798 protein-coding genes, 12 tRNA genes, 3 rRNA genes and 7 pseudogenes (2 of these 820 running past the window's edge) are annotated in these 922,746 nt (G+C 53.8%); 489 read left to right on the top strand and 331 right to left on the bottom strand.

Features of this window, described 5'->3' with window-relative positions; genetic code table 11:
- A protein-coding gene (locus tag F1E05_RS17145) for a HAMP domain-containing methyl-accepting chemotaxis protein (protein WP_150050605.1) crosses the window boundary here: on the bottom strand, nucleotides 1-646 show its start. It extends 1,244 nt beyond the left edge of the window; 646 of the gene's 1,890 nt are visible here — the first part of the coding sequence; it begins with the start codon at nucleotides 644-646; its stop codon lies off the left edge, out of view.
- A gap of 367 nt (nucleotides 647-1,013) precedes the next feature.
- Between F1E05_RS17145 and F1E05_RS17140 the strand changes: the two genes are divergently transcribed.
- From F1E05_RS17140 to F1E05_RS17110, 7 genes are all read left to right on the top strand, one after another.
- Entirely contained in the window at nucleotides 1,014-2,726 is a 1,713-nt protein-coding gene (locus F1E05_RS17140) for a DUF885 domain-containing protein (protein ID WP_150050603.1), read from the top strand.
- Nucleotides 2,727-2,916: 190 nt separating this feature from the next.
- Entirely contained in the window at nucleotides 2,917-4,203 is a 1,287-nt protein-coding gene (locus F1E05_RS17135) for an SPFH domain-containing protein (RefSeq protein ID WP_150050601.1), read from the top strand.
- Nucleotides 4,204-4,311: 108 nt separating this feature from the next.
- Nucleotides 4,312-5,301, top strand: a complete 990-nt coding sequence (locus tag F1E05_RS17130; protein WP_232056693.1) for an ecdysteroid 22-kinase family protein — start codon at nucleotides 4,312-4,314, stop codon at nucleotides 5,299-5,301.
- 581 nt (nucleotides 5,302-5,882) lie between these two features.
- Nucleotides 5,883-6,767 carry an IS5 family transposase gene (locus F1E05_RS17125; RefSeq protein WP_150050599.1) on the top strand — a complete coding sequence of 295 codons (885 nt, stop codon included), beginning with the start codon at nucleotides 5,883-5,885 and terminating at the stop codon, nucleotides 6,765-6,767.
- A 271-nt stretch (nucleotides 6,768-7,038) separates the two neighbouring features.
- Nucleotides 7,039-8,577 carry a DUF11 domain-containing protein gene (locus tag F1E05_RS17120; protein ID WP_150050598.1) on the top strand — a complete coding sequence of 513 codons (1,539 nt, stop codon included), beginning with the start codon at nucleotides 7,039-7,041 and terminating at the stop codon, nucleotides 8,575-8,577.
- A 248-nt stretch (nucleotides 8,578-8,825) separates the two neighbouring features.
- Entirely contained in the window at nucleotides 8,826-9,365 is a 540-nt protein-coding gene (locus F1E05_RS17115) for an REP-associated tyrosine transposase (protein ID WP_150052063.1), read from the top strand.
- Nucleotides 9,366-9,382: 17 nt separating this feature from the next.
- Nucleotides 9,383-10,270: a 3'(2'),5'-bisphosphate nucleotidase CysQ family protein gene (locus F1E05_RS17110; protein ID WP_150050596.1), complete on the top strand. Its 888-nt coding sequence runs from the start codon at nucleotides 9,383-9,385 to the stop codon at nucleotides 10,268-10,270.
- A gap of 6 nt (nucleotides 10,271-10,276) precedes the next feature.
- Here F1E05_RS17110 and F1E05_RS17105 read toward each other — a convergent pair whose 3' ends face one another.
- The 3 genes from F1E05_RS17105 to F1E05_RS17095 all read right to left on the bottom strand — a co-directional run bounded on the left by F1E05_RS17105 (nucleotide 10,277) and on the right by F1E05_RS17095 (nucleotide 12,511).
- Nucleotides 10,277-10,744, bottom strand: coding sequence for a protein tyrosine phosphatase family protein (locus F1E05_RS17105; RefSeq protein ID WP_150050594.1), 468 nt, complete (start codon nucleotides 10,742-10,744; stop codon nucleotides 10,277-10,279).
- Between the two features lie 151 nt (nucleotides 10,745-10,895).
- Nucleotides 10,896-12,092 carry an RtcB family protein gene (locus F1E05_RS17100; RefSeq protein ID WP_150050592.1) on the bottom strand — a complete coding sequence of 399 codons (1,197 nt, stop codon included), beginning with the start codon at nucleotides 12,090-12,092 and terminating at the stop codon, nucleotides 10,896-10,898.
- Nucleotides 12,083-12,511, bottom strand: a complete 429-nt coding sequence (locus F1E05_RS17095) for a hypothetical protein (protein WP_150050590.1) — start codon at nucleotides 12,509-12,511, stop codon at nucleotides 12,083-12,085. Before F1E05_RS17095 ends, F1E05_RS17100 begins: the two co-directional genes overlap by 10 nt.
- Before the next feature lie 569 nt (nucleotides 12,512-13,080).
- Here F1E05_RS17095 and F1E05_RS17090 point away from each other — a divergent pair.
- Together F1E05_RS17090 and F1E05_RS17085 are read left to right on the top strand one after the other, a co-directional pair.
- Nucleotides 13,081-13,596, top strand: coding sequence for a hypothetical protein (locus tag F1E05_RS17090; protein ID WP_232056692.1), 516 nt, complete (start codon nucleotides 13,081-13,083; stop codon nucleotides 13,594-13,596).
- Between the two features lie 92 nt (nucleotides 13,597-13,688).
- The gene (locus F1E05_RS17085; RefSeq protein ID WP_150050587.1) at nucleotides 13,689-14,108 is read left to right on the top strand and encodes a hypothetical protein; all 420 of its coding nucleotides are present in this window, start codon (nucleotides 13,689-13,691) and stop codon (nucleotides 14,106-14,108) included.
- A 1,005-nt stretch (nucleotides 14,109-15,113) separates the two neighbouring features.
- On the opposite strand, the gene F1E05_RS17080 is transcribed toward F1E05_RS17085, so the two are convergent.
- Nucleotides 15,114-16,169 (bottom strand): pentapeptide repeat-containing protein, encoded by a 1,056-nt coding sequence (locus F1E05_RS17080; protein ID WP_150050585.1) that lies wholly within the window; start codon nucleotides 16,167-16,169, stop codon nucleotides 15,114-15,116.
- A gap of 264 nt (nucleotides 16,170-16,433) precedes the next feature.
- Between F1E05_RS17080 and gcvT the strand changes: the two genes are divergently transcribed.
- Nucleotides 16,434-17,615 (top strand): glycine cleavage system aminomethyltransferase GcvT, encoded by a 1,182-nt coding sequence (gene gcvT / locus F1E05_RS17075; RefSeq protein WP_150050583.1) that lies wholly within the window; start codon nucleotides 16,434-16,436, stop codon nucleotides 17,613-17,615.
- A 3-nt stretch (nucleotides 17,616-17,618) separates the two neighbouring features.
- Nucleotides 17,619-20,513, top strand: coding sequence for an aminomethyl-transferring glycine dehydrogenase (gcvP, locus tag F1E05_RS17070; protein WP_150050581.1), 2,895 nt, complete (start codon nucleotides 17,619-17,621; stop codon nucleotides 20,511-20,513).
- Between the two features lie 354 nt (nucleotides 20,514-20,867).
- On the opposite strand, the gene F1E05_RS17065 is transcribed toward gcvP, so the two are convergent.
- Together F1E05_RS17065 and F1E05_RS17060 are read right to left on the bottom strand one after the other, a co-directional pair.
- Complete coding sequence (locus F1E05_RS17065) at nucleotides 20,868-22,385, bottom strand: serine/threonine protein kinase (protein ID WP_150050579.1); 1,518 nt, start codon at nucleotides 22,383-22,385, stop codon at nucleotides 20,868-20,870.
- Between the two features lie 366 nt (nucleotides 22,386-22,751).
- Complete coding sequence (locus tag F1E05_RS17060; RefSeq protein ID WP_150050577.1) at nucleotides 22,752-23,588, bottom strand: hypothetical protein; 837 nt, start codon at nucleotides 23,586-23,588, stop codon at nucleotides 22,752-22,754.
- Between the two features lie 699 nt (nucleotides 23,589-24,287).
- Here F1E05_RS17060 and F1E05_RS17055 point away from each other — a divergent pair.
- The 7 genes from F1E05_RS17055 to F1E05_RS17025 all read left to right on the top strand — a co-directional run bounded on the left by F1E05_RS17055 (nucleotide 24,288) and on the right by F1E05_RS17025 (nucleotide 47,201).
- On the top strand, nucleotides 24,288-27,707 hold the full coding sequence (locus tag F1E05_RS17055) for a cytochrome c3 family protein (protein WP_150050575.1): 3,420 nt from the start codon (nucleotides 24,288-24,290) through the stop codon (nucleotides 27,705-27,707).
- Between the two features lie 554 nt (nucleotides 27,708-28,261).
- Complete coding sequence (locus F1E05_RS17050; protein WP_190303178.1) at nucleotides 28,262-35,956, top strand: NHL domain-containing protein; 7,695 nt, start codon at nucleotides 28,262-28,264, stop codon at nucleotides 35,954-35,956.
- Between the two features lie 23 nt (nucleotides 35,957-35,979).
- Nucleotides 35,980-36,423: a hypothetical protein gene (locus F1E05_RS17045; protein WP_190303177.1), complete on the top strand. Its 444-nt coding sequence runs from the start codon at nucleotides 35,980-35,982 to the stop codon at nucleotides 36,421-36,423.
- Nucleotides 36,424-36,578: 155 nt separating this feature from the next.
- Nucleotides 36,579-42,908, top strand: coding sequence for a calcium-binding protein (locus tag F1E05_RS17040; RefSeq protein WP_150050569.1), 6,330 nt, complete (start codon nucleotides 36,579-36,581; stop codon nucleotides 42,906-42,908).
- Nucleotides 42,909-43,059: 151 nt separating this feature from the next.
- Nucleotides 43,060-44,463, top strand: coding sequence for an esterase-like activity of phytase family protein (locus F1E05_RS17035; RefSeq protein WP_150050567.1), 1,404 nt, complete (start codon nucleotides 43,060-43,062; stop codon nucleotides 44,461-44,463).
- A gap of 879 nt (nucleotides 44,464-45,342) precedes the next feature.
- Nucleotides 45,343-46,251 carry a recombination-associated protein RdgC gene (rdgC, locus tag F1E05_RS17030; RefSeq protein ID WP_150050565.1) on the top strand — a complete coding sequence of 303 codons (909 nt, stop codon included), beginning with the start codon at nucleotides 45,343-45,345 and terminating at the stop codon, nucleotides 46,249-46,251.
- On the top strand, nucleotides 46,251-47,201 hold the full coding sequence (locus F1E05_RS17025; protein ID WP_150050563.1) for a L,D-transpeptidase family protein: 951 nt from the start codon (nucleotides 46,251-46,253) through the stop codon (nucleotides 47,199-47,201). Before rdgC ends, F1E05_RS17025 begins: the two co-directional genes overlap by 1 nt.
- Nucleotides 47,202-47,385: 184 nt before the next feature.
- Here the strand turns inward: F1E05_RS17025 and F1E05_RS17020 are convergent, their stop codons facing one another.
- Nucleotides 47,386-47,664, bottom strand: a complete 279-nt coding sequence (locus F1E05_RS17020; protein WP_150050561.1) for an Lpp/OprI family alanine-zipper lipoprotein — start codon at nucleotides 47,662-47,664, stop codon at nucleotides 47,386-47,388.
- An 83-nt stretch (nucleotides 47,665-47,747) separates the two neighbouring features.
- On the bottom strand, nucleotides 47,748-48,299 hold the full coding sequence (locus F1E05_RS17015) for a L,D-transpeptidase family protein (RefSeq protein WP_150050559.1): 552 nt from the start codon (nucleotides 48,297-48,299) through the stop codon (nucleotides 47,748-47,750).
- 70 nt (nucleotides 48,300-48,369) lie between these two features.
- Between F1E05_RS17015 and F1E05_RS17010 the strand changes: the two genes are divergently transcribed.
- From F1E05_RS17010 to F1E05_RS16995, 4 genes are all read left to right on the top strand, one after another.
- Nucleotides 48,370-50,004: an alpha-D-glucose phosphate-specific phosphoglucomutase gene (locus F1E05_RS17010; RefSeq protein WP_150050557.1), complete on the top strand. Its 1,635-nt coding sequence runs from the start codon at nucleotides 48,370-48,372 to the stop codon at nucleotides 50,002-50,004.
- A 371-nt stretch (nucleotides 50,005-50,375) separates the two neighbouring features.
- Nucleotides 50,376-53,108 (top strand): calcium-binding protein, encoded by a 2,733-nt coding sequence (locus F1E05_RS17005; protein ID WP_150050555.1) that lies wholly within the window; start codon nucleotides 50,376-50,378, stop codon nucleotides 53,106-53,108.
- Nucleotides 53,109-53,145: 37 nt separating this feature from the next.
- On the top strand, nucleotides 53,146-54,666 hold the full coding sequence (locus tag F1E05_RS17000; protein WP_150050554.1) for a fumarate hydratase: 1,521 nt from the start codon (nucleotides 53,146-53,148) through the stop codon (nucleotides 54,664-54,666).
- Nucleotides 54,667-54,827: 161 nt separating this feature from the next.
- On the top strand, nucleotides 54,828-55,526 hold the full coding sequence (locus F1E05_RS16995; protein WP_150050552.1) for a hypothetical protein: 699 nt from the start codon (nucleotides 54,828-54,830) through the stop codon (nucleotides 55,524-55,526).
- Between the two features lie 296 nt (nucleotides 55,527-55,822).
- On the opposite strand, the gene F1E05_RS16990 is transcribed toward F1E05_RS16995, so the two are convergent.
- The 7 genes from F1E05_RS16990 to F1E05_RS16960 form a co-directional block, all read right to left on the bottom strand.
- Entirely contained in the window at nucleotides 55,823-57,142 is a 1,320-nt protein-coding gene (locus F1E05_RS16990; RefSeq protein WP_150050550.1) for a UDP-glucose dehydrogenase family protein, read from the bottom strand.
- A 19-nt stretch (nucleotides 57,143-57,161) separates the two neighbouring features.
- Nucleotides 57,162-58,085: an NAD(P)-dependent oxidoreductase gene (locus F1E05_RS16985; protein ID WP_269473512.1), complete on the bottom strand. Its 924-nt coding sequence runs from the start codon at nucleotides 58,083-58,085 to the stop codon at nucleotides 57,162-57,164.
- Nucleotides 58,072-59,898, bottom strand: coding sequence for a biosynthetic arginine decarboxylase (speA, locus tag F1E05_RS16980; protein WP_150050546.1), 1,827 nt, complete (start codon nucleotides 59,896-59,898; stop codon nucleotides 58,072-58,074). The genes F1E05_RS16985 and speA overlap by 14 nt, the downstream gene beginning before the upstream one ends.
- A gap of 283 nt (nucleotides 59,899-60,181) precedes the next feature.
- The gene (gene mtgA, locus F1E05_RS16975) at nucleotides 60,182-60,913 is read right to left on the bottom strand and encodes a monofunctional biosynthetic peptidoglycan transglycosylase (RefSeq protein ID WP_150050544.1); all 732 of its coding nucleotides are present in this window, start codon (nucleotides 60,911-60,913) and stop codon (nucleotides 60,182-60,184) included.
- 121 nt (nucleotides 60,914-61,034) lie between these two features.
- On the bottom strand, nucleotides 61,035-61,577 hold the full coding sequence (locus tag F1E05_RS16970) for a DNA-deoxyinosine glycosylase (protein WP_150050542.1): 543 nt from the start codon (nucleotides 61,575-61,577) through the stop codon (nucleotides 61,035-61,037).
- Between the two features lie 130 nt (nucleotides 61,578-61,707).
- Nucleotides 61,708-62,499 (bottom strand): UDP-2,3-diacylglucosamine diphosphatase, encoded by a 792-nt coding sequence (locus tag F1E05_RS16965; RefSeq protein ID WP_150050540.1) that lies wholly within the window; start codon nucleotides 62,497-62,499, stop codon nucleotides 61,708-61,710.
- A 245-nt stretch (nucleotides 62,500-62,744) separates the two neighbouring features.
- The gene (locus F1E05_RS16960) at nucleotides 62,745-63,143 is read right to left on the bottom strand and encodes a hypothetical protein (protein WP_150050538.1); all 399 of its coding nucleotides are present in this window, start codon (nucleotides 63,141-63,143) and stop codon (nucleotides 62,745-62,747) included.
- 446 nt (nucleotides 63,144-63,589) lie between these two features.
- Between F1E05_RS16960 and F1E05_RS16955 the strand changes: the two genes are divergently transcribed.
- Together F1E05_RS16955 and F1E05_RS16950 are read left to right on the top strand one after the other, a co-directional pair.
- Nucleotides 63,590-63,665, top strand: a tRNA-Gly gene (locus tag F1E05_RS16955).
- A 45-nt stretch (nucleotides 63,666-63,710) separates the two neighbouring features.
- Nucleotides 63,711-63,784, top strand: a tRNA-Cys gene (locus F1E05_RS16950).
- 282 nt (nucleotides 63,785-64,066) lie between these two features.
- Here the strand turns inward: F1E05_RS16950 and F1E05_RS16945 are convergent.
- Together F1E05_RS16945 and rsmI are read right to left on the bottom strand one after the other, a co-directional pair.
- The gene (locus F1E05_RS16945) at nucleotides 64,067-64,513 is read right to left on the bottom strand and encodes a CBS domain-containing protein (RefSeq protein WP_150050536.1); all 447 of its coding nucleotides are present in this window, start codon (nucleotides 64,511-64,513) and stop codon (nucleotides 64,067-64,069) included.
- 54 nt (nucleotides 64,514-64,567) lie between these two features.
- A complete protein-coding gene (gene rsmI / locus F1E05_RS16940; RefSeq protein ID WP_150050534.1) occupies nucleotides 64,568-65,422 on the bottom strand; it encodes a 16S rRNA (cytidine(1402)-2'-O)-methyltransferase in 855 nt (284 codons plus the stop codon).
- 93 nt (nucleotides 65,423-65,515) lie between these two features.
- Between rsmI and F1E05_RS16935 the strand changes: the two genes are divergently transcribed.
- The 14 genes from F1E05_RS16935 to F1E05_RS16870 all read left to right on the top strand — a co-directional run bounded on the left by F1E05_RS16935 (nucleotide 65,516) and on the right by F1E05_RS16870 (nucleotide 79,986).
- Nucleotides 65,516-67,270, top strand: coding sequence for a penicillin-binding protein activator (locus F1E05_RS16935; protein WP_232056691.1), 1,755 nt, complete (start codon nucleotides 65,516-65,518; stop codon nucleotides 67,268-67,270).
- On the top strand, nucleotides 67,270-67,635 hold the full coding sequence (locus tag F1E05_RS16930) for a YraN family protein (protein WP_150052061.1): 366 nt from the start codon (nucleotides 67,270-67,272) through the stop codon (nucleotides 67,633-67,635). Before F1E05_RS16935 ends, F1E05_RS16930 begins: the two co-directional genes overlap by 1 nt.
- Nucleotides 67,636-67,639: 4 nt before the next feature.
- Nucleotides 67,640-68,227, top strand: a complete 588-nt coding sequence (locus F1E05_RS16925; protein WP_150050530.1) for a phosphoheptose isomerase — start codon at nucleotides 67,640-67,642, stop codon at nucleotides 68,225-68,227.
- 204 nt (nucleotides 68,228-68,431) lie between these two features.
- Nucleotides 68,432-69,316 (top strand): peptidylprolyl isomerase, encoded by an 885-nt coding sequence (locus F1E05_RS16920; protein WP_150050527.1) that lies wholly within the window; start codon nucleotides 68,432-68,434, stop codon nucleotides 69,314-69,316.
- Between the two features lie 119 nt (nucleotides 69,317-69,435).
- Nucleotides 69,436-70,059, top strand: a complete 624-nt coding sequence (gene ccmA, locus F1E05_RS16915) for a cytochrome c biogenesis heme-transporting ATPase CcmA (protein ID WP_150050525.1) — start codon at nucleotides 69,436-69,438, stop codon at nucleotides 70,057-70,059.
- Nucleotides 70,056-70,739, top strand: coding sequence for a heme exporter protein CcmB (ccmB, locus tag F1E05_RS16910; protein WP_150050523.1), 684 nt, complete (start codon nucleotides 70,056-70,058; stop codon nucleotides 70,737-70,739). The genes ccmA and ccmB overlap by 4 nt, the downstream gene beginning before the upstream one ends.
- A gap of 44 nt (nucleotides 70,740-70,783) precedes the next feature.
- On the top strand, nucleotides 70,784-71,524 hold the full coding sequence (locus F1E05_RS16905) for a heme ABC transporter permease (RefSeq protein ID WP_269473490.1): 741 nt from the start codon (nucleotides 70,784-70,786) through the stop codon (nucleotides 71,522-71,524).
- Complete coding sequence (gene ccmD / locus F1E05_RS16900) at nucleotides 71,521-71,691, top strand: heme exporter protein CcmD (protein WP_150050521.1); 171 nt, start codon at nucleotides 71,521-71,523, stop codon at nucleotides 71,689-71,691. Before F1E05_RS16905 ends, ccmD begins: the two co-directional genes overlap by 4 nt.
- Nucleotides 71,692-71,696: 5 nt before the next feature.
- Nucleotides 71,697-72,143 (top strand): cytochrome c maturation protein CcmE, encoded by a 447-nt coding sequence (ccmE, locus tag F1E05_RS16895; RefSeq protein ID WP_150052057.1) that lies wholly within the window; start codon nucleotides 71,697-71,699, stop codon nucleotides 72,141-72,143.
- A complete protein-coding gene (locus F1E05_RS16890) occupies nucleotides 72,143-74,122 on the top strand; it encodes a heme lyase CcmF/NrfE family subunit (protein WP_150052055.1) in 1,980 nt (659 codons plus the stop codon). The genes ccmE and F1E05_RS16890 overlap by 1 nt, the downstream gene beginning before the upstream one ends.
- Nucleotides 74,123-74,132: 10 nt before the next feature.
- Entirely contained in the window at nucleotides 74,133-74,666 is a 534-nt protein-coding gene (locus tag F1E05_RS16885; protein WP_150050519.1) for a DsbE family thiol:disulfide interchange protein, read from the top strand.
- On the top strand, nucleotides 74,663-75,106 hold the full coding sequence (locus F1E05_RS16880) for a cytochrome c-type biogenesis protein (RefSeq protein WP_150050517.1): 444 nt from the start codon (nucleotides 74,663-74,665) through the stop codon (nucleotides 75,104-75,106). Before F1E05_RS16885 ends, F1E05_RS16880 begins: the two co-directional genes overlap by 4 nt.
- 3 nt (nucleotides 75,107-75,109) lie before the next feature.
- Nucleotides 75,110-76,354 (top strand): c-type cytochrome biogenesis protein CcmI, encoded by a 1,245-nt coding sequence (ccmI, locus tag F1E05_RS16875; protein ID WP_150050515.1) that lies wholly within the window; start codon nucleotides 75,110-75,112, stop codon nucleotides 76,352-76,354.
- A gap of 35 nt (nucleotides 76,355-76,389) precedes the next feature.
- Nucleotides 76,390-79,986 carry a hydantoinase B/oxoprolinase family protein gene (locus F1E05_RS16870; RefSeq protein ID WP_150050513.1) on the top strand — a complete coding sequence of 1,199 codons (3,597 nt, stop codon included), beginning with the start codon at nucleotides 76,390-76,392 and terminating at the stop codon, nucleotides 79,984-79,986.
- A gap of 51 nt (nucleotides 79,987-80,037) precedes the next feature.
- On the opposite strand, the gene F1E05_RS16865 is transcribed toward F1E05_RS16870, so the two are convergent.
- The gene (locus F1E05_RS16865; RefSeq protein WP_150050511.1) at nucleotides 80,038-80,706 is read right to left on the bottom strand and encodes an SOS response-associated peptidase; all 669 of its coding nucleotides are present in this window, start codon (nucleotides 80,704-80,706) and stop codon (nucleotides 80,038-80,040) included.
- Nucleotides 80,707-80,947: 241 nt separating this feature from the next.
- On the opposite strand from F1E05_RS16865, the gene F1E05_RS16860 reads away from it, so the two are divergent.
- The 10 genes from F1E05_RS16860 (at nucleotide 80,948) to F1E05_RS16815 (ending at nucleotide 88,418) form a co-directional block, all read left to right on the top strand.
- Nucleotides 80,948-82,237 (top strand): glycosyltransferase family 39 protein, encoded by a 1,290-nt coding sequence (locus tag F1E05_RS16860; RefSeq protein ID WP_190303176.1) that lies wholly within the window; start codon nucleotides 80,948-80,950, stop codon nucleotides 82,235-82,237.
- Nucleotides 82,234-82,590, top strand: coding sequence for an EamA family transporter (locus tag F1E05_RS16855; protein ID WP_150050507.1), 357 nt, complete (start codon nucleotides 82,234-82,236; stop codon nucleotides 82,588-82,590). The genes F1E05_RS16860 and F1E05_RS16855 overlap by 4 nt, the downstream gene beginning before the upstream one ends.
- Nucleotides 82,591-83,538 carry a glycosyltransferase gene (locus tag F1E05_RS16850; RefSeq protein ID WP_150050505.1) on the top strand — a complete coding sequence of 316 codons (948 nt, stop codon included), beginning with the start codon at nucleotides 82,591-82,593 and terminating at the stop codon, nucleotides 83,536-83,538.
- Nucleotides 83,539-83,749: 211 nt separating this feature from the next.
- A complete protein-coding gene (locus F1E05_RS16845) occupies nucleotides 83,750-84,094 on the top strand; it encodes a hypothetical protein (protein ID WP_150050503.1) in 345 nt (114 codons plus the stop codon).
- Nucleotides 84,095-84,584: 490 nt separating this feature from the next.
- The gene (locus tag F1E05_RS16840) at nucleotides 84,585-84,971 is read left to right on the top strand and encodes a hypothetical protein (protein ID WP_150047791.1); all 387 of its coding nucleotides are present in this window, start codon (nucleotides 84,585-84,587) and stop codon (nucleotides 84,969-84,971) included.
- Nucleotides 84,972-85,054: 83 nt separating this feature from the next.
- A complete protein-coding gene (locus tag F1E05_RS16835) occupies nucleotides 85,055-85,546 on the top strand; it encodes a DUF695 domain-containing protein (RefSeq protein WP_150050501.1) in 492 nt (163 codons plus the stop codon).
- Between the two features lie 80 nt (nucleotides 85,547-85,626).
- Nucleotides 85,627-86,100, top strand: a complete 474-nt coding sequence (locus F1E05_RS16830; RefSeq protein WP_150050499.1) for a hypothetical protein — start codon at nucleotides 85,627-85,629, stop codon at nucleotides 86,098-86,100.
- A 70-nt stretch (nucleotides 86,101-86,170) separates the two neighbouring features.
- Complete coding sequence (locus F1E05_RS16825) at nucleotides 86,171-86,809, top strand: hypothetical protein (RefSeq protein WP_150050497.1); 639 nt, start codon at nucleotides 86,171-86,173, stop codon at nucleotides 86,807-86,809.
- 158 nt (nucleotides 86,810-86,967) lie between these two features.
- Nucleotides 86,968-87,330: a hypothetical protein gene (locus F1E05_RS16820; protein ID WP_150050495.1), complete on the top strand. Its 363-nt coding sequence runs from the start codon at nucleotides 86,968-86,970 to the stop codon at nucleotides 87,328-87,330.
- 461 nt (nucleotides 87,331-87,791) lie between these two features.
- Nucleotides 87,792-88,418, top strand: a complete 627-nt coding sequence (locus tag F1E05_RS16815) for a hypothetical protein (protein ID WP_150050493.1) — start codon at nucleotides 87,792-87,794, stop codon at nucleotides 88,416-88,418.
- 334 nt (nucleotides 88,419-88,752) lie between these two features.
- On the opposite strand, the pseudogene F1E05_RS16810 reads toward F1E05_RS16815, so the two are convergent.
- From F1E05_RS16810 to F1E05_RS16765, 10 genes and pseudogenes are all read right to left on the bottom strand, one after another.
- A pseudogene (locus tag F1E05_RS16810) lies at nucleotides 88,753-89,841 on the bottom strand (IS5 family transposase).
- 343 nt (nucleotides 89,842-90,184) lie between these two features.
- Nucleotides 90,185-90,763, bottom strand: a complete 579-nt coding sequence (locus F1E05_RS16805; RefSeq protein ID WP_150050491.1) for a hypothetical protein — start codon at nucleotides 90,761-90,763, stop codon at nucleotides 90,185-90,187.
- Nucleotides 90,764-90,771: 8 nt separating this feature from the next.
- Nucleotides 90,772-91,074 (bottom strand): hypothetical protein, encoded by a 303-nt coding sequence (locus tag F1E05_RS16800; RefSeq protein ID WP_150050489.1) that lies wholly within the window; start codon nucleotides 91,072-91,074, stop codon nucleotides 90,772-90,774.
- Nucleotides 91,064-92,950 (bottom strand): RHS repeat-associated core domain-containing protein, encoded by a 1,887-nt coding sequence (locus tag F1E05_RS20765; RefSeq protein WP_150050487.1) that lies wholly within the window; start codon nucleotides 92,948-92,950, stop codon nucleotides 91,064-91,066. Before F1E05_RS20765 ends, F1E05_RS16800 begins: the two co-directional genes overlap by 11 nt.
- 364 nt (nucleotides 92,951-93,314) lie before the next feature.
- Nucleotides 93,315-94,646: a PAS domain S-box protein gene (locus F1E05_RS16790; protein ID WP_150050485.1), complete on the bottom strand. Its 1,332-nt coding sequence runs from the start codon at nucleotides 94,644-94,646 to the stop codon at nucleotides 93,315-93,317.
- Entirely contained in the window at nucleotides 94,643-95,059 is a 417-nt protein-coding gene (locus tag F1E05_RS16785; protein ID WP_150050483.1) for a response regulator, read from the bottom strand. Before F1E05_RS16785 ends, F1E05_RS16790 begins: the two co-directional genes overlap by 4 nt.
- 25 nt (nucleotides 95,060-95,084) lie before the next feature.
- Complete coding sequence (locus F1E05_RS16780; RefSeq protein WP_150050481.1) at nucleotides 95,085-96,176, bottom strand: sensor histidine kinase; 1,092 nt, start codon at nucleotides 96,174-96,176, stop codon at nucleotides 95,085-95,087.
- 171 nt (nucleotides 96,177-96,347) lie between these two features.
- Nucleotides 96,348-96,818 (bottom strand): P-loop NTPase family protein, encoded by a 471-nt coding sequence (locus F1E05_RS16775; protein WP_150050479.1) that lies wholly within the window; start codon nucleotides 96,816-96,818, stop codon nucleotides 96,348-96,350.
- Between the two features lie 163 nt (nucleotides 96,819-96,981).
- A complete protein-coding gene (locus tag F1E05_RS16770) occupies nucleotides 96,982-97,689 on the bottom strand; it encodes a hypothetical protein (protein WP_150050477.1) in 708 nt (235 codons plus the stop codon).
- Nucleotides 97,664-97,912: a metallophosphoesterase family protein gene (locus F1E05_RS16765; protein WP_150050475.1), complete on the bottom strand. Its 249-nt coding sequence runs from the start codon at nucleotides 97,910-97,912 to the stop codon at nucleotides 97,664-97,666. The genes F1E05_RS16770 and F1E05_RS16765 overlap by 26 nt, the downstream gene beginning before the upstream one ends.
- Nucleotides 97,913-98,060: 148 nt before the next feature.
- Here F1E05_RS16765 and F1E05_RS20325 point away from each other — a divergent pair, with 148 nt between their 5' ends.
- Both F1E05_RS20325 and F1E05_RS16760 read left to right on the top strand, forming a co-directional pair.
- On the top strand, nucleotides 98,061-98,216 hold the full coding sequence (locus F1E05_RS20325) for a hypothetical protein (RefSeq protein WP_190303175.1): 156 nt from the start codon (nucleotides 98,061-98,063) through the stop codon (nucleotides 98,214-98,216).
- Nucleotides 98,217-98,442: 226 nt separating this feature from the next.
- Nucleotides 98,443-99,657 carry an MFS transporter gene (locus F1E05_RS16760; RefSeq protein WP_150050473.1) on the top strand — a complete coding sequence of 405 codons (1,215 nt, stop codon included), beginning with the start codon at nucleotides 98,443-98,445 and terminating at the stop codon, nucleotides 99,655-99,657.
- Nucleotides 99,658-99,869: 212 nt separating this feature from the next.
- On the opposite strand, the gene F1E05_RS16755 is transcribed toward F1E05_RS16760, so the two are convergent.
- The 3 genes from F1E05_RS16755 to F1E05_RS16745 form a co-directional block, all read right to left on the bottom strand.
- Entirely contained in the window at nucleotides 99,870-100,187 is a 318-nt protein-coding gene (locus F1E05_RS16755) for a hypothetical protein (protein WP_150050471.1), read from the bottom strand.
- Between the two features lie 221 nt (nucleotides 100,188-100,408).
- Entirely contained in the window at nucleotides 100,409-102,181 is a 1,773-nt protein-coding gene (locus F1E05_RS16750; RefSeq protein WP_150050469.1) for an ABC transporter transmembrane domain-containing protein, read from the bottom strand.
- Nucleotides 102,182-102,186: 5 nt separating this feature from the next.
- Nucleotides 102,187-103,311 (bottom strand): aminotransferase class V-fold PLP-dependent enzyme, encoded by a 1,125-nt coding sequence (locus tag F1E05_RS16745; protein WP_150052053.1) that lies wholly within the window; start codon nucleotides 103,309-103,311, stop codon nucleotides 102,187-102,189.
- 148 nt (nucleotides 103,312-103,459) lie between these two features.
- On the opposite strand from F1E05_RS16745, the gene F1E05_RS16740 reads away from it, so the two are divergent.
- From F1E05_RS16740 to F1E05_RS16650, 19 genes are all read left to right on the top strand, one after another.
- Nucleotides 103,460-104,047 carry an LOG family protein gene (locus F1E05_RS16740; RefSeq protein WP_150050467.1) on the top strand — a complete coding sequence of 196 codons (588 nt, stop codon included), beginning with the start codon at nucleotides 103,460-103,462 and terminating at the stop codon, nucleotides 104,045-104,047.
- Nucleotides 104,048-104,706: 659 nt separating this feature from the next.
- The gene (gene mraZ, locus F1E05_RS16735; protein ID WP_150050465.1) at nucleotides 104,707-105,174 is read left to right on the top strand and encodes a division/cell wall cluster transcriptional repressor MraZ; all 468 of its coding nucleotides are present in this window, start codon (nucleotides 104,707-104,709) and stop codon (nucleotides 105,172-105,174) included.
- Nucleotides 105,175-105,185: 11 nt separating this feature from the next.
- The gene (rsmH, locus tag F1E05_RS16730) at nucleotides 105,186-106,109 is read left to right on the top strand and encodes a 16S rRNA (cytosine(1402)-N(4))-methyltransferase RsmH (RefSeq protein WP_150050463.1); all 924 of its coding nucleotides are present in this window, start codon (nucleotides 105,186-105,188) and stop codon (nucleotides 106,107-106,109) included.
- The gene (ftsL, locus tag F1E05_RS16725; RefSeq protein ID WP_150050461.1) at nucleotides 106,109-106,381 is read left to right on the top strand and encodes a cell division protein FtsL; all 273 of its coding nucleotides are present in this window, start codon (nucleotides 106,109-106,111) and stop codon (nucleotides 106,379-106,381) included. The genes rsmH and ftsL overlap by 1 nt, the downstream gene beginning before the upstream one ends.
- 72 nt (nucleotides 106,382-106,453) lie before the next feature.
- Nucleotides 106,454-108,106, top strand: a complete 1,653-nt coding sequence (locus tag F1E05_RS16720) for a peptidoglycan D,D-transpeptidase FtsI family protein (RefSeq protein ID WP_232056690.1) — start codon at nucleotides 106,454-106,456, stop codon at nucleotides 108,104-108,106.
- Complete coding sequence (locus F1E05_RS16715; RefSeq protein ID WP_150050457.1) at nucleotides 108,103-109,566, top strand: UDP-N-acetylmuramoyl-L-alanyl-D-glutamate--2,6-diaminopimelate ligase; 1,464 nt, start codon at nucleotides 108,103-108,105, stop codon at nucleotides 109,564-109,566. The genes F1E05_RS16720 and F1E05_RS16715 overlap by 4 nt, the downstream gene beginning before the upstream one ends.
- On the top strand, nucleotides 109,563-110,936 hold the full coding sequence (locus tag F1E05_RS16710; protein WP_150050455.1) for a UDP-N-acetylmuramoyl-tripeptide--D-alanyl-D-alanine ligase: 1,374 nt from the start codon (nucleotides 109,563-109,565) through the stop codon (nucleotides 110,934-110,936). Before F1E05_RS16715 ends, F1E05_RS16710 begins: the two co-directional genes overlap by 4 nt.
- On the top strand, nucleotides 110,936-112,018 hold the full coding sequence (gene mraY, locus F1E05_RS16705; protein ID WP_150050453.1) for a phospho-N-acetylmuramoyl-pentapeptide-transferase: 1,083 nt from the start codon (nucleotides 110,936-110,938) through the stop codon (nucleotides 112,016-112,018). The genes F1E05_RS16710 and mraY overlap by 1 nt, the downstream gene beginning before the upstream one ends.
- A gap of 3 nt (nucleotides 112,019-112,021) precedes the next feature.
- On the top strand, nucleotides 112,022-113,389 hold the full coding sequence (gene murD, locus F1E05_RS16700; protein WP_150050451.1) for a UDP-N-acetylmuramoyl-L-alanine--D-glutamate ligase: 1,368 nt from the start codon (nucleotides 112,022-112,024) through the stop codon (nucleotides 113,387-113,389).
- On the top strand, nucleotides 113,389-114,531 hold the full coding sequence (gene ftsW, locus F1E05_RS16695; protein ID WP_150050449.1) for a putative lipid II flippase FtsW: 1,143 nt from the start codon (nucleotides 113,389-113,391) through the stop codon (nucleotides 114,529-114,531). Before murD ends, ftsW begins: the two co-directional genes overlap by 1 nt.
- Nucleotides 114,528-115,592: an undecaprenyldiphospho-muramoylpentapeptide beta-N-acetylglucosaminyltransferase gene (gene murG, locus F1E05_RS16690; protein WP_150050447.1), complete on the top strand. Its 1,065-nt coding sequence runs from the start codon at nucleotides 114,528-114,530 to the stop codon at nucleotides 115,590-115,592. Before ftsW ends, murG begins: the two co-directional genes overlap by 4 nt.
- Nucleotides 115,589-117,022 carry a UDP-N-acetylmuramate--L-alanine ligase gene (murC, locus tag F1E05_RS16685; RefSeq protein ID WP_408631320.1) on the top strand — a complete coding sequence of 478 codons (1,434 nt, stop codon included), beginning with the start codon at nucleotides 115,589-115,591 and terminating at the stop codon, nucleotides 117,020-117,022. Before murG ends, murC begins: the two co-directional genes overlap by 4 nt.
- Nucleotides 117,019-117,909, top strand: a complete 891-nt coding sequence (gene murB / locus F1E05_RS16680; RefSeq protein WP_150050445.1) for a UDP-N-acetylmuramate dehydrogenase — start codon at nucleotides 117,019-117,021, stop codon at nucleotides 117,907-117,909. The genes murC and murB overlap by 4 nt, the downstream gene beginning before the upstream one ends.
- Nucleotides 117,906-118,850 carry a D-alanine--D-alanine ligase gene (locus F1E05_RS16675; protein ID WP_150050443.1) on the top strand — a complete coding sequence of 315 codons (945 nt, stop codon included), beginning with the start codon at nucleotides 117,906-117,908 and terminating at the stop codon, nucleotides 118,848-118,850. Before murB ends, F1E05_RS16675 begins: the two co-directional genes overlap by 4 nt.
- Nucleotides 118,841-119,575 (top strand): cell division protein FtsQ/DivIB, encoded by a 735-nt coding sequence (locus F1E05_RS16670; RefSeq protein WP_150050441.1) that lies wholly within the window; start codon nucleotides 118,841-118,843, stop codon nucleotides 119,573-119,575. Before F1E05_RS16675 ends, F1E05_RS16670 begins: the two co-directional genes overlap by 10 nt.
- 65 nt (nucleotides 119,576-119,640) lie before the next feature.
- Entirely contained in the window at nucleotides 119,641-120,867 is a 1,227-nt protein-coding gene (ftsA, locus tag F1E05_RS16665; protein WP_150050439.1) for a cell division protein FtsA, read from the top strand.
- Between the two features lie 39 nt (nucleotides 120,868-120,906).
- Nucleotides 120,907-122,067, top strand: a complete 1,161-nt coding sequence (gene ftsZ, locus F1E05_RS16660; RefSeq protein ID WP_150050437.1) for a cell division protein FtsZ — start codon at nucleotides 120,907-120,909, stop codon at nucleotides 122,065-122,067.
- An 84-nt stretch (nucleotides 122,068-122,151) separates the two neighbouring features.
- On the top strand, nucleotides 122,152-123,078 hold the full coding sequence (lpxC, locus tag F1E05_RS16655) for a UDP-3-O-acyl-N-acetylglucosamine deacetylase (protein ID WP_150050435.1): 927 nt from the start codon (nucleotides 122,152-122,154) through the stop codon (nucleotides 123,076-123,078).
- A 630-nt stretch (nucleotides 123,079-123,708) separates the two neighbouring features.
- A complete protein-coding gene (locus F1E05_RS16650; protein ID WP_150050433.1) occupies nucleotides 123,709-124,842 on the top strand; it encodes an IPT/TIG domain-containing protein in 1,134 nt (377 codons plus the stop codon).
- A 267-nt stretch (nucleotides 124,843-125,109) separates the two neighbouring features.
- Here F1E05_RS16650 and F1E05_RS16645 read toward each other — a convergent pair whose 3' ends face one another.
- Nucleotides 125,110-125,403: a hypothetical protein gene (locus tag F1E05_RS16645; RefSeq protein WP_190303174.1), complete on the bottom strand. Its 294-nt coding sequence runs from the start codon at nucleotides 125,401-125,403 to the stop codon at nucleotides 125,110-125,112.
- Nucleotides 125,404-125,702: 299 nt separating this feature from the next.
- Here F1E05_RS16645 and F1E05_RS16640 point away from each other — a divergent pair, with 299 nt between their 5' ends.
- The gene (locus F1E05_RS16640; protein ID WP_150050429.1) at nucleotides 125,703-126,197 is read left to right on the top strand and encodes a retroviral-like aspartic protease family protein; all 495 of its coding nucleotides are present in this window, start codon (nucleotides 125,703-125,705) and stop codon (nucleotides 126,195-126,197) included.
- Between the two features lie 150 nt (nucleotides 126,198-126,347).
- Here the strand turns inward: F1E05_RS16640 and F1E05_RS16635 are convergent, their stop codons facing one another.
- The 3 genes from F1E05_RS16635 to F1E05_RS16625 all read right to left on the bottom strand — a co-directional run bounded on the left by F1E05_RS16635 (nucleotide 126,348) and on the right by F1E05_RS16625 (nucleotide 129,101).
- Complete coding sequence (locus F1E05_RS16635; RefSeq protein ID WP_150050427.1) at nucleotides 126,348-127,427, bottom strand: hypothetical protein; 1,080 nt, start codon at nucleotides 127,425-127,427, stop codon at nucleotides 126,348-126,350.
- A gap of 96 nt (nucleotides 127,428-127,523) precedes the next feature.
- Nucleotides 127,524-128,225, bottom strand: coding sequence for a hypothetical protein (locus F1E05_RS16630; RefSeq protein ID WP_232056689.1), 702 nt, complete (start codon nucleotides 128,223-128,225; stop codon nucleotides 127,524-127,526).
- Between the two features lie 144 nt (nucleotides 128,226-128,369).
- On the bottom strand, nucleotides 128,370-129,101 hold the full coding sequence (locus tag F1E05_RS16625; RefSeq protein WP_232056688.1) for a cytochrome b/b6 domain-containing protein: 732 nt from the start codon (nucleotides 129,099-129,101) through the stop codon (nucleotides 128,370-128,372).
- Between the two features lie 43 nt (nucleotides 129,102-129,144).
- On the opposite strand from F1E05_RS16625, the gene F1E05_RS16620 reads away from it, so the two are divergent.
- Together F1E05_RS16620 and F1E05_RS20320 are read left to right on the top strand one after the other, a co-directional pair.
- Nucleotides 129,145-129,687, top strand: coding sequence for a helix-turn-helix transcriptional regulator (locus tag F1E05_RS16620; protein ID WP_150050425.1), 543 nt, complete (start codon nucleotides 129,145-129,147; stop codon nucleotides 129,685-129,687).
- Nucleotides 129,688-129,816: 129 nt separating this feature from the next.
- Nucleotides 129,817-129,966 carry a hypothetical protein gene (locus tag F1E05_RS20320; protein ID WP_190303173.1) on the top strand — a complete coding sequence of 50 codons (150 nt, stop codon included), beginning with the start codon at nucleotides 129,817-129,819 and terminating at the stop codon, nucleotides 129,964-129,966.
- A gap of 279 nt (nucleotides 129,967-130,245) precedes the next feature.
- Here F1E05_RS20320 and F1E05_RS16615 read toward each other — a convergent pair whose 3' ends face one another.
- Nucleotides 130,246-130,743, bottom strand: coding sequence for an REP-associated tyrosine transposase (locus F1E05_RS16615; RefSeq protein ID WP_150050423.1), 498 nt, complete (start codon nucleotides 130,741-130,743; stop codon nucleotides 130,246-130,248).
- 91 nt (nucleotides 130,744-130,834) lie between these two features.
- On the opposite strand from F1E05_RS16615, the gene F1E05_RS16610 reads away from it, so the two are divergent.
- From F1E05_RS16610 to F1E05_RS16590, 5 genes are all read left to right on the top strand, one after another.
- Nucleotides 130,835-131,479 (top strand): AAA-type ATPase lid domain-containing protein, encoded by a 645-nt coding sequence (locus F1E05_RS16610; protein ID WP_232056687.1) that lies wholly within the window; start codon nucleotides 130,835-130,837, stop codon nucleotides 131,477-131,479.
- A gap of 261 nt (nucleotides 131,480-131,740) precedes the next feature.
- Nucleotides 131,741-132,289 carry a M15 family metallopeptidase gene (locus F1E05_RS16605; RefSeq protein WP_150050421.1) on the top strand — a complete coding sequence of 183 codons (549 nt, stop codon included), beginning with the start codon at nucleotides 131,741-131,743 and terminating at the stop codon, nucleotides 132,287-132,289.
- A 218-nt stretch (nucleotides 132,290-132,507) separates the two neighbouring features.
- A complete protein-coding gene (locus F1E05_RS16600; protein ID WP_150050419.1) occupies nucleotides 132,508-133,689 on the top strand; it encodes a DUF262 domain-containing protein in 1,182 nt (393 codons plus the stop codon).
- Nucleotides 133,667-134,767: an AAA family ATPase gene (locus F1E05_RS16595; RefSeq protein ID WP_150050417.1), complete on the top strand. Its 1,101-nt coding sequence runs from the start codon at nucleotides 133,667-133,669 to the stop codon at nucleotides 134,765-134,767. The genes F1E05_RS16600 and F1E05_RS16595 overlap by 23 nt, the downstream gene beginning before the upstream one ends.
- A gap of 8 nt (nucleotides 134,768-134,775) precedes the next feature.
- Nucleotides 134,776-135,756 (top strand): hypothetical protein, encoded by a 981-nt coding sequence (locus F1E05_RS16590; protein ID WP_150050415.1) that lies wholly within the window; start codon nucleotides 134,776-134,778, stop codon nucleotides 135,754-135,756.
- Between the two features lie 265 nt (nucleotides 135,757-136,021).
- Here F1E05_RS16590 and tnpC read toward each other — a convergent pair.
- The 4 genes and pseudogenes from tnpC to F1E05_RS16570 form a co-directional block, all read right to left on the bottom strand.
- Nucleotides 136,022-137,356: pseudogene (gene tnpC, locus F1E05_RS16585) on the bottom strand (IS66 family transposase); the annotation flags it as partial.
- 31 nt (nucleotides 137,357-137,387) lie between these two features.
- Entirely contained in the window at nucleotides 137,388-137,741 is a 354-nt protein-coding gene (gene tnpB, locus F1E05_RS16580) for an IS66 family insertion sequence element accessory protein TnpB (RefSeq protein WP_150050413.1), read from the bottom strand.
- Nucleotides 137,717-138,016, bottom strand: a complete 300-nt coding sequence (locus F1E05_RS16575) for a transposase (RefSeq protein WP_232056685.1) — start codon at nucleotides 138,014-138,016, stop codon at nucleotides 137,717-137,719. The genes tnpB and F1E05_RS16575 overlap by 25 nt, the downstream gene beginning before the upstream one ends.
- Nucleotides 138,017-138,050: 34 nt before the next feature.
- Nucleotides 138,051-138,419: a hypothetical protein gene (locus F1E05_RS16570; RefSeq protein WP_150050411.1), complete on the bottom strand. Its 369-nt coding sequence runs from the start codon at nucleotides 138,417-138,419 to the stop codon at nucleotides 138,051-138,053.
- Nucleotides 138,420-138,723: 304 nt separating this feature from the next.
- On the opposite strand from F1E05_RS16570, the gene F1E05_RS16565 reads away from it, so the two are divergent.
- On the top strand, nucleotides 138,724-139,056 hold the full coding sequence (locus F1E05_RS16565) for a DMT family transporter (RefSeq protein WP_150050409.1): 333 nt from the start codon (nucleotides 138,724-138,726) through the stop codon (nucleotides 139,054-139,056).
- Nucleotides 139,057-139,121: 65 nt separating this feature from the next.
- Here the strand turns inward: F1E05_RS16565 and F1E05_RS16560 are convergent, their stop codons facing one another.
- The 6 genes from F1E05_RS16560 to F1E05_RS16535 all read right to left on the bottom strand — a co-directional run bounded on the left by F1E05_RS16560 (nucleotide 139,122) and on the right by F1E05_RS16535 (nucleotide 144,117).
- Nucleotides 139,122-140,303, bottom strand: coding sequence for a flagella assembly protein FlgT middle domain-containing protein (locus tag F1E05_RS16560; protein WP_150050407.1), 1,182 nt, complete (start codon nucleotides 140,301-140,303; stop codon nucleotides 139,122-139,124).
- Nucleotides 140,293-140,994: a hypothetical protein gene (locus F1E05_RS16555; protein WP_150050405.1), complete on the bottom strand. Its 702-nt coding sequence runs from the start codon at nucleotides 140,992-140,994 to the stop codon at nucleotides 140,293-140,295. The genes F1E05_RS16560 and F1E05_RS16555 overlap by 11 nt, the downstream gene beginning before the upstream one ends.
- 111 nt (nucleotides 140,995-141,105) lie before the next feature.
- On the bottom strand, nucleotides 141,106-141,444 hold the full coding sequence (gene rsfS, locus F1E05_RS16550; protein WP_150050402.1) for a ribosome silencing factor: 339 nt from the start codon (nucleotides 141,442-141,444) through the stop codon (nucleotides 141,106-141,108).
- Nucleotides 141,445-141,458: 14 nt separating this feature from the next.
- Nucleotides 141,459-142,079: a nicotinate-nucleotide adenylyltransferase gene (gene nadD, locus F1E05_RS16545; protein ID WP_150050400.1), complete on the bottom strand. Its 621-nt coding sequence runs from the start codon at nucleotides 142,077-142,079 to the stop codon at nucleotides 141,459-141,461.
- The gene (locus tag F1E05_RS16540) at nucleotides 142,079-143,317 is read right to left on the bottom strand and encodes a glutamate-5-semialdehyde dehydrogenase (RefSeq protein ID WP_367156176.1); all 1,239 of its coding nucleotides are present in this window, start codon (nucleotides 143,315-143,317) and stop codon (nucleotides 142,079-142,081) included. Before F1E05_RS16540 ends, nadD begins: the two co-directional genes overlap by 1 nt.
- Nucleotides 143,318-143,565: 248 nt before the next feature.
- A complete protein-coding gene (locus F1E05_RS16535) occupies nucleotides 143,566-144,117 on the bottom strand; it encodes a copper resistance protein NlpE (RefSeq protein WP_150050396.1) in 552 nt (183 codons plus the stop codon).
- Nucleotides 144,118-144,295: 178 nt separating this feature from the next.
- On the opposite strand from F1E05_RS16535, the gene F1E05_RS16530 reads away from it, so the two are divergent.
- From F1E05_RS16530 to F1E05_RS16505, 6 genes are all read left to right on the top strand, one after another.
- On the top strand, nucleotides 144,296-145,273 hold the full coding sequence (locus F1E05_RS16530) for an ABC transporter permease (RefSeq protein ID WP_150050394.1): 978 nt from the start codon (nucleotides 144,296-144,298) through the stop codon (nucleotides 145,271-145,273).
- Nucleotides 145,273-146,616, top strand: a complete 1,344-nt coding sequence (locus F1E05_RS16525; protein WP_150050393.1) for an ABC transporter permease — start codon at nucleotides 145,273-145,275, stop codon at nucleotides 146,614-146,616. The genes F1E05_RS16530 and F1E05_RS16525 overlap by 1 nt, the downstream gene beginning before the upstream one ends.
- Nucleotides 146,609-148,210 carry an ABC transporter ATP-binding protein gene (locus F1E05_RS16520; protein ID WP_150050391.1) on the top strand — a complete coding sequence of 534 codons (1,602 nt, stop codon included), beginning with the start codon at nucleotides 146,609-146,611 and terminating at the stop codon, nucleotides 148,208-148,210. Before F1E05_RS16525 ends, F1E05_RS16520 begins: the two co-directional genes overlap by 8 nt.
- A gap of 215 nt (nucleotides 148,211-148,425) precedes the next feature.
- On the top strand, nucleotides 148,426-149,172 hold the full coding sequence (locus F1E05_RS16515; protein ID WP_150050389.1) for an electron transfer flavoprotein subunit beta/FixA family protein: 747 nt from the start codon (nucleotides 148,426-148,428) through the stop codon (nucleotides 149,170-149,172).
- Nucleotides 149,169-150,119: an electron transfer flavoprotein subunit alpha/FixB family protein gene (locus F1E05_RS16510; protein ID WP_150050387.1), complete on the top strand. Its 951-nt coding sequence runs from the start codon at nucleotides 149,169-149,171 to the stop codon at nucleotides 150,117-150,119. Before F1E05_RS16515 ends, F1E05_RS16510 begins: the two co-directional genes overlap by 4 nt.
- 2 nt (nucleotides 150,120-150,121) lie before the next feature.
- Complete coding sequence (locus F1E05_RS16505; RefSeq protein ID WP_150050385.1) at nucleotides 150,122-151,768, top strand: electron transfer flavoprotein-ubiquinone oxidoreductase; 1,647 nt, start codon at nucleotides 150,122-150,124, stop codon at nucleotides 151,766-151,768.
- 34 nt (nucleotides 151,769-151,802) lie between these two features.
- On the opposite strand, the gene F1E05_RS16500 is transcribed toward F1E05_RS16505, so the two are convergent.
- The 7 genes from F1E05_RS16500 to F1E05_RS16470 form a co-directional block, all read right to left on the bottom strand.
- A complete protein-coding gene (locus F1E05_RS16500; protein ID WP_150050383.1) occupies nucleotides 151,803-152,951 on the bottom strand; it encodes an acyl-CoA dehydrogenase family protein in 1,149 nt (382 codons plus the stop codon).
- Between the two features lie 2 nt (nucleotides 152,952-152,953).
- Complete coding sequence (locus tag F1E05_RS16495; RefSeq protein ID WP_150050381.1) at nucleotides 152,954-154,501, bottom strand: amino acid adenylation domain-containing protein; 1,548 nt, start codon at nucleotides 154,499-154,501, stop codon at nucleotides 152,954-152,956.
- Between the two features lie 47 nt (nucleotides 154,502-154,548).
- Nucleotides 154,549-156,297 (bottom strand): B12-binding domain-containing radical SAM protein, encoded by a 1,749-nt coding sequence (locus tag F1E05_RS16490; RefSeq protein ID WP_150050379.1) that lies wholly within the window; start codon nucleotides 156,295-156,297, stop codon nucleotides 154,549-154,551.
- Nucleotides 156,298-156,389: 92 nt separating this feature from the next.
- The gene (locus tag F1E05_RS16485; RefSeq protein ID WP_150050377.1) at nucleotides 156,390-156,866 is read right to left on the bottom strand and encodes an aromatic-ring-hydroxylating dioxygenase subunit beta; all 477 of its coding nucleotides are present in this window, start codon (nucleotides 156,864-156,866) and stop codon (nucleotides 156,390-156,392) included.
- On the bottom strand, nucleotides 156,863-158,089 hold the full coding sequence (locus tag F1E05_RS16480; RefSeq protein WP_150050375.1) for an aromatic ring-hydroxylating oxygenase subunit alpha: 1,227 nt from the start codon (nucleotides 158,087-158,089) through the stop codon (nucleotides 156,863-156,865). Before F1E05_RS16480 ends, F1E05_RS16485 begins: the two co-directional genes overlap by 4 nt.
- A gap of 51 nt (nucleotides 158,090-158,140) precedes the next feature.
- A complete protein-coding gene (locus F1E05_RS16475) occupies nucleotides 158,141-158,392 on the bottom strand; it encodes an acyl carrier protein (RefSeq protein ID WP_150050373.1) in 252 nt (83 codons plus the stop codon).
- A 35-nt stretch (nucleotides 158,393-158,427) separates the two neighbouring features.
- Nucleotides 158,428-160,989 (bottom strand): SGNH/GDSL hydrolase family protein, encoded by a 2,562-nt coding sequence (locus tag F1E05_RS16470; protein WP_150050371.1) that lies wholly within the window; start codon nucleotides 160,987-160,989, stop codon nucleotides 158,428-158,430.
- 495 nt (nucleotides 160,990-161,484) lie between these two features.
- On the opposite strand from F1E05_RS16470, the gene F1E05_RS16465 reads away from it, so the two are divergent.
- From F1E05_RS16465 to F1E05_RS16450, 4 genes are all read left to right on the top strand, one after another.
- Nucleotides 161,485-161,997, top strand: a complete 513-nt coding sequence (locus F1E05_RS16465) for a hypothetical protein (RefSeq protein WP_150050370.1) — start codon at nucleotides 161,485-161,487, stop codon at nucleotides 161,995-161,997.
- A 100-nt stretch (nucleotides 161,998-162,097) separates the two neighbouring features.
- On the top strand, nucleotides 162,098-163,150 hold the full coding sequence (recA, locus tag F1E05_RS16460; protein WP_150050368.1) for a recombinase RecA: 1,053 nt from the start codon (nucleotides 162,098-162,100) through the stop codon (nucleotides 163,148-163,150).
- A gap of 57 nt (nucleotides 163,151-163,207) precedes the next feature.
- On the top strand, nucleotides 163,208-164,560 hold the full coding sequence (locus F1E05_RS16455; protein WP_150050366.1) for a toll/interleukin-1 receptor domain-containing protein: 1,353 nt from the start codon (nucleotides 163,208-163,210) through the stop codon (nucleotides 164,558-164,560).
- Entirely contained in the window at nucleotides 164,550-165,017 is a 468-nt protein-coding gene (locus F1E05_RS16450) for an nSTAND1 domain-containing NTPase (protein WP_150050364.1), read from the top strand. The genes F1E05_RS16455 and F1E05_RS16450 overlap by 11 nt, the downstream gene beginning before the upstream one ends.
- Nucleotides 165,018-165,082: 65 nt before the next feature.
- Here the strand turns inward: F1E05_RS16450 and F1E05_RS16445 are convergent, their stop codons facing one another.
- Nucleotides 165,083-166,171 carry an IS5 family transposase gene (locus F1E05_RS16445; RefSeq protein ID WP_150046223.1) on the bottom strand — a complete coding sequence of 363 codons (1,089 nt, stop codon included), beginning with the start codon at nucleotides 166,169-166,171 and terminating at the stop codon, nucleotides 165,083-165,085.
- A 168-nt stretch (nucleotides 166,172-166,339) separates the two neighbouring features.
- Between F1E05_RS16445 and F1E05_RS16440 the strand changes: the two genes are divergently transcribed.
- Nucleotides 166,340-168,055: a formylglycine-generating enzyme family protein gene (locus tag F1E05_RS16440; protein WP_150050362.1), complete on the top strand. Its 1,716-nt coding sequence runs from the start codon at nucleotides 166,340-166,342 to the stop codon at nucleotides 168,053-168,055.
- A 117-nt stretch (nucleotides 168,056-168,172) separates the two neighbouring features.
- Here the strand turns inward: F1E05_RS16440 and F1E05_RS16435 are convergent, their stop codons facing one another.
- The 5 genes from F1E05_RS16435 to F1E05_RS16415 all read right to left on the bottom strand — a co-directional run bounded on the left by F1E05_RS16435 (nucleotide 168,173) and on the right by F1E05_RS16415 (nucleotide 174,714).
- Complete coding sequence (locus F1E05_RS16435) at nucleotides 168,173-170,773, bottom strand: EAL domain-containing protein (protein WP_232056684.1); 2,601 nt, start codon at nucleotides 170,771-170,773, stop codon at nucleotides 168,173-168,175.
- The gene (locus F1E05_RS16430) at nucleotides 170,770-171,219 is read right to left on the bottom strand and encodes a hydrogenase maturation protease (protein ID WP_150050360.1); all 450 of its coding nucleotides are present in this window, start codon (nucleotides 171,217-171,219) and stop codon (nucleotides 170,770-170,772) included. The genes F1E05_RS16435 and F1E05_RS16430 overlap by 4 nt, the downstream gene beginning before the upstream one ends.
- 3 nt (nucleotides 171,220-171,222) lie before the next feature.
- Nucleotides 171,223-172,761: a nickel-dependent hydrogenase large subunit gene (locus F1E05_RS16425; RefSeq protein WP_150050358.1), complete on the bottom strand. Its 1,539-nt coding sequence runs from the start codon at nucleotides 172,759-172,761 to the stop codon at nucleotides 171,223-171,225.
- Nucleotides 172,762-172,763: 2 nt separating this feature from the next.
- Nucleotides 172,764-173,705 (bottom strand): NADH-quinone oxidoreductase subunit B family protein, encoded by a 942-nt coding sequence (locus F1E05_RS16420; RefSeq protein WP_150050356.1) that lies wholly within the window; start codon nucleotides 173,703-173,705, stop codon nucleotides 172,764-172,766.
- A 388-nt stretch (nucleotides 173,706-174,093) separates the two neighbouring features.
- The gene (locus F1E05_RS16415) at nucleotides 174,094-174,714 is read right to left on the bottom strand and encodes an arylesterase (RefSeq protein ID WP_150050354.1); all 621 of its coding nucleotides are present in this window, start codon (nucleotides 174,712-174,714) and stop codon (nucleotides 174,094-174,096) included.
- Between F1E05_RS16415 and F1E05_RS16410 the strand changes: the two genes are divergently transcribed.
- Nucleotides 174,713-175,402 (top strand): ABC transporter ATP-binding protein, encoded by a 690-nt coding sequence (locus F1E05_RS16410; protein WP_150050351.1) that lies wholly within the window; start codon nucleotides 174,713-174,715, stop codon nucleotides 175,400-175,402. The genes F1E05_RS16415 and F1E05_RS16410 overlap by 2 nt on opposite strands.
- Complete coding sequence (locus F1E05_RS16405) at nucleotides 175,399-177,885, top strand: ABC transporter permease (protein ID WP_150050349.1); 2,487 nt, start codon at nucleotides 175,399-175,401, stop codon at nucleotides 177,883-177,885. Before F1E05_RS16410 ends, F1E05_RS16405 begins: the two co-directional genes overlap by 4 nt.
- Before the next feature lie 61 nt (nucleotides 177,886-177,946).
- On the opposite strand, the gene F1E05_RS16400 is transcribed toward F1E05_RS16405, so the two are convergent.
- Nucleotides 177,947-178,765, bottom strand: coding sequence for a hypothetical protein (locus F1E05_RS16400; RefSeq protein WP_150050347.1), 819 nt, complete (start codon nucleotides 178,763-178,765; stop codon nucleotides 177,947-177,949).
- Between the two features lie 208 nt (nucleotides 178,766-178,973).
- Between F1E05_RS16400 and F1E05_RS16395 the strand changes: the two genes are divergently transcribed.
- The 10 genes from F1E05_RS16395 to F1E05_RS16345 all read left to right on the top strand — a co-directional run bounded on the left by F1E05_RS16395 (nucleotide 178,974) and on the right by F1E05_RS16345 (nucleotide 189,572).
- On the top strand, nucleotides 178,974-180,287 hold the full coding sequence (locus F1E05_RS16395; protein WP_150050345.1) for a sigma-54 interaction domain-containing protein: 1,314 nt from the start codon (nucleotides 178,974-178,976) through the stop codon (nucleotides 180,285-180,287).
- A 9-nt stretch (nucleotides 180,288-180,296) separates the two neighbouring features.
- Nucleotides 180,297-181,229, top strand: a complete 933-nt coding sequence (locus tag F1E05_RS16390; protein ID WP_150050343.1) for an HDOD domain-containing protein — start codon at nucleotides 180,297-180,299, stop codon at nucleotides 181,227-181,229.
- Nucleotides 181,230-181,281: 52 nt separating this feature from the next.
- A complete protein-coding gene (locus tag F1E05_RS16385; RefSeq protein ID WP_150050341.1) occupies nucleotides 181,282-182,679 on the top strand; it encodes a serine/threonine protein kinase in 1,398 nt (465 codons plus the stop codon).
- Between the two features lie 53 nt (nucleotides 182,680-182,732).
- On the top strand, nucleotides 182,733-183,296 hold the full coding sequence (locus tag F1E05_RS16380) for an FHA domain-containing protein (RefSeq protein WP_150050339.1): 564 nt from the start codon (nucleotides 182,733-182,735) through the stop codon (nucleotides 183,294-183,296).
- Nucleotides 183,297-183,299: 3 nt separating this feature from the next.
- Complete coding sequence (locus F1E05_RS16375) at nucleotides 183,300-184,730, top strand: FHA domain-containing protein (protein ID WP_150050337.1); 1,431 nt, start codon at nucleotides 183,300-183,302, stop codon at nucleotides 184,728-184,730.
- Nucleotides 184,712-185,578: a PP2C family protein-serine/threonine phosphatase gene (locus F1E05_RS16370; RefSeq protein ID WP_232056683.1), complete on the top strand. Its 867-nt coding sequence runs from the start codon at nucleotides 184,712-184,714 to the stop codon at nucleotides 185,576-185,578. Before F1E05_RS16375 ends, F1E05_RS16370 begins: the two co-directional genes overlap by 19 nt.
- Before the next feature lie 195 nt (nucleotides 185,579-185,773).
- A complete protein-coding gene (locus F1E05_RS16365) occupies nucleotides 185,774-185,986 on the top strand; it encodes a cold-shock protein (RefSeq protein ID WP_150050333.1) in 213 nt (70 codons plus the stop codon).
- Nucleotides 185,987-186,376: 390 nt separating this feature from the next.
- Complete coding sequence (locus F1E05_RS16360) at nucleotides 186,377-186,640, top strand: RNA recognition motif domain-containing protein (protein ID WP_150050331.1); 264 nt, start codon at nucleotides 186,377-186,379, stop codon at nucleotides 186,638-186,640.
- 133 nt (nucleotides 186,641-186,773) lie between these two features.
- A complete protein-coding gene (locus F1E05_RS16355; RefSeq protein WP_150050329.1) occupies nucleotides 186,774-187,961 on the top strand; it encodes a DEAD/DEAH box helicase in 1,188 nt (395 codons plus the stop codon).
- A 759-nt stretch (nucleotides 187,962-188,720) separates the two neighbouring features.
- Nucleotides 188,721-189,572, top strand: coding sequence for a restriction endonuclease (locus tag F1E05_RS16345; RefSeq protein ID WP_150050327.1), 852 nt, complete (start codon nucleotides 188,721-188,723; stop codon nucleotides 189,570-189,572).
- Nucleotides 189,573-189,903: 331 nt separating this feature from the next.
- Here the strand turns inward: F1E05_RS16345 and F1E05_RS16340 are convergent, their stop codons facing one another.
- On the bottom strand, nucleotides 189,904-191,034 hold the full coding sequence (locus F1E05_RS16340) for a fatty acid desaturase family protein (protein ID WP_150050325.1): 1,131 nt from the start codon (nucleotides 191,032-191,034) through the stop codon (nucleotides 189,904-189,906).
- A gap of 535 nt (nucleotides 191,035-191,569) precedes the next feature.
- Between F1E05_RS16340 and F1E05_RS16335 the strand changes: the two genes are divergently transcribed.
- From F1E05_RS16335 to F1E05_RS16295, 9 genes are all read left to right on the top strand, one after another.
- A complete protein-coding gene (locus tag F1E05_RS16335; RefSeq protein ID WP_150050323.1) occupies nucleotides 191,570-193,462 on the top strand; it encodes an ATP-binding cassette domain-containing protein in 1,893 nt (630 codons plus the stop codon).
- A 3-nt stretch (nucleotides 193,463-193,465) separates the two neighbouring features.
- Entirely contained in the window at nucleotides 193,466-193,978 is a 513-nt protein-coding gene (locus tag F1E05_RS16330; RefSeq protein WP_150050321.1) for a hypothetical protein, read from the top strand.
- A gap of 7 nt (nucleotides 193,979-193,985) precedes the next feature.
- Nucleotides 193,986-194,426, top strand: a complete 441-nt coding sequence (locus tag F1E05_RS16325) for a universal stress protein (RefSeq protein WP_150050319.1) — start codon at nucleotides 193,986-193,988, stop codon at nucleotides 194,424-194,426.
- Nucleotides 194,419-194,940 carry a bifunctional adenosylcobinamide kinase/adenosylcobinamide-phosphate guanylyltransferase gene (gene cobU, locus F1E05_RS16320; protein ID WP_150050317.1) on the top strand — a complete coding sequence of 174 codons (522 nt, stop codon included), beginning with the start codon at nucleotides 194,419-194,421 and terminating at the stop codon, nucleotides 194,938-194,940. Before F1E05_RS16325 ends, cobU begins: the two co-directional genes overlap by 8 nt.
- 1 nt (nucleotide 194,941) lies before the next feature.
- A complete protein-coding gene (gene cobT, locus F1E05_RS16315; RefSeq protein WP_150050315.1) occupies nucleotides 194,942-195,982 on the top strand; it encodes a nicotinate-nucleotide--dimethylbenzimidazole phosphoribosyltransferase in 1,041 nt (346 codons plus the stop codon).
- A gap of 5 nt (nucleotides 195,983-195,987) precedes the next feature.
- Complete coding sequence (locus F1E05_RS16310; protein ID WP_150050313.1) at nucleotides 195,988-196,401, top strand: NINE protein; 414 nt, start codon at nucleotides 195,988-195,990, stop codon at nucleotides 196,399-196,401.
- Between the two features lie 84 nt (nucleotides 196,402-196,485).
- Nucleotides 196,486-197,211 (top strand): adenosylcobinamide-GDP ribazoletransferase, encoded by a 726-nt coding sequence (locus F1E05_RS16305; RefSeq protein WP_150050311.1) that lies wholly within the window; start codon nucleotides 196,486-196,488, stop codon nucleotides 197,209-197,211.
- A complete protein-coding gene (gene bluB, locus F1E05_RS16300) occupies nucleotides 197,205-197,861 on the top strand; it encodes a 5,6-dimethylbenzimidazole synthase (RefSeq protein WP_150050309.1) in 657 nt (218 codons plus the stop codon). Before F1E05_RS16305 ends, bluB begins: the two co-directional genes overlap by 7 nt.
- A complete protein-coding gene (locus tag F1E05_RS16295) occupies nucleotides 197,836-199,326 on the top strand; it encodes a cobyric acid synthase (protein ID WP_197737385.1) in 1,491 nt (496 codons plus the stop codon). The genes bluB and F1E05_RS16295 overlap by 26 nt, the downstream gene beginning before the upstream one ends.
- 101 nt (nucleotides 199,327-199,427) lie before the next feature.
- Here F1E05_RS16295 and F1E05_RS16290 read toward each other — a convergent pair whose 3' ends face one another.
- Nucleotides 199,428-199,745, bottom strand: coding sequence for a hypothetical protein (locus F1E05_RS16290; RefSeq protein WP_150050307.1), 318 nt, complete (start codon nucleotides 199,743-199,745; stop codon nucleotides 199,428-199,430).
- 183 nt (nucleotides 199,746-199,928) lie between these two features.
- Here F1E05_RS16290 and queF point away from each other — a divergent pair, with 183 nt between their 5' ends.
- The 18 genes from queF (at nucleotide 199,929) to rrf (ending at nucleotide 217,097) form a co-directional block, all read left to right on the top strand.
- The gene (gene queF / locus F1E05_RS16285; protein ID WP_150050305.1) at nucleotides 199,929-200,318 is read left to right on the top strand and encodes a preQ(1) synthase; all 390 of its coding nucleotides are present in this window, start codon (nucleotides 199,929-199,931) and stop codon (nucleotides 200,316-200,318) included.
- Between the two features lie 12 nt (nucleotides 200,319-200,330).
- Nucleotides 200,331-200,615, top strand: coding sequence for an EscU/YscU/HrcU family type III secretion system export apparatus switch protein (locus F1E05_RS16280; protein ID WP_150050303.1), 285 nt, complete (start codon nucleotides 200,331-200,333; stop codon nucleotides 200,613-200,615).
- On the top strand, nucleotides 200,612-201,472 hold the full coding sequence (gene asd, locus F1E05_RS16275) for an archaetidylserine decarboxylase (protein WP_150050301.1): 861 nt from the start codon (nucleotides 200,612-200,614) through the stop codon (nucleotides 201,470-201,472). The genes F1E05_RS16280 and asd overlap by 4 nt, the downstream gene beginning before the upstream one ends.
- 116 nt (nucleotides 201,473-201,588) lie before the next feature.
- The gene (gene yajC / locus F1E05_RS16270) at nucleotides 201,589-201,930 is read left to right on the top strand and encodes a preprotein translocase subunit YajC (RefSeq protein WP_150050299.1); all 342 of its coding nucleotides are present in this window, start codon (nucleotides 201,589-201,591) and stop codon (nucleotides 201,928-201,930) included.
- Between the two features lie 75 nt (nucleotides 201,931-202,005).
- Nucleotides 202,006-203,853 (top strand): protein translocase subunit SecD, encoded by a 1,848-nt coding sequence (secD, locus tag F1E05_RS16265; protein ID WP_150050297.1) that lies wholly within the window; start codon nucleotides 202,006-202,008, stop codon nucleotides 203,851-203,853.
- 45 nt (nucleotides 203,854-203,898) lie between these two features.
- Nucleotides 203,899-204,330 (top strand): nucleoside-diphosphate kinase, encoded by a 432-nt coding sequence (gene ndk, locus F1E05_RS16260; protein ID WP_150050295.1) that lies wholly within the window; start codon nucleotides 203,899-203,901, stop codon nucleotides 204,328-204,330.
- A complete protein-coding gene (gene rlmN, locus F1E05_RS16255; protein ID WP_150050293.1) occupies nucleotides 204,305-205,420 on the top strand; it encodes a 23S rRNA (adenine(2503)-C(2))-methyltransferase RlmN in 1,116 nt (371 codons plus the stop codon). Before ndk ends, rlmN begins: the two co-directional genes overlap by 26 nt.
- Nucleotides 205,410-206,177: a type IV pilus biogenesis/stability protein PilW gene (gene pilW / locus F1E05_RS16250; protein ID WP_150050291.1), complete on the top strand. Its 768-nt coding sequence runs from the start codon at nucleotides 205,410-205,412 to the stop codon at nucleotides 206,175-206,177. Before rlmN ends, pilW begins: the two co-directional genes overlap by 11 nt.
- A 17-nt stretch (nucleotides 206,178-206,194) precedes the next feature.
- Nucleotides 206,195-207,484 (top strand): histidine--tRNA ligase, encoded by a 1,290-nt coding sequence (gene hisS, locus F1E05_RS16245; protein WP_150050288.1) that lies wholly within the window; start codon nucleotides 206,195-206,197, stop codon nucleotides 207,482-207,484.
- Nucleotides 207,485-207,519: 35 nt separating this feature from the next.
- Nucleotides 207,520-208,173 carry a YfgM family protein gene (locus F1E05_RS16240; RefSeq protein ID WP_150050286.1) on the top strand — a complete coding sequence of 218 codons (654 nt, stop codon included), beginning with the start codon at nucleotides 207,520-207,522 and terminating at the stop codon, nucleotides 208,171-208,173.
- A gap of 10 nt (nucleotides 208,174-208,183) precedes the next feature.
- Nucleotides 208,184-209,401: an outer membrane protein assembly factor BamB gene (bamB, locus tag F1E05_RS16235; protein WP_150050284.1), complete on the top strand. Its 1,218-nt coding sequence runs from the start codon at nucleotides 208,184-208,186 to the stop codon at nucleotides 209,399-209,401.
- A gap of 3 nt (nucleotides 209,402-209,404) precedes the next feature.
- Entirely contained in the window at nucleotides 209,405-210,796 is a 1,392-nt protein-coding gene (gene der, locus F1E05_RS16230; protein WP_150050282.1) for a ribosome biogenesis GTPase Der, read from the top strand.
- Between the two features lie 92 nt (nucleotides 210,797-210,888).
- Complete coding sequence (gene tpx, locus F1E05_RS16225; RefSeq protein WP_150050280.1) at nucleotides 210,889-211,389, top strand: thiol peroxidase; 501 nt, start codon at nucleotides 210,889-210,891, stop codon at nucleotides 211,387-211,389.
- Nucleotides 211,390-211,740: 351 nt separating this feature from the next.
- Nucleotides 211,741-213,275: ribosomal RNA gene (locus F1E05_RS16220) — 16S ribosomal RNA — on the top strand.
- Nucleotides 213,276-213,336: 61 nt separating this feature from the next.
- A tRNA-Ile gene (locus F1E05_RS16215) sits at nucleotides 213,337-213,413 on the top strand.
- 43 nt (nucleotides 213,414-213,456) lie between these two features.
- Nucleotides 213,457-213,532: transfer RNA gene (locus F1E05_RS16210), tRNA-Ala, on the top strand.
- Nucleotides 213,533-213,842: 310 nt separating this feature from the next.
- A 23S ribosomal RNA gene (locus tag F1E05_RS16205) occupies nucleotides 213,843-216,737 on the top strand.
- A 244-nt stretch (nucleotides 216,738-216,981) separates the two neighbouring features.
- Nucleotides 216,982-217,097 (top strand): 5S ribosomal RNA (gene rrf, locus F1E05_RS16200).
- The 16S, 23S and 5S rRNA genes sit together here with 2 tRNA genes alongside, the layout of an rRNA operon.
- A 353-nt stretch (nucleotides 217,098-217,450) precedes the next feature.
- Here the strand turns inward: rrf and F1E05_RS16195 are convergent.
- Nucleotides 217,451-219,049: a tetratricopeptide repeat protein gene (locus tag F1E05_RS16195; protein ID WP_150050278.1), complete on the bottom strand. Its 1,599-nt coding sequence runs from the start codon at nucleotides 219,047-219,049 to the stop codon at nucleotides 217,451-217,453.
- 305 nt (nucleotides 219,050-219,354) lie between these two features.
- Between F1E05_RS16195 and F1E05_RS16190 the strand changes: the two genes are divergently transcribed.
- The 4 genes from F1E05_RS16190 to F1E05_RS16175 all read left to right on the top strand — a co-directional run bounded on the left by F1E05_RS16190 (nucleotide 219,355) and on the right by F1E05_RS16175 (nucleotide 223,950).
- Nucleotides 219,355-221,586, top strand: coding sequence for a TonB-dependent siderophore receptor (locus tag F1E05_RS16190; protein WP_232056879.1), 2,232 nt, complete (start codon nucleotides 219,355-219,357; stop codon nucleotides 221,584-221,586).
- 15 nt (nucleotides 221,587-221,601) lie between these two features.
- Nucleotides 221,602-222,777, top strand: a complete 1,176-nt coding sequence (locus tag F1E05_RS16185; RefSeq protein WP_150050276.1) for a PepSY-associated TM helix domain-containing protein — start codon at nucleotides 221,602-221,604, stop codon at nucleotides 222,775-222,777.
- Nucleotides 222,778-222,873: 96 nt separating this feature from the next.
- Nucleotides 222,874-223,059, top strand: a complete 186-nt coding sequence (locus F1E05_RS16180) for a BTB/POZ domain-containing protein (RefSeq protein ID WP_150050274.1) — start codon at nucleotides 222,874-222,876, stop codon at nucleotides 223,057-223,059.
- A gap of 414 nt (nucleotides 223,060-223,473) precedes the next feature.
- Nucleotides 223,474-223,950, top strand: coding sequence for a hypothetical protein (locus F1E05_RS16175; protein WP_150050272.1), 477 nt, complete (start codon nucleotides 223,474-223,476; stop codon nucleotides 223,948-223,950).
- A gap of 108 nt (nucleotides 223,951-224,058) precedes the next feature.
- On the opposite strand, the gene F1E05_RS16170 is transcribed toward F1E05_RS16175, so the two are convergent.
- The 3 genes from F1E05_RS16170 to F1E05_RS16160 are packed head-to-tail and all read right to left on the bottom strand — an operon-like array spanning nucleotide 224,059 to nucleotide 226,216.
- Nucleotides 224,059-225,726 carry a multidrug ABC transporter permease/ATP-binding protein gene (locus F1E05_RS16170; protein ID WP_150050270.1) on the bottom strand — a complete coding sequence of 556 codons (1,668 nt, stop codon included), beginning with the start codon at nucleotides 225,724-225,726 and terminating at the stop codon, nucleotides 224,059-224,061.
- Nucleotides 225,727-225,734: 8 nt separating this feature from the next.
- Nucleotides 225,735-225,956, bottom strand: a complete 222-nt coding sequence (locus F1E05_RS16165; protein ID WP_150050268.1) for a DUF6686 family protein — start codon at nucleotides 225,954-225,956, stop codon at nucleotides 225,735-225,737.
- A gap of 47 nt (nucleotides 225,957-226,003) precedes the next feature.
- The gene (locus F1E05_RS16160; RefSeq protein WP_150050266.1) at nucleotides 226,004-226,216 is read right to left on the bottom strand and encodes a hypothetical protein; all 213 of its coding nucleotides are present in this window, start codon (nucleotides 226,214-226,216) and stop codon (nucleotides 226,004-226,006) included.
- 712 nt (nucleotides 226,217-226,928) lie between these two features.
- On the opposite strand from F1E05_RS16160, the gene F1E05_RS16155 reads away from it, so the two are divergent.
- From F1E05_RS16155 to F1E05_RS16090, 14 genes are all read left to right on the top strand, one after another.
- The gene (locus tag F1E05_RS16155; RefSeq protein WP_150050264.1) at nucleotides 226,929-227,846 is read left to right on the top strand and encodes a hypothetical protein; all 918 of its coding nucleotides are present in this window, start codon (nucleotides 226,929-226,931) and stop codon (nucleotides 227,844-227,846) included.
- An 81-nt stretch (nucleotides 227,847-227,927) separates the two neighbouring features.
- Nucleotides 227,928-228,698 carry a hypothetical protein gene (locus F1E05_RS16150; RefSeq protein WP_150050262.1) on the top strand — a complete coding sequence of 257 codons (771 nt, stop codon included), beginning with the start codon at nucleotides 227,928-227,930 and terminating at the stop codon, nucleotides 228,696-228,698.
- A 25-nt stretch (nucleotides 228,699-228,723) separates the two neighbouring features.
- Complete coding sequence (locus F1E05_RS16145; protein ID WP_150050260.1) at nucleotides 228,724-231,135, top strand: penicillin acylase family protein; 2,412 nt, start codon at nucleotides 228,724-228,726, stop codon at nucleotides 231,133-231,135.
- A 51-nt stretch (nucleotides 231,136-231,186) separates the two neighbouring features.
- On the top strand, nucleotides 231,187-232,524 hold the full coding sequence (locus F1E05_RS16140; protein ID WP_150050258.1) for a lysine N(6)-hydroxylase/L-ornithine N(5)-oxygenase family protein: 1,338 nt from the start codon (nucleotides 231,187-231,189) through the stop codon (nucleotides 232,522-232,524).
- 143 nt (nucleotides 232,525-232,667) lie between these two features.
- On the top strand, nucleotides 232,668-233,639 hold the full coding sequence (locus F1E05_RS16135) for a GNAT family N-acetyltransferase (protein ID WP_150050256.1): 972 nt from the start codon (nucleotides 232,668-232,670) through the stop codon (nucleotides 233,637-233,639).
- Nucleotides 233,640-233,646: 7 nt separating this feature from the next.
- Entirely contained in the window at nucleotides 233,647-233,859 is a 213-nt protein-coding gene (locus tag F1E05_RS16130; protein WP_150050254.1) for an MbtH family protein, read from the top strand.
- 7 nt (nucleotides 233,860-233,866) lie between these two features.
- Nucleotides 233,867-234,610 carry a thioesterase II family protein gene (locus tag F1E05_RS16125; protein ID WP_150052037.1) on the top strand — a complete coding sequence of 248 codons (744 nt, stop codon included), beginning with the start codon at nucleotides 233,867-233,869 and terminating at the stop codon, nucleotides 234,608-234,610.
- 206 nt (nucleotides 234,611-234,816) lie between these two features.
- Complete coding sequence (locus F1E05_RS16120) at nucleotides 234,817-235,824, top strand: TauD/TfdA family dioxygenase (RefSeq protein ID WP_150050252.1); 1,008 nt, start codon at nucleotides 234,817-234,819, stop codon at nucleotides 235,822-235,824.
- Nucleotides 235,825-235,832: 8 nt separating this feature from the next.
- Nucleotides 235,833-248,870, top strand: a complete 13,038-nt coding sequence (locus F1E05_RS16115; protein ID WP_150050250.1) for a non-ribosomal peptide synthase/polyketide synthase — start codon at nucleotides 235,833-235,835, stop codon at nucleotides 248,868-248,870.
- A gap of 85 nt (nucleotides 248,871-248,955) precedes the next feature.
- Nucleotides 248,956-256,851 carry a non-ribosomal peptide synthetase gene (locus F1E05_RS16110; protein WP_150050248.1) on the top strand — a complete coding sequence of 2,632 codons (7,896 nt, stop codon included), beginning with the start codon at nucleotides 248,956-248,958 and terminating at the stop codon, nucleotides 256,849-256,851.
- A gap of 47 nt (nucleotides 256,852-256,898) precedes the next feature.
- Nucleotides 256,899-270,050: a non-ribosomal peptide synthetase gene (locus tag F1E05_RS16105; RefSeq protein WP_150050246.1), complete on the top strand. Its 13,152-nt coding sequence runs from the start codon at nucleotides 256,899-256,901 to the stop codon at nucleotides 270,048-270,050.
- Entirely contained in the window at nucleotides 270,037-271,464 is a 1,428-nt protein-coding gene (locus tag F1E05_RS16100) for an efflux transporter outer membrane subunit (RefSeq protein WP_150050244.1), read from the top strand. The genes F1E05_RS16105 and F1E05_RS16100 overlap by 14 nt, the downstream gene beginning before the upstream one ends.
- A complete protein-coding gene (locus F1E05_RS16095) occupies nucleotides 271,461-272,582 on the top strand; it encodes an efflux RND transporter periplasmic adaptor subunit (RefSeq protein ID WP_150050242.1) in 1,122 nt (373 codons plus the stop codon). Before F1E05_RS16100 ends, F1E05_RS16095 begins: the two co-directional genes overlap by 4 nt.
- Before the next feature lie 12 nt (nucleotides 272,583-272,594).
- Nucleotides 272,595-275,690 carry an efflux RND transporter permease subunit gene (locus F1E05_RS16090; protein WP_150050240.1) on the top strand — a complete coding sequence of 1,032 codons (3,096 nt, stop codon included), beginning with the start codon at nucleotides 272,595-272,597 and terminating at the stop codon, nucleotides 275,688-275,690.
- 248 nt (nucleotides 275,691-275,938) lie between these two features.
- On the opposite strand, the gene F1E05_RS16085 is transcribed toward F1E05_RS16090, so the two are convergent.
- The 6 genes from F1E05_RS16085 to F1E05_RS16060 form a co-directional block, all read right to left on the bottom strand.
- Nucleotides 275,939-276,178, bottom strand: coding sequence for a hypothetical protein (locus F1E05_RS16085; RefSeq protein ID WP_150050238.1), 240 nt, complete (start codon nucleotides 276,176-276,178; stop codon nucleotides 275,939-275,941).
- A 72-nt stretch (nucleotides 276,179-276,250) separates the two neighbouring features.
- The gene (locus F1E05_RS16080) at nucleotides 276,251-276,631 is read right to left on the bottom strand and encodes a hypothetical protein (protein ID WP_150050236.1); all 381 of its coding nucleotides are present in this window, start codon (nucleotides 276,629-276,631) and stop codon (nucleotides 276,251-276,253) included.
- 90 nt (nucleotides 276,632-276,721) lie between these two features.
- Nucleotides 276,722-277,285 (bottom strand): coiled-coil domain-containing protein, encoded by a 564-nt coding sequence (locus F1E05_RS16075; RefSeq protein ID WP_150050234.1) that lies wholly within the window; start codon nucleotides 277,283-277,285, stop codon nucleotides 276,722-276,724.
- A gap of 127 nt (nucleotides 277,286-277,412) precedes the next feature.
- The gene (locus F1E05_RS16070) at nucleotides 277,413-277,850 is read right to left on the bottom strand and encodes a T6SS immunity protein Tdi1 domain-containing protein (protein WP_150050232.1); all 438 of its coding nucleotides are present in this window, start codon (nucleotides 277,848-277,850) and stop codon (nucleotides 277,413-277,415) included.
- A gap of 179 nt (nucleotides 277,851-278,029) precedes the next feature.
- Nucleotides 278,030-278,683, bottom strand: coding sequence for a hypothetical protein (locus tag F1E05_RS16065; RefSeq protein ID WP_150050230.1), 654 nt, complete (start codon nucleotides 278,681-278,683; stop codon nucleotides 278,030-278,032).
- A 38-nt stretch (nucleotides 278,684-278,721) separates the two neighbouring features.
- Nucleotides 278,722-279,033 (bottom strand): hypothetical protein, encoded by a 312-nt coding sequence (locus F1E05_RS16060; protein WP_150050228.1) that lies wholly within the window; start codon nucleotides 279,031-279,033, stop codon nucleotides 278,722-278,724.
- A gap of 988 nt (nucleotides 279,034-280,021) precedes the next feature.
- Here F1E05_RS16060 and F1E05_RS16050 point away from each other — a divergent pair.
- Nucleotides 280,022-281,410 carry an integron integrase gene (locus F1E05_RS16050; protein WP_150050224.1) on the top strand — a complete coding sequence of 463 codons (1,389 nt, stop codon included), beginning with the start codon at nucleotides 280,022-280,024 and terminating at the stop codon, nucleotides 281,408-281,410.
- 399 nt (nucleotides 281,411-281,809) lie between these two features.
- Here the strand turns inward: F1E05_RS16050 and F1E05_RS16045 are convergent, their stop codons facing one another.
- On the bottom strand, nucleotides 281,810-282,355 hold the full coding sequence (locus tag F1E05_RS16045) for a peroxiredoxin (protein WP_150050222.1): 546 nt from the start codon (nucleotides 282,353-282,355) through the stop codon (nucleotides 281,810-281,812).
- A gap of 409 nt (nucleotides 282,356-282,764) precedes the next feature.
- On the opposite strand from F1E05_RS16045, the gene F1E05_RS16040 reads away from it, so the two are divergent.
- The 8 genes from F1E05_RS16040 (at nucleotide 282,765) to F1E05_RS16005 (ending at nucleotide 291,769) form a co-directional block, all read left to right on the top strand.
- The gene (locus F1E05_RS16040) at nucleotides 282,765-283,022 is read left to right on the top strand and encodes a hypothetical protein (RefSeq protein ID WP_150050220.1); all 258 of its coding nucleotides are present in this window, start codon (nucleotides 282,765-282,767) and stop codon (nucleotides 283,020-283,022) included.
- A 461-nt stretch (nucleotides 283,023-283,483) separates the two neighbouring features.
- A complete protein-coding gene (gene ettA / locus F1E05_RS16035) occupies nucleotides 283,484-285,148 on the top strand; it encodes an energy-dependent translational throttle protein EttA (RefSeq protein ID WP_150050218.1) in 1,665 nt (554 codons plus the stop codon).
- Between the two features lie 324 nt (nucleotides 285,149-285,472).
- A complete protein-coding gene (gene hfq, locus F1E05_RS16030) occupies nucleotides 285,473-285,718 on the top strand; it encodes an RNA chaperone Hfq (protein WP_150050216.1) in 246 nt (81 codons plus the stop codon).
- A 12-nt stretch (nucleotides 285,719-285,730) separates the two neighbouring features.
- On the top strand, nucleotides 285,731-287,008 hold the full coding sequence (gene hflX / locus F1E05_RS16025) for a ribosome rescue GTPase HflX (RefSeq protein ID WP_150050214.1): 1,278 nt from the start codon (nucleotides 285,731-285,733) through the stop codon (nucleotides 287,006-287,008).
- A 133-nt stretch (nucleotides 287,009-287,141) separates the two neighbouring features.
- Nucleotides 287,142-288,341: an FtsH protease activity modulator HflK gene (gene hflK, locus F1E05_RS16020; RefSeq protein WP_150050212.1), complete on the top strand. Its 1,200-nt coding sequence runs from the start codon at nucleotides 287,142-287,144 to the stop codon at nucleotides 288,339-288,341.
- Nucleotides 288,342-288,345: 4 nt separating this feature from the next.
- Complete coding sequence (hflC, locus tag F1E05_RS16015; RefSeq protein ID WP_150050210.1) at nucleotides 288,346-289,200, top strand: protease modulator HflC; 855 nt, start codon at nucleotides 288,346-288,348, stop codon at nucleotides 289,198-289,200.
- A gap of 71 nt (nucleotides 289,201-289,271) precedes the next feature.
- Nucleotides 289,272-290,462, top strand: a complete 1,191-nt coding sequence (locus F1E05_RS16010; protein ID WP_150050208.1) for an ATP phosphoribosyltransferase regulatory subunit — start codon at nucleotides 289,272-289,274, stop codon at nucleotides 290,460-290,462.
- A 14-nt stretch (nucleotides 290,463-290,476) separates the two neighbouring features.
- Nucleotides 290,477-291,769 (top strand): adenylosuccinate synthase, encoded by a 1,293-nt coding sequence (locus F1E05_RS16005; RefSeq protein WP_150050206.1) that lies wholly within the window; start codon nucleotides 290,477-290,479, stop codon nucleotides 291,767-291,769.
- Nucleotides 291,770-291,880: 111 nt separating this feature from the next.
- On the opposite strand, the gene pntB is transcribed toward F1E05_RS16005, so the two are convergent.
- Together pntB and F1E05_RS15995 are read right to left on the bottom strand one after the other, a co-directional pair.
- Nucleotides 291,881-293,269, bottom strand: a complete 1,389-nt coding sequence (gene pntB, locus F1E05_RS16000) for a Re/Si-specific NAD(P)(+) transhydrogenase subunit beta (RefSeq protein ID WP_150050204.1) — start codon at nucleotides 293,267-293,269, stop codon at nucleotides 291,881-291,883.
- A gap of 12 nt (nucleotides 293,270-293,281) precedes the next feature.
- Nucleotides 293,282-294,844: a Re/Si-specific NAD(P)(+) transhydrogenase subunit alpha gene (locus F1E05_RS15995; protein WP_150050202.1), complete on the bottom strand. Its 1,563-nt coding sequence runs from the start codon at nucleotides 294,842-294,844 to the stop codon at nucleotides 293,282-293,284.
- Between the two features lie 319 nt (nucleotides 294,845-295,163).
- Here F1E05_RS15995 and F1E05_RS15990 point away from each other — a divergent pair, with 319 nt between their 5' ends.
- From F1E05_RS15990 to F1E05_RS15980, 3 genes are read left to right on the top strand one after another with little or no spacing between them, the layout of a single operon-like run.
- A complete protein-coding gene (locus tag F1E05_RS15990) occupies nucleotides 295,164-296,090 on the top strand; it encodes a hypothetical protein (RefSeq protein WP_150050200.1) in 927 nt (308 codons plus the stop codon).
- Nucleotides 296,065-296,760: an HAD family hydrolase gene (locus F1E05_RS15985; RefSeq protein ID WP_150050198.1), complete on the top strand. Its 696-nt coding sequence runs from the start codon at nucleotides 296,065-296,067 to the stop codon at nucleotides 296,758-296,760. Before F1E05_RS15990 ends, F1E05_RS15985 begins: the two co-directional genes overlap by 26 nt.
- 31 nt (nucleotides 296,761-296,791) lie before the next feature.
- A complete protein-coding gene (locus tag F1E05_RS15980; protein ID WP_150050196.1) occupies nucleotides 296,792-297,751 on the top strand; it encodes a beta-ribofuranosylaminobenzene 5'-phosphate synthase family protein in 960 nt (319 codons plus the stop codon).
- Here the strand turns inward: F1E05_RS15980 and soxZ are convergent.
- Entirely contained in the window at nucleotides 297,738-298,064 is a 327-nt protein-coding gene (soxZ, locus tag F1E05_RS15975; protein WP_150050194.1) for a thiosulfate oxidation carrier complex protein SoxZ, read from the bottom strand. The genes F1E05_RS15980 and soxZ overlap by 14 nt on opposite strands.
- On the bottom strand, nucleotides 298,064-298,462 hold the full coding sequence (locus F1E05_RS15970; RefSeq protein WP_190303171.1) for a thiosulfate oxidation carrier protein SoxY: 399 nt from the start codon (nucleotides 298,460-298,462) through the stop codon (nucleotides 298,064-298,066). Before F1E05_RS15970 ends, soxZ begins: the two co-directional genes overlap by 1 nt.
- 173 nt (nucleotides 298,463-298,635) lie before the next feature.
- On the opposite strand from F1E05_RS15970, the gene F1E05_RS15965 reads away from it, so the two are divergent.
- Nucleotides 298,636-298,830, top strand: coding sequence for a hypothetical protein (locus F1E05_RS15965; protein ID WP_150050190.1), 195 nt, complete (start codon nucleotides 298,636-298,638; stop codon nucleotides 298,828-298,830).
- A 172-nt stretch (nucleotides 298,831-299,002) separates the two neighbouring features.
- Here the strand turns inward: F1E05_RS15965 and F1E05_RS15960 are convergent, their stop codons facing one another.
- From F1E05_RS15960 to nagZ, 3 genes are read right to left on the bottom strand one after another with little or no spacing between them, the layout of a single operon-like run.
- Nucleotides 299,003-299,743 carry an S-methyl-5'-thioinosine phosphorylase gene (locus F1E05_RS15960; protein ID WP_150050188.1) on the bottom strand — a complete coding sequence of 247 codons (741 nt, stop codon included), beginning with the start codon at nucleotides 299,741-299,743 and terminating at the stop codon, nucleotides 299,003-299,005.
- The gene (locus F1E05_RS15955) at nucleotides 299,740-300,288 is read right to left on the bottom strand and encodes a hypoxanthine-guanine phosphoribosyltransferase (protein ID WP_190303330.1); all 549 of its coding nucleotides are present in this window, start codon (nucleotides 300,286-300,288) and stop codon (nucleotides 299,740-299,742) included. Before F1E05_RS15955 ends, F1E05_RS15960 begins: the two co-directional genes overlap by 4 nt.
- Nucleotides 300,281-301,297 carry a beta-N-acetylhexosaminidase gene (nagZ, locus tag F1E05_RS15950; protein ID WP_232056681.1) on the bottom strand — a complete coding sequence of 339 codons (1,017 nt, stop codon included), beginning with the start codon at nucleotides 301,295-301,297 and terminating at the stop codon, nucleotides 300,281-300,283. Before nagZ ends, F1E05_RS15955 begins: the two co-directional genes overlap by 8 nt.
- Nucleotides 301,298-301,363: 66 nt before the next feature.
- On the opposite strand from nagZ, the gene F1E05_RS15945 reads away from it, so the two are divergent.
- Entirely contained in the window at nucleotides 301,364-301,762 is a 399-nt protein-coding gene (locus tag F1E05_RS15945) for a flagellar basal body-associated FliL family protein (protein ID WP_150050184.1), read from the top strand.
- 121 nt (nucleotides 301,763-301,883) lie between these two features.
- On the opposite strand, the gene rnd is transcribed toward F1E05_RS15945, so the two are convergent.
- Nucleotides 301,884-303,038, bottom strand: a complete 1,155-nt coding sequence (rnd, locus tag F1E05_RS15940) for a ribonuclease D (RefSeq protein WP_150050182.1) — start codon at nucleotides 303,036-303,038, stop codon at nucleotides 301,884-301,886.
- Between the two features lie 186 nt (nucleotides 303,039-303,224).
- On the opposite strand from rnd, the gene F1E05_RS15935 reads away from it, so the two are divergent.
- A complete protein-coding gene (locus F1E05_RS15935; protein ID WP_150050180.1) occupies nucleotides 303,225-305,540 on the top strand; it encodes a TonB-dependent receptor in 2,316 nt (771 codons plus the stop codon).
- A gap of 145 nt (nucleotides 305,541-305,685) precedes the next feature.
- Here F1E05_RS15935 and F1E05_RS15930 read toward each other — a convergent pair whose 3' ends face one another.
- The 3 genes from F1E05_RS15930 to F1E05_RS15920 are packed head-to-tail and all read right to left on the bottom strand — an operon-like array spanning nucleotide 305,686 to nucleotide 310,333.
- Entirely contained in the window at nucleotides 305,686-306,189 is a 504-nt protein-coding gene (locus F1E05_RS15930) for a DbpA RNA binding domain-containing protein (RefSeq protein WP_150050178.1), read from the bottom strand.
- 15 nt (nucleotides 306,190-306,204) lie between these two features.
- Nucleotides 306,205-307,497: a peptidylprolyl isomerase gene (locus F1E05_RS15925; protein ID WP_150050177.1), complete on the bottom strand. Its 1,293-nt coding sequence runs from the start codon at nucleotides 307,495-307,497 to the stop codon at nucleotides 306,205-306,207.
- Nucleotides 307,498-307,507: 10 nt separating this feature from the next.
- On the bottom strand, nucleotides 307,508-310,333 hold the full coding sequence (locus tag F1E05_RS15920) for an LPS-assembly protein LptD (RefSeq protein WP_150050176.1): 2,826 nt from the start codon (nucleotides 310,331-310,333) through the stop codon (nucleotides 307,508-307,510).
- A 95-nt stretch (nucleotides 310,334-310,428) separates the two neighbouring features.
- Here F1E05_RS15920 and F1E05_RS15915 point away from each other — a divergent pair, with 95 nt between their 5' ends.
- Both F1E05_RS15915 and murU read left to right on the top strand, forming a co-directional pair.
- On the top strand, nucleotides 310,429-311,433 hold the full coding sequence (locus F1E05_RS15915) for an aminoglycoside phosphotransferase family protein (protein ID WP_150050175.1): 1,005 nt from the start codon (nucleotides 310,429-310,431) through the stop codon (nucleotides 311,431-311,433).
- Nucleotides 311,430-312,134 carry an N-acetylmuramate alpha-1-phosphate uridylyltransferase MurU gene (murU, locus tag F1E05_RS15910; protein WP_150050173.1) on the top strand — a complete coding sequence of 235 codons (705 nt, stop codon included), beginning with the start codon at nucleotides 311,430-311,432 and terminating at the stop codon, nucleotides 312,132-312,134. The genes F1E05_RS15915 and murU overlap by 4 nt, the downstream gene beginning before the upstream one ends.
- On the opposite strand, the gene F1E05_RS15905 is transcribed toward murU, so the two are convergent.
- The gene (locus F1E05_RS15905; protein ID WP_150050171.1) at nucleotides 312,112-312,609 is read right to left on the bottom strand and encodes a tetratricopeptide repeat protein; all 498 of its coding nucleotides are present in this window, start codon (nucleotides 312,607-312,609) and stop codon (nucleotides 312,112-312,114) included. The two genes, murU and F1E05_RS15905, sit on opposite strands and share 23 nt — an antisense overlap.
- Nucleotides 312,610-312,855: 246 nt before the next feature.
- On the opposite strand from F1E05_RS15905, the gene F1E05_RS20660 reads away from it, so the two are divergent.
- The 26 genes from F1E05_RS20660 to F1E05_RS15785 all read left to right on the top strand — a co-directional run bounded on the left by F1E05_RS20660 (nucleotide 312,856) and on the right by F1E05_RS15785 (nucleotide 336,247).
- The gene (locus tag F1E05_RS20660; protein ID WP_269473489.1) at nucleotides 312,856-313,287 is read left to right on the top strand and encodes a pilin; all 432 of its coding nucleotides are present in this window, start codon (nucleotides 312,856-312,858) and stop codon (nucleotides 313,285-313,287) included.
- 63 nt (nucleotides 313,288-313,350) lie between these two features.
- Nucleotides 313,351-315,201, top strand: a complete 1,851-nt coding sequence (locus F1E05_RS15895) for a hypothetical protein (RefSeq protein WP_150050169.1) — start codon at nucleotides 313,351-313,353, stop codon at nucleotides 315,199-315,201.
- Nucleotides 315,202-315,543: 342 nt separating this feature from the next.
- The gene (gene nifV, locus F1E05_RS15890) at nucleotides 315,544-316,668 is read left to right on the top strand and encodes a homocitrate synthase (protein ID WP_150050167.1); all 1,125 of its coding nucleotides are present in this window, start codon (nucleotides 315,544-315,546) and stop codon (nucleotides 316,666-316,668) included.
- A gap of 11 nt (nucleotides 316,669-316,679) precedes the next feature.
- Nucleotides 316,680-316,841, top strand: a complete 162-nt coding sequence (locus F1E05_RS20315) for a hypothetical protein (RefSeq protein ID WP_190303170.1) — start codon at nucleotides 316,680-316,682, stop codon at nucleotides 316,839-316,841.
- A complete protein-coding gene (gene cysE, locus F1E05_RS15885; protein WP_150050165.1) occupies nucleotides 316,838-317,614 on the top strand; it encodes a serine O-acetyltransferase in 777 nt (258 codons plus the stop codon). Before F1E05_RS20315 ends, cysE (F1E05_RS15885) begins: the two co-directional genes overlap by 4 nt.
- Nucleotides 317,614-318,120: a hypothetical protein gene (locus tag F1E05_RS15880; protein ID WP_150050163.1), complete on the top strand. Its 507-nt coding sequence runs from the start codon at nucleotides 317,614-317,616 to the stop codon at nucleotides 318,118-318,120. Before cysE (F1E05_RS15885) ends, F1E05_RS15880 begins: the two co-directional genes overlap by 1 nt.
- Before the next feature lie 203 nt (nucleotides 318,121-318,323).
- Nucleotides 318,324-318,452 carry a hypothetical protein gene (locus tag F1E05_RS20760; protein ID WP_269473488.1) on the top strand — a complete coding sequence of 43 codons (129 nt, stop codon included), beginning with the start codon at nucleotides 318,324-318,326 and terminating at the stop codon, nucleotides 318,450-318,452.
- A gap of 3 nt (nucleotides 318,453-318,455) precedes the next feature.
- Nucleotides 318,456-318,770: a nitrogenase-stabilizing/protective protein NifW gene (nifW, locus tag F1E05_RS15875; RefSeq protein ID WP_150050161.1), complete on the top strand. Its 315-nt coding sequence runs from the start codon at nucleotides 318,456-318,458 to the stop codon at nucleotides 318,768-318,770.
- Nucleotides 318,767-319,246: a nitrogen fixation protein NifZ gene (locus F1E05_RS15870; RefSeq protein ID WP_150050159.1), complete on the top strand. Its 480-nt coding sequence runs from the start codon at nucleotides 318,767-318,769 to the stop codon at nucleotides 319,244-319,246. The genes nifW and F1E05_RS15870 overlap by 4 nt, the downstream gene beginning before the upstream one ends.
- A gap of 1 nt (nucleotide 319,247) precedes the next feature.
- A complete protein-coding gene (nifM, locus tag F1E05_RS15865; protein ID WP_150050157.1) occupies nucleotides 319,248-320,102 on the top strand; it encodes a nitrogen fixation protein NifM in 855 nt (284 codons plus the stop codon).
- Between the two features lie 61 nt (nucleotides 320,103-320,163).
- Nucleotides 320,164-321,462 carry an ATP-dependent Clp protease ATP-binding subunit ClpX gene (gene clpX, locus F1E05_RS15860; protein ID WP_150050155.1) on the top strand — a complete coding sequence of 433 codons (1,299 nt, stop codon included), beginning with the start codon at nucleotides 320,164-320,166 and terminating at the stop codon, nucleotides 321,460-321,462.
- Nucleotides 321,463-321,508: 46 nt separating this feature from the next.
- Nucleotides 321,509-322,120, top strand: coding sequence for a Grx4 family monothiol glutaredoxin (gene grxD / locus F1E05_RS15855; RefSeq protein ID WP_150050152.1), 612 nt, complete (start codon nucleotides 321,509-321,511; stop codon nucleotides 322,118-322,120).
- A 25-nt stretch (nucleotides 322,121-322,145) separates the two neighbouring features.
- Nucleotides 322,146-322,670 (top strand): flavodoxin, encoded by a 525-nt coding sequence (locus F1E05_RS15850; RefSeq protein WP_150050150.1) that lies wholly within the window; start codon nucleotides 322,146-322,148, stop codon nucleotides 322,668-322,670.
- Nucleotide 322,671: 1 nt separating this feature from the next.
- Nucleotides 322,672-323,061: a Rieske (2Fe-2S) protein gene (locus F1E05_RS15845; protein WP_150050148.1), complete on the top strand. Its 390-nt coding sequence runs from the start codon at nucleotides 322,672-322,674 to the stop codon at nucleotides 323,059-323,061.
- A 7-nt stretch (nucleotides 323,062-323,068) separates the two neighbouring features.
- A complete protein-coding gene (locus F1E05_RS15840) occupies nucleotides 323,069-323,500 on the top strand; it encodes a SoxR reducing system RseC family protein (RefSeq protein ID WP_150050146.1) in 432 nt (143 codons plus the stop codon).
- 320 nt (nucleotides 323,501-323,820) lie between these two features.
- Nucleotides 323,821-326,079 (top strand): methyl-accepting chemotaxis protein, encoded by a 2,259-nt coding sequence (locus tag F1E05_RS15835; RefSeq protein WP_232056680.1) that lies wholly within the window; start codon nucleotides 323,821-323,823, stop codon nucleotides 326,077-326,079.
- Nucleotides 326,080-326,377: 298 nt separating this feature from the next.
- The gene (locus F1E05_RS15830; RefSeq protein WP_150050144.1) at nucleotides 326,378-326,674 is read left to right on the top strand and encodes an antibiotic biosynthesis monooxygenase; all 297 of its coding nucleotides are present in this window, start codon (nucleotides 326,378-326,380) and stop codon (nucleotides 326,672-326,674) included.
- A 5-nt stretch (nucleotides 326,675-326,679) separates the two neighbouring features.
- Nucleotides 326,680-327,873 carry an iron-containing alcohol dehydrogenase gene (locus F1E05_RS15825; RefSeq protein ID WP_150050142.1) on the top strand — a complete coding sequence of 398 codons (1,194 nt, stop codon included), beginning with the start codon at nucleotides 326,680-326,682 and terminating at the stop codon, nucleotides 327,871-327,873.
- Nucleotides 327,874-327,985: 112 nt separating this feature from the next.
- Entirely contained in the window at nucleotides 327,986-329,713 is a 1,728-nt protein-coding gene (locus F1E05_RS15820; protein ID WP_150050140.1) for a glycosyltransferase, read from the top strand.
- A complete protein-coding gene (locus F1E05_RS15815; protein ID WP_190303169.1) occupies nucleotides 329,703-330,149 on the top strand; it encodes an SPASM domain-containing protein in 447 nt (148 codons plus the stop codon). The genes F1E05_RS15820 and F1E05_RS15815 overlap by 11 nt, the downstream gene beginning before the upstream one ends.
- 517 nt (nucleotides 330,150-330,666) lie before the next feature.
- Nucleotides 330,667-331,464 carry a hypothetical protein gene (locus F1E05_RS15810; RefSeq protein ID WP_150050136.1) on the top strand — a complete coding sequence of 266 codons (798 nt, stop codon included), beginning with the start codon at nucleotides 330,667-330,669 and terminating at the stop codon, nucleotides 331,462-331,464.
- A gap of 177 nt (nucleotides 331,465-331,641) precedes the next feature.
- Nucleotides 331,642-332,505 (top strand): hypothetical protein, encoded by an 864-nt coding sequence (locus F1E05_RS15805; protein ID WP_150050134.1) that lies wholly within the window; start codon nucleotides 331,642-331,644, stop codon nucleotides 332,503-332,505.
- A gap of 30 nt (nucleotides 332,506-332,535) precedes the next feature.
- On the top strand, nucleotides 332,536-332,991 hold the full coding sequence (locus F1E05_RS15800) for a hypothetical protein (RefSeq protein ID WP_150050132.1): 456 nt from the start codon (nucleotides 332,536-332,538) through the stop codon (nucleotides 332,989-332,991).
- On the top strand, nucleotides 332,988-333,503 hold the full coding sequence (locus tag F1E05_RS15795; protein ID WP_232056679.1) for a TlpA family protein disulfide reductase: 516 nt from the start codon (nucleotides 332,988-332,990) through the stop codon (nucleotides 333,501-333,503). The genes F1E05_RS15800 and F1E05_RS15795 overlap by 4 nt, the downstream gene beginning before the upstream one ends.
- A 58-nt stretch (nucleotides 333,504-333,561) precedes the next feature.
- Nucleotides 333,562-333,741: a DUF4266 domain-containing protein gene (locus F1E05_RS15790; RefSeq protein ID WP_150050130.1), complete on the top strand. Its 180-nt coding sequence runs from the start codon at nucleotides 333,562-333,564 to the stop codon at nucleotides 333,739-333,741.
- Nucleotides 333,728-336,247, top strand: coding sequence for a DUF3570 domain-containing protein (locus F1E05_RS15785; protein ID WP_232056678.1), 2,520 nt, complete (start codon nucleotides 333,728-333,730; stop codon nucleotides 336,245-336,247). The genes F1E05_RS15790 and F1E05_RS15785 overlap by 14 nt, the downstream gene beginning before the upstream one ends.
- Nucleotides 336,248-336,306: 59 nt before the next feature.
- Here F1E05_RS15785 and F1E05_RS15780 read toward each other — a convergent pair whose 3' ends face one another.
- Together F1E05_RS15780 and F1E05_RS15775 are read right to left on the bottom strand one after the other, a co-directional pair.
- Nucleotides 336,307-337,440 carry a M48 family metallopeptidase gene (locus F1E05_RS15780; RefSeq protein ID WP_150050128.1) on the bottom strand — a complete coding sequence of 378 codons (1,134 nt, stop codon included), beginning with the start codon at nucleotides 337,438-337,440 and terminating at the stop codon, nucleotides 336,307-336,309.
- A gap of 16 nt (nucleotides 337,441-337,456) precedes the next feature.
- Complete coding sequence (locus F1E05_RS15775) at nucleotides 337,457-338,137, bottom strand: TIGR00266 family protein (protein WP_150050126.1); 681 nt, start codon at nucleotides 338,135-338,137, stop codon at nucleotides 337,457-337,459.
- Between the two features lie 405 nt (nucleotides 338,138-338,542).
- On the opposite strand from F1E05_RS15775, the gene F1E05_RS15770 reads away from it, so the two are divergent.
- Together F1E05_RS15770 and F1E05_RS15765 are read left to right on the top strand one after the other, a co-directional pair.
- Nucleotides 338,543-339,853 carry a TolB family protein gene (locus F1E05_RS15770; protein WP_150050124.1) on the top strand — a complete coding sequence of 437 codons (1,311 nt, stop codon included), beginning with the start codon at nucleotides 338,543-338,545 and terminating at the stop codon, nucleotides 339,851-339,853.
- A 319-nt stretch (nucleotides 339,854-340,172) separates the two neighbouring features.
- Nucleotides 340,173-342,560 carry a fatty acid cis/trans isomerase gene (locus F1E05_RS15765; RefSeq protein WP_150050122.1) on the top strand — a complete coding sequence of 796 codons (2,388 nt, stop codon included), beginning with the start codon at nucleotides 340,173-340,175 and terminating at the stop codon, nucleotides 342,558-342,560.
- 187 nt (nucleotides 342,561-342,747) lie between these two features.
- On the opposite strand, the gene lolA is transcribed toward F1E05_RS15765, so the two are convergent.
- Together lolA and mrcB are read right to left on the bottom strand one after the other, a co-directional pair.
- Entirely contained in the window at nucleotides 342,748-343,365 is a 618-nt protein-coding gene (gene lolA, locus F1E05_RS15760; RefSeq protein WP_150050120.1) for an outer membrane lipoprotein chaperone LolA, read from the bottom strand.
- Nucleotides 343,362-345,686 (bottom strand): penicillin-binding protein 1B, encoded by a 2,325-nt coding sequence (gene mrcB / locus F1E05_RS15755; protein WP_150050118.1) that lies wholly within the window; start codon nucleotides 345,684-345,686, stop codon nucleotides 343,362-343,364. The genes lolA and mrcB overlap by 4 nt, the downstream gene beginning before the upstream one ends.
- A gap of 249 nt (nucleotides 345,687-345,935) precedes the next feature.
- On the opposite strand from mrcB, the gene F1E05_RS15750 reads away from it, so the two are divergent.
- Complete coding sequence (locus tag F1E05_RS15750; protein ID WP_150050116.1) at nucleotides 345,936-346,214, top strand: PilZ domain-containing protein; 279 nt, start codon at nucleotides 345,936-345,938, stop codon at nucleotides 346,212-346,214.
- Here the strand turns inward: F1E05_RS15750 and F1E05_RS15745 are convergent.
- From F1E05_RS15745 to F1E05_RS15735, 3 genes are all read right to left on the bottom strand, one after another.
- Complete coding sequence (locus tag F1E05_RS15745; RefSeq protein WP_150050114.1) at nucleotides 346,211-346,696, bottom strand: putative metalloprotease CJM1_0395 family protein; 486 nt, start codon at nucleotides 346,694-346,696, stop codon at nucleotides 346,211-346,213. The two genes, F1E05_RS15750 and F1E05_RS15745, sit on opposite strands and share 4 nt — an antisense overlap.
- Nucleotides 346,697-346,873: 177 nt before the next feature.
- A complete protein-coding gene (locus F1E05_RS15740; RefSeq protein WP_150050112.1) occupies nucleotides 346,874-347,044 on the bottom strand; it encodes a rubredoxin in 171 nt (56 codons plus the stop codon).
- A gap of 113 nt (nucleotides 347,045-347,157) precedes the next feature.
- Nucleotides 347,158-348,471 (bottom strand): TRZ/ATZ family hydrolase, encoded by a 1,314-nt coding sequence (locus tag F1E05_RS15735; protein WP_150050110.1) that lies wholly within the window; start codon nucleotides 348,469-348,471, stop codon nucleotides 347,158-347,160.
- A gap of 63 nt (nucleotides 348,472-348,534) precedes the next feature.
- Between F1E05_RS15735 and mtnA the strand changes: the two genes are divergently transcribed.
- The 7 genes from mtnA (at nucleotide 348,535) to F1E05_RS15700 (ending at nucleotide 355,725) form a co-directional block, all read left to right on the top strand.
- Nucleotides 348,535-349,569, top strand: coding sequence for an S-methyl-5-thioribose-1-phosphate isomerase (gene mtnA / locus F1E05_RS15730; RefSeq protein WP_150050108.1), 1,035 nt, complete (start codon nucleotides 348,535-348,537; stop codon nucleotides 349,567-349,569).
- Nucleotides 349,566-350,288 carry a sulfate transporter CysZ gene (gene cysZ / locus F1E05_RS15725; RefSeq protein WP_150050106.1) on the top strand — a complete coding sequence of 241 codons (723 nt, stop codon included), beginning with the start codon at nucleotides 349,566-349,568 and terminating at the stop codon, nucleotides 350,286-350,288. The genes mtnA and cysZ overlap by 4 nt, the downstream gene beginning before the upstream one ends.
- 77 nt (nucleotides 350,289-350,365) lie before the next feature.
- On the top strand, nucleotides 350,366-352,444 hold the full coding sequence (locus F1E05_RS15720; protein WP_150050104.1) for a carbon starvation CstA family protein: 2,079 nt from the start codon (nucleotides 350,366-350,368) through the stop codon (nucleotides 352,442-352,444).
- 643 nt (nucleotides 352,445-353,087) lie between these two features.
- Nucleotides 353,088-353,330 carry a type II toxin-antitoxin system RelE/ParE family toxin gene (locus F1E05_RS15715; protein WP_232056677.1) on the top strand — a complete coding sequence of 81 codons (243 nt, stop codon included), beginning with the start codon at nucleotides 353,088-353,090 and terminating at the stop codon, nucleotides 353,328-353,330.
- Between the two features lie 234 nt (nucleotides 353,331-353,564).
- On the top strand, nucleotides 353,565-353,657 hold the full coding sequence (locus F1E05_RS20795) for a helix-turn-helix domain-containing transcriptional regulator (RefSeq protein WP_332095490.1): 93 nt from the start codon (nucleotides 353,565-353,567) through the stop codon (nucleotides 353,655-353,657).
- A complete protein-coding gene (locus tag F1E05_RS15705; RefSeq protein WP_197737384.1) occupies nucleotides 353,657-353,911 on the top strand; it encodes a HigA family addiction module antitoxin in 255 nt (84 codons plus the stop codon). Before F1E05_RS20795 ends, F1E05_RS15705 begins: the two co-directional genes overlap by 1 nt.
- 614 nt (nucleotides 353,912-354,525) lie before the next feature.
- A complete protein-coding gene (locus tag F1E05_RS15700; protein ID WP_150050100.1) occupies nucleotides 354,526-355,725 on the top strand; it encodes a tyrosine-type recombinase/integrase in 1,200 nt (399 codons plus the stop codon).
- Nucleotides 355,726-355,747: 22 nt separating this feature from the next.
- Here F1E05_RS15700 and F1E05_RS15695 read toward each other — a convergent pair whose 3' ends face one another.
- The 6 genes from F1E05_RS15695 to F1E05_RS15670 form a co-directional block, all read right to left on the bottom strand.
- Complete coding sequence (locus tag F1E05_RS15695; protein ID WP_150050098.1) at nucleotides 355,748-356,485, bottom strand: HIRAN domain-containing protein; 738 nt, start codon at nucleotides 356,483-356,485, stop codon at nucleotides 355,748-355,750.
- Nucleotides 356,482-357,396 (bottom strand): HipA domain-containing protein, encoded by a 915-nt coding sequence (locus F1E05_RS15690; protein ID WP_150050096.1) that lies wholly within the window; start codon nucleotides 357,394-357,396, stop codon nucleotides 356,482-356,484. Before F1E05_RS15690 ends, F1E05_RS15695 begins: the two co-directional genes overlap by 4 nt.
- Nucleotides 357,397-357,405: 9 nt before the next feature.
- Entirely contained in the window at nucleotides 357,406-359,331 is a 1,926-nt protein-coding gene (locus tag F1E05_RS15685) for a class I SAM-dependent DNA methyltransferase (RefSeq protein WP_150050093.1), read from the bottom strand.
- A 130-nt stretch (nucleotides 359,332-359,461) separates the two neighbouring features.
- Nucleotides 359,462-360,319 (bottom strand): DNA damage-inducible protein D, encoded by an 858-nt coding sequence (gene dinD / locus F1E05_RS15680; protein WP_150050092.1) that lies wholly within the window; start codon nucleotides 360,317-360,319, stop codon nucleotides 359,462-359,464.
- A gap of 7 nt (nucleotides 360,320-360,326) precedes the next feature.
- Nucleotides 360,327-361,466, bottom strand: coding sequence for a restriction endonuclease subunit S (locus F1E05_RS15675; protein ID WP_190303168.1), 1,140 nt, complete (start codon nucleotides 361,464-361,466; stop codon nucleotides 360,327-360,329).
- Between the two features lie 2 nt (nucleotides 361,467-361,468).
- Nucleotides 361,469-363,886 (bottom strand): DEAD/DEAH box helicase family protein, encoded by a 2,418-nt coding sequence (locus tag F1E05_RS15670; protein WP_150050088.1) that lies wholly within the window; start codon nucleotides 363,884-363,886, stop codon nucleotides 361,469-361,471.
- 589 nt (nucleotides 363,887-364,475) lie between these two features.
- Between F1E05_RS15670 and F1E05_RS20935 the strand changes: the two genes are divergently transcribed.
- From F1E05_RS20935 to F1E05_RS15650, 4 genes are all read left to right on the top strand, one after another.
- Nucleotides 364,476-364,679: a helix-turn-helix domain-containing protein gene (locus tag F1E05_RS20935; RefSeq protein WP_150050086.1), complete on the top strand. Its 204-nt coding sequence runs from the start codon at nucleotides 364,476-364,478 to the stop codon at nucleotides 364,677-364,679.
- 214 nt (nucleotides 364,680-364,893) lie between these two features.
- Complete coding sequence (locus tag F1E05_RS15660) at nucleotides 364,894-367,452, top strand: death domain-containing protein (protein ID WP_190303167.1); 2,559 nt, start codon at nucleotides 364,894-364,896, stop codon at nucleotides 367,450-367,452.
- 47 nt (nucleotides 367,453-367,499) lie between these two features.
- A complete protein-coding gene (locus tag F1E05_RS15655; protein ID WP_150050084.1) occupies nucleotides 367,500-368,306 on the top strand; it encodes a hypothetical protein in 807 nt (268 codons plus the stop codon).
- Between the two features lie 93 nt (nucleotides 368,307-368,399).
- Entirely contained in the window at nucleotides 368,400-369,017 is a 618-nt protein-coding gene (locus tag F1E05_RS15650) for a hypothetical protein (RefSeq protein ID WP_150050082.1), read from the top strand.
- A 345-nt stretch (nucleotides 369,018-369,362) separates the two neighbouring features.
- Here F1E05_RS15650 and F1E05_RS15645 read toward each other — a convergent pair whose 3' ends face one another.
- The 3 genes from F1E05_RS15645 to F1E05_RS15635 are packed head-to-tail and all read right to left on the bottom strand — an operon-like array spanning nucleotide 369,363 to nucleotide 370,775.
- Complete coding sequence (locus F1E05_RS15645; RefSeq protein ID WP_150050080.1) at nucleotides 369,363-369,764, bottom strand: type II toxin-antitoxin system MqsA family antitoxin; 402 nt, start codon at nucleotides 369,762-369,764, stop codon at nucleotides 369,363-369,365.
- A gap of 2 nt (nucleotides 369,765-369,766) precedes the next feature.
- Nucleotides 369,767-370,063 (bottom strand): type II toxin-antitoxin system MqsR family toxin, encoded by a 297-nt coding sequence (locus tag F1E05_RS15640; protein ID WP_150050078.1) that lies wholly within the window; start codon nucleotides 370,061-370,063, stop codon nucleotides 369,767-369,769.
- Nucleotides 370,064-370,106: 43 nt separating this feature from the next.
- Nucleotides 370,107-370,775: a KilA-N domain-containing protein gene (locus F1E05_RS15635; protein WP_150050066.1), complete on the bottom strand. Its 669-nt coding sequence runs from the start codon at nucleotides 370,773-370,775 to the stop codon at nucleotides 370,107-370,109.
- A 327-nt stretch (nucleotides 370,776-371,102) separates the two neighbouring features.
- Between F1E05_RS15635 and F1E05_RS15630 the strand changes: the two genes are divergently transcribed.
- Nucleotides 371,103-371,855, top strand: a complete 753-nt coding sequence (locus F1E05_RS15630) for a hypothetical protein (protein WP_150050064.1) — start codon at nucleotides 371,103-371,105, stop codon at nucleotides 371,853-371,855.
- Nucleotides 371,833-372,183, top strand: a complete 351-nt coding sequence (locus F1E05_RS15625) for a retropepsin-like aspartic protease (RefSeq protein ID WP_150050062.1) — start codon at nucleotides 371,833-371,835, stop codon at nucleotides 372,181-372,183. The genes F1E05_RS15630 and F1E05_RS15625 overlap by 23 nt, the downstream gene beginning before the upstream one ends.
- Before the next feature lie 137 nt (nucleotides 372,184-372,320).
- Here F1E05_RS15625 and F1E05_RS15620 read toward each other — a convergent pair whose 3' ends face one another.
- From F1E05_RS15620 to csrA, 12 genes are all read right to left on the bottom strand, one after another.
- Complete coding sequence (locus tag F1E05_RS15620) at nucleotides 372,321-372,503, bottom strand: hypothetical protein (RefSeq protein ID WP_150050060.1); 183 nt, start codon at nucleotides 372,501-372,503, stop codon at nucleotides 372,321-372,323.
- Nucleotides 372,500-372,721 (bottom strand): hypothetical protein, encoded by a 222-nt coding sequence (locus tag F1E05_RS15615; protein ID WP_150050058.1) that lies wholly within the window; start codon nucleotides 372,719-372,721, stop codon nucleotides 372,500-372,502. Before F1E05_RS15615 ends, F1E05_RS15620 begins: the two co-directional genes overlap by 4 nt.
- Complete coding sequence (locus F1E05_RS15610) at nucleotides 372,718-373,113, bottom strand: DUF5681 domain-containing protein (protein WP_150050056.1); 396 nt, start codon at nucleotides 373,111-373,113, stop codon at nucleotides 372,718-372,720. Before F1E05_RS15610 ends, F1E05_RS15615 begins: the two co-directional genes overlap by 4 nt.
- Nucleotides 373,114-373,312: 199 nt before the next feature.
- Nucleotides 373,313-373,693 (bottom strand): GntR family transcriptional regulator, encoded by a 381-nt coding sequence (locus F1E05_RS15605; RefSeq protein ID WP_150050054.1) that lies wholly within the window; start codon nucleotides 373,691-373,693, stop codon nucleotides 373,313-373,315.
- Between the two features lie 153 nt (nucleotides 373,694-373,846).
- Nucleotides 373,847-374,380 carry a hypothetical protein gene (locus F1E05_RS15600; RefSeq protein ID WP_150050052.1) on the bottom strand — a complete coding sequence of 178 codons (534 nt, stop codon included), beginning with the start codon at nucleotides 374,378-374,380 and terminating at the stop codon, nucleotides 373,847-373,849.
- Between the two features lies 1 nt (nucleotide 374,381).
- Nucleotides 374,382-374,612, bottom strand: a complete 231-nt coding sequence (locus F1E05_RS15595) for a hypothetical protein (RefSeq protein WP_150050050.1) — start codon at nucleotides 374,610-374,612, stop codon at nucleotides 374,382-374,384.
- Nucleotides 374,613-374,801: 189 nt separating this feature from the next.
- The gene (locus F1E05_RS15590) at nucleotides 374,802-375,422 is read right to left on the bottom strand and encodes a hypothetical protein (RefSeq protein ID WP_150050048.1); all 621 of its coding nucleotides are present in this window, start codon (nucleotides 375,420-375,422) and stop codon (nucleotides 374,802-374,804) included.
- Nucleotides 375,422-376,489, bottom strand: coding sequence for a tyrosine-type recombinase/integrase (locus F1E05_RS15585; RefSeq protein ID WP_150050046.1), 1,068 nt, complete (start codon nucleotides 376,487-376,489; stop codon nucleotides 375,422-375,424). Before F1E05_RS15585 ends, F1E05_RS15590 begins: the two co-directional genes overlap by 1 nt.
- A 476-nt stretch (nucleotides 376,490-376,965) precedes the next feature.
- Nucleotides 376,966-377,041 (bottom strand) — tRNA-Asn (locus F1E05_RS15580).
- A 15-nt stretch (nucleotides 377,042-377,056) separates the two neighbouring features.
- A tRNA-Arg gene (locus tag F1E05_RS15575) sits at nucleotides 377,057-377,133 on the bottom strand.
- Nucleotides 377,134-377,198: 65 nt separating this feature from the next.
- Nucleotides 377,199-377,289: transfer RNA gene (locus F1E05_RS15570), tRNA-Ser, on the bottom strand.
- 12 nt (nucleotides 377,290-377,301) lie between these two features.
- Entirely contained in the window at nucleotides 377,302-377,493 is a 192-nt protein-coding gene (csrA, locus tag F1E05_RS15565; RefSeq protein WP_150050044.1) for a carbon storage regulator CsrA, read from the bottom strand.
- Between the two features lie 242 nt (nucleotides 377,494-377,735).
- Here csrA and F1E05_RS15560 point away from each other — a divergent pair, with 242 nt between their 5' ends.
- On the top strand, nucleotides 377,736-378,977 hold the full coding sequence (locus F1E05_RS15560; RefSeq protein ID WP_232056676.1) for a M20 aminoacylase family protein: 1,242 nt from the start codon (nucleotides 377,736-377,738) through the stop codon (nucleotides 378,975-378,977).
- A 134-nt stretch (nucleotides 378,978-379,111) separates the two neighbouring features.
- Here F1E05_RS15560 and purH read toward each other — a convergent pair whose 3' ends face one another.
- From purH to F1E05_RS15540, 4 genes are all read right to left on the bottom strand, one after another.
- A complete protein-coding gene (purH, locus tag F1E05_RS15555; RefSeq protein ID WP_150050042.1) occupies nucleotides 379,112-380,674 on the bottom strand; it encodes a bifunctional phosphoribosylaminoimidazolecarboxamide formyltransferase/IMP cyclohydrolase in 1,563 nt (520 codons plus the stop codon).
- 29 nt (nucleotides 380,675-380,703) lie between these two features.
- The gene (gene fis, locus F1E05_RS15550) at nucleotides 380,704-380,967 is read right to left on the bottom strand and encodes a DNA-binding transcriptional regulator Fis (RefSeq protein WP_150050040.1); all 264 of its coding nucleotides are present in this window, start codon (nucleotides 380,965-380,967) and stop codon (nucleotides 380,704-380,706) included.
- Entirely contained in the window at nucleotides 380,968-381,945 is a 978-nt protein-coding gene (gene dusB / locus F1E05_RS15545; RefSeq protein ID WP_150050038.1) for a tRNA dihydrouridine synthase DusB, read from the bottom strand.
- A gap of 191 nt (nucleotides 381,946-382,136) precedes the next feature.
- A complete protein-coding gene (locus F1E05_RS15540) occupies nucleotides 382,137-382,613 on the bottom strand; it encodes a hypothetical protein (protein WP_150050036.1) in 477 nt (158 codons plus the stop codon).
- 69 nt (nucleotides 382,614-382,682) lie between these two features.
- Here F1E05_RS15540 and F1E05_RS15535 point away from each other — a divergent pair, with 69 nt between their 5' ends.
- The 3 genes from F1E05_RS15535 (at nucleotide 382,683) to F1E05_RS15525 (ending at nucleotide 385,869) form a co-directional block, all read left to right on the top strand.
- Entirely contained in the window at nucleotides 382,683-383,483 is an 801-nt protein-coding gene (locus tag F1E05_RS15535) for a helix-turn-helix domain-containing protein (protein WP_150050034.1), read from the top strand.
- 414 nt (nucleotides 383,484-383,897) lie between these two features.
- Nucleotides 383,898-385,106, top strand: a complete 1,209-nt coding sequence (locus tag F1E05_RS15530) for an argininosuccinate synthase (RefSeq protein WP_150050032.1) — start codon at nucleotides 383,898-383,900, stop codon at nucleotides 385,104-385,106.
- 136 nt (nucleotides 385,107-385,242) lie between these two features.
- Nucleotides 385,243-385,869 carry a hypothetical protein gene (locus F1E05_RS15525; RefSeq protein WP_150050030.1) on the top strand — a complete coding sequence of 209 codons (627 nt, stop codon included), beginning with the start codon at nucleotides 385,243-385,245 and terminating at the stop codon, nucleotides 385,867-385,869.
- 96 nt (nucleotides 385,870-385,965) lie between these two features.
- Here the strand turns inward: F1E05_RS15525 and F1E05_RS15520 are convergent, their stop codons facing one another.
- On the bottom strand, nucleotides 385,966-386,301 hold the full coding sequence (locus F1E05_RS15520) for a c-type cytochrome (protein WP_150050028.1): 336 nt from the start codon (nucleotides 386,299-386,301) through the stop codon (nucleotides 385,966-385,968).
- A 208-nt stretch (nucleotides 386,302-386,509) separates the two neighbouring features.
- On the bottom strand, nucleotides 386,510-387,913 hold the full coding sequence (gene cysG / locus F1E05_RS15515) for a siroheme synthase CysG (protein WP_150050026.1): 1,404 nt from the start codon (nucleotides 387,911-387,913) through the stop codon (nucleotides 386,510-386,512).
- 71 nt (nucleotides 387,914-387,984) lie between these two features.
- Here cysG and F1E05_RS15510 point away from each other — a divergent pair, with 71 nt between their 5' ends.
- On the top strand, nucleotides 387,985-388,215 hold the full coding sequence (locus F1E05_RS15510; RefSeq protein ID WP_150050024.1) for a sulfurtransferase TusA family protein: 231 nt from the start codon (nucleotides 387,985-387,987) through the stop codon (nucleotides 388,213-388,215).
- Nucleotides 388,216-388,218: 3 nt separating this feature from the next.
- Here the strand turns inward: F1E05_RS15510 and F1E05_RS15505 are convergent, their stop codons facing one another.
- Nucleotides 388,219-388,875 carry a histidinol-phosphatase gene (locus F1E05_RS15505; protein WP_150050022.1) on the bottom strand — a complete coding sequence of 219 codons (657 nt, stop codon included), beginning with the start codon at nucleotides 388,873-388,875 and terminating at the stop codon, nucleotides 388,219-388,221.
- A 153-nt stretch (nucleotides 388,876-389,028) separates the two neighbouring features.
- On the opposite strand from F1E05_RS15505, the gene F1E05_RS15500 reads away from it, so the two are divergent.
- Nucleotides 389,029-389,568: an RNA pyrophosphohydrolase gene (locus tag F1E05_RS15500; RefSeq protein ID WP_150050020.1), complete on the top strand. Its 540-nt coding sequence runs from the start codon at nucleotides 389,029-389,031 to the stop codon at nucleotides 389,566-389,568.
- Here F1E05_RS15500 and F1E05_RS15495 read toward each other — a convergent pair.
- The 4 genes from F1E05_RS15495 to F1E05_RS15480 all read right to left on the bottom strand — a co-directional run bounded on the left by F1E05_RS15495 (nucleotide 389,549) and on the right by F1E05_RS15480 (nucleotide 393,241).
- Nucleotides 389,549-390,340, bottom strand: coding sequence for a metallophosphoesterase (locus tag F1E05_RS15495; protein ID WP_150050018.1), 792 nt, complete (start codon nucleotides 390,338-390,340; stop codon nucleotides 389,549-389,551). The two genes, F1E05_RS15500 and F1E05_RS15495, sit on opposite strands and share 20 nt — an antisense overlap.
- A gap of 11 nt (nucleotides 390,341-390,351) precedes the next feature.
- Nucleotides 390,352-390,804 (bottom strand): GDP-mannose mannosyl hydrolase, encoded by a 453-nt coding sequence (locus tag F1E05_RS15490; protein WP_150050016.1) that lies wholly within the window; start codon nucleotides 390,802-390,804, stop codon nucleotides 390,352-390,354.
- Nucleotides 390,805-390,834: 30 nt separating this feature from the next.
- Nucleotides 390,835-392,151: an amino-acid N-acetyltransferase gene (gene argA / locus F1E05_RS15485; RefSeq protein WP_150050014.1), complete on the bottom strand. Its 1,317-nt coding sequence runs from the start codon at nucleotides 392,149-392,151 to the stop codon at nucleotides 390,835-390,837.
- A gap of 163 nt (nucleotides 392,152-392,314) precedes the next feature.
- Nucleotides 392,315-393,241 (bottom strand): LysR family transcriptional regulator, encoded by a 927-nt coding sequence (locus tag F1E05_RS15480; protein WP_150050012.1) that lies wholly within the window; start codon nucleotides 393,239-393,241, stop codon nucleotides 392,315-392,317.
- A gap of 131 nt (nucleotides 393,242-393,372) precedes the next feature.
- On the opposite strand from F1E05_RS15480, the gene F1E05_RS15475 reads away from it, so the two are divergent.
- From F1E05_RS15475 to F1E05_RS15465, 3 genes are read left to right on the top strand one after another with little or no spacing between them, the layout of a single operon-like run.
- Nucleotides 393,373-394,101 carry an SDR family oxidoreductase gene (locus F1E05_RS15475; RefSeq protein WP_150050010.1) on the top strand — a complete coding sequence of 243 codons (729 nt, stop codon included), beginning with the start codon at nucleotides 393,373-393,375 and terminating at the stop codon, nucleotides 394,099-394,101.
- Between the two features lie 50 nt (nucleotides 394,102-394,151).
- The gene (locus tag F1E05_RS15470) at nucleotides 394,152-395,240 is read left to right on the top strand and encodes an alkene reductase (RefSeq protein WP_150050008.1); all 1,089 of its coding nucleotides are present in this window, start codon (nucleotides 394,152-394,154) and stop codon (nucleotides 395,238-395,240) included.
- Between the two features lie 53 nt (nucleotides 395,241-395,293).
- Nucleotides 395,294-396,085, top strand: a complete 792-nt coding sequence (locus tag F1E05_RS15465; protein WP_150050006.1) for an SDR family NAD(P)-dependent oxidoreductase — start codon at nucleotides 395,294-395,296, stop codon at nucleotides 396,083-396,085.
- Nucleotides 396,086-396,773: 688 nt separating this feature from the next.
- On the opposite strand, the gene F1E05_RS15460 is transcribed toward F1E05_RS15465, so the two are convergent.
- The 4 genes from F1E05_RS15460 to F1E05_RS15445 are packed head-to-tail and all read right to left on the bottom strand — an operon-like array spanning nucleotide 396,774 to nucleotide 401,617.
- Nucleotides 396,774-397,607 carry a CvfB family protein gene (locus tag F1E05_RS15460; protein WP_150050004.1) on the bottom strand — a complete coding sequence of 278 codons (834 nt, stop codon included), beginning with the start codon at nucleotides 397,605-397,607 and terminating at the stop codon, nucleotides 396,774-396,776.
- A gap of 25 nt (nucleotides 397,608-397,632) precedes the next feature.
- Nucleotides 397,633-399,519, bottom strand: a complete 1,887-nt coding sequence (locus F1E05_RS15455) for an ATP-binding cassette domain-containing protein (protein WP_150050002.1) — start codon at nucleotides 399,517-399,519, stop codon at nucleotides 397,633-397,635.
- Nucleotides 399,510-400,706 (bottom strand): competence/damage-inducible protein A, encoded by a 1,197-nt coding sequence (locus F1E05_RS15450; RefSeq protein WP_150050000.1) that lies wholly within the window; start codon nucleotides 400,704-400,706, stop codon nucleotides 399,510-399,512. Before F1E05_RS15450 ends, F1E05_RS15455 begins: the two co-directional genes overlap by 10 nt.
- Nucleotides 400,703-401,617 carry an AEC family transporter gene (locus F1E05_RS15445; protein WP_150049998.1) on the bottom strand — a complete coding sequence of 305 codons (915 nt, stop codon included), beginning with the start codon at nucleotides 401,615-401,617 and terminating at the stop codon, nucleotides 400,703-400,705. The genes F1E05_RS15450 and F1E05_RS15445 overlap by 4 nt, the downstream gene beginning before the upstream one ends.
- 252 nt (nucleotides 401,618-401,869) lie before the next feature.
- Between F1E05_RS15445 and F1E05_RS15440 the strand changes: the two genes are divergently transcribed.
- The 8 genes from F1E05_RS15440 (at nucleotide 401,870) to pnp (ending at nucleotide 410,620) form a co-directional block, all read left to right on the top strand.
- Nucleotides 401,870-401,945, top strand: a tRNA-Phe gene (locus tag F1E05_RS15440).
- A 126-nt stretch (nucleotides 401,946-402,071) separates the two neighbouring features.
- The gene (rimP, locus tag F1E05_RS15435; RefSeq protein WP_150049996.1) at nucleotides 402,072-402,557 is read left to right on the top strand and encodes a ribosome maturation factor RimP; all 486 of its coding nucleotides are present in this window, start codon (nucleotides 402,072-402,074) and stop codon (nucleotides 402,555-402,557) included.
- The gene (gene nusA / locus F1E05_RS15430; RefSeq protein ID WP_150049994.1) at nucleotides 402,547-404,058 is read left to right on the top strand and encodes a transcription termination factor NusA; all 1,512 of its coding nucleotides are present in this window, start codon (nucleotides 402,547-402,549) and stop codon (nucleotides 404,056-404,058) included. The genes rimP and nusA overlap by 11 nt, the downstream gene beginning before the upstream one ends.
- Nucleotides 404,059-404,073: 15 nt before the next feature.
- Nucleotides 404,074-406,758, top strand: a complete 2,685-nt coding sequence (gene infB, locus F1E05_RS15425) for a translation initiation factor IF-2 (protein ID WP_150049992.1) — start codon at nucleotides 404,074-404,076, stop codon at nucleotides 406,756-406,758.
- A 3-nt stretch (nucleotides 406,759-406,761) separates the two neighbouring features.
- Entirely contained in the window at nucleotides 406,762-407,178 is a 417-nt protein-coding gene (gene rbfA / locus F1E05_RS15420) for a 30S ribosome-binding factor RbfA (RefSeq protein WP_150049990.1), read from the top strand.
- Nucleotides 407,178-408,098: a tRNA pseudouridine(55) synthase TruB gene (gene truB, locus F1E05_RS15415; protein WP_150049988.1), complete on the top strand. Its 921-nt coding sequence runs from the start codon at nucleotides 407,178-407,180 to the stop codon at nucleotides 408,096-408,098. Before rbfA ends, truB begins: the two co-directional genes overlap by 1 nt.
- 91 nt (nucleotides 408,099-408,189) lie before the next feature.
- The gene (gene rpsO, locus F1E05_RS15410) at nucleotides 408,190-408,459 is read left to right on the top strand and encodes a 30S ribosomal protein S15 (protein ID WP_150049986.1); all 270 of its coding nucleotides are present in this window, start codon (nucleotides 408,190-408,192) and stop codon (nucleotides 408,457-408,459) included.
- A gap of 82 nt (nucleotides 408,460-408,541) precedes the next feature.
- Complete coding sequence (gene pnp, locus F1E05_RS15405; RefSeq protein ID WP_150049984.1) at nucleotides 408,542-410,620, top strand: polyribonucleotide nucleotidyltransferase; 2,079 nt, start codon at nucleotides 408,542-408,544, stop codon at nucleotides 410,618-410,620.
- A 126-nt stretch (nucleotides 410,621-410,746) separates the two neighbouring features.
- Here pnp and F1E05_RS20930 read toward each other — a convergent pair whose 3' ends face one another.
- Entirely contained in the window at nucleotides 410,747-410,857 is a 111-nt protein-coding gene (locus F1E05_RS20930; protein ID WP_367156171.1) for an SUMF1/EgtB/PvdO family nonheme iron enzyme, read from the bottom strand.
- A gap of 552 nt (nucleotides 410,858-411,409) precedes the next feature.
- Here F1E05_RS20930 and rpoH point away from each other — a divergent pair.
- From rpoH to F1E05_RS15375, 5 genes are all read left to right on the top strand, one after another.
- On the top strand, nucleotides 411,410-412,261 hold the full coding sequence (gene rpoH / locus F1E05_RS15395; RefSeq protein WP_150049982.1) for an RNA polymerase sigma factor RpoH: 852 nt from the start codon (nucleotides 411,410-411,412) through the stop codon (nucleotides 412,259-412,261).
- 271 nt (nucleotides 412,262-412,532) lie between these two features.
- On the top strand, nucleotides 412,533-414,077 hold the full coding sequence (locus F1E05_RS15390; RefSeq protein WP_150049980.1) for a 2-isopropylmalate synthase: 1,545 nt from the start codon (nucleotides 412,533-412,535) through the stop codon (nucleotides 414,075-414,077).
- Between the two features lie 12 nt (nucleotides 414,078-414,089).
- The gene (locus F1E05_RS15385) at nucleotides 414,090-414,956 is read left to right on the top strand and encodes a uracil-DNA glycosylase (RefSeq protein WP_150049978.1); all 867 of its coding nucleotides are present in this window, start codon (nucleotides 414,090-414,092) and stop codon (nucleotides 414,954-414,956) included.
- Nucleotides 414,957-414,968: 12 nt separating this feature from the next.
- The gene (rimI, locus tag F1E05_RS15380; protein ID WP_150049976.1) at nucleotides 414,969-415,523 is read left to right on the top strand and encodes a ribosomal protein S18-alanine N-acetyltransferase; all 555 of its coding nucleotides are present in this window, start codon (nucleotides 414,969-414,971) and stop codon (nucleotides 415,521-415,523) included.
- 52 nt (nucleotides 415,524-415,575) lie between these two features.
- Entirely contained in the window at nucleotides 415,576-416,349 is a 774-nt protein-coding gene (locus tag F1E05_RS15375) for a TIGR01458 family HAD-type hydrolase (RefSeq protein ID WP_150049974.1), read from the top strand.
- On the opposite strand, the gene truD is transcribed toward F1E05_RS15375, so the two are convergent.
- The 10 genes from truD to accA all read right to left on the bottom strand — a co-directional run bounded on the left by truD (nucleotide 416,346) and on the right by accA (nucleotide 425,920).
- Nucleotides 416,346-417,392 (bottom strand): tRNA pseudouridine(13) synthase TruD, encoded by a 1,047-nt coding sequence (gene truD, locus F1E05_RS15370; RefSeq protein WP_150049972.1) that lies wholly within the window; start codon nucleotides 417,390-417,392, stop codon nucleotides 416,346-416,348. The two genes, F1E05_RS15375 and truD, sit on opposite strands and share 4 nt — an antisense overlap.
- 2 nt (nucleotides 417,393-417,394) lie before the next feature.
- Nucleotides 417,395-417,868 (bottom strand): 2-C-methyl-D-erythritol 2,4-cyclodiphosphate synthase, encoded by a 474-nt coding sequence (gene ispF / locus F1E05_RS15365; RefSeq protein WP_150049970.1) that lies wholly within the window; start codon nucleotides 417,866-417,868, stop codon nucleotides 417,395-417,397.
- The gene (gene ispD / locus F1E05_RS15360) at nucleotides 417,865-418,560 is read right to left on the bottom strand and encodes a 2-C-methyl-D-erythritol 4-phosphate cytidylyltransferase (RefSeq protein ID WP_150049968.1); all 696 of its coding nucleotides are present in this window, start codon (nucleotides 418,558-418,560) and stop codon (nucleotides 417,865-417,867) included. Before ispD ends, ispF begins: the two co-directional genes overlap by 4 nt.
- A 3-nt stretch (nucleotides 418,561-418,563) precedes the next feature.
- Nucleotides 418,564-418,815 carry a septum formation initiator family protein gene (locus F1E05_RS15355; protein ID WP_408631319.1) on the bottom strand — a complete coding sequence of 84 codons (252 nt, stop codon included), beginning with the start codon at nucleotides 418,813-418,815 and terminating at the stop codon, nucleotides 418,564-418,566.
- A 113-nt stretch (nucleotides 418,816-418,928) separates the two neighbouring features.
- Nucleotides 418,929-420,212 carry a phosphopyruvate hydratase gene (gene eno / locus F1E05_RS15350; RefSeq protein ID WP_150049964.1) on the bottom strand — a complete coding sequence of 428 codons (1,284 nt, stop codon included), beginning with the start codon at nucleotides 420,210-420,212 and terminating at the stop codon, nucleotides 418,929-418,931.
- Between the two features lie 42 nt (nucleotides 420,213-420,254).
- Nucleotides 420,255-420,860 carry a Uma2 family endonuclease gene (locus tag F1E05_RS15345; RefSeq protein ID WP_150052020.1) on the bottom strand — a complete coding sequence of 202 codons (606 nt, stop codon included), beginning with the start codon at nucleotides 420,858-420,860 and terminating at the stop codon, nucleotides 420,255-420,257.
- Between the two features lie 17 nt (nucleotides 420,861-420,877).
- A complete protein-coding gene (gene kdsA / locus F1E05_RS15340; RefSeq protein WP_150049961.1) occupies nucleotides 420,878-421,711 on the bottom strand; it encodes a 3-deoxy-8-phosphooctulonate synthase in 834 nt (277 codons plus the stop codon).
- Nucleotides 421,708-423,342, bottom strand: a complete 1,635-nt coding sequence (locus F1E05_RS15335; RefSeq protein ID WP_150049959.1) for a CTP synthase — start codon at nucleotides 423,340-423,342, stop codon at nucleotides 421,708-421,710. Before F1E05_RS15335 ends, kdsA begins: the two co-directional genes overlap by 4 nt.
- 206 nt (nucleotides 423,343-423,548) lie before the next feature.
- Entirely contained in the window at nucleotides 423,549-424,889 is a 1,341-nt protein-coding gene (tilS, locus tag F1E05_RS15330) for a tRNA lysidine(34) synthetase TilS (protein WP_150049957.1), read from the bottom strand.
- 56 nt (nucleotides 424,890-424,945) lie between these two features.
- Entirely contained in the window at nucleotides 424,946-425,920 is a 975-nt protein-coding gene (gene accA / locus F1E05_RS15325) for an acetyl-CoA carboxylase carboxyl transferase subunit alpha (protein WP_150049955.1), read from the bottom strand.
- 80 nt (nucleotides 425,921-426,000) lie between these two features.
- On the opposite strand from accA, the gene F1E05_RS15320 reads away from it, so the two are divergent.
- Entirely contained in the window at nucleotides 426,001-427,314 is a 1,314-nt protein-coding gene (locus tag F1E05_RS15320) for a replication-associated recombination protein A (RefSeq protein ID WP_150049953.1), read from the top strand.
- Between the two features lie 81 nt (nucleotides 427,315-427,395).
- On the opposite strand, the gene F1E05_RS15315 is transcribed toward F1E05_RS15320, so the two are convergent.
- The 17 genes from F1E05_RS15315 to F1E05_RS15235 form a co-directional block, all read right to left on the bottom strand.
- The gene (locus tag F1E05_RS15315; RefSeq protein ID WP_150049951.1) at nucleotides 427,396-428,217 is read right to left on the bottom strand and encodes an OmpA family protein; all 822 of its coding nucleotides are present in this window, start codon (nucleotides 428,215-428,217) and stop codon (nucleotides 427,396-427,398) included.
- A 241-nt stretch (nucleotides 428,218-428,458) separates the two neighbouring features.
- Nucleotides 428,459-429,295 (bottom strand): MOSC domain-containing protein, encoded by an 837-nt coding sequence (locus F1E05_RS15310; RefSeq protein WP_150049949.1) that lies wholly within the window; start codon nucleotides 429,293-429,295, stop codon nucleotides 428,459-428,461.
- Nucleotides 429,296-429,312: 17 nt separating this feature from the next.
- Nucleotides 429,313-429,705 (bottom strand): PilZ domain-containing protein, encoded by a 393-nt coding sequence (locus F1E05_RS15305; protein WP_150049947.1) that lies wholly within the window; start codon nucleotides 429,703-429,705, stop codon nucleotides 429,313-429,315.
- 128 nt (nucleotides 429,706-429,833) lie between these two features.
- Entirely contained in the window at nucleotides 429,834-431,027 is a 1,194-nt protein-coding gene (locus tag F1E05_RS15300) for an acetate/propionate family kinase (protein WP_150049945.1), read from the bottom strand.
- Nucleotides 431,028-431,149: 122 nt separating this feature from the next.
- Complete coding sequence (locus F1E05_RS15295; protein WP_150049943.1) at nucleotides 431,150-431,644, bottom strand: DUF2380 domain-containing protein; 495 nt, start codon at nucleotides 431,642-431,644, stop codon at nucleotides 431,150-431,152.
- The gene (gene pta, locus F1E05_RS15290) at nucleotides 431,637-433,763 is read right to left on the bottom strand and encodes a phosphate acetyltransferase (protein ID WP_150049941.1); all 2,127 of its coding nucleotides are present in this window, start codon (nucleotides 433,761-433,763) and stop codon (nucleotides 431,637-431,639) included. The genes F1E05_RS15295 and pta overlap by 8 nt, the downstream gene beginning before the upstream one ends.
- Nucleotides 433,764-433,828: 65 nt before the next feature.
- The gene (locus F1E05_RS15285) at nucleotides 433,829-434,209 is read right to left on the bottom strand and encodes a PilZ domain-containing protein (RefSeq protein WP_150049939.1); all 381 of its coding nucleotides are present in this window, start codon (nucleotides 434,207-434,209) and stop codon (nucleotides 433,829-433,831) included.
- Between the two features lie 3 nt (nucleotides 434,210-434,212).
- On the bottom strand, nucleotides 434,213-434,860 hold the full coding sequence (locus F1E05_RS15280; RefSeq protein WP_150049937.1) for an FHA domain-containing protein: 648 nt from the start codon (nucleotides 434,858-434,860) through the stop codon (nucleotides 434,213-434,215).
- Nucleotides 434,861-435,028: 168 nt separating this feature from the next.
- Nucleotides 435,029-437,827, bottom strand: coding sequence for a class I adenylate cyclase (locus F1E05_RS15275; protein ID WP_150049935.1), 2,799 nt, complete (start codon nucleotides 437,825-437,827; stop codon nucleotides 435,029-435,031).
- A gap of 212 nt (nucleotides 437,828-438,039) precedes the next feature.
- Nucleotides 438,040-438,648 carry a histidine phosphatase family protein gene (locus F1E05_RS15270; RefSeq protein WP_150049933.1) on the bottom strand — a complete coding sequence of 203 codons (609 nt, stop codon included), beginning with the start codon at nucleotides 438,646-438,648 and terminating at the stop codon, nucleotides 438,040-438,042.
- 10 nt (nucleotides 438,649-438,658) lie between these two features.
- Complete coding sequence (locus F1E05_RS15265; protein ID WP_150049931.1) at nucleotides 438,659-439,405, bottom strand: phosphate/phosphite/phosphonate ABC transporter substrate-binding protein; 747 nt, start codon at nucleotides 439,403-439,405, stop codon at nucleotides 438,659-438,661.
- 13 nt (nucleotides 439,406-439,418) lie between these two features.
- Nucleotides 439,419-439,895: a PAS domain-containing protein gene (locus F1E05_RS15260; RefSeq protein ID WP_150049929.1), complete on the bottom strand. Its 477-nt coding sequence runs from the start codon at nucleotides 439,893-439,895 to the stop codon at nucleotides 439,419-439,421.
- 21 nt (nucleotides 439,896-439,916) lie between these two features.
- On the bottom strand, nucleotides 439,917-440,279 hold the full coding sequence (locus F1E05_RS15255) for a roadblock/LC7 domain-containing protein (protein ID WP_150049927.1): 363 nt from the start codon (nucleotides 440,277-440,279) through the stop codon (nucleotides 439,917-439,919).
- Between the two features lie 45 nt (nucleotides 440,280-440,324).
- Nucleotides 440,325-440,963 (bottom strand): hypothetical protein, encoded by a 639-nt coding sequence (locus tag F1E05_RS15250; RefSeq protein ID WP_150049925.1) that lies wholly within the window; start codon nucleotides 440,961-440,963, stop codon nucleotides 440,325-440,327.
- A gap of 1 nt (nucleotide 440,964) precedes the next feature.
- Complete coding sequence (locus F1E05_RS15245; RefSeq protein WP_150049923.1) at nucleotides 440,965-441,504, bottom strand: GTP-binding protein; 540 nt, start codon at nucleotides 441,502-441,504, stop codon at nucleotides 440,965-440,967.
- Between the two features lie 13 nt (nucleotides 441,505-441,517).
- Nucleotides 441,518-442,672: a hypothetical protein gene (locus F1E05_RS15240; protein ID WP_150049921.1), complete on the bottom strand. Its 1,155-nt coding sequence runs from the start codon at nucleotides 442,670-442,672 to the stop codon at nucleotides 441,518-441,520.
- Nucleotides 442,673-442,713: 41 nt separating this feature from the next.
- Nucleotides 442,714-443,424 (bottom strand): tetratricopeptide repeat protein, encoded by a 711-nt coding sequence (locus F1E05_RS15235; protein ID WP_150049919.1) that lies wholly within the window; start codon nucleotides 443,422-443,424, stop codon nucleotides 442,714-442,716.
- Between the two features lie 174 nt (nucleotides 443,425-443,598).
- On the opposite strand from F1E05_RS15235, the gene F1E05_RS15230 reads away from it, so the two are divergent.
- The gene (locus F1E05_RS15230) at nucleotides 443,599-444,024 is read left to right on the top strand and encodes a CopD family protein (protein WP_150049917.1); all 426 of its coding nucleotides are present in this window, start codon (nucleotides 443,599-443,601) and stop codon (nucleotides 444,022-444,024) included.
- Between the two features lie 42 nt (nucleotides 444,025-444,066).
- On the opposite strand, the gene F1E05_RS15225 is transcribed toward F1E05_RS15230, so the two are convergent.
- From F1E05_RS15225 to F1E05_RS15195, 7 genes are all read right to left on the bottom strand, one after another.
- On the bottom strand, nucleotides 444,067-445,848 hold the full coding sequence (locus F1E05_RS15225; RefSeq protein ID WP_150049915.1) for an asparagine synthetase B family protein: 1,782 nt from the start codon (nucleotides 445,846-445,848) through the stop codon (nucleotides 444,067-444,069).
- Nucleotides 445,849-445,863: 15 nt separating this feature from the next.
- On the bottom strand, nucleotides 445,864-447,216 hold the full coding sequence (locus F1E05_RS15220; protein ID WP_197737383.1) for a phenylacetate--CoA ligase family protein: 1,353 nt from the start codon (nucleotides 447,214-447,216) through the stop codon (nucleotides 445,864-445,866).
- The gene (locus F1E05_RS15215) at nucleotides 447,216-448,418 is read right to left on the bottom strand and encodes a glycosyltransferase (protein ID WP_150049913.1); all 1,203 of its coding nucleotides are present in this window, start codon (nucleotides 448,416-448,418) and stop codon (nucleotides 447,216-447,218) included. The genes F1E05_RS15220 and F1E05_RS15215 overlap by 1 nt, the downstream gene beginning before the upstream one ends.
- Nucleotides 448,418-449,623 (bottom strand): TIGR04063 family PEP-CTERM/XrtA system glycosyltransferase, encoded by a 1,206-nt coding sequence (locus F1E05_RS15210; RefSeq protein ID WP_150049911.1) that lies wholly within the window; start codon nucleotides 449,621-449,623, stop codon nucleotides 448,418-448,420. The genes F1E05_RS15215 and F1E05_RS15210 overlap by 1 nt, the downstream gene beginning before the upstream one ends.
- A gap of 33 nt (nucleotides 449,624-449,656) precedes the next feature.
- Nucleotides 449,657-450,739: a nucleotidyltransferase domain-containing protein gene (locus F1E05_RS15205; RefSeq protein WP_150049909.1), complete on the bottom strand. Its 1,083-nt coding sequence runs from the start codon at nucleotides 450,737-450,739 to the stop codon at nucleotides 449,657-449,659.
- On the bottom strand, nucleotides 450,736-451,641 hold the full coding sequence (locus F1E05_RS15200; RefSeq protein WP_232056876.1) for an HprK-related kinase A: 906 nt from the start codon (nucleotides 451,639-451,641) through the stop codon (nucleotides 450,736-450,738). Before F1E05_RS15200 ends, F1E05_RS15205 begins: the two co-directional genes overlap by 4 nt.
- A 267-nt stretch (nucleotides 451,642-451,908) precedes the next feature.
- Entirely contained in the window at nucleotides 451,909-452,394 is a 486-nt protein-coding gene (locus F1E05_RS15195) for a hypothetical protein (protein ID WP_150049906.1), read from the bottom strand.
- Between the two features lie 123 nt (nucleotides 452,395-452,517).
- Here F1E05_RS15195 and radA point away from each other — a divergent pair, with 123 nt between their 5' ends.
- The 4 genes from radA to F1E05_RS15175 all read left to right on the top strand — a co-directional run bounded on the left by radA (nucleotide 452,518) and on the right by F1E05_RS15175 (nucleotide 455,043).
- On the top strand, nucleotides 452,518-453,885 hold the full coding sequence (gene radA / locus F1E05_RS15190) for a DNA repair protein RadA (protein ID WP_150049904.1): 1,368 nt from the start codon (nucleotides 452,518-452,520) through the stop codon (nucleotides 453,883-453,885).
- A gap of 133 nt (nucleotides 453,886-454,018) precedes the next feature.
- Complete coding sequence (locus F1E05_RS15185) at nucleotides 454,019-454,297, top strand: hypothetical protein (protein WP_150049902.1); 279 nt, start codon at nucleotides 454,019-454,021, stop codon at nucleotides 454,295-454,297.
- Nucleotides 454,298-454,477: 180 nt separating this feature from the next.
- Nucleotides 454,478-454,840, top strand: coding sequence for a PilZ domain-containing protein (locus F1E05_RS15180; protein WP_150049900.1), 363 nt, complete (start codon nucleotides 454,478-454,480; stop codon nucleotides 454,838-454,840).
- Complete coding sequence (locus F1E05_RS15175) at nucleotides 454,840-455,043, top strand: YbdD/YjiX family protein (protein WP_150049898.1); 204 nt, start codon at nucleotides 454,840-454,842, stop codon at nucleotides 455,041-455,043. The genes F1E05_RS15180 and F1E05_RS15175 overlap by 1 nt, the downstream gene beginning before the upstream one ends.
- Before the next feature lie 38 nt (nucleotides 455,044-455,081).
- Here the strand turns inward: F1E05_RS15175 and F1E05_RS15170 are convergent, their stop codons facing one another.
- From F1E05_RS15170 to F1E05_RS15160, 3 genes are read right to left on the bottom strand one after another with little or no spacing between them, the layout of a single operon-like run.
- Nucleotides 455,082-456,626 carry a cation:proton antiporter family protein gene (locus F1E05_RS15170; RefSeq protein ID WP_150049896.1) on the bottom strand — a complete coding sequence of 515 codons (1,545 nt, stop codon included), beginning with the start codon at nucleotides 456,624-456,626 and terminating at the stop codon, nucleotides 455,082-455,084.
- Between the two features lie 14 nt (nucleotides 456,627-456,640).
- Nucleotides 456,641-457,525: a carbon-nitrogen hydrolase gene (locus F1E05_RS15165; protein ID WP_150049894.1), complete on the bottom strand. Its 885-nt coding sequence runs from the start codon at nucleotides 457,523-457,525 to the stop codon at nucleotides 456,641-456,643.
- Between the two features lie 23 nt (nucleotides 457,526-457,548).
- Nucleotides 457,549-458,580, bottom strand: coding sequence for an agmatine deiminase family protein (locus F1E05_RS15160; protein ID WP_150049892.1), 1,032 nt, complete (start codon nucleotides 458,578-458,580; stop codon nucleotides 457,549-457,551).
- 281 nt (nucleotides 458,581-458,861) lie between these two features.
- Here F1E05_RS15160 and F1E05_RS15155 point away from each other — a divergent pair, with 281 nt between their 5' ends.
- A complete protein-coding gene (locus F1E05_RS15155) occupies nucleotides 458,862-459,788 on the top strand; it encodes a DMT family transporter (protein WP_232056674.1) in 927 nt (308 codons plus the stop codon).
- A gap of 117 nt (nucleotides 459,789-459,905) precedes the next feature.
- Here the strand turns inward: F1E05_RS15155 and smbP are convergent, their stop codons facing one another.
- Nucleotides 459,906-460,394: a small metal-binding protein SmbP gene (smbP, locus tag F1E05_RS15150; RefSeq protein WP_150049888.1), complete on the bottom strand. Its 489-nt coding sequence runs from the start codon at nucleotides 460,392-460,394 to the stop codon at nucleotides 459,906-459,908.
- A 697-nt stretch (nucleotides 460,395-461,091) separates the two neighbouring features.
- On the opposite strand from smbP, the gene F1E05_RS15145 reads away from it, so the two are divergent.
- The 3 genes from F1E05_RS15145 to F1E05_RS15135 all read left to right on the top strand — a co-directional run bounded on the left by F1E05_RS15145 (nucleotide 461,092) and on the right by F1E05_RS15135 (nucleotide 464,142).
- Nucleotides 461,092-462,102 carry a DUF7477 domain-containing protein gene (locus tag F1E05_RS15145; RefSeq protein WP_150049886.1) on the top strand — a complete coding sequence of 337 codons (1,011 nt, stop codon included), beginning with the start codon at nucleotides 461,092-461,094 and terminating at the stop codon, nucleotides 462,100-462,102.
- A gap of 481 nt (nucleotides 462,103-462,583) precedes the next feature.
- Nucleotides 462,584-463,510 (top strand): protein-methionine-sulfoxide reductase catalytic subunit MsrP, encoded by a 927-nt coding sequence (gene msrP, locus F1E05_RS15140; protein ID WP_150049884.1) that lies wholly within the window; start codon nucleotides 462,584-462,586, stop codon nucleotides 463,508-463,510.
- A 2-nt stretch (nucleotides 463,511-463,512) separates the two neighbouring features.
- On the top strand, nucleotides 463,513-464,142 hold the full coding sequence (locus F1E05_RS15135; protein WP_150049882.1) for a protein-methionine-sulfoxide reductase heme-binding subunit MsrQ: 630 nt from the start codon (nucleotides 463,513-463,515) through the stop codon (nucleotides 464,140-464,142).
- 3 nt (nucleotides 464,143-464,145) lie between these two features.
- Here F1E05_RS15135 and F1E05_RS15130 read toward each other — a convergent pair whose 3' ends face one another.
- The 3 genes from F1E05_RS15130 to F1E05_RS20655 are packed head-to-tail and all read right to left on the bottom strand — an operon-like array spanning nucleotide 464,146 to nucleotide 466,164.
- Nucleotides 464,146-464,475: a hypothetical protein gene (locus F1E05_RS15130; protein ID WP_150049880.1), complete on the bottom strand. Its 330-nt coding sequence runs from the start codon at nucleotides 464,473-464,475 to the stop codon at nucleotides 464,146-464,148.
- Entirely contained in the window at nucleotides 464,472-465,251 is a 780-nt protein-coding gene (locus F1E05_RS15125) for a tRNA threonylcarbamoyladenosine dehydratase (RefSeq protein ID WP_150049878.1), read from the bottom strand. The genes F1E05_RS15130 and F1E05_RS15125 overlap by 4 nt, the downstream gene beginning before the upstream one ends.
- Nucleotides 465,244-466,164 carry a TatD family hydrolase gene (locus F1E05_RS20655; RefSeq protein WP_232056673.1) on the bottom strand — a complete coding sequence of 307 codons (921 nt, stop codon included), beginning with the start codon at nucleotides 466,162-466,164 and terminating at the stop codon, nucleotides 465,244-465,246. Before F1E05_RS20655 ends, F1E05_RS15125 begins: the two co-directional genes overlap by 8 nt.
- Before the next feature lie 318 nt (nucleotides 466,165-466,482).
- Between F1E05_RS20655 and F1E05_RS15115 the strand changes: the two genes are divergently transcribed.
- The 6 genes from F1E05_RS15115 to F1E05_RS15090 are packed head-to-tail and all read left to right on the top strand — an operon-like array spanning nucleotide 466,483 to nucleotide 474,270.
- Nucleotides 466,483-466,812, top strand: a complete 330-nt coding sequence (locus F1E05_RS15115; RefSeq protein ID WP_150049876.1) for a CU044_2847 family protein — start codon at nucleotides 466,483-466,485, stop codon at nucleotides 466,810-466,812.
- Between the two features lie 30 nt (nucleotides 466,813-466,842).
- Nucleotides 466,843-468,477, top strand: a complete 1,635-nt coding sequence (locus tag F1E05_RS15110) for a trypsin-like peptidase domain-containing protein (RefSeq protein ID WP_150049874.1) — start codon at nucleotides 466,843-466,845, stop codon at nucleotides 468,475-468,477.
- A complete protein-coding gene (locus F1E05_RS15105) occupies nucleotides 468,467-469,603 on the top strand; it encodes an AAA family ATPase (RefSeq protein WP_150049872.1) in 1,137 nt (378 codons plus the stop codon). Before F1E05_RS15110 ends, F1E05_RS15105 begins: the two co-directional genes overlap by 11 nt.
- The gene (locus F1E05_RS15100; protein WP_150049870.1) at nucleotides 469,585-472,854 is read left to right on the top strand and encodes a formylglycine-generating enzyme family protein; all 3,270 of its coding nucleotides are present in this window, start codon (nucleotides 469,585-469,587) and stop codon (nucleotides 472,852-472,854) included. Before F1E05_RS15105 ends, F1E05_RS15100 begins: the two co-directional genes overlap by 19 nt.
- Nucleotides 472,855-472,900: 46 nt before the next feature.
- Nucleotides 472,901-473,080, top strand: a complete 180-nt coding sequence (locus F1E05_RS15095; protein ID WP_150049868.1) for a four helix bundle protein — start codon at nucleotides 472,901-472,903, stop codon at nucleotides 473,078-473,080.
- Nucleotides 473,077-474,270 carry a formylglycine-generating enzyme family protein gene (locus tag F1E05_RS15090; RefSeq protein WP_150049866.1) on the top strand — a complete coding sequence of 398 codons (1,194 nt, stop codon included), beginning with the start codon at nucleotides 473,077-473,079 and terminating at the stop codon, nucleotides 474,268-474,270. The genes F1E05_RS15095 and F1E05_RS15090 overlap by 4 nt, the downstream gene beginning before the upstream one ends.
- A gap of 538 nt (nucleotides 474,271-474,808) precedes the next feature.
- On the opposite strand, the gene F1E05_RS15085 is transcribed toward F1E05_RS15090, so the two are convergent.
- Nucleotides 474,809-475,657 (bottom strand): hypothetical protein, encoded by an 849-nt coding sequence (locus tag F1E05_RS15085; protein ID WP_150049864.1) that lies wholly within the window; start codon nucleotides 475,655-475,657, stop codon nucleotides 474,809-474,811.
- A gap of 429 nt (nucleotides 475,658-476,086) precedes the next feature.
- Entirely contained in the window at nucleotides 476,087-477,715 is a 1,629-nt protein-coding gene (gene nadB / locus F1E05_RS15080; protein ID WP_150049862.1) for an L-aspartate oxidase, read from the bottom strand.
- A 138-nt stretch (nucleotides 477,716-477,853) separates the two neighbouring features.
- On the opposite strand from nadB, the gene rpoE reads away from it, so the two are divergent.
- The 14 genes from rpoE (at nucleotide 477,854) to F1E05_RS15010 (ending at nucleotide 494,487) form a co-directional block, all read left to right on the top strand.
- Nucleotides 477,854-478,444 carry an RNA polymerase sigma factor RpoE gene (gene rpoE, locus F1E05_RS15075; RefSeq protein ID WP_150049861.1) on the top strand — a complete coding sequence of 197 codons (591 nt, stop codon included), beginning with the start codon at nucleotides 477,854-477,856 and terminating at the stop codon, nucleotides 478,442-478,444.
- An 11-nt stretch (nucleotides 478,445-478,455) separates the two neighbouring features.
- Complete coding sequence (locus F1E05_RS15070) at nucleotides 478,456-478,962, top strand: sigma-E factor negative regulatory protein (RefSeq protein ID WP_150049859.1); 507 nt, start codon at nucleotides 478,456-478,458, stop codon at nucleotides 478,960-478,962.
- A gap of 8 nt (nucleotides 478,963-478,970) precedes the next feature.
- Entirely contained in the window at nucleotides 478,971-479,909 is a 939-nt protein-coding gene (locus F1E05_RS15065) for a MucB/RseB C-terminal domain-containing protein (protein WP_150049857.1), read from the top strand.
- A 177-nt stretch (nucleotides 479,910-480,086) separates the two neighbouring features.
- Nucleotides 480,087-481,481: a DegQ family serine endoprotease gene (locus F1E05_RS15060; protein WP_150049855.1), complete on the top strand. Its 1,395-nt coding sequence runs from the start codon at nucleotides 480,087-480,089 to the stop codon at nucleotides 481,479-481,481.
- 13 nt (nucleotides 481,482-481,494) lie between these two features.
- A complete protein-coding gene (cysK, locus tag F1E05_RS15055; RefSeq protein WP_150049853.1) occupies nucleotides 481,495-482,403 on the top strand; it encodes a cysteine synthase A in 909 nt (302 codons plus the stop codon).
- A gap of 27 nt (nucleotides 482,404-482,430) precedes the next feature.
- Nucleotides 482,431-483,684, top strand: a complete 1,254-nt coding sequence (locus tag F1E05_RS15050; protein WP_150049851.1) for a hypothetical protein — start codon at nucleotides 482,431-482,433, stop codon at nucleotides 483,682-483,684.
- The gene (locus tag F1E05_RS15045) at nucleotides 483,681-484,736 is read left to right on the top strand and encodes a hypothetical protein (protein ID WP_150049849.1); all 1,056 of its coding nucleotides are present in this window, start codon (nucleotides 483,681-483,683) and stop codon (nucleotides 484,734-484,736) included. Before F1E05_RS15050 ends, F1E05_RS15045 begins: the two co-directional genes overlap by 4 nt.
- A gap of 580 nt (nucleotides 484,737-485,316) precedes the next feature.
- A complete protein-coding gene (locus F1E05_RS15040; RefSeq protein WP_150049847.1) occupies nucleotides 485,317-486,714 on the top strand; it encodes a GumC family protein in 1,398 nt (465 codons plus the stop codon).
- Complete coding sequence (locus F1E05_RS15035; RefSeq protein WP_150049846.1) at nucleotides 486,711-486,941, top strand: hypothetical protein; 231 nt, start codon at nucleotides 486,711-486,713, stop codon at nucleotides 486,939-486,941. The genes F1E05_RS15040 and F1E05_RS15035 overlap by 4 nt, the downstream gene beginning before the upstream one ends.
- A 430-nt stretch (nucleotides 486,942-487,371) precedes the next feature.
- Nucleotides 487,372-489,129 (top strand): sugar transferase, encoded by a 1,758-nt coding sequence (locus F1E05_RS15030; RefSeq protein WP_150049844.1) that lies wholly within the window; start codon nucleotides 487,372-487,374, stop codon nucleotides 489,127-489,129.
- 153 nt (nucleotides 489,130-489,282) lie between these two features.
- Entirely contained in the window at nucleotides 489,283-489,939 is a 657-nt protein-coding gene (locus F1E05_RS15025; protein ID WP_190303165.1) for a polysaccharide biosynthesis/export family protein, read from the top strand.
- Between the two features lie 10 nt (nucleotides 489,940-489,949).
- Nucleotides 489,950-491,179: a GNAT family N-acetyltransferase gene (locus F1E05_RS15020; RefSeq protein ID WP_190303164.1), complete on the top strand. Its 1,230-nt coding sequence runs from the start codon at nucleotides 489,950-489,952 to the stop codon at nucleotides 491,177-491,179.
- Nucleotides 491,180-491,245: 66 nt separating this feature from the next.
- Nucleotides 491,246-493,213, top strand: a complete 1,968-nt coding sequence (locus F1E05_RS15015; RefSeq protein WP_150049838.1) for an SDR family NAD(P)-dependent oxidoreductase — start codon at nucleotides 491,246-491,248, stop codon at nucleotides 493,211-493,213.
- A gap of 14 nt (nucleotides 493,214-493,227) precedes the next feature.
- Nucleotides 493,228-494,487: a GNAT family N-acetyltransferase gene (locus F1E05_RS15010; RefSeq protein ID WP_150049836.1), complete on the top strand. Its 1,260-nt coding sequence runs from the start codon at nucleotides 493,228-493,230 to the stop codon at nucleotides 494,485-494,487.
- Nucleotides 494,488-494,522: 35 nt separating this feature from the next.
- On the opposite strand, the gene F1E05_RS15005 is transcribed toward F1E05_RS15010, so the two are convergent.
- Nucleotides 494,523-495,464 (bottom strand): FkbM family methyltransferase, encoded by a 942-nt coding sequence (locus tag F1E05_RS15005; RefSeq protein ID WP_150049834.1) that lies wholly within the window; start codon nucleotides 495,462-495,464, stop codon nucleotides 494,523-494,525.
- Nucleotides 495,465-495,622: 158 nt separating this feature from the next.
- Between F1E05_RS15005 and F1E05_RS15000 the strand changes: the two genes are divergently transcribed.
- From F1E05_RS15000 to F1E05_RS14970, 7 genes are read left to right on the top strand one after another with little or no spacing between them, the layout of a single operon-like run.
- Nucleotides 495,623-496,765, top strand: a complete 1,143-nt coding sequence (locus F1E05_RS15000) for a glycosyltransferase family 4 protein (RefSeq protein ID WP_150049832.1) — start codon at nucleotides 495,623-495,625, stop codon at nucleotides 496,763-496,765.
- Between the two features lie 31 nt (nucleotides 496,766-496,796).
- Nucleotides 496,797-497,804 (top strand): ABC transporter ATP-binding protein, encoded by a 1,008-nt coding sequence (locus tag F1E05_RS14995; protein ID WP_190303163.1) that lies wholly within the window; start codon nucleotides 496,797-496,799, stop codon nucleotides 497,802-497,804.
- Nucleotides 497,805-498,608: an ABC transporter permease gene (locus F1E05_RS14990; RefSeq protein WP_150049828.1), complete on the top strand. Its 804-nt coding sequence runs from the start codon at nucleotides 497,805-497,807 to the stop codon at nucleotides 498,606-498,608.
- A gap of 10 nt (nucleotides 498,609-498,618) precedes the next feature.
- Nucleotides 498,619-499,443 carry a PIG-L deacetylase family protein gene (locus tag F1E05_RS14985; protein ID WP_150049826.1) on the top strand — a complete coding sequence of 275 codons (825 nt, stop codon included), beginning with the start codon at nucleotides 498,619-498,621 and terminating at the stop codon, nucleotides 499,441-499,443.
- Nucleotides 499,444-499,450: 7 nt separating this feature from the next.
- Nucleotides 499,451-500,641: a glycosyltransferase family 4 protein gene (locus F1E05_RS14980; protein ID WP_150049824.1), complete on the top strand. Its 1,191-nt coding sequence runs from the start codon at nucleotides 499,451-499,453 to the stop codon at nucleotides 500,639-500,641.
- Nucleotides 500,638-501,786, top strand: a complete 1,149-nt coding sequence (locus F1E05_RS14975; RefSeq protein ID WP_150049822.1) for a glycosyltransferase family 4 protein — start codon at nucleotides 500,638-500,640, stop codon at nucleotides 501,784-501,786. Before F1E05_RS14980 ends, F1E05_RS14975 begins: the two co-directional genes overlap by 4 nt.
- 1 nt (nucleotide 501,787) lies before the next feature.
- Entirely contained in the window at nucleotides 501,788-502,969 is a 1,182-nt protein-coding gene (locus tag F1E05_RS14970) for a glycosyltransferase family 4 protein (protein ID WP_150049820.1), read from the top strand.
- Here F1E05_RS14970 and F1E05_RS14965 read toward each other — a convergent pair.
- Complete coding sequence (locus F1E05_RS14965; protein ID WP_150049818.1) at nucleotides 502,952-504,406, bottom strand: O-antigen ligase family protein; 1,455 nt, start codon at nucleotides 504,404-504,406, stop codon at nucleotides 502,952-502,954. The two genes, F1E05_RS14970 and F1E05_RS14965, sit on opposite strands and share 18 nt — an antisense overlap.
- Nucleotides 504,399-505,544: a glycosyltransferase family 9 protein gene (locus F1E05_RS14960; protein ID WP_150049816.1), complete on the bottom strand. Its 1,146-nt coding sequence runs from the start codon at nucleotides 505,542-505,544 to the stop codon at nucleotides 504,399-504,401. The genes F1E05_RS14965 and F1E05_RS14960 overlap by 8 nt, the downstream gene beginning before the upstream one ends.
- Nucleotides 505,545-505,566: 22 nt before the next feature.
- Here F1E05_RS14960 and F1E05_RS14955 point away from each other — a divergent pair, with 22 nt between their 5' ends.
- Nucleotides 505,567-506,709 carry a glycosyltransferase family 4 protein gene (locus F1E05_RS14955; RefSeq protein ID WP_150049814.1) on the top strand — a complete coding sequence of 381 codons (1,143 nt, stop codon included), beginning with the start codon at nucleotides 505,567-505,569 and terminating at the stop codon, nucleotides 506,707-506,709.
- A 32-nt stretch (nucleotides 506,710-506,741) separates the two neighbouring features.
- The gene (locus F1E05_RS14950; RefSeq protein WP_150049812.1) at nucleotides 506,742-507,650 is read left to right on the top strand and encodes a class I SAM-dependent methyltransferase; all 909 of its coding nucleotides are present in this window, start codon (nucleotides 506,742-506,744) and stop codon (nucleotides 507,648-507,650) included.
- A gap of 18 nt (nucleotides 507,651-507,668) precedes the next feature.
- Here the strand turns inward: F1E05_RS14950 and F1E05_RS14945 are convergent, their stop codons facing one another.
- Genes F1E05_RS14945 through rlmB form a run of 3 tightly spaced genes read right to left on the bottom strand, consistent with a single transcriptional unit; the run spans nucleotide 507,669 to nucleotide 510,000 of the window.
- Complete coding sequence (locus F1E05_RS14945; protein WP_150049810.1) at nucleotides 507,669-508,964, bottom strand: NAD(P)/FAD-dependent oxidoreductase; 1,296 nt, start codon at nucleotides 508,962-508,964, stop codon at nucleotides 507,669-507,671.
- Nucleotides 508,961-509,257 (bottom strand): c-type cytochrome, encoded by a 297-nt coding sequence (locus F1E05_RS14940; protein WP_150049808.1) that lies wholly within the window; start codon nucleotides 509,255-509,257, stop codon nucleotides 508,961-508,963. Before F1E05_RS14940 ends, F1E05_RS14945 begins: the two co-directional genes overlap by 4 nt.
- Complete coding sequence (gene rlmB, locus F1E05_RS14935; RefSeq protein WP_150049806.1) at nucleotides 509,254-510,000, bottom strand: 23S rRNA (guanosine(2251)-2'-O)-methyltransferase RlmB; 747 nt, start codon at nucleotides 509,998-510,000, stop codon at nucleotides 509,254-509,256. Before rlmB ends, F1E05_RS14940 begins: the two co-directional genes overlap by 4 nt.
- Before the next feature lie 573 nt (nucleotides 510,001-510,573).
- Between rlmB and F1E05_RS14930 the strand changes: the two genes are divergently transcribed.
- Both F1E05_RS14930 and F1E05_RS14925 read left to right on the top strand, forming a co-directional pair.
- The gene (locus F1E05_RS14930; RefSeq protein ID WP_197737382.1) at nucleotides 510,574-512,448 is read left to right on the top strand and encodes a di-heme-cytochrome C peroxidase; all 1,875 of its coding nucleotides are present in this window, start codon (nucleotides 510,574-510,576) and stop codon (nucleotides 512,446-512,448) included.
- 7 nt (nucleotides 512,449-512,455) lie between these two features.
- Nucleotides 512,456-512,644, top strand: a complete 189-nt coding sequence (locus tag F1E05_RS14925; RefSeq protein ID WP_150049804.1) for a hypothetical protein — start codon at nucleotides 512,456-512,458, stop codon at nucleotides 512,642-512,644.
- Nucleotides 512,645-512,717: 73 nt separating this feature from the next.
- Here the strand turns inward: F1E05_RS14925 and F1E05_RS14920 are convergent, their stop codons facing one another.
- The gene (locus F1E05_RS14920; protein WP_150049802.1) at nucleotides 512,718-513,692 is read right to left on the bottom strand and encodes an FAD-binding oxidoreductase; all 975 of its coding nucleotides are present in this window, start codon (nucleotides 513,690-513,692) and stop codon (nucleotides 512,718-512,720) included.
- A gap of 8 nt (nucleotides 513,693-513,700) precedes the next feature.
- Nucleotides 513,701-514,081, bottom strand: coding sequence for a group I truncated hemoglobin (locus F1E05_RS14915; RefSeq protein WP_150049800.1), 381 nt, complete (start codon nucleotides 514,079-514,081; stop codon nucleotides 513,701-513,703).
- 186 nt (nucleotides 514,082-514,267) lie between these two features.
- Here F1E05_RS14915 and F1E05_RS14910 point away from each other — a divergent pair, with 186 nt between their 5' ends.
- From F1E05_RS14910 to F1E05_RS14900, 3 genes are all read left to right on the top strand, one after another.
- Nucleotides 514,268-514,924, top strand: coding sequence for a helix-turn-helix transcriptional regulator (locus F1E05_RS14910; protein ID WP_150049798.1), 657 nt, complete (start codon nucleotides 514,268-514,270; stop codon nucleotides 514,922-514,924).
- 397 nt (nucleotides 514,925-515,321) lie between these two features.
- Complete coding sequence (locus F1E05_RS14905) at nucleotides 515,322-516,860, top strand: cation:proton antiporter domain-containing protein (RefSeq protein ID WP_150049796.1); 1,539 nt, start codon at nucleotides 515,322-515,324, stop codon at nucleotides 516,858-516,860.
- A gap of 101 nt (nucleotides 516,861-516,961) precedes the next feature.
- Nucleotides 516,962-517,261, top strand: a complete 300-nt coding sequence (locus F1E05_RS14900) for a hypothetical protein (protein ID WP_190303162.1) — start codon at nucleotides 516,962-516,964, stop codon at nucleotides 517,259-517,261.
- A gap of 119 nt (nucleotides 517,262-517,380) precedes the next feature.
- Here F1E05_RS14900 and F1E05_RS14895 read toward each other — a convergent pair whose 3' ends face one another.
- Nucleotides 517,381-517,881 carry a hypothetical protein gene (locus F1E05_RS14895; RefSeq protein ID WP_150049792.1) on the bottom strand — a complete coding sequence of 167 codons (501 nt, stop codon included), beginning with the start codon at nucleotides 517,879-517,881 and terminating at the stop codon, nucleotides 517,381-517,383.
- Nucleotides 517,882-518,535: 654 nt separating this feature from the next.
- On the opposite strand from F1E05_RS14895, the gene F1E05_RS14890 reads away from it, so the two are divergent.
- Nucleotides 518,536-519,738 carry a tyrosine-type recombinase/integrase gene (locus tag F1E05_RS14890; RefSeq protein ID WP_150049790.1) on the top strand — a complete coding sequence of 401 codons (1,203 nt, stop codon included), beginning with the start codon at nucleotides 518,536-518,538 and terminating at the stop codon, nucleotides 519,736-519,738.
- Here F1E05_RS14890 and F1E05_RS14885 read toward each other — a convergent pair.
- Nucleotides 519,730-520,845 (bottom strand): Fic family protein, encoded by a 1,116-nt coding sequence (locus tag F1E05_RS14885; protein WP_150049788.1) that lies wholly within the window; start codon nucleotides 520,843-520,845, stop codon nucleotides 519,730-519,732. The two genes, F1E05_RS14890 and F1E05_RS14885, sit on opposite strands and share 9 nt — an antisense overlap.
- A 1,672-nt stretch (nucleotides 520,846-522,517) precedes the next feature.
- Here F1E05_RS14885 and F1E05_RS14880 point away from each other — a divergent pair.
- From F1E05_RS14880 to F1E05_RS14845, 8 genes and pseudogenes are all read left to right on the top strand, one after another.
- A complete protein-coding gene (locus tag F1E05_RS14880) occupies nucleotides 522,518-522,769 on the top strand; it encodes a hypothetical protein (protein WP_150049786.1) in 252 nt (83 codons plus the stop codon).
- Between the two features lie 12 nt (nucleotides 522,770-522,781).
- Complete coding sequence (locus F1E05_RS20790) at nucleotides 522,782-523,267, top strand: integrase domain-containing protein (protein ID WP_150049785.1); 486 nt, start codon at nucleotides 522,782-522,784, stop codon at nucleotides 523,265-523,267.
- Nucleotides 523,264-523,566, top strand: a complete 303-nt coding sequence (locus F1E05_RS20650) for a hypothetical protein (RefSeq protein WP_190303338.1) — start codon at nucleotides 523,264-523,266, stop codon at nucleotides 523,564-523,566. Before F1E05_RS20790 ends, F1E05_RS20650 begins: the two co-directional genes overlap by 4 nt.
- On the top strand, nucleotides 523,550-523,885 hold the full coding sequence (locus F1E05_RS14865; protein WP_150049783.1) for a hypothetical protein: 336 nt from the start codon (nucleotides 523,550-523,552) through the stop codon (nucleotides 523,883-523,885). Before F1E05_RS20650 ends, F1E05_RS14865 begins: the two co-directional genes overlap by 17 nt.
- Nucleotides 523,886-524,020: 135 nt before the next feature.
- Nucleotides 524,021-526,945: a UvrD-helicase domain-containing protein gene (locus F1E05_RS14860; RefSeq protein ID WP_232056672.1), complete on the top strand. Its 2,925-nt coding sequence runs from the start codon at nucleotides 524,021-524,023 to the stop codon at nucleotides 526,943-526,945.
- Nucleotides 526,946-527,424: 479 nt separating this feature from the next.
- Nucleotides 527,425-529,077: a YobI family P-loop NTPase gene (locus F1E05_RS14855; protein ID WP_150049779.1), complete on the top strand. Its 1,653-nt coding sequence runs from the start codon at nucleotides 527,425-527,427 to the stop codon at nucleotides 529,075-529,077.
- 113 nt (nucleotides 529,078-529,190) lie between these two features.
- A pseudogene (locus F1E05_RS14850) lies at nucleotides 529,191-530,277 on the top strand (IS5 family transposase).
- Nucleotides 530,278-530,463: 186 nt separating this feature from the next.
- Nucleotides 530,464-532,407, top strand: a complete 1,944-nt coding sequence (locus tag F1E05_RS14845) for a hypothetical protein (protein WP_150049777.1) — start codon at nucleotides 530,464-530,466, stop codon at nucleotides 532,405-532,407.
- Between the two features lie 162 nt (nucleotides 532,408-532,569).
- On the opposite strand, the pseudogene F1E05_RS14840 reads toward F1E05_RS14845, so the two are convergent.
- The 3 genes and pseudogenes from F1E05_RS14840 to drmB all read right to left on the bottom strand — a co-directional run.
- Nucleotides 532,570-532,725 (bottom strand): annotated as a pseudogene (locus F1E05_RS14840) (IS3 family transposase); the annotation flags it as partial.
- Nucleotides 532,724-533,596, bottom strand: coding sequence for a DISARM system phospholipase D-like protein DrmC (drmC, locus tag F1E05_RS14835; RefSeq protein WP_150049775.1), 873 nt, complete (start codon nucleotides 533,594-533,596; stop codon nucleotides 532,724-532,726). The pseudogene F1E05_RS14840 and the gene drmC, both read right to left, overlap by 2 nt.
- A gap of 267 nt (nucleotides 533,597-533,863) precedes the next feature.
- The gene (drmB, locus tag F1E05_RS14830; protein ID WP_232056671.1) at nucleotides 533,864-534,997 is read right to left on the bottom strand and encodes a DrmB family protein; all 1,134 of its coding nucleotides are present in this window, start codon (nucleotides 534,995-534,997) and stop codon (nucleotides 533,864-533,866) included.
- A gap of 62 nt (nucleotides 534,998-535,059) precedes the next feature.
- On the opposite strand from drmB, the gene F1E05_RS14825 reads away from it, so the two are divergent.
- Nucleotides 535,060-536,192, top strand: a protein-coding gene (locus tag F1E05_RS14825) for an IS3 family transposase (protein WP_232056670.1) whose coding sequence is annotated in 2 segments (ribosomal slippage) — nucleotides 535,060-535,321 and nucleotides 535,321-536,192 — 1,134 coding nt in all. Because the reading frame shifts where the segments join, the coding sequence is not laid out codon by codon here.
- A gap of 70 nt (nucleotides 536,193-536,262) precedes the next feature.
- On the opposite strand, the gene F1E05_RS14820 is transcribed toward F1E05_RS14825, so the two are convergent.
- The 10 genes and pseudogenes from F1E05_RS14820 to F1E05_RS20300 all read right to left on the bottom strand — a co-directional run bounded on the left by F1E05_RS14820 (nucleotide 536,263) and on the right by F1E05_RS20300 (nucleotide 549,920).
- Entirely contained in the window at nucleotides 536,263-536,718 is a 456-nt protein-coding gene (locus F1E05_RS14820; RefSeq protein WP_190303160.1) for a hypothetical protein, read from the bottom strand.
- A 10-nt stretch (nucleotides 536,719-536,728) separates the two neighbouring features.
- On the bottom strand, nucleotides 536,729-540,220 hold the full coding sequence (drmA, locus tag F1E05_RS14815; RefSeq protein WP_269473486.1) for a DISARM system helicase DrmA: 3,492 nt from the start codon (nucleotides 540,218-540,220) through the stop codon (nucleotides 536,729-536,731).
- Nucleotides 540,221-540,232: 12 nt separating this feature from the next.
- Nucleotides 540,233-540,511, bottom strand: coding sequence for a hypothetical protein (locus F1E05_RS14810; RefSeq protein WP_150049771.1), 279 nt, complete (start codon nucleotides 540,509-540,511; stop codon nucleotides 540,233-540,235).
- Nucleotides 540,498-541,577, bottom strand: coding sequence for a hypothetical protein (locus F1E05_RS14805; RefSeq protein WP_150049769.1), 1,080 nt, complete (start codon nucleotides 541,575-541,577; stop codon nucleotides 540,498-540,500). The genes F1E05_RS14810 and F1E05_RS14805 overlap by 14 nt, the downstream gene beginning before the upstream one ends.
- A gap of 23 nt (nucleotides 541,578-541,600) precedes the next feature.
- Nucleotides 541,601-541,834, bottom strand: coding sequence for a hypothetical protein (locus tag F1E05_RS14800; protein ID WP_150049767.1), 234 nt, complete (start codon nucleotides 541,832-541,834; stop codon nucleotides 541,601-541,603).
- 24 nt (nucleotides 541,835-541,858) lie between these two features.
- Complete coding sequence (locus F1E05_RS20445; protein ID WP_197737379.1) at nucleotides 541,859-543,139, bottom strand: type IIL restriction-modification enzyme MmeI; 1,281 nt, start codon at nucleotides 543,137-543,139, stop codon at nucleotides 541,859-541,861.
- Nucleotides 543,063-546,014 (bottom strand): Eco57I restriction-modification methylase domain-containing protein, encoded by a 2,952-nt coding sequence (locus F1E05_RS14795; RefSeq protein ID WP_197737378.1) that lies wholly within the window; start codon nucleotides 546,012-546,014, stop codon nucleotides 543,063-543,065. The genes F1E05_RS20445 and F1E05_RS14795 overlap by 77 nt, the downstream gene beginning before the upstream one ends.
- Complete coding sequence (gene drmD / locus F1E05_RS14790) at nucleotides 546,011-548,968, bottom strand: DISARM system SNF2-like helicase DrmD (RefSeq protein WP_269473511.1); 2,958 nt, start codon at nucleotides 548,966-548,968, stop codon at nucleotides 546,011-546,013. Before drmD ends, F1E05_RS14795 begins: the two co-directional genes overlap by 4 nt.
- Before the next feature lie 605 nt (nucleotides 548,969-549,573).
- Nucleotides 549,574-549,816 (bottom strand): annotated as a pseudogene (locus F1E05_RS20925) (REP-associated tyrosine transposase); the annotation flags it as partial.
- Nucleotides 549,744-549,920 carry a hypothetical protein gene (locus F1E05_RS20300; protein ID WP_190303159.1) on the bottom strand — a complete coding sequence of 59 codons (177 nt, stop codon included), beginning with the start codon at nucleotides 549,918-549,920 and terminating at the stop codon, nucleotides 549,744-549,746. The pseudogene F1E05_RS20925 and the gene F1E05_RS20300, both read right to left, overlap by 73 nt.
- A gap of 133 nt (nucleotides 549,921-550,053) precedes the next feature.
- Between F1E05_RS20300 and F1E05_RS14780 the strand changes: the two genes are divergently transcribed.
- Together F1E05_RS14780 and F1E05_RS14775 are read left to right on the top strand one after the other, a co-directional pair.
- On the top strand, nucleotides 550,054-550,647 hold the full coding sequence (locus tag F1E05_RS14780) for an NYN domain-containing protein (protein WP_150049765.1): 594 nt from the start codon (nucleotides 550,054-550,056) through the stop codon (nucleotides 550,645-550,647).
- Between the two features lie 221 nt (nucleotides 550,648-550,868).
- A complete protein-coding gene (locus F1E05_RS14775) occupies nucleotides 550,869-551,075 on the top strand; it encodes a CAP domain-containing protein (protein WP_150049763.1) in 207 nt (68 codons plus the stop codon).
- A gap of 163 nt (nucleotides 551,076-551,238) precedes the next feature.
- On the opposite strand, the gene F1E05_RS14770 is transcribed toward F1E05_RS14775, so the two are convergent.
- Nucleotides 551,239-551,329: transfer RNA gene (locus tag F1E05_RS14770), tRNA-Ser, on the bottom strand.
- Nucleotides 551,330-551,414: 85 nt separating this feature from the next.
- On the opposite strand from F1E05_RS14770, the gene F1E05_RS14765 reads away from it, so the two are divergent.
- The 5 genes from F1E05_RS14765 (at nucleotide 551,415) to fae (ending at nucleotide 555,942) form a co-directional block, all read left to right on the top strand.
- Nucleotides 551,415-552,530, top strand: a complete 1,116-nt coding sequence (locus F1E05_RS14765) for an ATP-grasp domain-containing protein (protein ID WP_190303157.1) — start codon at nucleotides 551,415-551,417, stop codon at nucleotides 552,528-552,530.
- On the top strand, nucleotides 552,514-553,497 hold the full coding sequence (gene mch, locus F1E05_RS14760; protein ID WP_150049759.1) for a methenyltetrahydromethanopterin cyclohydrolase: 984 nt from the start codon (nucleotides 552,514-552,516) through the stop codon (nucleotides 553,495-553,497). The genes F1E05_RS14765 and mch overlap by 17 nt, the downstream gene beginning before the upstream one ends.
- A gap of 78 nt (nucleotides 553,498-553,575) precedes the next feature.
- Nucleotides 553,576-554,478 carry an ATP-grasp domain-containing protein gene (locus tag F1E05_RS14755; RefSeq protein WP_150049757.1) on the top strand — a complete coding sequence of 301 codons (903 nt, stop codon included), beginning with the start codon at nucleotides 553,576-553,578 and terminating at the stop codon, nucleotides 554,476-554,478.
- A complete protein-coding gene (locus tag F1E05_RS14750) occupies nucleotides 554,468-555,322 on the top strand; it encodes a triphosphoribosyl-dephospho-CoA synthase (RefSeq protein ID WP_150049755.1) in 855 nt (284 codons plus the stop codon). Before F1E05_RS14755 ends, F1E05_RS14750 begins: the two co-directional genes overlap by 11 nt.
- Nucleotides 555,323-555,426: 104 nt before the next feature.
- Nucleotides 555,427-555,942 carry a formaldehyde-activating enzyme gene (fae, locus tag F1E05_RS14745; RefSeq protein WP_150049753.1) on the top strand — a complete coding sequence of 172 codons (516 nt, stop codon included), beginning with the start codon at nucleotides 555,427-555,429 and terminating at the stop codon, nucleotides 555,940-555,942.
- A 56-nt stretch (nucleotides 555,943-555,998) separates the two neighbouring features.
- Here the strand turns inward: fae and F1E05_RS14740 are convergent, their stop codons facing one another.
- A complete protein-coding gene (locus F1E05_RS14740) occupies nucleotides 555,999-556,676 on the bottom strand; it encodes a HisA/HisF-related TIM barrel protein (protein WP_150049751.1) in 678 nt (225 codons plus the stop codon).
- An 11-nt stretch (nucleotides 556,677-556,687) separates the two neighbouring features.
- Between F1E05_RS14740 and F1E05_RS14735 the strand changes: the two genes are divergently transcribed.
- The 5 genes from F1E05_RS14735 (at nucleotide 556,688) to F1E05_RS14715 (ending at nucleotide 561,373) form a co-directional block, all read left to right on the top strand.
- Entirely contained in the window at nucleotides 556,688-557,677 is a 990-nt protein-coding gene (locus tag F1E05_RS14735; RefSeq protein ID WP_150049749.1) for an ATP-grasp domain-containing protein, read from the top strand.
- A complete protein-coding gene (locus F1E05_RS14730) occupies nucleotides 557,677-558,726 on the top strand; it encodes a hydantoinase/oxoprolinase family protein (RefSeq protein WP_150049747.1) in 1,050 nt (349 codons plus the stop codon). The genes F1E05_RS14735 and F1E05_RS14730 overlap by 1 nt, the downstream gene beginning before the upstream one ends.
- Nucleotides 558,727-558,798: 72 nt before the next feature.
- Nucleotides 558,799-560,172, top strand: coding sequence for an aminodeoxychorismate synthase component I (gene pabB, locus F1E05_RS14725; RefSeq protein ID WP_150049745.1), 1,374 nt, complete (start codon nucleotides 558,799-558,801; stop codon nucleotides 560,170-560,172).
- Nucleotides 560,115-560,714, top strand: a complete 600-nt coding sequence (locus tag F1E05_RS14720; RefSeq protein ID WP_232056668.1) for an amino acid kinase family protein — start codon at nucleotides 560,115-560,117, stop codon at nucleotides 560,712-560,714. Before pabB ends, F1E05_RS14720 begins: the two co-directional genes overlap by 58 nt.
- Complete coding sequence (locus F1E05_RS14715) at nucleotides 560,711-561,373, top strand: DUF2959 domain-containing protein (RefSeq protein WP_150049743.1); 663 nt, start codon at nucleotides 560,711-560,713, stop codon at nucleotides 561,371-561,373. The genes F1E05_RS14720 and F1E05_RS14715 overlap by 4 nt, the downstream gene beginning before the upstream one ends.
- 66 nt (nucleotides 561,374-561,439) lie before the next feature.
- Here F1E05_RS14715 and F1E05_RS14710 read toward each other — a convergent pair whose 3' ends face one another.
- Nucleotides 561,440-561,874 carry a hypothetical protein gene (locus F1E05_RS14710; protein ID WP_150049741.1) on the bottom strand — a complete coding sequence of 145 codons (435 nt, stop codon included), beginning with the start codon at nucleotides 561,872-561,874 and terminating at the stop codon, nucleotides 561,440-561,442.
- A gap of 119 nt (nucleotides 561,875-561,993) precedes the next feature.
- On the opposite strand from F1E05_RS14710, the gene F1E05_RS14705 reads away from it, so the two are divergent.
- The 10 genes from F1E05_RS14705 to F1E05_RS14660 all read left to right on the top strand — a co-directional run bounded on the left by F1E05_RS14705 (nucleotide 561,994) and on the right by F1E05_RS14660 (nucleotide 571,554).
- Nucleotides 561,994-563,733 carry a GTPase domain-containing protein gene (locus F1E05_RS14705; RefSeq protein ID WP_150049739.1) on the top strand — a complete coding sequence of 580 codons (1,740 nt, stop codon included), beginning with the start codon at nucleotides 561,994-561,996 and terminating at the stop codon, nucleotides 563,731-563,733.
- The gene (locus tag F1E05_RS14700; RefSeq protein ID WP_150049737.1) at nucleotides 563,714-565,309 is read left to right on the top strand and encodes a GTPase; all 1,596 of its coding nucleotides are present in this window, start codon (nucleotides 563,714-563,716) and stop codon (nucleotides 565,307-565,309) included. The genes F1E05_RS14705 and F1E05_RS14700 overlap by 20 nt, the downstream gene beginning before the upstream one ends.
- A gap of 169 nt (nucleotides 565,310-565,478) precedes the next feature.
- Complete coding sequence (locus tag F1E05_RS14695; RefSeq protein ID WP_150049735.1) at nucleotides 565,479-566,786, top strand: citrate synthase; 1,308 nt, start codon at nucleotides 565,479-565,481, stop codon at nucleotides 566,784-566,786.
- A 21-nt stretch (nucleotides 566,787-566,807) separates the two neighbouring features.
- A complete protein-coding gene (locus tag F1E05_RS14690; RefSeq protein ID WP_150049733.1) occupies nucleotides 566,808-566,981 on the top strand; it encodes a DUF1674 domain-containing protein in 174 nt (57 codons plus the stop codon).
- 34 nt (nucleotides 566,982-567,015) lie between these two features.
- Nucleotides 567,016-567,387 (top strand): succinate dehydrogenase, cytochrome b556 subunit, encoded by a 372-nt coding sequence (sdhC, locus tag F1E05_RS14685; protein WP_150049731.1) that lies wholly within the window; start codon nucleotides 567,016-567,018, stop codon nucleotides 567,385-567,387.
- An 11-nt stretch (nucleotides 567,388-567,398) separates the two neighbouring features.
- Nucleotides 567,399-567,779: a succinate dehydrogenase, hydrophobic membrane anchor protein gene (gene sdhD, locus F1E05_RS14680; RefSeq protein ID WP_150049729.1), complete on the top strand. Its 381-nt coding sequence runs from the start codon at nucleotides 567,399-567,401 to the stop codon at nucleotides 567,777-567,779.
- A gap of 3 nt (nucleotides 567,780-567,782) precedes the next feature.
- Nucleotides 567,783-569,567, top strand: coding sequence for a succinate dehydrogenase flavoprotein subunit (gene sdhA / locus F1E05_RS14675; RefSeq protein ID WP_150049727.1), 1,785 nt, complete (start codon nucleotides 567,783-567,785; stop codon nucleotides 569,565-569,567).
- Nucleotides 569,567-570,346 carry a succinate dehydrogenase iron-sulfur subunit gene (locus tag F1E05_RS14670; protein ID WP_150049725.1) on the top strand — a complete coding sequence of 260 codons (780 nt, stop codon included), beginning with the start codon at nucleotides 569,567-569,569 and terminating at the stop codon, nucleotides 570,344-570,346. Before sdhA ends, F1E05_RS14670 begins: the two co-directional genes overlap by 1 nt.
- Complete coding sequence (locus F1E05_RS14665) at nucleotides 570,343-570,579, top strand: FAD assembly factor SdhE (RefSeq protein WP_197737375.1); 237 nt, start codon at nucleotides 570,343-570,345, stop codon at nucleotides 570,577-570,579. The genes F1E05_RS14670 and F1E05_RS14665 overlap by 4 nt, the downstream gene beginning before the upstream one ends.
- A gap of 108 nt (nucleotides 570,580-570,687) precedes the next feature.
- A complete protein-coding gene (locus F1E05_RS14660; protein ID WP_150049722.1) occupies nucleotides 570,688-571,554 on the top strand; it encodes a transglycosylase SLT domain-containing protein in 867 nt (288 codons plus the stop codon).
- Between the two features lie 54 nt (nucleotides 571,555-571,608).
- Here F1E05_RS14660 and recD read toward each other — a convergent pair whose 3' ends face one another.
- The 3 genes from recD to rtcR all read right to left on the bottom strand — a co-directional run bounded on the left by recD (nucleotide 571,609) and on the right by rtcR (nucleotide 578,906).
- Nucleotides 571,609-573,489 carry an exodeoxyribonuclease V subunit alpha gene (recD, locus tag F1E05_RS14655; protein WP_150049720.1) on the bottom strand — a complete coding sequence of 627 codons (1,881 nt, stop codon included), beginning with the start codon at nucleotides 573,487-573,489 and terminating at the stop codon, nucleotides 571,609-571,611.
- Nucleotides 573,486-577,136, bottom strand: a complete 3,651-nt coding sequence (gene recB, locus F1E05_RS14650; RefSeq protein ID WP_150049718.1) for an exodeoxyribonuclease V subunit beta — start codon at nucleotides 577,134-577,136, stop codon at nucleotides 573,486-573,488. Before recB ends, recD begins: the two co-directional genes overlap by 4 nt.
- A gap of 171 nt (nucleotides 577,137-577,307) precedes the next feature.
- Nucleotides 577,308-578,906 carry an RNA repair transcriptional activator RtcR gene (gene rtcR, locus F1E05_RS14645; RefSeq protein ID WP_190303156.1) on the bottom strand — a complete coding sequence of 533 codons (1,599 nt, stop codon included), beginning with the start codon at nucleotides 578,904-578,906 and terminating at the stop codon, nucleotides 577,308-577,310.
- A gap of 199 nt (nucleotides 578,907-579,105) precedes the next feature.
- On the opposite strand from rtcR, the gene F1E05_RS14640 reads away from it, so the two are divergent.
- The 4 genes from F1E05_RS14640 (at nucleotide 579,106) to F1E05_RS14625 (ending at nucleotide 582,847) form a co-directional block, all read left to right on the top strand.
- On the top strand, nucleotides 579,106-579,690 hold the full coding sequence (locus F1E05_RS14640) for a hypothetical protein (protein ID WP_150049716.1): 585 nt from the start codon (nucleotides 579,106-579,108) through the stop codon (nucleotides 579,688-579,690).
- A 181-nt stretch (nucleotides 579,691-579,871) separates the two neighbouring features.
- Nucleotides 579,872-581,086, top strand: a complete 1,215-nt coding sequence (locus F1E05_RS14635) for an RtcB family protein (RefSeq protein ID WP_332095487.1) — start codon at nucleotides 579,872-579,874, stop codon at nucleotides 581,084-581,086.
- A 50-nt stretch (nucleotides 581,087-581,136) separates the two neighbouring features.
- Complete coding sequence (gene rtcA / locus F1E05_RS14630; protein ID WP_232056667.1) at nucleotides 581,137-582,180, top strand: RNA 3'-terminal phosphate cyclase; 1,044 nt, start codon at nucleotides 581,137-581,139, stop codon at nucleotides 582,178-582,180.
- A gap of 202 nt (nucleotides 582,181-582,382) precedes the next feature.
- Nucleotides 582,383-582,847 (top strand): hypothetical protein, encoded by a 465-nt coding sequence (locus F1E05_RS14625; RefSeq protein ID WP_150049710.1) that lies wholly within the window; start codon nucleotides 582,383-582,385, stop codon nucleotides 582,845-582,847.
- Between the two features lie 343 nt (nucleotides 582,848-583,190).
- Here the strand turns inward: F1E05_RS14625 and F1E05_RS14620 are convergent, their stop codons facing one another.
- A complete protein-coding gene (locus F1E05_RS14620) occupies nucleotides 583,191-588,059 on the bottom strand; it encodes a PAS domain S-box protein (RefSeq protein ID WP_190303155.1) in 4,869 nt (1,622 codons plus the stop codon).
- A 765-nt stretch (nucleotides 588,060-588,824) separates the two neighbouring features.
- Here F1E05_RS14620 and F1E05_RS14615 point away from each other — a divergent pair.
- The 5 genes from F1E05_RS14615 (at nucleotide 588,825) to F1E05_RS14595 (ending at nucleotide 594,131) form a co-directional block, all read left to right on the top strand.
- Nucleotides 588,825-590,510: an FHA domain-containing protein gene (locus F1E05_RS14615; RefSeq protein WP_150049706.1), complete on the top strand. Its 1,686-nt coding sequence runs from the start codon at nucleotides 588,825-588,827 to the stop codon at nucleotides 590,508-590,510.
- Nucleotides 590,511-590,515: 5 nt separating this feature from the next.
- Nucleotides 590,516-591,370 carry a Stp1/IreP family PP2C-type Ser/Thr phosphatase gene (locus F1E05_RS14610; protein ID WP_150049704.1) on the top strand — a complete coding sequence of 285 codons (855 nt, stop codon included), beginning with the start codon at nucleotides 590,516-590,518 and terminating at the stop codon, nucleotides 591,368-591,370.
- Nucleotides 591,371-591,381: 11 nt separating this feature from the next.
- Nucleotides 591,382-592,698, top strand: a complete 1,317-nt coding sequence (locus F1E05_RS14605; protein ID WP_150049702.1) for a serine/threonine protein kinase — start codon at nucleotides 591,382-591,384, stop codon at nucleotides 592,696-592,698.
- Between the two features lie 71 nt (nucleotides 592,699-592,769).
- A complete protein-coding gene (locus F1E05_RS14600) occupies nucleotides 592,770-593,375 on the top strand; it encodes a hypothetical protein (RefSeq protein ID WP_190303154.1) in 606 nt (201 codons plus the stop codon).
- Between the two features lie 207 nt (nucleotides 593,376-593,582).
- Complete coding sequence (locus F1E05_RS14595) at nucleotides 593,583-594,131, top strand: M48 family metallopeptidase (protein ID WP_190303153.1); 549 nt, start codon at nucleotides 593,583-593,585, stop codon at nucleotides 594,129-594,131.
- Nucleotides 594,132-594,446: 315 nt separating this feature from the next.
- Here F1E05_RS14595 and F1E05_RS14590 read toward each other — a convergent pair whose 3' ends face one another.
- From F1E05_RS14590 to F1E05_RS14570, 5 genes are all read right to left on the bottom strand, one after another.
- Nucleotides 594,447-595,238 carry a hypothetical protein gene (locus tag F1E05_RS14590; protein WP_150049696.1) on the bottom strand — a complete coding sequence of 264 codons (792 nt, stop codon included), beginning with the start codon at nucleotides 595,236-595,238 and terminating at the stop codon, nucleotides 594,447-594,449.
- 334 nt (nucleotides 595,239-595,572) lie between these two features.
- Nucleotides 595,573-595,983 (bottom strand): cytochrome C, encoded by a 411-nt coding sequence (locus F1E05_RS14585; RefSeq protein WP_150049694.1) that lies wholly within the window; start codon nucleotides 595,981-595,983, stop codon nucleotides 595,573-595,575.
- A gap of 17 nt (nucleotides 595,984-596,000) precedes the next feature.
- A complete protein-coding gene (locus F1E05_RS14580) occupies nucleotides 596,001-597,077 on the bottom strand; it encodes a metallophosphoesterase (protein ID WP_150049692.1) in 1,077 nt (358 codons plus the stop codon).
- Nucleotides 597,070-598,272: a cytochrome-c peroxidase gene (locus F1E05_RS14575; protein ID WP_150049690.1), complete on the bottom strand. Its 1,203-nt coding sequence runs from the start codon at nucleotides 598,270-598,272 to the stop codon at nucleotides 597,070-597,072. The genes F1E05_RS14580 and F1E05_RS14575 overlap by 8 nt, the downstream gene beginning before the upstream one ends.
- Nucleotides 598,273-598,702: 430 nt before the next feature.
- Nucleotides 598,703-599,146 carry a winged helix-turn-helix transcriptional regulator gene (locus F1E05_RS14570; protein WP_150049688.1) on the bottom strand — a complete coding sequence of 148 codons (444 nt, stop codon included), beginning with the start codon at nucleotides 599,144-599,146 and terminating at the stop codon, nucleotides 598,703-598,705.
- Between the two features lie 103 nt (nucleotides 599,147-599,249).
- Here F1E05_RS14570 and F1E05_RS14565 point away from each other — a divergent pair, with 103 nt between their 5' ends.
- The 8 genes from F1E05_RS14565 to F1E05_RS14530 all read left to right on the top strand — a co-directional run bounded on the left by F1E05_RS14565 (nucleotide 599,250) and on the right by F1E05_RS14530 (nucleotide 608,928).
- Entirely contained in the window at nucleotides 599,250-600,065 is an 816-nt protein-coding gene (locus F1E05_RS14565; protein ID WP_150049686.1) for an oxidoreductase, read from the top strand.
- Between the two features lie 158 nt (nucleotides 600,066-600,223).
- Nucleotides 600,224-600,607, top strand: coding sequence for a PaaI family thioesterase (locus tag F1E05_RS14560; protein WP_232056665.1), 384 nt, complete (start codon nucleotides 600,224-600,226; stop codon nucleotides 600,605-600,607).
- A gap of 29 nt (nucleotides 600,608-600,636) precedes the next feature.
- The gene (locus F1E05_RS14555) at nucleotides 600,637-601,209 is read left to right on the top strand and encodes a TetR/AcrR family transcriptional regulator (RefSeq protein WP_150052010.1); all 573 of its coding nucleotides are present in this window, start codon (nucleotides 600,637-600,639) and stop codon (nucleotides 601,207-601,209) included.
- Nucleotides 601,210-601,253: 44 nt separating this feature from the next.
- Nucleotides 601,254-602,417 (top strand): efflux RND transporter periplasmic adaptor subunit, encoded by a 1,164-nt coding sequence (locus F1E05_RS14550; protein WP_232056664.1) that lies wholly within the window; start codon nucleotides 601,254-601,256, stop codon nucleotides 602,415-602,417.
- The gene (locus F1E05_RS14545; protein WP_150049682.1) at nucleotides 602,414-605,527 is read left to right on the top strand and encodes an efflux RND transporter permease subunit; all 3,114 of its coding nucleotides are present in this window, start codon (nucleotides 602,414-602,416) and stop codon (nucleotides 605,525-605,527) included. Before F1E05_RS14550 ends, F1E05_RS14545 begins: the two co-directional genes overlap by 4 nt.
- A 119-nt stretch (nucleotides 605,528-605,646) precedes the next feature.
- On the top strand, nucleotides 605,647-607,119 hold the full coding sequence (locus F1E05_RS14540; protein WP_150049680.1) for an efflux transporter outer membrane subunit: 1,473 nt from the start codon (nucleotides 605,647-605,649) through the stop codon (nucleotides 607,117-607,119).
- 422 nt (nucleotides 607,120-607,541) lie between these two features.
- Nucleotides 607,542-607,820 carry a hypothetical protein gene (locus F1E05_RS14535; RefSeq protein ID WP_150049678.1) on the top strand — a complete coding sequence of 93 codons (279 nt, stop codon included), beginning with the start codon at nucleotides 607,542-607,544 and terminating at the stop codon, nucleotides 607,818-607,820.
- 208 nt (nucleotides 607,821-608,028) lie between these two features.
- Nucleotides 608,029-608,928 (top strand): LysR substrate-binding domain-containing protein, encoded by a 900-nt coding sequence (locus F1E05_RS14530; protein WP_150049676.1) that lies wholly within the window; start codon nucleotides 608,029-608,031, stop codon nucleotides 608,926-608,928.
- A 120-nt stretch (nucleotides 608,929-609,048) separates the two neighbouring features.
- On the opposite strand, the gene F1E05_RS14525 is transcribed toward F1E05_RS14530, so the two are convergent.
- Genes F1E05_RS14525 through F1E05_RS14510 form a run of 4 tightly spaced genes read right to left on the bottom strand, consistent with a single transcriptional unit; the run spans nucleotide 609,049 to nucleotide 615,098 of the window.
- Nucleotides 609,049-611,154: a GGDEF/EAL domain-containing response regulator gene (locus F1E05_RS14525; RefSeq protein ID WP_232056663.1), complete on the bottom strand. Its 2,106-nt coding sequence runs from the start codon at nucleotides 611,152-611,154 to the stop codon at nucleotides 609,049-609,051.
- The gene (locus F1E05_RS14520) at nucleotides 611,151-614,132 is read right to left on the bottom strand and encodes a PAS domain-containing hybrid sensor histidine kinase/response regulator (protein WP_150049674.1); all 2,982 of its coding nucleotides are present in this window, start codon (nucleotides 614,130-614,132) and stop codon (nucleotides 611,151-611,153) included. Before F1E05_RS14520 ends, F1E05_RS14525 begins: the two co-directional genes overlap by 4 nt.
- Nucleotides 614,132-614,755 (bottom strand): chemotaxis protein CheC, encoded by a 624-nt coding sequence (locus F1E05_RS14515; protein ID WP_150049672.1) that lies wholly within the window; start codon nucleotides 614,753-614,755, stop codon nucleotides 614,132-614,134. The genes F1E05_RS14520 and F1E05_RS14515 overlap by 1 nt, the downstream gene beginning before the upstream one ends.
- On the bottom strand, nucleotides 614,745-615,098 hold the full coding sequence (locus F1E05_RS14510; protein WP_150049670.1) for a response regulator transcription factor: 354 nt from the start codon (nucleotides 615,096-615,098) through the stop codon (nucleotides 614,745-614,747). The genes F1E05_RS14515 and F1E05_RS14510 overlap by 11 nt, the downstream gene beginning before the upstream one ends.
- Nucleotides 615,099-615,795: 697 nt before the next feature.
- Here F1E05_RS14510 and F1E05_RS14505 point away from each other — a divergent pair.
- The 9 genes from F1E05_RS14505 to F1E05_RS14465 all read left to right on the top strand — a co-directional run bounded on the left by F1E05_RS14505 (nucleotide 615,796) and on the right by F1E05_RS14465 (nucleotide 626,680).
- Entirely contained in the window at nucleotides 615,796-617,988 is a 2,193-nt protein-coding gene (locus tag F1E05_RS14505; protein ID WP_150049668.1) for a glycoside hydrolase family 3 N-terminal domain-containing protein, read from the top strand.
- Between the two features lie 16 nt (nucleotides 617,989-618,004).
- Complete coding sequence (locus F1E05_RS14500) at nucleotides 618,005-619,276, top strand: sugar MFS transporter (protein ID WP_150049666.1); 1,272 nt, start codon at nucleotides 618,005-618,007, stop codon at nucleotides 619,274-619,276.
- Nucleotides 619,277-619,590: 314 nt separating this feature from the next.
- Entirely contained in the window at nucleotides 619,591-621,084 is a 1,494-nt protein-coding gene (locus F1E05_RS14495) for an alginate export family protein (protein WP_150049664.1), read from the top strand.
- 54 nt (nucleotides 621,085-621,138) lie between these two features.
- The gene (modA, locus tag F1E05_RS14490; RefSeq protein WP_150049662.1) at nucleotides 621,139-621,948 is read left to right on the top strand and encodes a molybdate ABC transporter substrate-binding protein; all 810 of its coding nucleotides are present in this window, start codon (nucleotides 621,139-621,141) and stop codon (nucleotides 621,946-621,948) included.
- Between the two features lie 236 nt (nucleotides 621,949-622,184).
- Nucleotides 622,185-622,868: a molybdate ABC transporter permease subunit gene (gene modB, locus F1E05_RS14485; protein WP_150049660.1), complete on the top strand. Its 684-nt coding sequence runs from the start codon at nucleotides 622,185-622,187 to the stop codon at nucleotides 622,866-622,868.
- Nucleotides 622,868-623,947, top strand: a complete 1,080-nt coding sequence (modC, locus tag F1E05_RS14480) for a molybdenum ABC transporter ATP-binding protein (protein WP_150049658.1) — start codon at nucleotides 622,868-622,870, stop codon at nucleotides 623,945-623,947. Before modB ends, modC begins: the two co-directional genes overlap by 1 nt.
- A 17-nt stretch (nucleotides 623,948-623,964) precedes the next feature.
- Nucleotides 623,965-624,393, top strand: coding sequence for a TOBE domain-containing protein (locus tag F1E05_RS14475; protein WP_150049656.1), 429 nt, complete (start codon nucleotides 623,965-623,967; stop codon nucleotides 624,391-624,393).
- Between the two features lie 84 nt (nucleotides 624,394-624,477).
- Entirely contained in the window at nucleotides 624,478-625,638 is a 1,161-nt protein-coding gene (locus F1E05_RS14470; protein WP_150049654.1) for an ATP-binding cassette domain-containing protein, read from the top strand.
- Nucleotides 625,639-625,885: 247 nt separating this feature from the next.
- Nucleotides 625,886-626,680, top strand: a complete 795-nt coding sequence (locus tag F1E05_RS14465; protein WP_150049652.1) for a hypothetical protein — start codon at nucleotides 625,886-625,888, stop codon at nucleotides 626,678-626,680.
- A 207-nt stretch (nucleotides 626,681-626,887) separates the two neighbouring features.
- On the opposite strand, the gene F1E05_RS14460 is transcribed toward F1E05_RS14465, so the two are convergent.
- From F1E05_RS14460 to F1E05_RS14430, 7 genes are all read right to left on the bottom strand, one after another.
- Nucleotides 626,888-627,529, bottom strand: a complete 642-nt coding sequence (locus F1E05_RS14460; protein ID WP_150049650.1) for a hypothetical protein — start codon at nucleotides 627,527-627,529, stop codon at nucleotides 626,888-626,890.
- A 196-nt stretch (nucleotides 627,530-627,725) separates the two neighbouring features.
- Nucleotides 627,726-631,160 carry a translocation/assembly module TamB domain-containing protein gene (locus F1E05_RS14455; protein ID WP_150049648.1) on the bottom strand — a complete coding sequence of 1,145 codons (3,435 nt, stop codon included), beginning with the start codon at nucleotides 631,158-631,160 and terminating at the stop codon, nucleotides 627,726-627,728.
- Nucleotides 631,157-632,914: an autotransporter assembly complex protein TamA gene (locus tag F1E05_RS14450; RefSeq protein ID WP_150049646.1), complete on the bottom strand. Its 1,758-nt coding sequence runs from the start codon at nucleotides 632,912-632,914 to the stop codon at nucleotides 631,157-631,159. Before F1E05_RS14450 ends, F1E05_RS14455 begins: the two co-directional genes overlap by 4 nt.
- Before the next feature lie 123 nt (nucleotides 632,915-633,037).
- Nucleotides 633,038-633,748: a response regulator transcription factor gene (locus tag F1E05_RS14445; protein ID WP_232056662.1), complete on the bottom strand. Its 711-nt coding sequence runs from the start codon at nucleotides 633,746-633,748 to the stop codon at nucleotides 633,038-633,040.
- A gap of 28 nt (nucleotides 633,749-633,776) precedes the next feature.
- Complete coding sequence (locus tag F1E05_RS14440; protein WP_150049642.1) at nucleotides 633,777-635,363, bottom strand: sensor histidine kinase; 1,587 nt, start codon at nucleotides 635,361-635,363, stop codon at nucleotides 633,777-633,779.
- Between the two features lie 5 nt (nucleotides 635,364-635,368).
- On the bottom strand, nucleotides 635,369-635,941 hold the full coding sequence (locus tag F1E05_RS14435; protein ID WP_150049640.1) for a hypothetical protein: 573 nt from the start codon (nucleotides 635,939-635,941) through the stop codon (nucleotides 635,369-635,371).
- A 23-nt stretch (nucleotides 635,942-635,964) separates the two neighbouring features.
- The gene (locus tag F1E05_RS14430) at nucleotides 635,965-637,401 is read right to left on the bottom strand and encodes a HAMP domain-containing sensor histidine kinase (RefSeq protein WP_150049638.1); all 1,437 of its coding nucleotides are present in this window, start codon (nucleotides 637,399-637,401) and stop codon (nucleotides 635,965-635,967) included.
- Nucleotides 637,402-637,802: 401 nt separating this feature from the next.
- Between F1E05_RS14430 and F1E05_RS14425 the strand changes: the two genes are divergently transcribed.
- Entirely contained in the window at nucleotides 637,803-638,528 is a 726-nt protein-coding gene (locus F1E05_RS14425) for a PEP-CTERM/exosortase system-associated acyltransferase (RefSeq protein WP_150049636.1), read from the top strand.
- Nucleotides 638,529-638,640: 112 nt separating this feature from the next.
- On the opposite strand, the gene F1E05_RS14420 is transcribed toward F1E05_RS14425, so the two are convergent.
- Nucleotides 638,641-639,096, bottom strand: coding sequence for a hypothetical protein (locus tag F1E05_RS14420; RefSeq protein ID WP_150049634.1), 456 nt, complete (start codon nucleotides 639,094-639,096; stop codon nucleotides 638,641-638,643).
- Between the two features lie 681 nt (nucleotides 639,097-639,777).
- Here F1E05_RS14420 and F1E05_RS14415 point away from each other — a divergent pair.
- From F1E05_RS14415 to F1E05_RS14405, 3 genes are all read left to right on the top strand, one after another.
- Nucleotides 639,778-640,185 carry a glycine zipper family protein gene (locus F1E05_RS14415; protein WP_150049632.1) on the top strand — a complete coding sequence of 136 codons (408 nt, stop codon included), beginning with the start codon at nucleotides 639,778-639,780 and terminating at the stop codon, nucleotides 640,183-640,185.
- 275 nt (nucleotides 640,186-640,460) lie between these two features.
- Nucleotides 640,461-641,171: a fluoride efflux transporter CrcB gene (gene crcB, locus F1E05_RS20785; protein WP_150049630.1), complete on the top strand. Its 711-nt coding sequence runs from the start codon at nucleotides 640,461-640,463 to the stop codon at nucleotides 641,169-641,171.
- Nucleotides 641,144-641,458 carry a DUF190 domain-containing protein gene (locus F1E05_RS14405; RefSeq protein WP_150049628.1) on the top strand — a complete coding sequence of 105 codons (315 nt, stop codon included), beginning with the start codon at nucleotides 641,144-641,146 and terminating at the stop codon, nucleotides 641,456-641,458. The genes crcB and F1E05_RS14405 overlap by 28 nt, the downstream gene beginning before the upstream one ends.
- 20 nt (nucleotides 641,459-641,478) lie before the next feature.
- Here F1E05_RS14405 and F1E05_RS14400 read toward each other — a convergent pair whose 3' ends face one another.
- Nucleotides 641,479-641,817: a histidine triad nucleotide-binding protein gene (locus F1E05_RS14400; RefSeq protein ID WP_150049626.1), complete on the bottom strand. Its 339-nt coding sequence runs from the start codon at nucleotides 641,815-641,817 to the stop codon at nucleotides 641,479-641,481.
- A 157-nt stretch (nucleotides 641,818-641,974) separates the two neighbouring features.
- On the opposite strand from F1E05_RS14400, the gene purD reads away from it, so the two are divergent.
- Both purD and F1E05_RS14390 read left to right on the top strand, forming a co-directional pair.
- Nucleotides 641,975-643,258, top strand: coding sequence for a phosphoribosylamine--glycine ligase (gene purD / locus F1E05_RS14395; RefSeq protein WP_150049624.1), 1,284 nt, complete (start codon nucleotides 641,975-641,977; stop codon nucleotides 643,256-643,258).
- A 207-nt stretch (nucleotides 643,259-643,465) separates the two neighbouring features.
- Nucleotides 643,466-643,687, top strand: coding sequence for a hypothetical protein (locus tag F1E05_RS14390; protein WP_150049622.1), 222 nt, complete (start codon nucleotides 643,466-643,468; stop codon nucleotides 643,685-643,687).
- Between the two features lie 82 nt (nucleotides 643,688-643,769).
- Here F1E05_RS14390 and F1E05_RS14385 read toward each other — a convergent pair whose 3' ends face one another.
- The 3 genes from F1E05_RS14385 to F1E05_RS20295 all read right to left on the bottom strand — a co-directional run bounded on the left by F1E05_RS14385 (nucleotide 643,770) and on the right by F1E05_RS20295 (nucleotide 646,693).
- Nucleotides 643,770-645,008, bottom strand: coding sequence for a hypothetical protein (locus F1E05_RS14385; RefSeq protein WP_150049620.1), 1,239 nt, complete (start codon nucleotides 645,006-645,008; stop codon nucleotides 643,770-643,772).
- A 122-nt stretch (nucleotides 645,009-645,130) separates the two neighbouring features.
- Nucleotides 645,131-646,372 (bottom strand): hypothetical protein, encoded by a 1,242-nt coding sequence (locus tag F1E05_RS14380; RefSeq protein WP_190303151.1) that lies wholly within the window; start codon nucleotides 646,370-646,372, stop codon nucleotides 645,131-645,133.
- Between the two features lie 165 nt (nucleotides 646,373-646,537).
- Nucleotides 646,538-646,693 (bottom strand): hypothetical protein, encoded by a 156-nt coding sequence (locus F1E05_RS20295; RefSeq protein ID WP_190303150.1) that lies wholly within the window; start codon nucleotides 646,691-646,693, stop codon nucleotides 646,538-646,540.
- Nucleotides 646,694-646,907: 214 nt separating this feature from the next.
- On the opposite strand from F1E05_RS20295, the gene F1E05_RS20290 reads away from it, so the two are divergent.
- Entirely contained in the window at nucleotides 646,908-647,081 is a 174-nt protein-coding gene (locus F1E05_RS20290) for a hypothetical protein (RefSeq protein WP_190303149.1), read from the top strand.
- A gap of 21 nt (nucleotides 647,082-647,102) precedes the next feature.
- Here the strand turns inward: F1E05_RS20290 and F1E05_RS14375 are convergent, their stop codons facing one another.
- Both F1E05_RS14375 and F1E05_RS14370 read right to left on the bottom strand, forming a co-directional pair.
- The gene (locus tag F1E05_RS14375; RefSeq protein WP_150049616.1) at nucleotides 647,103-647,780 is read right to left on the bottom strand and encodes a Crp/Fnr family transcriptional regulator; all 678 of its coding nucleotides are present in this window, start codon (nucleotides 647,778-647,780) and stop codon (nucleotides 647,103-647,105) included.
- A 20-nt stretch (nucleotides 647,781-647,800) separates the two neighbouring features.
- Nucleotides 647,801-648,196, bottom strand: coding sequence for a CBS domain-containing protein (locus F1E05_RS14370; RefSeq protein ID WP_150049614.1), 396 nt, complete (start codon nucleotides 648,194-648,196; stop codon nucleotides 647,801-647,803).
- 442 nt (nucleotides 648,197-648,638) lie between these two features.
- Between F1E05_RS14370 and ppc the strand changes: the two genes are divergently transcribed.
- Entirely contained in the window at nucleotides 648,639-651,440 is a 2,802-nt protein-coding gene (ppc, locus tag F1E05_RS14365) for a phosphoenolpyruvate carboxylase (protein ID WP_150049612.1), read from the top strand.
- A 361-nt stretch (nucleotides 651,441-651,801) separates the two neighbouring features.
- A complete protein-coding gene (locus tag F1E05_RS14360) occupies nucleotides 651,802-652,380 on the top strand; it encodes a PilZ domain-containing protein (RefSeq protein ID WP_150049610.1) in 579 nt (192 codons plus the stop codon).
- Between the two features lie 11 nt (nucleotides 652,381-652,391).
- On the opposite strand, the gene grxC is transcribed toward F1E05_RS14360, so the two are convergent.
- Together grxC and F1E05_RS14350 are read right to left on the bottom strand one after the other, a co-directional pair.
- The gene (gene grxC, locus F1E05_RS14355) at nucleotides 652,392-652,652 is read right to left on the bottom strand and encodes a glutaredoxin 3 (RefSeq protein ID WP_150049608.1); all 261 of its coding nucleotides are present in this window, start codon (nucleotides 652,650-652,652) and stop codon (nucleotides 652,392-652,394) included.
- A gap of 34 nt (nucleotides 652,653-652,686) precedes the next feature.
- Nucleotides 652,687-653,352, bottom strand: a complete 666-nt coding sequence (locus F1E05_RS14350) for a class II aldolase/adducin family protein (RefSeq protein ID WP_150052004.1) — start codon at nucleotides 653,350-653,352, stop codon at nucleotides 652,687-652,689.
- A gap of 30 nt (nucleotides 653,353-653,382) precedes the next feature.
- Between F1E05_RS14350 and F1E05_RS14345 the strand changes: the two genes are divergently transcribed.
- The 11 genes from F1E05_RS14345 (at nucleotide 653,383) to F1E05_RS14295 (ending at nucleotide 664,361) form a co-directional block, all read left to right on the top strand.
- Nucleotides 653,383-656,766 carry a mechanosensitive ion channel domain-containing protein gene (locus F1E05_RS14345; RefSeq protein ID WP_150049606.1) on the top strand — a complete coding sequence of 1,128 codons (3,384 nt, stop codon included), beginning with the start codon at nucleotides 653,383-653,385 and terminating at the stop codon, nucleotides 656,764-656,766.
- A 72-nt stretch (nucleotides 656,767-656,838) separates the two neighbouring features.
- Nucleotides 656,839-657,291, top strand: coding sequence for a transcriptional regulator NrdR (gene nrdR / locus F1E05_RS14340; protein WP_150049604.1), 453 nt, complete (start codon nucleotides 656,839-656,841; stop codon nucleotides 657,289-657,291).
- Nucleotides 657,288-658,379, top strand: coding sequence for a bifunctional diaminohydroxyphosphoribosylaminopyrimidine deaminase/5-amino-6-(5-phosphoribosylamino)uracil reductase RibD (gene ribD, locus F1E05_RS14335; protein WP_150049602.1), 1,092 nt, complete (start codon nucleotides 657,288-657,290; stop codon nucleotides 658,377-658,379). The genes nrdR and ribD overlap by 4 nt, the downstream gene beginning before the upstream one ends.
- A gap of 16 nt (nucleotides 658,380-658,395) precedes the next feature.
- Complete coding sequence (locus F1E05_RS14330) at nucleotides 658,396-659,052, top strand: riboflavin synthase (RefSeq protein WP_150049600.1); 657 nt, start codon at nucleotides 658,396-658,398, stop codon at nucleotides 659,050-659,052.
- Complete coding sequence (gene ribBA / locus F1E05_RS14325; protein ID WP_150049598.1) at nucleotides 659,053-660,159, top strand: bifunctional 3,4-dihydroxy-2-butanone-4-phosphate synthase/GTP cyclohydrolase II; 1,107 nt, start codon at nucleotides 659,053-659,055, stop codon at nucleotides 660,157-660,159.
- 218 nt (nucleotides 660,160-660,377) lie between these two features.
- Nucleotides 660,378-660,854, top strand: a complete 477-nt coding sequence (gene ribH, locus F1E05_RS14320) for a 6,7-dimethyl-8-ribityllumazine synthase (protein ID WP_150049596.1) — start codon at nucleotides 660,378-660,380, stop codon at nucleotides 660,852-660,854.
- A complete protein-coding gene (gene nusB, locus F1E05_RS14315) occupies nucleotides 660,854-661,291 on the top strand; it encodes a transcription antitermination factor NusB (RefSeq protein ID WP_150049594.1) in 438 nt (145 codons plus the stop codon). The genes ribH and nusB overlap by 1 nt, the downstream gene beginning before the upstream one ends.
- A gap of 2 nt (nucleotides 661,292-661,293) precedes the next feature.
- A complete protein-coding gene (gene thiL, locus F1E05_RS14310) occupies nucleotides 661,294-662,229 on the top strand; it encodes a thiamine-phosphate kinase (protein WP_150049592.1) in 936 nt (311 codons plus the stop codon).
- Nucleotides 662,213-662,710 carry a phosphatidylglycerophosphatase A family protein gene (locus F1E05_RS14305; protein ID WP_150049590.1) on the top strand — a complete coding sequence of 166 codons (498 nt, stop codon included), beginning with the start codon at nucleotides 662,213-662,215 and terminating at the stop codon, nucleotides 662,708-662,710. The genes thiL and F1E05_RS14305 overlap by 17 nt, the downstream gene beginning before the upstream one ends.
- Nucleotides 662,711-662,852: 142 nt before the next feature.
- Nucleotides 662,853-663,620: a GlcG/HbpS family heme-binding protein gene (locus tag F1E05_RS14300; protein ID WP_150049589.1), complete on the top strand. Its 768-nt coding sequence runs from the start codon at nucleotides 662,853-662,855 to the stop codon at nucleotides 663,618-663,620.
- 69 nt (nucleotides 663,621-663,689) lie between these two features.
- Entirely contained in the window at nucleotides 663,690-664,361 is a 672-nt protein-coding gene (locus tag F1E05_RS14295; protein WP_150049588.1) for a HEAT repeat domain-containing protein, read from the top strand.
- 65 nt (nucleotides 664,362-664,426) lie between these two features.
- Here the strand turns inward: F1E05_RS14295 and F1E05_RS14290 are convergent, their stop codons facing one another.
- A complete protein-coding gene (locus F1E05_RS14290) occupies nucleotides 664,427-666,595 on the bottom strand; it encodes an AMP-binding protein (protein WP_150049586.1) in 2,169 nt (722 codons plus the stop codon).
- A 284-nt stretch (nucleotides 666,596-666,879) separates the two neighbouring features.
- Here F1E05_RS14290 and F1E05_RS14285 point away from each other — a divergent pair, with 284 nt between their 5' ends.
- From F1E05_RS14285 to F1E05_RS14255, 7 genes and pseudogenes are all read left to right on the top strand, one after another.
- Nucleotides 666,880-667,263 (top strand): class I SAM-dependent methyltransferase, encoded by a 384-nt coding sequence (locus F1E05_RS14285; protein WP_197737373.1) that lies wholly within the window; start codon nucleotides 666,880-666,882, stop codon nucleotides 667,261-667,263.
- 318 nt (nucleotides 667,264-667,581) lie between these two features.
- Nucleotides 667,582-668,031 (top strand): hypothetical protein, encoded by a 450-nt coding sequence (locus F1E05_RS14280; RefSeq protein ID WP_150049584.1) that lies wholly within the window; start codon nucleotides 667,582-667,584, stop codon nucleotides 668,029-668,031.
- Nucleotides 668,032-668,229: 198 nt separating this feature from the next.
- Nucleotides 668,230-668,572, top strand: a pseudogene (locus tag F1E05_RS20920) (formylglycine-generating enzyme family protein).
- Nucleotides 668,573-668,994: 422 nt separating this feature from the next.
- Nucleotides 668,995-669,636 (top strand): methyltransferase, encoded by a 642-nt coding sequence (locus tag F1E05_RS14270; RefSeq protein WP_232056659.1) that lies wholly within the window; start codon nucleotides 668,995-668,997, stop codon nucleotides 669,634-669,636.
- 197 nt (nucleotides 669,637-669,833) lie between these two features.
- Complete coding sequence (locus F1E05_RS14265) at nucleotides 669,834-671,615, top strand: GspE/PulE family protein (RefSeq protein WP_150049580.1); 1,782 nt, start codon at nucleotides 669,834-669,836, stop codon at nucleotides 671,613-671,615.
- A 116-nt stretch (nucleotides 671,616-671,731) separates the two neighbouring features.
- Nucleotides 671,732-672,823: a redox-regulated ATPase YchF gene (gene ychF, locus F1E05_RS14260; protein ID WP_150049578.1), complete on the top strand. Its 1,092-nt coding sequence runs from the start codon at nucleotides 671,732-671,734 to the stop codon at nucleotides 672,821-672,823.
- Between the two features lie 46 nt (nucleotides 672,824-672,869).
- Nucleotides 672,870-672,946: transfer RNA gene (locus F1E05_RS14255), tRNA-Met, on the top strand.
- Nucleotides 672,947-672,984: 38 nt separating this feature from the next.
- Here F1E05_RS14255 and F1E05_RS14250 read toward each other — a convergent pair.
- The 11 genes from F1E05_RS14250 to F1E05_RS14200 all read right to left on the bottom strand — a co-directional run bounded on the left by F1E05_RS14250 (nucleotide 672,985) and on the right by F1E05_RS14200 (nucleotide 684,354).
- Entirely contained in the window at nucleotides 672,985-673,326 is a 342-nt protein-coding gene (locus F1E05_RS14250) for a hypothetical protein (RefSeq protein WP_150049576.1), read from the bottom strand.
- 297 nt (nucleotides 673,327-673,623) lie between these two features.
- Nucleotides 673,624-673,710: transfer RNA gene (locus F1E05_RS14245), tRNA-Leu, on the bottom strand.
- 78 nt (nucleotides 673,711-673,788) lie between these two features.
- On the bottom strand, nucleotides 673,789-675,021 hold the full coding sequence (locus tag F1E05_RS14240; RefSeq protein ID WP_150049574.1) for an aspartate kinase: 1,233 nt from the start codon (nucleotides 675,019-675,021) through the stop codon (nucleotides 673,789-673,791).
- Nucleotides 675,022-675,097: 76 nt separating this feature from the next.
- Complete coding sequence (locus tag F1E05_RS14235; protein ID WP_190303147.1) at nucleotides 675,098-676,159, bottom strand: SGNH/GDSL hydrolase family protein; 1,062 nt, start codon at nucleotides 676,157-676,159, stop codon at nucleotides 675,098-675,100.
- 152 nt (nucleotides 676,160-676,311) lie between these two features.
- Nucleotides 676,312-677,490, bottom strand: a complete 1,179-nt coding sequence (locus tag F1E05_RS14230; RefSeq protein WP_232056658.1) for a type III PLP-dependent enzyme domain-containing protein — start codon at nucleotides 677,488-677,490, stop codon at nucleotides 676,312-676,314.
- Nucleotides 677,457-678,053 carry a 5-formyltetrahydrofolate cyclo-ligase gene (locus tag F1E05_RS14225; RefSeq protein WP_150049569.1) on the bottom strand — a complete coding sequence of 199 codons (597 nt, stop codon included), beginning with the start codon at nucleotides 678,051-678,053 and terminating at the stop codon, nucleotides 677,457-677,459. The genes F1E05_RS14230 and F1E05_RS14225 overlap by 34 nt, the downstream gene beginning before the upstream one ends.
- Complete coding sequence (gene miaA / locus F1E05_RS14220; RefSeq protein ID WP_150049568.1) at nucleotides 678,046-678,984, bottom strand: tRNA (adenosine(37)-N6)-dimethylallyltransferase MiaA; 939 nt, start codon at nucleotides 678,982-678,984, stop codon at nucleotides 678,046-678,048. The genes F1E05_RS14225 and miaA overlap by 8 nt, the downstream gene beginning before the upstream one ends.
- Nucleotides 678,984-680,855, bottom strand: a complete 1,872-nt coding sequence (gene mutL / locus F1E05_RS14215) for a DNA mismatch repair endonuclease MutL (protein WP_150052000.1) — start codon at nucleotides 680,853-680,855, stop codon at nucleotides 678,984-678,986. Before mutL ends, miaA begins: the two co-directional genes overlap by 1 nt.
- A gap of 86 nt (nucleotides 680,856-680,941) precedes the next feature.
- On the bottom strand, nucleotides 680,942-682,396 hold the full coding sequence (locus F1E05_RS14210) for an N-acetylmuramoyl-L-alanine amidase (protein WP_150049566.1): 1,455 nt from the start codon (nucleotides 682,394-682,396) through the stop codon (nucleotides 680,942-680,944).
- A gap of 39 nt (nucleotides 682,397-682,435) precedes the next feature.
- Complete coding sequence (gene tsaE / locus F1E05_RS14205) at nucleotides 682,436-682,894, bottom strand: tRNA (adenosine(37)-N6)-threonylcarbamoyltransferase complex ATPase subunit type 1 TsaE (RefSeq protein WP_150049564.1); 459 nt, start codon at nucleotides 682,892-682,894, stop codon at nucleotides 682,436-682,438.
- Nucleotides 682,888-684,354 (bottom strand): NAD(P)H-hydrate dehydratase, encoded by a 1,467-nt coding sequence (locus tag F1E05_RS14200; protein WP_150049562.1) that lies wholly within the window; start codon nucleotides 684,352-684,354, stop codon nucleotides 682,888-682,890. Before F1E05_RS14200 ends, tsaE begins: the two co-directional genes overlap by 7 nt.
- A gap of 51 nt (nucleotides 684,355-684,405) precedes the next feature.
- Between F1E05_RS14200 and queG the strand changes: the two genes are divergently transcribed.
- The 5 genes from queG (at nucleotide 684,406) to F1E05_RS14175 (ending at nucleotide 688,933) form a co-directional block, all read left to right on the top strand.
- The gene (queG, locus tag F1E05_RS14195; RefSeq protein ID WP_150049560.1) at nucleotides 684,406-685,470 is read left to right on the top strand and encodes a tRNA epoxyqueuosine(34) reductase QueG; all 1,065 of its coding nucleotides are present in this window, start codon (nucleotides 684,406-684,408) and stop codon (nucleotides 685,468-685,470) included.
- A 125-nt stretch (nucleotides 685,471-685,595) separates the two neighbouring features.
- Nucleotides 685,596-686,150, top strand: a complete 555-nt coding sequence (locus F1E05_RS14190) for a cyclin-dependent kinase inhibitor 3 family protein (protein ID WP_150049558.1) — start codon at nucleotides 685,596-685,598, stop codon at nucleotides 686,148-686,150.
- A gap of 31 nt (nucleotides 686,151-686,181) precedes the next feature.
- Complete coding sequence (locus F1E05_RS14185; RefSeq protein WP_150049556.1) at nucleotides 686,182-686,871, top strand: PALP domain-containing protein; 690 nt, start codon at nucleotides 686,182-686,184, stop codon at nucleotides 686,869-686,871.
- An 80-nt stretch (nucleotides 686,872-686,951) separates the two neighbouring features.
- Nucleotides 686,952-687,818 carry an isocitrate lyase/PEP mutase family protein gene (locus tag F1E05_RS14180; protein WP_150049554.1) on the top strand — a complete coding sequence of 289 codons (867 nt, stop codon included), beginning with the start codon at nucleotides 686,952-686,954 and terminating at the stop codon, nucleotides 687,816-687,818.
- A gap of 44 nt (nucleotides 687,819-687,862) precedes the next feature.
- On the top strand, nucleotides 687,863-688,933 hold the full coding sequence (locus F1E05_RS14175; RefSeq protein WP_150049552.1) for a GGDEF domain-containing protein: 1,071 nt from the start codon (nucleotides 687,863-687,865) through the stop codon (nucleotides 688,931-688,933).
- A 139-nt stretch (nucleotides 688,934-689,072) separates the two neighbouring features.
- Here F1E05_RS14175 and F1E05_RS14170 read toward each other — a convergent pair whose 3' ends face one another.
- Nucleotides 689,073-689,399 carry a cupin domain-containing protein gene (locus tag F1E05_RS14170; protein ID WP_150049550.1) on the bottom strand — a complete coding sequence of 109 codons (327 nt, stop codon included), beginning with the start codon at nucleotides 689,397-689,399 and terminating at the stop codon, nucleotides 689,073-689,075.
- A gap of 35 nt (nucleotides 689,400-689,434) precedes the next feature.
- Between F1E05_RS14170 and F1E05_RS14165 the strand changes: the two genes are divergently transcribed.
- On the top strand, nucleotides 689,435-690,079 hold the full coding sequence (locus F1E05_RS14165) for an HvfX family Cu-binding RiPP maturation protein (protein WP_150049548.1): 645 nt from the start codon (nucleotides 689,435-689,437) through the stop codon (nucleotides 690,077-690,079).
- On the opposite strand, the gene F1E05_RS14160 is transcribed toward F1E05_RS14165, so the two are convergent.
- Complete coding sequence (locus F1E05_RS14160; protein WP_150049546.1) at nucleotides 690,076-690,390, bottom strand: DUF2288 domain-containing protein; 315 nt, start codon at nucleotides 690,388-690,390, stop codon at nucleotides 690,076-690,078. The two genes, F1E05_RS14165 and F1E05_RS14160, sit on opposite strands and share 4 nt — an antisense overlap.
- 87 nt (nucleotides 690,391-690,477) lie before the next feature.
- On the opposite strand from F1E05_RS14160, the gene F1E05_RS14155 reads away from it, so the two are divergent.
- Together F1E05_RS14155 and F1E05_RS14150 are read left to right on the top strand one after the other, a co-directional pair.
- Complete coding sequence (locus tag F1E05_RS14155; protein ID WP_150049544.1) at nucleotides 690,478-691,179, top strand: Tom20 family protein; 702 nt, start codon at nucleotides 690,478-690,480, stop codon at nucleotides 691,177-691,179.
- Between the two features lie 238 nt (nucleotides 691,180-691,417).
- Entirely contained in the window at nucleotides 691,418-691,741 is a 324-nt protein-coding gene (locus F1E05_RS14150) for a hypothetical protein (protein WP_150049542.1), read from the top strand.
- A gap of 56 nt (nucleotides 691,742-691,797) precedes the next feature.
- Here F1E05_RS14150 and F1E05_RS14145 read toward each other — a convergent pair whose 3' ends face one another.
- The 4 genes from F1E05_RS14145 to F1E05_RS14130 all read right to left on the bottom strand — a co-directional run bounded on the left by F1E05_RS14145 (nucleotide 691,798) and on the right by F1E05_RS14130 (nucleotide 697,331).
- Entirely contained in the window at nucleotides 691,798-692,496 is a 699-nt protein-coding gene (locus F1E05_RS14145; protein WP_150049540.1) for a hypothetical protein, read from the bottom strand.
- A gap of 85 nt (nucleotides 692,497-692,581) precedes the next feature.
- A complete protein-coding gene (locus tag F1E05_RS14140; protein WP_150049538.1) occupies nucleotides 692,582-693,217 on the bottom strand; it encodes an MBL fold metallo-hydrolase in 636 nt (211 codons plus the stop codon).
- 54 nt (nucleotides 693,218-693,271) lie between these two features.
- Nucleotides 693,272-694,504, bottom strand: coding sequence for a 2-oxoglutarate dehydrogenase complex dihydrolipoyllysine-residue succinyltransferase (odhB, locus tag F1E05_RS14135; protein WP_150049536.1), 1,233 nt, complete (start codon nucleotides 694,502-694,504; stop codon nucleotides 693,272-693,274).
- Nucleotides 694,494-697,331 carry a 2-oxoglutarate dehydrogenase E1 component gene (locus F1E05_RS14130; RefSeq protein WP_150049534.1) on the bottom strand — a complete coding sequence of 946 codons (2,838 nt, stop codon included), beginning with the start codon at nucleotides 697,329-697,331 and terminating at the stop codon, nucleotides 694,494-694,496. Before F1E05_RS14130 ends, odhB begins: the two co-directional genes overlap by 11 nt.
- Nucleotides 697,332-697,375: 44 nt before the next feature.
- On the opposite strand from F1E05_RS14130, the gene F1E05_RS14125 reads away from it, so the two are divergent.
- Nucleotides 697,376-698,152 (top strand): DUF2914 domain-containing protein, encoded by a 777-nt coding sequence (locus F1E05_RS14125; protein WP_150049532.1) that lies wholly within the window; start codon nucleotides 697,376-697,378, stop codon nucleotides 698,150-698,152.
- 66 nt (nucleotides 698,153-698,218) lie between these two features.
- On the top strand, nucleotides 698,219-698,536 hold the full coding sequence (locus F1E05_RS14120) for an H-NS histone family protein (RefSeq protein WP_150049530.1): 318 nt from the start codon (nucleotides 698,219-698,221) through the stop codon (nucleotides 698,534-698,536).
- On the opposite strand, the gene F1E05_RS14115 is transcribed toward F1E05_RS14120, so the two are convergent.
- The 3 genes from F1E05_RS14115 to F1E05_RS14105 are packed head-to-tail and all read right to left on the bottom strand — an operon-like array spanning nucleotide 698,529 to nucleotide 702,049.
- A complete protein-coding gene (locus F1E05_RS14115) occupies nucleotides 698,529-699,317 on the bottom strand; it encodes an alpha/beta fold hydrolase (RefSeq protein ID WP_150049528.1) in 789 nt (262 codons plus the stop codon). The two genes, F1E05_RS14120 and F1E05_RS14115, sit on opposite strands and share 8 nt — an antisense overlap.
- A complete protein-coding gene (locus tag F1E05_RS14110; RefSeq protein WP_150049526.1) occupies nucleotides 699,310-700,314 on the bottom strand; it encodes a M14 family zinc carboxypeptidase in 1,005 nt (334 codons plus the stop codon). The genes F1E05_RS14115 and F1E05_RS14110 overlap by 8 nt, the downstream gene beginning before the upstream one ends.
- Before the next feature lie 16 nt (nucleotides 700,315-700,330).
- Nucleotides 700,331-702,049 (bottom strand): lysophospholipid acyltransferase family protein, encoded by a 1,719-nt coding sequence (locus F1E05_RS14105; RefSeq protein WP_150049524.1) that lies wholly within the window; start codon nucleotides 702,047-702,049, stop codon nucleotides 700,331-700,333.
- A gap of 554 nt (nucleotides 702,050-702,603) precedes the next feature.
- Between F1E05_RS14105 and F1E05_RS14100 the strand changes: the two genes are divergently transcribed.
- From F1E05_RS14100 to lipA, 8 genes are all read left to right on the top strand, one after another.
- Complete coding sequence (locus tag F1E05_RS14100) at nucleotides 702,604-703,527, top strand: VPLPA-CTERM sorting domain-containing protein (protein ID WP_150049522.1); 924 nt, start codon at nucleotides 702,604-702,606, stop codon at nucleotides 703,525-703,527.
- Between the two features lie 272 nt (nucleotides 703,528-703,799).
- Entirely contained in the window at nucleotides 703,800-705,068 is a 1,269-nt protein-coding gene (waaA, locus tag F1E05_RS14095) for a lipid IV(A) 3-deoxy-D-manno-octulosonic acid transferase (protein ID WP_150049520.1), read from the top strand.
- Between the two features lie 60 nt (nucleotides 705,069-705,128).
- Nucleotides 705,129-705,632, top strand: coding sequence for a YqiA/YcfP family alpha/beta fold hydrolase (locus F1E05_RS14090; RefSeq protein WP_150049518.1), 504 nt, complete (start codon nucleotides 705,129-705,131; stop codon nucleotides 705,630-705,632).
- 91 nt (nucleotides 705,633-705,723) lie between these two features.
- Nucleotides 705,724-706,890, top strand: coding sequence for a D-alanyl-D-alanine carboxypeptidase family protein (locus F1E05_RS14085; protein ID WP_232056657.1), 1,167 nt, complete (start codon nucleotides 705,724-705,726; stop codon nucleotides 706,888-706,890).
- Nucleotides 706,890-707,729 (top strand): D-amino acid aminotransferase, encoded by an 840-nt coding sequence (locus F1E05_RS14080; RefSeq protein WP_150049514.1) that lies wholly within the window; start codon nucleotides 706,890-706,892, stop codon nucleotides 707,727-707,729. Before F1E05_RS14085 ends, F1E05_RS14080 begins: the two co-directional genes overlap by 1 nt.
- Complete coding sequence (locus tag F1E05_RS14075; protein WP_150049512.1) at nucleotides 707,726-707,992, top strand: YbeD family protein; 267 nt, start codon at nucleotides 707,726-707,728, stop codon at nucleotides 707,990-707,992. Before F1E05_RS14080 ends, F1E05_RS14075 begins: the two co-directional genes overlap by 4 nt.
- A gap of 5 nt (nucleotides 707,993-707,997) precedes the next feature.
- Nucleotides 707,998-708,612 carry a lipoyl(octanoyl) transferase LipB gene (lipB, locus tag F1E05_RS14070; protein ID WP_150049510.1) on the top strand — a complete coding sequence of 205 codons (615 nt, stop codon included), beginning with the start codon at nucleotides 707,998-708,000 and terminating at the stop codon, nucleotides 708,610-708,612.
- The gene (lipA, locus tag F1E05_RS14065; protein ID WP_150049509.1) at nucleotides 708,609-709,565 is read left to right on the top strand and encodes a lipoyl synthase; all 957 of its coding nucleotides are present in this window, start codon (nucleotides 708,609-708,611) and stop codon (nucleotides 709,563-709,565) included. The genes lipB and lipA overlap by 4 nt, the downstream gene beginning before the upstream one ends.
- On the opposite strand, the gene rsgA is transcribed toward lipA, so the two are convergent.
- Nucleotides 709,562-710,455, bottom strand: a complete 894-nt coding sequence (gene rsgA / locus F1E05_RS14060) for a ribosome small subunit-dependent GTPase A (RefSeq protein ID WP_150049507.1) — start codon at nucleotides 710,453-710,455, stop codon at nucleotides 709,562-709,564. The two genes, lipA and rsgA, sit on opposite strands and share 4 nt — an antisense overlap.
- Nucleotides 710,455-711,705 carry a M48 family metallopeptidase gene (locus tag F1E05_RS14055; RefSeq protein ID WP_150049505.1) on the bottom strand — a complete coding sequence of 417 codons (1,251 nt, stop codon included), beginning with the start codon at nucleotides 711,703-711,705 and terminating at the stop codon, nucleotides 710,455-710,457. Before F1E05_RS14055 ends, rsgA begins: the two co-directional genes overlap by 1 nt.
- A 91-nt stretch (nucleotides 711,706-711,796) precedes the next feature.
- Between F1E05_RS14055 and orn the strand changes: the two genes are divergently transcribed.
- From orn to F1E05_RS14040, 3 genes are all read left to right on the top strand, one after another.
- Complete coding sequence (orn, locus tag F1E05_RS14050) at nucleotides 711,797-712,342, top strand: oligoribonuclease (protein ID WP_150049503.1); 546 nt, start codon at nucleotides 711,797-711,799, stop codon at nucleotides 712,340-712,342.
- Nucleotides 712,343-712,422: 80 nt separating this feature from the next.
- Nucleotides 712,423-713,694, top strand: a complete 1,272-nt coding sequence (gene serS, locus F1E05_RS14045) for a serine--tRNA ligase (protein ID WP_150049501.1) — start codon at nucleotides 712,423-712,425, stop codon at nucleotides 713,692-713,694.
- Between the two features lie 204 nt (nucleotides 713,695-713,898).
- A complete protein-coding gene (locus tag F1E05_RS14040; protein WP_150049499.1) occupies nucleotides 713,899-714,279 on the top strand; it encodes a group I truncated hemoglobin in 381 nt (126 codons plus the stop codon).
- A gap of 62 nt (nucleotides 714,280-714,341) precedes the next feature.
- Here the strand turns inward: F1E05_RS14040 and F1E05_RS14035 are convergent, their stop codons facing one another.
- Nucleotides 714,342-715,850, bottom strand: a complete 1,509-nt coding sequence (locus F1E05_RS14035) for a phenylacetate--CoA ligase family protein (RefSeq protein WP_150049497.1) — start codon at nucleotides 715,848-715,850, stop codon at nucleotides 714,342-714,344.
- 88 nt (nucleotides 715,851-715,938) lie between these two features.
- Between F1E05_RS14035 and F1E05_RS14030 the strand changes: the two genes are divergently transcribed.
- Nucleotides 715,939-716,898 carry an MDR/zinc-dependent alcohol dehydrogenase-like family protein gene (locus F1E05_RS14030; protein WP_150049495.1) on the top strand — a complete coding sequence of 320 codons (960 nt, stop codon included), beginning with the start codon at nucleotides 715,939-715,941 and terminating at the stop codon, nucleotides 716,896-716,898.
- A 42-nt stretch (nucleotides 716,899-716,940) separates the two neighbouring features.
- Here the strand turns inward: F1E05_RS14030 and F1E05_RS14025 are convergent, their stop codons facing one another.
- Both F1E05_RS14025 and F1E05_RS14020 read right to left on the bottom strand, forming a co-directional pair.
- Nucleotides 716,941-717,156, bottom strand: a complete 216-nt coding sequence (locus F1E05_RS14025; RefSeq protein WP_150049493.1) for a TraR/DksA C4-type zinc finger protein — start codon at nucleotides 717,154-717,156, stop codon at nucleotides 716,941-716,943.
- A 60-nt stretch (nucleotides 717,157-717,216) separates the two neighbouring features.
- Nucleotides 717,217-718,962 (bottom strand): proline--tRNA ligase, encoded by a 1,746-nt coding sequence (locus tag F1E05_RS14020; protein ID WP_150049491.1) that lies wholly within the window; start codon nucleotides 718,960-718,962, stop codon nucleotides 717,217-717,219.
- A 157-nt stretch (nucleotides 718,963-719,119) separates the two neighbouring features.
- Here F1E05_RS14020 and F1E05_RS14015 point away from each other — a divergent pair, with 157 nt between their 5' ends.
- Nucleotides 719,120-719,758, top strand: a complete 639-nt coding sequence (locus F1E05_RS14015) for a response regulator (RefSeq protein ID WP_150049489.1) — start codon at nucleotides 719,120-719,122, stop codon at nucleotides 719,756-719,758.
- A gap of 43 nt (nucleotides 719,759-719,801) precedes the next feature.
- On the opposite strand, the gene F1E05_RS14010 is transcribed toward F1E05_RS14015, so the two are convergent.
- From F1E05_RS14010 to F1E05_RS14000, 3 genes are all read right to left on the bottom strand, one after another.
- Nucleotides 719,802-720,707, bottom strand: a complete 906-nt coding sequence (locus F1E05_RS14010; protein ID WP_150049487.1) for an NAD(P)-dependent methylenetetrahydromethanopterin dehydrogenase — start codon at nucleotides 720,705-720,707, stop codon at nucleotides 719,802-719,804.
- A 48-nt stretch (nucleotides 720,708-720,755) separates the two neighbouring features.
- Entirely contained in the window at nucleotides 720,756-721,664 is a 909-nt protein-coding gene (locus tag F1E05_RS14005; RefSeq protein WP_150049485.1) for an NAD(P)-dependent methylenetetrahydromethanopterin dehydrogenase, read from the bottom strand.
- Nucleotides 721,665-721,762: 98 nt separating this feature from the next.
- Nucleotides 721,763-722,557, bottom strand: coding sequence for an inositol monophosphatase family protein (locus F1E05_RS14000; protein WP_150049483.1), 795 nt, complete (start codon nucleotides 722,555-722,557; stop codon nucleotides 721,763-721,765).
- An 84-nt stretch (nucleotides 722,558-722,641) separates the two neighbouring features.
- Here F1E05_RS14000 and F1E05_RS13995 point away from each other — a divergent pair, with 84 nt between their 5' ends.
- The 7 genes from F1E05_RS13995 to F1E05_RS13965 all read left to right on the top strand — a co-directional run bounded on the left by F1E05_RS13995 (nucleotide 722,642) and on the right by F1E05_RS13965 (nucleotide 727,609).
- Nucleotides 722,642-723,364 carry an RNA methyltransferase gene (locus F1E05_RS13995; protein ID WP_150049481.1) on the top strand — a complete coding sequence of 241 codons (723 nt, stop codon included), beginning with the start codon at nucleotides 722,642-722,644 and terminating at the stop codon, nucleotides 723,362-723,364.
- A gap of 6 nt (nucleotides 723,365-723,370) precedes the next feature.
- Nucleotides 723,371-724,123 carry a serine O-acetyltransferase gene (cysE, locus tag F1E05_RS13990; protein WP_150049479.1) on the top strand — a complete coding sequence of 251 codons (753 nt, stop codon included), beginning with the start codon at nucleotides 723,371-723,373 and terminating at the stop codon, nucleotides 724,121-724,123.
- A gap of 86 nt (nucleotides 724,124-724,209) precedes the next feature.
- On the top strand, nucleotides 724,210-724,695 hold the full coding sequence (locus F1E05_RS13985; protein WP_150049477.1) for a Fe-S cluster assembly transcription factor: 486 nt from the start codon (nucleotides 724,210-724,212) through the stop codon (nucleotides 724,693-724,695).
- Nucleotides 724,695-725,798: a cysteine desulfurase family protein gene (locus F1E05_RS13980; protein ID WP_150049475.1), complete on the top strand. Its 1,104-nt coding sequence runs from the start codon at nucleotides 724,695-724,697 to the stop codon at nucleotides 725,796-725,798. The genes F1E05_RS13985 and F1E05_RS13980 overlap by 1 nt, the downstream gene beginning before the upstream one ends.
- A gap of 9 nt (nucleotides 725,799-725,807) precedes the next feature.
- Nucleotides 725,808-726,131, top strand: coding sequence for a HesB/IscA family protein (locus F1E05_RS13975; RefSeq protein ID WP_150049473.1), 324 nt, complete (start codon nucleotides 725,808-725,810; stop codon nucleotides 726,129-726,131).
- Between the two features lie 324 nt (nucleotides 726,132-726,455).
- The gene (locus tag F1E05_RS13970) at nucleotides 726,456-726,926 is read left to right on the top strand and encodes a hypothetical protein (protein WP_150049471.1); all 471 of its coding nucleotides are present in this window, start codon (nucleotides 726,456-726,458) and stop codon (nucleotides 726,924-726,926) included.
- A gap of 26 nt (nucleotides 726,927-726,952) precedes the next feature.
- Entirely contained in the window at nucleotides 726,953-727,609 is a 657-nt protein-coding gene (locus F1E05_RS13965; RefSeq protein ID WP_150049469.1) for a DUF2076 domain-containing protein, read from the top strand.
- A gap of 80 nt (nucleotides 727,610-727,689) precedes the next feature.
- On the opposite strand, the gene F1E05_RS13960 is transcribed toward F1E05_RS13965, so the two are convergent.
- Entirely contained in the window at nucleotides 727,690-727,896 is a 207-nt protein-coding gene (locus tag F1E05_RS13960; RefSeq protein ID WP_150049467.1) for a SlyX family protein, read from the bottom strand.
- A 132-nt stretch (nucleotides 727,897-728,028) separates the two neighbouring features.
- On the opposite strand from F1E05_RS13960, the gene F1E05_RS13955 reads away from it, so the two are divergent.
- Genes F1E05_RS13955 through F1E05_RS13935 form a run of 5 tightly spaced genes read left to right on the top strand, consistent with a single transcriptional unit; the run spans nucleotide 728,029 to nucleotide 731,251 of the window.
- Nucleotides 728,029-728,331 carry a DUF6763 family protein gene (locus F1E05_RS13955; RefSeq protein WP_150049465.1) on the top strand — a complete coding sequence of 101 codons (303 nt, stop codon included), beginning with the start codon at nucleotides 728,029-728,031 and terminating at the stop codon, nucleotides 728,329-728,331.
- Nucleotides 728,332-728,340: 9 nt separating this feature from the next.
- Nucleotides 728,341-729,189, top strand: a complete 849-nt coding sequence (locus F1E05_RS13950) for an ATPase (protein ID WP_150049463.1) — start codon at nucleotides 728,341-728,343, stop codon at nucleotides 729,187-729,189.
- Nucleotides 729,190-729,201: 12 nt separating this feature from the next.
- On the top strand, nucleotides 729,202-730,266 hold the full coding sequence (gene metA, locus F1E05_RS13945) for a homoserine O-succinyltransferase MetA (protein WP_150049461.1): 1,065 nt from the start codon (nucleotides 729,202-729,204) through the stop codon (nucleotides 730,264-730,266).
- Between the two features lie 3 nt (nucleotides 730,267-730,269).
- Complete coding sequence (locus F1E05_RS13940; RefSeq protein WP_269473485.1) at nucleotides 730,270-730,734, top strand: nucleoside deaminase; 465 nt, start codon at nucleotides 730,270-730,272, stop codon at nucleotides 730,732-730,734.
- A gap of 49 nt (nucleotides 730,735-730,783) precedes the next feature.
- A complete protein-coding gene (locus tag F1E05_RS13935) occupies nucleotides 730,784-731,251 on the top strand; it encodes a GNAT family N-acetyltransferase (RefSeq protein ID WP_150049457.1) in 468 nt (155 codons plus the stop codon).
- A gap of 103 nt (nucleotides 731,252-731,354) precedes the next feature.
- Here F1E05_RS13935 and F1E05_RS13930 read toward each other — a convergent pair whose 3' ends face one another.
- The gene (locus F1E05_RS13930) at nucleotides 731,355-732,404 is read right to left on the bottom strand and encodes a threonine aldolase family protein (protein WP_150049455.1); all 1,050 of its coding nucleotides are present in this window, start codon (nucleotides 732,402-732,404) and stop codon (nucleotides 731,355-731,357) included.
- A 268-nt stretch (nucleotides 732,405-732,672) separates the two neighbouring features.
- Between F1E05_RS13930 and F1E05_RS13925 the strand changes: the two genes are divergently transcribed.
- Entirely contained in the window at nucleotides 732,673-735,435 is a 2,763-nt protein-coding gene (locus F1E05_RS13925) for an EAL domain-containing protein (protein WP_150049453.1), read from the top strand.
- A 9-nt stretch (nucleotides 735,436-735,444) separates the two neighbouring features.
- On the opposite strand, the gene F1E05_RS13920 is transcribed toward F1E05_RS13925, so the two are convergent.
- The 7 genes from F1E05_RS13920 to F1E05_RS13885 all read right to left on the bottom strand — a co-directional run bounded on the left by F1E05_RS13920 (nucleotide 735,445) and on the right by F1E05_RS13885 (nucleotide 739,667).
- Nucleotides 735,445-735,846, bottom strand: a complete 402-nt coding sequence (locus F1E05_RS13920; protein WP_150049451.1) for a GNAT family N-acetyltransferase — start codon at nucleotides 735,844-735,846, stop codon at nucleotides 735,445-735,447.
- Nucleotides 735,847-735,881: 35 nt separating this feature from the next.
- On the bottom strand, nucleotides 735,882-736,580 hold the full coding sequence (locus tag F1E05_RS13915) for a hypothetical protein (protein ID WP_150049449.1): 699 nt from the start codon (nucleotides 736,578-736,580) through the stop codon (nucleotides 735,882-735,884).
- 460 nt (nucleotides 736,581-737,040) lie between these two features.
- Nucleotides 737,041-737,349 carry a putative quinol monooxygenase gene (locus F1E05_RS13905; RefSeq protein ID WP_150049445.1) on the bottom strand — a complete coding sequence of 103 codons (309 nt, stop codon included), beginning with the start codon at nucleotides 737,347-737,349 and terminating at the stop codon, nucleotides 737,041-737,043.
- Nucleotides 737,350-737,636: 287 nt separating this feature from the next.
- Nucleotides 737,637-738,131: a hypothetical protein gene (locus F1E05_RS13900; protein WP_150049443.1), complete on the bottom strand. Its 495-nt coding sequence runs from the start codon at nucleotides 738,129-738,131 to the stop codon at nucleotides 737,637-737,639.
- A gap of 480 nt (nucleotides 738,132-738,611) precedes the next feature.
- Nucleotides 738,612-739,145 (bottom strand): RDD family protein, encoded by a 534-nt coding sequence (locus F1E05_RS13895; RefSeq protein WP_150049441.1) that lies wholly within the window; start codon nucleotides 739,143-739,145, stop codon nucleotides 738,612-738,614.
- A gap of 133 nt (nucleotides 739,146-739,278) precedes the next feature.
- A complete protein-coding gene (locus F1E05_RS13890) occupies nucleotides 739,279-739,470 on the bottom strand; it encodes a hypothetical protein (RefSeq protein ID WP_150049439.1) in 192 nt (63 codons plus the stop codon).
- Between the two features lie 5 nt (nucleotides 739,471-739,475).
- Nucleotides 739,476-739,667: a hypothetical protein gene (locus F1E05_RS13885; protein ID WP_150049437.1), complete on the bottom strand. Its 192-nt coding sequence runs from the start codon at nucleotides 739,665-739,667 to the stop codon at nucleotides 739,476-739,478.
- 276 nt (nucleotides 739,668-739,943) lie between these two features.
- Between F1E05_RS13885 and F1E05_RS13880 the strand changes: the two genes are divergently transcribed.
- A complete protein-coding gene (locus tag F1E05_RS13880) occupies nucleotides 739,944-740,522 on the top strand; it encodes a chorismate--pyruvate lyase family protein (RefSeq protein WP_150049435.1) in 579 nt (192 codons plus the stop codon).
- Here the strand turns inward: F1E05_RS13880 and F1E05_RS13875 are convergent.
- Both F1E05_RS13875 and F1E05_RS13870 read right to left on the bottom strand, forming a co-directional pair.
- Complete coding sequence (locus tag F1E05_RS13875; RefSeq protein ID WP_150049433.1) at nucleotides 740,499-741,167, bottom strand: TFIIB-type zinc ribbon-containing protein; 669 nt, start codon at nucleotides 741,165-741,167, stop codon at nucleotides 740,499-740,501. The two genes, F1E05_RS13880 and F1E05_RS13875, sit on opposite strands and share 24 nt — an antisense overlap.
- A 2-nt stretch (nucleotides 741,168-741,169) precedes the next feature.
- Complete coding sequence (locus tag F1E05_RS13870; RefSeq protein WP_150049431.1) at nucleotides 741,170-742,180, bottom strand: SPFH domain-containing protein; 1,011 nt, start codon at nucleotides 742,178-742,180, stop codon at nucleotides 741,170-741,172.
- 80 nt (nucleotides 742,181-742,260) lie between these two features.
- Between F1E05_RS13870 and F1E05_RS13865 the strand changes: the two genes are divergently transcribed.
- The 3 genes from F1E05_RS13865 (at nucleotide 742,261) to F1E05_RS13855 (ending at nucleotide 745,655) form a co-directional block, all read left to right on the top strand.
- Nucleotides 742,261-742,791: a gamma carbonic anhydrase family protein gene (locus tag F1E05_RS13865; RefSeq protein WP_150049429.1), complete on the top strand. Its 531-nt coding sequence runs from the start codon at nucleotides 742,261-742,263 to the stop codon at nucleotides 742,789-742,791.
- A gap of 310 nt (nucleotides 742,792-743,101) precedes the next feature.
- On the top strand, nucleotides 743,102-744,763 hold the full coding sequence (locus tag F1E05_RS13860; RefSeq protein ID WP_150049427.1) for a glutamine--tRNA ligase/YqeY domain fusion protein: 1,662 nt from the start codon (nucleotides 743,102-743,104) through the stop codon (nucleotides 744,761-744,763).
- A 10-nt stretch (nucleotides 744,764-744,773) separates the two neighbouring features.
- Entirely contained in the window at nucleotides 744,774-745,655 is an 882-nt protein-coding gene (locus F1E05_RS13855; RefSeq protein ID WP_150049425.1) for a fructosamine kinase family protein, read from the top strand.
- A 7-nt stretch (nucleotides 745,656-745,662) separates the two neighbouring features.
- Here the strand turns inward: F1E05_RS13855 and F1E05_RS13850 are convergent, their stop codons facing one another.
- From F1E05_RS13850 to F1E05_RS13805, 10 genes are read right to left on the bottom strand one after another with little or no spacing between them, the layout of a single operon-like run.
- Nucleotides 745,663-746,670, bottom strand: coding sequence for an NAD-dependent epimerase (locus tag F1E05_RS13850; protein WP_150049423.1), 1,008 nt, complete (start codon nucleotides 746,668-746,670; stop codon nucleotides 745,663-745,665).
- A 3-nt stretch (nucleotides 746,671-746,673) separates the two neighbouring features.
- The gene (gene tviB, locus F1E05_RS13845; RefSeq protein WP_150049421.1) at nucleotides 746,674-747,945 is read right to left on the bottom strand and encodes a Vi polysaccharide biosynthesis UDP-N-acetylglucosamine C-6 dehydrogenase TviB; all 1,272 of its coding nucleotides are present in this window, start codon (nucleotides 747,943-747,945) and stop codon (nucleotides 746,674-746,676) included.
- A 34-nt stretch (nucleotides 747,946-747,979) separates the two neighbouring features.
- A complete protein-coding gene (locus tag F1E05_RS13840; RefSeq protein WP_150049419.1) occupies nucleotides 747,980-748,579 on the bottom strand; it encodes a TetR/AcrR family transcriptional regulator in 600 nt (199 codons plus the stop codon).
- Nucleotides 748,580-748,635: 56 nt separating this feature from the next.
- Nucleotides 748,636-749,214: a CDP-diacylglycerol--glycerol-3-phosphate 3-phosphatidyltransferase gene (gene pgsA, locus F1E05_RS13835; RefSeq protein ID WP_150049418.1), complete on the bottom strand. Its 579-nt coding sequence runs from the start codon at nucleotides 749,212-749,214 to the stop codon at nucleotides 748,636-748,638.
- On the bottom strand, nucleotides 749,204-751,045 hold the full coding sequence (gene uvrC / locus F1E05_RS13830) for an excinuclease ABC subunit UvrC (RefSeq protein ID WP_150049416.1): 1,842 nt from the start codon (nucleotides 751,043-751,045) through the stop codon (nucleotides 749,204-749,206). Before uvrC ends, pgsA begins: the two co-directional genes overlap by 11 nt.
- Complete coding sequence (locus F1E05_RS13825) at nucleotides 751,042-751,689, bottom strand: uracil-DNA glycosylase (RefSeq protein ID WP_150049414.1); 648 nt, start codon at nucleotides 751,687-751,689, stop codon at nucleotides 751,042-751,044. Before F1E05_RS13825 ends, uvrC begins: the two co-directional genes overlap by 4 nt.
- 28 nt (nucleotides 751,690-751,717) lie before the next feature.
- Entirely contained in the window at nucleotides 751,718-752,380 is a 663-nt protein-coding gene (locus F1E05_RS13820; RefSeq protein ID WP_150049412.1) for a glutathione S-transferase, read from the bottom strand.
- Nucleotides 752,381-752,429: 49 nt separating this feature from the next.
- Nucleotides 752,430-753,683, bottom strand: a complete 1,254-nt coding sequence (glyA, locus tag F1E05_RS13815; protein WP_150049410.1) for a serine hydroxymethyltransferase — start codon at nucleotides 753,681-753,683, stop codon at nucleotides 752,430-752,432.
- A gap of 11 nt (nucleotides 753,684-753,694) precedes the next feature.
- Nucleotides 753,695-755,044 carry a glycerate kinase type-2 family protein gene (locus F1E05_RS13810; RefSeq protein WP_150049408.1) on the bottom strand — a complete coding sequence of 450 codons (1,350 nt, stop codon included), beginning with the start codon at nucleotides 755,042-755,044 and terminating at the stop codon, nucleotides 753,695-753,697.
- A 39-nt stretch (nucleotides 755,045-755,083) separates the two neighbouring features.
- Nucleotides 755,084-755,941: an NADP-dependent methylenetetrahydromethanopterin/methylenetetrahydrofolate dehydrogenase gene (locus tag F1E05_RS13805; protein ID WP_150049406.1), complete on the bottom strand. Its 858-nt coding sequence runs from the start codon at nucleotides 755,939-755,941 to the stop codon at nucleotides 755,084-755,086.
- 183 nt (nucleotides 755,942-756,124) lie between these two features.
- Between F1E05_RS13805 and F1E05_RS13800 the strand changes: the two genes are divergently transcribed.
- Entirely contained in the window at nucleotides 756,125-757,102 is a 978-nt protein-coding gene (locus tag F1E05_RS13800; RefSeq protein WP_150049404.1) for a malate dehydrogenase, read from the top strand.
- A gap of 50 nt (nucleotides 757,103-757,152) precedes the next feature.
- On the opposite strand, the gene F1E05_RS13795 is transcribed toward F1E05_RS13800, so the two are convergent.
- The 3 genes from F1E05_RS13795 to F1E05_RS13785 are packed head-to-tail and all read right to left on the bottom strand — an operon-like array spanning nucleotide 757,153 to nucleotide 759,125.
- Complete coding sequence (locus F1E05_RS13795) at nucleotides 757,153-757,737, bottom strand: tRNA (mnm(5)s(2)U34)-methyltransferase (protein ID WP_150049402.1); 585 nt, start codon at nucleotides 757,735-757,737, stop codon at nucleotides 757,153-757,155.
- Nucleotides 757,703-758,770, bottom strand: a complete 1,068-nt coding sequence (locus F1E05_RS13790) for an NAD(P)/FAD-dependent oxidoreductase (RefSeq protein WP_150049400.1) — start codon at nucleotides 758,768-758,770, stop codon at nucleotides 757,703-757,705. The genes F1E05_RS13795 and F1E05_RS13790 overlap by 35 nt, the downstream gene beginning before the upstream one ends.
- Nucleotides 758,760-759,125, bottom strand: coding sequence for a HopJ type III effector protein (locus tag F1E05_RS13785; RefSeq protein ID WP_150049398.1), 366 nt, complete (start codon nucleotides 759,123-759,125; stop codon nucleotides 758,760-758,762). The genes F1E05_RS13790 and F1E05_RS13785 overlap by 11 nt, the downstream gene beginning before the upstream one ends.
- A 224-nt stretch (nucleotides 759,126-759,349) precedes the next feature.
- Between F1E05_RS13785 and F1E05_RS13780 the strand changes: the two genes are divergently transcribed.
- From F1E05_RS13780 to F1E05_RS13765, 4 genes are read left to right on the top strand one after another with little or no spacing between them, the layout of a single operon-like run.
- The gene (locus tag F1E05_RS13780) at nucleotides 759,350-759,967 is read left to right on the top strand and encodes a polysaccharide biosynthesis/export family protein (RefSeq protein WP_232056656.1); all 618 of its coding nucleotides are present in this window, start codon (nucleotides 759,350-759,352) and stop codon (nucleotides 759,965-759,967) included.
- A gap of 21 nt (nucleotides 759,968-759,988) precedes the next feature.
- On the top strand, nucleotides 759,989-761,266 hold the full coding sequence (locus F1E05_RS13775; protein WP_150049396.1) for a porin family protein: 1,278 nt from the start codon (nucleotides 759,989-759,991) through the stop codon (nucleotides 761,264-761,266).
- A gap of 1 nt (nucleotide 761,267) precedes the next feature.
- Nucleotides 761,268-763,010, top strand: a complete 1,743-nt coding sequence (locus F1E05_RS13770; RefSeq protein ID WP_150049394.1) for a GumC family protein — start codon at nucleotides 761,268-761,270, stop codon at nucleotides 763,008-763,010.
- A gap of 16 nt (nucleotides 763,011-763,026) precedes the next feature.
- The gene (locus F1E05_RS13765; protein WP_150049392.1) at nucleotides 763,027-763,803 is read left to right on the top strand and encodes a CpsD/CapB family tyrosine-protein kinase; all 777 of its coding nucleotides are present in this window, start codon (nucleotides 763,027-763,029) and stop codon (nucleotides 763,801-763,803) included.
- Between the two features lie 108 nt (nucleotides 763,804-763,911).
- Here the strand turns inward: F1E05_RS13765 and F1E05_RS13760 are convergent, their stop codons facing one another.
- Both F1E05_RS13760 and F1E05_RS13755 read right to left on the bottom strand, forming a co-directional pair.
- Nucleotides 763,912-766,311, bottom strand: a complete 2,400-nt coding sequence (locus tag F1E05_RS13760; RefSeq protein WP_150049390.1) for a tetratricopeptide repeat protein — start codon at nucleotides 766,309-766,311, stop codon at nucleotides 763,912-763,914.
- 869 nt (nucleotides 766,312-767,180) lie between these two features.
- Nucleotides 767,181-770,144 (bottom strand): choice-of-anchor Q domain-containing protein, encoded by a 2,964-nt coding sequence (locus F1E05_RS13755; protein ID WP_150049388.1) that lies wholly within the window; start codon nucleotides 770,142-770,144, stop codon nucleotides 767,181-767,183.
- A gap of 692 nt (nucleotides 770,145-770,836) precedes the next feature.
- Between F1E05_RS13755 and F1E05_RS13750 the strand changes: the two genes are divergently transcribed.
- The 4 genes from F1E05_RS13750 to F1E05_RS13735 all read left to right on the top strand — a co-directional run bounded on the left by F1E05_RS13750 (nucleotide 770,837) and on the right by F1E05_RS13735 (nucleotide 777,464).
- Nucleotides 770,837-771,484 (top strand): response regulator transcription factor, encoded by a 648-nt coding sequence (locus F1E05_RS13750; RefSeq protein ID WP_150049386.1) that lies wholly within the window; start codon nucleotides 770,837-770,839, stop codon nucleotides 771,482-771,484.
- A gap of 56 nt (nucleotides 771,485-771,540) precedes the next feature.
- Nucleotides 771,541-775,140 carry a PAS domain S-box protein gene (locus tag F1E05_RS13745; protein WP_190303146.1) on the top strand — a complete coding sequence of 1,200 codons (3,600 nt, stop codon included), beginning with the start codon at nucleotides 771,541-771,543 and terminating at the stop codon, nucleotides 775,138-775,140.
- Nucleotides 775,141-775,334: 194 nt separating this feature from the next.
- Nucleotides 775,335-776,843: a DUF11 domain-containing protein gene (locus F1E05_RS13740; protein ID WP_190303145.1), complete on the top strand. Its 1,509-nt coding sequence runs from the start codon at nucleotides 775,335-775,337 to the stop codon at nucleotides 776,841-776,843.
- A 39-nt stretch (nucleotides 776,844-776,882) separates the two neighbouring features.
- Entirely contained in the window at nucleotides 776,883-777,464 is a 582-nt protein-coding gene (locus tag F1E05_RS13735; RefSeq protein WP_150051996.1) for a cohesin domain-containing protein, read from the top strand.
- Between the two features lie 186 nt (nucleotides 777,465-777,650).
- On the opposite strand, the gene F1E05_RS13730 is transcribed toward F1E05_RS13735, so the two are convergent.
- The 3 genes from F1E05_RS13730 to F1E05_RS13720 form a co-directional block, all read right to left on the bottom strand.
- Entirely contained in the window at nucleotides 777,651-779,411 is a 1,761-nt protein-coding gene (locus F1E05_RS13730; protein ID WP_190303144.1) for an asparagine synthase-related protein, read from the bottom strand.
- A gap of 462 nt (nucleotides 779,412-779,873) precedes the next feature.
- Nucleotides 779,874-780,992: a glycosyltransferase family 4 protein gene (locus tag F1E05_RS13725; protein WP_150049378.1), complete on the bottom strand. Its 1,119-nt coding sequence runs from the start codon at nucleotides 780,990-780,992 to the stop codon at nucleotides 779,874-779,876.
- A gap of 669 nt (nucleotides 780,993-781,661) precedes the next feature.
- A complete protein-coding gene (locus F1E05_RS13720) occupies nucleotides 781,662-782,534 on the bottom strand; it encodes a 2OG-Fe(II) oxygenase (RefSeq protein WP_150049376.1) in 873 nt (290 codons plus the stop codon).
- Between the two features lie 315 nt (nucleotides 782,535-782,849).
- Between F1E05_RS13720 and dhaL the strand changes: the two genes are divergently transcribed.
- Nucleotides 782,850-783,494, top strand: a complete 645-nt coding sequence (gene dhaL, locus F1E05_RS13715) for a dihydroxyacetone kinase subunit DhaL (RefSeq protein WP_150049374.1) — start codon at nucleotides 782,850-782,852, stop codon at nucleotides 783,492-783,494.
- Nucleotides 783,495-783,600: 106 nt separating this feature from the next.
- Here dhaL and dnaE read toward each other — a convergent pair whose 3' ends face one another.
- The 6 genes from dnaE to bamA form a co-directional block, all read right to left on the bottom strand.
- Nucleotides 783,601-787,089 carry a DNA polymerase III subunit alpha gene (gene dnaE, locus F1E05_RS13710; protein ID WP_150049372.1) on the bottom strand — a complete coding sequence of 1,163 codons (3,489 nt, stop codon included), beginning with the start codon at nucleotides 787,087-787,089 and terminating at the stop codon, nucleotides 783,601-783,603.
- A 3-nt stretch (nucleotides 787,090-787,092) separates the two neighbouring features.
- Complete coding sequence (gene rnhB / locus F1E05_RS13705; RefSeq protein ID WP_150049370.1) at nucleotides 787,093-787,686, bottom strand: ribonuclease HII; 594 nt, start codon at nucleotides 787,684-787,686, stop codon at nucleotides 787,093-787,095.
- Nucleotides 787,661-788,431, bottom strand: a complete 771-nt coding sequence (lpxA, locus tag F1E05_RS13700; RefSeq protein ID WP_150049368.1) for an acyl-ACP--UDP-N-acetylglucosamine O-acyltransferase — start codon at nucleotides 788,429-788,431, stop codon at nucleotides 787,661-787,663. The genes rnhB and lpxA overlap by 26 nt, the downstream gene beginning before the upstream one ends.
- The gene (gene fabZ / locus F1E05_RS13695) at nucleotides 788,431-788,874 is read right to left on the bottom strand and encodes a 3-hydroxyacyl-ACP dehydratase FabZ (protein ID WP_150049366.1); all 444 of its coding nucleotides are present in this window, start codon (nucleotides 788,872-788,874) and stop codon (nucleotides 788,431-788,433) included. The genes lpxA and fabZ overlap by 1 nt, the downstream gene beginning before the upstream one ends.
- Nucleotides 788,875-788,963: 89 nt before the next feature.
- The gene (locus tag F1E05_RS13690) at nucleotides 788,964-789,464 is read right to left on the bottom strand and encodes an OmpH family outer membrane protein (RefSeq protein ID WP_150049364.1); all 501 of its coding nucleotides are present in this window, start codon (nucleotides 789,462-789,464) and stop codon (nucleotides 788,964-788,966) included.
- Nucleotides 789,465-789,544: 80 nt separating this feature from the next.
- Entirely contained in the window at nucleotides 789,545-791,827 is a 2,283-nt protein-coding gene (gene bamA / locus F1E05_RS13685) for an outer membrane protein assembly factor BamA (RefSeq protein ID WP_150051994.1), read from the bottom strand.
- Nucleotides 791,828-792,265: 438 nt separating this feature from the next.
- Between bamA and F1E05_RS13680 the strand changes: the two genes are divergently transcribed.
- A complete protein-coding gene (locus tag F1E05_RS13680; protein WP_150049362.1) occupies nucleotides 792,266-793,225 on the top strand; it encodes a GNAT family N-acetyltransferase in 960 nt (319 codons plus the stop codon).
- Nucleotides 793,226-793,270: 45 nt separating this feature from the next.
- Here F1E05_RS13680 and F1E05_RS13675 read toward each other — a convergent pair whose 3' ends face one another.
- Entirely contained in the window at nucleotides 793,271-795,613 is a 2,343-nt protein-coding gene (locus F1E05_RS13675) for a putative bifunctional diguanylate cyclase/phosphodiesterase (RefSeq protein ID WP_190303143.1), read from the bottom strand.
- 319 nt (nucleotides 795,614-795,932) lie between these two features.
- On the opposite strand from F1E05_RS13675, the gene F1E05_RS13670 reads away from it, so the two are divergent.
- Together F1E05_RS13670 and F1E05_RS13665 are read left to right on the top strand one after the other, a co-directional pair.
- Nucleotides 795,933-798,467: an ExeM/NucH family extracellular endonuclease gene (locus F1E05_RS13670; RefSeq protein ID WP_150049358.1), complete on the top strand. Its 2,535-nt coding sequence runs from the start codon at nucleotides 795,933-795,935 to the stop codon at nucleotides 798,465-798,467.
- Between the two features lie 37 nt (nucleotides 798,468-798,504).
- The gene (locus F1E05_RS13665; protein WP_150049356.1) at nucleotides 798,505-799,083 is read left to right on the top strand and encodes a hypothetical protein; all 579 of its coding nucleotides are present in this window, start codon (nucleotides 798,505-798,507) and stop codon (nucleotides 799,081-799,083) included.
- A 280-nt stretch (nucleotides 799,084-799,363) separates the two neighbouring features.
- On the opposite strand, the gene F1E05_RS13660 is transcribed toward F1E05_RS13665, so the two are convergent.
- The 4 genes from F1E05_RS13660 to F1E05_RS13645 all read right to left on the bottom strand — a co-directional run bounded on the left by F1E05_RS13660 (nucleotide 799,364) and on the right by F1E05_RS13645 (nucleotide 803,155).
- Nucleotides 799,364-799,819 carry a chromate resistance protein ChrB domain-containing protein gene (locus F1E05_RS13660; RefSeq protein WP_150049354.1) on the bottom strand — a complete coding sequence of 152 codons (456 nt, stop codon included), beginning with the start codon at nucleotides 799,817-799,819 and terminating at the stop codon, nucleotides 799,364-799,366.
- Nucleotides 799,816-800,580 carry a superoxide dismutase gene (locus F1E05_RS13655; RefSeq protein WP_150049352.1) on the bottom strand — a complete coding sequence of 255 codons (765 nt, stop codon included), beginning with the start codon at nucleotides 800,578-800,580 and terminating at the stop codon, nucleotides 799,816-799,818. The genes F1E05_RS13660 and F1E05_RS13655 overlap by 4 nt, the downstream gene beginning before the upstream one ends.
- 245 nt (nucleotides 800,581-800,825) lie before the next feature.
- Entirely contained in the window at nucleotides 800,826-802,217 is a 1,392-nt protein-coding gene (gene chrA / locus F1E05_RS13650) for a chromate efflux transporter (RefSeq protein ID WP_150049350.1), read from the bottom strand.
- Entirely contained in the window at nucleotides 802,214-803,155 is a 942-nt protein-coding gene (locus F1E05_RS13645; protein WP_150049348.1) for a chromate resistance protein ChrB domain-containing protein, read from the bottom strand. Before F1E05_RS13645 ends, chrA begins: the two co-directional genes overlap by 4 nt.
- 363 nt (nucleotides 803,156-803,518) lie before the next feature.
- Here F1E05_RS13645 and F1E05_RS13640 point away from each other — a divergent pair, with 363 nt between their 5' ends.
- Both F1E05_RS13640 and F1E05_RS13635 read left to right on the top strand, forming a co-directional pair.
- Complete coding sequence (locus F1E05_RS13640) at nucleotides 803,519-804,730, top strand: right-handed parallel beta-helix repeat-containing protein (protein WP_150049347.1); 1,212 nt, start codon at nucleotides 803,519-803,521, stop codon at nucleotides 804,728-804,730.
- Between the two features lie 376 nt (nucleotides 804,731-805,106).
- The gene (locus F1E05_RS13635) at nucleotides 805,107-807,998 is read left to right on the top strand and encodes a hypothetical protein (protein WP_232056655.1); all 2,892 of its coding nucleotides are present in this window, start codon (nucleotides 805,107-805,109) and stop codon (nucleotides 807,996-807,998) included.
- A gap of 135 nt (nucleotides 807,999-808,133) precedes the next feature.
- On the opposite strand, the gene F1E05_RS13630 is transcribed toward F1E05_RS13635, so the two are convergent.
- The 5 genes from F1E05_RS13630 to F1E05_RS20635 all read right to left on the bottom strand — a co-directional run bounded on the left by F1E05_RS13630 (nucleotide 808,134) and on the right by F1E05_RS20635 (nucleotide 811,352).
- Nucleotides 808,134-808,682, bottom strand: a complete 549-nt coding sequence (locus F1E05_RS13630; protein WP_150049343.1) for a M15 family metallopeptidase — start codon at nucleotides 808,680-808,682, stop codon at nucleotides 808,134-808,136.
- A gap of 60 nt (nucleotides 808,683-808,742) precedes the next feature.
- Complete coding sequence (locus F1E05_RS13625) at nucleotides 808,743-809,156, bottom strand: GFA family protein (RefSeq protein WP_150049341.1); 414 nt, start codon at nucleotides 809,154-809,156, stop codon at nucleotides 808,743-808,745.
- Nucleotides 809,157-809,380: 224 nt separating this feature from the next.
- Nucleotides 809,381-810,601 (bottom strand): potassium/proton antiporter, encoded by a 1,221-nt coding sequence (locus F1E05_RS13620; RefSeq protein ID WP_150049339.1) that lies wholly within the window; start codon nucleotides 810,599-810,601, stop codon nucleotides 809,381-809,383.
- A 420-nt stretch (nucleotides 810,602-811,021) separates the two neighbouring features.
- Nucleotides 811,022-811,240: a hypothetical protein gene (locus F1E05_RS20440; RefSeq protein WP_197737364.1), complete on the bottom strand. Its 219-nt coding sequence runs from the start codon at nucleotides 811,238-811,240 to the stop codon at nucleotides 811,022-811,024.
- Between the two features lie 7 nt (nucleotides 811,241-811,247).
- Nucleotides 811,248-811,352 carry a phage integrase N-terminal SAM-like domain-containing protein gene (locus F1E05_RS20635; protein ID WP_232056654.1) on the bottom strand — a complete coding sequence of 35 codons (105 nt, stop codon included), beginning with the start codon at nucleotides 811,350-811,352 and terminating at the stop codon, nucleotides 811,248-811,250.
- A gap of 303 nt (nucleotides 811,353-811,655) precedes the next feature.
- Between F1E05_RS20635 and F1E05_RS13610 the strand changes: the two genes are divergently transcribed.
- From F1E05_RS13610 to F1E05_RS13600, 3 genes are all read left to right on the top strand, one after another.
- Nucleotides 811,656-812,153, top strand: a complete 498-nt coding sequence (locus tag F1E05_RS13610) for a hypothetical protein (protein WP_150049337.1) — start codon at nucleotides 811,656-811,658, stop codon at nucleotides 812,151-812,153.
- Nucleotides 812,154-812,322: 169 nt separating this feature from the next.
- A complete protein-coding gene (locus F1E05_RS13605; protein ID WP_150049335.1) occupies nucleotides 812,323-812,715 on the top strand; it encodes a hypothetical protein in 393 nt (130 codons plus the stop codon).
- Nucleotides 812,716-813,254: 539 nt separating this feature from the next.
- Nucleotides 813,255-814,298: a methyltransferase domain-containing protein gene (locus F1E05_RS13600; protein WP_150049333.1), complete on the top strand. Its 1,044-nt coding sequence runs from the start codon at nucleotides 813,255-813,257 to the stop codon at nucleotides 814,296-814,298.
- 223 nt (nucleotides 814,299-814,521) lie between these two features.
- On the opposite strand, the gene F1E05_RS13595 is transcribed toward F1E05_RS13600, so the two are convergent.
- The 6 genes from F1E05_RS13595 to F1E05_RS13575 all read right to left on the bottom strand — a co-directional run bounded on the left by F1E05_RS13595 (nucleotide 814,522) and on the right by F1E05_RS13575 (nucleotide 818,683).
- The gene (locus tag F1E05_RS13595) at nucleotides 814,522-815,622 is read right to left on the bottom strand and encodes a DJ-1/PfpI family protein (protein ID WP_232056873.1); all 1,101 of its coding nucleotides are present in this window, start codon (nucleotides 815,620-815,622) and stop codon (nucleotides 814,522-814,524) included.
- Between the two features lie 198 nt (nucleotides 815,623-815,820).
- Nucleotides 815,821-816,225 (bottom strand): hypothetical protein, encoded by a 405-nt coding sequence (locus F1E05_RS13590; protein WP_150049331.1) that lies wholly within the window; start codon nucleotides 816,223-816,225, stop codon nucleotides 815,821-815,823.
- Nucleotides 816,226-816,275: 50 nt separating this feature from the next.
- Entirely contained in the window at nucleotides 816,276-816,737 is a 462-nt protein-coding gene (locus F1E05_RS13585; RefSeq protein ID WP_150049329.1) for a methyltransferase family protein, read from the bottom strand.
- A 77-nt stretch (nucleotides 816,738-816,814) separates the two neighbouring features.
- A complete protein-coding gene (locus tag F1E05_RS13580; protein WP_150049327.1) occupies nucleotides 816,815-817,576 on the bottom strand; it encodes a helix-turn-helix transcriptional regulator in 762 nt (253 codons plus the stop codon).
- Between the two features lie 198 nt (nucleotides 817,577-817,774).
- Nucleotides 817,775-817,915, bottom strand: a complete 141-nt coding sequence (locus tag F1E05_RS20285; protein ID WP_190303142.1) for a hypothetical protein — start codon at nucleotides 817,913-817,915, stop codon at nucleotides 817,775-817,777.
- A 69-nt stretch (nucleotides 817,916-817,984) separates the two neighbouring features.
- Nucleotides 817,985-818,683 carry a ComF family protein gene (locus tag F1E05_RS13575; protein ID WP_150049325.1) on the bottom strand — a complete coding sequence of 233 codons (699 nt, stop codon included), beginning with the start codon at nucleotides 818,681-818,683 and terminating at the stop codon, nucleotides 817,985-817,987.
- A gap of 64 nt (nucleotides 818,684-818,747) precedes the next feature.
- On the opposite strand from F1E05_RS13575, the gene bioB reads away from it, so the two are divergent.
- The 10 genes from bioB (at nucleotide 818,748) to F1E05_RS13525 (ending at nucleotide 828,233) form a co-directional block, all read left to right on the top strand.
- Nucleotides 818,748-819,737, top strand: coding sequence for a biotin synthase BioB (gene bioB, locus F1E05_RS13570; protein ID WP_150049323.1), 990 nt, complete (start codon nucleotides 818,748-818,750; stop codon nucleotides 819,735-819,737).
- Nucleotides 819,738-820,898: an 8-amino-7-oxononanoate synthase gene (bioF, locus tag F1E05_RS13565; protein WP_150049321.1), complete on the top strand. Its 1,161-nt coding sequence runs from the start codon at nucleotides 819,738-819,740 to the stop codon at nucleotides 820,896-820,898.
- Complete coding sequence (gene bioH, locus F1E05_RS13560; protein WP_150049319.1) at nucleotides 820,895-821,656, top strand: pimeloyl-ACP methyl ester esterase BioH; 762 nt, start codon at nucleotides 820,895-820,897, stop codon at nucleotides 821,654-821,656. The genes bioF and bioH overlap by 4 nt, the downstream gene beginning before the upstream one ends.
- Nucleotides 821,653-822,441, top strand: a complete 789-nt coding sequence (gene bioC / locus F1E05_RS13555) for a malonyl-ACP O-methyltransferase BioC (protein ID WP_150049317.1) — start codon at nucleotides 821,653-821,655, stop codon at nucleotides 822,439-822,441. Before bioH ends, bioC begins: the two co-directional genes overlap by 4 nt.
- A 2-nt stretch (nucleotides 822,442-822,443) precedes the next feature.
- Nucleotides 822,444-823,118: a dethiobiotin synthase gene (gene bioD / locus F1E05_RS13550; RefSeq protein ID WP_150049315.1), complete on the top strand. Its 675-nt coding sequence runs from the start codon at nucleotides 822,444-822,446 to the stop codon at nucleotides 823,116-823,118.
- A gap of 75 nt (nucleotides 823,119-823,193) precedes the next feature.
- The gene (locus tag F1E05_RS13545) at nucleotides 823,194-823,589 is read left to right on the top strand and encodes a bacteriohemerythrin (RefSeq protein WP_150049313.1); all 396 of its coding nucleotides are present in this window, start codon (nucleotides 823,194-823,196) and stop codon (nucleotides 823,587-823,589) included.
- Nucleotides 823,590-823,832: 243 nt separating this feature from the next.
- The gene (gene coxB / locus F1E05_RS13540) at nucleotides 823,833-824,963 is read left to right on the top strand and encodes a cytochrome c oxidase subunit II (protein WP_150049311.1); all 1,131 of its coding nucleotides are present in this window, start codon (nucleotides 823,833-823,835) and stop codon (nucleotides 824,961-824,963) included.
- Nucleotides 824,964-825,017: 54 nt separating this feature from the next.
- Entirely contained in the window at nucleotides 825,018-826,634 is a 1,617-nt protein-coding gene (ctaD, locus tag F1E05_RS13535) for a cytochrome c oxidase subunit I (RefSeq protein WP_150049309.1), read from the top strand.
- A gap of 166 nt (nucleotides 826,635-826,800) precedes the next feature.
- Nucleotides 826,801-827,346 (top strand): cytochrome c oxidase assembly protein, encoded by a 546-nt coding sequence (locus tag F1E05_RS13530; protein ID WP_150049307.1) that lies wholly within the window; start codon nucleotides 826,801-826,803, stop codon nucleotides 827,344-827,346.
- Nucleotides 827,347-827,357: 11 nt separating this feature from the next.
- Nucleotides 827,358-828,233, top strand: coding sequence for a cytochrome c oxidase subunit 3 (locus tag F1E05_RS13525; RefSeq protein ID WP_150049305.1), 876 nt, complete (start codon nucleotides 827,358-827,360; stop codon nucleotides 828,231-828,233).
- Nucleotides 828,234-828,292: 59 nt separating this feature from the next.
- Here the strand turns inward: F1E05_RS13525 and F1E05_RS13520 are convergent, their stop codons facing one another.
- A complete protein-coding gene (locus tag F1E05_RS13520) occupies nucleotides 828,293-828,553 on the bottom strand; it encodes a twin transmembrane helix small protein (protein WP_150049303.1) in 261 nt (86 codons plus the stop codon).
- A 79-nt stretch (nucleotides 828,554-828,632) separates the two neighbouring features.
- On the opposite strand from F1E05_RS13520, the gene F1E05_RS13515 reads away from it, so the two are divergent.
- The 13 genes from F1E05_RS13515 (at nucleotide 828,633) to F1E05_RS13455 (ending at nucleotide 841,670) form a co-directional block, all read left to right on the top strand.
- Nucleotides 828,633-829,373 (top strand): SURF1 family protein, encoded by a 741-nt coding sequence (locus F1E05_RS13515; protein ID WP_150049302.1) that lies wholly within the window; start codon nucleotides 828,633-828,635, stop codon nucleotides 829,371-829,373.
- The gene (locus F1E05_RS13510; protein ID WP_150049300.1) at nucleotides 829,366-829,953 is read left to right on the top strand and encodes a hypothetical protein; all 588 of its coding nucleotides are present in this window, start codon (nucleotides 829,366-829,368) and stop codon (nucleotides 829,951-829,953) included. The genes F1E05_RS13515 and F1E05_RS13510 overlap by 8 nt, the downstream gene beginning before the upstream one ends.
- Nucleotides 829,954-829,955: 2 nt before the next feature.
- Nucleotides 829,956-831,929 (top strand): signal recognition particle-docking protein FtsY, encoded by a 1,974-nt coding sequence (gene ftsY / locus F1E05_RS13505; RefSeq protein ID WP_150049298.1) that lies wholly within the window; start codon nucleotides 829,956-829,958, stop codon nucleotides 831,927-831,929.
- Between the two features lie 4 nt (nucleotides 831,930-831,933).
- Entirely contained in the window at nucleotides 831,934-832,590 is a 657-nt protein-coding gene (gene ftsE, locus F1E05_RS13500) for a cell division ATP-binding protein FtsE (protein WP_150049296.1), read from the top strand.
- A 2-nt stretch (nucleotides 832,591-832,592) separates the two neighbouring features.
- The gene (ftsX, locus tag F1E05_RS13495) at nucleotides 832,593-833,555 is read left to right on the top strand and encodes a permease-like cell division protein FtsX (RefSeq protein WP_150049294.1); all 963 of its coding nucleotides are present in this window, start codon (nucleotides 832,593-832,595) and stop codon (nucleotides 833,553-833,555) included.
- Nucleotide 833,556: 1 nt separating this feature from the next.
- Nucleotides 833,557-833,988 (top strand): YcgN family cysteine cluster protein, encoded by a 432-nt coding sequence (locus F1E05_RS13490; protein WP_150049292.1) that lies wholly within the window; start codon nucleotides 833,557-833,559, stop codon nucleotides 833,986-833,988.
- A 24-nt stretch (nucleotides 833,989-834,012) separates the two neighbouring features.
- Nucleotides 834,013-834,984, top strand: a complete 972-nt coding sequence (locus tag F1E05_RS13485; RefSeq protein WP_150049290.1) for a polysaccharide deacetylase family protein — start codon at nucleotides 834,013-834,015, stop codon at nucleotides 834,982-834,984.
- A 26-nt stretch (nucleotides 834,985-835,010) separates the two neighbouring features.
- Nucleotides 835,011-836,279 carry a putative O-glycosylation ligase, exosortase A system-associated gene (locus F1E05_RS13480; protein WP_150049288.1) on the top strand — a complete coding sequence of 423 codons (1,269 nt, stop codon included), beginning with the start codon at nucleotides 835,011-835,013 and terminating at the stop codon, nucleotides 836,277-836,279.
- A 69-nt stretch (nucleotides 836,280-836,348) separates the two neighbouring features.
- Nucleotides 836,349-837,209 (top strand): sulfotransferase family protein, encoded by an 861-nt coding sequence (locus F1E05_RS13475; protein WP_150049286.1) that lies wholly within the window; start codon nucleotides 836,349-836,351, stop codon nucleotides 837,207-837,209.
- A 17-nt stretch (nucleotides 837,210-837,226) separates the two neighbouring features.
- Nucleotides 837,227-838,093, top strand: coding sequence for a glycosyltransferase family 2 protein (locus F1E05_RS13470; RefSeq protein ID WP_190303141.1), 867 nt, complete (start codon nucleotides 837,227-837,229; stop codon nucleotides 838,091-838,093).
- 8 nt (nucleotides 838,094-838,101) lie between these two features.
- Complete coding sequence (locus tag F1E05_RS13465; RefSeq protein ID WP_150049282.1) at nucleotides 838,102-839,583, top strand: lipopolysaccharide biosynthesis protein; 1,482 nt, start codon at nucleotides 838,102-838,104, stop codon at nucleotides 839,581-839,583.
- Between the two features lie 45 nt (nucleotides 839,584-839,628).
- The gene (locus F1E05_RS13460; protein WP_150049280.1) at nucleotides 839,629-840,591 is read left to right on the top strand and encodes a sulfotransferase family protein; all 963 of its coding nucleotides are present in this window, start codon (nucleotides 839,629-839,631) and stop codon (nucleotides 840,589-840,591) included.
- Nucleotides 840,573-841,670 (top strand): glycosyltransferase family 2 protein, encoded by a 1,098-nt coding sequence (locus tag F1E05_RS13455; protein ID WP_150049278.1) that lies wholly within the window; start codon nucleotides 840,573-840,575, stop codon nucleotides 841,668-841,670. The genes F1E05_RS13460 and F1E05_RS13455 overlap by 19 nt, the downstream gene beginning before the upstream one ends.
- A gap of 8 nt (nucleotides 841,671-841,678) precedes the next feature.
- On the opposite strand, the gene F1E05_RS13450 is transcribed toward F1E05_RS13455, so the two are convergent.
- A complete protein-coding gene (locus F1E05_RS13450) occupies nucleotides 841,679-842,332 on the bottom strand; it encodes a tetratricopeptide repeat protein (RefSeq protein ID WP_150049276.1) in 654 nt (217 codons plus the stop codon).
- 38 nt (nucleotides 842,333-842,370) lie between these two features.
- Here F1E05_RS13450 and F1E05_RS13445 point away from each other — a divergent pair, with 38 nt between their 5' ends.
- From F1E05_RS13445 to F1E05_RS13385, 13 genes are all read left to right on the top strand, one after another.
- Entirely contained in the window at nucleotides 842,371-843,081 is a 711-nt protein-coding gene (locus F1E05_RS13445; protein WP_150049275.1) for an N-acetyltransferase, read from the top strand.
- A 92-nt stretch (nucleotides 843,082-843,173) separates the two neighbouring features.
- Nucleotides 843,174-843,557 (top strand): hypothetical protein, encoded by a 384-nt coding sequence (locus F1E05_RS13440; protein WP_150049273.1) that lies wholly within the window; start codon nucleotides 843,174-843,176, stop codon nucleotides 843,555-843,557.
- A 192-nt stretch (nucleotides 843,558-843,749) separates the two neighbouring features.
- The gene (locus F1E05_RS13435) at nucleotides 843,750-844,406 is read left to right on the top strand and encodes a DUF2760 domain-containing protein (protein ID WP_150049271.1); all 657 of its coding nucleotides are present in this window, start codon (nucleotides 843,750-843,752) and stop codon (nucleotides 844,404-844,406) included.
- Nucleotides 844,403-846,253: an Hsp70 family protein gene (locus F1E05_RS13430; RefSeq protein ID WP_150049269.1), complete on the top strand. Its 1,851-nt coding sequence runs from the start codon at nucleotides 844,403-844,405 to the stop codon at nucleotides 846,251-846,253. The genes F1E05_RS13435 and F1E05_RS13430 overlap by 4 nt, the downstream gene beginning before the upstream one ends.
- 118 nt (nucleotides 846,254-846,371) lie before the next feature.
- Nucleotides 846,372-847,295 (top strand): branched-chain amino acid transaminase, encoded by a 924-nt coding sequence (locus F1E05_RS13425; RefSeq protein WP_150051990.1) that lies wholly within the window; start codon nucleotides 846,372-846,374, stop codon nucleotides 847,293-847,295.
- A 54-nt stretch (nucleotides 847,296-847,349) separates the two neighbouring features.
- Entirely contained in the window at nucleotides 847,350-848,306 is a 957-nt protein-coding gene (gene waaF / locus F1E05_RS13420) for a lipopolysaccharide heptosyltransferase II (RefSeq protein WP_232056872.1), read from the top strand.
- Nucleotides 848,307-848,309: 3 nt separating this feature from the next.
- Nucleotides 848,310-849,311 carry a lipopolysaccharide heptosyltransferase I gene (gene waaC / locus F1E05_RS13415; protein WP_150049265.1) on the top strand — a complete coding sequence of 334 codons (1,002 nt, stop codon included), beginning with the start codon at nucleotides 848,310-848,312 and terminating at the stop codon, nucleotides 849,309-849,311.
- Between the two features lie 178 nt (nucleotides 849,312-849,489).
- Nucleotides 849,490-850,011: a PAS domain-containing protein gene (locus tag F1E05_RS13410; RefSeq protein WP_150049263.1), complete on the top strand. Its 522-nt coding sequence runs from the start codon at nucleotides 849,490-849,492 to the stop codon at nucleotides 850,009-850,011.
- Nucleotides 849,989-851,482, top strand: a complete 1,494-nt coding sequence (locus F1E05_RS20755; protein WP_190303140.1) for a methyl-accepting chemotaxis protein — start codon at nucleotides 849,989-849,991, stop codon at nucleotides 851,480-851,482. Before F1E05_RS13410 ends, F1E05_RS20755 begins: the two co-directional genes overlap by 23 nt.
- Nucleotides 851,483-851,565: 83 nt before the next feature.
- Nucleotides 851,566-851,856 carry a cupin domain-containing protein gene (locus F1E05_RS13400; RefSeq protein WP_150049259.1) on the top strand — a complete coding sequence of 97 codons (291 nt, stop codon included), beginning with the start codon at nucleotides 851,566-851,568 and terminating at the stop codon, nucleotides 851,854-851,856.
- A gap of 176 nt (nucleotides 851,857-852,032) precedes the next feature.
- Nucleotides 852,033-853,232 carry an efflux RND transporter periplasmic adaptor subunit gene (locus F1E05_RS13395; RefSeq protein ID WP_150049257.1) on the top strand — a complete coding sequence of 400 codons (1,200 nt, stop codon included), beginning with the start codon at nucleotides 852,033-852,035 and terminating at the stop codon, nucleotides 853,230-853,232.
- Entirely contained in the window at nucleotides 853,229-855,178 is a 1,950-nt protein-coding gene (locus F1E05_RS13390; protein WP_150049256.1) for a MacB family efflux pump subunit, read from the top strand. The genes F1E05_RS13395 and F1E05_RS13390 overlap by 4 nt, the downstream gene beginning before the upstream one ends.
- A complete protein-coding gene (locus F1E05_RS13385; RefSeq protein WP_150049254.1) occupies nucleotides 855,175-856,572 on the top strand; it encodes an efflux transporter outer membrane subunit in 1,398 nt (465 codons plus the stop codon). Before F1E05_RS13390 ends, F1E05_RS13385 begins: the two co-directional genes overlap by 4 nt.
- 103 nt (nucleotides 856,573-856,675) lie before the next feature.
- Here the strand turns inward: F1E05_RS13385 and F1E05_RS13380 are convergent, their stop codons facing one another.
- Nucleotides 856,676-856,879 (bottom strand): hypothetical protein, encoded by a 204-nt coding sequence (locus F1E05_RS13380; protein ID WP_150049252.1) that lies wholly within the window; start codon nucleotides 856,877-856,879, stop codon nucleotides 856,676-856,678.
- Nucleotides 856,880-857,651: 772 nt separating this feature from the next.
- On the opposite strand from F1E05_RS13380, the gene F1E05_RS13375 reads away from it, so the two are divergent.
- The 4 genes from F1E05_RS13375 to F1E05_RS13360 all read left to right on the top strand — a co-directional run bounded on the left by F1E05_RS13375 (nucleotide 857,652) and on the right by F1E05_RS13360 (nucleotide 867,386).
- Entirely contained in the window at nucleotides 857,652-858,425 is a 774-nt protein-coding gene (locus F1E05_RS13375) for a hypothetical protein (protein WP_150049250.1), read from the top strand.
- A gap of 18 nt (nucleotides 858,426-858,443) precedes the next feature.
- Entirely contained in the window at nucleotides 858,444-860,057 is a 1,614-nt protein-coding gene (locus F1E05_RS13370) for a hypothetical protein (protein WP_150049248.1), read from the top strand.
- Nucleotides 860,058-860,120: 63 nt separating this feature from the next.
- The gene (locus tag F1E05_RS13365; RefSeq protein ID WP_150049246.1) at nucleotides 860,121-860,720 is read left to right on the top strand and encodes a hypothetical protein; all 600 of its coding nucleotides are present in this window, start codon (nucleotides 860,121-860,123) and stop codon (nucleotides 860,718-860,720) included.
- 654 nt (nucleotides 860,721-861,374) lie between these two features.
- The gene (locus F1E05_RS13360) at nucleotides 861,375-867,386 is read left to right on the top strand and encodes a calcium-binding protein (RefSeq protein ID WP_150049244.1); all 6,012 of its coding nucleotides are present in this window, start codon (nucleotides 861,375-861,377) and stop codon (nucleotides 867,384-867,386) included.
- Nucleotides 867,387-867,764: 378 nt separating this feature from the next.
- Here F1E05_RS13360 and dhaK read toward each other — a convergent pair whose 3' ends face one another.
- Both dhaK and F1E05_RS13350 read right to left on the bottom strand, forming a co-directional pair.
- A complete protein-coding gene (gene dhaK / locus F1E05_RS13355) occupies nucleotides 867,765-868,751 on the bottom strand; it encodes a dihydroxyacetone kinase subunit DhaK (protein WP_150049242.1) in 987 nt (328 codons plus the stop codon).
- Nucleotides 868,752-868,898: 147 nt separating this feature from the next.
- Nucleotides 868,899-869,414 carry an REP-associated tyrosine transposase gene (locus F1E05_RS13350; protein ID WP_150049240.1) on the bottom strand — a complete coding sequence of 172 codons (516 nt, stop codon included), beginning with the start codon at nucleotides 869,412-869,414 and terminating at the stop codon, nucleotides 868,899-868,901.
- A gap of 315 nt (nucleotides 869,415-869,729) precedes the next feature.
- Here F1E05_RS13350 and F1E05_RS13345 point away from each other — a divergent pair, with 315 nt between their 5' ends.
- Genes F1E05_RS13345 through gspF form a run of 4 tightly spaced genes read left to right on the top strand, consistent with a single transcriptional unit; the run spans nucleotide 869,730 to nucleotide 874,869 of the window.
- On the top strand, nucleotides 869,730-870,245 hold the full coding sequence (locus F1E05_RS13345; RefSeq protein WP_150049238.1) for a type II secretion system protein N: 516 nt from the start codon (nucleotides 869,730-869,732) through the stop codon (nucleotides 870,243-870,245).
- A 21-nt stretch (nucleotides 870,246-870,266) separates the two neighbouring features.
- The gene (gspD, locus tag F1E05_RS13340) at nucleotides 870,267-872,141 is read left to right on the top strand and encodes a type II secretion system secretin GspD (RefSeq protein WP_150049236.1); all 1,875 of its coding nucleotides are present in this window, start codon (nucleotides 870,267-870,269) and stop codon (nucleotides 872,139-872,141) included.
- Between the two features lies 1 nt (nucleotide 872,142).
- A complete protein-coding gene (gspE, locus tag F1E05_RS13335) occupies nucleotides 872,143-873,654 on the top strand; it encodes a type II secretion system ATPase GspE (protein WP_150049234.1) in 1,512 nt (503 codons plus the stop codon).
- 3 nt (nucleotides 873,655-873,657) lie between these two features.
- A complete protein-coding gene (gene gspF / locus F1E05_RS13330; RefSeq protein ID WP_150049232.1) occupies nucleotides 873,658-874,869 on the top strand; it encodes a type II secretion system inner membrane protein GspF in 1,212 nt (403 codons plus the stop codon).
- A 58-nt stretch (nucleotides 874,870-874,927) separates the two neighbouring features.
- Here the strand turns inward: gspF and F1E05_RS13325 are convergent, their stop codons facing one another.
- Entirely contained in the window at nucleotides 874,928-875,242 is a 315-nt protein-coding gene (locus tag F1E05_RS13325; RefSeq protein WP_150049230.1) for a hypothetical protein, read from the bottom strand.
- Nucleotides 875,243-875,509: 267 nt separating this feature from the next.
- Between F1E05_RS13325 and F1E05_RS13320 the strand changes: the two genes are divergently transcribed.
- Nucleotides 875,510-875,710: a hypothetical protein gene (locus F1E05_RS13320; protein WP_150049228.1), complete on the top strand. Its 201-nt coding sequence runs from the start codon at nucleotides 875,510-875,512 to the stop codon at nucleotides 875,708-875,710.
- A gap of 280 nt (nucleotides 875,711-875,990) precedes the next feature.
- Here the strand turns inward: F1E05_RS13320 and F1E05_RS13315 are convergent, their stop codons facing one another.
- From F1E05_RS13315 to purE, 11 genes are all read right to left on the bottom strand, one after another.
- A complete protein-coding gene (locus tag F1E05_RS13315) occupies nucleotides 875,991-877,379 on the bottom strand; it encodes a nicotinate phosphoribosyltransferase (protein WP_150049226.1) in 1,389 nt (462 codons plus the stop codon).
- Between the two features lie 264 nt (nucleotides 877,380-877,643).
- Entirely contained in the window at nucleotides 877,644-878,285 is a 642-nt protein-coding gene (locus F1E05_RS13310; RefSeq protein WP_150049224.1) for a thioredoxin domain-containing protein, read from the bottom strand.
- Between the two features lie 544 nt (nucleotides 878,286-878,829).
- Nucleotides 878,830-880,635, bottom strand: coding sequence for a V-type ATP synthase subunit A (locus tag F1E05_RS13305; RefSeq protein WP_150049222.1), 1,806 nt, complete (start codon nucleotides 880,633-880,635; stop codon nucleotides 878,830-878,832).
- The gene (locus F1E05_RS13300) at nucleotides 880,632-881,324 is read right to left on the bottom strand and encodes a DUF2764 family protein (protein ID WP_150049219.1); all 693 of its coding nucleotides are present in this window, start codon (nucleotides 881,322-881,324) and stop codon (nucleotides 880,632-880,634) included. Before F1E05_RS13300 ends, F1E05_RS13305 begins: the two co-directional genes overlap by 4 nt.
- On the bottom strand, nucleotides 881,324-882,013 hold the full coding sequence (locus tag F1E05_RS13295; RefSeq protein ID WP_150049217.1) for a hypothetical protein: 690 nt from the start codon (nucleotides 882,011-882,013) through the stop codon (nucleotides 881,324-881,326). Before F1E05_RS13295 ends, F1E05_RS13300 begins: the two co-directional genes overlap by 1 nt.
- Nucleotides 882,014-882,023: 10 nt before the next feature.
- Nucleotides 882,024-882,473: an ATP synthase subunit C gene (locus F1E05_RS13290; protein ID WP_150049215.1), complete on the bottom strand. Its 450-nt coding sequence runs from the start codon at nucleotides 882,471-882,473 to the stop codon at nucleotides 882,024-882,026.
- On the bottom strand, nucleotides 882,466-884,265 hold the full coding sequence (locus tag F1E05_RS13285) for a V-type ATP synthase subunit I (protein ID WP_150049214.1): 1,800 nt from the start codon (nucleotides 884,263-884,265) through the stop codon (nucleotides 882,466-882,468). The genes F1E05_RS13290 and F1E05_RS13285 overlap by 8 nt, the downstream gene beginning before the upstream one ends.
- Nucleotides 884,265-884,867: a V-type ATP synthase subunit D gene (locus F1E05_RS13280; protein ID WP_150049212.1), complete on the bottom strand. Its 603-nt coding sequence runs from the start codon at nucleotides 884,865-884,867 to the stop codon at nucleotides 884,265-884,267. Before F1E05_RS13280 ends, F1E05_RS13285 begins: the two co-directional genes overlap by 1 nt.
- Complete coding sequence (locus F1E05_RS13275; protein WP_150049211.1) at nucleotides 884,845-886,206, bottom strand: V-type ATP synthase subunit B; 1,362 nt, start codon at nucleotides 886,204-886,206, stop codon at nucleotides 884,845-884,847. Before F1E05_RS13275 ends, F1E05_RS13280 begins: the two co-directional genes overlap by 23 nt.
- Before the next feature lie 189 nt (nucleotides 886,207-886,395).
- Nucleotides 886,396-887,490, bottom strand: coding sequence for a 5-(carboxyamino)imidazole ribonucleotide synthase (locus tag F1E05_RS13270; protein ID WP_150049210.1), 1,095 nt, complete (start codon nucleotides 887,488-887,490; stop codon nucleotides 886,396-886,398).
- The gene (gene purE, locus F1E05_RS13265) at nucleotides 887,487-887,984 is read right to left on the bottom strand and encodes a 5-(carboxyamino)imidazole ribonucleotide mutase (protein WP_150049209.1); all 498 of its coding nucleotides are present in this window, start codon (nucleotides 887,982-887,984) and stop codon (nucleotides 887,487-887,489) included. The genes F1E05_RS13270 and purE overlap by 4 nt, the downstream gene beginning before the upstream one ends.
- Before the next feature lie 197 nt (nucleotides 887,985-888,181).
- On the opposite strand from purE, the gene hemN reads away from it, so the two are divergent.
- The 8 genes from hemN to F1E05_RS13225 all read left to right on the top strand — a co-directional run bounded on the left by hemN (nucleotide 888,182) and on the right by F1E05_RS13225 (nucleotide 895,038).
- Complete coding sequence (gene hemN / locus F1E05_RS13260) at nucleotides 888,182-889,561, top strand: oxygen-independent coproporphyrinogen III oxidase (protein ID WP_150049208.1); 1,380 nt, start codon at nucleotides 888,182-888,184, stop codon at nucleotides 889,559-889,561.
- 47 nt (nucleotides 889,562-889,608) lie between these two features.
- Nucleotides 889,609-890,655, top strand: a complete 1,047-nt coding sequence (locus F1E05_RS13255; protein ID WP_150049207.1) for a glycosyltransferase family 2 protein — start codon at nucleotides 889,609-889,611, stop codon at nucleotides 890,653-890,655.
- Nucleotides 890,648-892,237 (top strand): glycosyltransferase, encoded by a 1,590-nt coding sequence (locus tag F1E05_RS13250; RefSeq protein WP_150049206.1) that lies wholly within the window; start codon nucleotides 890,648-890,650, stop codon nucleotides 892,235-892,237. The genes F1E05_RS13255 and F1E05_RS13250 overlap by 8 nt, the downstream gene beginning before the upstream one ends.
- Nucleotides 892,238-892,329: 92 nt before the next feature.
- Nucleotides 892,330-892,406, top strand: a tRNA-Arg gene (locus F1E05_RS13245).
- A 438-nt stretch (nucleotides 892,407-892,844) separates the two neighbouring features.
- Entirely contained in the window at nucleotides 892,845-893,339 is a 495-nt protein-coding gene (locus F1E05_RS13240) for an AAA family ATPase (RefSeq protein ID WP_150049205.1), read from the top strand.
- An 84-nt stretch (nucleotides 893,340-893,423) separates the two neighbouring features.
- Nucleotides 893,424-893,870 carry a hypothetical protein gene (locus F1E05_RS13235; RefSeq protein WP_190303138.1) on the top strand — a complete coding sequence of 149 codons (447 nt, stop codon included), beginning with the start codon at nucleotides 893,424-893,426 and terminating at the stop codon, nucleotides 893,868-893,870.
- A 136-nt stretch (nucleotides 893,871-894,006) separates the two neighbouring features.
- Entirely contained in the window at nucleotides 894,007-894,405 is a 399-nt protein-coding gene (locus F1E05_RS13230; RefSeq protein ID WP_150049202.1) for a hypothetical protein, read from the top strand.
- A gap of 162 nt (nucleotides 894,406-894,567) precedes the next feature.
- On the top strand, nucleotides 894,568-895,038 hold the full coding sequence (locus tag F1E05_RS13225) for a GNAT family N-acetyltransferase (RefSeq protein WP_150049200.1): 471 nt from the start codon (nucleotides 894,568-894,570) through the stop codon (nucleotides 895,036-895,038).
- A 24-nt stretch (nucleotides 895,039-895,062) separates the two neighbouring features.
- Here F1E05_RS13225 and F1E05_RS13220 read toward each other — a convergent pair whose 3' ends face one another.
- The gene (locus F1E05_RS13220; RefSeq protein WP_150049198.1) at nucleotides 895,063-896,487 is read right to left on the bottom strand and encodes a flavin monoamine oxidase family protein; all 1,425 of its coding nucleotides are present in this window, start codon (nucleotides 896,485-896,487) and stop codon (nucleotides 895,063-895,065) included.
- Nucleotides 896,488-896,649: 162 nt separating this feature from the next.
- Between F1E05_RS13220 and F1E05_RS13215 the strand changes: the two genes are divergently transcribed.
- The 10 genes from F1E05_RS13215 to F1E05_RS13170 all read left to right on the top strand — a co-directional run bounded on the left by F1E05_RS13215 (nucleotide 896,650) and on the right by F1E05_RS13170 (nucleotide 908,145).
- Complete coding sequence (locus tag F1E05_RS13215) at nucleotides 896,650-898,038, top strand: ethanolamine ammonia-lyase subunit EutB (RefSeq protein ID WP_150049196.1); 1,389 nt, start codon at nucleotides 896,650-896,652, stop codon at nucleotides 898,036-898,038.
- Entirely contained in the window at nucleotides 898,035-898,817 is a 783-nt protein-coding gene (gene eutC, locus F1E05_RS13210; RefSeq protein ID WP_150049194.1) for an ethanolamine ammonia-lyase subunit EutC, read from the top strand. The genes F1E05_RS13215 and eutC overlap by 4 nt, the downstream gene beginning before the upstream one ends.
- A gap of 452 nt (nucleotides 898,818-899,269) precedes the next feature.
- On the top strand, nucleotides 899,270-900,058 hold the full coding sequence (locus F1E05_RS13205) for a sulfite exporter TauE/SafE family protein (RefSeq protein ID WP_150049192.1): 789 nt from the start codon (nucleotides 899,270-899,272) through the stop codon (nucleotides 900,056-900,058).
- Nucleotides 900,059-900,176: 118 nt separating this feature from the next.
- Nucleotides 900,177-901,309 (top strand): IS3 family transposase gene (locus F1E05_RS13200; protein ID WP_232056652.1). Its coding sequence is split into 2 segments (ribosomal slippage): nucleotides 900,177-900,438 and nucleotides 900,438-901,309, totalling 1,134 coding nucleotides; the frame shifts between segments, so codons are not numbered across the junction.
- 538 nt (nucleotides 901,310-901,847) lie between these two features.
- On the top strand, nucleotides 901,848-902,342 hold the full coding sequence (locus tag F1E05_RS13195) for a hypothetical protein (protein WP_150049190.1): 495 nt from the start codon (nucleotides 901,848-901,850) through the stop codon (nucleotides 902,340-902,342).
- 91 nt (nucleotides 902,343-902,433) lie between these two features.
- Nucleotides 902,434-903,957 (top strand): PDZ domain-containing protein, encoded by a 1,524-nt coding sequence (locus tag F1E05_RS13190; RefSeq protein ID WP_150049188.1) that lies wholly within the window; start codon nucleotides 902,434-902,436, stop codon nucleotides 903,955-903,957.
- 89 nt (nucleotides 903,958-904,046) lie between these two features.
- A complete protein-coding gene (locus tag F1E05_RS13185; protein WP_150049187.1) occupies nucleotides 904,047-904,331 on the top strand; it encodes a hypothetical protein in 285 nt (94 codons plus the stop codon).
- 408 nt (nucleotides 904,332-904,739) lie between these two features.
- A complete protein-coding gene (locus F1E05_RS13180) occupies nucleotides 904,740-906,596 on the top strand; it encodes a PQQ-dependent sugar dehydrogenase (RefSeq protein ID WP_150049185.1) in 1,857 nt (618 codons plus the stop codon).
- A gap of 387 nt (nucleotides 906,597-906,983) precedes the next feature.
- A complete protein-coding gene (locus tag F1E05_RS13175; RefSeq protein WP_150049184.1) occupies nucleotides 906,984-907,496 on the top strand; it encodes a VPLPA-CTERM sorting domain-containing protein in 513 nt (170 codons plus the stop codon).
- A 247-nt stretch (nucleotides 907,497-907,743) separates the two neighbouring features.
- On the top strand, nucleotides 907,744-908,145 hold the full coding sequence (locus F1E05_RS13170; protein ID WP_150049182.1) for a hypothetical protein: 402 nt from the start codon (nucleotides 907,744-907,746) through the stop codon (nucleotides 908,143-908,145).
- A gap of 15 nt (nucleotides 908,146-908,160) precedes the next feature.
- Here the strand turns inward: F1E05_RS13170 and F1E05_RS13165 are convergent, their stop codons facing one another.
- The gene (locus F1E05_RS13165) at nucleotides 908,161-908,682 is read right to left on the bottom strand and encodes a hypothetical protein (RefSeq protein WP_150049180.1); all 522 of its coding nucleotides are present in this window, start codon (nucleotides 908,680-908,682) and stop codon (nucleotides 908,161-908,163) included.
- Nucleotides 908,683-908,930: 248 nt separating this feature from the next.
- Nucleotides 908,931-909,725: pseudogene (locus F1E05_RS20625) on the bottom strand (transposase); the annotation flags it as partial.
- A gap of 193 nt (nucleotides 909,726-909,918) precedes the next feature.
- On the opposite strand from F1E05_RS20625, the gene F1E05_RS13155 reads away from it, so the two are divergent.
- Nucleotides 909,919-910,401 carry a hypothetical protein gene (locus F1E05_RS13155; RefSeq protein WP_190303137.1) on the top strand — a complete coding sequence of 161 codons (483 nt, stop codon included), beginning with the start codon at nucleotides 909,919-909,921 and terminating at the stop codon, nucleotides 910,399-910,401.
- An 85-nt stretch (nucleotides 910,402-910,486) separates the two neighbouring features.
- On the opposite strand, the gene F1E05_RS13150 is transcribed toward F1E05_RS13155, so the two are convergent.
- Genes F1E05_RS13150 through F1E05_RS13140 form a run of 3 tightly spaced genes read right to left on the bottom strand, consistent with a single transcriptional unit; the run spans nucleotide 910,487 to nucleotide 912,556 of the window.
- Nucleotides 910,487-910,771, bottom strand: coding sequence for an RnfH family protein (locus F1E05_RS13150; protein WP_150049176.1), 285 nt, complete (start codon nucleotides 910,769-910,771; stop codon nucleotides 910,487-910,489).
- Entirely contained in the window at nucleotides 910,761-911,198 is a 438-nt protein-coding gene (locus F1E05_RS13145; protein ID WP_150049174.1) for a type II toxin-antitoxin system RatA family toxin, read from the bottom strand. The genes F1E05_RS13150 and F1E05_RS13145 overlap by 11 nt, the downstream gene beginning before the upstream one ends.
- On the bottom strand, nucleotides 911,198-912,556 hold the full coding sequence (locus F1E05_RS13140) for a sodium-dependent transporter (RefSeq protein WP_150049172.1): 1,359 nt from the start codon (nucleotides 912,554-912,556) through the stop codon (nucleotides 911,198-911,200). The genes F1E05_RS13145 and F1E05_RS13140 overlap by 1 nt, the downstream gene beginning before the upstream one ends.
- A 97-nt stretch (nucleotides 912,557-912,653) precedes the next feature.
- On the opposite strand from F1E05_RS13140, the gene smpB reads away from it, so the two are divergent.
- The 11 genes from smpB to folC form a co-directional block, all read left to right on the top strand.
- Complete coding sequence (smpB, locus tag F1E05_RS13135) at nucleotides 912,654-913,139, top strand: SsrA-binding protein SmpB (protein WP_150049170.1); 486 nt, start codon at nucleotides 912,654-912,656, stop codon at nucleotides 913,137-913,139.
- 41 nt (nucleotides 913,140-913,180) lie between these two features.
- Nucleotides 913,181-914,143: a polysaccharide deacetylase family protein gene (locus tag F1E05_RS13130; protein ID WP_190303136.1), complete on the top strand. Its 963-nt coding sequence runs from the start codon at nucleotides 913,181-913,183 to the stop codon at nucleotides 914,141-914,143.
- Between the two features lie 14 nt (nucleotides 914,144-914,157).
- A complete protein-coding gene (locus tag F1E05_RS13125; protein WP_150049167.1) occupies nucleotides 914,158-915,366 on the top strand; it encodes a carboxylate--amine ligase in 1,209 nt (402 codons plus the stop codon).
- Between the two features lie 81 nt (nucleotides 915,367-915,447).
- Nucleotides 915,448-916,035: an arsenate reductase/protein-tyrosine-phosphatase family protein gene (locus tag F1E05_RS13120; protein WP_150049165.1), complete on the top strand. Its 588-nt coding sequence runs from the start codon at nucleotides 915,448-915,450 to the stop codon at nucleotides 916,033-916,035.
- Nucleotides 916,013-917,062, top strand: coding sequence for an FAD:protein FMN transferase (locus F1E05_RS13115; protein ID WP_232056651.1), 1,050 nt, complete (start codon nucleotides 916,013-916,015; stop codon nucleotides 917,060-917,062). Before F1E05_RS13120 ends, F1E05_RS13115 begins: the two co-directional genes overlap by 23 nt.
- A 57-nt stretch (nucleotides 917,063-917,119) precedes the next feature.
- The gene (locus tag F1E05_RS13110) at nucleotides 917,120-917,872 is read left to right on the top strand and encodes a DUF2231 domain-containing protein (protein WP_150049161.1); all 753 of its coding nucleotides are present in this window, start codon (nucleotides 917,120-917,122) and stop codon (nucleotides 917,870-917,872) included.
- Nucleotides 917,873-917,967: 95 nt separating this feature from the next.
- Nucleotides 917,968-918,591, top strand: a complete 624-nt coding sequence (locus tag F1E05_RS13105) for a phosphoribosylanthranilate isomerase (protein WP_150049159.1) — start codon at nucleotides 917,968-917,970, stop codon at nucleotides 918,589-918,591.
- Nucleotides 918,592-918,593: 2 nt separating this feature from the next.
- Nucleotides 918,594-919,796 carry a tryptophan synthase subunit beta gene (trpB, locus tag F1E05_RS13100; RefSeq protein WP_150049157.1) on the top strand — a complete coding sequence of 401 codons (1,203 nt, stop codon included), beginning with the start codon at nucleotides 918,594-918,596 and terminating at the stop codon, nucleotides 919,794-919,796.
- Nucleotides 919,793-920,596 carry a tryptophan synthase subunit alpha gene (gene trpA, locus F1E05_RS13095; RefSeq protein ID WP_150049155.1) on the top strand — a complete coding sequence of 268 codons (804 nt, stop codon included), beginning with the start codon at nucleotides 919,793-919,795 and terminating at the stop codon, nucleotides 920,594-920,596. The genes trpB and trpA overlap by 4 nt, the downstream gene beginning before the upstream one ends.
- Before the next feature lie 25 nt (nucleotides 920,597-920,621).
- Nucleotides 920,622-921,542: an acetyl-CoA carboxylase, carboxyltransferase subunit beta gene (accD, locus tag F1E05_RS13090; RefSeq protein ID WP_150049153.1), complete on the top strand. Its 921-nt coding sequence runs from the start codon at nucleotides 920,622-920,624 to the stop codon at nucleotides 921,540-921,542.
- A gap of 6 nt (nucleotides 921,543-921,548) precedes the next feature.
- Nucleotides 921,549-922,746: the 5' portion of a bifunctional tetrahydrofolate synthase/dihydrofolate synthase gene (folC, locus tag F1E05_RS13085; RefSeq protein ID WP_150049151.1), read on the top strand. It continues 74 nt past the right edge of the window; the window shows 1,198 of its 1,272 coding nt (coding positions 1-1,198); its start codon is at nucleotides 921,549-921,551; the stop codon falls past the right edge of the window.

Below are 922,746 nucleotides of genomic sequence, written 5' to 3'. Positions count from 1 at the left end.
CCAGCGATTTACCGATATGCCGAGGAAAAAACCAGACGAACAGCAAGCCTAAACTCAGGCCGATGGCGGTAGCAATCGTCATGCCGGCAATGCCCAGTTCGATTTTTTCGGCCGATTGGGTTTGGGTATCCCGGGCCGCTGCGTTGATCAGATCGGTTAATTCGTCTATCACCTGACGGGCCGCTTCGAATGCGGCTTCGCCGCGCTGGTAATTCTCGGGTTTGCCGGCTTCTATCGCCTGCGCGTTCTCCAGGCTTTGTTGCTGCCACGCGCTAAATGCGCTATCGAAGCGGGTTTTGTAAGCCGCCGTATCCGGCAAATCGCTAAGGGCCACAAATTTATCGAAGCGGGTTCTGGCTTGCTGTACATTGTCGCTGCGGAATTGGCTCAGTTTTTCGAAGGCTTCCGAATGCGGTTTCTCTAAGCGTAGCGAACGTTCCGCCACTATCGCTTGATACATGTCGCGGTCGCTTTCCAACAGAACGCCCAAGGCCGGCATTTGCACGCCGCCTAATCGGGTGACTCGCTCGCCTAATAGGTTGATGTAGTGGTAACCAACCCCGGCCACTATGATTAAGGCGATAGACATCAAAGCGATAGGTATGCCGGTTTTGTAACGAATCGATAAATTAAAAAAAATGTTCATGTGTTTTCCACATTCTCGGTGCGAAACGGAAAGCGGGTAACTATTCAGCGCGAAGCACAAATCGCCCCTCCATCAGGAGAAGGCGTAACCGCCTTCTTCACGATAACCGCTGAATAGTCACGAAAGCGCTAGCATTAGAGGTAAATGTAGCAAACAAATGTATTCCGGCTTGGCTGTGAAAATCATAGTGGCAGTGCGTCCTCTTCGCGAACAGCCTTTCGAGTCGCGATTCCACTGTCAATGCTTTTTCATCGGCCGGGGTGAGTGCGATGCTTTCGTGCACGTTAGCCGGCGAGCAGCAATTTCTGGCTTGACGGCCGGCGCGGGGGTATCATCCGGCGCAGCTCCGTTATCCGAGTAAACCGCCATGAAATGGATCAGCCGCATTTTTATCTACAGCCGGGCACTGCTTTTAGTCCTGCTTGTCGCCACAAGTCCGTCGGCATCCGCCGTGACCGGCGCTCTGCCTTGGCCCGATTTCGTCGAGCGATTCGTTGCGGGCTATTTCGAACAGCATCCCGAATTCGCCGCCGATGCCGGTCGTCACGAGTATGACGGGCGTCTGCCGGATTGGAGTGCGGCCGGTTTGCGCAACACCGAAAATTGGCTGGAAGCGCAGCGCGTTCAAGCCTTGGCCTATCCGGATCAAGCGTTGACGCCGCAACAGCGCTTCGAACGCGATTATCTGGTAGCCGTAGTCGGCAAACAGCTGTTTTGGCGGCGTCAAGTCGGCACGCCGTACAAAAATCCGCTGTTTTATTCCCGTGCGCTGGATCCCAACCTATACGTCAACCGTGCTTACGCGCCGCTGCCGGTCCGCATGCAAGCGTTTTTGAACTATGCGGACAATGTGCCTCAAGCCGCCGCGCATATCCGCGCCAACTTGGCCTTACCGTTGCCGCGCAGCTTCATCGACATTGGTAAAACCGTATTCGGCGGCATGGCCAAGTTTTACCAAACCGACGCCAAAGCCGCGTTCGCCGACGTTGCCGATACGGCTTTGCAGCAACGATTTGGCCAAACCGTGCCGAAAGCGGTGCAGGCCATGCTGGACTTGGTGACTTGGCTGGAGCAGCAACGCGCTACGGCGACCGAAGATTTCGCTTTGGGAGCGCAACGGTTTGCGCAAATGCTGAAAGAAACAGAAGGCGTCGACATTCCGTTGCCGCACCTGGAGCAAATGGGCCGGGCCGATTTGCAACGCAACTTAACCGCGTTGCGGCAAGCGTGCGGGCTGTATGCACCCGGCGAGACGACGGCTGAGTGCGTCGCCAAAGCCGAAGCGCATAAACCGGCCGACGGGGCGGTGGCCGCGGCCAATCGGCAGTTGCAGCAACTCAAAGCCTTTGTTGCCGAACGGCATTTGCTGAGCATACCCGGCGACGAAGATGCCGTTGTCGCACCCTCTCCGGCTTATGCCCGTTGGAATTTGGCTTATATCGACATTCCCGGCCCGTTCGAACGCAACTTGCCGTCCATCTATTACGTGGCTCCGCCCGATCCGGCTTGGACAGTCGAAGAGCAAGCCGCCTACGTGCCGGGAGAGGCGAATTTGCTGTTCGTTTCCGCTCACGAAGTCTGGCCGGGGCATTTTCTGCAACATCTGCATGCGCATCGGGCCGGCTCGCCACTAGGCCGCTTATTCACCAGTTATGCGTTTTCGGAAGGCTGGGCCCATTATGTCGAAGAATTGATTTGGGAGGCGGGTTACAGCCACGGCGATCCGGAAACGCATATCGGCCAATTGCTGAACGCCTTGTTGCGCAACGTGCGTTTTTTGTCGGCCATCGGCTTGCATACCCAAGGCATGACGGTTGAACAAGCCGAGCACATGTTTCGCGAACACGCTTTCCGCGATCCAGGCAACGCCCGCCAACAGGCCGCGCGCGGTACCTTCGACCCGGCTTATCTAAACTATACCTTGGGTAAGCTGTTGATTCGGCAATTACGCGACGATTGGACGGCCAAGCGAGGCGGCAAAGCGGCGTGGCCGGCCTTTCACGACGCATTTCTGTCCTACGGTGCGCCGCCGATAGCTATGGTTCGTAAAGCGATGATGGAGGCAGGTGCGAAGCGCTGAGTCAAACGACGCGCAGTCGCGAGGCCGGTTTTGCAAATCGCGACTATGTGTCTGTCCTACCAAGATGTTCAAAGTATTGAGGTTTTTCGGCGGGAGCGACGCCTTCGTCGCGACGAAGGCGTCGCTCCCGCCATGACTTTCAGAGTATAAATTTTGTCGTCGTTCATCCATTCTTGATCGAGGAAAGCCTATGAGTTCCGAAACGATTTTTAGTAAAGTTCCGCCACTGCAAGTTTCCGGCAAATGGCCGATTTATCTGCTCTCGGCAGCTGCCTTGCTGGTCGTCGGTCACTATTGTTTCGGCATCAACGACGCCGGCGAACGCACGGTGGTGCAATACCCCAACGGCACCTTATACGTCAGGTTCAACCCCGGTATTTATTTCAAAGGTTTCGGCAAAACCGAACCGTACTGGGATGTGGCTACCTACGATTTCGACAAGGCCGGCTCGGCCGGTAAAGACAGCGAACATAGTTTATCGGCTAACGGTATATCGGTACGCTATCAGGACGGCGGTACCGGCGTCGTTTACGGCAAAGCGCGTTTTGCCTTGCCTAACGACGAAGAAACGATGATTCGCTTGCACAAAGACTTCCGCAACCGCTATGCCGTCGCCGAAAAATTGATCCGCACGATCACCGAAGAATCGATGAACTTGACCGCGGGCTTGATGACTTCGGAAGAGGCTTATGCGGAAAAGCGCGGAATTTTTACCCAATGGGCTGAACAACAAGTGACCTCCGGCAAGTTTTTTACCGAGTTGAAAGCCGTTACCGAGAAGGAAGAAAGCACCAAAGAGCACATTACCCGTAACATACCGGTCATCAAGTACGGCGAAGACGGCCAGCCGCTGCAGCATTCCAGCGATTTTAAAATGTACGGCATTCTGGTTAACGGCTTTCAAATCACCGATTGGGATTTCGAAAAAAAGACCCTGGAGCAAATTTCCCGCAAACGCGAGGCGACCATGGGCATCATCACCGCCAAAGCCGATGCGGAGCGGGCGCGGCAAGAAGCCTTGACGGCGGAGGAACAGGGTAAGAAAAACGTCATGGTGGACCGTTACGCCAAGGAACAGGAAAAAATCCAGGCCGTAGTCGACGCCGAAAAGGAAAAAGAAGTCGCGGTTACCAAAGCCACTCAGGCGGTGTTGGTCGCCGAGCAAGGCAAACTGGAAGCGGAGCAAAAGCGCTTGGCCGCCATTGCCTATAAAGAAGAGCAACGATTGCGCGGCGAAGGCGATAGCGAATACAAGCGGCTGGTGATGAGTGCGGACGGTGCCTTGACCGCCAAACTGGAGGCCTGGAAAACGGTACACATACGCTATGCCGAAGCGATAGAAAAGCAAAAATGGGTGCCGGAAATTCAAATGGGTGCCGGCGCGACCGGCGGCGGGGCGGCCAACGACTTGATCGAATTGCTGAAAGCGCAAACCGCCAGGGAGTTGAAACTGGATATGAGCATGAAAGGCAATTGATGCCGGCCAGACAAGTGCCGCACGCATGCGGATCGTTTAGATATGCAATGCATGCCTGGGCTGCTTTGTATAATAAGCGCATCTTCCACAGCCGTAGCCGTCTATACCGTGTCAGTCGATATTTGCACCTTTGTCCGTCAAGCCACCGGTGCCAAAACCGCCGCAAAACGGCAGGCCATACAGCGGCTGTGGAGCGGTTACGGCGAGATCGCCCGTTACGCATTGACCGGCGGCGTCTACGACAGCGTGGTCGTCAAGCATGTGCAACTGCCGGAAGGCAAAGCCGTCGGCGACTTGTCCCACCAACGCAAGGTACGTTCCTATCAAGTGGAAACCGTTTGGTACGATCGATGGGCCGGACGTTGCAATGGCGTTTGTCGGGTAGCGCACGGCTTGGCATGCGCGGATTTCGGCGGCGAAGTGGTCATGGTGTTGGAGGATCTGGATGCCGCCGGCTATTCGCGCCGCAGGCGTCGCGTCAGCGAGTGCGACATCGTCGCCTGTTTACGCTGGCTGGCCGAATTTCACGTCAATTTCCTGGGTGAAGCGCCGGAAGGCCTGTGGCCTATCGGCAGCTATTGGCATCTGGATACCCGCCTGGATGAATGGCTGGTATTGGACGACCCACCGTTGAAAAGGGCCGCGGCGGCCATAGACCGCGCGCTAAAAGCCAGTCCGTATCAAACCCTGATTCACGGCGATGCCAAACTGGACAACTTTTGTTTCGCAGATCACGGGGTAGGCGTTGCGGCAGTGGACTTTCAATATGTCGGCGGCGGCCCCGGCATCAAGGACGTCGCTTATTTCATCGACAGCTGTTTGCCGCCGGACGCATGCGAACGCCGCGAAACCGAATTGTTGGATGTTTACTTCGCCGAACTACGCCGGTCGCTGCATACACACGGCAAATCCGCGAAAGCCGAGGCGCTAATTACCGACTGGCGCGCCCTATACCCAGTCGCCTGGACCGATTTTCACCGTTTTTTAAAAGGCTGGAGCCCCGGGCATTGGCCAAGAGACAGTTATAGCGAGCGCACTGCTAGTCGGGTTATCCGGCAATTAATACCAGAAGTCGGGTATGGACCTATCCGCGAATGATTTAGGGCTATTTGCCAATTAGGCTTGCAAGACAACCTAAGGGGGCTTTAGCATTGAATCTAATAACATGGTTGGAATTTGGTCATCGGGAAATGATCGCGTTGTTACGGCCCTAAGTTGCCGCAAAATATTTAATTTGTGTTGACAACGATCGGTCAATAAGCTGTCAACCGCTTAGGGTACGCACCGCATACCATTTACGGAACTTCCAATGAGCCAAACACAACAATGGTACGCGGTACGTACCCTACTTGGTTTATAGCACTAACGGAATAACTCTGGTACAGTTTTACACCGTTTCTTATGTTGATTGTCACGGAGGTTGGCATGGACAGCTGTTTATCCGAGAGAGTCTTTTCAATCATTACGAATATATTTTGATAAATTTTCACCAGTTTAAGGAACCTCTGATTAATTAGCGGCAAGCGATATAAATCGACAACAGTCCTGCTTTCGAGATAACGCACATGGAACCGTATCAACAGCTGAGTTTTGCCGATGCCGAATAGGCCAACAAAGGTAAACTGACACGGCGCGAAAAGTTTCTGAACCAACTCGAAGACCTGTTGCCGTAGTCGGTCATGTGCGCGGTGATCGAACCCCGTTACGCATCGGGTAAAGGACGCGGCCGCAAGCCGTTTGCCCTGAATGCCATGCAGCATGTGCACGTGGCACAGATTGTCTATAACTACTCCGATCCTGACATGGAAGACGCGCTCTATGAGATTGAATCGCTACGGCGCTTTTGCGGCATTCGTCTGGAAGCCGTGCCGGACGAAAGCACGATCTTGCAATATCGGCATTTGCTGGAACAGCACGGCTTGAGCGAGCAAATCTTCGAAGAGATCAACCAAACGCCGGGTGAACGCGGGCTGTTTTTGAGAGCTGGCATCGACAATCGTGCCAGCCTGATTGCCGCACCGACCTCAACTAAAAATCAAACCAAGGCGCGTGATCCCGAGATGCATTCGAGTAAAAAAGGCAATCAATGGTTTTTCGGCAGCAAATTTCACATCGGCGTCGATAGCGAAACCGGCTTGGTGCATACGCTCAAAGTCACCGCAGGAAATGTGAGCGACGTGGCTGAAGCGGCCAACCTGCTGCACGGCGAAGAGCACTTCGTGCACGGTGACGCCGGCTATCAAAGCTTGGACCGACGCCCCGAGATGCCAACCGAAAATCCGCCCGCCTGCGTGATTGCGATGCGTCTGGGTAAACTGAAAAAGTTGACTCAAGACGAGAGCACGGCGGCCAAAATACTGCGAGACGCCGCCAGAGAGCTGGCCAGCCGTCGCGCCGAGGTTGAGCACGTGTTTTGGGCTATTAAAATCCGCTTTGGTTACGCCAAGAATCGCTATCGCGGTTTAGCCAAAAACGCCGCCCGATTAACCTTTTTGACCGCGATTGCCAATGTGCTGCGCGGTGAGGCGCATGAACGTCGATGCCTGATTGCGTCTGCCATTTGAAAATAGACTCCCAAAACCGCTGTTTTTCAAGAAAAACCGGCTGTTTTGATAAAAATCAGTCGATTATTGAAGTTTTTGACCAGCCTTAGAAATGACTGTTGCTCAAAACGGCTGTTTTTCAGAGGTTCCTTAACAACTACTAACTAAACACATCCAACTGTTTTAAAAATTGATGCTGGCTGTAATGCATACATCATCTGCCATAAAAATTTACGCCAGCATACTTTTTAAAATGATTGAAAATTTTCACATAACTACTTTAGACTTATTTATGACAAAAAATATTAATTTAGCATGCGTAGTTTTAATTATCTTATTTTTGAAAACAGCCTTAGCCCAAGAAAACGCTATAATTATAGCCGAAGAAAACATTAAATCTAGCTTTTCGAATTTCACTTTACCAATGCCCGTAGCATTAAAAATAAATTTGACAAATGGCACAAGAAGCATAATTAGCCAATCAAAAAGCCAAGACTTTGAAAACCCTACTCCAGATAGAAGTTGGGGGCTTGTTTCTGCACTAGCTGTCGAGTCCAATGGCAATCTAGTTGTTGCATCGAATCTCAGCAATGGATTGCCTGAGAGTTATGGACATATCTCTCTCCACAGGATCGACTCCAAAACTGGAAATAGGAAATTAATTAGTGACTTCAATAACTCAGATCAAGGTGTATTGCGGCAACTTAGCAAAGTTTATGATATTGCAATTGACAAAACAGGAAATGCTATTATTTCCACAAGTTCAAGCGAAAACTCCACTAAAAATCTGTTATTATCAGTTGACTTAAGCAATGGCAAAAGAGAAATAATAAGCGACGGAGATCGATTGTCTCAGGGCCCTGGAAAGGGATTTCGTTCCATTGCAATTACGTCAGAAAACGCAATAATCACTGATTATATTGGAAACATATATCAAATTGATAAAAACATAGGCGCCAGATCAATCTTGAGCGACTTGAACAATGTTTTACAAGGCCCTATTATTTTTGGATTACCTCAGACACAGTATCTTGGATTCTGGGATATTCAAGTATCTCTACCCAGGTATCCACTAACCGTAGACTCCAGCGGAAATATATTTGGCGTACTTCCTGGAGTAGGTCTCGACAACTATGGAATACTTGTTTCTATAAACCCCGCAACAGGTTATAGGAAAATAATTAGCGACTTTGGAGATAATTCACAAGGCCAAATAATATATAATCCAATTAATATTAAAGCAACCAGCGCTGGACAAATATTAGTCTTAGATGATGGTGGAAATATTACTGGCGGAGCCCTCTTTAGTATTGATAGGTCGAATGGCTATAGGTCGTTGATTTCAGATTTTTCAAGTTCTAAGCAAGGTCCAGGAAAAAAACCAGTAGCACTTGCAGTGGGCAATATAGGAGACACTGAAAATCTAGGTTACCTTAACGATATTGGCTTCGATTTTGTGGCATCAAATAGCTCTGTTACAATCGGAGAAAATTTATCCTTATCCACTAGTTTAGTTAACAATACCGATGCAACTCTCACCAACACAAAACTCTCGATAAATCTACCAAAAAATCTAAAATCTATAACAGTTACATCTAGCCAAGGCTCTTGTAAAGGAAAAACAAAAGTCCAATGCAAATTTAATACCATTTCTGCGGGAGCTTCTGTAAGTGTGACAATTGAGACTGTTGTGAATAAAGCTTACAAAAAACCAAAAACAGTATCAGGTAAAGCAAGAATTGCTTTTACTATGCCAAAACATATAACTTACGGGAAACTAAAGGCATTCTCTAAAACTTCGAAAGCCGAATTTATACTTACGCCTAATTAATGGTTCTGTAGCAAAGTTGCCGCTGACCTTGGATAATAGTTTAGATTTGAACGGCCGTACGGCGGGTAAACCGTTGGTGTAAGGTGGATTCGCGAAGCAATCCACCATTGATGGCTTTCGATATGCCCGCGCTGCTTGATCGTGCATTTGAGGTTTTGGCGGATTGTCGCTATCGCTCCGAATCCGCCCTACGCTTGATTTGAGTTGGCGGATTTTGGATTAACCACGTTTTGTTGTCGGGGGTGGCGCTGCCGAATTATCGACGGGTTTTTGTGGCGGGCGGGTGTTATTTTTTCACGGTGAATCTGCTGGAACGCCGTTTGACGCTACTCACTGATCACATCGACCTGCTGCGCGATTCGGTGCGCCGCGTGAAGCGACTGTATCCGTTTTATATCGACGCCTGGGTGGTACTACCGGATCACATGCACATGGTATTGACCCTGCCAGCGGATACCGCTGATTTCTCAGTTCGTCTGCGGCTGATGAAACTGTTGTTCGCCAAAGGGTTACCGCGCAGCGAACGCCTATCGGCGACCCGTCGCAATCGCAACGAACGCGGCATATGGCAGCGGAGGTTCTGGGAGCATGCAATACGCGACGATCGGGATTATTCCAGGCATATCGACTATTGCCATTGGAATCCCGTGAAACATGGCTACGTAAATCAATTAAGCGAGTGGCCTTATTCGACCGTTCATCGCGATGTGCGCAACGCGCTTTTAGCGTCCGACTGGGTCGGTTTCACAGAATCTTCGGATGCTGAATTTGGCGAAGTTAATCGTTGAGCGGAACGAGGTCGCTTGTGCGAATACTTGATTTAAGCTTGCTGCAGCAATGCGCGATTGCCGCCGCTTATCGGGCCGGACACTATATCGCCAGACACGCCGCCAGCGACGTTGCCGTCCGCACCAAAACCGGCCACCACAGCTTGGCTTCGCAAGTGGTGACCGAAATCGACCACAATAGCCAAGCGCTGATCCGGCAAACCTTGCAAGCCGCCAGCGAGCGCTTCGATTTGGCTTGGCTGGGCGAGGAAAGCCCGGACGACGGGGAACGCTTGCGCAAAGACTATTTTTGGTGCGTAGACCCGCTGGACGGAACCTTGCCGTTTATCGAGGGTATTCCCGGTTATTCGGTATCGATTGCCTTGGTTAGCAAAGACGGCACGCCGTGCTTGGGCGTGGTGTACGACCCGTTGAGCCAAACCCTGTACCACGCCGTCAAAGGCGGCGGCGCGTTTAGCAACGAACAGCCGTTATGCGTCCCCGGCAGCGAGTCCACTACCCTAACCTTCATCACCGACAAAAGTTTCGCTAACGAAGCTTTGTATCAAGCCACCGTCAACCGGCTGCAAGGGATGGCCGTGCAACTAGGCTACACCGGCTCTCGCCTGGTTTTGCAAGGCGGGGCGGCATTGAATGCCTGCCAAGTGCTCGCAGCCCCGGCTTGCTATTTCAAATTCCCCAAACTCCAAACCGGCGGCGGCAGCGTTTGGGATTACGCGGCCACCGCCTGTTTATTCGGCGAAGCCGGTGCGCCGGTCGCCGACATCTGCGGCCGGTCGCTCGATTTGAACCCGCCGGAGTCCACCTTTCTAAACCATTGCGGCGTGTTGTACAGCAGCGACAGGCACATAGCGGACGCCATGGTCAGCCTGTATCGAGAGTTGTCAGGCCGCTTGCTTGTATAAATGGGTTTAAAGCTTGATCGCTTCGACGGAAGCGGCATTGATGAACGCCTGCCAGGTTGGATTCGGCGCCCATATTTGTTGCAGCGGGAAGCGGGCTTCTTCGTCGGTGTGAGCCAAATGCAAGCGTCGGTACAAATAGACGAAAACCGAAGCACGCATGTTTTTGGCGCAATGCAGCCAAATTCGGCGCCCGGCGTAAGCGTCGGCCGTGGCAAAGAAATCGTGCAATTGCTCTAGCTTTGGTGCTTGCCAATCGACCGGAATCTGCAGGTAATTGATGCCCAGGCCGGTGATTAATTCCGCCTCGCCGGGCAGTGCATTGCTGGCGCTCGGCGGTGCCAAATTGATCACCAAGGCGATGTGCAATTGCGGCAAACGGGCGATGTCGCGAGCCGACAGCTGTCCGGAACTCCACAGCCAGTCGAAGACCCGGTAAACGTTTTCGGCGTCGAATTCTCTTGCGTCGCTGTCCATTTTTACTCCTTTGGGTGAGGTTGGCTTTGCAGCCGATGACCTGTTGCGGCGACCGGGAAGCTGCTGGCGCCGACGACAATGATCGAGCCCGTTCCGCGCAAAACCACGGCCCGGTATACCACGCCGGGCCGGGGCCGCTTTGAGCGTCGCGTTAGCCTTTTATACACAAGACTTGTTTCAAGGTGTGCACCACTTCGACCAAATCGCTTTGGTTTTCCATCACCTGATCGATCGCTTTGTAAGCGCCGGGCAATTCGTCGACGATGCCTAGGTCTTTGCGGCACTCCACGCCGGCAGTTTGCTCCACGGCGTGCCGTTCGTCGAATAAGCGTCGGGCGGCGCTGCGGCTCATGCGCCGCCCGGCCCCGTGCGAACAGGAACAAAACGCTTGCGGATTACCCTTGCCGCGCACGATGTAGGATTTATCGCCCATGCTGCCGGGGATGATGCCGAGTTCGCCGTCGCCGGCTCGAATCGCCCCCTTTCGGGTAATCCATAACCACGCGCCGAAATGCTGCTCCCGCGCGACATAGTTATGGTGGCAATTCACCGCCTCTTTAGTCACCCCGAATTTAGGCAGTTTCTTACGCAAGGCCTCGGCGATCAAATGCAGCATCTCGCGCCTATTGGCCGATGCGTAATCCTGAGCCCAGCTCACCGCCTGCAGATAATCGTCGTAATGCCGGGCGCCTTCGCTGAAATATGCCAAATCTTTGTCCGGCAATTGCAGCAAATGCCGGCCCATATCCTTGCGCGCCAAGCCGATAAAATATTCGCCTATGGCGTTACCGATACCGCGACTGCCGGAATGTAGCATCAACCAGACCTCCTGGTTTTCGTCCAAGCACAATTCGATGAAATGATTGCCGCCGCCCAAGGTACCGATTTGGCGGATCCAGGTTTGGTAAGGTTTCTTTTGTTGGGCCTGTAATTTCGGATGTTTTTGCAACAGCGCGTGTAAACCGCCGGATAAGGCGCGTATTGTCGATTCCCGTGCCTTGTCCTGTTTGTGCATGGCAAATCCGACCGGTATCGCCGCTTCGATATGCAAGCGCAAGGCCCGCAAATTATCCGGCAAATCCTTGGCTTTGAGCGACAAGCGAACCGCATGCATGCCGCAGCCGATATCCACCCCGACCGCCGCCGGAATGATGGCCCCGCGAGTCGGAATCACCGCACCCACGGCGGCGCCCTTGCCTAAATGCACGTCCGGCATCGCGGCGATATGGCTATGAATAAACGGCAGCTGCGACAAGTTGTACAGTTGCTGTAGTGCGTCGGATTCCACATCGTCGGTAAAAATTTTAACCGGGACCTTGCCTTTGCTGATAGTGCGTTTTATCGGCATGGCTGATCCTCCCGGCCAGTGCCGTACAGATAATCCAGACACAGCAACGGCATGCGTTTGCGGCGAAAATGCCGGGCTAATTCAGTACGCAACCAGGCTTGGCCGTGTTTGAAAGCTTGCCTTAGTACGTGTTGCCGGTTCGGTTCAAGATTGCACGCCACGATTACCCGCAGACGCCGACCTTCATCCTCGGAAAGCACTGAAATAATATTCAATTCGCGCAAGATAGGGTTAGTCGCCTCGCCGGCCAAAATCAGCGGCAACAAGCGCTCCACTTCCTTGCAAAACCGGTGGGCTTGCCGGCAATCGCTGTGAAGCTTGCGTCCGCGTTTTTCGTAGCGCGGATCTTGACCGTCGTCCGCGCGCCATTCGGCACACAATCGCGCCGGGTTTTTCCCGATTCGGGATGATGAATTCATAAAAACTCCCAAAGCCGCGGCGCCAAACAAGCGAAAGCTTGCCTGCGGTACGCCGCGGCGTAGAAAAAATACTGGAATGGTTGGGAGCCCCGGTCGAATCAACCGGAAAATGTCTTACCGGCGAGAAACGAACCCGAGGCTAAAGCATGCGGCAATATCGGACATAGCGAGCCTCCTGAGATTGGTGGATGAGAAAGCGCAGCATTCTAAACGATAGTCTATGTAAGTCAATAAAATGCGGCTATTTGCATTCCGAGGTTGGAATGAAAGCCACTGGGATGTAATGTTGAGTCCGGTGATTTGACCGGATTGCAGTTCTTGGAGAATTCACCGTTTGGTAGGACAAGGCATGATCGTCTTGTCCCGACCCGTTGCGGTCTATCGTCTAATCTGATTCAATGACCGCAATTTGATGTTTACCAGTCATGCCTACTAGGTTCCGATGATATACAGACGGGAAAATCATATGTTAATCAATAAATTATCGGTTCGAGGATTAATTTTCGGTAGATATACAGAACTATCTAATTACTAGTTAGGTCCTTCATATGCGCATACCCTCAAGACTCATGCCGCGAGTAGCACGAAAGCCTACCTCTTTGGGAGCGTTGGGTATTCTCGCCGTTCTACTGGCCTCGTTTGCATACTTGCTCTGGCAGCACCCAATACCCGTTCTTTGTTTCGTTGCTTTTTTCGGCGCAATCTCTGTCATCGAAACTAAGCGAGCCAAAGCCCACTTAAGCAAACTCGCCGCGCAACGTACCGGTGAATCCATATGCACGTTCGCCCGCGAAGCAAGCTGCCGGGCTAACGACACTTGGGTGGTTCGTGCAGTCTATGAGCAGGTTCAATCCTATCTTGGCTCTGAGTTTCAGTCCTTTCCCCTTAGGTGGAATGACTCGTTCGAGAAAGACCTCAAGATCGATATAGAAGATGTCGAAGCTGTCATTGCATCAGAGGTCGCGGAACGCACAAGGCGTAATTTCTCGGAAACGACGGGAAACCCAATGTATGCCAAGGTCAATACCGTTGGTGATTTGGTTCTCTTTTTTTGTGCTCAGCCAATTGAAAATGGCCGAGCCTAACATTGCGCTCAACCGGAGCGCGGTTACAATGCGGTTTTATTTTTTCAGCTTTCCGTGCCGCGCCCGGTTAGCTCTACGTTAGGTGACAAGAAATGGAATTAACCATCACCAGTGTTGACTACGCTCCTGAAGAGTTATACGACCAAGTGCCGATTGTTGTGAAATTGTTGAGAGAGATACCTGGTGAGGATCGGCCAGACTATTGGCTGGGTGAAGCAAAAAACCCTATAAAATGGATTCATGAAAATCATGAGAAAGAAATTAAACATCTTGTCCTTGCGGCTAGGTGGGAAGGAACACGGATAGAACCGAATGCCAAGGATTTACCTGTGGGCATTGCATACGTCACGGACCAATCGTTGCTAAATGACTCAAGATTGAATTTTTCTAAATGTTCCTATGTAGCAATCGGCATCTCACATGAAACAAGTAGCGGAGAACCAATTGAGAAAAATAATAATATTCTCGCAGGAACGATCGGAAAATTATTCGGTGTGGGAAATAGGTCGTGAGAGTATTGTCACCTAACAAGCGCTTCGAGGCGGACACGCAAAAGCGGCGCGCCGCTCAAGCATTTCGTTAGGCAATCAACACAGAAAACTTAGCATTATAAGGAGGTGGTTTTATTGACCAAACTTTTGAATTAGCCCCAATCGTTCATGCCTGCGTTTCGGCCAATATGTTTGGGGCAGGCCCAATACCCACGACCATCCGTAATCAATAATAGAGTCGACTTTCCGCTGAAAGAGGAAAAGCATGTGATGCTGTCAATTTTCTTCAGTCCTGGAAATTTATTGGGCCGCTCTTTATTTAACCCTCGTTTTAGGGGAGTCGCTTCTGGGGACTACTCGGCTTCCCGCCTTGCAGCGGTAGCGCATCTTTTTTCTTGTATGGCTACGGCTTTAGGTGTAATTTCTTAACCTAACACAGCGGTCAAAGGGACGCGCCGCGCCAAGGCGGTTTTGAAGGTTGGTTTTTGAATCGGGTTCGGCGGCTTCGCTTGGCTTCCTTAGGCGGCGCGCCCCTCACCTTAACGTTAAACGAGTAATATCCGACATAAATCGGCCATTCAGAAACCAACCTCAAAGGCCTGAAATTAGCCGTTAACGAGCATTGCTCTCAACCAACTTTTGCGCCTAACGATCATGAAGATCTGGCAATCGCCCAGGCAAATTAAAGGTCGTTTGGCAGGAGCAATGCATAGTTGCGAAGATGGCCTTGCGAGTCGCGGCTTTCTGTTGCTCCGCCATGGCTTTCAGAGTAACGTTCATGAAGGCTGGGCATCGCCCCGGCAAATGAAAGTCGACGTTGCTCTGTCGCTAGTGTCTTGGGGGGGCTGCCTCGTGACTTTCAGAGTAACAAGCTATTGCACCCAGCTACCATCCCAACCGTGTTTTGCTCAAAACGGTGCAGTCTGAAAACATGAGTCGCGCTGATTTTTAACCCTAGAATGCTAATAGCCCAAAATGCGTGCGGCCAAGTAAGCGCAAGTTTGGCGGATGAGTGCGCTCCGACCGTCATTGCGGCGCGCCGAAGCCGTGACCCTGGCAGGTAACGATGGTATTGCCGTTTACTTTACTACCGTCCGGGCAAATGGTGTTGTTGAAGCGGGTGTTGGCGTCGTAAAGCACCGAATCGCCGCCTGTGGCATTGGTCAAATCGGCATACGACAAATCCGCGCCGCTAAAGTCGGCACCGGCTAGCTTGGTTGAGCCCAAATAGGCGTAGCGCACGTCCGCCTGGTAAAAGTTGGCCCCCTCCAAATTAGCGGACCCTAATGCCGCATGCACCAGGTTCGCTTGATAGAGCGATGCCAGATTCAAATTGGCGCTGTCCAACACCACGCCGCGCATATCCGCATGCGACAGATCCGCCAAATAGAGGGAGGCATTGATCAAATTGGCGTAAACCAGTGTTGCGGCCGGAAAAAACGCCACTTCCAGATTGGCCGACGGCCATAACACCCCGGTCATGTCGGCGCCGTCGAAATGCACCGACGCGGCTTGCAACGGCGTGGTAAAGGCGGTGGACGATTGCGACAGATTCGCTCCCCTGAAACTGGCGCCGACGTCGCCGCCGTTCACACTCAGCGATACCCCGGTCGCATCTTCGGAGTCGTTGCCGCTGCCGAGTTTTGCGCCGACTAAATTGGCGCCGGTCAAATTGACGTCGCCCAAATCGCCGGCCAAGGTGGCGTTGACCAGCCGCGCGGCTCGCAAGTCCAAACTGCGCAATTTCGCGGCGGCGCCGGAAAAATCGCAGCCGACCAAATTTGCGCCGCTGGCCGGATTGTCGCAATCCGCCGCGTTGCCGGAACCGCCGGATGTGCCGCTACCCAGGATTTTTCGCCAATGCGAGCTGACTTGGTCCGGTTGTAAGTCCTGATTTTTGGATTTCAAGCTTTGATACAAGGTGTCGTTATAGCTCACCACGTCGCCTTTGCGGTATTTCTGCTGCTGGTCCCAAACGCCTAGGAACACCATGTTGATGCGGGTGGCGCCGGCTGCGTCGGCCACTAGCGGGGCCAGGCATAAGGAAATCAACAAAGTACTGCGTTTTAACGGTAGTTTCATGAGAGTCGTCTAAGAATGGCGGCCACCCGTATTACCCGCTGCAACCACAATCGGATACGGAGGCAACTAAAGATCGCTGGCGGCGGGCGGCCGAAATGAGAGCCACGCTCATGGTAAAAATCCGTACCGGGTGGGGCAACAGGAATATTTCCTGATTTTCAGGCTGGTCGCTAATGCAACGCCGGCCTTCGAGCCGGGGGCAAGGGCTTAGGTCTTAGTTTAATGGCAGGGGCTGGAGGGCAACGTAGCATAAGAGACTCGGCTATGATTAATGCTCAACAGTCCGGACGCCAGGCGGACTTGATCCCCGTCGGCGACGAACCGATCCAGCCGACAGGCATTATTGTGTGTATAACCGGGGGTGCTGCCGTGAAACAAACGCCGCTGTTCGACTTACACTTGCGACTAGGTGCCAAAATGACCGAGTTTGCCGGCTACCGGATGCCGTTGCACTACCCGGCCGGCATCATCCGCGAACACCTGCACTGCCGCAGCCGGGCCGGCTTGTTCGATATTTCCCATATGGGGCAATGCCGCATCGTCGGCGCGCGCGCGGCGCAAGCCTTGGAAACGCTGACTCCCGGCGGGCTGGCCGGCTTGCCGCCGGGCCGGCAAAAATACACGGTACTGTTAAATCCGCAAGGCGGCGTCATCGACGACATCATCGTCACTCGTGTCGCAACCGGGCTGGCCGTCGTGGTCAACGCCGGCTGCAAGGACAAGGACTATGCCTATCTGCGCCAAGCATTGCCGGAAGATTGCGAATTTTCCGAGCAAAACGATTTGGCCTTGCTGGCTTTGCAAGGGCCGGAGGCCACGTCGATTCTCGGCACGCTAGCGCCCGAGGTCGCGCAATTACCGTTCATGCACGGCTGTCAGGCGCAAATTGCCGGCATTCCCTGCCGGATCAGCCGTAGCGGCTATACCGGCGAAGACGGGTTCGAAATCTCGCTAGCCGCCGGCGACGCACAAGGTTTGGCAACCTTATTGTTGCAGCAAGACGGCGTGGCGCCGATAGGCCTGGGCGCACGCGATACCTTGCGCTTGGAAGCGGGCTTGTGCCTGTACGGCCACGAACTCGGCGAAACCGTCAGCCCGGTCGAAGCCGGTTTGAGTTGGCTATTTCCGGCCGGCCGCGCAGATTTTCCCGGCAGCGAGATCATATTGGCACACCTGCGCCGCGGCCCGCCACGGCGACGAGTAGGCTTGTCTATAGAAGGTAAACTACCGGTGCGGGAAGGCGCGCCGCTGTTTAACGGCGAAACACAAATCGGCGCGGTCAGCAGCGGCGGCTATTCCCCCAGTTTAGCGCGGCCGATCGCGATGGCCTTAGTCGAAACCGAATTCGCTGCGCCCGGCACCCGGCTGACCGCGCAAGTGCGCGACCAATGCGTGGCCGTCAGCGTGTGCAAACTGCCTTTCGTTCCGCATCGCTATCGGAGGTAACTCATGACTGCACCCATGAACTTGGCGCAATTGGAAATGCGCGGCAATTTCATCCGCCGCCACATTGGCCCGGACGCCGGCCAAACCCAAGCGATGTTGGCAGCGCTGGGCTTGCAGTCGCTGGAGGACTTGGTCGAACACATCGTCCCGGCCGACATTCTGAGCCGGGAGCCGTTGAAACTGACCGAAACCATCAGCGAACGCGCCGTCATCAAATATCTGCGCAAAATGCGCGAACGCAACCAGGTGCTGACTTCGATGATAGGCATGGGCTATTACGACACCATCATGCCGGCCGTCATCAAGCGCAACGTGCTGGAAAACCCCGGCTGGTACACCGCTTATACCCCGTATCAGGCCGAAGTGAGCCAAGGCCGTTTGGAAGCCTTGCTGAATTTTCAGCAAATGATCGTCGATTTGACCGGCATGGAGTTGGCCAACGCCTCGCTGTTGGACGAGGCCACCGCCGCGGCGGAAGCGATGACCATGGCGCGGCGGCTGGCGAAAAGTCCGGCCAACGCGGTGTTTGTGGATCAAGATTGTTTGCCGCAGACCATTGCCGTGGTGCAAACCCGCGCCAGATCGCTGGGTTATCAAGTCATCGTCGCCGACCCGTTCAGCCAACTGGAAAACTACGATTTTTTCGCGTTGATCTTGCAATATCCGGGTTGCAGCGGCGAGGTGCGCGACTTGAGCGCGGCCATCGCCATCGCTCACCAAAAACAAGCCTTGGCCACGGTGGCCGCGGATTTGTTGAGTCTGGTACTGCTAAAGCCGCCGGCCGCTTTCGGCGCCGACATCGCGGTCGGCAGCGCCCAACGCTTCGGCGTGCCGATGGGATACGGCGGCCCGCATGCCGCTTACTTCGCTACCCGCGACGAATTCAAACGCTCGGTGCCCGGCCGCATCATCGGCGTGTCTAAAGACGTGCACGGCCAGCCGGCTTTGCGCATGGCCCTGCAAACCCGCGAGCAACACATTCGGCGCGACAAAGCCACCAGCAACATCTGCACCTCGCAAGTGCTGCTGGCGGTCATCGCCGGTTTTTACGCGGTTTACCACGGCGCCGAAGGTTTGCGGCTGATCGCCGGCCGCGTGCACCGCTACGCGCAAATTCTGGCGGCCGGTATAGAGGCCAGTGGCCACACCGTGCTGAGCCGCTGCTATTTCGACACGCTGGTCGTGCATTTGCCGAATCGCGCCAAACGCATCGCCGCCCGCGCGGTGGAGGCCGGTCTGAATTTGCGGGTGATAGACGCCGACCGCATCGGCATCTCGCTGGATGAAACCACCACCCGCGAACAGTTACGCGCGGTGTGGCAATTGTTCGTATCGCCGGCCGCCGATCTGCCGGACATCGCCGCGCTGGACGCGCAATTGGCGGAATGCCTGCCGGAGCATCTGTTGCGCGACGACGCCATCCTGCAACACCCGGTATTCAGCCGTTACCATTCCGAAACTGAAATGATGCGCTACATGCGCCGGTTGGCGCGGCGCGACATCGCCTTGGACCGCGCCATGATCCCGCTTGGCTCCTGCACCATGAAGCTGAACGCCGCCACTGAAATGCAGGCCATCTCGTTCTACGAATTCAACGCCATGCACCCGTTCGCTCCGCTATACCAAGCCCAAGGCTACCAGCAATTGTTCAACGAACTGGAAGACATGCTATGCGACCTGACCGGCTTCGACGCTTTTTCCTTTCAACCTAACGCCGGCTCGCAAGGCGAATACACAGGGTTATTGGTGATCCGTAAATTCCACGAGGTCAACGGTCAAAGCGGACGCGATCTGTGTTTGATCCCGGCTTCCGCGCACGGTACCAACCCGGCCAGCGCTGCCTTGGCCGGCCTGCAAGTCATGCCCATCGCTTGCGACGCCAACGGCAACGTCAGCGTGGACGACCTGCGCGCCAAGCTGGACGCGCACGGCGAACGAGTGGCTGCATTGATGATTACCTATCCCTCCACCCACGGCGTGTATGAGGCAGCGTTCCGGGAGATTTGCGACTTGGTGCACGCGGCCGGCGGCCAAGTGTATATGGACGGCGCCAATTTCAACGCCCTGGTCGGCTTGTGCCGGCCCGGCACGATAGGGGCGGACGTGGCGCATTTGAATTTGCACAAGACATTTTGCATCCCGCACGGCGGCGGCGGGCCGGGGGTAGGCCCCATCGGCGTGCGCAGCCATTTGGCCCCGTATTTGCCGGAACATCCGGTGGTCGCCGGCGTCAATCCGGCGGCCGGTCCGCACGGCACCGTAGGCACCGTTTCGGCCGCGCCCTGGGGGTCGGCCAGCATTTTGACCATCTCCTGGGCTTACATCGCCATGATGGGCGCCGCCGGCTTGCGGCGGGCTACCTTGACCGCGATTTTGAACGCCAACTACATCGCCCGCCGGCTGGCGCCGCATTATCCGATTCTGTATACCGATCCCGCCGGCTGGGTGGCGCACGAATGCATCGTCGATTGCCGCGCCTTCAAAAAAACCGCCAACGTCAGTGTGGAAGACATCGCCAAGCGCTTGATCGACTACGGCTTTCACGCCCCGACCGTGGCCTTTCCGGTGGCCGACACGCTGATGATAGAGCCGACCGAGAGCGAAAATAAAACCGAGATCGACCGTTTTTGCGACGCCATGATCGCGATTCGCGCGGAAATCGGCGACATCGAGCAAGGTCAGGCCGCACCCGACAACAACCTGCTGCACAACGCCCCTCACACCCACCGCTTGTTGCTGGAAGACTGGAACCTGCCGTATTCGCGCCAACAAGCGCTCTTCCCGGACAGCCACCAGCACGACGACAAATATTGGCCCTCGGTCGGTCGCATCGACAACGTTTACGGCGATAGAAACGTGATGTGCACGTGTCCGGCGGATTGGGCGCAGGAGGGGTGAGGAGTGCGATGCGAGAATAAAACTGAGGCAAATGGGCTTTTTAGCTAAGGTGTACTATCACAGTGTATCGGCAGCCGTCGATGTTGATAAGTCCATGATTCTCGCTGAAATAACACCGGGTAGATTCAATTTAATCGAGGGTCAATATCGGCTTGAAAAAGCCGGAAAGCTGGGAATGGAGTTTGTGCCTGTTTTTAGCATTAGATGTATGGATTGACGTTTTCTCTTTCATTGCTCCATTCTGTCAAAGGTTGGAGCCTCCAAGAAATCCGGGGCGATTCAAGGATGGATTTGTTCCTATTTCTCTCGCAGAATTTAGTTTATGACCGAATAGCAACCAGCACCGAAAAGTTATTATTCGCTCAAAAACTCAGTAACCTTGCGGTCAGCGTTTTGCCAATACGGGTCCTGGTTAGCGTTTTTTGATTTTGCCGATGATTTAGTGTGTTTTGTGTCGGTGGTGCTTCGTCTCACTTCATCCCAATATGCTTTATCTTCATCCACGGCTTGGGTCGTGTTATTTTCAGCCGTTTTATCGGGTTTAACTCGTCGTCTTTTGGATGTTATGTCCGGCTTGGACGAAATGGATTTTCGGCTTTCGGATTCCGATGGCTGTTCACGCTGGTTTATAACCGGTTGGTAAGGCGGAGAAATAGGCAGCGGCTCCGGTTCAAAGCGTTGCAACGGGATGGGTTTAGGAAGTGCGACAGGTAAATCGGCTGCCGGTTGATTAACGGCCGGTTGAGGGTTGTCAGTCCGTATCATCGGTGCCGTATCACTGATGTTGTTAAAAGGCGGCTGTAGAGCATCGGTTTGCGGCGAACGTTTTGACTGATGGTCGACAGATTCCAGGATAGACGGGGGCAGCAGAAAATAAAGGCTCGCAGCCCCAAATGTCATCAGAGCCAAAAATAATATAGGGATAGGGTAATCAGCGCATAGCGTTCTTATTCGCTCAAGTCTGTTGCGAACTCCGATACGTTTGAACGGGAATGTGCTGAATCCGGAATGGAAGTCCGGCGTTGCCAACCGGGTTGGCGGCGGAAAATCCGATTTGGTGAACACATCGCTGCCGATTGCCCGCAAAGCCGTCACAAATTTCAGCGCACTGTCGAAGCGATCGGCCGGCTTTTTGGCTAATGAACGCAAAATAATGTTTTCCAGATTCGGAGGAATATCCGGCGCAAAGAAGCGCGGTGGTTGCGGAGTTTCCTCTATTTGAGCTTTCAATAATTCGTATTCGGTGTTTTTCTGGAACGGCAGGCGCCCGGTGATCATTTCATATAGCACGATGCCAAAAGAGTATATGTCTGCTCTGGCATCCACCTCTTTTCCTTGGATTTGTTCGGGAGACATGTATTCCAGTGTGCCGACCAGATAACCCTGCTTAGTTTGCCGCGTTTTTTCCAGGATCCGGGCAATGCCGAAATCCATGATTTTCACTGTGCCGGTATGGGCCACCAAAATATTGCTGGGTTTGACGTCGCGATGAATCACATTCAGCCGATGCGCATGTTCCAGTCCATCCAACACGTGACATGCATATTGAACAGCCTCCTGCCAAGGGAGTTTTTTTCGTCGGGAAAGCAGTCGATCCAGGCTTTCGCCATTTATATACTCCAGCGCCATATAGTAACGTTCACCGTCCCTGGCGAAGGCGTAAACGGTGGCTATGTTGGGGTGATTCAAGCGCCCCAATGCGATAGCTTCACTGCGAAATCGTTGCAAAACCTCTTCGCGCTGACTCAATTCGGCTCGTAACACTTTAACGGCGACTTCTCGCTCCAGCATGGAATCGACTGCCTTGAATACTTCGCCCACACCGCCTTCGCCGAGTTTGTGCAATATCTTGTAGCTTCCAATTGTATTCATGGCTGTCAGCCTAAGTTTTAGTAGTTGGCACTATGGTGACCGGTTGTTTCTCGCGGATCGCCAACAGAATTACGGAATCATTGCCGCATCCGCCTGCGTTTTCGCGCAAGCCACTACTTCCGGCGGGCCTGAGACAAACGATGAGATTGCAAATTGGCGGCGAAGTCCCGATTCGGCACAGATAACAGGGCATCGGCGCGGAGCAAGTAGCTAACCGGCTTTGCCCCTATTAGGAGTAAGCTCCCAGTCCAAAGCATTTGAGTGCCTTCGACTGGGGAGGCATTCGCTATTTTCCGGATTGATTCAATGAGCCCTGTGATTTGATTTCCACCCGACTTTAGGTGATGCCGCCGGATGCTCCGTGTTTCAAGGTTTGACAATGATCATTTCATAGAAGCTGATACGGGGGTCGACCTGGGTATCCAGTGGCATATCCATCAAACCGCTCGTTACTGCGTCCGGCGCATTGGGCGGTATTTTGATGGTGACCCAGCCATTCACCGATTGTGCGTCTTTCACGGTCTGTGCTATGAAGTTCTTGGCCGATTTCGACAATTGACCATTCGATTCCATTTTATCCATTGGAATCGAAATGACTTTCCTGTTCGAGTTCGACGCTGCGGATCGTGGCTCCGGGCCGGTGGGTCGAACAACTCTATTGTCGGGCAGCAAGGCATGATCGAATAGGGTTTGATTATCCAGTGTTTCCCGCAAAAAACTGTCCTGTATCTCCTCCAATAGTCCGGCGGCTGGGTTGGGAGGAATTTTCAAAACAAGCGTTGTACTGGAGCTAATCTGGATTTCAGCGGCAGTCAAAATTAAAAGACGCCTTTTGACGTCGTAAAAAAAAGCTTGGCAGGCGTAAATCAACGGATTGGAGGTTTTTTGGATGTCCTGGACGATTACATCACCCGGTTGCCGGCTCAAATCGGCTGCAGAGGGAGTTTTGGCGTTCTTGGTGATTGTTTTGATGATGAGCGGACTGTTTTTCGGCAATGGTTTTTGTTTTTCCAAGAAAAACATACGGCCTTTGTCGATGCGAAACATGAAGCCGGTGTTACCGCTGGATAGTCGCCATACGCCATCCACGGGTAATGCCTGACTGGTCGGAATGGCTGTTTGATTCGGCAGGGAAGGTCTGCGCGCGCATCCAAGATCGGCAACAATCAGGACTGTCATCAAAAACCAAATAACTATATTCATAACATTTCTAACGGCTTAACTAGAGTTTTTAGGTTAAATATATTATTCAGACATTTGATTTATATGGTAAATTTTTTATGAATTCGGACATGATATTGGTTGCATGATTACCAAAAAGCCCAGAAAGGATACTCGGATGAATCGTGCCACAAACCGCATAGAACTGCCAGCATTAACCGCCGATCTGTTAAACGTCAGCGGTGTGAAATGATTTAATCATCCCGGGCACTTCGAAAGACACTGTTTATACTGTCCTTAGAGGTGAATATGAGCAGGAACCGATTTGAATTCCAGCCCTAGAATGCAAATAACCTTTTCTTCATATAGTGCTGCTAATTGCAGACTGTTTCTATTGTTGTGCCCGTTGCGTGATATGGCCGATTTGTTTCGGCAAACATCGGCATTTCCCGCAATTTGCCGGCTCAAGCCGGGTATAGCCTAGCGGCAGGCGCGACATGTCAACAGCCGCCGCCGATGCGCGAGAGCGCAAGAAGCCGCGCCCGCCCTGCATTTTCGGTGGGGCAATCCCGATAATCGCATCATTGGTTGTCCGCCTGATGAAGGTAAGCCGGGCATGGCCCGAGTATTGCCTGTCAGCCTGTGCTCGCTCAACCTAGCACCAGCCGTTTTACGAGCGTAACGGCCTTGGTTTCGCAAGAAATCCGAGCCAAGCACAATACATTCATCAGGTGAGGACTCATGAGGGATAAATCAGCACGCTGGCTTTTAGGCAGGGCTTTCATATTTTTAAACCTATTACTGTTTTGCGCCGGCATTCAGGCCACCCCTAAGTTGACCGTCAGCAGTGCCGTCATCAGTAAAAAAACCGGCAGCTTGACGGTGAAAGGCCAATTCAGCTTGGGTAAGGGCGACAGCATGCCGCAAGATAGCGAGCTACAGCTGTTGCACGGTGAGGGCGGAGCGCTGGGCGACGGCAGCGGCTCGTCGCTGTTTTCCTTGGCTACCGACGGCAAAAGCCGCAAGCAAAAATTCAGTTTTAGCGTGCCCAAGCAACAGTTGGCGGACAAGCCCTGCACGGTTACCGTGGTCGGCGCGGAGCTCAGCGCCAGTAAGAAAGTCGCCGGTGCTCCTAAAGACTGCGGTTTAACTCCGGTTTGCAAAATCGTCACGCCTAGCCTGCCGAAAGGCGGCGAATTCGCCAGTTATACGGCCGGCCAGTTAGTTAACTTCGTCGGCAGCGCCAAATTAAAAAATAAAAAAGCGGCTCCGCTCAGCTATGAATGGGATTTTTCCGGCGGTGCGGTCGGCGAGACCATGGAGCGGGGAAACGGGCTTTTTTATCGCGACGGTCACCCGGATACCGCGTCCGCCAACGTGACGTTCGTGCGGGATAACAGTTATTACCGGGCGCGTTTTGCCGCTACCGATGCGGCCGGCCGCCGCTGCGAAGCCGCCATCACGGTCAAGGTCGGCGAACCGCCGAACCCGCCGGATTCCGTTATCGCCATGGCCGCCGCTTCGGCTAAAACGGCACCGCTGCGAGGCAGCGAGCTGGACGGTGCCGGAGACGACGTGGTAGTGATTCCGTTCGAACAATGGAGCATGAGCCACGACAGCGACATCAAGTCGATACGCAATGCTTATATGCCGTACAACCCTTTGGTGACCTCGATGAATGCCTACGCTTACAAAAAAGCGCTTAAACCCGAGTCATTAGGCAAGGATGCGGTGGAACTGCGTTATGCGGCGGCCTCCAATCCGCAAGATCCGGTAGGGCGTTATTCGATCAACACGACCAGCCGAAATTATCCGGTCACCGACGACAACGATTTGCTCGGCGCCAGCATACAAAAAACCGACATTTGGAATGTAGCCACCGACCGCAGCCGCGAGCCGGGTACGGCGGCTTACAGCATTATCGACGGCTTGTTGGATAAGGACGGCAATCCCGTTACCTACGCAGTCGACGAAAGCGCTTACCGCAAAACGCCGTGGATCATGGACAAATACTTTACCTTCAGAATCCCCGATCCCGCCGACGCCGGCAAAACCCTGTCGGTACGCGGGGTGGCGCCGGACTTCGACGAAGGGGCGGTGCGCGCCTACGACAACAACGGGGTGCGCACCCTGGTCAACGACCCTAACAATAGCGATCACGGCCGTTACATGCCCGGTAAGGATCAACCTTATCAAGTCAATCAGGCTCAAGCGTTTTCGGGCTTCAATCCGCCGGTTTGGAACACAGCGACCGGCCAGTTCGAGGCCGGCGGCGACGAATGGTGGAAGGCGCAACAAATTCCGATCACCGGCATAGACGACCAAGGCCGGGTTAATCCGTTTAACCTGTTGCGGGTGGAGGCCGTCGATAACAACGGCACGACTTTGGCGAAAACCGACGGCGTGCTATCCGCCGGCAGGGATTTTCACTGCCGCGAATGTCACGGCAAGGGCGGCATCGCCGCGCCGGAAAATCCTCCGCATACAAAGGCCGCCTGCCGCGGCAGCGCCTTCGGTTTGGTTTCGGACGCTCGCCGGGTGGCCAACAACCGCGCTCCTTATCCTGCCTGCGAAGAGAAGCCGAGATTGTTCAGCGTCGCGGATATCGGCGGCACGCCCGGCAATTTGTTCGACGAAGAATATGCGGCGTCTATGAATGCCGAGAGTTTGCACGAGTTTTACGACGGCTTTTACATGCTGACCAGCATGCAGCACGGCACCATCAACTCGACGAGCGGCAAAGTCAACGGCGACCGGCCGATGAACTGCATGGGCTGCCATTTTTCACCGTATCAAGCGGACAATTTCGGCTTGGCTTGGTATGACGGCGGCCGTAACAATATCGACGATCCGGCCTACTACCCGGATTTTTCGGTCAGCATGCACCGTTTTCACGGCGAGCTGATGTGGAATGCAGCTAAAGACGGCATCAAACGCAAGGAAAACGGCATGTACCAGCGCTTCGATTGGCGTAGCGGCGATAAGCAACGCACGGCCAATGCCAATTTGAATCCCGATACCTTATTCCCCATCTTCGACGAATCCGGGAAGCAGCTGCCCATGGAAGAAAACTGCCTGAAGTGTCACGGCGGCAAGCGGGAACAACACTACCGGGATCGCATGTTTACCGCGGGCGTAAGCTGTTACGACTGTCACGGGGATATGTTGGCCATGGGCGGGGCGTTTACCAAAACCGACGGTAGTCCGGGCGTGCGCGATCCTTCCAGCGCAACCGACACCAGCGGGCAAAAACACGATTTGTTCCGTACCTCGTGGTTCGATCAACCCGATTGCGGCGCCTGTCATACCGGCCTAGGCGCGGACGCCGTGCTGAAGACCGCGTTCGATCCGCTGCAACCGGCGCAAATCAGCCGCAAGCCGGATTTGACCGATCCCGATCAAGCCCGGTTTGCCGTGGTGCCGCGGGTACAAAAGACGCTGACCATCAGTGCGACAAAACCTTATAACTTTGTCGCGCAAACCTTCGAGAGTTTCGACGAGCCATTAAGCATAGACGCGGCGGTGTTTCGCGAAGGGAAAGACAGCCACGGTAACGTTGCCTGTGCCGCCTGTCACGGCGCGGCTCACGCCATTTGGCCGAATCGCGATCCCAAGGCGAACGACAATGTCACGGCGTTACAATTACAAGGGCATACCGGCACCATCCTGGAGTGCAACGTTTGCCATACCGCGGATGCTTTCAAAATCCAAACCGACCTCGACGGCGGTATCTACAGCGGCAACAGTAAGGAAGGCATTTTGGGAGGGCCGCACAACATGCACCCCGTCAACGACCCTTTCTGGTGGCAAACCGCCGGAGACGGCAGCAATGGCGGATGGCACAACCACTACGCCAAACTAACGGGCGGCAAAGGCGAAGACCAATGCGCGGCCTGCCACGGTGCGGATCACAAGGGCACCCGCTTGTCCAAAACGCCAGTAGACCGGGTGTTTGTTAACGCTAAGGCCAGCGGCGTTAAAGCCAAGGTTCAGGTCAAAGCCAACACGCCGATAGGTTGCGATTTGTGCCACAGCCTGGAAAAAAGCTTTCCCAGCCAAGATCACATGGCTGTGAACTTAGGTTCGAATACGGCTGGGCAAACCACTACGGTAGTTTCCGGAGTTGCCGCCGAATCCGGCGGCATGGGCTCGGAACGCTAAGCCGGATCAATCGGCAAAGGGACGCAGCCGCGTCCCTTTTTTATTTGAAACTATTTATTGATTCGGGCCTGTGAGGATTTAGCAGCCGTTCGCCGTGAGCCTGACGAACGGCCGGCGCTGCTTCGGCAAGCTCAGTTCGGACGGTCCGAGCATTCAAAGCCCGGATCCATAGTCATTCCGGTAGCAGCGACCCGAGTCGCGCAACCGGTCCGCTCGTGTCTCACCGGTATGCGCCCGGCTCGGGCACAGGGCCACCAACGCATCGGCAAAAAGCAAGCGTCGTACAGTCGCCGTATGGTGTAATGAATAGGTTGGGTTACTAGTCTTGCAGACTGTAATGGATGCTAGCCTTGTGGGCAGTCTTACCGAGTCTTTTTCAAAAATGCACTTGACGCGTACCGGTCAAATTTCGTACTTTGCGGCCATTTTGCGAATTACCGCACACTGTAACTATCCTGTTATACCGGTTTCAATTCGGTGATACTAGCGCGGTAGCTGATGGGTTATGGTTTTTTTGACAAGCAGCGGAACTAATCGAGATGTTTGGAGGATACATGAGGAAACTCGTTCAAGGCCGGATTGCAGTGCGTTGGGCATTGTGTTACCGAATCGGGCTGCAGCTGTTGTGTCTGATTTTATTGACCTGTCACCACGCAAATTCCGTCGCCGCCGAAACCTTATTCTCGGGGCAATTGAGCTTGGCCAAATATCAATTGCTGACCAAGACCAAATCCGGCAACGAAACCGAATACGAGTATCGGGCCTATTTGCTCAATCAGAGCGTCGTGGATTTGAGCGAAGCGAGCGCCGTCCTCAGCAGTCCGCCGGCCAACGTGACCATGCTGACCGGCAGTCTGACTTTCCCTGCGGTTAACGCCGGCGGCCAAGTCGCCAGCAGCAATACCTTCAAACTGCGCAGCAAAAAACCGCCCAAATTGAAAGCGCTGGTTTGGACGCTATCAGGTCCGGACTTCGAGCTGATCGAACCAAAAGTTCAAGTGCTACGCTGGCTGCGCGTCAAACGCAAGCTGTTGAAAGCGTCGAACGAAGTTGAGGAAATCTATACCGCCAAATTGGTCAATTTGGAAGCGAACGACCTGCAAAGCGTGACCGTGAATGTCGCGGACAGCCGCCTGACTTTTCCTGACGGCAACAGCCTGAGCTTTACCGATTTGGCGCCAGGCGAAAAAGCTATCAGCAACGACAGAATCACGGTGCGCTACCCGCGTTCGGTGAAATTCAAATCCAAAGATTTTCTGACCCAATTCTCCTGGAACTACGCACCGGTAGCCAACGCCGGCAGCGATCAGCAAGTAGCGGCGGGAGCCGACGTTCAGGTTAGTTTGGATGGGTCGCAATCCAGCGACCGCGACGGCGATATGCTCAGCTATAGCTGGACCCTGGCGCAAAAACCTGCCAACAGCGCGGCTGCGTTATCCGACGTTGCCCTGTTTAACCCTACCCTAGGTCCCATCGATCTTGACGGCGATTACCGTTTGACGCTGTCGGTCAACGACGGCCACGCCGACAGCGCCGCCGATACCGTGGTGATTACCACAGGCGATCCCAGGCCTGTGGCCAACGCCGGCGTCGATCAGGCCCACGCCGTCAAGTCCACGGTGACCTTGGACGGCAGCGCGTCCACAGGGGTAGCGCTCAGTTACCAATGGAAACTGCTCAGCCAACCTAACGGCAGCCGCGATCGGTTGAAAAACGACAGATCGGCTACTCCTAGCTTGAAACTGAGCAAGCCCGGCACCTATCGGATACAGCTGACGGTCAGCAATACCTACGGCAGCAGCAAACCGGACATCGTCGAAATCACTACCGGGTCGCTCAGGCCGACCGCGGTCATCGATCCGCAACAACAAAACGCCACCATAGGCGATAGCGTAGAACTGAGCGGAGAGGACAGCCAGTTCGGACAAAACTCGACGCCGGCTTACCGCTGGTCGTTCACCCATCAGCCCGACAGCAGCGCGACCGGTTTCGACGACGCGTCGGCGGCGGTTGCCCGCTTTGTGCCGGATTTGCCGGGCGATTACATCGCGCAATTGATCGTCAACGACGGTTTGGCGGACAGCGATCCGGCCACGGCGCGGATAACCGCGACCGGCGGTGCGGTGGTGACCGTGCCGAATCTGGTCGGACAAACCCGCGCCGCGGCGGAAAGCCAATTGACCGATCTGGGTTTGTTGGTCGGTACCGAAACGTTCGAACACAGCGACAGCGTGGCGGACGGCTTGGTCATCAATCAAACGCCGGCAGCGGACAGCGTTTCCGTGACCGGCAATAGCGTGGAACTGACGATTTCGTTGGGGCCGGACGCCGGTTTGCCGCCGAATCCGGACACCGTTGCCACCAAAGTGGAAACCGTGGTGGCCAGCAACACCTTCCAAACCAGCCAGTTTTTATACAGCGGCGACAATCCGGTCCAAACCGGCGTCGAGGATAACGCCATCGCAGCCACCCGCGCGGCGGTGATTAGTGGCAGGGTGTTGAACAAGGCGGGAGAAGCGCTGGAAGGCGTGACGATTTCGATTCTGGACCACGCCGAATTGGGCCAAACCCAAAGCCGTAGCGACGGCCGCTTCGACATGGCGGTTAACGGCGGCGGCGCATTGGCGCTGACCTACGTTAAAACCGGCTATCTGCCGGGCCAGCGCAGCGTCGACGTACCCTGGCAAACCGGGGTGACGGTGGAAGACGTTACCTTGGTCGCCCAAGACAACAAAGTCAGCAGCGTGGATTTGACCGATACGGAAGAGGCAATTCAAGTCGCGCAAAGCAGCGCCGTGTCCGATAAAGACGGGACCCGGCAGGCGACCTTGATGATTCCGCAAGGCACCCAAGCGCATATATTCAACGAAGACGGCAGTACCCAAACCGTCAATTCGCTGAATCTGCGCTTGACTGAATACACCGCCGGCGACAACGGCGAGGCCTCGATGCCGGGCGCGTTACCGGCCACCAGTGCTTACACCTATGCGTTCGAGATGAAGGCCGACGAAGCCGACGTCAAAATCGACGGCAAGGACGTGATGTTCGACAGTCCGGTGCCGTTTTACATCGACAACTTCCTGGATTTCCCGGTCGGCAGCATCGTCCCGGTCGGTTATTACAACAAGGATAAAGGCGTTTGGGTGCCGTCGCAGAACGGCAAAGTCATCAAGATTCTGACTATTACCGACGGTAAAGCCAATTTAGATACCGACGGCGATCAGCAAGCCGACGATGCGGCGACCCTGGCGGCCTTGAACATCACAGACGCCGAACGGCAAAAACTGGCAAACCTGTATCCGGACGGCAATCGCTCGTTGTGGCGGGTGCAGGTGACTCATTTGTCCACCTGGGACTGCAACTGGCCGTACCGGATGCCGGACGACGCCGAGCAGCCGCAGAATCCGCCGCCGGACAACCCGGACGGCGATAAGCCGGACGACCCGTGTAAAACCGGTGGTTCTATTATCGAATGCGAAAACCAAATTTTGGGTGAGAGCATTCCCTTGACGGGTACCACAATGAGTTTGCAATACGCCAGCGACCGGGTGCCCGGCCGGCAGCAAGCCAACACCTTGAACATTCCGCTCAGTGGGGCGACGGTGCCGGCGTCTTTGAAACGTATCGATCTGGAAATATATCTGGCCGGACGTAAATTCGAACACAGCGCCGAAGGTAAACCTAACCAGAAATATACCTTCACCTGGGACGGAAAAGATGGCTACGGGCGTAAGTTGAGCGGGGCGCAAAAAGCTAAAATTCGTATCGGTTTTGCCTACGATCCGGTTTACTCGACGCCGGCGGAATTGCAAGCGGCTTTCGCGCGCTTCACCGGCGTGCCGTTGGAAGGCAGCCGCGCCCGTAACGAAGTGCGGATTTGGCAGGAAATGGAAGTTGAGATCGGCGCCTGGGATTATCAATCGCAAGGTATGGGCGGCTGGTCCTTGAGCGGGGTACACGTTTACGACCCCAACGGCAAGGTGCTGTATTTGGGCAACGGCAATCGGGCCGGCTCCAAACAAACCTTCCAGTCACTGATTTCCACACTGGCCGGAACCGGTAGCGCCGGATTGGCCGGCGACGGCGGTCAGGCCAAACAAGCACGCTTGAACAGCCCGGCCGGCATTGCCGTGCATCCGGACGGCAGCGTTTACGTAGCCGATACCGAGAACGGCCGGATTCGCCGCATTGCCACCGACGGCAGCATCAGCACGTTTGCCGGTACCACGCCGGGCTTTAGCGGCGACGGCGGCCAAGCCGCCCAAGCGCAATTGAACAAACCGGAAAGTCTGGCGTTTGCGTTGGACGGCAGTTTGTACGTGGCCGATTCCGGCAACTCGCGCATTCGCCGAATTGCTCCTAACGGCGTGATCAGTACGGTAGTTGGCACCGGCACGCCGGGCTTTTCCGGCGATAACGGTCCGGCGACCGAGGCGAAGATCAGTTATCCGAAAAGCTTGGTGGTCGCCCAGGACGGCAACTTGTATTTCTCGGATGTGGCCAACCACAGAATCCGCCAAGTCGGTACCGACGGCTTGATTTCCACCATCGTCGGCAACGGTCAAGCAGGCTTCGGCGGTGATGGTGGCTCAGCCCTGCAAGCCAAGGTGGCTTATCCGGAAGGTATGGCGATTACCGGCAACGGCGTCATTTACGTGGCCGATTCCGGTAACCATCGGATTCGCCGGATCAGCCCGGACGGCGTAATTTCCACTTTCGCCGGCTCCACCGCCGGATTCAGCGGCGACGGCGGTCAGGCCAAACAAGCCCGTTTGTATTACCCCAGCAACATCGCCCTGGGCCGCGACGGCAGCTTGTTCGTGTCCGATTCCGGTAACGACCGTATCCGCCGTATCAGCCCGGACGGGCTGATTTCCACCATCGTCGGCAACGGCCAGCGCGGGTTTGCCGGCGACAACGGCCCTGCGGCGCAGGCAGTGGTCAATTACCCGGGCGGCATGGCAGTAGGCGCCGACGGCAGATTGTATGTGTCGGACAATCAAAATCATAGGGTACGGCGCATTTCGCAAAGTTTGGACGGTTTCACCAACAGCGATATCTACGTTGCTTCCTCCGACGGTTCCGTGCTGTACCGGTTCGATGCTTTTGGCCGACATTTATCGACACTAGACGCTTTGAGCGCTTCCGTCTTACTGAGTATGGGCTACGACAGCGCCGGCCGCTTGATTTCGGTGGCCGACGCCAACGGCAACGTCACCAGTCTGGAGCGCAACAGTGCCGGTAACGTAGTTTCCATTACCGCGCCGTTCGGGCAAAAAACCAGCTTGTCGTACGACAGCAACGGTTATTTGGCCAAAGTCAGCAACCCGGCTGAGGAAAATTATCAAATGGCTTACGGCAACGGCGGTTTGTTGACCGAATTTACCAATCCGCGCGGATTTACCTCGACCATGAGCTATGACGATAAAGGTCGCTTGTTGAAAGATCAAAATGCCGCTGGCGGTAGTCAAACCTTAGCGAGGACCGAGTTGGATAATGGCTTCACGGTAGTGCGTACCACGGCCATGAACCGGAGCACCACTTATAAGTTGGAAAATTCGGATACTGGCGAGCAAGTACGAAATATTATCAGTTCGGACGGTACCGAAATGCAGACTGTTAATTCGGCCGACGGTACCGTAATAACTTCGACGGCAGACGGTACGATATCCAGCGTATTGCAGGGTCCTGATCCGCGCTTTGCTATGCAGGTTCCCATTGTCAAGAGCGCAACCGTAAGCACGGGCGGACTTACGTCGACGATGTCGACCGAACGTAGCGTGGTATTGAGTGACGCCAATAATCCGTTAAGCCTAACCAGTATGATCGATAAGTTGACGGTCAACGGCAACGTTTTTACCAGCACTTATACGGTGGCGAACAAAACCTTTGCCACTACCAGTGCGGAGAATCGTCAAGCCAAAGTGTTGGTCGATGCCTTGGGGCGTACCGTTGAGTCGCAACTGACCGGTTTGTTGCCGGTTTCGTACGCTTACGATGATTTTGGGCGCTTAGCGGCGGTTTCTCAGGGCAGTGACGATGCGGAGCGCAAAGTTGTTTACACGTATAACGACGACGGCTATTTGGCGTCCATCACGGATCCATTAGCCCGTAAGGTGAGCTACTCCTACGATGTCGTTGGTAGAGTCGTCAAACAAACGCTGCCCGATGGTAGAGATGTGCAATTTGAATACGACGAAAACGGCAATTTGACGGCATTAACGCCTCCTGGCAGGCCGGCACATGTCTTTAGTTACACAAACGTTGACTTGAACGACGAATATACGCCGCCGGATTTAGGCGATGGGGATGAAAGTACCGTTTATGCGTTTAACTTGGATAGACAGCTAACCAAAATTACTAGACCGGACGGTAAAACAGTGGACTATGCCTACGACGCTGCAGGTCGTTTGTCGACATTGACGGTGCCGACAGGCAGCTTCCGCTTTACTTTCGCTACCACCACCGGACAGTTGACGAGTATCTTGGCGCCGGATAACGGTAAGTTGGAATACGGTTACCAAGGGGCGCTAGTTACTAATGTGGCTTCTTCGGGAAATGTTGCCGGTACTGTCGAATACGGTTACGACAATAATTTCCGTTTGGCGAACGTGTCTGTGAACGGAGCAAATTCAGTTGAATACGCTTACGACAAAGACGGTTTGCTGATCCAAGTCGGCCAAATGGAATTGAATCGTAGTAGCCAAAACGGTTTGCTTTCCGGTACAGCGTTAGGCGATGTCGTCGATAACTACGGATTCAACGAATTTGGCGAGTTGGCGAATTACGAGGCAAAATTCGGGAACACTCCGTTGCTCGCGCAGGAATATACCCGCGATAAGTTGGGCAGGATTACGCAGAAAAAAGAGACTGTCGGCGTCGTTACGCATACCTTTGACTACAGCTACGATACTGCTGGGCGCTTGGTAAGTGTAAAAAAAGACGCTGTCGAAGTGTCTGCCTACACCTATGACAGTAATGGAAACAGGACCAGCAGCAAGCTAGGCGGTACGGTTGCCACCGGGACTTATGACGACCAAGACCGTTTATTGAGCTATGCCGGTGCCTCGTACACCTATTCCCCGAATGGCGAGCTGTCCAGCAAAACGGTCGGAACGGCGGTGACTAGCTATACCTACGATGTGTTAGGTAACTTGAAACAGGTCGATCTAGCCGGCGGTGCAAAGATCGAATATTTGACCGACGGTCAGAATCGTAGAATCGGTAAGAAAGTAGACGGTGTTCTCACCCAAGCTTATTTGTGGCAAGACCCGTTAAAACCGATTGCCGAGCTGGATGCGAACGGGAATATAGTTAGTCGGTTTGTCTACGCATTCGGGGTAAATACTCCCGATTACATGACAAAAGGCGGTGCGACTTATCGTTTCGTCAAAGATCATTTGGGTAGTCCTCGGATGGTGATAGATATTGCTACCGGCAACGTAGCGCAGGAGTTGGAATACGACGAGTACGGAAAGGTTACCAAAGATACCAATCCGGGCTTTCAACCCTTTGGTTTTGCCGGTGGTCTATACGATAAAGACACCGCATTGGTGAGGTTCGGCGCTCGAGATTACGATCCGAGTTACGGGCGTTGGCTAGCCAAAGATCCTGTATTGTTCGCTGGGTTCGACAGCAACGTATATGGGTATGTTTACAACAACCCGATTGTTTTCCGCGACTCATTGGGGCTTTGGGCAGGTGTCGACGATGCAATTTTTGCGGGTGGTGGGGCGTTGGCCGGCTTGATCGGGCAAGGATTCTCGGATTTGCTAAGCGGGCAAATGAGCGGTTGGGAGGATTACGCCGGTTCGGCCATTGGCGGGGCTGCATTCGGGGAAGCCTTGTTGTATACCGGGCCAATAGCTGCTGGTGCAATCGGCGGAGCCGTGACCAATGCGACCAAGCAGGGATTGAAAAATCTCACCGGGAAACAGTGCGGTTTCAATTTTGTGTCGTTTGCTGCTGATACGGGGGTCGGGGCAGCGACTGGTTTGATTCCCGGTGTCAGAGTTCCAGGGGTTACTGCCGGCCGAGGAAGTTGGAATGCGGTTTATAAGCAAATGGCAACCAAGTTCTCCAACGGCCAGATTTCTAATGTATCTACCAGAACGGCATTGAAAATGTTCGGCGGTCGAGCGGTGGACACTGCAGTAGTGCCCGGAGTTGCAGCAGGCTCCATGGCAGGGACTTTTGCAGAACCGTTGGTTCCGGGTTATAGCGATGCCAAACCCTGTGATTGTCCGTAACCGTTATGCGAATGTAGTTACGGATGAGGTCGGACAATATTAAATTAATTAAGCCGGCCAAAGCGAGTTACGTGGTATTTGCTGTAATTTGGGCGATACCTGGACTTTTAGGTTTGGCCGTAGCGATAAAACAAGGTAACTGGCTGTTTCCCGGATTATGGATAGGATTATTAGGCGAGTTTTTTAGTTTTTTAATAATTCGACGTTTTCGGATATTGGTTACCAAAGATAAATTAATTTATCGACGTATTGTTGGCAGTAATCAGGTCCGGTTGAGTGCTATATGTAAAATGGAATTGAAAAGCCCCGATTATACACATCGATTGGGGCCGACTATGGGATTATATGTTTATACGGCAGGAAACAGTGAACCGGCTTTTGTAATTAACGCGAAATTATTTTCATGGAAAGATATCAGGTTTTTATTGGATCTGCCTGGCTCAATTCATGAAAGCACGCGATTGTAATTCGATGGAATATTTGATTTAAACTGTAAGCTCTATAGTTATTTCGTTTAAAGGCGAAAATATTAAAACTTATTTGTTATTAGTATATTCGTTGTTGAATAACTAAAATTCTATTCTATCGATACGTTAATAAACAAGTATTTACGGAGAGTAATATGGCCACCATCAATGGAACCAGCGCGGGTGAAACCCTCAACGGAACTACCGATGCCGATACCTTAAACGGACTGGAAGGCAACGATACGTTGAACGGCGGTAACGGGAACGATGTGTTGGATGGCGGCCGGGGGAACGATACCCTGAACGGCGGTAACGGCAACGATACCTATCTGTTCGGGCGCAATGGCGGACAAGATACGATTAATAGCTATGAAACCACTGCCGGTAAGCTGGATGTATTAACATTCGATGCCGGGGTTGCCGTGGCTGACATCGGGCTGAGGCGGGAAAGCAACGATTTATTGTTGGGCATCATCGGTACCGACGACACGATACGCATCAGCAATTATTTCTACAACGAGGCGGCTGGCGGCTATCAGGTCGAGGAAATCCACTTTGCCGACGGCACCGTGTGGGACGTTGACACGGTCAAGAGCATGTCGCTGACCGGCGATCCCGGAAGTAATACGCTGACCGGTTTTTCCAGCGCCGATATGCTGGTGGGCGGCGACGGTGAAGATACGTTATATGGCGGTGACGACGACGACACCCTGAACGGCGGCGCCGGCGACGACAGGTTATACGGCCAAGCCGGGGACGACATACTGGACGGCGGAACCGGCAACGACACGCTGGAAGGCGACGCCGGCAGCGACATCTATCGCTTCGGCATCGGCTCCGGTCAAGATACCGTCAGCGACCACGACACTACCGTGGGGAAAGTGGATGCCATCGAATTGGGTGACGGTATCACCACCTCCGATGTGACGCTGACCCGTAGCAGTAATAATCTGATCCTCAGTCTGAACGGAACCGGCGACAGTCTGACGGTCAACAGCTTGTTCTACAACGACGCCGCCGGCGGCTATCAGATCGAAGAAATCCGCTTTGCCGACGGTAGCGTGTGGGACTTGAACACCGTAAAAACGCGGGTATTGACCGGCAATGCCGGCAACAACACCTTAACCGGTTATGCCACCGACGATACGCTGAGCGGTCTGGACGGCGCTGACCGCTTATACGGCGAGGCCGGCGACGACAGCTTGAACGGCGGTAGCGGCGACGACGATTTGTACGGCGGCGGCGACGACGACACCCTGAACGGCGGCGCCGGCGACGACAGGCTGTATGGCCAAGCCGGTGACGACATACTGGACGGCGGTGCCGGCAACGACACGCTGGAAGGCGACGCCGGCAGCGACATCTATCGCTTCGGTATCGGCTCGGGTCAAGACACCATCAGCGACCACGACACTACCGTGGGCAAGGTTGACGCCATCGGATTGGGTGACGGTATCACCACCTCCGATGTCACGCTGACCCGTAGCAGTAATAATCTGATCCTCAGTCTGAAGGGAACCGGCGACAGTCTGACGGTCAACAGCTTTTTCTACAATGACGCCGCCGGCGGCTATCAAATCGAAGAAATCCGCTTTGCCGACGGTACCTTGTGGGACTTGAACACCGTAAAAACGCGGGTATTGACCGGCAACGCCGGCAACAACACCTTAACCGGGTATGCCACCGACGATACGCTGAGCGGTCTGGACGGCGCTGACCGCTTATACGGCGAGGCCGGCGACGACACTTTGAACGGCGGCAGCGGCGACGATGATTTGTACGGCGGTGACGACGACGACACCCTGAACGGCGGCGCTGGCGACGACAGGTTATACGGCCAAGCCGGGGACGACATACTGGACGGCGGAACCGGCAACGACACGCTGGAAGGCGACGCCGGCAGCGACATCTATCGCTTCGGCATCGGCTCCGGTCAAGACACCGTCAGCGACCACGATACGACCGTGGGGAAAGTGGATGCCATCGAATTGGGTGACGGTATCACCACCTCCGACGTCACGCTGACCCGTAGCAGTAATCATCTGATCCTCAGTCTGAACGGAACCGGCGACAGTTTGACGGTCAACAGCTTGTTCTACAACGACGCCGCCGGCGGCTATCAGATCGAAGAAATCCGCTTTGCCGACGGTAGCGTTTGGGACTTGAACACGGTCAAAACTCGGGTGTTGACCGGCAATGCCGGCAACAATACCTTAACCGGTTATGCCACGGACGATGCTTTGAGCGGTCTGGACGGCAGTGATCGCCTATACGGCGAAGCCGGAGACGACACGTTAAATGGCGGTGCGAGCGACGACCAACTCTACGGTGGTGACGACGACGATACCTTGATGGGCGGCGCTGGCGACGATTACTTATACGGTCAAGCCGGCGACGACATACTGGATGGCGGTACCGGCAATGACACGCTGGAAGGCGACGCCGGCAGCGACATCTATCGCTTCGGCATCGGCTCAGGTCAAGACACCGTCAGCGACCACGATACTACCGTAGGCAAGGTTGACGCCATCGAATTGGCTACGGGTATTGCCACGTCCGAGGTCACGCTCACCCGTAGCGGCAACAATTTGATCCTCAGCCTGAACGGTACCGGAGACAATCTGACGGTCAACAGCTTTTTCTATAACGACGCCGCCGGCGGCTATCAGATCGAAGAAATCCGCTTTGCCGACGGTACCGTGTGGGACTTGAACACCGTAAAAACGCGGGTATTGACCGGCAACGCCGGCAACAACTCCTTAACCGGGTATGCGTCGGATGACGCTTTAAACGGATTGGACGGTAGCGACCGTTTAAACGGACAAGCCGGGGACGATACCTTGAACGGCGGTAGCGGCGACGACGTTTTGTATGGCGGAGCCGATAACGACGATTTACAAGGTGGACTGGGAGACGATACCCTGTACGGCGAACAAGGAAACGACACGTTAGACGGCGGTAGCGGAAACGATAGTCTCAACGGTGGCGACGGCAGCGATGTTCTGGACGGCGGCGAGGGCGACGATAGCTTGGTTGGCGGTGCAGGCGCGGATACCTATTTGTTCGGCGCTCATTCCGGAAACGATGTCATCAATAACTACGACGCCGACGTATTAGGAACGAATCCGGATACCATAGAACTGGGGCAAGGCTTACAACCCGAAAATCTATTGTTCGAGCGCCAGGGTAACGATCTGCTGATTACCTCGCTGGGGACGGGCAATTCGCTTCGAGTCAGTTATTACTTTTATCAAGACGCCAGCTCGCCGTACGTGGTTGAGAACATCAAATTCGCCGACGGTACGATTTGGGACACGGCGACATTGATGCAGAACATCTTCAATGCCACCCCTTTGCCGGCTCGCTCCATCACTGGAACAAACGGTAACGATATGCTGATGGGCTCTGGCGGAGACGATTATCTATCGGGCCGGGACGGTAACGACGTGCTGGATGGCGGTATCGGCGACGATACGCTGGACGGCGGCAGCGGTAACGACATTTACTGGTTTAGCACCGCGTCAGGGCATGACACCATCAGTTCGTACGATACGGCAGTCGGTAAGCTGGACGCAGTGCAATTCGGTATGGGCGTCACACCGGATGACGTCATAGTGACCAAGAACGGAAATCACTTAGTGCTGGCGATAGCCGATACCGACAATACGCTGACCGTTAATAACTACTTCTACAACGATGCTGCGGGAGGTTACCAAATCGAAGAAATTCGCTTCGACGACGGCACCGTGTGGAATGTGGATACCGTAAAAAGCATGGTGCTGAACGGTAACGATAGTAACAATACACTGAGCGGTTTTTCCGGCGACGATACGCTGATCGGGGGCGGCGGGGATGATACCTTAAGCGGGGCGGGCGGAAGCGATAATCTCCTAGGCGGTGCCGGCGACGACACGCTATACGGTCAGGACGGCGACGACACTCTGGACGGGGGCGCCGGCAACGACAATCTTCAAGGCGATGCCGGCAGCGACACCTATCTATTCGGTGTCGGTTCCGGTCAGGACATCATCAGCGACTATGACACCACCGCCAACAAAACCGACAGCGTTGAATTAGGTGACGGCATTTCGGTTAGCGACGTAACGTTGACTCGTAACGGAAGCGATTTGATATTGAGCTTAAAAGCCAGCGGCGATAGCTTGACGATCAATAGCTATTTTTATAACGATGCGGCCGGGGGGTACCAAGTAGAGCAAATCGGTTTCGCCGACGGTACGATTTGGGATCTTGCTACCGTTAAAAATAGAGTTTTAACCGGCAATACTGCGAACAATACATTAACAGGGTATGCCACTGACGACAGCTTGAGCGGTTTGGACGGTAACGATAACCTGTACGGTCAGGACGGCGACGACAATCTGGACGGCGGCGATGACGACGATACCTTGTACGGCGGTAACGGCGACGATACCCTGCAAGGCGGAATTGGCGACGACACGCTTTACGGTCAAGCCGGCGACGATACCTTGGACGGCGGCGCCGGCAACGACACCCTGGAAGGCGACGCCGGCAGCGACACTTATCTATTCGGCATAGGCTCCGGTCAGGATACCATCAGCGACTACGACACCACCGCCAACAAAACCGACAGCGTGCTGTTAGGCGAGGGCGTGAGCACCGGAGACGTTACGCTGGTTCGCAGCAGCAACAACTTGATTCTCAGTATCAACGGTACCGGCGACAAGCTGACGATCAACAACTACTTTTACAACGATGCGGCCGGCGGCTATCAAGTGGAGGAAATCCGTTTCGCGGACGGCACGGTATGGGGCGTCAATACCGTCAGAACCAAGGTGCTGACCGGAACCGAAGGCAACAACACCTTAACCGGGTACGCCAGCGACGACAGTTTGAGCGGTTTGGGCGGCAACGACACCCTGAGCGGCCAGGACGGGGACGATAACCTGGACGGCGGTAGCGGCGAAGACACGTTGTACGGCGGCGACGGCGACGACGTGCTGCAAGGCGGTAGCGACGACGACATCTTATACGGCCAAGCCGGCGACGACACCTTAGACGGTGGCGCCGGTAACGACACGCTGGAAGGTGATGCCGGCAGCGACACCTATTTGTTCGGCATCGGTTCCGGCCAGGACATCATCAGCGATTACGACACCACCGCCAACAAAACCGACAGCGTGCAATTGGGCGAAGGCGTAGGCACCGGAGACGTCATGCTGGTACGCAGCAGTAACAATCTGGTGCTCAGCATCAACGGTACCGGCGACCGGCTGACGATCAACAACTACTTTAACAACGACGCGGCCGGCGGCTATCAAGTGGAGGAAATCCGCTTCGCGGACGGCACGGTATGGGGCGTCAATATCGTTAAAGCCAGGGTCTTAACCGGTAACGACAGCAATAACGCTATCAGCGGTTACGCCAGCGACGATACGTTGAACGGTTTGGACGGCAACGACACCCTGAGCGGCCAGGACGGGGACGATAACCTGGACGGCGGTAGCGGCGAAGACACGTTGTACGGCGGCGACGGCGACGACGTGCTGCAAGGCGGCAGCGACGACGACGTCTTATACGGCCAAGCCGGCGATGACACCTTAGACGGTGGCGCCGGTAACGACACGCTGGAAGGTGATGCCGGCAGCGACACCTATTTGTTCGGCATCGGTTCCGGCCAGGACATCATCAGCGATTACGACACCACCGCGAACAAAACCGACAGCGTGCAATTGGGCGAAGGCGTGGGCACCAGCGACGTCACGCTGGCACGCAGCAGTAACAATCTGGTGCTCAGCATCAACGGCACCGGCGACCGGCTGACGATCAACAACTATTTTAGCAACGACGCGGCCGGCGGCTATCAAGTGGAGGAAATCCGCTTCGCGGACGGCACGGTATGGGGTGTCAATACCGTTAAAGCCACGGTTTTAACCGGTAACGACAGCAATAACGCTATCAGCGGTTACGCCAGCGACGATACGTTGAACGGTTTGGCCGGCGAAGATACGTTGTACGGCGGCGATGGCGACGATGTGCTGGACGGCGGCGCAGGCGACGACAATTTGCAGGGACAAAACGGTAACGACACCTTGCTTGGGGACAGTGGCGGCGATACTCTGCAAGGCGGTTCCGGTAACGATAGTTTGGATGGCGGCTTGGGTAATGACGCTATGACCGGCGGTGCCGGATTGGACGTATTCCGATTCACCAGCGCAATTGGCTTCGACAATCACGATACTATCAGCGATTTCAGCGTTTCCGAAGATACGATTTTTTTGAGCAGTGCGATTTTTTCCGCCATCACCGGTACCGGCAGTCTGTCGGCCGATCAGTTCAAAGAGATTTCCGCCGGCACGATCGATGCGGACGACCGGGTTTTGTTCAATCAAGCTACCCACAAACTCTATTACGACGCCGACGGCAGCGGCGAGACCGAGCCGGTGCTGTTGGTGACCCTGGGTTCGGTTACCGGCTTGAGCGCAGACAATTTCGAGCTGGGTTAACCTTAGCGAACCGCACTTCAGTAACGATGTTGTAACAAACCGACATTAGGCTATCCGCCATTGCTTGCCAACGAGCAGGCAATTCGGCGGCTGCCGTAAGTATTTAGACGAATCCGGTGGCCATGGTTAGGCTTTTAATTGCGATTCGGTCATGAACAAAATTTTATTGCAAGGGGTGTTGTTGGCACTCGCGGGCGCCGGCGCGGCGCAGGCGGCGCCGATGTTGTTGGCGGTGGGTTCGTTAACCGGCACTGAGGATTTATCCGGTTTGAGCGGTACGTTGGAAAACGGCGTCGATGCCGCGAACGTGTTGGGCGGTATCGGCTCGGGCTTGGCTTATGCCGGCAACCATACGTTTTTGGCTCTGCCCGACAGAGGTCCTAACGCCACTGCATGGAACAGCGCCGTGGACGACACCACGTCTTACATCGCTCGCTTCCAAACCGTCAGCATGGCGTTGACTCCGTCAGCTTCCGGCCCCTTGCCGTTCACCCTGACGCCGACGCTGACCGATACCACCTTGCTCAGCAGTTCTACGCCGCTGAATTACGGCGCGGTCACCCCCAGCATCAACACCGCCAGCCAGTATTATTTCAGCGGCCGATCCGATAATTTCGCCGCCGGCTTATCCACCAATCCGAATAACGGTCGTCTGGACCCGGAAGGTGTACGGGTATCTAACGACGGTACCAAGGTTTACATCTCCGACGAATACGGCCCGTACGTATACGAATTTGACCGCGCGACCGGCGAGCGTACCAAAACCTTCACGCTGCCGGACAGCTTTGCGATAAGCGATTTGTCGTCCATGGCCTCCGCGGAAATCGCCGGCAATAGCATCGGGCGGGTGACCAACAAAGGTATGGAAGGCTTGGCGATTACTCCGGACGGCAAAACCTTGGTCGGCTTCGAGCAAAGCGCGTTATTGCAAGACGGTGGCGACGGCGCGCGGGTTAACCGTATCGTCACGATAGACATCGAAACCGGCGCTACTCACGAATACGCTTACGACAACTACTTGGCCGATAAAGGCAAGGGCTACAACAGCAGCGAAATTTTGGCCGTCAACGACCACGAGTTCTTAGTGCTGGAGCGCGACGGCAAAGGCTTGGGCGACGGCAGTAATGCAGCGGTCAAGCGCCTGTATATGGTGGACTTGGACGGCGCGGACGATGTGAGCAGTATCTTCGGCGAGACGGAGCTATTGGCGCACGCCGTGGAAAAGTCGCTGTTTTTGGACATCAAGACTGCGCTTAACGACGCCGGTTTCAGCAATTCGCAAATTCCGTCCAAATTGGAGGGCGCGGCGTTCGGTGAAGATGTGGTCGACGGCAACGGGACTTTGTATCACACCTTGTATATCGCCAACGATAACGATTTTCTGCCGGATTACGCCGGACAGAATCAATTTTTTGTCTTCGGCTTTACCGATGCGGATTTGAACGGCAGCGTGTTGGAACTGCAGCAAATCGCCGCCGTACCGCTGCCGGCAGCCGGTTGGTTGTTTGCCGGCGGTTTGCTGGGTGGATTGAGAATGCGTAGACATAAGCGTTGAGCGTTCCGCTACGTTACTCTGAAAGTCATAGTGGGAGCGACGCCCTCATCGCGACGAGGGCGTCGCTCCCGAAAAACTTTTATTTGCTGGGGTGATGCCGCTTTTTCATGAGCGTTAGGTAAACGGTTTGCGTCTAACTCGCCGTCTGCGATGGCGCGGCGAGTTGGGCGGCCGTTGCCCGGTCGTGGATGTTCGAGCGATAAGCCACGCCGATGGGCTAGGCTTCCGGCAATCCTGAAGCGAAAATGATCAAATCCGGCTTTGCTAAGGATTTCGCTAATAACAACTTCCCTATTTTCTCAAGCCTTATGGATGCCTAGACCCAAATCCCGTTTGCCGCGCTGAGCACCGAAGGATTTGCATGCGCAGCACCCGCGGCGAGGTACATGGACGTACCGAGTGCATAGCCCGCGAGGGGTGCGGCAAAGATGCCGCACGTTTTCCGAGGGGCAGGAGCCCCTTCGGAAAACCCCGTTCAAATCCTTAGTCGCGCAGGATTCGTGCGGCTGTCGGGTGTCGGCTGACTCGGGCCTTCCAGGTCCTCGCACTGCGTGCGCCGTTGGCGGTGCGGGAACCGAGGTTAAATCAAACCGTCGCACTAGCGACTCAAAAACCGATAGCCTTTAATAAAGCGTGCTCTCTCAATTTCGGGACGTTATTTGTGACGGTATCCGAACCCGACTTACACCACGTCTTTTTACTGTTTTCCGCTACGAATAAGCTGAAATTGTGTAAGGCCCCAAACCGGCCTAACTTGCGGTTGACCGCGCTTTATGAATCGCGCATCGGAAAGGCCGAAAAACTTGCCCGGAGCAACGGTCGCCGTTCTAAGGTCAACGGAAATTTGCGATAATCCCGTCCTTTTTGACGAGTCATTTCATGTGGTTTAAAAATCTGGCGGTTTACCGGTTTACCGAGCCGTTTTCTCTCACTCCCGACGAGTTGCAACAAAAACTGGCGCAACAGCCGTTTAAGCCGTGCGGCGGCCATGATCAATACAGTTTCGGCTGGACTTCGCCTCTCGGTAAATCGGCGGAGGCGTTGGTGCATGCCGCGAACGGCTGTATGATGGTTTGCGCCAAAAAAGAGGAAAAGGTCGTACCCGCCACGGTGATCAACGAGATGTTGGCGGAGCGCATCGATGAAATCGAAGAGAGGGAGGCGCGCAAGCTGCCGGCTAAGGAGCGCAGCCGCTTAAAAGACGAACTGATTTTCGACCTGCTGCCCCGAGCGTTTTCGTTTTCCAAAAAAACCTATGCGTATATCGACAGTCGCGGCGGCTGGCTGATTGTGGACGCGGCGTCGGCCAAAAAAGCCGAGGACTTGCTGAGCAACATGCGCAAATGCCTAGGTTCTTTGCCGGTAGTACCGATTGGGGCCGGCCTAAAGCCGTCGGGCATGATGACGGTGTGGCTGACGACTCAAGCGACGCCGGCCGATCTGCAAATAGAAGACGAATGCGAACTGCGTTCGCCGGAAGAGGAAGGCGGTATTATCCGTTGTAAGCGCCACGATCTGAGTTTGCCGGAAATCAAAAATCACCTCGACAGCGGCAAGCAGACGATTAAGTTGGCGTTAAGTTGGGATGATAGACTGTCGTTCGTATTGGACGAGAGTTTGGCCGTTAAGCGTTTAAAGTTTTTAGATTTGATTCAAGAGCAAAGCGATGAGATCGAGGCTTTCGACGACGCCGAACGTTTTGATGCCGACTTTTCCATTATGAGCGCGGAACTGGGCCGATTCATTCCGCGTCTACTTGAATTATTTTCTGCCGAGGATAAGCCTTAATGAAACGTTTTGGATTTGCTCTGCTAATCGCGCTTTGTTGCGTTCGGGCAAACGCATTGACCTTGCCGGCGCCGGATAGACCCGGTGACAGTATTATCGGCAGTCCGCCTTACAATGCCAAATACGTTAATGCAAGGTACGAAGATACCTTGATCGATATAGCGGTAGCGCATAATTTAGGGCAGGATGAAATCGTGTTGGCGAACCCGACGGTCGACCGCTGGTTGCCGGGGACAGGAACGCCGGTGCGGATTCCGAGCAGTTTTATATTGCCTAACGCGCCGCGGCAGGGGATAGTGGTGAATTTGCCGGAAATGCGGATTTACTATTTTCCGGATGCCAGCCACGTAGTCACCTATGCGGTAGGTATAGGTCGGGTGGATTGGAAAACGCCATTGGGGCATACGCAAATTGCCGGCAAAACGGAAAATCCGTCTTGGACGCCGCCGCCCTCCATTATCGCCGAGCATTTGGCGGACGGCGACGTGCTGGATCCCTACTATCCGCCCGGTCCGGATAATCCCTTGGGCCTATACGCTTTCCGTTTAGGGATTCCGGGTTATTTAATTCATAGCACGAATAAGGTTAACGGCATAGGCATGCGCGTCAGCCACGGATGTATGCGCATGTATCCTGCCGACATCGAGCAGTTTTTCCCGGCGGTAAAAGTCGGTACCACGGTAAATTTGGTCAATCAGCCGATCAAAGTCGGTTGGTACCACGATACCCTCTATATTCAGGTTTATCCGGAAATGGAAGAAATGCCGACCAGTTTCGAGCAGCGGGTGGAAACGGCTTTGAATTTATTGCAACAAGCCAACAACGGCCAAATGCCGGTTATCAAGGGAGCGGTGTTGAAGTCGGCTTTGAGTAAACCGTCGGGAATTCCGATAGCGATTTACGAACGGCCTGCGGCTGCGCAGCAGGCGTCTATTCCGGCGGCGCATTGACTTTTTTCAAAGTTCGCCCGAGAGAGGCATTTCGCCGCTCCCGGGCCGATTTTTAGAAGGGAAATCGGTTGGCAAGGGTGAAAACTGTTGGTGCCGGGCTTGCCTAAACTAAATAACGGCGCGCCTAAAAGCAAAAAGCCCGTGACCTTGCGGTTCACGGGCTTTTTTACAACAACGGTGTTGCTTATTTGTGTTGTGATTTTTTGAACATACGGTCCAATTTGCTGTTGGTGTCTTGAGCGTATTGAGCAGCGCGGTTAGCAGCAGCTTCGGCAGCGGCAGCTTTGGCAGCAGCTTCGGCAGCGGCAGCTTTGGCAGACGCAGCGTCAGCAGAAGCAGCAGCAACTTGCGGTTTCAGAGTATCGATTTGAGCTTGCAAGTTTTCGATGTCGCCGTTGGTTGCGCAACCGGTGGCCAAAACAGCAACAGCAGCAAGTGCAGTCAGTTTTACAGCTTTCATCATGGTTTTCCCCTTGATTGTGGTTTAAAAAACAAAAAAGAACATACGGTGGTAATTTTCCAACATTTGTTTGGAATTTACCAACATTATTTCACGGTAACTGGCGTGCCTTTTTCCACATATTGACTCAGTTTGTCAATCTGATCGTTGGTCAAAGCGATACAGCCGTGAGTCCAGTCAAACACCTCATGAACGCTCAGGCTGCCGCTGCCTAAGCCGTGAATTCCAATTTGCCCGCCGAGCGGCGTGTTTTGCGGCGGAATGTTTCCTCTGTCATAGGCTTGGCGGATTGCATCGTAAGTGGCCGGGTCTATGCGGCCATTGCTCAATGCGTGTTCGGCGTGCTCAGGGTTAGGATAGGTCAAGCCGAAGAATTTGCGAAACGAGCTTTTGTCGTTTATCCAGCCGATACGAAAATTTCCTAACGGGGTGACATCGTCGCCGCGCTGTTCTTTAAGGCCGGCACCTTTACGGCCTATTACCACGTGTTCCAGGGTTTCTAAAGTATCTTCGCCTTTTTTGATTTCCAAGTTGCGAGTTTGCGTGTCGATCAGCAGCCATACGTCCGGATCGGCGTTGCTGGATTGAGTGGAAGCAAGGCTAAGCAGTAAAGCGGTTAGCATCGATTTTCGTCTCATAACGACCTACAAATAATCAGTATTTTAGTGTAATTTAAGGAACTCTACTTGCAGCACTACAGGGTAAAACATGCAAATAATAACCCATAACACCACGCCCTACGATGACCAAAAACCCGGTACCTCGGGTTTACGGAAGAAAGTGAAAGTTTTTCGGACACCAGGCTATCTGGAAAACTTTGTCCAGTCTATTTTCAATAGTTTAGATGATTTTCAGGGAAAAATTCTAGTATTGGGCGGTGACGGGCGTTACTACAACCGGCAGGCGATTCAAATCATTATTAAAATGGCCGCGGCAGCCGGTTTCGGCGAGCTGATCATAGGCCGAGGCGGTTTGCTGTCTACCCCGGCCGCATCGAATGTCATCCGCAAATATCAGGCATTCGGCGGCATTGTGTTGTCAGCAAGCCACAATCCGGGCGGTCCGGACGAAGACTTCGGCATCAAATACAACGTTGGCAACGGCGGACCGGCACCGGAGAAATACACCGACGCCTTTTATCACAACACCAAGACTATCGATAGTTACCGAATTGCCGACATGACGGATGTCGACCTTGATACGTTGGGCGAGTTTCGCATCGGCGCATTACGCATACGCATCATCGATCCGGTAAGCGATTATGCCGAGTTGATGGCGCAAATCTTCGATTTCGAGTTGATCAAGCAAAGCATAGCGGCCGGTTTGATAACCCTGCGTTTCGATGCGATGCACGCGATCACAGGCCCATACGCCAAACAGATATTGGAAGAGGTATTGGGCGCCGCGCCCGGCTCGGTGATTAACGCCGTTCCGCTGGAGGATTTCGGCGGCGGCCATCCCGACCCTAACCTGGTGCATGCCCACGAACTGGCGGAGATTATGTTCGGCGAGCGTCCGCCCGTATTCGGCGCGGCATCGGACGGCGACGGCGACCGCAATATGATCATGGGGGCGCATTGTTTCGTCACGCCTAGCGACAGTTTGGCCATTATGGCTGCCAATGCCGGATTGGTACCGGCTTATGCCAAAGGGATTAGCGGCGTGGCCCGCTCCATGCCCACCAGTCAGGCGGTCGATAGAGTGGCTGACGCGTTGGGTTTGCCTTGCTACGAAACGCCGACCGGTTGGAAGTTTTTCGGCAATTTGCTGGATGCGGACAAAATCACCTTATGTGGCGAAGAGAGTTTCGGTTCCGGCTCCAACCACGTTCGGGAGAAAGACGGGCTATGGGCCGTGTTGTTTTGGCTGAACCTGATTGCCCGCAAACGTCAACCGGTCGCCGACATCGTGCATGAACATTGGCAAAAATACGGGCGGGATATTTACTGCCGCCACGATTACGAAGCCGTGGATTCTGAAATCGCCGACGGCATCGTCGAACATCTACGCGCACAGTTGGCCGAATTGCCCGGCCGCACCTGGGGCGAATATACGGTTAAGTACGCCGACGAATTTTGTTACACCGATCCCGTGGACCAAAGCGTCAGCCGTAACCAGGGCATACGCATCGGTTTCGAAAACGGCTCGCGCATCGTGTTTCGCTTGTCCGGCACCGGCACCGTAGGTGCTACTTTACGCATTTACTTGGAGCGTTACGAGCGCGACATAGCCAGGTTGGATCAAAATGCCCAAGAGGCGTTGGCCGAGTTGGTGGACATCGCCGAGCAACTGTGCCAAGTCAAACAACGCACGGGCATGACTGAGCCTACGGTCATTACTTAATCCGCAAAGCCCTAGGCCGAAGGCCGATCGTTTAAAGCGGCGATTTTGCGTTTAATCCCAACATCAAGGCGTTGTCCGCCGGCGGACAACGCCTTTTTTGTGGTCTTTTCGGTTTCGGTATGTGCCGCAGCCCGCACTTACCGAGCCTAACGGCAGGCTAAGCGGCTGAGATAGGCTATAGTTTGCCCCGGCAGCGCCGAAGCTGAGTCGGTTACTAGCGTTTGATGTGACCGACAAAGGCGTGCGCCGGAATTTAAAGCCCGGCTTATAAGCGCAATTTCCTGGGTTAGGATTGTCGATTTTATTGATGAAACAATATATTAGCGACGACCGGCTATTTTTCGCATTAAAGATTTAAGAGGCAAAACGACATGGCAACTATTGGTACGAGCGGTAACGATATTTTAACCGGCACTAACGGCAACGATAGTTTTGAGGGTGGAGCTGGCAAGGATGTTGTGGTTTTGAACGGCAGTTCCACCGAATATACCTTCAGTTATAGCGGCGGGGTGTTGACCGTTAAGGACAACAATACGGCCAATGGCGACGAAGGCACGGATACGCTGGTGGGCGTCGAAAAAATCCGGTTTTTGGGGGATGACAAACAGATTTCCCTATCGCAGGAAGTGTTGGCAAATGTCGAAACCGATGACGCCCAGACCGGTACCACCTTATTAGTTAATCCGCTGGGCGGTTTTATCAATTTTTGGCAAGGCAGCGACGGCTATTATTTTCGCAAATTCGACAACGACGGAAATCCGGACGGCGCCGAAACCCGAATTTTGGAAGGCGCTTCCGACGTGGTACCCGCTCTGTTTTCCAATGGCAGTATGGTGCTGGCCTGGACCGGCGACGATGCTGACGGAACCGGAATAAACGTGCAATTGTTCGATGCTGACGGTAAGGCCACTTCGGAAATTTTCCACGCTAACGATACCTTAACCGACAATCAAACCCAGCCGGCGATTGCCGTCCTGGAAGACGACAGTTTTGTGGTGGCTTGGACTTCAGCAAATCAGGGTGATTCGTTACACAACGGAAACTCCATGGGTGAAGATCCCAATCAAGCGGGCGTGTTTAGCCAGCATTTCGACAAAAAAGGCAACGCTTTAGGATGGGAGACGAAAGTTAGTGATTCCGGTGGCGGGGATCCGTTTGTAACGGCTTTGCAGGACGGCAGTTATATAGTGGGTTATGAAGCGACCAGAGTCGATACCGAGCAGATGTTAATCTTCGCTAAGTTGTACGATTCCGATGATCAATTTCAGCAATTTCTTTACAATTTTCTGGATAAAGATGATGACCCAATTTCCGGCACGGAAAATAGTTACGTAGATACTATTAACTCAACTGCAGAAACGACTGAATCGGATGTTGGTGATCCTCGGCATAACGAGCTTGCGAGCAAGGAGAAACTACCGACAGCAACTCAACTTTCAGGAGGTTCGATTGTCGTGGTATGGCAGGCGCCGGGTGATCCGTACCCTGTCAAAGACAATCCATTGGATGTGCATGACGGTAGTATTTACGCAAGGCTGTACGATGCAAGCGGTTTTGCGACTACTGCCGAAATTAAAGTTAATTCCTACACTACCTACGAACAATCCCAACCCGCAGTCGCCGCGTTAAGCGACGGCGGTTTCGTGGTTGTCTGGCAATCCATGCTGCAGGACGAAAGTTACTGGGGCGTGTACGGCCAACGCTTCGACGCCGGCGGCAACAAAGTCGGCTCGGAATTCCAAGTCAATACCACCACTCACGATTCGCAGCAACAACCCACCGTGATAGGTTTGAGCGACGGCGGCTTCGTCGTATCCTGGGAAGCGCAGTATCAAGACGGTAATCAGCAAGGGGTGTTTCAGGACGGCGACAAATTGACCGAAATCGTCATGCAACGTTACGACGCCGACGGCAACGCGGTCGGTCAATCTTTCGCCGGTACGGTGGCCGACGACGTGATTGCGATTAGCGGCAGCGACGGTGTGGAAATCGATGGTGCGGCCGGTAACGATACTCTGACAGGTGGCGACGGCGACGACACGCTACGCGGCGGTGCCGGGAACGACACGCTGGACGGCGGTAACGGTGACGATACCTTGATCGGTGGAGACGGTAACGATATTTTCATCGCCGGTTTGGGTAACGATGTATTTGTCGGCGGAGAGGGTAGCGACGTGATCAAGCTCAGTCGAGCGTTAAAAGACTATACCGTTACCGGCGCCGACGGCGTTTATACCGTGACCAGCGTGGACGGCGAATATACTGTCATCGGCGTGGAGAAATTGGAGTTCACCGATCGCGTGAAAACGTTGGTAGGCAGTATTGGTGGCGGGGGAAGCGGGATTACCGGTGTAAATGAGGTAGATACGGAAACAACAGAGGTTAAAACTTTAGAGGGGACAGAAAACAACGATACGTTGACAGGAGGCAATATCAAAGGTGGCCGCGATATTTTGGCCGGTGGCGCCGGCAACGATACCTATATTGCCATAGGCAAAAAACTGACCATTTACGATACGGCGGGTATCGATACCTTGCAGGTGGCGTCTAGCATCGATTTGAGCAATCCGGCGAAGAACCCGATTTTAGGCCTGGAGAGTATCGAAAACGTCACACTGACCGGTAGGCAAGGTTTCAAGTTGATCGGCAGCAGCGCCGACAACCGTTTGGAAGGCAACGACGGAGCAAACAAAATCGACGGCGGTGCCGGCGACGACATCATTATCGGCGGATTGGGTCGGGACAGGCTGACCGGGGGCGACGGTTCGGATATATTCTTTTTCGATAAAGAACCTAGCAAAAGTAATTGGGATTTGATTACCGACTTTTCCAGTTCGGACAGCATTATGCTGGATTCGTCCACCTTCGAAGGATTGGATTCCAATGTAGATGACGGCGTTACCATTAACTTTATCAGCGGCTATGGCCGCACCCGCGCCGACGTCGATAGCGATTCGTTTCTGGTTTACGATACCAAAACCGGTAAACTGTATTACGACGCCATTAGTAATTCCAAATCGGTACTAATCGCTAAAGTGGGCGTGTTGGACGGTAGTAGTTTTACTCCCGCCTCGTTGACCGCCGATTCTTTCGATTTGGTTTGAGCGAGTTTTCGCTCGCGAACTTTAATCTCTATTTGCCATGAATCCGATTCTCCAAGAAGACTTCATCAGCAGCATAGCCGATGCCTTGCAATTCATTTCCTATTACCATCCGGCGGATTTTATCAAGGCGCTAAACGAGGCTTATGTAAAAGAACAAAGTCCTGCAGCCAAGGACGCCATGGAACAGATTTTGATTAACTCCAGAATGTGCGCGGAAGGCAAACGGCCAATCTGCCAGGATACCGGTATCGTGACGGTATTTTTAAAGATAGGCATGGACGTGCGCTGGGAGGCTACGCTGAGCGTAACGGACATGGTCAACGAAGGCGTGCGCCGGGCTTATCTACAGCCGGATAACGTGTTAAGAGCGTCAATCTTGGCCGACCCCGCCGGAAAACGCATCAATACCAAAGACAATACGCCGGCCGTAGTGCATATGGAGGTCGTTAAGGGCAATACGGTGGAAGTGGAATTAGCGGCCAAGGGCGGGGGCTCGGAGGCGAAAGCCAAGTTTGCCATGTTGAATCCGGCCGACAGCATTGTCGATTGGGTGTTGAGTGTGGTACCAACCATGGGGGCCGGTTGGTGCCCGCCGGGGATTTTGGGAATCGGCATAGGCGGCACGGCGGAAAAAGCTATGCTGTTGGCCAAACAGGCCTGTATGCAGGCTATTGATATTCAAGAGTTGTTGGCGCGCGGGCCGCAAAATGCGCTGGAACAGCTCCGCTTGGAACTATACGACAAGGTGAACGCATTAGGCATAGGTGCACAAGGCTTGGGAGGCTTGACCACCGTGCTGGACGTTAAAATTCTGGATTATCCTACTCATGCCGCGAACAAGCCGGTTGCCGTGATACCGAATTGTGCCGCGACCCGTCACGCGCACTTCGTGTTGGACGGTTCGGGGCCTGCGCAATTGACGACGCCAAATTTGGCCGATTGGCCGCAAATCGTGCAAACCGTGTCCAACGCACGGCGAGTGAATTTGGATGGATTACGTAAAGAAGATCTGGAATCTTGGCAGCCCGGAGAGACCTTGTTATTGAGCGGAACCTTGTTGACCGGTCGCGATGCCGCGCACAAACGCATCGTGGAATTGTTGAACAACGGGCAGAGTCTGCCGGCCGGCGTGGAATTGGCCAACAAATTCATTTATTACGTCGGCCCGGTCGATCCGGTTCCGGGCGAAGTCGTCGGTCCGGCCGGACCGACGACAGCGACGAGGATGGACGCATTCACCGAAAAGGTATTGGAGAAGACCGGATTGTTAGGGATGATAGGTAAGGCCGAGCGTGGATCCAAAGCCGTGGCGGCGATTAAAAAGCACAAGGCGGTTTATTTGATCGCCGTTGGCGGCGCGGCGTATTTGGTATCCAAGGCTATCAAGCAAGCGCGGGTAGTCGCTTTTGCCGACTTGGGCATGGAAGCCATACACGAGTTTGTCGTGGAAGACATGCCGGTCACCGTTGCCGTCGATTGCCGCGGCGTATCCATACACGCTAGAGCGCCAAGGGAATGGCAAACGAAAATAGGCAAAATTCCCGTCACGATCGAATAGTTTCCTTCGAAAATCCTATCAACAAAGGCCTGATGAGGCCGATAGTGCGAGTTTATCTGTACCAGCGGGCAATAGGATCCGGCAAGATTTCAGCTACGATTTAGTCGGTGCTTTTTAACGGGTAAACCCATTTTATACTGCCAGCGCAGAGGCGAAACATCATGCAACAACGCTTTTTCTTATCACTATTTTTCTTCGTTGTCGCGCTGATGCTGCCTTTGCGCAGCGTGCAGGCAGCGTTTTTCAACCCCGATCCGAACGTATTTTATGACGACAGCGGGGCGGAAATGTTTAAGCCGGTATCGTTGAATGTCTTTTTAGGCATGGAGGCTTTAGACATCGGCTCTTTGCTCTTCTCGCAGTCTGTGTTCGGGTTTTATTTCGTCGATACGGATCCTACCATCGCAGCTAACAGAATTGCGCTCTGGGGGCCGGATACCCACAATACGTTCTCAAACCCGCAAGCGGCCATCGTGCTGTTGGATTACGGCGTCGTGCTGGATACCGGCTTGAATGTGACATCTACCTTTTCGGCGGCAAGCAACGTCATCGGTTTCTATTACGAATTGCCGGCTGTCGCGGGTGGCGTAACCCTATTCAGTCAAGCGGCGTTGAATCCCAACGGCATCGATGCATTCGGGTTCTTTCCGCTGATTAGCGACCCGACTGCTTATTTACTGGAAATTCTGGTGCCTTTCGATGACGGCTCGATACTGCCTTTGGGTATTGAGTTTCTCGCCAATCTGGCTCCGGTCACCGGAACCGGTAACGTTCCCGAGCCGGGCATCTTACCCTTGTTGATATTGGCTTTACTGACGTATGGTGCGGTAACGCGCAATTCCGCTCGGATTTCAGCATAATAAAAAGCTGCGCTGGTTTATTGTTTCGATCTAAATTTCTACTTTGTGCCGGTTGAGTAATTGATTTCAGCTTGTCCAGCCGGCCGTATTTTCCGCAATCGACCCGATTGTGCCTGCAAAATTAAATTTCGCATCAGTTCTTGCCTTTATCCGGGCGGCCGGCGTCGGATGCGCGCTTTCGTTAATTTAACGGGATCGGCTTTGGCGACAAGCAAGCCGCTGAAGGATGATGCTTGGGTGATGGCGGGTTTTCGTGCCAAGATCAGTTCGATCGGGCACGAAAACCGAACTGAGGATTAACGGCCTATCGAGAAGTATTCCAAGCCGTGATGTTTCAGGATCTTGGGCTCGTACATGTTACGGCCGTCGAAGATGACTTTATCGCGTAACAGGCCGCCAAGTTTGTCGAAATCCGGGCTGCGGAATTGTTTCCATTCGGTCACGATGACTAAGGCGTCGGCGTCGTTCAGTGTATCTATTTGTGCTTCGCAATAAATCAATCCGGGGTTGTCGCCGTAAATACGCTTAGCCTCGTGCAGCGCTTCCGGATCGTAGGCCTTGACCGAGGCACCGGCGGCGATTAAAGCTTCCAGCAAAACCCGGCTAGGTGCTTCGCGCATGTCGTCGGTATTAGGTTTGAAGGCCAAGCCCCAAAGTGCAAATGTTTTACCTTTAATCCCTTCGGGATAGCGGGCGCTGATTTTTTCGAACAAACGGTGTTTTTGCCGGTCGTTGACGTTTTCGACCGCGTTCAGCAATTCGGCGTGATAACCCATTTCTTTAGCGGTGCGTTCCAAGGCTTTGACGTCTTTAGGAAAACACGAGCCGCCGTAGCCGCAGCCAGGATAGATGAAGCTATAGCCGATGCGGCTGTCGGAGCCTATGCCGTGGCGCACGCTCTCGATGTCGGCGCCTAAACGTTCTGCCAGGTTGGCGAGCTCGTTCATAAAGCTGATTTTGGTCGCCAGCATTGCGTTGGCTGCATATTTGGTCAATTCGGCGGAACGGATGTCCATGTTGATGACTCGTTCCCTGCTGCGGTTGAACGGCGCGTACAAGGCTTTTAACAGCTCTGCGGTGCGCGGGTTGTCTGTGCCGATGACGATGCGGTCAGGCTTCATAAAATCGTCCAGTGCCGAGCCTTCCTTTAAAAATTCCGGGTTGGATACCACGTCGAATTCCACGCTTTCGCCACGTTCCGCCAAGACGTCCAGCATGGTTTGCCTGACCTTGTCGGCGGTACCGACCGGCACGGTGGATTTGTCGACCACGATTTTGTAGTCCTGCATGTTTTCGGCGACGCTACGGGCAACGGCCAATACATAGCGCAAGTCAGCGGAACCGTCTTCGTCCGGAGGGGTTCCTACTGCGATGAATTGGAACAAGCCGAAATCGACGGCTTCTTTTACGTCGGTCGTAAAATGCAAGCGGTCGGCGGCCATATTGTCCTTGATCATCTCTTCCAAGCCGGGTTCGTAGATTGGAATAATGCCTTGTTTCAGTTTGTCTATCTTGTTTTGATCGACATCCATGCACATGACTTGATTGCCGACATCGGCCAGGCAGGCGCCGGTCACCAGACCTACGTAACCGCTACCGAAAACTGTGATTCTCATGTTTTATCCTCGTTTATGTTCAGGGTTTGCGTTTTATTCGATATAAGGCGGAAATGTCTTCGTCGCCGTAGCCTTGTTGCATCAGCTGTGCGTATTCCGATACGGTCCGTTCGGTCAGAGGAATGGCTGTTCCGGTTTGTGCGGCTATCTCCCGGCAGATCAACAAATCCTTGTGATGCAAAGCCAGCTTGAAGCCGGGCTTGAACAGGCCTTGGGTCATGGTTTTGCCGCGATGTTGCAAAAACCAATTGCCGGCCGCACCGCCGCAGACCACGTCTATCACTTTATCCAGGTCCAGGCCTTGCGCTTGGGCGAAGCTCAAGGCTTCGGTAACCGCTTGATTGATGCCGGCGCACATGACTTGGTTGACGGCCTTGCACGCTTGCCCGGAGCCGGTCGGCCCTAAGTGTTCGATTCTAGCGGTCATGCATTCGAGTATAGGACGTACCCGCGCCAGCACAGCGGGGTCGCCGCCTATCATCATCGCCAAGCTGCCTTTGTTGGCGCCTTCGACGCCGCCCGATACCGGGGCGTCTAAAAAATGCGCTTGTTTGCCGGCCAGAGCGGCAGCTGCTCGAACCGCGGTATTACTGCCGACAGTGGAGGTATCGATTACCACGCTACCCGGCTTGATGGTGGCGGCGATGGCGTCGATTACATCCATCACATCGTTATCGGCCGATACGCAGATGAAAATCACGTCGCTTTGTTCGGCCAGACTTTGCACCGAGTCGTAAGCCGTAACCGTCAATTCGGTAGCCAGTTCGTGCGCTTTGGAACAGGTGCGGTTATATACCGCTTGTAAATAGCCGCCTTTGGCCAAGTTTTTTGCCATGCCTTGGCCCATGGCGCCTAGGCCGATGAAGCCTACTTTCATGTATTCTCCGTTGCTAAAAGGTCGGTTTGCACTGAAACCCGTGTGCGCCTGCTTATTTTTCCAAATAAGTATAGGCGTTCAATCCGGCTAAAAGCTCTTGTTCGAATAGTTGTTGCTGCGCTTGAGGGAGTTTCGAACTCGCTAAACGCTGTCGGTAAGCCGATTTGAGTGCTTCGGTGTCGATGTGCACGTAATCGAGCAGCTCGCTAACGTCTTCCCCGGCCATAAAGTCGCCGAAGCGATAGCCGTTGTCTGCCAGTTCGATATTGATCGAATGGGTGTCGCCGAACAAATTGTGCATGTCGCCCAATATTTCCTGATAAGCGCCCAACATGAAAAAACCGATCAAATAGTCCTGTTCGTCGTCGATTGCGTGCAAGGGCAGGGTGTGGCTGACGTTGTGCCGATCTACGTATTGATCGATGCGGCCGTCCGAGTCGCACGTCAAATCCTGCAGTACGGTGCGGCGCGACGGACGTTGCTGCAAGCGCTGAATCGGCAGGATGGGGAAAATTTGCTCTATGCCCCAAATGTCCGGCATGGATTGAAACAACGAGAAATTGCAGAATACCTTATCCGCCAGTTTTTCGTCCAATTCTTGCAGAATCTCGCGGTGTTGATGGTTTTCCGTATTTAGGCGGCCTTGTATCTGCCGGCATAAGCTTACGTAGTGTTTTTCGGCTTCGGCCAGTTGCGATAACGATAAATCGCCTTGTACGAATTGCGCGCGGGCTTGGGCAATATCGAATTGGGCGTTGTGGTAGGCCTCGGCGAGGTTGGTTGCGTTAAAGCTGTGCTGTTCCGTATCGCTTTGCAAACTTTCCACTTCGGTAACATTGGTGATCAGCACTGCATGGTGGGCGGTAATCGCCCGGCCGGACTCGGTAATGATGTGCGGTTCGGGTAGATGGTGTTGGCGGCTGATTTCGGCAAACGCATGCACGATGTTGTCGGCGTATTCGGCCATGCTGTAGTTCATCGAGCACTCGCGCCGCGAACCGCTGCCGTCGTAATCCACGCCCAGACCGCCGCCGGCGTCGACCGTATTGATGTTTGCGCCCAGGCTGCGTAACTGCACGTAAAATTGACCGGCTTCTTTCAACGCCAATTTGATGTCGTGAATATTGGCGATTTGCGACCCCATGTGAAAGTGCATCAATTGCAGGCAATCTAGCAGGTTCATTTGCCCCAGTTGTTCTATCAGCTGCAAGACTTCGCTGGCATGCAAGCCGAATTTGGATTTCTCGCCGCCGCTGTTTTGCCATTTGCCGGCGCTAATGGTGGAAAGCCTAACCCGCATCCCGATCAAAGGCCGAACCTGCAACTTGGCGGCTTCTTCGACGATCAGCCCCAGCTCCGAGGGTTTCTCGATGACGATGAAGACCGACAAACCCATCAATTGCCCCATCAAGGCCATCCGGATATAAAGCCGGTCTTTATAGCCGTTGCAGACGATGGTGCCGCCCGGTTTGATCAGGCCCAGTATTGCCAACAATTCCGGTTTGCTGCCGGCTTCCAGGCCTATGTTATCGGCCGACACGATGCTTTGCACCACGTTGCCTTGTTGGTTGACTTTAATCGGGTAGACCGGGGTGTAATTGCCGTTGTAGCGGTATTTGTCGCGCGCTAGGTCGAAAGCTTGCTGCAACTGCACTATCCGGTCGCGCAAGATGTCGGTAAAGCGTACCAGCACCGGAAAATTCAAGCCGCGCCCGCGCAACGCTTGGGCGACTTCGAATAAATCGATGGTTTGTTCCGTTGCCAAACGCGGCTTAACGCAAACGTGGCCTTGCCGGTTGATAGAGAAATACCCACCACCCCATTGATCGACGGCGTAAAGTTGTTTGGATTCTTCAATCGACCATGATTCTGTTTGCACGCATACGCCCCTAGTAATGTCTTCTAAATCCCGGAAATTCTAAAATAAAACGCAACGCATCAGTAGCCGAATTAGCTGCATTACCTTTAAAAACGCTAGGCTCCGGGGTTGAATAGGTGCTGTCGCTGCCGAATGCCCCGTTCCCTAAGCTTATGTTAATTCCCAACTATGACAGCAAAGGCATCCTGACGGTCTTGAAGGTATCTCGCCATCCCCGTCGTTAACATTAGCGTGGGGTGGGGGCGACGCTTGTCCCGATAGCCTGCCGCGTAGATTTTTCCGACTAGGAGTTAGCCAGCGTCATCTGTCTGAGTATCCAATCGCGCCTATGCAGTAGATAGCGGCTGGGATTGTCCGCACGCAGTTTTAGCGGATTAGGTAGGGTGGCGGCTAGCAGGGCCGCCTGGCTGCGGGACAACTGGCGGGCGGGAATGCCGAAATAGGCGCGACTGGCCGCTTCTATGCCGAATAAGTGGTCGCCGAATTCGGCGACATTCAAATACACTTCCAAAATTCTGGCCTTGCTCCAAATCGTTTCTATCAGCACGGTAAACCACACTTCCAACGCTTTGCGTGCGGCATTGCGGGCCGGGGTCAAAAACAAGTTTTTCGCCACTTGTTGGCTGATGGTGCTGGCGCCGCGTAGCTTGCCGCCACGTTGATACACCTGATAGGCCTGGCGGATTGCGTCGGTATCGAAACCGGAATGCCGGTAAAACTTTTGATCCTCCGATGCGATGACTGCGGCGAACGCGTGCCGGGAAATCTGCCGGCTGGCGCACCACTGCTGCTCGATAGGGCGAAAACGGCTGTTTTGCAGCCAATCGTCTACATGGCGTTGCAGCATAAAAGCCGTGGTCGGCGGCGGTACGGCAGCGAGTATGCCGACAGCGGCGGCCGAACTGAGCGTAAAACCGAGCAGACCGTAAGCCAGACCGCGCCGTAGCGCCTTAACCCAGGTGTTGCGAGGAGCTGTCGCAAGACTGCGGTATCGGGAACGGCGATATCTGGACATTAAGCGAGAAATTGACAAGCGTTAAACACGGGAGACTTTGGTTCGTATCGGATAAACGCAGTTCGGTCTTGGTTGGCCGATAGTTTACCGTAGCTGAAGCCGGCAACGAACGGCATTTTGATTAAGGCCGATTTCGAGCCGCACTCGTATCGCCCGGTATTTGCAAGGCGGCGGTTACCGTTTGCCATTGTTGGAGTTTCTGCTGAAAATTCAATGCCGCGTGGGCCGGACTGGTGGAGGGCAGGCGCTGCAAGCACAACTCTGTCAATGATAAAGCCGGTAACACGGCGCGGCGAAAGGTTTGCTCCGCCGTGGCACCGTTAAAAAAGACGTGCCGTATTTGCGGGTGTTCGGTTAAAAAGCCGGCAAAATCGTTCACGACCATGCTGGGTTTGGCGATGTCGGCATCCAAACTGCCGGGACGCCGGCAGGATTGCAGCACGTCCCACAAGGCGATGTGCGCGTCTAACAGTGCCAGTCGCTTTTCGGCATAATCCTGCCACGACTCGCGGTCTAATAAGGCGGCGAGTATGGCCCAAAACTGGTTGCGTGGATGGGCGTAATATTGGCCGGCTTGTAAGGAGGCCAGGCCCGGCATGCTGCCCAAAATCAGCACTCGGGCGTCAGGGGCGGCGATAGGCGGAAAACTGAAAACAGTGGACATGAAGGCAAGGGCGCAAAGGCGAATCGGCGCAGGCAAATGAGCGGGGATTAAAACGGATTTCCAGGCAATGGGAAAGAGCGATTTTCGCTACGCCAACCTGAGATATTGCGGCTTTTTGGAATGGCGGGTTTCAGCCAACTTCTATCAGGGTATCTTCCCGGTCGTTATGCTCCGCTAGCGACAAAGGATGCCATTTGATCAGCTCCAGCCGGCCGTCGTGGTGTTCGACGATCGCGGTGCAGCTTTCCACGAAATCGCCGGTATTAACGTACATAAAGCCTTCGATTTGTTTGATTTCCGCGTGGTGAATATGCCCGCAGATTACGCCGTCTACGCCTTCTTTTTTCAAGGTCTTGACGATGCTCTCTTCGTAGTCCGACATGAATTGCACGACATTTTTGACCTTGAATTTGATATAGGCCGCCAGCGAAAAGTGCGATTGCACGCCGAAAATCCGCCTGAACGAGCGCACGAAGCGATTGATTTGAATCAGCCAGTCGTAGCCTATGCTGCCCAATTTCGCCATCCAGCGATGGTGTTGGGCGATAGTGTCGTATTCGTCGCCGTGCACCACCAAAAAGCGCCGGCCTTGGGCGGTAGTGTGAATATCCGATTGTTTAATCAAAATGTCGCCGAACACGTAATCGGTGTAATCGCGCACGTTTTCGTCGTGATTGCCCGGTATGTAGATCACTTGGGTGCCATGCCGGGCTTTGCGCAGGATTTTCTGGATGACGGTGTTGTGGCTTCCAGGCCAGTACATTTTTTTGGACAAGGCCCAAAAGTCGATAATGTCGCCGACCAAATACAACTTGTGGCTGTCGTTGTGCTTCAGAAAGTCCAGCAGAGTATCGGCTTGACATTGGGTGGAGCCGATATGCAGATCGGAAATCCAAATAGTGCGGTACTGTAATTTATTCATAATTTCCAGGCGAAAGGGTATAAGGCCAAGCGGCCGGCCCGACCTTCGTCTGAAATTCTAGGGGAGCGCGATGACAGAAATATGACAAGCCTATTCTCGCGAGTTCGGTCGAGGTTGCTGCTTTTTTTGTGCGGTGGCATCGCCGATCTAAGCTTGAAAAACGGCGAGGGGAGGGAGCGTAACGACCTTGCCGCTGTCGATGCCGCAACGATGGAAGCGCCGCCGCAATCGGCAGCGCGTCAAAGTTATTCGCCCACTTTTAACAACCAGCCGCTTTCCGCGTCGCATTTGCTGAATTTGGCTTTGAGTGAAACAGAAATTCGCACAACGGTGTTTTTGATGTCTTCCGGCAGTTTGCCTTTCACCAAATAAAACGTTTCCTTGTCTTCAACGCTGAGCGGGATGGTTTGATTCTTGATCTGCACATGAATGTGGTTAGGACCATTGCTGCCGGAGGCGAAAAACGAAAACTCCGAACCGGGAGAGACTTGAGTCATGTTTTCCGGCGTTTGCCGGCTGACTTTGGCTTTAATGCAAGCTTGGTCGCCGCTACCGCCGCCATGGCCGATATGTCCTGTCGATTGTGCCCAAGCGGAACTGCATAGCAGCAAGGGTATAACGAAGCCGAATTGACGTTTGAACATTGCTTCCCTCTATCGTTTGTAATATTTATCAGTCATTCATTATAGGTGTTCGACGTTTTGCCAGCATGCGAATCTGACGTTTGTTCATTTTTTATCCGCGCCGGTAATCTTTTCCTGACCGGTTCAATCCCATTTGAATGCGGAAGGGGAGCTTGGCCGAAGGTCAGTGTTTCTTTAGGTTCGCCTGTGTTTTGCCTTGATGCCGACTTTATTTTGCGGCAGATGTTTTTACAGAGGGCAGGAGGTCGACGCGAGGACCGGCGAGGGTGGTAAAATGCTGGAGAATAGAGGTCCGTGATAAGGTACTCTTTGAATATCAAAAAGATAAAGTCGATACCTTAACTTGAATTTGTTTTCACCGCATTTGTGCGCGATTGCCTCCGGAGAGCGGTCACAAATGGGAGTTGACAGGCAAAAAATATCACGTATAATGACAAAAATTCCAAGCGGGAATAGCTCAGTTGGTAGAGCACAACCTTGCCAAGGTTGGGGTCGCGAGTTCGAGTCTCGTTTCCCGCTCCAGATTTGTAAAGCCGCGTGAACTCGCGGCTTTTTTGTTTGGATAACGGCTGCGTAGCAAAGTGGTTATGCACCGGCCTGCAAAGCCGTCTACACCGGTTCGATTCCGGTCGCAGCCTCCATTAGTGGATTCAACACAGTTCAACGAAGTACCTGAAACCCGCAAGCTGTAAGGCTTAGCGGGTTTTTTATTGTTCAATAGCGTTCAACGGGATACATTGAAATCCAGTGGTAACTGGGGGGTAACTCCATGGCCCTATCCGACATTGCCTGCAGGAATGCCCATAAAAGCGACAAAGCCAAAAACGGCAAGGCCTCAAGCCATTCGAGGAAAAAGGTTTGTTTTCTACTTGGTCCTAGCCTGATCGGGCTGACGGCTTTAGTGATTCCGGATGACGCAAAGTTTAGGTTTGTTGTTCTCTCGCTTCCCGCTCCCGTTCGGTTTTAGCGAAAATGCGCAAAATATCGGTGGTGGTAACGATGCCTATCAGTTTTTCGCCTTCCACTACCGGCAACGAACCGATGCGGTTTTCCGCCATTAGGTGCGCGGCTTCGGACAGCCGGGTGGCGGGCGTTACCGTATAAACGCCTCGGTGCATGATGTGCGCGACTTTTTGCGACACCACGTGCAGTTGGCTGTTGTCCTTATTAGTCTGCACCACGTTGGAATTGCTTTTGGGACCCAGGGCTTTGTAGAGGTCTCTATCCGAAACGATGCCGATCAATTTGCCTTTTTCCAGAACCGGCAAATGACGAATTTTTTCGTAATGGATCAAAAAGAATACCCTGTCTATCAAATCGTTAGGGTCTACGGTAAACACTTTACTGGTCATTACGTCCGCGACGCGCATGTCTTTCTCCTGCGATAAGCTAGGCGCTAAGCATAGGTAATTTAAGCGCTTATCTCAAGGAAGGTCTTGTCCGGCCTGCAGCGCCAGAGCGGTCTGATACAGCATTTTTTTGCGCTGTCCGGTAATTTCCGTCGCCAGTGCCACTGCGGTTTTGATCGAGCATTCCTTGAGCAACAGCTTCAGGATGCGCAAGGCTTCGGCGCTCGAATCATCCCGGTCCGCGTCTATCGAGTTGCCGGCGACGATGACCACGAATTCGCCTTTACGCATGTTGTCGTCTTGCTGCACTTGGCGCAACACTTCGGCTAGCGGTGCTTTGATCAGAGTTTCGTGCAACTTGGTGATTTCACGGGCCAGGGCTATTTCGTGTTCGGCAGGAAAAATCGCCGCCATGTCTTCCAAACAGGCTTGGATGCGGTGGCAGGATTCGTAAAAGGCCCAGGTAGAGGCGTCGCGCAATTTGTCGCTGAAGAATTGTTGTCTGGCCGAGGCGGTGCGCGGCAAAAAACCTTCGAAGCTGAATCGGCTTACCGGCATGCCCGAGGCCGACAGCGCGGCGATTAATGCGCATGCGCCGGGTAACGGCGATACACTGATGCCGGCTTTATGGGCTTGTTGCACCAACGGCAGGCCGGGGTCGCTGATCAACGGCGTGCCGGCGTCGGAAACCAAGCCAATCGTCAGACCGGCCAGCATTTTATCGACCAGGCCCTGGGAAATCTGCGCCTCGTTATGCTGGTGCAGAGACTGCAACGGTTTGTTGATCCCGTAATGTTGCAGGAGTTGTTTGGCGTGGCGGGTATCCTCGGCGGCGATCAAGTCCACCTGTTTCAAGGTTTCTACGGCTCTCAGGCTGAAATCGGCCAAATTCCCTATCGGCGTGGCAACCACGTATAATTTCCCGCTCATCGAATTTTTGCTCCCGTCGCCATGCGTGTTTGTCGTAAGCCCAGCATTATGCCTCGCCGATTCGGCCGATGGTGGATTTTCGCCGGATTGGCCGTGACGGCCTGTTCGACCGGGCCGGCGGATAACCGCGCGCAGTTCGAGCTTAAAGCCAAGCCTGCCGCACCAAGGCTGTCGCAGCCGGATGCTCCGGTTAAAAGTTACGGTTTGGCGGACGGACAGGCGTTCGAACGGCTGCTGAACGCCGACGCCTTGCTGCAAGCAGGCGACATCGACGCGGCGCAAAAACAGCTGGATTTATTGCGCCAAGCCGAATTGTCCCCTGAACAGCGCGGCAAATACACCGTGTTGGCGGCGCAAATCGATTTGAGCATGGGCGACGCGGAGCAAGCCCTGTATCGCTTGAAAACGGTAAGGCCGCTTTTGCTGGAGGAGGCCGATAGGATTTCCTACTACCGGTCGCTGGCTTTCGGCTATTCATTGACCGGCAACGTGCTGCAAGCGGTCAGCAGCCGCATTCGGTTGGGCAATTTGTTGCGCGAGCCTAAACAGCAGCAGGATAACGTGCGCGCTATCGTCGAAACCCTGGCTAGCTTGCCGGACGACGAGGCGGCCGTTGCGTCGGAATTGTCGGCCGAATTGCAGGGCTGGATGGCGCTGGCCAAAATTTTAAAGTTAAGTCGGCAAACCGGCACGGATAGTGCTGCGGCGATTAATCAGTGGCGCGCGGATTATCCGGGCCATGCGGCTAACGCCGAATTCTTGCAAGCGTATCTGACTAGCCCGCCGACGGTAACGCCGGCCGATTCCGCCAGCGGCCATGAACCGCTTGCGCCGGTCGCCATTCCGGCCATTGCGGTATTGTTGCCGACCTCGGGGCCTTACGCGCCGGCCGGCAAAGCGATTAAAGAAGGCATGCTGGCGGCTTACCGGGCCGAAATTGTCGGCGGTGCCACCGCAGTGCCGTTAAAGTTTTACGACAGTGGACAAGAGGACGTGGTGCAGCTCTATCGGCAAGCGGTGACGGACGGCGCCAAGCACGTGGTGGGGCCGTTAGTCAAAGAGCAAATCGAAACCCTGGCCGCTAATGCGGAGCTTAGCGTTCCGGTGTTGGCCTTGAATCATGTCGATAATTTGCAGCACGACAATTTGTATCAATTCGGCTTGAGTCCGATAGACGAAGCGCAAGCCGTAGCGCGCAAGGCCCGCCGCGACGGAAAGCAGCGGGTGCTGATTCTGGTGCCGAATACCGGTCAGGGCCAGCGTGTCGGCAATTACCTGACCGCGGCTTGGCAAGCGCAAGGCGGCACGGTCGCCGGCATGCAGAGTTACGATCCGCGCCTACACGATATAGGCGCGGTATTGGAGCGTTTGCTGGAGACGGTAAACCATCCCGGAGCGCCGCAAGGCGTCGAGGCGCTGTTATTGAGCGCCAACGCCGACGCGGCCCGCGAATTGGCGGTGCAGCTCAAATACCGTCAAGCCGGCGGTTTTACGGTGTATGCAATGCCCACTATTTACAGTGGCAGGCCGGACCCGGGCAAAGACGCCGAATTGGGGGCTTTCGATTTTTGCGACATCCCTTGGCTGTTCGATAACTATTATCAAGGCCCGGTGAGCCGCGCTAGCTTGCAAAGTCATTTGCAAGGTCTGCCGGACGGTCTGGACCGATTGGCCGCGTTAGGAGTGGATGCATATTATCTGTTAAACCTTTTGCCGCAATTGGCGGTACAGCCCTATGCCGGGGCAACCGGAAAACTGGGGTTGAATGCCGAAAACCGGGTTACTCGCACCTTGGTGTGCGCGCAATTCACCGGCGGCGTGCCGGTGCCCAACGGGTACGCGGATTGATGTTCGGCCGTTCCAAAGCCGCGCATCTGGGCAAGGGCGAGCAGGCCGAGCGGCAAGCGGAGCACTATCTAACCCGTCATGGGCTGCGTTTGGAATGCAGCAATTTTCGTTGCAAATTCGGCGAGCTGGATTTGGTGATGCGCGACGGCTCGGCCTTGGTAGTGGTGGAGGTCCGGTTTCGCCAATCCGACGATTTCGGCGGCGCCTTGGCCAGCGTGACCCGACAAAAACAGGCCCGCATCGTCGCGGCTACCCAGCACTATGTCATAATCAACCGCCTGGATCAGGCCGCCATACGCTTCGATGTCGTGGCGATATCCGGTGACGGCCGCATCCAGTGGATTAAAAACGCATTTCAAACCTGAATCTATGAGTCTACAAGATCGCATCATCAATCATTTTTCCGACAGTATCCAAACCAAGCAAGATGCGATGGCGAGTTTGTGCGAGTTGATCGAATTCGCCTCGCAAAAAATCGTCGAAGCCTTGGTCAACGATAAAAAAGTGCTGACTTGCGGCAACGGCGGCTCCGCCGGCGATGCCCAGCATTTTTCCTCGGAAATGTTGAATCGTTTCGAGCGCGAGCGGCCGGGATTGCCGGCGATAGCCTTGAGTACCGATACCTCGACCATCACCTCGATCGCCAACGATTACCATTACGACGACATTTTCGCCAAGCAATTGCGGGCCTTGGGTCAAGCCGGCGACATTTTGTTGGCCTATACCACCAGCGGCAATTCCGGCAATATTTTGAAAGCCGTTAAAGCGGCGCACGAGCGCGATATGACGGTGATTGCGCTGAGCGGCAAGGACGGCGGCGCTTTGGCCGGCTTGCTGAACGAAGCGGATATCGAAATTCGGGTGCCGTCCGGTTCTACCGCCCGAATTCAAGAAGTGCATTTATTGATTTCGCATTGTTTGTGCGATTTGATAGATCACCAATTGTTCGGCGGCTAAACGCATTGCGGCAATTGCCGCGGCTGGAGCGAGAAACTGCGTGATATGACATAGTTAAGCGGGGCTGTTGTGTCGCCCGGTTTGATAATGCTTTGAAACAAAAAAGGAGTTTATACTGGCGCGATCCGTGCTTAAATTACCCGAGCACGTCGCCGGTTCTACAGGACGTTTTTCTTTTCCGCCTATTACTTACATTGAAATTTCATGACTACAGCAAAAATTCAGCGGTCGTTACTCGTCGCCGCGAGCGTGGCTTTAGCGGCTTGCGCCAGCGATACTCACAAGGTCGCTTCCGAAGACGGCAAAGCCGGCGGTGCTTGTCTGGCGACGTCGGCCAATCCCGAACGTTATGCGGCAATCGTTAACGGCTGCGGCATCGCTAAATCCGGTTTAAGCCCGGCGGGTCATCGCAACGGCTCCGGTCCCGAAGTCGAAGCCAAATTATTGGAAGAGCAAATCGGCCGGGAGTTGATACGCCAAGAATTCGTGAGCCAACCCTTGCCTGCCGACCCGGAGTTACGGGACAAATTGGACAGCGCTTTGCGCGTTGCTTATTCGCAGGTGGCGTCCGAGTATTTCGTAAAATCGGTCAACATCAGCGACGACGAGCTGCGCCAAGCCTACGAGCAGAAGAAGCGCGAAACCGACGCGCCGATGCAATACAAGGTCAGGCACATCTTGCTGGATAGCGAAAAAGCCGCCCAGGCCGCTATCGGCAAGCTGAACAAAGGCGAAAGTTTCGAAAAATTGGCCAAAAAACTGTCCACCGATAAGGGCAGTCAGGAAAGCGGCGGCGATTTGGGCTGGATTTCGCCCGGAGAAACGGTGCCGGAATTTTCTGCGGCCGTCGAACAGCTCAAGAATGGCGAAACCAGCGCGCAGCCGGTTAAAAGCCAGTTCGGCTGGCATGTGATATTGCGGGAAGATTCCAAACAACAAGAGTTTCCGCCGTTTGAATCCATTAAAGACCGATTGTTGGCGTTTTTGCGCATGGAAAAATTTCAAAAACACGTCGAACAATTGAAGAGCCAAGCCAAAATCGACAAAATTTCGGGCGGTAAAAGCCAGCCGGCCGAGGCAGGCAAGTAATAACAGGCCAACCGGGCTTAATTCCCGTAACAAGCGGTATTTGCAGTACAATGCCGGACTTTTAGCGGGTGGCCCAAGGGTTTTCGCCGGTTTGTCGCAATCCATTTTTCGTAGTTTCAATGACGTCCATTCCCTTGCTCGAAGCGCGCGATTTAGCCTGCGTGCGCGACGAGCGCGTGTTGTTTTCCGAACTGAATTTTAGCGTCGGCGCCGGTCAGGTTTTATTGATCGAAGGTCCGAACGGCAGCGGCAAAACCTCGCTGTTGCGAATTTTGACCGGTTTGCGTGCGCCCGACGACGGCGAATTGCTGTGGGAAGGCGTGGATGTGTTGCAACTTGCGGCGCAGTTTTATCAAGACGTGGCCTATGTCGGGCATATGAACGGCAATAAAGAAGATTTGAGCGTGACCGAGAATTTGCGCTTTGCACAAAAACTGGCGGTGCCGACTTTAGGCATAGACGATAGTCTGGCCAAAGTGGGTTTACAGGGTTATCAGGACACGCCGTTGCGCTATTTATCCGCCGGTCAGCGCCGGCGTTTGGCCTTGGCCCGCTTGCTGTGTACCCGCAAACGTCTGTGGATTTTGGACGAACCTTTTACGTCGTTGGATAGAGCTAGTATCCGCTTGTTCGAGGGCTACATCGAACAGCACGCGCAGCAAGGCGGCATCGCGGTGTTGACTTCGCATCACGACGTAGCGTTGCCGGCCAGTATGCTGCAAACCATCGAACTGCAATCATGAATACCGTTTCCAGTTTCGCGGCTTTTTCGGCGGTAGTGCACCGCGATTTATTATTGGCTTACCGGCATCGGGCCGAGTTGTTGAACCCTTTGGCATTCTTTGTATTGGTAGTGACGCTGTTCCCGTTGGGTGTCGGCGCCGAAATGGCTTTGCTGAAACGCATTGCCCCCGGAGTGATTTGGGTGGCGGCCTTGTTGGCGTCGCTACTGTCTCTGGATACCTTGTTCAAATCGGATTTCGAAGACGGCAGCTTGGAGTTATTGGTGATGACTCCGCATCCCTTGTCGCTGCTGGTGCTGGCCAAGGTAACCGCGCATTGGCTGTTGTCCGGGGCGCCGTTGTCGCTAATGGCGCCGTTGTTGGCGGTGATGTTCGGATTGCAGGGCGACGTGATCGGCATTTTGTTGTTTACCTTGTTGCTGGGAACGCCGGTGTTGAGCCTGATCGGCGCGATTGCCGTTGCCCTGACGGTCGGCTTGCGCAAAGGCGGGGTACTATTGGCGATATTGGTATTGCCCTTGTACGTGCCGGTGCTGATTTTCGCCAGCGGTGCGGTAGATGCGGCAATGGCCGGATTTCCGGTCAGCGGTCAGCTGTACATGATGGCCGCGTTGTTGGTCGGGGCCTTGACATTGACCCCGTGGCCAACTGCCGCCGCGTTGAAAATGAGTTTGGCTTAGCCGTCAGCGATTCTTAATTGATAAAAAACCATCGGTCGAATTTTATGATCATGCGATTTTTGCATAAATTCTCTTCCCCGCCTTATTTCTACGCTATTAGCGGCCGGATGCTGCCGTGGCTGAGCGCGTTATTGCTGGGATTGTTGGCTTACGGCCTGTACGGCGGTTTGGTGTTGGCGCCGGCGGATTACCAACAGGGCGATAGCTTTCGCATCATTTACGTACACGTGCCGGCGGCCTGGATGTCCTTGTTCATTTACATGGTGATGGCGGTCAGCGGCGCGATTGCCTTGGTTTGGCGGATCAAGCTGGCGGAAATCGTGGCGATCAGCAGCGCGCCGATAGGCGCCGGTTTTACGTTTTTGGCCTTGGCGACCGGCTCTTTGTGGGGCAAGCCGATGTGGGGCGCTTGGTGGGTGTGGGACGCCCGGCTGACCTCGGAGTTGATCCTGCTGTTTTTGTACTTGGGCGTGATAGGCTTGTACGGCGCTATCGAAGACAAACGGGCCGCGTCCCGCGCGGTGGCGATTCTGGCCTTGGTCGGCGTCGTCAACATCCCCATCATTCACTATTCGGTGGAATGGTGGAATACCTTGCATCAAGGGCCGACCGTGACCAAATTCGACAAACCGTCCATTCACGTCGACATGTTGATTCCGCTTTTGGCTATGGCCGTGGCTTTCAAAGTCTATTACGCCATTGCGTTATTGATACGCTGCCGCAACGAGTTGCTGTTGCGCGAGCAGAGCAACCGCTGGGTGGACGAAATATTGGAACAACGATGAGCGAATTTCTGTACATGGGCGGTTACGCCTTTTACGTGTGGACGTCCTACGGCATCGCTGCGGCGGTGCTGTTGTTCGGGGTGTTGAAGCCTTTACGGCAACACAAACAAATAGTGCGCGGTTTGCTGCTCAAGCGGCAGCGCATGACTAAGAGGTCTCCGTCATGATCAATATGAAACCGCACCGCCGTAATCGGCTGGGTTTGATTTTTCTGATGATTGCCGGTGTCGGTACCGCAGCCTGGTTCGGCTTGCGTGCCTTCAACGAGAATCTGATGTTCTTTTTTTCGCCGACCGAAGTGGTGGACGGCAAAGCCCCGCAAGACCATTTGTTCCGCCTGGGCGGCATGGTGGTCAAGGGTAGCGTGCAGCGTCCCGGCGACGGCTTGACGGTTAAATTCGTATTGACCGACATGGCCAAGGAAGTGCCGGTGGAATACACCGGGATATTGCCGGATTTGTTCCGCGAAGGTCAGGGCATAGTCGCCAACGGCAAACTCAACCCTGCCGGGGTGTTCGTCGCCCAGGAAGTGTTGGCCAAGCACGACGAGAATTACATGCCGCCGGAAGTGGCGGGAAGCCTGAAAGTCGCCGCCAAACCGCAAGAGGTGCAGCCATGATTACCCCGGAAGTCGGACATTTTTCCCTGATTTTAGGTTTGGTGCTGGCTACGGTGCTGGCCGTGGTGCCTTTGGTTGGCGTCAAGCGCGGCGTCGGTGCCTGGATAGCCTTGGCCAGGCCGCTGGCGGTAGGCCAATTTCTGTTTGTATTCATCGCCTATTTCTGCTTGACCCACGCCTTCATTACCCACGATTTCTCCGTCGCCTACGTGGCGGAAAACTCCAACTCCCAGTTGCCTTACATGTATCTGATTTCCGGCGTCTGGGGCTCGCACGAAGGTTCGCTGCTGCTGTGGATCCTGATCCTGTCGCTGTGGACCATGGCGGTGGCCTTGTTGAGCAAAAGCTTGCCCATCGATTTGACCGCGCGGGTACTGTCGGTGATGGGCGGGGTGGCGGTGGGTTTCCTGCTGTTCATTCTGCTGACGTCCAATCCGTTCTTGCGTGTGTTCCCGATTCCTCCCGAAGGCCGCGACTTGAACCCCTTGCTGCAAGACCCCGGCATGGCCATCCATCCGCCGATGTTGTACATGGGCTACGTCGGCTTTTCGGTGGCGTTCGCGTTTGCCATCGCCGCGCTGATGAACGGCAAGCTGGATACCGCCTGGGCGCGCTGGACCCGGCCCTGGACTACCACCGCCTGGCTGTTTTTGACCTTGGGCATTACCTTGGGCAGCTGGTGGGCCTATTACGAACTGGGCTGGGGCGGCTGGTGGTTTTGGGATCCGGTGGAAAACGCGTCTTTCATGCCGTGGCTGGTCGGTACCGCGCTGGTGCATTCCTTGGCGGTAACCGAAAAACGCGGCTTGTTCAAGAACTGGACCATCTTGTTGGCGGTATTCGCTTTTTCGTTGAGCCTGCTCGGTACCTTTTTGGTCCGTTCCGGGGTGTTGACCTCGGTACATGCCTTCGCGGCCGATCCGACCCGCGGGATATTCGTACTGGCGTTTCTGGGCGTGGTGGTCGGCGGCTCCTTGCTGCTGTTTGCCTTGCGCGGCCCGCAAATTCATAGCGAAACCAGCTTCGAACTACTGTCGCGCGATGCCATGCTGTTGGTCAACAATGTGTTGCTGGTATCGGCGGCGGTGACCATTTTGCTGGGCACTTTATACCCCTTGATCATAGATGCCCTGGGCCTGGGCAAAATTTCGGTCGGACCGCCGTATTTCAATAGCGTATTCATCCCGCTGACCGCGCCGCTGGCGGCCTTGGTCGGGGTCGGTTCGTTGATGCGCTGGCGGCAGGACAACCTGCCGCGCTTGTACGAATTGCTGCGTTGGCCTTTGCTATGCAGCTTGGTGGCCGGCGTGCTGCTGGCCTTATTGCCGCAGGCATTCAGCTGGGGGGCTTTAATCGCCTTGACCTTGGCGGTATGGGTGGCGGCCACTGCGGTGTACGGCATCCATTTGCGCTTGCGCAGCAAAGACGATAAATGGCAGGCCTTGCGCGACATTTCCCTGAGCATCTGGGCGATGACCGTCGCCCATTTCGGCATTGCCGTGTTCATCGTCGGCATCAGCTTGACCTCGATTTATTCGCAAGAAAAAGACGTGCGTTTGGCGCCGGGCGAAACGTTGCACTTGGCCGGCTTCGACTTTTTGTTCCACGGGGTCAAGAAAACCGCCGGGGTCAACTACGACGCCAGCCAAGGCCACGTCAGCGTCAGCCGAGAGGGCGAAAGTGTGGCCGAATTGTATCCGCAAAAACGGGTTTACCGCGCCCAAGGCATGCCGATGACCGAAGCCGGAATCGACGTAGGCTTGAGCCGCGATTTGTTCGTGGCCTTGGGCGAGCCTTTGGGCAAAGACGGCGCTTGGGCGGTGCGGGTGTATTACAAACCGTTCGTGCGCTGGATTTGGCTGGGCGGCTTGTTTATGGCCGGCGGCGGCTTGTTGGCGGTGATGGACAAACGCTACCGCAACGAAGCGCGGGTGAAACGCAGTAAAGCGGCCGGCGCCGCATTACCTAGCCGGGCATAAAGGGGGATAAATGCGAAATTGGTTGCCGTTGGCCATCTTTGCGGTGTTGGTGGTGTTTTTAGGCATAGGTCTGAGTTTGAATCCGCGCGAAGTGCCTTCGCCGCTGATCGGCAAGCCGGCCCCGGCGTTCGAGGTAGCGCAACTGCATCAGCCCGGGCAAAGTTTCAAGCCGGCCGACATGTTGGGCAAAGTCTGGCTGTTGAACGTCTGGGCGTCCTGGTGCGTATCCTGCCGGGAGGAGCATGCGGTATTGAACGAATTCGCCAAAACCGGCTTGCTGCCCATCGTAGGCCTTAACTACAAAGACGAGCCGACCGACGCCCGCCAATGGCTGGCCAAGTTGGGCAATCCTTACCACTTGAGCGTGATGGACCGCGAAGGCAAAGTCGGCCTGGACTGGGGCGTATACGGGGTGCCGGAAACTTTCGTCATCGACAAAAAAGGCGTGGTACGGCATAAGCACATCGGACCGGTGGACATGCCGTCCTTGCAACAGCGCTTGATACCGTTGATACAGCAATTGAACGCGGAGACCGGCCAATGAAACGTTTAGGCTTAATCTTGGTGCTGGTGGTTTCGGCCGCCGCGGCCGAAACCAAGGTGTTTGAATTTCAGGATCCTTTATTGGAGCAGCGTTACCAAAACCTGACCGAACAATTGCGTTGTTTGGTGTGCCAAAACCAGAACATCGCCGATTCGCACGCGGAGCTGGCGCAAGACTTGCGGGACAAGGTGTACGAGCTGTTGAACAAAGGTCAAAGCGACCAGGAAATCATCGGCTATATGACCGACCGTTACGGCGATTTCGTGCTGTACCGGCCGCCGTTCAAATTCAAAACCCTGTTGCTGTGGCTGGGGCCGCTGCTGGCGGTGTTGCTGGGTTTGTTCGCATTTTGGCGGGTATTGCGCGGCGGTCGCCAGTCGGTGCAAGACGTCAAGGAACACGATCTAGCGGAAATCCGCAATTTATTGGATAAAGAGTAAGCCATGTTCGAATTTGGATTGTATGCGCTGATTTTGCTGTTGATGGCCTTGGGTTTCATTGTCGTGCCGATGTTGCTGAGTAAAACCGTGGTGCGTCAGACCGACGACGAAACCAACATTCAGTTGGCGCAAACCAAGTTGAAGGAACTGAAGGCCGAATTGGCGGCCGGCAATATCAGCCAAATCCAGTTCTCCACCGCCAAGCACGAATTGGAAGTGGGCTTGTTCCACGACCTACACGACGGCGGTTCGCTGGCTCAACCGGGCGGCAACGGACGTTGGTTGGCGCTGCCTCTGGCATTTGCCGTACCGGTCGCCGCGTTGGCGCTGTACGCGCAATTGGGCGATTTTCGCGCCTTCGACCCGAACGCGGCCCGGCCGGTGCAAACCGAGCTCAGCCGCGAGGAACAAATCGAGCAAATGGTCAACGGCCTGGCGCAGCGTTTGGAGAAGCAGCCGAACGATTTGCAAGGCTGGATCATGTTGGGCCGTTCGTACAAAGCGATGAAGCGCTACCCGGACGCAGTGGGCGCATTGCGTAAAGCCTTGGCCTTGCAGCCGGATAACCCCGATTTGATGTTGCAATTGGCCGACGCCGCGGCGATGACCAATAACGGCAGCTTGCAGGGCGAGCCTAATCAGTTGATCGAACGCGCCTTGCAGCTGAAACCCGATAACGAGATGGGCATGTGGTTGCTTGGCCTGAGTAAGGCCGAAGCCGGCCGGTACGACCCGGCTATCGCGATTTGGCGCAAACTGCAGCAACGCTATCAGCCCGGCGATAAAGATTATCAGGAAGTACAGCAACTAATAGATACCGCGTTGAAGCGGGCCGGACGCGAAGCGGAAATCGGCGCGACGCCGGCTCCGGCCGCACCAACCGCCGCTGTTGCCGCCAAGGCCGGCAGCAGCGTCAACGTCGAAGTCAGCCTGGATCCGCGTTACCAGCCCTTGGTCAACGATGGCGACAGCGTGATGATTTACGTCAAGGCCGCCAACGGACCGAAAATGCCGCTGGCCGCGGTCAAGCGGCAAGTCAAGGATTTGCCGCTGAAAATTACCTTGGACGACAGTATGGCGATGATGCCCAACATGACGGTGTCGACGTTCGAGGATTTGCAGGTTACCGCCCGCGTCAGCCGTAGCGGCAATGCCATGCCGCAGGCCGGCGAGCCTATCGGCAGCGTTGCCGTCAAGGGCGAGCAGCGCAATGCGGTTACGGTGGTGATAAACGACCAAGTGCGCTAGGGTTTTGGCGCGCGAGCCTAGGTTCGGGCGGAACAATGTCGGGTTGGCAGTTCTGGATCGACAGAGGCGGCACTTTTACCGACATCGTCGCGCGCGCGCCGGACGGGCGCTTGCTCTGCCGCAAATTGTTGTCCGAAAATCCCGAGCGTTATCGAGACGCGGCCTTGCAAGGCATACGCGACATTTTGCAGCTGCCGCCGAGCGCCGCATTGGCCCCGCATATCGGCAGCGTGAAAATGGGTACCACGGTCGGTACCAACGCCTTGCTGGAGCGCAAAGGCGAGCCCTTGGTTCTGGTGGTGAACCAGGGTTTTAAGGATTGTTTGCGCATCGGCTACCAAAACCGGCCGGACATATTCGCGCTGCACATCCGCCGGCCGGAGCAACTGTATCGCGCCGTAGTGGAAATCGGCGCCAGAATCGGCGCCGACGGCCGGGAAATACGCCCCTTCGATTCGGCTCGGGCGCGCCGGCAGTTAGCCGAGTTATTCGCGCAGGGCTATCGGGCCGTCGCAATCGCCCTGATGCACGCATGGCGCTATCCGTCGCACGAAGTGCAACTGGCCGAACTCGCCGCCGAAATCGGTTACCGCCAAATTTCCCTGTCTCATCGGGTCAGCCCGCTGCCCAGACTGGTCGGCCGGGCCGATACCGCTGTGGTCGACGCTTACCTGTCGCCGATTTTGCGCCGCTACGTCGAGCAAGTGACCAGCGGCTTGACCAACGGCGGCCGTTCCAGCCGTTTGTTGTTCATGCAATCCAACGGCGGCTTGGTTGCAGCCGATTTATTTCAAGGCAAGGACTGTATTTTGTCCGGGCCGGCCGGCGGCATCGTCGGGGCGGCGGCGGTGGCGGAACGGGCCGGGCTGGCTAAAATCATCGCGTTCGACATGGGCGGAACCTCGACCGACGTCGCACATTACGCCGGCGAGTTGGAGCGCAGTTTCGACACCGAAGTGGCCGGGGTCAGAATTCGCACGCCGATGATGGCGATCCACACCGTGGCGGCCGGCGGCGGCTCGGTCTTGCATTTCGACGGCTTCCGCTACCGGGTTGGGCCTGATTCGGCCGGTGCCGATCCCGGTCCGGCCTGTTATCGGCGCGGCGGACCGCTGACCGTGACCGACGCCAATTTGCTACTGGGCAAATTACCGGGTTTTCCGGCCGTATTCGGCCCGCGCGGCGATCAAGGACCGGACCTGCAGCGGGTGCGCGTCCTATTTGCCGAGCTGGCGCAGCGCATAGGCCAGGCCTGCGGCGAGCCGCGCAGCCCGGAACAAGTCGCCGCCGGTTTTTTGGCGGTCGCGATCGAAAACATGGCCGAAGCGATCAAGCAAATCTCGGTACAAAAAGGTTACCACTTGGCCGACTACGCCTTGTGCTGCTACGGGGCGGCCGGCGCTCAACACGCTTGTCTGCTGGCCGAGCAATTGGGCATGCGCACAGTGTTGCTGCATCCTTTGGCGGGGGTGTTGTCGGCTTACGGCATGGGCTTGGCGCAATTTCGGGTGTTGCGGCAACGTGGTGTGGAGCGGCATTTGGACGGCGTCAGCGCCGCCGAGCTTGACGAATGGTGGGGCGAACTACTGGCGCAAGCGGCCGCGGAATTGAGCGCGCAAGGTGTAGCCGCGCCGACGATTCGCAGCCGCCGCCAATTGGTCGTGCGCTATCAAGGCACGGATACCTCGCTGGCACTGGACGCCGACCAACCGGGCCAGCTGACCGAGCGTTTCGCGGCCGCCTATCGGCAGCAATTCGGTTTTTGCTACGCGGACCGGCCGCTGCTGTTGTCGGCTGTGTATCTGGAATGCAGCGCCGGCGACGCGCCGGACCTGGATTGCGGCTTTCAGGCTGCCGCCGGACCGGTGCGCGCCGAAAGGATCGACCGCATGTTCAGCCGCGGCGCCTGGCGGGAAACGCCGATTTACCGGCGGGAAGCCTTGCCGAGCGGAGCGGTGCTGGACGGCCCGGCCATCGTGCTGGAATCGACCTCTACCATAGTGGTCGAGCCCGGTTGGCAAGCGCAAGTCGCGGCAAATGCCGATTTGTTGTTGCAGCGCCGCGAAATCGGCATCGAGGCGGCGATGCCCGGCGCGGCTGCGGACCCGGTTTGGCTGGAAATTTTCAACAAGCGCTTTGTCTCGGTCGCCGAACAAATGGGCTTTGTGCTGCAAAACACCGCGCATTCGGTCAACATCAAGGAGCGGCTGGATTTTTCCTGTGCCGTGTTCGACCCCACCGGGCAATTGATTGCCAACGCGCCGCATATCCCGGTGCACTTGGGTTCGATGGGCGCCGCCGTTGCCGCCCTGTTGGCCCGGGTCGACCTGGTCATGCAAGCGGGCGACGCCTATTTGCTTAATTCGCCCTACGCCGGCGGCACGCATTTGCCGGATATTACCGTGGTCAGTCCGGTATTCGACCCACCAGGCGACCGGCTGTTGTTTCTGGTTGCGTCGCGCGGTCACCATGCCGACGTCGGCGGCATTTCCCCGGGCTCGATGCCGGCCGCCAGTCGCCACATCAGCGAAGAAGGCGTGCTCAGCGCCGGCTTGAAAATCGTGCAAGCCGGGCAGTTTCTGGAGCGGGCGGTTGTGCAATGGCTGCAAGATCACCCGTATCCGGCTCGCAATCCGCAGCAAAACATCGCCGATTTGCAGGCGCAAATCGCCGCCAACCACAAAGGTGCCAACGAATTACTGGCCTTGGTCGCACAGTATTCCTTGCCGGTGGTAGCCGCGTACATGCGGCACGTGCAAGATCACGCCGAGGCTTGCGTGCGCCGTTTGTTGCCCGGTCTGGCGGACGGCTATTTCGAATATCCCATGGACCAAGGCGGGCGGATCGCGGTGCGCATCACGGTGGACCGGCGGCGCAGCCAAGCGGAAATCGATTTCAGCGGCACCTCGCCGCAACTGGACGGCAACTTCAATGCCCCCGCCGCAGTGTGTCAAGCCGCGGTGATGTACGTGTTCCGCACCTTGTTGCAAGACGACATTCCGCTCAACGCCGGCTGTTTGAAACCCTTAACCATCGTTATCCCCGAGGGCTGTTTGCTGAATCCGCGCTACCCCGCCGCGGTGGTGGCCGGCAACGTCGAGACCTCGCAATACGTGGTGGACGCCTTGTACGGCGCGTTGGGGGTGCTGGCCGGCTCGCAAGGCACGATGAACAATCTGACGTTCGGCAACCGGGATTACCAATATTACGAGACCATCTGCGGCGGAGCCGGGGCCGGCAACGGTTTTGCCGGGGCGGATGCGGTGCATACCCACATGACCAATTCGCGCATCACCGACCCGGAAATTCTGGAACAACGTTTTCCGGTGTTGTTGCACGAATTCTCGGTACGCGACGGCAGCGGCGGGGCCGGGCGCTATCGTGGCGGCTGCGGCACGCTCCGGCATATCGAATTTCTGCAAGCGATGTCGGTCGGCATCCTGTCCAGCCATCGCCGCCTGCCGCCGTTCGGCCTGGCTGGGGGCAGTCCCGGTCAAATCGGCCGTAACCGCTTGTTGCACAAGGACGGCAGCGAAGACATCCTGCCGGCTTGCGCGCAGCTTGCTGTTGAGGCCGGCGACGCCATCCTGATCGAAACCCCGGGCGGGGGCGGGTTCGGAGCGGCCGATTAGTTCGACCGATGGGTTAAGGCATGAGCGAATTATCCCCCCAGCGATACGACCTCAAGTGGCCGATTGCGTCTGCAAACAGCGCGGATCGTCGTGCTGCGGATTGTTGACCCAGTTGCTTACCGCGGTGGCTTGCAGGTCGGGGTAGATGCCGGCGTTCAATAACGCGAAAGCGGTATCCGGCGGGGTGGCTTTATCCAGCCAGATACCGTAGTCGGCGGGGTTCAGGATGGCCGGCATGCGTTGGTGGATCTCGGTCATACAGCCCGTGGCGGCCATGGTGATGATGGTGCAGGAATACAGGGTTTCGGTTTGTTGCTGCCATTGTTCCCATAAGCCGGCGAACGCCAATACACCGTGGTCCGCTTTGTGGATGTGGTAAGCCTGTTTGGCGGCGTCCTGTTGGTGCCATTCGTAGAATCCGGTGGCCGGTATCAGGCAGCGCCTGTGTCTGAAGGCAGCGCGAAACGAGGGTTTTTCCCGTACCGATTCCATGCGGGCATTGATCAAATGGCCGCTGTTTTTCTTGTCTTTGGCCCACGAAGGTACCAAGCCCCAGAACAGATTCACCGATTTGCGCGAGCCGTCCTCCAACTGGACGATGTTCAATATTTTGCGGCCCGGCGTGATGTTGTAGCTGGGTTGGTATTTCGGGGTACGCTGCAATAAGAAATGTTCGACGATGGTTTGCGCATTTGCGGTTAAATCGAAACGTCCACACATAGTCGTTCTCCCAATCGGCCCGTCCGACATCATAACCTTGCAGCATGGTGCCGGGCCAACTGCCGCTGAGGTTTCAAACGTTGCCGCTGGTCATCGGGGCTGAATTACGTCGTTCGAATACTGGGCTACAGTTATTCAGGTTTTGCGCGGCAACCAAGCCGCAGAGCCACAATCGCGAAGCCTTCGCGGCTTTTTTTAACGAACTGCACCGAATTCGTTCGTCGTGCTCAACCCGATGACTATGACTGAGAATAAAGTACCCACTGCCGCCATAAGCGTTCTGCTGTTCGTGTGCGCGTTGATTTTACGCATCAGTTACGTGTATTCGATGGAAATCGATTTCCCGTTCCGGGCCGACGCCGGCAAGTACCTGCGTCTGGCCTTGAATTTGGCCTTCAACCATAGTTATTCGTTGGCGGAACAGGCCCCGTTCACTCCGTCCACTTATATTTCCCCGGGATACCCCCTGTTTTTGGCGGCCGTGTTGCGTTTGACCGGCGAGATTCCGCAGTTTTACAGCACGGTGCTGTTGATTCAAGCCTTGCTATCCAGTCTGACCGTACTGCTGACTTTTCATCTGGTGTTGCGCTTGACCCACGTTTGGGCGGCATTTTTGGGCGCGTTGTGGGTGGCAATTTCGCCGCAGTTGATTATCGGCAGCGGCTACGTGCTGACCGAAACCCTGTCCGGCTTTCTGATTGTTTTGTCGGTGACCGTTTACCTGTTAGGCTGGGATAAACGGCATTGGCTCTGGTTCGCCCTGAGCGGAGCGATGTTCGCCTGCGCGGCTTTGGTCAGGCCGGCTATTTTGTTGTTTCCGCCGCTGTTGTGCTTGGCATCGTTGCTGTCGAAGCAGCAGGTTAAACGGCATGCGGCGCTCCTGGTGGCGCTGGTTTCGGTCTGGGCGCCTTGGCAAATCTGGCAGTCGGACAATCGCCAACCCGACGAGGTCAATCTGGCGGCGGCGGCTTTCGCGCTGGGCGGCTACCCGGATTTGACCTTCAAAACCCCGGAATTACGCGGTTATCCGTATCGGGAAGACCCGCAATACGAGGCGATGACTAAAAGTTTGGCCAACGCGGCGTCGGTGATCTGGGCGCGGGCCTTGCAACAGCCGTGGCGTTACGCGAGTTGGTATCTGTTCGGCAAGCCGTGGCAGTATTGGCAAGCGGAAGAAGTGGCCGGGGCCGGTGGCCCTTATGTCTATGAGGTGGCGTCGTCGGTGTATACCCGACAGCCGTTGCCGGCCTTTACCTTGAACATGATGATGGCGATTCATCCGTTGTTGATTGCCTTGGGCGGATTGGCATGCGTTGGGTATCTGGCGGATTGGCGCGCGCGACCTAGTATTTGCGCCAATGACCCGGCAGCGCTGGTTTGCGTCGCCTTGCTGGCTTATTTCACGGCCCTGCACAGTGTATTGGCGCCGCTGCCGCGTTATGCGTTTCCGGTGTATCCGATCGCCTACGGACTGGCCGCGGCGGGAGCGGCCCGCTTGCTGGTCGCGGCAAAAGCCAAGTGGCTGCCATGAAGGCTTCCGCCGCTTTGATGTGTTTGAGCGTGACTTTGGCCCTGGCCGCCGGGCAAGTGCTGTTCAAACAAGGTGCTCTGCAAATTAGCGGTGCGGGATTTTGGGAACGTTTGATTCAGGCGTTGACTAACGCTTATCTGCTGGCCGGGCTGGCGCTGTATGCGCTGACGACGATGGCATGGGTGTGGGTGTTGACCCAGGTACCGCTGAGCCGGGCATATCCGTTCACCGCTCTGGCTTTCGTCATCGTGCCGGTGGCGGCGCATTATCTGTTCGGCGAAGCGTGGCATCTGCAACTACTGATCGGTTCGCTGCTGATCGTCGCCGGCATTATCGTGATCGGGAGTGCTTGAATGCGGATCGCAGTCGTTATTCCTTGTTACCGGACCGGGGATGCCGTGTTGTCGGTGTTGGGGCGCATCGACGTACAAGTGGCTGCAATCTACGTCGTCGACGATGCCTGTCCGCAGCATACCGGCGACAGAGTCGAGCAGGTGTGCATCGATCCCAGGATAAAGGTGCTGCGGCACGAACAAAACCAAGGGGTAGGCGGGGCGGTGGTGACCGGGATTCGGGCGGCGCTGGCGGACGGAGCGGACATCATCGTCAAGATAGACGGCGACGGGCAAATGGATCCGGGCTTGATCGGCAAATTCGTCGAACCGATCCGGCTGCGCCGGGCCGATTATTGCAAGGGCAACCGTTTTTACAAGCTGGAATATCTGGAGAGCATGCCCAAGCTGCGCTTATTCGGCAATACCGTATTGTCCTTCGTCAGCAAAATGTCCACCGGCTATTGGAGCGTCATGGACCCGACCAACGGTTATGTGGCCATGCACGCCAAAATCGCCGCCGAACTGCCGCTGGACAAGTTATCCAAACGGTTTTTTTTCGAATCCGATTTGCTGTTTCGTTTGAATATCATGCGGGCGGTGGTGGAAGACGTGCCGATGCAGGCGGTGTACGCCGACGAGATCAGCAATTTGTCGGTGCGGCGAGTCGTTTGGGAATTTTCCGGTTTGTATTTGAACCGTTTTTTCAAGCGATTGTTTTACAGTTATTTTTTGCGCGGTTTCAATGCGGCGTCGGTGATGTTTCTGGCCGGGAGCGTCTTGTCGTTGGCCGGCAGCGGTTTCGGCGCCTGGCAGTGGTACCACAACAGCGCAGCCGGAGTATTTTCCAGCGCCGGAACGGTGATGTTGGCGGTGTTGCCCATCGTACTGGGTTTTCAGTTGCTGTTGACCGCCGTACAGATCGACATCCAAAGCGAACCGCGCCTGCCGGTGCATCTCAAGCTTTAGGGCTTGATGAATTTATGACTAAGTCCGTTGACCCGTTGCTGTCTATCGCCTAATTTGATTCAATGGTAGCAAATGCGTCGTTACCAATCATTGTCGCCTATCGTTGATGATATACAGAAGGGAAAATCATATGCTGCTCAATGAATTATCGGTTAGGAAATTATTTCCGGTAGATATACGGAAACTATCTAATTACTAGTTAGGGCTTGAAATGACCCTCGATGAACTTGCGAACGAACTGTGCGCTGTTTCTGACGAGAAGGCCGTCCGAGATCTCGCAAAATACATTGAGGAATGGAAAGGCGATGATCGAAATGCCGAGGTGCTCGAAAATATGGTCGAGCGCTTCTTTGGCAACGTCTGGATATCGAAAGAGGCGGAACATTCAAAGGCATATAGGCTCTGGTCTTCGTTCAGAGATGATGCAATTCACGGCATCGGCGGAATGACAATGAATGAAAGGCTATATGCGTTCGGTCTGTTTGAACGCTTCGATTCCTGTAAGTCCGAAGCGGAAAGGCTTGAGGTTTATGGCAAAGTGCATGCAAAGCCCTAACAATCGCATGCACTCGGACAGCAAAAAGCGGCGCTCCTCGTTCCTCGTCGCTCTGCTTTTTGCTGCCGGTGATGCGAAGCGTTAGCGCCTTATGATATCGTTACCAACATTTCAGGCTTGGATATACAAGTACACATTGAAGTGCACGTTGCAATCTCGTTTGGGTTGGAAGTCTTCGCTTCTGTCTTTGGTGTAATCTCAACCTTTGTGGAGGTAATTATGGAAAACTCATTCGCTATCTTTACTCAAGTAATGGCATGTGTTTGGTGCGGAATTGCGTTCCTGCGGAGTCTCTGGTGAGAGAAAATTCCAACCCAAGCGAGAGATTTACGTTCATGAATTTGTGCTACTTGCCGAGAGAGAACGCAGGAGGTTCGATTCCTCCTCTCCGCACCATATTCTATGGCTGGCTTGCACCTAGCGCTAACCAGTCGCTCAACATGACCGGCGCTACCGCGCCGGCCTGTTAGCTTGGTCGTTATGTGTAGCCATGGAAAAAATCGAAGCTGAAATAGTAATGTTGAGTACGGAAGATGGTGGACGAATATCTCCATTATCGGGAGCAGCTTTCGGTGGAATTTATCGGTCCCATATTGTCATAGGTGACCGAAATCAACGAGAAGCAATTGTGGAGGTTACTCCTGAGCATCCTAGAACTTTGACTGAAAAGTATCAGGGAGTCGCTTTCATAGAAGGGCCAGAAGTTGAATTTGTACCAGTAAATGAAAGAATACATGTAGTGATGGCACTAATGTATTTTCCCGACAACGTATATGAAGATGTTATTCCTGGTGCAACATTCACCCTTCGCGAAGGAGGCAAAATTGTTGGGCATGGTGAAATACTAAAGCGGTGGAGCGATGAGAAAAACACATAACAAGCGCATAAACTCGGACCATAAAAAGCTACGCTCCGCTCCGCTTTTTTTGGCCGGTTATACTTGTCGTTAGGCGTCACCAAATGCCGGACCACGAAATCACCATCGACTTACCCGAGCCGCACTACACGCTGTTCAACTCCAAGCGAGACGGGCTTCCCGAGGTAATCGTGGTCAACGATGCGTTGCTCGCCTTCCAGCACACAGCGATCTTCCCTTGGCACCTCTGCATCACGATAGAAGCCGAGGAACTAATCGAGAACGGCATGCCGTCGGAAAAGGAGAGCAAACTCCTGTTCGATCTGGGCGACGAGATCGAATCCGTTGTTCTCAAGGGGCGAACCGAACAAGGAGCTGAGAACGCAATGTTCCTGGCTCGAAGCACCTGGAATGAGGCGCGTGAACTGATGTTCCAAGTCCATGATCCAGAGGTCGCTCATACCGAACTCCAAACCCTTCTTCACAGCCGCACATGGCAGCGGCAATGGAACTATCGAATGGAGAATGACCCCGAGTGGGAGAAGGCATCCTTCGTCTTCCAACTCTTTCCTCAGGCGCGTGGCTGTGACGCCTAACCCTTCCATCGAGCTGACATGCCCCGGCAAGCCGGGTCATGCAGCTCATGTCAAACGTTATGCATACAGCTTACAGGACAATGTTTAAAGTTTTTCCCTCGATTTTTGTAGCTTTTATTTTGACTGTGCTTCCAGTGGAAGCTGTCTTAGCCTGCAAATGTGTAGGTGGTGAAACCAAGCAAAGCCTATATATCAAGGCCGACTATGTCGCGCATGTAAAAATCACTGTCGCAGAACTTAGGGATGTGAGTGAATTAGGAAATGCCGATTCTGACATTATCGATATGGCTCATGGTGAATATGCCCGCATCTCTTTCGAAGAAAAGGAAGTATTTAAAGGCAAAAAGTTTTCTCCAAATTTCCTAAAAGAATTACCGTTCGCCAATGGAAACTGCATGCTGGGCCTTCGGCCCGGCTGGGAATATGTAATATTTCTTAACAAAGAATCAAACGGGCTCGTTTTTGCTTGCTCTGGCTCGTTTTCTTTCTACAACACCACTGATACATCAACCAAAATACAGCAGCTAAGAGAATGGGCAAGGGGAAAAAGATAAATTCGCATAACACGGCGCTCAAAGGGACGCTCCGCTTCGCTGCGCGCCCCTTAGCTCGGCGTTAGACCGCATGAACGTTTACTCAGAGTTGTGTCGTCGCCTTCACATCACGGAAGAAGACGTTGCGCTTTTTCAAGACGACAATGTGGGACTGTGCAGAGTTGACTGCGCTCGTCTTAGCCATCTCTTACTCGCACAACTGACTTCGATAAGCAAACACCGCACGTTCAACTACTTCTCCGTAACAGACGTGATCCAGACTCTGGAGGGGGTTGGGCGTTCGGGAAGTTGCGTAAAGGGTGAAGAGCCTTTCAAACATCAGCCGTTACAGGGATTTTGGAAAGCTCACTTTTTCGACGCTAGGTTTTTAATGCAGAACCTAGTCAATCATTGGGGACTGGCCTATGAAACCTCCCCGAAATTTGGCGAGTTGTGTTCACGGGTGGCCGAAGAGGAAGAGAAAAACCCAACGATTCATGGCTGGCAAGGGCGGCTCTCCCACGAATTCACCATGGGTGGGTATGAGCAAAGAGCAAAAAAGAAGAATTTGACCGGGGAGTGGCTCATCTTTGCCAAGCATGAGAATCTCAATTACTATCTTTGCGTCACTCAGCACTCCAGTGCGAAAGATGGCGACGAAGCAATTTACGCAATGCTGAAGGAGTATTGTGAAGATCAGTACCCATTCCTGTTCGCGAGTGCTGTCTAACCCTGCAATCGAGAGGGACGTCCGCAAGCTGGCGCTTGCGGTTCCCTCCGCCTGCGGCTCCGGCCGCCCCTCATCTCCACGTTATGCGTCAGCCTGACACTTACCTCTCTCAGCCGCCTCGGTATTTCCGGGCCACTATCGGCACTACACTTGCCGTCATGGCTGCCCCGCTGTTTCTGTTCGTTGTTGCAATCCTCAGCGTCAGTGGCACTGCTATCGAAGCCAGTGAAGCACAGGGTTTTGCTGTTATGGTGGCGGCTGTCTTTTATTCGGTTTGTTTCACGGCAATTGCATTTCCAACAGTGGCTCGCTACTTGCACAGTCGTAATAAACTTTCGCGCTCACGTTTTTACCGTTCCCTATTCATCCTTCTGGCCCTCGTTTCATTTCTCTTCTGCGCCCTGTGGGCAGTGGCCGTTGAGGGTGATTGGGGTTTTTTGTTCATGGCGCCGGGCCTGTTCGTAGTGGCTAGCGTGATCGCGCTGCCATTTAGGCCACTTTGGCTTAGGTTGGCACAATGACGCATAACCCTGCGCTCAACACGGACGCCCAAAAAGCTGCGCTTTTTGGGTTCCCTTCGCGCTGCGCGCTCCGGCGCCGGTTAGCTCCACGTTAGGGACTTGAGGAGCAATGAAGTCGATCTTCCCTTATGTGTTTCTCACGATCATGGCGGCGCATGGCTTGTGGTGTTCGATTAATCCGGGTGCCGTGCTTCGTTTTCGACGTAAGCGTGGATGGTCCGAAAGCATGATCAGCGGTGGCTACTTTTACGCAAACGAGGCCCGGATTAGAGCAATGGGGTTTGTGTTTCTTGCGGTCACATTCCTTCTCATTGTCGGTATGGCATTCGGAAATTAGGGTCAACAATCATGCTGTACCCAAGAGTCCCTAACAACGCATTCAACGCCGACGTGCAAAAGCCTCGCTGCGCGTCGCTTTTGCACGCGGGTTAATGCGGGCGTTAGGTTTCACAACGCGCACTATGGCGAACTGGTTCGAAGATCACCCCACAAGATCAATCATTGTTCACACGCTAGTCGTGGCAGCCGTCGTGTGGGCGGCCTTCGCCTTCCTCTTCGATGAGAACAAGGTCGCAGTGCACAAGGCTCAAGCCGAAAACTACAAGGCGAAGACAGAGGTGCTTGAAGTAGAGCTCTCTCGGCTACGCGAAGAGAACAGAAAGTACCTAGAGTGGCTGACGGCGACCCCGAATACGATTCCGCACCTCGAAGCGCGATTGAAGACGGCTGCAGAGGAAGCAGCCCAACTGAAGGCTCAGCTGGCGGCAAGCACTTCCTCCGGCATGCAGGCTTCCGGCGGTCTTGCCAGCTCACCATACAGCGTCAGCCAGACCATCAATCTGGGCGAGACCTTCATGGACCGCAAGACGCTCGCTTCCGTTGGACTTGCCAACGTCACGAACGACAGAACAGCTACGCTGATGCTCACCCTACCCGGGTCGCAAACGCGCGAACTCTCCGATGTCAAGCCGGGCACGGCATGGTCGTACTCGCACGAGAAGACAAACTACCAGCTCATCTTGTCTCGGGTCGACTGGTACGGAAACAAGGCAACTATTAGCGTGGTCGAAGTGCCGGGCCCAAAGTGAAACCTAACCCCTCGGTCAACGCGAGGCCCAGCGGCGTGCTGCCAAGCCCGCCTGCGGGCTTTGTCTATCATCCCTCCGGCGGGCTTGGCGGCACGCTGCCGGCCCCGCGTTACCTCGAACGTTATGTTTTATACCTTATCTGGAGGTAAGTAATGAAAAAACCATCTAGCAGGGTGTTGAAATTTGCCTATATGCCTTCGGCTTCAAAACCATTTTTTGGTTTTGTTGGGCTTCTGGAAGCCCGATCACACCTCAAAAACCGGTTTTAGCCGGTTATATTCGCCCCGAAGGGCGTTAAATTCCGCCTTTTGGCGGATTTCAGGCGCACCACCGCCTAGGCGGTACTGTATCGCCAGCCGAAAATGGTACCCATGCGCGTCAGGTTATAGGCGGCAAAGGTAAAAATCGTTTGCGCGGCGACCTTCTTTAACCCCCGGAACTTGGTTTGGCGTAGCGGGCCGACTGTCTTGGCCCAACCGAAGACTTCTTCGATCCGCTTACGGATTTTGAGACTTTTACGGTAACCGTCGTGCCGGGTTGTGCGACCGTCAATGGCGGAGCCTTTGTCTTTGCTGGCGACATGCGGCGTGACTTTGCGCTGGCGTAACTTGGCGACAAAATCCTGCGTATCGTAATTTTTGTCGGCGGCCAAGGTCGCGCCCGGTTTGTGGATCGTGCGTTTGACCATGGCATGGGCCTCCTCGCGTTCTGCGGTGCCGGTGGCCTGGGTGACTTCGACGTCGACGACCAAGCCATTACGGTTCTCCATCAAGGCATGACCGAGGAAAGCCAGCTGAGACTTGTCGCCCTCGCTCTTTTTGTACAACCGGGCATCGGGATCGGTGCGTGATGCGTGGGTTTCGTTGCTGCGTTTCTCGCCCTTGAAGTTGACCGTGGGATTGCGGCCGCCGTCTTCCGGCGGCGGGGTCGAGCCGTCTTTTTTGACGAAACTTTTGTGCGAGGCCCAAGCTTGAATCAGCGTGCCGTCCACCGAGAAATGCTCGTCAGAGATCAGCTGTTTCCACTCGGCCAAGGCCAGTACCCGTTCGAAAAACAAACGACTGATCCGTTCGTTGAGCAAACGGTCGCGGTTGGCGCTGAAGGTCGAGTGATCCCACACCTCGTCATCTATCGTCAAGCCGACAAATCAGCGGTACAAGAGGTTGAAGTCGATATGCTCCACCAGTTGCCGTTCCGAACGGATGGAAAATAGCACTTGCAACAAACTGGCGCGCAACAAGCGTTCCGGCGGAATGGAATCTCGACCGCGACGAGCGTAGAGCGCGTCGAACTCGTCGTTTAGCGTGGCGAGCAACAAGTCGACCACTTGACGCAGCTTGCGTAGCGGATGCTTTTTGGGAATCCGGCTTTCCAGGGTTCGGTAACTGAACAGGTCTTCTTGAGTAATGTCGGCGCCGCGCATGGGGACAGTGCAATATATTGGAGATAGAACTATTTTATCATTTAGAACAATACTTTATGATTTACCAACACATCTGACTCAACCAGCCAATGCGGGTTACAGGGGAGATAAAATCAACAGCCTGTTAGGATAGTCGTCGAACCATAGTTGCTCATGAGCCTTCTGAAGGTTAGATGAACCGTTTGGAATATCACCAGGAAAAAAACTATTGTTTCCATCGCCCAAAGGCCTATATCCGAACTGAGCTAAACCGTAAGGATCGATATACCGTAACGGGTTGTTACTAATATAGGTATATATGTTTTGATCACCCCGTCATAGGCGCATCTATTGGGTCGTAACGTTATTTTTTCTCTGATGAGATTCCTGGTAAAAATACAGGGCAATTTAACTGTTTAGTTTGATCTCCTTTCAACGGAACGTATTCAATCCAGTTATCGGTATCAGGCCATTTCTTAAAATCAATGAATCCAGTTGCTTTGAAAGATTTGAGTTGGACAGCTTGTGCATTAGAAAAATCTAATTCCAACTCCATCTTTGCAGGTAATTGACGGTGTGTTCCTTGAAATATTGTTAGATCAAGAACATTGCCGTTGAGATCGGCTTCTAAAAATCCCGCCCATGAAGCCCAAGTATAAACCGCTGGTGTAAAGCTTAGATTACCGTTTTTGTCATTTGCACATTCATTAAGAGAAATGCGTTCAACGCTACAACTCTCTAAGGCGCAATGAATTTTGAAGAAGTATATTCCACGCTCTAAGTTATCATCATCTTTATTTGATGCTGCAATTACAAGCTGTATTGGCTTATGGATACCTCTCACTCTTTTTTTACTTTTTGAGTTTGATTCAGCAAAAGCAAAGCTTATGTTACAAATAATTACAACAGATAACAAAGCCTTTAATATTTGGATTAAATTCATACATACACCTATTTACAGCACATTTTGTCACAATTAGGCAACTTTCTAATTCTATTGAATTTTTTAATTAAATCTCTAGTTGTTCGCTCCCTTGCTTGATCGTATGGATAGCCACTTCTATTTCCATCAATTTGACGCGGATCATTTGGGTCAAGACTGAAGTGAACTGCCTCATGAATGACCGTATCTAGAAGCCCTGCAGCTTTAGAGTTTGAAAGAGGTTTTAGGTATTGGTCATCAAGTTGCGTTCCAAGACCAGGAATTGTGTTGCCGAGAATTTCCCCGCCATCATCAGTTTTTTTAAGGTCCATAACTTTTATAGCTATCTGGAAAACTAAGATCAAGTTGTGATTCGACTGCTAACTCCCTTGCAACGTTATCATATTGAGTCAAGCCAAGAGGGTCGATATACCGTAATGGGTTGTTGCTAACATAGGTATAAGTATTAATGCCCCCTTTTAAACCAATTAAATCGCTTTGTCGATAGCGGCCTAGCTTGGGATCGTAGTATCTAAAATAGTTATAAAATAACCCGGTTTCCTGGTCGAAATATTGTCCGGGAAAGCGTAAGTTGTATTCGAATTTTTTGCCGTCTTTATCCGGATCGTTATTCGGTAAAATGGATCCAAACGCGTCGCTATTATCCCAGCGCCATACGGGCTTGTTCGAACTATCTAAAATCACCCTCGGGGTGTTTAGGTGGTCGGTATCTATGGTGTAAATTTTTGCATTATCGATCACGGCAACCGGAATATCGCCAAGCCAGACAGTTTCTTGTCTTACACGGCCGAACTTGTCGTATTCCCCCAATAAATGCCCGGCTTTATCGTATATAAATCGATACGGTGCATTACTTAGTTCAGCATTATTTTTCATGATACGTTGACCGAAGCCATTATAAAAATATTCGTAATGGGTTGTAGAGTTTTTTGTTTCGACTAAATGCCCGAATGCATCCCAATAATACAGTATATTTCCATCCGAAAGGATATTACCCGCTTTGTCGTAAGCGTAAGCCTTTTTTATCGCACCCGTAGAATTTACTAACCGATTGTTTTTGTTGTTGATTGTATATAAAGTGTTTGAATTGTTGATGGAATGACTAAGGCGATTGCCGTTGGCATCATATTCATAGTTAAATATTTCGCCGCTATTAGCCGTATCCGAAATTATTCTATCATTGTCGTCGTAATCGAAGCTGCGATCGAGCCGTGAATCATTATGGAGATAAGCAGTAATGCGTTTGCCTTGGTCGTATTCAATAGTACGATCATTATTCCCTAGCGAATATTCACTTATATCGCCATCCGCATCAAATGTGCGAGTGTACTGTCTCCCGTTGCTGAGCCAAGCGACTGGTGGACCGAATGGTTGATAGACTATGTTTTCAAGCACCGGTTTATCGTTGATATTCAGCTGATGAATTCGGCCTTGATTATCGTAATCATAGCTAACAACTGTGCCGGACGGGTAAGTCAGATGATCCGGGCGACCGTTTGAGTCGTAGCGATATTTGACGGATTGTGTGAGCGTGGCTTTGCCGTATTTGCTAGCTTGCGTAGCTTTGATTAATCGGCCATGACTATCATATTCAAATGAAGTGTCGCCGGACTCGTCGCTCATGGTAGTCAAGCGGCCGGTACCGTTTTGATTTTCGTCATATTTCCAGCTGACAACCTCTCGCGGCTTGACGCCATCGACTTTATTGGCGGTTAACTTTTTCGGCCTATCCAATGCATCATAGGTATATTCGAGTTTTGCGCCTCTTGCGTCGACACGGGTTTTTAGATTTCCCGATAAATCATAAGAATATTCTGTAACTCCCTGGTCGGGTGATTCCACTTGAAGTAAATCGCCCAGTGCATTGTAGTCGTATTTTGTTACCCATCCTTTAGGATCGGTAACCTGGGTTATAAAATTCTGCTCGTTATATTGAAAATAAGTCGAATTTCCACTTGGATCAGTCAATTGGCTAATGCGGTATGCTGCATCGTAGGCATAACTTACGGTATGTCCTAACGTATTTGTGCGTTCAAGTACGTGACCTTCACGGTCGTAGCTGTATTGTGTATCGGCACCAAGTGCAGTTGATTGTCTTACTAAGCGATTTAATGTGTCATATTGCCGAAGAAATGTTTTAACAGTGCCATCCGAATTGGATAAGGTTTCTTGCGTTCTGTTTCCCAAAGCAGAAGTGGATTATCGGGATTGTGCTATTGGCAGCATAAAGTTAAAGTTAATTCAAAAAACTCTGGTGCCGGTGGGGGTAACACTCAAAGTTTTGTCAGTTACACGAAGATGCGGTCTGCAAAGCGCGGTGAACCAATGGTGATCGCTTTTCAGCAAAAGGCAGACGTCATTCTGCTGACTTATATCGTCAGGTTTTGCCAATAGAAGATCATGAATGAGGGGCCCCAACCCTTGAATATTGGCCGTAGCTTAGGGATGTGCTTTACCTCGGCGTGACAATCTGTCTACCGGGCGCGGTTACACTATCAAAATAGCGTTTATCGTTACTCGAGCCTTGAGTCAGGCTCGATCCCAACTAAAATCACTCCACGCTACGAAAAACCAACACCGCGCCAACGGTTTTGCCGTCCGGTTGCATCGGCTGAGCGGTGCATTCCACGCTTATGCTTGTGCCGTCCGGCCGGCGCAGTGCCAAGATTTCCTTAGCCGTTTGGCCGTTGCGCAGAGCCTCGTGTGCGCAGGATTGCGGTTGGGCGGGGCTGAGTTCGGGCTGTATCGCGCGCCAGACGTGTTGATCCAGAAGTTGTTCCGGGGCAAGGCCCAACAGGTTCAAGGCCGCTTTGTTGACGAAGGTGCAGATGCCGTCGGCGTCGACGCCGATGATACCGTCGCCGACCGATTCCAGTAACAGGCGAAAACGCGCTTCGCTGTTGCGCAAGGCCGCTTCCGCCCGTTTGCGCTCGCACAATTCGTGGTCCATGCGGGCATTGGCCGATTCGAGTATCGCGCTTTGCTTTTCCAATTGTTCGGTGCGTTGCGCCACCAGTTCTTCCAGCCGGCGCCGGTAATAAAACAGCTCTTGTTCGTTTTCCTTTTCGGTGGTGATGTCGATCAACAAGCCTTGCAGATACAGGGCACCGCGATTTTCAGGGCGCACCACGTTGGCTTCGTCCAGCAGCCAGCGGGTCCGGCCGTCGCGCGTGAGTACCCGGTATTCGCAATGTAGCGGGGTATGACTTTCGTAGGTGGCCGAGAAGGCTTCTATGGTGGCCTGACGGTCGTCGTTATGTACCCATTTCAATATGCCGTCCGCTTCGGCCAGCCATTCTTCGGCCCGATATCCGAGTTGCCGGATTTGCGGACTGACGTAGAGTAGCTTGCCCGGTTGTTCCAGCGAGGCGATATAGGTAATCGCCGGCATCTGTTCCACCAAACAGCGGTATTTGGCTTCCGCCTCCCGCAGCAACTCGGAGGCTTCGACTTTTTCCCTGATGGCGCGCTGTTCGCGCAGCGCCCGCATCACGACGGCCGGCAACCATTGCAGGGCGTCGCCGTCCGGTCCGGCGCCTTTGACGACATAGTCGCGGGCGCCGGATTTCAAGGCGTCCACCGCTATCATGGCGTTATCGGAGCCGGTCAACATGACTACCGGCATCGGCAAATCGCCGGTATCTTCCGCCAGTTCGGCCAGAAAATCGACGCCGCTGATGTCGGGCAAGTGGTAGTCGAGCAAGATGCAATCGATGGATTCGTTACGGGCGTAGTTCAAGCCCTCGTTGCCGGTTTCGGCTTCGAACAACACAAATTCGCAATCCTGATGTTGCGCCAGGGCGCGCCGGCAGGCCATGCGGTCGATTTGATCGTCCTCGACCAACAGCAGGCGTATTTGCGGTTTGGACGGTGCCGCTGTCATAACGGCGACTCGCTGATGGTCCAATAGGCGTCTATGGTACGGATGATTTCGACGAATTGTTGATATTCCACCGGTTTACGCATGTAGCCCGCCACGCCTAATTCAAAACTCTCCACCTTGTCCTCCTGTTCGTCCGAGGTTGTCAAGGCAATTACCGGGATGCGCCGCAATTCCGGCAAACTTTTGAAGTTTTGCAAAAACTCGATGCCATTCATGACCGGCATATTGAGATCGAGCAGGATCAGGCACGGTTGCTCGTGGCCGGGCTGCTGTAAATAAGCCAAACCTTCTTCGCCGTTTTCCTTCCATTGCAAAGGATTGGTTACGCGCAACTCCTTTAGCGCGCGTTTGACCGTCATCGCGTCTACGCTGTCGTCTTCTATCAGCAGGATAGGATTGTTCTTGATTCTCATCGTTTAAACCGGGTTCGGTGGATTGCTAAGTGTGTTTCGGTATCGTGAAATAAAAGGTACTGCCTTGGCCGACCGTGGATTCCAGCCAGACTCGGCCGCCGTGTTGCTCGACGATTTTCTTGACGATGGACAGCCCCACCCCGGTGCTCTCGACCCGGTCGCGCGGATTCAAGGTCTGAAACAATTGAAAGATGCGTTCGAAATGGCGGGCTTCGATACCGGGACCGTTATCGGCCACACTCAGCTGCCAGTGGTCGGGCCATTCCTGGCAGCCGACCGTTATGCGGCCTTCGGCTTTATCCAGATAGCGAATCGCATTGGAGAGCAGGTTTTGTAGGAGCTGTTGCATGCAGGTGCGCTCGGTCAGCAGCACGGGCAGCGGCGTGCTGACCGTCACCGCCACGTGCGCCGGGGGCGCCAGCGAATCGACGACTTCGTGTAGCAATTGGTCTAGGTCGACCGGGGTGGCCGCTTCCTGAATCCTGCCGACTCTGGAATAACGCAATACGCCGTCGATCAACGCATCCAGACGGCGGACCCGCTGTATCAGCAAGCGCAGGTGTTCCTGGCCTTCGGCGTCCAGCCGTTCGTGCTGGTCGGCGGCGATCCAGTCCGCCAGAGAGCCGATGGCGCGCAACGGCGCTTTCAAATCGTGCGAGACCACGTAGGCAAAGTTTTTTAGTTCTTCGTTGACGTTTTCCAGCTCGTGGATCATGCGCTTTTGCTCTTCTTCCAGGCGTTTGCGGGCGGTTACGTCGTAAATAGTAGCCAATACTTGGCCGTTGCCTACCGGACTGATGCCGACGTCGGCGGCAAACTCGCTGCCGTCCTTGCGCAAGCCTAACAAATCCAGACCGCTGCCCATCCGGCGCGACTCCGGCTGCCGGGCGTAATCGGCGCGCCGTTCGCTATGAGCGCTACGGAAACGGGCCGGAATCAAATCTTCGATCAGCAGGTTTGTAAATTCGTCGTTTTGGTATCCGAATAGGCGTTCGGCCGCCGGATTGGCCAGTAAAATCCGCCCGTCGGCATCTACGATGAGCATGGCGTCGGCGGCGATATTTAGCAGCCAGCGGGCGTCGCGGTTTTCTAAAGTATGCGTTGCGGCAGTATTCATCGGTGTAATCCTGAAGGTTGCAAACGCCAAAGCTGAGGGATAATACACCAACAGCGCCGCAAAATGGTGGCTAGGCTACGATGCAAGCCATTAGGGCAATGGTCTGCACGATCCCTTAAAACAAGACGGCGCGAGGGTGATTGTCGGTTATCCGATCGACGTCGTCATCCGTCAATTAGGACTCGCCGCCGGTCCAATTACTTTGATACGGCTTAAACCGCTGCCCACTCGTTTGACTTCTATTCCGATTCCGATCCGCTCGGTCATTTCCTGCACGTGCGAAATCACTCCGACTTTGCGGCCAAGGGCTTGCAAACGCTCATCGTCCAGCCGGCGTTGCATTTGCAAATCGCCCAGTCGTTGCGTCAGGCTGTTAAGCCGCTCGGAAAGATCGGCCAGCTGCGATGCCAAGGTTTCTCCGCTTTCCAGCGAACGCCGGGTCTGCAAATGCTGCTCGCATTGCCAGCGGCGTTCGGCCAGCACGGTTTGCGCCTGCATCAGTGCCTGCTCCAACTGCTGTAGGGCGTCGCGCTCACGGCTCAACCAAGCGGCGTCCCGTTGCAAGTGTTGGCGTAGATCGTCGGGCTTAAAAGCAGGCTGTGCGGGCCGGGCGGCGTTAAAAGCTTGCAACCATTGCGACACGGCCGATTCGGCGGTTTGCCACTCGGTCCGGCGAGCGCTTCCTGCGCCGTTGCTGTTTGGGTGGCGGCATGCTGTGCTGCAGTCGCGGCAGTTTGTAGCGCGGTTTTGGCCGCGTTCATTGTATTTGCCAGCTCGCGCTCGACATCGGCGACCGAGCGGCCGTTCAGTACGGACTGTCGTTTTGTAGGGTTAGCGCCTGCCGTTTTTCACGGGCGTTAAGCAATGCCTGCTGCGCTGCTTGCCGGTCGCTTGCGGCTTGGTCCAACTGCTGTTGCAAGGCCTGTTGGTCCGATTTGAGTCGGTCCGGTGTCTGCCGCGCCCGGTCGCGTGCCGTCAATGCCGCGCTCATGGCTTTCAAACGCTCGGCCAATGCGTGCAAATCTTGTTCGGTCGCCTGAATTTCGCCGGCTAACCACGCCGACATGCCTTCATCGGCTATGTCCAAGGCCGCCAATTCTGCCGCAGTTGCCGACCACTGGTGGCGTTGCGGCTCGATTTGCCGATGTAATGCCGCCAGCGAGGCGTCGCCGGCTTGAAGGGTTTTGTCGCATTGCGCGATGTCCAGCTGCCAGCGCTGACGCTCCTGTTCCGCCTGCTGCCGATTGTGCCGGCAGGTCTCGACTTCGGATGCCAAGATTTGCAACTCTTGGCGTAGCGGATGATCGTGCTCGGCAAACGGGTGTTGTTTGGCGCCGCACACCGGACATTCCGCGTCCGGTTGCAGTTGGGCGCGCAGTGCCTCCACCCGTTCGCTGCAGGCCAATTTGGCTAGATCGAGCATCTTGGCGGCTTGGTCGTGGCTGGCGATCAACAGAGGTAGCCGGTTTTCGACTGTGTTCAGCGCGTCAGCAGCCTGTTGGCGCTGAGCCAATGTGCTTGCATGCTTGTCGTAAGGCTATCGACCTCCGCAACCGGTATAACTGCTTTTGCGTGGCGGCGGAAGGGTTGGCATTGTCAAAAATGTCGCCTGTTACCAACAGTGCGTCGATGTCTTGTTCGCGTAGCTGCAACAGCAGCCAATCCAAAAAACATTGGTGTTCGAAGCCTTTCAGCGTATGGCCTAGATGCCAGTCGGAGGTATGGAGGATTTTCATGTTTGGGCTCTTGCTATAAAGACGGCCGGTTTGTCGCGATTCCATGACGCGCCAGTTTATTTTGCACATAAACCATAAGGATGGTGAGCCGTACAATTTACGGTATAGTTAGCGCCGGCTATCGTACAGCCAACGGGAGAATGCCGCCATGATGAGTATGTTACGCACAATATTGGAAATCGGTTTGGTCATCGGTTTGCTGGTCGGAGCGTTTTATATCAATAAGACCCTGGCCAAAGAAAGCCGCGAAGACAAAGCTCGCGAGAACGAAAAACTCAGCGACGACAATACACCGCCGAGCTGAACCGGGTTCACCGATAAAACCGGCTGACGCGCTTGTTATCCCCGCCTTCAACCGGCTGAAGGCGGGGATAAGCTGGCTTTTTTGCATCTGCGCTCGTCAACATTCGCCGTTCTCACCCATTTCTATTTGCCGGTTTCCTGTCTTATCCGGCCCGGCGGGCATAAGCGAGTAGAATACTCCACCAATTGCGGCCGGCGCATTCGCCGGGTATTGATCAAGGACCTGCATGGCTTTCGGCATCGCCCATTCGGCATTTTTCAATCTGTTGATTTTCCGCGGCGTGATCGTGCTCGCTTATCAAGTGATGGCCACGACGGTAGGCTGGCATATTTACGAATTGACCCACGATGCACTGGCGCTGGGCTTGGTCGGTTTGGCCGAGGTGATTCCATATTTTTGCTGCGCGCTGTTTGCCGGTTATGCGGTCGATCATTATTCGCGGCGCTGGTTCGGGATATTCGCCGGCTTGTTGTTGGCGCTGAATGCGGCAGTCTTGGTGTGGGTGGCCGGGGCTAGACTGCCGGGCAATCCGGTGTGGTGGATATATAGCTCGATTGCTTGCACCGGCCTGGCCCGTGCCTTTTTAGGGCCGACTTACAGTGCGTTGTTCGCGTTGGTGTTGCCGCGCGAAGCCTTCGCCAAAGCGGCCGGCGTCGGCAGCGCGGTGTTTCAATTCGGATTGGTCGTGGGACCGGCGTTGGGCGGGGTGTTGGTGGCCTGGGCCGGCAAAACCGCAGCATACGGCGTTGCTGCCGGCTTGGCGTTGATCGCCGGGTTAGCCTTGTTGCTGCTGCGCGTCAAACAACCGCCGCCGGCCGAGGCGGCTCCTATTTTTGCCAGCATCGGCCAAGGACTGCGTTTCGTATTCAACAACCAAATCGTGCTCGGCGCTCAGTGCTTGGACATGTTTGCAGTGTTGTTCGGCGGTGCGGTGGCTTTGCTGCCGGCTTTTATTCAGGACGTTTATCATTACGGCGCCGAAGGTTTAGGCATTTTACGCGCTGCGCCGGCTGTGGGCGCGGTGATCACCGGCTTGCTACTGGCCCGCCGCCCGATTAACCATCATGCCGGCCGTTGGCTATTGGCAGCGGTAGCCGGCTTCGGCCTGTGCATGATTGCGTTCGCCCTGGTCAGCGATTTCTGGATGGGCGCCGGACTGTTGGTATTGTCCGGCAGTTTCGACGGCGTATCGGTGGTGATGCGTTCCACCATCATGCAGCTGGCTACCCCGGATACGCTACGCGGCCGGGTAGCGGCGATTAACGGCATTTTCATCGGTTCCTCCAACGAGCTGGGCGCGTTCGAGTCCGGTCTGGCTGCCCGTTGGTTGGGGCTGGTGCCGTCGGTGGTGTTCGGCGGAGCGATGACGCTGGTCGTAGTGGCCGCGACGGCCAAGCTGGCGCCGAAATTGCGACGCCTGGAGCTTAGCGATTTGTATTGACGGCTAATTTGTTAAAAAGTCTGTAAATATTCAGCAGGCGCTCCGGCTTATCTCGGAGCAGCGATAGTCTGAAACGAATGAAGAGGTAGGAGTGGCTGAATAGTTACAAACGTCTTTAAGCCGCTAGCCGGAATTGAAAGTCGGCGGCCGCCCCCCAGCCTCAATATCAGTATGAGGCGAGCGATGAACGCAGGACTGGATGCTTGAGCGAATCACTTGCGTTGATGATATTCCGCAACCAGCACTTGAATCTTCAGCCGCATAATATCTTTCAGCATTCTGATTTTTCTATCGTGTTCCTGATGCGCAATATCGTAGATTTGCTTTTTAAACGTTTCGTCGCTATCGGCGGGCAGGCTTAAGGACCATTCGGTGAAAAACGCACCGTAGCTGTCGATGGTTTTGATCAGCTCGAACCTGAGCTTTTCCCGGTCTTTTTTGGGAACCTGCATCAGTGCTTGGTCGATGGCCGCATCTATATCCGATTTTTGTTGGGTGTTCAGGACGGGGAATTGGATGATTTGTGACATAAAAACGATAAGTGAATAATCGGCTGGGTAAAGCCATGATTGCTTGTTTCGCATGACTCATCCAATCGGGAAGTCATAAATCGCACCAACTTACAAGCCGTTGATAATTATAAAAAAATAATTCGACTTATTTGTCGCGTTCGCGACAAAGGGAAACCCGTTGCATCCTGGATGTTCGATAGGCGGCAGCGGCCGCCCCGGATGAAGGCTGGCGAGATCGGCTACAACCCGAACTGCAAGGCCGCTAGCCGCGCATACAAGCCGTTTTGCCGGCGTAGGGCCTCCGGGCTGCCGGTTTCGACGATGCGACCGCGTTCCAGGACGACGACTCGATCCACTTGCTGTACCGTGGCCAGCCGGTGAGCGATGATCAAGGTGGTGCGGCCGACCATGGCCGCCGCCAGACCTTGTTGCACCAGGATTTCCGATTCGGCGTCCAGGGCGCTGGTGGCTTCGTCCAGCAGCAACAGCGGTGCATTCTTTAAAATGGCTCGGGCGATGGCGATGCGCTGGCGTTGGCCGCCGGACAAACGGGTGCCGCGCTCGCCGAGAAAAGTCAGGTAGCCGTCCGGCAGACGGCGGATGAATTCGTCCGCTTGGGCGGCTTGCGCGGCGGCGATCACTTCATCGTCGCCGGCGTCGGGGCGGCCGTAGCGGATATTTTCCAGGGCGTTGGCGGAAAAAATCACCGCGTCTTGCGCCACAACGGCGATCTGCCGGCGCAACTCGGTCAAGGCCAAATCGCGAATGTCGACGCCGTTGAGTCGGATGTTGCCGCGCTCGACGTCGTAAAAGCGCAGCAACAGTTGAAACAAGGTGGTTTTGCCGGCGCCGGACGGGCCGACTAGCGCCACGCTTTCGCCGGCGTTTATCTGTAGCTCGATGTCGCTGAGTGCCGCCGATTGCGGCCGAGATGGATAGGCGAAGCCGACGTTGCTGAATTTGAGTTCGGCTAGTTCGCGTTGCGGTAACCGGAGAGGTTGCGGCGGAGATACGATGGCCGGCGTGGCATGCAGCAGTTCCAGCAAGCGTTCGGCCGCGCCGGCCGCGCGCATGACGTCTCCCCATACTTCCGCCAGGGTGCTGACTGCACCGGCTACCATCAGGGCGTACAACACGAACGAACCGAGCTGGCCGCCGCTCATCGCGCCGTCGCGCACTTGGCGGGCGCCTATCCACAGTACGAAGATGATTGCACCCATCACCGCCAGGATGACCAGCGCGGTCAGCACGGCGCGAAAACGGGTGCGGTGTATCGCGCTGGCGAAGCCGATTTCGGCGCGCTCGCCGAAACGCCCGCTTTCAGCGGCTTCCTGGGTATAGGCTTGCACCGTAGGAACGGCATTGAGGATTTCGCCGGCCAATGCCGCGGCATCGGCCAGTTTGTCCTGCGATTCGCGCGATAGCGTTCTGACCCGGCGGCTAAGCAGGCCGATAGGTAGAATCAACAGCGCCGTCAGGCCGATATTCAAGGCGAACAGATGGAAATCGGTCACGGCCAGCATGACCATGCCGCCGGTAAACTGCAACAGGCTGCGCAAGCCCATCGACAATGAGCTGCCGACCACGGTTTGCACCAGCGTGGTATCGCCGCTCAAGCGCGACAGCACTTCGCCGGTTTGCAGGGTTTCGAAAAACTGCGGCGATTGCTGCAAAACCCGGGCGTAGACCGCGCTGCGCAAATCGGCACTGATCCGTTCGCCCAGCCAGCTGACTTGAAAATAGCGGCCGGCCACTAACAGTCCCCACAAGGCCGCCAAGCCGAACATCAGCAGGAAGTGCCCGTTTAAACTCATGGGTCCGAGCAGGCCGTTTTGCGCTCGGGTTGGGCCGAAACCGGCGTCGAGCAAATCGCGAAACGCCAACGGCACCAACAGCAGGGTCGCCGAGCCCGAACACAGCAGGGCAAAGGCCAGTAACACCCGGCGGCGGTAAGGCCGTAAAAACGGCCACAATGCCGGCAACAAGCGGCGTGCTTGCGGTGCCGCCGCCATTTGCTTCACGGCGTCGCGGCGGCGATAGCCAGCGCTCGGTCGAGTTGCTCCAGATTGTTGTAAAAGTGCGGCGAAAAGCGAATGCCGCCGCCGCGCAACGCGCAAACCACACCGGAGTGCTGTAAATGCCGGTACACGGCGTGGTTGTCGCGGCGGCGATGGCGAAAAGTGACGATGCCGGATTTCAGCGGCGGGTGGCGCTCGGACAATAATTCCAAGGCCGGATCGGCATCGATCGCGGCTTTCAGATAGTCGCTGCGCTCCACGATCAAGGCTTCGACCTTGTCCATGCCGGTTTCCAGCAAGAGCGACAGACTGGCCGACAGCGCGTGGATGCACAGCATGTTCGGGCTGCCCGCCTCGAAGCGGCGAGCGGTCGGGTGCATTTCCCACGGCCGGTTTTCATAATTGTGAGTGTCTTTCATCATGTGCCAGCCGTATTGGGTTAAATGCAAACGCTCGCGCGCCGTCGGCGTCGTATAAAACACGCCCAAGCCTTCCGGCCCGAACAACCATTTGTGGCCGTCGGCCATTACGAAATCGGCCTGGCAGGCGAGTACGTCGAATTGCACCGCGCCCAGACTCTGGATCGCGTCGACGCAAAACAGGATGCCGCGCTGTTTGCAGAAGGCACCCAGCCGGTTCAAATCCAGGCGCAGACCGGAGGCGAATTGAATCGAGCTGATGGTCAGTAGCTTGGTGCGTTGGTCGACCAGGGCGAACAACGCATCTTCCGGCGTCGCGGCGGCGTGCAAATCGGCTTCGCGAAATTCGACGCCGCGTTCGGCCAAGGATTGCCAGGGCAGGCGGTTGGACGGGAATTCCTCGTTGCTGGAGACGATGTTGTCGCCGGTTTGCCAATCCAAACCGTAGGCCACGAAGGATAAGGCTTCCGAGGTGTTTTTGACCAAGGCGATGTCGTCGGCCGAGGCCGCGTTCAACAAGTGCCGGAATTGCTCGCGAATTTGAGTTTCTTTCTCCAGCCACTGCGGGTAATAGTGCGAACCGTAACGGCAATTTTGCTCGGCAAAGCGGATCACTTCGGCGCCGGTACGTTTGGGCCACGGTGCCACCGCGGCGTGGTTCAGATAAATCAATTCGTCGGTCAATGGAAATTCGGGATGGCTCATGGCGGCAACCAGCGGTAACAATGGGATGCCGGCAGTGTCGCGGAAGGACTGGCCGATGGCAAGTGACATTTTTCGCTGTGCATATGCGGTCGCGGTGGTCACATAAGCGGTGTTAGACTGCTGCGCTCAACCATTTGCCGGAGGCAACATGCGCATCAAATCCCTGTGTGTTTATTGCGGCTCCAGCCCGGGCCGTAACGGCGATTATCTGGCCGCCGCCGAAGCTCTGGCCGAAGAAATGGTCGGGCGTGGCATTCGCTTGGTTTACGGCGGTGCCGACGTGGGCGTCATGGGCGCGGTGGCCAACGCGGTGCTGGCGGCCGGCGGTCAAGTCACCGGCATCATCCCGGAAGCCCTGGTATCCAAAGAAGTGGCTCACCGCAACTTGACCGAGCTGCACGTGACCCGCTCCATGCACGACCGCAAGGCGATGATGGCCGAGCTGGCCGACGCCTTCGTCGCCTTGCCGGGCGGCATCGGCACACTGGAAGAAATTTTCGAAATCTGGACCTGGGCGCAGCTGGGCTTGCACCAAAAGCCGTTCGGTTTGTTGAATGTGGCGGGCTATTACGACAAGCTGATTGCGTTTTTGGATCACGTGGTCGAGGAACGCTTCGTCAAGCCGCCGCACCGACAAGCTTTGCTGGTCGCCAGCGCCGCGGCGCAATTGCTGGACGGCTTCGAAACCTACCATCCCGCCGAGGAGCCACGTTGGATGACTAGTGAACAGATTTGAGTTTTGCCCGGCCATTTGATTGGGCCGGCGTGCGGCGAAAGCTCGGTCGCACTTGCAAGCGCCGGCGCCGCGATAATGTTTCGATTTTTTTCCGATTGCCCGAAGTGGCGGGATGTCCCATGTTTTAGAAAAAACTTCCAACTTGGTGCATAACCGTTTGCTTTCCTCGTTAGCGCAGTAATTCTTCCAAGTCCTCCTGCCTTATCCGTTCCAATCACCGGACTGGGTTCCGCTTGTCTAAAAATCTTCTGCGAAGCCGCCTGTCGCCAGAGGCGTTATTGTTCGCGGCGATTTGCCGTTGCTGACCGCCGGTTGGCGATAAAAATGGTTTTTGCGCGAAAAATTAAGTCGATAATATTTTATAACTTATTGTAATTATTGATTTTTATTTTTTATAAAAAGTCGGCGCTTCAAGTGGATGCCGTCTTTTTCCATGACATTCCAGCTTAATTTTGTGAATTAACTGACTGATACCAATGGAGATTGAGCGGCGAAAAAATATTCGTTGCAATGCCTGGGTGTTGTGCTGTAAGTCATTGTAGGTAAAGAGAGATTTTAATGTAACTCCTCTTGACTATCCGTCCCGACAAAACTATAGTGGAGTAGAAGTGATGTAAAGTGGCGTAAAAGGGAAAATTTCGGATTTTTTGAGGCAGATCTTGTTTCGCGGCATAAGTTCAATCAGTTTGGATGCCAAAGGTCGTATTGCGATTCCCACGCGATACCGCGATGAATTGCATGAATGCTGCGAACGGCAAATGATCGTAACCCTGGCGGTAAACGAAAAATGCGTCGGCGAACCCGGTTGCCTGTGGCTATACCCCTTGCCCGAATGGGAAAAATTGGAACAAACCATTAACAAACTGCCGACGCTTAACAAAGCGGCCGGCAAATTGCGCCGGTTCTTGATCGGGCATGCCAGCGAATGCGAAATGGATACCCAAGGGCGTTTGTTATTGCCCGAGAAATTGCGCGAGTACGCCAACATGGACAAACAACTGTATTTGGTTGGCCAATTAAATAAATTCGAAATTTGGAACGATGTGGCTTGGTTGCAAAAGCAACAGGAATGGATGGACGGTGACGATACGGAAGGATTGAGCGATCTGGAAGACTTGTCGTTTTAGCGGTCGGTAACGTGCATCAATCCGTATTGTATCAAGAGGCTTTGACCGGTCTGCGCATCAAGCCCGACGGCATTTACGTCGATTGTACCTTTGGCCGCGGCGGGCATAGCGCCGGCGTGTTGCAGCAACTCGGGGTGTCCGGGCGGCTGTTGGCAATCGACAGAGATCCGGAAGCCATTCGCTCCGCCGAAGCATGCCGGTTACGAAGCGATCCGCGTTTCAGCTTGTATCACGCTAGTTTCGCCGAGCTGAAAGCGATTGCCGAAAGTCTGAATTTATCCGGGCGAGTAGACGGTTTGTTACTCGATCTGGGCGTTTCTTCGCCGCAGCTGGATACTGCGGAACGAGGTTTTAGTTTTTTGCGCGAAGGTCCGTTGGATATGCGTATGGACAGCAGTCAAGGCATGACGGCGGCCGATTATTTGGCGCAAGTCGAAGAGCAAGAGTTGGTGCGCGTGTTGTTCGAATATGGCGAAGAGCGATTTGCCCGGCGGATTGCCGCTGCCGTCGTCAAAGAACGCAAGCACAAACCGATTCGCACCACCGCCGAGTTGGTGGCATTAATCGAAGCCTGCGTGCCGTTCAAGGAAAAGCACAAACATCCGGCGACGCGCAGTTTTCAGGCAATACGCATAGAAATCAACCAGGAATTACAGCAAGTCCAGCAAATACTGGCGCAGAGCGCGGCGCTTTTGGCGCACGGCGGCAGATTGGTGGTCATTGCATTTCATTCTCTGGAAGACCGTATCGTTAAACGCTTTATTAAAAACGAATCAGGCAATAAAACCGATCCAGGCCGCTTACCGGTGAAAGAGCAAGATATTGTGAAAGGGCAGTTTAAAAAGATCGGCGCCCCGATTCGAGCCGGGAGTGAAGAACTGAAAACCAACCCCAGGGCGCGTAGCGCAGTGATGCGGGTTGCCGAGAAATTGTAATGGACGCCGTTAAAAACGTTTTTCTGGGTATGTTGATTGCGATGCTGATGGTATCCGCGCTGGCGGTCATTTACAGCAAGTATCAAGCGCGCATTTTGTTTATCGAAATTCAAAAAAAAGAAAAACAGTTGGACGATTACGAGGTTGAAAGAGGCCGCTTATTGTTGGAGCTGTCGACCTTGACCGAAGAAACGCGGGTGGAAATAGAAGCCAGACAACGTCTGCAACTCACCTTACCCGCTCAAAACGACATTGTTTACATCAGGCCGTAGATGAGAATCGCCGTTGCACACACCGCTGACAATAGAGCCCTGCCGGGCTACCCAGTCAGACGTCGGTTGCTCATGGGAGCCATCGCCTGCGCGATGTTGGCGCTGGCGGGCCGCGCTTTGTATCTGCAAGTATTGAACCGGACTTTTTTGCAAGACAAGGGCGACATGCAGCATTTGGGCATTATCGAAGTACCGGCCTACCGCGGGCAGATTAAAGATAGAAGCGGCGAACCTTTGGCGATTAGCGCGCCGGTGCAGTCCATCTGGGTGAATTTGCGTCAGTTGAAGGCCGAAGAACGAGATAAACAATTGCAAATGGCCAAATACTTGGGCATGCCGACCAAGGATCTGGACGCATTCATCAGCAACAATGCCGGTAAGCGCTTCGTTTATCTGCGCCGGCAGATCAATCCGGATTTGGCGGATAAGGTCAAGGCTTTGGAAATATCCGGCGTGTATTTCGAAACCGCGTTCAAACGTTATTACCCGACCGGCGCCACCACCGGCCATTTATTGGGATTCACCAATATCGACGATGTCGGTCAGGAAGGCCTGGAACACGGATACGAATATTTGTTAGCCGGCAAACCGGGGCGCAAAAGAGTCATTAAAGACGGTAAAGGCCGCGTCATAAAAGACGTGGAAAACATTCAGGAAGCCGTGCCGGGCCGGGATTTGAATCTGAGCATAGACGAACGCATTCAATACTTGGCGTATCGGGAATTGCAGACAACGTTATTCAAGCATAAAGCCCATTCCGCGTCGTTGGTGGTGTTGGACGCTAAAAACGGCGATGTGTTGGCTTCGGTTAGCCAGCCGGCTTTTAATCCCAATAATAGAAAGGAATTACGCAGCAATCGCTACCGCAACCGGGCCATGGTGGACGTGTTCGAGCCGGGTTCGACGGTGAAGCCGTTTGTGGTGGCGGCGGCCTTGGATGGCGGTTATGTGGACCCGAATGTGTTGATAGAAACGCACGGTATCTATAACGTCGGCCGTAACGTGGTCAAGGATATTCACAACTATGGCACGATGGATTTGACTTTGGTGTTGCAAAAATCCAGCAATATCGCGGTCACCAAAATCGCGATGAGCATGCCGCCCGAATACTTCTGGAACGTTTACAGTAACTTAGGTTTCGGTTCCTCGGCGGGCGTGGGCTTTCCCGGCGAAGCCAGCGGCAGCTTGTTGGACTATCAAGGCTGGCACGAATTCGATCAGGCTATTCTGTCCTTCGGCTACGGCGTATCGACCTCGATACTACAGCTGGCGCGGGCTTATACCGCGTTGGCGGACGACGGCATCGTACATTCGGTCTCTTTGCTGAAACGCGACGAAGACCCGGATGCGCGTCGGGTGTTCAAGCCGGAAACGGCGCGTAAGGTGCGGGATATGTTGGAACACGTGATCAGCAAGGAAGGCACGGCCTACCAAGCCAGGGTGGAAGGATACCGAGTGGCCGGGAAAACCGGTACCGTGAAGAAAACCTCCGCTTCCGGCGGTTACACCCACGACAAATATTTATCGGTGTTCGTCGGCATGGCGCCGGCCAGCAATCCGCGTTTCGTTATCGCCATTGTGGTCGACGAACCGAGCACCGGCCAGTACTACGGCGGATTGGTCGCCGCGCCGGTGTTTTCCAAGGTGATGGCGGGCATTTTACGCATCTACGGCGTCGAGCCGGACGGCATGGATACCATGCCATTGTTATTGACTAGAAAATGAGGCTCAGCGTGTTACTCGAAGGGCTTGCCGACCTAACCAGCGATTGCGAAGTCGGCGGTCTGTGCTTAGACAGCCGGCAGTTGCAGTCCGGGCAGGTGTTCATTGCGTTGAACGGCGCTTTGCAACACGGCTTGAGTTATGCCGGTCAGGCGGCGGCGGCCGGTGCGGCGGCGATCGTCTACGACCCGGAAGGGAGCGGCGGAGCGTGTCCGCAATCCGCAGAAGTTCCCATGGTGGCAGTCGATGAATTGGGCCGATTGCTCGGGGAAATCGCCGCGCGCTTTTACGCCTATCCGTCGCGGCGGCTCGAAGTCGTCGGCATTACCGGTACCAACGGCAAGACCACCTGCAGTCAACTCTTGGCGCAAGCCTTGGCCGACTGCGGCGTGATAGGCACCTTAGGTTGGGGACGCATCGGCAATTTACATCCGACCGTCAACACCACCCCGGACGCCCTGGCGGTGCAGCGCATGCTGCACGATATGGCGGCTATCGGCTTAAAGCGAGTGGCAATGGAAGTGTCGTCGCACGGATTGCATCAGGGCCGGGTCAACGCCGTGGATTTCGTCGGCGCGGTTTTTACTAATTTAAGTCGGGATCACCTGGATTATCACGGCGATATGGACAGTTATTTACAGGCTAAATTGAGCTTGTTCAACAACCCGGCCTTGCAGTTCGCGGTGATTAACCTGGACGATCCCAATAGTGGAGAGGTGTCTATGACTTTGAGCCCGACCGTTCGACGTTGGGGCTTCAGCGTTACCGGCAAGACCGTCCCGCAGACTGAGTGCGTGCAGGCAGACCAGGTCGTGCATTCGAATGACGGAATCAGGTTTCGCGTGACTTGGCAAAACCTCAGTCAAACGGCTTACACCCCGGTAGTGGGCGCATTCAACCTGCAAAACGTGTTGACGGTGATGAGCGTATTGTTGGCGATGGGTTGGCCGTTTGCACCAGCGGTAGAACGCTTAGCCCATTTACGGCCGGTGACCGGACGGATGGAAAAATTCGGGGCCGCCGGTCAGCCGCAGGTGATCATCGATTACGCTCACACCCCGGATGCCCTGGAAAAAGTGCTGCTGGCTTCCAAAGGTTCTGGCAAATTGTGGGTAGTGTTCGGTTGCGGGGGCGACAGAGATAAAGGCAAACGGCCGGAAATGGGCCGGATAGCCGAGGTTTTGGCGGATAGAGTGATCCTGACCGACGACAATCCGCGCAGTGAACCGGCGTACCAAATCATCAACGACATTTTGGCCGGTTGTTTGAGCGATAAAGTCAGCATCATCAACGACAGACATCGTGCTATCACGACCGCGATCAAGCAGGCACAAGCCGAAGATTGCGTGGTGATTGCCGGCAAAGGCCATGAAAACTACCAAGACATCGAAGGTCGCAAAATCCCGTTCAGCGATCAAGAGGCGGCCGTTGCCGCACTGCAAGCTTGGGGGGCGCCGCTATGAAGTTGCTTTTGAGCGAAATCAGCGCTGCGGTTAACGGACAACTTTTGGGCGCAGACCGAGAAATAAGCGGCATCAGCATAGATACCCGCACGCTGGTCGCGGGCGATTTGTACCTGGCGATACGCGGTCACGCCTTCGACGGCCACGATTTTACCGCCAATGCGGCTAAGGCGGGCGCCTCGGCATTATTGGTGGAACGCGTTGCGGATTGCGCGTTGCCGCAGATTCTCGTTGGCGATACCCGCTTGGCACTGGCCGAAGCCGCCGGCTATTGGCGGCGCGGTTTGCCGGTCAAAGTGGCCGGCGTCACCGGCAGCAACGGCAAGACCACCGTCAAGGAAATGATAGCGGCGATATTTGCGACCCAAGGCGACACGCTTTCTACCCGCGGCAACTTGAATAACGACATCGGCGTACCGCTGACTTTACTGCGGTTGAACCCGCAGCACCGGTTTGCCGTGATTGAAATGGGCGCAAACCATCCCGGCGAAATCGCCTACACCAGTCGTTATGCGCAGGCGGACGTCAGCGTAATTACCAACGTGGGACCGGCGCATATCGAGGGGTTCGGCAGTGTGCGGGGAGTAGCCGAGGCCAAAGGCGAGATTCTTCGTGCGCTTGGGCCGCAAGGCGTGGCCGTGTTGAACCGGGACGACCCGTTTTACGATTTTTGGTTGCAGCACTGCGTGGCCGGCCGGCGTAGCGTGAGCTTCGGTTTCGACCTCGCGGCCGACGTCCGGGCGCAAGGCGTGACAAGCGGCCTGGGCCCTAACGGTTTCGATACTGCATTCGATCTGATATGGGCGGCGGGTACAGCCAGAATTCGTTTGGCCTTGGCCGGCAAACACAACGTCAAAAACGCCTTGGCCGCCGCCGCGGTAGCGCTGCAATTCGGCATTGCGATAGACGACATTCAAAGCGGCTTGGAGACCATGCAACCCGTTACCGGACGCATGCAAGCCTTGCCGGGTAAAAACGGCAATATCGTCATCGACGATACCTACAACGCCAACCCGGCCTCGTTGCAAGCGGCCCTGGACGCGCTGGATAGCTGCGGCAAGCCGGTTTGGCTGGCGTTGGGGGCTTTCGGAGAGTTGGGCAGCGACAGTGCGGCGTTGCACGCGCAGATGGGTAAAGTCATTCAGGCCAAACCGGTGCAGCGCTTGTTCGCTACCGGAGAATTGGCCCGGCATACCGTGCAGGCTTTTGGTGGCGGCGGGCAATTCTTCGACCGCCAGATCGATTTAATAGAGGCACTGGCCGCGGCGGCCGGCGGTGACGAAATCATATTAATAAAAGGCTCGCGTGCGCAGAAAATGGAAAACGTAGTCGCGGCGCTGGTAGACAATTTTCGGGTAGATTTACACTAATGTTACTGTTACTTGCGGACTTTTTACTTCAATTCGATAGCGGCTTTCGGGTTTTGCATTACCTGACGTTTCGCGCCATTCTCGGGGTGTTGACCGCCTTGGTGATTTCCTTTGTGATCGGTCCGCTCATGATAGAAAAGCTGACGCGCAAAAAGATTGGCCAAAGCGTGCGCGACGACGGCCCGCAAACTCATTATTCCAAATCCGGCACGCCGACGATGGGCGGAACGATGATTCTGTTCGCCATCGCCATCAGCACCTTGCTGTGCGCGGATTTGAGTAACCGTTATGTCTGGGTGGTGCTGTTGGTGACGTTGGCGCACGGCGTGATCGGTTTCATCGACGACTATAAAAAGGTCTTGCTCGGCAATAGTGACGGACTTTCGGCTCGAGCCAAATATTTTTGGCAATCGGTCGTAGCCTTCGCCGCGGCGGTTTATTTGTTTCGTACCGCTCAGGTGCCGGCAGAAACCCAGTTCATTGTGCCGTTCTTCAAAAGTGTCAATTTGGATATGGGCTGGTGGTACGTGGTGCTGACCTATTTCGTGATCGTCGGCGCCAGCAATGCGGTCAATCTGACCGATGGTCTGGACGGTTTGGCGATTATGCCGACCGTAATGATAGCCGCGGCGTTGGCGATATTCGCCTATTTATCCGGACACGCCAATTTTGCCCAATATTTGCATATTCCGCATATACCCAAGGCCGGCGAATTAATCGTATTTTGCGCGGCCTTAGTCGGCTCGGGGCTAGGGTTTTTGTGGTTCAACGCCTATCCGGCCATGGTGTTCATGGGCGACGTCGGTGCGCTGGCCTTGGGCGCCGCATTGGGCGTAGTGGCTGTTTTGGTGCGACAGGAGGTTGTGTTGGTGATCATGGGCGGGATTTTCGTCTTGGAAACCGTATCGGTGATCATCCAGGTGGGGTCCTACAAAATGCGGAAGAAACGGGTATTTTTGATGGCGCCGATTCACCATCACTACGAGTTGAAAGGTTGGCCGGAGCCGCGCATCATCGTCAGATTCTGGATTATTTCAGTGATCTTGGTGTTAATCGGATTGGCGACCTTGAAGTTGAGGTAAACGATGGATACCGGTGGGTTACTCGACAAATTGGCGACGCACTTCGGATTGCATGCCGACAGCGCGCGCCTGTTGATCGTGGGTTTAGGGGCTACCGGATACTCCGCCGCTCAGTTCCTGCAGCACACGCCGATTAAGTTCGCCATCGTCGACAGCCGCCGGCAGCCGCCGCAAATCGAAAGTTTCCGCGAACAGATGCCGGACGTACCGGTGTTTACCGGCGGTTTCGATCAGGCTGCGTTCGACGTCGCTACCCATATGCTGATCAGCCCCGGCGTGTCTTTAAACGAAAAAGTGATCTGCAGGGCGGTGCAAGCAGGGGTGACCGTACTGAGCGACATCGATTTGTTTGCCTGCGCGACCGAGAAACCGGTGCTGGCAATCACGGGCTCCAACGGTAAAAGTACCGTAACGACCATGTTGGGCGACATGGGTCAAGCGGCCGGTTTTAAAACCGCGATCGGGGGGAATTTGGGCACGCCGGCGTTGGACCTGTTGCAACAACAAGCCGATTTATATGTGCTGGAGTTGTCCAGTTTTCAACTCGAACGCACCCGCTTGCTGAACGCGGCGGCGGCAACCGTTTTGAATGTCAGCGCCGATCACTTGGATCGCCACCGCGACATGGCCGAATACGCCGCCGAAAAACAGCGGGTATATTGCGGTGACGGCGTCATGGTGTTGAATGCCGACGACCCGGTGGTGTCGGCCATGCGCGATCAGAGCCGGCGGTGTTTGACCTTCTCGGTCAGAGAGCGGGCCGATTTTTATTTGCGCCGTTGCGAGTCCGTCGATTGGCTGATGTGGGAAGAGCAACAATTAATGGCCGCGGACGAGTTGAATTTAGAGGGTAGCCATAATATTGCCAATGCATTGGCGGCGTTGGCGCTGGGACACGCGATCGGCATGGACCTGAATGCGATGTGCCGGGCCTTGCGCAAATTTAAAGGCTTACCTCACAGGATGCAAAAAGTGGCCGAGCTGCACGGCGTGCGCTGGGTCAACGATTCCAAGGCTACCAATATCGGCGCCTGCGTCGCCGCGCTGCAAGGCTACGAACGCAAAGTGATCCTGATTGCCGGCGGCGACGCCAAGGGTGCGGACATGAGCGAGCTGCAGCCGGTAGTCAGCGAAAAAGCCAAAGCCGTAGTGGTAATGGGTAAAGATGCCTTATTGATGGAACGGGCCTTGCAAGGTTGCGTACCGACTTATCAAGCCGGCGATATCAAGCAGGCCGTGAAAATTGCGGCCTCACTGGCCGAAGTTGGCGATAGCGTTTTATTGTCGCCGGCTTGCGCCAGTCTGGATCAATTCAAAAGTTACGCCGACCGGGGTAACAAGTTTGCCGAAGCGGTGTTGGAGTTAGGCTAATGGCAAAACAACGCTATCACGTCGATGAAACCCTGTTGACGGCTTGTCTGTGCCTGCTGGGCTTGGGTTTTGTGATGGTTGCTTCTTCTTCCATGCACATGGGCGTGAAGGTGGCGGAAGACTTGTCGAATTATCCGATTAAGCAGTTGGCGCATATCTTGATCGGCTTAGTGGTTGCGGCCGCTATGATGAACGTGCCGATGAAGACTTGGCACAAAATAGGTCAGCCCTTGTTCATTGCCGGCTTGCTGTTGTTGTTGGTGGTATTGGTGCCTGGCATAGGCGTCAGGGTTAACGGTAGCGTGCGTTGGCTATCGCTGTTCGGCTTGCGCATTCAGGTTTCCGAAGTGATGAAATTCATTGCGGTCGTCTACATGGCCGGCTACATCACCAGACATGGCGAGCACGTGCGTAAATCGCTGTTTGGCCTGGTCAGGCCCTTGTTGCTGTTCTCGGTGGCTTGCGTGTTGTTGTTGATGGAACCCGATTTCGGCTCGGCGGTGGTGATACTGATTATCGCCATGGGCATGATGTTTTTAGGTGGCGCCCGATTGTCGCCGTTCGTGTTGCTGGTCGTGCTGGTTTCGGCCGCGGCGGCGGCCCTGGCTTACACCTCGCCTTATCGCTGGGAACGGGTAGTCGGCTTCCTGGAGCCCTGGGAACACGCCCGCGATAGCGGCTATCAATTGACGCAGGCCTTGATTTCGTTCGGACGCGGCGAAGTGACCGGCGTCGGTTTGGGTAACGGCTTGCAAAAACTGTTTTATTTACCGGAAGCGCACACCGACTTTTTGTTCTCGGTATTGGGCGAAGAATTGGGCTTGGTCGGCGTTGTGCTGGTAATAGCCTTGTTTAGCGCCTTGGTGTTGCGCGGTTTCGCTATCGGCGAGCAAGCCGAGAAGGTCGGCGAATATTTTTCCGCGCTGGTGGCCTACGGTTTGGCGATTTGGTTCGGTTTTCAGGCCTTCGTCAACATGGGCGTCAATATGGGCATATTGCCAACCAAAGGTTTGACCTTGCCGCTGATGAGTTATGGCGGCGGTAGCATGATCGTCATGTGCGGCGCGGTTGCGGTGCTGTTTCGCATTCATTTCGAAGTCACCGAACTTCAAAAAAGTAACGTCAAGGGGATAAAGCGATGAGCGGTCGTATCGTAATCATGGCGGGGGGAACCGGCGGCCATGTGTTTCCCGCTTTGGCGGTTGCGGAAGAAATGCGGTCTCGCGGCTGGCAGGTCAGCTGGCTGGGAACCCGCAAAGGCTTGGAAAGCCGGGTAGTGCCGGAACGCGAGTTCGAGATCGATTGGCTTTCGGTAGAAGGTATACGCGGTAAAGGTCCGGTTGCCAAGGCCTCGGCGCTCGCCGGATTGATGACCGCTTGTCTGCAAGCGCGGCGAATTTTGAAACATCGTAAACCGGACGTGGTGTTGGGCATGGGCGGGTTCGTAGCCGGGCCGGGCGGATTGATGGCGAAATGGCTGCATATTCCTTTGGTCGTGCACGAACAAAATCGTATCCCCGGCACTACTAACCGCTGGTTGGTGAAATTGGCGGCCAGCCGAGTGTTGGAGGCGTTTCCGAATAGTTTTGCCGCCGAAATCAATGCGATTTGCACCGGCAACCCGTTGCGGCAAGCATTCGCCGACTTGCAACCGGCAGAGGAACGCAAATTCGCAAAGGCGCGTCCGTTACGCATCATGGTGTTGGGCGGTAGCCAGGGGGCCAAAGCGCTGAACGAAACCGTGCCCGAGGTGTTGGGTGGCCTGGAACGCTTGGAAGTCAAGCACCAAACCGGCGATTTAATGCGGGACGCGGTAGCCGAGCGTTATCGGCAATTAGGTGTGGCGGCTGAGGTGGCGGCCTTTTTCGAGGATATGCCGCAAGTCTACCGCTGGGCGGATTTGATTATCTGCCGTTCCGGTGCCATGACGGTGAGCGAAGTCGCGGCCTGCGGTTTACCGGCTATTTTCGTACCGTTTCCGCACGCCATCGACGATCATCAGACCGCCAACGCGCGTTACCTGAGCGGTGCCGGTGCGGCCATCGTATTGGATCAAGCGGAATTGAACGAGCATAGCTTGAGCGACGCCATCGACAGGGTCAGAAACTCCTTGCAGGCCATGAGCCGGGCGGCCAAAAGTTTGGCCAAACCCGATGCAACCCAGGCGGTTGCCGATATTTGCGTGCAGGAGGCGGCGCGATGAACCGGCCGTTGATGCACATGCCCACCCAAACGTTGGGCGATATCGACAAGATCCACTTCGTCGGAATCGGCGGCACCGGTATGAGCGGGATTGCCGAAGTGCTGTCGAATTTGGGCTATACGGTGTCCGGTTCCGACATCAAGGCTTCCGCGGTAACCGATAGGCTGGAAGCCTTGGGAATAACTGTTCATTTCGGGCATACCCAACAAAACGTGGCCGGAGTCGACGTGGTCGTGACTTCGACGGCGGTCGATAAAACTAACCCGGAAGTCGTCGCCGCCTACGAAAACCGTATCCCGGTGATTCCGCGCGCGGAAATGTTGGCGGAGTTGATGCGTTTTCGCTTCGGCATCGCGGTGGCCGGTACCCACGGCAAAACCACTACCACCAGTTTGACCACGATGATGCTGGCCGAGGGCGGTTTCGATCCGACTTTCGTGATCGGCGGGCGCTTGAACAGCGTGGGGGCCAACGCCAAATTGGGATTGGGCAAATATTTGGTGGCCGAAGCCGACGAAAGCGATGCGTCGTTTTTGTTTCTGCAGCCGATGATGGCGATTGTGACCAACATCGACCAGGATCACATGGAAACCTACGGCGGCAATTACGAGCGTTTGAAGGACACCTTCGTCAAATTTCTGCATCAGTTGCCGTTTTACGGTCTGGCGGTGTTGTGCATAGACGATACGGGCGTTTGCGACATTCTGCCGGGCATATCCAAACCGGTCAAAACCTACGGCATTGACGAAAAAGCCGACGTGCGAGCGGTTGACGTCCATCAAGACGGATTGCGTACTCATTTTACCGTGTTGCGCTGGGGCGATTTGCCGCCGTTAAAGGTTACCCTGAACCTGCCCGGCTGGCACAACATGCTGAATGCGCTGGCGGCTACCACCATCGCCACCGCCTTGGGCGTGGACGACGACGCGATAGTGCGCAGCTTGGCGGAATTCAAAGGCGTGGGCCGGCGTTTTCAAATCAACGGCGATGTGGCTTTCGACGGCGGCATGCTGACCTTGGTCGATGATTACGGCCATCATCCGCGCGAATTGGCGGCCACCTTGGAGGCGCTGGCGCAAGCTTGGCCGCAGCGGCGCAAGGTGGTGGTGTTTCAGCCGCATCGATACACGCGCACACGCGACTTATTCGAAGATTTTGTCGACGTGTTGTCGGGCGTCGACGTGTTGATCCTGCTGGACGTGTATGCCGCCGGAGAGGCGCCGATTACCGGCGCGGACGGCAAAGCCTTGAGTCGTTCGATTCGGGTTCGCGGCCAAGTCGATCCGGTATTTGTGCAACACCGCGATGACTTGCCGCAGATTTTGGCCGGCATCGTGCAAAAAGACGATGTGATATTGACAATGGGCGCCGGTAACGTAGGCCAGATCGCGGCCGAGTTGCCGGCGAAATTACAGGAGGCTTTGGCATGATGGCGGCCGAAATCTGGCGCGGAACGCTGCTGAGCGACGAGCCCTTGTCCAAATACACCAGTTGGCGGGTGGGCGGCCCGGCACGTCGGATGTACATCCCGGACAGCAAAGCCGATTTGGTGAGGTTCATCGCTAGCCTGCCGGCGGGCGAACCCTTGGTGTGGATAGGTTTAGGCAGCAACTTGTTGGTCCGCGACGGCGGCGTCAAAGGTACGGTCATCAATACCCGCAATAAATTGAAAGACATGCACTTAATCGATTCCGGCCGGGTGTATGTCGAGGCCGGCGTGCCTTGCGCTCACGTCGCCCGGTTTTGTAGCGATTTGGGCCTGACCGGCGCGGAGTTTCTGGCAGGCATCCCCGGCACCATGGGCGGGGCTTTGGCGATGAATGCCGGCGCGTTCGGCGGCGAAACCTGGCGTATCGTCGAGCGGGTCGAGATGGTGAACCGGCACGGGCAAATTTTGGAGCGCGGTACAGACGAGTTCGAAGTGGCTTATCGCTCGGTGAGAGGCTTGCCGGAAGAATGGTTTTTGTCGGCGCAGTTGCGTCTGCAATCAGGCGATAGTCAAGCCAGCCAGACGCAGATCAAGACCTTGCTGGACAAACGCAATGCCAGCCAACCGACCAATAAACCGACCTGCGGGTCGGTGTTTAAAAATCCCCCCGGAGATTTTGCCGCGCGTTTGATAGAAGCCTGCGGTTTGAAAGGTTTTAGCGTCGGTGGGGCGATGGTGTCGGAAAAACACGCGAATTTCATCGAAAACCGCGGCGATGCGACCGCCGCGGATATCGAAACCTTAATCGAACATATCCAAGATCGGGTGCGTAACCAATTCGGCGTCGCCTTGCAAACCGAAGTGTGCCGGATAGGTGACAAAATATGAAAGCATTGAAAATTCATAACGCCGCCGAGTTCGGCAAAGTGGCGGTATTGATGGGCGGCACCGCCGCCGAGCGGGAGATTTCCTTGATCAGCGGCAAAGCGGTTTTTCTGGCGTTGCAGGCCCAAGGGGTCGATGCGGTCGCGATCGATCTGACCGGCAGTCCGATCCGGGCTTTGCAAGATCAAGGATTCGACCGGGTATTTAACATTGTGCACGGCCGCGGCGGTGAAGACGGCGTGTTGCAAGCGATATTGCAAGCCTTGGAACTGCCTTATACCGGCTCGGGCGTGTTGGCGTCCGCCTTGAGCATGGACAAATTACGGACCAAGCTGTGTTGGCAGGCGATGGGCTTGCCGACTCCGAAATGGTTTGTGTTGAAAGACGCAAGCGACATCGATGCATGCATTGATGCGCTGGGGTTTCCAGTCATCGTCAAGCCGGCGTTGGAGGGCTCCAGTATCGGCATGAGTAAAGCCAATGACCGCGGCGAATTGCTGGCGGCGCAGCAATTGGCCAGTCAATACGGTTGCGACGTGTACGCGGAACAATGGATAGAGGGCAAGGAATACACCGTCGGAATTTTGGACGGCGAGGCCTTGCCGGCGATTCGGCTGGAAACGCCGCACACATTTTACGACTTCGACGCCAAGTATCGAGCGGACACTACCCAATACCACTGCCCTTGCGGTTTGGACGCGCAAGCCGAAGAACGCCTCAAAGCGTTGGCGTTGACGGCTTGCGAGGTGGTAGGCGTTAAGGGGTGGGGGCGAGTCGACTGTTTCCTGGACAAAGACGGTGAGCCGCAGTTGATCGAGGTCAATACGGTGCCGGGCATGACGGATCACAGTTTGGTGCCGATGGCGGCGAAAGCGTTAGGGGTCGATTTCGAGCAACTGGTCTGGCGCATATTGGAAACCAGCGTGGCGGATACATGCGGCTGATAAGAGCATTCGGATTTGCCGTGATAGCGGCTTTATTGCTCGGCTTGGGCTGGCGGCAATGGCACGCGACCGACGCCGCCAGCCGGCCTATCCGTTACGTCAGGATCGAAGGGGCGTTTCAGTACACCAATAAGGATAAATTAAAGCAACTTCTGACTCCGGAACTGAAGCGCGGCTTTTATCACGCCGACATGGATACCGTGCAGGAGTCGCTGAGCAGTTTGCCGTTGGTTGCCAAAGTGGATGTAAAGCGGGTGTGGCCGGATGCGGTGCATATCAAAATCGTGGAAGAGAAGCCTATCGTCCGCTGGGGCGATAAGGCCTTGTTAAACAAACAAGGCGATATTTTGCTGCCGGACGACACCGCGGAATTTAAGAATTTGCCGTTGATTACCGGGCCGGCCGGCCAGGAGAAAAAATTATTGGAAATCATGAAGGGCGTTTATCTAGTGCTGCGGGATAAATCCATGCAATTGGCCGAATTTCACGTTAACGAACGGCGGGCGTGGCGGATCAAATTGGCTAACGGCATGGAAATGCAGTTGGGACGCAAGGCGCCGCTGGAGAGCATGCAGCGTTTTTTGCGGACTATCGACTTGATAGGCGCCGAACGGGTCGGAATGATGGCGAGCGTGGACACGCGCTATCCCAACGGTTATGCGGTGACCTGGAAGCCGGACGCGCCGCCGATCGACTGGAAGCAGGTGGCACATGCCGCTTATTGATCATCCGGTTGCCGGTGCATTTAACGAATACATAATTGAAACTGTAGGCTTACTAGAGCAATAACATGGCCAAAAAGACTGATCGAAATTTACTTGTGGGGCTGGACATCGGCACGTCGAAAGTCGCGGCCATAGTCGGAGAATACCGTGGCGGAGATGAGATCGAAGTGATCGGCATAGGCACGGCGCCGTCCAAAGGGTTGAAAAAAGGCATCGTGGTTAATTTGGAATCTACCGTGCATTCGATTCAGCGGGCGGTGGAAGAAGCCGAGTTAATGGCCGGTTGCCAGATTAAATCGGTATTTGCCGGTATTGCCGGCAGCCACATCAAAAGCCTGAATTCGCACGGTATCGTCGCGATCAAGGAAAAGGAAGTAACTCAGCACGACATCGACCGCGTGATCGACTCCGCGCGGGCGGTGGCGATACCGGCGGATCAGAAAATCCTGCACATCCTGCCGCAGGAGTTCGTGATAGACCAGCAGGAGGGCATCAAAGAGCCGATAGGCATGTCCGGCATCCGTTTGGAAGCCAAGGTGCACATGGTGACCAGCAGCGTCAGCGCCGAGCAAAACATAGTCAAGTGCATTCGCCGTTGCGGTTTGGACGTGGATGACATCGTATTGGAGCAGTTGGCATCGTGCTCGGCTGTCTTGACCGACGACGAAAAAGACTTGGGCGTGTGCCTGATCGATATCGGCGGCGGCACTACGGACATTGCGATTTATTCGGAAGGCGCGATCAAGCACACTGCGGTGATTCCTATTGCCGGCGATCAGGTCACCAACGACATCGCGGTGGCGTTACGCACGCCGACCAAAAATGCCGAAGAAATCAAGCGCCAATTCGCCTGCGCGTTGACCGACATGGCCGACCCCCAGCAAATGATCAACGTGCCGAGTATCGGCGACCGCGAGCCGCGCAAAATTTCCGCGCAAAACCTGGCGGAAATCGTAGAGCCGCGTTACGAAGAATTGATGCTGCTGGTGCAAGCCGAATTGCGCCGTAGCGGATACGAGGATTTGATTGCCGCCGGCATGGTGATTACCGGCGGTAGTTCGCAAGTACGGGGACTGACCGAATTGGCGGAAGAAATTTTCCATATGCCGGTTCGTTTAGGGACGCCGCTGCACGTGTCCGGGTTGACCGATGTGGCGCAAAATCCAATTTATTCCACCGCGGTGGGGTTATTGGTCTATGGCAAGGATCATCACGGGCGGGCTTTGGGGTTGAACGACGAAGGCGGAAATTTGTGGGCAACCATCAAAAATTGGTTTCAAGGAAATTTTTAATTTAAGCAAATACAACTAGTGTGTTCGGAGGGTGTGAAAATGAAGTACGAATTGATGGATAACATAGGTAGTGCCGTGATAAAGGTCGTCGGTGTTGGTGGAGGCGGCGGCAATGCCGTCAACCACATGATCGAAACCGGCATCGACGGCGTGCAATTTATCTGCGCTAATACCGATGCGCAGGCGTTAAGGCAAATGAATGTCGACACCATCGTGCAATTGGGCTCCGAATTGACTAAAGGTTTAGGTGCCGGGACCCGTCCCGAGGTTGGACGCGCGGCGGCCGAAGAAACTCGCGAGCGGATTCGCGAAGTCATCGACGGCGCCGACATGGTGTTTTTGACCGCCGGCATGGGTGGTGGCACCGGTACCGGTGCGATTACGGTGTTCGCCGAAGAAGCTAAATCGATGGGGGTGTTGACGGTAGCGGTAGTGTCCAAACCGTTCGAATTCGAAGGTGCCAAGAAAAAAGGCGTGGCCGATAACGGCTTGCGCGATCTGGAGAAGCTGGTCGATTCGTTGATCGTGATTCCTAATCAAAAACTGTTGCCGACCTTGGGTAACAACCGCTCACTGGTAGAGGCGTTCAAGGTGGCCAACGACGTGCTGCTGGATGCGGTGCAAGGTATTACCGAACTGATTACCCATCCCGGCATGATCAATGTCGACTTCGCCGACTTGACCACCGTGATGACCAATATGGGCAGCGCGATTATGGGTACAGGTATCGCCAGCGGCGAAAACCGCGCCCGCTTGGCGGCGGAAAAAGCGATTGCTTGCCCGTTGCTGGAAGACATCAATTTGCAAGGCGCGCGCGGTATTCTGGTCAACGTAACGTCATGCGGCGATCTGGGCTTGAACGAATTCGACGAAATCGGCAGTATCATGCATGCGTTCGCCTCTGACGATGCCGACATCAAAATCGGTATGGCGGTCAATCCCGATATGGGCAATCAGATCAAGGTGACCGTGGTCGCTACCGGCATGGGCGAAAAAATGCGGGCGAATGCGCCTATCAAATTGGTGCAAAAAGTCGCGGCCGGCGAAGTGAATTACGACCAGCTGGAAAAGCCGACCGTTATCCGGCAACAAAGATCGGAAGCCGCTACAAGAGAGAGTCGTTTCGGCGCGCAACCTAGAGCCGACGGCGATTTGGATTACTTGGATGTACCGGCATTTTTGCGCCGGCAGGCGGACTAGACGATCAAAATTCGCACGGGAAGTTGCCTTGAGCTTTATGGTAGACTTCCCGGTTTTTTCGTTGCATTCTCATAGCCGTTATTCATGATCAAACAACGCACACTGAAAAACACCATCCGAGCCACCGGCGTCGGTTTGCATACAGGTGACAAGATCCTTTTGACCTTGCATCCGGGCGAGCCGAACAGCGGAATCCGATTCCGCCGCGTCGATTTGGACCAACCGGTCGTGATTGCGGCTCGTCCGGAAAACGTCGGCGAAACCAAGTTGTCGACCACGTTGATTCAAGACGGTATCCGAGTATCGACCGTCGAACATTTGCTGTCGGCCATGGCCGGCCTGGGTATCGATAACGCTGTGGTTGATCTGAGCGCTCCTGAAGTACCCATTATGGACGGCAGCGCCGGGCCGTTCGTGTTTTTGCTGCAATCGGCCGGCGTGGTCGAGCAGAACGCACCGAAAAAATACATTCGCATCAAGCGTCCGGTTCGAGTGGAAGACGGCGATAAATGGGCGGCGTTCGAACCTTTCGACGGTTTCAAGCTGACATTTACCATCGATTTCGAGCATCCGGCCTTTCGCGACCACTTGAAAACCGCGGTAATGGATTTTTCAACAACGACTTTCGTCAAGGAAGTCAGCCGGGCCCGTACCTTCGGTTTTATGCGCGATTTCGAGTTTCTGCGCGAGAACAATTTAGCCTTGGGTGGCAGCTTGGACAACGCCATCGTGGTCGGCGACGACAAGATTTTGAACGAGGACGGTTTGCGCTACGCGGACGAATTCGTCAAACACAAAATTTTGGACGCCATCGGCGACCTGTATTTGTTGGGGCATAGCTTGATCGGCGAATATAAGGGCTTCAAATCCGGTCACGCATTAAACAACAAGTTGCTGCTGCGTATGTTGGAACAAAAAGATGCGTGGGAAATGGTGTCGTTCGATGCGGACGAAGACGCGCCTATCTCCTATGTGCGTTCGGAAAAGGCGGCTATGTCGGCTACAGGTTAGCTCGATCCGTCCTTTTTCTTCTCCGTTTTCGGATGCCGGTATTGCCGGCATCCGCTCCTCTTGCCTTAGTAACACCTCCCTGACGGCTTTAACTTACTATGAGTGTTATGGTGGGAGCGACACATAGCCGCGATTCGCAAGGCCATCATCGCGACTATACGTCGCGCCCAGTGCGCTTGTGAAGGCGCGCACGTATCGCACGGTGAAAGTCCATGTCAGGGTATGCCAAGGCCCTGTAGCTGAAGATAGCTGCGTCGTTGCGAAACGGGGTGGAGAGCAATCGGAGACGAACGCGATTCGGCGGGACACGGCGGCGAGCCTGCTGGGAGATGGCGAAGCCTGAAACGCATCGAACACGTTTGGCGAAAGAAACGATGTCCGGGCCGTGCCTGTGGCTGAAGGTGGAACGTTGGGACGTGTGTGCGAGATAAGCGAGGAGACTGTCCGGAGGTGCGAATTCGGGCGGGCGTCAGTTCGACCCCTATCCAAACTACCTTACATTTGCCAAGCCTTCATGGTCGTTAGGATGGCTTAAGGTTGCGGTCTGGGTGACATGTTGTGTTTAATTTATCGGCGCTGACGTGTGGCTTTTACTTTTTGCCGGTTGCTATCGCAAACAGGAGGTTGGCTATGAAAGGTTTTATTCGTCAATTCATTATTTTTTCTTTGCTGGCCGCGGTGCTTGCCGGCGGCTTGGCGTGGGCGGAATGGGGCGGCAACGGTTCTTTTTCGCCGGTTACCATGAACAAGGACAATGGCAAGCCGCTGAAATTGCAATGGACTTATATCATCAATAATGGCCTACCTATCGTGATTACCGGCGGCCAGTTGCAAGGTTTGGACAGCCTGCGCTTGAAGTTCGGCAATCTGTTGTTGACGATAGATCCTAAAACTTTGCAAAGAACCGCCAAAATCAGCGGAAATTTAGTGGCTCGTTTGGGCACGCGAACCGCAGGCGGCCGATTCAGTATGAAAATCGTCGAAAATCTGCTGTCGGGCGACGAAGGAAAAATCTTGATCAGCGACGAAACGGCGGACTTCAAAGTTTCGGTCGCAGCCGGCGGAGTAACGGCTAAAGTCGTAGCTGATTTGGTTGCGCAAATTTCACCGCCTAGCGAATGGTTTTTGGATAGAAACGATCTGGATACCCTGGGAGTCGGCTATGTTTACAGTGCGCAAGCTCCCGTTACGCTGAATTTTCAGGGAAGCGTTTGTGCAAAAATGTTCGGCAGTTCCGAATGCCGGGACTTGGATGATTCCAGTGTCGCATCGCCCGAACGGTGGGAGATCAAACAGTACTATGACCAATACCCAGTCGGAAATTGGCTGTATGCGAATGTGGTCGAGGTGGCTCAAGACACCGTGCTGCCGGTATTCGACGGCTCGACGGTAAACTCGCAGCAAGTCGCCGTGACGTATTTTGTTGCCAAAGGGGTTGGGATGATTAAAGGTCTGGGCCAGTATCAATTTAGCGACGAAGCTTTACCTATCGAGCTGAAATCAACCTCCATCGTATTGCCGAAGATCAGTCGCATAAACCGGAAACAAACGTCAGCTGGCGACCAACTGAAAATAAAAGGGGTTGGTTTCGGCAAAATCATGGGTAAAGTCATGTTGGACGGCGAGGAGCTTGCGGCGGATGTTTGGAAAAATAATGCCATTTCAATTTATCTGACCGATGCACTTGCTTCCGGCCAACATTGGGTCACGGTGCAAAAAGACAACGGCATTATTAGCGCGGCCCAGCAGATAGACATTCCCTAAGTTGCTGTCGAGCCAATCCCGAGATGTATGCTTCGTAGATGTTCTTGCCGGGGTTTACTACCCGCAAGCTAGGCGATTGCTGTTTTTCGGGCGGTGCCTGGCTAGGTTCTAGCCAGGTTGGACGGCGGTGCTCAAGGTTAAAATGCGGGTAATCAAAGTCGGCGACATTGACTGCGGTATTGTGAGCAACGGGTTCGGTCGGATGTTGTATGAGAGGATTGAGTACGCGCTTGTCGGCAACTACGGCACTCCGACACAGTGCTGAAATTATCTATTCTCGGCTTCGGTCGATTGCGGGCGAAGTTGTTTTGCCGCGTATCTGGAAATGGATCGATGCGTGTAGTGAGCCTTGTCGATAGAAGAGGTTTTGGTAGTACCCGTTTCAAATGCGGAAAAGTCCGCGCGTTCGGCGGGAAGCGCCTTGCCGCGGTGTAATACGCAATTGTAGGGTAGTTTCGGCCAGAAGGAATTGCAGTTGTCGGTTTCCGCAAAAGCGCTGGTTGAAATTGAAGCCGTTGCCACAGCCGCAAGCAAGCTTGTGATTTGAATTGTTTTTTTCATGATAGTAGTACCCCTGTCGATTGATGAAGTTAACCCCCGCATGGATTCCTTAGGTGAATAAGGAATGATATTAATATATCGAATCAATATTAAATTCGCAATTCTTTTTCCGCTAGCCGTTTGTTCGATTTGCATTGATATGGTGCATTTTATTCATCATAACGCTCTTTTTTGGTGCTTGCAAGTGCGGAGACTAAAGTCGGTTTTTTTATAAGATAATGTAATTAAACATATTTTTTAATGGCATGCGATATGCTGGGTAAGCTGCAAGTGTGGCGCAATTTATTTTCGGAATCACCATGTTTGCACAAATCGTCCGGTTGTCCTTGTTTAGCTTGTGTTTTTGGTTGCCTCTTGCCCAAGCGGGTCAATTCGCCACTACGGTGCCTATGAGCAAAAAGGGTACGGCGACTTTTTATGTTCAGGTTGAATTTGACGGAATCGCCGGGAACGATTTGATGGTCGATACGGGTTCCGATTATGTAACAATCAACGAAGCTACCCTCGATTTACTTAAAGAGCGCGGAAACGTGGATTATGTCAAACAAGTTTCGGGGGTTATGGCCGACGGGTCCGATGTGATTGTGCCGATTTATCGCATCGCGAAACTCAACATCGGCTGCTGCTGTATCGTGCGCGACGTGGAGGCGGCGGTATTCAAAGGCACCGAGCGTCAGATTCTCGGTTTAAGCGCGTTGAAGAAAGTGGCTCCATTTGCCTTATCGGTGGATCCCGATCATTTAATTCTTAGCGATTGTAAGGCGCTTTCGCTGGAACTTGCGGGCAATCAGTAACATCCCTTCATCATTCGTTTGCGTAACGCGGAGTCGTTTTGCACCGGCTAATTACGGTCTAAACGGTGGCGGCTATTCGGTGCATAGCGTGGCTAAGCGAACTTGAATTGCCCCCGGCCTATCCCTAGGAATCGGCCGGGGATTTTGTATCTAGGCCGAACGTTTAGTAATAGCTCTCAACCAACCCAGTAATGCGGTACCGAACAACCAAACCGCTCCCGGAACAGGTACTTGAGCCGGAAAGACGATAGGGCCATCCAAATTGGCGGCGATCATTTGTTGGCCTAGCAGCCTGCCGACATACAACTCGATGTTGGCCGGATCGTTGGCGAGATCGTCTTCGCACGAACCGATTTCCACGCAAGATGCTTCGTGGCTTTCCGGATCGTAACTGCCGGTAAACGCAAAGTATTGGTAGGTCCTTAATACTTGTTCCGCATCAGCCCCGGCTTCTTGCTCGCCGCTATCGAGCAGGTTTTTGGGGTCGTCGGCAGCCAAACGCAAATCGCGTTGCATCAGCTTCCATTCCACTTCGACTGCGTTAGGGTCGTTCTCGTCGGCGATCTGGTCCGGATTGTCGGCCATCAGGTCGTTCAAATCGGCTTTGTGTTCCAAATCCAGTTCGGTTTTCATGACCTTTACCCATACCGCATCGGAAAAATGCTGGTTCGGCTCCGCTTCCGGAGCCTCGGGTGCTTCGACCACGAATTGCACCACCGGTGCCGGGTTGTTGGGAGCCGGTTGCGGTTGCACGACGTTGACTATCGGTGCGCCAATCAAGTTGACCGGAGTGCTGCGATTGCCATTTTGATCCAGCCAATAGTAACGCGAGGCGGTCGGGTTTTGATTGAGGGCCAAGCCGAAGTGCTCACAGCCCGCAATCGTAATACAAGAGTGTCCGCCGGTATTGGTGATGGCTGTGGTATACGGCACGGTGCTATGTACGCCGCCGTCGAAATAGCGGATGCTGGTGATGCCGTTGCCGCCGGATACTTGCCCGGAGCCGTAGTGCCAATTGCTAAAGGTATAGTACTGGCCGTTGTAGTTGGCGATTGCCGAAGGATCTATGCCTTCCAGTTCGATTTCGAATCCGTAATAGGTATTGCTGGTGGAATCGTTGAAGACGTCGAAGTTGCCCAAGGTACCGTAGGTGGTACTGGCGTTGGCAATTGCGCTGCCCAATAAACCGGAAACGCTGAGTGCCGCGGCGGCGAAATTTAGTTTATTCATGATGTGCCTCAATTGAATGTTTTATGGGTTGGCGGGTGTAAATGTTCGATTTGTAATAAAGGTTCAATCGGCAGCAGTGCGCGGCCGAAAGACTCCTTAAGGCAAGGTGCAATTGCCGCTTCCGCCATCGCGGATGAAATAGTCGGTGGATATATAAGCGTTAGCTAACGAAATGACGTTGGTTCCGGCACTCAAAAATACCGGGGTTTTAGGGCGAGTGGTGCCGTTGAGCTGGGTCAACGGGGTGCCGTTGATAGACACGTTCAAAAGATAAGTGCCGTTATCGAACACGTTGACGTAAGGCTGGCTAAGGCCGGTAGCCGGATTCAGCGCGCAACCCGGCGTGACCGTTGCGTATGACTTGCCGCTGGCCGCGTATTCCAATGAGCCGTCGTTGCTGAAGGTGTTGCCCGAGGTATCGGGAAGCAAGCACATTCCGGGTTGTACGGTAAAAGCGTATCGGTCGGCGGTTTTTTTGCTGATGCGCACGACCACGCTGTTGTTGCCGTCGGCGAGAGCTACGCCGGTGCTCGGATTGGCAGTAGTCACGACTGCCAGCCGCGAGCCGTTCACGAAAACGCCGGCACTAGTACCAGGCTTGGCGTTGAATAAACCGGCTTGCACGCTCGGCACTTGCTCACCACTACCGTTAGGGTCTGCAGCGCATTGCACGACGCTGGAGGCGAAAGTCTTGCCGCTAAAACCGATCTGTATGTCTGCTGCAAAACTGGCGACGGAAAATGCCGCGGTAGCGATCAACATGCTGCTGGTACAAAGAAAAACGGGTGTATGCGTCATTGGATACCTCTCGTTGAAAATTCAAGTTATCAAGCGGCCGTTCGAGCTACATGAAGGCTTGGTTGAAGTGAAGCGAAAACCGCTCTTGAAGACGAGTTAGTGGGCGTATTGTTCGTCACCTAGCGGGTTATCTGTGTGGGAGGTTCATTTATAGGAGTCGTCTATTTCCTTAACCCCACTCAACATGGCTGTAATTAGTTGTTGTTTTTCTCTCCGGGACGAATAAAGGACTGCGGTGATATGCAATGTGGCCAATGCCAGAGTCAGGTTCGCAAACAACTCGTGCAATTCTTCCCAAAATTCTTCGGATTTTTTATCGGTAGCGGGAAGAACGGTGTTGGCCGAAGGTGAGGCTAATCCGCTTTTGATTTGATGTTGCGGCGAGCCGTTAGATGTTGCAATTTCTGCGGCCCAAGCCCAGGGGCCGTCGTTTTCTTCTAGTGCATACAATTTCAAACCTGATAGCGAGGTTGCGGCAAGGCTTAGCAGCAAAGCGACGACCATCGCACCGCCGGCCGGGTTGTGGCCGATATAGTGCTGAGATTTGCCTGAAAGCATCTGTTGCAAATAGGCGAGGATTGCGGCAGGTGAATATACGAAATCCGCAAACCGAGCGTAACGGCTACCACAAAAACCCCAAATCAAACGAATCAAGACGATCGTGCTCACGACGTAGCCCGCCACGATGTGCAGTGGCATCAAGTCGTCTTCACTGAAATACGCGGTAAAAACGGCAGGTATCAACAACCAGTGGCCGATTCGTACTACGGGATCCCAAACTTTCACTTTTTTTGAATCTTTTGCCATACTGTGCGGCGCTCCAATTTGAAACTTGCACATATAGTGTGGAAATTCGTTTTTTCCTGCATCCGTCATCCGACGTATAAGGGGGTTTTTGACTCAATTTTGGGAGCAATCGATGATCGAAAACAAACGTGTCAACCTTTGGGCGATTCTCATCAGTCTGATGATTTGCGTGTTGATTGCCCTGGATATGGTCGGAGACTACCGGGAAGGCGTGCACTGGCAGCATTTACTGCTGGAGTTGGGCATACTGTCGCTGTCGCTTTCCGGGATCGTTTATTTCTGGCGATTGTATTGCTTGTCTGCACAAGCGAAGATCGCTTTGCTGAGACACGATCTGGAGCTGGCCAATCGGCAAGCTCGGCATTGGCGCGATGCCAATCGGGACTTGATCGTCGGCTTGGCCAAACAGATTCAGCAGCAATTCGATAGTTGGCAGTTAACCCGGGCGGAAGCTGAGGTTGGCATGTTCATGTTGAAGGGGTTAAGCCACGCACAAATTGCCGAGCTGCGGCACTCGAGCGAGCGAACCATAAGAGACCAGGCTAGGGCGATTTACCGTAAGGCGGGGGTGAATAACCGCATCGAACTCTCCGCGTTTTTTCTGGAAGACTTATTAATGCCGAATGGGCCGCAATCCGAAGCCGGTGAGAACTGAGTGTCGGCTTGTTTGTCCTTGGAGTTGAATTTCTAGGCCGCTTGCGCCTTGCGCTTGGAATGTAAATGATCCGACCGTGGACTATCCGGCGGAATAGACATCGGTATAAGCAGCGGCCGGCGGCGGGTGTTGAAAACCAACGGGGCCGGGCAAACCCGCTACGTAAACGATACCGCCGGCCGCTTGATCTACGAACAGACCGGCAACGGCAGCGCCCGCAACTACGTGTGGCTGGGCGACAACTATTCTGACGCGGGGGCATTCGGCGGAACTCGGTAAACCGATCCCAAAATGGCGGAACGCCTCGGCAACTGCTCCATGCGTTGCTCTACCTCCTGCATCCCAGCAGTCGTATCGGCTTCCTCCCTACGCGGGTTAACCCGGCCATCTATGCTGAGGCGTGTCGTTGGCGTTGAGCGGTCGTTCGCTTTTGCGAAGTTTATGAAGAGGGTTTTAGTCGTAGCAATACGATAGCGAGTGGCGAGGGCCCAAAAGGGTTGAAAAGTTAGCATGGTGTTTGCTTGTCGGCGAATTCAGCTTTTATCCCTTGTACGGCCATCATAAAAACATCACATTAACCGGGGTATGGGGATTGGCGGATGACCAGCGCCAATGCTCCGGTTTTTCCACGTAATTTTTTCTTACCGGGTTTTCGTGGATGTAATTGAGTTTTTGGCGATAAAACGCCGGATTTTCAATTTTCTTGGGCGCGTTGGTATTTTGCCAAAACTGATACTGCCCGGCTTCGTCGGTAAATAACGGCAAAATGCGCGGCTCGTGGGTTTCGATGTTTTGTTTCAGTTGTTTGGAGGTGAAACGTTTGAAATCCCGTAAAAAGCCAGCGACATCCGGGGAGGTTACGATCAAATGCAAATGATTCAACATGAACACGTAACCGTTGAGATGCAAGGCTTTATGTTCTTGGCAATAACGGATCGAGTCCGCCAGGATTTGCCAGCGTTCGAAGCGATCGAACAAATAATACCAACGGGCGACCGTCAAGGTGACGTAATAGGTGCCGGCGTTTAACTCGGTTGCTACGCGTCGGGAGGGCATGGTTAATCAAATCACCTCTGATAATTGGGGTTGGACGGATTATTTAATCCGTCCGTAACGTTTGCATTATCTTTGAACTGGCTTGAAAAGTTTGGGACGGGGTACATACCCCGTCCCGCTCAAGCAGGTCAAATTATTACGGGTGATCCAGGAACGCGAATTCGAACGCGTCGGCGGCCAGACCCCGATCAAAATGGACGTGCGGGTCATCACCGCTACCAACCGCGACTTGTTGCAGGAGGTGGCGAACAAAAATTTCCGCGAGGATTTGTTCTACCGGCTGAACGTGTTTCCGCTGACCACGCCGCCGCTGCGGGAGCGGCTGGAAGACATTCCGCTGCTGGCCGATTTTCTGATCGGCAAATTCGCGCCGAAAATCGGCAAAAAAATCAACGGCGTCGGCGCCGAATCGATGCGACGTTTGCAGAACTACCGCTGGCCCGGCAACATCCGCGAACTGGAAAACATCATCGAGCGCGCCATCATCCTGGCCGACGGGCCGTGGCTGGAGATCGGCGCCGAGCAATTGCCGGGCAGTGCGACGGACGTTTCCGTTGCGCCGCTCCAGCTCGGCGACGCCAGTCTGGATGCGGTCGCCCGCGAACATATCCTGCAGGTGCTGGAGCAAACCCGCTGGGTCATAGAAGGCCCGCAAGGCGCAGCGCAGCGCTTGCGGGTCAAGCCCAGCACGTTGCGCTATCGGATGCGGAAACTGGATATCCATAAACCGCGCTGAATGCTTGGATCGGCTTTTAACAGAACGGCTTGTTCTGCCTTTGGGAACAACGCAGTTAATTTCAGAGGAAGTTGGGCCGCGACGACGGCTTGTTTTGAGGAAATGATGGGAATTAAAGACTTGACTCGGCGGCTCAGCTCGTTCGGCCAAACCCTGCGGGAGCCGTTGCTGGATCGCTTTGATAGGGCCGCTGCGAAATCGCAGTCACCTCGGTCAAATGCCGGCCGGTTCGGCGGATGGCCCTGTTAACCCGGTGCGGACATGACGCATTCTCCGGAAACGGCGAGCTGCGATCCGCGTGCGCTCTGCGCTGCGCTGGGAATTGCGGTCGAAGCGGTCGAAGCCCGCGGCTTGCGCCTGTATCCTGCGGCAGAAAGCTTGGCCGTCGCCGACGTCGACCCTAAGGGCAGGGAGTTTCTAATGGCCCCGGCAGCCGGCCGCGCCTGGCAGGCGATGAAAGCCGCCGCAGCGACCGACGGCATCGAGATTTACCTGATCTCGGCCTACCGCAGCGTGGAACGCCAGGCCGAGATCATCCGCGCCAAGCTCGACGCCGGCGCGGCAATTGCTGATATCCTGACCGTGCTGGCGCCGCCCGGCTACAGCGAACACCACACCGGCCGCGCCGTGGATCTGACCTGCCCGGATGCACCGGCGGTGCAACAGGGTTTCGAACTGACCGCAGCCTTCGCCTGGCTAAAGGCCAACGCCAACCGCTTCGGCTTCGTCATGTCCTACCCGCCCGGCAACGCATCGGGTTATCGTTACGAACCCTGGCATTGGTGTTTTCAGGGGGCGGAAGGGGGCTGAATCGCTATCCGCTAAAGAAGCGGCACTGGCCAACGGTTTGCGATATGACTGAGGTGCATGGCTCGGAGGTCATGGCTAATTCTAATTAGGGCGCTGACAGCAGCCTGATATAACCACTTATAATGAGCATATTGTGATTGCTGCCCGAACATTCTTTGAATTTGTAGTTTTTGGTGATAAGCAATTTGTTAGGCAAAGATTAAAGCGATCTGGGTTACATGGATAAAGAAAATTTGCAAGAACAAGAGTTGTTGGAAGAATTGACTTCTGATCAGCAGCGTACTGGAGTAGAGGTTGAGAAAACTTCTGATGACGCCGTCGCAATTGTTGAGCCCTTCGATCCTGAAAAGATCGATGTCAAGACTAAGCCTATGACGGTCGATTTAATCATGGCAAGGATTCGAGGTGGTGATGAAGAGATAGACTTGATGCCTGATTTTCAACGTCGGGCCGGTATATGGGACCTGACTAGGAAATCGCGCCTCATTGAATCTTTGCTGCTGCGGATTCCCTTACCTGTATTTTACGTCGCTTCGAATCAACATGATTGCTGGTCTGTAGTTGACGGCCTGCAACGTATCACGACACTCAAGGAGTTCATTCACGACAAAGAGTTGGTGTTACAGGGATTAGAGTTTCTTCATAAGCTGAATGGTAAAAAATTTGTTGATCTTAATCGGCAGATGCAACGCCGAATCTTAGAAAGTGAAGTCACCGTTCACATAATTCAGCCGGGTACTCCTTCGCCGGTTATGTTTAATATCTTCAAGCGCATTAATACCGGCGGATTGCCATTATCGGCACAGGAAATTCGCCATGCTATCAAGCAAGGAGCCGCTACACAATTACTAAAAGAATTGGCTGAATCCAAAAATTTCAAAGAGGCAACCCGTAATAGTATTCGCGACGAGCGCATGGCCGATCGGGAGTGTGTACTTAGATTTTGTGCGTTCTATATTAATCCTCCCGATAAATACAGTACTGGCGATCTCGATGCGTTATTAATTCAAACCATGGATGAAATCAATTCGTGGCCGGATAATAAAATTAAGAACCTAACCAAACGCTTCAAAAATACGATGGATGCTGCGAAGCGGATCTTTGGCAAATGGGCGTTTCGAAAATATTACGGTTCCGGATATAGGCTAAGCCCAATCAATAAAGCACTTTTCGAAGTGTGGGCAGTGAGTTTGTCAAAACTTTCGAGCGATGAAATCGATTACCTTGAGAAACATCGCGATGAGCTGATGAATAAATTCGCAAAGATTTTGATGCATGACTTTGATTTTCAATCGTCGATTTCAGCGGCTACAGGCTCCGTTTCTAATGTACGGCTACGGTTTAAAAAAATCGAAAATCTGATTCAGGAGGTTATGCATGCTGAAAAATCTGCATCTTGAAAATTTCAAAGGATTTAAGACTTTAGAAATTCCATTTCGTAACGTCACGCTACTTGCCGGCTTGAACAGTGCGGGTAAAAGTTCGGTAATACAAGCGCTCTTGCTTTTGAAACAGATCGATTATCAGCGAGACCCAAGCACTGATCACGTTGAATTATTTCCTAATGGCGACTACGTATCTCAGGGTAGCGGTCGAGAGTTGTTATACGAATTTGCCGAGTCTGACGAGATGCTAATCGCCTGTGAAACGTCTCAGCAGTCGCATTCGTGGCGTTTCAAATATCATCCCCAGACTCACCGACTGGTTACAGAAGACGTATTCGAGCGCAAGGATTTGGCTACTCTTGATCAGTTACGGTTTTCGTATCTGAGCGCGGAACGCTGGGGACCTCGGCTCACTTATCCATATGAAGATGTCGAGCAAACCAAAGGGTTAGGTATCTATGGTGAATATGCAATTCGTTACCTAATCGAACATGGCGAGGCACCCGTAGAAAATATTGCTGCGCGCCATCCAGCCGCTAAAGGCGATAGCCTTATTCATCATGTTCAGGCATGGTTGGGCGAACTTAGCCCTGGTGTACGCATAGATGTGAAACCGCTACGCGACGCCGGAGTTTCTCTGTTAGGTTATGGTTTTGAACGGCGAGGTGATGTGGCTTCGCGTTACTATAGGCCAACTCATGTCGGCTTCGGTTTGACGTATTGTTTACCACTCGTAGTGGCTCTGCTTTCTGCTGAATCCGGCACCGTATTACTATTGGAAAACCCTGAGGCTCACTTACATCCACGAGGTCAAGCCGAACTTGCAAGGTTGATTGCTTTGGTTGGTCGAAATGTCCAGGTTATTTTAGAGACCCACAGCGACCACGTCATGAATGGATTGCGTGTGGCAGTTCGGCGAGAAGAGTTAACAGCTGAAAACGTTGCATTTCATTACTTCCAACGTGAAGGGACAAATGCCTATATAGAAACACCGGAAATTGATGCTAACGGTAGACTTTCCTTCTGGCCTGATGGCTTTTTTGATGAACACGAACGTATGCTCGCGGCACTCGTCCGTAAATCGAAGACCTGAAATGAAATATGCGTACGCCAGATATCATTTTCAATGAAACATCTATTACCCGTTGCTCCGTCCCCGATCTCACAACTGCGCGTATAGCTTTCGAAGAGTTTGTTTCGGTTATCGCTACATTAATTGACATCGGGGCCACTAATAATGTCGTCCGGTCTCAATGCTGCCTTCAGGATGTCCGTATACCGACACAGTCTGATGATGAATGGGCGGTAGAAGAATGGTTATTTGATAGCACCATAGATCGTGAAATGCGATCCTTCGTATTGACACTCGATACGAAAATACCAATTGAGAATGGCATATCACTTGATCAAGAGCTTGAAGAGGCGTTGATTGGTCAAGAGTACCGTATAGCAACCGTTGAAGGGCCAGACTGTTTTGCAGTTGGTTTCGCTCTTTACCGCGGAGATATTGTAGTCAGTGTGCCTACATCCCCTTTATGGGATGTGCATCAGCTCAAAGCTTATGTTTGTAAGGATCTATCAATCGTTGGAGAAGTTATGGTTGATCATGCCAGTCGCGAAAGTCATTGTTATTCGCTTCTGGAATTGTTCAAGAAAAGATATATTAGCTCGGTTACCACGGCAGCAGAATTGAATTCTGAGAAAGGGAAGCTTTTCCCAAATTTACGATTTTCGCCTGATGTCGCAGATCAAATCGAACAACTTGATTCCCGATACATTAGCGGAGTGCTGGCAAAATTAGCCAAAATGAATGAAACAGCGGAACATTGGCGTGACGCCGGATCTGTTGCTCCGAGTTACCTGTTTCAATGGCGAGGAGAAAGCGCTTCTACAATGAGCAACTCCGATCACCTTGCTGCCCGTAAATTCCGTATGCCAAAGGGAAACGTATTTGGCGTATTTGAACGCCATACTGATTTTTCGAAGAGTCATCGTATTCATTTTATTGAAGACAGAAATGAGCGGGATTTCATAATCGGTTATATCGGAAATCATCTTCCGACTGTGCTTTTTCCGCATTGATTGCGAAAGATACGAGTAAAAAACGGCGACTCTTAAAGTCTAGAAAGTCGTAATGGACAAGAAGTGCAATTATGAGCCGCGATTAGTGTAGAGCTCAGACAATTCAAACGCGGCTATGAACGAGCGCGGTGCGAGGATTGGAGCGACATTTCAACGCTTTGCGGGTCAGCGGTGCGCGCTCGATTGAAATGAGGCACTGCCAAACGAAAGAGGCAGCAACAGTTAGGCCTAACCTTAGGCCATCGCGCCACATCTCGACTCTACCAATAGGCCAAGCACCGTTCTCGACAAAGCGGATCAGCTTCGGCCATTGCGACGACAGGTAATGCAAGGCCTTACCCAGCAAACTGCCGGGGGTGACCGCATGCAGATGCTCTACCAGCAAGCCTTCGATCTTGGCTAACACTGGTTTGCTCAACTGTTGCCGCTGCTGTCCACGTTGTTCGACGCTCAGGTCTTTCGCTTTGGCTTCAATGGCGTAGAGTTGGCCTATGGCGGCAATAAACTGCGTCGCCAGTTGTTCCGGGCCGCGCACGGCTTTGGGTATGGCGGTTTCGGCTTCGACAAAGTAACGGCGCGCATGCGCCCAACAGCCGAGGTGAATGACACCGCGCACCGCCGCAATGGTGTTATACACTTCATAGCCGTCGCTCATCAGGACCGTACCGGGTTTGATGCCGTCATACAGCGGCTGCGCATGCGTGCCGCCGCGCCCCGGCGTGTAGCTGAACAGTCGGATCGGCGGCCCGGAGCCGGTCATCTGTGCCCACAAATAACTTTTCGTTTGCGCGGCGCGCCCGGATTCCTTAAGCACCTGCACGGCGGTTTCGTCGCCCAGGATCAGATCGGCCTCCAGCAGATGGTCGCGCAGTAAATTGATGATGGGCTGCACCGCCTGCCCGACCCGTACCATGCTGGCCGCCAGCGTGGTGCGCGACAGATCGCCGCCGAAACGGCTGAGTAATGCAGCTTGTCGGTACAGCGGCAGACCATCCTGGTATTTGGCGGTGACGATCCAGGCCAATGCGGCTTCGGTGAATAAGCCTTTGGGAATGATGCGAACCGGTGCCGGCGTCACCCGAATGCTGTTGTCGCAGCAGGGGCAGGCATATTTGATACGGTGATGCTGAATCACCCGAACCTGTTGCGGCACGATGTCGAGTTGCTCGCTGATTTCGGCGCCGATTTCCACCAGCCGACTGCCGTCATGCGCGCAGAGGCGTTCGGCTTCCGGCAGTTCATGCCGCACAATCTCGCGCGGCAGATGCGGATCGAGTGGTTTGCGGCCGCGTTTTTTGCGGTTGTGGCCGGCCACCTCGATCGTTTCGGGCGTACTTTCCTCGGCGACCGGTGCACCTTTAGGGGCTAAGGCTTCGGCTTCGTTCAGGAATAGGTCGCGTTGTGTTGGGTTGGCCCGCGCTTCAGACTTGGCGGCATACAGCTTATGCAAAAAGGCATCCACGCGTTCTTTCAAACAATCACGCTCGATCGTCACTAACCGCAGTTGTTGAGTCAGCCGTTGTTGCTCGGTCAGCAAGGTTTGCTGGTCGGATAGCAACGCTTGGTATTCGTCAGCGGACAGCGTGATGGTGGTCGTCATGCCGCTATTTTATTCGATTTAAGCCATTGTTTCAGCTAACTTTTGCATACCTTCGCGCCGGATGCGGCCGCATCGCCGCCAGGTCAATACCGGCTAACAGCCAGTGCAGTTGCTCGACCGTCAACGTGACGACAGCCGCCTCTTTCGGCCAGCAAAATCGATCCGTCTCCAGCCGTTTGAGCATCAGCCAGAAACCGGTACGATCCCATAACAGCAGTTTGATCCGATCCCGCCGCCGATTGCTGAACACATAGATGGCCGGCTCAAAGGGGTTCAGGCCTAATGCCTGCTCGACCAACAATGCCAAGCCATTAATGGCCTTGCGACCATCATCGACCGGCTCGCGGTGCAGGTAGACCTTCAATCCGGCGTCGAAACGGAACATGGCAGCTCGGCTAAGACTTTCAAAATCAATGGTAGATCGGTCAGCGCACCAGAGAGCAACGCCAGTTTAACGCCGTTGGGCAACTCCGCATTGAGTATCGACTCAGCCGATTTTTCAGCGTTCAGTGAATGAACGGGTACAAAAGCCGGCAATGCTAACGGAATGTTCGTGTTCGGTTGCCCCGTTTCACGGTAAAGCCCCATCCACTTGCGCAGCAGATTGGCATTAATACCGTATTCCAGCGCGACCTTGACTACCGAAATACCCGGTTGCAAGCAAACGTCCACCAACTCCCGCTTGGCTTCCGGATCATACAGACATCGGCCGTCTCGACCATGTCCCACGATTAATGGCCGCGATAATTGAATCTTGTGCTCCTTCGTAGGTGTCCACCTTGTGATAAGGGGACACTATCTTCACGCCTTTCGGTCTGCTTATACAGATGTGGTTAAAAGATCGCTTACTGTTCTTAGTGGTGTTGGTCAGCGTGATATAGCTATCAAAGGTCTGATTGGCGGTATTTTCAACCGGGTTGGTTTTGCTGAGCCGGATGCCTTTAACCACGGATGCCGCCCAAACCGGTGATTGATGCAGGCCTATCATCAGCCAGAAAATGCAACCGATTGCAGTCAACAGAATTCGGTGAGTCGAGAGCTGTTTATGGGTTGTAATGGGCATGGCAGGTCCCCTGCATGGTGATAATTACCTAACGTTCATGAGGGCGCGGCATGGTGCCGGCGATGAAAGTGGAGGATGTTTTGCGTTAGGGCATTTTGCCTGGAAGACTAACGCGCTACTTTCAGAGAAAGACATCAGCATGTTGAAGTTTGAAGGGCTCTCGGTGTGTCGTTCGCAGCTTTCGTACTTATCAGGTTTACATTCCGGGACGCCATGATGAATCTCTCGGCTAGTGTGTGGTTTTGTAAAAGCTACCATTAATGAGGTTTTTTGGCTTGCGGTATTTTAATGAGGCAAAAACGTAATGAACGATTGGTGGTTTCTGGCGGTTGCCATCGTGGCGGAAGTGATCGCGACGTCGGCGTTGAAAGCCAGCGAGGAGTTTTCCCGGTTCTGGCCATCGCTATTGACGCTGGCGGGTTACGGGTTGGCGTTTTATTGTTTGATGCTGACCTTGCGTACCATTCCGGTCGGTGTCTGTTACGCCATCTGGTCCGGGGCCGGCATCGTCTTGATTACCTTGGTCGGTTGGTTCGGCTTCGGGCAGAAATTGGATGCGCCGGCACTTTGGGGCATGGCTTTGATCGTTGCCGGGGTGGTCGTCATTCGGCTATTTTCGGACTCGGCGTCGGCTTGAGGGGTAAAGCCCGCATTCGTGCGGCGAATTTGCCTAGATTGATTCCGGCTGCATGCCGGCGGGGCTCAATAGGTGGTAAAACTGCGTACCCAGTCGCCGGGGCGGACCAAGGTGCGCGCGTTTTGCTCCAGGCTGCCGGCCGCCATAGACGGACCGACTTCGGCAATGCTCAAGATGCCGATAGGGTCGGTATAGCCCAGGCCGGCGCTATCGGCGAAGCCGGCCGAATACACCATAAATCGGTCGCCGACTTTGATCTTGTCTTGCGCGCCGGCGCCTATGGTGATGCGGCCTAATTCGGTTCGGATGACCCGGGCGGAGAAGGGATAGCAGCTGAACAAGTCGGCGATGTCTTGGCTAGCCTGACGGACGATGTCGCCGATTTTATGGCCGGACGGGGTGTCTTCGAAGCGTTCGCTACCGACGTTGTAGCCGGAGGGTAGATTGACGTCGCCGATAATCGAATCGGTGTAGCGGTGTTGGAACAGCAAGGCGCCGGTGAAGCCGTCGTGCATGAAAACGTCTATGCCGATGCTGCGCCGGCCCACGTAATCGCGCATGGCCGATTTCAATTCGGCCAATACGCCGGCTCCGCGCACGTATTCGGTGGATTCCACTCTAAAGTCGCGAATGATGCCGGATAGCACCAATTGGGCATTATGCCGTTTGGCAATGTCGAGAATGACGTTGCCGGAAAATCCGCCGCTGGCCGGAATTTCCGGGGCCAGATCCGGACGGACGTACAGTGACGAATCGGTGAGGTTGTAGGCGATAAAATCGCCGCGTTCCATCAGCAAGTTGCCGATTTCGCGCGGAATGCCGCCGAACAAGTCTTGAGTTTCCGTGCCGCTGATCTGATAAGGATTCATGGCCGGAAAGCCGGTTGCCACGATACGTTTGCGGTACGGCGCATTACAACTTTTTTGTGCAGACAACATCACCAAGGCTTGCACGTGATAACCGTCTTGGTCCTGCCATTCGTCTACCACTTTGACCTCGCTGGTCGACATTGCGCCCGGGTCGCGGTCGGCCAGGGTTCGGGCGGCTTGGGCGATAGCGTCGTCGATGGCTGCTTGCCGGGCGGCGGAGACGCCGCCCACGCCGACGGCCGCAAAGCCTTGTACCGTCACTTGGCGATTGCGCAGGTGTTGGATTTGTTCCGGGTCGATGCGGCGACTGGCGTCGCCGCTGCCGCAAGCCGCCAATATCAGCGCCAGTGCCAATGAAAGCCAAAACCTATAATGCATTGATGATGCCGTTGATCAGCAAATAATTGAATAGGGTTCGACCGGTCATGTTCAATGTCCATTCCACTCCGTATAAGCCGGCGTCGAGCAAGGCGGAATCGACCGGGCCCGGCCGGGAATTGAAACCGCCTACGTGAAATTGGTCGCTACAGCCAGCGCTGCCGCAAGCTAGATTGACCCGGGTGGTCGTTGCGGTTTTATAACCCAAGCGGGTGTAAGCCAGTTTACCGTCTTCGCGTATGCATTGCTCGGCTAGCGCGGGTGTGCCGCTCATGCAATGGTAGAAGCGGGTAGTCAACGGCAGTTGCAGCACGGTTTTCAAGCGGTCTTTGAATGTGCGGTAGTCGCTGGCTTGGGCCTGGCGCAAATAGAGGTCCAGATAGACCCGGTACACTTCGTTTTCGATGACTCGCGAGCCTACCGTCGCATCAGGTCCTAATGGCTCGTCGTACAATTGATCGGCCAGCCCGCGATAAGCGTTCAGTTTGGCTATTTGCCGGGCCGATAACCAACGCTGGCCGACGTTCAGCCGGCCGCTGTCGTCGAAGTGGCTGAAACCCGTCGCTTGCAAGACTCTAGCGGCTGTCGGCGAATCGGCTGTTGGCTCGTTACGAGATTGCACTCCGGAACAAGCGGTTAATCCGCTCAACAGGGTTATGCCGAAAAACAGGATGAATGCGACGCGTTTCATTGGATATTCCTCACGATTTCTTCAGCATTCATCGACTGAGACGCCGAATTCTTGAATGACTATTAGCAAAAACGCGGGATGAGTCACCGAAGTCCGACTGCAAAAAACCAACTACTCGGTTTTGTCGGCCGCGACTGTCCACAGCTTTTCCAGCTGATAATATTCGCGCGCTTGAGTGGTCATAACGTGCAGGACCACGTCGCCCAAATCCAGTAACACCCAGTCGGAACCCGCTTGGCCTTCCACGCCTAACGGCATTTCGCCCTGTTCCTTGACTTTTTCGATCACGTAATCGGCTAAGGATTTGGCGTGACGGGTCGAAGTGGCGGTAGCGATGACCATGTAATCGGTAATACTGGTTTTGCCGCGCACGTCCAAGGTTTTTACCTGTAGGGCTTTGCGCTCTTCGAGCACGTGTTCCACCAGCTTGAGTAATTGTTCTGTTTGCATCGAATGTCCTGAAATTAAGCGAGATAAAGGTTGTGCCGGCGGATGTAAGCAATCACGCTGTCGGGCAGTAAAAATTGCGGATTGTGGTTGCCGGCTATCAAATTCCGGATTGCGGTGGCGGAGATGTCCAGGGCGGTAACGGTTTGGAAGTGCAGGCAGCCTTGCGGGGTTTCCACTAAGTCATTGTCGTGGCGCGTGAGTTTTTCCGCTAAAAAGTCTGCCAGTCTGGGCGGCCGGTAACCGGGTCGGGTAACCACTACGACGTGGGCAAGCTCGAATAACCGTTGCCAGCAATGCCAGGTTGGCAGGCCGGCAAAGGCGTCCGTGCCGATGAACAAGAGGAGGCCGACGTGCGGATAATCGTCGCGCAACGATTGCAGGGTGTCGACCATATACGACGGGCCGGGGCGGTCCAGCTCGCGGCGATCGGCGATTACGCCGGGAAGGCCGGCCAGCGCCAATTGCAGCATGGCGTACCGCCGTTCGCCGTCTACTTCCGGGCGTTCCCGGTGGGCCGGCAAGCGGCAGGGTATCATGTGCAGTTGCCGCAAGCCGAATCGTTCCTGAACTTCCACCGCGGTGCGCAAGTGGCCGAAATGTACGGGGTTAAACGTGCCGCCGTAAACGCCTATCATCAAGTGCGAATGTGGCCGTCGCCCAATACGATGTATTTCAACGAGGTCAGGCCGTGCAAGCCCACCGGGCCACGGGCGTGCAGTTTATCGGTACTGATGCCGATTTCCGCACCCAAACCGTATTCGAAGCCGTCGGCAAAGCGGGTCGAGGCATTGACCATTACCGAGCTGGAGTCCACTTCGCGCAAAAAACGGCGGGCCAGCGTGTAGTCTTCGGTGACTATGCTCTCGGTATGGGCCGAGCTGTATTGGTTGATGTGGGCGATGGCCTCGTCTATGCCGGCGACGATCTTGATCGACAAAATCGGTGCCAGATATTCGGTATGCCAATCGTCTTCTGTGGCGCGGACCGCTCCGGGCAGCAACGAACAGGTTTTCAGGCAGCCGCGCAGTTCCACTCCTTTTTCGGCGTAGCGTTGCGCCAGAACCGGCAGCACGCCGGCGGCGATGCTTTCGGCGACCAACAAGGTTTCCATCGCATTGCAGACCCCGTAGCGTTGGGTTTTGGCGTTGACGGCGATGGCCACGGCTTTGTCCAAATCGGCCTTGCCGTCGATATACACGTGGCAGATGCCGTCCAAATGTTTGATCACCGGAATCGTGGCCTCGGCGCTGATCCTTTCGATCAGGCTTTTGCCGCCGCGCGGTACGATGACGTCGACATAGTCTTTGAGCGTGATCAGTTCGCCGACGGCCGACCGGTCGGTAGTTTCCACCACTTGCACGGCCTGCTGCGGCAGGCCGGCTTCCGCCAAACCCAGGCTGATGGCTGCGGCGATGGCCCGGTTGGAATGGATGGCTTCGGAACCGCCGCGCAAAATGCAGGCGTTGCCGGATTTCAGACACAAGGCGGCGGCGTCTATGGTGACGTTGGGTCGAGACTCGTAAATGATGCCGATCACGCCTAAGGGCACGCGCATTTGCCCTACCTGAATGCCGCTGGGCCGATAACTTAGATGGGTGATTTCGCCGACCGGATCCGGCAATGCGGCGACTTGATGCAAGCCTTCCACCATGGCTTGAATGCGGGTTGGCGTCAGTTCCAAACGATCCAGCGAGGCAGCGTCCAAGCCGTTTTGCCGGCCGGCTTCCAAATCTTTGCGGTTTTCCGCGGCTATGGCCTCGCTGCCGTCGACAATGGCTTCGGCAATTTTCAACAGGGCCAGGTTTTTTTGTCCGCTTTCCGCCTTGCTGATTTGCCGGCCGGCCTGCCGCGCCTGCCTGCCCAGTTGCTGCATATAGTGTTTGACATCCACGATGGCATCGACCCTAAAGGTTAAAAAGGCCGAGCATTATAGCAACTTGCCGCGATAGGCAGAGCGTATGTCGAGTTTTGGGGCAATGCCGTTAAAGATAGGTTGCTGAATCAGCCCTGTCATTGCGGAGATGAAGGCTTTGAAACCCGGTAGCGCTCGATTGGCCGGATGGGGCTGCGCTCAATCGCTAAACCGGGTTGTTTATGCTTAAAGAACGTGTGCTTGCGACGTTAATGAATATGCACTTGGCGAGTTTTGGATTTGTCGCTGCGGCTTAAGGTGTAATCGTCCTGATCGCCGGGCATCGCTTTGCCGTTGCTGTCCAATTGCACCAACTCGCCTTCGTTCTGAATGGTATACAACCGCTTGTCGCCGTTTTTGTTCGAGGTCAAGGTCAGGATGCGGGTGCTGTCGTTCCAGTCGTATTTGCCTTTGTCGTAATATTCGCGCATGGACGAGTCCTTGGCGTATTGGGTCACCAGCAAATAATTGCTTCTGGGTTTGAGCGACAGGGTTTGCTTGATGCCGGAGCAGCCCGCTTCGTTACAAGGCAAATAGCCGTAAAACACCCCGCGGAAACCGCCGGTTTCGTCCGCGGCTTCCGCCGGTACGGCGTGTTTGGAATGGTCCATGCCTTCGTGGCGCTGCATTTCCCGCGCTTTCAAGGCTTTTTCCTGCAGTTGCATGTCCGATTCCGCCCAGGCGTTGCCGTAGGCTAAACCCAAGCTCCCCAATAGAGCCGCATAGACGGCGTTTTTTATTGTTGTAGTCAGTTTTGGCATAGTGGTAATTCCGATGTAGTGCGGAAAAAGTGGTAGAGCGGCGCGCCGATTGGCCGCGCCGGCTACAGCTTACCAGCATAATCCGATCGCGCCCATTTGCGCAATTTGCGGTTGCTTGTAAAACGGCAAAGTTGCGAGAATGGGCGCATCGACGACTCTTTCGCGTAGTTGTTTTTGCATGATTTCCTACATCGTCCGCCGGTTTCTATACGCCTTGCCGCTGCTGATGGCTGTCAACGTATTGACTTTCATATTGTTTTTCGTGGTTAACAGCCCGGACGACATGGCCCGCATGCAGTTGGGGCAAAAGCACGTCACCGAACAAGCCATACAAAATTGGAAGCATCAGCACGGCTACGATTTGCCGCTGCTATGGAACGGCGCCGCGCAAGGCGGCGAGCGGCTGACCGGAACCATTTTCTATCAAAAGTCGGTCAACTTGTTTTTGTTCGATTTCGGTATTTCCGATAGCGGCCGCAACATCGGCGCGGATATTCGCCAACGCATGTGGCCCAGCTTGGCTCTGGCGGTGCCGTCGTTGCTGGTCGGCTTGCTGGTGAATATCAGCCTGGCCTTGTTGCTGGTGTTGTTTCGCAACAGTTATCTGGAATTGGGCGGTAGTGTGCTGCTGGTGATGCTGATGTCGGTGTCGTCCTTGTTTTACATCATCGGCGGCCAATATTTCATCGGCAAACTGCTGAAATTGGTGCCGATTTCCGGGTACGACACCGGCTTGGCGGCGCTTAAGTTTTTGATTTTGCCGGTGCTCATCAGTGTGGCGGCAGGCATCGGGTCCGGCGTGCGCTGGTACCGTACCTTATTCCTGGAAGAAGTGGAGAAGGACTATGTGCGTACCGCACGCGCCAAGGGCTTGAGCGAAACCCAAGTGTTGTTCAAGCACGTATTGAAAAACGCGATGATTCCTATCTTGACCGGCGTGGTCGTGGTGCTGCCGCTGTTGTTCATGGGCAGTTTAATCATGGAGTCGTTCTTCAGCATTCCCGGACTTGGGAGTTACACGATAGATGCGATAAACCGCCAGGATTTCGCCATTGTTCGGTCCATGGTGTTTTTGGGGTCGGTGCTATACATTGTCGGTTTATTGCTCACCGACATTTCCTATACCTTGGTGGATCCGCGCGTGAGGTTGAATTGATGCAAGTGTTATGGACGGACGCGCTGGTTTATCTGCTGGTCGCGGCTGCCGCGGCTTTGGCGGTTTATGTGGCGCGCCAGCAGCACATGCAAAGGCCGTTGCGCAAAATTGCCGCTAGCCCGGTCGCGGCGGCTTCGTTAACCCTGTTGCTATGCTTCGCGCTGATCGGTCTGGCCGATTCGCTGCATTTCAAAGACGCGGATAGCCGCGGTAACGAAATCCTTAGTTTGCTGGATTTAGCCTGTAACGACATGCGCGCGCACGCCGAGAAAACCTATTCGGCGCCGTTTGCGACTCATTTGTATGCCAAGGAAAACATTGCGATGCCGGACGGCAGCACCCGCTGGGATTATCCGCGCCTGCAACACGGCGGCGCGCATTTGCAAGATCCGCAGCACGAATGGGCCGGCGATGTAGTGGCTAAAACCGTCGGCGGCTTGAGCAAGGGCGGCGGCTTGATGTTGATGGTCATGCTGTTGTCTTGGGGCGATAGGCAGGCTAGAGGCAGGGCATTTTGCGCTGCTGCCAGCGCCCAGGCGGTTTGGGCGACGTTGTTCATCGTCGTCACTGTCAGTTATGCCTTGTTTTCGCTATCGCAGTACTACCACGTGCTCGGTACCGATAAAGTCGGCGAAGATGTGTTCTATCAAACCTTGAAAAGCATACGCACCGGTCTGGTGATCGGTTCCTTGACGACGCTGGTGATGCTGCCCTTGGCCATCGTGTTCGGCATCATGGCCGGGTTTTTCAAGGGCTGGGTCGACGACGTGATTCAGTTCATCTATACCACCTTGAACTCCGTTCCGGGCGTTTTGCTGATCGCTGCGTCCATCTTGATGGTGCAAGTATATATGGCCAATCATCCGGAAAACTTCAACAACTTGTTGGTGCGCGCCGACATGCGATTGCTGTTTTTGTGTTTGATATTGGGGGTGACCAGTTGGACCGGCCTGTGCCGTTTGCTGCGCGCGGAAACCCTGAAATTGCGCGAGATGGAATATGTGCAGGCCGCCCAAGCCCTGGGCGTCAAACCGGCCATGATTCTGTTTCGCCACATCCTACCCAACGTGATGCACATCGTCTTGATCGCCGTGGTGCTGGATTTCAGTTCGCTAGTGCTGGCCGAAGCCGTGTTGTCCTACATCAACATCGGCGTCGATCCCACCACCCACAGCTGGGGCAATATGATCAATCGGGCCCGGCTGGAAATGGCCAGAGAGCCCGTAGTCTGGTGGTCGCTGGCCGCCGCTTTTGCCTTCATGTTCGCCCTGGTGTTGGCGGCGAATCTATTTGCCGACGCGGTCAGGGACGCGTTCGATCCGCGGAGGGTTGAGCGTGGCTGATTCCTTGCTCAAGGTCGAGAACTTGACCGTCGCCTTCGGTCAATCCCAAGTCGTCGATGACGTCAGTTTTCATATCAACCTCAGCGAAACCTTTGCATTGGTTGGCGAATCCGGTTCCGGCAAGTCGATGGCGGCGTTGGCGGTATTGAGGTTGTTGCCGAATGCGGCGGCCATGCGGGCTGCCGGCATTCGGTTAGGAGACGCGGAATTGACCGGTATTCCGGAAATCGAGTTCTGCCGGCTGCGCGGTCGCCGCATCGGCTTGATTTTCCAAGATCCGATGTCGTCGTTGAATCCGGTGATGACGGTAGGCGAACAAATCGCTGAAGTGCTGCAATTGCATTTTGAACTTAGCCGGGCGCAAATCGCGCAACGGGTGCTGGCCTTGCTCGAACAAGTCGAAATTCCCGAGCCGGAACGGCGTATCCACGAATATCCGCACCAACTGTCCGGCGGCCAGCGCCAGCGGGTGATGATTGCGATTGCGCTGGCCGGCGAGCCGGATTTGTTGATCGCCGACGAGCCGACCACCGCCTTGGACGTGACCATACAGGCGCAGATTCTGACGCTATTGAAGAACCTGCAGCAACAGACCGGCATGGCCTTATGGTTGATCAGTCACGACCTCGCCCTGGTGTCCAACGTTGCAGATCGCATTGCCGTAATGCAGCACGGCAAAATCGTCGAGACCGCCGCGACCGCCGAGTTTTTTCGGCAGGCGCAACACCCTTACAGTTTGAAACTGCTGGCGGCCTTGCCCCGGTTGGAAAGCTGTATCGGCAGACCGGCCAAACCGGCTACACCGCTACTGAAGGTCGAGGATTTCAAAGTGTATTACCCGATCCGCAAAGGGGTGTTCAAACGCACGGTCGGCCACGTCAAAGCGGTCGATGGGGTGGATTTCGAATTGCACGTCGGTACCACGCTGGCCTTGGTCGGCGAATCCGGCTGTGGTAAAACCAGCATGGGCAAGGGCTTGCTGAACTTGATTCCGGCGCATGCCGGCCGGGTGTCGTTCGACGGCAGGGAGTTGACGCTGTTGAGCGGAGAAAATTTGCGCAAGCAGCGAGCCGAAATGCAGATCGTGTTTCAGGACCCATTTGCGGCGATGAACCCGCGTATGCTGGTCGGCGACATCGTCGCCGAAGGCATTACCTCGCTACGCCCGGAAATCGACCGGGACGAAAAACGCCGGCGGGTGGCCCAATTGCTGCAACAAGTGGATTTGCCCGCAGACGCTGCGTTGCGTTATCCGCACGAATTTTCCGGCGGGCAACGCCAGCGCATCTGCATCGCCCGAGCCCTGGCGGTGGAGCCCAAGTTGATCATCTGCGACGAGCCGACCAGCGCGTTGGACGTGTCGGTGCAGGCGCAAATCATTGAATTATTGAAGAAGCTGCAGCGCGAACGCGGCTTGAGCTATTTGCTGATTACCCATAGTTTCGGCGTGGTCGCGGAAATGGCCGATCAAGTGGCGGTGATGTATCGCGGTAAAATCGTCGAATACGGTCCGGTCGAACAAGTGCTGAATCGGCCGGAACACGTTTATACTCGAACCTTGTTGGCAGCGGTGCCACGCTTGTTGTCCGCTTGACGCTGAAACCGTTAAGTTTTGGCTTGAGCGTCCGCCCTGACTATGCCCAAGGTCGCAGGGTTAGGCCGCCTTTTGGTTCGATGAACTTATCCCGCTCGCAGCCCCGGAATTCGCCGCGACCGGTTGAGTTAACGACATTGGCGCCCTGCGGGTTCTCGCTATCGGCTGGGCTTTTCTTAAAAGAATTCTAACCAACGTCGCAGGTTGTATAGACGATGAAAATACTGGTAGGCATTAAACGGGTGATCGACTACAACGTGCAGGTGCATGTGAAAGCGGACGGCTCGGGGGTCGAAACCGACGGGGTCAAAATGAGCAGCAATCCGTTCGACGAGATTGCGGTCGAACAGGCGATTCGCTTAAAAGAAGCCGGTGTGGCGCACGAGATCGTAGTGGTGTCCATAGGCGAAGCCGAAGCGCAGGAGCAATTGCGCTCGGCCTTGGCGATGGGGGCGGACCGGGCGTTGTTGGTACACACCGCTCAGGCGGTGCAACCCTTGTTGGCCGCCAAAATCCTGGCTGCCGTCGTCAAGCGGGAGCATGCGGATTTGGTCTTGCTCGGCAAGCAGGCGATAGACGACGACGCCTGTCAAACCCCGCAGATGCTGGCGGCACTTCTGGACTGGCCGCAAGCCACCTTCGCCTCGAGCATTCAGGTCGGCGACGGTCGAGCCGAGGTGATTCGGGAAGTCGACGCCGGTCTGGAAACCTTGTCGGTTGCCTTGCCGGCCGTCCTATCCACCGACCTGCGTCTGAACGAACCGCGGTTTATCAAAATCCCGCAAATCATGAAAGCCAAGTCCAAGCCGCTACAGATCGTGGAATTCGCCGAGTTAGGGATTGCGGATACGCCGAGTTTGAGGGTTTTGAAAACCGAAGCGCCGGCGGGGCGGCAGGCCGGAATCAAAGTGGAATCGGTCGCGGAATTGGTGGGTGCGCTGAAAGAACGGGGGTTGCTATGAGCAATAACATTTTGGTGATCGCCGAGCAGCACGGCGGCGTTTTAAATCCGGCTACGGCTAAAACCGTCGCTTGCGCCCGGCAAATCGAGCACCAAACTCTGGATCTTGCGGTGTTCGCGGCCGATGCCGCGCCCGCCGAACACGCGGCCAAGCTGGAAGGGGTCGGCAAGGTGATCTGGCTGGCGGATGCCGGTTACGCTCATCCGACAGCGGTGGGCTTGGAAGGGCGGATTCTGGCGTTGGCGCAGGGATATACGCATATTTTGGCGCCGGCCACGAGTTTCGGCAGGGATGTGTTGCCACGGGTTGCCGCCAAGCTTGACGTGCCGCAAATCAGCGAGATAGTCGCGGTGGAAAGTGCGCGGATATTCAAGCGGCCGATTTATGCCGGAAACGCGTTGATAACCGTGCAAGCGCCGCCGGGCATCGTGGTCGGTACGGTGCGCGCCAATGCCTTCAAGCCGGTCACTGAAAGCGGTGCCGCCTGCATCGAAAAGCACGAAACGGCACCGGACCAGCCCGAGCATACCCGTTTCGTGTCTCTGGTGGGCGGTAGCGGCGACCGGCCGGATTTACAAGCGGCGGCCCGGGTATTGGCTGGCGGCCGTGGGGTCGGCACTCAAGCAGGCTTTGCCGACATTTTCAAGCTGGCCGATGCGATGGGGGCAGCGGTTGGCGCATCCCGCGCTGCGGTGGATGCCGGTTTCGTCCCCAACGACCTGCAAATCGGCCAAACCAGCAAAATCATCGCGCCGGATTTATACATTGCGTTCGGCATTTCCGGCGCATTTCAGCATTTGGCCGGGATCAAGGACGCCGGCGTGATCGTGGCGGTCAATACCGATCCGAACGCGCCGATTTTCGAGGTGGCGGACATCGGTCTGGTTGCCGATTTGTTCGAGGTGATTCCGCAGCTCGAACAAGCCTTGTCTAATCGAGCAGGCTAGCCATGGAACGCGAATCCGTAGCATTCGATGTGGCCATCGTCGGCGCCGGGCCGGCAGGTTTGGCCGCTGCCATTAAAATCAAGCAATTGGCAGGCGAGCGCGGCCTGGATGTCAGCGTTTGTGTGTTGGAAAAAGGCTCCGAAGTAGGGGCGCACATCTTATCCGGCGCTTTATTGGAAATCAAAGCTTTAGAGGCGTTGTTTCCCGCTTGGCGGGATTTGCAGGCCCCGGTCGGGGTAAAAGTTGCCGACGAGGAGCTGTGTTTTCTGGCCGGCCAACAGCACGCCGTGACAGTGCCGGATTTCGCAGTTCCCAAGCCTTTACGTAACCACGGCCATTACGTGGTTAGTTTGGCCAATCTGTGCCGCTGGCTGGGCAAGCAGGCGGAAGGCTTGGGCGTCGATATTTTCGCCGGGTTTCCGGCCGACAGCCTGTTGTACCGCGAAGACGGCGGCATAGCCGGCGTACTGACCGGCGATATGGGGCTGGATAAACAGGGCCGACAAAAGCCCGGTTTCCAGGCCGGCATCGAAGTCAGGGCCAAGTACACTTTGTTTGCCGAGGGTTGTCACGGCCATTTGGGCAAGCAACTGGCGGAACGTTATTGCCTGCGCGAGGGCGCCGATCCGCAGCATTACGGCATAGGCATCAAAGAAGTGTGGAAGATAGACGCCGCCAAGCACCGGCCGGGAAACGTGTTGCATACCTTCGGCTGGCCGTTGGACGGTTCCAGCGAAGGCGGCGGATTCTTGTATCACTTGGACGGACAACAAGTGGCCTTGGGCTTCATCGTCGCCCTGAATTACACCAATCCGCACTTGAATCCCTATCAGGAAATGCAGCGCTGGAAACTGCATCCCAAGATCAAACCCTTGCTGGAAGGTGGCACCCGTGTGGCGTACGGGGCGCGGGCGCTAAACAAAGGCGGCTGGCAGTCGTTGCCGCGCATGAGTTTTCCGGGCGGTTTGTTACTGGGCTGCGATGCCGGCTTGTTGAATCCGGCCAAATTGCGCGGCATCCACAATGCATTGCGTTCCGGCATGCTGGCGGCGGAAACGGTGTGCGAAGCGTTGTTGGCCGGCGACGGCGCCGAGCTTGACAACTTCGAGCAAAAATTTCGCGCATCGCCGATGTATGCGGAGCTCTATCAGGCTCGCAACGTGGCGCCGGCGCTGAGCAAATGGGGCCCTTTGCTGGGCGGAGCGTTTTTTTGGCTGGACCAAAATCTACTAGCCGGGCGATTGCCGTTTACCTTGCGCAAGCCGCGGGCCGATCATGCGGTGTTGAAAGCGGCCACCGCTTGTCCGCCGATCGATTACCCGTGTCCGGACGGCAAGATCAGCTTCGATTTGTTGGCTTCGGTGGCCTTGTCCAACACCCATCACGAGGCCGACCAGCCTTGTCACTTGCAGCTCCGCGACGCCGCAGTGCCGCTGGCGGTCAATTGGCCGCAATACGCAGAGCCGGCTCAGCGCTATTGTCCGGCTAAGGTGTACGAGGTGATAAGCGATGCGCAGGGCCGCCGCAGTTTCGTCGTCAATGCGCAAAATTGTCTGCACTGCAAAACCTGCGACATTAAAGATCCGGCGCAAAACATAGACTGGCGACCGCCCGAAGGTGGGGGCGGCCCCAATTACACCAATATGTAGCGGAAAGTTTGGCTCGCGCCGTTCGGGTGGGGGGCTACAAACCCAGCCAGCGGGCGATGATGTTGCGTTGGATTTCCGAGGTGCCGGAGTAAATGGTGCTACCGATTGCGTCGCGCAACGCGCGTTCCACTTCGTAATCCACCATGAAGCCGTAGCCGCCATGGATTTGTACGCTGTCCATGGCGGTTTTGACTAGCGATTCGCTGACGAACAGCTTGGTGATCGCCGAGTCCATCGACACGTTTTTACCTTGCTGCAGACGCCAGGCGGCTTGGTAGGTCAGCAGCCGGGCGGCTTCCAGATTGACTTTCATGTCGGCGATTTTGTGCGAAATCGCCTGAAATTTGCCTATCGCTTGCCCGGATTGGCTGCGCTTTCTGGCGTAGGCGATAGAGGTTTCCAGCAAGCGTTGCATGGCGCCGACGTGGCCGGCGACCAGCAATACCCTTTCCCAGTCCATCGCCGTGGCGAATACGCTGGCACCGCCGCCCACCGAACCTAACACTGCCGAGGCGGGCAGGTAGACGTTTTCGAACACCAATTCGCTGATCGGCGAGGTGCGCAGGCCCAGTTTCTCGAAGGTGCCGGGTGCCGAAAAACCCGGCATGCCCTTTTCCAGCAAGAAGGCCGTGGTGCCGCCGTGAAAGCCTTTTTGCGGATTGGTCATGGCGAACACGATGGCGACGTCGCCGACCGGGCCGTTGGAAATAAAGGTCTTGCTGCCGTTGAGGCGCCAGCCGTCGCCGTCGGCCACCGCCGTGGTGCGCATGGCGAACGCGTCCGAGCCGGCGCCGGGTTCGGTGATGGCGTGCATGCCTATCAAGCTGCCGTCGCACAAGCCGGGTAAGTAGCGCTGTTTTTGTTCGTCGCTGCCGTGTTCGGATAAGGGAACCACGCAGGCCAGAATGTGGGCGCTGAGGGAGAATACCAAACCGGCGTCGCGGCAGCCGTAGCCCAAGGCTTCCAAGGCGACGGCCACCGATAAGGCGTCCAGATTGCTGCCGCCATAGGCTTCGTCGGCGGGTAGGCCCTGGATGCCCATATCGGCGCATTGCTGCCAACAATCGCGCGGGAACTGGTGCTCGCGGTCGCGCGCAATCACGTCGTCGTTCAGCGCTTGTTGGGCGAATTTGACGATGCTGTCGCTTAAGTTTTTTTGTTGCTCGGACAAACTGAAGTCCATGGTCAGGCCCCCTTCAAGGCTTGGTAATCAATTTTGTCGGTGGAGGTTTTCGGCAGTTCGGGCAGCCAGACGAATTCGTCGGGAATCATGTATAGCGGCAGGTTTTCGGTGCAAAAACGTTTCATCGCTATGATGGACGGCCGGGTTTCGCCGTGATGGCTGACAAAGGCCTTGATTTTAATGCCGGCCTCTTCGTCGGCCTGCGCCAGTACCGCGGCTTCCTTGATGTCGGGATGTTTATACAAGCCGGCTTCGATTTCGCCAAGCTCTACCCGGTAGCCGCGGCGTTTGACCATGCGGTCGCGGCGGCCTTGATACAGATAACAGCCGGGTGCGGTTTCCACCACGATGTCACCGGTGTGATACCACTGTTTGCCGTCGAAACTTAAAAACGCCCGCGCGGTTTGTTCGGCCAAATCCCAATAGCCTTGCATCACGCCGCTGCCGCTGATGCACAGTTCGCCGGACTCTCCGTTCGGCACGATGCGGTCGTCGCTATCGACTACTATGCCTTGTAAGTGGCTGCAGACCTCGCCGATAGGAAAAGGTATCGTGCGGTCTTCCGGTATCGGCAGTTTCACTTCGTAATAGGTGCAAACGTTGGTTTCGGTCGGGCCGTACAGATTGAAATAGCGCGGATGCGGCCACTGCTCGCTAAGATTACGCAAATGTTTGACCGGGAATACTTCGCCGGCGAACAACACCAAACGCAATGCGGAATAGTCGTACTCCGCCAATGTGCCGAATTGGGCCAGCAAACTCAGGATGGACGGTGCCGAATACCAGCAGCTGATGCGCTGTTCGGCAATCAGCGGGGCTAATTTGGTGGGTTCTTTGCCGACGTCTTCCGGCACCAGCACCAGGGCAGCGCCATGCTTCAGCGACACATGCAAATCCAAAATCGACAAATCGAAATGAAAGGGGGCGTGGGACGAGAAGCGGTCGGTTTCGCTCGGTTCGAACACCTCGGAACACCACTCGACAAAGCTGACCGCATTTTGGTGCGACAACATCACGCCCTTGGGTTTGCCGGTGGAACCGGAGGTGTAGAGGATGTAGGCCAAATCGTCGGCGTTCGGTATGACCGTGGTTGCCGCTGCTGGGGAAAGATCGGCCAGAACGTCGGCTAAACCCTGGCCGCCGCCGGCTTGTTCGATGCAACACAGTGTCGGCTCGGCGCCCAACCGGGCTAATTCGACTCGCAATTTTTCTTCGAAGCGGCGTTCGGTCAACAGCACTTTGACCTGGCAGTTGTGCATGATATAGGCGTTGCGGGAGGGCGGCGCGCTGAAATCCACGGGTACGTAGGCGGCGCCGGCTTTTAAAATGCCGTAAATAGCCGCTACCGTATCGATAGACTTGCGCATATAAAGGCCTACCCGGTCGCCTGGCCGAACGCCGGAGGCGATCAAATAATCCCTGAAACCGTCGGACAGTTTATCCAGCTCCTGGTAGGTCTGTTGGCCGGCCTGCGGTTCGACGACGGCAATGCGTTCCGGAAAGCGTTGCGCGGCCTGAATAAATGCCTGATGTAAAACTTGACTCGTCATAAGCGGATTCGTCCTCGGCAATCGAGATAGTCGTTCGCGGATGCGTGTTAAGCGCTTTCCGCGGCTTCCAGAGTGGCGGCGTCCCAGCCCATTTCGTCGAACCAGCGGCCGCCTATGCCGCGGTTTAACGGAAAGGCTTGATTCATCACGCCGTCGAACAAAATCATGTTGTTGCGTTTCAAAATATCGTCTCCTAATGCATCCAGAGCGCGGGCGCGGGCAACCGGGTCTTTGATGCAATCGGCTTCGTGTACCACCGGTATGAATTCCAGCGCGTCGTCGATGGCCGCGTTGTAGTCCTCGACGCAAAACTTGGGCAGAGCGGAGACGCTGCCTTTGATTTCCATCAATCGTCGTACCGCGCGGAAGCCGACGTCAACTAGCTGCTCGCGACTTAGCCATTGGGTTTCGTAGTTGATCCGGTTCAGTAGCGATGCGCTTTCCATGGCTTTGCGGTGCTGTTCGGCGCTACGATGAAACACCCGGTAGCCGTGCTGCTCGGGGAATTCGAAAAAGGTCGAAGCGGGGTCGAGAAATGGAATCATCGGGCATATCATCGGATTGACGTTGCGGCCTTTGAATTTGTGCAGCAGATGGGCGCAGTAATCCACCGTCTCGTCCACAGACCGTGGAGTCTGCTGCGGCATGCCGATAAAGTACCAGATGTCGATGTTATGGATGCCGATTTCCAGGGCCCGCTCTATCCAGGCCTCCATTTCTTCGTTGCTATAGACGCCACGTCCGGATAGCTTGGAAATGGTGTGGTCGTGGCTTTCCGGCGACAAGGTGATGCTGGTGCGCTTGTTGGCGCGCACCATGTGTTTGAGGATGTCCTCGCTGGTTAAAAAATACTGCTCGTAACTGATGCCCTTGAGGCCGGTGTCGCCGACCAAGTCCAGAAAGAAATGCATGCCTTGCGGCGATTCGTTGTACGAGCCTACCGAATAGAAGTGGTAGTTGTTGACGTCCGGAATATTGCGGATGGTCTGGAATTCGTAGCTGATTTCTTCTTTGGGCTTGCGGGCCATGGTGCGGTGACGTTTGAAGACCCGGCGAAAGGCCTCCCGGGAACCGCCGCACCAGCCGCAGTTATAAGCACAACCGGCGTTCTGGGTCGATAAGAGCTCCATGATCGGTAAAGCGGTGGATTTGGCATCCCGCGGCTGTTGCGACCAGTCTATGCCGCAACCGTACACGTTCGGTTTGTGGGCAAAGTCGTTCATTCGCACGTTGCCGTCGTGATCTTTCCACATCAAGTTCTCGATGTCGCTCGGGGCGCGGCCTGCCTTGATCGCGGGCAGCAACTGCGCCATCGGTTCGTGGGTGTTGTAGCCCTGCATCACCATATCGACGTACGGATATTGAATCAGCTCGCTGGCGAAATAAGTGGAGGAAATGCCGCCGAATATGATTTTGATGTCCGGGCGCAAAGCGTGTATGCGTTCGGCGACTGCAAGACTGCCTTGTACGTGCACCATCCAATGCAGATCGATTCCGACCAGAGGCGTATCCAAAGCCAGGGCGATTTTGTCGAAGTCGAGTCCTGGGTGGCGCAGCAGAATGCTGCTTAAATTGAGGATGCGCACCTCGTGGCCGCGTTCGCCCAGAAAACGCTGCAGAGTTTTGAAACCCACCGGAAAATATTCGTACAAAGGCGTGATCGGCACGTCGCCGCTGGTGCCGAGAAAGGGGAAATAGATGTCGCGGCGATTGCGGAAATCGAAAAATGCCGGGGCATGAATCAATACCAGGTCGGAGCGAAGGGACGGCAGGGAGTGGCCGAGGTTTGACATCATATAAATCCTCTAAAGGCAGGCTGAAGGCGAGTGGTTGAAAGTGTCCGGCAAATCGTCCCTGGGTTTACGCGGGTAGTCATTACGATGGTTTTTCACAGAAACAGCGAGAGATTTTCGACGGTGCAGTGATCGACAAGGATTTTTCGTTCCCGTAGCAACCATTTTCCGCCTGTCGACCATTTGTCCTCCCGGCAGCCGATGACCAGCCATTCCTCTCTGAAGCTACGGCTTCTGAATACCATGAAGTTGGACCTGACTAGCACCAAACCGTCCTGTTCGGTATCGGCGGTGATGTTGGAGATGAAACGCCGGGTCCGGGTGGGCGGAATTTCGGTCCAAGCGAGTTCGGTATCCAAGCGGTCTACCCGCAAGATCAAACTGGCTTTGTTTTCGTCGAACAGTGGCAGCCGCTGCGTTTCGTCTTGTTTTTCCTGCGCGCGGGACACATTCGCGCGCACCGGAGCCCAGTAGCGTAAATTCAAGGCTAAAAGTTCCAGCCATTCGCGGTAGCGGCCGGAGTCGAGCAAATGCGCTTCGTGAAATAGCAGTCTTTCGATGTCGTGGATCATGGGGTGCCGTCCGCGTGAGCTATTATCTCCGCCCAACGTTTATAAAACGCCAAGGCCGCAATATCGGATTGCAATGAAGCGGTGTGGCCCGGGAAGGGCCTATTCTGAATTTCCGGGTCGGCGTCGAATTCGTAACAGAGGCGAAAATCCGGCGGCATCCCTTTTAGATTGTCGGCCAAGCGTGACCACACCTCCAAATCGTCCTGTTCCAGCATGCCGGTCGGCGAAAACAGCCGGGTGACCTGTTTTCTGACCAAATCCTTGATTTGCTCGGGCGCGTCCTTGTGATAGAGCGGCCACGACCATAATTCGGTTTGATCGGGGGACCTGGGGTTCCAGACGCGGATACTGCACAATCCCGGAAAATAGACGAAGGACAGATTGGGAAATATCGTGATGACCAAGGTGCAACGCAGCAGTTTGCGTTGGGCTTCCGAGATGCGTTGTTCGGCCGCCAGTTTATCCAGATAAAGCGTGTAGGTGGTGTCGACCTCTTGTTTGGGCGCGATACAGATCAGTATGTGGCCCTGGTCGGTCCAGACGTGAAAGCTGTCTTCGCTGTTCGGGTCTTCGTTGCGGCGCCCGAGTTTGCCCATGCTGCAGTGCACGGCCTGAAAATGCCAATTGTCGGAACCGAATTGTTCCGCTGGAATTTTCCAGTTGCAATGCACGGTCGAACGATGGGTGCCCTTGGACACCTCCGTGCCGCCGTTGCAATCCAACAACATATCCAAATACCATTTCATGTCGCCGAGGTAGTCTTCCAGCGGAGCGGCAGCGGGCGAGAAGGTGCAAAAAATCAGGTCTCGATACACAGAAACCTGGGCGGCTTTGCATAAGCCCCACTTCGATTTGTCGAATTCCGGTGAATGGCGGCGGGGGACGCCGATCAAATCGCCTTTGTTGTCGAATACCCAGTTGTGGTAAGGGCACACGAATTTTCTGGCGTTGCCGTATTCTTGCTGGCAGACTCTGGCGGCGCGATGGCTGCAGACGTTGGCAAACACATTGAATCGGCCTTCGCCGTCCAAGCAAAGCAGTACCGGCACCGTACCGGCGTAAGCCTGGATAAAGTCGCCCTTTTCCTTGAACTGGCTGCGATGCCCGAGGTAAAGCCAGCTTTCGGAAAACACTGTCGCTTGTTCGCGGGCGAAAATATCCGGGTCGGTGAATACCCGCCCGCTGACGGTTCTATCGTGAATGTCGACCAGGCGCTTATCCATGGGTCTCCCAATTAGCCAATAGTGCTGAAATCGCAACGGGTGGGTATGCGCTTAACCTAATTTCGCCTGAACCAGCGCGCTGATATCGGCTAGGGTGTCGAGATGTTCCGAATCGGTTTCGTGCGCCTTGAATTTGACGCCGAACTTTTCCTCTAAAAATGCAACCAGCCGCAAAGTTGCAATCGAGTCAAGAATACCGCCGGTGATGAGCGGCGTATCGTCGGTCAATTCGTCCGGGTTTTCCCCCGGCAAAAATTCCCTGAGCACAAATTCTTTAACGATTGCGAGTGTGTCTTGAGTCATGTGTGGATTCTCCTGTTGGCGGATGCGTTGTTGTTTTACTGATGGGTTGATGAAAACACGGCCTCGCGGTTTACCAGCAAGGCGTCGTAAATTGCCGATGCAATCAATTGATGACCGGTGCCGTTGGGATGTTCGTCCCATTCGGCCAAACGAATGGTATTAATGTCGCGGCCGCGGAACATTCCGTTCAAGTCGAGCACGATAAAACCTTCCGCGGCGGCGATTTTAAGACTGGGCGCAGTTTCTTCCTGCCATACCCCGTCTCGTAGTTGCGGTAAAAATATCAGTACCGGCTTGATACCGCGTTCGCGGCATTGGCTGGTGATGCGACGGTAAATTGCCGTGAGTATGTCTTGGCCGTAAGGCTCTAAAAGTCTTAGTGCCGTGGTTTCGTCCATATCCGGGGTTACAGCCGCGGATGTGACGATGGCGCTTAATTCCGGATAAGGAATGGCAATTTTTTCGCGCACCGCGGTGGCGATATAGCGAGCGGAGCGCGACATTTCCCGGCCGGTGGCGATATAAAAAACGGCGCTCGGCGTAAAGCCGAATGCCTTCTCCAGTGCGGGTAGTTGTTGCGGCGGATTGTAGCCGGGTACCCCGAAATTCAACAATTCGTATTTGGCGTAAGGCGAGTTGACCAACTCCCGATTCAGGCGGTCTTCCAATAGCGCTTCGAAGGTTTGTCCGTCGCCGACGCCCCAGCCCATCACCGACGAAGCGCCCAGCACCGCCGCTCTGAACACGCCCGGCTCCGGCGCCACAGCATAATCTTTATCGCGCATGCCGTATTGATTGATGGTAATTCGGCCGTACTTGGTGTCTTCGGCAAAGGAAGGAATCAGTTCGGTATGCGCAAAGCCGGGGACGAAACGCTTCAAATTGCTGGAGTCCACGTCTATCCAGTTGGTAGGCTTTTTAGAATACACTTCCCATAACTGCGAATTGAAACGGTTAACGTCCAGGAGATTTTCGTAGTAACCGCGTTCCATTTTGGCGGTATCTATCCGGCTTAAATGGCTGGAGCGTAAAGACAGCACCATGGTGGCTGTGGTGGGAGAAAACTGCGAATAAATCCCTTCGATGCCCAACAAGCACAGCAGCACGATTTTTACGGTAGTGATCGATACCGGCGACCAGATTTTTCGGCTAACGCCTTTACGCGGCGGTATATTGCCCGATGCGCCTATAGTGCCGGTGCTGCTGGCGACAACCACTAATAACGCAGCCACCAGCAGCGATTGTGCATTAAACACCGGATTGCTGTTAGGCTCGGCCGCCGCGGGGTCGGAACCCAATACTTGCCACAGCGACAGCCAGCCTGTAATCGATTCGCTGGTCCAGAACGACCATAAAATGCACAGCGCAATAAACGTCACCAACGTTTGCAGGTAAAGCGACAACCGGCTGCGCCAGCTTTGGGTGGATTTGTTCAGGGTACGGGTTCTGCCCCATTTGGCTTCATATAACGAGTTGGCGATGACTACCGCGCCAAGCAATGCCCAATATAAAAAGTCCTGCGGGACGAACAAAATGGTCCCTCTCAGCCAGAACCATTGGTAGGCATGCAGAAACCAGGTCAGAAAAAACACCAGCATCGTCGATAAAACCAGCGCCCAGGTTGCGCCGTAATCTTTTATCCGAAAATAAACCGGAAAATAAAACACCTTCATCATGAAATCCTTCCAATAGATGTTGGCGCGCCGGTACCAGTCGTTGAAACTGGTGGCTAGGAAAAAGAGATGGTGAGTTTCCGGTACTCTAAACCCGAATAAATGCAAAAGGCCGGTGATCAGGTGGAACAGACCGGAAACCCGCAAATACAGTGCAAAATTGGCTAACAAAAACTGGGCCAAATCTCCGCCGGTGTGGACTTCCGCCGGTGCCAAGGTCAAATGGTAATAAACCAGCCGGTAAATAATCAGTTGGGTAACGCCCCTGAGCATCCAATCGACGCCGGTTTGATAGATATGAAAGCTGTCGGCGTCGAAATAATTGCGGCGAAACGTTTTGTAGTCGACCACCGGAAACAGCGGGAAACAAGCGTTGGGCAGCATGAAGAAATAACTGAGGCTGCGCGACAAATTGAACGGCGCTTGATCGTGCTGCAAATCGTACATATACACGATCAGCCGGAACATGAACATGGAGCCTAAGATCGGCCAAATGGCGGCCGACCAGGGGAATGCGAGCAACTCGGCCCGTTGTAGCGCTAAAACCGAGCCGACGCTCAGTAACAGCACAATGCGCCACAGGAAAGACAGCGGCAGATGACAAATTCCGATCAACAACAAGCCGATGCCGATTAACCAGGCCCCGTTCTGCCAGCCCATCACCAGCACGATTCCGGCCAAGGACAAGCCGAGAAAAAACGGTAGCCGGTAAGCCAGAGGCAGCCAGGCATGCAGCAGAAATCCGCCGAAGGCCAACACGGCTAAACGTAGAAAAGCGGCGTTTTCGATTTGAAACTGGCGCATTGCCAGCAGCATGAAAGCCAGTTGCAGAACGATCAACAAAAACTTCGGAAAAGTAATTCCACCGGGTGAGTTCGAATCGGTTTGAATCGACGCCGTTAATCTTGAGATGAAATTACCCACTGTATATGTCTCCTAATTATTGTTTATTACAATTTTGTTATCGAGCCACTTGCGAATTCCTTAGTCGCGAATCAAGAAAGCTTACCGTCAATATTGCAGGCTAAACGTTCGCACGGATTGCCTTAGTCAGTATTGCGTGGATTATGGCATAGTTTTTCGGGTTGAACATTGGCAGGTTGAAATGCGCGAAGATCTATCCAGGGGACTGGAAGAGCGGCAGCGTTTGTCGAGAAACGGTATCACTCAACGGAAATGCGGAAAACCCCCGCTTATTCTGTAATGAGTTATGTGAAATTTGGATGAAGATTAAATTAAACGTTGCTAGATAATGCCCGCGGGCATTTAAACAAAAGATTGACGCTATATTGTCTTTTTATCATTTAATTAAAAATTTCTAAGTTTTCATGGTCTATTTTTTGCTGGAAACAGGCTTGCCGGCCATATGTGGCATAATCAAACTCATCCCTTTTCGTTAACCAGCCGATTCGAAACTCCGTGCCGACCTTCATTCTTAGCTGTCTGGTGTTAACCTTTTTGTTGCTGACCGACAGTTTCTATCTGCCGTATTTGCTTGAAGCAGCGGTTTGGCAGGCGGCGCTTGCCCTGGCTATCGCTTGTTATCTGGCAGGCCTTGCGAAAAAACTGTCCGGCGCCGCTTGGCACGACGGTTTTGCGGCTTGTCTGCTATGGGCTTGGTACGGTTGCTGGAAGCCGTTGTTCAGCCCGGACGCGCCGATGTTTTTCGCCTTCCCGCCGTTTTTTGCCGTGCTGAGCGGCTGGCTATGGTTTGCGGTGATAAGCAAAAGCCGCTATTTCGATCAAGCCTCGCGCGATTCGTTGATTTACGTGCAGACTCGGCTGGCGCGCTTCAACACGCTTCTATTGGCGCCGGCGCTGCTGGCCAGCCTATGGATACCCGAACATTACCTAGTGTATCCGGTGCTGATGTGCGCATTCATCGTGCGCTACACCTTGCAGCGCTGTCTGGAAATCGTACAAAGCGACTGACGGGAACAGCGGCGGCCGGTACCGGGCGAGCTGTGTTGCCGGCTATCATCTATGTGATAATGCCGGCTTTGAATTTTGCGATAACTAGCGGGAAATCCTGATGGACGAGAACAAGAAAAAAGCGCTCGGCGCAGCGCTGATGCAAATCGAAAAACAATTCGGCAAAGGTTCGGTGATGCGCATGGGCGACGTCGCGGCGTCTCGCGACATTGAAGTCGTTTCCACCGGTTCGCTGTCGGTCGATATCGCCTTGGGCGTGGGCGGCTTGCCGCGCGGCCGCATCATCGAAATCTACGGCCCGGAATCGTCGGGTAAAACCACGCTGACCCTGCAAACCATCGCCCAGGTGCAAAAACTCGGCGGCACCGCCGCGTTCGTAGACGCCGAGCACGCGCTGGACCCCGTCTACGCGCAAAAAATCGGCGTCAACATCGACGATTTGTTAGTGTCGCAACCGGACACCGGCGAACAGGCGTTAGAAATTACCGACATGCTGGTGCGCTCCGGCGCGGTCGACATCGTGGTAGTGGATTCGGTAGCGGCCTTGACCCCGAAAGCTGAAATCGAAGGCGACATGGGCGACTCGCACATGGGCCTGCAAGCCCGCTTGATGTCGCAAGCCTTGCGTAAACTCACCGCCAACATCAAACGCTCCAACACCCTGGTGATCTTCATCAACCAGCTCAGGATGAAAATCGGCGTGATGTTCGGCAACCCGGAAACCACCACCGGCGGCAACGCCCTGAAATTCTACGCTTCGGTACGCCTGGACATCCGCCGCATCGGCGCGATCAAAAAAGGCGACGAAGTCATCGGCAACGAAACCCGGGTTAAAGTCGTCAAAAACAAAGTTGCCCCGCCGTTCAAGCAGGCCGATTTCGAAATCCTGTACGGCGAAGGTGTGTCGTTTTACGGCGAACTGGTGGACTTGGGCGTCGAATTCGGCCTGGTGCAAAAATCCGGCTCCTGGTACAGCTACGGCAACGAGAAGATCGGCCAAGGCAAAGAAAACGCCAAACAATTTCTACGCGACAACCAAGAAAAAGCCGTCGAACTGGAAAAAGCCATCCGCGAGAAAGCCTTCGCCGGCCGGATCAGTGCAACGCCTATGCAGGACGACGATAACGATGCGGAGTTTGTGGACGGGGATTGATGACCAAGCCGCCGCGCCGCGCGGAAAATAAGTACTTTCAGCCCTCCTGATGCGGAAATGGCCTTTAGCGAAAAAGATTGGCGAAAGCTGCTGAAAATTTTCGAGCAAAGAGAATGCGTGTTGATGTTGGGCTCGGATATTCCGTCCGGAGCCGATAACTCGCAACCGCCGCTTTCGACTTTGCTGGCGCGGCAATTGGCCTGTCAAATCAGCGATCAGGCGTCTATTTGTAATCAGGACGATTTACCGAATGTTGCCCAAAATTATTTAGCCAAACAGGGTGGAATTAGCGGTTCTTTTGACCTGCAGGTGGAGGTGGAAGATTTCTATAAAGCCCATCGCACCGAAACTACGGCTCTACATTTATCGTTAGCGAATCTGCCCTTCAAGTACTGCATATCCACAACGGCCGATGCGGCGATGGAGAATGCGTTCAGGGCCGTCGGTAAGCAGCCGCTGAGCGCCTTTTATCATTTCAAAGGTGGTAATCAAGGTTTACCAGGGAATGCGCAGGTTGATAAGCCATTGATTTATCATTTGTATGGCGCGATAGCGGATAGTCGCTCGCTGGTTTTGGCCGAAACCGATTTGCTCGACTTTCTTGCCAACATTATTTGCGGGAATCCCAAGTTACCGCCCGCACTCGGCCACATACTGGCCGACTCCAACACCTCTTTTCTATTCATCGGTTTTGGTTTTCAGCAGTGGTATTTGCGGGTGTTGCTGCACGTGTTCCGCGCCAAGCAGCAAAGCGCTCGGCCGTGGTCGGTGGCCTTGGAGAATACCCGCTTTTTCGACGAACCTGTTTACCCCAGCGTTGCCTGGTTTTATGGCGATAAACATGCCATTGAGTTCAAAAATTGCGACTGGAACGGTTTTGCCGCTGAACTGAATCGCCGCTATCGGCAACATGTCGCGGAACAGGCGCCGACACCGGAACCCGAGCTACCCGCGGACGCGCCGGTGGTATTTTTATGCCACTGCTCGGAAGATAGCGAGGCTGTAGGCTTGCTGGGCCAAAAACTGCGCGGTAAAGGCTTGAACACTTGGCGCGACCGCGACAATTTGCGCGGTGGCGACAATTGGGATAATAAAATCAAACATTTGATTGAATCTCGCGCCGTCCATTATTTTTTGGTGCTACAAACGCCGGCCATGCTTGCCCGCTGTGAAAGCTATTTTGTCACCGAAATCAAAACCGCGTTGGAACGGCAAAAATCCGTTTGGGACGAATATCTTTTCATTGTGCCGGCATATCTGGCCGGCAATGGTCAAGCCAAGCTGGATGCCTTAAAGCACCTGGATTACCTCGATCTTCGTCAAGATCAAGACCTAGACCGGCTGGTGCAAAATATTCAGGACGATCAGCGCGAACGCTTGGCTAGAAAAGAGTGGGCTCATGCAGGATAACCAGCGCCTGGAGCACTCGAAAAGCTATCGCTACCCAGGCCCGTACTCGTTTAGGGATGACGAAACTGACAGCCTGGTGTTTTTCGGCCGCGACGAGGAAATAGCGGAAGTATTGAACCGGCTGCTGTCCGGCAAACTGTTGGTGATGTACGCCAAATCCGGGCTGGGTAAAACCTCGCTATTGCAAGCCGGCTTGTTTCCCAAACTGCGCGAACTGAATTACTTACCGATCCGGCTGCGCTTTATAGACGGAAAACCGCCGTTGGAAGCACTGCGCAGCGCGGTGGCCGAGACTTGCAAGGCCCAGCAAATCGCCTACAGCGAAGGCCAGGGCGACAGCTATTGGGAGTTTTTTAACAGGGTGTTGAAATTTGCCTATATGCCTTCGGCTTCAAAACCATTTTTTGGTTTTGTTGGGCTTCTGGAAGCCCGATCACACCTCAAAAACCGGTTTTAGCCGGTTATATTCGCCCCGAAGGGCGTTAAATTCCGCCTTTTGGCGGATTTCAGGCGCACCACCGCCTAGGCGGTACTGTATCGCCAGCCGAAAATGGTACCCATGCGCGTCAGGTTATAGGCGGCAAAGGTAAAAATCGTTTGCGCGGCGACCTTCTTTAACCCCCGGAACTTGGTTTGGCGTAGCGGGCCGACTGTCTTGGCCCAACCGAAGACTTCTTCGATCCGCTTACGGATTTTGAGACTTTTACGGTAACCGTCGTGCCGGGTTGTGCGACCGTCAATGGCGGAGCCTTTGTCTTTGCTGGCGACATGCGGCGTGACTTTGCGCTGGCGTAACTTGGCGACAAAATCCTGCGTATCGTAATTTTTGTCGGCGGCCAAGGTCGCGCCCGGTTTGTGGATCGTGCGTTTGACCATGGCATGGGCCGCCTCGCGTTCTGCGGTGCCGGTGGCCTGGGTGACTTCGACGTCGACGACCAAGCCATTACGGTTCTCCATCAAGGCATGACCGAGGAAAGCCAGCTGCGATTTGTCGCCCTCGCTCTTTTTGTACAGCCGAGCATCGGGATCGGTGGTCGAGGCGTGGGTTTCGTTACTGCGTTTCTCGCCCTTGAAGTTGACCGTGGGATTGCGGCCGCCATCTTCCGGCGGCGGGGTCGAGCCGTCTTTCTTGACGAAACTCTTGTGCGAGGCCCAGGCTTGAATCAGCGTGCCGTCCACCGAGAAATGCTCGTCAGAGATCAGCTGTTTCCACTCCGCCAAGGCCAGTACCCGTTCGAAAAACAAACGACTGATCCGTTCGTTGAGCAAACGGTCGCGGTTGGCGCTGAAGGTCGAGTGATCCCACACCTCGTCATCTATCGTCAAGCCGACAAACCAGCGGTACAAGAGGTTGAAGTCGATATGCTCCACCAGTTGCCGTTCCGAACGGATGGAAAATAGCACTTGCAACAAACTGGCGCGCAACAAGCGTTCCGGCGGAATGGAATCTCGACCGCGACGAGCGTAGAGCGCGTCGAACTCGTCGTTTAGCGTGGCGAGCAACAAGTCGACCACTTGACGCAGCTTGCGTAGCGGATGCTTTTTGGGAATCCGGCTTTCCAGGGTTCGGTAACTGAACAGGTCTTCTTGAGTAATGTCGGCGCCGCGCATGGGGACAGTGCAATATATTGGAGATAGAACTATTTTATCATTTAGAACAATACTTTATGATTTACCAACACATCTGACTCAACCAGCCAATGCGGGTTACAGGGGAGATAAAATCAACAGCCTGTTAACAGCGCAATTTTCTCCAAGGGCCAGCTTTTCCTTAATCCTGTGCTGATTCTCGACCAATTCGAGGAAATATTCACCTTAAAACAAAACCAAAACCATCGGCAAATCCTGGCTGAACAACTCGGCGATCTGCTCAGCGGACAAATGCCGGAAAGCCTGCGCAATCGGCTGCGCGAAGGCCACAAACCGGATTACAGTTTGCGCCCGCCCGAGGTGCGGGTTTTGATCAGTTTGCGCGAAGACTCGCTGGGTGCCTTGCAGGAATTGGCGACCCAAATTCCCGGTATCCTTTCGGAAGTTTTTCGGCTGACCCCGTTGGATTTGGCGCGGGCGCGCAAAGCTATCGTCGAACCGGCCGCTTTGGTTGTGCCAGGCCGCTTCCGCTCCAAACCGTTCAGCTTTCAAACCACAATGGTCGATGCGCTGCTGGCGCATATGCAAGACAAACGCGGCAACATCGAGCCTTTTGAATTGCAACTGCTCTGCCGGCATGTCGAATTGCAAGTCGTTGCCCGCCAAGCCGAATCCAACGAAAGTCTGGAGGTGGATTTACAGACTTACCTGGGCGGCGAAGCCGGTATGGATAAGGTGGTCAACCAGTTTTATCGCAGCGCTATCGGCCGGCTTGATAGTTGGCACACCCGCCGCAAAGCCAAACGCTTATGCGAAACCGGCTTGTTGAATAGCGAAGGCCGCCGCGAAAGTTTGAGCCGTAACCAAATCAAGCATCAGTTCAATTTAAAAGACGCGGTGCTGAAACAATTAGTGGAAAGTAAAGTGCTGCGCCGTGAAGAGCGCTTGGACGACTACGCCTACGAATTGAGTCACGACAGTCTGGCCTCGACGGTATTCAAGGCCCGCAAAGCCAAAACACGTTTGAAAGGGATTTTGACGGCCTTGCCTATTATTTTAGCGGTTGCAGTGGCGCTTGCCTTGCAAATGACGAAGATCGAAAATCAAGACGTTCGCCTGAATGCGGCATTGGATGAATATAAAACGCAGGTTCGCGAAATCGTAGCGCTGGATAATCCGGACGATCCGAAACGGCGCACCATCAAGGAACCGGCGATGACGAAGGTGTCGGCCGGTCGTTTCATGATGGGCAGTCAAACCGGAGATTCTGACGAACGACCGCCGCATCCGGTGACGATTGCGGCGTTCGAGATCGGCATATATGAAGTCACCTTCGACGAATACGACCAATTTGCCGCCACCGAACTGGACCGGCTCCCCGACGATGAAGGTTGGGGACGGGGCAAGCGGCCCGTCATTAACGTTAGCTGGCAAGAGGCCACGGATTATGCGGCTTGGCTGTCGAAAAAAACCGGCAAACATTATCGGCTGCCAACCGAAGCGGAGTGGGAGTATGCGGCCCGCGCCGGCACGACCGGAAAATATTTCTGGGACGCTGAGGAGGACCCTGCGCACTATGCTTGGTTCTTGGAGAACTCTAAAGACCCGGCGGATGGCAAGAATAAGACGCAGCCGGTAGGGCAGCGCAAGCCTAACCCTTGGGGCTTGTACGACACCGCCGGCAACGTATGGGAATGGGTGCAGGACTGTTATCACCAGAATTACGACGGGGCGCCGGGCGGCGGCAGTGCGTGGCAACCAAGCTCGGGGGGCTGCGAGAGGCGGGCGCTGCGCGGCGGCTCGTGGGGCAGCTATCCGTCGGACCTGCGTTCCGCCATCCGCGACAGGGGCCGGCCCGTTGCTGCGAGCTACTTCACCGGTTTTCGGCTCGCCAGGACGCTGTAACCCTTTGCGCTTTTGGCTTTTTCCCTTTTTGATAGGCCGCGGGCCGCTTGCGAATTTTGGGATAGGCCGGGAAACGCGGCACGCCGGATGCGGTGGCCGGCAAGTCTTGGAATGGCGTCAGCCGTCTACCTGCTTGGCTAACCACTCGGTTTCGAATGTGTGGCCGGGAAGCGGCGGGGATAGCAGATAGCCTTGTATCTCGTGGCATTGATAGCTTCTGAGCAAGTTTAGTTGCGCTTCGGTTTCCACCCCTTCCGCGACCACTTTAAGATTCAAGATGTGGCCCATAGAGACGATGGTGTTAATGAACGCGGCTTGTTGCGAGCCGGGGTCGTCGTGATAGGCTTGGACAAAAGAGCGGTCGATTTTCAAGACTTGGATCGGTAGTTTTTGCAAATAGGCCAGCGACGAATAGCCGGTACCGAAGTCGTCCATGGCGACATAAAAGCCCAATTCGCGAATTTGGCGCAATTGCTGGGTCGCCCGTTCGATATCCTTCATGATCGTGCTCTCGGTCACTTCCAGCTCTATGTTGCCGGGGGTGACGCCGGTTTCCTTAGACATGCGTTGCAGCAGCTCTATAAAGTCTTCGGCCAGCAGTTGCTTGGCGGACAGGTTCAACGCCAAACGAAAGTCCGGAAATTGCGCTACCCATTGTTTGGCTTGTAAAAATCCGGTACGCAAAATCCAATCGCCCAGCGCCAGGATCAAACCGGTTTCTTCCGCCATGGGGATGAATTGATCGGGCGGCACCATGCCTATGCCGGGCCGTTTCCAGCGGATAAGCGCTTCCGCTCCGGTCAGGCGGCCGGATGAGCAGTCCGCTTTGGGCTGATAATACAGTTCGAATTCCTGTTTTTCCAAGCCGTGTCTCAGGGCGTTTTCCAATATCAGGCGCTGATGCGCCGCTTCGGTCATGCCGGCTTCGAAATAGCGGAAGGTGCCGCGGCCGCGCTCCTTGGAAACATACATGGCGGTATCGGCGTGTTTGGTCAAGGTATCGTAATCCTGGCCGTCGTCCGGGAAAATGGAAATGCCGATACTGACGCCGATGTAGACCTGATATTCCTGGATCGGTATGGGTTTGGTCATCAGCTCTACCAGCTTGCGGGCCAGGTCGCTGACGTCTTGGGTATCGTTCAAGCCGGGTAAAATCACCGTGAATTCGTCGCCCCCCAGGCGCGAGACCGTATCGGATTTGCGCAGGCAGTTCTGCAGCCGGTTGGAGACGATTTGCAACAAGGCGTCTCCCGCCCAGTGGCCTAGGGTATCGTTGATATTCTTAAAGTGGTCGAGATCGATAAAAAACAACGCCAGCCGGCTGTTGTTGCGTTGGGCGCTCAGAATTTCGTGTTCGAAGCGCTCCTTGAACAAAAAACGGTTCGGCAGGCCGGTCAGCACGTCGTAATAGGCCAGGCTTTTCAATTCCTGTTCGGTTTGTTTTTGCTGGCTGATGTCGGTCGATACCGAGACGAAATGGGTAACCCGGCCTTCGTCGTCGGTAACCGCGTTGATGCTGAGCAGCATCGGAAAGTTTTCGCCGTTTTTGCGCCTATCCCAAATTTCGCCTTTCCAATAGCCGCGGCTTAATAACGATCCCCATAAGTTGGCGTAAAACGAGCGGTCGTGCATATTGGATTTCAACAAGCGGGTATGTTGGCCCAAGGCCTCTTCGCGCGAATAACCGGTGATGTGGCAGAATGCGGCGTTGACTTCCAGGATGATGGCGTTCGGGTCGGTGATGAAAATGGCTTCGCTGCTGTTTTCGAAAACTTTGGCATTCAAACGCAATTGCATCTCCCGATGTTTCAATTCGGTGATGTTCAAGGCCGTGAGCACGGCACCTTCCAATTTGCCTTGTTCCGAATGCAGCAAACTGCTTTTGAGAAAATAAATGCCGTTGGAATGTGGCGTGGAGGCGCCGATGAGGGTGTGTTCGGCGCTGTAGTTGCCGTGCAGCCGGGCGGCTTCCAACATCACGGACTTAACCGGCCAAGGTAATTCGGGCAGTAGTGCGTCCAAACGCCGCAGTTCGTTGTCGGGCAATAGCCGGTCTATCGGGCTGTGCAATAGTTCGGTTTCGCTGTAGCCCAGTTCAAGCTCCACGGCGCGGTTGATGCGGGTAATCAAGCCCTGGGTATCGATGACGAACAACAAGTCGTCCATGCTGTCCATGATGCGGGCGACGAAGCGATTTAACGCGTGTTGCTGGTTGACTTTGCTCTTTAATTCGGCTTTTTGCTGTTCCAAGTCCTTCAGCATGGCGTTCATGCTGGCGGTGATGATGTGGATTTGTTTTTCTTGTTGCAGATGGGATTGGCGGAGTTTATCGAGTTCGTCTTGTAGCTCGGACGGTGTCGCCGTGCCGCCGTCGTTGCTCAAGATTCCGGCATCTCTGAGGCTGGCCAGCGAGGTGTAAAACACGTTGAGGCGTCGGATCACCCTGCAGCCGGATGTCAATGGAATGCGCGCCCCGTGCTGAGGGCACACCAGTACGTCGTCGGCAGTTAACGGGCAAGAGGCGAGATCGAAACCTTCGTGCGGGCAGCGAGACGGAATCGCCACGAAGCTTTCGTTCCAAGGGAAAATCAGCATCTCGAGGGAGCGGCTCAAGCTGGGGTGCGCCAAGCGCGCTTGCCAACGCGGCGGCGCGCAATGCTCCAAAAAGTCTTGGGTTTCGAACGCGATGTCAAACGTTGTGGAGGTTTTGAAATTCACGGTGCTACTACTTGACGGATAAGGTGTACCGCTTTCGGTATGGCGAGTTCTACCGAACGAGTTAATTGAGAGGTAAAGGGCGAAACGCCGGCTATGCCGACGCCGACCATGCGGATTTCCGGGAGTGGCTTATCCGACGCCAGCAACGCTTGGATTAAGAAATCGATCCCTGCTGCGTGGCCGTAATTGACCGGCGACAGCCTGGATAGGCGGGCCAAATCGAATAGTTCCACCGCGCCGGGCGTTTCGGGGTTGTGATAGGCGTCAACTATGAGCGCCCGGTTACAGGCCTCGAATAAGCGCAAGGCATTCAAGCCGGTGATACCGGCCTCGAAAATTTGCACGCCGGCAGGCCAGGCCAATTGGATCAGCGCTTGATAAATCCGGATGCCGACGGCGTCGTCGCCATGAAAACCGTTGCCGAAACAAATGATGTGGCAGTGCATGTTTCACGGCCGGATGCTAATCCGGGTATCGCTGTCCAGCATGTGGACCGTGCAAACCAAACAGGGGTCGTGCGAGCGGATAATATGGCCGACTTCGACCGGGTCGTCCGGGTTATCGATTTCAAGGCCCAACAGGCTGCTTTCCCAGTGGCCGTGGCGGCCTTCGCTGTCTTTGGGCGAAGCGTTCCAGGCGGTGGGCGTTACCACTTGATAGCGGCTGATCAGTCCGTCCGTCACTTGTAGCCAGTGCCCCAGCCCGCCTCGGGCGGCAGTTACCAAGCCGTAGCCTTCCCCGTCGGGAAATTCGGAACTGTGCGGCGGAATGATATGCGGGCTGCCGGAGCGTTTGCCGAGTTCGCCCAAAATTTCCCGCATATCGGCCAGCAACTTGGCGGTGCGCCGCAAGCGCGCGAATTGTCTGAGCCAGGCGCTGCCTTTTTCCGATTGATAAAACGAAGTAATCAAAGGGTCGCCGTCTATCAAGGCATCGGCCAGCGGACCGGTTTGTACGACGTTGTCCTGATAGCGCGGTGCTTTGCACCAGGTGTAACGGTCGGTATGCGGTTGATAATCCGGGATGGTTTGGCCTTGAAACGGATGGCGTCCGCCGGAATATGGTTGAAACCAGCTAAAACGCACGTGTTCGCTAACCTTGGTTTGGTCGAAAGGTAGAATTTGGCCGCTGTCGCCGTTTAAAAAGCCGGCCCGATAGCGCCGGTCGCGTAACGCGGACGGTTTGTCGCCTTGTTCAGGATGGTCGTAAGCGCCGTAGCTGAGCATGTGCGGCGTGCCGAAGCCCAAACGTTGCAGGCCGATGTCACGGCCGATGCGGGTAAAAAGGCCGATGGCGCTGTCGGAGTGGCCGGGCTTGCCGTCCAGCCAATTGAAAAACTCACTATTGGTTTGTATGGCTAACCATTGATCCAGCTCGGTGGCGATGATACGGGTTTCGAACCACTGTATGGCTTTGTTGAGTATGGATAAACTATTGAGGACATGGCGAGGGCTGGCCGGGCTGGTGACGCCGCCCGGCAGCATATACGAGGAATGCGGCCATTGGCCGCCGAATAGCGCTACGATTTCGACCATTTGCCGGGAATATTCCAAAGCGCCTTTATGCGCCCAACCTTTAAATGGTAGAAACGCCGACACGGCCGTTTCGTACCAGGGGCGGCCGGCGTATTTGGAATGGCAAAAATCCGCAGTAAAAAATAAAAACGATTGGCGTAAATCGCTTTGCACGGTTTCCGCCATCAGGCACAAATTGCGAATGTGCAAGGCGGTGGCCGGCACCTGGAGATTCGCCAGCTGTTCCAGGGCCAATACCGCGGCGTTGAGTTGGGCTGTGCCGCAGATGCCGCAAATTCGCGGGGTGATCACCAATGCATCCATCGGTTTGCGGCCTATCATGATTTGTTCGAAACCTCGATACAGCGAGCCTATACAGCGGGCGTCGACGACCACGCGGTCTTGCAAGGTCAATTCGAAGTCCAAGTCGCCTTCGACCCGATTCAGTTCGATACGCACGACTCTACTGCTCATGATTAGGTATCCATTTTTTTGTTAAGCACTCGCTCCGGAGCGGCATCGTGAGCCAAGCTTTTATAAGCCATGTAATTGGCCCGTTCCACGCCTAACGGCAAGTTTACCGGAATCGGCCCGATTTTTTCCGTAAGGAATAAGTCTCTGTCCAGCGGAAAATCCGGAGAGGTGCAACCGAAGCACGGAACGCCGGCCCGGGTTTTGCTGTTGCGGCCGTTCCACAGTTCGCTATTGCACACCGCCATGGTCATGGGGCCTTGGCAGCCTAGGTTGAAAAACATGCAGGCGTTGCCGCCGAACGAGGTGTCTTCCACGTCGTACTCGTGATATTCGTTCCGGGTACAGCCCTGATGGACCGTGGTATTAAAAAACAGCTTGGGCCGATTCAGGTGATCGAGTTCCAACGGTATCCCGGTAGCCAGCATGGCCAGCGTTTTGGTCATGGTGTTAGGGTGAGTCGGGCAACCGGCCAGATTGACGACCGGCAGCCCCAGGCGCGAGCGCCAGCTATCCGCCAATAAGCCGCCGCCTGTGGTTTTATCGAATTGCAAACCCAGGCAATCGGTTGGGTTAGGCGGCGCCGAGTGTACCCCGCCGAATGCCGCGCAAGTACCGATGGCGACCAATACGCCGGCCTTTTCGGCCAAACGCCGTATCCAGTCCATTTTGGCTCGTCCGCGGTAAGGGTCGAACATGCCTGAGCCGTTGGGGCCGCAGATAATGCTGCCTTCGACGCAAAAAATATCGAGCGCGAGCTGATCGGCCAATATTGCGTCTATGGTACGTTCCAAGCTGGCAGCGGATTCTGTGGAAAGAGAGGGCTGCCAAAGAATCCTTATGCCGAAATGGTCGATCAATTCTTCTAAAGACGGGCTGTCGGCGCACAAGACGGACATGGTGTCGCCACCGCACGAGCCGGTTTGCAACCATAACAAGGATTTCATACTGCCTCCGTGCGCTTCAGGATGAGCGCTGTGGTGTGGAGTGATGAGCGTGCATTGTCGCACTTCAAATTCGTAGCGGTGTGTTTGTCAGAGGAGGCGTGAATATGTCCCGCTAGGTTGTGCGTGCCTCCATGCGTCATCAAGCGAGCCAAACAAACACATCGAAAAGTTTAAGCCTGTTGCGCCTACGCGGTATCGACGTTACCAAAATTTTAAAGCGAACGTCATAGCGTGTGCTTGCAGCAGTGTTTGTTGTGATTTCTATTAAGGTGCTTAAGTTCGATAGGTGAATAAAATCCCCGAATTTTAAAACGAGACCGGCATAGCCGCCCGACATTTCGTGTCAAGCTGCCGCTTTTTCTTGTTACTATTTGATTATTAAGCGAGTTTACGGCTTTGCGGTGCGCAACAAGGGTTCTAAATAACGCCATACTTTTTCCGCAATCGCAGGTTGTCCCAATGCGTTCGGATGCAGGCCGTCCGCTTGCATCATTGCCGGGTTTAACGCGATATCTTCCAGAATGAAGGGTACCAAAGGCACTTCCATTTCGGCGGAAAGTTGCGGATAAATTTGGTAAAACATGTCGATATAGCGTTTGCCGTAGTTCGGCGGAATCTTCATGCCCAATAGTAATACTTCGGCCCCGCCGGCCCAACAGCGGCGAATCATTTCTTCCAAATTTCGCTTCATTTCTTTGGGAGAAAGTCCGCGCAGTCCGTCGTTTGCGCCTAATTCCAATAAAACGTATTGTGGCTTGTGCCGGGCCAGTACCGCGTCGATTCTAGCCAAGCCGCCGGCCGTAGTATCGCCGCTGATGCTCTCGTTGTTGATAACATAAGCCTTGGCTTGGCTGTTGAACTTTTGTTGCAACAAACCGACCCAGCCTGAACCGGCTTCTATCCCGTATCCGGCGCTGATACTGTCCCCCACCACGACAATCGATACCGCCGACGTCGCGTGTGCCGGGGCGATTCCCAACAACAAGGTAAACACAAGGCTATACAGCATGCATACTCTCCGATTAGAAAACGAGACTCCCGTTATTTCCACCGTGGGCTTGGGTAAGTCGGTGTTCACTGCGGAAGGCGAATTGCAAATTTTGGCAGCGGTGAATTTAACCATTAATCGCGGTGAAAGTGTCGCGATTGTCGGCGAATCCGGTTCGGGTAAAACCACGTTGTTAAGTTTGTTGGCCGGTTTGGATCTGCCGTCCTGCGGCTCGGTTAGTCTGTGCGGAAAAGACATGACCCTGATGGACGAGGACGGCAGGGCGCTATTGCGTAATCAGTGGGTAGGCTTTGTGTTTCAATCGTTTCAACTTTTACCCGGCTTGACTGCCTTGGAAAACGTAATGTTACCGTTAGAGCTGCGTGGGGACGCCAATGCGGAGCTCTCGGCCAAGGCTTTGTTGCAGCGGGTAGGCTTGGCGCAACGGCTAAAACATACTCCCCGGCAGTTGTCGGGCGGTGAACAGCAGCGGGTTGCGTTAGCCAGGGCTTTTGTCGCTCGGCCGGCGATTTTGTTTGCCGACGAACCTACCGGAAATCTGGACAGTAAGACCGGTGCAAAGATTATCGAGGTATTGTTCGAATTGAATAGCTTGCAAGGTACGACTTTAGTGTTGGTGACCCACGACAGGGCCTTGGCAAACCAATGTGATCGGGTGGTGGAGTTGGAAGCCGGGAGGCTGGTATGACGGCGCTTAAATTGGCATTTCGCCTGCTGATGCGCGACGCTAGGGCCGGCGAATTGACCTTGTTGACTTTGGCATTACTGGTTGCCGTGGGGTGTTCGACCGCGATTTCGCTGTTTGCCGATAGGATGCAGCGAACTATGACGCTACAAGCCGGCGAGTTTTTGGCGGGGGATTTGGTGTTGACCAGCTCTAGTCCTGTTGCGGAGTCCTGGCTGGGCGAAGCCGGCAATCGAGGGCTGCGACAAGCGCAAACCATCGATTTTAGCAGCGTATTGTTGGAAAATCAGGAGATGTTGCTTGCCGCGGTAAAAGCGGTCAGCGATCAGTATCCGTTACGGGGCGTGCTGAAAACGGCCGATAGCGATAGCGGGCAGGATGACGTTTCCACATCCGGCCCTTCGATCGGTGAAGTGTGGGTAGAGCCCAGAATATTGCCGGCGCTGAATCTGGCGATTGGCGATTGGCTGACCGTGGGCGAAAAGCCATTGCGAATCGCGAAAATATTGCGTTACGAGCCCGATAAAGCCGGAGATTTTTACAGTTTTTCGCCGCGAGTGATGATGAATCAGGTCGATTTAGCAGCCACTGGTGTGATTCAGCCGGGCAGCCACGTGCACTATTACTATCAATTCGCCGGCGAGGCTGGCCGGTTAAGCCAATTTAAAAACTGGTTGCAGCCGCAATTGCAGCCGTCGCAGCGAATTTTGGATATACACGAAGACCGGCCGCAATTAGGCTCGGCATTGGATAGGGCGGAACGCTATCTGGGCTTAGCCGGTGTTGCCGTGGTGGTGATTGCCGGCGTGGCAATAGCCATGGCTGCCGCACGTTATAGCGAACGACACTTCAACGGCGTGGCGTTATTACGCTGCTTGGGTGCCGACCAGTCTACGATATTCCGGTTGTACGTCGTGCAATTTTGTGTGTTAGGGGTCATTGCCAGCGGTTTGGGTTGCGCTATAGGCTGGATTGGTCAACAAGGGTTATTGCATTTTCTACGTCCACTATTACCCAAACAGTTGGCCGAGCCCGGAATTAGCGGCGTAGGCTATGGCTTTGCGATAGGTATGGCGGTGTTGTTAGGTTTTGCGAGTCCGCCCTTGTTGCGGTTACGTGAAGTTTCGCCGCTAAGGGTATTCCGGCGGGATCTGGCGCCATTGCCCGTGCGGGCCTGGCTGGTGTACGGCACGGCGCTGGCACTGGTCGCCGGCTTAGTTTGGCGCTATACCGGGGATACTCAATTGATCGTAGCAGTGTTAGGAGGTGGCGCTTTGGCTCTGCTGGTGCTTGCTCTAGTGGTTGCGATGTTGTTAAGAGCGTTGCGACTGCTGGCGCCGCGCCTGAGTCTGGCAGGGCGATTCGGCTTGTTGGGAGTGGTACGGAAAGGGCGGGGCAGCATCGGCCAAATTTTGGCTTTTTCGATTACGCTTGCGGCTATGAGTCTTAGCTTTAGCGTCCGCAACGATGTGTTGGAGCAATGGCGGCAACAATTGCCGGAAAAGGCGCCGAATCATTTCGTATTGAATATTATCCCGGAACAGCGCGATGCCTTGCAGGCCGAGCTTAATGCAGCAGGTATAGAAGCGAGCCGAATGTATCCTGTAATACGCGGCAGACTGGTGGCAATAAATGGCGAAGCCGTTCAGAAACGCGTCAGCAAAGATAGCCGAGGGGAAGCCGCCACCCACCGAGAGTTGAGCTTAACGTGGACGGAGCGGCTACCGGACGACAATACCCTCGTTCGAGGGCAGGCTTGGCCAGTTGAGGCGGAGCCCGGCTGGGTTTCCGTAGAAGAAAAGTTGGCGCAAAGCCTGGCCATTCGAGTGGGGGACGAGTTGCGATTTACGGTTGGGAGCGAGCAAGTGCATGGCCGGGTGGCAAACATTCGCAGTTTACGGTGGGATACCATGAAACCTAATTTCTATATGATTTTCTCGCCCGGCAGTTTGGATGGATTTCCTAGCACCTATTTGACCAGCTTTTACTTATCCCCGGAAGCAAAAGCCGTGCTGCATACAATCGTCAAACGTTTTCCTTCACTTACGATTTTGGAAGTGGATCAAATTGTTGCGCAAATAGCCGATATTTTGCGGCAGTTGAGCAAAGCGATCGATTTAGTGCTTTATTTTGCCTTGCTTGCCGGATTTACCGTGCTTTTTGCAGCGGTATACGGCACGCTGGACGTTCGGATGCATGAGGCAGCGCTAATGCGCGCCTTAGGTGCTGGACGTGGCTGGTTGCACTTGGCGCATGCCATAGAGTTTGGAATCATAGGCTGGATTGCCGGCTTGCTTGCCGTGATGTTGGCTCAGGCCGTATTGTATGCGCTTTATGCCGGGGTAATGCATTTACCGTTCAAAGTTGACGTTATGCCATTTATTTTGCTACCCGTCGGCGCTGCGGGCATGGTGACAATTGCCGCATATTGGGGATTGCGTCAGGTAGTAAGACAATCGCCGTTATTAGTGTTGAGGCGGTTCTAAAAATAAAAAAGGGCGGCAAAGAACGGATCGGTTACTTTGCCGCCTAGCCCAGCGGGTGTGACTAAATCGAAACGAGCGCATGCTGCATTCGTTTGTAGGTTAGACCTGTTAAACCGAAAATCAACAGCGCGAGTGTGGCGGGTTCGGAAATTTGTGACGGCAAGATAGGATCTGCCCAAATTGCATCGTTGGCGCAATTCATTGTCCAGTGAACGTCGAATTTACCCGAGAAGCCGGCGAACGCGAGTAAAGGAATGGCCGCTTCGATGACATAATGGGTGTCTTTGTAATATTGCCCCATGTTTTTAAATCCGATGCCGTTATAGACCAATTGGCCTATTGCGATGTCGGTTCCGGATTTAATCGAGGTCGGATGTTGAGTGTCCGGGTTGTTCGGTGCGTAGTTTCCATCGGCATCCCATAGTCCGTAGTCCCACGCTACATTATTACTGTATACGTGGCCTTGGTTAGGTCCGGTGGTTTGAATGCCGAATTCGTAACTCCCGTCTTGTCCGAAATCGATAGCGAAATCGCCGGGGCCGAAACTGTTGTGTAGAGGGTCGTTAGGCGTGTTAGGGGATAAGCCGGTGATTAAAGCCAGATATAGATTGCCGTCAGCGACATGCACGTACATTGCTTCGGCATCGTAAGCTTGGCCGCCGAAACCGGGGTTTAAATAAGCCGTATGTTGGTCTTCGACGTTATAGGTCTCGCCTAAAACCAGATTTAAACTTGAATCCGGAGTCCAGTCATCCGCGTTCCCGTTTTTATGCAGGCCCCAGTCGGCTAGGTTGCCATCTATAGCGATCTGAGACGCCTGAGCGGTAGTCAGGTAACAAGCGGTTAGCGTCGATAAGACAAGTAGTAGCTTCAGGTTCATAGACAGGCTCGCAGACGGAACTTTAAGTTAACTAAAGTGAATCAATATCCATGCCAACGCAATTTACCTTGGAAATTGGCGCGTGATCGCTAAAATGCAAGGCTCGGCTGTCATATCTGTCAGGTTGTGCTGACAGGTAAGGCGAATAAATCGGAAAGATGTCAGGTGAAATCGGGCGGTCTCGACGAGATAATCAAATAGCAGGACTATGTCGCAAAGTGTTTTTAAGTTGGAAGCCTTGCTCGAAACCCACGAGCAGCCATTGGTCGTAATCGGGGCCGATTTAGTTGTTGTTGCAGCCAATCGTGCTTGGGAGACGGTGTTTGCGACCGACCGTCGGGAAATAATCGGTAGACCTTGCTGCGAACGGCAAGGGAATTGCCGGCATCAACGTTTGTTTCAAACGCTTGAGCCTTATGCCGGGATTTTTAATGATACCGAGTGCGAAAGCGAGCATAAGCTGTTGAACGTAAGAGGCTATCCCCTGTTGGATGCCGACGGGCGATTGTTTTTAGCCGAGTGTCAAAGCCTTTTACACAAACCCGGTGCTACCGCGCGTCAGAGCGGCATGGTGGGCGGTAGCGATGTTTTTGTGGCGTTTAAAAATAAACTGCAACAGGCGGCTGGCCTACATGCACCGGTATTATTAATGGGCGAGACCGGAACTGGCAAAGAACTTGCTGCTGAGTTCGTGCACCGGTTTTCGCCCAATGCGGATAACGAATTTGTCATTGCCGATTGCACCGTGTTCGGCGAGGACTTGTTCGAAAGCGAATTGTTCGGCCATGAAAAAGGTGCGTTTACCGGAGCGGCGACTAGTAAAAAAGGGCTGTTCGAATTGGCGGATAATGGCACATTATTCCTGGACGAAATCGGGGAGTTGCCGTTGTCACAACAGGCTAAATTATTGCGGGCGATGGAAAGTGGTCAATTTCGTCGGGTCGGCGGCACGGTAACTTTAAAGGCTGCGGTCAGAGTGGTCTGCGCGACGCACAGAAACCTTGTCGAAATGGTGAAAAAAGGGCAATTTAGAGAAGATTTGTTTTACCGGCTATCTGTATTTCCCATCGAGATTCCGCCGCTTCGCGAACGCAAACAAGATATTCCGGCATTAACCGAGCATTTTTTACAGCAGTTTGCGCAAATGCGCGGGGCGCCGATATCGATGAGCAAAAACGGGTTGGTCAAATTGCTTCACCACAATTGGCCGGGCAACATTCGGGAGTTGAGAAATTGTTTGCAGTTGGCTAGCGGTTTAAGCCGAAACGGCAAGATCGAAGATACCGACATTCACTTTATGCGACCGCTGATAGATTCCGTAAAAGCGGATATCGGGTTTTCCGAGCAAATGGTGATTCCGAATCGCTCTTCTCGCCAACTTAGCGTTTTAGAACAATACGAAACCAACTTTATCGCCGGTTTAATCGAGAAATATCATGGAAACCGAAAACTTATTGCAGCGGAAATGAACATTAGTGAAAGAACTTTATACCGTAAACTCAGTAGGCTTAATCTCAACTAGGCGGAATGCATGCAAGCTTCGCTGATCAATTGGACCCTCGATGCGATTGACTCCGGTGCCAACGGCTTCATGCCGCCTTTGGACATGCGCGAATCGATTGCTAATATTCGCGCATTGCCGCCCTTGCCGGGTACTGCAGCGAGGATTATCGACTTGATCTCCGATCCGGAGGCCGATGTCGACAAATTGACCGAAATTATAGAAATGGATCCGATGCTGACCGCGCAAGTAGTGCGCTGGGCCAGTTCGGCTTTATACGGATACCGCGGTAAGGTTGACTCGGTCAGAAACGCCATCATCCGCGTGTTGGGGTTTAATTTTGTCTTCGACTTGGCTTTGGGATTGGCGGTATTGGCGCCGTTGAAAGCCCCTCAAGAGGGTGTGATCGGCACGCGTGCATTTTGGATGCATGCTTTAGCCAGTACCCGCTTAATGAAATTGCTGATCGAGCGCATGCCGGTAGAGTTACAGCCTAACCGCGACGAAGTGTTTATCGCCGGTTTAATTCATAATATCGGTTTTCCGTTGTTCGGCCACCAGTTTCCGGAAGAATTCGCGCATTTGCAGAGCTTAATTGCGATTAATCCGGCCGCTAATATTTACAATTTGGAAACTTTCGCGTTTGGGGTAAATCATGCGCAATTGGGCGCTTGGTTAATGAATACCTGGGGGATGCCGCGGGTACTGACCGACATTGTTTACCATCACCATAATCCGTATTATCGCGGCGACAATTATCGACTGAATTTGCTCATTTACTTGAACGACTTTTTGTTGGGGCAAATCGGCATAGGCGATGCCGCCCAACAGCCTTTTGCGGACGAATTGTGGAGCGAATTGGGCTTGCAAGCGGTACACGGCCAACAGGCGCTTGGCCAAATTCAAGCGGAGATCGCCCTACTAAAGGAAATGGCCGAAAGCATGGCTAATGTCGCCAAGTAACCTGACGCGTAGTATCCCTCGTCCGGCGGTGGTTAAGTCTTAAACAACACTAATGCGCTGCCCAGCCTGTTTTTCGCCGTTAAACCATGCTTATCCTTGTCCGTATTGCGGCTGGGGGGATACGCTCCAAGAGCAGTCCTCGATCGGCTTGCCGCAAGGCACACTGATCAAATCGCCTTATTCGGTAACGAATGTGCTGGGTCAGGGCGGTTTTGGCATCACCTATCTGGGTGTAGATGAGCATTTGCAAATTCATGTTGCCATTAAAGAGTATTTTCCAAAATCTTGGGCTAAGCGGGATATTGCTACCGGATGTGTAGGTCCTGCACAAAATGACGTAGCGGATCACTATGCGGCGGGATTAAAAGCATTCTTGGACGAAGCGCGCGTATTAGCCAAATTTCGGCAACATCAAGGCATAGTGTCGGTATTGACCTATTTTTCGGCGTTGGGTACCGGTTACATGGTGATGGAATACGTAGCCGGCGAAACGTTAAAGCACTATCTGCAGCGAGTTGGCCCGCTGGGTTGGTCAAAAACCCAGGAACTCTTTACTCATGTGCTGGATGCAGTACGTGCGGTTCATGCTAGCGGTTTCCTGCATTTGGACATTGCCCCGGACAATATTTATTTGTGTAACGACGGGCGGGTTAAGTTATTGGATTTCGGCGCCGCCCGTATCAGTGAGTCGAGTGACGATATGGCGAATGAAGCAGCAATCCGGCTGGTCAAACCCGGTTTTGCCGCGCTCGAACAAAGCAATGGAGGTTATCCGTTAGGGCCCTGGACGGACGTGTATAGCTTAGCGGCCTGTATGTATTTCTGTCTGACCGGCAACACGCCCGGCCTATCTGAAGCACAGGCGAACGCTGCGTTGCCGGCCGCTGTCACTGCGCAACTTCCCTCGCTTGCGGTAGTCGCTCTGGCTACGGCATTGGCAGCAGATCCTGCGCAAAGGCAGCAAAGCGTCGAGCGATTTCAACGTCAACTCGAAAATAGAGCGTTGCCGCAAGCCGCCGCGACTTTATTGTCCAAGCAATCGGACAAGGATGCGGTTGTGCAAACCCGGCATACTCATCGTCTATTTTGGGTCGTGGCGGTGCTGATAGGCGTGTTGCTGTTTAAATCCGCATTCGTAGATCAGCGCGAGACTTTGGAAAAAGGCCATGACGTAAACGATCCGGCGCGGGAAATTTCGCAGGTAAAGCACGAATCGGATGATCAACGGCAACAAACGGACTGGAAAAGCCTGCGCGAGCAAGAGCGGATAGCGGCGGAAAATTTAAAGAGTCGGCAAGAAGCCGCATTACGGCGCTTCGAGGAGCAGGAACGCCGGCAAAAACATCACAGTTCCGCTTCGTCCCAAAATTCCATGCCGGAACAAAACGATCATTTACGCAGTTTATGTGCCGAATGGGGGGCGACCATGGATTGCGAAATTCGGCATTAACCCGGATTGCGGTCTATCTTTTCGCTCATCAGAGCAAAGAGTGTGAGGCGATTATGAAGCTTATGCGTTGCGAATACGGACATTATTACGATGCAAGCCAGCACAGCCGCTGTCCGACCTGCGGCGTGGCGGATTTAGGCGTTCAAACTCAAGTAAGCCAATCGGCCTCCGCACGGATCGATCATGAAGTCACCCAAGTGCGCGGACAGGCGAATTCGGTAGCCGATATTGGCGTGACCGTCGCAATGGTGCGGAAAAATATCGGTATCGATCCGGTAGTCGGCTGGTTGGTGTGTGTTGAGGGGCCGGAAAAAGGCCGCGATTATCGCATCAGAAGTGAGCGAAACAGCATCGGTCGCGGCGCCGGAATGGCGATTTGTATTCAAGGCGATGAAGCGATTTCGCGCGAAAACCACGCCTACGTGAGTTTCAACCCGCGGGCCGGTACGTTTCGAATCGCTCCCGGCGACGGGAGGGGGATGACTTATTTGAACGGCAACGAAGTGGACGTACCCATGCCTCTGAATGCATACGATCGTATCGAATTGGGGCAAACCGCGTTGCTGTTCATCCCGTTGTGCGGGGAACGATTCGGCTGGGAAAATCGCGAGGACTGAGTTATGCGTTGGCTGTGGGTGTGGTGCTTGGGCTTGCTTTTCAGTTGCGTCCAAGCTCAGGAAAATGAAGCGTTTCATTTGGTGCAAGCGGTAGCGAAATTCCCGGTGATCGATGTCTGGCTGCATGTGCCGGCGCAAAACGCAGTCGTGAGCGAGCAATTTACGGCTAGCTTCGGCGAAAATTCGCTCCAGGTGATTTCGGTGGAAACCGCGGCCAGCACAGGACAAGGCGTGGGTTACATTTTTCTGGTCGACATTTCCAAGTCGATCGGCAGTCGCCAACTGGTCCAAATCAAGCGATCCCTGCATCAATGGTTTCTTGACATGGGGGAAGACGATCGGGCGGCCATCTTAACTTTCGGGCACCGCGTCAATCGCAGTTTGGAATTTACCAATGACCGGTCCAAATTAAATAACGCCGTGAACTTGCTGGCGACTACCGATATGGAAACCAGTCTTTACGAGGGATTGCTGCAGGCGATAGCGCTAGGGCGACAGCAACAAGTCGGTATGCCGGAGCGTCGGTCGATTGTCGTGCTCAGCGACGGCATCGACGACAGCTTAAACGGCGCCACAGTGGACGAGGTCTTGCAGCAGAACGGTGAATCGCAAATTCCCATTTATGCCATCGGTTTTGCGTCTCAACCGGTCAGCGAACGGGGGCGCGAAGGCCTAAAGGTACTGGCTACTCTTTCGCGCCAATCCGGCGGCCATTTTATGCAAGCCGGTTCGGCGCAATTGGATACCGCATATACGACCCAGCATCGACATATCGAACACGCTTACCGCTTGCGCTTGGAATGCCGTTCTTGCATACCCGACGGGCAAATACAGCACCTCGACGTGTCCTGGAGCGACGGAGAGCGCACCCTGAACCAGGGCTTGCAAATTCGGCTGTTGCCCAAGCCGGCCGCGCCTGGAAGTGAGGGCGAGAGCGGGGCTAAACCCAAAAGCCGCTCGCCTATGCTGTTTGCGATCGGTTTGGGCGTGTTTTTGGGCGGTGTGGTTTGGCTGTATCGGCAGCGTTTGGCTTACCCAGGATATCTACCTCATGACAAAGATGTCGCCATCGAGCCTCGGATTTCGCCTAAAGCTAAGCCCGAGGCTGTTTTACCCGAAGGAGTAAGCATATTGTTAACGGTAGTGACCGGAGCGGAGCCGGGCAAGGTCTATCGCTTTCAATTACAGGATTCGGCGGTTTTAGGGCGTGGTGTGGGGGCAAGCGATTGGCTGATCGACGGCGATGCGGAAATTTCCGCACGGCATGCCTCGATTCAGTGGGCTGCAGGCAAATTAACCCTGCGCGACTTGAATTCCACCAACGGAACTTCAATCAACGGGGTGCCGATTCGTAACGAATATCCGTTACGCAACGGAGACTTATTGCTGTTGGGACGAACAGAGCTACGTATCACGTGTCCGATTTTGAACTAGGTTGCGTCGTGCCCGGCAATTCAAGCCACATCGGGCTGCGGCGTTATCAACAAGACGCATTCGGTTTGTCCGATTTTGCGGATACGACATTCACGCCGCACGGTGGTTATTTGGCTGTCGTGGCGGACGGCATTGGCGGTTTATTGCACGGACGGGAAGCCGCGCAATTGGCGGTTTCCGCATTTTTACAACAGTACGCCGCCAAACCCGCAGAGCAAAGTATCTCGCAAGCTTTGGACGAGGCCTTGAGTGCTGCGAATCAAGCCGTTTGCCGGGTTGCGGAACAGAAGCACTGTTTGGCTTGGATGGGGACGACGGTGGTTGCTGCAGCGGTGTGGAACAACAGATTGTATTGGCGCTCGGTAGGCGATAGTCATTTATATTTATGCCGGGATCGGCGTCTGGGCTTGTTGACTATCGATCACCACTTCGCCAGAACCCTACAAAAGCAAGCGGATGCCGGGATCATCAGTCAACGCGAGGCGGAATTTCATCCGGAGCGATATTCTCTGGAAAGTTTTTTAGGCTTGGAGCCTCTGCCTTTGGTCGATACGGGTAGCACCGGCTTGCCGTTATTGCCTGGCGATTGCGTTTTGCTGTGCACGGACGGAATAGATGGCGTTTTGACGTCCGACGAGATCATCGCCTGCCTGGGCGCAGAACCGATGCGAGCGGCGCAAGCTCTATGTGATGCCGCTTTGGCTAAAGGCAACCCCAATCAGGACAATTTAACCGCAGTCGTGTTGGGATTAACCGACGCATCGCAACCGGCGGTGCGGTCGGGGGTAACGGAGCGTGCGCGAATAACGCGAGCAGTGCAATTTTTCCGCCAATTTGTGCGAGGATGAAAATATAGCTTGACATACAGTCATCGGTCTACCATACTGAGAGAAGCTCTAAAAATTAAGATTTACCCCGCTGATTCCCATTTCGACGCCACTTCCCTCGAAGCTGTAACTCGTTCTGATTTCATAAAGTAAGTTCCAATTTTACCGGCTACATTTGCCTTTTAGGCGCGTTTTTTATTTTTCAAGGACTTACTTATGTCTACAGTTACGACCGGCACCGTTAAATGGTTCAACTCCGATAAAGGCTTCGGCTTTATTCAACAACAATCCGGCCCGGATGTTTTCGTTCACTTCAGAAGCATCGTGAATTCCGGCGGTTACAAAACCCTGGAAGAAAACCAAAGGGTCGAATTCAGCATTGGCCGCGGCCCTAAAGGCTTGCAGGCTGAAAATGTCAAAGTGATTTAACGGATCCTTTTCTATTTCTACAGGTTGCCGAGTAGATTTACTCGCAACCTGTCGCTAAACGCAAAGCGTTTCGTAGCGATAAAAACCAACAGAGTTTGAGCGTTATCTTTTTGCTTGCGCTCATGGTCAAGGCAAGCCTCTGGAAGATGTGCGATGGCTTTGTGAAAGCGATTTCTATACCGCGACCGGACCGTCGCATTCGTCAAGACTTTCATAGCGATCATTACCGGCTTTGCAAAAGCATGACGGTATCGGCTTGGTTGTCCTAGCCCATTATTGTGGTTCGTTGCGTTTAGTTAACCCAATTGATCGTCTTTGTTGTTATCAAGACTTGGGTTTGGCTAAATACGTTAGCGTTTCTACCGCCTTTTCACTCACTCAGGACACATTTTGAAAAGAATATTTGTCGGCAACTTGCCTAGCGATGCGACCGAAGCCAGCGTCGCCGCCTTGTTCTCGGAATTCGGCAAAGTGCATTCCATCGAACTCGTCATCGATATGTTCAGCGGCAAATGCCGTGGCTTTGGTTACATTGGCATGGAAGGCCACGAAGCCAGAGTTGCTATTGCTAAGCTGAGCGGCGTCAAATTTGGCGGCAACATGCTCAGAGTCAGTTTTGAAAACGCCACCGGCAAGCAAGGCAAACGTCGATAGGCTAAGGCGATATTTGCTGCAACAGTTGTCCGATGCCGGACATTAGGCGAATTAGGCCGTCCGGTTATCGGTTATCCCCGTTAGGGACTAACTTTCATTGATCGGGATTTCGCTCCCGAATATCGAGATTTTCATGTCATTTTCCACCCTCGGTCTGTCCGAGACTTTGTTGCGAGCCATTAGCGAAGCCGGTTACAGTACGCCAACACCGATCCAGCAACAGGCTATCCCGCTGGTGTTATCCGGTCGCGATCTGCTCGCCGCCGCACAAACCGGCACCGGCAAAACCGCCAGCTTTACTTTACCTATTTTGCAACGTCTGACGACCAATCCCGGTACCGGCCGCAATCGGCCGGTCAGGGCGCTGATATTGACGCCAACCCGCGAATTGGCGGCGCAAGTAGCCGAGTCGGTCGTCAAGTACGGCGTCCATCAACAACCGCGGCTGAAATCGGACGTTGTGTTCGGCGGGGTCAAAATCAATCCGCAGATGCTGCGTTTGCGCGGTGGCGTCGACATCCTGACCGCGACGCCAGGCCGCTTGCTCGATCTGGTCGGCCAGAATGCCGTCAAGCTGAATCAGGTTGAAATATTGGTGTTGGATGAGGCGGACCGCATGTTGGACATGGGTTTCATCCGCGACATCAACAAAATATTAGCCTTGTTGCCTAAGACCCGGCAGAACCTGTTGTTCTCCGCCACCTTTTCCGGCGAGATTCGCCAACTGGCGCAAACCTTGCTGCGCAATCCGCTGCAAGTCGAAATCGCGGCTGAAAACGCCGCCGCCGACAGTGTCGAACAAATTGCCTACGCCGTGGAAAAACCCGCTAAAGCTGGAGTTTTGGCACATTTGATTAAAAGTAACGACTGGCGGCAAGTGTTGGTTTTTACCAGCACCAAGCATAATGCCAACCGCTTGACCGAGAAATTGAACGCCGTGCAGATCAGTGCCAAGGCCATTCACGGCAATAAAAGCCAGGGAGCTCGCACCAGCGCCTTGGCCGATTTCAAGGCCGGAGACATTCGGGTATTGGTTGCCACCGATGTGGCGGCACGCGGCATCGACATCGCCAAGCTGCCGCACGTGGTCAATTTCGAACTACCGCGCTCCTCGGCCGACTATGTGCACCGCATCGGCCGCACCGGCAGGGCGGGGCTGAGCGGCCTTGCCGTTTCCCTGGTTTCCGCCGATGAACGCAGTGCCTTACGGCAAGTGGAAAAACTGATCGGTAATAAAATCGCCTTCGGCTCGATTGCCGCTGCTGCCCCCGCTGCTCCTGCGGAAGCGATGCCCGTTCGGCCGAGTTCCGCCGGAAAATAAGCGCCCTTTGCTTTTGGGATTGAATTTGCCTGAGCCGAAATATTAATTGGCGCAGGCAAAACCCGTTGGAATCCAAGTCAACGATCATCTCGTTTTTACGCGCTACAAACAAAAACGATGGATAGTTTGGCGCTGCGGCGGAAGCGTGGAGAAATCGACCCCGTTGCGGCCCGGCGCTCGAAGTGATTCAATGGCTGCGATTTGATGTTACCGGTCACATCCGCTGACCGCCGATGACATACAGAAAAGGTACCAATATGCCGATCAATGGGATATCGTTTCGAGCAGTATTTATCGGTACATATACGGAAACGATCTAATTCCTTATCCGTTAATTTGGCGAGTCCTAGCATGGCCAATAAATGGAATATTCCTGACTGGCTCGAAAACGAAGTACGTGAAAGAAACAAGGCGTGTGTCTATTGCGGTGTCGTGTTCACGCCAGCTAAGGTGTCTCGGAGGTCGGCGGCTAGTTGGGAGCACATAATCAACGATGCCAAAATTGTTACCCGAGAGAATATTGCCCTGTGTTGCTGCGGCTGCAACGCCAGCAAGGGCCAAAAGCAGTTATCGGTTTGGCTGCACAGTCGAAATACTGCTTAACTCGTGGAATTGGCTTGGCTACAGTGGCGCCTATCGTTAAGTCAGCCATCGACAGCGGCTTGTAAATTCACACATAAGAAGGCGTTCAACACAGACACCCCGCTTTGTACACCGCTTAACTTGGCGTTATACGTCACCATTGACAACACTATGCCTATGACTTCGCTCCCAACATTTGACGATCTGATGAACCCGCTTCTGGAGGCGCTGCGGAAGCTCGGTGGTTCAGGAGCTATTGAAGAGATTTACGCTAAGACCGTGGAGATTACTGGACTGCCGGAGGAAATCCTGGCACAACTTCACGACCCCGAAAAAAGCAGCCAAACGGAAGTTGGATATCGACTTGCTTGGGCAAGAACGTACCTTAGGAAGTACGGATTGCTTGAAAACTCAAGTCGTGGTGTCTGGTCGCTAACTGAAAAAGCAAAGACTCTTGAAGCCTTAGATTCCGCAGAGGTTGTCCGCTTTGTTCGCGCTCTCGACAAAAAGGATGCCCCGAAAAAGCGACCGCCTGACGAAACCGCCCGGGAATTGTCCGAAGAAGAAAGGTGGAAAGACCAGCTCTCAGCCGTTCTTACTCAAAAGCTGGACCCTGCTGGTTTTGAGCGGCTGGTTCAGCGCATCTTGCGAGAGTCTGGGTTTATTCATGTTGAAGTAACAGGCCGCACGGGCGATGGTGGAATTGACGGGAAGGGCATTGCTCGTATCCACGGTTTTATGAGCTTTCACGTTCTCTTCCAGTGCAAGCGTTACAAGGGCTCTGTTGCCGCCGGAGAGGTTCGTGATTTTCGTGGCGCGATGGTTGGGCGTGCTGATAAGGGCTTGTTTATTACAACGGGTTCTTTCACTCCCGCTGCTGTAAAAGAAGCTACACGAGACGGTGCGCCGCCAATTGATCTTGTCGATGGCGACGAACTTGCAGAGAAACTTAAAGAGTTGGCGCTAGGGGTCAAAACCCAACTCGTCGAGCGCGTCAGCATTGATACGGCTTGGTTTGAAAATCTATGACCTATAACCCGGGGCTAGTCCGGTAGGATGCGTTAAACGACGTGCGCCGCATCGTTCGTGATCGGTGCGGTCCGTAAACTCTTTGCACCCATCTGCTGGCTAAATGTCATTGGTACTTTTGTTTGGTCCGGAGGTTTTAGCCGTTACCTCAGGATTAAAGCCCTAATCAAGCACAGTATGCCAATCGATCGTCAAATTGCTACGATTTCAACAGCGTATGCCGGCGTCCGATCAAGCGTTCGCTGCCGTGGATAAAAGCCATGTGCCCATAACAGCCTGACAAGGTCTGCCCGATAACAGCGAGGCCATGGCTTTGATTAACCGGAGAAGGTCAAGCCTGCGCCTGCGCCGGTTTCAGCATCGAGGTCTTGCCGACCATGATGTCCACCGCCTTTAACAAGCGTTTGAATACCGAATCCTGGCAATAGGGGATGCCGTGACGGGCACACAGGGCTTTGACCTGCGGTTGCAGCTTTTGATATTGGCTTAAGGGCAGATCCGGCCACAGGTGGTGCTCGATCTGGTAGTTCAGCCAGCCGTATAGAAAATCGTTGGCGTTGGAACCGGTCGGGTAATTGACCGAACCCAGAATTTGCCGCAGATAGAACTCGCCTTTGCAGTGCGCTTTTTCGTCGAAGCCCATGACGTCGTCGCCGGCGTGGTTGGGGATCATCACCAGAAAGGTATGCATGTTGGTGAGCACTTCCGCCAGGAGGGAATTCAGCAATACGCTGGTAGCGGCCACCGTGCCTAGCGGTAGAAACAGCGCCGGTAGCAACAGGAAGCGATACGCCGTGTAAGGCAATACGCTTTGCAGCCACAGGCCGCGACCTTGCGAGGTGAACAGGCTCCAGGCGCCTAGCCGGGTCATCTTCGGGGCCGGTTGATGCTGATGGCGGGCTTGTTCCAGACGCAATTCCTTGTGGGTACGCGGCGTGTAATAGCTCAGCTTCCAAACCCCGGAAAACAGCGCAACAATGGCGTACCGCAGCCACATCGGCAAGCCGGATTGGCGCAGCCATTCCATATTGTGTTGAGCGTTATTGGGATCGGCGGTTTCGCCCAAGCGGTAGTGGTGCAGAACGTCGTGTTCGTGGTGCCAGCCAGCCGGCGTCATCCAGTCCGGCCAGTCTACAAATCGGCGCCAACCCTTGGCAAAGCCCTTGCTTTTATAGCGCGGCTCGGCTTGCTTGATTTTGTCGTAGCCGCGATGCTGGATCGGATGCGCCACCTGGGTCCAGCGGGCAAAACTGCCCTGGCTGATCAACAGCGCCGATAGCGGATTCGGTGCAATCCAGGCCGTGGCGTAGCCGAGTAGCGAACAGGCCTGGCCCCAGCGTTCCATCCTCTTCATGTGGCGGAAATCTTCAGGCCCCGTGTCGGTCTGGGCTTGTCGATAGAGTTGTTTGATGTCTTTGGCAAGTTGCTCGCGATCGACGGTTTGGTAACAAGATAAACTCAAAAGAACCTCTTAGGTACGGTGCGACGGAAAATCCCAGTAATACGATTCGCTGTCGACACTGTCCCTGCGCCTTTGCCATAACGTAATCGGGTTAAGCACCCTGGACGCGCTGGAAGCTGTAATGCGAAGTGATAGATAACTGACGAAACAAGACTGAGCGGTAAGCTTTGCTAGCTCCGGAAAAGCATAAAAACGGCTTGGGCGATGCCCTTGTTACAAGGGTTTGCTTAAATCGCTTTTTCGATCCGCGCCGTAAGCAAGGCAGCCCTTAATTTTACTTCAATCATTGGCAAAATGCCTGAATCCGAAATGACTGGGTTGTTTGTGTCGAATACCTGTTTTTGCAGAACAGGTATGGCGCGAGCGAGCAGCCGAGTAAACAGGGCAGAAGGCAACTGAAGCGACGGCGTAGCGTTTTGGCCTGCTTAGGCGGCAATGGTTTGGCGGTGTAGCGCAAATTCCTTCGTTAGCTTGCCGTTCACACGATAAAATCTGTCGGGCTTTTTTGCCTCATTTGTTATTAGACACCGTTCAAATGCTCAATTTCAAAAACATCGCCATTCGCCGGGGTAGCCGTTTACTGTTCGATGGCGCGTCATTTACCATTCATAGCGGCCAAAAAGTCGGTTTGACCGGGGCAAACGGCGCCGGAAAATCCAGTTTTTTCGCGCTACTGCGGCATGAATTGCAGGCCGACGCCGGTGAGTTTTCCATGCCGCCCAATTTGGAAATAGCCCACGTGGCGCAAGAAACGCCGGCGCTGCCGGTTTCGGCTATCGATTATGTGTTGGACGGCGATCGTGAATTACGCCGTCTGCAGCGGCAGCTCGACGAAGCCGAGCAGGCACACGACGGCATACGCGTGGCCGAATTGCACGTTGCATTGGAACAGGCCGACGGCTATAGCGCGCAAGCCCGCGCTTCGCGTTTGCTGAACGGCTTGGGCTTTTGCACCGAGCAGGAAGCTAGGCCGGTCAGCTCGTTCTCCGGCGGTTGGCGGATGCGTTTGAATTTGGCGCAAGCCCTGATGTGCCGATCCGACGTTTTGCTGTTGGACGAGCCGACCAACCATTTGGATTTGGATGCGGTGATGTTTTTGCAGGATTGGTTGGTCAAATATCCCGGTACCTTGCTGCTGATTTCCCACGACCGCGATTTTTTGGATGCGATTACCGACCACATCATTCATATCGAGCAGAACCGAGCGGACATTTATACCGGCAATTATTCGGCTTTCGAGCGGATGCGGGCGGAAAAATTGGCGCAACAACAAGCGGCGTTCGAAAAACAGCAACGAGAAATCGCCCACATGCAAAGCTTTGTCGACCGGTTCCGGGCCAAGGCAACCAAAGCCAGGCAGGCGCAAAGCCGCATCAAGGCGTTGGAGCGCATGGAGTTGATCGCCCAGGCCCACGTCGATTCGCCGTTCAACTTTGCGTTTCCGCCGCCGCGAAAAATGCCGAATCCTTTGTTGAAACTGGAGCAAGCGGCAATCGGTTATCCCGGAAAAGTGGTCATCGACAACGCCGGCTTGTCGATTTCGCCGGGCGACCGCATAGGCTTGTTGGGGCCGAACGGTGCGGGCAAATCCAGCTTGATCAAGGTGCTGTCAGGGCAAATGCCGCCGTTGTCCGGGCAACTGCTTATTGCGCAGGATCTGAACATCGGTTATTTCGCCCAACATCAATTGGAATTGCTGCGCTTGGACCAAACTCCATTATGGCATTTGCAGCAATTGGATAAACAGGCGACCGAAAAGGATTTGCGCAATTTTTTAGGCGGATTCGATTTTCGCGGCGATAAGGTCAACGATCCGGTCGGGCCGTTTTCGGGTGGAGAAAAAGCCCGCTTGGTGCTGGCGATGTTGGTTTATCAGAATCCCAATCTGCTGCTGTTGGACGAGCCGACCAACCATCTGGATTTGGAGATGCGCCATGCCTTGACGGTCGCTTTGCAGGACTATGAAGGCGCATTGTTGGTGGTATCGCACGACAGGCATTTGCTGCGTTCGGTAACCGATACGCTGCTTCTGGTAGCCAACGGTAAACTGACGCCTTTCGACGGCGATTTGGACGACTACAAACAGTGGTTAGCCGAACAAAAACGCAGTGCGCCGACACCGGAACAGGCAGACGGCAGCAGCGACAATCCCGTGTCGCGCAAAGACCAACGCAAGCAGGACGCCGAGCGGCGGCAACGTTTGAAACCTTTGACGGATGCGGTTAAAAAAGCCGAAGCCGCCGTGGAAAAATACCACCGGGAACAACAATCTTTGGAAGTGGAATTGGCCGAACCCGCGCTGTACAGCGACGAGAATAAAGAAAAATTAAAACAATTGCTCAGCCGAAAGAACCAAGTCGACAGCGCGCTGGAACAAGCGGAACTGGATTGGATGACGGCAGAGGAAAATTTATCGCAAGCGGAGTGACACATGTACGAGTTGGCGCAACTGTTCTTTCAAATCGCCATTTTTCGGCTAGGGCCGCAAGACGTTCCGGCCTCGCCGCTGGTGTTGAAACTAGTGATACCGGTTTATATAGCGATTAACTATTTGGTTTTATTGTTAAATGGCGCAACGGCCGGCGCGGTGTTGCAAATTGGCGTGGATTTTCTGTTAATCGCCGGTTTTTGCTGGCCCTTGCTGTTTTTTTCGGGTAAGCCGGCCCGCTTTCCGCAAACCTTCGCGGCGATGTTAGGCGTGGATAGCGTGATCAGTTTCTGCGCCTTGCCGGCCGTCGCCACCTTGAATACGCACGCCAACAATTTGGCCTATTTTTCGATGCTGGGTTTAGTGTTGTGGCACTGGTTGGCCAGCGGACATATCATTCGTCATGCTTTGGACAGATCGTTGTTTTTCGGATTGGGGCTGGCCTTGCTATACATGATGCTGTCGTCGCAAATCATGACGGCATTGTTTCCGGAAATTTCAGGCGCTACGCAATGAGGTATTTATGAATTTATATAAACGCGTGTTATTGGCGGTGGACTTCTCCGATCACGGTAAAGCGGTGACGGAAAAAGCACGACAGTTGGCTCTGCAAAATCAGGCGGAACTTTGCATCGTGCACGTGGTGGAAAACCTGCCGGTGACCGATGCCGCTTACGGGCCGATACCTTTCGATGTGGACATGACCCAGGAATGGATGGATGCGGCAAAAGCCCGGCTGAACGCGCTAGCTACCGAATTGGAGGTGCCGGCCGAGCGGCAATGGCTGGAATTGGGCAGCCCGAAATTGGAGATCGTGCGGGTCGCCGAGGAAAATGCGGTCGATTTGATCGTCGTCGGTTCGCACGGTCGCCATGGTTTGGCCTTATTGTTAGGTTCGACCGCCAACGGCGTGTTGCACCACGCTAAATGCGACGTGTTGGCGGTCAGATTGCAAGATGATTGAGCTGGTGTTGGGCGGCGCTCGTTCCGGTAAGAGCCGTTATGCGGAACGGCAAGCCGCGGCCAGCGGTTTAAACGTGGTATATGTCGCCACCGCCGAGGCCGGTGACGCCGAAATGCGAAGCCGTATCGACAAACATAGAGCCGGCCGCGATCCGGCCTGGCTTACCGTCGAGGAACCTTTGGCGCTGGCTGAAGCGATTCGCCGCCATGCCGATGCCGCAACGCTGGTGCTGGTCGATTGTTTGACCTTATGGTTGTGCAATGCTCTGTTCGATCGTGACGGCAATGTGCAAGACCAGCATTATCGGCACGAAAAGGCCGCTTTGTTGCAGTGCGCGCGCGAGTGCGAATCCGCCGTGATTTTAGTCAGCAACGAGGTCGGCATGGGTATCGTGGCTGCGGATGCGATGAGCCGCAGATTTGTGGACGAAGCCGGTTTCCTGCACCAGGAATTGGCGGCCGTTTGCAGCCGGGTGACTTGGGTGGCAGCCGGGTTGCCGCAAAGGCTCAAGTAAAATGTACGGCTATAGTCAGATTATCGCGCCTGTCGAGGCCAGCGGCTTGCAGCGCGCCCAAGACAGACAAAATCAATTGACCAAGCCTGCCGGTTCATTGGGCAAGCTGGAAGCCTTGGCCGTGCGTGCGGCAGCCATGCAAAACACCGATAAACCCGGCTTCGACAACATCCGGGTCAGTGTGTTTGCCGCCGATCACGGCATTGCCGCGGAAGGCGTTTCGGCGTTTCCGCAAGCGGTGACCGCGCAAATGGTCAAAAACTTCGCCGCCGGCGGGGCGGCGGTCAACGCATTATCGCGTTACCTGGCGGCCGGATTCGAGGTGGTGGACGTGGGTTTGTTGGAGCCGGTAGATCTGCCGCAGGTGCTTGCCTGCCGGGCCGGGTGCGGCACTCGAAACTTTAAGGTGGAACCGGCCATGAGCGAAGCGCAATTGCAAGTGGCCTTGCAAGCCGGCCGGGACGCGGTAGGCCGCGCGCTGGCGCATCGGGCGCAGCTTTTCGTCGGCGGGGAAATGGGCATTGCCAATACCGCTAGCGCCAGCGCTATCGCCGCTGCCTTGTTGAATTTACCGGCTGCTGAAATCACCGGTGCGGGCACCGGCTTGAGCTCGGCGCAAATTCGGCATAAAGCCCAGGTCATCGAACACGCGTTGGTTTTGCACCGGCCGGCGTTAACCGATGCTTGGCAGGTATTGCGGTGCGTGGGCGGCTTCGAGATCGCCGCACTGACGGCGGCTTATCTGGAGGCCGCGTCGGCACGTTTGCCGGTGATGGTCGACGGCTTTATCAGCAGCGTGGCGGCCTTGTCGGCGGCGACTATTCAACCGGTCTGCAAGGATTGGTTTTTCTACGGCCACCGCTCGGCGGAAAAAGGCCATCACACGGTATTGAATGCGTTATCCGCAGAGCCGATTTTGGACCTGGGGATGCGGTTGGGGGAGGCTAGCGGCGCGTTGGCGGCGGTGCCGGTTTTACAAATGGCGTGTCGGCTGCACGGCGAAATGGCCACGTTTACACAAGCAAATATAACAACGGGATAATAACAATGCTTGGGCATATAGAAAGTTACGACGAACGCTGCCAAACAGGAGTCGTTAAACACGAAGATAGGTTTTACGAATTTCATATCGACCACTGGACGTCGCAAGAAGCGCCGCGGGTCGGCGACGATGTGGATTTCGACCATGAAAACGGCGAGGTTACGGAAATCGGCCCGGTAGGGGCTTATTTAACCCAGGTGAAACCGGTTAAAAATCATTTGATTGCCGCTTTGTTAGGTATCATCGGCGGCGGCTTCGGCTTACATCGTTTTTATTTGGGCTTTTGGGGCTTGGGTGTCACGCAGATTGCCGTGACGGTCATGTTCGGCGGTTTCGGTTTTGTTTGGGGTTTTATCGAGGGCGTGTTGATTTTTACCGGCCACATTCGCAAGGATGCTAAAGGCCGGCAGTTGAAATAAACCGAATCAGGCATACACTACGATTTCGATAATGTGCGATTACAGTTCTCGTTTTTCTAAAGTCTTTATTTTCTTTCCCCGGTTATGGATTATTTCCTGCTAGCCATTCAATTTTTAACCCGTATTCCGGTCCGCTATCGCGTGTCGGCCTCGGGGCCGGCATTAGGCCGTAGCGCGCTGTATTACCCTTTGGTGGGCTTGTTGATCGGCGTGTTGCTGAACGTCGTCGCGCTGGCTTCGACCGCTGTCGGTGCCGAGCCGGCTGCCGCTGCATTGGTGTTGATGGTTTGGGTGTTGTTGACCGGCGGTTTGCATTTGGACGGTTTGGCCGATTGTGCCGACGCTTGGGTAGGCGGTTTGGGGGATAAGGAACGCAGTCTGCGCATCATGAAAGATTCGGCCGTCGGCGCGATTGCCGTGGTCGTGTTGGTGATGGTGCTGTTGCTGAAATGGTGTGCAATTTGGGTATTGATGTTGCAGCACAATTTAATCGTACTGATGCTGGTGCCGGTGTTGGGCAGAACGGCGATTTTATTGTTGATGCTGTCCACGCCCTATTGCAGCCCCCAAGGCTTGGCGGAAAAATTGTTGGAACATTTACCGACTTACGAAGCGCGTTGGGTTGTGGTGGTGTCGCTGTTTTTTGCCGGCATGTTTCTCGGCTGGGCGAACGTGCTGGTTGCCGGCGGCATATTGTTGTGGGTACGTTATGCGACGATGGAACGCTTGGGTGGAGCAACCGGCGACGTTTACGGTGCGGCGGTCGAGCTGGTGGAAACCGCGGCGTTGTTAGCGGTTGCCTTGTGGTAAACAAGCACCGATTCGACGATAGGGAAATCGCCGGCGTGTACCGGGCTATCGCCGAGCGCCGTGATATGCGGCATTTCCTGTCGGACCCGATCGAGCCGCAGTTGTTGGCGCGCATACTGCAAGCCGCGCATCAGGCCGGTAGTGTCGGTTTGATGCAGCCCTGGCGATTCATCCGCATTACCGATGAGCAATTGCGCAGGCGGATTCACGCCCTGGTCGAACGCGAACGCCAGCTTACCGCTGAGGCGTTGCGGCAACGTCGCGACGAGTTTCTGCGCTTAAAAGTAGAAGGCATTTTGGAATGCGGCGAGTTATTGGTGGCCGCATTGCCGCAGGGGCGAGAATCCCACGTGTTCGGGCGGCGTACCTTGCCGGAGATGGATGTGGCTTCGGCGGCTTGCGCGATACAGAATTTATGGTTGGCGGCGCGCGCGGAAGGTCTGGGCATGGGCTGGGTGTCGCTGTTCGACCCTTCGGCATTGGCAACATTGTTAGCCATGCCGGAAGGCAGTAAGCCCATAGCAATTTTATGTCTTGGTTACGTCCTCGAGTTTTACCCCAAGCCGATGCTGGAATGCGAACAGTGGGCGAGTCCGAAACCCCTGTCGGACATGGTGTACGAAAATGTTTGGGAGGCCGGTGATTCCTAAAGCCTTGATGGTGCAAGGCACGACCTCGGATGCCGGCAAAAGTACCTTAGTTACCGCGTTGTGCCGCTACTATCGGCGCTTGGGTGTCGCCGTCGCGCCATTTAAGCCGCAAAACATGGCACTTAACAGCGCGGTAACTGTCGACGGTGGAGAAATCGGCAGAGCGCAAGCCGTGCAAGCGGCGGCTTGCGGCTTGGCGCCGCACAGCGATATGAACCCGGTGTTGCTGAAACCCAATAGCGATACGGGCGCGCAAGTCATCATCCACGGCAAGGTGCACAGCAATCAAAGCGCCGGACAATATCACGATTACAAGCAACAGGCGTTGGCGGCGGTTTTGCAATCCTGGCATCGATTGACCGCGCAGTACCAAAGCGTCATCGTCGAAGGTGCCGGCAGTCCCGCCGAGATCAATTTACGCGACCACGACATCGCCAATATGGGCTTCGCCGAAGCGGCGGATTGTCCGGTGATTTTGATCGCCGATATAGACCGGGGCGGCGTGTTCGCGCACATTGTCGGCACCTTGGCCTTGTTAAGCGAAACCGAGCGCCGCCGGGTGATAGGGTTTGTGATCAACCGTTTTCGTGGCGATATTGGCTTGCTGCAACCGGGGTTGGATTGGCTTACCCGGCAAACCGGTAAACCGGTGTTGGCGGTGCTGCCTTATCTGCACGATTTATTTTTGGAGGCGGAGGACGCATTGGCGTATCGGCGCGCGCCAGGTGATGCAACTGAACAGCCGTTTCGAATCGTCGTGCCGCTGTTGCCCAGTTTCAGCAATCACACCGACTTCGACCCCTTGCAATTGCATCCGGGCGTTCAGGTGCAGTTCGCCCGCGCGCCTAGGCAAGTGGCGGGTGCGGATTTGCTGGTGCTGCCGGGCAGCAAGTCGGTGCGTAGCGACTTGCAACATTTGAAACAGCAAGGATGGGACGATTTCATCGCCCGGCATTTACGTTACGGCGGTAAATTGCTGGGTATTTGCGGCGGTTTTCAAATGTTGGGTCAGGCAATTCACGATCCGGCCGGGGTGGAAGGCGAACCGGGCAGTAGTCAGGGCTTAGGCTGGTTGGATATGGAAACGACTCTGCAGACCGAAAAATGTCTGCGGCAAGTAACCGGCACCTTCGCCGGGCAGCGCGTGGTGGTCGCAGGTTACGAAATTCACATGGGCACGACTGGTGGCCCGGCACTGGAGCGGCCGCTGTTCGATCTGGGTGATCGGCCGGACGGGGCGATCTCCGACGACGGGCAAATCGCCGGTAGCTATTTGCACGGCATGTTTGATTTACCGCAAGCCTGCGACGCGCTGTTGGCCTGGGCCGGATGCCATAAACGGCAAGCAGTGGATTTCGGTGAATTGCGCGAGGAGGGAATCGATACGTTAGCGGATTGCTGGCGGCAACATGCGGATTTTTCCGCGTTGGAGCTGGCTTTGCAAAGATTTTATGCAGGTGATTGAAGCGGTGCCCGCCTCAAGCGCGGCACGTTACTGATTCGGCGGCCGGCAAGCCGCTGTTGCCGGCCAATGCCCGTCCCCGAAACGGGGACGGATCATTTACCTCAATTCAACAGCCCCACGCTGTTGCTATTTAGATTGCCGACGGCGTTCCGGGCTTGACCGGGTTGACTACGGATTTCGTCAGCCACTTTGTCGGTCAGGTTTTTCGCTTGATTACGGTCTTCGATTTGGTCGGCGGCACTGTTTTCTTGGCCATTTGCCGCTTTGGCCAGCTTTAACGATTGATCGGATAGACTCACGCTATCGGTGCTGGTGTGATTTTTGGGTGGTTCCGCTTTAACCGGCTGCGGGGTCTTATTGGCTGTGGCTAATTGCGCGGAAACCGGGTTGGTTTTGGAATAGTTGGTGTTGATATCCATGATTAGCCTCCCATTCGGTGGAATGACGTTGCTAGCGATTCGAGCGAGCCTGATTGTAGCGCAATTACGGCAAAGAACAGCAAACATTCGCTCCAACTTATGCGGTTCATACCTGATAAAATCTACTCATAATGACGGCGGCTGCCGTTTCTTGCTTAAACTGTCATCAAATAGCCACAACACATGAGTACAAAACCAAGTTCAGAGCTGGGTACATTCGAAAATCCCAGACCGGCGCGCGACTTCACCATTCGTATCGATATTCCGGAATTTACCTGTTTATGTCCTATGACGGGACAACCCGATTTCGCAAAATTGATCTTGGAATACGTGCCCGACAAACTCTGTGTAGAACTTAAATCGCTCAAGCTGTACATGTGGACCTTTCGAGAGCGCGGAGCGTTTCACGAGGCGGTGACCAATGAAATCCTGGACCATATCGTCGCCGCGATTGCGCCGAACTTCATGCGTTTGCGTGCCGAATTCAACGTTAGAGGCGGCATTTACACGACGGTCATCGCCGAACATCGCAACCCGGCTTGGCAGTCGCCGATTTTGGTTCAACTGCCGTAGTATTCGGCGAATATGAGCGGTAGAACCTTTTTTAACAGCGACATTGCCGTTGCGTTGCAATACGACGGCAAAAACGCGCCGAAAGTCACGGCCAAAGGCGAAGGTTTTACTGCGCAACAAATTCTGGCGATTGCCGACCGGCACGGCATTCCGTTGCAAAACGAGCCCGAGCTGGCGCGGATTTTGGCGCACGTTCCGCTCGGCGACGAGATTCCTCAAGAGCTGTATATCGCTGTAGCTGAAGTAATTGCATTCGCTTATTTTCTAAGTGGCAAGACCCCCGAACGGAATTCATGAATCTTAAAACTCTCGCGGCCGTCTATCCGCAATATTTACTGCCTCATCACGCCCTATCCCTATTGATGTCGAAATTGACCCATTGCGAACATCCGGCGTGGAAGGATTGGTTAATCAACACGGTAATCCGTTTATACAATGTCGACATGGCCGAGGCCAAATATCCGGATCCGAAGCATTACGCCAGTTTCAACGCGTTTTTTACCCGCGAGTTGAAAGACGGGGCGCGGCCGATCTGTCGTGCAGCCGAAAGCATCGCCTGTCCGGCCGACGGCGTGGTCAGCCAAGCCGGGCGTATTCAGGACGGTCGCATCTTTCAGGCCAAGGGCCACAGCTATACGGCACTGGAATTATTGGGCGGTGACGCTCGCCGGGCCGAAGCTTTCGTCGACGGGAGTTTTGCGACCATTTACCTGTCCCCCAGAGACTATCATCGCTTGCATATGCCTTTGGCCGGAACCTTAACGGAAATGGTGCATGTGCCCGGGCGGCTATTCAGCGTCAACCATGCTACGGTTTCCTCGGTGCCGAATTTGTTTGCCCGTAACGAGCGTGTCGTTTGTGTTTTCGATACGGAGGTGGGGCCCATGGCTCTGATCTTAGTAGGGGCGATTTTCGTTTCCAGCGTCGAAACGGTTTGGCACGGCGTAGTGACTCCGCCAAGCAGCGCCAAGCCTAGAGTTTGGCAATATGCAACCGACGCCCCGCGTTTGGAAAAAGGCGCTGAAATGGGTCGCTTCAATATGGGCTCCACTATCATCGTGCTGTTCGGAGCGGATAAAACGACATGGAACGCGGATTTAACAGCCGGCCGGCCTCTTAGGTTGGGTGAGAATATAGGGCGGACGAATGGATAAATACTCCAAAATCAACCTGATATGCGCTAATGGCCGCGAATGTGGCATAATGGTGGACTACTTGGCGAACGCCATTATCTATACGTTGAAACGATAATAATTAGACGAGGAAAACGATGAGCTTTTTTATCTCAGACGCCGTGGCCCAAACCGCACCAGTCGTACAACAACCCGGTTTCGAAGGCATGCTGTTTCCGTTGGGTGTTCTGGTTTTCTTTTATTTCCTGTTTATCCGTCCGCAATCCAAACGCAACAAAGAACAAAAACAAATGTTGGCGGCCTTAAGCAAAGGCGCCGAAGTAGTCACTACCGGCGGGATTTTGGGTAAGGTCGCGGACGTCGACGACAATTTCGTCAAGCTGGAAGTGTCGGAAAACAGTTTCATTCAAGTACAGCGCCATGCTATCGCCAACATGATGCCTAAAGGAACTTATAAGTCTTTAAACAAGAAATCGTAAACAGGACGTCGCGCTCGGCGGCGCCAACCTGAACTTTACCCGCAGCGCCGCTTGCGCTGCCGTTATGGACGTATCATGCAAAATCATTTCCCGCTTTGGAAAAATATCCTGGTGTTAGCCGTTTTGGTGTTCGGCACGCTTTACGCGTTGCCTAATGTTTTCGGCAACGATCCGGCGGTGCAACTGGCATCCAATACCGCGACGCCGTTACAGCAGGGCCAAGCCGACGCGGTACGTGCGGCATTGGTCGAGGCCGGATTGCAAACCAAATCCTTGGACTTTAAGGACGGCAAAATCTTGGTGCGTTTTCCGGACACCGATCAGCAGTTGAAAGCCGCCGATTTGCTGCGCGGTAAGATGACCGGCAAAGTCACGGTAGCTCTGAATTTGGCTCCCGCTACCCCGGCGTGGCTAGGTGCTTTGGGCGCCGAGCCTATGTATCTGGGGTTGGATTTGCGCGGTGGGGTGCATTTTCTGCTGGAAGTGGATATGGATACCGCGATCAAGCAAGCCGACGAGCGTTATAACAACGACATTCGTAGTGCATTGCGCGAGGCTAAAGTCCGTTACCAATCGGTCAGCAAGGAAGGCGATACCCTGAAAGTGGTTTTGCCGGACGAAGAAAGCCGGGTTGCGGCGGCGGCCGTATTGAACAAGGATTTTCGTAATTTGGATTTGGCCGAAACAGGGCCTATGGAATTCAGTTTGACCATGCCCGAGCAGGAAATTCGCGCCATCAGGAAATCGGCATTGGAACAAAACATCACGACCCTGCGCAATCGCGTCAACGAGCTTGGGGTGGCGGAGCCTATCATTCAACAACAAGGCGACAGCCGTATCGTCGTGCAGTTGCCCGGCGTTCAGGATACCGCGCGGGCCAAAGAATTGTTGGGTACCACCGCAACCTTGGAATATCGATTGGTCGACGTCGAACACGACTTGAAAGCGGCTATCGACGGCCGGGTGCCGGTAGGTAGTCGTTTGTATTACGACAAGAACGGCGGACCGGTCTTATTGAAGCGCGCTGTGATAGTGACCGGCGATCAAATTACCGATGCGGCATCCGGCCTGGATCAAGATGGTAACCCGGCGGTGTTCATCACGTTGGACGGCGTCGGCGCCAAAAAAATGGGCAAGCTGACCTCCGAAAACATCGGTAAGCCGATGGCGGTGGTATTTATCGAATACAAATCCGAGACCCGAGTGGTCGATGGACAAAAAGTTCAGCACAAGGAAAAGGTCGAAAAAGTCATCAGTGTCGCGACCATTCGCGATTCCTTCAGCAAGCGTTTCCAGACCACCGGTTTGGAGAGCGCCCAAGAAGCCCGCAACTTGGCGTTATTGCTGAGAGCCGGGGCATTGGCCGCGCCGGTCGAGATCGTCGAGGAGCGGACCGTCGGACCTAGCTTGGGTCAGGAAAACATCGATCAGGGCATGTTATCGATCAACATCGGTTTTCTGTTGGTGGTCGTGTTCATGTTTGTGTATTACCGCACGTTCGGTTTGATTGCCAACTTTGCACTGGTATTCAACTTGGTGTTGCTGATTGCCATTTTGTCGCTATTACAAGCGACCTTAACCCTGCCCGGCATGGCCGGCATCGTATTGACCGTCGGTATGGCTGTGGACGCCAACGTGTTGATCAACGAGCGCATCCGCGAGGAATTGAGAAACGGCAACAGCCCGCAAGCCAGTATTTACGTCGGATACGAAAAGGCGTTCGCGACTATTTTGGACTCCAACATTACGACCTTGCTGGTCGCTTTGCTATTGTTCGGTCTAGGTACCGGGCCGGTCAAAGGTTTCGCCGTGGTGTTGTCTTTGGGTATTTTGACCTCGATGTTTACCGCTATCACCGGCACCCGTATGCTGGTCAACTGGATATACGGCGGTAATCGCCGCGTGGACACCTTATCCATCTAACTGTTTACCCCCTTTTTTCTTTTATTAAATTTGGAGCTTTAGACAATGGCTATCGAACGTACTTTCTCAATCATCAAGCCGGACGCGGTAGCGAAAAACGTGATTGGGGAAATTATCAGCCGCTTCGAAAAAAACGGTCTGCGCATCGTGGCGTGCAAAATGCTGCAATTGAGCCAAGAGCAAGCGGAAGGTTTTTATGCAGTGCACAAAGAGCGGCCTTTCTTTAACGATTTGGTCAAATTCATGATCTCCGGCCCTATCGTCGCCCAAGTGTTGGAAGGCGAAAACGCAGTGGCGAAAAATCGCGAACTGATGGGGGCGACCAATCCGAAAGAAGCCGCGCCGGGCACCATTAGAGCGGATTTCGCGGTCAGCATCGACGAAAACGCGGTTCACGGTTCCGACGGCCAAGACACCGCCGCGCAAGAAATCGCCTATTTCTTCTCAGCCGATGAACTTTGTGAGCGCATCCGCTAACACGGTGCCTATCAACTTGCTCGATCTGGACAGAAAAGGCCTGCAGGCCTTTTTTGCCGGTTTGGGCGAGAAGCCGTTTCGGGCCACTCAGGTGATGAAATGGATTTACCAGGAAGGCGTGGTCGATTTTGAACAAATGACCAACCTGAGTAAATCTTTGCGCGTTTACCTGCAAGAGCATTGCGTAATACGCACGCCGCAAATCGTCGTCGAGCAGCTGGCGACGGACGGTACGTGCAAATGGGCGATGCAAATGCATTGCGGCAATCGGGTCGAAACGGTGTTTATTCCGGAAGAACGCCGCGCAACCTTGTGCGTGTCGTCGCAAGTCGGCTGCGCGTTGGCGTGCAGTTTTTGCTCTACGGCGCAACAAGGGTTTAACCGCAACTTGAGCACTGCGGAGATCATAGGTCAATTGTTCTTGGCGCAGCAGCGTTTGGGGTCGGAGCGGCGCATCACCAACGTAGTCATGATGGGCATGGGCGAGCCCTTATTGAATTTCGATAACGTGGTCGCGGCGATGAATCTGATGATGGACGATTTCGCCTACGGCTTGTCCAAGCGGCGCGTTACCGTGAGCACTTCAGGGGTGGTGCCAGCCATGAATCGCCTCAACGAGGTTTGTGACGTCAGCATGGCCGTGTCTTTGCATGCGCCTTTCGACGAATTGCGCGATCAACTGGTGCCTATCAATCAAAAGTATCCGCTCGGCGAATTGATGGACGCCTGTCGCGCTTACGCGCAAAACGGCCCCCGCAAACATATCACGTTCGAGTACGTGATGCTGCACGGCGTTAACGATAGCCTGCAACATGCCAAAGCCTTGATAAAGCTATTGAAAACCGTACCGTCCAAAGTTAACTTGATTCCTTTCAATCCGTTTCCCCAATCACAATACCGCTGTTCGTCTATGAACGACATTCTGGCATTCCGCGACCTGTTGCATAACGCGGGTATCGTTACGACGGTACGTAAAACCAGAGGAGAGGACATCGATGCGGCCTGTGGCCAATTGGTGGGGCAGGTGCAAGATAAAAGCCGCCGGCATTTGAAATTGCCGGTAGCCAAAGCTGAATCGCATGTTTTATAAGCTTTTCGCGGCCCGTTGGGTTGCGATTTGTGTTGCCGGAGCCTTGTCTGCCTGCGGGCTATTGCCTAGTGACAGTGAGCATTTAAGTTCTGCGGAAAAAGCCGCTTTGAATGTGCAGATGGGGGTGCGTTACATGGAAATGGGGATGCTGGAGACTGCGGAACAAAAATTGGAAGCCGCTTACCGTCTGGATTCACATAACCCGGAAATTCTGAATGCGCTCGCGATATTTTACGAACGGGTGAAAAATTACGAACGCGCCGAAGAGTTTTATCAAGCAGCCGTTCGCGAGGACCCGGACAACTACAGTATAAAAAACAATTACGGAAGGTTGCTATGCGAGCGCGGTCAGGTGGCGGAAGGCATGGCGTTATTGGAAGTTGCGTTGGATTCGCCTATGAACCAGCGTACATGGTTGGCGCTGAGCAATGTCGGGATTTGCTATTTAGGGCAAAACGATGTGGTGCAGGGTGAAAGCTATCTTAGACGCGCATTGCAGGCTAACCCGGAATATTCCCCGGCGTTGCAAGCAATGATGAAGCTGAGCTACAACAACGGCCAATATATGTCTGCTCGGGCATTTTTGGAGCGTTATCAATCCGTCGCTAAACATAGTGCGGAAACCTTGTGGTTTGCGTTTCAAATAGAACGCGCGCTAGGCAACCAATCGGCGGCAGAACATTACAAGGAACAACTGCTGACCTTGTTTCCGACATCGAAACAGGCGCAGGCGGCAGCGAGCGATATTAATAAATAATCCCGTTACAAACACCCATGGCAAAACAACAACAGGTCATTCAGGCGATACGCGGCATGCACGACATTTTGCCTGAACAATCTCCCAGGTGGCATTGGCTGGAACAGCACGCCCGGCAAGTACTTTCCGCATACGGATATCAAGAAATACGCTTGCCGATTCTGGAAAAAACCGAGCTTTTCAAACGGTCGATAGGTGAAGTCACCGATATTGTCGAAAAAGAGATGTATACCTTCGACGATAGAAACGGCGATTCGTTGACGCTACGTCCTGAAGGTACAGCCGGTTGTTTGCGGGCATGTCTGGAACACGGTTTGTTGCATAACCAAGCGCATAGGCTGTGGTATTACGGAGCCATGTTTCGGCACGAGCGTCCGCAGAAAGGTCGCTACCGGCAGTTTTATCAATTGGGCGTGGAAACTTACGGCATGGCCGGTCCCGACGTCGACGCGGAAATGATTCAGTTGACCGATAGGTTGTGGCGGAAATTAGGCATTCGCGAAAAAGTCGTGTTGCAATTAAATTCCTTGGGAACGTGCGAGGAGCGGGCGGTATATCGCCAGCGTTTGGTCGACTATTTCAAACAACATATCGAATTGCTGGACGACGATAGCAAGCGTCGTTTGCATACAAATCCTTTGCGCATCCTGGATAGCAAAAATCCGGATATGCAATCGATGTTGCAATCCGCGCCGGTGTTGTTGAAGCATTTGGGCGAAGAAAGCCTGCGGCATTTCGATGACTTGAAAGCGATGTTGGACGCTTTGGGCATCGACTACGAGCTCAATACTCGCTTGGTCCGTGGCTTGGACTATTACGGTAAAACCGTATTCGAATGGGTTACGGACGATTTGGGTGCGCAAGGTACGATTTGTGCCGGTGGACGCTACGACGGCTTGATCGAGCAGTTGGGCGGCAGGGCTAACCATGCGATAGGATTCGCGATGGGTATGGAGCGTATTCTGGCGCTAATCGAACAGTTGCCTGAATTGAGCGTTCCGCAGCCGGTGGATGTGTATATGATTCGAGTCGGCGAAGCGGCGGAAAAAATCGGCTTATTACTTGGCGAGCGGATTCGCGACGAACTTGAAGGCGTAAAGCTACAAGTCAATTGCGGCGGCGGCAGCTTTAAAAGTCAGTTCAAGAAAGCCGATAAATCCGGTGCCGAACTGGCAATCATCATCGGCGAAGACGAGGCACTTAGCGGCGAAGTCGCGTTGAAAAATCTGCGCGTGGAACAGGCACAGGTTAATTTAAACCACGACGCCTTGCTGGAAACGCTGAAACATTGGGCCGAGAGCCGGTAATATTTAGCACTTTACCTATTCAAACGAGAACGACTGTGGCGATTTACGATACCGAAGAAGAACAACTGGAACAGTTAAAAAAGTGGTGGGAGACCAACAATACTTCGCTGATTGCAGGTGTAGTGACCGCAATCGTATTGGTGAGCGGCTGGAATTTGTGGCAAAGCCATCAGCAGGAACAGAGAAAACAAGCATCCCAGCTTTATCAACAGCTTTTGGCGAGTGGCGAGAAAAACGATTGGGGGCAATCAGAAAAACTTGCGGATCAACTCAGCGCGGGTTACGGGTCGCTCATCTATGCGGATTTTGCCGGGTTGGCAAAAGCCAAAGTTAAAGTGTTACAGGGTGATTTGGACGCGGCGAAAGCGATTTTGCAACAAGAAATCCAACAGTCCGATAGTCCGGAAGTGCGCCACGTCGCGCGTTTACGTTTGATTCAATTGATGTTGGCTACCGCCCGGTACGAAGAAGGCCTGAAACTGATAGCGCTGGTCGATCCCGCTAAATCGGAAGGTTTCTCGGCTGCCTATAGCGAATTGGAAGGCGATTTGTACGTGGCTTTGGATCGTCTGGATGAGGCGCGAACGGCTTACCAAGAGGCTATACGTACCGGCAAAACCACGGCGTTGACGCAATTTAAATTGGACGATATTGCCGCGCCTTCGTTTACCCCGCCAACCGGCAATTAAACCTTAAGCTATGACAATCAAGGTTTATGCCGCGCCGGCTCGCTACCTACTATTAGCGTCCTTATGTTTGCTCTTGGTGACGGGATGTGCGGGCTTGGATGCGGGACGCGAGCTGTTGTCCGGCTTGTCGGATTCCATATTCGGCGACGATGACAGCGCGGATCCACCGGCACAGCTGACCGAGTACACTGCGGAGTTACAAATCGAAACGGTGTGGAAAACTTCGATAGGAGACGGTGCCGAGAAGCAGCATTTAAAGTTGGCTCCGGTGGTGTTGGGGGATCGAATATACGCGGCTGCCCGCAACGGCTTGTTGCAGGCCCGTAACCTTGCCGACGGCGATTTGATTTGGAGCGCGGATAGTGGTTTGGAGTTTGCCGCAGGGCCGGGTATGGGGCGGCAGACCGTTATCATGGGGTGCTCGTCCGGCGTCGTTGTTGCCTATGATATCGGTAGCGGCGAACAGAAATGGCTGGTTAACGTGCCTAGCGAGGTGCAGGCGGTTCCTGTTGTCGCCGACGGCATAGTGGTGGTACGTACCACCGATGGGAAGATTATAGGCCTGAGAGAAGCGGACGGCGGGCAACTGTGGGTATCTGAAGTTAGCGTGCCTGCTTTGAGCATACGCGGAGCCGGAGCGCCTATCGCTATCGACGACTATATTATCGCCGGTGCGGCCAACGGCAAATTGCAAGCGCTACAGTTGAAAGACGGCAAGCAGTTGTGGGAGGCCACGGTTGCGGTTCCGAGCGGCCGCTCGGAAGTGGAGCGTTTGGTCGATTTGGATGTGGATCCGGTCGAAAGTCGCGGGGTGGTATTCATATCCAGCTTTAACGGTGGTACGTCGTCCGTTTCCGAAGTCGACGGAGATATTATCTGGCGCAACCCGGAAATTTCAACCAATACGGGCATTAGCGTCGATTGGCGCTATTTGTATATCAGCGATACACAAAGCGAAATTTCGCAATTGGACCAACGTAACGGCGCCTCGTTATGGAAACAGAAAGAATTGCATAATCGTCAGCTCACTGCTGCAATGGTGTATGACAGTTATGTGGTCGTGGGGGACTTCGAAGGCTATGTGCATTGGCTATCCACCAGTGACGGCAGGTTGTTGGGGCGAACTCAAGTTAGCAGCTCTCCTATCGAGGCCAAGCCGGTCATCGTAGACAGCGTCGTATATATTTACGCCAAAGACGGCACACTTGCCGCATTAAAAGCCAGATAATTCATGCTTCCCGTTATTGCATTGGTCGGCAGACCGAACGTTGGCAAATCTACCCTATTCAATTATTTAACGCGCAGCCGGGAAGCCTTGGTCGCCGACTATCCTGGTTTGACACGGGACCGTCAATACGGACGGGTCAAACGCGGGGAGCGTGACTGTTTGGTAGTCGATACCGGGGGTATTACCGACGAGATTCAAGGAATTGATGCGTTCGCCAAAAAGCAAGTTGAAGTCGCCTTGCAAGAAGCCGATGTCGTGTTTTTTTTGGTCGATGCGCGCGAGGGCATCAATGCTTCCGACGAAACCATAGCCGATATGTTGCGCAAGCTTGGTAAGCCCGTGGTTTTAGTCGTCAATAAAATCGACGGGGTGGATACCAGAGTGGTGACCGGCGATTTTTTCAGTTTAGGGCTGGGCGAGCCGGTGCCGATTGCCGCAAGCCATGGGCGAAACGTACACGAACTTTTGGCTCATATCGACGCGTTGTTGCCGGTTAGCGATGAGCCTATGGAAGAGTCTGACGCGGGCATTGCGATTGCCATCGTCGGCAGACCGAATGTCGGCAAATCGACGTTGGTTAATCGATTGCTTGGCGAAGAGCGGGTAGTGGTGTTCGATGAAGCGGGCACTACCCGCGATAGTATTTATATCCCGTTCGAGCGCAACGGCCATCAATTTACCCTCATCGATACAGCGGGCATGCGGCGTAAGTCGCGGGTATCGTTAGCGGTGGAAAAATTCAGCATCATCAAATCCTTGCAGGCGATAGAGAAAGCGCATGTGGTCATTTATTTGATTGATGCGCGCGAAGGCGTAACCGATCAAGATGCTCACATTCTCGGATTGGTATTGGAGGCCGGTCGGGCACTGATTATCGGCCTAAACAAATGGGATGGTTTAAGTTCCGAGCATAGGGAATTTGTCAAAAAACAAATTGAGATGAAACTGTCGTTTTTAGATTTTGCGGAAAAACATCCGATTTCCGCACTACACGGCAGTGGGGTCGGTAAGTTGTTTGATGTCGTGCAAAGTCTCTACGATTCCACGATGATCGACATGTCAACTCCGGAATTAACGCGGATTCTGAATGACGCGGTTCAACAGCATCAGCCTCCAATGGTAGGGGGGAGAAGGATTAAGCTCAAATACGCCCATCAAGGAGGTAGGAATCCGCCGGTAGTCGTAATTCACGGCGTGCAAACCGATGCGTTACCGGGTGCGTATAAGCGTTACTTGATGAATTATTATCGAGAGCAGTTAAGATTGCAGGGAACCCCGGTGAGGTTGGTGTTCAAATCCCCGGAAAATCCATTTCAAGGACAAAAAAATAAATTAACCGAAAGGCAGATCAAGAAGCGCAAACGGCTAGTCGAGTTTACTCGGCGAAAAAAATAACAGGTTTTGCCGATTCAATAACGTGTTGTGGATGAACGAATGTTGCTGTCGGTCAAGCTGGAATGGTCATTGGTTACAAATAGGAAAGGTTAATGGCGACGATCACATTTCAAGGTAAGCCTATAACAACAAATGGAAATCTGCCGAATTTGGGACAAATTGCTCCGGCTTTCATGCTTACCAATCGCAAACTGCAAGATGTAGGCTTGGAGAAGTTCGCCGGCAAACGTAAGTTACTACATATAGTGCCTAGTTTGGATACGCCAACTTGCGCGACGTCGACCCGAAAATTCAACGAAAAAGCGGCTCAACTGAACAACACTGTGGTGCTGGCGATTTCAGCCGATCTGCCTTTCGCCCAGGCTCGGTTTTGCGAATTGGAGAGCATAAAAAACCTCATAGCGCTGTCGACCTTTCGCTCCAAATTTGCCGAGGATTACGGTGTGTTGTTGCTAGACAGTGTGCTGGCGGGCTTAACTGCTAGGGCTATTGTGATTTTAGATGAGTTGGATATCGTGATTTACTCGCAACTGGTGGCTGAAATAACCGAGGAACCTGATTACGCCGCTGCGTTGCAGGTTTTAGCTGAATAACTTTTGATGTGTTTGTTGACATTGCTTGAATTAGCGCTATAATGATCGGCTCCTTTCGAGAGAGTGGAAGATTGTAGGGATGTGAGGGGATTGCGCAGGGTGTGCGAAGCTCGGGAAGGTGGAAAAAATAAGTTTGACAAGTCTGTGAAATGCTGTAGAATGCACAGGCTCAACGGGGCGCTAAGCCGCCGGCTCTTTAACAAGAAAATCGAAATAATGTGTGTGGGCATGTAGGGCGACGAATTTCTGTTAAGAAATAGTCGACATACAGACCACGTCAATTAATGTAATGCACGTTCTGTAGTCGAGTCAAGATTGGATACTAATCTTTCTTAGTATCGCTTTAGATTTAAACTGAAGAGTTTGATCATGGCTCAGATTGAACGCTGGCGGTATGCTTAACACATGCAAGTCGAACGCTGATAAGGTGCTTGCACCTTTGATGAGTGGCGGACGGGTGAGTAATGCATAGGAATCTGCCTATTAGTGGGGGATAACGTGGGGAAACTCACGCTAATACCGCATACGATCTACGGATGAAAGCAGGGGACCTTTTGGCCTTGCGCTAATAGATGAGCCTATGTCGGATTAGCTAGTTGGTAGGGTAAAGGCCTACCAAGGCGACGATCCGTAGCTGGTCTGAGAGGATGATCAGCCACACTGGGACTGAGACACGGCCCAGACTCCTACGGGAGGCAGCAGTGGGGAATATTGGACAATGGGCGCAAGCCTGATCCAGCAATACCGCGTGTGTGAAGAAGGCCTGAGGGTTGTAAAGCACTTTCAATGGGAAGGAATACCTATCGGTTAATACCCGGTAGACTGACATTACCCATACAAGAAGCACCGGCTAACTCCGTGCCAGCAGCCGCGGTAATACGGAGGGTGCAAGCGTTAATCGGAATTACTGGGCGTAAAGCGTGCGTAGGCGGTTTTTTAAGTCAGATGTGAAAGCCCTGGGCTTAACCTGGGAACTGCATTTGATACTGGAAAACTAGAGTTGAGTAGAGGAGAGTGGAATTTCAGGTGTAGCGGTGAAATGCGTAGAGATCTGAAGGAACACCAGTGGCGAAGGCGGCTCTCTGGACTCAAACTGACGCTGAGGTACGAAAGCGTGGGTAGCAAACAGGATTAGATACCCTGGTAGTCCACGCCGTAAACGATGTCAACTAACCGTTGGGCGCTTTAAGTGCTTAGTGGTGGAGCTAACGTATTAAGTTGACCGCCTGGGGAGTACGGCCGCAAGGCTAAAACTCAAATGAATTGACGGGGGCCCGCACAAGCGGTGGAGCATGTGGTTTAATTCGATGCAACGCGAAGAACCTTACCTACCCTTGACATCCAGAGAATCTGTTAGAGATAGCGGAGTGCCTTCGGGAACTCTGAGACAGGTGCTGCATGGCTGTCGTCAGCTCGTGTCGTGAGATGTTGGGTTAAGTCCCGTAACGAGCGCAACCCTTATCCTTAGTTGCCAGCGGTTCGGCCGGGAACTCTAGGGAGACTGCCGGTGATAAACCGGAGGAAGGTGGGGACGACGTCAAGTCATCATGGCCCTTATGGGTAGGGCTACACACGTGCTACAATGGCCGGTACAGAGGGTTGCGATCTCGCGAGAGCAAGCTAATCCCAAAAAGCCGGTCTTAGTCCGGATTGCAGTCTGCAACTCGACTGCATGAAGTCGGAATCGCTAGTAATCGCAGATCAGAATGCTGCGGTGAATACGTTCCCGGGCCTTGTACACACCGCCCGTCACACCATGGGAGTGGGTTGCAAAAGAAGTAGGTAGTTTAACCTTCGGGAGGGCGCTTACCACTTTGTGATTCATGACTGGGGTGAAGTCGTAACAAGGTAGCCCTAGGGGAACCTGGGGCTGGATCACCTCCTTACAAAGACAGAAACGGCTCTACGTGCTCACAACACATTATTTCGATACCACACGACACACCTGGGTCTGTAGCTCAGTTGGTTAGAGCGCACCCCTGATAAGGGTGAGGTCGGAGGTTCAAATCCTCCCAGACCCACCAACGCATACACAAAGCACGAATAAGCGTGTAGTGAATCGTATTCGGGGCCATAGCTCAGCTGGGAGAGCGCCTGCCTTGCACGCAGGAGGTCGGGAGTTCGATCCTCCCTGGCTCCACCATTCTGTGACGTCGATCTGAAGTCAAGATGCCGGCATCAACTCTATAAGCTTTTACGGTCAAGAGACCTTGCGTCGTTGGCCTTAAGACTTTATAGACTTGATATTTGTATCAAGTGCTCTTTAACAATATGGAAATCTGTAAACAAGTCTTGATCGGAAACGATCAAAACTGATGCGAATTGCCGTTTAATCGGTCTCGAAAGAGGACGGTGAAAACAGCAAATCGTTCTCAAGCAACATCAGCGAACATGTCAGCTGACTAGAATAACACCATCGACTGTGCTCAAACACAGACGCATTCGGGTTATATGGTCAAGTGAATAAGCGCATACGGTGGATGCCTTGGCAGTCAGAGGCGATGAAAGACGTGGTAGCCTGCGAAAAGCGTCGGGGAGGTGGCAAACAACCTGTGATCCGGCGATGTCTGAATGGGGAAACCCGGCGAGGATAACCTCGTCATCTTTGAGTGAATACATAGCTCACTGAAGCGAACCCGGAGAACTGAAACATCTAAGTACCCGGAGGAAAAGAAATCAACCGAGATTCCCTTAGTAGTGGCGAGCGAACGGGGACCAGCCCTTAAGTGGTTGACGAGTTAGTGGAACGGTCTGGAAAGTCCGGCGATACAGGGTGATAGCCCCGTACACGAAAACTCATTGATCATGAAATCGAGTAGGTCGGCGCACGTGAAACGTTGACTGAATATGGGGGGACCATCCTCCAAGGCTAAATACTCCTGACTGACCGATAGTGAACCAGTACCGTGAGGGAAAGGCGAAAAGAACCCCGGAGAGGGGAGTGAAATAGAACCTGAAACCGTATGCGTACAAGCAGTGGGAGCCCCTTCGTGGGGTGACTGCGTACCTTTTGTATAATGGGTCAGCGACTTACATTTTGTGGCAAGCTTAACCGAATAGGGGAGGCGTAGGGAAACCGAGTCTTAATAGGGCGTTCAGTCGCAAGGTGTAGACCCGAAACCGGGCGATCTATCCATGACCAGGTTGAAGGTGTGGTAACACACACTGGAGGACCGAACCCACTCCCGTTGAAAAGGTAGGGGATGAGTTGTGGATCGGAGTGAAAGGCTAATCAAGCTCGGAGATAGCTGGTTCTCCTCGAAAGCTATTTAGGTAGCGCCTCGTGTATCACTCTCGGGGGTAGAGCACTGTTTCGGCTAGGGGGTCATCCCGACTTACCAAACCGATGCAAACTCCGAATACCGAGAAGTGCGAGCACGGGAGACACACGGCGGGTGATAAGGTCCGTCGTGAAAAGGGAAACAGCCCAGACCGTCAGCTAAGGTCCCCAAATCTATGCTCAGTGGGAAACGATGTGGAAAGGCCCAGACAGCCAGGAGGTTGGCTTAGAAGCAGCCACCCTTTAAAGAAAGCGTAATAGCTCACTGGTCGAGTCGGTCTGCGCGGAAGATTCACCGGGGCTAAGCATAGTACCGAAGCTACGGGTTCATCGAAAGATGAGCGGTAGAGGAGCGTTCTGTACGCCTGCGAAGGTCGATTGAAAAGTCGGCTGGAGGTATCAGAAGTGCGAATGCTGACATAAGTAACGATAAAGGGGGTGAAAAACCCCCTCGCCGTAAACCCAAGGTTTCCTGCGCAACGTTAATCGACGCAGGGTTAGTCGGCACCTAAGGCGAGGCCGAAAGGCGTAGTCGATGGAAAACAGGTTAATATTCCTGTACCAGTGATCACTGCGATGGGGTGACGGAGAAGGCTATATCAGCTGTCGGTTGGAAGTGGCAGTTTAAGCAAGTAGGCAGGTCTCTTAGGCAAATCCGGGAGGCTATATGCTGAGACGTGATGACGAGTGGTTCCTCGGAACCGCGAAGTGATAGATGCCAAGCTTCCAAGAAAAGCCTCTAAGCTTCAGGTGATCGGTGGCCGTACCCTAAACCGACACAGGTGGGTGGGATGAAAATTCTAAGGCGCTTGAGAGAACCCAGGTGAAGGAACTAGGCAAAATGATACCGTAACTTCGGGAGAAGGTATGCCCTTGGTACGTGTAAGCCCTCGCGGCTGAAGCGGAAGGGGGTTGCAAAAAATCGGTGGCTGCAACTGTTTAGCAAAAACATAGCACTCTGCAAACACGAAAGTGGACGTATAGGGTGTGACGCCTGCCCGGTGCTGGAAGGTTAATTGATGGGGTTATCCGTAAGGAGAAGCTCTTGATCGAAGCCCCAGTAAACGGCGGCCGTAACTATAACGGTCCTAAGGTAGCGAAATTCCTTGTCGGGTAAGTTCCGACCTGCACGAATGGCGTAATGATGGCCACACTGTCTCCACCTGGGACTCAGTGAAATTGAAATCGCTGTGAAGATGCAGTGTACCCGCGGCTAGACGGAAAGACCCCGTGCACCTTTACTATAGCTTGACACTGGACTTTGAACCTACTTGTGTAGGATAGGTGGGAGGCTGTGAAGCAGGAACGCTAGTTCTTGTGGAGCCATCCTTGAAATACCACCCTGGTATGTTTGGAGTTCTAACCTCGACCCGTGATCCGGGTTAGGGACAGTGTCTGGTGGGTAGTTTGACTGGGGCGGTCTCCTCCTAAAGAGTAACGGAGGAGCACGAAGGTACCCTCAGCCTGGTCGGAAATCAGGCAATGAGTGCAAAGGCATAAGGGTGCTTGACTGCGAGACGGACAAGTCGAGCAGGTACGAAAGTAGGTCTTAGTGATCCGGTGGTTCTGTATGGAAGGGCCATCGCTCAACGGATAAAAGGTACGCCGGGGATAACAGGCTGATACCGCCCAAGAGTTCATATCGACGGCGGTGTTTGGCACCTCGATGTCGGCTCATCACATCCTGGGGCTGAAGCAGGTCCCAAGGGTATGGCTGTTCGCCATTTAAAGTGGTACGCGAGCTGGGTTCAGAACGTCGTGAGACAGTTCGGTCCCTATCTGCCGTGGGCGTTTGAGATTTGAGGGAAGCTGCTTCTAGTACGAGAGGACCGAAGTGGACGAACCTCTGGTGTTCCGGTTGTTTTGCCAAGAGCATTGCCGGGTAGCCACGTTCGGACAGGATAACCGCTGAAAGCATCTAAGCGGGAAGCCCCTCCCAAGATGAGATCTCACTGGGACCTTGAGTCCCCTGAAGGGCCGTTGGAGACGACGACGTTGATAGGCACGGTGTGGAAGTCCGGTAACGGGCGTAGCTAACGTGTACTAATTGCCCGTGAGGCTTGACCATATAACGCCCAATGCGTTTGGTCAGCGACAGTAGCTGAAAAGTAAGAGAACAATCGCAACTACAGATTTCCATAGGGCAGGTACAAGAAGCAAGGTACAAGGTTCAAAAAACCGGAAGCCTTTATCAATACTGCTCATGACGAAGGGAAACGAAAGGTAAAGTAGGATAGACGCTACACGGCGAAGCGCCGCTGTTTTGAACCCTGAACTTTTTACCTTGCGCCTAACCCCTTCAAACCAGTTTGCTTGGTGACCATAGCAAGCGTGAACCACCCGATCCCATCCCGAACTCGGAAGTGAAACCGCTTCGCGCCGATGATAGTGTGGCAGTTTGCCATGTGAAAGTAGGTCATCGCCAAGCTCTTATTCTTAAGCCCATCCCTCGATGGGCTTTTTTATGCGTGTAAAGTAAGCGATCTATAGACAGCGTCTATATCAGTTGCTCGAAAGAAGCGAAGATAGTGTCCACTTATAATGAGGTGGACACTTATGAAGGAGCAGATTACTCGCTTATCGCGCCTATTGGTCGTAGGACACGGGCGAGATGGCCGATGTCTTTACCGGGATGGTGCACTAGCGTTGTCGTTTTCCGCTGGAAAAAGTTCGACTTGGAGCTTGAGTAATTAGTCAATATATTAATGAACGAACTACTAGACAACACCATTCGGGAGTTTTGTTTCCGCTCGATAAGGCCAGGCTTAGCCTGGAGCAGCGTCAGGCCGCCGCTTGCGGTTTGATGTCAAAAGCCACGCACACCCGTTCCTGATCGGACTGGAACGGAATGGTGCGGTGGAATAGCGAGGACGGAAACAGTACCAGATCGCCGACCGCTTGATCGACGATTTTGCTGGGGAAGTCGTCGTGCAGGCGCGGGTAATCGTCGCCGTCGGTACCGTATTCGAAACTGCCGGCGTGCTCGCCGCATTTGTCCGGTAGTTGCAGGTAGACGCAACCGCTGATCCAGCCTTCTTCGTGGATATGCGAGGTCAGATAGCCGCCTTGGTTCATGCGTAAATACCAGGAGCTGGCGAATTCCAAGTCTTTCGGAAACAGCTTGATCAGGGAGTCGTCGCAGCCGGCGAAATGCTTCCGGTAGGCTTTGACTTTGGCGCGGATCAGCGCGGCCAGCTGTTGAAACGAGGGTTCGGCCCGTTGTAACAGGTTACCGGCCGATTGGATGCCGTAATACAGCCGGCCCTGCTTGCGTTCGGCAATGGCCAGGGATTTTATGTCGCTCAGGAGTTGGCGTAACAGCGGACTGTTCGGTGCGGACAATTCGGCGATGTGGGTGTGCTGTACGAAGCGCATCGGCTCGCGGCAGAAGTGGTAAGGATTGTCCAGTTTAAAGTTGGTGGCGTAATGGGTGGACAGGGTGCCGACCAGTATCGAAGCATGCTGTCGTTGCTCGGTGAATTGGTTTAGCCGTTGTTTGAAGTCGTCGAATTGGCTGGTTTTATACAGGCATTGCAACACGCGCTCTTGCGCGTCGGCGAAATCGGACGCGCTAAAGTAAGGGATGGCTTGCTGCAATTGTCCGCCCAGGCTGTAGCTTTCTGCCAGGTTGTAATTGGCGCGGGCGTGCTTGGGATCGGCCTTCAGGGCTTCCCGGTAGCAGCGCACCGCATCTTCCATGTTGCCTTGATCGCGGTAGGTTTCGCCCAAATCGTTCCAGGCGTCGGCGAATTGCGGATCCAGCCGCAAAGCCTGTTCGAACGCCGCTATCGCCGCGTGGTGTTCGCCTTGGCCGTACAGCACGGTGCCCAGATTAAAATGGCCTTGGGCATCCGTCTGTATGGTCAAGGCCTGTCGGTAGCATTGTTCGGCCCCCTGCAAATCGCCGCGTTGCTGCAATACGGTACCCCAGTTGGCCCAGGCTTGGTAAAAGCCGGGTTGTTGATCGACCGCTTGCCGGTAGTGTTTGGCCGCATCGGACCACTGACTTTGCTGTTGCAGCAAGGTACCGAGATTGAAATGGGCGACTGTCAATTGAGGCTTGAGTTGCAGGGCTTTGCGGTAACAGGCCAGAGCGGCTTTGAGGTCGCCCAGTTCGGTATTGATCGCGCCCAGGTTGAAATGGATCTCCGCGACGTTGGGGTCCAAGCTCAACATTTTGCGGAAGCTGGCCGCCGCGTCGCGCAGCTTGCCTTGCGCTTGCTGGCTCATGCCCAACAGATTCAGCAAACCCAGCGATTTCGGATACTGCGCCAACAAGGCGAGGGCTTGGGTTTCGGCCGAATGGAACTGGCCGCTTTGAACCAGACGGTGGATCGAATTAAGTTGGCTGGGATCGGGTTGTTTGGCAACGGTTTTCATAACGAATCGCTGGCGGTGAGGTGTCTGATGCTTAAGGGGGATAGAGATTGTGTCCGGCGGCTATGCGAGTGCTGCTTATGGTAACGCGTTTAGCGGCGTTTCCGAACAGGCCGGATTAACCGGAGGGGAAAGGCTAGGGAGTCGAATAAGATAAAAACATAATTGAGAATCGTTATTATTCATAGTAATATCGCTTGCAACTCAAATTTGCAGGTGAAGCAATGACTAAACGAATGGTACATGCGCGAGCGCGGACTCGTGTCCGGTCAGGTTTTGGTAAAGCGGCGGCCATCGCGTTGGCATTGGTGCTCGCGCCGCTGGAATTAAGCGCTCAAGAGCAAACGGCGGCTGATAACAATGCCCGGCCGGCCAAGTCGCAAACCGATAAACGCCGCGAGCTTGCAGTTGGCAGCGCGCAAACCTTGCCCGAGGTGGCGGTGGTCGGTGAAAACGCCGGCAGCGCGGCGGCACCGGTAAAAGGTTATGTCGTGGAACAATCGGCGTCGGGTTCTAAAACCGATACGCCGCTGATCGAAGTGCCGCAGTCGATTAGCGCGGTCAACAGGGACGAATTCGTTGCCCGCGCGGCGCAAAGCGTTAGCGAGGCGGTGGCTTATACGCCCGGCGTGGTGACGGGGCTTTTCGGCCCTAGTACCCGCGACGACTATTTTATTCTGCGCGGTTTCGAAGGTACCCAGTACCTGGACGGTACCCGCTTGATGAGTTCCAGTTCTTCGTATGCGCAATTGCGGGTCGATCCTTACGGCTTGGAGCGGATCGAAATCCTGCGCGGACCGTCTTCGGTGTTGTACGGGCAAAATCCGCCGGGCGGCTTGGTCAATATGATGAGCAAACGGCCTACCGAAACCCCGTTTCATGAAATCCAGTTTCTGGGCGGCAGTTACGACAGGGTGCAAGGCAGCCTGGATTTAAGCGGGCCGGTGGCGAGCCGAAACGATTTGTTTTACCGCTTGGTAGCGATGGGCCGCAACGCCGATACCCAGGTCGATTTCGTGGAAGACAACCGTTACTACGTCGCGCCCAGTTTTACCTGGAAGCCGAGCGACGCGACCAGTTTTACCTTTTTGAGCCACTATCAAAAAGACGAAACCGGCAACGCGATGCAGTTTTTGCCCTATGAAGGCACGGTGTTGGCCAACCCCAACGGCCGCATTCCGAGCAACCGCTTTCTGGGTGAGCCCGGATTCGACGGTTATGAACGCGAGCAGTTTGCGGTGGGCTATGGGTTGGATCATCGCTTCAACCACATTTTCACGGCGCGGCAGAATGTGCGTTACGCCAATGTCAGCAGCGATTACCGCGGTATTTTCCCGGATTATTACTACGGCTTTGATGCCGACAAGGGCGAGCTTATTCCCGGCCTTAGCTTCGTGGATGCGCAAATGACCAAGATTAACCGGTACGGCGCGCGCTACAAGGACCAGACCCATACTTTTACGCTGGATAATCAGTTACAAGCCGATTTTGCCACCGGCGATGTTGAACACGTAGGCTTGGTCGGTTTGGATTTCAGGCATTTTACCGGCGATAGAAAGCAAGGCTTTACCGATTTTGAATTGCCCGAACTGGTGTTGGATGTTTATAACCCGACCTACGGCAATGCGTTTCAGGAACCCGTGTTGGACTCATCCAGAAGTCAGCAACTGGACCAAGTCGGGCTGTACGCACAAGACCAGCTTAAATGGAATCGTTGGATTGCGACTATCGGTATTCGCCACGATTGGGCGACCACCCAAACCGGTAACGATGGCCTGATCGATCCGTCGCGCGACGACGAAGCCTTCACCTACCGGACCGGACTGGGCTACCAGTTCGACGCGGGCGTCGTGCCTTACTACAGTTATTCGGAATCGTTCGATCCGATTGCCGATAGCGATTTTTTCGGCAAGGCTTTCAAACCCACAACGGGGCAACAGCATGAATTCGGCGTCAAGTATCAACCGGTCGGATATAACGCCTTATTTACGGCAGCGCTGTTTCATTTAGTCCAGCAAAATGTGTTAACCGCCGATCCTGAGCCTTCGCATGTAGGTTATAACATTCAAACCGGCGAGGTGCGTTCGCAAGGGGCGGAATTGGAGGGCAAGGCCAGTCTGGATGTCGGTTTGGACGTAGCCGCATCCTATACCTATACCGATACCAAAGTAACCAAATCCACGATTGCCTCCGAATTAGGCAACAATTTGACTTATACACCGGAGCATCAAGCCGGGTTATGGCTCGATTACACGCAACGGCAAGGCGATTTCGCAGGCTTGGGTTTGGGCGGTGGGTTGCGTTACGCGGGCGGCAACTACGGCGATTTGGCCAACAGTTTGAAAACGCCGTCTTACGTGGTGGTGGATGCGGCCGTGCACTATGAATTAGGCAAGTTGCACAGCAAATTGAACGGCTTGCGTTTAGGGGTGAATATGGCCAATCTGCTCGATCACGAGTATTTCACTACCTGTTACGGCGGTAATTGTTTTTACGGCAACCGCCGCACCGTACTGGCCAGTTTGCGCTACAACTGGTAGGCGCGAAGTCCCGCCATGCGAAAGCTTTGGGCGCGCTTACACCGCTATCTTGGCTTGACCGCCGCCTTGTTTTTGTTGCAAGCCAGTTTGACCGGGTGCATCATCGCCTACCAGCAGGAATTGGACGCGTGGCTGAACCCCGAGCTGTTTTATAGCTCCGCTCAGGGCGCGGCGCTAACCGACGCGCAACTGCTGTCCGCCTTGCAGCGCGAGCTACCCGAATACCGTGTGGTGTCGTTACCACTGCAACGCGTCGCCGGCCGCGCGGCGAAAATTACCCTGAGGCCTACGCAAGCCGACATGCCGGCGGCGTATGACGAGGTGTTCGTCGATCCGGTAGACGGCAAAGTGTTGGGCGGGCGAATATGGGGGGCGTGCGGCTTGGAACGCAAGCAGCTGATCCCATGCGTTTACGTGCTGCACTACAGCTTGCAATTGCCGGGCGAGATCGGCTTGTGGGTGATGGGTATAGTAGCGGTGATCGTGCTGCTGGAAACCCTGATCGGTTTTTATCTGAGCTTACCGCAAACGGCCTTAGCGCTAGTCCGCCGGGAGGCCGGGGCCAGCCGGCAATCTTGGCGCACCGCTTGGCGGATTAAACCCGGCGCACGAGGCAAACGCTTGAATTTCGATCTACATAGGGCCGGCGGCTTATGGCTTTCCGGGTTTTTGCTGATCCTGTCGGTTTCGGCGATTTCGCTGAATTTGCGGGATGCCTTGTTCGAGCCGCTAGTCGGCCTGTTTAGCGATTTTACCCCTAGCCCGTTCGATGCGCGCGACGACCGGGCCGAGGCGGAGCCGGTCGAAGCTGCGGTATCTTTCGTCATGGTCTTGGATCGGGCGCAAATAGAGGCCGACGCGCGGCACTGGACCAAGCAGCGCTCCAGCGTGTTTTATAACGCCCAATACGGCATTTTCGGGGTCGGATACGGCGATGCCGACGGCTTAGGGGCGGATTATCTGTATTACGACGGCCAAACTGCCGCATACTTGGACGACTATTTGCCGGGCCAAGGTACGGCCGCCGACATTTTCGACGCTTGGCAATTGCCCTTGCACAGCGGGCGGATAGCCGGCTTACCGGGGCGCGTGGCGGTATCCGTGCTGGGCTTGGCCATTGCCGTGCTGGTCGTGACCGGTTTCAGGATATGGTGGCATAAGAGCGGGAGATCGGCAACGCGCCGCTCCTGACTCGGGGCATGGGGCAAAACCGCAAGCGGCGGGCTTAAGTTCGGTTTAAGTCGAATTTCGCAAAGTGAGCGCCGATCCAAGCGTTTCGAGGGTTTTATGGATAATTCCGTTTGTTCCAACTATCAACTGGCAGCCAAGTTAAAAGGTAGTCTGTACCTCAGCCAAGACGGCAGCGTGAAATTTTGCGCGACCGGCCCGTTATTGGAGCTGCCGATCGATTTCAAAGAATGGCATCTTCCGCTTCGCGACCAACGCAATGAATGCAAAATACCGGTGCAATAAAACCCGTTTGTCGTATGAGTGGCCAATCTTGATCCCGGAAAATGGGTAATTGCTTCGGCTAACCCGCATTCGGTGCGTCAATGCCCGCCGTCTATCCGGGTGGGCGAATTAGTCTGTTTTCAACCGGGAAATTTAATTTTTAACTGGATCCGAACCGCTGGAACCGAATCGAATGACCGCAGGTTTGGGTTGACGATCAATTTGCAAACGCAATTTCGGAAAGTAATGGTTGAAAAAAGATTTGTTTAGGCGTTAGATTCTTGTCCGGCCTCTATTCGATTGGGAGAGAGCGGATGTGCAACGTATTGCCGTCAAGATCAGGCTGCCGGCTGCACGGATTTGCGTGTAGCGGCATAATTAAGGCCGTTAGAAAATCGGCTTGAGCCGGCGGCCTCTTAAGCCATAGAGTTTCCGATGCATCCGATTGATCACTTCAGCTTGGAAAATCATCCTGGCCCATACCAAACCTGGCCGAGTACGAGCCGTTTGTATTTTGCCGGCTTGGATACCGGGGTGTCGCTACCGGGCTATTTCATCGAAGCCCAATATCAATGCGATGCCGGTTATTTGTTGATTACTTCTTACGATTGTCCGTTCGAAGAATCGAACGAATTCCTGCTGCTGGGGACGCGTTTCGAAGCTTTGGCGAGTAAGCGCTTAATCGTGCCTAACCAGTCTTTCTTGTTGAACGCGCATTGGCCGGTATCGCCAACCGAGCTGGCGTTGCATTACTATGAAGAACTGTTTTACCGCTTAACTATCGTTCGCCTTTCAAATAGGCCGAACGCCGGCTATGGACTGAAGTTGTTTAAAGTCGAGGACGTCGCCGGCGATGTTAGAGCTTTAGCTTCGCTTGCGGCATTGCGGCAACGCCTGCAAGCGAACCGATAGCGGCTGCCCGTTTTAAGTGGGACACAGAGAGGGGCTTAAGCGCTAGCCGGCTATGGTTCGATAAGCATGGCGTTTGAAATTTTCCCGCTTCCTTTATTTCCGGGGGATTTACGGCCAATCCGAAACCGAATATCGACTAACCGGAAAAACCGGGCCCTGCCGTGTCTCTAGCGCGTGGATGCGGCCTTCGTCCATTTTCACAATGCGGTCGGCGACGGAAAAATAATGTTCGTCGTGGGTAATGGCAAGCACGGTTTTACCGCTGGCTTTCAATAGCGGCAACCACTCGCTGTAAAAGCGGCGCCTATATTCCGGGTCTTGATCGGCCGCCCATTCGTCCAACACCAACACGGGCCGGTCTTCCAATAGTGCGGCTATCAGCGCCAAACGCTTGCGTTGGCCTTGCGACAAGTTAGTATCCGATAGTTTACTGTCTTCAACGGTTACCTTGTCCGCCAAACCGAATTGGTTTAGCCAAAAACGGATTTGCTCCGGATCGGCATCGGCTCCATTCGGGCCCAGCAAGCGCGAAAACAAATAAAAGTCGGAAAACACGCTGGAGAACAGACTGCGGTAAGCGGGACGATGGGCTTCGGTCAGCGGGTGGCCGTCTAGCAGCAATTGCCCGTTTTGCGGACGGTACAGTCCGGTCAGCAAGCGGCTGAACGTGGTTTTTCCGCTACCGTTGCCGCCGATCAGAAACACGAGTTCACCGCGCCGCAGTTCGAAGTCGATAGGCCCCACCGAAAACGGGTTGCCGTTTTCAAGAGCGGGGTAGCGGTATTCGACGTTTTTTAACGTCAGCGTCCGCCACGTTGCGGTTGCGGCGGTTTGCGCAACGGAAAACTTAGGGTTGTAGCAGGGGAGTTCCAGGCTGTCCAATTTCGCCAGCGCCACGCTGCCGCCGATTAAGCCGGGAATGGCGGCGATCAAACCGGTCAAGGGCGTGCGCAAGAATAAAATCGTCACGGCGTAGGTGGTGGCAACGGCGGATGTTTCCCAGGCCAGGGCGTTGACCAAATAAAATACCAAGCCTATGGCACCTAATATCATGGCGTTGGCCCAGTTTTCGTTGCACGCGTTGTAAATGTCCGCCCGAATTTCGCAGTTGCGGCTGGTTTGGGCGTTGGTTTCGAATTCGTCGTTATAGAAGCGTTTTGCCCGGTCGCGGTTTAAGGCCAATTCCTTGCGGCCGTAGAGTGCGGCTTGATAGTCCTCGTATAACAGGTCTTCGACGTAGCGGGCCGCCGCTATGTGTTGATGGGTGCGGTTAAGCAGCAACCAGGCTATCGCCACGCCGACAGCCATCCAGCCGGCTACTGCGGCGAATAGCCGCGGCGATAGCCAGGCCAGGTAAGCAAAACTGCCCAGATTCAGCGCCAAACCGTACAGTGCCGAAGGTAGGCCGATAAAGGCGGAGGTCAAGCGGTTGGTATCGCCGTTCAAGCTGGCTAACAAGCGGGCGGGGCCTAGCCACTCCAGGCGCTGCAATTCCGTATCCAAAATACGCTTGACCATGGTGCGGCGCATTTCGTACACCAAGCGATGGCCAAGTTTGGTCATGCAGATTTGCGAGGCGGTGCCAATGATCAAAACAGCTGCCAGCAAGCCAGAAAACTGTAATAGCGTGGTTTGCAAGTCACCCGTTGTTTGTAGCAAGCGTTCGTTGCTGAACGCGATAACCGCCACCGAAAGCCCGGCACTGGCCAGGCTTAACAGAATCGCCAGTAATAAAGTGGTTTTGAAGCGGTTAAACAATAAACGCAGCAGCGTCATAATCTGAATTAATGCACTAAAGTCAGGCTGGGGCGTTTAGCCATGGCGTTGTCGGCGACGTTGCGCGCCGCTTGATTCATCAACGCGGCAAAACTGGCGAATTGCTGTTCGTCCAGGCGCAAGGACATATTGTGCAGATGCAGATGAACTACTCCGCATTCGCGGCAAATCAATACTTTACCGCTCTCGTTAGTGGCTAAGTATTCGTGAGTACAAGGTTTTTTCGACATGGATTAATCTCCGGGATATGGATGGACGCGTTTGATCGGGCCGCTGTCTAGCCGCTTTCCGCGAGTCTGTCGTTGCCGTTCAGCTTAGCCTTGGCAAGCGTCAGCAGCAGTTTCCAAACGATTTGCTTGGAATTTAGGTCCAGACAGCGGAAATCGGTAGCATGCAGTTGGCCGTTTGCAATCAGTACGGCCAAGTAGCGCGGCTCGATTTCCAGTTTTACCGTGGCGGGTGCTTTAAAAAGTGATGAAAACATTTTCATAGGTGTACTCACGTGGCGAGTGACTTTTTTCAAATGATAATCATTCTCAATTAAAAAAAGCAACCAAAATTTTCCTGCTCGTAAGTTCAGGCGGTTTGCAAGCCTAACTCAGACTAGGTCAGGCTGATTAAAAGCAGGCGCTAGTGATTGTATGTACAGCGTTTTTTACTGCGTCTGCTAGGCGATTCCGCATTACTCGGGGGGATAATGGGCATGTATGGTTATCACCCCAACTAACGATCATGAAGACCTGACAATCGCTCCGGTAAATGAAGCTAGCTTGGTAGGAGCGACGCATAGTCGCGATGATGGCCTTGCGAATAGCGGCTATGTGTCCCCTCACCATGACGTTCATAGTAATGAAAAGCTGCCCCAGACCCGGCCACTCCCGAAAATCCTCTGTTCGCCGTGTTGCTTGGCATGATGGCTTGAGGAATTTGTAGGAAACTTTAGATTACATTGCATAGGCGAGATTTGGATTTCATAAAGCGTTACAAAGGGTTGGATTCTTTAAACCCAATGGGGAAATAGTCCCGAAATCAATTGAGGCTTCAGTGTGCTGAACAAAACAGGTTGACAAGTCTGTGTTTGTTTAACAAAATGATAATCGTTCTCATTTCGAAAATATTTCGTTTTTTAATGCCTCCTTAGCGAGGTTTTCGAACGGGAATGCAGCCACAGTCATCTCAATTGTTATTTAGGGAAAATATTCATGAAGCATACTTTGTCACGTGTTCAAGCCAAGCCGTTAGCCGCTGCGGTAGCGCTGCTGGCGGGCTTGCCCGTCGCTTCGGTCAATGCCGATGCGGTTACCAGAACCTTCGCCAATCCGCGCCCGATCGTGATTCAAGACACCTGCGCCGATCCGGAGTTGCCGGAGTGCGCCGCGCTGTTGGAGACATACACTGCGGAAGGTGCGCCGGCGGTTCCGGTAAAAGCAGCCAAAACCTATCCTTCGATGATTAACGTTCCGAAAAGCGCGTTCCCGAAAGGCGCGAAAATTAAGGACGTCAACGTAACCATCAAAGGCTTGTATCACGACTATTTAAACGACGTCGACATGCTGTTGGTGGGGCCGAACGGCCAATACGTGATGCTGGCGTCTAACGTCAGTTCGGCCGGTGCGACCCCTGAGGGTGGGGTGTTGGGCATCGTCGCGGAAAACCTGAATTGGAAATTCGACGATTCCGCAACCTTGCCGTTGCCGCGTACTACTCGCAACAATGGTCGCTTGAGCAATAGAACCACCAATGCGCTTTACAACGTCATCTACGAAGAGTGGGTGGACGTATGGACCGATACCGCATTGCGTACCTACAAACCCAGCGATTACGACAACAATCCCGATACCGACCATTTCCCGGCACCGGCCCCCGTGGAACTGCAGGATCCGGAAACCTCGATTGCACTGACCCCTACCACGGTGTTGACCACTCCGACCCCCGGCGACGAAAGCACTTACAAAATCGTCACCAACGGTCCGAAACTCGCCACCTTTAACGGTGCGGATCCGTCCGGCCAATGGAAGTTGTACGTGGTCGACGATTTCTATTGGTTCGCCGGCGAGATCAAGGGTGGCTGGAGTCTGGAAATTACCGCGGATGACGATCAGTCCTGCTCACTGCAATAGACTCGCCTCCCTAAATCCGAAAGCAGCCGGCTGAGGTAAAGCCGGCTGCCGCAATTCATCAATATCAACCGGAATTCGACTATGAAACATCATTCTTTTGCAATCGTGTTGGCGGCAGGATTGTTGACGCAGGCACTACCCGCGGTGGCGGATATCGCCAACGGCATGGATCCTTACCAGGCAGGCTACGGGTTCGACAAGCCGCAGCAAGCGGTTTGGGGAGGCTGGAGCCGCGGTGACGCGGGGACGGTTTATGCCGAATGGGATACCTTCAACGCGGACGGCCAGTTGTTGGCCGGAAGCTACGGGCTAAGCGGTGCCAGCTTCGGCTGGAATAGCTGGGACGGCACCGCAATCGACGCTTACGGCAATCTGGCCAACGACGGCGAGTCGATATTCGCCTACGCGGATATTTCCGGATACGCCGCGCAAGCCGTAGATCAAGTCACCCGGGTTGCCATGCAGTTGGAAGCTTGGGTAACGTTGGACGGCGACGGCGTCGATTACGACAACATTTGGCTGAACGGCTTGAGTGCGGACTATGTGGCATTGACCGACACCGGCAATACCGTGGTCATGGACTCGGTCGAATATGCGGTGTATCAATCGCTACTGATTTGGGATTTAACTTTTGCCCCCGACGATAGCGCCTACTTATTCGATTTATCCGCTGCCGCGGGTTCGCGCATCGCCCAGGTTGCTTTCGACATTGCCGGGGTAGCGCAAGGCGCGCCCTATGCCGAAACTCCGGTTGCCGTGCCGTTGCCGGGTGCCGTTTGGTTGTTTTTAACGGCTTTATTCGGCGTGTTGGGTGTTAATCGACCCAAATCCCGAGACCTTATCCGCGTTTGACAAGCAAAGCAGACAGAGTAAACCAATGCCGACAGCCGCACATTGCGTTGTAAATATCCGGGCGCTGCCGCTTGGCTTGTCGCTGAGTCTGGTTTTGTGCTTGGCTATCGGCGGCGGCTTGTTCATCGGATTGGATCAAGGGCCGGAAAAGTTGTCGGCGGCGGGCTTGAGCGACACGGTGGAAATAGTCACCGATCGTTACGGCGTGCCGCACGTGTACGCGGCTAGCATAACCGACGCCTATTTGACCTTGGGCTATCTGCACGCGCAGGAGCGCTTGTGGCAAATGGATTTGAACCGGCGGGCCGGCTCCGGCCGGTTAGCGGAACTGCTCGGCGAACAGGCTTTGCCGCAGGATAGGTTTTTCCGGGTGTTGGGCTTGCAGCGTGCGGCGCAGGCCAATTGGCAACAGTTGGATCAAGCCACGCGCACGGCGCTGCAGGCGTATGCCGACGGGGTCAACGCCTATCTGGACCAGGCGCATTGGTTGCCGGTCGAATACTACCTGCTCGGCGCTGGTCCGGAGCGGTGGCAGCCGCAGGATTCCTTGGTCTGGTTGAAAACCCTGGCCTGGAATCTGTCCGGCAATTGGTGGGAGGAGTTGCTGAATTTCAAATTGCAGCAACGCTTGCCGCCTAAGCACATCGCCGATTTGTTTCCAGGTTACCCGTACGCATCCGTGGCCGGGTTGCCCGAATATCCGGGGAATGCGGCGGCAACGCATAGCCTGACCGAACGCTTGCTGGCATTTGGCCGCTTGCCGGCCAAACAAGCAGTCGGTTCCAACAACTGGGCCGTGGACGGCAGTCGGTCGATTAGCGGTAAACCCATTTTGGCCAACGATCCGCATCTGCCCCTGACCGCGCCATCGCTGTGGTATTTCGCGCATTTGCACGCGCCGGGTTTGGATGCAATCGGCGCGACCTTGCCCGGTATTCCCGGCGTCGTTCTGGGACGCAACCGCCAAGTCGCCTGGGCTTTCACCAATACCGGTCCGGATAGCCAGGACCTATATTTCGAACAAACCTTGCCGGGTCAAACGCAGCGTTATCGAACCCCGGAGGGTGCGGCCGAGTTCGAGCGTATCGACGAAACGATCCGGATTAAGGGCGGACAAACGGAAAATTTAACCGTGCGCCTGAGCCGTCACGGGCCGCTGTTGTCCGATGCCGACCCGGATGCCGCTCAGCTGGCGTCCGACGGTTTGGCGATTGCTTTGAACTGGTCCGGCTTGGCCGCCGACGATAGCACCATCCGTTTTATTCTGAACGCCGGCACCGCGGCGAATGCCGACGCATTACGGCAAATGGCCCGCGACTTTCACGCGCCGCAGCAAAACATCGTTTATGCGGATGCGGCAGGACAAATCGGCTTCATCGCCGCCGGCCGGGTGCCGCTGCGCGATCAACGGAACGTGTTGTCCGGCCGCCTGCCCGCACCGGGTTGGGATAGTCGTTACGATTGGCAAGGCTGGATCCCGTTCGACGACTTGCCGCAACAAACCGGAGCCGCCGACGGCAAAATCGTCACTGCCAATCAAGACATCACCCCGCCCAACTATCCCTATTTCATCACCGCCAACTGGGCCTTGCCGTATCGGGCCGAGCGCATCTCGGCCTTGCTGGATGCCACCGAACGGCACGACACGGCTTCTTTCGCCGCAATACAGGCGGACATCGCCAACCCGCTTGCCTCTGAACTGTTGCCTTTTCTATTGGCGACACCGGCTACGCTGGAAACGCAGCAGGCCTTGGTTTTGCTGCGGGCTTGGGACGGCGGCATGCGCGAAGACAGTCCGCAGCCCTTGATTTTCGCCGAATGGTTGCGGCAATTGGCGGCTGTGCTGTATCGCGAGCCGCTAGGCGATTTGTTCGAGCAAGTCGGCGATTACAACCCGCCGTTTTTAGCCCGCGTCCTGACCGACCGGGACGGCGCCGCCGCGCGCTGGTGTCCGGCGCAAACCGCTGATGATACCGTGCCATGCGCGGCTGCCATGCAGACCGCGCTGCAACGGGCTTTGCACAATCTGCGCGAGCATTTCGGAAAAGATATGCGGGCGTGGCGCTGGGGCGAGGCGCATCCCAGTTTGTTTCGTCACGCGGCGTTCGGCGGCTTGCCGTGGCTGTCCGCTTGGTTCAACGTCGAAACCTCCAGTCCCGGCGGCATGGATAGCGTCAACGTCAGCGGTTACCGTTACGACGAAGCGTCGGGACGTTACGTCGGCGAGGCCGGGCCGGCGTTTCGGGCTATTTACGACTTGGCGGAGCCGGACAGGTCCCTATTTGTGCTGGGTACCGGCCAATCCGGCAATCCCTTGGCGGCGCAGTACCGGGACATGACCGGCGCCTGGCGCACGGGTGCCGGTTTTCCCCTGTTGACTTCAGCCGAGCGGGTGGCGCAAGCCGCCGTCCGGCGCACGATCTTGCTGCCGCACTGAGCTCGGCATGCGTTACCACTTTTCAAATCACCCTTCAGTTAGGACACAGCAATGAGCGACATTCTTGATCTGGCCGGTATCGGCGTCGGGCCTTTTAATCTCAGTTTGGCGGCCTTGCTGGCTAAAGTGCCGGACTGCCGGGCGCGCTTCTTCGAGCGCCGCGAGCGTTTCAACTGGCATCCCGGCATGATGCTGCCGGGTACGCAAATGCAGACCTCGTATTTAAAAGACTTGGTAACCCCGATAGACCCTAGCAATCCCTATAGTTTTTTGGCCTATCTGGTACAAAAAGGCCGGTTTTACCGTTTTGTCAATGCCGATTACCCCAGGGTGCGGCGGCTGGAATTTGCCGATTATTTGCGCTGGGCTGCCGAGCAATTGCCCTGCTTGCAATTCGGCGACGGCATCGAACACATCCGGTTTAGCGACGGCGGTTTCCGCTTGCGCTGCGAAAGCGGTAAAGAGCTTGCGGCTCGGCACTTGGCGGTAGCGACCGGCATGCGCCCGCACCTTCCCACCTGGATAGAGCGCTACGTCGGCGAGTATTGTCTGCATAGTCACGGATACGTCGGTTCGGACTTTTCGGTAGCCGGCAAGCGGGTGGCGATTATCGGCGGCGGGCAAAGCGGGGCGGAGATATTTCTGGATTTGATGGCCGGCAACCGCGGCAAGGCCGAGGAGATCGTCTGGATCAGTCGCCGGCCTAATTTGGAACCGTTGGATGAAACCGCCTTCACCAACGAATATTTCACCCCGGACTACGTGCGCCAGTTTCATGCCTTGCCGGAAGCGCGCAAGTTGCCGATTGTCGCCTCGCACAAGCTGACCGGCGACGGCGTGTCCCCGGCCACCTTGCAAGTCCTGTCGCAATATTTGTACGACGGCGATTTCTTGAATCGCGACACCACGCCGTATGCGATTTTGCCGTATCGGGAAGTGCATCTGGCCGGCCGAGACAAAGGCGCTTACCACTTGCATATGCGCAACGGTTTCAATCGCAGCGACGAGTCGGTAACCGTCGATCGCATCGTGCTGGCGACCGGTTACCGCTACCAATTACCGGATTGTCTTGCCCCGTTGCTGGAACGATTGGACTTGGACCGGGAGGGGCTGCCGCGTTTGAGCGAGGACTATCGATTGCCTTGGGACGGCCCGGCCCGGCATCGCATCTACATGCTGAACGCCGGCCGCAACAGCCACGGCGTAGCCGACGCCCAGCTAAGCTTGGCGGCTTGGCGTTCCGCGGTAATCATCAACAGTTTGCTGGATAGGCCGGTTTACAAGGTCGATCCTTTTCCGGCGCCGATGCGCTGGGTCGGCGGGCAAGCTGCCGAAAATGCCGGAGCGGAAACCTCCGGGCTGGCGGCGAAGATATATAAAGTCGGATAGGGCCGAGCTGCATGAAGCGGGTAACGGGCGAGCGGCGCGACGAGGAAAGCAATTGTTTGGTTGACATATTAAATGAGAATCGTTATTATTCGCATAACTTTTTAATCCGCTAACCTGACTGTTTCCAAGGTGTAACCAGCGCTATGACACTCTCTCAAACCTGTTACGACAATCTGCAAATCGATTTGTACGCTGCCGATAGCGATCGGCAGCCTCAGTCAAGTCTGTGCGAAACCGCAGACGGCAGCGTCGTTGTAGCGGCCGGCGACAGTAGCCCGGCCGCGTTATTGCCGGCCTTGCAAGCCTGGTTCGACCGGCGGCCGGCTAACAGGGAAGTCGTGTTGCGGATCCAAGCCCGCGGCATCGCGGCGGCTTTGATCAGCGGCGGAATCGCCATCGCCGGCTCACAAGAAGAGCTGGTCACCGTCAAGCGCAGCATGTTGCGGCAACTCTCCGACAGTTTTTTACCGCAGCTGCGTCAACAACCTTTCCCTTTGCATTACGTCGTCAGCGACGGCAAGCGCCATCCGCTGCGCCCGCCGTTGCCGGCCGGGGAACTGTATCGACGCTATTTGCCTGAGCAGGACTTGCGGGTGTCGTTTCGCAGTGTCGATCTGGATGCCGATTTGGATACCTTCCACGCTTGGCATAACGACCCTAGAGTATCGGCGTTTTGGGAATTGGCCGGCAGCCAAGCCATGCACCGCGAATACTTGGACAAAGTGACTAACGATCCGCACATGCAGCCGGTATTCGGTTGTTTCGACGGCCAGCCTTTCGGCTATTTCGAGATTTATTGGGCTAAGGAAGACCGCATCGCGCCTTACTACCCGGCGGACGATTACGATCGCGGCGTGCACATGCTGGTCGGCGAACAGCGTTGGCGAGGCCCGCAGCGGGTGGCTGCTTGGTTGCCTTCTCTGGCGCATTTCATGTTTCTGGACGATCCGCGTACCCGCAACGTGGTGGCCGAGCCGCGCGCCGACAACGCCAAGATGATCGGCTACATGCAGCAAGCCGGCTTTTGCAAGCTGAAGGAATTCGATTTTCCGCATAAACGTGCCGCGATGATGCTGTTGTCGCGGGAAGTATTTTTCGAGCAATTTTGTATTTGACGAATTTATGAGCATCGATAGCGAAGACACCGTGTTTCAGGTTGTGGTCAACCATGAAGAACAATATTCGATATGGCCGGACTACAAGCCGGTGCCCAACGGTTGGCGCACGGTCGGCAAATCGGGCCTAAAAAAGGACTGCCTGGAGTACATCGAACAGGTTTGGACCGACATGCGACCGTTAAGCTTGCGCAAGTTCATGGAAGGTCAGGAGAGCTAAGCCGGTGATGCAGCTTTTTTGCCTGCCTTATGCCGGTGCCAGCGCGGCCGTTTACTTGCGCTGGCAACAGCGCCTGCCGGACTGGTTGCGGGCCGTGCCGGTGGAAATGCCGGGGCGCGGCGCGCGCTGGCAGCAAGACTTGCAGCGCGAATGGCCGGCTTTGCTGGACGAGCTGTCCGCGACTCTGATACCGGCAATTTCGGCGCCGTTCGCATTATTCGGCCACAGCCTGGGCGCGTTAGCTGCATTCGAGTTGGCCCATGTTTTACAAGAATGCGGCGGGCCGCAGCCATGCGCGTTGATATTGTCAGCGGCCGAGGCACCGCTGTGCCGGCGAACCGAGCGTTACGCCGATTTGCAAACCGATAACGAATTGCGCCGGGAGTTGCAGCGTTTAAACGGTACAGACAGCGAAATTCTGGCTAACGCCGAGATGATGGCCTTGTTGTTGCCGGTGCTCAAAGCCGATTTCGCGCTGTGCGCCGGCTACCGCAGAAAGACGCGCCCGCCGTTGGCTATGCCGCTGTACGTTCTGGGCGGCAGCCTCGATGCGATCAGTAAGGAAGCGCTACTGGCTTGGCGCGAAGAGAGCAGCGGCGGCTGTTCGTTGCAGATGTTCGACGGAGACCATTTCTTTTTGCGCGCTTGCGAGTCCGAGCTTTTGCGCTTTTTCGGACAGACGTTACAACCTTACCGCGTGGCAGCCGCATGTTGCGGCGAACTTGCGCAGGCTGCGAGCGGCCCGCTCTAGCGGACGATAGCGCCCCTCGAATCGGCGTCATTCAGGCTGACGCGGTGTTTGTCCTGGGAGGCAATGGAAAAGGAATTCTCCCCCTGCCTCTATACCTGGTGCGAAAGCGCTTCCCAGGGCAAACACCTCGGCGTCTTGAAGTACGGGAAACGGCCGGACAGGCTTGGCTCCGCACGAATTTCAATTCATAGATCACGGTAATTTTGATGATTACGAGTATCGCATCGGCAGCGAATGCCACAGTTGCATTGCACATAGAGCCTTTATCGTCGGGCGGCCTCCTGCCATTGCTTATACGGCCGGAAATTCCGGGCGTGGCGCTGCAAGATGTGGTCACTCGGTTCGGCGAGTTGTTGCAGCAGCGGCTGCTCGAATGCGGCGGCTTATTGTTCCGCGATTTCGCGGTCGACGGTATTACGCAATTCAAAGACTTTGCCGCCGGTTTCGGCCACCCGCTGTTGAGTTACGAATTCGGCTCCACGCCGCGCACCCGAGTGGATGCCGGTATATACACCTCGACCGAATACCCGCCCCACCAAGCTATTCCCTTGCACAACGAACAGGCTTACACCCGCGAATGGCCGCTGAAAATCTGGTTTTACAGCGAGTTGGTGGCCGAGCAGGGCGGGGAAACGCCTATTGCCGACAGTCGGCAAATCTACCGTCGCATCGATCCGGCCATCCGCCGCCGCTTCGAAAAGCACGGCTTGATGTACGTGCGTAATTACGGCAATGGCTTGGATGTGCCTTGGAACCAGGTGTTCAACAGCGACGACCCGGCGGTCGTGGAGCGCTATTGCCGCGAGCACGTCATCGACTGCGAATGGCTGGCGGACGGCGAATTGCGTACCCGGCAAATCTGCCAGGCCACCGCCCGCCACCCGATAACCGGCGAGTGGGTATGGTTCAACCAGGCGCATTTGTTTCACGTCTCTAATCTGGAAGCGGACGTGCGCGAGGCGCTGCTGGCGGTGCTAGAACCGGAAGAATTGCCGCGCAACGCCTATTACGGCGACGGCAGCCCGATAGAAGACGGCGTATTGGCGGAAATTCGCGGCGTGTTGGACGAGCTGACCGTCAGTTTTCCCTGGCAAACCGGCGACGTGATGATGTTGGACAACATGCTGGCGGCCCACGCCCGCGCCCCGTTTCGCGGGCCGCGTAAAGTCGTGGTCGCCATGGCCGAACCTTATTCGCAAACCTTTTCCGCATAATCGAAGCTATGAGTTTCAATCCCGCCCAAGCCCGCCATTTCGTCGATTTAATGCAGCAGCGTGCCGAGCGCCATCCGGAGCGTCCGGCGCTACATTGCATCGCAGACGGCGACGGCGCCGTTACCGATTACAGCTTTGCCGACTTGGACCGGCGCGCCCGCGCCGTGGCCGGCTATCTACAAAGCCGATGCGTTCCGGGAGACCGGGCGCTGATTTTGTTGCACACCGGCATCGACTACGTCAGTGCCTTGTTCGGCTGCTTGTACGCCGGCGTCATCGCCGTGCCGGCCTATCCGCCGGAATCGCAAACCCCGCAGCATCTAGCGCGCGTTGCCGCCATCGTGCGCGACGCCGGGCCGCGCGTCGTGCTGAGCAATGCTTCGTTGCAGGCGGGGTTGGCGCCGGTCTTGGACGCACTGAGCGGCGGCGAACCTATCGCCGCGATAGCGGTAGACGCCATCGAAACCGAGTGGGCGGAACACTGGCGCATGCCGGTGTTGGCGGCCGATAGCTTGGCATTTTTGCAATATACCTCCGGTTCCACCGCCAGCCCCAAAGGCGTGATGGTCGGTCACGACAACCTGTTGGCCAACCAGCGGGCGATCAAACACGGCTTTCGGATCAGCGGCGACGACGTGTTCGTCAGCTGGTTGCCTTTGTACCACGACATGGGATTGGTCGGCAGTTTGCTGCAGCCGTTGTATAGCGGCATTCCGCTGGTGCTGATGTCGCCGCGGCATTTTCTGGAACGGCCGCTACGTTGGCTGCAAGCGCTGTCGCGGTTCGGCGGCACGGTCAGCGGCGGGCCGGACTTCGCCTACCGCTTGTGCAACGAGCGTATCGGCGAGGCGCAACTGGCCGGTTTGCGCCTGGATAGTTGGCGTTTGGCTTTTTGCGGCGCCGAACCGATACGCTTGGACACCTTGCACGGTTTCGCCGGCAAATTTGCCGCCGCCGGTCTTCCGGCCGGCGCGCTCTACCCGTGCTACGGCTTGGCGGAAGCATCGCTGTTGGTCAGCGGCGGGCTGCCGGGAGAAGGGGTGCGCGCGGCGCACGCCCCGGCCGAACTCCGGGCGGAGCTTGCCGTCGGTTCCAACGCCGTGGTCGACTGCGGCCATGCGCAGCCGGAACACGGCATAGCCGTTATACACCCGGATAACCGCCAGTCTTTGCCGGCCGGCCGGGTCGGCGAAATTTGGGTGAGAGGGCCGAGCATCACGCACGGTTACTGGCAAAATCCGCAGGCAACGGCGGAAACTTTCGTCAGGCGGCACGGCGAAATCTGGCTGCGCACCGGCGATCTGGGGTTTTTGGCAGATGGTCGACTGCACGTCACCGGGCGTTGCAAGGATTTGATCGTGATTCGCGGCCAAAATCTCTACCCGCAAGACCTGGAATTGGCGCTGGAACATGGGGTGGCGGGACTGCGCCAAGGCCGGGTGGCGGCGTTTGCGGTCAACATAGACGGCTGCGAAGGCATAGGCGTGGCGGCGGAAATCGGCCGCAGCACGCAAAAGCGGGTGCCGGCGGAAAGCCTGATCGAAGCCGTTAACCAACAACTGGCGTTGTGTTGTCAGCAGCCGGCGGCCGTCATTCTGTTGTTGAATCCGGGTGCGCTCCCTAAAACCAGCAGCGGCAAATTGCAACGTAGCGCTTGCAGGCAGGGCTGGCTGGACGGCAGTCTGGACGCTTATGCTTCGTGGCGGAGCGGGGAGCAAACGCTTCCGAACGCCGACGACGAATTGACGCCGTTGGAGCGGCAAGTCGCCGCCATTTGGGCCGAGGTGCTGGGGGTTGATGCGGTGGGCGCTCAACACAATTTCTTTGCGCTCGGCGGCCAGTCTATCGCGCTCATGCAAGCGATTGCCCACCTGAACGCGCAATTCGGCGTACGGGTCGAGCCACACTGGTTTTTCGAATGGCCTAGCTTGCGCGAATTCTGTGCGGCTTTGGATAGCCTGTCGGTAGATGCGGCCCGGACTGAATCGCCTATCAACCATTCGAGGCAAAGCGACGGCTTGTTGCTGTCCTGCGGCCAGCAAAGCCTGTGGTTTTTGGCGCAACTGGACCCGTCCAACGCGGCCTACCACATAGCCGGCGGGGTGCGTATCACCGGGGACGTGGCGCCCGAGCGAGTGCGGCAGGCCTTCGCCGCCCTGGCCGAGCGCCACGACGCCTTGCGCAGCGTGTTTTACGCCCGGGACGGCCAGCCGCGCCAGCGTCTCGTGTCCGGGTTGCTCCCCGCCTGGGATTACCGCGACCTGAGCGCTTGGCCGCCGGCCGAGGCGCAGGCGCAAGCCGGGCAACTGGCCGAACAGGCGGCGCGGGCGCCGTTCGATCTGGTGAACGGCCCGTTGTGGCGGCTGCTGCTGGTCAAGCTGGCGGACGCCGGTCGGCACAGCCGCTACGAACTGAATTTGACCCTGCATCATCTGATTGCCGACGGCTGGTCGTTGAACCGGCTCTTGGCCGAATTCGCCGAACTGTACGCTGGATTGGGCGCCGACCGGCCTGCGCAACTGCCGGCCTTGCCGATCCGCCACGCCGATTTCGCCTGCTGGCAGCGCCATTGGCTGGAAGCCGGCGAAGCCGAACGGCAACTGGCTTACTGGCTGCAACAGCTGGGCGGCGAACAGCCGCAAATCGTCCTGCCGTACGACCGGCCGCGGCCGGCCGAACCCAGCCAGCGTGGCGGCCGGGTCGGCTTTGCCCTGTCCGAAGCACTGGGTGGGCAACTGGCCGAACGGGCCAAACAACAAGGCGCGACCCCGTTTATGCTGCTGCTGGCCGCCTTCAACGTCTGGCTGTACCGGATCAGCGGCCAAACCGACCTGCGCGTCGGCCTGCCGCTGGCCAACCGCAACCGCCCGGAAACCCAGGGGCTGATCGGCTACCTGGTCAACACCGTGGTATTGCGCAGCCGCCTGAACGGCCGGACCACCTTCCTCGAACTGCTGCAACAGGTTAAACACAGCCTATTGCAAGCCCAGGCCCATCCGGACCTGCCGTTCGAACAACTGGTCGATGCCCTGCAACCCGAACGGCGCTTGGGGCAAAATCCCTTGTTCCAAATCCTGATCAACCACCAGCAAACCGACCTTAGCCTGTTGCAAGCCGGCAGCGATTGGCAGATCGACAGCCTGGAACGGGACAACGGCGCCGCCCAATTCGACCTGAGCCTGGACACCTGGCAACACGGCTCGCACAGCTTCGGCGGCTTTTTCACCTATGCCTGCGACTTGTTCGAGGCCGAGACCATCCAACGTCTGGCCGGGCAGTTTCAAAACCTGCTGACGCAACTGCTCGCGCAGCCGCAAGCGCCTATCGCCGCGCATGCCATATTGAGCGCTGCGGAAACCGAGCGCTTTCAAACCTGGAACCTGTGGCCGCGCCGATACGACGGCGGCGTGCCGGTACAGGAACTGATCCGCCGCCAAGCCGAGGCTTGGCCGCAAGCGATTGCCTTGATCGCCGGCGAGCAGAGCTTGCGCTATGCCGAGCTGGAACGGGACGCCAACCGTCTGGCGCATTATCTAGTGCAAGCCGGGCTGGGGCGGGAAAGCCGGGTGGCGGTATTGCTGGCGCGCGGGGTCGAAGCGATCGTGGCGATGCTGGCGGTGCTGAAAGCCGGCGCGGCCTTCGTGCCGCTGGATCCGGAACAACCCGCGCAGCGGCTGGCCGACGTCATCGCCGATGCCGGGGCGAGCCTGGTGATCGTGCGCGGTGTGGCGCCGGCCTGGTCGGCGCTGCCTGCAGGACCAGACGAGGCGGACGGTGCGGGCGAGGGGACGATCCACGCCGAACGGGCAGCCGGCGCACGCGCCGCTTTTGGCGGCGCGCCGCTGTTGGACTTGGCCGAGCTGGACCTTGCGGCTTACTCCGACCGGCCGCCGGCGGTCGCCGTCCATCCCGAACAACTGGCCTATCTGATCCTGACCTCCGGTTCCAGCGGCAAACCCAAAGGCGTGGCGGTCGTTCACGGCGCGTTGAGCCGCCACATCCAGGCCGCCGCCGAACTGTATCGCTATACCCCGGCCGACCGAGCGTTACATCTGGCCGCCTTAACCTTCGACGCCGCGCTGGAACAATGGCTGGCCCCGCTCAGCCGGGGTGCCGGCGTGGTGCTGGGCGACAGCCGCGGCGGCGGCGAAGCCGTCCGGGATGCGGTGCTGCGCCACGCGGTGACGGTGGCGTACCCGCCGACCGCCACCCTGTTGCAACTGGCCGACGCGGTGGCGGCGCATGGCGATACCACCGCGCTGCGCATCGTCTGCGTCGGCGGCGAAGCCGTCTCCGCCGCGGCCTTGGCCAAAATCCGCAGCGCCCTGCGGCCCGAACGCATCGTCAACGGCTACGGCCCGACCGAAACCGTGATCACCCCGTTGGCCTGGCTGGCCGACGACCGCCCATTCGCCGGCTACGCCCCCATCGGCAGCGCCCTGGGCGAACGCAGCCTGCACATCCTGGACGCCGACCTGAATCCCGTGCCGCTGGGTGCGGCCGGCGAACTGTACATCGGCGGCCCCTGCCTGGCGCGCGGCTACCACGGCCGGGCCGATCTGAGCGCCGAACGGTTTTTGCCCGACCCGTTCGCCGCCGACGGCAGCCGGCTGTACCGCAGCGGTGATATCGTGCGGCGCGGCGCCGACGGCGTGGTGGTTTACCTCGGCCGGGCCGACCAGCAAATCAAACTGCGCGGTTACCGGATCGAACCCGGCGAAATCGAAGCCGCGTTACGGCAATTGCCCGGAATAGACGACGCCTACGTGCTGCTGCGCGAAGACGACGGCCGCCGTTACCTGACCGGCTATTGGCAGCCGAGCGTGGCAGCGCATGCGCACGCCGATTCAAGCCTAGGGTACGCACCGCATACCGAAACCGACGCCTACCCGAGCGAAGCGCAACTCAAAACCGCCCTGGCCGAACGCCTGCCGGACTACATGGTGCCGGCCCGCCTGCTGCGCCTGCAGCGGCTGCCGCGCACCGCCCACGGCAAAATCGACCGCCGGGCCCTGCCGGCGCCGACTCGATCAACGACCGAGGCCCAAGCCCCCCGCACCCCGACCGAAGCCCTGCTGCTGCAACTGTGGCAAGACCTGCTAGGCCGAGAGACGATCGGCGTGCACGACAACTTCTTCGAACTGGGCGGCGACTCCATCGTCTCCATCCAACTGGTCAGCCGGGCGCGGGCGCATGGACTGAGTTTCAGCCCGAAAGACCTGTTTCAACACCAAACCGTCGCCGGCTTGGCCCAAGTCGCCCGGCCCTTGGCCGCGTCCGCCCAGGAACCGACCGGGCCTGCGGTAGGCACCGCGCCGCTGCTGCCGATCCAGCACACTTTCTTCGCGCAACATTTGACCAACCCGGCGCATTGGAACCAATCGCTGCTGTTGAAAGCCCGCGTTCCGCTGGCCGCCGAGGTCCTAGCGCAAGCCTTGCAAACGCTAGTATTACACCACGACAGCCTGAACCTGCGGTATGTGCGCCAAGCGGACGGCTGGCAGCAAACGTATGCGCCGGCCACCGACGTAACGACGAACCACGCCGCCTTATTACAACGACACACCGCGCAAGACGCCGCCGACATTCGCGCCATCGCCGACAAGGCCCAGCGCAGTCTAAATCTCGAACACGGCCCGCTGTTCCAGGCCACGCTGATCGACCTGGCCGACGGCAGCCAGCGCTTGCTGTTGATCGCCCACCACCTGATCGTCGACGCCGTGTCCTGGCGCATTGTGCTGGAAGACCTGGGCAGCGCCTACCGGCAAATCGACCAAGGCCACCCCCCGCAACTGCCGGGGAAAACCGCCAGCTACCAAGCCTGGGGCGACACCTTGCAAGCCTACGCCCGCAGTCCGGCCTTACAGGCCCAGCGCGACTACTGGCAACGGCAATTGCCGACCGACCCGGCCTGGCCCTGCGACCACCCGAACGGCCGGGCGCAACAGCGCGACCGGGCCAGCCTAAGCCTTAGCCTGGATGCCGCACAAACCGCGCAATTGCTGAAACCGGCCCATGCCGCCTACCGAACCCGCATCCAAGACCTGCTGTTGACCGCCTTGGCGCAAACCCTGTGCGACTACAGCGGACAAGCGCAGGTCTGCATCGCCCTGGAAGGCCACGGCCGCGAAGCCGAGCTGATCGTAAGCGACGCACAAACGCCGCCGGACTTAAGCCGTAGCGTCGGCTGGTTTACCAGCGTCTACCCGGCCAAGCTCAGCGGCGACGCCGACCCTGCGAGCGCCGTCAAAACCGTCAAGGAACAGCTGCGGGAGGTGCCGGACCGGGGCTTGGGCTACGGCGTGATCCGCTATCTGGCGGACCCGGCCGCCGACGCCGAGCAAACGAACGCGATAACGGTCGAGCCGCCGGTGCTGTTCAACTACCTGGGCCAGCTGGACAACAGTTTCGACCGCGACGCCCTGCTGGAACCGGCTGCAGAACCCGGCGGCGAGGAACGCGACCCCGGCGCGCCGTTGGCCTACGCCCTGGAAATCAACGCCGAGGTTTATCAAGGCCGGCTGCGCATCGAATGGAGTTACAGCCGGGAACGTTACCGCGAACAAACCATTGCCGAGCTGATCCGGCGCTATCGAACCCGTTTGCAAGCCTTGCTGGCCCACTGCCTGACGGCCACCCCCTGCCTGACCCCCAGCGACCTGCCGCTGGCCGGCCTCGATCAGGCGCAACTGGAGGCCTTGCCGCTGGACCACGCCGACATCGAAGACCTCTACCCCTTATCCCCCATGCAGCAGGGCATTTTGTTTCATGCGCTGCAGCACGGCGAGCAAGATCCGTACTTTTATCAGCGGCTGTTTCACCTGCAAGGCGAATGGGACACGGAGCGGCTGCGCCAAGCCTGGCAAACCGCAGTAGACCGTCATCCGGCCTTGCGCTCGGTCTATGGTTACGAAGAGATACAGCCGCCGCTGCAAATCGTGGAAAAAACCCGCTTAGTGGCTTGGCAGCAAGCCGATTGGCGCCAATTGGACGAAGCGCAACGCTGGCAGCGCTTGAACTGCACTTTAACCGAGCAACGGGAGCGCGGTTTCGACTTCGCCGGCCGGCGCGGCTTCGAGCTGGCTTTGTTTCGAGTAGCCGACGATGTTTTCTGGTTGCTGTGGAGCCACCATCACGTCGCACTGGACGGCTGGAGCATGGGCTTGGTGCTGCGCGACGTGATGTGCGCTTATCACGGCGATCCGTTAGGTCCGCAAGCTGTTTATACCGACTATTTGCGTTGGCTGGCCGGCCGCGATTATCCGGCGGCGCTGACGTATTGGCGCGAGGCGCTGAGCGGTTTCGAGCACGTCACCGGTTTGCCGCTGGCCGCGGACGGGCCGCCGCCCGGCCAACGCGGGGCTTACCAGGAAGTCGAATTCGGCTTGTCGGAGGCCGAGACCTCGCAGCTGAGCGTCGCTGCGCGCCGCTACGGCGTGACGGTCAACACCTTGCTGCAGGCCTCATTTGCCCTGCTGTTGGCTAGGCATGGCGGCGAGGCCATGTTCGGGGTCACCGTGTCCGGCCGTTCGGCGAACGTGCCCGGCATCGACCAGATGGCCGGCTTGTTCATCAATACCTTGCCGCTCAAGGTCGCGGTGCCGGGTGGGCAGGAGGTTGCAGGCTGGCTGCGCGAGCTGCAAACCCGAGCCGCGGCCATGCGCGACCACGAGTTCGTCGCGCTGGCGGACATCCAGCGTGTCGCCGGTTGCGAAGGGCAAAGTCTGTTCGATGCGATTCTGGTGTTCGAAAACTATCCCTTGGACCGGGTGCTGACCGGCCGGCGCGGCGGTTTGAGCGTCGGTTTGCTGGATGACGCGGCGTCGGCAAGCGGGCTGCGCCACGCGCGCGGGCGCAACAATTATCCCTTGAGTCTGATCGCCGCTCTGGATGCGCGCTTGCATCTGACCTTATCCGGCGAACGCCAGCGTTTCCAGGCGGATGCGTTGCCGGAATTGGCGCGGCAATACCGGTTTCTTTTACTGCAACTGGCCGCCGCCGACCAACTGAAACTGGCCGATTTGCACTTACAGCCGCTGCCGGAACCGAACTTGGCCTTGGCCGATCCGGCCTGGGCGCTGTTGACCGCAGAGCCGCTTGCCGGCGTCGCCCCGACCGAGGGGAATTGGCTGCAAGTCTGGCAAAGTCGGGTTGCTGCTAGGCCGGATGCAACGGCGCTGATCGCCGGCGATACCGTGCTTAGTTACGCGCAGTTGAATACGGCTGCCGAACGCTTGACTGCGGCGCTGCAAGGTCGCGGCGTTAAAACCGAAACCACTGTCGGCGTGCTATTCGAACGCACGGCGCACTTGGTGATCAGCCTGTTGGCCGTGCAGATGGCCGGCGCGCTGTATTTGCCGCTGGACCCGGCGTTGCCGGATAGTCGGTTGCGAGATGTGCTGCAAGACAGCGGCGCGGTTTTGCTGCTGGCCGAGTCGGCCGCTGGCGCGCGTTTGGCCGGCCTGGACATTCCGCTGCTGGACCCGGAGCGTATCCCCGCGCAAGTCGAAAGCGCTTTCCGCGCAACCGAAATACACCCGCTACAGGCGGCCTATCGAATCTACACCTCCGGCTCGACCGGCCGGCCTAAAGGGGTGACCGTCAGTCACGCGGCTTTGTCGCAGTATCTGCAAGGCGTGTTGCCGCGCATAGAGACCGGACGGTCGAGCCGCTGGGCGATGGTGTCGACCGCGGCCGCCGATTTGGGGCATACCATGTTGTTCGGTGCGTTGTATGGCGGACACACCTTGGTGCTGTTGGATGCGCAGATCACAGCCGACCCCGACCGTTTCGCCGCGGCGATGCGCGAACTGCAAGTGGCGGTATTGAAAATCGTGCCCAGCCATTTGCGCGGCTTGTTGCAAGCGGCCGATCCGGCGGCGGTGCTGCCGGGAAATTTGCTGATCTTGGGCGGCGAAGCCTGCGACGCCGAATTGTTGGCTAGCGTGCGTGGCCTGAAACCGGGCTGCCGCATCGTCAATCATTATGGACCGACCGAAACCACGGTCGGCGTGCTGACCCATGAGGCAGGCGCGGACAGGGGACCGTCGCTACCGCTAGGCACGCCGTTACCGGGAGTTTACGCCTACTTGCTGGACCGCGACTTAAATCCTTTGCCCGCCGGGGTGGCGGGCGAACTGTATATCGGCGGTGGCAGCTTGGCACGCGGTTATCACGGTTCGGCTGCCGCCAGCGCCGAACGCTTTTTGCCGGACCCGTTCCGGGCGGCGGCGCGGATGTACCGTAGCGGCGATCGTGCCGTGCTGCGCAACGGCCGCCTGCTTTGGCTGGGCCGGGCGGACAGTCAGGTCAAAATACGCGGCTACCGGGTGGAACCCGGCGAAATCGCCCATATCCTGCGCGGCTTGCCGGGCATCGCTGACGCTTTGGTGATTGCCGAGGCCAACGGCGCGGACGGGCGCTTGCAATTGCTGGCTTATGCGGTTGCCGAACGTGGCCATTCGTTGGATGCGGCCGATTTGCTGCGTGACTTGGCCGAGCGCTTACCCGATTACCTGCTGCCGGCGCATTTGCTGCTGTTGGACGCCATCCCGCTGACCGGCAACGGCAAGCCGGACCGCAAGGCCTTGCCCAGGCCACAAGCCCAGGCCCGTACCGTATTGGCGCCGCGCAACGAGCTGGAAGCCAAGCTGGCGGCGATCTGGCAAACCGTGTTGAAACGCGAAGCGGTCGGTGTGACCGACAATTTCTTCGAATTGGGTGGCGATTCCATTTTGAGTTTGCAGATCATCGCCCGCGCCCGCAAGCAAGGCCTGAAACTGACGCCCAAGCTGCTGTTCGATAACCCGAGCGTGGCCGAACTGGCCTTGGCGTTGGACGAACCCGTGGCGGAGCAACCGGCGACGATCCCGCGCCTGCCGGATGTCGGACCCAGGCCGTTGTCGTACGGCCAGGAGCGCTTGTGGTTCTTGGCGCAATTGCAGCCCGGCTCCACGGCGTATCACATCTGCGGCGGCTTGCGGATAGACGGGCGCCTGGACCTGCAGGCACTGGGTTCGGCATTTCAAGCCTTGACCGAGCGCCACGCGCTGCTGCGCACCCGTTTCGTGAGTATAGACGGCAAGCCGATGCAAATCGCGCAGACCGGGGTGCAAGCGCCGCTGGCGCGGATCGAGGTCGACGCAACCCGGCTGGGGCAGGTGCCGGACGTCAACGCGCCGTTCGATTTCGAGGCCGGGCCGTTATGGCGGGCCGTGCTGTGCAGCTGCGGGACGGATCGACACGCCTTATGGCTGACCTTGCATCACCTGTTGGCCGACGGCTGGTCGGTCGGCCGCTTGTTGGCCGAGTTCGCCGAGCTGTACGCCGCAGCGCTTCATGGCCGCCAGCCGCAACTACCGGCCCTGGCCATCGACTACGCCGATTACGCGGTGTGGCAGCGGCAGTGGCTGGCGGCCGGGGAGGCCGACAGGCAATTACACTATTGGCGGCGGCAATTGGGCGGCGAACAACCGACATTGGCCTTGCCGTGCGACCACGCCAGGCCGGACCGCCTGTCCGGAGTCGGCGCTTCGCATGGCTTGGCCTTGCCGGCCGGGCTCGGCGCGGCGGTCAAGCGCTTGGCGCTGGCCAACGATACCACCCCGTTCGTCGTATTGTTGACCGCGTTTTCGGCCTTGCTGTACCGCTATAGCGGGCAAGCCGATGTGCGCATCGGTGTGCCGGTCGCCAACCGGCAACGGTTGGAGACGGACATGCTGATCGGCTTTTTCGTCAATACCTTGGTGATCAAAGCCGAATGTCGCGGCGAATGGAATTTAAGCCAGTGCCTGCAACGGCTGAAACAAACCGTGCTGCAAGCGCAGGAACACCCGGATTTGCCGTTCGAACATCTGGTCGAGGCGTTGCAACCGCAACGGGCGCCGAACCGCAACCCGCTGTTCCAAGTGATGTTCAATCATCAAAAGCGCGATTTGCAAGTGTTGCAAACCTTGCCGGATCTGCTGATCGAACGTATCGAAGTCGAGGAGGCCGGCGCCCAATTCGATTTGAGCCTGGCAACCGAAGAAGACGCCGACGGCAACTTCAGCGCTCGTTGGGTGTATGCCGTCGATTTATTCTCGGCCGAGACCATAGCCCAGCTGGCCGGTCACTTTTTAAACTTGCTGGACGGCTGGACGCAAAACCCGGATTTGCCGTTGGCGGCGCTGGTGCTGTTAAGCCCGGCCGAACTGGCGCAGCAATCCGCTGGCAACGCCACCGCGACGGTCTATCCCGACGGATTGGTACCCGAATGGCTTTCCCGGGCGGCGGCCCGGCAGCCTTGGGCGCCGGCCTTGGCCCTGGGCGAGGCCGAGCTGAGTTACGCCGAGCTGGAAGCGCGCTCTAACCGGCTGGCGCATTGGCTGATCGCGCGCGGGGTAGGCCCGGAAACCCCGGTCGGCATCGGCGCCCTGCGTTCGTTCGAACTGGTGCTGGGCATACTGGCCATCGTCAAGGCCGGCGGCGCCTACCTGCCGCTGGACCCGGACTATCCGGACCAGCGGCTGGCCTACATGGCGGCCGATTCCGGCATCGGCATGTTGCTGAGTCACGGTGCTGTGTTGGAGCGATTCGTCGCATTGTGTCCCGATTCATGCGCGGTGTACGATCTGGACAGCCTGGACCTGTCGGCTCAGGCCGAAAGCGCGCCCGTTGTGCAACTGCATCCGGCCCATCCGGCTTACATCATCTACACCTCCGGTTCCACCGGTCAGCCCAAAGGCGCGGCCAACAGCCACGCCGCCCTGGCCAACCGCCTGCACTGGATGCAACAAGCTTATGCCATCGGCCCCGGCGACAGCGTGTTGCAAAAAACCCCGTTCAGCTTCGACGTCTCGGTCTGGGAATTCTTCTGGCCCTTGATGACCGGCGCCCGCCTGGTTTTGGCCCGGCCCGGCGCACACCGCGATCCTGCGGCACTGAGCGCTGCGCTGCACGCGCAGCAAGTATCCACCGTCCATTTCGTGCCGTCCATGCTGGCGGAATTCGTCAATCAAGCCCAGCTGCCGCCACTGCCTGCGCTGAAGCGCATCGTCTGCAGCGGCGAAGCCCTGCCGGCCGAACTGCAACAGCGGGTGTTCGAACGCCTGCCGGGCGTGGACCTGGTCAACCTGTACGGCCCCACCGAAGCAGCCATCGATGTTACCCATTGGACCTGCCGGGCCGAGCCCGGCCCGGTACCGATAGGCCGGCCCATCGCCAACCTGCAGATCCACATCCTGGACAGCGACCTGAATCCCTTGCCGGCCGGGGTGGCGGGCGAGCTGTACATCGGTGGCCTGGGCCTGGCGCGCGGCTACTACCGCAAACCCGGCCTGACCGGCGAACGCTTCCTGCCCGACCCCTTCGGCAGCGGCGGCCGCTTATACCGCAGCGGCGACCTGGCCAGACGGCGGGCCGACGGCGCGCTCGACTATTTGGGGCGCATCGACCAGCAAATCAAACTGCGCGGCTTGCGCATCGAACTGGGAGAAATCGAAACCGCCTTGCTGCAGCAAGCCGGGGTGGCCGAAGCGGCGGTGCTGCTGCAAGAGGCCGCCGGCGGCCCGCGCCTGGTGGCCTACATTGCCGCGGGCGCCGAGGCCGGCAGCGACGCCGACCTGCGCGACGCCCTGAGCCGGCGCTTGCCGGACTACATGCTGCCGGCAGCGCTAATCCGGCTGGACAGCCTGCCGAAAACCGCCAACGGCAAGCTGGATCGTAAAGCCCTGCCGCAGGCGCACTGGCAAGGCCAAGCCTACCGCGCCCCGCACAGCGACAGCGAACGGCGCCTAGCGGCCATCTGGCAGGAGCTGCTGGCAGTGGAATCAGTCGGCCTGGACGACAACTTCTTCGAACTGGGCGGACATTCCTTGTTGGCGGCCCGTTTGGTGGCGCGGATACGTGCGGACTTTGGGGCGGATTTGCCGTTGCTTGCCGTGTTCGAAACCGCAAGTCTGCAGGATTTAGCCGCTTTACTCGGCGCCGCAGCCGGTAGCGCCGACATCGGCGAGCAAGCCTTGGCCGAGATGGGCGATTGGCTGGACGAATTGGAGCTGTCGTGACCGGGGGACGGCGTGCCCGGACTGGTGCTTAGGCTGGGCACACTTTTAAGACCGTGCGCTACTAATTACTATCGATCGAAGACCTATGAAGTTAAACAGCGAAAACTGCCTCGAACCGCAAACCGGACCACAACAAGCCGCCGCTAACGGCGAAGACTTAGTACGACGTTTCGTGCGCTTGCCGCTGGATAAGCAGCGCTCGTTCATCCGGAAACTGGCCGAACAGGGACGGACATTCGCGCAGTTGCCGATTCCGGCGCAGCTGTGCGGGGGCGACGACATTCCCTTGTCCGCGGCGCAGCAGGGTTTATGGATACTGGCGCAACTGGATCCGTCCAACGCGGCCTACCACATAGCCGGCGGGGTGTGTATCACCGGGGACGTGGCGCCCGAGCGGGTGCGGCAGGCCTTCGCCGCCCTGGCCGAGCGCCACGACGCCTTGCGCAGCGTGTTTTACGCACGGGACGGCCAGCCGCGCCAGCGTCTCGTGTCCGGGTTGCTCCCTGCCTGGGATTACCGCGACCTGAGCGCTTGGCCGCCGGCCGAGGCGCAGGCGCAAGCCGGGCAACTGGCCGAACAGGCGGCGCGGGCGCCGTTCGATCTGGCGAACGGTCCGCTGTGGCGACTGCTGCTGGTCAAGCTGGCGGACGCCGGTCGGCACAGCCGCTACGAACTGAATTTGACCCTGCATCATCTGATTGCCGACGGCTGGTCGTTGAACTGGCTCTTGGCCGAATTCGCCGAACTGTACGCCGGATTGGGCGCCGACAGGCCTGCGCAACTGCCGGCCTTGCCGATCCGCCACGCCGATTTCGCCTGCTGGCAGCGCCATTGGCTGGCGGCCGGCGAAGCCGAACGGCAACTGGCTTACTGGCTGCAACAGCTGGGCGGCGAACAGCCGCAAATCGTCCTGCCGTACGACCGGCCGCGGCCGGCCGAACCCAGCCAGCGTGGCGGCCGGGTCGGCTTTGCCCTGTCCGAAGCACTGGGTGGGCAACTGGCCGAACGGGCCAAACAACAAGGCGCGACCCCGTTTATGCTGCTGCTGGCCGCCTTCAACGTCTGGCTGTACCGGATCAGCGGCCAAACCGACCTGCGCGTCGGCCTGCCGCTGGCCAACCGCAATCGCCCGGAAACCCAGGGGCTGATCGGCTACCTGGTCAACACCGTGGTATTGCGCAGCCGCCTGAACGGCCGGACCACCTTCCTCGAACTGCTGCAACAGGTCAAACACAGCCTATTGCAAGCCCAGGCCCATCCGGACCTGCCGTTCGAACAACTGGTCGATGCCCTGCAACCCGAACGGCGCTTGGGGCAAAATCCCTTGTTCCAAATCCTGATCAACCACCAGCAAACCGACCTTAGCCTGTTGCAAGCCGGCAGCGATTGGCAGATCGACAGCCTGGAGCGGGACAACGGCGCCGCCCAATTCGACCTGAGCCTGGACACCTGGCAACGCGGCCCGCACAGCTTCGGCGGCTTTTTCACCTATGCCTGCGACCTGTTCGACGCCGAGACCGTCCAACGTCTGGCCGGGCAGTTACAAAACCTGCTGACGCAACTGCTCGCGCAGCCGCACGCGCCTATCGCCGCGCATGCGATATTGAGCGCCGCGGAAAGCGAACAATTCCAAACCTGGAACCTGTGGCCGCGCTGTTACGACGGCGGCGTGCCGGTACAGGAACTGATCCGTCGCCAAGCCGAGGCTTGGCCGCAAGCGATTGCCTTGATCGCCGGCGAGCAGAGCTTGCGCTATGCCGAGCTGGAACGGGACGCCAACCGTCTGGCGCATTATCTAGTGCAAGTCGGGCTGGGGCGGGAAAGCCGGGTGGCGGTATTGCTGGCGCGCGGGGTCGAAGCGATCGTGGCGATGCTGGCGGTGCTGAAAGCCGGCGCGGCCTTCGTGCCGCTGGACCCGGAACAACCCGCGCAGCGGCTGGCCGACGTCATCGCCGATGCCGGGGCGAGCCGGGTGATCGTGCGCGGTGAGCCTAGGCACACCCTAGCCGGCGCGCCGCTGTTGGACTTGGCGGCAGTCGACCTGACAGTCTATTCCGACCGGCCGCCGGCGGTCGCGATCCATCCAGACCAATTGGCCTACTTGATCCTGACCTCCGGTTCCAGCGGCAAACCCAAAGGCGTGGCGGTAGCCCATGGTGCCCTGGCCCGGCATTGCTTGGCCATCGGCGAACGCTACGCCATGCAACGCGACGACGTGGCATTGCATTTCGCGGCGTTTACTTTCGATGCGGCAATGGAACAGTGGCTGGTGCCGCTGATGCACGGCTGCCGCTTGCTGCTGCGCGAGCAGATGTGGAGCGCCGATCAAGCCTATCAAGCCCTGATCCAGCATAGGGTCAGCTGGTTCGAGATGCCGCCGGCTTATTTGCTGGAAATCGCCCGTTGGGCTGAGCCGCGCGGTTTGCATTTGCCGCTGCGCGCCTGTTCGGTCGGCGGCGAAGCGGTGTCGCGGGAAGGTTTGGCACAAATCCGCCATTTGGTCGGCGACGCACCGATTCTGAACGGCTACGGCCCCACCGAAACCTTGATCACTCCGCTGGTGTGGACCGCATTGCCGGACAGCGTCTGCGATAGCGTATACGCGCCCATCGGTACCGGAGTGGGCGAGCGCTCGCTCTATCTATTGGACCAAGACCTGAATCGATTGCCTTTAGGCGCGGTCGGCGAACTGTATATCGGCGGTCCTTGTCTGGCCCGCGGTTACCACGGCAGGCCGGACCTGAGCGCCGAACGCTTTTTGCCGGACCCGTTCGCGGCCGACGGCAGTCGCATGTACCGTAGCGGCGACTTGGCCCGCTTTCGCGCCGACGGCGAAGTGGAATACCTAGGCCGGGCCGATCAGCAAATCAAATTGCGCGGCTACCGAATAGAACCGGGCGAAATCGAAGCCGAACTGCGCCGTCTGCCCGGCGTGGCCGATGCCCACGTCGGATTGTTCGACGACCAGGGCCGAGCGTACTTGGCCGCGTATTTGGAACCCGGCCCGGCGCCGGCCGACATTGGTATCGGTTTGAACGTCGCCGGCGTCAAAGCGGCTTTGGCCGAACGCCTGCCGGAATATATGCTGCCGGCCAGCATTCAAGTCGTGGAACGACTGCCGCGGCTGAGCAGCGGCAAACTGAACCGGCACGCGCTGCCCAAGCCTGAGCGGACGAACGACGAGGCGTCCCGCGCGCCGCAAACCCCGGCCGAACGCGATTTGGCGGCGATCTGGCAGGCGGTGCTCGGGGTGGAGCGGATAGGCGCGGACGATAATTTTTTCGAAGCGGGCGGCGATTCGATCATGGCCATTCGCCTGGTCAGCCGCGCTCGCCAAGCCGGGTGGCAGTTGTCGCCCAAGGATTTGTTTCTGCACCAGACTGTCGCTCAATTGGCGGCGCATGCCGGAACCTGTGCGCCGCAGGCGGCGCAGGCCGAGCTCGAAGCCGGCGGCGACGCGCCGCTGACGCCGATACAGGTGCAATTTTTCACGCAAGACATGCCGAATCGGGCACATTGGAATCTGTCGCTGCTGCTGCGGCCTAAACACCGGCTGGACCAGCTTCGCGTGGGCGCAGCCGTGCGCGGCTTGCTGGCTCACCACGATAGTTTGCGCCTGCGCTATAGCTTAGGCCCGGACGGCTGGCGGCAGTTTTACGCCGAATCTGCCGACGGCGAATGCTGGGAGCAGCTCGCCGCCGCGGATGCCGCTCAAGTCAGCGAAATTGCCCGGCGATTGCAACGCAGCCTGGATTTGGCGAACGGCCCGTTGGTTAAAGTCGCGCTGATTGCCGTGGCCGACGGCAGTCAGCGTCTGTTGTTGGTGGCGCATCATTTGCTGGTCGACGGCGTATCGTGGCGGATTTTGTTGGAAGATCTGCAAGCGCTTTACGCCGGCGCGTCTAGCCTGCCGGCTAAAACCGCATCGTTCGGCCGTTGGGGCGAACGGCTCAAGGCCTATGCGGCCAGTCCGGAACTGGCGCAGCAAAAAACCTACTGGCAGACGTTGTTGCGCGGCGTGCCCGAGCCGCCGCGGGATTTCCCGGTCGCGGAAGCGAAGTTCGCCGAGGCGCAAACCGTCAGCCTGGAAATCGACGCCGAGTCCACCCGGCAACTTTTGACCACGGCGCCGGCCGCCTACCGGGCCGGCGTCAACGATCTGCTGTTGTCCGCCCTGGCCGCGGTATTGCAAGGCTGGAGCGGCGGCGCTTTGCTGGTGGACCTGGAAAGCCACGGCCGCGACCACCCGTTCGAGGGTATGGACTTAAGCCGCAGCGTCGGCTGGTTTACCTGCGTTTATCCATTACGTCTGGCGGCGGTCGGCGAGAGCGGCGCGACGCTGAAAGCGGTCAAACAAATGCTGCGCGAGGTGCCGGACGGCGGTTTGGGCTACGGCGTGCTGCGCTATCCGGCAGACCCGGCCGCCCGGGCCGAGTGGGAGGGCTTACCGCAAGCGCGCATCGGCTTCAATTACTTCGGCCGGCTGGACGGCGAAGCCGGCGATTTCGCAGCGGCGCCGGAAACGGTCGGCGACGACCACGATCCTTGCGCGCCGCTGCCGTACTGGTTGGAGATCAACGCGCAAGTGGCCGGCGGCGTGCTGCAATTGCGCTGGCGTTACGCGGCCAGCCAATACCGGCGGGACACCATTCTGGCACTGGCCGAGGATTACCGGAGGCAATTGGCGGCGATTTTGGCTCACTGCGCCGGGACCAGCGGCGTTACCCCGTCGGATTTTCCGCTGGCAGGCTTGAGTCAGGCGCAATTGGACGCCTTGCCGTTGCCGACGAACCAAGTCGAAGACCTCTATCCTTTATCGCCTATGCAGCAAGGGATGTTGTTCCATGACGTGCTGGAACCGCAGGCCGGCGTTTATCTCAATCAAATGTGCCTGGATATCGAGGGCTTGGACGGCCGGCGCTTTGCGGACGTGTGGCAGCGCGCGCTGGATAGGCATCCGATACTGCGTAGCGGCTTTTTGTGGCGGGGCGAGGCCGAACAGGCCTTGCAGGTCGTGTACAAGCGGGCGTCTCTGCCTGTGGAAATCCTGGATTGGCGCGACCGGATCGTCGACGCGGCGGCCTTGGCCGGATTGGCCGAGACGCGACGAACTCAGGGCTTCGAACACGCCCGGGCGCCGCTGATGCGCATGACGCTGGTGCGTCTGTCCGAGCAGCGCTGGCATTGGCTGTGGACCAGCCATCACCTGTTGCTGGACGGCTGGAGCACCTCGCAATTGCTGGGCGAAGTGTTGGACGACTACGTCGGCAATGCCAGGTCGGCGCCTGCGGGCGGTTATCGCGACTATATCGCCTGGTTGAGCTGCCGCGACCAGGCGGCGGCCGAGGCGTTCTGGCGCGCGCGTCTTGCGGCCCTGGAGCAGCCGACCTTATTGGCCGCCGCCGTCGCTAAACCGGCGCGCGCCGGCCAAGGCCACGCTAGCTTGACCCGGTGTTTGGACGCCGCCTTCACTAGGGACTTGCAAGCCTATGCGCAGCAGCAGCGGGTGACCTTGAATACCCTGCTGCAAGCCGCTTGGGCCTTGCTGTTGAGCCGTTACTGCAATCGAGACACGGTTGCGCTGGGAGCCACGGTATCCGGCCGCCCGGCGGAATTGCCCGCTGTCGAGCGGATCGTCGGTTTGTTCATCAACACCTTGCCGCTGGTGGTGACGATAGCGCCGCAGCATCAGGTGGGCGATTGGCTGCGCGAAATCCAGCTCGGCAATCTGGCGATGCGCGAGCACGAACACACGCCGCTTTACCAATTGCAAGCTTGGGCCGGGCAGGCCGGTTCGGCCTTGTTCGACAGCTTGCTGGTGTTCGAGAATTTTCCGGTAGACGCGGCGTTAAAGGCCAGCCCGGCCGGATTGAGTTTCGGCGCGCCCCGGCATGTCGATACCACTCATTATCCCTTGACCATAAACGTCAGCATCGGCGACAGCTTGGGTTTGGCTTACGGTTACTGGCAGGGCAGCTTCGATGCCGATTGCATCGAGCGGCTGGATCGGCAGTTTTGCCGTGTGTTGACGGCTCTGGCGGAAAACCCGCAGTGCCGGCTGAGCGAGTTGAATCTGCTGGACGACGCGGACCGGCTGCAGTTGCTGAGTGGCAACGCCACCGCGACGGTCTATCCCGAGGGTTTGGTGCCCGAATGGCTTTCCCGGGCGGCGGCCCGGCAGCCTTGGGCGCCGGCCTTGGCCCTGGGCGAGGCCGAGCTGAGTTACGCCGAGCTGGAAGCGCGCTCTAACCGGCTGGCGCATTGGCTGATCGCGCGCGGGGTAGGCCCGGAAACCCCGGTCGGCATCGGCGCCCTGCGTTCGTTCGAACTGGTGCTGGGCATACTGGCCATCGTCAAAGCCGGCGGCGCCTACCTGCCGCTGGACCCGGACTATCCGGACCAGCGGCTGGCCTACATGGCGGCCGATTCCGGCATCGGCATGTTGCTGAGTCACGGTGCTGTGTTGGACCGATTCGCCGCATTGTGTCCCGATTCATGCGCGGTGTACGATCTGGACAGCCTGGACCTGTCGGCTCAGGCCGAAAGCGCGCCCGTTGTGCAACTGCATCCGGCCCATCCGGCCTACATCATCTACACCTCCGGTTCCACCGGTCAGCCCAAAGGCGCGGCCAATAGCCACGCCGCCCTGGCCAACCGCCTGCACTGGATGCAACAAGCTTATGCCATCGGCCCCGGCGACAGCGTGTTGCAAAAAACCCCGTTCAGCTTCGACGTCTCGGTCTGGGAATTCTTTTGGCCCTTGATGACCGGCGCCCGCCTGGTTTTGGCCCGGCCCGGCGCACACCGCGACCCTGCGGCACTGGCAGCCACTTTGCAAGCGCAGCAAGTATCCACCGTCCATTTCGTGCCGTCCATGCTGGCGGAATTCGTCAATCAAGCCCAGCTGCCGCCACTGCCTGCGCTGAAGCGCATCGTCTGCAGCGGCGAAGCCCTGCCGGCCGAACTGCAACAGCGGGTGTTCGAACGCTTGCCGGGCGTGGACCTGGTCAACCTGTACGGCCCCACCGAAGCAGCCATCGATGTTACCCATTGGACCTGCCGGGCCGAGCCCGGCCCGGTACCGATAGGCCGGCCCATCGCCAACCTGCAGATCCACATCCTGGACAGCGACCTGAATCCCTTGCCGGCCGGGGTGGCGGGCGAGCTGTACATCGGTGGCCTGGGCCTGGCGCGCGGCTACTACCGCAAACCCGGCCTGACCGGCGAACGCTTCCTGCCCGATCCCTTCGGCAGCGGTGGCCGCTTATACCGCAGCGGCGACCTGGCCAGACGGCGGGCCGACGGCGCGCTCGACTATTTGGGGCGCATCGACCAGCAAATCAAACTGCGCGGCTTGCGCATCGAACTGGGAGAAATCGAAACCGCCTTGCTGCAGCAAGCCGGGGTGGCCGAAGCGGCGGTGCTGCTGCAAGAGGCCGCCGGCGGCACGCGCCTGGTGGCTTACATTGCCGCGGGCGCCGAGGCCGGCAGCGACGCCGACCTGCGCGACGCCCTGAGCCGGCGCTTGCCGGACTACATGCTGCCGGCAGCGCTAATCCGGCTGGACAGCCTGCCGAAAACCGCCAACGGCAAGCTGGATCGCAAAGCTCTGCCGCACGCGCACTGGCAAGGCCAAGCCTACCGCGCTCCGCACAGCGACAGCGAACGGCGCCTAGCGGCCATCTGGCAGGAGCTGCTGGCAGTGGAATCAGTCGGCCTGGACGACAACTTCTTCGAACTGGGCGGACATTCCTTGTTGGCGATGAAATTGGTCGGCCGGATTCAACGGGATTTCGGGGTGGAAGTCCCGGTGCGGCAGGTGTTCGAATCCGCGCGCTTGTCGGCCTTGGCCGGGCATGTCGACACGTTGACGGTCGAAGCGCGGGACGAACCGGTACTGCAAAGCGAATTGGCGGACGCCTTGGCTGAGTTGCAGGGCTTGTCGGACGAGGCGCTCAAGGCGCTGCTGGGCGACGACTGAGCACCCGTCGCAGCGCCAACCCTATCAACCAGATTAGAAAACAGCGAATGCAGAACCCACTAGCCGATTTCCATAAGTTAAGTCCGGACCAACGTAAAGCCCTGATAGCCCTGTTGAAAAAACGCGGCATCGACATAGGCCGCCTGCCTATAGCCGGCGTCGGCCGCGACCGGCCGCTGCCGTTGTCTTACGGCCAGCAACGGTTGTGGTTTTTGGCGCAATTGGAGCCGGACAGCAGCGCTTATCACATCGCCGACGCGGTGCGTTTGCAGGGGCGGCTGGACGCCGATGCCTTGCAGCGTAGCATCGCCACGCTGGTCGAGCGCCACGAAAGCTTGCGCACCACCTTCGGCAGTGCGGACGGCAAAGCGCTGCAGGTAGTTCACGACAGCCTGCCGGTTGCAGTGCAATGGCAGGATTTGTCGGCACCGGGCGGCGACAGCGAGGCGCTGGCCGCGGCTTGGGTGGAGAGCCTGGAGCGGCGGCCGTTCGATCTGCAAACCGGCCCGCTACTGCGGGTGGCGGTGCTGAAATTGGCGGCGGACCGGCATGTGCTGGTATGGGTGTTGCACCACATCGTCGCCGACGAATGGTCGCTGAATATCCTGATGGGCGAGTTCGCCGCGCTGTACAGCGCTTATTGCCGCGGTAGCGAGGCGGACTTGCCCGGATTGTCTGTCGGTTATGCCGATTTCGCGGTTTGGCAGCGGCATTGGCTGGAAGCCGGCGAAATGCAGCGGCAACTGGCCTATTGGCAGGCGCAGTTGGCCGGCGACACGCCGCAGTTGGAGCTGCCGTGGGACAAAACCGGGCCGGCGCAGCGCAGCGATGCCGGGGCCAAACTGGAAATCGAGTTACCGGCGGCGAGCGGGCAGCGCTTGCGCGTGCTGTGCCAAAGCGAAGGCGCGACGCCGTTCATGGGCTTGCTGGCCGTGTTCAAAATGCTGTTGTACCGCTACTGCGGGCAAGCGCAGATCCGGGTCGGGGTGCCGGTCGCCAACCGTAACCGCAGGGAAATCGAGCACGTCGTCGGTTTTTTTGTCAATACCCAGGTGCTGCAAACCGAGCTGAGCGGCGCTCTGAGCTTCCGCCAAATCTTGGCGCGGGTCAGAGAAACGGCGTTAGACGCCCAAGCCCACGCCGATTTGCCGTTCGATCAGTTGGTCGAAGCCTTGAGCCCGCAACGCAGCTTGCAGCGCAATCCCTTGTTTCAGGTGATGTACAACCACCAGGCCGCCCCCATCGAATCGGTCAGAGTGCTGGGCGATTTGCAATGGCAAGCCTACGCCCGCGCAGCGCACAGCAGCCAGTTCGAATTGATCTTGGATAGCTTCGAAGGCGCGGACGGCGCCATTCACTTGATTTGGACCTATGCGACCGATGTATTCGCCGAGGCCACCATAACCCGAATGGCCGGGCATTTTTGCCGCTTGCTGGACGCCGCCCTATCGGCACCGCAGACGCCGCTACGAGATTTGCCGTGGCTGAGCGCAGGCGAAGGCGGGCAGGCGGCTGAATTCGACGCTGCCGTGGTTACGGCGTTTGTGCCCGAGCTGATCCGCCGCCAAGCGCAGATCAGCCCGCAGGTCGAGGCAGTGCGGGCCGGCGCCGCCTGTTTGAGCTACGCCGAGTTGCAGCGGCGGGCGGATGCGCTGGCGGCTTGTCTGGTCGCGCAGGGCTTGAAACCGGGCGAAGTAGCTGGTGTGTGCCTGCCGCGGTCGGCGGACATGCTAGTCGCCAGTCTGGCGCTGTGGCAGTGCGGTGCGGCGTTTGTGCCGTTGGACCCGGACTATCCGGCCGAACGCTTGCAGTACATGCTGGAAGATGCCGGCGCCGCCTGGTGGATAGGTTGGGCCGGGGAGGCGGAAGACTGTGTCGCGCCAATCGCCCCGCTGCCCGGCAAGCTGCGCGGCCTGTTTCTGGACCGGCTGGACCTGTCCGGCGTAGCGCAACAGCCGCCGGCCGCGGCCTTGCATCCGGAAAGCCTGGCCTATCTGATCTACACCTCCGGTTCTACCGGACAACCCAAAGGCGTGGCGGTGGCGCACGGCGCGCTGGCCCGGCATTGCGCGGCGATGGCCGAGTTATACGGGCTGCACGCGGGCGAACGCTGCTTGCATTTCGCCTCGTTCAGTTTCGACGCGGCTATCGAGCAATGGGTAGTGCCGTTGCTGCGCGGTGCCACCTTGATCATCGGCGACCCGGCCCGCTGGAGCCTGGAGCAGACCCTGCAAACCCTGCACGACCAAGGTATCAGCCGCATCGACTTGCCGCCGGCCTATCTGGCCGAATTGGCGCGCAAGCTCGAGCCGGAGCAAACGCTGCCGGCCTTGCTTGGCTGTACGGTCGGCGGCGAAGCCTTGCCGCGCGAACAACTGGCCTTGATCCAAAGCCGCGTGCGGCCCAAGCGGATGTTCAACGCCTACGGCCCGACCGAATGCGTGATTAGCCCGCTGGTTTGGCAAGCCGAAGCCGCTTGCGACAGCCTGTACGCCCCGATAGGCCGCTGCGTCGGCGCCCGCAACGCCTATATCCTGGACGCCGACTTGAACCCCTTGCCGAGCGGGGCGGCCGGCGAGCTGTATATCGGCGGGCTCGATTTGGCGCAAGGCTATCGGCATCGGCCGGGTGCCAGCGCCGAACGCTTTTTGCCGGACCCCTTCGCCGGTCCCGGCGCCCGCATGTACCGCAGCGGTGACCGGGCGCGGCGGCGGGGCGACGGCGTGATCGAATTTCTGGGCCGGGCCGACGGGCAACTCAAACTGCGCGGTTACCGCATCGAACCGGGGGAAATCGAAAACGCCTTGCTGGCCCAGCCGGGCGTGGCGCAAGCGGCGGTACGGGTAGACAGCCAAGGCCGCTTGTTGGCCTACGCGGCGTTGACCGGCGCGGGCGCGACCGACCCGGACGCGTTGCGTCTAGCCTTGAGCCGGCAACTGCCGGACTACATGCTGCCGGCGCATATCCTGCTGATGCCCCAATTGCCCACATTGCCCAACGGCAAACTGGACCGCAACGCTCTGCCGGAAGCGGAGCGGGCCGTAGCGGCCCATACCGCACCGCGCAGCGCGCTGGAGCGGCAACTGGCGGAGATCTGGCAGGAAGTGCTGGGCCTGGAGACGGTCGGCGTGGATGATAATTTCTTCGAGTTGGGTGGCGATTCCATCGTCTCGCTGCAAGTGGTCAGCCGGGTTCGGCAAGCCGGCTGGCAGTTGTCGCCCAAAGACGTATTCCGTCATCAAACCGTTGCTGCATTGGCCAGGGTACTGACGCCGCTGGCCGATGCCGAGCCGGCGCTTGCCGACGACGCCGATGGCGAGCTGCCGCTGACACCCATCCAGGCCGAGTTTTTTGCCGCCGACTTTGCCGAACGCGACCACTGGAATCAATCCGTGCTGCTGGCGGCCGAACAAGCGTTGGACGTGTCGGTTTTGCAGAAAGCGCTCCGCTTGTTGTTGGCGCAGCACGATGCGTTCCGCTTGCGCTTCGAATACCGCGACGGTTGGCGGCAATTCTACGCCGAGGCGGCGGCCGGTGCGGACCTACTCTGGCTATGCGACGCGGCGGATGCAGCGGAGATCGAAGCGGTGGCCAACCGGGCGCAGCGCAGCCTGGATTTACGCGAAGGTCCGTTGCTGCGCGCCGTTTACATCCGGGTAGCCGACGGCAGCGTGCGTCTGCTGCTGGCGATACATCACCTGATCGTCGATGGCGTGTCCTGGCGCATTGTGTTGGAGGATTTGCAACGGCTATACCGGCAATTGAGCAGCGGACTCAGCGCTGATTTGCCCGCTAAAACCGCGTCTTACCGGGGCTGGGCCCAGGCCTTGCACAAGCGGGCAGGGCAAATCGAATCGGAAGCGGCCTACTGGCGCGAGCAAACCGCCGCTTGCGAGCTGCCGGTGGACTTCTGCGCGGCCCGCGGCACGGCCGCCGACGCTAAAACCCTTAGCGTAGAGTTGTCGGAGACGGCCACCCGGCAATTGTTGTCCGACTGTCCGGCGGCTTACCGGACCCGCATCGACGAGCTGTTGCTGACGGCCTTGGCGCGGGTATTGTGCCGCTGGCGCGGCAGCGGCTGCGTAAGTATCGATCTGGAAGGCCATGGCCGCGAAGCCTTTCCGGGTGCGCCGGATGTCAGCCGCAGCCTAGGCTGGTTTACCTGCGTTCATCCCTTGCTGTTGCGCCCGGAAGCAGAATGGTCCGACTCGATAAAAGCGATCAAGGAACAACTGCGCCGGGTACCGGGGGGCGGCTTAGGCTTCGGCTTGCTGAAATATTGCGGTTCGGAATCGGCGCGCGCGAGTTTGGCCGGGTTGCCCAAGCCCGAGCTGTGCTTCAATTACCTGGGTCAGTTCGATGCCGGTTTCGCCGCAGACGCCCGGTTGCGCCCGGCCGGCGAAGCGCGCGGGGACGAGCGCGATCCGGCCTCCCCGCTGGATTACGGCCTGGAAGTCAACGGCCAAATCTATCAGGGCCGGCTGGCGCTTAACTGGACTTATGATAGCCGGCGTTACCGGGCGCAAACCGTTGCCGCTCTGGCGGCGGATGTTCAGAGCGACTTGCAAGGCGTGATAGAGCATTGCTCGCACGGCCCTCTGGGGATAACGCCGTCCGACTTCCCGTTGGCGGGCTTGAACCAGGCGCAGCTTGACGATTTGCCGTTGCCGGTCGTCGAATTGCAGGACATTTACCCGTTGACCCCCATGCAGCAAGGCATGTTGTTTCACAGCCTGTACGACAACGATCCGGCCAGCTACGTCAGCCGTTTCGACGTTTGCCTGACGGGCTTGAATGTCGAACGCTTCGCCGCCGCTTGGCAAGGCGCGTTGCAGCGGCACGCGGTGTTGCGCAGCGAATTTCGCGCCCCGGCCGGCTGGCTGCAAGCCCTGCAAATCGTGCGCAAGCGGGTGACCCTGCCGCTGAGCGAATTGGATTGGCGCGGGCGCGACCATGCGGACGCCGGCTTGAACCAGTTGCTCGGCGAATTGAGCGCCGGTGGTTTGGCGACCGATACGGCGCCGCTGTTCAAGTTGGTGTTGGTTAGATTGCAGGACGACGTCTACCACTTTATCTGGCTCAGTCATCACTTGCTGTTGGACGGCTGGAGCAGCGCCCGCTTGCTGGGCGAAGTGCTGAGCAGTTATCGAGGCGAGCCTGTTTCCTCTCCGGCGGCGGAATTTCGCGATTTCGTGGCCTGGCTGGCCGAGCGCGATGCCGGGGCGGCGGAACGCTATTGGCGGCCGCGCCTGAGCGCCTTGCCGGCCCCGACCCGCCTAGCCGATGCCTTGCCGTGCGTCTTGGCCGGCAGCGGTTACGGTTTGCATACGTTGCGCATAGGCGGCGACCGGTTCGAGCAACTGTGCGGCTTTGCCCATCGCAGCAAGCTGACCGTCAACACCTTGGTACAAGCGGTTTGGTGCTTGTTGCTGAAAGCCTATTGCGGCGGCGAAACCCTGGCATTCGGCGTAACAGTGTCCGGTCGGCCGGCCGATTTGCCGGGTGCCGAGCAAATGGTCGGTTTGTTCATCAACACCTTGCCGGTGATTCAAACACTACGCGCGGACCGCATCGTCGCCGACTGGCTGCAAGCCCTGCAACAGGCCAATCTGGAATTGCGCGAATACGAAAGCACCCCGCTGGCCGAGCTGCAACGTTGGTGGGGCGGCAGCGGCGCAGCGTTGTTCGATACCTTGCTGGTGTTCGAAAACTATCCTCTGTCCGAAGCCTTGAGTCGCCGGCCGCAGGACGGGTTGCGGATTAGCGGCGAGCACCAGCGCGAAACCACGCATTATCCCTTGACCTTGGCGATACAAATTAGCGGCCGGACCTTACAGGTGGTTTTCGATTATCAACAGGGTAATTTCCAGGCTGCGGCGATCGCCGATTTGGCCGAACATTTCGAATACGTGTTAGGACAGCTGATCAGCCGGCCGCAGGCGCGGCTGGGCGAATTGGCGCTAGTCACGCCGAGGGAAACCGAGCGCTTTCAAACCTGGAACCTGTGGCCGCGCCGCTACGACGACAGCGTGCCGGTACAGGAACTGATCCGCCGCCAGGCCGAGGCTTGGCCGCAAGCGGTGGCCTTGATAGCCGGCGAGCAGAGCTTGCGCTACGCCGAGCTGGACAGCCAAGCCAACCGTCTGGCGCATTATTTAGTGCAAGTCGGGCTGGGGCGGGAAAGCCGGGTGGCGGTATTGCTGGCGCGCGGGGTCGAAGCGATCGTGGCGATGCTGGCGGTGTTGAAAGCCGGCGCGGCCTTCGTGCCGCTGGATCCGGAACAACCCGCGCAGCGGCTGGCCGACGTCATCGCCGATGCCGGGGCGAGCCTGGTGATCGTGTGCGGTGTGGCGCCGGCCTGGTCGGCGCTGCCTGCAGGACTAGACGAGGCGGACGGTGCGGGCGAGGGGACGATCCACGCCGAACGGGCAGCTGGCGCACGCGCCGCTTTTGGCGGCGCGCCGCTGTTGGACTTGGCCGAGCTGGACCTTGCGGCTTACTCCGACCGGCCGCCGGCGGTTGCGATCCATCCCGAACAACTGGCCTATCTGATCCTGACCTCCGGTTCCAGCGGCAAACCCAAAGGCGTGGCGGTGGTTCACGGCGCGTTGAGCCGGCACATCCAGGCCGCCGCCGAACTGTATCGCTATACCCCGGCCGACCGAGCATTACACCTGGCCGCCCTGACCTTCGACGCCGCGCTGGAACAATGGCTGGCTCCGCTCAGCCGGGGTGCCGGCGTGGTGCTGGGCGACAGTCGCGGCGGCGGCGAAGCCGTCCGGGATGCGGTGCTGCGCCACGCGGTGACGGTGGCGTACCCGCCGACCGGCACCCTGTTGCAACTGGCCGACGCGGTGGCGGCGCATGGCGATACCACCGCGCTGCGCATCGTCTGCGTCGGCGGCGAAGCCGTCTCCGCCGCCGCCTTGGCCAAAATCCGCAGCGCCCTGCGGCCCGAACGCATCGTCAACGGCTACGGCCCGACCGAAACCGTGATCACCCCGTTGGCCTGGCTGGCCGACGACCGCCCATTCGCCGGTTACGCGCCGATCGGCAGCGCCCTGGGCGAACGCAGCCTGCACATCCTGGACGCCGACCTGAATCCCGTGCCGCTGGGCGCGGCCGGCGAACTGTACATCGGCGGCCCCTGTCTGGCGCGCGGCTACCACGGCCGGGCCGATTTGAGCGCCGAACGGTTTTTACCCGACCCGTTCGCCGCCGACGGCAGCCGGCTGTACCGCAGCGGCGATATCGTGCGGCGCGGCGCCGACGGCGTGGTGGTTTACCTCGGCCGGGCCGACCAGCAAATCAAACTGCGCGGTTACCGGATCGAACCCGGCGAAATCGAAGCCGCGTTACGGCAATTGCCCGGAATAGACGACGCCTACGTGCTGCTGCGCGAAGACGACGGCCGCCGTTACCTGACCGGCTATTGGCAGCCGAGCGTGGCAGCGCATGCGCACGCCGATTCAAGCCTAGGGTACGCACCGCATACCGAAACCGACGCCTACCCGAGCGAAGCGCAACTCAAAGCCGTCCTGGCCGAACGCCTGCCGGACTACATGGTGCCGGCCCGCCTGCTGCGCCTGCAGCGGCTGCCGCGCACCGCCCACGGCAAAATCGACCGCCGGGCCCTGCCGGCGCCGACTCGATCAACGACCGAGGCCCAAGCCCCCCGCACCCCGACCGAAGCCCTGCTGCTGCAACTGTGGCAAGACCTGCTAGGCCGAGAGACGATCGGCGTGCACGACAACTTCTTCGAACTGGGCGGCGACTCCATCGTCTCCATCCAACTGGTCAGCCGGGCAAGGGCGCACGGCCTGAGCTTCACCGCCAAACAACTGTTTCAACACCAAACCATCGCCGGCTTGGCCCAAGTCGCCCGGCCCTTGGCCGCGTCCGCCCAGGCGCCGACCGGGCCGGCGGTAGGCACCGCGCCGCTGCTGCCTATCCAGCAGGCCTTCTTCGCCCAAGGCTTGGCCAGACCGGCGCACTGGAACCAATCGCTGCTGTTGAAAGCCCGCCTCCCGCTGGTGGCCGAGGTCCTGGCGCAAGCCTTGCAGACGCTAGTATTGCACCACGACAGCCTGAACCTGCGGTATGTGCGCCAAGCGGACGGCTGGCAGCAAACCTATGCGCCGGCCACCGACGTAACGACGAACCACGCCGCCTTATTACAACGACACACCGCGCAAGACGCCGCCGACATCCGCGCCATCGCCGACAAGGCCCAGCGCAGTCTAAATCTCGAACGCGGCCCGCTGTTCCAAGCCACGCTGATCGACCTGGCCGACGGCAGCCAGCGCTTGCTGTTGCTGGCCCACCACCTGATCGTCGACGCCGTGTCCTGGCGCATCCTGCTGGAAGACCTGGGCAGCGCCTACCGGCAAATCGCCCAAGGCCACCCCCCGCAACTGCCGGGCAAAACCGCCAGCTACCAAACCTGGGGCGACACCTTGCAAGCCTACGCCCGCAGCCCGGCCTTACAGGCCCAGCGCGACTACTGGCAACGGCAATTGCCGACCGACCCGGCCTGGCCCTGCGACCACCCGAACGGCCGGGCGCAGCAGCGCGACCGAGCCAGCCTAAGCCTGAGCCTGGAGGCCGCACAAACCGAACAACTGCTGCAACCGGCCCATGCCGCCTACCGCACCCGCATCCAAGACCTGCTGTTGACCGCCTTGGCGCAAACCCTGTGCGATTACAGTGGACAAGCGCAGGTCTGCATCGCCCTGGAAGGCCACGGCCGGGAAGCCGAGCTGATCGTAAGCGACGCGCAAACGCCGCCGGACTTAAGCCGCAGCGTCGGCTGGTTTACCAGCGTCTACCCGGTCAAACTCAGCGGCGACGCCGATCCTGCGAGCGCCGTCAAAACCGTCAAGGAACAGCTGCGGCAGGTGCCGGACCGGGGCTTGGGCTACGGCGTGATCCGCTATCTGGCGGGCCCGGCCGCCGACGCCGAGCAAACGAACGCGATAACGGCCGAGCCGCCGGTGCTGTTCAACTACCTGGGCCAGCTGGACAACAGTTTCGACCGCGATGCCTTGCTGGAACCGGCTGTAGAACCCGGCGGCGAGGAACGCGACCCCGGCGCGCCGTTGGCCTACGCCCTGGAAATCAACGCCGAGGTATATCAAGGCCGGCTGCGCATCGAATGGAGTTACAGCCGGGAACGTTACCGCGAACAAACCATTGCCGAGCTGATCCGGCGCTATCGAACCCGTTTGCAAGCCTTGCTGTCCCACTGCCTGACGGCCACCCCCTGCCTGACCCCCAGCGACCTGCCGCTGGCCGGCCTCGAGCAGGCGCAACTGGAGGCCTTGCCGTTCGCGCACGCCGACATCGAAGACCTCTACCCCTTATCGCCCATGCAGCAGGGCATTTTGTTTCATGCGCTGCGCGAGCCGGAAGCCAACCTATACGTGACGCAGCTGGCGGTGGACTTGCGCGGCTTGGATGCGCAACGTTTCCTTGCAGCCTGGCGCGAGGTCGGCCGGCGTCATCCGATTTTGCGCAGCGGCTTTTTTTGGCACGGCGATTGGCCGGCGCCTCTGCAGGCGGTTTTCCGGCAGGCCGATGTACCTACAATCTATTTGGACTGGCGGCAGCGTCCGATCGACCGAACGGATTTAGCGGCTTTGGCACAAGTCGATTACGCGGGTGGCTTCGATCTGACTAAACCGCCGTTGCAGCGTTTGACGTTGGTCGATTTGCCCGGCGGCTTATGCCGCATCATTTGGACCAGTCACCATTTGCTGCTCGACGGTTGGAGCAGTTCGCTGTTGTTCGGCGAAGTCATGACTATTTATGCCGGGCAAGTGCCGGAGCCGTCCGGCCGCTACCGCGACTATATCGCCTGGCTGGCGGGCCGCGACCGCGCGGCCGGGCAGGCGTTTTGGCGGCAAACCCTGCAGGACGCGGAACAAGCCTGCTTGTTGGCCGCTTGTCTGTCGGCGCAGCCGGAGGCAACCGGTCACGGTTATTGGCAATGCCGGCTCAGCGAACAGGAGACTGCCGAACTGCAAAGTTTTACCCAACAGCAACATCTAACCGTGAACACGCTGCTGCAAGGAGCTTGGGCGCTTGTGCTTGCGCACTACACCGGCTTGCGCATGCCGGTGTTCGGCAGCACGGTGGCCGGCCGGCCGGCGGAAGTTCCAGATGCCGAGCGGGCGCTGGGCTTGTTCATCAATACCTTGCCGTTGGCGGTGCGCATGGAATCCGGCCGGCCGGCGGCGGATTGGTTGCGCGCGCTGCAGGCTATGAATCTGCACATGCGCGAATACGAATACCTGCCGTTGTACGACATGCAACGTTGGGCCGGCAGCGGTGGCGGAGAATTGTTCGATACCTTGCTGGTGTTCGAAAACTACCCGGTCGACGCGGCGCTGAGACAAGCGGCGGGCGGCGTGGAAGTGGTCGGCCTGGAACAGCGCGATCGGACCAATTATCCTTTGACGTTGGACGTCAGCATGGGCCGGGTGCTGGAAATCGGCTTCGATTACGGCGAACGGTATTTCAGCCCCGCCGACGTGCATAATCTGGCCGAGCGCCTGCGCCGGGTATTGCTGGGTTTGATTCGCGCTCCCCAGCAGCGGCTGGGGGCGATCAGCTTCGAGGATAGACAATCTCACGCGACGCCGACGCCGGCTATGCCGACCGATACGGTTTTGCTGCCCGAGCTGATCCGTCGTCAAGCCCTGCACCGTCCGGCGGCCGAGGCGGTGCGGGCCGGCGCCGCCTGTTTGAGCTACGCCGAGTTGCTGCGGCGGGCGGATGCGCTGGCGGCTTGTCTGGTCGCGCAGGGCTTGAAACCGGGCGAAGTGGCCGGTGTGTGCCTGCCGCGGTCGGCGGACATGCTAGTCGCCAGTCTGGCGCTGTGGCAGTGCGGCGCGGCGTTTGTGCCGCTGGACCCGGATTATCCGCCCGAACGCTTGCGGTACATGCTGGAAGACGCCGGCGCCGCCTGGTGGATAGGTTGGGCCGGGGAGGCGCAAGACTGCGCCGCGCCAATCGCCCCGCTGCCCGGCAAGTTGCGCGGCCTGTTTCTGGACCGGCTGGACTTGTCCGGCGTAGCGCAACAGCCGCCGGCCGCGGCCTTTCATCCGGAAAGCCTGGCCTACCTGATCTACACCTCCGGTTCCAGCGGACAACCCAAAGGCGTGGCGGTGGCGCACGGCGCGCTGGCCCGGCATTGCGCGGCGATGGCCGCGTTATACGGGCTGCACGCGGGCGAACGTTGCTTGCATTTCGCCTCGTTCAGTTTCGACGCGGCTATCGAGCAATGGGCCGTGCCGTTGCTTTGCGGTGCGACCGTGATCATCGGCGACCCGGCTCGCTGGAGCCTGGAGCAGACCCTGCAAACCCTGCTCGAACAAGGCATCAGCCGCATCGACCTGCCGCCGGCCTATCTGGCCGAATTGGCGCGCCGCTTGGAGCCGGAGCAAACGCTGCCGGCCTTGCTTGGCTGCACGGTCGGCGGCGAAGCCTTGCCGCGCGAACAACTGGCCCTGATCCAAAGCCGCGTGCGGCCTAAGCGGATGTTCAACGCCTACGGCCCGACCGAATGCGTGATTAGCCCGCTGGTTTGGCAGGCCGAAGCCGCTTGCGACAGCCTGTACGCGCCGATAGGCCGCTGCGTCGGCGCCCGCAACGCCTATATTCTGGACGCCGACTTGAACCCCTTGCCGAGCGGGGCGGCCGGCGAGTTGTATATCGGCGGGCTCGATTTGGCGCAAGGCTATCGGCATCGGCCGGGTGCCAGCGCCGAACGCTTTTTGCCGGACCCCTTCGCCGGTCCCGGCGCCCGCATGTACCGCAGCGGTGACCGGGCGCGGCGGCGGGGCGACGGCGTGATCGAATTTCTGGGCCGGGCCGACGGGCAACTCAAACTGCGCGGTTACCGCATCGAACCGGGGGAAATCGAAAACGCCTTGCTGGCCCAGCCGGGCGTGGCGCAAGCGGCGGTGCGGGTAGACAGCCAAGGCCGCTTGTTGGCCTACGCGGCGCCGACCGGCGCGGGCGCGACCGACCCGGATACGTTGCGTCTGGCCTTGAGCCGGCAACTGCCGGCTTACCTGCTGCCGACGCATATCCTGCTGATGCCCCAATTGCCCACATTGCCCAACGGCAAACTGGACCGCAAAGCCCTGCCGGAGCCGGAGCAAGCCGCAGCGGCCCGCACCGCACCGCGCAACGCGCTGGAGCGGCAACTGGCGGAGATCTGGCAGGAAGTGCTGGGCCTGGAGACGGTTGGCGTGGACGACAATTTCTTCGAGTTGGGCGGGCATTCCTTGTTAGCCTTGCGCTTGGTATCGGCGATCAAGCGCCGGCTGGGTTGGGATTTGCCGCTCAGCCGCTTGTTGCAGAACCCGACGATAGCTGCCTTGGCCGCCGGCGCCGATAACGGTCTGTCGCCGCTGGTCGAATTGAACAAGGCCGCAGGCGCCTTGCCGCCGCTGTTTTGTCTGCATCCGGCCGGCGGTACCGTGTTCGGCTATTATCCGCTGGCGCGGGCCTTGGCCGGGCAACGGCCGGTGATCGGCGTGTTGTGCCGCAGTTTTTTAAATCCCGATTGGCGCGATTTGTCGCTGCAACAGATGGCCGATGATTATGCCGAGGCGATCAGGCAACGTCAGCCGCACGGTGCGCTGCATTTGTTGGGTTGGTCGCTGGGCGGTGCGCTGGCGTTGAGCATCGCCGCTCGTTTGCAACAGGAGGGGCGCGAAGTGGCTTTCCTCGGATTGGTCGACGGTTTCGTACCGGGCTTCGACGCCGAGGCGGACGACCAAGACGACAGCGACCATCTCGGCGGATTGCTAGACGGCATCGCAACCGAAGGGGCCGGTCTTTCGCCTGCGCAATTGACGGCTTTGCCGGAACGGTTAAGCCGCGAGCATCCGGGCGCGGATTGGGTTAAATTGCTGGATTTACAAAATGGCATGGCGATCATGCAACATCTGACAGCTTTGAGTAGTGCGTACCGGCTGCCGCAATTGGCAACCGGCATGCATTGCTGGTGGTCGGCTGCGGCCGGCGACGCGGCCGACATGGCGCAAGACGTAGTGGAGCAAGCCTGCGGCAACCGGGTGTTGCGTTCCACCCGGATAGACAGCGACCACGCCGGCATCGTCCGTCATCCGGATTTGTTGGCCGACCTGGTTACCCTGTTGGGTAAGGATGGCGATGGCGAAGCTTAACGACGCGGCGGCGAGCAGGGGCGATAAACGTTCCGGCACGCTACGGAACCGGCTATTGGTCGCTTGGGTTTTGTGCTTTCTGGCCGGCTGCGTGCAGACCCCGCCACGCGATCCGTTGCAGGAAACGGTGCCGTTGCCGGTCAGCTGGCGCGCGCGGCCGGTCGCCGCACAAAAAGGCGAAGTCGGCGCATGGCTGGCTAGCTTTCGCTACCCCGACGCCGTCGCATTGGTGACGGCGGCTTTGGACGGCAACAACGATTTGCAGGCCGCCGCGGCGCGCATCCGTCAAGCCCGGGCTCAAGCGCGCATCGAAGGCGCGCCGGCCCGGCCGCAATTGGAGTTGGCGCCCGGCTTTGCGCACGCCGGCGCCGGCCGGGAGGCCCGGGCCTATGCCGACGACGGCACGCTGTGGACATTGCCGCTGAATTTGAGCTGGGAATGGGACCTGTGGGGCCGCATCGCTGACGCCCGCCAAGCGGCCGGCTTGAGCGCCGAAGCGGCCGAAGCCGATTGGCGCGGGGCGGGCTTGTCGCTGGCGGCGGCGACCGTGCAAACCTGTTTCGAGTTGGCGGAAGCCCGGCAGCGGCTAGCGGTGGTGCAAGCCTCCATAGACGACCGGGCGACCTTGGTCGATTTGCTGCAAGGCCGCTTCAACTTGGGGCTGGCGGACGGTCTGGATTTGAGTCTGGCCTTGACCGACTTGAACGACGCCCGCGCCGAATTGCAGGACGCCGACAACCGGATTCAGCTCGGCCAACGCCGGCTGGAAGTATTGTTAGGGCAGTATCCGGCCGGCGAAACCGGCCGTTGCCGGCAATTGCCGGACTTGCCGGAACCGCTGCCGGCCGGCCTGCCGGCCGAGTTATTGACCCGTCGTCCGGATATCGTCGCGGCTTTCGCCCGGCTGCGTGCTCAAGACCATAGACTGAGCAGCGCGCGCAAAGCCTTGTTGCCCCGGGTAAATTTAGCGGCCGGCGGCGGCAGTTTAGGCAATACCTTGGCGGATTTGAGCGATCCGCGTGCGGCGGCCTGGAATCTGGCCCTGGGCTTGAGCCAACCCTTGTACGCCGGCGACCGTTTGCAGGCCGATATCGATCTGCGCGCGGCGCAATCCGACGAAGCCCTGCATCTGTACCGACAAACGGTATTGAACGCCTTGCGCGAGGTCGAACAAAGCCTGGCCGCCGAGCACAAGCTGCTCGAGCGCGAACAGGCCTTGGCCGGGGCGGTCAAGCAAACCGAGACCAGCCGGGAGCTGGCGATTTATTCCTACCGTAACGGTACCGTGGACATTTTGACTTTACTGGACAGCTACCGCAGCACGCTGACTGCGCAAACCGCGTTGTTGGGGGCGCGGCTGAATCTGTTGAACAATCGCCTCGCGCTCTATTTGGCCTTGGGCGGCGGCGCATGAGCGGCGGGAAGCGGAAATTCGTACTGCCGGCCGCGGTATTGCTGGCGGCTGCGGCCGGCAGCCTCTGGCTGGCCGCAGGTTCGGCGCCCCCCAGTGCAGCAAATGCGGTGCCGTTGCCGGTAGTCAAGGTGGTTAGCGTCAGCCCGCAACGCTTGCGTTTGCCGGTACACAGTCAGGGGGTGCTGCAGCCGGTGCGGGAAATCGATTTGACCTCCGAAGCCGGTGGCAGGGTAGAGGCCGTGGCGGCGGGTTTTGTCGCCGGTGGCCGTTTCCGGGCCGGCGACGTGTTGGTCAAACTGGCCGGGCGCGCCTACGATTTGGCTGTGGTGCGGGCGGAAACCCAGTTAGCCGAAGCCAAACGCAAACTGGCCGAAGAGCAGGCGGCGGCCCAGCAAGCGCGCCGGGAATGGCAGGTGCTGGGACAGGGTAAACCCACGCCGCTGTCGCTACGCGAACCGCAGCTGCAAGAGGCTGCGGCTCGGTTGAAACAGGCCGAGGCCGAATTGGCCGACGCCAAATTTTTACGTAGCCGTTGCGAAATTCGCGCCCCCTTTAGCGGACGGGTGAAAGAAAAACGGGTGGGTACCGGACAAACGGTAGAGCCCGGTCAGGCGCTGGGGCGGATATACGCGGATGCAGCCGCCGAAGTGCGGTTGCCGCTGAACCAAACCCAGATCGGCTATTTACCGGACGCGGAGAGCGGTGCTACCGTGTGGCTGAGCGCCGAGCGCGGCGTGCGGCGGCAGGCGCGTATCGTGCGCCGCGAAGGCATGGTCGATGCGGCGACCGGTTTGGAATATTGGGTGGCGCGTTTGGAGGAGCCGGAACGCGATCCGGCCTTGTTGCCGGGGACTTTTCTGAGCGCGGAAATCGAAGGTCGGGAATTGGACGGCGTGTTCGAATTGCCGCGCGCGGCCTTGAACGCCGCCCAGGAAGCGGTGCTGGTCGTTGCCGGCGATACCTTGCAAATTCGCCGCCTGCCGGTGCTGCGTAGCGATGCGGAGCGGGTCTGGATAGGCGGCGGTTTGCAGGCCGGCGACCGGGTGGTGGTGTCCGGCTTGGACGCACCGGTCGCCGGGCAGCGGGTGGTCGTCGAGACCGGCGATGCCGAGCGCTAAGCGGATGCCGGCATGAGCGCTTCCCGGTCGAACGCCCGTTCCTGGCTAAGCTGGTTTGCCGCCAATCCGGTGGCCGCCAATTTGTTGATGTTGTTGATTTGGCTGGGCGGCTTGAGCGGCTTGCTGACCTTGCAGCGCGACGTGTATCCGCGCTTCAGTCCCGGCCAATTCGAAGTCGTCGCTTTTTATCCCGGTGCCGGGCCGGCCGACGTGGAAACTGCGGTCTGCATCCCGCTGGAAGAGGCAATACACGATTTGCCCGGTATCCACCATCTGGATACCGGGGTGTTCGAGGGGGAATGCCAGATCAAGGTCGGCGTTGCGCCCGGCCACGACCGGGAAACCTTGATGAGTGCGGCGCGCGGTCGGATCGATGCATTGACCCGTTTGCCGAAATCGGTGGAAAAAATCGAGGTGCGCGAAGCCCGGCGCGACGACGACGACGGCGTGATTTGGGTGGCGCTATACGGGCAGGTCGAGCCTTTGGCCTTGAAAAACCTGGGGGAAAGGATACGCGGCGAATTGACGGCCTTGCCCGGCGTCAGCCAGGCCGTGGATTACGGTCGCATGCAATACGAAATCGGCATCGAAGTTGCGGCCGAACGTTTACGGCAATACGGCCTGACCCCGGCACGGCTGGCGGCGGCGATTCGCCAAGCCTCGCTGGATTTGGCCGGCGGCGCGCTGAAAACCCCGGCCGGCGACCTGTTATTGCAAGTACGCGGCGCGGCGCGCAGCGGCGATGCGATTGCCGATTTGCCGATTATGATCCGGCCTGACGGCGCGCTGTTGCGGGTGAGGGACGTGGCGACGGTCAAGGACGGCTTGGGCGAAAAGACCTTGTACTGGCGGCACGACGGCTTGCCGGCTCAGGGTTGGGAAATCCATGCCGAAGCCGGCGGCATCGGCGTGGCGCAGCAAGTGCGCGATTACGTGCAGCGTACCCAGGCCGGCTTGCCGGCCGGGGTACGGCTGAAAACCTGGTGGGACGATTCGATCGCGTTCGAGCAACGCATCGATACCTTGCTGGAAGACGGGCTGAGCGGGTTCGTGCTGGTCTGGCTGGTGCTGACCTTGTTTCTGCGCGCCCAGGTCGCCTGGTGGGCCGGCATGGGTATCGTCACCTCGGTGCTCGGTACCTTATGGTGCATGCCTATCCTGGGTCTGTCGTTGAACATGTTGTCGTTGTTCGGTTTTTTGCTGGCGATGGGCATTTTGGTCGACGACGCCATCATCATCGGCGAGAGCGTGCACAGCGAGCAACAGCGGCCGGGCGTCGATCCTTTAAGCGCGGCGGCGGCCGGAGTGCAAAAGGTCGCATTGCCGGTGGGCCTTTCGATCGCAATTGCCGCGGCGGCGTTTTTGCCCGGTCTGTTTTTGCCGGGATGGAGCGGGGCGATGATGCGGCCCATCGTCTGGATCATGATCTTGACCTTGCTGTTCTCGCTGGCGGAAGCCTTGCTGATTTTGCCGGCGCATTTGGCTGTGCCGGCCGGCCGGCCCGAGCGTTTTCCCGGATTGGCCCGCTGGCGGGACGGCGTCAACCGGGGCTTGCACGCCTGGATCGTCGGCCGCTACCGGCCGTTGCTGGCTTGGGCTTTAGGCAACCGTTACTTGGTACTGTCGCTGTTCCTCGCGCTATTGCTGCTGACCGGCGGCTTGTATGCCGGCGGTCATGTACGCCAGGCGATGAATCCGGACATCAGCAAAGACGCGTTCTGGGCCCGTTTGAGCGTGCCGCCCGGTACCGCGCCGGGGCAAACCCGGGCGCTGGCCGAGCGGGTGGAGCGGGCGCTGCTGGATTACCGCGACGAACTGGAACGCGCCGAGCCGGGATATGGGGTGTTGATTGGCCAGGAAACCTTGATTTGGGAGCAGGAGGCCGGTTTTTGGCTGGAATTGTCGGCGCAGGCCAGGCAGCGCATCAAAGTCGACGATTTCGTGCGCGAATGGCGCCGCCGCATCGGCGAGCTGGGCAACGCGCGCCTGGATTTCATCGTCCGCGAAGGCGATGTGCCTTACGACATCGTGTTGAACTTGGCCGCGGCCGATCCGCAACGCTTGCGCGAAGCGGCGGCGGCGTTAAAGCGAACGCTGTCGGCTTATCCCGGCGTTTACGACGTGCTCGATTCCGACATGGCCGGCAAGCCGCAGTTGCGCTTGCACCTGACCGAAGCCGGCGCTGCGCTGGGCTTGAGCCTGGACGATCTGGCCGAGCAAGTCCGCCAGGCGTATTACGGCGCGGAAGCGCAACGCTTTCAGCGCGGGCGCAGCGAAGTCAAGGTCATGGTGCGTTTGCCGTTAGAGCAGCGCCGCAGTTTGGACGACTTATATCGTTTGCCGATTGTTTTGCCGGACGGCAACTACAGCGTGTTGGCCCACGTCGCCAAGCTGGAGTTCGAGCCGGGCGTGTCGCAATTGACCCGCCGCGACCGGCAGCGGGTATTGGAAGTTGCGGCGCGGGTTGATCCGGCGTTGGCCGATTTGAACGCGATATACGCCGATCTGGAAAGGCAAGCCTTGCCGGCGCTGCACAGCCGCTTTGCCGGCTTGCAGGCCGAATTCGGCCGCGAACGCCAGGAACAGCAGCAGACCTTGCGGGTGTTAGCGCGCAATACGGCGATGGCTTTGTGCGCGATTTACGCGATGATCGCCGTGGCGTTCCGTTCCTACGCCTTGCCGTTGGTGTTTTTGCTGGCCGCGCCGCTGGCCTGGTGCGGCGCGGTGCTGGCGCACGCCGCGCTGGGCATGCCGCTGTCGATGGAGTCCTTGGTCGGCATGATTGCGGCCAGCGGGGTGGTGGTCAACGATTCCATGGTGCTGTTGGATTATATTCACGAGCACAAAGCCCGGGCCGCGGATCGTCTCAGTTTGATAGCCGATGCCTGCACCGCCCGGTTTAGGCCGATTTTTTTGGCCTTTATCACCAACTTTGCCGGCTTTTTGCCGACCTTGCTGGAGAGCAGCGAGCAGGCGCAATTTTTGGTACCGATGACCTTGTCGCTGGCGGCGGGTTTGCTGTTCGGCATGCTGGCCAGTCTGTTGCTGACGCCGGTTTGCTATGCGGTATTGCAGGATTGGCGGCGCAGCGACGATCCAACGGTCTAAGGTAGGGCGCCATATACCGACCCTTATCACGGTTCTGTGGGCAAACGAGCTGCGGCTCTCTCTGACCCGATTAACGTAGTGGAGTCTGGTTGATGTGCCGGTTGGCTTTCACTTGCTGCCGAACTTGACCACCGGCAATTGGATTGCGTTAAAGTCAACTTAGAGCTAACCGGCGCTGCGCGGCTTTATCGCGCAGCGTCCAGCGACTGAAAGGAGAGAGGTTGAGCGCCGGGTTAGGTAGCGGAGGACTAGGGTTCATCGCGCAACCGCTCGCGTGCTTCACGCAACAACTCTGGATAGTCTTTATCAAACGGCATGACTAGGTACTTTTCAAAAACGCAGTAGAGGTTCCAGAGTGCGCGTTCTTCAGCTTGATCCTCGATGCCCAATTTTTCTGTGTTGCTGAATCGTTGAAGAAATTCAAACAAGACAATTGCCTCGTCGGAAGTGATCTTAAATTGGACATCAGGTTGATCTTCGGGGGCCATTCGCTTGCTGCCTAACGCCAAGCTCACCCGACGAAAACCGCGTAGCGGTTTTTGGTCGGGTGGAGCGCCGTGTTATGTGAATTTATAGCCAGCATGCAGCCCTCCACGCCAATTGTCGTAACTATATTTCTCTCGATCACTCAGAAGCTCTGAGATATGTATGCGCCATGCTTTAATATCGCCATGCCGTATTCCAGCCCCTTTTTCTGCATAATCTTTTATACGTTCCAACTTGTCAGTTTTGTTTGGTTCGTTAAATGTTGTTCCAATGATGTAGTAGAGCATGTGACGGAAAAAGCCTTTTTTCGGGCAATTGGGATCAATCGCAAGCTCAATAAATAGATCAACTTCCCGTGTCCATGAGAGAAACAAATCCCATTCATCATGAGGCCAGTCCGCATTTGAATACGCCCATGATCTTATTTCTTCTACTGTTGGGTTGGTTACGGTCATGAACTGTTCACATAACGCTTCGCATCACCGGCAGCAAAAAGCAGAGCGAGGTACGAGCGGCGCTTTTTGCTGTCCGAGTGCATGCGATTGTTATGTGTTCTCTGTCAGCAGGCGCGATTGCGGCCGCTGCTCGTTGCTTCTACAGCTGCCCGTTTCAGAGCCATCAACCAGCGCGTAGCCGCACTCGTAGGCAACATACTCATGATCAACGTCAATGTCTCGCCCTTGGTACTCTACGCATTCGGAGTGATAGGCCCTTTCGGCCATCGGGGCTCCGCAATGAGGGCAGAAGAAGTCTGCCATTAGCTCGTGCGCCTTAGCGATCTTCCGGCTTAGCTCTTCAGCTTCCTTCCTGACTGTATCGAGTTCTTGTTCTTTTCGAGCGATCTCTTCCCTATTGTGCTCTTTGTCCTTAGAAAGTCTGTCAATTTCTTCATCAAGCAATTTCACTCGCCCGGAGAGAGACTTCGCTAACGCATCGGGATTGCTTTGCGCAGCATCTTTCAACTGCCGGTCCAGGTAATCGCATTTCTCCTTTAACAACTGTATTGTCGAATCCTTTTGGCTGACCAAGACACGGTACAAACCAAATAGTGCGGCAATGAACGCAAGTATTGATGCCACCTGAGTAACGAATATCGCTTCAATCGTCACGACGTTCTCTCTCTACACATAACGTTTTGCGTAACCGGCAGGCCGGAGCGGGGCGAGGCTTGTGGCATTCGCCACAAACGAGCGCCGCGGAGGACTGTCCGAGTTAACGCAATTGTTATGCGTTTTCTCACTCCACAACTTTAAGCTGTATTTGTGCTCCATCAGGCAGCTCCTCAATTTGACGGCCTATGTCACCAGATAAACGGATTATTTCTATCAGAGGTGCCGTGTTTATATTTGAGGCATCATACTTACCACCAAGAACCCCTGGGAGCACCAAATAATATTTTCTTCCATCAGTCAAAGCCCCACATTTTTCCTTTGCTTGTTCAACCAACGAAGACATATACCAATCAGCTAGAAAATCTTGGTTGGTAGATAGAACGTCTAGTTCTGCTCTGTTATTTGCCACCACTTTGCAATAAACGTCTTCTGGGCATAGATGCCAATATCTGCCATGAACGTCTTTTATCATGAGGTTACCGAAATCGTTTTCGCCAACAACTTCTTGTGGCTCTATGCCGGCCCAACTCCATGATTCTTTGATTTCTTGGATGATGCTCATGTTTCTTTTTTACGCATAACGTTACGGTAAGGGGCGCGCCGCTCACTGAGCTAAAACGAAGCCGCCGAACCTTGATAAAAAACAGAACTTCGAAACCGCTAATGAGCGGCGCGTCCCTTTGACCGACTTGTTAGGCCCGGCAATATCCGCCAAAGCTTCACGATAAGCCAATTGTGTTTTTACGAAAATCTTCTTTCTAACGATGGAATTTCAAGAGTAACGTCATCGGTAAATGCGTAGTCACCGCTATCTGAATCGAATTCCGAACCATACGCCCTCAGCCAAATTTTTCGCCAATCCGCTGATAAAACATAGCCTCTTTCTGCTTCACTATTAGCTAACCTGCTTGGGTAGGCAGTTCCTCTACGTTCCAATTGTGTGATCGTAACAATAAGGTGAGCCAAGCTATCCTGTTCTGACGCGATTTCTTTGTGGAAATGCGGATAGAATTCTTTATCTCCATCAGAAGCACGCCAACCTGTAACTGAATTTACTTCGGCAAGATTTTCATACGGATGGGAGTGGAACGAACCAACCAACTCAATGTTTGGCCAATAAGCTCCAAAAAACTCTTTTTTCATGCGTAACGAATCGTAGTCTGGCGCAACCCAGTGTGTATGTCTAGTTGCTGATGTTTCGACTGTAGCCATTGAAGCAATGATTTTGGCGGATTGATTACCTTTAGGTTGGATTGAATAACCCCAGAGTAAACCAAATGTTTCTAGTTTATCCCGCCCTTTCCCCTTGGGTGATTTGTGTAAAAATTCATAAGCTTCGATTGCTGATGTAAAAAGCTGGGGTACGACGTGATCTTCAATAAAGATAGTGCTCATGGAATCCTTTTGCCTAACGTAAAGGTAAGGGGCGCGCGTTAGCGCGTCCCGCTTGACCGCCGGGTTAGGGCGGGAATAAACAAGGCAGCAATTAGTGCTGCAACATTAAAGCAGGCGACGAAAATAAACAGCCAGTTGTAGGAGGAGAACAACCCAACGATCTGTGAACGGCCAGCACTAGCAGCGCGAATAAGCGCTGCCTTAACTTCTGGAGAATCGCACGAAACGCAATTGATGCCATTCGGCAACACCTCCGCAAAAGTGACGAGAGTAGGTGCCAGCGCGAAGAACACAACAGCAACATTTGCCAATAACACGATGCCAATTAGGAGCCAGCGAATCTTGCCCATAAGAGCCCTAACGTGCAGCTAAGGGGCGCGCCGAAGGCGCGTCCCAGCGACCGGAGGGAGCGAACTTGAGCGTAGGGTTAGCCAGATTTTTCATCACTAAGATTTCCTTTCTGTTCGACCCAATTAGGCCTTAGCCCGAGCTGAAATTCTTGGCGTACTTTCTCAATCGATGGGGCGTACCCCATGTTGGCTTCAATCTCACCAACGCACCCCCAGCAATCGCCTCCGCAATTAACGGAGAGCGGATCATTTTTCACATCTAGCTCTCGGCCACAAGTTTTACAGATCATGTGATGGCTAACGTTTGAGCTGAGCGGCTGGCGCCGGCGAGGCGCTTGGCCCGCGCGACGGATGATGACACTGGCTGGCGCGCGGGCCAAGTGCCTTGCCGGTGGCAGTCCGCTCGAGCGAAGGGTTAGGCCGCGCCTCTTGGGCAGGGCCTGAGCGCGACGAGGAGAGGTGTTCATTCTTCTTGGCCGAGGGCTCCACGGGCGAGCGACGGACTACAGCGGTGATTTGCCGACTGCGCGCTCCAAAGCACGAGCTCGGTTGTGATTCGTCCGCGGACAGCCGGCGGTGAGCCGCCCGCCGCAGGACGGGCGGCCCGAGCCGAACTTGGCGGGAGGACGAATTGTTGCTCGCGGCTGAGCTGCACGCGGAACGGCCGCACACGTAGTTGGCAAACGCGCTCGCGAAGCGCTTGAACGGGCGAGCTGAGCAGGCCTTCGCGAGAAATGCTTGTCCTGCGGGCCAGGAAGAGAAATGCATTGCTTGTTGCCTCATGCGCCGACCGTTGGTGAGATGCGGCCGGATTTGAGTGATGCGTGAGGCTGGCAACATTGGTTCAATGCGAGTCCTAACTAGTTATTAGATAGTTTCCATATATCTACCATAAATTTTGTGTCGCCACAATAAATATGTGATCCGCAAGGGGTTTTCCCTTCTGTATATCATCCAAACTGAGCAGATAGCTGTTTTGGAGGTTGTCATGTTAGCCGTTCCCCTATCGCTCAGTCAGGCCTTTGAGGCGCAGCTTGTTCAACGCAATGTGCCGCAACCACAACGCCGTGATTTTCAAAAATGGTTGCGGTTTTATCTGGATTTTTGCGACAAGTACGACGCGAAGCCTGAACTCACCGCCAGTTTTGCCGCTTTTGACGAAAAGCTGCAAAGCAAAGGCCAGTCTGAAAGCCAACGCCAACAAGCTCGCCGTGCCATAGCCGTCTATTACCGGATGGTTGGCGTGATTCAATCACCGTCAACGCCCTCTGGCGATTCTCCGCCAACTAAACCTTTGGCGGCTAGGCAATTCGCCGAACCCATTTCGGCTTCGGTAATCCGGACCGATTTAACACGATCCGTACCAAAAACCCCGAAACCTTTGCCTGCCGACCAGTCGCCGAAGTTAAGTGGTGCCAATTGGGTGGCGGTTTACGAGCAACTGCAAGCCGCAATCCAGGTGCGGCATTATTCGAACAAAACCTGGCAAGCCTACCGCTATTGGTTGCAGCAATTTCAAACCTATACCAAGAGCAAAGACGTCCGCTTGCTGAATATGGACGATGTGAAAGATTTTTTGAGCCATCTGGCGATGAACAAGCAGGTCGCCGCTTCCAGTCAGAATCAAGCCTTCAATGCGCTGCTGTTCTTGTTCAAGCATGTATTACAAAAGGAGTTCACTAAGGTCGAGGGCGTGGTGCGGGCCAAACGTCGCCCTTACATTCCGGTGGTGTTGTCGCGACCGGAAGTCGATCGGATTATCGGTTTGTTGGAGCCGCCTTATGATTTGGTCGCCAAGCTGTTGTACGGTTGCGGCCTGCGCCTGTTCGAGTGTCTGAAACTGCGGGTGCAGGATTTGAATTTTGACCTGCAAGTGTTGACCGTGCATGACGGCAAAGGCCTGAAGGATAGAACACTGCCTATGCCGACCCTGTTAACGAGCGAATTGGCGGCACAGGTTGAAAGCGTTGCTGTTCTGCATGAACAGGATTTGGCGGCGAACACCGCCGGTGTTTTCTTGCCCAAGGCACTGGATGGCAAATATAAAAACGCCGCCAAAGAATTTGCCTGGCAATGGTTGTTCCCGGCAAAGTCGCTCACCCTGGTTCCCTCCACTGAAGAGTATCGGCGCTGGCATTTGCACGAGTCTCATGTGCAACAAGCCCTAAAACTTGCGGTGCGCAGAAGCCGAATTGCCAAACGTGCATCGGCGCATACGTTTCGCCACAGCTTTGCCAGTCATCTGCTGCAAGCCAACGTCGATATTCGCACCATTCAAGAATTATTGGGTCACAGCGATTTGCGCACGACCATGATCTACACGCATACCTTGCCCAGTCGTACCATCAAGGACGCAAAAAGCCCGTTGGATTTGTGATGCAAAACCATCGGCCGTTTGCCGTCATTTCGCAATGAAGGTCCTGTGGCGGTTTTTAGCCGATAACGAGCATTACTCCCGACCAACTTTTGCAGATGGCGGCTCGTCGCGTACATAATAATTCAACCAAATTTTGCTCAAAACGGCGAAGTTCAGAAATGGCAATCGGCCTGATTTCAAACCCTAAAATGCGTATAGCCAAGGGTTTAAAACGAATTGACCACCGTTGGGCGCGCCGCTTTGCGTCTAATAGACTAACTTAGGGGAGTAAGCCATACGCCACGCAACTTTCAATTAGAGCGCCGGCGGCGTGGTGCATTAGAACAAATCGAGACCATACAGACGTCGCTTACGCTGTCGCCAATCGGTATCTTGGGTGCCTCGCCGGTAACGACGACTTTATCGAGCGCTTGCCGCTTGCAGCTTGGTTAGAGCATCGGCGATACGTTGTGCGTCCAGGGCCGGATCCACGTCGTCTTCGACCAGGCGGATCACCAGGTCGGGATCGAGTAAAAAGGTTCTGCGTTTTGCCATAGTCAATACCGGCATTTTGACGCCGTAGACGTCGGTGACTTGCGCGTCCGGGTCGGACAGCAGCGGAAAGTTCAAGCGGTGCTCGCGGTGAAAGCGTTGCAGGTCGGCGACCGCGTCGGTGCTAATGCCGTAGACTTCGGCGTTTTTTTGCCGGATCGCGTCTATCGCATCGCGAAATGCACAAGCTTGGGCAGTGCAACCCGGGGTGCCGGCTTTCGGGTAAAAATACAGCACGGTCCAGCCGTTGCCGCGCCGATTGGCCAAGTTGAACTCGCCGCCGTCGTGCTGGGCGAGCCGGAACAGCGGAGCCGGGCTGCCTACGTTCGCGGTCTGAGCCCAACTCGGCGATGCGAAAGGCAGCCAGACCAATAACAGCGTTAGACGTTTCAATAATTTCGAGGCTGTGCGCATAACAACTCGGGGGATTTTTCGCTAGTCGGTTACGCTATGCTAAACCCGGCGAGGGTCGGCAGTAAACCCGTTTGCGGATTCGGGCGGGTTGTTGCGGCAAAGTCCGCTTGCGGCCGTAAACTGCGATAATTCTTAAGCTTGGTATTGCCTGACGTCGCTACGGCAAGGTTAAAACGGGTCGGCAAGCGAAGGCGACAAGTCGGCCGAGAACGATCAAAAAGCGGTTGCGACGCGGGGTAGGTTGGCGCGGCAGCTTGGCAGAATTTGCATTGCTTGGGTGGCTGTGGTAGAAAATTTCGCGCAGACGGAATTTCAACTGCTGCACCAAACCGTTCGGCCGGTCGAAGTTGCACGCATGAACGGTCGAGCATTAGAGGCTGATAATAACTAAAAAAACCAGGAGATTTAGATGAAAAAAGTTCTATTGACTTTGGCTACGCTGGCCGTAGCGACCGTTGTTCCAAGTTTATCCATTGCCGGCGCAGCGGATACCTGCAAAGGCTGTCACAACGGCTCAGTCGCGCCTGCAGTGGATGCGCTGAAAGCAAAATTCAAAACTGCCGACGAGTTGGTAGCTGGTGCGAAAAGTTCGCAAAATCCGATGATGAAGCCGATGCAGGCCGACGAAGCCAAATTGAAAGCGGCAGCGGCAGAACTCTTCAAATAAGGCGACCGTTCGAGTTTGGCCGAAACGGAATTTGAATCGATATTTAACGGATTGTAAAAACACCGCATGCCGTGCAGCCGATGTTTCGGGGCGGTCTTTTTCTTAAGCAGGTTACTCTGAATCCTGTATTTCAGCCCGAAATGTATGCCTTTGTGCATTTCGGGCATTCTAGTCCCGCCAGTGTTTACGGTATGGCTAGTCATCGCGACATTGCGACGCTCAGCCCTGTCTAATTTTTCCTTGAACGATGGTAACGTTGTGGGCGTTTGCCGCTGTCTAGCGGATGTGCTTTCCGATTGCTTACGTTCCGCTTCCGTTCGGGTTTGCTCTACACCACCGATAACCGGTCCGGTTCAAACCCAAAAATAAAGGGCAGGTTTGGTCTTGGCAGCAAATTGCTCCTTGTGATTGGTTCGGCCACGGTATAATGCCGGTTTATTTTTTTCAGTTTTCGAAAAACCATGGCGCAATACATCTTTTCGATGAACCGGGTCGGCAAAGTCGTGCCGCCCAAAAAATACATTTTGAAGGACATTTCCTTGTCGTTTTTTCCCGGCGCCAAGATCGGCGTGTTGGGTCTGAACGGGTCCGGTAAATCCACGTTGCTGCGCATCATGGCCGGGGTGGACAAGGAAATAGAAGGCGAAGCCGTGCCGCTGAAAGGCATCAATATCGGCTATTTACCGCAAGAACCCGAGTTGGATCCGACTAAAAACGTGCGCGGCATCATCGAAGAATCGGTCCAGCACGTCAAAGATGCGCTGGCGCAGTTGGATGCGGTGTATGCCGCTTATGCCGACCCCGACGCCGACTTCGATAAATTGGCGGCGGAACAGGCCAAGCTGGAAGACATTATCAACGCATGCGACGGCCATAATTTGGATAGGCAGTTGGAGATTGCCGCCGATGCCTTGCGCTTGCCGGATTGGGACGCCGACGTGAGTAAGTTGTCGGGTGGCGAAAAGCGCCGGGTAGCTTTGTGCCGCTTGTTGTTGTCCAAGCCGGACATGTTGTTGCTGGACGAACCGACCAACCATCTGGACGCCGAATCGGTGGCCTGGCTGGAGCGTTTCTTGCACGATTACAGCGGCACCGTGGTGGCGGTGACCCACGATCGCTACTTCTTGGACAACGTCGCCGGCTGGATTTTGGAATTGGACCGCGGCATGGGTATTCCTTGGGAGGGCAATTACTCGTCCTGGCTGGAGCAGAAAGAAAAACGCCTGGAATTAGAGGAAAAGCAGGAGAGTTCGCGGCAAAAAGCCATGAAAGCCGAGTTGGAATGGGTGCGTTCCAATCCGAAAGGCCGGCATGCCAAGAGTAAAGCCCGTCTGGCTCGTTTCGAAGAATTGTCTTCGGTCGAAGTGCAAAAACGCAACGAGACCCAGGAAATTTATATTCCGCCCGGTCCGCGGCTGGGCGATGTGGTGATCGAGGCCGACAACGTCAGCAAAGGTTTCGGCGACAGGCTGTTGATCAACAATTTGAGCTTCAAGTTGCCGCCCGGCGGTATCGTCGGCATCATCGGCCCGAACGGCGCCGGTAAAACCACCTTGTTTCGGATGATGGCCGGTTTCGAACAGCCGGATTCGGGTACTTTTACCATGGGACAAACGGTACAGCTGTCTTATGTCGAGCAGTTCCGCGACAATATGGATAACAACAAAACCGTCTGGGAAGAAATTTCCGATGGTTTGGACATGATTACGGTCGGTAAATATGAAACACCGTCCCGCGCTTATTGCGGCCGTTTCAACTTTAAAGGGCCGGACCAGCAAAAACGTATCGGCGATCTGTCCGGCGGCGAGCGCAACCGGGTGCATTTGGCAAAGCTGCTCAAAAGCGGCGGCAACGTGCTGCTGCTAGACGAGCCGACCAACGATTTGGACGTGGAAACCTTGCGTGCGCTGGAAGAAGCCTTGCTGGCGTTTCCGGGGTGCGCGGTGGTGATCTCGCACGACCGTTGGTTTTTAGACCGGGTTGCCACTCACATGCTGGCTTTTGAAGGCGATAGCGAAGTCGTCTGGTTCGAAGGCAATTACGCCGATTACGAAGCTGATCGGCATCGCCGCTTAGGCATCGATGCCGATACGCCGCATCGAATCAAGTACAAAAAAATAAGTTAACACGCGGTTTTGCCGGGTTAACGGCGTTGGTTTCTATCCGCCGTCAAGTCGGCAGGCGTTGCCTAACGGAAAGGCTTAATTATTGCGGCTTAGCTTTGAGGTTATCCGGTTATGTTTTCGCAATTCCGGCTTCGCCGCCGGCTATTGTCTGTCAAATGTTGGGGCTGCGAATTTTTTTTCGTGGCTCTTGGAACTTGAAAAGCTTGTAATTCGTCCCAAACTTACCCTTGAGTCCGGGTGGAAAACCCTAGTGCCCGTTATGTTGAAATCCATGCTTAGAGCGGGTAATGTATGCCCGCAAGAACAATAATAAGGAGAAATAGGATGTCGAAAGCACAGAATTTGCAGGATAGTTTTTTGAATGCGCTTAGAAAAGAGCATACCCCTGTATCTATCTTCCTGGTCAACGGCATTAAGCTGCAAGGCCGGGTCGATTCTTTCGATCAATATGTCGTAATGTTGAAAAACACTGTCAATCAAATGGTCTATAAACACGCCATTTCGACCATCGTGCCGAGTAAAAACGTGACCATGCACCGCGATAGCGATGCAGGGGACGAACAACACTAAGAGGTTTATTGTTTGTTCGAACGTCCCGATGCGGGTGAACGAGCCATACTTGTTCACCTGAATTTGCAAGTCGGACAAGAAGATCTCGACGAGCTGAAAGAACTTACCAAATCGGCGGGCGCTCAGCCTATTCATACCGTTTGCGGCAGCAGGCACCGGCCAGACCCGAAATATTTTGTCGGCCTCGGTAAGCTGGATGAAATAAAAGCCGCAGTGGCTGAACATCAGGCCGATATCATTATCGTCAACCACCCGCTGTCGCCCAGCCAGGAACGTAATTTGGAAAAAGCCCTGGAAACCCGGGTGGTGGATAGGAATGGCTTGATTTTGGACATTTTTGCCCAACGCGCGCAAACTTTCGAAGGTAAGTTGCAGGTGGAATTGGCCCAGCTCAAGCATTTATCGACCCGCCTGATACGTGGCTGGACGCACTTGGAGAGGCAAAAGGGCGGTATCGGTCTGCGTGGTCCGGGTGAGACCCAGCTGGAGACCGACCGGCGTTTGCTAGGGGTCAGGATCAAGCAGATACAGCAGCGCTTGCAAAAAGTGGAGAAACAACGCCACCAGGGGCGCAGCAAACGAAAAAAAGCCGAAATTCCCACGGTTTCCCTGGTCGGCTATACCAACGCCGGCAAATCCACGTTGTTCAATACACTGACAGGCGCCGGCATTTACGCCGCCGACCAATTGTTTGCGACGCTGGACCCGACGTTGCGGCATTTGCCGATAGACCAAAATGCCGAGGTTATTTTGGCCGATACGGTCGGTTTTATTCGGCATTTGCCGCACGAGTTGGTTGCCGCGTTTCGGTCCACGTTGCAGGAGGCCAGCGAGGCGGATCTGTTGTTGCACGTGATCGATGCCGATGCTCCGGACCGCGAGGATACGATTCTGGAAGTCAACCGTGTACTGCAAGACATCGGTGCCGGCTCGATCGCCCAGTTAAGAATTTACAACAAGATCGATTTGCTGGAAGAGGTAGCGCCACGCATCGATTTTGATGCAAACGGCCGGCCGGTAGCAGTCTGGATCAGTGCACAAACCGGTCTAGGGGTGGATTTGTTGCTGCAAGCCTTGAAACAATGTTTTTGCGACAGCAAAGTGATACGCAAATGTTTTTTGCCGGCCAGTCAGGCCGGTTTGAAAGCCAAATGGTTCGGCCAAGTGCGTTTTTTAGAAGAAAAAATCGACGATTTTGGCGCATGCGAACTGACGATAGAAATCGACAAGAAAAATTTAGGCTTGTTGAAAGACGTGCGCGCCGAAGAAGTGTTGGCCTTGCCGGGCTGAGGCGGCGCGGCGCCGGCGGCTTACCGGATACGATAATTTAAGTTAGAATGGTCCGCTTTAGCGCGATGCAAGCCGGTTGATTTCGATTGCAATGCCTTCAGCGTTGGTTTTACAGTCCAATTGGAGTGTTCATATGTCTTGGAATGAGCCTGGCGGCGATAAGAATGACCCGTGGAGCGGTCGGAACGACCGGAATAACCCTCCCGATTTAGATGAAGTCGTTCGTTCACTGCAGGAAAAGTTGGGAAAAATCTTCGGCGGCGGTTCGGGCGGTGGCCGTTCCGGCGGAGGCTCTTCCATGGCCGGTTTGGGCTATCTGGCTATCGGCGCAGTAGTGCTATGGGGAGTCAGCGGTTGGTATACCGTGGACGAGGGCACTCGCGGGGTCGTCACCCGCTTTGGCGCTTACGTGGAAACCACTACGCCCGGTCTGAATTGGCATATACCCGCCCCGATTGAGCAAGTTCAGGTGATTAACGTCGAACAGCAACGTTTTATCGAAGTGGGTTACCGTTCAGGTAGCGGCCAGGCCATGGGATCGGTACCGAAAGAAGCGATGATGTTGACCAAAGACGAAAACATCGTCGATGTGCGGCTGGCGGTGCAATATCAAGTTAAAGACGCCAAGGATTATGCGTTCAATGTGTTGGATCCGAATTCGACTCTTAAACAGGTGACCGAAAGCGTGGAACGCGGCGTGATCGGTGCCAGTAACATGGACTTCGTGCTGACCGAAGGGCGTAGCGAAATCGTATCCGCTATCAAAGCGGAAATTCAAGCAGTCATGGATGCCTATCGGACCGGTATTTTGGTGACCAGTGTCAACTTGCAGGATGCCCAGCCGCCGGAGCAGGTTCAAGGTGCGTTCGAGGATGCGATCCGAGCTCGTGAAGACAAACAGCGTTTGATCAACGAGGCGGAAGCTTATTCCAACGATGTGCTGCCTAAGGCGCGCGGCGCGGCGTCTCGTATCGTGCAAGAGGCGGAAGGCTACAAGGAAAAAGTTAGTGCACAGGCCAATGGGGATGTCAGTCGTTTTACCCAGTTGTTGACGGAGTATAAAAAAGCCCCGGCAGTGACTAAACAGCGGATGTATCTCGAGGCGATGGAGACGGTATTGAATCGTGCCAGCAGCGTGTTGGTCGACGTCAAAGACGGTAATAACATTATGTATTTGCCGCTGGATAAAGTCGTTGGCAATTCCCCCGCTCCGGCTGTCGAAGCGGTAGCCTTACCCGAGCAATCTACATCGCCGGGTAGCAGCCAGCCTATTCAAAAATATGAAAGCGATATCCGCGCATCAGCGCGGGAACGCGACGTGAGGGGGCGCTAATAATATGGGCAATAAATTAGTCGTTGCGGTCGGTGCAACCATCATAGTGTTGTTGATGTCGGTATTCTCCGTTGCCGAAACCGAAAGAGTCATCAAATTCCGTTTGGGTGAAATTGTCGGAGCTGACTACGCACCGGGTTTGCATTTCAAATGGCCTTTGATTAACAACGTTAAAAAGTTCGACGCACGTATCCTAACCATGGATTCCACGCCGGAACGGTTTTTAACCATGGAAAAGAAAAACGTTCTCGTGGACTCTTTCGTCAAATGGCGTATTGGGGATGTAAAGACCTTTTATACTACAGTCGGCGGCGATGTAGGTCAGGCGAATATTCGTCTTGATCAAATGATGAAAGATGCTGCCCGGAGCGAGTTCAGCAAAAGAGAAATCAAACAACTGGTTTCCACCGATAGGAGCGCGATCAGGGAGGCGTTGATAACCAATTTATCGCCGCATGCGGCTAAATTAGGCATCAGTATTGTGGATGTGCAAGTCAAGCGTATCGATTTACCGAATGAAGTCAGCAGTTCGGTATATCAAAGGATGGAGGCGGAAAGAGCGAGAGTCGCGCGCGAGTTTCGCTCGCAAGGATCCGAGGCTGCTGAGCGCATCCGTGCGGATGCGGATAAGCAGCGTGAGATCATTCTAGCCAATGCCTACCGGGATTCCGAGGTGCTGCGGGGTGAGGGTGATGCCAAGGCCGCTGAGATTTTTGCAAAGGCCTACGGAGAAGACAGCGAGTTTTATGCGTTTTATCGTAGCATGATTGCTTATAAACAAAGCTTGGGCAAGTCCGGTAATATCATGGTATTGGAGCCGGACTCCGATTTCTTCAAATTTTTCAGGCATCCGAAATAACTTAGGTGTTTAAAAACGCCGCAGAAAACGCTCCGCCGGTCGGGGCGTTTTCTGCGCTTGGAATAACGAAAATGCAAAAAAAAAATTCCTGGTTATTGCCGGAAGGCATCTCGGAGATGTTGCCGGCACAGGCTGCGCACGTAGAACGCTTGCGCAGGGACTTGCTGGATACTTTCGAACGCTGGGGCTACCAACTAGTAGTGCCGCCGTTCGTCGATTATTTGGAGTCCTTGCTGATAGGCTCGGGCTCGGATTTGGATCTGCAAACCTTCAAATTGACCGACCAATTGAGCGGTGAACTGTTGGGGGTAAGGGCCGATATGACCCCGCAAGTGGCGCGTATCGATGCGCATAATTTGAAGCATGCTTGGCCCACCCGTTTGTGCTATGCCGGCACGGTGTTGCATACCGTAGGTGATCCGTTGGAAAAAACCCGCAGTCCGATGCAAATCGGTGCCGAGTTATACGGCCACGCCGGAATCGAAAGCGACTACGAAGTCGTGCAACTGATGCTGGAAATGTTGGCCATCAGCGGTGCGCAACACGTCCATTTGGATTTAGGCCATGTAGGTATTTACCGGGCTTTGGTGCAACTGGCCGGATTGGATGCAACCCAGGAAGCCGAATTGTTCGACGTCTTGCAACGCAAGGCCCGCACCGAGCTGAGCGAGTTGTTGAACGGTTTCGCCATTGCCGCCGAATTGAAAGCCTTGTTCGAAGCCTTGACCAAGCTGAACGGCGACGTGCAGGTGCTGGACAAGGCTGGACGTTTGCTCGATCTCGCCGATGCCGGCATCGATCAAGCCTTAGGCGAACTGCAAGCTGTCGCCGATAAATTGCAACGCGATTATCCATCTCTTGCCGTCAGTTTCGATTTGGCGGAATTGCGCGGTTACCATTATCACACCGGTGTTGTATTTGCGGCATTTGTTCCCGGTATGGGTAGGGAAATCGCCCGTGGCGGCCGTTACGACAATATCGGCGCGGTGTTCGGCAGGGCCCGGGCTGCAACCGGGTTTAGCGCGGATTTGAAAACCTTGGCGGGTTTGCTGGAACCGCAAGTCTCGATAGGCGGCCGTCAGTCCGTGCTGGCGCCGGCCGACGACGATGCCGATTTGGCGGTGCTGGTGCGCGATTTGCGGGCCGAGGGTACTAAGGTGATCCGCTATTTGCCGGGTCAGACCGGAAGTGCCGAGCAGCTGGGGTGTAACGCAATTCTGGAAAAACAGGATGGCCGCTGGGTCGTCAAGCCATTAAGTTAGGGTTGAAAAAATATATGGGAAAAAATGTAGTTGTCATCGGCACGCAGTGGGGTGACGAAGGTAAGGGTAAATTGGTCGATTTATTGACCGAGCAAGCCTCCGCGGTCGTGCGTTTCCAAGGCGGACACAACGCCGGTCACACCTTGGTGATCAACGGCGAAAAAACCGTTTTGCACCTGATTCCTTCCGGCGTGTTGCGCGACAAGGTGCAATGCCTGATCGGCAACGGGGTGGTTTTGTGCCCGCAGGCCTTGATCAAGGAAATCGAATTGCTGGAAAAATCCGGCGTACCGCTACGTAACCGCTTGAAAATCAGTGAAGCTTGCGCGTTGATTCTGCCTATTCACGTGGCGATAGACCAAGCGCGGGAAAAAGCCCGTGGCAGCAAAGCGATCGGTACCACCGGACGCGGCATCGGTCCCGCATATGAAGACAAAGTGGCGCGCCGCGGCCTGCGTGCCGGCGACCTGCTCAAACCGCAGGAGTTCGCGCAGCGCTTGAAAGAACTGGTCGAATACCATAACTTCATGTTGGTCAATTATTACCAAGCCGAAGCGTTGGATTATCAGCAAATGCTGGATACCTTGCTGGCACTGGGCGAACAGATCATTCCGATGCTGGCGGATGTAGCAGAGGAACTGTATATTCACCAGCAACAGGAACACAACATCTTGTTCGAAGGGGCGCAGGGGGCTTTGTTGGATATAGACCATGGCACCTATCCGTATGTGACATCGTCCAATACTACCGCAGGCGGAGCCGCAACCGGCAGCGGCGTAGGGCCTTTGGCTATCGATTATGTGCTGGGTATTACCAAAGCTTATTCGACCCGAGTCGGCAACGGGCCGTTTCCGTCGGAATTGCACGATAGTTACGGCGAGCATTTGGGGACTAAAGGTCACGAATTCGGCGCTACCACCGGCCGTAAGCGTCGCTGCGGCTGGTTCGACGCCGTGTCCATGCGTAAATCCGCGCAGTTGAACAGTTTGAGCGGCATTTGTCTGACCAAACTGGACGTGCTGGACGGCCTGGATAAAATCGGCATTTGCACCGCCTACAAGATCGACGGTAGGCTGACCGAAACTGCGCCCTTGGGTGCCGATCAGTATGCGGTGTGCGAGCCGGTGGTCGAGGAAATGCCGGGTTGGAACGACAGCACCGCCGGCGTTACCCGCTTCGAAGACTTGCCGGAAAACGCCAGAGCGTATATCGCCCGCATCGAAGCCCTGGTCGGGGTAAAAGTGACGATTTTGTCTACCGGTCCGGACAGGAACGAAACCATTATTTTGGAAAGTCCGTTCGGTTAGGCACTGATATGCAAACAAAGTCGCCGCGGCTGAGCCTTGGCGGCGCTCACAAAAAAGCCGGCTAGCCCTATAAAGCAGCCGGCTTTTTTACGCTTGGCTTGGGCCCCCGGCCTAGCTTTGCAAGGCTTTCAACAAGGCTTGCAGCCTGTCGTTGGCGTCGCCGAATAGCATGCGGGTGTTTTCGTGCACGAACAAGGGGTTGCCGACTCCGGCGTAACCGGAAGCCATGCTGCGTTTCATGACGATGGTTGTCGCGCTTTTCCAGCATTCCAGCACCGGCATGCCGGCAATCGGGCTATTCGGGTCGTCCAGCGCGGACGGGTTGACGATGTCGTTGGCGCCAATCACGATGGAAACGTCGACTTCAGGAAAATCTTCGTTGATTTCGTCCATTTCGAACACGATGTCGTAGGGGACTTTGGCCTCCGCCAACAGCACGTTCATATGGCCGGGCATGCGTCCGGCCACGGGGTGGATGGCGAAACGAACTTTTTTACCCTTGGCGATTAGCAATTTGGTGATGTCGTTGACGGTGTGCTGCGCTTGCGCAACCGCCATGCCGTATCCCGGGATGATGACGATATCTTTGGAATCCAGTAGCAGTTGAGCGGTTTCTTCCGCTTCGATCGGGCTGACTTCGCCTTCCACTTCCGCCGCCGCGCCGCCGCTGGTGCCGAAACCGCCGGCGATCACGCTGAGAAAATGCCGGTTCATCGCTCTACACATGATATAGCTCAGAATCGCCCCGCTACTGCCGACCAGCGCGCCGGTCACGATCAGCAGGTCGTTGCTCAACATAAAACCTGTGGCGGCGGCGGCCCACCCGGAATAACTGTTCAACATCGATACCACGACCGGCATGTCGGCCCCGCCAATGGCCATGACCATGTGCACGCCGAACGCCAGCGCGATCAAGGTCATTAGGATTAATTGCCACCAGCCGCCGCCGTTTTCCGCGCTGCTGAGAAAGCTGCCGCCCAACAGGAAGGCGACGGCGAACAAACCCAGGTTCAGCCAATGCCGGGCCGGTAACAACACCGGTTTGCCGTTGATTTTGCCGCACAGCTTGCCGAATGCGATGACCGAACCCGAGAAGGTCACGGCGCCTATGAAGATGCCGATGTAAATTTCCAGCTCGTGTATGGTTTTTTCTACGCCTTCCAGTGTGGAGCTATGGTCCAGAAAATTGCTGAAGCCTACCAGCACTGCCGCCATCCCTACCAGGCTATGCATTAACGCGACCAATTCCGGCATCTGCGTCATTTCCACCTTGGCGGCGGCTCGGGAGCCGATAAAACCGCCTATCGCCAAGGCGATAATCAGAAGGGTGTAGGCCGTGACTTTATCGCTGAGTATCGTGGCCAGGATGGCGATGGCCATGCCGGCCATGCCCAGGTAGTTGCCGCGGCGGGCGGTCTCTTGGTTGCTCAGGCCGCTAAGGCTCAAGATGAATAAAATGGATGCCGCGATATACGACATCGTTACCAAACCTTGTGACATGCGTTTCTCCCCTTACTTTCGGAACATTTCCAACATGCGGCGGGTGACCAAAAAGCCCCCGGCGATGTTGATGGCGGCGATCAAGACTGCGACCGCGGACAAAATCGTGACCAGCCAATTATCCGGCGTGGAGATTTGCACCAGGGCGCCTATGACGATAATGCCGCTGATGGCGTTGGTGACGCTCATCAAAGGGGTGTGCAACGAGGCGGTTACGTTCCAGATGACTTGATAACCGACGAAGCACGCCAGCACGAACACGGTAAAGTGTTCCAGGAACGAGGTGGGGGCTACCGAACCGACCCCGAACAAGGCCGCGCCGGCCAATAGAAAGGGTAGCCATTGCTTGAGCGGGTCCGGCACGATTTGCCGCTTGGCGACGACTTCCGCTACCGCGGGCGATTCGGTCAGCGGTTTATGGCCGGCGCTGAGTTTGGGCGGCGGCGGCGGCCAAGTGATGGCGCCTTCCTTGATCACGGTAGCGCCGCGGATGACCTCGTCTTCCATGTCGACCAGCAAATTGCCGTCCTTTTGGGGGCACAAGTCGGTCAGCAAATGCCTGAGATTGGTGGCATAGAGTTGGCTGGCCTGATTGGCCATGCGGCTGGGCAGATTGGTGTAGCCGATGATGGTAACGTCGTGTTTGACCACGACTTGATCTTTTTCGGTCAACGCACAGTTGCCGCCCTGCTCGGCGGCCAAGTCCACGATGACGCTGCCCGGTTTCATGGATTTGACCATGCCGGCGGTAATCAGCTCCGGCGCGGGCTTGCCCGGGATCAAGGCGGTGGTGATGATGATATCCACTTCCATGGCTTGGCGGGCGAATAAAGCCATTTCGGCTTCGATGAATTCCTTGGACATGGTTTTGGCGTAACCGCCGCTGCCGGAGCCGTCCTCTTCGAAGTCCAGCATCAAAAACTCGGCGTCCATACTTTCGATTTGTTCTTTGACTTCCGGTCGGGTATCGAAAGCCCTAACGATGGCACCCATGCTGCGCGCCGCGCCTATTGCGGCCAAACCTGCGACGCCGGCGCCTATCACCAATACCTTAGCCGGCGGCACTTTGCCGGCTGCGGTAATCTGGCCGGTGAAAAAGCGGCCGAAATGTTGCGCGGCTTCGATCACGGCCCGGTAGCCGGCGATATTGGCCATGGAACTGAGCGCGTCCATTTTTTGGGCCCGGGACATGCGCGGCACGCTGTCCATGGCCAACACGGTGGCTTTTTTATCGGCCAGCTTTTTCATCAGCTGTTCGTTTTGCGCCGGCCAAATGAAGCTGATCAAATGCTGGCCCGGCTTGATCAGGCTGACTTCGTCCAAGGCCAATTCCGGATGGCTTTCCGGCGCTCTGACTTTCATGACAATGTCCGCTTGTTTCCAGACCGATTTGGCGTCCGGCAAGATTTCGACGCCGATCTCTCGATAGGCTTCGTCGTTGATGTCGGCGGATGATCCGGCACCGGATTCCAGGCAAATCTGGAAGCCGAGTTTGATGATTTTTTCCGCGGCTTCGGGAGTGATGGCGACGCGTTTTTCACCCTCGCGTATCTCTTTGGGTACGCCGATTTTCATAATAGCTCCTTTGTTGTAATGAAAGCGAAACGGTATGCTTTGCAGTGTTGTTGGGGCCTTACTGTGTCCGAGAATAGGGGATTGGCTGGCGAATATCAATCGTTTTTAAAACCGCAAAAATTGTAGACTAGAATCCTTGCGGACATTTGCATAAGGGAATTTATGAAATTCTTAGGCGGCGACGACAGTAAATCAATCAGACGTGTAGTGGTCGAACGTTTGAAAAGTGCGGGTTGCACAATCGTCCAACGCGGCAAACGGCCGAACGCCGCGTTGTACCTAGCGAAGCAAAACGGCCGGAATCGAGTGGAGATTGGCGATGCACTACCGTGCTAAAGATTTTATAAAGGTGCGCGACGGGCTGTTGTTCGCCGTCGTCGCCGATGGATTGGAGCACGGCAGAATTTTGTGCTTTTTAAGATATGCGTTGCAAGCCGGTTGTTGGCGCAAGCTGGCTAGCGATTCGGCCAACGGTTTGCTGGCGTATAGCCATCCCGAGTTTTTGTTTCACTCGGCGCGGCTGGACGCCGATCTGCATGCGGTGGCCGAGCACGAGGTGCAGCAGCATTTTCGCCCGCAAACCGTATTGCAAGACCTGCTGCAAGCGGAATCCAACGATCCCGCGGTGCGCGATTTGCAGGGCTTGTGCCGGTTGTTGCAGGGTAACGGGTTGGATTTGGCCGGTTTCGGGATAACCGGTTCGTTGCTGGTCGGCATGCAAAACCGTCAATCCGACATTGATTTGGTTTGTTACCACCGCGAGCAGTTTCACCGGGCCAGACAGGTCGTACAAGCCGCAATTGCCGCCAACCATTGCCAGGATTTGAGTCGCGAGGATTGGCTGGCTAGTTATCAACGCCGCGCTTGCGATTTCGGATTCGACGAATACGTCTGGCACGAACAGCGCAAATACAACAAAGCCATGTTCAATCGACGCAAATTCGACTTGTCTTTATTGAACGATGCGGCCGAATCCGCACAAGTTTTCCGAAAAATCGGTCCGGTGAAAATTCGCGCCAAGGTGATCGACGATTCCTTAGGTTTCGATTATCCCGGACAATTGCAGCTCGATCATCCGGAAATTGGCGCAGTGGTGAGCTTTACCGCGACCTACCTGGGTCAAGCGAAGGTTGGCGAAATGATAGAAGCGGCAGGTTTGTTGGAGGAAGATAGGTCGGGTCGGCGGCGCGTCGTGGTCGGTTCCAACCGGGAAGCGTTAGGTGAATATATCAGGGTGTTGCGCTAAGCCGCCGGTCAAGGCTGTCATTTTGGATATGGACGGCTTGGTGCTGGATAGCGAAACCGGCTATTTCGCCGCTTGGCGCGCGGCGGCGGCAGCGATGGGGTTCGAGATGAGTGCGGCGTTTGCCCGGTCGTTTTCCGGTACGGCCGGCGCGGATTTTCCGGGCAAGTTGCGCCGCCAATTCGGCCAGGATTTCGATACCGACGGATTTTTCGCGCGTAGCGCCACCATCTGGCAGCGTAAGGTGCAGCGCGAAGGTATCGCGGTGAAGCCGGGGTTAGACGCGCTGTTGAACCATTTGCGTGCCATGGCCTTACCGTTCGGGTTGGCGACCAATAGCCGCCGAGACGACGCTTTGCGTTGTTTGCGTTTGGCTGGCTTGGAGGACGTGTTTAGCGAAATCGTTAGCCGGGACGACGTGGAACGTCCCAAGCCGGCCGCCGACATTTATGTGCTAACCGCCCGACGCCTGGGCATGAGACCTGCCGACTGCTTAGTGCTGGAAGATTCGCCGGTTGGGGTGAGGGCGGCGGTTGCGGCCGGTTGCCGTTGCCTATTCATTCCTTCCTGTTTGCCGGCCGATTTGTCGGCAGTTCAGGCTGCGGACGGCACTTGCCGGGACTTGAGGCAAGCGATTGAATTTATCCCGGGACGCGAGTCGGCTTCGTTATAATAAATCCCTTATCGTTTAGGGGAATGAGCTTGTGAAGCCGCACCATCAAAAAGTGACTGTGATTGCGCCGGCGCGCCTACATATGGGGTTTATCGATTTAAGCGGCGCGTTGGGCAGGCATTTCGGCAGCATCGGTATGGCGTTGGAGCAAATTCATACCCGGGTAGAAGTTTCTTACGCCGAAACGCTTACGGTAAACGGTTTGTGTGCCGACCGGGTGGCGAAAGCCTTGAGCCGTTTGTGCCGGCGTTTGCAGTTACCCGAGTCCTTGCGGGTGGATGTCATCGCCGCAATTCCCGAACACATCGGCTTGGGCTCGGGCACGCAATTGTCGTTAGCGCTGGGCGCTGCGCTGAACGCCTTTTACGCATTGAATCTCAGCGTGCGCGACATCGCGCATTTGACCGAGCGCGGCGCGCGCTCGGGGATAGGCATAGGTGCGTTCGAAGCCGGCGGCTTGGTGGTGGACGGCGGCAGAGGGCCCGATACCGTGACGCCGCCGATTTTGGCGCAAATCGCAGTGCCGGAGAGTTGGCGTTTTATTCTGGTATTCGACACGCGCGGACAGGGTTTGCACGGCGAACAAGAGGTGTCGGCGTTCCGGAAGTTGCCGCCGTTTCCGCGCCGGGAGGCCGAGCGTTTGGCGTATTTGCTGTTGATGCAAGCCATGCCGGCTATCGCAGAGCAGAATTTGACTGCGTTCGGCGAAGTCATAACCGAGTTGCAAAATTCGGTGGGCCGGCATTTCGCGCCGGTACAAGGCGGCGTGTTTGCCAGTCGCGAAGTCGCGCAAACCATGGCCTGGCTGCAAGCGCAAGGCGCGGTGGCTATCGGGCAAACTTCGTGGGGGCCTACCGGATTTTGCGCGCTTCCCGATCCGCAACGCGCCGCGCATTTGCTAAGCGAGTTGCAGCGGCACTTTGCGTCGCACTATTTAGAATTTCAAGTGGTGTCCGCACGCAACAGCGGCGCCGACATTATTCGCCACTAATATCGGATATTTTGTGCTCGACCGCATCGCTCAAGCCCTGATTGTCGGACCAGCTAACCTTTACGAGAGCGCCGGATTCGACCCGCTGTAGCCTAAAGCAGAAATAGGGGTCGCGCGACAGGCTGGGGCCTAAATGGGCTAGCATGACCGTTTGGCCGTTTAGTTCCAGCGATAATGTTTGAATGAAGTGGGCAGGTATCAGTTTGCCCTCGCTATCGCGGTTGCGGCCGTTCTCCATCGGATGGCGAATCAATACCTTGATTTCCAGATAATCCGCAAAACGCTGGCTTCTGATTTTTGTAGAGCTTGTCATCATCCGCTTCCGCAACCGCCTTGTACGACGGTCACCCACTTTCTTGCCTGTAACCAATTTTTACCTTGACGGGCGATTACCCGCAGGTAACCGCTTTCCGCCATTTTCACGCGGGCGGTGACGAAAGGCAGTAGATTGGGCGATAGATCGAATTGCGCCGCCAAAGGGGTCGGATTGTTTTCCACCCAGACGTAGAGTTTGTCGATCCCGCTCAGCGTACTGTCTATCGTCAGCGGAACGACTGCGCCGTTTTCCGCGATTTCGGGTAAGGAAATCTGCAAACCATCGCTTTCGGTTATCGCCTGGCCGTCGAATAAGGCAGCGAAGGCGGAAGCGAAATCCGTGCTGCGAAAATCGTCCGTTCGCCAAGCGCCGGCCCGTGCCGGTTCAATGCCCAATGTTTCTAAGAGTGCAGCCGTAAAGATCCGGAGGCCGTGTAATAAAAAGTTTCTGCGCCGCATCAATAACCCTGGTTTTCTTGATTCATATCAAATTTAATCGACCGGCCTTTGATAACTTAAGCGCCGTTGATTGATCAACGCCATTTCACAAAAACAACAGGAAGGTAACAATGAACCAAGCACAAGAAAAAGACAATTTCGTTTTGTACGTAGTGTTGGCCGGCGCCGTTGCTGCAGGTGCCGTATACATGGTGAAAAGCTCCGAGCACGACAAATATGCCTCAGCCGCGGCCGCAATCGCCGAAGATTCCAGCAATTCCGCCTACCGTAACGACGTGTTGCACGCCGCCGGCAACAAACGCTAAGCGCGGTAAGCTTACCCTTTAAGAAATTAGCTTCTCTCTGGTTTCAGCGTACTGTTCGATCGAAAAGGGCGTGATTGACGGACATCGAACATGAGCTGATGGCCTTCCGGTGACCCCAGCGGAAGGCCTTTTTTCTGCGCGTTGCCGCATGAAAGCGGCGATGTAAAACCGCTCAAACGGGTAGGACGGCTATGGCTTTCAGCAATTCTGTCGCTTTGGTCATGCCAATTTGCAAATTCTTTTCAATTTCCGCCATGGTAATTTCGCCGTCGCCCAGGCCCGCCGCCCAGTTCGCCACGACCGAAATATTGGCGTAAGCCATGTCCAATTCGCGCGCTAGCGCGGCTTCCGGCATGCCGGTCATGCCGACTAAATCGCAACCGTCTTGCGCCATCCGCTTGATTTCCGCACGGGTTTCCAGCCTTGGCCCCTGCGTGCAGCCGTAAGTGCCGAAGCGGCAGATTTCCAGGCCGGCGTTATCGGCGGCCTGAATAATGCGATTGCGCAACGCCGGGGTATAGGGATCGGTAAAATCGATGTGGGTTACGTGCTCGAGGTTATCGGCGAAAAAACTATGCTCGCGGCCGTAGGTATAGTCGAGCAGCTGCTCCGGCACCGCGATTTGCGCCGGTTGCATGTGTTCGCCGATGCCGCCTACCGCGGCTACGCCGATGACGTCGGTAACCCCCAATTGCTTAAGGCCCCAAATATTGGCTCGGTAGTTGATTTTATGCGGCGGTATTCGGTGCGGATTACCGTGCCGGGCCAGAAAGATCAGTTGCGTACCGTTTATATCCCCGAACAGGTACTCGGCCGACGGCGAGCCGAAGGGCGTATGTAACGTTTGCCGACCTATGATGCGCAATTCCTCTAGTTGGGTTAGCCCGGTACCGCCGATTATCGCCAATGTCATATCGTGTCCTTGCAAGCGTAAATGCCTGCGGCGTTTCTGAGATAGCCTTTGTAGTCCATGCCGTAGCCGAACAAATAGTGGTTGGCAACGCTGATGCCGACGAAATCGGCTTGTATGGGTTTGGCTTGCTCTAGCTGCTTTTCCAGCAACACGGCGCTGAACACCTCCGCCGCGCCTTGCTGTTTGCACCAAGCGACGATGGCGGCTAGGGTGTGGCCTTCATCCAGAATGTCGTCTACCACTAACACAGTGCGGCCTGCGACCGGGCTGGTGGGAGTGAACAGCCAGTGAATTTCGTCGCCGCCTTGGGTGTTGTTGCGGTAACGGCTGGCGTGAATGCTGTCCAGGGTTAACGGAAAGTCCAAACGGGGCAGTAGCTTGCCGGTAGCGATAATACCGCCGTTGATGACACATAAGACCAAAGGATTGCTGGCCGACAATCGGGAACTGATGGCTGCCGCCATGGCGTCCAATGCGGCTTCCACTTCCCGTTGGTCGTGCAACAACAGCGCGTTGTGTTTGACTTGTTCGATTTCGCTAAGCATGGGCATCGGAAAAACGTTGGATTTGGCGGACGGCGTCTTGAGCCGGCGTACAGTGGGATAATTCTTGGTAGACATATTGCGGGCGGCCGCGCATCGCCAGCAATCTGCGTTCCCGGTCCGCAGAACGGCTGATGGGTAAGTTTTCCAAGACCTGTTCCGCCGCGCCGGGATTGTTGCAGACCAAGAGCATGTCGCAACCGGCGCGTTGTGCCGACAACGCCCGATCCAAAAAGCCGCCGGCCGCCGCCGCGCCTTCCATGCTGAGGTCGTCGCTGAAGATGGCGCCGTCGAAACCGAGCTCGCCGCGCAAGATGCGTTGCAGCCAAATTTCGGAAAATCCGGCCGGTTGCGCGTCGATTTCCGGATACACCACGTGCGCCGGCATGACGGCTTGCAAGCCTTGCTGTATCAAACATTGAAACGGCAGCAGGTCGCGTGTGCGAATGTCCGCCAACGGGCGGTTATCCACCGGCAGGGCTACATGCGAGTCGGCGGCTACCGCGCCGTGGCCGGGAAAGTGTTTTCCGGTACCCGCCATGCCCGCCAAACGCATGCCTTGCAAAAATAAACCGGCTAATTCCGTGGCTTGCTCGGCGGATTGAGAAAACGCGCGGTCGCCGATGATTTCGCTGACGCCGCAATCGACGTCCAACACCGGCGCGAAGCTAAAATCCACTCCCACCGATAATACTTCGGTGGCCATCAACCAGCCGGCGGTTTCGGCCAATTCCGGTTGGGCGGCGTAGCTAGCTGCCGCCGGCAGCCGGGTGAAGCCGCTGCGAAAGCGTTGCACCCGCCCGCCTTCCTGGTCGACGGCGATTAGCAACTGTCCGTTGCGCGCATCCCGAATCGCCCGGACCAAGGCTTGGATTTGTTCGGGATTATCGTAATTGCGGGCAAACAGGATAATCGCGCCGGTGTTCGGATGGGCGATCTTTTCTTTGTCCAATGCAGATAATTCCAGGCCTTCCAGGTCTATCATGACCGGCCCGATCGGCTCTGCTCTCATGAGATAAAAATCGAAATTGGCATATACTGGGGGCTTGCTAAAGCTAACATTATATGAGGAATCGCTATGCGAAACGTGTTTTTGTTGATTGCCTTGTTGCTGGTGCCGGTCTGCGGTTTCGGCAACGAGGAAAAAGCGGAACCAGCCGGACCTGTGATCGAATACGTGGAAATGTCGCCCAAATTTACCGTCAATTTGGCGGAACCGAAGAAATATTTGCTGTTGACCGTGCAATTGCTGGTGGAAGGCGCCGAAAATGTCGAAAAAATCAAAAAACATCAACCGATGTTGCGGCACGAAATGATCATGATGCTTAGCGGCATGAAGGTAGAGGACTTGCAAACCATGGAGCAACGCGAGGCCTTGCGGTTGAAGGTCAAAACGCTGGTGGCCGACAGTTTGGCCAAAATCGAAAACAGCGACGGCTTTAGAGACGTATTTTTCTCCGATTTTTTAGTCAACTGACGGTCTTGCCTGTTGTTTGCCGCTCGGTAGCATAGACGCTTGGGCCGCCGGCGCCGGCGAAATGGGCGAACGGCAGGCCGCTGTTTTCGGGTGCTTCGGTAATGCGGCGAATCTCAAAACATCAATTAGGCATCGGTTCGATGGCGATGCCGTCGGCCGACATGCTCAGGCTGTATTGACCTTGCAGCAAACCCTGCAATTCTTGACCGGCCATCTTGTAACGCCAGCCTTGCAGCAACGGGCAGTCTTCCTCGCCGAACAATAATTGTTCGAGTTCCTTGCGGGTGGCCAGGATCACCGGATTCAACTGGTTTTCTTCGGCGCGGATGCGAACCACGGCGGACAGTACATCGATGATGGCTTCGTGCTGCTGGGTCTTTTTACCGGGCTTGTCCTTGTCTTTCAATGGTTTGGGCAGACGTTGCCGGGCTTGTTCTATCAATTCGCACAATACTTTGCCGTATCGGTTGACGCTACGTTCGTTGATGTTGCGTATCTTGCTTAAATCCGCCAAGGTCACAGGCTGTAGTTTCGCCAATTCCAGCAGCATGTCGTCGGGAAACAACCAGTTGCGCGGCTTGTTTTCGGTTTGTGCGCTCTGTTCCCGCCATTCGCTCAAGGTTTGCAACACCGACAGTTGCCGACCGGTGAGTTTGTTCTTACCGCGTATTTTTAGCCAAGCGTTTTCCGGCGGTAGTTGGTAATGATCCGGGTTGTTCAATAGCTCGAAATCGCTGTCCAACCAACCTGAGCGTCCCAATGCCTGCAGTTGGTCGCGCATCACTGTATAGATTTTGCATAAATACGTCACGTCGTCGGCGGCGTACTGCAATTGCTCGGGGCTTAGCGGTCTCTCCGACCAGTCGGTGCGGGTGTGCGCTTTATTCAAGTTGACGTTCAAAAAACTGGAAACCAACATCGCGTAACCGGGATTTTCTTGAAAACCCAGTAGAGGCGCGGCGATTTGAGTGTCGAAAATCGGGCCGGGTATTTTGCCGGTGATTTGAAAAAAAATTTCCAGGTCCTGGCGGCAGGAATGCAGCACTTTGACGATGTCCGGCCGGTAAATGACGTCGAATAAGGCGGACAGGTCGGATACGGCCAGCGGGTCTACGCAAGCCACCCATCCGGGCGTGGCGATTTGCAGTAAACAAAACTTCGGGTAATAGGTTTTTTCCCTTAGAAATTCAGTGTCGAGTGCAATCCAGGGTTCGGAGGCGATACGGGTGCAAAGGTCGGGTAGCTGTTCGGGGCGGTCTATAAATTGAATGGTCATATTGCCGGATAGTGATGGTGCTTGATTATTTTTAAACCGTTATTTTAGCGCGCCGGCTTTTATCGGCGGGAGAATATCGAAGCGGAGCCACCATGAACCGGGAAAAAATCCTTTTTATCCAAGGCGAATTTCTAAAGCTGGGGGAGCGACTTAACATGTTCGGTCCATTTATTCGGGGGGAAAATCATGAAAACTGTGCTATTCGGCATGCTGCCATGGCTTGCCGCGTTACCGCTAGGTGCGCAAGCGCTGGAAAAATCGGAACGCGGTGCAGAGGTATTGGACGACATCGAAGTGGTGGCGGTGTCGCCGATACAATCCGGCGGGGTCAATATCAATAAAATTCCGGCTCACCTGCAGACTGCAAACGCAGAGGAATTGCAGCAGGCTCAGGCCTTATCCTTGGCCGATTACCTGAATCGTTATTTGGGTAGCGTCAATGTCAACGACGCTCAAAACAATCCCTTGCAGCCGGACGTGCAGTTTCGCGGATTCAGCGCATCGCCGCTGATGGGTTTGCCGCAGGGCTTGGCGGTTTACGTGAACGGGATTCGTTTCAACGAACCTTTCGGCGACATGATCCATTGGGACTTGCTGCCGCCGGGAGCCATAGACAACATGGCTTTACTGCCTTCGGCCAATCCGGCTTTCGGTCTGAACGCTTTAGGCGGTGCCTTGAGCGTAAAGACCAAAACCGGATTTTCCGCACCTAAACACAGTCTGGAGGTACAGGGCGGCTCTTGGGACAGGCACAGCGAAGAGCTTAGCAGCGGCTGGAACAACGGTACCTGGGGCTACTTTGTGGATTTCAACAATTTCTCCGAGGCCGGTTGGCGCGACCATTCGCGTAGCGACGCCAAACGCGGATTCGGCACACTGAGTTGGCGCGGAGCCGAATCGAGTTTGAATTTGTCGCTGGCAGGCAGTGAAAACGCGTTGCGCGGTAACGGTACCGTGCCGGAGGAACTGCTGGCTTTCGGACGCGATAAGGTGTTCACCCATCCCGATCTGACCCGCAACCGGCTGTTTTTGGTGTCGCTGGACGGCGATACCTGGCTGAACGAACGTAACCAGTTGTCCGGGGTGGCTTATTACCGGCGCAACCGCATCTCCACTTATAACGGCGACGGCAGCGAACTGGAGACGTGCAGCCAGGGTGGCAGCGATTACGTGTGCGAGGAGGAAGACGGTGTATTGGAGCCTGTGGAGCGGTTGGGCGGCGGCTTGATTGCCGCCGACGAAGCGTTGCAAAGCGGTACCATCAATACTTCGGAAGCTACCCAGCAATCCTTCGGATTTTCCTTGCAAAATGCCTTTCACCAGCCGATTTTCGGCCGGGACAACCAGTTGGTGGTCGGTGCGAGTTACGATCACAGCACGACGCATTACCGCGCCGATACCGAACTAGGCCTGCTGACCGCGGATCGCGGCGTGGCCGGCGGCGGGGTGTATCTGGACGAGTCGCACGTCCGCTTGAATACCGAAAACAATATGTACGGGATATTTCTGACCGACACATATGCTGTGACTGATAAGTTGGATGTCACGGTATCCGGGCGTTACAACATCGTACACGCTGAATTGAAAGACCAATACGGCAGCGATTTGGCCGGCGCGCACAGTTTCAACCGGATTAATCCGGCGGCAGGCTTGACTTATGCCTTCATGCCGGAGCTGACCTTTTACGGCAACTACAGCGAATCGTCGCGGGTGCCGACCCCGATGGAACTGAGCTGCGCCAATCCCGAGGCACCGTGTAAACTGCCTAACGCCTTCGTTTCCGATCCGCCGTTGAAGCAAGTGGTTGCCAATACCTGGGAAAGCGGGTTTCGCGGACGCTTGGCGCAGCTGGCGCCAGGCCCGGTCGATTGGAATGCCGGATTCTTTCATATCATTAACAACGACGACATCGTGTTTCAAAGCGACGCCGGGGTGAATACCCGGGGCTATTTCACCAATGTCGGAAAAACCCAGCGGCAAGGGGTGGAAGCGGGCTTGTCCGGCTTGTTTTACCAGCGTTGGCGCTGGTCGGCCAATTACAGCTTTATCGACGCGACCTATCAGTCGCCTTTTTTGAGTCTGAGTCCCGCCAATCCTAATGCGGTCGATGGGAAAATTCAGGTGCATCCGGGCGATAAAATTCCCGGTATACCGGCGCATCAATTCAAATTCAGTACCGACGTCGACATAGTGCCGCAATGGACGCTGGGCTTCGATATGAATTACAACAGCGGCCAATATTTGCGTGGCGACGAGGCAAACTTGACCGCAAAACTGCCGGCTTTCGTAATCTTTAATTTGCGTAGCGAATACCGCTTTAACGAACACGTAGCCTTGTTCGGCCGAGTGACGAATTTGTTCGATAGGCGTTACGCCAATTTCGGTGCCTGGGCGGAAACCGGCGAGGTATTGGAAAGTTTCGGCATCGACGAGAAAAACAGCCGTTTCGTCGGCGTTGGGGCACCGCGCGCGGCCTGGATAGGCATACGTTTTACCTTGTGACCGTATGGCTGATTAGGCGTTCGGCCTAACGATCAGGGGCGTAATTTTTCGGCATTATTCAGTGCGAAGCACAAATCCCCTCTCCTGATGGGGGGATAAACCGTTTTTCCGGGTAACCGCTGAATAGTTACCCGTTTTTCAAGTATTAAGCGGTCTTGCCTTCGCGGAATCGTTTGCGGTTGGAACGGACCCGTTTGATATTCAGGCGGTGTTCGCCTATGGTCGCCTCGCTCAGCAATTGAAAAATGTCGGCGGGCATGCCGTCCGGCAAGTCGACCAAGGTGTAGGTATCGCGGATGTCCAGATAGTTGATGCGTTTCCTATCGACCCCGGATTCTTCGACCAACACCGTTAACAAAGCTTCTTTGTTGACGTGATGCAGGCTGCCGACGTCCAGACGGTAGCGCACGTTTTTGAAAGCAGGCGAGGTTTTGGCCGCCGCGGGCTGTGGCGCCGGTTCTTTGCTGCGGTGCGGTAACAGCCTGGGAAAGCAGATATGCAGCAATGCGGCGGCGCAGTCCAGCGGTTCTATACCCAATTCGTCTTGTAAGCGTTGTACGAAATCGCGTTGCGCACCGAGCTTTTCCTGTTTAAGCGTCTGTTGCAGACGTTTTTTCAACTTGTCGGGTTTGAGCGTCGTCGCGCGCATAGGGCTTGCACCTTGTTACAATTTGTCGGCATCGATTTCGACGTAAGCCTCGTCGCGCAAGCGGCGTAGCCATAATTCGGTTTCTTCTTCTATTTTGCGTTTGCGAATTTCGTCGCGCACCTTATCCTTGCGGAATTGATCGCTGTCGTCTTGGCTTTCCCGGCCCAATACTTGAATGATGTGCCAGCCGAATTGGGTTTGCACCGGAGCGCTGATGCGGTTGATCTCCAGTTTGTTCATGGCTTCTTCGAACGGTGGAACCAAGGCGCCGGGACTGACCCAATCCAACGAGCCGCCGTTGATGGCCGAACCCTTGTCGTCCGAATGGGCGCGCGCCAATGCGGCAAAGTCGTCGCCGTCTTCTATGCGCTGTCTCAGAGCGTGTAAACGTTTTTGGGCTTCCGCGTCGTCGACCAGTTCGTTGGTTTTAACCAGGATATGGCGGACTTTGGTTTTGGTGACGATGTGATGGGCGGAGCCTTCGGTCTCCAGCATTTTGATCACGTGAAAACCGCTGGGACTGCGGATGGGGTCGGATACTTCGCCTTGGGTCATGCGCGGCACCAGATCGGCGAATAAGGTGGGAATTTGCCCCAGGTTGCGCCAGCCTAAGTCGCCACCCTTCAATGCGTTATCGTCGTTGGACTCGCTGATGGCGGTTTCGCGAAAATCGGCGCCTTGGCGCAAGTCGGCGACGATGCGCTCGGCTTTGTCGCGCGCTTTTTGTATCACGCCGGCGGAGGCGCCGGACGGAATCGAAATCAATATATGGCCCAGATGATATTGATTGTTTCCGCTGCCGGCCTTGTTCTGGGTTTCCATGTAATGGTTGAGTTCGGCATCGGTGACCTTGATGCGGCTGCCGATTTCCCGTCCGCGCAATTGATTGATGATGATTTCGTTGCGCAGATTGTCTTCGAAGGCTTTGTAATCCATGCCTTGCCGCGTCAGTTCTTGTTTGAAGTTTTCCACGGACATGTTGTTGCGCGCGGCGATGTCGCCCACCGAGCTTCTAAGCATTTCGTCGCTGACTTGTATCCCGGAACGCGCGGCCAATTGGCGCTGCAGTTTGTCGACGATCATGCGTTCCAGTACCTGTTTGCGCAGGACGTACTCGGGCGGCATGGTCACGTTGTTGCTGCTGAGCCGGCTGGCGACTGCCGCCACTTCCTGGTCAAGTTCCCGGCTCAGGATGACGTCGTCCTCGACGACCGCCACAATGCGGTCCAGGGTTTCCGCGCACGCCACGCCGCCGAGCGAAGCGGCGCAGGCTAATACAAAGCTGAAAAGCAGGATAATTCGGTTCATGTAGGGGGGGTTAATCTTCGAAATAACTGGCCGGATGATAGCCGTTTAAGTTGCGTTGTAAAAACGCGTCGACGCTGTCGCCGAAGCTGGTCAGTCCTTTCAGCTCCAGTTGCACGAATACTGCGTTTTCCGGCTTGGCGTCCGGCGCCAGAATATCGCCGGTACGCGCGCCGTTGATGTAACGCCGGCCTATCAAGCGCAAACGCCAGCAGCAGGTTTCTTTTTCTATGCCGATAAAGCTTTCGGTGGTTTTATCGAAATTGAACGAATATTGCCAGCGACCCAAACCGTACCAGCCGGCCGCTAACGGCCAGCGGAACGACATGTCGGTTTGCGAGATGGTGGTTTGCGACAAGGTGGATTGGTCGTTGGGCGTGTTTCTCCGGTAGCGGTAGCCGAGGTCCAGAATCTGATCCGGTTGGTTGCGGTATTTCAGCATGGCTAAACCGCGCGCGATGCCGTTGGCTTCAGGGTCCCATTGCGCGCCGGTCGTATAAGAAAGATTTCGGGTCAGCTGGCCGGCCAACTCGCCGACGAAATTGGAGGTGCTGCTGGTTTGTACCGGAATGCCGGGCAGATTGACCGTTCTATCCTGAAAGTACAGGATTTGCCCGACGCTGATTTTCAAGGGCTCCAAGCCGGTGGCGGAGTCGATGAAGCGCGATGAGGCGGCCAGGGTGATTTGGTTGGCGTCTTGAATCCTGTCCAAACCGCTGAAACTGTTTTCCCGGAACAAGCTGTAGTAGTTGGTATCGTAGGCCGCCGTATCGAAAATCGGAATATCGCTTTGGTCTTTACGCGGGATATATAAATAGAAAGCCCGCGGTTCGAAAGTGTGCACGTAGCTGGAGTTGCCGATGAGCATGTCCCGTTCGAAGTTAACCCCGCTATCGACCGAGAAGATCGGTAGGGTGCGGCTGACGCTGTCGGGTTGACTGGCGTTGGTTTGATTGCTGAGCGAATACTGGGTGTATTGGCCGGTAATTTTCGGGATGAAGAAGCCGGCACTGGTTTCCAGCGGCAGGCTGAGGGAGGGTGCGATATTAAACCGTTGGCCGTTGATCAAGTCGTTATGAAAGAAGTGGCTGTATTGGTTGTGCAGCGCGATGGTAACCGGCAGGTTTTCGAAATCGTGATCGTAGTTCAGCGATACCCTGGGCAGGATGTCGTAGGGTACTCCGGTATTGGCGATGGTTTTATCGACGGATTGATAATGCTGGATACCGGTGGCGAACGACAAATCGGAACGGTCGTAGTTTAAAAATGCGGTACTGGTTAAAAACCGGTTGGTCTGGAAACCTAAGGCATTGTTCAAGTCGTTGAAATATTCCTTATCCGATACGTAGTTCAGGTTGGTGTGCGAGCTCAAGTGTGGCGTGAATTGGGTAACGTCCCTAAAGGTCGCCGAATAGCGGCTTTTGTCTTTGATTTGGTCGTGCGGCAGGATTTCGGTGCCGAGGTAGCCGTACGAGGTTTCGGTCAAGTAGCGGAATTTGTTGCGCAACATCTGGCCGCGTTTCTCCATGAAGCGCGGGGTAATGGTATCGTCGATATTCGGCGCGATATTCAGATAAACCGGCGCGGAAAAGTCGAAACCGTTACGTTGGGTAGTCGCCCAGGTAGGCGCGAGCAGGCCGGTGGTGCGGCGGCCGTCGGTCGGAAACGAGATGTAGGGCGTGTACAACACAGGTACGCCTTTGAATTCCAGCCAGGCGTTTTTAGCCGAGCCTTTGCCGGTTTCGCGGTTGATTTTAATCCGCGAGGCATGGGCTATCCAGTCTTGGTTGCCGGGCGGGCAACTGGTGAAGGTCGCCTCGTTGTAGCGCGATAGGGCTGCGCTGTCCCGGTACATGGTCTGCGCCGAACCGCGCAACGGTGCTTCGGCGACAATGAACTGGGCGTTGCGCATGCGCGCTTCGTCTTTGTTGAGGCTGAGCGAAACGGTATCGCTGGCGATAGCCAACGCGGTTTCGCTATAGACGATATTGCCTTGGGCGTCCAAGGTTTGCGCTACCGTGTCGTAACTGGCTTTATCGGCGAGCAAGTGTTGGTCCGCCCGTTTCAAATCGACGTTGCCGGCAAAGTTGAGTATCTCGCCGTCGAACACTTCGGAGGAGTCGGCTATTACGTCGGTGCTGGCATTTTCCCTATCCGCCGAAGTTTGCATGGTCGCTTGGTTTTTCTTGGCCGACCAATTGCCGCAGTTGAGCCAAGGGTCTACTTGAAACTCGCCGCGCAAGGTTTGAAAAGCGCGCTCTTGTTCCAGGCTGTATGTGGGGTTAAACCAATAGGAAGCAGGTGTGGTATCCGCCACGACCTGGGCTTCGCCTTTAGGATCTTGCCCCACTAAATTGCAATTCCAATTCGCATTTTCCTCGCCGCCTTTACAGGTCCAACCCGGGATTTGGCCGGCTTTGCTGGCAGCTTGCTTGGCCGGCGGCTTTTCTTCGACAACGGGTTTTTGTCGTTCGCCGATGCGGGCGTGCAGTTTTTTAGGCAGCGCCTGTTCAAGCGCCTGTTTGGGGCTGATGGGTGCCGCGGCGACCGGAGCGGCGGGTTCGGAACCGGGGGCTTCAGGTACTGCGTGAGAGCCGGGCGCTTGCGGCAGCGGTTTGGTTTCGGCGCTGTTTTGTGCCGGTGTCGGTTCGACTGTCCGCTGTTGCGCGCCGGCTGCATCCTTGCCCGGCTGCGGCGGTGCCTCGGGAGTGTCCTGGTTTAAACAGCTCCACTGGCCGTTGGGGCCTTGCTCGCAATTCCAGACGGCGTTGTTGGCGGCAATGGATAGTTCCGGGACAGACAACAATGCCAAATAAATCGGGTATAACCGTAGTGTCATATTGCGGTCGGCAGGGAATTAAGCGTAGCGGGATGGAAATCGAATAAAATATCCGGTCATTTTACCTTAGGTTGTCCCGCAATTCGTAACTATAGATGAACGTTCTTGTTTCCGACCGGCGCTTGGAGCTGTTGGTTTGTTGGTTGTCAGAGGATTTGAACTACCGGGTGCGGTCCATAGAAGCCGCATCCAGCGACGCAAGCTTCAGGCGTTATTTTCGCGTTCGGCACGAACGAGGGTGTCAGGTGGTCATGGATGCGCCTCCCGAGCGTGAAACCACCGAATCTTTCGTCCGGAATGCCGCGTTGTTAGGAAACGCCGGCATTCGGGTGCCGAAAATCTTTGCGCAGAATGCAGCGTTGGGTTTTTTGCTACTGGAAGATTTCGGTACCCGTTTGTATGCCGACGGTTTAAACGAAGCGTCGGCCGATGCTTTATACCTGCAGGCCATGGACAGCCTGTTTCGTTTGCAGAGCGAGGTGGACGTCGTGGCGACTCCTTTACCGGCTTACGACAAAGCCTTGTTGGAACGCGAATTGTCCATTTTTCGCGACTGGTTTCTACAGGAAACATTGGCGCTTGCCTGCCCGCAACCGGTTTGGCAGGCATTGCAAGCGCTGTTGATCGATTCCGCCTTGCAGCAACCTCGGGTATGCGTGCACCGGGATTATCACTCGCGCAATTTGATGATCGTGAAAGACGACGGGCCACCCGGCGTGTTGGATTTTCAAGACGCCGTGATCGGGCCGCTCACCTACGATTTGGTGTCTTTGCTGAAAGATTGCTATGTGCGTTGGCCGCAGGCGAGCGTCGAGCGTTGGCTGCGGCAGTACTTCGGCCGTTTGCTGGATGCAGGTATGGTCGACGACGATTTTCAACGGTTCAACCGGTGGTTCGACTGGATGGGCTTGCAGCGGCACTTGAAAGCGGTCGGCATATTTTCCCGCTTGCATTTGCGCGACGGCAAAGCCGGCTATCTGCAAGACATTCCGCGCACCTTGGGGTATATAGCCGATGTTTGCAGCGCCTATCCCGAACTGCAAGAATTTAACGCTTTTTTACAGCAAAGCGTGTTACCGGCTTACCGCACGACGCCATGAAAGCGATGATACTAGCCGCTGGACGCGGGGAACGCATGCGGGAACTGACCGAACTGACTCCCAAGCCCTTGCTCAAAGTGGGCGGAAAGGCCTTGATCGATTACGCGCTGGAGAACTTGGCGCGCGCCGGCTTCAGCGACATTGTGGTTAACCTGGCGTACCGGGGGGAGCAAATTCGCCACCATTGCGGGAATGGCGAACCATGGGGCGTTTCCATCCGTTATTCCGACGAGGGTGCTACGGCGCTGGAAACCGCGGGCGGCATAAAATTCGCCCTGCCGTTGTTGGGCGATCAACCGTTTCTGGTCGTCAACGCCGACGTGATTTGCGACTATCCGCTCGCTCGTTTGCGGGATGTCACCCTGGGTGATGCGCATCTGGTGATGGTGGCCAATCCGCCGCATCATCCGGGCGGCGATTTCGGTCTGGGGGCCGACGGACAGTTATTCGAATCCGGGGCAGAGCGGTACACCTTCAGCGGCATCGGCGTTTATCATCCGCGTCTGTTCGACAGCATGCAATGCGGTTCGGCATTGAAATTGCGCCCGTTGCTCAGCGAAGCCATGCGGCGGCGGGCGGTCGGCGGCGAGGTTTTCGGCGGGCTGTGGCTGGATATAGGAACGCCGGAAAGATTGAGGGAGTTGGAGGGTACCGTGTTGTTGGCCCGGCAAACCGGGACTAATGCTGTTGCTGCGGATTAAAATTCGACAGGGCTTCCATCTGCGTCTTCGCCACGGCATGGCCTTGAGCCGCTGCCTTGGCTATCCACATCACCGCCAGGTTATCGTCCTGCGCCAAGCCGACGCCGCTTAAATGACATAGTCCTAGCCAATGCATGGCGTCCAGGCAATTCTGCTTGGCAGCTTGCTCCAGCCAATAAACCGCGCTTTTCGGTTTGTCGTGCGCTAAAAACAGCATGGCCAGATCGGTTTGCGCTTCGGCCTCGCCGCCGTCCGCACGCGTGATTAATTGGACAGTGTCGTCGCTTAGCGGGATGCAAACTGCGTGGCCTATGGATTTGAGTGAAATCAGGTTTTTGTTGCCGGCGACCGCCGCGCAGCTGATCGAGCCTTCGGCCAGGCGCCTGCGTAACGTGCGTTCGCTCCATTCGGTTAAAGTAATCGCCGCTTGGAGGCTGACGCAGGCAAGCATTTCGTCGTTGGGAGGATTTACCATAATTGGCAGGGTTTTTTGACCGGCAAAAATTGAGTGGCAGTCTTTCGGCTCGGGCAAACATAGTCCATTAGGCGAGTTTTCTCAAACCGGCATGGATGGCAATGCGAAATTTCAATCAAATGCCAATTTAATTATTTGAAAATCAATGTGTTGGATATATTTTGCTTTGCTTTGTTTGGGTTGGCATCGTTTCTGCTTTTAGTTAAATGAATTTTTAACCCGCACATCCTAGAAGAGGACAACACTATGAACACACCTGTCATGAAAAAAGTACAACAAGGTTTCACCCTGATTGAGTTAATGATCGTCGTCGCCATCATCGGCATTTTGGCAGCGGTGGCGATTCCGGCTTATCAAGACTATCTGGCCAGATCGCAAGCGGCGGAAGGCGCTTCGTTGTTGGGTGGCTTGAAAACCGGCATCGCCGAATATTATTCAACAAATGGTGCCGTGCCAACTCTTAGTCAATTGGGTAATCCAGTAACGAGCGGCAAATACACCGCATCAATCGTATTTCAAAACAACAATCAATACATGGCGACTTTTAAACCAGCTGGTAGCGTCAATGCCAGAATCGCAGCTAAAACTATCACTATGACTTTTGTAACCACAGGCTCCACTAGATTTGATTGGGCTTGCTCAATGGATGCTGCTGTTAAACCGACAGTTTGCCCATAAAGGCTAGTGCTTAACAAAAAGCAGTCTAGCTCAGAAAAACCCCTGCAAGTGCAGGGGTTTTTTTTGTGTTGCTTAATCGGTCTTTATCTGGCTCTCAGTCTGCCCGGTTTATCCGGCGGTTTTATCCTTGACGACTGGTCTAATTTAACCGGCTTGGAACAAGCCAAAACCCCGCAGGGATTTTGGCACTACGTATTCGGCGGCGTGTCCAGCACCTTGGGGCGGCCGCTCAGTCTGTTTAGTTACGCCTTGCAGGCGCACGACTGGCCGGGCAATCCCTATCCCTTCAAGCTTGCAGGTATGGCGATACACATCGTCAACGCCTGTCTGGTTTTTGCGGTCTGTCTGTTAATCGGCAAGCTGCAGGACTGGCCGGTCCGCGTCAGCGCGCAGTTTTCCATCGTCGTAACGGCGTTTTGGCTGTTTTTACCGCTCAATATCAGTAGCGTTTTTTATGTCGTGCAACGTATGACATTATTGTCGGCGTTGTTTTCCTGGCTGGGCGTGCTGGGGTTTTTGTGGGGAATTCACTCATATAAGCGCTTGGGTGGGGTAGTGGCAACCTTTGCGATGGCTGTCGCTTACGGCTTAGGGATTTTAGCCAAGGAGAACGCCGTGCTGACCGGCTTGGAAGTCGCCGTACTGTATGCGTTTTTGCTGCGCGGCCGCTACGGCAGCAAGCGATGGGACGCCTGGATTGCGATGGTTTGCGTACTGCCGCCGGCGTTGGTGCTCGGCTATTTAAGCCTCAACATCGCCAACTACACCCGGGCGGAATTCACGCCCTGGCAGCGCATGCTCAGCGAAAGCCTGGTGCTGCAGGATTATCTGTTCAAAATTTTATGGCCTACTCCGGGCCGGTTAAACATTTTTAACGACGGGTTTCCCGCCTACAAATCGCTGGGCGATTCCTGGCTGGTGCTGGAGGCCAATGCGTTTTGGGTGGTTTTAAGTGCGGCGGCGTTGTGGTGGAGAAAAAAATATCGGTTCCTGGCATTCGGATTGTTTTGGTTTTTAGCCGGGCACGTGCTCGAATCCAGCATATTCGGGTTGGAGTTGTATTTCGAGCACCGCAATTATTTACCGAGCGCCGGCTTGATAATCGGCCTAGTCGGCGAACTGTTTGCATGGCGCGCGCGGCGTGCGAATACCGCTAGCAATGCGTCCGACCGATTGACCTTGGCCGGTTTGGCGTCAATTGCCTTGTTCCACCTTGCGGTGTACGGGGCGGAGATAAACAGCTGGCGCAGTCCTGCCATTCAGGCCATGTCCGCCTTGGTGGAGCGGCCCGATTCCATTCGCGCTCACCAAGAAGCCGCGGCCTTCTTTGCCAATAGCGGCGATTACGCTAATTCGGCACTGATTCTCAACGCGATCGAAAAAAAATGGCCGGGCTTTCCGGGCACCTACAGCCAACTGTTGATGCTCGGTTGCGTGGACGATCATGTCATGCTGCCGGATAAAACTGGGTTGATTGCCCGGTTTAAATCCGGCGTGTTCGATCGCGGGACGCTGGATGCCTGGAATCAAATTCTCGATTTCAAAAAACAAGGCGCTTGTCGAAATTTGAGTTGGCAGGATTTTCAAGTCTATACCGACGCTATTACGCAGAATCAAAACTTCGCATTTCAGATGGAAGATTGGTTGGCGATGAAAAGCCTCGCGTTGGATGCCGAGGGCAAATTGATCGAAGCGGCGCATTGCTTGGATGCCATCGACGAAACGGCGGCAAGCTTGGATTTTTTATTGCTGAAAGCCAAGTTTTACGCGGTTTCCGGGCTGGCGCAGCAAAGTTTGGCGATTCTGGAGGGGATGCGCTCGAGGTCATCGGCCAACCTCAGGCAGTGGCTGCCCATTCGGGCCGAGGTCGAAAAAATGACCGAGCAACTGCGGTTTAAACTGAGCAAACCATAGTCTTAACTTTCGTCACGATTGCTTTCCTGACTCAGGCTAGCCTTGCCCGCAGGCACTGGAAAAGTCGAGTGGATAAGCGCGCATGTGGTGGACAATGTCTCCTTCGAGTCCAGCGTCATCATCCGTCTGCTTGTCAAAATCGGCGGCTTAAATCCGAGCCGCTATCCCGTCGATCCCTCATTGTAAGGTTTGTTACAAACCCCGACGATTAGTAGGCGTTTGTATTGTAGCTAATATGTCAATAACGCCTTAAGTTATTGATTTCAAGTTCTAATGCGAGTTGGCAAACGTTTTGCTTTTAAGGAATTAAAGGCAAATACCTACTCGTTTAGAGGTTGAAACATGCAAGCCATCACCCGCAGCATCATTATCGACGATACAACGTTACGCGACGGCGAGCAATCGGCAGGGGTGGTTTTTTCTCTCGACGAAAAACTCGAAATCGCCGCACGCTTGGCGGGTTTGGGTGTGCCGGAGTTGGAAATCGGGATTCCGGCCATGGGCGAACAAGAGCGTGAGGAAATCAAAGCCATCGTCGGTTTGAATTTGCCGTGCAATTTGTTGGTTTGGTCCAGGATGCGTCAGGAGGATTTGGCCCATTGTTTGGATTTGGGCGTCGGTTCGGTCGATTTGTCCATTTCCGCATCCGATCAACACATCAAACATAAGCTCAAGCAAAGCCGCGAATGGGTGTTGAACACTATCGATTATTGCGTTAAAGCCGCTGTCGATGCCGGTTTGAACGTTTGCGTCGGGGCGGAAGACGCTTCCAGGGCCGACAGCGACTTTTTGGCGCAAATGGCCGAAGCCGCGCAACGGGCGGGTGCCAGCCGCATCCGTTTCGCCGATACCGTCGGAATCATGGAGCCGTTCGGCGTGCACGACGCGATTCGAAAATTGCGCGTCGCGACCGACATGGATATAGAAATGCACGCGCACGACGATTTGGGCTTGGCGACCGCCAACACCTTGGCGGCGGCACTGGCCGGTGCGACTCATGTCAATACCACGGTCAACGGACTCGGGGAACGCGCCGGTAATGCCGCTTTGGAAGAAGTCGTGGTCGGCCTGAAACAGTTATACGGTATCGATACCGGCGTGGATTTGCGGGACTTTCCCAGTTTGTCGGAACAAGTGGCCGCCGCGTCCGGCGATACCATCGGCAGCCGCAAGAGTTTAATTGGCCGGGACGTGTTTAGCCACGAAGCGGGTATCCACGTCGACGGCTTGCTGAAAGATCCCATCAATTATCAAGGGGTAGACCCGGCCGTGGTAGGCAGAAGCCATCAATTGGTGCTCGGTAAACATTCCGGTAGCCAGGGTGTGGTGCATGCCTATCGTCAACTCGGCATCCCGATCAACCGTTGGCAAGCAGGACGCTTGCTGCCTTTAATCCGTCAATTCGTTGCTACCCATAAACGGGCGCCGCAATCGACCGATCTAAGTCAATTCCTACTCAGTTTATAGTGAGGTGTCCGATGAACAGTCAACGTCAAAAGCAAAGCCTGAAATCCGAAGTCAAACTGGAAACCCTGCCCGGTTTGCCGCAGCAAGAACAGGACGATCGCTATCCTGGCAGTTTTTTTAAAGTTCCGGGGGTGCCGGCGCCGGGTAAAACCAAATGGAGCTTGGCAAAATGATGTTTTTCTCACCTCCTCGTAACCGCAAGGTTACTCTGTGGCAGGACTGGCGGGAGGACGTGGCTTGCGTGTTCGCCAGAGATCCCGCGGCACGCAATATCGTGGAAGTCTTGTTGGCGTATCCGGGAGTGCACGCGGTATTGCTGTACCGGATGACCAACCGCTTATGGCATGCGGACTGGAAATTGGCCGCGAGGTTATTGGCTGCCTTTGCCCGTTGGTTGACCAACGTCGACATTCATCCCGGCGCTACCATAGGCAAGCGTTTTTTCATCGACCACGGCGCCTGCGTGGTGATCGGCGAAACCGCGGAAATCGGCAACGACGTGACCTTGTATCACGGGGTAACGCTAGGCGGCACTACCTGGAACAAGGAAAAACGCCACCCTACCTTGGGCGACAATGTGTTGGTTGGGGCGGGTGCCAAAATCCTGGGCGCCATAACCCTGGGCAACAACGTGAGAGTCGGCGCCAACTCGGTAGTCATCAAAGACGTGCCGCCTTGTTGTACCGTCATCGGCATTCCGGGGCGGATCATTCAGCAAAAAGGCGTCAAGATCAAAGACCCGCGCGGTATCGATTTAGACCACCATTTGGTTCCGGATCCGGTAGGCAAGGCATTGACTTGTCTGGTGGAGCGGCTGGATAAGCTGGAAGCGGATCAAGAAAAATTGTTCCAAATCAGCGGAGAAAATTGCGGCGGCTGCGATGCGGAGACCGTCTGTCATGGGGAGGAAACGGTGGCTTTAGAGCAGATAGCGGGAAGACGATAATGGATTTACTGGATTTCGACCCACAGGATTTGTATTACGAGCAAGAAGACAGCCACGAGGTGCAAGAGCTGATCAAAGCCGCATCCGACGGCTACGCTAACGGCGAAGCGGAACTGCCGCTGCTGAAAGCCTATTTGCGGGCGCCGGAATCTTTTAACGTGTTGGTATCGCTCAATCGGTTTTATTACTACCAGCACCGGTTGGAGGAAGCGTTGATGATTTCGGAACGGGCTCTGCTGCTGGTTAGGCGCGGCTTGGATGTACCGGACGATTGGCGGCTGTTGAGCAAGGAGCACATTACGGCCGCGCCCGGCGAATTGTTGAGCCGGATACGTTTTTACCTGTTTACCCTGAAATCGATCGGTTTCTTGAACATGCGTCTGCACAATTTGGAATTGAGCCGCGGCATATTCGAAAAATTAGTGGCGCTGGACGACAAAGATCGGATAGGCGCTAGAGGTTTACTGGAGCTGGTGTTGCAAACGCAAGCCGTCGCCGCGGGATGAGTGGCAAGTAATCAAACTAAGGTGATGACATGCTAAAAGAAAAACCGGATATCTCTCTGCTTCCCGTCTTGCTGTTCGCATTGCTGGTCATGTATCTGCTGGCGAGCGACCCTAACATAATCGGCCCTTTTTAATGAGTTAGGAATGAAATAAGTCCTTTTTGCAACGGCGGGTTTACCCGTCCTTAACCCGAGGTAATTGCCATGATGAAGCATAAACCCGAACACGACCCGTTTTTAGCCCAGGCTTCCGTCATGCTGGTGCTGTTATTGGTGATGTACGCGCTGGGAGGCGACAGTGGCAACCTGGATCATCTAATTGCCGCGAGGTAACCCATGAGTTTTGAAGACGACATCGAAGAGCTGGAATCCGCAGAAGACTTTTTACTGTATTTCCAATTGCCTTACGATCAAACGGTAGTCCATGTAAACCGCTTGCACATCTTGCAACGTTTTCACGATTACTTGAGCCAAGGAGCGGAACAACTCCCGGAAGAAGAAGAGGCTAAACGGGAAGTCTACAAAAAGCTGCTAGCCAGGGCTTATCAAGACTTCGTGGAATCCGACGCCTTGACCGAGAAAGTCTTCAAGGTATTCAAAGACGTGGAACCTGCAACCGTATTTATCTCCCTAGGGGATATCAAAACATGATCGAAGAACGCTTTGACGAAGAACGTTTCGAATTTGGCGAAGCAGTTAGACTTACACGAAACGTTAGAAACGACGGTACCTATCCCGGTAAGGAAATCGGTGACCTGTTGATACGGCGCGGCAGTATCGGCCATGTGATTGAGGTAGGTACTTTTTTGCAAGATCAGGTGATATACACCGTACACTTTTTGAATCAAAACCGGATGGTCGGTTGCCGCGCCGAGGAATTGATTCCAGCCGATGCGCCCTGGAACCCGAGTCGTTTCGAATTTCGCGACAAGGTCGTGTGCTCCATCGATTTGGCGGTGAAAGGTGAAATCATTGTACATAAAGGTGCCGAGGGCGAAGTCTTGAAGATTTTGCGGGAAACCCAACCCTTGCAGTACCACATCCGTTTTCCGGGGCGTACCTTGCAAGTGCCGGAAAAAGTGTTGGAACCGGCCGACCCGGCTAATTTCAGAGAACCAGAGGATTAATATGAATCAGCACGTGAACGTTGCCGTCGAGCCCTATACTCTGCTGCGCGCTTCGTTGAGCTTATTCAAAAAGCCGCCAGCCGATTTGGAAGAAACGCAGTTGCATCAGGCAGAACGCCAAGCAAAAAGCGAATACGACATCGAAAACCGGGTGTTGAATTCGTCCGAGGCGGTTGGTGTCATCATCTCCGATCTAGAATTGAGTCGAGCATTTGACGAAATCAAGGGGCGTTTTGATAATGATGAAGCGTTTTTCAAGGCATTGAGCGCCAATAATTTAGACGAGGGCATGTTGAAATCCGCCTTGTCGCGACAATGTAAGGTTAACGCGATATTGGAAAAAGTCGGTTCGCGTGCGCCTAAAGTTAACGAGGTAGAAATCGGTATTTTCTACCACTCACATCCCGATAAATTTCGCCAGCCCGAACAACGGGTTGCTCGTCACATTCTGATCAGCATTAATCCGGATTATCCGGAAAATACGCGGGAAACGGCTAGGTCGCGTATGGAAGAAATCGAGGCGACTTTAAAGCGCAAACCGCATAAATTTGCCGAACTTGCCTTAAAAAATTCCGAATGCCCTACGGCTCTGAATGGCGGCGAATTGGGTACCATCGTGGCCGGGAAACTCTTTCCTGAGTTGGATGCCGCTTTGTTTGGGCTGAAAGAAAACCAAATCAGCGACATAGTCGAGACCGAAATCGGCTTCCATTTAATTCAATGTCAAAAAATCATTCACGCGGAAACGGTGTCTCTGAAAAAAGCGGCGCCTAAGATCAAACAATTGATGCAGGATCGCTCCCGCCGCAATTGCCAACGAACCTGGCTGGCGAGTTTGCCGGCCGGAAAACCGTAGCGATACGGTCTACTATTCAACCACGGTGGTTACGATCACCCTAATCTAAATGGTGACAGACATGGCGAAAGAATCTAAACATTGTTCGTTTTGCGGCATAGCTGCGTCGGCTTCCGTTCCGATGATCGCCGGTACCGAAGGCTACATTTGCGAGGCTTGCGTACAGTTAGCCAGCCAAGTGGTGTCGAGTTGGGGTAAAAAGAAAGAACTCAACGAGATGCAAACGACGTTGCCTAAGCCTTTAGAAATCAAAGCCATTCTGGATCAGTACGTGATTGGTCAAAATTTGGCCAAGGAAATTTTGTCGGTAGCGGTTTACAACCATTACAAACGCCTGAAGCATGAAAGCAGCAAAGCGGACGGTTTAGGCGAGGCCGATACCAACGTGGAAATCGGCAAATCCAATGTCCTGTTGATCGGGCCTTCGGGTACCGGTAAAACCTTGCTGGCCAGCACCTTGGCGAAAATTGTCGGGGTTCCTTTCACCGTGGCCGATGCTACCACCCTGACCCAGGCCGGTTACGTCGGTGACGACGTCGAAAATATTTTGGTTCGTTTGCTGGACGTCGCGGACGGACAAATCAGCAAAGCCGAGTGGGGCATTGTATATATCGACGAAGTGGACAAAATCGCCCGCAGCCCGGAACAAGCATTCGGAACGCGCGACGTTTCCGGCGAAGGCGTGCAACAAGCCTTGTTGCGCCTGGTGGAAGGCTCGCACGTTAAAGTGCCGGCCAAAGGCCGGCGTAAGGATCATAGCGGCAGCGACACGGTGACGGTCGATACCCGCAACATCCTGTTCATTGCCGGCGGCGCATTCCCCGGTTTGGAAAAACACGTGGAAAAACGCTTAATGCCGCCGAAAACCGCGATTGGTTTTCATGCGGAAGTCAGCAATCCGGACGACAAACCCTCATTGGAAGCGATGTTGAACGCGACTCAGCCGGACGACTTGAAACGCTTCGGCCTGATTCCGGAATTTATCGGCCGTTTCCCGGTGTTGGCGCCGCTGGAGCCTTTGGATGTCGACGCCTTGATTCAAGTGTTGACCGAACCCAAAAACGCGCTGGTCAAGCAATATCAACAATTGTTCGCATTCGACGAGGTCGAGCTGGAGTTTACCCAAGACGCTTTAGTGGAAATCGCCGAAAAAGCCATCGCCCGCAACACCGGTGCCAGAGGCTTGCGCAGCATCATGGAAACCGTGTTGCGCCGCACCATGTTTGACGTACCGTCCAAAGAAAACGTTTCCCGCTGCATCGTCACCGCCGAAGTCGTCAAAGGCGAAGGCGAAATTCAGTTGGTCGAATGCGACGCGCGGGAAGAACCGAAGCTGCAACGCTTGTCCGGCGGCGAATAAGCCTGCGCTTGCGACGGGTCGACTATCACTTTAAAGAGATTACATAATGAGCACCAAAGATAAAATCCTCAAACAGTTAGCCGAAAATCCGGTGATTATTTATATGAAAGGCGTTCCGTCCGCGCCGGAATGCGGATTTTCCGAAAAGGCCGTGAATATTTTGAACGCAACCAAAGTGCCGTTTACTTATGTGAACGTACTGCAAGCGCCGTTTATTCGGGAAAAACTGCCGTCGGTTTCCAAATGGCCTACGTTTCCCCAGCTATTTATCAAGGGAGAGTTAGTCGGCGGTGCGGACATTATCGAATCTATGAACAACGACGGCAGTTTATTGCCCATGTTGCAGGCGGCCATCGCGCCGGTGGCCGGCGCTGCCAATGTCATTACCCACTCTGAAGTGGAAAATTTGATACACGGCGACTATCCGGGGTCGACTATTATGATCGAGGGCGAAGGTTGCGACCTCAGCATCGTAGTGGTCAGCGAGATATTCGGCGGGCAATCCCTATTGAAACAGCAGCAAGGGGTTATGGCGACTTTGAGCGAACCTTTGGCGAGCGGCCGTTTGCATGCCGTGACCTTAAAAACATTCACCCCGGAACAGTGGCAGGCGCAGCAACCGGCGGAAAAACCAGCGCTATTACAAATTCAACTTTAATTTCTATCACAAGGAGCAAACATCCATGGCAAATGTAGGTATATTCTTCGGTACAGATACCGGCAACTCGCGTAAAGTCGCAAAACAAATCGCCAAAAAATTGGGCGTGGCCAAGCCCGAAAATATTAACAAAGCCAGTGTCGACGATCTATTGGCCTACGACGTACTGATTTTGGGTACCCCTACTTACGGCGACGGCGAATTGCCGGGCCTAACCGCCGGAACCTCGTCCGAAAGTTGGGAAGAATTCATGCCTAACCTGGACGGAGCGGATTTCTCCGGCAAAACGATTGCGCTTTACGGTTTGGGCGATCAGGAAGGTTATCCCGACAATTTTGTCGATGCCCTGGGCATGCTGTACGACAAATTCTCCGAATTGGGCGCCACCATGGTCGGTTTTACCAGCACGGACGGTTACACCTACAACAAGTCTAAAGCGGTTGTGGACGGTCAGTTCGTCGGCTTGGTGCTGGATGAAGATAATCAAAAAGAGCTTTCCGAGGACCGCTTGGCGGACTGGCTGACCGAACTCGAGCCCGTTTTGGCATAAAATGCGTATAGCCGCTGCCGGCGCTTTAGCCGAAAAAGCCTTTTTAACCGTCGATGTGGTGCTCAATAGCCGTTCGCCCGGGCAACAAGCCGTCAATGCGGTGATTTTTCGCTATCTCGGCAAAGTTTACGCGTACGTCAACCATTGCATGCACATGCACAGGCCGTTGAATTGCCAATCCGACGGGATTTTCGACGAAGAGCGCCGGTATTTGCGTTGTTCCATGCACGGGTTTTTATTTCATCCGGAAACCGGGGAATGTTTAAGTCCGGTGTGCGAGGGACAAAAGCTTAGGCCGCTTAAAGTGGCGGAAGAGGATGGAATGATAGTGTTTAAAGAAAAACGGCTTCAATTCGTCGACGGCCATCCCATCGGTCGAAATTTCGTTTGATCGAACGATGATAGAGGAAATCGCCACTGTTACCCGAATAGCCGGCGGTCAGGCCTGGATTAAAAGCCAAGCCAGCAGTGCCTGCGGCGGATGTGCCAAGCAATCCGCGTGCGCTACTGCAACGTTGAGCAAGCTGTTGCCGCAACGCGAATTTGCGGTGGACTGCGACTTGACCTTGCGGGTTGGCGATCAAGTGCGAGTTGCCATAGACGACTCGCACTTGATTTTAACGTCGATCATCCTGTATTTGATGCCGTTGCTGGCCATGTTCGGCGGAATCGCGCTGGCGCAGGTTTTGTTGCCGGTAGCCGTTGCCGATCAATGGCTGCCGGAAATAGCCTTGGCGGTGTTGCTTCTGACTTTTTGGGCCATTCATTTGTGCCAAGGAATATTGCTGTTGTATTTTTGTTTTCGTCCGCAAATCGTCGGCAGACTTTAAAGGTTTCCGATCTACACACAAACGTCATATTGCGTGACCAATCCCCCTGTCGATACCACAAATTCAGGAAAGCGGGAGCGACGCATGAGCCTACTTATTGATGCTTAGCCTCGCGGCATTCAGGTTCATAAAAAACGCCTCAGTTTGTAGGGTAGTATTTCTCTTAGCCTTGACTACTATTTAGGCCTGTGTTTCATCGGTTCAGCGAAGACCGTTGCATAATCGAGTTTTTGAACAGTCTTGGCTTGTTGGGCTTGGGAGAAAACGCGTCGATTTTTGCTCCCGGTGCTTACACGGAACGTTAACCGAGAGCAATTTTCATGAATAAATTCAAACTTTCTCACAAATTTCTGGGCTTGATCGTTTTGGCGGTGGTGATGTTTGCCATTCCCAGTGCGTCAGTCATCCTTTCCAGTACCCGGTCTATAGCCGACACCCACAGGGAAAAGCGGGGGGTCGAATATTTGCAAGCCACCATTAAATTATTGCAACTGGTGCAACAACACCGTGGCTTGAGTAGCGGGGTTTTGTCAGGAAATGACGGCTTAAGCGATAGTTGGCGGGCGAAACGTCGGCAGATCGATAGTCAAGTTACCGAAGTCGACGCGTTAGACCTGCGATTGTCTGACTTGGGCATGAGCCGGCAATGGCAACAATTGCGTCAAGCTTGGGAACAATTGGCCGGCAGTGTCGAGACTATGGATCCCAAAGCGAGTTTGACGCAACATACCGAGTGGATAAATACATTATTGCAGTTCAACCGCAAAGTGCTGGATGCCTCCGGACTCAGCCTGGATCCAGAAATTGACAGTTTCTATCTGAGTTCCGTTGCGGTGAGTCAATTGCCGGAAATGGCCGAGTTGCTCGGCGGTTTGCGTGCCATGGGCACCAAGGTGCTGACTTCCAAGCAATTAGGGCCCGACGATGCAAACAAGGTTTATCATGCCACCAAGACGCTGGATGTGTATCAGGTACTGGTCGAGGAAAACCTGGGCAAAATTTCCATCGGCGATAAGACCATCTTTGCCGAAACGCAAAAAATGCTCGGAGAAGCGCATAAAGTGGCAAAGCTGATAGATGCCGAAATCGTCGTGGCCAAGATAATCGATTACTCGGCCAAAAGCTTTTTCGAGCAGATTACGGTCGTGGTGGATATGTATTTCAACGCTTCGGAATCGCTCAACAAGATGTTGCTGAATACCTTGGATGCGCGTATCGACAGAATACGCACTGACATTACCCTGCGGTTCGGCATGTTGCTGGTGCTATTCGGGGTGTTTTTATACCTGAGCTGGGTCACGGTCACCGGCGTACTCCGCCCAGTCAATGTCATGCTGGAAGGCTTAGGCAAACTGGGCAACGGCGAGATGCCGGTCCGAGACGGCAACGATTACGGTTTGGAATTCAATCAACTCAAAGAAAGTTTGAATGCCGCGGTTGCCAACGTGCAAGCCTTGATAGACGACGCCGGCATGCTGGCTGCAGCCGCGAAGGAAGGGCGCTTGGATGTGCGTGCGGACGCCGACAGGCATTTCGGCGATTACCGACAGATCGTGCGAGGTGTGAACGATACCCTGGACGCGGTGATTTTGCCGGTGAACGAGGCCATAGAGGTACTCTCCATGGTCGAACAAGGCGATCTGACCGGAACGGTGCAAGGCGACTATCAAGGCCGGTTGGCGGAGTTCAAGAACAGCGTTAACAACACCATAGGCAAGTTGTCCGCTACGATAGCGGAGGTTGTCAGCGCCACCGAGCAACTGGGCAATGCTGCCGAGCAAATCAACGCGACTTCGCAATCCCTGTCGCAAGCCTCCAGCGAACAAGCGGCGGGTGTGGAAGAAACCAGTGCCAGTATCGAGCAAATGGCAGCCAGCATCAATCAAAACGCCGATAACGCTAAACTGACCGATGCCATGGCGACCAAAGCGGCCAAGGAAGCCGAGGAGGGCGGCGAAGTGGTCAAACATACTGTCGAAGCGATGAAGCAAATCGTCGCCAAGATCGGCATCATCGACGACATTGCTTATCAAACCAATATGCTGGCGCTGAACGCCGCGATCGAAGCGGCTAGGGCGGGCAATCACGGGAAGGGTTTCGCGGTGGTTGCCGCCGAAGTGCGTAAGCTGGCGGAACGCAGCCAGATAGCTGCGCAGGAAATCGGCGAATTGGCCGAAACCAGCGTCGGAACCGCCGAATCCGCCGGAGAATTGTTAGCGGAAATCGTGCCTAGCATTACCAAAACCTCGGATTTGGTACAGGAAATTAGCGCGGCTTCGCAGGAACAAGCGACAGGAGCCAGTCAAATCAATGCGGCGATGAATCAAATGAGTTACGTCACTCAGCAAAATGCGGCGGCCAGCGAAGAGCTTGCCGCGACTGCCGAACAAATGACCAGCCAGACAGAACAGCTGCAATATTTGATGGCTTTTTTCAAAATCGATGCCAATGCGCAAGGAGCGCCGAATCCAACCTTTAAATTGCCGGACAAGCCTGACAACTCGTCCAGCAAAAGTGCGGGCAAACGCCAACAACCGGCTGCCGATCGCTTCGATCAGACCAAGTTCGGACGCTTCTAATGAGGTTGGTAGCGATAGCTTCGGAATTAATCGGGCGTAGGGGCGATTCATTCGCCCGGTATCAATGGCCATAGCAGCCGGAGTAGGAGCGAGGTGACAAGCCGTCTTCGCGGCAATGCGTCCCTCCCGGCCGGACTTTCGCATCAAGCTTTCCCACGGTTCCGCTGCTTTCCGAATTTGTTGGGGGGATGCCCCGTGCTCGACCCGCAAGCGCCGATATTGGCGGGATACGGCGCGGCGGTCTTGGCTGTCGCTGGCGTATAATACGGAATTACTTTCCGGTTATGAGGCCAGCGTTATGCATGTCACCTTGGTTCACGTTCACGTCAAACCTGAACACCTCGACGCGTTTATCACCGCTACCCGCGACAATCATCTGGCGTCGATTTGCGAGGCCGGCAACCGGCGTTTCGACGTATTGCAAGCGGCGGACGATCCTACCCGTTTTGTATTGTACGAAGCTTATCTAACGGCGCAGGACGCGGCCGCGCATAAAGAAACCGCTCACTACTTGGCTTGGCGCGAAACGGTCGCGGACTGGATGGCGGAGCCGCGTCAGGGCATTTGTTACCACGGTTTGTTACCGCAGGAATAAGCCTCATGTTGTTTTCTCCTTTTGCCATTTCCAGGTTGCCGCGGGTGATATTCGGTAACGGCTGCATTCAACAAGTACCGGCACTGGCGGCCAAATACGGCCGACAGGCGTTGTTGGTTACCGGTAAACGCTCGTTTTGCGGCTCGCCGCGCTGGCAGGCTTTCATCGCATCGCTGGAAGCCGCCGGTTTAAGCTGGCAGCATTTCACGGTATCCGGCGAACCTTCCCCGCTACTGGTGGATAGTGCGGTCAGCGATTTCGCCGGACGCAATATAGACGTCGTGGTCGGTATAGGCGGCGGCAGCGTGTTGGACGCAGCCAAGGCGATTGCCGGCTTGTTGCCGCACGGCAATTCGGTCATGGATCATTTGGAAGGCGTGGGCAAAAACGTGCCTTACCGCGGCCCCAGTACCCCGTTTATTGCTGTACCCAGCACGGCCGGCACCGGCAGCGAGGCCACCAAAAATGCAGTGTTGAGCGTTCAAGGCGCAAACGGTTTTAAAAAGTCGTTCAGGGACGAATGTTTGGTGCCCGAATACGCGGTAGTCGATCCGGAGTTGTTGGCGAGTTGTTCGCCGGATTTGCTGGCGGCGGACGGTATGGATGCCTTTACCCAGTTGTTGGAATCCTACGTGTCGTTGAAAGCCAATCCTTTTAGCGATGCGTTGGCCTGGAGCGGTATGCAGGCAGTCGAATCCGGTTTTTTCGCCGCTTGGCAAGGCGTGGAACCGCAAGCGGCGCAGGGTAGGGCGGCCATGGCCTATGCCGCGTTGTTGTCCGGCATTACCCTGGCGCAAGTGGGATTGGGTTCGGTGCACGGCTTGGCTTCCCCGCTAGGCGCCTATTTTCCGATACCGCACGGTGTCGTTTGCGGTACTTTGGTTGCCGCGGCTACGCAAATCAACATCCAAGCTTTGCTGGAACGCGAGCCCGGGCATCCGGCTTTGGCAAAATACGCCGGGGTCGGGCGCTTGTTGGCGGGCGACCACGACTTAAAGGACGAGACGGCTCGTTCCGCCTTGGTCGACGTGTTGCACGATTGGAGTCGGTGCCTGGGCTTACCCAGGCTTGGCGAATTCGGTATTGCCGGCGGGGATTTTCCGATGATAGTCGCCAACAGCCGGGGGAGCAGCATGCAAACCAATCCTATCGTTCTGACCGACGCGGAAATTCAACGGGTGCTGGAGTTGCGTTTGTGAGTGCCAAGCGTCCCCCGCCCGAATTTTCCGGCAGGGCGACAATACAAGCGTGTGTAAGCTCTATTAGCGGCAAAATGGCGATTGCACAATTTTTTTGAGAAATCAGTGCAATATGAAAAACATTAAGATGGATAACTGTTTAGAACTCGTTTCGATCGTTGTGACGTCTTGTAATCAACGCCTGCCGTTGTTGCAGACGGTCGAGAGCATATTGGCTCAATCTTATTCCAATATTGAGCTCATTGTTGTGGATAGAGCTTCGGCGGACGGTACGCCAGACGAGTTGAAGCGAATACGGGACGCTGATCCCAGGCTTCGTTATTATTCGTATCCGAATATCGGTACGGCTCAGGCCTATAACCTGGCTCTCGATAAAGCTAAGGGAACGATTATCGGTTGGATGCCTCCCGGCACCGTATACACTCTCGCGGCGATTGAGCGCGCGATTTCTGCGGTTAGCGCAGAAGCGGATTTGCTGATGGTATACGGGCGAGGCGAAACGCAGGATGCGAGTGGGGCAAAAATCGAATTCGTCCCGGCATTTCCGGCGAAGCAAGCGACTAATGCCAACTCGGCCGGTAACTTTCTTTGCCCCCCGGCAGTATTCTTTAAATGGTGCTTGCTGAGTCTGATCGGCAAATTCGATCAATCACTAGAATCGCAATGCGATTTCGATTTTTGGGTCAGGGCTTTCTATCGCCTTCGGCAGCGAATTGGATTTGTCAACGCAATTCAAACAATAACCGCTGTATATCCGGGCCGCTATACTACCGAAAACTGTGCCGCTCTGGTGATTCAGAGTATGTGCATCGTATTTAAATATTACGGCGATTGCAGTGCGGAATGGGCAAGAGGCTATATTGAAGCGATATGGGCGCAGAAAGTCGATCAGTTGGACAGTTCAGGTTTGAAAGATTTATGCGCTACTTTTTTGGAGCGGGTAGCACCATTTTTGTCGGTAGCGGATTATGAGCGTTTATATGAAACGGTCGAACAAAAAACGGCGTTGTATAGAGTCAATCGCCGGAGCGCGCAAGAAAATGCCAAGCTGGCGTTGGAAGAGTTCAAAGCCGGTGTGGTCAAGGTTAACAGTATGCCGAATATGTTGACGTTAGAGACTTCTTCTCGGTGTAATTTGCAGTGCGTGATGTGTCCGCACGGAATTAACGGCGTCGATCGTCCCAAGCATTTGTCCAACGAATTGATGGATAAATTGCTTCCTTATGTTCGCAATTCGACCATGATTCAATTGCACGGAATCGGCGAACCGTTGTTTAGCCCGTCTTTTTGGCATTTATTGCAATACTTGCCGTCAACGGCATCCTGCGATTCTTCGGTAAATACTAATTTAGTTTTATTGGATCAAGCCAAAACGGATCAAATAATTAAATCGAATATAAAAATTGTAAATGTGTCTCTGGATGCGGCTACCGAGGTAACGTATACAAGAATCCGCGGCGGAGATTTTGCTAAAGTAGTAAAAAATATTGAGAATTTAATCGCCGAGCGTAATCGTAAGAGCCGTACTTATCCGCTGGTATATTTAAATATGACGTTGATGAGAAGCAATATAGAAGAGTTGAACGAGCTTGTTCGTCTCGCAGCTCGCTTGGCCGTGAATAAACTGCTTTTCTGGCATTTAAATCGTTGGACGGAGACTGAAATGGCGCGCTATGTCGTTAATAAAGGCGATTGGGTGTTTGACTATGCTAAAGAAGGATTATGGAATTATCCGGAGCTGTCTAATCGATGTATTGCTGAGGCATTGGCTTTAGCAAAAGAATTAAATGTCGGAGTATATTTGGATCAGAATAAACAAGTTTATTTCGATGACCTCTAACAAACCTACCGTAAAAGATTGTCATTATCCTTGGACTTGGATGATGGTTACCGCAAACGGCGCAATTAGACCTTGTTGTTTCGCTCAGGGTGAGTTAGGGAATTTAAATAAAGCCAGTGCCGAAGAGATTTGGAACGGTAAAGTGGCAATGGAATTGAGGCAGGCAATAAAGTCAAATAAAATTCATTCCGTTTGCCGAAATGCTCCATGTAAATTCGTCCAAAATATGACGGATGACGATCCGGAATTGAGTTTGTTGATTACGGAAGATATAAGTGACGGTAGTTTGTTTGACGAAATATGGTACTTAGATAATTACCCGGATGTTGCCGAGGCCATTTCAAAAGGTTTTTTTCATTCCGGATGGGACCATTACAATAAATTCGGGAAATCGGAAAAACGTAGGTTTCGACTAGTTGACCGCGACAAGAATTAATGCCGTCCCGCTGCCGGATAATATAGTCGTAAGGTATCTGCGGTCGGTAAATTTCGTATCCGGAGAGTCTAAAATTGGCAAATCAGTCTGAAAATCTGATTAGCGCAGTTCAATTCACTCATCACCTTTTCCCACGCATTTCAAATCTTGCAATCCTGCCCAATATAGATAGGGCTTAGCTTAGTCTTGTCGGCGCTGTCAGCAGCGTTGCGCCGGTGTCAGAAGCCCAAAGAAAAGGTGAATGCCCTATGCTGCCAAAGCGATTTGAATAAGGCATATCACAGGGTTAACCCATATAAAATCAGTTAAATAACATAGTTTAATAATTTGTTTATTTTAAGTTATTGATTTATATATGTTATATAGGTGGTCTGGTTTGTGCTTGCAATTACGGACTGGTATTATCGGTCTGTCGATCCGATAGGGTTGCGGGAAGCAATCTCAGGCGGTTTTGACGACGTATACCGGACTCTTTGTAATTCGACCAAATCAGATCATCACGTTAGGGGGGACAATCATGTTTAAACCGAAAAAAGCTTTACTGGCGGGAGCCGGCGCGTTGTTGGTTGGTTTAAGCGTCAACGCTTATGCTCATACCAGTGTACTTAATGGTACGGTCAACGCGGATGCGTCAGGAGAGGTAGCAGCTGGAGTCAATCAACTCATCATTACTCACAGCTGTGAGACCGTAGATAAAAATGGAAACGAAACGGGTAACTATATCAACGTGATCGCTCAAAGTGTGCTTTTCCCTACTGGTGGTAGCGATGCCTATATTACGACCGTCGAAGACTCCACGCATACCCCTGTTGATGTCACGGTAGAAAACATCCTTGGCGAATCGTTAGCAGGCAAATTTCGACCGGTTTCCAGTAATGAAATTTTTGCCAAACAATCGTTGAAACAAATTTCAATAAATAACGCGACTACCACAATTGGGTTTAACAGTTATAAAGGCCGGTTTCAACAGGGCTTTATCGGGTTAGTGCCTTTCCACATGAAGAAGCTGAATATTCAGGATACTTCCGGTACCGACATTAAAGGTTGCACAAAGGAATTGCAAATTAAAGTCAGTATTGCCGATGTTTGTAAGACCAAAGGATTTAAAAAGGGGCATGTTAATTTATGGATGCCCAATACTACTGACAAGTATACAGAAGTAGTTGATGGTACGAGCTCAACTACTCGCGGGGGGGAACCAGCGACGATCACCGTTGACAACTCCGTGGCCTGTCCTGCAGGGAAGACTGTTGTAATTTGGCCGACTGACAGCTACATAGACGCAAATTTCGCTATTCCTAAAGTTTGGAATTAATCCGTAATCGAGAGTTTGAGAAAACGCTAAGCGCCAAGGATGGTGCATATTACCGAGCGTAAGTGCTCGCTTCTAAGCAATTTGGTCACACGAATGTACCTCAGTTAATTAGCTTCGTATAATAGCTTGCCGCACTTTCTAGTCCGCATAGCTAGCCATTCACAGATGTGTATCCTGATGACAAAAACCGCTCGAATTTCCAGCCTATTTCTCTGTGCGCTGGTTCCCATAGCAACCTCGAACAGTTTTGCCGACGATTCCGGCTCGAAATCGCTGTCTAGCGCGGTGGGGAGCAGCGATTTTTTTAAATTAAGCTGCGCTGTAGACACCGCATCGGTGAGTTTCAAACTGCGCGACGAATCGCTGGACTCCAGTACCGAAATTCCACCTCAAGTTGTCAACGCCGCAATTTCCAGTGGCGGCGAGAGTCTGGCCGATCTAACTGCCAACTCCGGAAACAGCGACGAAACCACGCTGGCTGTAGGCAACGGTAAGTATCTGATCACCTTGGATACCGTGGGTACTAACGACGTACTGACCACGCCGCAGACTTACGCTGTGGAATACCAGTGCAGCAATAGCAACGGCGACGCTACCAAATCGGCGGGTTTGAAAAGCGGGAAAGTCCGAAAAATTAAAAACAGTAAAAAGGCCAAGATCGCCATTCGCTGTAAATCGAATAAAAAGGTTTCTCCCAGCGAGACCGCAAGCCTGCACCTGAAATTGACCAATACCTCTGCTATCCCTGTAGATCAATGGGTGGCTTCGCTGCCGGTGTTGAGCGGACAAGTGGTCAATCGCGGGTCGGGTGTGGCGTCCGCATTGAACGTTAGCGATTTAACCGGCGACGACGAATACAGCCAGGAAATCAACGTCGCTCAAGCGGCCGGGGGCTCTACGGATTACTATATTTCCGTCAATAATTCCGGTACCAGTGAAGCCAACGACAATAGCAAGTCCTATTCCTTCATATACAGTTGCTTGAACTCCAGCGGGCAAGCCACGACTGCGGGGAGTTTAGAAACCCTGCAGGATCAGTAAGCCGTGAGTACCATTTACCGCCGAGATGTTATGAAAACCGAGTCACGTAGTTTTTTTTCTATGCTTTTGCTGGCGACCAGTTTGCCTTTAAATGCCCACGACAAATATGGTTTGTTGGGGCCGGATGCGACAGCTACCGATTATTATCGCGTTCAATGTTCTAATAACGGCAACGGTAATGCGGCAAAATTGGAAGTCGCCGTCAAAGCGCTTAAGAGAAAAGGACCGCCTCTGAGTTTGCAAGTCGCTACGGAGTTTCCGGAAACAATCATTAATCTGACAGACTCTAATTCTAAAGACAAGCTTCCTAGTCGCACAGTTGATGTGGCAAATGACATCGACGGCAAAGGCAATGGCTTTTATTTTTTAGCGGTTAACAAAACAAAAGCGGGTATTCAAAGTTACCACTTTGAATATCACTGTTTGACTGCGTCGGATGTTCATACAGGAACAGAAATCAGCGATGTGCCATGGCAAAATCAATGAAGGTTTCAGCATTTCCGGGCAAAATGCTATCCATTGCTGTAGTGTTCGGAATGATATGGGTTTCCACAGACTCCTCGGCGATCGAAGTCGATAAGCCGGTACCCAATTGTGCGTTGGCCGCTTTCGATACCCGCAGTTCGCTGCCCTTGGAACGCTATCGCGGCAAGGTGCTGTTTGTAGACTTCTGGGCTTCATGGTGCGGGCCTTGTGTCAAATCCTTTCCTTATTTTAATCAGTTGCAACGCGAATTCGGCGACGATTTGGCGGTGGTGGCGGTCAATCTGGACGAAAACGCCGCCGACGCCGAACAATTTTTACAACAAGTGCCTGCCCAGTTTCAGATCGCCTACGATGCCGAGCAACAATGTGCCCGCCAGTTCGACGTTAAAGCCATGCCGTCCTCTTATTTGATCGATCGTCAAGGCAAGGTGCGCTATGTGCGGCTGGGCTATCGCAGCGGCGAAAACGAAGAGATAGGCGGGCTGCTGAAAACCTTGATCGCCGAGCACTAGGCGAACGGTCTTGAACGTGTTGTTTAGTTGCCGACGCATTGCATCGACCGCGCTCCTGATGCAGGCACTCGTGGCTTGTAGCCCGGTGGCCCCCTGGGAGCGCGGCGTGCTGGCAAAACCGCAGATGGCGGTGCAGCCGCATCCGGAGGTGGACGCCGTCAACGCACACGTTTACGGCTCGCGCGAAGCCGCGGCCGGTAGCGGCTCGGCCGGCGGCGGCGGTTGTGGCTGTTATTGATTCAGGTGCCGCAGTGGGCGGCGAAGCGCGTAAATCGCCGCTACAGGCCTTGACCTTGGCGGCATTGGCATTGCCGGGTTTGCTGCTGCCGGCTCAGGCCGAGGCCGAAAACGACGAAGCCGCGTTCGAATACAGCTATTACCAGGAAGGCTTTCGCAACCAATATCAATTCGGTAATCAGGCCCAGCCGATTCGGGTGGACAGTCTGAACGGCAGCAGCACTATCCGCCTGGCCGACCGCATCAAATTGGGCTTCGATTACATTCAGGACACCTGGTCCGGCGCCACGCCGATTACCACGGTGCCGGCAGGCATGATGATAGAAGGCCTGTCCGGTGCGTCCGCCCACGTCAATACCGGTTCCAATGCGCTGGTAGATGCCAACTTCAACCCGCTGCAAGAAGGCTACGACAGCAACGGCAACCTGGTGTACCGCAGTTCCGCCGCCGACAAGCAGATGATGCACATGCTCACTTCCGCGTCGCCGGAAACCCGCAAACAAGGTAACGTGCGCCTGGGTTATGTTTGGGACGAAGCCGAGCTGAACCTGAACGGCGGGGTTTCCAGCGAACGCGATTACGACTCCAGCTTTATCGGCGCCAACGGCCGCTGGGACCTCAATCAGAAGCTGACCAGCCTTAACGCCGGTCTCAGTTATACCGACAGCAGCGTCTATGCGCAGAAGATGGTCAGCGCGCAGGGCTACATCGATTATGGCGCGGTTGGCGCGCAAAGCGGTACGGCGGTAATGGGTGATCGGGAAGATTGGAGCGGATCGTTGGGTGTTACCCAGGTTTTGAACAAACATGCCTTACTCAGTGCTAATCTGGGCTTTACCCGCAGCAGCGGTTACTTGTCCAATCCGTATAAAGCCTCGACTTTCGTGTTTAAAGACCCGAATCAAGCGCATACAGTGTACCCGGACGACGTTTACGTTGCGGAAATCATCAGTGCCTTGGAAAACCGGCCTGCCGAACGCAACCAGTTCAATCTGGACTTAAAATACGTGCAATATGTGCAGCCGCTGGACGCCGCTCTGCATCTGGATTACCGGTTTTTTCAAGACGATTGGGCTATCGCCGCGCATACCTTTTCCGCTGCCTGGGAGCAGCCCTTAGGCGGCGGCTGGACGGTGACGCCTAAAGTGCGTTATTACACTCAGGATGCGGCCGACTTTTATCAGCCGGTTTATTACTTCAACCAAGCCAAACCGGCTACGGCCAACGGCGGCATCGACTTTAGCCGCTTGCCCGTCAGTCATTTTTCCAGCGATCACCGTTTGTCCGGATACGGGGCGTTGAGCGGCGGCTTGTTGTTCAGCAAAACCTTTGCCAAAGGCATTACTTTCGACGCCGGGTTCGAATATTACAAGCACGGCGGCGGCATGAAACTGGGCGGCGGTGGCGAGGATAGTTACGCCGACTTCGATTATTACTTGGTCAACGCCGGTTTCAAAGTCAATCTGGAAGCGGTGTCGTTGCGCGGTAACGACGAACACGCCCACCATCACCATGCTCACCAGCATCACGATAGCGTTCCCGCCGGCGTGATGTTCGGCCACATGATGCAGCAGGGCAAGTTCATGGTCGGTTACCGCTATATGTACGGCCGGCAGGCGGGCGGCATGCTGCAAGGTAGCCGGACGGTCGGCGATTCAACCATCGCGGCCAACGCCTGCGGCGGCGAGACCTGCGCGACGGTCCCGGCTTACATGAATATGCATATGCACATGTTGAACATCATGTATGCGCCGACCGATTGGCTGAACTTGATGGTCATGCCGCAATTCATGGACATGAATATGGCGTTACGGCCATTCGATGCCGCTAGCGCCGGCACCGATTTGTTCAAACACGCGACCGGCGGGGTGGGCGATACCGGTCTGTACGCCATGTTCAAATTGTTCGATGCGGCCGAGCATCAGATCAATACCACGCTGGGGGTTAGTGCCCCGACCGGAGATTATCGCATTGCCTTGGTGCCGGGCGGGCATAATCACGGCAACAACGCGAGTGCCGGCTCGGCCGGATACATTCACTACGGCATGCAATTGGGCAGCGGTACCTGGGATTTTCTGCCCAGTCTGACTTATACCGGCTCACGCGATGCTTGGTCTTGGGGGGCGCAAGTCGGCGGCACCGTGCGTATGCAAGACGCTAACAGCGCCGGTTATGCCCTGGGCGATATGATGCAATCCAGCGTCTGGGGCGGCTACCAGTTGTTGGATTGGTTGTCTGCTACCCTGCGCGGCGTCTACACCGTGCAAGGCACGATACGCGGCGGCTTCAACGCCGCACATCCGACCGATGCGCCGGTAGACCATGCTTCCAACTACGGCGGCCGTTACTGGGATGTCGGCTTCGGTTTGAACGCCACGGTGCCCGGCGGCGATTTGGCCGGCAACCATTTCGCCTTCGAATGGTTGCAGCCGGTTTCCGACGATCACAACGGCTACCAATTGGAGCGGGAAAGTGCCTTGTTCGCCAGCTGGGGCTTGGCATTCTGATTCGCTTTCGCGGCTGGGGCTACCCAACCGTGGATGCGACGGCAGGTTCAGCATCCGGGTTATTTTCCGCTAGCACGGGCCGCCTCAGGCCGTTTGACTCTTCGTTTCACCTCATCCCAATCCATAGCGAATGTGAATAACTGCTCCGGTTCGGTAGCCTGCGCGACGCGTTCGATACGATCGTCTGTCAAAGGATGGGTTTGAAACAGTTGCGGAATGCTGCCGGTAAGCGCATCGGCTTTTGGTAGTTTTTCGAAAAAAGTCGCCAGATGTTTGGGCGACAAGCCGGCGGCGCTCATGATTTTAATCGCCCCTTCGTCGGCGCTGCGTTCCTGGTCGCGGTCGAACGATAGGCTGTCCAGTTGTGCGCTGAGTTCGATCAGCTGCGATAGCGCGGACACGTCGCCGAACACGATGCCGATCAATACGCCCATCCCGGCGTGCCGCAGTAATTTGCGCATGCTGTGTCGCTCGATCACATGAGTCAATTCATGGGCCAGCACGCCGGCGACTTGTTCGGGGTTGTCGGCGTTTTCGATCAAGCCGGTCGTCACCACAACATAACCGCCCGGAAAGGCGAAGGCATTGATCATGTCCGCATCGACCACCGCCGGTTGATATTCGATGTCGGCGTCATCGAAGTTATTGATCCGATTGACGATAGTGTTGACCGCATCGATTACTGCCGGATCGTCGACGGTTTTCTTTCCCAACCGATAGTTCTCCAGCGCGAAAGCGCCGATTTTTTGTTCCCATTGGTAGGGAATCAGGTCGGCTAGCAACGGGGTCGAATACTGCAGAGCGAAGTAGCCGCCGACAAAAAATGCCGCAATCAGGCTTAAATAGACCGGTACCCGGTGCGTTTCGCCTTTTAGGCTTTTCCGTTGCTTGGCTTGCAAGATGGCCAATTGGGTCAATGTGGCCCGAGGCAGATTTAACGCCGACAGTTCATTGAGCAACGCCGGCTGATTACACAACAACGCGTGGCGAAGATCGTCGGTAGACCAGCGCATTTGCAAAGTCGTGCCCGGATCGCCGATGAGATCCAGCGTTGTCTTTTGCACCGGGATTTCCAAGCGGCCGCGCTCCGCGACGTCAAACTCCAAAATTCCGTGGCCGGTCACGCGAAACTGCACCTGAAATTTGTCGCGCCCGGCGTAATACAGGCCGTTGTAAACGCTGCCGGAAGTCATGTTTTTCGTCTGTCTGTTAACGGGTCGGAATGAATTGCCTGATCCACGAGCCAAAGCCCGGCGAATTGCGGGTTTGGATATATACGTCGCCCGGTCCGCGGAATCGGCAGACCAAGCCCTCGCCGCTGGTAAAGCTGGATATCCAGCCTTTAGAGGCTTTTTCGATTTTATAGTTAGCGTTGGCGCTCCAGGCCACCATGTGGCTGTTATCGATGATGCGGGTTTCGCCGGGCGCCAGGGATAGTTTTTGGATGCCGCCGTAGGTGCTGATGGCCAGTTTACCGCGGCCGCTGATGCGCATCACGAAGAAACCTTCGCCGGAAAACAAGCCCTTGGTCAAATTTTGTGCTTTGGTGGCGACGTCGACGGAATGTTCGGCGGCTAAAAAACCGTCTTTTTGCAACAAGTATTCCTCCGAACCGTCCAATTCGAGAACTTGAATTTCGCCGGGATATGCAGACGCCAGCATCACTTCGCCGGGGCCGCGCGATGCGGTGATGGTTTGGAAAAACAGTGATTCGCCGGTGAGCAGTTTGCGGGACAAGCCGCCCAGCAGGCCCTTTTCCATTTTGGAATCGACATCCAATGTCTCGCTCATAGCGATCATGGCGCCTGATTCGGCCTTGATGCTTTCGCCTTGTTCCAGATGTACCGACAAAGTCGAAAATGCACCCGGATTGGTTATAGCGAATTTCATAAATCACTCCAAAATTGATGACATCAAGCCGTTAGTCTAACGGATTTTGTTGTTCTGAGCCTGAGTAAAAACATGGGCCGATTAGCGCCGGCGTTATCGGACACATGTGATTAAAACCCTAGCGGACCATACAAACCGGCCGGCCACCCGCACCAGCTACCGGAAGCTGCGGCGTTTTAGGTCACTGCTCTCGTAAAACACGACACGGAAAAGTCGCACGCTAAGCTTCTCGTTCATCATCCGTCCGCAAAGCTTATCCAGTTCGCAATTTTCGGCTAGAAAATCTTAACGTTGGGTTGTTTTAGACCCTTACCACAAAAAATGCGGCGCATCTGTCGGTTAATAACCGCGTGGCAGAGGAAATCCTGTCACGCGGTTGAAACAGTATTTTCAGAGTGCGCAAAAATGAAAACGAAAAATAACAAATCAGGTGTGACGACCTTTTGCCGCGGACTTGTCTGTTTGTCGATTAGCCTATTTGCCGGTGTAGCGATAGCGGGAACCTTGCAGTTGGCCTCCGGCAATCACGCCGGCATACCCGGTGACGGTACCAGCCGGAACGCGGCCGTCAATGCCACCGGTCGGATGGTGGCATTCGAATCGCTGGCCGGCGATCTAATCGATGGCGATAGCAACAATAGTTCGGACGTATTCGTCAAAGATCTTAAATCCGGGAATGTGACAATAGCGTCGATTAGCCAAAGCGGGGAACTTGGCGACGCGGCCAGTTATGCCCCGTCGCTCAGCGCTACCGGGCGCTATGTCGCGTTTTATTCGAATGCCGGCAATTTCGCCGTGCAAGACGATAATTTGCAGGCCGACGTATTTTTCAAAGACATGAAAACCGGTCGTTTATTGTTGGTGTCCTGTGCCGAAGACGGAACGTTGGGCAACAAGGCCAGCTACCAGCCGAAATTGAGCGCCGACGGCGCAATAGTGGCGTTTTTTTCTTACGCCACCAATTTGGTAGCCGGAGGAAGCAACGGATATCCGCAGGTCTTTGTCAAACGCATCGCTTCCGGGCAGCTTGTGCAGGTTTCCAGCGCCGCGGACGGTAGTCAGGCAAACGGTGAAAGTTATTATCCGGCCATTAGCGCCAACGGCAACTTCGTGGTGTTCGAATCGGCGGCGACCAATCTGGTGGGGGGCGACAGCAACGGCAGTTACGACATTTTTCGTAAAAACCTGGCGACCGGCGTAGTAGAACGGGTTTCCGTTTCCGGCTCCGGCGGACAAGCGAACGGCGATAGTTTCGGGGCGGCCATCAGTGCCAACGGCCGCTATATTGCCTTTCATTCCCACGCGACGAATCTGGTGGGTGGCGACGACAATGCGGCCATAGACGTATTCGTTAAAGATATGGCTAGCGGCAGAGTGGTGCGAGTTTCCTTAGCCGGCGGCGGCGTGGAAGCTGACGGCGATAGTTCGGCGGCGACTATCAGTAACGATGGACGGTTCGTGAGCTTTATGTCCGGCGCGGATAATTTGGTCGGACAGGATTTAAACGGCAAATCGGATGTTTTTTTAAAAGATAGGAAAACCGGGCAACTGACCAGAGTGTCGGTGAACGCTCAAGCGTGGGAGTCCGACGGCGTTAGCCGGAGTCCGGCCATTAGCGGCAACGGCCGGTTTTTGGTATTCGAGTCTTCCGGGGAAAATTTAACGTTCGGCGACGATAATGCGGGTGCCGACGTGTTTCGATTCAGGAACAAATGAAAGGTGTGGTCAAAAGCCGGGTACCGCCAATCTGCCGGAAAGTTCTTTAACCGCTGTTCACCGGTATTTCGTCTCGACTGTCGGTGGTTGATCCACTTAGGCGCCGAACCTTACTGTCCTCCAATTAGCGAAGGCCGCTTCCAGGCCCGTCGCATTTTCCTATAAACTGCCTAGCGCATGGGGATTGGCCGGGAGTCTGCCGGCGACGCGTTTTCCGATCACGGATTCTTTTTTCAGCCGCATTGACAATAGGCTGGCGGGGCTAACGCGTGTAAATCGTTGTTTGAGCAATCATTACCGGGACCGGAACGGAGAGTTTATGCGCATGATGCAATGTGCGGTTGCGCTGTTGCTGCTTGTTGTCGTCAAGCAAGGCCGGTGCGGAAACGAATTCGAACAAAGCTATCGGATAGAAACGGAGGAGCCGGGTGCCCATGACGTTGCCGGCCGGCCTATATCGTTCGACCAGCAGATCAAGCCGATATTGGAGCAGCGCTGCGTGGTTTGCCATTCGTGTTACGACGCGCCTTGTCAACTGAAACTGACCGCCCCGGAAGGCTTGGCGCGAGGCGCCAGTAAAGCCAAAGTCTACGACGGCGAACGTTTAACTCCGGCCGTGCATACGCGTTTGTTCATGGATGCGCAGACTACGGAACAATGGCGGCAATTGGGATTTTTCCCGGTATTAAACGATGCGCCGGTAGGCTCGCAAGCGCCGGATAAACCGAATTTGTTAGCGGCGATGCTGGCGCTCAAGCGCGAGCAGTTGTTTCCGGTGTCCGGCAAATTGCCGGATAGTTTCAAGTTCGAATTGGACCGCGATTTGGAATGCCCCAAACCGGAAGAGTTCGACGCCTTCCGCGCCCAACATCCCGATTGGGGCATGCCGTACGGTTTTCCCGGCTTGAGCGGTCAACAACGCCGGCTCGTCAATGCCTGGATCGAACAAGGGGCAAAGATGGAAAGTCGGCCGGAGCCGGATGCGCAAACGCAACGGTTGATTGCGGTATGGGAAGATTTTTTAAATCAACCCGGGCTCAAGCACCGGTTGACCGCGCGCTACTTATACGAACATCTATTTTTGGGACATTTATATTTTGAACAGGCAGCAGCCAACCGGTTTTTTACGCTGGTGCGTTCCAAAACCGCACCGGGCGAGGCGTTGCAGGAAATCGTCACCGATTTGCCGTATCAGAATCCCGGCGTAGAGCGGGTTTACTACCGCTTAAAGCCGGTGACCGAGACCATCGTCGACAAAACCCATTTTGTGTACGCGTTGAGCGACAGTCGCTTGGAAAAAATCCGCCGCTGGTTTATCGACGCCCCGTATACGGTGGATGCGCTGCCGGGTTACGCGGAGAAACGCGCCACCAATCCGTTTTTAACCTATGCAGCCATCCCCGTGGATGCGCGCTACCGTTTTTTACTGGACGAAGCCGCTTATTTCATTGCCGGCTTTATCAAAGGACCCGTGTGTCGCGGTCAAATTGCCCTGAATGCGATTCAAGACCGGTTTTGGGTGATGTTCGTCTCGCCCGATTTCGATTATTCCGGGCGCGGCTCGCAATTTTTGGCCAACCACAGCGAAATTTTGTCCTTGCCGGCGGCCGAAGGCGAGAACATCAGCAGCCTGGGTTGGTACGACTACGATACCCTGGCGCAGCAGTATCTGCAGGATAAGGAAAATTTCGTGGCGGCCGTATTGCAAGCGCGTCAGCGCGGATTGGACGAAACCGATATTTGGGACGGCGACCGCAGCAACCGGAATGCGGCGCTGACCGTGTTCCGCCATTTCGACAGCGCCACCGTCGTCAAAGGTTTTGTGGGCAGCGTGCCGAAAACGGCCTGGGTAATCGATTATCCCTTGTTGGAACGCTTGCATTATTTGTTGGTGGCCGGCTTCGACGTCTACGGTACCTTGTGGCATCAACTCGCTACCCGCAAATACATGGATTATTTGAGAATGGATGGGGAAAACAACTTCCTGCGCTTCATGCCGGCCCGGCAACGCGAAGCCATCCACGCGATATGGTACGCCGGAATTTTGCCGGAAATGTCAAAATTAATGGCGCAACCCTTATTCGGCATTCAGCAGGAATCCGGGGTTAAATACCGTTCGCAAGGCCATCAAGCCGAATTTTTACACAAGGTTGCCCGCCGACTGGATCGGGCCGCGGGGGCCGGAGACGCCATTAACGGCTGTTTGTTCGCCGATTGCAGCACTCATAGGCTGCAAGACATTGCGCCTGGCGTTTTACAACCGTTACGGCAACTAACGGCGATCAGCGGCACGCCATTGCAAACGCTGCCTGAGACCGCTTTTTTGCGTATCAAAGCCGACGATGAGGGGCAGGACGATAGCGTATTCACCTTGTTGGTGGATAGAGACTTAAAAAACTTGTCGACTTTATTCGTCGAGGATCTGCGCCACAATCCCAAGCGGGATAAATTAACCGTCGTGTCCGGCTTTCTAGGCAGTTATCCCAACGTATTTTTCTATGTGGCACAACGGGATTTGCCGAAGTTCGTCGCGGATTTGGCGGCCTGTAACAGCGACCGGCAACGCGAGGCGTTTTACGCGGCTTACGCCATCAGGCGCACTCATCCGCATTTTTGGGCCTATTTCGATTGGTTCAACCAGCGCTACCAACGGCAAGCCGGATTAGAGGCCGGCTTATTCGATTTAAACCGCTACGATAATCGCTAGACGAGCTAGCCAAGCGAAACCGGGCAACGCAGGCTACGGATTAGAGACATCATTCGGTAATCCCCGTTTCCGCATAACGCTCGTTACTCTTGGTTAATGTCGAGCATTGACTAGATAGGTCTTGGATTCGAATTGCCTGCCGGCCATCGGCGCTGAATACGGCGGCTTGTTGGCTCGATTGTCCCGGTTAATTTTCGAATAAATCGGCGTTTTTCGGCGGTTTGAAATTGAACAACTCATCGCTCAATACCGGATTGAGCTTGACGTTGGAAAAATAGATGCGGGTCAACTGGCCGAAGTTGTCGCTCAGCTCCATGCCACCGATTTGTCCATGCTCCAAACCGATCAGAATGTATTTGAAACCGCTTTCTTCGTTCTTGGGCGACAATTTGATCCAATTCATCTCCTCGTCTTGACCTTGATCTTCCAGCACAAACTTTTCGTCCAAATCGACTTGGCCGGTTAATAACAAAGCCGGGGTAGAACCTACCGAGTCGTCCAATTGCTTCACCGTCACTTGTTCCAGATCCGCGTCGTAAAACCAAACTTTGCCGGAGTTGGATACGATCTCTTGTACAAAAGGCTTCAAATAATCCCAACGAAACTTACCCGGCCTCTGTAAATAAAACCGGCCGCTACTGCTTTGTCCGGCTTGGCCGGATTTATTGACACTGACTTGGCGAAAATCCGCCGACAAGGTCTCGCTGCTGTGCAAAACCTGTTTCAACTGTTGGATGGGCGCGGTCTCCGCCGTGGCTGGACCGCAAGACGTGATCAATAAAGCAACACCTGCTATTTTTTTCATAGAAATGGATTTAACTGATTTAACCAAGAATCGTCGCCGGCCGGTGCGCCGCACTCGCCGTATTCGCTGGGCTCCGAGCCGGAAACAAACGGCAGGTAGCGGGCATCGGCACAATGTTCGTCAGCCAACAGTCCGTTGGCGACCCAGCGCATTTGTATATTGTCCGGTGCAACCAACGTGACCGGCTGGCGGCTGATGCGTCGCATCAGTTCCGCCCAAATCTGCAACGCGCCGCTGGAGCCCGTCAAACCGCTGGGCTTGTTGTCGTCGCGGCCGACCCAAACCACGGATAAATAATCGCCGCTGTAGCCGGCAAACCAACTGTCGCGCAACATGTTGGTGGTTCCGGTTTTACCGGCCAGATTCATATCGCCGGACATATAGTTATACGCCGAGCGGCCGGTACCGTAACGCATGACGTCCTGCAAAATAGTATTGGTAATGTAGGTTGCTGCCGGATCCACCACTTGCCGTACCGTATAAGGATAGCTTTGCAGCGCCTTTCCGTCCGCGGCATTCACCGCTCTGATACTTCGTAGCGGCGTGGAGTAACCGTCTCCGGCCAAGGTTTGGTAGACCTGGGTGACGTCGATAGGCGATAAAGGCACCGCGCCCAGCAACATGGACGGAAACACCTCGATATCCCGGCTAACCCCCATGCTGCGCAAATTAGCGGCGATTTTTGCCAAACCGACATCCATGCCTATCCGTACCGTGGCCATATTGTAAGAGTTGGTTAATGCGGTGTGCAGCGCAACCACCCCGTGTTCGCGGTTGTCGTAATTGTCCGGCGACCAGGATTTGCCTTTTTCCGCCGGAATGTCCAAACGGGTATCGCTGATCGGCGTGATGATGGTATAGCGCTTCGGGTATTCCAGCGCAGTCAGATACACAATCGGTTTGATCAATGAGCCAATAGGCCGCACTGCATCTAAAGCCCGATTAAAACCTGCCTCGCCGCCGTCACGCCCGCCGGCCAAGGCGACGATTTCTCCGCTGTCTCTGCGGGTAACAACGGCCGCGCCTTCCAGATCATTGGACTTGGGGCTGCGTTCCAGTTTTTTCAACTTTTCCGTCAGGACTTGCTCCAATTCGTCTTGGACTCGAGTATCCAGGGTGGTGAAGATGCGTAGCCCTTCCGATGTTAAGTCCTCTTCTTTGTATTCGACTTTCAGCTGCCTTCTGACCAAATCGATGAAGCCCGGATAGCGGTTTGCCGCGCGGTGGCTCATGGTGACGACTTCCATGGTTTGCTTTTTGGCCTCGACCGCTTGTTCATGGCTGATATAACCTTGTTCCGCCATGGCATCGAGCACCAGATTCCGCCGCTCGATAGCCCGCTCCCGATTACGACGCGGATCGTAAAACGACGGGCCGCGCACCAATGCCACCAAGGTGGCGACTTGCGGTAAATTCAAGGTCTTAAGCGATTGTCCGAAATAAAATTCGCTGGCCAAGCCGAAACCGTGCACGGCGCTACTGCCGTCTTGACCGAGAAAAATCTCGTTCAAATAGGCTTCCAAAATCTCGTCCTTGCTGTAGTGATACTCCAAAATCAGCGCCATCAAAGCTTCGTTAACCTTACGGGTCAAACTGCGCTCGGAAGTCAGAAAAAAGTTTTTGACCAGCTGTTGCGTGATGGTGCTGCCGCCTTGCACCATGCCGCCGGCTTTGACGTTAGCCCACATGGCCCGCAAGATACCGCGCGGCGATACGCCGAAATGATGGTAAAAATCCCTGTCCTCGGTGGAGAACAGTCCTTGCAATAACGCTTCCGGCGCCTCTTCCAGCTTGATCAATACCCGATCTTCCTTGCGGCTGGGATAAAAACTGCCGATTTGTTCGGGCTCCATCCGCAGAATCGGCAGGTCAGCGCCGCTGGCCGCGTCGACGATAGCGGCTACCGAACGGCCGGAAAAACTAATTTTAAGGTTGCGTTGTTCTTGTTGTTTATCGCCGAAATTAAACGCCCTCGTTTTCACATATACGCCGGAACCATCCAGGTAATAAGCGCCTTCTCCGCCCAATTGCCGGTCTTGCCGGTAATGCAATCGCAGCAACAAGTCTTCCATCTCCTTGGGCGAATAAGACAAGCCCGCGTAAAGTTCGACCGGGTTGGCATAGACTCTGGCCGGAATGGACCAACGCTTGCCCTCAAATTGTTCCCGCACCGTGTAGTCCAGATAACCGATATAACTTACGGCGAAAAAGCCGCCTACCAATACGAGCGGAATTGCGGCTTTTAATAACCAGGGTGTTTTCGGTGGGTTTCTTCTGCGCCTGGACGAGTTACGTTTTCGAGTTCTTGGGCGATTCGTCATTAGTTACATAAGGAGGTGTAGGCCGAAGGACATACGCATTTCCCCGGCCTTGCGGTTAAAATCGGTATTATTGCTCAATTGGGGCGGCAGCCGCGATTTATTCGTTGACTATAATCTGCTTGCCAAACAGCTGCCGGCCGGGGCAACACGATAAGTGCGAGTGCAGGACGAGCTTAAAACTGAGCATTCTGCCCGGCGACCAGTATGGCGGCAATCGGATTAATTTCTTCTTAACAGGTAGACTCGGACGTGAACCCACAGGACCAACGTAAACACCAGCGTTTAGCGCACCGCGCCAAGATAAAAGTCGCGCTGCCGGGAGAACAAGGGCGAACTTTTTTTGCCACTTTGCGGGATTTGTCGGACAGCGGCCTGTTCTTGTTATGCGCTGAACAAGATATGCCTCGTATCGACGAGAATATCGAAGTGCAAACCACCGAATTCGAAGGGGCCCCGGTGCGCATCGCCAAAGTGGTCAGGCTGGAAAACGCTATCGGCTTCGGCGTTAGGTTTGCCGATACCGACTAGGCGACGACATCCAATGTGCCGCCTAATCCAGCCGGCTCAATAGCGGTTTTGGCTAATTCGGCAGCCGCTTTAGCCGCCATCGCCGCTGCCTTCGCTGCCACGGCGTAGTCTTGGGAGGAGGGCTCGGCGGGTGCCAAAGCCGCCCTGCGTATGGTTTCAGCTTTACGCAAGGTTGCTTCAGGATCGCCTTCTACCGGAGAAACGTCAATTTTAACTTCACCGCCGGTAGCATAACGTTGCCCGTCCGGGCCAACCACGTATGTGAATTTAGCAGCGCTAAGCGCAAAGCCCCCGGCTGCCGACAAGTGCGCTTGCTCGTGCGCTTTTACCTCGCGGTCGCGCGATTTTAGCCCGTCGAGTTGTGCGGATTGTTGGTTTTGTTCGGTATTGCCGGTAGCGGAGTTTTTAACCGGCACAGCATGGCCGGTCGAGGCATAAGCCCGATTTAACGCATAGCCCTGTGTGGACGATGTAATCTGCATATTGGCCCCTGAATCGGCGATACCGTGACGTCGGCCGGTTTTATTTCAACGCCGGAACAAACAGTAAAACTGCATTTTAAAGACTATTCGGTTTGGATACGGTTCCGGCCCGCAATCCGCCGACGGCGAGTTGGGCTCGATAACTACAACCCAACTCTCCCCTAAAACAGCCGACCCTTAGCGCACCAGGGTAAACATCGATTTCACCGCGCCGCATTTCGGGCAACCCCAATCTTCCGGCACGTCTTCCCAACGAGTGCCCGGTGCAACCCCGTTTCTCGGATCACCCACCGCTTCGTCGTAGATGTGACCGCAGGTTTTGCATTTGTATTTTCTGTATTCAGCCATGTTCTCTTCTCCAATACCTAAGTGGGTTCAAAAGCGCGCTGATTGTAGCCCAAGGCTATAGCGGAAAAAACCATCAAAGTTGTACCGAAATCGGCGGACGCCTTGCCGGTTAGTTAGCGCCCCGTCAGGCGTTGCTGCCAAATCGCCGCACGGCCGCGCAACTCTTCCAAATCCAAAGTCGTCAATTGCCGCTTGTTCAACAACCGCTTGCCGGCCACCCACACATCGCTGACTTGATGCCGGCTGGCGGCGTACACCACTTGCGCCAGGGGATTGAACACCGGCTGGGTTTCCACCTCGCTCAAATCGATGGCCACCAGATCGGCCTGTTTACCCGGCAGCAAGGAACCGATAGCCGCATCCAGACCCAAGGCTTTCGCGCCGTTCAAGGTCGCCATTTGCAAGGCTTGCGCGGCCGACACCGCGCTGGCGTCGCCGGAAACGCCTTTGGCCAGCAATGCCGCGACCCGCATTTCCGCCAGCATGTCCTGATCGTTGTTGCTGGCGGCGCCGTCGGTACCTAAAGCGACATTGATACCGGCTTTCAAGCAAGCGGCAACCGGGCAAAACCCGCTGGCCAGTTTCATATTGGATTCCGGACAATGCACGATATGGCCGCCGGTTTGGGCATAAAACCCTATTTCCTCGTCGCTCAGCTGCGTCATGTGTACTGCCATAAAGGCAGAGGTGAGCAAGCCTAAATCGGCCAGACGTTGCAGCGGCGTATGTCCGGTTTTTTGCCGCTGTTCGTCGACTTCGTGGCGGGTTTCGTGCACATGCATGTGCACGGTCAATTCCAGCTCGTCGGCAAAGGTGCGCACTTGGCGCAACGGTTCGTCGGAAACCGTATACGGTGCGTGCGGCGCAAACGACGTGCTGATCAAAGCTTGGTGGCGCAAGCGATCGTGCAGGGCTAAACCCTTCTGTAAATAGGCATCGGCGTTTTCCGCCCAGACGGTCGGAAAATCGAATACGATCAGCCCTACATTAGCCCGAATCCCATGGGCGATGGCTTGCTGGGCGGTCACCTCCGGAAAGAAATACATGTCGTTGAAACAGGTAGTGCCGCCGCGCAGCATTTCGGCGATCGCCAAATCGGTACCGTCGCGCACGAAAGCCTCGCTGACCCATTTTTGTTCCGCCGGCCAAATATGGTTGGTCAACCAATCCATCAGCGGCAAATCGTCCGCGATACCGGATAATAAAGACATCGCCGCGTGCGTATGGCAATTGACTAAACCGGGAATCAGCACCTGACGATCCAGGCATTCCACGGCGCGCGGCTGATAGATTTGCAGTGCGACCTCGTTGTCCAGCAAATCAACGATCTTACCGTCGTTTACCACCACGCTGTAATTTTCGTGGATTACCGAGGCCGGCTCTACGGGTATAATCCAACGCGCTTGAACAATCAAATCGACTTGCATAGCTTTCCTCGGCAAAAAAACCGATTATAACCCTGAGATCTAAACCAGCTTCTGACAAACACCATGAGCGATCCGCAACAGCTGTCCGTGCAAGCCCTGCAATGGAGCGGCCAATCCTTAAAGGTACTGGACCAACGGGTATTGCCCGCCACGATAACTTACGACGAATACCAAGATGCCGCCGGGGTGGCCGAAGCCATATCCAGCATGCGGGTGCGCGGCGCGCCGGCAATCGGCATCGCGGCCGCATACGGCGTGGTATTGTCGGCGATGCGCCACTACCCGGCCGACAACTGGCGCGACTCGGTCGAACAAGACATCGAACGTTTGGCCGCTTCGCGGCCGACTGCGGTTAATTTGTTTTGGGCGTTGGAAAAAATGCGCGCTTTATTGGCCAACCCGTCCGCCGAGCCGATAACGACATTGACCGCATTGGCCGAACAAATCCACGCCGAAGATCTGGCCGCCAATCAGGCAATGGGCGAGCGCGGCGCGGATATTCTGGGAGACGCGCGCGCAGTATTAACCCACTGCAACGCCGGCGCCCTGGCGACCGGCGGTTACGGCACGGCCTTGGGCGTGATTCGCAGCGCGTATCGACGCGGCCGGTTGCAGCAAGTGTACGCCGGAGAAACCCGCCCCTGGCTGCAAGGTGCGCGTTTGACCGTGTGGGAACTGGCCCAAGACGGCATTCCGGCCACCTTGATCGCCGATTCCGCCGCCGCCTGGTTGATGAAATCCGGCAAGATCGACTGGATCGTGGTCGGCGCCGATCGCATTACCGCCAACGGCGACGTGGCCAACAAGATAGGTACCTATTCGCTGGCCGTGCTGGCCAAACGGCACGGCGTCAAAATGATGGTGGCCGCACCGTCTTCCACCTTCGATTTCAGCTTGGAAAGCGGGGACAGCATAGAAATCGAGCAGCGTAGCGCGCAAGAATTGCTGCCCGCTTGTTATTTGCAGGCCGATTCCTTGGTCAGCGCCTGGAATCCGGTATTCGACGTCACCCCCGCCGAACTAATCAGCGCTATCGTCACCGAACGCGGCGCCGTCATCGATCCCGGCAAACACGGGGTCAGGAGTTTGCAGATATGATAGGCCCAAACTACGGCAACAACCCGGTAGTGGCGATAAGCTGTTTGCTGCAAGGCGCTAAAATGCTCAATCATCCGGCTTTGCGCAAATACCTGTTGATCCCGCTGTTCATCAATTTCTTCTTGTACAGCGGTGCATTCGTGCTGGGTTACCATTCGGTGTCGGCTTTGATCCACGAATTCATTCCGGCCTGGCTGTCGTGGCTGAACTGGATCTTATGGCCGCTGTTTTTCGTGTCTTTTTTGATCATCGGTTTTTTCACCTTCACCTTGATCGCCAACTTGATTGCTGCACCGTATTACAGCCGGCTGGCTGCGAAAACGCTGGAGCTCATTGGCGCAACTTACGACGATCAGCCGGAAATTCCGTGGGACAAGGTATTCGTCGGCGAACTGCGCCGGGTAGGCTACCTGTTGCTGCGTACCTTGCCGTTGTTGTTGTTATCCGTGATTCCGGTAGTCAATTTGATTGCGCCGGTACTGTGGGCAATATTCGCCGCTTGGGGCATAGCCATGGAATTCATGGCCTATCCGCTGGAAAGCCGCGGCCTGACGTTTCCGGAACAAAAGGAATTCCTGCGGCAATCGCGCTGGGGGGCCTTGAGCTTCGGCGGCCTAACCGGCTTAGCGCTGACCTTGCCGGTGATCAATTTGTTCATCGGTCAAGCCGCGGTGATAGGCGCGACCTTGTACGTGCATAAACTCGAACAACAGATATAAAGAGATTAAGTTTGCTGGGCTCGCACTGGCGCGCGCCGCATCCCGATTAAACGCCCCATCCACCGATAGGAATTGACATGTCCGGCAACAAGCCTTGGGTTTCCACGCTAGCATGGCTAGCCGTCGCGCTAATCGGCGCCTCGGCCATAGGCGGCATCGCCCTGCAACGCGGCGAAACCATCAGCAGTATGTGGATCATTACCGCCGCAGTGTGCACCTATGCCTTAGGTTACCGCTTCTACAGCGCGTTCGTCGCGGCGAAAGTGTTGGTGCTGGATGCCGGCCGAGCCACGCCGGCGGAACGCTTCGACGACGGCCGCGATTTCATGCCGACCCATAAATGGGTGGTATTCGGCCACCATTTTGCCGCAATCGCCGGCCCCGGCCCGCTGATTGGCCCGACCTTGGCCGCACAATTCGGTTACTTGCCCGGCACCCTGTGGATATTGATAGGCGCAGTATTGGGCGGCTGTGTGCAGGATTTCGTCACTTTGTTTTTTTCGGTCAGGCGTGATGGTCGCTCGCTGGGACAAATGGCCAAGGACGAACTTGGGCCGATAGGTGGCGGCGCGGCCATGTTGGGGGTGATGACCATCATGATCATCCTGATCGCGGTGCTCGGCCTGGTGGTGGTCAATGCGATGAAACACAGTCCCTGGGCGACGTCGACTGTAGCGGCAACCATACCGATTGCGGTGTTGATGGGTATTTATCTGAACAATGTCCGCCCGGGCCGGGTAGCGGAAGCGACCTTGCTGGGCGTGTCGCTGCTGATTTTCGCCGTGTTGGGCGGCGGTTGGATAGACGACAATCCGGCGATTCGCGGCTGGTTCGACTACGACGCCCCGCAACTGGCGCTTATGGTCATCTTATACGGCTTCGCCGCGGCGGTATTGCCGGTCTGGCTGCTGCTGGCCCCGCGCGATTATTTGTCCACGTTTATGAAACTGGGCACTATCGCCGCGTTGGCGGTCGCTATCGTGATCCTGCGCCCGGAGTTGAAAATGCCGGCTTTGACCCAATTCGTCGACGGCAGCGGACCTATTTTCGGCGGCAAACTGTTCCCGTTCGTATTCATCACCATCGCCTGCGGCGCGATTTCCGGCTTTCACGCCCTGATTTCCTCAGGCACCACGCCTAAGCTGTTAGCCAACGAAGCCGACGCCCGCTTCATCGGCTATGGCGCGATGATGATGGAATCTTTCGTGGCCATTATGGCCATGATAGCCGCCAGCGTATTGGAGCCCGGCGTCTATTTCGCCATCAACAGCCCGGCCGGCGTGGTCGGCAAGGAAGCGGCCGACGCGGTGGCAAAAATCAGCGCCTGGGGTTTTCCGGTTTCGGTCGAGCACATGCAACATTTGGCGCAAACCATGGGCGAATCCAGTTTGTTCGCCCGGACCGGCGGCGCGCCGTCGCTGGCGGTCGGCATGGCCAGCCTGTTCGCGCAAGTGTTCGGCGCCAACCTGCTGGCAGCCTGGTACCACTTCGCCATCATGTTCGAAGCCCTGTTCATTTTGACCACGCTGGACGCCGGCACCCGGGTTGCCCGCTTCATGCTGCAGGACCTGCTCGGCAATTTCAACATCGGTGTCGGCAAAGCCAACCACTATGCCAGCATTCTGCTGACCAGCGCGGCAGTCGTCGGCGCCTGGGGCTATTTCTTGTACATGGGCACCATAGATCCGCTGGGCGGTATCAACAGTTTGTGGCCCTTGTTCGGCATCGCCAACCAAATGCTGGCGGCGATTGCATTGTGCGTGGCCACCACGATTCTGATCAAATCCGGCAAGTTGAAATACGTCTGGGTCACGGCTGCACCGTTAGCCTGGCTGCTCGTCATCACCAGCAGTGCGGCGTGGGAAAAACTGTTTTCGGCCGACCTCAGAGTCGGTTTCCTGACTCACGCCAACGATTTGTCCGCCAAACTGCAGGCCGGCATGCTGGATGCGGATATGGCCGGTAAAGCTCCGCACCTGTTATTCAACGACTATCTGAACGCCGGCCTGACCGCGCTGTTCATGCTGATCACCTGGCTGTTGCTGCTGGATACCCTGCGCGTCGCCTACTGCGTGCTGAGCGGCAAGCCGCATCCCCAATCCAGCGAATCGCCGCACATACCCAGCCGCCTGGTGGAAAACTGGGTACGCGATTGAGGCGAATTGCCGGTTAGCAAACGCTGCTTTCGAAAATTTGCGACGCTAACAATCCCGAAGGTAGCGGGCTTTATCCGTTGATACGCCCAAGCCTCTCAAAATTTAACTATCTACCTATCTGCAGCGAAAACGGATGAGTCGTTAGCGGAGAAGCGGCGATTCGAACCCGAACGACCTGCTAACCTTTCCCGCTTTTGCCCCGGACCTATCGCTGAGCGCACAAGAGTCGGTTGAGCGGCGGATTATTGTGAGGATTGAGCACGATCCAGGCAAAGAGCCGCAACTGGTTTGCCAGAGTACGGACATGAGGCTCTTCGAGCAATGCGAAGCGATGCGCACCGATCTCGTGAATCTCCAAATCTCCCCGGCTAATCGATTCCGGATCACTCGCGGATCGTGAAGGAAACCAAGATCGCCCGGGGTTCGATTGGCCCCAAAGAATGCTATCGAGCCTGGGTATATATTCGGTAGATCAAGGCTCTGCGCTGTTACGGTAGCTTCCCACACGCGCTTGAGAACAGGATCGGTAGGTCAAGGCCGCCGGGAACAACGATAGGTGGTTTGTTTGCGGCCAGTTCTTTAAGCTTGCACAGCTCTTCTTTACGTTCGGAGATGCCTATCAAGCTATCTAATTCCGGCAGTCGTGCATTTAACAGCAATGGCGGATTGCGCGAATCAATCACATTTCGGCGACTGCAAGCCCATACAGGACGGCGTGTGGGAGTTGCGTATCGATTACGGCCCAGGTTACCGCGTGTATTACGCACAGGCCGGTGACAAGTTGCTGTTGCTGTTAATTGGCGTTGACAAACGAAAACAGCAGTTAGATATTGAAAAAGCTGTTGATTATTGGAAAGACTGGAAGCGGAGAGCAACCCATGACTGAAGCATCAAGACCCCATGACCAAACCGTTATTGAGCTACTGAGAGAAGATCCCGACTTTGCCAATGAGTATCTAGGCGGCATTGGACGAGATCGATCAGCCGGGCGGCGGCAGAGAAGCCTTGTTGGCAACGTTGAGACATATTGCTGAGGCGCACGGAATGTCAGATGTTGCCGAGCGTGCAGGGAAAGGCATGACCCGAGATAGCCAAACAGATCTGCGTTACCCGCGCTAGCTTGTACAAGTCGCTGGCCGACGATGGCAATCCCAGGTTTGAAACCATCGCCAAGATTGTTGATGCCCTTGGTTGCAAGCTGATTGTGTCCTAATGCATATGCTTAACCCGCCCCATCCGGGCAGCATTTTGAAAAAGGACGTGTTACCCACGCTGGGTATCGGCCCCGCCGAAGCTGCCACGCAGCTTGGGGTTTCTCGGGAAGCGTTATCGCGTGTTCTCAACGGTCGGGCAGCGATTAGTGCCGATATGGCAATCCGGCTGGAAGCTTGGGTGAATGGCCCGACAGCAGAAACATGGTTGTGCTTGCAGGCGGAATATTCCAAACCGGCAAATCGCAGGTTTTAAACAAAAACAGCTTGCCGAGATAGACGAACGCAAATTTGCGTCGGTCTACAAAGCCGGAAATGGACAGGATAGACTTTGTTTCAATCTCGATTCCGTCTTGTCATAATCGATTGCTGACATGAATTGGGATCAGAAATGGGAAGGCTTGCCCCTGCCGGCGGTACTCATCTATGGGGAGCAGTCGAACCGCCGATTTGGCGGTTTGGGTTCAGAAACAGAAGGAAGGGGAGGTAATCTGTGTCAATCAGTCTGGCTATTATTCAGCAACCCCGAATGCTGATGACGAATTGGGAGTAAAAAACTGTTGATCGACATACCCATAAATTGAACAAAAATGCCTACATGAACTCGACAGGCGAAAAAAAAGGACTTGCGATTTATCGTAAGTCCTTGATTTATCTGGCTCCCCCGGACGGGCTCGAACCGCCGACCTAGTGATTAACAGTTACCCGTCCCATAAAGATAAAACTCATTGATATGACTGTATTTATTTTATAAGCATATGAATTACAAATAAATATAACTTTTCTTTACCTTTCTCCAGCTTTCGCTAAAATACCCAAAACAGCCTTGAAAAGTTGCCCCGAGGTTGCCCGGTGTTTTGGAGAAAGCAAATGGCCGAAAAAATCAATTTTACTCAGGACAGAATCAGAAACCTGCCGTCGCCCGCCGACAAAGACAGAGAAGACTATTACGATACGGGCTGTCCAAAGCTGGTTTGTAGGGTTAGCAACACTGGGAATAAATCATTTGTCGTCTTGAAGAAAACCTCGGACGGCAAAACGCGCCGCGTTACGCTTGGGAAGTTCCCTGACTTGTCGGTGGCTGAAGCGCGAAAAATGGCCCAAGCCGCTTTGACCGATCTTGCCCAAGGCATTAACCCCACCGAAGAAAAACGCAAACAACGTATTCGCGGCATCACCTTACAAGAACTGTTAGAGCAATACCTCAAAGATAAAAGCGATTTACGTGAAGCTTCGATTCTGGATTACCGGAAAAAATTGCAACAAGGCTTTTCGGATTGGCTGAACAAACCTATCAACGAAATCAGCCGAGAAATGGTATTAGCCCGTCGCAAGCAATTTCAGGGCGGCAGAGACAACAAAATGCGGGTTTTGCGACTACTGATGCGTTATGCCGTAGTTACGTTAAAGGCACTAAATGAAAATCCGGTCGACGTTATGCGTGATGGCAGCCTTTGGGCAAAGGCTAAACGCAAGAAACGCATGATCCCCAGCGACAATTTGAGAGATTGGTATAACGCCGTCTTGGCACTGGAAAACGAAAAAGCCAAAGTCTATTTGCTTTTGCTTCTGCATACTGGCTTGAGGGATCAGGACATTCGCTACCTGGAATGGAGCGACATTGACTTTAAAAGCGATTCAATTACGGCGCGCGACACCAAAAACCACACTGATTTCACCACCTACATCGCCCCGCAACTCAAGCCCCACTTGCGCCACCTTCAACAACTCACCGGCGATAGCCGCTTCTTATTTCCGGGTGATTCAGCGGACGGCGTGATGAATATCCCCCGCAAGCCGATTGCTCAAGTGGTTGCAAAAACTGGTGTGACCTTTAGCAGTCACGATCTGAAGCGTACATTTCTGACTATCGGCGAGGCCGCAATGATTCCATTTTCACTACTTAAAACATTGGCCAACCACAAAACCGACGCCGATGTGACAGCCGGTTACATCAACACCGAAGCAAACACCATGAAAAAGGCTATTATCAGAATCGCCGATTACATTCAGGAACATACCTTGCCCGAGTCAGGCAATGTTATTCATCTGACAGCAAATCAGGGATAAAACTTCGTGACGGAGGTAAAACTCAAGCAGCCTTGGCGACTGGACTCAAAGGCAAATACTCTTCCCCACCAAAAAGAGTAATCCCTGCAGGCAAAACAAACTTGGCATGACACAGCAACCGGAACTGAGCCGGTGCATCCAGGTTTAATCGTGCCACACTGACGTCGATATGGGTATTGGCTAAAACCTCTCGCAAGTCCTTATTTAAGTACCTTGGACAATAACCCATCTTAATTGCTTCGCCGTTTTCTAAACGGAGGGCAAAAGAGTCTTTAATGTTGCCGTCTTCAGGAACAAGAGATAATCTGTCACCAATCTTTAGATTACCAAGACTCTGCAGCTCAGCTTCATTTAGGTAGCGCAAACCATGACTAAAGAAGAATAACTCACAAAACCCCTCAACATTCACTTGCGGATCAGGGTAAACACACAGTTCGTCGGTGGCTCGTTCGCCGCCCGACCGCGCCAGCAACTCCAACGGATCATTATTCTTTTTCGGGTCAGCACCTAACCATCTAACGTAATCGGGATAATCTGGCCTGGACCGACTTAGTACCCGATTAGCAAACAACGGAAACAGCTCCCGAGAAACATAGTGCCGATGCAAATCAAGCATGCGCCCCAAATACTTAAAATTTGGAGTTGATAAAGCGCCTTGCGTATAGACAAAGGAATAACCATTGTCCTCGCGACGCAGCCGTCCCACGGTATGCCACAAACGTGACTGCGGGTCTTGCCAAGCGATATACAGAGTATTCATTTGCTTAAATTTTCAAGAATGCGTTGCTTGTTTAATTCCAAAAGTGCCATAGCGAATTCAATGGCTAACTCACTGATTTCAGATTTGGGTATTCGTTTAAAAATTTCCAAACATTGTTCGTTCGAAACTTCGACCAGCTTTGATTGCCAATATCCAGCCGCTTCTGGCGACCTGCCTGCCGCCTGTCTGAACGCATCAACCGTTGATAGCGGTTTTGGTTCTAATTTGTTGAGATAAATCGCCGATCGAGCTTTCTCGATATAGGCGTTAATACGTTGCCGTGGGTCGCTGGATGTTAAAAGCGTTTTTCGCTTTTTATCAGTCTCATTTTGCCCCATTGAGGCTGCATGGTCAAAGGTAGGCGACAAATAGATGCCGTCATCGGCGTTAATCACAGCCCAGTTTTCGTGATGACGATCCTGATTGGCAATCCAGGCATCCAGCATCAGATAACCCACAAAAACATCAAAAGCAGTTTTGATGCAAGCGTCGGGCACGTGCCAGCCAATTGGCGTGGTTATTTCAGGCTGACTTAACAAACCATGGATGCGGCCTAAAGTATGGTCCGTATTGCCATAGTTTTCTTGGGTAGGATAATTGGAATGGATTTCGGACAACAACTCGTTTCCCAAAATCAGCCGCCCACCAACTGGAACCACCGTTTTGCAAATAACGCCTTTTTGGCCTTTCCAGACTGAGAATTCGTAGTGGGCATGCGGCAAGCCAAGCAATGCGCATAGCTCGCAGGCGACAATTTCCGCCCAGTTTTCGCCGGTATTGGGTCGGCCGAGCTTTAACAAGTACCGATCATCATCGCGATAAAGCCAGTATTTTTGCTTCGTCCCCAATTGTTCAGGTATCTCCGGCTCGTCATCGGCAACCCGAATAAATGGGTAATAGTCAGACGACATTGAAAATACTCACGACGCAACCATCCCCCGCAAATTCGCCATCGCCTGCGCCACAATCTCACCTTGGCGGTTGATGTTATCGATAATCTCGAGCACGGTGCGGGTATCGGTCACTGCTTTGACATTCGGATTAACGGCTTTCAGGTCAAACACCGCCGCGTCGATGTCGCTGGCCTTGGTTTGGGCTTCGCGAATGGCTTTTTCCTTGGCTTTGATGGCGTCTTCGACGGCTGTGACGCGGTCTTTTTCGGCCTTGTCTCGTTTCAGCGCCTTCAATTCTTCCTTTAGTGACAGCAATTCCTCGGTAAGCCGGTTGGCTTCGTCGATGAAAGGTTGCATGTCTTCGCGGGCTTTAGCTCGGCGGGCGGCAAAATCGACCGTCCAGGAAAAGGCGCTATCGGCTTCCGGCGTACCGTGCTTGGCCAGCAACTTGGCAAAGCTCGGAAACGTTTGGCCTTGATGCTCTTCCTGCTCCAGCCATTCCGTCGTCAAACTGGCGGGTAAATCGGCATCGGCCAGAATGCCGCCGTGTTTATCAAAGCCAAAGTGCGCCAGCGTCATCGGCGATTTCTTGCCGATTTTCAACTGCGACAAATCGTAATACCAGATGCGTTCGGTCTTTTTGCCTTTAGTGAAAAACAGCAGATTGGTTTTGACGCCGGCACCAGCAGTGGAAAACACGCCGCCCGGCAGACTAACGATGCACCACAAATCGCATTCATCGACCAGTTTACGTTTGGTTTCGACAAACGCGCTTTCGTTGGTGCGGAACAGCAAGCCCTCATCCAAGACAATGCCGCAGCGACCACCCGGCTTGCCGTCGATGGATGCTTTCAATTCCGCCAGAATATGCTGCACAAACAGCACTTGCGTCGAGCCGGTTTCAAAATCGTAATTTTTCTGCGCGTCCGAACCTTCCTTACCGCCGAACGGCGGATTGGTCAGGATCACATCAAAGGTGGGCGGGGCTTTTTCAAACAAGCCGTCGTAGGTTTGCTTGCCGGTCAGCGTGTTGCCGTGCCAGAGATTGGGCTGATCGATGCCGTGCAAAATCAGGTTGGCTAAGGCAATGGGGAAAACCAGATTCTCTTTTTCCCGGCCGAAGAAGGTATCGTGTTTCAGTTTCTCCAGCACTGTCGACGCCGGGCTGTTACCTAACTTGCGGTTGATATGTTCATACGCCACCGCCAGAAAGCCGCCGGTGCCGCAGCATGGGTCGTACACCGTTTCGCCGGGCTTGGGATCGAGTACATGCACCATGCCCCGGATCACTTCGCGCGGGGTAAAGAACTGGCCGCCGTCGGAGTTTTTCTCGCCCATTTTCAGCAGCAAATCTTCATAGACCTGCGACAAGGTAAAGAAATGGGTGTCGTCGATATGGTCGATATGGATTTCATGCACCTTATCGAAGATGTCGCGCAAATTGGTTTCGCTATCGACGCGGACTTTCTCCACGGCCGTCATGATGCGGCCAATCACCCGCTGTTTCGGGCTGGCACTGGGATTGGGGATTTGCGTCACCGGATTAACATCCAACCGGTGCAAAAACGGCAACAACTCGTTATTGATGAACTCGAACAGTTTGCCTTCGCCCGCCTCGAACAAGGCTTGCCGCTTCCAGCCTACCGGATAACCTTCCGGCGTTTTCGGCGCATCGGCTTTGTCGGAATACGGCGCGGCCCAGTCCTGCCAGCGATAAGGCGCCGTCAAGGCCGGGGTATAGTCGTAACCCAAGGCTTCGGCTTGGTTGCGGGCTTTTTGCTCCTGGGCATCCAGAATGCGCAAGAACAGAATCCAGGTCAGTTCCGGCACGTATTGCAAGGCACTGGCACAATTGGAGCGGCGCATCACGTCGCAAATGGCCTTGACGAAAGACGATAGCGATTGCGTCGAGGCGATGGCTTTGGGTGGTTTGGTTTTAGGTGATTTTGCCATGCGGTATAGGTGTAAATTTGTCAGGCGTAATTCAATTCAGGGATAATCCCAATGGCGACCAGTGCAATCGTTCCCATAGCGATTTCCTTGGTTTCAAGGCTGGTCATTCCTTTTCGTGGCTGTTAGAGCCTCAATCGTCTGCCTCATCCGGTTTAATAAGTTTCTTCTGCGCCGACTCGAGTTGTTTAATGCTTTTTTCCGGCGTCGGCAGCGCTTCCGGCATCGTCCCGCCTAAATCCTTGATGGTCTGACGGACTTTTTTGCCGACTTCCAAGTGGGTTTGATTTGCCTGCCGTTTACCTTTGACTTGGTCACGCTTCAGTTTTTCTTCGGTTTGGGTGGCGCGGAACAGATTGGCGGCCAGCTCGGTGCTGCCCATGTGATCGAGGATTTTCTGGCTTTTCTTCAAACCTTTGCGGGCGTGAATATCCTTGGCCGTCAGTCCGCCATACAATCCGCGATAACCATGATCCTGAAAAAGGGCGTAATCCAGCGAGGTTTCCACCCCGGCATCCTTGGCTGCTGCCGCAAGATACTTATTGTGTAAAGCCAACTCGTTACGAATCGCCAAACGCTTGTCGTCCTCTGATAAACGCGCAAACTGTTGATCGTCCGCCAACTCTTGGCGGCGGGTTTGCATGGCGAAATAGGTTTGGCCGTTGGCGATGACCGGCTTGCTGGGATCGCCGTTTTGCACCACCAGATAACAGGCATAGCGCGACAAACGCACATCCGGCAATTCGCGTTTGGCACCGGAACCGATTTCGACCATTTCGAGGGCATCCTCGAAATGGTCATCAACGGCTTGACCACTATTCCGACAGGCTTCTTTCGCCCGTTCCAACACCGGTAAGAAATGCCGATACTCCGAATAATCCAGCACTTTAGCCAAAGCACGCGCCAACCAGAATTCATTGCCCACGTCATCCTGTCGGCGGATACCATCGAAAGTAGCCTGATGGGTTTCGTTGATGCGTTTTTCAGTCATAGCATCCTCAGTTGGAATTATCGAAGTTAAAGGCTTTGGTTAACAAGCGTTCCGGGATTTTATCGAGGTCGTCGAGTTGTTGTTGAACGGCGGATTTGACCGATTTCAATTGCGCCAATGCTTTTGAAACCCGGCATTGCTCTTGATACGGCGGCAGCAGGATCGTACCTTCGGCCAAGCGGTTGAACAGCATCCGTTCGCGCACCGCGCCACGTGCTAATGAATTGATGCACTGCACGCCATACGGTGAGCGCAACCAGTAATAAAACCAGCGGGAATCGACCAAGCCGAGTTTGCCTTGCAAGGCGACATAATCGGGGCTGGTGATGCCGGGCTGATCGTCGTCATCGACGAAGGCAATCGAGCCGATCAAGATACGCATCGGGTTGTAAAACACCGTGCCGCTGAATACGGGTTTATAGCGTTGCGGTTGTTTGCCGGGTGGTTCCTTGGCGGGAGCCAAGCCATCGCGGGTTGCGCCAAGTACCGGATAATCGGCCCAGCTTTCACCGATGCCTTTTTTAACCTCATCCAGCACATCGCCGAGATTCCATTCCACGACCTCGGTGCTTTCGATGCTTTCGCGGATGTAGGCATTGGCCAGATTGACGATTTCTTGTAGCTGACATTGCAAAGCCTGCCGGGCAGTTTCCACTTCGGCGAGTTGGGATTTGAGTTTGGCGGCGATTTGGCGTTGTTCGAGAATATCAATAACCGGAATTTCCAAATCTTCGATAAAACCGGTAATCACACTGTGGACCGTTGGTCCTCGCTTGACGCCATCCAAAAGTACCTGTGACTGCTTTGATTTTAGATACAGAGCCATAAACTCTGAATCATAAGCATCGTTGGGAATAATAGCTTTGATGTCCTGGTTAAACGCCGATTTTTGCCGAACAATACCCACTGGCAGTGTGTGCGCTAATACACCTGATCGCCCAACAACCAAAATAGCCCCCGAATGGACTATCCGAGCCGCTGACTCCACGGTAGCTTGGGCGTTGGTGTAATCTTGGGCATTAACTAAATCAAAGCACTTCATATCCTTGGGTGAAAACCAGGGTATGTCACCTTTCCAATACTCAGATTTGCTTTTATCCGGTGTGCCGCCGCTAAAAAAAGAACAGCATTCTGCAAGTCTAATCATCCTCATACCCCAAACAACCTGCCCTTAGCCTGCAAAATCACCTCCACCGGTTTGCCCAATTTTTCCAAGGCCGCCAAGCCGCCCGCTTGCCGGATGTCCGGCACGTCCCAAAACTCCTTGATTTCTAGCGCATCGGTGCCGCCCAGGCTGAACTGTTTGCCAAAGCCTTGCAGCACGATCGCGGCATTGACGGGCATATCGGCAAACCAGCTTTGGTTGCCATCCAGATAGCCTTGGCCACGTTGCGGGCGGGTCAAGGCCTGGGCGCGATAACCCAGATGGGCGAACAGGTCGTAATAATCAAACTCGCGCATGTCTTCCAGTTCGCGCAGCACTTCCGGCGAGAAATGCTCGCCCAGTAGGTGGTTGATCAATTCGCGGCGCTTTTGGGTGGCTATCCACAGTTGCCGAAAATCGTGCAGGTTACGCGCTTCCTTCACCACCCGTTGCAATATTTCCCGGCGGTATTCGTCCAGCGGCATTTTGTAGGCCTTGCCGTCGCGCTGGGTCAGGATGAAACGGCCCTCACCGCTGATGCTGACATATTGGCCTTTGATCTCGGCCACGGCGGGCTGGTTGTCAGTACCTCCAGTATCACCACCGTCGTCGCCACCTTCGCCGTCTTCATCGTCGCCGCCCGACCTTTTCTTTTTGGCTTGGCTGGAGGCGGTGATGAAGTCGGTGCCGAACAAGTCGGTGACGCCGGTGTAGTCGTAAAGCCAGAATTTGTATTTTTGGGTTTCTTCGTCGATGCGGGTGCCGCGCCCGACCATTTGATAAAACAGGATGCTGGATTCCAGGTAGCGGAAAAACACCACGGCATTCAAGCGCTCGATGTCGACGCCGGTGGCCAGTAAATCGACGGTGCAGGCGATAAAGGCGCGCTCGCCGGAACCGCGCATCGGCTGGATCATGTCCCGGCCACCGTTGGAGGTGCATTTGAAGGCGTAATGGTCTTTGGGCGTTTGGCCGTGTTGTTTGCACCACTGCACATACAGGTTGTTCATCTGCTGAACGACGCGGTCGGCGTGGATGTCGCGGGTGCAGAAGATGATCACCTTTTGTTCCGGGCCGCCGTTCTGGCACAACAGTTTAAACAAGTCGGCGCACATTTTCGGCGTGCGCAGTTCGATGAACAGTTCGTCGTCGAAGTCTTTGCCGGTGTATTGGTCTTTGGTCAGATCGGCTTCGGTAATGGGTTGACCGGTGCGGATGTCTTTGGGTTTGGCGGCGAGAATTTCGGCTTTGCTAAACACGGTATCGTCGATGCTGGCTTTGCGTTTGACGATTTCGCAGGCGGCCAGATAGCCGTCTTCCTGGGCTTTGATTAAGTCGTATTCGTAGACCGGTTCGCCGAAGTATTTATGGTTATCCGCAGTAATTTGCGCATCTTCGGCGGTGTGTTTTTTGGATTCGCGCAGTTGCCTGGGCGTAGCTGTTAAACCAATTTGCACAGCATTCGGGCTACGCAGCAACACTTCTGACCAACGACCGAAGGCAGAGCGGTGGCATTCGTCGATGATGATGACGCTGAACGAGTCCGGCGGGTAATGTTCGGTTAAAAAGCTGGCTGTGCCTTTGTCCTCATCGTCCAAGCCCAAGGTTTGGTAGGTGGCGATGTGGATGCGGGCGTTTTTGGCGGCATTGTGGCCGTTGACGGTTTCGACGATGCGCACGCTACCGCCGAAAGCGGCTTTTAGTTTGTTATAGCCTTGGGTGCGCAGTTCGTCGCGGTCGCATAAAAACAGCGCCGGTTTGGTCAAACGTCCGGCTTGTTGCAAGCGCCACAGCAAGTTGGCGGCGATGACGGTTTTACCGGCTCCGGTGGCTAACGCCAACAATACTCGGCAAGGCTTTTGTTCCAATTCGCAGCGCAGAATTTTCTCGAAGCAGGCGCGAATCGCGGCATCCTGGTAGTAACGGCTTTTGGGGTAGGCTTTGCTGTCGGCGGTGAATAGTAGTGCGGCTTGCGGTTGACTCAGGTCGATACCAGTGTCGTTGAAATAACGCTGGGTGAGTTCGGCATGGGTGGGAAAGTTGTCTTTAAAGGGATGCGGCCCATGCTGCAAGCCGGTGGTTTTATCGAACTCGCCGTATAAGTGGCCATTGGTGGCGAACACGTATTGCACATGGAAGCGGCTGCACTCAGCGTAACCCTTAGCTTGCTGCATGCCTTGCAGTGGATCGGCGTTTTCTTTCTTGGCTTCCAGGACGCCAACCGGCAAGGGTTTGGCGGCATCGGGCGTTTGTACGCAAAGCAGATAATCAGTACGACCGGCACCGCCCCTGCGACCTTTGTGGCCGATGGCCTCTACCGGCGCGGGTGTCTCCAGTTTGAGTTTGCTGGCGTCGTCATAGCCTTTGTCACGCAGAACCGGATCGATGAGATAGTAACGGGTTTCGGCTTCGTTATAACTCATTAGTGATTATCCTTTTCCAAGTTCTACTTACGAATCTGCCCTAACTTCTGAATGGAGTTGTTTAGATGTTCGGGCAATCTATCGCTCAAGTGACCAACTTTGGCATTTTTGCTGTATTCAACCGCCAGAGTGTAATCAATAACCAGAGCTTAGTTGTTGGGTTAAAGAAACAATGTAAACAGCAACACCTATATATAGTGATAATATATTAATTAAACACTGTTTATAGTATAATGACGACAGTTTCAGAATTGTTCTGAAACAAAAAAGCCCTGAAGCGAAAGCGGCTGCCACCACTAGCAATTCAGGGCTTATATTTTTTTAATCCAACATCGAAGGCCGATGCGGATCAGAACAAAGCAATGTTAAAGCTCCCAAGCGATACATTATTTTTTGTTATGTTGCCAAACTTCCGGCGTTAAAAAAACCTGTTCGCCCAATTGGGCAGACCGGCATAAACGCTTTGTTTAGCAGATGCTATTGTTAAGAATTCTGAACGATTTGTAAATACTCGTGAGCAATTTTAATTAAGCATCCTTCCCGTCACCGGCCATAGATGTCCAGCGCAGCTTAGCTGCAAGGAAGTTAAATGGCTTTCAAGCATCTGTCATTAGACATTGACACCCTGACCGACACCGAAGGGGCTTCGACACTGCTAGCGGTTCCGGCCGCCACGCTAATTAAGTGGCGCTCAACTGGCGAAGTTAGAATTCCGTTCGTAAGGATTGGTCGTCAAATCAAGTATCGCACTCTCGACCTAAAGGCATTCATCGAAAGTAGCACGGTCAAATAACACAAAGCCCGACTTAATTTTTAACTAAGCCGGGCTGGTGAATGTATTGCCTAAATTTAGACGATAGCGCATCACTATTTTATCGCAATTACAACCCGTTCGGCAAAATCCCAGAGGATTTTGTAATGACAAAATTTAAGAAATTGATGCTGCGCATCAAAAACCAATGCTTCAGATTGTTTCTGTGGTTATCCATTTTCGGAGGCGCATGGTCATGAAAGATATTCAGCCAATTTTTGCAACCGAAGCGATTGAAACCAGCGAAACCTGCAATACCTGCAGATCACTATCAAATGATGACTTTATGACTGGCATTTTTGGAGAAATTGCCAGCAATGAGCGCCCTGTTACGGTCAGTTTTACCGGAAACCCTGCCGAAGTAAGCAGTGGCAAATGGTTTGGAAAGCCTTGGATAGCTGGTAAAACACCATTGCCACCTGACAGTAATAATTATGTCAGCTTCGCCACTTACAAGCCCGACCAAGGAGGCAAGCACCGCAGACAGAAAAAGCATTTTGCAGCCCTGCATGCGGTCATGTTAGATGACATTGGCAGCAAAGTGCCGTTAGATCGAATTAGCGTTGAGCCTAGTTGGATGATTGAAACCTCGAAAGACAACTTTCAAATAGGTTTCATACTGGAGCAACCTATCACCAACCCTACCGAAGCCGACCTCTTATTGGATGCCATCATCGAAGCAGGGCTTACTGACTCTGGCGCAAATGGCCCCTGTGCTCTATTGGGACGCTTACCCAGGGCGATTAACGGCAAGTATCTAAACGACGATGGCTCTTATTGGCCATGCATATTACGAGCGTGGCAACCAAATCGTCGGTATACGGTGCAGGCTCTTACTGAAGCTCTGGAGATTGATTTGAAGGAAACTTCTCAAGAACGACGATCATCCAAGGACATTAGCTTGATTGATCGCGATCATGATGACGTTCATATCCCGCGCGCCAATGAAAACCCGGTCATTGCTGCACTTAAAGAATCAGGCCGATACAAGCAACCATTGGGCGAGGGTAAACATGATATTACCTGTCCTTGGCTGCATGAGCATACTAACCAAACTGACCAGGGAACTGCCTATTTCGAACCTAGCGAAAGCTATCCGTTGGGCGGTTTTAAATGTATGCATGGACATTGTGTACATCGGAGAGTTAGCGCGTTGCATGAGTTCTTGGGGGTCAGCAAGATCGCTGCTAAACATAAACCGATTATTCTGGTTCAAGCTGGAGAAATACCACGGATCGTCGATGCCACGGAGCAGGAATTATCGAAAACCCTCAGGCACTACCAACGCGGCGGCGTGATTGTCAGCATTACCACTGACCCAGGCACGAAGGCAACAATGGTAAAACAGCTGTCACTTGCTAGCCTTACGCGTGCGGTTGCTGGATTGGCTGTTTGGCAAAGATTCGATAAACGTAGCGATGAATGGGTAACCTGTGACCCACCCGAAAAGCATGTACGGTTTTTACATGATGCTTCGGTTTATCCTCATTTACCGGTACTGAACGGCATAGCCCGACAGCCTTACTTGAGGCCGGATGGCAGCCTTGTCAGCCAATCTGGATATGATTTTGAAACTGGCATGTTCGGGGTGTTTAGTGGCAAGGAATTTAGCATTCCGTCAATCCCGACACGGCCGGAAGCAGAGCAAGCGTTAGCAGTCTTATCTGATCTTTTGGGTGAATTCGCGTTCAAATCCCGTAACGATTTGGCTGCGGCACTTTCTGCCATTTTGACGGCAACAATAAGGGCATCACTGCCACAAGCACCACTTTTTCATTGCAAGGCTCATAGTATCTCTAGCGGCAAAAGTTATTTGTGCGAATTATTCACGGCCTTTGCCACACCCCAGCGAGGTACACCACATGCATTTCCGGCCGATGACGAAGAATGTAGAAAAATGCTGTTGGCGGAATTACTTACGGCCCCTGCCGTCATTGAGTTCGACAATTTGACCAGTGACCTGATCCCGCACAAATCACTTTGTACTGCGCTAACCAGCGAATTTGTCTCTGGACGCATTCTAGGTCAAAGCAAAACAGCAGAAGTTAATACTCGTGTTTTGCTTTTGTCGAGTGGCAACAATGTTGATCCAGTGAGAGATATGACGCGTAGAACGATCACTATTTCGCTTGACCCCGCTTGTGAAATACCTGCCGCGCGGGAATTTAACAAACAGCCGGTGTTAGAGATTAGAAATAATCGCGGATACTTTGTCTCCCTTGCTCTGACCATTATTCGTGCCTGGATATGCGCTGGTCACCCAAAAACTGAGTGTAAAAACATTGCGACCTATACAGACTGGTCAAACCTTTGTCGTCACCCCTTACTCTGGTTGGGACTACCTGACCCTGCCGCCAGCATGTTTGAGTCCATGCTTGAAGATCCTGATCGCGAGCAACTTGGACACATGCTTCATGGCTGGCATGACCGTTTTGGAAACGAGGCGCTCATGATTAGAGATGCATTGAAACGTATCGGTTTTGACGATGAGCCTCTTTGGGATGTCATCAACGACATCGCCGGCGAGAGGGATGGCATTATCAATAGAAACCGGCTTGGTTGGTGGTTAAAGCGGCATGCAGGGCGCGTGGTCGATGGTTTACGTTTTGTAAAAGATGATTCAAGTCGCGGATCGGTAAAGTGGAAAGTGCAGGTATTGCAGGCTTCGCAGGTATCCGTGGCATCAGCTCCAAAAAATGTCACGCCGCTTTTTACCCCCACTAATGCATACGCCCAAGCTAGTCGCGGCTTATAGGAGATATTTAAATGCAAACTCAACTTACAGATGACACAAGGTTAGTTATGACCAATTCGATCAGCGGAATCGATGAAAATGCTGCCACAGATAGTTATGACGCTGTTCGCTACAATGCCATGAAACACGGCATTCTTTCAAAATTGGCCGTGCTACCTCATGAAGATCAAACAGAATATTCTGACCTTTTGACCGCATTACTCGATGAGCATCAACCCGAATGCATAACCGAAAGGCATTTGGTCGAGGAGTTGGCCACCATTCTTTGGCGAAAGCGCCGAGTTCTAATGGCTGAAGGCGCAATTATCAATCGCGGCGTGTGGGGTGTTGCCCATGAGCAGCACAATAAAAGCACGATTCGCGCCTCGGTTCCGTTAGAGCTTGGTATGTCGCACGATACGCCTGATCTTCCGGACCTGTTAACCGCCAACCCGGAAGAAATTGATGAACGCTTACGAAATGCTCAAATTGATTTAACTGCTACCCGTAAAGCATCTGCAATACTGCGCAAAGGGGGCGCTAATGTTTATAAGCGGGCAAGGTTAGCATTAATCGAAGAATCCAGAGACTGGTGGGATAGCTGTGTTGAGGATGAGGAATATCCTGCTACCGCAGACGGTTTGGAACAGTTTATCCGTGAAGCATTGGAGCCAATCTGTATGCGCATGGAAAAAGAAGCCAAATATCAACCGGCCATAAAAACCCAAACCTTGGGTGAAGGACTACATCCTCAGCGAATGGAAAAGCTAAATCGGTACGAAATACACCTGGATCGTAAATTCGAACGCACATTGGCGATGCTTTTAAAGTTAAAAGAGCTGAGAAATAAAGCAAATCCGAATCCTACTGAATAACCTGTAGGCCTTAATTTGTCTGGCATTCAGCGTATTTTGTTGAATGCCGGCATTCAATTTGCTTAATGATTTCGGCTAAATCCGGAGAATTTTATGGGTGGAATGGGGAGTGGGCGACGGTATCAAGGCGGGAAGGAGACTACCAATGCCTTTCGCGCCCTTGATGTACGACGATTACAGCAAGATGGGTGCTTAAAACCTGGAATGTCATCCACAACAAGTTGGTTGTCCAATGGCGCAAACATCGGCTCAATTCAAATACACAGTCATGCTGATCACGTCATTCTGAACTATCGTCATCAACGAGCAGGCGAGGATTGGGAAATTAAACGTTACCCTGTGAGCCTAGGCTGGTCAGATTGTCATTATGGTGGGCAGCGCGCTTGGTTTACGCGTCCGGCCGATGGGTGTAACCGTCGAGTAGCATTACTTTATCTTGGTCGTGCCGGTATTTTTGCTTGCCGCGATTGTTACAAACTTGCATACGCTTGCCAAAGGGAATCAAAGGATGATCGATTTGCACGGCGAGCCGATAAAATCCGTGAAAAATTAGGTTGGCATCGTGGGATTTTGAATCCGAATGGCACTAAACCAAAAGGTATGCATTGGAAAACTTATTGGCAACTCAGGGCTAAACATGATGGTTGTGTCGATGCCGCTCTGCTTGGTATTGCCAAACGTTTTGGTTTTTTGGAGAAAATGCTGGAATAAATTTGTTTCGCAAAAATAACTTTTTTGCAGTCAGTATGTAGATTCGGGATCGAAATTACTTTTGAAAGTTGCCCAGAGGTTGCCCTGAAAATTTTGGCATAAAAAAAGGGCTTAGATTTTACTCTAAGCCCTTGATTTATCTGGCTCACCCGGACGGGCTCGAACCGCCGACCTAGTGATTAACAGTCCGATGAATCCAACAATCTGTAAAACGTGACAACAAACAATGATAATTAAATCAAGCTGTTATCTGGTTTTGTTGTTTGTCGATTGCGCTACAATGTTGCCATGATTTATCTGTGAGTGTCCCGCTAGTGTCCCACGGGACAGCGCTAAAATACTGGGTTATGCAGCCCGTATCTCGTCCAGTAAATCCGGGTGACGGTCTAAAACTTTCAGCAACTTTACCAGCGCTAGCGGTGGCTTGGTTTTGCCGGTTTCATATCGGGAAAACGCATTGATACCGCCGCCGAAAAGTTCTCCTGCTTCCCGTTGGTCAAGCGCCAGCTTTTTACGGACACTGGCGATAAATCCTGGGTCAACGATTGAAGCATTCACCTGTTTGTTAAACTCCATCATCAAAGCCATGGTTCGCCGTGACTCGTCGGCATCGGTAATCACTTCATCACAAGCCGGGCAAAACTCGCCGGTTACGTCCGGGATAGTCGTCGATTCGCCTTTATAGGTATAAGACAGGTCTCGAGTGTCTTTTACCAACTCTACAGCCCCGCAAGACGGACATTTCATAATTACAACTCCTTAAACGAAACCACTAGAACATCATCGATAACAGTTAGTTTCAGGTAAACATCCCCAGCCACAGTATTAGGCCGGTAAACGTCTTGCCAAACCTTATGGTCGGCGTGAGTGGTCATGCTCTTGTAAAAGTCAGCGGGTGTTAAGCTCATAATTACCACCAGCATGCCATCATAATCAAACCCCAAAGCCGTCGCTCCTTCTCGTGCGCTCTTAGTCGTCCTAACTTTGCCATTGGCTACCAGTGCTTTAATAGCCGGCAGCTTGCAATGGGGTGTCTGTTTTTCCATGATTAAGATATTAACCTAATTGGTTAGTTGCAACAAATTTACCTTAATGCTGCGCTATCCAGGCTTCAAAGCTATCTGCGTCAATCAGCACCTTTCGCCCAATCCGTCTAATGCAGCACCCAAAGCCGTTGGGCTTATGACCATCGGCATGAAATATCAAATGCCGTAAGCCGCCCTCTTTGAAAGCAGGGTAGGCTTCGACAGTTTGCTTTACCGTATAAAGCCGTTTACCCGATTGCATCGCTTTTACGGGGGGCTCTGTGGCGCTGTAGCGTTCGATGCTGTCCAACCTAGCTTCGAGCCTGCCTAATTTCTCCGCAAGTTCTAAGCGCTCCTGCTCGGCTTGTAGAGCGATTTCCAGCAATTGTAGGCGGCTAATTTCGCCGGGGTGCTGGTGCGTCGTTAAGGCGTCATAGGCCCGGATAACTTGCAAGTGAAATGCAGGACTAATCCACATGGCGTAGGCATAGACCAATTCCTTGACCACGTAGGTGCCGGGACAACTTCCGCCTTTGATGGATTCAACAGCTGCAAACCGGGAATTGCCGGTTAGCTCTTTGATAAGCGCCTGAGTTGCGATCAGCCTTAAAAACTCATTAGGTGCGTGGCGTTTTTCCCCGCCTGCTGATTTGTGTAAATCATTCAGACTAAATCTGCCGAATGAGTCATAACGAATGGGTTTATCGGAGATTATAAGCGAAAGCGATTTCATGCGGATGCTCCTTGATAATTGAAGCGTCGCCGTATGTTTTCCACGACATAGAGGCGGCGGACTGAATGGGGTGGAAATACCGTATCAAGGAAAACGGCCAGCCGTGAGGCTGCCCAGACAGTCCGCCAAAATGACGGAAACAACCATCCGTTGAGATGTACTCAATCCTGATAATTCGGGTTTCCACGCCCGGCCTAGCTTTAACAAGGCAGTTGAATTTTGGCGACCGCATTGGCATAAGTCAATTTAAAGTGGCTTTGTTTTGCTGCGTATTGGCGTTTTGTGTGATGATTCGCCTATTGTACGAACCAAGCAAAGGGAATGGCCATGCACCGTCACCGTGAAATCTTAGCCACAGCTTTGACTCTCGCATTAAGCTCATTGATGATAAATGGCTGCGCTACATCTCCTCCAAAACCAAAATCAGAAAGCCTATATAAAGACTTCTTGAATGGCGACGTTAGGCTTGAGTGCAGAGTGACCTGTGGAGGTGCTTTTGGCTCCAGTATTGCCGATATGAATCAACTTTATAATGCTGGTTTGTGGAAAGAATTAGCGGAAAAAGTCTACCTTATTGGCTTCAATCAGGATATTGCCTATTTCTTTTTAGGGCGAGCAGCAGAGGGACTTGAAAAATACAAAGCAGCTGAGACTTATTATTTATTGGCTCAATCAGCAACAGCTTGCGTTCTGGGCGGATGCGGTGGACTAGTATTTCCAGATATTGTCAATAGTCGTCTTGCCAACTTAAAAGATAAGAAAATCAATCAAAATAATGTAATAGAAACTAAAACAGAAACCCCGATAAACAATTCGAATCAAATTGCGGTATCGCCAAATGCCTTAACTAATGTCGCAAGCATCAGTTGCAAAACAAATGATGACTGCCCTCCTGGGGAAGAATGTCGTTCAATATCTGGCGGAGGAGCTAAATGCACTAATGGAACAGCTCGTACAGATGAAAGTTTAACTAGTCAGTCTGTGGAAAAACCATTAGAAGATTCCGGCAAGAACCAATCCAAAGAAGAAATTGAGTTAGTGTATTCTGGCGGTGTTTATGAGATTCCAGCAACACATTAACAATGTTTTGAAAATAAATGTAATCCTCGATAGCGGTGCAGCAGATGTTAGCATTGCTACAGATGTTGCAACGACTCTAATTCGGACTGGTACGATTGAAAAATTCGATTGGCTTGAGGGCAAGGTGTATACATTTGCAGATGGCTCTAGCGCAAAAAGCGAAAGATTTAAATTGAGGTCCATAGTAATTGGTAAAAGGGAATTACATAATGTAACCTGCAGGATTGATAACTCTATTCATGCGCCGATACTTCTTGGTCAAAGCGCTCTACGCCAGCTTGGAAGATACACAATTGACTATAAAAAGGGCGTTATTCAGTTCGAATAAAATGCAGTATTATCCGCCTCGATTGTTAAGCATATATAGGCCTTTTTTAGCCAATCCCTGTGGCACTGCATTACAGGGTAAAAACTTAACGTTTTCGTTTTTTTCAACTTTCTTCTTTCTCGAAAGTAGCTGGTTACTCATAAATTCACCATGACAATGAAAAAGGTATTGTCAGCAACCGGCCCATTCTCGGCTTTCCAGCGTTCAATCGCCGCATCCGCACCTTCATCATACAAATCCGAAATCAGTATCGCTAAACCATTATAGCTATCAACATCTTGGGCCTGCTCCAACTTTTCCAATCGTTTGCTCAGATTCATTTAATGGCTACCCCGTATTCCTTAAACAACGACAAAAAAATTTTGCCGGCATTGCTTTGCTTAGGTGATAGCCAGCAAATAGACTTTGGTTCCAACTCCATACGTGGCGTTGATTTTGCGAGAAACAATATTTTCTCAAGCTGAGCTTTGATTTGCTCTCTGTCCCCGGTTGCTTGGCCTTGCTTCTCAAGCTGGGCAATTCTCGACTTGATATTCATTGCCGTTGCTCCAAGGCATCAATCCGTTTTGTCAGTTCGTCGATTTCGATAATCTTGGCTTGATGCGCCAGCGCCGTTATCAATTGGCTGCCAATGTCCGGCGGAATTGTTCCGGCCATGGTTGCCCTGATGATTTCGTTGCCTTGTTCAGATAACGAACCATTAACCGGTAAAGCAATAGGCAAAGCTTGCGGCCTAAGTGGTGGGCAAATCCTATCCAGTAGCACTTTGGCGGCTTGAACATCGCCGCCCTTGGCCAATTCGACCAGGGTTTTAACGATTTCCGGCATGTCATAGGCTATCGACTTTCTAAGCAATGTGGCCGGGGTTTTGTCCTTTGGCCTGCCCTTTGGGTTGCCGGATTGACCTGGTTTAAATTTCGGAGTCGGCATATTGTTTGGCCTCTGTTTTTTTCACTATCTGTGGTTAATGTAGGTGTGTCCCAAAATGGAGCACGCAATGATTTTGTAAGTCATTGATTTTGTCGTGTTGCGTACCCCGAAACGGGATACAAACTAAGCTGAATAAAATTTGTGTCCCAAAATAGAGCATACAAATTGAATTTGTGTACTCCATTTTGGGACGGTTGATTTATTTTTGTGGCTGCCATTTTTCCCAATCGTGCGTTGGATTTTTCCATTCAAACGGCATCCAGGTTAAGCGCCATTCCCTCGTTTTGCTGCCTCCTTTGCTGTTGAATAACGCTTCATCAGCGCAAACGATAAAGCCACGCTCACGAAGGATATTAAAGGCCTTGCTAGCGGTATCAGGCTTACACCCGATTTTCTTTGCGGCTTCCCTTACACCATAGGCAACATGCCGATCATTGCGCCATTGGAGCTGCAATAAATCCATTAATACTTTGGCAGCCGGTGGCATCGACTCATAAGTAAACGATTCACGCATGGCCCGAGAGACAGCTAAAACGCCGCCTCTCTGGTCATACCCCAGCTTTGGTTTTTTCTTTGCCATAACTGGGTTTTTACTTAATGCGGAAACAGCGACAGCCAACTAGCCAGCTGAACAAATTTTAGCTTTATGCGCCTAATCAATTCGGTAGAATGACTTTGCTGTTGTTTGATATAGACCGCCTTTGCATAGCCGTGCGGAGCGGTTTTTCGTTGGCTAGTCATAGCTAAAACCCTCTAACGCAATAGCTGTGCGCTTTGCTCTCGATATGCGCTTGGCAATCTCGGCTTTTGCTTTCAGCTTCTCGATTTCCAGGCACTCGCTTAGGCTCGGCAATAAATCGCAAACTGACGGAATACCAATACCCAAACCCAGCGGATAAAGTTCAACCTCTCCACACAAGCGGTAAGCATTTTTCTTACGGTCTGTTTCGATTATCAAACCAAGCGCCCGCATATCAGCCACCGGCTTTCTGGTTTCGCTCCTGATAGATTTAAGCGACTCGATTGCATGCCAATTGCCATCGCCTAGCCTCGCTATAAGCTCAAAATGGCGCTGAGGTATCAAGAGATTACGTTTAATGCCGTCTGGCGGTGTGTAGGTGATTTTCCTAGCGGATTTATCGCCCGTTAGCTTTTTCTGTAGCTCTCTGGCCGCAAGTGGCGACGTTGGCCCTATGTTGGCTTCGTAAGCTTCAGAACCGTCCACAATGCGTTGGATTGTGTAAATCATTAAATCAGTGCTGTTCATATTAAGCACCGCCATGATTTTGTGACTCGATCCAAGCGAACCACTTCGGAACGTTTATCAAGACCTTCCTGCCGACACGAACGATTGCGCCTGATTCTGCTAATCGGTTTTCGTATTCGTTGAATATTAAAGAACGAACCCCGCCTTTTTTAAATGCAGGATATTCGTCGCAGAATTGATTCACCGTTAGATAAGTAAATGCCGGTAGAACGGCGTTAGTTTTTTGAGTCATGTTGTCACCTCGACAATATGTTGATGAATTATCGTTTATCGCTATTGATGGTGTCATCATAACCAACTAATTTTTTTATTAAACTGGTGAAACAGGAGATTAAATAGGTGATTTAAATCGCCTATTTTTTAAGTTCAGTCTTTTCTAGCTTGCATAAAAAAGGGGCTTGTAGCCCCTTATGAAAAGTCACTAGATTAGATTTCGCTTTCTTCGTCCCGGTTTGCCTTCATGAAATTTTTGATACTTCCACCAATCAGCAAACCCATGTATCCACAATGTGCGGTTTCTATTTATTAACGCTTTATGTATCTCTTTCTTAGTCATTTCATTTAAGATCGGCTTGGCGTCATTAATCCATGCTATAAAATCTTTATCACGTTCAGCATAAACACCTGTAGACCTGCTAAGTGTCTCGTTGTCGTCGGCCACCGCTTGCATCATACGAATAGGAGTATCATCGCCCAAATAATGCGCCAAACCGGATAGCGTCCAAGCCTCACTTACGTTTTTTAAATCACGGGTCATTTTAGAGATTTTATCTTTTAATTCACCTTCAATTTGAAACCTAGGTTTATTTGAAAAGTCACCCTGACGAAGCCGAAAATCGATTAGAAATGCCAAATGCGCCGCTTCTTCCGGTGTAATATCTTTCCATTTTTTCCAGGCATCCCAGTCGATAAAACCGGAAACAGAGCCGTCCATAATTTCGTCGTCAGTCGGGTCTAAAGGCTCTGGCCTTAGTTCGACTTGCTTTGGTTGATTCCGAATAAATTCTTCGGTAAGTTCAATTTCTTCTCTAGTCCAATCCATTACACACCTCCGAAAATCTTGGCGTTCATGCTGGCAACTACATTGCTAACATGCCCGTCGGATAGGTGGGCATAACGTTTAACCATCGCTAAGGTTTTATGCCCTAAGACTTCAGCAATCTCGGCCAAACTAGCCCCGTTCATGGCGAGATAAGACGCTGTGCAATGCCGTAGGTCATGCCAATGAAAGTCGCTAATCTGTGCGGCTTGTAAGGCATTCTCGAAGGGCTTTCTAAGGTCTATCGGCTTGTCTTTGTGGATGTTGCCGGGAAACAGCAAATCCGTATCGAGTCGCCTAACTTTGGCATGCTCTCGCAATAAGTCCAAGCCATGACCCGCTAAAGGCACTCGCCGCCGCTCGCCGTTCTTGGTTTCGTGCAGGATGATGAACCCATCTTTAAGGTTCACATCTTGCCATTTCAGGCCCATCAATTCACCTTGCCGCATGCCGGTGGACAGCGCCAGAATGACGCACAGGTAAAGGGTTTGATTGGTGGATTCTCGGCAAGCCGATAAAAAGCGCTGGCGCTCGTCGTCGTCCAGAAAGCGAACTCGGCCCCTCGATTCCTTAGGCTTTTTAACTTTCCTCATTGGCGAATCTTCCAGCCATTGCCATTCATTTACGGCAATAGTGAAAGTATGGGACAGCGCCGCCATGTATCGAACAACGGTAGCGGGGCTTCGTGGTGTTCCTCTGTATGTTTCACCACTGGCTAGTTCATCCCGATGCTGAACAATCATGGCCGGGGTTATATCGGCTAATGCATAAGCGCCGATTTTTTCTTTCCACCATTCGAGTTGTTGGGCTTGTTTAATAGCTTGTTTGGGCTTGGTCGGCAAAACGTCTTTGATATATCTATCCACCATTTCAGCGAGGGTGTGCTTTTTAGCTTCGGCGGTTTTGAAGTGTCGGCCTTCTCTGATTGCTGACTCAGTAGCCGCTGCCCATTTCTTGGCGTCAGTCAGTCGGTCAAAGGTTGCGGATTGCGCAGGGTAGCCTTTCAGCCGAACTTTTACCCGATAAGATTTTTCGCCACTATCGGCGGTGCGTGTTTCGATGGTTGCCATACAAACCCCTTGGGGCAATGGCCGGTATAATTTGCGGTAGCCATTGCTTAACCTGTCTCGTTAAGTGGATGGTTAGGGTCTGGCGGTGTTGGTAGCACTTTCAGGCCCGCTTTTTTGCTTCGACGAAATGCTACAACAAAGAACAAAAAACAGCAACAGATGATAAGTAATCACTAGTTCTAGTGTTAACAAATCCTTTTAAAGCATTTAGTTAAAAAATTCATATGATGCTATGGGTCACTGAAGGGGCACTTAAGAATAAAAAGCAACCGTTTTGGCTAGTTTTTTAGCCAACTTGATGCGTGTTTATTTTGAGCTGATTTAGAAGTTTTGGCTGGGAAAGGGTAGGTGGTTCACTTGCTCAAAGCCCACTCTTGAGTTCATGGGTTTGTTGCTGATTGTTATGGCGTAGTGTCCCGCCAGTGTCCCAATTAGGCAAAAAAAAGGCCTGCATTTCTGCAAGCCCTTGATTTATCTGGCTCCCCCGGACGGGCTCGAACCGCCGACCTAGTGATTAACAGTCACCCGCTCTACCGACTGAGCTACAGGGGAATAATGTATTTGTAATGGCGCGCCCGGAGAGATTCGAACTCCCGACCGCTCGGTTCGTAGCCGAGTACTCTATCCAGCTGAGCTACGGGCGCCTAATTGATCTGTGCATTCTAGGCTGATTTTCTTATTGTGTCAACCTTTATTTTTTATTATTAAGTGGCGGAGAGAGAGGGATTCGAACCCTCGATGCGCTTTTGGCACATACTCCCTTAGCAGGGGAGCGCCTTCGGCCTCTCGGCCATCTCTCCTAATTCGTTCGTTTATATATCGGATGGTTTGGATTCGGATTGCTCTTTCTTGATTCGTTCGTATATTTCTTCCCTGTGAACGGAAACATCTTTCGGAGCGTTAACGCCAATTCTAACCTGATTGCCTTTTACTCCGAGGACCGTGACAGTAACGTCATCGCCTATCATCAATGTCTCCCCCACTCTACGAGTCAAGATAAGCATATAATCTCCCTACATATCCAAAAGCACTTGTTTGCAGTGCAAGCTGAGTTAGTAATTCTATTCGCTTTTAACAAAAAATGGAAATTTATTTCGCTTTTGTGGTGATTCAAGGTTGAAAAAGAAGTATGAGGCATTGCGTAGTACGTCGGCGTGGAGTTGCTTCTTCATTTAAAGGGACTTTCGTGGGTGATGCTGTCGTTTAGCTGTTGAAAAATGGTTGAGGTTGAGTATGGGACAATTGAATGAGAAATATGCCGGAGCAAGATAGGTTTGATGACTTAGCTGCCGATTTCAGCGTTGTGCCGGAAATTCGGGATTCGATTTCAGAGTTTATCGCGTTGCGGCGCGATTTGCATGCAACCCCGGAGCTATGTTTTCAAGAATTTAAGACATCCGAATTGGTGTCGCGACTGTTGTCGCAATGGGGGATACAAACTCATTGCGGATTAGGAGGCACAGGCGTGGTAGGTGTACTTCGAAGCGGGCAGTCGAAAAACGCAATAGGCTTGCGTGCGGATATGGACGCGTTGCCTATCCAAGAACAAAATACTTTCCCGCACGCTTCTAAAGTAACCGGCAAAATGCACGCGTGCGGTCACGACGGGCATACGGCGATGCTATTGGCTGCAGCTAAACATTTATCGGATAGTGGATGTTTCGATGGAACGGTTTATTTCATTTTCCAGCCTGCTGAAGAGGGCGGCGGCGGTGCCGCGGCGATGATAAAGGATGGATTGTTCGAAAAGTTTCCGATGCAGGCCGTTTATGGCATGCATAATTGGCCAGGCATTGCAGTCGGTCGGTTCGCAATCAGCCCGGGTCCAGTGATGGCTGCATTCGATACGTTTCGCATCGTGATTATTGGCAAGGGATGTCACGCCGCGCTACCTCATATGGGATTGGACCCGGTACCGGTAGCCGCTCAGCTAGTGTTAGGCTTGCAGACAATATTGACGCGCTCGGCGAATCCTTTAGACGTGGGGGTATTGTCGATCACTACAATGCATGTCGGCGAGACAACCAACGTAATTTCCGACAACTGCGAGTTAACCGGTACGATACGCACGTTTTCTGCTGATTTGATGGACCTGATTCAACAGCGTATGCGCGAAATTTCTAGCCACATTTGTCAGGCCTATGGCATGACCTGCAATATCGAGTTTTTCAAAGGTTATCCGCCCACAGTCAACCACGCGGAGCAAGTCGAAATATCGAAAAACGTGATGGCGGGTCTGGTAGGGGAGGATAATGTTCTGGTCCAGCTTCCGGTCATGGGGGCGGAAGATTTTGCGTATATGCTGCAACTGTTGCCCGGAAGTTACTGCTTTATCGGCAACGGCCAAGGTGATCATCGGCTAAACGGCCACGGTGGCGGACCCTGTATGCTGCATAACCCCAGTTATGATTTTAACGATGAGATATTGGCGTTAGGCGCGAGTTATTGGGTGAAATTGGTAGAAACGTGTTTACCTTGCCTAGGGTGATTATTGTGGCAAGAGGGTGCAATGGAAGCGGTGAGTCAGGGGATAAACCGGATGCCCGACGATGTTAAGACGAAAATTGCAGCCGCCGGCAGATCGCATTCATAGGTTCTGCCGGCGAGTTTTTGCAGGAAAAGTTAGTGCTTAAAATGCCGCATGCCGGTCAACACCATGGCAATATTATGTTCGTCGGCGGCAGCGATGACTTCCGCGTCACGGATCGACCCGCCGGGATGAATGACGGCGGTGATTCCTGCCGCTGCGGCAGCATCTATGCCGTCTCGAAACGGAAAATAGGCGTCGGAAGCCATCACCGATCCCGGTACCGACAAGCCTTCGTCGGCGGCTTTGATGCCGGCGATTTTGGCGGAGTATACCCGGCTCATCTGGCCGGCGCCTATGCCTATCGTTCTGCCTTCTTTACCGTAAACGATGGCGTTCGATTTAACGAACTTCGCAACTTTCCAGACGAACATCAAGTCGGCCATTTCTTGCGGAGTCGGGGCGCGTTTACTGACGATTTTGACGTCATTTTTGTCGATGCAACCGGCGTCGGTTTGCTGCACCAGTAGGCCGCCACCGACGCGTTTGAATTCTAAGCCGGTGGCTTTTATTGTGCTCCAGACACCGGTTTCCAATACACGGACATTGGATTTTTTACTCAACGCTGATTTAGCGCCGTCGCTAACCGAGGGGGCAATGATCACCTCAACGAATTGGCGTTGCACAATCTCTGTCGCGGTTTTTTCGTCCAACTCGCGGTTGAAGGCGATGATTCCGCCGAAGGCGGAGGTCGGATCGGTCGCGTACGCCAGATCGTATGCTTGCAAAATGTCGTTTCCGATTGCGACTCCGCACGGATTGGCGTGCTTGACGATTACGCACGCGGCTTGTTCGTCGAATGCTTTAACGCACTCCAATGCCGCGTCCGCGTCCGCAATATTGTTGTAAGAAAGTTCTTTGCCTTGCAGTTGCTTGGCGCAGGCGATGGTGCCGGCGGCGGGGGATTTCTCTCTGTAAAAGGCGGCGTTTTGATGCGGATTTTCGCCGTAACGCATGGCTTGCAATTTGTAAAACTGCAGATTCAAGGTTTGCGGAAAGTCGTCTGCGCTGATTTGTTTCGCTAAATACGCGGAAATCATCGTGTCGTAGCGGGCGGTGTGTTCGAAACTCTTGACGGCCAGTTCAAAGCGGGTTTGCAAGCTCAAGTTGCCCGCATGGCTTTTTAGCTGCTCCAAAATTGCAGGATAATCGGCCGGGTCTACTACTACGGCCACATCTGTATGGTTTTTGGCTGCGCCGCGCAACATGCTCGGACCGCCGATATCGATGTTTTCGATAGCCGTCGCCAGGTCGCAATTTGGATCGGCCGTGGTCTGCTCAAAGGGATACAGATTAACCACTACCATGTCGATGGGGCTTATGCCGTTGGCGGCCATGACGTCATCGTCTATCCCCCTTCGGCCCAAAATGCCGCCATGAACTTTGGGGTGCAGGGTTTTAACGCGTCCATCCATCATTTCCGGAAAACCGGTGTAATCCGACACTTCGGTAACCGGAATTTGGTGTTCCGCGAGCAATTTTGCGGTACCGCCGGTCGATAACAATTCGACGCCCATCTGGTGCAGGCCACGGCAAAAGTCTAAAACGCCGTTTTTATCCGACACACTGACCAGTGCGCGGGTTACTTTTTTGTTCATGTAGTCCTCGGTGATGATAAATTCGGCGGTTAACCAATGCCGTATTGATCCAGTTTTTTTCGTAAGGTGCTGCGGCTTAGACCTAATACCTTGGCGGCTTTGCTTTGGTTGAAGTCGGCGTGCTTCATCGCCGTTTCGAGTAAGGGCCTTTCCACTTCCGCCAATACCAGCTGGTAAAGCCCGCTAGAGTCATGTCCGTTGAGATGGCTAAAATAATCTTCGACGCATTGGCGTACATGATCGGATAGCGTTTGACTAGCAGCGCTTTTAAGGGGGGTAGATTGATCTTCCATTTAAACGACTCGGGGGATGATGTATTTAAACGCTGTATCGACTTGGGCTAGCTGTAGTGAAGGGGTTTCGGCTTGGTTGATGCACCGTTTAATGGCCGGCGGCACGTTACCGATCTGATTTAAATACCAGCTAATGTGTTTCCTAGCGATTCTAACACCACTGGAGTTACCGTAAAAACGATATAAATCGAGTAAATGACGGTCGATGACGGTTTTGATTTCGCTCATCGAAATGACGAAAGGATTTTGCTGGTTGAGCTGCGCATCGATTTCGCGAAATATCCAAGGCCTGCCTTGCGCAGCCCGGCCTATCATCACGGCGTCGGCCCCTGTGTAATTTAACACACGTTCCGCTTTTTCCGGGCTGTCGATGTCGCCGTTGGCAATGACCGGAATGCCGACGCTTTGTTTCACAGCTTTGATCGTATCGTATTCGGCGTGCCCTTCGAATTTACAGGCCCGGGTTCTGCCGTGGATGGTTAAGGCCATTACTCCGCAATTCTGTGCGATTTGGGCTATTTTTAACGCATTTTTTTGGTTTTTGTCCCAACCGGTGCGGATTTTCAGGGTAACCGGGATTTGCACGGCTCCAACTACCGCCGACAAAATGCGCTCGACTAAGTCTTCGTCCTTTAACAAGGCCGAACCGGCAGCGATCGCACACACTTTCTTGGCCGGACAGCCCATGTTGATGTCGATGATTTGAGCGCCGCGCTCCTGGTTCAAACGAGCGGCTTTGGCCAACTGGGACGGTTCGGTGCCGAGTATCTGAACAGAGCGTAAACCGACCTCGCCGTCGATAACCGTTTTGCGTAAGGTGCGGGGGTGATTTTGCAATTGAGTGTGGGACGTCACCATTTCCGACACTGTCAATCCGGCGCCGAATTCAGCACATAGGCGGCGGAACGGATTGTCGGTGATGCCGGCCATCGGCGCCAGCATCACGCGGTTCGGTAAGGAGTATGGGCCGATTTGCATGCGGGTTTGCACTTCCAAAAAGGCCGCACATCATACCCGAAACTTCGCGCCGGGTTGACGAAATTTGTTCGGTTTAATCCAAGTCTAAAGCCATTTTGGCGATAGGCTACGGCTGCTTAACGCGCTACTCCCGCTTGAATTTGAACGAGGGGAGTGTCCTACGACAGGACGAAGGGTATTTGAGAGCCGGGTTATAAATCGCCGTTGTTTTTGCCGTTGGCATAACACCGCCAAGCTGCCCGCATCACCAACAGCACTGCACCCAGAAACCCGACGGTGGTCAAGCTAAAGCTCAGTGCCGCCGGCAACGGAAAATGCGGTTCCACCACTACCGTTATCGGAGCTTTAGGCGTCAAGCCGCGCAGCAAAAATGCCAACGGATTGAAAAACGCCCCAAAGCAGCAAGCGCCAACCAGCCACAGGGGCGGCTCGATATGCCACTGGCGAAAGGCTAAGAAAAAAATCAACAAAAACTGCGCCATCATCAGATAATCGATATGGGCGCGGATCACGTCGTCGCGCTCGACTAAATGTTCGGCTAAAGCACTGTTCGGAAAAAACAAGCTGACGCCCAATACCCAGGCAATGGCCAAGGCCATGCTCAGGCATAAGCCGGCCCCGGCCAGCAGAATCAAGTGAGTGGTGTTAAAGGTGGATGATTGAAACATGAGAATCCTCGGCAAACAATGGGTTGACGGCGGCAAATCTTGCCGGTGCGACGAGTGGGAGCGTAACCGATGATGCCAACTCCGCGCTTGTACCAACCTGCTACGATCAAAGCTTTCGATGCGCTGTGGGACATCCGCGACGGCCGTACCTTTTTCAGTGGGCCGTTGTATGACTGCGCGGCTCACCAGCATGGCGCACCGGTATTTCTGGCCGGGCTGTATGGGAAATTCCGCCTGCGTTTGCCCGGCACCGATTGGCATTGGTGCCGCACCGCCGTGATCCCCGCCGGCGTGCTGCACGAATTGGCGGTCGGCGGCGAGCCGATTACCGTGCTTTACCTGGAACCGACCGTCGCCGGCCTTGACGCTTTTCTGCCGTTGCTGAAAAACGGCCAAGCGCAACACGGTGCGCTGGTTGCCGATGGCGGCGAAATCGCCTTTATGCGCGAACTATACGAGCAGCGCTACCGATCCGACTGGACGGCGGATGCTTTACGGGATTTGCTGGAATATGCCAAGCGCAAATCGTCCGGCGCGGTAGTCGATCCGCGCTTGCGGCAAGCGCTCGAATACCTGCATTGCCACAATGGCGAGTTGACCCCGTTGGCTGCCGTGGCTGCGCAAGCGGGTTTGTCGCCGTCGCGTTTTCAACACCTGTTCGTCCAACAAATCGGCGTACCGTTTCGCCGCTACCGTGCCTGGAGCCGCATGCGCCAAGCGCTGACCCGCATTGTGTCGGGCGATAATTTCACCGTCGCCGCCCACGCCGCCGGCTTTAGCGATTCCGCCCACTTCTGTCACGACTTTCGCAAAACGTTCGGGGCGGTGCCCAGCATCAGTCTGCGCCGCTTGGCTCGATTGCAAACGTGATTGCTTAATCGCTCGACCACACAGCAATGGGGTAAGCGTTGCGGCCAAACAAAGGTGCAAGTTTGATTAACAAAAAAAGCGAGCGATTGCTAATCCGCCGGTCCGTTCCGGATGCCAGCGAAGCTTATGACAGTTCCAGCCGCAATCGCCGTCAAACCTGTTCAACAGCGTTTGTTCGATACCGTGCGCGAGTATTTTTAGGCGGTTGGCAACTGGAGCAATGGGTAAGGCTACGTAGCTTGGGACAAATTCTGCTGCTGCAGGCTCGCGGGGCACATTAAAAACAGGGTTTTTTACCGCTCAAACAAAACTGCGGTCCGATCCTGCGGGGATACTTTTTTAATCATTCAAGTTTTCCGGCGGGCACTATATAATTTCGCCCACTTTTTAAATAAACAGGGTGCGAAACAAATTATGTCCGACGTTAAAAAAGTCGTGCTTGCCTACTCGGGCGGCCTGGACACCTCGGTGATTTTAAAGTGGTTACAGGATGTTTACCAATGCGAGGTAGTGACTTTTACCGCCGATATCGGCCAAGGTGAAGAGTTAGACCCGGCCAGGGCTAAAGCGAGCGCCGCGGGTATCAAAGAAATTTACATCGACGATTTGCGCGAAGAGTTCGCACGGGATTTCGTGTTTCCGATGTTTCGGGCCAATACGATTTACGAAGGCGAATATTTGTTGGGTACCTCGATCGCCAGACCGTTGATCGCCAAACGCTTAATCGAAATCGCCAACGAAACCGGGGCCGACGCAATTTCCCACGGCGCAACCGGCAAAGGCAACGATCAGGTGCGTTTCGAGCTGGGGGCTTACGCTTTGCGTCCGGACATCAAAGTGATTGCCCCTTGGCGGGAATGGGATTTGAATTCGCGGCAAAAACTGTTGGATTATGCGGAAAGCCATGGTATCTCCGTGGAAATGAAAAAGGGTAAATCGTCCCCTTATTCGATGGACGCCAACTCGCTGCATATTTCGTACGAAGGGCGGATATTGGAAAATCCTTGGACGGAACCGGAAGAGGATATGTGGCGCTGGACGGTTTCCCCGGAAAACGCGCCGGATCAAGCCACCTATATCGAGTTAACTTATCGCAACGGTGACATTGTCGAGATCGACGGCATTCCTTATACGCCGCATCAGGTGATGGAAAATCTCAACAAAATCGCCGGGGCTAACGGCATAGGCCGTTTGGATATTGTCGAAAACCGTTATGTGGGCATGAAATCGCGCGGTTGTTATGAAACTCCGGCCGGTACCGTAATGCTGAAAGCTCATCGCGCCATCGAATCTTTAACTTTGGATAGGGAAGTGGCGCATTTGAAGGACGAATTGATGCCGCGCTACGCGTCACTCATTTACAACGGTTACTGGTGGAGTCCGGAAAGGAAATTGCTGCAAACCATGATCGACGCTTCTCAACTCAATGTAAACGGCAAAGTCAGAGTCAAGCTCTATAAAGGTAACGTTATCGTGGTGGGGCGCATGTCCGACAATAGTTTGTTCGACGAAAACATCGCTACATTCGAGGAAGATGGCGGAGCATACAATCAGAAAGATGCGGAAGGCTTCATTAAACTCAATGCGTTAAGGATGAGGATCGCCGCAAAAAAAGGCCGGTGATTCGCCATTAGCGTCATAAAACAGGACATTTCCGAGGAAGTTTGTATAATTGAGCAACTGAATCGGGGGGTGTTGAGCGCCTTTTAGTCGCCGTTTTCTCCCGATACCGCTTCCTGATTAGCCATACATAACAATAATGAGCAATAAGCCTGAGATTAATCCGGATGGTGCCGATAGCGACGCAAGTCCGCTAGCGATGCTTCAGGTTGTGCAGACACACCGAGCCTTAGTGAAAGCCAACCGAATATTGCTGGGCTTGGTATTTGTATTGATGCTGGCGGTGTTTATCTTGGGCTTAATCGTCGTGCCTAAGCCCTCGTTTACGGCTAAAGCGGATGCCGGTCAAATCGCGCAAGCCGCTTACGCTTTGCAAAATCCGGCGATTTCAGCAGAGATCAACGCTTTGAAAGCTCAGATGTTCGGTTTGGTCAGCGGTTCTATAGAAAGCAAACTCCGCTCTCTGGAAGACAGTATCAAACGGGGAAGCCTGACGGATTCGCTGAACACCCTGCAGGATCTCAAAAGCGACGTCAAGGTGCTGAATGGTTACGCGCCTAATTCGCCAGCCAAATCGGCCGACCCCGGCGTCAATCAGCAATTGATAAAGGAAGTCACTGACTTAAAAGATTTCGTTTATTTAACTTTTATTTCCTGCGGTTTAATGCTGGCCGGGGTGGCGGGAATCTGGTTGCGCTATCGATACCGTTTAACGCATCAAAGCGGTTATGCGGTTTTATTGGAGAGAGACAAGCAGCAACGCTAATCGTAATCGTCGCTTTGTCGGTGTGATTTTTGCGCCCATTAAAAAAGCCGCCTCACTAACGTGGGCGGCTTTTTTGCGTCTAAAACGCCGGTAGTCTTATTGGCTCAAGAATGAGTAAACTGCGTCGATCGCTTGATCTTCGGTGTAGCCTGCTTTTTTGACAGGGCCAACTGCCATGATGGCTTCCATCGCTTTAGGCATGCCGTTTTTACCGTTTTTCAAAACAGTAGCGAATTGGTCTTTCGGTAATTTACCCGCTTTGATCAGTTCTTTCAGTTGTGGGTTAGAGGCGATGTCGTGGCAAGCTCCGCAACCGCGTCCGAAAGCGCGTTCGTAGATTTTTGCGCCAACTTCTTCCGCTTCGCCGGCGGCGACTTGACTGCTGATTGCAATCAGGATTGCACCTGCTAATAAACCGAATGATTTTTTCATTATTGTGTTCTCTCGTTGTGATTTAAAGAAAGCCGTAGATCTCACAAGCAATCTACAGACCAATGGGAAAAACGCGTGAAAGGATAGGGAATTTTGCAGAAAAATTCAATCGCTTTTCTGTTAAACAGGAGCATTTCACGGGCTTTCGGCGCTAAGTGTTAACTCCATAACTTAAAGTCTACTGAAAAAACAAATGCCTTTAATCCGGCTAAATACGGCTTGCCGGCGAACTACGAAACCAGGACAGTTTTTCATGCAGTCTGACTACACTGCCGACGATAATCAGGGTGGGTGGTTTGATGTCCGCTTGCTCCGCAAGGTCCGGCATGCTGCAAAGAGTTCCCGTCAATACCCGCTGTTGCGACGTGGTGCCTTGTTGCACGATAGCGATCGGATGGTCAGCCGGACAGCCGTGCTCGATCAGTGCGGCGCAAATCGCACGCAAACCGACCAGGCCCATGTAGATGACTATGGTTTGATTAGGGACTGCCAATTGTTTCCAATTCAGGTTGATCGTGCCGTCTTTCAAATGGCCGGTCACGAAGGTGCAAGATTGGGCGTGGTCGCGGTGGGTTAGCGGAATGCCGGCATAACTCGCGCAGCCGGCGCCGGCGGTGATTCCGGGTACTACTTGAAAGTCTATGCCTTGTTGCATCAAGGTTTCGATCTCTTCGCCGCCACGTCCGAAAATGAAGGGGTCGCCGCCTTTTACCCGGGCGACGCGTTTGCCGGCCAAGGCTAGATTAGCCAGTAGCTCGTTGATCGATTCTTGCGCTAGGCTGTGCTGACTTCGTTGTTTGCCGACGTAGATTTTTTGCGCGTCGCGCCTGGCCATGTCCAGAATGCCGGCCGATACCAAACGATCGTAGACGATCACGTCGGCTTGTTGCATCAGGCGCAGTGCCCTAAACGTTAACAAATCCGGGTCGCCGGGGCCCGCGCCGATCAAATAAACCTCGCCGCGTTTAGCGTCGACAGAGTTTTGAGCATGTAATTCCTGGCTCAAGCGCTGTTCCGCTTGGTCGATTTTTCCGGAAAAAACCAATTCCGCTATGGGTCCGGATAATACGGATTCCCAAAATGCTCTGCGTTGATTGATGTCCGTAATGGCTTGTTTTACCGGCTGACGGAATTTCTCGGCAAACCGCGCCAGAGCGCCGTAAGCGGCGGGAATTGCGCTTTCGATTTTGGCCCTTACCAAGCGGGCCAGAACGGGGGAGAGGCCGCCTGTCGACGAGGCGATGATTAGCGGTGAGCGATCCACGATAGCCGGAAACACGAAGCTGCATAAGTCCGGGTTGTCTACCACGTTTACCGGAATGGCCGAGGCTTGGGCGGCGGCGGCGACTAGTTCATTGATTGTTCTATCGTTGGTAGCGGAAATGACCAAGCGCATGCCCGTAACATCGGCGGCTTCGAAGGCTTTTTGCCGGATGTCAAGGTTCAAGCCGGGTTGCAGCGCCGCAACGCTGCTACCGATGTCTTGCGCGACGACGCTGATACGCGCGCCGGTTTTGCCTAAAATTTCGATCTTACGAGCGGCAATGTCGCCAGCCCCAACGACCAGACAAGGTTGCTCGGCGAGCTTCATAAACAAGGGGAAGTATTCCATATCGGCTTGATTTTCGGCGGGTAATGTTGGTGATATGATGCAGGGACTAGAGAATTCCTGAGAAAACGCAAATGTTCGAATTTGATTTTGAGGTCGACGCGACCGGATTACAATGCCCCTTGCCGTTATTGAGGTTGAAAAAGGCCATCATGGCGATAGAAAGCGGTGCGGTAGTGAAAGTGATTGCTACCGATCCCGCGGCACACTTGGATTTCGGCGTTTATATCGATCAGGCGGGCCATTCGCTGGTACATAATTTGCGCGAGCCGGACCGGCAAATTTTTTATATCAAGAAAAAATAGCGTCTAGCCGCGCAAGCTGATGATATCCCAACCTGCCCGTTGGGCTTCGTCTCTCAAGGTGGGGTCCGGATCCACCGCCACCGGTTTGTCCACCAAACGCAGCAGCGGCAAATCGTTGTGCGAATCGCTATAAAAGCAGCTGTTAGTCAGGCTTTCTCCGTTGGCACTAAGCCATTGCTGCAAGTGACGGACTTTACCCTCCTGAAAACAGGGAGTACCGATAAAATCGCCGGTATATTCGCCGTTCGCTTGCGCCGGGGTTGTCGCCAGCAGGTAATCGATGCCGTATAGCTTGACGATGGGTTCGGTGACGAAACGGTTGGTCGCGGTGATGACCAGCAGCGTATCGCCGGCTTGCCGATGTTTTTCGACCAGCTCGTGTGCGGCCGGCAAAGTAATCGGCTCTATAATCTCGCGAACGAACTCGTCGCGCCAGCGATGCAGTTGTTCGGCTTTGTGCGCGGCAAGCGGCGCCAAAGAGAAGCGTAAAAACGCCACGATGTCCAATACCCCGTGTTTGTAATCCTCGTAAAACTTCGCGTTGGCTTCCTCGTAATAGCTCTTGTCGACTATGCCGCGGTCGACCAGAAATTGTCCCCATAAGAAGTCGCTGTCGTCGGCGATCAGCGTGTTGTCCAAATCGAAAATCGCTAAGCTCACGTAAAACCTGATAGTTAAGAAATTAAACCGAGCGGCTTATGGTTTCCGCCGCGCATTTGTGGAACAATTGCGCCCATTAATTTATTGGCGGGCCCGGTGGCGATTTTAACATTCCGTCGTTCCGATCGGGCCGCATATAGTACAGGTTTTTACATGATAGACTCGAAAGGATACCGGCCTAACGTCGGCATTATCCTTTGCAATGACGAGGGTCGTGTGTTCTGGGCCAAACGCAAGGGGGCCAACTCGTGGCAGTTTCCACAAGGCGGAATCGATTGCAATGAAGATCCTGAAACCGCGATGTATCGGGAATTGTGGGAAGAAACCGGCTTGCAGGCGCAGCACGTTCAGATCATCGGTCGTACCCGCTATTGGTTGCGCTACAAGCTGCCTGAACGCTACATCCGCAAGAATTCGCTGCCCTTATGCATAGGCCAAAAGCAGATTTGGTTTATGTTGCGCTTGCGCGCGGACGAATCCATCGTGCGTTTCGATTGCGGGCAAAAACAAGAGTTCGATAGCTACAAATGGGTGGAGTATTGGTACCCTTTGCAGGACGTTGTGTACTTCAAGCGCAGAGTTTATCGAAAAGCCATGGACGAATTGGGCGCGTTGTTACTGACGGGAGACGCCGGCATAGACGCCTCCGGCTATCTAAACGGTTTGCAAGAGGTTAATAGCCCGGCGCTTTAGGGTCTAAATCCCGCATATCCAACGGCACGCGGCGGCATTCGGTGGCGAATGTTCCATCGTCGACTAGCGAAAAAAGTCGGTATCCCGGCGGCAGATTGTCCAACGCGTATTGATGGGATTGCGGGGCGAATTGAAAACAGCTGGAGGGCGTGCCGAATAGGCTAATAGTGCCGAATTTGCGGGCGAATTCTTGATGGACGTGGCCGCAGGTTACCAGTTTGACTTGCGGATATTCGGCCAATAGTTGCAAAAACGCTGCGCTGTTGTCGATCTGCATGCTATCCATCCAGGGCGAGCCGGTCGCTATGCAATGATGATGAACCGCGATCAGGGTCGGGCGGTGGGCATTGTGCTCCAACGTTTCCCGCAAAAACTGCAATTCCGCTTGGGCTAACGTGCCGGTTTGGCTATCAGCCTGCTGGCTATGCAAGACAATGATAGACCAGGCGCCCAATTGAAAAGTGCGTTCGCACACTATTTGGCCGCCGCTCAAGTTTTGCTGCATGAGTTCGAAGTCGTCGTGATTTCCGGGCAAACATAAGCAGGGTAGGCCGGTCTTTTCCAGATGTTGACGAATTCTTAGATAGACCTCCTGGCACGGGTCTTGAGCCAAATCCCCGGTAAGCAACAGCAAATCGCACCGGGGGTGTGCGTCCAGCGCGTGCCGTAAGGTTTGTAGAAAAAACGCTTCGGTATTGATGCCCAGCATGGTGGCAGCGCGCGGCGTTTTTAAGTGCAAATCGGTGATTTGCAAGACGGTATGGGTAGCCATGGCTAACAGAGTTATTGCAGATAAGGAAAATACGCTAGGCTGTTGAAATGGGCCTCGCTTAGGTCGTCGTCCGCGGCGAACCAGCGGTAAGCACTGTGCTGTTGGTCCGGCAAGCCTAAGTCGGCTGCTTCCAAGTGCAACTGATAGGCCAGCACCACATAATGCGTGCCTATTCCGGCAGCTCCGGCAAAGTTGTCGGCATAAATATGGGTGAAAGCGCCCAATAAAACCCCTGCCGAAATTTCCAGTTCAATACCCAATTCGGTCAAACTAATGCGTTTAAATGCATCTTCCAGGGTTTCCCCTTTATAAATTCGCCCGCCCGGTACAAACCAATAGCCGGCTGCAGGCCGATTGATTCTTTTGCCCATCAAGACTTTGCCGTTTTGCGCGCGAACCACCAAATCGATGGAAACCAGCGGGGTGTTTTTTACGGTAGCCAGGAATTCTTCTTTGCTCAACATGTGAATAGGAAACGTTGGGTGGGGCAGTATTCAAGCAATGGTTTTGTAAAACACTTTGGAATTGCGTTGATAGTTGTAGGTCATTTTAATCGGTTCGGGTAGATCGGCGATTTCGCAAGGGAGAAACCCGCGCTCCACGAACCAGTGCGCGGTTTGGGTGGAACGGACGAACAGGCGTTCGATGCTCTGTTGGGCGGCCTTTTGCGTCAAATGTTCCAGCAAGCGATTGCCGCGGGCGCCTTTGCGATACTCCGGGTGTACCGCCAGACAGGCGATTTCCGCATTTTGTCCGTCCGGCATGACGTGAAAGGCGGTGCAACCGATGATCAGTCCGTCGCGTTCGATGACGATATAGTCGCCGATTTGCATTTCCAGCTTTTCCCTGGAGCGTTTGACCAAGATGCCTTGCTGTTCCAAAGGCTTGATCAATTCCATGATGCCGCCGATGTCGTCCAAGGTCGCGGGGCGCAAGGTTTCGAATTCTTGCGAACTGATCAGCGTGCCCACACCGTCGCGGGTAAACAATTCCAGCAATAGGCCGCCGTCTACGTGCCGGTCGATCAAATGTGCGCGCTGCACGCCGCGGCGACAGCTTTGAATCGCGGCATTCAAAGAATGTACCACCGGTTCCGGCATGTCCGGGTATTGTTGCAACAAGCGGCCGGCTTGATCGGCAGTCAATTGTTGTATCGGCTGTTTGTCGACCGGCGACAAACACAGTTGGTCGGTCAACAGGATCAATTTTTCGGCATGCAGGGCAATAGCCACCTCGGTGGCCACTTCTTCCGCCGATACATTAAACACCTCGCCGCTGGGCGAATAGCCTATCGGTGAAATCAACACCACGTTTTGTTGATCCAACTGTTGGTGTATCGCTTCGGCGTCTATGCGTCTGACCTTGCCGGTATAACAGTAATCTATGCCGGCCAGTACTCCCAAGGGTTGCGCGGTGACGAAATTGCCGGAAGCCACCCGGATTTTAGCGCCGGCCATCGGCGATCCGGACACGCCCATGGACAACAAAGCCTCTATCTCCACCCTAACCAAGCCCGCGGCTTGCTTGACGTATCGCAGGGTGTTGATGTCGGTGATGCGTAAATGGTGGTGAAATTTTGGCGTGTCGCCTTGCTGTAATACCCGTTCGTCGATTTGCGGGCGTATGCCGTGCACCAACACCAAGCGGGCGCCAAGGCTTTTCAGCATGGCCAGATCATGGATTAGCGAATCGAAACCGGTTTCCGTTACCGCCGCGCCGCTGAAAAAGATCACGAACGTGCGATTGCGGTGCGCGTGTATATAAGGTGCGGAGTTTCTGAACCAATTGACGAAGGTAGTAGGGTCTTGCATAAACCGAGTGTTATCCAGGCAAAATGACGAGCGGGGCATGGTAGTTTAGATGCACGGGCGAAGTCCAGTGGTAGCCTTGTCCACCGATAAGGAACCGGAAATAGTGGTGGAATAGGCCGGGACGCCAATCGGACGAGTCCTGCGGTGCTAATCCCTCTCATCGTTAGGTCCGCGTCGGCGCTATCGGCTGCAAATACGGCTTCATGATGTCTTCCAGCCAACACATGAAGACCTGCACCCGCCGAGACAGATGGCGGCGGTTGCTGTATAGCAGCGTTACCGGCAACGGTTCGGCCCGATAGTCCGGCAGAACTTCGATCAACTCGCCGCGCCGAACGTAGGGTTCCAGGTTGGGTTCCGGTGCTTGGATAATACCCAAGCCGGCCAGACACGCGGAGAAATAGGCGATTGAACTATTGACGGTCAGCTTGCCGGCCATCGGCAGGTTGCGGACCTCGCCGCTGGCGGCGTCGACGTATTCGAAGCCGGCCGGTTTGCTGCCCAAGCTCAAGGCATAGTGAATCAGGCGATGTTCGGCCAACTCGGCCAGGGTTTGCGGGACGCCGTGGGCGGCGGCGTAAGTGGGACTCACGCAGTTCATTTGCCGATAGGCGCCCAAGCGCCGGGCAACCAAACGCGAGTCCGAAATGTTACCGGCCCGCATCACGCAATCGAAGCCGTCGCCGACGATATCGACGAAGTGGTCGGCGGCGCTGAGTTCGACTTCGACGTTAGGATAGCGGGCCATGAATTCCGGCAAGCGCGCCATCACGATGCCGGCCACCGCGCCGACCGACATATCCACTCGCAACCGGCCGCGCACGTCGGCCGGATCGATTCGGAACATGTCTTGCAATTCTTCGGCGTCGGCCAGCCATTCCAGGCAGCGTTGGTAAAACACCTGGCCGTCCTGGGTCATTTGTACTTGCCGGGTGGTGCGGTGCAACAAGCGGATGCCGGTCTGGTTTTCCAACCACTGTACAGCCAGCGAGGTCGAGGCCTTGGGCAGGCCTAAATCCGCCGCTGCCTGCGTGAAACTGGCCGCTTCGGCGACCCGGACGAAGATTTTAATCGCGTCGAGTTGATTCATCGTGGAGAACTGTTATTCGATTTTGAACAGTGTTATCGGAATTTGCCCGTTTATCCGATTAATTCCTAAAAATATACTGAATCCCGTCTATTTCAACCGGCGCGGTTGCGCCGCAAACCACGGAGGTTCGGATGGGAAACGTCGCTTTAGTCACCGGCGGGTCGCGCGGTATCGGCAAAGCCGTCGCGCTACGTCTTGCGCAAGACGGCTTCGACATCGCGGTCAATTACGCCGCTAACGCTCAGGCCGCCGAAGCGGTCGCCGCGCAAATCCGCCGGATCGGCCGGCAAGCCGTCGCCTTGCCAGCCGATGTAAGTCATCCGGCGCAAGTCGCCGAGTTATTCGCCAACGCCGAGCAAGCACTGGGCCGCATCGACCTACTGGTCAACAACGCCGGCATCATGCCATTGCAAACGCTGGCGGAGGCCGACGACGCGAGCTTCGACGACATCGTCGCGGTCAACTTGAAAGGCACCTTCAACACCTTGCGTTTAGCGGCGACCCGTTTGAACGACGGCGGCCGCATCGTCAATTTTTCGACCAGCGCGATCGGTCTGGCCCTGCCCGGCTACGCGGTCTACAACGCCTCCAAGGCTGCGGTGGAAGCCTTGTCCCGCACCTTTGCCAACGAATTGCGCGGCCGTAATATCACGGTGAATTGCGTCGCGCCGGGACCGACCGATACCGAGTTGTTCTTCCAAGGCAAGACTGCCGAACAAGTCGAACGCTTACGCAAGCTGCCGCCGCTGGAGCGCATCGCCACACCGAACGATATCGCCGCGCTCGTCGCCTTTCTGGCCGGCCCGGACGGCGGCTGGATCAACGGCCAGGTCTTGCGCGCCAACGGCGGCATGAATTGAACCCAAATACCGCTTTCCATGAACAACACGAACTAATCCAGGAGCAAACCATGTCCAAGCAACTATTAACGTCCTTTCCATTGCATGATTTAACGCTGAACAATCGCGTGGTACTAGCCCCGTTGACCCGCGCCAGGGCCGGCAAGGAACGGCTGGCCAATGCCACGATGGCCGAATACTACCGGCAACGCGCCTCCGCCGGCTTGCTGATCAGCGAAGCGACTTCGATTTCCGAGCAAGGCTTGGGCTGGGTGGAAACACCCGGCATTTACAGCGACGCGATGGCGCAGGCCTGGCGGCCGGTGACCGACGCGGTACACAGCCGGGGCGGCAAGATGTTCATGCAACTGTGGCATTGCGGCCGGGCCTCGCACAGCAGCTTTCACGGCGGCGAGCCGGCCGTCGCGCCGTCCGCGATAAAACTAAACGGCGATTACATCCACACGCCTATGGGCAAACAACCTTACGAAACGCCCCGCGCGCTGGAAACCGCCGAATTGGCCGGTATCGTCGAGGATTACCGCCGCGCCGCCGAACGCGCCTTGCGGGCCGGCTGCGACGGCATCGAAATCCATGCCGCCAACGGCTACTTGTTGGACCAATTTCTGCACTCCAAAACCAATCAGCGCAACGACGCCTACGGCGGCAGCATCGCAAACCGCTATCGGCTGCTCGGCGAAGTGGTCGCGGCGATCGCCACGGTATGGCCATCGCACCGCATCGGCGTGCGGCTGTCGCCCAATGGCGCCTTCAACGACATGGGCTCGGCCGATTATCGCGAACAATTCGCTTACGTTGCCCAACAACTCGACAAACTCAACCTGGCCTATTTGCACGTGATGGACGGCCTGGGCTTTGGATTTCACCATCTCGGCGCCGCGATGACTTTGACCGAATTCCGTCACTATTTCCACGGGCCGTTGATGGGCAACTGCGGCTACGACCAAGCCAGCGCCGAACAAGCTGTCGCGTCCGGCGCGGCCGACCTGATTGCGTTCGGCCGGCCGTTCATCAGCAATCCGGACCTGGTCGAACGCTTTGCCAAGAACGCGGCATTGAATCCGGAAGCCGACGTGGCCCACTGGTACACGCCGGGCGGCGCCACGGGCTACATCGATTTCCCCTGTTTGCAGTATTAATCGGCTAGTCTCAGCCACACAGAACCTATCACCGCAATCGGTAAGGAGTCGTTATGGATCTGCAATTACACGACAAAACCGCACTGGTGACCGGCAGCACCGCCGGCATCGGCTTCGCCATTGCCAAGGCGCTGGCCGGCGAAAGCGCGAACGTCATCGTCAACGGCCGCTCGCCGGAGTCGGTGGCGCAGGCGATCGAAGAACTCGCGCCGTTCGCCGCCCAGCCACTACTCGGCTTTGCCGGCGATTTGTCGCGGGCCGACGCGGCGGAAGCCTTGCTGGTTGCCCATCCCCAGGTGGATATTTTGATCAACAACCTCGGTATCTTCGAGCCGGTCGCGTTCGAAGACATTCCGGACGCCGACTGGCGCCGGCTGTTCGAAGTCAACGTGCTGAGCGGCGTGCGCTTGGCCCGGTTGTATCTTCCGGCGATGCGCGCCGCCGACTGGGGCCGGATCGTGTTCATCTCCAGCGAAAGCGGCGTGCAAATCCCGGCGGAAATGATCCATTACGGCATGACCAAGTCCGCGCAAATTGCGGTGGCGCGCGGTCTGGCCGAACACGTGGCCGGCACCGGCATCACCGTCAATTCGGTGTTGCCCGGCCCGACCCGCTCGCGCGGCGTCGGCGATTTCGTCAACGAGCTGGCCGCGCAACAAGGCCAAAGTTTCGAGGCCTTCGAACAACAATTCTTCGAAACCGTCCGTCCGACGTCGTTGATCAAACGTTTCGCGACGACCGACGAAGTTGCCTCGCTGGTCTGTTATCTGGCCAGCCCGTTGGCCTCGGCAACCACCGGCGCCGCGCTGCGGGTTGACGGCGGCGTGATCAAAAGTGCATTCTGATCTGAAATTGATCCGCGACGGCAGGGTGGATTCGCCGACCCTGCCGTCGTCATTTTCCGGACGGCCAAAAACGGCGGTTGCCTATGCGGCGCCGTAACCGCCAAGCCTGAACGCTCGGGATGCCTGCGGTGGTGCGCATCCCGGGCGGTCTTTCTGGCGACCGATAGGAGCTGTCAGCGGCTCAAATGCTGAAACTGTATTTGATGCGTCGGGCCATTGATGTGTATTGCAAAGATGCCAAGCAGTACCTCAGGCTTCCTGAAAGAGCAAAGCAACCACTATGCAGCCTATACTGCGTCCATCCATTTGGCGGCTATCCGCCAACAGCACGGACCGGCAAACTGTGGCACGTTTTTCGCGCCATGATTACCGGAGGCTTTGGATAGCCTGAAAGCGGTATCGGGTGACGCAGTCGCCAGGGTGATGGAGGCCATTGATGCACACATACAGTGTTGGTTTTCGCAAGTCCTTTAACTAGGCCCAAAACGCTTAGGCTTGAGGCCTTGGAAATCAACAATGAGCCTACGCTAGGCCGGTAAAAACGAACTCCGAAACTTTTGTTAGTAAGGGCGGGGTGAGCGAGCGCTAAATCATTGACTATGCCACTCGATTGGCTTTGCCGTGATCGGTTGTCCTCATGGCTTGTCACACGGCATTGCATGCCCGCCCGCCGTTGTTGACGAACCGTTTACCCTCGGGGCAAACGGATTCCGTCCGCCTGAATCTCGATTTTGTGCTGTTTGTATAGATTGCCTATGGCTTGTTTGAAGATTTTTTTGCTGACGGCGAACGTGGCGTAAACGGTTTCAGGCGAACTGCGGTCGGTCAGGGCCAAGAAGCCTCCCGTTTGTTGCAAAGCGGCCAGGATTTTTTCCGCCGTTGCGTGCACCTTATCGCCGTATTTGCCGGCGGAGTTTAACGTTAAGTCCAGCTTGTGGTCGGCTCGAACGTTTTTGATGTAGCCGGTCAGGGTTTGGCCTTTTTTCAACGGCTGGAAGACTTCGTTGCGGTATAACACCCCCCAATAGTGATCGTCGACAATGGCTTTAAATCCCAATTCGGTAGCTTCTGCTATCGTCAATTTTACCTGTTGCCCCGCTTGGTAATAAAAGGCTTGGTCTTGAATGAAATCGTCCAGACGCATCGAGGCGGCGATGCGATTGTCTTCGTCCAGAAACAAGCGCACCAGGCAATGGCGGCCTTCGCTGACCTTGCCTTTTTGCTCGCTGAACGGCAACAGCAAGTCTTTGGGCAGGCCCCAGTCCAAAAATGCGCCGGCGTGACTGGTGGAGACGACTTTCAACCACGCCACTTCGTTAACTTGGGCCTTGGGCGTTTGCAACGTCGCCTGGGTTTGGTTTTTGCCGTCGATGTAAACGAAAGCCGTGACTGTATCGCCGGTTTGTAAATCCGGCGGTGCGTTGCTCAGCGGGATTTCTCCCAACGCGCCGCCGTCCACGTAGTAGTGTAGGTCGCGCTGACTGCTGACTTTTAAGGTATTGCATTTGCCGAGTTCTAGCATAGGTAAAGGGGGTAGGGCTGGCGGATCAGTTTTGCAAGGCATCCAATTCGTCCCAACGCCGGTAAGCTTGGGCAAGTGAATCGGTGGCGTTTTTTAAGTCGTCCAAGGTTAGAGCGACGGCTTCCGGGCTTTGCTTGTAAAAAGCCGGCGAATTGATGGTAGCGGTCAGTTCGGTTTGTAAGGCTTCCAGCTGTTCGATGCGATCCGGCAGTTGCTCCAGTTCCTTTTGTTCTTTATAGCTGAGCTTTTTGCTCGGCGCGCTTTTCGGTTTTTCTTTTTTGCTCGCTTCGGCTGCGGCTTTAGCCGATTCAGCCGGTTTTTGCTTAGCGGTTTGCGCCAGCCAATCCGCATAGCCGCCGACGTATTCGCCGATCTTGCCCGCGCCTTCGAACACCAGTACGCTGGTGACTACGTTATCCAGAAACTCCCGGTCGTGGCTGACCAACAATAATGTGCCTTGAAAATCCACCAACTTTTCTTCCAGGATCTCCAGGGTTTCCAAGTCCAGATCGTTGGTGGGTTCGTCCATCACGATCAAGTTGGCCGGCTTGGTGAATAGCCGTGCCAGCAGCAAACGGTTTTTTTCGCCGCCGGACAAGCTGCGCACCGGCGAGCGGGCGCGGGCCGGTGCGAACAAAAAATCGGCCAGATAACTCATGACGTGCCGTCGCCCGCCGGGCAAATCGATGAATTCGCCGCCGTCGGCGACGCTGTCCGCCACGCTGGCGTCCGGGTCCAATTGTTCGCGCAATTGGTCGAAGTAGGCGATTTGCAGGTTGGTGCCCAGCTCGACGCTGCCGCCGGTCGGCGTTAGTTGACCCAGCAGCAGTTTCAACAACGTAGATTTTCCGGCACCGTTATTGCCGATCAGACCGATTTTGTCGCCGCGCTCGATGCGCATGGAAAAATCGGCGACGATGGTGTTGTCGGCGTAGCAGAAATTGACGTTTTTGGCTTCCACCACTTTTTTGCCGGACGCGTCGGCTTGAGCCAGCGCTAATTTGGCGGTGCCTTGCGTGTTGCGGCGTTCGGCGCGTTCGGCGCGCAGTTTTTTCAAGGCGCGCACCCGGCCTTCGTTGCGGGTGCGGCGGGCTTTGATGCCTTGGCGGATCCAGGCTTCTTCCTTGGCCAGTTTTTTGTCGAACTCGGCGTTATGGCCGGCTTCTTCGTCCAGGGCCGCGGCTTTGCGCTGCAAATAGTCCTGATAATTGCCGGGCCATGAGGTCAGCTGACCGCGGTCCAGGTCGACGATGCGGGTCGCCAACTTTTGCAGGAAGGCCCGGTCGTGGGTTACGAACAGCAACGCGCCGGAAAAGTTGAGCAGTTGTTCTTCCAGCCAGGTGATGCTTTCGAAATCCAAATGGTTGGTCGGTTCGTCCAGCAGCAGCACCTCCGGATCGATGACCAGGGCTTTAGCCAGGGCCACCCGCCGTTTCCAGCCGCCGGACAAGCTGCCGACCTTCAGGTCGGCCGGTAATTGCAAGCGGCTGAGGACCGATTCGACCCGCTGTTGGAAATGCCAGCCTTGGCCGGCTTCCAGTTTGTGCTGGATGGCGCCCAAAGCCTGTAAGGATGACTCGCTGCCGTCCATGTGGGTGAGCAAGTCGTGATATTGGGCGATCAAATCGCCCAAAGCGCCTAGGCCGCCGGCAACGGCTTCGTAAATGCTGGCATCGTCTTGCAAATCCGGCATTTGTTCCAGCCAAGCCAGGCGTAGCTCCGGTTGTCGCCAGACTTCGCCGTGATCAGCGGCAATCGCGCCGGCGATGATTTTCATTAAGGTGGACTTGCCTTCGCCGTTGCGGCCCAGCAAGCCGACGCGCTCGCCGGGATCGAGTTGAAAAGCGGCATTTTCCAGCAAGGAATGGGTGCCGAAAGCGATAGAAACGTCGGTTAAGCGGATTAAAGGCATTGTTGTAAATAGCGTCTGAGTAAATCCAAAGTCAGCACCGCGGTCTGGGTTTGATTGAAATGGGCGCCGAACAAAAAATGTTGGCGGTGGTAGACCGCCTCATGGGTTTGCAAGAAATTATAAAGCCGGAAGCCGCCGGCATCCGCCCGGAATAACTGCAGCAGTTCGATGTCGGCCCGGTAGGCGGATAAGCCGTAAGCCAGCTGGCGTACCGAGACGGCCGGATCTTCGCTGTTTTCCAGCGCGACATTCAGTTGGCGGGCGGCCTGTTTGTCGTTTTTGGCGACGAAGGCAACTTCCAGCCAATCATAGGCTTGGCATTTCGCCGCCAAGGCACCGCCGCTCGCGGTTTCCAGCAGTGCCACGCGAAGATGCCGGTCGCGCAAGTCGCGGTCTATAGTGGCCAATAAATCGCCGCCGCCATCGTCCAAGCCGTCTACCGCGAACACACAATCGCCTATCAATTCGCGCAGTCGTTGCGCAATCCGGTGGCGTTCCAAGGGATCGTAGTCGCCCGGAAACAGCAGTTTGGTTTGTACTTCGTCAGCCGCGGCGCGAAAACCCAGTTCGATCCCCGCCGGTACTTCAAAACCGTCCAGCAATTGCTGAATGCCGGACTCGCCGATGCCGACGCTGCGTAAAGTGACCAGACGCGGGGCTAGCAAGGCGAATTCCGCCTGCAATAGTAAGCGGACCTGCGGATACATGGCTTTCATTTCGCGCGGCACGCCCGGAAGGAAGACGAACAGGCAGCGCTCCATGCGCAACGCAAATCCCGGTGCCGTGCCGGTCAAGTTGTCGATGCGCCGGGCGCCGCCGGGTAGATAAGCCTGTTTGCGGTTGATGTCCGGCATGGAGCGCTGACGTTGCTGGAAATAACTTTCGATTTGCGCTAACGCGGTCTCGTCCAATTCCAACGTTGTACCGGCGGCGACGCGGACCGCCTCGGCGGTCAGATCGTCACAGGTCGGCCCCAAACCGCCGGTGCAAATGCAACAATCGGCGCGTCCGGCGATTTCCTTCATCAACGCGACCAACTCTTCCAGCCGGTCGCCGACCGCGCTGTGGCGCGTGACTCGAAAGCCTATTTCGGTCAGTTCGGTCGCCAGCCAGGCGGCGTTGCTGTCGACGATGTGTCCGCTGACTACTTCTTGGCCTTGCGAGAAAATTTCGGCGACCGGGTTCATAAGCGTTGAAACCAAAACGGCAGACTGAACAAGCTCAGCAAGGTGGTGGCGGTCACGGCGGTAGCGTACAAAGCGCTATCCAGTCGATAGCGGTCGCATAATACCACTCCCAGCAGCATGCTCGGCATGGCCAAATCCAACAGCGCCACGGTTTTGAATTGAGCGCCCAGTCCCACCCAGTCGGCCATGAAGCCGGCGCACCAGGGCAGTACAAGCAGTTTCAGGCCGACGATGGGTATAAGGTAGGGTAGATTACGCCAGCGTAATGTTTGCCAGCTTAACGCTAAGCCCAGGGAAAAAATCATCAACGGTGCTACTGCCGCCGCTACTTTTTGCAGCAAACCGTGCAACCAGACAGGGTTGGCAACCTGCCAAAGATTAAGCGTTACGGCAAGCAGTGCGGCCCAGAAGGGCGGAGTATTGAAATAACTGAGGAAAAATTTGGGCTTGTGTACGTCATTTGTGCCGTAGTGTCCGGCTAGCGCGATGCCTAAGGTGAACACCATAGGTGCCGCGGCGAATAAATCGATCTGGATGACCACGGAGCGGGCCCAGCCGCCGTAAATCTGTTCCAGCACCGGCAGGCCCAGATAGGTTACGTTGGGAAAGGCAGTAGCCAGAACGAATGCGCCGGTTTGTGCCGGTTGAAAGCGGCACAACCGGGCAACGGCAATGCTTAAGATCACGCCCAATAGAATGGCGCCGCATCCCAGTGCGCTGAATTGTAGCGATTGCCAGCCCAGTTCGGCCTGCCATAATACGTCCAGCACCATGGCCGGTAAAAAGAAGTAATAGACCACGCTGGTCAAAACCAAGCGAGTTTGTTCGGCCGATAAGCCACGTAGCGGAAACAAACGCCAACCGGCTCCGCATAACATCAAAACGGTCATTTGCAGCAAAGTGGCTGTCATCGGTAACGATAAATAAGGTTTGCGAGGAGCACGCGTAGTAGCGTGCGCTATCTGTTTTGGCCGGGTGGCCGTCTCCGCCAAGGGGGCAGTACTATCTATTTTGCGGGTGGTATATGCGCCGGGAGACCGCGATTTACATGGCTTGGCATATATTACCGTTTCCCGGATCGTAATCTACTGATTGCACGAAAAAATATTAATGCGTATAATGAGCGGATATTGACAAGTTGCTGTCAATGAATCAGCAGTAGCGCCCAGGTAGCTCAGTCGGTAGAGCAGAGGACTGAAAATCCTCGTGTCGACAGTTCGATTCTGTCCTTGGGCACCATGACTGCTTTTTTAAAGAGCCCCGTTATGGGGTTTTTTATTTTTGGGCTGTGCGAGCCCTAGATTAACAAGTTTAGGGAAGAGCCTGCGGCTCTTTTTTTTTGTGTTCAAGAAGGCAAGCTGAATTATGAAGCACGCTCCAGAGCATCTGGTGGCATTGATAGAGCCTGTTGTAGAAGGGCTGGGATACGAGTGTGTGGGGGTAGAGTATAACGCTCATCCGAAACATGGGTTGTTACGCGTGTACATCGATAGCGAAAACGGGATTTTGCTGGAAGACTGCACCAAAGTCAGCCATCAGCTCAGCGGTATGCTGGATGTCGAGGATCCTATCCAAGGCGAATATCAATTGGAGGTTTCCTCGCCGGGAGAGGACAGGCCGTTTTTCAAGCTGAGCCAATTCGAACGTTTTGCCGGCGCGACCGTAACGGTCAATTTATTCAAGCCGGTAGACAAACGCCGAAAAATAACCGGACAAATTCAGTCGGTGGAAGATGATCAAGTGGTGTTGCTGGAAGGCGAACAGGTTATCAAAGTGCCGTTTCAAGCAATGAGCAAGGCGCGTTTGGTGCCCGAATACTTACTTAAAAAAGGAGGACGTAGTGGCAAATAAAGAGATTTTATTGGTAGCGGACGTATTCGCTAACGAAAAAGAGATCGACAAGGAAATTATTTTTCAGGCCATCGAGTCCGCACTGGAAGCCGCCACCGTCAAGCGTTACGAAAACCCGATCAAAGTCCGCGTCAATATTAATCGGCATACCGGCGACTACGTGACCTACCGCCGTTGGTTGGTGGTAGAAGCCAATCCTGACATCAACGGCGACGTGGAACACCCAAGCTGGCAGGTGTTGCTGGAAGTGGCTCAGTTGGATAATCCCAGCGTTGCCGTAGGCGATTACATCGAAGAGGAGATTGAATCGGTCGCGTTTTGCCGGATTGCCGCGCAAACCGCCAAGCAGGTGATTATCCAAAAAGTCAGGGAAGCCGAGCGGCGCAAAATCGTAGAAGCGTATCAAGACCGCGTCGGCGAATTGATTACCGGTATCGTCAAACGCGTGGAAAAAGGCAACGTCTACCTGGATTTGGGTGGTCACGTCGAGGCTTATATCGCCCGCGAAGACATGATTCCCAAAGAACCGATACGCATGGGCGACCGGGTGCGCGGTTATTTGAAAGCGGTGCGTTCCGAGCAGCGCGGGCCGCAGTTATTCGTAAGCCGCACCGCGCCGGAATTGCTGACTGCGCTATTCCGTCTGGAAGTGCCGGAAGTTGGAGAAGGTTTGATCGACATCATCGCAGCGGCCAGAGATCCCGGCTCGCGGGCGAAAATTGCGGTCAAGGCTAACGATCCGCGCTTGGACCCGGTCGGTGCGTGCGTCGGCATGCGCGGTTCGCGGGTGCAGGCCATTTCCAACGAATTGGCCGGCGAACGGGTGGACATCATCTTATGGAATCCGAACGAAGCGCAATTCGTCATCAATGCCATGTCGCCGGCGGAAATTCAATCCATCGTGGTCGACGAGGACAAGCACAGCATGGACGTAGCCGTCACTACCGACAGTTTGTCGCAAGCGATAGGTCGCGGCGGGCAGAACGTGCGTTTGGCTTCGGAGCTGACCGGTTGGGAGCTGAACATACTCGACGCATCGCAAGTTGATAAAAACATGGACGAAAAAGCCCAAAAAGCTAAAGAAGAATTCATGAAGCTGTTGGACGTCGACGAAGAAATCGCCGACGTGCTGGTGGAAGTGGGCTTGAGCAACATCGAAGAAATCGCTTACATACCGGTCGACGAAATGTTGGAGATCGAAGGTTTCGACGAAGAGTTGGTAGAGGCCTTGCGTAGCAGGGCTAAGGACGCGTTGCTGATTAAAGCGATTGCGTCCGAAGAAGAAATCGAGACTTCCGAGCCCAGCCCCGAGTTGCTGGAGATGGAAGGGATGGATGAGACCTTGGCGCACGAATTGGCGGCCAACGGTATTGTGACGCTGGATGACTTGGCCGAGCAGTCGATTGACGACATAATCGGCTTCACCGGCATGAATGAGGACAGGGCCGGTAAGCTGATCATGAAAGCCCGCGAATCTTGGTTCGTCGAGGATAAAGGCTAACGCTAGGAGGATACTATGAGCGATAAAACGGTACAGGCATTGGCTGAAGTGGTCGGCATTCCTTTAGAAAAATTTTTGGAGCAACTGAAGGAAGCAGGCTTAACCCACGGCGCGCCTGAAGACATCATTACCGACGACGAAAAAGTCAAGTTGTTGGCCCACTTGCGCAAACGACACGGCAAGGGTGACAACGACCAAGAGGCGGTGAGTCCTAAGCGTATCACCTTGAAGCGCAGCACTAAGACCGAATTGCGTCAAGCGTCGGTTCCGGGCTCCGGTACCAAGACGGTCAGCGTCGAAGTGCGCAAGCAAAAAACTTACATCAAACGTAGCGAAGCCTTCGTCAGCCCGGAACAGCGCGAAGCCGAACGGGCCAAGCAAGCATTGGAGGAGCTGGAACAGCAAAAGCGTCAAAGGATGCAGGAAGAAGCTCTGCGACGCGAGCACGACGAGGCGCCGCATCATCCGGAGCGGGATACGCCGGCCGCAGCTGTGGCGGAAACCGCGCCTGCCGCTTCCGTTGCGCCAACGCCGGAGGCTGCGGAAACTCGCGTTCCGGAGGCTAGCCCCAAACCCGTCCGGACAGCCGCAGCAGAGACCGCATCGCAGCCGGCAAAACCGGTTAAGCCCGAGGTTAAAGAAATGACGGATGAAGAACGTTTAGCCTTGGAGAAAAAACAGCGCTTGGAGGCGGCGGTCGAGAAAAACGCCGAGAAAGTGCGGCGTGCGGCGGAAGCTAAACAGCAGACTCTGCATAAAAAGAAACAGGAATTTAAAGCGACCCGCGGTCCCAGCCAAGAAGTCAGTAGTGTCGATGCCGGCGACAGCGCCGGTCGCCGCCACAAAGCGAAGAAGGGCAAGCAAGCACGCCGGGAAAAACCTGAATTCGAAATCGAATTACAAACCAGCAAACATAGATTCGAGAAACCGGTCGCGCCTACCGTACACGAAGTTAGGATCCCAGAGACCATCATCGTGTCCGATCTGGCTGCCAAGATGAACATCAAAGCCGCCGAAGTGATCAAGCATTTGATGAGACTCGGCATCATGTCCACCATCAACCAGGCCATCGACCAGGAAACCGCGGTGATTTTGGTCGAGGAAATGGGTCACAAAGCCATTATGCAAAGCGAGGACGATTTCGAGCAGGAAATGTTGGCCGAAGTCGTTGGCGATCTCGAAGAGCATAAAGTCAGTGCGCGGGCGCCTATCGTCACCATTATGGGTCACGTCGACCACGGTAAAACCTCGTTGTTGGACTACATCCGTAAAACCCGGGTTGCCGCCGGCGAAGCGGGCGGTATTACTCAGCATATCGGTGCTTATCAGGTTAAAACCGACCACGGCGCGGTAACCTTCCTCGACACCCCGGGCCATGCGGCGTTTACCGCGATGCGGGCGCGCGGTGCCGAGGTGACCGACATCGTTATCGTGGTAGTGGCGGCCGACGACGGCGTGATGCCGCAAACCAAAGAAGCGATAGAACATGCGCGCGCCGCTAAGGTGCCCATGTTGGTTGCTTTGAACAAAATCGATAAGCCGGAAGCCAATCCGGACCGGGTTATGCAGGAATTGGTCAACTTGAACGTGGTGCCGGAAGAGTGGGGCGGTGACGTGCCGTTTTTGCGCGTTTCGGCTAAAACCGGTGCCGGTATCGACGAATTGATCGAAACCTTGATCGTACAAGCCGAGATTCTGGAATTGAAAGCGCCGGTCGAAGGCGGCGCGTCCGGCGTGTGTATCGAATCGCGTTTGGATAAAGGCCGCGGTGCGATAGCCACCGTCATCGTGCAAAAAGGTACCTTGAGTCGCGGCGATTTCGTGTTGTGCGGCCACGAGTATGGCCGGATTCGGGCGATGTTCGACGAAAACTCTCACCCGGTTAAAACCGCCGGTCCCAGCGCGCCGGTGGAAATTCTCGGTTTATCCGGTACCCCGGACGCAGGCGACGATTTTCTGGTGGTGCAAAACGAGCGGGTGGCGCGCGAACTGGCCGCGCACCGCGAAGATCGTAAAAAATCCAGCCGCCAAGCTTCCGCTGCCTCGAAATTGGACGATGTGTTCTCCAAAATGACCGCCGGCGAAACGTTGACCTTGAACATCGTGTTGAAGACCGACGTGCAAGGCAGCTTGGAAGCGTTGCGCGAATCCTTGGTCGGTTTGTCGTCCGACGAAGTGCAAGTCAAATGCGTTTATAGCGGCGTAGGCGGCATTACCGAAAGCGATGCCAACCTGGCGATCACCTCCGGGGCGATTTTGATCGGCTTCAACGTGCGCGCCGATGCGGTTGCGCGCAAGCTGATCGAAGAAAAAGGTCTGGATTTGCATTATTACAGCGTCATTTACGATGCCATCGACGAAGTCAAACGAGCCATCAGCGGAATGTTGGCGCCCGACATCCAAGAGAAAATCGTCGGTTTGGCCGAAGTGCGCGACGTGTTCCGTTCGCCGAAATTCGGTGCAGTCGCCGGCTGCATGGTCATCGACGGTTACGTCAAACGCAATTTACCGATTCGGGTGCTGCGTGACAACGTAGTGATCTACGAAGGTCAGTTGGAATCCTTGCGCCGCTTCAAAGACGATGTGACCGAAGTCAAAATGGGCATGGAATGCGGTATCGGCGTGAAGAACTACAACGACGTCAAAGTCGGCGATCAAATCGAAGTATTCGAAAGAATCGAAATCAAGCGGGAAATCTAAGGCATGGCGAGAGAGTTTGGTCGCAGCCAGCGGGTTGCGTCGGAAATGCAGAAGGAATTGGCTCTCATCTTGCAGCGAGAGGTGCAAGATCCGCGCTTGGGCTTTATTACCGTTAACGAAGTGGAATTATCCAAAGATTTAGCGGTGGCAAAAATCTATTTCACGGTGTTGAACGCCGATTCGGCTGGTAAACAACGTAATTTGGAAGTCCTGAACGAAATGGCACCGTTTATTCGGCACGAGTTGGCCAAGCGCATGCGGCTGCGGCATATGTCGGAATTACATTTTCATTACGATCATTCGTTCGATACCGGTATGCGGGTCGACGCATTGTTGCGGGAAACCGGAGTTCATTCCGACGCCGCCGGACAGGCGGAATCGGCATCCGGCCCAGTGGCGGAAACCGACGACGAGGCTTGATGGCTAAACGTAAATCCGGGCGCGATGTGCACGGCATCGTGTTGCTCGATAAACGGCTAGGCGTTTCGTCCAACAAAGCCTTGCAGGAAGTCAGGGTCTTGTATAACGCCAACAAGGCCGGGCATACCGGCAGTCTGGATCCTTTGGCTACCGGTTTGTTGCCCTTGTGTTTCGGCGAGGCCACTAAAGTTTCCGGTTTGATGTTGGACGACGACAAGCGTTACCACGTCACCATGCGTTTAGGCGTTTTGACCGACACTGGCGACAGCGAGGGGAGCGTGCTCGAAACCAAGCCGGTGCCGGAGATTAGCGAATTCGGATTGCAGGCTTGTTTACAAGGCTTTGTCGGCCGAATAGAGCAAGTACCGCCTATGTATTCCGCCTTGAAATTGAACGGACGCAAGCTGTACGAGCTGGCGCGGGAAGGTAAAACCGTAGCCCGCGCGCCGCGGCTCATCTCGATTCAAGCCATCGAATTATTGGCATTTTCCGGCGACTCGATCAGCCTCGACGTGCGTTGCTCCAAAGGCACTTATATCCGGTCGTTGGTAGAAGACATCGGCTCGGCGTTAGGGACTTGCGCGACGGTCACGGCCTTGAGGCGCACGGCGGCCGGCCGGTTTGCACTGGAGCAGGCCTACACGCTGGAGCAATTGCAGGCCATGAGCGAACAGGCGTTGACGGCGTGCTTGTTGCCGCCCGATTTACCGCTGAGCGATCTGCCGGCGGTGGCGCTGTCACCGGAACAATCCGTTTGTATCGTGCACGGCCAAGCCATCCGGCTGAGCGGCCATCCGCCCGGCTCGGTCCGCATGTACGGCCCGCATGCCTTTTTAGGGTTGGGAGAAATTCTATTGAATGATAAACTAGCCCCCAGAAAGCTGTTTAACCTGCAGGGTCACAGCGCTGATCGGGCATAAAATTTTCCGCTTCTACACCCTATGGTGGAAGCGGGCTATCTCGCCACCGGCCGGTGGCATTTTTCAACACATTAATCGATAGGGATTAAGAATGGCATTAACTGCAGAAAAGAAAAAACAGATCGTCGAAGCGTTCCGTTTGTCGGAATCCGACACCGGCTCCACCGAAGTGCAAGTTGCGCTGTTGACCGAAAACATCAACCAACTGAGCCCGCATTTCGCAACTCACAAAAAAGACAATCATTCCCGCCGCGGCCTGTTACGCATGGTTAACCAACGCCGCAAGTTGCTGGATTACTTGAAAAGCACCGACATGGCGCGTTACCGCTCCTTGATTGACCGTCTAGGCATCCGTAAATAACGTTTTGAAGAAACGGCACTTTTGTGCCGTTTCTGCGTTCACGCAATTTTTCGAACCAACCTTTACACCAAGGAACCCCATAGTGAATCCAATCCGGAAGCAATTTCAATACGGCGATCGACTCGTCACGTTAGAAACCGGTGAAATAGCCCGCCAAGCCAACGGCGCGGTGATGATCGACGTAGAAGGCACCTCTCTTTTGGTCACCGTAGTCGGTAAAAAAGAAGGCAGCGGCGGCGATTTTTTCCCATTGACGGTGGACTATCAAGAAAAAGCCTTCGCCGCAGGTAAAATACCCGGCGGCTTTTTCAAGCGCGAAGGCCGTCCGAGCGAGAACGAAACTCTGATTTCGCGCCTGATCGACCGTCCGATTCGGCCGTTGTTTCCGGAAGGCTTCACCAACGAAGTTCAAATCATTGCCACCGTGGTGTCGTTGAACCCGGAAGTCGACACCGAGGTACCGGCTATCCTGGGCGCGTCTGCGGCATTGGCGATCTCCGGCCTGCCGTTCAAAGGGCCCTTGGGCGCGGCTTGCGTCGGTTACATCGACGACCGGTACGTACTGAACCCGAGCTTGCCGCAGCTGAAGGAATCTCGGTTGCGCTTGATGGTGGCCGGCACGCAACAAGCCGTGTTGATGGTGGAATCGGAAGCCGACTTGCTGCCCGAAGACGTGATGCTGGGCGCGGTGCTGTTCGGCCACGAACACATGCAGACGGCTATAGACGCGATCAACGCATTGGCCGCAGAAGTCGCCACGCCGGCTATGGGCTGGACCTCGATCGAAACTGATGCGGCACTGAAAGCCGCGGTGGCAAACGCCTGCGCCGCCGACATTCAAGCCGCCTACCAAATTCCCGAGAAACTGGTACGTCAGGATACCTTGAGCGGCGTTCGCAGTGTTGTGGTGGAAAAGCTGAGCGCGGACGGCTTGTATGCCGAAGGCGACATCCGCAACGTCATCGAACAGCTGGAATACGATATCGTGCGCGGTGCCATTTTGCGCGACCGCAAACGCATAGACGGCCGCGATTTGACCACCGTGCGGCCGATTAGCGTGCGCACCGGCGTGTTGCCGCGCACCCATGGCTCGGCATTGTTTACCCGCGGCGAAACTCAAGCCTTGGTCGTGGCCACCTTGGGTACCGACCGCGATGCGCAAATCATCGACGCCTTGGCCGGCGAATACAAAGATACTTTCCTGTTTCACTATAACTTTCCGCCGTTCAGCGTCGGCGAAACCGGCCGGGTCGGCTCGCCCAAACGCCGGGAAATCGGTCACGGCCGCCTGGCTAAACGCGGCGTGCAAGCCGTGTTGCCGACCATGGGCGAATTCCCTTACGTGCTTCGGGTGGTTTCGGAAATCACCGAATCCAACGGCTCAAGCTCCATGGCGTCGGTATGCGGCAGCAGCTTGGCTTTGATGGACGCCGGCGTGCCGTTGAAAGCGCCGGTAGCCGGCATCGCCATGGGCTTGATCAAGGAAGGCGAGGAATTCGCAGTGTTGTCCGATATTTTGGGTGACGAAGACCATCTGGGCGACATGGACTTCAAAGTGGCCGGCTCCGAACACGGCGTCACCGCGCTGCAAATGGACATCAAGATCGACGGCATCACCCCGGAAATCATGCAAGTGGCGCTGGCGCAAGCCAAACAAGGCCGCTTGCACATTTTGGGCGAAATGAACAAAGCCCTGTCCAGCTCGCGCGAACAAATGTCCGACTTCGCGCCGCGCATCATCAGCTTCAAAATCGATCCGGCCAAAATCCGCGAAGTGATCGGCAAAGGCGGGGTGACCATCCGCGCCATCACCGAGCAAACCGGTGCCAGCATCGATTTGAACGACGACGGCGTGGTCAATATCGCCTCGGTGGATAAAGCCGCCGGTGAAGAAGCCCGCCGCATGATCGAAGAAATCACCGCCGAAGTCGAAGTAGGCAAAACCTACGAAGGCAAGGTTGTGCGCTTGATGGACTTCGGCGCCTTCGTTACCATCCTGCCCGGCAAAGACGGCCTGGTGCACATCTCGCAAATCTCCGACGAGCGGGTGGAAAAAGTCAGCGACAAATTGTCCGAAGGCGACATCGTCCGCGTCAAAGTGCTGGAAATCGACCGCCAAGGCCGGGTGCGCTTGAGCATGAAGGATGCGGAAACGGCTTAACCGCAGATCATATCCTTAAGCGGCAATAAAAAAGGGCTTTACGGCCCTTTTTTATTGCGCGTGTGCCCATGGCTTGGCGCAGCGGGATAAAATTCGCCGAGTTTTCCCGGTTAGCGGCAGGCACTATCAATTGTCCGTCCATTCCCAGACATTGCCCAACACGTCGAACAGACCAAAGGTGTTCGGTTGGAATTGCGCGACCGGTGCGGTATAGCAAAGCCGTCCGTAACTATTCAGCCCAATTCAAAATAAAGCTTGGCAAGGTTTTTCGTTAAAAGGTGATTTTGAGATGATCTTGTCCGAAACGTATCTAATCGGCCACTCAAGCGTCCCTACAGGGCTTATCCGCCGAGACAAATCTCGAGCCATCCGACAGAAAAATCGCCTGCGCGCTTCTCGAATATTTTGGGTTCGGCCATCGGGCTATTTGAGAATGCACGGAAATGCAAAGAAGTACAAAAACCCGCGTATCATCCCGTCATCCGATGACCGCGTTCCGCCTTCGGCATGGCGGGATGTTATTGCTGAATTGGCGTGTGCCAACTCTGAATTGCATCAGACCCATCCGGGCCTGAAATGAAGTTTTGCAACAGGCCCCGAAGGCCAAAGATCTCATGAAAACTACATTCAGGTGCTGAAAGAATACCTTGCGAAATTCGCGACGGTGGCCTGGGTTATAGTAGTGAATGTTGGAAGCGAAAATAAATTTTCAGCTGTTATTAGCACTCTTGTGAATCGAGTGCTAAAATCGTCTCCAGTTAAACAATTGTGGATTGATTGGAGTTGGCAATGAATATGTTGGCTTTACCGGTGAATTTGACGGTTGGGACGTTCGACAGTTATTTGGCTCTGATTGCGCGTGTGCCGAAATTGTCGGCCGAGCAAGAATACGATTTGGCGGTTCGCTACCGGGACGATGGCGATTTGAGCGCTGCTCGAGAGTTGGTGATGTCTAATCTGCGCTTTGTGGCCCACGTCGCCAGAGGGTATGCCGGATACGGTTTGCCTATGGCGGACATCGTTCAAGAGGGCAACGTCGGCTTGATGAAAGCGGTTAAGCGCTTCGATCCGGATATGGGGGTGCGCTTGGTGTCGTTCGCCGTACATTGGATTAAGGCCGAGATACACGAATACGTGATAAAAAATTGGCGTATTGTCAAGGTGGCTACGACTAAAGCTCAGCGTAAGTTGTTCTTCAACTTGAGAAAGTTGAAAAAGGATCTGAATCATTTATCGCCGGCCGATGCCGCTGCGATTGCCGAAAATCTGGACGTCGGTGTCGACGTGGTTTACGAAATGGAGAGACGTATGGACGGAGCGGACGTCGCTCTGGAACCCGGCGCCGAAGACGAAGACGACCGCCAAGTCGCGCCTATCGCGTACTTGGAACAACAAAACGCCGACCCGGCTTTGTTGTTGGAAAACAGCGATTGGCAAGAGCGCAAGGAAGACATTTTGGTTAATGCGATGGCCGAACTGGACGACAGAAGCCGCGATATTTTAGTCAGCCGCTGGTTGTCGGAAGAAAAAGCCACGTTGCACGACTTGGCCGATCGTTACCAGGTGTCGGCGGAACGTATCCGGCAACTGGAGCAAAGCGCAATGAAAAAACTCAAAGCGGTCATGGTGTTGGCCGCATAATTGCCAAGAGGCAAGCGCTTCGGCAGCCGGAGCGTTTGTCTTGCTAAAACGCTCGCGCTTGAGTCGTTTGCCGCAATCGGCTATAGTGCGCGCCATGACAGCCGTAATCCCTATCACATCAAGCACTTCGATTTCAGGCCCTGCCCTATGCAATGCGGCTTGCGTCCTATCTTTGAGACTGCTGCCCTGAGGGGCAACTACTCTATCCCGCGTTTAACAAATACTTTTTATTTCCCGGCCGCAGGGCCGATAGTTTCATGATGGAGTCCTCATGAAAGACAGATTGATTATTTTCGATACGACTTTGCGCGACGGCGAACAAAGCCCGGGTGCATCGATGACGCGCGACGAAAAAGTGCGAATTGCCAGAGCGCTGGAGCGGATGAAAGTCGATGTGATAGAAGCAGGCTTTCCGGCCGCCAGTCAGGGCGATTTCGAAGCGGTGCAGGCGGTGGCCGACGCGATCAAAGACAGTACCGTGTGCGGTTTGGCCAGAGCTTTAGACAAGGATATAGACCGGGCCGGCGAAGCCTTGAAAGGCGCCAAAAGTTCGCGCATCCATACCTTCATCGCGACTTCGCCTATCCATATGGCGAAAAAACTGAACATGCAGCCGGATCAGGTGATCGAGTATGCGGTGCGGGCGGTTAAGCGGGCGCGGCAATATACCGACAATGTGGAGTTTTCGCCGGAGGACGCCGGTCGTTCCGAAGAGGATTTTTTGTGCCGCATCCTGGAAGCTGTGATCGACGCCGGCGCCAGCACCTTGAATATTCCGGATACGGTGGGTTACAGCATGCCGCAACAGTTCGGCGCTACCATCGCGAATTTGATCAAACGCATCCCCAATTCCGACAAAGCCATCTTCTCGGTGCACTGCCATAACGATTTGGGTTTGGCGGTGGCCAATTCGCTGTCGGCGGTGATGAACGGCGCGCGGCAAGTGGAATGCACCATCAACGGTTTGGGTGAGCGGGCCGGTAACGCCTCGCTGGAGGAGATCGTCATGGCGGTGCGCACCCGGCAAGACTTCTTCCCGTGCGACACCGGCCTGGATGCGCGCGAGATCGTCACCTGTTCCAAGTTGGTATCCGGAATCACCGGCTTTCCTGTGCAGCCGAACAAAGCCATCGTCGGCGCCAACGCCTTCGCTCACGAGTCCGGCATACACCAGGACGGCGTGTTGAAGAACCGCGAGACTTACGAAATCATGCGGGCCGAAGACGTGGGCTGGACTACTAATCGGATGGTGCTGGGCAAGCATTCCGGGCGTAATGCGTTCAAAACCCGTATGGCCGAATTAGGCGTGGAGTTCGCCGGTGAGGCCGAACTGAACGAAGCATTTTACCGCTTCAAGCAATTGGCGGACAAAAAGCACGATATTTTCGACGAAGACTTGCAAGCCTTGATCTCCGAGCAAAGCTTCGAAGCCGAGGACGAACGTATCAAGCTGGTATCTTTGAAAGTGTGTTCGGAAACTGGCGAAGTACCTAACGCCAGCGTCACGGTGATGCTAGACGGCAAGGAACTGACCGGCAATGCGCAAGGCGGCGGGGCGGTGGACGCCAGCTTGAAAGCTATCGAAAGTTTGGTAAATACCGGTGCGACCCTGGCCCTGTATTCGGTCAACAACATTACCACCGGCACGGACGCGCAAGGCGAGGTGACCGTCCGTCTGGAAAAAGCCGGACGCATTGTCAACGGACTTGGCGCCGATACCGATATCGTCATTGCTTCCGCCAAGGCTTACATCAACGCCGTCAACAAACTGCAAAGTCCGGATCAACGCCAACATCCGCAAAAAGCCGACGTGTAACGGCGGGACGCGATGGACGCCGCCGCTCGATTGCGTTATTTGCAAGCCATGGATATCGATGTCTGGGTGGCCAGACATCCTCCCGGCGTTTGCGGCCGGCTGCCGAGTGACGATTTTGCCGATGCGGACGGCCGGCAGCCGGTAACCACTTTAGCGGATGCGGATGTTTCCGGGTTGGTTTATCCGCAAACATCCGCACTTCCGGTAAACCCAAGCCCGGATGCTGAGGCAGCTGACGAAAGATCGGAGCTTGGTCAGGCAGAGGACGCAGACCATGACGGATGTGCATCTACCCAAGAGCTGCGTGGGCCTGGACCGGAAAACGCCGCCGAGGCATGGCAATCTTTGCAACACAGCGTTGCGGTGTGCCGGGCTTGTGCGCTGTGCGAAACCCGCACCCAGACCGTATTCGGAGTCGGTAACAAGCAGGCGACCTGGATGTTGATCGGCGAAGCGCCGGGGCAAAACGAAGATTTGCAAGGGGAACCTTTCGTCGGTAAAGCGGGGCAGTTGCTGAACGAAATGCTCAAAGCCATCGGATTGCAACGCGAGCAGGTGTACATCGCCAACATGCTGAAATGTCGGCCGCCGAACAATCGGGATCCGCAAGCCGAGGAGGTTGCTGCCTGCCACGATTTTTTGCAGCGGCAAATCCAATTATTGCAACCAAAAATCCTATTGGCCGTTGGCCGCATTGCTGCGCAGAATTTGCTCGACACGCAACAACCGCTGTCCCGTTTGCGCGGCAAACAGTATCGGCTGGGCGATTTGCCCTTGGTGGTGGTGCATCATCCGGCGTATTTGTTGCGTTCCCCCCTTGAAAAAGCCAAGGCTTGGGAGGATTTGCAGTTTGCTTGGTCCGTTTATCAATCCTTATAACTATAAGAAATCATGTGGAAGCTGTTGCGTAGATTGAAAGATGCCGTTGTTTACGATGCCGACCGGGAGTTTTACGCCAAAGTGTTTCCGGATTCGGTACAGAACAAAGATTTGCTGCGCTTGCGCAAGATGGAACATGGCGATCTGCCGACCGTGTTGCGGATAGAAGCGCTGAACTACCAGTTTCCCTGGACTGAAGGAGTCTTCAAGGACTGTTTTCGGGCGATGAACTACACCAACTGGGTGTGCGAATTGCCCAACGACTTGATGGTCGGCTACTGCATTATTTCGGTGGCGGCCGGCGAAGCGCACATCATGAATATCAGCGTTAACCCGGAGTTTCAAGGGCAAGGCGCCGGACGCAAGATGTTGGATCATTTGATCGAATATGCCAGACCGCGCGCGCAAACCCTGTTCCTGGAAGTCAGGCCCAGCAATCCCAGGGCTATCGAGTTGTATAAAAAAAACGGATTCCGGGAAATCGGCAAGCGCAAAGATTATTATCCGGCCGAAGGCGGGCGGGAAGACGCGCTGATGTTCGCGTTGGAACTGGTGCCGATGTTGTAAGCCTGGAACGATCAATCGGCTGGCGCTAAGTCTGGATTTTACGGGAGGCACTATGCTGGCATTCACAGAAGTTCGCGGCATGCTATTCGATTTGGACGGCGTGTTTTTCGTCGGGTGCGAGGCGATACCGGGCGGCGCCGAGCTGCTGGTCGGTTTGAAGGCGCGCGGCATACCCTACCGTTTCGTCACTAATACCACCACGCTATCCAGAGCTAACATGGCGGTCAAGTTGCAAGCCATGAATTTGCCGATTCAAGCCGAGGAGATCATCAGCGCGCCTTACGCAGCCTTGCTGCATTTGCGCCGCAACGGCTACCGGGCCTGCCAATTGTTGCTGGCTGACCAGGTATGCAAGGAATTTAGTGAATTCAGTTGCGATAGCGAACAGCCGCAAGCTGTCGTGATCGGCGATATAGGTTCGGCCTGGAGCTATGCATTGCTCAATCAGGTGTTTCAGCGGGTGATGGCCGGCTCCGAGCTGATCGCCTTGCATAAAGGCAAGTTTTGGCAAACTGAAGCGGGTTTGCAGCTGGACATCGGCGCTTTCGTGACCGGTTTGGAATATGCGACCGGCAAGGCGGCAACCGTCATCGGCAAGCCTTCGCCCGCTTTTTTCTCAGCGGCACTGGCGGAGTTGGACTTGCCGGCGCATCAGGTAGCCATGGTAGGCGACGACATCGATTCGGACGTGGGCGGAGCGCAACAAGCCGGCTTGAAAGGGATGTTGGTCAAAACCGGGAAATACCGCGAGGCCTATGCCCAAGCGTCCGGCGTGACGCCGGATGCGACCCTGGCTTCGATTGCCGATTTGCGCACGCTGATCTAAGCGGGCCGGTTGTCGGCCGGACTGAGTTCGACGATTTCCCTCAGCAGCGCGGTGGCGTAACTGCCGGCCGGCAATTCGAAGCTTATCTGCAGGTTGGTATCGGCAAACCTCCAGCTCAGCGCTTTCGGGATGACGCGCAAACTGCGCCGATCTTGCAGCAAGCCGGCGGCCGCCAAACCGGCGCTCAACTCGGGAGCGGACGCGGCTATTTGCCGTTCCAACTCGACTACTTCGGCGCCGGACGCCAGTTCGCCCAGGCCCCACATAGGACCGGTCGGGTGAATGTCGCCGGACTGCAACCGTTCCAGCAAAACTTCGTCCACGCAATCGCAGGCAAAGCGGCTATTTGTGCCCGCCAAGTTCAGCAGGTCGCCGGGCAAGGCGGTATTCCAGCTTGCCGTCTTCACCCGTTCGGACAACACGCGGTTGAATAGCAAGCTGCGCGCGGCGGATAGGTATAGCGAGCGCAACTCTCGTCCGACCTTTGCGCCTGCGAACAGCGCTAGCGCGCCGGTAATATTGGTTCCGCCGTGCCCGAAACGTTGTTCGCCGAAATAATTGGGGAAGCCCGCGGCCGAGATGGCTTGCAATTGGCGTTCGCAACGGGCCCGGTCGCCGCCAAAGTCGCGAATCGTGATGGTAAACCGGTTTCCGCTCAAGCTGCCGCGTTTCAACTTGCGGGCGTGGCGGGCAATAGTCAGGATGCGCAAATGGTCCGATTGCAGAGTCTGCCAATCCGGTTCGCTCTTGCCGGGTAGCCACACGCTAAACCACTGCCTGGTCAAGCCGTAGCGGTCTTTCAGGCCGGCAAAGCCGACGTCGTGGCTCCTGACCCCGGCAAGCCGCGCCAGGGAGCGGGCGATATAACCGGTGTTGTCGTTGGCGTTTTCGATGTGGAGAAACACGTGTTCGCCGCAGCCTTCCGGAACGAAGGGCAAAAGCTCTTCGACGACGAAATCGGCGGGTTGCTGTTTCAATACGCCGCGGCCGCCTGGGCCGCCGTGCGCGTAATGCCAGTCGTCCGGCGGGTAGTGGGCAGGCACGCTTAGGATTCTATCAATACCGCGGCTTGCACCGCGATACCTTCTTTACGGCCTTCGAAACCCAGTTTTTCGGTGGTAGTGGCTTTAACGTTGATGAAGTCGACCTCGACCGCCAAATCGGCGGCGATATTGGCGCGCATGGCCGACACGTGCGGCAGCATTTTCGGCGCCTGGGCGATGATGGTAATGTCGGCGTTCACCAGGCGGTAGCCTTTTTCCTGCACGATTTTATACACGTGGCGCAGCAAAATGCGGCTGTCCGCGCCTTTGAAATCGGGGTCGGTATCCGGAAAATGCAGGCCGATGTCGCCGAGCGCGGCGGCACCCAAGATGGCGTCGGCCAGGGCGTGCAACACCACGTCGCCGTCGGAATGCGCTTCCAGACCTTTTTCGTAAGGAATGATCACGCCGCCTAAAATGATGTGGTCGCCGTCGTTGAACCGGTGCACGTCGTATCCCATGCCTACGCGTATCATGCTTGCTGCTCCAGATAAAATTGTGCCAGGGCTAGGTCTTCCGGGCGGGTGATTTTGAGGTTGTCGGGGCGGCCTTCGACGATTTTCGGTCGATAACCCAGCAATTCCAAAGCGCTGGCTTCGTCGGTAACCGCCGGGTTGCCTTGGGTTTGCTGCAAGGCGTCGCGTAGCATGCCGTATTTGAACATTTGCGGAGTCAGGGCGCGCCAAACCTGCGTTCTGTCTATCGTGGCGGTGATGGTATCGCCGTCGACATGTTTCAAGGTGTCGTGCGACGACAAGGCCAAAATGCCGCCGACCGCATCGTTTTTCAAAGTTTCGATTTGCAAATGAATGTCTTGCGCAGTCAGGCAGGGGCGGGCGGCATCGTGCACCAGCACCCAGTCGTTTTCGCCGGCCAAACCTTGCAACGATTGTAAGGCCGATAGCACGGAATCGGCGCGTTCCTTGCCGCCGGGGGCGGTAATCACGTCGGGATGCTTGGAAATGTCCAGTTCAGGCCAATAGGGGTCTTCGACCGAGATCGCCGTCGCGACCTTTTGAAACGCGCCGGATTCCAGCAAGCGACTCAAAGTGTGTTCGATCACGGTCTTGCCGGCCAGCGGCAGATATTGTTTGGGGCGGTCGGCCTGCATGCGTTTGCCGACGCCGGCGGCCGGAACCACGGCCCAGCACTTTGTTGATGCAATCATGCGCTACTCAAGCACCTGAAAAAAGGTTTCGTTTTCCTTGACCATGCCCAGTTCGTACCGGGCGCGTTCTTCTATGGTTTCCAAGCCGCTGCGTAAGTCCAATACTTCGGCGTACAGCGCATCGTTTCTGTCTTTGCTGTCTTGAATCTCTTTGTTTAATTCTTCCAGACGTTGCCGATATTCGCTGATTTGCGAAATGCTGGCGTCGCCTATCCACAAGCGGTATTGGAAATGGACGATCAGGCCTAGAAGCAATAGAACTACGTATTTAATGACGACACCTCGATAAGCGGTTCGGGCGAGTGCAGGAAAGACCCAAACCGGCAGTCGTTGATAGCCGGGCGCTGCTTGCGCCCGGCCGATCGGGTTTAGCCGAGCATTTTGAATGCGCTGCGGCCGGCGTAGCGGGCTTTGGCGCCCAACTCGTCTTCGATTTTCATCAAGCGGTTGTATTTGGCGACCCGGTCGGAACGGCTCAAGGAACCGGTTTTGATTTGGCCGGTGCCGGTAGCAACTACCAGGTCGGCGATGGTGGTGTCTTCGGTTTCGCCGGAACGGTGCGAAACTACCGCGGTGTAGCCGGCCGCGCTTGCCATGTTGATCGCCGCCAAAGTTTCGGTCAGGGTGCCGATTTGATTGACTTTGATCAGGATGGAATTGGCGATGCCTTTGTCTATGCCTTCTTTCAGGATGGCCGGGTTGGTTACGAACAAGTCGTCGCCTACCAACTGGATTTTACCGCCCAATTTGTCGGTCAACAGTTTCCAGCCGTCCCAGTCGTTTTCGTCCAGACCGTCTTCGATGGAGATAATGGGATATTTGTCGACCCAAGCCGCCAAAAAGTCGACCATCGCTTCGGAACTGAAACTGCGGTTTTCCGCGGCCAATACGTATTTGCCGTTGTCGAAATATTCGGAAGCGGCCGCGTCCATGCCCAGATAGATGTCTTGACCGGCTTTGTAGCCGGCTTTTTCGATGGCTTCCAGGATGACTTCGATGGCTTCTTCGTTGGAGCGCAGGTTGGGCGCGAAACCGCCTTCGTCGCCCACGGTGGTGGCCAGGCCTTTGCCTTTCAATACCTTGGCCAGATTATGGAACACTTCGGCGCCGTAACGGATGGCTTCGCGGAAAGTCGGCGCGCCGACCGGCAAGATCATGAATTCCTGCAAATCGACGCTGTTGTCGGCGTGCGAACCGCCGTTGATGATGTTCATCATCGGTACCGGCATCACGAATTCGCCGCTTTTGTTCAAAAATTGATACAGTGGCTGGCCGGCTTCCAGGGAAGCGGCACGAGCGGCGGCCATGGACACGCCCAAAATCGCGTTGGCGCCCAAGCGGCTTTTCGCGTTGCTGCCGTCCAGGGCAATCATTTTTTCGTCCAGCAGCTCTTGTTTGTCGGCGTCCATGCCGATTACGGCGTCGCGGATTTCGGTGTTGACGTTGTTGACGGCGGTCAATACGCCTTTGCCCAGATAACGGGATTTGTCGCCGTCGCGCAACTCGATGGCTTCGCGTTCGCCGGTGGAAGCGCCGGACGGCACCATGGCGCTGCCGACCACGCCGGAATCCAAATATACGTCGGCTTCCACGCTGGGGTTGCCGCGCGAATCCAGAATTTCTCTTGCTTTTACGTCAACGATTCTCATGATCTTCTAATGCTCCGTGATGAATGGTAGGTTTTGTAAACGTTTTTAATTATCCGGGAAGAGTTCGCTCAAGCTGATGCGAAGCTCCGGGAATAGGTGCGGCGTGGCGAAGTCGTCGCCGGCGAAAATTCGGGTCAATTGGTAGCGGTCTTGTTCGTCGAGCACGAACTGTTCAACGATGGCCTCGTGCGGGAAGACCAGCCAGTATTCCTTGACGCCGCTTTCCGCGTATAGCGCGTGCTTGATTTGCGTGTCCTTTTTCGAGCTGCTTTTAGAGACGATCTCGATGATCCAGTCCGGCGCGCCGTTGCAGCCTTGTTCGTCCAGCTTGGCAAGGTCGCAAATCACGCAAATATCCGGTTGCACGACGGTAAAGACGTCCTTGCCGACAGGGACGGATTTTCTGCGGTCGTACAAGCGGACGTCGAACGGCGCGGCGAACACCTGACAGGACCTGTGGTGGAAAAAATTGAACATTTGCCCGCTCAAGTTCATCGACAAGCGCTGATGATGGACGTTCGGCGCCGGCGACATCAGCGAGATCCTGCCCCTGATCAGTTCAACCGCGTCCTCGAATTGCCAGGTCGAATAATCCGCATAGCTATAGTTGGCCGACATATCGAGCTGCGATAACCGGGTGATTTTTGCCATGGCCATGCGTTTTTCGTCTATAGCGTGGTTTCGATGAAGGGTGCCGCTTTGACTGCGCGGTCGATGGTGATCAGAGTTTCCAGCAATTCTTTCATGCGGTGCAAGGGCCAGGAATTGGGGCCGTCGCTCAAGGCTTCCTCAGGTTTCGGGTGGGTTTCCATGAACAAGCCGGCGATGCCGACTGCGGTAGCGGCGCGCGCCAGTACCGGCACGTGTTCGCGTTGGCCGCCGGAGCAACTGCCTTGTCCGCCCGGCAATTGCACCGAATGGGTGGCGTCGAATACTACCGGGCAGCCGGTGTCGCGCATGACCGCCAAGGAACGCATGTCGGACACCAGATTGTTGTAGCCGAAGGAGACTCCGCGCTCGCACACCATGATGTGCTCGTTGCCGGTCGCTTTGGCTTTGGCGACGACATTGCCCATGTCCCAGGGTGCCATGAATTGGCCTTTTTTGATGTTGACCGGGATGCCCATCGAAGCCACGCTTTGGATGAAATTGGTTTGCCGGCATAAAAAGGCTGGGGTTTGCATCACGTCGACTACTGCGGCGACTTCCGCTAACGGCGTGTCTTCGTGTACGTCGGTCAATACCGGTACCCCGATTTGTTGTTTGATCTTTTCCAGTATTTGCAAGCCGGTTTCCAGTCCCAGGCCGCGGAAGCTATTGATGGACGAGCGGTTGGCTTTGTCGAAGGAAGACTTGTAAATAAACGGAATGCCCAGTTGCGCGGTGATTTCCTTTAAGGTGCCAGCGGTATCCAGCGACATTTGTTCGCTTTCGATGACGCAGGTGCCGGCGATCAGAAACAAGGGCCGATCCAAGCCGGCTTCGAAATGGCATAACTTCATGCTTGACCTTTCTTTTTGTGTTGTGCGGCGGCTTCGACGAAACCGGAAAACAGCGGATGGCCGTTGCGCGGGGTCGAGGTAAATTCCGGGTGAAATTGGCAGGCCAGAAACCAGGGGTGGTCCGCCAGTTCGATAATCTCTACCAGCCGGCCGTCCAGGGATTTGCCGGAAAAACGCATGCCGGCCGCTTCCAGGGTTTTCAGATACTGGTTGTTGAATTCGTAGCGGTGGCGATGGCGTTCGGTAATCACGTCTTTTTGATAAAGCTCGAATGCCAGCGAGTCGGATTTCAGCCGGCATTTTTGCGCACCCAAGCGCATGGTGCCGCCCAAGTCGGAATCCTGGTCGCGGATTACCAGTTCACCGGCTTCGTCCATCCATTCGGTAATCAAGCCGATCACCGGATGCGGGGTTTTCGGTAAAAATTCGGTGCTGTGCGCGCCTTCCAAGCCGACCACGTTGCGGGCGAACTCGATCACCGCCGATTGCATGCCCAGGCAAATGCCCAGATACGGAATTTTGTTTTCCCGGGCAAAACGCACCGTTGAGATTTTGCCCTCTACCCCGCGTTCGCCGAAGCCGCCCGGAACCAGAATCGCGTCGACGTTTTTCAATTGAGCGGTGCCTTCGGCTTCTACGGTTTCCGAATCGATGTATTTGATTTGCACTTTGTGGCGAGTGTTGATGCCAGCGTGCAGCAAGGCTTCGTTCAGCGATTTGTAGGCGTCGGTGTGGTCCACGTATTTGCCGACGATGGCAATCTCGACTTCGTCGGTCGGGTGGGTCAAGCCGTCCACCACTTTTTCCCAGGCCGACAATTCGGCGGGCGGCACGTCCAAGCGCAACTGGTTAACCACGATGTCGTCCAAACCTTGTTCGCGCAATAGCAGCGGAATGCGGTAAATGGTATCGGCGTCGACCGCGGAAATGACGGCTTTTTCGTTGACGTTGGTAAACAGCGCAATTTTACGGCGTTCGCTGGCCGGAATCGGTTGTTCGGAACGGCAGATCAAAATATCCGGCTGTATACCTATGGTACGCAACTCTTTCACCGAGTGTTGAGTCGGTTTGGTTTTAAGTTCGCCGGCCGACTTGATGTAAGGGACTAAGGTCAAGTGTATGAATACGGCTTTGTCGCGGCCCAGTTCGACGCCCATTTGTCGTATGGTTTCCAGAAACGGCAAGGATTCGATGTCGCCCACGGTGCCGCCGACTTCGATGATGCCGATGTCCATGCCTTCGGCGCTGGCGAAAACCCGCCGCTTGATTTCGTCGGTGATGTGCGGAATCACTTGCACTGTGGCGCCCAGATATTCGCCTTTGCGCTCGTTGCGCAGCACTTGCTCGTAGACTTGACCGGTGGTGAAGTTGTTTTTCTTGGTCATCGTGGTTTTTAAAAACCGTTCGTAATGACCTAAGTCCAAATCGGTTTCCGCACCGTCCTCGGTGACGAACACTTCGCCGTGTTGAAACGGGCTCATCGTGCCGGGATCGACATTGATGTAAGGGTCGAGTTTGGTCATGGTGATTTTGAGGCCGCGGGCTTCCAAAATGGCGGCCAGAGACGATGCGGCGATGCCTTTTCCCAGAGAAGACACCACGCCGCCGGTGATAAAGATGAATTTTGTCATGGAGTGTTATTCGCCTAAATGAGCGGATAGCAAGGGGATTGGAAAATTGCGCGATTTTAGCAGTTTTGCCGGCGACTTGCCGGTTTTATTCGGGCGACCGAAACACTCGTTATCGAGTGCGCATTGCGTCCGTCGATGTCGGCGGTTGTCCGGTCGACCTTTGCGCTGAGGCCGATAGCGGTAGGACGCGCGAGGCTGAATGCCCGTCACTCGCCTTGCCGGAGAAGGGCTGGAGCGAGGTCCTCGTGCCGGCAATCGATGCGGTAGCAAGCGTTTTCGGCTAGTGTCCATGCCCATTCGTCTATCCACAATCCCGGCACGCCTGCCAGCCGGCCGTCTATGTACAGCAAGGGTCTGGAATCGCGTTCCCAGGGAGGAATGCCGGCGGCTTGATAAAGTTTCTTCAAGCAATGATGGCCATGCCGGCCGGGTAATTTTAGGCGTTCTCCGCCTTGGCGCGGTTTCAATTCCACCTGTCCGGCTTGCCAAAGTTGCCGGCTGATGCCGGAGTCGGTTGGGGTTAGGGTCAAAGCATAACCGTTAGACAAGCTTATCCGTTCGGCCGACTGAGGCCAAACTTGCCGCTCGGCCGGCCGAAACTTCCTATCTTCCAGGCAGTACAGGCGTTGTCGGTAACGGCGTATTCGATGGCCTTGAAAATGTAGCGACGGATCGCCGTTAGCGGCTAAAAATTGGCTTTTGAGCGTGTTCAATACCGCTTCGCTGGGCATTTGTAACCGCAGAGCGCGCATCCAAGCCCGTAAAGTCCAGGATTGCTCGGCGTCCGATAGACCACGCAAGCCGTCCAGGTCCAGACTATGGTCGCGTGGGTCCGATAGCGCGGTTAGCTGCGCTTGGCTGTAGTGGCTCAGCAATTGCTGGGATTCGGCGCAATGCCTGGCGCTGCGCGACACGGTTTTATCCAGAGCGGGCCAGCGGTTTTTCAACAGCGGCAGGATAGCGTTGCGCAGATAGTTGCGGTCGAAGTCAGTGTCGGCATTGCTGGGGTCTTCCACCCAGCGTAACTGGTGCCGAGCGGCGTATTGGCGGATTTCGGCCTTGCCGACGTCGAGTAGCGGCCGTAGCAGCCGGCCTTTACCGAACGCTGCACTGGCGGGCATGGCGGCTAAGCCTTGCACGCCCGCTCCCCTAAACAGCTGTAGCAGCAATGTTTCCAGCTGATCTTCGCGATGTTGGGCAACCAGTAAGGCGTCGCCGGACTGAATCAACGCGCCCAGCGCTTGATAGCGGGCTTCCCGAGCCGCCGCTTCCGGACTTTGTCCGCCGGCGGCTCGGGCATCGACGCGCACGCTGTAAAAGGCTACGTCCAACGCATCGGCTTGTTGCCGGCAATGTAGCTCCCACGCGTCGGCTTGGCTTTGTAGGCCGTGATGGACGTGGGCGGCGGTAAGGCGTGGCCGTAATTCCCGATTGCTGGCGCACAGATGCAACAATACCTGCGAATCGATGCCGCCGCTGTATGCAAGGTATAGCCGGCCCGGACAAGCGGCAAGCGAATCGGCAACGGCGAGTAAATCGATGGGCATGTTAAACGACAAAGGCCGCGGTGATGCGGCCTTTGCCGGCGGCAATGCAGCGAAGGTTATTTGACCGGTTCTTCGTAATAAGCCCCGAAACGCATAATGCGTTGGTAGCGCCGCTCCAGCATCGCGTTCATGTTTTCCGCTTCTTGTTTGAGTTCGGATAAATGTCGGATCAGGGCTTCGCGCAAATTGCCGGCCACTTGTTCGAAATTGCGGTGGCCGCCGCCGACCGGTTCGCGTACGACTTCGTCCAAAAAGCCTTGTTCGCGGACCCGGTCCGAGGTGATGCCCATGGCTTCGGCGGCCAATTGGGCTTTTTCGGCGCTTTTCCACAAGATGGAGGCGCAGCCTTCCGGCGAAATGACTGCATAGGTGCTGAATTCCAGCATCAACAAGCGATCGCCCACGCCGATTGCCAAGGCGCCGCCGGAGCCGCCTTCGCCTATCACCGTGCACAGGATGGGCGTGCGCAGTTTGGACATTTCGAACAGGTTGCGAGCTATCGCTTCGCTTTGGCCGCGCTCTTCGGCGCCTATGCCGGGATAAGCGCCCGGGGTGTCGATCAAACAAATGATGGGTAATTGAAAGCGTTCGGCCAGTTTCATGACGCGCAACGCCTTGCGATAACCTTCCGGACGCGGCATGCCGAAGTTGCGGTAGATTTTTTCTTTGGTGTCGCGGCCTTTTTGGTGGCCGATGACGACCACCGGTTGCCCATCCAAGCGCGCCAAGCCGCAAACGATGGCGGGATCGTCGGCGAAAGCGCGGTCGCCGTGCAATTCGTGAAAATCGGTGAACATTAGGCGAATGTAGTCCAGCGTATACGGCCGGCCGGGATGGCGCGATAGCTGAGAGATCTGCCAGTCGGACAAGTTGGCGAAAATGCTTTCGGTGAGCATTTCGCATTTTTGTTCCAGCTGTTTCAGGGTTTCGGAGATGTCGAAATTGTTATCCAGCTCTACTTTGCGCAGCTCTTCGATTTTGGCTTGTAACTCGGCGATGGGCTGTTCGAAATCCAGGAATTTTAAATCCATGTTAATCCGGCGTCAGAATCAATAAAATGGCCGGCAATTTTAATGAAAAATCGGGCTATTGCCTATCTGTTTTCCTTGACATGACTAAAGCCGTAGATTTAGCCGCGCCGCTCGGCGCGCCGTTGGCCGCGCGCATGCGGCCGCGCACGCTGGACGAGTTTATCGGGCAACAGCATCTTTTGGCCAAAGGCAAATCGCTGAGGGCCGCTATTGAACAAGGCGTGCCGCATTCATTGGTGTTCTGGGGGCCGCCGGGCGTCGGTAAAACTACCCTGGCCAAAATTATCGCGACCGGTGCCGCTTGCCATTTCATCGAACTGTCGGCGGTGATGGCCGGGGTCAAAGAAATTCGCGCGGCGGTGGCCGAAGCCGAACAGGTCCGGTTGAGTCGTAATCTCAATACGGTGGTATTTATCGATGAAATCCACCGCTTTTCCAAAAGCCAGCAAGACTCGTTGTTGGCGCCGATTGAAAGCGGGAGCATTATTTTATTCGGCGCTACCACCGAAAATCCGTCGTTCGAATTGAATAATGCCCTACTATCCCGGCTGCGGGTCTACGTGATGCGCAGCATAGAGCAAGAGGCCTTGATCGCGTTGATGCAAAACGCTTTAGCCGATTGCGAGCGCGGCTTGGGACGCAGAAGCCTGGTGATAGCTCCCGAGGTACTGGCACTGATAGCCAAGGCGGCCGACGGTGACGCGCGCCGCTGCTTGAATATTTTGCAGATTGCCGCTGATTTGGCGGAAACGGTTGACGGTAAAGACATCGTCGATCGTGCGACCTTGGACGAGGTGCTGCAAGGCCATGCCAACCGTTTCGATAAAGGCGGCGATATTTTTTACGATCAGATTTCAGCCCTGCACAAATCGGTGCGAGGTACCGATCCGGACGCCGCATTGTATTGGTTTTGCCGGATGCTGGACGGCGGCTGCGACCCTTTATATATCGCCCGCCGTGTGGTGCGCATGGCGTCCGAGGACATAGGCAACGCCGATCCGCGTGCTTTAGAGCTGGCACTGAACGCCGCCCAGGCATACGAGCGTTTGGGGAGTCCCGAAGGCGAGCTGTCGCTGGCGCAAGCTATCGTGTATTTGGCTTGCGCGCCGAAAAGCAATGCCGTTTATGTCGCATACAAGGCGGCGATGGCAGACGCTAAGACCAGCGGCTCTTTGGAAGTGCCGATACATTTGCGCAATGCGCCCACGAAATTGATGAAAGAGTTGGGACACGGGGCTCAATACCGTTATGCCCACGACGAAGCCCATGCTTATGCGGCGGGCGAGAATTATTTTCCGGAACCCTTGGAAGGCAAGCGCTATTACTTTCCGGTCGAACGCGGGTTGGAGATCAAGATAAAGGATAAGCTGGCATTCTTGCGTAAGTTGTCTTGACGCAGTTATAGACGCGGCACGAAGGCGATATAGGCTTGCATGCGGCGCGTCCTTGCGCCGATGCTAGGTTAACAATTCGGTTTATTGATATTGTTGAGGGTACTGTTGTTGCGGATATTGCTGCTGAGGATATTGCTGTTGAGGATATTGTTGCGGGTAAGGCTGCTGCGGATAGTTTGGTTGCGGATAACCTTGCTGTGGGTTGACCGGTTGTTGGTTTCCTTGGGGTTGTTGTGCGGAACCGGCGTTTTGCTGAGCGACAATCGCTAATTCGACGCGGCGGTTGATGGCGCGATTGGCATCGTTGGTATTGGATACTTTAGGCGAACTTTCGCCCATGCCTTGTTGGGAAATCCGCAAGCGATTGACGCCGCGTGAGGCCAAAAAACCGGCGACGCTGCTGGCGCGGGCTTCGGATAAGCGCTGATTGTCGGAATCGGAACCGACGTCGTCGGTATGCCCTGTTACCGAAATCGTCGATTCGGGATAATTGACCAGTATGCGGGCGATTGGGTCCAACGCGTTTTGCGCTTCCGGAGATAAATCCGATTTGCCGAACGCAAAGGTCACGTTGCTGGTGCTGGGCATGCTCAGGGTCAGTTGGTTTTCGGCGGTGCGTTGTACCTCTATGCCCGTGCCTTGCAAGGATTGTTGCATCTCCTGCTGTTGTTTATCCATGTAATAGCCTATGCCCGCGCCGACGGCTGCGCCGGCCAAAGCGCCCAAGCCGGCGTTTTTCCAATCGTTGCCGCCGAATAGGGTGCCGGCGCCGGCACCGACCGCGGCGCCAATCCCGGCCCCTTTGCCGAGATTGCTCATACTGCTTTCGCCGGTATACGGGTTGGTGGCGCAACCGGCTAAAACGCCCAAACCAAGGCCGATTACTAAGATTTTCTTGTTCATTGTTTTGTCCTTTGGAAAATGATTACTGATGGTTTGCGTGGATTGTTTTAATTGAGCAAGGATTGTTGATAGCCCATGTTGTAAGCCGCTATAGACCGTCAGGTTGCAGATAGATTCAGAGACGGTGCGGTCTGGCTTGTTGTGCTTAAGTGTTGATATTCGGCATGCTCGCCAACTTTGAATGTGTGCCTATGCAATTGTTATCCGGCGATATTCTGCAGCCAACAGGCTTAATCGCATCTTAATCGGAAACAGGATCGTTTAGGGGCGGTTGATTCCGGCCGGTTTCTAAAATCAGAACCTGTTGTCCAACCGATAGGGAACCTTGGCTGCCGTGCAATGCGTTTTGCCCGAAATACACTTGGTTGTTCCATTTTCGCAGCCGATTCAGGGTCGCCAAAGGCTCTTTGCCGGTTAAGGCGGTGGTAGGGTCTATGGTAGGTACCGAGCAACGGGAACAGGGTTTGGGTAGCCGAAATTCGATGTGGTTGATTTCTATGCGCCGCCAAGTATCTTCGGCATAAGCGGAACAATCTGTGACGACCAAGTTCGGTCTAAATCGCGGCATGTCGATAGTTTCGGTCATCTGTTGGTTTAGCGAATGTAAAGAGTTTTCGCCAATAAGCAAAAACGGAAAGCCGTCGGAAAACGCGGTTTGATCGTTCGGTGCCGCGTATTTTTGATCGACCTGACGTTGGCGATGATCGGGGTGGTAAACCAAGCGGCAGTCCAGGTCCAATACCGACCTAAACCAAGCGTTTGCCTTATCCGAAACCAACCGGGCAATGCAGTCGTCGCGCCAGATGCGCACGGTTAAGTCTTCTCCGTCCATAGGCTGCAAGGGCAAGTTCAACTCGCTATGGCCTGCGGCGGAAACGATTAAGGCATCGGCGTCGATGCGGGTTCGGATTAAGGCCATTTTCGGCAAGCGGCGTTGGCTGAGGAATTGCCCCTCCGAGTCGACCAACATCCATTTGCGATCGTATTGCAAACCGTTTCTGTCTACCGGCCAATCGGAAACGCTGATGCCGGCTAACGATTTAATCGGATAAATGAAGATTTGACTTAAAACAGGCATAAAAACAAGCGAGCGGATTAGGCAAAGGTGAGATCGGTTTGAGTGTTCAGCAGGTGGTCGGCCAAGTCGGCTTGATAGCGTGCGAATTTCAAGCCCAGACGGGGATAGGCTTGATTATGCACTACCCGGGCATCTATGTTAAAGATTCTGCCGTCCGGAAACGAAACGGTAAAAATGAGTGGGGTTTTGATGCGGTATTTTTTCGGAGAAATGACCGCAGCTCCCTTGCTGCTAATGTCTATCAATTGTACGTCGACGGTTCGCGAAAATGGGTGCTTGGCTTTGAGTACCACTTTGATGTCGCTACGACGATAACGAACCGAAATGCGTTTATTGGTAAAGCTGTCGTCGAGCTCTATTTTTTGAGCGAACACATCGAATTCGTCCGATGAAAAGTCGTTAGCCGTCATTTCGATGTACCAGATAATTCCGTAGTCGCAGAAGTATTGTTTTAAGGTAGGAAAAATTCAAGACGGCCTGCGCTAAATCCGCTACGCAGTGCAAAGCCATTGAATTAGCGGGTTTGTAAGCTTGCCGTCTAAAAGGCATGTTCTAAACACTCGGCGGCTTGCAAGGCAATTTCCAGCTCTTCGTTAGTCTTTATGACCAGAATTTTGCTTCGGGATTCGGGAGTACTAATCTCTGCGCACACGGGGTGGCGGAGCGCGTTTTTCTCGCTTGCCAACTCCAAGCCAAAACCCTGCATGCCTTCGCAGACGGTGTGCCGCAACCACGCATCGTTTTCGCCTATGCCGCCGGTGAATACCAGGGCGTCCACGCGCCCCAGCACTGCCATATAAGCGCCGATGTACTTTTTAACGCGATAGGCGAACATGTCCAGGGCCAATCGGGCCGACGCGTCGTTGTTGTCGGCCAAACGATGCAAGCTGCGCATATCGTTATGTCCACTAATCCCCTTGCAGCCGCTACTTTTGTTCAAGACGTCCTCGAAGTCTTCCAGCGGCTGTCGCAGGCTGCGAGCCATATAGAACGGTATAGACGGATCTATGTCCCCGCACCGGCTGCCCATCATCAGGCCTTCCAACGGCGTCATGCCCATGCTGGTATCCACGCTAAGACCGTTCCTGATCGCAGTTACGCTGGCGCCGTTACCCAAATGCAAAGTAATCAAGTTGATTTCGTTCAACTCTGCATTCAAGAATTTTGCCGCTTGTTTGGCGACATATCGGTGAGATGTGCCGTGGAATCCGTAGCGGCGTACCCCGTGTTCGGCGTACCAGGTGTCGGGTAGCGGATAGCGGTAGGCATAGTCCGGCAACGTTTGATGAAAAGCGGTATCGAAAACGGCGATTTGCACAACATTTCCCATAGTGTGCAGGGCCTCTTTTATACCCAGCAAATTTGCGGGATTGTGTAGCGGCGCAAGTGCGCTAACCGCTTCGATACGAGTCAGTACGTCGGGGGTGATGACGGTAGGCTTTGAGAAACGATCGCCGCCATGTACCACGCGATGGCCGATGCAGCTCAACGCGCCGGCTTTTAATGCCGAACTGTTGTCCAATGCTGCAAATAGTTCCGCCAAAGCTTGGCTGTGGTCGGCGATGGGACGTTCCGAAATCCGGGTCGCTCCGGTTTCGCTTTGGACTGTATGCCGCGATTGCGCCTCGCCGATGCGTTCGATTAAACCGGATAACACGGAAGCGTGGCTTTGCATGTTTAGCAGGCTGTATTTAATCGACGAACTGCCGGAGTTCAGCACAAGAATGTTCATGGTTCGACTGTGGATGTTGATTGTGGCGGACGCTGCAAGGAGGTTATCCCGGTTTGGCCAATCTTAGATGAGCGCAAACCGATGGGTTCGACGCTGTCGGAACGCTTAAGTCCGAGTCGGCGTTACTTGGCGGCGGATATCGTTTTGTCGATTTTGTCGGCCAACCGCCGTGCCGCATTCGCTAACAATGCCTGATCGCGGCCTTTGGATTCTATGATGTAACGACCGACCAAGCTCGAGGTTTCTGTCTCGACTAAGTGAACCATCAAATACGCGAATAAAAAACTCGGTTTGTGTAAGCGGCCGATCAAAACGTAGTCGGCGCCAAAGCGTTTGCCCAGATCGGCCGCTGCATCGGCGTGATCCAGCAAATAACCGCTTCCGGCGTTTGCCGTTTGTTGGCTGGCAAACGCAATTTCGACGATGGGATAGCCGGTTGCCAGCAATGCGTGTTGCAGCAGCGGCTTGATGCTGGCAGTGCGGGCCAATTCCGCCGGGATATTGGGCGTAGGCGTCAGGTCCTTGAGTTCGAATTCCAAAACCGCGATGCGGGGCGCGGCCCAAACGGTCGAACTGAAAAGCCAAATGACTGTTAATAGCCCGTACCCTTTACGCATGTGAGTTTTCTTGCGCTTGAATGGCGGTGATGATGACGGTGTTGACAATATCCGGCACCGTACAGCCGCGGCTCAAATCGTTCACCGGCTTATTCAAGCCTTGTAATACCGGGCCGATGGCGATGGCACCGGAAGAGCGTTGCACTGCTTTGTAGGTATTGTTGCCGGTGTTCAAGTCCGGAAAGATGAATACGGTGGCGTGGCCCGCGACTTCGCTGCCGGGTAATTTGGTATGGGCCACGCCGAGGTCTACGGCGGCGTCGTATTGCATGGGGCCTTCCAGTTTGAGATCCGGCCGTCGAGCTTTTGCCAGCTTGACCGCTTCGCGCACTTTATCCACCGCCTCGCCTTTGCCGGAATCGCCGGTAGAGTAGGACAGCATGGCTACTCTGGGTTCTATATTAAACATTTCCGCGGTCTGGGCCGAGCTGAGGGCAATGTCGGCCAGTTGCTGCGCATCGGGATTCGGGTTGACCGCGCAGTCGCCGTAAACCAGTACTCTGTCTTCCAGGCACATGAAAAATACGCTGGAAACGATGGCGGCGCCGGGTTTGGTTTTAATGATTTCGAAAGCGGGGCGAATGGTGTGTTGAGTGGAATGTACCGCCCCCGATACCATGCCGTTGGCGAAGCCCAAATGTATCATCAGGGTACCGAAATAGCTTACGTCGGCCATTAGGTCGTATGCCGTGTCGTAGAGGATGTTTTTGTGCTTGCGTGCTTCGTAATACGCTTGCGCAAACATGGGCCGCAACCCGGACGTTAAAGGATCGATAATATCTACGTCGGTTAATTTCAAAGCCAGGGTTTGGATTTTTTGCCTGATCTCGCTTTCGTTACCCAAGAGAGTAAGCTTAACCACGTCCCGCAATAATAAAATTTCCGCCGCCCGCAGAATGCGTTCTTCGTTGCCTTCGGGTAAGACGATGTGCTGTTTTTGAGCTTTGGCACGCTGCACGAGTTCGTATTCGAACATGATCGGCGTCATTTTTTGGCTGATGTTGTCATGCAGCCGGGCGCGAAGTGCGCTCATGTCGATATGGTTTTCGACCAGACCCAGTGCCTTGGCGATTTTGCGTTCGTCTTGAGAATGCAAACGCGCCGGCACTTGGCTAACCTGCATCGCCGTGGTAAAGGTGTCCGAATCGACGCCCAGGATTGCAAACGGAATGTCGCCTAAACCGTTGAGCAATGCTTGAACTTGTTTGCCAGGCTCTTGATGGCCGGTTAGCAGCAGGCCGGCGATTTGCGGAAAATTGCTGGAGTGGTAAGTCAATACGCTGGCTAGGATAATGTCGGTACGATCGCCGGGCGTGATGATCAAATCGCCGCTTTGCACGTAATCTAAAAAGTCGGGGACCAGCATTGCCGCCACTTTGTATTGAAACACCTCCCGGCTGAGTGCGCTGGCGTCTCCGCACAGCAGCCGGGCATTGAGGGTTTTGGCGACGTTGCCTAAAGACGGTTTGCTCAGCAAGGGTTCATTCGGCACCAGAAAAATAGGGAATTCGGCATTCTGATGCAGTAGTTCGCGCAATGCGGGAAGTTGCCCGGGCTCCACGCAGTTGATCACGACGGCTAACACGTCGCTGTCGTGATCTTGTAACTGGTGTTTGAGCTCGCCTAAGTTGTTCAGTATCTGTAGATTGTTCTGCGTGTGGCCTTGCATGACCGGCAATAAACGGCAGTTCAGGTTATTGGCTACTTCAACGTTGAAGTCGAACTCGAACAGGGAATTTCCGCGCCGATAGTCGGAACCGACACACAGCACGTGGTCGCATTCGGCTTTCAGGGCGCGATATTTTGCAAGAATGATCTTGTGTAGCTCGTCGTATTGCTCGTCGGCTAACAAACTTTGCGCTTGTTGAATGGTGCAGCCGTATAGGCTGTCGTAATCGAATTCCAGCGAATAGCGATCGCGGACGAATTCAATCAAACCGTCGGTTTGCTCGCCGCCGTCGATCAACGGGCGAAAGAAACCCAGTTTGTCGGCGTGACCGGCTAGCATTTCCATGAAAGCCAACATCAAAATCGATTTGCCGCTACCGCGGTCGACTCCGGTGATGTAGATGTCTTGGGTTCTGTAAGCGCTTGAAGAAGAGGGGGTAGATGCGGGCATGGGGGATGCTCAGCTGAGAAGGAGGTAGCCTGCCGGTAAATCGGGTGGCGGAAGCGTTGACGCCGTTATCCGTTGGCGATCAACATAGAAAGTTCTCTATCCATCAGCGCGCTGTCGCCCAAGTTAAGTTCCACCAAGCGACGCAAGTTGGTGATACTGTCTATGTCGATGTTTTCGCATTTGAATCCCACTGAGCGCTGATGCGAGTGGGCGTAGCTTAATTGCATGGCGATGCCGACGTCCGGTCCCAGCGAAAGCGTCAGCGTGTATAGGGCATCCGGAGACGCTTGCCAATCGTGTTCGAATTCCAACAAGCAGCCCTTTAAGCTGATATCGTTGACTATGCACTCGGTTTTTACACCGTTGCTTTCCAACACCGCTTTGGCACTGAAAAAAATTCTTTGAAAGTGGCGCTTATCGTCTTGTGCCGGCGCGGATGTTGCCATTTTTCACTCCAAGAAAAATTGCATCGGTGTATTGTCGATTTCGATGACGTCGTGGTTTTTCAACTGTAGGCTTTTATCGCCTAACGGCTGCTTGTTGACCGCCAGGCCGTCGTGACCTTGCAGCGCGGATACGTAATAGCCGTCTTTGCGTTTGGCGATGACGACGACTCCGGCACCGTCGTGTCCCAGGCGGGTCATGGCTTTTTTTAACGGTAAAATCCGGCCGATGTGCGGGCCGTCCATGATTTGCAGATTGGCTTCCAGCGGTTTGCTGAGTTGCTCCAGTTTACGGTCTAAGGCTTCTACGTCGGCGTCTTTTTTAAGCTTGACCTTAGGTTCGGGCTCCGGCGCGGCGATGAAAGATTCCACGGTGTTGAACACGATGTAATGTTTGCCGACATTGATAATGTCGCTATTTTGCAAACTCCATTCTTTGGTGGGATGGTTGTTGATCATCAGCGGAAACTTGTCGTTCAGCTGTTTGATGATGCAAGCCCCGTTTTTGACCACGACTGCCGCGTGCGCCGGCGCGACGGCCAGACTGTCGACGACCAAATCGTTGCTCTCGTCCCTACCAATATGTATAACGCCGGAATCGTAAATACATGAATGAATGACTTTATCTTTAAAATAGACGGTAAATTTTGCCATTGCTTCGAGTTAAAAGTCTGCGCGACCGGATTGTAGTATAGCTTTATTCGCTAAGCTTGCTTAACTCTAAATTAACGCTAGTCAATTTTAGAAGTCGTTACTGATTGCCGAATATCCTGCGGTTTGTCGCCTGTATACGGCCTTGGCTAACCGGCGCTATAGTCCGGCCTAGATATTTAATTTATCTTCGATTTTTTGTTTGTACTGTAGGTAATGCACGCTTTGCGCCTGCGCAAAATCGCTAATGCCCAATAACTCGCAAGGAATGTCGATATCCGTGATGTGGCAAGGATAGTTTTCGTGGGTTTTACGGAAATTCATGATGTATTGTTTGACCTCTAAGTACGATTGCGCATTGCTTATGGCGAATTTGCGTTGATTGCAATAAATCGCGTGGCCTTGGCTACGATCGGCCGTGATGCGTACACTTAAATCCAGTGCCGAGTCGTTTTGCCGGATGTCGACCGAGTGGCAGGAGACGACGCCTGCCGAATTTTTTTGGATTTCGTAGCAATCGATAAGGATCGTTTCCGGCAATTTGGTTTGTAGTTGCAGGTTTTTAATGAAAACGTAGTAGTGGGTCAGGATTTGCTGCGGGTTAGCGCCGGAATGCTGGCGCACAAACAGAGCGCCTTTCTCGTCGATGATGTAGAAAGCGATATGCTTGCTGGAATGGTGGTAAAAAATCTGTAGCCGTTTGGGTTTGTTAAATTGGTACAGATAGGGGATGAAGGTTTGTTCCAACACGAAATCGTCGAAATGTACCGGAGAAAATTGCGCTTGTGTGCTGGAAAGTTCTTGCAACAAAGCCTGGGAGTTCTCCAGAAGATAATAACTCAAGCTGTTATTTTGTATCCTAAAGCAACAATAGCCGGCCTGCGCTGCCAACAGATAGCGACCGTTTTGGGCATGCGGACCGGACGAAAAATGCGAGGATAAACCTTCAAACAAGCTTTCCAAGCGCATGCAGATGCTGCGTCCTCTGGCGCGGGTATAACAAACAATCCGTAGCGATTCTGCGCTCAATGGTTTACTGGTCTGGTTGAACACTTCGCTCAAGCAATTGAAGACGCCTTCCAAGCCTTGGTATTCTTGAAAAGTCACTTCGCCCCATGATGATACCGATACTTTTTGAATGTTAATGACAAAACAGTAGCGATTGTCGCCGTAGCTTAAAGGATCCGAGCGCTCGCTCATCATGAACAGCTGAGGATTATTGTCTATTGGCAGTTCCTTGCCCCAGTTTACTAATAAAAAAGACGCTTTGATCCGGTTAGGCTGGCTATAAATTTCCAAGCCGGTGTCTTTATCGGGTAAGTGCAAGCTTAAAAACGCGTGTAATTGCGACAATAGCCTGGATACCTCGCCGTCGCCGTTTTGCCTTGCTCCGCTAGTGAGCATTTGGGCTTGCAGGGTGCGGCTATAAATGCCGTTCACCACAATCCAGCACAGCAGTTCCAATAGCGAATCGGCTTGTTTGATAGCTTGGGCAAGGCTTGATTGCAAGGTGGGAAGTTTCCCTGAGAATAATTTCCACGCTTCGCCTCCGGAATACGGCAATTCTTGTAGCGTGACTGCTGCCGGTTTGGTGTAGACCATGGCGCGGGTGGTCAGCACCTCTATTTTTCCGGGCTTCAAATCCAGGGATGCGCTAAGTTTGCGGCTTAAGAGCTTTAAATCGTGGTTTTGACCGGGATGGTCCAGAGGGTTGCCGGTGATCTTAAGTATCATCCGCAAACATTGCTGCAGTTGATCGCGGATAACGCCATGTTGCGCGCCGGCTTTTTCTATCGTCCACGATTTGCGTTGCAATAGGTTGGGCAATAGTTCCTCCGGCCAATGCCATCGGCGGGCGATATTGGCCATAAAGGCTTCGTGTATAGCGTTTGCTTTGCTGTCGGTCTGAGGGGTAATGGCGCCCATTACTTTGATTTGCAGGCATTCTCTGGCTAAGTTCAATCGTTCGTGCGCGCCAAGTCGGCTCAGATAATCGTCTACTTTTTCGTAGATCAGAAGATAGGGGTCCATGCTGTCTAGCGAATAAGTCCCTGCGTAAATCGCTTTTTTCAAATTGGAACATAACCACATGGGTTGTGGAAATTCGGCCGCATAACTCTCCATCAAAAATAATTTCAACAACGATTTATGCGGCGACCCCAGCGATTTGTAGATATGCCAAAGCGTGGCGCTGACAAACTCCGATTGCGGCATGTTTTCCAGATTGCCGAAGTCGAGCACTTCGTTTTCGGAAATGAAGCGATTTTCCAATAAATGCGATACATATTCGCGATAGCGGCTTTCTTGTTCGGGAGGGACCAGCCACCAAATCGGGACTTTGCCGGCAATATAGACGGAGGTACGGTAGAACTCTTCCAGCAGTAAATAATGTTGAGTCTCGCCGCTACTCTCGGAGGAGAGCGGGGTGTTGGTGCCTTCGCTAAATTGAGTGCTGTTCAATAAGAAAAAATGCACTTCGAGTTTTAACGATACTGCCCACTTCTCGATCAATTCCGCTTTAGCGCGCAATTGTGCTAGTTGTTCGTCCGGTAAAGCGGCCGGATGGCAGAGCCAAACGTCAATGTCGCTTTTTTGCGAGAAGGCGACACTCCCTACGCTGCCCATCAAAAAAATACTTTCGACGGGATAGTATCTTAAGGCTTTACGTTTGTAGGTATAGCCTTTGGAAAACTGTTTGGCCGTATCGACCGCTTGGCGATTAGGCTGGTAATCGGGTATTCCCGCCGGTGTTTCCAGTGAAACGAAACCGGGTAACAGCGGGTGGTTTTGATGGAACAATAAGGGTAGAAGGTTTAAAAAGTCGTGCTGTCTGGGCTGTAAAAACTCGCGAATTCGTTGTAAACGGCCTTGATTGAGATGCTTAAAGCGTTGGATGACGGCATGCAGATCTTTTTTACTGATCTCTTCTCCCGGCGCTCCTAGACGAATTGGTAAATGACGAGACGACAAATTGAGATTACCCGTTTGTTAACTTAGGCGAATTCCAGCGAGAAATATACCCGACTGAGGGTGCTTTGGCCCCACACGAAAATTCGGCGCCTGTCGGGTAGATTTATTCTTGTTCATTGCCTTAGAGATTTATGTGACCCGGTAACGGTTTTATCTCCCCTGATGCCGCGCCCAGCACCGGTTGTTATAAAGGATTAATGGCGTGACATCCGCTAGCGGTTGTGAAAATCCAGCAGTACGGTTTGTTTCCCCGGACTACCGAAGCAGCGAAACCGGGTTAGGCTGGTATGGGGAACTTCAATTCGGAAACTGTTTTCCGGAGAAATGCCCATCAATAGGGAAAACAATGCCCGAATCACGCCGGCGTGGGTAATGAGTAGCACTGATTGGCCAAAATATGCTGCTGTCAGTTGGTACCAGGCGATGTTAACTCTAGTGCTGAATTGCTTATAGGTTTCGCCTTCCGGCGGGCTGGCGTTCATAAAGTCCCGGTAATAGGCTTCCAAAGCCTTAGGGTAGCGGTGTTCTATGGCTTCGGCGGTTAATCCTTCCCACCTTCCGAAGTCAATTTCTTGCCAAGCTGCGTCGACATAGAGCGGGATATTGCGTGTTGCCGACAAATGTAGGGCGACGGCTTGGCAGCGTTGCAATGGCGAACTGATGACCGCCTGCCAGTTTCTGTTATCGCAGCACTCAAGCATTTGCTGCCACCCGACTTCGCTTAAGGGATCGTCGGTAATGCCTCTAAAGCGGATTCCACCGGTTGGCTCGCCATGGCGCAGTATATCGATAGTGGTTTGCGTGTTTTCGAATTCCCTCATGGGGTTGATTTTAAGTGTTGAGCGTATCCATTAAGTCGATCATGAACTCCATTTCCTCGTCTTCAACGGCCTTCCAGCCGGCAAAGCCCAAGCTTTTCAACACGCCGCAGTCTTTCTCATGAGTCGTCATGTCGCACAGCAAACTGCGGATTTGGTCGCGCCGGGAATGCAGTTTCGGGCCGAGCATTAAGGTGTGATTGATCACGCTAATTTGGCTTCTAACCAAGACTTTTAGTTGTTTACGGATGATGGCGGACAGTCCGTCGAAGGCTTCGACCAGAAAAATGCCTGCATCGGCTTCATTTCTAAGGATATGTTTGGCGACCAATACGTAGGTGTCTGAAGTAACGAAGGCGACATTGCTCTTGTCCAGATCTGCCGGCTCCAGCATGATCATTCCGATTAGGCTAACATCCGGGTCGTCTGTGAAGGCGATACGAAGGCCTGGTTTTAAGTCCTCTACACTCGCGGCAGGATTTTGCTCGGATACCGCAATTAGTGCTTCGTCTGTCGCGCCGTTGACTCTGGCAACAGGCAAAAAGTTTTTTTCCCTAACCAGCATCGCCGCGTCGTAAGGGTTTGCGTAAATTAGGTCTACTTGATCGGATTCTATTGCTTTTCTTTGATCTTGAAAGCTATCGAACATCTGCAGGTGGATGTTGGTTTCCAGTTGTTTTTGTAGCCAGGTATTAAAGATGTACCAACCTGAAAGATGATCAGGCGTGAAATCCGGACTGACTGTAAATAGATAAGACATCAATGACTCCCGATCAGGAAAGAGTACGGTAGAGTTGTATGCGTTCGGCGATTTTAGCTCGCGACGGTTTACGCCTTACCGAGGTGTAGCCTACGACTTGGCCGCCTCTGATATTCGGGATGACGGTCGCTTTGACCCAATAGAAACCGCCGTCTTTTCTTAAGTTTTTTACATATCCCTGCCATTTTTCTCCGTTTTGCAGGGTATTCCACAAGTCTTGGAAGGCGGCGGCAGGCATGTCCGGGTGGCGTAGAATGGAATGGGGGGCGCCGATCAATTCGTGCTCGAGATAGCCGGACATTTCGACAAAAGCGCGGTTTACATGTGTAATGAAGCCTAGCGGATTGGTACTGGAGACTATGAGTTTTCCGTCGGGATAAGGCGTTTCTATTTCCGTGTAATAAACTTTACGCGTGATCGAATGGTACAAAGACAATTCGGCTTCTCGATAATCGCCGATAATATCTTCGATCTTCATGTCAGAAATCATATTCATCCCCCGTAGTATGGTTTAGAGCATGTCCGCAATGCTTTCCGCTGCCCGTTTTACGTCAAGAAAAATTAAACCCAATTTGGCGTTTGGTTTTGCGAGTACGGTTAATACTGCTTCGTGACCGGCATAAGTCATTAAGACGTAGCCGCGTTTACCTTTGATCAGTACTTGTTCCAGTTCGCCTCTATTCAGTTCTTGCGCGGTACGATCGCCTAGGGACAGCATCGCGGCGCTCATGGCGCCAACTCGATCTTCGTCCATATTTGCAGGTAACACCGCCGCCATCATCAAACCGTCGGTCGAAATGACGCCTGATGCCTCGATGTCGGCTGAGGTGCCGTTTAGTTCCGTTAATACCGAGGTTAAAAGATCAGCTTTCATTTATGTTCTCCAGATATATTGAATTTTCATGCTTGAGATTACGTACTATTTTTCGCAATAGCGTATGCTGAGAGCCCACGCTAAGGTGACAAAGTGGTCGCGGTTAAAATGTGGAATACCGGCTATAGCAACGACGAAACGGTGCTTACCGATGAATAAAGGCCAAAAACCGATCTGACTGAAGCCATAGGCGTCGACAATGGCCCAGGCATGACTGGCTAAGCCTAGATTGTTGGCGAGTAAACCGGTCCGTCTCGCATGTACGGTCGCTAGTTCCGCACTCAGAGCGGACAGCTCTTCCGCCGTTTCGTGCGGAAAGCCACTGCTGCTTAGATAAAAGCCCTGTTCGTCGGCCAATAAAACTTTGTCCGTCTCGGAAATCGCGCTTAATAGGCTAGGCAATATATCTTCCAGCGCCTCGGAGGGGGCTTGGATAGACGAGCCTATTCCGTGCAACCAACCTAGTTTTTGGCAGTGGTACAGCAATTCCAAGTTCTTGGCGTAGTCGTCACTTTCCATCAAGGTAGCCAGCCCTTCCGCGGAGGCGGAGGGGCTGGTTGGCTGTTGCAATATGCGCTGCAAAAAACGGCGCGATTTGTCTGCCACCGGTGAACAAAGGGCTTGGTATGCGCCAGCTGGCGTCAACTGTATGTAGAGATTCGGAGCTAATTCCAATTCGCTCATATCATGCTTCTTTAAGTAGCGGATCCAATGAAAAGAGCAGAGCTTGTACTAACAAAGACACGTCGTTGCGCTGTCTAGCGTCTACCGAAAATAACGGTGCTTTGAGCTTGATGTGTTGCAAGTGTTGTTGATAGTCCGAAATAGTCGGTTTATCGCTGAGATCCATTTGGGTAATGCCTATCGCGACTGCAGTTTGTTGAATAAATTTATCGAAGGCCTGTAGAAAAAAACGCAGGTCTTGGAAAGGGTCGGCTCGAGTGTTGTCTAGTAATAAAATTAAGCCGATGCCGCCTGTGGTCAAAATGTCCCACATGAAGTCGAACCGCTCTTGGCCCGGCGTCCCGTATAGATGTAGTTTTTCTCCTCCGGCGAGATTCATGACGCCGTAGTCCATTGCAACAGTCGTCGCGGACTTACGATTTTTGGTCATGTCGCTGGCGGTAGCATCGGTTTTTACTGGCGGTATATCGCTAATGCTTGAAATAGCGGTTGTTTTACCAGCACCGACCGGGCCGGTAAAAATAATCTTATATTGGGTCATGCGTTTAATCCTTCTACTGTTCGCCGCGTAACTTATTCAGAATTTTTCCTAGCAAGCTTTGTTTTTTCTTGATTGTAGTTGGAGGTGTTAGGGTTTGTGTCGCTTGTTCCGGTAATTTTTCGCCTTGCTTTAATAGGCCGATGCTATGACACGCGCTCAGGAAGGCGAATACATATTGAGGTTTGATGTTTAATGCATGGATGATTTGATTTGGAGATTGATCTTCGCGTATCAGTAGGGCGCTGATACGCATGGCGTCGGGTACTAATAATAGGCGTGTGAAATTAGGCCAATGTTCTAAGTGGACCGGGTGATTGGGATCAAGTCCATTCAGATAGCGGCCTTTGGAGGTCCAAACTGTTAGTTTCCAAATAAATGCCTCCAGATTCTGCGCTGCTTCCGGTTTGTTTTTTGTCGATATATTACGCAGATTGACGGGGGTCAAGGTGTTCTTGTCGCTAAACAGTTGGCTTTGCTCCATACCGGCGATGATGCGCAGTTGTTTGTCTTGCGCGTCTACTTCGATTTGGTGAGTATCGGGGTAAATAGTTAACGGTTTCCAAACCGAATTGACCAATATAGCTTGGTCTTGTTGATAAGCCAGCTGGCGCGCGGATAACACTTGACCCAAAAGGTAATGATTGGGGTTGAACCTTGCTTTATAGGCTTGAGTTGGATCATCGAAATCAATGTCGGCTAGTAAGCCTAAAAACGCGGTATATCCGCCTTCGTTTTCCGTTACTAATGATTTTTTATGCGCTCTAGCCGGCTGATTTTGCACGGATTCAGTTTCGGTTTCCGGGTCGTCTTCAGTCTGAGGGTGGTCGATTGGCGGATTGGGGGCAACTTCGGTTTTCAGTTGGGCTTGCGGCTGATCGGCTGTGCTATTCCCGTTGCCGCGTACTTTATTAAGGATGGCAACCAGATTGTCCGACTTGATAGGTTTTTGTAAAAAATAAGTGTTTTCTATGTTAATCGATTGCAGTGATAGTAAAACTATCGGTCGTCTGGGAGACACTTGACGCCTCTGTTGCAGAATTTCGCCGGCGGTCGCAAAGTCCGCGTCGATGATGTCCACTTCCGCTTCGGTTTCTGTGACGACCTCGGCGATGCCTTTACAAGGGCCTTTCAGATAAAGCGCCAAGGTTTTGGATGCACGTGTGTCCATGCCAAACAGTGCAACTTTGATCGGCAAAACATTTTGCGGTTTCACAAGGATCCCTCTGCAGAATGGGCTTGTATGATGGACTGCCACTCCGGCAACAATTGCTCGGTTTTAACGAGTAGAGTGTTGTAGAAAGCGTTCATTCGAGCGAAGTTGTTTGTAGAGCCATAAAGTTCTATTAAAAGTTTTTGTAAATCCATTCGATGCGCTTGCTCCGACAATCCGGCTTCCAATAGCTCGATGGCTTCTTCCAGTTGGCTAAACTCAATATAGTCTAAGGCTAGCGCTAAATAATCCGTGCCGATGCCGTGGAGGTTGGTCTGTTGTTTCTCCATTATAAGCGGTTGTCTGTTCGATAACGGGGAAAAAAGGCAATATTTGTTTGTTTTCAAATGATTAGGAGACGCGAGGGATCGGGTTATCTCGGAAAACTGTTCAGGGCTCAGTAGCTGTTTTGAGCCGATTATCAAGCGTCGACTGAGAGGGTGACCTTTTCCGTTCAGCGTGACGAGCAAATCCACTAAAGAGGCGTATAAGGCGTCACGGAGCAAATTCCGATAGCAAAAATATATGCGTTGAACGTGGGTTAATAAATCAGTGGGATGGGCGCGTAGACGGTAGGTTAACGACATGTAGATGCTTTCAGCCGAAAAAGGGTCCGAGCTTAATGCGATTAATTCTCCTGGGAAAAACGTTATCCTTTCCGGGGTGTTGCAAGCTGTTTGTATTAAAAGATCGGCGTAAAGTTTACTCATTAACGTGCCTCATCATGTTTTGTGAAACAATAGCAGTGTACTGAAATTTCGGTGGCAATTTTAAATTGAGGCATGACGAGATTCACAATAAAACTTATGATTTATGTGGAATTGTCGTTATCTGTTTGATTTTATATAAAACCTTAACGAAATCTAAAACTTGAGGTGGCTGATATGCTGTGGCTGAAGGCCTTGCATTTGATATTTATGGTGACATGGTTTGCCGGGTTGTTTTATCTGCCCAGGTTATTTGTGTATCACGCCCTGTCGGACGATGAAGTTAGCAAGGAAAGATTCAAATTGATGGAACGCAAGCTTTATTTCGGCATTATGAGTCCGGGCATGCTGGCGACACTCGTATTCGGCACCTGGATGTTGAAAGATTATGCATGGGCCATGTACGCATCCGCCGGATGGTTGCATGCGAAACTGGTTTTGTTATTTTTCTTGGCGATGTATCACTTGCTCTGCGGAAAATGGTTGTACGATTTTAAATATGACCGCAATCGCCACAGCCACGTTTATTTCCGATGGATGAACGAAGTTCCGGTGTTGTTCTTATTTGCGATTGTGTTTCTTGCCGTGCTAAAACCGTTTTGAAAGTTCTCGCCAAGTGTTAGTGATTTATACTGATAAAGGAGGTTAATAACCTTTTCCGGCAAACCATAGCTCCAACATCATCAAGATCCAGATTAATTCGCCGTAGTATGCCGCGTGAACACTTTGATGCATGTTTACCGCATGATCCAAGAATTGGGGTTGGAACCATGCGCGGCGTTTTAACGAAGCAATGGCGTCGTAAGCCAAGTCTTTTAACGGCTGATGATCTTGCAACCAGATCCCGAAGGGTAAGCCGAATCCGTGTTTAGTCTTATTGATAATTTTATCCGGCAAAAAATCTGCCATGGCTTGTTTGTAGAACCAACGTAACTGTTGGCCTTTAAGCTTTAGGTTGGACGGAACTTTGCACGACAAATCGACTATGCGCTGATCCAGCAAAGGATAATAAACCTCGATGCCAACCATTTCGCACATGCGGTTTACTTTGACTAAATCGTTGTCGTGCAGAGTGGTTTTCCAATCCATGTATAACATCCGGTTTAAAGTACTGGCTTTTTCGGGCCGGTGATAGCATTCACGGAGCAATTTCAGCGGTTCGGAAATGTCGATATCGGCAAGAAAGTCAGGGTTGAATATGTCTGCAACATCGTGGCGGTGTAAGAAATTGTAGTCTTGCAAGCGATCGGGCATCGGCGATTTAGCTTGCTCTATGTAACGTTTGGCTTTAAACGGCAATGGATGTTTCGTCAATCCATCCGGTAGCAGGTTTATCCCTTGTTCCAGTCCGGCTCTGACAACTCCGGGCAAGCGAAAATAATGCTCGAACAGCATTTGTTTGGCATAGCGTTCGTTGCCGGCGAATATTTCATCACCGCCGTCTCCTGCCAAAAGCCGTGTGATGCCATGTTCTTTTCCCAGTTTTGCGCAGTAATAAGCGGCTAAGGCGGACGAGTTTCCGAACGGTTCGTCGTAATAAGCGGCTATCAACGGAATTGCATCGACAGTGTCTTTCGGCGTGACGTAATATTCGAATTGTCGGGTATTGAAATGGCCGGCGGCAATATTGGCATACTCTATTTCGTTATAGCCTTCCACCGGAAAGCCCATGGAAAATGTTTTGGCTTTACCGGGAATAATTTTGGATAAGGCTCCGGCGACGCTGGAACTATCCAATCCGCCGGATAAAAATGCGCCGGTATTATCTTCGTTATCCGTTAGTTTTTCGACAGAATCGATTAATAAACTTTTTAAATCGTGGCCGGCTTGGGAAATATTGAAATTGCTTCCCTCAAGAAATTCAGGCAGCCAATAACGTTGGATGGTTATTTTTCCGTTATCGTAAATTAAGCATTGGCCGCCTTCTAGCTTTTTAACCTGCTTGTAAATCGTGTTAGGGCTGGGGCAATGGTGAAAATAGACATAATCGTAAACGGTTTGTGGATCTATTGAGCTATCGACTGCCGGATGGCTTATGACTAGATCGGCGTTCGAGCCGAATACGATGCCGTTGGCAATTTCGGCATAATAGATGTGCTTCAAACCTATCGGGTCGGTTGCCAGCAAAAGCCGATTTTGTTTGCTATCCAGTGCAATAAAAGATTGAATGTTGGGTTGTTGTGCCAGAAAATTGAAAACTGATTGGTTGCTATCGAATATGTTATTGAAATTTTCTATCGATAAGCTTTCACCGTATATAGGGAAAAAAATGCGATTTTCGGCTATTAGCAAATGGCGTGCAGAAGCAAACACGCATCGGTCATCGACATAATCTTGATTATTTTGAGCGGATTTAAGCTTGCTTAATAGGGCAAGGTTAGTATTGCGCACTGATGAAATGTCTATCCAGCCAAAAAAAGATTTCATGATGATAGTTTTCGATTAATGTTTTACGTGACTTACAACGTATCGGAACTTCCCGGATTTTTCCGCCGGTATGGTTTCTAAATACTCTATATCGATTTCGACGCTGTCCCCTAAGCGTTTTTTAAATTCCGAGCGAATTTTATGTTCGGCTGTTTGACTGGAATAGTCAGTACCTCTAACGATATGCACTTGAGTTTTATCGATAGAGTGTTGCGTAATTTTGAAATTTTCTACACCTGGTAAATCCCGTAGTACATAAATGAGCGCTAAACCGTGCAATACCGTACCGTCTTTGGCGATGATGAAATCGGTGGTACGGCCTTGAATGTCGCTAAGCAGCGGGAGGCCGCGTCCGCAAGTGCAAGTTTGCTCGGACAGTATGCCCATATCGCCGGTGCGATAGCGGATAAACGGAAAGTCGCGTGTAGCGAGGTGGGTTATTACAATTTCCCCTAATTGACCGATAGGTAAGGTTTTTCCGTCGGTATCGATGATTTCTACGATGATGTCCTCCGCCGTGATATGCATGCCGCCGGCAGGGCATTGATGAGCGATAAAGCCGGCATCCCGTCCACCGTAACCGTTTGCCACAGGGCAAGCGAATACTCGCTGGATAGTCTCGCGTTGATGTTCGTAAAGTTTTTCCGAGGTTACGAACGCCACTTTAATACCTAAGTTTTTCAGCGAAATACCCTTGCTTTCGGCATAACCGGCAATATGAGCCAGAGCGGAAGGATAGCCGAACAGCATTTTGGGGCGAATTTTCTGTAGTTTTGCGATGAAAGCGTCGAGTTTTTCGGGCGACATTTCGAACGCCGGTAGTAACTGAGTTCGTAGCAACTTGTCTCGAAGCAAGCGGATTTTATCTTGTGCGCCTAATTCTATAGGTGATCCCCATACTACAGCTTCCGGGTCGCCTATATCTACTCCCCACCAACGGGTGGCGCGCCATTTTGCGGCTACGTCATGACTCACTCGTAGTCGGCCAATGAAAAATAGTAAAGGCTCTCCGCTAGAGCCGCCTGTATTGAATTTTGAAAGGCCCACCGCGTCGTCCGCTTTTAAGGCATCGGAGTACTTTCTAATGGTTGGCTTGTCAAGAAGAGGGAGTTTTTCCAGGTCATTCAAATGAGCAAACTCGTTGGGATCTAAACCAATTTCCGAAAATAGCGAGCGATAATACGGTACGTGAGTTTGAACGTCTAAAAGTAAGGCCCTTAATTTCGCTAACTGTAATTCTCTGATTTTATCCGTGCTAAGCCATTGAGTGCGCTCCATTTCCGCTCTCACTCTAACGCTAGAGTGCTTTTTAAGAGTCTCATGCAACGGAAATAGTAAAGATGAGCAGAATTTAGTGTATAAGTCCATCAATTTACCATTTTGGTGAATTCTGTCATTAGAGTTTGAATTCGAGTATCCCATGAATTGCTTTTGGCATAATCGATAATTCTATCGCGATCCCAGTGATTTGATAATGCCTTATCGATGCCTATGCGCAAAGAATCTGAATTGCCGAAAGGTACTATATAGCCTAGGGTGTTGTTGCATACCACTTCGGTGTTGCCCCCTACGTCGGTAGTTACGACAGGTAATCCGCAAGCCATGGCTTCTAAAAATACGTTGGCCCATCCTTCGTTAGCGGTAGCCAACACGAAAACATCTGCAGCGGACAACGGCTCATGCAACGCTTTGGCCTCCATTGCGCCTAAAAACTTGACATGATTGGATAGATTTAAGTCGTTTACCAACCGTTCAAGGTATTCTCTATTGTTTCCTTCCGGACTGGCACCGCCTATTATTAAATACAGCAGTTTTGGATGATTTTTTAGCAGTTTCGGTAATATCTCTATTACTCGATGAAATCCTTTTCTATTCACTAAACCTCCCACGGATATAAGCACTTCCGCATCCTCGGTAATCGATAACTTTTTTCTGGCTAAGGTTTTTTCGATGGGAAAAAACTTAATGAGGTCGACGCCGTTCCCGATGACAGTTATTTTCTCGGGTGCAGCCCCTATACCGACCAGATATTCTTTTAAAGAGTTCGAAACTGAAAAAACTTTATCGGCATTCCGAAGTGCCTTAAGAATTCTCGATTTTAGTTTTGGGATGTTCGATAAGGGTACTTCGGTTCCACGCAAGGTAATACTTGTCGGCACTCCTAGCCAACGACCTAATAGAGTAGCGGCGTAACCGTCCGGATAAGCGAAATGGGCATCAATGATATTGAACTGAAGTTGTTTTTTTAAGCGAATGAGTAAGAAAACGGAACAGATAGCCATTGAAAAGCCGTCTAAAAACCGAAATAGGCCCGGTATGGACAGAAACCTAGGGAAATATACTTGGATATCGTCTTGCATTTCTCTAAATGCGGGTTGCGGCCGATAATCGGGTTTGAATATCCGAATCACGTTTTGTAGTGGAAACCAAGGAACTGGTGAAACTACCGCAAGCGGGTAATGTTGTGCGACTTTGCTCATCCTTTCCCGGATAAACAGTCCGGCATTTTTCCTAGCAGAACTGGGATAAAGCGAGGAAAAAACCAATATATTCGGTGATTTTCCGGGCATTATTTCTTCGTTAAATTTACGTAAATCGATTGGTAGTTAGCTACACTATTTTGCCAATTTCGTTCATTTTCTACATAACGACGGCCGGCTAAGCGAATATCTTGCCAATTATCCTTGTTTGCAATTACCGTCAATACTGTTTGAGCTAATGATTCAGTATTGTTTGCTTTGAATAGGTAGCCGGTTTTTAGATTGCGGACTAATTCGTGGTGACCGCCGACGTCCGACGCTATCACTAATTTTCCTTGCGCCATTGCTTCCAAAGGTTTCAAGGGTGTTACCAATTCGGTTAGACGCATCGTTAAACGCGGGTAAACAAATATATCGACCAAACTGTAATAGCGTGGAACCAAGTCGTGTGCAACTCGGCCCGGCATGATTACGATGTTTTGTAAATTTAGCTCGATAATTTTGTTTTTAATTTGTTTGAGTTGCGGTCCTCCGCCGACTAACAGCAAGCGAATATTGGGATGCGTTGTTAATATCTTGGGTAGCGCATCCAATAAAATTAATATTCCTTCATATGCATAAAAGGACCCTATAAACCCTAAAACTGTGCAATTACGAAGCTTGTATTTTTCGATTAATTCATCGTCTGCAGTCGTGTTGAAGTTAAATTTATCAATGTCTACAGCATTAGGAATAACAGTAATTTTTTCCCCGGAAATTCCTCTGGAAATAATATCGTTTCGCAAGCCTTCGCAAATAGTGGTTATAGCGTCGGCATGTTTGAATACATAAGATTCCAGGGCATGGGTTAAGCGATAACGAATGCTTCCTTCTTTGGTGGTTCCGTGATCGACGGCGGCATCTTCCCAAAATGCTCGGCATTCGTATACTAATGGTATTCGGTATCGTTTTGATATTTTTAGTGCAGCAATGCCATTTAGAGCTGGCGAATGAGCGTGTAAAATATTTGGTTTGATTTCATGGACTATTTCCTCTAAGCGTTTTTCCAAGCTTTGAATAATTGCCCACTGATTAAGTATGGGTAAATTTGCGAATATGCCAATGGGATCGGGAGAACGGTAGAAGTCTAAGCCATCGAAGGTTTCTACTGGAGCTCTAGCGCCGACATGTTTGGCTGAGGTTATATGAAAAGTTTGCCAACCAAGCTTTCTTTGTTCTTCTAAAATAGCCCGAGTACGAAAAGTGTAGCCGCTATGTAAAGGTATAGAATGATCTAGAATATGTAAGATTTTCATATTACGGGATATTTAGATTTTAATTCTGCTTTGTCAGCTTGAATTAGTTTTTGATAGTCTTTTCAAAAGCTTTTTAGTTAAATGGGGTAGCAGTAAATGCCATGGCATTCTCAAACAATGGGCGCGGACGTATAAAATCCATCGAGCCAATCCGGTCCAGCGACTGTCGCAGCTCGGATGATCGGGCATGAAGGCTTTGCTGAATAAAAAATCCATTATGTTTAAAGATCTGATCCTGGCTCCATTTTGTTCCAGCTTTTTCCTTAACGACTCTAAATTAGGAGTATTAAGTATAAGTTCTAAATAACGCACAGCGTAAAACACGGGTTTGTGCAGCCCTAACTGTAGTGCACGATCGGCTAAATGCAACTTGGCGTTCTCGTCGAGCTCATTGATTAGTCCTTGTAAATCCACAAGGTCGCGCAGGCCATGCTCCAATTCGCCGTCGTAGAAAAGATGCGTAGCGCTGTGAATGATTTGATCCAGCCGGGATAGAGTAAAAATGCTGTGGTCATTCTCAAGTTCAACTATTGACTCTAACAGTGATCCCGCTTTCGGGCAATTTAACGCCGTAATAGGCAAGATGTTATGGTGTAAATCAATGATGCTGCCACGTTTAGCATGCTTAAATGGTGGAAGTTCGTGCATCCATTTACGATAGTACATGTCGTCGTATTGGTCTTTCGACTGATGTAGCCAGCCATGTATAATTAATCTGGACTCGATTTTGCTAAGTTCGGATGCGGGAACCAGTAAATCGATATCCGAAAAAGTTCGTCCATAGCTTATTGAAAGATTAGCAGCGGCATAAGCCGCTCCTTTTAATAATATAACGGGGCAATTTGTTTCGGAAAACGCCTGTTTAAGTTTTGTTAGTTCCCAACCAAGATCCCTGCGCTGTTTTTCGGCCCGGACTCGCGCCGTCTCAAAATGGGTATAAGGTCCGTCGGGTAAGTCGATTAGGCTGTTTTGAGCTTCTAACAAATAGTAAAGCTTGCCTAGTAGTAGGCTGCGCTTTGCTTGGCTGATCAATAGGCTCCAATCGGCATTGCTTAGGTCGGAAAATGATTTTTCATGCCTTAATATAGCGACTAATAGCGGCCATTTTACGCTCATAAGTTGATTCTCAGTCGGTCGAATACCTCAATCGCCTCGTCTAAATTGCTGTATTGGAAGGTAAAGCATTCCGATTGGTCGACAACTGTTTTCAAGGTGTTAAATGCGATTTTTCCTATTATGTTGTAATTGAAAGCATTATTGGCTATTTGGAGAAATGCTTCGCCTTTGGGTTTGTTGCGAAGTTGGGTGGAAGCCTTGTGCTCGAACTTGGGGAATACGATCCATCGAACCGGGCATTGTACAGACTGCAATCTGATGCTCTCGGTTGGCGGTTTAAGGTGGCAGACATTGCCTTTTATGGTTTCAGCGGAAGACAGACCGAAAACCGCCTTAGGGTAGCGCGCTTTAATGATGTCGATGGATTGGTTTTTTAAACCAATTGGTCTTGGCATGGGTACGGCTTTTGCCGTGTTTAAGTCAAGTAATGTCAATTCGTCCGACAGTAGTCGCCAACCTTCTTGAATTAGCGTTGCGCATAATGTGCTTTTTCCTGAACCTGGCGGTGCTGGTAAAATGACCGCAAAGCCGTACTTTTCAACGACTGCAGCATGAATGATCAAATACGTGTTAATTTGGGTGGAAATGCACCAATTCATGCCCCATTCCAGCATTGCTGTAACATGGCTGATAGGGAAGGGATTAAAGACTTTTTTTGAATCTAAGCTGAATTCGGCGTTTTGATTGTTCCGGAAAATCAACTTACTCTTTGAACCGGTTACGGAGATATTGAAATCGATAAACGGCAGTGCTTGCGAGGGTCTGGGGTGTTTGGTTGTATCGTAAAGCTTAACTATGTTTTCCTCTATTGAGTTAAGCTCGCTAGTGACCAGAAAATAGAATGGTCCGGATCTGAGTAAATAGTTACGATAATCGTTTATTGGAAGTCCGGGAAAAAACACACTCAAGTAGAAAAAATTAAATCTTTTTGGATCAATACAGTTAATAAAGAGTCAATAAAGCTATTGGCCTCTAGGGTGTTGCAAAACAAATTGGTATTATCGTTAATTATATCTTGTTTAGAAAAACCGTGGTTATCAATATGGCGTTTTATTATTTTTCCGGATACTCCGGAAAACAGATGAGTATTCCCTGACTGTTCTTGATAGACTACGACTTCGTCCTGCCAATTTGCAATGTAAATAGGATGGATCCAGTAGAACACGGTATTATGGTGCTACGCAAGCGTCATAAAACGTTTCGTACTCAGATACCGTTGCATTCCCTGAAGTTAGTACTTCAGGGAATCCGCCATAGTTTGCGTCATTCAATTGAGAAGCCATCATATAAACTACTTTGGCGTCACTTGATTCAAGTTTCATCAAGACAGAATGGATACTATGGTAACCAGTGGGGAACACAATAGAAGGAGGTGGATTGGTATCCAGATATGTCTCCCATTCCTCCGGTGTTTTCCATTCGGTATTCGGGGTTGCTGTTGTATACGAGTTGGTTTGGTTAGCGAATGAAACAATTCCGTTAACCGATTGATTAGCAACGCAAAACTCGCCAGCCCAGGAGGATTTGTTCGCCAGTGTCATAATGACGGGGGCTAGAGCGGCGCCACGTTTTGCGAAACGCCGTTTGGATTCGTCCACATGAGTCCCGTGGTCTTGCTCTGGTGCATTTTTAAATTGTTGATTTTTCTCATTCATTTTGTTTGCCCTCAGCATTTTGGATTAACACTCTAACAAAATGGTTATGTGCTGTCTACTGCCCCTCAGTACATCTAATGGTATCTTAATTTTGTTAACGTTTGCTTACCTGAATTATCAAAAATGGGAAAAAAGCCAAAATCCATATTTCAATGCAGCACGTGTGCGGCTGAATATTCAGGCTGGACTGGGCGATGCAATCAGTGCGGCGAGTGGAATACTATTGAACAAGTCTCAGATCGACATAACCGAAGCGATGTGCGCAATGGGTACACGGGGGTTCGTAGCGAGGTCAAATGGCTTACTGATATAGGCAGCGTTCAGTCGCAACGAGTTTCCACCGGGTCAACCGAGTTTGACCGGGTGTTAGGCGGTGGAATCGTGCAAGGTAGCGTCGTGTTGGTAGGTGGAGCGCCGGGCGCGGGTAAAAGTACCATTCTATTGCAAACGATCGCATTTATTGGGCAATCTGTTCCGGTGCTCTACATATCCGGAGAGGAGTCATTGGAACAAATTGCAGAGCGCTCCCAGCGTCTAAAAATACAAGCGCCTAGAATCAGAATGCTTGCCGAAACTTCCGTGCAATTAATTGCGGCGGCAATGGATCAGGAGCGGCCGAAGGTAGTGATCATTGATTCTATTCAAGTGATGCATACCTCGGAATCGGAGTCTGCGTCAGGTTCGGTATCTCAAGTCCGCGAGTGCGCCAGCTTTTTAACGCAATATGCCAAGCAAAATGGCGTGGCGATTTTTATGGTCGGGCATGTGACAAAAGACCAATCGCTTGCAGGACCTATGACTCTGAGTCATATCGTAGACACTCAAATCGTTTTGTCACAAACCAACGATACGCGTTTCCGGGTATTACGGGCCGATAAAAATCGCTTCGGCAGTGTTGGCGAACTGGGCTTTTTCGCGATGGAAAGTACCGGCTTAAAAGAAGTCAAAAACCCGTCCGCGATGTTTCTGTCGAGAGCGGAAGTTGCGGCGCCGGGTAGTGTCGTGACGGTGTTATGGGAGGGAACTCGGCCGATATTGGTCGAAATTCAGGCCTTGGTTACCGAAAGTCAATATGGCAATCCGCGGCGTTTGGCGGTGGGAATGGATCAGAACCGATTGGCGATGTTGCTGGCCGTTCTCTCCCGCCATGGCGGGGTATTTACCGGTAATGACGAGATATACGCCAATGTCGTTGGCGGCATTAAAGTTACTGAGACCAGCACGGATTTGGCGATTCTGGTGGGGGTTGTTTCCAGTTTGCGGGATAAAATCATCCCGTACGATACGATTTTTTTCGGAGAAGTAGGGTTGAATGGCGAAATTCGCCCGGTCGCTAACGGTCAGGCGCGTTTGAACGAGGCTGCAAAGCACGGTTTTAAACGGGCGGTTATACCAAAAGCTAATAAAACCAAAGAGGCTCCCGGACAACTAGAGGTGTTTGCGGTTTGCAACATTCAACAAGCGTTAGGCGTTTTGGCGGATTTAGCGTAACATTCCATGCCGCTTAAACTCCAAGGTTTTTTCCGGAGTTATCCGGCTATCGCTTTGTAAATAATTGCCGGACGGCATTCACACTAATCTGATTTCAGCTTTTATCACGTTATCTGTTAGATAGGTCATTAAAATGGAAGCGCAAAACACAAAAAAAATGCCGATGTGGGTGTTTTTGGCATTGTCGAATATTCATACTAGGCGTGGTGCATTATTACTTATACGTAGCTGTCTAGTATTTAGTATGTATTGTATTCCCTGGAGTCAATTAATAGTCGACAACGCTTGGGTAACGAAATTATTTTTAATTGAAGGTTGGGATTGGTTTGTCATGATGGTGCCTATGACCATTTGGTATTGGTGTAGCCTGAAATGGATGGATAAACATCAGGCGTGGCAACCGGCAGTTTAAAAACAGGGTTATCTCATTCGCTACGGTCGTCGGTATTTAAACCTGCATATTATTTGGAATGGTATGGTTTTTTCCGGCGGATACTTAGACAAATTGGAGTTATTAAATAGGACGAGCGAAGCTTTGCTGTTTAATCGATTACGCCTATACTCAAGCCTCAAATGAAATAGGAGGCAAACAGTGGAAGCCGATAAACGGAATCATAAACGGATATGCCCTGAAGGGTTGGCTGCACATATCGTGATCGATCCGCCGCCGCCGGCAGATGAAATTACCATGGACGGGCAAGTAATCGATATGAGTTATCGCGGCATAAAAATTAAATTGCAGCAACCGATACACCAGGAAATCGAGGAAGCGGAGTTAAGAATATTGCTGGTACTGCCCGAATCCGGCGTACCGGTAACTATTCACGGCATTATTCGCCATATTCATGACGGTCAAGAATGCGGGCTGCAGTATGTAGAACAGCATACCGAGCAAGAATTGGACGATTTAATGTTCGAATGTGTTAAGTGCGTTAAAGGAGTGGATGTCGATTAATGGGCATACCCAAGCGTCATCAATTGTTTTCTCCACTGCTGGGAAATATTTGGCGAGAATTGAACGGAGATAATGCTTACCAACGTTATTTAACGCATTGGCACCTCGCCCATGCAGAATCGGAACAGGCTCCATTGAGCCGAAAGGCTTTTTTTGCGGCGCAAACCAAGCGAAAATGGCATGGCGTCAAGCGTTGTTGTTAGTACTGCCAAGCACGATTCTATTTGAATGGTTCCGCAAATTATTGCGCGTCGGCGTCCAGCATACGCTGCACGATTTGGTTGCCGGTTTCTATGCGCGGATGCAGCACGAAGTCCGCGCCTAGATCGATTAGCACGGCTTGTTCGTCGAAGTGATAACACAAGGTTCCTATCAAGCCGCGAAAACCGCATTCCCGAAGTTGAGTGATTGCCGACGCGCGTAATTCCAACTCGGGCAAGGTCAAAATTACCCCTTTAACCTTGTCTAGCGGCAGTTCCAACCAGAGCTCGCTGTCTTCCGCATCGCCGTAAATTACTCGGCGGCCTTCGTTTAGCAATTGTTCAATCACGGTAGGATCGGCATCGAAGCCGACCACGCGTTTTTCTTGCGCCGATAACGCACGATAAGCGGAGATTCCGGTTCTACCCATGCCCATGACCAACCATTCGGCGACGCCCAGGGTTTCGGGAATCTTGTCGGGATGAATGGAGCCGGATTGGCGTTCGAAGCGGCCGAGTATCGGTTCCAGCCATTGAAATATCGGCCGGGAAAATCGGTTAAGCGGGGCGGCGATTGCCAGCGAACCGGCGAGGGCCAGGCTGATGACGGAACGCCACTCGGCAGTCAGCAAGCCGGAGTTGACCATGGCATTGGTGGTAATCAACGCGAATTCGCTGTAGGTGGTCAAGGCCAGCGACGATACGAACGCGGTTCTAGCACGCAATCCGGCGGCCAGAAAGAAAGCGAAAAATAATCCGCCTTGTAAGGGTAGCAGCAGCAACAAAGCGGCGGCCATCCGCGCTTGTTCGGCGTTAGGGAGATCCGTCAGGCCGATCTGCAAAAAAAACGCAACCAAAAATACTTCTTTCAATCCCCAGATCTTATCGGTCAATTCGTCGATATTGGGATGCGATGCCAGCATGACACCGGTCAGTAACGCGCCGATGTCCCTGGAAATATGGACCTGTTCGGCAAGCACGCCGCCTGCCAGCGCCAAGGTCACGCCTAACAACAGCTTCAGTTCGGCCGCTTTGGTGAGGTCGAATAAGCGGTGGGCCAAGGGGCGGAGCAAGGGGAGAAATAATAACGCCGCAGCCCATGGCGTGGGTTGCCGGCCGTCGGCAAAAGCCAGCAGGCCGATTGCTACCAAGTCCTGAAATATCAAGATACTCAGTACATCTCGGCCGTGTAAGGAGGTCAATTCCCCGCTGTCTTCCAATTCTTTGATCGCCAAAACGGTGCTGGAGAAGGATAGGCTGACCCCCAACATCAAACCGCCGGTGACCTGTTTGTCCAACCACAAAAAAACCAAGCCGGAGACGGCTGTGGTCAGCAGCAGGTGCGTGCCGCCCACGGCCAACACCTCGCGGCGAATCAACGAGCTGGGTTTTAATTTCAGGCCGACTGAGAACAGCAACAACTCTATGCCGATGTCGGCCAGATGGTTGAGCGTCTGTAACGCGCTGATGCCGGCGGCATGCAGCGCATAGCCGGCAATCAAATAGCCGACCAAGGGGGGGAGCATTAAGCGATTGGCAATCAAGCCGATCAGGTAGGCGCTGCCTACCCAGATTAACTCGGTCATCGACAGGCAGGTCGTTAATCGATGTAGCGTTTCAAAATGTCGGCGTATGCGTCTATGCGCCTATCGCGCAAAAAAGGCCAAATCCGTCGGACGTCTTCGCTACGTTTGGGATCCAAGGTTGCAAACAGCAGGCAGTCGTCGTAGTCGTTAGCGTGACTCAAAAACTCGCCTTGCGGACCGGCGATGAAGCTGTTACCCCAAAATTGAATGCCGTCCGTGCCGGTAGGAGCGGCTTCGAAGCCGATGCGGTTACAGGCAATCACGGGTATGCCGTTGGCGACCGCATGGCCGCGCTGTACGGTAATCCAAGCGTCCAGTTGGCGCTGCTTTTCGTCCTCTCTATCGTCCGGATTCCAGCCGATCGCGGTTGGATAAATCAGAATCTCGGCCCCCGCCAATGCCATCAGCCGGGCGGCTTCCGGATACCATTGGTCCCAGCAGATCAACACGCCGAGCTTACCTAACGAGGTTGCGATGGGCTCGAAGCCCAAGTCACCCGGTGTAAAGTAAAACTTCTCGTAAAACCCGGGATCGTCCGGGATGTGCATTTTGCGAAAAGTGCCGGCGATGCTGCCGTCGCTATCGAACACGACGGCGGTATTGTGATACAAACCCGGCGCGCGCCGTTCGAATAAGGTCGAAACCAGCACGACTCGGTTGGCCTTGGCTACGTTGCTCAGCGCTTCGCAGGTAGGGCCGGGAATGGCTTGGGCCATATCGAAGCAGCCGGTGTCTTCGCTTTGGCAGAAATAGTGGTCTAAATGAAGTTCCGGCAATACGATCAAGCGTGCGCCTTGCTCGGCGGCCTGGCGAATTTGCGACACGGAGTAAGCCAAGTTGCTTTCCCGGCCGCGGTTGCAAGCTTGCTGCACGGCGCAGGCGACGATGGATTTATTCATAATGAAAGGTCGGTTTTGGTATTTTAGAGATTCGGATTCACGAAAGCCGGAATCTGCATGCTGGCGCAATGCAGGCTGCCGTATTGCTGAACCAGCGGAAGGCACGGAACGCCCAGAATTTCTCTGTCCGGGAAACACGGTGCCAAGCGCTGGAGGGCGACTGCGTCGTTAGGGTCGCCATATACGGGTACCAGCACTGCGCCGTTGATGATCAAGAAGTTGGCATAGTTGGCGGGCAAGCGTTGCCCGCTTTCGTCCGATATGGGGTTGGGCAAGGGCAGGGCAACCAAGTTGTAAGGTCGGCCGTCCGGGGTGGTAAAGCCTTTTAGTTGCTGTTCCATGTGTTTCAGGCTGGCGTAATGCGGGTCGTCGCTATTGTCGCAAGCCGTGTAGGTGATTGTGTTGGCATCGCAAAACCGCGCTAAGGTGTCGATGTGGGCGTCGGTGTCGTCGCCGGCCAAGTGTTCTTGTTCCACCCAAAGAATACGCTGCGCGCCCAGATAATTCTTCACCTGCCCGGCAATCGCTTCTTGGGATAGCTGAGGGTTGCGGTTAGCGTTGAACAGACAGTTTTTGGTGGTCATCAGCGTACCTTGCCCGTCCGATTCGACGCTGCCGCCCTCCAATACCAAACTGACCGTCGCCGTAGGCCGGCCTTTAAAAATGGGATGTGCGAACAGGGCAAGATTCAGGGCGTTGTCCGCATCGTGCGGATATTTGTTGCCCCAGCCGTTGAAACGAAAATTGACCAACTGTAATTTCGCTTTCGGGTGTTGCCATTCCAAGCTGATGAATACCGTGTCTCTTACCCAAATATCGTCGTAATCGGCCTGGACGAAGTGAATGTTGTCGCCGCTTTTCAGGAGGCCTTGGATATGTCGTTGGTGTTCGTCGTCTCTGCAGACAATGATAAAGGGTTGAAAACGGCTGATCGTGCCGGCGATTTCGCAATAGCTTGCTTCGACCCCCGTCATATCGATAAAGTCGCCGGTTTTATGCGGCCAGGCAACTAACACGGCGGATTGCGGCTCCCATTCGGCTGGAAAGCGGATCATTCGGTACTCCCGGAAAAGTGGTTGTCAATGAGCGCTATTGTAGCAACCCCGCCAAACGATTGGACGACAGTCAGCCAATTGTCAATTTGACAGTCTCCGTTCAAGCCAATATAGTTCCGGCCCATGACTATCAATTTTCATCGATTCGGTAAGCAAGCATGGCTGTGGTGGAGCGTTTCCGCCGTGGTGCTGCCGGTTTTGTGATTGTTCGGCAACCGCGGACTCCGCCGCGGTTGCTTTGTCCACCTCGTCACGAGTCCGCTTCTTTTTTAGGAGGCCTTGTGGCGACTGTTCTATCTTCGGCAATTTCTCAACATAAACATCTCTGCGGCGTTTGTTTGGCCGTGCTGGCGGCCATCGGCTTTTCCGCTAAGGCTATCTTGGTCAAATTCAGCTATGTCGATTCGGTCGACGCCGTCACGCTGTTGACGTTGAGAATGTTGTTCGCAGCCCCCTTTTTCCTGCTAACCGCCTTGCGGTACGGCTGGCGCCGGCAAGCGGAACCGATTAGCGCCGCAGACCATGTAAAACTCCTGGGGTTAGGGCTATTGGGATTTTACCTGTCGAGTTTGTTCGATTTCATCGGATTGCAGTTTATCTCGGCCGGGCTGGAGCGCCTGATTTTGTTTTTGTACCCGACTTTGGTGCTGTTGTTATCCGCAATACTCCTGCGTAAGCCTTTGCGGCGTCGGCATCTCATTGCGTTGGCGACCAGCTACGCCGGCATAATACTGGTGTTCGTGCGGCAAATAGACATGCAGCCGGCCGGGTTATGGCAGGGAGCGGCTTGGGTATTTGCCAGTACCTTGACTTACTCGCTGTATTTGATCGGTACCGGCGAACTGGTCAAGCGCGTCGGTGCGGCGCGGTTTACCGCGTATGCGATGCTGGTGGCCTGCGTGGCTACGGTACTGCAATTCGTGTTGACGCATCCGCCGCAGCTATTGCTGGAAGTTCCGACTCGGGTTCACCGGCTTGCAGTGTTGATGGCGCTGTTTTCCACCGTGCTGCCCGGGTTTATGTTATCCGCCAGCATAGGTCTGATCGGTTCCGGCCGGACCGCCATGATAGGATCGGTCGGGCCGGTAGCAACCTTGATCATGGCATATGCCTTGTTGGACGAGCCTATGGGCTGGTTGCAAAGCGTCGGTGCGGGCCTGGTATTGGCAGGTGTCTTGAGTTTGACGCGCAAATCCGCCGACGAGTAGCCGGCATAAATCGCCTGCGTTCGAACATTTGGCGAGGAAGCCGGGTTCGGCGGGTATGCCGGGCCCGGCGAATTGATTACCGAGGAGTGGCGTTAACGGTAAATCGGATTTCCGGATTTACAAGGTTTCTTCGATGTGTTTGACCGCTTCTTGCAAATGTTCGGCGGTTTTGTCTTTGTGGCCGGCATTGTTGTGGGTTTCGGCCTCTTTCAAATGCTTAACGACTTCGCTCATGTGGGCGTGCGCGGAGGCATGGGCTTGCTCGGCGGATTCGGCGCTTCTAAGCGTTTCGGTCGCGTAGACTCCGGATTGAGTGTGAGCCATTTCGTCGTGTTTGACGGTTTCTTTCAGGTGTTTTATGGCTTCAGTCGTGTGGGCGTGCGCGTCCGCATGTTGTTTTTCGCTTTCGCCGGCGTGTTTGAGCGCTTCGCTCAGGTGGCTTTTTACGTCGTTGCCGTGGCCTAGTTCGTTATGCGCTTGCGCGGTAACCGCATGCTCCAATGCCATGACGGCATGGGGTGGGTTGGCGAATGCCGGGCTGCTTACAATCAGGCCTAAGGTAGCGGCTAGCAGGACGGCTGTTTTGGGATTGATGTGGGTGTTCATGGTGTTTCTCCCGCTTTATCTCTCTGAAAGAGCGTTATTGTTAAAGCCGGATCGAGTAGGCTTGATGGGGATTTTCAACTTTGGCCGATGGTTTCTAAATCCAAAGTTGAATATCGTTAAAGTTCCATTCCCGGTGTTTCTGTAATTAAATCGGTTGTCATTTTCGATATCCGGCAGCTATTAAATTCAGTCAAAAAAAATCAATAAGTGCGAAAAAGGTAGCGTAGCCCGGTAAATTCAATAATTAAGTGTTGTTAGCCATGCCAATTTACTTGCAGTTTGCATTGACATCATGTTTTCAAAATTTAAACGCTACTATGACTCGAAAAAGGCGGCCGTTGATTTCGTTGTATCTCCTGATATTCGAATGCATGCCGGCTATCTTATTCGGTCACGTGCTGGTGGACTGCCAAATACAAAAATCGTTCCTGATAATTTTGCTTATTCGGCGTTCCAGTGTTTAGCGGTTCGGTATTTACGAGGCGTTTTGCCGGACAATGAGGCCGGGAGGCGGAAGAGGTTCGATAGTCGGGAACAATCGGAAATTTGGCGTGCAATTGAATTGCCAGGCTTGTGCGCATGCACATCAAAGGTGCGTTGAGCGGCCGGGAGACACGCCGGACGGCGCAATAGCCGGAGCAAATCGGTTGCGGCATAAATAGTGCTGAACTTGTTAGAAAAAATATCGGGAATAACTATGAGCATCGAGGTTATATTGGTTTTAACCACAATAGTGGGCTTGGCGGCGTATTGGTATTTGGCGAAATCGCCTGCCCCGGAAGCGGAACCCAAGGCACCGGCTGCACCGCAGAGTGTTGCGGATTCGGATCAAGTCCCGGAGGCTGCAGAAGGGGACGGGCAGGCAAACACGGAGGCAATGCCTATGCCGGTTGGCGAGATACAAGCCGAATCCGGCGGCGACTTACCGCCCGAGCCGGAGGCCGCGGATGTACTGCCGCAGTCTGCTTTGCCATCGGAACCGCCGCTTGCGGCTGCCGACAAAGGTTATTATTTCGGCCGCCAATTTCCGGAGCGGGCAATTTGGGAGGCGTGGGAAGCAGGGCTGCATGTCGGGCAAGTCGCCTATGGGGGCGGACATTGGTTTATGAGCTTCGAAGCCCTGGGCTACCAGGATCAACGCTGGTACAAAGGTACGGAATTTCCGGCCGAACTCATTCAACAAAGCTGGAACGATGGTTTTCATATTTCCGCAGTGACTTATGCCGAGACGGCATGGTTGGTCGTGTTGTCCAAAATTGGGCAACCGACCTGGCAGCGTTTGCAATTTTCCGACGACTTTCCGGGTAAGGCAATCGGCGACGCCTGGAACGACGGTTACCGGGTCAGCGCGTTGGCCGTCGGCGAAACCCAATGGTTGCTGGTATTTACGTCGACCGAGCGTAGCGAGCTGCAACGCTGGACCTTGAGCGACGACTTTCCCGAACAGCAAATTCGCCAGGGTTGGGCGGAGGGGTATTACATCAACAATCTAGCCTACGGTCACGGCACATGGGCGTTATTCATGTCCAACAACCCAAGCGGCCAGAACCAGACCTGGCAAATGCTGAGTGACCAAGCATGCGAGGATGCGCAAAGTCCCCTGGGCGGACCAAGCCGAATCGTGCAGGCCGTTTATTCCGACCGGCAATGGGTGTTGATTTGGCAACAAGCCGAAACCGGGTTGGTTGAGCCGGTTAGCGCGTCTTAGCCTAACGATCATGAAGACCCGGCAAATGAAAGGTAGTTGGTAGGAGCGACGCCTAGTCGCGATGATGGCCTTGCGAATCGCGGCTATCTGTCGTTCCCCCCATGATTTTCATAGTAACTATCCGCACCGAGCCGCCTGCAGAGGGGCGGCAACGGTCGTTTGGGCCTTGCATCCCACCGCGCTCAGCCGCCACTATCTGCGGCTCAGCCTCAATATTTTGCGGTTGTACGCTCAACGGCGCAGGGTGCAAACTGTCGTTATTTTATCTAACTTATTGAAAATATTTGAATTATTTGAGCGGTTTGCCGGTTGGCATGCAAACTGCCCTATCGAATTCGGCAGATTTTGTACGATCTGCACTGAACGGATTGCGTCGCGGATAATCCCAATTGCCTGAACCTTAAGGCAATCCGTTCGATTGACTAATTCCGGTGTTCGCCGATTGCGCGTCCCGGTACCGATTTCGATAAGAGGAACAAGCATGAAAAACCGACTATCCCTAAGCCACGCCGACATTACGCCGCGTCAGTTGTTCGACCAGCGCCGCCGCTTGTTGAAAATGGCGGCCGGTGCAAGTTTGGCCGCCTGGTGGCCGGCGACCTTGTTGGCCGCCGAAAAATTGGCATTCTCTACCTCTTCGGCCTACGGCTTGAGCGATGAACCCACCCCATACAAAGCCGTCACCGGCTACAACAATTTCTACGAATTCGGCACCGGCAAGGAAGACCCGGCCCGCAATGCCCATAGTCTGCGCACCCGGCCGTGGACGGTCAGCGTGGAAGGCGAAGTGCATAAGCCGAAGACCTTCGATATCGACCAATTGCTGAAATTGGCGCCGCTGGAAGAGCGCATCTATCGCCTGCGCTGCGTCGAAGCCTGGTCCATGGTGATACCGTGGATAGGCTATCCGCTGGCCGAATTGCTGAAACAGGTCGAGCCCACCGGCAAGGCCAAATTCGTCGAGTTCGTCTCTTTGCACGATACCCAGCAAATGCCGGGGCAGCGCAGCTCGGTGTTGGATTGGCCGTACCGGGAAGGTTTGCGCCTGGACGAAGCCATGCATCCTTTGGCTTTACTGACCTTCGGCCTGTACGGCGAACTATTGCCCAACCAGAACGGCGCGCCGGTACGGATGGTGATTCCGTGGAAATACGGCTTCAAAAGTGCAAAAGCTATCGTCAAAATCCGCTTGACCGAGCACATGCCGGTCACCTCGTGGATGCGGGCCGGACCGGACGAATACGGGTTTTACGCCAACGTCAATCCGGAAGTGGACCACCCGCGCTGGAGTCAAGCCAAGGAGCGCCGCATCGGCGACTTTTTAAAACGGCCGACCTTGATGTTCAACGGCTATGCGGAACAAGTGGCCGGGTTGTATGCGGGTATGGATTTGCGTCGATATTTTTAAGCATGAAAACCCCATCCTTGTCCGCGCGCCGGTTGGCGTGGCTAAAAATCGGCGTTTTCGTAGCGGCGTTACTGCCTTTGGCCAAGTTGATTGGGGGCGGGCTGACAGACGCACTGGGCGCCAATCCCATCGAACGCATTACCCACGATACCGGCTATTGGACATTAACATTTTTAATGCTGACCCTGTCGGCCACGCCGCTGCGCTTGCTGTTCGGCTGGTATTGGCCGGTGCGGCTGCGTCGCATGCTGGGTTTGTTCGCGTTCTTTTACGCCAGCCTGCATTTTCTGATCTATCTGGTATTGGACCAATTCTTCGATTGGCAAGCGATAGGCGAAGACATTCTCAAGCGGCCCTACATCAGCATAGGCTTCAGTGCATTTTTGTTGCTGATACCTTTGGCCGTCACCTCGACTGACAATATGCTGCGCCGCTTAGGCGGCAAACGCTGGCAAGCTTTGCACACGCTGGTGTACTACATTGCGCTGGGCGGGGTGGTGCATTTTGCCTGGCTGGTGAAAAAAGACCTGAGCCGGCCGCTGGCATTTGCCGCGGTCTTTTTGGCTTTGTTATTGATTCGCTGGGCGCATCGGCACCTGCGGATTCGATTGCGCCTGAAAACCGCGCAGTGACGGCTAGCGTTTGCCGGGAATCAGCTTCAGGATTTTCGCCATCTGTTCCGGCGGCAAGCGTTCGAATTCCTCGACGCTGAATCCGTAGCGAATTTTGAACAGACTGTGCTGCCGGCCGGCCGGTAGCTCGGCCAGGATTTGCGCCAGCCGCTGGTCGGCCAATTGCCGCAAGCGCTGGTTTGGGTCCGCTTTCACGCCGGGTTTCGGCGCACAGGCCGCCGGATGGTCGCCGGACGGTTCGGCATCGGGGCGTTTTACCAGCTGCTGCAAGCGGCTGCTGTTGACCAAATTCAATTGCTTGGGGCCGTGAGCGCCGTTATCGGTCGGTTTCATGCGCCGGTTTCCAACTCGGAGGTTTCGGAAATCGCGGCGGCTTGCTTGTGAGCGGCTGCAATCAACTGGCGGATTGCCACCGAGGCGCACACCCCGCCGAACGCGGCCGGCAGGTAGGAAATGGTGCCGTAGGCGGATTTCTTGTACTTGGCGCCGTCGGTAAACATCAACGAATCCTTGTTCACCACCTCAGGGGAAAACACCACCTTCACCCCGCGGCTGATGCCGTGTTTGCGCAGCCGAATGCGGATGAACTGGGCGAACGGGCAGTTGTAGGTTTTGGAGATGTCCACCACCTGCAAGCGGGTCGGGTCCATCTTGCCGCCGGCCCCCATCGAGCTGACGATTTTCAATTTGCGCGTCTTGGCGGCCCGGATCAAATGAATCTTCGGCGTCAGGCTGTCGATGGCGTCGATCACGTAATCGAAACGGGTTTCGTCCAATAAGGCCGCCGCGCTGTCCGGGGTGATGAATTCGTGCTTGATGCTCAGTTGCAACTCGGGATTGATTTCCAGCAAGCGGGCGCCCATCACGTCGGCCTTGGCTAGTCCGTGGGTGGTGGCCAAGGCCGGCAACTGCCGGTTGCGGTTGCTGGCTTCCACCACGTCGCCGTCGACGATAGTCATATGGCCGACCCCGGCCCGGCATACGAATTCCGCCGCGTAAGAGCCGACCCCGCCCATCCCCACCACCAACACGTGCGCGTTCTGCAACGCGTCCAGTTTGTCCTTGCCGATCAATAATTCGGTGCGCGACAGCCAGCCTAAATCAGTCATGTGGAAATACCCGGTTGAAATTACTCGCGATTCGCCGTTCCAGCTCGGCGAGATCCAAACCCAGAATTTTAGCCGCTGCCGCATAGATTTCGCCAATCGAAACGTCTATTGCGGCGTCGGTCTCCAGAAACAGCCGTTCCGGCGGCACGATTTTCAACGCTTCGGCGGCTTGCGAAGCGGACTTTAATGAACCGGTGCTATCGATCAGGGGTATTCCGTTTGAGCTAAGCGTATCCAAGCCCGGGTCGGTACTACTTTCGACAGGCTCGGGATGAAAAGGCCGGGTTAACAATATCGCTTTACCGAACGACAAATAGCAGCCGTGTTGCAGCAATTGTTTCGCCAACGCCGGCTTGCCGGTAAAGCCATGCACGATCCAGGCTTGGCGAGGGGCAAAGCGCTTTTTCAATTGCAGCAGTTCGGCGAATGCCCTGACGCAATGAATAATCAATGGTTTGCCGACCGCTTCCGACAATTCGATGTGCCGGCTGAACACCTCGGCCTGTCTGGCCGGCGGCGTGGCTATGCACTTATCCAAGCCGCATTCGCCTATCGCCAGCACCTTGGGATGCGCGGCCAGCCGTTCCAGCCGGCTAAAAGCTATCTCCTGCGCTTGCCGCTCTATAAACCAAGGGTGCATCCCCAGGCTGAAATAGCGGCCGTTATCGGCCCGATCTTCGAAAACCGGTCGTCCTGAATTTGTCGAAGGACGCACCGTGTCGGGCTTAGAGCCGCTCGCACCTGACGGCATCTCGAAGATTAACGGGGCCGGACTAAGCGCCGCGTCGCCGTCCGAATATAATGCCCATCCGGCCGCGCCGGACATATCCACGCTGACAATCGCCACCCCCTGCGCCGAGGCGCGGTGGCAGTGCACGTCGATTAAAACGTCGTCGGCGATGGCGGAAGTCATTATCGGCTGGCAATACAATTTCGGGTCGATGGGCGGCACTGTAGAAACCGAACCCGCCGTCTGTCAACTTCGGCATAGAGTAGTGAACCAAACCGCGCCTATCGGTAAGCGCGGCATATATCCGTCATTCCGGCAGGGACTGCCGGAATCCGGGAACTACGGATGGCAATGCCGGCCGCAAGTTGCGCTAACGCTGACCAAGCGTCAAAGCTTGAAAATAATACCGCTAGCGGCGATGATTCGTTACGTTAGACTTCCCTTTGGTCGAAGCGCTTCTTTTTTGCGAAAATAAAAACACAACAAACCCGGAGTTTAAACATGTCGCGCACTATCCAACCGCTAAAATTCGGCGACCAAGTCATTTACATCGAAGTGGCCGAAGTCGAGCAACACGGGCAAGATCCCGGCGAGCAAAGTCGTTTTAAACCGGTTAATGCGTTGGATGACATTCAGGATGCCGGGACTAAAGTGCTGAGCACCGTTAAAGGCCTCTGCGCCACCATGCAGCAGGCCTTAGCCGACAGCAAGCCCAGCGAATGGACTTTGGAAATCAACATGGGTTTCAAGGGCAGCGCCGGCGTACCCTTCGTCACTCAAGGCGAAGCCAACGGTGCCGTGAAAGTCACGGCGAAGTGGGTAAACAAGTAACTCCTCGGCATTTTCCCAAAGACTAGCGCCATGACAGCCGACGATCCAGAACTAGCTATAGTCAGCATCTACCGCGACGCCAATTCCGCCGATGGTTTCATCGGTAGCGGATTCTTTATTTCCCGGCAATTAATCCTCACCGCCCGGCACAATTTGCTGCAACAGGGTGAAAACTACAACGTACTTTATATCGGCATGGTTAAAGGCGAGGATAGACGGGTACTTTTGCAGCCCGTTGTTGACGAGAATCTGTTCCTATTGGATGGTTTAGATATAGCCCTCATCCACCTGAATAGCCCTAAGTCGAAGCAATTTTATTGCGGGATGGACTTCAGTCGTGACCATTATGAAAACGGTCTGCCCGTGAATTACTACGGCGTGGATAAAGACGAAAAAAAAGTCTTCAAACTAAAGGGAAATATCAAGAACCAGTCCGCGCTCAATGACAAACACGATGCGTATCTCGTTGCTCATTTGGCCAAACCAGGTTCCAGCGGCGGAGCGGCTACGACGCTAAAAAACGGAAAAGAAGTTGCCATTGGCGTAGTCATAGACAGCGACCAACAAATGAATGAATCCAGATTCATACCATTGTTTTACTGTCACGCTTGGTTAGAGAAAATCAACAAAACCTTGCGCGACAGCGTTTTGCAAGCGCAATTAGACGTCTTAAAACCAGATAATGGCGACATCAAGGCTAATGCGCTGAATCGCTCGGTGTCTCGCCAGCTGCAAATACCGATTCAAACTGTGTTCGAAGCTTCGACGTTGTTCATCGGTCGTCCGCAAAAGGCCTACGGGCATGTCCTGGACCATTTGTTAGGTAGCGAAATGAGGCCCAGAAGTCCGGTAAAGGCTTGTTTTTGCCTGTTTCAAAGTACTGAAGACAGTCTGCCGGAGTTCGGCGATGCCTTGGGTGCCCGTTTGGTGTGTAAAGCCAAGGAAAAATTACCTAGCCAGCTTTTACTCACTGATCAGGCTTACCGTTTTGAGTATATGGACGTGAATATCTGGGGCATGGACGAAGGCCAAGATTATCCTAATGAAGAGTACTTTCTCGATGTTTGTTTGCAAAAAGTGGGGGCCATACTCATCGGTTCCGATTTTCAGCGTAATCAAAATGAAGAACTAAAGTCTTTTTGCTCACGAATTTTCGTTGCTGTCCAAAATCGGCAGACGAAGCCGATTATCTTGTTATCGGAAGGTTTTGAGTCCGGCAAACGCATTTCGGCGGCAGGCTGGTTTAGCAAACAGCGGATATTACGCAAGATTCAGCGTTGCCGCCGCTGGATAGAAAATTTTAACCAACTCTGGCAAGACGCCGCTTTGCGCGTCAATAGCCAAGATTCTTCACTGGCGATTGTACTGATATTTGGTCTATGGCTCGATCCGCGCCTGATGGCTTCAAGCACGGCTTGTTTCAGTTTGCAACCAATCACTCCAAATGATGTGCAAACTTGGTTGATACAAGTGAGAGGGCTATTGAGCGATTTAAGGCCAGATTCCAGCGCTGAAAATAACCGGGCATTAACCAAATTCAAGGTCAAATTTGCCGAGCTGCAAGGTGGAGAGACGGTTGACTATCGAATCAGTTTCCTCAAATTCCGTAACGATACCGAAAGCATCATCAATCTAACTAAAATGAATCCTTGCAATGACAGCTAATCACTTCAAATTCACCGGCCAAGGCCCTGTCACTCAACCCGACGACGGCAATTGGCAACGGCTGCTGCCCCGTCCGCTGGCGCCGCTGGACGATCCCGCAGACTATCACTTAGCTGATCAAGGCCTGATCGAAGCGGTCAACACCGCCTTGCTGCTTGGCATGCCTTTGCTGCTAACCGGCGAGCCGGGCGTCGGCAAAACCCAATTGGCCCATCGCATCGCTTACGAGTTGGGCTGTCAAACCATCGAATTTGCGGTCAAGTCCACTAGCAGCGCGCAGGATTTGTTTTACAGCATCGACCATCTGCGCCGCTTGCACGCGGCGCAGGCGAAAAAAGACATGGGCAAAAGCAGGGGCGGATATTCCCGTACCTTGCACGCGCTGCAGGCGAAAAAAGACACGGACATCGACGTGCGCCGGTTCTTGCATTTCGACGGCCTGGGCCTGGCGATTTTGCGGGCCATGCCCTCGTCCACCCTGCTAGCCTTGCGGCTGGGCAAACACGCTTGGCCGGATCGGCCCGAACCGTTGCCGCGTCAGCCGTCGGTGGTGTTGATCGACGAAATCGACAAGGCCCCGTCCGATTTTTGCAACGACATGCTGGAAGAAGTGCGCCGCCTGCAATTCAAGGTACCGGAGCTGGGCGACCAAGTATTCTCGATCTATGCCGATAGCAAGCGTCCGGACAAGGACGAGGCCAAATTCCGCCCGCAAATCGTCATTACCAGCAATTCGGAAAAAGGTTTGCCGGAGCCGTTTCTACGCCGTTGCGTGTATTACCACATGCAGCCGCCCAACCCCGATCAATTGCAGAGCATCGTAAACAAGCGTCTGGATAACTCGACACACCCACAAGCAGTCACCTTAAGCCCGGAAGCCCGTCACCATAGCATCGCTTTTTTCCAATTTTTGAAAGACGCCGAGCGCGTCAGCCTGGAAAAGCCGCCGTCAACCGCCGAGCTGTTGAACTGGTTGCTGATACTCGACCATCACGGTGCCGGCGCTGCGGCAAAAAGCCAAGAAACCAAATTGTGGAAAACCCTGGCTAAATCCAGCCTGCTCAAACACAAAGACGATGCGGCCCGCTTTGACGATCTGATCGCACAGTGGCGCTCGGCGACCTAACACCGGATTCGGTTCCGGAGACGGCCGCATCGGACCGGGAGCGTGACTGGCAAACCGTGCTGGCCGGCCTGCCGGCTTTTCTAGCCGTTTGGCAAACCCGCAGCAGTCAAACCGTCACGCCCCAACAACAGCGCGACCTGCACTATTTGTTCGCCGTCTGGCGCCAGCAAGACGACTTACCGGTAGATTTAGAGACTTACGGTTTGCGCATCCGGCCGCTGTTGTGCCGCGACCCGGACCAGCAACAGCAGTTTATGGCGGTTTGGGTCGGGCATTGGAATCAGCAGACCGCCGACCCAGCGACGCAACCGGCTAACCCGGCCATCCGGCGCGAAGCCGCGACATTACTGGAGCAACAGCGCACTGGCCTTTCCGCCGAAGAACTGCGCCGGCGGCGCAAGCAGCGCTGGCAATTGTGGGTCTTGGCCGTGTTATTGATCGTGCTAGCAGGCTTGTTGTATCGGCAGTTTTTTTTGTCACAGCCAATCGGCAACGTCGAACGCACGCCTATTATCATTGACCAGCCGGACACCACAGGCCAACAAAAGCCCCAAGCAACAGAAAACACCCCATCGCGGCCGTTTTTAACCCAAATGCCGCTCCGCCAGTTGCCGCCGCTTTACACTGTCGATCCGCAAGATCTACGCAGCGCCGAATACTGGCTGGCCGGCATCGCGGCCGCGCTGTTCGGCTTGCCGCTGATCTGGTTGTGGCGCAAGCGGCGGGTGCAGTTTCGGCGCGGCTTGGGCGAGGCCGGCGAAGACCTGCGCTTGCGGGCGCCCAAGGCCTCGCTGGCGCCGCTGCTGGGCGCCGGCGCCAAACAGTTGTTCGGCCGCTTGCGCTTTGCCGCCAGCGGCGAGCGGCGCATCGATTGGCAACAAACCGTGCGGGCCATCGCCCGATCCGGCGGCTATCCGCAACTACGCTACCGCCAGCGCCAGCGCCAAACCGACTTCGTGCTGATCGCCGACCGCCGCCACCGCGACGACCAAAGCGCCTGGCTGCTGGCCGAATTGCTGGACAGCCTGAAACAAGCGCAAATCCGCGTGCATCGCTACCATTTCGACCGCCATCCGCAGTGGCTATGGCCGCAGCACCGCGAAAACGCCCGGCCGCAAGCCTTGGCCGAAGTGTTGTGGCTGCACCCCGGCAGCCGGGTGTTGCTGGTGGTCGAGCACGAAGTGTTGTTTTACCGGCTGACCGGCGAACCGCAAAGCTGGCTGCAAGCCTTTAAGACCGTACCGGAATACCGGCTGGCGCTGATCACCCCGCCCAACCGCCGCCAGCTCGAATCTCTGCAACGGGCGAAATACCGCTATAGCGTGGTCGACCGGCTGGCCGACTTAAGCCCGCTGCTGGATTTTGCCGCCGACGTCAAACCGGAGCGCAAGCAGCCGGACAATGGCGATCCCGCAAAATTTCGTCGCGACTGGCTGGGCAATCTGCCGCCGGACGATCCGCACCTAGCCCTGGACTGGATTGAAAGCACTTACGGCAAGGGCGTTGTGCGGCTGCTGGGCCTGCTGGCCGTTTATCCGGGCTTGCACGGCGACCTGAGCCGGGCCTTGTACGATTACGCCGCCGCTGCCGGCGTCGGTAAAAGCTTCAAACTGGCCGATTTGCTCACCGTGCTCGGCTTGCCGTGGTGCCGGCAAGGCTGGTTGCCGCGCTGGTTGCGGCAGGCCTTGTTGGCGCAAATGAGCACCGAAGACCGGCGTTTGGCGCAGGACTTTTTTCGGAATCTGTTCGACCGCAAAAAACGCCCCGGCCACGTGGTGCAACTGCACTTGCACAAGCCGCCGGCGGTCTGGCGGTTGTGGCTGCAGTTCTGGGCAAGCCGCGGCGGCTACCGCAGCCCGTGGCGCGACGGCGTCTATGCCGAAGTCTTGTTGCTGCCGCGCTGGCAGTGGTTGCAAAAAATGCTGCCGCGCCGGCTGTTGACCGCCTTGCCGGAATGGCTGCTCGGCGCCTGGCCGCAGCGCTTGACGCTGCTGGCCTTGGCGGCGGTTTACGCCGGTATGGTGGCCGGCGGCTGGCAAACTTTCGGTCGTGATGCGTGGGGCCGGGCGCTGTTGGTCGCCCATCAGGCTGAGAACGCCGATCAGCTTGTCACCATCGTCCACCATTCTTCCGCATTGGCCGCCGCCGAGGCCTTGGGCTACGGCCTGGCGGCGATGGGTTACAAAATTGCCAAAATCGAGGACGACAGCGTAACCGAAAGCCGTATTGACGCCCCGGCGCCACGGCAAACCGAGTTGCGCGACGTGGTTCAACAGATGACTTGGGGCGGCGAATTTCCGTTCGGTGCGGAAACCGCACAAGCCGCCGTTTATCTGGCGGCGCTGCCGCAAACCGGCCAACTATTCCGCGATCCGCGCCCGCAAAACCGAGTCCTAACGGCTTATCCGGCGCAGCTGGACTGGCAGCCCGCGCCTAGCGAAATCCAACTCAAACGCCCGGACCCCAACATAGACTGGTCGGTCGAGCCGATTCGGCCGACCCTGGTGATTATCCCGGCCGGCCAATTCATGATGGGTTCGCCGGATAGCGAACCCGGCAGAGACGCAGACGAAGGCCCGCAGCACCCGGTCAAGCTCGCCGCCTTCCAATTGGCCGAAGCCGAACTGAACTTCAATGAGTGGGAGCGCTGTGTGCAAGCCAAGGCTTGCCGGCAGGTCGAAGACCAAGGCTGGGGCCGCGGCAACCGCCCGGTCATCAACGTCAGTTGGGACGATGCGCAAAGCTACATCGCTTGGCTGAATAAACGTTTGAATTTAAGCGGCGACGCCGGCTACCGATTGCCCAGCGAAGCAGAGTGGGAATACGCGGCCCGGGCCGGCAGCCAAACCGCGTACTATTGGGGCAATGCCAAACCATGCGATTACGCCAACGGCGCCGATCAAAGCTTGAAAAAGGATAAAGATTGGACTCTCGGCGACAGCATAACCTACGCCGATTGCGCGGACGGTTACGCCTACACTGCACCGGTTAAAAGCTTTAAAGCCAATAACTTCAAACTGTACGATATGTCCGGCAATGTCTGGGAATGGGTACAGGATTGTTACCACGATAATTATCAAGGCGCGCCAGCCGACGGTCGCGCCTGGGAAAAGAACAAGTGCGAAACGCGGGCGCTGCGCGGCGGCTCGTGGAACTTCAGACCGTCGAACCTGCGTTCCGCCGTCCGCATCAGGGACCGGCCCGATGTAGTGAACGTCAACACCGGTTTTCGGCTCGCCAGGACCCGTTAAACTGTTTACTCTGGGCTTTTTCCCTTTTCCGAATTGGAGGTAAGCGATGACCAACAAAGCGTATGCGGCAAATACCACCCCGGTCGCGGTGCACGACTGCCATCAACTGCTGGCCTGGATCATCCCGCAGCTGGAGCTATACCCGCGCGCCCGCCGCTTTACTTTGGGCGAGAAATTGGAAGTGCTGTTGATGGAGGTGCGGCTAGGCTGGGTACCGGCTCAATGACGCGAACATCGCGCATAGTCACGCCACACCCTAGGCCGCGGCTTGCTGAATCAGGCAATCGTTTCGCCAGCCGCACCGCCCTTGCGCAAAGCCGATTTGAGGCAGAACTGAACCAGGAAGCGCTTGCACTGAGCGGAGCCGAAGCGGCGATTTGGCTTCGACTCCGCTCAGCCTGCGGCTATCTGCTAGCTACCGGCAAGTTCACGGCGGCCGGCGCATTTTTTGGTGCGGCCTTGCTGGCGGCCTTGCCGGTCCGGGCCGACAAGTTGCCACAAACTTTGCCGGCCGCCGATGCCGGCCAACCGCCGGAAAAATCCGCCGAAATGCCCAAGTGTGTTAATCAGGCCGATGCCGGGCCGGAGATGGTGTTGATCGCCGGTGGAACTTTTGACATGGGTTCACCTAACGACGAAGCCGGGCGCGATAGCGACGAAACTCGGCATTCGGTGACGATCAAGATTCCGTATGCAATCGGCCGCTGCGAAGTGACGGTCGGCGAATTCGGCCGCTTCGTCGCAGCGACGGGTTACCCGACTAGTGCCGAGCAGGGCGGAGGCTGTTACGGCTGGAATGCGACGACGCGTGAAAGGAAGCAGGATAAAAATCTGAATTGGCGCAATCCGGGCTTTAAACCTTACGACGACAGTCATCCGGTGGTGTGCGTCAGTTGGGACGACGCCCAGGAATATATCAAATGGCTGAACGCCGACTTGGGCCTGCCGGCCGGCACTTACCGCTTGCCTAGCGAAGCGGAATGGGAATACGCGGCGCGGGCCGGCACGCAAACCGCCTATTTTTGGGGCACTGCCGAGCCATGCGGTTTTGCCAACGGCGTCGATCAAACTGCCCAACAAACTGATAGCGAGTTCATCGGCAAAAACTGGACGTTTGCCGCTTGCAGCGACGGCTACGCGTTTACCGCGCCGGTTGGCCGTTTCCAGCCCAATGGGTTCGGTCTGTACGATACGGCCGGCAACGCTTGGGAATGGGTGCAGGATTGTTACCACGACGATTACCAAGGCGGAGACAGCGACGGTCGCGCGAAGCCGGAGGACCAGTGCGAAAAGCGGGCGCTGCGCGGCGGCTCGTGGATCAACACTCCGTCGGGCCTGCGTTCCGCCAACCGCGGCAGGAACCGGCCCGATGCTGCGGTCAACACCTCCGGTTTTCGGCTCGCCAGGACTCTATAAACCTTTTTGCTGTTTGCTTTTTCCCTTTTCCCATCCCCGAATAGCCAACTGGCGTTTAACTTTGGCCGCAACCCAAGTGGCCCCGGCATTCCCGCAGCCAACCACCGTCATTCCGGCAGGGATTCGCTTACGCGCTCTACGGGTGCCGGAGTCCAGGTTACATGGATGTGAACGGCGTTGACTGTGAAATGGAGCCGTCCATGGCGTCTGGACCCCGGCATTCCCTGCCGGGGTGACGGAGGATCGGGCGTGTTTTTCGGTTGCGTTGCGGTGAGTGGTGGTGGGGGTGCAAAGTGCGTAAAACCAGAATCACCGTTCCTCGCCAGCCCGTAGCCTACCACCGTCATTCCGGCAGGGATTGCCGGAATCCAGGCCACATGGATGTGAACGGCGTTGACTGTGAAATGGAGCCTTTCATGGCTTCTGGACCCCGGCACCCGTAGGGCGCGTAAGCGAATCCCTGTCGCGGTTACGGAGGTTCTGGATTGGATTGCGGCGACTACCGGGGTGACGAAGGTGGAGCATTGAAATCAGATTATTACTGGCGGCGAGCGCGCAGGTAATCCAGGACCCGGGCGTCTCGCCATTGGCTGTCGGTATGGCAGCCGGCGCTGCGGGCGCGGCGGCAGGCGGTGATGGCTTCTTGGCGCGGGTCGGCGGTCCAAGCATGCAGGTCGGCAGGGGCTTTAGACAGCACGGCCCGGGCAATGTCCGCGGGCGGCGGCGGGCCGCTCTCCAACCAAGCTTCGGCTTGGCGAAATTCGTCGCGGCACATCAAGGCGATCATGTAGTCGCAGGCCGATTGCAGGCCGGGTTTGAGCCGGCCGGGGCTGACCGAAACGATAGGCAGCAGCGGTGCCAAGCTGGGCAGCAGATGGTTGGCGTACAACGCGGCGCCCCAGTAAGATTGTGCGGTTTGCCGAAAGTGAGCCAAGTCGCGCACGTCCAGCAGTCCGCTATCGGCCATGGGCAGAATTTCCACCTTGGGTTTGGCGAGGTCTACCGTGTCGTTAGCCACGTCTACATACAGGCTGCCGAATTGCAGCGCGTTCTGGAAATATTGCTCGCGCAGCACGCCCCACACCGTGCGCACGATGCCGCCGTTAGCGGCGAAGTCGCGCAAGGCCAAATCGGTTGCGGTTTGTGCCTGTGGCAGGCGTTGCGTCAATAAGGCAAACGCTTCGCGGGTAATTTCTTCGCAGCGGCCGTAGGGGTAAGGTTTGCCGGTGGCGGGCGGCAGTTTGGCCGCCAGTTTCCGGTCTACGTCGGCGCGTAAGGCTAGAAAATAGCCGGTCAATTCGTTGATGCGGCCGGTCAGATGCGTTTCGGTTAAGGCCTGCTGGCGGGCGTCGGCCGGGGCGATTTGCTGCGGGAGTAGGGGGAGCATGGCTGGATTGGACTTGATTCCGGTTCATTATAGGTCAGCGCGGCAGATGCGCTAGGGTGTAGGTTACGACTAGCGCACCAACGCTAGCGTGGTTTTGGCGGGCATGAGTATCTTTTTCATGGCTAGTGGTGGTCCCGAAAATTGAACAACCGCTTGAGTGAAAGACCAGCTAGTTTAAAAAATCCGCAACGACATAGATGGGGCGGATAGTGTCTCAAAACCGGGAAAAACATTTTCACCGGCCTTCAAAGTCAAAATAGCAGGCTGGAGATAAAACTCCGGCGCAATTACACCGGAAGTTCGAAGTTCATCGAGACCGAATCTTCGATTGGAAAAAGCCATTGAACGCGTCGGCGCCGGATGTTTGGCAAGCCTGTGAAATCGACGCGCCGCGGTTGGATCGGCTTTTGCTATGCCGGTTATAGCGATTTAGGGCTGCTTGGCCGCGTTGGGTGGCGTCAGGATGGTGTTGCGCGGCGGTGAGGTGTCGTCACTTTCCGGATAATCTTGGGTGAAGTGCAAGCCGCGGCTTTCTTTGCGTTGCTGAGCGCTACGAATGATGAGTTCGGCGACGATGACCAGGTTGCGTAATTCCAACAAATCGCTGCTGATTCTGAATTGGCCGTAATATTCGCTGATCTCCTCTTTGAGCAGCACCAGTCGGTTCATTGCGCGTTCCAGACGCTTGTTGGTCCGGACGATGCCGACGTAATCCCACATGAAGCGGCGCAGTTCGTCCCAGTTATGCGAGATGACGACTTCCTCGTCCGAGTCGCTGACCTGCGACTCGTCCCAAGCCGGCAGCGCGGGCGGTTCGGCAATGTCTTTGAAGCAGCGTCTGATGTCTTGCGCGGCTTGTTCGGCAAATACCAAGCATTCCAACAACGAATTGCTGGCCATGCGGTTGGCACCGTGCAAGCCGGTGCAGGCGACTTCGCCGATGGCGTACAAGCCGGGAATGTCGGTGCGGGCGTTGCGGTCGGTAACCACCCCGCCGCAGGTATAATGCGCCGCGGGGACCACCGGTATCGCTTGTTGGCTGATGTCTATATCCAGCTCCAAACATTGCATGTAGATGGTCGGGAAGTGTTTTTGGATGAATTCGCGCGTCTTGTGACTGATGTCCAAATAGACGCAATCCAGACCGTGTCGTTTGATTTCGTTATCGATGGCGCGGGCCACAATGTCGCGCGGCGCCAGCTCCATGCGCTCGTCGTAGTGGCGCATAAAGCGTTCGCCGTCCGGCAGAATCAGGTGTCCGCCTTCGCCGCGCACCGCTTCGCTGATCAAAAACGAACGGGCGGACGGGTGATATAAGCAGGTGGGATGAAATTGCATGAATTCCATATTGCCTACCCGGCAGCCCGCACGCCATGCCAAGGCGATGCCGTCTCCGCTCGAGGTATGCGGATTGGTGGAATACAAATACACCTTGTTGGCGCCGCCGGTAGCCAGGACTACGATTTTGGCGGCGAAGGTTTTGATTTGTCCCAGGCGGTTATCCAGCACGTAGGCGCCTAACACCCGCTGCGGGGCAGCATTCAGTTTGTGCGCGGTGATTAATTCCACGACGTTGTGGTGCTCCAACAGGTGAATGTTGGGATGCTGCCGGGCGCGTTCGATCAGAGATAAAGACACGGCCTTGCCGGTGGCATCGTCGGTATGCACGATGCGCCGGTGAGAATGACCGCCTTCGCGGTTCAAATGCAGTTCTTTAATGCCGCTTTTGGTCTTGCGTTCGGTAAAATTGACGCCGTTCGCGCGTAGCCATTCTATGCTTTCACGGCCTTTGGAAACGGTAAGCGTTACAATGTCAGGGTCGCACAGGCCGGCGCCGGCTATTAATGTGTCTTCGATGTGAGATTCTATGGAATCGCGTTGATCGTCGAAAACCGCCGAGATGCCGCCTTGCGCGTAAAAGGTGCTGCATTCGGTCAGCGCGAACTTGGCCAATACGGCGACCCGGTATTGATCCGCTAAATGCAAGGCAAGGCTTAATCCGGCGCCGCCGCTGCCGGCAATCAGGATGTCGTAATGAAGGGTTGAACGAGTGGTCAATGTCGTTTGCGGGCAAGATTGAAAGGTTTGTTACAAATCTGTAAAAATCATATCGTGTTTTAAGTGGGTGGTAATTTTTTTTGTATTACCAGAACTAATGCGGTTTAATTCTGTCCATTACAGCATCGAAATAGCTCAGTGAACGAATCATCCAGATTCTCCGAAGATTTAGACCAAGAGTTGGTAAGGCGCGTCCAGCAGGGGAATAAAGCCGCTTTTGATCAATTGGTCATAAAATATCAACATAAGATTGTGCATCTGGTGAATCGCTATGTGAAAGATCCCAGTGAGGCGCAAGACGTGGCGCAGGATACTTTTATCAAAGCGTATAAAGCCTTGGGCGATTTTCGCGGCGATAGTGCCTTTTATACCTGGCTTTATCGCATCGCCATCAATACGGCGAAGAATTATTTGCTATCTCGTTCCCGGCGTTATACCGATTACGAGATAGAGGTGCAGGATGCCGAACAGGTGGAAAATGCACCGCAACTAAAGGACATCGAGACCCCGGAGAGTTTGTTGATGAACGATCAAATTGTCCAGGTGATCAAATCGGCCATCGAAAAGTTACCCGAGGAAATGCGGATTGCCATTACGCTTAGGGAGTTCGAGGGTATGAGTTACGAAGAGATAGCCGAAGCGATGGATTGCCCGATAGGAACCGTTCGGTCTCGAATTTTCAGAGCCCGAGAGGCTATAGACCAAAAATTAAATCCATTGCTTGATTAGAAGGTAGTGTCATGCAAGAACACTTGAAAGAACGACTGTCTTTAATGCTGGACGATGAGTTGGACGCCGAAAGCGCTGCTTCATTGCTGGCCACGGTGAGCAGGGATAAAGACTTGCAAGCCAAGTTGCAACGTTATTCGATGATCAGTCAAGCGTTGAAAGAAAATAGTTATGCGGTGGCGGATGCCGGTTTTGCCGCTAAGGTGGCTGAACAGCTCAAATCCGAACCTGTTTACTTCTTGCCGCAAAAAAGGCTGGTTGCCTTGCCTAAAAAAGCCGCAGTGGCCGTTGCCGCCAGCGTGGCGATGGTGGTAATCGGCTGGGCGTCACTGTCGATATTGCCTTACCAATCCAACCCGTTCAATAGCGTAAGCCGGGTGGCGCAAGTCAATCTGCCTGCCGCACAAAGCAATGCGCGTTTCAAAGAGTATTTACAAGCTCATGATAATGTTTGGTACGTTAACGATGCGGTTGCTAATCCGTCCCATGCTCGCTTAGCTAGTTATCAACATCAATAAGTGCCTTAATGCGTTGGGTTTTTGCGATAATTTTTTATATCTCGGCGACTGCTGCGTTAGCCGACTCTCCGCTGGACGGACTTCATTGGCTGAAGAAAGTCAACGAAGCAATGAAGTCCCGCAACTATCATGGCACGGTCGTGTTCATGAAGAATGGTCAAATCGATACCATGAAATATCAACATTCGGTAGAAAACGGTGTCGAATTTGAACGTCTGACCTCATTGAACTCACCCTTGCGGGAAGTGACTAGAAAGTCCAGTGAAATAAAGTGCTTATATAAAGAGACCAGCCAAAAAATCGAAACCCGCCATCCATTGGACCGCTCTTTTATCGTCAATTTGCCGCAACACCCGGAAACCCTGCAAGATTTTTACCTATTAGCCGCTACCGGGCAGGAAATGGTGGCGATGCGGCCCACGCAGATTATTGCGATCTTGCCTAAAGACGAGCTGCGTTACGCCCGTAAGTTATGGGCGGACACTCAAACCGGCTTGCCTCTGAAAGTAGAGGTCTACGATTTGGACGGTATGGCCTTGGAACAAGTTTTGTTTACTGAAATGGTGTTGGACGCAGAGTCTTCTCTAGCGGAAGGCTCTGCGCAAGCCGGCGGCGAATCGAATCCTCAGCAGGTGATTGAAGCTCACAGTTTCGACTCGTCACCTTATCAAATTAAAACTTGGCCGCCGGGCTTCGAGAAAATATTTTTTATTCGCAATACCATGCAGCAATCGAAAAAAACCGTAGATCATTTGTTGATCAGCGATGGGTTTTCTACGGTTTCGGTTTATTTCGAAGCTAAAGGCGATAAAGGTATCGATGGCCTACGCTCATTGGGTCCCGTCAATTCTTACAGCCGAACCATCGACGACTTACAAATTACGGTACTCGGAGAAGTACCGGTAAAGACTGTCGAAATGCTGGGCCAAGGCGTCGAAATCCGGTAAGCGATTTCGGCTTGCCTAAGGCAGCCGATACCGGCTTATAATCCCACTCATAAAAACATAAGTATAAGAAAATTGAGGGTGTTTTTCGTGCAGGGAAAACGCCTAATTGTATTTGCTATGTTCCCGCCCACGGCGGTTTAACTCGAATTCGATCTCAACTCTAGGAATGGAGCATGCATGCTTAACAAAATTGTAAACAGCTTTTGCTTGTTTTTGTTACTCGCCAGTTCGGTATACGCGCAGTTGCCGGACTTTACCCAAATGGTCAAGAGCAACGGCGATGCCGTGGTGAATATCAGCACGACTCAAAAAACTCCGGACATGCAGGTCGACGATCCATCCGGAATGCCTCAAGACATTCCGCCGGAATTGGAAGACTTTTTCCGCCATTACTTTCAAGGTCCGGGGCGGGGTTACGTGCCTAAAGAGACCAATTCCTTAGGTTCGGGATTTGTGCTTTCTAAAGACGGTTACATTTTGACCAATCATCATGTCGTTAATAATGCCTCCGAGATCGTGGTCAAGTTAAAAGATAGGCGGGAGTTGGTTGCCAAATTGGTAGGGTCGGACGAGAGCACCGATGTTGCTTTGCTTAAAGTCGAGGCGAAAGATTTGCCCGTGGTTGAGATCGGTTCGCCGGATCAACTGCAAGTCGGCGAGTGGGTGTTGGCGATCGGTACTCCGTTCGGATTCGAACAATCGGTGACTGCCGGTATCGTCAGCGCCAAGGGCCGTAGCCTCCCGGACGGTAACTACGTGCCTTTCATTCAAACCGACGTGGCGATTAACCCCGGTAATTCCGGCGGGCCGCTATTTAACATGCAGGGCAAGGTCGTCGGTATCAACTCGCAAATCTACAGCCGTTCGGGCGGATACATGGGCTTATCCTTCGCCATACCCATTGACGTAGCCATGAGTGTCGCCGACCAAATCAAAACCAAGGGTAAAGTGTCGCGCGGTTGGCTGGGAGTGCAAATTCAGGACGTGACTCGGCAACTGGCTGAATCGTTCGGTATGGATAGGCCTCACGGCGCGTTGGTGGCTAAAGTCGTGGCGGGCGGACCGGCGGACAAGGCGGGGGTGCAAGTCGGCGACATCATTGTCGAATTCAACGATCAGACGATAGATACCTCCGGCGAATTGCCGCCTATCGTGGGCATGACTCCTGTCGATGAAAAAGCGAAGCTTAAAATTATCCGCCAGGGCGATGAAGAAGAATTAAGCGTAAAAATAGGCTTGTTGCCGGCCCAAGCCGCGCAGCTGGAGTCCGGCGCCGCTCCCGAGACTAACGTGAATCGTTTGGCGCTAGTGGTTGCGGATTTGACCGAAGAGCAGCGGCAACAATTACAGGTTGAAAAACATGGCGTTTTAGTGCAAAAAGTCGGAAAAGGAATTGCGCTCGATGCAGGGATACAACCCGGGGACGTGATTCTTCGGGTACAAAATACTCCGGTGAAAGATGCGGCGGATTTCAATAAAATAGTTGCCAAGTTGCCGGTGGAAAAATCCATAGCGATGTTGATTCAGCGCAATGGAAGTCCGGTGTTTTTGGCATTCAAGATCGATAAGTAGGAGCTTTGTTGTTATGGCTAACGCAACTAGCATCACTCAACTGATCGGGAATACTCCGTTAGTCAAGTTACAAAAAATCCCCGTCGAAAATTCGGCGAGCATACTGTTAAAAATGGAATCCCGAAATCCGGGCGGTTCCGTGAAAGACCGTATAGGCCTCGCAATGATACAGGCCGCCGAGCGCATGGGCGCGTTAAGGGTCGGTGGGACAATCGTCGAGCCAACCTCCGGAAATACCGGGATTGCGTTGGCGATGGTGGCGGCGGCTAGAGGTTATCGCTGTATTTTGGTCATGCCGGACACCATGTCGGTGGAACGCAGGCATTTATTGGTGTTATACGGTGCGCAAATCGTGTTGACCCCGGGCTCGGAAGGAATGAAAGGCGCTGTCAGAAAAGCGCAGGAAATCGCGTCCGATACCGGTGCTTATATGCCGCAACAATTCGAAAATCCGGCAAATCCCGAAGTTCATCGGCAAACCACTGCGCAAGAAATATGGTCCGGAACCGATGGGGCGATTGATGCCTTTGTGTGCGGAGTTGGTACCGGGGGAACTATTTCCGGAGTGGCGGACGTGATTAAAAATCGCAACCCGAATTTTAAAGCGATTGCGGTAGAACCCGCCGAGTCGCCGGTGATCTCCGGAGGGGAGCATTCAGCGCATAAGATACAGGGCATAGGTGCAGGATTTATCCCGAAAAACTTGGACCTCGATTTGTTGGACGGGGTCGAGCTGGTCAGTACCGAGCAAGCGTTTGCCATGCGTAAGCGTTTGATCGAAGAAGAAGGCATTATGGTCGGCATCTCATCCGGCGCCAGCGTTTGCGCGGCTTTACGTGTTGCCGAGCGACTAGGGGCAGGGAAGGTGGTAGTAACCATGGTTCACGATACCGGTGAACGTTATTTGAGCATGGGGGCATAGTTCCATAGCCTTTGCTGCGGACCCATCATGACCACTTCCCGATTACCCGTGCGCCCGGCCGGCTTAGGCTATTTAATCAACCGGATACAAACGCTGTTTGTCAGCCTGTTGCGGATTTGGACCATCCCTATCGTGCTGATGTTAAGCCTGGCGTCCGGATTCACAACCTATTACGGCCTGTCGCATTTCATTACGCCTTGGATTGCCTTGATCATTACCGTGGCGATCCAATCCATCATTGTAATTTGCTCGCTGGAGATGGCCGGCATTCATTGGGCGGCAAACAGAACGCGATACTTTAGCGTCTTGGGATCTTTGTTGATTGCCATAACGGCTTCCATTACCTTTTCATATTTCAAATTCTACGAAATTTCCGAACGCGAAACCTTGCATATAGAGCGGGTGCAGCGTATTCGCCAGGATATCAAAGCCTATATCGACGCGGTCTTGACTCGAAAAGGCGAGCTACTACAGCAGCAAAAACATGTCTTGGATCGCGCTTCGAATAATGCGAGTAAAGCTTATTTCGGCACTCTGGATCAAATCGGTCCAGGTTTTAAAAACCAAGTGGGCGAAGGGCCTTTCTGGCGGCATTACAATCAAATCTATCAAGAAAAGAAACAGGCATTTCAAGCCCAGGAACAGGCATTTTTGGCATTGGACGGCAAAATTCATGCCGTGCAAGCGAGCCTGGCCGAATTGGATAGGCCAAGTGTGCAGCAGCAAGTTTACGAGGCTGTGCTGAAAAATTTTCAGGACATACAATTTGCCGTCAACCAATTATCCAGCAGTGCCGGTCTGCAATTCCCGGACGCACCTATGCTAATGACGTATTCGCAATTTTCGGAAGAGGTCAAACCTTCCTTTGCGATGTGGCAGGGATTTTCTTGGTTTGCGTTTGCCTGTGCGGCTATGGTGGATTTCTTCACTGTCTTGTTGTCTTATCGGTTGGAATTTACCGCGCCGGGACCACTCACCCAACAAGAAGAAGAATTGGTGTTCGAATGTTTGCGGCAATTCAGCGAATTTCGCATCAACGAAAACGACGAGCTTGAACTGGTCATCGAAAAAACCGAATTGGAAAAAGCACGGCGTTATTCGGATTGGGCGCGCATGTTTGTCGTCGGCCTGCTGTTGAACAGAGGTTTTTTGCGTAAAGTCGATTCCAGAACGGTTGAGTTTGCCCCTAATCTTTATCCACTGATTGCCGAAAAAATGTCCGAGAAAATCGCCGCATTGAAAGCGAAAGCAGCGTCCAGCGCCCCGGATAGTTCGCCATGACGCAATCCAAGGACTTGGAAGCTTGGTTTGCCGGCGATGATCTTTGGAGCATGAGTCCGGCGAACTTGGAAGAGTGGGTGGCGGGATTTGACGCCGACAGACAGTTGGTTGTCTTTAAGCTCGGTCCGTTTCAGCATTTGTTTTTACGGCCGGAGCGGTTCAACAAGCGGTTTTATCATCAGATTTATCCGTTGGTTATCGAAAGCTGGCCGTATCGTCGCCAGATCAAGCTATTCGACGATTTTTGCACGCTGAGCGTGGAATTGGACATTCGATTTCAGGCAACTTTGGCATACGCGCGGAGAAACTCCGAATTGCTGGATAATTTAAATCGGCAGATTAAGTCGATTTACGCCGGCGTAGTAGAAGATAGAATCAATTGGGAATTGTCTGCATTGGCGGATGGTTGTTGGGTGCGGGACGGATTGCTTAGGCATGAACGCAATCTTGCCTTATCCATATGCGAAATATTTACCCAGCGACAAATCCAAGCCGAAGCCGTTTGTCGTATGTCGGTTGATTTTGTCGATTTTCCCGAGGTGAAACTGGGAAAGGACAGCGTTTATCTGCATGTGTTAAAAAGGACGTTCGAGATAAACCAAGAAAAACATCAAGAGATGGATAGACAGCAGCAGCTGAATCAGCAGCAAGCGTTGGCAAGTAAACAGCAAGAATTGGAGCATCTCAAACAGCTGATGGAGATGCAACGGCTTATCCAGTTGCAAGAAGCCGAGGCGCAAATCCAATTGCTTCAAGATAAAGAGCAGCAACTCGCTCGGCAGCGTGAAGTGGAAACCCGCCTGCATGCCGAACAAGTCAGGCATGAGCAACATCTAATGGAGTTGAGTCTTGAAATAGAATTGCACGCACGTCAACAGCGCGAAGCCAGACAAAGATTGGCGGAAACTCAAGATTTGGCCAACAATTTAGAACATAAAGCTATGTTGGAAGACAAGCAAACGGCTGCGGAAATTCAGCGACAAGTGACTACTAAACGCCTTTGGGAGGAAAGCGGCGAATCGCTTCAGGGCGGAAATGCTCAAGATCAATAATAAATCGATCAGTCTTTGCTATTATTGGTTGCATTTGTTTCTCGTGCCAATGTCCTTGAAAATGCTGTTACAACTTTCGGGCTTTTTATAAAAAATGTCCGCAGTTGATGGGCGGTCGACTGTGATTGCCTTGTTGCGGCAGTATTCTTATAGGTTTCTTGGCCACTTTGATGGTTATTTCGGTAATTCTTAACGCAGTCATCAAACTTTCATTTCAAATTACCAGCATAGACATCCGCCGGAAAGCAGTCGTGCGGTGTGGCAAGCTTAATTAGAGTACGTTAAAGTAGAAAACCATAATAGTCTAATGCACCTATTGCGGTTTATCCGAATGGGCCGGTGCGATAAAATGAACGGTCGAGTATTTTGATCAACTTGTAATACCAACATGCAGGCATCTTCACAGCCCGTTAAGGTAAGCTGTTTGACGAAGAGAAGCCTCCCAAAATGCGGGTTTTATGTTCGGAATCAGGATCTTGTCTTCCGGGCAAATGGGATGACGGCTTCAAAAAGTCGGCATTGTTAAAACAACGGCTTAGTTCTTGAAAACTAAGTAAACAAAATTATTAAAGAAGAAATCATGAATCCGGCTATGGAGACTGGTGCCAACCAAGAGTATAACCTGTACGATTATTGGTACATTTTGCACGCCAAACGAAAAGTGATTTACCTTTTGATTGTCAGTGCAGTATTGATTGCAACTGTCACAAGTTTGTTGCTTCCTTCGCTTTACGAAGCTCGGGCGGTTTTTTTCGTACCGGCGCGGTCCGATATATTAACTTTATACTCTTCTCAAGATACTCGACAAGTCAGTCGTTCGCCGCTATTGCCGGAATCTCGAGGTGAAGCGCAAATTATCTATTTGGGATTATTAGATAGTGATTATTTACGTGAACGAATCCATGCCATGTTTCCTCAAAAGTCCGTATCCCAAATCAAGCGTAATGTCGATTTTCGCAGCGGAACGAATTTTCAAATTAAAATCCACGTCCGCGATTCCGATCCTAAGCTGGCTATGGATATTGCAAACGCTTATGTTTCTTTATTTAACGAAACTTTAAACGGCTATTCGTTAAAGCTTACGACTGAAAATAAATCGGCCATAGAGAAGGAGTTGGAAGAAACTCAGAAAAAACTCCACGACGCTAAAAGAAGGCTTATAGAGTATAAAGCGGAAAATAGAATTGCCATGGAAGACGAAGAATTGAAAAATTTAACGTTGCAACGTGCTCAACATTTAAAGTCCATAGAAGATACTGCGCTGACTTTGCTGGAGATATCCAAAAAGCTGGATAGCTTAAGAAAGCAATATGCAAAAGAAGTTATGGCGTTTTCCAAGTCTTCGGTAGCCTTATCCAATCCTCTCATATCCAATCTTAAACAGCAGATCTCTGATTTGGAAGCGCAAATCGCTAGCGCGAAAATTGAGTATAAAGGGCCTCATCCGGAGGTTGAAAAACTGCAAATTCAATACGACCATAAAATAGAGGATTATTTATTGGAGTTACAGCGTATCGAAGATAGCAAAATAAAATCGCCTAATACTCTAATAGAGAACTTGCGTCAAGAAATCGTTCATCTGGAAATAGAGCAAGATAGTTTGTTAGTCAGGAAAACAGGGATCGAAGAGAGAATTAGTCAATTGGAGCAAAAAATAAGTAACGCACCTAAAATACAAATCAATATACATGAATTGAATTTGGATATCGATTTGTATCAAAAGCATCTGGAAACCCTTCAAGTAAACCTGGAAGAAACGATGGCACAGGAAAGAAGAAATATTAACAATGCCGTTGTGGTTGATGCCGCATCGTTGCCCGATCGGCCGATATTTCCCAATTTAATCTTGAATATAATCATGTCGTTCTTCCTGGCGATAATTGCCGGTATAGTTTACGCGTTTGTGCTGGATTTCGTCGATAGGATGAAATTAGATATTCGCGACGACTTGACCGCTATCGAAAACGAAAGCGTATGAAAACTTTAAGTGTTGCTTTAAGACGGCGGATCGAACAAGAAGAAATTTCATGGCTGGTACGCAATATTCAGCAGTCTGAATTTGTGATGTTAGCCGAACAATCGGCCGAGAAGCGTAGAGTTAGATTGGAGATTTTGGGAGCAATTTTATTAGGCTTTTTTATATCTGCTGTTGCAATTATTTCGAATTATTTGATCTTTGTGCGGATGTTGCATGTCAGTTTCTGAGTCCCAAAATTACAGGATCGAGGGCGGTGCTTTTCCAGGATCAACACGCCTATCCGTATTAAGAAGCGAGTTGTTGGATAGGTATCGCCTTACGGTGAGGCAAAAATGGGAAGTGCGGCTTATAAATATATTTAAGCAGCAAGCCAAAAATAATAAAGTTTTTTTTCGAAATCGCTGGTGTTTCGCAAACGACTTGTCGGCTGTAAACGGAAGGGTTTGGAGAGTGGAGTCTGCGGCATTGTTGGATATAGGTTTGATTATTACGTTGGGAGTGGTTGTAGATATATTGCTATATATTGTAATATTTCTCGTAATAAGTAACTCTTGATGTAAAATGCCTAGCTCGCTGCCCGACTGATTTTTAGGATAAAATATTGTTATGTTTTTGTTTGTATGCAGCCCGTATTTCTACGAACTTAATGGTTGATTCATGAAATCCAAGATTACGAAAGCGGTAATATTAAATAAAGGTACGATTTCTTGGTTTTCCAAAGGTTCTATTCATGGAATGGAGCCTCCGAGCTTGTTAAATAAACCATTCATCGATTATCAGATAAGAGCGTTACAAAATAATGGAATATCTGATATTCATATGTTGTTGGCCGGAGACGCCGCGCATGATTTATGTCAATACGAAGGCTTGCAAATACATAGGCAAGACGATTTTATGGGAACTGCAGGGGCTCTTTTAACCTTGAAAGATGTATTAAAAGACGAGCCCTTTATTCTGTTGAACGTATCAACGTACATAGATGATGAAAAAGTCAAGGCAATCATTGATGAGTATGCGGAACTTTCCGATAGTTGCGGCGGAGTGTTTGCAGTTTACGAGAGTTTGTCGGATTTTGACTATTCAGAGACTATCAATATATCAAAAACCGGAAGTATTCTAGGAGTTTATCGCGCGCACAGGTCTCAAAACAGGCGCAGCAATAAAGGTCTGGCCGGGTTTTATCTGTTGTCGCCAAAATGTTTTAATTATATTCCGGATAATACTTTTTTTGACCTTAAAGAGCAATTGTTACCTTTTTTGATTAAAAATGGCCTGAAAATTAAAGCATTTATCGTCGACGGCGAATGTTCGGTACTTACGTCCGCCAGTTACCTCAAACTCAAATTTCGGTTGTTACGAGAAGCTCTTGAAGGCGACTATGATAAATTCGGCTTAAAAGATAAAAATACTACGACTATTCATGGTGAGGTCAAAATCGTCGGTGAAGTTGCGTTTGGGGATTTTTGCGATATTCGACAAGGCGTCACCTTGATCGGTCCTGCTTTATTCGGAGACCACTGCATCGTAGATGAGGGAGCGACGATAGTCGGGCCGGTCGTCATCGGCCACAATTGCCGGATCGGCGCCAATGCCTGGCTACAAAGCAGCGTGCTGCACGACGGTGTAGTGTTAGGCGAATATACTCAAGTGCGAAACAGCCTGTTAGGCGAGGGACATCAAGTTGCCGCGGCCGATTCGCGTAACTGCGTCGACGCGTTGATCGACGCTGTTGAAATGCGTCGCAACGACGGCTTCGTAAACCACGAAATGCCGCAACTCATGGAGCATTACGATACCCTGTCCTGTGCATATTCGGTTGCAAAATATCAAATCAAAAAGCGCGTGTTTGACGTGATGCTTGCTTCATCTGTCATTCTATTGACTTTGCCGATTTGGTTGTTGGTGGCGATTGCGATTCGCTTAGAATCCAAAGGCCCTATCTTCTATCTACAAAAACGTTGCGGCATCCACGGTAAAGAATTTCCGATGATCAAGTTTCGCACCATGCAGCCTAATGCGCATCAGCTGCAGGATGGCTTGAGAGAGAAGCTCAACGAGGCGGACGGTCCCGTTTTTAAAATGACTAACGATCCCAGATTGACCAAGGTCGGTAGATTTCTCAGAAAGACCAGTATCGACGAACTTCCGCAATTGATTAACGTTCTACTCGGACATATGAGTTGCGTCGGGCCTAGGCCGTTAGCGATCAAGGAAATGGTTTACAACCCTCACTGGCGTGACTTGCGTTTGATGGTTAAGCCCGGACTCACCGGCTTGTGGCAAGTTTCTTCGCGAGACGATCCAAGATTTCACGCTTGGATAGAAAAGGATATCGATTACGTCAGAAATCAATCGCTTAGGCGGGACATCCGTATTTTGTTCGGAACGATTAAATCGGCTTTACAAGGCGTTTAATTGAATTTGAAAATGTTGATTCGAAAGCGAGATTCCGAGTTGCATCGTTTAGCTGTTAAGTTACTGAATTTTAGTCCGATATTCATTGCGATATTGATAACGGGATGTTCGATTAGTACTCCGGAGATTCAAAGTATTCCTGAGAGTGAATTATTGGCTGTCGATGCCAAGGATTATGCCTTGGATTACGGCGACGAACTGGAAATTAGAATTTATCCGCAAGAGAATTTAACCCGAAAAGTTCGTATCCCGGCGTCTAAAATCATCTATTTTCCGATGGCCGGTGAAATCGATGTCAGCGATAAAGGGGTAAACGAGGTTAGGCGGGTGTTAACCGAAAAATTAAGTCATTATTTAGTCAATCCGCAAGTGAGCGTCGATTTACTTTCGCAACGCAGTAAGAATATCTATGTGCTGGGTGAAGTAACTCAGGCCGGGGCGATTCCCTACGATTCGGCGGTACGTGCGGTGGATGCGGTGACAAGGGCTGGCGGCTTTACATTAAACGCATCCGAGGATAGCGTAGTTTTGATTAGGAATAATCAAAACCAATCGCGCATGAAGGTATTGGATTTAAAAAATATTATCAACGGCGAAGGCGGTATCGATAATGCGGTGCTAAAACCGGGAGATATAGTCTATGTGCCTCGCAGTTTCGTTGCCGATCTCGATAGATTTTTCGAACATGTCCAAAGGGGGCTGATTACCGGATTATTGGTTGAACAAGGTATCGTTTTATACCCATCGGTGGTCGATGCCATTAAAGGCGTAACGAATTCCAGCTCGACAGTTGTCGTTTCACCAAAATAGGACGGACATATTGAATTCAGAAATTAATTTGCCTAAGGTATCGCTATTAGATGATTTGGATACGATTGGGCAATTCAAAGCCGAGTGGGAGCTTTTATGGCAACAGGCAAGCCATAGCACTTTATTCAATAGCGTGGAGTGGTTTCTTACTTGGGCTAAGAGTTTCGCACCGCCGCTGGCGCAAACGCCGTTACATTTCACACGCGCTTATGAGGTTGTTCCGTTTAACCATGCGCAATGGCATCCGCATGTCGTGGTGGTGCGCGATCAGGGCCGTTGCGTCGGAATATTGCCGTTGTTGAGTTTTAAAGGCGTTTGGCGTCGTTGCCCGGCGCGTATCTTGTTGTCTCCCGTCAACAGCCAAGCATGGCGTAGCGGATTTTTGCTTGCCGATGGAGCCGATTGGGCTTATCAAGCTGCATTAGAGTTTTTGCAAGCTAAAGCCGATTGGGACGTATTGTTGCTCGATGGCCTGGAGCGGGAGTTAGGTGTAGAAACCTCTGTACGCTGCAGCGCCGTCAAGCAAAAGTTGTTGGTGGCCAAGCAAGATTTTCCGTGGCGAAACCGTTTCATCCGCCTGTCCGGCGATTGGGAAGAGTATTTGTCGTCCAAAGGTAAACACTTTCGCAAAGGTTTACGTCAGCAGGAAGGTTATCTGGCGCAACTTGGCGAGATCACTGTTGAACGTCATACTTCGGAGCTATCCGGAGACGCGGGTTTGCAAGCTTTTTTCGAGATAGATACGGAGAGCTGGAAAGCCGAGGATGGGGAGAGCGTAGCCGCTACCGCGGAGTTGTCTCAATTTTATACCCGTCTCTATCATGGCCTCGCAGTGAGCGGGCGATGTGAAATCTGGCTGTTGCGTATAGCCGGTGAGCCGGCATCCGCGGTGTTCTGTATTGCCGACAAAAACATCTTCTATGCCTATAAAACTTCGTTCAAACAAAAGTTTTCGTCGGCTCGTTTGTCGCCGGGTCTAATCTTGTTGACCCATTTGATCAAACAGGGATACAGCGCTGGCTATCAGGAAATCGACTTTTTGAGCGACGTGCCTACCGCCCAACGGTTGGCGCCGACTTGGCACGAGTACGACCGTATCGGTATTTACGCAAATCATTGGTACGGGCGTTGGCTTTTTACGCTCGATACTGTACTGCAAACGGTCAAGCCGTTCATCGGCCGGCTCAGGTCAAGTCTTAAGTCTATTTCGCCGCAATCAGTTCAAACGGTAACCGATTAGTCACAATCATTCAGCTTTTCGGCTGTAACCTCACCGATCAAACCGAAACTATCAGAGCATTCAAGCATGAGTAATAAAGTTGCGCGCAAATTTATTTGGATTACCAGTAAACTGGTTGGCCGGTTGCGGCGTTTGCAAACCCGGCTGTTTCAGACAGACGAGCTGGAACAATTACTCGCGGAAATTCCCAGAGCGTTGAGTTCCAACGATTTATCGGGAAAAGTCGTGGTGATCACGGGTTCCTCTCACGGCGTGGGCCAGGTGTTGGCCGCGGCGTTTGCCCAGGCCGGCGCATCGGTGGTTGTCAACGGCAGAAACGCAAGCGAAGTACGGCAAGTCGTGCAAAATATTCAAGCGGCGGGCGGGCGGGCGGAAGGTATAGCCGTCGACATCGCAAGCGAAAGCGGCGCGGCCGAATTGATCAAAGAGTCGGTCGCGCGCATGGGCCGAGTGGATATTTTGATCAACAATGCCGCGATACTTGGACCGGCCGGACAAGGTTTCCACCAGCTGGCTCCCCGGGATTGGTCACGGGTGATCGAAGTCAATCTTAACGGCGCATTTTACTGTGCGCGAGAAGCGGCTATATGGATGGCCGATCATGCGGTGGCCGGGCGTATCATCAATGTGTCGACCGGCGCCGCGCGCATGCCGGCCGAGGGGATAGGCGGGTATTCGGTCAGCAAATGCGCATTGGAAATGATGACGCGGGTGATGGCCCTGGAAGCTGCTAAGTCCGGATTGACGGTGGTCGCGGTCGAGCTTGGTTCCTTGCGTACACCGATGACCAAAGCCTATTTCAATTGGGAAGAGCACCAACTGTTGCCGCCTCCCGAAGCGGTTGTGCCGTTTTTCTTGCACGTTGCGACTGCAGCGGGAGACGCGTTACACGGCAGAATTTTGGCGGCCTGGCGCTATTTGCGCGATCCGCATGGCGAAACCTTGCTGAACGGTCCGCTAGCGGAGTTGGATAAGTTTACGTTTAATCCGGTTTATCGCGACGGTGTTGCCTTAAACCGTTTCGATCCGCAAATAGCCGCTTTGGATAGAGCGGAGAATCCTTTCGGAATGCCGGCAAAAGTCCGCGAGCTATTGCAGGACGCTGGGCAGCGTTTCGATTTTTCGCGCTACCCCGATGAAAATTATCCTTCTCTGCGCACGGCTTTAAGCCAAAAACTGAAACTACCCGAGGATTATTTTACCTTCGGTAATGGTTCGTCCGAATTGGTCGACCGCATTTTGCGAACCTTCGCGTTGCCGGGCGAAGAAGTGTTGTCCAACGACCCTACCTGGTTTATGTTTGACCGGCTGTGCCAAGCCATGGGTATCGTCAATCGCAAAGTGCCGTTTGTAGAAACCGCCGAGGGTTTCGACCACAACTTGCAACAAATGGCGCGCGAGATTCGTTACAACACCCGACTTATCTATTTGATCAACCCCAGCAATCCGCTGGGTGTCGGAATTCGCGCCGAAGCATTCGCGGAATTCTTGCAACAGGTGCCGGCACACATTCCGGTCGTAGTCGACGAAGCCTATCTGGAATACAGTAGCAATCCCGGCACGTTGCGCAGCCATGAAATCGTCGAGCGCTCCGATCGTTTAGTGCTTGGTTTACGCACCTTTTCCAAGTTTTACGGCTTGGCCGGATTACGTATCGGCTATGCGTTCGGCCGGCGCGAGGTGATGCGTTTGTTCGAACGCCTGGAACCCTTGTTTTGCTTGACGCCGTTAGCGGAAGCCGCGGCGGTGGCCGCTCTGCAAGATGCCGAGCATGCGCAACGGACCTTGAACAACGCCGACACCGAGCGCCGGCGGATTCAAGCGCGCTTGGCCGAATCCGGCCTGCGCAGCATGCCCGGGGAAATGAACGTGATGATCGTGGAATGTCCCGTGCCGCCGGAACGGGTCTACCAGGCCTACGATGCGGCCGGCATTTTGATGCCGCGCGGCGTTTGGCAGGAAAAATTCATCATTTTCCCGATTTTCCGGCCGGAGCAAAACGATAGAAACTTGGATATTTTGTTGAACGCTTGAAGGATCGGTCCGTTATGACCAAACTGTCGGTTGGGGATTTTCAGGTCGAAGAGATCAATAACCCCGAATCTCTGCTGGCGCTAAGCGACGAGTGGCGTCAGTTGTTGCAGCGTAGTGCCGTCGATTTAATGTTTTTGACGCCGGAATGGTTGCAAGGTTGCTGGCGGCATTTTTGCTCCGAGTCCTTGCGCCGGTTTGTGCCGGAACTGTTGGCGATTACCGTGCGCGACCCGCAAGGCGAATTGCAAGCATTGGCACCGTTCAAAATTACCGCGCACGATTTTTTCGGTTATCGGCTCAGAGTCGTTTCGTTTTGGGGGGAAGACGCTTCCGATTACAACGATATTCTGCTCAGCCGCGCCGTGTCGCGCGCCAAGGTCACAGCGGCCATCCTCGCTTATTTGCAGCAACAGGCGGCCAGATGGGAGGTTTTGGATTTACGCAATCTTTACGCGGAATCGGACACTTTGACACTGGTTGCCGAGCAATCGAAACGGTTGCAGTGGTTTAACAAAACTGCCGAGGAAAGTTATTGCCGGTTTATTCCGATGCGCGGTGGGTGGGACGATTACTTTGCCGAGTGCTGCAGTGCTCAGGGGCGACGCGATCACCGGAAGGAATGGCGGCGTTTGGAAGCCGTCGCGCCGGTCGAAGTACAACTAGCGGGCGGCGGCGAAGGACTGCACGACTTGCTGGAAACGTTGGCCGATATCGAAAGCCGGCATCCGGGCATCGATAACGCCAGGCCCGGCTTCCTGCGCACCTTTCCGTTTCGTGCCTTCCTGGAAGAGTTTCTGGAAAATCCTGTATCTTCGCAGTGGCTGCGGGTAGTGCTGATGCGTTGCGGCGATGTACCGGTCGCTTATTACCTAACCTTTTTGTATCAAGGCCGCTATTACGCCTATTTGACGTCCTACCGCGACGATTATCGCCGCTACGGAGTAGGGCGCTTGACCTTCATCCGCATGTTGCAACTGTTTTGGGATAGCGGGGCAAGCGAAATCGATCTTTTGCGTGGGGAAGAAGGCTATAAAGCCAACTGGGCTAAGCAAGGGCGGCAGAGTATGCGACTAGCGTCATACCGTAGCGATGTTTCATCGCGTATCGCCGCGTGGCTGTGGTTGAAGCTGTTGCCGGGTATGGAGCGTGGCTTACCGCGTTTGTTTTATGCGTTTACCTTGTTGAACGAAAGCGGCTGGGGCGCAATACGCGCTTGGCTAATGCAACGGTTGGGAATTGGTCGAACGCAACCGGACAAGACGAGCGGCGGCTAACCCCACCGAGCCGGCGGGGTTAGCCTGTTGTTAGGTCAGTGCAGCCGGGTCGAGAAGAAGAAATTCAGGTTTTGTTTGTCCGGGTCCGGAACGATCGAATCGACTTTTAACAATTCGCCGCGGATTAACTGATAAAAGTGATAACCGTGCGGTAGCAATAGAGCCTCGAGGTCGCGTTCGGTGTGGGTGCCGTCTACCACTTCGCAGAAAATGTCCGGTTTATCGGTGGCCAGAATGTGTGCCATGCCGCGCAATACCGCCGGCTCGGTGCCTTCGGTGTCGAGTTTGACGAAATCGACCGGACCCATGTTGAGTCGGCTACTCAGTTCGTCCAGTGTAAATGCCGGAACAGTACGCGCAACTACCGGGATGTCGAGAATTTTGGCTTCGTCGGGTAAGCTGGCGCGGGTGGAAGCGTCGCATTCGGTCGGCGGAATATAAAGGGTGATGTCGCCGCAATAATCGGTAATTGCGTACGGATAAATTTCAGCCCGGGTTTGGTTTAACGCAACATTGCGTTCCAGCGTTTGAAAGACCTCGGGGGCGGGTTCGAACGCGAACAGTTTGGCGTTGGGGGCGGCTTGCTTAAAGCAAAACAAATACAAACCGATGTTGGCGCCGATGTCTACGATGGTTTTCGCTTGGTTGACGATGTTCCAGATCGGCGAATTCGGGTAGAAATCCATTTGCGGAATGCCGTACCAGTAAACCAATCGGGTTAAGGCGCTGGCATTGGAGCCGGCCAGTTGGAATCGATACCCCTCTTCCGGGGAGAAGGCCAAGTCGTTGGGGATAGGCAGTATGCGCCGGCATTTGCCGCTCCATGTGCCGTAATCGTGGCTAATGATATCGGGTAGGTCGTATTTGGAAGGGTGTGCCGATTTGGGAGCGGAGTATCTTAACCGCTGGCGCACGAGGGCGTTAGAACCGAACAGCGATAAGGTTTTTTTTAGTATTTGTTTTGTAATCGGTTTCATAGGCGGCTAACTGGCGAATAATAATGAATAGTGAAACGGCGAGTCATTCTAAGCACAACGATGTGCGGCGTCATCTAGGGCGTGAAAAATATCTTTTACAGATACCGTGTTATTGAAACTAATCGACGTGGCTTAGGCTTGGTGCGCGGATTCGAGTGATGAAAATCGGATTAATTACCTGGGGATTCGATACCGCCGACGGGGTCGGTCGTTGCGTCGTCGAGTCGGCTAAACGCTTGGCGGTGGAGAATCGGGTCACGGTGTTTGCGGCCACTGCCAATCATCCGGAGGTAGCCGGGGTCGAGCTGAAAGTGTTGCCGCTCAGTTTGCGCGGCCGTTATCCGCGGGAAATAGAATATCTCTGTAAAATTGCCGGGTTGATCAGATCTGCCGATTGCGACATTTTGCACGCGCATATTCCGGCCTTGATTCCCGCGGATCTGCTTACCTGCCACAGTTTGCCGGCAGCCCTGCTGGAAAATCGGGATTTGCCTTGGAAAGTCAGGGTGCCGTATCAGTTGCAAAACGCCTTGTACCGTTACCATTTAGGCCGGGCTCAAGGGCGCATTGTTGCGGTGTCGGAAAAGGTCAAAAGCGAAATTGTGCAACGTTACGACTACCCCGTGCAGCGTATCAGCGCGATAGCCAATGGCGTGGATCTTGAGCGATTTTCGCCGCAAACGGTGGGCGAACACAGGCTACGGATGCGTAAGCAGTTAGCGCTGGACGACGGCCAATTCGTGTTCATGCTGGTAGGTTCCACTTTACGGTTGAAAGGCATGCATTTTGCCGCCAAGGCCTTGCAGCGTTTACCCGAACGGGCAGTGTTATTGGTGGTTGGGCACGGTAACCCTGCTGAAATGGCGGATGACGCTGAACTGATCGATAGCTTGCAACAAAGCGGACGTTTGCGGTTTGTCGTTCCCGATCAAGATATTGCCGCCTATTACGCCGCAGCGGACGCCTTGATGGCGCCCAGTCAATACGAATCGTTCGGTTTGGTGGTATTGGAAGCCATGGCCTGCGGATTGCCGGTAATCACCGCGTCCACGGTAGGTCTGGCTATCGAGGCAATAGCCGACGGGGTGTCGGGTTTAGTGGTTACCGATCCGGGCGATATAGACGGCCTGGTCGCTAAAGCGAGCTATTTGCTTAGCGATACTACGGTTTCGCGAGCGATAGGTGCTGAGGCCCGTGTGGTCGCCGAACGTTATTCCTGGGAGCGGCACGTCGAGAAAACTCAAGCCTTGTATCGGCAAATTTTGCGTAGCCGCGATTTGTCGAATGCCTCAACGGCCTAAATTTGTTACGGAAAAAACGGTAAAAATAGCGATGACATATATGGTAGAAGTCTGCGGGCTAACCAAAAAATTCGCCCAGCAGAAGCGAATAAGAGACGTGTTTACCGGCAGTGCGCCGCAACAGGTCACGGCGATAGACAACGTGTCTTTTAGTTTGGAAGCCAAAGAAATATTCGGTTTGTTGGGGCCTAACGGTGCCGGCAAGACCACGTTGATCAACATGCTGTGCACCTTGCTGATTCCGACTTCCGGAACCGCGCGGATCAACGGCATAGACGTGCTGAAAGAACCCGGCAAAATACGCCGTTTGGTCGGATTGGTCACCAGTAACGAGCGCAGTTTTTATTGGCCCTTGACCGTACGCCAGAATCTGCATTTTTTCGCGCAGCTATACCGCTTGCCGGACAAGGAAACCTCGCCTTGGATAAACGAAATGCTGGACGCTTTGGACATTGCCCGTTTTGCCGACCGGCGCTTCGACAGTTGCTCCACCGGGGTGCGTCAACGCGTGGCGTTTGCCAGAGCGATGCTGCACCGGCCGCGGATTTTATTCATGGACGAACCGACCAAAGGCCTGGATCCCGTCGCGGCCGTCGAATTGGTGCAATTGATAGAAGATAGGATTTTGAACATGTGGGGACCGACCATCATCATCACCTCGCACAACTTGACCGAAATCGAACAATTGTGTAAGCGGGTGGCGATCATGCAGCGCGGTACGCTGTTGAAATGCGAGGAAATCGAAGCTTTGAAAAGTAGCGTCTCGAAAATCAAAAGTTACGTTCTGGAATTGGCCGGTGCGCCGGAAGCCTTTTTGCCGCAGCTCAGCGCGCTGGACGGGATCGTCAACATCAACACGGTGCGCGATGCCGCCAGCACGCGCTTCGAGATCGAAACCAACGGTCGGCCCGGTCTGGTTTCGGAGATGTTGAGAAACGTGTTGGCCAACGGTGCCGACGTCATGCATTGCAGCGAAGTGCCGGTATCGTTGCAGGATGTATTTAGCAGGGTTATTGCGTCGGCAAGACAAGGGGGATAAATGGGACGAATCGCATTGGCGTTTTTACGGCGCGACTTTTTATTGGCCGTCAGTTACCGGGGCGCTTTCATCTTGCAACAACTGGGTATCGCCTTCGGGGTGCCGGTGCTGTATTTCATCAGCCAGGTCATGGAGGGTGGCCAAGCCGATTCGCTGGCGCAATACGGCGGTAAATATTTCCCGTTTTTGCTGCTGGGCGTCGCGTTCCAAGATTTCATTACCGTGAGCCAGTCTTCGTTCACTACCAGCATCCGCGAACATCAATTCATGGGGACCTTGGAGATCGTCATGCTGTCGCCGACGCCGGTACCGTTGATTTTAATTTTCTCGTCGCTGTGGGGTTATATTTTTACCTCGTTCCGCTTTGTGATTTATTTACTGTGCGGCTTTTTGTTCGGGCTGGACTTAAGTGCCGCTAACGTGCCGGGATTTTTATTGATTCTCGTGTTGTCGGTAGCCAGCATGGCTTCGTTGGGGATTTTGATCGCGGCGGCGACCTTGATCATCAAACGCAGCGAGGGTATCAACCTGATGATGACCGGTATCAGCTTGGCCTTCGGCGGGGTGGCTTATCCGGTTACCCTGCTGCCCGATTGGCTGCAATGGGTGCCGAAAGTCATACCGTTCAGCTATGCCTTGCAAGGCATGCGTTCTTCACTGTTGACCGGCGCCGGGGTGCTGGAACTGCTACCGGCGATCAACGCCTTGGCATTGTTTTCGGTCGTGTTGCTGCCCATCGGTTTGTATGCCTTCTCGCTAGCGACCCGCTATGCGAAGATCAACGGTACCTTGGGTCAATATTGACGGGTGAAACATGGCTGGTTTCCGCAGAATTATCGGCGATTGCTTGCGCAAGTTGCATGTCGAAGACAGAGTTAAGCAATTTCTCAAGGCCAAGCAACTTTGGGATAGGTACGAAACCCCGCCGCAGCTGATAGCCTGGCCGGATGGCCAGCGTATATTGGTGTTGGCGCCGCATATGGACGACGAAGTCATAGGCTGTGGCGGTACTCTGCGCAAATGCGTGCTAGCCGGCAAACAGGTTAAGGTAGCGTTCATGACCGACGGCCGGTTCGGCGACGACCGCTTGGCCCATCTGAGCGGACAGGCTTTCCAGGATTTGCAGCAGGAATTGATCCGGACCCGCAAACGGGAAGCCTTGCGTGCCGGCGAAATTTTAGGCGTGGAACCGCCGATTTTTTTCGACGCCGTCGACGCGCAGCTGCAATCGACCGACGTCATCCGCCGGCAATTGCGCCAGGTGCTGGACGAGTTTCGGCCGGACGCGGTATTCACGCCGTTTTTTACCGAAGACCACAAAGATCACCGGCAAACCACGCAAGTGCTGCTGGATACCGTGGAAACCGGCGATTATCGATTCGACTGTTATTGTTACGAAGTCTGGACTCCGTTATTTCCAAACTGTTTGGTCGATATCAGCGACACCATGACCTGCAAACGGGAAGCCTTGCAAGCCCATGCCAGTCAATTACAGGGTATAGATTATCAGCGGGCCATGGATGCCTTGACCCGCTATCGCGCCATGCGCATTAGCCGCGACGGCTATGCTGAAGCGTTTTTTCGCCTGCCGATGGCGGAGATGCGGGCATTTGCCGAGCGATTGGCGATTGCCGGTTAAGGGTTAGATGAAAATCCTGCATATCCATGATCGGCCGGCGGGATACGGCGGCGGCGAAGTGTATTTTGCCGAGGTTGTTGCCGGCCAATTGCAACGAGGGCATCAGGTCGCTACCTTGCATCTTCTGGCAGCGGACGCCGGCGAATCCAGCCGGCCGGGCAAGCATGTTCTACACAAGCCGCACGGTTATTTCAAAGGCCTGGCTAAACTGCCGCGGCTGCTGCAAATCGTCGAGCAGGAAGCGCCCGACGTCATTCATTTGCATTGTTTGTTTACCCCGGTCTGGTTGCGAGCCTTGCTTAGTGCGTATCCGCTGGTGCTCACCCTGCACAGTGTCGAAATGTTGTGTTTTCTATCGTCCAAGATACGGGCGGACAACCGGCAAATTTGTCGGTCCGCTATGGGGTGGCACTGCATCGCCAGCGGTTGTTATAAACCCTTGCAATTCGGCGGCTGGCTGTACGGCCCTTATCAGGCCTGGCTGCGTTATCGGTTATTGCGCATGTTGCCGCGCTTGCACAAATTGATTGCCCCGTCCGCCAGCATGGCGGAAGAGTTGCGGTTAGTCGGCGTGCCGGCCGAGCGGATTGCGGTGGTGCCGCATTTCACCGCCTTGCCGCAGGTTGGCGTTTCAGACACTAAGCGCCCAGCCGGGCAATTATTATTCGTCGGCCGCTTTAGCTGGGAAAAAGGCGTTAGCGAATTCGTAGACATGCTAAACCGGCTGCAAACCCCGGGCTGGCAAGCCACCATGGTAGGGGAGGGACCTATGCTGGCAGAGCTTGAGCAGCGTTTGGCCGAGGCCGGATTAACCAGCCGGGTGCGATTGGCCGGTAAAGTGGCGCGCGAAGCGATGCCGCAGGTTTACCAGCAAGCGGACCTGCTGGTGGTGCCCTCTCAGGTGCCGGAAGCGTTCGGCCTGGCCGGCATCGAGGCCATGGCGGCCGGCCGGCCGGTAGTGGGTTTCGATATCGGCGGTATCCGCGATTGGCTGGCGCATGAAACCAGCGGATTTTTGGTCGAGGCCGGCGATCGGCAGGGGCTGGCGCGGCGGGTAGACCAACTGTTGCAAGACGACGCACTCAGAACCCGCATGGGCGAGGCGGCCGGACGGCGGGCTAAAGAACTGTATAGCCTGCCGGTGCATTTACAGCGCTTGCAGAGCGTCTACGAGGAAGCCGCCGGAGCCGCACGATGAGTTTACGTATCGGTATCGACGGCTTACCCTTGCAGATCCCGGGCAACCGTACCGGAGTTTATCAATATACCTGGCGCTTAGTGGACAATCTGCAGCAGATTGACCGGCAGAACGCCTATCGGCTGTTGTTCTTCAGTTGCCGCGACCGGGCGAGTCGGGAGTTGGTCGCATCTTACCGGTTTCAAGCCAATTTTGATAAAAGCCTGTTCCGCACGCCTTACCGCTTGATACACGCGCTGGGCGAATATGCACCGTCGTTGGCCGGGTTGGGCGGGCGATTCGACGTCTATCACGGGCCGGCTTTTCGCCTGTTGCCCAAGGCTTATTACAAGAAGTCGGTAGCGACCATTCACGACATCAATTTCTTGCAACATCCGGAATTGTTCCCCGATCCGCGCGGTTTGGAAAATTATCGGCGCGAGACCGCATACGCCGTGCAACATGCGGACGTATTGCTGACCGTATCCAATTTTACTCGAGACGAAGTCATGCAGGCTTACCGCATAGGCAGCGACCGCATTCGGGTGATTTATCCGGGGATAGGCGAAGAGTTTCACGATCGCCACGATGCGAGGCTACTGCAAGCGATGCAAGACCGCTTGGGCATACGTGGCCCTTATTTGTTATTCGTCGGCTTGCAGGAGCCGAAAAAAAATCTGCTTCGCTTGCTTAGAGCGTTCGCCCAGGCGAGAAGCGAGTTTGCCCGGCCGCACCGGTTGGTGCTGGCCGGCGCGCCGGGGCCCGACACAGACGCCATCCGTAAGCTGATAGCGGAACTCAAGCTGGGCGACGCTGTGTTGTTGGCCGGTCACGTGGCCCGCGCGGATTTGCCGCTGTTATACGCCGCTGCCGCGGCCTTCGTGTTTCCGTCTTTGTACGAAGGCTTCGGCATCCCGGTATTGGAAGCCATGGCCAGCGCCACGCCGGTGATTACCTCCGATGTGGCGTCGCTACCGGAAGTGTTGGGCGACGCCGGCTATTTGGTCAATCCCTTGGCTGTCGACGAATTGGCGCAAGCCATGGTTCGCTTGTTGGCGGACAGCGAAGGCACGGCGCGGCTGGTTGTCCGTGGTTTGGAAAGAGCTCGACAGTTTTCTTGGCTAAACATGGCCGAACAAACCTTGCAACTTTATCGAGACCTATGAGATGTCCACGCTAAATATCCACATGTTGTACGACTTGCCGGTCGGCGCTTACCACCATTATTGTGCCTTGTTGTGCAATGCGTTGGCAGCCCGGGAAGAGGTCGGGCAAGTCGCATTGACGGCGGTGTTTTCCGAGCGCCGGCGGGTAGATGTCGATCCGGAAGAAATGGATTTGGTCGATCCCAAAGTAGCCATGGTGATTTTAGGACCGGGCGGCGGCAGTAAATTCAGCCGTTATTATCGATTCTTCTCCAATTTTGTCCGGCATTGGCTGGCGCTGAAAAATGACGGCTGCACCTTGGTGCATTTACATACCGCTACCGGCTTGAACGCCTTGGATTTGGGGTTGTTGCTGGCATACAAACTCAAGGGTATCCCGATTGTGCGCACCATACACGAGCTGACCGCCGCCGAACGTTTAGCGCATCCTAGCGGATACGAATTATGGTTCGGCCGCTTGTTACTCCGATTGACCGATGCGGTCATCGTGCACGATCCGCGCAACATCCCGCTAGTGCGCGCCGCCTTGGGCCGCGACGGCACCCCGGTGGCGGCGATACCGCACGGCAATTATCTGGTGTTTCGCAAATACATGCCGCACGGCTCCCAACAAGAGGCACGCGCCGCTAACGAAAAACCGGTCGTGTTGTTTTTAGGCGTCAAACGCCATAAAGGCATAGAGGTCTTTCTGGAGGCAATGCGCCAATTGCAAGCCGAGCAATTTCCGGTTCAAGGCATAGTCACCGGGCGAATCAATCCCGGCGACGAAGATTTGCTGGCGCAGATAGAACAATTGGCTAACGTAAAGCAGGACGCCAGCTATGTGCCTAATCACGATATGTGGCGGATTTATACGCAAGCCGACGTAGTGGCAATGCCGTATTTGAAGGGTACGACCAGCGGTGCCGTGCATCTGGCATACGCGTTCGAGCGGCCGGTCATCGCGTCGGATATCGATTGTTTCAAAGGCATAGTCAGCGACGGTGAGACCGGCTTGATCGTCGCGCAAGGCGATGCTGCGGCCCTGGCGGCGGCGATCAAGCGCTTATGCGAGGATCAAAATTTGTGCCGTCGTTTGGGGCGGGCCGGGTTCGAGCGGGTCAGTTCCGGCGAATACAGTTGGGAGGCTATCGCCCAGGATACGCTCAAGCTTTATCGGCAAGCCTTAGCGTCCGAGGTTTAGGGCTGCAACTCGCGCTTCCGGTTTACGGACGCTCACAGCCCGCAACGGTCGGAGGACGATCAGCGCGGAGCCTTCGATGATGCCGAATAGCAGCCATAGTGTGCCTTCGTAAGCCATGGGTTCGGAGAACATGTGGATAATCAACGGCAAAAGTCCCAATAAATAGCCTTTGAATATCCATTTTTCCGGTACGTTCGGCAAGCGCAGCACCCGGATTACCCGAGCGATGATGAAGGTAACGATGCCTAAATAAATCAACGCGCCGAACACGCCCAATTCGGTGGCCATTTGGCCGAAGGCATTGTGGACCGGGTAGGCGACGGTAAATATGCCTTCCTGGAATAAGTTGCCGGACGCGTTGGCGAAGTTTTGCACGCCCATGCCGATCAATGCCTGCCTATCCAATACCTCCATGGCCAATTCCAGCAGGCGCAAGCGTACTTCGCCGGACGAACTGGCATAGTTCTTCATCAAGCGGTACATGAATTCCAACAGTCCGGACCAGTAGCAGACAATCAGAACGAAGCCTATGGCCGCGGTGTAATGAATGGTTAAGGCCGGGCGGTTGAAGTAAATGAACAGCAGCATCACCAGGGCTAAGCCGGAAAGGGACGATGCGCTCCAGGTCAAGGTGATGCCGGCGCAATTCAGTAAAAACGCCAGTATGTAAAACCATTTCCACGTTGCCGACTTGGCGTTGGCGATGGCGAACAGCACCAGGCCGGCGCAGAACAACAAATAATCGTTCAAGCCGGCCGGGTTGGGGAAGAAGGCGGTCGAACGCGGCATGACGCCGAACGGCGTGGGTTTTAAATATCCCATGGCTTGCGATTCGCCGATGCCGGTGGTCCATAATATGCCCCACACCCAAAACACCACGGTTTGGCCGATGGCAACCAACGAGGAAAACACGCTGGCCGCGATCAAGGCGTAAGTGGTATGTTCGATCAATGGCCGGCGCCGGAGTAAAGCGACCACCGCGAAAAACAGCGCGAACTTCTCTGAAATGGCGATCAAGCCGCCTATCGGCGGCCGGTTGATCAGCGCCAGCACTGCCAGAAACATCAAGCCCAACGCGGCGAACATGATGGGACTGATTTGTACCGGCGCGCGCGATTCGGTAGCGGCGATGAACAGCCACAGCGCAAACAAGCCGACCGAGGATACGTCCAGCACGTCCAACGAACCTATGCCGAGGCCGCTAAACTGGCTGGCGGCGACAATGAACACCAAGAGGCTGAGATCTTTGTGACGATACAGTCTTGGGCCGTTCAGCGCTAGAGCCGCGATCAGCACGACAAGACCAGCCAAAACCGCGGTCAGAAAATACGGGAAGCGGTTGAAGCCGAAGGTAAAGCTTAGAATCGGGTCGGCGCAAATCCATCCGGCGACCAGTGCGCCTATCGCCACGATTTGCCAAGACACGGATTTAGCCATGGGCGCTTGCCGGCTTGGAATCGCCGTTCAGCAAGCCGACGGCCGCGGCGGCGACTTCGTCCACATCGATATTCTCGATCGGATTGCGAGTCGTGCGGTCGAATTCTTGAAAAGGCTGATGCAAGAACACTTGTTCCGCCGAGGCCTTGTGCAATGCGATGCAATTGTCGCTGGTGCAGATAACTTGCGCCGGCAAAGTGTAACCGAATAAACCGATGCAGGGCAGGCCGACGGCCAGCGCCAAATGCAAGGGACCGGAGTCGTTGCCTATGAACAGATCGGCTGCGGTCATGATGGCGGCCAATTGGGTCAGCGTGGTTTGGCCGGATAGATCGACCACGTTGTCCAGCGCGGCTTCGGAGATCACCCAACGGTTTAATGCCGTTTCCGCCGTTGTGCCCAACAATAAGAACAGGCAAGGCCGTTGCCGGGACAGGGTTTGCAGCAGCTGTGCATAGCGTTGCTGCGGCCATCGCAGCTCCGGTCGCCAATGATTGCCGGCCTGCACGACGACAATCGCTTGTTCGGGGTTTTGCCGGAGCGAGGCCAACAGTTGGCGGGCGAAATCCCGGTCCGCCGCGGCAATTTCCAAGCCGACCGGCGTTTGCTCCGCAATGCCGAGCGCGTTTAACAGGTCGAGGTTTTGGCGGACGATAGCGATTCGGTCCTGCAGCTCGACTTTGACGGTATTTAAAAAACCGGCGCCTGCCCGTTCGAAGCCGGCGCGGCAAGGAGCGCCGCAAACCCAGGCTAAAATTGCATTCTCCAGCATTCCTTCGCCGCGCGCCGGGTTTATAATAAGATCGAAGCGCTGTTTTCGTAGCGAGTGCATTAATCGCAGTTTGGCGGATAAGCCTTTGTGTTGCTTTAAGGGTTCGTACGCGAAGCGTGGGTTGGGTCTGTATTGTTCGGGCAACAATTGATAAACGGTTTCCGGAAACGGGCTGAGGCTGGCAATATAGGCGTCGGGAAATCGCTCGCGCAGGGCGGTGATAACCGGAAATACCCGGATGATGTCGCCTATCCCGCCGGCTTGAAAAACCAATATTCGCTTGAAATCCCCATTGTCAGGCTGGTGGGAAAATAAAAAGCCGATATATTTTCCGCACCAAGCTATTATTTTTAATAGTAACTTCATATTAATATAGAGATATTCGACGATGAAAATCGGAATCGACGGAAGATTGGGTTATAAGGAAGGAATAGGCCGATATTTATTCGAATTAGTCGAAAATTTGGCGGAGTTGGCTCCCGATTACCGGTATATATTATACTTTAATGCCGAGCACAGCGATTACTATACACAACACGCACCGAGAAGGCAAAACATCGAATGGCGCTTCATAGCCGGCGCGGCCTTTCGCGGCCGGGAGCAATGGAACCTGATCCAAGCGGTAAAAGCCGATAAAGTCGATCTCTATCATGCCACCTTCGAATACGGCGCCCCGCTGTGGCTGGATGCACCGCTGATATTAACCGTTCACGACGCTTATTTCCTGCCACCGGCAAAATCGAAAGAATATTTTCGCTCGTTTTCCACCTATTTATATTATCAGCTGATGATGGCCTACGGCTTGGTTAAGGCCAAGCGGGTAATTACCGTGTCTAATTTCGTGCGCAATAAAATAATCGGCCACTCGGCGTTTTATTCTAAGTTTAAAAATAAAATTAGCGCTGTCCATAATGGAGTCGGTTCGGAGTTTAATCTAAACGGCGACGACGATGCCGGCATTACCGGCAAATACGGCTTGGACCGTTACTTCCTTTACGTCGGTGCCTTGACCAATCACAAGAACATCTTCGGTTTGTTGTCCGGTTACGCTTATGCGGTGCGGCAGATGCCGGACTGCCCGCGTCTGGCGGTAGCCGGCAAGCCGAATAAAAGCCTATGGAATTTGTCGGAGCTGTTGGAAAAGCAGGGCATAGTCGATAAGGTATCGTTTCTGGGCTACGTGCCTAACGAAGAGTTGCCCGGCTTGTTCCGTCGGGCATTGGCGTTCGCCTTTCCGTCCCTGCACGAGGGTTTCGGCATTCCGGTGCTGGAAGCCATGGCCTGTGGTACGCCGGTGATTACCTCCGACCGCACCGCACTACCGGAGGTGGCCGGCGATGCGGCATTGTTGGTCGACCCGCACAGTCCGGAGGCCATCGGCAACGCCATGCTCAATCTTTGCCGGGATCCGGCCTTGGCCGCCGAATTGCGCGCAAAAGGCCTGGCCAGGGCCGGACAGTTTTCCTGGCGCAAAATGGCGGCCGAGACTTTGACTCTATACCGTGCGGTTTTGTCCGGCAGTTCCCATTAACCTATTCCGATTCACTTAACCTTGCAACCTCTATGAATACCGTTACCACTAGCCACGATGTGGCCGCCCAGGCATGTCAATGTAATCTATGTCAATCCGAGCGCATTACCGTGTTGTACGAGCTGGACGATTTTGCCATCGTGCGCTGCCAAGAGTGCGGTTTGGTGTTTTTAAGCATGGCGTTGAACGCCGACAAGTTGAGCGACATGTACAGCGATAACTACTACAAGGAGCGTTCGGACTACTTTCAGGTCGACGTCGATCCCGATCGAGTAGTTAGCGGCGAGGCCGTCGATTTTACCAACTTCAAAAACGGTTTGGCTTTGTTGGAACGGTTCCGGCCGGAAAAAGGGCGTTTGCTGGACGTGGGCTGCGCGCTGGGCGGTTTTTTGGGATTGGCCAAACAAGCCGGCTGGACGGTGACCGGTGTCGATATTTCGCACTACGCCGCCGAGTATTGCCGGGAGCGCTTGGGCGTCGAGGCGCACAGCGGTCTTTTGACCGACATTGCATTCGCCGATGAGACTTTCGACGTAGTGACGCTGTGGGACGTGGTCGAACATTTCGAAAAGCCGGTCGAACAACTTAAAGAAGTCAACCGCATTTTGAAAACTGGCGGTTGGTTGTTAGTGGATACCCCCAACGAACGCAGCTTGATCCGCAGCGTAGCCAGGCTGATTTACGATATCAGCGGCGGACGCGTGGACGGGCCGCTGAAAAAACTGTTTCACCAATTCCATTTGTATTACTTCAACGAAAACACCTTGCGGCGAGCGCTGAGCGATAGCGGATTCGAGCTGGTTTCCTTGCAAGGCCGTCCGCTCCCTGCCGACAAAGGCCGCGCCGGTTTGATCGGCCGCTGTATCGTCACGCTGTTCTCCTGGCCGGAAAAATGGTTGGGCCGCGAATTCGAACTGGTAGCGTTGGCCCGCAAGCGTTGAAGCAACAGGATTGCTCGATCAGCCGAAGCTGTCGGCGATCAAGCTCCGATAGGCGTTTTTTGCATACAGGGCTTCCCGCTCGGCGGCGTCCGGCAGATGGGAATCGCTGACGCCGCCGGCACCGGGTACTGCGGCTATCCGTCCGCTGGAATCCAGTCGATACACGCCCGCTATCGAAATACCGTGATCCGGCGCGACCAAGCTGTAACAGATGTTCAGCCAGCCGGCTTCGCCGGGTTCTCGGTCGTTAAGCAATGCGGTCACCGCCAGGGCGCAGGTTTTGGCGGCCGAATTGGCGGCAAACGCCGATTTGGGGATGGGCGCGAGCTGGGCGGCATCGCCGATGACGTGGATAAAAGGGTCCAGCGGCGACTGCGACGTAGCGGGTAGTACCGGACACCAGCCGGACGCGTCGGTCAAGCCGGATTCCACGGCCAAGCGGCCTGCGGTTTGCGGCGGGATGATGTTCAACACATGACCGGAAAAACGGTCGCCGAATTCGGTCACGACGGTTTTGCCGGCGGCATCCAAGCGCACGATAGGATTGTCGGCCAAACTGTGCCATTCGATCAGGCTATGGGCGGTGCCGTAACCGTAGTGGCGGCGCCAGCCGGCTTCGAATAAAGCTTGCTTGGAGAAGCTGCGTTTAGGGTCCAGAATCAAAATTTTACTGCGCGGTTTATGCCGCTTTAACCAATGGGCCATCATGCTGGCCCGTTCGTAAGGACCGGGCGGGCAGCGGTAAGGATCTGGCGGTGCGGCGATCAACAGCACCCCGCCGTCCGGCATGGCCTGCATCTGCCGCAGCAGCAATTGAGTTTGCGGGCCGGCTTGCCAGGCATGCGGAAAACGTGCAGCGGCATTGACGTCGTAACCAGCTATTGCTTCCCAGTCGAATGCGATGCCGGGCGCTAGTAGCAAGCGGTCGTATGCCAAATCGGTTCCGCCGGCCAAGTGCAGGCGCCGGCGAGAGCTGTCGATGTATTTCGCCCGGTCCTGCACCACATCAATGTTATAGCGTTGGCTTAAGGCCTGGTAATCCACTTGCAATGCCGTCGGCGTGGATTGTCCGGCAAACAGCCAATTGCTGCCGGGGCAAGTCATGTAAGCGTTTTTCGGCTCTATCAAGGCGATGCGCAGGTCCGGGTCCAAAAAGCGCAGGGTTTTGGCGAAAGTCGCGCCGCCGAAGCCACCGCCGACCACCACCACGCGGGCCTTGCCGGCGGCGTGTCGCGACAACCGGCAGGCGCTCAACGGCGCCAGGCCGGCCGCGGCTAGCGTGCGTAAAAACCGGCGCCTGGCATCGTCGATCATGGCTTCAGGGCCGTCAAATAAGCGGCCACCCCGGCCAGCTCGGCGTCGCTATAACCCTTGGCGATACGCGGCATTAAGGTGGCCGGCTTACGGTCGTATTTGAAATCCAACAGTATCAGAGTCATTTGTGCGGCCGACAAACCTGTCAGCTTCGGGATGCCGGTGGATTCGGCATGGCTGTGGCAGGTCAGGCAGTTTAACGCGACGGCTTGCGGACCGGCGTCCGCCGCACTGGGCGGTGAGTGGGTCAAGACCAGCAAGCCGGCGGCCAGAGCGGCTTGCGCTGTATTCACCGGCCGCCCCGTTTTTGCCGGAATGCCTCGTACATCAGTACGCCGGCAGCGACCGAGACGTTCAAGCTTTCCACTTGGCCCAGCATCGGAATTTTCACTAAAAAATCGCAGTGCTGGCGGGTCAAATGCCGCATGCCGCTGCCTTCCGCCCCCATCACCAGGGCCAGCGGCAGGTTCAAGTCCAGCTCGTACAAAGTTTGCTCAGCATCTCCGGCCGTACCTAAAATCCAGATATTTTGCTGTTTCAGCCAGCGTAAGGTACGGGCTAAATTGACGACCTGGTAAACCGGCACCGTTTCGGCCGCGCCGCTGGCGACTTTGCACACGGTAGGGGTAATGCCGGCCGCGTTGTCTTTGGTGACGATGATGCCGTGCGCGCCGACCGCGTCCGCGGTGCGCAGACAGGCGCCCAGATTGTGCGGGTCTTGCACCTGATCCAATACCAGATAAAAGGCGGTTGCTTGTAGCCGCTCGACGTCGGTTTTCAATTGCTCTTCGCTAAGCATGCCGGGCAAATCGACTGCCACCACGATACCCTGGTGATTCTTGCCGTCCGCCATCCGGTCCAGCTTTTTGCGTTCGGTTTTTTCCGGTTGCACGCCGAGCTTTTGCAGTTCCTCCAGCACGGTTTGCAACCGGTTGTCGTGACGCTGGCCGTCCACCCAGACCCGGCGAATTTTTTGCGGCGAGTATTCCAGGGCCGCCTGCACCGCGTGCAAACCGAAAAGATGCGTATTGCTCATGTCAACTGTGTAAGAAGCGAAAAATGTGCGCCGGTTCGGATCTGGCGAGCCGGGCCGGGCGTTCATGCTAAAGGCCGGCGATGCGGGATGCAATAAAAATTGTCGAAAGCGATAGTGTCAATGCCGGCAGTATAAACATGAGTGTTAGATGTTCGAATCGAGGCGATTGAAAAGCGAACTGGTTCAAAATTTCCGACTATGCTTGGGGTGTTGCTATACCGCAGGTAGCGATTGCAAAGTAAGGGTGGACTGGATGCAGCGAATCAAGGTCAGACCGGCGGTGGTGGCTAAGCCGCTGGAAGCCGGTCAGCCGACGGCGTATCGCCTTCACCCTTTTACTCGACTTCCCTTGCTTTTGGTGGGGCCGTTTCGTCTTTTGGGGTTGGCGGAACGCGGAGTCGAGCGCACTAAAAACCGGCGCTCAGACCGGTTTCGCACTTGCGGCGGGGCAACATTCTTCCATGTGCCGCCGCGCCCGGGGTTAAAGTCGGCAAAAAGTACGGAGAGTGGACGTAAGCCAGGCATGGCTTAGCCTCGCGGGGACGATGGCCGCTTAATCCATCGGTGATAGCTATGCATAGAAATAACAACAAAGCACTCAGCTGCAGTAGGCAAACGTTTTTCGCGATTGCGTTGTCCATCGGTTTTTTTGCTGCGGCTTTGCCGTCGTCGGCAGCTGAAAACACGGTTTACGTCGAGCAGGGCAAGGCGTGGACCAAGCCCGTCAGAGAGGATTTTTACAGCCGCGACCAAGGTTCGCGCATCATGCCTTTGAAATGGTTTCAAGCCTTGAAGCAAGCCAGCGGCGAAGCTTTTACCGCCGATAACATGCGGCGTTTCGGCTATTTGCCCAACCCGGCCAGTCCGATGCCGGGTCTGCCGCTGGGTTTTAGTACCAACAAAGAGGCGGTCGGCATGACGTGCGCGGCTTGCCATACCCGGCAAATCGAAGTCGGCGGCGTGCCGTACCGGATTGACGGCGGTCCTGCGATTGCCGATTTTCAGGGCTTTGCCGCCGAGTTACGCAACGTGGTGGACAGGACACTCAACGACCCGGCCGCCTTTGCCGATTTCGCGCAAAACGTGCTGGGCAGCGGTGCCGACGCTGAAAAGCAAGCCGAACTGAAACAGGCCTTGCAGGATTGGTTCGTGCCGTATCGCACCTTGATGGATAAGGCCTTGCCGAAAGACGCGCCCTGGGGGCCGGCCCGCTTGGACGCGGTAGGCATGATTTTCAATCGCCTGACCGGCCTGGACATCGGTTCGCCGGAACATCAGTACGTCATAGAGGGCAACATCCATTTGGCCGACGCGCCGGTGCGTTATCCCTTCATCTGGAACGCGCCTATCCAGGATAAAACCCAGTGGCCGGGCTTGGCGGACAACGGTAACGATATATTGGGCTTGGCGCGCAATTTCGGCGAAGTGGTGGGCGTGTTCGCCGAGTTTCATCCGCAAAAAGACGACTGGAGAATACTCGGCTACGACTACCTGAAGGTTAATTCCGGCAATTTCGACGGTTTGAAAAGCTTGGAAAACATGGTGAAAAAAATCGGCCCGCCCAAATGGCCGTGGTCGGTCGACAAGGCCTTGGCGGCGCAAGGCAAGGCGATTTATGAAAGTCCGAGCAAAACCGAGCAGGGCGGCTGCGCCGGTTGTCACGGCATTCGCAAGGGGGCGATCCGGTCATGGAAGAAAACCTGGGCGACGCCTTTGTGTAACGTCGGCAGCGACATGCGTCAATTCAATCTGTTGACTTGGACGGTCGATTCCGGGGTGATGGAAGGCGCTTTCATTCCCTTCTTCGAAAAACCGATCAAAGCTCAAGACGCCGCATTCAACGTACTGGGCGTGGCGGTGATGTCGTCGGTGTTGCAGTACGAGAAGCGGTTGGTGGTTAAACTGGAAGACGACATCAAGCGCAAGGCGGAAAAGTTGCACGGTAAACTGGGCATAGCGCCGGATCCCAAAGCCGTCGAAAGTTTACGAAAACTGCAAAACCAGTTGCTTAGCCCGGACGTGATCGATTTGAAAGGGGCGTTTCATCAGTTGAGCAACGCCTGGGTGATGCCGTCGCCGGCGGAAGATTGGCAAACCGATCCGATCTGCAAGGACGACTTTACCGCGCCAGTGCCGAAATTAGCTTACGAATCGCGGGTGATGCAAGGCATTTGGGCTGCCGCGCCGTATTTGCACAACGGTTCCGTGCCGACCTTGCAGGACTTGCTGAAACCGGTCGCCGAACGCCCGGCCCAGTTCAAGGTCGGCCCGGCCTACGACATCAGCAAAGTAGGTTTGGCCGCCGAACAAAGCCAATTCGATTACACCTATAAAACCACGGATTGCAACGACCGCCTATCCGGCAACAGCCGCTGCGGCCACGAGTTCGGCACCAAACTTAACGATCAGGAAAAAGCCGCGTTGCTGGAATATTTGAAAATCTTGTAAACCGCGAATGCGTCCGAGCAACGACTGCTTGGGCGTTGCGCAGTGCGGCTTGCCGGCCGGCTATCGCGGCAAGCCGCCTGCGGATGACGCAGAGGGGGTGCGGCATTTCGGGTGTAGACGCGCTTCATCTGCGCCGTTGGCGCAAGGGGCGTTCAATGTGCATGCGGATTCGCCGTCCGTCAATCGACCTGCATAAAGCACCGGCAACCGTTCGACTATGCGGGCGTTGCCCCTCGCAGCCGGGACGACGGCAACTTAGGCGTGCGGTTTCAGGAACTGAGATGAAAAGCGTCGCTGTAAATATCTTGCAAGCCGGCGCCTTGCAAATACGCTTGGCGCTTGCTGTGCATGACCATATCGGGGTGACCGCAAAGATAGACGCGCCAAGCGTTAAGGTTGGGCAGCTCGGCCATCGCGACGTCGTTGGCCCGTCCCTTGGCAAAACCCGGTTTTACATCGCCGCGCGATACGCACGGGGTATAACTGAGGTTCGCATGCTCGCGGGCCAAGCGTCGCATTTCGTCTATCCAATACAAACCGCTGATTTCGCTGCTGCCGTGATAAAGTCTGATCCGGCCGCGGTGACCTTGCTGCAAGGCTTCCCTCAGGATGCCGTACAGTGGCGCCAAACCGCTGCCGGTACCGATCAGCAACAAATTTTGCGCGGTGTTACCCGGCAGGTAATAACATGAACCTTGCGCGGCGGAGATGTCCATGGAATCGCCGATAGCGACTTCCCTATGCAGCCATTCGCTAAAGCGGCCGCCGGCAAGGCGGCGGATATGAAAATTCACGCTATTCGAATGGTCGCGTTGATTGGCTATCGAATAGCTGCGGGTCAATCCGTCCTGCCGCCGCAGCTTGACGAATTGTCCGGCGCGGTATTCGAACGGTGTTTCGTAACCTAGCGTCAGCAGCAGGATTTCCGTATTCAAGTTCTGTTTGTCCAACACGGTTGCTCGCTGGTAAACATCCGTGCCGTTGCCGAGACTGACCTGCATGTTGGTTTGCGGGTAACACATGCAGGACAGAAAATGCCCGTTCTGCCGTAGAACGTCTTTCAGCCCGGTTTGGGCTTCGACCGGCGGCGGGCCGTCCAGGCTGCGCATCATGCAGCTTTGACAGACGCCTTGCCGACAGCCGTGCGCTACCTCCACCTTGGCCCGCAGCAGGGTTTCCAGCACCGACTCGCCGGCGGCGCCGGCGAAAACCCGATTCCCCAAAGTAATGCTGTAAGCTGGCATTGCGGACCTCAGCGTCCTAACACATCGTTCCGGGTGCTTTCGGCAATGGCCGCCGCTTCGACGATCAATTCCGACGGTACCTTCAATTCTTGCAAAGTGGCGGCTAAATGCTCCATGACCGCGTCGAAATGGCTGTCGTCCAGACCGAATTTTTGTACCAGATGCGCATGCGCTTGGCGCATATCGCTGCCGCTGTAATTGGCCGGGCCGCCGAAAGCCATGGTCAAAAACGCTTTCTGCTTGGCCGCTTGTTTTTCGATGTCGGTGTGATCGAAAAAACGGTTGATTCGGTAATCGCCGAGCACTTTGCGGTAGAAGATATCGACCGCTGCGCTGACCGCGGCTTCGCCGCCAAGTTGTTGATAGAGAGAGGGTTTGCTGTCTGTCATGGTTGGAATCTCCGCAGAGGTTGTAGGTTATGGTGACATCGGACGGGAATAGGATAGTCTCGAAAATAAACTTTTACAATATAAATATGTTAAAAGTGCGTTTTTGCCTGCCGTGCCTTGCCGAAAGGGTGTGCTAAACTCCGCAGCCTGTAGCCGATCAACCTTCATATTCAATTTCTTATAACGATGCAAACAGCGCCGGCCTCGCGCCAAGAACAAATTCTTACTCTGTTGCTGAATGCCGGCGCAGGCCTGTCCATCGACGAAATGGCCGAAAAATTGGGTATTTCCAGAAACGCCGTGAAACAGCATTTGGATGGTCTGGAAAAACAGCAACTGATCAAGGAAGCGGCTTTAACCAACACCGGCGGCCGGCCGGCCCGCAGTTACGTATTGACGGAGCAGGGGATCAATCACTTTCCCAAGCAATACGCCTGGTTTTGCAACCTGCTGCTGGAAGAGTTGGCCGAACGGATGGAGCCGGCCGCGTTGGAGGACATGATGTGGCACTTGGGTAGCAAATTAGCCGCTACCTTGCTGCCGCAATTTACCGGCAAAACCCCGCAAGAAAGATTGGTTTCCTTAATCGGGCTTATGCAAAAACTCGGCTATCACGCCGAAATCGATAGCGCGGCTGAGCCGGAGACCTTGGGCATCAAAGCGGTAAATTGCGTTTATCACGATGTGGCGAAAAAGTATCCCGCACTTTGTCAGTTCGACCGAGCTTTGCTTGCCACCCTATTGGACAGGCCGGTGCAGCAAACCTCTTGCATCGCCAAACAGGATTGCGCATGCCGATTCCGCTGCCGGCAAGCCGGCGGCGAAGCCCCGGATTCAGAATAAAAACGGGCGCGGGATTTTCAAGCTAAGGCATTGCGCGTCGGGTCATTTGTGCTAGGCCAATCAACGCACCTTAAAGCGTAGGATTTCGCGGGTGCGCCAGCCGCTACTCGTCGCGGACCTTCGTCCGGCATCTTTGGTTTTATCGACATCAGCTTAAATCATCCCCGGCTTTGTATGGGATGATTTAACTTTTTTACGATTACAGCTGTTTAAAATACGCGAGGCCGCTTGCTGGAATGACAATATCATCGAGGATTTACTGCGGTCCTTCCGGACGGATGCGGCGCAGTCGGCAGCGATTTATAGTGTCGATTCATCGATCGCTAACATACCGGTCTTAACCTATGCGCGTGGTTTTGTCCGATTTACTGCAGGGTTGAAAGGATAAACTGAATATATGATCGAACTTGTGTGGATAGGCTCGGCTTATTTGATGGGCTTGGTGGTCAGCAGGATATTGCTGCCGCCGTTGGTTGGCTATTTGCTTGCCGGATATTTGTTACACAGTTTCGGATGGGGTCAATTCAGCGCGTTGGCGCATATCGCCGACATCGGCATCCAGTTATTGTTGTTCAGCGTCGGCTTGAAAATAAAGCCGGCGACCTTGATTCGGAGCGAAGTGCTCAGCGTGGGCGGCGGGCATTTGTTGCTGGTTACCGGTATTTCTTCGCTGGTATTTTTCTGGCTGGACGAGCAAATGAGCGGTGGATTGCTGTTAGGGGTCAGTTTGGCGTTCTCCAGCACCGTTTTAGCCATTAAAGTGTTGGACGACAATGGCGAACTGTCGTCGTTTCACGGCCGCGACGTGATCAGCATTCTGATTTTGCAGGATTTGATTGCAATTGGGTTGTTGGCTTTCACCGATGGACGCCAACCGACGCTGTGGGCGCTGGCGCTGGCGCTGATTCCGCTGCTGCGGCCCCTGGGTCGACTGCTGCTGCAAGTCAGCCGCAACGCGGAGTTGCAAATGCTGTTGGGCGTGACCATGGCCTTGGCGGGCGGCGTGCTCGCCGAACACCTCGATGTTTCTGCGGATATCGGCGCGTTGTTGAGTGGCATGATGTTGGGAGGTCATGAAAAATCCGAGCAGATTGCCCATAAATTATGGGGGGTGAAAGAGCTATTTTTGATCGCTTTCTTTTTGCAAATCGGTTTGACCGGTTTGCCGAATAAAGAGCAAGCCGTCGCCGCGCTGGCCCTGCTTGCTACGCTGCCGTTGCAGGGCATGCTGTTTTTCGGCTTGTTTATCTTGGCGGGCTTGAGGGCCCGCACCGCGTTCGTGTCGTCCGTTGCATTGACTACCTACAGCGAATTCGCCTTAATCACTACCGATGCCATCGTCAAATCGGGTTTATTGACACCGGAATGGCGTTCCATCATCAGTTTGGCGGTTGCCGGTTCGTTGGCCATCGCGGCGCCGGTCAATCGTTATTCCCACGTGATATTCGCGGTATTGGAACCTTTTTTGACGCGTTTGGAGGACAAAAAGCGCTTGGTCCATATAGACCGTATTCCCAATTCTTTCGGTGCGGCGGAATGGTTGGTCGTCGGCATGGGGCGGACCGGAACGTCCGCCTATGCGGCTTTGCACCAGCAGGACAAATTGGTATTGGGCTTGGATGCGGATCCCATCGTCGTGGAAATGCAGCTCGCGCAAAATCGCAGGGTGATTTACGGCGATTCCGAAGATTCCGAACTTTGGAACGGTTTGCAGCTGGAAAAGATTAGCGGCGTGATGTTAACCATGCCGGATTTCGGAGCGCGCCGCTCCGCGATTACCCAGCTAAAAAACCGGGGCTTCAAAGGCAGTATCGGCACCTTGTGCTACGACAACGACGAATACGCGGAGCTAGTCGAGCTAGGCGCGCGCTTCGTCATTCATCCCTTGGTCGAGGCCGGTAACTTAATGGCACGGCATATGCTTAACATAAAATGAGATCGCCGGTGTTTGGAAATTTTTTAAGGATGGGTTAAGCGCTGGGGTCGATATTGCCTCCCGACCGAATTGATACCGTTTTTGAGTAAATTGGAGACAACATGATGCAAGCGAATCAAGAAACCGATAGCGATAATGCGTTTTGGCAAGTGAGAACCGCCATCAAGAGCTTAATGAATTTTCAGGGAGAAGATGACGAAGACGACGTGATTTATGCCGCTAACAAATTGAATTTCGTATTGCGGGTGGTCCACGACAACCATAGAGCATGGAATGACGAAACGATCAGGAATTTCGTTTTGATTCAAAATGATCCGCTTAAACACTTAAACGTTAAATCCGAAAAGTTGAACCATATCGTGCGGAAAATCCAGCAAGAGATGATAGTCAACTTTTCTTGAAGGCAGGCGTCAGGCTGCGCTTGCCGAACCAGTCAACAGCGCGCTCTCCGTTGCGCCAAACTTGGCTTTTCCCGCCGCTCAAACTTGCTAGCCGTCAATGTGCCGGATCCGGCAACCCTTTATTCGTTAGGTTCAGCTTGCATCGAAATCTCCCGCCAAGCCTGGTTCGGATATTTAGCACAGAAATAATCTCTTAGCCAAATGCCGGTATCCGTATGCTTGAATGCTTGTGCATCGGGCATCGATGCCAGACGTTGGCGCACTGCGTGATCGGGTATCAGCAATAGTTCTATATCGGCCATGGCAACGAATTTATGCGGTTCCGTAATGCGGCCGTTAAAGATTTTGAACAGTTGGTGTTTTTTTAATTCCAGGTGTTCCGCCAATTCGTCTTTAAATTCCAAAAACAGCATCAGCAAATCGCTGCCGCTAAAGTTGGAGTCGTGCAACGGGTGTAGGCGTTCCAGCAAGTGGTGTACCGCAAAGCGATACAATTTGGATTCGCGCACCATTAAGCGAGCCGCTGTGGAACGTACGGCAATTCGGTCTTCGTTGCTCAAGCGAATCGATACGATATTTTTTCTATCGTCGAGCGAAGCGTTTTGGTTCGATGTCGGCATTTTTCGAAGAATCGGTAGTGTCTAGGGTTTACTTTATGCCGATCAGAATAATGCAAGCATGTTACGGCTTTATAACGGTTTGATTACACAAGGCTTTATCGTAACTTAACATTAATGATGGCTAAGCTCGACACGCAGCCTGTTTTTGAAAGCCGGCCGGGAGCAGATTTGGTATTAATTCCGTCAATTTGTCTTAAATCCGACATTGGCCTGACGAGAGGTACGAGGGGTTAAATATCCTCATCGCACGCCAGTGCCGTCGTCTAATGCCATGGACGGCTACTTCAAGCACTTTGCAGCTCGGCTTTCGGCAAGCCCCGCCGGAATGACGGTGTTAGAACTAGATAGGAATAGCCAAAGAGGGCTAACAGTAACACTCATGAAGGCCTTGCAATCGCCCCGCATTAGTGTTTTGGACGGCTGCCGCGCGACTTTATTTAGGCATAAAAAAACCGGCGGTTAAGCCGGTTTAGTCTGACCTAAGTCATTGAATGATGGCGGAGAGCTAGTCCGCCTAACAAAAGTCCGATATTGTTTTTATCGTCCTAAATTCTTGTTAAAAAACGATAAGTTACAAATTTATTGTCCAGCTTGGTTTGATAAAATATACTCCAATCCGATGCCGAAAGTAGGGTAGGAAGTAGGGTAGGATTTATGAGTCGGATTTTGAATAAGCTGAACGCACGCAAGGTTGTGACAATCAAAACTCCCGGTTATCACAGTGATGGTGGTGGTCTTTACCTACAGGTTAGTCCGACACTTTCAAAAAGCTGGATTTTCAAATTTGTCAGGAATAAAAAGGCTACCGAGATTGGTCTGGGTAGTTTTGGCGATATTTCGCTGGAAGCAGCCAGGGAGCAAGCATCTGAGTACCGAAAGCTGCTCAAGCAAGGTCTGAATCCTCTGGTCGAAAAACGGAAAATTGAACGCGAGCTTCATTTGTCCGTCGCCAAGTCAATGACATTTGCAGAATGTGCCTCCGCTTACATTGAAATTAATCGCCATGGCTGGAAAAATCCTAAGCATGCTCAGCAATGGTCCAATACCCTAGAACAGTACGCATATCCAACCATTGGCAAACTCCCGGTCGCGGAAGTCGATACGGCACTGGTTGTTAAATGTCTTGAAGGAATCTGGACGTCCAAAAATGAAACGGCCAGCAGATTGCGAGGTCGCATCGAAACGGTGCTGGATTGGGCGACTGTAAGCAAATATCGAGAAGGTGAAAATCCAGCTCGATGGCGTGATCATCTTGACAAGATATTACCTAAACCATCCAAAGTTCAAAATGTCGAACATCACGCCGCATTGCCTTACACGGATATATCGGAATTTATTGTAAAACTAAGAAATCAACAAGGCATAGCCGCGCGATGTCTGGAATTTACGATCCTTACCGCTGCCCGAACCAATGAATCCATTGGCGCAACTTGGGATGAAATAGATGTTATCAGTCAGACGTGGACCATTCCCGTCGAACGGATGAAAGCCAACAAACCTCATCGAGTGCCCTTGTCGCCTCGGGCAATGGCTATCGTTCAGGAGATGAGTCTACTCAAAACGAATGAATTTGTGTTTCCTGGGTTAAAAAGAGGTTTGTCGAATATGGCCATGCTGCAACTATTAAAACGCATGGGCCTACCGGAACTGACGGTTCACGGATTTCGATCTAGTTTTAGGGATTGGGCTGCTGAAACAACCCATTATCCCAATGAAGTAGTTGAAATGGCATTAGCCCACACGATTAAAAATCAGGCAGAGGCCGCGTATCGCCGAGGCGATTTGATGGAAAAGCGATCTCAGCTCATGGCCGACTGGACTATGTATTGCGAGCAGGGTAATCAGGCTTTAAGGTAGTGTTCCGGTTAAGTTCAAATAGTAGCGCGTATGTTTGCGTTCTCCCGTTCTAAACAATACGCCCTTGGCGACCAGATCCTGCAGATCACGCGTGGCCGTTGCTGAAGGTGCCCCCGTGATGCTGCGATATTTGTCTGCACTGAGTCCGCCGGTGAAGCCATCCGGACCTTCCCGAAACATTCTCGCCAACGCTTTTTCCTGTCGCGGATTCAGATGCCCACGCACGTGGTCGTAGAGTTTGGTTTTTTGAATTAAGAAATCGATCCATTGATGGGTGTATTCCTGAGCGGCCATTACCAATTCGGCGAAATAAACCAGCCAATCAGTCACGTCGATTTGCTTGTTAGCCATTTCCAAAGCGGTGTAGTACGCATTACGGTGGCGTTCGATGGTAAATGCCAGGGCGATTAATGTCGGTTGCCCCAGACATTGGGCCAATGCCTTTTCGGCAATGGCGCGACCGATGCGACCGTTACCGTCTTCGAACGGATGGATGCTGACAAAATAAAGATGCGCGATCCCTGCGCGCTGTAAAGCTGGCATGGGCGTGTTTCCATCAGGTGCCGTGCTATTAAACCAATCAATGAACTGATCCATTTCCGGCGTCATTTGGCAGGATGGCGGCGCCTCGAAATGGATCTTGGGCGCATAAATGGGACCTGAGACAATTCGCATCGGGTCGTCGTGTGTTCGATACCGTCCGACATCCTGTAGGTCGCTACGACCGGCCGTAATCCAAGTGTGCCAGCGATACAACTGCTCATGACTTAGTGGGGTAGAAAAATGCTGGTACAAATCGACCATAACCTCCGCGATGCCTTGCTCGGCTGGCGGGACTTTTCGATGATCGGTGGTTAAACCGAATTGACGGCAAATCGAAGATTGCAGGCTGTCCCGGTTGAGATATTCGCCTTCAATGGCTGACGTTTTCAAGGCTTCATTGCTGATTAGCTCGATGGTCAAATGCCGCTTGTCGTCTTCAGACAAATGCTTGATCGCGCCGAATGACACACCGGCGCCGAGCAACAAGCGCTTTTCAAAATCGTCCAGCTGCGTCGCGTTGTAGGTGAAGCGCGGCCAACCCGCCAGTTGCCAATTCCAGATCATGATTAATACAAAATGATTTTATCGATCATAAATATATCATTTATTGAACGATAAAGGACCTGTTTAAACATCACGCAGCCTGCATTGCGACTCTGGGAACACCCGAGCACTGTAACTGTTGAAAATGAGATTACTGGTATTACCGGTGTTACCACCCTGTCTGGTGTAGGCTGCAAAGGATATGTCGACGGATTACCTAGTGTTACCGGTATTACTCGCAGACGATGTCTATAAATAAAATAAGCCTCCAGATCATCGAGGTCTCTCTCTTATCGAAATCGATTTTGGCGTCACCCCAGTTTTTCATACCCCGATTTTCAATGGCGGTTGGTGCGAAAGTCATTCATGTCGTTAAATCTGAATTGTCCAATAAAATCCAACGCCGTCCAGCCTGTATTCATCACTTAAGCAATTGAAATAAAATGAAAAAACCATTTGACAGTCGCTTAATTTCAACCCCAAAATAGCCCCGCACGTAGAACTTTTCGGGACGAAATTTTCATAGACTGCACTTCGGCAGTATAAAAAGCGAAGAAGTACCAGCTATATAGCCCCTAGTGGGGTGGCAGAGGAACGCCGCTGGATGTACTGTGTCCGTTGGGCCTTAGGGCAATGCGTCCACGCTTAAATATATTTTTTTGGTGCAGATGGAGTTTTGAAAACGCTCTATCTGGGTCGGCAGGGAAAATGCGCCTTGATGAAATGCGCGGTCGCTGTCGATAGCGAAGCTTGTTTATATTCATCAACGATCGTCTGCTGATCGCTGATTATTCCAAAGCTCCTTGATGGCGCAAACCAATAGACCGCGCGAGTAGAGTTTCGAAAGGTGGTGTTGCCATTGCGCGTTTGCAGGCGCGCAGAAATTTTGTCTGGAACCCCGGTTCCGCAAAATGGATACTGAAAGGTCGTTTGACCGGTTCAGTGGTGGCAAACTTATAGCTATGGTTTTATATCAATCGTTCCGATCTGGATCGGCGTCAGGCGACTGCCTGCCCACCAGGGCAAGGCGATTGAACGTCTTTTAGAATCCCGTCGTCCCGTTTTCAGATCGGTCTGTGCCACCGGCAGTCGCGTTTGCCGGCTTAACAACCGATATCGTCACGCGGATTAGATCTGGATTCCCTTCAATGACATACCTGGACGTTCTAAGAATGTCTTCCGGTACATACCTAAGCCCACTGTTTCGCCGTTTCTAAAAAACAGAAACAGAACGGGATTCAAGCATTTCCATTAAGTAAATCAACCGGATACCTGCATGATAATCGCGGGTTTTGCCGGGTCAGTCTGTCTCGAACGTGTAAGGGGCCGAGTTTAGCGTCGTAATTGGACGCTGAATGCGTCTGGCCAGCACCCCGAGTTCGTCACCGACTGACGCCAATTACTCGCCCGCGCAGCGAGTCATAAGCCGCGCACCTCACATTGGGTATACACCTCCGCCGGGTAGGCAACCCGTGCGTCAACACTCATCGTCATGAGTTTGGCCTTGTATACCGAAGTGGGGTTGGAGCCGGGGTCCCCCGCTCATGACGAAAGAACAACAGTTTTACCAAGGCCACCACGGCTCCCTTGTTCAAAGCCGACGGCTGATCTGCATGGCATTGCCCATGACATCAGTGCCAGTCCGCTTTGGACAAGGGAGTCTGTTGCCTACCCATTTTTCTGGAGGTTAACCATGTCAATCGATCGACCTTACCAACACCAAGCAAACCAGACTGACCCAGGCGCGTGTGTCAGTCCTCCTGATGACCAAGCGCCAAAACCATTGATGGCGAGTCGAAAGCGAAGCCGCAATCTCGGTCTTGGCAGTCGCAATCTGACCCGAGCCGGTAAAGCCTGCGCCCATCAATCGGGCAAGGCCTTCGCCACGCGCGGCACACTCGCCGAGCGCTGGTCGGTGTTTGCCAAATGGCTGGAACAAACCTAAGGCATTAAACGCATGGAAGACATTAAACGCGAGCACGTGATGGCTTATGGCCAGGCGTTGAAAGCTAGGGTGGAACGCAACGAATTGAAAGCCTCGACTGCGCAACTGTATGTCTCGGCAGTCAACAGCATCATGACGTCTGCAACGCAAGGTGAATGGCAGACGGTCAGTCCAACGCGTGATTGCGGCATACCCAAGCGGCGCTACATTCCGGAAACCAGCAAAGCCATGCCACAGTTGCAGCACGAACAGTTGCAAATCAGCGTCGACGACGAACGCATTACCGTCTTGCTCAATCTGCAACGGACATTAGGCTTGCGTTTCAAGGAATATCGGCCTTGCTGGATGCACAAAAAGCACTTCGCCAAGCACAACGGGAAGACCGCATCACCGTCTTTAGCGGCACCAAAGGCGGCAAACGGCGCCACGTGCCAGTATCTGCGGAAGCCTTGGTGGCATTGGAACAAGCAGCCGACCTGCAGGACGGAGCATCGATGATTCCCGTCAATCTGCGCTATGTCGATTTTCGCGACCATTGCTACCGCCAGGCGCAACAACAGCAATTCCAGTTTCACGGCCAACGCCACCATTATGCCCAGCAGCGGTACCAGGCATTAACCGGCGTACCGGCGCCGATCAAAAAAGCAATCACCACATCAGCGTGGCACAGCTACATGGCAATCCAACTCAACATAAGCCTGGAAGCCGCTGAGGCACTGGATCACAGCGCCCGCAGCATCCTGTCACAGGAACTGGGGCATGAGCGTCTGGAGGTGGTGCGTGTCTATATTGGTTAAGCAGATCCAGGCTCTGGCCCACCACTATGTCCGCCAGGGTTCCAAAGCCCATCGCCGCTTGCAGGTCGGTCGCATGATCAAGTTCGTGGAATTTATCGAACAGACGGAACGGCCGCATAACCTGCACGAAATCGGCAAACGTCATGTCATTGACTTCTGGAAAGCCCACCGCGACCTGGCACCGAAAACCGCCCATGCCTATTGGCTGGCGTTGTGCGTGATCTGGGAATGGACCGATAAACCGGGCCAGCCGCCAAAGCCACTATGTAATACCACACCGATTACGGATGCAAAATCGCCCTCAATAGTTACGGTCTAAATCCGGCTGCTTCAGCTTTTACTTTGCTTGTACCGACGTAAAAATGTTAATTTCGTTATTTTGGCCACTCTCGTTACTTGGTAGTGCTGACTCGGCAATCGGATTTAAATAAGTTAAGGATATATGCAGACGCCAATGCCTAACCACTTACCACGTTACCAACTGAGTCAATGGGCCAAGTGGTTTGCTAATGATCGCCGCTTTCACGCCTTTGCTCTCGACCAAGAAACGCTGGTGTTGACGGACAAGTTTCAAAAGAAACATCAACATCACGTACTAAGTATTCAGCCAGCTATTGGCATCGAATCCGGTTGGTTTTGGGACACGTTGTTGATTTCTCAGATAGATGGCCAGACCTTGCGTTTTGGCGGCGTGGAGAAAAAGCAATCGGCATTGTTACAAGTATCGATGAAACGCCACGTCAATCAACACATCCAGCGTTTCTACCAAGAGTTTGCCCTTGCCTTGATACAAGCAGCTCAAGAAGCCAGATTGATCTTTTCCGGCCGACGTTATATTCGCCGTGCGCTGGCGGGTCATTGGTTCAAACGTCATGCTGCGTTAGCGGCGGGCCTCAAGCGTCCTGATTGTTTACAGTATTTACCGAGCGAGCTGCATCAAGACTATCAGCATGTCCGTTCGCTAATAAACAACACGGATGAGCAGATCAGCCGGTTCAATCAAGCGTTTATCGATCAACAAGCCCAGCTGTTCAGGGATTTTTTTGATCAGGTCGAAACCAATCCGCTGACCGAAGCGCAACGCAAGGCTTGCATCATCGACGAACAGCACAACCTGGTGCTGGCCGGCGCGGGTACCGGTAAGACCAGTACCATGATCGGTCGCGCCGGTTACTTACTCAAAGCCGGTCTGGCAAAACCCGAACAAATTTTGATGCTGGCCTATGCCCGCAAAGCGGCGGATGAAATGGGCGAACGCATCCGGTCGAAATTAGGGATTCAAAACCTGACAGTGAAAACCTTTCATAGCCTGGGTTTAGACATCATTAGCCAGGTTGAAGGTGCTAGGCCGGCCATTGACAAAATGGCGGAAGACGACACGCTACGTGCTGTGTTTGTCGATAGTCAAATTCAAAGCCTGCTGGAAGATGAACGCTATCGCTCGCGGCTGTTGACCTATTTCCTACGTTTTGCCTATCCCTATAAAAGCCAATTCAATTTCAAGAGTTTGGGCGCTTACAATGCGTACATCCTCGAAAACGATATTCGTACACTGCAAGGCGAGCTCGTCAAAAGCTACGAAGAATGCGAGATCGCCAATTTCTTGTACCGGCAAGGGATTACTTACCAATACGAAGCCAATTACCAGGTCAATACCTCCGGCCCGGATTACCGCGTCTACCAACCGGATTTCTTTCTGCCGGCTTACGGCATTTACATCGAACACTTTGCGGTCAACGAGCTGAATCAAACGCCGCCGTTTATCAATCAAGAAAACTACTTGGCCGGCATGACCTGGAAACGGGCGCTACACGCAAAATATCAAACCCCGTTGATCGAAACATACAGCTACCTGAAACAACAAGGGCGATTGACCGAAGTACTCAGCGAAAAATTACTGGCTGCCGGCGTTCAGTTCAAACCCTTGCCGCAGAACGAGCTACTCGACCAACTGAATCAGCTAGGCCGGGTATCGGAATTCAGCAAACTGATGGCGCAAGTCCTCAGTTTGTTCAAAGCTGCTTACCTCAGTATCAAGCAATTGGTGGAAAAGGCCGACCAGCATGAAGACCAGGAACGCATGCGCGCCGCCGCGCATTTATTCGAACCGATCTACCAAGCCTATCAGCAACGGGTGCGCGACAACGCCACCCTCGATTTTGACGACATGATTGGCCGGGCCATTGAATACGTCGAATCCGGGCGTTTTTCATCGCCGTACCTCTATTTGCTGGTGGACGAGTTTCAGGATATTTCCGCCAGCCGGGCACGCTTGTTAAAAGCGTTGATGGCGCAGCAAGCCGAAGCCAGCTTATTCGGCGTTGGCGACGACTGGCAATCCATCTACCGCTTTACCGGCAGCGATGTCGCGCTAACCAAAGACTTTCCAGCCCACTTTGGCGACACGGCAACCAGCGTGCTGGATCAAACCTTTCGCTTCAACAACAAAATTGGTGAAGTAGCGTCACGCTTCGTCACCCAAAATCCCAGCCAGATCGACAAACAGATTCGTAGCCTGCGGCTTGTCGAACACAATGCCGTATCCCTCATCAAAACCGATCAGGATTTGACCGGCATCCATGCCGCACTCAATGCCATCGCCGGGAAGGCCAAGCCAACTGCCAGTGTCTTGCTGTTAGCCCGCTTTAATTTCAAACGGCCCGATGTCGCCGCCTTAAAGCGCCGCTATCCGCAATTGTCACTGCACTTCATGACGGTACATGCCTCCAAAGGCAAAGAAGCCGATTACGTGATCGTGTTTGGCCTGGAAAAAGGCGCACACGGCTTTCCGTCGGAAAAAGCCACCCATCCTCTGCTGGAATTATTGCTGCCGCAAGCCGAAGCCTTCGCGCATGCCGAAGAGCGTCGCCTGTTTTACGTGGCATTGACGCGGGCGCGGCATCATGTGTATTTAGTCACCAACGGTCTTAACCCATCGCCATTCATTAGGGAATTTGTCGATGGCGACTATGCCGTCAGCATCGACGAATTTACCGGGCCAGGCTTTCAAGAGCAGATCGCCGACATTCCCTGTCCAGCTTGCAAAACCGGCTGGATGGTACCCAGAGATAGCCAGTACGGCAGTTTCTTCGGCTGCAACCAATATCCACTTTGCAATCACACGCAGCGGGCTTGCCAGTGGTGCGGCGGTGGTTTGAAAACCCAAGGCCGCTTTCGCATGTGTGAAAATCGCCGTTGCGACTTTGTCGAACCGATCTGCCCGCGTTGCCAGGGCGCCATGGTGTTGCGCAAAGGACCGCATGGCCAATTCTGGGGCTGCTCGCATTACCGTAAAAACGCAGCGTTTTCCTGTTCCCACACCGAGCAATTTATCGATCTACAGGCCGCCAAGGTCAAATCAACAGTCAACGGCGCCTAAGAGCCGTTTAGGTTATAGTCTAAATTCGGTCGAAAATAACTAGAGAAATACAATTATGAGCTCTGATTACGCCTCGCTAATCCCACCTACAGCCCTTGCTCTATCAATGAGGTCCGTTCCTTTTCCTTTTGGCGCCAACATGCGTTTACGCCAAATGCCTATTGGTGAGGCCGTGAACGAAGCGGTAACAGAAAGCATAGCGACCGGGAATTTCCTTTAATTGCATTTACTTACGTAGATCAAGCAATCGATGAGATACGTATGAAAAAAATCCGGCGCAACCTATGGATATTCTGCAGTATTGTGTAGGAATGATTGATATGTTTGCGGAGATGCTTTTGATATTAATCGTCGCAAAAGTTTTCGATGCCGGATGCGGGGATATCAATGATTTTGGTTAACTTTTGCGCAAAAACTTTTGCGACGCGCAATAATTACGGCTGTCTATAGGCTATAAAAAACTGTGTTAGGGATAAAAAATGGATTTAAAATCATTCGGATATAAATTGATCAACGCTTTCAAAGGCGGAGTTGATGACAGTGAACGCAGTAGTTTTACCGATTTAGCGCCTAGTGATAAAGCTGATAAGGATGGAACATATTCAAAAGCAATAACATTTGCACTCGAAAACTCTCGAGTGAAAAATATTGCTCTTACAGGGCCATATGGATCAGGTAAAAGTAGCATTATCAGAACATACGAGAAAAATAATAAAAAATACAGATTCATGAATGTATCACTAGCATCTTTCAAGGAAGATGACAATGGAAATGTCGATATTTCATTAATTGAAAGAAGCATACTTCAGCAAATGCTTTATGGGGCAGATGCTAACAAATTACCATATTCTAGATTTAAAAGGATAACCACCCCTCGTCATCCAATAATAAAATCTCTGGCTTTTGTATTTTGGATCATAGTTATTTTATATTTTTACCTACATAGAAACCAACTTCACGAATTTGAGTACAATACTTTAAGTTGGTATGTTTGGTGTTTCGCTTTTGCATACACATTATCCATACCTGCATTGATAATTTCTGATATTTATAAAGCAACTTTTGGTATTTCAATAAAGAAAGTTTCTCTAAAAAATGCAGAATTTGAAACTGCAGAAAGTTCTGATAATTCTATTTTGAATCGCCATGTTGATGAAATTATATATTTTTTCGAGCAGACAAAATATGATGTTGTCGTAATTGAGGATTTAGACAGATTTGGAAATCCTGATATTTTTGTAAAACTTCGAGAAATAAATAAGCTTATAAATGACAATCAAAATGCACGCGAAATAAAGTTTTTATATGCATTAAAGGATGACATGTTCGCTCATAAAAATCGGGCAAAGTTTTTTGATTTCATTATTCCTGTGGTTCCAATTATCAACAGTTCGAATTCACTGGATAAGATGCAGGAGCGTTTAAAAAAACATGATTTCGCAGAAAATATTGATACACAGTTTCTGCGCGAAGTTTCCCTTTATGTAGATGACCTGAGACTTATTCATAATATATTTAATGAATTTGAAATATACTACGAGCTCCTAAAAAGTGTTAATTTAGATGTAAAAAAACTTCTCGCCATGATGATTTACAAAAATGTATATCCAAATGATTTTGAAAGTTTGCATCATGGAAAAGGAGTTCTTTTTGATGTTTGTAATAAGAGAGATGAGTATTTAACAAATATTAAAGACAAACTAAAAGATAAGATTGCAAACTTGGAGAGTGGTTTAGACAAATTAAATTCAGAAAAGTTAAGAAGCATTCGTGATCTTATAGCCTCTTATGTTGGTTATATAGTAGTGCATGCCAACCAATCTGTAATGGGAATTGTGGTAAATAACCAGAATATACAGTTTTCTCAGCTTACAACTTTTGAACAATTCAAGCCTCTTATTACTGAACAAAATATACAGTTATGGGGGCAAAACAACCATATATACAATCAAGGCAGATTCCCCACGAATAAATCATTCGAACAATTTGAAGCAGATATCAACCCAGGAGAGAAGTTTTTAAGTAGAAAGGAAAATATAGAAAATAACTTAGAATTAAAGAAAATCCAGATTGAACAAGAAATCAGATCGCTAGAAAAAGAGATTTCTGATCTTTCTTTAACAGGCTGTTGATTTTATCTCCCCTGTAACCCGCATTGGCTGGTTGAGTCAGATGTGTTGGTAAATCATAAAGTATTGTTCTAAATGATAAAATAGTTCTATCTCCAATATATTGCACTGTCCCCATGCGCGGCGCCGACATTACTCAAGAAGACCTGTTCAGTTACCGAACCCTGGAAAGCCGGATTCCCAAAAAGCATCCGCTACGCAAGCTGCGTCAAGTGGTCGACTTGTTGCTCGCCACGCTAAACGACGAGTTCGACGCGCTCTACGCTCGTCGCGGTCGAGATTCCATTCCGCCGGAACGCTTGTTGCGCGCCAGTTTGTTGCAAGTGCTATTTTCCATCCGTTCGGAACGGCAACTGGTGGAGCATATCGACTTCAACCTCTTGTACCGCTGGTTTGTCGGCTTGACGATAGATGACGAGGTGTGGGATCACTCGACCTTCAGCGCCAACCGCGACCGTTTGCTCAACGAACGGATCAGTCGTTTGTTTTTCGAACGGGTACTGGCCTTGGCGGAGTGGAAACAGCTGATCTCTGACGAGCATTTCTCGGTGGACGGCACGCTGATTCAAGCCTGGGCCTCGCACAAGAGTTTCGTCAAGAAAGACGGCTCGACCCCGCCGCCGGAAGATGGCGGCCGCAATCCCACGGTCAACTTCAAGGGCGAGAAACGCAGCAACGAAACCCATGCCTCGACTACCGACCCCGATGCTCGGCTGTACAAAAAGAGCGAGGGCGACAAATCGCAGCTGGCTTTCCTCGGTCATGCCTTGATGGAGAACCGTAATGGCTTGGTCGTCGAAGTCGAAGTCACCCAGGCCACCGGCACCGCAGAACGCGAGGCGGCCCATGCCATGGTCAAACACGATCCACAAACCGGGCGCGACCTTGGCCGCCGACAAAAATTACGATACGCAGGATTTTGTCGCCAAGTTACGCCAGCGCAAAGTCACGCCGCATGTCGCCAGCAAGGAAAAAGGTTCGGCCATCGACGGACGTACCACACGGCATGAGGGTTACCGGAAAAGCCTCAACGTCCGCAAGCGGATCGAAGAAGTCTTCGGTTGGGCCAAGACGGTCGGCCCGCTACGCCCAACCAAGTTCCGGGGGTTAAAGAAGGTCGCCGCGCAAACGATTTTTACCTTTGCCGCCTATAACCTGACGCGCATGGGTACCATTTTCGGCTGGCGATACAGTACCGCCTAGGCGGTGGTGCGCCTGAAATCCGCCAAAAGGCGGAATTTAACGCCCTTCGGGGCGAATATAACCGGCTAAAACCGGTTTTTGAGGTGTGATCGGGCTTCCAGAAGCCCAACAAAACCAAAAAATGGTTTTGAAGCCGAAGGCATATAGGCAAATTTCAACACCCTGTTAAAACAGCTTTCGCAACTATTGCAAAGTGGCAATATCGAAATCAATGAATCCAGCCTTGAATACGGTGTAACAGGTGGTCGTCTACTCACATATTTAGTTAAAAATGGATATATAGATGAAAACTATTATTTATATATTTCTAATTTTCATGAAGGTAGATTAAGCAAAAACGATCGTGATTATTTGCTAACTATTCGTAATTTTAATTGTCCAGCGCCGAACCAAAAGATTGATACTCCTAAAGAGGTTTGCGCTAACATGAGGGAGGAAGACTTTGGCCGTGGACACGTATTAAATGTGGACTTAATTGATTATTTTATTGAGTTTCATAGCTTATGTTCTAAATACCTTGACTCTGCGCTTAGTTACATGTCAATAAATTTTGATTTGTGTGAAGAGTTTTTCATAGCATATTTTAATAAGGGTAGATATGTTGATGATCTTATTCGTCACTTAAGTAAAAAATGGCCTGATCTAGCGTCGGCAGCCATTTCTTCAAAACATTCAGCTGAAATAATTTCATATATTATTAGATTCGTTGATTCAAAATACATAAGCAGTAATATGAACAGCGATAATATTCTTGGTGATTATCTGTCTGAACATGGCTATCTTGTTCTTGCCTCTGATCTTCAGTTACCTGATAAATATGATGTTCTCAAAAAGTTAAACGTACGTTTCCATAATTTAAGTTCACTGGAAAATAATAGTTCTGTTATTGAGTTCTGTCATAATGAAAGCCTGTATGAGATTACGATTGATAACGTAAACTTTGTTCTCAAAAAGTTCGCCGATCCAAGTATTAAATCTACTATAAACTCTGAAACAGAAAATTACACATCTATTAAAAAAGCCGGTAGTGATAGATTGAAGGAATATATCGAAAAAAATATATTGACCTACATTAATAATATTTTTCTTACACTTCCGAGCAACTGCGATGAGAGCGAAGCCTCAATAAAAACACTTATCAATAATAATTCAATCGATGATAAGCTCAAAAAAAGCATTATTTCGAAACAAAAACTTGTGTTTGACACCTTCGATGGCTTACCTGAATCTATATGGTCTCACGCCTTCTTGGAAGAAAAAGTCACCATTTCGTGGAATAATATTTCAACTTATTTGAAATGTGATGGATGTGATATAAATGTCCTTAATGAATTGTTGGGACGAGAACGTATTGTTAAAAACCTTTCAAGCATTGATATATCAAAAGAAGTTTTAAGCGAGGAAGATAGTAAATTACTATCTCGGTTTTTAATTAACAACAATGACATCAATGACTCTGATTATTGTAAACTGAGAACTTGCATTCCATGGGTTTACTCAAACTTTCCTGACAGCATTTCAGAAACCAAATACAAGCACTTAGTCAATGCAAAAAGAGTGAAACTTACTGACAAGTCATTTGGTTTCATCGGTGATAATATTCAGATTTTAGCTCTATTGATTAGTAGAAACATTGATATTTATCTGAAAGAAAAGGAAAAATATCCATTAAATGATGAGACTCGGCAGTTACTGCTATCAAGTGAAATCAGCGAAGAAAGTAAGATTAATATTTCTTACGACATTGCACCAAAAAGCGTGGAGAATAATCAAGCTTTGTCACAATTGATATCCAATGTGCTTGTATCAAATGAAGTGGATTATTCAAGATTTGATGATGCCGTTCTATCTTCAGCCATCATTAATTCTCAATCAACTTCAGATGCAATTAAAATTCTTGTCAAATGTATAACTAATTGGAATGAAGAACAAGCTTTCAAAATTATTCAATATCTTCCAGAGCCGTTTTGTGAAATACCTGCATATGGAAAGCGGCCTAAGCTTGAGCTAAATACTGAAAATTTGGAGTTTGCTAATATTTTAGAAAGAAAAGGTTTTATTTCTTCATTTAAAGAGAAATCTGACCATATAGCTATAAATACTTTTAAGTCAAGTGATTATTCTGAATAAAATAACTTTGAAATATTAGATAGATGGTCTTTGTGTGCCTGGTTTTTTTATAAATTTTTTTTATTAGTTTATGGATCACCACTATACAGTGCTGATCCCCACCATCAAAAACGGACAAGAAGCGAGGGATTGGTAAAACTGGGCTTCAAATTCAACCGGACTTTAAAAGCGATTGGATGAGTGCCGCCTGACGAGCTTGTAATAGGTTTCGATATATTCAAATACCGTTTGCCGCATGGCTTCACGTGTATCAAATCGTTCATCGTGAATTGCTTCGACCTTGAGCGAATGAAAGAAACTCTCGGCGCAGGCATTATTAGTCATCGGCAGACACTGTCTGCGATTTGCTCGCGGCGGCGTTTAATCTTGTTCCTAGTGAATTTATTGTAGAGGTTGTTAACCGGGTTAACATTCCGCATGAAATCAGCGACCCAATATAGTTCTTCGTAATTATAAGAAATTCGTTGTTTTCAATCATGACGCCAACTTCCAAATTTCGATTGAACGCATCATCGGTCAGGTTTGCACTGGAGATTAAAACCGTATCGTCAACAATTGCTAACTTCGCATGAAGCTTACCAGGACGGCCTGCTTGGTTTCCTTCGCGCTTCTCTAATGGCCAGCAATAAACTTCAGTATTCTGAACAAAGGTCTCTGGAAAAGCTTTCAACGCATCGTAGCTTAATTGCCCCTCAGAGCTTTGTTCGAACTCAAGGATCAGTCGGATTTTTACACCACGTTGTCGAGCATTGACCAACTCAGTAACAAGCCGCTGAATCCTAGATGCAGCAAATGTAACCAGCAAAATTTCACTTTTAGCATTAGCAATTAAACCGTATAGCGCCTGATCGATTCGGCGGGCAGGAATTTGTGCAATCGGGGTTGGACCTGACCAAAGTAATTCGATACGTTGAGAGCCTAAGGTTTGTTGATAAACTTCACAACTCGAATCAAGAGCCCAACTCAAAGCCTCCCACGACATTGTGTTGGAAGCCATTCGCACCGTTTCGCCAATCAAAAGTGAAAGATCGGCATTATTCGTTGACGGTAGTTTTTTGATCACCCGGTCTGATGATGCATCAGCATCAATCGACCGAAGTGTTTCGCATACGGCATTCATCCAATCAACCGGTGCTTTTTTGACTAGCTTGTCAATCAATGCAAATAAATCTTTGCGCACGTTGGTCATTCAAAAAACGCTGTGCCGCGGGCGGAAAATGTATCGACAAGTACTGATCGATCCAGATACCTATTGCCTCTTTCGCACGAGGTTTCCGCGGCAAATTGGCAGGCGTGACAGCAAGCACCGTGTATGCCGCGACCCAACGTATCGGGGCGGTGTTCGGAACACAACGGATCAGACGCACATAAGCGCATGCTCTCTAGCGCTTGTTGAAGGTGCCGGCCTAAAGTGAGTGGGTCACCCAATTCGACTAAACCGCCCAATGTGCCTTCACTATCCGGCGCTGCGGTGTACAACAATATGCCAGCCATAGGGCCCGCCATCTTCTCCAGGATTACGTGAATACAAGCGCTCACGAACACTGGAGGCTGTATACCCACAGTCTAAAACGATTTGCCGCATCAAAGCATGGGATAATGAGTGCAAAAGAATCAGTCGGATACCTGGAGCGCCATCTTGTACGGGTTCAAGTTTTCTCAGTCGGCGCCAGGCCTTATGTGACTCAAAAAACTCTTGCTCAAGCTGCTTGACCTCATCTTTCGCTTGCCAGGCCAGAAGAACATCTTCTCGGATACGTAAAAACACTCCTTCTCCACGTACTTCCGCAGCTGGTAACCAGTTTGGATTATCCCGGCAAAGTTTGGTCATGCGACCATCTTGAATGATCGTCGCTTCGGCAAAATCGGCGTTAGATTCGATCCGGGTAAATCCCAACAAGGTCCGGACTTCTCTGATTCGTTCTACTAAAACAGTGTCTTCGAGAAACGCCTCAAACCCTTTTGGCGGTGATACTCGCTTTAATTTGAAATCTCGATTTTCCTTGGATGAATCCGGATTTGAGAAAGCCATCCATTCCGGCAGCTTCAAATCTTCTGCAGGCAGCGCACTTTGTTGGCCCGCGCGTTTTTCTTCAATGGCCACCCAGATTTCTTCGCCAGAAAATTCCGCAAATAACGGAATTAGCGATTGGTAGGTCTGTTGTTCCTCTCGATAAAAACCAAGCTTTGCCAACGAATTCGCGTTCATCAGCTTGGCCCACTGTTCTTCAACCAATTTCCCCAATTTGTCAGTGGCACGCGGGATAGATAACGCGGATAGAGCAATTGGAAACCAACTATTCGACGCACCAAGCAAAATGGGTTTTGCTTTTTCTTTGCAGTCATTTTCAACCAGACGCAAATGCGGATGATGTCCCGCGCATGCATATTCGGCCGCAGGGTCAAATGCATCGGCCATGCGCCGTTCTGTACCACAGGTATGACATTTCACAATAATGTCAGAAGCGTCACCGGAGGCGCCAAACTCCCGCATGCTCAATGTCGCCGGCCGACAAGGGACATTGCCTTTGTGCACAAAACTTAACCAAGAAAAATCGGTTAAAAGAGGTGGTGCCGAAAAATTGAACAACCGATTAAGTGAAAGACCTGCTACTTTTGAACGTCCGTAAGGACAAAGCAATGGAGCAGAAGATGTCTAAAAAACCGCGAAGAAAACATTCACCGGCCTTCAAAGCCAAAGTCGCCCTGGCGGCCTTGGCGGGCGATAAAACCTTGGGGCAGTTGACCCAGGAATTCGAGGTTCATCAAAATCAGATTGTCGATTGGAAGAAGCAGCTGAGCGAGCGGGCCGCCGAGGTGTTTGGGAAGCCCGCGGAGCCGGAATCGCCCCCCGTCGATCTGCAAGCCCTACACGCGAAAATCGGTCAACTGACATTGGAGAACGATTTTTTAGAAGGCGCGCTCACCCAGGCGGGATTGCTGAGCGCAAAGCGATGATCGACCGTCAATCCAAATTGCCGATTGGTCGGCAGGCCAAGCTATTAGGCATCAGTCGCGGCAGTGTGTACTACCTGCCCAAGCCGGTTCCGGAGCGCGAAGTTGACATCATGCGCCGACTCGACGCACTGCACCTGAAACACCCATTCATGGGCGCTCGCCAGTTACGGGATCAGCTGAATCGGCAAGGCATCCCGATTGGCCGCAAGCATGTGAAAACCTTGATGGCGAAAATGGGCATCGAAGCCGTGTACTGCAAACCCAATACCAGCAAGAAGACGCCGGGGCATGAAATCTATCCCTACTTGCTGCGGGGCATGACCATCAACCGTGCCAATCAGGTCTGGGCGCTGGATACCACCTACATCCCGCTGGCCAAAGGATTCGCGTATTTAACGGCGGTCGTCGACTGGGCCACTCGCAAAGTCCTGGCCGCCAAGGTGGCGATTACGCTGGAAGCCTGTCATGCGGTGGACGTGCTGGAACAGGCTTTCAAGCGCTACGGCAAGCCGGATATCGTCAACACTGACCAAGGCAGCCAGTTTACCGCCAAGGCGTTTGTCGATGCCGTGAAAGGTCAGGGCTGTCTGCTCAGTATGGACGGTCGGGGTGCTTGGCGGGATAATGTCTTTGTTGAGCGCCTATGGCGATCGGTCAAATACGAGCGGGTTTACCTGCATGCCTACGATTCCGTCGGCCAAGCCCGCGCTTCAATCCTGGATTATTTCGAGTGGTACAACCACGAACGACCGCATTCCAGTTTGAAACGAAAAACGCCTCATCAGGCGTATAACGATGGGGTGCCAACCCTCAAGTTGGCCGCCTAAACCATGGCAGGGATTTCACTTTAAATCATCGATTTACTGTTCAAACCAATGGGGCCACTTCTAAATGCCCCTAGCGACATGCCAATAAAAATCTCACCGACAAAGCCGATGGAGAGCGCCCACCCTGGCTTTTCAAACAGCCTTGATGCACATATTCCGTCCGATCCGGGCGATAAGGGTCTTGAATCAACTTAAAAACCCCGGACTCGACAGTCGCCAAGGTGTCACATAAAGAACAGCGCATCCAACGCGGAAATGGCACTACTGGCACACCGATAGCCGGCGCCGTCGGATCACGGTCCATGCTATCCAACTTTATTGGCGGCATGTAAAGCCTATTCATCTGAGCGCCGAGGCGCTTTTGTACCGCGGCTACCAAGCGATCTTCTTCGATCTCCTTACAATATCGGGTATCCCAGTCATCTAGTCCCATCACCAGCGCTGACATGTTCGGCAAGTCGACTAACGAGCCAATGCCAAAGGTAAAAATTAACTGGCTGGGACGCAGTTCACCAAGTTCGTTCATCGTCGTTTCCTTAATCCGTGTGTAAACCTGTGGTTCGCTGATCCAGCACCAAATCGACGGTGCCCTCGACATCCCTCAACGAACTCAGACAGGTAAATAGCTTCCACTCTTTGTCATCGGCCAATTCCAGCAAGCCGACAGTCGCGCCTCCCTCGGAGCGGTAACAAAGCTGATGATCTTTTTGGTTATGCACCCGACACAACCATTCATCCCGGCGTCTATCCAGCATAACCTTGATGCGTTCGGCGACAGCAGGATCATGAGTGGCATTAACGCCTCGCGTGGCTAAAACATCAGCCATCATGTTCCAAAATGCGTCAGTATCCGCTACCAGGCCAGCCGCGGCATTTTCGTTCAAATGCTCATCCCATAAGCGCATCAGACCAACCATAACACCCGACAAACCCCGGTCAAGTGCCCTCGCGGAAAATGGCGTTACGGACAAGGCCTCGACATGTTTGTAAAAGGTTTCATGATAGTGTTCAAAGCGTTCGTAATGCGATAGATCGCGTGGACGCGCCCAGTTGAATACCGTACAGACCAAGCCAGGCCCTTCCGTTGAACGTCCCACACGGCTGGTCGCCTGAATATATTCAGATGTGTTTTTGGGTTGACCGGCGACCAGCATTAGACCTAAACGGTCAATATCCACGCCGACCGAAATCATATTGGTTGCCAGAATTACGTCGTATGGCATCGAAGAGCTAACCGGCTGATTGGCTTTACGCTCCGCAGAACGCTGTGCTTCCAATTCCTTATCAAAAACAGCTTCCAGCCTGTCCAATATCTTTGGAATATCCGAGCCGGATTTACGCGAAGTCAGCTCTTCAACAGCACCCATTCGCACACGACGCTTGGCCAATCCACGTTGATCAGCATCCCGGAGACGAGCGCGAATATCATCTTCAACCAGTCGACGCGTACCGGCCAATTCGCGAATGGAATTGAAATATCCTGCCAAGGTCATCCATGGATCAGCCAAGCGACCGTATTTATCGTAAAGCGCTTGCGCCGCAGCCATATGCGCCACATAGCTACGAATCATCGCCACCGGATAACGCCGACCGAAGGCATTAATACCTAAATACCTACGACCAGGATATTCGGCTCCCGTTGGCCTTTGAATGGCGAAAAAGCTATCCCTAATACTGGTACCTTGCGGCGGAAATACTTCCAATTTCCGCACAAACAGTTTTTGCACTTGATCAGGGGCACGGCGGATCGTAGCAGTCGAAGCCACCACCTTAGGCCGCACTTTTTTGCCGTTGACTTGCCAAGAGCACAGCTCATCAACCGCCGATTCGTAGAGTCCGACCATTGAGCCCAATGGTCCACTGATCAAATGTAATTCGTCCTGAATAATCAAATCTGGTGGCCGTAACACTCCATGGGGCCGATTTTTGACTGACGGCAAACCGTTTCGGGATGGATGCGATTGCCCATCATCGATTTCCGGCGATAAAAACCCGTGCCGATCACACACTTCAGTAACCTTGCCAAACAGCATTTGCGTTTCGCCTTTCCAGGGCATTTGCGCAAACTTGTCGACAGTGGCAATCAATAGCGATGGCGGCCGGCGATATATTTCTTCATCCACCACCATTACCGGCAAACCTTCTTTAGGTGCTTTGGCTTCGGAAAACTCACATCGTCCTAAATCGTCGCCGCAATAGGTGACGCAGCGACCAATGTCGCTGGGTGCTTCATAGACCCGCAAATGTTTTTCCTTGATCTCACAACCACACCAAGGACAGGACGTGATTTGTTGCGGTGTACCTGAAGCCGAAGGTCTACCTCCGACATTGCGCTGCCTTAAAGAATTGGCTGCAGCGGCAAGGGTATTGGGAGTGGTTTTATTACCCACCCACAGTCCCAAGCGGAAGGGTGTTTCGCCCCATTTGCCCATATCAGCCCGACGAATCGACTCGCAGGCGCACATCAACGCAGCTGCCCGTTGGAACTGCTGTAGCGTCAATAAGCGTAGGGTATAGCGCATTAAAACCGCCACGCCATGATCGCCGCGTCGACCCTCAATTTCGCCTTGTAAGCGTCTTAATGCCAGGGTATAGGCCGTCAAACCCAGATACGCTTCGGTTTTACCACCACCCGTGGCAAACCACAGCAAGTCTGCAACCGCATCAGTTTCATGGCTACGATCGGAGTGATGCAAATCGGTCAGACTCGGTAAATTCAGTAATACGAATGCCAACTGAAACAAACGCCAACTGCGGTTTTTGGCAATGTCTAAAGCAGAAGTGCCATCTTCCAGCTTGATTTCCTTTTTCCGCACCTTTCGGGAAAAAGTAGTGTGAACCCGCTGTTGCCACATCGCCCGATTGGCAAATCGAAACGCCTCCTCCGCCAGCGCATCGTTTTCAATTAGATCGATACCTGCCTTAATCCGTTGCAAAGCCCTTGTACAACGCTCCACGGCTCGGCGCGCTGTTTCTTCATGGCCGTCTAGCTTCTCAGCCGGCAAGGTCAATTTGTTGGCTTCCGCTTTGATCCACACCCGGTAGGCCGTCTCAATATGGCGCAAGCTGGCAATTAAGCCTTCCTTGGGTAAATCTGCCAAGGCTTTCATATCCATACTCAAACCGGCGAGATTTTCATCGTCTGCGGCAGAGCGCGGGGTTTGTTGCGGCACTTCAAAACAAGGCACCCATTCGGTTTCCACCTGGCTGGCACGCTCTGCCAAAGGTTCAAGTAACGTGGCATGCACCGAAATGCCGTGACCCACGGTAAACTCGCGTTGATGCCGGTAAAGCATTTCCAAGGTTTCGGATTCCTCGCGGGTCAACGGGTCCATTTTCGACAAATCAAGTTTGACGTTTTTGCGCTGCACAAAAATCGGTTGGCTATCCGAGGCATACACTTTTAGCTTGGGTTGAAATACCCACACCTCGTCTTTCGGCTCGTTCCGTCCTTTACGTTCTTCCTGTTGATTGATCATGAATAACGTAACGACCCAGCCGTCCGCAGTCGAACGGATGCGTCCTTGCAGCAACACCAAGGGGTGATCGGGATGAAGTGCTTGCGGGGCAATATTGCCTTCCTTCAACACTAACGGTAATTCTGGCGCAACCACTGGCCGGCGTTTCCAGACATTGGAGGGATTACCGTCTTTGTTCTGCTGATTATCGCTTTTGATGCGCAGGTACTGCCCCCATTCGGCAGCAACCAGAATTTCAGCCGTTTCGGATGCCACCACAAAACTCAAACCCATTGACGACGGAAAATACGTACTGCCCGCGGGTACGCCGGCATCCGTGTTGCCTTCTTCCCCCTCATCGCCGTCGCCCGTTGCCAATTCGTCCAATTCGCCGCCGGCTACCTCCTTGTCCTTCGGCGCCAACATGCCGACCAAATAACGTTGGTAGGCATGGTCTTCGTATTGATTTAACTCTTCCTCAACACCACCAGCTGGGCCGAGAAGATCGCGAATGACCATTTGAGTCAATTCGTCGCGAATCGAAGTGGGGGTAGGCGCAGACAGCGTCATCGTAAAAGTCCCTTATTTGTTTGAGGCCAATTTTTGTTCGTATTCGTCCCGACTCAGCGGGCAATCCACCAAATTCAAAAACTCCGCTTTATTAAGCCGACATTGCTTTGCCATCAATCCCAAAAGATTATCCGGAATCTCACGCATTTTGGGTGTATGGCTGGTTTTGGTGAAAACAGCGGTTTTCTCGCCTTTCAGGTTGTAGTAGATGAAAAAATGATGGTCGCCTTCTTTTTTAACAAACCCTTTGCGTAGCAAACCTTGCTCAATATCATCCTTACGCCTTGGCATCTGCTGCCTCCACAAGATTCAATAAGTTGGCCTGAATGATTTTGGCATCGGCGTCTAAAGTTTGATCGGCAGCCCGTGCGTACTCTTGCCATAACATTGCCAACTGCTCTTGAATTTCGGCGAACAATAACTCCCGATTTAAAGCAAAAACCAGTAACCCTATATTCGGTTCGGTTATGCATAAATACTGTTGACTGTCGTCATCCAGTGACGGCGATAATTCCAAAGGCTGTTTAAAGCGAACATTAACCGCTTCCACTTCGTTAATCAGCACAGGGGAAAGATCGATTGGCTCAACTCGTGTAACATCCATTAACTTGATCGGATTACCCGTATCGTCCAAAACAAACCGACCAGTCACCTGAATCGGCTCTTTACGTGATTCAATAATGTTTTCTTCGATTTCCGCCAAATAAGTACAGACAATTTCTCGCCGAGTCGGCGGATAAAGAATGGTCAACTGATGCGCGGCAAAATCGATCCGCTGTAGTTCGCCCGTAACTGTCATGACCGCATCTTCCGACGTTTTAGGGGCCAAATAGTCGGCGATAAAACGCGAGGTTTTCGACGTCAAAAATGCGGGCGTTGTCGAGGAACGACCCTGAAAACCCAAACGCAAGCCTTCATGTTCCTTGGGCAAGAATTTCTGGATTTCTCTCAATGCCTTTTGCGCAATCGTAGCGGGCAATAGTTGTTTTAATTGGTTCTGATCCTGACACGCTAACGCACTCCAGATTTGCTCGATACGCTCCAAAAGCGGGCTGGGCGCCAAATCCATTTGTTGATGCAAGCCCAGGTCCAACGGTACGGCATAGCTGCCTGCTTGGGGTACACCACAAAGCAGCGAACAGCTTTCGCGCATAGCTTTGCTGGGTTTCAGCCGCTCGCCCAATTCCTGACCGGATTCGGCAGTGGCCAACAAATAAACCAATTTTTGCAGACCTGCCAAAACTGAAGCCAAAGTCTCCGCACGGATTTCATGATGTTCCGCTTCGGCGCCCTCGATTTTCAACAAGGTCGAGAACTCAGCGGTATTGTTATCTTTGAGTTGATTAGTAAAAGTCATGGAAAGAAAACCAAGATTTAATTTCAGAAGAATAGCCGATCATTATTTGCTCCATACCGCAAATTGAAATCCGCATCGTCGCCAAAATTAGGCATCGCGGCCAGCAGGTTTTTAATGTCTTGTCCCGCGGTATCGATAGCACGATCATAAATAATCGCGACCCGCACCGGACCGGCGGGTATTTCCGGCGGCAGTTGCAAGTGCAGGCAGTGATCTAAAGGAATTTCGGCAACGGCTTCGTAATATTGGGCGGTCATAGCGGTTCTCCTTCTGAATGGTGTTCAGAAAAGTTGGAATTGTTCGGGTTCATTTGCAGCAGCAGGCTCGGCTTTCTTCTTGCGCCCTCGACCAGTGCCGGCAGATTTGGCTGATTTCTTATCGTGCAAACCGGCGGCGACTTCTTCGGCGTAGCGTTGGTGATTGAGTTCCAGCAGGCGGTCGAGGACTTCCCGGCGGGCGGCTTCGCTGATGGTGTAGCGGATGCCTTGTTTGGTTTCGTGGAACCCGTGGTCGAGCGGCAAATCTTGCCAACCGTAGGCCGAAGCAACGGCATTGTCCATTTCTACCTGCAAACGTCTGAATTCGACAATGTCTTCGGCGGCTTCTGCAGGGTCGTGAAAGCGATTGTAGGTTTTAGTTAAGCCTTCTCGGCGGGATTGCAGGATACTTTGACGACGCTCTAAATAGCGCTCACCATTCTCTTTAAGTTGCGAAAAGTCTATTGGGAAGGGAAAAGTTTCAAACCCGTCGGTTGGCGAATATCTTATTCCTGCATCACGTATCGTCGAGCAGTTTTGCCACGCCCAAACATCATGGATGGAAGATTGCAGAAATGAAAAAACCGATCTATCAACAGCAAATATGGCTAACGCTTCGCTATAAATTAGATCGCTCTTTACAAACTCAAAAATTAATATTTTATTGTGTCGTGACGTGACCAGTACCTTTTCCTTCTTGGCTATAGTAGCGTAGAGATTGTCTCTTCTATCCCAAAACTTCCAAAAGCAATATTCGTGGATTTGTTTTCCCTTTGCAACAAGCTCATCTCTTTCGGTCTTGACTCTTTCAATCAGGATTTGTATTAGATCAGGGTAGTCTTCAGCGACTGATTTGGGATAATCAAAGGGTACATAGCCGGATCGTAACCACTGTTTTCGCTGCTCTTCATTGGCTGTAAGCCATACACCATCGGCAGTGCGATTAAGTGGGAAATTTTGAAAATTGATGACCCAACGTGAAGGCGATTGATCTGGGCGGCTATTTAAATCTTCGCCATTGAGATACGGAAATAAACAATCCTTGTTTTTCGGGTTGCGTGCAATCAAGGCAGAGGCTTCATCCGGCTCCAGCACAAAGCCCTTTCCCAATACATACGACCCTATAAATGATTTATTTTCGTTAGCTTTCAAACGTTGCGGTTTGCCTTGCAAACGTCCCGGTGGCGTTAAAAACGGTGTGATACCGGGCACCAGCTCATCATTGAGATTAAATTCGCCCGCCCAAGCACCGCGGTATAGCCAGATATTCGCCACTTCCAGAGCAGCCGCACCTGGCCAAGGCATCGACGGCACTGCTCGAGTAATGTTGTAACCCAAAGCTGTCCAATTGATCCAATCCCACTTCACGGCTATCGGCTTGTGCAATGGTATTGGTTGCCAATAATCCTGCAGTTCCTTTTGATTGCAAAAACTGCCCAATTCGCAGGAAAAAATAAACGCACAAATCTGCACTTCCTCTTATCCCGTTAGCGAGATGTGCAACCAGATATTCCTTATAATCCGATCCCAAAGATGCGGAGAACTTTTTTCCACCCACAAACGGTGGATTGCCAACAAAGGCATGAAAACCGCCTGCGCCGGTAATTTCTGGAAATGCTAACGCCCAATGAAAACATTTACGCTCACCCAGTTGCCGGTGTGCGTACTCTTGTAGATCGGATAATCCTTGTGCCCAATACACCATCATGTGGTCGGCCAATTCATCGCGTTTGGCCTCGTAGGCTCTTCCTCTTAATCCCAACAATTCCAGCGCAAGCAACACATCGGCGGCGGCATTCAGTTTTGCGACCGCTTCCTCCGCTTCGGTAAACAACCCCATTTTGGCCGCGATTTGCTCCGGGGTATCCGACGGCATCGCTTCCAGGGCTTCGCGCTTGCTTTTCGCATCGTCGATATGCCGCCACAAATTCAGCGTCGCAAACGAAGTTTGCTTGGTTTCGTCCGGCCGCAAGCTGAAATTTTCCAATTGCGATAATGAAGTAATGCCCAACAAGGAATCGCCGCATTTGAAGGCATGATCCAAAAACGTAAACGGGCGGTGTTTGTCGACGGTAATCAACCACATCGACAGTTTGGCCATTTCCACGGCCATCGGGTTAATGTCCACGCCATACAGACAACGATCAGCCACTACCCGTCGAGCGATGGCAATGCGCTCTGCTGAATCTTGCGGAATCAAGCGTTCGTTGGGCGCGGCTTTGGAAAACTCGCCTTCTGGGCTGGTCAATACTTCTCCGGGATGGCGCTTTTCCTCGCTCTCCCAGGCTTCTACCAAACGTTCGGCCAAATAGCGGCAGGCTTGAACCAAAAAGGCGCCGGAACCCATGGCCATATCGCAGACTTTGAGTGCCAGGATTTGTTTAGGCGACTTGAGTTGCCATTGTTCACGCGGCCAACCTTCGGTAGGGCCTTGATACACCAAAGGCTCCAGGGTGTGTTGAACTACCGGTTCGGTTAGCGTCGGCGGGGTGTAATGGGTGCCGGTGCTACGACGGGTGGTGCCGGCGGTGACATAGGTGCTACCGGGCAAGACCACCAACGGCCGTTCAAAGGAATCGTCACGGATAATACCGACGAAGGGTCGCAAGCGTTCCAGCAAGGTTTGATTCTGTCCGCAGGCGAGCAATAGCTTGTGTTCGTCCAGCAAATTGCCTTGTTCTAACGCTTTACGCAACGCCGACGCGGAACGGCCGGTTTCGTCTTTGAGAAAGTTGATGAGTTTATCTTGGCTGTCCGCCAGTAAGGCTTCCAACTCGGACAAGGGTATTTCCGGCTCTTTTTTTCGGGTGCCGGCAATCCCCAACACGACCTCTTGAGCCCGAACCGCGGTGTGGTCGAGCAAGCCTTCGTAAACATGGCCAATTTGCTCCACGCCCAACGCGCGAAACGATACGCGGCGGGTTTCCGCCAAGCCTGCGGGGCCATTTTTAGTGCGCAATCGTTGCAAGGAGTTGAGCAGATGCAAAACCACGCGGTTATTCACCGCCAAGGGCTCGGCGGCACTATTGCGCCAGTTGCTGCCAAGACTGCGACCTTCCAGAAACGGATAGCGGTCAGGATCGAACAGCGAGCCGCCGTAGGCTTGCATCATTAAATCCTGGTGATCGACACCGCCATGTACCGCGCGAAAAGTCGCTAATAACCGAGTCCAAGCATCGTAACGTCTTTCCAAGACTTCTTCGCCGTAACGGTCGGCCACTTCCTGGAGTTGTTCCTGCAAGGTGGAAACGGCATAGTTTTCGTCATACAGCGGTTTGCCCAAGTGCAACAGGTCGCGTTCTTCGGCAGAAAACAGGAACACCAAGCGCATCATGATGGTGAGTGCGGCTTCGTACTGGCTTTTAGCGCTGACGCCTTTTAATAAGCCACGGTTGCTTTCCTTGTCCAAGGCATCGAAGGATTGCACCAATACTTCGACCGCTTCCCGGACTTGGTAGCCGAGTTGGTCGGTGACTTCCTGCTGATCTTGCGCGCTTTCTTTGAGCATGGCTTGCAGCGTGCTGCCATCGGCGACACCGAAGAAGCGACGGATGCTCAGCAAGGAATGGAAAGCGCGCAGGGTAATCGGTTCATCTAGCCAAAGGCCGGCATACCATGAGGTATAGCCTGTAATTTCGCCGCGGGGCGCATAGACCAACATCCATTGTTCGCCGTTACTGACCAACCCTAATGGCACATCGGCACCGTGCAGCAATTCCATCATGCGGGTGGCGGGTGTGGCTTTCCAGAGTTTACCCATCACCGGTTTATCCAGCGCCTGTTCGGACGGGTAAGTCATTATCAACATTTGCGCTTGGCCCGGTTTGTCAGAACCCGCCGGGCTTACCAAGGCAAAATCCGGACGCAGGGTTTCGCCCATTTCCGGCAAGCTGGCTTCCAGTCCAGCCGGGAGAGTTTGACCTTCGGCAATCAGATCACTCGGATACCCCAAGAGTTGGGTCAGGACATGCAGAATCCAGGCGCGCTGTTTGCCGGGGCCATTGGGGTTGTCTTGCCATTCCTCATAGGCCGCGCGTAATACTTTGGCTTGCGCCGGATCGCGAGCGTCCAGTCCTTGCGGAAAGGTTTTGAGTAATACCGGCAGCGAAATGAACGGCCCGGAGACTTCGACCAGCGACAGCCAGTCCGCATGATGACGGGAAACGTTGGGCTGGCTCATGCTTTACCCCCGGTGATTTCGAGTACGGCTTTACGCGGGATTAACCAGGTAACGGCGACCGGGAACAGTCGGGCATGGGGATTGGTGAAGCGTGAGCGGATATGTCGTGATTCGCGTTCAATTTCTTCGGGAATTTCGTCCAGCCGTCTACGCAACGCGGATAAATCGCGTTCGCGCTGTTGTTTGCCAAGATCGTCGCCCAGGAGAAACAGATCTAATTGTTCGATTTGGTGGGGAGCGAGTTCGGCTTGAATCGAGCGTTGTAGTTCGGTCATGATGGCGGTCAGTTTGCTGACTTCTTTTTCGGCGCGCTCTTCGAGAGTTTTTTCCAGATTTTTGGTGCGGTCGACGCGTCGCGCTTCCAGGGCAGCCAGTAAGCTATCAGCGTGTTTTGGCCATAGCGCTTGGAAGCGGGCTTCAATTGCAGCCGGTACGGGTGTATCGGTAGCTGATTCTACAGCGGCTTTGGTTTCGCCGACATTCAAACGATTAAAGCGGCCTTCAATCAAGGCACCGCCGGCGGTGATGATCTCTTCATGTAGTCGGTGGTTATCGCCACCCAAAACTACAATCCGGCCATGGGCAATCACCACGGGATGGCTTAACGCTGAATCATCGACGATGCAGGCCGATACGCGCGACAAATGCTGAGTTTGGGTGTCCAGTGACCAGATTTCCGCACGCAACAGTCGCAAGCACATTTGCACCAAACGATGATTGAGATGAGCCAAAACCACATCGTCACGACCGGTTGCCAAAGCGGCATCAAAAACAATCGGGCGAATTATTTTGCTGTGCGGATGGGCCAGTCCATCCGTACATTGCGCCCAACTATTCGATAGCGCCGGTAAATGAAATACCGGGCAAGTTTTCCGCAGGTCGGTCGGGTCGGGCCAAATGCCGTCTATCTCGACCGGTATCAGCGCAGGCTGACCGGCGAGTTCCAGGCCAACTCGAACCACGTTTTCGATATGATCGGGCGTGAGATTGAGGTCGTGTTGGGTTTCGTGTAACTGAGCGGCCAGTTTTTCCAGTTGCTCGCGGAGTTTGCGTTCAAATTTCAACATGCGGCGTACAGGCTCTGCTTCTTGCTCGGCACGGCTGGTATCGAGGCGCTGGCGTTTGCCGAGCATGGCTTCTTCAACTTGCGTGGCGATTACCGGGCCAACTTTGCCAAGGTCTTCACGTATGGTTTCCACCTTGAGCGCAGCGCGCATCAAAAACTCTAAATCGGCCTCCAGGTCGCCCACCTTGGCAGTAGATTGAGCCTTATCAAAGCCTTTGCCGACAAAGTGATAAATATCCACTTCATCCGCTTTTTGACCGTGACGATCCACCCGGCCGTTGCGCTGCTCCATACGGTTAGGGTTCCAGGGGATTTCAAAATGGATCAACTTGGAACAATAATTTTGTAAGTTGACGCCTTCCGACGCCGCATCGGTTGCCAGTAGAATCCGAACTGTCGAATCTTTGGGGTGAGTCTGGAATGCGGCTTTGATGGCTTCGCGCTGTTTGTTGTCCATGCCGCCATAGATCATCTCCAGGCGTTCATTTTCGGCGAAGCCTTCGCGAGCCAAAAGGTCATAAAGCCATTTTTGTGTGGCACGGTATTCAGTGAAGATGATCACACGCTCTTCATTCCATTGTCCGCCTGGACGCAAAGAGTTCTTGAGCCAATTGATCAGGGTCTCGGCTTTGCTGTCCGGCCGCAAACTGGTTTTGACAGCATAGTCGCTGAGTTGTCTGAGCAGGCTTTGCTCTTCGCTGGTCAAGGCTGATAACGATTGACTGACGGAACTGACGACTTCGCCGGTTTCGAGTTCGTATTCATCGTCATCTGCATAGTCATCGGAAAAGTCGGCAATGTCGCGGTTGGCAATTGCTTTGCCGCTTTGCTTACCGACGGAAACGATGTGTTTTTCCAGTGTGCTGCCGAAGGCGGCTGGCGAAGAGAACAAGCGTTTTTTGAGCAGTTTCAAGACGAATTCGGCAGCCATGCGTTCGCCGTCTGAGCTGGCATGTTTGAGGCGCAATTCCGAATATTGTTGCAAGGCTTGGTGGGCCAGTCGTTCTTCATTTGTATAGGGCACTTCCAAATGTTTGACGAGTCGTTCCGCAAAACGACGACTGCCATCCCAACGTAATTTGAGCTCGGATTTCATGCGCCGAACCATTACGGCGTCTAATTGCGAGCGATCGGGGGTAATGGCGCGGGCAAAACGTTGGCTATCCAGCAATTCCAATAGCGCGGCAAAGCTTTCGCGATAGCCATTATGCGGTGTCGCGGAGAGAAATAATTTGTGCTCGAAATGCGGAGTGAGAGAGCGTATGGCTAAGGTGCGCATCGAGTCCGTCGCATATTTGCCGCGGCCGGAAGGGGCAATGTTATGGGCTTCGTCGACGATGAGGAGGTCGTATGCCCGCGGGTAAGTAGGTTGATCGCCGGCTGGCAAGGTTTCCCGAAAAGTCCGTAACGGACGCTCACGTTTCAGATAGTCAACGGAAGTAATCAACCGCGGAAAATGTGTCCATGGATTGACATGGATGCCGCGCTTACGGCGCAATTGACTGATGGTATTGCTATCGATAATACGAAATTCGAGACCGAATTTATCCCGCATCTCTTCTTTCCACTGCACTTGCAAAGACGAGGGGCAGACAATCAATACAGAACGAACGCGGTGACGCAGAATCATTTCCTGTACGACTAGTCCTGCTTCTATTGTCTTGCCGAGACCGACATCGTCAGCAATCAACAGATTGACTCGAGGCATGGAAAGCGCTCGAACCACGGGATCGAGCTGGTAATCGTCTACTTCAATGCCACTACGAAAAGGTGACTGTAACGCTTTGTCATCGGCTTGCGAAACGGCACCCCAGCGAACAGCGTCCAGAAAGGCTTGCAAGCGTTTGGGATGATCAAATGACTGATGTTGGAGTAGCCTCCGAAGCAGTCCAACTCGCTACAAATATTGCTAATGCCGGATCCCGAAAAATCAATTTATTTGGAGACGAGAATATACCTTCTGCAGTTAACGGCCCTATATTTTGTTTGGGTAGCCCAACTTCTAATAGCACTACAGCTCTTTTATTTTCAAGGTTACCTCCCGAATTTCAATTACATTTCACAACGAAAACATTGAAATGCTGGGTCCACGACCATGGATATCGGTCCTCGGCAACAATTGATTACGGAGTTCTCCTTCGGTACACTTTAGAAACAAAGGTTTATTTTGTCTGCGCTGGAATTGACGAACACGGCACTATTGCGCTTAGCAAGTTACTGTTAGAAGAATGGAAAAGCCTTCCTCAATGCGATTTTATCCATTTATACAAGATAGAAAAGGAACGGACTCGTGTTATCGATAAACTAAGCGGTAAACGATTGGTTGGACCTAATCTGTGGAGAACTGAATGAATCAAGACAACGCGATAACGTCCGCTAAATAGCGCGAAATAGGATGTGCTGAACAACGTGAAGCGCATCGTTCGCGACCGATGCGCCTCCTAACGTCGGCACATCCTATTTGTGCGGCGCTTATCGGGTTATTCGACACCTTCAAGCCTCAAACCGCTCGTTGCTCGCCCAATTCTTCGAATAAACGCCTTGTTCGACATATCGGTGAAAACTCGAATACGGCCAATCCACCACCCTTGTTACTAAGCCATGCTTTACCGGATTCCAATGAATATAATCGAAATGCCGATTAAAGTCGTCTTGGTCTGTCATTAAATGCGCCCAAAATCGGCGTTGCCATATGCCGCGTTCCCGGCGTTTTTGCCGGCTTTTCGAAACTCTTTCGCCAACGCGATAACGTGCGCAAAAATAACGCGATAAGATGCGCTAAATAGGATGTGCTGAACAACGTGAAGTGCATCGTTCGCGACCGATGCGTTTCCTAACATCGGCACATCCTATATGACGCATCTTATCGCGTTAACGTAGATATTTGCAGGGCGTGGCGTTATCGCGGATTACTATCGCGAATCCGCCTAACGGCCTTGTTTGATTCCATTCAGAGTTTAATTACATGTTGCAATGATTGATCCATTACAGTTTGCGTTAGTTTCGAGACCAACTAGGCGCATGATGGTTTTCGTTGACGGAGAAAACCTAGTTTTTCGATTTCAGGAAATGTTAAAACAAGGTTTTCGACCTGTAAATGAAGTTGTACATGAACCTGACGTATTCGTATGGCTACCATGGTTCACCCAAATAGGTTTACATCATGAAATTCTCCGTGTTAATTATTACACCTATGTGGTAGGAGATAATAAACGTATCGAAAATGTTGGAAATATTATACGGAGGCAAACATTTTCCAGGCATGAAGCATCACTTCTTCCAAATGCGTTGACTCCATGTATTTTTAAAAAAGAAAATAAGTCACGGAGCGTAAAGGGTGTTGACATTAAATTATCGGTAGATATGTTGAGTCATGTTTTTCGAGGAAATGTAGATTCAGTTTTACTTTTAAGTGGTGACGGCGATTATGTTCCGCTCTTAGAAGAAGTCAGACGCGCTGGTGTTTTGGTATTTGTGTCTGCGTTTTCCTCTGGCTTTAATTCGGCACTGAGAGATTGCGCTGATACGGTGTTTATTTTAGACGGTGGCGTCTGGATTCCAACATAATGTTCGTATCTCGTCTTACATATCCGATTTACGGTCCAATAACGCGATAACGTGCGCTAAATAGAGCCATAGGATGTGCTGAACAACGTGAAGCGCATCGTTCGCGACCGATGCGCCTCCTAACGTTGGCACATCCTTATATCTCGATTCTGGCCCCCAAAAGAGGCAGAATCCCCGACTGATCATCGGGAGAGCGGTGGAGAAGACGTGCACATCCTTTTGTGCTGGGCTATCTGAAAATCGAAGGGGAAAACGTCGCCGCCTGGTCCGAATACGACGAAAGCCTGTTCGTCGACGGCTGGGTCGAATCGCCCAGCCACTACGCCAATATCGTCAACCCGAACTTCACCCACACCGTCATAGCGGTCTACACCGATCCCGCCACCGGCTGGGCCGCGGCGACTCAGTTGTTTTGGGGGATATTTTGATCTATCGATATTACAGTCTTTGATACGTGCTGAAAATAAAACACGGAATAATAAGATTGTGAGTGAGTGGGGACAAAAACGTAGAATAGGGAAACGTTTCCCCAAATGGGCATAAAAAAACCGGCTGTAAAGCCGGTTTAGTCTGACCTAAGTCATTGAATGATGGCGGAGAGCTAGGGATTCGAACCCCAGGAGGGGTATAAGCCCTCAACGGTTTTCAAGACCGCCGCTTTCGACCGCTCAGCCAGCTCTCCAATGGCTCACCATTATGCCATGTTTTTTTTTAAAATCCAGTGTCAATTTTCGTTTGCAGCGAATTCGTTGTTCGGGAGTGTTGTGGTGGTTGAATTTACCGAGAAAAAAATATTGATAGTCGCGCGCTCGGGGCGCATGTTGGCTGCTTTGGCTAGGCAAGCGGGCTTGTTGCCGTTGCTTGTCGATTGTTTTGCCGATATGGATAGCCGGGCTTTGGCGGCTGATTGGCGGTTGATCGAATCGCTGCATGTCGAAGAGGTGTGCAAAGCCGTGACGCAACTCAGGCATAGCCATCGGCTGGACTGGGTGGTTTACGGTAGCGGGTTGGAGAGATTTCCGGATACTGTCGAATATTTACAGCGGCAAGGACATTTGTTGGGCAACGGTAGCGAAGTCGTTCGCGCGCTGCAACATAAGCCGACTTGGTTTCGCCGCTTAACAGTGCTGGGCATTGCCTTCCCTGAAACGCAGTTCGTTCCGCCGCAACATGGCAAGCAGTGGTTGCTTAAGCCGTGGGCCGGGGAAGGCGGTACGGATATTCGGCATTATGTTGGCGGAGATGCAGTCGACTCAAGTCGCTATTATTGGCAACGCTTTCAAACCGGGGTATCGATGTCGGCTTTGTTTGTCGCCGGGAATGGGGGGGTCAAAATTTTGGGTTTCAATCGGCAGTGGTGCTTGGAAGAGAGCTTCATGTTTCGTGCTATCCGCAATGGAGTAGAAGTCTCTGTCGCCGTTAATCGAACTGTGACCGATTGGCTGCAGAAATTGGCGGCGGCCTTACCGTTGTGCGGTTTAGGGAGTTTGGATTTCTTGTGCGAGGGAGACGATTGCTATTTTTTAGAGATCAATCCCAGGATTCCGGCTAGCGCACAATTGTATGGAGAACAGGCGTTTTCAGCGCACTGTTCGGCATGTGACGGCAAAGTAACGGGAATTGTCATGGAACGGCGCCCTCCGATGGTTTATCAAATCGTTTTCGCGGCAAAATCGGTACGAATTCCGGAGAATATGGATTGGCCGGACTGCGTTAGCGACAGGCCGGCGGCCGGTTCTATTATTGGCAAGGGTCAACCTATATGCAGTATTATTGCCGCCGCCGACGACGCGGGCCAACTTGTCGAGGGTTTGACCGCGCGTACCCAGTTTATTCTTAAGTTAATCAATCAAGGTTCCAATTCCCATGCAATATCAGGCTAGTATCAACAAACTCACGCAACCTTTGGTCCAGACTCTGTTAGAGAACGCGGACAAGTTAAGGCTGAAAGTATCCAAGTTCGATAATGGTTGTACCATAATTGACGCCGGCATCGAAGTGCCGGGCGGTTTGGAAGCTGGCAGAATCATCACCGAGATTTGCATGGGCGGAATGGGAACTGCGGCGTTATCTCATAGTTGTTACACGCAAAATTGGCCGCTGACTATCAACGTACATTCCACCAATCCGGTGTTGTCGTGTTTGGGTAGTCAATACGCCGGCTGGAGTTTGTCGCACGGAAAATATTACGCTTTGGGCTCCGGCCCGGCGCGGGCTCTGGCGACTAAGGTTAAAGACGGAAATGTCGAGCCGGTCGAGGAGCTGTATCAGGAATTGGAATACCGCGACGCTTGCGACAGTACGGTGCTGGTCATCGAAAACGACGCGATTCCGCCTATCGAAATCGTCGAAAAAGTGGCGGCGGCTTGCGGCGTGCCGGCGGATAAGCTGACCATCATCGTTACCCCGACCAGTAGTTTGGCAGGTGGGGTGCAGGTAGTGGGGCGGGTATTGGAGGTCGCCATGCACAAAGCACACGCTTTGCATTTCCCGTTGGAAAATATCGTCGACGGCTCGGGCTCTGCGCCGATTTGTCCCCCGCACCCGAATTTCGTCAAAGCGATGGGGCGCACCAACGATGCCATATTGTTTGCCGGCCAAGTGCATTTGTTCGTAAAAGGCAGCGACGATGCAGCCGAAAAATTGGCGCACGCGTTGCCGAGTTCGACCTCTAAAGATTACGGCAAACCGTTTGCCGATATTTTCAAAGCCTACGAATACGATTTTTTCAAAGTCGATGCAATGTTGTTCAGCCCGGCCAGCGTGATTGTCACGGCTGTAGAATCCGGCAAGAGTTTTCGTGCCGGCACATTGGATAACGCCTTGCTGGATCAATCGTTCGGCGCTTGATTGCCGATAAAGCCTGTCAAGCCGGGCCAAGCAGCCCGGCTTTTTTATGTCTATTTTTTCAACTTTACCGATAATCCTTTGGCTCGAATTGTTATTTTCACCGACGATCCCGGTTGGCACGGCAAGCAATTATGCAAGGCGTTTTCCGCTTACGGCTGCGTTGCCGAATACGTGTCCCTGACGGCATGCCGTCTTCAATTGAATGGCGATTTGCCTGTCGCGATACCCGGCTTCGAGACGGTTTTACCCGATGCGGCGTTCGTGCGCGGCGTACCGGGCGGTTCCCTGGAAGAGGTCGTGTTCTATTTGGATGTTTTGCACGCGCTACGGATTTTGGGGGTGCCGGTTTATAACGACGCCGGAGCGGTCGAACGTAGCGTCGACAAAGCGATGACCAGTTTTTTATTAAAAAATGCCGGTATCGCTACCCCGGCGACATGGGTATTGCGCGAGCGCGACGTCGCGCTAGCTATCGTGGAGCGGGAATTGGCTGCAGGTCGTTACGTGATTAGTAAGCCGTTGTTCGGTTCGCAAGGCGAGGGCATTAGACGCTTGGAAAAGTCTACCGATTTGTTTTGGCTGACCAGCAGTCGCGGAATCTATTATCTGCAGCGCTTCATCGAGTGCGAGGGCCAAGGTTATTCGGATAAACGGGTGTATGTCGTTAACGGAAAGGCGGTTGCCGGTATGCGTCGGCGCGGTATTTCCTGGCTGAATAACGTGGCGCGAGGCGCTACCTGCCAGGCCTTGGATTTGGATGCGGAGGTGGCGGATTTGGCCGTCAGGGCGGTTGCGGCATTGAATATGGATTATGCCGGGGTCGACATCATGCGAGGCAGAGACGGTTGCTTATATGTGATCGAAGTCAACAGCGTTCCGGCATGGAAGGGGTTGCAGAGCGTGTGCGGCATAAATATCGCGGAGACCATGGTGCGGGATTTGGTTGAACGTTGCATGTGCAGGAAAATCGATGCTGACTAGAGCGGAGTTGATGCGGGTTTATAAGGAAGCTTGCGAAGTCGAGTTGCAAGCCTTCAAGCCTGGCAATGTCAGCGTGTATAGCGCGGGTCACGACATGACGGTCGACGATTTTCGCATCAGTGCGAGCGTCAGTGCCGAGCCTATCACCAACCCCGATTTTTCGTTGGGAGAACGAATTTTTTACGCGGTGCAGGCCACGCGTTCCGCCGTCGCCTGCAATACCAATTTAGGCATTATTTTGCTGTGCGCACCCTTGCTGCTTGCTGCCGAAAAGGTTGCGGACGGTAAGTCGTTACAAGAGTGTCTCAATCAAGTATTGGAAAACACCAGCCGACAGGATGCGGATTGGGTATTTCGCGCAATCGTGTTGGCTTCTCCGGGCGGACTGGGCGAGTCGGATCGGCAAGACGTTCGTTCGCCCGCAGCCGTCACGCTGACCGAAGCGATGGCTCTAGCGGCGCAACGTGACCGAATTGCGTTGCAATACGTAAATGGTTTTAAAGATCTTTTTGATTTTGCGGTTTTTCGGTATAATCGTGCTTTCGTTTGGTCAGGCGAAAGCAGCTGGGCTGCATTAGCAGTATTTGCTGAGTTGCTGGCTAACTATCCGGATAGCCATGTCGAACGAAAGTATGGAGAGCAGTACTCAGAGTGGATTGCGGCGGAAATGGCCGAGTTGCTAAAAACCATGGAAGCGGCAAATGAGCCGACAGAAGTTTTACCGTTGCTGCAAGGTATCGATAAGGCTTTCAAGGCGAAAAACATAAACCCGGGTACCAGCGCCGACTTAACGGTGGCGACAGTGCTGGTGGTGCTTTTGGCAAAGCTTGTCGAAAGATGTTAATATGGCGGAGTTTTTGCATGGATGCGGCCGGGAGCGAAATAAACGGATATTTAGATGTCTTTTTCTTGGTTCAATCTTAATCTTTCTTAGGGGATATTTTAAAAATGGCAAAAATTACAAACATGCGCGTAGGCGAATCATTGGTAGGCGACGGCAACGAAGTTGCGCACATCGACTTGATCATCGGCCCACGCGGTTCAGCAGCTGAAACTGCGTTTGCAAATGCTCTGACCAACAACAAAGACGGTTTCTCCACTCTGTTGGCCGTAGTAGCTCCTAACCTGATGGTTAAGCCGGCTACCATTCTGTTCAACAAAGTAACCATCAAAGGTTCTAAACAAGCGGTGCAAATGTTCGGACCGGCTCAACGCGGCGTGGCAATGGCTGTTGCCGATTCTGTAGAAGACGGCACCATTCCGGCTGACGAAGCTGACGATTTGTTCGTTTCCGTTGGTGTATTCATCCATTGGTTGGCTGAAGACGATGCCAAAATCGAACAATACAACTACACCGCTACCAAAGAAGCGATTGCTCGCGCGGTTGCCGGTACTCCAACCGCTAAAGAAGTGGTTGCCGGCAAAAAAGAAGCGAAACACCCATTCGCGGCCAACAACGTTTAAATTTTTAGCTGACGTTGGTCTTCAAAATACCCCGGCTTGCCGGGGTATTTTTTTGCCTATAGCGTCGAGAAAAACCGGCGCGAGAGATTGCCGTTGTGCAACGCCGTAGCCAGTAAAACCGCCGATATGTTTAGGTTTTGTAGGGTTTCCAAATCGTTGCAATCTCTTACCCCACCTGCCGCTACGATGGATTTTTGCGGGTGGCTGTTTGTCAACTCGGCCAACAATTCGAAATCCGGCCCCGTTTGCTTGCCGACCCGGTGCAAAGTCATGGCAATGACGGTTTGCGGCCAGTATTCCGTTTGTCGAAACCAAGCTTGATGACCCTGGGGTTGTCGATTTTTGTAGTCCAACGACAAGATGAATTCTCGTGCGGCGGTTTGCGGCGGCGATAGCTGCGATTCGGTGCCGATGACCGGCAATAAATTATGCGCAGGGCTGCTTAAGTCGGCGATATTACAGCCGTCGTCCAACCAAAATTCGATGTCCGGATAGTTTGTCACCGCCCATTGAACGAGTGTCCGCTGGTTGCCTGTCCCGCAAATCGCATCCAAATCCGCCATGTATATTCGTTCGAACGGATAAATGCTTAACAGTCCGGACAACACTGTGGTCAAGTCGCTTTGTTCGGTTACCTGCGAATGTTCGTGTATCGGGCGGTAACGATTCCTTGCGCCGCCCACGGCGTGCACGACGATGCCGCCTTTTAAATCGATTACCGGGATGATTTGCATAAACAGTGTGTGTGAAAATTCTTGTATTTGAATACGTATGCGGCGGCGGCTTAGCCGGCGAGCCCATCCCGGCTTCTATGGCCAAGGAAGGGCGCATGATGTTACAGGCTTTGCTGAATGAGTTAAAGCAGCTGCCCGGCGTCCGAATCATGTTGCCGTTGGATCAGCGCTGCACGAGGTTAAGTGTGCCGGCGGAGGCGGAAGTTTTTGAGGTTAAAGATCGGCAAAGTTTGGATTGCCTATTTCCGAGGCTTATCGACCTCGCCGATGCAGTATGGCCTGTTGCTCCTGAGAGCGATGGGGTATTGGCGGCCGTGGTAGACGCGGTACGCGCTCAAGGCAAACCGGCGTTAGTCTCGGATGCGCGCACCATTCGGCTTTTTACCGACAAATATGCGACATTGCGGGCTTTGACCGCTTTGGGCTTGCCCTGCGTACCTACCGGTCGCTTGGACCAGACCGGCGGGGATTTAACATTTCCGGTAGTGATTAAACCGATTGACGGGGTCGGTTGCGCCGGCAATCGTGTGCTCGGCGATAATGCGCAACTGGTGCTTGCGTCCGCCTGTCTGGAAAATCCCGCGGCTTACATCGTGCAACCCTTTGTCGACGGGGAGGCGATGAGCTTGTCTTGTCTGTTCGGTCGAGGCAAAGCCTGGCTGCTCAGTTGCAACCGGCAGCGAGTGAGGCTTGTCGAGGATCGCTTCGAATTACAGGCTTGTAGGGTTAACGTGAAATCGCCTAATAAACAGATGTATACGGATTGGATAAAACAAATGGCAATTGCAATGCCGGGTTTGTGGGGTTATGTGGGAATTGACTTGATCGAAAATCGGCATAGCGGCCCTAGGATTTTAGAGGTTAACCCGCGATTGACAACCTCTTACGTCGGTATAAGCGCGGCAACCGGTATCAATGTGGCTCAACAAGTGTTGAATTTGTGGTGGGGCGAGGTAAATATCGAACCTAGAGTCGGGGTGTCGGTAGAGGTGCGTATTTAATGCCGAGGGATCCTTGCGTCGTAGGCTGGGATATAGGCGGAGCGCATGTGAAAGCTGCGCAACTGGATGCGCACGGCGCCGTCTTACAGGTATGGCAAGAGCCTTGCCCGCTATGGAGGGGCATTGAGCAGCTACAAGCTCCGGTGCAGCGCATTATCCGGCGTTTGCCGCCCGGATGCCGGCATGCAATTACTATGACCGGAGAACTAGTCGACTGCTTTACCGATAGACAACAAGGTGTCGGGGCGATATTGCAGGCTATGGCGGGCATGCTGAGCGGCGCGGAGATTCAGGTTTTTGCCGGACGACGCGGATTGCTGCCGCTCGCTCGAGTCGAACCCGCGCATACTATGGATATCGCATCCGCCAACTGGCTGGCGAGCGCGCAGTTGGCAGCCATCAGAGTCGAGCAAGGCTTATTCGTCGATATTGGCAGCACCACCACCGATATACTGGTGTTTACCGAGCACAAGCCCAAAATCTCAGGTTTTAGCGATTATCAACGTTTGGTGTCCGGTGAATTGCTGTATACAGGTGTGGTGCGCACTCCGGTGATGGCTGTCGCGCAACAGATCGAATTTAATGGTCGTTCTATGGGGCTAATGATGGAGTACTTCGCCACGATGGCGGACGTGTACCGGCTTAGTGGAGATTTGCAGGTTTGGCATGACCAAAGCGAGACCGCGGATGGCGCAGACAAAAGTTTGGAGGCCAGTGCTAGGCGTTTGTCGCGCATGACCGGCTACGAATTTTCCAGCCACGACTGGCCGATCTGGCAAGATTTTGCCTGTCGGCTGAAACGCAGGCAACAAAGCCTGGTGTTGGAGCATTGTCGGCGGCTATGGCCGCGCTCGGGGTTGAGCGGGCGCTCCTATCTGCTGGGGGCCGGGGTGGGGAGTTTTTTACTGGCGGACATCGCGGCTGCTTTGGACCTGGACTATATCCGCTTTGCCGATTTGTTCGTCCTGCAAGGCTCGGCCGATGCGCTATCCGCCGGCGATTGCGCGCCTGCGGTGGCCGTGGCGTGGTTGGCCGGTGGGTTTGGTTAATCAACGCCGGTAAGGTAAAATCTGAGCTGCCCCATCTATTCGGTACTGCCGAATCGTCACTTTTTTCATTGAATGCCCGCAACCATTACCCAGATACCGCTGCCTTACTTTGAGGATAGCTCGCTATTATTCGAAACTTGCGCCGATCAGCCCTGGGCGGTTTTTTTGGATAGCGGCTACCCCGTCAGTCAGCAAGGCCGCTTTGACGTTTTAAGTTACGCACCGGCTTGTACGTTACTGACTTACGGGTCGAATACGGTAATTCGCGACGTCGAAGGCGAAAGGAGCAGCAGCGACGATCCTTTTATCCTGGTTAAGCAAGCCTTGGGGCCGGCGCGGCCGACTATTGGCGATTTGCCGTTTTCCGGCGGTGCCTTGGGTTATTTCGCCTACGACTTGGTTCGGCGCATAGAGCGTTTGCCTAATATGGCGGTGGCAGCCGAGCAGATGCCGGATATGGCCATAGGTATTTATCGCTGGGCGGTAGTGGTCGATCATCAGCAGCGGCGGAGCTGGTTGGTTGGGCATGATTTAGCGACGGATTTGGTGGAGCGCTTGCGAGGCCAATTCGGCATGCTTTCGAAGCGAGCAGACCGACACGGTTTTTCGGTGCTATCGTCCCCGGTTTCCAATATGAGTCGGGAACAATACGGCGCCGCTTTTCAACGGATTAAACAGTATTTGAAAGAAGGCGATTGCTATCAAATCAATCTGACCCAACGATTTTCCAGTCCGTGCCGCGGTAATCCTTGGGCGGCGTATCAAGCCTTACGCCGGATTAACGCCGCACCGTTCAGCGCCTATTTAAACCTGCCGGACGGCCAAGTATTGAGCTCGTCCCCGGAACGGTTTTTACGCGTACATGCCAACACGGTGGAAACCAAGCCGATCAAAGGCACGCGGCCGAGGTGTGACTCCGAGGAGCATGATCGCTTGCAGATTCTAGCCTTGGCGGACAGTCCCAAAGACCGCGCCGAAAACGTGATGATCGTGGATTTGCTGCGCAACGATTTAGGTCGCTGTTGCCGGCCCGGCTCGGTTAAGGTGCCGACTCTGTTCGATGTCGAGACTTACGCGACCGTGCATCATTTGGTCAGTACGGTTACCGGCGAGTTGGCAGCCGGCCGCCATGCCCTGGATTTGCTGCGCGCCTGCTTTCCGGGCGGGTCGATTACCGGCGCGCCGAAAATCCGGGCGATGCAAGTCATCGAAGAATTGGAGCCTCATAGACGCGGCGTTTACTGCGGCGCTATCGGTTATATCGGTTTCGACGGCAATATGGATACCAATATCGCCATTCGCACGCTGGTGCATAATCAAGACACGATTCGTTTTTGGGTAGGCGGCGGTATCGTCAACGATTCGGGCGAAGCCGCGGAATACCAAGAATGTTTCGACAAGGCGGCGGCGCTACTGGCCGTGCTGCGCCGGTTTCAGACGTGTTGAAAGTCGTCAAACTCGGAGGGAGTTTATTGTCGGCAGGTTTGTTGCCAACATGCCTTAAGCGGCTTGCCGGATTCGCCGGGCGCATCGTGGTGGTTCCGGGTGGCGGCATGTTCGCGGACCAGGTCCGCTCGGCACAGCAGCAATACGGTTTCGACGACGGCAACGCGCATTACATGGCTGTGCTAGCGATGCAGCAAATGGCCTATCTGATTCACGCTATGGATAGCCGTTTTAGGATAATGCCAAGAATCGATGAGCGGTGCGACGAACGCTTGCAGGTTTGGGCGCCGCAAATCGACGAGCTGGACGCTGCCGGTATCCCCGCCGGTTGGGAGGTGACTTCGGACAGTCTATCGGCCTGGGCGGCGCGACAATTGGCGGCGGACGAGTTGCTGCTGGTAAAAACCTGTCCGGTGCCGCAGACCAATCTGCAAACCTTGCAGGTATTAGGCATTCTGGATGCGGCATTTTCGAGTTTTGCCGCTAATGCCGGATGTAAAATTAGCGTTATCGATTCGGCCGGTTTATCAACATTATCATGATCGGATTTATCAAGACTCTACTCAATAAACGCTTGCGTACCGCCTATTATCAAAGTCGGGAATCGCTGCTCGGGCATCACAAGCGAGACATCGTGGTAGTCGAGGTCGATCAGGCTTGCGAGAGTTTGAAAGCGAGCCGCGACCAGTTTGTGGACGCCCTGGAGAAGTTTAAACAGTTTGCTAAAACCGACGCCGGGCCGCTGGAGCAGCGTTACCAATTATTGCGCAGACGATACGACCTGTGCTGCACTAAAGCCGACCAAGTCGGGCAACGGATTAGGGCGATAGAGCAGGTCAGCGAAGCTTTGTTCGCCGAATGGGAGGGCGAGTTGGAGTTGTACAGCAACCGCGCCTTGCGGGTGCGTAGCCAGCAGCAATTGAAAAAATCCAGGGCGCAATACGGTCGGTTGCTGAAAAATTTGAAGGCGGCCGAGGCACGCATGCAGCCCGTGTTGGCGGCGTTTCAAGACCAAGTGTTGTACTTGAAACATAATCTGAACGCCCATGCCATCGCCGCATTGCGGCACGAGTTCGTGGAAATGGGTTTGGATATTTCCAAATTGGTCGATGCAATGGAAAAGACCATCTGCGAAGCCAGCCAATTCGTGTCCGTGCTGACCGAACAAAAGCGTTTGCCGGCGCCGGCATTACGGCGCTAGCCGCTTCGCGCATTTTCCAATTTTACTGTTAATCCTTTTGGCGCACGATTTAGGAGCGTTAGCGCGTTACATGGAATGCATCTTGTAATCGACCCGGTGCGGATTAGTCTTGTCGCGGGTATCCGGGTTTTTTTTCCGGTTTTGATCAATGCGTTCCTGAGTGTATTGGCTGATCATTTGATCCCAATTGTCGTATTGGCTGTAATCTTTGTTGCCGCTGGCTTTACGTTGCTCGAAAATTTGTTTGCCGCGCGAAATCAAATCTTCCGGGGTCATGCCGTCGATTTCATTTAAAAAATCTTTGTTATTGCGAAGATCGTCGCGCAGGGTCCAAAAAGACACTTCGAATTCGATGCGCTGGTCGAGCGGTAATTTTTCTTTGATGGTGTTGACGGAGCGGTTAACCGTTTTCAGGCTGCTACCGTTAATCTGGTGGCTTTTATTGCAGCCGGCGGCAAACGCGCAAAGCAGAAATATCAATATGGTTGTCGTTTTTTTCATGGTTGAGCCCCCCAGTGGCCTAAATGAACAATCCCGTATTTTTATATTTATAATGCCGACGTTCCGGGTCGCTAAACGAACTGATTCACTCGGTAATTATAAACCCAAGCCTTTTTGTCATGCTGGACTTTATCCAACTACTCAAACAGCGATACCAGACGGTGCTTGCGCGGCTGGATAACAAAAATCCGCACTATTTTGAATATCAACACACCATTGAGCAACTGCTTTATGCGGAAGCTTTTCTGCGCAAAGGCAAATTGCTGGCCGAAAGTCCCGGTTTGCCGCTGCAAATCGCGGTCATAGGCCCTACCCAGGCCGGCAAAAGTTCAGTCGTCAATTGGCTGTTGAACGCCGATCTGGCCGGAGTCAGTCCACTGGCGGGTTATACGGTGCACGCGCAGGGATATTGTCACGGCGTGTCTTACTCCGCCTTAGCAGGGCTGCAGCATTACTTCGGCCGTTTCGAAGCCCTGCCGGTCACGGCGTTGAACCGGCAGCGTTACGATTGTTACGCCGTCAGCGAAAGTGCGGCGGTATCGGCATTGTTGCCGGTTTGCGTGGTTTGGGATACCCCGGATTTCGATTCTATCGACGCGATAGACTACCGGGAAGGTTTGATACGTGCCATAGCCCTAGCCGACCTGGTCGTTTTGGTCGTCAGCAAAGAAAAATACGCCGACCAAGCGGTGTGGGAAGTGATGACGAGCATAGCCGGTTTCGGTCAGCCGACCCTGGTTTGTCTGAACAAGCTGGCCGAGGGCTCGGAAGCCGTGGTGTTGGAATCGTTCCGGGAAAAATGGCGCCAATACCGGTCCGATCCCGTGCCGGCCGTGGTGCCCATGCTGTTTCATAAGACGGTGGGCGACACGGTATGGCCGCCGGAACATGCGGTTGCGCTCAAGCAATTGGCAAAGCAAGTCCAGCCTAAAGATTACCCGCATCATAGACAGCGGTTTCTCAAGCAACATTGGCGTTCATGGTTGGCGCCGGTGCAGGCCGAGCACGCGGCACAACAGCGTTGGAGTGCCTTGGTGGATCAGGCGATACAACAGGCCGCCGCTGCTTATCGGCGCGATTTCCTGGATCATCCGCATCACTACCATACCTTTCAGGCGGCGTTGCTGAATTTATTGCAGTTGCTGGAAATTCCGGGCGTTGCCCGGCTAATCAGCAAGGTGCGGCGGGTGATGACCTGGCCGGCCCGCAAGCTATGGGCGCTGGGACGAGAAAGCGTGCCGCAATCCGCCGACCAAGAACTCGCGATATTGCAGCAAATCGGCCGGCATCTGACGATACAGCTGGCGGATAGACTGTATGAATTGAGCGAAACCGAGGCGGACAACGGTATTTGGTGGCGGGATAATGCTATCGCGCTACGGCAGCAAAAGGACCCGGTGTTGAGCGGATACGTGCAAGCGCTGTCCGAGTATCACCACGATTTTCGCTTGGAAATCGATGCGGCTGCGCAGCGTCTTTACCTCAAGCTGCAAGAACAACCGCTGTTATTGAACGGCCTGCGCGCCACGCGTTTATCGACTGATGCCGGCGCGATGTTGTTGGCCATACAGGCCGGCGGCGTGGGCGTACACGATTTGCTGCTGACGCCTTTAATTTTAAGCGTAACCTCGCTGCTGGCGGAAAGTGCGGTCGGCAGCTATATGTACGGCGTGGAGGCGGAACTGAAGCAAAGGCAATTGCAGGCGGTGAGGTGCGTACTCGAGGAAAGTTTGTGTAAGCCGTTGCTGAGTTTGCCGTCGACCGTTCAAACGTCGGGCCGTTTTAACATCTCGGAACACGACTGCTTACGCGCCGAACAAACGCTGTCCGAGAAAAAACATGGCTTGCGCATACTCTGAATTGTTGTCTCGCGCGCAAGCTTGGGCCGATTCGGCTGTGTCGGCCGGACAGTTGCCGCGCGCGCGCGCGCAGTCTTTGGCGCAACAAGCGGAACAACTGCCGGACAGCTTGTTCTCCTGCTTGGGCTCTGCGACCGAGCGGCCGTTGGTGGTTGCATTCCTGGGAGGGACAGGAGTCGGCAAGAGCTCGTTGTTGAACCGCATGGTCGGATACGAGATTGCCAAAGCCGGGGTGGAAAGGCCGACCTCGCGTGAAGTCACCTTGTATCACCACCACACCTTTTCGTTGCAACGATTGCCCGGCGATTTGCCGCTGGCAAGCGTAAAAATCAGCCAACATAACGACGATCGCAATGCCGCTGTCGTTTGGCTGGATATGCCGGATTTCGATAGTATCGAATTGGGCAATAAGCGCTTGGTTTTGCAATGGCTGCCGCATATCGACGTGTTGATTTACGTGGTTAGCCCGGAGCGTTATCGCGATAACAAAGCTTGGCAGTTGTTGTTGGCGGAAGGCGCCAAACACGCCTGGTTGTTCGTCATGAATCAGTGGGACCGCGGGCAAACCGTTCAATTCGACGATTTTCGCCGTCAGCTACAAATCGCCGGGTTTCAGCAGCCTTTGTTATACCGCACCAGTTGTTTGCAGCCGGAGACGGACCAATTCGGCGAATTGTTGTTGCAGTTGCACGAATTGGCGGGGCGGCGCACGATAGACCAATTGGCCAAGCGAAACGAGGCTATACGCATCGGGCATTTGGGACATTATCTGCGGCAGCTGTTAAGCGATTTCGAGCGGCGGGATTACCAGGGGCTGCTCAATAGTCTCGACGACGTTTGGCAGCCTTGCCAGCGGGATTTACTCGACGGCTTGGCGTGGCCGGCGCAACAACTGGCGAATTTCTGGGCGGCTCATCCCGGCCAAAAAGCCGACATTCGTTTATGGGACGAATGGGCGCAAAGCCGCTTAAGCGATGCTTTAGACGAGTTGGTCTTGCAGGCCGTGCAAACCGGTATACCCGGTAAATCCTTAAAAGATGCGCTGCAGCCTATTCGCGACCATGCGGGCAAAAGCCTGGGTGCGCATGCGGAAGTGACCGGCCGGCAAGCCTTGCTGAACCCGGGCGGCGGTTTGCGACGGGGTGTGTTGAAGTTTATCTTGTTTGCGGAAGCGGCCTTGCCCTTGTCTGCGTTGAGTTGGGTTGGATATCAAGTATTTAGTCAATATTATCAAGGCGTGGTCAACGGCAGCGGGTATTTAGGACTGGATTTTGCCGTACATAGTGTGTTATTGATTGGCATAAGTTGGCTACTGCCGTTTTTTTTGCATAAGAAACTGCAACCTTCGCTCAACAGGGCCGGGTTTCGAGGTTTGCAAAAAGGTATGGCGTTAGCGTTGGCCGCTGTCGCCGCGGAGCTTAAACAAGTGATAGCATCCGAGCGGGAAGCGTATACGGTCTCTAGGCGGCAGCTAAGCGATTTGATCGAGAGTTGTACGGCCTCGGCCGTTATCGACACCGAACAATCCGGTCTATTGGCCAGAGCCTTGCCGGAGTCGGGCGATAGGGTAGTTTGATGGCGGAGGAACTCGATTAACTGATTTTGACGCGTGTTTATTTACCTGAATTGACGTAACCGCCAATCGCCGGCCGGGCTGTGGCGGCTGACGAGGTTTGGACTCCACCGGCGCCTGTGTAATAATCGGGCGACGATCAAGTAAAAATCATAGAGGTAATAGAAACACTATGACAAATGATACGTTGCTGATAAAGCATAGTCGTACCGGCAAACAGGTGGAATATCCCTTGTTGACCAGTACGTTGGGCGCCGATACGGTCGATATTCGCAGCTTGTACAAGGACTTGGGTTGTTTTACTTACGATCCCGGTTTTATCGCCACCGCTGCGTGTAAAAGCAAGATCACCTATATCGACGGCGATAACGGCGTTCTGCTTTACCGGGGATATCCCATAGAACAATTGGCCGAGCACTGTGAATTTACCGAAGTCGCTTACCTGTTGCTGAACGGCGAGTTGCCCAATCAAAAGCAACTGCTGGATTTCAACCTTGAAATCAGCGACCGGGCTATCATCCACGAATCCTTGCGGAAATTTTTCGACGGATTCCACTACGACGCGCATCCCATGGCGATGTTGGTCGGGGTCGTGGGGTCTTTATCCGCCTTTTACCACAGCGAAATGGACATCAAAGACCCGGTGCAACGCATGCGGGCGGCGACGCGGATGATAGGAAAAATGCCGACCATCGCCGCCGCGTCGTACCGGCATTCGGTAGGTCGCCCCTTCGTTTACCCGCGTATCGATTTAAGCTACTGCGAGAACTTTTTAAACATGATGTTCTCGCGCTCCTCGCAAAATTACATAGACCAAGATCATTACATCGATAAGGATTTCGTCAGGGCCTTGAATCTGTTGTTCATCCTGCACGCCGATCACGAACAGAACGCCAGCACCTCCACGGTGCGGGTGGCCGGCAGTACCGGCGCAAATCCTTATGCCTGCGTGGCGGCGGGTATCGCTGCGCTTTGGGGACCGGCTCACGGCGGGGCCAACGAAGCGGTGTTGACCATGCTGGCCGAGATAGGCAGTGCCGAAAACGTGCCTAAATACATTGCCAAGGCCAAAGACCCCAGCGATCCTTTCCGCTTGATGGGTTTTGGGCATAGGGTTTATAAAAATTTCGATCCGCGTGCCACCATCATCCGTAAAACCTGCCACGAAGTGTTGCAAAAAACCAAAAGCAACGATCCTTTATTCGAATTGGCCTTGAAGGTGGAGGAAATCGCCCTGCAGGACGAATATTTCATCGAGAAAAAACTGTACCCGAACGTCGATTTTTATTCGGGCATTATCTACAAAGCCTTAGGGATACCGGTGGACATGTTCACGGTTATGTTCGCGATAGCCCGTACCGCCGGCTGGGTGGCACATTGGCTGGAAATGATGGAAGACCCCGCCACGCCCATCAGTCGGCCCCGCCAGCTTTACGTCGGTCCGCCGCGCCGCGATTTGCTCGCCATCGGCGCCCGCTGACCCAGCCATTTACCGCACGCGATGCAAGATATTGAGAAGATTATCGTTGATTCGCCGGATTCCGCTCCCGAGCCCAAGGCTGCTGAGTCGGATCAGCCTACCCGTAGCGCGCCGGGCGAAATCGACGGTCCCAAGGGGCCGGAACCAACCCGTTTCGGCGATTGGGAACGAAAGGGACGTTGCATCGATTTTTAGCGGCACAGCATTTCTCACTAGCCAAGGGTAAACCATGTCAAGCAATAGACCGCTATCTCCCCACCTGCAAATATACCGCTTACCCTTGACCGGCCTGATTTCCATCACGCACCGGATGACCGGCGCCTTGCTGGCATTCGGCCTGCTGCTGTTCGTATTACTGGTATTTTCGATTGCCGCGGGCGAGCCGGCTTACGTCGGCATGCAGACGCTTATGGCGCATCCACTGGCCCGCTTGGTGTATTGGGGTTTCATCTACGCCTTGTTTTTCCATTTGTGCCACGGTGTGCGTCATTTGCTGTGGGACATCGGCAAAACTTTCGAGCGGGCCACTTTGGACCGCTACGCGCTATACGAGCTGGCAGCTTCGGCTGTTTTGACACTGATTACCTTCGTTCTGTCATAAGGTGGGTTTACATGGCTAATACGGCAATGTTGCAAAAATTGGCCGATGTATTTACGGCCAAAAGCCCTGTGGGGCATTGGTGGTATCAGCGGGTTTCGGCATTGGCCCTGGTGCCGTTGTCGCTATGGTTGATCGCGTTTTTCAACCAGGCTTTACATGCGCCGTACCGGGAAACGTTGCTGTGGTTGAGCGCTCCCGCGAACGCGCTGGCCGTGCTGGCCTGGACGCTGGCGGCGGTATACCACGCCGCGCTGGGCGTTCAGGTAATCGTCGAGGACTACGTGTCGACCCTGTCGCTTAGGCACGGAGTTATCAGGATAAGCAACGGCTTGTTTCTGGTGGTAGGGATTGCGGCTTTGGCGGCAATTGTATTCATTTTGACGGCAAGGTAATTCATGGCTGCGGCATACGACATCATCGAACACCAGCACGACGTGGTAGTAGTGGGGGCCGGAGGCGCCGGTTTGCGGGCGACCTTCGGCATGGTGGAAAAAGGTTTGAAAACCGCCTGCATCAGCAAAGTGTTTCCCACCCGCAGCCATACCGTTGCCGCCCAAGGCGGTATTAGCGCCGCGCTGGGCAATATGGGCGAAGACGACTGGCGCTTTCACATGTATGACACCGTCAAGGGTTCCGACTGGTTGGGCGATCAGGATGCGATCGAATATATGTGCCGGGAAGCGATTCCGGCCATTATCGAATTGGAGCATTACGGTGTGCCTTTTTCCCGCACCCAAGACGGCAAGATTTACCAACGGGCGTTCGGCGGAATGTCCACCCATTACGGCAAAGCCCAGGCGCAACGCACGTGCGCGGCGGCGGACGTCACCGGCCATGCCATTTTGCATACCCTGTATCAGCAAGCATTGAAATACCGGGCCGAATTTTTCGTCGAATACATTGCCCTCGACCTGATCATGCAAGACGGCGAATGCCGTGGGGTGTTGGCATGGTGCCTGGACGACGGGTCCATCCATTTGTTCAAAGGCCGGCAAACCGTGCTGGCTACCGGCGGTTACGGCCGGGCGTTTTTCTCCTGCACCTCGGCCCATACTGTCACAGGCGACGGCAACGGTATGGTGTTACGGGCCGGATTGCCGTTGCAGGACATGGAATTCGTCCAGTTTCACCCGACCGGGATATACGGCTCGGGTTGTTTGATTACCGAAGGTGCGCGCGGCGAAGGCGGTTATCTGACCAATTCGGAAGGCGAACGCTTCATGCCGCGCTATGCGCCCAACGCCAAAGACTTGGCATCGCGCGACGTGGTCAGCCGGGCCATCACGATGGAAGTCAACGCCGGCCGCGGCGTCGGGCCGAAAAAAGACCACGCGCTGCTGCATTTGGAACACCTGGATACGGCCATCATTCACGAGCGTTTGCCGGGTATCGCCGAAACCGCACGGATTTTTGCCGGAGTAGACGTCACCAAGCAACCGATACCGGTGATACCGACCGTGCATTACAACATGGGCGGCATTCCCACCAATTACAAAGCCGAAGTAGTCACCTTGAAAAACGGCGATCCGGATCACGTGGTGCCCGGTTTGATGGCGATAGGCGAGACGGCCTGCGTATCGGTACACGGCGCGAACCGCCTGGGTTCCAACTCGTTGCTGGACTTGGTGGTGTTCGGACGCGCGGCGGCCATCCGCTGTACCGAGTTGATCGAACCCGGCATGGCACACAAACCCTTGGCTAAAGACGCTTGCGATGCGGCGCTGTCCCGCTTCGACCGCATTCGCCACGCCAGCGGCAGCCGCAGCACGGCCGAGATTCGTTTGGACATGCAAACCACCATGCAAAACAAGGCGGCGGTGTTTAGGACCGAATCTACCTTGCAGGAAGGTGTAGAGCAAATGGCTGCCGTGGCCGCTTCGTTTGCCGACGTTAAAGTCGGCGATCGTTCGTTGATCTGGAATACCGATTTGGTGGAAACCCTGGAGTTGGATAATTTGCTGGGCCAGGCGCAGGTAACCATGACTGCCGCCGCCAATCGCAAGGAGAGTCGCGGCGGTCACGCCCGGGAGGATTATCCTAAACGCGACGACGACAACTGGCTGAAACACACCCTGACTTGGCGGGACAACAATCAAGTCAGCATCGATTACCGCCCGGTGCATTTGTTTACCTTGAGCGACGAAGTCGAAGTCATCGCGCCTAAAGAGAGGGTTTACTGATGGTCGAATTTACCTTACCGAAAAACTCCCAAGTTAAACCGGGCAAGACTTACAAAGCCGCCGGCGCGACCAATGTCCGCCATTTTTACCTGTATCGCTGGGATCCGGACACGGGCGAGAACCCGCGCCTGGACCATTTCGAAATCGACATGGATCATTGCGGGCCGATGATCTTGGATGCGATCTTGAAGATCAAGAACGAGATCGACAGCAGTTTGACCTTCAGGCGTTCTTGTCGGGAAGGGGTATGCGGTTCGTGCGCGATGAACATCAACGGCAAGAATACCTTGGCCTGCACCAAAGCCATTGCCGACTATTCCGACCCGATCAAAATTTATCCCTTGCCGCATATGCCGGTGGTCAAGGATTTGGTGCCGGACATGAGTCATTTTTTCGAACAGTACGCGGCTATCCAACCGTGGTTGAGCAACGATCAGGCGGCGCCGGAACGCGAACGTCTGCAAAGCCGCGAACAGCGCGCCAAGTTGGACGGCTTGTACGAATGCGTGTTGTGCGCTTGCTGCTCGACCAGCTGTCCGAGTTATTGGTGGAATAGCGACAAGTATTTGGGGCCGGCGATTTTGCTGCAAGCTTATCGTTGGCTGGCCGATAGTCGAGACAATAGCGATGCCGGGCGTCTGGAATTTCTCGACGATGCGTTCAGAGTCTATCGATGCCATACCATCATGAATTGCACCGATACCTGTCCCAAAGGCTTGAATCCGGCTTTGGCCATCGCCGAAATCAAAAAATTATTATTGGAATACGAAAAGCGGTGAGCGAGCTCAAGCGCCTGCGCTGGCGCTGCCGGCGCGGCGTGCTGGAACTGGACGTGTTGCTGCTGCGTTATTTGGATCGGCGTTATCCGCTGGCCGATGAGGCGGAAAAAGCCCAGTTTATACAGCTGTTGAGCCTGGAAGACAGCGATATGCTGCGTTGTTTGCTGGGCGAACGAGCGCCGGCGGCCGAGGTTGCGCAAATCGTCGCCTTGATTAGAGCCTTGCCGGCGTGACGTATGGCCGCCGGCTTACCGGCTGTCCTTTGGTGCAATTTTTTCGTCGGGCGTTAGCCGATAAATTTGCCCGTTATCGTTCAAGCACATTCAACCTGTGGATTCATCATGGCGAGCATACACCGTTGGTTTATCGTATTGGGGTTAAGCGTATTGGCCGGTTTTGCCGAAGCCGATGAGCCGACCGAAATCAAATTGACGGTCGCGGAAGCGCGTGCCAGGGCCGTGCGCTTCGAGCACGGTAGGGAAGGCGTCAAACAGGATCACCTGCAAGCCTTCGAATACTATTGCCACGCGGCGCTGCAGGACGACGGCGAATCGGCCTATGCCTTGGGCTTCATGTATTTCAATGGCCGCGGCGTCAAGCGCGATTTGGGCTTGGCGGTGACTTGGTTTCGCAAGGCGGCGGCGCAAGGCGATCCCATGGCCGGCAAAATGTTGGCGCGTTTTGCCGACGTGGCGGACGTGGCGGACGAAAATTGCAAGCCCAAGCTAGCGGAAGTGACGATAGTGGCGGATCAAGCCATCAACGCCAACCGGCAGATCGTCGAAACCTGGGTCAAGCAAATCGCCCCGGCCTACGGCATCGATCCGGAACTGATTATGGCGGTTATACGTGCCGAGTCCGGCTTCAATACTTCGGCGTTGTCCAATAAAAACGCCCAAGGCCTGATGCAGTTGATACCTGCGACCGCTGAACGCTTCGGCGTCAAGAATGTTTGGGATCCGGTTCAAAACATCCAAGGCGGAGTCGCTTATTTACATTGGTTGCTAAGACATTTCGAGGGTAACGTGGAATGGGTGCTGGCAGCCTATAACGCGGGCGAGCGCGCCGTCGAACGCCATCGCGGCATTCCACCCTATCAAGAAACCCAAAACTACGTGCGCAGGATTTTGGGTTGGTATCCCAAAGCGCGTCATCCGGTGCCGATGGAGCAACCCGGTAAAATCGTAGTGCGGCAAAAATCGTCTTAATTCGGCTATTCAACCTACAAATGCCGACAGCCGACGCAGGGCTGCCGGCATTTTTCATGCATTGTGGCGACGTTCTACGGCTGGCCGCCAAACGCCCGGACCGCTTTCCAACAAGCTGAAATGCCGTTTGGCCCGGGTTATGGCGGTATATACCAATTCCCGGCTGAGGACCGGGCTCATGGCGTCCGGCAACAGCAAGGCGACGTGCTCAAATTCCGAGCCTTGCGATTTGTGTACGGTCATGGCGAATGCGGTTTCTACCGCCGGTAAGCGTAACGGCGAAATCCAGCGCATCGATTCGCCGCCGTCGGTTGGAAAGGCAATCCGCAAGCGTCCGTCCGCTGCTGGTAAAGCAATGCCTATGTCGCCGTTCATCAAGCCCAAATTGTAATCGTTGCGGCTGATCATGACGGGACGGCCCGGATACCAAACGCTGTCGCTTGGCCCAAACAAGCAGTGGCGGATTAAGCGGTTCAAAGCCTCCACGCCCCAATCGCCCTGGCGTAGCGCGCACAGCATTCTAAAGCGCTCGAAAGACTTCAACACTGCCGAGGCCCAGGCGTCGCTACTCGCAAAATCGGCGCGCCTAGCGATCTCTGCCAAATATCGACCGTAGCCGATCGGTTCACGTTCACTGGCGGCGGCTAACACCAGGTTTCGCACGTTGCCGCTCAAATCCGCCGCAACCTGCAGATAGCTGATGTCGACATATTGCGCCGGATGATTCAGCACCGCGTGCGCGGCGTCGGCGTCGCCCGCATTGACCGCTGTCGCCAACCGGCCTATGCCGCTGCCCGCGCCGAAACGGTGGCTGTGGCGTAACATGACGGTCTGCAGGTTGATCGGCGTTCCGCTTGTCCGGCGTGCCGGCAAAGTGGCGCCGGCGTATCGGTTAATCCAAGCCAGAGTGTCGGTGTCGTAAGCGGCATGTTCAGCGCCGGCGCACAATTCGCCCAGTACCGCGCCGGCTTCCACCGACGCCAACTGGTCTTTGTCACCCAGCAAAATTAACAAGGCTGATTGCGGTAGCGCTTCCAGCAAGGCCGCCATCATTTCCAGGTCTATCATCGATGCCTCGTCGACGATGACTACGTCGACGCTTAACGGATTTTGCCGATTATGGCGGTATTTGCGACTATCCGGGCGGCTGCCCAGCAAGCGATGCAGGGTGCCGGCTTTTTGCGGAATGTGTGCGCTTACCGCTGCCGGCAACGTTAGATTTTCGAGCACGCCGGCTATCGATTCGCTGACTCGGGCGGCGGCTTTACCGGTGGGCGCCGCTAACGCGATGACCGGTAGGCGGGTTTGTTCGATTTGGGCCAACTCCGTCAACAGCGCGAGCAATTTGGTGACGGTGGTGGTTTTGCCGGTACCCGGGCCGCCGGTGATAATCGCCAGCTTGGCTCGCAAGGCCAACACGCAGGCAATTTGTTGCCAATCCGGAACCTGCGAGTCTGCGAACAACTCGCGAATGCGCGTGGCCAAAGCCGGCGGCAAGTGCGCCCTGACCGGCTGCGACCGCAGCACTGTTTCGCGTTCGACGATGCGCTGGTAGTGCCAGAAGCGGCGCAGATACAGGCGCCGTTCGCTCAACACCAGCGGCGTATCGCCTTCTCCCAGGCCGACCAGGCAAGAGCCGGACAAGGCGTTCAGCCAATCCTCACAGGAAAAGTGCGAAATGGTGGCTAAACCGCTTGTACTCGCCGCTTCCGCCGGCAGGGCCAATGTGAGTTGTGGATTGACGCTTAAACGCTTGATATCCAAGTACACCTCGCCGCGGCTCAGTTGGCGGCTGACTAGCGCGCCGGCCCATAACACGCAAGGATGGACGTTGGGCGCCAGGTCGGACAGGAATTTGGCGAAGGCCTGGTCCAAAGCGCTAAGCCAGCCTTGTGCCCTCCAGGCTTGCATGTCCTCGAATACCGAAGGCATCATGTTTGAACTCCGGCGAACATTGCGTCCAGCGTTTCGATCAACTCCTGCGGCAATTGCAGCAACAACTGACCGCGTCCCGGGTGTCCCACCCCGCGCAGAAACCAATACAAGCTGCCGCCGACATCGCGCTGATAGTGGTAATCGCGGTGCAAGCGGGATTTCAGCAGACGGTGTAACGCCAGTAAATATAAGGCGGCTTGCAGGTCGTAGCGTTTAGCCAGCAGCGCGGTCGTCAATGCCTCGCCGCCGTATGCGTCGTCCCGGTTGCCCAAGGCGTTGAATTTGTAGTCCAGCACATAGTAACGGCCGCCGCAGACGAAGACCAGGTCGATAAAACCTTTCAGCAGGCCGTTGATGTGACCTGGTTGCAGCGCCGGCCGGCTGCGGCCCGGCAAACAATAGTGGTTAAGTAACGTGTCCAGGCGGGTGACGTCTACCGAATCCACCCCCAGCAAAAACTCCATCTCGGCTTGGTAAGCGTCAGGCGGCAATCGGCTTAGACTGACAGTTGGCGTGCCGGCCAGTGGACACTCCAGCCAAGCGGCCAGATGCCGCAGCATTTGCTCGCCGCTGCCCAGCCAATCAGGCTGGCCGAATAGTTCTTTGATCAGTTGCGCCTGTAATTCGGCTTGTGCCGCAACCGAGGCGAAACCCTCGGTTGCGGCCCGCTCCAGCAATGCGTGGATCAGAACCCCGGCCGCCGCGCCGCGCGGCAACGCGTGGATGCCGTTTGCCGGCCCGGCGCTTGCCGAAGCCGCGGGTTCGGTTTCGTCTTGGCGTTTATCGTCTCCGGCGGTTTCCGCCTCCGCTGCCGTTGTAGGGGTGTGGTCTGCCGCTAACGCCGAATAGCTGGCTATCCACCACGCTTCCCGAATGCTTGCGCTGAAGTTCCTAGGGCCGTCTCGGCATTCCTCTTCTTCCCGATTTGCCTGGAAAACCGCTTCGGAGACAGGCGGAGCGCCGAGAACGGCAATGTCAGGGCATGCGCCGGCCAGCTCGCCCAGCCGGGCAGCCAGGGCGGGTTCGGCCAGACCCGATTGCCAGCCCAGCACGTAGCCCATGGCGGATTTCTCCAGCTGGCATTGTTTGCCCTGTCCTTTGACCGGCGCCACGCCCAGCCAGCAGGCGAAACGGGCTCGAGTGACGGCCACGTATAACAAGCGTATGTCTTCCTGTAGGCGTTCGTTGTCGCTAAGGGCTTTGTTGGCATCGTCTTTACTCAAATCCACGCGCAAGCGGGCGGCCGTGTCGTGGTACCGGTAATAGCGGTTGTTGCGGGCGTTGACTTCCCGAAAACTGCAGATAAACGGCAGAAAAACCAAAGGATATTCCAAGCCTTTGGATTTATGTATCGTCACGATTTTCAATAATTCAGCGTCGCTTTCCAAACGGATGACGTTATCGTCGGTGCTGCCGCCGGAGTTTTGCAGCGCTTCGGCGAGATGGCGGATCAGAGCCGCTTCGCCGTCCAGCCGGCTATCGGCATGCTGCAACAGTTCCGCCAGATGCAACAGATTGGTCAAGCGCCGTTCGCCGTCCGTGGCGTTGCGCAGTTTGGCGGGGAGCCGGTAATCGTGCATCAGCTGTTGCAGTGCCGGTAATATGCCGTCTTGCCGCCAGCGCTCGCGGTAACTCAGGAAGCGCTCCAGATGGTGTTCCCATGCGCTTTCGTCTTGCGCCAGCCTTTGCAAGGCGGCCAAGCTCCATTCCATGCTGCGGCTGGCTAGTGCGGCGCGGACTTTATATTCGTCTTCAGGCGTTGCCAATGCGTGCAGCCAAAGCAGCAGGTCTTCCGCTTCCCGACTGGCGTATACGGATTCGCGTTCCGATAAAAACACGCTACGTAAATGTCGCTTGGATAACGCTTTACGCATCACCTCGGCTTCGCCGCGGCTGCGCACCAAGATTGCGACGTCGCCGGGTTGCAAGGCCTGCCAGTCGCCGTCGGCGTGGCGAAAACCGGTATGTCCGGCTGCGGCGCTCGTCAACAGGCGCACGATTTCGCTAGCGGTGGCTTCCGCCATGTGATGGCGATAAAAAGGCATGCCGACCGGCTCGTCCTGCTGCAAGTGCCAAACGGTGAAAGCAGGCGCTGCTTGGCCGTCTACAATCCAGGTTTCGTTTCGGCCTTGCGCGGATACCGGAATGAACGGCAGCGGATGGGTTTCGCCGCCGAATTTGAATGCGCCTTCGGGTTGGCCGCGTTCGGCAAATTCGAATAAGTGGTTGACGGCTTGCACCAAGCCGACCGTCGAGCGAAAGTTGCTGCTCAAGGTGTAATGCCGGCCTTGGGTCGCCGCGTGCGCTTGCAAATAGGTATAAATATCGCCGCCGCGAAACGAGTATATGGCCTGTTTCGGGTCGCCTATCATGAAACAGCCGCCGCCATTGTCGGCGTCTGCGGGATACAAGCGGCTGAAAATGCGATATTGAACGGGGTCGGTGTCCTGAAATTCGTCGATCAGCGCCAAAGGATACTGGCGGACGATGAGATGTGCCAGGCGCGCGCCGCCGTCGCTGCCCAGCGCTTGGTCCAAGCGGGTCAGCATGTCGTCGAAGGTCAGGCGGGACAAGCGTTGTTTTTCCCGGGCGTAACGCTCGCGTATCCAGGCCACGGCGTGGCGGCGAATCGCGTCGGCGAGGTCCAATTCTTCGGCGTGATGGCCGACCAGTTGGTCCAGCAAGGCAAAAACGCCGGAATCGAACAGGGCCGCTTTATCTTGGTGGGCTTTAGCCAAGCCGGCAGTTAGTTTTTGCAAGCAAAATCGGGCCAGTTCCTTTATCTCAAGATTCTGCCGATGATGCGCCCAGGCCGCGATTTGCGCCAACTTGTCTTTGAAGCCGGCCTTAGGGTACAGATTGGCTTTTAGCCAACCCTGTTCCGATGCGTCGAGCAAACGCCTTTCCAAGTCGTTTTGCTGATTGCGCCACAGCGTTTGCGCTCGGGTGGTCAGTTGCTCGCAGCGTAATGCCCATTCTTCCCAGCGTGCGAAGGTTTGTTCAAGATCGACCTCGATCTGTTGCAACTCCAAGGCCTCGCTGTCGAACAGCAGTGGGTTGACCTCCTTGGACAAGGCGTCGGGATTGGCGAAACAGCGGACCACCGCTGCGCTGGCGGATTCCGACAACGAATAAAAGTGTCGGCGCCAATAGTCGCGCACGGTTTGTTGCAGCAAATCCTGATCGTCGTTGTCGACTTCCCAATCGAACAAGCCGCCGCTGTCGAAGGCATGTTGCTGCAGCATTCGCCGGCACCAGCCGTGTATGGTATACACCGCCGCTTCGTCCATCCAGTTAGCCGCGATATGCAAACGGTAAGCGCAGGCCGGCCATTGTTCGGGCGGATAATCTTGGCGTAGCGCCGACAAAAACGGATCGGCTGCCTCGGTCAATTCGCGAAAATAGGCTGCGGCTTGATTCAGCCGGCTGCGTATGCGCTCGCGCAGCTCTTGGGTAGCCGCTTCGGTGAAAGTGACTACCAATATCTCCGGCGGCAATAAGGCTTGGCGTTCCAGCCCGTGACCGAGTACTAAACGCACGTATAGCGCGGCTATCGTAAAGGTCTTGCCGGTACCGGCGCTGGCTTCGATCAGCCGTACCCCGGACAACGGGAAGCGGAGCGGATCGATAGGGGTGGAACTTGTCATGGGCGAACGTAGACGTTGGAGCCGTTTTGCTGAGGTAGGCGCATTTTAACCGGCCGGCGCGCCAAGGCGAGTGTTTATCCTGCGCCTTACTTGGGCCGATTCGGCGATTTAGTTTTCTTTACCAGACGCTGAATAATCGCCGGCAATTGTTGGCATTGTATAGCGGCGCAATCATGCAGATAGCGACTTGATAGCCGACCACTCCAGCCCAAATCGGCTCAAATATTTTCTAAGCCTATCCGAATCGTTGGTACTGTTTCGTTGCGTGCGGGACACGCTGAATAGTCGGCGCCCCGCTTCGGACAAGCTATTACATGCTTGGCAGACCTGAATGACCGATTGCAGTTGCAGGCGATCGAACAAATCCAGTTCAGCTATTTGAGCGGGAGCCCAAAAAGCACTTAACGCGTTCGAATCGTGCGGATCCTGTTGTCCCCAGATTTGATGCAGCCGCTCGATTTCTTTGTCCACCAAGTCAATATCGATGCGGCCGCCGTCGGCTAATGTTGCCAGGCGCAAGATCGATGCGCCAAGGTCGCGGAAGTTTCCCGGCCATGTTGCGGCGGGCGACATGGCAAAGGCCAAATACTTGTGTCTTGCTTCTTTATTGAAGCCGATTTTCCGCCCCAGATCGGCTGATTGTTGGCAGAGCAAATAATCGATGTTGGGTTCGATATCTTCCGGCCGGCGAGCTAACGGCGGCAATTCATAAGTCCACAGATTAATCCGGGCATACAAGTCTTCCCGAAAACGGCCTGCCCGCACATCTTGCCGCAGGTCGCGGTGGGTGCCGGCAATCAGTTGAAAGTCGCTACCGACCGGCTTATCGCCGCCGACAGGATAAAAGGTTTTTTCTTCGATGGCTTTCAGCAGCATTGCTTGTTCATCCGCCCCCAGTTCGCCGATTTCGTCCAGGAACAGCAAGCCTTGATGCGCCGTTTTCAATAAGCCGCCCCGATCTTGCATGGCGCCGGTAAACGCGCCTTTGATATGACCGAATAAAGCCGATGCCGCACCGTCGCCGCGTAAGGTGGCGCAGTTGATCTCGACAAAAGGGCCGGTCATTTGGTGGCGAGTCTTTTTCAATTCGTATACGCGTTTGGCCAGAAAGGATTTGCCGGCGCCGGTCGGGCCCATCAACAGCATAGGTGCCTTGGAACGCACCGCGACATGTTCGATTTCACCGATGACGCGGTTAAACGAAACATTACGCGTGGCAATGCCGGATTTGAGCAGCGCAATCGCGTCGGACTGCTCGCGGGCAAAGCGCTGGGCAATGGCGTCATACTGGCTTAAATCCAGGTCGATCAACGCATAACTGCCGGGAGAAGCGGCTATTTGCCTGCGCGGCGGCGAAGTTTGCAACAATAAGCCGGGGATATAGCGGGCTTCGACCATCAAAAACAGGCAGATTTGCACCACATGCGTGCCGGTGGTGATGTGTATCCAGTAGTCTTCGGTTTCGGTGTCGAACGGGTAATGCTTGGCAAAATCGAACAATGCCGCATACACCTCGCCGAAATCCCAGGGGTCGCCGATAGTGATCTCCATGAGCGCAACCTCGGTTTCCGGTGAGACGGCGGCAATGTCTTCCTGCAGTTGCGCCGCTAATTTTTGATGTCTGCCATCGTACATTAGCACCATGCGATGGATGAGCAACTCTTCGTGCTGTACCAGAGATACCGTAGGACGCCATTTTTCCCATCTCGACGGCGTTGTGCCGGCGTCAAGTTGTGTGCCTAAGAAACCGATGACGACTTTTCGTTTCATGATAAATAAATCTAAAGTTGTATAAATAAAGATATAAAACAAGTATATCAGCCTTATGCTCGGCGGCTGCGCTGTCGCGAAAGCCAGTAAAAAATAATTTAAAAAACAATTTGTTATAAGTTTTTCTTGGGCTTGTATGCGGCTTGGCACGGCTTTCGCGTTAGTCGATATAAAAATCGATCAGGAAAGGGAGAGTCAAATGGCTAACTTACACTTATTTTCGAGCAGCAGAGGCGCATTTGCACCGCACGCCGATGCCTTGAACGAAGCATGCGCTTCGGCTTATGCCTTCGATGAACGCCATCGTCTGGCGCAATATGCGGCAAGCGGAGGTTTGAACGCTACGTTTTATGCCGATGCCGTTGTACAACTGGACACCCTGTTGGACGCCTACCAAAACGTCGAGCCGCGCTTTATTGCCAAGACAGCGCTGTACTGCCGAGAAAGGAGCTACATGAAAGATACGCCGGCATTGTTAACCGCAATCTTGACCTTACGCGGTCCGGAGTATTTACCAGCCGTGTTTGCGCGGGTGATTGGCAACGGCAAGATGTTGCGTAATCTGGTGCAGATTCTGCGTAGCGGTGCGGTTGGCCGTAAATCCTTGGGTACGCGGCCGAAAAAGTTGTTCCAAAATTGGTTGAACACGGCTTCGGAACAGCAGTTGCTGAATGCAGTGATCGGTAAGCCTTACAACGTGGAGAACTTGCCGCCGCTGACCAAAGCGTATGAAAAATATAAATGCGATCCATCGCAAGCCGTGCCGGAGGTGCCGTTTCAATGATTGACGGCACTGCCGTTGGTATTTGTCGGCGGTTTTTTAGTTCAACGCGAATGCCGTTAAAGACTACATCGTGTCGCCGGTTCGAATCCGACCTTGCCTCGGTAAGTAGCTCGGTTGGCAGAGCAGATGTCCTGGCGCTCGCTTGTCGCCTGACTTAACTCTTTTATTTAGGAACATGACCATGGAGAATTTCGAAGTATTGCAAACCGGCAACGCCAAGCCGATAAAAATGTGGACCAAAGGCGTACCGGTCGAGGACGCAGCCAAAGCGCAATTACAAAACATCGCCCGGCTGCCGTTTATCTACAAACATGTCGCGGTAATGCCGGACGTACATCCGGGTAAAGGTTCAACCATAGGCAGCGTTATCCCAACCAAGGGTGCCATCATCCCGGCCGCGGTCGGCGTGGATATCGGTTGCGGCATGATCGCCGCTCGGACCAGTCTAAGCGCCGACGATCTGCCGGATAATTTGCACGCTTGGCGGTCTGCCATCGAAAGCGCTGTTCCTCACGGCTTGACCTTCAAAGGCCGCGATAAAGGATCGTGGCAAAATCCGCCGAGTAACGTCGATGCGGCCTGGGCCGAGCTATTACCCGCATTCGAAACTCTGATCGATAAACACCGGCGCTTAAAAAATACCAACAACCATAAACAGCTTGGCACCTTAGGCACAGGCAACCATTTCATAGAAGTGTGTTTGGATGAAGCCAATCGGGTGTGGTTTATGCTGCATTCCGGTTCCCGCGGCGTCGGCAATGCGATTGGTAGCTACTTCATTGAGCTGGCAAAAAAAGATATGCAACGGTTTTTCATCAATTTGCCGGATAAAGATTTGGCTTACTTCCCGGAAGGTAGCGAGCATTTTAAAGACTATGTCGACGCGGTCAGCTGGGCGCAAGATTTTGCGCAAAAAAACCGCGCGCTGATGATGCAAAATGTGGTCGCCGCGATTCAAAAGATTATGCCCAAGCCATTTGCGGTCGATGAAGAAGCGGTCAACTGCCACCACAACTACGTGCAACGAGAAAATCATTTCGGCGAAAATGTCTTGGTTACTCGTAAAGGCGCGGTGGCGGCGTGGCCGGGGCAAATGGGGATTATTCCCGGCTCCATGGGCGCACGGTCTTATATCGTGCGAGGCAAAGGCGAAGCGCAGGCATTTTGTTCTTGCAGCCACGGTGCCGGACGGGTCATGTCCAGATCCGAGGCCAAACGCCGCTTTACGGTAGACGACCAGATTCAGGCGACGCAAGGTGTGGAATGCCGAAAAGATGTCAGCGTCATCGATGAGATCCCGATGGCCTATAAAGACATCGACGCGGTCATGCAGGCACAAGCGGATCTGGTGGAAATCGTGCATACCTTGAAACAGGTGGTATGCGTCAAAGGCTAATCGCAGCCGTTTTGGATAACATCGGAAACGGCAACCATACTGGAAAGAACGTGTTGATTGAATTGGATGGCTCTCAGGGCGAAGGCGGCGGTCAAATTTTACGGACCGCCTTAACGTTATCGATGTGCACCGGGCAAGCCCTGCGCATCAAAAATATTCGGGCGAACCGGAAAAATCCCGGCTTGATGCGGCAGCATCTCACTGCAGTGCAAGCAGCGGCCGCGATTTCCGGCGCCCACGTCGACGGCGCACAGGTCGGGTCGGCCGATCTCGCATTTGCGCCGGGTGAAATTCAAGGCGGCGACTATCGGTTCAGCATAGGCACGGCCGGCAGCTGCACGCTGGTCTTGCAGACGATCTTGCCGGCATTGCTGGTAGCCGACAAGGATAGTCGCGTTACCTTAAGCGGCGGCACCCATAACCCGCTGAGCCCGCCATTCCACTTTCTGCAACGAGCCTTTGTGCCATTGCTGGAAAAAATGGGCGCCAAAGTGGAGCTGCAACTGAACCGGTTCGGCTTTTATCCGGCGGGCGGCGGCGAAATAAGCATGACGGTGACTGCCGGTAAATCCTTACAGCCATTGCATCTGAAAAACCGAGGCGAGCGTATCGACGCCTATGCGGAAAGTTTTTTTGCCGGTTTACCCGCGCATATTGCCGAGCGTGAATTAGCGATGGTCAAAAAACGCTTGGCTTGGGCGGACGACCGCTTACTGCTGCGCGGGATAGACCGGCAACAAGGCCCGGGCAATGCCGTGCTTATTACCTTGGAGTATGAACACGTGACCGAGGTGTTTACCGGTTTCGGCGAGAAAGGCGTGTCCGCCGAAGCGGTTGCCAATGCCGCAGTCAAGCGCGCCCAACGTTACATGACAAGCGAGGCAACGGCAGGACACTTTCTGACCGATCAGTTATTGCTGCCGATGGCTTTGGCGGGGGGCGGTTCTTTTGTCGCCACGGATTGGAGTCCGCATGCGGCAACGAATGCCGAGATCATTCAGCGATTCTTGCCGATTGACGTTCAAACGGCCGCCGCTGAAAGCGGAAACGTAGTAGTCCGATTGACTGCAAAGCGATCGATACCAAGTTTTTAACAGCGCTAGGGTTGTAAGGATATAGGCACAAATAACTTCCGGTTGGTTTGAAAACATCCTCCCTCGGTAGGGGATAGTTTTCTGCGGAAAACGCTATAATTCGGCCGCCTAGTTAGGCCGTTATCTCGTCGGTAAGGGGCGAAGCAGCATGAGACCCCGGCTCCGTTCACCATCATTCGTTACTGTTAAGAGGAATTACCCAATGAAACTGTGTTATCAATTGTCACTAGCCGCCGTCGTTAGTTTAAGCGCCGTTTCCGCGCAAGCCGTGCAAACGCCGAATTTCTATCAATGCAGCGGTAAAAAAGTGGACTTGACCTTGGTGGTCGGCAGCAATGCCGAAGTCGGCATAGTAGCGCCCACCACTAGCTTGAATCTTACGATAGGCCGCAAAGACTATTCGTTCCAGGGTGAAGAGGTGACCACCGAGTCCACCTTGATCGGCGATTTGTACGAGGTAACCTTAAAATTTATTCCGGATTTTAAAATCGAGCACGCGTCGGTATTGATTCCGTCGATTTCGATGGGGGAGGCTCCGGTCGATTTTAAAAGCAAACTGATTTTGACTACGGTCAATACCCCGTTTGCGCCAACCGCCTTCGAAGGCGTGGTCAACCCGTCTAAATTCATCGACATCAGCTGCCAAGCGTCCTTCGTCTATTTCTAACGAGCATGAAGGCTTGGCAATCGCCCCGGCAAATGAAAGTCGACGAGGCTCGTTAGTCTTTCGAGCACCTGCCGCGTGACTTTCAGAGTAAGGTTAGAACGCTTATCCCCTGCCATGAACCGAATCCGCTCGATGATGGAGCGGATTCGTCCGGCCATGGCTCTGCCGGTATAAAGTGGTTTGCGGAGCACGGTTCCATCTGACCTAAGCCCTAGGGTAGTGACCCCTATCCTCTTCATTCGTGTCAGGCTATCGGTGCTTTGAGATAAACAGGAGCAGCTGCGGCAAATTAGATAAGTGAGTATGTGGAATATCCTTAGCGCTTACAGTCGGCAAAACATCCTCAGTGTTCCGACATCCTGTCGATTTCGGCAATGGTCTCGCGATAAACCGATTCTAATTCGGCTAACGAGCTTGAATTGCACGCCTCCTGCCGACAAGCAGTCTCCAAACGCGCGCAAACGCCTTGTAAACCGTAAGCGCCCAGGTTGCCGGCCGTCCCTTTCAGCCCGTGCAACAGCTCGGTAGCGGCTTTAAAATCCGCCGATTCGACGCTCGCCGCGATTTTATCCATGACGTCTTGGGAGTTGGCTTTAAAAGACCACAATAGCTCCAATAAAAACGCTCGATCTCCACCCAGCATCTCCAACAGGCGCGAGCAATCCAATCCGGGCCATGCCGCGGCATGACTATCCGGCGAAAGGAGAGCGCTCGGGCCGTGGCCAAGCACCTCGCCGACCGCCGTTTCGAGCGGCGAATCCGCCGGTGATCTGTGCGCCACCCAGCGCGTCAAGGTATGGATCAGTTGGTTAGGATCGACAGGTTTGGCGACGAAATCGTTCATGCCTTGCTCGATGCAATGCGCGCGCTCGGATTCCGACGCGCCGGCCGACAAGGCGATAATCGGCAATGCCGCATACTGCGGCTGGGAGCGAATACGTCGGCAGACTTCGAAGCCGTCCATCTCCGGCATGTTGACGTCCATCAGTACCGCGTCGAAGCTTGTTTGTTGCAACGTCGCCAGCGCATCGGCACCGTTGCCGGCAATGCTTACCGCTAAACCGGTCAATTTCAGAAATTCCGCCACTACCCGCCGGTTGATTTCGTCGTCTTCGACCAACAGAATCCGCGCGCCCCGGATGGGAGCGCCCAGGCTTTGCAATTCGCGGGTCAACGCGCCGGCCTTCCGCGCCCGCCGCCGGCGGGTGATTCGCGTTTGCTTCGTAGCCAACGGTAACCGCAACACAAACCCGAATGTGGAGCCTTCCGTTTGTGCACTCGTCACATAAAAATCGCTCCCCATCAGCTGCAGCAGATTCCGGCTGATCGCCAAGCCCAGTCCGGTGCCGCCGAAACGGCGGGCAATAGAACTGTCCACTTGGCTGAACGGTTGAAACAACTTGTCTAAATCCGTCGCATTGATACCTATGCCGGTATCGGAAACCGAAAAATTCAGATCGACCGTATCGTCCGACTGACGGTCGCAGGCTATCGCCAATTTCACCGAACCTTGCGGGGTGAATTTGAGGGCATTGCCCAGCAAATTGGACAAAACCTGACGCAGACGCAAGGCGTCCCCGATCAATTCGCGCGGCGTGCCGGCCGCCACATCGATAGCAAGGCTCAATTGTTTGGCCAGCGCCTTGTCTTCGAACATCGCCCTAAGAATGTCCAGCTCGACGTCCAGATCGAAGGGCTCGCGCTCCAACGTCAAACGGCCGGCCTCCATTTTGGAGATGTCCAAAATGTCGTTCAAAATGCCCAGCAAGCTTTGCGAAGAACTGGCGATTTTTTCCAAATACTGCCTAACAGGCAAACTACAGTGCTGATTTAAGGCCAGCGCGGTCAAACCGATCACGCCGCTCATCGGCGTGCGGATTTCGTGGCTCATATTGGTTAAGAACTGCGATTTGGCTAGCGCCGATTGTTCGGCGGCATCGCGGGCGGCTCGAATCGAATTTTCCAGTTCCACCCGGCTGGTAATGTCGGTGGAAATCCCGCACACCATATAAATAGTGCCGTCTTCTCGGCGCAAGGGTAATTTAACGGTTAAAAATACCTTGGTTAACTCGCCTTCCTTCAAGCGGTATTCGTGTTCGACTTGTATCGTTTCGCCTTTCAACAATACCCGCTCGTCGTTCGCCCGAATTTTGGCGGCGGTCTGCGCGTCGAACATATCGAAATCGCTAGAACCTATGATCTCGACTTCGTTAGCCTGGAACAACGCCCGGGCCATGCGGTTGGCATATACGTAGCGAAAGTTTTGGTCTTTTAAATAAATGTAGGCACTAACGTTTTCCAGCACCGCAGTCATCAGCGCCTGGTTTTCCTCCAGTTTTCGGTTTAGCCGCTTTCTATCGCTAATGTCGCCGAAATAGCCGTTCCACAACACGCTGCCGTCCGCCAGCCTCTCCGGTCGGGCCTGACCCAGCAGCCACTTATCGCTGCCGTCCGCTGCCGACACCCGGTATTCCAGTTTCCAATCGCTCAAGCTTTCGGCCGAATACGCAAGGCTTTCCTCCAAACTTTTTCTGTCATCCGGATGTACCGCTTCCAGCCACGGCTTTGCATCGCTTAGCAATTTATCCGCGGCTATACCGAACAGCTCGGCCATACCCTTGCTCGTGTAAGGGAAACGGCTCCAGCCGTCCTGATGCCGTTGATATTGAAAGATTGCACCGGGGACGTTCTGAGATAACTTGTTCAACTGCTCGTAACTTTCGCGCAGCTTGATTTCCAGCCGCTTCATTTCAGTGACGTCCACCAAGGTAATCAATTGCAGACGGCCGGAGCGTAAATCCGCTAACGGTACCGCGCTGGCAATCGCTCGCTTCCGGCTGCCGTTCTTGCAGCTCAGCCGGATTTCCAGAGGACTGAATTGTCCCAGCCGTTGCGCAGCCAATTGCCGTTCATTCCAATTGTCGATTACCCATTCGCGATATTCGGCTTCCGGCAACGCCAAGCGCCACCAATCCGCGATTTTAGCGATATCCCGGGTGCTGTAGCCGAAGGTAGCGACAAAACTCGGATTCAGGTAATTCACGTTTTCCCGCTCGTCGACGATTAAAATGCCGATCGGCAAGGTATCTACCACCGCTTGAAAGCGCTGTTCGCTGGCACGCAATAATTGCTGACCAAGTTTTAAATGCGTGATGTCTTCGAATATCGACCAGGCATAGATGTTGCCGTCGGTCTCGGTAACCCGCATGCCGTTGACTCTAACGGTAACCAACTCGCCATTCGGCCGTTCCAATTCTTTTTCGTAAGGGCCGTAAGTTCCGGTACGCTGTAAAATCTCGAACTGTGCTTCATCGTGGACCTGTAAACGTTCCGGGGTGATGTCGTTATACGACAAGCCTGCCAGCACCTGCGCGTTTCGCCCGGTAATGGTCTGAAACGCCAGATTGAACTCGACCAGACGGCCTTGCATATCGCTCATCGCAATCCCTACCGGCGCCAATTCGAAAAACTGGAACATGCGTTCGTGGCTTTCGCGTAACACGTGTTCCAGTTTTCGCCGCTCGGTCACGTCTCGGGTAATCGCCAAATGAAACGTTTCGCCATTTTGCCGCATCGGTACCGCGTGCGTTTCCAGCCAACGCCGGCCCGCTTTGCGGCCGTTTACCGCGTATTCCATGACGCAAGATTCTCCGCCAATCACCCGCCTATGCAAATCGGCGTAAGCTAAGCGAAAAGAGGGGGCGATAAAGTCGAATACCGAACAAGCGATGAGTTGCTCGGCGCAATCGGCTTCATACATTCCGATACCGGCAGGATTAATGTCCGCCCAACAGCCGTCTACCCCTATCACTTCTATACATTCCGGCTCGTTGTCGATGATCGCCGACAAACGCGCTTGATTTTCCTCTAATCGCGCCTTGTCCTGCTTTTGCTCGCTAAGGTCTTTGATAAAGGCGTAAAACCGTCCGCCGGCATAGGGCAGAAACGAGACGACAATCTCTACAGGCACGATGCGCCCGCTTTTCGCCCTATGCAGGGTTTCGAATTTTTCGAAACCGCATCGCTTCAAGGTGGCCATGTGCTCGGCAACTACCTCGGCCGATTGATCCGCATCGATGTCCAGTACCTGTTTGCGTAATAGCTCCTCGCGGCTATAACCCGACATGACGCAATAGGCGTCGTTGACTTCGAGTATCCGCCCTTCGGCGTCCACCAACCAAAAGCCGTCCAAGGAAGTTTGGATTGCCAGCCGATATTGAGACGCTTGCTCGTTGAAAGCTTGCGTCAGCCGGGTCTGTTCGCGCATGGCGCGTTGCAAGCGCCGGACGCCCAAGCCGAACAGCACGATAAACACGCTTTGCAGCAACAAGGTCCACTTGAATTGGCTATACCAGGCGGCCAATGCCACCGACTTCAACGTGCCGACTTTGATGTAATACGGAAAGCGGTCGATCGCGCGAAAATGCAGGATGCGCTCGTTGCCGTCTATCTGCGAAGCTATCACCAAGGCGCCGGACTTGCGGCCTTGCGCAATGAAATTTCTGATCGGATGATCGGTAGCGACCGCATGGTTGATCTCGTCGTCCAGCCAAGGAATTCGGAGGATGAGGCGGCTATCGTCTATCCGTCTGACAGACACCAGACCGCTAGTGCCGAAATCCAGCTTTTGCAAGAGCTCGGCCTGCTGCTGCAAATCGATCAAACCGGCTAGCACTGCCCGCAAACCGCCGTCGTTATCGCGAACCGCTCTTGCCATGATCAAGAACCAGCGCCCGCTTTTGGGCTCAAACACCGCTTCGGAAAAGGCAAATTCCAGAGCCGGCTGAAAACGTAACTCGTGGAAATAACTTTCATCCGAAATCGAGCGTTCGGCATGTTCCGGATCGGTTGCATACCGCAACCGACCATCGCCGGCGTAATAGCGAATTTGCGCGACGTCTTGCCTGAGTATGGCATCCGCCAATGCCGAAAAACTCGAGACAAGGTCCTCGCCCTTAGCGCCGCTCGGCAACAGCTTGACTTCGATGACTTGAGCTTGCTGCGTCAATAGCTGTGCTACCCGGGCAAACGTTTCCGCGAAGCGGGCTTCCAGCATCCGAGCGAGATTCGAATTATTTCGCTCGGCGTCCGCCATGTTCTGCCGGTAACTGTTTTGCAAAAACCAAACCGAAGACAACACAATCCCGGACAGGCATAAGCCGAACAAAAACACAAAGCCTTTGCTGCGCGCGGGCTTAGGAGGAATTCTCATTGACTCCCTCTTGCGAATATTGTTAATGCCAATCCCCGCCGGCATGATGGGATAACACTGGATGTCATAAAACAAACTGAAAAATTCTGGATGGGTTACGGCTAAACCAGCCACAGACTAGGTTTACCTTGATTTAAATACGGTCGATGCGGAATTTAACGAGCGCGAAACCGCAGCATCGCCCCGACCAATGAAAGGTAGTCAGTGGGAGCAAAACCCGGGTCGCGACGACAAGACCGTCCCAATAACAGCAAATTCGGAATCAAAATTTAAGTGTAGGCGCAAACCGCCGAGTCCGAAGCAGCCGGAAGCATAAGGACTTCTTATCTGTCGTCCCATTGATTCCGCCATGTCTATATCTAACGATCATGAAGGCCTGGCAATCGCCGCGGCAAATGAAAGGAGTTTGGTAGGAGCGAGTGGCGATGATGACCTTGCGAATCGCGGTTATGTGTCGTTCCCGGCATGACTTTCATAGTAAGGTTTGCTATGCGCTGCAACGCCGGAGCAATTGCCATCCACCGGCCCACAGGAGATTTTTCCGTGTAAGGATAGGACGGCTGGGCTGAAGACAATGGAATCAGGTTCAACGCTAAGTGTGTTGAAAACAGCTTGGCAATAGGTGATTATATTTTCGACAGTACCGGGTATTTGGTTGGCTGTCCGATAAAAAGAGTTTTTACTGCCGAATGATCGATGACATATTATCGGTAAGGTGTAGCGCTGCTTTATAGTCCAAAAACACTATCTTAATCGGATCACTTTATGAAAAAAATCATTATAAAACATTTACTTGGATCGAAAGCAAACCAGACGGAATTCTTTAACCTACCCATACGGGAGGTATTATTCGGTCGAGAGAATCACTGTCAGGTTATTTTCGATGCAAGCAAAGATGATTTGGTAAGTCGCCAGCACTGCAAAATTACCACTCAAGGTGAAAATGATTTTTTATTGACGGATTTGAATAGTACAAACGGAACGTATGTCAATGATCAAAAGATTATAAGGCCGCAATTATTGAAACCCGGCGATGTTGTGCAATTAGGTAATGGTGGAGTGAAATTCACCTTCGACCTTGATCCTCGACCGGAAACGCCTATCAAGGCAACCCGGCTATCCGAACAAATCTCTGTATCGCCGGCAACTCGAGAACAACGCATAGAACCTTTCTTCGAATCCGATACGACGAAAAAGGAAACACGAGCCGGCGCAGACAGCTCCAAAGGTATAGGCAAAACCACTTTAATGCGCGAAATCAGTTATGCTGAAAACAATACTCGCAAGAAAATGATTAACTATGGCGCCGGCATTATCGGCCTTATTATTGCGGTTTCCGGCTTTTTTCTATATAAAAATTATCAAGACAAAACCCAACTCCAACAGAGCATTATCGGTATTAAGCAAAGCAGCGATCAAAAAATTGCCGAAATTTCGGCAAATAACGCCCTAAGTCCCTCGGACATATTCAAACAATATGCAGCCTCCACGGCGTCAATTGAATTCAATTGGAGACTCATTCATACCGTATCCGGAAAACAAATTTATCAAAGCTTATACTGTATTGAAAAAAATAGAGGGCGCTGTGCAAACGCCGTACCCGCCTACCGTTATATTGACGGCTCGGTAAGTCCGGAACTCAGTGACGAAAATGGCATTCCGATTCGAGGAAGTGGCTTGGGATCCGGTTTTGTAGTCGATAAATCCGGCTTCATTCTGACCAATCGCCATGTCGCCGCTAGTTGGCAAACCAGTTACAAGGATTTTTCTCCCGGCGTGTTAAAAATTTGCCAAGACACGAATTGCGCGCGATATCAAATCAAGCCTTTCACGGAATCCGATGCACTTTGGAGTAGTTTGAATAAATGGGTGCCCGGCCAATTGGGTAAATCGGTTGAAGGCGTCAACGATACCCTGAATGTGACTTTTCCGAACACCGGACTGGCTATCCCCGCGCATTTGGTTAGGGTATCCGATATTGCCGATGTTGCACTGATAAAAATCGATGTCATTAACGCGTTGATGCCGGTTGACTTGGCGACGGACATTTCGGTCAACCCCGGCGATTCCATCACCGTGATGGGTTATCCGGGTATTTCGCCCGATATCGGAGTCAAGCTGAATTCCCAGGACCCTTTTAACCGACAAAGTCAAGTCCGGGTGATACCGCAGCCGACCGTGACCTCCGGCAACATAGGCAAAGTGCTGCAAGGCAAAGCGGAAGTGACGTCCGATGCCGTGGAAGATTACTACAGCGAATTTGGCGACGCCTATCAATTGACCGTCAACGCCACCGGTGCCGGAAACAGCGGCGGCCCGGTATTCAATGACCAAGGTAAAGTGATCGGCATTTTTTCATCCGGCAGGCAATCGGGAGGAACCGCGATAACCTTTGCAGTACCGATAAAGCACGGTCTGGAAGTAATGGGTATCAATAAATTGGTGCAATAATCAATATGAAAACCGTTTGGGATCGCTGGTTCGGAAAAACAAAGCGCTCCAGATACCTTATCCGGGAGCCCCATTTATCGGGTTATTCTATTGATATCGGGTTGTACTCCGATGTCGGTTGCGTGAGAGCCAGCAATCAGGATCGAATAGGATGCGTGCGTTACGCCGCCCCCGGCAATGCGGTTACCATTCTTGCGGATGGAATGGGCGGACATAACGGTGGAGAAACAGCCAGCGAATTGGCGGTTACCGTTCTGGAAAGGCGCTTTTCTCGCCAACTTGACCGGCATTCCTGCCAGCAAGCGCTCACGGACAGCTTCGCGGAAGCCAATGCCACGATACTCGGTGTTGCGAAACAACAGGCGGAGTTGGCCGGCATGGGAACGACCTTGGTCGTGCTGGTGATCGTGGAGGGCTGTGCTGTCTACGCCAATGTCGGCGACAGCCGTTTGTACTTGATTCGAAACGGAAGCTGTATCCAGCTTTCCGAAGATCATACGATGGTCGCACAAATGATCAGAGACGGCTTGTTACAACCGAAGGAAGCGGAAACTCATCCTGATAAAAACATCATCACGCGCGCTGTAGGCACCAAACCTAGCGTCAACGTCGCATTATCTAAAAGTCCGTTGTTTTTGGAACAATCGGACTGCTTTGTACTTTGCTCCGACGGTTTATATGACTTGGTTTCCGAACCTGAATTAATAGAAATAACCCAGAAAAATTCGGCGCAAATTGCCTGCGATATTTTAGTGGATTTAGCCAAGCAAAGAGGCGGATACGATAATATCTCGGTGATTATTGTCAAGATTGGAAAAATGGCGGAAGGACATCTACGTGTACCTATTACCCGGTTTTAAACCCAAATATTATGGATCAAATCGATAACTATAAAATCATTGAAAAAATCGGTGTCGGCGGCATGGGTGAGGTGTATAAAGGCATTGACGTCATGCTGGAACGGGAAGTGGCAATAAAACTGCTTAGACCCGAATTAAGCAGTCGGGAAGACATCGTTCAGCGTTTCCGTTCCGAAGCCATCCTGCTCGGTAAATTGAATCACCCCAATATTGCTACCGTTTATAACTTCGGAAAAATCGGTGATCAGTACTATATGGCTTTGGAGTATGTCAACGGGGAAACGCTCGATTCTTTGATTCAGCGTCAAGGCGCTTTACCATGGCAAGCGGCTTTGGACTATACGATAAAAATATTGGAAGGCCTCGCTCATGCCCACGGCTTCAATATCGTTCATAGAGACATCAAGCCGTCGAATATCATCGTTAATAACAGCAAATCGTTAAAAATTCTGGACTTTGGAATTGCTAGAATCCTAGAAACCGCACGCTTGACAAAAACCGGACATTTGGTCGGCACGATGGAATATGTTTCACCTGAACAAATCCGAGGACAGGAAACGGATGCCCGATCCGACATTTATTCCGTGGGCATAGCGCTATATGAAATGCTTACCGGCCATGTCCCCTTTCAGAAAAATACCGAGTATGAATTAATAAAAGCGCACGTAGAGGAAAAACCAAAACCGTTGAAAAACTTAGCGGGGATTATTCCAAATCAACTGGAAAATATTGTACTTAAAGCACTGGAAAAAAAGCCGGAGCATCGTTTTAAGGACGCCAATGATTTTAGTAAAGCACTACAAAAAATCGTTGAAAATACGCCTTCAAACACCAATCAAATCCGCAAAGACAGTAAAATTAAAAACTTTATCACCGAATATCCCGGATTGGTTTTTTTATTTGGACTAATGATAATCGGCAGCGCCTATATTTTTTGGGATTTCAACTTTCGGGATAAGCGAAGCGTATCGCCGATCATTGAAACCAGTAATCGTGACACTATCGTAGATATTAAAGAGACGCTTAAGGACGACAACCAAAATCAGGAAAAGAAAGTGCTTGATTACAATATGTTGTCCTCGAAACCTGAAACTGAAAAGCAGGTTGTACCCGTCACTATTACCAAGCCGGAACCTGAGTTTACACAGCCGGATCCATCATTTGCCGAAACACGTTCCATTGATGAAGGCAGCAGTTCGCAACGCAATAATGAAACTCGAGCGGAAAAACCTAAACAGTCAAAACCGAAGTCGAAGAAACTCAAATCGAATAATAGCGATAGCGATTGGCAACAGGATTTTGCCCAAAGCGCGATAAGAATTAAATGAATAGTTAGCCGTTGATTGTAACCGTCCCAACCCTTAATGGTATTTGTCCGCCCGCCTTCCTGGAGATGAAGATGAACACACCAAAGATAACATTTCTGACTACCGTATTTTCAACCGCCTTGCTAACCGGGTGCGCAACCATGGAACAATCTGCCGGATTGGCAACGCTGGGCTGCGCAGGCGTGGGTATTTTAACCGGAGCGCTGACAGGAAGTGCCGGGGCCGGGGCCGGGGCGGGAGCCGGATGTCTGGCTTTGGCCGGATTGGCCCTTTACAGTTATCACTCTTCTCAAACCAGAACTGCAGCGGAAGATCAAAAGCTATACGGCTATACAACGCCGATGAATACAACGGAAGTCAAGATTCGTAACGCCACCGCGTTTCCGGAAACCGTGCGGGCGGGAGACAAGCTGAAAATTGCGCTTGACTATTCGGTCATGGCGCCCAAGGGCACTCAGAGCGTTAATGTTCAGGAAACCATGACGTTGAAAAAAGACGGAAAAGTTCTACAGGAACTCAGTAATCGACCGGTAACCCGCCAACTGGGTGGCGGCAATTCGGAGGTCGATTTCACGATTCCGAACAAAATGCCGCCCGGAACTTATGTAATCGAGCAAAAAATTCAATCCGGTAGCAGCTATGACGTACGTCCCACCGTATTTGTCGTTGGCGCATAGTTGAGGCATTACATTTCGAGCAAATCTTTAAGTCGGCGGTACACACAGCGTTTGCTGCTGCCGCTTTGCACGATTCTCGCTTTTAATGCGCGGGCGGAATATTTGGAATTGCCTTGTCCGGAAGAGCGAGAATTGGCTTCACAAACCCTGCAGCACATCGAAAACGAATGGCCGATGCGCGGAAGCGGAGATCCCGTTACACAGTATGTGCAAAACCTGGGCGCCCGTTTGGTTGGAACGGCTCTCGACGGACAAGGGGTAATCTGGCGGTTTATGGTAGTGCGTAACTTGGAGCCTAATGCGTTTTCCATTGGCAATGGCCTGATTTTTATAACGGAGGGGGCAATGAATTTGGCGCAGAACGAATCCGAATTGGCGGCCATCATCGCTCATGAAATAGGCCACGAGCTCGGGGGACATTTCTGCCGACAATCTTCATTCTTGTTAAGTCATTTATTGGACGTTTTTTCATCGAAAACATCCGAGCAAGTTCAACATGGTTCCATCACTCAGGAGATCGAGCCGGCAAAAGAGCAACAAGCAGACCGGATTGCCATTCGGCTGTTGCAACAGACCGGGTTTGATCCTTACGCCATACTTGAAATTTCCCGACGCTTGGCAAATTCTCATGCCGGCCACTTCCAAGATTCCAATCGCCTAAAATCGCTGGAACAGGCGCTAAAAAGCTTAAATCCGCTACCTGTGGACAGTTCCGACGCTTTCCTTGCTATCAAACGTTCTATGTCCGCCGAATGACCCGGTTATACGTTCATCAACCCCCAGCCTCAATAACAAGCCGCATCAATCGTCAAAAGCAATATTGGCATCCGAGCCACCGAGCAAAATCAAATCAACCAGCTTGTCCCATTTGCCCATAGGTTTTTCCTTGCCCAAAAAATGGTTGTGGTTTCGTATTTTCGTAGGGCGGAAGTCGTCAGACGTTCCGCCATATCGAAGCCAGCAACATACCCGTAGCCAGACCGGCACAATTGCAGCCGAGATTCGGAGGATAATCCCTATCGGGTATCCGCCTTACGGGTTGCATAATTTTCTTATTTCGTGCCGTGTCGGTTAGTCGTTATCGGTAATCTGTAAGGTGCCGGATTTGGGTTTGCCGATTTTATAAATTTTCGGATTGGCTTTTAGCGAAAATTTGAGTTTTTCCTTTTTCTCTTTTTTAATGTCGTCTACCGGTAATATAAAAATAGTTTCGTCCGTTTCCCCGGCAGGGATAGTAATGCTATTTTCCTGGGTGATGTTTTGCATTTGATCGTTGGCGTTATCGTATAAATAAACGAGATAGTCCTGACCTTTTTTGGCTGATCCTGATAGCTTGAAGTTAATCGTCATTTCGGTTGTGCGCGCACGATCCAAGCTGACCTTGAAAAAACCGTAATTCTCGGTTTCCGCATCGTCTTCGTTTGACGAAGTTTGATTCTGATTTAAATATCCAGTATAGGTAACGCTAACAATAGGTTTGTTGGATAAACCGGCTTGTTTTGAATATAAAGCAACATATTCAATCTCGTCGATGCTATAAGTTTGAGCGCTCCTTTTAATACCACCCAAGGCCGATTTTGGATATAAACTCCAAAATGCCAAGCTAATTATAGGTAGGCCGTCAAGCGCTGTTAATTCTTCATTACAAGCATAGCTAGGAAAATTGGCTGAGGCTATAAAGCCGTTTTTGGCGCTAAATATGCCGATTTGATAATCGAAACAGGGTGTGCCGTCGGTCGCATTGCCGCTATATAAGTAGCGATCGGCATTTAAACTGATTGAGTATGCTTGGGTATTTGTTGTTACCAAAATAAAAGAAAAAGCTAAAAAAAGTTTTTTGAGTTTCAAATCCTTTTTAATCATAAAATATAATTTATTATAAAAATTGAAAATTTGTTAAAATAAGTCAACAGTATGGGTGCAAAATGATAAAGCTTGATCTTCAAGGCTCGAAATTATCGCCAACAATAAATTACACGATGAGCATGATTTGAGCAGTCTTCCCGTTTTTTAAGCCGGGATAAAAGAAGGAGGCTTAGCCTCCAATTGTCCCGGCTTAAGTGGGTAACCATTTGAGTATTCAAAACATGATAGAGAAAGCATGTCTGTATATGCATGCAGGTTATGTCGACTCGAAGGCATTATAGCCGTTAAAGCGGCTATAAGGTTGACTAATTGGCTATATGAAGAATTAGGATTAATGTTTGCCTGGCTCTAACTTAACCCCGCGCCTTTCGTAGGTTACGTAAGCTTGGATGGCAATCATTTTCGGGTCGTCGGCGGCCAAGGGCTGGCCTTCCAGCGGGTTGCGCAAACACCAGTTGATCATTTCCCACAGCGGAGCTACTCGGCCGAGCTGCTTTTGGAATTTCGGATAGGTTTCCGGGTGGGTGTTGGCGGCGTTGGGGTGGCATTGCGCGCAAACCACGCCGTTGCTGCCCATGGCCGGGTCTGTCCAAAGTGCGCGGCCTTGTTGGACGCTTGCCATGAATTGTTGTTGCCAGCGTTGTTGGTCTTCCGCGTTGAATTCGTCGGCGGCGGCCGGGCAGGTGAGGCCTGTCAAAGCGCAGACGATCAACAGCGGCATCCAAGGTTTTACGGTGTTCATGAGCTTCTCCTCTGCGGTTAGTAATGGCGTTGCGGGTCGATGCGCGCGCTTTCGGCTTGATAGTCGCGGTCTTGCGGTTGTTTTTTCAGGGTATCGAAACGCACCACCCGGTCTCGATTGTCGTACAAGGTAAAATTCAGATCGACGTTGCCGCTGCCGACATTAATGAATTGCCAACCGGTGGCGTCGCGCTCGAAAAAGGGGTCGGCCCGGTTCATGGGGACGGTCAACTTGGGTAGGTATTGCTCGGCCTGGGCATAGCTGGCCGGATACGGCCACGGCCAGGCGGTGGCCATCACCGAGTTGAAGCTGATGTTGCCGATTTGGTTGTACTGTATCTGGTGTACGTGGCCGTATATCACCGAGACTTTTTTGAAGGGTTTGAGCAGCGCTTGGATCTGTTCGGCGTCTTCGGTCCAGAAATTCCAGCCTTTATAGATTTTTTGCAGCGGCGAGTGCGAGAACACCACGATGGGCGTGGTTTTATCAACCTTGGCCAGATCGGCTTTCAGCCAAACTCGTTGTTCGTCTCCGACCATGAACGGCGAGCCGTTGGGGTTGTCCAGACTGGCCATTTCCAGCATGCGTTGTTCGGCGCTGGGCCAGCGGTGGTAAGTCCAGTCGTCGTAGGTGCGGATGCTGTTCAATACGATGAAATGCACGCCTTTGTGCTCGAAGCTGTAATACTGCGGCCCGAACAACTGTTCCCAGTACGCGCCCAAGTCCAGGTAGTAGTCGTGTTCGCCCATCACGTATTTCACCGGCAGTTGTAGGGCCGACAACATTTCGGCGCCGTGGTCCAGTTCCGGTTTGGAACCTAGCTGTGCCAAATCGCCGCCGAACATCACGAAATCGGGCTTAGGCGTCAGCAGATTGACCTCGGCTACCGCCCGCTTCAGGCCCATGTCCCAATTGCGCACGAAGCGGTTGCCTTTGATGTGCTGAATATGGGCGTCGGAAATGTAAGCGAAGCTGAAGTTTTGCGCCGGTTCGGCGAAGGCCAATTCCACCAGGCCGATAGGCAAGGTGCTGCCCAGCGCCAGTGCCCCGCCGGTTTTCAGAAAGTTGCGTCGGCTGCGGTCGATATTACTCATGGTTGTCTCCCGGTTGAACGGTGGCGGGTTCTAGCTTGGCGTATTGCGCGCTGGTCAGGCTTTCCAAGAAGGCCACCAGATCGTCGATTTGTGCGTCGCTCAGATTCAACGGCCGTATGCCGCCGCTTAAGTGGGCATTCGGAATGGCACCGGCCGGGGTGACGCCGCCGTTGTTGTAATGCATCACCACCTCTTTCAGGGTTTTCAAACTGCCGTCGTGCATGTACGGTGCGGTCAGGGCGATGTTGCGCAGGGTGGGCGTTTTGAAGGCGCCGATCTCGCTGATGTGGTCGGTGACCGCGAATCGGCCCAGCTCCGAAGATTTTTTGTCGGTTAACACCATTTGGTCGACGTCGCCGCCTTGGGCTTTGGCGGCTAGAAATGCCGAAGCCAAGCGCGGTACGTCTTGTTGCACCGCATTGATGCCGACCCCGATATTGTGAAAGCGGCTGTCGGTGAAGAGGGCTTGGTCTTGTTCGATCAGGTGGCAGGAAACGCAACGGCCCTCGGATAAGAATACGTTGAAGCCGCGTTGTTGCGATTCGGTTAATGCCGTCCGCTCACCTTTGAAGTAGTACAGGTCGAACGGCGAATCGCCGGCCACGATGCTGCGTTCGAAGCTGGCGATGGCTTTGGCGACGTGTTCCATGTTCAAGTTGTCCCCGGCGACTTGAAACACCGCGTTAAACGCGGTTCGATAGTCCGGGTCGTTACGCACGATGTGTAAAATCGTCTCGTGGTTGGGCAGGCCGCCTTCCACCGGGTTGACGAAAGGTTGCTTGGATTGGCTTTCCAGATTCGGCTCGCGGCCGTCCCAGAATTGCGATTGGTAAAACGCCGCGTTGATGACGGTCGGGGCATTGCGGGTACCGGTCAAGCCGTGGTGGCCGACAGAGACCGGCAGATTGTCGGTGAAGGCCTTACCGTCGTCGTGACAATTGGAACAGGCGACCGTGCCGTCGATGGAAAAGCGTTTGTCGTGAAATAGCTTGTCGCCTAGGGCAATTTTGGCCGGCGTTTGCGGGTTGTCGGCCGGTATCGGCACGTGCGGCAGGCCGAGTAACGGGTTGCCGGAGCCGGCGGCGGCCGTAACGGCTTTTGCAGCTGGCGCTCTGGTCGTAACGGATTGCGGTGTTTGGCTGCAGGCCCCGATGGCGGCGGCAACCACTATCGGTAAGGGCGAGAGTTTGTGCATGGCGGTGTCCTCCTGGCGATGATGGCAGAGCGGGGCGGGCCGAGTGTGTAGTAGTTGATCCGTGATGCCTTAAGCTGCATCACTCCCGTCCCGTCTGTCGGCTAGTTTAGTTGTCCGCTACAGGTATGGAAATTTGATTGTCTGTATCGGTGCGATAGATAAAGTCTATCCAGTAGCGGAAATCCGGTTGAAGCCGGTTGGAGGAGAAAAATTGCTTGAGGCGAGTGAATGTGCGGGTCATTAACCCAAAGCATAATTTGTCCCGCTATCTCTCTGTAACTTTTGACATTACCGGATTGCTGCCGAAATATTGGCTTTAAATTCGATTGCAATATTTTCAATAACTTATCGAGTACAAACTGGATTATCTCGGTTGTAAAACTCATGCCGAGTTCACCAATTTATGTGGGTTGAGCCGGAAGGGCTATCATCAGACGTCATTCGGCAACACAAAGCGTAGCGGGCGAGTCCCAATCTTTGCCCCCGTTACCTCGTCGATAGCGACCGGTTTAATATCCTCTCCCGTTTCAACGTCCTGGATGCGCACCAACGGACCTTCGCCGCGATACCGGTGTCCCCAGGCGCCTATCATCACCAGCACCGGCAGAAAATCGCGGCCGGCGGCCGTCAACAGATACTCTTCTCGCGGCGGACGCTCCGAATAAAGCCGCTTTTCCAGCATACCTTCCTCCGTCAATGTAGCCAAGCGCCGCGTCAATATCGTCGGCGCGATGCCCAGGCTTTTTCGAAATTGATCGAAGCGGGTCAGGCCAATATGGGCGTCCCGCATTATCAACAGACTCCAGGCGTCGCCGAGAAAAGCCAGACAGCGAGCGATCGGACAAGGGTCGGCGCAATTATTTTTATCGTTCATACGTTTTTAGTAGTGACTTGGTTTCAAATTGATAGTAACATTAGTTTCGAAATGATAGTAACACTTAGTCGACAGACTATCCACCCTCACAAGGAGATTCGATATGAGCAATAAAGACCACGCTGTAGCCCTGATCACCGGCGCATCCTCTGGCATTGGGTTGGTAACGGCCAAGGCCCTGCAACAAGCCGGTTACCGAGTGTTCGGAACCAGCCGCAAGGTGCTTGCAGACATTGACGGTATCACGATGCTGGCCTGCGACGTGACCGACGAAGGGTCGGTAAAGACCACGGTAGCCGAGGTAGTGCAACAGGCCGGCCGCATAGATCTTCTGGTCAACAATGCCGGCGTCGGCTTGCTGGGCGGGGCGGAAGAGTCGTCCACCGCGCAGGCTCAGGCCTTGTTCGATGTCAACCTGTTCGGCATCACCCGCGTGACCAATGCCGTGTTGCCGACCATGCGCAACCAAGGAAAAGGTAGGATCGTCAATATTAGTTCGGTAATGGGCTTGATCCCGGCGCCTTACAACGCGCTGTATGCGGCGACCAAGCATGCGGTTGAAGGTTATTCCGAATCGCTGGACCACGAACTGCGCACCTTCGGCATCCGCGTCGTACTGGTTGAACCGGCGTTTACCCGCACCGCGTTCGAAGCCAGTTTAACCAAGCCCGATCAACCGCTTGCGGTCTATGACGCGGTACGTGCCGGCATGGCAGCGCTGATGCGCAATGGGGTGAATGCGGGCGATGCCCCGGAGGTGGTGGCTGATACGGTGTTGAAAGCCGCGACTGCCGCGGTTCCCAAAAGACGGTATACCGCCGGAAAACAAGCCAGCCAAGTGCGTTTCCTGCGCCGATTCATGCCGGAAGCCTTGGTAGACAAGAGTTTGCGCAAGTTTAACCAGCTGCCGATAGCCTGAATTAAGGACGGATAGGGACATGACTCAGTTATCGAAGAATTCCATGACGACAATGTATCCCGTGATCAACCTCGTATGGGAAGGAGCGACACTAAGGTGAATCTCGTCAAGAAAACCGGCACCGGACTCAATGGGTTGCCCTGATGGCCTGTGGGCGGATGCCGGGAATTTTGGTGTCGCTGGATTTCGAGCTGGTGGAAGTTGACTTTGGCAAAGCTGTCTTTGCTGGTAAGCCCCGCGAACATGCTTATAGCCCCCTAGGTACCGTTCACGGCGGCTATGCGGCCACCTTGCTGGATTCCGCCTGCGGCTGTGCCGTTCATTCCAAACTAACCGAGCTACAAGCCTATATTACCTTGGAGCTGAAAATTTCATACCACAAGACAATAACCAAGAATACGGGCTTGCTTAGGGCGGAGGGCAACGTTCTGTCACTAGGGAAGCGAGCAGCCTTTGCCGAAGCTTGCCTTATCGACGCCGAAGGTCGGCTCTATGCCTCGGCGACATCAACATTATTGATATTCGGGCGCGAGGCTAATTGATGGCCAATTATTCGGAGCCATCAGTGACGATGCCTATTAACTCCCCAATTGCGCGCGAACGAATCTTGTTGGCGGCGAAAGTGCTCTTTTCCACTCAGGGCATTAGAGCTACCGGCATCAATAGCATCGTTAAATTGGCGGACACCACCAAGATGACTCTATACCACCATTTCTCGTCCAAGGAGGCGTTGATTGTCGATTATCTGCAAACACGCGATGTCGAATTTTGGACTTGGTTTGTCGAACAAATTGAGCAAAAAGCGCAGACCCCGAAAGACAAGCTATCGGCAAGTTTTGATGTCCATAGCGCGTGGTTGACCAGCCCTGATTTTCGGGGTTGCCCGTTGATCAAGGCGGCTGTGGAATTTCCCGAGCAAAGCCATGCGGTGCATCAAGTATCCGCTGCGTTTTACCGCAAGTTTCGAAGTTATATGACCGATTTGGCCACACAAGCCGGAGCGCGGTGTCCGGAACGGCTGGCCGGGCAACTCTGTGCTTTGTTTAAAGGCGCCACTGTATCCGAACAATTGCAGCGCCATTCCGGCGCGGCCGATGATGCCAAATTGGCCGCCGAGATACTGATAGCAAACAGCATCGAATGATTATTCCAAATATGACCGAACCTTTTACCGAAGGAGGAAGCCACATGGCGAAACCCAAAAGTCTGTTAATGACCACCCGTTCTGGCCGGCTGCAATTCCGACTCGCAAGTAAAGGCTGGCTCCTGTCAGGAGTGCTGCTGACACTAAGTATCGGCTGCAGCGACCAGAACAAAACACCGCAATCGGTTGCCCGCCCGGTAAAAGTATTTCGAATCGAAGGAAACGCCGTTTCTGGTGTTAGAAGTTTTGCCGGGGAAGTTAGGGCAAGAATCGAGACGCCGTTATCCTTCCGGGTGGCCGGCAAACTGCTGGAGCGGAAAGTTGATATTGGCGACCAGGTACGTAAAGGCCAAGTGCTGGCAATACTGGACGGCAACGATTACCGCCTCGCAGTTCAAAGCCTTAAGGCTCAGCTGGCTGCCGCGCAGGCCGACAGCAATTTCTTGCGCGGCGACTTGGCGAGATACCACGAGCTGCTAGCTCAGCAAGTCATCAGTCCGCCGGAGTTCGAACGTCATGAAACCGCTTATACCACGGCGCGGGAACGAACGGCGGCGCTGGAAGCGCAATTGGCTGAGGCGCTTAACCAATTGAACTATACAGAGCTGCATGCCGACCGCGACGGCGTGGTCACGGCGCTGGCTGTCGAGGCCGGACAAGTGCTGGCCGCTGGTCAGGCCGTAGTAACGCTGGCCCAGCTGGACGAAAAGGAAATTCATTTCGACGTACCCGAGCATCGCCTACAAGAAATCCAGCGCCAACAAACCGTTAATGTGTCGTTGTGGTCTGACGACAACCGGCGGCTCAAGGCCAAAATTCGCGAAATCGCTTCGGCCGCCGATCCGATTAGCCGCACCTATCGCATCAAGGCGACTTTGCTGGAAGGTCTGGATGCCGCGCAATTAGGCATGACGGCGACGGTTCAACTCGCGGCGAATACCGCTTCCGGCATCGCCATCCCGCTTTCCGCCGTCTATACCCCGCAAAACCAGACCGACCATCCTTTAGTTTGGTTGGTCGACGAGCAGGCGGCCACGGTCAAATCCGTGCCGGTTAAGCTGGGCGAAACGCTGGCCGGAGAACGCATTGCCGTCGAGGGAGTCGCCGCCGGCCAATTGCTGGTCAGCGCCGGCGTCCAGCGTCTGGCCGAGGGCCAGTCTGTCCGCTTGCCGGCAGAAAATGCACCGGCTAAAGAGGGATCTCTATGAAAGCCTTCAACCTCAGCGAATGGGTGCTTAACCACCGCTCCTTCACCGGCTTTATGCTCGCACTGACAGTGCTCGGCGGGATGTTCGCCTATTACAATTTGGGCCAGCAGGAAGATCCGCCGTTCACCTTCCGCATCATGGTGGTCAAGACTCTTTATCCCGGCGCCACCGCGCTGGAAGTGGAGCAGCAGTTGACCGATAGGCTGGAAAAGAAAATCCAGGAGCTGCCTGACCTGGATTACTTGCGCAGTTATTCCAAACCCGGCGAATCGGTGATTTTCGTCACGCCGCGCGAAGATACGCCGCCCAAGGAAATCCCTACGCTTTGGTATCAGGTGCGCAAGAAGGTCGACGACATCCGCATGACACTGCCGCCCGGCAGCATCGGGCCGTTTTTCAACGACGAATTCGGCGATACCTATAGCCTGATCTACGCCTTTTCCGGCGAAGGTTTCAGTTATGCCGACCTGAAATTGGCTGCCGATTCGGTTCGCCAACAGCTGTTGCGGGTCAAGGATGTCGAGAAGATCGATTTGATTGGCGTGCAGGACGAAAAGATTTTCGTCGAATTTTCCGACAAGAAACTGGCCGAATTGGGCCTGGATACTTCGGCGGTCGCCCAAGCTTTGCAAGCACAGAACGGCATGGCACCGGCCGGCACAGTATTTTCCGCGCAACGCAATCTGCCGATACGCCTGACCGGCTCCTTCGATTCGGAACATAGCGTTGCCAATATGGCGGTGCGTATCGCTAATCGAACCTTCAAGGTCGGCGACTTTGCCAAAGTGACGCGAGGCTATGTCGATCCGGCGGAATTCAAAATGCGCTTCAACGGCAAACCGGCGCTTGGTCTCGGCGTGACGATGAACAAGAAAGGCAACGTTATCGATCTGGAGCAAGCCTTGGACGAGACGCTGGCCCGCGTAACAACCGAGTTGCCGTTAGGCATGGATGTCGAGACGGTCGCCAATCAAGGCCATGTGGTTAAAAATCAGATGGCGGAATTCGGCCGTACTTTCTTCGAAGCCCTGGCCACCGTGTTGGTGGTCAGTTTCTTAAGCCTGGGCTGGCGTACCGGGTCCGTGGTGGCGCTAACCGTGCCGCTGGTGCTGGCCGCCACCTTGCTGGTCATGCTGCTGTGCGGGATCGACCTGCAACGGATTTCCTTGGGCGCATTGATTCTGGCGCTGGGCCTGCTGGTGGACGATGCGATGATTGCCGTCGAGATGATGGCCCGCAAGCTGGAAGAAGGCTGGGACCGGATGCGCGCCGCGACCTATGCTTACACGGCCACCGCTTTTCCGATGCTGACCGGCACCTTGATCACCATCGCCGGTTTCCTGCCGGTGGGTCTGGCGCAATCCTCGGCCGGCGAATATACCGTGGCGATTTTCCAGGTGGTCGGCATTTCGCTGATACTGTCTTGGATAGGCGCGGTGGTGTTCACTCCGTATTTGGGCTTTTTGATCCTCAAGGTGCATGTCAACGGCGACCAAGCGGCTCACGACTTGTTCGATACGCCGTTCTACAACCGCTTGCGCCGCTGGGTGGATGCCTGCGTGACGCATCGTAAGCAAGTCATCGTCGCCACCCTGGCTTTGTTCGGCCTCGGCGTCGTTGCGTTAGCCCATGTCCCGGAACAGTTCTTTCCGCTGTCCAACCGGCCGGAAGTCATCGTCGACCTGTGGCTGCCGGAAGGCAGTGCCTTCGAACAAACCGAAGCCGCCGCCCAACGGATGGAAGCGCTATTAGCCAAGGAGGAGGACGTGGAACATGTCGCCAGCTATATCGGCAGCGGCACACCGCGGTTTTTCATGTTGATCGTGCAGCAACTGGCGAATACCAATCTGGCCGAATTGGTGGTGATGACCAAGGATAACCAGGCGCGCGAACGGGTGATGCAGCGGGTTCAGCAAATTCTTGAGACAGATTTCCCGAATGTCCGCGGCCGGGTGAAGCGCCTCAATGTTGGGCCGCCGATGGATTATCCCTTGCTGTTCAGAGTGCTCGGCGAAAACCCCAGTATCGTGCGCGGCATTGCCGATCAGGTGGCCGACGTCGTGCGTAACCATCCCGGCACCGTGGACATCAACGACGACTGGCATGACCGCATGCCTTCGTTCCGTTTGGTCCTGGATCAGGATAAGGCCCGCGCGCTCGGCGTTTCGACGGCCAGCCTGTCGCAAGCCTTGCAGGCGCATTACGCCGGCATTCCGGTTGGGCAATTGCGCGAGCAGGATAAATTGATCGACATCGTCTGGCGGGCAAATCCTGAATTGCGCACTGCCGCCGACGAATTGCCGGACGTCGCGATCCGCACCAACAATGGCAAGTCGGTTTCGCTGTCACAGTTCGTCAAGTTCGAGACCGTGTTCGAAGACGGCGTGCGTTGGCGGCGCAACCGCTTCCCGGCCATCTCGGTGCGTGCCGATGTGGCCGACGGCAAAATGGCCCCGGACGTGGCGGCGGAAATCGTCCCGAAACTTAAATCCATACAGGACAGCTTGCCGGTCGGCTATTTCATCGAAACCGGCGGTTCCAAGGAGGACGCGGTGACCGCGCAGAAGTCGATTCTGATCTGGATTCCGCTGGTGCTGATCGTCACCCTGATCTTGTTGATGATGCAGTTGCACAATCTTTCCAGGACTTTCATGGTGTTTAGCACCGCGCCGCTGGGATTGATCGGCGCGGCCTTTGCCTTGCTGTTGTTCCGGGCGCCGTTCGGTTTTGTGGCCTTGCTCGGCATCCTGGCGCTGGCCGGCATGATCATGCGTAACTCGGTGATTCTGGTGGATCAAATCGATCAGGACGAACAGTCGGGACTCGACACTTGGTCGGCCATCGTCGAATCGACGGTACGGCGTTTCCGGCCGATCATGCTGACCGCGGCGGCGGCCATCCTGGCGATGATACCGTTATCGCGCAACGATTTCTTCGGCCCGCAGGCCATCGCCATCATGGGCGGGCTGACGGTGGCAACTGTGCTAACGGTGTTCTTCCTGCCAGCTTTGTATGCGGCGTGGTTTAGGGTGGCGCGTGGAGACGCCAAAGCTCTCTCTTCCGCTGAGGACCTAAAAGCCCCTCTCCTCGAGGGAGAGGGGTTGGGGTGAGGGGATAAAGCTTTGTTTTTATACCCTCATCCTAACCTTCTCCCAAGGGGAGAAGGAATAACCCCCGCTTTTAGGATCATCCACGCGGGTATCTCGCGATGCGACCACGGAGTTTTGCAATGAATAATAGAGTTTTAACACCGCTAACCATCCTGTCCCTGGCTAGTCTAATCGCCTGTACGCCGACCCGCGTCGGCGACCAAGTCGCGCTCAATAGCCCGGCAAGCTGGCAACACGCGGCTAATGCCAAAACCGCGCAAACCACAGAAACGGTTGACTTGAAGACTTGGTGGCAAGGTTTCAACGATCCCTTACTGAATGAATTGATAGACCAAGCCTTGGCCGCCAACCACGATCTGAAGATCGCCGCCGCTCGCGTTCGCGAAGCCAACGCGATGGTCACCGTCGCCGAAGCGGCGCTGTATCCCAGTCTGGATTTCTCACTCTCTGGCGGCCGGGAAAAGCGCATCGACCGGATAGTCGGCGTGCCGGGCGGGCAAGGCATCCAATTGATTACACCGACCGCCGATGCGGTTAGCGGCGGATTGGCGGCGCGCTGGGAAATCGACGTGTTCGGCGGCCGGCATTTGGAAGCGGAAGCTGCCGCCGCGCAAGCCGAGGGTAGCCGGGAAGGCTTGCATGCGGCGCAGGTCGGTCTGCTGGCCCAGGTAGCAACCAACTATCTGGAGCTGCGCGGGGTGCAGCAACGTACCGGCATTCTGCAAAGCAATATAGCCTTGCAGCGCGAACGGCTGAGGACTTTACAGGTATTTGTTAAAGCCGGACTCGCTAACGAGGCGGATGTGGCCCGCCAGCAAACCTTGTTGCAGGGCACTGAAGCGACACTGCCGCAACTGGTCAACGCCGGGCAAAAGCTGATTCATCGTTTGGGCGTATTGCAGGGCGAGCCGCCGGAAAGCCTGGAACAGCGGCTGACCGTCACCGGCCCGTTGCCGAAACAAGCGCCAACCATGCCCAAGCTGTTGCCGGCCGATCTATTGGCGCAACGGCCGGATTTGCGTCTCGCGCAAACCGAAGTCAGCGCCGCAGCGGCTAGCCTTGGGGCGGCGCGGGCCGATCTCTATCCGAAACTGGTGCTGTCGGCCAGTGGCGGCGTCGGCGCGCTGGCGGTCGGCGGTTTTCCGAGTCTGGGCGAGAGCGTTTATGCGCTGGGCTCCGGCCTTTCCGCGCCGATCTTCAACGCCGGACGCATCCGCGCCCATATCGCCGCCGCCGATGCGCGGCTGGATCAGGTCGCGGCCAATTTCGAGAAGACTTTTTTGCTGGCATTGGAAGACGTGGAAAACGCCTTCGTTACCCATCGTGCCGCCACGGATAGCCTGGGCCAATTGACTACAGCTGAAGCCTCGGCGGAAAAAGCCTACCGGCTGGTCGACGCCTTGTATCAACGCGGTGCGGGCGATTATCTGGCCGTTCTGGATGCCCAACGTAGCAAGCTGGTCGTCAGCGACGAACGCGCCAAAGCCGAAACGGCGGCCGGCGTGGCGATGGTGTCACTGTATCGAGCGTTCGGCGGTGGCTGGACAATTGCTTCATCGGATAGAGGTATCGATAAAGCCTCGATACGGTAATCAACGGCTGACAAGATCGCACAGCAAGCACTTGGAAAAGCGATGAAGGTCATCATTCTATCGGCATGCCTAGAATACCCGGCGTTCTTCATTCCCGTGTGGTTGTTTTCTTTCAAGTGGATAGGGTTAGTTTATCTACTGATTTATTAGACCACTACAGTAGCCACTGGCTGACGTCATCTGTTCATCTCGGTGGACATGATGGACGGTGCCGTATCCCGTGCCAAATTATGCCAAGCCGTCACGAGGGAACAAACTATTTTTGGCTAATGGGGCTTCGATTTTACTTGACTATAAAATGATAATCATTATCATTTGTAACCGGTAGTATTCTCTCGTGCTATCACCGGCGCACCTGGTCGTCCTCCGCAAATACAAGCAGTGTGCGCCGTTCTAATTTCTTAGTCATTGGCGAGGTCGATATGCAATCAGTTTCTTCACTCAAATTAGCGGAATCGGAAATTTCCCAGTTACACGCCGCAACCTGTTTGATGATGACGCGTTTCATCAGCGGCAATCATTGTCCTAAACTGGCCCATGTCATAGTGCACCAACTGCAGCAGTTGCTGGCGCATCCCGTGACCCAACAATTGCCCGATAGCCTGACCATGTACAACCAGCTGTTGCAGCATTGGCAGCACGTTTCCAGTGCCTTGGCCGACAAAGAAGCCGAGCGCAAAGCGTTTCTGCGCTATCACTGAGAATTGATAACGACGCGGTTTGGCGATAGTCTCAAGCCGAAAGGTTTAAAGCGGAAAACGCCTTTGCGGCGGCGACTAAGTTTTGCCGCTTGACGGCTTTGGCCGGCTGGGCATAGCCTGTACATTGATGATCCTGAGAATCGGCTAACGAGTTTTCTAGGATAACTGTCCGTTAATATTGGATGCGGGTTTAACCCTTTGTACTGCTATGAACCTTAGAGACCTTCGTTATTTAATCGCCGTGGCCGATTTGCGCAGTTTTGTCCAAGCTGCGGAGCGCTGTTACATTAGCCAGCCGACTCTAAGCACCCAAATCAAAAAAATGGAAGACGATTTAGGCGTGCAAATATTTGAGCGCAGCAATAAAAAAGTCTTGCTGACCGAGGCGGGGAGCCTGATTGTGGAATCGGCGCGACGGATTCTGCGCGAAGTCGATCACATCAAAGAGCTGGCCGAAAACGTGCAAGACCCTTACGCCGGCAATTTACGCATCGGCGCTTTTCCCACCTTGTCCACATACGTGTTTCCGGGCTTGGTCCCGTTGATCCGCGAGACTTTGCCGCGTATACGGTTGATATTGGTGGAGGAAAAAACCGAGGCCTTGATGCATAAGCTAAAAAACGGCGACATCGATATGGCCTTGCTGGCGCTGCCGATCGCCGATGACTTTTTGCAGCACGAAGAATTATTCGAAGACGAATTCTTGTTGGCGGTCGCTACCGATCACGAATTGGCAAAAGCGAGCCAAGTACAGCTATCCGACCTGGCCGGTCAAAAACACATGTTGTTGCTGGAAGAAGGCCATTGCTTGCGCGGACACGCGTTGAAAATTTGTCGGTTGCACGGGGTGGAGGAATACCAGGACGTGCGGGCGACCGGATTGGAGACTTTGCGGCAAATGGTGAGGGCCGGCAGCGGCATTACCTTCATGCCGAGGATTGCCGTGCGCCAACAGGAACAGGGGATACGTTACATTCCGTTTCGGCCGCCGGTACCTAGCCGCAGCATAGGCTTGGTGTGGCGTAAAACCAGCCACCGCGGGCAATTGATCGCGGTGGTGGCCGATCTGATAAAGAAGGTGCAAGCCGATTGTCGCGCTGCGGCTTAAGGCGATTTCCGGTCCAAAATAGTCCGGGCTGACGGGGCTTTGGCTCCTTGTAAATCTGAACAAAAATACGCCGCCAATCGGTTAGGTTGATTTTGGGTACCCGCCTAAGCGGCCGGGAGTCTACAGGTCGTGCTGCGACTGTGCGCGCAACAGGGCTTCGAATTCGGCCTTCGGCATGGGTTTGCCGAAGAAATAGCCTTGCGCCTCATCGCAACCGTGTTCGATTAGAAATGCCAGGTGTTGTTCGGTTTCCACCCCTTCGGCAATCACCTCAAAGCCCAGATTGTGAGCTAAAGCGATGGTGGCGGCGGCAATGGCCCCGTTGTTTTTATCGGTAAAATCGCTACCGATGTCGCGGACGAAAGCTGCGTCGATTTTCAAACGATCCAAGGGTAGATTCTTTAATTGACCCAACGAAGAATAACCCTGTCCGAAATCGTCCAATGCCACCAAAATGCCGCTATTGCGAAACGATTGCAGTAAGACTCCGGCTTCACCGGGTGAGGTGACCACGGCGGTTTCGGTAATTTCCAGTTCCAACTCCAAACAGTCCAGCGGTAGATTGGTTGTCGCTTGGATGCGTCTGATCGTATCGTACAAGCCTTTGTTTTGAAATTGTTTGGCGGATACGTTGACGCTGATGCGCCTGATCGGCAAGCCGGTTTGTGCCCATTCGACCGCTTGGCGGCAGGCTTGCTCCAGAACCCATTCGCCGATTTTGTGGATTTGATTGGTTTCTTCCGCCAGCGGAATGAACACGGCGGGAGAAATAAAGCCGCGTTCCGGATGGCGCCAGCGCAGCAATACTTCCGCGCCGATGATTTTTTGCTCGGGCAAGGTGACTTGCGGTTGGTAATAAAGCTCCAATTCCCGATTTTCCAAGGCTTCGTGCAAATGATTTTCCAATTCCACTTTTTCGTAGACTTTTTGAATCATGGGGCTGGCGAAGAAGCGAAATAAATTGCCGCCTTCCGATTTGGCGAAATACATCGCCGTGTCGGCGTTTTTCATCAGCCCTTCCATGTGTTCGGCGTTGTCCGGGTAAATGGCGATGCCGATACTGGTCGCGGTCCGCAAGGTATGCGGTTCCAGGTTGAACGGAGTGCTGAGCTGCTGGCAAATCTTTTCGGCCACCGCCGCGGCAACATTGCGTACCTTGGCGCCGCGCACCACCACGACGAATTCGTCGCCGCCCAGACGCGCGACCAAGTCGTATTCGCGCATACAGGATTTGAGCCGACTGGCGACTTGAATCAACAGTTGGTCGCCGACCGTGTGTCCCAAGGTATCGTTGATGTTTTTGAATCGATCCAGGTCCAGCAGCATCACCGCCAACTGCTCGGCGTTGCGTTTGGCGATCAGCATCGATTGTTCCAAATACATTTGCAGGTGCAAGCGGTTGGGCAGTCCGGTCAAGGGGTCGTGGTGAGCCAGATGCTCGAAGCGGGCGTGGGCTTCTTTTAAATGGGTGATGTCGACGAAGTTGGCCAAGTGAAATTCGATGGTGCCGGTGCTGTCGCGCACCACGGAGATGGTCATCATCTTGGGATAAACCTCGCCGTTTTTGCGCCTGTCCCATAGCTCTCCTTGCCAAAATCCGTGTTGCCGGATAGCGCTCCACATTTTTTTGTACTGTTCCTGCGAGGTGTGGCCGGATGATAAAAACTTGGGGTCAGAACCTAATACTTCAGCTTTGGAATAGCCGGTGAGGGTAGTGAAGGCCGAATTGACGTCGACGATCCGGTTTTCCCGATTGGTGATCATGATGGCCTCGCCGCTGTATTCGAAGACATGCGCGGCCAAGCGTAATTGAACCCGGTCGGCGTGGCGTTGAATCTGGTTATGGACTCTTACCGACAATACGTTGGGCGACACGGGTTTGACCAGATAATCTTCGGCGCCGAAATGCAAGCCGGCCAGTTCGTTTTGTTCGGAGGTATCCGCACTGAGCAAAATGACCGGAATGTCGCGGGTGGCGGGTTCCTCGCGCATGCGGCGCAATACCTCTATGCCGCTCATACCGGGCATTTTGACGTCCAACACCACCAGTTTTGGCTGATCGTTCAGGTTGCGGGTAAGCTCCAACGCGGTGACGCCATTCGTCGCGGTTTTCAGCCGAAAGTCGGCTTTTAACGCGGCAACCAACACGTGCAAATTAGCCGGCAGGTCGTCTACCAGCAAAACCAGGGGTTTGCCGGTTTGCGTTTCCAGCATGCCGTTGCTCATGGTAGGTTTTCCGGATACGGTTTGAGGGCGGCCATGGTCCGTAGCGCTTCAGGGTAGTCGAAATTGTCGATGTGATAGAGTAGGCGCTGCACGGCCGTCGCGTAGGCTTTATCGCTATCGGCCATATCCAGCAAGGCTTGCAGCAGTTGGTCGGGAATGACTTCGTGCGTTTTCAAGTAAGTTTCTATCGAGGCCATGATTTCATCGGTCTCGACAGTGGGCTCGGCTGGTATAGGTAAGGTGGGGCTTGTCGAATCGGTGGCGATGAAGGCCTGCATTTGCCGCATGGTTTCCTGCAAAACGCTTTGAAAATGCGTGAGGTCGAGATGGTCGGCTCCGCGCCGTAGCGTTTCCAACATCCGGCCGGATTGTTCCGCGAGCGCTACGGCGCCTAAATTGGCGGCGACGCCTTTTAAGGCATGCAGTAGATCCGCCGCGGCGGCGCTGAGATTTTTACTTAACAACTCGGCGAGTTGGTCGTCGATTGCGTGATAACGTTCGATGAAACCCTGCATCAGTCGGCCGCGTAAAAATGTGTCTCCGTCCAGGCGTTTGAGGCTTTGCGCAACGTCCAAAATCGTCCGGTCGACCTTAGGGACGGCGGTGGGCAAACTGCGGGCAGGCGCTGTTTGCGTATAAGCGTTGAGTACTCGAACCAGTTCGGCCGGATTGACGGGTTTGGGGATGAAGTCGTTCATGCCGGCTGCTAAACACTGCTGCCTGTCTTCCGCTAAAACCGCCGCGGTCATCGCGACTATGGGTAAGTTGCGGCCCTGGGGTAATTCCCGGATCAGTTGGGTGGCCTCCAAGCCGCCCATGACCGGCATATGTATATCCATCAATACCAGATCGAACGCGTGTCCCTGTTTGACGATGGCGAGCGCTTCGGCGCCGTCGCAAGCGATGGTCACATCAATGCCGCGCTTTTGTAAAAAGCTTGCGGCTAATTCTTGGTTGATGTCGTGGTCTTCCACCAATAGCACCTGCAAGCCCGCGAAATGTTGCGTCCCCTCGTCTTGGCTGGCGGTCGGTTGCGTAGTGTGTGCGTCCAGCAAGGCGTCGAACAGCATCGACGGCATAACCGGCTTGGTCAAAACGGCATCTACATGGGGCATTAACGGATTTTGCAGCATGCCGTGTTTGTCGTATGCGGTGATGATGACGACGCGCAGCTTGGAGGGCGGGCCGGTCTCGCTGCCTATGGCTTTAAGCCGAGCGGCGGTGTCCAAACCGTTTAAGCCGGGCATGCGCCAATCCAGTAACGCGGCGTAAAACGGTTTGCCTTGACGATTAGCGTCCCGGATTAAGGAAATGGCCTCCAAGCCCGAGCCGGCCAGCACGGTTTCCAAGCCCCAGTCGCTCAATAAGCGCGACAATATTCGCCGCGAAGACGCTAAGTCGTCCGCGATCAGCACGCGCTTGCCTTTCAGTTTGTGCAAGTCTTTCGGGTAGTGGTTGGGACATTGCGAGGTTTCCGGCGCGATGCCGGCTGTGATGCAAAACGTGACCGAAGTGCCTTGCCCTATGCGACTGTCCAGTTCGATTTTGCCGTCCATCAATTCCACCAGTTTTTTCGCAATCGCCAAGCCCAAACCGCTTCCGCCGTATTTACGGGTGATGGAACTGTCGGCTTGCACGAACGGGGTGAATAAATGTCGGCATTGCTCGCTCGTTAAGCCTATGCCGGTGTCGCGGACCGAGAATCTCAACACGACGGCATCGTCGCTGAGACGTTCGGGTTGCACCGCTATGTCGATTTCGCCGCGTTCGGTAAATTTAACGGCATTGCCGACTAGATTGCTCAAAATCTGGTTAAGGCGTAAAGGGTCGGTCAGCACGCACAGCGGCGTGGCCGGATCGATGTCGACGAAGATTTCCAGACCTTTTTCCGCTATTTGCGCGCCGAACAAGTCGGATACTTCCAACAACGCGGTTTCCAGCTGCACCGGGACTCGTTCCAGGACAAGGTTGGATGATTCGAAGCGGGAAAAATCCAGCACGTCGTTGATGATGCGCAGCAAGGCCTGACCGGACTTTTTCACCTTGAGCAGTTGCTCGCGTTGCTCTTGGCTCAACTCGGTTTCCATGACCCGGCGGGTCAAGCCGAGAATGGCATTCATGGGCGTGCGGATCTCGTGGCTCATGTTCGCCAAGAATTGCGATTTGGCGATTGCGGCGGCGTGGGCGGCGTCCTCGGCTCGCTTGCGTTCGGTGATGTCGGTACTGACCATGAAATACCGGCTGGGTGCGCCGCTAGCGCTGGTGTCTGGGACTATGGTGGTGGAAACCCAATAGCGATCCCCCATTTTATTGCGGCAGCAGACGTCGCCTTTCCAAACCTGGCCGCTTTGGATGGTTTGGCGCATGCTGTCGAAAAACTCGGCCGGATGTGCGTCGGAATGTAAAAGCTCCGGAGTTTGGCCCAGCAATTCCTCTCGGCTATAGCCGCTGCTGGCGCAAAACAAGTCGTTCACGTAGCTGAACTTACCGACGGCATCGGTAACCCCTACGATGGCGTGTAAATCGAGTACATGTTTTTGGTAAGTCAGTTCGGCGACGTTGTCCAGCAATTGCCGGTCGCGTTTGACTGCAGAAGTGATGTCGTTGATCTGAATCAAACAGCGCCGCTTGGCCTTGTCGTCGCCTATCGGCTTGATTTTGATCTGCTGATCGATGGGATGACCCGCCGAGGTAAACAAGGGGAGTGCGTTCGGATTCAAACTATGCGAAATCACGGACGACATGCCGTGACTGAGGGCTACTTTAATCGCGCGCTGCAGGCTGCCGCCTTCCAAGTCCGGAAAAACCTCCGGCAGCAATTTACCCAGTACCAGATCAGGTTTCAGGCCGCTGAATTTCGCTACCCAAGGATTCCATGCCACGATGCGTTGTTGAGCGTCGGTGACGATCAGTCCCAATTGGCAGTGATCGAAAATGGCTTGGTAAATATCAGAATCCGTACTGACGTTGCTTTGCATTACATGTCCAAAAAGGTTTTTACGCTGTTTCTAAACGCGAGCATGGAGTCCATGTCCATTAGGAACGATACATAGCCTTCCACCTGTTTTCTATCCAGGGAAAATTCCATGTTCAATAGCAAAACGCAGGCTTCCACTTTATCCAGCAATTTATCCTGGGTCAGGATGCTGCCGATCGAGCCTTTAACGAATTCCGGAATGCCGCCGGAAATTTGCTGCTGAAACATGTCGGCGATGCTGCACAAACAACCGTTCAAAATCACGTTGCCGATTTCGGTCATGGCTTCCTGTTCCATTTCCGTCAACTCTTCGAAGGACAAATCCTGTTGCAGTACCGCGCGTACCAGTTCCAGGCTTTTGTCTTCCGGAAACAGCAGCAGCACGTCACCGCCCATCAGGCCCTCGAAATGCTGACTGACTCCGCTGACTTCTTTATGGGTTTTGCTTTGTAGATGTGTCAGTGCATCGGGCCTGCTGACGAACATGACTTGGGGTACGCTTAATCTGACTTCTTCGTTGACCATCTCGCTAAGCACCGCGGCGGCATAGCCCATGCCGACGTTTAGCACTTCCGCGACGGCATCCAAAAAATCTGCGTGCGACGCTTCGGCGTTATCCCACATAATTTCTGATCTTTTCTTCGGTGATGGGTTTGGGGATGAAGTCGATTTGTAATTTGACGGCCAAATTCTTAACCGCCTCTTGCACGTTGGCGGTTAAAAATGCGATTTTGGCTTGCGGCTGTAAAGGCCGGAGGATTTCGGCCGCTTTGCCGCCTTCCAGTACCGGCATGTTGTAGTCCAACAATATGATCTGGTAGTTGTTTTTTTCGGCCAACTCTATCGCGATCCGGCCATTTTCCGCCTCGGTGAGCAGCCAATCCGGATGCGCGTCCAAAATGATTTTACGCACCATCATGCGAGACATTTTGCTGTCGTCGACGATCAAACAATGGGTTTCTGCCATAGCTAAGTTCCTCGGTTTCGATCATTCAGGGTGGGATGGGAGGGGTATATGGACATAGTTAGCGATACAGTGAAAGTCATGCCGATAGAGACACGTTGTCGTGAACATAAAGAGCCTTTCAATTCGCGACGGAGCGTCGCTCCCACCGGCTATGCTCCGGTAACGACCCGGGAGATTGCCTTGCTTTCACGCCTTACAGGCCGGTTGTTCGAATCTAAAAGCCTACCAGGCATGAGTAAAGACTAGATGAAATGGCCGGTTGTGCTAGGGTGGTAATCGTTCGTTCGGTTTTTAACAATAGTCGGCCGTATCGGGAAGGTAAACCTGGACTTTAGTATTTTTCGCTTCCAGGTTTTGTTGTAAATGGCTCCAAGCCCACAGCCGATTGAGCCTCTTCACCCATGAGAAAGCTGTGGCGCAAAATGTAGCTTCAACTATAATCCGCCGGCGTTTTTTGCGCGGCTATTGTGCCGGATTGGTTTGTTCCGGCCGTTCCTGCGGTTAACGCACGTTGCAATCATGCTCGTCGAGTGGCAAGCCTCTTTTGCTTGATTCGAAAAATCGGTCAGCCGGGTGTCTATGCCGGCCGTATGACCGGCTAACGTTAACCCATTACCTTGCAAGCGCCTTGAACGTTAATTCCTGTTTTTCCATTTTATTACTCACATTTTTATTACTCACATTGTCGGAGGCTGCGATGGCCGCACAGCAATTGGATCCCGCTGTCGAACAGCGTATCGAAACCTTGTTGGCGCAAATGACGCCGGAAGAGAAAGTCGGGCAGATGACGCAAGTCGATTTCAGCGTGATTTCGTTGGAAAACGGTCAGGATTTGGACAATCCTATCGATCAGGCCAAGTTGGACGCGGCGATTTTTCGCTACCACGTAGGTTCTATCCTGAATACGCCGACTACGCCTAATAATAAAGCCCAGCCGGTCGAAAAATGGCGGACCATTACCCAACAGATTCGCGACACTGCGGCCAAAACCCGCTTGCAGATCCCGGTCATTTACGGCATAGACGCTATTCACGGCGCCACGTACACACGCGATTCGGTGTTGTTTCCACAAGCGATCAGCATGGCAGCCACCTTCAATACCGAACTGTCTTTTTTGGAAGGGCAGATCACCGCTCGGGAAGTGAAGGCGTCAGGCCTGGACTGGAATTTTTCCCCGGTCATGGACATAGGCCGCCAACCCCTGTGGCCCAGGCTTTGGGAAACCTACGGCGAGGACGTGCACTTGGCGAGCGCGATGGGTAGCGCTTATATCGCCGGCCACCAAGGCTCGGATTACTCCGCTGCCGATAAAGCCCCCACTTGTTTGAAACACTATGTCGGCTACAGCTATCCGTTGAACGGAAAAGACCGCACCCCGGCCTGGATAGGCGAACGGGCACTGCGGGAATGGTTTTTACCCGGTTTCCAAGCCGGCATCGCTGCCGGTGCGCCGGCCGTCATGATCAATTCGTCCGAAGTGGACGGTATTCCCGGCCACGCCAACTACCATTATCTGACCGAGATTTTGCGCGGCGAACTGGGCTTCACCGGCTTCACGGTATCGGACTGGCAAGACATCATCCGTCTGCACACCCGCGACAAAGTCGCGGCGTCGCCGCGCGAAGCGGTGAAAATCGCGGTGATGGCCGGGGTCGACATGAGCATGGTGCCTTACGATTTTTCGTTTTACGAGCTGTTATTGGATTTGGTGAACAGCGGCGAAGTGCCGATGAGTCGAATCGACGAAGCGGTGGGGCGCATCTTGCGGGTCAAATTGCAAAGCGGTTTGTTCGAGCGCCGCGAGGCGGATTTGCCGGTCGCCGGCAATTTCGCCACAGAACAAGCGGCCGCCGTCAATCGGCAAGCCGCGCAAGAGGCTATCGTGTTGGCCAAAAATGCCGGCGACCTGCTGCCGTTGAGCAAGCAGGCCAGTATTTTGCTGACCGGTCCGACCGCCAATTCCTTAAGCGTGATGAACGGCGGCTGGACCATTACCTGGCAAGGCAACGCCGAAGACTGGTATCCCAAACAGCATCCGACCTTGCTGCAAGCGCTGCAGGCAAAGTCCGCCGGTAAAGTCAGCTACGTGGGCGGGCAGCGGTTCGGCGAGGAAATCAACATCGAGCAGGCAGTGACGGCAGCGCGCCAACACGATGTGGTGGTTTTGGCCTTGGGCGAAAATACTTACACCGAAACCTTGGGCAACATCGACAGTTTGTCGCTGGATTCCGTACAACTGCAATTGGCTAAGGCGCTGTTTGCCACCGGTAAACCCATAGTGCTGATCACCTTTGGCGGCCGGCCGCGCCTCATTACCGACATCGCCGAGCAGGCTCAAGCCGTGCTATTGGGCTTTTTACCGGGTATGGAAGGCGGGCGGGCGATGGCGGATATTTTGTTCGGGGAGGTCAATCCGAGCGGTAAATTGCCGATCAGCTATCCCAGGGCGAGCAACGACGTCACCCCGTACGACCATAAACCGATGGAAGCCTTTGAAATGGTGCAGTACCAGCCGCTGTATCCTTTCGGCCACGGTTTGAGCTACACCCGTTTTAAAACCAGCGGCTTACGGCTCGAACGCAGCCGCTATCGGCTCGGTGAGGAGGTCAAATTAAGCGTAAGCGTCGAAAACACCGGCAACCGGCCCGGCAAAGAAGCGGTCTTGGTGTACCTGAACGACGTGTATGCCTCGGTCACCCGGCCGGTCAAACAACTGAAAGCGTTCAGCAAAGTGGCGTTGCAACCCGGCGAACGGCGCGCGTTGCAATTTACCTTGAAACCCGAGGATTTATCCTTCATCGGTCCGGACATGCGGCGCATCGTGGAGCCCGGGGAGTTCAATGTGATGGTGGGCGACGAAAGTGCGAGTTTCGAAGTGCTGGCCGATTAAGCAAATGGAGTTAAGGATGTCGGCGAATCCAACGACCCGAACCAATCAAACCCCGGCCTTGGCTGTGCTGACGTCCTTGTTTTTCATCTGGGGCTTCATCACCTGCCTGAACGATATTTTGATCCCGCATTTGAAGGCGGTTTTTACCCTGAATTACACCCAAGCCATGCTGGTGCAATTCTGTTTTTTTGCCGCTTACTTCGTGATGTCGCTGCCCAGCGGTTATCTGGTGGAAAAACTGGGTTATCGGCGCGGTATCGTGGTCGGTTTAGCGGTTGCCGCCAGTGGTTGTTTGCTGTTTTATCCGGCGGCCGGCCTGCATAGCTATCCGCTGTTTCTGGGCGCGTTTTTCGTATTGGCCTCCGGCATCACCTTGTTGCAAGTTGCCGCCAATCCTTACGTGACCGTGTTGGGCAGCCCCGAAACCGCGTCCAGCCGTCTGACCTTGACTCAGGCCTTCAATTCGTTGGGTACCACGCTCGCGCCGTTTTTCGGTTCGGCGCTGATCATGGCGGTAGCGGTGAAAAGCGAAACGCAGTTGCAAGGTTTGGACGCGGCCGAATTGGCGGCTTATCAAGCGGCGCAGGCTGCAAGCGTGCAACTGCCTTATTTGGGCTTGGCCGGGGTATTGTTTTTGTTGGCATGCCTGTTTGCGGTGTTGCGTCTACCGGCGATAGTGACAAACGTCGAAACCGGCGGCGGCAAAGTGCCTGTTCATGCCAATGCCTGGGCCTATCCGCATTTACGTTGGGGTGCTGTTGCCATCTTTTTGTACGTGGGTGCCGAAGTCGCTATCGGCAGCTTTATGGTGAGTTTCCTCGGGCAAAGCGATATTGCGGGTTTGCCGGAAGCGCAAGCCGGCCGTTTCCTGGCGTTTTATTGGGGTGGCGCTATGGCGGGTCGTTTTGTCGGCGCGGTAGTGATGCGCCATTTCCATCCGGCTCGGGTACTGGCCGGTCATGCGGCAACGGCGGTTTTGCTGGTCGTTACCGCGGCTATTGCCAGCGGCCAGCCGGCCATGTGGAGTTTGATCGCCGTAGGGCTATGCAATTCGGTGATGTTTCCGACCCTGTTTTCCCTGGCTTTAACCGGCTTGGCCGAACACACCGGCCAGGGCTCCGGCATCTTGTGCGCAGCGATAGTCGGCGGTGCGATTGTGCCGTTGCTGAAAGGCGCATTGGCCGATGCGTTCGGTATCCAGGCGGCATTGGTTCTGCCGGCCTTATGCTATTGCTACATAGCGGGGTACGCCGTTTATTGCCGCGGTTTGTCGCCAAGCGCTCCATAGTTTTTTCTAGCGTTCTTCTTCTGCCTTCCCGAGCCGCTATCCGCTAGCCGGATTTGCGGCGCCGTATCGGGATGTTTGCCTCTCTCCTGCCTGATATTGTATTGGCGCAAGCTAGCTTGTCGGCAAATCCAACGCGTTTTCCCGGCGCAATAACCTTGTGATCGCTCTGTTATTTAACCAGGGTGAATAAACCATTTTGCGTTTCGTTATTTACTTTTGTACATAACGAATTAAACTGGCCCCAACGACCATGCCTTGCGCGGTATTCAAGGCGAGGAAGAAATCTATCAACTAACAGACACAGCAGGCTCCCTATGGCGATACAACCGGTCGGTCGCGCAAGCACCGCCTTACCTCTTTCGTTGTTAAGCGCATGCACGTTTTTAGCTTGCGAAGTTGTCGAAGCGGCGGAGAAACCTAAATACATCCGGCCGCCTTTTGCGGCGTTCTCCAGCCAAATGCACGATCCTTTGTTGGGGGGCGGGAAATATGAAAAGCCGGTGTGGAATTTGCATGACATGTTGAAATTGCCGGATTGGTTATCGATGTCTGTGGAGCAGCGTACCCGCTATGAGACTTTCGACAACGCGTTCAAGGCCTCCGGCAGCGGCGGCGACCAACAAATCGCATTGCAAACCGCGTTTTGGCTGGAAGCCAATCTGGGCAAGTTGCGGGCGGGAGCGGAATTCGTCGATGCTCGCGCGCTGTTGAGCGACAAGGATTCGGACCTCAACACCACTCACGCCGACAACGCCGATTTCATCCAGGGCTACCTCAACTGGGCGGAGCAGAATCTGTTTTATAGCGGTATAGGGGCCGACGCGACGGCCGGTAGGCAAACCTTGAATATCGGCAGCCGGCGTTTGGTGGCGCGTAATGCCCTTAGAAATACCATCAATAGTTTTACCGGGGTGAAATTGCGTGTTACCGATTACAGTCAGTGGGCCTTTACCGGTTTCGTAACCATGCCGGTGTTGCGTTTTCCGGACAAGGAAAAGGCAATCCTGGCCGAAACGCACGAATTCGATGAGGAAGACACGCATACCTGGTTTTCCGGCGGATTTTTGGAGCTGTACGATTTGCTTTGGGGTATAAACGCCGAGGCTTATCTTTACCATTTGGATGAAGGCGACAGCATTCGAAACCCCACTCGTAACCGCCGTTACTTCACGCCTGGTATGCGTTTTTACCTGAAACCGGCCAAAGCCAAACTCGATTTCGAACTGGAAGCGATAGGGCAATTGGGTACGGTTAGAAAAACCACCGCCAACAGCGACGGCAAAGACTTGGATCACGCCGCTTGGTATGAGCATGTCAGTCTTGGTTACACCTTAGACGTGCCCTGGTCGCCTCGATTCGGCCTGGATTACGATTACGCCAGCGGCGACGAAGACCCTAACGACAACCTCGACCAGCGCTTCGATACGCTGTATGGTGCGCGCCGTTTCGAGTTCGGCCCGACCGGTATTTACGGCGCCTTCGCGCGCAGCAACATCAATACGCCGGGATACGGCATCGGTATTTCGCCGCGTAGCGATGTGCAAATGAGTGTCAGGCACCGCTACTTCTGGTTGGCGTCCGATACCGACAGTTGGACGACAGCCGGCCTGCGCGATAAAACCGGAAAAAGCGGCGGCGATATTGGACATCAACTGGAATTGACGGCCCGCTGGGATTTCAACAGCAGTTTAAATTTCGAAGCCGCCTGGGCGCATTTGTTTAAAGGGGCGTTTGCCCAACACGCGCCGTCGGCACCGGCCGAGGGCGACGTGGATTATGTTTACCTGCAAAGTCAGCTGAGATTTTAAAACCGCCGTAGGCATAGTGCATGTATCTTTTTAAGAATCAACCAGGAGAAATCGATGGTCACCTACCTTAGGCAAAGCGTTTGCTTGGCTGCTTGTTTATTCCTGTATTCGTTTACGGCGCAGGCCGAAACGGTGTTGGTGGCGGTGGCTTCCAACTTTACCAAGCCGATGAGCGAGATTGCCGCCGAATTCGAAAAGCAAACCGGCTACGGGGCGAATTTAGCCTTCGGTTCGTCCGGTAAATTCGCATCGCAATTGCTGAACGGGGCACCGTTCGAAGTGTTTTTATCCGCCGACGGCGATAAGCCGCTACGATTGGAACAAGAAGGGGTTGCGCTGGCCGGCAGCCGTTTTACCTATGCGCTAGGTACTTTGCTACTGTGGTCGGCCAAACCGGGTGCGGTGGACGCCGATGGGCAAATATTGCACAAAGGCGGTTTTCAACATTTGGCGTTGGCGGATCCGAAACTGGCGCCCTACGGTGTTGCCGCCGTGGAGGTCATGAACAAACTGAAGGTATACGACAAACTGCAGCCTTTGTTGGTGTATGGCGAAAATATTTCTCAAGCCCAAGAATTCGTCAGTACCGGCAATGCCGAATTGGGTTTCATCGCGTTGTCGCAAGTGATCGCCGATGGCGGCGGCATCGGCGAAGGTTCGGGTTGGGTAGTGCCGACAGAATTGCATATGCCGATTCGGCAAGACGCCGTGTTAATGAAGGCCGGTGCGCAAAACCCGGCGGCATCGGCGTTGATGGCATTTCTGAAGTCGCCGCCAGCTTTGGCGATTATCGAACGTTACGGCTATCGCTTGCCTAACGGGCGCGAAGTCGTGGCAAATCCCCCCGCCGATGAAAAGCATTGATAATGGGAGCGACGCCCGGTGGCGATTCGAAAGGCTATGCGCGACAAGGGCATCGCCCCGCCCTCACGATGATTTTCATAGTAACTACCATGAAGGCTTGGCAACCGCCCCGGCAAATGAAAGGTAGTTTGGTAGGAGCGACGCATAGTCGCGATGAGGGCCTTGCGAATCGCGGCTATCTGTCGTTCCCACCATGACTTTCATGGTCATGACTTACATAGTAAGGAGTTGTTAGTGTGAATTCAGCGGATTTCGCCACGTTGTGGTTGACCTTCAAGGTTTCCGGCGTGGCCACTTGTTTAATGCTCATTTTCGGCACGCCGCTGGCTTGGTGGCTGGCCCGAACTCAGTCGCGTTGGAAGGGCTTATGCAACGCCTTGGTGGCCTTGCCTTTGGTGTTGCCGCCTACCGTGCTGGGTTTTTATCTCTTGATTTTGCTGGGTCCGAATGGGCCGATAGGCAAGCTGACCAGTGCTTTGGGCATGGGTACCTTGCCGTTTACCTTCGCCGGACTGGTGGTCGCGTCGGTACTGTATTCCCTGCCTTTCGTGGTGCAGCCTTTGCAGGCTTCATTTGCCGGCATCGGGCCCCAGGCCTTGGAGGCGGCGGCGACTTTGCGGGCAGGACCGCTGGATACTTTTTTTCACGTGGTTATGCCGTTGGCCCGACCGGGTTTTTTGACCGCAGCGATTTTAGGCTTCGCGCATACCGTCGGCGAGTTCGGCGTGGTGTTGATGGTGGGCGGCAACATTCCGGACAAAACCCGTGTCGTGTCGGTGCAAATCTACAACCATGTGGAAGCCTTGGAGCTGGGGCAAGCCCATGCTTTAGCCGGTGGTTTGCTGCTGTTTTCTTTTTTGGTGTTGCTGGTGCTTTATACCGCATTAAAAACCCAGCCAGTCGCGCATCCCTTGACCTAATGCTCAATCCGATTTCAGCCCGTTTTAACTTGAACTACGGCCAATTTTCGCTGGACGTCGATTTAACTTTGCCGGGTACCGGCATCACTGTGTTGTTCGGGCCGTCCGGCTCCGGCAAGACCAGTTTGTTGCGCTGCGTGGCCGGATTGCAACAGGCCGGCAACGGCTATTTGCAGATTGGCGACGACGTTTGGCAAGACAGCGCCCGTTCGGTGTTCGTGCCGACTTACCAACGCGCGTTGGGTTATGTGTTTCAGGAGGCCAATTTATTTCCGCATTTAACGGTAGCGGGCAATTTGCAGTTCGGCGTCAAACGTTTGAGACAGCAAAAAGCCAACGGCGACATGGCGCACGTCATCGAATTATTGGGAATCGGCCATTTGTTGCAACGGATGCCGGCCGGCCTGTCGGGCGGCGAGCGGCAGCGGGTGGCGATAGCCAGGGCCTTGGCGCTTAATCCCAAGATATTGCTGATGGACGAGCCCTTGTCGGCGTTGGACGAACAGCGCAAGCAGGAAATTCTGCCTTATTTGATCGACATGCATAAGGAGTTGCGCATGCCGGTGTTGTACGTCACCCATTCCCGGCATGAGGTGGCTCAGCTTGCCGATTACATGGTGGTATTGGCAAAAGGCCGGGTGCAAGCGGCCGGGCCTTTGGCGCAAACCTTGAGCCGCCTGGATTTGCCCTTAGCCCTGGAAAAACAGGCTGCCGTGGTTTGGCCGGTGTCCGTAGCGAGCCACGAGCCGGACTACCACCTGACCCACGTTAAGTTCGATGGCGGGGAATTGTGTGTGCCGCTGGTGGATGCGCCGGTAGGCAGCGAGTTCAGATTGCAACTGAATGCCAGCGACATCAGTATCGCATTGGAGCGGCCGGCGGCTACCAGTATTTTGAATGTATTGCCGGCGACCGTGACCGGTTTGAACGATGCGGTCGACGGTCAAAACGTAGTTGCTTTAAACGTAGGACAACAGGCCTTATTGGCGCGTATTACTCGAAAATCCCTGCTGGCGTTGAACTTGCATGTCGGGATGCCGGTTTATGTGCAAATCAAGGGTTCATCGATATTGAGATAAATTTTAGGAGCAAGTTTATGCAAGCCAGTGCGCGCAATCAATTTAGCGGTGTGGTCAGTGAAGTGGTAATCGGTGCGGTCAATGCGGAAGTGCATGTCGGCTTGCCCGGCGGAGAAACGATCGTTGCCTCCATTACCAAGGACTCGGTCGAGACATTAGGGGTAAAAGCGGGTGTGCCGGCCATTGCGATGGTCAAAGCCCCGCAAATCATCCTTGTTACCGATTTCGGCGGGTATCGGTTGTCGGCCCGCAATCAACTGCCGGGTGTGGTGACCGCGATCAAACCGGGAGCGGTCAATGCGGAAATCGATTTGGAACTCGCCGGCGGGCAAAAAATCGCCTCCACCGTGACCAACGACAGCATCGAAAACTTGAGGTTGCGGGTGGGCCAACCGGCGACGGTCGTGTTTAAAGCGGGTGCAGTCATCCTTGCCATCGCCAATTGACGGACTGTACTTAGGCTATCGCGACAAGGCGGCACCGAAAATTTCTTAAACAGCGTGTTTTCGCAACAGTGGGAGTAGGCGTTTATGCAATTGGAAGTCAACGTCAAACTACGCCGCGGTTACTTTGAACTGGCGGCGGAACTCAATGTGCAAGCAAGCGGTGCGGGTTTGTACGGCGAGGCCGGTGCCGGAAAAAGCACGTTGCTGGAAATCATTGCCGGTACCTTGCAACCGCAAAGCGGATATATTTTGCTGGACGGCGTTGCTTTGTTCGACAGCCGGCATGGCATTGCAATGCCGGCCGCAGCCAGACCGATAGGCGCGGTGTTGCAAGCGGCCTATCGGGGAAGCGGGCAAACCGTCAGGGAAGTGTTGCATTCGGTTGGCCGGTATTGGGCGTGGCGTCGGCGCTGGTTTTCCGTGGAGTTTTTGCTGCGTCTTTTGGAGTTGAGCCACTTGCTGGATCAACGGGTAGGTCAATTGTCGGGCGAACAGCGGCAGCGGGTCGCATTGGCCTACGCTTTGCTGCAATCCCCTAAATTGTTGTTGCTGGACGATATTTTTGCGACGCTGCCCGAATCCTGTCGTCAGCAAGTGTTGCCCTTACTTAAACGGTTGCAATACGAATTCGGCATTCCGGTGATTTATGCCAGCCAATCGATGTCCGAACTTCTGTGCTTGAGCGACACCTTGCTAATCATGGAACACGGGCGTATTGCGCAAAGCGGGCCTATCCGCGAGTTGGCCAAACGACAGCAGGTCTTGCGCTTTTTAGGCGTGCGGCAAACCGACAACATCGTCACGGTCAAGATGCAATGCCACGAGGAACTCGGCGGTTGCAGTTTTGCCGGCTTTGGCGGTTATGCGCTGGCTTTGCCGTATCGTCCGCAATTGGAGCCGGGAACCAAGGTCGATATTGCCATACGCGCCAACGATATTGCGTTGTCGCATCACTATATTCAAGGCATCTCTATCCAGAATCAAATCAAGGGACGCGTGTGCGCCGTCATTGCCCGCGGCGATAGCGTCATCGTGCAAATCGATTGCGGAATAATCTTATTGGCGGAAATTACCCCGGCGGCTAACCGCGGCATGGGCTTGCGCGAAGGCGATTGGGTGTATTGCTTGATCAAGACCCACGCTATCGTGTTACTGCACGAGCTGGATTTCATTCCCTACCAACGGGTCGTCAATCACGACGACGGCGTGTATTACCTGAGTCCTACTGCGGATTTCCAGCAATAGACGGTCACGGCGCTGATCGATCGTTGTGAAATGGGAAACTATGTTATTTCGCGGATTTTCTTGCGGGCTTTGACCGATGTTTTGGAAATTAGTGTAGTAGAGCTATTTAAAATCAATGCCTTGTGGAATGGCATGTCGGTTGCTCTATTTGTGTTGCGCCCCTGCGGTCGACCCTGCTGGCGGTAGGCTGTCAGGTGAGCGCATCTTAGATATCCAACCCGAATTTTATAGATCACAGGGAAAAGGCATGAATCAGTATAAAAAATCAGCGCTGGCCGGAACGATAGGTTTGTTGCTGACGGGAGCCACGAGCGCGCAAGCCCACGTGTCGTACAACACCTCAAGCAGTTTGGCGAACGGCAACGCCACTAACGGCGCCGGAACCTGGACCGGTGGAGCCGCAACCGACTATACCGGCCGTTTGCCGGTAACCTGGATGGCACACATCCATGGCGACAGTTCCAGCTTGGAAGTCTCGACCGCGGACGCTTTGGCGGAAGGCGCGCCTAGCGGCTATGTCATCGAAACCTATAACAATAAATGGAACCCGGCATCCAGTTGGGGCAATGCCTTGGACTTCGGCTTGATCAGCTTGAGTTCGGCAGCCAATTTGACTATCAAAGTAGAAGCCGATGCCGCCTTGGGCTCCGTTTTCGTACCGGGATTTACCTTGTGGGAAAACTGGGACGAAACCACCACCAGCAGCAAGCACGGTTCCTGGAACGCCGATCCTTATAATCCGGGTAACCGCGGGGCCAGCAATTTGGTTTACTTGGGGCACGCCTCGACTACCAGTTCCGACGGTGGCGTCGACTATTCGCTGGTAGGCAACTCGGTGGAAATCACCTTTTTGAATTTGGCGGCCGGTCATTACAGTTTGTGGATAGGCGGTAACGGCACGGGCAGTACCGCTATCGGTCAGCAATACAGCGCCACGCTAACGACTGCGCCGGTACCGGTGCCGGCAGCCGTTTGGTTATTCACTACCGCGTTTGCGGGCATGCTGGGCTTGGGTAAGCGTAAACAAGCGTTACAGGCTTGAGTTTTTGCTTTGGGATTCGTCGAGAAGACGGCCAGGGATGGCAATAACGCCGGATAAACCGGCGTTATATGCAAACAACGATACGTTGTCATTGTTCAGCGAGCACTCCGGCTGATGTCGGAGTAACGATAGCAAGAAGCGTACGGATACGCAGGAGCGACGTCTCAATTCGCGACTCGCGTCGCTCCCACGAGAATGACCGAATAGTTACTGTTTTTTTGCGAATTTACGCAAAGCCAGCGCGCTAATGCCGATCAAGCCCAAAATACCAGGCTCGGGGACGGTGGGCCCTGGGAAGGTTGGATAGCCGTACGATTTGTCGCTGCCTCCGCAGCTACCAGTGGGCAATGTATCGGTGCCGGAACATAGTTGCTGAGAGCGGATAGCTGCCAAGGTAATATCGGTATCGTTCAGTCCGGCTAAGCCACCAACGGTGAACGAAAAGGTCTGGATGTTATTGAAACCTTGACTGCCTAAGCGAAAAACCAGTTCCCATTCGCCGTCCGGAGACGATACCGGCGCGAACAAGCCGTTCAGGTTGCATCCTGAGCCGCAGTTGTCAGAGCTGGTATCTGTCGCGAACAAGCTGACTTGTCCTGATGGGGTAACGTTGCTCAGCGTCGTCGCGCCCAGGTCGTTGTTGCCGAAATCGATAAACAATCCCAACGCTTCGGCGTTCCAAGGATTTACCGTCAAGTTGAAATCGAATATGCCGTCGGTCGCTTGTTCCGTAACCGTTAAGATGTAGTTACCGGTTCCGCCTTCGTTTGTGGTCCAGGTATTGAAAGTGGCCGATTGGCTTGTTATCGGGACCGCAAGCAATGCGGTCAGAAAAAGTTTTTTTAACATGTGATATCCCCCGAAATTGTTTTCCATGTCAAAATATAAGCATTAATTGTGCCATATTAATAGTTATAATCATTTCAATAGTTTGTTTGCCGGTTTGTGGTCAAGCTGTTAACTTGTGTTAAAAAAACCGACATATTTCAGCTGATCGGGTAGACCATGATTGATAATTTGTAAAGGGCCATAAGTTTTAAATCGCTCAATTCGTATCCACTTCCCAATTGAATTTCACCCGTTGCGAGCTGCCGGTTTGGGTTTCCACGCTGAAGTTTTTGCCGATTTTATGTTTCAAAATCAAGCTGGCTTGTTGGCTGAACAAGTTGATTTTGCTGCCTATATAAAAATCCGGAGTCAAATAGCGGCCGACCGAGACCAAGGTGTCTTGCAGCGTTTTGCCTTGTTGCAGGTCGAAAGTATCGACACCTAATTTTTCCGGCAGCCAGGACAATTGGCCGACGCCGTAAGACAGCGCGGCGTTGGCGATCAGGTTGCCGTCGCTTTTGCCGACTTGGTCCAAGGCCGAGCCGGTGATCAAATAGGCCAGGGCGTCGGCTTCCGGCAAGGCAGGTTCCGCATAAACCTTGGTTTTGGGCGAATTCAGCGGGCCGGTCAAACTCAGCACCGCGGTCACCTCCCGGCTTTTGGATAAGCGGGTGGCTTCGAGGTCCAGCCAGGGATTGTCCGCCGGGCCGTTGAATAGAAAGCGGCCGGTGCGTACCGTCAAATCCTGGCCGTATTTGCGGTAGCGGCCGTTTTTCATTTCCACCGTGCCGTACACGCCGTTTTTATCGGCGATTTTGCTGATGACCAACCGGCCGTGCAAATCCGTGCTTAACCCTTGGCCGCTGAATCTGCTTTGCTTGCCCAACAAAACTTCCAGGTCGGTATCCAGATTGACGCTAGCCGCCGCAGGCTCGGTTGGAGCGGGGGCGCCGGCGATGACTTCGTCCTGGCTGACGGCGACGGCGTTTTCCGGTATTTCCGCCAGGCTTAACACGGCTTTGTCCAGGCTGAGCGTGCCGGCCAGTTTAGCGCCGGTGGGTGCCCGGGCGAGTGTCAAATTTGGCGACAGTTCGATCTGCGCTTCCGGGATTTTAGCCGCTTCGAATTGTTGCCCTTTGATGTGCAGGTTCGCTTCGCCGGTCAGGTCGGCCCAGCCGTCCAACTTCAAGCGACCGGGCCCGGACGATAGCTTGCCGGTAAGCGCAAAGCGCTCGGGATCATCGGCGCTGGGCGTCACGCTTAGCTGTATATCGTGCGGGGCAATGCCGAGACCGGGAAGTTCGAACGAGGCTTGGCTCAGTTGCAGTTGGCCTTGTAGCTTCGGTGTGCCGGATTGAGGATCGGCGCTCAGATCGGCATCGATTCTGCCGGCTAGCCGGCTTAGTTGCGGTACAAAGGGGTTGAACGGGCTTATATCGGCAATCGAGGCTTGCAAGTTGCCGCTTACCGCCCGCCAGTCGTCCGGATCGATCAGGGCGTGGGCAAGCAGGCTGTCGTTATTGTTCAGGTGTAAGGCCAAATTGGCGTTAAGGCGTTGACCGTCCGTGTCTCCCCAAAACTCGGCGCGCTTTAAGGTAAACTCCGTTCCGGTTTCGGCGTCCTTCACGCGTAACGCTGTGCCATCGGTTAATCCGGCCCGGATTTGTCCGCTGAATTTTTGCCGCTTGTGTTGCAATGTTGCGTGGGCGTTTAACTCGCCGTCTATGCTCAACCGCCCGGGTAAAAACGCTTGTAATAATGCTAAGGGTAACGCGGTGGCGTCGCCGGTGAACTCGCTGCCGTGGTTTTCCCGGTATTTGCCGCTCAGGCACAGTGCGGCATTGCCTTGCTGTAGGCATAGGGGTTCGGTGGCAGCGGCCCGGGCCGAGACGGCTAATTTTACAGCTTGTTTGAGGTGCCAGCGACCGAAATCGACGGCGGAGATCTGCAGATGGGTTATCTGACCCTGCCAGCGCTCTTGGTTTAAGCCGCCGGCTAGAGTTAATGCCAACGTGGCCGCCGGGCTGGCGGCCTCGGCGTGGATACGGTGTTGTTTCTGCGAGCCTTCGGCTTCCAGGTTTAGCTGTTTGACGGCGTGTGCGCCGGAAACGATGCCGGCAGCGGCAGCGCGGGCATGGGATAAGCGTTTGCCGTCCGGGGCGTAATCGATGTTTACATCCAGTTTGTCCACCTTATTGGCTTGATAAGCGATGTGTTCGGCTTGCGTTTGCAGGGTTAGCGCCGGGTTTTGCCAGTCGCCGCTCAGCCGGGCTTGCCCGGAAGCCCGGCCGCGCAGACCCGGCCATAATCCGGCCAGGTCAGAGGCGTTGACGTCGAGTCGCAATTGCGAGTGTTGCCGGTCCAGGTTGCCGTCGGCGCGGATCCGGTTTTTGCCGCTGCTCAGGTCGAATTGTGCGACGGCCAGCGCGTCGTTTTGTAAATCCAGTTTGCCGGAAGCGGCGACAGGATAATCGCGTAGCCGGCCTTGTAAGGATTTTAATTCGGCCGTCAGCCGGCGGCTGTTGTCTCGTATAGTGCCTTGCAGATGCGCGCTGAAGTTCAATTGCCCGGGCAATCGTGGGTCGAATAGACCGGGGTTGAAATCGCGGCCTTCGCCGTCCAGCAAAAACGCAAGGCCTTGCCGCCAATCGATTCGACCGCTAGCCTCCAAGCCGCCGGCCGGCGAGCGGATACTCAAGGTTTGCAGCTGTAACCCGCTTTGGCTGCCGTTGGCGTTCAGACGGGCTTGAAATTTCGGCAGACCGGTGCGGTGTACCTCAGCGTTCAACTCCAGCCGGTAATCGTCCGGGTAACCGGAGAAGCCGATGCGGCCTTGTTCGCTAAGCAATTGGCCGGATGCTTCGGTAAACGGCCAACGCAGCTGTTGCCAATCGAGTTCGGCTTGAATCCGGGGGCGGTTCAGCAGGTCGGACACTTGCGCGTGCAGCGAGGAAACGAACGGGCCGGCCGTCCGACTATGCACATTGATCAGCTCGATGGAACCGTCGAGTCGGCCGGCGCCGGAAAAGCGGCCTTGTTTTGGGTCGTCGTAACGCCAGTCGATGCCGAGTCGGAACGGGAAACCTTGGCCCAGTTGCAGTTCCCCGCTTGCAGTAATCCCGGCACGCAGGCCGGAAACGGCCAAATGCTCCAGATGCAGGCGGTTTTGCACGGTGTGTGCGGAAATTTTTAACTCCGGCAATTCGAATTGGCTATCGCCGCTACGATACTGCAAGTCGGTTATCGATAATGCGTCGATTTTTATAGCGATAGGCAGGGCGAAGGAGCGATTCCGATCGAACCGGGTTGAGGAATCCGGCGGTGTTGGGTTAGGTTTCCGCTCTATCGAAACGCCGCGTGCGGAAAGTTCGGCGATGTGCAGGCGGCCGGCCGATAATTGCCTGGGATACCAGCAAAATGTGAGCTGATCGATGCGGACGGTTTCGCCGGCGGTTCGGTATGCGAAAGCATTCAATCTGATGGTGTCAAGCAAATTGCCTTGCATGGAAACGAAGCCGCTGTCGGCCGGTATGGTCTGAAGTACCCGGCGCAGTAGCCAGTTGCTGCCGGCTTCGCTGCTCAGCAAGCCGTATAAGACGGCGGGCGGCGCCAGTATCAGGATAGTCAGCGTTAACCAAAGCAATTTTTTCATAAACGCGTGCCGGCGGCGAAATGAAATTGTATGCCGCCGTCTGGTTGACCGATAGGTGTCGCTAGGTCAAAGCGTACCAGGCCGAATGGCGAATACCAGCGCAAGCCCAGGCCGGCGCCGGTTTTAATCCGGATGTCGTCCGGTTCGTAGGCATTGCCGCTGTCGATGAAAGCGGCAATGCCCCAATCGTCGAACAGGCCTTGTTCGTATTCCAGGCTGAGTACGCTCACAAAGCGACCGCCGATGACGTTGCCGGCGGCGTCGGTCGGGCCGAGTTCTTTGTAGGAATAACCGCGTATGCTGTTCATGCCGCCGGCGTAAAAGCGGTAGGTGGTCGGTAGTTTGCTGAAATCGTCGACTAGGGTAGCGCCTTGCTCGGCGCGCACGAGCAAACGGCTGCGCCACGGCATGGGATGCTGCCAAACCGCCGCGAAATGGGCTTGCGCTAAATTGATGTCCGACAACGGATTTTGTGCGCTGCCGATGACGTTGAACTCTATGCGATAGCCTTGGCGGGGGCGCACCGGATCGTCGGAAACCGAACGTAACCAACTGCCGCCCGGCAGCAGTAGTAAGGTGCTATCGTCGTCGCCGTCGGTTTTGTAGCTTTCGTAGACCGAATCCAGGAACAAAGTCTGCTTCCAGCCGCTATCCAGGGACTTTTTAACGCGGGCCGACAGTTTGCCGGACAGCGACTGGTAGCTGTCGGTGTCTTCGCGTTTGATGCCGCCGCCGAAGCTGAAATAATCGCTGGCCGGTTTTTGCAGCGGCACGGTGTATTCCAGCGTGGCGGTGGCCAGCACCGGCGAGACGTCCAGGTCGGCGTTCAACACATGCCCGTCGCGGTTCAAGCGCCGGTTTTGGTAGCCGCCGCCGAGTAACGGACCTTTGTCCGTGTCGTAGCCTATCCCCACGGTATAGTGGTGGGTTTTGCGGGGATGCAGTGTCAAGGTTACCGGTACTTGCAGATCCTGAATGTTATCCAAATCAGGTTGTAAGTCGACCCGCTGAAAGTATGGGCTGGAGGTCAGGGCGGCATGGGTTTGCGCGAGTTGTTTGGCGCTGTAGTAATCACCGCTTTTGAAGCTGACGAAACGCTCGACCAACGCAGGATCGAGAACGTCTTGATCTATGCTCAAAACGCCGAAACGGTTGCGCGGGCCGCTGTCGAATACCAAATCGATCGAGGCACTGTGTTGTTGCTTGTCGATATGCAAGCGATGGGTTAGAAATTTGGCTTGCAGATAGCCTTGTTCGGCCGCCAGTGCGTTTATCTTGCGCTTCATCGACTCGTAATCGGCGTGGTTGAGCGCCTGATTGCGCTGCTGCAGCAGTTGTTCGCGCAGTTTGACGAACGCCGGGTCTTCAGCGGCTTCGCCGCGTATCTCCACATTGATTTCCGCGATCGACGTTCTCGGGCCGGGAGCGATCACGAAGTGCGCTTGCCAACAGCCGTCGCCGAATCGCAGTTGCTTTGCCAGTTGGCTGTGGTAGTAACCGAACGCCCGCATGGCCTGATCGATCTCTTGGTCGGCTTGTGCGTACAAATCGCGGATTTTCCATTCGGGCGATTCGCAGTTTTCGTCGGCCACACTCAGGGTCAATTCCACATTGTTCCGGACTTCGCCGCTCAGGCCGTCGATTTCGACGTCGGCCTGAGCCCAAGCCGGCAGACACAGTAAGGCTAACAGCTTGACGGTGTTGCGGCGGCCTAAATGTTGGCGGCGTGTCTTGGGTTTGCTGTCGGTTTCCATGACCCAATCGGTGTCAGAAGGACGCTTGGCATGCTACCAAGCTTTTAGGTTTTAGCCTTGGAAAATTAGGCTAGCCGCTGTGCTCCGGCGGCTGGAAACGGAGGAACGCTGGCGGCGGATGGTTTAGGATGCATCCATTTTGTAGCCGTAGCCGCGTATGGTTTTGAGCAGTTTGGGTTCGAAATTATCGTCTATCTTGCGCCGCAATTGGCGGATGTAGACGTCGACCACGTTGGTCAACGGGTCTGCGCTGTAGCCCCAGACTTGTTCCAAAATGCGGGTGCGGCTGAGTACTTTTCCCGGCATGCACATAAAACATTCCAGCATCGCGAATTCTTTCGGGGTTAATTCTATCGGGATGCCGGCGCGGCTGACGATGTGGGTTTCCCGGTTCAAGGTCAAATCGGCTATCGTCAGTTCGGTTTGTGCCAGTTTGAATTCGTCCCGGCGCCGGCGCATCAAGGCCTGCACTCTGGCCAACAATTCTTCGAATGCGAAGGGTTTGGTCAAATAATCGTCGGCTCCGGCACGTAAACCGGATACTTTGTCCGCGACTTCGTCTCTAGCCGTCAACATCAGAATGGGGATTTGCGAGCCTTGTTCGCGCAGTTGGCCGCACAGCGTGCGGCCGTCGATGTCGGGCAGGCCCAAGTCCAGGATCAGCAACCGGAATTCTCCGGACAGGGCCAGCGGCAGCGCCGAAGAGCCCCGGTTGCAAACCTCTACCGTGTAACCTTCGGCCTTGAGGCCGCGCATGACGAAATCCGATATTCGGCTATCGTCCTCTACCATGAGAATGCGCATGAGCTGCGTATCGTAAGCAGTGATTGACATAGTTTTGCTGTCCGGTCTGTTTGATGAGTTAGGTTGCGCCGTTAAGCGGCAGGTTGATGGTAAAGGTCGATCCTCGGCCTTCGACGCTACGCACCGCAATATCGCCGCCGTGCGCTTTGATAATGGATTTAGCCATGGGCAGGCCTAAGCCGGAGCCGTCTTCCCGCGAACGTTTTGCGTTCTTGCCCCTAAAATGGCGGTCGAAAATTTGCGGTAAATCGTCCTCGGCTATACCTATGCCTTGATCGGCGATGCTGATCAAGGCTTGGGATGGATTCGACGTTACGCTCAAAGAGATGTGGCCCTGCTTAGGGGAGTAACGGCAGGCGTTATCGCCCAGAATGAACAAGACTTGGCGCAAGCGTTGTTTATCGCCGCGTACTTTGATCGGCTGGTCCGGGAGTTGCAAAGCCAAGGACTGCGCGTATTCCGAGGCGATGACTTTTAGGTCTTCGGCTGCACTGCCGACCAGCTCGCGCAGGTCTATCGGTTCCCAGTCGAACTGGGGTTGGGTGTTGTCGGTGCGGATCATAAACATCAAATCGCCCACATAAGTGCTCAATTGCGCGGACAAGTCGACGATGCGCTGCAATGCGTCTTGGTAATCGGGAATGCCGAGGTTCGATCCGCGTAACGCAACTTCGGCTTCCCCGCGGATCACGGTGATCGGGGTACGCAATTCGTGGCTGATGTCGGCAAAGAATTCCCGTCTGGCTTTGTCCAAGCGTTTCAGCTCTTCGTTGACCTTGCGCAGGTCGGCGGTGCGTTCGGCGATGCGTTTTTCCAATAAGGAGCGGTCTTGCCGGACCCGTTCTTGCTGTTGCTCCAATTCGCCGGCCATTTGATTGAAATGCTTGGCCAAATAGCCGAATTCGTTGCGGCTGTGCAGGGCGATGCGATAACTCAGGTTGCCTGAAGCGATTTCGTCGGTACCTGCCATCAGCGCTTCTAACGGTTTACGCACGCTACGTAGCAATATAAATCCGGCTATTAAACCGAATAGGGCAGCCAGACCCGCGGCCGAAACGGCTATGGTCCTGGCGTTGTTGATCAGACGCTCCATGTCGTCGCTGGCTTGTTGAGCTTTCAGGCGTTCGGATTCGATAGCGGTATCGATTAAGGGTTGAAAGACGCCGTCGATTTCGTTTTCCGAAAAATGCGCCAGGGCTTGGCTAGCTTGTTCGGGTTTGCCTTCTTTGCGCAAGTGCAGAATGGTTTCGAATTGGTAGCGATTGGTTTCCAAAAACACCTTGAAGCGCGCCAGCCTATCCAGATCCGTCAGTTTATCGTCCCAGCTCTGCACTATGCCGGTAGCCGAAGCGTTTTGCATCACCGTGTCTTGTACCGCTTGCAACGCGTTTAACAGGCGTTGTTCGGAGTTTTTCAATTTGGTTTCGGAGGTCGGCGAATTGTTGCTTAAGCGATTGATTTGTTGTTTGAAGTGGCGAAACGCCTCGTGAGACAGGCGTTGATACAGCGCGAAGGTTTGATGGGCGGTTTGGCTACGCTCGAAATAAATCGCCACTTGGTTGGATTCCCAATACAAGGCGGCTCCCAACGTTAACACGAAGCACACCGAAACCGCGATGACTGCCGACAAACGAAATCTAAACATCGCCGTTATTTGTCGCCGCCGCTTTCGTCCAGTTGTTTTTCCATACTGCGGATAGCTTCCAACTTCTCCCGTAACAACCGGGCTTCATTGGCTTTGGTTGCGTTGGCGTCCTTGCTTTCCAGTGCCGATTGATATTTTTTTTGCTTGCGCTCCAGTTTGCCAATTTTTTTGGACAGCTGGCCTTTACTGGTTAACGTGGCTTTTTGGAAACCGACAAATAAGCGTAACGGTTCGTCTCCGAGTTGTTCCGGGGGTATTTCATTGAGTTTGCTCAAAATCTGCTCTATGTCTCCGCAAGCGCCGGACAATTGGCGGCCGACCGCTAGCTGTAACAGATTTGTGGTGGTTTCGGCGATTTGTTGGCGTTTGAGCAATGCGGAACAGGCCTCCGAGCGGGCTGTTTCGGACATGTTGGCCATGTCGAAAGCAAAAGTCAGCAAGTTTTCGAGTTCCGAGACCGGTTTCGGCTGCGGTGCGCACGGCTGCGGCGGGGGCTCCGGGTCCGATTGAAAATGAGCACAGCCGCCGAGCAGGATTAGCGGTATGGCAAAGGTAAGCGGAGAAGTTAACCTAATCATGCGGGTGGACTGTCGTATTTGAGTTAAAAAATGGTTAACGGTAGCTTGACGTAAACGCAGGCACCGTGTTTAGGTGGTTTCGGATCTATAAATTCTATTGTGCCTTGATGGTTGAGAATGAATTGTTTGGCCAGGCACAACCCTAATCCTAGTCGGTTTATGCCGGAATTGTCGTGATTGGTTGTCGATCTGAACGGTTCGAAAATGCTTGCGCGTTCTTCTTCGGGAATTCCCGGTCCTTCGTCAGCGATGGTCAATTCGATGTCTTGTCCGGAAATCGTCAAGCTGACGGCAATTTCGCTGTGTTGCGGCGAATGTTGGATGGCGTTGCTCAAAAGTTGCGCGAGCACGGCGCGCAATTGTGCTGAAAAACCGAGGATTTGCGCGGGTTGTAATTGCAATTTGACCGATAGGGCCTTGGTGATGATTTCCGGCTGCAAGTAGGAAAGCACGGTATCCAATAGATGGGGCAGGTCGACCGGCTCTTTTGCCTGCGAGGGGGAGGCGGTGCTGATGTCGCCAAAGCGCAAAAATGCGGCGCGGATATGCTCTATGCGTTCCACGTGCGTCAGCAAAGGCTGCAAGATTTCTTGCTGGGCTTTATCCAATCCGGGCGACAACAAGTCCAATCCGGTACGCAAGTCGTCCAACGATCCCTCGATTTCGTAAGCGAAATTACTCATCAGTAATTGTTTGGAACGCTGTAACTCGAACAAATAATTGCGTAGCCATTCCAACTGCTGACCTAAAGCCTTTAAATCCGGGGGACCGTCAATAGTGATGGGCGTTTTCAAAAGTCCTGAAGCCAAACGGTTGATTGCGGAATCCAACTGCCGCAACGGCGTCAGCATCATGGCCAACAGAGCCAGCATGCATGCCGCCGAGAGGCTTAACAAAATCAGACTTTGCGATACGAATCGGGATTGCAGGCTGTCCGCTTGCTCTGCCAGCTGAGAAAACTCTCGCTCGACGTAGCTTTCGAATTCCCGCGCCAACGCGCTCGAAGTTTCGCGGAAGCCTTGAAACAGAATGTCTAACGGTAGAATCAGCGCATTTGGGGTATCGAGATTGATAATTTGCCGGTAAATCAGCTCTTCTTTGCTGGTTAATTCTTCAGCCAGCAAGGCAATTTTATTGTCGACCCTAAGCTGTAACAACTCGTCTATCGACTGTTTTAAGGCAGAGCGAGCCGCTTCGTACGATTGCCTTTCGTAAGGTTGTCGGACCGAAGGATCGGATAATAGAATGAACAAGCGGGCTTTGCGTTCGGTGTCCGCTGCCCGCTGCTGAGTCGTCAACACGGATTGGGTTTGTTTGAATACCTTGTTGTTTAAATCTTTACTGACCGTTAAAGCTTGCTGCATGTGGTCTTTCGCTAACCATACCGTAAACAGTATGGGCAGGATCGCCAAGCCGAAGCCTAACGAAATGAATGCCTTCAACGAAAATAGTTGTCGCATTGTGGCCGGGTTCCTAAATGCTGGTTGCCGGAAGTTGGTTAAATTTACCCATTCCGCAGGTGGTTGATCGGGCTGTAGTTAAACCGTAGATAAAGGTACAGCTGGGGGTTCAAGCCGTCGAGGAATTTTCGCCTAACGGTTTTATCTGTGCCATATTTCGTTAGAATGTAACGACAGAATTTCAATATTTTCTTAAGCTTACAGCTGAAAATTCACGTAATTTTAATTGAAACCGTAGCATTTTCTTAATACTGCTTGGCTACTATTTTTTTAACACATCGCTAAGGCCGCGTACACGGGGGAGTGTGGCAGGAGGCCGTGTGGTAATCGAGAAAACCAACGTATTTTCCTTGCCATTATAAGGAAATTGGCCCTTATATTTTCTACGGAGACTTTGAGCGATGTTAGGACCGCAACGCTTTGACGATCACTTTGAGGTGATCTTGGCGGATACGCCTGAAAGCCAAACCGCCCATTATCGTTTGCGCTACCGGGTGTACTGCGACGAAATGGGTTACGAAGACAAGACCCGGTTTGCCGATTACAGGGAACGCGACGAATGGGATGATTACTCGACGCATTTTTTAGTCCGGGATCGCGAGAGCAAAACCTATTGGGGGGCGTTGAGATTGATCAATCCGGATCGGCAGCGCCTTCCTTTCCTGGACAAAACTCGGCCGTATCATAAGCTTCAAAGTAGTCAGTTTAAAAATAGCGCGGAAATTTCGAGGCTTTGTGTCGTAAAGGAAGCCAGGCGCTTAATGCCAGGGTACTTAGTTGATCATTCCTCCGGCAGCAACATCAGAGATTTAAGTTTGTACCGTAGCTTGACCCGCAGACTGATGTGGGGCTTATACCGAGGCGCGTTGGATTACTCCAAGGATAACGGCATTAAAGATTGGTATATCTTTGTGGCCCCGTCCTTAGCGCATGTCATCAAAAAAGAGGGTTTCGAGATGCGGCAAATCGGCGCTCCGTGCGAATTTCACGGCTTGAGGACACCGTATGCATTATCGGTCGACGAGATATTGACGAATCCGTTTTGGCGGGACGATTTTCGACTCGGCTATACGCTTCATTCGCGTAGCGACTGTCTGCCTCAACGCGTAAAGGGCGTTGCAAGTTAATGCCTAAGTCTTATTGTTCCAGGGGGTAAGCCGGGACAATTGTGAAGGTGTCTGCCAATAGGGTTGAGAGCCGTCGCGGTGAAGCGGCCGCGGCGGCTTTTTACAACGGGAATCAAACGAAATACAGTTTACGGAGTTCCAGCATGGATGGGGCGCTCAGTTCCGTGCCGTCGCTGGCGCGAGTGACGTAGTAAACGGTGTTGCGTAAGGTGATTTCTTCTCCCGCGCTCGCATAACCGACTACGTTATGCGCAACATCTAAGTTTCTACGTTGCAAGCCGCCGAATTGGCTGTTGAATTCGGCAATCAAGCCCATATGCGGCGGATTCATGACTGACCCCCACCAAGGCGATTTGCCGTTGTCGTGGCTCCACGTTTCGCCAATCGATTCCGGCGGTAGGCAGCGGTTCACCAAGCGGTCGCCGATCACAGCATATTGTTGCCGGCTGATTTTTTCCGGTTCGGAGCCGACGCTGTCCCTGCATTCGAGCACGTCGCTGGCAAGAAAACTATCGGTTGCCGGAATGACTCGGTTCCATTTGCCGTCTAAATTTTTATGTTCAAACATAGTGCCTCTCTAGTTGTGTGTCAGTAAAAGGGGGCGGCTATGCCGAATTTCCATTCTCCGATGTTGCGGAGTTGTCGAGTCCGGTAGGCGTAAACCGTTACAGGAACTAAGCGACAATGTGCGGAAATGGGCTGGCCGAAGTGTGACAAGCACAGTCCAAGCAATAATGCGACCAATTTAAGCGGCAAAATTGGAGATAGGTCCGTGGTTATAGGGTTTGATATAACAATTTGTTTTGATTGGTGTTTCTATGGATTTGCGCGTGCAATCCGGTGCTTTTGTCGTTTATTTGACAAGTTCTCCCGGGGTTGCGGACCGACAAATTGGCGTTTTTCCAACAAGTGAAATTGGGTTTACCGAGTCGGCTTCGTCTGCTTGTCGGCAGGTTTTAGCCGGTATCGGTAGAATGTGCCGAACCCGACAAAGTAAAACAAGAAACGGATTGACTTCGACAGGGTGTGCTCGCTCTTGTACGGATTCACGGTAATGAGTAGAGTTTTCCGCTTCAATACCGCTCGCCGCTATTCTCGATACGAGGTAGTTGACCAAGGTAGCAGCCGTTACTCAATTCTACTGAGTAGCTAATTTAACCTTCAGGTTCGTTACGTAGTCTGCCCGCAACTAAAAGACGCAGACTTCGGTCCAATTTTTAGAGTTTTTATTAAATCAAGTGAGGACATTATGTGTAGAACGATTTCGCGTAACACTTTAGCTGCAGCAGTGATGACGGCTTTGCTGCTTTCCGGTTGTGCGTCCGTGGGCGGTTGGACGCCGACTGTCGACCCTTACGGCGATCCGAACGCTTACCGTATCAATCAAGACTTGCAGGAATGCGAGCAGCTTGCGTCTCAAGCTGCCGGCGGGGCGGCAAAAGAAACGGCGGTGGGTGCCGGCGTCGGTGGTCTGATAGGCGCAGCGGGTGGTGCAGCCTTGGGTGCGGTGGTTGGTGATCCCGGGAAAGGGGCAGCCATAGGAGCCGCGGCCGGGGGCATAGGTGGCGGTGCCAAACAAGGCTTGGAAGCGGATGCTAATTACAAAAGGGCTTTTAGCAGCTGTATGAGACAGCGTGGCCACAAAGTCGTGAATTGAGCATAGCGCCTATTCGATTTCATCTTTACAGTGCATGGATGCACTCTCTATTTCTATCGTCTATTCGCACTTTTGTTGAAGCGCGAATAGTTCGTCGAATGCGTCTAATCCCATTACCCAACTGCAAAGACATTTTTTCGGTTGGCGCATACACAGCGGCTCAGATGATAATTGCGTCTACGCCGTTACAATGAAAAGAACATCTTCGAAATTTTTTGTTAATTGCTGTTAAACTCGAAACAAAAACGACTAGAACAGTTCCTATCACTTCACGTATGCAACAGTTATTTGCGATAGCCGTCGGCGGCTCGTTGGGGGCCGTGGCGCGCTTTTTGGTAGCTAACGGCGTTTATGCCGCGTTAGGTCGCAGTTTCCCCCACGGTACCTTGTTTGTGAATGTGGTCGGCTCACTGCTGATCGGGGTGTTGACCGAACTCATGGTACATCGCTTCGCACTCGCCATCGAATACCGGGCCGCGGTTTTGGTGGGATTTCTCGGCGCTTTTACGACGTTTTCCACCTTTGCGTTGGAAACTCTCTATCTCTTCGAAGAGGGTAGTTATTTAAAGGCCTTGTTGAATATTTTTCTCAGCGTCGTATTGTGTTTGAGCGCTTGTTGGGTAGGTTTGATTTGGGGCAGGATTTTATTTTCCGAGGGCTTGTCTCCCTGGGTCGTGCAATATCAAACTAACTTTGGTTTGATGTTAGGATTCCTGGGGATTTTCTTCTTGTCGTTATGCGTTGAATTGCTGTTTCACTATTTCAATGCGGCTCGGGAGATGCGGGCAATTTTTTTCATTTCGCTACTTAGCGGGCTGACGATGGCCTCTACGCTGTGGTTCGGTCTGCGAGCCGGCGAGGTTCGCATGGAATTTCAAGGTTTGTTGAGTTTGTTTGTGGTGAACACCTTGCTGGGGGTGGCCACCATTTGGTCGGGGTATTGGGTAGGGAATTGGGTATGGCAATTGGGCAGGCTGTCACAGTAGCGAGGATTTATTTGCGCGAAGGCGAGCATTTGTTGTCGCCGCTGTTGGAGCATCTGCAGGCGGAAACTGTTCGCGGGGTAAGCGTAGTGCGCGGAATTGCCGGTATCGGCAGTGACGGCGTGTTGCATACCGCATCCTTGTTAACCTTGTCGCTGGATTTGCCGTTAATCGTGGAATTCTACGATTCTCCCGGCCGAGTCGAGGAAATATTGCTGCATTTGGAGTCCAAGCTCGGCTTAACTCACGTCGTCACTTGGCCGGCTAACGTCCGCTTGCGCGGAGATTAGCCGTGGCAGGCCGGCCTTGGTTAACCGGGCGGCCAGGACATGCGGCGGCCGGCGAGCAAATGCAGGTGCAAATGGTGGACGGTTTGGCCGCCGTCGTCGTTACAATTGATGACCGTCCGATAACCGTTTTCGGCGACACCCAATTGATTGGCGATTTTCGCCGCGGTAACTAGCAATTCTCCCGCTAAATTAGCGTCCTCCATGCCGTTCAAGTTGGCGATGTGCCGTTTAGGTATCAGCAGAACATGGGTCGGGGCTTGCGGATTGATGTCTCGAAAAGCCAATAGGGAGTCGTTTTCGTACACGATGTCCGGTTTGATGTCGCCGGAAGCCATTTTGCAAAACAAACAATCTGTCATTTTCAGCTCCTGAAATTAAGCTAAGTCACGGTTTATTTTCGTTGCTAGCGCACCTGCCGCTTACGGGTAGATGTATAGAATTTCCCGACAGCACGAGCAAATGTCGGTAAAATTCGTCCCGATTTTAACCTAGTCAACTATCCAAGGTTTTACCTGCATGAGAAAAATCCTGATCGTCGGCAGCGGCGGCCGAGAGCACGCATTGGCTTGGAAAGCCAAACAATCTGCAACCGTAAGTCAAGTGTTCGTCGCCCCCGGAAACGCCGGAACCGAGATGGAACCCGGCATTGAGAACGTCGCCATAGCGGCCGACGATATTGCCGGCCTGCTTGGATTCGCCCAAGCCCGAGACATTGCGCTGACCATTGTAGGGCCTGAAGTTCCGCTGGTTAAAGGGATAGTGGATGCGTTCAAGGCGGCCGGCTTGGCATGCTTCGGCCCTACGGCAAACGCCGCGCAGTTGGAAGGTTCCAAGGCCTTCTGTAAAGATTTCATGGCGCGGCATGCTATCCCGACCGCCGAATACCGGACCTTTACCGATCCTGAACCGGCGATCGAGTATATCCGCAGCCAAGGCGCACCCATTGTCGTTAAGGCCGACGGTTTGGCGGCGGGTAAGGGGGTTATTGTGGCGCAAACCGAGCAACAAGCGATAGATGCGGTTACCGACATGCTGTCCGGCAATAGCTTCGGCGAGGCCGGGCATCGCGTAGTCATAGAAGAATTTCTGGATGGCGAAGAAGCCAGTTTTATTGTGATTGCCGATGGCGTTCATGCCTTGCCGATGGCGACCTCGCAAGATCACAAAGCGCGGGATAACGGAGACCGTGGGCCGAATACCGGCGGCATGGGTGCGTATTCGCCTGCTCCTATCGTATCGGCGCATATTCATCAACGGGTGATGGACGAGGTAATTCTGCCGACGCTGCAAGGCATGCGCGAGGATGGTAACGAATATACCGGTTTTTTGTACGCCGGCCTGATGATAGGCAAGGACGGCGCGATTAAGGTGCTGGAATATAACTGCCGTTTCGGTGATCCGGAAACCCAGCCCATCATGCTGCGCTTAAAATCCGATTTGGTAGGGCTCTGTTTGGCGGCGTTGGATAAAACCTTAGATAGCATGATTACCGAATGGGATGAGCGGGCGGCATTGGGTGTGGTGATGGCGGCGGGCGGTTATCCCGATAGTTATGCCAAGGGTGCGATCATTACCGGTTTACCCGATCAAGCTACCGACGATTGCAAAGTGTTTCACGCCGGGACCGAGCGCAAAAACGGCGACATCGTAACGGCAGGCGGCAGGGTTTTGTGCGCTTGCGCACTAGGCACAACCATTGAGCAAGCGCAAATCAAGGCCTACCAATTGTGTAACGGCATTCGTTGGCAGGACGTATATTATCGAACCGATATCGGCTTTAAAGCGATAGGCCAGGCTTAAGGCGGTTACCGAAAAACCAATATGTTCAACGACGCCGGATTGTTGTGCAGCGAAGCGTAGCGGCGTCATGCAAGCTTTTTTAGCGTAGAGATAGGCAAAAAGGCCAGTCGGTCCGGCCTATTTTTTGCCGGAAACCGTTTAAGGAGGGTACTCCCTATGTTTCGACAAATTCGGCTGATTTCTTTTAGGAAAGTGTCGGTTGTTGGAATGTTTGCCACTTTCGCGCTGCTGGTTTCGCTGACTGCCAGGGCTGATGCGGAGGATTCCGCGCCGGGCTACGCCGCCGACGGCCGGACTTCGGCTTCGATATTGGCGGCAAAACGGAGCCATCAGGTAGCGGACCGAGACGCACTCGGTTTGTCGGTATTTTCCGGTTTAATCGTGATAGGTTTGGTGGCGTTTTGGCTGCCGAAACTTTTCGACAAATAATCGTCTGCTTGGAAAATGCGCTAAAGGCACGCTAGTTCAAGGTAAACGGCATGGTGTCGACGCCGTTTACCTGTCCGGGGGATTATCGGGGTTGCACCAAATTGAGTTCTACCGGTAAATGCGATTTTGGAATTTGATACCAGTTGAGCTTGGCAAAATAGCCGTATGCGCAAATCGGTAATGCGGTTCGGCTATAGTTGATTAAAATCTTTTGGTCGCCGACTTGTTCTATCGATTCGATACGCGCTTCTATGGCGCAGCCGCCGCCGGAAATATGAATGCCGGCTACCATGTTGGTGGCAAAATCTATTTCCGGAAGCGGCCTTTCAGCGCCGAAATAGCCTTGCCAAACGGTCTGCCAGCTCATGGCGTCTTTTACCAATACCTTGTCGTGGAACGATTCCGGAGAACTGCAAAAAGCGGAGGCTTCGGTTTCCGGCAGCAGGAACGGGCAATCGAAATTTTCGTCAATCAATTCTAGATACCACGGGCTTAGGCCGTTAACCGGATTCATAGGCAGGGCGGCGCGGGCCGCGGGGAGCTTGTTAAATTCGACCGGTAAATCGGAACGCTCGACGACAATCAAATGGCCCGGCGCATAGTGGGAGTCTTTGCATAGTGAGGCTTGTGCCGGAGCATTTTCCCGGTAGCTGACTACGATTTTTCTTTCGGCAATCAAGTCGACATTTTCGATGTCGACAGCGTAACAACTCTTAGTCCCTAAAAACACGCCGATGACCATTTGACTGGAAAAGTCCACCTCCGGGGCCGGGAAAGGCAGGGAGTACAACGGGTCAACGCTGTCGTCGAAGTGCGTGCTCCAAAATTCCTGCCATTGCAGGGCATCATTTATCGTTACCGATTGGGCGCTACTAATCCCGGAATAGCGTTGCCTATCCAAGGTTCGAAAAATCAGCGGTTGCCGGTTAGCGCTGGAAATTGGTTGCTCTGAGACCGCAGTTGTGCTGTTGCATTGCTCAACCCGGGTAGCCGTAAGCTCGCTTGCGTCTTTCCCATTACCTGTAAAAGCCAGTTTTTTCTCCAGTGCAAGCGTTTTTTTGACCGGCGCATTAGCGTTGAAGCTCGCGCAAGCGGAAAAAGTGTCGGAGTTGTCGGTTCGGACCGCGAAGTGCTGTAGAGTTTGTTGCTTGACGCCTTCCCCTAATAAGCGGATGGTCTTGGCCGCGGCTTTTTTCCCGTTTGTCGAATTTAGGTTTTTAATGTCGATGTTCAGCGCATTCGGAGGTGAGTTGCTAGTAATGCCGGCTATTGCAAAGTTGTACTGGCTGGCAACGAGTAGAAAAAACAGAATTCGTAGCATGGCGTAGTCCAGGTATGTGATTGATATTCGAATTTAATCTACAATCGGCGATGCACTAGTTTCAATCGAAGTACGCGAGGGAACAAGAATGGCTGATCAATTCCCGTTATGCTTTGCATTGTCTACTGTGTCCTTCCGACGTATTTGGTTAGTAATTTATTCAATTTAACCGGCAGATTTGATTTGGGGGCGGAGACCCAGTGATTGATCTGGTAATAATCGGCTGTGCAGACATAAGCCGTGTTATGCGGAGGCGGCGGTAACGTAGTCTCCGGACGGTAATTCACCGCTAGCCCTCCGTTTGGGTGGTATTCGATGGACTCGATTTTACTCGCTACATCACAACCACCACCATCACTGATCAGGCCGATTACCATGTCGGTGTCGAAATTGACTTGGGGTAACGGCGGAGGGGATTTAATAAAGGACTGGGTTTGCGAGTCCCAGGTCGGTTCGGAACAGTCCTGCCAGTGTTGCTGCCAAGACTGCCGGTCTTTTACGATCGCTATATCGTACTTTGCCGCCCTATTTGGACAGGCACCGTTTTCAGTGTAGTGCAATGTCGCGAAATCCAGTGCATATCCGTCGCCGTCATCCCTCTGGCCGGTTTCATCAATGGATGCATTTTTTACAGGTAGTGCGACGAACTCAACCGGAAGCCGGGTATCGGCTATTGTCGCAATTACGCTGGGTTGAGTCAGTGCTTGCAGACAAATTCCGTCTATCCAGTGGGTTTCTTGATAGCTGACCCGGATCTTTGCTTGATTGACTATTTGAACGGATGTTATATCCAGCGAATAGCAGCTGTCCGGCCTATCTCCCAAAAATATCCCGATGACGCGCTGGGTGTTAAAGTCTACAGTCGGCAATGATTCGTCGGTATTTACGTCATGCCACACTTGTTCCCAATCCGCTTGTTTATCGACTAGGCTGTTTAAAAATTGGTGGTAACCGTCGAAGGAAGTTTTTTTGTACAGAGTGACGTACTTTATCTCCGGCCCAGACGTGTTGCTAACGTCGGTAGAGGCGGATGGGGAGCAGTTATCGGTATAATCGACGTTTAGCGTGAGTTGACGCAGTTTTTTAACCAGAGCGGCAGTGCGTTTTGGTGAAACTGTGTCATTTAACGATACGCAAGCGGCAAAGCCGGATTCCGTGTTGTTATGCGCGATATATCTATCCAAAAGCCGCTGCTTGACGCCTTGTCCTAACAACCGCTTGGCCTTGCTGGCGATTTTTGCGGTTGCAGGCGAGTTGTCGGAATCCAGGCTGATATTCAGAGCGGATAGGGCGTCCGCCTGGGCGATGCGTAGGGTCAGGGACAGGCTTAAAATGAGTAGTTTCAATCCGGTGTGGTTCTGCATGTTGATAAATCCCTCAATCAATTGGGTTATTCCCGCTGTTTCCCCCGACTGTAGCGTATTGGAATAGGGCACCGGCCGAGTGTCCGCTTACCCGGTCCGGTGCTATGTATGTTTATTCAATTGTGATTCCTGAACTTAGGGCCTTTAGTCTGAGCGTGCTTCGGATTATTGATGTTGACTGATTTTAGCTTCTTGCGCTGTTTCACCGTTTTGCTGGTGTAAATAAGATCCGCCGGTAATCACAATCATGGCGAGCAGATAGACTGCGGCTGCGATGTTTTTGGCTGTTTTTATGTTTTCGTCTTGTTGATGTTCCTTCATTTTCGTCCCCTCTAAACGATAGAGCCCTACATTTTACCCTTATGCGCATGCCTAGCCAATGCGTTTTGCAAAATATTTATGTTCGAAATTTCGCGCGATTGCGGTGACTAAGTTACTGAGCGTTGTAAGGCCAAGCCTTATATTTTCGGCAGCTCTCAGCCGTTGCAAGCGGGAGTGGCTTGGATCAATCAACAATTATTAAAGGTAGGTTTATATGTTAGATTTTATATTCGCAATCGCGTCTGGGGTATTACAAATGAACTTAAAAGATCCCCACGATATTCCATTTGCCTTACCCTTGGTGTTTGCCGCAGTGATGGGCTTCGTGATCGGCTTTGTGTTATTGCATTTTATCGGTAACGAGGCTAAAGCTGAGCGCGATCGTTAAATTTTCTGTCAATCCGTTCGATTATTCCGCCGTATCTTGGACGGCAATGCGTTTTAGGGCTGCGGTATCGATGATCCGTAAATTGCCGCGGCCTAAACTCAACCAGTCATAACTTTCGAAGCGTTTCAGATGCCGGGAGACAACTTCGCGGGCAGAACCCGCCTCTGCGGCCAATTCGTTATGGGTCTTGCGAATGATGTCGCACCCTTCGGCCAGTAGCGCTTTTGCGAGTTTACGATCTACGCTGTCGAAGCTCAAAGCTTCCATGCGTCTTATCACATCGCTCAACCGTTTGGAAAAATTGCGGAAAACGAATTCGCGAAAGTATTCGGATTGGCTTAGGCAGCGGTGGAAGACATAGGCCGGAATTGCAAAAGCGCTGATATCGGTTTCGGTAAAACCTTCGGCGGGGTAATGGTTATCGCCTAAAAGACAGGAGGTTGTCAAAACGCAAGAGTCGCCCGGTAAAACGTGGTACAGCAATACTTCACGTCCGTCGGTAGAAATAATTTGCGCTTTCACGCTGCCGACCAGCATCAGCAAATAGTGATCGCAGGCCTTGCCCGGGTAAAAAATTTGTTTACCTGCAGGAATTGTTATCAGTAGTGCAGCCTCCATCAATTGCCTTAAGGCGTGATCGTCCTGATTGATGAAGGCTGGAAAATGCTGTTTCCACAGTGTTAAGTGTTGTATCGGCACCACGGCTGGAGAAAACGGGTTTAATGAACCGCAGTCAAGGCTCGCATGACGTCGACCCGGCTGATAATGCCTACCATGTCGCCGTTTTGAAACACCGGAAAGCTTCTTATCGCCGAGTTCAAAAACTTGGCCGCTACGTCGACCAAACTCTCTTCCGACTGAACCACGACCGGATTGTCCGTCATGAATTCGCCGACTTTCCCGGCCATGCTCTGGTTGTAAGCGCACTCGACAACAATTTTCATGCCGTCTTTTTCCGAGAATATGCCGACCAATTTGCCTTGATTGTTGACCACCGGCATGCTGGTAATTTTGTGATCCAACATTTTTTTGAATGCATGGGTGACCTCGGTTTCCGGAGTAACAGTAACAACGTGTTCGCTCATGTAATCTGCGACAGCTATTTTTGCTAGCATAGCTCTACCTCCTGCTTGTTATTATTGAACGGCGAGATGCTGGGCTGTTTCCTGATGCCGCACTTCGCACCCTATGGATTATTATAAAAAACACAGCGGCTATCCAGTTTTTGTTCGCCATTTAACGCAATTTTTTCGATTTCGGTGCCGCTTCAACTTCGTGGCGGTGGTCTCTTGCCGCAAAACGCGACGCGAGTTTGTGCAAAATTATTTATATTCAATGCTTTGTAAGCAATGAAGACCTATCCTGGTCTAGTTCGCTTGCTTGAAAGCATCGCCTGAATTGACTACCCGCAGTCCGGCGGATTTCAGTTGCAGTCGGGCGGCAGGGGGCTTGCTTTTATCCTTAGTTGCTCAATTCCCCTACTAATTTACGCGTTTACTATTTAAAAATTCCATCGTAATTTACCCTCATCTTTTCTCTCACTCTCGGAAATACTGCATGACAACCCAAACCGAATACGACGACAAAGAAGTACGCGCCGCGATCAGTTTGCTCAGGCAAATGCTGGATAAGGTGTTGAAACAACAGGCTAGTCCCAAGGTGGTGGCTACCGTCGAGCAATTGCAACGTCAATTCGCGGAATTGCAAAAAGACCCCGGTGCGGTTAAACGCCAACAATTGTTGGATACTTTGCAGGAATTGCCGGCAGACAGTCTGAGCGACGTGATTCGGGCCTTCAGCATGCTGTTTAGCCTGCTGAATATCGCGGAAGAGACCACGCAGCTGCAAACCCGGCGCAGCCAAATCGAACGGCATAATCATTACTGGCGCGGCTCGTTCCACGATACTTTGCTAAGTTTCAAGAACGCGGGAATCACTGCCGGACAGTTACAACCTCTGTTGGACGAGATGCTGTATTTGCCGGTGATGACCGCGCATCCGACCGAAGCCAAGCGCCGCACGGTGCGCGGCGCCTTGCGCAATGTGTTCATCAGTCAGGAGAAGATCCAACACGGCGACGTGAAGGGTTATTTCCTGGAGGAAGCCCTGGACAAATTGCAAAGTCAAATTCAATTGCTGTGGAAAACCGACGAAGTGCGGGTGCGCAGCATGGGTGTCATAGACGAGATCGAATCCGGCTTGTTTTATTTCCCGTTGTCCCTGTTCGAAGCCACCGCCCAGGTTTACCGGAATTTTCGCCGGGCGCTGGTCGACGTTTACGGAGCGGAAGCCGCGGACCAAGTACGGGTACCGGGTTTCTTGAATTACGGCTCCTGGATAGGTGGCGATCGTGACGGCAACCCCAATGTAAAGCCGCAAACCACGGCCTTAGCCTTGCGTTTGCAGGCGCGCACCATCACCCAGGAATACGTGCGCCGTTTGGATCAATTGCGCGAACAGCTGGCCTATTCGCACGGGATGTGCGAGCCGACCGAAGCATTTTTGCTTAGTCTGGACGCAGACCGGGATTTGCTCGGCGAGCACGCGGTAGCGTTGGAACGCACCACGCAGCAAGAACCTTACCGAAACAAACTGTGCTTCATGAAGTTCCGCATGCAGCGCCGGGCGGAATTGATCGAGCAGCGTATCTCCGGCGATAGTTCGCAAACCGATGCTATCGCCTATAACAATTTGCAAAGCTTTCTGACCGACTTGCACCTGATTCGCGACTCCTTGATCAGTCACGGTGAGCAAATCGTCGCCGACCGCGAATTGCAGGATTTGATCCGTCTGGTAGACGTGTTCGGCTTTCACTTGATGCAGTTGGACGTGCGTCAGGAGTCCGGCCGGCACAGCCAAGCGGTGGCGGAAGTTTTGGGTGCGGCTTTAGGCGTCGATTATCTCGGTTTGGACGAAGAAGGGCGCCTGCAGGTCTTGGCCGAAGCCATCGCGATTCCAGGCGGTCTGGGTTATGACGCCAGTCAATTGTCACCGGCAACCCTGGAAACCTTGGAAGTCTTCCAAATCATGGCGCAAATGCGCCGCGAAGTCGGCCATCAATGCTTTAGCCGTTACGTGATTTCGATGACCCATTCGGCCAGTCACATCATGGAAGTGTTGCTGCTGGCGGCGCAAAACGGGTTGGCCGGCCGGATCGGCGGACAGTGGTATTGCCATATCGGCGTCAGCCCGCTGTTCGAAACCATAGACGATTTAAACCATATCGACAGCGTGCTGCGCGGCCTGTTGGCGCAGCCGGTTTACCGTGCCTTGCTGGTAGCTTCGCACTTGCGCCAGGAAGTCATGTTGGGCTACTCGGACTCTTGTAAGGACGGCGGAATTCTGGCTTCGGCTTGGGGCTTGTACCGCGCGCAACAACAAGTGATGGCAATAGCCGACGACCTTGGCGTGCCATGCCGCTTGTTCCACGGCCGCGGCGGTACCATAGGCCGGGGCGGCGGTCCGACCCACGAAGCGATATTGGCCCAACCGCCGGCCAGCGTGCGCGGCCAGATCAAATTCACCGAGCAAGGCGAAGTATTGTTTTACCGCTACAACAACATGGAGACCGCGGTTTACGAATTGACCATGGGCATCACCGGCTTGATGAAAGCCAGTCTCAGCCTGATCCAACCGGTCGAGCAGGACCGCCCAGACAACATCGCGGTGATGAACGAATTAGCCCGGCTGGGCGAACACAGCTATCGGCAATTGACCGAACATACCCCGGGCTTTTTGGATTATTTCTACGAAGCTACCCCGGTGCAGGAAATCGGCCAGTTGAACATAGGCTCGCGGCCGTCGCACCGCAAAAAGCAAGACCGTTCCAAATACTCGGTGCGGGCTATCGCCTGGGTGTTCGCCTGGGCGCAATCGCGGCAGACCTTTCCTGCCTGGTACGGCATAGGCTCCAGCTTGGAGGCCTATTGCGCAGGTAATGAGGAACGCTTGACCGCGCTACGGCAGCTGTATAAAACCTGGCCCTTCTTCCGCAATCTGCTCAGCAATGCGCAAATGGCTTTGAGCAAATCCGATATGACGATAGCCGCCGAATACAGCGCCTTATGTAATGATTCGCAGGTTGGCACCAAAATTCACGGCTTGATTGCCGCCGAATACGGGCGCTGCGTCGACAGCATTTTGCAAATCGCCGAATGCGACCGCTTGTTGGCGGAAAATCCGGAACTGGCAGCCTCGTTGCGCCGCCGCAACGATTACCTGGGCCCGTTAAACTACATGCAAGCAAGCTTATTGAAAGCCTTGAACGAGGACGAGGAGGAAGGTAACCAAAGTCGCTGGATGAAGCCATTGTTACGCACCATCAACGCCATCGCGGCCGGGATGCGCAACACGGGTTAATCCGCCCAATGCTCATGAAGACAGCTCCTACTTCGGTAATGGAAAGGATTGCTTGTGGGAGTGCAGCTTTTGAACTGCGGCGGCGTATTCCAATTTATGTCGGAGTGGCGCTAGCATTAAGCGAATGAAGGCCTCGTTCCTACGAGAATAGCGGAGTTTCAATAGGCTATCGCAGCCTAGGTGGCAGGCAAGCGCGTGTTGAACTAGCCAAACCCGCGCTTGTCGCCCGCACACCGGATCATCCAGCCGCAAATCGCCTGCCGCCGCTGTTGACGACAGCTTGTACCGAGTTGCCGAGTCAGACCGACGGAAAATAGACTATCTTTGCCAGTACAAAATCGATGTAAAAGAGATCCGCACTATGTTCCAGGAAAGAAAAGAATACAGAAAAAATTTTAATGCCGTGGGCGAATTGAATATCGGCGGCGAAACCTTGCGGTTTAATTGTTACGACGTTTCGGTCAAAGGCGCGATGATTGAATTACAACGCGGCAAACTTTTGGAGAATCTGGAGGATTTTGAAGCATTGCTGTTGGAAGACGATAGGGCGGAAATATTTGTCGAAGAGTTGATGTTGGCCGGCGAGGTTAAAGTAGTGTGGGTGCGCGAAGACCGCGGCAGAATTTTGATGGGTTTGGAATTTGAGAGTGTCGTTCACAACGCCGAAAAATTGTGGATCAAGCGCCGGGGGTATCGCAAAACCGAGCCGTTTACAGCGGAGCTTTACATTGGTAAAGACCGGCTGCACGTCGAAGGCATCAATCGCTCGGCCAGAGGTTTATGCGTCAAATTGACCGTGCAGCACCCGGGGATTAAACCGAATGCGCCGGTCAAATTGCAGATTAACGAGTTCGGTATGTCGGCTTTAGGCAAGGTGATTTGGGTCAATAATCAAGGTGACTTTACCTTGGTCGGTTTGCAAATCGTCGAAATTCCTTGATTTACGCCGGATTAGCCAAGGTTCAGCAAGGGGTCCAATTCTTTACGCGTATCCATGGCCTGCAAGTCGTCGAAGCCGCCGACGTGGAATTCGCCGATAAAGATTTGCGGTACGGTTCTGCGCCGGGTTTTTTCCATCAGTTCCTCGCGCAATCCCGGTTTGGAATCGACGTCGATTTCGGTATAGCTTACGCCCTTGCGTTCGAAAAGACGTTTAGCCATGGTGCAATAAGGGCACAGGCGACCCGTGTAAATAACAATCTCTGACCTCATGCTAAATTATCCTTTGCTAATAAAGAGTGCGATTCTACTCAGAGGAAGCGGGAATCTCAATAGCTAACGCGCGGGCCAATTGAATTAACAAGGCCGTAGCCGCTTCCGCTAGGCTGTCGCCGTAGCTTACCACACCGTCCAAGTGGCCGAGCATGCAAAATACCGTAGTGTTTTGATCTCTCATCCTGTCGATTAAAGCGGCAACCGCATCCGCCATCTGCACGCTACCGTACGGGATGTTTTCATCTGTGGCGGCTAGACCTAAAGCCCGGCAATGCCGCCATATTTCCGGGCAATGCCCATGGATGACTGCTTGGGCAGCAGAATTAAGATAAATGCTAGCATGGGTTAATGCTTCCGAAGACGGCTTGCAGGGGCCGCGCGCGAGGATTGAATTTTTCCGTGGTTCCGCTGCCTCAACAATGGCAAAATGCTTGGGATATAGATACGGCAAGTGTCCGGTTTGCGTACCGGTAACGATAAACGCCTGCCGTTCGGCTTGCAGGCGCAAACTGATGTTGCCGTATCCGAGGCCTTGGTACTTGTCCGGGCTTTGTCCGATCAAACCCAGCTTAAACAATAGACTACGCCAGCCGTTTAAACCGGCTACGTCGAAATCGTAGGGTATGTTGGCATGGCGATGGGTGAGCTGGTACTTGATAACGCCTTCCGGCTCGTCAACGGGCTGCACTAAATTCATATCACTATTGTTCACGGTGTCTAACGCTTCATGAAATATTCGCTTTTTGTCATAAGTTTACTGGTTTGTTGGTTGGGATTGGCCGCAAATGCGCAGTTGGCTTATGCCGGCACGCAAAAGTCGCTGAACGTTTTAGTGTTGCCGGAAATAGAGCAGCGGATCCAATCGGTTAAAGATAAGCAAAATTTAGCCGAGGACGTGAAAAATCGGGTGATAAGCGCTTATCAGGAAAGCGCGGACAATCTTAGGGAAATCAAAAATCAAGAACAGCAGGCCGAGGCGTATAAACGGGCGATTAAGGAACTGCCCCTGCAAACCAAGCGCCTGCAAGCCGAAATTGCCGAAGCGGAGCGCAATCTGACCAACGGTAAAAGCGAAAGGTTTAGCGATTTGCCGAGCGACGAATTGGAGCAGCACCTGATTATTTTGAAGTCGCGTTTGAGCGATTTAGACGCGGAAATTGCGCAAAACGACACCGCGATCAGCGATCTTACCAACGGGCCGCAACGCACCCGAGAAAAAATCGCCGACATTAAAGCCAAACAATTAGGCATACAGCAAGAATTGCAGACCTTGGCCGGCGGCCAGGGCGCGAGCCTGATCGAAATGGAAGCCAGGCAGGTTCAGTTGGACACTCGAGCCAATTTGTTAAACAACACGCAAAAGGCCTTGGAATTGGAAAACATCATCAATCCGATGCGTTTGCAACTGCAAAAAGATCAGCGGCATCTGTTGGGCATTAAACGCGAACAACTGGCGCTATCTATCGATGCTTTGGACAACAGTTTGTTGGAGCGTCGGCAAGCGGAAATCAGTAAGGAACAAGCGGTTCTGGCGCAGGCGGAAAAAGACGCCGAGGGCAAGCACCCTTTGATCAAGGCAGCCACCAAAATCAATATTGCGTACAACCAAAATCTCAGGGAAGTTAACGACGACATCGAAAAATACTTGGCAAAAAAGAGCGATCTGGAAAGCCGTTACAACGAAGTTCAGCAGGATTACAAGAGCGCGGAACAGAAAATCAGCTTGGCCGGTTTGAGTCCGGCGTTGGGCAATTTGTTGAGAGAGCAACGCCGCAGTCTGCCGGAACGCAAGCGCTACAGTGCGTTGAACGACATGATTCAGCAGGAGATTTCCCGCTCCAGTTTGGAAATGTTCAAATTGGAAGACGAAAAGAAGGCCTTGGTCGATGTGAACCAAACCTTGGCGGATGCCTTGGCGGCCAATGTGCCGCCGGATACCTCGCCCGGCGAGGTGCTACGCATTCGAGCCGAATTGCGTATGTTGCTGAACGATAGAAAGGATTTGATCGGGCGTTTGGCCATTGCGTATGCCGCTTATGCCCGGGTGTTGGGCGACGTGGATTTCACCTTGCAACAACTATTGAATGCCGCCGATAGTTTCGGCAGCTACCTGGATCAACGCTTGTTATGGGTGCCCAGCGCGCCGGTGATCGGCAAAGATTATCTAAACAACATGTTTCATGCGCTGATAGGTTTGTTGAGTCCCAGCGCATGGTTGTCGGTCGGCAATATTTTTTTGCAAGGACTCGGCAGCAACCCGTTGGTTTGCTTGCCCGCGTTAGCCGTTGTCGGTTTGAATTTGCGGTTTCGCAAGTCGGTAAAAGCCCGCTTAGCCGGCTTGCTGAACAAAACCGGCGCCAGCCGTTATTTGATGGGGTTCGGGCATACCTTGGACGGCATAGCCTGCTTGCTGCTATTGTCGCTGTCCGCGCCGCTGTTGATGTTGTGGGCAGGCTGGACCTTGAATCTAGCCAAGGGCGGCGACGATTTAAGCCGCGCATTGGCCTCAGGCTTGACTGCCGCAGCGCTGTCTCTGGGCATGGTGCAGTTTTTTTATCGGCTGTTCAAGCCGGATAGCGTGGCCGAACTGCTGTTTCACTGGAAAGCCCGAACCACTAATTTGCTATACCGACAGTTTAAATGGGCGCGCTTCGTGATCATACCGTGCATCTTTCTGATCGGCATGTCGGGCAACAACGCCTATTCGGAATACAGCCACGCGTTAGGCCGCAGCGCACAAATCGTGTTGATGCTGACCCTGTCGTTCGTGTTGCATTGCTTAACCCATCCCGTCACCGGTGTGGCGAAAAACTATTTCGAAACCTCTGACAACTGGATCAGCCGGTTGCGCTATGTCTGGTATGCGGCGATCGTGTTGTTGCCATGGGTGGTGATAGGCTTCAGCGCGGCCGGCTATTACCAAAGTGCCTTGGAGTTGCAGCAAAAGCTGATAAGCACGCTGCGTTTGGTATTCGTCGTGGCATTGATACACGCCTTGGTGACCCGTTGGCTGACGGTCACTAAACGCGAATTGGCCTTACAAAGCGCCCGGCAAAAGCGCAAACAGGCCGAACAACAAGCCGGTCAGGCTGTCGGTGACGAAGGCGCAGCCTTCGTGGCGGACGAAGCGACCCCTGACTTATCCAAAATACAACAGCAAAGCAACAAGTTGCTGTCGACGTTAATTGTGGTGATGCTGGCGGTCGGATGCTGGATGATTTGGAGCTCCATTCTGCCGGCCCTGTCGGTGTTCGACCAAGTGGTGCTTTGGGAACATCTGGAAGTTCTGGATGGTAAAGAGGTCGTGCAAGCCGTGACGCTGATAAATCTGTTGGCGGCCTTGTTGTATATGGGTTTGACGGTGATTTTGGTCGGCAACTTTCCGGCCTTGGTCGATTTGTTGCTGGTCGGCCGCTTCGATATGACGGCCGGCAGCCGCTATGCGCTGATTCAATTGGGACGTTATTTGTGGGTGAGCATTGCGTTCTTGGCGGTCGCCAACGAACTTGGCGGCAGTTGGACGCAAGTACAATGGCTGGTAGCGGCCTTGGGCGTCGGTTTGGGGTTCGGTTTGCAGGAAATCTTCGCTAATTTGGTGTCCGGCATCATTTTATTGTTCGAACGACCGATTCGGGTCGGCGACGTAGTGACGGTCGGAGAGGTTACCGGCCGCGTCAGCCGTATTCAAATGCGCGCGACCCACATCATCGATTGGGATTTAAAAGAACTGGTAGTGCCCAACAAAAACATCATTACCGACCGTTTGGTCAATTGGACTTTAAGCGACACCATGACCCGCTTGGAAATCAACATCGGTGTAGCCTATGGAACCGACATAGAACAGGTCGAAACGCTCTTGCGTCAAGTGGTGGGCTCTGTAGAAAAAGTGTTGAAAGAACCGGAGCCTGTGATTGTGTTTGCCGGCTTCGGCGAAAGTTCGGTTGACTTCAGAATCTTCGCCTATGTGCGGGAATTGAGCGATCGATTGCCGACCACCAATGCGTTGTATAAGGGTATATACAAGGCTCTGCAGCAGCATAGCATCGAAATTCCGTTCCCGCAGCGCGACATCCACGTTCGCTCGGTCGCACCGGGTATATTGGGGCAATAAAGCCGGTGCTCCGGCTTCGTGAATAAAACGATGTGTAATACAATGGTAAGCTTTGACGGCGGAACTTGATCGATGCGTTGCCCTTTTTGTTCAGCTCAGGATACGCGGGTTGTCGATACCCGCTTGGCCGACGACGGCGATCAAGTCAAACGCCGCCGCGAGTGCGTCGTCTGTAAGGAACGCTTCACCACCTTCGAAGTGGTCGAACTGGCCTTGCCGCGCATCATCAAACGCAATGGCGCTCGGGTGGCTTTCGACGAAGCCAAGTTACGCGCCGGCATGCAGAAAGCGTTGGAAAAACGCCCGGTAAAGGTCGATGCGATAGAATCGGCGATCAGCAGAATCAAAAAAGCCTTAATGAGCCGCGGAGAGCGGGAGATTCCGGCTATGGAGCTCGGCGAATTGGTGATGAAAGAATTGGCCGATTTGGATCATGTGGCTTTTGTGCGTTTCGCCTCGGTATACCGTAGTTTTCAGGACGTCAGCGAATTTACCGACATGATTGCCAGCCTGCAAAAATCATGAGTGCGGCGGCGGACGCGATTTTTATGGCGCGGGCTATTCGGTTGGCTGCAAACGCTTGGTATACCACCGATCCGAATCCGCGGGTCGGCTGCGTTTTGGTCAAAGACGGAGAGGTTGTGGCGGAAGGTTGGCACGTCAGAGCCGGACAGGCGCATGCCGAAGTCGATGCCTTGGCGAAGCTGGCGCATCCGGATCAGGCGGTCGGCGCTACGGCCTACGTCAGCTTGGAGCCCTGCAGCCATCAAGGCCGCACCGGACCTTGCTGCGACGCCTTGATTGCGGCCGGCGTGAGCCGGGTAGTCGCCGCGATGCAAGATCCCAATCCGCTGGTGGCCGGCCGCGGCTTGGCTAAATTGCAAGCGGCGGGCGTGCAGGTCGAATGCGGTTTATTGCAAGCCGAAGCCGAGCGCTTGAATCGGGGGTTTATCAAACGCATGGTCAAGGGTTTGCCTTATATACGCAGCAAGTTGGCGATGAGTCTGGACGGCCGCACCGCGTTGGCGAACGGCCAAAGCCAATGGATAAGCTCGGCCGAGTCGCGATCTGACGTGCAACGCTTCCGTGCCGAAAGCAGCGCTATTCTGACCGGCATAGACACGGTATTGGCGGACGATCCGTCTTTGAATGCCAGGGTCGATTTCGATTGCATACAACCGGTACGCGTCGTGTTGGATTCCAAATTGCGGATGCCGTTGACCGCCAGAATGCTGAATCTGCCGGGAGAGACCTGGGTAATAACCTGCACCGACGATGCGCCCAAGCGCCAAGCGTTAGAAGCCGTGGGCTGTACGGTACAGCAGGTCGCGGCACAGGCGGGACGGGTCGATCTGCAGCAAGCCTTCGCGTGGTTGGCCGGGCGGCAAATCAATACCGTCTGGGTGGAAGCGGGAGCCATATTAAATGGCGCTTTGCTGGCGACCGATTTGGTGGACGAGTGGTTAGTCTACGTCGCACCGTGCGCATTGGGCGACCAAGCCAGAGGGGTGTTTGCTTTTCCGGCCTTGCAAAACCTTTCCGATCGCCAGTCTTTTAACTTCGCTCAAGTCAGGCAAGTCGGGCCGGATTTACGCCTGACCCTGACTCGATGACTCATTTGGGGTAAGCATGTTTACCGGCATTATTTTGGCTATAGGCAGTATCGCTGCCGTGCAGCAACGCGGCGGCGATTGCCGCTTGAAAATTAACACCGGCAAATTGCCGCTGGACGGCTGCGCGCTGGGCGACAGCATTGCGGTTAACGGCGTGTGTCTGACGGCCGTGGAATTGGGCGCCGATTATTTTTGCGCGGACGTTTCCAACGAAACCTTGTCGCGCACCACACTCGAATCGGCAACGGTCGGCGCGCCGGTCAATCTGGAATTAGCTCTGACGCCGTCCAGTCGCCTCGGTGGTCACATCGTCAGCGGCCATGTCGACGGTATCGGGCAAGTCACGCAAAAACGGCCCGACGGCCGCTCGATACGTTTTACCTTTAAAGCGCCCGACAGTCTGGCCAAATACATCGCCGAAAAAGGCTCGATTTGCATCAACGGCATCAGCTTGACGGTCAACGACGTGGACGGCGCGTTATTTTCGGTCAATATCGTGCCGCATACCTTGCAGGAAACCACGCTGGGTTCGACCGAAACCGGCGCCCGGGTGAATCTGGAAGTGGATTTGTTGGCCCGTTATCTGGAGCGTTTAATGCAGGGCGAGGCGGCCGCGCAATGCCGCGGCAATATTACCGAAGCCTTATTACATGACAGCGGTTTTATTAATTAGATGAATAGCATAGAAGAAATCATAGAGGATTTGCGCCAAGGCAAAATGGTCGTGATCATGGACGACGAAGACCGGGAGAACGAAGGCGATTTATTGATGGCGGCGGCTTTCGCTCGCCCGGAAGACATTAACTTTATGGCGAAATACGGCCGCGGTCTGATTTGTTTGACCCTGACCCGCGAGCGGTGCCAGCAATTGCGCTTGCCGCTGATGGTTAACGACAACCAAACCCCTTACTCCACTAATTTCACGGTGTCGATAGAAGCCGCGGAAGGGGTAACCACCGGCATTTCCGCGGCGGATCGGGCTTTGACTATCCAAAAAGCGGTGGCTAAAAACGCTCAGCCCGGCGATTTAGTGCAACCTGGCCATGTATTCCCGTTGATGGCGCAAGCAGGCGGGGTATTGCACCGGGCCGGACACACCGAAGCCGGTTGCGATTTGGCCCGTTTGGCCGGCGTGGAGCCGGCGGCGGTAATCGTCGAGATCTTGAACGACGACGGTTCTATGGCGCGCCGCCCGGATTTGGAAGCTTTCGCCGAAATCCATGGCTTGAAGATAGGCACCATCGCCGATTTAATCCATTACCGCATCAAGCACGAAAACACCTTGGAACGGATCAGCGAGTGCGCGTATCCGACCGAATTCGGCGATTTTCGCTTGTACGCTTATCAAGACCGCAACGACGACAACGTGCATCTGGCTTTGGTCATGGGCGATGTGGCGGGCGAGCAGCCGGTGCTGGTTAGAGTGCATGCCCGCAATCTGGTCGACGATTTACTGTTCTCCAAGCGCAGCGACTGCAGTTTGCCGGTGCGCGAAGCGATGAAAAAAATCGCCGAAGAGGGCAGGGGCGTGTTGGTGATCATTCGACAAAAAGAAGACAATAAGTCGTTGGTGGAGCTGATTCACGCCTACGAAATGCAAGATCACGGCGTCAAACAGCAGCGCGACTTAACCGCGGACGGTGATTGGCGTACCACGGGTACCGGTTCCCGCATCTTGTCGGATTTAGGCGTGCATCGTTTGAAAGTGATGGGCGCACAGAAAAAATACATAGGTTTGTCGGGCTTCGACCTGGAAGTGGTCCAGCATATCGACACTTAACCGCTGGCGTTTGACTTACGCGGCAGCCGCGTTGGCCTTGCCGCAAGCTCCACTTGACCCGGCTCCACCGGCGAATTTGCGCCGATTGCGTACTAACCGGGCTAAATCATTTGCAATTATTCAGCGCCAAGCACAAATCTCCTCTCCATCAGGAGTGGGAGTAAACGGATAACCGCTGAATAGTTACAATCATTTTAATCGTTGTTATAGGTAACAAAATGACTGCAGTCACTACATTGGAAGGCCATTTAACCGCGCAAGGCGGGAAATTTTGTTTGGTGTCTTCTCGATTTAACAGTTTTATCGTTTCGCAATTGGAAGCCGGGGCAATCGACGCCTTGGTTCGCCACGGCGCCGATGCTAACGATATTACCTTGGTCAAAGCCCCCGGCGCTTTCGAACTGCCGGTGGTCGTGCAACGCGTGGCGGCCAGTCAAAAGTTCGACGCGATTATCGCCCTGGGTGCGGTGATTCGCGGTGGTACCCCGCACTTCGAATACGTGGCCGGCGAATGCGTCAAAGGCATCGCTCAAGTCGGTTTGCAGTATGCCATTCCGGTAGCTTTCGGCGTTTTGACCGTCGATACCATAGAACAGGCCATCGAGCGGGCCGGTACCAAAGCCGGCAATAAAGGCGCGGAAGCCGCTTTGTCGGCAATCGAAATGGTCAGTTTGTTCAAAACCATGGGCGTTTAATGAGTCAGGCGAAAACCAATGCCCGTAAATGTGCGGTGCAGGCACTGTATCAATGGCAAATGAGCGGAGCTAGCCTTACGGGCATAGAAAACTATTTTCAGGAAGAACAACGCCTTAAGGGGGCGCAAAAATCGTATTTCAACGAATTGATACACGGCGTGCCGGCGCAACTGGACATTATCGACGCCGCATTGCTGGAATTCGTCGACCGGCCGGTGGATAAAATCGATCCGGTGGAACGGGCGGTATTACGTTTGGGGGTTTACGAAATCATCAACCGTTTGGAAACGCCATACAAAGTCATTATTAACGAAGGCGTAAACTTGGCCAAAGAATTCGGCGCCGAAGGCAGCCATAAATATGTGAACGGCATTTTGGACAAGGTCGCGCAAAAACACCGCTCCGTCGAAATCGGCATGAAGAAGGCGGATTCTTAGCCATGGCGTTGGCCGAATTCGACCTGATTCAGCGTTATTTCGCTAAATATGCCCCGCAACAAGCGCAAAACCGCTTGGGCATAGGCGACGACTGCGCGTTGTTGAGTTTGCCGGTTGGCCACCAGTTGGCGGTCACCACCGATACCATGGTCGAAAACGTACATTTTTTCGCCGACGTCGATCCCACCGCGTTGGGCCATAAATTATTGGCGGTCAACTTGAGCGATTTGGCGGCGATGGGCGCCCACCCGTTTGCCGTGACCTTGTCGCTGACCTTGCCGCATACCGACGAAGCGTGGTTGCAAGCGTTTGCCGACGGCTTCATCGGTTTGGCCAAGCAACAAGGGGTGGATTTGATCGGCGGCGATACGACGGCAGGTCCGCTGACGCTCAGCGTAACCGCGATGGGATCGTTGCCGCAAGGCGGGGCTTTATTGCGCTCTGCTGCAAAAGTCGGGGACTTGATTTATGTCAGCGGACAAGTCGGTAATGCCGGCTTGGGTTTAAAAATCAAACAAGGTTGGGCGTGTTCCGAACCCGACCTGCCGTTAAAGGCAATGGATAAGCCGCATCCGCGAATCGCCGAAGGACTGGCTTTGCGCGGTGTGGCGCACGCCTGTATCGACATTTCCGACGGACTGGCCGCCGATCTCGGACATATTTTGGACAGAAGCGAGGTCGGCGCGTGTTTGGAATGGGAACGCGTGCCCTTGTCGGCTCCGGTGCAGGAGTACATCCGCTTGACCGGCGACTGGCGCATGCCGCTGATTGCCGGCGACGATTACGAATTATGTTTTACCGTGCCGGCGAAGCGGGGCGATCTGGTGCCCGCCGGTTGCTACTGCATAGGCGTCATTCAAGCCGAGCCCGGCTTGCGCATTCGACGGGCGGGACGGGAAGAAACTATTGCAGCCAAAGGCTATGAGCATTTTTTTTAGAGCGTCCTACGGCAACGCCGGTTTAAGCGCCAAGCAAATCCTTAACGACCCTGTGCTGTTTCTGGCATTCGGTTTCGGTTCCGGTTTGGCCAAGAGCATGCCCGGAACTTTCGGCAGTTTAGCGGCGATACCGCTCTATCTGGGACTGAGCCAAACGCCGGATTGGCTGTACTGGCTGGTTACCGCGGCTGTTGTTCTGATCGGAATTCCAATATGCGATCAGGCCGCACGCAAACTGCAAGTCCACGACTACGGCGGTATCGTTTGGGACGAAATTGCCGGCCTGTTGCTGACTTTATCCGTGGTACCCTTCTCGTGGCAAAGTTTGGCGGCTGGTTTTATGTTGTTCCGCTTGTTCGACATTATCAAACCGTGGCCTATCGGTTGGTTGGACAGGCGGGTAAGCGGCGGTTTGGGGATCATGCTAGACGACGTGGCAGCCGGAATATTCGCGGCACTGGTATTGCGAATTTTGTTTTGACGCCGCGATTTGCCTGCCTTTGCGATAGCTAAATTCGCTACTAGCGACCGAGTTTATGAGGTAGACAAGTATTGGGCTTGATGTGAAAATGAGCCGCCTTGTGAAAGGTACACATACACAATAATTAAACGGGGGAGTGAGTATGATAAAAAATAAAGTGATATTGCCCTTGGCTTGCATTGCCACCGTATTTTCAAGCACTGTGACGGCCGATTGTAAAGCCATTGCCGCAGCCGGTAATTTGCAAGAGACCGCCAAAACGGTAGTCGATGCCCAAGATAGCGGCGGATTTAAATTGCAGATGTGGGTAACCAGCGTCGACGAAACCGGCAAGGTTTGCGAGGTGGTTAATTCCAGCGGTACCGAAAAAGATGAAAACGGTCGCAGCAATGTGTCTTGGCTGGGCAGCCGAGTGATCTCCGCCCAAAAAGCCAATACCGCCAATGCATTCAGCCTGGACGGATTTTCGATTTCTACCGCCAATCTGTACGGGTTGACCCAGCCGGGCGGTAGCTTATACGGCTTGCAACACAGCAACCCGGTCGATGCCGGCCGCGCCTATGCCGGATCTCCGAGCACTTACGGGACTAAAAAAGATCCGTTGATCAAGAAACGTATCGGCGGAGTCAACGTATTCGGTGGCGGATTGGCGCTGTATCAAAACGGCAAGAAAATCGGCGCTATCGGCGTATCGGGCGATACCTCGTGTACCGACCACGCGGTTGCTTGGAAAATCAGAAAAGCCCTGGAATTGGATGCCGTCCCCGCCGGTTTTAAAACCGGCGCAGCGGAAGGGGCGAAAGGCGACGAAATGACCTTGGTTACTACGGTAACCCCAAACACCACGGATCACCCGAGCTGCGTCAGCAGTCCGGCCGGCCTGGATAACGGGGTGATTCCGGTTCTTTAAGCTTTACTAGCAGGGGCGGTTTACCTTGCCCCTGCGTTTTTTGTTTCACTGGTATTTTAAGCTTCACTCATGGAACGTAAACAACTCTATATCGGATTGACATTGGTTTTGGCTGCCGCGGTTATTGTGGTTCCCTCCGCTTTTTGGGCGTCGCAGCATTGGTCTGAGATACAGCGCTTTTTCGGCTTGCAGGAGGCACAAACGCAAGAAGCGGCGGAAGCCAATCCGGCATTAGACCCGGCGGCTATGCAAGAACGCTTGGAAGCCGCGCAAAACTACCAAGCAAGCGAAGAAGACGCGGTTGAAGAGGCGCAAGCGGATATGGAGCAAATCGAAGAAGCCGGCAAATTGCTGGCGGATGCGAGCGTCGAACAACGGGTGGCGGCAATCGAGCAATTGTCGGCCTATCCTTCTCCCAAGTCCGAACAACTGATGCGCGCTGCCCTGCAGCAGGATAAAGCCGAGGCGGTGCGGGCGGCGGCGGCCGATTACTTGTCGTATATCGAAGTGCCGACCCGGGAAACCGTGGAGGCCTTATCGCAGGCCTTATTGGACGGCAACGAAGAAGTCAGGGACAACGCATTGAATACGCTGCAATATTACGCCGGTGCGGTCGAAGACGACGATCCGGTGGTGAAAATGGTCTTCGAACAGCTGAAAATCCAGCAAAAGAACAAAAAAGTGGTCGCGGATATCCGCGAAGCCATACAAGAATTTTTGGCCGACGAAACGGCTCAATAAATCGGCCGGCTGCCGATATTCCAGTCGGGAGTCAATGCTGGGCATGGCTCCCCTCGGTCGAAACGCTAAACCTCGCTTGCCTCGTCGTGCTCGGCGTGATCCAACAAGGACTGCGCTAAAGCCGTGGCGCCGGGATAATCGGTCTTACCGGTGGCCAGTACCGGCAATTTGTCCAGCACAAAAATTTTCTTGGGTAAGTTGATTGAGGCAACGCCGGGCGAGGCCGCGGCCAATTGTTTGGGATTTGCCCCGCGCTGGCTGGTTAACAACACCAATTGCTCGCCTTTTTTCGGGTCCGGCAGATTGACGACCGCGTGATGAGCATCGGGCCAGACGGTCGCGGCCAGCTGTTCGACAAAGGCCAGAGACACCATTTCGCCGCTGATTTTAGCGAAGCGTTTGCTGCGGCCCTGGATGCGGATAAAGCCTTCGTCGTCGACGCTGACAATATCCCCGGTATCGTACCAACCTTCGCCGTATAAAGAGCAGGGCGGCACCAGCACGCCGGGATTGTTCGGCAGCAAATAGCCTTTCATGATGTTGGGTCCGGCGACGTGCAGTTTGCCGCCTTCGTCTATACCGGGAACCGCTTCCAGTTTGTGCAGCATATCCGGCATGAAGCGGCCGACCGTGCCGGCTTTGTAGTCCATCGGCGTGTTGACCGCGGTGACCGGAGAGGTTTCGGTGGCGCCGTAACCTTCCAATATGCGGATGCCGAATTTATCCAACCACATTTGCCGCGTGGATTCCTGTAATTTTTCCGCCCCGGCCACCACATAACGCAAACTGTAAAAATCGTAAGGATTGGCCTTTTTGGCGTAATTGGCCAAAAACGTATTGGTGCCGAACATGATGGTGGCGCCCACTTCGTAAGCCATTTCCGGAATAATGGAATAATGCAGCGGCGACGGATAGAAAAACACCGTCATGCCGTTGACCACCGGTAGCATGGTGCCGACGGTAAAACCGAAGGAATGGAACATCGGTAAAAAATTCAACACGATGTCGCGCGAATTGAAGTCGATGCGGGATTTGACTTGCAGCAGATTAGCCAACACGTTGGCATGCGACAACACCACGCCTTTGGGAGCGCCTTCCGAGCCGGAAGTAAACAAAGTGACGGCGGCATCGTCGCCATCGCCGCCGCGATACCAAAGGCCGGCAGTCTTGGCCAGCAATGCGCCGGTCAATTTGTCGATGCCGGACAAACTGCCGGCCAAGTCTTCCAAATAGGTAATCTGAACGGCTTTTGCCAATTGCTCGATGTCGTCCTGTAAACGGGCCAGCTCGACGAATTTGCGCGAGCTCACCACGTGTTTGATTTGGCCGGTGTTGCAGGCCGATAGCATGCCTGTTGAACCGATCGAATAATTCAGCATGGCCGGCACCCGGCCATACAGCTGAATGCCGAGTATCGCGCACAAGGTTTTGGCGGAATTGGGCAGTAACACGCCGACGTTTTCCCCGGCCTCGGTCAAAGGTTTCAACAGCCGGCCCAGGATGATGCTACGGGTTAACACATCGTCGTAATCGAGCGGTTTGCGTTCCATGTCTTCCGCCACCCGATGCTTGCCGCCGTGGACGCGGCGGGCCTCCAATAGTGCGGAGAATAGGGTTTGCTGATAATGACTGGTGGCAAACAGCATTTCAGTCATGATGTCGGCCAGGATGTGTCCACTTTTTTTGCGCCTGACTTTACCGGTAAATTGGCCGTGGGTATCGATGCGGGTCGGCGGCAGAATATGCAGGGTAATCGCTGGAAACCAGCGCAGGCGCACGATGTTTTTCAGCTTGGAAAACGGCGTGTACTGCGCGCCGGCTATGCGAATCGGCAGAATGGTCGCGCCGGATTTGTCCGCCACCATGCCGGGGCCGTCATAGATCTTCATCATGGAGCCGGTCACCGTGATGCGCCCTTCGGGGAAAATCACGGTTCTGGTATCGTGCTGTAGATGATTGATCAGGGCTTTTAAAGACAAGGGATGGGTTGGGTCCATCGGAAACACCGTGGACAAGCGTAAAAACGGCTTCAGCCACCAGCGCTGGGAAATATGGGTGTTGATCGCAAAAGTGATGTCGTCCGGTAAGAATACCCCCAGCAACAAGGGGTCGAGAAACGAGGTGTGGTTGGCGATGATCAATACCCGTGCTCCCGCTGCGTGGTAATTTTCCAGGCCGACGACCTTGACTCGGTACAGCAGCGTCAGCAACCAATGCAGAAATTTTTTTAACATAGTGGGCCTCCGGGGGCTCATCTTAGCAGACGGATGGAAATTGAGGCGCACTATACCTAAAAATTAAACATCGATCAATTATTCGCCGCCGCCAGCAAAATGCGCAAGCGTCGGTTTTTGACGCAAGTCAGTTAAGATAGCTTCATAGAGCAAGCGCACGCTATTTTGACAATCACAATTAGCCGGCATATACCGGCTAAGGCAAAACAAGGAAAACACTATTAAACGTCGGCGGTCATAGCAAAGCCATCGCACTACCCGGCCAGTATCAAAATTTTCGGCAATTGTTGCTGGACATCGATCCTAAAGGTTCGCCGGATATCGTCTGCGACGCGCGCCGGTTGACCGATTTGGAGTCCGCCGGCTTCGATGCGGTTTATTGTTCGCATAATCTGGAGCACTACTATAGGCACGATGTGCCGCTGGTATTGGCCGGTTTTTTACACGTGCTCAAACCCGGTGGCTTCGCGCACATTCGGGTGCCGGACTTGCTAGCGGTCATGCGTAAGACCCTGGAAAATCAACTGGACTTGGAAGACACCCTGTATCAGGCCAAGGCCGGACCGATTATGGTGTTGGACGTGCTTTACGGCTACGCGTCGAGATCGAGCGTAGCGGCCGGGATTTCTACGCTCACAAAACCGGTTTTAGCGAAAAATCCTTGTTAAATGCCTTGAAACAAGCCGGTTTTTCTCATATTTACATGGGCTTAGGTAATTTAGAAATCAACGCCGTAGCGTTTAAAGGACAGCCGGACCCGGCTTGGCGCCAGTTGTTCGATCTTTCGGACTGAAAGTGGCCGCTTTGTTGCGCCGTTTGCTCTGTTAACGATCTGAGAAACTTCGGGTTGTTTAATCAAAGCATGGTTGGCGGCAGCGATGCCCCGTCGCTATTGGCAAAGCCGGCCTTGTTCCCGCCCAGTTTGCCGTGCTAATTTTCGCAATCGTTTATCGCTTGGAACACGATGATGGCTTTTCGCTGGATACATGTGTCCGATTTTTATGTCGGCGGCTTCCGATTTGGATAAAACCCGCTTGTTCATCGCGCCGGGCAATCATGATGTGGATAAAAGTGTTGCTGAGGGCTTGGCGCGCACCTTAAAAAGCGAGAACGAATCCGTCGAGTATTTCGCTAACGGCAAGCCAAAGTACCATTTCAACAAATTCAAGGAGTTCCAAAAATGGTACGACCGTTATTTCAAAGACATTAGAAAATTCCCCAAGAACAACACCTGCCAACCGTTACAACGCTTCGACGCAAATAGATGCTTGATTGCCGTGCTGGCAATCAACACCACCTTGTGCAGTTTGTCCGACGGCAAAGACTACAACGCTGTATGGATAGGCCGCCGTAATCTGGATGCCGCGGTCGCGGAACTGGAGAAGGCCCAGGCCGATTTCAGTTTTGTGTTGATGCACCACCCCCGAAGACGATAGTCAGCGGCTGACGCCGTTTCGCGAAGACAAGCGCCGGGTACGTTGGTCACTCCAATCTCTGCTGCCCCGCCATGCGCCGTATCGGGCGCTGATGGACGATTACCGCGATAGCCCGGAATTATTGGGGCAACACGAAGTGAGCTTTGCTGCGGGTTTCCGGCTGTTTGATACCGCCTGCACGCAGGCCTTGGGCAAGCGGTGACCGGCAATAATCCCAGTCATTTCCAGGGCGATGAGCACTTGCCGGTCGAAAATGTATCCTGGCAGGATGTTCAGTACTTCATCCAGGTGCTAAACCAATTGCTGCCCGGTTTACAACTGTGTTTGCCCAGCGAGGCGCAATGGGAATACGCCTGCCGGGCGGGAACAACCACCGTTTGCCTTCGGCGGCAACATCACGCCGGCTTTGGTGAGCTACCACGGGGGGCACCATTATGCCGACGGCGAAAAAAGCGAGTTTCGGGGCAAGACCGTGCCGGTGGCCAGCCTGCCCGCCAATCGCTGGGGTTTGCATGCAATGCACGGCAATGTCTGGGAATGAACACAGGATACTTGGCACGCCGGTTACCAAGGCGCCCTCCGGGATGGGGCAGCTTGGGTCTAGGGCCTCGTGTGGTTCGCGGCGGGGCTTGGTACGACTACGCCTGGAGCTGCCGCTGCGCTTGTCGTAACTTGTTTATCTTTACGCCGCTTTAAACATGACCAGGCGCGCCAAAACCAAACGCATAGCCATTAAGCGTATGCGTAAAGGGAGCGGGTGGTATTAAACGATGTGCCGGCTCGAATGGTTTAATGAGGGAGCCCTGCGGTTTGCCGGGTCTGCGATTGACAATCTGGCCCAGCCGCGCGCCGCCGGCAAAACCCAAAGCCGGTTTGAGTTAATCGCGGACTTTACGGTAGCATGCGCCGGAACACACCTTTCCCAACGACTACCCGACATTGCAGACCATGACAGCACAGGATATGAGCATCGACTTTCGTCAACAGGAGTTAGCCCATTATTTGGATAAACAACCCTACGTCACCGAATTGGACGGCATCACCTTAACCATCGCCAAAAACGTGTTTCCGTCGGACTTCGGGCTGACCAGTCCGTTTTTCGGCAATTTCATCCTGCAGCAAGCGCCGGCCGAAACGGCGCTGGACATGGGTTGCGGTAGCGGCTATTTCGCATTTTTATTGAAAAAAATCGGTTGCGGCCAGGTGACCGGCGTGGATTTCAACCGCGATGCAGTGCAATGTACCCTGGAAAACAGCCGGTTGAATTCGCACCTGGGGCCCATCGATTTTTTGCACAGCGATTTGTTTGCCGATGTGCCGCATAAGCTGTTCGACTTGATCGTGTTCAATTTCAATTACTATCCGGCGGACGGTACTTTCGGGCTGAATGCCGACGGCGGCAGGGAAATCTTGAAACGGTTTTTCCGGCAGGTGAAAGATTATATTAGCGAGCATACCCGCATCTATATTCCTTACTCGCAATTTGTCGGGGCGGAGCACGATCCGAAACACATCGCCCCGGAATTCGGCTTTTCGGTAACGCTGGAACACAGCACGGTCAATCATGCCGGCGAGCATTACATTTACAAACTCATGCTGGCATAGCCTCGGCTATCCATGAATATCGTTATCGCGTTTCCCTAGATGCCCAGCGCCGACGCTCCGTCCTCGTTTACACGAGCGGGCCGGGGCGTGGTCGATTCGGTTTGACGCAGCCGCGCACCGCAGTTTTCGACGCCGGCTACGTCCGCCCGCAATGATTCCGCTAGACTTAAACCATTTCTATCGATTCGTGCGGACACATGCGGGAAGACAGCCATACCGAAGACCATAAGCTGGACATATTCGCCATCATCGCCTGGTTGGAGCAAGATGGAAAACTGTCGCCCGCCGATCTGCAGAAAGCCGAGCAATACGCCAGAGCCGGGATCAACGCGCAAAAACATCCGTTAAAAGTCCTGGCTGACTGTGAGCTGGGCGACCGCAGTCAGTCGGGCAAACTGATGAGTCTGGAAGACTTGACCCAGTGGTTGGCCCCGAAACTGAATGTTCCCTACTACTATTTCGACCCGCTGAAAATCGACGTCGCCAAGGTCACCACCTTGTTCAGCAAGGCTTACGCGGCCAATTACAACATTTTGCCGATCAAAATCAGCGACGACGAAGTCGTGGTGGCCACCGCGCAACCCTTCATCCGCTCCTGGCAGCGCGATTTGAACAAAATGCACCAGGGCCGGATTCGCTGCGTCTTTTCCAACCCGGACGAAATCAAACGCTACGTCGACGAGTTTTATAATTTTTCCCGCTCGTTAAAAGGCGCCAGCACGCAAACCGGACAAAACGAAATCAGTAACGTCCAAAACTTAGAGCAGTTGGTCGAGTTGAGTAAATCGTCCGATTTGGACGCCAACAACCAGCACATCGTCAATTTGGTGAATTGGCTGCTGCAATACGCGTTCGACCAACGTGCCAGCGATATTCATATCGAGCCGCGCCGCAATCAAGGCAACGTGCGCTTTCGCATTGACGGGGTACTGCACCAGGTTTACCAATTTCCCAAGCCGATTTTGAATGCGGTATTGAGCCGCTTGAAAATTTTGGGCCGGATGAACATCGCCGAAAAGCGTTTACCGCAAGACGGACGGGTGAAAACCCAAGCCCCCAACGGCAAGGAAATCGAAATGCGCTTGTCGACCATGCCGACCGCGTTCGGCGAGAAGCTGGTGATGCGGATTTTCGACCCGGAAGTGGTGCTGCGCGACTACGAACAACTTGGCTTCAACAAACAAGAAATGCAAGTGTGGAGTCGCGTCAGCAGCCAAAGCCACGGCATCATTCTAGTGACCGGGCCTACCGGTTCGGGTAAAACCACCACGCTGTATTCCACACTAAAACGCCTGGCAACCCCGGAAGTCAACTTGTGTACGGTGGAAGACCCTATCGAGCAAATCGAACCCAGCTTCAACCAAATGCAGGTACAGCCCAACATCGGCCTGGATTTTGCCGCCGGCATACGCACCTTGATGCGGCAAGACCCGGACATCATCATGGTCGGCGAGATTCGCGACATGGAAACCGCGGAAATGGCCGTGCAAGCCTCGCTGACCGGCCACTTAGTGTTTTCCACCCTGCATACCAACAACGCCCCGGCGGCGGTAACCCGCTTGTTGAATATCGGCGTGCCGGGTTATCTGATTCAACAAACCGTACTGTGCGTCATGGCGCAGCGCCTGATCCGGGTGCTCTGCCACTGCAAACAGGAAATCGAAGTCGACGAAAACCAATGGCAGGCCCTGGTATTCCCGTTCAAGAGTCCCGCGCCCAAAAAAATGTATCGCGCCGTCGGCTGCAAAGAATGCCGCAATACCGGCTATGCCGGACGGATAGGCATTTACGAAATCATGGAAAACACCCAGGAGCTGCAAAAGTTGATCGCGGAAGGTTGCGATTTAGCCCAATTGCAAAGACTCGCCATCAAAGAAGGCATGCGGCCGTTGCGGCTCAGCGGCGCGGAAAAGGTGGCCGCCGGCCTGACTACCATAGACGAGGTAAACCGAGTGGCGCCGGAACGCATCAAGATATGAACCGGCCCGTCCGAGATCCGACACACGCACAGGTGAAGTATCGGCGACGCAGCGGTATAATTCGCCGCTTTGGCCCCGTTCGGCAACGGGACGTTTGCATCTAACTCCAAATCATCATGGCTCTACATTGCGGCATCGTCGGCTTACCTAACGTCGGCAAATCCACGCTTTTCAACGCGCTTACCAAAGCCACCATCGCAGCGGAAAACTACCCATTCTGCACCATAGATCCCAACGTCGGCGTCGTGCCGGTCCCGGACCCGCGCATCGACAAACTGGCTGAAATCGTCAAGCCGGAGCGCGTGCTGCCGACGACCATAGAATTCGTCGACATCGCCGGACTGGTGGCAGGAGCCTCCAAGGGCGAAGGCTTGGGCAACCAATTTTTGGGCAATATTCGCGAAACCGACGCCATCGTGCACGTAGTGCGTTGTTTCGTGGACGAAAACGTGATTCACGTGGCCGGCAAGGTCGATCCGATCAACGACATCGAGGTCATCAATACCGAATTGGCTTTGGCGGACATGAGTTCCGTCGAGCGCGCGCTGCAAAAAGCGCAAAAGGCCTCCAAATCCGGCAATAAGGACGAACTGGCTCGTAAAGAGGTACTGGAACGGGTACAGGAACACTTGAACGCCGGCTTTCCAGTACGCACCCTAGGCCTGTCCGAAGACGAAGCCAAACTGATCAAAGAACTGTGCCTGATAACCATCAAGCCGGTGTTGTACATTGCCAACGTGCAAGACGACGGTTTCGAACACAATCCGATGCTGGATAAAGTCGTCGAATTCGCCAACAACGAAGCCTCCAAGGTAGTGCCGGTTTGCGCCGCAATCGAAGCCGAAATCGTGCAACTGGACGATGAGGAAAAACAAGAGTTTCTAGCCGACTTGGGCCTGGAAGAGCCCGGATTGAATCGAGTGGTGAGGGCTGCCTATCAGTTGTTGAATTTGTCGACCTACTTTACCGCCGGCGTCAAAGAAGTCCGCGCTTGGACCATCCCGGTCAACGCACTGGCACCGCAAGCAGCCGGGGTAATCCACAGCGATTTCGAAAAAGGCTTTATCCGGGCCGAAGTGGTTTCCTACGACGACTTCATCGCCTACAAAGGCGAGCAAGGCGCCAAAGACGCCGGCAAGTGGCGTTTGGAAGGCAAGGACTATAAAGTCAAGGACGGCGACGTCATGCACTTCCGCTTCAACGTTTGACACAATATCGTCAAATCCATATAATAGCAGCTCTTTACCAGATCACGGCGACATAGCTCAACCGGTTAGAGCGCGGGATTCATAACCCCGAGGTTCCAGGTTCAATTCCCGGTGTCGCCACCAATAAAACAAGCACTTAGGCCATAAGCCAAGTGCTTTTTTTATGTCTGCGGTACGCTGGAAATAAAAAAGCTATGAAAAGACAATAAAAGGGTATCCGTTTGCCTTCCGGCGTTGTGGCGTCCGGTCGGTCGTTTGTTCAGCGCGTTGCTGCTAACAATCTCGATGGCGTTCTGGTCGCCGGTCGGGACAATACCGACGATACCGATGCTGCCCAATTCTGCCGTGGCGTCGGTGACGATTGCAATCACCGCCGTTTTGCCTTGAGTTTTGAACGGTACTGGCGAAGGCGCCGGTACTTCCATGGTCGCCAGTTTGGCTTCGGTGCGGAACAGCGTTTCCAGGTGAATACGCGGCATCGCGTACAGGGTGCCGGTCAGCATTAGTTTAGGCCTCCATCATGAGTACGATTTCGGGGTTGCAATTCTGCCGGCGGTAAAAGCCGTCCATGCCCGATGTGTCAGCTGAGCAAATTAATTGCTCCTCTTCTACTTCGAGCGCGTACTTGCGATTTCCAGCTCCGCTTTCAGCGCCGGACGTTCGGCGAGGTAACAAAAAAAGGTAACACTTTCCGGTGTATGTCCCGGCATTTCATGAGGTGTCTTCGGACAATAAAAAACCCGCTAAGCCTTACGGCTTGCGGGTTTTCGTATTCAGTTGCACGTCTCTGTACATATAAATGGTACCGAGGGTCGGAATCGAACCGACACTCCCTCGCGGGAACCGGATTTTGAATCCGGCGCGTCTACCAGTTTCACCACCCCGGCAACTTAAGCGCGCATTATAAAGCGTCTAAAAGTTTTTGCAAGCTTTTTATTACAGCAATGTTATTGCTTATGCTCCGTTTAGGCGACGGCGGGTTCGTTGTCCAGGCCGAAAGCTTTGTGTAAAGCGCGCACCGCCAACTCCAGGTATTTTTCGTCGATCACGACCGAGATTTTGATTTCCGAGGTGGAAATCATTTGAATGTTGATGCCTTCGTCGGCCAAAACTTTGAACATGGTGCTGGCGATGCCTGCGTGGGAGCGCATGCCGACGCCGACGATGGAAACCTTGACGATGCTGTCGTCGCCAAGGATTTGGCTGGCGGTGCCGAGATCGGCGCGTAGCGATTCCAATACGTTTTGGGCTTTGGCGAAGTCGTTACGGTGTACGGTAAAGGTAAAGTCGGTTGCGCCGTGGGCGGAGACGTTTTGCACTATCATGTCCACCTCGATGTTTTCGCCGGCTATCGGCCCTAAAATTTTCGAGGCAATTCCGGGCAGGTCGGATACACCGGTTAACGTTAGCTTGGCTTCGTCCCGGTTAAATGCGATGCCCGAAATTAACGCTTTTTCCATTTCTGATTCCTCGTAAGTGATTAGCGTGCCGGTGCCGTCGATGAAAGAGGAGAGCACGCGTAATTTGACATTGTATTTTCCGGCGAATTCGACCGAACGAATTTGTAATACTTTGGAGCCCAAGCTAGCCATTTCCAGCATTTCTTCAAAGGTGATGCGTTCCAGGCGCCGGGCTTTGGGAACGACGCGCGGGTCGGTGGTATAGACGCCGTCGACATCGGTGTAAATATGGCATTCGTCCGCTTTCAAGGCTGCGGCCAGTGCAACGGCGGTGGTGTCCGAGCCGCCCCGGCCCAGCGTAGTGATGTTATTGTGTTCGTCTACGCCCTGAAACCCGGCTACCACGACCACGCGGCCGGCGGCTAGATCCGCGCGCATATTGTCTTCGTCGATTTCCCGAATGCGGGCCTTGGTGTAGGCACTGTCGGTCAATATGCGGACTTGGGCGCCGGTATAGGAGCGTGCGTCGCAACCCAGGTTATGCAAAGCCATTGACAACAGGGCGATGGTGACTTGCTCGCCGGTCGACAGCAGCACGTCCAATTCGCGGTCGGTCGGTTGTACTTGCATTTCCTTGGCCAGTGAAACCAGACGGTTGGTCTCGCCGCTCATCGCCGATACGACGACGACGATTTGATCGCCGGCCTCTCGGGCTTTTTTGACTTTTTCCGCGACGGCTTTGATCCGTTCAACCGTACCTACGGAAGTCCCTCCGAATTTAAAGACATACAATGCCATGTGTGTATAGACCTTTTGGGCTTGTTAATGTGTCGCGTCGCGACGGTTAAAGCTACTGCGGGGCGGTAGCACAAAATTAAACGAATCGGCTTGGCCGTGATAAACGCATTTTGTAACGGGTCGTCATCCTGCGGCCGGATACGGCGAGTAAGCCGCTGGCGAACAACAGCGCAGCGCCCGGCAACGGTACAACCGTATCGGCAAACGAGTTCGCCGCCGACAAGGCGTCGAGAGAAGCCAAGGTTTCAGCCATCGCTTCAGCTGCTAATGCGTGCAAACGTGTAGTGGGGTGCACACTGTCCCAGAACAGGTAGCTGTCCGGGTCGGCACAGACTGAAGGTAAATTGACGCAGGCGTCTACCACGTTGGTAAAACCGTATGCCGAGGGGGCTTGCAAAATGGTGTCGAATAAACTGTAGGTATCGAATTCGGTGATGCGGGCGCTCGGCAGTTTACCGGATAAATCGTCCAGAAACAGCGATAAGGTGCTGTTAAACGTTTGAGTAAACGCCGCGGCATAAGCGATTACGTCCGCGCCGTTTTCGAGCGCATATGGGGTTTTACTCATATCGGGCAAGTTGGGCACCAGGATGTTTTGGGCGCCGTAAATCGCCAGCACGGCTACGTAGGTAGCAATATTTTGTGCGGCTTGGGTCGCGGTACCTGAAAAAGTCAATAAATCGTTGCCTCCGCCCCAAACCACGTACAAGGCGTTGCTATCGACCGGGTTGGTTGACAGGTAGGCGACGACTTGTTGCGCCATGCCTGGCAGCTTCAACAAGCCGCCGGTCGATTGCGTGCCGAAGTCTCCGTAGTTGCCGATGCCGGAGGTCGAGCCGGCGATGGCTAAATCGAAAAAATTTCCGCTATTGGCGCCGCCCGGCAGAATGCTGTCGGCGAGATACTCGACTGCGGTTTTGCCGTTGGAATAGTGGCCTTGGTAGTAGGGCGGACAGGGGTGCCAGGGATCGCAGTTACCGCCCAGTAACTTGTAGAGACTGACGACTGCCGACGGGTCGGCGCCGGCGTCGGACAGGCTGTCACCGAATACGTATACGCCTGAATAGGTTGAGGCAATGGCCGGGGCGGCGCTGAGTGCCGCCAATAACAACATTGCTGCGAAAGTTAATGGTTTCATCGAATGGTTTCTCCCAAATAGAGCGTGCCGGCCCCGGCCGTAAACGTTAGCTATTTCACAAAATCGCAATAAAGTGTATCGCATTGGCCATCAAGAGTAATGAGAGATTTTTTAAGCGTTCGCCTATCGGTATCGCATGCAGTCTAGCGTGCTCAGGGGTAATCCTGACTCAGCCATTGTGCGCGGTATGCGGCGTAGCAGTCGGTTTTGACCAAATGCAGCGCCGTGCCGCGCTTAAGGTATATCGCCGGTAGGGGATGGCCGTTAAAGCGATGAGCTTTAATCAGGCTGTATGCACCTACCTGAGCGAAGGTTAGGGTTTCGCCGATCTCGGGTAGTCGCCGGAAGCGGTAAGCCCCGAATACGTCGCCGGCCAAACAGGTGCAGCCGGCAACAATGGCCGATTCGTCGCCGGACGGACTAGCTTGCAATAGCTCGGGTTGCAGTTGGTATTCGAACACTTCGGGTAAGTGGTTGACCGAAGTGTCCAGAATCAGCACGGTTTCGCCGTCGCTGACGAAGCGGTCTATGATTGTCGCGTATAAATAGCCGGCGTTGCCGACGATGGCGTTACCCGGTTCCAGATAGACCTCGTCGGCATAGTCGGCGCGCAATTGCGCAATCAATTCCGACAATTGCTGATGATCGACCATGCTGTGATACAGATAGCCGCCGCCCAAATTCAGCCAGCGCAATCGCCCGCATCGCGCTAGCACCGGCTGCAAGGCTTGCAAGGTCAGGCGTAACGGCTGTATGGCTGTTTGGCCGAATGCGTTATGAACATGTAGGCCTGCGATTGCGGCCGGTAAACCCTCGGCCAAGGCCTCTATAGCTATCCCAAGTTTGGAATGGCGCCGGCAAGGGTCGTAACGTTGGTCTGCCGCTTGCGAGACTTTGGGGTTGACTCGCAAGCCGGCGGAGTAGGGAGCGCAGGTTTGGTACAGCGCGGCGAATTGGTTCAGGGAATTGAAGCTGACGTGGCTACATAAAGAGGCCAGTTCGCTAAACTCGTCCGGCCGTATGCCCGGCGTGGTCAAGTGCAGGCTGCCGCGGTTTTGCGCCGCTTCCCGGCATAGCTTGGCCTCGAACAATGAGCTGGCGGAAAAGCCGTCGACTAAGTCGGACAATTCGGCTATCAAACTGGCCAGCGGCAAGGCTTTGACCGAATACAACAGCTTGCAGGCGCTAGCGGTTCGGATTGCTTGCAAGGCTTGAAGGTTGGCGTGCACCCGGTCCAAATCCAGTACGAAAGCCGGACTGCGCGGCTTGAAATTTTCCAGCGCCAGCATATCGTCCGTCATGGGCAACGCTGCCCCCGGTACGCCGCGCATTCGGTCAGGACCCAGTTCATGTAGACGTCGTGTGCCTCCATCGATACCCGATCCAATAGTTGCCGGTGGAAACAGGCGCCGGCCAACAGTGTATCCGGTCTGACCCGGGCCAGCAGGCGGTCGTAGTAACCGGCTCCGTTGCCCAGCCTGCCGCCGCTAGGATCGAAAGCCACGCCGGGTACCAATATTGCGTCCAATTCATCCGGGTTGATGAGTTTTTCGGCTTCCAGCCGACGTTGATGCGGCGGTTCTAAAATCCGCCACATGCCCGGCCGTAGTTCGTCCAGGGATTGTAAATGCCATAAACCGAGGCACTTGTTGCCGTCGCCGTCCTGCGTGCAAAACGGTATGACGAGGCGATGTTTGTTCAGCCGCAGCTGTTCGCAGACGGCGGGCTGGGTGCGCACTTCCGAGCGGCAATCTAGATACCACATCACCGTGCGCGCGTGAGCTTGCTCGACCAAGTCTTGAAAGCGCCGGCAAATGCGGGCGCTGGCGGCGTCCTTGTCGGTTTGGGCTGCGCGTGCCGCATAGCCCAGGCCGCGTTGTCGGGCTTTATCCATGCTGGGCAAAATGGGCTAGGGCGGTGTCGATTAAATCCGGGGCTTCGCTGACCAAATGCAGGGCGTCGGCTTCTTTGCGTAGCCATGTCAATTGGCGTTTGGCCAGTTGCCGGGTGGCAGCGATGCCTTTGTCGCGAAAAGTGGCGAAATCGCATTCGCCGTTAAGGAACGACCAGGCTTGCCGGTAGCCGACGCAACGCACGGACGGCAGGCCCTCCGTCAAATCGCCGCGAGCGCGTAAAGCCCGCACTTCGTCTAAAAAGCCTTGCTCCAGCATGGCGTCGAAACGTGCGGCGATTTTTCGGTGCAAGCCGGCCCGTTCGCTGGGGGCGACGATCAGTTTGATAAAGCGGTACGGCGGCTCGTCGTCGGCTTCGCTCTGAAAAAAGCTGGAGATGGGCCGGCCGCTGATTTCGTAGACCTCCAGCGCTCTTTGGATGCGTTGCGGGTCGTTGACGTGGATGCGTGCGGCGGCTTGCGGGTCCACTTGCGCCAAGCGCGCGTGCATCGCATCCTTGCCGGCGTCGAGTAACTCCTTGTCCAAGCGTTGCCTGATCTCAGGGTCGGCTTCCGGCAGTTGCGCCAGTCCCTGGGTCAATGCGCTGAAATACAACATGGTGCCACCCACCAACAACGGTAATTTGCCGCGTTTGACGATGTCGTCCATCAACTCGAAGGCGCGGCTGCGAAACTGGCCGGTAGAAAAGCTTGCGTTCGGTTCCAGAATGTCGATCAAATGGTGGGGGATGCCGCCGCGCTCCGCCAGGGTCGGTTTGGCGGTGCCTATGTCCATGCCTCGGTAGACCAGGGCGGAATCGACGCTGATGATTTCCGCGTTCAGCGCTTGAGCCATGGTTACCGCCAGCGCGCTTTTGCCGGACGCGGTCGGCCCCATAAGCAGTAATACGCGCGGTTTTTCGAGGGTTTGCATTATTGGCCGCGCATGAAGAAGCGGTCCAAGTCTTGGTGACTCAGGCTTATCCAGGTCGGACGGCCGTGGTTGCATTGGCCGCTGCGTTCGGTTTGTTCCATGTCGCGCAACAAGGCGTTCATTTCGTCGATGCTGAGCCGGCGTTTGGCGCGCACCGAGTTATGGCACGCCATCGTAGCCAGGATTGCGTTCAGCGTTTCTTCGGCCTTGCGGCTGGTGCCGTGAGCGAGTAAGTCGGCCAAAATATCCCGCACCAGGCGGTCGCTGTCGGTTTTGGCCAGCAAGGCCGGGAGTGCACGCAGAATCACGGTTTCCGGGCCGGAGCGGGTCAATTCGAAACCCAAGCCGAAAAAAAAGCCGTGTTCTTGTTCGGCTACATCGGCTTCCGCCGCGCTGACTTGGATTTTTATCGGCAGCAACAGGGGTTGGGAAACGATGCCTTGGGTTTGGTAAAGCTGTTTCAAGCGCTCGTAGGTTACCCGTTCATGGGCGGCGTGGGCGTCGACCAAGATGATGCCGTCCGCAGTTTCGGCCAAGATATAAATGCTGTGGATATGCGCCAGCGCGTAGCCGAGCGGCGGCAAACCGTCGCCGTGCGGTTTGTTTTGGCTTTGCGGGTACAGCTTGCCGTAGCCTTCGATTTGCTCGGCTACGCTGCCCGGCATGCGGGTGCGGGCCGGATAGCTGAACGCGCGGTTAGTCGTGGCCGCGGGGGGTATATACGTTTGTTGCGACGTCTGTGACGGCGCGGCGTCGTTTAACGGCAGCGATAATTGTTCGCCGGGGTTGGAACGAGCTTCGGCATTTGCGGAGGTTTTCGCCGCCGTGCCTGGTATCTGCGTTTCGATTAGCTCGGTAGGTGCTAGACCGGGGCGTTGTTCCGCCAGGCTGCGATGCAGGGCTTGATAGAGAAAATCGTGCACCATGCGGCCTTCGCGAAAGCGGACTTCCAGTTTGGTCGGGTGGGCGTTAACGTCGACCAGCGCCGGGTCCAGCTGCAAGTACAGCACGAACACCGGATGCCGGCCGTGGTATAGCACGTCTTGGTAAGCTTGTTTGACGGCATGGGCGATCAAGCGGTCTTTAATCAAGCGGCCGTTGACGTAAAAGAACTGCATGTCCGGCTGACTGCGCGAAAACGTCGGTTTGCCTACCCAGCCCGACAGTTGCAAGCCGGATGCGGCAAAGTCGATGTTGACCGCGCTGTCCAGAAATACCGAGCCGCACACCGCGGCAATGCGCTTTTGCTGGTCCGCCGCACCCGCAACCGGTTTCAAATTAAATACTTCGCGCTGATTGTGGTTCAGCACGAAGCCGACGTCGCAACGCGCCAAGGCCAATTTCTGCAGCAAACTTTCGATATGGCCGAATTCGGTCTTTTCGGTTTTCAAAAATTTGCGCCGGGCGGGAGTGTTGTAGAACAGGTCGCGCACTTCGACGGTGGTGCCGGGCGGATGCGGATCGGGCTGCGGATCGAAGTTTTGCTCGCTGCCGTCGGCGCTGACTTGCCAAGCGCATTCGGCATCCGCCGGGCGGGAAATCAAGGTCAGTCGGGCTACCGAACTGATGCTGGGCAGGGCTTCGCCCCTAAAACCCATGGTGGCGACCCGTTCCAGATCCTCCAGCGAGGCGATTTTACTGGTGGCGTGACGCGACAAGGCCAAGGGCAAGTCGTCTTTAACGATGCCGCAGCCGTTGTCGCGGATTTTGATCAGTTTGACACCGCCTTGTTCGACGTCGATGTGGATTTGGGTGGCGCCGGCATCGAAACAATTTTCCACCAATTCCTTAATGACGGATGCAGGGCGTTCCACCACTTCGCCGGCGGCGATTTGGTTGATGAGTTGGGTGGGTAAAGCTTGAATCCGCATCGTGCGCGCCATGCAAAAGCGCGTATTCTAACGGATAGAGCGAATTTTGGGTGATATAGCGAATGTGCCGTTTAAACGGGCAGGGACTAACTGCTGCGTGGAATTTGCAAGACTCGGCCTACTCTGACCTCGGCGTTGCCGCCGTTGGCCGAACGGATTTCGCGAACCGAAACCCCGTACTGGCGGGCGATGTCGTGCAAGGTTTCGCCGCGGCCGATTACGTGGCGGGTGGTGGCGGGAGAGCTGCCGACCACTTTGTCGCCGACTTCCGGTATGGCGGCACGGGCCAGCGGCGGTTCGGCGGATTTTTGCCGGGTTGCCAGTTTAGCCGGCGTATGCCCGGATTTTTGCAGTTGGGCGAAGCTGGTATCGGCGGGAGCGTATTGTTTGAAATGCGCCATGATGCCGTTAAATACGGCTTTGGCCATTTGTTGTTGATAGCCTGTGCTGTTCAAGCGGCGTTCTTCGTCCGGATTGGAAATGAAGGCGGTTTCGACCAAAATCGACGGGATGGGCGATTTCAACACCACGAATCCGGCTTTTTGTACGCTTGTGCGGTGTAAATGTCCGACCGATTTGACGCTTTTCAAGACCCGGTTGCCGATATGTTGGCTGGCTTCTTTGGCGGCATTCGTGGTCAAATCCATCAACACCGAGGCCAACACGTCGTCTTGAGCCTCGCCGGAGCCGTCGGCGGCATTTTCGCTATCGGCCAGAAACTGGGCGACGTGGCTGGATGCGCCTTTGTTCGCCAGGGTGTAGATCGATGCGCCGTGGGCGCTGGCGTCGTCGAATGCGTCGGCGTGAATGGAAACCAATAAGTCGGCCTTGGCGTCGCGGGCGATTTTGACCCGGTCGCGCAGTTTGACGAAATAATCGCCGTTGCGAATCATCACGGCTTTCATGCCGGGTTGTCGGTTGATTTCCCCGGCCAGACGCTTGGCGATGGCGAATACCACGTCTTTTTCCTTGGTGCCGTTGCCGCCTTGGGCGCCGACGTCTTTACCGCCGTGCCCGGCGTCGACCGCGATGACGATGTCGCGGCCCCGGGTTTTGGCGGGTTTGGCCGGGGCGGACTTAACCGGTTCGGCGACCGGCTTGATTTTGGCTTCTTTGATAGGTGCGGTGGTTTTGCCGGCCGTTTGTTGCCGTACCGGGGTAGTGCCGGGTTTGCCGTTCAAATCCAGTTGCAGGATTTTGCCGTTCACGCTGGCGCGGATGTCGGCAGCACCGGCCAGTTCCACGACGACGCGCAAATCGGTTTTGTTGCGCACGCCGGAACGCACGGCCAGCGCCAACGATTGGCCGGCCGGCGGTTGAGCCAAGGCGGCAGCCAGTTCGGTGTTCGGAAAATCGATGACCAGCCGGTCCGGGTTTTTTAACAGGAAGTGGCGGTAATGCGGCGTTTCGGTTAGCTCGAACACCAGACTTTTGGCGGAACCTGCAAAATGCAAGTTTTGAATCCGGGCTTGGCCGGCGTGGGTGGCGGCGGCGAAACTGCATATCGCCAGCAGCCAGAAAAATTGTAGTGTTAAGCGCATAAGCCAGCCAACCGGGGAACTTATAATAACGGTTGGAGATTATAGCAGCAGGTTATTGTTTTTCCAGTTAATTGTTAATGGTTTGCCTAGGGTGTTGATTTCCAATCGCCTTCCGCAGTCGGCAATGGCCAAATCGATTCGAATGTCGGGGGCAGGCAGTATTCCCGTGCCGTTTTGCGGCCATTCTATGCAGCACAGCGCCGGCTGCGCTAAATAATCGTCCATGCCTATCCATTCCAATTCTTCCGGATCTTTCAGCCGGTACAAATCGAAGTGGAACACCTGTCGCTCCGGGAGGGAATATTCTTCCACCAAGGTATAGGTAGGGCTTTTGACGGCGCCGCTGTGGCCGTAGGCTCGCAATAATCCGCGTACCAAGGTGGTTTTGCCGGCGCCTAGGTCGCCGTACAAAAATATCAGGCATTGGCGCGGCAGGGCTGCCGCCAAGGCGGCGCCGAAGGCTTCGGTTTCCGCGCTGCTGTTGAGATCGATCAGCATGAATTCGACAGTGCTGTGAGAAAGGGAAATAAATCGCTGGCCAGCATGCCGCGCTCGCCGTGCTGCAGCGCGGCCCTATCGGCGGCGGCGCCGTGCAGGTGCACGGCTAAGCGGGTGGCATCCGAGTCCGGCAAGCCTTGCGCCAGCAGCGCCGCGATGATGCCGGTCAAGACGTCGCCCATGCCGCCGCCGGCCATGCCGGGATTGCCGGTGGTGTTGACGTAGATCGTGTCGGCATCGGCCACCAAACTGCCGGCGCCTTTCAGCACGCAAATGCCGCCGTAGCGCTTGTGCAGCGCCCGCACCGCCGCGTAGCGGTCGGCCGAGACGTCTCGACTACTGCACGCCAGCAATCGGGCGGCTTCGCCCGGATGCGGGGTCAATATCCAATTACCCCGGGCGACCGGAAATTGCGCCAACAAATTCAGTGCGTCGGCGTCTAACACGCAGCGTCGGTCGGTTGCCAAAGCGGCCGCCAGCAGGCCGTGCGCCCAAACATCCTGGCCCAGGCCGGGGCCGACGGCGATAACGTCGGCTTTTTCCAGCCAGGGCTGGAGTTGCGTTTGGTTTTCGACCGCGTGGCACATCAGTTCCGGCCGGCCTATGTTTAAAAAGCCGCTGTGTTCCGGCCGGCTGGCGATGCTGACCAGTCCGGCTCCGCAACGTAGCGCGGCTTCGCCGGCCAAGCGGATGGCGCCGGAAAAGCCCAGGTTGCCGCCGATCAACAAAACGTGGCCGAAGTGGCCTTTGTGGGCGCTTCGGGGACGCGGCGGAAATGGCGGTTGGCGTAGTAGCCGCGCTTTCGGTCTATATGGCTCCAGTACGCCGGGCGGCAGCCCGAGGTCCGCGCAGACGATTTCCCGACAATAATCCGCCGCTTCACCGGTCACTAAACCGCCTTTCAGGGCGATGAAACTGACCGTCAGATCGGCGCGCACGGCGCAGCCCAGCGCGCAGCCGGTATCGGCGTGCAAGCCGGACGGAATGTCCAGCGCCAAAACCGGGCGGCCGCTGGCGTTGATCCAATCGATCGCCGTCGAGAACGGCGGCTCGACCGGACGGCTCAAGCCGGTGCCGAGCAGGGCGTCGACCACTACACCTTGCGGGGCTGCGGTTTCGTCGAACGCCGAACAACTGCCGCCGGCCGCCAGATAGTGCTGATAGGCGCTTAAAGCGTCGCCTTTTAGTTGTTGCGGATCGATAACGCTGCAAGTTCGGACTTGCATTCCGGCCTGCATGGCCAGCGTGGCCAGTAGGTAACCGTCTCCGGCATTGTTGCCGGCCCCGCAACAGATTTGCAGCGAGGTTTCGTCCGGCCAGCGCAGTCTAAGCTGCTCGAAGGCCGCGCCGGCTGCGCGGCGCATCAATTCGAAACCGGGAATGTTCAGTTGCTCTATTGCATGGCGTTCGACCGCACGAATTTCAGCGACCCCGTACAGTGCGTTATCGGATGGAGGCATCGGATTGTCGTGTAAAATGAGAGGCACATCCCATTATAGTGCAAGCCCGCCATGCCCCCAACCCCTTCGCTCGACTACATGCAGTTGTCCCAGCGCATCAAACGTTGGGGCGAGGACTTGGGCTTTCAGCAAATCGGCATCAGCGACACGGACTTGAGCCAGGCCGAAGCGCGTTTAATGCATTGGCTGGCGCGGGATTTTCACGGCGATATGCACTACATGACGGCGCACGGCGTCAAGCGGAGCCGGCCGGCGCTGCTGCAGCCGGGCACTCTCAGCATCGTCAGCGCGCGCCTGGATTATTTGCCCGAACAGAGCTCGGTGAGCAAGCAACGCTTGCAAGACCCGGCCGCGGCGTTCGTGTCTCGCTATGCCTTGGGTAGGGATTATCACAAAGTTTTGCGCAACCGTTTGCAGAAGTTGGCCGATAAAATCGCTGGGGTGGCAGGGCCGTTCGGATACCGGGTGTTTACCGACAGCGCCCCGGTATTGGAAAAGGCTATCGCCGAAAAGGCCGGTCTGGGCTGGATAGGCAAGCACAGCAATTTGATCAACCGTCGGGCCGGGTCCTGGTTTTTTCTGGGCGAAATTTACACCGATTTGCCGCTGCCCGCCGATACTCCCGCCGCCAATCACTGCGGCCAATGTCAGGCCTGCCTGGAGGTGTGTCCGACTCAAGCCATAGTCGCGCCTTACCAAGTGGATGCCAGACGTTGCGTTTCCTATCTGACCATCGAGTTGCACGGCGCTATCCCGGAAGCGTTGCGACCGTTGCTCGGCAACCGCATATACGGCTGCGACGATTGCCAATTGATTTGCCCGTGGAACCGTTTCGCCAAACTGAGTGCCGAGGCGGATTTCATGCCGCGCCGCGGCCTGGACAGCGCCGGCTTGCTCGAGGTATTCGGCTGGAGCGAATCCGAATTTTTACAAAAAACCGAGGGCTCGGCGATACGCCGCATAGGCCACGTGCGCTGGCTGCGCAACGTCGCGGTGGCTTTGGGCAACGGCCCGGCTATGGAAGCGGCTAAGCAGGCCTTGCGAGAACGGTTACATCATCCGCACGCGTTGGTGCGAGAACACAGCGCCTGGGCGTTGGCGAAATTGCGGCAATGAACGCGGGTTACGCTGCGCCGCCTGCCGGTCAGGCGCCGTTCGCCGGCGCGAGCGGGTCGCCGAGCATTCGCCCGTTCGTGCTAGACTCGGGCGCTGACAGCTGAATGATTGGTAAGGTCGATATTATGGCAGGGGCACGCAATAGTCACACACATCCTCTCCAAATCGCGGAAGTACGCGCCAGTCCGGGGTACGGCCGAATCGGGATTACCTTCTGTCCGGGCAAACACGACCGGTTCGCCCATACCGGTGCCTGGGAGCGCGACCTCGGTATCGATTTGGACGTCATCGTCGCTTGGGGGGCGAAATTGGTGTTGACCCTGGTCGAGTTGGCCGAACTTTCCGCGTTGAAAGTGCCGCAGCTGGGCCATGAAATTCGCAGGCGCGGCATAGAGTGGCGTCACCTGCCTATCGCCGATTTTTCCGTGCCGACCAAGGCGTTCGAGCTGGAGTGGGCAACCCAAGGGCGCGAGATTCGCGAGTTGTTGCGCAATGGCGGCGACGTGCTCGTGCATTGCAAGGGCGGCCTGGGACGAGCCGGCATGATCGCCGCGCGTTTGCTGGTTGAGCTGGGCATGCATCCCGAAGAGGCGATTCATGCGGTGCGCCGGGTGCGTAAGGGGGCCATCGAAACCCCGGCGCAATTGGCGTTGGTGCGCCGGACTAAACCTGCGCTTTGATGGGCGGTTCCGGCATGAGTGGGCCCCGTCTATGATCGATACCGCCGTCATGCAGCGAGTCGGCGGACAGTTGGGCACTAACCCGGCGGGTATTTTTCAGGACGGTAACGGACGCCGCTATTACGTAAAGACCTTGGAGTCTGCGGCGCATGCGCGCAACGAGTGGCTTGCGGCCAAGCTTTACCAATTGGCGGGTGCGCCGACGTTAACCTATGTAAACACAAGCGCGCCGGACCAAATTGCCACCGAATGGCTGCAGCTCGACAAGAAATGTGTTGCCCATTTCAGCGAAAGCGAACGCAAACAGGCGCAGCGCTGGTTTGCCGTGCACGCCTGGACCGCCAATTGGGACGCTGCCGGCTTTAACGGCGACAACCAAGGGGTCGCGGACGGCATAGTGCTTACCCTGGACGTGGGGGGAGCCTTGGCCTACCGGGCTCAGGGAGATCCCAAAGGCAAAGCCTTCGGTACCCGGGTGGACGAACTGGACGTGTTGCGTTGCGACGCCGGTAACCCGCACGCCGTCAAACTGTTCGCCGGCATGAGTCCTAAGCAACTGGCACAGGCCATTATGCGAGTGGTGGCGATTCCCGACGAGCGGATTGGCCGTATCGTCATCGATTGCGGCGGCAGTCAAAAACTGGCCGAGAAGATGATAGCCCGTAAAGCCGATATGGCCGGGCGTCTGGAAAATTATGTTCAAAACGAAAATGTCGTTTGACCGGCGTTGATTCCCATCAGCCTCGTGGTATTGCCGGCAGGTCTAGTTCCGTTTTTCGTCCACATGAGAGGAAACAGTTTATGGGCAGCAATCGATTGCGCGCAATTTTAGAGCAACCCGGCATACAGGCTGCGCCGGCCGTATACGATTGCATAGGGGCAATGGCTGCGCAGCAGGCGGGTTTCAATTTTATTTTTTCCAGCGGATTCGGTATTGCGGCGTCCCTGCTCGGCAAGCCGGATTTCGGTTATTTGACCGCCGGCGAAATGATAGATGCCGCCAAACGCATTGCCGCCAGCGTGCCTATTCCATTGATTGCCGATATGGATACCGGCTACGGCAATCCGTTGAACGTGGTGCGCACCGTGGAAGAAATCTGCCAAACCAGAGTGGCCGGTATCATTTTGGAAGATCAGGAATGGCCGAAAAAATGCGGTCATTTTGACGGCAAGCGTATCGTCAGTAGCGAAGAACAGGTAGAAAAAATCCGTGCGGCGGCTTATGCGCGCGCAGATTCCGGTCTGGTGATCGTGGCTCGTACCGACGCTAGAGCGATAGAAGGCTTGGAGGGGGCGATACGGCGCGGCGAGCGATATTTGGCGGCCGGCGCCGACGTGTTGTTCGTCGAGGCACCGCAGTCGCGTGAGGAGCTGGCGCAGGTGGCCCGGCATTTTCAGGGCGTGGCGTTGATGGCTAATATCATCGAAGGCGGCAAGACGCCGAATTTGTCGGTAACGGAGTTGGAAGCGATGGGCTATAAATTGGTTGCATTTGCGTTGTCCGGTTTGTTTTCGGCTACCCAGGCCGTGCTGGATTGTTTCGCCACCTTAAAAGCGGACGGTAGTACGCAGAACGTCAACTCGACCCTCAGTTTTGAAGCTTATAAGGAAGTCATTCGTTTGTCCGAGCATGAGCATTTAGAAAATCGATTTGGTTTAAAGCGTTAAATGGTTGCGAATTAAAGGTAAGGCAATTTTTGGAATGAATCGTTATGTCCGAGAAACGCGCTAATACTGAGCTACCGAGCGTACTCAAAAAACTGGGCGGTATGACTGCTCTCCGCGATACCGCATTAGTCGAACAAAGCTTGTTGCGCACGCTGGAACCGCTACTGGGTATACTCGAAACTTCTTTTTACCGTACCGACGATAGCGGCGGCATTATTCGAGCGATACACCATAGCCGTAATGTTGTGGCTGAAAACGGTGTAAACAGGGTGGTCGATAACGTGGAAGAAGTGACCAACGAACGCGATGCGCCTGCTCTTGTTGTCAAGTTGTTCGAAAGCGCCCGATTGCTGGGTAAGGCATGTAGCAGGCACATAGACGGCGAGCAACGGCTGATTTGCTACCCCACGTTCGGCAAGAATGAAGTTGTCGGTTACTTCGTGTTTCAGCGGGATAGGGACGTCACGGCGGAAGAAGATTCCATCATTCAGGGGGTAATCGAGGTATTCACCAACTATTTCGACCTGTTGGACGCCAGTCAGCGCGATCAATTAACCGGGTTGTTGAATCGCTACTCGTTGGATGCGTATTTGAACGGATTGTGGAGTTTGCTGGCGGAAAGCCAAAACGTCATGCAGGCCGAGGCAGCCGATGTTAAATCGCCTCGAGAACGTTATTGGTTGTGGCTGATTGATATCGATCATTTCAAGAGTATTAACGATAGATTTGGTCACATCATCGGCGATGAAGTCCTCATACTGATCACTGGCTTGCTGAAAAACTCCATGCGTAGATCGGATTTGCTATACCGGTATGGCGGCGAAGAATTTTTGATAATTATCGCAACTCCGGATGAGGAATCTGCTAAACGCGTGTTCGAAAGATCTCGGCAAAAAATCGAAGATTTCGAGTTTCCGCGCGTCGGCAAAGTGACCATCAGCGGCGGGTTTTCCGAAGCGGATCCCAAAGTGCTTCCGCGAGAGGTGCTTAACCGCGCCGACAGCGCCTTGTACGCCGCTAAAGCGGCCGGACGCAATCGTGTGTTCCATTACGAACAACTATTGCGGGATGGCGTTATTAAAGAAGCCGCAACAGGCGAAATCGACTTGTTCTGAGACGGGTTATCAGTAACCGGCTTAGCTTAGCCTGCAGCGTTTCCGCGCAGGATCGCGCTTGCTCCCCAGGATGCGCAGGGTGTCGAGCTAGTGTTTATATCGACTGGCGGTTGCTGCTTAGTTTCGATTGGTATTGCCGTTATCGTTCGGAGCCGATGTGTATCGCTAGCCAAATGCTGTCCCGGTCCGGTGTCGTCCAATCCACCCGGTGTTTGCAATGCGCGGGTATCAACAGATAATCCCCGGCGGTAAGCCGCAATTCGCCGCCGTCCGCAAACGTCAATCGGGCTTCGCCTTGCAGTAACATGACCCATTCGTCGTTGTCCTGGTCGTACCAATCGCTGCTGTGTCCGCGGGATACGATGCGTTCGATGCGCAATATAGGTTTCTCCAGCAACGTTTGGCATAATTCGGACGGCAAACTCGCCGGAATGCCGTGGTAGATGGATGCGGCACGTATCGTCATAAATAAGTCAAAAAATCAAATGGGCGGAGGGGGAAATGAGTAATACGATGTTTTCGAAGTTCGCGGCAATTATGCTGGAAACGGCACCGATTGTCGTAGCGTGGGTCCGCAAGGCTTGCGATAAGGCTCAGTGCGTGGATTTTTTAGCGCCGTTGTTGATGCGTCTATATTTGGCGCCGGTGTTATGGATGGCGGGGGCCAAGAAATTCTCCGGTTTTACCGATACCGCCGAGTGGTTCGGTAATGCCGAATGGGGGTTAGGGCTGCCTGCTCCATATTTGCTGGTCTTCCTAGTCGGATTATTCGAAATTTTGGGTGCGCTGTTTTTGTTGTTCGGTTTTGCAACCCGGTTTATTAGCTTGCCGCTGATGGTGATCATGGCGTTCGCGGCTTTTACGGTACATTGGCACAACGGTTGGTTGGCAATTGCCACCGGCGACGGGATTTTTGCTACCGACCGCACAAAAGCCGCCGTGGAGCGCTTGGCGCAAGCCAAAGAACTCTTGCAGGCGCAAGGCGATTACCAGTGGTTGACGGAGTTCGGCAATTTTGTGGTATTGAATAACGGGATAGAGTTCGCGGCTACTTATTTCGTCATGCTGCTGGCATTGTTTTTTACCGGCGGCGGCCGTTACGTTAGCGCCGACTATTGGCTGGTGCGCAAGTATTTCCCGTCTTAATCGGCAGGTTGGGCAGAGGCTTGTACCAAGATCCACGGTTTGACTACCACGGCCCATACCGGACTGTCGTCTTGGTACCATTCGCTGGCCTGCCGGTCACTGACCGGTCCGACCACTCCCTGTTGCAACCAAGCGGCGACTAGCGTTCGGTTGTCGGCGGAAAATTGATAGGCGACTTCGATCAAATCCAAATCGGCGGCTACCGCTATGGTTTGACCGGCAGCGAAAAAACGCTGCAATTCCCGCCAGGCGATTTGCGAGGTTTCCAGGTTGACCTTGGCTTTTTCAAGGTCCGACGGTAAGTGTTGCATAAAACGGTTTTTCGGAACGACAGGCGATGTTGTAGACTTGGCGGTTATTTTATCGCAAGCAGTTGTTATCCTGATGAGGAAATCGTCATGTCATTATTGAGTTCTTTTAAAAAGCGATCCACCTTGGATGCTGCAATCAAACACGTGGCTCAAGCCCGCAAAAGCGAAGGCGGCAAAGCGGAGCAATTGTATAAAAGCGCTTACCAGGGGTTTGCCGGCGTACTCGTCGACAATTTAATGTTTTCCGAGGCCTTGTACCATTGGGGGTTCGGGCTGTTGCACGAGGCTGGAACCAAACAAGGTTCGGAAGCGGCCGCCACTCTCGAAGATGCCATCTCGAAATTTACCTTTTGCTTGTTAACCGCGCCCAATTATTTAGGCGCGGCAATCGACGGCGGCGTGGCGTACATGGAATTGGCTCGTTTGCGCCCGGCGGCCGAACGAACGGGGTGTTACGCAAAGGCGGAGGAGTTTTTCGAGCAAGCTTGCGCGATTCAAAAAGCCAGCGCGGCCTATAATCTGGCCTGCATTTATGCTCTTCGCGGCGACGAAACGGCCTGTCAAAAAGCCCTGGAGCAAGCAAAAGAATTCGGTAGTTTGCCCAACGAGTCTACTATTGTGCAGGACGAGGATATGCAGCCGGTTGCCGAAAGCCTTTGGTTTAAAGAGTTTATCGAATCCGTTCGGGCCTTACCCGAGCCGGGCCGGGAAAAACTGAATCACCAAGAGGTGGATGTCGAGCCCAAGTTTAAATTGAAAAAATCCGAGGATTACGATTATTACTCGTAAAGGCTGCCGCCTTTGGGTTTAACTCGAAACTGACAAGGTTAAGGAAACTTGACCGGTTTTTGATGCATCCGGCTAGCATGTGCGCTACATCCCTTGACATGACGCCGGTTAAGTTATGGTAAAAACTTGAGTGGTTTTTAGGGTTTTATTTTATAATGTGCGATGTTTTTGGGCCGGCGTTATCAGCTAAACGTTTGGTCTTGCTCAGTTTGCTAAATATTTCCCGAGAATTCAAATCATGAAAAACCTGAATGTCATTTTGATACGGCTGCTGCAATTTGTGGTCTTCGTTTTATTTACTTTCATCGTATTGGTGTATTTCGGCACCATGATATTACTGCCTTTGGATGTTGTGGTGCTGTTGACCAAATTTTTGGGCGTATTGGGTTTCGGAACGCTGTTTGGCGCGATTGTGGCGATTCCGGCCGTCGCTTACTTGGGGAAAATCGTCTATAACACGCCAGGCTTGATTGCGATGATTATCGAAAACGGTATCGATTTGGCGAACATCGGCAAACAACGGGTTGAAGCTTTTAATAAACTGGTTGATGCCAACAAATAATCAGGGCTTTTAGCGCAATTAAAAAGGGGCTGAATCAGCCCCTTTTTTATGCCTACTCATCCGCTCCGCTTTTGCTTGGGTAATAACAAAATTGCCGAAGCGAATAACCCGTATGCGCCAGGAATAGGCACCGGAGTCACATCGGACGTGGTAATGAAATAAAACTCTCCGGACTCGCCGTTGCCGGTAAAAAAGGCGAATTCCATCGAATTCCACACCAAGTTGTTAAACAGTTCCGGGTTAGGTGCGCTGTTGGGTAGCGATTGGGCGGTGTCCAGGCCGTCCAAGCCCAGGTTGTCCGACAGATAAAGGCTGAATGCGTAGGAAATATCTTCTACTCCCGGGACGAGTAAGGGGCCGGTGAATGCGTCGTTGTATGCGACGATTCTGTCTTCCGTACCAATCAGGGTACTAATCAGGCTGTCGTTGTAAAGCGAGATAAACGAAGTGCCCAAGGTTGGCTGCCAATCCCAAACGTTGTCGCCGATGCGAATCCTCATCTCGAGTAAATAATCGAAATAATCGGCCGCGTCGTGCAACGGCGGCTCGGTTATGTTTTGAAAATAGGGAACGCCGGCGTCGTAGCTGAAATCGACGTACATAATTTGGCCGAGTAGGCCTAAGCCGCTATCGAAATTGATAGTGCCTTGATAGCGGCCGGATACGACGTCGGCTAGGGCTGTCGAGCCGCTCATATAACCGCTTAGCAGTAAGGGTAACAGCAGCTTGTTGCTTAGTGCGAGTTTGTGGGCCATGGCTACCTTCCTTTGGGTACGAGAAGGTTTGATTCTAACGGCTATTCGCATCCTAAGGCAACGCCGTTGGCTGCAGTTAGCCGTCTCAGCGTATGCGCACAAACGGATTGCTGCGCATTTCCGCGCCGAAAGTCGACATGGGGCCGTGGCCGGGTATGAAGGCCACGTCCGCGCCCAGTGGCCACAATTTGAGTTGTATCGAATCGATTAACGTCTGGTAATCGCCGCGCGGAAAATCGGTGCGGCCGATAGAGCCTTTAAACAGTACGTCGCCAACCAAGGCCAATTTGCTGGCGGCGTGATAGAACACCACGTGGCCGGGTGTATGTCCGGGGCAGTGTATGACCTCCAGAACTTGTTCGCCCACGCTGACCCGGTCGCCGTCCTGTAGCCAGCGCGTCGGAGTAAAACGTTCGCTCATAGGGAAGCCGAACATCTCGCATTGCTTAGGCAGGTTTTGAATCCAGAAGTCGTCTTCCCGGTGCGGGCCGTAAATCGGTAGTTTTAATTTGTCGGCGAGTTCGGCGACGCCGCCAACATGGTCCATGTGGCCATGAGTTACCAAAATGGCCGCCAATTCGACCTTCTGCGCTTCGACGACCGCCAATACGTCGTCCAAATCGCCGCCCGGATCGACTAGCGCTGCTTGTCCGGTTTTTTCGCAGACCAACAGCGTGCAATTTTGTTGATAATCGGTGACGGGTAAGATGGTGTAACGCATGGCGTAAGATGGTCTGAGGCGCCGCGAGCGGACGGCGCGCAAGGTGCGGTGGGGTTATATGTTCAATAGCAGGTGAGCCGGAGCTTCCAGGCTTTCTTTGATGATGCCCAAAAATTGCACGGCTTCTTTGCCGTCTACCAGCCTATGGTCGTAAGACAGGGCCAGATACATGATGGGGCGGATGACGATTTCGCCGTTTTCGACGATGGGCCGGTCCTTGATGGCGTGCATGCCTAAAATCGCGCATTGCGGCGGATTCAAAATCGGCGTGGACAGCATGGAGCCGAAGATGCCGCCGTTGGTGATGGTAAAGGTGCCGCCGCTCAGGTCTTCCATGCTGATAGAACCGCTACGGGCTTTGCTGCTGAAATCCTGTATGCCTTTTTCGATGCCGGCGAAATCCAGTTGATCGGCGTCGCGCAATATGGGTACGATCAAGCCGCGCTGCGTGGTGACCGCTATGCCGATGTCGTAATAACCGTGGTAAATGATGTCGTTGCCGTCTATCGAGGAGTTGATGGCCGGAAAGCGCTTTAAGGCTTCGATAGAGGCTTTGACGAAAAACGACATGAAGCCGAGTTTGACGTTGTGCTTGGCCTCGAACCGGTCTTTGTATTGATTGCGCAGATCGATGACCGATTTTAGATTGACCTCGTTAAAGGTGGTCAGCATCGCGGCGTTTTGCTGGGCTTGCAGCAGGCGTTCGGCGATTTTCGCCCGCAATCGCGTCATCGGCACGCGTTGCTCGGGGCGCAGGCTGGCGACCGCAGTAGCCGACAACGGTGCGTGGCTGGCTTCTTGGGCCGGTGGCTGAGGTGCTGGCACCGGGGTTGGTTGCGGAGCGCTTTGTTCTTCTAAAAATTCCAGTACGTCGCTTTTTAAAATCCGTCCGTGCTTGCCGCTGCCGCTGATGGCTGCCGGGTTCAACTCGTTTTCGGCGACCAGTTTGCGTACCGATGGGCTTAGCGGTGACTCGGCTTTGCCGGACTGGGGTTCGGCACTCCCGGATTGCACTGCGGGAGTCGGCTTTTCCGGCACAGCGGTTTTCTGTTTGGCGTCGAATCGGGCCAGAATCTCGCCGCCGGCCACGGTTTCTCCCGGTTGTCTGACGATTTCCAGTAGCACTCCGGCAGACGGTGCGGGCACTTCCAGGATCACTTTATCGGTTTCCAGGTCGGCTAGGTTGTCGCCGGCGTTAACCCAGTCGCCGGCTTGTTTGTGCCAAGCGACCAGCGTAGCATCTGAAACCGATTCAGGAAGATGGGGCACCAATATGTCAAAACTCATGTTTATTTCCTTCTTTGCTGCCAAATAGGGCGGTATGCACGACGGCCTTCTGCTCGGTAAGATGGGTTTTATAGTTGCCCACGGCCGGGGCGGCTGATGGCGGCCTGCCTGCGTACATGATGGGGATATTATCGTCGATCAGTTCGTAAAAATGATGCTTAATTTGATACCAAGCGCCTTGGTTGCGCGGTTCTTCCTGACACCAGACGACTAGGTCGATGTTGGGGTATTTTTCCAGTTCCGCGCGAAAAGCGTCGTTAGGGAACGGATATAACTGTTCGATGCGGATGATGGCAACGTGTTTCAGGTCGGCGTCGCGGCGCGCTTCCAGCAAGTCATAGTAGACTTTTCCGCTGCAAAGGACCAAGCGGGTGGTCGCAAACGGATCGATGTCGTCGATTTCGCCGATAGTCGGCATGAAGCCACGCTCGGTTAAGTCTTCCAGCTTGGATACCGCCAGTTTGTGGCGCAATAGGCTCTTGGGGCTCATGACCACCAAGGGCTTACGGTATTGGCGTATCAACTGCCGGCGTAACAGGTGAAAGATTTGCGACGGTGTGGTGGGCGAGCACACTTGGATGTTTTGGTCGGCGCACAATTGTAAATATCTTTCCAGCCGAGCGGAGGAGTGTTCCGGACCTTGGCCCTCGAAACCGTGCGGCAGCAGCATGACCAGACCGCTCAATTTGCCCCATTTGGTTTCGCCCGAGGTGATGAACTGATCGATAACTACTTGGGCGCCGTTGGCGAAGTCGCCGAACTGCGCCTCCCAAATCACCAATTTGTCGGGTTCGGTGGAGCTGTAACCGTATTCGAAGCCCAGCACGCCGGCTTCGGACAGCAGCGAATTGAAAATTTGCGCGCGGCCTTGCTGGTCGGTCAAGTGTTTCAGCGGAATGTAATTGTCGCCGTTCTGTTGATTCAACAAAATCGCGTGGCGGTGAGAGAAGGTGCCGCGGCCGATGTCCTGACCGGTCAGGCGTATATCGTAACCGTCCAGCAATAACGTCGCGTAGGCCAGGTTTTCGGCGAAGCCCCAATCCATCGATATTTCCCCTGCGGCCATTTTGTTGCGTTCTTCCATGACCTTGGCGACACGCGGGTGCAATTCGAAATTTTCGGGCAAGATTTGCATGCGCGCATTGCAAAATTGCAGGCGTTCCAGCGGCACAGTGGTGTCGGCGGCCTGGTTCCATTCCCGGTTCAGATATTTTTCCCAACGGGCCGAGTAGGAGTAGTTTTGATTTACCACAATCGGCCGGGATACGACTTTGCCCTCGCTGAGCATCTGATAGTACTCTTCTTCGAGATGATTGACCGTGGCTTCGTCGATCGCGCCGTCGTTGATCAACTGCTGCGCATAAAGCTGCCGACTGGTCGGGAGATTACGGATTTTGCGATACATCATCGGTTGAGTGGCCGAAGGTTCGTCCGCTTCGTTATGGCCTAAGCGCCGATAGCAAATTAAATCGATCACGACGTCTTTATGAAAAGTCATCCGGTATTCGAGCGCTAACTGGGTGATGAACACCACGGCTTCCGGATCGTCGCCGTTGACGTGAAATACCGGCGCTTGAATCATATTGGCCACGTCGGTGCAATATAGCGTGGAACGGGCGTCGAACGGGTTGCTGGTGGTAAAGCCTATTTGATTGTTGATGACGATGTGCACCGTGCCGCCGGTATGGAAGGCGCGGGTTTCCGACATGTTCAGGGTTTCCATGACGATGCCTTGCCCGGCGAACGATGCGTCGCCGTGGATCAGTACCGGCACAATGGCGTCTTCGCCGCCTACGCCGTGTCTATCCTGTCGGGCTTTAACGGAGCCTTCCACGACCGGATTGATGATTTCCAGATGCGAAGGGTTAAAAGCAAGAGTCAAGTGGATGGGGCCGCCGGGCGTGGAGATGTTGGAGGAAAAGCCCATGTGATATTTGACGTCACCGGTCAATACGCCGGGAGATGAGGTATGTGTGCCTTCGAACTCGCCGAACAGAACGGCCGGGCTTTTACCCAGTACGTTGACCAGTACGTTCAGGCGGCCGCGGTGAGCCATGCCGATCACCACCTCTCTGACTTTCGATTCGCCGGCGCGTTGGATCAGTTCGTCCAGAATCGGTATCAGCGATTCGCCGCCTTCCAGCGAGAATCGTTTTTGACCGACGTATTTGCGATGCAAATATTTTTCCAATCCTTCAGCCGCCGTCAGCAATTTCAGCAAGCCGATACGTTTTTCCGCATGGCTGGCGTAGTCAGGCTTCGCGCCTTCCAATTTAGCCCGTATCCAATTTTTAGGCTCGGCGTCCACGATATGCATGAATTCGCTGCCTATGCTGCCGCAATAGATTTCATTCAAGGTTTGAATGATCGCGTGCAGCGGAAGCCGGTCTATGCCGCACAGGCCGCCGGTGTCGAACACGGTTTTCATGTCCGCTTGCGTTAAGCCGTAATACACCGGTTCCAAATCGCTGGGTATTGCTTCCGAGTTGCCGAGCGGATTATTGGCGGCTATCTGGTGGCCTTTCATCCTGTACTGATTGATGAGTCTGGCGACGGCCGATTGTTTTTTGACGCTTTGCTCGGTAAAGCCTTGCATTTTGGCTAATTTGCCGGGCTCCGAGATGGCCAGCTTTTCGAAGCGTTCGACGATGACGCTATGCGGTGTGTCGTCGTGCGAGCCGCAGTGGATATTGTCGAAATGTTCGCGCCACTTATCCGAAACCGATTGAGGATCGTTCAGGTATTGTTCGTAAAGCAATTCGATGTAGCTGGCGTTGCCGCCGTAATACGCCGAGGTGTCGCTAAACAGTTTCAATAAGTTGCTCATATAACGTCCCGGTTTTAGCGCTTGAGAAAGGTTTGTAGCTGTTAATGGTATATTACCAAAGGAAAAACGAAGCGCAAACGCGCACCGTAGCTTGGCTTGAACAAAGACGGGCTGCAAAAATTGCGGAGAGCAGCATGGCGGATAACAGAGTGATTATTAAGATAAATTACGATAAGGACAAATATCGGAAAGCATTGATCGATCCGAAAATGGTAACGGTATGGCATACCGGTAGAATTCTAGCAGCTGTGCTCACTTTTTTTATATTAATCGCGTTCGCGGTTTATTGGGTTAAATTTGCCGGCTCGGATCGCCCGGCCTCGGAGCCGCTTCCGCCGGAAACGGCTATCGGGGATTCGCAAATTAGCGATTCCGTCAAAACGGAAGGCAGCCCGGCTTTGCCGGAAAAGCCGGTTGGAATTAAGGCTGAGACTAGCGGCAATACGTTGTCCGAAAAAGTTTTCAAACCGGGTGCAATCATTTTCGATAGACGAGTAATTCGTGCGTCGCTGAATACCGAGTTATTAAAAGGCGAACCGCTAAAGCCGGTTGATGCGTACCGGTTCGTGCCGGAGGCCGGTAAAACCTTGGAGCTGTTTTATTTTTGCGAAGTAAAGCAATTGGCCAAGCAAACTCTATATCAAGCTTGGTACAAAAACGGCGGTTTAGTGATCAAAAAGCGTGTCGATATTAAATCGGATAAGTTTAAGCTAGTATCTTCACGTAAGTTTACACTCGAAGATGTCGGCGAATGGAGAGTGGCGTTAATCCATGCTGACGGCAAGTTATTTAGCCAAGTGAATTTCTTAGTTAATCATTAGGATGCTTGATTTAATAATTAAAAGCGGTGATATAATTAAGGCGCTTTTTAATTTAATGGGGAAAATATGACTGATTTTAACAATCTCTCTGAAGCGGAAATTCAAGCACTGATCGATAATGCCGAAAGAGCTTTAAAGGAGCGGATGAACAGCAAGCGTAAGGAAGTTTTAGCGCAAATTAAGGAACTTGCGGCGTCAATTGGCGTGACTGTTGAAATTGGCGAAAGCGATAAAAGGTCGGAAAGGAAAGGCAGCAAAGTGGCGGCTAAATACCGTAATCCGGCCGATGCTTCTCAAACTTGGACGGGTCGCGGTCTGGCGCCGAAATGGATGCAGGAATTGCTGGCTGCCGGCAGAGACAAAGCCGAGTTCGAAATCAACTAGCCGCAGCTTCGGTTTGCAGTTTCCGCAACCAGGCTTGAAGTGTGTTAACCACCCACGGGCCGTCGTCCGAAGTTAAATCGTGGCCGCCCCAAAGGTGGGTTTCCAACTGTAATTGCCAGCGTCGTTGAATCGCTGCCGAGCAATCCGGGTCGACCAAACGGTCGCCCCGGCTGTTTAACAACAGTATCGGGCTCTGCGGTTTCCGCGCGTCGGGCCGGTAGCTCGCAGCAGCGGCCAGTTGTCGCAGACTGTTGAGTCGGCTGATGGGGCGGGCGCGGTGTATTTGCTCCCAGCGCTCGGCGAGCGCATGGTGTTTCTCGTTCAAATTGGTCACTCGGCGTACGATAGTCAGCTCACGCTGCAGTGGGTCTTGCAGCGTTAGTAACTTAAACAGTTCCGGGTAGTTGCGCCAGTGCATTCGCTTATAAAACGGGCTTAGCGATGCCAGGCTCACGTTGATCAAGGCGCCGGCGCATATATCCTCGGGATGCTTGAGCATCCATTCCCAGGCAATCATGCCGCCCATGGACAAGGCCAGCACGGTTAAGGGTTGCTGCATCAGATTCTGACGGATCGCTTGTCGCCTTACTGCGTCCGTAATATCCGCTATGGTCATGGGACAACTTTCCGAATTGCGGTTGCCGCTCCCGGGTAAATCCAGGGTCGAGATTTTCGATTGCGGAAACGCTTGCCGCAGCAACTCGGGGAAATCGCCCCAATGCGCCGACTCCCTGGACAAGCCACGCAGCAACAGCCAATGTTTTCCGTAAGCGTCACGCATACCAAGTCTCCCATGCCGCGCGGCGGTTGTCGACGCGCTGATCGTGAGTTTGTTCGGCCCATTTAGTCGGGGATAATAAACAGCGGTGCAAAAATTCGAACAAGGTGAAATGGCGACGCAAGATGCGCTGTTGCCTATGCGGTAGCAAAGGGTGAAACAGGCCGTGACGCTGAAACAAGTGCAAAGGGCTTTTGCGCAACCACAACCAGGAGCCCATTTCCAAGGTCAACGGTAAGAACAAGCGGCCGGCTTGGGGCGAGGATTTGAAACTGTCGTATAGATAATCCCAGAGGTCGCCGTTAATCACGTATTCTTCGCTCATCGGCTCTATGCGATAGACGTGGTGAGGAAAACAATGATCGAATAAATTTTTCAGCGCGTAAGCTTCGGCTATGTCGGGAAAGGGTTCGCGGCAGGAAGCATAAGGAAACCACAAACGGTCGCGAATGCCGAAACCGGAATGCAAATCCAAGACTATGGACAGTTCGGCCTCGAACAAATAGCGCCGCACCACCTCGCACAGGGCTTCGGCTTCGGTTTCCATGCGGGATGCGTCGCCGCGGTACCACGGTAGCCAAGGCGTTAAGCGGTGGCCGCTATACAACTTGGTATTGCCTTGACCTTCGATAGGCGCGTTGCGCATCAAATCGACCCCGTTACCGTTGGCGCGGGTGCCGCGGTAAACGCCGACCGGGTTGACGATGGGCACAAACACCAGGCGGGATTCGGCCAGACGCCGTTGTAATTCCCGGTCCCATTCCAGCATTTCGATCAAGGTCTGCAAGTAAGACAATATGACTTCCGATCCTATCTTTTCCAGCCCGTGCACGCCGCCGAAAAAGCCTAGGGTAGGCGCTTGCGGCTGCAACGTCCCTAACACAATCGCGTAAACCGGGAAATCGTGACCCTGCCAACGGATGCGGGTCAGGGTTTCGATGCGGGCATGGCCATCCAAGCGCTCCAATAGCGATTCGAGTTGGGCTAATTCCTGGAACACCGGGCTATTAGGGCTATTAGTGTAAAGAGGTTTCGATGTAACGCTGCCGCTTTTTCGGTGCGATTTTGTCTATTTCCACCATGATCAAACTATCGATGCAGTTGTTAAAGTCGGGGTCTATGTTGAAATCGATGAAGTGGCAGCCTTTGTCCACGCACAATTCGACATATTGCTTGTACAAGGTAGGCACTTTGACTCCCAGTTTTTTTAACTCACTGTTTAAAACCTTAAAGCTGGTCGAATAGTCGGCCGCAAATTCCTGGGCGGCGAATTGCCGGCATTGTTCGGACAGCAAAAAGGGTTGCTTGGCTTTGGCACTGGGTAGCTCGCTACCGAATTGTTGTCGGTAGAATCCAATGATCAGTTCCTTGGCCAATTGCGGGTAGGCATTGCTGATGCTAACCGGGCCGAATAAATATTTGATGTCCGGTTGCTCGCGTAGATAAGCGCCGATGCCGTACCACAAATAGTCCAAGCTATGCTGTCCCCAATAGCGCGGTTGCACGAAGCTGCGGCCCAACTCCAGACTGTTGGGCAAGAAGCGGGCGAATTCGCTGGTCAAATCGAATAAGGTACTGGTATAGAAACCGTCTATGCCGTGGCTTGCCATGATTTTCGGGCCTTCGCCTATCCGATACGCGCCGACGATTTCCAAGTCGTTTTCGTCCCACAGTACCAAGTGGCTGTAATAGACGTCGAATTTGTCGATATCGGTAGGCGTGCCGGTGCCTTCCTCGACGGTACGAAAGGTTAATTCCCGCAAGCGGCCGATTTCCTGCATTACCGGGCAATCATCTTGAAATTGGTATAAGAAGATTTTTTTTCTATCGCGGGTTTCGCCTAACAGGCGCGATTGGTACAAGGCTTTTTTGATCGCTTTGGCGTCGGCCGGGTGCTGAACGGCTTCAAAGGTTTCGAATAAGGCAAGTTTGTTTTTCTTGCCCAAATTCAACACGTGCTTGCGAAATGTTTGGCAAAGCTGCTTGTCGCTCTGATCGCTGTTGACTATGGCTTGGTAGGGAATCGGCGCGCCGACTTTGATTTTGATCTCCTGGCCGTTTTTGTTAAACATTTCTTTGACCAATAGCATGGTGCCTAACGGTTTGTACAAGGTGGACATGCTGTAGAACAACGCCGAATTCTTGGCCTGCAGGTGTACCGGCAAAATGGGGCAGCGGGTTTTCTTCGCCAGTTTGATGAATCCGCTTTGCCATTTGCCGTCGCGTATGCCTTTGGGGGTGATGCGCGATACTTCGCCGGCCGGGAACATAATTAAGGCTTGTTCGCTTTCCAAGGCGTCCAGCATGGCTTTATAACTTTCTTTGAAGGCTTTCTTTTCGCTCAATACGTCCACCGGCAAAAATACCGATTGCAACGGTTCCATGTAAGTCAATACCCGATTGGCGACGATGCGCACGTCCGGTCTAACGGAACGGATCAACTTGACTAAAGCCAAGCCGTCCAAGGTGCCTATGGGATGGTTGGCGACAATCAACAAGCGGCCTTCGGCCGGGATGTTGTTATAGGAGCTGCTGCTGACTTGGTAGCTGAAATCGAAATAATTCAATAATTTGTCCAAGAACGCATAACCGCGTAAATGCTGGTTTTTGCGGATGACGTTGTTGAAATCGTCTTCGTGCAACAGTTTTCGCAACGTTTTGATCACTAACTTGTTGTGTTTTCCCCAATTAGCGTCCGGATAGGTTTCTTGCAAAATGCGTTCGGCATCGATCATGAATGGTGGGTCCAAATAAAAACTAAAAATCAGGCATACGGATTGAGCGGAGTAAAGCCGTAAGCGCTAGAAGTGATTCAGGAATAGCAGGGCTTTAAAGCGCGGCAAAATCAGCATTTGTCACCGTTGCGAATCTGCGGCGGGTATGGCGCCAAGCAAGGGATGCACGGGCTCCGCTTGCTGGTTGCCGCTGAATTCGATAACGCGGCGGATTTTCCGGTTTGGGGGTGAATGGGTAACGCGCATGCTTAAGTCCTTACATCGATCTGCGCTACAGCGTATTGCAGCAATGTGACAGCAATATGACCGCTGGCGGCTAAAACTCGCTGCCGGCGGCTAGCGCTGTTTGTAAAGTAAGCTGTGTTATTTGCCCGGATTTTAGTGCGGGAAATCACCTATTCGGCTTGGGGGGTAAGGTTCTGGCATGGCTTGGAAGCCGCGCCGCATAGGTATAAATCACTTGGCATAAGGGTTGCGTTATCCGTAGCGCTAAGCAATGGCCGCAGTATCGAACGAATTGGCCCTGTACGCGTAACACATTTGTAGGAATCCATATGACCAATACTACTTTAGCGAAAGCTATCTCCACTCTGATCGCCGGCACCGCGCTGGTCTGCACCAGCGGCTCCGCTGCAGCTTCGACCACCATGTATAACACCTTTACCACCACCGCCAAGAGCGCAACCGACGGTTGGACGCGAATCGCCGATAGCAACGGTGACGGTTACGGTACCGGACCGGAAAGCAAAGGTAACTCCGGCTTGATCCTGCCTTGGGCGGGTACTACCGGTAATAAACTGCCGTTCGACTATACCGGTTCTTCGCATTTGAATTGGGCGGTACAGCTCAGCGGTGAAGGCGATACGGCGCAAATCTCCGGCGCCGATTCCATGGCAAGATACGGATTCGACGCGGAAATCGATACCGGCGGCGGCGCGTGGCGCGATACCGGATTAGACGGCAACGGCAATCCGACCGCGACCGGACCCACCGGTTGGAAACATCAAACAGACATCGGTCTGATTTCGTCGGACGTGACGCAATGGGTTACGATCAACCTGACGGCATTGAGCCAGCTGCAATCGCCAACCTACAGCCAGTTCGGCGTCACGGTTTTCGAAGGCATGGACACCAATACCGGCGATTACGTGCATCACGGTTCTTGGAATAACGCCTCCAAGCCTTACACCTTGGACAATCCGTTCGGAACTACCGGCTTAACCAATATCGGCTATAGCGACAACGTCGACGCGGTTGCCGGATTCACCTTCCTGGCGCAAGCCGGGCAGATTTACACCATTTATCTCGGCGGGGTGGATTTCTCCAGATGGAACGCCGGGGTAGATAACTACCGCATGGATATTACGACCGCGCTGACCGCGCCGGTGCCGCTACCCGCAGCCGCGTGGCTGTTCGGTAGCGCTTTTGCGGGTTTGTTAGGTTTTAGCGGACGTAAAAAAGCGCGCTTGTCCGCTTAACTACGATCGTTGACGGGCCGGCTCAACCGGCCTTCAGGAAGGCTCGACGGAATGGTCAGGACGACCGCCAGGGATGGCTTTGTTAAATTGGTTATCTGCCCGCTTTAGCCTCGGCTTGAATGGTCTCTCGTGTTCAAGTCGGGCTTTTTTTCTCGAATCGATATAAAGTCCTGTCGGCAAACCCATTAAGTCCTTGCGCTGAGCGAACCGGATGCGGGTTTGTTACAATCGTTTTCCGGTTTGCATTTCCTGAAGACACTCCACGAGCTTTTATGCTTAGGCTTTATACCTGCTTATTTACCCTAGCCTTGCCGCTAATCTTAGCTCGCTTGTATTGGCGCGGATTCAAGGCGCCTGCCTATCGGGAGCGTTGGGCGGAGCGTCTGGGCATTTACCGCGGTCCCGCACGCGGACCTACGCTTTGGTTTCATTGCGTATCGGTGGGAGAGGCGGAAGCCGCGTTTCCTTTAATACGCCTGCTGCAGGCCGAATTGCCTGCCTTGCCCCTAGTCGTGACGACGACGACGCCGACCGGATCCGCTCGAATCAAAGCCGTATTGGGCGATAGCGTCGAGCACGTGTATCTGCCTTACGATCTGCCTTGGATAATCACCGGGTTTTTACGGCATTTTCGCCCGCGCCTCGCGGTGTTCATGGAAAAAGAACTTTGGCCGAATATCTGTGCCGCTTGCCGTCGGCGCGCCGTGCCCCTGTTCATCGTCAATGCCCGCTTGTCGGCTCGCTCCGCGGCAGCCTATCGCAAAATGCCGAGTTTAAGCCAATCTGCACTGGCCACGGTGGCGGGAATCGCTTGCCAGACCCAGGCCGATAGGCAAAATTTCCTGCAAATCGGCGCTTTGGCCGATAACACTGCGGTTTTGGGTAATTTGAAGTTCGATGTGTCGATAGACGCCGAGGTGATAGAAAAAGGTCGCCAGCTAAAACGTAGCGAATTCAAAGGTCGCTTCGTTTGGATATTGGCCAGCACGCATCAAGACGAGGAAGCGCAGTTGATGCACCTCTATCCCAGACTGAAGCGGGAAATTCCCGAATTGCTGTTAATGATCGCTCCGCGGCATCCCGAGCGTTTCCACGCCGTCGAGCGGGTGGCGCAGGAACAGGGGCTGGCGGTGGTGACGCGCAGTTCGGCGCGAACCGTAGCGGCCGAAACTGACGTGTACTTGGCCGATAGCATGGGCGAACTGAAAATGTTGTACGCCGCGGCGGATGTTGCCTTCGTCGGCGGTAGTCTGGTGCCGGTAGGCGGGCATAACGTATTGGAACCGGCGTTGGTGGGCGTTCCGGTGTTGTTCGGCATGCAGATGTTTAACTTCCAGGATATCGCCGAACGATTGTTGGCCGAGCAGGCGGTCGTGCAATGTGCGGATGCTCAGCAACTGGCCGCCGCCGTTTTGCGGATTTACCGGGACGCCGATTACCGCGATAAACTGGCCGCGACCGCCAAGGCTTTTGTGCTGCGCAACCAAGGCGCCACTCGCCGGGTCGCCGATTTGTTAATCGCCCGCTTGCGTGGCAATTGAGGCAATCCGAGCGGAGCAGGGTAGGGCGAGAGGTTCATTAATCATCATTAGGCGGTCGCTATGCAAAATTTGGTGATTTACAATCACGGCAAGGACAGCATTCCGTGGGGCGAAAAAGCCTTGGCCCTGGCGAGCATCGCCAAGACGCACGGATATGCGTTTATCAGCCCGGATTATCAAGTCAGCAATGATCCCGACTGGCGGGTGCGGCAGTTGCTGAATATGGATTTGTCCGGTTACGAGCGTATCGTGCTGGCGGGATCCAGCATGGGCGCTTACGTCGCCACAGTGGCGGCGACGCACATCAAGCCCGCAGGATTATTTCTAATCGCGCCGGCCTTCTATCTGCCGGGCTATACCTGCCAAACCTTCGAACCCTATACGTCGCGAATAGAAGTTTTTCACGGCTGGCAAGACGAGGTGGTACCGCCGGAGCACGCCTGGCGATTCTGTCGGACCCACCGCGCGGTGTTGCATATGTTGGATGCCGATCATCGCTTGCTCGCTGTATTGCCGCAAATGGCCGAGGCTTTCGGGCGGTTTTTAATCGCCTGTACGGCTTAAATTAAGGGTTTTAAAGCTGGCGCGGCACGTCCGCTGTTATGGGGGTGGGCCGCTACGGTGTTACAATGCAAATTCTCGGAACGACTAACCAATGGTAATCATGAAGTTGTCTTTGTCTTCAGCGGCTGCATTTTTTCTGGGCCTGTTATTTTTGTTATCCGCGCCGGCTCGGGCCGCCGGTCCGGCTTTTACTCCCGCTCCGCCTAGCATTGCCGGCAGCAGTTACTTTTTGATGGATTTCAACAGCAGCCGTGTGTTAGCCGAAAAAGATCCGGATAAACGGGTATCCCCGGCAAGTTTGACCAAGATCATGACGGTTTACGTGGTGTTTCGCGAACTGAAATCCGGCCATCTGACCCTGGACGAAAAAGTGACCGTCAGTCAAAACGCCTGGCAGACCGGCGGTTCCAAAATGTTTATCGAGGTCAACAAACAAGTCTCGGTGGAAGATTTACTGCAAGGCGTGATCATTCAATCGGGCAACGATGCCAGCGTCGCACTGGCCGAGCACGTGGCCGGCAGCGAGCAAACCTTTGCCGACATGATGAACGAACAAGCGGCGCGCTTGGGCATGGTCAACAGCCACTTCGAGAATGCGACCGGTTTGCCGAGTCCCAACCATTACAGTAGTGCCCACGATCTGGCCTTGCTGGCGCAGGCTGTGATTCGCGACTTTCCGGAATTTTACCGCTGGGATTCGCAAAAAGAATTCACTTATAACGGTATCACTCAAACCAACCGGAATTTGCTGTTGTGGCGCGACGCGTCGGTGGACGGCTTGAAAACCGGTTTCACCGACGATGCCGGCTATTGCATGGTGGCGTCCGCCAAGCGGGAGGACATGCGCTTGATTTCGGTGGTCATGGGTACTGCCAGTCCCAATGCGCGGGCTAACGAAAGCCAATCGCTGTTGAACTACGGTTTTCGGTTTTTCGAAACGCATAGGTTGTATCAAGCCGGTACCCCGTTAACCGAAACCCGGGTGCGCAAAGGCGAAAAATCCCTGTTGCCGGTTGGGGTGGGTGAGGACGTCTACGTCACTGCTCCGCGCAAGCATTTCAACGAATTAAAACCGGAAAGCCAATTGGATAAAGTGGTGATAGCACCGTTGAAAAAAGGCGACACGGTCGGCAGCTTGATAGTCACTTTAAACGGCGAAACCGTGTTGACCAAACCGTTGGTAGCCATGGAAGATGTCGCTGAAGGCAGCTTTTTCCGCCGATTGTACGACGCCGCTTTGGTATTTTTGGAGCGTTGATGAGCGATACCGTCTATTTGAACGGCGAATATTTGCCGTTGGCCCAGGCCAAAGTGTCGGTACTCGATCGCGGCTTTTTGTTCGGAGACGGCATTTACGAAGTGATTCCGGTATATCGCGGCCGCCTGTTTCGCTTGGAGGAACACGTCACTCGTTTGAATAACAGCTTGCGGGCGATACGGTTGGAGCTTACCAAAACCGCGACGGAATGGCAGGCGATTTTTCAGCCGCTGTTGGAACAGGACAAAGACCAGTCCGTCTACTTGCAAATTACCCGCGGATACGCACCCAAGCGAGATCACGGATTTCCGCATCCTATGGTACCGACCATATTCGCGATGTGTAACGAGATCAAAGCCTTTCCGGGGCGGGTAGCGGGAATTAAAGCGATTACCGTGGACGATATTCGCTGGCAGTTATGCCATGTCAAAGCGATTACCTTGTTGGCCAACATCTTGATGCGGCAAGAAGCTTTGGATCAGGACTGCGAAGAAGCGATTTTGGTACGTAACGGTTATGTCACCGAAGGCGCTGCCAGCAATTTGTTTGCGGTGATCGATGGGGAATTGATCACGCCGCCCAAGAACCACGAAATTTTGTCAGGCATTACCCGCGACGTGATTTTGGAATTGGCCGCGGCTAACAGTATCGCTTACCGGGAGGACGTTATCGCCGTCGAAGCCCTGCAAGATGCCAGCGAAGTATGGGTGGCAAGCTCCACCCGGGAAGTCGTGCCGGTGGTTGAAATCGACGGCATGCCGGTAGGCGACGGCAAACCCGGCCCGCTGTTTTTCCGCATGGATCAATTGTTGCAGCAGTTCAAGCAGTCCTTAGTATGAGCGAAACAGAAAGTTTGCTGGAATTTCCCTGCCGGTTCGCGATAAAGGCGGTCGGTAAGAGCAGCCCGGGCTTCGATGCCGTAGTGGTCGAAATCGTGCGCCGCCACGTGGCCGACATCCACGAAGGCGCGGTCAGCAGTCGTCCGAGTAAAGGCGGCACGTATGTTTCGGTCACCGTCATGATAGAAGCGACCAGCCGTGCGCAATTGGATGCCATTTATCAAGGCTTGGTGGACCATCCCGACGTGTTGATGGCGCTTTAAGCCGGGTGAACGCATCCACTCTGGTCAGGCAATTGGGCTTGACGGATTATCGAACGGTCTGGCAAGACATGCAGCAGTTCACCGACCGGCGCGGTCCCGATAGCAACGATGAAATTTGGGTTACCGAGCATTTGCCGGTCTACACCTTAGGGCTCAACGGCAAGCCGGAACACGTGTTGGCTGCCGGGGATGTGGCATTGGTGCAAAGCGATCGCGGCGGGCAAGTGACTTATCACGGTCCGGGCCAATTGGTGGTTTACCTGTTGGCCGATTTGCGGCGCTTGTCGTGGGGGCCCCGGCGGGCGGTCAGCGTACTGGAACAGGCGATGATTGCGACGCTGGCCCAATACGGAATCAGCGGCGAAGCGCGCGCCGATGCGCCGGGCGTGTATGTGCAGGGACACAAAATCGGCGCCTTAGGACTTAGAATACGGCGTGGCTGTTGCTACCACGGATTGAGTTTGAACAACGCTATGGACTTGACCCCGTTTAGCCGGATCAATCCCTGTGGTTATGTCGGCATGCAAGTCACCCAATTGGCCGATTTAGGCGTGTGCATCAAAACTCACGAACTGGCTGTGCCGGTCGTGCATCATCTGATCGAGGCTATCGAATCATGAAATTGACCGCTCCTTCCCGTTCTACGCCCGACACTCACCAACGCAATGCCGACAAATTGTCGCGAATTCCTATCAGGGTGGAAAAACCCGATAGCGTGCTGCGTAAGCCGGATTGGATTCGGGTGAAATTGCCGAGCGGCGACAAAGTCAATCAGATCAAGCAAACGTTGCGGGAAAATCGCTTGCATACCGTTTGCGAGGAAGCCGCCTGCCCTAACTTGAGCGAGTGTTTCGGGCACGGCACGGCTACTTTCATGATTATGGGTGATTTGTGCACCCGCCGCTGCCCGTTCTGCGACGTGGCACACGGTAGACCGTTGCCCCCGGATCAGGACGAGCCGGCCAATTTGGCAAAAACCGTTGCAGCCCTGGCTTTGAAATACGTGGTAGTCACTTCGGTTAACCGCGACGATTTGCGCGACGGCGGGGCAGGTCATTTTGCCGCCTGCATTGCCGCAATACGCCGGGACAGTCCGCACACCACGGTGGAAATTCTCACCCCGGATTTTCGTGGCCGCTTAGCGGTCGCTTTGCCGATACTGCAGGCTCAGCCGTGCGATGTATTCAACCATAATCTGGAAACCGTACCGCGCTTGTATCCTGAAGCGCGGCCGGGAGCCGACTATCATTGCTCTCTACAATTGTTGCAGGAGCACAAGCGCTTGCTGCCGCAAGTGCCGACCAAATCCGGTTTGATGCTGGGTATAGGCGAGAGCGAAGCCGAAGTGGTCGAGGTGTTACAAGACTTGTTGGCTCACGGTTGCAGCATGTTGACTATCGGCCAGTATTTGCAACCGAGCAAAGCGCATTTAGCGGTTAAAGAATACGTGCATCCCGAACAATTTCGTCGCTACGCGGAGATTGCCTACCGGTTGGGCTTTGCGCAGGTTGCTAGCGCTCCGTTGGTCAGGTCGTCTTACCATGCCGATTTGCAAGCGGCGAAGGTGATTTAGCCGTTGCGGTTAGCCGGCGGCATTTTGTCGCGTAATTTCAGAAAACGCTGATAACGGCTGGCCGAAATGTGTCCGGTATCGACTGCGGAGCGGACCGCGCAGTCTTTGTCGTTGACGTGGCGGCAGTCGTTGAAGCGGCATCGGCCGATAAAGGGTTGGAACTCGCGGTAACCCCAGGCCAGTTGCGCTTCCGACAAACCGGCCAAACCGAAGATCGCCACGCCGGGACTGTCGATGAGATCGCCGCCGCTAGGCAAGTGGTACAGGGTTGCGGCAGTAGTGGTATGGCGGCCGTGGCGGGTGGTTTCCGAGACGCTATTGATTTTTAAACGCTTATCCGGCAGCAAGGCGTTGGTCAGAGACGATTTTCCTACCCCGGATTGACCGGCGAACATGCCGGTTTGGCCGCGAAGCGCATGTCGAATGTGCTCCAGGCCTATTTGTTGGCGGGCGCTCACCCGGAATAGGCGGTAATTCAGGCCGGTATAGGTGTTTAATTCCCGTTCGGTATTTTCGCTCAAACCCAGATCGATTTTATTTAACACCAGTGCCGCGTCGATATTACAGTTTTCGCAGATTGCCAAATATTGGTCCAACAGTAAAAAGTCGCATTCCGGTTCGGCGGCGAATACGATGAATATCGTATCCAGATTGGCGGCCACCGGACGGACTTGATCGCCGCGGCTGGGACGTTGCAGTACCGAACGGCGGGCCACTATCCGTTCGATGCGGCCTTGTTCCGGAGTCTGCTGCGATAGCAGCACTCGGTCGCCGACCACTACGGTATCCAGCTTGCGCAAGGTTTGGCATAACAAGGTACGTTCTCCCACTTCGACGGCAATGCCTTTGCCCAAGTGGGAGACCACCAGCCCTTCGAGCAGGGCCGACATCAGGCGGACTGCATTTTTTGTTCGATGTGGGCGATGCGGATTGCCGCCGGCGGATGGCTATAGTGAAATGCCGAATACAAAGGGTCGGGGGTCAGCGTGCTGGCGTTTTCCTCGTAAAGCTTGACTAGGCCGCTGATCATTTTGCGGCCTTGCGCATGGCGGGTGGCGAATTCGTCGGCTTCGAATTCGAATTTGCGTTGAAAATAGGCGCTGATAGGTTGCATGAAGGTGGTGAACACCGGAGAAACCAGCATAAACAGCAACAAAGCGGCCGCGTTGGATTGAGTGGACACGCCCAGTCCTGCAAAGAACCAGTTTTGACCAATCAGCCAGCCCAGCAGCGCGAAACTGATCAAGGTCATCAGCGACGAGGCGGCCAACATTTTGATCACGTGTTTGCATTTGAAATGGCCTAGTTCGTGCGCTAATACCGCTTCCAGTTCTTCTTCGTCCAAAGACTCCACCAAGGTATCGAAAAACACGATGCGCTTGTTGTTGCCCAAACCGGTGAAATAAGCGTTACCGTGGCCGGAGCGGCGGGAACCGTCCATGATGAAAATACCGTTGCTGTTGAAACCGCAGCGTTGCAACAGATTTTGAATGCGGTCTTTCAAACTGCCGTCCTGCATCGGCGTGAATTTGTTGAATAACGGCGCAATCAAAGTAGGGAACAGCCAGCTCATCAATAGCGAAAAGCTCAGCAGAATGGCCCAGGCGTACAGCCACCACAAACTGCCTATGCTGTCCATGACCCACAAAATCAACGCTAGGATCGGACCGCCCAGGCCCAACGTCAAAGCGATTGATAGAAACTGGTCTTTGACGAACTGGGCCAAGGTATTCTTATTGAAGCCGTATTTTTCCTCGATGACGAAGGTTTGATAGAGGCTGAACGGAATTTCTACGACAGTCATCAGTAAGAAAATGCCGGCCATGGCCAGTAAATCGGCAACCATGGGCGAAAGATCGAAGGTGGACCAGAATTCGAACACCAAACTAATCCCGCCGCCTAGCGTTAATGCCAGTAAGAATAGAATGCCGACGATGCTGTCCAGATCGCCCAGTTTGCTTTTTTCTATCGTATAGTCAGCGGCTTTTTGGTGGGCTGCCAGCGTGACGCGCTCGCAAAAAGCCGGCGGGACCTGTTCGCGGTGTGCGGCGACATAATATTTCTGTCGGGCCGACAGCCAAAAATGCAGACCGTAAGAAATCGCCAGTGCGACCAAGAAAATGACGGTAAAGGTATTCATTAAGCTATATACGATTGTAGGGTTGCGATTAGCGGCACAGATTAGCTAATGCTACAATTTGCCGCAACATCAAAATAAGTAAAGGAAAAAAATGGCTCGGGATGCTGACAACCTGATATGGATAGACCTGGAGATGACCGGGTTGGATCCGGACAATGACCTGATCATCGAAATTGCCACGATAGTGACCGACAAGCAATTGAATATTTTAGCGGAAGGCCCGGTGTTGGCCGTGCATCGAGCGGAAGAAGCCTTGGCGGCTATGGACGATTGGAACCAAAAGCATCACGGCGAATCCGGTTTGATTCAACGCGTTAGGGAATCGCAATTCGACGACGCAAGCGCCGAAGCACAAACTCTAGCGTTTTTGGAGCAATGGTTGCCGGCCCGCGCGTCGCCGATGTGCGGCAATAGTATTTGTCAGGACCGGCGGTTTTTATACCGCTATATGCCGAAATTGGAAACTTTCTTTCACTATCGCAATTTAGACGTGTCGACGGTAAAGGAGTTGGTCGGGCGCTGGGCGCCGCATCTTAAAGACGGCTTGCGTAAACAGGCATCGCATAAGGCTTTGGATGATATTTTGGAATCCATCGCCGAGTTGAAATATTACCGCGAACATTTTTTTCGATACTGAACGCCGGTTTAAGCCGGGATTCGTCAAGCTCGGTGTGCTAGTGCGCGCCGATTAGTTTTTTCAATTACTCAATCAGACTCATGCTAGACCCTCGTTTATTCCGTAGCGAACTGGAACAGGTTCAACAACAATTGGCACGCCGCAAGTTCGCGTTCCAAGCCGACGCGTATTTGGCGTTAGAAACGCGCCGTAAGGACATTCAAGTTAAAACCCAGGACTTACAGAACGAACGCAACAGCCGTTCCAAAGCGATAGGCCAAGCCAAAGCCAAAGGCGAAGATATACAACCCTTGTTGGATCAGGTGCAGGACTTGGGCGATCAGTTAAAAGCCGCCGAATCGGAATTGGCTGACCTGCAAAACCGCTTGAATGCGCTGATGGAAGGCATTCCCAACATATTGGACGTCTCGGTGCCGGACGGTAACAGCGAGCAAGACAATATAGAAGTCAGTCGCTGGGGCGAATTGCCGCAGTTCGATTTTCAGCCGAAAGATCACGTCGATTTAGGCGAGCCTTTAGGGATGAATTTCGAGTTGGGGGCCAAGATTGCCAGCGCCCGCTTTGTCGTGTTGGCCGGACCATTAGCCACCTTGCAGCGCGCGATTATTCAGCTGATGCTGGATACTCATGTCAACGAACACGGCTATCAGGAAACCTACGTGCCGTTTATGGCTAACGCCGACAGCTTGCGCGGTACAGGACAGTTGCCCAAGTTCGAAGCGGATTTGTTCACGGTCAAGAACGACCCGACTTTTTACCTGATCCCGACCGCCGAAGTACCGGTGACCAATATTGTTAGGGATGTAATCGTCGACGCCAAACAGATGCCTTTGAAATTTGTCTGCCACACTCCGTGTTTTCGCAGTGAAGCCGGTGCTTACGGCAGCGATGTGCGTGGCATGATACGTCAGCACCAGTTTGAGAAAGTGGAACTGGTACAGATCACGACGCCTGAGCAGTCTGAAAGCGCTCACGAAGAACTGACAGGACATGCGGAAGCGATTTTGCGCAAGTTGAATCTTCCTTACCGCAAGGTATTGCTGTGCGCTGGAGATACCGGGTTTTCTTCCGCTAAAACCTACGATTTGGAAGTCTGGTTGCCCGGTCAGCAAAAATACCGGGAAATATCGTCCTGCAGCAACTTCAAGGATTTCCAAGCCCGCCGCCTGCAAGCGCGCTGGCGCAATCCGGCAAGCGGTAAACCGGAATTGGTGCATACCTTGAATGGCTCTGGGTTGGCCGCCGGGCGAACCTTGATCGCCGTGCTGGAAAATTACCAGAACGCGGATGGTTCGATTAGCGTACCCGAAGCATTACGCCCTTACCTGGGTGGTTTGGCGACGATTCGTTAATCGCCCGGATTTTATTTTCAATACTGTGAAAATGGTTTTGGGTCGAAATCGTTTTGCAGTATCATGCCCTCCCGATTACGCCGGGTTGCCTATCAATGGCTTACCGGCGTAGCCGCACCAATTCGTCCGTGGCGTTTAAGAATTTTTTGACGTTGAGCGGGACGAGTTTCACTTTAACGATAACAATAATTTTAGAGGGTAAGTATGAGTGAAGTAGCGCAAGACTCGTTGTTCGAGCGTATCGGTGGTGTAGCGGCGGTTAACGCGGCGGTGGACGTGTTCTACCATAAAGTGTTGGACGACTACCGCATCAACCGCTTTTTCGACAAAACCGATATGGCGAAACAAGTCGAACACCTCAAAGCGTTCATGACGGTTGCAATGGGCGGGCCGAATAACTACAGCGGCCGTTCGTTGCGCGATGGGCACGCGCGTCTGGTGAAAATGGGTCTGAACGACTCGCATTTCGACATCGTTATGGAGCACCTGGGGGCTACCTTGCAAGAGCTGAACGTTCCCGCAGAATTGATTGCCGAAGCGGCTGCCCTGGTAGAAACCACGCGTCCGGAAATATTGGGTAAATAACTCGGGGAGGTTTGCCGGCAGTTGCGCGCAACTGCCGGCAAACGCCATACGACCTCCCGATTTTAGGATTTTCGCGTATAACGATGTTTAACGCCGGCCGGAAAATATTCCGGGTCGGAAAAGTTGTGTAAAGTTACCTCAGGCATTTGCCGCTCCGGCGGCGTGTAGTTGGCAAATTCGCTGTTCAGGCGCAGCAATTGAATTTTTACGGACTCGGCTATCGTTGCCGCCAGTGTCGGATCGGCTTGCACAGCCGGCAACAACTCCACTGCGACATGTAATAATTTGTCGCCTTCCGCGTCTTCTTTTACCTCCAATACAAATTTGCCGCTGGTCCAACCGGGTATTTCCCCTTGTTCCAAGCCGACTGTGACGTTTTCCGGATAAATATTGGCGCCGTAAAACGATACGGTAAAGTCGGCGCGACCGAACACGAATACGAAGGGCAAAGAACGCGGCGTGTAGTCGGTCGGCAACTCCAGATCGGCGCAAGTGTTTACTCCCTGAGCGCGTAAAAACGTCCACATCTCGGGAAATTGGATCACTCCGCCCTTGTCGGCGATGTGGTAGCGCAGCAAAGGCACGCTGTTCTCGCCGCTGACGACCAAGGTGCCCTCAGCAGTTTCAAAATAGCGGCTGCACGGGTCGAACTGTACCAACGTCGGCAAACGGGATTCGCCGAACAGATCCCGCGCAGCCTGCGGATTGTTGGCCAGCCAGCGCCTGATCGCGATGCTAAACGGGGTTTCGTTGCCCAGTACCCCGCCGTCGGCCGTGCCGTAGAGCGAGGCTGAATCGAAACAAGGTTGCTTGGCTCCGATGCGCGCGTAGACCAGGTTGCGCCATTCTTCGCTGAATACCTCGCCGGCGAACACCAGCTTGGGTTGGTAGTCGCTCCAACGAATGCCTTCCACGGTGCCGGCATCGACGACGTCTTTGATGAACGGCGGATATCCCAACAGCACCAATTGTTCGAACTGCGGCGCCAGTTCGCGCACGACCCGAAAGATTTCGGCTTTGTTGTTGCCCGGCGTGGCGACTAACAGCGGATAACCTTTGCGCGCCAAATGCCAGCAGCACGAAGTGGTGAACAAGCCGCCTACCCAGTTGCCCAGCGCGAAGCAGACTATAGCTAAGGTGCTACGCCGGCCGGCCTGGAAACTGTCGGCGAATACTTGTTCGAATCGTACCGCGACGTCTGCCTCGAAGGCGGCCGAGCGTGGCCAAAACGTCGGTGAGCCGGTGGAACCCGAAGAGACGGCGATGCGGTCGGAACCGGCCAAACTGCCGCCTAAACAACGTTGCGGCAAGGGATAAGCGTGCATGTAGTCTTGTTTGCCCATTAACGGCAACCGGTGAAAATCTTGTGCCGTGCGGATTGCCTCTGGCTGAACGCCGTGGCGAGTGAGAAAATCCCGATAGGCTGGGACCTGGGTCGCACAACGCCGAAACAGATCCAAGTTTATTGGTTCGGCTTGTTCGGGCGGACGCCCGGCAAACCATGCGTCCAGAGGCGTAGCCAGGAATTGGTCCAGTGCGTCACAAGTTGAGTCGGGTTTGCTAGGGCTCATAGGTCGTATGCTTTCGATAAAAATACTAATGTAGCCGGTTTACGCCGTTTTAGGGCGCCATTTACGCCGGCGCGGAGTTAGCTTAACCATGCGCGGATTATATTTGGAACAAGGCTTGTCGTTTCGTCGCGATCTTGCACAGCCCTGGTTACAGCCGGGAGAAGCCTTGATCAGGCCTTTGTTGACGGGCATTTGTGCGACCGATTTGGAACTCTGCCGCGGATACGCCGGGTTTAAGGGCGTGCCGGGGCACGAGTTTGTCGGCGTGGTCGAACAAGTGCGAGATCCCGAACATCGGGATTGGGTCGGTCAGCGAGTGGTCGGTGCTATCAATATCGGCTGCCGGCAATGCCAAGCTTGCCGAACCGCGTGTCCCGAACATTGCCGGCAGCGGCGGGTGTTGGGGATACGCGGTAAAGACGGGGTTTTCGCCGACTATTTCAGTTTGCCGGTGGTCAATCTGTATGCGTTACCCGAAAGCGTGCCGGACCTGGAGGCCGTATTTGCCGAGCCGTTGGCAGCGGCCTTACGCGTCTTGCAGCAGCTTGACGGGTTGGACGTCGAGCGTGTTCTAGTCTTGGGCCCCGGACGCTTGGGTTTGTTGATTGCCTGGGTGTTGGCCGAGGCTGGATATAGCCTGACAGTTGCGGGCAGGAACGAAGCGTCGCTGGCGTTGCCGAAAAGCTGGCAATTGGACACCGTGTTGGTCAGCGATCCGGACGATTGCAGCCAAACATGCGTGGTAGACGCGAGCGGCAGCCCGGAAGGGTTGCGGCAAGCGCTACGCCTCTTGCAGCCGCGCGGAATATTGCTGTTGAAAAGTACCTTTGCCGGCGGCGAGGCTGTCGACTTGAGTCCTTTGGTGGTCAACGAGATCAGGCTGCTCGGCTCTCGTTGCGGACCTATGGATTTGGCGGTGCAGTGCTTGGCACGGCGTACCCTGCCGGTGCAAAGCATGATAGACGGTTGCTATTCGTTGCAACAAGGACGGCAAGCCTTTGCCCGCGCGGCTGAACCCGGCGTTAGAAAAATCGTGTTGACCCCTTAGGTTAAAGGGGTTGGGGCGACTGCATGTGGCGGGGACGGAGCGTCAACCGCCTTTTTCCAATGCAGTCTGGCACGTCAGGCAATATTTACAAGCGATTGCTTGACGGCGCGCTTCCGGTATCGGCTCTCCGCATTCTTCGCAGTGCGTGGCCGAAACGCCGCTGTACATATTCTTGCGGGTTTCGGCCACGAAAAGCTCGGTCATTTTTTCCATGCGTTCGGCGATGGCGTCCGCACCGCCGGCCCAAGCTGTAGACATTGATATACCTTCTGAAAATAATACGGCCCCTTCGTAGTCCTGCTCGAAAGGGCGCTGACGTCAGGCCAGTTTCTGCTTGATAAAATCGACGATGTGGTCGAACGGCACTTCCTGGCTTTCGGTATCCGTGCGGCCTTGGTATTCGACGGTACCGTTGTCCAAGCCGCGGTCGCCAACCACCAAACGGTGCGGAATGCCGATCAATTCCATGTCCGAGAACATAAAACCGGCCCGGACTTTGCGGTCGTCCAGCAGTACCTCGACTCCCGCCGCCAGCAGGTCGTTGTAGATTTTTTCGACGGTGTCGATCAAGCGGTCGGATTTGTACATATTCATCGGACAAATCGCGACTTGAAACGGCGCCAATTCGTTCGGCCAGATGATGCCGCGTTCGTCGTGGCCTTGTTCTATCGCCGCAGCCACCACGCGCGAGATGCCGATGCCGTAGCAGCCCATGATCATGGTTTGGTTTTTGCCGGCTTCGTTGACCACGGCCGCCTGCATCGCTTCGCTGTATTTACTGCCGAGCTGGAAAATATGGCCTACCTCTATGCCACGGGCGATGGTCAGCTTGCCGTTACCCTCCGGGCTGGGGTCGCCGTCGACTACTTGGCGGATGTCGTGCCAGCAATCGTCGGGTAAAGGGCGGTCACGATCCCAGTTGACACCGGTCAGGTGGTAGCCGGCCTGGTTGGCGCCGCAGACGAAGTCGCTCATGTTCTCAACGGCGAAATCGGCAATAGTTAGTCCATGGAAAAACTCCTGTCCTTCAAATACTGGTCCGATGTAGCCGGGACGGCAGCCAAATTGTTGTTCGATCTCCTCGTCATGCGCAAAGCGGAAATCACCAATCGCTTTTTGAAGTTTTATTTCATTGAGTGCATGATCGCCTCGCAAAAGAATCATTAAATAATAGTCCCGCATCTGATAAGTGTTCGTGTCGAGATCTTGCCGGACTACCATAAGTGTTTTCAGGATTTTGTTAGCGGGAACCTGCAAAAACTCGCTGACTTCGGCGATGGTTTTTTTGCCCGGGGTTTCCACGGCGGTTTTTTCCAAGGTGGGGTGGGCGCGATTAAATACCGGCCGGTGTACTTGGGCTTTTTCGACGTTGGCGGCATAGTCGCCGGCATCGGAAAAAGCAATGGCGTCTTCGCCGGAATCGGCCAGAACGTGAAATTCATGGGATACCGCGCCGCCGATGGCGCCGGAGTCGGCCATCACCGCGCGGAATTTCAAGCCGAAGCGCTTAAAGATGTTGCTGTAGGTTCGATACATCACGTCGTAGGTTTGCTGCAGCGACGCTTGGTCCAAATGAAACGAGTAAGCGTCTTTCATGACGAATTCGCGCGAACGCATCACGCCGAAGCGGGGACGTATTTCGTCGCGGAATTTGGTTTGAATCTGATAATAAGTAACCGGCAGCTGCTTATAGCTTTTTAGCTCGTTACGGGCTATGTCGGTAATGATTTCTTCGTGGGTTGGGCCCAAGCAGAAATCCCGTTGATGTCTATCTTGCAGGCGGGCCAATTCCGGCCCGTATTTTTCCCAGCGGCCGGTTTCTTGCCATAGTTCGGCGGGCTGCAGGGCGGGCATCAACAACTCTAAAGCGCCGGCTTTGGTCATTTCTTCCCGGGTGATTTGTTCGACCTTGCGCAACACGCGCAGGCCGAGCGGCAGCCAAGTGTAAATGCCGGCGGCCAATTTGCGGATCAAGCCGGCTCTGATCATGAGTTTGTGGCTGGCGATCTCGGCATCGGCGGGTGTTTCTTTGACGGTGCTGAGCGGAAATTGTGAGGTGCGCATGTTGGTAGACAGTTCCGAAGCGAAAAAGCTATATTTTACCGTTTAAGCGGGCGGCTGAGAATTTCCGTGGTACGGGGCAGGGCGATAGGGCTTTGAAGTTTTGCTAAATGCCGTTAAATTTGGGAAACTGTAGCCAATATTAGGGACCTTGGGACGTATGATTAGGGTACTGCTTGTTGATGATCATGAATTGGTAAGAAGTGGTATCGAAGCTTTGTTAAACGCTGTCGAGGACATTTCTGTGGTTGCGGTATGCGATTGCGGGGAAAAGGCGTTGAAACAGGTCGAGGATACCTTGCCGGACGTGGTGTTGATGGATGTCAATATGCCGGGCATGGGTGGTTTCGAGGCGTGCCGGCGAATTTTAATGCGCTTTCCTAAAGTAAAAATCATTGGCTTGTCGGTACACAACGGTGGGCCGGTGCCGCACCAATTGCTGAAATTAGGGGTAGGTGGGTTTGTTTCCAAGGCTTCTCCGGTCAGCGAAATGGTGGCGGCAATCAGGACGGTGATGGACGGTAAACGTTATTTGTGCCAAGAGGTTGCCAGTAATCTGGTATTCGAAGCCATCGAAAGCGAAGAGATCTCCCCGTTTTTTCAACTCTCTCAACGCGAAGCCGAAGTGACGCAAATGATACTTAGGGGCAAAAGTATTCAGGAAATCGCCGGGGCTTTGGCATTAAGCGATAAGACGGTCAATACTTACCGATACCGCTTGTATTCCAAATTGAAAGTCAAAAACGATGTGGAGTTAACTCGTTTGGCTTTGAAATTCAATTATTTCGAATCGTTTTGAAAACCCGCTGCCCAGACCGGCAGCGGGTTTCTAATAGTAGTCGTCAGACTAAGGTGCGGGCTTTTCTGAACGCTTCTCTAAAATCAATCGTAACCGGCATTTCGACTTCCAGCATTGATTTTAGTAACTCGTGTTGCAAGCGGTATTTCAGATTGCCAATTGCTAGTGCACCTACCCCTAAAGCATTTGGCGCCTGTACGGCATGTACCAACGGTACGGCCATGTCGTTGCTGTTGATGCCTTCGATGCCTGCCGGCGGAACCGCGTTGACGTCTCCCGCAACTTTCAAATGTTGGGTTTGTCCCAGCACGGCTGCGCTCAAGACGCGTATGCCCGCTTTGGCGGTACAAAATACGATATCGGCTCCTTCCAGCAATTGGATTTTTTCCGCGTCGTTACGGGCTGCTGCACCGGTCATGTTGGCACCAAAGCGGCGGTTGTATTGTTTGGCGGCATCCGTTGCAGTGTCAACCGATAGGTGATCGATCAAAGTCGTTTCAGCGCCTTCCAACGAACAGAGAACCCCTGTCGCTATGCCGACCGGACCGGTACCGCCGAATACCATTGCTTTGCAGTCTTTCAGGGTTTTACCGTGATATTGAATCAATACTTTTTCAACGCAGGCCACTAAAGCTGCCGCGGTTGTAAATGCGCCGCTCGGGTCAGCAAACACCGAAACCTGGAACGGCGGCATCATGGCCGGCTTGGTCGCTTGCAACATGTCGATTGCCATGCCGATGTCGCGGCCGCCGATGAAAATGCCGGTTTTTTTGGTTCCGGACGGGCTGCGGGAAAATATCGCGTCTTGGGTTAGAGTCTGGATGTTTTCCAGTTTAACGTTCGAATAGGGCATCAACACATCGAATCCGGCGTCTAACGCCATATTGATGTCGAACGGGCTGTTGTTCGGCATGGGATCAAACATGTGAAGTATGCTGCGTTTAGACATCTACTATTTTCCTGGTTAGTTAAACGAATAATAGCACTGGTTTGCGCGTTAGCTGGCGGATTCGATAAACTCCCTGGCTACTTTGAATGCATGTTCGAAATGCAAAAATAGCGCTTGATCGCTTTCCAGCATGGTTTTAAGCAAACGGCTTTGTGCTTGGTATTTTATGTTGCCTATCGCTAATGCGCCGATGCCGACCGCTCCGCTTTTGGAACCGGTAAGCGGTTTTCCGCTGTCGAAAGCATCCAAGCCGGCGATACCGGCCGGTGGAACGGCATTGACGTCGGCAGCGACTTTAAGTTGCGGCGCTGCGGCAATTTGCTCTGCGCTCAATAATTCGATGCCGGCTGCACCGGTAGCGAATACTACGTCGGTAGTTTTTAAATATTCCGGCTTATCGGAGTCGACACCGGCAAGGATGTTGATTTTACTGTCACCGAATTCTTCGCTGCACAGTTCCGCGATGCGTTGTGCTTTGTCCAGCTGTCTCCCAATGATACGTACATTGGCGCCCGCTTGAGCAGCCAGAACCGCCGCCGCTTGTCCCACCGGCCCGGTGCCGCCCAGTGCCAGTACGTTTTTGCCGGCTAAATCGGTGCTGAATTTTTCCGCTAATTCTTTTTCTACGGCTGCGACCATGCCGGCGGCCGTTGTGAACGCACCGCTAGGATCGGCGAATACCGATACTTCGAATGGTGGGACCATTGAGTTTTTGGCCATCTTTAGCATGTCCATCGCTTGTTTGGTTTCGCGGCCGCCGATGAAAATCGCGGTGCGCCTCAAACCTTTGGGACTGCGGGAAAAAATGGCGTCTTGTACCAAACCTCTGACTTCGCTGGGTTCGACGTTGATATAAGGAATCGCAGAGATCCAGCCGGCATCCATCGCCATGTTGACGTCGAACGGGCTAAGGTTTTTGGCTGTAGTCAGCATGTGTAGGATGAAGGGTTTTTCCATGATTGCCTCTGAATATTTTAATTTTGACCAACAAGTATAAGAGAAAAGGTTGGCCTGTCACAATTTTCGTCGAATTGGCCGGTTTAGGCTTGCGCCGACTATTTTAGTTTGTCGGTGACGTGCGGCTCGATTGCGTGATACATCAATTGATGCATGCGCGGATTGCCGACTATGATGTTGCCGGATTGCAAGTATTTGTCGTTAAAGGAAAAGTCGGTTGCGACACCGCCGGCTTCATGAATCAACAACACGCCTGCGGCGATGTCCCATTCCTTCACGCCGATTTCCCAATAAGCGTCTAAGCGTCCGCAAGCGACGTAGGCCATGTCCAGCGCGGCGGCGCCGGCGCGGCGAATCCCGGCCGTGTCGGCGGCTATGGCGGTGAACATGCCGAGATAGGCGTCTATGTGCTCCATGGTTTTGAATGGAAAGCCGGTGCCGATTAATGCCCCGCGCATGCTGTTTTGTTTGGTTACCCGGATACGTCGGTTGTTCAGCATGGCGCCGCCGCCGCGTTCGGCAGTGAACAACTCGTCGCGGATCGGGTCGTAGATGACGCCGATTTCCAACTTGTTTTTATGTTTCAAAGCAATCGACACCGCATATTGCGGAAAGCCGTGCAGGAAGTTGGTGGTGCCGTCCAGCGGGTCTATCACCCAAGTATAATCGTTGCCGGAGTGCGCGCCACTTTCTTCCGCCAGTATGGCGTGATCGGGAAAAGCCGCGCGCAATACCTTGATGATTTCCTGTTCGGCGGAGCGGTCGACTTCCGATGCGTAATCGTTGCGGCTTTTTTGGTCTATCGTCAGTTTTTCGATGTGATAGGAAGATCGTTGAATGATGTCGCCGGCGCTACGAGCTGCGCGGACGGCAATGTTGAGCATTGGATGCATAACGGCAGGAGTGGCTGGTAAATCCTAAATAGAATAGCAAATCTTTTGCTAAAATCGACGGCTTTTTATGAATCGGTGGGTCCTTTGTTAAGTGGATTCAAAGTCGTTTTGGTGGAAACCTCGCATCCCGGCAATATCGGTGCGGTCGCCCGCGCCATGAAGAATATGGGCGTGGGGCAACTGCGCTTGGTGAATCCCAAAACGTTTCCGCACGCCGATGCGACGGCACGTGCTGCCGGTGCCGACGACGTATTGAGAAACGCCCGAATTTATTCTTGTCTAGCCGACGCTGTCGCCGACTGCGAAATCGTCTTAGGCGCCAGTGCGCGTGATAGAACCATTAGCTGGCCGAGTGTGACAGCCCGTGAATGCGCGGAACGTTGGGTAGGAACGAATGAATGCAATATTGCCTTGGTGTTCGGCAGGGAAAATAACGGATTGAAAAATCACGAATTGGATTTATGCCAATTTTTACTGCGTATCCCTTGCAATCCGAATTTCAGTTCGTTGAACTTAGCCGCCGCGGTGCAGGTGGTTTGTTATGAATTGTTTGTGGCGTCAGGTAGAGAAACCGTTAGTTCAATCGGGGACAGAGGAGAGCAGCCCTTGGCGTCCGCCGAGCAGATGGAAGGGTTTTATCGGCATTTGCAGCAAACCATGATCGATATAGGCTTTTTGCAGGCCGATCGCTCGACAAGCATGATGCGCCGCTTGCGGCGAGTGTTCAACCGGGCGCAGCTCGATGCCAAGGAATTGGATATTTTGCGCGGAATTTTGCGCTTTTCTCAAAATCACAATTTGAAATAACCGTTTATGTTGAGTCGTCTTAAAGAGGATGTTCAGTGCGTGTTTGCGCGTGATCCGGCTGCGCAATCGGTTTTCGAAGTCATTACTACTTATCCCGGGTTCCATGCGTTGTTATTGCACCGCGGCAGCCATTGGTTGTGGCAGCGCGGATTGCGCTGGCCGGCCCGTTATCTGTCTTTTTTGTCGCGTTGGTTGACCGGCATAGAAATTCACCCCGGCGCGCTGATCGGTAGGCGTTTTTTTATCGATCACGGTATGGGAGTGGTGATAGGAGAAACGGCGGTGATCGGCGACGACTGTACTCTGTATCACGGCGTTACCCTTGGCGGGACTAGTTGGAACAAGGGTAAGCGCCATCCAACCCTAAAAAACGGCGTAGTGATCGGAGCCGGTGCTAAGGTGTTAGGGCCTATCGATATAGGCGAAGGCGCTAGAGTCGGATCCAATTCGGTTGTGGTCAAGTCGGTGCCGGATGGGGTGACCGTGGTCGGAATTCCCGCGCATATCATCGACCCTAAAGCCAAGCAAGACCAAGCCAGACGTGATGCCATAGCGCAGAAAATCGGTTTCGACGCCTATGGGACCGCCAAGGATATGCCTGATCCGGTAGCCAATGCGATCAACTTGATGTTGGATCACATCCATCAAATGGACAAACAAATCGAGATGATGTGTGCTGCTTTGAGCGAAGCGGGCATTTCGTGCGGGGAACAGAAAATACCGGCACTAAATGATTGTCAGATCAAAGACAAAGATTAACTTATCCTGCGGTGAATACTTGACTGATTTACTGGGTTTATTTATATTGCCCTCACATTCAATGGGCTTAATCTAAGGGGGGCTCTATGCGACTCACGACTAAAGGACGCTATGCGGTTACGGCGATGCTTGATCTTGCGTACCATAGCCAGAAAAATCCGGTGACCTTGACCGATATCGCGACTCGGCAAACCATCTCGCTGTCTTATCTGGAACAATTATTCGCCCGCTTGCGCAAAGCCGGTATGGTTAAAGGCGTTAGAGGTCCGGGAGGCGGTTATACGCTGAGCCGAGGCGCCTACGAAATCAACGTGGCGGATATCATCGAAGCCGTGGACGAGCCGGTTGATTCGACCAAATGCGGCGGAAAAGCCAATTGTCATAACGATCAACCTTGTATTACCCATGATTTATGGATGGGATTGAGCGATCAGATCCGCGCGTATCTGAAACAGATTTCCTTAGGTCAGTTGCTTGAACGGGAAGCCGTTAGCGAAGTGGCTAAGCGGCAAAGCAAGCAAGTCGAGCAAGTGGTGGATATCCAAACGATTAAGGAACGCAGAATGGCGTAATGATTTATCTGGATCATAATGCTACTACTCCGGTCGATGAGCGGGTAGTCGAAGCAATGTTGCCGTATTTGCAGCGTTTTTACGGCAACCCTTCCAGTCTGTATAGGTTCGGGCGGATAGCACGTAGCGCGGTCGACACCGCTCGAGAACAAGTGGCTGCATTAATCGATGCAAGCCCGAACCAAATCACTTTTACCAGCGGCGGTACCGAAGCGAATACGCAAGCGTTGGCGTTTGCCAGAGGGCGAGCGGTTTGGCTGTCGGCCATCGAACACCCTTCCGTATCGGACAATGCTAGCGGCAATCGCGCGCACTATCCGCAGATAGGCCAAATTCCTGTCGGCCGTTCGGGCTTGGTAGCCGAAGCGACGATTGCCGATCTGCCGTTAAAGCCCGGGGACTTTGTGTCTTTGATGCTGGCCAATAATGAGACCGGTGCCATTCAGCCGGTCCGGTTTTTGGCGGCAGCGGCGGTGGAAAAAGCGGTCATTGTGCATACGGATGCGGTGCAGGCTTTGGGGAAAATACCGGTGAGTTTTCGGCAGCTGGGGGTGAGTTTGATGTCTTTGTCCAGTCATAAAATCTATGGTCCCAAGGGTTGCGGCGCGCTGGTAAGGGCCATGGATACCGAATTGCAGCCGCTGCTGTTCGGTGGTGATCAGGAAGCCGGATTAAGGGCGGGGACCGAAAATGTCGCCGCTATCGTCGGTTTCGGCAAAGCCGCGGAATTGACCAAGCTGGAATTGCAACACAGAATGGACTTAGCCAAGCACTTACGCCTAAGGTTGGAGCGACAACTCAGCCGTATTCCCGGGTTAACCATCTTTGCCGAAGCGGTAGAGCGTTTGCCGAATACCGTGCAGTTCGGTGTGCAAGGCGTCAACGGTGAAATGTTGCTGATGCGTTTGGATAAACAAGGCATAGCCGTTTCCAGCGGCTCGGCTTGCGCGGCCGGTTCCGATGCGGTGAGTCCTGTGCTGGCGGCGATGGGTCTGTCCGCCGATTTAGCGAAATCGGCTATTCGGGTGAGTCTGGGGAAGGATAATTCGGAAAACGATGTAGATAATTTTGTTAATGCGCTTAAAGCCTTGCTGGAAAAATAGGAGAATAGTATGACAATCAACGTAACCGAACGCGCTGCACGCCAAATTCAAAAACAATTGCAAAAGCGTGGTTCAGGCTTAGGTCTGCGCCTGGGGGTGAAAACCGCCGGTTGTTCCGGGTATGCTTACGTGCTGGACTATGCGGACGAGCAAGCCGGCGACGAGGTGGTTTTCGAACAATTCGACGTGAAGGTGTTAGTAAAGTCGGACGATTTGGATAAATTGGACGGAATTGAACTGGATTATGCCAGGGAAGGGTTTAACGAAGTCTTTAAATTTAACAATCCCAATGTTAAAGCTACTTGCGGTTGCGGCGAAAGCTTTAGTGTTTAAGGATAGGGCCGGGCTGTTGTTTCGCCCTTGTTCTTGGCGGGCGTTGTTAATGAATTTAAGAGCGAACGGTTTGAGTGATCATCGTCGCTACAATGCGCCTACCGTACTGAATGTTTGCGTTCGCACATTGAATTGAAATCGGCGTGGCCGATGGACTCATCCGCCCGCCGCTTTTTTCGAACGCCCGCATCAACGACACTGCTATCGAATTGATCGCCGGCATCTAAAGGTCCGATACCGAGAGGCGTTGAACAAAACTTCTATCGGTCCGGTCAGAGCGGGGGAGTTTGATTCTTGACAACTTATAACAATAACGAGGACACCATGCGCCACCTGATTTATTTATCGTTGGCTGCCGCGTTCAGTGCGGCCGCAGTAACCGTTTATGCCGAACCGCCAAGCATAACCGTACCGGACAATGTCGTTGCAAACATCATGAAACGTCATCCCGGAGCCGGTAATTTGCGCGGGATTAACGAAACGCATTTCGGTCAACCATTGTTGGAAGTGAGCTTTAAAGACCAAGAAGGCGTTGAAATTTTAGAACTTTTCAATGCCAAAGGACATTTAGTAACCAACGAATACAAAGTGGCAAACTTAGGAGAGGTCTCGCCGGAGGCCATGGCTGCGTTGAAGCAAGCGTTTCCGGAATTTGAACTACAACACGCTGAGCTCATCGGAAATCCTAACGGGGCCGGACAAGAGTACGAAGTGTATTTGCGCGCTAATGGAGTCAATTGGCGCGTGGCTCTGAACGATAAAGGCATTTTGCTGGACAAACGCCAAACCGATTGATTTAGCACGAATTTGAGGATTATTTTATGAATGTCAGCGAACGTGAACAACTCAATGCTTTTTTGCAGCAATTGACCGCCGTCAAGACAGCCGGTAAGGATGACGAAGCGGAGCGTTTAATTAATGAAGCGTTGGCCAAGCAGCCGGACTCCGCCTATTTGTTAGTCCAACGCTGCTTGTTGCAAGATCACGCATTGCACGCCGCACAAGCGCAAATCGCCGAATTGCAGCAACAGATCCAACAACGCCACCAACCCGGAGGCTCAGGCTTTTTGAATAACGATCCTTGGGCAGCGCCTGCGGGCGGCGGAGTTCCAGGGGCGGCCGCTTATCAAATGCCTCAGCAGTCCGGTGGCTCGAATAACCTAGGTCGTTATGCCGCTCCGCAAGCCGGAGGCTTAGGCTCCAGTTTTCTCGGCAGTGTCGCTACTACCGCCGCGGGCGTCGTGGCCGGATCGTTCTTGTTCCAAGGCATAGAAAACTTGCTGGGTCACCACAATACCGGCGCGGCTTGGGGGCAAGAAAATCACTGGGGTGGCGGGGGTACGCCGGAGCAAACCGTGGTCAACAATTATTACGGGGATTCCGATCAATTTGCCCAAGAAGAAGATAGCCAATTCTTAATCGACGACGCTAGCGATAGCGACTTCGACGCTGATGAATCGCAGAGCGACTGGATTTGACCGGGTTAGGGGGGGGACCTTTCATGGTTCCAATGTCGGCAGTGGCCGTGCCGAGTAGGCCTCATGGGTTAATCTTAAGACTAATAATGCGGCGGGCGCTCGTCCGCCTGATTAGGCAGGCGGTCGGCCTGCGCCAGGCTTTTGATTTTTTCGTGTAACAGTTTGCAGGTTTCTTCCAGCTTGCCGATTTGTTTTTGCTGTTCGGCAACCGCCTGGTTCAGGGTTTGAAGCAAGTCTTCCTGATAGGCTAGCTTGATTTCCAACTCGATAACGCGATTCTCATTCATACGGCTATAAAATGCAGGGTTAATCGCGTTTCATTGTAATCGAATCCCTGCTTGTAATGCCGGTTCGAAATTCACCCGATTAGCAATCTCGGCTATGATAGATTAACCATCAACCACAGCGAGGATGCGAAGATGACTACAATAACCGATCCGGTCATTGGCCGCTGGTATAAAGACTTCGAAAACGACCTGACTTTTAAAGTAGTGGCGATCGACGGGAAGGACGATACCATCGAGGTGCAGTACGCCAACGGCGATTTGGGCGAATACGACAACGAAGCTTGGTACGCGTCGACTTTCGATTACATCGAAGACCCGGACGATTGGAGCGCGCCGTTCGGTGCTTTGGAAGACGACGAGTTGGGTTACAGTGACCCGGATCGTCACGCCAGACCCGATCAGGAAGATTTAGATCTTAGTAACTATCTGGATTGAAATTACTTTATGAAAATGACCCCGCAACAATTTTTGGACTGGGAATCCAAATGCATCACTTTGCTGGCAATGTCCGGCGCCGGTAAGACCACTTTGTCGAACAAATTACCTAAGGACAAATGGTTCCATTATTCCGGTGACTACCGTATCGGCACCAAATATCTGGAAGAGCCGATATTGGACAATATTAAACAGCAGGCGATGGGGGTGCCTTTCCTGCGCGATTTGCTTAAATCCGATTCCATTTATATCTGCAGCAATATCACGGTAGAGAACTTATCGCCCGTGTCTACCTTTCTGGGTAAAATCGGTGACCCCGGCAAAGGCGGTTTGTCTTTGGACGAATTCAAGCGCCGCCAAGCCCTGCATCATCAGGCGGAAGTCGCAGCCATGAAGGATGTGCCGGATTTCATTCATAAAGCGGAAGATATTTACGGCTACCGACATTTCATTAACGACGCCGGCGGTAGCGTCTGCGAGCTGGATTGCCCGGAAGTGATAGAAGCCTTGGCCGAGCATACGCTGATCGTCTACATTAAAATTCCACCGACATTGGAACAAACCATTATCGAACGGGCTAAAAAGGATCCTAAGCCTTTGTATTATCGACCTGAATTCGTCGACGAAAAACTGGCGCAGTTTATGGCGGAACGTGGTTATCAATCGACCGACCAAATCGCTCCCGACGACTTTGTCAGTTGGGTATTTCCCGAGTTGTTTCGGGCGCGTGTGCCGCGCTACGAAGCCATTGCCGCGCAATACGGTTATACCCTCGATGCCGACGAGGTTGCGGGCATACAAAGCGAAGACGACTTTATCCAATTGATCGCGCAAGCGATTGCGCGGCAAAGTCACTAACGGACTTTCGCTATGCCGTTAGTTGCTCATACCGCGTTGCCCACTTTTCGCCGTTTGCAGGAAGAAGGCGAAGAAATTCTGACCCCGGATCGCGCCGAACACCAGTGCATACGCGAATTGCATATCGGCTTGTTGAATATCATGCCGGATGCGGCCTTGGAAGCCACCGAACGCCAGTTTTTCCGCCTGGTCGGGGCCTGCAATCAGATCGCTCAATTTCACGTTCATCCGTTTACTATCGACGGGCTGGAACGAGGGCCCGCTGCATTGGCGCACATTCGTACCTATTACGAAAGTTTCGAGCGCATCAAACAGGACGGTTTGGATGCGTTGATTATCAGCGGTGCCAACGTGACTCACGATCATTTGCAGGACGAACCGTTTTGGCGACCTTTAACGGAAGTGTTCGAATGGGCGCATCAACACGTGACTTCCGTTTTATGTTCGTGCTTGGCCACTCACGCCTTGATCCAACACAGCTACGGCGTGGAGCGCACCCGCTTACCGGCCAAGCGTTGGGGGGTTTTTCCGCATACTGTGGTCGATAAAAAACATCCGCTGGTGGCGGAAATCAACACCCGTTTCGACGTGCCGCATTCGCGTTTCAACGAGGTGTTCCGCGCCGATATGGAAAAGCACGGCTTGAAAATATTGGTGGCCGGTCGGGAGGCCGGGGTGCATTTGGCAGTGAGTCCGGACGGTTTTCGCACCGTGTTTTTTCAGGGACATCCGGAATACGACGACATCAGTTTGCTGAAAGAATATAAGCGCGAGGTGCTGCGGTTTTATCACGGCGAACGCGACGATTATCCGCCGTTTCCGGATAATTATTTCAAGCCCGAAATGCAAGCCTTATTGAGCGATTACGCGCAACAAGTCAAAAACGCCAAAGCCGCGGGGCAGGCGATAGCGCCCATGCCGGAAGCGCAAATCATCGATGAATTGGATATAACTTGGCGCGATTCGGCTAAAGCGGTGTTTAACAACTGGTTAGGTAAAGTCTACCAAATCACCAATGAAGATCGCCGTTTACCGTTCATGACCGGGGTGGACCCGGACAATCCCTTGGGTTTGTAAATCATGCATTCCAGCTTCCTACGCCGCGCGGTCGAACTAGCCGTCGATAACGTGGGACAAGGCGGCGGACCGTTCGGCGCTTTGGTGGTCAAGGACGATAAAGTCATTGCCGCCAGCGGTAACCGGGTGACGGCCAATCTGGATCCCACCGCGCATGCCGAAGTCTTGGCCATCCGGTTGGCCTGCCGGGAGCTGGGTAGCTTCCAATTGACCGGATGCACGCTTTACACCAGCTGCGAACCTTGTCCCATGTGTTTGGGGGCGATTTATTGGGCTCGGTTACAAGCTGTTTATTATGCTTGTAACCGGCAGGATGCGGCACAAGCCGGCTTTGACGACCGTTTTATTTACGATGAAATCGGAAAATCCTCCGATAACCGGTGCATCCCTATGATTTATCTCAAGCTGAACAATGCGGGATTACCGTTTCAGGCCTGGGATGATCTGCAGAGTAAAATCAAATACTAGGTAAATACCCCTTCATCCTTAAACGTTGCCGCAGATTAGCGTCGTCATTATGAGTCTACACGTCACGATTCGTAGCGCATTGCCCGCCGACGCGGAAAACATCAGTGCCCTCATTCAAGGTGAAGCCCATTACTGCACGATCCATCCAAACGGGGAGGGCGCACAGCCATTCTTTTCCTCTGTTACACCGGAAGCCATCGCCGGCTACGTTACAAGCCCGAACTTTATTTATCTCCTGGGCTACGTTGATTCAGAGCTGGCCGGGGTAGTAGCCGTTCGGGATGGTAGCCACCTTTATCATTTATTCGTGGCAGCCAAGTTTCAGCGCCGCGGTATCGCTTCGAGCCTGTGGGCAAGGGCCAAAGCTAAGGCTGTCGAAAGCGGAAACGCTCAGGGTTTTACCGTTAACGCCGCACCGCATGCGCTGCCTGTTTACGAACGGTTCGGCTTCGAAATCCAGGGGATCCGAGTTGAGGAAAACGGCGTTGCCTTTGTGCCGATGAAATTGCCCGGTTAGTTTGTGCAAGGTTAAGTAAAAATGAGGAATCCACGCTTCTTTCGCAGAGGCCGCCGTTAAGGTCTCGGCAGCACTCCCGTAGTGTGCGCAAACGGTTTGCGGGTTAGCGCAGCAAGTCGACGAAACGATCGACCTCGTGTTGCCGTGTGGCAAAACTGGCTACCAAGCGAACCAGGATTTCCCCGTCTTTCAACAAACCGGGCCGGGCGCGCGGCGGGTTCCACGGATAGAATACGGCACCGTTTTGGCGTAAGCGCGCGGCGACAGGTTCGCTGAATACGGCAAATACCTCGTTGGCTTCGGCCGGCCAAGCCAGCCGTGCTGACGACGAAGCGGCAATGCCTTGCTGCAGGCGGGCGGCCATCGCATTGGCATGGTTTGCCATCTGCAGCCATAAATCGCCTTCGAGATAGGCATCGAATTGGCAGGCGATGAAACGGCTTTTGGAAAACAACTGCGCCGCCCGCTTGCGAATGAAAGGCAAGTCTTTGGCCTGATCCGGATGCATAAATACCAAAGCCTCGGCGCACCAACAACCGTTTTTGGTCGCACCGAACGACACAATATCCACTCCCAATTTCCACGTCATTTGCGCCGGGGTTAACGCCAATGCCGCCAAGGCATTGGCGAAACGCGCCCCGTCCATATGCAGCGGCAAATCGTGCTGTTTGGCGATGTCGGCTATCGCAGCGATATGCTCCGGCTGGTATAGCGTGCCGATTTCGGTGGCTTGCGTGATGGATATCGCCATCGGTTGACCGGCATGGATAAAGCCGGGCGGGAAGCGGGCAATTTCCGCTTTTAATTGCTGCGGGTTTATCTTGCCGAAATCACCGTCTACCGGCGCTAAGCGGGCACCGTGGGTAAAAAACTCCGGCGCGCCGCATTCGTCTTCCAGCATATGCGCTTCTCGGTGGCAAAAGCTCACGCCGCCCGGACGGTTGACCGTCGCCAAGGCCAAGGAGTTGGCAGCGGTACCGGTGCCTACGAAAAACACCGCCACTTCGCGCTCGAACAGTTCGTTAAAACGCTGTTCTATGTGTTTGTCCTGCTCGCTGACGCCATAAGGGGCCGCAAAACCGCTAGCGGCGTCCAGTAGGCGTTGGGCGATGACAGGATGGGCCCCGGCCCAATTGTCCGAAGCAAAATTCATAGTTCTCTATCCCTCCTTGCAGCAACTGGAATCAGAAAACTGTCGGCAAAGTTTACAAGCGAATCAGAATGTTCCACCACGGTTTTCATACACGTTCACTGATGTTCAAATGGTTTAAGCATGGGATGTGTGCAGCATAGCAGGGAAGGCCGGCCGGGTGCTGAATTAAGCCCAGCGGCGCTAACAAAAGCCACTACACTAATTCACATCATGCAGGCATTACCTTGGTGAACAAATTTATTAACAATTACCGGCTTCCGACTCCGCTATGCCTATTTCGACGCCAGCCCCATTACAATCCGGCGAATCTCAAAGCGCCATCAATGTCGACGGCATAGAAATTTCCTGGAACACGCGAACCGGCGGCTGTACGTTTAGAGATATTCCGGTCGCGATGATGTGGATAGACTCTACCTTGGCCGGTTTGATGTCGGGTGTGGCGTCCATGGTGGGTCCGGAGCGGTTCAGTTTGGCGTTGCAGGCCGAAGGCCGCAAGAGCGTGGAATCCGATTGGTTGTTGATTCAAGAATATGCGGATTTCTCCGAAGGCTTCGCCCAGTTGAATTTGAATGCCAAAGTCGCCGGCTGGGGCGATTGGCAACTGGTGAGCTATTCCCCGGAAAAAAAACAATGCGTGTTTAGAGCCTTCAACAACTGGGAAGGCGCTTACCAAAAAGCCTTGGGCGTGTGTTGGGGCAGCGGCATGCTGGCCGGCAAATTGGCCGGCATTTGCGGCAAATTGTTCGGATGTAACTGCTGGGCCACGCAAACGCATTTCGTCGCCAAAGGCCACGCTTACGACGAATTCGTCGTGTCTCCGTCCGCACGAAATCTGGAAGCCGAAATCGAAAATTTGCTGCTCTCGGATCAGGCGACCCGCGCCGACATGGCGGTAGCGCTGCAGCGTTTGGAAAACACCCAACGGGTTTTACAAGAAAGCGAACAGCGTTACGCTCAGTTGATCAGAAACATTCCGGACGGCATTTATAGTTGGCAATTCGGTGCCGACGGCAACATGGGCTTCATTTATGTGAGTCCGCGTTTTTGCCATATCTTAGGCCTGGACGCTGCCGAGGTGTTGAAAAACTATCGCTTAGCTTTCGACGCCGTTCATCCCGACGATCTGGCCGGCTTGGAACAACGAAACGAATATGTCCGTACCCATATCACGCCTTTTCGCTGGGAAGGCCGTTTTATCGTGCATGGCCGCATACGTTGGATCAGTTTGTCGTCCGATCCTATCTTGCGAGCGGATGGCGGCAGCATATGGCACGGCGTCGTCAGAGACGTTACCGCGCTGAAGTCGGCGGCGGAATCGCAGCGGCTAGCCGCGTTGGTTTATTCCAATAGCCGCGAAGGCATGCTGGTCACCAATGCCGCCAACCGAATCGTCTCGGTCAATCCGGCTTTTTCGCGCCTGACCGGCTATGCGGCGGAAGAAGCCCTGGGGCAAAATCCGAATTTCATGAGTTCGGGCAAACATGATCTTGAGTTTTATCAAGAGATGTGGCACTCCTTGTATACCACCGGCCAGTGGGAAGGGGAAATCTGGAACCGTCGCAAGAACGGGGAAATTTACCCGGAGTGGTTGAAAATCGACACCATCTTTACCGACGACGGTCAGGTTAGCCAGCGCGTGGCACTGTTCACCGACATTACCGAAAAAAAACGCTCCGAAGCGACAATTTGGCGGCAAGCCAATTTCGATCCGCTGACCGGACTGCCGAACCGTTCCATGTTTTTGGACTTATTGGAGCGGGAACTCAAACGGGCGGAACGGGAAGAAAGCAAAATCGCCTTGTTGTTCATGGATCTGGATCATTTTAAGGACGTCAACGACACCCTGGGGCACCAGGTCGGCGACGAATTGTTGAAAATGGCCGCCAAACGCTTGCAGCGTTGCGTACGCGAAGCCGATACCGTGGCCAGATTGGGCGGCGACGAATTCACTGCGGTGTTAACCCATTTAAACGACGGCTCGGACATATTGCGGGTTGTGCGCGACATGATCGAGTGCGTAGCCAAGCCGTTTTACTTGGGCGAGCAGCCCGCTTACATCTCGGTCAGCATAGGCATAACCGTTTTTCCCGACGACGGACAGACTTCCGAGCTACTCTTCAAACAGGCCGATCAGGCGATGTATGCGGCTAAAAAACAAGGTCGTAATCGGTTTTGTTTTTTTACCGCCAGCTTACAACACGAGGCCGATCAACGGCTGCAGCTGACGCGCGACCTCCATGCGGCTATCGATACCCGACAATTCGAAGTTCATTATCAGCCGATAGTGGAATTACAAAGCGGTTGTATCGTAAAAGCCGAAGCCTTGTTACGTTGGAATCATCCCACGTGTGGCTATATCGATCCGGCGCAGTTTCTTCCGGTAGCGGAAGAATGCTTGCTGATTCAGGACATAGACGACTGGGTATTTAAGCAAGCCATGAGCCGATTAAAGGAATGGCGTCATTTAACCGGAGCAGACTTCCAAATCAGCGTCAACCAATCGCCTGCGCAATTTAAAGACAGCAACCGCAATCATGCCGAGTGGCAGGAAGGGCTGATGGCGATGGATACGGACTGTAAAAATGTAGTCGTCGAAATTACCGAAAGTCTGCTGCTGGAAAACCATCCGACTATTCGCAACCGCTTGTTGCGGCTCCGCGCAGCGGGTGCGCAAATAGCCATAGACGACTTCGGCACCGGTTACTCCGCTTTGTCTTATCTGAATAAATTTCCTATCGATTACCTAAAAATCGATAACTCGTTCATCCGAGACTTAACTTTTGACGCAACGGATTTCGCGCTATCCAAAGCCATAGTCAGCATGGCGCATGCCTTGGGTCTCAAGGTGATTGCCGAAGGCGTGGAAACTCGGGATCAACTGGCCTTGCTCGTAGAAATCGGCTGCGATTACGGCCAGGGCTTTCTGTTCGCAAAGCCGCTGCCGGCCCCGGAGTTTGAAAAACTGTTCAAAAACAGGTTGATGACGGATAGCGTAGCGCCAAGAAACGGTGATAGCGACCGTCTCGTCTGATCCTTGGAATTACCGGCTGCGTTTAATCATGAAGCCATTTTGCACTTCCTCGAAGCCGATCTTGGGGTAATACTCCGTGGCTTCGGGGGCCGATATCAGGATAAGCGCCACTTCCTCCCCAATGGCTTGGCGAACGCGGCCAATCAGCTCGCGGCCGATCCCTTGTTTTTGAAAAGCCTTGTCCACGGCGAGGTCGGAAAGATAGCAACAATAACTAAAATCGGTCAGGGCGCGGCATACCCCAACGAGTTTGTCCTCATGCCAAGCGGAGAAAATCAGGTTCGCATTAGCAAACATACGCTCGATCCGCGCCAAATCGGCGCTGGGACGCCGAATGCCGGAAGCATCGAAAACTGCCGCTATATCCGCGGATGCCAGGGGAGAATTTTGACGGTATTCAATCGCCGGCATAAGAACCTGACGTTGCTGGACCGAATCAAGTTGACTTAGCGGTCATCTTCGGTTGCGGGCCGCGAAGCCAATTTAAAGCGTTGCATCGACAATATCATAGCAATCAAATAAATGAATTCAATTACAATGATCATTTTCGGATAAATCATATTCATAAATTCAACTTCACTTTCTCTTACAGGAATATCCTGAAAGTTCCTTCTGGCTTCCACCATTTGAGTAATAAATGGATCCCATAAATCCCAGCTTAATAGGCTGGATACGATGGTAACGATGGTAATGCCAATTCCCAGCAATAATCCAGGCATTTTCAGCTTTAAAATCAGATAGCCTGAAAGCACGAACAGAATTCCTGCAATGACACTAAAAATAATTTGCGCTGCGGAATCAATAAAAATCCCGAAAAAAGGCATGGGCACCATAAATTCGGTCCATCTGACCAGATTTTTTGTACCTTCAAGAATTAATAGTACACCGAGTAAGAGGGTAAGCCAGCTTTCATTTTCATAAATAATTGGCTCTACAGTATTATCTTTCTCTATGCTTAAGAAATGTTTTCCCGGGGAAGGTAAAAATTTGTTCGACATATAAAGAATTAATCCAAAGGCTATAATCCAAGCTAAAAACGGTAAAACAGATTCGAAAAAATATTCGAATAACTCCTTGAAGGTAAGAAATAACAGTAAGTCTATATAAATAGCAAGAATTTTTCTTTTTTTTGAGGCGATTATCATTCCTTAATGCTCCAAAGAGGTTGTAAATTATGAGTAAGTTGAACGGGAGTATTTGCGTATCTTGAATTTTCTTTGTCGCGATAATAAAGTATTTTTTATTTAATATAAATATGATGTTCCATAAGCTATTTTGTATGATTGGCCTTTGAGGTGAAATTCCATGACGTATCGGCGTCTATCGAGTCTTCAGCAGTAATCTCAGATCGGAAATCCGCCGCTATTTGATTCCGTAGTAGCGGAGTATATGCTCTACCCGATCCAGCTGTTCTTTAGTGAGTGAGTCAGGATCCTCAATAATTTTTTCGCCGCTCCACTTTCTTGGCAGGTACTCATGTTCTCCGTTGTGTTTCCGGCATCCGAATAGCAAAAGTCCGGTCACCAGCGTTGCAAGGATGAATTGCTTATTCATTACATATAACGTAGCGCAGGCCCGGCCATGATTGATTGGCTGTAAGTTCCTTCAAACACTGCGTGAACCGGTGATGTCATATGCGGTGAATCTTCGTTCAATCAAGCCGCAACTGTTAGCAACCGTTCGCCAAGGTTCGATGTGCGGCGCCTGAAGATGCCGAGCAAGGCTTTCGTGATCCGGCCATAGTTCGGAAAAACGAATAAGCCCGGGATCAAACGGATCTTCCGCTACGTCATAGGCAATACAGCCATCGCTTCGGTAGGTCGTTTCGACCAAGGTTCGTAGATGCGGGCGAACCTTTGGCATCTGCTCGGGTGGAAATCTGAGAATTCCGAATACAGCTACAGCGGCTTGCATTGAAGTACCCTAAAATAAAATGGCTGCGTTTGGAGTGTTTTGTGGTGGCCCAACGGATAGTTAAGCGGCCATTCCGCCTAAACGAACGTGGGTGAAATAAATAACAGGGAATTTCTTAGTTTACCGGTACTAATCATTCAATTTTGATTACCCATTTATCCCATAAGCTTTTGACTAACGGGCTAATTAGTCCAATTACTCCCAAACGGCACAGTAAGTATACCCAAGCCGCAGGTATGAAATTTAATAATCCGTTATCCGGCCTAATAGGCCAAAACGGTTGCATATCAGCCCTGTATAATACTATCCAGGGCTACGTGTGAAAATGTACCGATAAACGCGCCTGTTGACGCCGAAAACCAAGTAAGGCTTGATTTTACTTGTAGCCATTTCAAGTATTTAAAATTCGAGCAGGCATTCCAGGTGCTGAGTAACCATTGGCATACTATTGTGCCTATGAAGAGAGTAAACAAACCTATAGCGAACGCACCTATATAGGTATGGGTAAAGCGGTGCAAGATGTCATCATGGCTTAAAATACGAATTAGCGGCTCTAAGTCGATAATCACTTGATAAATTCCGAAGACTGTCAAACTAAAATAGCGGCCGGTTAATGCTTTAATTGCTGCTCCCGGCCCTATCTGAAATGGTGTAAAAGGCATGTCTTTCCGTTGTCTAAATTTATGAATATCAAATAAATCCGCTAGGTCGGCTTGATATTGGACCGCCTTTTCAAGCAGATTACCGGCTCTTCGGAAAATCAGGCATAGTTGAAGCGACAAATCGGATATTGGCGGTCGATTTTTTCAATAAGGCTCGGATGTCTTTGGCCGCTGAGTTTATCAGGTAGATTGTTCCAGTCAAGAGGCTGTTCGTGGACGATCGCGGCGGGTATGTACTCGAGGGTCCCGTTGGACGCAGTCTTCCGGCATTAAGCGAAAAAGCTCTCAGAACCTCAAATTCGGCATGGGTTTGTGCCTAGCGAGTTTTTGCCGGAGCAAATTGAGCCTGTAGGGCGTATGCGGCTAGGCGATCCGCCAAATCAAATGGGTAACGCCATCATTATTGCGGCGGACCCCGGTAAACCGGTTCCACTTTACGGCCTTAGGCGCCACTAGGCTGACGGCGTGCCCCATATAGGTATCCTTTCCAGCCAAGGATGGTCAGCGCGACAAGGCCAACCAGAGTCATAACAGTAACGACCATCATGACGATGGTCGCAGTCTCGGAGCACGCATCCTTGCTGCAAAGGGCGACTACCGTTATGCCCCAAATGAAATAGCAGCCGAACCAATATACCAAAATAACCAGGAGTCGGCGCCAACGCTAAGATAAACGTTGTGCTCTTCTTGGCGTGTTAGTTCAGGGAGAATCTCATGGTCTAAAACTAGCCGATCATCTCTGTAGACGATAACCGATCCGGCTACTACATCGTGCAATGCTTGACGCCGCTTTGTCGTTAGAACAAAAAGAAATGCGGGTAGACCGGTAATGCTCTTAACCAAAAACCGAATCGAGGCGGCCCCAATCCCAATATTAGAGTTAGAAGAAACGCGACGCACGCGGATCCCAACCAGATGATGAGCAACCGAACCGCCGGTAAATGCTACTGCAAAGGGTTCTAAGGCAAGAATGACAAGCACTGCAGCGGCCGCCTTAAGGCGGCCACTCTCAATACCTGCGACAGCGAGCAAATAGATTGAAGTAACAGCTAAGACAGGCAACACAATGCCGTCTATGCTGGCTCCTAGGTTGCGCCGAAGGATTCGCGGGTAGAGCTGTTCAGCTGTTGCCATGACTATGTTGCCTAATGTGGAATTCCGCCGACGCCGGAAGTGTAGCGAAAAGCGGTAGGCTGGAATGATACATATGCATTGTTTGTTACTTGCCTTCGGTTATCAATACCTGAGGGTTTGCCGCGATCCTCTGTCATAAATCCTGTTTCACATCGGAGCGCAGATTCGGCCAGCGGCAAAATGCGAATATCCAGATCATGATGATGTTGACGATAGGTACCAGCAAAATCAAGGTCCAACGGCCGTCCAGGCCGGCTTTCAGCAAGATTTTGTAACCCAGCCACAACACGAACATCGCAAAAATCGGCGCTATTGCATAGAACATGATGACTACTCCTTGCCGGCATTAGGCCAAGGCATGAAGGCGAGTTGTATAAAAATCAGTAACAAGCCGAATCCCGGTAAAAATACCAAGGCAGCCCAGGCGGGATTCAAGCCGGCTTTGCGGTAAATCAACAAGGTGGGAATCAAGATCGTTAAGCCCACGATCACGGCTTGCAGAAATTCCGGCGGCATAAACATGGTGAGTCTTCCTCCTGATTAACGATGAAGGTGGTGACGGGAGCGATACGGTTTCGCGATGATAATCTTCGGTCGCGCAACCGGGTGTCCGTTCCCGCCCTTAATGTGTTTTTATTCGGGTAATGGCCCGCTTTCAGGATGCTATCTAAGCCTGCCGGTATGCGGCATGCGCTTCGCTAGCTTATTGGCGGCCATTCCGATAGATCGAGCGGCAGTGCGAAAATCGACTTAGGTTTCGGTAGAATAACCGGTTTTTCCGTTACGTAAAATTTTACCTTGCACAATAGTTATTTATTTTTGCGTTCGCCGCGATGGTCTGCGGGAATCGGCAATGCGGGTTCTCGAGCGCCTGCGATTCTGCAACCCTGGCTGCAGGAACAAGGTTCGCTGACTAAGCGCTTGCGCCGGTATTTCGGTGCCAATGTAGCGGTCAGTTTGTTGTTTCATCAATGGCAGCCGGCTTTCGTGGAAGAATGTCGGCAATTGGCTGTGCCTCATAGCCGATACCAATTGATCCGCGAGGTGTTGCTGCACGCCGACGGGGTGCCGTTGGTTTTGGCGCGGACGGTGCTACCGGCCGCGACCATTAAAATCGCGCAGAGAAATTTATCGCATTTGGGTACGCGCCCTTTGGGAGAAGTGATTTTTTCGTATCCGGATTTGGCATTGACGCAGCGCGATTTCAGTCTGGCGACGGCGGCGCAATGGTCGACTGCGGTGCGGTTGCGTTTTTTGGGCGAACAGGCGGTTTTTGGGCGGCGCACCCTTTACGGCATACACCGGCAACCGTTGTTGGTGGCCGAGTTCTTCCTGCCGGAAATGCTGCACCAGTTATCGGAACAGGGTGAAAATTAAATCCGCTACCGTTTGGATCAGATTGTTTTCGTCGCCCCAATTGCCGCTATAGCCGGTTGAGTTGTCATCGCCGGTTCGGTAGCGGGTCTGGCGAGCCGGCGGCTTTTGCGGACGCTGTTGTTTTTTCTTTTCGTCTAACAGCCGTCCGCCGGCGGTTTGCCATTCCAGTAAATGGCTGATTTCCCCGGGATCCAGCCAAATACCGTGCGGCATGCAGCGGTCTATGACGACGCCGCTGCGGTGACCGTACAGCGTGCGTTTCATAAATTCCCGGCAGACCGGGCATTTGAGGTATCTCACCGTTTTGTCTTTCGGAAAACGCTCAAGGTTGATGTTGTCCAGCCAGGCGGAATTGGTTTGTATGGCCGGAGAGTCGGCATGGTCCAGCAATATTTCCACTTCGCCCGGATCGAAGAACAAGCCGAAACAGCTTGGGCAGCGGTCTAGTTCCAAGGGCGCGGCCGCTAGGCTGAGTGCGATGGTCTGTAATTCCAGGTCGCATTGCGGGCAAATTCGATGATGTTGTATGCCGGCCGGTTGATAAGCCAGTTTACCGTGCAGATCGACATCGTTTCGCACGCCGCAGTACAGGCAGATTTGCGTGTTAGCCGCCAGCGGCGCCGAGCAGGTTTGACATTTGGCCATTGTTACAATTTTTCCAGCAATTCCTGTTTTTTCGCGGCGTATTCGGCGTCGGAAATCAATTGCGCTTGGTAAAGCTGTTTCAATTTTGCCAGCTTGACGCTGATGTCGTCTTGGTCTGCGCCAGGGGGTGTGGCGGAGGATTGCGTGCCTTGCAACATGCTTTGTCCCAATGCTACCCCGGCACCGAGACTCACGCCGGCTCCGGCTGCGCCGCTTTCGTTGCGCGCCGCGTCTCTGACCGCCTCCAAGCGTTGTAATTCGGCATAGTCTACGCCTGCCGCTCGGGCCGCTTGGTTTTCGGCGGTGACATCGGCAATTCGGTTGATGCGGCGCAAGGTGTCGTCGTCGAAATCGGTACCCTCTATCCTGAAATCGCCGATAGCGAACCCGAGTTTACGCGAGGCCATCGCCAGTTTTATACCGATGCCGCGGGCGATTTCTTCCCGGTTGGCGTCGATTTGCGCAAAACTGTAACCGCATTCGGCCAGGTAATCGCTAATCGGCTGCACGATGCGGGCGGAAATGACCGGGCGAAATTCGCTGACGCGGATTTGGCCGTGGCTGCCGACCACGTTGACGAAAAACGCATTAGGGTCGGTGATTTGATAGCTAAAATTACCGTAAGCTTTCAGACCGACTGGAATATGATAGGCCGGGTCTTGATATTTTATGGGCGAGCTGGTGCCCCATTTCTGGTCCAGGATTTTGCTGGTCCGGAAAAAATAGAGGCCGACTTTGTGCTCGCTTTCGAAAAATTGCATGAATTTTTTGATGGTGGTCCAAAACGGTACGTTATCGGTTTGCAAATTGATCAGGCATTGTTGTTCGATCACCGCTTTTACTTGGCCTTGGTACACGAAAATGCAGCCTTGGCCCGGACCGACGATCAATTTGGAGGCATTTTTGATTTCGTCGCCGTTTTCGCTCCATTGGGCAAAAAGTATATCGGGATCAGATTCTTGCCACTCGATAACCGAGCGCAGTTGCCGTTTCAGGCCGTCTAGGATAGGCATAGCGACTCCTTGGGTGTGGTGTAGCCTTGCGTAATTGCGTAACATTGTTTTTACAAGTATGGCAAACAACAGGAGTCTATGTGGCAATTCGTAGCTTTAACCAGCAACTCCCTAAAATCGGGGAGAGAGTGTTTATCGATCCGTCCGCCGAGGTGATCGGCGCTGTGGAAATCGGCGACGATGTTTCGGTTTGGCCGACCGTGGTGATTCGCGGCGATGTGGAGTCGATCAGCATCGGTGCCGGCAGCAATGTGCAAGACGGCTCCGTGTTGCATGTTTCCCACGCCGGCGACTATTCGGCCAGCGGTTTCCCGCTCACGATAGGTCGCGGGGTGACGATAGGGCATAGGGCGACCGTGCACGGCTGTACGGTCGGCAATTGTTGTTTGATCGGTATCGGCGCGATCGTCATGGACGGTGCGGTAATCGAAGATTACGTGATGTTGGGGGCCGGCGCTTTGGTATCGCCGGGTAAAACCTTAGAAAGCGGATACTTGTACGTCGGCGCGCCGGCGCGGCCGGTTCGGGAATTGGGCGAGAAAGAAAAGGCGTTTTTAGAATATTCCTACCAGCATTACATCGAATTAAAAAACCAGTATTTAGCCGAGTAGACCGGTTGAAGCGACGGTTGACGCGGGCGAACGGCCGGTTTCTATACCGGTCGGTCGGCGCGCTTGTGGGATAGGATGATCCGCGATTCGCTCCGCTCCGGCGGCGTTTGTCCCGCACGGGTTGTTTGTGTCGGCGGCGTAGTTCGAAACCGTGTTAGCGGCTTTGCGGCGAACGCAGGCATGCTTGCCTGAACGACGGTTAGAATCGAGGCAAGCGGCGCCGTTAGGCCCATCAGTCCGCCAGCCGCCTTTACGCCTTCCAAGCAAACTCGTTAAAATGCAAGCGTTCATTCACTTTTGCACCTCTCACATGTCAACCAGCGAAAGCCTTGCTCCAGCCAATTTCATCCGTCATATCATTGCCGAAGATTTAGCGGCAGGCAAAAACGCCGGCAAAGTCGCCACGCGCTTTCCGCCGGAACCTAACGGCTATTTGCATATCGGCCACGCCAAATCGATTTGCTTGAATTTTACCTTGGCGGCGGAAAACAACGGCACCTGTAATCTGCGTTTCGACGACACCAATCCCGAGAAAGAAAGCGTCGAGTACATGGAATCCATCGAAACAGATGTTGCCTGGTTGGGATTCGAATGGGCTGGGAAGTTCCATGCCTCGGATTATTTCGAAACCCTGTACGACTACGCCGTGCAGTTGATCAAGATGGGCAGGGCGTATGTGGATGGTTCCAGCGCGGAACAAATGCGCGCCGACCGGGGTACTTTGACTGAACCCGGCAAAGAAAGTCCGGACAGAAATCGCAGTATCGAGGACAATTTGGATTTGTTTCAGCGCATGCGTGCCGGCGAGTTCGACGACGGCCATTACGTGCTGCGCGCCAAAATCGACATGGCGGCGCCGAACATCAACCTACGCGATCCGGTGATTTACCGGATCCGCCGCGCGCATCATCATCGAACCGGCGACGCCTGGTGTATCTATCCGATGTACGACTACACGCATTGTTTGTCGGATATGCTGGAGAGTATTACCCATTCGATTTGCACCTTGGAATTCGAAGACCACAGGCCGCTGTACGATTGGGTATTGGATACATTGGAAACCCCCTGCCATCCGCAACAAATCGAATTTGCCCGCTTGCAATTGGAGTACACCATCGTCAGCAAGCGCAAACTGCTGCAACTGGTTAACGAAAAGCACGTATCCGGCTGGGACGACCCACGCATGCCGACGATATCCGGGTTGCGACGGGCCGGAGTACCGCCGGAAGCCATCCGCGATTTCTGCGAGCGTATCGGGGTGACCAAGAAAAACTCTTGGATAGAGATGACGGTGTTGGAAAACTGCATCCGTGAAGACTTGAACGAACGTGCGCTACGGGCTATGGCGGTTTTGCGGCCGCTGCGGGTAATCATCACGAATTGGGATGAGGCAAAGTCCGAAACCTACCAAATGGCCAATCATCCGCAAAAGCCGGAAATGGGTAGTCGGGAAGTGCCGTTCGGGAAAGTGATTTTGATCGAACAGGACGATTTCATGGAAAATCCGCCCAAGGATTTCAAACGGTTGCAGCCCGGCGGCGAAGTGCGTCTACGCGGTTCCTACGTGATTAAATGCGACGAGGTGATCAAAGACGCGGACGGCAAGGTCGTGGAATTACGTTGCAGCTACGACCCGGCGACCCTGGGAAAGAATCCGGAAGGCCGTAAAGTGAAGGGCGTCATTCACTGGGTATCCGCACAACATGCGTTGCCGGCGGAAATTCGTCTTTACGACCGCTTGTTCAGCCACCCCAATCCGGATACCTTGGATAATTTCCTGGATGCGTTGAATCCCAACTCCTTGGAAATTTTGACGGAGTGTCGGGTGGAGGCCGGTTTGGCGGCGGCGCAAACCGATTGCCGCTATCAGTTCGAACGTACCGGCTATTTTTGTTTGGACAGTTTGGAAAGCGAGGCAGGCAAATTGGTATTTAATCGTACCGTTACCTTACGCGATAGTTGGGGTAAATAGAGGAGGCAGCATGCCTTTATCGCCGGCATTGGTCAAACACATCAGCGAAGAAACCGGTCGCAATCTGGCCAAACACAAAATTACCAGTGTCGGCGGCGGCGACATCAATGCCGCTTACCGTTTGCAGGCTGAAAACACCGACTGGTTCATCAAGTTCAATCGCGTCGATCTATTGTCCATGTTTGTGGCTGAAGCTGCGGGTTTGGCCGAATTGGCGGAATCCGGCGCCGTGCAAGTGCCGTCCGTGGTCGCGCATGGCGAATTCGGCACTCAAGCTTATTTGATCCTGGAATTTATCGAGCTGGATGCGTTAAGGTCCGGCGCCGGCAAACTCGGCGAACAATTGGCGCGCTTGCATGGCCTGCCGCAAATGTTTTTTGGCTGGCACATGCACAACACCATAGGTTCAACCCCGCAGTTCAATGCGCGCGACGACGATTGGGTGGGCTTTTGGCGCAAACAGCGCTTAGGCCGGCAACTGCAATTCGCGGCGAGCAATGGGTGTCCCAAGCAGTTGTTGGATAGCGGCGAAAAGTTGATGCAAAATTGTGCCGCATTGTTCAGCGGCTACCGGCCGCAGCCATCCTTGTTGCACGGCGATTTATGGGGCGGCAATGCCGCAAGGGATCAGCAGGGCAATCCGGTTATCTTCGATCCGGCCTGCTATTACGGCGACCGCGAAGCGGATATAGCGATGACGGAATTGTTCGGCGGTTTCGGCGCCGATTTCTATGCCGCCTATCAAGGCGGGTTTCCGTTGGATGCCGGTTACAAGGTTAGAAAAACCCTGTACAACCTGTACCACATTTTGAATCATTTCAATTTGTTCGGCGGAGGATATGCCGGCCAAGCCCACCGTATGATGGAACAACTGTTGGCTGAGATAGGCTAAACACCGTTTAGCAACGGTAGTATTCGCGGTACCAGGATACGAAGCGTTCGATACCGACTTGTATGCTGGTATTCGGTTTATACCCCACGTCGGTAACCAGTGCTTCGACGTCGGCGTAAGTATCCGGAACGTCGCCCGGTTGCAGCGGCAGCAAGTTTTTCTCGGCGGTTTTACCTAACAAGCCTTCCAGCGTCTCGATGTAAGTCATCAATTCCACCGGACTCTGATTGCCGATGTTGTAGACTCGCCACGGCGCTTTACTGGTGCCGGGGTCGGGAGTAAGGCCGCTCCAGTCCGGATTGGCTTGGGCGTTGTGGTCCAAGGTGCGGATCACGCCTTCCACGATATCGTCGATATAAGTAAAGTCGCGGCGGTGTTTGCCGTAGTTGAACACGTCGATTTTCTCGCCGGCCAATATGGCTTTGGTAAACAGGAACAAGGCCATATCCGGACGTCCCCACGGGCCGTAGACGGTAAAAAACCGCAAGCCGGTAGTCGGTAACTGATATAGATTGCTGTAGGTGTGGGCCATCAGTTCGTTGGCCTTTTTCGAGGCGGCATACAGGCTCATCGGATGGTCGACCACGTCGTGTACCGAAAACGGCATGGATTCGTTGGCGCCGTACACCGAACTGCTGGACGCATAAACCAAGTGCTCGGTTCCGTAGTGCCGGCAGCCTTCCAGGATATTCATGAAACCGACGATGTTGCTGTCGATGTAGGCGTGCGGATTTTCCAGCGAATAGCGCACGCCGGCTTGGGCGGCTAAATTCACGACTTTTTGCGGCCGGTATTGTTTGAACAAATTCGCCATGCCGTCGCGGTCGGCAATATCCAAGCGCACGTCGGTGAATGCGTTAAAATCGGCGAGTCTGGCCAGCCGGTCTTTTTTTAAATTGACGTCGTAATAATCGTTCAAATTGTCGACGCCGATGATTTCGTCGCCGCGTTCCAGCAGGCGCAAAGCCAGATGATTGCCGATAAAACCGGCCGTGCCGGTAACCAGTATGCGCATGCCTTATAACCTCGCGTCCGTTTGGTGGGCCGGAAACAGGTATTTCAAATCGTAGATGATGGCGTGCGGTTTGCCCAAGGCACGAATTTCGTCGATAGGGGTTTCCTTAAATTCCTGATGGGCGACGGCCAGCACGATAGCATCGTATTTGCCTTTGCTCGGCTGGCTGACCGGGCGGATGCCGTATTCTTCGAAGGTTTCGTCGCGGTTGACCCAGGGGTCGTAAACGTCGATGTTGACGCCGTAAGTTTTTAGTTCGGCGACGATGTCGACAATGCGGGTGTTGCGTATGTCCGGGCAATTTTCCTTGAAGGTCAAGCCCATGATCAACACCCTGGCGTCTTGAATTTGAATGCGCTTTTTCAGCATCAATTTGATTAACTGGGAGACTACGTATACCCCCATGCTGTCGTTGATGCGCCGGCCGGATAGGATGACCTCGGGGTTGTAGCCGATGGCCTGGGCTTTGTGGGTCAGATAGTAAGGATCGACGCCGATGCAATGGCCGCCGACCAAGCCGGGCCGGAACGGTAAAAAGTTCCACTTGGTGCCGGCGGCGATCAACACTTCCTCGGTGTCTATGCCGAGCTTGTTGAATATCAACGCCAGTTCGTTTATCAAGGCGATGTTGACGTCGCGTTGGGTGTTTTCGATGACTTTGGCCGCTTCCGCGACTTTGATACTGCTGGCTTTGTGGGTGCCGGCGCTGATGATGCTTTTATACAAGGCGTCGACTTTGTCGGCGATTTCCGGCGTGGAGCCGGAAGTGACTTTCAGAATATTGGTGACTCTATGCTGCTTGTCGCCGGGATTGATGCGTTCCGGACTGTATCCGACGAAAAAGTCTCGGTTGAAGCTTAAGCCGGATACCGCTTCCAGAATAGGCACGCAGATTTCTTCGGTGGCGCCGGGATACACGGTCGATTCGTAGACCACGATATCGCCTTTTTTGATGACTTTGCCCAGTAAGTCGCTGGCTTTTTGCAAAGGCGTCAAGTCCGGTTGTTTGTGTTCGTTGATCGGCGTGGGGACGGTAACGATGTAAATATTGCAGTCGGTTAGCGAAGCAACCTCGGCGCTGTAGCTGAGTTGAGTGGCTTGCGCCAGTTCTTCGGGGCTGACTTCCAAGGTGTGATCGTTGCCGGATTGCAGTTCCGCCACCCTATGCTTATTGATATCGAAGCCGACGGTAGGGTATCGGCGTCCGAATTCCACCGCTAGCGGCAAGCCGACATAACCTAAACCTATCATGCCGATCTTGATGTCTTTAAGCATATGCGTCACTCCTGTATTGATACGAGGTCACAATTCATTTTTTGGCGATGCATCCCCAAGCCGATATCCAGACCTGCGATTGATAGCTGTCGGCCGATTTCGGCAGAGCGCCGGTCAACACCATGGACAGCGTTTGGTTGATGATGCCAAAAAAATAACAATAGGCTAGCAAAGGATCGATCGCTCGGATTTCGCCGTCCCTGATGCCGTTCTGAATAATACGTTTTATTTTAGTAAAAGCCGGAGTATCCAGCAGAGGCATCGCGTCGGGCATGAAATCCTCGGCGTTGACGAACAACAGAAATTGCACGATTTCGGGGGCGTCGTCGGTCAGCCGGCACAACAAATCCACGATCTCGCGCAATTGCTCGGAGGCTTTGCGGTTTCTGCGCCGGATGTCGTCTATGGAAATACTCAAGCTGTCGAGAATGTTTTCCCGCAAGGTTTGCGCGATTGCCTGCTTGGTTTTGAAATAATGATAGACCGCATTGGTGGATCCCAGTCCGGCGGCATTTTTAAGGTCCGCGAGCGACGTATTGAAATAACCCTTTTGAGCGAACAGTTTGAGTGCCGCTTGCAGGACTTCGTCTTGGCTCGGAACGTTGTTAATAGTGTTTTCTAATTCTTGTTCCATGGTTGTTATGTACAGCTTTACCTGCTGTTCTTACCGGTGAGTAAGGTGCGTGCGCCTTACAAGTTGTTTAAATTGTTATTATTTATTGTCGATAAAGCGGCAACCAGGTAATTAACCATCGACCATAGGGTTAAGACGGCGGATAAGTATAACAGCCAATAGCCCATTTGATTGATCGGTAAACCCAGCAAATCGTCCCGGTAAAGCAATAAACTGATTGCCGTGATTTGCGCCGTGGTTTTCCATTTGCCCAGCTGCGAAACCTGGACTTTGGCGCGCTGGCCGATCTCAGCCATCCATTCCCTGAGCGAGGCGATAGTAATTTCCCTACCGATGATAACCGCCGCAGGAATAGCCAGATAGGGAGTCGCTTCCGCTTGTACGACCAGTACCAACACGAACGCCACCATCAACTTGTCGGCGACGGGGTCTAAAAACGCGCCGAATGCAGTTTCCAAATTCAGTTTGCGGGCCAGATAACCGTCCAGCCAATCGGTCAAGCCGGCTACCAGAAAAATGACGGTACAGGCGATACGACTGAATTCCCACGGTAAATAAAATACGATGGCCAATAGCGGGATCAGCGCAATCCGTAATAAGGTCAAATATGTCGGTAAATTAAATTTAACTACCATCTTGATGGTGAAACGTATCGTATATTCGTTGCGCCAGTTGTTTACTGATGCCGTCGATGCCGGCCAAAGCTTCGACGCTGGCATTGCTGACGCCTTGCAAACCGCCGAATTGCTTCAACAAACTTTGCCTTCTTTTCGGTCCCAGACCGGCAATCTCTTGTAATAGGGATTGCTGTTTGGCTTTGCCGCGCCGTTGTCTGTGGCCGGTAATCGCGAACCGGTGCGCTTCATCCCGAATGTGTTGAATTAACAGCAACGCGCTGGCGTTCGGCGTAACGTCGACCGGATGATCCCGCCCCGGCACGATGATTTTTTCCATGCCCGCTTTACGGTCCGGTCCTTTGGATACCCCGATTATCATAACATTGTTTATCTCTAATTCCGCCAGTGCCTTTTGCGCCGCGGCGACTTGTCCTTTGCCGCCGTCGATGAACAGAATGTCCGGGGCCGGGTGCTCGCCTTGCTGCTGGCGTTTGAAACGTCTAAACACGGCTTGGTGAATGGCGGCGTAATCGTCGCCGCCGGTAAGGCCTTCGATGTTGAAACGGCGGTAATCGGATTTGACCGGACCTTCGCGGTCGAACACGACGCAGGAGGCGACGGTTTGTTCGCCTTGGGTGTGGCTGATGTCGAAACACTCCAATCGTTTGGGTACTTCGGCGCACTTGAATTCTTGCTGCAGACTTAAAAAGCGGGCGTATAAACCTTGTTTATCGGCCAAGCGGGTTTGCAAGGCGTTGTCTGCGTTGGTCAAGGCCAGTTGCAACCACTTTTGCCGCTCGCCGCGCACGCTGTGGCTAATGGCGACCGGGTGCTTGGCTTGTTCGGTCAGTACCTGGGTCAACAGTGCGGTTTCCGGCAGCGGATGGCTGACGATCAACTCCTGAGGTAGCGCTTTGTCCAGGTAATATTGACCGATGAAAGCTTGCAAAACCGCGGCGGCTTCGTTGTCGTCGCCCATTTTGGGGAAAAACTGCCGATTGCCCAAATTTTGGCCGTTGCGTATGTAAAACACTTGTACGCAGGCCGAATCGGCTTTGGTCGCGCAAGCGATGATGTCCACGTCGCCTTTTTCGCCTTCGACCCGGTATTTCTCCAATACGCTACGCAAGCGTTGAATCTGATCCCGATAAGCCGCGGCTTGTTCGAATTCCAGTTTTGCCGCGGCCCGTTCCATTTTTTGTACCAATTGCTCTATGAGCTGTCCGCCTTGCCCCTCCAAAAACAAAATGGTGTCTTCGACGTCTTGCCGGTAGGCTTCCTTTGTGATCAAGTCGACGCAAGGCGCAGTGCAGCGTTCGATTTGATATTCCAGGCAGGGGCGCGAGCGGGCGCTGTAGTAAGAGTCTTCGCATTGGCGTACCGGGAAGATTTTTTGCAACAGTTTTAAGGTTTCCCTGACGGCTGCCGCGCTGGGGTAGGGGCCGAAATACCGGCCTTTGCGTTTCTTGGCGCCGCGGTGGTAGGCCAATTGCGGAAAATCGTGAAAAGTGGAGACATAGATATAAGGATAGGATTTATCGTCGCGCAAACTGATGTTGTAGCGCGGCTTGTGACGTTTGATCAGCTGGCTTTCCAGCAGCAGGGCCTCACCTTCAGTATGGGTGACCGTCACTTCTATGCCGGCTATCCGGGCAACCATGGCTTGCTGTTTCGGAGTCGTGGCTTGGTTGCGGAAATAGCTGGAAACCCGGTTTTTCAGATTTTTGGCTTTGCCGACGTAGATGATCTCGCCTTTCTGATCCAGCATTTTATAAACCCCCGGCCGTTGGGTCAGGGTTTGTAGAAACGCTTTCGGATCGAAATTCGTGGGAGGGCTGTTATCGATCACGGCAAGGGCGGCAACAAGGTTTTAACGGTGGCAAACACCTCGGCCAGCATAGCCATGCTCAGCCGTTTGGTTTGCACGTTGTAGCGGCTGCAATGGTAGGAGCTGACCAGGCGCTTGCCGTCCGGCAATTCGAACAGCCTATGATGACCGAAAACGGCGGCGCCGGCTTTCAAGCCGTAAGCCCTGAGTACCGCTTGGTGAGCGATATTGCCCAGGGCCAAAATCACCGCTCCGGCCGGCAGGGTTTGCAATTCGGCGGCTAAAAAGCCGTTGCAGCGCTTGATCTCTTCGCCGGTCGGTTTGTTTTGCGGCGGCAGACATTTGACCGCATTGGTGATGCGGCAATCCATCAAGTTCAAGCCGTCGCTCAAGGCAGTGGATTGCGCTTGGTTGCTGAAGCCGAAATCGTACAAGGCTTGATACAACAGGATCCCGGCGTAATCGCCGGTAAACGGCCGGCCGCTGGCGTTGGCGCCGTGCATGCCGGGCGCCAGCCCCACGATCAACAGCCGGGCGTCGCACGCTCCGAACGGCGCAACCGGCCGGGCGTGGTAACTTGGATATTGGGATTTGACTTGGTCGAGAAAGTCGGCCAAACGCGGGCATTGCTTGCAGGCCGAATCGAAAGTGCTTGCTGCGTCCATTGACTGTTGACGATAGGTGGTAACGAGATTACGCGGGAAAGTACAGCGCTTCGCTGTCCGGCATCCAGGGCTGATAGAGGGACATGCTGGCTTGAAAGCGTGGCGAATCGACAAAGTTTTGTAACCACAGCCGTAATCGGCCGTAGGGCGAGCGGGCGAACCAGTCGTGGTCGACGGCGGCGAATTGGCGGATGAAGGGGGCGATGGCGGCGTCCGAAATGCCAAATCGTTCGCCGCTTAGATATGCGGCGTTTGCCAATAGATTTTCCAGTTTGGCGAGAAAGACTTCGCCGAGTTCGCGGTAATGTTGCGGCGGATGCTGCGGATAACGGTCGGCATATTTGTAACGGTCCAAATGGCGTTTGAATTCGCCGTCGTTTTCTCTAATGAGGTCGGCGTTGTCGGCTGAGGTCCAAGCGGTCAGCCAGCGTTCCGGGTCGTGCCGATCCAGCGCCCACAGCATGATGTCCAAGCTTTCGTCTATCACCCGGCCGTCGGCGAGGACCAGTACGGGGACCGTGCCTTTAGCCGATGCGGCAAGCAGGGCGGCCGGTTTGTTTCGTAGCGCCACTTCGCGTAACTGCACCCTGATTCCGGCACTGGCAAGCGCCAATCTGGCCCGCATCGCATAAGGGCAGCGGCGAAAGCTATAGAAAATCGGGCAGGTGCTGTGGAGTGCGGAGGCCGGCATTGGCGTCAAGACCGGACGGCTCCTTGTGGAACCGTCCGCATACGGGGAGTCAGGCATAAACCGGAAAACGCGCGCACAAATCCGCGACTTTGGTGCGTACTGCGGCAATCACGCTGTCGTCGTCCAGGTGGTCCAACACGTCGCACATCAAGCCGGCGATTTCCCGGACCTCGGCCTCTTTGAAGCCGCGGGTCGTGGGTGCCGGGGTGCCGACTCGAATGCCGCTGGTTACGAAGGGGGATTGCGGATCGTTGGGCACGGCGTTTTTATTGACGGTGATGTGGGCGCGGCCCAGCGCGGCGTCGGCGGCTTTGCCGGTGATGCCTTTGGCGATCAGCGATACCAGCATCAGATGGTTGTCGGTGCCGCCGGATACCACGTCGTAGCCGCGCTGCATGAAAACTTCCGCCATTGCCCGGGCGTTGGCGACCACTTGTTGTTGATAGGCCTTGAATTCCGGGGTCATGGCTTCCTTAAATGCCACGGCTTTGGCGGCGATCACGTGCATTAGCGGGCCGCCTTGAATGCCGGGGAAAATGTTGGAGTTGAGTTTTTTCTCCAACTCCGGGTTGCTTTTACACAAAATCAGCCCGCCGCGCGGGCCGCGCAAGGATTTATGGGTGGTGCTGGTTACCACGTCGGCGATCGGTACCGGGTTGGGATATAACCCGGCCGCGACCAAGCCGGCGACGTGAGCCATGTCGACCACGAAGTAAGCGCCGACCCGGTCGGCGATGTCGCGAAAGCGTTGCCAATCCCAAATGCGCGAATAGGCCGAGAAGCCGGCTACTATCATTTTCGGCTTGTGCTCCAAGGCCAAGGCTTCGACTTGCTCGTAGTCGATTTCGCCGCTCGCGGGATTCAGCCCGTACTGCACTGCGTTGTAAAGTTTGCCGGAAAAATTGGGCTTGGCGCCATGGGTCAAATGGCCGCCGTCCGCCAGGCTCAAGCCTAGGATGGTATCGCCCGGTTGCACCAGCGCCATGAATACCGCCATGTTGGCTTGCGAGCCGGAGTGCGCTTGCACGTTGGCGTAGTCGGCCCCGAACAAAGCCTTGGCGCGGTCTATTGCCAGCTGTTCGACAATGTCCACATATTCGCAGCCGCCGTAATAGCGTTTTTCCGGATAACCTTCCGCATATTTGTTGGTCAGCAAGGTGCCTTGCGCTTCCAGAACGCGCGGGCTGGCATAGTTTTCCGAGGCGATCAATTCGATGTGGTCTTCCTGGCGTTTGCGTTCCTGTTGTATCGCCGCGTATAAATCCGGGTCGAATTCTTCGATAGTCATGGCTGGGGTGAACATGCGCTTGCTCCTTAGTAGGGGGGATATGCGGAAAAAGGGGATAGCAATAAAATTTGGATATCGGCGACATTGGTGCCGGTAGCGCGGGTTTTCAACAGCGCGTCGGCGGCGGCGAGCGCCGTGTAGGCGTCGTTGTCCCGTAACGCGGCGGCAGGATCGATGCCGGCCGCGCGAATGCGGGGCAAGGTTTGGGCATCGACTATGGCGCCGGCCGCGTCGGTTGGGCCGTCCCGGCCGTCGGTGCCGGCGCTTAAAAACACCCAGTTGTACGGCCAATCGTACGCTTCGGCGGCAATCGCAAAGGCCAGCGCGAACTCCTGATTGCGCCCGCCGCGGCCGCGGCCGGTTACGGTTACCGTGGATTCCCCGCCGGCTATCCAGGCCTCCGGTAGATTGAATGGGTCGGACTCCGTCTGGACCTGCCCTGCCCAGGCCGTTGCCAGTTTGCGGGCTTCGCCGGTGAGCTGTTGGTGGTAAATCCGAGTGACAAAACCGGCCTGTTCGGCGGAGCGGGCCGCGGCGGCTACGCTTAGGCCGTTACTGCCGACTAGGGTGTAGGAAGCCTGTGCCAGCCTCGGATCTCCCGGTTTCAGCGTTTCCTCGCATAAGCCCTCCGCGCCTTTGCGCAGGTGTTCGCACACCGACGGCGGCGTATTCGGGCGGATGCCGGTTTGGTCGAGAACGCGTATGGCATCGGCATAACTGCTGGGATCGGCGACGCTGGGGCCGCTGGCTATCGCGCTGAGGTCGTCGCCTATTACATCGGACAGAATCAAGGCGTGCAAATCGGCAGGCGCGGCCAACTTGGTCATGCCGCCGCCTTTCAGCAGCGACAAGTGTTTGCGCACGCAATTGATCTGACCGATGTCGGCGCCGCTGTGCAGCAATAATTGCGTAGTCGCGATTTTATCGCTTAAACCGACGCCCGCAACCGGATACGGCAACAACGCCGATGCGCCGCCCGAGATCAACAGCAACACCAACTCCCGGCTTTGGGCGGCTTGCAAACGGGCAGCGATTTTTTCAGCCGCTGCCAAGCCGTTCCGGTCCGGCAACGGGTGGCCTGCGGTCATAAGCTCGACGTTAGGCAAGGGTGCGGCGTTTTCGACGGTCGTTACCAATAACCCGGGTTGAGTCAGTTGTTCGGCGGGGATGACGGCTTGCGCGGCGGCGGCCATCGCGACAGCGGCCTTGCCGAACGCGATAAGATGAATTTTGCGCCAATGGCCGCTACGCATCCCGCCGTCCGCCAACGCTAGATTCAGGCGGTCGTTTGAGTAGCTTAGGTTGCGCCGTACCGCTAGGCTTGGGTCGGCGGCGTCTAGGCCGGCCTTGAAAAACTCAAGGCTTAACGCCTTCATAGAAGTTGTCGCTGCAGACACTGCTTGCCCGAAACTGACTTAAGCCATTTGCTTGGCGAGCGCGAAAATGATTTCCGCGTCCAAGACTTGTTTGTTGTTTTCGAAAAGCTTGGCGATACAGGCTCGATGCAAGGCTAGTTTCAAGGTGCCGAAGCCGATAGCGCCCCAGACGATTTTGCCGTGGCGAGGTTCGCCCTTATCCATCACGTCGGTACCGCCTATGCCCACCGGCGGCGTCGCGTTGGCGTCGGCCAATACTTCCAGGTTGGGATTGTCGCGCCAGTGCTCTTCTCTCAGTAGTTCGACGCCGGCGGCGCCGGTGGCCAGGACGATGTTGGCGTGTTGAATCGCATGGGCGCGGGCGTCCAAATCCGCGGCTTCGATCGGCGTGAGGTTTACCCCGAAACGCTCTTGCATCGCGAAGCAGGCTTTTTCCGCGTTGAAAATATGCCGCGAGGTGATGCCGACCTCGGCGCCTTCCAGAGCCATCATGGCGGCCGCCCGTTGACCAACCGGGCCGGTGCCGGCCAAAACCACGGCCTTTTTACCTTTGAGGCCGGTGCTGGAGGCAATTTTGGCGACGGCTGCCGCCGCTGTGGTATTGCTGCCGTTGCTGTCCAGCATGACCGACACTTGAAAGCCCGGGAAAAAATGTTGCTGAACCGCCGCGAGTAAGTTTTGCCCGGCCTCCATATTGCTGCCGCCTATGAATATGGCGGTTTTTTTCTTGTCTTTCGGGGCGCGGGTAAAAATGCAGCCGTCGACCAATCCCCCCACGTTGTCGGGGGTGACGTTCCCGTGGCCGATCACGCGGTCGGCTCCGCCGTCGTAGGCCACGACGGTATCGAAACTCGAAAAAAACGGGTCGGTATCGAATTGGAACAACAGTTTTTTCATCTAGTCTTCCTAAGCAAAAAGCAACTATTTAGGGCTTTATTATACAGGATAAGGCTAGCCGCACTCCCCACAATCCATGCGGGTCAGCCCAAACGGAATGTGGTATCGTTGCCGGATACGCCAGAGGCGGAGCGGTATATCGTCGTAGCGCCCGTCCATTAATTTCGACACCAAAGGTATCCAATGAAAACACCAGTTGATATTGCCGTTACCGGCGCTGCGGGCCAAATCAGTTATTCGTTGTTGTTCAGGCTTGCGGCGGGTGATTTGTTGGGACCGGAACAACCGATCGTGTTGCGCTTGTTGGAAATTACCCCGGCGCTGCAAGCGCTGAAAGGGGTGGTGATGGAACTTACCGATTGTGCGTTTCCGCTGTTGCATAAGATTGTGGTGACCGACGATCCCAGAGTGGCGTTCGAAAACGTGGATTATGCCTTTCTTGTCGGCGCCAGACCGCGCACACAAGGTATGTTGCGTAGCGATTTGTTGTCGCAGAACGCGGAAATCTTTTTGGTGCAAGGCCGGGCTTTGAACGATGTGGCGAGCCGCAACGTCAAGGTTCTGGTCACCGGCAATCCCGCCAATACCAATGCATTTTTAGCGTATCAAAGCGCTCCCGATTTGGCGCCCGAATGTTTCGCCGCGATGACGATGCTGGATCACACCCGGGCAATTAGCCAGCTTGCGCAAAAATGCGGGGTACGCACGCTGGAGGTAAAAAACGTGATAGTTTGGGGCAATCATTCCTGTACGCAATATCCCGATTTGCATCACGCCAAAGTTAAAGGGCAGGATGCGTTGTCGCTGGTAGAGGCGTCTTGGTTTAAGGACGAATTCATGCCCACCGTACAGTTTCGCGGCACCGAAGTGATCAAGGTAAGAGGGCAATCCAGCGCGGCTTCCGCGGCCAACGCGGCCATTTTGCACATGGCTACCTGGATCAACGGTACCGATGCCGGCGATTGGGTGAGTATGGCCGTACCGTCGGACGGTAGTTACGGTATCGAATCCGGTTTGGTGTATTCGTTTCCGGTTGTGGTGAGGGACGGGCAATACAGCATCGTTAAAGGCTTGGATTTGAACGAATTCAGTTTGGACAAGCTGCGGGCGAATCAAGCCGAACTCATCGAGGAACGCCAGGCGGTGAAACATTTGTTGTAAGCGAGGAGGCTAAGCCGGCATGGCTGGGTATTGATATCCTCAGCCGGTTTCTACCTTTCCATCGGCTTTTTTTCGACAACGAACAAGCGGGGGGCGCTCGGGGTGGGATGCTGGGAAGCTAGCGTTCGGACCTGGTAGTCTTGCGCCGGTAAGCTGTAGAGGTAATGTTCGACGGCGTCGGTTTCCAAGGCTCCTTCCGGGTGTCCGGGGTAAGCCAGGATGCTGATTAAACCATGAGCCGAGGCCATCTCGGCGGCAACGGCTATGGCCTTAACGGTATTGGCCGTTTGCGTCGTGATTGTTTTGTCGCCGCCCGGCAAATAGCCCAAATTGAACATTGTTACTTTGATCTTGCCATGACTGTCGGCAGGGATAGTCCGGCCCATCTGGCTGTGATCGACGTTGAATAGGGCCGTTCTCGCCGTCATGCCCTGTTGTGCCAACTTATCCGCGGTTTTGCGCAAAGCCCGGCTTTGAATGTCGAAACCGAAAACTCGGCCGCTATCGCCTACGCATCGGGCTAAAAACAGGGTATCGTGGCCGTTGCCCACCGTGGCGTCTATCGCACGATCGCCGGGACGCAAGATGGTTTCGATTAATTCATGCGCTGTGCGGGTCAATGAAACTCTGGTCATAGTAGCGACGGATATCGGCTTGTTTCGGCAACGCAACCCCCTCTTGCAAGTGCGCGGCAAAGCGCTCGGCGTACCAAGGAATGCTCAGGCTACCTTTGGCGCCGAAGCCGTTAAAAATATGTAAATTAGGATGATGCGGATGGGTACCGATCAAGGGTTGCTTATCCAGCGTGGTCGGGCGGACGCCGGCTGCGTGTTGAACGACTTCAGCCCGCGCCAGGTCAGGGTAGACGGCTTGCAGGCGGGTAAGCAATTGCCGGCGCGTTTCAGGGTTGGGGCGTGTGTCGCTGAACTTGGGACTGAAGCTGGCGCCGACTTTGAACGTTTCCGGCCCGATGGGTAACAGCCAGTTACCGTAGTTGAGTATGCGGTTGGGCGTGTGCCGTTCGGAAACGCAAGTAATAATTTCGCCTTTGGCGGGTTGAAACGGTAATAAGCCGAACCAAGGATTTTTGCCGCCCCGGTAACCTTCGCAAAATACGATGTGGCGGGGCCGAACGTCACGCCAGGACAAACCGGCTTGCAGGGTAATTTCGGCGTAGTCCAGTCGAGTTTGTCGATAGATTCCTCGTTCCATAAAATAATCGCGCAGGCTGTCCAGCAACAAGCCGGTATTTAGATAACCGGTTTGTTTTTGCACCACCACCCCTAAAGGCGCCTGGACGGGTTCGGGATAATCGCATTCCGTTTGCAAAAATTCTCGATAGCGGGGATCGAGCAGGCGGCGCTCGGCATATTGCCGTTCCCGCTCGGTTTGCAGGATGCGCAACATATTCAACGGAATAAAAAAAGTCCGGGCGAAATGAACGGCAAACTGTCGATAACAACGTTCGGCAAACGGTAACAGCGCGGCGATTTCCGGATTTAGATTCAAGCGTTGTCCGCTTACCGGATTGATTAAGCCGGCAGCTACCCGCGAGGCGTTAAATTCGCCGTCGTCTATCACAAGTACGCTAAAATGCCGGCGAAGCGAATACCACGCCAACAGACTGCCGGCCAAGCCTTGTCCGACGATTAGAAGATCAACCGGCACGCAAATCTTTGGCGGCGAGCGCCTGGCCTTCAAAGCGGATGCCGGCCCAGCCGTCCCGCATGAAGGTTCGAATGTTTTGATGGTCGTTGCCGCCGGGGTTATTCAGCACGTCCTGCCGATAATAAGCGCCGAACAAGGTCAAGGTTTGGGTTTGATTAAAGTCGTGTAACAAAGCGAATGCAAAAATCTTGCAAGAGCCTTCGTTCGTGCCGGCCGGGTTATGGATGGGCTTGTCGATTCCGTTAGTAAAATCAACCGGTTGATAGTGATAGTGTTCGGCGATGATAGCCATGGTGTCTTGGAAATCTACATCGTTTCCGGTTTTTACCCGCTGAACAAAGTCATTTAGCATCATAGAGTTACTTAGTTTAGTTGTTGGATTATGTCAATCGCTGGCATATACTTGCACTCGGTGCGCGATTCGAGGATAGCCCGAATCCAGCCGTGTAAAACCTTGGATAGTAACGAAATCGAGTCGTTAAAGTTATTGTTACATTTCGAGCATACACTGTCGATTTAGCCGTGTTTACAGGAATCGAGTCGCGGTGCATTTTTCAACGTTATAGAAAGGAATGCGTTTTGAAACAGTTACTTAATCTTGTCTTTGCGTTTTTGCTAGTTAACTATTCCGCTTTCGCCGATTCTGAAACTCCCGCAACTACCGTTCCTACCGCTAACGACGTTCTGGTGCTGAAAGAACCGGCCGGTACGCCCAATTACTTGCTTTCTCCGGGAGATGCGTTGGAAATTACGGTCTGGAAGGAAGAGGGATTGCAGCAACAGCAATTTTTGATCGGCCCGGACGGAACGATAGATTTTCCGTTAGTCGGCAGTCTTAACGCCGCCGGCAGGACCATTAGCGACTTGAAGCAGCTGCTGAGCTTCAAGCTGGCCGATTATATCGCCGATCCGTCCGTCAGCGTTAAATTACTGAACAACCAAGGCAATGCGATTTTTGTGATCGGTAAAGTCAATAAACCCGGGCAAGTCTACGCGGCAAGACGGATAGACGTATTGCAGGCTTTAAGCATGGCGGGCGGGTTAACGGTATTCGCCGACGAAGATAACATCAGCGTACTGCGCCGGTCCGGCGATAAGGTTACCGTATTTCCGTTCGATTACGACGACGTGATCGACGGCGATCATCTGGAGCAAAACATACTGTTGGAGCCCGGAGATACGGTTACGGTGCCTTAGGACGAGGTGAGCTTGTTTTCCATGAAGATCAAAACGGAATTGACTCTGCCGGCCATGCTGATGGTATGCGCTAATTGTCAGGCAATCGATTGGCTATTCGATCCGTCGTTCGGTGTCAAGGAACGGTATACCGACAACCTGCGGATGCAGATCAAGCCTAACCGCGATAATTTTATTACTACGATTTCGCCTGGAATATTGCTGGGTTATATCGGCGAAAATCACGAATTGAAAACCAACTTTCATTGGAACGAAATTATTTATCACGACGAATCGGAATTGGATTTTTCCGAGAAAATTGCCGATTTTAATCACCAATTTACCGCAGAGCGTTTCAAGACCGGTTTGAGCGCTCGTTATGCCGAAGAGTCTTCGATCAATACTCAATTGGATTTGGACGGTAACGGTAATTTGCAATTGCAAATTCCTAAAACCACCCAATCGATTAGTCCTAACTTAACCTACAGCTTAACCGAACGCGATTCGGTGCAACTGGCTTATTCGTATCTGGACGTTGCCTATCAACGCGATCCGCAAAAAAATGCCAGTCAATTCTATTCCGATTATACCAACGGCCAAGTATCGGCCATGCTGACGCATGGGGTTTCTTCGCGATTTTCGGTGAATTTTACCGGTAGTTTTGCCCGGTTTTCCACGAGCGGTGAGTATCCGCCGGTGGTCAGCAACGGCACGAGTATCGTTACGGCTTATAGTCAGGAATCGGATACCTTCACCTACCAAGCGGGGTTGAAATACGCGTATGACGAACGGACGCTGTTTACGTTGTCCGGAGGTATCCGTAACACCGATAGTACCAGCGTCACTAGTCAGACGGTCCAATTTCTGGATTTTCCCGTATCCAGCACGGTAGCCGAGCAAACTTCCAGTGCCAGCGGTAACGTGTTTTCCGCAGGTATCAATCGCAAGTACGATTGGGGTAGTATCGACATTAATGCCGGCCAACAGTTGACTCCGGCCAGTACCGGCGGTCAAAGGGACACGACTTCCGTTTCTTTAAACGCGCGTTATCAATTTGATGAGCGTTGGAGTTCCGGGCTGGAAGCCAGTTATCTGCAATCGGACCGGACGCTCGCGCAAGCAGGAAATTTTTTCAGCAACAACCGTACTTATATGACTTTTACGCCGAATATTCGTTGGCGTTGGACTGAAGACATCGATTTACGCTTGTCCTATTCTTACCGGCAACAGGAATATTCGTCGGTCGGTCAAGCTGCAGTGGGAAATGACGTCTTTTTACAATTTTCGTATCAACCTCAAATTAATCGGCAGGTGAAATAGCGTGGAAACTCAAGTACTCGATGTTAAGGACTATCTGAAAATCGTCAAAAAACGCCGAAAATACCTAATCATTCCTACCGTTGTTCTCGTGCTGCTGAGCATCATTTTGGCGGTGGCCTTGCCGTCGGTTTACCGCTCTACCGCGACTATTTTGATCGAGGAACAGGAAATTCCCTCCGATTTGGTCAAATCCACCGTCACTACCTTTGCCGATCAAAGGATACAGGTGATTAGCCAGCGCATTATGTCCAGGGCCAATTTGACCGACATCATCAAAAAATACGATCTCTACGCCGACGACAGGCAGACCAAGACCGAAGAAGTGATACTCGAAAAAATGCGGGAAAGCATTAGTGTGGAAAATATCAGCGCGGACGTGATAGACCCGCGCAGAGGCGTTCCGACTAAAGCGACCATCGCTTTTATTTTGTCGTTCGACGATAAATCGCCCAATTTAGCGCAAAAAGTGGCGAATGAATTGACTTCGCTGTTCTTGAAAGAAAACATCAAGTCCAGAACCGAGTCGGCCGAAAATGCCGCGTTGTTTTTGAGCGAAGAAGCGCGGCGGTTGAAAGCCAAAATTCAACAGCTGCAAGCCGATCTGGCCGGATTCAAGGAAAAGCATTTGCGCCAATTGCCCGAGGTCAATCAACTCAACATGCAGGAGCTGACTGCCTTAAACAATCAACTGTTGAGTTTGGATAGTCAGGAGCGTTCGGCGCAGGAGCGGCGCTTCTACCTGGAAGGCCAATTAGCGCAGATCGACCCGAACGCGATGTCGGTCAATGCCGCCGGCAGCCGGGTTTTCGGGATGCGGGATCGATTGAAGGAGTTGCAGTCTCAATACCCTTCGATGGTGGCCCGATATTCGGACAGCCACCCGGACGTGGTGAAGACTAAACGGGAAATCGAATCCTTACAAAAAGAAATCGGTTCCAACCTGGACGCGAATAAAATCAATGCCGAAGTCATCGATAAAAAGGCGCAATTGGCGCAGATGTTGAAGCAATACTCCGAAAAACATCCGGATATACAAAAATTGCAAAAAGAGATCAATGCTTTGCAACAGACTTTAGTTGATAGTAAACCCAGCGAGTATGCTGCGGTTGATTTGGAACCGGATAACCCTGCCTACATTACCCTTAAAGCGCAATTGGAAGGCGTCAACACGGATATTAAATCCTTGGGCTTTACCCGCGAAGAGGTGAAAAAGAAGATCAACGAATTACGCAATAATCTGATGCAAGGCCCATTGGTCGAAAAAGACTATATGGACATGGTGCAGGAGTTGAACAACACCAATCAAAGGTATCAAGAAGTCAGTGCCAGGGAGATGGAAGCCCAAATTTCCCAGCAGTTGGAGCTGGAAAAGAAAGGCGAGCGTTTCACCCTGATCGATCCGCCGCAAGAGCCTTTGCAGCCGGTTAGTCCGAATCGCCTGGCGATTTTGTTGCTGGGCGTGATACTTTCCGTGGCTTGCGGGATAGGTTCGGTGATGTTGGTGGAGGTCGTGGATTCCAGTATCCACAGCGAGAAAAACATTCTGATGATTATGGGGACTGCGCCTTTAGCGACTATTCCGTACTTGGAAAGTAGTGCGGAGCGCGAGCAATATCGCAAACGTCAGCAACTAATATTGATAGGAGCCGGTGTTTCGGCATTGATTGCCGCTTTGCTATTTCATTTTCTGTTCATGCCGTTGGACGTGTTTTGGTACAAACTGCTACGGGTAGCCGGCTTATAAAGCGACGAGATTAATTATGAGTTCCTTAGAAAAATTTGCGGAAAAATCCACTGCACCAATCATGCCGACAAGTCCGTCGACGCAAGACGGATTGAGCGTGGCCTATAAACAAACTCGCGTGCAGACGTCTGAGCACGCATTGTTAAAAGAGAATCGGATCATTTCCGCTTTCCCGCCGGGCAAATGGCTGGAATCGTTTCGAATGTTGCGTACCCGTTGCTTGCAAAGCATGGATGCTATGGAATGGAAAACACTGGCTATTACCAGTACCCATAGCACCAGCGGCAACACCCTGACTGCGGTCAATTTGGCCATCAGTATTGCGATGGAGCTGGATAGAACGGCGTTGTTGGTCGACGCGAATTTCGTCGATCCGGGTGTCGGCAAGTTATTCGGCTTATCCGCTCAAACCGGCTTGGGCGATTATTTGCTGCACGATAAGGAATTGAGCGAAATCTTGATCAATCCGGGCATCGAGCGTTTGGTAGTGCTACCGGCCGGTAAGCCTTTGTTTAATTCCACAGAAATGCTGCATTCGCCGAAAATGGTGCGCTTGGTGGAGGAGCTGAAAAGCCGTTATCCGTCGCGCACCATCATTTTCGACATGCCGCCGCTGTTGTCTCACGACGATACCTTGGGATTCGCCCCTTACGTCGATTGCGTACTGTTGGTGGTCGAAGAGGGTAAAACTAAAACCGAGGAGCTAAAACACGCCGCCGGTTTGCTGAAAGATTGCAATATTCTCGGCACCGTATTCAACAAAGCGACCGATAAGAAAATTCCGTTCGAATAAAATCGGGTTTTGCCTGACCCGGCTTAATCAACTTTGACCAAGCCGCCGGTGCGAACCCGCTCCGGCGGCTTATGGCGTATCCGCCGGATGGGGGCATTCCGGTTATCCTTACTGACCTTGAGCCAATTTATCCAGCATTTGCTTGGCTTGCTCTTTGCCTTCGAAGTTGCCTTTAGCTTCCGTGGCTTTCTCGAAATACGTTTTGGCCTCGGTAACGGCATTTTCCTTAACGTAAACCATGCCCATGTGATAGTTGGTAATCGGTAGGTTAGGTTCCAATTCCAGCGATTTACGCAAATGCGCTTTCGCTTCTTCGAGTTTGCCTTGTTGATAAGCTATCCAGCCCACGGTATCCAAAAAGCTGGCGTTGTTGGATTTGGCCAATGGTTCGGCTAACCCTGCAGCGCGTTGCAGATTTTCCGGCGTATTGGCGTAGTCGGAAAGGTAACTGGCCAGATTGTTTACCGCGACTGCCGAATTGGGATGTTTTTGATAGGAGGCTTCGTACAAGGCCAATACTTTGTCGTGTTCCCCGGCCCCGTGATACAGTCTGGCCAGGTCTTCCACCAATTCCAAGGCACCGTTGGTTTTTTCTATGCCTTGCTCGTAGGCTTTGATGGCGTCGGTTTTATTCTTTTGCATTAACGCAACCAACGCTAAATTCCGATAAGGGCTGAACCAGTCGGACTTTAGGTCGCGGGCTTTTACAAATGCGGCTTTGGCATCGGCAAGCTTTTGATCCGCTAAATAGACGCCGCCCAACAGGTTATAGGCAATGAAGTGATTCGGATAGGCTTTAATGACCTGCTGCAATTCCGCTACGGCTTTCGCTGCCTGTTTTTGCGCCAAATACGTTTTGGTCAACTCCGTTAGGGGTTCTATGGCATCCGGTTTTTGACTCAACGCCTGTTTGAATTTGTCAATGGCATTGTCCAATTTGCCTTCGGCTTGATAGGCGAGGGCCGACATGTAGTTGCCGGTAGCTTCGTTCGGGAAGGCTTCCACGATCCGCGCGGCCGCCGATTGAGCGTTACTCCATTGTTTTTTGGCTACTTCCAGTTTGAACAGCGTTTCCAGGCCTTTCTTGCTGTCCGGTTTGACTTTCAACAACGCTTCCAGTTGTTGTCTGGCTTGCTCTTCCTTGCCGGCTTTCATGTGCAAATTGACTAAATCCAGCCTGGCTATTTCGTCTCCCGGGGCCAGGGAAACCACTTTTTCCATTTGCTCTTTGGCCAGCTCCGGTTCTTCGTTACGCAAGTGCGCGGCTGCCAATAGCTTTAACACGTTGAGATTGTTGGGCTGGTCAACCAACACCGAACGGAAATCGGCGATGGCTTCCGGGGTTTTGTTTTCGGCTAACGCGAATTGCCCGCGTAAGGTTAAACCTTCCGCATCTCTTGGATTGGCGTCTAAAACCTCTTTAACCAGGGCTTTGGCCTCGTCGCCGCGTTTGGTCAACATATATAAGGACGCGATTTTATTGCGAGCGCTGATGCCGTTCGGCCCCAGCTTGTCTTGCTCGACGATTTCTTTCAGCGTTTGTTCGGCTTTTTCTGCGTCTTTACCGGTCAAATACAGCGAAGCCAGCTTGAATTTCAAGCTATAGGCGTCGGGTTTGGCGGCAATCATCGGTAGCAGTTCGGAAATTGCAACTTCCGCCCCACGCTTTTCCACCAAAAAGTCTAATAAATTGTTCCGGGCGTTTTCGTTTTCCGGTAATTTTTGCACTGCTTCTCTTAAGCTGGCTTCGGCGGCATCCAATTGATTGGTGCGGACTTGAAACAGCGCCAAATTTTTGTAATGTTGCACCTCGTTGGGTTGAAGCAGCAAAATCTGTTTTAATTGTTCCTCAGCTTCCGGATTACGCTGATTTTTTGCATAAATATTGACCAGCATCGAACGGAGCGGAATGTTGTCGGCGTGTTTTTCCACGGCTTGCTGCATTAGGTCTATAGCCTGCTGGTCCGAGCCGGATTTCAACAACACCGAGGTTTTCATCAACAATGCCGAGACGTCGTCCGGGCTGAGTTGCAAGGCTTTGTCGATTGTTGCGGCAGAATTGCCCGTTTCGTTTTTTGCCAATTGAATGCCGGCCTTTAACACCAAAGCTTCCACGTTGTCAGGCGCTTTGCTCAAGGCTTCGTCGGTCATTTTCTCGGCGTCCGGCAATGCCCGGTTCAGCAACAGTAATTGTCCAACCCGAATCCGCGCCATCACGTGATTTTCGTCGTTTTGCACAATGGTGTTGTACTCGCGGAAGGCGTTTTCGATTTTGCCTTGTTTGCTCAAGGTTTCCGCCATTTGGAAATGGCCTTCCCAATTTTTCGGATCGATTTGCAGCACGTTCTTGAAAGCCAATTGGGCTTTCTCGTAATCGCCGGCTTGGAATAGCTGTCTGCCTTCCTCCATGTACTTCGCTTTGCGCTCTTCGGCGCCGTTACAGGCTACTATACCCACGCTTAATACGGCGATTCCTAAATTTCTGAAAACGGATTTTTTATCATTCATGTACATCGTGATTCCATTTGCTGGGGGTTAGGTGAGAAACGTCCTGAAATATTCCTGATTTAAAGCATGAATCGAATTCAAACTACTCGCTTAAATACTCTTGTCGGTTAAATCGGCTTGTAAGCAACGAATCGCCCGCGTGGCTTCAACGATTGTCCCATTAACGGTTGCCGCTTTATTTGATCGAACGCACTTTATAGAAGAAACGCAGGTCGCGAGTCAAAAGCATCGTTCGATAGAGCGGTTAGGTGACAAGGAAAAAAGCTGAAATGCCGAGGTGCGAATGTCTGTAAAACTTTGAGTGCTCGCATCCATACGTTATCTGTAGTTCGGGATTGTAACGTAATAATGATGAGGAAAAGTTTACATTATCCCGCGCGAACTTCGCGCCTCTGCGTCAAGTTGTCGCAGAGGCGGCTTAACAAAGCAACGGGTATTCCGGTGGGATAGTCAAACCCGGTTTAAGGTAGATTTGAATCCGACGGCTCAGTCGCGTTTCATCCGTTCTATGATGCTGAAGTGTCTGGAATTTCGTAAGCGCTCCAAGCACGGGGCCTTGCAGCCCCGGCGTAAATCTTGTTTGCTTGGCGTAATTTGCGATGCCCGCACTCCTACGTTCTGATTCGTGCCGATTCGGAATTGGCCGGAGCTTGCTTGCCCGGCTGACGGGGTCTGAGAGTCAAGGAATCGGACTTAACCGGGATAGATTGAATCGCTGTCTATTCCTTTTGATGTTCTCGCATCCTGCGGACCGCGTATTTCCCAATTTCCGGGGAATACTGTCTTACGGTTTTCTCTGCCTTGCGCCATAGGGAAACCGGGGGGGATTCGTCCCCTTCTTTGGGGAAGGGGATTGTTTCACTTTAATCTTAAAAACAAGCGTTACCACGCGGTCTAGTGAACAAGGTCACCAGCTTACGCGAATCGGCAATATTCACTTTGCCATCGCCGTTTAAATCGTAAGTTAATGGTTTGTTTCCGGTACCGTTGATAACTGCCAATAAAGTTATTAAGTCGGCTTGATCGACGCAGCTATCGCCATTGAAATCGCCTATAGCGGGCGAAAAAACGAAGTTTAACTTCCAGGAAAGAATGTCATGGCGATTAAATCCACCTCCGGTTCCTGCAGTAAAGCCGAAATAGACTTTATTTCCCAGGCTGGACGACAAATCGACAGTAGTTGAAATGATTGGAGCGGCAGGTTTAACTTCGCTTGCGGCCATAAACACTTCAAGGTGCTTGCTTACTCCAACGTAATCGAGCCACACATAACGGATGGAGCCGTCGTTAAGCGATAAAGCGGGCGTGTCATAAGCAAGATGATTGAATATCTCGCCGTTGTTGATCAGAGCAATGTGGTTGTCGTCCGGATCGGGCGAAAAATGAAGTGGAAAGGCATTCCGGTGCGTATCAAACTCTATGGCGATGCTTGGCGCTATCGGATTGACGGGATTATCTCCGGTTTCGTTAATTCCGAAACCTAAGCCTTCCCCGCTATTTCCCACGGCGGTAGGTCCGCGCGGGTCATTGTGCATGACAAAGGCTAAGCCATCCGATCCCAGAGGACCGTCGGAATATATGCCGCCGATTTGAAATGAAAACCGGGTGTGTATGACTGAAGTCGGAGTCAGGGCAAAGACCGTAGGCAAGAACGCGCTACCTGCTTTGGACGGCTCATCGCTGGTCAAGCGGATAAAGGGTAAATCCTTGTTTGCGTCGCCATTGACTTGAACCTTGTCAAGATCGGTCAAGACTCCGGCTTCGTAAGCGCCAATATCGCATTTGACTTCGTGGTCCCCGTCACCATCTTGCGGGCGAATTGCCCCTCTCTGATCTCTGGAAGGACAGCCGTTGTTGTCGCCTGCATCGATTGCGGGACTGCCATCCAATAACGCGTGAGTAAACGTAGGCCCCATGTTATCTTGTAGCAGCCCCAATTTGGCATCCTGGTTTGCAATATCGCCCGGCTGATTTAGGTCACAAGTTCCATCACTATCCAAATTATAGCCATTGGATATGATCGGTGCGCTACAGTTGCCGGTTGAACCGGTATCGCTTGTGTTGCTTGAAATAATCGTGTTTTTAACTTGAACGCCCTCATCTCTGTTCGCAATCCCGCCTCCAGGTAGGGGGAACGGCGATGAATCATCATTATTGCAATCTATACATTGATTTTGAGCAATAGTGCCATTATTAATTAACACCGTATTTAGGTTTGCAATCCCGCCACCACTGCCGCCCGAAGCGATATTCTTGCTGACAGTAGTATTTAGCATAGTTAAATTTCCATCGTTAAAGATACCGCCACCGTGTGAGGCAAAATTATCTGTAACTGTGGAGTTATTTAGTATAAGCTTTCCGTCGTTATAGATGCCTCCACCTTTATCCTGATCATTTCTTGAAATCGTTGCATCTATAATTGTCATGGAACCGTCGTTGTATATTCCTCCTCCATATCCTGGATTAAATCGTATTGATGGATTATAATTGTCCAATATCAAGACTTTTATTAAAGTCGCATCAGTATTTTTATTGAATATCGCGCCGCCGGCGCAATCTCCATCGTCCAGTGTGTTGCTTTCAAACTTGGTGTTGCTAATTATCATTTTGCCACTCGCTGAGTAAATTCCTCCCCCGCAATTTGCAGTATTATTTGAGAAAATGCTGTCATTGATAGTTAATTTATTTTCGTTGTAAATGCCGCCACCGTTATCATCATTGCTATTGTCGGAGATTAAAATATTTGAAAGTGTCAATTGGCCTTTGTTATTAATTGCTGCTCCTGAATGCCCCATAAATCCGGTTAATTTAACATCTCTGATTGTCAAATTTCCTGATTCTGCGATATTAATCGCTCTAAGATTTTGAAGATTTGTTGTAATTGTTGTGACGTCCGTTCCTGCGCCTTGAATTGTTATATTGCTAGTGATTTCAGGTAAGCCTATCTCTTCACCTGAGTCCGTTTCTATGGAATCTGAAATTAGGTAGTTACCTTTCTGAATAGTTATTAGGCAAGCATTACTTGTATTGGCGCTATTAATTGCCTGAATTAAATCGTTAACAGCATTTACCGTACTAACCGGGCAATTATCGGCAGGTGCTGGTGGTATTGTTGCTAATAGACAGAATCCAATTGTATACTTAATATACCATATATCAATTAAAATCGAATTTCTGATGCGCCGGCTATCTTTTGTAAAAAAAACATGCTTATAATTTTTTCCAATAATTAAAATAAGGCCAATAATTATCAATAGTGTAGTTGTCGGTTCGTCTACCGACACGGCGGTGCTTGGATTACTGAAGTTTGTAATTTCCTTTCCGAAAGGATCGCTTAATATTACATTGGCAGTCGAAAATATGCTTGTTGTGCCGGAAAATTTAGCGTCAAACGGCATATAGAAGGCCAAGTTTGCCAACGTAAAACTATTGCCTTGTAAATCTTCCAAATAAGGGCCTGTGCATAGAATACAGTTACTGGTACTATCTTCCAGTAAAGACAGTTCATATAAGCTTAATATTCCGGAGCCGGGAGATGAAGCTCCAATCAATGCTTCGCCCAAGCCTACATCACCTAATCCGCTGCCGAATGACGAAAGCCCCGGCAAGAACTGAAAAATATCGCTATCAAAGTGCACATCCATGCTAAATGCAGCAAGTAAAGTATTTGTTCCCCCCGACTGCAAACCAGATACATTAATAGTGATAAAAATATTTTCTCCCAGGTGGACTTTTTGAGGATGTGGATCCAGCGAAATTATAGGTGCAGTTAACGCCGGCTCGGAAAACAATACTGCAATTACATACAATGAATTGAGTAGAATTTTTTTCATTCCGGCCTCCAAAAAAAATATATTAAAACCTAAAGGTTTATACGTGGCTGTTTAATGGGTTTTAAATATCACAAAATTAATTAGAAATGCGCTATATTTTCTGAATTAACTTGATTGAGTTATATTTAATAATTGCATCTTATAAATTAGTTACATAAAGCGCTTTTCACCTATATAATGAAGTATTGCTAATGCCTTTAATGTATCGATGTGTTTTTACGGTTCCGTCATCTTTGTTTCTCGAGTTATATGTCGCGGGTAAAACAATACCTAATTGATCCCGGCGCGATATGGAAAAATAAGAGGTAACAGTGGCCTATACTCTGTACACCTTTTAGAGCCGATTGCGATTAGGCTAGCAATCCAGGAGGTGAGGGAAGGGCACAGAAGGATTTCCTCAGTGCTGCGGTGCGCAAGATTTCCATCGAGTTGGAAGCGAATCGATTTTTTAAGTTGTTCCGAATAAACAATGTTGTACAACCCTAGAAATCGGGTTCAGCATCAGGTGTATTCATTAAAGTCGATAAAATCCTGAGAATAAATAAGTGCGAGCACCTATAAAATAGAGTTATCCCCCTTGACTTCCGGTATTCTCCGATGACTGAAAAATTGGTAAGTTATAAATGCCGTTTTATATTCATAGGTGTTAACACCTATTTACAGCAATTTTTACGATTGGTACTTTGTTAAGGATGGCTGAGCTTACGATTAAAACCTTGTCTAAGATATTTATTGTTGATGACGACCCTTCACTACGTAAAGCTTTGGCACTAGTTCTTGAACAGGAAGGCATGTCGGTTCTCGCCTTCAACAGTGCGGAAGACTTTTTGGCGTCAAGCATGCCGAAATGCCATAGTTGCGCGATTGTGGACATGCATTTACCCGGAATGAGCGGTTTGGAACTACAGGAAGTGCTGGTTAAAATGCACATCGCCTTACCGGTCATCATTCTTACCGGATACGGAGAGATCCCGGCCAGCGTCAAGGCAATAAAATTGGGTGCCGAAGATTATCTAGTCAAGCCGGTAACCCGGGAAAAGCTCGTCACCGCCGTACAGTCGGCGTTGGCAAAATGCGAGCAGATGCATACCACTACCGAACGTCGACAGCAGGCTGAACAGCGGTTACGGTATTTGACCAAGCGCGAGCGGGAAGTCATGCTGCTGGCGACACGAGGCTCCAGCGATAAAGAAATTGCCCGGCACTTGAATATCAGCCACCGTACCGTGGAAAAACACAAAAGCAGCCTGATGCACAAGACCGGCTCGACAAAATTGCTGGATTTGATCACACTCGCTTCGGAATGCGGTCTGATTTTCGGCGACGGGCTGGAGTCGTAACCGCATGTGCTTTTCTTCGTCCCCCAAGGGGTAACGTCAGGAGGCCGGTGTTACGCATGACACAGCCTATTTCACAGCTAACCCCATTCCAAAATTTTCTCGATGCGTTGCCGGATGCGACGCTATTGATCGACGAACATCATAAAGTTCTATTCGCAAATATCGAAGTTGAAACCGTTTTCGGTTACAGCCCGGCCGAACTGCAAACGCTGGATATCGACAGGTTGTTACCGGAACGCTTTCGCGACGTGCACCGGCTCAAGCGGCAAAATTACTTGGCCGAACCGACGGTCAGGCGGATGGGCAGCGGCCTAACGCTGTGGGCACTGCATAAAGACGGTCGCGAATTTCCGGTTGAAATCGGCCTGAGTCCGGTGCAAGTCGATCAGAAAACGATGATTCTCTGCTCGATCCGGGATATCAGTCATTTGAAGAAGGCCGAACAAGCGTTGATCAACGACGAGCGCTTCAAGCTATTTATGCAACATGCGCCATCGGCTATCGCCATGTTCGACCGCGACATGCGCTATATGACGGTCAGCCGGCGTTTTTTGATGGATTACGGGCTGGAAGACCGCGACATCATTGGCTTAAGTTGTTACGAGGTGTTTCCGGAAATCTCCGAACGCTGGCGCGACATCCACCGCCGCTGTCTGACCGGCGAAATCCTGCGCGCGGACGAAGACAGTATTGTTCGCGCCGACGGAAGGACGGATTGGATAAAATGGGAAATGTGCCCGTGGTATGCCAACGATGGCAGTATCGGCGGAGCGATTTTATTCTCCGAAGTCATTTCGGCGCGCATGGAAGTCGAAAATAAACTGCGCAATAGCGAGGACCATCTTCGTAAATTTTTCGATAACTCCGTCATCGGTATCGCCATCACTAATTTGGCCGGGAATTTTCAGTACTGCAATAGGGCGTACTGTGCGATAACCGGCTATTCGTTACAGGAACTGCAACGCCTTGAGTTCCAGAGTTTGATTCATCCCGACGACTTCGAAGCCAATCTGGCCAAGGTCCGGCAACTGATAGAAGGCGAAATCGCTTCGTTCGTCGTCGAAAACCGTTATATCAACAAGGCCGGGCACACGGTCTGGGTGCGAAAATTCGGCTCCACCTTACCTGGGGATACGATGTACCTAATGGTAATCGTCATCGACATCACTCAGCTCAAACGTATCGAGTTGGACTTGCAACAGAGCTACCGGAAATTGGCGATCAGTGAAAGCCTGTTCCGCAGCCTGATCGAATCCATGCCGCAGATGGCGTGGATTTCGGATAGCGATGGCGTAATCCGATATGCCAATGCGCAATGGCAGGCTTATCTGGGCAGTTCGGCTGCTCCGGAGTCGAACAGAGAATGGTTTGCGCCTATTCACCCCAGCGAACACCAACGTGTGATGCAGACCTGGCAGCATGCCATTCGCCAGCAAGGTTCTTTTAGCGTCGAATGCCGACTGCTCAACAGCGAAAATAACTACCGCTGGTGGCAAATTCGCGGCGTCATGCTCAATCGAGACCCGGACGATGCCGGTGAATGGCTGGGTATTTGTACCGATATTCACGATCTGAAACGGGACGAAGAAGCATTGGAACTCCTCAATGCCGCTTGTTTTCGACTTTGGCAAACCCATAATCTGGAAGATGGACTCCAGGAAATGCTGACGGCGACTATGAGCATGTTGCAGACCGACCTGGGCAATATCCAATTGGTGAGCGGCGAGGGCAATTTAAGGATCGTTGCCCAGCAGGGCTTTGGTCAGGATTTCCTGGACTGTTTTCACAGGGTTTCGGCGGTGGAGCCGACGGTTTGCGGGCTGGCATTACGTACCGGTCACCGGCAGATGATCGTAGACGTTGAACAGGATCCGCTTTTTGCGCCGTTTCGGGACGTCGCTCGGCAAGCCGGCTTTCGGGCAGTGCAAAGCACCCCGATACTGTCCCCCGACGGTCAGCCAATCGGCGAGATCTCCACCCATTTCAGAACGCCGCGGGTTTTGGACGCGTTCGAAACCAACATGCTGGACATCTATGCACAACAGGCGGCCAATTTTATCAAGCGCTGTCAGGTCGAAACCCGACTGCGCCGGAGCGAAGAGCATTTTCGTAGCGTTTTCGACAATGCCCTGGTAGGAATCTCCGTGAGAGACCGGAGCGGAAATCTGCTGGATTGCAACGCCGCTTACTGCAATTTAGTGGGATACAGTCGCGAAGAACTCAAATGGATGCCGCTGGATAAAGTCGTCTATCCCGCCGACATCGAGGCATACCGGCATAACCTACAGCAATTGAGAGCGAGCAAAGTGCCGTTTTTCCAAATCGAAGCCCGCTATGTATGTAAATCCGGCGCCGAGCATTGGGTTAACCAATACGTATCGATACTGCACAAACAAAACGGCGAGCAAGAGACTGTACTGACGGTTGTCTCGGATATTACCCAACTGAAACTCAGTCAAGCCGAATTGCGTGACAGTCAAAAACATCTCGAGTCCGCTGTGAAAACCCGGACACAGGAACTTGACGAGGCACGGATTGCCGCTGAAAAAACCAATGCCTTCAAGAGCCGGTTTTTGAATGCCGCCAGCCACGATTTGCGTCAACCGCTACAATCGGCCGGTTTGTACCTCTCTATATTGGCCAAGCTTCTGGAGTCAACGGATTGTAAGCATATTTGCGACGACCTGCGCGAATCGCTGACTATGATGGGAAACATTCTGGATGCGTTGCTCGACATCTCGCGATTGGAAAACGGCACTATCGTGCCCAGCAAGCGGGATGTCTTGCTGGGCGATCTATTCGATCATATGGCTGCCAGCACCATTCCGCTGGCGCTCGCCAAAGGTTTGGATCTTGAATATCAACAAAACAATTGTGTCGTACATACCGATCCGGCATTGCTCGAACGCATCATCGGCAATTTTGTAGCTAACGCTATCAAGTATACCGAGCGAGGACAGATAACCGTTTCCTGCTCCTGCGACGAAAACGTTGCACGCGTTGCTGTGGAAGATACCGGAATAGGGATGCTCCACGGTGAATTGCTACATATTTTCGAACCTTACTACCAAATCAACACCAACGAGCCAAATGGTGATAAAGGTTTAGGCTTGGGTTTAGCGATCGTCAAATATATCGCAGACATCCTCGGTCTACCGTTGGCCGTAGAATCGATGCCCGGCAAAGGCTCGGTGTTTTCGGTCACGGTGCCGTTGGGCATGGCCCCACGGCAGTTGGCTACAAATAAACCGATAGAGCCGGCAATTAAAAAAAATTACTCTGCGAAAGTACTGTTTATCGATGACGATCCGGCCATCTGCAAAGCGGTAAAAATGCTGTTCGATGCCCACGGAATCGGCGGCTATTTCTGTCAGAGCGGCGAGTCTGCCCTAGTTGCTATAGCAGACGGACTAAGGCCCAACATTATTGTTAGTGACTATCAATTGCCCGGTTTGGATGGCATTGAGACCGTCAACCGCATCCGCGCGGCAGTCGGCGCAAACGTGTACGCGTTAGTCATTACCGGCAATACTGCATTAACGAAAGGACAAGGGTTCTGCAAATCGCTTACGAACTGTAAAGTTTTCTATAAACCATTGAATCCTGAAAAGTTGTTGCACTTGATCGAATCGCATCTGTCCAATGGCTTGCATTGATACGCCTTGAATCTCAGCGCCTTTTTACAAATGCCCTGTGCAAGTCAAATTAACCGAAGCTCGTCCCGTCAATACTTACATTTACGTGTTTTTACTTAGGTATTTCCTCGAATTGAAAGCGTTTGGCTTGACCGTTTAAATGGTCTTGCCTTTACGTTAGGGAATTCAATCCATTCGAGATGCGGGAGAAAACTATGAAAAAGACAACCTCTATCGCTGCGCTGGCAGCAGGTTTGCTTTTGACAGGGGCCGCAAGTGCCAAGTCGTTGTATGTCATTGCAAATATCAATGCAAATCCAACTCCTATCAGAACTTACGATATCCAAGGAGCCACCAATTATCTGGTGTTTCAATCCCAAACCACGATTCCAGGCCGCGCCGGCGGTGCTGTCGGTTTGGGCATCGATACCACCCATGCGAAGCTATTCGTTACCTACGAAGTCAGCAACGTCATTCAACTTATAGACGCGACCAACTTTGCCGATTTAGGTTTTACTTCTGCGCCAGGTGCCTCAAATTTAGCCGGCATCGTAGTCGATCAGGGTAAAAACAAGGTCTATACCGTCGACCGGGAAACCAATCATTTATATGTGTATTCCTGGAACTCGGCTACCAACACACTCACATTAGACGGCGGTGCTTTTAAAACATTGACGGGCGTATCGAGGGCCAACGGCATTGCGTTGGACGAAAGCCGCGGCCGTTTATACATCGGTGATCGGGATAGTACCACCGTGCGCTATTACGATACCAACAGCTTTGCAACGACGCCGATTGCGGTAGCCGGAACTGTCGATTTGGCTGCGGAAGGTCAGACGGCAATGGGTGTCGCCATCGATTCTGTACGCAATATTTTGTACACGGGAAATGCCTATGGGCCGTACGGTAGCCGCGGCAAACTCGTGAAATATGACCTCAGTACCAACACCCTCAGTGCCTATACACTTCCGGGCGCGGCTTCCGGGGATAATGTCATTGGTGTTGCGGTGGACGAAAATACCGGGAATGTCTACACAACTACGGGAAATCAAGGTTTTGGCGGTACCGACACTGTAATTGTATTTAGCTCCGCCCTAACCGTATTGAAGAACGATATTGGCGATTTGGGCGATCCCACCGGTATCGCCATACCGCGCGAAGACATTTCCTTCAACCCGTTAAATTTCTCCAAAACCGATAGTCCGGATCCCGTTGCGACCGGAAACGATCTGGCTTATACCCTGTGCTACAACAATGCCAGCAATCCAAATCCAGTCAACAATGTCAACATTGTCGATACCCTGCCTGCAGGAACCAGCTTTGTATCGGCATCCGGGACGGGCAGTTTTAACGGCGTAGACAAAGTGACGTGGCTGGAAGGCACTGTCGCAGGCGGAGCCGCACAAGTTTGCCGCAATCTGGTGGTGGAAGTAACCGCCGGGGCCGGTTCGACACTACTTAACAGTGCGACGATTGACAGCGATCAAACGCCGCCTACTACGCGCACCGAAATAACGACGGTAGGCGGGACAACGGTGTGCGATGTCGACGGTGACGGCGATGTAGATCGCAACGATATTTCCGCCATCTTTGCAGCGCGCGGAACCAGAATACCCAGCGGAACCGACGATCCGCGCGATGCTGATGGCGACGGTCTGATTACCGTGAACGACAGCCGGCAGTGTGTATTGCAATGCACATTGAGCAAATGCGCTCCGTTATAGATCTGAGCTTTCCTTTAACCGTATTTATTTAGGTGTGTTATGAAAAACATTTATTCTGCTGTCATCCTGTCGTTATGCCTAAGCCTTACATGGCTGACTGCCGAGGCTGAGGTTGCGCTCGACTTGAATCCCTCGTCACCCTATTCCGTAAGCACTGGCGACGCACTTGACATAGATGTCATGATTTCCGGCCTGTCGGGCGAAATTGTATCGGCTTATGATTTGGATATTGTGTTCGATGCCAGCGTTTTGCAGGCTATCGGCGTTGACTTCGGCACATGGCTGGGAGACGCGTTATCTTTCGAGGTTTTGGAATCCGCGTTTCTCGACAATAGCGGTGGACTTGCGGACATCGCTGCGGTCTCGCTATTATCCGATAGCGATTTGTTCGCTCTACAAGCGCCAGCCGCAGGTTCAATGACATTGGCGACGCTGCATTTTACTGCGTTGCAGGACGCGAATACTTCGCTAAATTTCCTCTGGGGAGTAGGTAACGATGTCAAAGGCGCTAACAACAGCGTTATCTTTCCTGTTCCCGAACCGGGCGTGTTGGCATTGTTGATCTTAGGCACGCTAGCTGCCTCTGTACGGCGTCGGCGTCCCGTTACGGGTTTTAGATAGCGATCGCTCCCCGACGAGTTTTCGTAGCGATGTGCGAAAACTCGTCGGTGGTTCTGATATAACCCTGCTTCTTTTTTAAGACAACTCCCCCTAAGTCCCTAAGCTGTTAAAGAATAATGAACTAGCGGTTAGTTGAGCGATTAAATCAGCGATGTGTTGCTTGCAAATCCCAAGCAACAGATTTGCTCAAGCCTGTACGCCGGTAAGCTGGGCTAATGTGGTTATGGGTTCTACCACCTCCTCCAGGCCCAAATTTCCTTCGGATCTGGCAGCTACCATTGAAGCCGCGCCGGAGCGCTGCCCCTTTAACCACATGCCGAACATCATAAGAAGCAACAATGAATCAGCTTCTCCTTGGTTGGATATCGTGCTGCCCAAAGTGCGGACTTCTTGTTGATCATAAATATCGTCATCCAGCAGATCGGCAATCCTGTTCGTTACCGGTGGCGTCATGCGTTGCAACCAAGTGACGAGATCCATATGGTCGTAGCGCGCTGTATTTCCGAATAGGCGGCGGGACACCCCGTCGCGGATGTGGATTAGTTCTACCAACACTTTTGAAGCACCTATTTGCGCTCCCGTATTGGCATCCGGAAAGTTAGCGAGCTTGCCGTTAATCCGCTGCAAAAAATAGCCGGGGAAGCGCAAGCCGACCTTATCCTTAGGTCGAACTGATAGAAGTAAATCGACAAAAGGAGGATAACTGAACGGGAAGAATGTCGGTACGTGCTCATTCCAGATATTGGCGGAGCAACTGGATACTTTGCTCAAGAATTCGTTAATATAAAGCTGCTGTAGCCAGCCGGATACTTTAATATCCGCCGGGTATGCATTCAATGTGCTTGCAAGGTTTATACGCGCTTGTTCACCCAGCCTGTCCCTCAGCTGCTCAGCAAAGATTCGTTTACGATTGTTGTAGCGGCTGTCGAAGCGTTGCCATAGGGCTTGTGCCAACCCATGCTGATCGAGACTGCTCAGTTTGGCTTGGAAATAATAGTTGTGCATGTAACCAATTTTGTAGAGCTCGGCAAAGGCACCGTGTACCATCACTCTATCGGAAGGTACGTGGTTGCACAGCCAGCTGGCTTCCGCCTCAGAGCTGAAGGACATTCCTTGGGTGAGATCGATATTCTCCTGAACGATATTGCCATAGGATGCGAGGAATTCGGCACCAAGCGGATAAGCGAAATTAGCCACGCCGCATAATTCAGCCATTTGCTTCGCATAGGTCAGGCTGCGACTTCCTATGATACCGGTGGTATAAGTCTCCATGTCCTTGCCAAGATGTAATCCTGCCGCTAGTAATAGCCGAGAATCCACGCCGCCGGAGAGTGTGACGCCTACCTTGGCATAACCTGCGGTTGCTATTTCGTAACCTTCCAGCAGCAAATTCGTCAACTGATCTTGAACCTCAAGCAACGGAATGTTTGCATCATGTAATTGCATCGCAGGTTCCCAGATCGTTTGCTTTCGCAATGACAATGAATCGAGGACTATCTGCAGGCAAGAACCGCCCAACAGAGTGCGGACTCCCGCGTGTAAGGTTTTGTCTCCAAGAGGTACGTTGTAAGCAAGAATATCGCTTAGAGCCGATTCATTCACTTTATTCGTCAAATCACGCTCCGTAAAACTGGAGAGTCGGCGAGAGAACACGATGTTTTTGGCTGAAACGTGATAATAGAAAGGTATTGAGCCGAAGCGGTCTGGGATGACGTTCAAGCTTTGGTTATGCGTATCATGGATAAGCGTGACAAAACGGCCAAACAGAGCGCCGTAGTTACTTTGTGCTTGAAGCTTCTTGGGATCGTCTCCTAACAGCGTTCCAAGAAAGTATATTTGCACTGGATTGTCCGGTTCGGTCAGTCGCACAAAATCTTTCGCTCCGTTAATTATGATTACGCGATTATCATCCCCAAAAACAAGATCGTTCGCACGGATATTCATCATATGTTGCCTCATTTTCATTCGAAAAATTTGAAGGCTACATTATCACTAACTAATAATATAAGATTTAGGTGCGTCCACCTATAGACCATCCTGTAAGCTTAGTAAGCAGGTAATACTGTTAAGAGGTGATTCCAATCAAGCCATCAGGCAAAAATATCGCCGATAGATCGGTCTTTAAAATTATTAATGGTTGTGCCCGAATCCGTGATTTCATCTATAAATCATTGAATGTAGGTTATTTTCAAACCGGCTTAGGTGAAATCTTAAAAACCAGTTTTCGTATTTTATTTCAATGAGTTGTAGTGGTTTTGGGTTTTAAAGTCACGGATTCAGGTGTTAATTAACCGATTGATATTTTATAAAATAAGTATATGCCCCCTGAATTAGGGTATGGGATTTGTGAAACAATCTATCAGTAATATTTTATACTTATTAAATTATTAAAATTTTCAGATGTTTATGTCATATATCTGACATTTCAATGGATGTATATATGGATAGCAACCGATTTGCAGTTTGTTCAATATTAAAGTCTCTGATTTGCCGGTCTCTACCTGCGCAACCAAGTCGTTCGGCAACTTCAGGGTAATCTAACAACCGTTGCAGACAGGAAGACAACGAAGAAACATCGCCCGCCTCATAAAGAAACGCTTCCACTTGGTCCTCAACCATCTCGGGTATGCTTCCGACACGAGTTGCGACTACGGGTATGCCTTTTGCCATAGCTTCGAGTATGGACATAGGCATGCATTCGTTGTACGAGGGTATACAAAAACAATTTGCCTTCATCCACCATGCATCTTTATCTTTCCCTGTAACCGGTCCGGGGATGAACACGTTATCGGCCAAACCGAGTACTTGTGCTAAGGTCAATAAGGTCTGACGTTGCCCAACTTCTGTTTCCGTTCCTAATAACGCAACTAAAATCCGGCGATTATCTTGAGCCTTGAGTGTCGATACCGCTTTTAATAAATCCGCTTGTCCCTTTCTTTTGTCATAATTTGCAAAACATACAATCATAAAGACATCGTCGTTCGGTAATTTTTGCTTTGCTTCAATTGATGTTCCATTTTGTACGATTTCTAATTTAGTTGGGTCGCACCAGTCAGACAATAATAATTTCCAAGAATGACCGAGCACTATTACCCTAGAGCATAGAAAAAAAATAAGCCGCGCTATAGACGCTTTTAAAGGAGATAGGGACTCGAGAAAAAGTTTAAATTCACCGCCATGAATATGAAGTAATACTCGTTTTCTTAGCAAACGTGCAATTAACACATCTAGTGAAGAGCGCCAAAAAGTAAACCACGAACAAGTATGTATATGTACGATTTGCGGCTTCCAAGTCCAGCCAAGAGTGACTAGGCGCGCTAGCAAGCTTAATTGCGCTGCTATACCTTGCATAAGACTACGATTAATTGGAGTTGTCTTGACGTTGTTTAAAATACGAATGTCAATGAAACTCTGCAAAACCTGGGTCAAGCTTTCGATCACAGTCGCCATTCCGCCAACGGGTGGCGGGAATGGGCCGATATGCAACACTTTGTAGAAGGGACTTCTTATCGCATTTTTAGAATTCATTTATCGTTTGCCAATAATTAATTTTTCTAACCCCAATAATTTCACTGGCTTGTTAACTACTTATTGAAATATCCTTAGCCATTATTTATGGAAAAGGATATTTCAATAAAACAATTTGATTTGCCGAACGCTACTTAGTCGCGTTTGCCTTGTATCTGTAAGGTCTGAAAATGACCTTGTGTTTCCCTAAATCTCCTTGGTGCGCTCGGTCAAATTTGCGGAATCCGGCAAAAAAACTCCTGTTATGGTGTCTTTGTTATTGTTATTCCCCGCCGACTTCGCTGCGCTTTACTGTAGCCGTTGGCGTATCGGAGAGACTTTCAAGCGTATTGAAACCAGCGCCAATGTTAAATTTCTCGCGACTTTTTCTCTATTGCAGAGCGGAAATTCGGATCGTCGAGTGGGTTGAAGGGGGCCGCTCAGCCATCAGCAAGAATTTCTTTTTATCAACTAACAAGTTGAATAGACAATACGTATCAGCACCTATAGGTTCTAGTTATAAAAATGGGTTGAAGTTGGTTGAAGTATCAGGGTGGCATTTGTTTTGATTTCTGCAGCCTTAGCAAACCTTGATGGCCTCCTGATTTTTCCAGGGCTACCTATGAATCATTCGGCTTATATAAACCACTGGTGGTTTCAACCGGAGCATTGTCACAAGCCTCGCCCACACTACCCTTCCTTGGATTCATCCAATTGTTTAGCCAAATGACGCAATGCTCTATAGACAATGGGTGGCGTTATGTCTACAGCGAAGCTTGTCATCCAGCGTTTCCAATCGCGCGAACATAGCGGCCAAGTATTCTCGTTATATGTGCGGCGAAAATCCGCCGCGCGCCTAGGAAGCGAGACAATCCCTTTTTCGGGAGCAATAAAGTAGTACATCGCAATTGATCGCCGAGAACGGTTCTCTGGACAGGCCAACGGCTGGGGATGACCATGAAAGTTATCTAAATCAGTCTGGAATATTACGGCTCGATTCATTATTGGTGCGATACGTTTGACGCAGCATTTTGCCTTGCGGTCCCATAATTCCAAATGACCGCCCCAATCCTCACGCCAATTTTCATTCAGATATACGATTAAGTTCAATCGTCGCTGAATACGCATAGGCTTAGAGAGGTTAAAGTCTGCGTGGATTGCGAGGCAACCACCTGCTCGCGTTTCGTGCAGTCCTGCCCCAACAAAGTAAGGGTCCGGAATCAGATGCTCAATTCCGGTAGCAGCAGTAAGAAAAGATAATATGGCGCCTTGAGTTAGTTCTGTAAGCAGATTACGAATCAGCGCAGATTCTATGTCCGATGGTTGAAATGTATCTTTCAAATGCTGATATTTGCTTTCGAGTAATTCAGCTGGGCGCCGTATTGGAAATTCTCGGACCACTTGGCGAAGTATCTCAATGTCTAAAAAGTTATCTATGACGATATGGGGAAAAGGTTCCGCACCTAAAAAAATGGATTTAAAATTTGCTCCGGCAGCAATAGCCTGCATAGGATCAAAATAGTTATATCTTGAATTTAGTTCTTTCAATTCCAACAATGGCATATGTACCCCCCAACTTAAGTCTCAAAAAGTGTTTTATCTTTATTGATGGTGTCTCTCATGTTACTGTCATTCGGTTTACTTAATCTCATTTCAGAGTAGTGGCTCTGCCTTTCTTCAAGTTACTATGCAAGTCATGGTGGGGGGGGGGGCGCACATAGCTGCGATTCGTAAGGCCGTCATCGCGACTATGCGCCGCTCCAAACTCCTTTTCATTTGCCGGGGCGATTGCCAGGTCTTCATGATCGTTAGGTGGTACACCAGATTTAGTCCTAACTCGGTATCATGCCTGCTGTTTTACCAATCACCGGAGTTTTTATGTCTATCAGCCCTGCATTGTTTCCCGATTTGATCGATACGGTCGCGCTTGTTATCCAACAAAACGCCGAGGAAGTGACGGCCTTGGACCAAGCGATCGGCGACGGCGATCACGTGTTCAATCTGCAACGCGGCATCCAGGCCTTGCAAGAACACCGCAAGGAAATCGCCGAATTGGATTGGCCCTCGGCATGGCAGAAAATCGGCACGATAGTCATGGCCGCTATCGGCGGAGCGTCCGGTTCTTTGTACGCCACCTTGTTCATCCATTTGCACAAGCACAGCCAGGCTTCAAACTGCGATTTAAACCACTTTGCCGACGCTTTTGTACAGGCAATAGAAGCGGTCAAGCAACGCGGAAAAGCCGATGTCGGCGAGAAAACCATGCTAGACGTATGGGTGCCGGTTGCGGCGGCGTTGCGGCAAGACGTCTCTGCCGGTAAATCCGTCGACGCTATTCTGGATCACCTTTGCCAAGTGGCGGCAGACGGCGTCGAAGCTACCCGCGATATGCCTGCAACCAAAGGTAGGGCGTCGTTTTTAGGCGAACGTAGCGTGGGGCACATCGACGCCGGCGCGAAAACCGCACAACTCATCATCCAAGCCGTTGCCAAGGTGTTGGCTGCGCAGCATTCATCGGCTTAATACTAAGTCGATATACTCGGCGGATCAGGTTTAGCTGAGCTTTTAGGCGATTTCTGCAAAGCCGCCCTTCTATGGCTGTTACTAAGCTCTTGGTGGCGAAGGGGATTTAATTTCGATATTTGAGCCACACCGCCGAATGAGGCAAGAGTCGGCGCAGTTTTTCCAGTAAGTCGTCGCTGGGTCTAACCCGCCAATCCTCGCCTAATTGCAGGTTGGCTTTGGCACCATGGGTCCGATAGTCCAAAACGACCGGGCATTGCCCGCCGCGGTAGGCTTGTAAGGTTTGCTTGAATTGTTCCAGGAAACCGGGTGCACTGGTACGGCTGTCCCATTGAACGACCAGTGCGCGGGCGAAAGCTTCTCTGGCTTCGCCTATGCTGTACAACTTTTCCGCAGTCATTCTCAAGGTGTTGCTGAAATCGTCTACCGCCAGCGAACCTTCCGCGATCAAAATGCTATCTTTAGTCAGCAAATGGCGATATTGCTCGAATACGTTGCTGAAGGCGGCCACTTCCAGGCGACCGGTACGGTCGTCCAGGGTGGCGAACCCCATCATACGGCCTTGCTTGGTTTGGCGGGTGCGAATTTCAACGACCAGGCCGGCCACGCGGGCTTCCATTTTGCCGCGCACTTTGCCGGCATCGACTTCCAAGCTGCCTAAGGTGCCGTAGGTGAAATTTTTCAATTCCGGCAAATATTCGTTGATCGGATGGCCGGATAAAAACAAGCCAAGCGTTTGTTTTTCCGCTTCCAGCTTTTCTTTTTCGCTCCAAGCTTCGACTACTGTGGAATAGGCGTCGATTTCATTGTCGCTGTCGTCTATATCCGCCGCTAAGCCGAATAAATCGTTTTGCCCGGCCAGCGCCATCTTGCCGTGTTGTTCGGCTACTCGCAACGCAGTGGTCAGTTCCGCCATGTGGGCGGCGCGGTTGGCATCCAGCGTGTCCAGCGCACCGGCGCGGATTAAAGCTTCCAATACCCGGCGATTGACCTTGCGTAAATCCACCCGCTTGCATAAATCGTATAGGCCGGAAAACGGCCCATTCGCGTTGCGTTCCTTCAGTAATTCTTCGATGGCATTTTCGCCTACACCTTTGATGGCGCCTATGCCGTAAACGATGTGGCCTTGGTCGTTGACCGTGAAACGGTAGTCGGAAACATTTAAATCGGGCGGACAAATCTTTAATTTCATTTCCCGGCATTCTTCGATCAAAACCACCACTTTGTCGGTATTGTCCATGTCCGAGGACATCACCGCAGCCATGAAGGCGGCCGGGTAATGCGCTTTCAACCAGGCGGTCTGATAGGCGACCAAGGCATAGGCTGCCGAGTGCGATTTGTTGAAACCGTAGCCGGCAAATTTCTCCATCAAATCGAAGATATAGCTGGCGATGCTTTCGTCGATTTGGTTTTTGACCGCGCCTTCGGTGAAAATCGTCCGCTGTTTGGCCATTTCTTCCGGCTTTTTCTTACCCATGGCCCGGCGCAACATGTCGGCACCGCCCAGCGTATAGCCGGCCATGTCGCGGGCAATTTGCATCACTTGTTCCTGATACAAAATGACGCCGTTAGTCGGTTTTAAAATGGGTTCCAGCAAAGGATGGGCGTATTCGGCTTTGGCTCCGTGTTTGACGTTGATGTAGTCGTCCACCATGCCGGATTCCAAAGGGCCTGGGCGAAATAGCGCCACCAAGGCGATGATGTCGTCGAAACAGTCGGGCTTGAGCTTCTTGATCAAGGCTTTCATGCCGCTCGATTCGAGCTGGAATACCGCGGTGGTCTGAGCCTTTTTCAAGAGTTCGTAACTGGCTGCGTCGTCGCGGGGGATTTGCGCGATGTCCAGCGGCGCTTCACCCTTGGCGGCGCGCTGGCGGTTGATGGTTTGCAACGCCCAGTCGATGATGGTTAACGTTCTTAAACCCAGAAAGTCGAATTTGACCAAGCCGACCGCTTCGACGTCGTCTTTGTCGAATTGAGTGACTAGGTTGCCGCCGCCTTGTTCGCAGTACAAGGGCGAAAAATCGGTCAGCTTGCTCGGGGAAATAACCACGCCGCCGGCATGTTTGCCGGCGTTGCGGGAAATGCCCTCCAAGGCGCGGGCCATATCTATCAGTTGTTTGACTTCTTCCTCGGTGTCGTACTGGGCTTTAAGCTCGGCGCTTTCCTGCAAGGCTTTTTCCAGCGTCATGCCGATTTCGAACGGAATCAGCTTGGCCAAGCGATCCACGAAGCCGTAGGCAAAGCCCATCACCCGGCCTACGTCGCGTATTACCGCTTTGGCGGCCATGGAGCCGTAAGTGATGATTTGCGAGACGTGGTCGCGGCCGTAATGGCGAGCGACATAGTCTATGACTTCGTCGCGCCGTTCCATGCAAAAGTCGATGTCGAAGTCGGGCATGGAAACCCGCTCCGGATTCAAGAAGCGCTCGAACAACAAGTCGAATTCGATAGGGTCCAGGTCGGTGATCTTGAGCGCGTAGGCCACTAATGAGCCGGCGCCGGAACCGCGGCCCGGTCCGACCGGAATGTTGTTGTTTTTCGCCCACTGGATGAAGTCGGCCACGATCATGAAGTAGCCGGGAAAGCCCATTTGCACGATCACGTTCAGCTCGATTTCCAGGCGCTCGTCGTAAGTTCGGCGATTTTCTTCGAAACTGCCTTTACCGACGGGAGGGTGTTGCTGTAGCCGTTCTTCCAGGCCGGCGCGCGAGGCTTGCTTAAAATAGTCGGCCAGCGTCAGCCCTTCCGGTACCTCGAAGTCCGGCAAGAAATTTTCCCCCAGGCGCAATTCCACCGTGCAGCGTTTAGCGATCTCCACGCTGTTTTGCAGGGCTTCCGGCAGATCCGAGAACAGTTCTACCATTTCCTCCTGGCTGCGCAAATATTGCTGCTCGGTGTAATCGCGCGGGCGGCGGGCGTCGTCCAGAACCCGGCCCTGGTGTATGCAAACCCGCACTTCGTGGGCATCGAAATCGTGTTTGTCCAAAAAGCGCACATCGTTGGTGGCAACGACCGGTAGATCCAGTTCCATCGCCAGTTCGACCGCTAGTTTGATATAGCGTTCTTCGTCGGCTTTGCCGACCCGTTGCACTTCCAGATAAAAACAATCGGGAAACAAGTTGGCCCAGTACTGGGCGCAGGTTTTGGCCAGCGTGCGGTTTTCCGCCAACAACGCGCTGCCTACGTCGCCTTGCATTGCTCCGGAAAGGGCGATCAAGCCTTGATGATTGGCCGCCAACCATGCCTTTTGCAGCATCGGTATGCCTTGGTGCTGGCCTTGTTGATAGCCTTGGGACACCAATTCGGTCAGCGTGACGTAGCCGGGCTGGTTGCGGGCCAACAGCGTCAAACGATAGGGTTTGGCCGGTTCTTCCGGGTTGTAGAGCAAAACGTCCGCGCCGGCGATAGCTTTGATGCCGGCAGCTTGCGCGGCCTTATAAAATTTAACCAGCGAGAACAGGTTGCATTGTTCGGTGACGGCCGCTGCCGGCATTTGAAAGCCGGTGAGTTTTTTGATCAGCGGCTTGATGCGGACGATTCCGTCTACCAACGAGAATTCGCTGTGGATGCGCAAATGAACGAAACGGGGATCCATGTGTTAATCCGAAAATTTTTTGACCGGCGCATAGCTGCGCCGGTGTTGCGGGGTTAAACCCAGGTCCGCGAGTTTGCCGAGATGAGATGGCGTCGGATAGCCTTTGTGCACGCTGAACGCATAGCCGGGAAACATGCGATCCAAGGTGGTCATTTCTTGGTCGCGCGCTACTTTTGCCAATATCGATGCGGCAGAGATGGCCGGAATCAAGGCATCGCCGCCGACGATGGCTTGTGCCGGGCAATCGATAGCCGGTAATTTATTGCCGTCCACTTGGGCGAGATCGGGTTTGACGCCTAGTTGCTTATAAGCCCGGCACATGGCGAGCAGACTGGCTTGCAGGATGTTGATGGTGTCGATTTCGCTGGCTTCGGCACGGCCTATCGCCCAACTCAGCGCAGATTGCTTGATTTGCTCGGCTAATATCAGGCGCTTGCGCTCGCTGAGTTTTTTAGAATCGGTCAAGCCGGCAATCGGTTTGCCAGGGTCCAGGATGACGGCCGCGGCTATCACCGGACCGACGATGCAACCCCGGCCGACTTCGTCCAAGCCGGCGACGAGCGGCGCTTCGTTATCTAAGGATGCCGCGCGTGACATTGCGCAAAAAACTGACCATATTGGAAAGTTCATTGCTTTCGCCAGCCATGTCTTCCATTTCTTCGATGGCGTCTTCCAGGCGCAAGTTGTTTTTGTAAAGAATTTTATATGCTTGGCGAATTTGCCTGATCACTTCCGGCGATTTACCGTTGCGCTCCATGCCGACCGAATTAATGCCGTGCGGGCGGGTGGGGCGGCCGCCGACCATGACGTAGGGCGGTACGTCTTGAGTGATGGCGCTGCCCATGGCGGAAAAACTGTATTCGCCGATCTGAGTGAATTGATGTACCAGGGTAAAGCCGCCCAGTATGGCGTGATCGCCGACGTGCACGTGGCCGGCGATGGAGGCACCGTTAGCCATGATGACTTGATCGCCTATCATGCAATCGTGCGCAACGTGGGTGTAGGCCATGAATAAATTATCGTCGCCGATTTGGGTGACAGCGTGGTCTTGTTGGGTACCGCGGTGCATGGTGCAAAATTCGCGGATGACGTTGCGGTCGCCTATTTGCAAGCGGGTGATTTCGTGGGCGTATTTTTTGTCTTGCGGGTCTTCGCCGATGGAGGCGAATTGATAAACCCTGTTGTCTTTGCCGATCGAGGTGGGACCGTTGATCACGACGTGCGGGCCAACCTCGGTACCAGCGTCTATTTGTACATCGGCGCCGATAATGGAGTACGGGCCGATTTTGACGCCTTCCGCCAATTCGGCTTTGGGATGAACGATGGCGCGCGGATCGATCATCAGCCTGCCGCCGCCGCGCAGGTAATTTGGGCGCTGGCGGCCAATTCCCCGGCCACCTCGGCCCGGCATTCGAAGGTCCAAATGTTGCGCTTGTGTTTCAGGTAGTCGATTATCAGGGTTAGCTGATCGCCGGGCACGACCTTGCGCTTGAAGCGGGCGTTATCAATGCCGGCCAAGTAATAAACGGTGCCGGGGCCTAATTTATCGTCGCTGACCGCCGTTAACAACGCCGTCGCTTGCGCCAACGCTTCCATGATCAAAACGCCCGGAAAAATGGGTAAGCCCGGGAAGTGCCCTTGAAAAAAAGGTTCGTTAAATGTGACGTTTTTAATGCCGACCAAGCGCGCGCCGGCTTGGTATTCGCTTACTTTGTCGACCAACAGAAACGGATAGCGGTGCGGCAGGTATTCCTGAATTTTTTGAATGTCGAGGGAAGCGGTCATGTGCAGCTAAATAGCGAGGATAATGGGCGGAGCAACGGTTCTAGGCGTTGCTCCCGAGTGTAGCAATGGGTTGGAAAAGCTGCTAAGGGTTATTGCGACAAGGTTTCCAACTTTTGTTGAACGCGGCTGGTGACGTCAATTGCATCGTCGGCATAAATCACGCCGTCGGTCAACAGTAAATCGAAAGATTCTTCCTTGGCCAAGGCTCTAACCGCTTCGACGATGCGTTTTTGCAGATTGCCCAATTCTTCGTTGCGGCGCATGTTGAAGTCTTCGCTGAACTCTTGTTGCGCTCTAGCGGCGTCGCGTTTTTTGTCGATGATGTCTTTTTCCAGGCGGCGGCGCTCCTCGTCACCGATGACTTCCGCATCGCGGGTCAATTTTTCTTCCATGCTTTTAATTTCCTTTTGCTGAGATACCAGTGCTTTATCCCTGGGCGAAAATTCGGTTTCCAGACGGGATTTAGCTTTCGCCGCTTGCGGGGCTTTTTCCAATACTTTGGCAACGTTGACAAAGCCGATTTTCAGCTCGGCCTGCGCAATACCCGCCGTTAACATCAGCATTAGAAACAACCAAATTCTATTTTTCATGAGTACAACCATCTCCGGGTTTGTTGGGGTTAGATCAAAAAGCGGTAGCGAATTATAAGGTAAAAACCGGGCGACCTAAACTAAAATCCTGAACCGAAGGTAAACTGGAAGTTTTGTACATTGTCCGTGCTGCTGGAGTTGAAAGGCTGGGCCACGCTGACCGAAATTGCGCCGAAGGGCGATAGCCACTGGCCGGATAATCCGGCTGATAAACGCAAGTTGTCGACCTGCCAGCCTTTGCTGACCGTGCCGGCGTCGAAAAAAGTGCCCAGCCGCACCGATTTGACGTCGCTGAGAAAGGGTACCGGGAAAAACAGTTCCGCCGATCCCAAAAGCTTGCTTGAGCCCCCTAAAGGTCGGGGAATTTGGCCATTGATGGCATTGCCGTTTTTATCTACGCGCGGGGTGTCTTTGGGGCCCAAGGTGTTTTGCCTGAAACCGCGAACCGAGCCGGGGCCGCCGCCAAAATAGTTTTCGAAGAACGGCAGTTCGTCGGTGCTGCCGTAGCCGTCGCCGTAGGCGACTTCGCCTAGCAAACGAAAAGTGAAGTCGCTGGACAGCGGGAAATAATACTGTTGCTTGTAACCGAGTTTGAAATATTCCAAATCGCTGCCGGGTACGGTAGCTAGGGCCGAAATCCGCTGCTGGCCGCCGCGGGTGGCGAATACGGCTTTGTCCAGGGTATCGTGCGACCAACCGATGCCGCCGGACAACGTCAAGAAGCTGTCGCCCTTATCGGCAATGAAATCCGTGACTTCCTGCGGGGAATAAAGGGATTCGGACAGATTGGTGTGTTTTAAATCGATATCGAACCCTAAACTGTCGAATTCGTTCAGCGGTATGCCGAAGTTCATACCGGCATTGGCGATGTCGGTGTTGTAACGGGAAATGTTGGCTTGATAGCCGTTACGCGAGGTATAGCCCAGGTCGTAGCCCAAGCTGACGCCGTCCAATGTATAGTAAGGGTCCCGATAACCCAGGTTGTAGCGCGTCAATATCCGGCTGTTGTTGAAGGCGAAATCGACTTTTTTGCCGGTACCGAAGATGTTGTCCTGGGAGACGTTGGCATTGAAAATAACCCCTTGTACTTGCGAATAACCGACGCCGGCCTGCAGGTTACCGGAGGCTTTTTCCTTGACCGAGTAATTGACGTCGATTTGATCGGCGGCACCCACCACCGGCGGCGTTTCCACCCCGACTTCCTCGAAGTAGCCCAGACGGTCCAGACGAGTTTTGGAGCGCTCGATTTTGCTGCTGGAAGCCCAGCTGGCTTCCATTTGCCGCATTTCCCGGCGAATAACTTCGTCGCGGGTTTTGGTATTGCCTTTGAAATTGATGCGGTGCACGTAAACCCGTTTGCCGGGGTCCACGAAAAAGGTCATCACCACGGTTTTATTGGCTTCGTTGATTTCCGGCACCATGTTGACGTTGGCAAAGGTATAGCCTTCGTCGCCCAGTCGGTCGGAAATCGCCTTGGAGGTTTCGGTGGCGTTTTTGCGCGAGAAGATTTCTCCGGGGCCGACTTTAACCAACTTGATCAATTCTTCCGGCTCGACCACCAGTTCGCCGGACAGTTTGACTTTTTCCAGGCTGTAGACCTCGCCTTCCTTGACGTTGATGGTGATGTAGATTTCCTTTTTATCGGCGGTAATGTCCACTTGGGTGGACTCGATGGAAAAATTGATATAACCCCGGTCGAGATAATAAGAGCGCAGTTTTTCCAAGTCCGCCGAAAGCTTTTGCTTGGAATATTGGTCGTCTTTGGAATAAAACGACAGGAAATTGGTGGTGCTGAGCTCGAAATCCTTGCGCAGTTCTTCGTTGGCGAAGGCGCGGCTGCCGACGATATTGATCTGCTTGATTTTCGCAACCCGGCCTTCGGAAATGTCGATGTGTATGCCTACCCGGTTGCGGGTGAGCTCGGTTACCTCTGTTTTGATTTTCAGGCCGTATTTGCCGTGGCTGAAATACTGGCGGCGCAGTTCCTGTTCGACTTTATCCAGTACCTGCTTGTTGTATACCTTGCCCTCGGCCAGACCGATTTTTTTCAAGGCTTCTTCCAGATCTTCCTTCTTGATGTCTTTATTGCCCTCGATGACCACTTTGGCAACCGACGGGCGCTCGGCCACGTTGACGACCAGGGTGTTGCCGTCGCGCTCCAAGGTGATGTCTTTGAAAAATCCGGTGTTGAACAAGGCTCTAATTGCGGCGCTTTGCTTCGCCTCCGTGAGTAGTTCGCCCACGCTGACCGGCAGATAGTTGAAAACGGTACCTGCGGAAATTCTTTGTAAGCCCTTAACTTGAATGTCATCGACCACGAAGCCGCCGGCGTATGTCAATTTGCCGGCCGTTAAACTCAACATTAGCAGTGGCAGTAGCGGTTTAATCTTCACTCAAGCGCTCGGAATTGAAAAAATGCGGCGATTGTAACACGTGCCCAAACTAAACCGCCCGGGTTGACATGGTAAAAAAACGTAGCGGCTAAGCGATGTAACCTTGTTGTTTTTTTTCAATAAACTGTAGAAAGTTTTCATAATTCGTCAGCAAAAAATAGCCTAGTCGATTGATTTTATAGCCGCTCGTTCGAACAGACGGAGATGGGGTTTTCGCTAGACCTTTGCCCGGCATGCAATGCGCAAATTTTTCGGCGTTATTTTTCATGCCGCAAATTTCGACAGCGCTCGACGCGTCGCGGTTGTGTTGACGCGCGGAGAGTTCCTGTGCCGATGCTCGCGACTATCGGCGCGTTGGGGAACGGGCCGATCTTACGCTATGCTTGTGCCGGTTGCGGAGTAAAAGTCATGACAATCACCAGCTATTACGTAGAACCTGCCCATTTTCGCGTCGACCGCGACGACATTTTTCGCATCAGGCAACTCGTGTTCGTCGTCGAACAGGGCATTCCCGAGGATTTGGAATTCGACGGCATGGACCCGGATTGCCTGCACGTATTGGCTCGCAGCGATGGCGGGTTGCCGATAGGGACGGGACGCCTGGCGGCTGACGGCAGTATCGGCAGAGTGGCGGTGTTATCCGAGTGGCGCCGGCAGGGAGTGGGGAGCGCGATCGTGCGGGCGTTAATCGACATTGCCCGGCACAGGTGCATCGGACAGGTCAAACTGACGGCCCAGGCAGCCGCGCATCCGCTGTATCGGCGCATGGGGTTTGCGACGACAGGCAACCCGTTCGAAAAAGCCGGAATTTTGCATCAACCGATGTACCTCGATTTGACGCCGCCACCCATGATTCAGCGTCAAACCGCCGAAGCGCGCCCGGCGAGCGTCGAGCCGGAGCGGATGGACGGTATAGACGCAACCTTGACGGCCAGTCTGGCTTTGCTGAACGATACGCGTCGGCGCATTTGCGTCTACAGCCAGGACTTGGAAATCGCCTTGTACGGGCACAAGCCGCTGGTCGAAGCATTTAAGCAGTTCGCGATTCGGCACCGGCATAGCGATATCAGGTTGATCATCCGCGACCCGTCAAGTTTGCGCCATCTGCAACACCCCTTGATCGATTTGGCGCAGCGTTTGTCGTCGCGGTTTTGTCTGCGCACCCCGGTCGAGAGCGAAGATTTACAGTTTCTACCCGCTTACATCGCCAACGACAGCGACGGCTATTGGTTCAGGCCTATCGGCAATCGCTACGAAGGCCACTGGAGTCCCAAGCAAGCCGCGCGTGCCCGCCAATTGCTGGAAGAATTCGACAAGGTGTGGGAAAGATCCCGCGTCTGTAGCGAGTTCAGAGCTTTGAGCTTGTAGTCTTGCCAACGCGTTTTGGCGGTCTCGAACCGTAAAAAGCCAAGCTCAAGAATGACGGGGGCGTTGCCGGTTTGCTTGCGGTTCCGGCAGGGTAGGCACGGGCGGGCGGCACAATGCCGGTATCTGTTCCGCCGGTTGCGGGCGCGCCAAATAATAGCCTTGAAACCGTTTGCACCCTTCGGCTTGCAAAAAGCGTAATTGTGCTTCGGTTTCTATGCCTTCGCAAACCACCGTCAGCTGCAATATGCGCGCTAATTGCATGATGTTGGCGGCAATTTGCCCGTCTATCGGGTGGGTGGGAATGTCGCGGATAAAGGCCTTGTCGATTTTCAGCTCGTCGAACGGCAGTTGACGTAGGCGCGATAATGAGGATTGACCGGTGCCGAAATCGTCCAACGCCACGCCGACACCCATGTCGCGCAGGGTAGTCAACACCTCGCCGGCGTGTTGCTGATATTGGCCTAACGCGCTCTCGGTGACTTCGAATACCAAGCGTTGCGGGGCGATACCGCTTTGCTGCAAGGCGCTTTCGATACCGGCTAACAAACGCGCATCGTGAAATTGCTTGGGCGACAAGTTGATCGATAGCCTTAACCGACAGTCCGTTTCTTGGTCCCAAGCCGCCAATTGGCGGCAAGCGGCTACGGTTACCCATTCGCCGATAGGGACGATCAAGCCGTTGTTCTCCGCGCGCGGAATGAAATCGTCCGGCGGAACCAGTCGGCCGTCGGCTGTGCGCCAGCGTATCAAGGCTTCCACGCCGATGATGCGCAGGTCTGCGTCCGCGGAACCGGCAAAGATAGGTTGGTAATGCAAGACGAATTCCTGCCGGGCTAAGGCACCTTTGAGGTCGGCGTCCAGGCGTAAACGTTGGCGGGCCTGACGGGTGAGGTCTTGGGTATAAAATTGATGGCTGCCGCTGCCGATTTCTTTAGCGCGGTACATGGCCGAGTCGGCATTACGGATCAACGTCATTGCATCGTCGGCGTCTTTGGGGAAAATGCTGATGCCGATACTGGCGCCGACCGCAACCACGTGCCCTTCCCGCAGCTGCACCGGCTGGGAAATCAGCTCGATGATGGTTTGCGCGATGCCGGCGGCCTCGGTATTTTCGCTCAAGCTCTCCATTAACAGCACGAATTCGTCGCCGCCGAGGCGGGCCAGCGTGTCGTCGGCGCGTACCCGTTTTTGCAAACGGCGGGCGATTTTTATCAACAATTCGTCGCCGTAGTAATGGCCCAGGCTGTCGTTGACGTCTTTAAACCGGTCCAAATCGACGAATAGCAGCGCCAGCGCGCCGCCGTTTCGCTTGGCGTGCGCCAATGCGTGTTTTAACCGGTCTTCGAACAGCAAACGGTTAGGCAAGCCGGTTAAAGGATCGTGATAGGCCAAATGTTCGTAGCGCTTTTGGCTTTCCTCGATTAGGCGTTCGGTTTCCAACAGTTTTTCGCTCTCGGACAACAACAAGCTTTGCCGCAGGGTGGACATCAGCAAAATCGCCGCCGTCGTAACCAGCGCGGTGATATTGGCAATCGGCAAGTCAATGTTTTGCACGATGATGACGATCAGCGTGACGCCGGCTATCAATAGCGAACTGCCGGGAATGAAGCGCTGACAGAGACGGTAAAACCTGAGGCGTTCGTTAGCCGCCGTGCATTCCAAATGCCAATCGTAAGCGGAAAATCCCAGCAGCAAGCCGGCCCAGGAAAACAGCACGTTGAGTAGGGAGCCGGCTTCCGGTTCGCCTTGCAGAGCGCGCAAATTCCATTCCATCCAGCTATAACCCAGTAAAGAGAGGCCGCTCACCAATAAGATTAAGGATGTATTGATGCGCAGACACAAAAACGGTATCAGCAGCAAGGCCAAGTTGGCGGCGCTAAGCAAGCCCAAGGGATAAATAATCAGCACGACCAGCTCGCTTAACGCGGTCAACGGAGCGTTGCTCAGGTATAACACCAAGATCAAGCCCAACAGAGCCAAAGTCATTGCCGCCGCATCGAGCTTGACGGCCACCAAGCGGGGGGCGGACAAGTGAATTTTCAGCGCTTGTAACAAGCCGATCGCGTAGCACGGTCCCAGCAGCCAGTAGAAAAAATCGGCAGGGGTCGGCATGCCGCGCCAGCCGAACAGGGCTTGCATGTCCCAAATTAGTTGTCCGACTGCATAGCAGGCCAAACCGCGGCTGAACCAGCGCCGATAGGCGGGCAAATCGGCTTCGGCCTGCCGCTCTCCGCGCCAGGCCAGCAGCCAAGCGGCGCCTATGCTCAGGGTCCAATGCCAGTTATCCAGCACCGGTAGCACATCGTCGTTGACGATAAAAGTCAATACAGTCGCAAGTGCGACGACGCCGACGCTACCGACGGCCAAAATTCGATCGAAAAAAGGCATGGCTCTATTTTGTCCAAGCTGTTTGTTAGTGACCACACTATACCTTGCCGACGGTTTTGTAGGTAATGGCTTACCGTACACTATCGGCGTTCTCGTCGACGCCGGCGCGTAACGTTCATCCGTCACACAGCCGCTTCCCTTATGCCGGCGCATTGCGCACCTAATGCCTTGACGGTTTTCTCCTAACCGTTACGGTTTTGTCACCGCTCTGACTCAATCGACGGGCAGAATCTTGGGCGCATCAACGTTAGGTTTGCGCTAGCTTTCAGCTGCATCGCTAACGCCACCACTCGACAATTCGGTATGGAGAAGAACGGTTATGTTCTCGAACATTAGGTTGAGCCCGGTCCTGATCGTAGCGGCTAGCGGTCTCATCGGCATGGAGGCCGCCCAGGCGGCGACGCCGGTATTTATCAACGAGATTCACTACGACAACAGCGGCACCGACATTGGCGAAGCGATAGAAATCGTAGGTCCCGCAGGTACCGATTTGCATGGTTGGCGGTTGGTGTTGTACAACGGCAACGGCGGTGCGGCTTACGATACTCGCTTGTTAACGGGCGGCATTGCCGACCAATCCGGCAACGGTTACGGGACGTTAAGTGTTTCGTATCCGAGCAACGGCATTCAAAACGGTGCGCCGGACGGCGTGGCTTTGATCGATGCGGACAATCGCGTCGTACAGTTTTTAAGTTACGAAGGCAGTTTTATCGCTAGCGACGGACCGGCCGCCGGCATCAGCGCCAGCGACATCGGGGTGGCGGAATCTTCCGGCACGGCGAGCGGCCTGTCGTTACAACTGTCCGGCAGCGGTAGCCATTACGAAGATTTTGTTTGGCAAAGCGAACAAGCGGCCAGCTTTGGCGCTATCAATTCGGGCCAGCAATTCGGCGATATTGGCGGCGGCGGTTCCGGCTCGTTGTGCGGGCAGGCGGCCGTTTCGATCGGCGACATTCAAGGCAGCGGCGGCTATAGCCCGTTGGCAGGCAGCGTGCAACATGTGGAAGCCTTGGTGACCGCCGGTTTTCAGGGAACGGCTCAGTTAGGCGGTTTTTTTGTGCAACAAGCCGGCAACCCGGTTAATTCCGCCCAATCCCAAGGCTTGTTCGTGCAATCCGGTTTTCCGGTCGAGGCGGGCGATCTCGTCCATCTGGTCGGTACGGTAGCCGAGACTTTCGGCATGACCCGCTTGCAAAACCTTAGTGCGGCCGAGGTGTGTAGCCATGCTAACGCCTTGCCGGAGCCGGTGCCGCTTAGTTTGCCGTTCGATGGTGCCGACAACGATCCCGAGCGGCGGGAAGGCATGTTGATCACGTTGCCGCAAACGCTTACCGTCACTGAAAATTACGATTTGGCCCGCTACGGCGAGTTCGTCTTGTCCGCTGGCGGGCGTTTAATCACGCCGACGCAGATTGCCGCTCCCGGCGAAGCGGCAGCCGATTTGGCTGCGCAAAACGCTTTGAACCGTTTGACGGTCGACGACGGCTCGAATGATCAGAATCCCGAGCCTGTGGTTTATCCCCAGCCGGACGGCTTGAGTGCCGCCAACAGCTTGCGTAGCGGCGATACCGTCAGCGGCGCTACCGGTATTTTGGCTTACGATTTCGGCGAGTTTCGGCTACAGCCGACCGAGGCGCTTGTCTCGTTAGCGCAAAACGCCCGCACGGCTAAGCCCGAACGCAACGGGCGGGGCAGCTTAACCGTCGCTAGCTTCAACGTATTGAATTTTTTCAACGGCGACGGTCAGGGCGGCGGTTTTCCGACTGCGCGCGGGGCCGATAGCGCCGCAGAACTCGCCAGACAAAAAGCAAAAATCGTGGCGGCGTTGAACGCATTAGACGCCGATGTCGTCGGTTTGATGGAGTTGGAAAACGACGGCTATTCGGCAAGCAGCGCGATAGCCGAGTTAGTGGCCGGCTTGAATCAGGCGGCGGGGCGCGATAAATACCGATTTATCGATCCGGGCCTTAGCCGGATTGGCAGCGACGAAATTACGGTCGGCCTGATTTATCGGGCCGACAAAGTGTCCGTGTCGGGACCGGCGGTGGTGCTGGACAGCCGGGTCGATCCCGATTTCTTGGATGCCAAGAACCGCCCGGCCTTGGCGCAGACCTTTTTGGACCGCGCTTCCAACAAATCCGTCACCGTCTCCGTAAACCATTTCAAATCCAAAGGTTCGGCGTGCGACGATGTCAACGACCCGGATACCGGCGACGGTCAAGGCAATTGCAATCTGACCCGGCTAGCGGCGGCCGGGGCGTTGGCCCGATGGTTAGCCAACGATCCGACCGGAATGTCGGCGGCTAACGTGTTGATTGTCGGCGATTTGAATGCCTACGCCCAGGAAGACCCCATCACCGAGCTGAAGCGGGCCGGTTATCACAACCTATTGGAAGAAAATCCGGGCAACCGGCCGGCTTATAGCTATGTATTCGACGCCGCATCCGGTTATCTGGATCATGTCTTGGCCAATCCGCAGCTCCGGGGGCAAATTCAAGACCTTGGCGAATGGCATATCAATGCCGACGAGCCGCGGGCTTTGGACTACAACAGCGAGTTTAAATCCGCCGGGCAAATCGACGCTTTCTATGCCGCCGATCCTTATCGGTCGTCCGATCACGATCCTTTATTCGTCGCCATGTTCGTACCGGGCGATTTGGATAACGACGGCGATGCGGATTTCGACGATGCGCTGGCCATGCGCAAGCAAATCGGTCAATGCGTCGGCAGGCCCGGCCTGGGCTACAACCCGGAAGCCGACTACGATGCAAGCGGTTGCGTGAGTTACGCCGATTACCGGGTTTGGTACGGCCATTACGCACGTTATCAGGCGAATGCCGGCCGGACCGATTGACTGCAACAATTTACTTTCTCTCGAATAGGATGTTGATATGAATGCGTTACGTGTGTGTTTATTGTTGTTTGCCGGAATGTTTCTGAGCGTAAACCCCATCCCGGCAGCGGCGAATTTCGGTTTTTCGTTGCAGCCGTCGGTCACCGATATTCGAGTGGGCGACGCGTTCGATCTGGATCTGGTTTTGCACGACGCCTTCTCGCTAGCGGCGGACGACGAATTATTGGCGTTCGGTTTGAACGCGCAAATTTTGGACGGTGCCGGCTTGATTTTGTTAGGCAGCAGCGTGAATCCGCTGTTTTTCGACGATACCGGCTTACTCGACTTGGATGCGGCGGGTTCGGCATTTCCCGGCATCGCGATTTCGGACGATTTCCCAGGCGATTTCACGCTGGCGAGTTTGCATTTTCAAGCCTTGCAGGCCGGGGCGGTGACGGTGGAAATCCTCTCGAATCTAAGCACCGGTTTCGAAGGCGTGTATTTTATGGCTAACGCGCCGGTAGCCATAGAGGTGCGGCAGCAAGTAACCGTTTCCAACTTACCGCTGCCGACGGCGGCCTGGTTGTTTCTGTTCGGCTTGGTGTCGCTGTTGTCCGGGATGCGTAAAAGGCTGTGACAGGTGGGCAACGCTAACCGGTAATTTTTTTGCGCCATAACGATCATGAAGGCTTGGCAATTGTCTCGGCAAATGAAAGTCGACAAGGTTCTGTCGTTAGTCTTTCGAGCGCCTGCCGCGTGACTTTCAGAGTAGTAGGTTGCCGGGGTTGATGCCGGCAACCATAACCTTCAGTCCTTGCCGGTCGGTTTGCATCCAATGATCTCAGGCGTGCAATAGGTGCCGATACCAGCAAGCTTGGCGCTAACATTCGATCGATCATTCACCAACCCCGTATCGATTAAACCGGGTCTGGCGGCCAGTTGTGCGTTTCGGCCCGGCAATGCCGGCACCAAGCGTACAGCGCATCGTAGATGACCATGCCGTGCTTGAGCATTTCCGAATCCTCTTCGAAAACCTGCGATAGCCCCAGCGAAATGGCATACAAACCGGACGATTGCGGTGTCAAATCCAGTCTGGAGGTGTCCGCCCCGCGCACAATGGCGGCTAATTGGTTTAAGGCCGGATCGTCGAGTTGATAGTGGCTTAAAAAGGCGTCGAAACTGCATAGCTCGCCAACATGACTGAGTGCCGCGCCCGGGACGTCGTAAGCTATGGCGCCGGTTTGCTCGGCAAGTTGCAACACCTGGTCGCCGGGTACGTAAAGAAATTCGGGGTCGGCATCGATGAATCGGGCAATCAGCCACGGGCAGGCAATCCGGTCGATTTTGGGCCGTTCGCGGGTGATCCATTTCATCGTAAACCGCCCGTCAACCAGAGCGGCCGAAGCTGCAATGCTTTTTCCAGCCGCGCCGCGACTGTTTCCCAATGGATGTTGCGCACGAAGGCGTCAACGTAGGTGCTTGCCGCCGCGCCGTAGTCCATCTGATAAGAGTGCTCGTACATGTCCATAACCAGGATGGGCAACGTGGCGATGGGCGCATGCAGGTGGTCCCACTGCCAGTAATTTTCCAGCAGACCGGTGTGCAAATTCAAACCCAGGGTTACCCAGCCGGAGCCGCCGCCGAGTCCCGCGCCCATTCGCTTGAATTCCTTTTCCCACGCTTCGAACGAACCGAACGCAGTGGCCAGCAATTTGCGTAGCGGTTCGTCGGGTTTACCACTGCCGCCCAGGTTGCCGAAATAGTGCTCGTGCAAGACCACGGAGCCGGTACGCATCAGCTGCTCGCGCTTGAGGTCGTTGTAGATGTACGGCGGCAGGTTGGTATCGGCTTGCCACTCGGCGAGTTTCAATTTCACCGCGTTCAAGGCTTTCACGGAGCCCCCATAGTTGTTTTCCCAGTGAGAACGGATCAGTTTTTCGGACAGACCATCCAGCTTGGCGGCATCGAACGGCAATGGCTTGGGGTCGTGGCCGGCTGCGAATGCCGAGAGAAAGGCAATGGTCGTCAAGGTTTCCTCGTTTGTATTGGCAAGTAGTTGACCGGGGGTTATCGTCGCCAGGGCGACGCCAGTGGCAGCCGTGGCGAGAAAGTCTCTGCGGGATGAATCGGACATAGCGGTCTCCTTGCGTGGTTGGGACAAATAGAACGATATTTTCACCAGGCTTTCAACCAAGACCGGATGGCCTGGAGCTTGCGAACCACCGTGCCGCGGCAGCTAGGGCTTTGAGTCGGTTGAGTTCGGCGCGTTTGCCGGAGTCTGCAACGGGATGGGCGTAGTCGGCGAAAGCCTGGGTTGCAGCATCATGATGCGGTTTTAACCGGTTAATGCCGATAGCTTGTATCCAAAAAGACGCGAGCTCAAAACATAACCCCATTCAGGGCCAGCCAGATTTTGCCGAAATGCCAGACTAGCCCCGCGCCGCCGCAGGCCAGAATCACCGGAATCACGTTCACTTTGTAACGGAACAGCGCCCAAAAAGCACACAGACTGATCAGCGCGGAAACGCCGTCGAAACGGCCCTCGAAGCCTTGCGGCCAGAACACGTGCCAAGCGAAAAACACCGCCAGATTCAGAATCACGCCCACCACGGCGGCGGTGATGCCGGTCAAGGGCGCGGTAAATTTCAAATTGCCGTGGGTCGATTCCACGATAGGGCCGCCGGCCAGAATGAACAGAAAGCTGGGCAGGAAGGTGAAATAGGTGACCAGCGTGGCAGCCACCGCACCGGCCAACAGCAATTGCTCCGAGCCGAACAATTGCTGGCTCCAACCGGCCACAAAGCCGACGAAGGTGACTACCATGATCAACGGACCGGGCGTGGTTTCGCCCAGGGCCAAGCCGTCTATCATTTGCTGCGGCGTCAGCCAGTGAAAATGCTCGACCGCGCCTTGATAGACGTAGGGCAAAACCGCGTAAGCGCCGCCGAAGGTCAACAAGGCCGCCTTGGTGAAAAACCAGCCCATTTGCGTCAGCGCACCGTTCCAGCCGTATTCGGCGCATAGCCAGCCGATGACGGCGGCCCATAAAGCCAACCCAACGACAATGACTTTGATTAAACCCGACCAGGAAAATAAGGCATGGGACGGTGTCGGCGTATCGTCGTCCATCAACGCCGGGCCGTAACTCCGTTCGGACGCGCCGTGTCCGCCGCCCAAGGCAAATTTGTCCGGTAGCCATTTGCCGCCCAAGCCACCCAAAATACCGGCCAGCAATACAATCAATGGGAACGGCGCATGCAGTAAAAAAATGGCTGAAAACGCCAGGGCCGCCATCGTCCACAATACGCTATTTTTCAAGGCCCGCGAACCGATGCGGTAGGCGGCAAACAACACAATGGCCGTCACCGCCGGTTTAATTCCGTACAACACGCCGGCTACCGCCGCGACGTGGCCGTAGGCCAGATACAACCAGCTCAAACCGATCAAAATCAACAAAGACGGCAGCACAAACAAGCCGCCGGCGACGATGCCGCCGAGGTTGCGGTGCATCAGCCAGCCGATATAGGCAGCCAATTGTTGAGCTTCCGGCCCCGGCAACACCATGCAGTAGTTCAAGGCATGCAGAAAACGTTGTTCCGACAACCAGCGCCGTCTTTCCACCAGTTCCTGGTGCATGATGGCGATTTGCCCGGCCGGGCCGCCGAAGCTGATAAAGCCGAGTTTCAGCCAAAAGCGAAAGGCTTGCCAAAAACCCACGGGGGCGGGCCGTGGTTGCGCGCCGTTTGTAGTGGTGTGGGCGGAGGGTGTCATGGGCTATTTGCTCCCTTGGTAAAAGTCGTCAGTAAACTGTCGAAAACCGCACCGGCAGCCTCCAGCAGCCGATCGTCGTCTTGGAGGGTGTCGCGCAAGCCGGCCAACACGCATTCGATGCCAATCGCTTCGGGCGGCTGCACGCCGCCTACGTCCAAAAAATGAATCAATCCGCCCAAGCGTTTCAGGGCCGGCGTTTCCAAGCCGAAGCCGGCCAGCAACACTTCGAAACTGACACGGGCGCCGACGTGGCTAAAGCGGGCGCCGTCGAAATCGAAACCGATAGCATCCCGGGGACAATCGGCGGGCGAAGTCAACCAAAGCAAACGGGCTTGCGGGTCGATATAGCGGCGAATCAGCCAGGCGCAAGCCAGCCTATCCACCCAAGGCCTTTGCCGCGTCGCCCAGGTTTTGCCTTGGAAATCGCCGATTGATAACGCGGCAATCGAGCCTTCAAGCGGATGAGGTTCGTCGGCTGACAAACTACGCGCTATTGCTAATTCCAGTTCATGCAAAGCGGTTTCGGCTTGCCGGCCGGCTTCGCCGGGAAAGAAATCTATGGCGGTCAGACTGGTCATGGCTTTACGCAGTTTGCGTGCTTGTTTGAGTTGATCATGGGCGTGATCAACGCTAATTTCGCTAAACAGCTTGGCAATGTCGGCGCATAAAACTGCGTAATCTTCGCTACGGTCAAATAGGCCGGCAAAATTGCCGCCATCCGCTTCGCCCGTCCGTAATAGGAAGGCAGTGCCGCCGGATGCTCTGACCTCAATAGCCAAATTTTCCAAGGTCTCCGGGCAGCCATCCCGATTCGGCAGCAAATAAACGCCGTCACGCAACACCGCCGCGCCCGAGGCTTTCAAGGCGCGCCAAATCCGCATCCGAGCGGTTGCGTTCTCGGTCGGCAGGCTTGTTATCAATATACACCAATAGTTCATGTAAGTAATTCTACGAATTTGTAGGAAGTATTTCAAATTAATGAGCAGGGTATTGGTTGATTTTGGATTGACTGTTACCGTTGCTATCGTCGGAACGGCCGACTCAATCGATGAGATGGTTAAATGGATTTGGCGGCACGTCAGCCGATTTAAGTCTGACTGCGTTTGCGGTTAAACTGAGCCCGAGAATATCAACTGGAAGTTTGTTCGGTTGCTAACGCGCGTCGTTGCAGCGATGATTTGTGTATCAGCTCGGCATCCGCATCCGTCCGTAGTTTCAATGGCTACACCTTATGTCAAAGCGAGGCGGATATGCCGTCATGCAAAACCTCATTCCGCGTGCTTTTGACCGTGTTGACTCTGATGGACTCCAGCAGACCGGTCGAGGCTCGCTGGGGGGCGAGGCCGATGGCCGAGCGTTACCGGCCGCAGCGCGCTTGGTTGGCGAATTTCGCGGCCACGGCGGACGTGACGGCGACCGGTTCCATCGCCGGCGCACTGGAACAATGCGACCAAAAAGTCGGCAGAAAAGGCTATTGCGTGGTCGAAATCGCAGGAGCGGTAAGTGACATTCCGGCGGAAATTACCCGCTCTCGCACCAAATTGCGCGGTGCTATCGGCATGACGCCGTTGACGAGCGCGCAAAACGGCGCTTTTTTGTACATCGGCAATCAGCGCAAAGAAATCGTCGTGCAAGATTTGGAATTTCAAGGCCATCAGGCCGGAAGCGAGGATATCTACGCAGTGATTATCGAGGGCAATAATCTGAACAGGATTGCCGTCACCGGCAATACCATACATGATTTCGCCAGCCATCAGGACGCCCACGGCATCGCGGTATACGGCAGCGGAAGCAAAGGGATACGCGACGTGATCATCGAAGGCAACCGCGTGTACCACATGCAAACCGGTTCCAGCGAGAGCATTGCGGTGAACGGCAATGTACAGCGCTGGTCGGTTGCCGACAATCGTATCGAACTAGTCAACAATATCGCGATAGCGGCAATCGGCGGCGAACGAACATTGCCCAGCGCGGTGCGATTGCCTCATCCTTTGGACGCCGCCCGTTACGGCTTCATCGAAAACAATCGGGTGCAAAACGTCTCTACCTTGAATAATCCGGCTTACGACCATCAGGAAACTTGGGCGGCCGGCATTTATGTGGACGGCGCCCGCCATATCCAAGTTAGCGGGAACGATGTCGAGAACGCGCCGTGGGCTTACGAGGTCGGCGCGGAGAATTGCGTCGTTGCCCGCCACGTGACGTTACAACACAATGTTGCAAGCGGCAGCCGATTCGGCGATTTGCTTTTGGGCGGTTACGCCGAACAAGGATTTCGTAGCAATAAGCGCATAGACTGCGATACGGTCGATGCCGAGGAAGGCCACGGCTACCTGGACTATTTGACGGTCGAGAATAACACCTTCGAATCTGCGGATACCGAACAGGAGGTGGTGACGCTGCAATATCGCATCCGTCATGCGTTGGTGATTGCGCCCGGAGTGTACCCCGAAAATGCTGCCGGCAACGGTTCGGCCAAAGGCGACGCCAATGCGGTGAGAGTCAGCCGATAAGCCGGGTATGCCGGCTAACGATTATGAAGCCGCTGCATTGCCCTTGCCGATGAAAACCATCGATAGTAGGAGCGACGCGAGTCGCGATTCAAAAGGCCATTCGCGACGAAGACGCTGCTGCTTGATGATTTTCAGAGCAAGGTTGTGACGGCGTATAGTCGAGGATTAGACCTAGGGCCTAGGAAACTAACCTGCCAAGTCTGTGCATTTGCGAGTCAACCCATCATAATACCGTCTTCAGGGTTGCGGCTCGGATTCCGCCGGTCAACTGCGGACGCGGCCCGGTTCATGCCGGCGCAGGTAATAATGCGCTGTCGGTGACTATTCAACGAGAATCAAATACATGACGGCAGGTTACTTTACACGCGGGTTACTCTTGTTTTGCGTTTCGGCGCTGCATTCGGCCTGGGCGTCGGCCCCCGGGACCTTGGATAGCAGTTTCGGCGACAAAGGTAAATTGACGACGGCCGTCGGCAAGGATTATGCGATTGCCAATGCCGTCTTGCAGCAAGAGAACGATAAATTGCTGGTAGCCGGCGTTAGCCGCGACGAGTCCGGCGACGACTTAATGCTGGTTAGGGTCAACAACGACGGCAGCCTGGATACCACCTTCAATAAAACCGGCAAACTGGCGCTGGATATTGGGCCCGGCGACGATATTGGCAATGCCTTATGGGTGCAAAACGACAAGCGCGTGGTGGTCGCCGGCAGCAGTTTTCAGGGTAGCAACGACGATTTCGTGCTGGTGCGGCTGACGCCGGCCGGAGCGGCGGACAATAGCTTTTCCGGCGACGGGGTAGTGATAACCCCTATCGGCAGTGCCAACGACGGCGCCTATGCCTTGCTGCAACAAAAGAACGGTTTATTGGTCGCCGGCGGTTATACCGAGACCGCCAGTGCAGGTTACGATTTCGCGTTGGTGCGTTACACGGCGGCCGGCGAATTGGACAAAAGTTTCGATAGCGACGGCATAGTCAGCAGCGACTTTGCCGGTAAAGACGACGTAGCCTACGCCTTGGTCGGCCAAGCGGACGGTAAACTAGTGGCGGCTGGTTACAGCAATAATGGCAGCCGCGATAGCTTCGCCCTGGCGCGCTACAACAGCAACGGCAGCTTGGATGCTACATTCGGTACGGCGGGTAAAGTCGTCACCACTTTTCGCGGCAACGGCGACCGGGCCTATGCGCTGATTCGCCAAACCGACGGTAAATGGGTTGCGGTCGGCTCCTCCGGCAACGGTAATGACGACGACGTCGCGCTGGCGCGTTACGGCGGCAATGGTCAGCCGGACACTAGCTTCGGCAACGGCGGCAAAGTGGTGACGGCGGTCGGCAGCGGCAACGAAGCGGCTTACGCAGTGATACAGCAATTCGACGGTAAGTTGTTGGTGGCGGGTTATACCGAGAAAGGCAACGGCAACGTGGATTTTTTGCTGGTGCGCTACAACGCCAACGGCAGTCTGGACAGCAGTTTCGGCAGCGGCGGCAAACTGACTACCAGCTTCGGTGCCGGCCAGGATAAAGCCTTGGCGGCCATTGCCCAAAGCAACGGCTCGCTGGTGTTGGCCGGCTTTGCGGAAAGCGGGACTAAAAAGGTGGCGATGGCCCGTTATCTGTTCGACGACGACGACGGCGACGGCATCCTGGACGATGCGGACAATTGCCCGCTGACCGGCAACCCCGAGCAGGAAAATCACGATAGCGACGCCGACGGCGATGCGTGCGACGAAGACGACGATAACGACGGCGTTAACGACGCGGACGACAAATTTCCGCTCGATCCCAGCGAATCCAAAGATAACGACGGCGACGGCATCGGCGATAACGCCGATACCGACGACGACAACGACGGCATTCCCGATGTCGACGATCCTTATCCGACCGACCCCTATTTGTTGGTGCGCGCGGACGGGAGTAAAAGCGGCGACCTACTCGGTTATGCGGTAGCCAATGCCGGCGATCTCGACCAAGACGGCTATGACGACGTGATTATCGGCGTGCCGCGTTGCGATCGAAAATTAGCCGGCAAACCGCGCGCCGCCGGCAACGTCGGTTGCGTATCGGTGTATTCCGGTAAAACGGCGCAGGCATTGTCGGAACTCGCTTGGGTAGGTGCCGCGGCCGGCGACGAATTCGGGATTGCCGTGGCCGGCGGCGCCGATTTCGACAAAGACGGCATTTCCGATGTCGTTGTGGGTGCGCACAAAGCGGATACTACCGATTCCGCGACCGGCAAGCGCTTGAAAGACGCCGGTGCGGTACTGGTCTATTCCGGCGCGGACGGTCGACTATTGTTCCGGATTGACGGCGAGGGTAAAGGAGACCGCTTCGGTGCCGCCTTAACCTTGTTGGCCGATGCCGACGGCGATAGCTACCCGGATTTGTTGATAGGCGCTTGGAGAGCCGATCCCGCCGATGCCGCAAGCGGTAAAAAATTGCTCGATGCCGGTGCGGCCTACGTGTATTCCGGCCGCAACCAAGCATTGCTACATAAATTCAGCGGCGAATCCAAGGGCGATGGCTTCGGTGCGGCGGTGGCCGGCGCCGATATCGACAACGACGGTGCCGGCGATGCCATCGTCGGCGCCTATCGCTACGACAAGCCGGTAGCGGGCAAACGCAAGAAACTGGCTAACGCCGGCGCGGCATATCTGTTCACGGCCGCTGCTTGGCAGCAGGCGTTTAAAATCGAAGGCAGCCACGCGGGCGACCGCTTCGCTTATGCGCTCGCCGGTTTTGCCGATGTCAACGGCGACGGGAACGCCGAGTTTCTGGTCGGCGCGCCGGGGGAAAATGCAAGCATCGAAGGCAGTACGCGAGTCGTCAAGCACGCCGGCAGCGCCACGCTCTATTCCGGTGCGAGCGGCGATGCCATCGCAAAAATCAACGATAGCGATCCGCAAGCCGAGGCCATGTTCGGGAGTGCGCTAACCGCCATGGGCGACATAGACGGCGACGGTCTCAGTGATTTCGCGGTCGGCGCTTTCGGCTACGACGCGAGCAAAAATGAGGTGAAGTTAAGCAATGCCGGTAAAATCGCCTTGCATAGCGGCGCGGACGGCAAGTCATTTTTCAGCCTGAGCGGACGCAACAAGGGGGATAACTTCGGTTTCGCGTTGGCCGGCGGCGGTGACCAAAACAACGACGGTGTAGCGGATTTGATCGTCGGCGGCTACAAGACCGATCCTGTGCAAACCGGCGGCGAACAACCGGTGAAAAATGCCGGTTCGGTCGACGTGGTATCGGGGGATGCCGGTAAATCGGACTAACGGTTGTTCAGGTGGTCGGCAGAAGCCTCATGCGAAGTGCGCACTCGGCTGACGCAGTTCGTCATAATTCGGCAGGTAGGTGCCGAGGTGCGTACCGCATCGCTCGTGTTGAGAGATTGATGCGGCTCACTGTGTTCAGCTACCAGCTTTGCCAAAGCCGGACTCGCCGTAACACCAATGCCAAGGTTCGTAGACATATCCGAACGGATTGTTTTCGGGAAACGATAGGGTAAAACCGAAATTGGCGGCGTGCTTGACCAGCCATTCGAACGCATGGGTAGTGTCGAATTCGGCGTCCAACGGCCGCACGGTTCCGGTAGCGACGTCTATCGCCCGGCCGGTGTGATGCTCGCTGCAGCCCGGCGGGGCGAGTATTCGCAAGACGGCGTCCAGCGTTTGTTTGCCGGCCAATTTGGCGGCGATCAATTGCACTTGCCGTTCGACGCTGCGATAGGCCGACACGATGTGGATTTCGGCGCCGTCCGCCGATGCGGCAGCTTTCATGCGCTTCCACGCCGCGGCGGCGGCCGGAGTGAGTAGAAACTCCCTGCCGTCGGGCGAGCGTTCGGCCGTTTTCAATTCCATCGCTTCTGCGAATAGCGGCAGACGTCTGCGTTCTATCTCGGCTTCAGACAGGCCGATCTGCTGCCAATAGTGACTGTATTTTTCCGTCAGTGCGTGCATGGCTATGGTTGGCGGGCAAACGGTCAAAGGCTGATAGGCGAATCGGGCGGCGTGTGATGGTTACGCGGGATATTCGGCATAACGCGGCAATGTATCGCCGTCGCAGGACCATGCGGCGCGCGAGTTCCAAAAGATGCGCGCTTGCGGCAGGATGGGGCTGGCGTCATCCAGAGAACCGGCCGGGATCAGCACGGCGTCCAGTTCCGGTACGACTCTGGCGACAGCGCAGCCGCATTCGCTGCAAAACTGCCTGGCGAAGCGAATCGCGTCCGGAACTTTGTAGCGTTTTAATAACTTTTCGCCGCTGACGAAGTGCAGTTTTGCGTGACCGAAAAACAAATTGCTGGCGTGGCCGGCACCGCTTGCCTTGCGGCAACGTTGGCAATGGCAATGATAAAAACGCTGCGGCTCCCCGCTGACTTGGTATCGGACGGCACCGCACAAGCAGCTGCCGTTCAGAGTAATTGCAGACATGATCATGCTCCTTTTTCAATTCGGTTGGGGTGAACAGTGCGTTGGCCGATCCGGGGCAAAGTTGCATCCGCGATCGAAAAATCATCATGGGCAATACGGCCGGCCGTTAGACGGGTTTATTTCGTTTGCATGGCTGCTTTCGCGCCTCTCCGGAGTGCCTCCACTATGCCTAAGGTTAATAAGTAACTGGTTACGGCAGGTAGCTCCGGAATCAAGCCGGATCGCTATTTTTTGTCAGCCAAGCCGAGCCAACGCGCGAACGCGGCTAGCGAAAATCCTTGAACCAAAACCGACATCACCACGATGAAGCTGACGACGACAAAGATTTCCCCGCCTTCTTGCAAACCCACGGCCAGCGGAAAGGTGGCCAGCACGATAGGCACCGAACCTCGCAAGCCGACCCAGGACACTAACAGTTTTTCTTTGAAAGGCATTTTTGTCCAGAACAGGCTGATAAACACGCTAAGCGGGCGGGCCACGAACATCAAAAACAGGCTGATGACCACGGCAACCGCTGCGAGTGCGGAAAGTTCGGCTTGATAAGGGACCGACAACATGCCCAAAGTCAAAAACATGATGATCTGCATCAGCCAGGCAAAACTGTCGTGAAAAGCGCATATATAGTGCTGATGCACGATCTCCCGATTGCCCGCCACGATGCCGGCGACGTAAACCGCCAGGAAACCATTGCCTTTCAATAAAGTAGCGCCGCTGTAGGTCAACAAAACCAGGGCGATTGAGGCTATCGCATATAGGCCGGCATGGCTGAGTCCCATGCGGTTCAACAACCACACCATGAAACGGCCGGCCAGATACCCAAGACCTATGCCGACGCCGAGTTGTAGTATCAAAAACAGACCGCCATGCAACCAGGAGGTATGACCGCCGGATAAAAAGCCGAGCAGCGTCACGGTCAATAAAACGGCCATAGGATCGTTACTGCTCGACTCCAGCTCCAACAACGGCTGCAGTTTGCCTTTCAATGCGATACGGCTGGAGCGCAATACCGAAAAGACGGCCGCTGCATCAGTGGACGATACGATAGCGGATAACAACAGGCCCTCGGGGAGGCTGATGCCGTGGACGCCAAGCGAAAACGTACTGAACGAACCGAGAATAAACCAGGCAAAGCTGCCTAACAGCAACATGGTGATGAAAACGCCGACGGTGGAAAGACACAAGCCTTGCCAAAGCACGGGGCGAATATTGGCCCAACGAGAATCCTGGCCGCCGGCAAACAAAATGAAGATCAGTGCAAAGTCGCCGATAAATTTGGCCACCTCGGGATTGTTGAGCCAAAAACCGCCGAACCGGCCGATTAACCACCCGGTCAACAGAAAAAACAACAGCGAAGGTATGCCTACGCGGCTGGCTAATTTACTGGAAAATACGCTGACCAGTAACAAAATGGCGCCAGCTAGGCTGACTAATTCAATTGACGGCATCCTGCGTTTACTTTGATTTAAAAATGAGTAGTCTACGAAAAACATGACATGTTTTTTTGTTTATGAACCGCGCAGCTTTCCTTTTTAGGCGGACGCCGGTGTACTTTACTGCACCGGACAGGCGGTTTTCTCGGTAATCACCCGGGTCTTGCCGCTAGCGGCCCAGGTCGGCACAGCAAGGGGCGGTCGATGGGTTTTCACGGCGGAGAGTGATTGCGGGAAACACCTATTGCCAAATCCATTCTCCGGCCGCATTGGGGTATTTGCGTTTCAAGGCATGGGACAACTAAACGGCACTGCCTCCTTGAGTCAGATCGGAAGCATGCCATTCCTTGACCTTACTCAAATGCGCCTGCAGGGTAGGCGACAGCGACGCCGGTAGCATCGTCACTCTGTCCTTGGCGCCCTTGCCGTCGCGTATCAAAATTTCGCGGCGCTTGAAATCGACATCCTGCACCCGCAACCGCAAGCACCCATGATCCGCATGCCGGTGCCGTACAACAAACTGGCAATCAGATGCGGCGTGCCGTTCAAACGCAGCAAAATTGCCTGGATTTCGTCGCGATTTAACACCACCGGCAAGCGTTTGGGCGCCTTGGCTTGCTCAACACTGTCCAACCATGGCAATTCGATTGCCAATACTTCCTTACAGAAACAGCAAAGTGGCCTCGGCCTGATTTTGCGTGGACGCCGACACCATACCTTCGACCGCCACATGAGTAAAAAACCGCTCCACTTCACTAGCGCCCAAGTCACGCGGATACCGCTTGTCAAAATACAAAATATAACGTTTAATCCAAACGTATATGCCGGTTTGGTACGGATATTGTAATGTTTCAAGCGGATTTTATCGCGCACTTGGTCCAGCAACTTAGGCGGATGGATTGATGGATTTTGCATTTTCTATAGGATAGGCTAAATTTTAATAACTATATGAAATTAAAGTTATTTTATCGATTTTTAATTTTTTTAGCCAACCGGATGACCGATTGTTTTGCGTCATTTAGGATGGCTAATTTTAGTTAGACCACACTTTCCTTTATCGGAGAAAGCTATGGCCGATCGCGAAGACCGAGCATATAAGACCACGGATCTGTCGACATTGCTCGCATACAAAGGAACACCCGAAGATCGTGATCTCCTGCTAAAGCTTTATGAACAAACCTGCACGACCTGGCGAATGCTGGTAGACGTGCGCTTTAAACTATTCGCGTTGGTGCCAACAATATCTCTCGTCTCGTTGGCCACAGTATTTAGTGGAGGTGACTCTACGAAATATTTTTCTCCTGGGCTTCGGTTACTTTTTGCAATCCTTGGGCTCGCAGCTACGGTCGGCTTGCTTGTCTATGAGCTTCGCAACTCGCAGCTACATGACGACCTCATAAGTCGGGGGCGGAAGATCGAGGATGAGTTAGGGGTGGACACAGGCGTGTTCCGTGGACGAAAGGTCGCGAAGGGTCTGATCAAACACGATAATGCAACTGTTCTCATATATGGTGCGGCGCTCGTTGCCTGGGTCGCCTCAATTTGGACCTCGGCCTGCGGGCTGTGAAAACAGTGTCGAAAGACGAATTTATGCTGGTCTCGACAAGTGTGGTCTAACAACGCCATCAACGCGGACAGTGTGGCTGCCGTTATGCATGGTCTGCCTCCCGCTACTGCCATTTTGCCAAGCCAGGCAATTACGGTTTCCCCAATTGATAATCAAAAAGGAGGTTTAGTTGCTTACGAAGAAATTGTTTGTAATCGCCATTTGGGTCATCCTCGGTTGCGCCTATTTGTGGCTACTCAACTTTGCCAAATTTCCGGCGGGCTCGTTTGAGAGCTTTGCTCACTTCTCGTTTATGCTCATCGGAGCAGGGTTGGTCTATGACATCACAGCCAAAATGTATGCCATACCGTCTTTCCGGAATAATTGGGGTAGGCTGCTGGGTTGTATTGGCGGCGTTGTCCTCGGCTTTCTTATGGTTCTCTTAGGTGTCGCTTGTGATGCCCAGACTTGGCTCCCAATGCATCTTGGGTTTCTTTTCGCACTTGGTGGCGTAGTTTTCACCGTGTGGCAGGCGACAAAAGCAGAAGAGGTCTTTAAAGAACTACAAAGCACGTTTGGGTAGCCATGCATAACCTTTCGGTCAGCCGGCAAGCTACACTTGCCGGTTTCCTCCGCGCTTTGCGCTCCGGCCGCCGGTTACCTCGAACGCTAGGCTTAGAATTCACGCTTACGTGGCATGTCGGGCTTACAAGCACAAGCCTGATTGATGGGCGGGGTTCAGTAGTTGAGTCACGGGCCTTATAAAATTCTCGGAAACTTCGGTTCATTAGTCCAGGCCAACGTTCAAGGCGGCGGGAAATGCGCGGCTAAGCTATTCGGGTAAATCCCAAGCCATGTCCCGTGATTGGATCGGCCGACTTGCAAGGCTGAGAGCGGTTGCTTAGGCTTAGCCATGGTCACGCAATTGCAGTTGACCGGGTGTTAATCAAAGTCCATAGTCAGGCATTGCAATACCCCACGCAACTGCGGCAAAGCTAAAACCGTGCAAAAGCTTTCCGCCATTGCCGCCGGGCGGCGGCTGACGTTACCATAGCGCGGCTATAGGCTTGGTTTTTCAGTATTGGTCGGCCGGGTCAAATCAACGAGATTGAGGTAAGTGCAATGACCAGTAACATAGATATCAGCGAATCGGTTCGTTACTATTACGGGCAGGTCTTGCAATCCGGCAGCGATCTTAAAACCAGTGCTTGTTGCAGCATAGAGGCACTGTCGCCGTATCTGAAAGCCTTGCTGGCCGATGTGCACCCTGAAGTTTTGGAGCGATTTTACGGCTGCGGCTCGCCGTTGCCGCCGGCTTTGCAGGGCGTCACGGTACTGGATTTAGGTTGCGGCAGTGGCCGGGATTGCTATTTGTTGTCCAAATTGGTCGGGCCGCAAGGCCGGGTGATAGGCGTGGACATGACGCCGGAACAATTGGAGGTGGCGGTCCGCCACCGCGATTGGCACGCCGCCCGATACGGATATGCTAATGTCGAGTTTCTGCACGGCCATATCGAAAACTTGCGCACCGTGGCTATAGCCGATAACAGCATAGACCTGGTGGTGTCTAACTGCGTGATCAATTTATCCCCGGAAAAGCCCAAGGTGCTGGCGGAAATCTTTCGGGTGTTGAAACCGGGCGGGGAATTGTATTTTTCCGACGTGTTCGCGGATCGGCGGATTCCGACGCAGTTGCGGCAAGATCCGTTGTTGCTGGGCGAATGTTTGGGGGGGGCGTTGTATTGGGAGGATTTTCGCCGCATCCTGCAGGATCTGGGTTGTCCGGACGTCCGTACGGTCAAGCAAAATCCCGTCAGCCTGGACGATCCCGAGGTTTACGCCAAAATCGGCATGGTGAAATTCCATTCGGTGACCGTGCGCGCGTTCAAACTGCCGCTGGAAGACCGCTGCGAAGATTTCGGCCAAATCGCGGTTTATCTAGGCAGCATTGCCGAGCATCCGCATGGGTTCGAATTGGACGATCACCACCATTTCGAAACCGGCCGGCCGCTCAGGGTGTGCGGCAACACCGCGGACATGCTGGCCGGCAGCCGCTATGCCGAGCATTTTCAAATTATTGGCGATAAAACCCAGCATTTCGGTTTGTTCGATTGCGCGCCTTCTATTGCCAATGCGGCCGGCAAAGCCGAGGGAGCTTGTTGTTAACGAACGGGTAGGGGCATTCGGTCGAGGCTGTATAAAAACGTCATATAGCTATTTGAAAACAGGGATTTGTACCACTTGCGGATTTTTCAGCGTCTGCAGCAAAACCGCTGGTCCGGGTAATTATCCAAAATCGCCAGTTTCAGTAACCTTCGGCCCAAGCAATTATCAGCTTTCGGCGAGCTAAATGACATTTTCACTACTCCCTTGTGCAGAGCAGTCTGGACTAACGCCGCGGATATTCGAATTGCAGGGCCACAAAATCGGCAGTCGGCGCACCGTAACGTCCGGCAATAGCTTCAATTACTGCATCCAGTGCGTGAGCGGGAGTGCCCGTATAAACGGGCAGGACAAATCGACCCGGTGCGGAGTCTGTCTCGGTTTCCATGAGCAAGCCGTGGCGAGAACGCACTACGCCGTTTACATTCGTCGCCAATGCTTCGGAACGAAAGGTTCGGGACCAGGCATCCGCCATGATTGCCGCGGAAATCTCATCGAAACCGCGGTCAACTGGCATTTCGACAGCTTCGTGTCGCCACACGGCGAGCCAATTGCCGAATGCTAGAAAGATGCGCTCTGCGGTTAAAGAGAACGCAGACGTATCGTGATCGATGTGCCAAGTGCTCAGGCCCAGCCGTCGCGCGGTAAGATCGGCGGTATGCCGACCGGCAATCGCCTCGACCAGCACCAACGATGCCGGCAGCGAAGCGCTGATACCCGTGGTGGTCATCACCTGTCCGTCAATAACGACGCGTTGGTTATACACCCATGTCGTACCGGAAAATGCTGCTGCCATTTCCTGCAAACCCGACCAGTGTGTGGTCGCCGCTTTGCCTTCAAGTAGACCTGCATGCGCGATAATGCGTGCGCCTTCACAAATCGACACTACTGTCGCACCCTTTTCGGACTGGAACCGCACCCAGTCCAGCAGTACCGGATTTTCCGCTCTCACCATGGCGGGCACAATCAGAATGTCCGCTCCGACCGCGGTTGATTCGTCGAATTGCCTTATCGTCATATCCGCACGTATCCGCAAAGCGGGCGTCAGCTCAACTGTGCCGGGCTCTGTCGAAACCGTCACCACATCGGCTGCGCCGGATTCCATTAACACCCCGTAAGGGATGACAAAATCGGTGGTTTCTGTACCGCCATTGTCGGCAAGTATGACGATCAAAGGGCGTAAACGCCGCTCTTTCGGAGCCGGTAGGATGAGCGCATTCTTCTTCAGTTCAACGATGTTGGCGCGAGTGGTTGCTGCGCCGAGGTAAAATTGCCTGTAGGACGTTAACGCGGCAAGCAGAACTATCGCGAAACCGGTGATTCTCATCAAGGCGGGACACTTCATTTGTTCTCCATGACCGTCGATCGACGGACAGCGAAAAAGTCGAGCGTTAATATGCGAGGGCTTCACTGGCTACGCCAGGACCTGAATTTGCGCGGTTATTCGCGCTCCACCGATGTCTTATGCTGCGCTCGAATATGCATGGATAGCACTCCTACCCAAGTCGGGTTCTCTTGAGCGCCTTCAACGCGCATTTGCAATGAGTCTTGAACGCCGCAACAGATAGGCGAGATAGCAGGCTGCCACCACATCGTAGGCAAGGCAAAACATTGGCCACCAATGGGGTACGCCTGGATTGGCAATGAGATGGTCGTGCAAGAAATCAAATAGGCCATGGGTGACTAACGCCGCCACGACAAACCACAAATTGCGTTTGAAACCAAGAACGGTGACACCGAAAAATCCGACCATCACGGCTGCCTCGCTAAGGACGGCCAGGGTCGAGCCAGTCATCACCGCAAACAATCCGTAGTAGGATGCAATCACGACCAGCACGGTTGGGTAGAAACTACGTTCTTTGTCCAAGCCGACGAGTGTCGCGAACGACGAAACCAATGTGGCGATGATGATGCCTGCGAGATACGCCATTTTGACGCCTGCTATCGAATGTGTAGATTTAGTGGCCGTCGAGTCATGTCTCATAGCCACCTCGGAACGGATTGCGTGTAGGTGTGGAAATGTTTGCCGAACTTTGAAGACAGCGCTCGTTCCTCGGGTAAAATTTGAAAGCGATTCATATAGATAACAAACGCCGGCAACAGGATGAATCCCAGGACATGCGCGAGAAAGAATGCCCAGCTACCTAGTGCGAATAAGAAGCCGACATACATGGGGTTCCGGCTGAAACGATAGGGGCCCGAGCTAACCAAGGTAGACGCGGCACCCGGTCGCGCCGGATTAACCGTTGTTTTGGCCGCACGAAATGCAACGACGCCGGCAACAGCGAAGGCGATGCCCAGACCGCACAATGCAACCGATATGACAAGACGCCCGGGTATGGTGAAGGACATAAACGGAAACTGCGCTGATGCAAGCCACATTGCGCCTACCATGAAAAGTGAAAAAGCGACGGGAGGAATTCTGAGTTCAAGAGCGTTCATGAGTGGTTTCCTGTCAAATTGAGTTGATGTGGAGCCTAGTCTACGGGCTCACATCAGCTCCGGCTTGAACGAAACGGCTATTCGCGCTCGAAGCTGGAAGGCGCAATCCCGAACATGCGCTTGAAAGTCCGCGAAAAATGCGCGGAGTCTGCAAATCCGCCGGCATGCGAGGCCTCGGTCAAATTTCTGCCAGACGCAAATGCCGTGAGCGCGATTTCGATGCGCAGCCACAGCACGTAAGGCCGAAACCGCATGCCGGTTTGCTCGATGAAGAGATGGCGAAAGCGATCGGGAGAGAGGCAGGTGGCATCGGCAATTTCGGCGAGCGGAACCGCATCAGCTATACGCTCGCGCAGAAGTTCCAACGCTTGTTCAATCCGCTTATCCAGTGGTAACACCGGAGCCGTACTCATGGCGGCAAGCTTGGCAGTCACCGAATGAGCACGGGTGATGAGTTCCGAATCGCGGGCGACCCCGTTATAGGAGGCGGCCAGAGCGTTCAGTTCAAGCTCCAGCATTTCATAGGCCAACGATGAAATCGGTTCGCCTTGACATAGCTGGTGTAGTGCCCGTCCCTCACGGGACTCCGGTTCAACAAAGATCATTGCCACAAATTCGCCGCGTGCTTCGAATGCGTGGGGCCGGTGCGCAGCGATGATCGCCGCTCGATAGACGCTCCAGTTTGCGTTGGGGCGTCGAAACCGCACTCCGCCGTCGGAGAGCGGCAACGTAATCTGGATTGCATGATGGGAATGGAAATCCGTCGGCTCTCCAGCTCGACCGATCCACAGACTCCCGCCGCGCCAAAGCACGATACGCCCGGTTCCTGTCGTCTTCATTTAATGCTACTCCTCTGCGACCCATTCTCCTTTTCCAAATGCGAGCACGCCGCCTGCTTTTAGGAATGGCCATGTTCCTTAAAAGTAGCAACTCTCGTTTCAGCGCTGCGTCATAAACGTCCGTAGTGAGAAGAAGGTTGCAAGCCGCAAAGGGTAGGCTTGAGCATGTGTTACCCGCACTTAACCCTGGAGTCGTAATTACGGCCGGCTTTTTCGCCACAAATAAACGCCAATCAGACTGGTGGCGGCCACCAACAGCAGCATGAGCATGGGGTGTTGATAAAAGGCGTCGAAAAAGGCGCCGGTGCTTTGCGAAGTGTTTCTATAGTAAGGACCCATTTTCACCTCCCGCGGAATTATTGCCGGCAGCATACCAAGCGAAATTGCGCTGTCCAGTGCTCGCCTGTCTCAAGCGCGGGCGCAAACCCAAACGTCTATTTTGCTCACGCCGCCCCGTTTCAAGCTGGCGGCTAACGCGTTGACCGTCGCGCCGGTAGTCATCACGTCGTCGACAATAGCCACGTGGTGGTAAGGCAGCGGTGTGCGCAGTTCGAACGCGCCGCGCAAATTTTTGCGCCGCTGTCTTGCCGTCGAGCCGGTTTGATGACCCGTATCGCGCACGCGGATGCAGCCGGAAATATCCAAGGCGATATCCAGCTCACGCGCTATCACCCGAGCAATTTCCAGTGCTTGATTAAAACCGCGCTCGCGGTAGCGCTGCGGGTATAAGGGAACCGGTATCAAGCAATCCGGCCTGTTTGCCTGGGTGCCGACGTGTGCGGCCAATAGCCGGCCCAGCAGGCGAGCATGCACAATGCGCTGTCGGTATTTGAGTCCGGTGATCAAGTGTTGCAGGTATTCGTCGTACAGATAAGGTGCATAGGCGGCGTCGAACCATGGCGGGCTGGCGATACAGCGGCCGCACACTATTTCATCCGGCTGCCCGGCCTCGAAAGGTTGTGCGCAACGGGGGCAGCACGGCGAATTGTTTTGCAACTGACCGGCACAGACCGCACACAGGTCGAAATCCGCGTATCCTTCGGCTTCGCAAAAGATACAGCGCGGCGGCAGCAATTTCTTCTGTATAATATTTAGCCAGTTGTTCACTTTTATTGGTATAAAAAGTTGTTAAGTGCGCTTGCGCGCTTTGCATCAATTCGGAGATTAGCAGATGACCGCCCGCCAGGAACGTATTCAAGTCGACGCATTCGTCCGCCACGATTGGCGTTTGGAACAAGTCGAAGCTTTATTCACTTTGCCGTTTAACGATTTACTGTTCGAAGCGCAAAGCGTGCACCGGCGGTTTTTCGACCCTAACGAAGTACAGGTCAGTAGCTTGTTAAGCATTAAAACCGGTTCGTGCTCGGAAGATTGCGGTTACTGCCCGCAAAGCGCCCGTTACGATGCCGACTTGCATCCGGAGGCGCTGATGCCGGTTGCCGACGTATTGCAAGCCGCCGAGCGGGCCAAAGCGCAAGGTGCTTCGCGTTTCTGCATGGGTGCGGCGTGGCGTAGCCCCAAAGACCGCGACATCGAAAGAGTGGTGGAAATGGTCAAAGGCGTCAAGGCTTTGGGCATGGAAACCTGCGTGACCTTGGGTATGTTGAGCGATAAGCAAACCCAAGCGTTAAAAGACGGCGGCTTGGATTATTACAACCATAATCTGGATACCTCGGAGGATTATTACTCCGAAATCATCAGCACCCGCAGTTACCAAGACCGTTTGGATACTTTGGATAGGGTGCGCGCCGCCGGCATCAATGTTTGTTGCGGGGGCATCGTCGGCATGGGCGAGTCCGAAACCGATAGGGCTAAGTTGTTGTTGCAATTAGCCAATATGCCCAAACATCCGGAAAGCGTGCCGATCAACATGCTGGTGCAAGTGCAAGGTACGCCTTTGTACGGCACCGATACGCTGGATCCTTTGCTGTTCGTCAGAACCGTTGCGGTTGCCCGCATCATGATGCCGGAAGCGCGGGTGCGCTTATCGGCCGGGCGTAAAGACATGAGCGACGAAATGCAAGCCTTGTGTTTTCTGGCCGGCGCCAATTCGATTTTCTACGGCGATAAGCTGTTGACCACCGATAATCCGATGACGAATAGCGACCGGCAGTTGTTCGATCGCTTGGGATTGCGGATGGGCGGTTCCAGCTACGCCTGAATGAGCAACCCGTTTTACCATTTCGCCCCGCAGTTGCACCAATTGCGCGACGCCGGCTTGTTGCGGGCGCGCCGAATTTCGGATGGTCCGCAAGGCGTCGATGTCATCGTTGACGGTAAGTCGGTCGTCAATTTTTGCAGCAACGATTACCTAGGGTTAGCGAATCATCCGGAAGTGATTGCCGCGTTTCAGCAGGCGGCTGAACGCTACGGCGTAGGTAGCGGTTCCGCGCATTTGATCTGCGGACATACCGCGGCGCATCACGCTTTGGAGGAAGAATTGGCCGAATTCACCGGCCGCGAACGGGCGTTGTTGTTCTCGACCGGTTATATGGCCAACATCGGTGTGATCGCCGGTTTGCTGCAGCGAGGCGACAGTGTTTTAGAGGACAGGCTGAATCATGCCTCGCTACTGGACGGCGGGCTGTTGTCCGGAGCGCGCTTTCAGCGCTACCGGCATGCGGATTTACAAGATTTGAGTCGCAGGCTGCAAGCTGCCGGCGGCCGAACGCTGGTGGTTAGCGACGGGGTGTTCAGCATGGACGGCGACATCGCCAACGTCCGCGGCTTAGCCGATCTGGCCGACAAATATCAGGCCGGATTGCTGATAGACGACGCCCACGGCTTCGGCGTGTTGGGGGTCAAGGGCGGCGGCGTGGCCGAATATTTCGATCTCGGCCAGCAACAATTGCCGATATTGATGGGAACCTTGGGCAAGGCGTTCGGTACTTTCGGCGCATTTGTCGCGGGTTCTGCCGATCTGATCGAATTGTTGCTGCAAAAAGCGCGCAGCTATGTGTTTACCACGGCGCTGCCGGCCGCAGTGGCCGAAGCGACCCGAACCAGTTTGCGATTGTTGCAAACCGAAGCATGGCGGCGCGAACGTTTACACGCATCGATCCGCCGTTTTCGCACCGGTGCGGCGCAGTTGAATCTGAACGTGTTGCCGTCCGAAACGGCGATACAGCCGGTTGTATTGGGCGACAGCCGGCTCGCTAGCGCCGTCAGCGGCAAATTGCTGCAACAGGGTTTTTGGGTTTCGGCGATCAGGCCGCCTACCGTCCCGGACGGTACTGCCCGCCTGCGGATTACCTTATCCGCGCCACACCGGGACCAGCACATCGACGCCTTGCTCGAGGCTTTAAGCCGGTCGCTGACATGACGCAAGTTTATTCCGAAATTTACGGTAACGGCCCACCGTTGGTTATGCTGCACGGCTGGGCGATGCACAGCGGCGTGTGGCGGGATTTCGCCTTACGCTTGGCCCAACGTTACCGAGTCATTTGTCTGGACCTGCCGGGGCACGGCCGCAGCGCGATGTGCGGCGCAACGGATTTGGACGAGATTTGCGAGGTGCTGATGCGGGCCATTCCGGAGCGGTCGTGCCATTTACTTGGCTGGTCCTTGGGTGGGACACTTGTCATGGCGATGGCCGAGCGTTTCCCGGAACGCGTCGATAAAGTGGTGGTGCTGGCCGGCAATCCGAAATTTGTACAAGCCGACGATTGGCCGGGCATCAGGCCGGATACCCTGGAGGCTTTTGCCGATTTGCTTAGGCGCGACGTGCAGCAAACCTTGACGCGATTTTTAGCCTTGCAGGTTAATGGTTTACCCCACGGTAAAGTGCTCTTGAATGTTCTGAAACAAGCGTTGCAGGAATGCCCGGCTGCGGCGGATGCCGCATTAGCAATAGGATTGCAAATACTGAAATCTGCCGATTTGCGCGGTTTTCTCTTGCAAAATCAGGTGCCGACCGCCTTGATATTCGGCGATAAAGATACTTTGATTCCGGTTGCCTGCGCGACAGTACTAAAACGACTGAATCCAAGATTGCAGGTGAGCGTTTTAGCGTCGGCGGGGCATTTACCTTTCTTGACCCATGCGGATGAGCTGGTCGAACTAATCGTGAGTCATTTATGAAAGGCGTTGTATCCGACAATGTCAGAATCGCGCGCTCTTTTGCCGTGGCCGCAAGCCGTTACGACCGCTTAGCGACCCTGCAGCGCGAGGTCGGTTTGGAATTGATGCGGCGTTACCCGCTGCAGGCCGGTCTGGGTAATTGCTTGGATTTGGGCTGCGGGACGGGATTTTTGACCGGTCGTATGTTGACGGGCGGTGGGGCGGAGCAGTTGTTGGCGTTGGACATTGCGATGCCTATGTTGCAAACGGCGCGCGGCAAATATCCGCTCGGGAACGCCGGTTATGTCTGCGCCGACGCGCAACGTTTGCCTTTTGCCGACAACAGTTTTCAACAAATTTATTCCAATTTGGCGTTGCAATGGGTCGGCGATCTGGCGGCGACATTCTCCGAGCTGCGCCGGGTGATAACGCCGTCCGGACGGTTGGTATTCGCCACTTTCGGTCAAGACACCTTGCGGGAGCTCAAGGCGGCCTGGGCGCGGGTGGATGCCGGTCGTCACGTCAATAGCTTTCCGAGCGCGGTGCAGACCGAAGCGTTACTGGCTGGTGCAGGATTTGAGCGGGTGAGCGTACAATCCGTCCTTTACCGGTCCCGCTATCCCGGCGTCGATGTTTTGATGCATGAGTTAAAAGGTTTGGGCGCGAATCAAATCAAGCAAGCGCCAATACGGACAATCACCACTAAAGCCCGATTGAATGCCATGATAGAGCACTATCAGGCTCTGATGACGGAGCCCGGAATCGTGGCCAGTTACGAAATTTTGTTCGCGGCGGCCGAGCGCTAACCATGGCCGCGGGGGTGTTTATAACCGGTACGGATACCAACGTCGGCAAGACGTGGTCCAGCATTGCCTTGCTGCTGGCATTGCGGGCAAAAGGATATACGACGGCCGGATTTAAACCGGTAGCGGCCGGTTGCCAGTGGGATGGAGGCGGTTGGAAGAATCGGGACGCGTTGTTGCTGCAGCGTTTCGGTACCGCCGCGCTGGATTATCAAAAAGTCAATCCCTATGCCTTCGAGTTAGCGGTTTCGCCGCACATCGCGTGCGGCACTACCCCGGTAAATCTGCAAGTGTTGCAAAGCTGCTATGCCGAATTAGCCGGGCGTGTCGATTGGGTGGTTGTAGAAGGCGCGGGCGGTTGGCTTTCGCCGCTAGGCGCGGCGCTGGATAACGCCGAATTGGCGCTTGCTTTGCAATTGCCGGTAATTTTGGTGGTCGGTATGCGGCTGGGTTGTATCAACCACGCTTGCTTAAGCGCGCAGGCGGTAAAATTGGCCAACCTGCGCTTGGCCGGATGGATAGCGGTTACTTTGGATGTCGACATGCCGGCGTTCAACGCGAATTTGGAATATTTACACAGCCGTCTCGACGCGCCTTTGCTGGGGGTGTTGCCCCATCAACGGACGGCCAATTTCGGGGAACTTGCCGAGCACTTAAGTTTGACCGACATAATTTATTGATTTAGATCAAAAGTTACCTCCCGAATAATGTCGAAAATGCAACTTCCATAACAACAATTTTTGCGGAGGTACGCAATGGCATTGATCACTTGGACTGCTGAGCAATATGGAACCAACGTAGGGTTTGCCGATCAGGAGCACCAAACTTTGTTCGGATTATTGAATAAATTGTACGATGATGCGATCGGTGGGGCAGCTCGGTCGACTATCGGCAGTTCGCTGGATGCGTTGATTGCCTATGTGGTCGATCATTTCGCGCATGAAGAAAAAGAAATGCAGGCGGCCGGTTACGCCGGTTTCGATGCCCACAAAGCCGAACACGATGCTTTGGTGGGTATCTGTGCGGATCTCCAGAAGAAATTTCATGCAGGCGAGGCGGATGTGACCGATGACGTCGGGCAAATGGTTAAATCCTGGTTGGATAAACACATACCAACCTTCGACAAAGGCTATTCTGCCGTCTTAAAGTAAAAATATTATTTTATATTGAGAAACAAAAACCCGCGATTACTTGTAATTCGCGGGTTTTTTTTGTGGAAATTGGACCTAAGGGAAAAGCTCCTCTGGTTTAAGAAACACCGATGGGTTAAAATTTGCAGGTTATCTTGTGATATTTTTACTACCAGGAAGCGTTGTCTGCCCGATTGCAGGCTGAAAATCAAGAATAAGAATTTACGCATACAAGTTTATAACTACAATCGAGGAGGCTGCTCCGTGAAGAAAACAAAGCAACTGCTCGCCTGTTTGGTTTTAACGGCCTTAAGCCTTGAAGCTGCGCACGCGGACTACACACTTAATCTAGTGCAAGGGGTGACTCAACTCAGTCATGAGTTGTACGACTTACACATGCTGATCCTTTGGATTTGCGTATTTATCGGCATCGGTGTGTTCGGCACCATGTTTTACTCGATATTTCATCACCGCAAGTCGAAAGGACATCAAGCAGCCACTTTTCACGAAAACACCACCGTAGAAATCATTTGGACCATCATCCCGACTTTAATCCTGGTCAGCATGGCGATACCGGCGACCAAAGCGGTGATCGATCTGGATAAGGTCCAAGAGTCCGATATGTCGATTAAAGTCACCGGTAAACAATGGTACTGGGACTACGAATATTTGGATAACGGTATTCATTTCGAAAGCCATCTGGACGAAGCGAGCGAAAAGGTTCACCGCGTCAGCGATATGGACCCGCGTACGGTTGCCAACTATTTGCTGAATGTCGATAAACCTTTGGTTATTCCGACGAAAAAGAAAATCCGTTTCCTATTTACCGCTGCCGATGTGATTCACTCCTGGTGGGTGCCTGATTTAGGCTGGAAAAAAGATGCTAACCCCGGGTTCATCAACGAGGCCTGGACCTATGTCGAAAATCCCGGCGTTTACCGCGGTCAGTGCACCGAGTTATGCGGACGCGACCACGGCTTTATGCCGGTAGTCGTGATTGCAATGGAACAAGACCGCTACGACGCTTGGGTTAAAGAGACCTTAGACAAGCAAAACAAACCGGTCGACTTGAGCGAAGAAAGCCGTTCCGTGTTGATGACCAAAGGCGAATCCGTTTACTTGAAAAATTGCGTTGCTTGCCATCAAATCGACGGCAAGGGCATCAGCGGCTGGTATCCCGCGCTACGCGCCAGTGCAAAAGTTACCGGAAACATGGATCAGTTGATTGGATTTATTCAAGCCGGTACCAGCAAAATGCCCGCGTTCCGCAAACTGCCCGACAACGAATTGGCGGAATTGATTACTTATATCCGCAACTCGCCTGATATCGGCAATAGTGTGGGTGATGAAATTCAACCCAACCAAATCACTCCTAAATGGGATGACGATGAATAAGTTTTCATACCCGTCGTTTAAACCATTTTTCAATATTTGTTGAGGTAAGAAACTATGTCTGCTGTTGTAGCTGAACATGATGATCACCACGATCACCACGATCACGGTCCGATGAAAGGGCCTTTAAGGTGGGTAATTACCACCAACCATAAAGATATCGGTACGCTGTATTTAGTTTTCGCGTTGGTGATGTTCTTTGTTGGCGGTACGATGGCCTTGATCATCCGTTCGGAGTTATTCGAGCCCGGATTGCAGTTCGTCGACCCGCAGTTCTTTAATTCCATGACCACCATGCACGCCTTGGTGATGGTATTCGGCGCTGTCATGCCGGCGTTCGTCGGTTTGGCCAACTGGATGATTCCGATGATGATAGGTGCGCCCGATATGGCGCTGCCGCGGATGAACAACATGAGCTTCTGGATGTTGGTAGCCGGGGTGTTGTTGTTGGCGAGTACTTTATTCATGGAGGGCGGCGCCCCGGCTTCCGGCTGGACGCTGTATCCGCCGTTGGTGCTGCAAACCGGTAAAGCCTTTCCGTTCGCGATTTTCTCCGTGCACTTGTTGGGTATTTCCTCCATCATGGGTGCCATCAACGTCATCGCAACCATCTTCAATATGCGCGCGCCAGGCATGACGTTGATGAAAATGCCGTTGTTCGTATGGACTTGGTTGATCACCGCGTTCTTGTTGATCGCGATCATGCCGGTTTTTGCCGGTGCGGTAACCATGTTGTTAACCGATAAATTCTTTGCGACCAGCTTTTTCGATGCGGCCGGCGGCGGCGACCCGGTCTTATATCAACACATTTTTTGGTTTTTCGGTCACCCGGAAGTGTATGTGATGATTCTGCCGACTTTCGGGGTAGCTTCCACCATCATTCCGGTATTTGCCCGTAAGCCGTTGTTCGGTTATTCATCCATGGTTTACGCCACCGGCGCGATTGCCTTCCTGTCGTTCATCGTTTGGGCACACCATATGTTCACCGTCGGTCTGCCTATTGCCGGCGAGTTGTATTTTATGTATGCGACGATGCTGATTGCGATTCCGACCGGGGTGAAAGTGTTCAACTGGACCGCTACGATGTGGAAAGGCTCCATGACTTTCGAAACGCCGATGCTGTTCGCGATTTCATTCGTCGTGCTGTTCACCATGGGCGGCTTTACCGGCTTGATGATGTCGGTCGCTCCTGTCGACTTTCAATACCACGATACCTATTTCATTGTTGCCCATTTCCATTACACCTTAGTACCGGCTTCCATTTTTATCTTGCAGGCGGCCGCTTATTACTGGTTGCCTAAATGGACCGGCAATATGTACAACGAAAAAATAGGCAAATTGCACTTCTGGTTGTCTGCCATTTCGGTGAACATTCTGTTCTTTCCGCAGCATTTTCTAGGCTTGGCGGGTATGCCTCGCCGGATTCCGGACTACGCAATCCAGTTTGCGGATTGGAATATGGTATCCAGTATCGGCGCGTTCATATACGGTTTCAGCCAGTTGCTGTTTTTGTATGTCGTGATTGATACCATCCGCGGCGGTACCGGTGAAAAAGTCACCGACGAAGTATGGGAAGATGCCAGCAAACATAGCTTGGAATGGACTGTGCCGTCACCGGCTCCTTACCATACCTTCACTACCCCCCCTGAAGTGATTCCAACCGAACATTTTTAAGCGGGCTTTTTCACTGGATAAACATCCCCGTGCGTGTCGATGATAATCGCCCGCTTCGGGGACCGGCAATTATGGATACCAAACAAAAAAACATATTGACCGCGGTGTTATTGGCCGCAATCGCTTTGGCCATTTACATCATGGCGGTAATTAAGGCCACCTCGCAATGAGCGATGAACTGCAACATCGCAACTATAAGCTAGCGAAGAAGTTAGTCATGGTTGCCGTGTTGATGTTCGGATTCGGTTATGCCCTAGTACCGATTTATAATGTGCTATGTGAGATTACCGGGCAAAACGTCAAATTGCAGGAAGCAAAAGAGGCGGATACTGCGTTTGAGGTCGACGACAAGCGGGAGATTACGGTCGAGTTCATCACTTCGGTAAACGAATCGACACCGCTGGATTTCAGCGTTGAAACCCGCAGCCTCAAAGTGCGTCCCGGGCAATATTACACGGTCAATTTTTTTGCGAAGAACGTATTGCCCGGTGCCATAAAGGCGCAAGCCATACCCAGCATCAGTCCCGGTTTGGCGGAAGAGTTTTTTAAAAAGGTGCAGTGTTTTTGCTTCGAATTGCAAACTTTCCAAGCACAGGAAAAAAAAGTGATGCCGGTCCGTTTCGTGGTGGACCCAAAGTTGCCGGAGCGCTATAAAACAATCACGTTGTCTTACACGTTTTTTGACAGAACTTACGATATCAAAACTAAATAGAGGGGAAGGCTATGTCTACGAATGACGCTTATTACATCCCGCATAAAGCCGTGTGGCCTGTTTTGGCTACGGGGGGCTTAATGCTGATGTTGGCGGGTTTCGCTAACTATCTCAACGGAGCGTCTATAGGCTCCGGCATGATGATGGTCGGTTTTGCGACATTTATTGCAATGTTGGCTTTTTGGTTCGCCTTGCAGGCAACTGAAAGCGAATCCGGCATGTATAACCATGGTGTGGGTATTTCCTACCGTATGGGGATGATGTGGTTCATCTTTTCCGAGGTGATGTTTTTCGCGGTGTTTTTCGGTGCGCTTTGGTATACCCGGAACCTGTCCGTGCCTTGGTTGGGTGAAACGGGTTTCGATAGCGGCCCCGGCCGTGCGACTCACGACGTGTTGTGGTCTGCGTTCGAAGGCGGTTGGCCTACCAATGGTCCGGGTAAAGTCGGCGGTGATTTCGAGCCTATGGGTGCTTTTGGTTTACCTTTTATAAACACGTTGATTCTTTTGACTAGTGGTGTGACCTGTACTTGGGCGCATCACGGATTGTTGGCGCAAAATCGCCAGCAGTTGCTTAAAGGCCTTCTGGCGACAGTAGGCTTAGGCTTTTTGTTCGTGGCTTTGCAAGCCAGTGAGTATTATGAGGCTTATCATGAGATGGGCTTGACTTTGGGCTCCGGGATCTACGGTTCAACCTTCTTTATGCTAACCGGCTTCCACGGTTTCCACGTTTGTGTTGGAGCCATCATTTTGTCGGTGGTGCTGTTTCGAAGCTGGAAAGGTCATTTCAAACCGGAAAATCACTTCGCATTCGAAGCGGCCGCTTGGTATTGGCACTTCGTTGACGTAGTATGGCTGGGATTGTTTGTATTCGTTTATCTGCTGTAATTCGGCGCGATAGAAAAAGCGCGAGTCGTAAGGCTCGCGCTTTTTTTTTGCCCGAGCTTTTATTTTTTAGTTTCGCTAATAGCGTTGTCGTGCGAAAGTTGCATTCGAGTGCCGATGCCACTCGGGCGAAACAGTCCACTGGCGTAAGCTAGGAACAGCAATACAAATAAAGCTAAAGAGAGGCCAATGCGAAATGTCAGTGCTTGCGCTGTCTTACGCGATTCTTCGGCGTCTTTGCCTTTCACCAAGTGAAACAGTGCAATACCAAGGCTGATGACTATGCCGCCGAAAATTACCAGAGCGATCAATTTAATACTCATATTCAATCATTTTTTACCGAGTTGGCTAAAAGGGGCCGCTTTTTGGGTAATTTCCCTTAAATCTTAATAAAAAGAAAGCATGCAGCTTAATTTGTTCGGACATAGTTTTTCGATAAAGTGGCCCGGTCTTTTATTGTACCTGGCTTTAAGCGTGGTGTTATGCCGGTTGGGTTTTTGGCAACTGGATAGAGCGGAGCAAAAGCGACAGTTGCAACAACATTTAATGGCTGCTCAAGAACTATCGCCATTAAGTTTCTCCGAGTTAACGCATAGCGAGCCGGAGCGCATACGATATAGACAAGCTGTTGTCCGCGGCCGTTACGATTTCGCGCATCAATTTCTATTGGACAATCAGATTCATAACGGCAAACCGGGGTATTTTGTTTTAACCCCGTTAATTATTGCCGATTGCGATTGCGCGGTTTTAGTCAATCGAGGTTGGCTGGCTTTGCCGGACGGAAATAGAAATAGCCTCCCGCAAATTAGCGTAAGCCAAAACGATAGAACCGTTAGAGCTCGAGTGAATCGCTTTCCGGGCGTAGGCTATAAATTGGCCGGTGCTGAAACACCCTCAGCTACCTGGCCGTCGGTTTTACAACTCGTAGACGCCGAAGTGCTGACGAATACGCTGGGTTACCGCCTATTGCCGTTTCAATTAGAGCTGTCTGCCGACGACTCGGATGGCTACTTGAGAGTATGGAAAACCGTTAACGACATGCCGCCTGAAAAACACATCGGCTATGCAGTACAATGGTTTATTTTAGCGCTGACCTTAACTGCGCTTTATCTTTGGACAATTTTCAGACAACGCAGTGGATAAACGGCTACAAAAAAATCGGCTAACGATACTCGTCATATTTGCGATGTCGGTGATTCCTTTCGGCATTGCCTTTTACCTGGCGAAACATCCGAATGCCGTACAGTTAGGTACCAATCACGGCACTCTTATTAACCCGCCGCTTGTGACCGCGCCGGATCAATTTTCCGGCTTCGACGAATTTTCGGCGGAACACTTGAAAGAACTGCAAGGCCATTGGGTGTTAATAAATTTGTTGCCTAACGAAGGTTGCAATGAGGGCTGTCAGCAAGGTTTATATAAAACCCAGCAAATAACCTTGATGATGGGAAAAGACATTGCCCGAATCAGACGCCTCGCGTTGATCTACCGACCTTTCGAACAGCCGATGAGCGATCCTTGGGCTAGCGATTTGCGCTTATTAAAAGCAATCCCGAACGAATCACTACAACTCTTATTAAAGCGTTTGCCGCAAGGTGAACCGGGAGTATTGCTGGTTATGGATCCTTTAGGAAATTTAATGATGCATTATTCGGCGGGTTACGATCCTTATCAGGTTCGCGACGACTTGAGCAAACTCCTTAGAATTTCACAAATTGGTTAATCATGTTTAGAAAATTATCGTGGGCTTGCACGATGCTGGCCTTTCTTGCCATTTTAACGGGCGCATACGTCCGATATTCCAATGCGGACTTGAGTTGTCCTGATTGGCCTACCTGTTACGGGAGTTTTTTGTTTGGCGATATTCCGACAGCCGGCAGCGAATCGCATCCTGGCACACCTTCGGACTCGACAAAGGCATGGAAAGCGATGGCGTTTCGATACCTATTGGGCGGCTTGCTTTTGACGGCAATACTGCTGTCGTTATCGGCCTTGCTCGGAGCGAAGGAGCGTAAGCCGGCATTAGGATTTTCAGCGGCTATTGTAACTCTTGCGCTAGTGGCGTCGGCACTAGAGATGATGGTAGTAAAAACCGGCGCAATGCCGATTATCACAACTGCGTTAATAATGACAACTTATGTTATTGCTTGGAACGCAGTTTGGTTGTTGCTGCGAACGCATTCGACTGCCAGACGAAGGGAGATGACTAACGGCCCTGTCGGAATCAGTCTGGTTGCGCTGTTGATAGTGTTTGCTCAAATTTGGCTGGGTACTTGGGTTAATGCCAACGATGCAGCATTAGCTTGTCAGGAATTTCCGCGCTGTCAGGGTGAATGGCTTCCGAACGGCACAATTGCAGACGGGTTCAATCTTGCCATAGGCTCAGCCGGCGATATGTCGGCCGCCGGTAAACAAGCCATTCATGCGTTGCATAGAATGGGGGGGCTGCTTACATTTTTGATGTTATCGGTTGCGATGTTGTCGGCAACCTCGGAAACCAACCCAACCGGAGTCCGGCGGAGCGGGGTTTTGCTCAGTGCACTGTTATTGGTAGAAGTGGTTACCGGTATCTTTAGCGTCAAGCACGGTGTCCCGTTGCTGCTGAGTTTGACTCACGATATAGGCGCGGCGTTGATAGCGTTACCTTTGTTCGGCATCCTGTTCTTCAGTCGTTATAGCTTATCGTCGCACACGGATAGCGAGGCGGTATTAGAGCAAGCGCTTGAAACCGACGTAGGGGCTATCGATTATGAGGCTGAAAAGCAGCCCGAATCCGCAGAGCCACTCTATTTCAGACTGCGCACCCAATTAAAAAAGACGCGAAGTAGTATCGGCGATGTGTTTAGTCACTTGGGTTTGGCGCAAAACAAACTGACTCAGGAAATCTTGGACGATGTCGAAGCCAGTTTGCTGATGGCGGATTTAGGCCTGGAAACTACTGCCCAGATTGTACGATATTTGCGCGATAACTTATCGGATGAACAAATAAAAAATCCGGGGCAACTAAGCATTGCGTTGAAACAAAAATTGTTCGATATGTTGCAACCGTGCAGTGCGCCATTACAGCTTATCGATAAGCCGGGGCCTTTTGTTATCTTGGTTGTCGGGGTAAATGGGGCGGGTAAAACTACTTCTATCGGTAAACTGGCTCACCGCATACAAGCGCAGGGAAAAAGCGTGATGTTGGCGGCGGGAGACACCTTTAGGGCAGCTGCCGTTGAACAATTGCAAACATGGGGCGAACGAAACCATGTAACAGTCGTGGCGCAACATACCGGTGCCGATTCCGCATCGGTCATTTTTGACGCCTTGCAATCCGCTCAGGCCAAACAAATCGATGTTTTGATAGCGGATACAGCCGGCCGATTACACACCAAATCCAATTTAATGGATGAATTGGCGAAAATAAAACGAATTATGGCTAAACTTGATGCGAGTGCTCCGCATGAAATTTTATTGGTGCTGGATGCCGGAACGGGTCAAAACGCCTTATCGCAAGCACGCTTGTTTAATGATGCGGTAGGTATAACCGGTTTGGCATTAACCAAATTGGATGGTACGGCCAAAGGTGGGGTAATTTTTGCGTTGGCTAACCAATTGAAGATTCCAATACGTTTCATCGGGGTAGGCGAAGGAATCGACGATTTGCAAGATTTCGACGCCCAAGCCTTTGTAGAGGCTTTGTTTGTTTCAGAATAACGAAATGCTGCGATTTGACCACGTTTACAAACGTTATTCTGATGCCGGCGATGCGCTAATCGACGTTAGCTTTACGCTGGAAGCGGGAGAGTTCGCTTTTTTGACTGGGCGATCAGGAGCCGGAAAAAGTACCTTGTTAAAGTTGGTCGCCATGATGGAACAAGTCACGCGTGGTAATCTGATTTTTGACGGAACCGATATAAGTAGGGCTAATGAACGAAAGATTCCTTATTTAAGGCGAAAGTTAGGGCTGATCTTTCAAGATTACAAATTGCTTAACGATAGAACTGTATTCGATAACGTCGCATTACCGCTTATAGTTTCCGGATATGCGCATCGAGAAATTTCCCGCCGGGTGCGCGCGGCGTTGGATAAAGTTGGCTTACTTGGCAAAGAGCGTAAATATCCCTTGTCGCTATCCGGTGGTGAGCAGCAACGAGTGGGTATAGCCCGGGCAGTTGTTAATAAACCGAAATTAATCTTAGCTGATGAGCCAACCGGAAACTTAGATCCGGATTTATCGGCAGAAATGATGCAAATGTTTGAGCAGTTTATGCAAGTGGGTGTGAGTGTATTAATTGCAACCCACGATCTTGAATTATTAAAACGAATGGACTATCGAGTGTTGAATTTAGATAAAGGCCGTTTAATCGCGAATTAATCATGAAGCAAATACGTCGCAAACGCGCCGGAGATCGCTTGGTTGAAAAATTCCAAGCATATGTTTTAAATCATGCGCATGGCCTGTTTTCCAGTTTAGGTCGTCTCAGTCGTAAACCGATAACCTCGGCAATGACTGTTTTAGTGTTGGCTGTAACGATAGCATTAGCAGGATGCTTTTATATCGGTGTAGCAAACTTGCAACAAATTACTGGTGCTCTGCAAACCAGCCATCAAATGTCTTTGTTTTTAAGACAGGACGTATCAGACGTCGCGGGTAAAAAACTAGCCGACCAATTAATAAAAGATACTCGTATTGGAGTGGCGAATTTTATTAGTAAAGAGCGTGCGATGGAAGAATTCAAAGCCAATAGCGAGTTTGGAGAAGCTCTGACTATTATAAGTAGTAATCCATTACCGCATTTAGTTCAAATTAACCCTAATGTTTCAATAGAAGGTATAAAAGAAATTAACGAATTATTGGTTGATATGCAAAAACTGCCGGAAGTAGAATTTGCACAAATAGATATGCAATGGGTTGAGCGTTTGCAGGCAATTATCAAAATTGCCGGCCGGGGTGTATCCTTGGTAGCAATTCTATTAGGATTTGCCGTTACATTTATTACCGGAAACACAATCCGATTGGAATTACATAATCGTCGAGAAGAAATTTACATTGCTAAATTAGTAGGGGCAACTCACGCGTTTATCCAAAGGCCGTTTTTGTATACCGGATTTTGGCTAGGATTTATTGCAGGCTTTTCGGCATGGCTTATAGTAACGATTATCTTGCTAATTTTAGAATCACCGGTGGAGCAACTATCCTCTTTATACAATAGTTCATTCCAACTTTTATACTTAGGCTTTTCAGAATTTGTTTTATTGCTAATGTTATCTTCGGTATTAGCAATATTCGGAGCCTGGGTAGTATTAAATTATCAATTGAAACAAATAAATCCTGAGTAGCATGAATCAATTTTGGATGACTAAGCCATTAAGTCTGTTGACAATGGACGAATGGGAGTCTTTATGCGACGGCTGCGGAAAATGTTGTTTAGTAAAGTTGGAAGATGAGGAAACAGGGGAAATAGCGTTTACAAATGTTGTTTGTAATTTTATCGATCTAAAGACCTGTAAGTGCACTTGTTACGATGAGCGCACGGAGCGTGTGCCGGAATGTATAGATCTCAAACAACATGATTTTTCTACATATAATTGGTTACCATCCACATGCGCCTACCGTCTCTTGTCCGATGGGAAGTCGTTGCCAAATTGGCATCCGTTATTGTCGGGTACAAAGCAGAGTGTAATTGATGTCGGAGCAACGATTAGCGGTTTTGCACTGAAAGAAGATCAAGTTGATGATTTGCAAAATCATATAGTCGAATGGTTACGATAACTTATCAATCTAGTTAATAAATTAATGATAAATGACCTTATATTAAAATTGATGAGGCCGTTTGCTGCATTAGCTAGCGGAGCAGGAAAACAAAAAAAATTAATCATTCTGATTTACCATCGAGTGTTGGATAAACCGGATTACATGCGGTCTGACGAAATAGATAAGGCCGCATTTTCTTGGCAAATGGAATTGTTAGCCAAGCATTTTACTGTTCTATCTTTACCGGATGCTATAGAACGTTTACAACAAGGCTCATTACCTTCCCGTGCTGTCTGCGTTACTTTCGACGATGGATATGCTGATAATTACAATAATGCATTTCCAATTTTGAAAAGCTTTGGATTATCTGCTACATTTTTTGTCGCTAGTGGTTTTTTAAATGGCGGACGGATGTGGAACGATACCATAATTGAAGCGATAAGATGTTTTCCAAATAATGTTTTAGACTTACAGAGTTTAGACTTGGGCGTTTATCAATTAAATAGCGAAAAAGAAAGATATGACGCAGCGCAAACTATAATTAGAAAAATAAAACATTTAGACTTTGTTAAGCGAAAACAATATTGCGACTTAATAGGTGAAAAGTGTGGTGAGTTACCAAATGATTTAATGATGACTAACGACCAAGTAGTCGAGCTTTCCAAAAATGGCATGGATATTGGTGGGCATACAGTTAATCATCCAATTCTAGCTAAATTAGATTCGGATCAAGCGAAAATGGAAATTAACGATAATAAACGTTATTTAGAGTGGTTATTGAATAGAGAAATTTCTCTTTTCGCCTATCCAAACGGAAAACCTGAATTAGATTACACTAATGCCGATGTGGACATAGTTAAAAATGCAAATTATAAAGCAGCGGTGTCTACGGCATCTGCCACTGCGGATAGAAAAAGCGATATTTGGCAATTACCAAGATTGATGCCATGGGATAAATCTCCTATCCCATTTATGGCAAGGATGATTTGTTTTTATCAGAAAGGTGGTTTGTAAATTATATAAGGCTAATATTGCCATTTATGCGTGATATTATAGTTACGTCGATTGTATTGATAGGTTGTTTGTATACGTTAAGGCGGCCATATATCGGTATATTGCTATGGTCTTGGCTTAGTTATATGAATCCCCATCGGTTGACATACGGTTTCGCATTTAGTATGCCATTTGCGCAGATTACCGCATTGACTTTGATGCTGTCAATGCTGGTATCAAAGGAGGTTCGTAAACCCCCATTAAATACGATAATCTTTATATGGTTTTCGTTTGTATTGTTTATGGGGGTTTCAACGTTATTTGCATTCTTTTTTGAGGATGCTTGGGCTCAATATATAAAAGTAATTAAAATACAGTTGGTTGTTTTCTTGACGTTGATGCTGATAACGGATTTGGATAAATTAAATCAGTTGTTGAGTGTTATTGTGCTATCAATAGGATATTATTCAGTAAAAGGCGGAGTATTCACCGTTCTTACCGGTGGTGGCTATCGAGTATGGGGGCCTGCGGGTAGTTTTATTGAGGGAAATAACGAATTAGCAGTAGCTGCGCTGATGATAATACCAATAATGGTTTATTTGCATAAAATATATAATAACAAATTTATAAAGTATATTCTAATTTTTTCAATTGTTTCAAGTTTTATTGGCGCAATTGGTACCCAATCCCGTGGAGCACTAGTTGCTTTTGGCGCTGTATTGGTATTCTTCTGGCTTAAAAGCGATAAGAAAATAATTTACGGACTCTTGTTTTCAGTAGCTGTCGCTTTATTGTTTATGTTTATGCCGGAGTCTTGGCAAGAACGAATGAATACTATTAACACCTATGAAAGCGATGCTTCAGCGATGGGTAGAATCAATGCGTGGGAATATGCATTTAATGTTGCTAATAACCATTTGCTAGGTTTGGGGTTTGAATCCTGGAGCCCGATTACTTTTGCCATGTATGCGCCAAATCCGAATGATGTTCATGCGGCCCATAGTATCTATTTTAGTGTGTTGGCGGATCATGGTTGGATAGGTTTACTAATGTATTTATCCATTTTTTATTTTAGCTGGAAGAAGCTAAAAGAATTAATTAGGAATACCGATGGATTATCTGAATACGAAGCAGTGAATTTTTTGGCTAGAATGCTTCAAGTTACTTTAATAGGTTATTTTGTTGGAGGAGCATTTTTAAGTTTATCTTACTTTGATTTGCCTTGGCATATTGTTGCGTTTATTCAAATTATTTCAAAAATACGAAATACCAATGAATCCATTAAATCTAACACTACCGTTCCGGTACAAGTTTGACAGCTATCGAATGATTATGCGGCAATTTTGCTTAGTTTGTCTGTTAGCTTGTTTCATTGGACTTTATTTATGAAAAATTCAAGGCCAATCATAGTAGGAGGATGTCCCCGTAGCGGTACTACTCTAATGCGACGGATACTAAACAATCACTCTCGCATACATTGCGGATCAGAGGTGAAGTTTTTTGAGGATTTATTTAACGACTACCGATTAGATGATCAATTAAAAAATATAAGATTTTTTAATACGGCGCGAAATTTGGCTCAGGAAGAAGATGTGATAAATATTTTCGGAAATGGCTTTGTAAAACTTCATGAGGTCGCTGCAAATAAAGCTAATAAGGTGCGTTGGGCTGATAAATGCCCTTCAAATGTCATATATTTAAACTATTGGGAAAGTATTTTAAAAGAGTCGTTTTACTTTGTTCATGTTGTAAGAAATCCGTTAGATACATTAGCATCATTGAAGGAAATGGAGTTCGATAAGTCTGTGCCGGCTAATTTTAATCAAAAAATTGATTTTTACATTAATTATATGAAAGCTGGGTTGGCTTATGAGGAGATTGCAAGCGATAGATATATTAGGGTTATTTACGAAGAACTGGTTTCTTTTCCGGAACAGGTTGTTTCACGGTTGATGAGCTATTTAGGTGAGTCTTTTGAAGAGTCGCAATTGAAGTTAGATAAGCCATCAAATAAAGGTATAGAAGATCCGAAAATTAATACTACAAAAACAGTTCATACGTCATCGTTCGGGCGATGGAATAATATTCTCACGCCAAGTGAAGCTGTCACAACTTGGGAAATATGCAAGCCAATATGGCATCGAATTGATAAAAATTATAAATTTATTAGTGGGTTGGATTCGGACGGTAACATTGTAAAGTCGTCAGTGTCAAATAATATTTTTTCAAGATTTTTTATAAAATAATAGATTGGATCTGTTTTGTGAAAATAATTGCAATTATTGCCAGTTATAATGAAGAGCGATTTATTAAAGCCTGCTTGGAACATTATTTTTATCATGGCATATACGTGTACTTATTGGATAATCAATCTACTGATAATACTGTAAATATTGCAAAAACCTACTTCGATAAAAATTTAATCGGATTAGACATTATTCCGCGTCGTGGTAAGTTTGAATTAAAAAAGCAATTGCTCGCAAAGGAAAAACTTATAGATAAATTAGAAGCGGATTGGTTTATTCACGCCGATGTTGATGAATTTCGACTTCCACCTGATTCTAGCGAAACATTGGCTCAAGCGATAGAGAGGGTAGATAAGAAAGGGTATAATGCCATTAATTTTATGGAGTATACTTTTTTGCCGGTTAGAGAATTTCCTCACCACGAATCAGATGATTTTCAAAATACCATGCGGTGGTATTATCCTTTCGCCCCTCAACATCCTCACCGCTTAAATGCTTGGAAAAAACAGCCGTTATCTCAGTGGCCGGGATTTAAAAAGACTGTTAAAGAACTTATAAATAATAGGCGTTGCCGAGCAGCGTCTGTCAATTTGTGTAAAAACGGTGGCCACGTAATAGAATTTAATGGGATTCGTCCGTATCCAATTGACTTTAAAATGCGCCACTATCTGGTGTTGAGTTTAGAGCATGCAATTCAAAAATACGTATTGAAGTCGTTCGATTCCAAAGAAGCCTCCTCAATGCATGGTTGGCGTGCAACGGCTGCAGCCGACGAGTTTTTGTTGCCCTCTGTAGAACAAATGCGTTATTACCAAGGGGATGACGCATTGGATCCAAATAATCCGTTGAAAGAGCATCTCATCGTACAACGAAAAACAATCTAAACAGAGAGATGTCGGAACATTTAGGTAAAAAAATAATAGCAGGAAGTATTTGGTCTATATTAAACCGCTTTGCCTTGCGAAGTATAGGTTTTATTAATACTATTATTCTAGCAAGGTTGCTTACTCCGGATGATTTTGGGCTAATCGCACTTTCTATGTTAACCGTCGGATTAGTGGTTTTGCTTTTCAATACCGACATGGGGCAGGCCGTATTGAGAAGAAAAGAGGTAAATAACGCTTTATTAAATACAGCTTGGACACTAAGGGTAATAGCGGGAATTTCGTTGAGTGTAATTATCTTTTTATTAGCTCCGGTTTCTGCTGCTTACTTTAATGATTCCAGAATTTTACCGGTGATGCAACTAATCGCATTTCAGCCATTTATTGAATCGTTAAATAATATAGGTTTTGTATTATATGAAAAAAACTTGGAATTTAAAAAGTCATTTTTTCGGACGCTAATTTCTAAAGGGTTGTCCGTTTGTGTTGGAGTTGGCATAGCAATTTGGTTGCGAAATTATTGGGCTTTAGCAATTGGTATAATTGCGCAAAATGTCATAACTACCGTTATGAGTTTTGTTATGCATCCTTACCGTCCTAGATTTCAATTGACTGCTGCAAGAGAGCTCGCAACAGACTCTTATAATAACATTGCAAAAAATATAGCAATTTTTTTGAAACAGAAGTCGGATGAGTTCTTTATAGGTACAATAAGTGGTGCTAACGGTCTGGGTGGCTACTATATGGCGAAGTCTGTGGCTAATATGCTAACTGCGGAACTAATCCAGCCGGCCGGTAGTGCGCTATTATCAGGTTATACTAGGATTGTTCATGATCCGGAACGTTTTAAATCTTCTGTAATTAAAGTAGTAAATGCAATATCACTTATTGCATTTCCATGTTCTCTAGGTTTATCTGCAATTGCCTGCCAATTTGTTCCCGTAGTGTTTGGTAGCAAATGGGAACCGATTATTCCTTATTTTGAATTATTTTGTTTTATGGGTGGGTTGACGGCGCTGCAATCCGTCACCGGTCCTGTATTAACTGCAATCGGCAAGCTATATGTTATTTCTTTTGTTGCTTGGTTAAATTTGATTTGCTTTGTAACTATGCTTTTGTCAATTGCGTATACTAAAGATATTTTGTTGATTACGCATTCGTTGTTCATGTTAAGCGCCATCATGACAGTGTTGAATTACATTGTATTAATAGGATACGCGAAAATAGGATTTATGCGAATAGTTTTAGCGTTGTTTAAGCCAGCTGTGGCCTCTATCGCTATGTCATATTGTCTGTCATTGTTGAATGAAAAATTTCTAACTCAGATATCAATTTTGAATTTGGTTGCTAATGTTGTTGCCGGATTTTTAATATATGCAACTTTAATCGGGTTGGCTTGGTTGATTCGCCGGAATCCGGATAGTATAGAAGGGGTTGTTTTTAAAAAAATATTTAGAATAAATGCTGGTTTGCCGGTTAAAAGCCTGTAACTTATTGTTCCCGATTTATTTTTCGATAACTAAAAATAGCATTGTATGAAAAATCAGGTGCTAGTTGTACTTGGAATGCATAGAAGTGGGACTTCGTTATTGACCGGCTTGCTTAGCGAAGCTGGTGTTAGTGTAGGTAAACGATTATATGCTCCTCAAATAGGAGTGAATGAAAAGGGGTTTTGGGAGCATGAAGATATTGTCGATTTACATGATGAACTATTATTGCATTTGTACTCACAATGGGATGATATTTTGCCGCTACCCGAATTTTGGTGGAAACATGCTAATGTTGCTAAATTTAAATCAAAGTTGATTGGGTATGTAAACAGGGATTTCGTAACCTCGAAAGTGTGGGCAATTAAAGATCCAAGAATGTGCCGATTACTTCCATTATGGTTAGAAATTTTCTCAGATCTGAATGTTTCTCCGGTATTTGTATGTCTCAATAGAAATCCATCGGAAGTAGTGGCCTCATTAAAAAAGAGAGACGGTTTTTCTGAGGAAAAAGCGTTAGTTCTTTGGCTAAATCATACGCTAAATGCCGAGCAATTCAGTCGAAATAAAAATAGGGTTTTTTTGGATTTTGACACTGTAGCCGAATCTCCGGAAACAGCTTTATATAAAATCGATAAGTTAATTGAAGGTGGTTTTCCTCTTAGTTTATCCGACGTTAAAGAAAAATTAAATGACTTTGTTTCGCCTTCTTTAAGGCATCACAATTCTGCAAATAATAGTATGCTCTCAGGTTGTTTGGGTTTGCTTGCTGAGCGTTTGTACAAAGAGCTTTCATCTGGCAAAGATGTCGATACCTCACTTATCGATACGATATCTTCGGAGTTCGATAATTATCAGAAAACGTGGAGTACTGAATTGTTGGAGCAGGTTCGTTATCTGAATGCCGAAAGAGCGGATTATCGGATTAAGTTTTTTCAAATATATCGTTCTTTAAGCTGGTTGTTAATTAAACCGCTTTGGTATCTGGAACGTTGGCTGCGGAATTATTAAAATTACGTATGGATGTGTTACCTCCTGCTGCTTCGGTTGTGATGACAACCTATAATGGTAGTCGCTATGTTAGGGAAACTATTGAATCTATTTTGAATCAATCTTTTAAAGACTTTGAATTCATTATCATCGATGATTGTTCATCCGATAACACCGTTGAAATCGTCAATAGTTATAAAGATAATAGAATAAAGTTTTTTCAAAATCAAAAAAACTTAGGGATTAGTAGGACAAGAAACCGTGGTTTGGAATTAGCACGGGGCAATTATATTTTTGCTACCGATCAGGATGATGTCAGTTTACCGTGTCGACTTGAAGTGCAAATTCGGTTTATGCAAGAACATCCGGATATGGTGATGATCGGTAGCTCTGCTAAGGAATGGAGGAATGGTGAAATCAGTTCGGTATATAAACCGGAGTCCCGCCCGGAAATATTGCATTGGCGTCTTTTTAGTCGCTGCGGTATTGTCCATTCGTCGATCTGTATCCGTAACGATATTTTAAAGCGATATTCGATTTGCTACGATCCGGCTTATCATTATGCTGAAGATTTTGTGTTGTTTCATAAGCTAGCGGAACGAGGGCGAATTGCTATTTTACCTGATGATCTAGTAATTTATCGTGAGCATGAAACAAACGCCAGCGTGAAGTTTAATTCGGAAATGGAGCAAAACGGCCAGTTATTTCTACAGTCGCAATTTTTGAAAGCATTAAACTTGGATGTTGACTCAAAGTTAATCAATAAATATTGGTCCGTCTTTGTTATCGGTGCTGCAAACTATGAGTTGGACGATGTAATTGCGGTTGGAGAGTTATATTTTAAAGCTTTTAATACTTTTTTAACGTGCCATCAATTTGCCCATTCTCAATTGGAAGAGTTGACAGAGTTCGCCGTACTTGACTGGTGGAATTCAGTCTGCCGTTGTGTTAATTCCACAGGGAATATAAGGCTAATGTCGGCGTTTACCCGGGTTGTTAACGACACGTATTTTACGTTGCAATTAAGAGGGGTTATGCGTTGTTTTCCGAATGTGTTGTTTAAACAGACTAAGCGTGTTTTTGCTAAGTTTTTCGCTTGAAGTTTATGTCATTTATCCCAAATTCCGGCTTTCTTGAGTTGGTCGCGTAATCCTGAAGGTGCATCCTTTTCTTTTTCATATATTTCTTGCGCAAGTTCATATGCCTTTTCTTTTTCGTTGTTATCGAATAAAAATAGTGCATAGGAATATTTTATTTTCATGTTTTCGGCATCGATTTGAGTGGCGCGATCATACAAGTTTCTAGCTCTTTCCTTTTCCCCAACCTTTGAAAGATAATAAGCATACAGCGAGAAAGGCGCCGGATCGTCCGGACTGTATTCAATTGCGCGATTAAGATAACACTCCGGTTCCGTTTTTAATTTCTCTTTTCTTAAGCCTTTTAGTATATTGAGTTTAAATCGTATAATACTAAGTAATGCTTTATGGTGATTCGGAAAAGCGCGTAAGGTGTAGTTTAAATCACCTTCTATGCTCCCGCTTTGACCTTTGACTAAAGCTTCCACTTGTGGGGTAAAGTGGTATTCTTCGACTAAATGTACTTTTTCTCTGTCTTTAATGTAATCGTAAGGCCCATAACCTTTTTCACCAGTACACATTTCACCTTTCAAGTTGTTGCCTACCCATGGGGCCGGCTTTAATGCGTAGGCGTTGGTAGATAATGTCAGAATTATTGGCGTAAGTAGTGTTAACGATGTTTTCATGATTGTTCACTGAGTGTATTCAACTAATTTTCTAGTCTATGAGCTCACATCCTATCCGCATCTGGCAAGCGAAGCTGTGTCATTGGGTTTCACAAATCGGTCTCGTCGATACTTTGCTTTACGCATTCAAGCGTATCGTTTGTAGCCTGTCAAATGTTGTTGATTTCGACAAGTATTATTTCGTTTCGCAACGGCTTAATAATGCTCCATTACTACCGGAAGGGAAGGGGAAGTCTTTTGATATCGTAGAAATAACCAGCGATTCGGTGCCTAGCCATCCGTGTCCTAGGCCTGTGGAGGTTATCAAAGATAGGTATCAACAAGGAGCGAAGTGTTTGGCTGTGTTTAAGCTGCAAGAGTTCTGCGGATGTCTATGGTTTGTTTCCACCGAATATAAGGAAGACGAATTTCGCTGCCGCTATCGATTGCCAAATACGGCGGTATGGGATTTCGATGTCTATGTAGATCCTAAATACCGATTCTCCCCGGCTTTTTTGAAACTGTGGGATGAGGCTAGTTTTAGACTTTGCTCTGAGGGATACAAGTGTTCGATTAGCCGTATTTCCGCATTTAATCCTGTCTCACTTTCGTCCCATAAAAGGATGGGGGCGGTCGAAATCGGTTGGGCTTGCTTTCTGAAGATCAAATCGCTTCAGTTTTCGCTTGCATCGATAAAGCCTTACGTTCACCTTTCGTGGCGAGACGAGGCAATGCCGGTGTTTAACATTCAGACGACCGGAAACAATTGACTGTTCGACGCTAGCCCAATTTTTCGCACTGTCCAGTCAATAACGTTTCGCGTAAAATTTGTTATCGGTTCTTTTCAATAGAGGATAGTTTTATGAAAACTATATGTTTTTTCTTGTTAGTCTCCCTGGCTCAGGTTGCCGCTGCAGCTGAAGAAAGCCAGCAGGAGTGGAACGCTACGAGTCTAAGCGATGCAGTCATCGAAAAAATTCAACAAGCTCAATACGGTTATAAAAAATGCGTAGTTGAAGCAATGCGGCAGCCGCAGAACATGGGCCTGGAGAGTAGGAACGCAACCGATGTTATTATCCGTCAATGCGAACCTACACTGGGAGAAATGCGTAAAATTTACACGGATGCCGAGGTTCCGCCTGTTATTGCTGACAGGCATTTAAAAAAGTTGCGAATTGAAGTCACTCGTAATTTGTTGCAAGAGTTAATGTATTTAGAAGCGGCCAGAAAAGCGGGTGCCTCGTAAGCCATAGGCTAGGTGCGCGGACATCGATTGGGGCAGGGTTGGTCCTGTTCAGCGCAAATCTCCATCTAATAACTAATAACCAAGCGTTTACTGGAAAGTATTTACTTTTGCTAGCTGGGTTTGCTACGCGAACCAAAATGAAGCGAGTCAAGCCGTTTGCTTTCGTCCCGGATTTCAAGTAATCAATTTCTAATGAATATTTATACCATTGACTTATCGTTACGCCCCACCACTTTTGACCTATGGCATGTTTGCTTGGCTGGAACGGTTTTGGCGTTGGCCTTGCTGCTAATTATCGTGTTGACTTCGGTAATACTGGGAATGCGCCGCTGTCGCAAAGCCGAACCCCGGGTGCTTCAAAACGTGCCCGCAGTAGCGCCGGAACCCGAAATAAAAATCGTCGAAAAAATAGTGGAGGTTGAAAAAATCGTGCAGGCGCCGGCACCGGAACCCGTCGTATTAAAAGAGGCGACCCCGGATGCCGCCTTGCAGCTTTTGGGTTTATTGCAGCAAGAAGCCCGTTTCATCGACTTTATTCACGAAGACGTCAGCGCCTATTCCGATGCCGATATTGGCGCTGCTGCGCGCGTAGTGCATCAAGGCTGTCACAAAACGATAAAAGAGCATTTCAGCATTATACCGGTGAGTAGCGATGCGGAAGGCAGTAGAGTGACCTTGCCTAAAGGTTTTGACGCCGCGAGTTACCGATTGACCGGGAATATAGTGGGCGAGGCGCCGTTCAGCGGTATGCTGGTGCATAAAGGTTGGCAAGTCAGCGATTTGCGTTTGCCGAAACTGACGGCAGGTCATAACGCCAAAATTATTGCGCCGGCGGAGGTCGAGCTATGAGCGAATTGAACCGTTATGCGGTCGGAATCGACTTAGGTACCACTCATTGCGTTCTATCGTATGTCGATTTGCATTGTCCCGACGATCAAATCGTGCTGGAAGTGCTGGCCATACCCCAGTTGACGAATCCCGGCGTTATCGAGGATAAGTTTCAACTTCCTTCGTTTACCTATTTGCCGCATAGCGCCGAAATCACCGAAGGCGCGACGGCCTTGCCGTGGTCGGCTTCTCCTGAATTGTTGGTCGGCGAAATCGCCCGCAATATGGGTAGCAGGACCCCAATTCGTTTGGTAGCGAGTGCCAAGAGTTGGCTATGCCACGCGGGAGTGGATTGCAAGCAAGCGATTTTGCCGGCCGATGCGCCGGAAGACGTGCAACGGATTTCGCCATTCGACGCCAGCAAAGCGTATTTGCAGCACATGCGGGATGCGTGGAACGACAAGTTTCCGGACTTTCGCCTAGAGCAGCAAGATTTGACCATTACCGTACCGGCGTCCTTCGATCCGGCGGCGCGCGAGTTGACGGTGGAAGCCGCTAGAGCAGTCGGGTTAGGGCAAGCCGTATTGTTGGAAGAACCTCAAGCGGCGCTGTATAGCTGGATAGAGAAGAGCGAAGGCGATTGGCGCAATCACGTCAAAGTCGGCGACGTGATTTTAGTCGTCGATATTGGCGGTGGGACTACCGACTTGTCGCTGATTGCAGTGACCGAGCAAGACGGAAATTTGCAACTTAACAGGATTGCGGTCGGCGATCACATTCTATTGGGTGGCGATAACATGGACTTGGCTTTGGCCTATACCGTTAAAGCCAAATTGGAACAAGACAGCGGCAAGCGTCTGGAAAATTGGCAAATTCAGGCGTTAACCCACGGTTGCCGCGAAGCCAAAGAAAAGTTATTTAACCAGCCGGATTTAACCGGTATGCCGTTGGTGGTAGCCGGTCGCGGATCCTCACTGATCGGCGGCACTTTGCGTACCGAGTTGACCCGCGACGAGTTAAATCGCGTGTTAGTTGAGGGGTTTCTGCCGAAAACGTCAGTCGGCGAAAAGCCTGTCGTCAGGCCGCGTAGCGGCTTGCGCTCGGTCGGTTTGCCTTATGCGCAAGATGCCGGAATCACGCGTCATCTGGCGGCGTTTTTGACGAAACAGAAGGAGGCAACCGGCAGTTTTTCCGGTATGTCTAACCACGAACGAGCGAGTTTTCTGCATCCGACAGCAATCTTGTTCAACGGTGGGGTGTTGAAAGCCGGTGTGTTGGCCGAACGATTGCTGGAAATTTTGAATGGCTGGTTGTTAAGCGAGCAGGCAGGCGAAGCGCGCTTGCTACCGGGGGCCGATCTGGATCTAGCGGTCGCGCGCGGTGCGGCTTATTACGGTTTCGTGCGTAAAGGCAAAGGCGTCAGAATTAAAGGCGGTACCGCCGCCGCTTATTACGTAGGGGTGGAAAGCGCGATGCCGGCCGTACCGGGCCTAGCGCCGGAGCTCGAAGCGCTATGTATCGCGCCGTTCGGTATGGAAGAAGGTAGCGAACAAGCTCTGCCGGGCGAGGAGTTCGGTTTGATTATCGGCGAACCGGTGCGATTTCGATTTTTCGGTTCTAAAACCCGACGGGAGGACGTCGCCGGTATCCGGCTGGAGACGTGGGCCGACGATGCATTGGAAGAATTGGACGAAATCGAGATTACCTTGCCCGAGGAAGGCCGTGCACCCGGCGAGATCGTGCCTGTCTATTTATCCTCGGCGGTTACAGAAGTGGGTACTCTGGAATTGAAAGCCGTGTCGCATCGCGACGGTAAACGTTGGAAAATTGAATTCGACGTCAGGGCCGGAGAGAGCGAAACGGTTTAACGACGCTACGACTGATTGCGCCTACAGGCGGACCGGGCTCTGGTGTACAATTCGCCGTAACGGCACGGGCCGATTTTCCGACAACACACTAAAAGAATTGTGCAGGTTTAAAAAGATGATAACGATGGATGATAGAGACGGTTGGATTTGGCTGGATGGGGAATGGGTGGCTTGGCGCGATGCTAAAGTTCACGTTCTGACCCACACCCTGCATTACGGTTGCGGTGTGTTCGAAGGATTGCGCGCATACAAAACCGACGCGGGTACGGCGATTTTCAAACTGGCGGAACATACCGACCGTTTGTATCGATCCGCGCATATCATGAATATGAAAATGCCGTTTTCCAAGCAGGAAATCAATCAAGCCCATCGGGATGCGGTTGCCAAAAATGCTTTAGACAGCGCTTATATCCGCAGCATGGTGTTCTTCGGCTCCGAAGGCATGGGATTGCGCGCCGACAATCTGAAAGTGCACGTGATGGTTGCGGCCTGGACTTGGGGCGCTTACCTGGGTGCGGAAAACATGGAGAAGGGTATCCGTATCCGCACTTCGTCCTACACCCGCAACCATGTCAACAGCACGATGTGCAAAGCCAAGGCCAACGGCAATTACATTAATTCGATCCTGGCTCTGCAGGAAGCCCTGTCTACCGGTTACGACGAAGCGCTGCTGTTGGATCACGAGGGCTTTTGCGCCGAGGGTAGTGGCGAGAACCTGTTCATTGTCCGAAACGGCAAACTGTATACGCCGGAAACGACTTCGGCGCTGGAAGGAATCACCCGCGACACCTTGATCACCATCGCCCGCGAACAAGGCTACGAGGTGATAGAAAAACGGATTACCAGGGACGAGGTATACGTAGCCGACGAAGCCTTTTTTACCGGTTCAGCCGCCGAGGTTACTCCGATTCGCCAATACGACAATCGGGACATAGGTTCGGGCAGCCGCGGGCCGATTACCGAAAAACTGCAAAGCTTGTATTTCGATTATGTACACGGTCGCCGCGCCGACCACAGGGAATGGCTCACCTTAGTCTCCTAAGTTGTGCTGTCCGCTGAAAACTTCTTGATCGTCGGCCCGTCTTGGGTCGGCGACATGGTGATGGCGCAAAGCCTATTCATTACCCTCAAACAACACTATCCCGCTTGTACGATAGACGTGCTGGCACCGGGCTGGTCTTTGCCTTTGCTGCAACGTATGCCGGAAGTGCGACGGGGCATCGCGATGCCGGTCGGCCACGGCCGATTCGGTCTGGCGGAACGATGGCGATTGGGCCGGGCGCTACGCGGACAATACGGGCGTGCGCTGGTGCTGCCTAATTCGTGGAAATCCGCACTGCTGCCTTTTTTTGCCGAGATAGACCGCCGGACCGGTTTCTTTGGCGAATGGCGCTATGGCTTGTTAAACGATGTTAGACGTTTAGACAGACAGCATTTGCCGCAAACGGTACAACGATTTGTAACCTTGGGGCTGGAAAAGCCTCAAGCCGGTCCTCCTGCCTGCCCGCAACCTAAACTAGTTGTCAGCGCCGAGCAAAAACAAGCCGCCGCAACAAAATATGCCGTCGATATCGGCAATCCTGTCGTGGCGCTTTGTCCGGGCGCCGAATACGGGCCGGCCAAGCGTTGGCCGGTCGAGCATTTTGCCCAATTAGGCCGGTGCTTGGCGGCGCGCGGCTGGCAAGTCTGGCTGTTCGGTTCGGAAAAGGATGCGGCGATTGCCGGAAAAATCAATGCATTGTCCGGGCAGTCGTTCAGCAATTTCGCGGGAAAAACCAGTTTAGCGGACGCCGTCGATTTGATGTCGTTAGCCGACGTTGTGGTTAGCAATGATTCCGGCTTGATGCACGTTGCCGCGGCTTTAGATAAAAAACTGGTAGCGCTGTACGGTTCATCCGATCCCGGTTTTACCCCGCCGTTGCATCCTGCCGCACGGATCGTCCGCTTAGGCTTGGAATGCTCGCCCTGTTTCAGGCGGGAATGTCCGCTAGGTCATACCCATTGTTTGACCGAAATTTCGCCCGATCAGGTCCTTCAAGCCATGGACGCCTAATGCATGAAAGTGGCGATCGTTAAACTGTCGGCGTTAGGCGACATCGTACACGCGATGGTGGCCTTGCAATTTGTCAAAGCGACCTACCCGGACACCGAAATCGACTGGCTGGTTGAACATCGTTTTGCCTGCTTGCCGGCCAACAACCCGCAGATCAACCGCATCTTGCCGGTCAATTTAAAAGCGTTAAAGCGCGATAAATCGGGTTTCTTTGCCGAATTGCGCACCCTCAATGCCTACCGCGAGCATCGCTACGATTGGGTCATAGACGCCCAAGGTCTGATTAAATCCGCCATCGTTGCCCGCTGGCTGTCGGCTAACTGTATCGGATTCGATAGCCGCTCGATCAGGGAAGCATGGGCGGCTAGCTTGTATCGGCAACATGTCGCTTGCCCTTACGACGCCAACACCATAGACCGTAATGTCAAAGTGATAGGCGCCTTGTTCGGTCTGGATATCTCGCCGCAGCAAATCATCGACAAACAGCCGTTTTTGTTTTTCGAGCCCGCTAGCGTCGATTTAACCGGCTATTTCGATAAATTTAGAGTCAATGTGTTGCTGGTCGTTGGTTCGACCTGGCCTAGCCGCAATTATCCGCCCGAACGGTTTTTAAGCGTGATCGCCGGCTTGAGCGATGCCAACATATTGATCGTCAGAGGCAACCCGGAGGAAGAAAAGACGGCCGGTTGGCTGGCCGAGCGTAGCGGCGCGCGCGTGTTGCCAAGCCTGAATTTGAACGACTTAAAAGCGGCAATCGCGCGAGCCGATTTAGTGATAGGCAACGATACCGGACCTACCCACATGGCTTGGGGCTTGAATCGGCCGTCGCTGACTCTGTTCGGGCCTACCCCGGTGAGCCGCGTTTACCAAACTCGCATCAACCGGGTGTTGAAATCCCCCTCTAAAGTAAATCCTTTCAAACTGGATAAAAACGATTTTTCCATCGGCTTAATAGAGCCCGATCAAGTAATAGCGTTGGCCCGGCAGCTGCTTGCCGGCGGCTAAAGCGCTCCCAAGCCGTCCCGCGCCTCAACTCTAACGCACGTATCAGCCCGGCGGCCTGTGGAAATTAGGCTACTATTTCTACCGATATGTACCTAGCGTTGCGGGCAAAAAGATAGGGTATGCGAGGTACTTAGCTTTTACCGGGTCAATTCGACGGGTTGACTGTCTTGGGAGGTTTATGAGCAACAAGGCCTTGCCCAATTCGCACGAGCTGGTGCTACGCGAAGAGGATTTTATCGTCAGCAAAACCGATGCAGTCGGTCGGTTAACCTATTGCAATCCGGTATTTATCGAGTTTTCCGGTTACACCGAAGCGGAGTTGTTGGGGCAACAGCATAACGTCATCAGGCATCCGGACATGCCGCGCACTATTTTCGCGTTGCTCTGGCAAACCATACGCAACGGCGAAGAATTCATCGGCTATGTTAAAAACATGTCCAAAGACGGTTCTTACTACTGGGTGTTAGCTACGGTAACTCCCACATTTAAGCCAAATAGTCAGGAAATCATCGGTTATTTTTCAGTACGGCGCAAACCGCTTAACGCCAAGATTGCCAATATCGAACCCTTGTACCTCGCAATGCTGGCCGCAGAACAACATGCAGGTCGACTGGATGCAATCGCCGCCGGAAATGCTGTGTTGCAAGCAGCTTTGGAAGCTGAAGGCAAGGATTATCGTGAATACATACTTACGCTTTAACAGCCAAAATACCATAAGAATTTGCTTGGGTTTGCTAGTCGTGCAAACCGGCGCGGCTGCTTACCGATACGAAATCAATGCTTGGCAATTTATCCCGCTCTGTTTGGCGTTGCTGGCTTATGCCGGTTTCCAACGCCAAACCCGCTTGGAATTGAACTTGATCAAATCCTTATTCACCTTAGCCAACGGCATTGCCAAGGGTAAGCTGGAATACCGGATAAGTCACGTGCCGCCGGATGCCGATTTGGCCCGGCTGGCTTGGAATTTCAATACCGCCTTAGACCAAGTGGAAACCTATATGCGCGAGACCGCCAGTTGTTTTGCGGCCACCGAACGGCAGCAGTATTACCGCAAGCCTCAATATCTCGGGATGAAAGGCGCATTCGCCGAGAATCTGCGTTACATCGATGCGTCGTTAAGAACGATAGAATCGGATGCCCGTGGAAAAATGCAGGAAAGTTTGTTTGCGCAGTTAGGGCAAATGAAAACCGAGAATCTATTATCCAGCTTGCAGCGTACGGAACGAGATTTATCGATCATCACCACTCAAATGCGGCAGGTGGAAACCACCAATCAAACCGCCGCCGACATCGTGTCTAAAAGCGGTGTGGCGTTGGGTAGCGTGATCCAAAAGTTGACTAAGATCATCGACACCATGGAATCGTTAAAATCCTCTTCGCTGGCGTTAAGGCAAAGTAGCAAAGACATTAGCGAAGTTACCACCTTGATTGCCAAAATCGCCGAACAAACCAATTTATTAGCGCTTAACGCGGCTATCGAAGCGGCACGCGCCGGCGAACACGGTCGTGGGTTCGCTGTAGTGGCCGATGAGGTACGCCGTCTTGCCGAAAACACCAAGCAGGCCACCGGGCAAATTCACAACGCGATGGCACGTTTTAGCGTCGTCAGTACCGAAATTGTAGAGGGTACCGTCGGTATGGCCGATATGACCGAAGAGTCCAAAGTTGCGGTGAGCGAATTCGAAAAAAACATTCACCAAGTCAGCGGGATCGTATTGGATACCTACGGGAAAGTCGCCTACACGCAAATGGTGGGCGAAGTGGCTTTAGCCAAGGTCAATCAGATGATTTACGTACAGCAAGGCTACCGGGCCATGGAAATGGGGGCGCATTCCAGCGCGGCCGAAACGGTGATGGTCGATCACTTTCATTGCAAGTTGGGCATTTGGTATCACACCGGCGTCGGGGCCAGCCAATACGGACATTTGCCGTCCTATGTCAAAATCGATGCCCCACATAAAAAGACCCACGAAAACATGTTTTCCGCGGTCGAAAAATTGTCCAAAAATTGGCAAACTTCGCTACAACTGCAGGCTGAAATCGTCGAAAACTTCCGGGCTATCGAGCTGAGTAGTTTGGAAGTGGCCACGCTGCTGGATAGAATCGTGGAGGAAAAAAAGCAGTTCGAATCCGGCGTGAGTAGAAACGACGGCGAAGTGGACTTATTTTAACGGCCGATCTCCGGCGTAAGCCTTGGAGCGCAAGCGGCTTGAGTGCTACCATGTCGCTTCCGTTAATTTTTGCGTTCAATAACATGAGTCAAATTAAAATCGAGCACAACCCCAGCCAGGAAAGATTAGAAGAACTTGGCGTATCCAATTGGGAAATTTGGGAAAAAGAAGTATCCCAATTTCCTATCGATTTCGACGAAACCGAATGCGCTTACGTATTGGAAGGAGAAATTTTGGTGACTCCGGCCGGCGGAGAGCCGGTACGCATTTTGCCGGGCGATTTGGTGGTCTTTCCGGCCGGTTTGGAAAGCCAATGGGAAGTCGTCAAACCGTTACGCAAACACTATAGCTACGATTATCCGGACGGAATTTAACGCCGCCCTTATTCCACTAAGGCATCGATTCGATGCCTTTTTCAGTTTTTCCCAATGCGGATGAAGGTATGGCAATTCCCCTGTCCGATCAAAAGCATTGACGGGGGGAGAGATGCCATCGTCGCGCTTCGACAGGCTGTTCGCGACGTCGCCCCCACCAGGACTTTCACCAAAATATGCCAGGCCGTCCATTGTTGAAATTAGCTTCACGCGCAGCCGCTTGGCTAGTGTTGCCGATACTTGCGCTCGCGGCGGTCGTCGCTGTTTTTTCCGGCAGCGGCGATAACGCAAAGCAAACTCAAGATAGCGTAGAAGTGATCGTCGGCGATATCGAAGAAAACGTCACTGCGCAAGGCAAGCTGGAGCCGAAAGAATACGTCGACGTCGGTGCGCAAGTCACCGGCCAGTTGCACCGGTTATACGTAGACATTGGCGACAATGTCAGGGCCGGTCAATTGTTGGCGGAAATCGATCCCCGCGTTTATGCGGCCAGGGTACAGGCCGACGAAGCCAACATTAAAAACTTGAAAGCCCAGTTAGCCGGTCAGCAAGCCCAGGTGATATTCGCTAGACAGCAGTTTGAACGGAACCGGGAGCTGATCGCCGGCGACGGAGTCAGTCTGCAAGATTACCAAAATAGCGAATTTAACCTAAAAAACGCCCTCGCCACCGCACAAGCCATTGAAGCGCAAATCGAACAAGTGCAATCGACCTTAAACGGCGACCTCACCAACCTCGGCTTTACCAAAATCTTTGCGCCGATGGACGGTACCGTCGTCAGTCGCACGGCGCGTTTGGGACAAACCCTGAACGCCAATCAAACCACGCCGCTGATCATGCAGTTGGCAAAATTGGATGCAATGACCGTGCGCGCGCAAGTGGCGGAGGCCGATGTCATGCGGCTACGGCCGGACATGGCCGTGTATTTCACCACCTTAGGCGCCGGTGAGAGGCGTTGGTACGGCAAGATAAGGCAAATACTGCCGTCTCCCGAAATCGTCAATAATGTGGTGTTGTACAACGTGCTGGTGGATGTGGACAACAAAGACCGGCAATTGATGTCCGGTATGAGCACCCAAATGTTTTTTCTGCTGGCAAGCGTCCGGCAAGCGACCTTAATTCCCTTGTCCGCTCTCGGACAGCGTGTGCCCGAAGCCGACCGGCAAGGCGGAAAGGCTTACCGGATCAAACGGCTGACCGCGCAAGGCGCGGAGGAAAAAATCGTGCATATCGGTTTGCGCAATCGGCGTTACGCGCAAGTGCTGGAGGGCGTGCAGGCCGGCGATCAATTATCGGTATGGTCCTTGCCCGGACAGAAGCGCAACGGCAAGAAAACATCCGACGCATTCGCACTGCCCGGCGCAGCACGCTTATGAGCTCTGAAACGATAGAGATTCCTTTATTGCAATTGCGAGAAGTCAGGCGCCAATACCTGTCCGGCGATACCCTGGTAACGGCGTTGGGCGGGGTATCTTTGAGCATCTGGCCGGGCGAATTCGTCGCCATCGTCGGCCAATCCGGTTCCGGAAAGTCGACCTTGATGAATCTGATCGGCTGTTTGGACCGCGCCGATCAAGGCAGTTACCGGATTGCCGGGCGCCCGGTCGAGGCTTTGAATGCCGATCAGCTGGCGGCGTTGCGGCGAGAAACTTTCGGTTTCGTGTTTCAGCGCTACAATCTGTTGACGACCGCCACTGCGGCGGAAAACGTACAAATTCCGGCCTTGTACGCAGGCCAAAGCAAACTGCTACGGCAAGCCCGCGCCATGCAATTGCTGCAACAACTGGGACTGGCCGAGCGTTCCGGCCACAAACCCATGCAATTATCGGGCGGCCAGCAACAAAGAGTCGCTATCGCTCGCGCATTGATGAACGATCCGCCGGTGATTCTGGCCGACGAGCCTACCGGAGCGCTGGATAGCCGTAGCGGCCTGGAGGTGATGGATTTGTTGCGTCGCCTGCACGCGCAAGGCCGCACCATTTTACTAATCACCCACGACGAACAGTTAGCGCAGTACGCCCAGCGCATGATTCACATTCGTGACGGCCTCATCGTCGCCGATTCCGGCCGCCGTCAAGCTAAACCGGCAACCGCGGCCGGGCGAGAAGTGACGCCTGATGCGTTCGATATTTTGGAAGAATTGCAGGAAGCCGGTACCAGCGCGTTGCGCGCGCTAAGAGCCAATTTGTTTCGTACCGCTTTGACTTTACTGGGGATAGTGATCGGAGTGGCCGCGGTCGTGACCATGATGGCGGTTGGCGAGGGCAGCCGTCAGCAGGTGATGGCGCAAATGACGGCGATGGGAACCAACATTTTAACCATACGGCCTGGAGCGCCGGCTTTGCGCACTAGTTCCGACATCGCCACCTTAACGCCGGAGGACGCCGAAGCCATAGAAGAACTGGACAACGTCGCGTGGGCCTTGCCGGAACGTAGCGCCCGCATGACCTTGCGGGTCGGTAACGTCGATTATGCCAGCAGCGTACAAGGCGTGGCGCCCAGCATGCCGCAAGTGCGCGATTGGCCCTTGGCACGCGGCAACTTTTTCAGCGACGAAGACATGCAACGCTATTCCCCGGTCGTGGTGTTGGGACAAACCGTGCTGGAACTGCTATTTCCGGACGGCAGCGATCCGATAGGGCGTTACCTGCTGATTCAAAACATTCCGTTCGAAATCATCGGTGTTCTGGGTCCGAAGGGCGCGTCGCCGGTAGGCACGGACCGCGACGATGCGGTGTTCGTACCCTTGACGACCGGTTTGATCCGTTTATTCGGCCGCAATTATCTGAACGGCATATCCGTGCGGGTGACGGATGTGACCCACATAGACGACACCGAGCAGGCGATCAAAGCCTTATTGCTGGCCAGGCATCAGACCGAAGACTTTCGCATCCGCAATATGTCATCCATCTTGGATTCCGCCGAAGAAACGCAAAGCACTATCACCGTCATGCTGGGCATCGTCGCGGCCGCCTCCTTACTGGTCGGCGGCATAGGGGTGATGAACATCATGCTGGTCAGCGTGACCGAACGCACCCGCGAAATCGGCATTCGTATGGCAGCAGGTGCGCGCCGCCGCGATATTTTGCTGCAATTCGTCACCGAAGCCACCGTGGTTTGCACCTTGGGCGGGGTGGCCGGCGTGGTTGTCGGGATTGCGTGCACCAGCGTGTTGCATCGCTTCGAAATGGCCGTCGTGTTTTCGCCGTTTCCGGCCGTATTGGCTTTTTCCAGCGCGTTCTGCACCGGATTGTTATTCGGCTTCCTGCCGGCGCGCAAAGCGGCCAATTTAGATCCCGTCATGGCGCTGGCCGCCGAATGAGTTTGCGCAACTTTCTTTATCTGGTTGCGCTGAGTGGGCTGTCGGCCGCTTGCCGCCTGACGCCGCCTTTTGAAGCGCCGCAAGCCGATGTGCCGGAAGCTTGGCACTACGCGCAAAATGACGCGGCCGCACTGCTCGATCCCGGCTGGTGGCGAGCTTTCGCCGACCCGGAACTGGAAGCCCTGATAAGCCACGCGCTGGCATATAACAACGATTTGGCCGCCGCAACCCGGCGCGTAGAGCAGGCGAGGGCGCAAGCCAAACTGGCAGGCGCCGATTTACTGCCAGGCATCGGCACTACCGCCTCGCTGACGGACAGACATAACGATGCCGGCGATACTCAGCGTAAATTCGCGCAAATTTCCATTGCCTACGAAGTGGATTTGTGGGGCGCTAATCGCGCCAAGCGGGATGCGGGCCGGGCAAGATGGCTCAGCACAATCTTTGCGCGCGATGCTTTACGCTTGGTAGTCAGCGCCGACGTGGCGCAAGTTTATTTCAACGTGTTGGCTTCAGCCGAGCAAATCCGCATTGCCGAGCGTTTTTTGGTCAATACCGAGCAGACCCTGAGCATAGTAACGGCCCGCTTTAAAGCCGGCGCAGTATCGAATTTGGACGTGGCGCAACAACAAAGCTTGCGCGCCAACGCTCAGGCGGATTTAGAACGGCTTAAACAACAAAAAGCCTTGGCGGATAACGCGCTCAGTATTTTGTTGGGCGACAAACCGCAAGCACAAGGCGGTGCGGCAACATTCACCGGCCTGCAAATTCCGGCGATTACGGCCTTGCAACCGTCTGAGTTGCTGCAGCGTAGGCCGGACGTCAAACAAATCGAAGGGCAATTGCAGGCGGCCCACGCCGACGTCGCAATCGCCCGAGCGGCCTTTTATCCCAAATTGCAGCTGAGCCTGGACGGGGTGTTGGCCAATCCGCAGCCGGCCGGCGTGCTGGTTTCGATGGCGGCCGCGCTACTGCAGCCGATTTATCAGGGCGGACGCTTGGAAGGCGCGTTAGCGAACGCGCGTGCCCGCCACGCCGAGCTGGTGGAAATTTGGCAGCAGACCTTGCTGACCGCCTTCAAAGAGGTGGAAGACGCCGCGGCCGTGCGCCAATATTCCGGCCTGCGGCAAACCGCCTTGCAGCAAGCGGTCGGCCAAGCCGAATTGGCGTATCGCATCGCCGATGCCCGCTACCGGGCCGGAGCGATTGAGTTTCAAGCCCTATTGACCGCGCAACGCGACGTATTCACTGCCCAAACCCATCAGGTGCAAGCCCGTTTAGACGTATTGAACGCCAGCGTGCAGCTTTTCAAAGCCCTGGGCGGCGGCTGGCAGCCGGCATCGGCGCAACTGCCGGGCGAATCGGCGTTGAATGGGTATCAGCCGGGATCATGAAGCCGGTAACGCCTCTCGGGCAATGGCAAGCCGTGCGCGGCTAGTCGCGCCGGCCCCGCTTTCACGAAGACTTCATAGCGGGCAATCCTGCGACTTTACTAAGTTAGACAACCGAAGTTTGCCGCTTGAAAATGCCCGTCATGAAACGCCAACGGGCATTTACTGCCGGATCACTGCATAAGCCAATATCGATACGGATGGAATCCGCTGCTTGATAAAACGATAGCGCCAACTCGGCAGCATTTAGCTGAAAAGTAACCAAGATAAAACCTAGACAGGTTTTGTCTTGCCGGCTTGTCGCTGCCATTTTACCTGCCAATTTTGGCGTGACAGACTGACGAATTTGTCACTTGCCACACTGAACGGATAAAACTGCTCACGACAAGCCAATGATTGATAGGCGCTTAGCCTAGTGGCCTAAATCATGCTCTAACTGGCAGAATTAAAAATTAAAAGCCGTAGAATTCAACCGGCATGGCCCGAACATACAAAAGACCGAAAACCGATCCCAATGGTCACAATCGATTTCACAACACGCAACAGGATAACAAGATGAGTTTTGTAAACGAAAAGATCCCGGAAGCCGATTTAAAACGTATTGATGTCAACCCGATAAGGTGCGCTTATAGGCTGCTGCCGACGTTAGGAGACGCATTGTTCGAGTAGCTAAAAGCATAGCCTTATACACAAGTCGGCACTACAAGAACTAAACCAATCCCAAGCCATTGATCTTGTGTTGGCTTGCGGCGGACTCAATCGGATTTTACCGATTGATGAAGCCTTGATTCCTTTGGTCTTGGTGACTTGTGTATAACGAGATGAGCTAAAAGCCGTGACCGAATAAACGTCTATCAACAAATCAATAGGTATTTTTGCTCTCTATCGCTGATAGACACAAACCTTGACTGAAAACAATACATGCGAACTTTTTGCAAAGCGCTTAGCGATTAATCGACTTGACTAAATATATTAAACGGATAATTAACTAAATATATCGGTAAGCAGTGCTATGGATTGGCCAAGTAAGATTTTTTATTCATACGTAAAATAAGATATTTACGATTAAAATTTAGAAAATTATGGGCGACTTTATATTAAAATTATCGAGTAACACTAGTTATATTTATACTGGTATCAATAGCATCCTGTCCGTGTATGTAATCGGGTTTCGAAGAACAATGATCTGCGTCGCATGTTTGTGCTTATTATTAGCGGGATGTGGCGAAGAATTACTAAATATGGAGCAGGCTAGGAACCGGCACTACGCTGTCCGGGTGGAAAATGTCGATTTCGACGTGCCGCTGCTTTACCACCCCTTGGAAGGCCGCTTCGACAAAGGCTGGGAGCCGCCGCAAACCGAACGGGAAACCATCGATGCGATCCGCATCAAGGCATTGTTGCCAGATATGGAGATGTATAACGAAAAAACGGCGAACGAATTTAAAACACCCGGCTGGAGCAGAAAAGTCATGATCATGATGACGCATTACCGAGTTAACTGGCCGTATTACTTTGATGGCGCTTATAAACGTTTGATCAAATTGCCGGAACATCCGCTGGTGCCGGGCATGTTTCATTATCGCGATCCTAAGAGCGATATGAAGGATATCTATCTAAGCCACGACAAGCCGGTTCGAGATTTAACAGAAATGAGATGCGAAAATCCCGAACTGGACCCAGAACCCGCGCCATCGCCCTCTTGTAAAGTCACTACGATTTACCGAGGACAATTTCAGCTCGATTACGCTTTCTCGCTAGCTTATTTATCGCAATGGCGCGAAATAGACCAAAAAATCAAAGCCTTGCTCGACAGTTTCATTTCTGCTGAATCCAAAAACCAACCACAAATTTAAGACAAAAGGAGTTTTTTCATGACCATCGAATCTTCCGTATTAATCCCAAGTACCCTTCCGCAAGCAGCTGTGGCCGAAGCCAGAGCCTATTTCGATCAAGGCCAATATGCCTCGGCCTGGGATGCCTTGGCGCGCGGCGGCGACCGTTACGCGGACAACGCAGCCGGCGTGCTTGGCCGGGGCGGAGATGCCGCCGATTATTTTTTTCAAAAACTGGTGCAGCACTGGTGGGATTATAACGAACCGGGTGCCTACGAGACTAAATTCGACGCTGTCGCGCATGATCATTTGGACAATTATCTGACACAAGTTGAGAGAGGTTACCTTCCCGATACCCAGTTTATTCTCAACAGCTATGAACAAGCGTTACGAGATAATCAATTGAGCGCCAGTATCGCGTTCGACGGAGCCTGGGCTAAAGCCGTACCCGGCGATGTCTTCGACGGCACTTGGGGTATCCCGTTTTTGGGTATGGAATTGGACCGGTTAACCACTAGCGAATCCCATAATAACCTGACCCAAGGTGAGGCGGCGGCGCTGATCGGAAACGCCATGACAGAGGCGCTCTATGACGTCTCGAAACAAGGATTTATGGCTTCCGGTGAATTCGTTACCGCCATGATCGGTCGATTCGGCGAAGGTGTTGGCGATTACTTTAGAGATATACAAAATAAAGAGTTTTTGTTTTTATTTGATCATCCAGAAATCTTAAAGTTACCCGTTAGTTTATTGGTTTCATCCTTATTCATCACAGCCACCGTTATCCAACCTCGCCGCGATCCTTTAACGTTAGATTTGGACGGCGATGGCCTGGAAACCACCGGCATCGACACCGCCAACCCCGTTTACTTCGACCACGACGCCGACGGAATAAAAACCTCCACCGGCTGGGTGGGTGCGAATGATGGATTTCTGGTATTAGACAAAAATGGCAACGGTACCATAGATAACGGCCGCGAATTATTCGGCGACGCCTATTTAAAAAGTAATGGGCAACTGGCCTCCGACGGATTTGATGCGCTAAGCGATCTGGATAGCAACGCCGACGGTGTGGTCGACGCTAATGATGCCCGCTTTGCCGACTTGCGCGTTTGGCGGGATTTGAATCAAGACGGTGTCAGCCAAGGCAACGAGTTGTTTTCGCTAAGCGGCTTGGGCATAGCGGCTGTTAATGTTCAAAGCACTGAGCACAATCAAACCTTAGCCAATGGAAACCAAGTAGCCGATCTTGGCACCTTCGTTAAAACCGATGGCAGCAGCGGAACTCTGGGCGAGGTCAGTGGCAACTTGGGAGATGTCAACCTGGTGCAGGATACCTTCCACAGCCTATTTGCCGATACGCTGGACACCACCGGCTTCGAAACTCTGCCCGACGTGCAATACGCCGGCCAAGTGCGCAGACTGCGCGAAGCCGCCACCCTGTCGCCGGCTTTGGCGCAACTGTTGACCGACTTTGCCGCCGCCGACCGCACAGGCCAATGCGTCTTGCTGGAGCCGATCATCAAAGCCTGGAGCGACACCAGCACCCTGGCCGACAAACTGACCATCCTGGAACACTTCAACGACCGCACTTTCAATGCCGTGCCGGCTGGAGCGGCGGCAAATGATAGAACATGGGGTATGGCGGCATGAAAAATCCAACAAAATGTATTAATACAAGATCTGGTGCAGCTCATTTATTTATGGGATCAATTTATGATTGAAAGAATTTTTGCCCGCTGGCTGAGGAAAAAAATTGCTGATCGACAGATACAAAATTATTCAACTAGCAATACCAGTTTCTATAACTTATTCATATCATGGTTGCTTGGTGCATGGTTTTGTTTAGGTCTTCTTATAAGCTATATAACCTACGAATACGGGATGGATTCATCCCAATGTGATTTATGCAATCGAATAGTTGAAATCTTTCCTACCATAGACGTTGCGGCTAAAAAATCCGATTTTCCGAATGTAATGAGAATTATCTGGTTGTATATGACCATCACCACACCGCCTGTTGCGCTGGCATTAATCGTAACGTCACCATTTATACCTTACGACCAAGATCCTAAAACTTCTTTTAAGAAATTAGTTATGAGTTGGTTGTTTTGTGCGTCAATATTATTGATAGCTTATGTCTTCATATTTGTATGGGGTGGGCCTGTATCCGCTAATTCAAAAACCAAAACGGCAAGAATTTTTATGCATACAATATATGGTGGATATTTCTTTAGTTTTTCTGCCTTTGCTATGCCTCCATTAAGCTTATGGATTTTAATTTATCAACACATTAATTTTTTCTCCAATAAATAAGAGGTTTCCATGGAAAATGATCAAAGTTTATTTACGGAATATGCACTAAACGCTGCAGGCTTTATTGCTAAAGACCTTGAAGAGTTTGGATCGCAGCTAGTTACGCGAAACTTAACCGAATATGAAAAAATAGAAGCGACAATAGTCCGATTGACCGATCAAATCGAACGTAATCAGGCTTTGGCACAGGCGTATTTACAGAAGGCCGTGACTGAAATAGGACAAGACAGCAAAGCCGCTAAAATGCTGACTGAGACTGCATTGCAGCAAACACAAGTCGTCAATTGGCTAAAAGGACTCAGTCAAGACGCGATTCAAACAGCTTCGACGCTTGAAACAAGCCTAATAGATGGTAAGACTTTAAAAATTATTGGAGAAGCAGGCGGGGCATTTTTAGATGCTACGCAAATTATCGTCAAACTAGCGCAAGGCGATAATACCGGTGTGATCGATGATGCTGCCGGAATGCTTGGAGGGATGATTTTGGGAGCGGTTGCTATTGCAATAATTCCTGCTGCCGCGCCTGCTGGCGTCATCGCTGGTGTGGTTGCTCTTGCGACAGGCTTTGGATCTTATGTTGGTAGTTCTTTGTCAGAACAATTCGAATGGGGAGCAAAACTCATCGATTTCGTATCAAGAAACCTTATAAATCCAATGGATGGACTCAGTAATTTAGGCAAGTTTATTATAAATGATGCCGCTGCCGATGAGTTCACCGCCGCCACCACCGTCCAACCTCGCCGCGATCCTTTAACGTTAGATTTGGACGGCGATGGCCTGGAAACCACCGGCATCGACACCGCCAACCCCGTTTACTTCGACCACGACGCCGACGGAATAAAAACCTCCACCGGCTGGGTGGGTGCGAATGATGGATTTCTGGTATTAGACAAAAATGGCAACGGTACCATAGATAACGGCCGCGAATTATTCGGCGACGCCTATTTAAAAAGTAATGGGCAACTGGCCTCCGACGGATTTGATGCGCTAAGCGATCTGGATAGCAACGCCGACGGTGTGGTCGACGCTAATGATGCCCGCTTTGCCGACTTGCGCGTTTGGCGGGATTTGAATCAAGACGGTGTCAGTCAAGGCAACGAGTTGTTTTCGCTAAGCGGCTTGGGCATAGCGGCTGTTAATGTTCAAAGCACTGAGCACAATCAAACCTTAGCCAATGGAAACCAAGTAGCCGATCTTGGCACCTTCGTTAAAACCGATGGCAGCAGCGGAACTCTGGGCGAGGTCAGTGGCAACTTGGGAGATGTCAACCTCATACAGGATACTTTCCACCGCGAATTCACCGATAAGTTAGATACTAGTTCGGTGTCTTATCTGCCGGATATGCAAGGTAGCGGCGCGGTGCGGGATCTGCGTGAAGCAGCAACCCTGTCGCCGCAACTAAAACAGTTGTTGACGGATTTCACGACGGCGGATCGCTCTGGACAATTGGAGTTATTGCCTAAGATCATCAAAGCCTGGGCCGATACCGGCACATTGCTAACGACATTTAACGGTTATTCGCCTTATGCAACTGGACCAATGTATTCAGGATCCGGAGGTGGCTCGGCCCCACCGCCTACGACGTACACGGGAATGTATTCAGCTAGTACGCAAATTACAGTCCAGGGAGCCGGTGTCGTCGGTTCTAGTGATTTTAAAGGTTGGGTTAATAAACTCGATATTCTAGAAACTTTTAACGGCCGTACATTTCGCCCCGTCGCTGACGACGGTACGACGGTGCATGTTGTGCTCGCGCCCGGTGCTCTGGATTTGCTCAATCAAGCTTATTCAGAACTGAGCGATTCTGTATACATTGCGCTTATTGCGCAAACCCGACTGAAGCCATATTTAGAAAAGATAACGTTACACATTGATGAAAACGGTATAGGTCTGAATTTTTCGGCTATGAATGCCTTATTCAAATCATATATTGCATCCGAGCCAAGTAAAGTCGCTGGTGATTTATTGGAGCTACAAAAATATTTTGGCAAAGACTTCAATCCTGTTGGATGGGATGGCGCTCAATTGCTAATAGACTTGGAAAGTGATTTTCCTAGCGATTTTGATTTGATCGGCTTAATGACGGACCTGGGATTTCGGATTGGCACTATCGAAAACGATTTGTTAATTGGGTTAAGTGCTCAGGATGAATTGCATGGAGGTAACGGTAATGACAAGCTTCGCGGAGCTGCTGGCGATGACATCTTATACGGAGACGATGGCGACGATGAATTACGGGGGGACGACGGCGACGATACCCTAATCGATACCGCCGGTTGGAATACGCTCTATGGTGGCGCCGGCAACGACAGCATCACCGGCCAGGGTGTACTGGTCGGCGGCACCGGGGACGACGTGCTGACCGGCAGCGGCGGTAGTTATGCCACGTGGTCAGGCCAAACCTATCAATTTAATGTGGGCGACGGCAAAGACACCCTCATCGAATACGGCAGCAACGACGCATACTTCGTAGCCAATTACGGCAACAAAGACGTTCTGCAATTCGGCGCCGGCATCCATCCGGCGGACGTGGCGCGGATACGGGTCGGCAACGACCTGGTGTTCAAACTCAACGACGCCGACCAAGTCACGGTGAAGGATTGGTTCGTCAGCAGCGACCGTTACATCGAAGAAATCCAATTTGCCGACGGCAGCAAATGGACGGTCGCGACCTTGCAAAGCCTGCCGACCATCCTGAACGGCGGCGACGGCAACGACAATTTGACCGGTTGGGCCGGCGTAGACACCATCAGCGGCGGCTTGGGTAACGATAGCCTCAAAGGAGGTGATGGCAACGACACCCTGAACGGTAACGACGGCGACGACACGCTGAACGACACTTCCGGTTGGAATACCTTCTACGGCGGCGCCGGCAACGACAGCATCACCGGCCAGGGCGTCCTGGTCGGCGGCACCGGGGACGACGTGCTGACCGGCAGCGGCGGTAGTTATGCCACGTGGTCGGGCCAAACCTATCAATTTAATGTGGGCGACGGCAAAGACACCCTCATCGAATACGGCAGCAACGACGCATACTTCGTAGCCAATTACGGCAACAAAGACGTTCTGCAATTCGGCGCCGGCATCCATCCGGCGGACGTGGCGCGGATACGGGTCGGCAACGACCTGGTGTTCAAACTCAACGACGCCGACCAAGTCACGGTGAAGGATTGGTTCGTCAGCAGCGACCGTTACATCGAAGAAATCCAATTTGCCGACGGCAGCAAATGGACGGTTGCGACCTTGCAAAGCCTGTCGACCATCCTGAACGGCGGCGACGGCAACGACAGTTTGACCGGCTGGGTCGGCGTAGACACCATCAGCGGCGGCTTGGGTAACGATAGCCTCAAAGGAGGTGATGGCAACGACACCCTGAACGGCAACGACGGCGACGACACGCTGAACGACACTTCCGGTTGGAATACCTTCTACGGCGGCGCCGGCAACGACAGCATCACCGGCCAGGGCGTCCTGGTCGGCGGCACCGGGGACGACGTGCTGACCGGCAGCGGCGGTAGTTATGCCACGTGGTCAGGCCAAACCTATCAATTTAATGTGGGCGACGGCAAAGACACCCTCATCGAATACGGCAGCAACGACGCATACTTCGTAGCCAATTACGGCAACAAAGACGTTCTGCAATTCGGCGCCGGCATCCATCCGGCGGACGTGGCGCGGATTCGGGTGGGTAACGACCTGGTGTTCAAACTCAACGACGCCGACCAGGTCACCGTGAAGGATTGGTTCGTCAGCAGCGACCGTTACATCGAAGAAATCCAATTTGCCGACGGCAGCAAATGGACGGTTGCGACCTTGCAAAGCCTGTCGACGATCCTGAACGGCGGCGACGGCAACGACAGTTTGACCGGTTGGGCCGGCGTAGACACCATCAGCGGCGGCTTGGGTAACGATAGCCTCAAAGGAGGTGATGGCAACGACACCCTGAACGGTAACGACGGCGACGACACGCTGAACGACACTTCCGGTTGGAATACCTTCTACGGCGGCGCCGGCAACGACAGCATCACCGGCCAGGGTGTACTGGTCGGCGGCACCGGGGACGACGTGCTGACCGGCAGCGGCGGTAGTTATGCCACGTGGTCGGGCCAAACCTATCAATTTAATGTGGGCGACGGCAAAGACACCCTCATCGAATACGGCAGCAACGACGCATACTTCGTAGCCAATTACGGCAACAAAGACGTTCTGCAATTCGGCGCCGGCATCCATCCGGCGGACGTGGCGCGGATTCGGGTGGGTAACGACCTGGTGTTCAAACTCAACGACGCCGACCAGGTCACCGTGAAGGATTGGTTCGTCAGCAGCGACCGTTACATCGAAGAAATCCAATTTGCCGACGGCAGCAAATGGACGGTCGCGACCTTGCAAAGCCTGCCGACCATCCTGAACGGCGGCGACGGCAACGACAATTTGACCGGTTGGGCCGGCGTAGACACCATCAGCGGCGGCTTGGGTAACGATAGCCTCAAAGGAGGTGATGGCAACGACACCCTGAACGGTAACGACGGCGACGACACGCTGAACGACACTTCCGGTTGGAATACCTTCTACGGCGGCGCCGGCAACGACAGCATCACCGGCCAGGGTGTACTGGTCGGCGGCACCGGGGACGACGTGCTGACCGGCAGCGGCGGTAGTTATGCCACGTGGTCGGGCCAAACCTATCAATTTAATGTGGGCGACGGCAAAGACACCCTCATCGAATACGGCAGCAACGACGCATACTTCGTAGCCAATTACGGCAACAAAGACGTTCTGCAATTCGGCGCCGGCATCCATCCGGCGGACGTGGCGCGGATACGGGTCGGCAACGACCTGGTGTTCAAACTCAACGACGCCGACCAGGTCACCGTGAAGGATTGGTTCGTCAGCAGCGACCGTTACATCGAAGAAATCCAATTTGCCGACGGCAGCAAATGGACGGTTGCGACCTTGCAAAGCCTGCCGACCATCCTGAACGGCGGCGACGGCAACGACAATTTGACCGGTTGGGCCGGCGTAGACACCATCAGCGGCGGCTTGGGTAACGATAGCCTCAAAGGAGGTGATGGCAACGACACCCTGAACGGTAACGACGGCGACGACACGCTGAACGACACTTCCGGTTGGAATACCTTCTACGGCGGCGCCGGCAACGACAGCATCACCGGCCAGGGTGTACTGGTCGGCGGCACCGGGGACGACGTGCTGACCGGCAGCGGCGGTAGTTATGCCACGTGGTCGGGCCAAACCTATCAATTTAATGTGGGCGACGGCAAAGACACCCTCATCGAATACGGCAGCAACGACGCATACTTCGTAGCCAATTACGGCAACAAAGACGTTCTGCAATTCGGCGCCGGCATCCATCCGGCGGACGTGGCGCGGATACGGGTCGGCAACGACCTGGTGTTCAAACTCAACGACGCCGACCAGGTCACCGTGAAGGATTGGTTCGTCAGCAGCGACCGTTACATCGAAGAAATCCAATTTGCCGACGGCAGCAAATGGACGGTCGCGACCTTGCAAAGCCTGCCGACCATCCTGAACGGCGGCGACGGCAACGACAATTTGACCGGTTGGGCCGGCGTAGACACCATCAGCGGCGGCTTGGGTAACGATAGCCTCAAAGGAGGTGATGGCAACGACACCCTGAACGGTAACGACGGCGACGACACGCTGAACGACACTTCCGGTTGGAATACCTTCTACGGCGGCGCCGGCAACGACAGCATCACCGGCCAGGGCGTCCTGGTCGGCGGCACCGGGGACGACGTGCTGACCGGCAGCGGCGGTAGTTATGCCACGTGGTCAGGCCAAACCTATCAATTTAATGTGGGCGACGGCAAAGACACCCTCATCGAATACGGCAGCAACGACGCATACTTCGTAGCTAATTACGGCAACAAAGACGTTCTGCAATTCGGCGCCGGCATCCATCCGGCGGACGTGGCGCGGATACGGGTCGGCAACGACCTGGTGTTCAAACTCAACGACGCCGACCAGGTCACCGTGAAGGATTGGTTCGTCAGCAGCGACCGTTACATCGAAGAAATCCAATTTGCCGACGGCAGCAAATGGAGTCAAGCTACCATCCTTTCCGGCATTTTAAGCCAATTGAGCGGTACGGATGTCGGCGAGCATGTGCTCGGGACTTCCGCTAGCGAGTCAATCAGTGGGCTGGCTGGCGATGATTTCGTTTCCGGAATGGACGGAAACGATTTGATTGATGGCGGTCTCGGAAATGATCAGCTAATGGGTGGAAGCGGAAATGATCGAATCTTCGGCGGCCTAGGCGATGACACTATATCGGGTGAACTTGGTAACGATAGGCTTTTTGGCGGCGGCGGTTCCGACATTTTTCAGTTTTCGAGTTTTGGGTCCATCAATGCCGATATCATTGCCGACTTTTTACCATCGAACGACATTATAGAGTTAGACCATACGCTTTTGAGTCAACTGAGTACGACAGGTGTGTTGTCGGATGAGCTGTTTATCAAGGGAGACGGTGTCACTGCATCGGACGAAAACGACTTCGTTTTATACGATACCGCCACGGGTACTTTGTATTACGACGCGGACGGTAATGGCGCTGAGGAGGCTCAAGAAATCGTCACGCTGGTCGGGGCGCCGTCTATTACGGCGGCCGATATTGTCGTGGTGTAAATAACTGCTGATGAACCGTAGCGGAACGCTGGGTTTTAGCCAATTGTTTCCGTTTTCGCGGTGAAGGCGCCACTGTTGTCGGAGTCAATGCCCCCGGATTATCCGGGGGCGCTTTATAAGCGAAACGCTCTTAACTTCAACGCTGGCCGCCAATGAACCGCGCTTTGCCGTCCAAGACTCATAGGCTGGATGCGACGTATGGCGGCGTTATCCCTACAACCTGTCGTTACGGGACAGGGACAGCCGTTAAATTCAACTGTCGCGATAGCGACTTAAATGCCGACAGCGTTTTATAAATGGCATTCTTTCAATTTCGTGACGTCGTTTGTAACGGTATTGCCGGCGCTAGCTAATTTGCATTGCCGGGCATTCCCCCGTTTAACATCCCCAGCGCAAGGCGGCGGTGTTGACCGGCGCGTCCCAAAGTTGCCGCAATTCGTCGTCCAATAGCGTGACGGTGAGCGAACATCCGGCCATGTCCAGCGAGGTAGTGAAATTCCCGACTAGTGAACGCTGCACGTGCAAGCCGCGTCCGCTCAAAAATTGCCAGGCCAGTTCGTATAGCAAATGCAGTTCGACCAACGGCGTTCCGCCGAAACCGTTGACGTGCAGCAGGATGGATTGTCCGGCGCTGGGGGCGAGTTCGTCGATAATGTGGCCGGCGACTTGGGCGACGATTTCGGTTGCCGGCGCGATTTTACCGGTTTCCCGGCCGCGCTCGCCGTGAATGCCGACGCCGATTTCCATTTCGTCGTCCGCGATGGCGAACGTCGGATGGCCTAGCGCCGGCACGGTGCAGCTGGTGAGTGCGACGCCCATCGATGCGGTGTTTCCGACCACGCGTTCGCCCAGCGCTTGGCAGGCGGCCAAATCCAGGCCGGCTTCGGCGCCGGCACCGACGATTTTTTCGACGATGGTGGTGCCGGCTACGCCACGCCTGCCGATGCTGTGGTTTTTCGGTAGGGAAATGTCGTCGTTGACCACTACCGTGGCGTTGGGACAATCCAGCATTTCGGCCGCCATTTCGAAATTCATCACGTCGCCGGCGTAGTTCTTGACGATGAACAGTACGCCTGCGCCGGTATTGACCATTTGAGCGGCAGCCAGCATTTGATCCGGGGTGGGCGAGGTGAATATTTGGCCGGGGCAGGCGGCGTCCAGCATGCCGTAGCCGACAAAACCGCTGTGCAGGGGTTCGTGGCCGGAGCCGCCGCCGGAAATCAAGGCAACCTTGCCGGGTTTGTTTTGTTTGCGGCACACATAGTTCGGTTCGGTATGTAAATCGACGATGTCGGCATGGGCTTTGGCGAAGCCGCGTAAGCTGGTGTCCAGCAGGGTCGCCGGGCTGTCGAGGAATTTTTTCATGCTTACCTCCGGTTTATAGTTGTTGTAAGGCAGTGGTGAGTTCTTCTATGTCGCGCATGATCCAGGTGGGCGAATAATCGAGTTGCGCCAGATAAAGCGTTCCCACGCTCCGCGTGGGAATGCAGCCCCCGGACGCTCCAGCGTCCATCACCAAACGTCTATCTCCATCAACCCTTTCAAGCCTTCATAGTTGGCGGCACTGGAATAACGCCAATGCTGCGGTAAATTCACATAACCGCGTTTGACCGGGTTGGCGTGGATGTAGTCCGGCTTCTGCCGCATCATCGCTTCGTTCAAAATCATTTCCGCATGTATGCCTTCCTGCCAGTCCCGTATATGCGCGGCTTTGGCGAAGTGCAGGCGTTGCAGCAAGCGCTCGGCTTTTTGCTGCTGGAGGTGGTCGATAATCCGGCGGGCGGTATAAGCTTTGAAGCCGGCAAGGCATTGGTCCAGTTCCGGGGCCTGAGCGATAAAGTGCAGATGGTTTTCCAGAATTACGTAGCCGTAGAGTTTTAAACCTGTATGTTGGCGTTGGTATTGCCAACTGTCGAGGACGATTTGCACGGTTTCCGGGCGGGTAAACACGGCCAGCCATTCGACGACGGTGCAGGTCATGAAATGGGGTTTGTCGGCTTCGGCGATGAGGTAGCGGCTTTTTCCCATGAGTTGCTTTATTCATAAGGACGCCGAGCGTCCGGAGCTGCGTCCCCACGCGGAGCGTGGGGACGATGATCTGTCCTGTCAGCTCGTAGCGTGCGGCGAGGTAAGGAACCGTACGGAACGCATGTCAACAATTCTGTCGGCGTCGGTCAACAAAAGCCGGCTGATGGTCGTGTTCGGGCTGAAGAAAATACGACAAAACGCCGTAGTCCTGGATTGGCCGCGAACGCTTGCTATCGGGTGGCTGCGGCTGGATCACGCCGGGGTTACTCGCGCTAACGTCATAATCCGGTCATATTGAATTAGCATAATCGCCGCATGTTTAGCCTGCGGTTGATTTCTGTCTCCGAGAAAGCTCGGCTTTCTCCCCGTTTTCGCAATCTTCAATGTGGGAGCGCGCCGCTGTCCGGTTTGTGCGCGCTGGGGATTTTGCTTTATTCGCTATGGCATTGGCCAAGCTTGAAGGCGCAAGAACCGGTTGCGGCTGTAACACCGTCCACGGACGAGCGGCCCGCCGCTCCGGATTACCGACGGATTGCGGCGTGGAATTTATTCGGCGGACAAAATGACGAGACGCCGGGCGCGGCGGAACAACCGGTGGAATCCGATTTGCAGCTCAAGTTGCTCGGCACCTTTATGGTGTCCGCGCTAAGCGACAGGCGGTATGCCATTGTTCAACACAACGACGGTGCGCAACGGCGTTACCGGGTCGGCGACAGGCTGCCTGAAGATGTTGTATTGGAGCGGGTGGACGCAAAACGCATTGTGGTGCGCAACCGGCAACGTTTGGAGTCGTTAGCCTTTCCCGCGCCGGCTCCGGCCGCCGCGCCTTAACTTTTCGCCTTTCCCCCTATCATGAACAAAGCTCGCGTTTGGCTGGGAGTGCTCGCGCTGGTCGCATGGCAATGGGCCGTCGCGGAGCCGGGCGAATTTTCCCTGAATTTCAAAGACGTCGATATCAAGGCCTTAATCGAAACCGTGGCCGACGCGACCGGCAAGAATTTCGTGGTCGATCCCCGCGTAACCGGCAACATTACCGTGATGACTTCGACGCCGATGCGCGCCGCTCAGGTTTACGACGTGTTTTTGTCGATCCTGAAAGTGCACGGTTATGCGGCGGTCCCCAACGGCAATGTGATCAAAATCGTGCCGAGCGGTTCGGCAAAACAGGACGGTGAGCCGGGGGAATTGCAATCTGGCCCTAAGCGAGGCGACGAGCAGCAAACCCGCATCGTTCAGGTTCAGCACTTGGACGCCAATCTGTTGGTGCAGACCCTGCTGCCTTTGTTGCCGCAATATGCCTTTATGGCGGCGGTTCCGGAAAGCAATACCTTGGTGATTTCCGATACCGCCGCCAATGTGACGCGCTTGGAAGCCATGATTCGGCAAATCGACCGGCGCGATACGCACGGCATGGAAGTGATTGCGTTGCGCCATGCCGGTGCGGCGGATTTGGTGCAACCCATCAACAATTTGTTGGCGGCCGCCAATGCGGGTAAAACCACGGCCGGTGCGCCGCCATTGGCGGCCGACGAGCGCACCAACAGTTTGATCATCGGCGGGGATGCGGACACCCGACTGCAATTGCGGGCTTTGGTCGCCAGTTTGGACGTGCCGGTGGAAAAAGACGGCAATACCGAAGTGATTTATATGCGCTACGCCGTCGCCAAGGATTTGGTCGAGACGTTGACCAGTGTCGGCGGCGAGAAAACCGACAAAAACGCTGCCGTGCAAGCCAGCGCGAATACGCCCAAGAATTTGGACATTCGCGCCGACGAGGCTGCCAATGCCTTGATTATCACCGCGCCGCGCGACAAGATGCGCACGCTGAAAAGCGTGGTGCGGCAGCTGGACGTGCGTAGAGCCCAGGTGCACATCGAGGCCATCATCGCCGAAGTCAGCTACGACAAGAACCAGCAATTGGGGGTGGAGTGGCAAACCAAGGCCGACGGCGACGCGGTGGCGGCGTTTCGCAAAGGTAGCGACAATTCCCTGGATTTATCGCAATTCGTCAGCACTTTCGGCAAGGGCTTGAGCGTGGGCTATTTGGCCGGCAGCGAAATTAAGGCCTTGATCAACGCCTTTTCCACCGACAACGACGTCAACGTATTGTCGACTCCGTCCTTGGTGACCATGGACAACGAAGAAGCCAGCATCATCGTCGGCCAAAACATCCCGCTGAATACCGGCAGTTATACGACCAATACTTCCGGCGCCAGCAATCCGTTTACCACCGTACAGCGGCAAGACATCGGCATCAAGTTGCGCGTGCTGCCGCAGATCAATGAAGGCGACGCGGTCAAACTGAAAGTTACCCAGGAGGTTTCCAGCATAGTCGGCGACGATGCCCAGCGCTTCGACAAACGCCAGATCGAAACCTCGGTGCTGGTGGACGACGGTAAAGTGCTGGTGCTGGGGGGCTTGATCAAGGACGACGTCAATGAAGTGGTCGACAAAGTGCCGTTGCTGGGCGACATACCGGTGTTGGGTTATTTGTTTCAATCCACGACCACCAAGGTCAAAAAGACCAATTTGATGGTGTTTTTACGCCCGCAGATCATTCGCGCCAGCCACGAAGCGTTGGGCGTTACCCAAGACAAATATCGCGAGTTGCGCGAGAAGCAGCAGGAGTTCAATCGAGACGGTTTACTGCTGTTGCCCGACGAGCCGCAACCGTTGTTGCCACCCATGCCGGAATCGCCGCCGGCAAGTCAGTTGCAGGAGCCTTGATATGCAATCCGTCGAGTTGGCAGAAAATAGCCTCGGCATGCCGCGTTTGTTGGCCTACGGTTTTGCCAAACGCTACGGAGTGGTTGCTTTATACGCAGCCGATGCGATTTGGCAAGTGTTTCACCGGGCGGACACGCCGGTCAGCGCGCTGTTGGAAGTACGGCGCTGGATACCCTCGCCGGCCCGTTTCGCCGTGATTGCTGCGGCCGAGTTCGAACGATTGTTGCAGCAAACCTACGAGCATAAATCCGGTCAAACCCGGCGTATGGTCGACGATTTGCACGAGCAAATCGATTTGTCCGACGTAGCCCAGCATTTGCCCAGGCCGGAGGATTTGCTGGAAAGCGACGACGAAGCTCCCATCATCCGTTTGATCAATGCCTTGCTGGCCGAGGCGATCCGGGAAAATGCCTCGGACATCCACATCGAGACTTACGAGTCGCGCATGGTGGTCAGGTTTAGGGTGGACGGCGTATTGCGCGAAATCATCCAGCCGCAACGCGAATTCGCACCGATGGTGATTTCGCGCCTGAAAGTCATGGCCAAGCTGGACATCGCCGAAAAACGCTTGCCGCAGGACGGGCGCATCTCCCTGCAGATCGGCGGGCGCAATGTGGACGTGCGGGTGTCGACCTTGCCGTCCGGACACGGCGAGCGGGTGGTGTTGCGCTTGTTGGACAAACAGGCCAATCAACTGGATTTGGCGCAAATCGGCATGGCGGAGTCGGAATTGGCCGGCATCCGGGCCATGATAGCCCGGCCGCACGGCATCGTGTTGGTGACCGGACCGACCGGTTCGGGCAAGACCACCAGCCTGTACGCCATCGTCAACCGGCTCAACCAGCGCAGCCGCAACATCCTGACGGTGGAAGACCCTATCGAATATTATCTGGACGGTATCGGCCAAACCCAAGTCAACGCCAAAGTGGATATGACCTTCGCCAAGGGCTTGCGGGCCATCTTGCGCCAAGATCCGGACGTGGTGATGGTCGGCGAAATCCGCGACCGCGAGACTGCCGAGATTGCGGTGCAAGCCAGTTTGACCGGGCACTTGGTATTGTCCACCCTGCACACCAACACTGCGGTCGGCGCGATTACCCGGTTGCGCGACATGGGCGTGGAGCCGTTTTTATTGGCATCCAGTCTGGTCGGCGTGATAGCCCAACGCTTGGTGCGTTTGCTGTGCCCGCATTGCAAGCAACCGGTTGGCGTCTTGGGCGAGGATTTGCGCAAGCTGGGTTATGACGGCGCGGCGCACCGGACCGTGCAGGTGTTCGAGCCCAAGGGTTGCCAACGCTGTTTCGATCACGGTTATAAAGGCCGGGCCGGCATTTTCGAAATTGTTCCTGTCGATGCCGCGATGGTCAAGTTGATTCACGACGGCGCCGCCGATTCGGCCTTGGAGCGCCACGCCCGCACGCTGGCGCCCAGCATACAGCAGAGCGCCTTGCACAAAGTGTTGAGCGGCGCGACCAGCATGGACGAGGCACTGCGCATGACCTTGAAAGAATAAACCGTGCCGGCTTTCGAATACAAAGCCATAGACGGAGGCGGGCGGCAAACCAAAGGCACCTTGGAAAGCGATAGTGCTAAAACCGCGCGCCAGCAGCTAAAGGCCCAAGGCTTGGTCCTGCTGGACATCAAGCCGTTACAGAAAGCCGAAGCCGTCGGCAAAATTGCTTTGTGGCAACAGCGCATCGGCATGCGCGCATTGGGACACATCACTCGGCAACTGGCGGCATTGCTGAAATCCGGCTTGGCCATCGACGAAGCCTTGACCATCGTGGCGCGGCAGTTGGAAGCGGCCGCTACCCGGCGCATCGTATTGGCGGTGCGTAGTCGGGTGTTGGAAGGGCAAAGTCTGGCGCAAGCCTGCGCCGGCTTTCCCAGTTCCTTTCCCCCCTTGTACCGCGCCACCATAGAAGCCGGTGAGTCTTCCGGTAAATTGGCGCAGGTGCTGGAGAAATTGGCCGATTATCTAAGCGACAAAGGTCAGTTGCACCGCAAGTTGCAGATGGCCTTGATTTATCCCGTGCTGTTGAGCTTGGTGTCTTTATTGGTGGTGATAGGCTTGTTGGCTTACGTGGTGCCGGAAATAACCGGGGTGTTCGACAAAATGGGGCAACAATTGCCGGGCATTACCCAAGGCTTGATCGCCTGCAGCGACTTTTTCAAAGCTTACGGTTTGTTTTTAGTGCTGGCTACGTTGGTTGGCGTGGGATTGGGGCAATGGATCTTGCGCCGTGACGGGCCGCGTTTGCGTTTTCACCGTTGGCTGTTGCGCCTGCCGTTGATCGGCAAATTTTCCCGCGGCATCAACAATGCCCGCTTTACCCGAACCTTGGCGATTTTGACCAATAGCGGGGTGGAATTGTTGGTGGCCTTGAAAATTGCCGGGCAAGTATTGGCCAACGATGCGATGCGGCAAGCCGTCGAAAACGCGGCGCTAAGAGTTAGGGAAGGGCAGACGCTGAACAAGGCGCTGGAGATCAGCCGTATGTTTCCGCCGGTCACTATTCATCTGGTGGCCAGCGGGGAGGCCAGCGGTCAACTGCCGCGCATGCTGGAAAGTGCGGCGGACGATCAGGAGCGGGATATTGAAGCCTTGACCGAATTGACTCTAGGCTTGTTCGAACCGGCCTTGATTTTGACCATGGGTCTGGTCGTGCTGACCATCGTGTTGGCCATTTTGTTGCCGATCTTCGAAATGAATCAGCTGATACGCTGATTTTAGGGGGGTATTGGCGCCTGACTGACCGTCGGACGCCAAGGTCTTATAGTCAGCGTTAAGACGCGGTGACGGCGGCTACTTTTCTGGACAATTCCGCCGACACCAAGGCTTCGTGATGGCGCCTCAAGATGGAATCGGTCGGACGCGGCGGCAAGGCGGCTTCGACTTCGTGGCGCAGCAAGGACAGCACGTGGCGTCTCAGCACCGCATCTTCCGGAATCGCAGTGACATTAGCGGCATGCGAACGGTCTTGCAGACTATGGCAAACGCTGTCCGCCAACGGGTGGCCCTCGATGCGGCAGGCGCACATGGTCAACAACAAGCCGTAAATCAAGAAGAATAATGCGATGAGCGATAAGATTACGATCATAAATACTCCGGGCTTTACGCCGAATATGATGAATAAACTAACTATTCGCGAAGGCGTCCGCTAAGAAGCCGTTCGCAGCGAAAGCCTACGGAAAATCCGGCGCCGGAACCGGCGCGGTTGTCGACTCGTCTGTCGGAATGGTTTTTGGCCAAGCAATAGAAGAACAATGGACGATCGAACAATTAACCGTAGGCGAACCCAACGATTTACGACGCCATTGTCGAAGAAGGGAAATTAAAGTGCACCGTTGCAACCGCAATTATAAGCATGAATCAAGCCAGCTTTTTCAATATGACGTCAAAGCCGGAGGGAAGCGAGCTTTCAGGGAAACGGCCGCAGGTAAGCAGGCAGGGTTGTAATGAATTATGGTTTATATTGGTGCGTACTTTGGTGCAAATAGACTGTTTTGGTGCGTATTCTGAAAAAATCAATCGGCTGTACGTGGCGAGTCTGACGAAGCGTGAGTGAATTTGATTCGCTTATTAATCCGGCCCTGTTTATCACTGGTATTCCGTTCGCGCTGAGCTGGTCGAAGCCCAGGCTGCTGTGCCCTTCGACAGGCTCAGGGCGACCGGTAATTTAAGGGCCGGGTCCGGCAACCGTCATTCCCTTTCGGCGCGGATGTCGCTCCCACAGAAAAACTTTTATTTGCTGGGGTGATGCCGCTTTTTCATGAGCATTAGGTGAACGATTGGACAAACGCCGAAATGCCCAGGGTCAATCAATGCGGTTGCGCTGCGAAGTTAGCTCAAACCAAGCCGGCCCGTTGCCGGATCTCGCTAAGATTTTGTTCGATCAATAATGTGCCGTTTTTATATACCGTGCGCAGCAGATTGGTTCTATCGCCTAGCGCCGATTCCGTCACGGTGTGCAAGCGGCCGGATTCGGCGCGGATCAGCGCCAGACGGCCGCGTTTGGACTGTTTGCCGGGGTCGGTAACCGGATCTTTGTATACGTCATGCCAGGTATCGTCTATGCAGATGGCCGATGCTTTCATGGCAAATTTCAACGTGTCTCTATCCAGCTTTTGCAACAAGCCGGCGCCCATGCCGAAGGCCACGTTGTCGGCGCTGTAACCGGCTTGTTTCAGGGCGTGCAAAATTCTTTCTATGCTGCGAATATCGACGCCGTCGCCTTGGATCACGCGCACCGCCGGGTGCAGCAAGCGGTATCCGTTGACCGTTTCAGCGCCGAAATGGTGATCCAAGCGTTGCACGGTTTGCAATACCACCTCGACCGGGTCGCCGGAATCCGGGCGCACCACCAGCCGGCCGCCGGATTCGACGATCTGCCGTTTAAACCGGGTACCCCAACATTCCAAGGCGTGCCACAAATCGTACGAATCGCTGACCACCGCGACGGTTTTGTCCGGGGCTAGAAACCGGTCCAACATGTTTTGATAAGCGTCGGCTTCCCGCTCCCGTCCCCAGGCGGTAATGGTGGAATGTTCTGCCGCCGGAATCGAAAAGGCCGGCATCTCGTCGACGCCGTAGTAACGCTTGGCCGCCAGCACGGCGGCAAGGGTGTCGGTACCTTTGAAGTTGACCAAGTGCGCCAAGCCGGCGATGGCGGCCGATTCGAACGACGACACGCCGCGCGCGCCGAAATCGTGCAATTTGTAATCCAGTCCCGACAAATCGGCGCCGGTTTCCCGCAGGTACCGGGCGATCAATTGTTTGCAGGCATAGGAACGGCTGGCTACCGTCGTGCCGTACCAGGCGGCACGCAGCAACATGGTTTCTAAATAACTGGTCAGCCAGAAGCAAGCCGGGTCGGTATTGACGATTTGCATCATCACTTGGCCGGGTTCGGTGAGCATGCCTTCGGGTATTGCCTGAATTTCCAGCGGCAAATAGCCTTGGTGCCGCTCGACGATATGCCGCCAGCCGGTCCGGTTGAACGGCAGGCCGTGCTCGGTTAAAACCGTTTCGGCTTGGTCGACCATGGCAGGCGTAACGGGATTCAACAAATAGTCCTTGATGAACATTTGCAAACCGAAAAACACGATTTGCGGATAGTCGCCGCCGCGCGATTCCACATACGACGACACATAGCGGGTACCGGGCGGGTATTGCAGATAGTGGCTGGATTTGTAGCTGTCGGTGTTGAGTATCAGGTTGTCGGCTAGGCTGTGCATGTGCAGGCTTGGAAACAGGAAATCGTGATGGGGGATGCTGAGTTGCGATTTTAACAGCAGTTGTCGCGACAGCCTGACGCTACCTCGGCGCTATGCCCTGTGCGACCCAGGGAAACCGCGCTTGCCGGTGTCGGTGCGGCTTGCATGGAGCCGATTTAAATCCATGTGTTGGCTGTCAACCGGCGATTGCCTAGTTGTTCGGCCCAGCCGCGAAAGCGGGTTTTGGCGGAGCGCTTGAGTTAAAAGATAGCGGGATGGCAAGCACTACAGCAACCCGGTCAGGTCAGACTCCAGCTCTTCGTATGCGCCGAAGCGGCTGGCGTGCACCATGCCGCCGCGCGCTATCAGCACGTACGACGGCGTGCCTTGTAAGCCATAACGGTCGAAGGTTTCCGGGCGATAGGGCCGATGCGCCCAATAAGCGCGCAAACGGTTGCGCAGGATTTCCCGCTCGAGTTCGGATGGGGCGGCGAAACCGTGCAAGCGGTTTATTTCCGCCTCCAGGTTGCCGCCCGCGCGCGGGGTCAATTTATCCATCGCTACCGGAAACGTCAGTGAGTGAGGCCAAATACCGTTTTGCAGTAAACCGTAGCGACTCAGAATTTTCTCGGTTTCGCCGATGACCCGGCCTTCTTGCAACAGCTTGCGCAGATTGTCGGTCGTGTTTTTATCGAAGTCCTCGAACGCGGTCGCCAGACCCAACACCCTCAAGCCCCGCTTGTGGTAAGACTGGTGCAAACTTTCCACTTTAGGCAGGCAGTGCAGAAAGCAGCCGGGGCAATTGACTTGAAACACCGCGAGCAAAACCACGTTACCGGTTAGTTCGCTCAGCGCCAGCGGCCCGTCTTGCAACCACTCGGCGATTTCCAGCGGCGGCGCAACCCGGCCTATCAATGCCTCAGACATAGCATGTTTCTCCGTTTTTCATACCTCCGACATTCGACAAAACGCATATTGAACCACTGCGCCGAGCTGCGCTGACGAAGCGGGGCTTAACGCTAAGCACAACTCGCGTAGCGAAGACGGGTTAAGGTGTTGGTAAAGCGCATTAGTCCACACTCTGAACTACCTGTTGCCCAAGAAGCAAGTAGATGCTTGGCAAATTAAAACGAGGGTCAGACGCAGGGAACACTAAAGCGCTATTCGTATCGCCTGCCCCCCGAAAGTCAATGCCGTCACGTGTTGTCCGAAATCCGGTAAGTTCGCTGGTGCCGATGTTGTAATGCCCCTCTGAGTGAATGTCTGCGTAGCCCTCCTGCTTTAATTTATCAAAGAAGTGCGCCTCTTCTACCGAAGATTCAAACTTGTTTTGAACGGAACCATCCTGGAGGGCTGGGAGGAGCCAAGCCCAACCGCAATAAGCCTGAAAAAAATCATCGTCAGTCGTTGAGTTTTTCCCGCCAAGGTTTGAGCGGGGCGCCGGAGTGATAGCCCATGGGCGACAGCGGTTTTATTCGATGGGTTTGAGGTTTTTGATTTTGTCGAGTAGTTGTTTGTATTCCGCGGATTGCCAAACTGCGTAGTTCAGGTTTTTGAACAAGCCGGTCAGACGGGTAAAGTAGTCGCGGATTTGCTCTTGGCCGCCGAATGCGCGTTCGGTTTCCAATAGGTCCAGGATCAGCAAAAAGGCGGCTTTTTGCCTCTCCAGCGGCACGGATACGTCGACGGGGTCGAAGGCGTCTTGTTGCAGATAGACCATGTCGACGAATTGGGCCTTATGGTAGGTCAGATAATCCTCCGGAGTAACGCCTTCTTCGCCGGCGACTTGGATCATTTCGTAAACGCTATTGCCCCGGGCCAGTAAGTCAAGCAGTTTCTGTACATTCGCAGTCCATTCCGGCGCTAATTCGCGTTGGTACCACGGCTTGAGTTGTTCCGGATAGCGAGACCAGGACAGCAGCGGATCGACCGCCGGGTAAAAGCGTTTATACGCCCGGTCGGCGCTGAGGCCGAGAAAGGTTTTGACCGTGCCCAGGGTGGATTGGGTGACAGGTTCCTCGAAATTGCCGCCGGCCGGCGACACCGTGCCTATCATGGTCAGGCTGCCGCTATTGCCCTGTTTGTCTTGAATCACCCCAGCCCGCTCGTAAATGTTTTTGATCGACGAATCCAGGTAAGCCGGAAAAGCCTCTTCGCCGGGTATTTCCTCCAGACGGGCGGAGGTTTCCCGCATCGCTTGCGCCCAGCGCGAGGTGGAATCGGCCAGCAGCAAAACCTGCAAACCCATTTGCCGGTAGTATTCGCCGAGCGTGATGCCGGTATAAATCGATGCCTCCCGGGCGGCTACCGGCATGGACGAGGTGTTACAGATGATGATGGTGCGGTCCATCAACGAGCCGCCGGTTTTCGGGTCTATCATTTGCGGAAACTCGCTGATGGTTTCCACCACTTCCCCGGCCCGTTCGCCGCAGGCTACCACGATCACGATGTCCACTTCCGAATTGCGGGCGATCAGGCTTTGCAACACGGTCTTGCCGGCGCCGAACGGGCCGGGAATGCAAGCCGTCCCGCCGCGGGCGATCGGGAAAAAGGTGTCGATGAGTCTTAGGTGGGTGATCAAGGGTTCGAACGGGTATAGGCGTTGAATCAGATCGTTGCGCAACAATGGTTGTGTCAAAGGATTGCGTACCGGCCAACGCTGCATCAAGCCGACCGCTTGTTCCTTGCCGTTAGTCAGCCGGATTTTGGCGACCGCTTCGTCGACCGTGACGTTGCCGGCTTGAATCCAGGTGACCTCGACTTCGCCCTTGACGTCGAACGGCACCATGATTTTGTGAATGAAGCGGCGCTCCTGCACCGTGCCTAGAGTCGCGCCGGCGTATAATTTGCTGCCGAGTTGCACGCAAGGGTTGAATGCCCATTTGCTGTTACGGTTCAGGGCCGGTAAATCGACGCCGCGCGGCAGAAAAAAACCGAATTCGACTGCCAATAAATCCAGCGGATTTTGCAGGCCGTCATAAACTTGGCCGAGCAAGCCGGGCCCCAGTTCCACGGACAATAATTCGCCGCTTTGTTCCACCGGATCACCGACGCCGACGCCCAAGGTACTTTCGTAAACTTGGGCGTCGGCGCGATTGCCGTAAATGCGCAGCACTTCCGCTTTCAAGCGCTCTTGGTGCTTGGCTTGGCTGCGGCCGGGCAAGATGTAAACCACTTCGTTCTTGGTCAACGGCCGGTCGCCGACCGCTTCTATCGCGACCAAATCGTCTTGAACCGCGACGATGCGTGCGCTGGCAGGGTTTGTTGTATCGTTCATGCTGTTCCTTCCAATTCGGCCTGAACGGCGGCCAAGCCGGCTTCGACTAATTCGTCGAAGCGCGCGACGGCCAATTCGCCGTCGTAAGTGGCCCAGCGGTGGATTAAATCCCAACGCAGCACGTAAAGCACCACGGCCGGAAAGTCGAAATAGTGGCCTAAGTTTAAGCGCGCGTAATAGTGCCAATTCAATTGCAACAACAATTTGTCCAGGGCCAAAGGTTGATGTTGTGCCATCAGTTGTTGGGCTTGGCTTATCCAGGGTAGGGCGTGGCCTAAACCGAAATCCGGCTTGTGCCAGTTGTGCCGGATCAGCGGCAGGCGCGCGCCGAATCCGCAAAACGGCTGGCCGGGTGCCGGCTGCAGGCCGGCTTGCCGGCGCCGCAGCGCGCTGAGCAGGGTGCGCAATTCCAAACGCCAAGCCACAATGTCGCGCAGAAAGTCGCTACGTATCGAATCCAGCTCGCGGCGGCCGTGTTCAAAAATATCGGCATCGTCGCCGCCTTGCATTTTCGACCAATGCAAAAGCCCTTCGATGCGTTGCAAGTCCGCGGCGTCTTTTTGTGCCAATAACGCCAAGCGCCTGTCCAGTTGGATGCGGGAAATCACCGGCAAACGGCAGCCGAACAAGTCCATGGGCTGCGGCGGCAGGCTGCCGATCAGCATGGCATAGCGGCAATCGGGCAACATTATTTGACGATTCCTTGCAGCAGGGCCCGAAAACGCGGTTGCAGGTGGGCCAGCAATAAATTGGCTAGCGCGTCGTCGGTAAAGTCTATGCGCATCGCGCTGTCTTCCAGCCGGATGCTCAAGCCGTTTTGCACATCGTCGCCGATTTGAAAACTCACGCCTTTGCGTAGCATGTCGCCGGCTATGGCCGCGGATAATTGCGACAGTTCGCTGTGGCGTAACGCTTCCGGGTGCTGGCGCAGTTCTTCGACTCCGTCCGCCGTGGCCGGTAGCAGCAGGGTCAAGCGCTGTTGACGGTCCAAACAGGCATGGTCGCGCACCTGGCCGGCCAAAGCCAGGATCAGTTCGCGCAGAAAGGCTTGGTCGAGCAGTTGTTCGCCGACTACTCGGCGCACGTCTTGCGAGAAGCTGCTGAGCAGGGTGTCGCGCAACTTCAGCAAGGTGTCGCGGGCGGCCAAATTCAGCGCATCGACGCCGGCGCCGGACAGGGCGTCAGCCTCCGCGCGGGCGCGTTGGACTATGGTTTTGGCTTCTTGCTCGGCTTCGGCTATCAGCCAGGCGGCGCGGCGCTGGGCGTCGGCGACGATGTCTTTGGCTTTGTTTTGCCCGGCTTCGACCGCTTCTTCCCGCAAGCGCTCGATTAACTGCTCGACGCCGGACGAGGCGTATTCGGTTTTGTCGTCTTTCATCAGCATCGCCTCAGCCGTGGGGAATGCCGCCGCTGATCACCAGCGCGAAGATGAAGGCGAATACCGCAAAGCCTTCTACAATCGCGGCCGGCACGATGGACAGGCCGAATATTTCCGGCTTGGCTTTGGAGGCGTGAATGGCCGCTGCGCAACATTGGCCTTGGTACATCGCGCACAGCATCAGGGCCAGGCCGGCCAGGGTACCCACGGAGAACAAGCCGGCGGCGTTTTCGGCCGTGACCGGGCGATTCAGCGTGAACATCACCACGATGCCGAAAATGGCTTGCGACGACGGCATGGCGGATACGCCGATATAGCGGCCGTGCCCGGATTCGGTATCCAGCAACGCGCCTATCGCCGCTTGGCCGGCTATCGAGCAGCCCACCACGCTGCCGACCGAGCTAAGCGCCATAGGCGCGTACAAGCCTATCCATCCCAATACCAGTAACAATTCAGCCATCAGCGGACTCCTTTTTGGAAAAAGCTTTGAACGGGTATCCTTCGTCGGATACGCTCCAGTTGTAAAACTCGATGAAATTCAGGCGCAAGCCGTGCACCATCCCGCTCAGCAAGCACAAGGCCAGATTCAAGCCGTGACCGAACAACAGGATTAATATGCCGAACAACAGGCCGGTGCCGGGCAATTGCTGCATGATTTGCCCGGCCAGCCGGTTAAAGGTCAAGGCCAGCGAGGCACTGGCCAAGCCCAATGCGAATAAACGCATATAGCTGAGCACGTCGCCGAACAGCTGGCTGATGCGGATCAAGCTTTTCAGCCCGTCCAACACGCGCCAAAGGCCGTCGCGCCAGGTTTTCAGCGCGCGCGGGCTGCTGAATAAAACCAGCAGCGACAATCCCGCAACCATCAGGCTAATGCCGGTGGTGTGCAGCAAGGGCAGGGGTTGTAGGCTATCCAGCCAGTACGAGAATCCGCCGCCGGTCAGGGCTATCCAGCCGACAGAGGCCAGCGCGGTCGGCGAATGGCGGTTTTGCCAAGCGCCGATCAGGTTGGCCGACAGCAAATGCAGCACGCCGACCGCGATGGTCAAACGCATCATGCCGTCGAAATCGTTCAAGTCGAACAGTCTTAACTGCGCCCAAATGCTGTCCGGCCGGGGCTCGGCGCCGAAATAGCTGCCGCATAAAATACCCCATAGCAGCGACAACGTGACCGCGACCGCAGCCAATAGGCGCAGGCGGCGACCTTTGCCGGTTTTGCTTAAGCGGCGCCACTTGAACAGCAACAGACCGGCAAAGACCAAGGCGTAACCGGCGTCGGACAAAATCATCGCAAAAAATAGCGAGAAGGAAAAAAATACCGCCGCCGAAGGGTCCCAGCCTTGGTAAGCGGGCATTTGGTAAAAACCGACCAAATCCTCGCCGCCTGCCAGTGTTGCCGGATTGCGCAACAAGGTGGGCGGATTGTCTTGTTCGCTCGGCTCTTCAACCAGCAAGGCTAGGTCGTGGCGCGCGGCAAGCGCGCGGTAATCCTCCACCCGGTCGGCCGGCAACCAGGCTTGCAACACGAATACGCCGGCCGTATCGCGAGTGGCGGCTTGCGCGCGTTGCAGTTCGGCCTGATTCAGGATTTCGTGGCAATGTAGCGTCATCAACGCAATCCAGCGGGTATAGGATTCGCGCTTGGCTTGCATGTCTTCCAGCGCGATGGCCATGTCGTTGCTTTGCTGACGCAATACCGACAACGATTGCGAGCCGGTATGGGTGCGCGCCACCGGCAATTCATTCTCGGCCGGCTCGCCGGCGGAGATGACCACCACGTAGCAACGCAGATTGTCTTGAAACACGGCTTGCCACGGGTAGGGGCATAGCGGCATGCGGCGCATCAAACGCTTGGGGACAATGTAAAACCACAAGCGTTGCCCGCCCGGTAACCCGGTTTCGGGTAACTGAAAATCCCCCCACGGGGTTAATTCTTGAATGCGTTTTTGCAAGCTGTCGTAACGGTCGTGCAAGTTGCGCAACTCGGCCTTTAATTGCAGCACTTCGCCGACGATGCGTTGCAGGTCGAAATCATTGGCGCTTTTGGCTTGATGGCGTTTGCGGCCGGTGGCGTTCAAGAAGCGGAGCGCTTCCATCATGTCGGCGACCGATTGGCCGGGCGCGTTGCCTTCGGTTTGCGCTTCGAACGGAATCAAATGCAATTCGCCCAAGGCTTGCAATTGCTGCAGCACCCGGACCTTGTCCGCTTGCAAGCCGCAAAAGCTCAGTTTTTTCAACGCGACGATAGCCATTAGCCTAGTGCTTCTTCGCGCAATTGTTTGGTGATTTTGGCCCGCACCACGTCGGCCCGCTCGGCGTCCGACAAAAAAATGCGGATCTTGCGGATGTTGGTTTGGGTTTTAGGGATCAGTACTTTGTCGAACAGATTGACTTTTTGCGTCACTTTCTTCACCGCCAGTTCCAATAGTTGCAAGCGTTGTAAGTCGATGCGGTAGCGGCATTGCAATTCCAGCATGGCGCCGAGCTGCGCCACTAAGGGGTCTACCCAATGCGGTTTTAAATACGGCGAATAATGCCGATGCGTCAATACCACCCGTTTCAACACCGGTAAATTCAGTCCTACCAGGTTTTCCTGCGCGGTTTGCACCTCGCTGACGCCGACCATTTCCTGTAACTCGATGTCGCGGTTGGCTAGCATAGGCAGGGTTTGGGCAATCCACTGGCGGCAGCGCTCGATTTCCAGCCGAGTCTGTTCCAGCTGTTGGTGACCCTTGACGCGTTCGGCCACCAGTTTTTGCCGTTTCAGTTCCAAAGACGGCAAATATTGCCGGTAGCGGCGCAATTTGTCGCTCTCCTTGTGCAAGGTGGCTTTATTGAGCGACAGCTGCGGCATGGGCGGATTTAGGGAAGTATTTGTCGATGAGCTGTTGCTTCATCAGCAATTCGTTTTCGGAAAAGCATTCGGCCAGGGTTTGCCAACTCAAATCCAGGGCGTCTTCCAAGCCTATGGAAACCTGGATGTCCATGAAGCGCCGGCGAAACAGTTTGCCGAATTTCAACAGCTTGCGATCGTAATCCGACAAATCGAAGGCCATGGCTTGTTTTTGCTCGGCGTCGTTGGCGGCGGCGTAAAAGCGGATCATGGTATTCATGATTTGGGCGTGGTCGTCGCGGGTGACTTTGCCGATGACGTGTTGCTTCAAGCGAGATAAGGAACCGAAAGGGTCCAACACGCCGTCGTGCAGATAAAACTGGCCTTCGGTGATATAACCGGTATTGTCCGGCACCGGGTGGGTGACGTCGTTGCCTGGCATCGTGGTGACCGTCAGCACGGTGACGGAGCCTGCGCCCTTGTAATCGCAGGCTTTTTCGTAGCGGCGGGCCAGTTGCGAGTACAAATCCCCCATGTAGCCGCGATTGGACGGCACGTGTTGCATGGAAATGCCGATTTCCTTCATCGCGTCCGCATACGCCGTCATGTCGGTCATCAACACCAATACCCGCTTGGCTTCCTCCACTGCGAAACGTTCCGCTACCGCCAGCGCCATGTCCGGCACTAAAAGACGCTCGACGATGGGATCGGAGGCGAGATTGCAATACATCACGGTGCGGGCGAATACCCCGGCGTTTTCGAATTGGCTGCGAAAATAATGATAATCGTCGAAGATCAGGCCCAGGCCGGCGAACACCACGATGTCGGCGTCGGCTTGAATGCCGATTCTGGCCAAAAAGGCGTTGTAAGGTTCGCCGGCCACCGAAAATATCGGAATTTTTTGGCTTTCCACCAAGCAATTGAACACGTCTATCATCGGCACGTCGGTGCGAATCATTTTGGAAGCCAGCACCCGTTTCATCGGATTGACCGACGCGCCGGTAATGGTGACCTTGGGATCGGGCAGCAGCTCGGAGCCGCCATCCATCGGCCGGCCTGTCCCGTTGAAAATGCGGCCCAGTATGTTGTTGGAATACGTGACTTGCTGGGCGTGGCCTAAAAAGCGTACCCCGGCGGCAGTGGAGACGCCGCGGGTGCCGGAAAACACTTGCAGCGACACCTTGCCGCTGTCGATTTTAATGACCTGTGCCAACGAATCGCCGCCGTTAGGATCTTCGACACTGGCCAAATCGCCAAAGCGGGTGCCGGTGCCGCCCTGACCTGCGGCGTCGATGTCGACGGTAATGATGTTGCCGACGATGGATAAAATCCGGTGGTGTTTAATCAGGTGTTCTATCATCCAAACCTCCATTTGGCGCCTTATCCAGGCAAGCCTTGCGCCTCTAGTGTAGGAGAAATATTGTTACAGATGTTAAGGCTGCTCCTGCAATCGGACATTAGGCCGGAAGTTTTGCTCGTATCGATAAAAACAAAAAAGCCGCCAAAACGGCGGCCTTTGCCTGGATTTACATGCCAAATGCGGCAGGTTTTAGGAGTCGTCCGTCCGCTTCGCCAAGTTTTCCAAAGTTTCCAGCGTGTCGCGAAAACTTTCGGCTTGATCGCAACGTACCGTGGCATGCGCGACTTTGCGGCCTTTGCGCGGCGCCTTGTCGTACAAATGCAGGTGAACGTTGGGCAGGTTCAGCAATTGGCTCGTCTCGGGCAGGCCGCCGATGAAGTTGACCATTGCGGCTTGGCCGCGGTTGCGAGTGCTGCCCAGGGGCACATCCAAAATAGCCCGTAGATGGTTTTCGAATTGGCTGGTTTCCGAGCCTTCTATACTCCAGTGCCCGGAGTTGTGTACCCTGGGTGCGAATTCGTTGGCCAGTAGTTCGCCGTCGACGTCGAATAGTTCCAGCGCAATTACCCCGACGTAATTCAATGCTTCCAACAAACGGCGAACCTGGTTTTCTGCCTGGGCTTGCAAGGGGTCGGCGCTGCAAGCGCTGGCCACGCGCAATATGCCGCCGCGGTGGCGGTTTTCCGATAGCGGATAAAAGGCGATGTCGCCGGACGGACGGCGGGCGGCGATGATGGATACTTCGCGGTTGAAGTCGACGAAGCCTTCGACGATGGCCGGTGCGTCTTGCATCGCTCGCCAGGCGGCTGCCAAGTCGTCGGCCGATTTCAGCACCACTTGGCCCTTACCGTCGTAACCCATGCGCCGGCTCTTCAAGATTGCGGGGTAACCGATTTCGGCTATCGCGTTTTGCAAGTCCGCCAGGCTGGCTATAGGCGCAAAAGGTGCGGTGCCTATGCCCAGTTCCCGGAAAAAGTTTTTTTCCAGCAAGCGGTCTTGAGCGACCGCCAACGCATTGGCCGGCGGGTACACGGTGGTGTGGCTGGCCAGGAATTGCGCCACCTGTGCCGGGACGTTCTCGAATTCGTAAGTTACCACGTCGGCTTTTTCGGCCAGTTGCGCCAACAACTGCGGGTCGTCGTAGGCGCCGAGCAGATGCTCGCTGATCGGGCCGGCGCCGGCGTTAGGATCGGGATCGAGCACCACAAACTTCAAACCCAGCGGGTAGCCGGCCAGGGCCAGCATGCGGGCCAACTGGCCGCCGCCTAAGATGCCGACTTTCATGCCGATACCTGCCTTGGATCCGGGTTGGCGAGGACTTGTTCGGTTTGTTGTTGCCGGTAAACCTCGAGGGCCGGACGGTAGTGCGGATGCTTGTTGCCGATAATCGCGGCGGCCAGCAGCGCGGCATTGATCGCCCCGGCTTTGCCTATCGCCAAAGTCCCGACCGGAATGCCGGCCGGCATTTGTACGATGGACAGCAAGGAATCCATGCCATTTAACGCCTTGGATTGCACCGGTACGCCCAGCACCGGCAGCGCGGTTTTGGCCGCCGTCATGCCCGGCAGATGAGCCGCTCCGCCGGCGCCGGCGATGATGACTTCCAAACCTCTGCTCTCGGCCTTTTCCGCGTAGTCAAACAGCTTGTCCGGGGTGCGATGCGCGGACACGACTTCCACTTCGTGCGGAATCTTCAAGTGTTCTAAGGTTTGCGCGGCATGTTGCATGGTGTCCCAATCGGATGTGGACCCCATGATGATGCCTATCAATGCGGTCATGCAAGCTCTCCGGTATTGCCAAACAGAAAAGGAGCGGAATTATCGCATATCGGGAAGTTTTTCCATGCCGGCAAATTTACCATTGATTATTCACCGGCCGGGTTTGTTGGTAAGATAACCCTTCGCAATTTACGAATTTTCCGAGAGCAACCGACGGCAAGCCCGTCGCTGCGCTCGCTTGCCTAAAACACCCCGATATGGACCAATCAATCGAGTTCGACCTGGATCTGATTCACCGCTACGATAAATCCGGACCGCGCTACACCTCGTATCCGACCGCGTTGGAGTTGCACGAAGGTTTCGGCGACGCCGAGTATCGCGCTTATATCGACCAGTCCAACGCCGCCGGCGGACCGCTGTCTTTGTACTTTCACGTGCCGTTTTGCGATACCGTTTGTTTTTACTGCGCGTGCAACAAGATCGTCACTAAGAATCGGGCGCACGCGGCACCTTATCTGGATAATGTGTGCCGGGAAATCGCCATGCAGGGCGCGTTGTTCGAGCCTAGCCGCAAGGTCGCTCAGTTGCACTGGGGTGGCGGTACCCCGACCTTTTTGAACGACGAACAAATGAAACGCCTGATGGATACCACCCGCCGCTATTTCAACTTGTACGACGACGACAGCGGCGAGTATTCCATCGAAGTCGATCCGCGCGAAACCAACGACCGTACCATCGCCTTGTTGCGCGAATTGGGTTTCAACCGCATCAGTCTCGGGGTGCAGGATTTCGATCCGGCGGTGCAACAAGCGGTCAACCGCTTGCAAAGCAAGCAGCAAACTTTCGCAGTGTTGGAGGCTGCCCGTAACGAAGGCTTTAGCTCCACCAATGTCGATTTGATTTACGGTTTGCCGTTGCAAACCGAGGACACGTTCGCCCGTACCTTGGATCAAGTGCTGGCCCACGCGCCGGATCGTTTTTCCGTCTTTAACTATGCGCACATGCCCAGCCGCTTCAAAACTCAGCGGCAGATCAACGACGCCGATTTGCCGTCGCCCGCGGCTAAATTGGATATTTTGCAGATGGTCGGCAAAAAGTTGACCGAGGCCGGCTATGTCTATATCGGCATGGATCATTTCGCCAAACCGGACGACGAACTCGCCGTGGCGCAACGGGAAGGCAAGCTGTACCGCAATTTTCAAGGCTATTCCACCCATTCCGATTGCGATTTGGTCGGCTTGGGCGTGACCTCGATAGGCAGGGTCGGCGACGCTTACATGCAAAATTACAAGGAATTGGAACACTACGACCTGGCGATTAGCCAGGGCAAGCTGCCGGTGTTTCGCGGCGTGGAACTGGACGCGGACGACAAATTGCGCCGCGCGGTGATCACCCAATTGATTTGCCATTTCGATCTCGACTTCGGCAAGATAGCGCAAGATTTCGGCATCGATTTCGATGCTTATTTCGAGGGCGAATTGGCCAAGTTGGAGGTTATGCAGCAAGACGGCTTGCTGGCGCTGGATAATGCCGGCATTCAGGTATTGCCGGCCGGAAGACTGTTGATCCGCAATATCTGCATGGTGTTCGATAAATATCTGGCTCAAAAACAGCAGCAGTTTTCCAAAGTTATTTAAGCAGCTGTTTATCAGCGCTACAGTGTAAAGACGGATTTTCGGAACGTATGCTAACAAATCCACTGGTGTCCATCGTCATGCCCAGCCTGAATCAGGCGGAATTCATCCCGCAGGCGGTGGCCAGCGTGCTTGAGCAAAGCTGGCGGAATTTGGAGTTGATAGTCGCCGACGGCGGTTCTACCGACGGCAGTTTGCAATGGTTACGCGAGCGGCAAGCTAAAGACGGCCGATTGCGCGTGTATTCCGGTCCGGATACCGGCCCGGCCCATGCCTTGAATCAGGCGCTGCAGCGGGCCAGGGGGACCGTCATCGGTTGGTTGAATTCCGACGACGTGTATTTGCCCGGCGCGGTCGATAGAGCCGTGCAGGCGTTCGGCCGCCACCCGGACTGGTTAATGGTGTACGGCCACGGCCAGCACATCGATGCCGGCGGCAAGGTGATCGAGCTTTACCCCAGCAAGCCCGCCGATACCCCGGCGGCCGAGTTCGAATTCGGCTGCTTTATTTGTCAGCCCAGCGTGTTTTTCCAAAGAAGCTTGTATGTGTTGCTGGGCCGCTTGGACGAAGGCTTGAAAACCGCATTCGATTTCGACTACTGGCTTAGAGCGTTTACCCGCGTGCCGGAACGCATCGGCTTTATCGATGCGCTGCAAGCCCGCTCGCGCCTGCATGCGGAGTGCATTACGCTTCGACTGCGCAGCCGGGCAACGGCGGAAGGCATGCTGTGTATCAAGCGTCATCTGGGCGTAGTAGCGCCGCACTGGGCGGCCGCCTATTTGAACGGTTTGGCCGATCAGGGCCTGGAGGGCGAAGCCTTGGCGCACCGGCATGCACAGCTGCTGGAGCAGTTAGCCGCCGTCGCTACGGCGGAAGAATTAAAGGCTTTGCAGCCCATTGTCGCCGCCTCAGTTGCGCCTATGATGCAAGCGCCGCAAGTCGTACCGCCAACGCGCGAATTCGACGAAGCCGGATACTTGCAACGTTATCCCGACGTGGCGTTTGCGGTACGAAACGGTCATATAAGCTGCGGCCAAGCGCATTTCGAACAACACGGCCGCCAAGAAGGGCGGGAAGCACGGTGGTTGAATGCTTGAGGTAAAACAATTGATTTTGGATTTGCGCATCGATTTACGCGAAACCATGCAGTTCGGTTTGCCGGAAAATCGCGACGCCTTCATGGGCTGGCTGATTACTTCCGGGCTTTCCGAGTACAAAGCCCTGCGGGAAAATCCCACGCTGATCGGTGCTTGGCTTAACGAAACCGAAGCGAATCCTTATTCGTTGACGCCACTGCAATATCTGTTGTGGCAATGGCGCGGCGATTTGCAGGCCCAATTCCCGCTGCCGCGGCAACGCAAAGCCTACCTGGATTGGTTTTATAGCTTCGGGGTCAGCGAATACGGCTATTGGGACGTGTTGGCCGGCAACGAACAACGCTTGATCGACCGGTTGCCGGAACCGGGTCGCAGCCAGGTGCTGTATGCGATAGCGCGGCAACAAATTCCACCGGTCGAATCGGCATCCTTTTCCGACCGGGAATTCGGCGTTAACGTCATCGGTTATGCATTCGGCCAATTAGGCATAGGCGAAGACGCCCGGATGGCGGCGCGTGCGTTATTGGCGGCAGACGTACCGATGGCTATGCTGAATTTTGCCCCGGGCGCGGACATCGCCCAAAACGATACCAGTATGGCCGAGTACGTGACCGGGCAGGGCGAATTTGCCTTCAACCTGTTTTGCATGACCGCGGAAGAGCAGGGCCGTTATTTTCTGGAAAACGGCAGCCAACAACTCGACGGCCGCTACAACATCGGCTATTGGCCTTGGGAATTGGGGCGCTGGCCCGCCGCCTGGGAACAAATGCTAGCCTTGGTAGACGAGGTTTGGGTCTCCAGCCGGCACACCTATCAGGCCTTAGAGCCGGTTTGCAACAAGCCCTTACATTGGATGCCGATGGCGGTGGACATTGGCAGCGTAACAGCCTTTACCGACCGGGCCGCAGCGAGAAGGCATTTCAATTTGCCGGAAACCGCAATCCTGTTCTGCTTTTCATTCGATTTGAATTCGTATGTGGCGCGTAAAAATCCGCAGGCGTGCGTCGACGCCTTTCTAAGCGCTTTCGACAGCGGCGATTTCGGTGCCGACACGGTCGGCTTGGTGATTAAAGCCCATCAACCCAAACAACAAAATCCGGCTTGGGAGCGTTTGAAAAAACTTGCAAAACATGACGATAGGATACACATCGTCGAAACCACCTTGCCCCGGCCGGATTTGCTGGCTTTATACCAGGCCTGCGATTGCTTTTTGTCTCTGCACCGTGCGGAAGGGTTCGGCCGCGGCTTGGCGGAGGCCTTGCAACTGGGCTTGCACGTCATTTGTACCGGCTACTCCGGAAACGTGGATTTCTGCAAGCCCCCGGCGGCCGATTTGGTCAACTTTTCGCTGGTTGAGGTCGGCTGCGACCAATACCCACACGCCCACGGTCAGGTTTGGGCGGAACCGGATATCGCCCACGCGGCTGAGATGATGCGTCGGTTTGCCGTAGCCGAATCCGGCGGTGCCCGAATGCAATGGCCGGAATTTTCGCTTGCAAAAGTCGGCACAAATTATAAAAACCGGTTGCAGCAAATTTTTTTGGAGCGGGCCGTATCGGCCAGTCAAAACGGCCAAAACTGAACCGGGCATGGTAAAATGTCCATCTCTGCCGCATCAGGCATGGGGTAAAGTCGCTTTTCAGCAAGCGGTAAGCGCCTAATTCCTTTCAAAAAGTCCCGGTAGCTCAGTAGGATAGAGCAGTCCCCTCCTAAGGGACAGGTCGGACGTTCGAATCGTCTCCGGGACGCCAATTAAATCAATTGCTTAGTGTTGTTTTGGCTGGTCTTTGTTTTGTCAATGATCCACTGGTGATCCACTTGGAAATAAATACCCCAAATAACTATCGAAAAACCACGGTATTGCGAGAAGGTGGCAAATGCCCAGAATCGGCGACCACGCTAAAGCCAGTGACCAAAACCTACGATTTGTCGGTTTTGAATTTCGTCTTTATTCACGGCGCGGGAATTTGAGGCGGGGCAAAGACCTTCCCGTTCCATCTTTGTACTGAGCGGAACATTCCGCTGAGTCAAACCGCCGATTTCGCGGTTTGACTTTTCATCCTCGTCGACAATTCCTTGTTCTGGGCCGTCTTGTAGGCCCGGGGCGCGGTCACAATGCGGCTTTACTGTTTTGACCAGACGCGCCGCGCCCGGTTAGCTTCACGTTATGCATTTAAACGAGATCTGAAATGCCAAAAGGTACTCTGATATTTTTCTGCGGGAAGATGGGGGCTGGAAAATCAACTAAGTCCAAGGAAATCGCTTTGGAAAGGAATGCTGTATTGCTATCCGAAGATGAATGGCTGACGTCTATATACCCCAATATGATTGCTTCACTAGAGGACTATGTTAAATATTCTAGCCAGATCAAGCCTCCTATTAAAAGGCTAGTGCAATCAATATTAAATACTGCCACAGATGTTGTTATGGATTTCCCGGCAAATACTGTTTCACAAAGAGAATGGTTCAGGGAAATTTTCTCAGAGGTGGAAGCTTGTCATCAGTTGATATATATCGATGTTTCTAATGAAATATGCCTCGAACAGATCGAGAAAAGACGTATAGAGCAACCTGAGAGGGCAGCCACTGATACAGCGGAGATGTTCGCTCAGGTGACGAAGTATTTTGTTGAGCCAGCAGCTGAAGAAGGCTTTAACACAATGAGAATTGGTAACAATGCATAACAATGCCATAAACTCGGACCGCAAAAAGTGCCGCTGCGCTCTGCTTTTTACGTCCGGTTATGGCGGGCGTTGGGCCTCGAAGATATGACTCGCGACACGAAAGGATTTGGTCCACCTGAGAGGGTGTACGTCGAGAACGAGTGGTATGACGGACCACGCGCGGGTGTCGCGGACATCAACGGGTTACCTCAGCGATTCAGGTCCCTATTCGACGAAGCAGAAGACGAATATCTTGGAACCTTCGTGGTCTGGCCAATTGACGCGGAGTCTCTGCAGCTAGAGATTGAACAGTGGCGCATCTTTGTCGAGTGGAATGCTCTGTACGAGTCTGGTCAGGCGAAACTTGAATCACATCCGGGTCATGGTGGCGTCAACCGAAGATGGGACGAGATAAACGAGAGGCTAAAGGAAAGCAGGGATCGAGTGCCTGGGAATGCCCAGCGCGCCCAAGTTGAAGTTGATCAAATTGATCGCGAAAGCCGTTATGAACCTAGCGGCCCTGACTACATGCTGCGATGGCGAATTCTGTGACACATCGCGGCCCAACAACGAGCTGCAGCCGACGTGCGAAGACGCACGCGGCTGGGCGCAGGCGTCAGACTCTCATGAAAACCGCCACATGCGGGTCTGATGTCTGAACGGCGGAAAGGTAAAACTTGGAGGAAGCATGCGCGAGCAAATTGCAGTCGCCCCTATGCAATGGGCACCAATCAACTATTTACAAGATGTAGAGCCATTGAATGACCAAGACTCTGAATGCTTGGCGGAAATCAGGGAAGTATTGAAAAAGCACGGGAAGTTGGATCGTTTCGCTTTGTACCTGGTGCATAAGCATTTCGACCTAAGTGAGGACGAAATTCTTTGTGAATACACGGATCCGGAAAGCCGTACCCTAACAATGATCCCAAAGAATAAAATGGAGATTCCGGGGCACGTCGAAACTACATGGATGCTTAATGAAATTGGCCCACTCACTGCTTGCATTTACGCCTGCTACTGGCCGTTATGCAAAGCTTCACATAATGGCCGATACCGAGAATTGCTCCCAATCAACTTTTGCACATAACAGCTCACTGGCTGGAAACATAATAAACCAACCAACTTTTGCTCAATACGGAGTGATTTAAAAATCGGGTTAGGGCTAATTTCCAACCCTGAATACACATAGGTAATTTTACATCCCTCAGCGCATTCGCGTTTGATCCGTATCGTCGGGTACAGAACCAATATGACCATAGTAAATCTGACAAGCTTACCGGAACATCTTCCCACCTTAGCGGCCTGGCACCAGGCGGAATGGGCCGAACTGAACCCGGGCCAAAGCTTGCAGCAACGTATAGGAAAAATGCAAGCCTATTTGCACGGCGACGCGGTTCCCGCCACCTACCTCTATTTGCATGATGGCGAATTGGCTGGCTCGGCGGCATTGATTGCCTGCGATATGGATACCCGCCCGGAGTTGACGCCCTGGCTAGCCAGCGTGTTCGTAGCGCCGCCGTTTCGTAATCAGGGCATAGGTTCGCAATTAGTCAGGCACGTCATGCAGCAAGCCAAAGGCGCCGGCTTCGAACGGTTGTATTTGTTTACCCCAGACCGGGCAGCCTTTTACCGGCGCCTGGAGTGGCGGGTTTTGCAGCAAGAGTTGTACCGCGGACACGAGGTGAGCGTCATGCAGGCCGATTTGCTGGCACCGAAGTAAAGTCGCAATTCCAAGGCTGTTGGCTTAATCGTGGATAGCCAAGCTATCGCGCACGCAACGCAACGCCGCTTCGGCAGCGCCGTTTGAATGGCTGTCCTCGGTAAAGTCGCCGGCGAAACACACGCGGCCTTGCGGTTGCCGCAGGCTGTCCGATAATGCGTCGAAGCGCGAGCGGCCTATCGGCCATGCCGCTATGGCGCGCGGATGGTAGCGGTGGAAAACCATTTGTTTTATGGAAGCCGCGAAGCCCGGCCACAAGGATTCGAAGGCATCGGTCAATGCTTGTTTGGTTTCGTCCGCCGTTAGCCCGCGCGAATTGAAGCGTTCGGCGTAGTTGCCGGTTATCAAAAGATTCAGCATCGCGGTGTTGCTGTCGCCGCCGTGACCGCCGTAAATGACCCCCAGCGGGCCGTCGCTCAAGATCGGCAAAACGTCGATGTCGTTTACATGCCAGAAGCGGGAAGCGGCTTTATCGACCTGCACGTGGGCGGTGAAGTAAGCGCCGCTTGCTTGGCTGGCGATCGCTTGCCGGCGTTCGGCGGTCAACGGTGGGGAAAACTGCAGGTCGGCCAGCCGAAATAACGGGATGGCCAGGATAATCCGACCGCCGTGAAATGTGTGCTGGCTAAAATCGCTTTGATCGACCGAGATCGCTTCAACGCCCTTCTCATCGGCGCTGACGTGGGTCACCAGTTGGTTCAGGCGAATCGAGCCGCGGCCTATCGCGTCTGCCAATGCCAACGCAGCGCGTTGATTGCCGCCGACGACATGGTAGGGGGTTACTCCGTCTCCGGAAAACAAATGCCATTCGGCGATGCCGTCCAACGCGCTGATTTTTTCCCAAGACACTCCGTATTCCGGCTCCGTTTCGATGCGTATCATGTCTTGCAGCGCACTCGGCAACCCGCTGCCGCGCACCCAATCGGCAAACGAAATTTGTTGAAGATCCAATAATTCCCGGGTTAGCGGGCGAGTTTGCAATTGCCGGTAAAGCTGTGCCATGCGTGCGTCCCAGGCGCGAAATGCCGGCACCTGTTGCGCCCCGGCGAATGCGCCGACGAATTCCGAATTGCTATCCTGAACGAACGGAACCAAGCGGCCTTGGTGGATAAAGCTGGAAAAGCCGCTGTACGAGGTTTCCAAAGGGACGCCGAGTTCTCTGAAAATAGGGATCGCCGGATTGTTATCCCAGAATTCTTCCAAGCCGAGTTCCGCGTACCGGCCGTTTTCATACTGTGCGGTACGGATGCGTCCGCCGACGTGGGGCGTCGCTTCCAGCAATAATACCGAGCGGCCGGCTTGTTTGAGCCGGTAAGCGGCGGTCAAACCGGACAAACCGGCGCCGACGATCAGCACGTCGGCTTCGGCTTCGCTCGCTACAGCCGGCGCGCAATACCACAAGCGAACCGTCAGGGTAACGACGAGCAGAGGTTTCAACCGCAAATTCATAACCTATGGCAACGCTTGTGAATAGAAGTATGAAAGTTTATAAGCAGTATATGGCAACGATGTGAAACGCAGTCTTCTGCAGCGTGTCGTCCCTTGGGTGTGTCATCCGGCTGTCATCTGCCGTCGCTAAGCTCGGCGCTCGGCTTTCTAGCGAACATAATTATGGCTTTTTCGACTCAGTTAAACGGAAAAAACTACCATTTCGCAAATTTGCGGACATTGCTGGCAAAAGCTTCGCCGCGCCGAGCCGCCGACGAATTGGCCGGCTTGGCGGCCGAATCCGAAGTGGAGCGCGCTTTAGCGCAACGCTTGCTGGCTGAGGTGCCGCTTTGCCGTTTCATCGAAGAGCCTTTGATTGAGCCGGAACGGGACGAGGTAAGCCGCCTGATTTTCGAACAACAGGATTCCGCGGCGTTTAAGCCGCTGGCGCTGATGACGGTCGGCGAATTACGCGAGCATTTGTTGACCGAATCCACCGATTTAACCGTTTTGACCGCCGCGCTAACGCCGGAGATGTTGGCGGCGGTCAGCAAACTCATGCGCAATCAGGATCTGATCGCAGTCGCCAAACGCAGGCCCGTAGTCAGCCGCTTTCGCAGCACGGTGGGCTTGCCGGGCAGGCTTTCCACCCGCCTGCAGCCCAACCATCCGGTCGACGACAGCAAAGGCATCGCCGCGGCGATACTGGACGGCTTGATGTACGGCAGCGGCGATGCGGTGATCGGCATCAATCCGGCTACCGACAATCTGCACAACGTGCGCGGTTTGCTGCAGCTGCTCGACGAATTGATCCAGAGCCAACACATTCCCACCCAAGCCTGCGTGCTCAGCCACGTCACCACCAGCATGGCCTTGATGCAACGCGGTGCACCAGTCGATTTGGTGTTTCAATCCATCGCCGGTACCGAGGCCGCCAACGCCGGTTTCGGCATCGATTTAGCCTTGCTGCGCGAAGCTAAAGCGCTGGCCGAAAGTCTAAATCGAGGTCCGGACGGCGCGCAGTTGATGTATTTCGAAACCGGGCAAGGCAGCGCCTTGTCCGCCAACGCCCATCACGGCGTAGATGCGCAAACCTGCGAGGCCAGAGCGTACGCGGTGGCGCGCGAATTTCAGCCCTTCCTGGTCAATAGCGTGGTCGGTTTTATCGGCCCGGAATATTTGTACGACGGCAAGCAAATCATCCGGGCCGGCCTGGAAGACCATTTTTGCGGCAAGTTGATGGGCTTACCGATGGGTTGCGACATTTGCTACACCAATCATGCCGAGGCCGACCAAAACGACATGGACAATTTGTTGACCCTGCTCGGCGTTGCCGGCTGCAACTTCATCATGGGCGTGCCGGGCGCGGACGACGTGATGCTGGCTTATCAAAGCACCTCGTTTCACGACGCCCTGTACTTGCGCCAGGTGCTGGGTTTGCGGCCGGCGCCGGAGTTCGAGGCTTGGCTGGAACAAATGGGAATTTTCGACGGCGAAAACCGTTTAGCGGACAGGCGCTTGCAGACACCGTTGTTGCAAGGCTTTTCGGACTTGGTGGAGCACGCTTCGTGAACGATCCTTGGCAGGTATTGCGCCGATATACGCAAGCCCGCATCGGTCAAGGCCGGGCCGGTTGTGCGCTGCCGACCGCCGCACAACTGGAGTTTCAACTGGCGCACGCGGCTGCTCGAGATGCTGTGTTGCAAGCGTGGTCGCCCCAAGCCTTGGCCGAATCGGTCGCGGCCATGGACATGCCTAGCCTGATTTTGGCTACCCAGGCCGGCGACCGGCAGGTTTATCTGCGGCGGCCGGACCTGGGCCGGCAATTGGCAGCCGAGAGTCATCAGCACTTAGCGGCTGCAAAGGACAAGCTGTTACAACCGGTTGACGTGACATTGATCGTCAGCAACGGCTTGTCGACCAGCGCGGTCGAGGCGCACGCGCCGGGTTTGTTGCAGGCCGTATTACAGGCTTACCGGCAAGCCGGTTTGCAAATTGCCCCATTGTGTTTGCTGGCGGACGCGCGGGTGGCAGTTGCCGACGAAATCGGTGCGCTGCTCGGCGCCCGGCTGGCGGTCATCGTGGTCGGAGAGCGGCCGGGGCTGAGCGCCGCCGACAGCTTGGGCATTTATCTGACTTACGCGCCGCAGCCCGGTAAAACCGACGCCGAGCGCAACTGCATTTCCAACATCCGCCCGCCGCACGGATTGAGTTACGCCGCGGCGGCGGCCACCTTGCGTTATTTGTCCGAAGCGGCGCTGCTTAAGGGTATTTCCGGCGTCGCGCTGAAAGACGATATGCCGCCGGCGCTAGTAGCGGGCGATACGAAGTTGATAGCGGCCAAGCCTTAGCGCGTTTGGGGCGGACTCCTATTCGACGGCTAAACCGTTGAACGCGTGACTACCGGTATTAAGCGGATTCATTGACGGCGGCAGCGGTACTCCGCCGCGATTTACAAGCCGCTATCCGCGGCAAAGTATTTCTCATCGGTAACGTTGGTAGAGCCGATACACCGCCAAACCCTGTAAGCCTGCGGGCGATTGCGTAGCGATTTTCGGACTAAGTTACGCTAGAAAATTGCGGCAGCCCGGCACCCGCACTGCTCGAGTCGCGTTCCGAATGCCGGACGGAGAGGATGCGGGAGCGGCTAGCATGGCAATCGTGCCATCGGCATTCGGCGCAGTTTGGATGATATACAGTCGGGAAAAAGTCTTGCGAATCAAAAAATATTGTGGCTACACAGGTTTCGTAGTAGATATACGGAACTATCTAAGTACTAGGTTTCTTTATCTCTTCACTGCTTATGAAATCCAAAAACCTCATTTTGAGTACAAGTGCTGGTGCCGCCGTTGGCACACTTGGAGGACTTATTGGCCTCGGAGGTGCCGAATTCCGTCTTCCTCTTCTCATTGGGGTCTTTGGTTATTCCGCTTTGCCGGCAGTCATCCTCAACAAGGCCATGAGCCTCGCCGTCGTTGCGTCCGCTTTGCCCTTCCGCGCATCGTCAGTTCCGTTCCAACAGTTGCTTGAACACGCCAATATCATCTTTACTCTTCTGGCTGGCAGTCTTGCCGGGGCGTGGTTCGGTGCCGATTGGGCAACAAAACTGAAGTCGCACGTTCTCTATCGTGTGCTGGCCGTACTCTTGGTGGTAATTGCGTTTGTCTTGGTCTTTGGTCACGGCACGTCTGCTTCTTCGGCAGTGTCGCTTACCGGGATGCCGCTAGTCATTGCTGGCGCTAACGCCGGTTTTGGCATTGGCGTTGTTGCCTCACTCATGGGGGTCGCTGGCGGCGAGTTGCTTATTCCAACCATCGTGTTGCTCTTTGGTGCCGACATTAAGCTCGCTGGTAGTCTTTCGCTTGCCGTAAGCCTGCCTACGATGATTGTTGGTTTTTCACGTTACAGCCGAGACCAAAGTTTTTCCGTCATTCGCACTGAGCGCCGTTTCGTCGTGTTCATGGTGGCGGGGTCGTTCTTGGGCGCATTCATTGGCAGTCAGTTGCTGGGCGTTATTCCAACCCATATCTTGCTTCCGCTGCTGGCTGGTATTTTGTTGCTCTCAGCGGTAAAGGTTTGGAACCACGCATGAGCAGCCCTTTCAAGGTGTCAACTCAGTTTGAGAGGTGGTGCCGAAAAATTGAACAACCGATTAAGTGAAAGACCTGCTACTTTTGAACGTCCGTAAGGACAAAGCAATGGAGCAGAAGATGTCTAAAAAACCGCGAAGAAAACATTCACCGGTCTTCAAAGCCAAAGTCGCCCTGGCGGCCTTGGCGGGCGATAAAACCTTGGGGCAGTTGACCCAGGAATTCGAGGTTCATCAAAATCAGATTGTCGATTGGAAGAAGCAGCTGAGCGAGCGGGCCGCCGAGGTGTTTGGGAAGCCCGCGGAGCCGGAATCGCCACCCGTCGATCTGCAAGCCCTACACGCGAAAATCGGTCAACTGACATTGGAGAACGATTTTTTAGAAGGCGCGCTCACCCAGGCGGGATTGCTGAGCGCAAAGCGATGATCGACCGTCAATCCAAATTGCCGATTGGTCGGCAGGCCAAGCTATTAGGCATCAGTCGCGGCAGTGTGTACTACCTGCCCAAGCCGGTTCCGGAGCGCGAATTTGACATCATGCGCCGACTCGACGCACTGCACCTGAAACACCCATTCATGGGCGCTCGCCAGTTACGGGATCAGCTGAATCGGCAAGGCATCCCGATTGGCCGCAAGCATGTGAAAACCTTGATGGCGAAAATGGGCATCGAAGCCGTGTACTGCAAACCCAATACCAGCAAGAAGACGCCGGGGCATGAAATCTATCCCTACTTGCTGCGGGGCATGACCATCAACCGTGCCAATCAGGTCTGGGCGCTAGATACCACCGACATCCCGCTGGCCAAAGGATTCGCGTATTTAACGGCGGTCGTCGACTGGGCCACTCGCAAAGTCCTGGCCGCCAAGGTGGCGATTACGCTGGAAGCCTGTCATGCGGTGGACGTGCTGGAACAGGCTTTCAAGCGCTACGGCAAGCCGGATATCGTCAACACTGACCAAGGCAGCCAGTTTACCGCCAAGGCGTTTGTCGATGCCGTGAAAGGTCAGGGCTGTCTGCTCAGTATGGACGGTCGGGGTGCTTGGCGGGATAATGTCTTTGTTGAGCTCCTATGGCGATCGGTCAAATACGAGCGGGTTTACCTGCATGCCTACGATTCCGTCGGCCAAGCCCGCGCTTCAATCCTGGATTATTTCGAGTGGTACAACCACGAACGACCGCATTCCAGTTTGAAACGAAAAACGCCTCATCAGGCGTATAACGATGGGGTGCCAACCCTCAAGTTGGCCGCCTAAACCATGGCAGGGATTTCACTTTAAATCATCGATTTACTGTTCAAACCAATGGGGCCACTTCTATGGAAAGCCAAATTGTATTGAATATTTTTGGTTAAAAGATGGGTTGCCCGCTTATGAAACTTGCACCGATGTTGTTAGCTATTAAGAGTTCTAACCAGCGGGTCAACTTGACCGGCCAAAGCTACGCTCCTATCGTCGCTACGCTTTTGCCATCAAGTTACCCTTATCGTTAGGCGCAATCAGGAGGACTTGATGAATCAGCGTTTCACCATACTCGTAACAGCACATTTGGCGTTGTTGTTAAGTCTTTCACTCAATGCTCAAGGCGCAGAGATCACAGTTTGTGGAAGAAAATAAGCCGGTCCAAGATCAAATCCTATCCTTGTCGAGCCTTATTTTGATCGACAACCACAAGGCCCCGCAATACAATCCCCTTACTATGAAGAATAACCTGGAAGCTAGCCTTAACAAGGGCGGTTTAGTTCAACAACATTTATACGTCATGCTCTACATGACGTATAAATGCTTATAAGTTATGCGCGGCACCTCCAGGACGATGTTTAAAATTTTTCCAGCGATTTTTATAGCTTTTATTCTGGCTTTACTTCCAGTGCAAGCTGTCTTGGCCTGTAAATGTGCAAGTGGCGAAACAGAGCAAAGCCGATTTAACAAAGCCGACTATGTGGCGCATGTAAAAATCACTGTCTCAGAAATTAGGGATGCTAGTGAATTAGAAAATGCTAATTCTGACATCATTGATATGGCTGATGGGGAATATGTCCGCGTCTCTTTCGAAGAAAAGGAAATATTTAAAGGAAAAAAGTTTTCTCCAAATTTCCTAAAAGAATTACCCTTCACCAATGGGAACTGCATGCTGGACCTTCGGCCCGGCTGGGAATATGTGATTTTTATTAGCAAAGAATCAAACGGGTTAGTAGGTAATTGCTCTGGTTCGTTTTCTTTATACAACACCAATGATGCATCGACCAAAATACAGCAGCTAAGAGAATGGGCGAAGGAAAAAAGGTAAATTCGCATGACGCGGCGCTCAAAGGGACGCTTCGCTGGGCGTTAGGCTCTGTTAGCGTTGATACTACTTTACACAAATACAAACTGCTTTTATGAATACAAATATTGAATTCGCAAAAATAGCTCCATTTTTAACCCATCCACTGGTGTTGGCTGGTTTTGCTCTATTCCTTTTGTTTAGCCTATTTAAAGTTCTCATAAAAGCAAAAATTATCCCTGAAGTGTCCAAAGAAGCAGGGGCTGGTATTGTTCACGTCATCCTCAGTCATGGATTCATTATCACCCTAACAATTGTTCTACTTGGATTCCTGTTGCAAGGATTGCAAAACCTTTATGCTCATAGAGAAAACCAAGGAACTGCTATACAAAAAACACTAAATGAACGTGCCAATGCCGCTTTTTCGGCTGTATTTAATGAACTTGGTTCAGATGTCCAAACAATCGGGACACTGCTAACCGCCATAGAAGACGACACTTTGTTACAGCCTTTTGAGAAATATGAGAAAAGAAGGGTTAATGAAACAGAATTGTCTTTTAGAGAAAGGGTAAAAAATCATTATCGTGATTACCATTCGTACATTAAATCCCTCATAGAAAAATTCCCAATTTCAGATAGCACATGGAAAGCTCATCAGAACGATTTACTAACATTAGGCGAAAATGATATTTCGAAATTCAGAAGTGCGTATGAGCACATCGCTTTAGCATTGGATTATTTACAAAGATATGTTGAAAGCGTACAGCATACTGTGTCGCTAAATTACAGCGACACAGAATCCTATGCAAACATAACCTCTCAACGTGCTGAGAAACTAGCCAGCGTTAAAATTGAATTATGTACAGTAGTTTCTACTGTTGTGCTTTTGGCGCGTAATGACGAAGAATTGTTGCCGTTTCAACTCGGACTTGGAACGGCTGGCATTAAGGACGTACCTATTATCAGGGGAGTTGAGGGAGCTAAGCTACTTACGCAAAAATCCCTCGATTATCATAAAGACAAAGTTAAAGTCTTAACAGAAGCTAGCTCAAAGCTAAATGCGGCTACCGACAAATATATTTCAGCCACAATTAATGACCCCTACATAAAAATGATGCGTAGAACTATAGGGTTAAGCGAGTCATTAACAGAAGCTGAGATTTATGGGCGCAAAAATAAAAAACTTGACCCCGAAGAAAAAGATATATCGAAGTTATTAAGTCTAGCATACACATCATATGCAGAAGCCGATGGTGAGAATGCAATTATTTATTTTGAGCGTGCAGCCAAACTTAAAGGATTGCCCGACAATATGCAAAAGTATTTGAGCGCATCAATTCATCGATTAAAAAATCCTGATGAATTTGGGGAAAGCCTTGGTTTCATGATTATGGATATTGATAAAAAGGGGTTGTTTTCAAAAAGCGGTTTTCATCTTGATGATATATTGATAGGTATTGATGATAAACCATTGATTGAACCTACTGACATATCAATGGCTTTAGGGCGTAGCCCAGATCACCCATTTTTGATAAGACTGGTTAGGGAAGGCCAAAAAATGGAATTGGCTGTAAAACCTGGAAAATCAGCAGGGGCAACTATCACCCAATTGGTTGCCTTTGGTCAAGTAAGATTATAAAAGGCATTAATTAATGCATTCCCGTCTAACCCAACGCTCCAGCCGACTCCGCTAACGCTACGCGGCTGAGCTTTGCGTTAGCAGTTTCTATGTCGAACCTCTCGGTACTTGAACGCCTGGAAGGATATCTCGCCGCATACGAGCGAAACGAAGTGACGCGAGCGGAATTTGTGAAGTTCCTATCCAACACTATTGAAGCGTTGGAAGGTGTGCCTTACAGCGTGCGCCTAGAGCTTCGAAATCATGAGCGCGATATTGAAACCGAGGGCTACTTTGAAAAAGCAGAGTTTGAGTCAAAAATAACCCCAGCAAAGGAAACTCTGAAATTGTGGCTTCAACATCTGAAAGAACATTATGGCCACGGCAACTGCTAGCCAGCGGGTAAACTTGACCGGCAAAAGCTACGCTGCGCATTTGCATGCCGGTTATGGTCCGTTACTATGTCGGTGAAAGTCCGGCAGTCAGGTTTTCGTAGAGCCGAAGGCTAGGGAAACGGCAAGGGCGTTGTTGCGAGACAGGGTCTGGAAGGCAGATTTTTGCTCCTGCAAGATCTGCATGTCCGCCATCCATGGCGGTCAAGCCGAACCCAAAGGTGCGGCCCGCAGGGTGAGCATCAGGAAGATGCGAATAGCAAGAACCGGATATGAGGCGTGACACATCCGGGGCGAGCGGGCACGTGACCGCTAAGCTCTCGGCTTTGGCTTCCTGCAACTAAAAGGATCATTCCGGCCAGTGAAGGCTCGACCGATTACTGAACGCCCAGGTGTTCGAGGAGAGTCATCATGCGATACCTAAGATTCATGACGATGTTCCGGGCGCAACTGGGGTTGCTGCTCGTATTGTTGTATTCCACGCTTGCGGCGGATGCGGATACGCTGACAGTCGGCGTTAAAGACAATCGTTTTCAAAGCGCTACCCTGCACGTCAAAATCGGCGATTCGGTGCAATGGGTTTGGCAGGATACTGCCAATCCGCATACCACAACCTCCGGCAGTTGTACCGGCGCAAGCTGTAGTGCCAATCCGGACGACAACTGGGATTCCGGGCTGAGCAGTAATTCCGGATTTACCTTTACCAAACCGACGGCGTTTACCACGGCGGGCACTTATCCCTATTATTGTAAAGTGCATGCGTCGATAGGCATGACCGGGAGCATCATCGTTGACGCGGATGTTGTGCCTGCTACCTGCTCGGAAACCGATGCGGTCAATTTAGATCCGATTCCCAAAACCGTAGATAAAGAAACCACCGCCAGCATTGCGCTGCAAACCGTGGCTAGCGGTGGCGGTTTGGTAGCGCCGAATGGCGGGACTGCCGCTCCCGGAGACAAGCGGCATTTGTTCGTCACCGACACGATAGGCAAAATTTGGGCGATCAATTTAACTGATCAAAGCAAAGACTTGCTTCTGGATCTGTCGGCCCTGCTGGTTACTAACTTCGGCAACCCTATCCCGGAATTGCCTGGTTACGACGAACGCGGTTTGTTGGGGTTGGCGTTTCATCCCGGCTATAAGAAAAACGGCTTGCTCTATACCTTTACCTCTGAGCCTTACGTAGCCGGTAGCGCGGATTTCGTTTTGCACAATCTGAGCGGCGGCAACACGCCGGATCACATCAACGTGGTATCGGAATGGAAGGTCGAGGATCCCAAGGCCTTGCATCCCAAAGTGTCCGGCCCTCGTCGAGTGTTGTTGCGCGCCGAGCATCCGCAATTCAATCATAACGGCGGCGCCTTGCACTTCGGCCGCGACCGCATGCTGTATATCGCCATGGGCGACGGCGGCATGGCCAATGATCAAGACGCTATCGGCGGGCACAATCCAAGCATCGGTAATGGCCAGGATTTAGCCAGCGTATTGGGCAAAATCTTGCGGATTAATCCGCTGAAAAGATCGGCGCAAAACGGCCAATACGGCATTCCGGCTTCCAATCCGTTCACAACCAAAAAAAGCAAGGGTGGCGACGCGGCTTGCAGCGGAGGCGCTAAAACTTGCGACGAAATTTGGGCTTACGGCTTTCGCAATCCTTACCGCTTTTCGTTCGACAAGGCTAACGGCAATTTGTTTGCCGGGGATGTCGGTCAAAACAAGATCGAAGAAATCGATTTGGTCAAAAAAGGCCGCAATTACGGCTGGGCCTACAAAGAAGGTAGTTTCTTTTTTCTACCTAATGGCAGCGACGGTAGTGGAGCGGGTTACGTCAGCGATAGCAGGCTGTGCCGCAGCGATGAGCCTAACGGATTAACCGATCCGCTGGCACAATACGACCATGACGAAGGGCTGGGGATAGTCGCTGGGTTTGTCTATCGCGGGAAAGCCATCCGATCGTTACGGGCACGTTACGTATTCGGCGATTATGCCAAGGCATTTGCCAGTTCCGAGCCGGAAAACGCCGGGCGTTTGTTTTACCTGCTTGAGAAAAATCCGAGCAAATCATCCGGTACGCAAAAGACCGTCGTCGAATTCCGTTTGGCAAACGATGCGGCGGTGGGTATGTCGATATACGGTTTTGCACAGGACGCCAACGGCGAGCTGTATGTGTTGGGTAACACCAGCGGAGTGCCCGCGCCGCGTGACTCCGAAGGGCATTATCTGGAAACCGGCGTCGTAAAAAAGATCGTGCCGCCCGTGGCGGACTGATAGCCATGCGCATGCATGTGTTTGCGCCGTTTGTTAAGTTGAGTGCCGGGTAGGAAAGTGTTCGAACGAGGCGTCAATCTTGGATGCGGATGGGAAGGTTGATGAAAGTTGTATTAAAGTGGTGCGATTTGTGCCAATTAAGGGCTTTAACATGACGGTAATGTAAACCAATGTGCTACATTGTAAATGCGATCCGGTTTATGCCATTGAATTTAAGTTTATTTTTCATCTGGCATGAATTCTGTTTGCAAATTCAACGACCAGCAAGGCGAATTTTTAGCGTCTGGTTTTTTCTAACGCTTGTTTTCTTGGATTGATAACGAGCATTAGAGAAATCTAGCCTCGGACGGCTTATCGTTAACGTTAACTCTTAAGAGGTGAAAATCCATGAATGTGATTGTATCTATCAAAACGTGGTTGGCGATATGTTTATTCGCCGTGTCTACAGCAAGTTCCGCGGGTATCAATTGGGAGTCTACTGACGGAACGAGTAACTTCATCTCGTTCAGCTCGGCTTCCTTCCCGTTTCCGTCCTCGGACTTGTTCGGCATCTTCTCCATTGACGCCGATCTGAGTAGCGATGCTCCGCTGTCGACCTTTACCGGTTTGGGTTCCATAACCGAAACCGATCCGTTCCAAATCGGCTTGTGGACTAGCGACGGCTGGATTAGCGAAGCCGGCGCAACGCTGTTACCTGCGGCTAATACCTATTTATTGGTATTCGCTACCAGTTATCCTTTGGGTAACAACCTGCATTTTCTGTACGGTTTCGACATCATGCCTTCGGTGGATCAAGGCGGCGGTCCGGTAGTGCCTTTGCCGGCGTCCGTATGGCTGATGACCAGCGCGTTATTGGGATTACTCTACGCGGATAGACGCAAAAAAGTCGTAGCCGCATAAACTGTTGTCAAGCAGTTAGCCCGAGTAAAGCGGTTTTCGCTTTACTCGGGCTTTTTTTTGCCCGGAGATTTGCAGTTAAGTCCGTTTGACCGGGACAGCCCCGTAGATACTCTGCATTGCATGCCATTGTTCCGGTTCAATACGATAACATGTGCTAAATCTGATGGCCTGAATCGCCTCTCTCGGGAGCTGTTCAGTATTTTTTGGTACTCTTAGTGCAAAACTACAACTAGCAAAGAGGGGGCATATGAAAAAATTTAGTGGGTTGCTGATGGGCTTGTTAATCGGCGCGTTGCCGGGGCAAGTATTGGCTTACGGTAGCGGGTCCGGTTCGGTCCGTTGCGATAAACCGGAATTTTCGAATTTCGATCCGGCGGCAAACAAGTACGTGCAACAGTTCCGGGAGTTTTCCTTTGTTGCGTCTGCAAATACGACGCCTGCATCGATAGAAGTTAACGTTAGCGCCGGGACGAATAAATACCATTTCAATGCCAAGCAATTGGTCATTACACCGCAGCGGAGTGGCCGTTTTGAGGTAAGCGGTAAATTGGATAGGCCGTTCCAACACGGCTTTGTTAGGCTAAGCGTTACGGCGCACACCAAGCCTAACTGTATACATACCGACGGCTATTTGATTCGGGTTCAATAATTGCGCTTGATAGTTTTAATGATTGCCCCAGCGTTGTTCAACCGCTAACACTGCCTTGTTTAATAGCGATAGCTGTTGTTCCTCCGAGAACTGCAATCCCAGCGTATAAAAAATCGGCATCCACAGCGGGTTGATCATTAAGGCGCCTAATACGCTACGAGCGGTACGCATGCCGTTTTTGAGCGGATTAAATCCTTGGCTTAAAGGTTGCTTGGGATGTTCGGAAAATACCTGGACGATAGGGTTTAACCGCGACCAGTCGCGGCATTGGTCAGCGTTTATGGCTTGCAGCAGTTTGTCGCGAATAGCCAGAAAGTTCGCCCTTGCCCGCCATACCGATACGGCAAACACTAACGCCATTAACGGTAACAGCACTTGCGGCGGGGCAATGGGGGCGAAAATCGGCGCCATAAGAACCAGGCTGTAGCCAAGCATTAAAATGTCTTCGCCATGCTCGACATCTTTATCGATGGCGGAAACGATAGCAGCGATCGAAGTGGGGGTGGCAGCGTTTAAGTAGGAATCTTTGATTTGCATAGTGCTTCTCCTGTATTCAACAACAGAAAGCACTATCTATTCCCCGAAGATAGGAGAAGTCAAGAAAAAATCGTAATTGTTCAACACTCCCCGAAGGTTCCTCCGTAAACTCCGGCAATTTGCCGTCAAACTGCACTGTGTAAAACGTACGAATCAAAAAAGGCGTTAATCTGGTTATTAAAGCGAAATAGGGTATTCGAACTAATTCCCTGGAAATTAGTAGTTCGTTCCATGAATATATTGACTAATTAAGCAAGCTCCAAGTCGAACTTTTTCCAGCGGAAAACGACCGGCGCGGCATTCATTTCAGCAATCCCTTTCAGGATGCGCGCCATGAGTTCAGCAACGGGGAGACGCGGATATGACGGAGGAAGGTTCGGGCCATTTTCGAGAAGGCGCACGATCAGGTTGAGCCAGGAACCGTGTTTGGGGGTGTGAACGTACTCAAACCGCCCCGGCCGCGTGGCCAAATAAGCCATGGTTTCCTTGGAGATGTGCGGCGAATGGTTATCCAGAACGACACGGATGACGGCCTGCGGCGGGTAGTAGGCATCGATCGACCGGAGCAACGCAATGAATTCGCAGCTACGGTGCCGTGCCGAATATATTCGTAATCCCGGCTAACCGTTGGCGCCTTACCGGGAACCGGCGGCAAATCGGGAGCCGTTAAGCCGATGGCTTGAACCCCAGACTTCTCATCGACGCTGACCGTGTAAACCGGGGTTAGCCCCATCCTGAAGGCTAGCTTCGGCATAGAGCGAAACGTCGCGATAGGCGATCAGCACCTCGCGCATCTTCCGGTCGAAATCGGGGGCGGGCTTTTCCAAGTAGTAACGGATCTTGTGCGGCTTCAGTTCGTTCTCGTCGAGAATCCGCCAAACCGTACTTTTACCGGCCCTGGCAAGACGCGGGAACCCTACCGACTCCGCGTGTTCGCACACATAGCGCGCCAAGGCCGAGAGCCTCCACAATTCCGCGGCCAGCCCCAGTTCCTTCAGCTGGATGCAAGCGATACTGACCACCCAGGCCTTAGCCTCCTCAGAGCCGCTCGCTCACTTTTACGTCCCATAATCACCCGCCAATTAGAATAATAGGAGGATCCTGACAATTCAGGATAAACCTGTAACCATAATTAATGGGACGATCTACTAACGTGTACAGCCGCAACGCCGAATTGACCTGTCCTAGGTTCTTGCGGATTCGCATTTAAAACAATTTTTCACCATGGGGTTATCTATGAACGCGACATCAAAACGATTTTTAACGCCTGTTTGCACTGCCTTGCTAGCGCTTAGTTGCAGTCTGCCCGTACTGGCGGACAAGCATTCGGGGCACGGCAACGAGGGCAAGCACAAACAAAAGTCGCATCACGAAAAACGGCGGGAAGAAGACCGTCGCGAGGAAAAGTACTTTTCGGATCAACACCGACTGATTATCCACAATTACTACCGAGACGAATTCAACGGCGGCCGTTGCCCGCCGGGTTTGAAGAAAAAACATAACGGTTGCGTGCCGCCAGGTCAGCACAAACGTTGGGTGGTGGGGCGTCCCTTACCGCGCGAGGTAGTCTATTACGATTTGCCGCCGGCGATTGTCAGCCAAATCGGCTACCCGCCGGCAGGTTACCGTTACGTCAGGGTAGCGTCGGATATCTTGATGATCGCGGTCGGTACCGGCATGGTGGTCGACGCGCTGTCCGATTTAGGGTTGCTGCAATAGCTGCCGGCCGGCTTGGCGTGATGGGGCGAATGTCCCGACCTGAAGGGAGTGGCGGCTGGAGGGGGCTTAATCCGGGTGATTGCGCTTAGCGCTGCGCCCGATTCCGGCGCGCAGCCATGGGGTCCTGCGTCAGCGGCCGGTAGATTTCCACCCGGTCGCCGTCTTGCAAGGTTTGCTCTAGTTGGCAGATGTGGCCGAAAATCCCGATCGTTTGAGTCGTTAGGTCAATTGCCGGAAAAATGTGCAGTATGCCGGACGCCCGGATGGCTTGTTCGGCACTGCAGCCGACGGGCAGGCTCAGTTCGAGGACGCATTGTTTTTCCAACGTTGCGTAAGCGACCTCGATGTGCAGAGTTTCATCAACAGCCATAGATGACTTTGGCCCGTTGGGTGAAGGCCCCGACCATGGTGTTGCAAATTTGGTTGAACACCGGTCCGAAGGCCAAGCCGGCGAAAGTGCTGGCGATTTCGAATTCCAAATCCAAAGAAATCTTGCTGGCGTCCGCGCGTAAGGGCATGAAGTTCCATACGCCTTCCAGCGACTTGAACGGGCCGTCCAACAAGCTGATCGTGATACGCCCACCGGGATCGGTTACGTTGCGGGTGGTAAAGGATTTATGAAAGCCGGCTTTGGCAATGTCGATGCGCCCCTCGACGATATTCCCGTCCCGGCGCAGTACCTTGCTGCCGCTGCACCAGGGCAGAAACTGCGGATAGGCCTCGATGTCGTCGACCAGGTCGAACATTTGTTTGGCCGAAAACTTGACCAACGCGCTTTTTTGTACGACCGAAATCATTAAATGACTCCGAGTACGTGCAAAAACACCAGAAACACCGCAGCGGGTGCGACATATTTGATCAGGAAATACCAGGCTTCGAACGCTTCGTGGCCGACTTCCAATTCGTGTTCGGCGTGTTCGCGCTTCATCAACCAACCGGAGAAAATCGCAATGGCCATGCCGCCCAACGGTAGCATCAGATTCGCGGTGACAAAGTCCAGGAATTCGAAAATGTTTTTACCGAATAAGGTGACGTTCGACCACACGTTGAACGAAAACACCACGCCGACGCCTACCGCCCAGCACGCCGTACCCGACCAGACCGAGGCCTTATGCCGTTCGATGTTTTCGTTCTCCACCAACCAGGCAACCGCCGGTTCGATTAAAGAAATCGACGACGACAGGGCGGCAAAAAACAGCAACACGAAAAACAAGATACCGAATAACCAACCGCCGGTCATTTGCCCGAAGGCCAGCGGCAGGGTTTGGAAAATCAAACCGGGGCCGGCAGCGGCTTCCAGGTTGTTGGCGAACACCAGCGGGAAGATGGCAATGCCGGACAACAAGGCGACGGCGGTGTCGGCGCCGGCGATGAAGAAGGTGGTTTTGGCGATGGAAACGTGGTTGGGTAGGTAGGAGCCGTATACCATAATGGCGCCCATGCCCAAGCTCAGGGTAAAGAAGGCTTGGCCCATCGCGGTGAGTATCGCCTCGGCGCCGATTTTGCTGAAATCCGGGGTGAACAGGAAAGCCATGCCGCGCTGGTAATCGCCGGCGACCATCGCGTAACCGACTAGAAACACCAAGATGAAAAACAATCCCGGCATCAAAAAGCGCACGGCTTTTTCCAGCCCGCCTTGCACGCCTTTCATCACGTAGTGCATGGTGGCAAACATGAACAGGCTATGCCAAAAAATCTGCTCCACGGGGCTTGCCATCAAGTTTTCGAACAGTCGCTGAATTTCTTCAGGACTGCTGTTGATGAATTGGCCGAAGAAGGCCTTGGTGATATAAGCCATGGACCAACCGGCAATCACGCTGTAATACGCCAGTATCAGAAAACCGGCTATCATGCCGGACCAGCCTACGTAGTGCCAGCGTTTATCGACTCCGGCTTCTTCGGCCAGGGTTTCCATGGTGTTGATGGGACTTTGCCGGCCGCGGCGACCTAGCATGATTTCGGCGATCATGACCGGTATTCCCAGCGCGGCCACGCAGATCAAATACACTAAAACGAAGGCGCCTCCGCCGTTTTCGCCGGTAATATAAGGAAACTTCCAAATGTTGCCTAAGCCAACCGCAGAGCCGGTGGCCGCTAAAATGAAGGCGAATCGCGACGACCATTGGCCGTGGATAGAATGGGTAGTCTGCGTCATGGGACAAAGCCGGGTTGATTATGTCGTTATTTTGCTTGCTGGTCGGTTAAAATAACAAAATTATCTATTCCAGTCAGGGAAAAATCCGCAGCACGCCATGGCAGCCAAGAAATCCAAAAAGGACAGCAAGCAAACCGACAACACCATAGCCGTCAATCGCCAGGCTACCCACGAGTATTACATCGAGGAGCAATTCGAGGCCGGTTTGGTGCTGGAAGGCTGGGAAGTCAAGAGTTTGAGAGACGGCAGGATACAGCTGAAAGAAAGTTACGTGGACATCAAACGCGGCGAAGCGTGGTTGTGCGGGGCTCACGTGTCGCCGCTGTTGTCGGCTTCTACCCATGTGAATCCCGACGCGGTGCGCCGTAAAAAACTATTGTTGCATAAGCGCGAATTGTCGAAATTGATCGGTTCGGTGGAGCGCAAGGGCTACACCTTGATTCCGCTATCGATGTATTGGGTGCGCGGCCGCGCCAAACTGAAAATCGGTTTGGCCAAAGGCAAGAAATTGCACGATAAGCGTCAAACCGCCAAGGAAAAGGATTGGCAGCGGGAAAAGGCCAGAGTGATGAAGCACGCTTAATTCGAGTCGATGCCGGCCCTAAAATTCTTCCGGATTACATGATGACCAATGTTTTATTGACTGTTGATACCGAAGTCTGGTGCGAGGGTTGGCATGATTTGGACGCCAAGTTTCCGGATTATTTCAGAAAATACGTGTACGGCCCGACTCGGGCCGGACATTATGCTTTGCCGATTTTGTTCAAAGTGTTGGCCGATTTCGGCTTGCGGGCGACATTTTTCGTCGAGCCTTTGTTCGCCTTGCGTTTCGGTTTGGAGCCCTTGCGGGAAATCGTCGGCTTGGTGCAAGATGCCGGCCAGGACGTACAACTGCACGCGCACCCGGAATGGTTGGATGAATCCCGGGAAGCGCCGTTATTCGACATGCACACCAAACAGCCCAGATTAAGCGGGTTTTCTCCGGAGCAACAACGCCGAATCATCGCCAAGGCCAAAGAATTGCTGGTCGCAGCCGGGGCGCAATCGGTAGAGGGGTTTCGGGCCGGCAGTTACGCCGCCGACCGCAATACCTTGCTGGCCTTGGCCGATAACGGGATTTTTATCGACAGTAGTTACAACTGGGCTGCGCCGGTTGGCGTTTGCGACATGTTTCCGGGTCGGCGGCTGCTGCAACCGGCCATAGATGCCGGCGTGACGGAACTGCCGGTATCGGTGTACCGGCCGGGAGGCGCGCGCCTATCCCGGCACCTGCAATTAACGGCCTGTTCGTTCGCCGAAATGCGTTGGATGTTGGAATATGCACAGCGGACGGGGTGGGATAGTGTGGTGATAGTGCTGCACAACTTCGAGTTGCTGACCGAGGACAAATTGCGGCCTGACCGCATGGTTTTTCGCCGCTTTGTCGCGTTATGCCGTTATTTGGCCGACCATGCCGACCGGTTCGCTACCGTGGGCATCGGCGGCTTGGTCCCGCAAGTCTCGGCTCTTCAACCCGAATTACCCGAAACTCCGGCCTGGCTGACTGCTGGTCGTTATTTGGCACAGGCCGCCGGCCGTTATCAATAAAACCCGTTCTCGCCATGCAATCATCCCAATCTATGCAGACGATTTTGTTAGGAGCCGATTCGCCTATCGGATTGACTATGATTCGCGAGCTGGGCCGAGCCGGTATCAAAGTACACGGAATAGGCTGGGGCAAGGGCAGCGTCGGTTTATATTCGAAATATCTGGAAAGCGCGCACTATCGGCAATCCGGCCAATTGGTCGAGCAATTGAACGCTATCGCCGAGGCTTTCGCTTGTCCCTGGATCATGGCGGTCAGCGAAGACGACATTATGTTTTTGCAACGCAACCGCGACGCCTTGCAGGCGCAACCCATCGTGCCGAGTGAAGCGGCGTTCGCGGCGGTGGTCAATAAAAATGTTACCTTGGAGGCCGCCCGGCAAATCGGGATCGATACCCCGAAAACTTGGCGGATCAAGGCATTGGCGGACCTGGAGGGTCTCGCGAGCGAATTGTCTTATCCTTTGATTCTTAAATGGGACAATCCGCATGCGGTCAAGGCTAAGATTCACGCGTTAAACCGGCAGGTCGACAAGTTTCGCTACGTTTACGACCCAGCGGAATTAAAACAATATTTAACCGAGTACGACGTGATCGGCGAGTTTCCGTTGATTCAGGAGTACTGCCCCGGATACGGCTTGGGGCAAATGTTCTTGGCGTCTGCCGGCCGGGTGATTTTGAGGTTTCAGCACCAGCGCATAGCCGAATGGCCGCCGGAAGGCGGGGTGTCCGTGGTTTGCCGTTCGCTCGGCTTGGATCTGCATCAAGAGTTGATGGCCAAATCGGCGCAATTGCTGCAAACCCTCGATTGGACCGGGCCGGCCATGGTCGAGTATCGCTACGATCCGATCCGGCAGCGTGCGGTGTTGATGGAAATCAACGGCCGGTTTTGGGGGAGTTTACCGTTAGCCTACTACGCAGGGGTGCCGTTCGTTAGCGGCTGGTTTTTGGCGGCGACCGGTGGGCAGCAACCCGAACAGCCGCAATACCAAGCCAATATCCAATGCCGCTATCTGGTGCCGGAATGCAAACGCCTGATGACCATTTTGTTATTCCCGGACAGGATTCAAAACAAGACCTTGCGATTTTCCAAATGCGCGGAAATATCGGCGTTTTTGCGCCGGTTTTTCCGGGCCGACAGTTACTACTACGTATTCAGTTGGGACGACCCTAAACCGTTTTTATTTGACCTCGTGAATATGCTGCGTAAATTGTTTAGGCTTTAGGCAGATTGATTGGCGGTGTCAACGCCGGCACCCGAGACTTTAAAAAACAAATTTAACAGCAGGCAGTGGGAAAATTCAGCCATGCGGCACTATCCGACAGCATTTTTCAAACGTATCGACACCCATTTCGGGACTTATCGAGGCTTAATACGCTTGGGTTTGGCTTGGCTCGACTATCTGTCGGGCCGATACGATCGGCAGCTAACGCCGGATTTATCCAAGGTAGAGCGCTTGGTTTTCGTGTGCCTGGGGAACGTGTGTCGCAGTCCCTATGCCGAATTGATCGCGCGCGAATCCGGCCTGCCTGCCGTATCGTTGGGTTTGGCGTCCGCTAGCGGGCAGCCCGCTTACGGACCGGCCATAGACACCGCAAAACGGCGCGGCCGCGACCTTGCTGCGCACCGAGCGACCGACATCGGCGATTTCGTCCCGCGCGACGGCGATTTGTACTTGGTGATGGAAGCGAGGCAAATTGAACGTTTGCGCAACGCTTTGCCCGCGATTCAGGCCGACATTGCGTTGTTGGGTTTGTGGGCGAGGCCCATGCAGCCGCACATACACGATCCCATGAATCTGGATCCGGATTATTTCATCAACTGTTACAAGACCATAGAAAATGCCGTCAAGCACTTATCGGAGGACTACGTTGCCGCGCGTTCGATGCGATAGCGTAGCGAATACCGGCTTATCCAAATTCCTTGCATGGTTTTTGATCGTTTTTTTCGCCACCGCCTGTTCCGAGCGGGTCGAATTGCAAAAGTTCGAAGGCTTTACCCAAGGTACCACCTACCATATCAGTTACTGGTCCGAGCCAGCGGTGGACGCCCGGAACTTGCAGCAGGCCGTTGCCGGTGAACTGGAGCGAATCGACAACGTGTTGTCGAATTACCGGGCCGATTCGCTGATCGAGTCGTTCAACAACAGCGAATCCAACGCCAGCCAAGAAGTCGGCCCGGAAATCGTGTCTTTGGTTAAAATCGCTGCAAGCGTAACTCGCGCCAGCCAAGGTTGTTACGACTTGACGATTAAACCCTTGTTCGACTTGTGGGGCTTTAAGGACGACGTGTTGAATATTCCGGATCAAGCGATGTTATCCGGTACGCTGGCCAACGTCGGCATGGACAAAGTGGAAGTCGTCGACGATACCCATTTACGCAAGCCGGCACAGGTGCGGGTAGACGTGTCCTCGATTGCGCAAGGCTACAGCGTCGAACGCATCAGCCGGGTCATGGAGCAAAACGGGGTAAGGAATTATCTGGTTGAAATCGGTGGCGAGTTGAAAACCCAAGGTCGCAAGCCGGACGGCGGGGCTTGGCGTATTGCGGTGGAAAAACCGCTGCCGGATCAGCAGCGTATGTCCAAAGTACTGAGCATGCCTACCGAACATGCTTTGGCGGTGATGACATCGGGAACTTATCGGCACTATTTCGATGTCAACGGTAAACGCTACAGTCACGTGTTGGATGCCGGAACCGGTAAACCCGTCAGTCACGATTTGGTCTCGGTGACGGTATTGCACGAGGATCCGACGTTGGCGGACGCCCTGTCGACGGCGTTGTTGTGTGTAGGCCAACAGCAAGCTATGCAATGGGCCGATGCGGAACGGATCAAAGTGTTATTCGTGCAGCAGCAAGGCGACCGGTTCGTGGAAACTAAATCGCAGGCTTTGGCGGCTAGCGGTTTGTCGATAGAGTAAACGTCAGCCGTCGCCGCCGCCTAACTGCCGGCGGCCTTAAAACACCCGGGGGATATAATGTTGGATATGGTTGGTTTTACGAGTTTTGCCGTACACGGCGGCGGCGATTCGGGGGGCGGTCCGGCGGGAGCGGTGGAGAGCATTTTGAGCTTCATCGAGTCCTTGCTGCAGCTGTCGCCTGCTCAAGTAGGTCAGGCGTTGATGCCGGGCTTGGCGAGTCTGGATAATTTGCACCCGTTGTTCGTGCATTTTCCGATCGCGTTGTTGACCTTGTTTTACTTGTTCGATTTGGGCGGAAGTTTGTGGTCCAAGTCTTCATGGCGCCATATCGCCGGTTGGTTTTTATACTCCGGCACCGTGTTTGCCGGGTTCACGGTCGCGGCCGGCTTGCTTGCCGCCGCCACTATCCCTCACGGCGGCGAGGTGCACGAAATCATGGAAAATCACGAGCACTTGGGGATTTCGGTCTTGTCGCTGGCATCGGCGTTGGCGGTGTGGCGCTGGCTGGCCAAGCAGGAACTCAGCGGTGCCGCCAACACCTTGTATCAGTTGTTGGCTAGCGTGCTATTCGTGCTGTTGACATTCACCGCCGATTTGGGTGGCTTGATGGTTTACCGATACGGTGTGGCGGTCAAGCCTGTCGAAGCCCTGAATCAAGCGGCGGCGCTTCGGCATCAACACGGCGATAGTGCCATGCCGGCTACCGGCGAAACCCCGCCGATTGCGGTCGAACCCGTTTTACAGGCGCCCCCGCCCCCACCGGTAGCGCCGGACGCTCATCATCACGACCACCACGGTCACAACCATTGATGCCCGGACCTATAGCCCGGAGTCTTGCGGCAATTTGCGTCGCGAAATTTTCCAGCGTTATGGTATGCTAGCCGGCCTTTTTGGGGAGGCAGCCGATGCGAACTCGCGTTAAAATTTGCGGCTTTACTCGGGTACAAGATGCCGTTGCCGCGGCAAGGTTGGGGGTGGACGCGGTAGGTTTGGTGTTTTATCCGCCCAGCCCGCGTAACGTGACGATAGAGCAGGCCGCTTGCATAGTCAGGGCTTTGCCGGCCTTCGTGACTGTGGTCGGTTTGTTTGTAGACGCCGATCCGGATTGGGTCAGGCAAGTGTTAGGCGAAGTGGCGATAGATTGCTTGCAGTTTCACGGCGCGGAGACCCCGGATGCCTGCCGGATTTATCGCAAACCCTATATCAAAGCGATTAGGATGACGCCTGACATCGAGTTGTCGGACTACGAGCAAGACTACGCCGATGCGGCAGGTTTGTTGTTGGATGCCTATCATCCGGGAGTGCAGGGCGGTAGCGGCAGCGGATTCGATTGGGACTTGATCCCGCGCGCGCATTCGATGCCTATCATTTTAGCCGGCGGATTGTCGGCGGAAAATGCCGCGCAAGCGGTACGGCAAGTTAGGCCCTATGCGTTGGACGTCAGTAGCGGCGTGGAAGCCGGCAAGGGCATAAAGGATACCGGGAAAATGGCGGCCTTCATAAGAATAACTAATCAAGTAACAGAGTAATCATGACTGAGAAATACGCAATGCCGGATGTCCGGGGCCATTTCGGGCCTTACGGCGGTATTTTCGTGGCGGAAACCTTGATGCCCGCCATTACCGAGCTCAACGAAGCTTATCAGCGCTATTTGCAAGATCCCGATTTCATTGCCGAATTGGATGCCGATTTGCGCGATTACGTCGGCAGGCCGTCGCCGCTGTACCACGCGCAACGCTGGAGCGAGCATCTGGGCGGCGCGCAAATTTATTTGAAACGCGAAGATCTCAATCATACCGGCGCGCATAAGGTCAACAACACGGTCGGCCAGGCGTTATTGGCCAAGCGCATGGGAAAAACCCGCATCATCGCCGAAACCGGCGCCGGCCAGCACGGGGTGGCCACTGCCACGGTCGCGGCACGGCTCGGACTGGAGTGCGTGGTCTACATGGGCGCGGTCGACGTGGCTCGCCAGGCGTTGAACGTGTACCGTATGAAGCTGTTGGGTGCCACCGTGGTGCCGGTCGAATCAGGCTCGAAAACCCTAAAAGACGCGCTAAACGAAGCCTTGCGCGATTGGGTGACCAATATCGACAACACTTTTTACATCATAGGGACGGTAGCCGGCCCGCATCCTTACCCGGCCATGGTGCGCGATTTTCAGGCGGTGATAGGCCGGGAAGCTCGGCAGCAATGCCTGGATCAAGCCGGTAAATTGCCGGACGCTTTGGTCGCTTGCGTAGGCGGCGGCTCCAATGCAATCGGGCTTTTTTACCCTTTCATAGACGACGCCTCGGTGAAAATGATAGGCGTCGAAGCGGCCGGCGACGGCATAGAGACCGGGCGGCATTCCGCGCCGTTGTCCGCAGGTAGGCCCGGCGTGTTGCACGGCAACCGCACTTATCTGATGGCCGACGACGACGGCGAAATTATCGAAACCCATTCAATTTCGGCCGGGCTGGATTATCCCGGCGTCGGCCCCGAACATGCTTGGTTGAAAGACATAGGCCGCGCCGAATACGTCAGCATCACCGACGACGAAGCCTTGCAAGGCTTTCACGCCTTGACCCGGATGGAAGGCATTATTCCGGCCCTGGAATCCAGCCATGCCCTGGCTTATACGATGAAGCTGGCTCCGCGGATGCGGCAAGAGCAAATCATCGTCGCCAATCTGTCCGGCCGCGGCGACAAGGACATGCACACCATCATGCAACGCGAGGGGATTTCGTTATGAGCCGTTTAGCCGCCAAATTCGCCGAATTACGCGCGTCCGGCCGAAAAGCCCTGATTCCTTTCATTACCGCCGGCGATCCCTACCCGGAATTTACCGTGCCGATGTTGCACGAAATGGTCAAGGCCGGCGCTGATATTTTAGAATTGGGTGTACCGTTTTCCGACCCGATGGCCGACGGTCCGGTGATTCAGCGCGCCAGCGAGCGGGCTTTGGTCCATCATGTCGGTTTGCGTAAAGTGTTGAGCATGGCCATGGAGTTTCGCAAAACCGACCAAACCACGCCGCTGGTGTTGATGGGGTATTTGAATCCCATCGAAATCATGGGTTATGAAGATTTCGCCAACGCCGTGCAACGCGCCGACATCGACGGCGTGTTGACGGTGGATTTGCCGCCGGAAGAATCGGAACATTGCGTAGCCTTGTTAAGAGCGCGCGAAATCGACCAAATCTTTTTGTTGGCACCCAATACCACGGCGGAACGCATTCGAAAAATGGATGCGGTCGGCAGCGGTTATCTGTACTACGTCTCTCTGAAAGGGGTTACCGGGGCCGGCCATTTGGATACCGGCGACGTCGAGGAAAAATTAAAGCTGGTCAAGGCCAATACCGATTTGCCGGTCGGAGTCGGTTTCGGCGTCAAGGATGCCGAAACAGCTAAAACCATAGCCAATATCGCCGACGGAGTGGTGGTCGGCAGTGCCCTGATCAGTAAAATCGAAGCCAGTTTGGACGATCCCGATCAAGCCAAGCGCGGCATCATCGAATTATTAACGTCCATGCGCCAAGCGATGGATAGCTAGAGCTCGACGCGGAGTAGAGAATAAAATGAGTTGGTTTGAGAAATTAGTTCCCTCCATCATACGTACCGAGGCGACCGAAAAGCGTAATTCCGTACCAGAGGGACTATGGAGCAAATGTCCGCGTTGCGATGCCATTTTGTTTAACGCGGAGCTAGTCAAAAATCTGCATGTTTGCCCCAAATGCGATCACCATTTGCGGATTTCCGCCCGCACCCGGCTGGAACTGTTTCTGGACGAAGGCGAGCGCGTCGAAATCGGCGCCGGTTTAAAGCCCAGCGATCCTTTGAAATTCAAAGACAGCAAACGATACAAAGACCGTATCAGTCAGGCGCAAAAGCAAAGCAACGAAAACGACGCACTGGTGACCATGCGAGGCTCGCTGCACGGACGTGGCATTGTCGCGGCGGCTTTCGATTTCAGTTTTATGGGCGGGTCCATGGGGTCGGTGGTCGGCGAACGTTTCGTGCGCGGTATCAACGAAAGTTTGCGCTTGCGCTTGCCGTTTATCGTTTTTACCGCCAGCGGCGGCGCGCGGATGCAGGAATCTTTATACTCCTTGTTTCAAATGAGTAAAACCAGTGCCGCATTGGCTAAATTGGCCACGGCCGGGATACCTTATATATCGTTCATGACCGACCCGACCATGGGCGGCGTATCCGCCAGTTTGGCGATGTTGGGCGACATCAACGCTGCCGAGCCCGACGCGCTGATCGGTTTTGCCGGTCCCAGGGTGATCGAGCAAACCGTCAGGGAGAAGCTTCCGGAAGGCTTCCAGCGCAGCGAATTTTTGCAGGAGCACGGCGCAATCGACATGATTATCGACCGCCGGGAAATGCGCGATAAAATAGCCGGCATTTTAGCGATTTTGTATCCTGTTACCGAGACCGGCGGTGACCGGTTCGTCGATGCGCAAATCATGGTAGACAGCGAGAGCGCTACGATCTAAGCCGCAATGGCGCGTTTCGCCGCTCTGCAGGATTGGCTGCTTTGGCAGGAACAATCGCATCCTCGGCAAATCGATCTGGGGTTGGAACGGGTTGCCGGGGTTTATGCCAGCCTAAGGCCGGCGCAACCCGACATCCCCACGATAACGGTAGCCGGAACCAACGGCAAAGGCTCCTGTGTAGCGTTCTTGCAAGCCATTTACTTGGCGCAAGGCTATAAAGTCGGCGCATATACGTCGCCGCATATATTGCGCTACAACGAGCGCATCCGCATCGATGGTCGGGAAGCGGGTGACGCCGAGATATGCGAGGCGTTCGAGCGGATAGACGCAGCGCGCGGCGATACCAGCCTCAGCTATTTCGAATTCGGCACGCTGGCGGCATTGGAAATTTTCGACCGTGAACGGGTCGACGTCCGGATTTTGGAAGTGGGTTTAGGCGGGCGTCTGGACGCGGTCAATATCGTAGATCCGGATGCGGCTTTGGTTACGACGATAGCCATCGACCACGTCGATTGGCTGGGGGACACCTTGGAAGCCATAGGCCGTGAAAAAGCCGGCATCTTTCGTGCCGATACCCCTGCCATTATCGGCGACGCCAACGTTCCCGATTCCTTACTGAAGGTAGCCCAAGAAAAACAGGCAAGGATTGCGCAAATCGGTCGCGCGTTCGGTTACCTCAAAACAGCGGCTGGATGGGACTGGTGGACGGACAATCAGACGCTCGCCGGCTTGCCTTTGCCGGCTTTGCAAGGCGAACATCAATTTAGAAATGCGGCGGCGGTGCTGCAAGCCGTACATAGTTTGCAAGCGCGTTTGCCGGTAGATGCGGCCGCGATGGTGTCAGGATTGCAAACGGCTCGGCTGGAAGGGCGTTTTCAGCTGATTCAGGGCGAGGTGCCGGTCCTTTTGGACGTGGGGCACAATCCGCAAGCGGTGAGCACGCTGCTCGAACATTTGTCGGCTCATTTCGCCGGCGTAGCGGTGCGCGCCGTGTTCGCAATGATGAAAGACAAGGATATTGCCGGCGTCGTTGCGATGATGCGCGACCGGATAGTCGAATGGTATCTGGCGCCTTTGCGCAATCCGCGCGCGGCAAGCGTAGAGTCGATTGCCAGTTTATTGAACGAAGCAGGAATCGGCGCGATAAATCGTGGCTTCGCGGATGCGAGCGCGGCCTTTGTTGCGGCCCGGCAAGCCGCGAAAC

The organism is Methylomonas rhizoryzae (genome assembly GCF_008632455.1).
Taxonomy (GTDB): Bacteria; Pseudomonadota; Gammaproteobacteria; order Methylococcales; family Methylomonadaceae; genus Methylomonas; species Methylomonas rhizoryzae.
Note: the sequence above shows the minus strand (reverse complement) of the source record. Positions and strands in the feature narration are given on the sequence as shown.

Excerpts from the sequence above, each read along its gene's own strand:
- F1E05_RS17140 (WP_150050603.1), top strand. The coding sequence starts at position 1,014 with ATGAAATGGATCAGCCGCATTTTTATCTACAGCCGGGCACTGCTTTTA.
- F1E05_RS17135 (WP_150050601.1), top strand. The coding sequence starts at position 2,917 with ATGAGTTCCGAAACGATTTTTAGTAAAGTTCCGCCACTGCAAGTTTCC.
- F1E05_RS17125 (WP_150050599.1), top strand. The coding sequence starts at position 5,883 with ATGTGCGCGGTGATCGAACCCCGTTACGCATCGGGTAAAGGACGCGGC.
- F1E05_RS17120 (WP_150050598.1), top strand. The coding sequence starts at position 7,039 with ATGACAAAAAATATTAATTTAGCATGCGTAGTTTTAATTATCTTATTT.
- F1E05_RS17105 (WP_150050594.1), bottom strand. The coding sequence starts at position 10,744 with ATGGACAGCGACGCAAGAGAATTCGACGCCGAAAACGTTTACCGGGTC.
- F1E05_RS17100 (WP_150050592.1), bottom strand. The coding sequence starts at position 12,092 with ATGCCGATAAAACGCACTATCAGCAAAGGCAAGGTCCCGGTTAAAATT.
- F1E05_RS17095 (WP_150050590.1), bottom strand. The coding sequence starts at position 12,511 with ATGAATTCATCATCCCGAATCGGGAAAAACCCGGCGCGATTGTGTGCC.
- F1E05_RS17090 (WP_232056692.1), top strand. The coding sequence starts at position 13,081 with ATGCCGCGAGTAGCACGAAAGCCTACCTCTTTGGGAGCGTTGGGTATT.
- F1E05_RS17085 (WP_150050587.1), top strand. The coding sequence starts at position 13,689 with ATGGAATTAACCATCACCAGTGTTGACTACGCTCCTGAAGAGTTATAC.
- F1E05_RS17080 (WP_150050585.1), bottom strand. The coding sequence starts at position 16,169 with ATGAAACTACCGTTAAAACGCAGTACTTTGTTGATTTCCTTATGCCTG.
- gcvT (WP_150050583.1), top strand. The coding sequence starts at position 16,434 with ATGATTAATGCTCAACAGTCCGGACGCCAGGCGGACTTGATCCCCGTC.
- gcvP (WP_150050581.1), top strand. The coding sequence starts at position 17,619 with ATGACTGCACCCATGAACTTGGCGCAATTGGAAATGCGCGGCAATTTC.
- F1E05_RS17065 (WP_150050579.1), bottom strand. The coding sequence starts at position 22,385 with ATGAATACAATTGGAAGCTACAAGATATTGCACAAACTCGGCGAAGGC.
- F1E05_RS17060 (WP_150050577.1), bottom strand. The coding sequence starts at position 23,588 with ATGAATATAGTTATTTGGTTTTTGATGACAGTCCTGATTGTTGCCGAT.
- F1E05_RS17055 (WP_150050575.1), top strand. The coding sequence starts at position 24,288 with ATGAGGGATAAATCAGCACGCTGGCTTTTAGGCAGGGCTTTCATATTT.
- F1E05_RS17050 (WP_190303178.1), top strand. The coding sequence starts at position 28,262 with ATGAGGAAACTCGTTCAAGGCCGGATTGCAGTGCGTTGGGCATTGTGT.
- F1E05_RS17045 (WP_190303177.1), top strand. The coding sequence starts at position 35,980 with ATGAGGTCGGACAATATTAAATTAATTAAGCCGGCCAAAGCGAGTTAC.
- F1E05_RS17040 (WP_150050569.1), top strand. The coding sequence starts at position 36,579 with ATGGCCACCATCAATGGAACCAGCGCGGGTGAAACCCTCAACGGAACT.
- F1E05_RS17035 (WP_150050567.1), top strand. The coding sequence starts at position 43,060 with ATGAACAAAATTTTATTGCAAGGGGTGTTGTTGGCACTCGCGGGCGCC.
- rdgC (WP_150050565.1), top strand. The coding sequence starts at position 45,343 with ATGTGGTTTAAAAATCTGGCGGTTTACCGGTTTACCGAGCCGTTTTCT.
- F1E05_RS17025 (WP_150050563.1), top strand. The coding sequence starts at position 46,251 with ATGAAACGTTTTGGATTTGCTCTGCTAATCGCGCTTTGTTGCGTTCGG.
- F1E05_RS17020 (WP_150050561.1), bottom strand. The coding sequence starts at position 47,664 with ATGATGAAAGCTGTAAAACTGACTGCACTTGCTGCTGTTGCTGTTTTG.
- F1E05_RS17015 (WP_150050559.1), bottom strand. The coding sequence starts at position 48,299 with ATGAGACGAAAATCGATGCTAACCGCTTTACTGCTTAGCCTTGCTTCC.
- F1E05_RS17010 (WP_150050557.1), top strand. The coding sequence starts at position 48,370 with ATGCAAATAATAACCCATAACACCACGCCCTACGATGACCAAAAACCC.
- F1E05_RS17005 (WP_150050555.1), top strand. The coding sequence starts at position 50,376 with ATGGCAACTATTGGTACGAGCGGTAACGATATTTTAACCGGCACTAAC.
- F1E05_RS17000 (WP_150050554.1), top strand. The coding sequence starts at position 53,146 with ATGAATCCGATTCTCCAAGAAGACTTCATCAGCAGCATAGCCGATGCC.
- F1E05_RS16995 (WP_150050552.1), top strand. The coding sequence starts at position 54,828 with ATGCAACAACGCTTTTTCTTATCACTATTTTTCTTCGTTGTCGCGCTG.
- F1E05_RS16990 (WP_150050550.1), bottom strand. The coding sequence starts at position 57,142 with ATGAGAATCACAGTTTTCGGTAGCGGTTACGTAGGTCTGGTGACCGGC.
- mtgA (WP_150050544.1), bottom strand. The coding sequence starts at position 60,913 with ATGTCCAGATATCGCCGTTCCCGATACCGCAGTCTTGCGACAGCTCCT.
- F1E05_RS16970 (WP_150050542.1), bottom strand. The coding sequence starts at position 61,577 with ATGTCCACTGTTTTCAGTTTTCCGCCTATCGCCGCCCCTGACGCCCGA.
- F1E05_RS16965 (WP_150050540.1), bottom strand. The coding sequence starts at position 62,499 with ATGAATAAATTACAGTACCGCACTATTTGGATTTCCGATCTGCATATC.
- F1E05_RS16960 (WP_150050538.1), bottom strand. The coding sequence starts at position 63,143 with ATGTTCAAACGTCAATTCGGCTTCGTTATACCCTTGCTGCTATGCAGT.
- F1E05_RS16945 (WP_150050536.1), bottom strand. The coding sequence starts at position 64,513 with ATGCGCGTCGCGGACGTAATGACCAGTAAAGTGTTTACCGTAGACCCT.
- rsmI (WP_150050534.1), bottom strand. The coding sequence starts at position 65,422 with ATGAGCGGGAAATTATACGTGGTTGCCACGCCGATAGGGAATTTGGCC.
- F1E05_RS16930 (WP_150052061.1), top strand. The coding sequence starts at position 67,270 with ATGTTCGGCCGTTCCAAAGCCGCGCATCTGGGCAAGGGCGAGCAGGCC.
- F1E05_RS16925 (WP_150050530.1), top strand. The coding sequence starts at position 67,640 with ATGAGTCTACAAGATCGCATCATCAATCATTTTTCCGACAGTATCCAA.
- F1E05_RS16920 (WP_150050527.1), top strand. The coding sequence starts at position 68,432 with ATGACTACAGCAAAAATTCAGCGGTCGTTACTCGTCGCCGCGAGCGTG.
- ccmA (WP_150050525.1), top strand. The coding sequence starts at position 69,436 with ATGACGTCCATTCCCTTGCTCGAAGCGCGCGATTTAGCCTGCGTGCGC.
- ccmB (WP_150050523.1), top strand. The coding sequence starts at position 70,056 with ATGAATACCGTTTCCAGTTTCGCGGCTTTTTCGGCGGTAGTGCACCGC.
- F1E05_RS16905 (WP_269473490.1), top strand. The coding sequence starts at position 70,784 with ATGATCATGCGATTTTTGCATAAATTCTCTTCCCCGCCTTATTTCTAC.
- ccmD (WP_150050521.1), top strand. The coding sequence starts at position 71,521 with ATGAGCGAATTTCTGTACATGGGCGGTTACGCCTTTTACGTGTGGACG.
- ccmE (WP_150052057.1), top strand. The coding sequence starts at position 71,697 with ATGAAACCGCACCGCCGTAATCGGCTGGGTTTGATTTTTCTGATGATT.
- F1E05_RS16885 (WP_150050519.1), top strand. The coding sequence starts at position 74,133 with ATGCGAAATTGGTTGCCGTTGGCCATCTTTGCGGTGTTGGTGGTGTTT.
- F1E05_RS16880 (WP_150050517.1), top strand. The coding sequence starts at position 74,663 with ATGAAACGTTTAGGCTTAATCTTGGTGCTGGTGGTTTCGGCCGCCGCG.
- ccmI (WP_150050515.1), top strand. The coding sequence starts at position 75,110 with ATGTTCGAATTTGGATTGTATGCGCTGATTTTGCTGTTGATGGCCTTG.
- F1E05_RS16870 (WP_150050513.1), top strand. The coding sequence starts at position 76,390 with ATGTCGGGTTGGCAGTTCTGGATCGACAGAGGCGGCACTTTTACCGAC.
- F1E05_RS16865 (WP_150050511.1), bottom strand. The coding sequence starts at position 80,706 with ATGTGTGGACGTTTCGATTTAACCGCAAATGCGCAAACCATCGTCGAA.
- F1E05_RS16860 (WP_190303176.1), top strand. The coding sequence starts at position 80,948 with ATGACTGAGAATAAAGTACCCACTGCCGCCATAAGCGTTCTGCTGTTC.
- F1E05_RS16855 (WP_150050507.1), top strand. The coding sequence starts at position 82,234 with ATGAAGGCTTCCGCCGCTTTGATGTGTTTGAGCGTGACTTTGGCCCTG.
- F1E05_RS16850 (WP_150050505.1), top strand. The coding sequence starts at position 82,591 with ATGCGGATCGCAGTCGTTATTCCTTGTTACCGGACCGGGGATGCCGTG.
- F1E05_RS16845 (WP_150050503.1), top strand. The coding sequence starts at position 83,750 with ATGACCCTCGATGAACTTGCGAACGAACTGTGCGCTGTTTCTGACGAG.
- F1E05_RS16840 (WP_150047791.1), top strand. The coding sequence starts at position 84,585 with ATGGAAAAAATCGAAGCTGAAATAGTAATGTTGAGTACGGAAGATGGT.
- F1E05_RS16835 (WP_150050501.1), top strand. The coding sequence starts at position 85,055 with ATGCCGGACCACGAAATCACCATCGACTTACCCGAGCCGCACTACACG.
- F1E05_RS16830 (WP_150050499.1), top strand. The coding sequence starts at position 85,627 with ATGTTTAAAGTTTTTCCCTCGATTTTTGTAGCTTTTATTTTGACTGTG.
- F1E05_RS16825 (WP_150050497.1), top strand. The coding sequence starts at position 86,171 with ATGAACGTTTACTCAGAGTTGTGTCGTCGCCTTCACATCACGGAAGAA.
- F1E05_RS16820 (WP_150050495.1), top strand. The coding sequence starts at position 86,968 with ATGGCTGCCCCGCTGTTTCTGTTCGTTGTTGCAATCCTCAGCGTCAGT.
- F1E05_RS16815 (WP_150050493.1), top strand. The coding sequence starts at position 87,792 with ATGGCGAACTGGTTCGAAGATCACCCCACAAGATCAATCATTGTTCAC.
- F1E05_RS16805 (WP_150050491.1), bottom strand. The coding sequence starts at position 90,763 with ATGAATTTAATCCAAATATTAAAGGCTTTGTTATCTGTTGTAATTATT.
- F1E05_RS16800 (WP_150050489.1), bottom strand. The coding sequence starts at position 91,074 with ATGGACCTTAAAAAAACTGATGATGGCGGGGAAATTCTCGGCAACACA.
- F1E05_RS16790 (WP_150050485.1), bottom strand. The coding sequence starts at position 94,646 with ATGACAGCGGCACCGTCCAAACCGCAAATACGCCTGCTGTTGGTCGAG.
- F1E05_RS16785 (WP_150050483.1), bottom strand. The coding sequence starts at position 95,059 with ATGAGAATCAAGAACAATCCTATCCTGCTGATAGAAGACGACAGCGTA.
- F1E05_RS16780 (WP_150050481.1), bottom strand. The coding sequence starts at position 96,176 with ATGAATACTGCCGCAACGCATACTTTAGAAAACCGCGACGCCCGCTGG.
- F1E05_RS16765 (WP_150050475.1), bottom strand. The coding sequence starts at position 97,912 with ATGAAAATCCTCCATACCTCCGACTGGCATCTAGGCCATACGCTGAAA.
- F1E05_RS20325 (WP_190303175.1), top strand. The coding sequence starts at position 98,061 with ATGATGAGTATGTTACGCACAATATTGGAAATCGGTTTGGTCATCGGT.
- F1E05_RS16760 (WP_150050473.1), top strand. The coding sequence starts at position 98,443 with ATGGCTTTCGGCATCGCCCATTCGGCATTTTTCAATCTGTTGATTTTC.
- F1E05_RS16755 (WP_150050471.1), bottom strand. The coding sequence starts at position 100,187 with ATGTCACAAATCATCCAATTCCCCGTCCTGAACACCCAACAAAAATCG.
- F1E05_RS16750 (WP_150050469.1), bottom strand. The coding sequence starts at position 102,181 with ATGGCGGCGGCACCGCAAGCACGCCGCTTGTTGCCGGCATTGTGGCCG.
- F1E05_RS16745 (WP_150052053.1), bottom strand. The coding sequence starts at position 103,311 with ATGAGCCATCCCGAATTTCCATTGACCGACGAATTGATTTATCTGAAC.
- F1E05_RS16740 (WP_150050467.1), top strand. The coding sequence starts at position 103,460 with ATGCGCATCAAATCCCTGTGTGTTTATTGCGGCTCCAGCCCGGGCCGT.
- ftsL (WP_150050461.1), top strand. The coding sequence starts at position 106,109 with ATGGACGCCGTTAAAAACGTTTTTCTGGGTATGTTGATTGCGATGCTG.
- F1E05_RS16720 (WP_232056690.1), top strand. The coding sequence starts at position 106,454 with ATGGGAGCCATCGCCTGCGCGATGTTGGCGCTGGCGGGCCGCGCTTTG.
- F1E05_RS16715 (WP_150050457.1), top strand. The coding sequence starts at position 108,103 with ATGAGGCTCAGCGTGTTACTCGAAGGGCTTGCCGACCTAACCAGCGAT.
- F1E05_RS16710 (WP_150050455.1), top strand. The coding sequence starts at position 109,563 with ATGAAGTTGCTTTTGAGCGAAATCAGCGCTGCGGTTAACGGACAACTT.
- mraY (WP_150050453.1), top strand. The coding sequence starts at position 110,936 with ATGTTACTGTTACTTGCGGACTTTTTACTTCAATTCGATAGCGGCTTT.
- murD (WP_150050451.1), top strand. The coding sequence starts at position 112,022 with ATGGATACCGGTGGGTTACTCGACAAATTGGCGACGCACTTCGGATTG.
- ftsW (WP_150050449.1), top strand. The coding sequence starts at position 113,389 with ATGGCAAAACAACGCTATCACGTCGATGAAACCCTGTTGACGGCTTGT.
- murG (WP_150050447.1), top strand. The coding sequence starts at position 114,528 with ATGAGCGGTCGTATCGTAATCATGGCGGGGGGAACCGGCGGCCATGTG.
- murC (WP_408631320.1), top strand. The coding sequence starts at position 115,589 with ATGAACCGGCCGTTGATGCACATGCCCACCCAAACGTTGGGCGATATC.
- murB (WP_150050445.1), top strand. The coding sequence starts at position 117,019 with ATGATGGCGGCCGAAATCTGGCGCGGAACGCTGCTGAGCGACGAGCCC.
- F1E05_RS16675 (WP_150050443.1), top strand. The coding sequence starts at position 117,906 with ATGAAAGCATTGAAAATTCATAACGCCGCCGAGTTCGGCAAAGTGGCG.
- F1E05_RS16670 (WP_150050441.1), top strand. The coding sequence starts at position 118,841 with ATGCGGCTGATAAGAGCATTCGGATTTGCCGTGATAGCGGCTTTATTG.
- ftsA (WP_150050439.1), top strand. The coding sequence starts at position 119,641 with ATGGCCAAAAAGACTGATCGAAATTTACTTGTGGGGCTGGACATCGGC.
- ftsZ (WP_150050437.1), top strand. The coding sequence starts at position 120,907 with ATGAAGTACGAATTGATGGATAACATAGGTAGTGCCGTGATAAAGGTC.
- lpxC (WP_150050435.1), top strand. The coding sequence starts at position 122,152 with ATGATCAAACAACGCACACTGAAAAACACCATCCGAGCCACCGGCGTC.
- F1E05_RS16650 (WP_150050433.1), top strand. The coding sequence starts at position 123,709 with ATGAAAGGTTTTATTCGTCAATTCATTATTTTTTCTTTGCTGGCCGCG.
- F1E05_RS16645 (WP_190303174.1), bottom strand. The coding sequence starts at position 125,403 with ATGAAAAAAACAATTCAAATCACAAGCTTGCTTGCGGCTGTGGCAACG.
- F1E05_RS16640 (WP_150050429.1), top strand. The coding sequence starts at position 125,703 with ATGTTTGCACAAATCGTCCGGTTGTCCTTGTTTAGCTTGTGTTTTTGG.
- F1E05_RS16635 (WP_150050427.1), bottom strand. The coding sequence starts at position 127,427 with ATGAATAAACTAAATTTCGCCGCCGCGGCACTCAGCGTTTCCGGTTTA.
- F1E05_RS16630 (WP_232056689.1), bottom strand. The coding sequence starts at position 128,225 with ATGACGCATACACCCGTTTTTCTTTGTACCAGCAGCATGTTGATCGCT.
- F1E05_RS16625 (WP_232056688.1), bottom strand. The coding sequence starts at position 129,101 with ATGACGGATGCAGGAAAAAACGAATTTCCACACTATATGTGCAAGTTT.
- F1E05_RS16620 (WP_150050425.1), top strand. The coding sequence starts at position 129,145 with ATGATCGAAAACAAACGTGTCAACCTTTGGGCGATTCTCATCAGTCTG.
- F1E05_RS16615 (WP_150050423.1), bottom strand. The coding sequence starts at position 130,743 with ATGCCCTCCCGACGCGTAGCAACCGAGTTAAACGCCGGCACCTATTAC.
- F1E05_RS16605 (WP_150050421.1), top strand. The coding sequence starts at position 131,741 with ATGACGCATTCTCCGGAAACGGCGAGCTGCGATCCGCGTGCGCTCTGC.
- F1E05_RS16600 (WP_150050419.1), top strand. The coding sequence starts at position 132,508 with ATGGATAAAGAAAATTTGCAAGAACAAGAGTTGTTGGAAGAATTGACT.
- F1E05_RS16595 (WP_150050417.1), top strand. The coding sequence starts at position 133,667 with ATGCTGAAAAATCTGCATCTTGAAAATTTCAAAGGATTTAAGACTTTA.
- F1E05_RS16590 (WP_150050415.1), top strand. The coding sequence starts at position 134,776 with ATGCGTACGCCAGATATCATTTTCAATGAAACATCTATTACCCGTTGC.
- tnpB (WP_150050413.1), bottom strand. The coding sequence starts at position 137,741 with ATGTTCCGTTTCGACGCCGGATTGAAGGTCTACCTGCACCGCGAGCCG.
- F1E05_RS16570 (WP_150050411.1), bottom strand. The coding sequence starts at position 138,419 with ATGCCCATTACAACCCATAAACAGCTCTCGACTCACCGAATTCTGTTG.
- F1E05_RS16565 (WP_150050409.1), top strand. The coding sequence starts at position 138,724 with ATGAACGATTGGTGGTTTCTGGCGGTTGCCATCGTGGCGGAAGTGATC.
- F1E05_RS16560 (WP_150050407.1), bottom strand. The coding sequence starts at position 140,303 with ATGCATTATAGGTTTTGGCTTTCATTGGCACTGGCGCTGATATTGGCG.
- F1E05_RS16555 (WP_150050405.1), bottom strand. The coding sequence starts at position 140,994 with ATGAAACGCGTCGCATTCATCCTGTTTTTCGGCATAACCCTGTTGAGC.
- rsfS (WP_150050402.1), bottom strand. The coding sequence starts at position 141,444 with ATGCAAACAGAACAATTACTCAAGCTGGTGGAACACGTGCTCGAAGAG.
- nadD (WP_150050400.1), bottom strand. The coding sequence starts at position 142,079 with ATGATAGGCGTTTACGGCGGCACGTTTAACCCCGTACATTTCGGCCAC.
- F1E05_RS16540 (WP_367156176.1), bottom strand. The coding sequence starts at position 143,317 with ATGCAGCAACTGGGCAGGCAGGCGCGGCAGGCCGGCCGGCAAATCAGC.
- F1E05_RS16535 (WP_150050396.1), bottom strand. The coding sequence starts at position 144,117 with ATGCCAAAACTGACTACAACAATAAAAAACGCCGTCTATGCGGCTCTA.
- F1E05_RS16530 (WP_150050394.1), top strand. The coding sequence starts at position 144,296 with ATGATTTCCTACATCGTCCGCCGGTTTCTATACGCCTTGCCGCTGCTG.
- F1E05_RS16525 (WP_150050393.1), top strand. The coding sequence starts at position 145,273 with ATGCAAGTGTTATGGACGGACGCGCTGGTTTATCTGCTGGTCGCGGCT.
- F1E05_RS16515 (WP_150050389.1), top strand. The coding sequence starts at position 148,426 with ATGAAAATACTGGTAGGCATTAAACGGGTGATCGACTACAACGTGCAG.
- F1E05_RS16510 (WP_150050387.1), top strand. The coding sequence starts at position 149,169 with ATGAGCAATAACATTTTGGTGATCGCCGAGCAGCACGGCGGCGTTTTA.
- F1E05_RS16505 (WP_150050385.1), top strand. The coding sequence starts at position 150,122 with ATGGAACGCGAATCCGTAGCATTCGATGTGGCCATCGTCGGCGCCGGG.
- F1E05_RS16500 (WP_150050383.1), bottom strand. The coding sequence starts at position 152,951 with ATGGACTTCAGTTTGTCCGAGCAACAAAAAAACTTAAGCGACAGCATC.
- F1E05_RS16495 (WP_150050381.1), bottom strand. The coding sequence starts at position 154,501 with ATGACGAGTCAAGTTTTACATCAGGCATTTATTCAGGCCGCGCAACGC.
- F1E05_RS16490 (WP_150050379.1), bottom strand. The coding sequence starts at position 156,297 with ATGATGTCAAACCTCGGCCACTCCCTGCCGTCCCTTCGCTCCGACCTG.
- F1E05_RS16485 (WP_150050377.1), bottom strand. The coding sequence starts at position 156,866 with ATGATCCACGACATCGAAAGACTGCTATTTCACGAAGCGCATTTGCTC.
- F1E05_RS16480 (WP_150050375.1), bottom strand. The coding sequence starts at position 158,089 with ATGGATAAGCGCCTGGTCGACATTCACGATAGAACCGTCAGCGGGCGG.
- F1E05_RS16475 (WP_150050373.1), bottom strand. The coding sequence starts at position 158,392 with ATGACTCAAGACACACTCGCAATCGTTAAAGAATTTGTGCTCAGGGAA.
- recA (WP_150050368.1), top strand. The coding sequence starts at position 162,098 with ATGGACGAGAACAAGAAAAAAGCGCTCGGCGCAGCGCTGATGCAAATC.
- F1E05_RS16455 (WP_150050366.1), top strand. The coding sequence starts at position 163,208 with ATGGCCTTTAGCGAAAAAGATTGGCGAAAGCTGCTGAAAATTTTCGAG.
- F1E05_RS16450 (WP_150050364.1), top strand. The coding sequence starts at position 164,550 with ATGCAGGATAACCAGCGCCTGGAGCACTCGAAAAGCTATCGCTACCCA.
- F1E05_RS16445 (WP_150046223.1), bottom strand. The coding sequence starts at position 166,171 with ATGCGCGGCGCCGACATTACTCAAGAAGACCTGTTCAGTTACCGAACC.
- F1E05_RS16430 (WP_150050360.1), bottom strand. The coding sequence starts at position 171,219 with ATGCACTGCCACATCATTTGTTTCGGCAACGGTTTTCATGGCGACGAC.
- F1E05_RS16425 (WP_150050358.1), bottom strand. The coding sequence starts at position 172,761 with ATGAGCAGTAGAGTCGTGCGTATCGAACTGAATCGGGTCGAAGGCGAC.
- F1E05_RS16420 (WP_150050356.1), bottom strand. The coding sequence starts at position 173,705 with ATGAAATCCTTGTTATGGTTGCAAACCGGCTCGTGCGGTGGCGACACC.
- F1E05_RS16410 (WP_150050351.1), top strand. The coding sequence starts at position 174,713 with ATGCATACTCTCCGATTAGAAAACGAGACTCCCGTTATTTCCACCGTG.
- F1E05_RS16415 (WP_150050354.1), bottom strand. The coding sequence starts at position 174,714 with ATGCTGTATAGCCTTGTGTTTACCTTGTTGTTGGGAATCGCCCCGGCA.
- F1E05_RS16405 (WP_150050349.1), top strand. The coding sequence starts at position 175,399 with ATGACGGCGCTTAAATTGGCATTTCGCCTGCTGATGCGCGACGCTAGG.
- F1E05_RS16400 (WP_150050347.1), bottom strand. The coding sequence starts at position 178,765 with ATGAACCTGAAGCTACTACTTGTCTTATCGACGCTAACCGCTTGTTAC.
- F1E05_RS16395 (WP_150050345.1), top strand. The coding sequence starts at position 178,974 with ATGTCGCAAAGTGTTTTTAAGTTGGAAGCCTTGCTCGAAACCCACGAG.
- F1E05_RS16390 (WP_150050343.1), top strand. The coding sequence starts at position 180,297 with ATGCAAGCTTCGCTGATCAATTGGACCCTCGATGCGATTGACTCCGGT.
- F1E05_RS16385 (WP_150050341.1), top strand. The coding sequence starts at position 181,282 with ATGCGCTGCCCAGCCTGTTTTTCGCCGTTAAACCATGCTTATCCTTGT.
- F1E05_RS16380 (WP_150050339.1), top strand. The coding sequence starts at position 182,733 with ATGAAGCTTATGCGTTGCGAATACGGACATTATTACGATGCAAGCCAG.
- F1E05_RS16375 (WP_150050337.1), top strand. The coding sequence starts at position 183,300 with ATGCGTTGGCTGTGGGTGTGGTGCTTGGGCTTGCTTTTCAGTTGCGTC.
- F1E05_RS16365 (WP_150050333.1), top strand. The coding sequence starts at position 185,774 with ATGTCTACAGTTACGACCGGCACCGTTAAATGGTTCAACTCCGATAAA.
- F1E05_RS16355 (WP_150050329.1), top strand. The coding sequence starts at position 186,774 with ATGTCATTTTCCACCCTCGGTCTGTCCGAGACTTTGTTGCGAGCCATT.
- F1E05_RS16345 (WP_150050327.1), top strand. The coding sequence starts at position 188,721 with ATGACTTCGCTCCCAACATTTGACGATCTGATGAACCCGCTTCTGGAG.
- F1E05_RS16335 (WP_150050323.1), top strand. The coding sequence starts at position 191,570 with ATGCTCAATTTCAAAAACATCGCCATTCGCCGGGGTAGCCGTTTACTG.
- F1E05_RS16330 (WP_150050321.1), top strand. The coding sequence starts at position 193,466 with ATGTACGAGTTGGCGCAACTGTTCTTTCAAATCGCCATTTTTCGGCTA.
- F1E05_RS16325 (WP_150050319.1), top strand. The coding sequence starts at position 193,986 with ATGAATTTATATAAACGCGTGTTATTGGCGGTGGACTTCTCCGATCAC.
- cobU (WP_150050317.1), top strand. The coding sequence starts at position 194,419 with ATGATTGAGCTGGTGTTGGGCGGCGCTCGTTCCGGTAAGAGCCGTTAT.
- cobT (WP_150050315.1), top strand. The coding sequence starts at position 194,942 with ATGTACGGCTATAGTCAGATTATCGCGCCTGTCGAGGCCAGCGGCTTG.
- F1E05_RS16310 (WP_150050313.1), top strand. The coding sequence starts at position 195,988 with ATGCTTGGGCATATAGAAAGTTACGACGAACGCTGCCAAACAGGAGTC.
- F1E05_RS16305 (WP_150050311.1), top strand. The coding sequence starts at position 196,486 with ATGGATTATTTCCTGCTAGCCATTCAATTTTTAACCCGTATTCCGGTC.
- F1E05_RS16295 (WP_197737385.1), top strand. The coding sequence starts at position 197,836 with ATGTTTGGGAGGCCGGTGATTCCTAAAGCCTTGATGGTGCAAGGCACG.
- F1E05_RS16290 (WP_150050307.1), bottom strand. The coding sequence starts at position 199,745 with ATGGATATCAACACCAACTATTCCAAAACCAACCCGGTTTCCGCGCAA.
- queF (WP_150050305.1), top strand. The coding sequence starts at position 199,929 with ATGAGTACAAAACCAAGTTCAGAGCTGGGTACATTCGAAAATCCCAGA.
- F1E05_RS16280 (WP_150050303.1), top strand. The coding sequence starts at position 200,331 with ATGAGCGGTAGAACCTTTTTTAACAGCGACATTGCCGTTGCGTTGCAA.
- asd (WP_150050301.1), top strand. The coding sequence starts at position 200,612 with ATGAATCTTAAAACTCTCGCGGCCGTCTATCCGCAATATTTACTGCCT.
- yajC (WP_150050299.1), top strand. The coding sequence starts at position 201,589 with ATGAGCTTTTTTATCTCAGACGCCGTGGCCCAAACCGCACCAGTCGTA.
- secD (WP_150050297.1), top strand. The coding sequence starts at position 202,006 with ATGCAAAATCATTTCCCGCTTTGGAAAAATATCCTGGTGTTAGCCGTT.
- ndk (WP_150050295.1), top strand. The coding sequence starts at position 203,899 with ATGGCTATCGAACGTACTTTCTCAATCATCAAGCCGGACGCGGTAGCG.
- rlmN (WP_150050293.1), top strand. The coding sequence starts at position 204,305 with ATGAACTTTGTGAGCGCATCCGCTAACACGGTGCCTATCAACTTGCTC.
- pilW (WP_150050291.1), top strand. The coding sequence starts at position 205,410 with ATGTTTTATAAGCTTTTCGCGGCCCGTTGGGTTGCGATTTGTGTTGCC.
- hisS (WP_150050288.1), top strand. The coding sequence starts at position 206,195 with ATGGCAAAACAACAACAGGTCATTCAGGCGATACGCGGCATGCACGAC.
- bamB (WP_150050284.1), top strand. The coding sequence starts at position 208,184 with ATGACAATCAAGGTTTATGCCGCGCCGGCTCGCTACCTACTATTAGCG.
- der (WP_150050282.1), top strand. The coding sequence starts at position 209,405 with ATGCTTCCCGTTATTGCATTGGTCGGCAGACCGAACGTTGGCAAATCT.
- tpx (WP_150050280.1), top strand. The coding sequence starts at position 210,889 with ATGGCGACGATCACATTTCAAGGTAAGCCTATAACAACAAATGGAAAT.
- F1E05_RS16195 (WP_150050278.1), bottom strand. The coding sequence starts at position 219,049 with ATGAAAACCGTTGCCAAACAACCCGATCCCAGCCAACTTAATTCGATC.
- F1E05_RS16185 (WP_150050276.1), top strand. The coding sequence starts at position 221,602 with ATGCGAAAGCTTTGGGCGCGCTTACACCGCTATCTTGGCTTGACCGCC.
- F1E05_RS16180 (WP_150050274.1), top strand. The coding sequence starts at position 222,874 with ATGGATAATTCCGTTTGTTCCAACTATCAACTGGCAGCCAAGTTAAAA.
- F1E05_RS16175 (WP_150050272.1), top strand. The coding sequence starts at position 223,474 with ATGCATCCGATTGATCACTTCAGCTTGGAAAATCATCCTGGCCCATAC.
- F1E05_RS16170 (WP_150050270.1), bottom strand. The coding sequence starts at position 225,726 with ATGACGCTGCTGCGTTTATTGTTTAACCGCTTCAAAACCACTTTATTA.
- F1E05_RS16165 (WP_150050268.1), bottom strand. The coding sequence starts at position 225,956 with ATGTCGAAAAAACCTTGTACTCACGAATACTTAGCCACTAACGAGAGC.
- F1E05_RS16160 (WP_150050266.1), bottom strand. The coding sequence starts at position 226,216 with ATGAAAATGTTTTCATCACTTTTTAAAGCACCCGCCACGGTAAAACTG.
- F1E05_RS16155 (WP_150050264.1), top strand. The coding sequence starts at position 226,929 with ATGAAGCATACTTTGTCACGTGTTCAAGCCAAGCCGTTAGCCGCTGCG.
- F1E05_RS16150 (WP_150050262.1), top strand. The coding sequence starts at position 227,928 with ATGAAACATCATTCTTTTGCAATCGTGTTGGCGGCAGGATTGTTGACG.
- F1E05_RS16145 (WP_150050260.1), top strand. The coding sequence starts at position 228,724 with ATGCCGACAGCCGCACATTGCGTTGTAAATATCCGGGCGCTGCCGCTT.
- F1E05_RS16140 (WP_150050258.1), top strand. The coding sequence starts at position 231,187 with ATGAGCGACATTCTTGATCTGGCCGGTATCGGCGTCGGGCCTTTTAAT.
- F1E05_RS16135 (WP_150050256.1), top strand. The coding sequence starts at position 232,668 with ATGACACTCTCTCAAACCTGTTACGACAATCTGCAAATCGATTTGTAC.
- F1E05_RS16130 (WP_150050254.1), top strand. The coding sequence starts at position 233,647 with ATGAGCATCGATAGCGAAGACACCGTGTTTCAGGTTGTGGTCAACCAT.
- F1E05_RS16125 (WP_150052037.1), top strand. The coding sequence starts at position 233,867 with ATGCAGCTTTTTTGCCTGCCTTATGCCGGTGCCAGCGCGGCCGTTTAC.
- F1E05_RS16120 (WP_150050252.1), top strand. The coding sequence starts at position 234,817 with ATGATTACGAGTATCGCATCGGCAGCGAATGCCACAGTTGCATTGCAC.
- F1E05_RS16115 (WP_150050250.1), top strand. The coding sequence starts at position 235,833 with ATGAGTTTCAATCCCGCCCAAGCCCGCCATTTCGTCGATTTAATGCAG.
- F1E05_RS16110 (WP_150050248.1), top strand. The coding sequence starts at position 248,956 with ATGAAGTTAAACAGCGAAAACTGCCTCGAACCGCAAACCGGACCACAA.
- F1E05_RS16105 (WP_150050246.1), top strand. The coding sequence starts at position 256,899 with ATGCAGAACCCACTAGCCGATTTCCATAAGTTAAGTCCGGACCAACGT.
- F1E05_RS16100 (WP_150050244.1), top strand. The coding sequence starts at position 270,037 with ATGGCGAAGCTTAACGACGCGGCGGCGAGCAGGGGCGATAAACGTTCC.
- F1E05_RS16095 (WP_150050242.1), top strand. The coding sequence starts at position 271,461 with ATGAGCGGCGGGAAGCGGAAATTCGTACTGCCGGCCGCGGTATTGCTG.
- F1E05_RS16090 (WP_150050240.1), top strand. The coding sequence starts at position 272,595 with ATGAGCGCTTCCCGGTCGAACGCCCGTTCCTGGCTAAGCTGGTTTGCC.
- F1E05_RS16085 (WP_150050238.1), bottom strand. The coding sequence starts at position 276,178 with ATGGCCCCCGAAGATCAACCTGATGTCCAATTTAAGATCACTTCCGAC.
- F1E05_RS16080 (WP_150050236.1), bottom strand. The coding sequence starts at position 276,631 with ATGACCGTAACCAACCCAACAGTAGAAGAAATAAGATCATGGGCGTAT.
- F1E05_RS16070 (WP_150050232.1), bottom strand. The coding sequence starts at position 277,850 with ATGAGCATCATCCAAGAAATCAAAGAATCATGGAGTTGGGCCGGCATA.
- F1E05_RS16065 (WP_150050230.1), bottom strand. The coding sequence starts at position 278,683 with ATGAGCACTATCTTTATTGAAGATCACGTCGTACCCCAGCTTTTTACA.
- F1E05_RS16060 (WP_150050228.1), bottom strand. The coding sequence starts at position 279,033 with ATGGGCAAGATTCGCTGGCTCCTAATTGGCATCGTGTTATTGGCAAAT.
- F1E05_RS16050 (WP_150050224.1), top strand. The coding sequence starts at position 280,022 with ATGTTAGCCGTTCCCCTATCGCTCAGTCAGGCCTTTGAGGCGCAGCTT.
- F1E05_RS16045 (WP_150050222.1), bottom strand. The coding sequence starts at position 282,355 with ATGCGCACAGCCTCGAAATTATTGAAACGTCTAACGCTGTTATTGGTC.
- F1E05_RS16040 (WP_150050220.1), top strand. The coding sequence starts at position 282,765 with ATGAAAAAAGTTCTATTGACTTTGGCTACGCTGGCCGTAGCGACCGTT.
- ettA (WP_150050218.1), top strand. The coding sequence starts at position 283,484 with ATGGCGCAATACATCTTTTCGATGAACCGGGTCGGCAAAGTCGTGCCG.
- hfq (WP_150050216.1), top strand. The coding sequence starts at position 285,473 with ATGTCGAAAGCACAGAATTTGCAGGATAGTTTTTTGAATGCGCTTAGA.
- hflK (WP_150050212.1), top strand. The coding sequence starts at position 287,142 with ATGTCTTGGAATGAGCCTGGCGGCGATAAGAATGACCCGTGGAGCGGT.
- hflC (WP_150050210.1), top strand. The coding sequence starts at position 288,346 with ATGGGCAATAAATTAGTCGTTGCGGTCGGTGCAACCATCATAGTGTTG.
- F1E05_RS16010 (WP_150050208.1), top strand. The coding sequence starts at position 289,272 with ATGCAAAAAAAAAATTCCTGGTTATTGCCGGAAGGCATCTCGGAGATG.
- F1E05_RS16005 (WP_150050206.1), top strand. The coding sequence starts at position 290,477 with ATGGGAAAAAATGTAGTTGTCATCGGCACGCAGTGGGGTGACGAAGGT.
- pntB (WP_150050204.1), bottom strand. The coding sequence starts at position 293,269 with ATGTCACAAGGTTTGGTAACGATGTCGTATATCGCGGCATCCATTTTA.
- F1E05_RS15995 (WP_150050202.1), bottom strand. The coding sequence starts at position 294,844 with ATGAAAATCGGCGTACCCAAAGAGATACGCGAGGGTGAAAAACGCGTC.
- F1E05_RS15990 (WP_150050200.1), top strand. The coding sequence starts at position 295,164 with ATGCACTACCGTGCTAAAGATTTTATAAAGGTGCGCGACGGGCTGTTG.
- soxZ (WP_150050194.1), bottom strand. The coding sequence starts at position 298,064 with ATGACAAGCTCTACAAAAATCAGAAGCCAGCGTTTTGCGGATTATCTG.
- F1E05_RS15965 (WP_150050190.1), top strand. The coding sequence starts at position 298,636 with ATGAACCAAGCACAAGAAAAAGACAATTTCGTTTTGTACGTAGTGTTG.
- F1E05_RS15960 (WP_150050188.1), bottom strand. The coding sequence starts at position 299,743 with ATGACATTGGCGATAATCGGCGGTACCGGGCTAACCCAACTAGAGGAA.
- F1E05_RS15955 (WP_190303330.1), bottom strand. The coding sequence starts at position 300,288 with ATGCTTAGCGAAATCGAACAAGTCAAACACAACGCGCTGTTGTTGCAC.
- nagZ (WP_232056681.1), bottom strand. The coding sequence starts at position 301,297 with ATGAGAGCAGAGCCGATCGGGCCGGTCATGATAGACCTGGAAGGCCTG.
- F1E05_RS15945 (WP_150050184.1), top strand. The coding sequence starts at position 301,364 with ATGCGAAACGTGTTTTTGTTGATTGCCTTGTTGCTGGTGCCGGTCTGC.
- rnd (WP_150050182.1), bottom strand. The coding sequence starts at position 303,038 with ATGACCATTCAATTTATAGACCGCCCCGAACAGCTACCCGACCTTTGC.
- F1E05_RS15935 (WP_150050180.1), top strand. The coding sequence starts at position 303,225 with ATGAAAACTGTGCTATTCGGCATGCTGCCATGGCTTGCCGCGTTACCG.
- F1E05_RS15930 (WP_150050178.1), bottom strand. The coding sequence starts at position 306,189 with ATGCGCGCGACGACGCTCAAACCCGACAAGTTGAAAAAACGTCTGCAA.
- F1E05_RS15925 (WP_150050177.1), bottom strand. The coding sequence starts at position 307,497 with ATGAACCGAATTATCCTGCTTTTCAGCTTTGTATTAGCCTGCGCCGCT.
- F1E05_RS15920 (WP_150050176.1), bottom strand. The coding sequence starts at position 310,333 with ATGACACTACGGTTATACCCGATTTATTTGGCATTGTTGTCTGTCCCG.
- F1E05_RS15915 (WP_150050175.1), top strand. The coding sequence starts at position 310,429 with ATGAACGTTCTTGTTTCCGACCGGCGCTTGGAGCTGTTGGTTTGTTGG.
- murU (WP_150050173.1), top strand. The coding sequence starts at position 311,430 with ATGAAAGCGATGATACTAGCCGCTGGACGCGGGGAACGCATGCGGGAA.
- F1E05_RS15905 (WP_150050171.1), bottom strand. The coding sequence starts at position 312,609 with ATGGTAAATCCTCCCAACGACGAAATGCTTGCCTGCGTCAGCCTCCAA.
- F1E05_RS20660 (WP_269473489.1), top strand. The coding sequence starts at position 312,856 with ATGAACACACCTGTCATGAAAAAAGTACAACAAGGTTTCACCCTGATT.
- nifV (WP_150050167.1), top strand. The coding sequence starts at position 315,544 with ATGCAAGCCATCACCCGCAGCATCATTATCGACGATACAACGTTACGC.
- F1E05_RS20315 (WP_190303170.1), top strand. The coding sequence starts at position 316,680 with ATGAACAGTCAACGTCAAAAGCAAAGCCTGAAATCCGAAGTCAAACTG.
- cysE (WP_150050165.1), top strand. The coding sequence starts at position 316,838 with ATGATGTTTTTCTCACCTCCTCGTAACCGCAAGGTTACTCTGTGGCAG.
- F1E05_RS15880 (WP_150050163.1), top strand. The coding sequence starts at position 317,614 with ATGGATTTACTGGATTTCGACCCACAGGATTTGTATTACGAGCAAGAA.
- F1E05_RS20760 (WP_269473488.1), top strand. The coding sequence starts at position 318,324 with ATGATGAAGCATAAACCCGAACACGACCCGTTTTTAGCCCAGGCTTCC.
- nifW (WP_150050161.1), top strand. The coding sequence starts at position 318,456 with ATGAGTTTTGAAGACGACATCGAAGAGCTGGAATCCGCAGAAGACTTT.
- F1E05_RS15870 (WP_150050159.1), top strand. The coding sequence starts at position 318,767 with ATGATCGAAGAACGCTTTGACGAAGAACGTTTCGAATTTGGCGAAGCA.
- nifM (WP_150050157.1), top strand. The coding sequence starts at position 319,248 with ATGAATCAGCACGTGAACGTTGCCGTCGAGCCCTATACTCTGCTGCGC.
- clpX (WP_150050155.1), top strand. The coding sequence starts at position 320,164 with ATGGCGAAAGAATCTAAACATTGTTCGTTTTGCGGCATAGCTGCGTCG.
- grxD (WP_150050152.1), top strand. The coding sequence starts at position 321,509 with ATGAGCACCAAAGATAAAATCCTCAAACAGTTAGCCGAAAATCCGGTG.
- F1E05_RS15850 (WP_150050150.1), top strand. The coding sequence starts at position 322,146 with ATGGCAAATGTAGGTATATTCTTCGGTACAGATACCGGCAACTCGCGT.
- F1E05_RS15845 (WP_150050148.1), top strand. The coding sequence starts at position 322,672 with ATGCGTATAGCCGCTGCCGGCGCTTTAGCCGAAAAAGCCTTTTTAACC.
- F1E05_RS15840 (WP_150050146.1), top strand. The coding sequence starts at position 323,069 with ATGATAGAGGAAATCGCCACTGTTACCCGAATAGCCGGCGGTCAGGCC.
- F1E05_RS15835 (WP_232056680.1), top strand. The coding sequence starts at position 323,821 with ATGAATAAATTCAAACTTTCTCACAAATTTCTGGGCTTGATCGTTTTG.
- F1E05_RS15830 (WP_150050144.1), top strand. The coding sequence starts at position 326,378 with ATGCATGTCACCTTGGTTCACGTTCACGTCAAACCTGAACACCTCGAC.
- F1E05_RS15825 (WP_150050142.1), top strand. The coding sequence starts at position 326,680 with ATGTTGTTTTCTCCTTTTGCCATTTCCAGGTTGCCGCGGGTGATATTC.
- F1E05_RS15820 (WP_150050140.1), top strand. The coding sequence starts at position 327,986 with ATGAAAAACATTAAGATGGATAACTGTTTAGAACTCGTTTCGATCGTT.
- F1E05_RS15815 (WP_190303169.1), top strand. The coding sequence starts at position 329,703 with ATGACCTCTAACAAACCTACCGTAAAAGATTGTCATTATCCTTGGACT.
- F1E05_RS15810 (WP_150050136.1), top strand. The coding sequence starts at position 330,667 with ATGTTTAAACCGAAAAAAGCTTTACTGGCGGGAGCCGGCGCGTTGTTG.
- F1E05_RS15805 (WP_150050134.1), top strand. The coding sequence starts at position 331,642 with ATGACAAAAACCGCTCGAATTTCCAGCCTATTTCTCTGTGCGCTGGTT.
- F1E05_RS15800 (WP_150050132.1), top strand. The coding sequence starts at position 332,536 with ATGAAAACCGAGTCACGTAGTTTTTTTTCTATGCTTTTGCTGGCGACC.
- F1E05_RS15795 (WP_232056679.1), top strand. The coding sequence starts at position 332,988 with ATGAAGGTTTCAGCATTTCCGGGCAAAATGCTATCCATTGCTGTAGTG.
- F1E05_RS15790 (WP_150050130.1), top strand. The coding sequence starts at position 333,562 with ATGCAGGCACTCGTGGCTTGTAGCCCGGTGGCCCCCTGGGAGCGCGGC.
- F1E05_RS15780 (WP_150050128.1), bottom strand. The coding sequence starts at position 337,440 with ATGACTTCCGGCAGCGTTTACAACGGCCTGTATTACGCCGGGCGCGAC.
- F1E05_RS15775 (WP_150050126.1), bottom strand. The coding sequence starts at position 338,137 with ATGAAATTCGCTATAACCAATCCGGGTGCATTTTCGACTTTGTCGGTA.
- F1E05_RS15770 (WP_150050124.1), top strand. The coding sequence starts at position 338,543 with ATGAAAACGAAAAATAACAAATCAGGTGTGACGACCTTTTGCCGCGGA.
- F1E05_RS15765 (WP_150050122.1), top strand. The coding sequence starts at position 340,173 with ATGCGCATGATGCAATGTGCGGTTGCGCTGTTGCTGCTTGTTGTCGTC.
- lolA (WP_150050120.1), bottom strand. The coding sequence starts at position 343,365 with ATGAAAAAAATAGCAGGTGTTGCTTTATTGATCACGTCTTGCGGTCCA.
- mrcB (WP_150050118.1), bottom strand. The coding sequence starts at position 345,686 with ATGACGAATCGCCCAAGAACTCGAAAACGTAACTCGTCCAGGCGCAGA.
- F1E05_RS15745 (WP_150050114.1), bottom strand. The coding sequence starts at position 346,696 with ATGCAGATTACATCGTCCACACAGGGCTATGCGTTAAATCGGGCTTAT.
- F1E05_RS15740 (WP_150050112.1), bottom strand. The coding sequence starts at position 347,044 with ATGGCTGAATACAGAAAATACAAATGCAAAACCTGCGGTCACATCTAC.
- F1E05_RS15735 (WP_150050110.1), bottom strand. The coding sequence starts at position 348,471 with ATGCAAGTCGATTTGATTGTTCAAGCGCGTTGGATTATACCCGTAGAG.
- mtnA (WP_150050108.1), top strand. The coding sequence starts at position 348,535 with ATGAGCGATCCGCAACAGCTGTCCGTGCAAGCCCTGCAATGGAGCGGC.
- cysZ (WP_150050106.1), top strand. The coding sequence starts at position 349,566 with ATGATAGGCCCAAACTACGGCAACAACCCGGTAGTGGCGATAAGCTGT.
- F1E05_RS15720 (WP_150050104.1), top strand. The coding sequence starts at position 350,366 with ATGTCCGGCAACAAGCCTTGGGTTTCCACGCTAGCATGGCTAGCCGTC.
- F1E05_RS15705 (WP_197737384.1), top strand. The coding sequence starts at position 353,657 with ATGCATATGCTTAACCCGCCCCATCCGGGCAGCATTTTGAAAAAGGAC.
- F1E05_RS15700 (WP_150050100.1), top strand. The coding sequence starts at position 354,526 with ATGGCCGAAAAAATCAATTTTACTCAGGACAGAATCAGAAACCTGCCG.
- F1E05_RS15695 (WP_150050098.1), bottom strand. The coding sequence starts at position 356,485 with ATGAATACTCTGTATATCGCTTGGCAAGACCCGCAGTCACGTTTGTGG.
- F1E05_RS15690 (WP_150050096.1), bottom strand. The coding sequence starts at position 357,396 with ATGTCGTCTGACTATTACCCATTTATTCGGGTTGCCGATGACGAGCCG.
- F1E05_RS15685 (WP_150050093.1), bottom strand. The coding sequence starts at position 359,331 with ATGGCAAAATCACCTAAAACCAAACCACCCAAAGCCATCGCCTCGACG.
- dinD (WP_150050092.1), bottom strand. The coding sequence starts at position 360,319 with ATGACTGAAAAACGCATCAACGAAACCCATCAGGCTACTTTCGATGGT.
- F1E05_RS15675 (WP_190303168.1), bottom strand. The coding sequence starts at position 361,466 with ATGATTAGACTTGCAGAATGCTGTTCTTTTTTTAGCGGCGGCACACCG.
- F1E05_RS15670 (WP_150050088.1), bottom strand. The coding sequence starts at position 363,886 with ATGAGTTATAACGAAGCCGAAACCCGTTACTATCTCATCGATCCGGTT.
- F1E05_RS20935 (WP_150050086.1), top strand. The coding sequence starts at position 364,476 with ATGGCTTTCAAGCATCTGTCATTAGACATTGACACCCTGACCGACACC.
- F1E05_RS15660 (WP_190303167.1), top strand. The coding sequence starts at position 364,894 with ATGAAAGATATTCAGCCAATTTTTGCAACCGAAGCGATTGAAACCAGC.
- F1E05_RS15655 (WP_150050084.1), top strand. The coding sequence starts at position 367,500 with ATGACCAATTCGATCAGCGGAATCGATGAAAATGCTGCCACAGATAGT.
- F1E05_RS15650 (WP_150050082.1), top strand. The coding sequence starts at position 368,400 with ATGGGTGGAATGGGGAGTGGGCGACGGTATCAAGGCGGGAAGGAGACT.
- F1E05_RS15645 (WP_150050080.1), bottom strand. The coding sequence starts at position 369,764 with ATGAAATGTCCGTCTTGCGGGGCTGTAGAGTTGGTAAAAGACACTCGA.
- F1E05_RS15640 (WP_150050078.1), bottom strand. The coding sequence starts at position 370,063 with ATGGAAAAACAGACACCCCATTGCAAGCTGCCGGCTATTAAAGCACTG.
- F1E05_RS15635 (WP_150050066.1), bottom strand. The coding sequence starts at position 370,775 with ATGAAATCGCTTTCGCTTATAATCTCCGATAAACCCATTCGTTATGAC.
- F1E05_RS15630 (WP_150050064.1), top strand. The coding sequence starts at position 371,103 with ATGCACCGTCACCGTGAAATCTTAGCCACAGCTTTGACTCTCGCATTA.
- F1E05_RS15625 (WP_150050062.1), top strand. The coding sequence starts at position 371,833 with ATGAGATTCCAGCAACACATTAACAATGTTTTGAAAATAAATGTAATC.
- F1E05_RS15620 (WP_150050060.1), bottom strand. The coding sequence starts at position 372,503 with ATGAATCTGAGCAAACGATTGGAAAAGTTGGAGCAGGCCCAAGATGTT.
- F1E05_RS15615 (WP_150050058.1), bottom strand. The coding sequence starts at position 372,721 with ATGAATATCAAGTCGAGAATTGCCCAGCTTGAGAAGCAAGGCCAAGCA.
- F1E05_RS15610 (WP_150050056.1), bottom strand. The coding sequence starts at position 373,113 with ATGCCGACTCCGAAATTTAAACCAGGTCAATCCGGCAACCCAAAGGGC.
- F1E05_RS15605 (WP_150050054.1), bottom strand. The coding sequence starts at position 373,693 with ATGGCAAAGAAAAAACCAAAGCTGGGGTATGACCAGAGAGGCGGCGTT.
- F1E05_RS15600 (WP_150050052.1), bottom strand. The coding sequence starts at position 374,380 with ATGAACAGCACTGATTTAATGATTTACACAATCCAACGCATTGTGGAC.
- F1E05_RS15595 (WP_150050050.1), bottom strand. The coding sequence starts at position 374,612 with ATGACTCAAAAAACTAACGCCGTTCTACCGGCATTTACTTATCTAACG.
- F1E05_RS15590 (WP_150050048.1), bottom strand. The coding sequence starts at position 375,422 with ATGGATTGGACTAGAGAAGAAATTGAACTTACCGAAGAATTTATTCGG.
- F1E05_RS15585 (WP_150050046.1), bottom strand. The coding sequence starts at position 376,489 with ATGGCAACCATCGAAACACGCACCGCCGATAGTGGCGAAAAATCTTAT.
- csrA (WP_150050044.1), bottom strand. The coding sequence starts at position 377,493 with ATGCTTATCTTGACTCGTAGAGTGGGGGAGACATTGATGATAGGCGAT.
- F1E05_RS15560 (WP_232056676.1), top strand. The coding sequence starts at position 377,736 with ATGAGAAATATGCCGGAGCAAGATAGGTTTGATGACTTAGCTGCCGAT.
- purH (WP_150050042.1), bottom strand. The coding sequence starts at position 380,674 with ATGAACAAAAAAGTAACCCGCGCACTGGTCAGTGTGTCGGATAAAAAC.
- fis (WP_150050040.1), bottom strand. The coding sequence starts at position 380,967 with ATGGAAGATCAATCTACCCCCCTTAAAAGCGCTGCTAGTCAAACGCTA.
- dusB (WP_150050038.1), bottom strand. The coding sequence starts at position 381,945 with ATGCAAATCGGCCCATACTCCTTACCGAACCGCGTGATGCTGGCGCCG.
- F1E05_RS15540 (WP_150050036.1), bottom strand. The coding sequence starts at position 382,613 with ATGTTTCAATCATCCACCTTTAACACCACTCACTTGATTCTGCTGGCC.
- F1E05_RS15535 (WP_150050034.1), top strand. The coding sequence starts at position 382,683 with ATGATGCCAACTCCGCGCTTGTACCAACCTGCTACGATCAAAGCTTTC.
- F1E05_RS15530 (WP_150050032.1), top strand. The coding sequence starts at position 383,898 with ATGTCCGACGTTAAAAAAGTCGTGCTTGCCTACTCGGGCGGCCTGGAC.
- F1E05_RS15525 (WP_150050030.1), top strand. The coding sequence starts at position 385,243 with ATGAGCAATAAGCCTGAGATTAATCCGGATGGTGCCGATAGCGACGCA.
- F1E05_RS15520 (WP_150050028.1), bottom strand. The coding sequence starts at position 386,301 with ATGAAAAAATCATTCGGTTTATTAGCAGGTGCAATCCTGATTGCAATC.
- cysG (WP_150050026.1), bottom strand. The coding sequence starts at position 387,913 with ATGGAATACTTCCCCTTGTTTATGAAGCTCGCCGAGCAACCTTGTCTG.
- F1E05_RS15510 (WP_150050024.1), top strand. The coding sequence starts at position 387,985 with ATGTTCGAATTTGATTTTGAGGTCGACGCGACCGGATTACAATGCCCC.
- F1E05_RS15500 (WP_150050020.1), top strand. The coding sequence starts at position 389,029 with ATGATAGACTCGAAAGGATACCGGCCTAACGTCGGCATTATCCTTTGC.
- F1E05_RS15495 (WP_150050018.1), bottom strand. The coding sequence starts at position 390,340 with ATGGCTACCCATACCGTCTTGCAAATCACCGATTTGCACTTAAAAACG.
- F1E05_RS15490 (WP_150050016.1), bottom strand. The coding sequence starts at position 390,804 with ATGTTGAGCAAAGAAGAATTCCTGGCTACCGTAAAAAACACCCCGCTG.
- argA (WP_150050014.1), bottom strand. The coding sequence starts at position 392,151 with ATGCAAGACCCTACTACCTTCGTCAATTGGTTCAGAAACTCCGCACCT.
- F1E05_RS15480 (WP_150050012.1), bottom strand. The coding sequence starts at position 393,241 with ATGAATCAACTCGACGCGATTAAAATCTTCGTCCGGGTCGCCGAAGCG.
- F1E05_RS15475 (WP_150050010.1), top strand. The coding sequence starts at position 393,373 with ATGGGAAACGTCGCTTTAGTCACCGGCGGGTCGCGCGGTATCGGCAAA.
- F1E05_RS15470 (WP_150050008.1), top strand. The coding sequence starts at position 394,152 with ATGTCCAAGCAACTATTAACGTCCTTTCCATTGCATGATTTAACGCTG.
- F1E05_RS15465 (WP_150050006.1), top strand. The coding sequence starts at position 395,294 with ATGGATCTGCAATTACACGACAAAACCGCACTGGTGACCGGCAGCACC.
- F1E05_RS15460 (WP_150050004.1), bottom strand. The coding sequence starts at position 397,607 with ATGCTAGAACTCGGCAAATGCAATACCTTAAAAGTCAGCAGTCAGCGC.
- F1E05_RS15455 (WP_150050002.1), bottom strand. The coding sequence starts at position 399,519 with ATGCCTTTAATCCGCTTAACCGACGTTTCTATCGCTTTCGGCACCCAT.
- F1E05_RS15450 (WP_150050000.1), bottom strand. The coding sequence starts at position 400,706 with ATGAACCCGGTCGCCGAAATTTTCTCGCAAGGCCAAGAAGTAGTCAGC.
- F1E05_RS15445 (WP_150049998.1), bottom strand. The coding sequence starts at position 401,617 with ATGACAGCCACTTTGCTGCAAATGACCGTTTTGATGTTATGCGGAGCC.
- rimP (WP_150049996.1), top strand. The coding sequence starts at position 402,072 with ATGAAGCACGCTCCAGAGCATCTGGTGGCATTGATAGAGCCTGTTGTA.
- infB (WP_150049992.1), top strand. The coding sequence starts at position 404,074 with ATGAGCGATAAAACGGTACAGGCATTGGCTGAAGTGGTCGGCATTCCT.
- rbfA (WP_150049990.1), top strand. The coding sequence starts at position 406,762 with ATGGCGAGAGAGTTTGGTCGCAGCCAGCGGGTTGCGTCGGAAATGCAG.
- truB (WP_150049988.1), top strand. The coding sequence starts at position 407,178 with ATGGCTAAACGTAAATCCGGGCGCGATGTGCACGGCATCGTGTTGCTC.
- rpsO (WP_150049986.1), top strand. The coding sequence starts at position 408,190 with ATGGCATTAACTGCAGAAAAGAAAAAACAGATCGTCGAAGCGTTCCGT.
- rpoH (WP_150049982.1), top strand. The coding sequence starts at position 411,410 with ATGAATATGTTGGCTTTACCGGTGAATTTGACGGTTGGGACGTTCGAC.
- F1E05_RS15390 (WP_150049980.1), top strand. The coding sequence starts at position 412,533 with ATGAAAGACAGATTGATTATTTTCGATACGACTTTGCGCGACGGCGAA.
- F1E05_RS15385 (WP_150049978.1), top strand. The coding sequence starts at position 414,090 with ATGGACGCCGCCGCTCGATTGCGTTATTTGCAAGCCATGGATATCGAT.
- rimI (WP_150049976.1), top strand. The coding sequence starts at position 414,969 with ATGTGGAAGCTGTTGCGTAGATTGAAAGATGCCGTTGTTTACGATGCC.
- F1E05_RS15375 (WP_150049974.1), top strand. The coding sequence starts at position 415,576 with ATGCTGGCATTCACAGAAGTTCGCGGCATGCTATTCGATTTGGACGGC.
- ispF (WP_150049970.1), bottom strand. The coding sequence starts at position 417,868 with ATGATACGCGTAGGCATGGGATACGACGTGCACCGGTTCAACGACGGC.
- ispD (WP_150049968.1), bottom strand. The coding sequence starts at position 418,560 with ATGATTGCATCAACAAAGTGCTGGGCCGTGGTTCCGGCCGCCGGCGTC.
- F1E05_RS15345 (WP_150052020.1), bottom strand. The coding sequence starts at position 420,860 with ATGGCAAAAATCACCCGGTTATCGCAGCTCGATATGTCGGCCAACTAT.
- kdsA (WP_150049961.1), bottom strand. The coding sequence starts at position 421,711 with ATGAAGTTATGCCATTTCGAAGCCGGCTTGGATCGGCCCTTGTTTCTG.
- F1E05_RS15335 (WP_150049959.1), bottom strand. The coding sequence starts at position 423,342 with ATGACAAAATTCATCTTTATCACCGGCGGCGTGGTGTCTTCTCTGGGA.
- tilS (WP_150049957.1), bottom strand. The coding sequence starts at position 424,889 with ATGCCCATCGATTTACTCGCCGTTGCCGATTCGCTTGCCGCTTGTCCG.
- accA (WP_150049955.1), bottom strand. The coding sequence starts at position 425,920 with ATGGATTTAAAATTCCTGGATTTCGAACAGCCCATCGCCGAGTTACAA.
- F1E05_RS15320 (WP_150049953.1), top strand. The coding sequence starts at position 426,001 with ATGACTAAAGCCGTAGATTTAGCCGCGCCGCTCGGCGCGCCGTTGGCC.
- F1E05_RS15315 (WP_150049951.1), bottom strand. The coding sequence starts at position 428,217 with ATGAACAAGAAAATCTTAGTAATCGGCCTTGGTTTGGGCGTTTTAGCC.
- F1E05_RS15310 (WP_150049949.1), bottom strand. The coding sequence starts at position 429,295 with ATGCCTGTTTTAAGTCAAATCTTCATTTATCCGATTAAATCGTTAGCC.
- F1E05_RS15305 (WP_150049947.1), bottom strand. The coding sequence starts at position 429,705 with ATGACGGCTAACGACTTTTCATCGGACGAATTCGATGTGTTCGCTCAA.
- F1E05_RS15300 (WP_150049945.1), bottom strand. The coding sequence starts at position 431,027 with ATGAACATTCTTGTGCTGAACTCCGGCAGTTCGTCGATTAAATACAGC.
- F1E05_RS15295 (WP_150049943.1), bottom strand. The coding sequence starts at position 431,644 with ATGCGTAAAGGGTACGGGCTATTAACAGTCATTTGGCTTTTCAGTTCG.
- pta (WP_150049941.1), bottom strand. The coding sequence starts at position 433,763 with ATGCCCGCATCTACCCCCTCTTCTTCAAGCGCTTACAGAACCCAAGAC.
- F1E05_RS15285 (WP_150049939.1), bottom strand. The coding sequence starts at position 434,209 with ATGGCAACATCCGCGCCGGCACAAGACGATAAGCGCCACTTTCAAAGA.
- F1E05_RS15280 (WP_150049937.1), bottom strand. The coding sequence starts at position 434,860 with ATGGCAAAATTTACCGTCTATTTTAAAGATAAAGTCATTCATTCATGT.
- F1E05_RS15270 (WP_150049933.1), bottom strand. The coding sequence starts at position 438,648 with ATGAGGGAATTCGAAAACACGCAAACCACTATCGATATACTGCGCCAT.
- F1E05_RS15265 (WP_150049931.1), bottom strand. The coding sequence starts at position 439,405 with ATGTCTTATCTATTTACAGTCAGTCCGGATTTCACGCCTGATCATCTT.
- F1E05_RS15260 (WP_150049929.1), bottom strand. The coding sequence starts at position 439,895 with ATGATTTCTGACATGAAGATCGAAGATATTATCGGCGATTATCGAGAA.
- F1E05_RS15255 (WP_150049927.1), bottom strand. The coding sequence starts at position 440,279 with ATGAAAGCTGATCTTTTAACCTCGGTATTAACGGAACTAAACGGCACC.
- F1E05_RS15250 (WP_150049925.1), bottom strand. The coding sequence starts at position 440,963 with ATGAGCGAATTGGAATTAGCTCCGAATCTCTACATACAGTTGACGCCA.
- F1E05_RS15245 (WP_150049923.1), bottom strand. The coding sequence starts at position 441,504 with ATGACCCAATATAAGATTATTTTTACCGGCCCGGTCGGTGCTGGTAAA.
- F1E05_RS15240 (WP_150049921.1), bottom strand. The coding sequence starts at position 442,672 with ATGGACACACGTGCATCCAAAACCTTGGCGCTTTATCTGAAAGGCCCT.
- F1E05_RS15235 (WP_150049919.1), bottom strand. The coding sequence starts at position 443,424 with ATGAGTAAACTTTACGCCGATCTTTTAATACAAACAGCTTGCAACACC.
- F1E05_RS15230 (WP_150049917.1), top strand. The coding sequence starts at position 443,599 with ATGCTGTGGCTGAAGGCCTTGCATTTGATATTTATGGTGACATGGTTT.
- F1E05_RS15225 (WP_150049915.1), bottom strand. The coding sequence starts at position 445,848 with ATGAAATCTTTTTTTGGCTGGATAGACATTTCATCAGTGCGCAATACT.
- F1E05_RS15220 (WP_197737383.1), bottom strand. The coding sequence starts at position 447,216 with ATGGACTTATACACTAAATTCTGCTCATCTTTACTATTTCCGTTGCAT.
- F1E05_RS15215 (WP_150049913.1), bottom strand. The coding sequence starts at position 448,418 with ATGCCCGGAAAATCACCGAATATATTGGTTTTTTCCTCGCTTTATCCC.
- F1E05_RS15210 (WP_150049911.1), bottom strand. The coding sequence starts at position 449,623 with ATGAAAATCTTACATATTCTAGATCATTCTATACCTTTACATAGCGGC.
- F1E05_RS15205 (WP_150049909.1), bottom strand. The coding sequence starts at position 450,739 with ATGAGCGTAAAATGGCCGCTATTAGTCGCTATATTAAGGCATGAAAAA.
- F1E05_RS15195 (WP_150049906.1), bottom strand. The coding sequence starts at position 452,394 with ATGAATGAGAAAAATCAACAATTTAAAAATGCACCAGAGCAAGACCAC.
- radA (WP_150049904.1), top strand. The coding sequence starts at position 452,518 with ATGGGAAAAAAGCCAAAATCCATATTTCAATGCAGCACGTGTGCGGCT.
- F1E05_RS15185 (WP_150049902.1), top strand. The coding sequence starts at position 454,019 with ATGGAAGCGCAAAACACAAAAAAAATGCCGATGTGGGTGTTTTTGGCA.
- F1E05_RS15175 (WP_150049898.1), top strand. The coding sequence starts at position 454,840 with ATGGGCATACCCAAGCGTCATCAATTGTTTTCTCCACTGCTGGGAAAT.
- F1E05_RS15170 (WP_150049896.1), bottom strand. The coding sequence starts at position 456,626 with ATGACCGAGTTAATCTGGGTAGGCAGCGCCTACCTGATCGGCTTGATT.
- F1E05_RS15165 (WP_150049894.1), bottom strand. The coding sequence starts at position 457,525 with ATGAATAAATCCATCGTCGCCTGCGCCGTGCAGCAAGCTTGCAACCGC.
- F1E05_RS15160 (WP_150049892.1), bottom strand. The coding sequence starts at position 458,580 with ATGATCCGCTTTCCAGCCGAATGGGAGCCGCAATCCGCCGTGTTAGTT.
- smbP (WP_150049888.1), bottom strand. The coding sequence starts at position 460,394 with ATGAACACCCACATCAATCCCAAAACAGCCGTCCTGCTAGCCGCTACC.
- F1E05_RS15145 (WP_150049886.1), top strand. The coding sequence starts at position 461,092 with ATGAGCATCGAGGTTATATTGGTTTTAACCACAATAGTGGGCTTGGCG.
- msrP (WP_150049884.1), top strand. The coding sequence starts at position 462,584 with ATGAAAAACCGACTATCCCTAAGCCACGCCGACATTACGCCGCGTCAG.
- F1E05_RS15135 (WP_150049882.1), top strand. The coding sequence starts at position 463,513 with ATGAAAACCCCATCCTTGTCCGCGCGCCGGTTGGCGTGGCTAAAAATC.
- F1E05_RS15130 (WP_150049880.1), bottom strand. The coding sequence starts at position 464,475 with ATGAAACCGACCGATAACGGCGCTCACGGCCCCAAGCAATTGAATTTG.
- F1E05_RS15125 (WP_150049878.1), bottom strand. The coding sequence starts at position 465,251 with ATGACTGATTTAGGCTGGCTGTCGCGCACCGAATTATTGATCGGCAAG.
- F1E05_RS20655 (WP_232056673.1), bottom strand. The coding sequence starts at position 466,164 with ATGACTTCCGCCATCGCCGACGACGTTTTAATCGACGTGCACTGCCAC.
- F1E05_RS15115 (WP_150049876.1), top strand. The coding sequence starts at position 466,483 with ATGTCGCGCACTATCCAACCGCTAAAATTCGGCGACCAAGTCATTTAC.
- F1E05_RS15110 (WP_150049874.1), top strand. The coding sequence starts at position 466,843 with ATGACAGCCGACGATCCAGAACTAGCTATAGTCAGCATCTACCGCGAC.
- F1E05_RS15105 (WP_150049872.1), top strand. The coding sequence starts at position 468,467 with ATGACAGCTAATCACTTCAAATTCACCGGCCAAGGCCCTGTCACTCAA.
- F1E05_RS15095 (WP_150049868.1), top strand. The coding sequence starts at position 472,901 with ATGACCAACAAAGCGTATGCGGCAAATACCACCCCGGTCGCGGTGCAC.
- F1E05_RS15090 (WP_150049866.1), top strand. The coding sequence starts at position 473,077 with ATGACGCGAACATCGCGCATAGTCACGCCACACCCTAGGCCGCGGCTT.
- F1E05_RS15085 (WP_150049864.1), bottom strand. The coding sequence starts at position 475,657 with ATGCTCCCCCTACTCCCGCAGCAAATCGCCCCGGCCGACGCCCGCCAG.
- F1E05_RS15070 (WP_150049859.1), top strand. The coding sequence starts at position 478,456 with ATGCAAGAACACTTGAAAGAACGACTGTCTTTAATGCTGGACGATGAG.
- F1E05_RS15065 (WP_150049857.1), top strand. The coding sequence starts at position 478,971 with ATGCGTTGGGTTTTTGCGATAATTTTTTATATCTCGGCGACTGCTGCG.
- F1E05_RS15060 (WP_150049855.1), top strand. The coding sequence starts at position 480,087 with ATGCTTAACAAAATTGTAAACAGCTTTTGCTTGTTTTTGTTACTCGCC.
- cysK (WP_150049853.1), top strand. The coding sequence starts at position 481,495 with ATGGCTAACGCAACTAGCATCACTCAACTGATCGGGAATACTCCGTTA.
- F1E05_RS15050 (WP_150049851.1), top strand. The coding sequence starts at position 482,431 with ATGACCACTTCCCGATTACCCGTGCGCCCGGCCGGCTTAGGCTATTTA.
- F1E05_RS15045 (WP_150049849.1), top strand. The coding sequence starts at position 483,681 with ATGACGCAATCCAAGGACTTGGAAGCTTGGTTTGCCGGCGATGATCTT.
- F1E05_RS15040 (WP_150049847.1), top strand. The coding sequence starts at position 485,317 with ATGAATCCGGCTATGGAGACTGGTGCCAACCAAGAGTATAACCTGTAC.
- F1E05_RS15035 (WP_150049846.1), top strand. The coding sequence starts at position 486,711 with ATGAAAACTTTAAGTGTTGCTTTAAGACGGCGGATCGAACAAGAAGAA.
- F1E05_RS15030 (WP_150049844.1), top strand. The coding sequence starts at position 487,372 with ATGAAATCCAAGATTACGAAAGCGGTAATATTAAATAAAGGTACGATT.
- F1E05_RS15015 (WP_150049838.1), top strand. The coding sequence starts at position 491,246 with ATGAGTAATAAAGTTGCGCGCAAATTTATTTGGATTACCAGTAAACTG.
- F1E05_RS15010 (WP_150049836.1), top strand. The coding sequence starts at position 493,228 with ATGACCAAACTGTCGGTTGGGGATTTTCAGGTCGAAGAGATCAATAAC.
- F1E05_RS15005 (WP_150049834.1), bottom strand. The coding sequence starts at position 495,464 with ATGAAACCGATTACAAAACAAATACTAAAAAAAACCTTATCGCTGTTC.
- F1E05_RS15000 (WP_150049832.1), top strand. The coding sequence starts at position 495,623 with ATGAAAATCGGATTAATTACCTGGGGATTCGATACCGCCGACGGGGTC.
- F1E05_RS14995 (WP_190303163.1), top strand. The coding sequence starts at position 496,797 with ATGACATATATGGTAGAAGTCTGCGGGCTAACCAAAAAATTCGCCCAG.
- F1E05_RS14990 (WP_150049828.1), top strand. The coding sequence starts at position 497,805 with ATGGGACGAATCGCATTGGCGTTTTTACGGCGCGACTTTTTATTGGCC.
- F1E05_RS14985 (WP_150049826.1), top strand. The coding sequence starts at position 498,619 with ATGGCTGGTTTCCGCAGAATTATCGGCGATTGCTTGCGCAAGTTGCAT.
- F1E05_RS14980 (WP_150049824.1), top strand. The coding sequence starts at position 499,451 with ATGAAAATCCTGCATATCCATGATCGGCCGGCGGGATACGGCGGCGGC.
- F1E05_RS14975 (WP_150049822.1), top strand. The coding sequence starts at position 500,638 with ATGAGTTTACGTATCGGTATCGACGGCTTACCCTTGCAGATCCCGGGC.
- F1E05_RS14970 (WP_150049820.1), top strand. The coding sequence starts at position 501,788 with ATGTCCACGCTAAATATCCACATGTTGTACGACTTGCCGGTCGGCGCT.
- F1E05_RS14965 (WP_150049818.1), bottom strand. The coding sequence starts at position 504,406 with ATGGCTAAATCCGTGTCTTGGCAAATCGTGGCGATAGGCGCACTGGTC.
- F1E05_RS14960 (WP_150049816.1), bottom strand. The coding sequence starts at position 505,544 with ATGAAGTTACTATTAAAAATAATAGCTTGGTGCGGAAAATATATCGGC.
- F1E05_RS14955 (WP_150049814.1), top strand. The coding sequence starts at position 505,567 with ATGAAAATCGGAATCGACGGAAGATTGGGTTATAAGGAAGGAATAGGC.
- F1E05_RS14950 (WP_150049812.1), top strand. The coding sequence starts at position 506,742 with ATGAATACCGTTACCACTAGCCACGATGTGGCCGCCCAGGCATGTCAA.
- F1E05_RS14945 (WP_150049810.1), bottom strand. The coding sequence starts at position 508,964 with ATGATCGACGATGCCAGGCGCCGGTTTTTACGCACGCTAGCCGCGGCC.
- rlmB (WP_150049806.1), bottom strand. The coding sequence starts at position 510,000 with ATGAGCAATACGCATCTTTTCGGTTTGCACGCGGTGCAGGCGGCCCTG.
- F1E05_RS14930 (WP_197737382.1), top strand. The coding sequence starts at position 510,574 with ATGCATAGAAATAACAACAAAGCACTCAGCTGCAGTAGGCAAACGTTT.
- F1E05_RS14925 (WP_150049804.1), top strand. The coding sequence starts at position 512,456 with ATGCGTCCGAGCAACGACTGCTTGGGCGTTGCGCAGTGCGGCTTGCCG.
- F1E05_RS14920 (WP_150049802.1), bottom strand. The coding sequence starts at position 513,692 with ATGCCAGCTTACAGCATTACTTTGGGGAATCGGGTTTTCGCCGGCGCC.
- F1E05_RS14915 (WP_150049800.1), bottom strand. The coding sequence starts at position 514,081 with ATGACAGACAGCAAACCCTCTCTCTATCAACAACTTGGCGGCGAAGCC.
- F1E05_RS14910 (WP_150049798.1), top strand. The coding sequence starts at position 514,268 with ATGCAAACAGCGCCGGCCTCGCGCCAAGAACAAATTCTTACTCTGTTG.
- F1E05_RS14905 (WP_150049796.1), top strand. The coding sequence starts at position 515,322 with ATGATCGAACTTGTGTGGATAGGCTCGGCTTATTTGATGGGCTTGGTG.
- F1E05_RS14900 (WP_190303162.1), top strand. The coding sequence starts at position 516,962 with ATGATGCAAGCGAATCAAGAAACCGATAGCGATAATGCGTTTTGGCAA.
- F1E05_RS14895 (WP_150049792.1), bottom strand. The coding sequence starts at position 517,881 with ATGCCGACATCGAACCAAAACGCTTCGCTCGACGATAGAAAAAATATC.
- F1E05_RS14890 (WP_150049790.1), top strand. The coding sequence starts at position 518,536 with ATGAGTCGGATTTTGAATAAGCTGAACGCACGCAAGGTTGTGACAATC.
- F1E05_RS14885 (WP_150049788.1), bottom strand. The coding sequence starts at position 520,845 with ATGATCTGGAATTGGCAACTGGCGGGTTGGCCGCGCTTCACCTACAAC.
- F1E05_RS14880 (WP_150049786.1), top strand. The coding sequence starts at position 522,518 with ATGTCAATCGATCGACCTTACCAACACCAAGCAAACCAGACTGACCCA.
- F1E05_RS20790 (WP_150049785.1), top strand. The coding sequence starts at position 522,782 with ATGGAAGACATTAAACGCGAGCACGTGATGGCTTATGGCCAGGCGTTG.
- F1E05_RS20650 (WP_190303338.1), top strand. The coding sequence starts at position 523,264 with ATGATTCCCGTCAATCTGCGCTATGTCGATTTTCGCGACCATTGCTAC.
- F1E05_RS14860 (WP_232056672.1), top strand. The coding sequence starts at position 524,021 with ATGCCTAACCACTTACCACGTTACCAACTGAGTCAATGGGCCAAGTGG.
- F1E05_RS14855 (WP_150049779.1), top strand. The coding sequence starts at position 527,425 with ATGGATTTAAAATCATTCGGATATAAATTGATCAACGCTTTCAAAGGC.
- drmC (WP_150049775.1), bottom strand. The coding sequence starts at position 533,596 with ATGACCAACGTGCGCAAAGATTTATTTGCATTGATTGACAAGCTAGTC.
- F1E05_RS14820 (WP_190303160.1), bottom strand. The coding sequence starts at position 536,718 with ATGAACGAACTTGGTGAACTGCGTCCCAGCCAGTTAATTTTTACCTTT.
- drmA (WP_269473486.1), bottom strand. The coding sequence starts at position 540,220 with ATGACGCTGTCTGCGCCTACCCCCACTTCGATTCGCGACGAATTGACT.
- F1E05_RS14810 (WP_150049771.1), bottom strand. The coding sequence starts at position 540,511 with ATGCCAAGGCGTAAGGATGATATTGAGCAAGGTTTGCTACGCAAAGGG.
- F1E05_RS14805 (WP_150049769.1), bottom strand. The coding sequence starts at position 541,577 with ATGACTTTTACTAATCAACTCAAAGATAACAATACCGCTGAGTTCTCG.
- F1E05_RS14800 (WP_150049767.1), bottom strand. The coding sequence starts at position 541,834 with ATGACCGCCCAATATTACGAAGCCGTTGCCGAAATTCCTTTAGATCAC.
- F1E05_RS20445 (WP_197737379.1), bottom strand. The coding sequence starts at position 543,139 with ATGCCTTGGCCAGGTGCGGCTGCTCTGGAAGTGGCGAATATCTGGCTA.
- F1E05_RS14795 (WP_197737378.1), bottom strand. The coding sequence starts at position 546,014 with ATGAGCCAGCCCAACGTTTCCCGTCATCATGCGGACTGGCTGTCGCTG.
- F1E05_RS20300 (WP_190303159.1), bottom strand. The coding sequence starts at position 549,920 with ATGTTAGGAAACGCATCGGTCGCGAACGATGCACTTCACGTTGTTCAG.
- F1E05_RS14780 (WP_150049765.1), top strand. The coding sequence starts at position 550,054 with ATGATTGATCCATTACAGTTTGCGTTAGTTTCGAGACCAACTAGGCGC.
- mch (WP_150049759.1), top strand. The coding sequence starts at position 552,514 with ATGCAATATCAGGCTAGTATCAACAAACTCACGCAACCTTTGGTCCAG.
- F1E05_RS14750 (WP_150049755.1), top strand. The coding sequence starts at position 554,468 with ATGCTGACTAGAGCGGAGTTGATGCGGGTTTATAAGGAAGCTTGCGAA.
- fae (WP_150049753.1), top strand. The coding sequence starts at position 555,427 with ATGGCAAAAATTACAAACATGCGCGTAGGCGAATCATTGGTAGGCGAC.
- F1E05_RS14740 (WP_150049751.1), bottom strand. The coding sequence starts at position 556,676 with ATGCAAATCATCCCGGTAATCGATTTAAAAGGCGGCATCGTCGTGCAC.
- F1E05_RS14730 (WP_150049747.1), top strand. The coding sequence starts at position 557,677 with ATGCCGAGGGATCCTTGCGTCGTAGGCTGGGATATAGGCGGAGCGCAT.
- pabB (WP_150049745.1), top strand. The coding sequence starts at position 558,799 with ATGCCCGCAACCATTACCCAGATACCGCTGCCTTACTTTGAGGATAGC.
- F1E05_RS14720 (WP_232056668.1), top strand. The coding sequence starts at position 560,115 with ATGTTTCGACAAGGCGGCGGCGCTACTGGCCGTGCTGCGCCGGTTTCA.
- F1E05_RS14715 (WP_150049743.1), top strand. The coding sequence starts at position 560,711 with ATGATCGGATTTATCAAGACTCTACTCAATAAACGCTTGCGTACCGCC.
- F1E05_RS14710 (WP_150049741.1), bottom strand. The coding sequence starts at position 561,874 with ATGAAAAAAACGACAACCATATTGATATTTCTGCTTTGCGCGTTTGCC.
- F1E05_RS14705 (WP_150049739.1), top strand. The coding sequence starts at position 561,994 with ATGCTGGACTTTATCCAACTACTCAAACAGCGATACCAGACGGTGCTT.
- F1E05_RS14700 (WP_150049737.1), top strand. The coding sequence starts at position 563,714 with ATGGCTTGCGCATACTCTGAATTGTTGTCTCGCGCGCAAGCTTGGGCC.
- F1E05_RS14695 (WP_150049735.1), top strand. The coding sequence starts at position 565,479 with ATGACAAATGATACGTTGCTGATAAAGCATAGTCGTACCGGCAAACAG.
- F1E05_RS14690 (WP_150049733.1), top strand. The coding sequence starts at position 566,808 with ATGCAAGATATTGAGAAGATTATCGTTGATTCGCCGGATTCCGCTCCC.
- sdhC (WP_150049731.1), top strand. The coding sequence starts at position 567,016 with ATGTCAAGCAATAGACCGCTATCTCCCCACCTGCAAATATACCGCTTA.
- sdhD (WP_150049729.1), top strand. The coding sequence starts at position 567,399 with ATGGCTAATACGGCAATGTTGCAAAAATTGGCCGATGTATTTACGGCC.
- sdhA (WP_150049727.1), top strand. The coding sequence starts at position 567,783 with ATGGCTGCGGCATACGACATCATCGAACACCAGCACGACGTGGTAGTA.
- F1E05_RS14670 (WP_150049725.1), top strand. The coding sequence starts at position 569,567 with ATGGTCGAATTTACCTTACCGAAAAACTCCCAAGTTAAACCGGGCAAG.
- F1E05_RS14660 (WP_150049722.1), top strand. The coding sequence starts at position 570,688 with ATGGCGAGCATACACCGTTGGTTTATCGTATTGGGGTTAAGCGTATTG.
- recD (WP_150049720.1), bottom strand. The coding sequence starts at position 573,489 with ATGATGCCTTCGGTATTCGAGGACATGCAAGCCTGGAGGGCACAAGGC.
- recB (WP_150049718.1), bottom strand. The coding sequence starts at position 577,136 with ATGACAAGTTCCACCCCTATCGATCCGCTCCGCTTCCCGTTGTCCGGG.
- rtcR (WP_190303156.1), bottom strand. The coding sequence starts at position 578,906 with ATGAAACGAAAAGTCGTCATCGGTTTCTTAGGCACACAACTTGACGCC.
- F1E05_RS14640 (WP_150049716.1), top strand. The coding sequence starts at position 579,106 with ATGGCTAACTTACACTTATTTTCGAGCAGCAGAGGCGCATTTGCACCG.
- F1E05_RS14635 (WP_332095487.1), top strand. The coding sequence starts at position 579,872 with ATGGAGAATTTCGAAGTATTGCAAACCGGCAACGCCAAGCCGATAAAA.
- F1E05_RS14625 (WP_150049710.1), top strand. The coding sequence starts at position 582,383 with ATGAAACTGTGTTATCAATTGTCACTAGCCGCCGTCGTTAGTTTAAGC.
- F1E05_RS14620 (WP_190303155.1), bottom strand. The coding sequence starts at position 588,059 with ATGAGAATTCCTCCTAAGCCCGCGCGCAGCAAAGGCTTTGTGTTTTTG.
- F1E05_RS14615 (WP_150049706.1), top strand. The coding sequence starts at position 588,825 with ATGAAAAAAATCATTATAAAACATTTACTTGGATCGAAAGCAAACCAG.
- F1E05_RS14610 (WP_150049704.1), top strand. The coding sequence starts at position 590,516 with ATGAAAACCGTTTGGGATCGCTGGTTCGGAAAAACAAAGCGCTCCAGA.
- F1E05_RS14605 (WP_150049702.1), top strand. The coding sequence starts at position 591,382 with ATGGATCAAATCGATAACTATAAAATCATTGAAAAAATCGGTGTCGGC.
- F1E05_RS14600 (WP_190303154.1), top strand. The coding sequence starts at position 592,770 with ATGAACACACCAAAGATAACATTTCTGACTACCGTATTTTCAACCGCC.
- F1E05_RS14590 (WP_150049696.1), bottom strand. The coding sequence starts at position 595,238 with ATGATTAAAAAGGATTTGAAACTCAAAAAACTTTTTTTAGCTTTTTCT.
- F1E05_RS14585 (WP_150049694.1), bottom strand. The coding sequence starts at position 595,983 with ATGAACACCGTAAAACCTTGGATGCCGCTGTTGATCGTCTGCGCTTTG.
- F1E05_RS14580 (WP_150049692.1), bottom strand. The coding sequence starts at position 597,077 with ATGAGTAATATCGACCGCAGCCGACGCAACTTTCTGAAAACCGGCGGG.
- F1E05_RS14575 (WP_150049690.1), bottom strand. The coding sequence starts at position 598,272 with ATGCACAAACTCTCGCCCTTACCGATAGTGGTTGCCGCCGCCATCGGG.
- F1E05_RS14570 (WP_150049688.1), bottom strand. The coding sequence starts at position 599,146 with ATGAACGATAAAAATAATTGCGCCGACCCTTGTCCGATCGCTCGCTGT.
- F1E05_RS14565 (WP_150049686.1), top strand. The coding sequence starts at position 599,250 with ATGAGCAATAAAGACCACGCTGTAGCCCTGATCACCGGCGCATCCTCT.
- F1E05_RS14560 (WP_232056665.1), top strand. The coding sequence starts at position 600,224 with ATGCCGGGAATTTTGGTGTCGCTGGATTTCGAGCTGGTGGAAGTTGAC.
- F1E05_RS14555 (WP_150052010.1), top strand. The coding sequence starts at position 600,637 with ATGCCTATTAACTCCCCAATTGCGCGCGAACGAATCTTGTTGGCGGCG.
- F1E05_RS14550 (WP_232056664.1), top strand. The coding sequence starts at position 601,254 with ATGGCGAAACCCAAAAGTCTGTTAATGACCACCCGTTCTGGCCGGCTG.
- F1E05_RS14545 (WP_150049682.1), top strand. The coding sequence starts at position 602,414 with ATGAAAGCCTTCAACCTCAGCGAATGGGTGCTTAACCACCGCTCCTTC.
- F1E05_RS14540 (WP_150049680.1), top strand. The coding sequence starts at position 605,647 with ATGAATAATAGAGTTTTAACACCGCTAACCATCCTGTCCCTGGCTAGT.
- F1E05_RS14535 (WP_150049678.1), top strand. The coding sequence starts at position 607,542 with ATGCAATCAGTTTCTTCACTCAAATTAGCGGAATCGGAAATTTCCCAG.
- F1E05_RS14530 (WP_150049676.1), top strand. The coding sequence starts at position 608,029 with ATGAACCTTAGAGACCTTCGTTATTTAATCGCCGTGGCCGATTTGCGC.
- F1E05_RS14525 (WP_232056663.1), bottom strand. The coding sequence starts at position 611,154 with ATGAGCAACGGCATGCTGGAAACGCAAACCGGCAAACCCCTGGTTTTG.
- F1E05_RS14520 (WP_150049674.1), bottom strand. The coding sequence starts at position 614,132 with ATGCAAAGCAACGTCAGTACGGATTCTGATATTTACCAAGCCATTTTC.
- F1E05_RS14515 (WP_150049672.1), bottom strand. The coding sequence starts at position 614,755 with ATGTGGGATAACGCCGAAGCGTCGCACGCAGATTTTTTGGATGCCGTC.
- F1E05_RS14510 (WP_150049670.1), bottom strand. The coding sequence starts at position 615,098 with ATGGCAGAAACCCATTGTTTGATCGTCGACGACAGCAAAATGTCTCGC.
- F1E05_RS14505 (WP_150049668.1), top strand. The coding sequence starts at position 615,796 with ATGGCCGCACAGCAATTGGATCCCGCTGTCGAACAGCGTATCGAAACC.
- F1E05_RS14500 (WP_150049666.1), top strand. The coding sequence starts at position 618,005 with ATGTCGGCGAATCCAACGACCCGAACCAATCAAACCCCGGCCTTGGCT.
- F1E05_RS14495 (WP_150049664.1), top strand. The coding sequence starts at position 619,591 with ATGGCGATACAACCGGTCGGTCGCGCAAGCACCGCCTTACCTCTTTCG.
- modA (WP_150049662.1), top strand. The coding sequence starts at position 621,139 with ATGGTCACCTACCTTAGGCAAAGCGTTTGCTTGGCTGCTTGTTTATTC.
- modC (WP_150049658.1), top strand. The coding sequence starts at position 622,868 with ATGCTCAATCCGATTTCAGCCCGTTTTAACTTGAACTACGGCCAATTT.
- F1E05_RS14475 (WP_150049656.1), top strand. The coding sequence starts at position 623,965 with ATGCAAGCCAGTGCGCGCAATCAATTTAGCGGTGTGGTCAGTGAAGTG.
- F1E05_RS14470 (WP_150049654.1), top strand. The coding sequence starts at position 624,478 with ATGCAATTGGAAGTCAACGTCAAACTACGCCGCGGTTACTTTGAACTG.
- F1E05_RS14465 (WP_150049652.1), top strand. The coding sequence starts at position 625,886 with ATGAATCAGTATAAAAAATCAGCGCTGGCCGGAACGATAGGTTTGTTG.
- F1E05_RS14460 (WP_150049650.1), bottom strand. The coding sequence starts at position 627,529 with ATGTTAAAAAAACTTTTTCTGACCGCATTGCTTGCGGTCCCGATAACA.
- F1E05_RS14455 (WP_150049648.1), bottom strand. The coding sequence starts at position 631,160 with ATGAAAAAATTGCTTTGGTTAACGCTGACTATCCTGATACTGGCGCCG.
- F1E05_RS14450 (WP_150049646.1), bottom strand. The coding sequence starts at position 632,914 with ATGGAAACCGACAGCAAACCCAAGACACGCCGCCAACATTTAGGCCGC.
- F1E05_RS14445 (WP_232056662.1), bottom strand. The coding sequence starts at position 633,748 with ATGTCAATCACTGCTTACGATACGCAGCTCATGCGCATTCTCATGGTA.
- F1E05_RS14440 (WP_150049642.1), bottom strand. The coding sequence starts at position 635,363 with ATGTTTAGATTTCGTTTGTCGGCAGTCATCGCGGTTTCGGTGTGCTTC.
- F1E05_RS14435 (WP_150049640.1), bottom strand. The coding sequence starts at position 635,941 with ATGATTAGGTTAACTTCTCCGCTTACCTTTGCCATACCGCTAATCCTG.
- F1E05_RS14430 (WP_150049638.1), bottom strand. The coding sequence starts at position 637,401 with ATGCGACAACTATTTTCGTTGAAGGCATTCATTTCGTTAGGCTTCGGC.
- F1E05_RS14425 (WP_150049636.1), top strand. The coding sequence starts at position 637,803 with ATGTTAGGACCGCAACGCTTTGACGATCACTTTGAGGTGATCTTGGCG.
- F1E05_RS14420 (WP_150049634.1), bottom strand. The coding sequence starts at position 639,096 with ATGTTTGAACATAAAAATTTAGACGGCAAATGGAACCGAGTCATTCCG.
- F1E05_RS14415 (WP_150049632.1), top strand. The coding sequence starts at position 639,778 with ATGTGTAGAACGATTTCGCGTAACACTTTAGCTGCAGCAGTGATGACG.
- crcB (WP_150049630.1), top strand. The coding sequence starts at position 640,461 with ATGCAACAGTTATTTGCGATAGCCGTCGGCGGCTCGTTGGGGGCCGTG.
- F1E05_RS14405 (WP_150049628.1), top strand. The coding sequence starts at position 641,144 with ATGGCAATTGGGCAGGCTGTCACAGTAGCGAGGATTTATTTGCGCGAA.
- F1E05_RS14400 (WP_150049626.1), bottom strand. The coding sequence starts at position 641,817 with ATGACAGATTGTTTGTTTTGCAAAATGGCTTCCGGCGACATCAAACCG.
- purD (WP_150049624.1), top strand. The coding sequence starts at position 641,975 with ATGAGAAAAATCCTGATCGTCGGCAGCGGCGGCCGAGAGCACGCATTG.
- F1E05_RS14390 (WP_150049622.1), top strand. The coding sequence starts at position 643,466 with ATGTTTGCCACTTTCGCGCTGCTGGTTTCGCTGACTGCCAGGGCTGAT.
- F1E05_RS14385 (WP_150049620.1), bottom strand. The coding sequence starts at position 645,008 with ATGCTACGAATTCTGTTTTTTCTACTCGTTGCCAGCCAGTACAACTTT.
- F1E05_RS14380 (WP_190303151.1), bottom strand. The coding sequence starts at position 646,372 with ATGCAGAACCACACCGGATTGAAACTACTCATTTTAAGCCTGTCCCTG.
- F1E05_RS20295 (WP_190303150.1), bottom strand. The coding sequence starts at position 646,693 with ATGAAGGAACATCAACAAGACGAAAACATAAAAACAGCCAAAAACATC.
- F1E05_RS20290 (WP_190303149.1), top strand. The coding sequence starts at position 646,908 with ATGTTAGATTTTATATTCGCAATCGCGTCTGGGGTATTACAAATGAAC.
- F1E05_RS14370 (WP_150049614.1), bottom strand. The coding sequence starts at position 648,196 with ATGCTAGCAAAAATAGCTGTCGCAGATTACATGAGCGAACACGTTGTT.
- ppc (WP_150049612.1), top strand. The coding sequence starts at position 648,639 with ATGACAACCCAAACCGAATACGACGACAAAGAAGTACGCGCCGCGATC.
- F1E05_RS14360 (WP_150049610.1), top strand. The coding sequence starts at position 651,802 with ATGTTCCAGGAAAGAAAAGAATACAGAAAAAATTTTAATGCCGTGGGC.
- grxC (WP_150049608.1), bottom strand. The coding sequence starts at position 652,652 with ATGAGGTCAGAGATTGTTATTTACACGGGTCGCCTGTGCCCTTATTGC.
- F1E05_RS14350 (WP_150052004.1), bottom strand. The coding sequence starts at position 653,352 with ATGAATTTAGTGCAGCCCGTTGACGAGCCGGAAGGCGTTATCAAGTAC.
- F1E05_RS14345 (WP_150049606.1), top strand. The coding sequence starts at position 653,383 with ATGAAATATTCGCTTTTTGTCATAAGTTTACTGGTTTGTTGGTTGGGA.
- nrdR (WP_150049604.1), top strand. The coding sequence starts at position 656,839 with ATGCGTTGCCCTTTTTGTTCAGCTCAGGATACGCGGGTTGTCGATACC.
- ribD (WP_150049602.1), top strand. The coding sequence starts at position 657,288 with ATGAGTGCGGCGGCGGACGCGATTTTTATGGCGCGGGCTATTCGGTTG.
- F1E05_RS14330 (WP_150049600.1), top strand. The coding sequence starts at position 658,396 with ATGTTTACCGGCATTATTTTGGCTATAGGCAGTATCGCTGCCGTGCAG.
- ribBA (WP_150049598.1), top strand. The coding sequence starts at position 659,053 with ATGAATAGCATAGAAGAAATCATAGAGGATTTGCGCCAAGGCAAAATG.
- ribH (WP_150049596.1), top strand. The coding sequence starts at position 660,378 with ATGACTGCAGTCACTACATTGGAAGGCCATTTAACCGCGCAAGGCGGG.
- nusB (WP_150049594.1), top strand. The coding sequence starts at position 660,854 with ATGAGTCAGGCGAAAACCAATGCCCGTAAATGTGCGGTGCAGGCACTG.
- thiL (WP_150049592.1), top strand. The coding sequence starts at position 661,294 with ATGGCGTTGGCCGAATTCGACCTGATTCAGCGTTATTTCGCTAAATAT.
- F1E05_RS14305 (WP_150049590.1), top strand. The coding sequence starts at position 662,213 with ATGAGCATTTTTTTTAGAGCGTCCTACGGCAACGCCGGTTTAAGCGCC.
- F1E05_RS14300 (WP_150049589.1), top strand. The coding sequence starts at position 662,853 with ATGATAAAAAATAAAGTGATATTGCCCTTGGCTTGCATTGCCACCGTA.
- F1E05_RS14295 (WP_150049588.1), top strand. The coding sequence starts at position 663,690 with ATGGAACGTAAACAACTCTATATCGGATTGACATTGGTTTTGGCTGCC.
- F1E05_RS14290 (WP_150049586.1), bottom strand. The coding sequence starts at position 666,595 with ATGTTAAAAAAATTTCTGCATTGGTTGCTGACGCTGCTGTACCGAGTC.
- F1E05_RS14280 (WP_150049584.1), top strand. The coding sequence starts at position 667,582 with ATGTGTCCGATTTTTATGTCGGCGGCTTCCGATTTGGATAAAACCCGC.
- F1E05_RS14270 (WP_232056659.1), top strand. The coding sequence starts at position 668,995 with ATGAGCATCGACTTTCGTCAACAGGAGTTAGCCCATTATTTGGATAAA.
- F1E05_RS14265 (WP_150049580.1), top strand. The coding sequence starts at position 669,834 with ATGCGGGAAGACAGCCATACCGAAGACCATAAGCTGGACATATTCGCC.
- ychF (WP_150049578.1), top strand. The coding sequence starts at position 671,732 with ATGGCTCTACATTGCGGCATCGTCGGCTTACCTAACGTCGGCAAATCC.
- F1E05_RS14250 (WP_150049576.1), bottom strand. The coding sequence starts at position 673,326 with ATGCTGACCGGCACCCTGTACGCGATGCCGCGTATTCACCTGGAAACG.
- F1E05_RS14240 (WP_150049574.1), bottom strand. The coding sequence starts at position 675,021 with ATGGCATTGTATGTCTTTAAATTCGGAGGGACTTCCGTAGGTACGGTT.
- F1E05_RS14235 (WP_190303147.1), bottom strand. The coding sequence starts at position 676,159 with ATGAAACCATTAACTTTCGCAGCAATGTTGTTATTGGCGGCACTCAGC.
- F1E05_RS14230 (WP_232056658.1), bottom strand. The coding sequence starts at position 677,490 with ATGCGCGGCGTACCGGGGGCAGCGTTGCCCATGACGGACGATATGCTG.
- F1E05_RS14225 (WP_150049569.1), bottom strand. The coding sequence starts at position 678,053 with ATGGATAAAGCCCGACAACGCGGCCTGGGCTATGCGGCACGCGCAGCC.
- miaA (WP_150049568.1), bottom strand. The coding sequence starts at position 678,984 with ATGCAAACCCTCGAAAAACCGCGCGTATTACTGCTTATGGGGCCGACC.
- mutL (WP_150052000.1), bottom strand. The coding sequence starts at position 680,855 with ATGCGGATTCAAGCTTTACCCACCCAACTCATCAACCAAATCGCCGCC.
- F1E05_RS14210 (WP_150049566.1), bottom strand. The coding sequence starts at position 682,396 with ATGCGCTTAACACTACAATTTTTCTGGCTGCTGGCGATATGCAGTTTC.
- tsaE (WP_150049564.1), bottom strand. The coding sequence starts at position 682,894 with ATGCTGATCGATCTCAACAGCAGCGCGGAAACCGAAGCCTTCGGCGCC.
- F1E05_RS14200 (WP_150049562.1), bottom strand. The coding sequence starts at position 684,354 with ATGCCTCCATCCGATAACGCACTGTACGGGGTCGCTGAAATTCGTGCG.
- queG (WP_150049560.1), top strand. The coding sequence starts at position 684,406 with ATGCCCCCAACCCCTTCGCTCGACTACATGCAGTTGTCCCAGCGCATC.
- F1E05_RS14190 (WP_150049558.1), top strand. The coding sequence starts at position 685,596 with ATGGCAGGGGCACGCAATAGTCACACACATCCTCTCCAAATCGCGGAA.
- F1E05_RS14185 (WP_150049556.1), top strand. The coding sequence starts at position 686,182 with ATGATCGATACCGCCGTCATGCAGCGAGTCGGCGGACAGTTGGGCACT.
- F1E05_RS14180 (WP_150049554.1), top strand. The coding sequence starts at position 686,952 with ATGGGCAGCAATCGATTGCGCGCAATTTTAGAGCAACCCGGCATACAG.
- F1E05_RS14175 (WP_150049552.1), top strand. The coding sequence starts at position 687,863 with ATGTCCGAGAAACGCGCTAATACTGAGCTACCGAGCGTACTCAAAAAA.
- F1E05_RS14170 (WP_150049550.1), bottom strand. The coding sequence starts at position 689,399 with ATGACGATACGTGCCGCATCCATCTACCACGGCATTCCGGCGAGTTTG.
- F1E05_RS14165 (WP_150049548.1), top strand. The coding sequence starts at position 689,435 with ATGAGTAATACGATGTTTTCGAAGTTCGCGGCAATTATGCTGGAAACG.
- F1E05_RS14160 (WP_150049546.1), bottom strand. The coding sequence starts at position 690,390 with ATGCAACACTTACCGTCGGACCTTGAAAAAGCCAAGGTCAACCTGGAA.
- F1E05_RS14155 (WP_150049544.1), top strand. The coding sequence starts at position 690,478 with ATGTCATTATTGAGTTCTTTTAAAAAGCGATCCACCTTGGATGCTGCA.
- F1E05_RS14150 (WP_150049542.1), top strand. The coding sequence starts at position 691,418 with ATGAAAAACCTGAATGTCATTTTGATACGGCTGCTGCAATTTGTGGTC.
- F1E05_RS14145 (WP_150049540.1), bottom strand. The coding sequence starts at position 692,496 with ATGGCCCACAAACTCGCACTAAGCAACAAGCTGCTGTTACCCTTACTG.
- F1E05_RS14140 (WP_150049538.1), bottom strand. The coding sequence starts at position 693,217 with ATGCGTTACACCATCTTACCCGTCACCGATTATCAACAAAATTGCACG.
- odhB (WP_150049536.1), bottom strand. The coding sequence starts at position 694,504 with ATGAGTTTTGACATATTGGTGCCCCATCTTCCTGAATCGGTTTCAGAT.
- F1E05_RS14130 (WP_150049534.1), bottom strand. The coding sequence starts at position 697,331 with ATGAGCAACTTATTGAAACTGTTTAGCGACACCTCGGCGTATTACGGC.
- F1E05_RS14125 (WP_150049532.1), top strand. The coding sequence starts at position 697,376 with ATGGTATATTACCAAAGGAAAAACGAAGCGCAAACGCGCACCGTAGCT.
- F1E05_RS14120 (WP_150049530.1), top strand. The coding sequence starts at position 698,219 with ATGACTGATTTTAACAATCTCTCTGAAGCGGAAATTCAAGCACTGATC.
- F1E05_RS14115 (WP_150049528.1), bottom strand. The coding sequence starts at position 699,317 with ATGCGTGACGCTTACGGAAAACATTGGCTGTTGCTGCGTGGCTTGTCC.
- F1E05_RS14105 (WP_150049524.1), bottom strand. The coding sequence starts at position 702,049 with ATGATCGATGCCGAACGCATTTTGCAAGAAACCTATCCGGACGCTAAT.
- F1E05_RS14100 (WP_150049522.1), top strand. The coding sequence starts at position 702,604 with ATGACCAATACTACTTTAGCGAAAGCTATCTCCACTCTGATCGCCGGC.
- waaA (WP_150049520.1), top strand. The coding sequence starts at position 703,800 with ATGCTTAGGCTTTATACCTGCTTATTTACCCTAGCCTTGCCGCTAATC.
- F1E05_RS14090 (WP_150049518.1), top strand. The coding sequence starts at position 705,129 with ATGCAAAATTTGGTGATTTACAATCACGGCAAGGACAGCATTCCGTGG.
- F1E05_RS14085 (WP_232056657.1), top strand. The coding sequence starts at position 705,724 with ATGGTAATCATGAAGTTGTCTTTGTCTTCAGCGGCTGCATTTTTTCTG.
- F1E05_RS14080 (WP_150049514.1), top strand. The coding sequence starts at position 706,890 with ATGAGCGATACCGTCTATTTGAACGGCGAATATTTGCCGTTGGCCCAG.
- F1E05_RS14075 (WP_150049512.1), top strand. The coding sequence starts at position 707,726 with ATGAGCGAAACAGAAAGTTTGCTGGAATTTCCCTGCCGGTTCGCGATA.
- lipA (WP_150049509.1), top strand. The coding sequence starts at position 708,609 with ATGAAATTGACCGCTCCTTCCCGTTCTACGCCCGACACTCACCAACGC.
- rsgA (WP_150049507.1), bottom strand. The coding sequence starts at position 710,455 with ATGTCGGCCCTGCTCGAAGGGCTGGTGGTCTCCCACTTGGGCAAAGGC.
- F1E05_RS14055 (WP_150049505.1), bottom strand. The coding sequence starts at position 711,705 with ATGAATACCTTTACCGTCATTTTCTTGGTCGCACTGGCGATTTCTTAC.
- orn (WP_150049503.1), top strand. The coding sequence starts at position 711,797 with ATGGCTCGGGATGCTGACAACCTGATATGGATAGACCTGGAGATGACC.
- serS (WP_150049501.1), top strand. The coding sequence starts at position 712,423 with ATGCTAGACCCTCGTTTATTCCGTAGCGAACTGGAACAGGTTCAACAA.
- F1E05_RS14040 (WP_150049499.1), top strand. The coding sequence starts at position 713,899 with ATGAGTGAAGTAGCGCAAGACTCGTTGTTCGAGCGTATCGGTGGTGTA.
- F1E05_RS14035 (WP_150049497.1), bottom strand. The coding sequence starts at position 715,850 with ATGAGCCCTAGCAAACCCGACTCAACTTGTGACGCACTGGACCAATTC.
- F1E05_RS14030 (WP_150049495.1), top strand. The coding sequence starts at position 715,939 with ATGCGCGGATTATATTTGGAACAAGGCTTGTCGTTTCGTCGCGATCTT.
- F1E05_RS14025 (WP_150049493.1), bottom strand. The coding sequence starts at position 717,156 with ATGTCTACAGCTTGGGCCGGCGGTGCGGACGCCATCGCCGAACGCATG.
- F1E05_RS14020 (WP_150049491.1), bottom strand. The coding sequence starts at position 718,962 with ATGCGCACCTCACAATTTCCGCTCAGCACCGTCAAAGAAACACCCGCC.
- F1E05_RS14015 (WP_150049489.1), top strand. The coding sequence starts at position 719,120 with ATGATTAGGGTACTGCTTGTTGATGATCATGAATTGGTAAGAAGTGGT.
- F1E05_RS14010 (WP_150049487.1), bottom strand. The coding sequence starts at position 720,707 with ATGTCTAAACGCAGCATACTTCACATGTTTGATCCCATGCCGAACAAC.
- F1E05_RS14005 (WP_150049485.1), bottom strand. The coding sequence starts at position 721,664 with ATGGAAAAACCCTTCATCCTACACATGCTGACTACAGCCAAAAACCTT.
- F1E05_RS14000 (WP_150049483.1), bottom strand. The coding sequence starts at position 722,557 with ATGCATCCAATGCTCAACATTGCCGTCCGCGCAGCTCGTAGCGCCGGC.
- cysE (WP_150049479.1), top strand. The coding sequence starts at position 723,371 with ATGTTGAGTCGTCTTAAAGAGGATGTTCAGTGCGTGTTTGCGCGTGAT.
- F1E05_RS13985 (WP_150049477.1), top strand. The coding sequence starts at position 724,210 with ATGCGACTCACGACTAAAGGACGCTATGCGGTTACGGCGATGCTTGAT.
- F1E05_RS13980 (WP_150049475.1), top strand. The coding sequence starts at position 724,695 with ATGATTTATCTGGATCATAATGCTACTACTCCGGTCGATGAGCGGGTA.
- F1E05_RS13975 (WP_150049473.1), top strand. The coding sequence starts at position 725,808 with ATGACAATCAACGTAACCGAACGCGCTGCACGCCAAATTCAAAAACAA.
- F1E05_RS13970 (WP_150049471.1), top strand. The coding sequence starts at position 726,456 with ATGCGCCACCTGATTTATTTATCGTTGGCTGCCGCGTTCAGTGCGGCC.
- F1E05_RS13965 (WP_150049469.1), top strand. The coding sequence starts at position 726,953 with ATGAATGTCAGCGAACGTGAACAACTCAATGCTTTTTTGCAGCAATTG.
- F1E05_RS13960 (WP_150049467.1), bottom strand. The coding sequence starts at position 727,896 with ATGAATGAGAATCGCGTTATCGAGTTGGAAATCAAGCTAGCCTATCAG.
- F1E05_RS13955 (WP_150049465.1), top strand. The coding sequence starts at position 728,029 with ATGACTACAATAACCGATCCGGTCATTGGCCGCTGGTATAAAGACTTC.
- F1E05_RS13950 (WP_150049463.1), top strand. The coding sequence starts at position 728,341 with ATGAAAATGACCCCGCAACAATTTTTGGACTGGGAATCCAAATGCATC.
- metA (WP_150049461.1), top strand. The coding sequence starts at position 729,202 with ATGCCGTTAGTTGCTCATACCGCGTTGCCCACTTTTCGCCGTTTGCAG.
- F1E05_RS13940 (WP_269473485.1), top strand. The coding sequence starts at position 730,270 with ATGCATTCCAGCTTCCTACGCCGCGCGGTCGAACTAGCCGTCGATAAC.
- F1E05_RS13935 (WP_150049457.1), top strand. The coding sequence starts at position 730,784 with ATGAGTCTACACGTCACGATTCGTAGCGCATTGCCCGCCGACGCGGAA.
- F1E05_RS13930 (WP_150049455.1), bottom strand. The coding sequence starts at position 732,404 with ATGAATTTTGCTTCGGACAATTGGGCCGGGGCCCATCCTGTCATCGCC.
- F1E05_RS13925 (WP_150049453.1), top strand. The coding sequence starts at position 732,673 with ATGCCTATTTCGACGCCAGCCCCATTACAATCCGGCGAATCTCAAAGC.
- F1E05_RS13920 (WP_150049451.1), bottom strand. The coding sequence starts at position 735,846 with ATGCCGGCGATTGAATACCGTCAAAATTCTCCCCTGGCATCCGCGGAT.
- F1E05_RS13915 (WP_150049449.1), bottom strand. The coding sequence starts at position 736,580 with ATGATAATCGCCTCAAAAAAAAGAAAAATTCTTGCTATTTATATAGAC.
- F1E05_RS13905 (WP_150049445.1), bottom strand. The coding sequence starts at position 737,349 with ATGCAAGCCGCTGTAGCTGTATTCGGAATTCTCAGATTTCCACCCGAG.
- F1E05_RS13895 (WP_150049441.1), bottom strand. The coding sequence starts at position 739,145 with ATGGCAACAGCTGAACAGCTCTACCCGCGAATCCTTCGGCGCAACCTA.
- F1E05_RS13890 (WP_150049439.1), bottom strand. The coding sequence starts at position 739,470 with ATGTTCTATGCAATAGCGCCGATTTTTGCGATGTTCGTGTTGTGGCTG.
- F1E05_RS13885 (WP_150049437.1), bottom strand. The coding sequence starts at position 739,667 with ATGTTTATGCCGCCGGAATTTCTGCAAGCCGTGATCGTGGGCTTAACG.
- F1E05_RS13875 (WP_150049433.1), bottom strand. The coding sequence starts at position 741,167 with ATGGCCAAATGTCAAACCTGCTCGGCGCCGCTGGCGGCTAACACGCAA.
- F1E05_RS13870 (WP_150049431.1), bottom strand. The coding sequence starts at position 742,180 with ATGCCTATCCTAGACGGCCTGAAACGGCAACTGCGCTCGGTTATCGAG.
- F1E05_RS13860 (WP_150049427.1), top strand. The coding sequence starts at position 743,102 with ATGTCAACCAGCGAAAGCCTTGCTCCAGCCAATTTCATCCGTCATATC.
- F1E05_RS13855 (WP_150049425.1), top strand. The coding sequence starts at position 744,774 with ATGCCTTTATCGCCGGCATTGGTCAAACACATCAGCGAAGAAACCGGT.
- F1E05_RS13850 (WP_150049423.1), bottom strand. The coding sequence starts at position 746,670 with ATGCGCATACTGGTTACCGGCACGGCCGGTTTTATCGGCAATCATCTG.
- tviB (WP_150049421.1), bottom strand. The coding sequence starts at position 747,945 with ATGCTTAAAGACATCAAGATCGGCATGATAGGTTTAGGTTATGTCGGC.
- F1E05_RS13840 (WP_150049419.1), bottom strand. The coding sequence starts at position 748,579 with ATGGAACAAGAATTAGAAAACACTATTAACAACGTTCCGAGCCAAGAC.
- pgsA (WP_150049418.1), bottom strand. The coding sequence starts at position 749,214 with ATGGTAGTTAAATTTAATTTACCGACATATTTGACCTTATTACGGATT.
- F1E05_RS13825 (WP_150049414.1), bottom strand. The coding sequence starts at position 751,689 with ATGGACGCAGCAAGCACTTTCGATTCGGCCTGCAAGCAATGCCCGCGT.
- F1E05_RS13820 (WP_150049412.1), bottom strand. The coding sequence starts at position 752,380 with ATGCCGGCCTCCGCACTCCACAGCACCTGCCCGATTTTCTATAGCTTT.
- glyA (WP_150049410.1), bottom strand. The coding sequence starts at position 753,683 with ATGTTCACCCCAGCCATGACTATCGAAGAATTCGACCCGGATTTATAC.
- F1E05_RS13810 (WP_150049408.1), bottom strand. The coding sequence starts at position 755,044 with ATGAAGGCGTTAAGCCTTGAGTTTTTCAAGGCCGGCCTAGACGCCGCC.
- F1E05_RS13805 (WP_150049406.1), bottom strand. The coding sequence starts at position 755,941 with ATGAAAAAACTGTTGTTCCAATTCGATACCGACCCGTTTTTTTCGAGT.
- F1E05_RS13800 (WP_150049404.1), top strand. The coding sequence starts at position 756,125 with ATGAAAACACCAGTTGATATTGCCGTTACCGGCGCTGCGGGCCAAATC.
- F1E05_RS13795 (WP_150049402.1), bottom strand. The coding sequence starts at position 757,737 with ATGACCAGAGTTTCATTGACCCGCACAGCGCATGAATTAATCGAAACC.
- F1E05_RS13785 (WP_150049398.1), bottom strand. The coding sequence starts at position 759,125 with ATGATGCTAAATGACTTTGTTCAGCGGGTAAAAACCGGAAACGATGTA.
- F1E05_RS13775 (WP_150049396.1), top strand. The coding sequence starts at position 759,989 with ATGAAGATCAAAACGGAATTGACTCTGCCGGCCATGCTGATGGTATGC.
- F1E05_RS13765 (WP_150049392.1), top strand. The coding sequence starts at position 763,027 with ATGAGTTCCTTAGAAAAATTTGCGGAAAAATCCACTGCACCAATCATG.
- F1E05_RS13760 (WP_150049390.1), bottom strand. The coding sequence starts at position 766,311 with ATGAATGATAAAAAATCCGTTTTCAGAAATTTAGGAATCGCCGTATTA.
- F1E05_RS13755 (WP_150049388.1), bottom strand. The coding sequence starts at position 770,144 with ATGAAAAAAATTCTACTCAATTCATTGTATGTAATTGCAGTATTGTTT.
- F1E05_RS13750 (WP_150049386.1), top strand. The coding sequence starts at position 770,837 with ATGGCTGAGCTTACGATTAAAACCTTGTCTAAGATATTTATTGTTGAT.
- F1E05_RS13745 (WP_190303146.1), top strand. The coding sequence starts at position 771,541 with ATGACACAGCCTATTTCACAGCTAACCCCATTCCAAAATTTTCTCGAT.
- F1E05_RS13740 (WP_190303145.1), top strand. The coding sequence starts at position 775,335 with ATGAAAAAGACAACCTCTATCGCTGCGCTGGCAGCAGGTTTGCTTTTG.
- F1E05_RS13735 (WP_150051996.1), top strand. The coding sequence starts at position 776,883 with ATGAAAAACATTTATTCTGCTGTCATCCTGTCGTTATGCCTAAGCCTT.
- F1E05_RS13730 (WP_190303144.1), bottom strand. The coding sequence starts at position 779,411 with ATGATGAATATCCGTGCGAACGATCTTGTTTTTGGGGATGATAATCGC.
- F1E05_RS13725 (WP_150049378.1), bottom strand. The coding sequence starts at position 780,992 with ATGAATTCTAAAAATGCGATAAGAAGTCCCTTCTACAAAGTGTTGCAT.
- F1E05_RS13720 (WP_150049376.1), bottom strand. The coding sequence starts at position 782,534 with ATGCCATTGTTGGAATTGAAAGAACTAAATTCAAGATATAACTATTTT.
- dhaL (WP_150049374.1), top strand. The coding sequence starts at position 782,850 with ATGTCTATCAGCCCTGCATTGTTTCCCGATTTGATCGATACGGTCGCG.
- dnaE (WP_150049372.1), bottom strand. The coding sequence starts at position 787,089 with ATGGATCCCCGTTTCGTTCATTTGCGCATCCACAGCGAATTCTCGTTG.
- rnhB (WP_150049370.1), bottom strand. The coding sequence starts at position 787,686 with ATGTCACGCGCGGCATCCTTAGATAACGAAGCGCCGCTCGTCGCCGGC.
- lpxA (WP_150049368.1), bottom strand. The coding sequence starts at position 788,431 with ATGATCGATCCGCGCGCCATCGTTCATCCCAAAGCCGAATTGGCGGAA.
- fabZ (WP_150049366.1), bottom strand. The coding sequence starts at position 788,874 with ATGACCGCTTCCCTCGACATTCAAAAAATTCAGGAATACCTGCCGCAC.
- F1E05_RS13690 (WP_150049364.1), bottom strand. The coding sequence starts at position 789,464 with ATGAAAAATAGAATTTGGTTGTTTCTAATGCTGATGTTAACGGCGGGT.
- bamA (WP_150051994.1), bottom strand. The coding sequence starts at position 791,827 with ATGTTGAGTTTAACGGCCGGCAAATTGACATACGCCGGCGGCTTCGTG.
- F1E05_RS13680 (WP_150049362.1), top strand. The coding sequence starts at position 792,266 with ATGACAATCACCAGCTATTACGTAGAACCTGCCCATTTTCGCGTCGAC.
- F1E05_RS13675 (WP_190303143.1), bottom strand. The coding sequence starts at position 795,613 with ATGCCTTTTTTCGATCGAATTTTGGCCGTCGGTAGCGTCGGCGTCGTC.
- F1E05_RS13670 (WP_150049358.1), top strand. The coding sequence starts at position 795,933 with ATGTTCTCGAACATTAGGTTGAGCCCGGTCCTGATCGTAGCGGCTAGC.
- F1E05_RS13665 (WP_150049356.1), top strand. The coding sequence starts at position 798,505 with ATGAATGCGTTACGTGTGTGTTTATTGTTGTTTGCCGGAATGTTTCTG.
- F1E05_RS13660 (WP_150049354.1), bottom strand. The coding sequence starts at position 799,819 with ATGAAATGGATCACCCGCGAACGGCCCAAAATCGACCGGATTGCCTGC.
- F1E05_RS13655 (WP_150049352.1), bottom strand. The coding sequence starts at position 800,580 with ATGTCCGATTCATCCCGCAGAGACTTTCTCGCCACGGCTGCCACTGGC.
- chrA (WP_150049350.1), bottom strand. The coding sequence starts at position 802,217 with ATGACACCCTCCGCCCACACCACTACAAACGGCGCGCAACCACGGCCC.
- F1E05_RS13645 (WP_150049348.1), bottom strand. The coding sequence starts at position 803,155 with ATGAACTATTGGTGTATATTGATAACAAGCCTGCCGACCGAGAACGCA.
- F1E05_RS13640 (WP_150049347.1), top strand. The coding sequence starts at position 803,519 with ATGGACTCCAGCAGACCGGTCGAGGCTCGCTGGGGGGCGAGGCCGATG.
- F1E05_RS13630 (WP_150049343.1), bottom strand. The coding sequence starts at position 808,682 with ATGCACGCACTGACGGAAAAATACAGTCACTATTGGCAGCAGATCGGC.
- F1E05_RS13625 (WP_150049341.1), bottom strand. The coding sequence starts at position 809,156 with ATGTCTGCAATTACTCTGAACGGCAGCTGCTTGTGCGGTGCCGTCCGA.
- F1E05_RS13620 (WP_150049339.1), bottom strand. The coding sequence starts at position 810,601 with ATGCCGTCAATTGAATTAGTCAGCCTAGCTGGCGCCATTTTGTTACTG.
- F1E05_RS13610 (WP_150049337.1), top strand. The coding sequence starts at position 811,656 with ATGGCCGATCGCGAAGACCGAGCATATAAGACCACGGATCTGTCGACA.
- F1E05_RS13600 (WP_150049333.1), top strand. The coding sequence starts at position 813,255 with ATGACCAGTAACATAGATATCAGCGAATCGGTTCGTTACTATTACGGG.
- F1E05_RS13595 (WP_232056873.1), bottom strand. The coding sequence starts at position 815,622 with ATGAGAATCACCGGTTTCGCGATAGTTCTGCTTGCCGCGTTAACGTCC.
- F1E05_RS13590 (WP_150049331.1), bottom strand. The coding sequence starts at position 816,225 with ATGGCGTATCTCGCAGGCATCATCATCGCCACATTGGTTTCGTCGTTC.
- F1E05_RS13585 (WP_150049329.1), bottom strand. The coding sequence starts at position 816,737 with ATGAACGCTCTTGAACTCAGAATTCCTCCCGTCGCTTTTTCACTTTTC.
- F1E05_RS13580 (WP_150049327.1), bottom strand. The coding sequence starts at position 817,576 with ATGAAGACGACAGGAACCGGGCGTATCGTGCTTTGGCGCGGCGGGAGT.
- F1E05_RS20285 (WP_190303142.1), bottom strand. The coding sequence starts at position 817,915 with ATGGGTCCTTACTATAGAAACACTTCGCAAAGCACCGGCGCCTTTTTC.
- bioB (WP_150049323.1), top strand. The coding sequence starts at position 818,748 with ATGACCGCCCGCCAGGAACGTATTCAAGTCGACGCATTCGTCCGCCAC.
- bioF (WP_150049321.1), top strand. The coding sequence starts at position 819,738 with ATGAGCAACCCGTTTTACCATTTCGCCCCGCAGTTGCACCAATTGCGC.
- bioH (WP_150049319.1), top strand. The coding sequence starts at position 820,895 with ATGACGCAAGTTTATTCCGAAATTTACGGTAACGGCCCACCGTTGGTT.
- bioC (WP_150049317.1), top strand. The coding sequence starts at position 821,653 with ATGAAAGGCGTTGTATCCGACAATGTCAGAATCGCGCGCTCTTTTGCC.
- bioD (WP_150049315.1), top strand. The coding sequence starts at position 822,444 with ATGGCCGCGGGGGTGTTTATAACCGGTACGGATACCAACGTCGGCAAG.
- F1E05_RS13545 (WP_150049313.1), top strand. The coding sequence starts at position 823,194 with ATGGCATTGATCACTTGGACTGCTGAGCAATATGGAACCAACGTAGGG.
- ctaD (WP_150049309.1), top strand. The coding sequence starts at position 825,018 with ATGTCTGCTGTTGTAGCTGAACATGATGATCACCACGATCACCACGAT.
- F1E05_RS13530 (WP_150049307.1), top strand. The coding sequence starts at position 826,801 with ATGAGCGATGAACTGCAACATCGCAACTATAAGCTAGCGAAGAAGTTA.
- F1E05_RS13525 (WP_150049305.1), top strand. The coding sequence starts at position 827,358 with ATGTCTACGAATGACGCTTATTACATCCCGCATAAAGCCGTGTGGCCT.
- F1E05_RS13520 (WP_150049303.1), bottom strand. The coding sequence starts at position 828,553 with ATGAGTATTAAATTGATCGCTCTGGTAATTTTCGGCGGCATAGTCATC.
- F1E05_RS13515 (WP_150049302.1), top strand. The coding sequence starts at position 828,633 with ATGCAGCTTAATTTGTTCGGACATAGTTTTTCGATAAAGTGGCCCGGT.
- ftsY (WP_150049298.1), top strand. The coding sequence starts at position 829,956 with ATGTTTAGAAAATTATCGTGGGCTTGCACGATGCTGGCCTTTCTTGCC.
- ftsE (WP_150049296.1), top strand. The coding sequence starts at position 831,934 with ATGCTGCGATTTGACCACGTTTACAAACGTTATTCTGATGCCGGCGAT.
- ftsX (WP_150049294.1), top strand. The coding sequence starts at position 832,593 with ATGAAGCAAATACGTCGCAAACGCGCCGGAGATCGCTTGGTTGAAAAA.
- F1E05_RS13490 (WP_150049292.1), top strand. The coding sequence starts at position 833,557 with ATGAATCAATTTTGGATGACTAAGCCATTAAGTCTGTTGACAATGGAC.
- F1E05_RS13485 (WP_150049290.1), top strand. The coding sequence starts at position 834,013 with ATGATAAATGACCTTATATTAAAATTGATGAGGCCGTTTGCTGCATTA.
- F1E05_RS13480 (WP_150049288.1), top strand. The coding sequence starts at position 835,011 with ATGCGTGATATTATAGTTACGTCGATTGTATTGATAGGTTGTTTGTAT.
- F1E05_RS13475 (WP_150049286.1), top strand. The coding sequence starts at position 836,349 with ATGAAAAATTCAAGGCCAATCATAGTAGGAGGATGTCCCCGTAGCGGT.
- F1E05_RS13465 (WP_150049282.1), top strand. The coding sequence starts at position 838,102 with ATGTCGGAACATTTAGGTAAAAAAATAATAGCAGGAAGTATTTGGTCT.
- F1E05_RS13460 (WP_150049280.1), top strand. The coding sequence starts at position 839,629 with ATGAAAAATCAGGTGCTAGTTGTACTTGGAATGCATAGAAGTGGGACT.
- F1E05_RS13450 (WP_150049276.1), bottom strand. The coding sequence starts at position 842,332 with ATGAAAACATCGTTAACACTACTTACGCCAATAATTCTGACATTATCT.
- F1E05_RS13445 (WP_150049275.1), top strand. The coding sequence starts at position 842,371 with ATGAGCTCACATCCTATCCGCATCTGGCAAGCGAAGCTGTGTCATTGG.
- F1E05_RS13440 (WP_150049273.1), top strand. The coding sequence starts at position 843,174 with ATGAAAACTATATGTTTTTTCTTGTTAGTCTCCCTGGCTCAGGTTGCC.
- F1E05_RS13435 (WP_150049271.1), top strand. The coding sequence starts at position 843,750 with ATGAATATTTATACCATTGACTTATCGTTACGCCCCACCACTTTTGAC.
- F1E05_RS13430 (WP_150049269.1), top strand. The coding sequence starts at position 844,403 with ATGAGCGAATTGAACCGTTATGCGGTCGGAATCGACTTAGGTACCACT.
- waaF (WP_232056872.1), top strand. The coding sequence starts at position 847,350 with ATGGTGATGGCGCAAAGCCTATTCATTACCCTCAAACAACACTATCCC.
- waaC (WP_150049265.1), top strand. The coding sequence starts at position 848,310 with ATGAAAGTGGCGATCGTTAAACTGTCGGCGTTAGGCGACATCGTACAC.
- F1E05_RS13410 (WP_150049263.1), top strand. The coding sequence starts at position 849,490 with ATGAGCAACAAGGCCTTGCCCAATTCGCACGAGCTGGTGCTACGCGAA.
- F1E05_RS13400 (WP_150049259.1), top strand. The coding sequence starts at position 851,566 with ATGAGTCAAATTAAAATCGAGCACAACCCCAGCCAGGAAAGATTAGAA.
- F1E05_RS13395 (WP_150049257.1), top strand. The coding sequence starts at position 852,033 with ATGCCAGGCCGTCCATTGTTGAAATTAGCTTCACGCGCAGCCGCTTGG.
- F1E05_RS13390 (WP_150049256.1), top strand. The coding sequence starts at position 853,229 with ATGAGCTCTGAAACGATAGAGATTCCTTTATTGCAATTGCGAGAAGTC.
- F1E05_RS13385 (WP_150049254.1), top strand. The coding sequence starts at position 855,175 with ATGAGTTTGCGCAACTTTCTTTATCTGGTTGCGCTGAGTGGGCTGTCG.
- F1E05_RS13380 (WP_150049252.1), bottom strand. The coding sequence starts at position 856,879 with ATGGCAGCGACAAGCCGGCAAGACAAAACCTGTCTAGGTTTTATCTTG.
- F1E05_RS13375 (WP_150049250.1), top strand. The coding sequence starts at position 857,652 with ATGGGCGACTTTATATTAAAATTATCGAGTAACACTAGTTATATTTAT.
- F1E05_RS13370 (WP_150049248.1), top strand. The coding sequence starts at position 858,444 with ATGACCATCGAATCTTCCGTATTAATCCCAAGTACCCTTCCGCAAGCA.
- F1E05_RS13365 (WP_150049246.1), top strand. The coding sequence starts at position 860,121 with ATGATTGAAAGAATTTTTGCCCGCTGGCTGAGGAAAAAAATTGCTGAT.
- F1E05_RS13360 (WP_150049244.1), top strand. The coding sequence starts at position 861,375 with ATGGATGGACTCAGTAATTTAGGCAAGTTTATTATAAATGATGCCGCT.
- dhaK (WP_150049242.1), bottom strand. The coding sequence starts at position 868,751 with ATGAAAAAATTCCTCGACAGCCCGGCGACCCTGCTGGACACCAGCTTA.
- F1E05_RS13350 (WP_150049240.1), bottom strand. The coding sequence starts at position 869,414 with ATGGGAAAAAGCCGCTACCTCATCGCCGAAGCCGACAAACCCCATTTC.
- F1E05_RS13345 (WP_150049238.1), top strand. The coding sequence starts at position 869,730 with ATGTTTAGCCTGCGGTTGATTTCTGTCTCCGAGAAAGCTCGGCTTTCT.
- gspD (WP_150049236.1), top strand. The coding sequence starts at position 870,267 with ATGAACAAAGCTCGCGTTTGGCTGGGAGTGCTCGCGCTGGTCGCATGG.
- gspE (WP_150049234.1), top strand. The coding sequence starts at position 872,143 with ATGCAATCCGTCGAGTTGGCAGAAAATAGCCTCGGCATGCCGCGTTTG.
- F1E05_RS13325 (WP_150049230.1), bottom strand. The coding sequence starts at position 875,242 with ATGATCGTAATCTTATCGCTCATCGCATTATTCTTCTTGATTTACGGC.
- F1E05_RS13320 (WP_150049228.1), top strand. The coding sequence starts at position 875,510 with ATGAATCAAGCCAGCTTTTTCAATATGACGTCAAAGCCGGAGGGAAGC.
- F1E05_RS13315 (WP_150049226.1), bottom strand. The coding sequence starts at position 877,379 with ATGCACAGCCTAGCCGACAACCTGATACTCAACACCGACAGCTACAAA.
- F1E05_RS13310 (WP_150049224.1), bottom strand. The coding sequence starts at position 878,285 with ATGTCTGAGGCATTGATAGGCCGGGTTGCGCCGCCGCTGGAAATCGCC.
- F1E05_RS13305 (WP_150049222.1), bottom strand. The coding sequence starts at position 880,635 with ATGAACGATACAACAAACCCTGCCAGCGCACGCATCGTCGCGGTTCAA.
- F1E05_RS13300 (WP_150049219.1), bottom strand. The coding sequence starts at position 881,324 with ATGTTGCCCGATTGCCGCTATGCCATGCTGATCGGCAGCCTGCCGCCG.
- F1E05_RS13295 (WP_150049217.1), bottom strand. The coding sequence starts at position 882,013 with ATGAAAGACGACAAAACCGAATACGCCTCGTCCGGCGTCGAGCAGTTA.
- F1E05_RS13290 (WP_150049215.1), bottom strand. The coding sequence starts at position 882,473 with ATGGCTGAATTGTTACTGGTATTGGGATGGATAGGCTTGTACGCGCCT.
- F1E05_RS13285 (WP_150049214.1), bottom strand. The coding sequence starts at position 884,265 with ATGGCTATCGTCGCGTTGAAAAAACTGAGCTTTTGCGGCTTGCAAGCG.
- F1E05_RS13280 (WP_150049212.1), bottom strand. The coding sequence starts at position 884,867 with ATGCCGCAGCTGTCGCTCAATAAAGCCACCTTGCACAAGGAGAGCGAC.
- F1E05_RS13275 (WP_150049211.1), bottom strand. The coding sequence starts at position 886,206 with ATGATAGAACACCTGATTAAACACCACCGGATTTTATCCATCGTCGGC.
- F1E05_RS13270 (WP_150049210.1), bottom strand. The coding sequence starts at position 887,490 with ATGAAAGTCGGCATCTTAGGCGGCGGCCAGTTGGCCCGCATGCTGGCC.
- purE (WP_150049209.1), bottom strand. The coding sequence starts at position 887,984 with ATGACCGCATTGATAGGCATCATCATGGGGTCCACATCCGATTGGGAC.
- hemN (WP_150049208.1), top strand. The coding sequence starts at position 888,182 with ATGGACCAATCAATCGAGTTCGACCTGGATCTGATTCACCGCTACGAT.
- F1E05_RS13255 (WP_150049207.1), top strand. The coding sequence starts at position 889,609 with ATGCTAACAAATCCACTGGTGTCCATCGTCATGCCCAGCCTGAATCAG.
- F1E05_RS13250 (WP_150049206.1), top strand. The coding sequence starts at position 890,648 with ATGCTTGAGGTAAAACAATTGATTTTGGATTTGCGCATCGATTTACGC.
- F1E05_RS13240 (WP_150049205.1), top strand. The coding sequence starts at position 892,845 with ATGCCAAAAGGTACTCTGATATTTTTCTGCGGGAAGATGGGGGCTGGA.
- F1E05_RS13235 (WP_190303138.1), top strand. The coding sequence starts at position 893,424 with ATGACTCGCGACACGAAAGGATTTGGTCCACCTGAGAGGGTGTACGTC.
- F1E05_RS13230 (WP_150049202.1), top strand. The coding sequence starts at position 894,007 with ATGCGCGAGCAAATTGCAGTCGCCCCTATGCAATGGGCACCAATCAAC.
- F1E05_RS13225 (WP_150049200.1), top strand. The coding sequence starts at position 894,568 with ATGACCATAGTAAATCTGACAAGCTTACCGGAACATCTTCCCACCTTA.
- F1E05_RS13220 (WP_150049198.1), bottom strand. The coding sequence starts at position 896,487 with ATGAATTTGCGGTTGAAACCTCTGCTCGTCGTTACCCTGACGGTTCGC.
- F1E05_RS13215 (WP_150049196.1), top strand. The coding sequence starts at position 896,650 with ATGGCTTTTTCGACTCAGTTAAACGGAAAAAACTACCATTTCGCAAAT.
- F1E05_RS13205 (WP_150049192.1), top strand. The coding sequence starts at position 899,270 with ATGAAATCCAAAAACCTCATTTTGAGTACAAGTGCTGGTGCCGCCGTT.
- F1E05_RS13195 (WP_150049190.1), top strand. The coding sequence starts at position 901,848 with ATGCGCGGCACCTCCAGGACGATGTTTAAAATTTTTCCAGCGATTTTT.
- F1E05_RS13190 (WP_150049188.1), top strand. The coding sequence starts at position 902,434 with ATGAATACAAATATTGAATTCGCAAAAATAGCTCCATTTTTAACCCAT.
- F1E05_RS13185 (WP_150049187.1), top strand. The coding sequence starts at position 904,047 with ATGTCGAACCTCTCGGTACTTGAACGCCTGGAAGGATATCTCGCCGCA.
- F1E05_RS13180 (WP_150049185.1), top strand. The coding sequence starts at position 904,740 with ATGCGATACCTAAGATTCATGACGATGTTCCGGGCGCAACTGGGGTTG.
- F1E05_RS13175 (WP_150049184.1), top strand. The coding sequence starts at position 906,984 with ATGAATGTGATTGTATCTATCAAAACGTGGTTGGCGATATGTTTATTC.
- F1E05_RS13170 (WP_150049182.1), top strand. The coding sequence starts at position 907,744 with ATGAAAAAATTTAGTGGGTTGCTGATGGGCTTGTTAATCGGCGCGTTG.
- F1E05_RS13165 (WP_150049180.1), bottom strand. The coding sequence starts at position 908,682 with ATGCAAATCAAAGATTCCTACTTAAACGCTGCCACCCCCACTTCGATC.
- F1E05_RS13155 (WP_190303137.1), top strand. The coding sequence starts at position 909,919 with ATGAACGCGACATCAAAACGATTTTTAACGCCTGTTTGCACTGCCTTG.
- F1E05_RS13150 (WP_150049176.1), bottom strand. The coding sequence starts at position 910,771 with ATGGCTGTTGATGAAACTCTGCACATCGAGGTCGCTTACGCAACGTTG.
- F1E05_RS13145 (WP_150049174.1), bottom strand. The coding sequence starts at position 911,198 with ATGATTTCGGTCGTACAAAAAAGCGCGTTGGTCAAGTTTTCGGCCAAA.
- F1E05_RS13140 (WP_150049172.1), bottom strand. The coding sequence starts at position 912,556 with ATGACGCAGACTACCCATTCTATCCACGGCCAATGGTCGTCGCGATTC.
- smpB (WP_150049170.1), top strand. The coding sequence starts at position 912,654 with ATGGCAGCCAAGAAATCCAAAAAGGACAGCAAGCAAACCGACAACACC.
- F1E05_RS13130 (WP_190303136.1), top strand. The coding sequence starts at position 913,181 with ATGACCAATGTTTTATTGACTGTTGATACCGAAGTCTGGTGCGAGGGT.
- F1E05_RS13125 (WP_150049167.1), top strand. The coding sequence starts at position 914,158 with ATGCAATCATCCCAATCTATGCAGACGATTTTGTTAGGAGCCGATTCG.
- F1E05_RS13120 (WP_150049165.1), top strand. The coding sequence starts at position 915,448 with ATGCGGCACTATCCGACAGCATTTTTCAAACGTATCGACACCCATTTC.
- F1E05_RS13110 (WP_150049161.1), top strand. The coding sequence starts at position 917,120 with ATGTTGGATATGGTTGGTTTTACGAGTTTTGCCGTACACGGCGGCGGC.
- F1E05_RS13105 (WP_150049159.1), top strand. The coding sequence starts at position 917,968 with ATGCGAACTCGCGTTAAAATTTGCGGCTTTACTCGGGTACAAGATGCC.
- trpB (WP_150049157.1), top strand. The coding sequence starts at position 918,594 with ATGACTGAGAAATACGCAATGCCGGATGTCCGGGGCCATTTCGGGCCT.
- trpA (WP_150049155.1), top strand. The coding sequence starts at position 919,793 with ATGAGCCGTTTAGCCGCCAAATTCGCCGAATTACGCGCGTCCGGCCGA.
- accD (WP_150049153.1), top strand. The coding sequence starts at position 920,622 with ATGAGTTGGTTTGAGAAATTAGTTCCCTCCATCATACGTACCGAGGCG.